This window comes from Bradyrhizobium sp. Ash2021 (assembly GCF_031202265.1).
Classification (GTDB): Bacteria; Pseudomonadota; Alphaproteobacteria; order Rhizobiales; family Xanthobacteraceae; genus Bradyrhizobium.
In genome coordinates this window covers 8078069-8996623 of sequence record NZ_CP100604.1, presented here as the reverse complement: position 1 = coordinate 8996623, position 918555 = coordinate 8078069, and the positions used below count along the sequence as shown (strand labels likewise).

The following is a 918555-nucleotide window of genomic DNA, read 5'->3' as shown; positions in this document are numbered from 1 at the left end:
AGTCGAAGAACTCCTTGCTCGTCACAGGCGGGCGATGACAATCCTGACAAATGGCCTTGTAGAGTTCGGCACCCTGGGCCGCCCGCGGCTGGTCGATGGGCGGGAGGATAGTGCCGGGCCATTTCGGGGATTTCAGGCCCGAGAAGCCTTTTTCCGCGCTCGGCGGATCGCCCTTGATCATGCTTTCCATCTTGTCCAGCGTCTTCACCTGCACGCTCGATTTGTACAGGCCTTTCGACGGGTCGATCAGATTGAGCTCCGCCGACACGCCCAGCGCTTCGCCGGCATTACGCACCATCGGTTGCATGATGGAGCCGTTATACTGCACCCAGTCGAACCAGGGCGTGTTCCAGATCCGCGGATAGTGCACCGGCGCCGACGAGGCGGCGTAGTTCTTCGGATTGTTGAGGTCGATGGAGAAGACCTGGTTGCCGATCCGGTTGAGCGCATCGAGGCGCCCGTAACCTTCCACGATACTGAGCGGCGCAACGCTGTCTTCGAGTTTCTTCGCCTTGTTGTACTGGTTCAGGACCAGAATGAGCTGCTTTTTCAGCAGCGCGCGGTCGGCGGATGTTGCGTCAGGCCCGAGGATCCGCTCGGCAAAGCGCTGGAAGCGGAGCGGCAGGATACGCGTCAGCAACAGCGACACCCCAATCCCCTGCTTCAAGTTGAAGAGATTGGTGAGCGCCGGGCCGCCGTCGATGATGACGGTCGTGTCCTTGTAGGTGAATCGTCCCGTATGACAGGCCGCGCAGGTCAACCCGAGGCCGGTCATGTCCTTTTTCGAGCGCGGGTTGCGCCATGGATTGCCCGATGCGTCGGACATTGTACCGCCCGACGCGAAGCCGATTGGCAGCGACTTTTTGCCGGGTTCGATCACGTCCGGAATGAAGCCGTAGCGATCCAGATAGGCCGGGTCGCTGAGGAGGCCGGCGGCCGTCAGTGTGATGACCGGCTGCTCCAGCGCCTCGAACCATTCAAGAGGTATGCCGAAGGTCCGTGTCCCCTGATCGGCGTGATAGAACCACGCGAGCTCCTTTTTATCGTTGTTCACGTTCTGGTCGAGCCATACGGTCTTCTTCGTCGCTTGATATTCCGGCAGGCTTACGTGGATAGCGTCGAGGAACTTGTCGAGGGCATAGATGCCGACACCGAGGCCGATCACCACCACCGCGCCAAGAATGATTTTGATATTGCGACCCATCGTCCCCGCCCCCTTATTCCGCGCTGCCCGCCGTGTTAATCATGCACTATTAAAAATCGCCAGAAAGTCACTCAGCTCTGGCGTGCCTACGAAATGAGTCACCAGCTTATAGTAGCAACATTACCCTGTCCATAAATCCGGTCTTGTGAACCGATTAACAGTTTTTACCGGGAGTTGGCGCGTTTGCCTGTCGCGCGCCGGAGACGTAGAACCCTTGAAAATCGCTTGATCCGGGATGACCGATTTTGGAAGCCGTCAACGCGCAACGACTCAAGATCGAGCTGGACCATAAGGCGTCGGTCTCCGCGCTTCTGGTCCGGCCGCCGCAGGCGCGCGCGTGTTACGTTTTTGCGCATGGCGCCGGCGCCGGCATGGCCCATGCGTCGATGGAAGCGATTGCCACAGGGCTTGGCGAACGGGGCATCGCGACCCTGCGTTATCAGTTTCCCTATATGGAAAAAGCCGGCAAACGGCCCGATCCGCCGCCGGTCGCGCATGCCGCGGTGCGCGCGGCGGTGGCCGAGGCCGCGCGTTGCTGCGCCGGGCTGCCGCTTATCGCGGGCGGAAAATCATTCGGCGGGCGGATGACGTCGCAGGCGCAGGCGATCGCGCCGCTGGCCGGCGTTCGCGGACTTGCCTTCCTCGGCTTTCCCCTGCATCCGGCGGGAAAACCTTCCAGCGACCGGGCCAAGCATCTTTCCGCGGTCAAAATCCCGATGCTGTTCCTGCAGGGGACGCGCGATGCCCTCGCCGAACTGAGCCTGCTCGAGCCCATGGTCAAAAGCCTGGGCTCGCCCGCAACGCTGCATCTGGTGAAGGAGGCCGATCATTCCTTCCACGTGCTGGTGCGCTCCGGGCGCAACGACCGCGAGGTGATGAACGAAGTTCTCGACGCATTCGCGGCGTGGGTTGATTCCATTATTCGCTAATCAGCCGGCGCGCTGAACACCATAGATCTTGTCGCGCAGCCGCCGCATCCCGGCGAGCCAGCGGTCCCTGCTGGAAGCCTTTCGCTGCACGTATTCGGCGACCTGTTCGTGCGACAGGATCAGGAAGCGTTCGGCCTCCATCGCAGCGATCACGATGCGGGCGACTTCGGCCGGAAGCATCACGCCGTCGACCCGCGCGGCGCTCGGACCCGGCGTGGTCATTCCGGTCTGCACCGATTGCGGGCACAGCACGGAAACGCGGATGCCGCGGTCGCCATATTGAATGGCGAGATGCTCGGCCAGCGCTATCGCGGCGTTCTTCGTCACCCCGTACGGCATCGAATTGAGCGAGGCCAAAAGGCCGGCCGCGGACGCGGTGTTCAGCAGATAGCCCGAGCCTCGCGCCAGCATCCCCGGCACCAGCGCGCGCGCCGCGAATACGTGGCTCATGACATGGACCCGCCAGCTGACGTCCCAATCGGCATCGGAAGCGCTCTCCTGTCCCTTGCGCGACAGGCCGGCGTTGGAAAAGAACACGTCGACCGGCCCATATTTGTCCTCGGCGGCCGCGATCAGCGCCCTGACGTCTTCTTCGAGCCCGACATCGGCGGTCACGGCCAGTCCGTCGATATCGCCTGCGACCGCCGCCAGCCGGTCGCGCGAGGACTTGAGGTCGGCGACCACGACGCCGCGCGCGCCGGCCGCGGCATAGGCGCGCGCGACCGCCTCGCCAATTCCGCTCGCCGCTCCCGTGACCACACAGACCTTGTTCTTGACTTGCATGTTCGGTTCCCGTTCCCCTTTTTGGCGGGGCGAGATCGGAGAGTGATACGACCGCCGACGCGCGGTCAACGTCCGTTTGCCTTCGTCCGTTTGCCTTAATGCCCGTTTGCCTGGCGATCAACTTTTCAAACGCATGGCCGGCTTGCACTGGTCTTCCCTGTCGTCATCGTGCAATGGTCTTGACGCAATCGAAGGTCTTGCCGCAATCGGAAATTTCGGAGAACTGGGAATGCTTGACGCAAGAGACGGGACGACTTCGATGGGCGCGCCGGCGGCCTCGCCGAATTGGACGGTTGAAGCAGCCTGGTCGCTTTACCGGCTGCCGTTCAACGACCTGCTGTTCAAGGCGCAATCCGTTCATCGGCAGAATTTCGATCCCAACCGCGTGCAGCTGAGCAAGCTGCTCAACATCAAGACCGGCGGCTGCCCCGAGGATTGCGGCTATTGCAGCCAATCCTCGCATCATTCGACCGGGCTCACGGCCTCGAAGCTGATGGAAGTCGAAAAGGTCGTCGCCGAGGCGCGCAAGGCCAAAGACGGCGGCGCGACGCGCTACTGCATGGGCGCCGCGTGGCGCAATCCGAAGCCGAGAGACATGGATGCCATTGTCGAGATGGTAGGTCAGGTGAAAGCGCTCGGCCTCGAGACCTGCATGACGCTGGGCATGCTGGACCGCGAACAGTCGGACCGCCTCAGCGCCGCGGGTCTCGACTATTACAACCACAATATCGATACGTCGGCGCGCTATTATCCGCAGGTGACTTCGACCCGCACGTTTTCCGATCGCCTCGATACGCTGGAAAACGTCCGGCAATCCGGCATGAAAGTATGCTGCGGCGGCATTCTTGGAATGGGCGAGGAAGAAGCCGACCGCGTCGACATGCTGGTCACGCTTGCCAACCTGACCGAGCCGCCGGAAAGCGTCCCGATCAACATGCTGATTCCGATTGCCGGCACGCCGCTCGCCGAAGCAGCTCCGGTTGCGCCGATCGAGTTTGTCCGGATCGTTGCGCTCGCGCGCCTCATGATGCCGACTTCGTATGTCCGTCTGTCGGCCGGCCGTTCGGCGATGAGCGATGAGATGCAGGCGCTTTGCTTCTTTGCCGGCGCCAACTCGATCTTCGTCGGCGACACCTTGCTGACGACGGCCAATCCCGAAGACGAAGCCGACCGGAAGTTGTTTGATCGGCTGGGATTGCAGCCGGTCTGACCGGCCCCGCATCGATCCAGCCGTTCAGCCCTGGTAGAGTCCCTTGTCCCGCGCCAGGCGGATCGCCAGCGCCGCCATCAGGTCGATCATCGGCGTATCGAGTCCCGCGGCCCTGGCGAACGCGGCGGGCGCGCGGACCAGCACGTCGATCTCCATGGCGCGGCCGAGTTCGTAATCCTGCAAGATGGATGGCTTGTGGTCGGGCGCAGGCCCACTTCGCGTCACGCGCTTGACCTCGGGGATATAGCGTTGAGCGATGCCGTTGGCCTCGTCGAGCAGGCGCGGGATGACGTCACGCAAGGCCGGGTCGTCCCGCACGGCCCGCGCGGTTTGCCCGGTCAGCAGGCACAGCACCGACATCGACATGTTGGTCAGGAGTTTCGACCAGATCGTCTCCCGGATCTCTGGGACGTCAGGCGATTCGATTGAAGCCTCGCTGAGGACGGCGCGCAGCCGCGCGATCCGCATCGAGGAGCGGTCGTCGCATTCGCCGATCAACAGCCGGTTGCGGTCGGGAGACAGATTGGCGACGACGCCCGGCTCGACCACCTCGTTCGACGAAAAGATCACGCCGCCGACGATCCGCTCTTTGGGAATAGCGGCGCGCAGCCGGCCGCCGGGATCGAGAAAGCCGAGGTCGGGAACCTCAGGATGATTTCCGGGCAGGCCGAGATCGTACCACCAGGGAATGCCGTTCTGCGCAAAGACGACGGCCGTGTCTGCGTTCAGCAACGGCTTGAGGCCCGTTGCGAGTGCGCCGACCCCGGTCGCCTTCAATGTGCTGATCACGACATCCTGCGGGCCGAGATCAGCCGGATCCCCGGATGCTTTCACCTTTGCGATAAACCTGGCGTCGCCGACCCGAAGCGTCAGGCCGTGCGCCTTCACCGCTTCAAGATGTGGCCCGCGCATCACGCAGGATACTTCATGGCCGGCCAGCGCCAGCCGCACCGCAAAATGGCTGCCGACGGCGCCGGCGCCGAAAATGCATATCCGCATGGGAATTGACGTTCCTGTTGGGAGGGAGACGGTCGAGCCGCCAGTTTCCACAAGCTTGCGCTGGAGCGCAACGGGTCATGCGATCAGCGCCACTGGCGGCGCGGAAACCGAAAGTGATAGATCAACGTCCGCGGTCCCGGCACGCTGCCCGACCTGACAAACGCAAATAACAAACCAAGGGATCATCCATGTCCGCCAATCCAGTGCTGTGGAACCTCGATGAACGCGGCGTCGCGACGGTCACGCTGAACCGCCCGGAGGTCAACAATGCCTACGATGCCGGCCTGATCGGCGGCGTGCTGCAGGCCATGGACGAACTCGGCAGCAAGCCGAACCTTCGCGTCGTCGTCCTGAAGGGCAATGGCAAGCATTTTCAGGCCGGCGCCGACCTGAAATGGATCAACGGTGTGAGGCCGAAATCGCCTGAAGAGAATGAGGCGGTCTCTCGCGCTACATTCGAAGCCGTGCAACGGCTCAATACGTTGCCGATCCCGACGGTGGCGCTGGTGCAGGGCGGCTGTTTTGGCGGCGGCACCGGAATCATCTCCGCCTGCGACGTGGTGATCGCCGCCGACAATGCGCTGTTCTCAATCACGGAAGTCCGCTGGGGCCTGACCGCTGCGATCATCATCCCGCAACTATGCGACGCCATCGGCGTCCGGCAGGTCCGCCGCTACGCGCTGACCGGCGAACGGTTTGGCGCTGAGGACGCACGCCGCATCGGCCTCGTGCATGAGGTGGTGCCGCTGGCCGAACTGGAAAGCGCGGGCGCCAAGGTCAAGGTCGTCGAGCAATTGCTGGCCAACGGCCCGCAGGCGCTGGCGGAAACCAAGCGGCTGGCAATGGAAAGCTCGTTTGGCGGCATGAGCGTCGATGACGACGCCTATGCCCGTTTGGTCCGGATGCACTCGGACCGGCGCCGGACGCCGGAAGCTTCAGAAGGCCTGGCGTCGTTCGCCGAAAAACGCGCGGCCAACTGGGGCGCGAGCAATGCATAATTTCGCGCTGCCGCTCAGCAACCCCGGCAAATGCTGCGCAGGCTTTTGTAAACCGCGTCGTCTTCCTGCCGCATCTGCTGCAGCGATTCCAGCGTCTTCGTGTCTGCGGTGGGTTCGGGTTTGCGCTTGGCGGCCAGCGCAGCTTCCTGACGCGTGTAACAGGCTTCCCGCTCGGCCTTGGCCTGGATGAACCGGCATTGTTCCACCGCCGCCGAGGCGGGAGCGGCGCCGATCAAGAGGCCAAGCAAAATGGATAGAAGGGTGTTCAAAACCGTCGGTCTCGTCGCAATTCCGCGTTTCCCCTCTTTACTTACCCTGCCAGCCCCTTGCTGCGATAGCCAAAATCTTCCGCCCGGGGCATGATGGCCGGCACTCCATCGGGAACCCAATTTGTCCTCCAAAACCATCGAAGAACCCGCACGCCAAATACCGCTGTACGGCGAATATGAAGTCGCCGTCCTCGGCGGCGGACCGGCCGGGATTGCGGCGGCGGTCGCGGCCGCGCGTGCCGGGCGCCGCACGCTGTTGATCGAGCGTTACGGCTTTCTCGGCGGCATGGGCACGGCGGCGGGGGTGACCAATTTCTGCGGGCTGCATGCCAATGTGCATGGCCAGATGCACCGGGTGGTGCAGGGCATCGCCTCCGACCTGCTGGCGCGCATCGACCATCTCGGCGGGCTCAACGCGCCGCATCTCGTCCTCGGGAAGATTTTTGCGCAGGCCTACGACACTCCGGCCTACAAGATCGCGGCCGACGATCTCTTGGCCGCCCACAAGGTCGACATTCTGTTTCATGCGCTCGGCGCCGGCGTAGTGATGCAGGATGACAGGCGCATCAACGTGCTGATGGTCGAGACCAAGGCCGGCCGTCAGGCGGTGCGCGCCGGCATCTTCATCGATTGCTCCGGCGACGGCGACCTCGCGGCCTGGGCCGGCGCGCCGTTCGAGGTCGGCGATAACAACGGCAGCATGCTGTATCCCTCGATGATGTTTCGCCTCAACGGCATCGATCCGGACCGGGCCGGCGAAGCCTGGCGAACCATTCCGGCGCTGATGGAAAAAGCCGAAGCCGCCGGCACGCATCGTTTTCCGCGCAAGGCCGCGATCGTCCGGCCGCAGCGCCACGGCATCGAATGGCGGGTGAATTTTACCCAGCTCGCGCGCGAGGATGGCACCGCCGTCAACGGCCTCGAGCCCCACGATCTCACGCGCGGCGAGATCGACGGCCGCCGCCAGGCGATCCAGGCGTTCGAATTCCTGCGCACGGTGCCGGGCTTCGAAAACTCCTACATCGTCGATCTGCCGCCGCAACTCGGTATCCGCGAAACCCGGCGCGTCGTCGGCGGCTATATGCTCTCGGGCGACGATGTGCTCGGCTGCGCCTCATTCCAGGATTCCATCGGCGTCAATGGCTGGCCGATGGAGCAGCACGTCGCGGGCAATGTGATCTTCAAATTCCCGCCGATCCCGGAATCCCGCGGATTCAACGAATTGCCGTATCGCATGCTGGTGCCCGAGGGCGTAGACAACCTGTTGATGGCGGGACGCTGCGCCTCGATGACCCATGACGGCCAGTCGGCCGCGCGCGTCTCCGGCGCCTGCTTTGCGATGGGGGAGGCGGCCGGCGCCGCCGCGGCGCTGGCACTGTCGGGCAATACGATTCCGCGCGACATCGCGCTGGAAAAGTTGCAACAAGCGTTGAAACAACAGGGTGCCTTTATCGGGCGGGACCAGAGCGTGCCCGCCGGATTGTAAGAAATAAACGGAGGAAACCGGATGAGGGGAATTGCGCGGTTCGCACTGGCGGGCCTGCTGACGTTGGCGGCGGGCGGAATCGCGCGGGCCGATGAAGTCCTGAAGGCCAAGGTCGGCGTGCTCCGGCTGTCGTCGTCGGCGCCGGTGTTCATCGCGCACGACAAGGGCTACTTTCGCGAGGCCGGGCTCGACGTCGAATTGAAATTCTTCGATGCGGCGCAGCCAATCGCGGTGGCGACCACCTCGGGCGATGTCGATTTCGGCATCACCGCCTTTACCGCGGGACTGTATAATCTCGCCGGCAAGGGCACGCTAAAGGTGATCGGCGGCATGAGCCGCGAAAAGGCCGGCTACCCCCTGATCGGTTATTTCGCCAGCAACAATGCCTATGCCGCCGGCCTGAAGACGCCCAAGGATCTTGCGGGCAAGCGCATCGCGGTGACGCAGGTCGGCTCCAGTTTCCATTATTCGCTTGGCCTGCTCGCCGACAAATACGGTTTCAAGCTCTCCGACGTCAAAGTGCTGCCGCTGCAATCGCTGTCGAACGCCGCCGCTGCCCTGAAGGGTGAAACCGTCGATGCCGCTTTGCTGCCGATCTCGACCGCGCGCTCGTTGCTGGATTCGGACGGCGCCAAGTTTTTGGGTTGGGTCGGCGACGAGACGCCGTGGCAGTTGGGCGCGGTGTTCGCCTCGCCGAAGACGCTGACCAATACCGCATTGGTAACCAAGCTGCTGGGGGCGCTGGCGCGCGCCGATCGCGAATATCACGACGTGATTTTGGCATCGGTGAAGGACGGCAAGGCTGACGTCAACGAGAAGACAAAGCCGCTGCTCGAGATCATCGCCAAATACACCAACCTGCCGGTCGAGCAGGTGGTCGGCAACTGCGCTTACATCGATCCCGACGGCAAGCTCGACGTCAAAAATGTCGCCAACCAGATCGCCTGGCTGCAAGAGCAGGGTTTTGTCGACAAGGGATTTACGGCGGATGCGATCATCGCCAGGGATTATGTGAAGCCGGATTGATGAGAGGTGTTGAACCCGTCATTGCGAGCGTAGCGAAGCAATCCATAGCCGGGATGCTGCAGTCATGGATTGCTTCGTCGCTTTCGCTCCTCGCAATGACGGTGTTCACGACGACGGACCGGAGAAGAAACACGACATGGACCTGATCGCCGACCAAATCAGCCACCGCTTCGGCGCGCTCGAGGTGCTCGACAAGGTGTCGTTCACGGTGCGCTCGGGCGAGGTGGTCGCGATCGTCGGCCCCTCCGGCTGCGGCAAGAGCACGCTGCTGTCGATCCTCGGTGGCCTGCTGCGACCGAGCGAAGGGCAGGCAGAGCTGCGCGGCGCGCCGCCGGCCGACAGTCTCAACCCGCTGACCTTCGTATTCCAGGATTTTGCGCTGCTGCCCTGGTGCACGGTCGAGGAGAACGTCGAATTTCCGCTGGCGCATACCGGGCTCAGTCTCGCCGCGCGCCGCGTCGTCATCGACGACGCGCTGCGCCGCACCGGGTTGACGGATTTTCGCGGCACTTACCCAAAGCAACTATCCGGCGGCATGCGCCAGCGCGTCGGCATTGCGCGTGCGCTCGCGGTGCGGCCGGCAATCCTGCTGATGGACGAACCCTTGTCGGCGCTGGATTCGCAGACCCGCGAATTGCTGATGGAGGATTTCATCCGCCTGCTGGCCGACGGCGCGATGGGCGCGGTCTATGTCACGCATAATCTGGAAGAAGCCGTCCGCCTCGCCGACCGCATCGTGGTGTTGTCGCGGCGGCCCGGCCGCGTCCGCGAGGTCGTGACCATCCCGATGACCCGCGACGAGCGCGGCGCGATCGACGCCCGCGGCAAGTTGTTGGCGCTGCAGAACGAACTATGGTCGCTGATCCGCGAGGAAGCGATCGATGCCGAGCGCGAGGTCCAGCATGCTTGACCGCGCCTCACAGGATCCGCAAGCGGACGATTCCGCGGCCAGGCTGCGGCCGGTGGCGTTTCGCGGCGGCGGCTTTGCGCCGGCCGCAGGCCGCTATTCCGGCTGGATCGCGCTCGCGATCGTGATCGCGCTCTGGCAACTGGCCGGCAGTGCAGGTTGGGTCAATCCGCTGTTCCTGCCGGCGCCGTCGGCGATCGCGGTTGCGATCTACAGGCTCGCGATTTCGGGCGCGCTTTGGCACCATCTGTCCTGGTCGATCATGCGGATCGGAACCGGCTGGGTACTCGGTACCACCGCCGGCGTCATCGTCGGTTTTGCGGTCGGGCTCTCGAGTCTTGCGCGCGGCGTCGGCATCACCTTCATCTCGGCGCTGTTTCCGATTCCAAAGATTGCGCTGCTGCCGCTGTTGATTCTCTGGCTCGGGATCGGCGAGGAGCCGAAGATCGCGACCATTGCGCTCGGCGTGTTCTTCTCCACCGCGATTTCGGTCTATAGCGGCGTCGACGCGGTGCCGCGCAACCTGATCCGGATGGCGCAGAGCTTCAATGTACCGTTCCATTTGATCGTGCGCCGGGTGATCTGGCCGGGCGCGCTGCCCTCGATCCTGGCGGGCTTTCGTATCACCGCGTCGGTGGCGCTGCTGCTGGTGGTGAGCGCTGAAATGATCGGCGCCGAATACGGCATCGGCGCCTTCGTGCTGCAGGCCGGCAATCTGATGCAGACCGATCAGCTGCTCGCCGGCGTCGTGATCCTGTCGCTGTTCGGGCTGGCGGTGGGCAAGCTGATCAATTTGCTCGAGGTGCGGCTGTTGCACTGGCGGTGAACTCACCGTCATTGCGAGGAGCCAACGGGTCGCGCGAATGCGCGCCCGATGACAGGCTCCGCGACGAAGCAATCCACACTTTCTATGCGGTGCGATGGATTGCTTCGCGGAGTTTATCATCGGGCGCGCATTCGCGCGACCCGTTGGCTCGCAATGACGGCTACGCATTGCCACGGTCTTCGCGGAACAGATCGAGCTTCTGCTGCACCGGGCGATCGGAGAAGCTGAACAGCACCGAATCCTGATCGGCCTCGTGGGTGACCCACTGCCAGCTCGGCACCACGAACAGGTCGCGCGGGCCCCATTCGAAGGTCTGCTCACCGACCCGGGTGCGGCCCTTACCTTCGATCGCGGCGAACACCGTGGCGTCGGTCGAGCGATAGCGCGCGGTCTTGAATCCCTTGGGGACCAGCTGGATGAAGGTGCCGATGGTCGGCATCGCAAAATCGCCGGTCTCGGGATTGGAGAATTTCAGCTTCAGCCCGTGGCAGGCGTCCCACTCGCCGCTGGTCTTGGCCTGCTCCAGCGCTTCGCGGGTGTAGCTGTAGGGATAGTTGAAGATCGGCGAGGTTTTTGAAGAGCGCTTGCCGTCGACCGGCAGCAGATTGTGGCCGTAGCGGGCAAAGCTGTCGCCGGCGGGCCGGGTGATCTTCTGCTGGTCCTCGTTCGATCCTTCGGCAAAGGACGCATCGAAGAACTGCACCATCGGGATATCGAGCCCGTCGAGCCAGAACATCGGCTCGCTGGTTTCGTTGGAATGATCGTGCCAGGTCATCGACGGCGTGATCACGAAGTCGCCGGGCTCCATCGCGGTCCGCTCACCATCGACCGCGGTATAGGCGCCCTTGCCTTCGAGCACGAAACGCAGCGCCGACTGGCTGTGGCGGTGGGCCGGCGCGATATCGCCGGGCACCACCATCTGCACGCCGGCAAAAAGCGACGTCGTGATCTTGGACTGTCCGCGCAGGCCGGGGTTTTCCAGGACCAGCACCCGCCGCTCGGCTTCCTTGGCGGTGATCAGCTTGCCGGCCTCGGTCATGTAGTCGCGGATCTGGTCGAATTTCCACAGATGCGGGCGGCAGGCGCTGCGCGGCTCCGGCGTGATCAAATCGCCCATCACGTTCCACAGCGCGGAAAGATTTTCGCCGTCGATCTTCTTGTAGAACGCCTCGCGTTCCGGGGTCTTCTGCACGGCTTCCATGGTCGGGCCTCCGCTGTTCTTGTTGGTTCAATTTGATTGACAGTATACTTACAATGTGGCTAGCGTCAACCAAGCCAATAAAAATCCAGGCTGGCTTGAAATGCCAAGCCTGCTTGAAATGCCAAGGGAGGTTCCGATGAAGCTGCACGGCTATTTCCGCAGCAGCGCGTCCTACCGGGTCAGGATCGCGTTAAATCTCAAGGGGCTGACCACTGAGCACCTGCCGCATCACCTTCGCAAGGGCGAACAATGCGCGCCGGCCTATCTCGCGATCAATCCGCAGGGGCTGGTGCCGACGCTGGAGGACGATGCCGGCACGGTGCTGACCCAGTCGCTCGCCATCATCGAATGGCTGGACGAGACCCATTCCACGCCGCCGCTGCTGCCAAAAGATCCGCTGCGCCGCGCCAAAGTCCGTGCCTTCGCCATGGCGCTCGCCTGCGACACCCACCCGGTGCAAAACCTCAAGGTTCTGGCCCGGCTGCGCCAGCTCGGTCTTCCCGAGGAAAAGGTGACGGAGTGGGCGGCCTGGGCCAACCGCGAGGGCCTGTCGGCCTGCGAAACCCTGATCGCGGGCGAGGCCGGTCCGTTCTGTTTCGGCGACAAGCCGACCGTCGCCGATCTCTGCCTGGTGCCGCAACTCGCCAATGCGCGGCGCTTCGGCGTCGACCTCTCCGCCTATCCGCGCCTGCTCAAGGCCGAAACCGCCGCCAAAGCCATGAAAGCATTCGCCGATGCCGCGCCGGACCGGCAACCCGATGCCGAGTAAGCCCCCGCCGATCACGATGGATGCGGTCTACGCCGCACCGGGCTATCTGTTCCGGCGGATGCAGCAGATCGCGGTCGCGATCTTTGTCGAGGAGTGCCGGGCCTACGATTTGACGCCGGTGCAATATGCGGCGCTGGTCGCGATTCACACCCATCCCGGCATCGACGCGACGCGGCTGTCGGCGGTGATCGCGTTCGATCGCTCGACCCTCGGCAATGTGATCGAGCGGCTGGAAACGAAATCGCTGGTCGAGCGCAAACCCGCCCGCGAGGACAAGCGCGTCAAGCTGCTCTACCTCACCAAAGCGGGCGCGGCGCTGCTGCGTGACATCGTGCCGTCGGTCGAGCGCGCCCAGGCGCGGATGCTGCAGCCCTTGAAACCGGCCGACCGCAAGACCTTGCTGGCGCTGCTGACGCAGCTCGTCGATCTCAACAACGAGGCCTCACGGGTGCCGCTGCGCGCCGAAGACGCGCTCGAACATCTGGGAAAGTCGAACTGATGGCGACGGCAGACGCACGGCCGGTCCTGATCGCGGGTGGCGGCATCGGCGGCCTCGCCGCAGCGCTTGGGCTGGCGCAAAAGGGCATCCGCTCGATCCTCCTGGAAAAGGCCGCCGTGCTCGGCGAAATCGGCGCCGGCATCCAGCTTGGGCCGAACGCGTTCCATGCCTTCGACTATCTCGGCGTCGGCGAAGCGGCGCGAAGCATGGCCGTCTATATCGATCAGCTTCGGCTGATGGATGCGCTGACCGCTGAGGAGATCACCCATATCGATCTGCGCGAGGCGTTTCGCGCGCGGTTCGGCAACCCCTATGCGGTGGTGCATCGCGGCGATTTGCACGGCGTGTTCCTGCGCGCCTGCCAGGCCCACGAATTGATCGAGCTGCACGTCAGCAGCGAGGTTGTCGGCTACGACCAGGACGGCGCGTCGGTGACGGCGCGGCTGGCGAACGGCGAGCGTATTACGGGGCGGCTTCTGATCGGCGCGGATGGGCTGTGGTCGAACATCCGCAAGCAAGTCACTGCCGACGGCTCGCCGCGGGTCTCCGGCCATACCACCTATCGCTCGGTGATCCCGACCGAGCAGATGCCCGAGGATCTGCGCTGGAATGCGGCGACGCTGTGGGCCGGTCCGAAATGCCACATCGTGCATTACCCGCTGTCGGGCTGGAAAGTGTTCAACCTCGTCGTCACCTATCACAACGACGCTCCCGAACCGGTCGCCGGCAAGCCGGTGTCCGAAGACGAGGTCATGAAGGGTTTTACGCACGTGCATGCGCGCGCCAGGGAGATCATTCGCCACGGCAAGAACTGGAAGCTCTGGGTGTTGTGCGACCGCGATCCCACTGAACGCTGGATCGACGGCCGCGTCGCGCTGCTCGGCGACGCCGCGCATCCGATGCTGCAATATTTCGCGCAAGGCGCCTGCCAGGCGATGGAAGACGCGGTGTGCCTGTCGCACATGCTGTCGCAGTATGCCGACCACGCCACCGCGCTGGAAAATTATCGCGCGCAACGTTTCCCGCGCACCGCGCGCGTGCAGTTGCAATCCCGCGCCATCGGCGAGCACATCTATCATCCCGCCGGCGAACACGCCCGCCTCCGCAACGCGATCATGCGCGCAAAGACGTCGGAGGACTATTACGGCCATCTGGCGTGGCTGTATGGCGGGACGGGGCTGGCGGGGTAGGGTGCCCTCCGTCCGTCATTGCGAGGAGCGAAGCGACGAAGCAATCCATTCTTTCTTTCTGTAGCGCGATGGATTGCTTCGCGGAGTTTAGCATCGGGCGCGCATTCGCGCGACCCGTTGGCTCGCAATGACGATCGCATAACGCTACATCTTCATCACCGCCTGCCGGTCGATCTTGCCCGTACCCGTCTTCGGCAATTCGTCGATGAATTTCACTTCGCGCGGATATTTGTACGGCAGCAGTTTTGCCTTGACGAAATCCTGCAATCGCTTCGTCGCCTCGCCGGCGTCGAACGCGCAGTCGTTCATCACCACGACCGCTTTCAACGTCATGCGCCGGTCCGGCAACTCGGCCGCGAATACCGCGCATTCGCGCACATCCGGGTGTTCGGCAAGACAAAGCTCGACCTCGAGCGGGTAGACCCATTGCCCGGAGATTTTGATCAAATCGTCGGCGCGGCCGCGGAAGAAATAAAAACCGTCGGCATCGCGCACAAAGCGGTCGCCGGTATAGATCCATCCGCCGTCGCGGATGGTCTCCGCCGACTTGTCCGGCCGGTTCCAGTACAGCGGCGTATTGGAATCGCCGCGAACCCACAAAATGCCTTCCTCGTTGTCGCCGACCTCGTGGCCGTCCTTGTCCCGCAGCGCAATTTCATAACCGGGGACGCGCAGGCCGGCGGCGCCGAGCTTTTTCTTCTCGGGCCGGTTCGACAGATAGATGTGCAGCGCTTCCGTCGATCCCAGCCCTTCGATGATCTCAAGGCCCGTCAGCGCCTTCCAGCCGTTGAAGACGTCAGCGGAAAGCACCTCGGCGGCGGACAGCGCCATCCGCAGCGATGAAAAATCCGCTAGCGGCGCGCCTTCGGCCTTGGTCAGCGACGTATAGAGCGTCGGCAATCCGAAGAAGACGCTGGGACGGAAGCGTCCGATCGCCTCGAAGATCGCCGCCGGCCTCGGCTGCCCCGGCAGCAGCAGGGTGGCCGCGCCGACCGCGAACGGAAAGGTGATGGAATTGCCAAAGCCGTAGGCGAAGAACATTTTCGGCACCGAGAAGCAGATGTCGTCGGGTCCGAGTTTCAGCACATCGCGCGCGAACGCTGCCTCGCTATAGGCCATGTCGTGCTGCAGATGCACGATGCCCTTGGGCCGTCCGGTCGAACCGGACGAATACATCCAGAACGCCATCTCGTTGCGGTGCGTGTCGGCCTCGGCGAGGCTGGTCGGGAAATCCTCCAACCACTTGTCCGCGGCGATGGCATGCGGCACGGCGTGCGCGCCGGCGGCGCCGTTGACCACGATCAGGGTGTGCAGCGGCGTATCCTTGCAGGCGATCGCATCGAAGCGCGAACAGAATTCGGCGTCGGCAACGGCCACGGGCGCACCCGCATCCGAAAGATAAAACTGCAGCAGATCCGGCGGCGTCAGCGTATTGATCAACAGCGGCACGAATCCTGCGCGCACCGCGCCGAAGAAAGCCGCGGGATAGGCCGGCGTGTCGTCGAGGAACATCAGCACACGGTCGCCGCGGTTCAAGCCCAGCGCCAGAAAGCCGTGTCCCCATTGCGCGGCCTCGGCGCAGAGCTGCGCATAGCTGCATGTGCCGCCCGGACCGGTGAGCGCCAGCCGGTCACCGCGGCCGTGGGACAAATTGTCGAACAGGATGCGGCTGGCGTTGTAGCGGTCGGGGATCGTAAAGCCGATCTCGCGCGCGCCGGCATTATCCAACGGTACCTGATCGGCGATTTCGTGCATCATGACCGGCTCCCGATTTTCTTCGCCGCCTCTAAGCGCGCCATGAACGCCGGCGACATCGCGCGCAGGCGCGCATCGTCGATCCGCCCGGAGCGGGTGATGTAGCTGTAGGCAAAATCCAGCAGATCGAGCTTCATATGTTCGGGGAAATGCTCATACCAGTCGGCGCTGGTGCGCGCCGCCGTCACCAGCTTTTTCACGATCGGTTTGCGCTCTGCCTGATAAAGCGCGAGCGCCGCCGGGATGTCTGCCTCGGCCTCCAGCGCCTTGGTCAGCGCGATCGCATCCTCGATCGCCAGCCGCGTTCCCGATCCGATCGAAAAATGCGCCGAATGCAGCGCGTCGCCGATCAGCACCATATTCCCCGACGACCAGTTTTCGTTCCAGATCCAGGGGAAGTTGCGCCAGATCGATTTGTTCGAGACCAGTTTATGTCCGTCGAGCGTTGCCGCGAATACTTGCTCGCAGATCGCTTGCGATTGCTCGATGGTCTTGTGTTCAAATCCATAATTTTCCCACGTCGCCGCGTCGCATTCGACCAGGAAGGTGCTCATCGACGGCGAATAGCGATAATGGTGGGCGTTGAAGGTGCCGAGTTCGGTCGCCACAAAAGTCTGCGACAGCGTGGCGAAGCGCCTGGTGGTGCCGTACCAGGCGAATTTATTGGTCGAATGCGAAACCGACGCGCCGAACTCCTGCTCAAAACTGCGGCGCACCAGCGAGTTCAGGCCGTCAGCCGCGACGATCAGGTCGTAACCCCTGAGTTCATCGACCGACTGAATGAGGGTGTCGTATTGCGGCGTGATGCCGGCGTCGCGGACGCGTTGCTGCAGGATGGTCAGCAATTCGAGCCGGCCGATCGAGGAGAAGCCGACACCGTCGATCTCGACGCTTTGCCCGCGCAAATTGAGCGTGATGTTCTTCCAGCTCTCCATCCTTGGCGTGATCGCATCAACCGTCTCGGGGTCGTCGGCGCGCAGGAATTCGAGCGCCTGTTCGGAGAACACGACGCCAAAGCCCCAGGTCGCGCCGGCAGCGTTCTGCTCGAACAGATCGATGCGAGCCTCCGGGTGGCGCTTTTTCCAGAGATAGGCGAAGTAGAGGCCGCCGGGGCCTCCGCCGAGCACGGCGATACGCACAGTCTTCCTCCCTAATTGACAGTACACTTACAATCTCGGTCAGAATAATCGCTGCGCGGCCGGGACGCCAGCGTAAAAATACCGGGAACTGCGTCTTAGGTCAGTAGCAGCGACGTACCTTCACGCCGCCCACCCACACCCAGCGGCAGCCTGCGACAACCGGCTTGCGCACGACGACCGCGCCGCGATATCCGGCGCAGCCGGCGCGGTGGACGCCGCGGGCGCAGACCACCGCGTTGGCGTCGGATGTTTCGAAGGTCATAGTGGCGGCAAACGACAGTATGGCGGCGGCAATCAGCAGAAAGGAACGGATGTCAGTCTCCCGGATTTGTCCTGTTTGATTTCAGGCTTGAGCCAAGGTTCTGCGGATGCAGTTCTGGCGCCTGCGCGCCGAATTCGTTTTTGAAATTCTCGGCTGATATCGGCGGCAGCCGTTCGAGGCTGCTCTACTTTTTCTCCGCCGCTTCCAGCACTTTCTTGCAAGCCGGCGTCAGCTTGTCGCCTTCCTTGGCCAGGCAGGCGATAATCCGTCCACCGCCCGGTATGACGCTTTTGCAATATTTTTGATAGTCGCCCATGCATGCGTCGCGCTGCGCGGCGGTCAGTTCTTGCGTGAACGCGGTTTGGGAAATGCACAGCACCGTGGCGGCCGTCAGGATAACGCGCGGCATTGGTTTCTTCCTTTCCAGATTGCTGTTGGTCATATCTCGCGCGGGAATCGCGTCGCCGACGATCCCCGATGGAAGGATCGCCGGCAGCGCGCGATTTATTGCGCGGAAAACTGGGCCAGGACGTCCTTGCAAGCGGGCGACAGCGAGGCCGCCTGCGTCGCCAGGCATTGCACGATACGGCCGCCGCCGGGCGCCACGCCGCCGCAAAGCGAGCGGACGTCGCCGCCGCATGCCGACCGCAGGACGAACAGTTGCTCGCGCGGCCGCATCGGCCGCAGCACGATGACGGCTGGCGCCGCCGGCGCGGCGGCTGCCGGAGCGGCTGTTGTCGCTGCAGCGGGCGCGCCGCCGGCCGCCGGCGCTGCGCCACCGCCGCCGGCTGCGGCGACCGCCTTCTCGCAAGGCGCCGAAAGCTTCGATTTGTTCTTCTCCAGGCACTGCAGTGCCGGCGCGCCGCCGGTCGGCACCCCCGCGCAGACTTTTGGATAGTCGGAGCGGCAGGCGCTGCGGATGGCGGAAATCTGCGCGCCGCTCGGCTGCTTCGCCGTCGTGCTCGCCGCGGCCTTGGGCGCTGCGGTTTCCGTCTTGGTGGTTGCAGCGGTTGGAGCGGACTCCGTCTTCGGTGGAGCCGGAGCGGACTCGGCCTTGGGTTCGGCCGGGGCTTCGACGGCCTGAACGGCGCTCTTGCAACTCGCGGAGAGACTCGACATGTTCTTCTGCAGGCATTGCAGCGATGCTTCACCGCCCGGCGGGATGCTGGAGCAATGCGCGATGTAATCGGAGCGGCATTGGGATTTGATCGCGTCGCGCTGGGCCTGGCTCGGCGCTTGCGCAAATCCCGGTGCTGCAGTTGCGAATGTCGCAGCCGCCAACAACGCCCAAAGCTTCGCCGCACGTTTCAACGTGTTGATCATTTGCATAAATCCCTTTGTTGTCGCTGGAGCCGCCGCTTCAACCGAATTGAATTATGTACAAACCGGCGAAAAAACTTTCGCGGCCGACATCATTTTAGCTTTCCGGTTCCACTGCAAGCGGATTGTTGCTATTCATGGCTCGCGAACGTTCTCGAACGAAAAGCCTTTTCCTGAAGCAAACTTCATAGAGGCACGGAAATGAGGCATACGCGCGCGCCGGCACATTTCAAGCTGAATGATATTGTGCGGCTGCGAACCGCTGATGCTTTGCGTATTGCCTTCGTCACATTTTCTTTCGTCAGCTTAAGTGCCTGTGAACAAAATAGTTTTGTGCCGCCGCCGCCACCCAAGGTTGAAGTCGGGTTGCCGGTGCAACGCCCCATCACGCGCTATATCGAGGCGACCGGCAACACCGCGCCGATCAAGAACGTCGATCTGGTCGCGCGGGTGCAGGGGGTGCTGCAATCGATCAATTATCAGGACGGCAGCTTCGTCAAGGAAGGCACCACGCTGTTCACGATCGAGCCTGAGACTTACAAATTGAAGCTCGAACAGGCGCAGGCCGCCGAAGCCGGCGCGCAAGCGTCGCTGCGACAGGCCGAGGCCGACTTCAAGCGCCAGTCGGATCTGGTGCAACGGCAGGCGGTCTCGCAGGCGACGCTCGACACCTCCACGTCCAACCGCGACAACGCCCAGGCCAATTTGCTGCAGGCCCAGGTCAACACCAGGATCGCGGAGGTCAATTTCGGCTATACCAATGTCGTGGCGCCGTTCGACGGCATCGTCAGCGCCCATCTCGTATCCGTCGGCGAGCTCGTCGGCGCGGCGTCGCCGACGCAGCTTGCCACCATCGTGGCGCTCGATCCGATCTACGTGAATTTCAACGTCAATGAACAGGACGTGCTGCGGGTCCGGCAAGAGGCGCGCCGGCGCGGCCTGACGTCGAACGACCTCAAGACGTTCCCGATCGAGGTCGGATTGCAGACCGACAGCGGCTACCCGCACAAGGGTAATCTGGATTACGTCGCGCCGACGCTCACTCAGTCGACCGGGACGCTCGCGGTGCGCGGCGTGCTGCCCAATCCCGATCGCGTGCTATTGCCCGGCTACTACGTTCGTGTCCGAGTTCCCTTCGAACAGCAGGCGAACGCGCTGCTGGTCCCCGACGTCGCTCTCGGCAGCGATCAGGCTGGACGCTATGTGCTGGTCGTGAATGGCGACAACGTCGTCGAGCAGCGCAAGGTCCAGACCGGGCCGCTGGAGGGCGATCTGCGCGTCATCGAAAGCGGCCTCAAGGCCGATGATCGCGTCGTCACCGCCGGGCTGTTGCGCGCGATCCCCGGCCAGAAGGTCGATCCGCAGCTAACGAAGAGCGAAGCGTCGCCGGCACCGGCCAAATAGGATCGGCCATGATTTCGAAATTCTTCATCGAGCGGCCGGTTCTCTCCAACGTCATCGCGATCCTGATGATCCTGATCGGCGGCGTGTGCCTGTTTCGGCTCGCGGTCGCGCAATATCCCGATGTCGTGCCGCCGACGGTGCAGGTCACGACGCGCTATCCCGGCGCTTCGGCCAAGACCGTGATCGATACCGTGGCGCTGCCGATCGAGCAGCAGGTCAATGGCGTGGAGGACATGCTCTACATGCAGTCCTATAGCGGCGCCGACGGCACCTATACGCTGACGGTGACCTTCAAGATCGGCACCGATCTCAACTTCGCGCAGGTGCTGGTGCAGAACCGGGTGTCGAGCGCGCTGTCGCAGCTGCCGCAGTCGGTGCAGAACCAGGGCGTCACCGTCCAGAAGAGATCGACGGCGATCCTGCTGTTCGTGACGCTGACCTCGCCGAAGGAGACCTACGACAGCCTGTTCCTCTCGAACTACGCCACCATCAATATCAGGGACGAGCTGTCGCGGCTGCCGGGCGTCGGCAACGTGACCGTGTTCGGCGCCGGCCAGTATTCGATGCGGGTCTGGCTCGATCCGAACAAGCTGCAGGTCCGCGCGCTGATGCCGCAGGACGTCATTTCCTCGATCCAGCAGCAGAGCCAGCAGGTCACCGCGGGTCAGGTCGGCATGCCGCCGACGCCGGCGGGACAGGCCTTCCAGTACACGCTCAACGTCAACGGACGGCTCGACGACACCAGCCAGTTCGAGGACATCATCGTCAAGACCGGCAGCAATGGCGATGTCACCAGGGTGCGCGACGTCGGCTGGGTCGAGCTTGGCGCCCAGACCTACAGCCAGGTCTTCTCGCTCAACAACAAGCCGGCCACCGGCATCGGCGTATTCCAGTCGCCCGGCGCCAACGCGCTCGAGGTCGAGGCGGCGGTCCAGAAGAAGATGGCGGCGCTGGCGACGCAATTTCCGCAGGACATCAAGTACGACACGCCGTTCGACACGACCAAATTCGTCTCGGCATCGATCAACGAGGTCTACAAGACGCTGATCGAGGCCGGCTTCCTCGTCCTGATCGTGATCCTGATCTTCCTGCAGGACTGGCGCGCGATGCTGGTGCCGGCCACCACGGTGCCGGTGACGATCATCGGCGCCTTCGCCGCGATGGCGGCGCTCGAGTTTACCGTCAACATCTCGACGCTGTTTGCGATCGTACTCGCGATCGGCATCGTGGTGGACGATGCCATCGTCGTGGTCGAAGGCGCCGCCCATAATATCGAAAAGGGCATGTCCGGTCATGATGCGGCGATCAGCGCCATGGATGCGCTGTTCGCGCCGATCATCGGCATCACGCTGGTTTTGATTTCGGTGTTCCTGCCATCAGCCTTCCTGCCGGGCTTGACCGGCAGAATGTACTCGCAGTTCGCGCTGGTCATCGCCGCGACCGCGCTACTCAGCGCCGTCAACGCTGCGACGCTGAAGCCGACGCAGTGCGCGTTGTGGCTGCGCCGGCCGGTGCCGCCGGAACAGCGCAACTTCTTCTATCGCGGCTTCAACGCCGTCTATAACCGTCTCGAGCGGGGTTATGCCCGGTTGATAGATCGACTGGTGGCGCACAGCAATCTGTCGGTGATCTCGGCGTTGATCCTGATCGGCATCGCCGGCTACGGTCTGTCGCGGGTGCCGACGGGCTTCATTCCGATCGAGGACCAGGGCTATTTGCTGGTGGCGGCGCAGTTGCCCGACGGCGCCGCACTCGACCGCACCCAGCGCGTGCTCGATCAGGTCAGCGACCTCGCCGGCAAGACGCCGGGTGTCGAGCAGGTGATCAGCATCGCCGGCATATCGGCGCTCGACAACAGTTCCAGCCTCGCCAATGCCGGCGTCGCCTATCTGATCCTGAAGGAGTGGAGCGAGCGTGGCGCGGGCCAGGACCTGCGGTCGCTGTTCGTCGGACTGAACGAGAAACTGTCGGTGATTCCGGAGGCGCGGATCCTGGTGGTTCCGCCGCCGCCGATCCAGGGCATCGGCAACGCTGCGGGCTTTGCCATGCAGGTCCAGCTCCGCGACGGCAATTCCGATTTCGGCAAGTTGCAGGCCATCACCGGCGCCATCGTGGCCAACGCGCAGACGCAAAGCGCGCTGCAGCGCGTCAGTTCGCCGTTCCGCTCGATGGTGCCGCAGTTCGACGTCGATGTGGACCGGATCAAGACGGAAACCCTGCATGTCACCACCGACCAGATCTTCTCGACTTTGTCTTCCTATCTGGGGTCTTCCTACATCAACCAGTTCAACAAGTTCGGCCGCACGTTCCAGGTCTACGCCCAGGCGGATGCGCAATTTCGCCTGACGCCGCGGGACATTGAAAGACTGTATGTGCGCAACAGCCAGGGCGACATGGTTCCGCTCGGCACGGTGGCGAAGATCACGCCGTCGGTCGGCCCTTCGCTGATCAGCCTGTACAATCTCTATCCGTCCGCGACCATCATCGGCCTGCCCGCCACGGGCTACAGTTCCGGCCAGTCGATGACGCTGATGGAGGAGATTGCGGCCAAAACCTTGCCGCCGGGAGCGGGCTATGAATGGACGGCGATGTCGTACCAGGAGAAGGTCGTCGGCGGCCAGATCTACTGGGCGTTCGGGCTTGCCCTGCTGCTCGTGTACCTCGTGCTGGCCGGACAATATGAGAGCTGGTACGCGCCGATCTCCGTGATCCTGGCCGTGCCGCTTTCCTTGCTGGGCCCGATGTCGGTGCTCACGGCGTTGCGGATCGAGAACAACCTCTACACACAGATCGGCATCATCCTGCTGATCGCGTTGTCGGCCAAGAACGCCATCCTGATCGTCGAGGTCGCGCTCGAGCTTCATGTGCGCGACCGCAAGCCGCTGCTGGAATCCGCGGTGGAGGCGGCGCGCGCGCGGTTCCGGCCGATCCTGATGACGTCGTTTGCCTTCATCCTCGGCGTGGTGCCGCTGGTGCTCGCCACCGGCGCCGGCGCCAACGCCCGCAAGTCGATCGGCATCACCGTGTTCTCAGGCATGCTGGCCTCGACCTGTCTGGCCGTGCTGTTCGTGCCGACGTTCTTCGTCGTGGTGCAGCGGTTCGAGAACTGGCTGGCAGGGAGAAAGGCAGGGAAGGCCGGCGCGCAAGAGATTCCGCAGGCGCATTAACAAACTCGTCATGGCCGGGCGTAGGCGAGCGGAAGCGACGCCGTCCTTCGGACGGCTGTGCCCGGCCATGACGGAAAGTGAAGTATCTTCGCTTTAAAAGGCCCTCACACCTTCACCATCCGCTTGCCGCGGTTTTCGCCGGCGAGCAGCCCGATCAGCGCCTTTGGCGTATTCTCCAGGCCGTCGATCACGTCCTCCTGTACCTTCAGTTTGCCGGAGGCGACCCAGGACTGCAGGTCCTTCAGGGCGGAATCGCGCTGGTCCATATAGTCCATCACGATGAAGCCCTGCATGATGAGCCGCTTCACCACGATCAGGCCCGGCACGCCGCGCGGGCCATGCGCCGACGGCACGCCGTCATATTGCGAGATCGCACCGCAGCAGGCGATGCGGCCGCGATTGTTCATCAGCGACAGGCAGGCTTCCAGAATGTCGCCGCCGACATTGTCGAAATAGACATCGATGCCCTTCGGCGCCGCCGCCCGCAGCGCCTTGTAGGTCGCGCCGTCCTTGTAATCGACCGCGGCGTCGAAGCCGAGTTCGCTGGTGAGCCAATGGCACTTGTCCTTGCCGCCGGCGATGCCGACGACATGGCACCCCTTGATCTTGGCGATCTGGCCGACGATCGACCCGACCGAGCCGGCCGCCGCCGAGACCACGACGGTTTCACCTTCCTTTGGCTTGCCGACTTGGAGCAGGCCGAAATAGGCGGTGAGGCCGGCGATACCGTAGACTGAGAGCAGATGCGTCATCGGCTCCAGCTTCGGCATCTTGTTCAGGTGTTTTGCGGGCACGGCGGCGTAATCCTGCCAGCCGGTATCGCCGAACACGATGTCGCCCGCCTTAAGGCCAGGCGCTTTCGAGGACACCACTTCGGCAATGCCGCCGCCGGCCATCACGGTGTTGGCCTCGACCGCCGCGCGATAGGTGGCGCCGTGCATCCAGGCCCGGTTGGCGGCATCCAGCGAGATATAGCGCGTCCGCACCAGGGCCTCGCCGTCCTTCGGCTCGGGGACGGCCCCCTTGGACATCCTGAAATGCTCGGGTCCGAGTTTCCCGGTCGGCTTTTCCACCAGCAGGATCTGGCGATTGACGGTGTCGTTCATGGCGTTGTCTCCCCTCGACTAGCGGTTCTTTTGGCAATTCTTGATGCAATTGACCGCGCATGAGGCGCTCAATTGCACACATTGTGCGCTGCATTGAACGCTAGTCGGCGCGCGCGCATTCCACAACGGGAACATTGCGGCAGGCGTGTAAATTGCCGCAAGCTTGTTGCGTCGCCCTCCAAATCTGCCAAACTCTGGGCTGCCGGAACTTACGGGGGTAAAAATGTCCAGCAGGTTCACGCAATTCATTTTGATCGCGATGGGGCTCGGCATCGTGATGGGGACACTGGTTTTCAATTATCTGCCCGACAGCCGGGTGGAGATCGCAGCCGACGTAAACCTGATCGCGATGCTGTTCCTGCGCCTGATCAAGATGATCATCGCGCCGCTGGTATTTGCCACGCTGGTCGGCGGCATCGCTCATATGGGCTCCGGCGCCAAGCTCGGGCGCATTTTCGCCAAGACCATGGGCTGGTTCGTCAGCGCCTCCTTCGTCTCGCTGCTGCTCGGCCTCCTGATGGTCAATCTGCTGCAGCCCGGCGCCAACTTCCCGGGCACGTTGCCCGACAAGGCGCAGTCGACCGGCCTGCCGGTATCGGCGTTCTCGATCGAGAAATTCCTGACCCATTTGATCCCGACCTCGATCGCGGACGCGATGGCGCAGAATGAAATCCTGCAGATCGTGGTGTTCGCGGTGTTCTTCGCGGTCGCGCTGGGCGCCATGCCGGAGCGGTCGAAGCCGATCATGTCGCTGATCGACGACCTCGCGCACATCATGCTCAAGGTCACCGGTTACGTTATGCTGTTCGCGCCGATCGCGGTATGGGCGGCGATCACGGCGACCGTGGCCAAGAATGGCCTGCTGGTGCTGTGGAAGCTGATCGTGTTCATGGGCGGCTTCTATCTCTCGCTGCTGATCCTGTGGGCGATCCTGGTCATCGTCGGCTTCGTCGTCATCGGGCCGAGATACAGCCATTTGCTGCGGCTGATCCGCGAGCCGCTGATGATCGCGTTCTCGACCGCGTCGTCGGAAGCCGCCTATCCGAAGACGCTCGAGGGCCTCAACAAATTCGGCGCGTCGTCGCGGATCTCGGCCTTCGTGCTGCCGCTGGGTTACTCGTTCAACCTCGACGGCACCATGATGTATTGCACTTTCGCGAGCATCTTCATCGCGCAGACCTACCACATCGAGATGCCGCTCGCGACGCAGCTTGCGATGCTCGCGACGTTGATGATCACCTCGAAGGGCGTCGCCGGCGTACCCCGCGCCTCGCTGGTCGTGATCGCCTCGACGCTCAGCCAATTCGGCATCCCCGAGGCCGGGCTGTTGATGATCATGGGCATCGATACCTTCCTCGACATGGGACGCAGCGCCACCAACGTGATCGGCAACTCGCTGGCCACGTCCGTGGTGGCGAAGTGGGAGGGCGAGCTGAAGGCCGAGCATGAGCTCGGACCCGACGACGTCGTTCCCTCCGATACTGTTCCGGGTGACGCCGTATTGGCCGGCCACTGAGGGAGAGATGCATGCATCGATCTCCGGGGAGGCCGATATTGGCGGGCGGCTTGTTGCTGGCAGCATGTCTGCTGGTAACGGCCGCTTCCGCGCAGACAGCCGGAAGCGAGGGGCTTAGCCCCACGCTTGCCAATATCAAGAACACCCATACCGTGCGGCTCGGCTATCGCGAGAGCTCGCCGCCGTTCTCGTTCCTCGATCACTCCAACCGGCCGATCGGCTACAGCCTCGAATTGTGCGAGGCTATCGTCGACGAGATCGGCGTTGAGGTCGACGACTCCAATCTCAAGATCGAATACGTCAAGGTCACGTCGGACGACCGTATTCCGGCGGTGACGCAGAACAAGATTGATCTCGAATGCGGATCGACCACGGCCAACGCCGAGCGCGCCAAGCTGGTGGCGTTCTCGCCTTTGATGTTCGTGGCCGGCACCAAGCTGATGGTGCCGAAGGCCTCGGGCATCGCGGCGCCCGCGGATCTCAAGGGCAAGACCGTGGTGGTGACGAAAGGCACCACCAACGAGCAGGCGATGCACAACGTCGACAAGAAATTCTCGCTGGGGCTGAACATCGTCACCGCCGGCGACCACGAGCAATCCTATCAGATGCTGGTGGAGGGCAAGGCCGATGCGTTTGCAACCGACGACATCCTGCTCTACGGCCTGATTGCGCGGCACAAGAGCCAGGACAAGTTCAAGGTCACAGGCGAATATCTGTCCTACGATCCCTATGGCATCATGTTCCGCAAGGGTGAGCCGCAACTGACCGCTGTGGTCGAGCGGACCTTCCGCAAGCTCGGCTCGAACCGCGACCTGATCCCGCTCTACAACAAATGGTTCGTCTCGCGCCTGCCGACCGGGGAACGGCTCAACGTCGCGATCTCGCCGCAGCTCGAAGAGGCTTTCAAGGTGCTCGACGATACGCAAGGGTCGAGCAACAACTAGGTGGCGGAATCGCAGGGTGGGCAAAGGCGCGCTTGCGCCGTGCCCACCGTCTATCCGCCTCGTTATTGCGAGAGGTGGGCACGCGGAGCCTGTCATCGGGCGCGCATCCGCGCGACCGGTTGGCTTTGCCCACGCCACGAGATCATGCGGACGCGTTCACCCAAACACCTTGTCCAGCGCGGCATTGTAGGCGGCGTAGACGAGGTCGGGGTGCAGTCTGCCGAGGGCTTCCATCTTGACCCCGGAATTGACTTCGAGGACTTGCCAGGCGCCGCCGGAGCGCACGACGTCGATCGACCCGAACCGGATGCCGACCGCCGTAGCGGCCTTGATCGCGAGCCCAACGCAGGCATCGCGGACATCGCCCTGTTCCAGCAGGACAGGCTGCGCGCCCGAATCGAGGTTGTGACGCCAGTTGAGCATGCGCTGCTGCCCCAGGGGCGGCACCGCGTCGAGGTCGGCCTTGTCCAGGTCGCCGGTCATGCCAAGCAGCACGCTCGATCCCTGCTCGGTCGATGTCGTTGCGAGCGCGAGTTCGCGTAAGGAATGCTTGCCATCGCCGACGACCGACGGGCGGGTCTTGCTGTAAACGATTAGCGGAAGATCATCCAGCAGGACCACGCGAACCTCGTCTTCGATATCGACGTAAGGTGAAATCGCAAGACTCGGATAGGCGGAAAAAATCCGGGTCACCGCGCGTTCGAGTCCGGGTCTGGTCTTCACCAGGAAGACGGATTCGCCCGAGGTCCCTTCATTGGGTTTGACGACGAGACCTTCCGGGTGCTCCTCGAGTTGACGAAGCATCGCATCACGCGATCCCGATTCAGGGACATGCGAACTGAGTTTGGGGCCGAGATACAGCGTGTGTGGAATGCAGGGCAGGCCGGAAAGCTTCAGGACATCGGCGGTTGCCGCCTTGTCGTTGGCGATCTGATGCGCGGCGGCGCCGTTCAGTCCGATATCATAGCCGAATGCGAGGCGGCGCTGCGATCCGCGCTGCATGACGATCAGCCAGCCGCCGGACTTAACCTCGATCGCAATTTCGTGCGCGAGACAATATTTCCTGACGGCATCGACGAATATTCGCTGGCTGGTAAGGACCACTAAATCATTTTCCCTTTGCTGCGGCTTTCGTAGCAATTAATTGCCAGATCAGCGGCAATCTCAGCAAGTTAATTACGTGCTCGTTTGGGCCTTAACGATATTGCGTCGAACCTTTTTATGAAATTAATCGACTGCCACTTTGAGTTCTCAATTGCGCGTCAGAGCATCTTGACTATCTCTGTTATCGGCGGAAATCACACGCAAGATCGTCAATGATTTCGGCCACTTTCGTGCGGTCGACGGCAGCTTAAGTCAATCGTTCTACATCAGGTCAATCGGAAAAACCAAAACACATGAGCGCATTCTATAGAGAGAAAGTTCTTTCTGTCCGGCACTGGACCGACACGCTTTTCAGCTTCACCGCCACCCGCGATTCCGGCTTCCGCTTCCAGAACGGGCAGTTTGCCATGATCGGCCTCGAGGTCGAGGGCCGGCCGCTGCTGCGTGCCTACAGCATGGCGAGCGCCAATCACGAGGAAGAACTCGAATTCTTCTCGATCAAGGTCGCCGACGGGCCGCTGACCTCGAAGCTGCAGAAGATCAAGCAAGGCGACACCATTCTGGTCGGGCGCAAGGCGACCGGTACGCTGATCACAGACAATCTGATCCCGGGAAAGCGTCTGCTGTTGCTGTCGACCGGCACGGGTCTGGCGCCGTTTGCGAGCCTGATCAAGGACCCCGACGTCTACGAGCGCTATGACACCATCGTCCTGGTTCACGGCTGCCGGCAGGTATCCGAGCTCGCCTATGGCGAAGAGCTGGTGGCAAAACTGCGCGACGATGAACTGTTCGGGCCGCTGCTGTCGGAGAAGCTGCTCTATTACCCGACCGTGACGCGGGAGCCGTTCCGCAACCGCGGCCGCATCACCGACCTGATCACCTCGGAGCAGCTGTTCAACGACATCCACCAGCCGCCGCTCGATATCGAAACCGACCGCATCATGATGTGCGGCAGCCCGGGCATGCTGGAAGAGCTGCGCCAGCTGTTCGAGACGCGCAGCTTCCTCGAAGGCAGCCACAGCGAGCCGGGCCATTTTGTGATCGAGAAGGCGTTCGTCGAGCGGTAAGTCTGGTGTCCCGGACGCGGCGCAGCGCTTCTTCAGCGGTGCACCGCAGAGCCGGGACCCAACTTGCGGAAACATAGCCCCTGGATCAGCAGCGCAGCGCAAGAGCGCTGCGCAGCATCCGGGGAACGCACCTACTTTCGCGCTCATTCGTCATTCCGGGGCGATGCGAAGCATCGAACCCGGAATCTCGAGATTCCGGGTTCGCGTCGTCGACGCGCCCCGGAATGACAACCACCGCCATAGCTTCCCCCGTTCCACCGCTGCTATAACGCCCCGAACGTCGCGCGGCCGGTTGCCGATGCGGCGACCCCAGGGAGCGAACGGGTTTTGTCGGTACTCGAACAGATTGGCCCGGTGAAAACGGCATTCGTTTTCGCCGGCGGAGGCAGTTTCGGCGCCATCCAGGTGGGGATGTTGCACTCGCTCGCCGCGCACGGAATTGTTGCCGACATGGTGGTCGGCTCCAGCGTCGGTGCCCTGAACGGCGCATTCTATGCGGGCGATCCGACGCTCGGTGGGGTCGAGAGACTGGCTACCATCTGGCGCGGGCTGCGGCGGCGCGACGTTTTCCCGATGAGCTGGCGGACGGTGCTGAGCTTTCTGTGGCGCCGTGATTTCCTGATCCCGCATGACGGCATCCGCAAGCTGGTCGACGATCATATTCCCTATCGCAACCTGCAGGACGCCAGACTGCCGGTGCATATCGTCACCACCGATATCATCTCCGGCGACAGCGTGGTGTTGTCGGAAGGCTCCACCGCCGAGGCGATCGTCGCCTCGACCGCGATTCCCGGTGCGTTTGCGCCGATCCGTCACAACGACTACTACCTTGCCGATGGCGCGATCTCCAGCAACACGCCGATCAAGGTCGCGGTCAAGAAGGGCGCGATGCGGCTGATCATTCTGCCGACGGGCCATGCCTGCGCGACGCAGGCGCCGCCGGTCGGCGCGGTCGCCAATGCGCTGCATGCGCTGACGCTGTTGATTGCGCGGCAATTGGTCAGCGAGTTGGAAAGTCTCGATCCCGCAATCGAATATTTCGTGGTGCCGCCGCTATGCCCGCTGGTGGGATCACCTTATGATTTCTCGCGAACCGCCGATCACATCGACCGCGCCATTGCGACCACCGATGCCTGGCTGGCGCAGCACGGGCTGCAGGAGGGCAAGATCCCTCACGAAATGCGGCCGCATCGTCATTAGCGGCGAGAGATTCGGCGGTTACGCTGCACTGCAAAAGGCGTTCTGGATTATTTGATTGACCGCGGGAATAACTAACTTTTTCCGCGATCCGCTGTCACATCGGTGACCGCCGCACCGTATATCGTATAGCGCTTGTTCCGCTGGTTGGATTAAGCTGTGGATGACAAGGATCATCCGCCCGAGGGATATTTATGGAAACGCTGCTGCTTCCGTTCTCGCCACGCTTCATCGTGCTGACGATTTGCGGCGTCGTCACCGCGCTGCTTCTTTCGATCGGCGTTTTGGACCACAATCCCAAGATTTGGGAAGTGGTGTTGGTTCCAATCCTGATCTTCGGCGCCCTCACGCTGCTCGGAGTCCGCGATCTCGTGCAGAAGAGCCACGCGGTGCTGCGGAATTATCCGATCTCGGCGCATATCCGTTTCCTGCTCGAAGAGATCCGGCCGGAAATGCGGCAGTATTTCTTCGAGAGTGAAAAGGACGGCATGCCGTTCAGCCGCGACACCCGCGCCCTGGTGTACCAGCGCGCCAAGATGGTGCTCGACAAGCGGCCGTTCGGCACCCAGGAAGACGTCTATCGCGACGGCTATGAATGGATGCACCATTCGGTGGCGCCGAAGCCGCGTGCCGAGGAGCAATTCCGCATCACCATCGGCGGTCCGGATTGCACCAGGCCGTATTCGGCCTCGGTCTTCAATATCTCGGCGATGAGCTTTGGCGCGCTCAGTCCAAATGCGGTTCGTGCTTTGAACGCCGGCGCCAGGAAGGGCGGCTTCGCGCACGACACCGGCGAGGGCGGCGTCAGCCCCTATCATCGCGAGAACGGCGGCGACATCATCTGGGAAGTCGGCTCCGGCTATTTCGGCTGCCGCAACCGCGACGGCAGCTTCAATCCGGAGGAATTCACGCGCGTCGCCGGCGACGACCAGATCAAGATGGTTGAGCTCAAGATCAGCCAGGGCGCCAAGCCCGGGCATGGCGGCGTGCTGCCGGCAGCCAAAGTCTCGGCGGAGATCTCCAACATCAGGGGCGTCGCGATGGGCGAGGATTGCATCTCGCCGGCCTATCACCGGGCGTTTTCGACACCGCTGCAAATGATGGCGTTCATCGGCGAGATGCGAAGGCTGTCCGGCGGCAAGCCCGCCGGATTCAAGCTGTGCATCGGCCACCCCTGGGAGTTTCTCGCGATCTGCAAGGCGATGCTGCAGACCGGAATCTATCCGGATTTCATCGTGGTCGACGGCAATGAAGGCGGCACCGGTGCTGCGCCGCTGGAGTTCATGGACCATCTCGGCATGCCGATGCGCGAGGGCGTCAACTTCGTGCACAATGCACTGATCGGCATCAATGCGCGCGATCGCATCAAGATCGGCGCTTCGGGAAAGATCGCGACCGCCTTCGATATGGCGCGCGCCATGGCCATCGGCGCGGACTGGTGCAATTCGGCGCGCGGCTTCATGTTTTCGCTGGGCTGCATCCAGTCACTGAGCTGCCACACCGACCGCTGTCCGACTGGCGTAACCACGCAGGATCCAAGCCGCGCTCGGGCGCTGGTGGTGCCGCACAAGGTCGAACGGGTTTACAATTATCATCACGCCACCCTGCATGCGCTGTCGGAATTGATCGCAGCCGCAGGCCTCGAACATCCCCGGGATATTCGGCCGATCCATTTCTCGCAGCGAACCTCGACGAGAGAGGTCTGTTCATTCGCGAAGCTCTATCCATCGCTTCGTCCGGGCGAGTTGATCGACGGCACCGCCGATCCGCGCTTCCGCGAGGCTTGGGCCATGGCGCGGGCGGAGTCGTTCCAGCCCGCGGGGTGACGTTGGCGCGGCAACTCAGCGCGCGGAGGCGCGAAACAGATCGTCGAACCGGAAGGAATATCCGACGCCGACGATATAGTTCGGGGAATTCCGGTTGAGACCGAACGCGACGTGGAAGTCGATCTGCTGGGTCCTGGTCAACAGATAGCCGCCGCCGGTATTGATCAGCTGCACGCTGCTGCCGCGGGAGGGATAATCGCCGACATATTCGACGAACAGCGACGCGCGCTCGGTGACTTTCTTTTCAAGCACGAAGGTCGCCTCCGTGGTCTGCCTGTTGGCAAGGTTGGCGGGAAAAAAGAAGGTTGTCAGCATGCCGCTGGTCCCCCAGCCGCCGCCAAGTTCATGCGACCACGGGAATTGCAGATAGGGCTGCAGACCGGGTCCGGTGATCTTGGCAGCGCCGGTGGGCAAGCCGGCACCCGCCGTCACCGACAAATTCCACGGCTCCGGAAGCGAGCTGAACTGCCATTTGACGGCAGGCGCCACATTGCCGAAGCCGCTGGCCGTATCGCCCTTCAGGCGGCCGAAATAATTCGGCACGTCGACCAGAAATTCCAGGCATGGGGCAATGCCCAGCCTCAGCCGGCTATTGGTGCCATCGAAAGTCTTTTCGGATCCGCGCCCGGTTGTGTTGATACCGTTCTCGCTCTGCAGGCTGCCCACGGGAACGACGAGGCTGGAATTGGTAACATCGGGCCGGTCGGTGGCGATCTCCGAGCCGGAACCCGGGCACTCGCCGGCGTAGGCAATCGTCGGCGCGCCCATGGTTACGAGAAGCATAGCCAGGGCCGCGGCGAGCGACCCGCGCCTGGTGTTGACGGCTGAAGCGTCAGAACTCGCCATGCAGACGGCCTGAGAAAATCGAGACCGGGCCACGGTCGGCATTGTAGGCGGGGTTGGCGATCAGCTGATAATCGGCCGTCAGCGTGAAGTGCGTGTCGATCGAATAGGCGTAATACGCCTCGAGGATGCGTTCGTTGCGATAATTGAGCTGGCCGTCGCCGATCAGGAGACCGAGGCCGCCCGCGGCCAGGAAATCGCGGTGCGCGCTGGAAAGTCCATTGATGGCGCCGCCAACGCCAATCGTGTCGCTTGGGCGTCCCCAATAGCTGCCTTTGACCGACAGGCCGCCTGAAACGCTGCGATCGACGTCGGTAAACGAAAGGATTTCGTTCTGCCCGTCATTCCAGCTTGCGCGCGCGAACAGGCCAATGTCCTTGGCGATCTGCTGTTCGGCATTGGCGTAGAATCCGTATTTGGGATTATCGCGCCGGATGCCCGTCATGACAGCGTTGATATCGAGCGCGGGATCCATCCCCTCGATTGCCAGCGCCTCGCGATAGTTGCCGGTGTTGCCGCGATTTCCGAACACGCCGAGCCGGACCTTGCCGGGCTGATCGAAGATCGAATATCGGCCTTCAAATTCGACCACCGCGCCGCCCGTCCTGAAGACGAGGATATCGCTGTTGGGAGCGTCGGGCACCTGGAATAGTCCGGCGCGTACCGCCCAGTCCTTGCGGTTGAGCTCGACCACGGCGCCGCGGGTGTAGCCCGGCAGATCGGCGGGAAAGTCGTAGGCCGCCGACGACCACATCGCCCAGTTCATGAAATCCGCGCGCGGGTCTTTGGCGTAGGAATTGCCGTCGAAGAAGTCGCCGACCGCGAAACGTCCGACGATCAGCGTCACGCGATCGATATCGCGCTTGCCCGGCAATTGATTGGGGCCGTCGGCGACATCTTCCTGTTCGCCGCCAAGGCCGAACGTCTGCTTCAGGTAATAGCGTTGCGGACGAATTTTCGGAAACGCTGCGCCGGCTTTTTGCGCTTCTCCGTTCGGAAAACCGGCCAGTCCCAGCGTGCCGTTGAGGCCAAAGCCCTGCGCGAGCTCTGGGTTGAAATAGAACTCGCCGCCTTCCCAGAGCCGCAGCCCCAGAAAGGCCGTCGTCGTCCAGGTCTCCTGAATCTGTCCTGGTCCCGGGAGGCTGTTGGCGCCAGCGTAGGGCGACCGGAAGGATGGATAGGCTTGCGGCAAGAACGTCGTCTGCGCATGCACATTCCAGTCGTTCGATCGCGCAAACGCGGATTGACCGTTGGTGAGAACCGACGGAGCCCACGGCGTATCGCCAAACCGGTAGTTGAGACCAAACTCGATCAGGTGGATGCGGGGATCAACATTGACGCCCGGCAAGGCGAAGTCGCTGAGATCGTACATCCGGCGTGCGAGATCGATGTAGTCATATTCGAGCTTGGCGCTCCAGTTGCCGCCGACGGCAAACTCGGCGCCCGCGCCGACGGTCCAGCCGGTGTGGTATTGCCCGGGAGAGGAGAGGATTTCTCTGCCGCCATCGTTGATATTGATGTGGCTGTGCCCCCAGGCAAAGCCACCCGTCAGATATGGCATCCACATTCCGAATGCATAGCCGACACGGCCGCGCAAGGTGCCGGTGTAGTCGATCGTCGCATTGAACGGAGCCGGTGCTCGCCGCGGCAGGTCGACCGGACTGGGGAACGTCGCGTCCGCCTCGATGCCGAGTACGACGCGATTGGAAAACTGCCTGTTGTAACCGGCTTGAAAACCGCCGGTCACGCCCGTGACGCTGTGCGGAAAGAACGCACCCTGTTCGGGAAGCGGATTGGTGCCGGGGCCCAAACCGCCGTCGCCATAACCGACATGGCCGCCGAGATAGAAGCCGGTCCAGTCATAAACCGCTTTATAGGCAGGCGCTTTCAGCGCCATATCAGCGGCGAGCGCAGGACTGCCGAGCGCGAGCGCGCCGAAGGCGGCGCCGGCAAAGACATGTCTTGGGGAGCGGCGGTCGCAGTTCATCGATGCGGATACTTCCAGCGCGAATATTCCGGCAGCGTTTTGCCGCATCACTGCAGATTTGATGGCTCGCCGCCACCCAAGAAATGAAGTCATCAACCCCGCCGCCCCCGGTCGGATTCCACAATTCTCCCGGTCAAAGCCAGATCGGGAAAATGCACGATTCATTCCCGATCGTTATTGCAAGTAATTCGCAATAGCAAGAAGGATTGGGAACCTCCATGTTGGATGGCATTGCCTGATGACAATTGCGCAACAGGGTTTGGGCCAGCCGATCGAAGGGGACGGGGTGGGGGGCGAACCAGCCGGCCGGATGAGGCGCCCGCGTCGGACGCGGGAGATCAAATCAGCTAACCATCAGCGATTGGCGGCACGAGACTGTGGCGGCACCCTTGACGCACTTGACCACGAAATGGGTCAGATCGGAGACGAAGCGCTACAATTCCTGCTGCTGCGAAAGTCAGGGCTTGTGCGCGACCTCGACGGTGAGATGCGACAACGATTTGAAGCGCGCGAGCCGGTTGCGATAATAATCAGCCTCACGTTCCCGGCTGGTGACGACCGAAATGATCGCCCCGAGATGTCCCGGTCCGAGGCGCCAAAGATGCAGATCGGCGAGCGTGTCACCCCCGGCCTCAACCTCCTCGCGCAGCTTGTCGGCCATGCTCCTGTCGGGATTCATATCGAGCAGGATAGCGCCGGTGTCGCGGATCAGTCCGTAAGACCAGCTGGCAATGACGCAGGCGCCGACGATGCCTGCAAGAGGGTCCATCCAGAGCCAGCCAAAGGCGCGGGCGAGCAACAGGCCGACGATCACCAGCACCGATACGGCGGCGTCGGCGACAACATGGATCACGGCGGCGCGCATATTGTTGTCACGGGCCGTTGATCCATGCGCGTGTTCGTGCTCTTCGAAAACGACGGGATAATTCATCTCGCCGGTACGAACTGTTGCGGTGAATGCGTGCGGTTCAGGAATCTCGTCGTGCGACTCCAGGAAGCTGCCCTTGTCCCGCATGGCGAAAAGCTGTCGTGTGCCATCGGGACGCACGGTTTCGATTGACCACGCCTGCGCCTCGAGGGCGGAGCCGGTGATGCCGCGCAGCCGGAAGCGCGGCGGTACGCCGTCTTCAAAAACTTCGAGGACAACGAACCCGGCGGCGGTTGCGATTTGATGCGATTCGTCATGGTCCTCATGGACGTGTCCATGTCCAGGGCTATGTCCATGACCACGGTCATGGCTATGTCCATGACCGTGGTCGTCATGCCCGCCGCTCAGCAGCCATGCGCTCACGATATTGACCGCCAGGCCAAGGCAGGCAATCGGGATCGCCTCCCTGAAATGAATGGCGACGGGATCGAAAATACGACTGACGGATTCATAACCGATCAGCAACGCGATCATGGCCAGCACGATGGCGCTGGTGAAGCCGGCGAGATCGCCAAGCTTACCGGTGCCGAAGGTGAAGGCCGGATTGTTGGCGTGCTTGCGGGCGTAAGTATAGGCGAGCGCGGCCAACAGCAGTGCGCCGGCATGCGTGCTCATATGCAATCCATCCGCCACAAGCGCGATGGAACCGAACAGCAGGCCGCCGACGATTTCCGCGACCATCATCATCGCGCAGAGCCAGATGACCGCCCAGGTCCGGCGCTCGCTGGTCTCGTGCCCCTCGCCGAGGAAGACATGGCTGTGAAAGGCCGCGGCTGCGCCGCTGTTATCGTCGATCATGCGAATTCTCACTTCAGATAGGTGTGGACCACTTCGATGAGCTGATCCGCCGCGTCGGCGTTAAGCGCGCCCGGATTTTTCTCGGGGTCGACGAGATGGGTGCGGATGTGGTCCTCGACCACTTCGGCCATCAGGCCCGCGACGCCGCCGCGAACGCCCGCAATCATATGCATGATGCGCTCGCATTCCGCCTCGTCGGTCAGCGCCCGCTCGATCGCTTCGATCTGGCCGCGAATGCGGCCTACCCGGGCCAGCAGCTTCTTCTTCTCTCGCACGGTATGTGTCATGCGGGCTAGATAGGGTACCCCCCTATTCTATGTCAAGCCGGGGATCGATCGCCAGGATCAATGAAATCGTTGCCAAAAAAGGTTGACCCGCCCGGGGGGACAACCGGGCGGGTCGGGTGCGGCACGGGGTGGATGAGGCGCCCGTGCCGGACGCGGAATCCACGATCAGCGCGTTTTCAAGCGAGAGCCTGCTCGGGACTTGATCCGGGGTTAGACGGCGGTCGCGGGAAGAAAACGCGTCAAAGCAAAATCAATCAGTCGATCGTCAGTAACCGCAGTTACGCACGCGGCCGACATAGTTGCCGTAAGCGTCGAACTGGCGAACCCAGACAAATCCGACGCTTGGCAATACTGGGCAAGAGCGGGCAAGAGGTTGCAAAAACCCTAATAAAACGGGCTTAACTTTGATCGGAGGCCGCGCAATAGCGGGCTTGCACGGGCAGGGCTGGGGGCCTATTTGTAGGTAACAAGTAGGTAACAAACGAGGTCCCCCGATGCCCGTCAAGCCAACGTCCTAGACGACATCTTCAATGAGGTTGAGCGCGAGAACGAAGCCCGCACCGCTCGCGAGATCGCCGAAGAGCAAACCCCGGAAGGCATCGCCCGGAAAGAAGCCGAGCGCGCCAAAGGTATCGCCGATGACATCCGCAAGGGTCTCCGCGATGCAGACGGCACTTATATCGAACAGCCGGAAGCCGGACGACAGCGAGCCCGACGAAGCCGGGGAAGAGGACGAATAGACCATGCCGAAACTCAACCCGACGAAGGTCGTCAAAGCCATCAATGACAGTGTCGGCGTGAAGACCTTGAAGAAGATCAGCGACGGGCATTCGCTGTACCTGTTGACGCGCAACGGTCGCGGCTACTGGTCCTATGCTTGGCGCGAGGGCGCGAGCTTCCGGACCATGCTGCTCGGCACCGCTGGCACGGACCCGGGCGACCTATCGCCGCTGGCAGCCCGCACGGCCCGGGAGGCCGAGGCGACCAAGCGCCGCGAGGGCCGCCCGACAGAGCGCCGAGGGCTGGTAAACCGGAAGGCCCATCCACCCGGCGGCAAGGGCTCCGGGGCGCCTGTAGACGCCGTTGGGAAGAAGCTCTTCGGCGAGGTCGTCACGGAGTATCTAGAGGGCTACTGGCTGACCGTACCCGCGCCCGCAGGGCTAGGGAAAGGCGCGGAGCCCGCGTGGATGCCGGGCGAGGCGGAAAGCTGGAAAGGCGATCTTCAAGCCAAGTCGTATCGGCGTTGGCTCTTGAAGCGCGGCACGCTCGCAGCGCGCCCCGTCGCCGAGATCGATACAGTCGATGTGCAGTACCATCTCGCGATCTGGAACGGTAACCCGCCGACCCGTGAGAAGGTGCGCGGCATCATTGAGATCATCTTCGCCAACGCGAAGTCGAGAGGGTTCTTTACTGGCGACAACCCGGCATCGGCCGAAGTCTTCGAACATCTGCCCAAGCCGAAGGCGGAGAAGGTCGAGCACCATCCTGCAATGCTTCCCGATCACATCCCCGCGTTCATGGTCGATTTGCTGGCGCTGGGCACCATCGCGTCCCGCGCGTTGGCATTTACAATTCTCACTGCCGCACGAACTAACGAAACGCTGGAGATGCGCTGGCGCGAAGTCGATTTCAAAAACAAGGTTTGGGTCGTGGCCTATTCAAGAATGAAGGAAGACGAAGAGCATCGTGTGCCGCTGTCGCCAGAAGCGTTGAAGCTCATCGGCAAGCCGGGAAAGCCTGATGAGTTCGTCTTCCATAGCCCGACGATGGGACCCGCATCGCCGATGTGGAATAAGGCCATGCCTGACATCCTGCACAAATTCTTGAAGCGCGGGAAGATCACGACAGTCGATAACGGCCGCTGCCCGGTGCCGCACGGTTTCAGGACCTCGCTTCAAAACTGGGCTTTGAAAAACAAATTCGAGTTAGAGCTTCGAGAAATGGCGCTCGCACATTCGGTCGGCGATGCCGTCGTGCAGGCATACAGCCGGACCACGGGCCTCATCGCACGGGACCTCTACAAACTGAGGGCTCCAATGATGCTCAAGTGGAGCAAGTTCGTATGCAGCAAAATGTAGCAGCGTTGCGACCGGAGACGGCGCACTTCTCGCTTACAACTTACCCTCACGCATCTGCCGGGCGGCCCATTTGAAAACATCATCAAAGGTGCCGCCGCAAAGCTCCTTGCGATCATGCTCGCGAACTACGGCGTAGCGTCTGACTTCGACCAGCTTCAAGCCTTGGCGCTTCAAGGCATCACGTAAAGGTTTTGTCCGCTTGTCTCTCACAGGCAAGAACAGATCGGCCATTCGCTGCCTTTTCTCCTAGTGCGACGCCCGGTGATTGAGTTCGTTCACCAACTCGTCAGCCGCCTTGTAAATTTCATCAAGCGGGTGATTTCGACAATACTTGGTGATCCAGCCGCGCACAGCCGCCGCGTCCGGCAACTGGATTTGGTCGCTGGCGTGGAGGCTATAGCTCGATAAGTAACCAGCAACCCAAGCCTGATCGTAGAGCGAGAAATATTCGTCGCGCTGATTTTCCAGCCATGAGCCGCATGACCGAGAACCACCGCCGATGACATCGCGTGCCTGCGCGGTAGTAATCGAGAGCGCGATCACAGCGGCAGTCGCGAGCGAAATATGTCTCATGGTTGTGATGCTCCCGCTGGCAATCGTAGCGGAGTCCATCGGACGCGCAAGTCCCTTTGCCTAGAAAACGAAAGCCGCCGCGACGGGTTGAGATCGGCGCGACGGCTTTGCAAGAAACCGGGCGTGATACGCATCCCGTGCGGTCAATGTCGCTGCATCTCGTGAAGAAATGGTTAGGGCTAGACGCTCGGGCGTAGGCTGCTAGGATCAGGCCATCCCCACGGCGTGCCGTAAGCATGTCGTGAAGCGAACCGGCACGACGGGACCCTGCGCCAAAGGCTGCACGGGTTTGGGCACCATCCCCTCAACGGCGAATTGCGCCGGGACCGTGCCCTATGACGACTTCCGACGATCACGCCACGCATCCGCGTCTCACGCCCATCGCACGCGTGTTCGGACGCTCTGCCAACTTCACGCTTGGTGGCGGCAGTGCCACGACGGCGGTCCTGCATCACGAGTTGGTCGGCAAGCGCCGTTGGGTCACGGAAGATCGCTTCATTCTCTGCTTTGCGCTTGGGCCGCCTCACGCCCGGCACCAATCTTCTCGCCTTCTGTACGGGCGTCGGTTGGCTGTTGCGCGGCATGGGCGGCGCGGTCGCCGCTCTACTGGCGGCATCGGTCCCGTGCACGATCATGGTCGTCGTGCTCACGGCTCTATTCAGTCAGTGGCAGGAAAACCAATTCGCACAAGCTGCCATCCATGGCGCGATAGCGGCGGCGGTTGCGATCACGGTCAAGACGGTCTGGACGATTGCGAAGCCTCACTTCAAAGGGCGCGAACGCATCCGCGTCGTCATCGTCGGCGCGACCGCGTTCGCGCTGTACGTCGTCGCGGGTCTCTCAGCCATCGAAGTGCTCTTGATAGCAGCGGCGGTCCGCGCGCTCTGGCCAGCGGGGCAGCCATGAACGTCCTGCTTCTATATTTGTTGCTGCTCAAGCGCACGGTGACGGCATTCGCCGGGCTCGCATCGCTGCCGGTGATCCAAGACGCGCTCGTGTTTCACTACCACGTCTTGACCGACAAGCAGCTTAACGAGGCCGTCGTGATCACGCGAAGCACGCCGGGCGGAGTTGGTTTCCACGCGCTGGTAGCGCCTCCCGTGCGCTAATCTGGGCGCAGCCGGGGAATACAAGGTCGGCGATCTTGACCTTGTGGTGACCCTTGTATGTGGCCTCGCGGCGACGGCATGACCGGCATTCGCCGATCAACACCGAGATGTGCAATTCACTCCATGGTGAAATCGAGCGTATTGGGTCGCGACCGAGACAACCTTCGACCTGCTCTATCCTGGTTGGATTGATGGCCTTAATTCGTCTAGGCTCCCGTGAGCTAAATCAAAACACCCTTCGAGAGATCAGCTAAGGAATGTAGAAGATCGGAGAAGAGTGCCATGGCAACCGATGGAAGCACTGGCGTCATTCGCAGGTTCAGCTCAGGAACCGGACTCGCTGGCGAGCATGGATTAGTCGAGAAGGAACCTTTCCCGCGGTGAGGCGCATAACTATTCGATGGAAGTTAGATCTGATCCTTTTGAATCCGCCAAATCACACTTCTTCGATACCAGCAGCTGGGGTGAATTTTGCGACGTCACTCTAACCTTGAAGCAAGCCTGGCAGCCCGACCGCGGTGGCTGGTTAAAAATCGACGACTATCGGTGCAGACAAGCGTTTCGGCACTTCATGAACCTCCTCAACAGAGCTGTATATGGATCTGCATTTCGGCGGCACGGCAAACGCCTTCGTGTATTACCCGTACTTGAAAAAGGCGAGGTCCGCGCCCGCGCGTTACGTCCATGGGAGTGCGGCGCGTCAGGTCGATGGCATATTCATTGTGCAATTGAATTGCCCTCACACTTCGATGCCATTACCCTTGAAAAAATGATCCGCGAGTGTTGGGCGAAGGTCGAGTGGGGTCACGGCAGAATTCTTGTCCGCGACGGTGCGAACGCGGGTTGGATCGACTACATGTTGAAAGACCGTCAGAAGTCAGAGTTCGACGGTTTTCTTGACTGCATAATTATAGAGTCTTTGCACAATCCAATTGCTGACGCGTAGACGTTCTTTGGAATCGGACTCTTCACTAAGCTTGAGCAAGGGCGATTGGTTAGCAATCGCCTTGTTTTTCGCTTACGCCGCGCCAGATTGTTCGGCACCCACGCGCGAGCCCGAAATGCCGGAGAGAAAGCACGCCCGAGACCCCAGTGCTGTTTTGGCGCGACCGATCGCGTTGGCGAGCGACCCCGTAGCAGCGGGCAAGCCACGGCCTGGCCCTCGCGCGCGTAAAGGGTGACAAGAGGGGTTAACGCGGGGCCGCCGAAACCAATAAATCATAACTACGCCGCCGCGGCACCGCCCCGATCCGGTCGAGCAGCATCGCGCCGGAAACCAATAAATCTAAATTACGCCGCGCCAGATTGTTCGGCACCCACGCGCGAGCCCGAAATGCCGGAGAGAAAGCACGCCCGAGACCCCAGTGCTGTTTTGGCGCGACCGATCGCGTTGGCGAGCGACCCCGTAGCAGCGGGCAAGCCACGGCCTGGCCCTCGCGCGCGTAAGGGTGACAAGAGGGGTTAACGCGGGGCCGCCGAAACCAATAAATCATAACTACGCCGCCGCGGCACCGCCCCGATCCGGTCGAGCAGCATCGCGCCGGCGAAACCAATAAATCTAAATTACGCCGCGCCAGATTGTTCGGCACCCACGCGCGAGCCCGAAATGCCGGAGAGAAAGCACGCCCGAGACCCCAGTGCTGTTTTGGCGCGACCGATCGCGTTGGCGAGCGACCCCGTAGCAGCGGGCAAGCCACGGCCTGGCCCTCGCGCGCGTAAGGGTGACAAGAGGGGTTAACGCGGGGCCGCCGAAACCAATAAATCATAACTACGCCGCCGCGGCACCGCCCCGATCCGGTCGAGCAGCATCGCGCCGGCGAAACCAATAAATCTAAATTACGCCGCGCCAGATTGTTCGGCACCCACGCGCGAGCCCGAAATGCCGGAGAGAAAGCACGCCCGAGACCCCAGTGCTGTTTTGGCGCGACCGATCGCGTTGGCGAGCGACCCCGTAGCAGCGGGCAAGCCACGGCCTGGCCCTCGCGCGCGTAAGGGTGACAAGAGGGGTTAACGCGGGGCCGCCGAAACCAATAAATCATAACTACGCCGCCGCGGCACCGCCCCGATCCGGTCGAGCAGCATCGCGCCGGCGAAACCAATAAATCTAAATTACGCCGCGCCAGATTGTTCGGCACCCACGCGCGAGCCCGAAATGCCGGAGAGAAAGCACGCCCGAGACCCCAGTGCTGTTTTGGCGCGACCGATCGCGTTGGCGAGCGACCCCGTAGCAGCGGGCAAGCCACGGCCTGGCCCTCGCGCGCGTAAGGGTGACAAGAGGGGTTAACGCGGGGCCCAGTGCTGTTTTGGCGCGACCGATCGCGTTGGCGAGCGACCCCGTAGCAGCGGGCAAGCCACGGCCTGGCCCTCGCGCGCGTAAGGGTGACAAGAGGGGTTAACGCGGGGCCGCCGAAACCAATAAATCATAACTACGCCGCCGCGGCACCGCCCCGATCCGGTCGAGCAGCATCGCGCAGAAACCAATAAATCTAAATTACGCCGCGCCAGATTGTTCGGCACCCACGCGCGAGCCCGAAATGCCGGAGAGAAAGCACGCCCGAGACCCCAGTGCTGTTTTGGCGCGACCGATCGCGTTGGCGAGCGACCCCGTAGCAGCGGGCAAGCCACGGCCTGGCCCCGATAACTACGCCGCCGCGGCACCGCCCCGATCCGGTCGAGCAGCATCGCGCCGGCGAAACCAATAAATCTAAATTACGCCGCGCCAGATTGTTCGGCACCCACGCGCGAGCCCGAAATGCCGGAGAGAAAGCACGCCCGAGACCCCAGTGCTGTTTTGGCGCGACCGATCGCGTTGGCGAGCGACCCCGTAGCAGCGGGCAAGCCACGGCCTGGCCCTCGCGCGCGTAAGGGTGACAAGAGGGGTTAACGCGGGGCACCCAGTGCTGTTTTGGCGCGACCGATCGCGTTGGCGAGCGACCCCGTAGCAGCGGGCAAGCCACGGCCTGGCCCTCGCGCGCGTAAGGGTGACAAGAGGGGTTAACGCGGGGTTTCGAAGGTGAGATAATTCCACAGCCAGTTCGCGCCAACGGCGATGCGGTTGCGGAAGCCAACCAGGAAATAAATGTGGGCGGTGGACCACAGCAACCACGCAGGCAGACCGGAGATCCGAAGTGTGCCGATCTCCGCGACGGCACGCTTGCGTCCGATGGTCGCGAGATTTCCCCAGTTCCGATAGCGGAAGGGCAACGGCGCCCGGCGGCCGGTGAACCGTGCGAGCAGCGAGCGGGCAACATGCATGCCCTCCTGCTTGGCCGCGGGTGCTACGCCAGGCACCGGACGTCCGCTCGCGTCGACCAGGCTTGCGGTATCACCGATCACGAAAATCTCGGGATGACCGGGGACGCTCAGATCCGGCTCGACCTTGACGCGGCCGCTGCGGTCGGCGTCGGCATCAAGCCATTTGGCGGCATCGGAGGCCTGCACGCCGGCCGCCCAGATCACTGTCGTGGTTGCGATCCTCTCATCGCCGATCCTCACGCCGTAGTCGCCGATATCGGTTACGCGACCGTTCAACCTAATCAGCACGCCTAGTCCCTCGAGTGCTTTGCGTGCGGCATCGCCCAATTTGGCCGGAAAGGTCGGCAGCAGCCGTTCACCCGCTTCGACCAGTATGATCCTGAGACAACGGCGGGTGATGAAGCGAAAGTCCATATCGGTGGCGTGGCGCGTCAGCTCAGCAATGGCGCCCGCTAATTCCACGCCGGTCGGCCCTCCGCCGACCACTACGAAGGTGAGATATTCGTCGCGGTCTGGCAGGCTTTCCTGGCGGATCGTCTCGGCACGTTCCATAGCGAGCAGAATGTTTCGCCGGACCTTGGTCGCGTCGTCGATCGTTTTGATGCCAGGGGCGTGCTCCGCCCATTCGTCGCGGCCGAAATAGCTGTGGCGGGCCCCCGTTGCGATCACCAGTGCGTCATATTCAAGTGTGTTTCCGTCCGAGAGTAGAACGTGGCGCTGGCTGGTATTCACGCCCGTCACCTCGGCTAGGAGAACACGCGTCTCCTTCTGACGCTTGACGATGGAACGGATCGGCGCCGCGATGTCGGCCGGCGACAATCCCGCGGTCGCCACCTGATAGAGAAGCGGCTGAAAGACGTGGTGGTTCTGGCGGTCGACAATTGTGATAATAGTACCGGAATTCGCAAGGCCTTGCGCGACCGCCAGACCGCCAAAGCCGGCGCCGATGACGACGACACGTGGCACGGCGTCGCGGCCGGGTAACCGAGGAACAGGTGGCATGATCGGGTCCTTTCGCGAACTTGGATGCTCAATCCTACTCCGGCTCATTCGGGCGTTTGGTTACAGGTCGATGGATACGTGGGAGGCATGAACTTCATGCCGAGTGATGCCTTCTGTCCGGCGCTGCGCTCGGTCAAAATGGATGCATGATGAAGAGGCCCTCGCTTTCCGAGAAGCTCGATTACCTCCGCGGCGCCTCGCCCAGGTGGCGCGAGCGGTATGACGAATTCGTCGCACGGCTCCGCGCGCTGGAGATCGGCGCGCACGCGCCTCGGGTGGGTGATCGCTTTCCCGAAATCGCGCTGCCTGATTATCGCGGGCGCCATTGCACGCTAGACAGGCTTTTGGCCGGCGGCCCGCTTGTGCTCAGTTTCAACCGCGGCAGCTGGTGTCCTTATTGTGTCAGCGAGTTGGAAAGTTGGCACGCAGCTCTACCCGGGCTCAAGGCAGCCGGCAGCAAACTCGCTATCGTCACGGCAGAACTCGGTGGCCGGAGCCAAGCGCTCGGCGACATTGTCGGGCCGGACGCGGTAACACTCTGCGACGTCGATCATGGCTTAGCACTGGAATTAGGTTTGGCGTTCCATGTCGGACCAAATTTGATCGCCGACTATCGTGAGATCGGGATAGATTTGAACGAGCTTTACGGAGGCGCGGCCGGACTGCTTCCTGTGCCGGCAACTTTCGTCGTCCGAACGGACGGCATCATCGAATATGCGTTTGCCGATCCCGATTTCAGGCTCCGCGCGGAGCCTCAACATGTCGTCGGTATCGTCGCCTCATTGACGCGCTAATAGTGACCATTCCAGGCGCGGGCGCGCGACGCGCGTACGAAGGCATCGGCCGCAACGGACCGGCGCCGACCGGCAATCGCCGCGAGCACAACACTGCGGGAAGCCTCCACTCCCGAGAGAGGGAGCACCGCAAGCCGTGTGCGATCGCGTGGCGGAGGCAAAAAGGCGCTGCCAAGCCCGGCCAACACAAGCCTGCGAAGATGGACTGCGCTGTCCGCGCGATGCCGGAATGCCGGTTCAAACCCGGCCGTTTTGGCGGCATCGCGCAGAGCCCGGGCTCCGTCGCCGCGACATTCGATCCAGATTTCGTCGCGTATGTCGTCGAGCGTGACCGCGTCTCGGGCCGCCAGCGGATGCTCGGCCCTCGTGACCACGTGATAGACATGATCGAACAGCGACCAGGCTTCGAATCTGTCCGGCGCGTCCTCGGGCACTTCGACAATGAAAAGATCGAGCGCGCCGTTCAGGCCGAGTTCGATCATCTCTTCGGACGAGCCACTTTGCAAAGTGAGTTCGAATCCCGGGAGGTCGGCGCCGATTTCCTCCAGCACGGCGTCTAGAGCGTCATTCTCGATCGTCGCCGCAATCCCGAGGGTCAGCGGTGTTACCTGTGCCTTGCCGATCTCGCGCGCCAGAACCGTTGCGGCCTGCGCGGCTTCATAAGTACGCTCGAGGTGCGGCAGCATCTGACGGCCGAGGTCGGTCAGATGGGTTCGCGATCGCTCCCGGCGGAACAGGGGGCCATGGAACTCCTCTTCGAGCTTCTGGATTGCGCGGGTGAGCGACGGCTGCGTGACGTTGCATTCTTCCGCCGCGCGGGTGAAATTCAGGCATCGCGCCATGGCCAGAAAATATCGAACCTGATGCATCTCCATGGGCGGTTTATGCCACGGGGCGGCCGAAATTGCACGTGTCGTGGCCCAGTACGAAGTAGCCGACCGTTTGAGACCTTTCCTTCGATCACAACCGGTTGAGTGATGCGCTGTCCGGCATAGCCGCCGCGCATCGAACACATAAACGCAGGTGACGTTCACTTATATTCCCGTCTGAGCGAGTTTGGCATCGGAAAAGGGCGAGGCGATCGCCTTTGATGGAGACCGCTTCCATGCTCGCCGTCGTCAGGAAACCTCCCCGTGAAGAAACGGCCTTGCCCGCCGCGGCCGACGACTGCTGGGGCGATCTGATGGCCGCGGCCCAGCGTGGGAACGGCGGAGCCTACACACGTCTTTTGACCGAAGTCGATGGTTGGCTGCGCCGCTATTACGCGCGCCGCCTGCCGCCCTCGATGGTGGAGGATGCTGCACAGGACACGCTGCTCACGCTTCACGTCCGCCGCCACACCTACGAACCCGGCCGCCCCTTCAAGGCATGGCTCGCCGGCATCGCACGGTACAAATGGATCGACCGGCTGCGTGCGCTGGAACGTGACCCCGCAGCCCCCTCTGCCGAGGGCATGTCCGAGGACATCGCGATCGACGATCATGGCCCCGCGATCGTCTGCGCGCTCTTGCTTCGCGAGCTTTTGAGCCAATTGAGGCCCTCCGAGTCGGAAGTGATTAGGCTGGTGAAACTCGAGGGGTTAAGCATCGAAGAAGCGTCCGAACGCACGGGTCAGTCGACCTCGCTGGTGAAGGTGAACATCCATCGCGGCCTTAGCCGGCTTTGCGAAATCGCCGCCGCGGAGGTTATCTGATGAACATTTATGCGGGCAGCATCGCTACCAGCGCAGCAAATATGGGCCGGTGATGGCGCCGAACGCGGTGCTGATTGCGATTCCAAGTGTATACCAGACCAGAACAAAGCCGGCTCCGCCCTCTTCGCATGCGAGCGTGTACACGGTTGCGGCGATGCCGCCCGATACCAATCCGGCCAAGGCACCCGTCGCTCGCAGGCGCAGCGGCGCCTGTCGGCGGATCGCCCAGCATGCGCCGGCAAAGACAGGCACCGACAGGCCCGCGATACGCAGCGAGCACCGCTGCCAGGTCAAGCCCAACCATAGCGAAACGGTGTCGGTGTCTGATGTCGTCGTCTGCCACAAAGCGAGCCCTCCCAGGAGAACCATCAGAGTAGCGAAGAGTTTCCGGCGGTCGAGAACCCGGTCTCCTGGACGCAGCATCGGCATGAGCATGGATCCAGCGATCGCTGTAAGCAAGAGCGCGTAGCACACCTTCATCGCCATGGGGCCACCGCGGGCGATGCTGAGCAGGTCAGGCTGCACGCCATAGATCACCAGTACAAGCACAATCGAAACCACGGCGCCAAGGCCCAGGCCCACGAGCAGATCGTTGCGTGTCTTCCCAGGACGAACCGGAGTAAGGTCATTCGCAAGCGCGCGGATCAGTTCCGGACTCTTCAAATTGATAGACTTTCAAGTTGGCGATCCGCAACGAATGTGGAGGAAGTGACGGTTTCTTCGATAATCCGCGCACCCGCAATGAAAGGTTACAGAATTCCGCGGCAAGTGAGCCGAAATTTCAGTCGGACGGGCCGAGCGATATCTGGAGTCTGTTCCAAGCCTATTGGCGCAATCCGTGCAACGCGACATGGGACGCCTTTTCGGGCTGCACTCACCGGTGAGGCTATACGCATGCAATACCAGCACAGTGCCGGCCGAGCTCCTCGGTGGCTAAACGTTTGACCAATTTGCGTGGGCAAGCCGGGCGCGCGCGACATGCTCGATCTGATCCTGAGTTATCGAACGAATGTGGGCCCACTGCCCCGACTTCCAACGTTATTTCCGAGAGCGGCAACCGCCACTGCTTGCGGCGTGACAATGTCCCATAGGGCGCCGAAGCGTACAGACGCGATCTGTCAAGGCCGAGATGCAATTCTTCGACCTTGGGCATTTCGGCGTCGAAATGCATCTTGCCGAAATCAGCGCTCTGATGCGAACCCTCCTGGTAAGGACGTAAGCAGGCAGCTCGAATGAACATGCCTGCTCACAGCTTTTCCAATCCACGACCGATCGCATGGTCGATCGAGGCGCGTCCGGGTCCCCAGGCCATGATGCCAAGCGCCATCGCGGCCCAGGTGATGTGGATTGGCCAGCCGTCGGGCACGGTCAATTCCACGATGATCGTCATGAATAGAAGGCCTAGTGCCGCGAAACGCGTCGCCAGCCCGAGGACAAGCAGGATCGGAAACATGATCTCGCCCGATCCGGACAGGAACGCAAAAACGGTCGGCGCCGGAAAGGGATAAGGTCCGCCAGGCAGATGGAGCATGAATTCGTCGGTGAATAGCGTCACCGCGGTGTCGCTGAGCTGGAGAAAACCGGTCCATTTCAGGATACCGGATTTCCAGAACGGGACGGCCAAGGCTACTCGCGTGACGAGTTGGACGATATCCGGATGCGCGATCAATCGGACGATCTCGATCGCCCAATCCACCAGCGCCACAACATTTTGGCGAAGGCTTCCGTTCGCCGGTTGATCGGTCATCACCATCGTGGATCTCCATCCTTGATTGTCGTGAAAACACCGGCATCAATCATGCCGGCAAGATTGGCGGGGAGGTCGAAGCTTGGGGTCACCTCCAGCGCAGCTGACACAGCGACGCCAAGCGGGGCTCCTTCGATCAACCGGGCGAGGAAAGTCGATGCGCCCGCGGGAAGGTGCCGGACCGCGACGTCCAGGCCGGGTCGGGTGATCAGCGCATCCTCAGCATCGGCAGCGTGGTCTGGCTCCGGTCGCCCCTCGTCGCGATAGGCTGAGAAAATCGAAACTGCACAAAAACGCGAACACACGAGCCGAACGGCCGGGTGTGGCACGAACATCAGGTCCGCCAGCCTGGCAGCCGGGACGGATCCCAGGACCGCTGCGCTCAGAGTTTCGGCGTCGGCCGCATGATAACAGTCCAGCCATGCTCGCTCGATCCGGGCCACGTCCGTCAACCAGGGCAACGATTGCGCATACTGGTATCGTGCGACGAAATCGGGGAAATCGCTGCCATATTCGAACAGCAACGGGGAGCATGGCGGGTTGGCACGCACGTAGAACCGCGCCATGGCTCGAAAGAACTCCGCGCCCGTGATGCGTTGGACAGCTGGATAGATCGAGCCCAACGCCTCGATCAGGCTGACCGTGACGTTATTGCGGTAAATGTTGTAGCGTTTAGCTGCCGTCTTCCCGTTGGGGCCAGCCACGCCGTCGGGCGTGGCCTGTTTCGGATCGAGCAAGCCTGCGGAGAACAGCGCTCCATAGTCTGGCCTCGCTCCGCTGCTTTGCGAGGGATCAGCGGGCAGCACAGGTCGCTCCGCCCGCGAAGGCCTGTGCGTGACGATCCAAAATCGCTTGCGCCGCGATGGCTTCAGCTTTGAGCACGGACCAATCGGGAATCTTGCTGTCCCACTCCACCAGAGTCGGAATCGGCCCGCACCGGCCGGCGACGATGTCGAACAGCGTCCACACCGCATCGGCAACGGGGCCGTCATGGCTGTCGATCAGAAGACGTTCGCCGTCGTCGTCGGTCTGTTCGGCATGCCCCGCGAGGTGAATTTCCCCGACCCGATCGAGCGGAAAATCGGCGAGGTAGTCGAGCGCCGAGAAGCCTTGGTTAGTGGCGGACACGAAGACGTTGTTGATATCGAGCAGCAGCCCGCAGCCTGACCGTCTGGTCAATTCGCGAATGAAATCGGTCTCGCTCATCGTGGATTCGCGAAACAACACGTAAGTGGATGGATTTTCCAGCAGAATGGGCCGGCCAATCGTCTCCTGAACCTGATCGAGGTGGTCGGCGACCCGCGCAAGCGTCGTCACCGTGTAGGGAAGCGGTAGAAGGTCGTTGAAATAGGTTGTGCCGTGAGTCGACCACGCCAGATGTTCTGAGACAAGCGCCGGCTCATAGCGTTCGACCAGTGAGGCGAGCCGTCCGAGATGGGCTAAGTCGATCGGCTGGGGGCCGCCGACCGACATGCAGACGCCGTGCAGCGAAACCGGATAATCGCGTCGGATATTTTCGAGTGCGTGGTGAGGTGGCCCGCCCGATCCCATGTAATTTTCAGCATGAACCTCAAAGAAGCCATGCCGTGGTCGCTCGGCGAGAATTTCGCTGAGATGTTCGGGCTTGAAGCTGGTGCCCGCCAAACCCACGATGGAGTGAGCTGGAAAGCGGAGCACAGCGGATCCTTGCCGGTCCGCAAATTTCATCATCGCATTCATCGGCTGCCCCGCTTTCCATCAGATCGTTGTCGAATTACAGGGCAGTCAGCGAGCCGGTCTTGCCGCCAGGTACTTGAATGGAAGCGCAGGTCCCGTGCTGGACGAACTTCCAGGAATTGCCCTGAAAATCCATCGTCGAGGTCCCCTGGCAAGTGGTCCCCGGTCCAGCCGCGCAATCGTTCTGTCCCTTGAGCGCGACGCCGAAGCACTTTTCCTTGTGGGCTGCAGTCGCGGCGTCCATCTCAGCCTTCGTCAAGGGAGCGGCGAATGAGGCCGAGGCGAGTGCGGTCGTGACGGCGCTCGCGAGCAGCGCTGTCGTAACTTTAGTTCTGACTGACATGAAGTTCTCCAATAAAATGTGAGTGCAGCGGCTATCCCGGTGCACATGGAGAAGTCCGCGTCGCTGAGGATCAAAGTTACATGGTCACGGCGTCGTGATTACAAATTTCGTGATCGGGACTCACCGCAAGTGGGCATTAAAGGCAAGGCCGAACCTGAGCGGGGACTTATCACTCACCCATTCGTTTCCGAAACAACTGAGGCGTGAACTGCGAGTCGCCGATATCGTCGACCTGTCGGCGCAGTGACGTGACGGGCGATCGAGGGCGGCTTCGATGGTGCCGAAGGATCGCTCCCGCATGGCCTCGGAGAAACATCGCGCGATGGGCACGGATTTGAGGACAGCTAGCGAGATGCTGGATCGCACGAGAGCGTAGATCGGCGTAGCAAATCGTCGCGCCGGGTAACGGGGAAACAACCTTAACCCCCGACCTTGGTGTTGTTGTTTAGCGATCCGCTGCCGGACGGCCAGCAGACTCAATGTCTTCCATAGCCATTCCTACATGAGCCCACCGTTGCATGCTCGAGTTCTGCCCGAGCGAAATGCTGACCACGCTGACCGCGCAGGTTGTCCGATTTGCTCGCCCCAATATCCAAATCTACGACACGCACGTAGTCGACCTGTACCAATAGGTCTGGGCGCGATATCTCGTTGGCATGAAGGGTGCAGATACAAAAGAAAAGCGCGATTGAATTCGGCACTCGACCGAATTTCAGAACGGATTACGCTGCCTGCCAGCCTAAAGGTCCGCTCCGGAGGCCAACTACCGAAGACTGAAATTCACTTATGATTTCAATCAGATATGGCGGAGAGGGAGTCAGTCAACTCCCATTGAAAGATAAAGGATTTTCGACTTTCCTGGACCAAAACCCACCATTTGAGCTACGGCCGAAAGCTGGTGTTTCGCCTCCAAACGTTTTCATAGGATCCGTCGTGGGTCATCCAGGTGCTGGCCCAACCCTTCAATTCCGTCGGCGGTGGACAGCGGGGTTGGTTAGCGTTGCCCTCCGAAGCCAAAGGTCACACGTTCTCTCCCACATGCCGTGCCGCTAGAGGTTTTCTTCAGCAAGCTGCTGGAGCTGCCTCAGAGTCCGATCTCTTCTGCGGAGGGATGGCGACCTTGGAGGATGTCCTGGACATTCTTGTCACTTAGGCCGGGTCCCGTGATCTCGATACCGAATTGAAGCGCGATGCGGGAACGTCCTGGGATATCATCTTCCGTGAGGTTCGCTGCTTCGGTTGCAGCAAAAAACGTCTCAAAACCCGCAGGCACCACGTCGCAGAGGAAGCCAATCGGCTCATCCCCAAAGTGACGCCAGGCATGTTCGATACCCTTCGGAAGTTTGACGACATCGCCGACCTCAATCGAGCCGCTGAGTTGAGGCGTCCAGAAGACGGCGCGACCACGCACGACGCGCAGGATCTCATCCTCCCGATGATGAACATGCCTCGGGACAATAAATCCGGCCGGTGCCTGATAATCGAACACGCCGAACGCGCCGCCGGTTTCTGCCCCGGAGAGACGGATGTGCGACTGTTCCCCCCAAGGCAGATGTGCGCGTCGAAAATCTTGAACCTTCGATATGCTGACCACCGTTTCGGGCGTATTTTCGTAAGACTGATCCATGCCGACTACTCCATTAGAGGCTTCAATTGGCGCCCACCAGCGATGTAATTACTCAGCACGCTGAACATCTTCTATCTCGTTCCCCGGATAAACCATCGTCGCGGAAACACATTGGACACTGTGAGTAAATAATCTACGCTGCCGACATGGATCGCCTGGCTAGTCTCGAAGCGTTCGTGCGGGTCGTGGACGAAGGTAGTTTCACGGCTGCCGCCCGATCGCTTCGGCTATCGCCCGCCATGGTCTCCAAGCATGTGAATGCTCTGGAGCGGCGGCTTGGTGCGCGGCTGCTCCACCGCACGACACGCCGCGTTGCTCTCACCGAATCGGGACGCATTTTCTACGATGAGGCAACGACTATCCTTCGCGCCCTTGATGAGGCTGAGCGCGCCTTGTCCGCACGCTCCGGACAGCCCACAGGCCTTGTTCGTTTCACCGCCCCTGTCGCCTTCAGCGAGCGGTACGTCGCCCCACTCTTGCCGAAGCTGATCCGTCGCCATCCGGGGCTCGAAATCGATCTCGTGTGCGATGACAACGTGATTGATCTCGTCCAGGGCCGTTTTGATGCGGCGCTTCGCATTGGCAAGCTGCCGGACTCAAGCTTGATCGCGCGTAAGCTTGCCCCCGTCGACGTTCTCGTTTGTGGCTCGCCATCCTATTTTGCCAAGCACGGGCACCCGGCAGTGCTTGATGACCTCATGGGTCACGTTTGCATCGGTTACGAATACCAATGGACGGGCGAAGGTTGGGGCTTTCAAACGGACGGCGGGAAAAGCGACATCGTACTTCGGTTGAGTCGGACGCCTTATCGGTCCAACAATGCCGAGATGCTTCTTGCTTTGGCCATCGAGGGCTTCGGTCTTGTACAGCTTCCAAGCTTCATCGTCGGTCCGGATGTTGCGGCTGGTCGGCTGGTTGCAGTCCTGACCCAATACAAGCCCATTGAGCGCTGGGTTCACATCGTCTACGCGCCCGGCCGACATCTACCCGCAGCCGTGAAGGCGCTCAGCGACTTTTTCGCGAGCGCTTTCCGTGTGCCGCCTTGGACGGCGCCTCATTCTCCCTTTCCGCGCTCTTGAAGCTGCTCGCGGCCTCTTTCGCATTAGCTCCCGACAGACAACCTGGCAGCACCGGAAGCCTCGATATGCTGTCCCGTCACCCACCGGAAATCATCCGAAAGCACAGTCGCTCTCGCGTGCCAACGTCGTCCGCTTCGCCGAGGCGTCCAAGCGCAGTAGTGCCAGCGATCTGCTCGTTACCGGCGAGCGATGACGAGTGTTCGACGGCTATTGCTATGGCACGGCGTAGGTTTGGCGTTTCGACGCCAGGAAATCATCTTCGCTCAATCCAGCCCGCATCTTCGCGCTGGCCACCGAATCCGCTCCGGCAGGGTATCGGAGGGGTGCGCCGGTGTCGTTCGCCGCCCGAAGTACCGCGTTGGCAACATCTTCGAGAGTCGTTGTGAGTTCGGGGAGATTGCTCAACCGGGCGTCTAGCTGCGGCTGGTAGGGCGCCGGAAACGAGCTCGCATCGTTGAACGCGATCATGGTCGTTCGGAACCTGGTGTCCGGTCCGTAACCGGGCTCCACCAACTTCACATGGATGCCAAACGGCGCGAGCTCATGATAAAGCGCCTCCGAGAAGCCCTCGATAGCTGTTTTGGTAGCAGTATACGCCGAAACCAGAGGCGAGGGATTGAAGACTACGCTGGATGTCACGTTGACGATCGCACCCGAACCGCGCTCGCGCATGTGAGGGACGATTGCGCGGACCATCGCGATGGTGCCAAGCGTATTGGTTTCAAACAAGCGGCGGATCATTTCGTCCGAGGTCGTTTCGAGCGGCAAGAACACCCCGAAGCCGGCATTGTTGACGAGGACGTCGACGCTACCGAAGGCATTGATCGCTTCGCCGACAGCCGCCCGGACGCTCTGCGCATCCGTCACGTCGAGCGCAATCACGCGCAGATTGTTCGAGCTTGCGCTGAAGAGGCCGTCTTGTGGCCGGCGCATCGTCGCAATGACGTTCCAGCCGTTGTCCAGGAAGAGTTGTGCGGTCGCTTTGCCGAAGCCCGACGAGCTACCAGTAATTAGAACTGTTTTCATGCATTTCCATCCTTTAGCGAGATCGCGATGGAAAGCTAGCTGCCCGCAGCAGGACTGCCTATAATTGTCCGTCCGCAATCCATTATAGACCGTCCGGAACATGGAACCACTTGCCGACGTAATCACCTTGCTGCGCCCTCGCGCGGTCGGAACGAAGGTTATCGAAGGGGCCGGACGTTGGGCCGTACGTCGCTCGCGAATGAATTTTGCCGGCTTTGGCCTCGTGCTGATCGGCGAGTGCTGGCTCGCAGTGGATGACCACAAACCCATACGTCTCGCCAAAGGCGATTTCGTCTTGGTGCCTTCCAACCCAGGCTTCACGATCGCCAGCGACCTCGCATGCGAAGTCGTCTCAATCGATGCGCGGGGGTCGTTGGACTGTCAGGCCAGCGGGGTCCGATACGGTGATCCAGATCTCGAGGCGGAGTTCAAGCAGCTCGGTGGTTATTTCGAATTGGACTCCGCCAACCGCAGCCTGCTCGGCGGTCTGCTGCCGGCTCTTGTCCATATCCGGGCTTCCGATCCCGCCGCGGGGCGACTTAAGCGCACGATTGACTCGATCGTCGAGGAGGCACTCGCCGACCGACCGGGCCGCGATCTCGTCGTCGATCGTCTCATCGAGGTTCTGCTCGTGGAGGCTCTGCGGTTCCGCGCCGAAGGCGTGGAAGCCATCGGACAACACGGCCTCCTTGTGGGGCTCGCTGATCCGCTTCTCGCCCGCGCCCTGAGGCGACTCCATAGCGACGTGGCTCACGCATGGTCAGTGGAGGAACTCGCCAGGGAGGCGGGTCTATCCCGCTCAGTCTTCAGCGAGCGTTTCAGTCAGAAGGTCGGCGTGCCCCCGATGCAATATCTGATGGAATGGCGCATGGCCCTCGCCAAAGCCATGCTCCAGCGCGACGCTCCCCCCTTGGAGTCCGTTGCCGCCGCAATCGGCTATCAGTCGGCAAGCGCCTTCAGCACCGCCTTTCGCCGGGAGGTTGGCAGCCCGCCTAGTCACTTCGCTCGCACCACAGCCGGCTGAGCATTAGTCAGCGGCACGGTTCCGAGGTTCCGCAGTACGATCTCGTCGGTCAATTTCAGCATCCGGTGCATTCGAGCAATTGCAGACCCGGTGCCGCGGAACGTAATGAGCCGTCGCGCGAGGGCCTCCTCAAGACGGGAATAGCCCGTCCAGACCTTCGTAAAGGCACCCAGATCGGCCTCGATCATGACATCGAGATTCTGCCCGGGATCTTTCAGACACACCTCGATCTCGTCTTGCCGAATCAGCAGCCACCAATGGCGCGGATTGCGGCTGCCCTTGGGGATGCCCCTGAAATCGAAGCGCAGAACAAATTCCTGCGCTGGAATATCCTTGCGATCGATGTGCTGGCGTATTCCCCCTATCAGCAACTTTGAATCGAGATCGTCGGGGCCGACCAGACCCTGCCCCCACTTGAGCCCCCATTCGCCCATCATCTCGATCATTGGCCGAAACGCCTCCCCGGCTTCCGTCAGCGCATAGATGTGGCCTCGACCCTTTTCCTTCGTATCGGGATGAACGACGCCGGCGACCGCCAATTCCTTCAGGCGTTGTGACAGCATGGTTCTGGAGATCAGCGGAATGGCCGCCAGGAAATCACCAAAGGACCGGGGGCCATAGTATAGCTCGCGGACGATCAGCGGCGACCATCGATCGCCGAAGATCTCAGCCGTCTTTGCGACGGGACAAAACTGACCGTATCGGATCATGGGTTCGATCTAGTCACGTTGGCGTCAAGCAACAGGTGTGTTTTCCGTACTAATCCTGGAAAAACCGAGCCCTGGATGTGTGGTCGAAGCCTCGCGCTTTCAAGCGAAACAGGCGGCTTCCAGTCGATCCGAACGGGCCTTTCGCCAAGTACGGAATACAAACTTGATTTCCAGGCCCGGGGCGACGATTTCTGGTCGTGTATCGAGCGGCGATCTCCTAGAAGGCTTCAATCAGTTTCCATGCGAGGGCCCGCAACCAGCAACACCCCGGGAGTGATGATGATGGATACGGTAAAAAAGACGTTTGTTCTCGTTCACGGCGCCTGGCACGGCGGCTGGTGCTACCGTCACACCGCGGCAGCGCTGCGCAGGATGGGGCACGAGGTTTTCACACCAACCCATACCGGCGTCGGCGAACGCGCTCATCACGCGGATCAAAACATCAGCCTCGAAACCCACATTCGCGACGTCGCGGGCTGCATCGAGGCCGAGGAAATCAGCGACATCATTCTCGTCGGCCATTCCTACGGCGGCATGGTGATAACGGGTCTGGCCGACCGGATGGCCGACCGTATCAAAGCACTTGTCTATCTTGATGCGTTCGTACCTGACGACGGTGAGTCTCTGATGGCGCTGCTGCACAAGGCGGTCGAGCCGGCGGTGGCCGCACAATTCATCGGCGGCTTTCACAGCGCAGCCCTGGAAAAGAATAGCGGGATGACGCAACCGCTCACGGCGGAAATGCTTCACGTCTCGCCTGAAAATCGCGAATGGGTGAACCGGCGCTGCGTCCCGCAGGCGCTTGCCACCTTCGAGATGCCGGTCTTGCTATCGGGCAAGATCGAGAACGTGAAGCGCCGCCACTACATCCTGGCCGATGGCTGGGACCCTAGTCCGTTCCGATACTTCGCCAGGAAATATACCGGAGCACCGGGATGGGACGTCATCAAGCTCCCCAGCGGGCATGATGTCATGGTGGACCTGCCGAACGAACTGGCCGCATCCCTCGCCAAAATATCGTAGCGAACACGGCAACGTGGAGGAGATCAAGATGACGACAAGCGTCAAACAGATGCTGGAAGCTGCGAACGCCACTGTTCCGAAAATCACGCCAGAACATGCCGCCGGCATGATGGCGAATGGCAACACCCTTGTCCTTGATGTACGTGACGCGCCTGAGGTCGCCGCAAGCGGAAAGATCGCCGGAGCCGTCAACGTGTCACGCGGCATGTTGGAATTCCGCGCCGACCCGGAATCCTCCTATCACGACAAGAATTTTGAAAAGGGAAAAACCGTAATCCTGTATTGCGTCTCGGGCGGACGAGCAGCCCTCGCTGGCCGGCTGCTCAAAGATATGGGTTACGACGATGTCTACAATCTCGGTGGCTTCAAAGACTGGACCGGCGCGGTCGACAAAACTTGAATTGAAAGACACGGGGAGCCGAAGAAAGAGACGCATGAGCAGCCACGTCCAATCGCCATCGATCCGCGGCCATTTTGTCCGCGAACCCCAGGTTAACAGCTTTTTCGACCCGTACAGTTGCAGCGTGCAATATGTGGTCTCTGATCCCTGCACCGGACGTTGCGCGCTTGTTGATCCGGTGCTCGACTATGACGAAAAGTCCGGAGCGACGGCCACGTCTTCGGCCGACGCCCTGCTTGCCTTCGTGAGCGAGCGGAACCTCACGGTCGAATGGATTCTCGATACCCATCCCCATGCCGATCACTTTTCTGCAGCAGCGTATCTCAAGGAGAGGACGGGCGCGAAGACGGCGATCGGAGAGCGCGTCACGAACGTGCAGCGACTCTGGAAGGAGATTTATAATCTGCCGCCAGCTTTTAGGACGGACGGCTCACAATGGGACCAGCTGTTCGCTGATGACGATATCTTCCACATCGGCGATCTGGAGGCGCGCGTCCTGTTCTCTCCCGGCCATACGCAGGCGTCGGTCACCTACGTCGTGGGCGAGGCAGCCTTCATCCATGACACGCTTTTAATGCCCGATTTCGGCACGGCGCGTTGCGATTTTCCCGGCGGCGACGCACGCGCGCTCTGGCGTACGATCGAACGCATCCTGGCGCTACCCGATCAGACACGCCTGTTCACGGGCCATGACTACATGCCTGGAGGTCGCCCTCCCGCCTGGGAAAGCACCGTGGCTCGCCAGCGCGCCCAGAACATTCACCTTGCCGAGGGGCGCTGCGAAGCGGAGTTCGTTGCCCTTCGCCACGCGCGCGACGCAACATTACCGATGCCGAAGCTCATTCTGCACGCTTTACAGGTGAATATCGCAGGAGGACGTATGCCTCCCGCCGATGACGACGGCCGGCATTATCTAAAGATACCGCTTAATGCGCTTGCGGCCTTCTGCAAATGATCGCGTGCCGCTGAGGATGAGGTCGGCGACTAGCGTTGCCATACGGGCGTGTTCTGTCCCGAGTGCGGAGTCCGCATCTTTCAAGCTCTGAAGTCCGTACCGGGGGCGGTTTCCCTCAAACCCGGCACTCCTGGTGAGCAAAAGTTGGTTCCGACCAGACCTCTTCATCAGGGCTGGTTTCCCATTCCCAACGGCGTGGCCGCTCGTGGCACGTGCGCAGTCACCGGCAGGACGGGTCTTCCGGGTAGGCTATCTTATGATTAGCTCGCGGGAGCAACAGCTTCCTCACATTCGCGCTTTCGAGGATGGCTTACAGCGCTTGGGCTATCGCGTTGGCGAGAACCTAGTGGTCGAGTACCGCTTCGCTGAGGGCAAAATGGAGCGACTGCCTGCCCTCGCCGCAGACCTGGTCCGGCTCGACGTCGACGTCGTTGTCGCCGGTGGCAATCCAAACGCGGTCGCAGTCATGGAGGTTTCGACGACTATCCCGATCGTAATTCCCAACAGCGTCGATCCAATAAATGCAGGTTTCGTCGCCAGCCTTGCACGACCGGGCGGGAACATCACTGGCCTCACGATGGACACAGGCGGTGACATCTTCGGAAAGCGACTTGGGCTACTCAAGCAAGCACTTCCGAACCTCTCGCGACTCGGCGTTCTTTGGAACCCCGATGCTGCGTACGTTCGCAGCCGTCTTGGCCCTGTCCCTGTCGGAAACTAGATGCGGACGTATTGGTGGTGCAATCCGCCCAGGATTGGCACGGGCAGAATACGGCCGACGGTCTCGATGGGGCGGGTTATCGGAGAGTCTTTATTCAAGGATAGGTGCGTCCGGGCCTGATTGTAGTAGTTTGCGTAAGATCGAAGTAAGTGCCGAAGATGCTGCTCGCCAAATACGACGACATGGTCAAGGCAGTCCCGTCGGATCGAGCCGATCAGCCTTTCACAATATCCGTTCTGCCACGGCGATTGCGGCGCAGTTGGACGATCCCGGATGCCCATCGCCCGAAGTCTCCGGACGACAATATCGCCATAAGCGCGATCTCGGTCACGAATGATATATCGCGGCGCGTCCTCCCATCCGAATGCCTCAGTGAGCTGACGAGCGATCCAATCGGCATTGGGCTGCGCGGTCGTTCCAATCCATACGATTTCACGGCGATCATGGTGCAGAATCAAAAATCCGTAGAGCAGTCGGAATGAGATCGTCGGAACCACAAACAGGTCCATCGACGCAACGCCGTCAGCATGGTTGCGAAGAAACGTCTTCCATCCCTGGCTCGGAGCTCCCCCGAACCATGTACTTGGCAACCGTCGTCTGCCCGACCTCGATGCCAAGCTTGAGGAGTTCGCCGTGAATCCTTGGAGCGCCCCAGAGTGGGTTGGCGATGCCAATGTCTCGGATCAACTGCCTAACGTCCACAGGCAGCTTTGGGCGACCGCCATGGGGCCGCGATTTCCATCGCCAATACAATCGAAAACCTGCGCGGTGCCAACGAATAACGGTTTCTGGTCTGACAATTGCCAAGACGCTCAGCACATCAGGAACCAGGCCATAGAGCCCCACGAATACCAAGCGATCGATCCTTCCGAGGATCGGCCGTTTCGGCGACTTGCGTCGCAGGATATTGAGTTGGTGGCGAAGCACCAGGATCTCGATTTCCAGCGAGGCTCGTGATCGGAACAATCCAATCAGCCCGCACCAGATCAGTTTGCAAAGCTCGATCATCGGGCAGAAGCTTCACCCGATTCGCAGCTGATCGCTAGTCGCATGAGGTTTTGCGACAGGGACACGTGTTCAATGACCAACACTTGCGCATGCGCGCGCGAGCCACGCACGCGCGCCTTGCAGTGTTCTGAAGTCTTCCAAGCTACGGGCCGAGATTTCGGGATAGGCGCCGGCGGCCATTTCGTTGAGTGCCCGGCCAGGGCCGAGTTCGAAGAAAGCGCTCGCTCCTGCTTCCACACAGCCTTCCAGGCAGTGCGCCCACTGGACGGTGTGGGAGATCTGTTTGGCCAGCTTGTTCAAGCCGGCTGAGATGTTGACAACAGGAGAGCCATCGATCCCGCTAAAGAGACGCACATTCAAGTCCGGCGAAAGTTTCGTCGGAGTTTGGTCTAAGACTTTGCGGAACTCCGACGAGGCCGCAGCCAGGCGTGCGGTGTGAGAGGCCACGTTCACCGCCAACCGAACGACGCGTGCAGCGCCCATCCGTTTTGCGACATCAGCTATGACGTCCAGCGCTACACCGGCGCCGCCGAGAACGTAGGCGTCGCCGGGATTGACGATGGCGATCGCTGCATCGTGGCGACTGCACAGATCGTCGACAGCGACGTAAGACAAGCCGCGGACGAACAGCAAGCCATCTCCGGGCCTGCTGGCCGCGTCCATGGCGTTGGCGCGTTGCGCTACGAGGTCGAGGGTTATCGTGGCGTCCATCAAGCCCGCGACACTCCAAGCCGCCACTTCGCCGACGCTGTAACCTGCAATGATCAGCCTGCGAGGCCACGCATCACGCAGGGTCGCCGTCGCGGCCAGCGCCTGCAACGTAAAGAGAATTTGTCCGACGCGGTTCTGGTGCAGAGCGTCATCGGTATTGGTTTGAACCATTTCGCGTGGGTCGCGTCCGCCGAGCAGCGCCGCTGCGTGAGCAAAGAGATTCGCGGCTTCCGGTGCGTCGCCGGTCAAGGCGAACATATTGGAGTGCTGCGGTCCCTGTCCGGAGCACAAGATGGCAAGGGTCATCGACAGCACCTCATTAGGGAAAAAGTATGCCGATGGTTATCGCCAGCGTTAAGATGCTGAACACCGTGCTGGCGATCACCATGGAGCCCACTTCCGAGGAGTTCAGGCGATAGTTCACCCCGAACAGGATGCCGAAGAAACCTGACGGCCCAGCCGCCAGAAGAATCGATACCTTGGCAATCTCTGGGGGAACCGGAAGGACGTGAACGATCACGGCGACCAGCAGGGGCCGGACCACGTTAGCCGTCCCGGTCGCCGTTACGATCTTCCAATTCAGTCGAAACGACTGGGCCGACAAGATCAGGCCCGTCAGGAACAGCGCTACACCGCCCGCCGCCTGTCCGATGAGATCGAGGGAGGCTCCCGCGACGGAATCAAGATTCAATCCGGACAGCGAGAGCAGGATCCCCAGCGCGGGGGCCAGGACAACGGGCTTGGTCAACGCGTGCCACAGAGCCCGGCGGACCCGTGCGGCCGAAGTCTCGGCATCGTTCTGTTCCTTGCCGACGGACAGTTCGAGTAGCAACAGTGTGAACGGAGTCACCAGGATTGAACCCGCCGCGAGAGCGACCGCGACGGACACGGTCGCGGTCGGGCCGAGGACCGTACTCGCGATCGGCAGTCCGATCCCCGCACAGTTTGGAAATGCCACCGTCAGAGCTTGCAGCGCAGCTTCACCTCTGGATATTCTCAAGACCTTACGCTCGACGAGATACCAGAGCAGATAAATAATCAGCATGACCGCGCCGAGTATCGCGAAGAGCGGCCCTTGCGCCATCATCTCGCTGCGCGAGGCAGAGCCGGTCGCCGCAAACAGAGAGGCCGGCAGGGCAAAATCCATGATGAGGGCGTTGATTTCGCCCACATGATGGTTGTCAATGGTGCGCATTCGCCCGGCGACATAGCCGAGCGCCATGACGAAGAAAATTGGCGCCAGCACCATAAAGATCACGTGCGGCATGGGAGCAGCTCTGCTTCGCAAGCCTGAATGAAGAGTGTCATCGCGAGAAGGTCTGCTGACCCGCCCGGGCTGAGCCGGCGTGCGATGAACGACTGGTGGACGATGTTTGCCCGCTCGCGCCAGTTGCGTGTACCCACGCCGCCATCATCAAGAAAAACGCGGGCAGCGCTCTGTGCATAGCGTAGGCCGGGCATGCCGCCCCGGTGCAGCAGGTTGGTGTCCTCAAGAGAGGCGATCAACGCGAAACAGGCCTGTGCGCGGGCTGCTTCTGTGTCGCCTGGTGCGATCAGGGCGCCCCATTGCAGGGCAGGCAAACCGATCTCATAGACGCTCAGAAAACCTTGAGCAGCCTCCACTCGCGCACCGCCAGCACCATAATGTCGGCGTGCCTTGTCACCATGGCTGTGCAGCAGCACAGGCCCATCCAGGATATCCCTTCCCCACAGCCTCACCACCACGTCGCCGAGCGGCATCGTGCGATCCGCCAGCCCGGCTGCCTTGGCGCCGGCAGCCGCGCAAAGCAAGCCCAACCCGAAGATGGAACCCCGGTGCGTGTTGACGCCCCCGGTCGCGGCAAACATCGCAGCTTCGGCTTCAAGACCGATGATCCTGAGACGCCCCATGCCACAACCCTTGGCACCGGCTTCTGCCAGGGCGTGTAGATAGGGTTTGATCGCGGTGGCGCTGCGCTGGAATGTGCGAAAGTTCATATCCGAATGGCTGCCGGAGTCGACATGGCTGACAAGCCCGGGCTTAGGCCAAGTCGCCAACTCGCGCAGAAGACACTCGACGGCAATGGCGGAGATGGCCTCTGCCTCATAAGAGTTCGGAAACCTCGCCTCGGACGGGCGGCTCTGGTTTGAGTGTCGTTCCAGGGCGGCTGTCATAACTGTATCTCGCTGCTGTGAAAGAGGTTTGCGTCGAGCAAAGTGACACCATCGGTGGTTTTGACCAGCAATTCGCGCGCGCCACTGTAGAATTCACGCCAGTTCACGCCCGCACCGTCATCACGCATTAATTCGCCGTCCAGGCGCATGGGCGCGGTAGCTTCGATTGCAGCAATATCTGCAGTCAGCCGTACAAGATCGCTGCCACAGTGGATCGGCAGCAGAAGATCGAGGTCCGAAGTGTCAGTTAGGTAATCCAATCCTGTGAGTGTGCACCACGCGAGACTGCCGAAGATTCGCGCCTCCACGCCATGCCGGGAAGCCAGGCTCAACACTTCGCCGAGTGTGTGCTGCCACCGATCCGGTGCGACGCTGATGGCGGTGTTCAACTCGGGCGGCGGTGCTGTCGAAACGATGGCTTCAGGCTGGATGAGGACCGAGAGCCGTCGTTTGCCGGCGTATGGTGGCAAAGGTAAACCCAGTGGCAGCCCGTCCGTCTCGCCATGCATGGCGCGCCGTGCGATGAGAGGCCAGCCTCGATCGACCCATTCGGCGACCAGCGGCTCTCCGGCAAGATCGTCACGCCGTTGCAGCAAGGAGCACCAAGCTGCCGGTGACACGAAAACCAGATCGTGACGGCGGATCATCCGATTATGCCGATTGGAGTGCGAGGTCATGCACCCGCTCCGCAATTTCGGCCGCCTTCGGACGCCCTTTTCGAATTTTGCCGAGAAGATCTCGCTGATCTCCGCTCTTGCGAGCGTCCTTGAGCAAGCTCTCCAATTGTTCGGCCAACGAAATTTTTTCGTCCCAGACCGCAAGCACCGCGCCGGTCTGAACCATATTGTCCAACCCCGGAGCGAAAACCGGCGTGGACTTCGCCTTCTCCTTGAGGACGTCGATAGAGAGTTTGGTCACCCTGGACATCGAAGGCAGGTCCATCACCGCCGGATCGGCCCCCGGTAGTGCCACAAGGGCGCAGGTCGGCGCTGCTGTCGCAAGGAAGGCACCGGCGGCGGAGTGGCCATAGAGCAGACCCACGGTCGGACGGCCCTGCATGTCGGCGTAGATCAGGCACTTGGCGAGGTGCGCGAGATATTCGTTCAGTCCGAGAAGCTCGTCGCGCTTGCTCATGCGCTGGCTGTCGCTGTCGACCAGCACCAGGATCGGATCTTCGCCGCCTTGCTCCACCGCATCGAGCACGTGGCGCGACAGGCGGATCGCCTCGTCCACGCCGAGCGGGGTCCGTCCGGCAACGCCGATCACTACGGCGCTGCCGCCTGACTGCAAAGGCGCGGACCCCAGCAGCACACCTTTGTCATTGGCGACGTCGTGGCCTTTGGGAAACAACGAGATGAGAATGTCATCGAGCGTCATAGCGCGGCTCCCGGGCCTTATTGGAAAGATCGTTGAAGTCCGCTGCAGACATGGCCGGCACGGCTTCGGTGTCGGCGATGCCCTCAGCCCTCCAGATGTCCACCGCATCGGCGCATGTGCCGAAGCGTTCCAGGCGTTGCTCCAGGCGAGCCTGCTCGGCTTTCAAGACATCCGGGCCAAATTCTGGTACGGCGCCGATCAAATGCAGCGCGATGTTGCGGAAGCTCTCGACCGTGTCGTCGACGAAGGCCTCTGCGCCACCGAGCAGCCGCCGGTGCTTGCCGCCCATGGTGCGCCACACCAGCGCGCGATCCCTGGAATCGAACTCCTCGACGCCGCGGTTGGTCTCGATGACCTCGGGACCGGAGACACTGATGCGGCCTTGTTCGGAAACGGCGAGCGCCGAACAGCAACCGGCGATCAGCCCGCCGCCGCCGTAACAGCCGGCGCGGCCGCCGATCAGGCCGATCACCTTGACGCCGGCGGCCCGCGCCTCGATGACCGCGCGCATGATTTCGGCGATGGCGAGTTCGCCGGCATTGGCTTCCTGCAGACGAACGCCACCGGTGTCGAACAGGATCAGCACCGGCAACGATGTGGCGTCACGTGCGGCACGCAGCAGGCCGGTCAATTTGGCGCCGTGAACCTCGCCGAAGGCGCCGCCCATGAAGCGCCCTTCCTGGGCGGCGACGAATATCGATCTGCCTGCAATCCTGCCGCGGCCAACGATGATGCCATCGTCGAACTGTTCCGGAAGATCGAACACCGGCAAATGCGGGCTGCTCTCGCGCTGCTCCGGACCGATGAACTCCTGGAAGCTGCCGGCATCGAGCGTCAGTTGAACCCGCCGGCGGGCGGAGGCCTCGTACCAGCTCACGATCTTGCTATTTACGACGATCGGCACAACCGGCGCCTCGGGTTTCGAAGTGTTCATCGGTCGTCCTCCTCGATCAAGCGGACGGCCTGTGCCAGCCGCAGAGCTACCGTGTCCGGGCGCGCGCCCCCGTCGTTGATGGAAAGCTTGAGACCGCCGGGCGAGCGTCGCGCCACGAAGTCGGCAACCACCGCCTCCCACACCGCGCCGAAGCCTTCGGCCGCGGTGTTGATGTCGACCTGGCATTCCGTATCGGGCATTACCCGCTCCACCAACACTTCCAGATTGCCGGAGGCGACCACGCCGATGATGGCAAGCGGTTTGGAGCCAGCCGCGCGCTCTTGCGCCTTGTGGCAATAGCTCAGAGTTTCCATCGCAGCTTCCTTTTCACCAGTTGCGGAATTTGGAGGGCGGCGCATAGAGCCCGCCGGACCATTGCACCAGATCCTTGATGGAACGCGCCGCGAGCAAGCTTCTGTCCGCATCGAGCGGATCGATCTTGAGATCTTCGGGCCGGCGGATGACGCCTTGCTCACGCAGGCGCTGGACCATCTTCGCATCCCGGCGTCGTCCGACGTCGGTGTAGCCGGCAACGCCGCGGACCGCCTGCTCCCGCTCGTCCTTGTCGCGGCAGAGCAGGAGATTGGCGATTCCTTCTTCGGTGACGATGTGGGTGACGTCGTCGCCATAGATCATCACCGGCGCGAGTTCGAGGTTCAGCTTCTCGGCCAGGGCCAGCGCGTCGAGCTTTTCAACAAACAGCGGGACGTTCTTGTCGCCAAAAGTTTCGCCGATCTGCACCACCAGCTTGCGGCCTCGCCGCAGAGGTGCCGGACCGTCGGGATCGGCCTCCTTGCCCGATTGCAACCAAGGCTCGCTCGGGTGGCGCCGTCCCCGCGCGTCGGAGCCCATGTTCGGCGCGCCGCCGAAGCCGGCAATGCGCGAGGTCGTGACGGTCGAAGAATTTCCTTGCAGATCGATCTGCAGGGTAGAGCCGATAAACATGTCGCAGGCATAGAGGCCGGCTACCTGGCAGAAGGCGCGGTTCGAGCGCAGCGAACCATCGGGACCGGTGAAGTAAATGTCCGATCGGGCGCGGATATAGTCCTCCATCCCGACCTCCGACCCGAACGAGTGGATTTGCTCCACCCAGCCGGACTCGATCGCAGGGATCAGCGCCGGGTGGGGATTGAGCGCGAAGCGGGTCGCGACCTTGCCCTTCAGCCCCAGCCGCTCGCCATAAGTAGGCAGCAGAAGCTCGATCGCGGCGGTATTGAATCCGATGCCGTGGTTCAGCCGCTTGACGCCGTATCGCGCGTAGATGCCTTTGATCGCCAGCATGGCGGTGAGGATCTGGCCTTCAGTGATCGCCGCCGGATCGCGCGTGAACAGCGGCTCGACATAGAATGGCTTTTTCGCCTCGACGACGAAATGCACCTGATCGCCCGGAATGTCGACGCGGGGTAACCTGTCGACGATCTCCGCCACCTGCGCGACGACGAGCCCGTTCTTGAAGCTGGTCGCCTCCACCACCGTCGGCGTGTCCTCCGTGTTGGGGCCGGTATAGAGATTGCCGTCGCGATCGGCGCTGACGCCCGCGATCAGGGCTACCTGCGGCGTGAGGTCGATGAAATAGCGGGCGAAGAGCTCGAGATAGGTGTGGACGGCGCCGAGCTCGATTTTGCCGCCGAAGAGCATGCGTGCGATGCGCGCTGCTTGCGGTCCGGAATAGGAATAATCGAGCTTACGCGCGATGCCCTTCTCGAACACATCGAGATGCTCGGGCAGCACGACACCTGACTGGACCATATGAAGGTCGTGGATCCTGGCGGGATCGACGTTGGCAAGCGCAGCGGCGAGGACGTCCGCTTGTTTCTGGTTGTCGCCTTCCAGACAGACGCGGTCGCCGGGCCGAATCACCGCTCCAAGGAAATTCGGCAGATCCTCGACTTCGATAGTCTTGCCCGAAGCGTACCCGCGTCCGTCGGCGAGACGCTCCGCCAGGGTGGTCTTTTGTGCGTTCCAGTTCTTCATTGGATTTGCCTCATTTCGATGCCCTGCTACGCCATGACGCCATACTCTCGAACACTCCATCGCGGCGGATCAGGCCGTGGAAAAGGGCTGCGCCGAAATGGGCGAGGAACGTGAAGAGGAGCAGATAAGCGAGATAGGTGTGCAGGGATCGCAACCACGCATACAACGCGACGTTGTGTGGCAGGAATGGGGGTAGCTGAAGCGGCCCGTAGAGTACGATCGGGTAACGTTCAGCCGAAAGCATCCCCCAGCCGACTAACGGCATCGCGACCATCGAGGCATAAAGCAGGATGTGGGAGGCCTTGGCCGCCCAGCGCTGAACGGGCGGGACCGTGTCGGGCAGCGCTGGCGGCGGATTGAGGCGACGATTCACCAGGCGGACGATTACCAGGATGAGGATGGCGATCCCAAGCGGCCTGTGGGTCGAGACCAGAAGCTCGTAGCGTCTGGAGACCGTGGCAACCATGCCGATGCCGATGAAAAGCATCGCCAGGATCATCGCTGCCATCAGCCAGTGCAGGAGCCGGGACAGGATCGGGAAGCGCGCCGCGTCTGCAGTCATGACTTGCTTCCTACCTGTACGTCCTGCCGCGTGATCGCACTCGGGGGCTTTTCCGCCTCCTCGCCGGCACGAAGAGTGAAGGAGCGCGAATAGGCCGCCGATCGAGCACTTAGCAGCGGGTCGTCGGATGGCGCGATGCCGGACGGCAACACCAGCGGGTCGTAATTGACGTAGGCGCAGGGCCCTGTGTCTTCACTCGACACCTCGTCAACTGTCACAGTGCCGGCGTTGATTTGCTGCCGATCGGCAGGCCAGGGCAACGTCGCGTCGTCGGTGGGGTCTCCAGGCTGGCCAATGGTGATCATCAGGAGCCATCGCAACGGATGCAGGTGAATCTGCTCGATTAGGTCGTCGAAGAGATAGTTCTCGTCGTTCGATGCCGACCGCGCCGCAGACTCTGCGGCGAAGGGCTGCATGGGCACGGTGGCCCAGCGAACCGGAATGGACGCACCGGCCGCGTTGACCAGACGAAAGGCGTTGAGACTGTTGAAAGTTGAATCGGCGAAGCCCTGGGTCGGCGGGCTTTGCTTGATGACCGCCATGGCCCGTACGGTCTCGGGGTGGGCGGCCATGAACGTCTTGACCTTGGCGGGATCAGGCTTTCCGGTGGCCGGGTCAGGGATGGAGGCGAGGATCTGGTCGCGGAAACCTTGCGCGGAGTTCACACCAAACACCGCCTCGTTGTTCCCCGTAATCCGCCATTCCCCGGCCCCGGGCAGCAGGAACTGGACGGCCATGCTGCGCACGGTTGCTGGCTGATCGGCCTGGAACGCGTTGGCGCCGGAGAGGCCGAAACGGCCGACGATGGCGGTGCGGCCCGGCTTGAACACGGTGGCCGCGGAGAACAAGACTGCCTGTCCGTTGCTGTCGAACCACCCGCTGACGCAGACGCCTTTCGCGTGATTTCGGCGAAACCCGGGGTGCAGCCCCTCAGCGTCCATGAAAGCCGCCAACATCCGGTCTTCGGTCAGCCGGCGGGGCGAAAGCCAGCCCCCCGTGTAAGCGAATGCGCCGGCGACGCAGAGCACGGCTACGCCAATCGCACCCAACCGGATGATCACCCCGGCGGTCGTCAATGGCCCTTTGCTAACGGTCTCTCCCGACTGATCATCCGACATCTCATCAAACTCCTGCGCAACCGCCTAGCGACGCCATTTCGGCGTTGTCTTCAAAAGCGTACCTGCGTCCGTCGGCGAGGCGTCCCGCCAGGGCAGTCTTTTGTGCATTCCAGTTCTTCATTCCTAGTCTCTCCTTTGCTCGTGGCTTCTTCCGAGGAGGTTGTATGAAATCAATCGGTCGACCTCACCGGACCGAGACGAAGATCGCCACATCGACATTGCCCCGGATCGCATTCGAGTACGGGCAGATAGCGTGCGCACCCTGGACGAGCCGTTCAGCGGTCTGTCGGTCGACGCCAGCAATGCCCACGGCAAGTGCGGCGGCCAACCCGAAGCCTCCCATGCCGTTTCGACTGAGGTCGATCCTGGCGGCGACGCCGATATCGTCATCGGCAAAGTGGTGGCCGGAAACCAGGCTCACATGGAGGAGCGCGTTCTCAAAGCAGGCCGCATACCCGCCGGCGAAAAGTTGTTCGGGATTGGTCGCATCGCCCCTTCCGCCAAGGGCCCGGGGAAGTGCGAGCTTGAGGTCGAGCAGACCGTCTTCGCTTCGGATCGAACCGCGACGGCCTCCACTCGCCGTTACTCTTGTGGAATATAGATCAGCCATCGCACTTATGCCTTCTTCGCCGGGATCCACCAATTTAGGAGAGGTCGTCCGGACTGTCGCCGCACCACGTCGGCGAACAGCCCGTGCACGTGGACGCCCGTTTGCTAAGCGGGCTGTCCGGCGGCTTCCAGAATCAAGCGTGTGATCTCGTCGGGTTGGGATATCAGCGAAAGGTGGCTCGCCTTCACCTCGATCGTCTTGGCGCCCATGCGCTTGGCCATGAAGCGTTCGAGATCGGGATTGATCGTCCGGTCTTCCGTCGAAACGGCGTAGAAACTCGGCTTCGAACGCCAGGCCGCATGCGTCGTCTTGCCCGCGAGCAGGGCCTTTTGGAACGGCTCCTGAACCGCAAAGAGGACCTTCGCCTTCGCTTCCGGCAGGTCGCCCGCGAAATCGCGCAAGAACGCAGCCTCGCTAAGACGTCCTTCATCGCCGTCGAAGACAATCCCGGCGGATGCCGGTGGCGTCGGATATGTCTTGGCCAGCGCCGCGTAATCCTCGCCCGCATCCGGTGCCCGCGCCGCCACATAGACAACAGCCGACACGTTCGGATGCATACCTGCCTCTGTCACGATCATTCCGGAGAAGGAATGTCCAACCAGGACAGTCGGACCATCCTGCCGCGCCAGCACGCGCTCTGCCGAGGCTACCGCTTCAGACAGCGTTGTCAGGGGGTTTTGCACGGAAGTGGCATTGAGACCCGCCTTCTGCAATCGCGCGATCACCTCGGACCAGGATGACCCGTCGGCGAACAGCCCGTGCACCAGGACGACGTTTCGGGCTTTCGGCGCGGGCGCAGCAGCGGCGCTACCCTGGACAAGAGTGCTTGCAGCCCCCGCAGCCACCATGCTCACGAAGCTACGGCGGTTGATTGAATACACTTTTCGAAGATCGTCTGAGCTATTCAAGGAAGTTCTCCTTTGCGTAAAGTTGGAGTTGGCTACTGGAAGAGTTTGAGTTGGCTACTTGGGAATTTTCGCAAGCATGCTGGCTACAATGCTCAGTGCTCGCAACGTCGTCATCGATCGCATCCGTGATAGCTTTCGCGAGAGCCTTGCACGCAGCGAACATGGTCGATGGCCGACGCTTTGGCACGTTGTATCCTGTAAAAAAATGAAAATCAGATGCGGGAATAGCGAGGGATCCCGCCGCCACGAGAACTTTCTTCTCGCCCGTGTTCTGAGTCTGCGTATCCAGCGGCCCTCGATAACCAGCTGGCGCAGCGGCCATGGAACCTGGCCTCCGAGCGAAGAGGGTCGCGCATACGAGTGTGGACTTTCGCAGGAGCGACGAACGTGCGCTGGGGGCGGGCACAACGTGCTGTGTTCGCGTCAGCCTCCCGCACAGAGGGGCGAGGACTCCGGATAAGAGAGCGCGAGATCGGTCGCTCATGATGTGAATCGGAGGCGAGTCGGGCTTCGATTGCCAGGGCTTGTTTACCGGCACCAGCAGGACTCGCCGCCAATTGCTCGTCACCGTTCTCGAAATTCCGACTATCCAAAACCGCGCGTCGCCGCGGGTGATCTCCTATTCCAGCGACCGGTGCCCTGTCGCCTCGCGCTGCCGCAGAACCAAGCGGAGCTGAGTATTGCCGAGGCGCGACTCGACCGCCGGAACTAGATTTCCTGGTCAAAAGAAGTCCGTTTTTGATCCTTGCCGCGGTTCGCTTGCATTGAAGCGATGGTGGTTGCGCGGTAGAGTACGCGAAGGTTGGTTCGGCTCAAGGAAGTGACGTTTCTAGGTGGGACCTCCGCTGTGCACGGATGTCCGGATGCCACCATAAAAGCGCGGACGACGCGTATGAATGATCGCCGCAACTCACAGCCCAACGACGTGCTTTCTTTTGGCCCCTTCAGCCTGTTTGCGGCCGAGAGACTGCTCAAGCGGGCTGACGAGGCGATACCGCTCGGCGGCCGCGCGCTCGCCATCCTGATCGCACTCACCGAGCAGGCCGGAGAAGTCGTCACTCACAAGGAGTTAATCTCAAGAGTGTGGCCGGATGTAACCGTGGAGGACGCCAATCTTCGCGTTCACATCGCGGCTCTCCGGAAGGCGCTTGGCGACGGAAGAGACGGGGCCCGATACGTATCAAATGTTGCTGGTCGCGGTTATTGTTTTGTCGCGCCAGTCGCACACTCGAGCGCCAAGCAAACGGTTCCGGTCATTGGGACCACCGCCACAGAACGAGTTCAAAAGCTGCCACCTCGACCAGCGCGGATGGTCGGTCGAGATGACACCGTTCGATCCTTGGCTGAGCAACTTCAGTTGTCGCGCTTCGTCAGCATCGTCGGGCCCGGCGGCGTCGGAAAGACGACCGTGGCAATCTCGGTCGCTCATATGCTGATTGATGGATTCCATGACGCGGTGTTCTTCATCGATCTGGCTGCGCTGACCGATCCCCAGCTCGTGCCGACAGCGGTGGCGTCGGCACTCGGGTTCATGGTGCAAACCAAAGACCCGCTCGTTAGTTTGCTGGCCTTTATTGGCGACAAGAAGATTCTCCTCGTACTCGACAATTGCGAGCACGTGATTGGCGTTGCGGCAGCACTGGCCGAACGCGTCGTCGGCGAGGCACCACAAGCGCACATCCTGGCGACGAGCCGCGAAGCGCTCCGGGTGGAAGGTGAACATGTCCACCTGTTGTATTCACTTGATTGTCCACCCGAGGATGCCGGCCTGACTGCCGTGGAAGCGCTCCGGTATCCCGCTGCTCAGCTTTTCATGGAGCGGGCGGCGGCGAGTGGCTATGGCGCCGCGCTGAGCGATATCGATGCGCCGATCGTCGCTTGGAGCTGCCGCCGGCTTGACGGAGTGGCACTTGCCATTGAGCTCGCGGCCAGTCGCGTCGGCTCCCTTGGGATTCGTGGAACCGCGGAGCTGCTCGACAACCGTTTCGGCTTGCTCTGGCACGGCCGTCGCACCGCGTTGTCGCGGCACGAGACCCTGAACGCGATGCTCGATTGGAGTTACAGCCTGCTTTCGGAGCGCGAGAAGGTGGTCCTGTGCCGGCTGTCAGTCTTTGTCGGGGACTTCACGCGTCAGGCCGCCGGCTCCGTTGCGTCGGAGACGGAGGTAGACGATGCGGATGAGGCAGACGTTTTCGACGCAGTCGCGAGCCTGGTTGCCAAGTCCTTGATATCCACGACCGTCATCAACGAATCGACATACTATCGGCTGCTCGACACCACTCGCGCCTACGCCGCTACCAAACTCGCGGAGCGTGGCGAAGCGGATCGCTTCGCCCGGCGCCATGCGATCTTTTATTCCAAATTTCTCGAACACGACGAGATCATCCAGTCGACGTTCGGCGAGCATGATCTTTCGGTATACGCTCCGCATATCGGCAACGTGCGGGCCGCGCTCGAATGGGCGCTGTCGGACCGTGGCGATGTCGCGGTCGGCATCGAACTCGCCACTTGGGCGGCGCCGCTGTTCATCGGACTGTCGCTGCTCGAGGAATGCAGGGGTTGGTGTGAACGGGCGCTGGCCGCCCTCGACGACGCCAGCCGAGGCACCAGACAGGAGATGATCCTTCAGGAAGCGCTGGCGCAGTCGTCGATGTACACCCGCGGATACAGCGACCAGGTTCGTGTCGCAATCGAGCGTGGACTTGCGCTTGCGGAAGCTCTTGAGGATCGGCTGCGCCAACTGCACCTTCTCTTCGGTCTGAACCTCTTCTTAACGGGGCTTGGCGACATCCGCGGCGCCCTGGCGGTCGCGGAACAGGGCGGCGTCATCGCGCAAGCTGCCAAGCACCCGGCCGGCACCGTCTGGGTGGAGTGGAGGCTGGGCCTTGCTCACCACTTACTGGGCAACCAAGCCGCGGCACAACTCCATTGTGAGCGCGGCTTCGCCCTCGCGATCGAGCTTGGTACCTTCAACGCCAACTTCTTTGGTTTTGATTATGGCATCGGCGCGCTCGTCGGCCTCGCCCGCATCTTGTGGCTGCGTGGCTTCTCCGATCAGGCGCTTAGAATCGTGCAAAAGGCCATCGATGAAGCAGCGAGCCGAGATCACCCAGTTCCGATCTGCATTTCGCTGGTTTATGCCTCGATGTTCTCACTGTGTACCGGTGATTTGCCAAGAACCGGCGACTTCATTGAGCAGCTGATCGCATATGCCGGACGATACTCGCTTGAACGGTACCGTGCTGTCGGCATCGCGCTGAAGGGCGAGCTTGCCATCACCCGCGATGAGCCGGAAGCCGGTCTCGATTTGCTACGGAGCGCGCTGGAGACCCTGCGTGCTCAGCAGTACAATGTCCTGATCACGCTCTTCATAGGCGCGTTGGCGGAAGGCCTGCGCAAGACCGGGCAATTCGAGCAGGCGCTTTTCACGATCAATGGAGCCATTGCACGCGCGACAAATAGTGGGGTGGAATCTGACTTTCCCGAACTGCTTCGGATTAAATCGCAAGTTCTCGCGGCACAACATGACCGTGAATCAGCCATGAACTGCCTGACCAAAGCGCTCGCTGTCGCGCGCGCGCAATCTGCGCTCGCCTGGGAGCTGAGGTCGACGACGGTCCTGGCACGCTTGCTCTCCGAAAGCGGGCAGCGCGATCAGGCCCGGCATGCGCTGGCTCTCGTGTACGACCGCTTCACGGAAGGATTCGACACCGCGGACCTCAAGCTGGCGCGCGCGCTCCTTGAGGATTTGCGATAGCCATTTTAACCGTTTCGATCGCCACCATACCATCCTTTACTGGATAGAGACCTGGCGGAACTAGGATCCCTCCGCCGCATCTGATTTTCATTTTTTTACAGAACACAACGTGCTCAAAGCGTCGGCCATCGGCATGTTGGTTGGGTGCAATAGCCCAGCACCTTTCGAAGCCGACACCATGATTTCCTCTGTTCCGTCGAACGCTCCGGTCGCCCTCCCACCCCTGCTGGCCGCCTACGCTGAGGCAACCAACAGCTTCGATCTCGAGCGATTGATGGCCACTTTCGCCGATGACGCTCTCGTCATTGATCAGTTGCGGGACTACTGGGGAAAGCCGGCCATCAGAGAGTGGGCCAAGCGCGATATCGTCGGTGAGAGACTGACGATGAACGTAACCAAGGTGATTAACAATTATGAGAACTTCATCGTAACGGCCAATGTTGACGGTGATTATGACAAACGCGGCTTACCTGATCCGCTGGTGCTCGCCTTCTATTTCACCTTGCAGAGCGAATTGATCGTTCAACTGATCATTCTTCGCAATCGCTTCGACATTTGAGACTCTACATGCCTGTCACCTCGGTCATTTCAATCGACGTGCGTCTTGGACCTCATACCGCTGGAGAGTTCCTTTTGGACTCGATGCGTCGCCCAAGACGCGCGCTCTCAGCGGCACGATTAACACAAACTTACAACGTAAAACTCGTTTGTGTCACGAGATTGCGCGACGCTCTCAATCGAGCTTTTTCGATGCCTCCCACTTGAGAGAGCATTTCATGCACGAGACAAAAGGACACATCGAAGCGACAGAAGGCGGAGCGGCTTTCGGCGCCTCACGGATACCGAAGCGGCCCATACGGGCGCGTCACGTCTGCCTTTGCTGTCAGAGACGAGCAGAAAGCCGTGGGGCCCTGCTGCGTGCGCCGCGCCGTTTCAGCGGACGGAGGGAACTATGACCGAAACGAACGGGCGTGTGCCGTTGCAGAACTCGGCCGAGCTGGTGCGTACCTATAGTGTGGTCGTCAATGCGATCACGGCGACGGTCCTTAATGCACAGGCGGGGTTGGACTGGCTGAACGCTCAACCGCCAGATCTGGAAGAAGTCCGGCGGTCGCTCAATACTATCGCCAACGACGGTAAGCGAGCAGGCGACGCCATCGTTCGACTTCGAGCGCTCATGAAGAAGGTGCCCACAATGGACGGAGCCCCAATCCTTGAACCGATGGCTCTGAGCTGGCCGAAGTGACGTCGCCTTTTATGCCAACCCGGACCTACGGTCATCTCCGCTTTTGCCTCGCTAGTGGAGGATCGTTTGTGGGGCCAATCTAGCGCTGGTGCGCTACGTCGATTTCATGGACAACTTCCTGGACCAGAACGAAAATCTGCCACAGGGCGGACAATTTCGGCGTGGCGTTGGCCATCGCCGACTACGTGGGCGGCAGCTGTCGCGACCTGATGCTGGTGGACGAGTAGGCGCGCGCGAAACTCGTCGGCTCAAGTCGCTGCTAATTCCTCGTTAGGAGATCACAATGGATGAAAAACCGATCGCGCTGGTCACAGGTGCGAACAAGGGCCTCGGCAAAGAAGTGGCGCGGCAGCTCGGCAAACGCGGATTGCGCGTCTATCTCGGGAGTCGCAATTGGACGCGGGGTGAAGAGGCCGCTGCCGCACTTATCGCGGAGGGGCTGGACGTCGTTCCGGTACAGATCGATGTTACAAATGATGAAAGCGTCACGGCAGTCGTCCAAGAGATTCAACGCCAGCATGGCCGGCTTGACGTTCTCGTGAACAACGCAGGCGTCTTGGTAGCCCGTCCGGCTTTTGAGATCACGTCCACCGAGATGAAGGAGACCTACGACACCAACGTCTTCGCTGTGGTCCGGATGGTTCATGCGATGCTACCGCTCCTGCAGGCATCGAAGCGGCCTCGCATCGTCAACATTGCCAGCACAACTGCATCTTTGACGCTGGCGAGCGATCCAACGACGATGTTCGGCCGAGAAGACACGATCGTCGCCTACGCATCGTCCAAGGCTGCCGTCACGATGCTGACGGTCCAATACGCCAACGCCTTTCGGCGGAGTGCGGCACACACCCACATCAAGATCAACACCGCAACACCTGGATACATTGCGACCGACCTCAACAACTTCAGTGGCAACCGAACGGTCGAAGAGGGTTCGCGGATCGTAATTCATCTCGCTACTCTTCCAGACGATGGACCTAGCGGCGGCTTTTTCAACGATACCGGAAGCGTTCCTTGGTGATCGTCGATCTCACCAGCCGATGGCGGGTCACGCCAGAGAGACTCCACGTTTTCTGCGCCAAAGCCTGGAGTTCCACGGTCAGACATTCAGCTCTATTGAGCGCTGAAGAGGCAAACATGGATTTGAAGCTCGCAGGCAAACGCGCCTTACGGAGAACTGTCACGATTTCCTCTCTCAGGCTAGGGGTGCACTCCAGAACTGTCACCCCTCCCTCAGGAAGGGCACTTTACTTTACCGCGCGATACGGACGCTCGGACTGAAGCCCCAGCTCTGCCTCATTCGAGCGAGTAAGCAAGCTGGCGGAAAATCGTCGCCGAGTACGGCAACTGGCCTGATCTGCTATCTGGCGGCTAATCACGTCTCGTTTGTCGCTCTGCATCGAGGCGCTGGTAACGGAAGTCCATCGGAACGGCATCCTTGCCGTGCGGAGAGCTCACGCCCGAGACGAGCCTGGCATCATCCGCGATCACAGTTCTGCGCGCGCTGATCATCGGCACCGCGCTTTTGCGGACGTAAAGTCATACGAGTTTCGCTGGATTGCACTGTTTCTCTTTTCGTCGCCAGCATCATTCGCAGAGAAAGCCACTGGCGAAGTCGCGTTCTGAGAAATGGCGTACGCTGAACGTGAAAATCGCGAAGAATTCGCTCTCTCAGTGGCCAACTCACACAACTCCGGTCGCTAACCCGCGGAAGTGTCGGCACATTCGCGCCTGAGACATTTTCTACTGTAATATCAGTGACTTACTGGCGGACCGGAGGGGATTCTAACTTCCGATAGGCTTGCGAAAATAACCCTTTGAAATGTTGTTCGAATTTCCGCTCTATTCGGGCAAATTGGGCTTGTGAGAGAAATCCCGCAAAAGGTGCAGTGATTCGCTTTGCACCCAGTCTCACCAGTGGCTTCACGGGATAACGCCGAGGCGGAGCGATCCGCAGGTCGGCGCGGCGACGTTTCGGACGGCTTGAATAATTTTTGTCGGTCCATGGAACGCTCCGCTTGCTGTCCTTCGGGCGAAACCAGCCAATCCGCCGGCGCGTACTAGCTCATCCCCGTGCTGGGGCCGTTCTTTTGACCGCGGGCGTGATTCCCGAACGCGCGGCGGACTGCGCTTTGATAGGGCATGTTCCCCCGCTACAGACGGGCATCCTGGCGCGCAAAACAGCCGCAGAGAAATCGGCCGATAAACCGTCCTGAGAACGGCCGACGGTCAGGCCGGATTTTGAGAGAAAAGCCCAACGGAGTGAACCAGCGCCCTCACCTCTCATTGTTCTGATGAATCAGATCGGCGTGAACCAGGTAATGTCGATGGATTGCAACCTACATATCAGCTCCACGGCAGGAGCTTCCCCATGTCGAACACGGTAAAAGTCGCTTTAGTATTCTTGGTGGTCTTGGCCTCGCCTGCCGCTTCATTTGCGCGAGCCGGAGGTGGTCCAGACGGAGGGGCCGCAATGGGACATTCAGCAATGGGGGGAGGAGTTCGATCGAACCCTGGTCTGGTTGGCGCGGCGCAAAGTCAGGTGACCGACCCGAGCGGGATCGGAAATGCTAATAGGGTAGCGCCGATACCGCCGCCGCGTATAAGCGCTCCGACGGTTCCGCAATTCAAGTGATTTCGGACTCGCTCGCTCATGAAAAGGTTCTTCTTTGATCTGGTCGGCGAGCTTCCAGCTCATGACGTCCTGGGACATCAATGCAAGTCCCGAAAGGAAGCGAAGGACCACGCCAAGTTCATAGCTCAACGCATCGCAACCGAGCGGCCAATCTTCGGTAAGCCGGGGAACCGCATCGCCGTCCGCGATGAGACCGGGCTGAAAATCTTCGAGGCGCCAATAAGATCGAGGATGCGCACACACGTTTGAACCGGCTAGTGCTTCGGAACGATGCGCCTGCGCGGCCGGCCACGATCCTTAAGGCCGCGGCCGGGAGTGCTTCGTTACGTTCGGGCAGATGCGATCGTCAGGCGTTCCGCGGCGCGTCCTGGTTAATTGCTCGGACTATCGGTGCAGCCAAGCGACCGTACATGGCGTGTCTACGTAGGCAAATCGCCAATCGGCTTCGCGTTCAGTTCGATCTGCGCGACTGACATCACAGCATCGCGTGGCTGAGCGAAACTAAATCAATCCAGAAGATTTCGCCACTCTTCGGTGCGACTGATCGCGCGCGACCAAGTCTCGGCATCAGTCTCGTGGTCGTTATCGAGACTTTTGGACAGCGCACAAATGGCGAGCCAAGCATCCGCCTGCGCCATCTCGAGTTCGTGAGAATGCCTGCCGGCGTTCTGGGTCTTGGCTCTCAGAGCACGGACCAAAACGGCCGCGGCCGCGCGCGGCTTGTTTCTCGCGTCCAGCAAAGTCGCATAGGCATCTTCGGCTGTAGAAAGGTCGACGTCCATCATCCCGAAACCGTCGCTCTGGCAAATTAAGATTTCGCCGAACAGCGTGTTCAGTCTCTTATGGTTCTACTTGGCAGGCAACCGCGTTATGGTCTTTTGGTTAAGTCGAGCGCGATCGCTTGGACGTAACTATCATTAACATTAATTCTTTACCTTCGCTTTTTACCATGCGAACTCCGCATGGCCAGTTAATAGCTAAACTTGTCTGCACGTCTTGCGAAAGACTGATGATGGACGAGGTGGTCTCGCGACGATCGTCTATCAACGAAAGCGGTCGCAGACTGAGCGCCACTAGATGTAGACGCGATGGTTAAAGCGTTACTTGGCACGCTTCTTGGGGGTCGCTGAAAAGATTCCATAAGGCACATTACGCGAAACCAATTCCCATTTTGACTCACGTCTCTCGTTGCAGCTCCAAAAGTGGCTGAGATCCTGGTTAAGATCGAGCCAAGCTCATTGCTGCTGACCCTCGCAATGTAGGTCTGGTACTCTTCGGCCTGAGATGAGCAATGGGGTCTTCCGCAACTGACGGCTTCCAGCGGAAAACGTGGTAGGAGCGCGTTAACCTTCTTTCTTAATTACACGCGCACGCGAGATTTTCCTCAATTCACGGTCTCAATTCATTAAACCTAAATTTCCTTTGTCATGCGAGCTGCCTAATGTGAGTATGCGCCTCGAGTTGCACCGGCGCGCCGCTTCTAAGCCTCCCCGAAAAATAAACCGAAATTGAGATTTAGAAAATCCGCTCGCTGTTGCTCTTGCGACACCCATTATGCATGCAACTCGATCACGTCGCGAAGCTCTTGAAGCCGGCGCCGCAATATACAGATATGACCTTGCGTAAAAGCTGAAGCACCAAAGACGGTGACTTCTACCAACCTACCTTATGGCCCTCATCCCTTTTCACGGGGCCACGGACTGATCACATCGGCGCAAATGCGGTGTGTGCGAGATGGCAAGGTGTAGACGCGGGCGACAGACCATCCGTCGTCAATAATTTTCCCCCTCACCGGGTCTTTACCGGGGGACACGTGAAAGGGCATCCCCATGCCGCAACTATACACGAAGCTGTCCGAGAGGATGGCCAATAAGCGCCGAGTGAAGCCACAAAAATTCATGACGGCTCTCGACGATCTGACTAAGATGGTCGATGTTCTCTTCATCGGTCTTGATGGTGAGCACCTTGGTGAAGTGCAAGTGGCGGCCTCCCCGGCAGGTCGCAGAGCCGTCGAGAAACTCTTTCCCGAGTACGTTATTCATTGGTTTGATACCTTCGGCCCCGCTCGACCGTTCTTTCCGGACGATTGGAAGACTGTCACTCTCGTGCTTCCCTGTCTGCTTCAAGAGATGGCAGGCATGGGCTTGCAACACAACTTGCCGAAAGATCTGCTCGGCCGGCGACCAATCAACGAGCTTTGTCCTGATCAATTCGCGGCCTTGATGACGGCCGGGGCCGACGATCAGGGTGTCCGTTCGGCGATGTGGTCTCTGAGCGAGAATAAGATCGAAATCATCGGTGATCCGAGCACGTTCAACTAAACGAACTACCCCGAACGGGCGCGATCCGATCGGCTTTGGCGGTCGATTACAATAGATCGTTCGGTAGCCTATTCGGGGAGTGGTAAGACTGGCCGGGCGATCATAGCCACGCGCAACAGACGCGACCACGGCAATTCGTTGAGACGGGTGACGCTGGAGAAACGAAGTCCGGGACGGGATAGCAACCGCCCCGGGCTGATCATCAAATCCCTCATGAGAGCGACGCGAAGCTGCTGATTGCATTCCAGCTTGCCGGTCGTGCCTATTGCACAACCGCAAAATCTGAGACTCGCAATGACCGACACCGACGCCAGAATGACGCGCAGAATCGTCTTCTTTGGTGCTGCCGCTTCCCTGATATGCGCGCCCGCGATTATTCGAGCGGCAAGTCTAATGCCGGTACGTACCTTGCAATTAGGGGCTTTGAATCCGGAGGGAGAATTCTACCGACGTGGTTTTTACCACTCGCTCGACAGTGACTTGAGGGCAGGCTGTGCCATGAGCGTGCGTAGCAACAAGAAAATTTCTGTAGCCGAAGCCCAACGGATGATCGCGCGTGCGCGGGCAAAAGGATGGCTACCACCTTACAGCCCTTCAATTTAGGTCGCTCATCCGAAACGGGTTCTCGTTATAACCAAAGCGGCGCACAAGGAGAAATCAGCAAGCAAAGATCGCCTACTTGATCTCTCCCTTTGAGTGTTACGCTTTGGCCATCTCCTCCGGGTTGGTATTGACCAAAATCGCAGCATACATTTCCGTTATGGCATTCTCGCGGGCAGCAATCATCGTCGTATTCAGCTCGACGAGTACAACGACCTTTTCCTCGTACTCGACCCTGGCGCCGCCGATGTCGTCCCGAGTTGCGGTATCTGACTTCATGGCAAAGCGGAAAACATATGCTCCCATTGAGCTTTTCAGCTTTTGACCCGTTGCGGAAGTCGTCGGCTTTAACGGCGAGCCCCATAAACCTTCGTATGGGTTCCGTTACCCCTTTACATGCCGGACGATTACCTACGTTCAATTGAGCCGCTGAAGCGATCGTCTTAGGCTGCATGCGTTGGAAAAGCGCACAGACTCTTATGAAGTGCGACGGTGAAAAAAGGACGATCGACGAACAGCGAGGATAGTACCAAGAGGAAACTCCAATGCCCGACTGCTCCGAAAGTCTTAGATCTGGCAGTGCCGCGCGATGCGCAGTTTGTGATGGCAAGTTTGGTCTCGTCCGGCACTACTCGTGGCGAACCCCGCTTTGTTCCAAGAAGTGCGTCGATCGCTTCAGAACTCGCAGGGAAAGTGACCGCAATTGGATGGGCTGGCTCCAAGTCGCCTTCCAGCTGCCCGAGAACCGCGCGAGGGCTTTATGACGGTCCAGATCTCACAACGAGGCAAGGAATATTTAGAGACGGCACAGACTTTGCTCCGCGCTGCCAAAACCATGACCGACTCAGCGATTGCGGGTCAGCTTAAGGCTCTTGCCGACGACTACCAGCGGCGAGCTGAGAAAGCTTCGCATGTTGATGCGGATGGATGAATTTCCTGACTGCACAGAGGGATTCCGGGATTGGGTGTGAGATGAACAATCACTTTTGGCATGCAACGCTTGTTCTATTCACCGTCATGCTGCCGATTTCTACAGTCGGTCACGCTCGCGCCCACGATCATCAGCGCCCTGAGTTGAACAGTTGGTATGAGAGCTTGTACAGTGGCAAAGGGCCCTGCTGCGATGGCAGTGATGCGGAGCGCGTTGATGACGCCGATTGGGAAACTAAGGACGGTCACTATCGCGTGCGCATTGATGGCGAGTGGGTTGATGTTCCGAACGACGCTGTCGTGGATGGACCGAACCGCGCTGGCCGCACGATGGTCTGGCCCTACTATCTGAACGGCGCTTTGGTTGGCGTCAGATGCTTCCTGCCGGGAAGCATGGGTTGACCGCGAGCGCAAGGCGATCAGCAGCTCCCGCCCACTAGCTCCAGCTCGTCCGATGCCGTGTATTGCTTCGCATAAGGAGGCACCAAATGACAACTGGAAGATGGAATAGCCGCAACAGGATCACCAAAGAAACTCGCGAGCAAATCCTGTATGCTTATCTAGGCGATCCCATCAAAGGAACCGAACTTGCGATGAGCAACGGACTATCGGCCGCATACGCCTACAAGCTTGCTTATGAGCGCGGGTTATTGCCGAGGCGCGATGAGAAGCTGCTTGGGCGCAGCCATTCAGCGAGATTGGCATCAGCGTGATTGTCCTCACTCAAAAAACAAAGGCAATGCCTTGAGGCCGTCAGAGCCGAGTGTGGTTCGGGAATGTCCCAACGCTACGCAGGCTGGCGGATCGTCTTTCAGTGAAGGCGATTATCACGTTTCAGCGCAGCCTACATAAGCTGGGGCAGCGCGGAGCTATCCGCCGCGTGCCAGGATTGAGCGGCGGAATTCAAAGTGACCTCCACCGCAACGGATTTTCGCGCATACATGGCTTAGTGGAGCCGTTCACGGGTCGCACAATGCCGTTTCTCGACCTATGCCACTTCCGCATATGGCACCTTTGAGACATGCGGATCGACGCTGAAGATGTCTGCTTATCGGCGTAGACCGGAAGTGGTTAGCGCATGATCAGAATGACGCGAATGACCCAAACCGGTCATTGTCCAGGCTCACCGCCTTTCGATGCCCCCTGCGGCGCCGTGAGAGGTGTGATATCTTGGCGTCGTTCCTGACGCTCCGGGGCACATCCGCAGCTGAGGGTCACGAATGCTCGGGAGAGGAGGACACCATGGCCATAAGCGTCAAGCAGATGATGGAAGCTGCCAACGCCGCGGTGCCGCGGATAACGCCGACGCAGGCGCGCGAGATGATCGCCAGGGGCGACACGCTGGTGGTCGACGTGCGCGACACTGCGGAAGTGGAAAAAAGCTGCATAGTCGCCGGCGCCCTACATGTCTCGCGCGGTATGCTGGAATTCCGCGCCGATCCCGAGTCGCCCTACCATGATAAGAATTTCGCAAAGGAGAAAACCGTCATCCTTTATTGTGGCTCTGGCGGGCGCGCGGCCTTGGGCGGCAAGGTGCTCAAAGAGATGGGCTATGATCAGGTCTACAATCTCGGCGCCTTCAAGGATTGGGCCGAGGGCGGCGGCGCAGTCGACAAGCCGATCGAACCTGGCGTGTGACTCCTGGCGATCTATGGGCGGAGGGGCTGCCGGGTCGGCTCTTGGCACGAAACGGACGTACCGAGCGCGCGGTCCGATGTCTGCTCCCGAGGGATGAACGGACGTCGCGGTGACGGAAGGCGACTTCCGAGTTTGACCCGACTCGGACATCGGCATGGATCATCGCGGGCGCGCGGCTTGGCGATCCCCGAATCCTAACAGAGCGGGCAGCAACTCGCGGCCCGATCCACCACGCACATCCAAAGTAGGAGAAGACACGCTGCCGGGATCGAGCTTTCGCCATGGCAAAATAAGCTAGACAATTCGACACGATCCTGCTTCACCACAACCATTGATAGAATATGTTTTTGTTTCAGGTAAACATGAGCAGTCAGCGGATGTTTGCAAACGAGTTCGCTACGTTCAGCGAATACTTACCGGGGCTGGAGGGGCTATGACCACCAAACACCTTCGCATTGCAGCCATCATCGCGGTTCTGTTACAGTTTGGCGCCGGAGCGTTTGCGAGCGCCGCCGAGATCGGCACGAAGTTTCCCGACGACTTCCCGGTGATCCGCAACTTCTATCTCGGCCAGCCGGTGATTGGCTTTGGCTCCCATATCGGCCGCATCGAGCACGTCCCAGTGATCTTCCTCCACGGCAACAATGACACCCCGTTCGCGACCGCCTGCAACCCCTTTGGCCGCATCCAAGCCTTCGCGCAATTCTTCCTCGATCACGGCTACCGCCCGAGCGAGCTCTGGGGGCTGGGTTATCAAGGCGATCAGTGCGATCTGGTGCAGGACAATACCCATCGCTCAGGCGTCTCGCACACTACTGCCGCGGCTGTGCCGATCCTGCGCGAATTCGTGCAGGCGGTCCTCGACTTCACTGGCGCCAAGCGCGTCGACATCGTCGCCCACAGTCTCGGCGTCACCGTGGCCCGGGAATGGATGCTGCAGGACAATGCCTATCGCAAGGTGCGGGCGCTCGTCGCCATTGACGGACCCAATCATGGCATCATTGACTGCTCGCCCAGCCCGCTCAACTTCTACCAGCTGGCGAGCGGCGGCGGCTTCACGCCGAACAGCGCGGTATGCGACGAGTACGGTTCCGACCACACCCAGTTGCTCACGGTACTGAACGCCGCGGGCGAGACGCCGGGTCCCACTCGTTACCTGGTAATCCGCAACAAGCCAGGAACAGCCGACTTCGTCTACAACAGCCTGCAGGACGGTGCCCTCCCCGGCGTTCCCGCCGAGGATCGCGACGGCAAACCGCATGATTTCACTGCCAGCGCCGGCCTCGCCGGCGCCGGGACGATCGACCTTGTCGGCCAGGGTCTATTCGACACGGTCCTCTTCACCGCTCATCTCGGGATCCTGAACTCTCCAGACACGCGCAACGCCGCACTGCAGTTCTTGACCTCGTTACCAGGACGGGCCGATCGCGAGGCCGGAAATTAGAGCAAGGCTTAGAGCAAACATCCGGCAGCGGCCTTTGTAGTGCCCGCGCCTCATCCCCTCACGCCCGTTGAAGTTCCGGAGCATCTCCTGAACTTTTGCATGGAACGCCGCAAGCAATTCGCGCCATGAATGATCACCGAGCGCGATAGCCCGCTCGGTAGACCCCACGATGTCCGCGAAGAGAACCGTAGCGAGCACCCGCTCCCGGTCCTGCGAATGGCACTTGCCCGTCAAGAACTGCTCGACATGGTCAAGGATTGTGTCCCCATCAACCGTGTAGAGGTGGTCAATGCCCGGTAGCTCGATCAGCTGGGCTCCCGCGATACCTTGAGCCATTCTGCGCGCGCTCTCTATATCTATGACTCGGTCTCCAGCGCGGTGCAAAATAAGCGTCGGAGCCCGGATCGCGGGCAGAATATGCCGGATATCGATTTCGCGATTCATCTTCATGATCGCAACGGCTGCTCCGGGGCTCGCTGCCGTCCGAAAATAGGAAGCCACGCCTTCAGCAATATTCGGATCGTGGGCAAGACTCGGGCCCCACATCTCGAGATTGATTCCTTGTGGTGTGCCCCAATTGCGTTCGAGATTTTCGAAGAAACGGTCCCATCGTTCGTCGGTCCAGCCGCACGGATAGTCGGGGGCCCAGCTATGCTTCGCATACGTGCCATATAAGATCAGCGCAGATGTGCGTTCGGGATATGTGGCGGCGTAAAGCAGGGACATTGGCCCTCCCTCAGACACGCCAAACAAAGCTGCCCGCTCTGAGCCGACTTCGTCCAGAATCGCACTCACGTCGTGCATACGCTGCTCAAGCGTAAAGATCTGCGATCCCCGATCCGACATTCCGGTGCCGCGCTTGTCGAAGAGGATAAGACGGGAGAATGATGCTAGGCGACGGAAAAAAGCGCTGCGCGCTGGCACCTGCCACAGCGCCTCGACGTGTGACACAAATCCGGGGACGAATAGTATGTCCTGCGGTCCATCGCCTACAACCTGATAGGCGATGTGAACATCGTCGCTCTTGACGTAATGAGTTGCTGGTGCAGCCATAAAAGCTCTGGATCGCGAGTTGGCCAACTCGTCGGTGCGGCGGCCCGCTTGGAACGATGTCAGCAGCAACGTGTTGAAGTCACGTCTTAGTCCGACTACCCCGACGTTGGTTGCGCAATCGAATGTCCCACCGCGGTCGTGGCAGCAATAACGATTGGCGTTTTGATCATGATCAGGCTCTAGGTCAGTACCGAATTTCGACCGAGCATCCGGAACACTAGAGCGATTTCCGTTGGTCGGCTATGGATTTCGCCCTCGCCACCAACGGCGCCGAGAACCCGTTTTTTGCGGATAGACATGTCAGCATCGCTGACAGTTGATCCATCGTCTGAGATATTCCATCCCCTAAGATATAGTGGCCGTTGCCGCAGGTTCGCATTCTCGTCGGTGGTTGCTTATCGCCACATCCGCCGATGACAGCGTTAGTCGACAATATCCGCACATGGCCCGAAGCGGCTGACATTAATCGGGCAGAGTATTTCCGCTCTGCCCGGGTGTTTCAGACCTCAACTTGTTCCGCTATCGAGAGCGCATCGTCCACCTCAATACCGAGATACCTGACAGTGCTTTCGATTTTGGCATGACCGAGCAGTCATGATTCATAATGCACCTCGGCTAACTCGTTGAAAGTCAAAGGCGTGCTGCGTGGCATTTTGTGTTAGCGGAGGCTTCCGACGCTTTCCCTTGGCGAAACCTGCCAAGTCCTCGGCCCTGATCACCCAAGGCGCGCCCGCGCAAGCTTGTCGGCCTTTGATGTCGCCGCGGCGGAGCATACGCAGCGCCGTCATGTTGCAGACGCCGATGAGTTTTGCTGCCGCTTCGAGCGTAATCTCGCCGCGCTCCGCCCACTCACCATCGCGGAAGACGGCGATGTCGTGGTGATTGCGGAAGCCGCGCACGCGCTCTTGCGTCCAGGCATTGCTGTGCCCGGTCTCGACGCGAGTGCGATTGAGCAGGCGCGCGATCTGCCGATCAGGCATCAGCCGCGCCAGCTCACGCACGAGTGCGATTGTGTCGTCGGGGATGCGTGGATTGTGCCGGCCGGCCGCATTCAGGCGCTGTTTGACTTGCAGTTGGGTATGGTCGCCGCCTTGCCAGTGCAGGACCGCATGGATGATTGCGCCGTCCTTGCGCACGACGATCTCCGTGAGTGCCGCGCGAAGGATACGCTTGCGCGTTGCGGCGGTTGCAGCGGGATGCAACCAGGCGCGCTCCAGATCAGCACCGAGCGCCACCAATTGCTGGCGCTCCGGCTCGCCGAGCCGCGGCGGACGGCGCGCAATCAGGGCGGCGATCTCTCCTTCAAGCTTTGCGACAGCCTGCAATGCCTCGTTCCAGCGGCGCTCCAGCTCACCGGCGACCAGCCGGTTTGCCGGGTCGACGGCGTCGTACTGTCGGCGCGCGTGCGCGGCTTCGTAGCACGCCTGCTGCAGCGACAGCTCCAGCTGGCGCTCGGCCGCGGTCGTCGTGCGCGATTGCGCCTCGATCGCTTTGAGTGCTGCTTCGATGCCGAGCGGCTTCAGGACGTGCAGGACCTCGTTACTGATCGCCGCATCGATGCTCAAGCCACTGATCGAAATGCAGCGCGCGGCACCGTGGTTCGTACGCGCACCGTAGCAATTGTAGCGGCCGATCTTGCCGCTGTAGTGCACATGGAGCTTGCGGCCGCAGTGGCCGCATCGCAGCAGTCCGGGCAGCAGCAGCTCGCCTTTACGAGCTGCTCCGCGAGCGAGTGCGCTGCTCATGCCGGTCGCATTGTTGGCGATTACCTCGAGGTTGTGCTCGAACTCGTCCCAGGTGATATAGGCCGCGTGGTGATCCTTGATCAAGACATCCCATTCGGCCATGGGCTTTTGCACACCACGCCGGACATGCTTGCGTCCACCTTTGACACTCACACGGCTCGTCGTGCGCCCGAACGCATAGGCACCTGCATAGATCGGATTGGTCAGGATGTTGTGTACGATGTTGTAGGCCGGCAGTCGCCACACCACGCCGTGCGCCTCGCCTTGGCGCGACTTGACCGGCAGCTCGATGCACTCCTCTCTCAGCCAGATGTGCACCTGTCTTGCACTTTGCAGCTCGGCGAACTTGGTGAAGACCAGCTGCAGGGCGTGCTGCACGCGTTTGTCCGGATTCTTCTCTATGCGATCGCGACCGATCTTCACATAGCCGGCGGCGACACCGAGGACCAGCGCGCCGCGGCGCGCCTTCTGCTTCAGCGCTTCCTGCGAACGCTGGCGGAACATCGAGAGTTCAAGCTCGCTCATCGTGCCCTTCATGCCAAGCAGCAGCCGATCGTTGGGATGGCGAGGATCGTAGATTCCGTCCTCATCGACGATGAGCGTGCCGACCAATCCACAGAACTCGATCAGCGTATGCCAGTCGCGGCCATTACGGGCAAGACGCGACGCCTCGATCGCGAGCACAGCGCCGACACGGCCGTCGCAGATCGTTGCAAGCAGCCGCTCGAAGCCGGGACGCGCGATGCCGCCGCCGGAGCGGCCGAGGTCGTCGTCGATGACTTCGACGTTGCTCCAGCCAAGCTGCTTGGCGCGATCGACGAGGCCGTATTGGCGCCGTCGGCTCTCATGATTATGCGCGAGCTGGTCTGCTGTCGATTGCCGGATGTAGACGCAGGCGTTGCGGGCGAGATGCTCAGTCGTGATCTTGGTCATCGCCGCTCCCCCCGCTTACCGCCATTGCCAGCGCCGCTGCGATCTCGCGCAGCAGCACCTCGATGACCATCGCGAGCTCGCTCTTTTGAGCTGCACGCAGTTCGACGCACGGTCGCTCGGCCTCGAACAGGCTTGTCTGGAGATTCTCGGATCGGTGCGTCATTGTCTGGTCGCTCCGTTTTTGATTCGGACGCCAGAAAGCCTAGAAGCGCATCGACCTCGTTGCGTAGGGAGCAAAGAACATCCAGGGGAAAATGCGGCTCAACGCTGATCTCGAACCGGGACGTAGCCTCGTCAGTCATCCACGCCGGAAGGCAGGCAAAGGTGCCGTCAAGTTGGTGCACAACGAGAAACGCGGCGCCGCCTCGCTCAAGCCGCCGCCTAACGCCTACCGTCTCGCCGAAGCGAGGATGAAATCGGTAAGTGATGCGTGCTTCAGCCTGTTGTTCGCGGGCAGTATGCCGCCCTTCCGAGCAGAAGCTGTACGGCCCTTAGATTGCCGGTGCGCCGATAGATCAGCGTCGCCTTCGTCCGGCGCAACGAATGCGTGCCGAACAATTTCGGATCGAGTCCGATGCTTGCCACCCATTCATGGAGAAGCCGAGCATACTGGCGCGTTGTCATGCATTGGCCGTTAGCTCGTCGGCCAGTGAACAGGAACTCGCCTAGCGACTTGCCTGCGGCCTTCAAATAGTCATCAACGGCTTGGCGGGTTTGATCCGTCAGCTCGAATTTGACCGGCCGTCCTGTCTTCTTTTGCCGAACCGTTGCGCGATCAACCGCATAGCCATTCGGAGCAATATCCTTGACGTTTAAGGCCACGACATCGCAGCCGCGAAGCTTGCTGTCGATGGCCAGATTGAACAAGGCGAGGTCGCGCGTTCGTCCCTCGATCAGCAGTCGGGTTCGTATCGACCAAACGTGTTTTGGCCGCAGTGGAGGTTTGGCCCCAACCAGTTTGCCCTTATTCCAGGGCGTCCGGCGGGGCGTGGCGGATAGGCAATTTTGGTCGGGCATTGTCGTTTTCCTCAGTTACTGAGGGAAACGATCATGAGCCTCGCCCTAGGGAACGGAATCGTGTCGGCTTTCAGAGGGTTGCCGTCATGGCAGCGGCGCCGGGCGATAGCAAATCTGTCGCGTTTGACCCGAAGCCGTCGTGCGGTCGCGGTCCGCAAGCCAAAGCCGGGAGGTCAATCCACAATTGCTTGAAACAAGCGCCATTCGCTTGGCACACCCTTCAATGTGTGCACGCCGCGCTCTGCGAACGTTAATCCGGAGCCAGCCACGAGGTCTCGAACGGTCTGGGATACGAGCACTTCACCGGGGGCGGCCAGTGCTGAGACGCGCGCGCCGATGTGCACCGCGATGCCAGCCAAGTCTTCGCCTACTAGCTCGCATTCCCCGGTGTGCAATCCGCAGCGGACTTCGAGGCCGAGCGAGCGCGCTGCCTCGCGGACCGCTCCTGCGCAGCGGATCGCTCGCGCCGGACCGTCGAAGGCCGCAAGGAAACCATCGCCCGCAGTATTGATTTCGCGCCCTTTGAAGTTTCGCAGCACGTCTCGCACGTTTGCACGGAATGCTGCAAGCAATTCACGCCATGGACGATCACCAATCGCGACGGCGCGCTCGGTGGATCCCACGATGTCCGCAAAGAGAACCGTGGTTAGGACCCGCTCCGGTTCGTGCGCGTGACGCTTGCCCGTCAAGAACTGCTCGACATGGTCTAAGAGTATACCGCCGTCATTCACCCAAAATGTATGATCGGTGCCAGGCAGCTCGATCAGCTGGGCTCCGGGGATGCCTTGAGCCATTCTACGCGCATGGTCGACCTCGATAACCAAGTCTCGAACACGGTGCAAAATGAGAGTCGGAGCGCGGATCGTGGGTAGGACGTGCCGTACATCGATTTCCCTATTCATCTTCATGATCGCGGCGGCTGCTCCAGGGCTCGCCGCTGTACGGAAATAGGAAGCGAGGCGTTCGGCGGCACTCGGGTCGCTGGCAAGGCTCGGCGCCCACATTTCGATACTGATTCCTTGTGGTGTGCCCCAATTGCGTTCGATATTTTCGAGGAAGCATTGCCATCGCGCGTTGTTCCAACCAACCGGATAGTCGGGTGCCCAACTGCGCTTCGCATAGGAGCCGTACAAGATCAGCGCCGATGTGCGTTCGGGATACGTGGCAGCGTAGAGCAAGGACATCGGCCCGCCCTCAGATACCCCAAACAAAGCCGCCCGCTCTGACCCGACCTCGTCCAGAATCGCCCGGACGTCGTGCATGCGCTGTTCAAGCGTGAAGATCTGTGATCCCCTGTCCGACATTCCGGTACCACGCTTATCGAAGAGGATGAGGCGGGAAAATGATGCCAAGCGACGGAAGAAGGAGCTGCGTGTCGGTGACTGCCAGGTCGCCTCGATGTGTGACACGAAGCCCGGAACGAACAGCAAGTCCAACGGTCCATCGCCTATGACCTGATAGGCGATATGAACATCGTCGCTCTTGACGTAATGGGTAGCTGGTGCGGCCATAACAGAGACCCGAGTCGCGACTTGCCCAGCTCGTAGGTGCCGGTAGGCTCGCCACCCAGGAGGTCTGGCAACTATTCGACACAGTCACTCGAATAATACCCATTACGGGCAACTCTGCCAATGCAGAACCCGCTATCTATTCCGCGCCGTAACGGGTGATTGGGTGACGGTGCACGAGTCAGTTGGTGGTAGCCGAAAAATGCAATGACCCTTGATGCATCGGCTTCCGGAGGCAGACTGGACACGGATCGCGCTGGTCTGGACTTCAGAGTCCGAGCCTGTGTGCCGTTGGTCTTGATGAATTGCACAGGTAGATGCTATTTTATCGGTTGCAGCCCACGAGATTCCGGCAGTCCCATGCCCCTTGATTGAGCTGCGACGCGTGGCGGTGTCACCATACCTCGGGGTACGTAGCCATGAAACCTCCTGCAAAACAGATTCGGCGCGAATTTCTTGCGGCCAGCGGCGGCATTTTCAGCAATGCCTGACATAGTCGTGTCCGCTACGAATCCTCTTAACGAGTTGTCCGCAGCAGAGGCCGTCACCGCAATTCGACGCGGCGACGTATCTGCTGAGAGTTATGCTCGCGCATTACTCAATCGTTGCAGCCAATTGAAAGACCTGAACGCCTTCATCTCACTGAATCAGGACGCCGTATTAGAGGCCGCGCGCAACATCGACCAGCAACGGACCGGAGGGAAACCGATCGGAGCGCTCGCCGGACTGCCCATCCCACTCAAGGACATTATCGGCACAACTTCGATGCCGATGACGTGTGGAACACGCTCGCTACGGTCATTTCGACTGAAGGAAGACTCAACCATTTGGCAGCGCCTGTCCCAATCCGGCGCCATATTGCTGGGCAAAAACAATCAACATGAAATGTCGTTAGGCTGGACCAGCGCCAACCAAGTCTATGGTGTCGTACGAAACCCCTATGATCCCGCTCGCATTCCTGGTGGCAGCAGCGGCGGAACTGCAGTAGCAGTGTCAGCACGAATGGCGCCAGCTGGCATTGGTGCGGACACCAACGGTTCAATCCGTATTCCAGCGGCCATGTGTGGAGTAACTGGGCTACGTCCGACACATGGGCGCTACCCGAGCGCTGGGGTGATGCCCCTTGCACCCTCCCTTGACACTCTAGGTCCGATGGCGAGAAGGGTTTACGATTTGTGTCTCCTTGACTCGGTGGTCTCGGGAGATCCGATCGTAAGCTCGCCTATGGATTTGACCGGCGTCCGTATTGGTGTCTCCCGCGAATACTACTTCACAAATCTCGACGAAGGCGTGCAACGGGTCATGGACGCGGTATTGTTACGCCTTCGCGAAGCCGGCGCGCTCGTCGTGGAAGCAGAGATACCCGATCTCGCAGCCCTGTTGGCGAAAGTGACTGTTCCCATCCTCTATTACGAGGCTCGGCGCAGTATCACGCGTTTTCTTGCGGAACATGATGCGCCGGTCGATTTTGCCGGACTCGTCTCACAACTGAGTCCGGAGATACGGAAACAGGCTGAAGAATGGGTAATCGAAGGTGCCTCCAATGAAATTTCGGATCAAGCGTATCAAGATGCTATCCAGAAGTATCGTCCTGCGCTGCAGGAGACATGGCGCAACTACTTCAGCGAGCATCGCCTGCGCGCCGTACTTTCTCCGGTGGTGCGCATGCCTGCACCGCGATCGCCACAGTCTCTGACATCACCCGGATTCGATGTTGTGATAAATGGCACTGTGGTTCCTGCGCGAGTGGCGTTCACGCGGAACATTGCAAGCAGCTCTGCCGGCTTGCCGAGCATTGTTCTCCCCGCCGGGATGACGTCAGGATTACCTGTCGGAATTGAATTCGACGGACCAGCCGCCAGCGATCGCGACCTCCTGTCTCTCGCACTGGCTGTCGAGCGGGTCGTCGAGTCAAATCCTGCACCGACACTCTGACCTGCATGGCCGGGGGAAGACAGGCGTTATCCGAGCGATCTGGGCATATTGTGTGGCGTCTAAAACAGCCGAGTCCGCCTCATCGGCGCTCGCGGGGGAGGTCGACAGGTTGGCAGGCAAGTGCCTCCTGTTGAAATCGGTGTCAGGTACCCAACTTTCAGTGCCCATCACTGATGGCCATGCTTTTGTTCGGGCCCTCTCAATGTCCGCTTCTGGGCACTTAGCCGACATCGCCGCCGCGCTGCCGGATGTCCGCTTTCGGGGGTGAAGCAGATATGACCATGACGCCTCGCGACTTCTGCTTTTGACCCAACTCGGACATCGATCGTGATCGGGTTTGTGGCCGCCATACACTTACTGCGACAAATCAGACGGCCTATTGGGCACCCAAAAGGGAGGCAGAGAAATTCGGCACGCTCCTGACCGGCATTCCCAGTAAGCTCGCAACCAGCGCCACAGCTCTTGTCCGCAATACTTAAAAATCGATATTTCGCTGTCAGCGAGAAGGCCACCGCAAAAGCATCGTCACCGTCTTGACCATAAAGCGGCGTCCTTGGCGCGCCCCATGCGCTTCAAATTTTGGACTCAAATTTGCCTCCCGACTCAGTTCCCTTTGGATAGGGCGACCGGGGCGCGTTCGGCTATCTGTATTGGGGTATTAGTCATGGGCACAGAACATCTGCCACGTAACAAGCAAGGTCGCCTCGCTGAAGCTTCGCTTGGGTTTGACGAAAACACCGAGGGCGCTGTTTCGCTACTTGAGGAGAATGCCCTTCGAGGGGATGAACCGTCACTTTGGGATGACGATCACAGCGACGACATGCACTCGCTGCTTGAGGAGAATGCTCGGCTGCGAAGGCTTTTGGTTCAGCTATCGGACCTTATCCGCAGAAACGTCGTTCACGCAAAATAGCGCGGTATCATGGCAGAGAGCAGCTCCCAGTCTTGGCGGGTGCATAGCGCCGTGCCCTCGCGGCCGCACGCACCTACATTAACACCGGATGGGCAGTGGGAGCATCGCGCCGTTCGAAACCACGAGCAAATACGCGAATTTTGCCAGTTCCTTGTCCGTGAGTGGGGAGGAAACCGTCATCATTCTTATGCCGTTCCTTCTAGAGGAAAATCGCGGGCTTGGTCCCGAACGGTTGATGGTAAATGGTCGGCAGTTGGTCTGGCGGATGCGGTATCGAAATATGCTTGGAGCGGAAAAAACTTTTCTGAGAATAAGGCCGAGTTAGATCGATTCGCTACCGATCTACAGTCCGCAATTCAACGGGATTCCAATAATGATGTCTGCGCCATCTTGCGGGCGATAATGCATTGGGGGGGTGTAGATAATAAATATCGACAGAAGCGGACCTTTGAGTGGATCGAACGAAACGCGGGTGAGATTTCTGCCAAGATTTCGAACGCAGTCGATCTGATTAAAGACGAACGGGCCTCGCTCGAGTCATTTGACGGTGTAAATCTGATAATGAACTCGACGATGACGAAGATCGTGAGCCTCGCCGACCCCGAACAGAAGCTTGTGATCTACGACGGTCGAGTTGGTGGTGCTCTCGGCTTCTTCGTTGCCAGATTTACGGAAGAACGAGAGATTCATCGATACGATATTGCCGATCAATTACTTTTCGCCGTGGACCGAGACGCCAAACGGACCCCCGACACCAACCGCATTCATTTTCCGGCATTGTTCGGCAAAACCAGAGATCTCTGTCATGCCTCGATGGTGCGATGGGCCTCGCAACTAATCTGGCAAGTCGCGAAAGAATGCCAAGCGAGTCCGAGAGAAATCGAAGCTGCGCTGTTTATGTGGGGATATAACGTTGCAGAAGAGCCAGAACATTAGCCGATGTAGATAGGCGGCACTTATCAGGCATTGCCGAAGTAACACCGGAATTTCTGCTGTGGGGGATGAACGGCAACGCGATCCGCATGATGGCGTGCGCGCCGAAGTCCCGCGCGGGTTGTCACGTCGGTGCGGCGATCGGGCTGCGGTCGATGCTTGAGGATTTCGTTCCGACAATCCCCGACCGGGCCAACGATCAGCACACACTCGCCGGGAAAAAGCTAGGGCGTGGTCTCGAACACTTCCGCAAGGAAGGCGCGAGGCTGGTACCGCCGCCGACCGGAGACGATCCCTACGAGAACGAAGCCTATCGGTTGTGGGCGATCAAGCAGCGGGGCAAGTGAGCCAAGCGCGAGCGCGTTGAGCGTGTCCTTGATGCGATGGAGACCGGTTTCGCCCGAAGCCGAGAAATTCTTGGACGGTTTCGGCGGTGTAAGGACGCTTGCACGGATCGTGCGAGGGTTGGAAATGTGGGGCATAGCGCAGGTGATTTTTGGAAGTATCCTTAGCTGGCTTCGGCAGTTCGATCGTGCCTGCTGCATAAGCCTCGATCACCGCGCGGACGGCCTCCTGCTCGACGCTTAACCACACGTTAACCACGTTTGCTTAAGCCTTTAGGAGTTGGGCATTCGGGGGCGCGTGCGCTGGCTTTACGGCCAGCCTGAGCGTGGGCGTGTAAAATGGCCTTACTCCTAGACCCGGAAGAGCCTGTTGTTTTGGCCCGTCACGGCGTGATGACACTCCGCTCCGCAGTGGCGAGAGCGATGGCGTTGCTGCCAGATGAGCGCGATGCGGCGATGATAATCCGAAAAGGCGAACTGTCGGAGGCGATCCTCAATTATGAGCGGATCAAGGAGCTTGCGGCTCGCTTGGCGAGAGAATGACATATCGCGGCTAGGGCCGTCTGTTCGATGATCCGATCATCTTGCCGGGTGCTCGATGTCGCCTATTGGCACTAAGCGGACCTGCCGAGTGCACTGCCTAATGTCCGCTGTTGTGAAGGGTTTCGGATGACGGCCATCCGGGACGATGCGGCTTGCACCGGGGCCGTCGTCCGAAAGCCTCCAATGAAGGAACGCGCGTGAGGTTGGGTGAGACGGCTGCCGCGGCCTATGGAGATTTGATCGCGCGGATGTGGGTGTGCGGAAGTCGGCTGGGCTCGGGGATGACGTTATTGCGCCGGCTGGTTTGGCTGATCGGCTTTGATTGAGCCGCGTTGACGACACGTTTCGGGGATGCACGCGGTGTGGAATGCGATGCCGGACCGATGTTCGGCCGAGCGGCGGCGTATCTGGTCATTGACCAGCGCGGAAAGCCCTTGGTGGTTCGGGTGCGGAATGTTGCGGTTTCGCTCATGAGGTATCGATCCTCATTGCCGTCGGCCGGTAGCGTGGTTGGCAGCCGGCGTCGAAGGTCTCGATGACGAACATGCGGCCGCCGCAGCAGGGGCAAGGCTGGGCGAGTGGCTGCGCCGCCGCTGCATCGATTTCGATCGCCGCTTCCGCTGCAGGCGTTGCCAGTCCCAGGAGTTCGCGCGCTCGCGCGATCGTCTCGGCGCGATTCGCGCTGGCCAACAGGCCGTAGTGGCGGATGCGATGGAAGCCTTTGGGGAGCACGTGGATGAGGAACCGGCGGATGAACTCGCCGACGTCGAGCGTCATCGTCGTGTACCGGCCGGGGCCTTCGATCCTGTAATTCTTGACCTTGAACGTGACGCTGCGTTGGTCGGCTGCGATCAGGCGATGGTTCGAGATGGCGACGCGGTGCGTATACCGTGACAGATAGGCGAGCACGGCTCTCGGACCGGCGAACGGCCGCTTGGCGTAGACGAACCAGCGCTTCTTGCTGAGTGGAGCGAGGAACGCCGCGAACGTCTTGGCATCGGCCAGATGCGTGTGTGAGCCGAGGAACCGCAGCCTGCCCGCCTGGTGCGCTGCCAGAAGCTTCTCTAGCATCAACCGCCGAAACAGCTTCGACAGAACGCGCACGGGCAGCAGGAAGTTTGGCTTGCATGAGATCCAACGGCTGTCATCGATGGAGAGCCCGCCGCCCGGCACGATCATGTGCAGGTGCGGATGATGGGTCATTGCCGAGCCCCAGGTGTGCAATACCGATGCGGGCTCCGAGGTGCTTCGGGTCGGCCGCGATCCTGAGCATCGTCTCCGACGAGGCCTTGAACAGCAGATCGTAGATCACGGCCTTGTTCTGGTAGGCGACGTCGCCAACCGCCGACGGCAGCGTGAAGACGACGTGGAAGTAGGGAATCGGGAGCAGTTCGGCCTCGCGCGCCGCCATCCACTGGCGCGCTGCCGCGCCCTGGCACTTCGGGCAGTGCCGGTTGCGGCAGCTGTTGTAGGTGATCGTGGTGTGGGCGCAATCCTCGCAGCGCGCGACGTGTCCGCCCAGCGCCGCCGTGCGGCAGTTCTCGATGGCGCTCATCACCTTGAGTTGGAGAAGGCTCACGTGACCGCGGTTGGCATGACGCCACGCGGCCCCGTGGTCGCGGAAGACGTCCGCGACCTCCAGAGCTGGACGGGCCATGTGGGCCCGTTAGGCTGGCGGCTCGTCCTTCTTCGGCACCAGTGGCGTGAGCCTGTCCAGCGGGCTCATGACCTCACGGATGATGTTGGTGGCCACTTGGGTGTAACGCGCCGTGGTGTCGAGCTTGGAATGCCCGAGCAAAACCTGGATCACACGAATATCGATGTTCTGCTCGAGCAGGTGCGTGGCGAAGCTGTGTCGCAGCGTGTGCGGTGCCACCCAATTGGGCAGTCCAGCACGCCCGGCGGCCATGTGGCAGACCCGATTGAGCTGGCGCGTCGTCATCGGGTTGATGCGGTCGCGGCCGGGGAACATCCACACTTGGGGATGCGCGATGCGCCACCAGTCGCGCAGCAGCTCCAACAACTGCGGTGACAGCATGGCATGGCGATCCTTGCGGCCTTTACCCTGGTCCACGCGGAGCATCATGCGCTTGGAATCAATGTCGCAGATCTTCAGTGCGACGACCTCCATGGCGCGCAGACCAGCGCCGTAGGCAACGCTGAGCGCCGCTTTGTGCTTGGGCCCGGGTGCGGCCTCCAGCAGCCGCAACACCTCTTCGGGCGAGAGCACGCGTGGCAGCTTGCGCGGTTCGTAGACGAACACGAGATGGCGCGTCGTCTCCGGCCGGTCGAGCGTCACCTTGAAGAAGAACCGCAGTGCAGTCACGGTCGCGTTGATGCTCGGTGGTTGCGCACCGTTCTCGGTCAGATGCAGCTGGAACGCGCGCAGCTCTTCCGGGGTCGCGGTGTCGGGGGAACGGCCGAGAAAGGTCGCGAGCCTCTTGACGGCACGGATGTACTCGCGTTGCGTATCGGGCACCAACCTGCGCATGTTCATGTCTTCGAGCATGCGTTGGCGCAGCGGGCTGATGGGCTTCTCGCTCATTGGGGGCTCCTGTCTAGAGGTTGGAGTGCTTGACCCCTCGATCCTCAAGACGGAGCGCCCGCCCGTCACCCGCGTTCGATCAAATGATTACTGTGCCAGACGCAATGCGCCCGACCTCGCCGCCGCACCCTCCCGCGAGAGCGGGTTTGTTCATTGGGGTGAAGCTGAAGTGACCCGGTCCGGCGGCGACTTCCGAGTTTGACCCTTAACGGAAGTCGCACATGAATTGGCGGCAGCTGGCCGACTTCACGAATTCCATGAGATTTAGCCGACCGCAGTACTGAAGATGCGCAAATAATTTCCGCCCGCGATCTTACCTGCTTCTTCGGGCGTAAAGCCACCCCGTAGCATCGCTGCGACGAGGTGCACCCACTTCGAGTAGTCCTGGAGGCTGCCAGGGCTGACCTGCTGGTCAGTGCCGATGCAAACATGCTCGACTCCAACAACGTCAACCATTTCCTTCAAACCATCGACGTATTTTTCGAGGCTAGGGAAGAAGTGCCAGATGCCGACCGCGCCACCCGTCTCGGCGATCAAGCGGGCATGGTCACCGCTGATCTGCCGTCCCTTGAGCGGTGTCGGACCCATCGCAGGAGAATCGGCTATCGCAGTATGGGACAAGAGCAAGGGTTTGGTTGCGACTTTTACTGCCTGCTTCACCGTGTCCTCGGTTGCGTGGGCGACGTCACAGACCAATCCAAGACGGTGGCAGGCGCGGATTACTTCCGCACCGAATGCGGTAAGCCCCTGGTGGGTAACGGTCCCCGTCTGAAAGTCACCTATTTCGTTGGGCGTGTAGTGCACGAGCTGAACATGCCGCACGCCGCGCTTATGCGACTCATCGAGCCGCTCAAGCTTCCCTTCGAGGAAGTCGAGTCCCTCCACGTCGCTTACGATCGACGGTTGCCCCGCGGCATGTGCGGCCGCGAGATCGGATGCTGAAAGGGCGCGACGTAGGCCATGGTTAGCGAGGACCTCATCCACCCAGTCGAGGCGGCCAAGATGGTACTTGTAGAGTTCACCAGGCTCCGGCGTGCGGAGCGCGCCGAGGACGCCGGCCGCATTTCTGCCGAGGAGAGGACCGTCCGGCACGACGGCGAGGCATGCGACCGCCAACGAACCTGCCTTCATGCCATTTACGATGCTGTCATTCGGCGGTGCCTGTGACGTGATTCCAGCTGTTCCGCCATGCGTATGTACATCTACAGAGATGGATTTGCGCAGCACATCCAGCGCGGCAGAAGTGTTTTCCGCAGTCTGGGCGGCGGCGGTAGAACCGCGCAGCCCTGCGCTGCCAGTGAGCATCGCGCCAACGGACGTTACGATCGTGCTCCACATCCACTGTCGGCGCGTGAAGGCGTGGCCATGACAATTACAATCACCGCAGCAATCCATAGCGACCTCCGGAGCACAGACCGGCGGTCTCAGCCGCCATGTATTTTGATAGATTGAACCTCACGGCTGAACCCAGTTCAAGCTCAGAGTTCCGGCTCGGATTTCCGAGCTTGGGGCACTTTTCGGACATCGAGGCACAGATCCATCAATGTCAGTTTTTCGGGATAGAACAGTCATAGGGCCGATGACTGGACGTTTCCGCCATATTCTTGATCGGGAATCTTTGATTAACGGTTCACTGCTTAGATGCGACCGTCGCGGAACCTGTATCGCGTACCGCGACCATTGGTGCCGCATGAAAACGTTCGAGACAACCGATCAAACTCTGGCGCGTCGTTGCCGGTTCGCCCAATACCGGAACGAAATGGCGACGCTGACGGTCGAGGGCTCGTTGGTGACGGGACTAGTCCACTCGGTGAGGCAGGTTGCGTCCAACCTACCGGCGCGCTGGGTTATCACATTCGTCACGAAGACGAACGTCGCGGCGTAGCGTCCGCGATGCCCGGCCCTACTTCCGAAATTGGCACTTTCGAGACCTGCCGATTGACCCCGAGAATGTCCGCTAATCAGCGAACACCGGAAGTGGGCATCGCACAGTCGACGTGAAGCGAACGACCCAGAGCGGCCTGTCGCGAGTGTGGAAGACTGACGCGCATCTCTGTATTCACCTCGCAACACCCGATCTTGTTCCTCAGCGTGGAAAACAGTTATTCGGCTCCAGGCAGCGCCAGCTCGGAGTGCACCGGGGCTGAGCGGTTTTTTTCAGCCTCATGAATTTTGAACCCGGTGGGCCGCTGGACATACTGGCAAATTACGCAGTATCGTTCAAGCTGCGATATCGAACTGTCACAACCTTGCTCTCAAGAAAATCCTACCAGGCGTGGCGGTTCGAGTCGCGTCGCACGAAATCTGGTAGCGCAACAATTTTTCAGCAGAGGGAAACGTCATGTTCAGAGTGAAAGTCGCTTCTATTCAACGACTGCGAGAATCGGCGCGGCCGCGACCGTGGCTGCGGGGCTCGTTCTGCCCAGTGCTGCTGCTCGGCGTCGCCTTCGCATTGGCAGCGCCGGTTGACCGGTCGCTCGCGGCCTCCACGCTGGTGGCGGCACCGGACGGCACGTTCCAGGGCAAGCTCGACACGACCGGCACCGCGCGAGAATTCCTCGGCGTCCGGTACGCCCAGCCGGTGACTTTGAATCTGCGCTGGAAGCCGCCGCAGCCCGTGACGCCTTCGGCCGTCACGCAGGACGCGACACAGTTCGGCAACCATTGCCCGCAGGGACCCACGCCCTTCGGCAACGCCACGCAGACCGAGGATTGCCTGTTCCTCAACGTGTATACTCCTGACCGGAGCGGCGATCACGATTTTGACCGCGACGATGGGCACAATTCTGGCGGCGCCGAGGGGCGCCCGGTGATGGTGTGGATCCACGGCGGCGCGCTTGCGGTTGGCGAGAGCAACGAGTACGACGCAACCAAGCTGGTGCAACGCGGCGTGGTCGTTGTGACCATCAACTACCGGCTGGGGGCGCTCGGATTCCTCGCCCATCCGGCGCTGACCGGCGAGTCTCCCGATCGCATATCGGGCAACTATGGGTTCATGGACCAGCAGGTCGCCCTGAAATGGGTGCGGCGGAACATCAGGGCCTTTGGCGGCAACCCGGAGAAGGTGACGGTATTCGGTGAATCGGCGGGCGGACTGAGCACGTTCGTCAACCTTGTGTCGCCGACGGCCCGCGGATTGTTCGATCGCGCGATCGTCGAGAGCGGCGCCTATTTGCTGACGGAGCCGACGCTGGCACAGGCTGAAGCGGCCGGAACGAAGTTCGCGAACGCAGTCCAGTGCAATCAGCCCAATCCGGCGGATGTGCTCACATGCCTGCGCGCGCTCTCGGTTTCGACGATCCTCAGCGTCGCCAGCTTCAGCCCGGCGCCCAACGTCGACGGCAAGGTCCTGACGCAGTCGATCGGCTCCGCGCTCGCGAACGGACAGTTCAATCGCGTGCCACTGATGAACGGCTCCAATCACGACGAGTGGAACCTGTTCGTGGCGCTCGACTTCGACCTCACCGGCCACCCCGTGACCGCCGCCACCTATCCGGCGGCGATCGCCGCCACGATCGGCGTCCCCCCCGCGAGCCCGGCGGTGGCGCTCGTCCAGGCGCAGTATCCGGGCGGGAGCTTCCCGACTTACGACCAGGCGGTTGGCGCGTTGGGAACGGACGCGATATTCGCCTGCACGGCCCGGTTCGCGGACGAGCTTGCCTCGGGGTTCGTTCCGACCTTCGCGTACGAGTTCAACGACGGGAATGCGCCGCAGAACTTCCTGCCTCCTGTGACCTTCCCGTACGGCGCATCGCACGCCTCGGAGATCCAGTACATCTTCCCGACCGCTAATCCGTCGGGACTTGGCCTGAATCTCCCGCAGACGCCGCTCAACGCCAATCAGCGGCTGCTGTCGGACAAGATGGTCGGCTATTGGACGGAGTTCGCCAGGAACGGCGACCCCAATGGGAATGGCTCGCCGCACTGGCCGCAGTTCGAGCGTGGGCATCAGGTGATGCAGTCGCTCGTCCCGCCAACGCCGACCACGGAGACGAACTTCGCGACGGCGCACCAATGCGCGTTCTGGGACCAGCTAACGGGCCGCATGGTGGTCGCGCGGCGCTGATCACGGCCAAACCGCCGACAACGATTGAGGGCGAGCGCGCTCGCTGAGCTTACCCATCGCGCACGCGCGATGGGGTATCGCAGGGGGGGATGGCGCTCCAAAATGCCGCGTTAATTCATTTACTCAATCTATACGAGAAGGTCGTTAAGCGCTGTGTTCGGAGAGCTGCACGGGATATTTTGTCCCCCTCGGTGAGGGTAGTGGCGGCTTCACTTTGAGTTCGAAGTGCATGTCGGCCTGTTGGCACTTTTGAGACATGCCGACCGGCCCTGACGATGTCCGTTGATCGGGGTACACCGGAAGTGGCTGGCGGAGTGTCAAACCGGCGCTTTTGACCCAAACCGGTCATCCAACGTACTGGACGAACGGACAAATATTTAGCAGAGATCCGACCGCATCCGCCGTGCTTATTGCTGCACTCGCTGGGAACCCTATAGCTTCGGCTTCGGCATCCGAAGCACCACGCGGCAACCCGGCTGTGCATCCTCGTACCCTAGCTGCCCGTTTAACTGTTGAACCAATAGCGCTACTACCTTCGAACCGAAGCCCTTTCTCGCCGGTTCATGCCCCGGCATTCCGACGCCATTGTCTGAGACCGAGATCACCAGTTCGTCGGTCGTGTGGAGCTTGATAAGGATTCGCCCCGGTCGCTCATCGGGAAAGCCGTACTTGATGCTATTAGTAACCAACTCGTTGATGATAATAGCAATGGGTACGGCGACCTCGCTGTGCGCATATGCTTCTTCCAGTTCGCAACCTACTGCGACTGGCTTGTCGCCGCTGAGCGCCATGAGCCTCCGCACGATGTCTCCGATGTACTCCTTTAGATCGACGATTTTTGTCTGGTCGCGCAACATAAGGTGGTCGTACACTTCGGCCATCGTTTGGATGCGCTGAGACGTTGTTTCCAGCGCGTCGGATGCCTCTTGGCCGAGTGTGCGAGATTGCAAGCGCACCATTGCGCCGAGCATCGCTAGATTGTTTTTGGTGCGGTGCGCGACCTCTTGAAGTAAGAGCGTCTTTGACCTTTCTGAGGCGACCACCTTTTCCATTTCTTTGCGAAGGAGTTCGGCGAACGCGGCAAAGGCGACTCCTATGAGGGCAAAAAAGAACAGCGGGAGTGCAAGCGCTGACGACAACTGCAAACGCAATACCCACACCACGCCTGCTATCGCCAGCAGGGTGGCGAACAAACCGCTGCCCCGATCGAACATCAGACCCGCGAGGAAGATCGCAGGAAGCAGAATATATAGACCGATGAAGCCGCTTTGCGCCTCCATCGCTGCGAATACGACGAGGCTGCACGCCATCAGGAGCGCAGAGACGCCGTAGCGTGTCGCCATAGTTTGTTGCTTTTCTGGCAAGAAGTATAGGAGGCGTTCCATCAATGGAGTCCGCTAAGCAGTTGCAACCGTTTGCCGACGAGGCCAAACGCTTTCGCCCGCTCCGATCGCCGGGTCATTGTAAACTAAGGGGCTCTAGAAACGCCACGTCAATAGGGTTGCCTCGTCTCGGATGGCCATTTAAGCGATCGATCTGATAGACCGCTTACCGCTCATTCCATGGATTTGGCTCAAGCTCATGGCACCTTTGAGACATGCCGACTGACGCCGGCAATGTCTGCTGTCTGGGCTATTTCGGAAGTCCCGTTTCAGGCTCGTCAGGACCGGTTTTGACCCTGACCAGAAGTTAATTGTTCGTAAAGGCTAGTCATCCGCCGCGTGCGCAAGCACGGCGTCGAGCGGCGGCCGTAGCATTCGCCAACAAGAAGAGTCGTGTTGCCTATGTGAAGTTGATGACCGCCGCACTACGCACTTTTCGCTGCATAGACCGTGGGTTCTCCTCCCGGAACAGGCGACGGTCAGTCCGAGTGATGCCTAGAAGACGCCTAGAAAAAGTCGCGAACAAGGTAACAGATAACTCGTCAAACCTGCGACTAAGGCTTTGCCTGTTGGGCTTGGGGCTTTCATCACTCGACCTGGGGAGGGTTGTGATGGACAGACTGAAGCACTCGCTGGAAGACCGTGAAGCGCCAACCTGCCCAACCTGCTGCATCGAGATGCAGTGGTGTCGGTCGGAGCTGATTAGATTTGTCCCGGCAACCAATCTGCATCTGTTCAACTGTCCGACCTGCCTTCTGTTGGCAGAGTCAGAGACGGTTAGCGAGCCGGTTCAGGTATCTCCCGACAACCTCGCGGTAGCCGGTTTCCGGTTTTTTGCCCTGGCGACATAGGGGGCAGCGGGTTACGAAGCGCGATGTCCGCTGTTACGTCCGGTCTAAGAGAAGACCGCGGCTAAATTGGCTGCCGAGATGCGGGCTGGCGTGCCCTCGATGTTCTTCCGGCGTCTATGAGCCGGAGGCCGTCGCCGCGCGGCCCGCGAGGGCGACGGCCTGCAATTGCCGGGCAACCAACTCGCCCTTATTCGCGCCGGTGCCGATTCCGACCATTGAAACCGGTGTTGAGGCCATGACACTTGCCGTGCTGAGCGTGTTCGACTGCACGCGGGGAAAGTAACCGTCGGCGACGCCTGATCTCGTTCCAGCACTGCTCGTCCCGGCAAGGTGATCGAAGAGGAGGACACAATTGCTGCGATGCAGGAGTACGGTGATGGCACAACTCGGACATGCCGCCGTGGTCGCTCTATGTCCGTTGTTGAGGGCAGAGCGGAAAACATATGCTCGCATTGAGCTTTTCAGCTTTTGACCCATTTGCGACATCGGCGGGACCACCGTCTTGTGCCTGCCAAGTACCATTTTCCGCTCGCCGACCGACCGCAAGGTGTTAGTCTCCAGCGATTGTCACGTGGGGTCACATGCAAGGGCGCGAGTTCATCACGCTTGTTGGCGGCGCGGCCGCTGCGTGGCCGATTGCGACACGAGCGCAACAACCAGCGAGGCGGCCGACGATCGGGTTCAGCTGCCCCTTGTTCCATGAACGATTGGATCGACGCCTTTGTGCAGCGATTGAGCGAACTTCGCTGGGTTGTCGGGAGCACCGTCGCCATCGAGTATCGCTGGGCGGAAGCACGCAATGATCGGTTCGCGGAGCTCGCGGCCGAGTTGGTCCGGCTTAAGGTCGATGCCATTGTCACAGCGGGAACGCCGTCGGTTCTCGCGCTGATGCAGGCGACATCGTCCATTCCGATCGTGTTCGTGGCGGTCGGGGCCCCCGTTGCCAACGGTCTCGTCAAGTCCTTGGCGCGACCGGGAGGCAACGTCACCGGCTTGTCAAATCTGACCAGAGACCTTGCCGGAAAGCGGATCGAAATTTTGCGCGAGGCCATACCCGGCCTTCGGCGGCTGGCAATCCTGGCAAATGTTGCGAATGTCGCCGTGGTACTGGAAATGCGCGACGCTCAGGCGGGGATCGCGCGGACGCAATTTACATCGTGATCGACGCGCTGGTGGTCACTAGCCATGCCAGCATCAGTGCCTTCGCGCTCAACGCTCGATTGCCAACCATGCACGGTAACCGGGAGTCCGTCGCAGCAGGCGGTCTGATATCTTATGGGCCGAACTTTCCCGAGCTATGGCGACGGTCTGCCGACTACATCGACAAGATATTGCGCGGCGCCAAGCCTGCCGACATTCCGGTCGAGCAGCCCGCCAAGTTTGATTTGGTTAAATGGAGTCAATCTGTCGGAGTTTGCTTTACAGTTTTGCGGCACTTTTCTTCTTAAGTTCTTTGGTGCGCTACCGACCACAAGTGTGGCAGCACGCGGTCTCTCATTCAGTTCTAGAAAGACGCGCGGCTGACGACCACGCGCTTTCAATTATCGAGGCATTTTCAAGTAAAGTGCTCAGCGACTTTCCGAAGCTTGTGGAGAGGACTATTGATTGGGCAAACTCGCACGATCCTTATCTCTAGCCACCTTGGTCTGACGAATCGCAGTACTTGGTGACAAGGGATGAACGACGCTGAAAGGCCGGTCACGTAGCCTCACGTGTTCACAGGCTCATGATCGTCCAGCCAGTTCAACGCGTCGATCAGTTCATCGGCAAGTTCGAGTTCAAAGTCCACCTGCCAAACGCCCTTGACGGCTGCGGGTGTGCCCTTTGCGGGGTCCCACACAGTCCATCCGCTTGCTGTTTTTCGGAAATCGTATCTTGTGCTTGGCATGGCTTGGCCTCGCTGCTCGTGCAGCGGTTACGGGTTGCACAACAGGCCGAGATTACCCCACACCCTTATTTGAAATCTATAACTTCGCACCAATTCGGGCGGGGGTCGGGATACTGGAATGCCGTCAAAGATGACGGCCGGTGATATAGTGATATCAGAAACGTTGCCGGATATCGGGTGGAAGCCATGACACCAGAAGAAGCTCTTCGCAACATTCTGAGCCTTGTTGATGGCTCGGACTAAATGGAAGACGTTCACGCATTGCAGATTCTTTTGCAGAGCATCAAGACGTTAGCTGAGAAGGGTTTGGGACATTCGGAATAGCCGCCGAGAGTCTATTGATTACCACGAATTGACTACCACGAAATGTCGACTGTCGGACCGGAACTAGAATCGTAACCTTTGAATTATCGTTCTCAAAGGTTATGGCCATGCTTGTCAATTCCATACGGGTTGATGTCGTCGGCGACGCATATGATATCGCCGCAAACTACCTCAAGAGGACGGGTTGCATCCCGCCCGGGGTCGATCTTCACCCGCCGCTGTTTGACTCGATTGTGAGAGACTTTCGAGCGGGCAACATGAATAAATTACGGCTTGCCAATCGCGCCATCGCACGATTTGAAAGAGCCAATAGGGTCATGGCAATTGCATCGTGAAAAGTGCAAGCGCGGATGGGCCAACGACGAATTAAGCCGGTCGCTTTCGAAGATCGCCCAGCGTTCCGAAGCGCCCTCACACCAAATTGCTCGGCACCCGCTCAACTTGCGCCATGTCGTTGTGCAGGATCGACTGCTGACCGTATTGCCCCGGAATAGACGGTGTGATTCAGCGCCCAACCGGGACCCCCGCCAGATCCTGGCGAGCATATTGATTTCACGGTGAAAAATTGATCAGACACGGGGGCCCGATCGGCGCCGATCGGGACCCCGCCTTCCAGCCCTATTCATTTTCAATTTCAGTCCGTTGTCGTCTTTCCGGGGGTGGGGTCCCGGTTCGGCGCCGATTCACAGCGAAGGTCCCGCCATGCGAACCCGCATTGATATTGACTACACACACAGCCGTGCAATCGCTCAAGAGATCGGTGAAAGACTGCGCGCGTCCCTGAGAGTAGACCCGGAACAACCGGCGAGCCTCAGGATGCAACTCGACAGGCTCCGCGAATTGGAGGAACAGTCACCGTGAAAGCCGCGCCGTTGCTGGATCGAAATTTCTGAAAATAATTTTGCGCCGCTGTTTTAGTCGGCAGCGCAGCTCCCTGCTTTTTCGGGACCTGATGTTGGCTGGCTTCGCCCCGCCGACCACGAACCCCTGACCGGATTTGGTCGTGTCCCGCCATTTCGGTTGGTGGATATTTCCTTGGCGCATTTGTCGCGCGTCGTCTGCGCACGCCCGTTGCCAATCGAAGTCGGGGCGGACATCGGCACCGCGCTCGCCGCACGCCGTGCGCATGAAAGACATTTCGAGATCGGACAGCCTGATATCGTCAGGCCACTTGTCGGCGCTGATCCGGGTCGTGCAAGTTAGAAATACTAAACCGCAAACCAAAAAATCAAGCGCCCCTAAAGGATCTAGGACTTACAGAAAATCCCGCAGCCGGGCGAGTTCGACTATGTGTTTTGCGGACAGCACCGCGCTCACGAGTTCGCCCTGCGGGGCGGTGTGTATTTCATATAGATGGTGCGTAGTAATCGGCCGTTCCATGAACTGCCGGATGCACTCATCCAAGGTGCCGTCAAAAAGCAGGTATGGGTCGGGCCACGCGCCGTTGCTGTTGCGCTCGTTGTTGAGTGACGGCCATTTTCTCAGGCTAGCCGGAGCATTGAAATCGATTTGAATGTTAGCGTCGGAGACCCCGGTCATTTTTGGTTCCAGTCCACTCAGTCCGAAATTTCAGGTTTAGGAGGCCCGGGCATGCCGAGTTTTTTCGCGCGCGCAGCGGCGAGCTTTCTATAGGCCCCTGCCTGCCTTACAAAATCGACCTTGAGCGTTGGGTTTGTTTCGTCGGCAGCCAATCGCTCGAATTGTAGCGCATGATCCAGATATTCGGCGATTAGCTTCATGACGGCCCCTGCGCCCGAAATTCGCGGCCTGTCGTTCGCATCTCGCCTTCCTCAGCCCGCACCATCGCCGCCGACGCCGGGTTCTTGATCTTGATCCAGTTCGAACAACGCCCGGCGCGATAGGCGCGATCCCAGTGCTTCGACACGATGCCCCCCAAGCCGAGCCGAGCTTCCAAGGGCGACGCGCGTTCGCCCGTCACACCAGTGACAGCTACGTACCGTTTTGGACTTCGCTGCTGTCAGCTGAATTTCGCGCAAACGCCAGAGGTTCGGATGGCAGGGCCTTCGGTTGCCCGATGGACCTCAAGTCCTGCGACACCTTTTTGAGCGAGTTTATTCTTGCATAGATTGCGCCCGGTGAGCGTTTGGCGTGTTCTGGCAGCCGCGCGGGCCGGAGCGCCAGGCCGTATCGAACGCAGCCCGCGCAATCGCCGGCTTTGTCGATAGCGCGGCGCGCGGTCAATCGGATCTGCCGCGCCACAGGGCCGCGACGAGTCTGCACGATGCCTGGAGAGCGCTCATCGCCTGGCAACCGGCACGGGACCGGTACGATGCGGAGCTTGATCAGTTACGGGCGCGCAGCCGCGAACTCCATGGACTGTTCGCCGCAGCCGTCCGCGAGGGCAGCGCAGGCCGTTCGCCCGATCCAGAGGCAAGCGTCGAAGCCCGAAATATCGCATCTCGTGGGACCGATCCGCCGAGCGAGGGTGCCCCTGCCGGACCGGAAGAACGGCGTTCCTTTCTCAGGCGTCGTGAAATGATCGCGACCTCCCTGGCCTGGGGTGCACGCCCGCCGCGCATTGCGTTACGCGTCGGGACGGCTGCCTTGATCGCGGGATCTGTCGGAGCTTTGACGGGTCTCGAACGCTCCTATTGGGCCGCCGCGGCCGCCATGTTGATCCTGCATCAGGGCCTCAACTGGGTAGGCGCCATGCAACGCGGCCTCGAGCGAACCTTTGGCACAATCTTGGGCTTGATGTTTGCCGCCGTCCTGTTGTGGCTTCACCCTCATGGGCTTGCGCTGGTCGGATGCATCGCTTTATTGCAATTCGCCGGTCAAATGTTCGCTGCATCAAATTATACGTTTGCCGTCTTCTTCTTCACCCCAATGGCCTTGCTGATGGCGACGGCCGTCGGCCGTTCCGCCTCCGACGTCAGCCAATTACTTGTTGCACGTGGCCTCGACACGATGATCGGCTGCGGAGTCGGACTGGCGGTCCTGCTTGCCACCTACCGAACGCACGGCGCAACGGTAAGGAACGCGCTTTCGGAAACACTCGGCGCCGCGAAGTCTGTTTTGCCGTTTCTGGCACGCGGTGAAGTAACAACGGCCGAAGCGCGCATCGCGCGCCGAAGATTGCGATCCAATGCTTTCGATCTGGTCCAGATCTACGAGGAGCAGGCGGGCGGAACCGAGCGGGCACGGGAAGAGGCGGACCGGACCTGGCCTGCGATCGTCGCCGCGCACAGGTTGGCCTTCCGTATCCTTGCCGAATGCTGGGAGATTGAGGCCGAAGGCAACGCAGGGAACGCGCGCGGCCCTCTGCTGTTCGGTGCCAGCGGCGAGCACGCGACAGTTCGAGCACTGAATTCGCTGCAAGCCGGCCACGCCGCCGAAATTCCTCGCTCAGCGTCGAGCTTTCTCCTACCCGAAATCACCGCGCTGAACGAGAGCTTGCCTTCGTGAGGCCGGCCTCTGACCACGAAGATGATTAGTTGGCTTTTTGCTTCACATACCGTCCGGGCGCCTCTTCGATAGCCGGATATTGGGCACTGCCCGGACGCGTTGGGGCGGGGACCGTGCCGGTCGAATGGCGTTTCATCCAGGCATCCCAATCAGGCCACCAGCTTCCCGGTCGCTCCTCAGCCTTCTCCAGCCAGTCCGCCGCGTCACCGTTCAGATCGTCCTGGGTCCAGTAGCTGCGCTTGTTGCGGGCCGGCGGATTGATCACGCCGGCAACGTGACCGCTGGCCGCGAGCACGAAGCGCGGGTCCTTTCCGATCAGCGCCTTCGAGCGATAGGCGCTCTGCCAAGGCACAATGTGGTCTTCGCGCGATGCCAGCAGATAGAGCGGTATTTTGGCCTTCGAGAGGTCGACGCGGACGCCGCATTGCGTGGTCGCAGCTGGCTCCTTGATCTTGTTCTCGAGATAGGTGTTGCGGGTGTACCAGCAATACATCGGGCCGGGCAGGCTGACGCTGTCGGAATCCCAGTAAAGCAAATCAAAAGCGTCTGCGCTGGCGCCCTTCATGTAACTGTCGACGACATAGCGCCAGATCAGATCGTTGGCCCGCAAGGTCCCGAAGGTGAAAGCCAGTTCCTTGCCGGGCAGAATGCCGCCGCTTCCGATCGTCGCCTCGCGCAGCGCCACCGAAGCGCGGTCGATGAGAAGACCAATTTCACCGGTATCGGCGAAATCGATCATCGTGGTGAGGAGCGTCACGGTCGTAAGCTTATCTTCCCCGCGGGTGGCGAGTACGCCTGCAGCGCAGCTCAGGATGGTGCCACCGACGCAGAACCCCAGCGCATGAATCCGGTCAACACCGGCAATGTCGCGCACGACGTCGATAGCTTTCAACGGTCCGAGGTTGAGGTAGTCGTCCCAGTTCAGATATTGCGTCTCGGTAACTGCGCTGCGCCACGAAATCAGGAAGACCTGATGGCCTTGGGCGACGGCATACTCAACGAACGAGTTTCCCGCGCCAAGATCGAGCAGATAGTACTTGTTGATGCAGGGCGGGACGATCAACAGCGGCGTTTTCTCGACCTCGGCGGTCTGTGGCATGTATTGAATAAGCTGGATCAGTTCGTTCTCGAATACGACCGTTCCAGGAGTAACCGCAAGATTGCGGCCGATCTCGAAAGCGCTTTCATCAACCCGCGTGATACGCCCTTTGTGGATATCCTCGATCAGGTTCTGCATCCCGGCCGCGAGGCTCGCGGAACGCGTTTGGATGGCGGTCCGAATGACCTCCGGATTGGTTGCCGGGAAATTCGCCGGGCTCATCGCGTCGATGAATTGCCGTGCATAAAAGCGAAGCTGCAGCTTGGACCTGTCGTCGACCTGCGCCTGATCGACGAAATCCGTCAATTGCTTCGAGTTCAACAAATAAGATTGCTTGAGCAGATCGTAGTAGGGCGACTGGCTCCAGGCCTCTTCCTTGAAGCGTCGATCGCCGCGCGGCCCTCGCGCAGGCGACTCCGCATTTGGCGCTGGCTTGCCATTGAGAAATCCTCGCCAGAAATCCAAAATCGGCGACCAATACAGCTGCTGCAGATTGGCCGTGACCGCAACCGGCGACGTTCCCCCACTCGCGGGCTTGCCGACGCCCATTGCCGCGGTGAGCGCATCATCGAAATGTTTGGTTGCCTCCTGCCCGGCGCGCATCAGGCTTCCAAGATAGGCGGAGGGATCGTTTTGCGAGGACCGGCTTTCCATCTGCACCTCCCACGAACGGCGTCGCCACAGATCGATCCTACTTCAGCTGTGCGCCCTTGCAGCGCGTTTTCTTTCACCCGATCGTCTTGGCTTTGTTGCGGCGCACCGCGATCGGACAACCACAGGTTTGACATAGATCAACACTGTCTGGCTTTCACCTTTGCAGCTTCAAGGCGAAGACCACGCCGTCACATTTCTAGCTCATACAACCGCGCCGGTGACGCATCATGGACCATCCGCTCAGACGCCCCGAACAAATCCTTGGCTACCGACCGCTGAAACAGATCCTTGCCGCCAGGCCCAAGGCCCTGTGGACCGTCGGTCCCGGAGACAACGCGCTTTCGGCAATGCAACTCATGGCGGACAAGAACATCGGTCTTTTGGTGGTCATGGAGCACCGCGCGCTCGTCGGCGTTCTTTCCGAACGCGATTGCGTACGGCGCCTCGTCCTTGGCGGGAAATCTCCCGAAGCAACACCGGTCGCGGACATCATGGTCCGCAACGTCGTCAAGGCCAACATCGCCAATACCTTCGCCGACTGCCTGAAGCTGATGCATGAGCACCAAATTCGTCATCTACCGGTGATGGAGAATGACGACGTAGTGGGGGTAATTTCAGTTCGTGACTTGTTGGGCGAAGCGGTGGCGCATCACGCCAAGGTCATCGGCGAGCTCGAACGGGAACGGTTGACCATGCTCACGTCGACGGCCTGAGGAGGCCCGGCCCGAAGGCATCCAGGGAGGAATCTTGCCATGAATCTCTTGATCGTGTTGGCCGCTCTGGTCTTTCTCATGCTCGTGGCCTACCGCGGCTACAGCGTAATCCTGTTCGCTCCGGTTGCCGCGCTTGGCGCCGTACTGTTTACGGACCCATCGCTGGTGCCGCCAATGTTTTCCAGCGTCTTCATGGAAAAGATGGTTGGGTTCGTGAAGAACTACTTTCCCGTCTTCATGCTGGGCGCCGTGTTCGGCAAGGTCATCGAGCTGTCGGGTTTTTCGAAGTCGATCGTGTCCGCCGTGATAGGGGTATTGGGCCGGGAGCGGGCCGTTCTGTCCATTGTCGTCGTCTGCGCGATCCTCACCTATGGCGGCGTGTCGCTGTTCGTGGTGGTGTTCGCGGTCTATCCGTTCGCGGCCGAGATGTTCCGTCAGGGCGATATCCCGAAGCGGCTCATTCCGTGCACGGTGGCGCTCGGCGCGTTCAGCTTCACGATGGACGCCTTGCCGGGAACGCCGCAGATCCAGAACATCATTCCGACGACGTTCTTCAACACCACGACGTGGGCCGCGCCGGTGTTGGGGCTCGTCGGCAGCGCCTTCGTCCTCGTCGTCGGTCTCGCCTACATCGAGAATCGCAGGAAGGCGGCGCAAAAGCGCGGCGAGGGGTATGGCACAAATCTCGTGAACGAGCCGGAGCCGTTCGATGACAAGGAGTTGCCCAATCCCTGGATCGCCGTCGCGCCGCTCGTCGTGGTGGGCGTCGCAAACCTGGTGCTGACGCTGTTGATTCCGCGCGCCTACGGCTCGAAATACGAGATCACGCTGGGCAGCCAGCCGATCGTGACGCAGATCGCGCCGGTGGCGGCGATCTGGGCCGTCGAGGGGGCGCTAATTCTGGGTATCCTGACGGTCTTCGTATTCGCCTGGCGCCCCGTGCTGGCGCGGTTCGCGGATGGCAGCAAGGCGGCGGTCGCCGGCGCTCTGCTGGCATCGATGAACACCGCGGCCGAATACGGGTTCGGCGGGGTGATCGCCCTGCTGCCGGGCTTCACGGCGGTTTCCGCCGTGCTCAAGGCGATCCCCAATCCGCTCGTCAATGAAGCCGTCACCGTGACGGTGCTCGCCGGCATCACGGGCTCCGCCTCCGGCGGCATGAGCATCGCGCTTGCCGCGATGTCCGACGATTTCATCTCTGCCGCCAAGGCGGCAAATATCTCGCTCGAAGTGTTCCATCGCATCGCGGCCATGGCGAGCGGCGGCATGGACACATTGCCTCACAATGGAGCCGTCATCACGCTGCTTGCCGTGACGGGCCTCACCCACAGGCAGGCCTACAAGGACGTATTCGTGATCACATTGACGAAGACCGCGGCGGTATTCGTCGCCATCGGGTTCTTCTATCTGACCGGAATCTATTGAGAAAGCAGCAGAAGGCTAGGTCTTGAGACGACATCATCCGACTTCCGGGTTGCTCCTATTGCGCATTGATAGAGGACAACGATCGGTGAGTCTAAAACTTGCGGAGGACTCATGCCAGCTAATCCAGTTCGACTAACGCTGCAACCGGTCAAAGCACTAGATAGCGGGAAGATCGTCAGTGCAGAGGAGGCGGCGAGCCTCATCCGAGACGGCGATACCATCGCCACGGGCGGTTTTGTCGGCATTGGGTTCGCCGAGGAAATAGCCCTGGAGATCGAGAATCTCTTTCTTGCGAAGAGCGAACACGCGGTTCCAACCGGCAACAAACCCTGCAATTTGACGCTGGTCTACGCCGGTGGGCAGGGTGACGGCAATGAACGCGGGCTGAACCATTTCGGCCACGAAGGTTTGGTGCGGCGGGTGATTGGCGGACACTGGGGGCTGGTACCGAAGCTTCAGAAGCTGGCCATTGCCAACCAGATTGAGGCCTACAATCTTCCCCAAGGCGTGATTTCTCACCTGTTCCGAGACATTTCCGCGAAACGCCCGGGACATCTCACACGCGTTGGACTTGGAACGTTTGTCGATCCTCACCATGGCGGCGGAAAAATAAACGAACGCACCAAGGAAGATCTCGTCCGTCTTATCAACATCGACCGGGAGGATTTTCTTTTTTACCGCACATTTCCAATCGATGTCGGGATCATCCGCGGTACGACCGCCGATCCCGATGGAAACATCACGATGGAAAAGGAAGCGTTGACGCTGGAAGCCCTCGCCATCGCAATGGCGGCCCGCAACTCAGACGGCCTGGTCATTGCCCAGGTGGAGCGAATCGCCGATCGCGGCTCACTCAATCCGAGGCAAGTCAAGATCCCGGGAATAATGGTCGATTGTGTGGTCGTTGCCAAGCCGGAGAACCATTGGCAGACCTTTTCCGTTCAGTATGACCCGGCGTTCAGCAGTGAAATTCGCGCCCGAATTGATTCGATCCCGTCAATGGAGATGAGCGAACGGAAAATCATTGCACGCCGTGCGGCGCTCGAGCTCAACGTCAATAGCGTCGTCAATCTCGGTATCGGCATGCCGGAAGGTATCGCCGACGTAACCAATGAAGAGAAGATCGCAGATCTGTTGACGCTGACCGCCGAACCCGGTGTCATCGGCGGCATACCGGCGGGCGGCCTCAACTTCGGGGCGGCCGTCAACGCCCAAACGGTCATCGATCAGCCCTATCAATTCGACTTTTACGACGGCGGGGGCCTCGATGCAGCCTTCCTTGGCCTCGCCCAGGCCGATTCGGAGGGCAACCTGAACGTCAGCAAATTCGGGCCGCGGCTGGCGGGCGCGGGCGGATTCATCAATATCAGCCAGAACGCCAAGAAGCTGGTGTTCGTCGGAACCTTTACGGCGGGCCGGCTTGGCGTGACAATCGAGGACGGAAACCTGCGGATCCTCAAAGAGGGCGCCGCGGCGAAATTCGTCCGCGAGGTCGAGCACCGGACGTTCTCCGGCCCCTTTGCGGTTCAGCGCGGGCAGCCCGTTCTCTATGTGACCGAGCGTTGCGTATTCAAATTGACGCCAGACGGCCTCGAGCTTGTCGAAGTGGCCCCCGGGATCGATATCGAGCACGACATTCTGGCCCGAATGGAGTTTCGGCCGATCATTCGCAATCCCTCTATCATGGATAAGCGAATCTTCGCACCCGGCGCCATGGGTCTGCGCGACCAATTACTGCGTATGCCGATTGAGCAGCGGCTCACCTACCACCCGAACGAAAACCTGTTCTTCGTCAATTTCGAAGGCCACAGAATTCGCAGCCACGAGGACGTGGAGCACGTTCGGCGCGCGGTAGAAAACAAGTTGGTCCCACTGGCTCACAAGGTCTACGCCATCGTCAATTACGATAACTTTGAAATCTTCCCCGACATCATTGACGAATACTCGTCCATGGTGCGAGGCCTCGTCGACCGCTTCTACTCCGGCGTCACCCGCTATACCACCAGCAGCTTCCTGCGCGCCAAGTTGGGCGACGCGCTGAAGCAGCGTGCGATGGCGCCGCACATCTACGAAACTGCAGAAGAGGCAACTGCCCAGCTTGGGTCTGCACGAAAGGCGGCCCCACATCGTTGAACGGCTCAGTCGACGACGTGATATCCACCATCGATATAGATCGTGTCGCCGGTGATGAGCCGGGCTACGTCGTGGGCCAGGAAGGCCGTCGCGGCGCCGACGTCTTCGATGCTCACAAGGCGGCGTGCCGGGGCCTTGGCCTTTGCTTTCTCGAGCAGCTTGTCGAATTCAGGGATGCCGGACGCGGCCCGGGTTGCCAGCGGGCCGGGAGAAATGGCGTGCACGCGAATGCCCTTCGGTCCCAACTCGGCGGAGACGTACCTGACGGCGCTTTCCAACGCAGCCTTGGCAACGCCCATGATGTTGTAGTTCTTCACGACGGTTCGGCTGCCGTAATACGTCATGGTGAAGAGGGTTCCACCTTTCTTCATCAATGGTTCGGCTAACTGGGCCATCCGAAGGAAGGTCCAGCATGAAACCTGCATGGTGGTCAGAAATCCATCCAGCGGCACGTCGACAACCCGTCCATGCAGCGCCTGCTGCGGCGCGAACGCGATGGAATGCACGACGAAGTCCAGTTCGCCCCATTCCTTGGTGATCCGATCGAACACGGCTTCCATTTGGCCGGGCTCGCGGACATCGAGCGGCATCACAATGGAAGACTCCAGCGCGCGCGCCAGCGGATCGACGTGTTTTTTGGCCTTGTCGTTGAGATAGGTGACAGCGAGGTCAGCGCCAAAGGCGCGGAATGCGGCGGCGCAGCCCCAGGCGATCGATTGGTCGTTGGCGATACCGACGACGAGGCCTTTTTTGCCCTCCAGCAGCTTGGCTTTGACGGTCGGAATCAGCCTAGCTTTCCCCGCTTTCGGCGTCTCGAGAGGTTCGCCGCGTGCATATCTTTCGGCGGCCTGTTTCAAGGTGGTGAAGGCCTGACGCCGATCCTTGGCTTCGGCCGTCCTTGCGATCTCCCGGCCGTTCACCTTCAACTGGCCTTCACCCCAGGGAGCAACATTGATCTCGAACTGGTCCTTCCCGAGGGTGGTCAGGAACTGCTGAACCGTGGCACCTTTGCCTACGGGCATTTCCTTGTTGGGCTCCCAGTCGGCGGTTTGGAGCGGCATGGCGATTATCCTTTGCGGGCTTGCAAAAATTTGAACTTGCTACTTCTCGTCCGGATATGACGCGCCGAACGCCGCCCTGTAGATTGCCCAGTAGACGGCGCCGACAAAACCGGCACCGCCCACGATATTGCCGAGCGTTACCGGTACGAGATTATGGATGATCCCGGACATGGTAATGGGCGAAGCGTCGAAATTTGCCGGAGCATGGCCGCTCTGGATCAGCAGCCACGCCAGGGGCAGAAAATACATGTTGGCGACGCAGTGCTCGAACCCGGCCGCAATGAACGCGGAAACCGGCAAGATGACCGCAACAATCTTGTCGGTGACTGAGCGGCCTGCATAGGCAAGCCAGACCCCCGCGCACACGAGGATGTTGCAAAGAATGCCCTTGAAGAACAGCGTCACCATATCGGGCCGGATCTTTCCGGCAGCCGTCTTCAGGATGGACAGCTCGATGGCGCCATCATTCATGTCGAGATGATGTGAAAAAAAGACCAGGACGATGAGCCCAAGCGATCCGACCAGGTTGCCGAAATACACGATGGTCCAGTTACGCAGCATGGTCCCCGTGGAGACCTTTCCGCTCGCCCAGGCCATCACGATCAGGTTGTTGCCCGTAAATAGTTCGGCGCCTCCCACCAGCACCAGCGCCAATCCGAGCGAGAATACCAACCCGCCGACAATACGCACGGTGGCGAAGCTGAGTTCTGCGTCACTGGCAACAATTGTGTAATAAAGAGCGCCGAAGCCGACGCTGCCGCCTCCAATGATCGCCAGCATGAACGAGGCCAGAAACGGCAGATTCGCCTTCTTCACCCCGACCTTTTCGACGGCCTCCTTGATCTCGGCAGGACTGTAAGCCTGCAGATTGAAGATGGGGGGCTGCGGCGCGGGCACTCGGTCAGACATCCCTCTATATCCTCGCTCGCAGCCAATAGCGCCGTTATCCGCCTGCGCCGCTCGTTGCCAGGAGTCCGACGATCTGCGCGGCGATTACCTTCACAAGTGTCATCGACGGGAAGATCATGGCGTAGCCGATGTCCGGACGTTCGGTCGGCGCCATCTTCGCTGAGTAGACCAGGATGGCGGGATTTCCAGTTGCCCCGGATGCCACGCCGACCAGGTCGTCATATGGAATCTTGAGAACGTAGTGGCCGACCACCAGGACGATGAATACCGTCGTCAGGAGCACGGCTACGCCGATGAACAGCATCGTGAAGCCTGACTCGGCCACGGTGCGGACAAAGGGCTGTCCGGAATTCACCCCAACGGTTGCGAGGAACATGGCGAGTCCAAAGTTTCGAAGAACGATGTTGGCCGGCAGGGGCATGGTCCAAAGCATGGGGCCGGTGCGACGGAGCCGGCCGAGAATGAGCGCAACGATCAGTGGCCCACCCCCGATACCGAGTGTAACGACACCGACGCCTGGGATCGGAATCGGAATAAGCCCGAGCAAAACACCCAGGACCATCCCAATCCCGAGCGAGACATAGCTGAATTCGGCAGCCGCCTTCACCGTGTCGCCGAAGTGACGCCGGATCTCTTCCTTTCGGTCGGGCGGCATCAGCACGCCGACCCGGTCGCCGAATTCCAGCATCAGGTCGGGTGACGGCACGAGGTCGGCATCGTATCGCCGAACGTGCAGCAGATGTGTCGGGTAACCGGCCGGCATCGGAAGGCTGGCAAGAGGCACGCCGACCACGCTGGCCTTTCCGACAAAAACCCGGATGTAGTCCAGATCGCCGCGATCGCTTGCCAACCGGCCGGGCTCCAGGGTCCCGAGCTGCGTCGCCGCCTTGGCGATCGCCTCTTCGCGGTCCGAAACGACCAGAAGAGCGTCGCCTGCCGATAAAACCGTATCGGACGTCGGAACGAAGTTGCGCCCGTCCTTTCGCACCATCGTGACCTCGACCTCGGTGAGCACGCTGTTTGTCAGTTCGTCGAGCCTCCTTCCGGCAAACGTCTGGCCGATCAAAATCTCGGCCATATGGAAACGCTGTGCCTTCGCGGGAAATTTTGGCTTCACGATGCGTGTCATGAAGTAGATGCATAGGATCGGACCGATGACCCCGAAGGGATATGCGATGGAATAGCCGATCGACGGATCCTTGTTCTTCATGACTTCGAGCGCCGCCTGAAGTGACGCGGTGCTCGTCATCGATCCGGCATATAGACCAAGGGTGTGTCCAATCTTGATGCTGAAAATGTGCCCCAGCCCGAGCGCAACGGCCAAACCGGCCAGGCACGCAACAAGCGCCAACAGATTGTACTTCTGCCCGACGCCGACCATCCCCTCGAAGAATTGACGGCCATAAAGTATGCCGATCCCGTAGAGAAACATGATCAGGCCTGTCAGGCCGATCGGACCTATGATCTGGGCTTTCGGCGCAAAAGCTCCGATTGCGAGACCGACAAAAAGAACGGCGCCAACTCCCATAGAAAATCCGGCGATGCTGATCTGACCGACGAGATAGCCCAGTCCGATCGCCAGAAACGCCGTCAGGATCGGCTGGCTCCCGATGATGTCGCGTGCAAGATCCAACATGTGTCTTTGCTCCCCCCGGATCAGCCGGATAATTGATCGATCAACGTGCTTGGCACCCTGCGGCCCGGAACTGTCCGATCACCCGATCCACCAAATCCCGGCTGGGCGGCAATGTGTTGGCAAGCTTGTATTCGAGACCCATCGCCTTCCACTTGAATGAACCCATCTGGTGGAAGGGCTGCACCTCTACCCACTCGACGTTTTTCATGGGCGCGACAAATCGCGCGATGCCGTCGACATTCGCGGGGTCGTCGGTCTCACCTGGCACGAGGGTGAACCGAACCCAGACTGGCTTCGGCAGCGAAGCCAGTCGCTCGGCGAAGCGAAGCGTCGGTGCGATGTCGCGGCCGGTGGTTCGGCGATAGGTTTCGGGATCGGAACTCTTGATGTCGAGAAGAACGAGGTCGATCTCGGACAGGTATGAAGCATCCGCGCGATCGCCCAGAAATCCCGAAGTCTGGACGGCCGTGTGGAGGCCCATCTCCTTCGCACCGGCAAATATCCGCCGGGTAAAGGCAAGCTGCACCATGGGCTCGCCGCCCGTTATGGTCAGGCCTCCACCAAGGCTCAGAAGCGCGGGCGCGAAGTCACCAAGCCGACGCAGTACGTGATCCGCCGCGACGTAAGTTCCGTCCTTGAGGTGCCAGGTGTCTGGATTATGGCAGTACGTACAGCGCAGCAGGCACCCCGAAACAAAAAGTACGACGCGCAGACCCGGTCCGTCGTAGCGCGACGACGTCTCATAGGAATGGCAGTACCCGAACGCGCCCTCCTGGTCCTTGATTTGGTCGTCATCGGGCGCGTCGGGCGAAATCCCCGCCCGGAGGTCATAACGGCTTCCGGGCTCCAGTGCCTGTACCGTCGACATGGTACACCTCGTTCAAATCTGGCCGTGGAAGGTGCGGCTGATCACGTCTCGCTGCTGCTCCGGCGTCAGTCGGACGAAGTTCACGGCGTAGCCCGAAACCCGGATCGTGAGTTGCGGATATTTGTCTGGGTTCTTGATCGCGTCCTCGAGCGTCTCCTTGTCGATGACGTTCAGGTTCATGTGGAAGCCGCCCCGATCGAAATAGAGGTCGAAGGCCTTGACCGCCTCGTCCACGAGCTGGCTCTCCGACAGTTTAGCCTTCTGTGGCGCAACGGAGACGGTGTAGCTGATCCCGTCCTGCGCATCCTTGTAGGGAAGCTTCGCTACCGACAGGCAGGAGGCGAGCCAGCCATGGCTATCGCGTCCGTGCATTGGGTTGGCGCCAGGCCCAAACGGTTCACCCTTCCGCCGTCCGTCGGGGGTGTTTCCGGTGGCTTTGCCGTAGACCACATTGGAAGTGATCGTCAGCACACTCTGGGTGTGCGTCGCATTCCGATAGGTCGGATGCTTGCGGATCTTCTCCATGAAGCTTGTGACGATACTGGAGGCGATCTGATCGACCCGGTCGTCGTTGTTGCCGAACTGGGGCGTCGACTGGTTGCCTTCGTTCTGGTAGTCGACGACAAGTCCTGTCGCGTCTCGGGTGACGCGCATTTTCCCGAACTTGATGGCGCTCAGGCTGTCGGCAACCACCGAAAGACCGGCGATCCCGAACGCCATCGTTCGCAGAATGTCACGGTCGTGAAGCGCCATCTCCAGACGCTCATAGAAATACTTGTCGTGCATGTAATGGATGCAGTTCATGGCATGCACGTAGGTCTTGGCGAGCCATTCCATCGTGGTGTCGAACTTGGCCATGACGTCGTCATAGTCGAGGAAGTCGCCAATGACCGGCATCGTCTGGGGCGAGACCTGATCGCCGGAGACCTCGTCGCGGCCGCCGTTGATCGCGTACAGCAGGGCTTTTGCGAGGTTGACGCGGGCGCCGAAGAACTGCATCTGCTTGCCCAATCGCATCGCCGAAACGCAGCAGGCGATGCCGTAATCGTCGCCCCAGAAAGGCCGCATCAGATCGTCGTTCTCGTACTGCAGCGAAGACGTGTCGCGGCTGACCTTCACGCAATAGCGCTTGAACGGAGCGGGCATCTTGTTCGACCAGAGAACCGTGATGTTCGGTTCGGGGGCTGGCCCCAAATTGTAGAGCGTGTGCATCATCCGGTAGCTGCTCTTGGTCACCAGCGCGCGCCCATCGAGATCCATGCCGCCGATGCATTCGGTCGCCCAGTAGGGGTCGCCGCTGAACAGCGCGTCGTAGTCGGGCGTACGAAGGAAGCGGACGATGCGAAACTTCTGCACCAACTGGTCCCAGAGCTCCTGGGCCCGAGCTTCGTCCAGAAGCCCTGCCTTCAGGTCACGTTCGATGTAGATATCGAGGAAGCTCGAGATGCGGCCGATCGACATCGCCGCCCCGTTGGCCTCCTTGATGGCGCCGAGATAAGCGAAATAGGTCCACTGGAATGCCTCCTGGGCATTCGAGGCGGGCTTCGAAATATCGCGATCATAGAGGTTCGCCATCGAGGCCAGGTCCTCGAGCGCACGGATCTGTTCGGATAGCTCCTCACGCGACCGAATGATCTCATCCGTCGGCCACATGTCGTCGATCTGCGCCCGTTCCGCGCGTTTTCCTTCAAGCAGGCGATCGATCCCGTAGAGAGCGACCCGGCGATAGTCACCGATGATGCGGCCGCGGCCATAGGAGTCCGGGAGACCGGTGATGATGCCGGAGCGCCGGCAATTCATGATTTCCGGCGTGTAGGCGTCGAACACGCCATCATTGTGCGATTTCCGATATTTCGTGAAAGCTTCGTGCACAGCCGGATCCGGCTCGAATCCAGCGGCCTTCAGCCCCGCCTCGACCATTCGTAGACCGCCGAACGGGAAGATTGCCCGCTTGAACGGCTGATCGGTTTGAAGGCCTACCACAACTTCATAATCGCGATCGATGTAACCAGCTTTGTGGGCCAGCAACGTTGAGGGAGTTTTCGCATCGACCGCAAGGACCCCCTTTTTCCTTTCATCCGCGAAGTACGGCTGTAGTTTCGCCCACACGGCTTTTGTGCGCTGCGATGGGCCAGCCAGAAAGTCCTCGTTGCCGGCGTAAGGCGTGACGTTCCGGACAATGAAATCGCGAACATTGATGGAAGTCTGCCAGTCACCTGGACGAAAACCCTTCCAGCAATCGGAGGTGTCGGCTTCCTTCCTGACAGCGGCACTTGCCTTCATGGTACGTCTCCCACCGGTCTATCTTCGATTGGTGTGCCCGATGGAGTAAGTCCGTGCGGGCAGGGTGTATCGGATGGTGGTCCGGTCGGGTCGACCGATGTTTGATTTAAATCAAGCTCGCCCCGGCGTAGCCGCGTCAGCGTAATTGACCAATCGTGTGCGGATCAACGAACTGTCGGACACAGCTCCATACAGTCAAAGCGTCGCAGATACTTTTCTCTCCTGCACGCGCCATAGGGCAGCAAGATAGATGTTCTCGGCAGCGGCTACCGAAGATCCTCGTCCGCGTATCTATTACAGTTCCAGCGGTTGCGAAGACAAAGTTTCTCGCTAGGGGAATCGAACCCCTGCTTCAGTCCTGAGAGCGCCATTGTCGTCACTAGGCCGTGTACTCATCATAATTCGAGAGTCGTGAGCGGGGCTTGATCCATGTCCGCTGTCCGGCGCTTTGCGGACTCAAACCGAACATCCCCTCAGGTCCGAAAAGGTAGAGTCGAGGATGGGCGCGGTAGCTTGGGCCATTCGGCAACGCTCCGTTTCCCATCCCCGCTCATCGAACCGGACGTGCCCGATTAAGGCATCCGGCTCTCCGACTGATTTCACCGTGAGGCACACGGCGGGGCCGTGAGGGGCAGGCGTTCGAGACGCAGCAGACCTCGTTCTCCATAGACGACCTCACAGGAGAATCGGTGTGTGCCACGCCCTGCCACCTTGTGCCGTCTGGCGAGGAAGTCGCGCACGCGCTCATAGACGTATCGGTCAATGCTGCGGAATGCCGATCGGCGTGTCCCGTGGCAGAAGTAGTTCGACCAGCCAAGCAGGGAGCTGTTCAGCGTGTCGCGCACTTCGGGCCACGGGTCGTTGTTGCCAGGCGCCAGCAGTTTTCCAACCTTCGTCTTGAGCCGTTGCATGCTCTTCTTGGAGGGGCCTGCGCTCAGGTACCACTTGCCATTTCCTTTATAGCAGTAAGGTCCGAACGAGTAGCCAAGGAAGTCAAAGCGTTCCTTGTCGGCGTTCTTCAACGAGGTCTTGACCTCGTTGAGTGTCAGCCCGAGCCGCGTCATTACCGCCTTCGTCCACGCCAGGGCCTCAGCCGCATGCCTGCGACTGAGAATGACGAAGTCGTCGGCATATGCGATGACGTGTGCACGGAACGCTTCCCCACGCCCGGTCAGCCGCCAGTACTTCAGGAACCGGTTCATGTAGATGTTGGCGAGCAGTGGGCTCGCGACGCCGCCCTGAGGCGTGCCGCGCGTGTTGCTCTTGCCACCACCGATGCGCCGGGTCCCGTCGCCATCATCCCGTTCCTCGATCGGCGCCTTCAGCCACAGCTTGATCAGCCGGAGCACGTGCCTGTCCACGATGCGACGGGCTACTGATTTCAGAAGCTCGTCGTGCGGAATCGAATCGAAGTAGCGGGATAAGTCGGCGTCGACCACGTCGGTGTAGCCCCGGCCTATCAGCCGGTGCACTTCCTTGACCGCGTCCACCGCTCCGCGCACGGGGCGATAGCCGTAGGCATTGTCCTCAAAGTCCGCCTCGAAGATTGGTTCCAGCACGAGCTTGGCCGCGGTTTGGACAACCCGGTCCCGAATGGTCGGAATACCGAGCGGGCGCTCGCCGCCACCGGGTTTTGAGATTGTCACCCGCCGCACCGGATCAGGCCGGTACGTCTTCGAGATCAGTTCCTCGCGCAGGCCCGCCAGCCACGCTTCCAAACCCGACGCTTCGATCGCCGCAAAGGTCTTTCCGTCAACGCCGGGCGCTCCCGCTTTCGCGCGGGACAGTGCATAGGCGTGACGTAGTATGTCCTCGCGATGGATCTTGTCGTAGAGCAGGTAGAAGCGGAAGGCAGGCTCCGCCTTCGCCTTACGATACAGCTTTCTCTGAAGGGTCCGGATCTTTTCAGGTGTTGTCAGGTTCATCGCCAATCACCTTCACCTCACCATCTTCGAAAGCGCACCAGAAGTCAGGGTCCTTTGCTCCGCCGGCATTACCCGGCCTCAACGCTCTTACGACCCTGTCCGACTCCCGTCCTGGCCGCCGCCTATCGCGACGTTGAGGCCGCTACCCTCGCCCGCAACGGGTCTCCCCCGATTACCCGAACCACCTTTCCGACGTGCCGTGCCCACTACCCCGGCGGATCGAGCGGGTGCATATGTCGATTGCTTCCCCGCTCGTACAGCCTTCCCCAAATGACAGGAGGGTCGGCATCCGCATTGTCACTTTCGAGGCCTGCTCAGGCTTTACTCACGTTACGGCCCGCCGGATTGCTCAGCCGCCTAAAGCGGCCTTTGTCACGAGGCTCCAGCCCTGCCAGTTACCCAGCCGAGCCGCTCGTCAGCTTCCGGATCAATCGACAACTATCTGAGTGGAATCTTCCTCCACCGATGATTCGCGCCTTCGGGGCGCACTGCCACAACCGGACATCACCGGGCGCAGCAAACCGCATTCCCCTCGTAGGCGAGCCGATCCAATCACAGGGGCTTCGGCGTGAACTGGTTGGGGACTTCCTCAGTCCGCACAGATGGCCGGGGGGCGGTAGCCTCCTTCGGAAGCTTGTCTTGCTTCTTCGACCAAGAGACATAGTACGCTACGGCGGTCATGATTGCGATTCCGACAGCGCTTACGATGATCTGGACCAGCAAAGAATCTCTGCTCAGGGTCAGCACGGTATAGCCGATAAAAGACAGGAAGATGCCAACGCAGAAAACCGCTAGGGATTGCTGGCCGCATTTTATTACCGGAGAAAATATCCGCCACCCTAGGCCGGGCCAATCCTTCGGCATGAACCGAGTCACGAGGTAAACGATAACAACAAAATGCAGGAAACGGTATGGTGCGAGATTAGTCTTGTCGTTCGGATTGAACGCATCGAATAGCCACCTCGGAAACAGATTTCCAAAATCGGGTAACCGGCCTGCCATGGTCATTGAGAGGGCAAACAACAAGTAAGCGATAGCGACGTAAAGCAATACAGGCGATCCGATGATCACATACCGTGGTGATGCGGCCCGATATCCACCGCCTGCATCAATTGGCGGTGCAGAAGCGAATTGTGGTGCGAAGGTCGCGATTACCATCGATATGTTCAGAGGTGCACATACTTATCTCGACGCTTGCGCAGCGGTCGACAGCCTCGCGGGGCGCTTGCAGCGCTCTACATCAGCCCAACCGCAGTTCTACGGCGGTAGGCCGGCCGAACCCAGCACAGCATGCCTGTCCCATAGGATAGCGACGCTGACGAACAAGACCCACAACGGAAACACGAGCAAGCTCCCATCATCGCATGTGTCAAAGCTCAAGGACCAGATGAATTACCTGCGGATCTCGCCCCCCGCGAATCTGGAAGCCGAACTTGCCGAACACCTTCCGCATGGCGGCGTTCTCCGGCAGAACCTCGGCGATCAGCTCCTTCAGCCCGACCTTGCGGGCGATGATGGCGAGGTGACGCATCAGTATCGTGCCCAAGCCCTGTCCCTGATAATTGTCGATCACGACAAAGGCGATCTCCGCCTTACCCGGTTCGGTGACGATGTAACGACCGCCGCCGACGATGACTTTGCGTCCGGCCTCTTCGGCGAGCGCCACCAGTGCGACGTGATTGATGAAATCGATATTCATGAAGAAGGTGATCTCCTTCTCCGAGAACCCGCGTTTCACCACGAAGAAACGGCGCTGCAGCGACTGCAGACTAGTGCGGCCGATTGCAGCGAGCATGTCGTCCTTGTCATCGGGCTGCAGTGCGCGAATCTCGACTTCGGTAGCGGAGTAGGCCACCCGCATCGATATTTCCTCAGGTTCCCAAGAAGGGACAAACAAGCCCTCCGGCCGCATTGACCTAAATCAACGTCCGGCGGGCCCAACCGCCTTCGATAGCCTCGCCGCTGAAAGGATCGAAGCGATGTCCGTAGACAAACCGCAACTGTCGGGCGACGCGATGTCAGGACTCGTCACCAAGGCCGTGGAATATATGGTCGATGCCGGACAGCGTAGCGTGCTGTTCCTGGACATCATGCGCCAGCGCGGCGACCAGTATCGTGAGCATGTCGCCCAGACCGCACCACACGTCCTGAGCTATGCGGCGGAACTGATCATCGATGGACGGAAGCTGGAACAGCCGGTCAACTACGCGCTGGTGCGCATTATCCCGCCCAAAGGCGTCGAGATCGATCTCGAACGCAGGCCGTTCATCGTGGTCGACCCTCGCGCCGGTCACGGCCCTGGCATCGGCGGCTTCAAGGCCGACAGCGAGATCGGCGTAGCCATGAAGGCGGGCCACCCCTGCTATTTCGTCGGATTTCTGCCGGAACCCATGCCCGGCCAGACCATCGAGCGGGTCGCGCGCGCCGAGGCGATCTTCATCGAGAAGGTGATCGAACGGCATCCCGAGGCGGACGGCAAACCCTGCGTGATCGGCAACTGCCAGGCTGGGTAGCAGGTATCCGCGCGCTGCTCTATATCGGGTCAGTACGCGGAATGGTGGACGAACGCAGCCTCGAGGCGCTGCGACGCCTTCGCCAGGCCGACGAGTCGACACGGGTCACATTGGCCGAGTTCAAGATGTTGGTGCGCGAGCAGTTCTTCATGTTGCTGCTCGACCAGGAGGCGGCGCTTGCCGCGATCCCCAAGCTGCTGCCTGAGAGCATGGATGAACGACGCAAGGCGTTCGCGGCCATTCAGGAGGTGCTGTCGGCCAGCGCGGAAATATCGGGCGAAGTGGCGCGGCGGCTCAAACAGGTGGCCGGGCTGTTCGGGCTCGAGGATCAGGGAAATGCAGTCCCTTTCGACCCGAAGGCGAGGGCGTCATAAGCCCCATTGCAGAGAATAGGAGTGAAGCGATGAGCGTGATGCCAGCCGAAGCGAGCGGGACAAGGTCAAAGTATGATCGCCTGATCGCGGCCGCGCAGAAGGTGCCGCCGGTGCTGACCCTGGTCGTGCATCCCTGCGACGAAAGTTCACTGCGTGGCGCGGTGGATGCCGCGGAAGCCGGGATCATCAAGCCGATCCTGGTCGGTCCGGCAGCAAAGATCAGGGACATTGCTGCCAAGCATGGCATGAACATATCGAGCTACGAGATCGTCGATACCCCGCACAGCGAGGCCGCCGCCGCGAAGGCGGTCGAAATGATCCATCAAGGCAAGGGCGAGGCCCTGATGAAGGGCAGCCTGCATACGGATGAGCTGATGCGCAGCGTCACGGCGAAATCTGGCGGACTTCGCACCAGCAGGCGCATCAGCCACGTCTTCATTATGGACGTGCCTGCCTATGCCGATACGGTGTTCGTCACAGATGCGGCTATCAACATTTTTCCCGATCTCGACGCCAAGCGCGACATCATCCAGAACGCCATCGACCTCTACAATGAGGCAGGCTTCGGCACGACACCGCGAGTTGCGATCCTGTCGGCTGTCGAGACCGTTACATCGGCCATTCCTTCCACCATCGAGGCGGCGGCGCTGTGCAAGATGGCAGACCGCGGCCAGATCACCGGCGCTGTGCTGGATGGGCCGCTGGCCTTCGACAACGCCATCGATGTGGAAGCGGCTAGGATCAAGGGCATCAAGTCGGAAGTGGCAGGCCGCGCCCAGATCCTGGTCGTGCCGGATCTGGAGTCCGGCAACATGCTGGCGAAAAACCTTGCCTATTTCGCGAAGGCCGACGGCGCCGGAATCGTGCTCGGCGCGCGCGTGCCGATCGTGCTGACGTCGCGGGCGGATTCGGCGCGGGCGCGGATGGCCTCTGCCGCGTTCGCCGTGCTGTTCGCCAATGCGCAGCGGCGCGGTGCGCCGATAGCTGCCGCGTGACCGCCATGGATACGATCCTCGTCGTCAATGCGGGCTCGTCCAGCGTGAAGTTCCAGGTCTTTGCGGTGGAAGGCGAGGGCGGGCTGCGGCGGCAGATCAAGGGCCAGATGGACGGCATCGGCAGCCGTCCGCGATTGCGCGCCAGCGGACCGACCGGCGATCCGCTGGCCGACCGGGCCTATCCGATCGAGGCGGTGGCCGATGTGCCGGCCGCGATGTCCGTCGCCGGCGCGTGGCTGCGCGACGAATGCAATATCAACCCCATCGCCGTCGGCCATCGCGTCGTGCATGGCGGGCCGGATCACGCCCGCCCGGTGCTGATCGATCATGCGATAGTGACGCGTTTGGAGCGATATGTCTCGCTGGCGCCGCTGCACCAGCCGCATAATCTTGCGGCGATCAGGACGCTGCTGGGCAATTTCCCGCTGCTTCCGCAAGTGGCCTGTTTCGACACTGCGTTCCATCGCGACCACGATGCGCTCGCAGATCACTACGCGATCCCGCATCAACTCCATGCCGAAGGCATCAGGCGCTACGGCTTCCACGGCCTTTCCTACGAATACATTGCAAAACGCCTGCCGCAGGTCGCGCCTGAAATCGCCGGCGGGCACGTGATCGTTGCTCATCTCGGCAGCGGCGCCTCGATGTGCGCGATAAAGGGCGGAAAGAGTGTCGAGAGCACAATGGGATTCACGGCGCTCGACGGGCTTGCGATGGGAACGCGGCCGGGTCAGCTCGATCCCGGCGTGGTGCTGTATCTGATCGCGGAAAAGGGCATGTCGGTATCGAAGGTGCAGGATTTCCTCTATCGCGACTGCGGCTTGAAGGGGTTGTCCGGCGTCAGCAACGACATGCGTGAGCTCGAGACCAGCGCCGACCCGCGTGCGGCGTTTGCGATCGATTATTTTGTCTACCGGGTCGGCCTCAACGCCGGCATGCTGGCGGCGGCGCTGCAGGGCCTCGACGCCTTCGTGTTCACTGCCGGGATCGGCGAGAACTCGGCCACGATCCGAGCCCGCATCGCCGAGAGGCTGACCTGGCTCGGTGTCGTGCTCGATCCGGCGGAGAATGCCCGCCACGCCGGCAAGATATCGCGATCCGACAGCCAGATTCCCGTCTATGTCGTGCTCACCGATGAAGAGCTGATGATCGCGCAGCACACGCTGGCGCTGCTCAAGAACCGGCAATCGCCCAACCCGAAACCCGAGAGAGTGTCATGAACATCCTGGTTTATCCCGAGACCCACGTCGCGCTGAAAGGCAAAAAGGGGCTGATCGTCGGCATCGCCAATGAGCAATCCATTGCGTGGGGTCGGTAACGAAACCCATTTTCCGGCCGTAGCTAAAACAGTGGGTTTTTGTCTGGCAAGGTCGAAAGTGCTTTATCTTTCAATGGGGGTTGACTGACTCCCTCTCCGCCACTCGAGCGAGCGTTGCGAAAAACCCAATAAAATACGGCGTTTCCAGAGCCACCGGATTCGGACGGTGGAGACCCACGGTGTAGAACACTGGTGGGGACCCGCCGCGAGACGGCGCAATCTGCCATCATTGACTCTTCGGAGTCGAATCCTTCGACGGGGCGGCGTTATGGCGGATCGGCTTCCGGCCATTCCTTGTCGGGAAGAGCAATCAGTTGCCCGGTTCGACGAGGGGGCGCAGTGCCCGCAGCTTCGCCGCCAGACTCGGGCGGCCAGCGATCCTGGCGCCCCTGATAACGTAATCGAGGAGGCTGGTCTTGGACATGATGTGGTGGACCCCTTCCTGCCGCGACTCCGCCAGCCGATGCTTCGCCAGCGTTTCCGCCAGCAACGCGTCGAGCGTTCCGATGATCAGGATCAGCGCGAACGTGAGGATGAGCTGCATCATCGGGTCGCGGCGATAGACGCGGCGAAGCAACGTGATCTCGATCACGCCGCCCAGGACCGCGACGCCGATCGGTGCCAGCACGAGCGCGATCCAGAAGCTCACCGGGTTGCCCGGCAGCACCTCGATGAGCGCCGCCATGAGATAGGCGCCCACCATGTAAAAGCTTCCGTGCGCGAGGTTGACAATGCGCGTCACTCCGAAAATCAGCGACATGCCCACGGAAAGCAGGAACAGGAACATGCCGACGCTCAGGCCGCTCATCACCTGTACGGCGATGAGCGGACCGTTGGTGATCCATGGGAAAAGACTCGTTGTCATCTCCGCGGGCCTGCTGAATGTCCCGGAACGCTATTTGTTCCTGGCGGCCGCCGCCCGGAGCTGCGCGACCTCATCGCAGCTCCTGATGAGGTCCTTGCCCGTGGATCTCCTCGATGTCGGCGACGATCGGCTTGCCCTCCTCGCCCATCTTCACCACCCCGGTCCATTGCGGCGGGATAGCCTGCTGGTCACACCCGCGCATGATGACCGTGCCCCACGGGAACTCCATCTCGAATCCCTCGCTCAGGACGGCGATGACCTTGTCGGGGTCGGTGGCCTTCGCGCGCCTGATGGCCTCCGCGATGATGTAGGCGCTGGCATAGCCCCACGCGGCGCCGAGCTTGGGCAGGGGGTCCTTCATGCCATGCGTCGTCGCCCAGGTGATGTACTTCTTGGTCCAGGCGTCCAGCGCGGGATGTCGCTTCTGCACCCCGTCATCGTACCACGCGAAAGCGGTCGTGATGGCGCCGACGGGCGCTTCCCTGCCGAGCGGATCGAGCTCGTCGGGATTGCCGAGGGAGGACGGGACGAACTGGGCCTTTTCCATGAGCCCAAAGGGCCGCGCCTGTTTCACGAAGGCGATCTCCTGCGCTCCCCACAATCCGCTGAAGAAGGCCTCGGCGCCCGATTGGAGCAGCGCCGTGATATAGGGGCTGTGGTCGCTCTCGCCGAGCTTCGGCCAGTTCTGCTGCACCAGCTGCACGTCGGGCTTGAGGTATTTCAGGTACGCCCAGAACTCCTGCCAGAGGTTCTGGCCGTACTCGTAGTCGGGAGAGATGTGCGCCCATCTGGTGTACGGCAACGTCGAGGCCCTCTTGGCGAGGGCCCGCGCATATTGGCTCACGTTGTTGGTGGTATGTGCGACGTACCTGTGCCCCCCGTCCCAGGTCAGCCGTGACGTCTGGCAGTGGGTCGCGAAGTACAGCACCTTGGCGTCTTTCGCGTAGGCGGAGATCGCCAGCCCCACAGCGCTGGAGATGCAGCCGGCCAGAAAGTCGACCTTCTCCTGTAGCACGAGCTCGCGCGCGGCCTTGACGGCCTCGTCGGGTTTGAGCTTGTCGTCACGATGGATGAACTCGAGCGGGCGCCCGAGGACGCCGCCGGCATCGTTGATCTCCTTGGTGGCGAGCATCAACCCTTCCTTGTAAGGGAAGGTGTAGACGGTGGCGACTCCACTGTAGGAGTTGATCTCGCCGATGCGGATCGCGTTCTCCTGCGCGACCGCCGCTCCGACTGGACCAAACAGAGCAAACAAGAGACCCAGCAGGCAAAACGAACGTGCCGCCGTATACGATTCTGTAGACATGGCCTATGCCTCCTTTGCCGCGAGCAGCGATACGCGCGGGAGTCTATGCTCTTGCAGAGACACAAAAGCCCCCGTCAGTCATCAACCAATGACCGGCGGGGGCCCCACAGGCCCGTCAAACTTCCTCAACCAGTGCATGCGAACCTCCAGCGGAGGCGACACCGTTCGAGAGAAATAATAAAAAGTATGCGCGCAACCTCAGGAGATTGTCAGGCGACCGGGTTATCCGTAGCCCGGATGGAGCGAACCGAAATCCGGGGCGGCGCGTTCCGCTGTGCTCCATCCGCCTGCACAGTACCACGGCCCCGCTACCACCTCCCTTCACGCCGCCAGCGGGAATGCGAAGTGGGATGCGGTGGACGCGCCAGCATCGCCAGACGGGCGGCGCTATCGCGGAGGGCGAAGTCGTGTGGGCTATATTTTGGTATCCGGTGAAAGGTCCTGAAAGCAACAAAACCCTTTAAAACAAGGGGGTTTTCTTTTATCCTCAGTCAGCGGCTTTCAGCGCATTTCGCCAAATCTAGGGCCCGGCCCCAAGCCTCTCTCGACCCTCCAAGGACTTCGAGAGGCCCAAGACCGAGCCCATGGTCATCCGTCATGCCGCCGCCGCGCAATCCTCTTTGTCGGCCCCGCGCATGACGATCCTGAGCGCATCGTCCGGCAATGGCCGCTGCAACGCCTTGGCCTCGTCCCATGGTGCGCGCATCCACACGTCCCGCTCTTCGTCGGTGGTCAGGATTACGGGCATGGCCTTCGGATGGATCGGCTCGACCACCGCGTTCGGGGATATCGTGAGAAAGCCGTAGACCTGATGCGGCCCCGGCACCGGCTTCGACTTCGTGCCACGTTCACCATTGAACGTCGTCCAGATGCCAGCGAAGGCGAACAGCGGTCGGTCGTGATCTTTGACCTATCTCAACAGGACGGCGGCTTACAGGCTTCAACGCAAGGCTTGATCTACCGCAACGCTCTGTCCGCTAAAATCGCCAATAATGATCAACTGCCGGACGGGTTCGGACTGTTCCGGCATTGTCAAGGCCGCCCGGTTATTGGGTTCGTGGCCGGGCGGTTCCGCCTCTCAATCATATGAGGTGGCATATGAGCAACTTACTCAAGGAATCCGAGCCGTTGCTACATGTCGCGGACATGGATCGGAAATTCAACCATGCGGCCAACGCTTCTCCTCGAAGCGGGAGCACGAAACGGGTGACGCCAGTGGTCTGGTGCGCCATCGTAGTGGCGATGGTCGTCATAGCGGTCTGGTTTGAAATGCATCCGTAACGGCGGCTCTGGCACCTAAGCCGTTCGTTCGGGCCGACACATCAGCCTCGGTCTCTCAGCCGCCTTGCCGATTGCGGCCTGAAAGGCCCGTGCAAAAGGTCACATCACATGGCAACCATCAGGCAGTTGCTCGACAAAAAAGGCCATGAGGTCTTGTCAGTTGAGCCGGATGAGACTGTTCTCAATTCCATAAAAAAGATGGCGGACAAGAACGTCGGTTCTCTGGTTGTGATGGAGGGTAACAAGCTCGTAGGCATAATGACAGAACGCCACTATGCACGGAACGTGTTTTTGAAAGGCCGATCATCGCCCACCACTCCCGTCCGCGATATCATGGAGACGAGCGTCGTCTTTGTCCGGCCTGATCAATCTGTCGACGAATGCATGGCGATTATGACCGAAAAGGCGGTGCGTCATCTTCCCGTTATTGATCAGGGAAACGTGGTGGGAATCATTTCAATCGGAGATTTGGTGAAAGATAAGATCAGCGACCAAACATTCGTCATTGAACAGCTTGTGCAGTTTATTCACGGTACAAGGTGAAGTGGAACAGCACTCTGTCTGATGCGTGTTGCAGCCAAGGCATTTCACTTCGAGATAGCCAACCCGGCGTTGATCGCGTCGCCCAGCGTCGGCGACGGCTGCGCCGGACCCTGAAAGCCGAGCATGCGCTTGTTCCAAGCAGCGACGGCGAGCCGGTCGGCATCCTTGCGTGCTTCCGCCGCCCGCTCCGCCGCCGCCCGGACCGATGCGCCGTAAATGGTCTCGCGTGATTTGCTCCCCATGGCGAGAGGATCGCCGAGCGGCGCGGGACAGGCAAGCCGCTACGGATTGGGGTGGATGACGCGACGGGCACAACGGGGGGCGACGCAATGAGGGCGAAGCCTACTGGCTGCGGGCGATCAAGCAGCGCGGCAATGTGCTGATCTAGGGCGTGTACTCATCAAGAAATTGGCCGGAGCGCTTGATGTCCGCTTGTCCGCCGGTAGCAGCGCAATTGCAGACATGTCGGGAGGTCCGAGAAGGGCCACCGATGTCAGCAGCAGCACGACCCGACGTCGCTCAGCCCCAAGAACAGCCATCTTCGCTGTCGTCGAACGGGTCTAAGTTGGGCCAGAAGCAGTCAATTTGGGAACGCTGCAAGCGGTAGTCTGATGTGAAGCACGGCGCTGCCAGCGGGCGCGTTCTCCGCCCATATCTGACCGCAATGCGCTTCGATGATGGTTCGCGCGATGGACAATCCCATCCCCATTCCCTCCTCTTTGGTGGAGAAGAACGGAGCAAAGATTTCCTTGAGTTTGTTAGGCGGGATGCCCGGTCCCGTGTCGGAAACGGACACTTCCGCAAAATTTTCCACGCGCTCGGTTGTAATTGAGACCTTGCGTTGATCGACGGGCAAGTCCGACATCGCGTCCATCGCGTTCACAATAAGGTTCAGAACAACCTGATGAAGCTGAACTACATTACCTTTGACCGGCAAAGGCATCGGCGCAATCGAGCTACTCACATTAGCGTTTCGTGCGACCGCGAGAACTGAGAAAAAATGAATAGCGTCCCGCACCGGCTCATTAAGATCGATCTCCCTGAGTTCAAGTGTCGATTTATTCAAGAGATTTCGTAGGTGCCGAACAATGTCGGCTGCGCGTTGATTGTCGCGCCGGATGTCGGCAGCTATTTCCCTCAATTCCATCAAATCCGGCGAAGGCGATTGCAGCACCAGCTCCAACGTTTCGCTGTTGGTGAGCATGGCACCCAATGGCTGATTGATTTCGTGCGCAATTGTCGCGGCGAGTTCACCCGCCACCGAATAGCGATTGGAGCGTGCCAGCTCGGCCAACCGCTGACGCAACTGCACTTCGGCGATATGACGGCGGTGGCGCTCATGCAAAGGACCGGCGATCAGCGCGCCCTGCGCCAGCAGCCACCTTAGCCATGATTTGCTTGTCCCGATGCCATCCACCGAAGCCGTCCCACATGCACCTTCTTGATTGAGGGTAGGAGCAAACACAACCAGCGTCAATGACCGCCACGGGCCCCGGACGGGATACCCGCGCGGCTCGTCAATAGTCGCGTGCAACGGGCACTCCTATGTCCGGTGAGGGTCTTGGCCGTGTGAAAACGCGACGGCGCGCAAATTGCGGAGAAAAGCATTCCTTCTGACGCCGCCTCTGAGACTACGGAGAGCATACTGAGCTCCAGTGCCGCGTGATCTGAGAAGTAGATTCTCCAGCGTTCGCAAGATTTCACGTTTTCACACAGCCTGGGTCAAAATCTGAAGAACTCGCTTTGAGCACAATTGGTCTGTTACCCTCCCGGAAGCGGACTTCACATCTGGTTTGGTGGCAGTCCACATCGCTCAGACCTGTTGCTCCAACGGCGGCTCGCCGTTCTTGTCGGCCATCTGCTGGCAGATGGCGGCGATCTCGGTGCGGACCTCGAACACAACCCGCTCGATGCTGCGCCGGATCGTCAGATCACCACGTGGCGCGCACCGCGCAGGCAGGCTCGACAAGGCGGTCAGCGTGACACCGGCAATGCCGTCGATTAACGCATCGACATCCGCCCGGCGCACCAGTTCGCGTTTTTTCTCCATCAGGCGCAACTGCAAAATCTCGGTCTTGACCTTGACGTGATCAGCGTCGGCCTCGGTGCGCGGCGACTGTCGCCTCTCGCGCCGCTAGTATCGCAGATAGGCAACGCGGCTCTGGTCGAGCGGGAAGCCGTCACCCTGCTGCTGGATCACGCCTTCAGCTTCGAGCTTGCCGATGTACGCGCGGCTGCAATCGAGGTGCAACGCCAATGCCGACGCGCTGACGGTCGCAGCCCCGTTGGCGACGGGCGGACGATCAACGGTCACGGTCTCAGCCATCGTGTTGGTTCCTGTTGCGTCGCGGTAAGGATACTCCGACTTGGATCAAGTCAAGAGCCGGAAGCATGCTGCGTTGGGGCGGGTGATGGAACAGTTCGTTCACGCAGATGGAACCGCGAGCTTTGATGTAGGTCAAGGGCGCGAAGCTTCCACGCGCGAGGCTTGGGACGGACCCGCGGTTCGCTGCGATGTGCAGGTGTCCGCGGCTTTCCTCTCTCGAAGAAGGAGGACGCTAATGTTGCGTCGAGTTCTCATCGCTTCGGAAGCCGCAGCCATGCTGCTGGTCACCACTTTCCATTCCGACGACGCGTTCGCCCGCGGCGGCCGCGGCGGCGGCGCGCGCGCAGGAGGTTACCACGGCGGCGGCGCGCGAGCGGGAGGTTACCGCGGCGGCGCGGTCGCGGTTCGGGGACACCGGGGCGGCGCTGTCGCTATGCGCGGCGGCGCCGTGGCCGGAGGCGCCTACCGTGCTGGCGCCTACCGCGGCTACGGTGCGGCGGCGGTCGGTGCCGCGGCGGTCGGCGCCGCAGCGGCGGAGTCCTACTACTATCGCGGCGGCGGCGGCTGCGGCTACGACGCCTACGGCAATTGGGTTTGCCCTCAGTATTGAGCGGCGCGATGCCACTGGCCTTTGGTGCTCGACGCCGAGGGTGAAATCATCAGCGCCGTCGCCAGCGCGCGGCGTAGTGGATGTCTTTCTGTGACAACTGGAGAGCAAGCAATGATCAGACCCACCGTCGTTGCCCTCGCGCTGTGCGTTGTGTCCTCAGCACAGAGTATGCCGTACGTCCCACTTCAGCAGCCAAACAATTCGGTCATTCCAGTTCGCCAAGGATGTGGGCTGGGACGTCAACTGGTCGATGGCATCTGCGTATCGAACGCCAAGGTGCGTGCCGCAGTCCGCAAGTGCAGCGCTCGAAAAATGCGCATGGTGAACGGTCGCTGTGAACCACGCGTGCGACCTGCCACCGCCCCTGCCGCGGCGCCGCCTGCGACCCAGCAACCTGCGGCTACTCCCGCCACACCGCAGCGTTGACCGGAGCGCGCTGCATAGCGGACGTTCTGGCGAGCCCTGCAACTGCAACCGCGGATTTTCTCGCACCACATATCCTCGATAGGAGCCGTCGCGCGTTACCCGCGCACGGTGACCACCCCAAAGGACCCTGACGACCGATTGCGGAGGGACCGCTATATCGAGGCTGGGGACGATCAGGGTCCACGCTGACGAATGTCTGTTATTGAGGGCGAAGCGGAAGGGTCGAAGTCCGGGTCTGAAGTCAGCTTTTGACCCGACCCGGACCTACGGGCAATGTCCAATTTTGCGCTGCAACTGGGAGACAAGCAGACATCGAACGCGCTAATCCGCGCCTCGCGATTTACAAGTACATGTCCTAGAGCGGTTTCCACTTGATGTGGGTCACTACGCGTATCCGGCATGTCGAAAGTAGTTCGCGCATTGCTCGGGTGCAAATGTCTTGATGAGCTTGCCGATCAGCTTCATCAGCGTTGTTACGGTGCGAGCGGCACCCTTGCGCAGCGCCGTCTTCAGCTTCGAGAATGCCATTTCGATCGGATTGAGATCCGGCGAGTAGGCCGGCAAATAGCGCACTTTGGCGCCGACCGCTTCGACCGCATGGCGAACGCCGTCGATCTTGTGGGTGCGCAGGTTATCCATGAAGACGATATCGCCTTTGCGCAGCGTCGGCGCGAGGATCTGCTCAACGTAAGCGAGGAACGATGGCCCATCCATGGCGCCGTCAATGACATAAGGCGCCGTCAGGCCATTGATGCGTAGCGCGGCAATGAGCGTCAGCGTCTTCCAGTGGCCGTGCGGCACGCTCGCAACGAGACGCTCACCACGTGGTGAGCGGCCGCGGTGCCGGACCATCTTGGTCGTAACCGCCGTCTCGTCGATGAAGACGAGGCGCGGCGCGTCAAGCTTGGATTGCTCGAGCTTCAGCTCGGCACGCGCTGCAGCGACATCAGGACGATCCTGTTCGGCGGCGTGCAGAGTTTTTTTTGAACGTGATGTCATGGCGTTCGTAGAAACGCCAGACCGAGGTCGTACCGGTTTTCAGCCGCCTCTCGGACTTGAGCCGAGCGCGAATCTCTTCGAGCGTCAAGTCCGGCTCCGCTGCGACCAGATCAAGCAGCCATTGGCGATGCGCCTCGAGCGGCGAGCGACTGTGGCCCGTGCCGGGCAATGCCGCTACACTGCCCGTTGTCGCCCAGCGCTCGATCCAGCGGATTGCGGTCGAGGCGCCGAGACCGAGCACCCGCGCCGCCTCCCGTCTGCTCTCGCCGTCTTCGACAAGCGCGACCGCCCGCGACCTGAGGTCCTTCGAGTATCCCTTCGCCATCGCGCGACCTCACTGTTGCTGTCAAAGCAACCCGAATCTGATTTGCGCGCCTTTGGGAACCCCCTTACTGTTCCGATTCACATCAACCGAAAACCGCTCTAGTCTAAGGGGCGGGGCAGGTAACACGTCTTCCGAGATTTATCCCGGTCCTTGCGTCCCCGGCGGCACGACGTAGAGCGTCAGCGCGAAGACGGCGTAGATAAAGATCAGCAGGGCGCCGATGAACCACGCCGAGCGCCCGCTGCTTGTGATGAAGCTCGCCGTCACGGTCGCGATCATCACCATGGTTACCGCGCCCGGCCAGAATTGCAGGCTCATCGGCGACGGCCCCACGACGTAGCTGAGCAGCACCAACGCGGGCGCCACGAACAGCGCGATCTGGGAGGCGCTGCCGAGCGCGATGCTGACGCTCATGTCGAGGCGGTCTTTGCGCGCCGCAGAGAAGGCGACCGCAAACTCAGCGGCTGCGCCGACCAGCGAGACGATGATGAAGCCGACAAAGGCCGGGCTCATCCCGAAAGTCTCCGCCGCCTTCTGCACGGACTCGACAAAGATCTCGCTCACCAGCGCCACCAGCACGGTCACGGCGAGCAGCGTGCCGACGGCAACGCCAATTGGCCAGTGTTCCTCGCCTTCGCCATGCTCCGCGCTTGCGAACAGTTCCTTGTGAGTTCCGAGCGAGAACAACAGACCGAGCGCATAGGCGATGATAAGCAGGACGGCGAGGCCGACGCTCAGCTTCTGCATGATCGCCTCGCCGTGCGCGAGGTCGAGATCGGCGACCGCCGACGGGGCGAGCAGGGCGACCGTCGCCATCAGCAACAGCCCGGAATAGAGCCGCCCGCCGGCCCGGTTGAACTCCTGCACGTGGTAGCGCAGCCCGCCGAGCAGGAGGCAGGCGCCCAGCATGAACAGGGCGTTGGTGACGATTGCGCCCGCGATTGACGCCTTCACCAGCATGTACTGGCCCGCATGCAGCGCGGTCACGGCGATGATTAGCTCGGTGAGGTTGCCGAGCGTCGCGTTCAGCAGACCGCCAACTGCATCGCCCGTTTTGGCGGCGACGGCCTCGGTCGCGTGGCTGAGAAGTGCTGCCAGCGGCACGATGGCAAGGACCGCGAGCACAAACAGAAGCGTATGTGCCTCCGGCGCGGCCTTTTCGGCCACCAATACAAGGGGGACGAAAACAAGCATCCACAGCAGCGGGCTGTGCCGGATTTCTTTAAGCAGAGATTGCACGGTTCCCCTCCCCCGTCGGATGCGATGGCGGGATGATCGAGGATGGGGCGGGCCGAGTGTTGATCTGGCTCAATGGGGCGGGCCCGGCGGCCAAGGGGCTTGGAACGGCAATCCGGTAGGACCCGCCATAAACCCGTCAAGGGCCAAGCCGTCTCGGTCCTTTGATCAAGATCAAGGTCGCCTGCCGTTCGCCGGGCGTTTGTTCCTCCTTTGGCAGACACAGCTTGCAGGGAGGCGATCATGCGTCGTCGTCAAGTATTGAAGATGTTCGCGGGCATTGCGCTGTGTCCGCTGTGTGCATCGATTGGCGTTGCTGAGGAAGGCCATCATTGGAGTTACGAGGGGACGACCGGCCCCGAAAAGTGGGGCGACCTCGATGGAGCGGACGCGACGTGCTCGATTGGTAGCCAGCAGTCGCCCATCGACATCACCAGTGCTGTCACCGCACGCCAGCCGTCGCTCAAGATCAACTGGAGCAAGCGCCCGGAGACCATCGTCAACAACGGCCACACGATCCAACTCAACGCCCTTGAGGGCGATACCCTCCAACTGGGTGACCGCAGCTTTAGGCTGACACAGTTTCACTTCCATCATCCCAGCGAACACCTCGTCGATGGCAAACGCTTCGGGATGGAAGCGCACTTCGTCCACGCGGCGGCAGCGGGCGGGCTTGCGGTCGTCGGCGTGTTCATTGTCCCGGGCAAGAAAAATGCGGTGTTCAACAAGATTGTTTCGACGATGCCACAGGAAGCCGGAGCGCCTGTTTCCGCCGATCCCAGCATTGACCCAAGCCGCTTGTTACCGGCTGAGCGCGGCTACTATCACTACGAGGGCTCTCTCACGACGCCGCCGTGCAGCCAGTCAGTCGATTGGATCGTGCTCGCTCACCACGTCGAGGTGGCCGAGACTGATATTGCCCGCTTCGCAAAGCTCTACCCGATGAATGCCCGCCCGGTACAAAAAATCGACCGGCGCTTCATTCTCAGGTCGGGAGCCGGGTAACCTGCAGCCCACGGTGAAACTCGGGCCTATCGGGGCCCGGCGGCTTCCGGGCGGCCCTTCGTTCGCACGGCACAAATCGAAGAAGTCCTTTATTTTCAGGCATTTCTTTCGTTTTCAACAGGCCGAAAATGTGACTAGACATCAAGTCGTGTGGTTGTGCCGCTTTCCAATGAATTCAATGCGGTGCCTTGTCTAAAGTCAATTGCGCGCGCCTTGAATGATTTAGCGTTTTTCCGGCGTTGGCTAACAGGAATGATCGGAACGGGCTTGCGGAGATCCGCCTATGCGCTGGTGCGGCCTGTCCGGCGTGTCCCTGTGGCCCATAGCCCCGGCGCGCTGTGCGGCCTCCTGCGGCCTCGCGCCCGCCGCTTGCGGGCAGCCCGTTCCCCCGTCGTGGCGACGGTGACGAGCGTCTCACGGTGAGACGTGCTCGACGCTGGCCATTGCCCGCGCGTTACATGGTCCGCGCTAGCGCTTGCGCGCGCCGGTCAACGCGTCGTGGCCGGACCAGCCGCAGGTTGCTGGGCCGCAGGTGGCGCCGCAGCAGGGGCGGCGGCCGGTCGCGCGCGTGGTTCACAGCGACCGTTCACCATGCGCATTTTTCGAGCGCTGCACTTGCGGGATTCCCCGGCGCGTTGTACGGCCTTCCTGCGGCCTCGCCCCCGTCGCCTCTCCGCGTCGTCGTGATGCAGCGCGTGGCGATGCCGTCCGCTATCGGTCGCCTGTCCGTCGCGCGGTGTCTGCCGCCTGTCGCGTCGAGGCGATGATGGCGCGGTCGTGGTCGCCGACTTTATTTCGGAAGGCATTCCACGTTATAGGCAATGATGATCTGCGCGGGGTCAGCATTGCCTACGGTCTTCAAGTCTTCCAAACCACTTTTTAGCTTGGCTCCTGCCTCCTTTAAGCTGCCCTCAAGTGTCGACTTGGCCGCCCTGCATCGCTCTTCATTCGAGAACTCCTGAAACACCACGGTTGGGCGGAGCCTCCATTCCGCCCTGTCGTTTGTAGCGGCCGGACTGACGGAGTAGGAGAAGACGTACATCAGAACCCACATCGGTATGCTCCACTTGTGAAGCGACGGCAATGACCGCCTCATTTGGAGCGGATCGCCTTGGCCTCCGTTATTCCGTTGACTTGAATGCGGCCGAGCACGCGGGCGACAATTCGGTCAGCCTCTCCTTGAGGCAGCTTATGATGCGCTGGCCGCCGGGACGAAGTCCTTTACACAAGAGCTCCAAGTCACTTTTGCATTCTCGTGCAATCTTAACGGGGTCGGTCAAACGGTTCTTGGCGAATGCATTTTGACCAGACAACGCAATTGCAATGCCGAACAAGGGGCCAAGCCAGTTCATTTCTAACCCTCTTCAGCAAAGCTGTTTACATGCCTGCGCCCGAAGGCGCGGTCTTGATCTAGATCAAGCCCTTGAGGTCGGTGATGCGCCCGCTGGCGGGGGCCGTCGAAGGATGGCGGACCCTCCGCAATCTGTCGCGCGGGTCCTCCGGGAGTGGTGACCGGCGCGGGTAACGCGCGACCGCACTTACCGAGGGTATCTGGTGCGAGAAAATCCATGGTTGCAGTTGCAGGAGGCTCGCCAGAAAGTCCGCTATCCGCACATAGCGACCAACTTCCGCAGCGCAGCGAAATGACGCGATGGGCCATAAGCCAACATTTACCTCGTCCCTCGGCGAGTGACGCCGCTATTCCGCGTCGGGGCAAACGACTGGCAGAGGCGCAGCCCCCGGCTTTCGGTGAGGTTTCCCCGAGCAGAAATTGCGCATGCAGTCAGGATTTCTGCCGGTGCCGCATGCTTTGCATCTGGTGACACAATCCTCATAGGTCACCGCACTCCCCAAATTCTGTTGAGAAGGCGGCACTTGAGAACGCGGCACAGGTGTTTGACCGAAAGCGGGGCTGAGTACCAATCCGATAAGAACCAGCGCGCTGAGAAGTTTCATTGTGCGTTCCTCAAGGGCCTCTAGCGGTACTTGGAGCCCGAGCTGAGAAGATCTCTTTGATCTGGATCAAGCCCGACAGACCTTGGGCCATGCTCCCTAAAAAGCGACCGGCCAGCGAGGGGACGATGGAGATCAAAGCCGTATTTCCCCCCAAGGGACGAGACTTGCGTCTCGACTTGCTCCGTGGCATCGCCAATTGGGCAATATTCCTCAATCATATGCCAAACAACGCGGTCAATTGGATCACGACACGGAACTATGGATTCAGTGATGGAGCCGATCTCTTCGTCTACATTTCCGGATACACCGCCGCGCTAGTGTTTGGTCGCATGATGCGAGACTACGGCTTTGTGATAGGAGCAACGCGGCTGTGGAGGCGCGTCTGGCAACTCTATCTTGCGCATGTGATAGTGCTTGTAGTCTACCTCGCGGTAGTTGGCTATGTCGCGTTCCGCTTCCAGCTTGAAAACATAGTCCATCAGTTCAACACGGCTTGGTTCGGCGTCAGGCCTTTCGCAACGTTGCTGGAAGGCCTTCTGCTGCGGTTCAAACCGCTCAATCTTGATGTCCTTCCCCTTTATATCGTGTTGATGGCGGTATTTCCGTTCGTGTTGTGGATCATGCTGCGGCGTCCCAACCTCTCGATGCTGGCCTCACTTGTTCTCTATTTTGCAGCCCGTCACTTTGGTTGGAACCTTGCCGCGTATCCCGAAGGCACTTGGTTCTTCAATCCCTTCTGCTGGCAATTTCTGTTCTGTCTGGGCGCGTGGTCCGCGCTCGGTGGAGGCATCAAGGTGCAGCCTATCGTGACCTCGCAATGGCTGGTCTATCTCGGGTTCGGCTACCTCCTGTTCGCGCTGATCATGACGTTGGCCGGACCCTTCGAGACAATCCGCGAAGCAATGCCAGCGTGGCTCTACGACGCCTTCAATCCCAATGACAAAACCAATCTCGCGCCCTATCGTGCCTTACATTTCGTGGTCATCGTTTTGCTTGTGACCCGGTTCCTTCCGAAAGACTGGAAAGGGCTCGAATGGCCCATCTTCGATCCATTGATCACATGCGGGCAGCAATCGCTACGGGTCTTCTGCGTCGGGGTGTTTCTTTCATTCCTCGGCTACTTCCTGCTGACGATCAGTTCCGGTACGTTTCTTGTGCAAGTTCTGATTAGTGCCGCCGGGATCGCGATTTTGTGCGGCTTCGCTTACTACGGCAACTGGTCGAAAAACGTGGACAAGATCGTCAAGCGACCTCCCAAAGGCGACCCCACCGGGGCCAACGCTGCACACGCTGCGGGCCCGCTAACCCGGCGATGATCGCACTAGATGTCCTCGTCCGATTTGGGTCATTCGCGACCGGGTTGGCGAGCGGCAAATCCGGCCATCTCGTCCGCTATGCCGCTGAAAGCGGAAGTGAGTCCAGCTGAGACTGCCAAGGGACACCCCGCACCACGAAGCAAAGACGCGCCATGCTGAATGGCTGGCGGAGATGGAAACAAGGATCGCAACCCTCCGCGCCGAGAGGAACGGTGAAGGCATCCCGCTCACGAGGCTCAACACAATGGCCCTCGCAGGGCGTTGGTACACTTGGTACGTGAAGCAGCACGAGAGCGACCCCGGACCTGCGAAACGCTGGCGAGACTTGGGTAACAGTCTCGTATGGGATGTAATCCATCCACACGCGCCCGATACGTACCTCGACGACGCCAAAGCTGATCCGCGCTGGGAGTGGGCCAAGGAGCGGGGAGTACGCGAGGCCGTAAGACCTCAGATTGCCGAGGAGGCGCGTGTTGCAAGGTTCCTCGCGAGTGAGGGGATCGCTCTAAACGACGAGGCCTACGCGCGCTTTGTTGACGCCGTGAGCGATAATCTCCCCTCGGCCTTCTCGCTTCTAGAGCGTCGTGCCAACGGGGACTACTCACCCGACCCGACGCCCGAGAGCTTCCCACAGTTTACCGAGGGCCGCACCAACCATGCGGCAGGCCTCAGCTGTTGGGAGCTGTTCGAAGCGTTCGTGAAGGCAACGAAGCCCGCATTCCAAACTCTTGGTCCAACCCGGTTGCCAGGCACTCTGCCACGCGGAACACGCGCGTCCGCAGCGACAGTACAACCTCTCTGCCGGGGCTTTTTGGGACACGACGGCGGTAGTAATACACGCCGCGCTTCTTCGTAATGTGGGAGCATTGTGGGAGCATATTGACCGTGTCTCGGCAAGAGGGGCATGCCGGACCGAAAAAACTCAAGATGCTCAGGGCTGTAGCGTCGTGGTGGCTGGGGAACTAGGATTCGAACCTTGAGATAGTCGTCCGCATAACGGACGTTGTTACCCCAGGCGTTACCCCTGTAGAAAGACCGACCGTGGTAAGGTCAGCTAAGTCTTGGAGCGGGCGAAGGGATTCGAACCCTCGACCCCGACCTTGGCAAGGTCGTGGTCCTGTTTCACCTCGTTGCCAAAGCACACTAGATTGCGCCGAAACATTCAGTATAAAGGCCTTCGTAGGGCAGGTTCGACGGCCGCTCGTGTCCACCAAATGGCCACTAAAATAGAAGGTCGAACTTAGCTAAGTCATTGATTTGCGGGCGTAGTTCAATGGTAGAACGGCAGCTTCCCAAGCTTTGCGTCGGCGCGGCTTGATCCTCGCGGTGACACCCTCATCGGCGACGAACCCGCCGTTTGACCCGTGCCACACCCGGCCCTTGAGCCGGGCGATCCGGGGCCACGGTATGCCGCACGCGGCTCGACAATCGAGGCGCGTTCGGTATCGATGCCGAGACGGTCTTCACGGGTAATCCCGCGTAGTATTTCTTGACGCTCTCGAAATCGACAAGCGTCCGTCCACCGGACTGCTTTGCGATCAGCGCGCCGTCAGCGATGAGGCTGGAGATAGTGCGCTTCGAGAGCGACAGATAAACGGCCGTCCCTTTCGGCGACAGCGCAGCGGGTTCAATAGTACTGACTTCGAGCACGGGCATGCAGCCCTCCAGAGATTGGAGAACCCATGCCTTGCGTGTGCGTCGGCCTTGATCCCGTATCGTGGGGACGATATCAGCGGGAGGCGTCTACAATCTTGGATCGCCAACCCCTTGCGGAGCCCGGCCAAGAGGCGCTTAAAACGCGGCGCTTTTTCCGGTAGCGAGACTGTAGAACTGACGCGGGTCTAGCACAGTGCAGGCGGATGTCTAGCCGGTTGGAAAACGTATTGCCAGCATTGCCCGGGCTAAAGATGTAGGTAACGCCGTAGGTAACTAACAAAAATCATCAATAAAATCAATTAGACAAACCGGCGAACCCAGACGCAGCGGCGATAGCCACCGTCGTAGTAGTAGCCGTCATTGCTGGCGGCGATCGCGCTGCCGACAATCGCGGCGCCGACGAGGCCGGCGCCAACGCCCCAGCCCCAGCCGATCGGCTTGGCTTGTGCCTGGGTCGTGGTGGACGCGATCGTGCCGGTAACGGCAAGGGCGGCGAGGGCAGCAGCGGCAATCCTGGTCTTGATCGACATGAGAAACTCCATCCGGTTTTAAGCGGCCATGTGGTCCGCATGCCCAGTTGGACGGAGGCTTTTCGATTCCGGTTCGAATCGCGATCGACGATCTCTGGATATGGACTATTCGCCAGTTAATACAGCTACTTAGACGACCCGCGGGGACCGTCCGAAAGCTTCATCACGTCGAAGTTATCGACATCGGCCAGCAATTCGCAGAACGCGCGGGCGCCGTGATCGAGCAGTTGTTCGCCCTTCTCGGCGGTGGCCTGTGTCGCGTCTCCGGCGGCGCCGCTCGGATGGATATCCTGCGCCTGCCACGCGAATGGCGCCGGCCGGTGCGCCGAAAGCCAGCGATAATCCTTTTCCATCGCGATGCTGGCGGGACGAAAATCCGCGATCGCCGCTTGGCGCACCGTTTCCGGATAGCGCGCCAGCATGATCGAGGTTTCGATCGCACCGCCATGGATGCCGTGGCGCAATTCTTCCGCTGCAAACAGTCCCTCCGGCGTACCGAAGCGCGACCAGCTCGTGGTGACTACCAAAAGTCCGTGCTGCGCGCGCAAATCCTGCGCGACCAGCGTCATGGCCGCACTGTTGCCGCCATGGCTCGTCACCATCACCAGCTTGCGGATTCCGGCGCGCGCGACGCTCTCGCCGAGCGCCATCCAGGTCTTTAACGCGACGTCCGTGGGCAGCGTCAGCGTGCCCGGATAATGGAGATGTTCGGTGGAAATGCCGACCGGCTGCAGCGGCAGGAAGGTGGCGGGGATCGTGTCCGCCAGACGTTCCCGCACCCGCGCCAGATAGGCCTCCGCAATCATGACGTCGGTCCCGAGAGGCAAATGCGGGCCGTGCTGTTCGGTCGCCGCCAGCGGCAGCACCGCGATCCAGCGCGCGGGCTCGCTCGCTGCGATATCGGGCCAATGGATATCGGTCCAGTCGCGGGGCGGGAGGGGAGAGGTCATCAAGCGAAGCGTTTCATTGGTTGAATTTGCGAGGTAGTTTGTTAGTCCTTCCGCGGACGTGATCGACGCCTGGGGCGTGATTCACGCCCAGAGGACGTGATCCACGTCCACAACCACCTATCATGGGCCAGAATGATCGACGGAGTCCAACCATGAACCCGGCCTTTTTGCCGCGAGCGTTAACCGCGGCTGTTTTCGCCGTTATTACGGCGCTCGTGCCCGCGCGCGCCCAGACCCTGGACAAGGTCTCGTTCGGAACCAATTGGGTCGCGGAAGCCGAGCATGGCGGCTTCTTCCAGGCCGTTGCCGACGGCACCTACAGGAATTACGGGCTCGACGTCACCATCGTGCCCGGCGGCCCCAACAACAACAACCGGATGCTGCTGACCGCCGGCAAGCTCGACTTCTTCATGAGCGCGAACACGCTGCAATCATTCGATGCGGTCGCCAACAACGTGCCGCTGGTGACGGTGGCCGCCATTTTCCAGAAGGACCCGCAGGTCCTGCTGACCCATCCGGAAGTGAAAGTTACCAAGCTCGAGGATCTGAAGCCGCTGACGCTTTTGGTGTCGAAGGAAGGGATGACGAGCTATTTCCAGTGGCTGAAATCCGAATATGGCTTCAGCGAGAGCAAGGTTAAGCCCTACACCTTCAACTCGCAGCCATTCATCGTGAACAAGCAAAGCGCGATGCAGGGCTATGTCACCTCCGAGCCCTACGCGGTCGAAAAGGCCGCAGGCTTCAAGCCCGGAATTGTCCTGCTGGCCGACTATGGCTTCAACAGCTATTCGACCCTGATCGAGACCCGCCGCGAGATCGTCGACAAGAAGCCCGACCTGGTGCAGCGCTTCGTCGACGCGTCCGTCATCGGCTGGTACCATTATCTCTATGGCGACAACAAGCCGGCCAATGCGATGATCAAGCAGCTCAACCCTGACATGACCGACGAGCTGCTGGCCTATTCCGTCAGCAAGATGAAGGAGTATGGCATCGTCGATTCCGGCGATTCCCTGAAGAACGGAATCGGCGCCATGACCGATGAGCGGATGGCGAGCTTCTTCGACAAGATGGTCCGTGCCGGCGTCGTCCGCCGTGACATCGATTATCGGCGAGCGTACACGCTGCGCTTTGCCAACAAGGCCGTTGGTGTCGATTTGCGGCCGAAGAACTGAACCCGATGGCGGAGTCCACCTTGTCCGAAACCGGCGTCCGCGCGGCGGGGCTCGCGGTGAGCCTGCGTGGCGTGACGAAAATCTATGACAATGGCGTGACCGCACTGGGACCGCTCGATCTCGATGTGGTCAGGGGTGAATTCGTTTCCCTGCTCGGCCCCTCCGGCTGCGGAAAATCGACCGCCTTGCGGCTGATCGCGGGGCTTAGCGCACCGAGTTCAGGCACGGTCAAATTGTCCCGTCGCACGGCGCGCGCGGGACATGCCATCGGCTTCGTCTTTCAGGAGCCGACCCTGATGCCGTGGACCAGCGTGCGGGAAAATGTCCGGCTGCCGCTGAAACTCGCGCAGGCGCCGGCGGGGGAAGCGGATGCGCGTGTCAGCGAGGCGCTGGCGCAGGTCGGACTTGCCGAATTTGCCGACGCCTATCCGCGCGAATTGTCCGGCGGCATGAAGATGCGGGTGTCGCTGGCGCGCGCATTGGTGACCGATCCGGATATCCTTTTGATGGACGAGCCGTTCGCGGCCCTCGACGAGATCACCCGTTTCCGGCTCAACAACGATCTGCTGGCGCTGTGGCGCAATCTGCACAAGACCGTCATCTTCGTCACCCATTCGGTGTTCGAGTCGGTTTATCTGTCGCAGCGGGTGATCGTGATGACGTCGCGGCCCGGACGCATCAGCGCCGAGTTTCGCATCGACACGCCGGAACCGCGGGTCGAGGATTTTCGGATGTCGGCCGGCTATGCCGGCTACTGCCGCGAGGTTTCGCGTGCGCTGGCGCCGTCCTACTCCGGGCTGTCAGGCGCATGAGTTCAACGCAGAACCTTTTCCGCCTGCTGCTTCCCGTCGTCGTGCTTGCCGTGGGCATCGCGATCTGGGAATTCGTGGTCCGCGTCAACGATATTCAGCCCTATGTGCTGCCGGGGCCGCTGGCGGTGTTTCAGACACTGGTCAGCGACTGGCCGGTGCTGTCGCAATCGCTGGGCGTTACCCTGCTGACGACGCTTGAAGGGTTCGTGGCCGCGGCAGCCGGCGGCGTCGCGCTGGCGCTGTTGTTCAATCAATCGAAATGGCTGGAATATTCGCTGTTCCCCTATGCCGTGATCCTGCAAGTCACGCCGGTGATTGCGATTGCGCCGCTGTTGCTGATCTATCTGCAGCAACAGACCGCTGTGATCGTCTGCGCCTGGATCGTGGCCTTCTTTCCGGTGCTTTCCAACACCACGCTCGGACTGAATTCGGTCGATCGCAATCTGGCCGGGCTGTTTCAGCTCTATGGCGCGTCGCGGCTGCAGACGCTGCGTTACCTCAAATTGCCGGCCGCGCTGCCCTTCATCCTCGGCGGCTTGCGGATCGCAGGCGGCCTGTCCCTGATCGGCGCGGTGGTCGCCGAAATCGCGGCGGGGACCGCGGGCGCCGGTTCCGGTCTTGCCTTTCGCATAGCCGAGTCCGGCTATCGTCTCAACATTCCCCGAATGTTCGCGGCGCTGTTGCTGCTCTCGCTCGCCGGGATTGTCATTTATGGTGTGCTGGCGCTAATTTCGCATCTGGTACTGCGGCGCTGGCACGAAAGCGCGCTTGGAAAGGAAAACTGATGACTGCCGGAAATATCTCCTCTGAAAAGGTCGATTTGCTGGTCTACGGGCCGGTCAGGCCGATCCTCGAGAACGGCTTTTCGGACCAGTTCGTCCTGCATATGGCGGAAAGCCGGGGCGACCTCGAGCGATTGACGCCCGATGTGCTGGCCAGGACCCGCGGCATCGCGGTCACCTATCATACGGTGCCGGCCGACAGGACGGCGCTGTCGCACTTTCCAAAGCTCGAGATCGTCGCCAGCTTCGGCGTCGGCTACGACCACGTCGATTCCGCTTACGCGCGCGAGCACAATATCGTCGTCACCAATACGCCCGACGTGCTGACCGAAGAGGTCGCCGACGTCGCGATGGGACTGCTGATTTCGACCCTGCGCGAATTCGTCAAGGCCGACCGCTATCTGCGCTCGGGCCTCTGGCAGACGCAGAATTACCCCTTAAGCGTCGGTTCGCTGCGCGATCGCAAGATCGGCATTGTCGGCATGGGCCGGATTGGCCAGGCGATCGGACGACGTCTGGAAGCGTCACTCGTTCCGGTCTCCTATCACTCGCGCAAGCCAGCCGAAGGCGTGTCGTACAAGCATTATCCCGACCTGATGGAAATGGCGAAGGCGGTCGACACGCTGATCGTGATCGTGCCCGGCGGCGCCGCCACCGCGAAGATGATCAATGCCGACGTGCTCAAGGCGCTTGGGCCGCGCGGCGTGCTGATCAATGTGGCGCGCGGCTCGGTCGTCGACGAGCAGGCTTTGGTCGCGGCGCTGAAGTCGGGGACCATTCTGGCGGCCGGGCTCGATGTGTTCGCCAACGAGCCGAATGTGCCGGATGAATTGAAGGCGATGCAGAACGTCGTGCTGCTGCCGCATATCGGCTCGGCCTCCGTGGTCACGCGCAATGCGATGGATCAGCTCGTCGTCGACAATCTGAAGAACTGGTTTGCCGGCAAGCCGCCGCTGACGCCCGTCGCGGAGACTCCGGTGAAGGGGCGCTGATGTCCGGCGGTCGCATCCGGGTCGCGGTTGCAGCGCCGCTGGCGCTGCTCGCCGTGCTGGGATCCTCGGGATCGCCGGTGTGGTCGCAGGATGCCTCGACCCTGAAAAAGGACATGGTCGGCCAGTGGGAGCTCGCCACCACCGATCGCAGCAAGACCTGCGTCGTCACGCTGAAAAGCGATACGACGGCGCAGGGCCTCAAGCTCGAACTCGAGCCCGGCTGTGCGGCGGCGCTGCCGTTCACCAAGGATATCGTCGCCTGGAACATCAAGGGCCTCGGCGATATCGTCCGGCTGCAGAGTGCCAACGGCGAGGCCGTGGTCGACTTCACCGAAGTCGAGAGCGGCATCTTCGAGGGCTTGCGCACCGGTGAGGGCGTCTACATCCTGCAAAACCTCGCGGCCGCCCGTTCGCTGGCCAAATCGATGGACCAGATGATCGGCGACTGGTCGATGGTTCGCGGCAACGGCCAGGCGATCTGCGGCCTGACGCTGACCAACACCGAGGCCAGCCAGGATAATTTCCAGGTCTTTCTGAAGCCGAAATGCGATGCCGCGATCTCGGCTTTCGCACCGACGCAATGGCGGCTCGATCATGGACAGATGCTGTTGATGTCGGCCAAGGGCGAGACCTGGCAGTTCGAGGCGGACGACAACGCGCAGTGGCGAAAAGTGCCCGACAGCGCCGATCCGCTGATCATGGTCCGGGGGCAGTAGGCGCACGGACGGTTCAGCCGGCCGATTCGGGCATTCTCCCGGGAACCGGGGCGAAATTTTTCCGAAACGCATGTCGATCTGGCCCAGGCTGGATCGTCGATCCCAATAGCGAGACAGTTTTGCGGTAATAATTGCCGCGGCTCGCCTCAACAGGAGTTTTTCCATGCGCTTCATGTCGATCGTCACCTCGCCCCAATCGCCCGGAAACCCGACACCGGCTCTGCTGGAGGCCATGCACAAGCTCGCCGACCGCGAGATCAAGGCCGGCCGGATGGTCGATACCGGTGGCTTGATGCCGCTCGCCACCGGTGCGCAGGTGCGTATCAAGGGCGGTGACCTCAGCGTCGTCGATGGTCCCTTCGTGGAAGCCAAGGAAGTGATCGGCGGTTACGCGATTTTCGAGCTGCGGGACAAGGAAGAGGCCGTAGCGCTCGCGGTCGAGTTCATGCAGCTCCACAGGGATCATATGCCGGGTTGGGAGGGAACCTGCGAAGTCCGCGCCTTCGCCGGATTTGCCGGCCAGCCCGCGGAGTAAGGGACCGCATGCGAGGTCAGCATCATCGCCGGGCCTTGAGACGATCCTCCCGCAGGCGATGTCGGCGGCGATGACGGCCGCCGACGTCCATCGCACGATCCTCGCGGTCTGGCGCATCGAGCAGCCGCGGCTGATCACGGGCCTGTCGCGGATGCTGCGCGACGTGCCGCTGGCCGAGGATTTGACCCAGGAAGCGCTGCTGGCGGCGCTCGAACATTGGCCCGCGACCGGCGTGCCGGAACAGCCCGGCGCATGGCTGATGGCGACCGCCAAACGCCGGGCGGTGGATCATTTGCGCCGCGGCCGGATGCTGGCCCGCAAGCACGGCATGGTCGCGCTCGATCTGGCGCAGGAGCAGCAGGCGATGCCGGATCTGGACGCGGCCCTGGACGATGATATCGGCGACGAATTGCTGCGGCTGATCTTCACCGCCTGCCATCCGCGATTGTCGCGCGAGGCCCGCGCGGCGCTGGCGCTGCGCATGATCTGCGGCCTGACCACCGAAGAGATCGCGCGCGCCTTCCTGCTGTCGGAGGCGACCATCGCCCAGCGCATCGTGAGGGCGAAGCGGACGCTCTCGGAATCCGGACTGGCTTACGAAACCCCGCGCGGCGAAGAACTTTCGGAGCGACTCGCGTCGGTGCTGGAGGTCGTCTATCTCATCTTCAACGAAGGCTACACCGCGGCGCGCGGCGAGGAGTGGCTGCGGCCGCAGCTCTGCAACGATGCGCTTCGCATGGGCCGTGTGCTGGTCAGGGTCGCGCCACTTGAAGCGGAAGCCCACGGCCTGCTGGCGTTGATGGAGCTGAACGGCTCGCGCATCGCCGCGCGCACCGACCAGGCCGGCGATCCCATCCTGCTGATGGATCAAAACCGCGGCCTCTGGGACCGGCTGCAGATCCGCCGCGGCATGCTGGCGCTAAAGCGCGCGCATGAGCTCGGCGGCGCCGGCGGCTTCTACGCGTTGCAAGCCGCCATCGTCGCCTGCCACGCCGGGGCGAGTACACCGGAGGCCACCGACTGGCCGCGCATCGCGGGACTCTATGGCGAACTCTCAGCGCTGGTGCGTTCGCCCATCATCGAACTCAACCGCGCGGTGGCGGTCGGCATGGCCGACGGCCCGCAGGCCGCGCTCGCGATCGTGGACGCGCTCGCGCACGAGCCCGCGCTAAAGGCCTATCATCTGTTGCCGAGCGTGCGCGGCGACCTGCTGCACAAGCTCGGCCGCCACGACGAGGCGCGCGCGGCGTTCGAAGCGGCGGCAGAACTTGCCGGCAACAAGCGGGAACAGGAGCTGCTGAAACGCCGCGCCGCCGAGGCAGGCGCCGCGGCGATATCGTCATGACCCGTTGATGCGCGACGCCGCATGCCTGGCCGGAGGCTACGGCCCCGCAAGGCTCCGCAGCGTCGCCATGCTCGGCAGCAGGCCATAGGCCGTCCCGCGCGTTACGATGAACTGCGGCAGGCTTGGAATTTTGATCGGATTGCCGTTCGGAACCGGAATCGTGAACGACGGGTCGCTGGCGGGTGGCGGGATGCGGTTGGCGATCAGGGCGTCCTGCGTATCCAGATTGGGGGAAAACACGTCGCTGAAATTATTGACGTTGATCCATGAATAGAGCTGTTCGAACTGCCCGGCCAGCGCGCCGCACAGGAACAGACCAATCAGGCCGCGCTCGCCGTCGTAGTCCGGCGGTGCCGGCGGCGCCCCATACGGCATACCGCGGCGTAACAGGCGCGGCACCGGTGTGTCGGTGCCGGGGAATGTCGGCTCGTCGCGCGGGTTGGCCACGCGGGAATGCGCCGAGAACGGACATTTCACCGCGGCGGTGTCGCCCGAATAGCCGAACTTGGTGGCGTCGCTGGTCTTGGGATCCGGCGCTTCGGGTGACAGGATCAGCGGCGAGCCATTGCGCCAGCGGCCGACCAGCTTGGCCGCCAGCCATTCCATGGCCTGATCCTGCGAGCCGCCGATCGCCGCGACGATTTTGGGCGCGCTGTTGGCGAGAAATTGATCGAAAGCTTTGACGTCCTGATAGAGGATGCGGAACGCGTTGTAGCACCCGTCCTTGGCAAATTTGCCTGCAGCCCCGGTTTCCGGTCCCGGCGAGAATGCCGATCCGGGGTAGCCGATCAGAAAATTGTTGGCGTCGCTCGGGTCGGTGGACGCGGGATCGGCCGGCCAGCCGAGCGCGGGATTATCAATTCCGTCGTGGTAGCCGAAGTGAATGAAGTCCTTTAGCGGTGCATATTCTTCCAGCCGGCCGCTCCCCGACTTGAGCGGCAGGAACTCGCTCACGCCGTTGGCCTGGGCGGCCTGCGACACGGTCGCAACCAGGCTGTCGAGCGCGTCGGCAGTCATCCCGTAGACATGGACGATGCAGTGGATGGCGTCCTTGGCGTAGCCGTTCCACCACAGGCTCGGATCGCTCGGGCCGGTATCTCCCAGCGAGGCCTGCGACCCCTGTGACCAGGGCCCTTGCTGAAACTCGGTCGGGAATTGACCGGCCAGCGCAGGTTCGAACGTCAGGATGCCGTTGTAGGTGAGCGAGATATTGAGCATGCGCGCCGGCTTGGCGTCGCCCCAGTCCTGTGCGGATTGAACATAAGGGAGCAGCGCGCGGATCAATCCGGCGGCGCCCGGCTTCCCTGCGAAAGTGAACAGCATGTGGCATGAATAGGGATGCGTGTAGCCGCGCAGGATCATGCCCTGTACATTGCGCGGATCGGGCGGTGGCATCGGGGTGTTGGTCATGCGAAGTCGCTTCCTGTGTCCGTCATCAACCGGTCACGCCGACCGGGGCCTCGATGCAGTCACGGGCGGGACCCGCAATGCCCATTACGCCGTCTGCGGGAGCGCGCCCTGGATCTGCCGGACCGTTTGCGGATAGGCGCCATAGAGATCGCTCGGATTATTGAGATTGTTGTTGTTGATGAAGTTCTCGAATCCGGTCAGGTCGGTGACCGGCGGATTGGGTGGATTGAGCGCAATCGCAGCCAACCCCGAGAACACCTTCTGAAGCGCGCCGTTGTTCCAGAAGAATTTGAGATAGGGATTCATCGGTCCATCGAACGTCGTGATCAGGCAGATCGCTAGAATCCCGGTCCCGCCGGGATTGGGAATCAGCGCCAGGCGCGCGTAGTGGACGATGTGCGAACCGTCGAGTCCGTGCTGGACGCTGGACACGAAGTTGGCATAGGCGAGCTTGGCTTCGGCTTGCGTGATCGGATCCTGCTTGATCGGGACGTAGAGCGTGAGCGGATTAGCCATCGGTGTGCTCCCATGAGTCGGACATGACGTGATCGCCGGTTGGACCGGTGGCCTGACGCGACACGCCATTGCGCGTGCAACTCCGGGACCGCGGATTATCTTAAGGTTGAATGTGTCAGTGATACAATTACAAGTCAAGTTGACGAAGGCCGGTTCTTGTAAAGAAAACGTGTGAGAACAAAAGTTGGAGCCCCGATTCTGATTCGATCAGAATCGGGGCTCCAGGCGGCGAAGCCGATTTGTCGCAAGACGTCGGAGTCAGGCTCTGAGGTCAGATGAACCGGAACTGGGACCGCTCGCGCTTTGCCAGCCTGGGAACCGCCTGGCCGACGATGATGTTCTTGAAGTGCTGGGTTTGCTGATGATCCGCGAAGGCGGCCTCTCCCGCGAACACCTCGTAGAAGAAGAATTCCCGCGGCTTCGATATGTTCTGGTGGATCTGAAATTCCTTCACGCCCGGTTCCTGCTGCGCCTGCGGCAGAAAATCCTTCAGAAGGTTTGCAATCGCACCTTCCTCGCCTGGATTGGTTTCCCAGAACGCGGTCACGACCAGGTTTTGATTCGACGCTGCCATTTTTTTCTCCTGTGAACATCCAGCACCGGTCCGATTCCGACCGGCGGATGAACATCATCATGGCGATTTTTTCGACAGGAATGCTTCGATAGTCGTCGAATTGTTATATCGAGGCCGGAATCGGGACCGGCGCGGCGACCGGAGCGTTGGTCACGCGGCTCTTCTCGTCGAACAGTTTAAGAGGATGGACATCAGAGTTCAGCCCTCGCATCTATTCGAAGCGTAAAGCCACAATCGGATCAAGCCGCGCGGCCCGATGGGCCGGATAGAGGCCAAACGAAATTCCGACGAACCCTGCAAATCCACAAGCCAGGATGACCGCCCAGGGGCTGATCAGGATCGGCCAGCCAGCTTTCCAGGCGATTGCGACCGCTGCGGCGGCTCCCAACGCCGCGCCCACCAGCCCCCCGATCAGCGCCAGGATCAAGGCTTCGATCAGGAATTGCCATCGGATATCGCGGCGGCTGGCCCCCACAGCCATGCGCAAGCCGATTTCGCGGGTGCGTTCGGACACCGAAACCAGCATGATGTTCATGATGCTGATGCCGCCAACGACCAGCGAAACCGCGGCCACCGCGATTAACAGAATTCCGAGGGTCCGCACGGCGGCCCCGCGTGCAATCAGGACATCCGCCGGATTCTCGATCCTGAAATCGCTGGGGGCATCCCCGCGAATGCGATGCCGCTGCCGAAGCAACGCCTCGATCTCGCGTTCCATCTCCGACATCGCGGTCGCATCCGACACCTTGATCGAGATGAAATCCAGTGCTTGGCGGGTCGTGCCGCGCACGGCGCCGAGCACGCGGCTCTGCGCAGTCGACAGCGGAATGAACACGACATCGTCCTGGCTGCGGCCAGCTGCGCCCAACCCCTTGTTGTCCAGCACACCAATCACGGTGAATGGGACGTTGCCAATCCGAAATGTCTCTCCTATTCCCGCACGCCCATCGAAGAGCTCCTCGATGATCACCGACCCCACGATGGCAACTTTGGCTCCGGATGCGATCTCCTCGCCCGTGAAGGATCGGCCGTTGGTAACTTGCCATTCGCGCGCCACCAGATAGTCGGCATTAATTCCAGCCACCAGCGTCACCCAGTTCCTGTTTGCGGCCACGAGGGGCATGGAACGAGACAGCAGCGGGGCCGCGACCTGCGCATCCACCAGTTCGCGGCGGATGGCCGCGGCGTCCTCTTCGGTCAGCGTCGGCTGTGTTCCGGATTCGAGCCTCGCTCCCCCGGCGTTTCGGGCTCCGGGCATGACCAGCAGGAGGTTGGCTCCAAGTGTGCGGATCTTCTCCGAAACTTCCGCTTGTGCGCCGGCTCCCACCGATACCATGCAGACCACGGCTGCGACGCCAACGACGATCCCAAGCATGGTCAAGGCGCTCCGCAGTTTGTTGACGCGAAGCGCTCGGGTGGCGATTCGTAAACTCTCCAGGGGACTCATTGGGAAGAATCCAACGGGATGGCGTTCAGGAGCGAACGCTTGCCGGATGTCACGGCGTCCTCGATGATTCGCCCATCGTGCAGGGTGATCTGTCGCCGCGCGCGATCGGCGACTTCGGCGGCATGCGTAACCATGATGATCGTATGACCATCGCGATGAAGGCCCTCGAACACCGACAGAATCTCGTCGCTGGTGCTGCTATCCAGTGAGCCGGTCGGTTCGTCGGCCAGGATGAGGGCAGGATCGTTCACCATTGCACGGGCAATAACAACCCGCTGCTGCTCTCCTCCCGAAAGTTGATTCGGCCAATGATGACTGCGGCCAGCCAAGCCTACGCGGTCAAGCGCATCTTTGGCTGTGCGACGTCGTTTGGCGCGAGGAACGCCGGCGTAAACAAGAGGAAGTTCGACATTTTCCAGCGCGGTTGCCCGCGGCAGGAGGGCTGGCAGTTGGAATATGAAGCCGATGTCTTTTCTCCTGATGGCCGCGCGCGTGTCCTCGCTCAGCCTTGCAGCTTCCCGGCCCCTTAGCGCATATTCGCCGGAATCCGGCCGCTCCAGGAGGCCCAAAAGGCTCATCAAGGTCGACTTCCCCGAACCCGAGCGGCCGCGGATTGCAACGAACTCGCCGTGCTCGATCGAGAGCGACACGTTTGATACCGCATGGATGATCGTCCCCCCGGAGGGATAATGTTTTGAAATTCCAATGGTCCGGACCAGCGGCGGCATCCCAAAATCCAGTTTCAAAATCCAACCTTGGAATCCAACCTTAGAATCCAAGACGAACGCCGAAATAGCCCCTCTGCTTCTGCGAGTTCGCAATCCCGATGATCACTTGCTGGCCCTCGTTGAGCGCGCCTTCCAGCAGCGCTGCGCTGCTGTCGTCGCTCGCGCCGAGCCTCACGGCAACCGGGTCCGGTCGCCCGTCCTCGCCCACCAGCCACACCGTCGCGGGCGCCTTGGAGGAAGCGGCTTGGTTCGCACTCGGGTGAGCCGACGCAGGACCGGCGCCGTTCGGCCGGAAGCGCAGGGCCTGGCTCGGAATTTTGAGAATCTCGCCGGTATTGCTCACCATGATCCGCAGCTGCGCAGTCATTCCCGGCAACAGCAAGAGGTCCGGATTCGGCGCGGACACGACGGTCGTATAGGTGACGACGTTTTGCACGACCTCGGGAGCCTTGCGGATCTGTAGAACCCGTCCGCTGAAGGTTCGATCCGGATAAGCGTCCACTGTGAACCGGGTCGCCTGGCCCGGCTTCAACTGCCCGACATCGGCCTCGTCGATTTTGCCGTGGACCTCCATCTCACGCAGATCGTTCGCGATCTTGAACAATGTTTTGGCTTCGAGGCTGACGGCGACGGTTTGTCCCGGATTGACATCCCGCTTGATGACGATCCCGTCAATCGGCGCGCGGAGGACGGTACGTTCGAGATCAAGCCCCGCCTGATCGAGCGCCGCCTGCCTCTGCTCGACGACAGCCTCGGCATTCTCGAGATTGGCCTCGGCCATGTGCTTTTCTGCCGCCGCAATCGCAATGGCCTCCTCCTTCATCCGGATCTGCTCGAGGGAACCGCGCAGGTCGGCAGCCCCGGCATCGCGCTGAGCTTGCGCCTGACTCAAGTCTCGCTCTGTTCCGCTTCCGGTGCGCGCCAGCTCGCGCTTTCGCAGGAGGTCTCTCTCCACTTCATCTTGCCTGGCCTTGCTTGCCGCCGACTGTGCCTCCGCCAGTTTCCTGGCGGTCTGCGCATTCGTCACCGCGACTGTCGCTCGTTCCAGCGCAGCCTTTTCCACTTCGGCAGTCGCCCTCGCCACCCTCAGTGCGGCTTTGGCTTCACTGACGCGGGCGGCAAAGATCTCCGGATCGATCTGCGCGATCGGCTGCCCGGCCTTCACGGTATCGTTGAAATTGACGAACACTTGCGCAATTCGCCCCGACAGTTGCGAACTGACATCGACGCTGACAACTGCCTCGATTGTGCCGCTGGCCTTCACCAAAGTAGAGATGCTGCCGCGTTCGACCGGCCCGGTGAGGAAGGTCTCGGGAGAGCTTCCCTGGCTGTATGTGTAGCCAAGGCCCGCAGCCAGCGTGCTCAGCAGAATGGCCATCGCGGCGAAGCGCATGGGGTGTCACCCCCTATCGTACCCCTGCACGGAGGATCAAGTACGCTTGATAGCGTAGCGTCAGCCTAACCGAGCCCCGCGCTCTCCAAGGCTACTACGGCACTTGGTGCGAGCAAGCGACGTCGTATTGGGAAACGGCGGCCGTGGAATTGGCGTGCGCTAACGATGCTGTGTCCGGATTTCCCGCATAGACGGTGCCTGCCTGCCCATTTGGGTTGAACGGCGACCCTTGCGCTGCCATAGCGGCCCCCGGAGTGTTAATACCAGCACCACTGGTGGTACAGCTAAAACCGTGATTGGAGCCGTGCTGACCTGTCGTGGGATTTTGGGCAGGTTTGGTGGGCGGACCGGCGCCCAGCACTACGCCCGCCGACGGAAGCACCAGACAAACGCCGATGGTGAGAGAGGCTAACACGTGTTTCATCTCTGCACTCCCTTTCAAGATTATGTTGCGCATTGGAGACAGTAATTTGGAGAATTACGTAGAGCGTATTGGCCAACGCTCTAACTTGCGCATTGACCATCGCCGTCCAGGCGGTGGGGCTCGATCGCTGCCAACAAAAACACCGGAAGGGCGCAAAATTTCCCGAGCTTCCCGATTTTTTTTGAGACTCCCGGACATTTTCTAAACTGGGATTTAGATTCTGACAGAAGTATCGGATTAAAGCGTTGCGCTCTTCGTAAATACGCTGCAGTGCGGGACAACAGGGTGAACAAGGCCTGCCGAAGCGGCGCGCCGCCGAGGCGGCTAACGCGGCGATGTCATCAAGGGCGCCATCCCATATCCCGTCTTTGCAATAGGCCACTCCGAGGTGACTAAGATCTATGACCGACTTGGTGCGCCAGATCCCGGTTCGGGGAAACTGCAGTCCAACTCAGGTCACCGCAGCTGGTCGAGCAAAGCCCTTGTCTGCTTTAGATCTTGCGTGTCGAAGCCCTCGCTGAACCAGGCGTGGATCGGCGCGAGAAGATCGAGCGCTTCCTCGCACCTGCTCTGATCGATCCACACCGCGGCAAGGTCCCCTGCAGCTCGAAGTTCAAGGGCTTTGGCGTGTTGGCTTCTTGCCGTGGTCAAGGCCTGGTCGAGCAGTGACAGCGCCTCGGTCCTGGCGTCTGGTGCGCCGCGGACGAGCAGCGCGCGCGCCTTCAGCCGATACAATTCGGCCTCAAATATCCGTTCGCTGTTACGGCGGGTTGTAGCGAGGCCCTGCTCGATCAGTTCCAGGGCAGCCTCGCATTTGTGACTAGACAAAAAGGCCGGACACAAGAGCACGTAAAGTGCCGTGATGCCCAACTGATAACCCGCGCCACGATATTCATCCAACGCAGCCCGGATTTCCTCGAGGGCGCTGGATGAAGGGTCAAGCAAGGTCACGCATATGCCTCGGATGGCGTGTGCCAATCCGCGCCATTGCCGGAATCCGTGTTCCTCCGACAAGGCAAGACAGCGTTCGGCATAGCCTTGCGCAGTCAATAGCTCACCGCGCAGAGCGTGGAGAATAGATGCATAATAACAAGCATACGCCTGGGAATGCGGATGACTGATGGCGTCGGCACGCTGAATGGCGCCGTTCATTCGTGTGATTGCCGTATCGGCGTGGCCGAGCAGCCAGAGAGGCCACGACATCAGAGCGAGGCCGGCCACGCCGGCATCCTGACCGGCTGCACGCGCCGCCAGTCTATCCTGCTCGCTGCTCGCGTCGAACGCCTCGACGGCCCGCTCGATCGCTTCGCGGGCACCGAGGAGATTTCCCATGAAAAGGCGAATCATTGCCTGCCCGCGCATCGCGTTCAACAACGCTGGACGATCATCGTGCGCTTCGGCCAGATGAAGCAGGGTCGCGATCGTTTCCTGGGCCAGCGGCAATTCACCGCGAATGACGCTCGCGGTGGTCAACCAAAACATGACCTGAAGATGCTCGGGGGGATCTCCGAGGCGCTCGCACAGCTCACGAGCGCGGGCGAACGTCGCCACCGCCTTGTTCGAGGCGGGCCCTTGGGTAGCGATCAAACACGGCCCCAGAGCGAATTGGAAATCAAGTTCCAGCCGGTCCTTTGGTGCGCCATCGGGCAAATGAGCCGAGGCCTCGATACCTCGTTGCGAGTGCGCGATGGCCTCAAGGTTGGCGGAGCGCATGGCGGCCTTCTTGCAGGCCTGCAGCCAATATCCCTCCGCCTCTTCGAACAGTCCGGCCTCTGTGAGATGGTGCGCGAGAGTTTCGGGTTGAGCCTCCACAATTTCCGGGAACCGTTGCTCGAAAGCGTCTGCGATCGTGGCATGCAGCGCTGCGCGTCGGCTCTTCAGGAGTCCCGAGTAGGCAGCGTCTCGCACAAGCGCGTGCTTGAAGGTATAGATCGCGTGAGGTATCTCGCCCCGGCAGAATATCAACTCCGACCGAACTAATTGGGCGAGCGCCTCCTCAAGCCTCTCTCCAGGCAACCCGGCTATGGTGCTCAGCAGTTCGTAAGAGAACTCGCGACCCACCACGGCGCCGATCTGAGCCACCTCCCTCACCGGCGCCAATCGGTCGAGCCTCGCCATTAGCGATGCGTGCAATGTGGTCGGAATTGCCATCGAGGGCAGCGGACGGTTGAGCACGTAGTGGCCCTCCTGCTCCTCCAGCAATCCGGTTTCGAGTACCGTCTTGGTCAGCTCTTCGACAAACAGGGGCACGCCATCGGTACGGGCGAGAATCTGATTCATCACCTCCTCGGGCAGCGTCTTGCCGGCCGTGACGCGGTCGATTAGCTCCGCCCCATCGTGCCGGCTCAGGCGTGTGAGCGAGACCGTCGTCACATGCGCATGACCTGGCCAGGGCGGCGTGAACTCTGGCCTCGCGGTGATGAGCAGCAGCACTCGAAGCCGCGATACCCGTTCCAATGTAAGCGTGAGCAGCTCGAGCGAGGTCGGGTCCGCCCAATGGACATCCTCAAAGAGGAGGAACACTGGCAGCTGCACCGCCAGGCCATTGAGCTGAGCCAAAAGCGCCGCCAACGTCATCTCCTTGCGCTTCTGCGGGCTCAGATCCGGTAGGCGGTAGCGGTCACTGGGTGGCAACGATAGAAGGCTCGCGAGAAGTGGCAACGTATGGTCCGCGTCAGAGCAGGATTGCGCGAGCAGAGCTTCGAGCTTGGCGAACTTTTCTGCCGGCGCGTCGCTTCGCTCGAACCGGGCGGCCCGTTCGAGTTGGCCGATGAATGGGTACAGCGCACTGTTGGTGTGGTGTGCCGAGCAGAAATAGCGCAACCTTATGTGTGGTTCGGCCTGGAGCCTTTCTTGCAGCGCTTGGGCAATGTGCGACTTCCCGATGCCCGGTTGTCCGGTTAGCAGCACAACACAACCTTCGGCCTGCGCGGCATGCCGCCAGCGACGCAGTAGCAACTCGATTTCTTCGTCACGCCCGATTAGCGGTGTCAATCTGGTCTTGTGCTGCGCCTCGAAGCGGCTTGCCACTCCACTGGTCCCAAGGACCTGCCAGGCTGGTACCGGTTCCGCCCAGCCCTTGAGCGCGACGGGGCCGAGATTGCGGAATTCGAAATGCCCCTCGGTGAGCCGGTGCGTACTCTCGGAGATCAGCACCGTACCGGGCTCGGCGAACGCCTGCAGGCGAGCAGCCAGGTTCGGCGTCTCGCCAATGACCGCCTGCTCCCTAGCAGCGCCTTCGCCGATCAAATCACCCACGACCACCGTGCCGGTGGCGATGCCAACGCGAACCTGTAGATTGGTGCCGATATCTGTCCGGAGGTTAGTCACGGCGTCGACCAGCGCCAGCCCCGCGCGTGTCGCCTGCTCGGCATCATCCTCATGCGCCTGGGGATAGCCGAAATAGGCGAGCACGCCATCGCCCAGGTACCGCGCGATGACGCCCTCATTCCGGGCGATAACCTCGGCGATGGAGGCATGATAGGCGCCGATTACCGCCCGCAAGTCCTCCGGATCAAGGCGGACTGAAAGGGCCGACGAGCCCACCAGATCGCAAAACATGACAGTGATTTGGCGCCGCTCAGCGGCGTCGCGCGGCGCAGGTTGGGTGCCGGCTTGTGTTCGTAGAACGTCCCCCTTCAGTTCTGCGATCGCGCGCAGCATCTTGCGTCGGTGCCCAAGCAGGACGCCGAGATCCTTGAGGTCCTGCTCCGTAAGATCGCAGACGACCGAAAGGTCAATGGCGTTCTCGCCGAAGCGCTGGGCGTACTCTCCCAAGCCGATCGATGCTAGCCACTCTGCAATACCTGTCATGGTATACCTATGGCTTATGCGATGAGAATATCACATTGGAGAGGCTTGCGAAGGCACATCTGTCGACGGGAGCGCCGATCGCCGGACTTCTCGCCCAATGTAAAACAGTGGCCCCGGCGAAAAGTGGACGCTGCCAAGCGCGATGTCTGTTAGGAGTCAATCGCGTCATTTTGGTCGTTGGCCGACGACTTCCGGTCTTCCCCCGGGAGCGGACACCGTTACCGTCGGTCGGCATGTCTCAAAAGTGCCAAAAGCGGCGGTATCCGGATCGAACAGAAGATTTCTGCTTGGCCCCAAAAAAAGCCTACCCGAAAAACGCTTCGGCTCAGCCGCCGCGCATCAATGTCGCCGAGCGACACCGCGTCCCGGATGTCGCGCACGCTGTGGAAGCCGCTGCGCATTAGACGAGTGGCGGAAAACCGGATCTTGTGGAGCCTGTCATCGGGCGCGCATTCGCGCGCTCCGTTACCTGGTCCGGCCACACTTGCTCTTGCCTTGACCGAACAGGGCTACGTGTTACCCGACGGCGGACTGGCAAAACTAGAAAATGATGAAGTTGCTGAAGTGCCACTCCGCGTTAGGAGCGCTCGCTGGGCTCGTGTCGACGGAATGGCCGAGGACTGCGTCGTGCCCCGCGGCCACGTGGGGATCGTTCACAAGCGCGGTCAAGTTGCTGTGCGCAGCATCCCCGTCCATTGAGGTCCCGGCTTCCGGAATTTGCGCATGCTGCCGGAAAGCAAAAGCATCGTTGCCAACGCCTCCAACCATGACCGATGGGGCGACCGGTCCGCCGGTCGAGGCTGCCGGCGCGGCTGCGAAATGAAAATTACGGAAGCATCCATCGCCACGGCGCGAACGACGACGCAGCCGCCGCGGATTCGGATGCGGTTGCAGAAGCGGATGCGTGCTCAGATGCGGACGTGAACTAGGATGCCTGGGTGCGGAAGCGGATCAATGTTGCGGTCTGGTCAGGATCGAGTCCTGCCCGCAGCCGGTGCCGTTGGACACGGCCGCCATGATCTGACCGGGATCGATCCGGCCCGTGTTACCGGCCATATACTGGTTCAGCAGCGCAAAGCTTTGGCTTGCCAGGGACGCCATGGCCTTGCCGGTCGCAGGCGCAGAATCCGTCACGGGGCTCGTCTGCGGCAGGGAGATAGGCGCGGCGCCGGTGACCCCGTCCAGATGCTGCTGCAGCAGCGCAAAGCCCTGGTTTGCCAGGGACCCTATCGTCGCAGGCCAAGGATTCTTCGCGGCGATCGCCTGCGGCTCGGTGGTCGCCACGGTGCTGGCAGCCTGATCCTGGCTCAGCCATGCAAAGCCTTTGCCTGCCGGGAACGCCGTGGCCGTGTCGGTCGCAGGCGTGGGATCCGTTGCGGCGATCGTCTGCGGGGACGCCGTGGTCGCATCGGTCGCAGGCGCAGGATTCGTCACGGTGGTCGTGTGCGGCGACGTTGTGGTCGTGCCGGTCGCAGGCCGAGGATCTGTCACGGTGATGGTCTGCGACGCGGACGGCGATGACGGTGTCGATGGTGACGATGACGACGTCCCTGAGGAGGTTGACGACGATGACGTCGCGACCTGGAGACCGGAGAACGTCTTCACTGCGCCCGCGAGGTTCGCCGCGGCACCGGATGCATCATGGATGCTCGCGCCGTTCGCAAGATTGACCCCGGTGATGGCGAGCGCCGAGGTGTTCGTGTTGGCCGACGCGACCGTGGTGCGGAAGGTGAGCGAGCTCGTGCCCGAGCCACCGACATAGATGGCCGTTCCGCCGTCATTAAGCCTCAGTGTAGGCGTGCCAGTGACTTTCACGGCCTCGTTGAAGCCGAGCGTCAATGTGGTGGTATCGCCGGCGTGTTCGATTCCCGTCCCCGGTGAAGCGGAGACCTGCGTCACTGTCGGCGCGAGCGATGACCCTGTCGTCGCAGGTGCGGATGTGGACGGGTCGCCAAAATACTTCGCCCACGCCGCAGCCTCGAGCGGCTTGTGGTCGGCGGAACTGGCGAAGTGATATTGTCCGCCGGAGTTCGAATTCCAGATGTTCACAAAGCTGACCCTAACCCCCGATCGATGCAGCGTGTCCGCCAGCCATTGCACGAATGTCGGATTGTCGGTGAGGCCCGCGCCGTCATGGGTATTGCCTGCACCGGTCTCGGCAATTGCCAATGGCTTGCCGGTCGATTTGGCGAGATCAATCAGTTGTTGAAGCGTGGTCGCATGGCCCACGCTGCCATCGAGTGACCATTGGTTGGAGGCCGGGTAGGTATAGTAATGCTCAAGGTTGACCGGATCTGCCGCCCATTGCTGGACGCTGGTGTCGTAGACTGGGTGGGACGAGTTGAGAACTTGCCCGCTCTTGTCCCAATCATACAAATGTGTCGGCGAGCCGTAGGGAAACACATCGCCATAGACGTCGGCGGCGATGATATCGACATACTGGTTCCCGGGGTAAGCCGTCTCGATGACGTTGCCGGCGTGGCTGTAATTCACCACGCTCGGATTCCAGGCCACCTGGACGTTCACGCCCTCGGCCTGGCCCGCGGCATGCAAGACCGTGTAGATGTGCTGGAACGCCTTGACCCAATCGGCGCGTGTCGCGGCGTCGCCGCCGGCATAGGACGGCATGGTGTCGATATTCATCTCCCAGCCGGGCCGCCAGATCTGTGTCGTGAAGCCTTTATCGGCCCAGGCCTTGACCATGTCCTTCAGGACGGAATCGTATTTCCCGGTCGCGAAGTCCTTGTAAAACTGATCAGGCGTTCCAGAGCCTGACGCCGTCGAGGTCATCGGCAACCCGATCACCGGCGTAACACCTTTAAGCACGGGCGACTGTGCCATCGAGGCTGCATTCCAGCTCGCCTGACCAACCCAACCCGAGATGGGCAGGCGCTGATCACCATATTGGTCGAGAAACTGCGGCCTGGTCTTCATCAGGTCTGAGAAGGCGTTGAAGTTTCCTTCGAAACTCGCCTCCTCGTTCGAATCAAAATAGTTCGGGTTCCCGACAAAGACGCCGAGAGGAAACGGCGTTGCGCCGGTTGTGTTCTGAGCCATGTCTTGCTGCCTCTGTTTTCTTTCATCCGTCTTAAGCCGCGATTGCGAAATAGTCGTGTCGCCTCCCGACACCCAATCGCCGCGAATCCGCCACGCACCTGGCAGTTGCCGATGCAACTATGGAGATGCTGATGCGGAAAGGACATCAGGGAGCAGCTATACCTCGGCGAAAACCCGGAACGTCCGTTCTGGGGTCAAAGTGAGAAGTGGCGTGCCGGGCAAATGCTTGCCCAGGCGTCAGATCAGCTTCAATCCCTTCAGGCTCGCATGCCCGTTCTTGCCGACGATGATGTGGTCGTGCACGGAGATGCCGAGCGGCATGGCGATATCGATGATCGCCTTGGTCATCTGGATATCCGCCTGCGATGGCGTCGGATCGCCGGAGGGATGATTATGCACCAAAATAAGCGCAGTCGCGGATAGTTCGAGTGCGCGCTTGATTACCTCGCGCGGATAGACCGGTGTGTGGTCGACGGTGCCGGTCTGCTGCACCTCATCCGCGATCAGCCGGTTGCGCTTGTCGAGAAACAGCAGGCGGAACTGCTCCTTGTCGGCGAACGCCATGCCGGTGCGGCAATAGTCGATCACGTCGTTCCACGACGACAGCGCGACGCTCCGCTTGATCTCGCCTTTGGCAATCCGGTGTGCGGCGGCCGCGATCAGCTTGAGCTGGTTGATCGAGGCTTCGCCAATGCCGTCGATCTCGCGCAGCCGCGCCACCGGCGCGTGGATGACTTCGGCGAATGAGCCGAAGGTCTTGAGCAGGGTTTTGGCGAGCGGCTTGGTGTCGCGCCGCGGCAAGGCGGGATACAGCGCCATCTCCAGCAGCTCATAATCACTGAGCGCATCGGGACCGGCGGTATGGAAACGCTCGCGCAGCCGCTCGCGATGGCCGTGATAATGCGGCTTTTCGTCGGGCTGGCTCGTGGGTTCGCTGGTCCTGGCGGGCATCGGCACCAAGCATGCCGTGCCGGTCAGCTTTTGCAATCGCGAATTGCAGGTTTTGTTAAACCGCTCCCTGGTCGCGAGCGCCAGTCACGCACCCCGGGGCTTGCGTTCGCGCCCGATGGTCAGCGCGGTCGTGAGATCGACGGCCAGGGAGGCGGCGACGGCCGCGGCGCCGATCACGAACAGGACGGCGTAGTCCCCGCCGGAGCGTGCGAACAGGTATGAAAGTCCGTAGGCTCCGGCCGCCTGAAACAAGGCAAAGGTGGTGGTGGCCTGCGCCCAGGCGGCGCGTTGACCCGAGCTCGAGTGGGGCAGCAGCTCGTGGATGCGGCCGAGGACCAGCGGCACGATCCCGGGCGTGAAGCCGCCGACGATGATGCTGGAGACGATCATGGTCGCAGGTGCCGAACTGAGGGCGGGCAGCAGGATCGCAATCGCCTCGACGAGGAAGGCGACCCGGAGTGCCGGGCCAAATCCCGCGCGGTCGGCGAGATGTCCGGTCAGCAGCGGACCGACGGTGGCGCCGATGCCATAGAGCACCCAGTAATGCGAACCGGCCGATATTCCCTGGCCGAGCCCGCGCGCGACAAAGTCGACGAGGAACACCATGTGCGGCACCAGCGCCACGGCATTGAGGCCATATTCGGCGCTCAGCACCCGGACGATGGTCAAGCTCCGGCCGCGCGATGGAAGATGAGCGTCAGGCGCGCCTTCCGTGGCGGGCGCCTCGGCGGGCCATGCCTTCCAGCTCACCAGCGTCAGAACGGCGGACAGCAGCCCGAGACCGTCCCAGCTTTGCTTGAGACCTTGCTGCAGCAGCAGCGGAACGAGGGTGCCGGATGCGGCAATGCCAAGGCCGACGCCCGCAAAGATCACGCCGCCGACCAGGCCGCGCTTGCCCGGCGCGATATGCGGCAGGATCGTCGAGGCCGCGAGCACCATGATCACGCCGCCGGTCACCCCGGCGAGGAATCGCCAGCCAAAGAACCAGATGAACGAGAACGGCACGGAGCATGCAAAGCAGGTCAGTGACGCCAGAACCATCATTCCGCGCAGCGAGCGAACCGCGCCCAGCCGGGTGCCGAGTTCGCGCGCGATCAGCGCGCCGGCAAGATAGCCGGCGAGATTGGCAGCGCTGAGATAGACGGCATCCGCGGGGTTGAACCACTTCGCCGATATCAATGCCGGGATCAACGGCGTGTAGGCAAAGCGCGCCAGCCCAAGTCCGACCAGCGATGCGCACAACCCCGCCGTGGCGGACAGCCAGACGGGCCGCTCCTCCCTTTGGCGACGGGATGTTGCCTGGCGAAGATGACCGACATTCGTGCTCGACATGGACATGGGTTAGAACCCCGGATGGTCTCTGAAAAATAACGAGTTCTGATCGGAGCCATCGCTGACAGCGATGGCGCCGCGATCTTCCAATCGTCTTGCGCCGCAGCCGGTGTGGGAGCGTCATCAGTGGCCGGCGCTCTGGCCGCCATCGACATGCAGGGTTTCGCCGGTGACGAAGGGGGCGCTCTCCAGGAACAGGACGGCGTCAACGATGTCCTTTGTCTCTCCCATGCGTCCGACCGGATGCAGGTTGGCGAGGAACTCGTGGGTCTCGGGCGCGTGCATCGGTGTCTTGATGACGCCGGGAGCAACCGCGTTGACCCGGATGCCCTTCTTTGCGTATTCGATCGCCAGCGACCTGGTGGCGGCGTTCAACCCGCCCTTGGTCAGCGACGCCAGCACCGACGGAACGTTGCTGTTGGCGTGATCGACCAGGCTGGTGGTGATCTGCACGATATGGCCCGAGCCCCGCTTCAGCATTTCGGCAGCGACACGCCGCGTTAGCGAGAAGAATCCGCCAAGGTTAATCGAGACAATCGATGCATAATCTTCGTCCGTGTAGTGGGTGAAGGGCTTTGCGATGAAGATGCCGGCGTTGTTGACCAGGCTGTCGACGCGGCCGAAGCGCTCGATCGCCTGCGTGACCAGCCGTTCCGCGGTCTTGGGATCCGCTACGTCGCCGGCGACCGCCAGGATATCGGGATCGGAAGATGGCTTGATCGCGCGGGAATTGGCGACGACCCGGTAATTGCGGTCGCGATAGGCCTTGACCAGCTCCGCGCCGATGCCTTGCGATGCGCCGGTGATAATGACGACTTTTTGTTCTGCACCCATGAAGGGCCTCCGTGATCTCGTTAAAACGGCGGGATTGCCGCTGGGGCCGTTTTTGGCTCCGATGAGAGTCAACGTAGGCTCATCCACGGATCGCGCGAATGCCCGCTATTCGGCAGACAGTCTTCCGCGTCGCGATCGAATGGACTCGGTGTTCCGGCTGGCTTCGCTCGACAGCCGCGTGAAGTAACGCTTGAGGCGGGGCACCGCAAAGTCGACAAAGGCGCGCACTTTTGGCACCGAGAAGCGCCCGTGCGGCGCCAGCAAATGCGCGGGCAGCGGCGGGTACTCGTCCTTGCCGAGCAGGATCTGCAGCCGTCCTTCGCGGATCTCGTCACTGATGTGATAGGAAAACAGCCGCGTCACGCCGTGACCTTCGGCCGCGGAAGCGACCGCCGCGCGAACCGTGTTGACGACCAGCCGCGGCGCGAACTGGACCGCCCTCGGGACGGACGATCCTTCCGCCGGCGGGAAGCTCCAGGAATCCTGCCCGAAATGGGTCATCGCGATAATCTGGTGTTTCGCAAGATCGGCCGGTTCATGGATGACCGGGTGCCGCGCCAGATATCCCGGCGATGCCGCGATGACGCGGCGCACTTCGCCAAGGCGGATCGCGACGAAGCTCGAATCCGCCAGATGCGCGATGCGGAGCGCGACGTCGATGCCCTCATCGATCAGGTTCACCGGCCGGTCGAGCAGATAGAGTTTTACCGACACCATCGGATGCTCATCCATGAAGGCGTCGAGCACTGGCCGCAGGACATCCTCGCCTGTGATCACAGGCGCTGTGATGGTCAGCGTGCCGCGCGGGGCCGAGCGTTCGCCGGCCGCAACGATGTCGGCCTCCTCGAGATCGATCAGCACGCGGCGGCAGGCGGCGGCATAGCGCTCGCCGGCTTCGCTCAGTTTGAGCGAGCGGGTGGTGCGATGAAGCAGTTCGGCGCCGACATGCTGCTCAAGGAAGGCGATCGCGCGGCTCACGGCCGCCGGCGATCGGCCGAGGCGTCGGCCCGCACCGGCGAGGCTGCCCTCGTCGACGGCGGACACGAAAACCTTCATCGCATCGATGCGATCCATCGGCTCTTCCGATCAGAGGAACAAGGGCTGCCTTGGCAAACGTCAGGCGATCATGCCTTGCCGGTCAGCTTTTGCAATCGCGGGATCGTGGCGGCGGCGGGGAAATTACGCCCCGGCCCAATCAGGTTGTGGCTGGAGGCTTCTCGGCGTGGCGCTGCGACAGCGTGAAGATCTCGACGCCGGTTGATGTCACGCCGACCGAATGCTCGAATTGCGCCGACAGCGAGCGATCGCGCGTCACCGCGGTCCAGCCGTCGGACAGGATTTTCACATGCGGCTTGCCGAGATTGATCATCGGCTCGATGGTGAAGAACATGCCGGGCTTCAGCGCCACGCCTTCGCCAGGCCGGCCGATATGGATGATGTTCGGCTCGTCGTGGAACATGCGCCCGAGGCCATGGCCGCAGAAATCGCGCACCACGCTCATGCCCTGCGGTTCGACAAAGCTCTGGATGGCGTGGCCGATGTCGCCGGTGGTAGCGCCGGGCTTGACGGCGGCGATGCCGCGCATCATGGCCTCGTAGGTCACCTCGATCAGCCGCTCCGCCTTGCGGGCGATCGGGCCGATCGCGTACATCCGGCTGGAATCGCCGTACCAGCCGTCGACGATGAAGGTGACGTCGATATTGACGATGTCGCCCTCCTTCAGCGCGCGGTCGCCGGGCATGCCGTGGCAGACCACGTGATTGATCGAGGTGCAGGTCGAATAGCGATAGCCGCGATACATCAGCGTCGCCGGATAGGCGCCATGGCTGAAGGCGAAGTCGCGCACGAAATTGTCGATCCGGGAGGTCGGGATGCCCGCCTTGACCACGTCGGTGAGCTCATCGAGGCATTTGGCGACCAGGGAGCCTGCCTTGCGCATGCCGGCAAAGGCGCTCGGTCCATGGAGCTTGATCTGGCCGGTCTTTCGCAAGGAGGTGTCAGTTGCTTCGATATAGCTCATGGGCGGGTCATTTTCGGCGGGAATGGGCGGTGGATAGGCTGATTTGTAGCCTAATTTAATGATCAGAGCGGCCAGTGCAAGCCAAGGTTGGCATCAGCTGGTCGGAACTTCGACCATGGTTTCGACCGGCAGCGCGCCGCCGCGGACGCGGATTTCGCGCACCGGGTAGGGTACCCGGATGCCCTCGCGCTTGAAAGCGTCCCACAGCGCCAGCATCACCTCGCTCTTGACGTTGTCCATGCCGTCGGGGTCGGCGATCCAGAAGGTCAGGGAGAATTTCATTCCTGCTTCCGTGAACTCGGTCAGGATGCAGTTAGGCTGCTTGCTCTTGATGGCGCGCGGTGCTGCCGCGGCGATTTCCATCGCCAGCTTGCAGACCAGGCGCGGATCCGCGTCGTAATTGGTGCCGAAGCCGACCTTCACCAGCGTGTTCTTGTCGGTATAGGTCCAGTTCACGACCTTCTGGGTCACCAGATCCTCGTTCGGGATCAGGAACTCGCGGCCGTCGCCGGCGGCGACCGAGATATAGCGCGTCTTCATCGCGCTGATCCGTCCCGAGCTGTCGCCGATGGTGACGAGATCGCCGGGTTTGACGGATTTGTCGACCAGCAAAATGAGACCGCTGATGAAATTGGCGACGATCTTCTGCAAGCCCAGGCCAATACCGACGCCGGCCGCACCGGTGAAGACCGCAAGCGCCGAAAGGTTGATGCCGACCGCGCCGAGCGCGATCGCGATCGCCACCACCACGAGCCCCATGCGGATCATCTTCACCAGCAGCACCTGGATCGACGGCGTCAGGTCGCTGGAGCGGTTGATCCGGCCTTCGATGAAATTGCTGGTGATGTTGGTCAGCCACAGTGCGAGGATCAGCAGCGCGCCGGCCTTGATCAGAAGCAGCGGTGTCAGCCGCAGGCCGCCGAGCACGACCGCAACCTGATCCGAGTCCAGCGCCTCCACGGCAAAATCGAGCTGACCGACGATGCTCAACGCCGCGACCACCCACGCCGATACCGACACCAGCTTGACGATGAAGGCGTTGCGGATCACCGAGGTCACCAGCCGGATCATCAGCCAGGCGAGCGCCAGCTTGGCGGCCACCATCAGCATGTAACTGCGGCTCGGCCAGGTCGAGTGATACATCGTGATCCGCGCCGCGATCACCAGGATCGCGAATATCGCGGTGGAGGCGCTGGAGACCAGCACGCGGGCGAAATGCCGCAGCGGCAGCGGCCAGCGCATCGCAAGCGAGGTCATGTCGACGCGCGAGCGAATGGCGGCGTCGGCGGCATAGGCCATGCCGGCTGCGGTCAGAATCAGGCCGAACTGCAGATAGAACCAGGGCGAAGTGACCTCCGCGCCGATCGAACGCGCGACGGAGTGCAGAAATTCGACGATGTCCTTCAGCTCAAGATCCATAGGCAATTCTCGTTTCGAGGCCGGTTCGCCCGCAATCAAAGTTCGTTCGCAAAGCTAGCTCGCAAAATTGATTCGAATGTCCGGCAGATTCCCATAATCGGGCTGCAGACGCCATTGAAACGGCCTGCCCGCAAGGCAAGTTAGGTCGCTAAATCGGGCACATTGCCGCTATCCCGAGAAATGGGTTGGCGTCCAACTGTGGCGACGATAAGGATGCAATTGCAAGTATTTGCTCCGGTTTTAAGAAGGCGCAAGACTTTCCTTAGTCAGGACTTCTCTGGATCAAGACTTCTCTCGATCAAGGCTTCCCTCGATCATGGCTTCCCTCGACGCGGTCAGCATAGCCATTCTTCTCGGCGCGGTTCTGGTGATGGCCGGAATCCTCTCCAGCCTGCTTGCGCTCCGCTTCGGCGCGCCGCTGCTGCTGGCATTCCTGCTGATCGGCATGCTGGCGGGCGATTCCGGGCCCGGCCAGCTGCAGTTCGACGATGTCCGCACCACCTATCTGGTGGGATCGGTGGCGCTGGCGCTGATCCTGTTCGACGGCGGGCTGAAAACGCGCTTCCAGAGCATCCGCACCGTGCTGGCGCCGTCGATGATGCTGGCCACGATCGGGGTGCTCCTGACCGCGCTGATCACAGCACCGGTCGCCAAATATGCGCTCGACCTGAACTGGACCGAGGCGTTTTTGGTCGGCGCGGTGGTGGCATCCACCGACGCGGCGGCGGTGTTTCTGCTGGTGCACACGCAAGGGTTACGCCTGCGCCCGCGCGTCGGCGCGACGCTGGAGGCGGAATCCGGCACCAACGATCCCTTCGCGATTTTCCTCACTTTGATGCTGGTCGAATTCATTTCGAGGGGCGAAAGCTCGCTCTCGCATATCGCGATGGAATTCGCCCGCGAGGCGGTGCTTGGCGCGATCATGGGCGTGATCGGCGGCCGCCTCGTCGTGCTCGCGCTCAACCGCATGGCGCTGCCGCAGGGCCTGCATGCGCCGTTCGTCACGACGGCCGCGCTTGTGATTTTCGGCGGCGCGCAGATCGCGCACGGGTCAGGGTTCCTCGCGGTCTATCTCGCCGGCATCATCATCGGCAACCGGCCGACGCGCGCGCATAATTCGGTGGTGACATTCCTGGATGCCGCGACCTGGCTGGCGCAGATCGTGATGTTCGTGCTGCTCGGGCTGCTGGTCTCGCCGCATCGGCTGCTCAGCAGCGTCGGTCCAGCCGTCATCATTGCTTTCGTGCTGATGCTGGTGGCGCGGCCGGTCGCGGTGTTTCTGTGCCTCATGCCGTTCAAGTTCAACTGGCGGGAAAAGGTTTTTATCGCCTGGACCGGCCTGCGCGGCGCGGTCGCGATCTTCCTCGCCTCGATCCCGATGCTGGTCGGCCTGTCGAAAGCCTATCTCTATTTCGACGTCGCCTTCGTCGTCGTCATCATCTCGCTGTTGCTGCAGGGCTGGACGCTGGCGCCGGCGGCGCGGCGGCTGCACGTGGCGCTGCCGCGCGCCGAGCGCGGCCCGCGGCGTGTCGAGCTCGATCTGCCCGGCCAGCTCGAGCAGCAGCTGGTCGGCTATCCCGTGCGCGCGAAAAGCCTGTATTTCCGCCGCGGGCTGATCCCGTCCTGGTCGAAGCCGACGCTGGTGATCCGCGAGCAGCGCATCCTCTCGCCCACCGAGGCCGATCCGGTCGCGGCCGGCGATTACATCTATTTGCTGGCGCCGCCGGAAAAGGCCGAGGCGCTGGATCGCTTTTTTGTCGACATGGCGCCGAGTTCGGCGCCCGATCCGCATTTGCTCGGCGACTTCGTCGTCTCCGGCGAGCATACGCTCAGCGAATTGGCCGAGATCTACGGCGTGGCGGTGGACGAAGAGCAGGGCAAGCTGACGCTGTCGGATTATTTCGACATTCATCTCGACCACGCGCCGAAGGAAGGCGCCGAGCTTGCGCTCGATTCCATCGTCCTGGTGGCGCGCAGCATCGGCGGCGGCCGGGTCAATGTGGTCGGCCTCAGGTTGCCGGAAGACGAGGAAGCGGCCGCGCCGCTGACGCGGATGCAGGCGTTCAAGCGCAAGCTGGCGGAGATCTGGTCGTCGGTGGCGGGGGTTTGACCGCATCGCGTGTTTCGGCGTCCAGTCCGTGGCCGGTGGCCACGGACTGTGATGCCGTGATTAGGCGCGGCGCGTTGCACCGGGAATTACCCCTCGAGTGTGAACCCAACCCGCAAGGTGACCTGATAATGGCGAACAGACCCGTTTTCGATTTGGCCTCTCGTCTGCACGACTTCGAACCATTTCATTTCCCGAATGGTCTTTGATGCGCGGGTGATCGCATTCTGAACGGCTTCCTCGATACTTTTTTCGGAAGATCCCACGAGCTCCAGGATCTTGTAAACGTGATCCTTCATTTCGGTAGATTCCGGCATGGCTAGCCTCCGTTGTGATGTTGTTGGGCCAATCTCGGTCTGTCTCTTCCTCCCCGGGGTCTGATCGGATCGGAAGCGAAGTTCATTCTGAACGGGCTCTGAACCGTTTGAGTTCCACTGCTTCCGCGAGGTACCTATAAAATTCAGGCCAGCTACGGAGGCCGAACTGCGGTGACAGTGCTGGACTGTCATGTAATCCCAGCTTTGAGCGGCGAGCGGCCTTGTTGCCTTTGAAGCATACGGTCTTATTCTACGCCCTCCATCCGGACCGCGAATTGGTCTGGTGCTGGTTCGCGGGGCAGGGAATGAAGGCGTATCTGGTGCTCGACCTGTCGGTGAATGATTTTGCTGGTTTCAGAAAATACATCGCTGAAATCCCTGCGTTCATCGCAAAACATTCAGGAAAATACCTGGTTCAAGGGGTTCAGCCGACGACGATCGAGGGGGATTGGAAACCCGAACGCATGGTCATCATCGAATTTCCGGAACGCGAAAACGCAGAAGCATTTCTGGGTGACCCTGAAATTCAAGACCTGTTCAAGCTGCGCCACGATACGACGACGAGTAAACTGGTGCTTGCCGAAGGGTGCGCGTAACCCGGATCAGCTCCGTAGGGCGGATCGCGATCCGCCATCTTAGCTGCGCGACCGGAGCCGCGGCGCGGCCGACCTTGATGACCACCCGCGTGGAGCAATTGATGGCAACGAGCGGAATGTCGCTCTTGTTTCCTTTTCTCCTTAACGCTTGCCGCGACTCGCCATCAATAGCGCGTAGGGCGGATTGAGCCGAAGGCGTAATCCGCCGCTTGCGGCTCCGATGCGGACGTCCCCTGTGCTATTCCGCAACCGATGCCGAATGATCGTCGTGAATGCAATCGACGCACAGGCTTAGAACGGCGGATTACGGCTTCGGCTCCAATCCGCCCTACGAGCTCTAATGTGGCTTTGCTGTGCTGTCTTCAAACATCTTCCGAATGAGCTTATCGACGTCGCTTGCATAAAAGCGTTTGACTAGCTTTGAGTTGAAGAAAAACGAAAACTGGCCGAATCGTTCCTTAAATTCGTTATCCAATATTCCATCATACCTGTCAGGGTCCGGATTGAATTTCCCATAAAGCAAGAAACGCCCTTTTGCCGGTATTATATCGGTTGTTGTGGGGCTCCATCCGGGATTGTCGCCATCGCTCCTCCAGAGATGCACATTCATGTTGATATTTTCGTTGGTAATGTCTGATCGAACGAAAGCGCTCAATATAATGATGGGATCGTCCCACCTGTTTTCTCCGACTATTTCAAACCTGGAAATTTCAATACGGTTGCGAGCCGCAAGATAGCCGTAGTTGATCCAACGAAAATTCCAATCCCAGAGGATGGGCCCGCGAGATTGGTCCCAAAAATAGCCAGCCGTTGCGCCGATCATGATGATGGCACCGAAAGACACCCCAACAAGCCACGGATTCAATTTAATCCTCAGGTGATGGAAGATTCCGTACCACGACAACCTAAGTACAAAGGTGATAATAACGCCCGTGAAGCCGCCAACAACTATCGCCGCCAGCGCTCCAAGGGAGGGGTTGTCTAGAATCTCTTGGGGCACCTTTATCCCAAAGAGGTAAACGAGAAGGCCGCCGGCTGCGCTTCCGGTGACCTGCTGAATACCGGCGTCCCAACGCTTCCCTGAGCCGTGCCAAGCGTGCCTGATTGCTTCCCGCATGCCCCCTCCCTTTAGGTACCCTAACCTAAGGATGACAGATTCTGAATAGGCACAGCCGGGAATTCCGGTCAGTGCACTAAACCGGCCGATGAATGCGCCCAAGGCTGCGTTCTATCCTGCCCAGAGGGAATCCACGACGGCCAAGGCGAGCGACGCTATGGATTGCTTCGCTTCGCTCGCAATGACGAACTACCGTTTTCGGACGCGGCCAATTGACCCGACGGGCAAATCACCAAAAGTCTGTCCAGCCCTCTCGACAAAAATATTCCGCTTGCCCTGATAGGGCAAATCAGTGGCATTTCTCCGCCCGTCTCACCCGAGAAGAGGGGCGGGTCGCGATCGTCACGAAACGCGCGGTGGGATGCGGTGGACGCGGCAGCGTCGGCGTGAAGCGGAATTGCAGGGCGGGCTTGTCCCGTGAGCGATATCGTCAGCGCAAGACGACGGCGCCAATGTTCGATGAAGCCTTTAGGTCGAGACGGGCCTGTCCCGGCGAAGCCTTTTAGGCGAAGACGGACGGCTGCGTACGGCAAAAGCGTGTGGTCCTGGCGCCCGTTGCTGGTGTCAAGTCGACGGAGGCGATGTCGGCCCAACCGGGTTCGACAAGACCTTTAATCCGCCGATGACGGTGACAAGAAGGAATTCGTCGCCGGGGAGAGCGCGCTATAAGCCGTAAAACCATTGCGCAGGGAAGGCCGGATGCCTCCGCTGAACCTGTATGCTCGTGTGCGGTTCTTCGCACAATTTTGCACACGAGACCGCGGGTGCAGCGCGCACCCGGTCTTCCCTGCGCCCTCTGTTTGCAGTGGGCGGGAAGTTCAGAGCAAAACTCGGGCGTCATATGCCGCGAGAACGCGGGATTATGTCCGCCAGAGGGTCGTCATTGCGAGGAGCGAAGCGACGAAGCAATCCATCGTTCCGCGCAAAGAAAGAGTGGATTGCTTCGCTTCGCTCGCAATGACGACCTTGCTGTTCGAGGCTGGCCTGGGGCCGGTCGCGGGGGCTGAATTGCTATTTCGGCAGTTGAGGAACCGGCGGACTATCTCTAGTCTGGACCAAAGGTCGATTTACGATCTCGCGGTGGAAACGCAGGAGAAACAACCATGTCCGGCTCGCTCGACGACCAACTCGGCTTTGCGCCCGACTACGATTCCCCGGTCCCCTATATGCAGCGGACCCGCGACTACTACTCCGCGATCGGTTACACCACGCCGTATCGTTGGGCGCATTATGTCGATGCGCCGTTCCAGCCGCTGAAAAAGCCGCTCTCGCAATCGCGCGTGACGATCATCACCACCGCCGCGCCGTTCGATCCGGCGAAGGGCGATCAGGGTCCGGGCGCCGCGTACAATGGCGGCGCCAAATTCTACCAAGTCTATGACGGCGACACTTCAAAGCCGCACGACCTGCGCATCTCGCATATCGGCTATGACCGCAAGCACACCGCTGCGACCGACAGCGGCACCTGGTTTCCGCTGCCGCAGCTTCTGAAGGCGAAAGCCTTAGGCCGGATCGGCGAGGTCGCGCCGCGCTTCTTCGGCGCGCCGACCAATCGCAGCCATCGGGTGACGATCGACGTCGATGCTCCGGACATCCTCGCCCGCTGCCTCGCCGACAAGGTCGATGTCGCCGTGCTGGTGCCGAACTGCCCGGTGTGCCACCAGACCGCCGCTTTGGTTGCCCGCCACCTCGAAGCCAACGGCATTGCCACCGTGGTGATGGGATGCGCCAAGGATATCGTCGAGCACGCCGCGGTGCCGCGCTTCCTGTTCTCTGATTTCCCGCTCGGCAACTCCGCCGGCAAGCCGCATGGTGTCGAGTCGCAGGCGCTGACGCTGGAGCTGGCGTTGCGTCTGCTGGAGACGGCTTCCGGCGCGCGCACCACGATGCAGTCGCCGCTGCGCTGGAGCGAGGACGCGTCCTGGAAGCTCGACTACAACAACATCGCACAGATGAGCCCGGAAGAACTGGCGCGGCGTCGCGCCGAATTCGACAAGCAGAAAGAGATCGCGCGCGGCAACAGGGCGGCGTAACGCGGCTACTTCCCTTCTCCCCTTGTGGGAGAAGGTGGCGCGAAGCGCCGGATGAGGGGTCTCTCACCGCGCATTCGGTGTTCGCGGAGAGAGACCCCTCACCCGTCCGCGATGCTTCGCATCGCGTCCACCCTCTCCCACAAGGGGAGAGGGGAAGAAGCAGCAGGAGGAAACTGAATTGACCCGACCGTTCGAAGGCGTGAAGATTCTCGACTTCACGCAGGTGCTTGCAGGCCCCTACGCCAGCTACCAGCTCGCCCTGCTCGGCGCCGACGTCATCAAGGTGGAGCGGCGCGAAGGCGAGGACATGCGCCGCACGCCCCTCAGCCGGGAATGGGCCGAACGCGGTCTGGCCCCCGGCTGGCAGGCGATCAACGGCAACAAACGCAGCCTGACGCTCGACCTCTCGAAGCCGGAGGCGATCACCATCGTCAAGCAGCTTGCCGCGCAGGCCGACGTGGTGATGGAGAATTTTCGCCCCGGCGTGATGGACAAGCTCGGCATCGGCTACGCCGCGCTGTCGGAGATCAATCCAAAACTGATCTATTGCGCGATCTCGGGCTTTGGCCAGACCGGCCCGGAGCGCAATGGCGCCGGCTATGACGGCAAGATCCAGGCGATGTCGGGCATCATGGCGATCACGGGTCACGAGGAGACCGGGCCGACCCGCGCCGGCTTTGCGGTCTGCGACGTGCTGTCCGGCGCCACTGCCGCGTTCGGCGTGTCGAGCGCGCTGTTCCAGCGCACCCATACCGGCAAGGGGCAACTGGTCGACGTCTCCATGCTCGAGGCAACGCTGGCGTTCCTGTCGGGACAGGTGGCGGATTATTCGGTCGCGGGCCATCGCCAGCAACTGTCCGGCAATCAGGCCGTGAGCCGCAGGCCGACGGCCAATCTGTTCAAGGCAGGCCAGGGCTATTTGCTGCTGGCGGTGAACAGCGAGAAGCAATACCGCGCGCTGATGACCGCGCTCGGCCGCGCCGACGCGCTGGAAGACCCGCGCTTCGCCGATTGGTTCGCACGGCAGGAAAACGAGCCGGCGCTGCGCGCCATCATTGAGGAAGCGCTGTCGAAAAAGGATCCGCGCGAATGGGAGAAAATCCTCGACGCGGCCGGCGCGCCCTGCGCCAGCATCTGGAAGATCGAGGAGGTGATCGATCATCCGCAGATCGCGGCGCGCCGCGCAGTTCAGGAGATCGATACGCCCTATGGCCGTCTGCGCTTTGCCGGCACCGGCTTCCAGCTCGCCCATGGCGGCGGCAGGCTCGATTCCATGGCGCCCGAACTCAGCGCCCACACCGACGAGGTGCTGAGTTCGCTCGGCTATGATGCCAGCGCGATCGCGGATTTGCACGCACGGGATGTCGTCTGAGCGAGTCCGGAACGCGAACTCGTGAATGCCATCGGCGTTCAATTGTTGCGTGGGCCAAAGCCAGCGCCTATCTATTGAAACCGCGCCGTGAGCGCGGCGCAGGACGAAAATGGCGAGACCGGACCGGCCATGCAGAACGAGGGTGAGACAGGTCTGAGCCGGCGCGATCTGCTGTCGCTGGTGGGCACGGTCGCCGGCAGCGCCGCGATGTATCAGGCGATGACCAGCCTCGGCTTTGCGTCGGAGTCCACCTATAACGGGCCGATCAAGCTGGAGGGCGATACCAAAGGCGCCTCGGTACTTGTGCTCGGCGCGGGTCTGGCCGGTATGACGGCCGCGCTGGAATTGCGCGCGGCCGGCTACAAGGTTCAGGTACTGGAGTTCAACAGCCGTCCCGGCGGCCGCAACTGGACGCTGCGCGGCGGAGACAGTTTTACCGAACTCGGCGGCGCGACCCAGACCTGCGGCTTCGAGGACGGCCTCTATCTCAATCCGGGGCCGTGGCGGATTCCCTATCATCACCGCGCCGTGCTCGACTATTGCAAGCGGCTGGGCGTCACGCTCGAACCCTTCATCCAGCTCAATCACAACGCGCTGCTGCACGGCTCCAATGCGTTCGACGGCAAGCCGCAGCGCATCCGCGATATCAAGACCGACTTTCAGGGGCATGTTTCGGAATTGCTCGCGAAAGTGACGCAGCAAAGCAAGCTCGACGAAGCGGTATCGGTCGAAGACAGGGAGATTTTGCTGCAGGCGTTGCGGTCCTGGGGCGCGCTCGATCAGAATTATGCCTACAAGGCCAATCTGATCTCGGCGGATTATCGCGGCTACGCGAAGCCGCCCGGAGGCGGGCTGGGTGCAGCCCCGATCGCCGGCGAGCCCGTAAAACTGTCGGACATCCTGCAATCCCGCCTCTGGCGGTATCTGCAAAGTTTTGCCCTGCACCAATTCCAGGCCACCATGTTTCAGCCCACCGGCGGCATGGACATGATCGGCAAAGCGTTCGCCAGGGAAGTCGGCGACCTCATTCAGTACGACGCCAAAGTCACCCGCATTCAGCAGAACGATGGCGGCGTCACCGTCAGCTATGTCAATGCCAAAACGCCGGCCACGCCGCAACTGGCGCAGGCCGACTGGTGCGTATGCACCATTCCATTGTCGATCCTGAGCCAGATCCAGATCGACATCGGCCCGCGTATGAAAGCGGCGATCGACGCGGTGCCCTATGCGTCATCGGTTAAGATCGGCCTGCAATTCAAGCGCAGGTTCTGGGAGGAGGACGAGGCGATCTACGGCGGTATCAGCTACACCGATCTGCCGATCCGGCAGATTTCCTATCCCAGCAGCGGCTTCAACCGCAGCGGCCGCGGCGTGCTGCTCGGCGCCTATGTCTTTGAGGGCGCCAACGCCTACGAATTCACCTCGATGGCCCCGGCGGACCGGGTGGCGCGCGCGGTCGATCTCGGCGCCCGCATCCATCCGCAATACCGCGCCGAGTTCGAGAACGGGATCGCGGTCGCCTGGCATCGGGTGCCCTTCACCCTGGGCTGCGCCGGAAGCTGGACCGAGAAAATGCGGGACGAGCACTACGACAATCTGTGTCAGATCGACGGCAGGATTGTTCTCGCCGGCGAGCACGCCTCCTATATTCCGGCGTGGCAGGAGGGCGCGATATTGTCGTCGCTCAACGCCATCACGCGGCTGCATGAACGTGTCGTCAGGACCTGATGCGATGCCGCCAATCCAGACCACACCCGTGAAATCGAATGCGACGAAGCCGCACAGCCATTTTCTCCTCGCCGTCGTGCTGGGCGTCGGGATGATGTCACTGGCAGCATCTGCGGCGCACGCGGACGAGGAAGCGCGTTCGCGGCCGCCGGCGCTGAGTCCGGGGTTCAGATTTACGGAATCGACCGGCGAAGAATTGTTCGCGAGCGCGTGCCAGGGTTGCCATATGTCCGATGGCAAAGGCGCGGTTGGCGCCGGCACCTATCCGTCGCTCGCGAAAGACAGCAATCTCGAGGCCGGAAATTATCCGGTTCATGTCGTGGTCCGGGGCCAGCGGGCCATGCCGCCGGTCGGCGCCATGATGAGCGATGCCCAGGTCGCCGCCGTGGTGAATTACGTCCGGACGCATTTTGGCAACGAATACCGGGACGCGGTCAGCGCCGAGGATGTCAAGCTGGCTCGGCCGGAGAAATGATCGCCATCAGGGGGAGACGAAGATGAAACATGCAATGCTCGCGCTGGCCGCCTTGCTGCTCGGCTCAAGCGCCGTTGAAGCCGAGATCGTGCGCTATCCGATTCCCAATTCGACGTTTCCGATCGCCCAGGCGGTGCGGGTATCCGGCGACGCCGTCACTTATTACGTCAGCGGTCAGGTGCCGCCCCTGGTCAACAAGGACGCCGACCCGGCCAGCCCGCAGGCCTATGGCGACACCAGGACCCAGACGGTCGGTGTGCTCAACAAGATCAAGGCGATCCTTGAAGGGCAGGGGCTCGGCATCGGCGACGTCGTCAAGATGCAGGTGTTTCTGGTCCACGACGCGCGCGCGCCGATGGACTTCAAGGCCTTCATGGAGGGATACACCCAGTTTTTCGGCGGCGCGCAGCCAAATCTGCCGGCGCGTTCGGTTGTCGGCGTCGCCGCACTGGCCAATCCCGGATTTCTGGTCGAGATCGAGGTCGTTGCTGCGAAGGACTCGAAATAGCTTCGGGCCAATCGAATTGAAGGATGGATGAGATGCGTCGGATTTCCGGTTCTGAGTTAGCGTGGCGGCCGCGTCGCTTTGTCGTGCTGTCGGCGGCGGCTCTGTTGTCGATCGCCTTGGTCGCGCCCGGACAGGCTGCCACCGAAGGTTTGAATCCCAACCAGCAGCGCGCCTTGGACATCTACAAGGAGCTGATCGAGATCAACACGGTGACCGCGACCGGCGACACCGCGAAGGCGGCCGAAGCCATGGCCGCACGCCTGCGTGCCGCGGGTTTTCCCGATGCCGATGTCCACGCCTTCTCGCCGGCGCCGCACAAGGGCAATCTGGTCGCGCGCCTCCACGGTACCGGCGCGCGCAAACCGATCCTGCTGGTGGCTCACATCGATGTGGTCCCGGCCAGCCGTGAGGACTGGTCGACCGACCCGTTCAAACTGACCGAGCAGGAAGGATATTTTTATGCGCGCGGCAGCGGCGACGACAAATACATGGCGGCCTCCTTCATCGCCAACCTCATTCGTTACCGGCAGGAGGGTTACAAACCGGACCGCGATATCATCGTGGCGCTGGAGACCGATGAAGAGATTTTGGACAAGGATGGGCTCGGCATTCAATGGCTCTTGAAAAACCAACGCGACCTGATCGATGCCGAATTCGCACTCAATGAAGGCGGCGGCGTCGGGCTGAAGGACGGCAAGCCGATCCGCACCTCGGTGCAGACCAGCGAAAAGGTCTCGGTGAGCTACGCGCTGACGGTCAAGAACAAGGGCGGTCACAGCGCCGTTCCGGTCAAGGACAATGCGATCTACCGGCTGGCGGCGGGATTGACCCGGCTTGCGGCCTTCAGCTTTCCGGTGAACCTGAACGAGACGACCCGGGTCTATTTCGAACGTACCGCGCAGATGGACGGCGGCCAGGTGGCCGACGATTTGCGCGCGGTGTTGTCGGGACAAACCGATCCCACTTCGTTGCCGGTGGTGCGTCTTTCGGCCAATCCGGGCCTCAACGCACAATTGCGAACGACATGCGTCGCGACATTGCTTGAAGGTGGGGTAGCGATCAATGCGCTGCCGCCGTTGGCGACCGCCAAGGTCAATTGCCGGGTCATGCCCGGCGAGCCGATCGACGGGGTGAAGGCAACGCTGGAACGCGTGCTGGCCGACGATCAGATCGCGGTGACGCAGATCGATCCGCCGACGCTCAGCGAACCTTCGGCCCTCAGCGACGAAGTCATCGGGCCGATCACGAAGCTGTCGGCCGAATTCTGGCCCGGCGCGGTGGTGCTGCCGACGATGAGCGCCGGCGCCACCGACGGCAGCTACCTTCGCAATGCCGGCATACCGACCTACGGTCATTCGGGACTGGCAGGCGACGTCGCCGAATCGCGCGCGCACGGCCGCGACGAGCGCATTCCCGTCAAATCGTTCTTTGAGGGCAATGAGTATCTGTACCGCCTCGTCAAGGCATTCGCCGGCGGCCAGTGATGGCTTGCGAGCGAGCGCATCAGGTCGGCGAACCACCCGACAAAACCTTCACGCCGCCGAACGCGCTGACGCGTCCGTTGCGCACCATCACGATCTGGGTGGCGAGCTGGCGCATCTCGGCCGCGTCGTGGCTGACATAGACCATCGGCACATGGGCCTCGTCGCGCAGCCGCACCAGATAGGGCAGGATCTCGACCTTGCGGCTTTCGTCCAGCGAGCCCAAGGGCTCGTCCAGCAGCAGCAACCGTGGCTTCGACAACAGCGCGCGGCCAAGCGCCACGCGCTGACGCTCGCCGCCGGAGAGTTTTCCGGGGCGGCGGTCCATCAGGCCGCCGATATCGAGCAGCTCGGTGACGCGCGCGCGTTGTGCGGGATCCTCGGCCAGCTGGTTCATGCGCCGGCCATAGTCGAGATTCTGCCGGACGTCGAGATGCGGAAACAGCCGCGCGTCCTGGAACACGTAGCCGATGCGGCGCCGGTGCGGCGGCACGTGCACGCGCGCGGCGACGTCGTCGAGCGTCTCGCCATCGATCGAGATGATGCCGCGATCAGGCTTCAGCAGGCCGGCGATCATGTTGATCAGCGAGGTCTTGCCGGCGCCGGAAGCGCCGAACAGGCCGGTAACGCGGCCTTCGCTGGTGAAGGACGCTTCGATCGAGAACTCGCCGAGCTTTTTTGTGACGTCGACGCGCAGCATGGTCAATTCCCGTGCAGGCGTTTGGTGGCGCGGCGCGCGAACCATTCCGAGGCGATCAAGGCGCCCATCGCGATCACGATGGAAATCACCACCAGCCGCGCCGCCGCGGTGTCGCCGTCCGGCGTCTGGATCAGCGAATAGATCGCCGACGAAATGGTCTGGGTTTCGCCGGGGATGTTGGACACGAAGGTAATCGTGGCGCCGAACTCGCCGATCGCCTTGGCAAAGCCGAGCACCATGCCGGCCAGCACGCCCGGCAGCGCCAGCGGCAATGTCACGGTCGCGAACACCTGCCAGGGCGCGGCGCCGAGCGTGCCGGCCGCCTGCTCCAATCGCCGGTCGATCGCCTCGATCGACAGCCGGATCGGCCGCACCAAAAGCGGGAACGACATCACGCCGCAGGCGAGCGCGGCCCCGGTCCAGCGAAACGCGAACACGATGCCGAGATGGTCGGCAAGCCAAGCGCCGACCAGGCCCCGGCGACCGAAGGTCAGCAGCAACAGATAACCGGTAACGACCGGCGGCAGCACCAGCGGCAGATGGATCAGCGCATCGAGGACGGATTTGCCCCAGAAATCCCGCCGTGCCAGCAGCCACGCCAGTCCGATTCCGAACGGCGTCGCCACCAGCGTTGCGATGATGGCGACCCGCAGCGACAGCAGGATCGCCGTCCATTCGGTCGGCGAGATATCGAACATCAGGTCGTCGGGCTGACGAGGAACTTGAAGCCGTATTTCTCCAGAATGGCTTTAGCGGCCGACGAGCGCAGGAAGGCGAGATAGTCGGCAGTCTCCGGTTTGGCGGTCGTCGTCGCCGCCACCGGGTAGATGATCGCCGGATGCGAATCGGCCGGGAAGGTGCCGACGATCTTGACGCCGGGTTCGACCTTGGCGTCGGTCGAATAGACGATGCCGAGCACGGCTTCACCGCGTGCGACCAGCGTCAGCGCAGCGCGCACGCTATCGGCCATCGCGAATTTCGGCTCGGCAGCCTGCCACGCGCCGAGTTTCTCCAGCGCCGCCTTGGCATATTTGCCGACCGGGACGGCCTTGACGTCGCCGGTGGCGATCTTGCCGTCGCCGGCGAGCTTCGCCAGGTCGAAGCCTTGCCCGATCGTCACATTGTCGATTTTGGAATCTTTCGGGGCGATCAGCACGATGCTGTTGCCGAGCAAATTGACCCGGGTCGGTTCGTTGATGTTCTTCCTGGCCGTGGCGTAGTCCATCCAGTCGGTGTCGGCGGATACGAACACGTCGGCCGGCGCGCCCTGTTCGATCTGCTTTGCGAGCGCCGAGCTGGCGGCATAGCTCACGGTGATCTTGACGCCGGTCTTGGCGGTGTAGGCGGCGTCGATGTCGTCGAGCGCGTTCTTCATCGAGGCGGCGGCGAATACGGTGAGGGTCTTGTCCTCCGCAGCAGCGGGCGCGTGGGCCGCCGCTAGCAGGATGACGAGGGCGGCAAAAATTCCGGATAGACGATGCATCGTGGCGCTCCGTGCGTGTTCGCTGGCGCTTTCGCGCGCAAATCAGGCATTGGTTCGGTCTGGGTACGACAGGCGGAAGCGCCGTTCCGGCCATTTCCTGCGACTTACGGTCGATCAGGATATCGCTAGCCGGAAACAATATCAGGCCCGGGCCTTGGGTAAAGCCTTCCTTTGCCTACTCCGTCGGCAGGATCGCAATCGAGATCGAATTTTCCCTGGCGCCGCTGACCTGCAGCACGAACGGGCTCGCCGAAAGCTCGTATTTCATGGTCTTGCGGATGCCCTCGCAATCGGTGGCGCCGCTGAAGGCATTTGGCTTCACGAAATGCCCGTCCTGCACCACGTCGACCCAGCCGCCGGTGGAAAGGCTGATGGTGTAGAGACCGGCTTTCGGGGCCGTCTTGACGCTCGTAAAGCCGGCGAAGGTGCCCTCCTTGGGTGCCCGCTCGGGCGGCGTCGGCAGCTTGGCGTCGGCGGGCGCGACCAGTGCCAGCGTCACGCCGGTTGACGGCAATGCCGCGATTTCACCGCCCGACGCAAGCTTCGCCCGATCTGGCGCGGTCAGCGCCGCGCGCTCGCGTTCGATCGGCCATTTGAACTTGTCGCAGCCGCTCGGTTCTTCCGCCGCCCACGCGGGGACGGCGCCGAGCAGCAGCAACGCGGCAAGCAAGCGTGCGCGCATGTCAGTCCACCGCGATCATCACGTCGGAGGCCTTGATCACGACGGTGGCTTTGCTACCCGCCTTGATGCCGAGATCGTCGACGGCTTCGTTGGTGATGGAGGAGGTCACGATCTGGCCGCTTCCGATGTCGACGCGGACATGTGACGTGGTCGCGCCTTTCTTGACTTCGACGACGGTGCCCTTGATCTGGTTACGTGCACTGAGGCGCATGACGAATCCCTCTAAATTGCCTACCCCAAGCGCGAAGATGCCGCGCGGATGTGGCTTTTGATTGAAATTTGAAGGCGGGGCCAGCGCCCCTGTCGTGACGCGCGCTTACGGCGCGGCGTCGGGCAATAGTAGCGCAATTCGGCGTCGCAGGGATAGCGGGCTGACGAAGAGTTCATTGCTTGGCGTCCGGCGCGGCCAGCACCGCTTTGCAGGCGGCCGGGAGTACGGCCATCGTCATCGGCGGCCGCGGCTTCGACGGCTTGGTTTCAGGCTTCGGATGGAGGATCGAATCCTTGAACCAGTAGGCGAGGTCGGCGGGCTTGCAGCCTTCGTCCTCCGACTGTGACGGCTGGCCCTGGCATTCCGTATTGCCGGCCGGGCATTTGATGCGGATGTGGAAATGATAGTCATGGCCCCACCACGGCCTGATCTTGGAAAGCCAGCTGCGGTCACCCCTGGCCTCGCGGCACAGCGCCTTCTTGATCGCGGCGTTGACGAAGATCCGCTGCACGCTCGGCTCCTGCGCGGCGTCGCGAAGAACCAGCACATGTCCGGGCGTGAACACCTTCGGATCGACATCGAGCCGGTCGTCGCGCACCATCATGACCGCCGACATCTCTTCACGGTCTTCCCGCGACAACATGTGATCCGGCATCGGCGTCAGCCAGATGTCGGCATCGAGCCCGATCTGATGGCTGGCATGGCCGCTCAGCGCCGGCCCGCCGCGCGGCTGGCCGATGTCGCCGACCAATATTCCGGGCCAGCCGGCATCCTTGTGCGCTTTCGCCGCCAGCCGCTTCAACAGCGCGATCATATCGGGATGGCCCCAATTGCGGTTGCGCGACAGTCGCATCACCTGCCAGGTGTCGCCATTGAGCGGCATCTGCTCGGCGCCCGCAAGGCAGCCTTTGGCATAGGAGCCGATCACCCGCGACGGCATCGCCGCCGGCAACACCTTGCGTGCGAACAATTCCCTGGCGCCGATCTTGGGATCGTTGGGATTGGCCAGCGGCGGCAACGGTTTTGGATTGACGCTGCCCTTGTCCTGCGCCGACGCCGTGCCGGCACCGAACAACATGACCGATAAGCTCAGCAGGATCAGAACCAGGCGGGGCGTCATGGGGGCACTCTATTGGGCACCAGCGTAGCATGGAATCGGCGCGGTATTATTTCTCGCGCAAATATTACAACGCGCCGATGCCGCACGCGATCTTCTTCTATTACGGCTTCGCCATTCACGGCACCAATGAGCTCGCGCGGCTCGGCGGTCCTGCCTCGCACGGCTGCGTCAGGCTGCATCCTGCGCACGCGGCGGCGCTGTTCGCATTGGTCCAGCGCAACGGACCTCGCATTACGCGCATCGAGATCAACTAAAGTAGGGCGGCCCGCCGGCGGTTCTTAACCGTTCGATAACCCTGTCCATCATTGGCGAATATTCATGCGCGACGTCGGATTTCGCGCATTCATTGTGCAGCCGCGCCTGATGTCGCATACCCGTTACCGGCAATCTGCGATTCTGCCTTGTGTCGTTGCTGCCGGCGCCGTCGGCATCGTGCGAGACCACACGCATGACGCGAGTTCGCCCTTTTAACGGGCAGCCGAGACCGGCTGCCGGATCGGTGGAACCGGCAAGAGATACCATTTTTTCAGACACTTATCGGAGAACATTGCACGCAGAATGCGAGTGGGGCGTGGCAATGCCGAAATTTCGGCCAAAGACAACCAAGAGACTGAAGCATAGGGCGATCGCCCGCATTCCCGGCCGACCGGCAAAACCCAGTCCGAAGCTTTCCGGCGGCGGCCGGCGTGTTTCCGGCGAGATCGGCGAGATCGTGCGCAAGCGCGCCGAGGCGGAGGCTGCGATTGCGGAGGCACGCAAATCGCACGAGCGGCTGCGCGAGGCGATCGACATCCTGCCGCAGGGCATCGTGTTCCTCGACGCCGAAGGCCGCTACATCCTCTGGAACAAGAAGTATTCGGAAATCTACAACCGCAGCTCGGACCTGTTCGAGCATGGCGCGCGGCTGCAGGACACCATCCGAATCGGCGTCGAGCGTGGCGATTATCCGGAAGCGATCGGCCGCGAGGAAGAATGGATCGCCGAACGGCTTACAAAACTCTACCGGCCCGGCGAGCGCCATGAGCAGACCCTGGCCGATGGCCGCGTCATCCTGATCGAGGAGCGGCTGACCGAGGACGGCGGCGTCATCGGTCTGCGCGTCGACATCACCGAGCTGAAGCAGCGCGAGGCCTCGTTCCGGCTGCTGTTCGACTCCAATCCGGTTCCGATGATCGTCTGCGCGCTGGATGGCGAACGCATCCTCGGCGTCAACGACGCCGCCGTCGAGCATTACGGCTACAGCCGCGCCGAATTCGAGAAGCTGACGATCCGCAACCTGCAGGCCTTCGACAGCGAGCTGCCGTGGGCCGGAGACCACTCCAGCGACGAGCAGACGGCGCGAACCTGGAAGCATGTCCGGGCCGACGGTGCGCTGATCGATCTGGCGATCTATTCGCGCCAGCTCGTCCATGGCGATCGGCCGGCCATATTGCTGGCGCTGATGGACATCACCGAACGCAAGCGCGCCGAGGCGCGGCTGGCCTTCATGGCTCAGCACGATAGCTTGACCGGGTTGCCGAACCGCAACCTGCTGCGCCAGCAAATGGACGACATCTTGCTGCACACCCGACGCGGCGCCGAAAAGGCCGCGGTGCTGGTGCTCGGCCTCGATAATTTCAAGGCGGTCAACGATACGCTCGGCCACGGCATCGGCGACAAGCTGTTGCGCGGCGTCGCCAAGCGGCTGCGATCGACATTGCGCGAGGAAGATATACTGGCGCGCCTCAACTCCGACGAATTCGCGATCGTCCAGAGCGGGGTGACGCGCCCCGAGGACGCGGTGTTGCTGGCGCGGCGTCTGCTGGAGGCGATCGGCGACCCCTATCTGCTGGACGGCCATTCCGTCGTCATCGGCGCCAGCATCGGCATTGCCGTGTCGCCCGGCGACGGCGAGGAGTCCGAAAAACTGCTGAAGAACGCCGACATGGCGCTGTCCCGCGCCAAGAACGATTTTCGCGGCACCTTCTCCTTCTTCGAGGCTGAAATGGATGCGCGTGCCCAGACCCGCCGCAAGATCGAGATCGATCTGCGTGACGCGATCCAGAACGGCGTGCTGCGGCCCTACTACCAGCCGCTGGTCGATCTCTCGACCGGACGGATCACCGGTTGCGAGGCGCTGGTGCGCTGGCCGCATGCCGAACGCGGCATGATCTCGCCGGCCGAATTCATTCCCGTTGCCGAAGAGACCGGCCTGATCAACGCGCTGGGCGGGCTGATGCTGCAGCGTGCCTGCCTGGATGCCGCGCAATGGCCCGACGACGTCCGCGTTGCGGTCAATTTGTCGCCCCTGCAGTTCAGGGTCGGCAATTTGCTGTCGGTGGTGATGGACGCGCTGAAGCAGTCCGGGCTGCCCGCCAGGCGGCTGGAGCTCGAGATCACCGAGACGCTGCTGCTGGAAAAGAGCAGCCAGGTGCTGGCGACGCTGCACGCGCTGCGGTCGCTGGGGGTTCGCATCTCGATGGATGATTTCGGCACCGGCTATTCCAGCCTGAGCTATCTGCGCAGCTTTCCGTTCGACAAGATCAAGATCGACCAGTCGTTCGCGCGTGACCTCGGCTCCAACCGCGATGCGCAGGCGATCGTACGCTCGATCATCAGCCTTGGCATGGGGCTCGGGGTGACGATCACGGCTGAAGGCGTCGAGACCGAAGCCGAATTCAGCTGCCTGCGCGACGAGGGTTGCCACGAGGGACAGGGCTTCCTGTTCAGCCACGCGCGGCCCAATGCCGAGATCGTCAACCTCTTGAAGGCGCAGAGCGGCGCGGGGGCTGAAGACGAAGCGGCGCTGGTGGCGTGAGGTCGTAGAGATCGAGAGCGGTGATACTCGTCGTCCCCGAACTGGTGCGCAATTACACATGAGGCGTCGGGACTCAAGCGCTGCAGCCTATCCACGTCATTGCGAGCACAGCGAAGCAATCCATTTCACCGCGCAAAAGAAGAATGGATTGCTTCGTCGCAAGAGCTCCTCGCAATGACGTGGTGAGATCGTGATTCAATTTTCAAACAGCAGCTACGGCTTCGCCTTCTCGCGGCACGATCTGCCCGAGGTTTGCAAGCATGTCCCTCGAAAAAAGAGGGAGCAGGGAATGCCGGGTGCGCGCTGCACCCGCGGTCTCGTGTGCAAAGCGCACAAAAGAAACGCACACGAGCATACAGGTTCAGCGGAAACACTCCGGCATCCCCCGCACAATGGTTTGACGACTTATGCCGCGCTCTCCCCGGCGACGAATTCGTCTTGTCACCGTCATCGGCGAATTAAAGGCTTTGTCGCGCCCGGTTGGGCTGACCAAAACCTCCGCCGACTTGACACCAGCAACGGGTGTCAGGACCACACGGTTTTGCCGTACGCATCAGCGCCGTTGGTCCTGCGCGCCGGTTGATCGCTCACGAGAGACTCGCCCTGCGACACCGTTTCGCGCCGACGCTGCAGCGTCCACCGCATCCCATCCCGCGTTCGTGACGATCGCGATACGCCCCTCTTGCCGGGAAAGGACGGGGCGAGCTGGTAGCGCTGATTTGCCCGACGGGGAAAGGGAAATATTTTTATCGGAGGGACTGGACGGGTTTTTGCCCGACGGGCAGTGATTTGCCCGTCGGGTGCAAAACGCGCACACGAGATGGATGGAGCGAATGAGTTTAGCCTCGGCGGGGGTCGTCAGGGCGCGGGCTCATTAGCGTGCGGCCAAATTCGGATTGATGCGAGCCTGAATCACGTCCATGGCGGCGCCATCAATCCGCAATGGCCCCTCGGGAGCCGCTATTGCTCTGAATTTATTTCCGCTTTCGGCGGCATAACAGACATGGCCGAACTTGCCGCTGGCACGCCGCGGTCGCGCATGACCCCAAGCGGACCTCAAGCAAACAAGAAGCCACGAACTTTGGGAGCCTGTCCCCCGAACTCACGAACAGATCGCTGCGCAGGTTGTTTTTGCTCGAGATACACAGCTGGCGCCGCCTTGTGCTCGACTCTCATCACCAAAGTCTGGAGCACGATTGGCCCCAATCGAGCAGCCACGTACAAGCGCCGTCCGTGCTGAGGATGCATCGTGGCTGTGCAACGACCCGTCCCAACTCTCCCCGTGCGGAGCGGCCGCAGTATTACCTAAGGCAGCAAGCGATATTTTGCAGGAGATTGAACTCAAAGCACCTATGCGGCCAAGTGGCCGGTGGATGTTGACATTTCGAACCTCAATTACCTCCGCGGTGATGGTGTTTATCGTCGCTCTGGCCGCGCTGCTGATTGCTATTCAGGTCCGGGCTCTTCATTCGGCAACGCAAGAAGCTGCGTCTGCCTATATGGACGTGACCAGCACGAAGGCGTTGGGACGTCTTCAGACGGAGATAACCGCTATAGCGTCGGTGGTGCGTGTGCTGGCAACCAGCCCCAGCGTAGCCGATTCAAATGAATGGACCGAGACCGGCCCTGCGATCGCATTATTCAAAGCCGCACTGCAGGAACTGCCCCAAATGGACAGTATCTATGCCGGCTTCGAAAATGGCGCTTGGTTGGAGGTGCGGCGCACCAGTGACCTCAACGAGGAGCAGCGCGAGAGGTTACGTGCGACACCTCGCGCTGATATTGCCATCGATTTAGTCCGCCCCAGCTCCGGTGGCGAACTGCCCTTGCGACGAATTTTTGAAGATCGGCAGGGCAACGATGTCGAACAACTGGATCTATGGAAATACGGATACGACGCCCGCAAGCGGCCCTGGTATCACGAGACGATGAAAGCCGACCGGTCGCTTGTCTCCTTGCCTTATCTTTCGTTTAGTATCGGCGCGCCGGTGATTGCGATTAGCGCACCCCTGCGGGGCAAGGTGCCCGGCGTTATTGCCGCCGATCTCAAGCTCGACACCTTCAGCGATTTCGTCCAGACGCAACGGCCTGGAGAACACGGTATCGTCTTGATTTTCGACTCGACCGGCTCGCTCATCGCCCACCCCGATTTTGCACAATACGTTACCAATGCGATGACACATCCATCACAACCGCAATTGCCCAACATCAAGGACATCAACTCGGGGGTCGCAACGGCTGTGTTGCGAGGGTCGCATGGCCGCGACTATTACGACGGAAATATCCGTGACGACCAGGGCAACGGCTACCTTTTCAGGTTAGCGAAATTCACTCTGGGCGAGCAGCACAACGCCAACATATTGTTGCTGGCGGCCCAAGGAGACTTTGTCCAGAATGTTCGAAGGCTACAGTTCACCGGACTAATCCTCGCAATTATTGCCGGCGCTGCCTTTATTCCGGTCGTTTGGATATTTGGTAGCGGAATGTCACGATCCTTAAAAGGCATAACGGCTGAGGCAGTTAAACTCCAGAAGCTGGCCGAGCCCACCCCCTCGGCGGTCGCATCACGCATTAAGGAAATTCACGAACTTGGCAGTACGGTGAATCTCGCGCAGCGCACCATACGGTCGTTCGCTCGCTTCGTCCCCAAGGAGATCGTCCGAGGGGTGATGGACAATTCCGTATCCACTGAGCTTGGCGGAGTCAGACAGGAGGTTACCGTCGTTTTCACCGACGTTAGGGATTTTACGACTATCGCCGAGTCCGCCGACCCCGACATGCTCATGCGCCAAATGTCGCGGTATTTCTCCGTGCTGACAGAGGCTTTCCTCGTCGAGGGCGGAACAGTCGACAAGTTTATTGGCGACGCCGTGATGGTGTTCTGGAACGCACCCAATCCACAGCCCGACCATATCGAGCGGGCTTGCCGCGCAGTCCTTTCGGGCAGAATGGCGTGCGAAAAGCTCAACGCTCAGTTCGAAGCTGAAGGCCTGACGCCATTCTTCACCCGGTTTGGCATTCATGTCGGGGAGGCCGTCGTCGGCAACCTCGGCTCGATCGAGCGCATGAACTACACGGCTCTCGGCAATACGGTGAATCTGGCAGCGCGCCTTGAAGGTCTGAACAAAGAGTTTGGGACCGCTATCCTTGTGAGTGAAGGCGTCTACTTGCGGGCCCAACATTGCTTTCAGTTCAGACCCCTCGAGTCGGTCATTGCCAAGGGCATGACAAAGGGAACCCGCATTTTCGAGCTGGTCGGGGCAGCGACATGAAATCAACTTCCACGCTACGAGGTGTCATGCCAAGGTTGTTCGGTTTGTGGCTCGTGCTCGTCGTTTCGGCGGCTCACGCGGGCGAAGACACCATCAAAATCGGAATTCTTCATTCTCTGTCAGGCACCATGGCAATCAGCGAGTCGGTACTCAAGGACACGGTTCTCATGCTGATAGAAGACCAAAACAGGAAAGGTGGGCTGCTGGGACGGAAATTGGAACCGGTGATCGTTGATCCCGCGTCTGATTGGGACGCCTTTGCGAAAGAAGCCAGGGAACTACTTTCGAAGCAAAAGGTCGCGGTCGTGTTCGGTTGCTGGACGTCCGCCTCCCGTAAGTCCGTTCTGCCGGTCTTCGAGCAATTGAACGGCCTGCTTTTCTACCCGGTGCAATACGAGGGTGAAGAAAGCTCGCGCAACATTTTCTACATGGGGGCCGCGCCGAATCAGCAGGCAATTCCGGCTGTTCGATATCTGATGAGCAGGGAAGGAGGCGAAGTCCGCAGATGGGTTCTGCTCGGTACTGACTACGTCTATCCGCGCACGACCAACCGAATCTTGAGCGCGTATCTTGCTGCAGAGGGGGTATCGCCAGACGACATTACGACGATTTATACGCCGTTCGGCCATTCCGAATGGCAAGAGATCGTCGAGAGGATCAAAGCCTTCGGTTCGGAGGGAAAAAAGACCGCGGTCATATCGACCGTTAACGGAGATGCAAATACGTATTTCTACAGGGAACTCGAAGCCCAACGGGTAGACGCCAACGCAATTCCAGTCATGGCTCTCTCCATCGGCCAGCGCGAATTGCTCGGCGAGGACATCGCCCCCGTCGGGCACCTGGCGGCCTGGAATTACTTCCAGTCGATCAACTCGGCAGAAAACGAAGTGTTCGTGAAAATGTGGGCGGACTTCAACGAGCAACGAGACAAAATTACAAATGACCCGATGGAAGCCACCTTCATTGGCTTCCGGATGTGGGCGCAAGCCGTTGTCCAGGCGGGCACCACCGACGTGGATGCGGTCCGGCAGGCCATGTACGGTCAAAGAATCAAGGCGCCGAGCGGCTTCGAGGTTGTGATGAACACTAATCACCATCTTTCCAAGCCAGTCATGATAGGCAAAATAAATTCTTCCGGGACCTTTGATGTCGTTTGGCAGTCGATCAATCCGGTCCGAGCGGATGCCTGGAGCAAGTACATTCCCGACAGTGCCAAGCGTACGGCCGATTGGTCCTTTCCTTGGGTCTGCGGGGGGTGCATCGAGCCGACATTCAAGAACTGGTGACGGTCCGATTATTGGTGATCGGGGTCCTTTTGCCCTGCGATCGAGAGCCTACGCTGTGTTTTCTGTGACGGTCATATCAGTGCCGGCGGGATTCGAGCGTCGCATCAGTTGGAGACCTCTTCGACACGCAATGTCGCCCATCGGCACATCGCTTCATGTCGCTGCGATGCGGAATTTGAGCCGCAGACGGCCTATCGGCGGTCGCGCCGCGTCTTCCGATTGTTCAGATGATAGGTCAGCGCCAGCGCCACGCAGTGGCGCAGCGCGGCTGCGGGGAGCTTGTCGCCGGCGCTGAGCAGGATGCTGCGGTTGCCGCCAAAACTCAGCTCCGGATAAAGCTCGCGAAACGTCTCAACCAGATTGGTCTGGCAATGGAAATAGACCGCGACCTGGCCGGCTTCCGGCTTCACCTGGTCGATCCGGATCGTGCTGCCGCTCTTCGTCTCAGGCGTGAGATAACTCGGCTGTCCCCATTTCAGGGCTTCTTCCAGCGCGCCGACGCCCTTTGTCGCTTTCGCGGTATCGAAGATCAGCCGGCGCAGCGCCAGCAATTTGGCCTTGACCGACCGGGGATAGGCGCCGAACACGGCTTCGACCGCGGGATTTGAACTTCCCGCGCGCGGTTTCCTTGCCGCGCCTTTCTTCACTGACTTCTTCATCCAGGGTCGCCATTCCGCGAATGTGGCTGCGCACACGAGGTCAGCCGCCCACCCAATGGAAGTCAGACCCCTTTCGCCTACGCCGCATTGCGCAGGCCGGCCAGAAAACTATCGACGCTCTCGAACAGCGCATTGGCCTGCTGGCTGAGTTCGCCGGTCGCGTCGCGGACGTTGTCGGCCAGCGCGCGCGACTGGTCGGCGGACTGGCTGGCGCCGGCGACATTGACCGAGACTTCACCGGTGCCGGCGGCAGCCTGCTGCACGCTTCGCGCAATCTCGCGCGTCGCTGAACCCTGTTCTTCCACGGCTGCGGCGATGGTGGTGGCGATGCCGCTGATCTCCCGGATGGTGTCGCTGATGCCGCCGATCGCGGTCACACAGTGGCCGGTGGCGGACTGGATCGCGGCGACCTGTCCCGCGATCTCCTCGGTTGCCTTCGCCGTCTGGCTGGCGAGCTCCTTGACCTCGGACGCGACCACGGCAAAACCCCGGCCGGCTTCGCCGGCGCGTGCGGCCTCGATCGTCGCATTGAGCGCCAGCAGGTTGGTCTGGCTCGCGATTGCCCCGATCAGGCGCAGCACATCGCCGATCTTTTCGGCGGCGGTGGCAAGGCTGCCGACCATCTCGGTGGTTTGTCCGGCCTTGACCACGGCGTTATCGGCAACGCTGCTGGAATGGGTGACCTGACGGCCGATCTCGGTGACCGACGACGCCAGCTCCTCGGTGGCGGCGGCGACCGTGCTGACGCTGGCCGAGGCTTCTTCGGAGGCGGCGGCCGCGGCGGCCGCGCGTTGCGAAGTGCCATCGACGCTGGCCGTGATCTCGCCCGCCACCCGCTGCATGTCCTTTGTCGCCTTGGCGACGGCATTGACCACGCCCTTGACGTCGGCCTCGAAACGGTCCGCCATCTGGCGTTGCAGGGCCTTCTTCTCCAGCTCCGCCTGCTGCTTGTCGGCCTCCTGCGCCTCGCGCAGCGAACTTGCCTCCAGCATGTTGCGGCGGAACACGTCGACCGCGCCCGCCATGGTGCCGAGTTCGTCGCGGCGCTCGCTGCCGGGAATCGTGACCGTGGTGTCGCCGCTCGACAGGCGGTTCATGACCGCGGTGATCGCCGTCAACGGACGCGACAGGCCGCGCCCGAGCAGAAAAGCCAGCAACACCGCACCGGCCAGGATCGCGGCGGTGCCGAGGATCAGATTGCGCTGCGAAGCCGCCGCGGCCGCCTCATACTCGGTCGTATCCTTGATGATCTCCAGCACCGCGACCGGCTGGCCGGCATAGTTCCTGATCTGCCCGAGATAGAGCGCGGCGGGATGGCCGTCGAGGACGGCATCGCGGCGCAAGGCCGCGCCATCCATCACGCCCTTGAGTTCGTCCTGGGTGGCGACCACGCTGTCGCCGAACGTCGACGAGAGTTTTCTGAAGGCGTTGCCTTCGTACGAGTGCACGGCAAGGTCGATGCCGAAGCGCTTCTTGGCGCGGTCGACGAATTCCTTGCCGAAGGCCGCACCAACGTCGACATTCGCAAAGCTCTTGCCGTCACGCATGATCGGCGTCAGGCCGAAGATGCCGAGCGCTTCCCGCCCGGGTTCCACGCCGACGATCTGTTTGCCGGTCTTGATCGCTTCGACCACCGTGTTGCGGCGGCCCGAGACGTCGTCACCGAAAATCTTCGGCGCGTGAACGCGGTAGAACGAGGTCGCCGGCGCCACCTGGAACGTGATCAGCGGGATCCCTTGCGCATTCAGCGCCTTGTTGGCGTCGCCAAGCAGCGCTGCCAGGGCGTCGCGATCGCCCTTGGCGATGGCCTCGCCGACCGGCGGCAGCGCGGCGATCACGGAACTGACTGCGAGTGCGGCCCGCCCCTCATAGTCGACGGCGGCGATGACGCTGTCATATTGCAGCTTCAGCTGCTGGTCGAGCGCGAGCCGCGTCAGGGAGCGCTGTTGGGTGATCGAAAAGCTTCCGAGGATGGCGCAGGCGACCGCAACCGTCAGCGAAATGGCGAGAATCAGTCGGGCCGCGATCGATCGAATCTTGAACATGGGGAATACGGAGCTCCGCGAAGCGAATATTCCGCAGACTCCCAGAAATTGTTTAACAACAAGGCCAATTATGGTCTCGGTAGCACTGCGGGGAGCGCATGGCCCCGATGCGGTTACCCGCTTACTTCGGCCTCATCGCGTCGTGGGAGGCGTGGCGAGATTAGCCGAAAGTATTGCCCTGCCGGCATCCTCGTAATGGGTATCGCGCGCCTGGATCTGTTGCGCGATCGTGTGCATGTCGCGAAAACGGCGTTCGAACCCGTTGGCGGCGAACACCGCCGTGGCGCCGGCCATGTGGTAGGCGGTATCGACCACGGCCGCCGATTGATGGATGGTCCAGGTCGCGGCGATGCGGAGCGCGATGCGATGCTCCTCGGTGATGGGCTCACCGCGCGCAAGCTCGCGCCAGACCTCGGCGGCGGTGGCGTAGAGATAGGCGCGCGCGGCGCGCAGGCTGGCTTCGGTGCGTCCGATCTTGCCCTGCACCGCGTTGTTTTCGCGCATCGCCTTGAGGCCTTGCGGCGTCTTGCCGCGCGAAAGCTCGATGGTGGCATCCAGCATGGCGCGAGCGAGCCCAAGCGAGGTCGCGGCAAAACCCATGCTGAACACCATGTTGGTGGTGAGCTTGTAGAGCGGTCCCTGCTCGCGCAATGCCGAGGGCACGTCGCGGAGCGCTGCGAATTTGTCAGGGATGAACAGATTGTCGACCGAATAGGAATCGGTGCCGGTGCCCTTCAGGCCGATTACGTCCCAGACGTCGTACATGGTGGCGCTGGTCACCGGAAACAGGATGGTGCGGATTTCCGGCGAACCGTCCGGCTTCTTCCGTGTGGTGCCGTCGGCCTCGACGACCCGGACATGGGCCCCCAGCCAGCTCGCCTGCCGGGAGCCGGAGGCAAAATCCCAGCGCGCACTGGCCTTGTAGCCGCCGGGCACCGCCTGCACCTCATGGGCGATTGCACCCCAGGCGAGGATGCCGGGCGCGACATTGAAGATCTCGTTGGCGGCATCGGGATCGAGATAGGCCGCCGTCATGGCGCAGACGCTGCACTGGCCGAGACACCACGCCGTGGAGGCGTCGGCCTTGGCGATTTCCTCCTGCATCTGCATGAAGGCTTCGAGCGGCGCCTCGGTACCACCCAAGCTTTTGGGCAGCAGCGCGCGATAAAGCTCGTTCTCGATCAAGGCCTGCGTCACCGCCGGCGTCAGCCGCCGCGTCCGCTCGATCTCGTCGGCGTCGCGCGCGATCAACGGCGCAAGCGCCCGCGCACGCTCAACGAGGTCGAAACCGAGATGCTTGGTCATGCGCGTCCTCGCGTTGTTGAATTTTCTGTTTTGGCGCAGGCGCAATGGTGGCCTATCCGCGGCCAGCGATCAAGACGGGCGGGAATGCCCGGACGGCTTTGTCACCGCGCCAGCCCGAGCACTACCAGCAACGCTCGATCGAGGTGTTCGGATGTTTCCGTATCAATATGGCCGATGACGCTCCGAACCCGGTCACGGCGCAGGGCGATCATCTTGTCCGTCATGATCTGCGAGCGAAGGCGAAGACCATTTGACGGTGTGGCATCGATTATTGGTCTGAGCCGCAACTTGTCCTGGAGGTCTGACGATAAGGGACAGATGACGATCGTCGAAAGGTCTTCATTGAATTCGTCAGCCTGTACGATCACTCCGGGTCTTGGTCGTCCTGGCTCGCTTGGAACCACCACCAGCACGACATCCCCGCGCTTCACTTCCAGGCGCTCCAGTCATAAGCCACCTCGTTCCACGCATCGATGGCATCGTTTTCCGGATGCTGCGCCATCAGCTTTGCCTCCCGGCGGATGGCCGCGAGCACCTTCGGATCGCGCAAATCCGGCACCCAATGCTGCACCGGCCGCAGCCCCTGCGCGCGCAAGCGCTCGCGGCGCGATGCCATGCGCTGTCGCGGGGTAAGGGGCTTTGGCCTTTTCGGGGTGGTGGTCATGCTCTGAGCGTAACATGTTACGCTCAGAATTTCAATTAATTCGGCTGAGCCACAATGGATAGACGCCGGAACTGCAGAACTCCCGTCGCTCAGCTATCCACCTTCAGCGCGGCAATGAACGCTTCCTGCGGGATGTCGACCTTGCCGAACTGCCGCATCTTCTTCTTGCCTTCCTTCTGCTTCTCCAGAAGTTTTCGTTTACGCGTGATGTCGCCGCCGTAGCACTTTGCGGTGACGTCCTTGCGCAGCGCGCGGACGGTTTCGCGGGCGATCACCTTGCCGCCGATCGCAGCCTGGATCGGAATCTGGAACATGTGCGGCGGGATCAGCTCCTTCATCCGCTCGACCATGGCGCGGCCGCGGCCTTCGGCGCGGGTGCGGTGCACCAGCATCGACAATGCGTCCACCGGCTCGTTGTTGACGAGGATCTGCATCTTGACGAGATCGGCCGGCTTGTAGTCGGTCAGGTGGTAGTCGAACGAGGCATAACCCTTCGAGACCGATTTCAGGCGGTCGTAGAAATCGAACACGACTTCGTTGAGCGGCAAATCGTATTTCACCATCGCGCGGGAGCCGACATAGGTCAGCTCCTTCTGCGAACCGCGGCGGTCCTGGCAGAGCTTCAAGACGCTGCCGAGATATTCGTCGGGGGTCAGGATCGTGGCTTCGATCCAGGGCTCGTGGATTTCGGCGATCTTGACCACGTCGGGCATGTCGACGGGATTGTGGATCTCGATCTCCTGGCCGTCGGTCAGATGCATTTTGTAGATCACGCTCGGCGCGGTCGCGATCAGGTTGAGATCGAACTCGCGCGACAAGCGCTCCTGGATGATCTCCAGATGCAGCAGCCCGAGGAAGCCGCAGCGGAAGCCGAAGCCGAGGGCGGCGGAGGTTTCCATCTCGAACGAAAAACTCGCATCGTTGAGGCGCAGTTTGCCCATCGCCGCACGCAACACTTCGAAATCGTTGGCATCGACCGGGAACAGGCCGCAGAACACCACCGGGATCGCCGGCTTGAAACCCGGCAGCATGTCGGTGACCGGCTTGCGGTCGTCGGTGATGGTGTCGCCGACCCGCGTATCCGCGACTTCCTTGATCGCGGCGGTGATAAAACCGATCTCGCCGGGGCCGAGTTCGTCGACCTGCGTCATCTTCGGCGTGAAGAAGCCGACGCGCTCGACGTCATAGGCCGCATTGGTGCCCATCATGCGGATGCGGCTGCCCTTCTTCATGGTGCCGTCGACCACGCGGATCAGCACGACGACGCCGAGATAGACGTCGTACCAGCTGTCGACCAAGAGCGCCTTCAGCGTCGCGTCGCGGTCGCCCTTCGGTGGTGGCAGCCGCGTGACGATCGCCTCCAGCACGTCGGGGATGCCAATGCCGGTCTTGGCCGAGATCATCACCGCATCGGCGGCGCTGATACCGATCACATCCTCGATCTGCTGCTTGACCTTGTCGGGCTCCGCCGCGGGCAGATCGATCTTGTTGAGGACCGGCACGATCTCATGACCCGCGTCGAGTGCATGGTAGACATTGGCGAGCGTCTGCGCTTCGACGCCCTGGCTGGCGTCGACCACCAGCAGGGAACCCTCGCAGGCCGCCAGCGATCGCGAGACCTCATAGGCGAAGTCGACATGGCCCGGCGTGTCCATCAGGTTGAAGATGTAATCCTTGCCGTCCTTGGCGTGGTAATTCAGCCGGACGGTCTGCGCCTTGATGGTGATGCCGCGCTCGCGCTCGATATCCATGGAATCGAGCACCTGTTCCTTGCCCGCCATTTCGCGATCGGTCAGGCCGCCGGTCATCTGGATCAGGCGGTCGGCCAGCGTCGATTTGCCATGGTCGATATGGGCGACAATGGAGAAGTTGCGGATGTTGGAAATGGGGACGGTGGTCATGGGGCGCGGGATAGCATTCGCGCCCCCAAGCGGCAACCATATTGCTGTATTTTAAGGGGCTATCTTCACGCCAAGCTGATTCCACTGGTGCGGAAAACGCGCTACGCACAGGGCCATGTCGACTGCATCAATTTTGCCCGCCGGCGCGCGCGCGAACCGCAAACGGTCCATCCGGCGGCTGGCGGCGTGGCTTGCCGCGCACGCCAGCGATCCCAGAGCCGCCCTGTGGCTGGTCACTGGCTTCGCCGCAGTCCATGCCGCGCTGTGGACGGTGATCCTGGTCAATCTGAAGACCGGCCAGGACATCCATATGGACGTCGCGGAAGCGTTCGGCTGGGGTCAGAAGTTCCTGCTTGGCTACGGCAAGCATCCACCGCTGTCGGGATGGGTCGCCGGTGTCTGGTTCATGATCTTTCCGGTCGCCGACTGGGCGACCTATGCGCTGGCGATGGCAACGCTTGGCTGCGGCCTCGTAATCTGCTGGCTGATCGCGCTGCGCGTGGTCGATCACCGCCGCGCGTTCCTCGTCGTGGTGATGCTCGCGCTGTATCCGATCTTCAACTTCAAGGGTTTCAAGTACAATCCGGACCTGCTGCAGCTGGTTACGCTGCCGCTGGTGGTGCTGGCCTTTCTGGATGCGTTCGAGAAGCGCAGTGTGAAATCCGGACTGTGGCTTGGGCTTGCCGGCGCGCTGGCGCTGATGACCAAATACTGGGCGCTGACGGTGATCGGCGCGGTCGGCCTTGCCGCGCTGATCCATCCCGCACGCCTGCAGTTCCTGCGCTCGCCGGCGCCGTGGGTCGCGATCGCGACGCTTGCGGTGGCGATGATCCCGCATTTCACCTGGCTGATGCAGGTGAACTTCGCCCCGCTCACCTATGCCGGTGAATCCTATTATTCGATCGCCGACCGCACCGAGATCGACAATCTCGCACTGGGGTATATCGGCCATAATCTCGCGCTGCTGGCGTTGCCGGTGGCGCTGGCGGGCCTCGCGCTGAGCTGGCCGTCGCGATGGCGGAAATCGTTCGCGTTCTGGTTGCGCGGCGCCAATTCCGGCGTGCAGACGTCGCAGGCCCTCAATGTCTGGGTCATCCAGGCGGTGCTCGCGATCGGGCCGCCGCTCGGGGCGGTAATATTCCAGATCTACATCAAGACCGATTGGGGCATCCCGCTGTTCTTCCTGGTGCCGCTGGCGCTGATCGCTGTTCCGCGGTTGCGCGTGCGGCAGATCGCGCTGCTCCGGATGGTGGCGAGCTGGTTCCTGCTCACGCTCGCGGTGCTGGCGGCCTCGCCGAAGATCGTCGCCTACGAAGTGAGCCAGCATCGCAATGAGGGTGCGAGTTTCCGCGCACGCTCCGAACTCGCCCGTGAGCTGACCACGGAGTGGCACGCGCGGTTTCATTCGCGGTTGCCGGTGGTCGCGGCCTATGACGATATCGGCCAGCCCGTCACCTTCTACAGCCCCGATCATCCGGCCGCGCTGACGCCGGACGAGCCATGGTCGTCCGGCCTGACCTCGCTCGATGAAGCCAAACGATCGGGCTTTATCGGCATCTGCGAAACCGGCGACTGGAAGCTGGAAAAATGCGAGGCGTGGATGAAGCAGCACGCGGCCAATGGCGAGCGCGTGGTGATCACGACCCGCCGGTTTTTTCAGGGAACCGCAGGCGCGGCCACCGCCTGGAACGTCATTATCGTGCCGCCGGCCAAATAGGCGAGGCTTGGGCGATCAACGAATCCGTTTTAGGCAAAACGTGTTCGAGCGAAGTGGTTGCCGGTACGCGTGAAGAAAACGCGTCAAACGAAGAAGGATCACGTGCCTTCTTCGTTGAACTTGCCGGCGACGAGCTCGGCAATGGCATCGACCGCGGCCTGGGCCTCGGGGCCGATTGCGGAGACCACGACCGATGTTCCCGGTCCTGCGGCCAGCATCATCAGTCCCATGATCGAGGTGCCGCCGACGGTCTCGTTGCCGCGCGTCACCCAGATCTCGGCGTTGAAGCGCTCGACCATCTGCACGAATTTTGCAGAAGCCCGCGCGTGCAGGCCGCGTTTGTTGATGATGAGAAGTTCGCGGGAAACGGCGCCCGCAGGCACGCTCGCCCCGACTTCATTTTCGGGGGAGGCTTCGTCGCTCATTTGCCGGCGAGAACGCGGCTGGCGATGGTGACGTATTTGCGGCCGGCTTCCTGGGCCATGGCGATTGCGTCGGGAAGCGACCGCTCCTCGCGCACCTTGGCAAGCTTGACCAGCATCGGAAGATTGATGCCTGCGAGCACTTCCACTTTCGGGCGGCTCATACAGGAAATCGCCAGGTTCGAGGGCGTGCCGCCGAACATGTCGGTAAGGATGGCGACGCCATCGCCACTATCGACGCGGTTGACCGCCTCAATAATGTCGCTTCGACACAAATCGGAGTCGTCCTCGGCCCCAATCGTGATGGCTTCAATTTGTTTCTGCGGACCCATAACGTGTTCGAGCGCTGCCCTGAACTCGTCGGCAAGGCGCCCATGGGTCACAAGCACTAGACCAATCATCGGAAACTCCTCGCGGGTGCTTTTTGGTGCACCGCACGAACGCGCCACTTTGACCATCCAGAGCCCCCGCGCAAGAGGGGATCTTGGCTAATCTCCCGGAATTCGCTGGTGGAAAGGGGAGCCTGCGCCGGTCTATTCGGTCGCAATAGTGGGGCTGATATGGTTACCAAACCCCTTCAAACAATCCTCCGTATGGTTACCGGAAGATGAACTCTCAGTTGTCGTCAGCGCGGCGACAACCAGCGGAAGGGGTGCGAAGCCCATCCCAACGAGGATTCGCGGTATTAGGACACCATTTAGGCGGGTCTGGAGCGCTTCGGGCGGCGGCAGCCGTTCCGCGTCTGCGGCGTCAAGATCCACCACGAGGGCCACCACTGCCTCGCGGACGACGTCGCAGCGACGGATGCCGAGCCCCCGAATCTCGATCAGCCCGGCCAATTCGGGCACTGGCCGAACCACCAATTGTCCGCCAACTGTGTCGAGATAGACACGGTCATCGCCGACCAGGATGGCCGGCGGAACCTGCCCGGCGCGTCCGGCCAGGATCAGATCGAACGCCAGCCGGGACTTGCCGGCCCCTGAGGGACCGCGGATCAGCACGCCACGATCACCGACCAGCACGGCCGAGGCGTGCACGCTCGCCTCCGGCGTCATGGCGCCGGCAGCCTGACCACGAAACGCGCGCCGGAAACCGTAGGCCCGCCCTCGGCATCCGCGGGGCCGGCGCGATTTTCCGCCCAGATGCGCCCGCCATGCGCTTCGATGATCTGCTTGGAGATTGAAAGCCCGAGCCCCGAATTCTGGCCAAAGCCCTGATGCGGCCGGTCGGTGTAAAAGCGCTCGAAGATGCGCTCCAGCGAATCCTCGCCAATGCCCGGCCCGTCGTCGTCGATCACAATCTCGATTTCCGATCGCACCCGGCGGCAAATGATGCGGACCTTGCCGCCGGCGTTGGAAAACGACCGCGCATTGGACAGCAGATTGGAGATCACCTGCCCAAGCCGCGAATCATGGCCCGGCACCGAGAAGGTGTCGGTCGGGGTTCGGCCCTCGAAGCGCACATCAACGGCGACGCCGTCGTGGCCGAGCCGCGTCTCGTTGGCGACCGATGTCAGTGTGGTCAGGAGCCGGCGCAGGTCGACCGGCGTCATGTCCTGCCGCTGCAGTTCGGCATCGAGGCGGCTGGCGTCGGAAATGTCCGAGATCAGCCGGTCGAGCCGCTTGACGTCGTGCTCGATCACGGCGAGCAGCCGCGCGCGGCTGTTCTCGTTGCGCGCCAGCGGCAGCGTTTCCACCGCCGAGCGCAGCGACGTCAGCGGATTCTTCAATTCATGGGCGACGTCGGCGGCGAACATCTCGATCGCCTCGATCCGGCTATAGAGCGCGTTGGTCATGTCGCGCAGCGCGCCGGAGAGATGGCCGATCTCGTCGCGGCGACGGGTGAAATCGGGAATTTCGACGCGGGTCTGGATGCGGCGGCGGACCCGCTCGGCACCGTCGGCGAGCCGGCGCACCGGGCCTGCGATCGTGCTCGCGAGCAGCAATGACAGCACGATCATGACCGCGGAAGCGACGCCGCCAACCTTCAGGATGGCCAGCCGCTCGGCGGTCACCATCTGGTCAATTTCGTCGCCCTGGGTCGAGAGCATCAGCGCGCCCCGGATTTCGCGGGATCGCTGCACCGGCACTGCGACCGACACGATCACCTCGCCGCGCGCGTTGACGCGCACCATGCTGCGCTTCTGGCCGCCCAGCGCATCCGCGACTTCCTGGTAGCCATTGCCATTCTCCGGCCCGAGTTCGCGATACAGCGGCAGATCGCCCCGATTGAGCCAGAGGCGAATGGCGATCATTGTTCGCTCCGCAAGGCCCGGCTTCTCCGAGGACGGCGGCGGCAACGGCAAGCTCCACACGATTTCGAGGCTGCGGCTGTCGAGGATCAAGCCTCCGTCGCCATCGAAGATCCGCGCGCGGGTCTTGGTCGGCAGAATCAGCGTCTTCAACACCGGCGCGACGCGCTCCGGATTGATCGAGAAATTGAGGCCGGAATACTCGTCCGGCGCGCGATAGACCTCGCCGGGCTTCAGGTCGAGCAGCCGTTCGGGATCGATGGTGATGGTGTTGGTCTGAACCGTGGCGGATGCCGCGATCGCGCCCGCGATGATCTCGGCCTGCACCAAAAGGCTCTGCGCGCGCGCGTCGATCAGGCCGGCGCGGAATTGCGAGAGATAGAGAATGCTCGCCACCAGCGCCACGAGGCCGGCCAAATTGAGCGAGACGATGCGGCGGGTGAGGCTGGAGAAGGACAGCGCGAAGAAGAACTGGCCGGCGCGGCGCAGCCAGCCGAGCGGCCGCCGCCAGCCCTTCTCGGGCAGGCTGTCGTCGGCAACGTGGTCCCCATCGAGGTGCGGGAAAGCATCCTCGTTGGTCAGGCTCGCGTCAGGCTGCGTTCGATCTAGCAATGGCCAAAACTGCCCGTTGTCTCAAATATATGCCGCGTGCGCGCTGCTCTCGTATCCTAGCCCAGACGCGCGGACGCGCCAGTTCACACTGCGCAGTGACTTTATCTGAGCATGATCTTTTCGGAAAACCGGTTCTCACTTTTCCGGATCATGCTGCTCAGGCTTCCTTGAAGCGATAGCCGACGCCGTACAGCGTCTCGATCATCTCGAAATCGTCGTCCACCACCTTGAACTTCTTGCGCAGCCGCTTGATGTGGCTGTCGATGGTGCGGTCGTCGACATAGACCTGGTCGTCATAGGCCGCGTCCATCAGCGCATTGCGGCTTTTCACCACGCCGGGCCTGGTCGCCAGGGCCTGCAGGATCAGGAATTCCGTGACCGTCAGCGTCACCGGCTCGTTCTTCCAGGTGCAGGTGTGACGCTCCGGATCCATCCGTAACAGGCCGCGGTCCAGCGCCCTTGCGTCCGGCTCCTTGGGAGCGGCGGTCGGATCCTTGGGCTGGCCACGGCGGAGCACGGCTTTGACGCGCTCGACCAGCAGGCGCTGCGAGAACGGCTTGCGGATGAAATCGTCGGCGCCCATCTTGAGGCCGAACAATTCGTCGATCTCCTCATCCTTGGAGGTGAGAAAAATCACCGGCAGATCGGATTTCTGCCGCAGCCGCCGCAGCGTCTCCATGCCGTCCATGCGCGGCATCTTGATATCGAGGATCGCAAGATCCGGTGGTGAGGTGCGGAAACCGTCCAGCGCCGAGGCTCCATCCGTATAGGTCATGATGCGATAGCCTTCGGCTTCGAGCGCGATCGAGACGGATGTCAGAATGTTGCGGTCGTCGTCGACCAGGGCGATTGTGGGCATGAGCCTGCTTTCAGATCAGAGAGTGGCTTAAACGGCGGGCAATTCAGCTATGCGCCGTATAAATGGGCTTCCTACGCGGTCAACGAGCAATGCAAGCTGGGCTGAAGTGTGACCGAGTTCCGCAAAAACGCTTCTGCGGGTGATGCGTTCTACCCCATATAGCACCCTCAAGGCCTGAGAAAAGGCCCTTTTTGCAATAAGATGGCTGATTGGAACCATGCAACCGCCCCCCGATTTTAACGCTTCCAGGCTGGCCCGCTCGCTGCTCCGGCGCAGCCGGCAGGGGGCGCTGGCGACCCTGATGGTTGGCAGTGGCGACCCCTATTGCTCGCTGGTCAATGTCGCCAGCCACGCCGATGCGTCACCGATCCTGCTGATTTCGCGGCTGGCGCTGCACACCAAGAACATCATTGGCGATAGCAGGGTGTCGCTGATGCTCGACGAGCGGGCCGCGGGCGACCCGTTGGAGGGTGCCCGGATCATGCTGGCGGGCCGGGCCGAGGAGGCCACGGGCGATCAATCCGCGTTGTTGCGCCGGCGCTACCTCAACGCGCATCCGTCGGCGGAAGGCTTTGTGGAGTTCAAGGATTTCTCCTTCTTCCGGATCGCGCCCTCGGGCGCCCATCTGGTCGCCGGCTTTGGGCGGATCGTAGACCTCAAGCCTGGGCAGTTTTTGACCGATATTTCGGACGCGGAGGCGCTGCTGGAAGCCGAGCCGGGCGCGATCCAGCACATGAACGAGGATCACCGCGAGGCGATGAACCTCTATGCGACAAAACTGCTCGGCGCCGACAGCGCGGACTGGACATGCACTGGCTGCGACCCCGACGGGATCGACATGCAGGTGGACGGCAAGACGCTGCGGCTGGATTTCCCGGAACGGGTCACCAGCGGCATGGCATTGCGCAAGATGCTGGTCAGGCTGGCGGGTGAGGCCCGGGCCAAGGACTAGCGGATCATCGCAGGCGGATTGAACGGGCAGATAGGTTTCCGCGACTTAGTCCATGCCGGCGCGCGTCGCGGCGGTTAACCAACGCAAGTCGGCAGGATGAAACCGCGCAATCGATTACCTCTTGTGCTGTGGCTCGCGCTGATCGCGAGCACCGGCTTCAGCGCGCCGTCGTCGGCGCAAAAAGGCGAGACGGCGGCACTCAGCGCCAAAATCGCCGAGCTCAGCCGGGCCGGAAAATATGCCGAAGCAACCACGCTGGCGCAGCATCAGCTGGAGACCCTGGAGAAGACCCGCGGTCCCCTTGATCGCGATGTCGCAGGCGCGCTGAACAATCTGGCGGATCTCTATGGCCACCAAGGCAGGGACGCCGAGGCCGAACCGTTGCTCAAGCGGTCGATCGCGATCCTGGAGCAGGCGGCCGGTCTCGACTCATCCGCGATGGCCCCCGAATTGAACAATCTGGCGGCGCTGTACCAGCGACAGGAGCGCTATGCCGAGGCCGAACCGTTGTTCAAGCGGGCGCTGACGCTGCGCGAAAAATCGCTTCCACAAAACCATCCCGATGTCGGGCAGTCGCTGAACAATCTGGCGACGCTGTATGAGAAGCAGGGACGCCATGCCGATTCCGAGCCGCTGTTCAGGCGCGCGCTTGGGATCTACGAAAAAGCGGCTGGACCGGAGCATCCCGCGGTCGCGACGCTGCTGAACAATCTCGGCCAGGTCGACAAGGCGCAAGGCCGCTACGCCGAGGCCGAGCCGCTGATCAAGCGGTCGCTTGCGATCCGCGAGAAAGTGCTCGGCCGCGATCATCCCGATGTCGCGCGTTCGCTGAACAATCTGGCGGACTTTTATGAGCGGCAGAGCCGTTACGCGGATGCCGAGCCGCTGTATCAGCGCGCGGTGGCGATCCGCCAAAGCGCGCTCGGCGCCGATCATCCGGATCTTGCGATGTCGCTGAACAATATGGCCTCGCTCTATCAGGCGGAGGGACGCACGGCCGATGCACTGCCGATCGTGGAACAAACGATCGGCAACGGCCGGACGCAGCCGCGCGTCGCGCTCGCCGTGTTGTTGTCGGCGCAGCGGCAACAATTGATGCCGGCCGAAAAGGCGCTCGACGATGCGCTCAACGCGGTCCAGCGCGGCACCCAGTCATCGGCCGCTTCCGCGGTCAACAAGCTGGCGGTGCGGCTGGCGGCCGGGACCGATCGTCTCGCGCAACTGGTGCGCAGGGATCAGGACCTCGCCGCGGAGGCGGAAATGCTCGACAAGGCGATCATTGCCTCGGTGTCCAAAGAGCGGTCGAAGCGCGATGCCGCAGCCGAGCAGCGGAGCAGGGAACGCCTTGCCGCTGTTTCCGCGGAACGTGCGGGTCTGCAAAAAACCTTCGTGGCCGAATTCCCCGACTATGCCGCCCTGTCGAATCCGCTGCCGATGACGGCGAAGGAGATTCAGGCGCTGTTGTCAGGCACTGAGGCCATGGTGCTGTTCTCGGTCACGGAAAAAGAAAGCTATGTCTTTGCGATCACGCAGGACGCGTTTGACTGGAAGTCCGTTCCGCTCGGCGCCGAGGCCTTGTCGCAGAAGGTTGCGCGGTTCCGCCACGGCCTTGATGTCAGTCACGCCAGCGATGCGTCCGGCAAGTCCGGACTGTTCGATCTGGCGCTTGCCAACGAGCTGTATGCGACCCTGCTGGGTCCGGTCGAGGCGCTGGTCAAGGACAAGCGCAGTCTGCTGGTCGCGCCCGCGGGCGCGCTGACGGCGCTGCCGTTCCACCTGCTGGTGACGGAAAAACCCGCGGCGGCGATCCCGGAAACATTCGATGGCTATCGCGACGCAGCCTGGCTGCTGAAGCGGCAGGCGGTGTCGGTATTGCCCTCTGTTGCGAGTCTGAAATCGCTGCGCTTCGTTGCGCACCGGGCTCAAAGCACAAAACCGATGACCGGTTTCGGCGATCCGCTGTTCAACCCGTCGCCGGAGGGCACTGGTGATAATCGCGCCGCCGGCAAACCGGGTGCCACCAAGTCTGCGTCCCGGGCGCTGGTGACATCGGCCTATACCGACTTCTGGCAGGGCGCCGGCGTCGACCGCGCCAGGCTCGCGGCAGCCTTGCCGCAACTGCCCGACACCGCCGACGAACTCAAGGCGGTCGCAAAAGATCTCGGCGTTTCCGCCGGCGATATTCATCTGGGCAGCGACGCCAGCGAAACCACGGTCAAGCGCCTGGCCCTCGCCGATTACGGCATCATCTATTTCGCGACCCATGGCCTCGTCGCCGGCGATGTAAGGGGTGTCGGCGAACCTTCGCTGGTGCTGAGCCTGCCGAAACAACCGAGCGAACTCGACGACGGCCTGCTCACCTCGAGCGAAGTCGCGCAATTGAAGCTCAATGCCGATTGGGTGGTGTTGTCCGCGTGCAATACCATCGCCGGCGACAAGCCCGGCGCCGAAGCGCTGTCGGGTCTCGCGCGATCGTTCTTCTATGCCGGTGCAAGAGCATTGCTGGTCTCGCACTGGTCGGTCGATTCGGAAGCGGCCACCCGCTTGACCACATCGACCTTCGATCGTCTCAAGGCCGATCCCCGGCTCGGCCGCGCCGAGGCGCTGCGTCAGGCCATGCTGGCCTATCTCAACGATGCCTCATCGCCCAGGAATGCCTATCCGGCGTTCTGGGGTCCATACGCCCTCATTGGCGAAGGGGCGCCCCGTTAAGCTTTCAATGGTGCGCCGCAATAAAAGACTTGGCGGGAGCGCGACTGATCGTCGCCATGACAGCGCTAACATCGACAAAATACCTTGCGGATCAGCCTCCGCGCTGCAGCAAAAATTGATCCAGATCAAAGCCATGGCCGGAATATACCAAAACGCACGGGATCGGCTTGGCAAGCGCGGCGTTCATGAGTATTAGGTCGCCGGACCATGGCCGGAAGGCTATATTCACAGGGTCACCGCGACACAGGCGCGTTTGGCGGCATTCGCGCGATCGAGATACGCGGGTTCGAGGAGGATTCTTCGTGCAAGAGACGGGCGTGCATAACGGTGCCTTTGGCGCCGACAAATTCGGCTTAAAAAATCTTGGGGGCGTGAACTGGAACTTTGGCGCGCCCCAGCTTTACGAGCACGCGCTGCGTGCGGGCGAAGCCGTGGTCTCGGCCGATGGCGCGCTCTGCGCCGATACCGGCGTGTTCACCGGCCGCAGCCCGAAGGACAAGTTCACGGTTCGGGACGCGACCACCGACAAGAACATGTGGTGGGCCGGCAACCAGTCGATCACCTCGGACCAGTTCGCGACGCTTTACGCCGACTTCCTCAAGCACGCCGAAGGCATGACGCTGTTCGCGCAGGATCTCTATGGCGGCGCCGACCCGAGCCACCGCATCAAGACCCGCGTCTTTACCGAACTCGCCTGGCACTCGCTGTTCATCCGCACGCTGCTGATCCGCCCCGAGGCGTCGGAACTTGAAAGCTTCGTGCCGGAACTGACCATCATCGACCTGCCGAGCTTCCGCGCCGATCCCAAACGTCACGGCTGCAAATCCGAGAACGTCGTCGCGATCGATTTCGCCCGCAAGATCGTCCTGATCGGCGGGTCTTATTATGCCGGCGAGATGAAGAAGAGCGTGTTCACGACGCTGAACTATTATCTGCCCGAAAAGGGCGTGATGCCGATGCACTGCTCGGCCAATGTCGGCCCCGATGGCGACAGCGCGATCTTCTTTGGCCTGTCCGGCACCGGCAAGACCACGCTCTCGGCCGATCCCAAGCGCACGCTGATCGGCGACGACGAGCATGGCTGGGGCGAGGACGGCATCTTCAATTTCGAAGGCGGCTGCTACGCCAAATGCATCAAGCTGTCGAAGGAAGCCGAGCCCGAGATCTACGCCGCCAGCAAGCGCTTTGGCGCGGTGCTGGAAAACGTGGTGCTCGACCAGAACACCCGCGTGCCTGACTTCGACGACGGTTCGAAGACCGAGAACACCCGTTCGGCCTATCCGCTCGACTTCATCCCGAACGCCTCGCGGACCGGCCGCGCCGGTCACCCGAAGAACGTGGTGATGCTGGCGGCCGACGCCTTTGGCGTGATGCCGCCGATCGCGAAATTGACGCCGGCGCAGGCGATGTATCACTTCCTGTCCGGCTACACCGCAAAGGTCGCCGGCACCGAACGCGGCTTGGGCTCCGAGCCGCAGCCGGAATTCTCGACCTGCTTCGGCTCGCCGTTCCTGCCGCGCGACCCTTCCGTCTACGGCAACCTGCTGCGCGAATTGATCGCCAAACACAATGTCGACTGCTGGCTGGTCAACACCGGCTGGACCGGCGGCAAATACGGCACCGGCCGCCGCATGCCGATCAAGGCGACGCGGGCGCTGTTGACCGCAGCGCTCGACGGCTCGCTGCGATCAGCCGATTTCCGCACCGACAAGTACTTTGGCTTTGCGGTGCCGACCTCGCTGCCCGGCGTCGAGCCGCACATCCTCGATCCCATCAAGACCTGGGCCGACAAGGCCGAGTTCGACAAGACCGCCCGCGCGCTGGTCGGCATGTTCCAGAAGAACTTTGCCAAGTTCGAATCCCAAGTCGACGCCGAAGTCCGCGCCGCCGCACCGGAAGTGAAGCTCGCGGCGGAGTGAGGCTACGAACGATTCCATGACTTCAATCAAAGGGCGGCCGATCAGGCCGCCCTTTTCTGTTTCGGCGACGGCACCGACCGTTAGTCCGGGAATACCGCGTTGCTCGGTGTCGGCCGGTCGGTGATCTGCAGCCCGAACAGGCTGCCGATCAGTTCCACCGCGACCCGCGCGGTGCGGCCGCGTTCGTCGAGGAACGGATTGAGTTCGACGATGTCGACCGACCGCACCAGTCCGGAATCATGCAGCAACTCCATGATCAGATGGGCTTCGCGGTAGGTGGCGCCGCCCGGGACCGTGGTGCCGACACCCGGTGCGACCGCCGGATCGAGAAAGTCGACGTCGAAACTGACATGCAGAACGCCGTTCCGCGCTTTCACCCGTTCGATCACGCGCCTTATCAACACGCCGACGCCGTGCTCGTCGATCGCGCGCATGTCGGCCATCGCGATCGGACGATCGCGAATGAGCTTCTTTTCCAGCGGGTCGATCGAGCGGATGCCGAACAGATCGAGCTGGTCGGGCGTGATTGAGGCGCGGGGCTGGTCGCCGAGCAGGCCGTCGAGGCCGGGTTCGCCGCACAGGAACGCGGCCGACATGCCGTGCATATTGCCGGTGACGGTCGTCGCCGGCGTGTTGTAGTCGGCATGGGCATCGAGCCACAGCACGAACAGCGGCCGGCCCTTCTCCTGCCAGTGGCGCGCGACGCCGTTCACCGATCCCATCGAGAGAGAGTGATCGCCACCCATGAAGATCGGGATGGCGCCGGAACGGGCCAGCGCAAAGGAACGTTCGCTAAGGATCCGTATCCAGGTTTTCACCTCATCATAGAATTTGGCATTTGCCGGTGGCGGCCCGTCCGACGACACCCCCGATATTGCGAGATCGCCGTGATCCTCGACGCAGAATCCCAACTGGTCGAGCACCCGCGCGATGCCGGCGGTGCGCAGCGCCGCCGGCCCCATCAGCGTGCCCGCTTGCGAGGAGCCGATTTCGATGGGGATGCCGAGCAGGGCGATGCGGGGCTGTTTGGCGTCGGGTTCGGACATCGGGTGTCTTTCAAAGGCCGAACAACGGCGTCGCCCGTATGTTCCGCTACGCCTTGAAATACGCGATCTGCGTCGTGGTGGCGAGCAGGCGTCCGGACGGTGACCACAATTCGCCGTTCTGGTCGCCGTAAGACTTGTGGAAAATCTTGGCGTCGGCCACCGCGAGCACGCGCGTGATGTCCTCGGCGGCGAGATCGACGGCATCGGCGTGAAAATAGGTCGTCAGCGATACCGTGCCGAACGGCACCAATGTGCGCCGGGCGTGAAAGACGCGGCCGAAGAACGCGTCCGACATCGCCACCAGTGACAGCGCGTCGATTTTCCGCGGCACGCGGTCGCCGATCCATAATTTGGAGTAGGCGTTCGGCGGCGCCGATGTCGGCGTGCCCTCGAAATTCGGTTCGCCCTCGACGAAGCGAAAGTCGTATTGCTTGACCCAGGCCGCCGCGACTTTTGCGTAAGGCAGCGTCTGCTCGTACGGCTTCGCGCCCGGAAACGACGCCTGCGGGTGCGACCATGACGGCCGTCGTTCGGCGAACACCGCGGTTGCAAGCGTCGCGACGTCGCTGCCGCCCTGCGTCATCTCAACGCACCAATGCTGTGTCGAGCGGTTGGCCTTCACCAGCCGGACGTCGAGATCGAAGGCGCCGGCCGCGATCGGCGCACAGTAATTGACGGTGAGCGACAGCGGATCGCCCGATCGTTGCGGATGGTCGATCAGCGCCCGCAGGATGGTGGCGGCGGTGGCGCCGCCGAACGGGCCGACAAAGGCCCAGTAATCCTCGCTGGTCTTTCCCTGCCAGCGGCTGTCGCCGGCGGTGACTTGTGTGGCGTCGTCGAACAGGTGTGGGGTTTTGGTGAGCATTTCCAGACTTCCGTCATTGCGAGGAGCGTAGCGACGAAGCAATCCATTCTTTCTTTGCGCGGCGAGATGGATTGCTTCGCTTCGCTCGCAATGACGTTTTTGCTACCGCGCGCAGTATCACGGCAATTCCGCCGAATTCAATGACGTTGGAGGTAGTGGATTTCCACTCGCCGGAATTCTATCGCGTCGCCCCGCGCTGTGCGCCCGGCTCCTGCAACAATCGCGGCGAGGCCGGATGTACCGGCACGTTCCAGATTTCCTCGGCATATTCGCGGATGGTGCGGTCCGAGGAGAACCACGGCATTCGCGCGACGTTGAGGATCGAGGCGCGTGTCCAGGCCGGCATCACCTGCCAGCGCGCGTCGATGCCGCGCTGGGCGTCGTAGTAGGAATCGAAGTCGGCGCTGACCATGTAGTGGTCGAGATAGCGCAGCGCGTGCCCGATCGATTGGAACCGGGTGCGGTCGTCGGGCGAGAAGGCGCCGCTCTCGATCGCGCTGATCGCCCGCGCCAGCCGCGGCGAGCGGCCGATCACGTCGCTGGCGTCGAGCCCCTGCTTGCGCCGTATCATGACGTCGCCGGCCTCCATGCCGAAGATCGCGATATTCTCCTCGCCGACATGATCGCGGATTTCGATATTGGCGCCGTCCAGCGTGCCGATGGTCAGCGCGCCGTTCAGCGCCAGCTTCATGTTGCCGGTGCCGGAAGCCTCCATGCCCGCGGTCGAAATCTGCTCGGAAAGGTCGGCGGCGGGAATGATCATTTCGGCCAGGCTGACATTGTAGTCGGCGAGGAACACGACCTTCAGCCGTCCGGCGATGTCGGGATCGTTGTTGACGATCTCGGCGACGTCGTTGATCAGCTTGATGATCAGCTTGGCGTAGCGATAGCTCGCCGCCGCCTTGCCGGCGAAGATTTTTACCCGCGGCACCCAGTTGCGCTGGGGTTCGTCCTTGATCGCCTGATACAACGCGACCGCCTCGAGGATATTGAGCAGCTGCCGCTTGTATTCGTGGATGCGCTTGATCTGGACGTCGAACAGCGCCGACGGATCGACCATGATGTTGTTGCGCTCGGCGATCAGCCGCGCCAACGCCAGCTTGTTCTGGTGCTTGACGCCGCGGAAACGCTGCTGGAACGAATTGTCGCTGGCGCGGGCTTCGAGATGTTCGAAGCGCGAGAAATCGTCGAGCACGGCCTCGCCGCAGGCCTCGCGGATCAGGTCGGTCAGCCCCGGATTGGCCAGCATCAGCCAGCGGCGGAAGGTGATGCCATTGGTCTTGTTGGTGATGCGTCCCGGATAAAGATGGTTGAGATCGTTGAATACGGTCTCCTTCATCAGGTCGGAATGCATCGCCGAGACGCCGTTGATGCGATGCGAGCCGACGAACGCCAGTTGCCCCATCCGCACCCGGCGGCCAGACTTCTCGTCGATCAACGACACCGAGGCCCTGAAATCGATGTCGCCGGGACAGCGCTGGTCGGCCAGCGCCAGATGCGCGACATTGATGCGGTAGATGATCTCGAGATTGCGCGGCAGCAGCCGTTCGAACAGTTCGACCGGCCAGGTCTCGAGCGCCTCCGGCAGCAGCGTGTGGTTGGTATAGGACAGCGTCGCCACCGTGATCTTCCACGCCTCGTCCCAGCGGAAATTGTGCAGGTCGACCAGGATGCGCATCAGCTCGGTGACGGCCAGACTCGGATGGGTGTCGTTGAGCTGCACCGCGACCTTGGACGCCAGGCTGCGCAACTGCCCGTCGGCGGCAAGGTGCCGCTTGACCAGATCCTGCAGCGAAGCGGAGACGAAGAAATATTCCTGGCGCAGCCGCAGCTCGCGGCCCGCGGCACTCTCGTCATTCGGGTACAGGAACTTGCAGATCGATTCCGCGCGCGCTTCCTCGGCGACTGCGCCGAGATAGTCGCCGGAGTTGAAGATGTCGAGCTTGAGCGGGTCAGGCGCGTGCGCCGACCACAGCCGCAGCGCGTTGACGTGCTGGCCGCGCCAGCCCACGATCGGCGTGTCATAGGCCATGGCCTCCACGGTTTCCGCCGGATGCCAGGTCGCGCGGTCGCGGCCGCGGTCGTCGCTATGTTCGACATGGCCGCCGAAGTGGATGTTATAGACCACCTCCGGCCGCTGGAATTCCCAGGGGTTGCCGCAGCCGAGCCACTCGTCTGGATATTCGTGCTGCCAGCCGTGCGCGATGATCTGGCGGAACAGGCCGAAATCGTAACGGATGCCGTAGCCGATGGCGGGAATCGCCAGCGTCGCCATGCTCTCCATGAAGCAGGCCGCGAGCCGCCCGAGACCGCCATTGCCGAGTGCGGCATCCGGCTCGCATTTGCGCAGCTCGCCAAGGCCGACGCCGAGATCGCCTAGCGCCGCCTCGAACACCGGCAGCAAACCCATATTGTTCAGCGCGTCGGTGAACAGGCGGCCGATCAGGAATTCGAGCGAGAGATAATAGACCCGCTTGCGGCCCTCGTCGTAGCTCTGCTTTTCGGCCATCAACCAGCGGTGCACGATGCGGTCCCGCAACGCCAGCGCCGCCGCCTTGTACCAGTCGCGTTTGGTCGCCATCCCGGCGTCCTTGCCGATCGCCAGCCGCAGCTTGGTGAGGATCGCGCTTTTGATCTCGGCCAGCGCCAGCTCGTCGATCGGCTGGTTCAGCGCGGGATGGCTTCCTGGGAAAGATTGTTCTTGCACTGCGGCAATCCTGACATTGGGAGTTACTCAATGATACGCGTCTTGCACCGCAACCGAAACTGCCCAAGGGATTGTTGTACGCATACGCTGGTATGATTTTATGCAAGGACCGGGCCGATTTGCGGCCTCCGCGTGGCGCGGCTTTGGTGGTATAGTGAAAGCCGAAAGCCCAGCAATTGTTCGAAGTCATAGCGTTTTCAAGGCGGAGTGGGAGGGACCGGGCCATGAGATTGATGATCGAGATCGCCGCCGCGACGCTGTTGGTATTCTGCATCACCGCCACCAGCGCAGCGTTTGCCGCCGGCAAGGCCGGCCGCAGCGCCGACGGCCTGAGCTGTTCGTTCAGCGTGCCCGCGAACGCTTCCCCCGCGGCACGATGTGTGGCGATCAAGCGGCAATGCGGCGGAAAATTCTACGCCAATTATTGCGGCGACAAGATGCTGTCGGCGATGTGAGGCGTTGACCAGCGATCGCTTTATCGTCATCCCGGCGCAGGCCGAGACATCCTAATCTACAATATTTATTCCCTCGTCGCTCAAAGCCTCCATGATGGCTTCGATATCTTCCGGCTCGGTCGTGGCCGAGGGTACCAGCTCGTTGAGTTGATCGAAGGTGATGAAGCCTGTCGGGCGACCAAGCTCGATGGCTCTCCGGATCATGCTCTGCAACTCCATTTTGTCGATCCTCCTGAAATTGGGCCTCTACCAAATGGAGGGAGGACACTTCACGGCATCCTCGCTTCCGTCAGAACAAATTAAAGAACACTTTAGCAAGTCTTTGATATATCATTGTGATTCGGCGCAGTGCCGACACAATATCTATGGTCTATCCGAGTTAGCGAGGACTACATGTCCACCATCGCCTTCGATCAATTCGCGCTCACCCGCATCGCCGACTTTGCGCGCTCGCTGTCGCGCCTGCATCAGGCGTCACGCCGCCAGGTCGTCGACGACGATGCCATCGACCGCGAATTCAACGCCGTCTGCATGTCGGTGTGGGGCTACACCACCGACGATTTCAGCGACGATCTGTTTTCGCTTGGGGATCACGCCTGGCTCGATTCGCTCGATGAGGCCCATGCCCGCATCTTCGCCGCCGAGCAGGGCTACGACCTCGTCGACGATCAGGGCATGCTGACGGACTGGTGGGGCTATTGCTGGATGATCCTGGCCGAAAAGCGCGGCCTGCTGACGCCGGAGAACCGCGCCGCGGCGCGCGCAAGCATCGAGGAAAAATATCTGTCGGCGCCGAACGTGATCGGCGTCATCGTCGGGCGGTAGCGTTTCCCGCGGCTTTTTCCGTCATTGCGAGGAGCGAAGCGACGAAGCAATCCATTCTTTCTTTGCGCGGAGGGATGGATTGCTTCGCTTCGCTCGCAATGACGTTGAGAGACCGTCCTTAATTCACTTCCGCCCGCTTCGCCTTCGGCGCGACCGTCTTCGGCACTGACGTCGCCGGCAGCGCGACGTCGCGGCTGGTTTCGGGCATCACGGTTTCGCCAACCATTTCCGCGGTCAGGGGCGCGACCTTCATTTCTCCCAACCGCGCGCGGACCTCGGCGGTGAGGCCCGGATAGGAGGCGACCGGTGTGAAGTCGGCGGTCTGGTTGGCGCCCAGCCTGACGCCGGTATAGGCGACCAGACCGTCGGTGGTGGCCACCACATCGCCGGCGCGCAGCGATGTGTCGAGCGTCAGATCGACCGGCGCCAGGCCTGAGGGGCTTCGTCCGTTGCAGGTGCAATCGGCGCGCAGCGCCTTGCGGTAGGCGAAAGCGTTTTCGCTGTCGGCATAGCGCTCGCCGGTGCTCGAGGCCGCGCCGTCGATGGTGCTGCCGTAGAACACCTTGGTGGCGCTGGCCGGACAGAATGCCTGGCAGGTCGCAACCGGCGTAGCATTGCCGCGCATGGTCAGCGGAAAATATTTGCCGTCGCAACTGCGCACGCAGAAGGCGGGTCCGGAGCCGGCGACGCGCGGCGCAGGTGCCGATGCGGGTTGCTGTTGCTGATTGAGGCCGAACGGATCGGCAAAGAAGCTCGCCTGCGGCGGCGCCTGTCGCGCCTGCTGCTTCTGGCCGCCGAAAAACAGATCGAACAGGCCTTCGGCGGATGCGCCGCCGGGCACAAGCATCAGCGACGCAGCAAGGGTACCGGCGGCCACAAGCATCGCGCGGCGCGGCACGCGCGAAAAAGACAACTCTGTACGCAACGCTAACTCCACCCAACGCAACACGACGCCCTGAAACAACGCGTGCTTCAGTCGGGATTCACCATAGGGCGGGATGGTAAACGAGCAGTGACCGCGGAACGGCGGGCCGAAAAGAAATGCCGGTATCGAACCCGTCGGCACGTTTGGTTAGTTCATGCCCCGGATGCTGCGCAGCGCGTCAGCGGTGCGCTGCCGATCCGGGGCCCATCGCTCCGCCACGCAAGCGTTGGTCCCGGCTCTGCGGAGCAGCGTGAAGAACGCTGCACCGCGTCCGGGACACGTACTTCGAGCGAGTGGAAATCAATCCTTCAGAAACTCGCCGGCCTTGTACAGCGAGCGAAATTCAAGCCCGGCTTCGGCGAAGGTTTCGGTCGCACCCTCTTCGCGGTCCACCATGGTGAAGACCAGCACGATCTCGCCGCCGGCGTCGCGCACGGCTTCAACTGCCTTCAGCGCCGAGCCGCCGGTGGTGGTGACGTCCTCGACGATCACGATGCGCTTGCCTTGCAGGCTCTCGCCCTTGGCCAGGCCCTCCACCGCCAGCCGCGCGCCATGCTCCTTCGGCTTCTTGCGCACGAAGAAGGCTGCGATCGGGTGGCCCTTGAGCCAGGAGAGCTGCGCGATTGCGCCGGCCAGCGGCACCGCGCCCATTTCCAGCCCGCCGACGAAATCGAGCTGGTCGTCCTTCAGCGCCTCATAGGTCAGTTCCGCCAGCAGCGCGGCACCTTCGGGGTCGAGCATGGTCGGCTTGAGGTTGAAGTAAAAATCGCTCTTGCGGCCCGACGCCAGCGTGATCTCGCCGCGGCCGAACGAACGCTTGCGGATGATCTCGGCTAGGCGGGCGCGGGAGGCTGATTTGGACAAGGTTTTGTACTCGGGCGGTTGAGGCGGGCCGCAATCTATCGGCGGATGGCCGCACATTCCAGAGCCGATCTCATGCCGTCAACAGCGCCCGGCGAGCCTGCCGCGGGCGCGGGGACGCCCCGTGGAAAGCGCGGTTGTAAGGTTTGCGGGTTCCGGGGTACGGGATAGCCAAGCTTTTGTGGGGAAACCGGAATGACGATCGAACTGCACACCTGGAACACGCCCAACGGCCGCAAGATCTCGGTCGCGCTGGAGGAAATGGGGCTGCCCTACAAGGTGATCCCGGTGAACATCTCAAAGGGCGAGCAAATGGCGCCTTCATTCCTTGCAATCAGCCCGAACAACAAGATTCCCGCGATCGTCGATCCCGATGGCCCGGACGGCAAACGCGTCAGCGTGTTCGAGTCCGGGGCGATCCTGCTCTATCTCGGCGAAAAGACCGGTAAATTCCTGCCCAAGCCGCTGACCGAGCGCATCCCGGTCTATGAATGGCTGATGTGGCAGATGGGCGGTTTTGGGCCGATGCCCGGCCAGGTGCACCATTTCATCGCGCTGGAGCACGAGCAGGACCGCGCCTATGGCCTGAATCGCTATATGGCCGAGACGCGCCGGCTTTACGCCGTGCTGGATCGGCGGCTCGCGACCCGCGAATTCGTCGCCGACGCCTTGTCGGTCGCGGATTTCGCGATCCTCGGCTGGGCATGGCGCCACCCGCGCCACAAGGTCGAGCTTTCGGATTTCCCCCACGTCCAGCGCTGGTACAGCGCGCTGATGGCGCGTCCCGCCACCAAGCGCGGCATGGAGGCGAAGCTGGATTGAGCACCGGTTGTCATCACCCGCGAAAACGGGTGATCCAGTACGCCGTGGCATCTGTTGATGACGGAGGCGCCTCGGAGTACTGGGTGCCCCGCTTTCGCGGGGCATGACGACCTCCTACGCCCGCTTCGCCTCGAACGCCAGCTTCAGCGCAAAGCCCGCAAGCACGGTGCCCATCAGCCAGCGCTGGGCCCTGAGCCAGGCCGGGCGGGTGCCGAGAAATCCGGTGATGGAGCCCGCGGTCAGCGCGATCAGCGCGTTGACGCTGACGCTGATGACGATCTGGATGGTTCCGAACACGATCGACTGCGCCAGCACGCTGCCATCAGCGGGGTCGATGAACTGCGGCAGCAGCGCCAGATACAGCATCGCGATTTTCGGGTTGAGCAGGTTGGTGAGGAACCCCATCGCGAACAGTTTGCGCGGGCCGTCGACCGGCAGTTCCCGCACTTGAAATGGCGAGCGGCCGTTCGGCTTCAGCACCTGCCAGGCCAGCCACAGCAGATACAGCGCGCCGCCGAGCCGCAGCGCGTCATAGGCATAGGGCACTGCCAACAACAGCGCCGTGATGCCGAACGCCGCGCACAGCATGTAGAACACGAAGCCCAGCGCGACACCGCCGAGCGACACCATCCCCGCGCTCGATCCCTGCGCGATCGAGCGCGAGATCAGATAGATCATGTTGGGGCCCGGCGTCAGCACCATGCCGAACGAGACCAGGGCGAAGCCGAGCAGAGCGGAGAGATGGGGCATCGAGGGACTCGCGGGAAGGGGTCAGCGTGTTTCTAGCGCGCACGACGCCGCGATGTCATTTCGTAAATTGCACCGAGGGCAATTCGGTCCGCGGTTGCTCTCGTCCAGCCCTCCATTGTCATCGCCCGGCTTGACCGGGCGAATCCGCCCAGTATTCCACCGCAGTTGAGATTAAATCGAGAAGCCGCGGCTTACTGGATCGCCCGGTCAAGCCGGGCGACGACAGCTTTACAAGACACACAAACCGGAACGACAAAAGACGGTTCAATGCGTGGTCACGATACTCCACTTGGTGACCACGGCCTCGCTCATTTGCCCGGCATCCTGCGCGCACGCGATTTCATCGACCTTCACCGAGATTTCCTTGCCGACGAAGTTCTTCAGCTGCGCGGTCTGCGCCTCACTGGAGGCGATCAGCTGGAATGTTTCCGGGCCGGTTTCCAGATTGCACAGACCGTTCGGCGGCGGCAGCCGGCGCGGCTCGCTGGTGATCTGATAGGTGGAGACGCGCTTGCCAGCTTTGCCGCCACGGACCTTCATGGTGTTGAGTTCCCCGGAAAGAACGCCGCCGGCACTGATCAATTTGCCCGCTTTCGGCACGGGCTCGGCCTGCTGCGCGCCTGCGGAAGGCGCGGCAAACGCCACCGCCATGATTGCTGCAAAGGCCAGGCGTTTGCCGAATCGTTGTTTCGTCATGTCGAATCAGTTCCGTTGTGTGATTCTAGAACAGCGTTCGCTGCCGCATGGCAGCCGATAGCGTACCTTCGTCGAGATAATCAAGTTCGCCGCCGACCGGCACCCCGTGGGCCAGCCGCGTCACCTTGACGTTGGCCTCCTGCAGGAGATCGGTGATGTAATGCGCGGTGGTCTGGCCATCAACCGTTGCATTCAGCGCCAGGATGATTTCGCTCACCTGCGGGTCATGCGCGCGCGCCACCAGCGCGTCGATGGTCAGGTCTTGCGGCCCGACGCCGTCCAGCGGCGACAGCGTTGCACCGAGCACGTGATAGCGGCCGTTGGTCGCATTCGCCCGCTCCAGCGCCCACAAATCCGCGACGTCGGCGACCACGACGATGATGGAGCCATCGCGCCGCGGGTCGGTGCACACCGTGCAGGGGCTTTGGGTGTCGATATTGCCGCAGGTCTTGCAGACCTGGATCTTGTCGATCGCCACCTGCAGCGCGCCGGCCAGCGGCGTCATCAAGGCTTCGCGCTTCTTGATCAGATGCAGCGCCGCGCGCCGCGCCGAGCGCGGCCCAAGCCCCGGCAGCCGCGCCAACAGCTGGATCAGGCGCTCGATTTCGGGACCGGCAACCGCAGAGGCCATTTCAGCCGAGACCAAATCCCGGCGGCAAAGCCAAGCCACCGGTCAGCGCTTGCATCTTTTCCTGCACCGCGGCTTCCGCCTTGCGCCGCGCGTCATTATGCGCGGTCACCAGCAGATCCTCCAGGATCTCGCGCTCGTCGACCTTCATCAGCGACGGATCGATCTTCACCGCCTTGACTTCCATCTTGGCCGTCATGCGGACGGCGACGAGCCCGCCGCCGGAAATGCCCTCGACTTCGACGTTGCCGAGTTCTTCCTGCATCGCCTGCATCTTGGACTGCAGCTGCGCCGCCTGCTTCATCATGCCGAGAAAATCAGCCATACATGTTTTCCTTGCGTGCGTCCTCTTGGATATCGCTCAATCGTCGCTGTCGGACGGATCGAGCGGGTCTTCACCGCTGGCATCGGATTCCGGCGGCTCGGCGGCGAGCTTGCGCACCTCGACGACCTTGGCGCCGGGAAACCGCGCCAGCACTTCCTGCACGCGCGGGTCAGCCTCCGCGGCACGCTCGCGCTCGTTCTTGATGACCTCGTTCTGCGACCGCAGCGTCGGCTGTCCGGCCTCGTTGGACACGATCACGGTCCAGCGCCGCCCGGTCCATTGCTCCAGCTTGCGGGAGAGATCGTTGACCAGCATGCGCGCGGCGTTGCGTTCGAGTGCGACTTCCAGCCGTCCATCCTCGATGCGTACCAGGCGCACATCGGCTTCCAGCGCCGCCTTGGTCATGAGATCGCGCTTCTCGCCGGCGAGTGCGACGAGTTGCGGAAAGGTCGTGATCCGCAGCGCGAGCGCGGACTGCGCCTCGGGTGCGGAAGCGATGGCCTGTGGACGCGCGGACGCGTCGGCGCCGGCGCGCGGTGCGGCGGGCGGTGAGCGCATTGGCGAAGAAGAAATCGACGATACCGTCGAGGCTGGCGCAGGCCGTGACACCGATGCGCCGCCAGAGACCACCGGCGAGGCGCCGCCGTTCTGCTCGATCATCCTGATCGCTTCATCGGGCGTCGGCATGTCGGCGACATAGGCGATACGCACCAGCACCATTTCCGCCGCCGCCGCCGGCCGGGTCGCGGTCTGCACTTCGGCAATGCCCTTGAGCAGCATCTGCCACATCCGCGACAGCACCCGCATCGAAAGTTTCAATGCGAATTCGCGCGCACGCAGCCGTTCGGTCTCACCAAAGGCGACATTGTCGGCGGTCGCCGGCACGATCTTCACGCGGGTGACGAAATTGACGAATTCGGCGAGGTCGGACAGCACCACGATTGGATCGGCGCCGACGTCATACTGCTCGCGAAACTCCTTGAACGCGCCGGCGATATCGCCGCGCGCCAGCGAATCGAACAGGTCGATCACCCGGGTGCGGTCGGCAAGGCCGAGCATTTGTCGCACCGCATCGGCGCGCACCAGGCCTGCCGCATGCGCGATCGCCTGGTCGAACAGCGACAGCGAATCGCGCACCGAGCCTTCCGCCGCGCGCGCGATGATGCCCAGCGCTTCCGCTTCGACCTCCACGCCCTCTTTCGCGGCGATATTGGAGAGATGCTTCATCAGCACGTCGGCCTCGACCCGGCGCAAGTCAAAACGCTGGCAGCGCGACAGCACCGTGACCGGGACTTTACGGATTTCGGTGGTGGCGAAGACGAATTTGGCGTGCTCCGGCGGCTCCTCCAGCGTCTTCAGGAACGCGTTGAAGGCCGCGGTCGAGAGCATGTGGACTTCGTCGATGATGTAGACCTTGTAGCGTGCGCTCGCCGGTGCATAGCGCACACTGTCGTTGATCTGGCGCACGTCGTCGACGCCGGTATGTGAGGCGGCGTCCATTTCCAGCACGTCCATGTGCCGGCTTTCCATGATTGCCCGGCAATGCACGCCGAGATCAGGCATGTGGATGGTCGGTCCCTTCACCGATCCGTCCGGCAGTTCGTAATTCAGCGCGCGGGCCAGAATCCGCGCCGTTGTGGTCTTGCCCACCCCGCGTACCCCGGTCAGGATCCAGGCCTGCGGAATTCGCCCCGTCTCGAACGCATTCGAAACGGTGCGCACCATGGCCTCCTGGCCGATCAAATCGTCGAAGCTGGAGGGGCGGTATTTGCGCGCCAGCACCCGATAGGGTTTGCCGGCCCCAGGGACCTCGGAAGGCTGGCCGCCGATATCGAAGCCGCCCTGGTCGGCGCTGTCAGGCTGATTGGAGGGAGCGCCAGCGTCGTTCATCGGTCGATCCGCAAATGATTGTCTCTCACGGCCGGCTTGCGGAAAGGATTTACACGTATTCTGATCGCAAAACCGGTGCCCACTTTTGCGGAATACGCGAATCAAGCGCGGGACTGGCCGCTCTTAGCGCGATTCGCTCGAAAAACAGGTAGGAGACTGACGAGCGACCCGATCCGGACCTCGTTAGGGCTGCTTCCTTCCGGACCTGACCCGGTTGGCGAGTGGCTCGTCCACCGCCAATCTCCCGGTCCCTATTTGGGGCCAAAAGGGCCGGAAAGCAAGCGGGGCATTGGCTGTCATACCCCGCGAAAGCGGGGTATCCAGTACCCGGCGGCCGATCGATCAGATGAGAGGCCGCAGGGTACTGGATCATCCGCTTTCGCGGATGATGACGCCTTGATATGAAGCCGCACGGGTGCCCACTGAAGGCACCTATAAGCCCGACGCGTATCGGGCATTTGGGAACCTATATGCCCACTGACGCCTCCGCCTGGTCGCTGCATTCACAGCTCAAAAAGGACACCATCGACATCGGCGACCTGCCGCTGTGCCGGGTGCTGGTCATCAAGGACGCGCATTACCCGTGGCTGTTGCTGGTGCCGCGCCGGGATGGCGCGTCGGAAATCATCGACCTCGACGAGGTCGAGCAGGCGCAGTTGATGACCGAAATTTCCCGCGTCGCCCGGGCCCTGAAAGAGGTCACGCAGTGCGACAAGCTGAATATCGCCGCCCTTGGCAATCTGGTGCCGCAACTTCACGTGCACGTTATCGCGCGCCGTTCGAGCGACGTCGCATGGCCGCGCCCGGTCTGGGGCGTGATGCCGCCGCTGGCGCATGACGCCGAGGAGGTGCAGAATTTCATCAGCGCGCTTCGCCGCAAGATTTGGCTAGGTTGAATACATGTCAGCATTCGATTCGTTTCCACTCGGGAAGCCGGCTTTCGTCACCCATGTTCTCGATCGCGCCGCGCATCTGCGCGGCAATGACGAAAAATTGTTCGCGCTGGAAAGCCATCGCGATGCCCGGGCCTATGTGATCTATCGCGACTCGCTGGTGGCGAAGCAGGAGCCGGACGGCCCGCGCGTACTGCTGCGCATCGACGAGGCGCTGAAGTTCGGCGCCAATCCCGGCACGATCTTCTTAGGCTTGCGCGACGGCGCGCCGATATTCGGCATGGGCATCGCGGCCGCCGCGGTGGAAAAGCTGCTGACCGGCCAGGAAGCGGTCGTAACCGAGCTTCGCGGCATGGCGATGCAGGGCGTGGTGCCGCCAGAGCAGCTTTCCGCGATCGCGATGGCGAAATCGATGGTGACCTGGCATCAGCGTCACGGGTTTTGCGCCAATTGCGGCACCCGCACAGCGATGAAGGAAGGCGGCTGGAAGCGCGAGTGCCCGAACTGCAAGGCCGAGCACTTTCCGCGCACCGATCCCGTCGTGATCATGCTGGTGACCTCTGGCGACAAATGCCTGCTCGGCCGGCAGAAGCAGTTCCTGCCCGGGATGTATTCCTGCCTTGCGGGATTTGTCGAAGCCGCCGAAACCATCGAGGATGCGGTCCGCCGCGAGATCTTCGAGGAGGCCGGGATCCGTTGCACCGATGTGAATTACTACATGACGCAGCCCTGGCCCTATCCGTCCTCGCTGATGATCGGATGCACCGCGCGCGCCACCAGCGAGGACATCGTCGTCGACCGCACCGAACTCGAGGACGCCCGCTGGTTCGACCGCGCCGAAGCGACCCTGATGATCAAGCGCCAGCACCCAGACGGCCTCGCCGGGCCGCATCCGTTTGCGATCGCGCACCATTTGCTTGGACGCTGGGTGCATGGGGAAAACAACGCCGGCGCATAGCGGGGAACCGTACCATGGACCAATCCATTAACTCCGGGCATTGGTTCCGGCAGAACGCGGAACCGGCATGACGGATCCCGTTATGAACTTTCACGCCAAAGCGCCGAAAATCCCTCCGCGCATCCTTTGCATCGGAATGCCGGTGCGCGACCTGACATTTCGCGTCCGCAGCGTGCCCGCCCGCGGCTCCAAGGAGAACGCCACCCATTTCGACGAGATTTGCGGCGGCAACGCGCTCAATGCCGCGATCGGCATCGTCCGCCTCGGCGGCCGCGCCTCGGTCTGCGGGCCGATGGGCGACGCGCACGAGACGTCGAGCCGCTTTATCTTCGACAAACTCGCGCATGAAGGCATCGAGACCAAGCACGTGGTGCACATGCCGGGTCTGGTGACGCCGATCTCCACCGTCATGGTCGATCCGAGCGGCGAGCGCACCATCGTCACGTTCCGAGATCCGGAATTGTGGAAGGTCCATCTGCCGCCCACCAAGACGCTGCTGGACGACTGCGCCGCCATCCTGACCGAAAACCGCTGCGCAGAATTCTGCACCGATCTTTGCGCCGAGGCCGTCCGGCGCGGCATCCCCGTGATCGTCGACGTCGATCGCGCGATGTCGCTGCGCGAGGGATTGCTCAACGCCTCTTCTCATTTGGTGTTCTCGAGCGAGCCGCTGCAGGAAACCGCCGACGTCAAAGACGACGGCGCCGCGCTGAAGAAGATCGCAAAGCTGACGCATTCGTTCCTCGCGGGAACGCGCGGACCGAAGGGCACCATCTGGCTTGATGAGCAGGGCAATTTGCAGGAGACCCCGGCCTTCCCGGTCCATACCGTCGACACGCTGGGCGCCGGTGACGTGTTCCATGGCGCATTCGCGCTCGCCATCACGGAAAAACAGGAGATCCGCCAGGCCCTCCGCTTCGCATCCGCCGCTGCCGCGCTGAAATGCACCCGGTTCGGCGGCGCCTTCGCGGCCCCGCAACGTGCTGAGGTTGAAGCACTTTTAGGCCAAAGCCAGGGGGTGGGCCCGGCTGAGGCTGATCAATAGCGGGCTTGATTTGGAAGATTTTTCTATATATGAGGGATACAACCCTTTCATATGGAACTTTATTCTCATGACCGACCTAGCCGTTCAGCTTCATGAAGCCAATCGTCGCCTCGACGCCATCGACCGTAAAATCTTGACCGTGCTGCAGGAGGACGCCTCGCTCTCCGTGGCCGAGATCGGCGACCGGGTCGGCCTGTCCTCGACGCCGTGCTGGAAACGTATCCAGCGGCTGGAGGCCGACGGGGTGATTCTGCGCCGGGTCGCCCTGGTCGATCAGAACAAGATCGGGCTCGGCATTTCGGTGTTCGTCTCGGTCGAGAGTTCCGATCACTCGGAGGCTTGGCTCAAGACCTTCGCCACCGCCGTCAGCGCCATGCCCGAGGTGATGGAGTTCTACCGGATGGCAGGCGACGTCGATTACATGCTGCGCGTCGTGGTCGCCGATATGGCGAGCTATGACGTGTTCTACAAAAAGCTGATCAGCGCCGTGCCGCTGAAGAACGTCACCTCGCGCTTTGCGATGGAGAAGATCAAGTCGGTCACCGCCCTGCCGGTGCCGGCGGCTTAGCACTGCTGTCATCATCCGCGAAAGCGGATGATCCGGTATTTCAGAGCAGTCGAAATAGAATCGAGAGGCCGCGGCGTACTGGATACTCCGCATGCGCGGGGTATGACGGTAGCGGCAAGCCGTCCGACCGCTGTCACACGCGATCCCCCGTGCCTATACGGTTCGTTAACTCAACATTTACGAGCAATTAGCTTCGTCACGTTATTGTCCCGCGATGGAGCCGGGAAGAATCATCCAAACGACGCGATGGCCCGCCTGGCTGAACGCGGCTGTGTTGCTGGTCGCGAGCTGGATCGCGATCGCGACGCTGTCGCTGCAGGTCCGTCCTGGCGCCGAGGCCGTGGCGGTGGTTTTCCCGCCATGGTGGAGCGCCCAGCAAGTGTTCGCGGCTGCGGCGTCCGCCAACGCCGCCATTATCCGGATGACGGCGATCCCGTCACTCCTGGTGGTGCGGCCGGATGACCACGACGGACTAACGCGGCTGCGCGGTGCCGGCGCCTGGCTCGCCATGGATCCGCAGGCCATCGCCGCCTGCCTGACGAAATAGAACGCTTTTTTTGAATGCCATTTGGGGGACTGGGAATGACCATCGAAAGCGATGAGCTGGCCAATTTGCGTGAGATCACGAGCAAGACCTTGCTTGGCGTGCTCTGGCTCCAGGTTCCGATTGCCGTTGCGATCGGCGTCACGCGCGGCACGGCATGGATCGTGCCGGCGGCTCTGGTGGCCGCGATGGCGCTGGCTGCGATGATGTCGTGGCGCGCTTCGGGCAATGGATTGTCGACCCGGCTGATCTTCGCCGTCGCGCTGATGGGCGCCGTGTCGGTGCTTGCGTTCGAGTTTGCCGGCCACCCCTGGCAGATCGACATGCACATGTACTTCTTCGCAGCCTTGGCCTGGCTCGTTGCCTATTGCGACTATCGGCCGATCGTCGTCGGCACGGTTGCGGTGGCCCTGCACCATCTGGCGCTGAATTTCCTGCTTCCGGCGGCGATCTATCCCGACGGTGGTGATTTTGGCCGCGTCGTTCTTCACGCCACCATCCTCCTGATCGAAGCCGGCGTCCTCGGCTGGCTGGCGCTCAAGCTCTCGCATCTGTTCGAGATGGCGGCCGGGAAGACCACAGAAGCCGAGGCCGCAAGTGCTGCCGAGGCGCGCGCCAATGCCGACCGCAGCGAGGCCGAACGCAAGGCGAAACAGGAACGCGACGCGGCCCGCCGCGAACTCGCCGCCGGCTTCGAGCGCAAGGTCGGCAGCATCGTCGAGGCGGTCGCCGTGGCCGCCGGCGACATGCAGGGCCTGTCGTCGTCGATCAGTGCCAGCAATACCGAAACCGCGCGCCAGACCGCGGCTGCCGCCGCGGCCTCGACGCAGGCCTCCGCCAATGTCGAAACGGTGGCGTCCGCGACCGAAGAACTGACGGCGTCGATCAACAGCATCGCCCAGCAGGTCACCCGTTCGGCCGAAATCGCCACCAAAGCCGCCGCGGAAGCCCGCCGCACCAACACCGTGGTCGAGGGGCTTGCCGCCGGCACCCAGAAGATCGGCGAAGTCGTGACGCTGATCCAGAACATTGCGAGCCAGACCAATCTCTTGGCCTTGAACGCCACCATCGAAGCCGCGCGCGCCGGCGAACATGGCCGGGGATTCGCGGTCGTCGCCAGCGAGGTCAAGGCGCTGGCCAATCAGACCGCCAAGGCAACCGAGGAAATTTCGGCGCAGATCCAGGACATCCAGACCGCGACCGGCGAAGCCGTAACCGCGATCCAGGCGATTGGCGGGACCATTGCCGAGATCGACGAGATCTCCAACGAAATCGCCGCCGCCGTCGACCAGCAGGGCGCAGCGACGCGCGAAATCGCCGGCAATGTGCAGCAGGCCGCCAACGGCACCAGGGACGTCAACAACAACATCGCCGGCGTCAGCCGGGCGAGCGAGGAAGCCGGCAAGGCGGCCTCAAAGCTGCTCGACGCCGCCAACGGATTGTCGTCGCAGTCCGATCGGCTGAAGTCCGAGGTCAAGGGATTCCTGGGCTCGCTGCACGTGGCGTAGGTTACTGTCATCGCCCGCCAACGGGTCGGCCGAATGGCCGCCCGATGACAGGCTCCGGCGGGCGATCCAGTATTCCAGAGACAGTAGTGATTGAACCGAGGAGCCGCGGCGTACTGGATCCCCCGCTTTCGCGGGGGATGACCGCCGAGAAGACAGTGCGCTCGGGCGCCCGCCTCAGATCTTCTGATTATATTTGCCGACTTCGGGGTGGGTGCGCAACACCGAATCCATCGCCTCGAACATGTCGTGCATGCGCTTTTCCGAGACCGGGCTCTCGACCACGACCACCAGCTCCGGCTTGTTGGAGGAGGCCCGCACCAGGCCCCAGCTGCCGTCCTCGGCTGTCACGCGGACGCCGTTGACGGTGACGAGATCGCGGATGTTTTGCCCGGCAACCTTCTCGCCCTTGCTTTGCAGCGCCTCGAAATGCTTCACCACGCTATCGACGACACCATATTTGGTTTCGTCCGCGCAATGCGGCGACATCGTCGGCGACGACCAGGTTTTCGGGAGCGCGTCTTTCAGATCAGCCATCGACTTGTCCGGCGCGCGATCGAGCATTTCGCAGATCGCGATCGCCGAGATCAGGCCGTCGTCATAACCGCGGCCGAACGGCTTGTTGAAGAAGAAGTGGCCGGATTTCTCGAAGCCCGCCAGCGCCCCCAGCTCGTTGGTGCGGCGCTTCATGTAGGAATGGCCGGTCTTCCAATAGGTGATTTTGGCGCCCTGTCTTTGCAGCACGGGGTCGGTGACAAAAAGCCCGGTCGATTTCACGTCGACCACGAACTGTGCATCCCTGGTGATCGCCGACATGTCGCGCGCCAGCATCACGCCGACCTTGTCGGCAAAGATTTCTTCACCGGTATTATCGACCACGCCGCAGCGGTCGCCATCGCCGTCGAAGCCAAGGCCGACATCGGCCTTGTGCGCGAGTACCGCGTCGCGGATCGCGTGCAGCATCTCCATATCTTCGGGGTTCGGATTGTATTTCGGAAAGGTGTAATCTAGCTCGGTGTCGAGCGGGATCACCTCGCAGCCGATCGCTTCCATCACCTGCGGCGCAAACGCACCGGCAGTGCCGTTGCCGCAGGCAACCACCACCTTCAGCTTGCGCTTCAGCTTCGGGCGTTTGGTGAGATCGGCGATATAGCGCGCCGGAAAGTTTTCGTGGAATTGATAGGAGCCGCCGGCCTTGTTCTTGAAATCGGCGTTGAGCACGATCTCCTTCAGCCGCGTCATCTCGTCGGGGCCGAAGGTCAGCGGACGGTTGACGCCCATCTTGACGCCGGTCCAGCCATTGTCGTTATGCGACGCGGTCACCATCGCGACGCAGGGCACGTCGAGGTCGAACTGCGCGAAATAGGCCATCGGCGTCATGCAGAGGCCTATATCGTGGACCTTGCAGCCTGACGCCATCAGCCCCGAGATCAGCGCATATTTGATCGAGGCCGAATAGCCGCGGAAATCGTGGCCGGTGACAATCTCCTGTTTGCGGCCCAGTTCCGAGATCAGCGCGCCGAGGCCCATGCCCAGCGCTTGAATGCCCATCAGGTTGATTTCCTTGTTGAACAGCCAGCGCGCATCATATTCGCGAAAGCCGGTCGCCTTCACCATCGGCTCGGATTCAAAGGCATAGGTATTCGGAACCAGCACGGATTTCGGCTTCGGAAACATTTAATAAGGGCCTCGTGAGCTTGCTGAGGGGCAACGCCGCAGGCTTAGCGAAAGCACGGGCGCAGCGGAAGGCAGGATTGGCGTCTTGTAGCCGATAATTGCGGCAGATTTGAAGGCAACAAGATTGTCATCGTCCGCGAAGGCGGACGATCCAGTATTCCAGTGAACTATCGTGCATTTTCGACGGCCGCGGCGTACTGGATGCCCCGCTTTCGCGGAGCATGACACTGCGCCTACTGCTCCAGCACCATTTTGCCGTTGGCGTATTCGAAGCGCTTCAGCCTCGACAGGAACGACAGGCCGAGCAGGTTTTCCGACAGTGCCTCATCCGGCAGCACCATGGCGTCGACGTCGCGCACCACGAGGCCACCGAGTTCGACCCTGGCAAGCCGGGTGCGCGCGGCCTTGATGGTGCCGTTGGCGGTGGTGACGGTGGCTTTGTAATCGCCGGGGGTGGGGCGCAGACCAAACCGCGCTGCGGATTTTTCGTTCAAGGCCACCAGCGAGGCGCCGGTATCGACCATGAAGTCGATGCGCTGACCCTCGATCCGGCCGTCGGTCTGGAAATGGCCGCGGGCATCGGGGGGAATGCTGAGACTGCGGCTACCGGCCTGCGCGACCGTCTCTTCCGGGGCCTTTCGCGGCGCCGCGTTGGCGGATGCGGGCACCGGCGTCAGCTTGTCCGCCATCTGCGCCATGAAGGTGCCAAGGGCGACCAGGACCGCGGCGAAGATCATTATGTTACGCATGACGCCACACTCGGTTCATACAGCCGCCGATATCACCACGCCGGCTGGCAACCGGCGACTAACAACGCCGGTCGAGGCTGCCATTTCGGCGAAAAGGATGAGTGAAGTGTTAACGGGCGCTGTCATACGCGGGCTTGACCCGCGTATCCATCTTCAAAAAGACGAGCCTTCTCAAGAGATGGATTGCCGGGAGCGCAGACAAGTTTATTTAGTCTGCGCAGGGCAGACTACTATGCCCGGCAATGACGAGTTTGTCTCTCAGGTCCCGCGCGGCTTCACCCGCCGCGTCGGCATCGCGTTGGCCGGATCTTCCGGCCAGGGATGCCGGGGATAACGGCCGCGCAGGTCGGAGCGCACGGCGGCATAGCTGCCGCGCCAAAAGCCCGGCAGATCGCGCGTCACCTGCACCGGCCGCTGCGCCGGCGACAGCAGTTCCAGCACCAGCGGCACTGCGCCCTTGGCGATCGAAGGATGGGTGTTGAGCCCAAACAATTCCTGCAGCCGGACGGCAATGGTCGGGCCCTGCTCGGCCTCGTAGTCGATCGCCAGCATGGTGCCGGTCGGCGCTTCGAAATGCGTCGGCGCTTCGCGCTCCAGCCGTGCGCGCAATTCCCAGGGCAGCAAGTTCATCAGCGCGTCCGACAAATCGCCGGCGGAAAAATCCTTCAGCGATGTTTTGTCGTAAAGCGCCGCCACCAGCCAGGTCTCCCGCCCGGCCGCGAGTGCGGCGTCGGACAAATCCGGCCAGCTTTCGCCTTCCGCCTTGCGCAGGAACATGACGCGGTCGCGCCATTGCTTGAGGGGTTTCGACCACGGCAATTTGTCGAGGCCGGCCGCGATCAGCCCGTCGGCGAAAACGCGCGCGGTCTCCGCCGTCGGCGACAGCGCCATCGGCGCTTCCGACAGCGTGATCGCGTGCAGGGTCCGCTTGCGGCGGGCGCGCAGCGCCATCGCGCCCCGATCGAACGAAATCTCCTCCGTGCTTGCGATCTGATCGGCAAAGCGCAATTCGATCTCTTCCTGGGTGATCGGCGCGGCCAGCAGAATGCGGCCCTGCGCGGCCGTGCCCGTCAGCTCGGCGACCGCAATATAGGGCGCGCGCGCCAGCGCGGAGATCTGTTCCACGGCGGCACCGCGGCCGTTGGCCAGCACAAAGCTGCCATTGCCACGGTTGCGCGCGACGCGATCCGGGAAGGCCAGCGCCAGCATGATTCCGGTGGAGAGGTCGCCTGCCGCTTGCGGTGAGTTCGAAGCCGCCACCTGCGAGGCCCAGCGCTGCGCCAGGCTGCGGGCGCTGGAAGCGCGTTGCGAACGGTCGCGGCGGAACTGGTCGAGCCGGGCGTCGAGATCGACGCTGTCGCCGCCGAGGCCGCGTTCGGTCAGGATCGCCGCGATTTCAGCGGCTTCCTCCCCTGCCCCCAGCCGGTCCGAATCCACGATCATCCGCGCCAGCCGTGGCGGCAGCGCCAGCGCGCGCAGGCTTTTGCCTTCTTCGGTGATCCGGCCGTCGGCATCGAGCGCGCCGAGTTCGCCGAGCAGGCTATTGGCTTCCTTCAGTGCCGGCGCGGGCGGCGCATCGAGGAATGCAAGCGTCGCGGGATCGCTGACGCCCCATTGCGCGAGATCGAGCACCAGCGAGGACAGATCGGCCGAGAGGATTTCAGGCTGCGTGTAGGCCGCGAGCGAGGCGGTTTGCGGCTCGTCCCAGAGACGGTAGCACACGCCGGGCTCGGTGCGGCCGGCGCGGCCGCGGCGCTGGTCGACCGCCGCGCGCGAGGCGCGCACCGTCTCCAGCCGCGTCAGCCCAATGTCCGGCTCGTAGCGCGGTACCCGCGCCATGCCGGAATCCACGACGATGCGGACGCCTTCGATGGTCAGCGAGGTCTCGGCGATCGAGGTCGCCAGCACCACCTTGCGGCACCCTTTCGGCGCCGGCGCAATGGCGCGGTCCTGCACGCTGGCATCGAGCGCGCCGAACAGCGGCACGATCTCGATGGAGGCGTCGTGAATGCGTTCGCCAAGAAAATTCTGCGTGCGGCGGATTTCGGCAGCGCCCGGCAGGAAGGCGAGCACCGAGCCAGGATCGGCGCGCAGCGCGGTCGCGATCGCATCCGCCATCTGCCGCTCCAGCGGCGCATCGGGTTTGCGGCCGAGATAGCGCGTCTCGACCGGAAAGGCGCGGCCTTCGCTGGCAATCACGGGCGCGTCGCCAAGCAATTTTGCGACCCGCGCGCCGTCGAGGGTTGCCGACATCACGAGGATGCGAAGATCCTCGCGCAAACCGGTCTGCGCGTCGCGCCCCAGCGCCAGGCCGAGATCGGCATCGAGTGAACGCTCGTGAAATTCGTCGAACAGCACCGCGGCGACGCCGTTCAATTCGGGATCGTCGAGAATCTGGCGCGAGAAGATGCCCTCGGTGACGACTTCGATCCGCGTCGCCCGCGATATTTTTGAACCGAAGCGGACGCGGTAGCCGACGGTCTCGCCGGCGCGCTCGCCCAGCGTCTTGGCCATCCGGTCGGCGCTGGCGCGGGCCGCGATCCGCCGCGGCTCCAGCATGATGATCTTCTTGCCGTTCAGCCAGGGCGCATCGAGCAGCGCCAGCGGCACCCGCGTGGTCTTGCCGGCCCCCGGCGGCGCCACCAGCACGGCGGCGTTGTTGGCCGTCAGCGTGCGCGCGAGTTCGTCGAGCACCGCGTCAATCGGGAGGGGGGTGTCGAAGCTGCGGGGCAAGGTTTATCCGGTGTCACCGATGTCGTTCCCTCGCCCCGCTTGCGGGGAGAGGGTTAGGGTGAGGGGGAGTCTCCGCATACTCGCTCGCTGAGAGTCCCCCTCACCCGGCGCTATGGGCCGACCTCTCCCCGCAAGCGGGGCGAGGTAAGAAAGTATCACACCACCGGCTCAGCCGCCCGCCCGATGCTCTCATAGGTAAACCCGAGCGCCGCCATCTCCTCGGGCCGATAGACGTTGCGCAAATCGACCACAACCGGCTGCGCCATCTCGCGCTTGACGCGTTCCAGATCGAGCGTGCGGTACTGCACCCACTCGGTCACGACCACCATGGCGTCGGCACCCTTCACGCAAGTGTAGGGATCGTCGCAATATTCGATGTCGGGCAATTCCTTGCGCGCCTGCTCCATGCCGACCGGATCGTGCGCGCGGACCTTTGCGCCCATGTCGAGCAGGCCGGTCACCAGCGGGATCGACGGCGCCTCGCGCATGTCGTCGGTGTCGGGCTTGAAGGTGAGGCCGAGCACGGCCACGGTCTTGCCGCGCAGGCTGCCGCCGGCGAGGTTGGAAACCTTGCGCGCCATCGCGCGCTTGCGGATTTCGTTGACGCCGAGCACCGCCTCGACGATGCGCAAGTTCACGTCATGGTCCTGCGCGATCTTCACCAGCGCGCGGGTGTCCTTCGGAAAGCAGGAACCGCCGAAACCAGGGCCTGCGTGCAGGAATTTCGAACCGATGCGGTTGTCGAGCCCGATGCCGCGCGCGACCTCCTGCACATCGGCGCCGACTTTTTCGGCGAGATCGGCGATCTCGTTGATGAAGGTGATCTTGGTGGCGAGGAACGCATTCGCGGCGTATTTGATCAGCTCCGCGGTGCGCCGCGCCGTGAACATCAACGGCGCCTGATTGAGCGACAGCGGCCGGTAGACATCACCGAGCACTTTTCGCCCGCGCTCGTCCGAGGTGCCGACCACGATACGGTCGGGGAATTTGAAGTCGCGGATCGCCGCACCCTCGCGCAAAAACTCCGGATTGGAGGCGATCACCACGTCGGCGGATGGATTGGCTTCGCGGATCAGGCGCTCGACTTCGTCGCCGGTGCCGACCGGCACGGTCGATTTGGTGACGACGACGGTAAATCCCCTAAGCACGGCTGCGATCTCGCGCGCGGCGCTGTAGACGTAGGTGAGGTCGGCATGGCCGTCGCCGCGCCGCGACGGCGTGCCGACCGCGATGAACACCGCGTCGGCCTCGGCGACCGGGGCGGCCAGATCGGTGGTGAAATCGAGCCGCCTGGCTTTCACGTTGGACGCCACCAGCGCGTCCAGGCCGGGCTCGAAAATCGGGATTTCGCCGCGGTGAAGTGCGGCGATCTTGCCAGCATCCTTGTCGACGCAGGTGACCTGGTGGCCGAAATCCGCAAAGCAGGCTCCGGACACCAGCCCCACATAGCCCGTGCCAATCATGGCAATGCGCATGGAATAACCCGCTCTCTATGGTTAACGGTTTTTCGAACTTGTGCGCCTCTTAAAACATTTGGCGGCAAAGGGGAAACCGTAAAAAGCGCCGGAAAGCGGCATGCCATTTGTAAGATAAAGGGGAAAGAAACCGATCCGGCCGATGATGCGCCGCCGACACGCCGAAACAGGACAACAATGACATCTAACGGCACATCCGCGTCGACAGGGCGTTCCGCATTTCCCGCGGGCGGACGCGTCGATTGGGTCGACTATGCCAAGGGCATCTGCATCGTCATGGTGGTGATGATGCATTCGGTGCTGGGCGTGGAAAAGGCTGCCGACCAGACCGGCTTCATGCACCTCGTCGTGATGTTCGCCAAACCGTTCCGGATGCCGGATTTCTTCCTGATTTCCGGGCTTTTCCTGTCGGTCGTGATCGGCCGCGACTGGCGCACCTATCTCGACCGCAAGGTCGTGCATTTCGCCTATTTCTACGTGCTGTGGGTGACGATCCAGTTCGGTTTCAAGGCGCCGTCGCTGGCCGCCGAGGCCGGCTGGAGCCATGTTGGATTGCTTTATCTGGAATCCTTCATCGAGCCGTTCGGCACCCTGTGGTTCATTTATCTGCTGCCGATCTTTTTCGCCGTCACAAAACTGACACGCAAGACGCCACCGCTCGCGATTCTGGCCCTGGCCGCCGCGCTGGAGATGGCGCATGTCGTGACCGGTTGGACCGTGATCGACGAATTCTGCGCACGCTTCGTCTATTTCTATTCCGGTTATCTGTTTGCGCCTTACGTGTTCGCGCTGTCCGATCGCGCGCGGGCCCGTCCCGTGCTGGCGCTGGCGGGCCTGGCGCTGTGGGCCGTCGTCAACGGCAGCCTGGTTGAGTTTGGCGCCAGTGAATGGCCTTTGGTTTCGCTCGCGCTTGGATTGGCCGGCGCCAGCGCCATCATCGTGACCGGCACGCTATTGGCGCGCATGCAGTGGTTGAATTTCCTGCGCTATTGCGGCGAGCATTCCATCGTCATCTATCTGGCGTTCTTTCTGCCGATGGCGGCGACCCGGACCTTGCTGCTGCGTAGCGGGCTGATCCACGACATCGGCACGGTTTCGCTGATCGTCACCGTTGTCGGCGTCGCCGCGTCGCTCGTGATCTGGCGGATCGCACTGGCGCTGCATGCCAACTTCCTGTTCGAACGCCCCGCGGCGTTCTGGATCGCGCCGAAGAAGGCCGCGCCGGTATTGCAGGCGGCGGAGTAGCCGCGGCATTTCAACGCTCTTGCCGTCATGCCCGGCCTTGCGCCGGCCATCCACGTCCTGGCTGCGCAACAACTGGCTAGACGTGGATGGCCGGGTCAAGCCCACGGCTGTCCGGTTTAATTTTGGTGGACATGGCGCATGGCATTGATTCTTCTGTGTTCCAAGCGTTTGGCGACGTTTTGGGACACGGAGAAGGATCAAGCCATGCAGCATCACAATAGTGTATTCCACAGCGTATTGAAGCAGGTTCCGTGGCATCGCTTTGATCAGCTTGTGGATGAGCACGGGGCCGACAAGCATGTTCGCACCCTGACGACGAAGAGCCAATTAATTGCGCTGATGTACGCACAATTGTCGGGGGCGCAGAGCCTGCGAGAGATCGAGGCCGGTCTGCAGAGCCACGCCACCAGGCTCTACCATTTGGGCAGCGATGAGGTGTCGCGCTCGACGCTTGCGGATGCCAACGCACAGCGGCCCTGGCAGGTGTTCAGCGGCCTGTTCGCGCATTTGGTCGGGCAGCTCACGCGTGGGCTCAAGCGCAAGACCGGCGAAGCGGTGCACCTGATCGATTCGAGCAGCCTTCGTCTGAGCGCGCTGAGCAAGGACTGGGCGAGGTTCTCGGCAGGTGTCTGCGGCGCCAAGATGCACATCGTCTATGACCCCGACGCCGTTTGCCCGATCTATGCCGCTGTCACGCCGGCCAACATCAATGACATCACTGCCGCCAAGGACATGCCGATCGAGGCCGGGGCCACCTACGTGTTCGACCTCGGCTATTATGACTACTCCTGGTGGGCCAAACTCCACGCCGCGGACTGCCGGATCGTGACCCGGCTCAAGAGCAACACCAAGCTTCACGTGGTCCACAAGAATGCAGTCGCGGCAGGCTCAAATATTCTTTCTGATCGCATCGGCCATCTGCCGCAACGTATGGCACGCAACCGTCAAAACCCGTTCCAGGATCCCGTCCGCGAGATCCGCGTGCGCATCGACACCGGAAGGATCCTGCGCATCCTCACCAATGACCTCGATCTACCGGCAACCGATATCGCCGATCTCTATAAACGCCGTTGGCAGATTGAGCTGTTCTTTCGTTGGGTCAAGCAGACCCTCAAAATCAAGCAGTTCATTGGACGCTCCGAAAATGCCGTGCGCATTCAGATCGCAGTGGCTCTGATCGCCTTCCTACTGCTGCGCCTGGCACACACCGCCCAGCGAGCCGTTCACAGCCTGCTCACCTTCACCCGTCTGGTGCGCGTAAACCTTATGCACAGACGACCGATCAACAGGCTGCTCCTTCCACCGCCTCCGATCATCAAAGATCAGCGACAGTTGAGCCTCAGCCTATGCTAAAATTAAACCGGACAGCCGTGGGTCAAGCCCGGCCATGACGAAAAACTGGTGCACCTTTCTGCCCCAAGGCTGTCAATCCGCGCAAAAATCCCTAAATTTCGGCCATGCCGAAAACAGCCCCCAAAACCGCCACCAAACCCGTTGCCGCCAAAGCTCCAGCCAAGGGCGACCATGTCTTTCTGGTCGACGGTTCCTCCTACATTTTCCGCGCCTATCACGCGCTGCCGCCGCTGAACCGCAAATCCGACGGGCTGCAGGTCAATGCCGTGCTGGGTTTCTGCAACATGCTGTGGAAGCTGCTGCGCGATATGCCTGAGGATAACCGGCCGACGCACCTCGCCATCGTGTTCGACAAGTCCGAAGTCACCTTCCGCAACAAGCTGTACCCCGACTACAAGGCGCACCGGCCGCCGGCGCCGGACGATCTGATCCCGCAATTTGCGCTGATCCGCGAGGCGGTGCGCGCCTTCGACCTGCCCTGCCTGGAACAGGGAGGCTTTGAGGCCGACGACCTGATCGCGACGTATGCGCGGCTGGCCGGCGAGCGCGGCGCGATCGCGACCATCGTCTCTTCCGACAAGGATTTGATGCAGCTCGTCACCGACAAGGTGACCATGTACGACACCATGAAGGATCGCCGCATCGGTATATCAGAGGTGATCGAGAAATTCGGCGTGCCGCCCGAGAAAGTGGTCGAGGTGCAGGCGCTGGCCGGCGATTCCACCGACAACGTGCCGGGCGTGCCCGGCATCGGTATCAAGACCGCCGCGCAACTGATCGTCGAATATGGCGACCTTGAAACGCTGCTCTTGCGGGCCGGCGAGATCAAGCAGCCGAAGCGGCGCGAGGCGTTGATCGAGAACGCCGAGAAGGCGCGGATCTCGCGGCAACTGGTGCTGCTCGACGACAAGGTCAAGCTGGACGTCCCGCTCGACGAGCTCGCCGTGCGTGAGCCCGACGCACGCAAGCTGATCGCGTTCTTGAAAGCGATGGAATTCTCCACCCTGACCCGGCGCGTCGCCGACTATTCGCAGATCGATCCTGCGGACATCGAGGCGGATGCAGGGAACAAGAGCGGCGCCGGCGCGAAAGGCGCGTCCGCTGCCGCACCGGCGAAGCCAACATCGGCCGGCACCACCGGCGATCTCTTTGCCAGCCCCGCCGCGCCGCCTGCGAAGACCGGCGGCAAGGAGGACAAGGCCGCCAGCCTGAAGGGCACCCCGATCTCGCTCGCCGCCGCGCGCGAGGAAGCGATCCGGAAAATCCCGGTCGATCGCAAGAAGTATCAGACCATCCGCAGCCTCGATCAGCTCCAGGCCTGGCTGGCGCGCGTGCACGACGTCGGCCACTTCGTCATCGAGGCGATGTCCGACTCGATCGACCCGATGCAGGCGGAGATATCGGGGATTGCGCTGGCGCTGGCGCCGAACGATGCCGCCTACATTCCGCTCGGCCACAAGCAGTCCGGCGGCGGCGCCGGCCTGTTCGATGCCGGCCTCGCGTCGGACCAGATCAAGGCCGCCGACGCGCTGGCGGCGCTGAAGCCGCTGCTGGAATCGGCCGGCATTCTCAAGATCGGTTTCAACATCAAGTTCAACGCCGTGATGCTGGCACAGCACGGCATCACGCTGCGCAACCAGGACGATGCGCAATTGATGTCCTATGCGCTGGATGCCGGCCGCAACGCGCACGGGCTGGAGGCGCTGGCCGAGCGTTGGCTCGGCCATGCCGTCGTCAATTACGGCGATCTTACCGGCAGCGGCAAGAACAAGCTTTCGTTCGATCAGGTCGCGATCGACAGGGCCGGCGAATACTCGGCCGAAAGCGCCGATGTGATCTTGAGGCTATGGCGCGTCTTGAAACCGCGCCTCGTCGCCGAGCGCATGAACGTGGTCTATGAGACGCTGGAACGGCCGCTGGTCTCTGTGCTGGCGAGGATGGAGCGGCGCGGCATCTCGATCGACCGCCAGGTGCTGTCGCGGCTGTCGGGCGATTTCGCCCAGACCGCCGCGCGGGTCGAGGCCGAGCTCCAGGAGTTGGCGGGCGAGCCGATCAATGTCGGCAGCCCCAAGCAGATCGGCGACATCCTGTTCGGCAAGATGGGAATAACCGGCGGCACCAAGACCAAAACCGGTGCCTGGTCGACCTCGGCGCAGATCCTCGATGAACTCGCCGAGCAGGGGCATGAGTTCGCGAAAAAGATCCTCGAGTGGCGGCAGGTCTCAAAGCTGAAATCGACCTATACCGACGCGCTGCCGAATTATGTTCATCCGCAGACCCATCGCGTCCACACCACCTACGCGCTGGCGGCGACCACCACCGGGCGGCTGTCATCGAACGAGCCGAACCTGCAGAACATCCCGGTGCGTACCGAGGACGGCCGAAAAATCCGCCGCGCCTTCATCGCCACGCCCGGTCACAAGCTGGTATCGGCCGACTATTCGCAGATCGAACTGCGGCTGCTGGCGGAGATCGCCGACATCCCCGTGCTGAAGCAGGCGTTCCGCGACGGGCTCGACATTCACGCCATGACGGCGTCTGAAATGTTCGGCGTGCCGATCAAGGACATGCCGAGCGAAGTGCGCCGGCGTGCCAAGGCGATCAATTTCGGCATCATCTACGGCATCTCGGCGTTCGGCCTTGCCAATCAGCTCGGCATCGCCCGCGAGGAAGCCTCCGCCTACATCAAGAAATACTTTGAGCGTTTTCCGGGCATCCGCGCCTACATGGATGAGACCAAGGAGTTCTGCCGCAGACACGGCTATGTCGCCACGCTGTTCGGACGGAAGTGCTACTATCCCGACATCAAGGCAAGCAATGGCTCGGTTCGAGCCTTCAACGAACGCGCCGCCATCAACGCGCGGCTGCAGGGCTCGGCCGCCGACATCATCCGCCGCGCCATGATCCGGATGGAGGATGCGCTCGCGGAGAAGAAACTCTCGGCGCAGATGCTGCTGCAGGTGCACGACGAATTGATTTTCGAAGTGCCCGACGATGAGGTGGCGGCGACGCTGCCGGTCGTGCAGCACGTCATGCAGGACGCGCCGTTCCCGGCGGTGCTGCTGTCGCTGCCGCTGCAGGTCGATGCAAGGGCGGCGAACAATTGGGACGAGGCGCATTAAGGGATTGCTGTCATCGCCCGGCTTGACCGGTTGAATCCGCCCTGGGTCACCCGGTCAAGCCGGGTGACGACCGCTGAGGGACTAAACCTTCACCGGCCCCAATTCGTCAAAATGCCCGCGCCGCTGCAGCCAGGCCAGCAGGATCAGGCTCGGCACCGCGACCACGACGCAGATCGCAAAGAACAGCGGCCATCCCGTCGCCTTTGCGACATAGCCTGCGCCGGAGGATAGATACGTGCGCCCGACGGCGGCGAGCGCGGTCAGCAGCGCGTATTGGGTCGCGGTGTGCAGCGGGTTGCGGCACAGCGCGGATAAATAGGCGACGAAGATCACGGTGCCGATGGCGCTGGTGAAATTTTCGGCGGTGATGGCGAAGGCCAGCGCCCATTCGTTGACGCCGACCAGCGCCAGCCACGAGAACGAGAGATTGGCGACCGCCTGCAGCAGGCCGCCGATCCACAGGCTTGCCGCCAGCGAATAACGCCGCGCCACGAAGCCGCCGGCAAAGCCGCCGATCAATGTGGCGGCCAGACCCACGCCCTTGACGATCGCGGCGTAGTCGTTGCGCGAAAAACCGAGGTCGATCACGAACGGTGCGGTCATGGTGCCGGAAAACGCGTCGGTGAATTTGAACAGCACGACGAAGGCGAGTGCGGCCCAGGCGTCGCGGCGGGTGACGAATTCCGAGAACGCGCCGATCGCGGCATGCAGCACGCGCTCGAACGCGGTTTCCGTGCGCGTCGCCGCTTCCGCGCGCGCGGATTGCTCGGGCTCGGTCGCGGCCAGGGCCGTGGCGGTCCCGATCAGCACCAGTGCGGCCATCACTACATAGCCCCACATCCAGGCCGATGCGCGCGCGATGCCGGTGCCTTCGAAGCCGCTGACGATGAACAGCGCGCCCGCGGTCGAGACCAGCATGCCGATGCGGTAGGCGGCGACATAGGACGCCATCCCGGCCGCCTGCTCGCTTTCGGGCAGGCTCTCGACCCGGAACGCATCGACGACGATGTCCTGCGTCGAGGACATCGCCGCGACCAGCAGCGCGCCGAGCGCGACGAACAACGGCGAGCGCGCCGGGTCGGTCAATGCCAGCAGCAGGATCGCCACGATCAGCAGCAATTGCGAGAACACCAGCCAGCCGCGCCGGCGGCCGAAGGTTCGCGTGAAGAACGGCACATGCAGCGCGTCGACCAAGGGCGCCCACAGGAATTTCAGCGTGTAGGGCGTACCGACCAGCGCGAACAGGCCGATGGTGCCGAGGTCGACGCCGGATTCGCGCATCCACACCAGCAGCGTCGATCCCGACAGCGCCAGCGGCAGCCCGGAGGAAAAGCCGAGCAGCAGCACGATCAGCACGCGTGGCTGCAGGTAAACGGCAAGGCCGTCGCGCCAGGAGGGCGCGGGGGCTGGCGTAGCTGAGGCTGGGGAGGCAGCTTCGGGTGCGGTCATGGAAGGGTGTTAGCAGAGATTCGGGCGTCTTTCCCTCTCCCCTTGTGGGAGAGGGTGGATCGAATGAGCGCAGCTCATTCGAGACGGGTGAGGGGTTTGTCTCCGCGGAAAGAACCCCTCATCCGCCTTGGCGTTCCGCCATAGCCGATGCAAAGCATCGGCGTACTGCAGAACGGCGGCCAGAGGCCGCCTATGTCTGCAACCGACGACATAGGTAACAGTTCAGCCCGACGACATAGGTAACACAATTCTCGTTTCGTTCAGGTCTGCTGTTTTTGTGGCTGTGGACCCTGTGGGCGATGCTCTTGCATCGTCCACAAGTCCACAGGCCTGTTTGGGTTTTCGCAGGCGGTCGTCGCGGTGGGCGATCGTGCCGAGCACGATCGGGCCGTAGCAGACCGTCCATCCAGCGGCATCGTGTTCGCAGAGGCCGACCGGCTCGCCGATCAAGGCCCCGCTGATGTAGATCGTTTGGCCCTGCCATTTGATCTCGCCGTTATGACGCACCCGCCGCACTTCGCAGTCACCGTATTCCGGCTCGCGCAAGACGCCGTCGAAGCGGCGCGGCGAGGAGGTATAGTGATCGGCCGGCGTGTCATCGTCGAGCGACTCGTGCGGACGCTGTTCGTTGTAGATGCGCTGGAAGTTCCGCAAGCGCTTGAGCTGCTCGCGCAGGCTGTGCGCCGGTGGACTGGCGGTGTCCTGCAACAGCGTCAGATGCATCCGCTCGTGGCGGCCATTCTGCTGCGGTTTGCCGGGCGCAATCCGCTCCGGCAGCACGCCCGCCTTGATCACCTTGACCGACAGTTGCGAAAGCCCGCCGGCACCGCGCGACGCAAAGGGCGGACCGTTGTCGGAACGCAGCCGATGCGGCAGGCCGAACTCGCGGAAGGCGGCCTCCACGACCGGCCAGACGTGCGCGGTATCGGTACGCGTCATCGCCTGGCAGCGCAGCAGATACCGGCTATGGGCATCGGTCAGCGTCAGCGGTTCGCAGCATTTGCCGTCCCCCGTCATGAACCAGCCCTTGAAGTCGATGCACCACACCTCGTTGGCTGCCGTGCATTCCGCAAACGGTGCGCTCGAGGGCGGGCTGCGGCGGCGCAGCTTCCGCTTTACCGTCAATCCCTGGCGGTCGAACAAGGCTCCGATCGTGCTCGCCGCAGGCCATTCGAGCGCCGGCGCCCGACGTTCCAGAAAAGCCAGAACCTTCCGGGGTCCCCAACTCGGATGCGCCCGCCGCACCGCAAGGCAGCGTTCGGCGATCTCCTCGCCAATCGCCTGGGGATGATGCAGCGGCGCACGTGGGCGGTCCCACAGACCCTCAACACCGGCTTCCTGATAACGCTCAAGCCACTTGTATCCGACCCTTCGGCTCACGCCGAACCGCCGGCATACCGCCGCAAACGACTCCTCGTGCTCCTCCGCCGCAATCACAAAGCGCATCCGCTCGTCCACCGCACAGGTCTCCATCCAAACCATCGGCAAGGCCCTCCCTGCCGATCACTTGACCTGTTACCCATGTCGCCGGTCTATTGTGTTACCTATGTAGCCGGTTTGGACCTATGGGCACCTTCTCCCGCAAGGGGAGAAGGGAAGATACTACTCACCCGCCTGCAGCTTGCGCGGCGCGGGGAACAGCTCCGGCGCGCCGCTCTTGACGATGCGCGGGAGTTCCACCGGCGTCTCGGTCTTGCTGAAATCCAGTTCCTCGATCCGCCCGGCGCGTTTTTCGATCTTGTCGGCGGAGATCAGGATTTGCCGGACGTCCTCGTTGACGTCGCCAAAATGCTTTTGCAGCTTCAGCACGCGGTCGCGCAGGCGGCCGAGATCGTCGCCGAGGTTGAGCACCTCGGTGCGGATCTGGTCGGCGGCGTCGCGCATCCGCGCGTCTTTGAGGATCTGCTGCATCACCTGAATCGCCAGCATCAACAGCGACGGCGATACCAGCACCACGCGGGCGCGATAGGCCTTCTGGATCACGTCGTCGAAGCCGTCGTGAATCTCGGCATAAACCGATTCCGACGGCACGAACATCAGCGCGGTGTCCTGGGTCTCGCCCGCAATCAGATATTTCTCGGCGATGTCGCTGACATGCTTCATCACGTCATTGCGCAGCCGCTGCGTGGCGTATTTCTTTTCCTCGTCGGTGCGTGCGTCGTGCAGCGCGGTCATCGCTTCCAGCGGAAATTTCGCGTCGATGCACAGCGGGCGCTGGTCGGGCAGGAACACCACGCAGTCCGGCCGCTTGCCGGTCGAGAGCGTGAACTGGAATTCGTAACTGCCCTTCGGCATGCCGTCCTGGACGATCGCTTCCATCCGCGCCTGGCCGAACGCGCCGCGCGACTGCTTGTTGGCGAGCACGTCGCGTAGCGTGGTCACTTGTGACGTCAGCTCGGTGAGATTTTTATGCGCATTGTCGATAATGCCGAGCCGCTCGTGCAGCACGCGCAGACTGTCCATGGTGTTGCGCGTGGTCGCTTCCATCGACTGGCCGACGCGGTGGGTCACCGAATCCAGCCGCTCGTTGACGGCGCGCGCCATTTCGGCCTGGCGGCGGGCCAGCGCCTGTCCCATCGCATCGACCCGGCCGGTGGCCACGTTCTGCGCCTGCAGCATCTCGCTCAGGCGTTCCTCGAGTTCGTCGGCGCGGATCGCCTGCGCCATCGCCAGTTCCGCGCCGCGGCGGCCGGAGCGCGCGATCACGATGGCGATCACCAGAAGCAGGACAAGGGCGAGCGCGCCAAAGCCGATCAGCGCGTCAATGGTGCGGATCGGCCAGTCGCCGATGACAAAAATAATCTCGTTCATGGCCTGCTTGTAGCCGATTCGCGGGTTTGCGCGAACGAAGAGGGAACATTTATGGTAAATGGCAGGTAAATTTTCGTGGTTAACGCGGCCTAAAAAATCATGGTTAAGCCGGGGTTAACGGGTTCCTCCGCGCATTGACCCCGGCAAATCAGCAGCTTAAATCGCCCGCTATGGCCTTAAGAGAAATCATCATCCTGCCGGACAAGCAGTTGCGGCTCGTTTCCAAGCCCGTCGAAAAGGTGACGGCGGAGATCCGCAAGCTCGCCGACGACATGTTCGAGACCATGTATGACGCCCCCGGGATCGGCCTTGCGGCGATCCAGGTCGCGCAGCCGTTGCGGCTGATCACCATGGATCTCGCCAAGAAGGCCGAGGACGGCGAGACCAAGCCGCAGCCGCGGGTCTTCATCAATCCGGAGATCATCTTCTCGTCGGAGGAATTGTCGGTCTACGAGGAGGGCTGCCTGTCGATCCCCGAATATTACGAGGAGGTCGAGCGGCCGGCGCGGGTGCGCGTGCGCTTCACCGATCTCGACGGCAAGCTGCACGAGGAGGATGCGGACGGCCTGTTCGCGACCTGCATCCAGCACGAGATCGATCACCTCAACGGCGTGCTGTTCGTGGATTATTTGTCGAAGCTGAAGCGCGACCGCGTGCTGAAGAAGTTCACCAAAGCCGCCAAGCGCGCGGCGGAGTAGGCTCGGCCTCGCACCAACGAAAGTGCCGTCACCCTGAGGTGCGAAGGCGCCTCCTGGCGCCGTAGCCTCGAAGGGCGACGGCAGACACAAGCGACGTTCTTTCTTGTCCGCGCATCCTTCGAGGCTCGCGAAGTGCTCGCACCTCAGGATGACGCTCTTTATCTTGATGTTCGGTTCAAAGGAATTTTCCGCGCAATGCCTCTCCGCTTGATCTTCATGGGCACGCCCGACTTCGCGGTGCCGACGCTGCTGGAGCTGATGGCGCACGGCCATGAGATCGCGGCCGTCTATACCCGTGCCGCAAAACCGGCCGGGCGCGGCATGAAGCTGCAGCCAACCCCTGTCGAACAGCAGGCGCGGCGGCTCGGCATTCCCGTGTTGACGCCTTCGACGCTGAAAATCCCTGAAGCGCTGGATGATTTCCGCGCGCATCGTGCGGATGCTGCCGTGGTCGTCGCCTACGGCATGATCCTGCCGCAGGCCATCCTGGATACGCCCCCGCTTGGCTGCTTCAATCTGCACGCGTCGCTGCTGCCGCGCTGGCGCGGCGCGGCCCCGATCAACCGGGCTATCATGGCGGGCGACGCCGAGACCGGCGTGATGGTGATGAAAATGGATGTCGGCCTCGACACCGGCGATGTCGCGATGGCGGAACGGCTGACCATTACGGATAAGATGACGGCCGCCGATCTGCACGACGCACTGGCGCCGCTCGGCGCCGATCTGATGGTGCGCGCGATGGGCGCGCTGGAACGCGGCAAGCTGCAACTGACAAAGCAGAGCGAACACGGCGTGACCTACGCCGCCAAGATCGACAAGGCCGAGGCGCGGATCGACTGGAACCAGCCGGCGGGTGCCGTATTGCGCCACATTCACGGGCTGTCGCCGTTTCCGGGCGCGTGGTGCGAGATCGCGACCGATAGTGAACCGGCCCGCGTCAAAATCCTGCGATGCGAACCGGCAAACGGCGCGGGCGCGCCGGGCGCCGTGCTGGACGACCGCCTCGGGATCGCCTGCGGCGAGGGCGCCGTCCGGATTATTGAACTGCAGCGCGCCGGCAAGGCGCCGATGAAAGCTGCGGATTTTTTGCGCGGCACGCCGCTCAGGCCGCCGGCGCGGCTCGCCTGATGCCCCGTTACAAACTCATCATCGAATATGACGGAACGCCGTTCTGCGGCTGGCAGATCCAGGACAATGGCGCCACGGTGCAGGGCGCGCTGGAAGCCGCGGTCAAGGCGATCTGCGGCGAGCAGGTTCGCGTGCACGGCGCCGGCCGCACCGACGCCGGCGTGCATGCGCTGGCGCAGGTCGCGCATTGCGACATCGCAAAGCATTTTCCGCCGGGCCGTTTTCGCGATGGCTTGAACGCGCATTTGCGGCCGCATCCGATCGGCGTGCTGTCGGCCGAAATCGTGCCCGACGATTTCGAGGCGCGATTTTCCGCGAAGAAACGGCATTACCGTTATCGCATTACCAACACCAGAGCGAACCTCGCCCTCGATATCGGGCGAACCTGGCGGCTGCCGCGACATCTCGATACGGATGCGATGCACGCCGCAGCGCAGCGGCTGATTGGCAAGCACGATTTCACGACGTTTCGCGACACCGAGTGCCAGGCGAAATCGCCGGAGAAGACGCTCGACCAGCTCGACGTTGTCAGGGATGGCGACGCCGTTTCCATCCTGACCTCGGCGCGCTCGTTCCTGCACAGCCAGGTGCGTTCGATGGTGGGATCGCTGGTCTGGGTCGGCGAAGGCCGCTGGAGCGCCGACGATCTCGCCGCCGCGCTCGCCGCCCGCAACCGCGCCGCCTGCGGCCCCGTCGCGCCGCCGGAGGGATTGTATCTGGTGCGGGTGGAGTATTAATGCTCTCTCAACCGTCATAGCCGGGCTCTTCACCTCGCCCCGCTTGCGGGGAGAGGTCGAAGCCGAAGGCTTCGGGTGAGGGGGACTCACCGCGTATTCGGTGTTTGTTGAAGCAGCCCCTCATCCCAACCCTCTCCCCGCAAGAGCGGGGCGAGGGAGAAGAGGCTCACCCGAAATACCGATCCAGCACGCCGCGATAGATCTTCGTCAGTTTTTCCAGATCCGACACCGGCGTGCGCTCGTTGATCTGGTGCATGGTCTGGCCGACCAGGCCGAATTCGATCACCGGACAATAGCTTGAGATGAAGCGCGCGTCCGAGGTGCCGCCGCTGGTGCTTAGTTCCGGCTTGCGGCCGGTGACTTCCTCGATCGCCGCAACCGCGAGATCGGTGAACGGCCCGGGTTTTGTGACGAAGACGTTGGAGTTGGAAGGCTCCCACACGATCCGCGCTCGGATGCGGTTGCCGGCGGCCTTCTCGAGACGCTCGTCGACCAGCTTGCGCAGCGTATCCTGGGTGTGATTGTCGTTGAAGCGGATGTTGAATTTCGCGCGCGCCTGCCCTGGGATCACGTTGCTGGCGGCATTGCCGACATCGACGGAAGTGAATTCGAGATTCGAGGCCTGGAACTGGGCGCTGCCGTGGTCGAGCGGCTCGTCGCTGAGTGCCACGATCAATCGCGAAATATCCGGCACCGGGTTCGCCGCCCGATGCGGATAGGCGACGTGGCCCTGCACGCCGTCGACAACCAGCGTGCCCGACTGCGAGCCGCGGCGGCCGACCTTGATGCAGTCGCCCAGCACTTCGACATTGGAGGGCTCGCCGAGCACGCAATGGTCGAATTTCTCGGCCCGCGCGGCGACCCACTGCAAGAGCTTGATGGTGCCGTTGACGGAGATGTCTTCCTCGTCGCCGGTGATCAGAAAAGAGATCGAGCCTTTTGGCTTGCCGCCATTGTCGGCGAGATAATCCAGTACGGCGGCGACGCTGCAGGCGATGCCGCCCTTCATGTCGACGGCGCCGCGGCCATAGAGAAAGCCGTCCTTGACCTCGCCGGAGAAGGCGCCATGGCTCCATGCCGCCTCGTCGCCGGGCGGCACCACGTCGGTATGGCCGGCAAAGGTGAGGTGCGGCGCCGTGTTGCCGATGCGGGCATAGAGGTTGTCGATATCGGCGGTGCCGGGCTCGGAGAAGGTGACGCGGTGCACCTCGAAGCCGGCGGCTTTCAGGCGTGTTTCGAGAACGCCGAGCGCGCCGGCATCGGCCGGCGTGACCGACGGGCAGCGGACCAGGTCGCGGGTAATGGAAACGGCATCATTCATGCCCCCGCTTAACATGAGGTCCCGGCGATGGGCCAGCGCTGTGCGGAACAAATTCCAGCTCGCTTTGCTGGTCCCAGTGCGGCCTTGTGTCGCGCGGCGCCCCCGGCGCCAGCGGGTCAGGGCCGAACCGGTTGGGCCCTTTCGTTCCTCTCAGAAGATATATCTCAATGACTCCCCACAGCCAGACGGCAGATGCGATCAAGCTGAGGAACAGCACCGGGTAGGAGTCGCCGAGCTGATCCTCGAACTGGTTGAAGAGACCGGGGACGACGAAAAACGGGACCATCTACCAGGCGCTTTTGTCGCGATCATGCAGCCGCTTGATCGAGGCGGCGACATAGACCCACAGGAACAGCGGCGTTCCGACCGCCTTGAAGCACAGCGGCAGGACATCGGCCGACGACAACGAACGTAGCGATACGGGATCGAGAATGCCAAAGATGTCGTCGGTGCCGAAACCGAAGGACTTGCTGCGCGCGATACCGAAGGCGCCGGCGACCGCGAACATCAGCGCGCACAGCAGCAGCATCCAGCAAACGATGGTCAGCCCCGTCCACCAGAGTTTGGCGCGGTTGATGCGGCCGTCGAAACTGAGAAGGAACGCGGCGTAGTCCATCGCAACCTCTGGACGGCGGCAAATGCTCCCCCCGCAGTCCGGTAGATTGGTCGCAGCCGAGCGATTTTGGTTCGAAACCTAGTCCCGCAACAGCTCGTTAATGCTGGTTTTGGCCCGGGTGCGCTCGTCGACGCGCTTGACGATCACGGCGCAGGCGGTGGAGGGACCGGGCTGGCCGTTCTTCAGCGGCCGGGCCGGCAAGGTGCCGGGCACCACCACGGCATATTCCGGGACCTCGCCGATAAAGGTCTCGCCGGTGTCGCGATCGACGATCTTGGTGGAAGCCCCGAGGAACACGCCCATCGCCAGCACCGCGCCCTTGCGCACGATCACGCCTTCGGCGACTTCGCTTCGCGCGCCGATGAAGCAATCGTCCTCGATGATCACGGGCTCGGCCTGCAACGGCTCCAGCACGCCGCCGATGCCGACGCCGCCGGAGATATGAACGCGCTTGCCGATCTGGGCGCAGGAGCCGACCGTCGACCAGGTGTCGATCATGGTCGATTCATCGACATAGGCGCCGAGATTGACGAAGGACGGCATCAGCACCACGTTGCGGGCGATGAAGGCCGAACGGCGCACGATGGCGCCCGGCACCGCGCGAAAACCGGCGTCGCGAAAACGGTTCTCGCCCCAGCCCTCGAATTTCGAGGGCACCTTGTCCCACCACGCCGCCTTGCCCGGGCCACCCGGAATCGAACTCATGTCGTTGAGGCGGAATGACAGCAGCACCGCCTTCTTCAGCCACTGATTGACCTTCCACTTGCCGCCGGCCTCGCGCTCGGCGACGCGCGCCTCGCCTTTGTCGAGCAGTTCGAGCGCATGATCCACGGCGTCGCGAACCTCGCCCTTGGTCGCGGTCGAGATGCCGTCGCGGGCATCGAACGCGGTGTTGACGGTGGATTCGAGGGCGGACAGGGACATGAGGTTTTCCTTGGGCGGATGCTTGTGACGGCAATTTGGGGAGGCTTTTTCGGGATTTGGGGCCGGAGAGTCAAGGCGGGCGGTGTGTCGTGTCGTCCATCCGGGCAACGTCGTCCATCCGGGCAACAATGGCTTTTCTTATTGTAAGTTGACACTTACGTTAGAAAATTCTAACGATATGCGCATGGATGTGATGCTGCGAGCGTTGGCTGACGGCACGCGCCGCCAAATCTTGGCGCTGGTGTGGCGCGAGGAGCGGACGGCCGGCGAAATCGCGGCGAGGTTCGCGATGACGCGTCCAGCGGTGTCTCAGCATCTTGGCGTGTTGCGCGACAGCGACTTGGTCTCTGTCCGACCCGAAGGCACGCGGAGGCTCTATCGTGCCAACCGCAATTCCGTAGCACGGCTGCGAGCAGAGCTAGCGGCCTTCTGGGACGATCGTCTCGCTCAGCTGCGGGATGTCGCCGAGGCAGCCGAGCGAAAGAGCAAATCGCAATGACTGGCGAGAGCAGAGCCATCGAGCGGCAGATCTTCATCGACGCATCGCCCGAGACCGTGTTCGGCTTTCTTGTTGACCCAAAACTAATGTCACAGTGGATCGGAATTTTCCATGCGCTAGAACCGCACGCCGGCGGGCGCTTTCAAGTTGAAGTCAGTCCCGGCAATATCGCGCGTGGTACATATACGGAAGTGACGCGTCCCCGCCGGGTTGCCTTCACCTGGGGCTGGGACTCGGTCGACCCGAACCTTGCCCTGACACCGCCCGGTGAATCGCTGGTCGAGATTGAGCTTGAGCAAAGGGATGGCGGGACGCTGCTGCGCCTGCGCCATAGCGGCCTTCCCGACGTAACAATACCCGTTCACGGCGAGCGCTGGTCGCTCTATCTCGATCGGCTGCAGGAAGTGGCACGCGGTTAGACCCTCAATCGTGAGGAAGAGCGTCAACGGCAACGCGAGCAAGGAGCTTCAGATGCAAACGAAGACTCTTCAACAGGTCGTCACCTTCAAAGCTTCCCCGAGGGAGGTCTACGACATGATTATGGACTCAAGGAAGCATAGTTCGCTATCGGGCGAGCCCGCCAAGATCAGCAAAAAGGTAGGCGGTAAATTCACAGCGTGGGGCTCGCATTTGTCGGGAATCAATCTGGTACTTAAGCCGGGCAAAAAAATCGTGCAGGCCTGGCGCGCGACAGGCTGGTGGCCCGACCATTACTCCATTGCAATTTTCGATATCAGCAAAACGCGGGGAGGCGCGAAGCTAAAGTTCACCCAGATCGGCATCCCGCCAGGTCGATACAGCGGCCATTATCGCGGCTGGATCGAGACTTATTGGACACCGATGAAGGAAATATTCGCAACCGGGACGACCAGCGACAAGACCAGAGCAAGGGTCAAGATCGACAGGCAGCAGCGAATTCGCTCCGGAAAGTTCCGGAGAAGGATCTCCGGGGATTCCTAGCTGAGTAATTGAATTGCTCTACGGGCCTGTCCTGGCATCGCCGGCACGACCGAGGCGGGTTCAAGCGCTCAACGCTTGCAAAAATCCGGTCAGATCATCGGTGACATGATCGACATGATCGGCGTCGCGGCCTTCCAGCTCCCAGTCTTCGCGTACCACTTCCTCGGTACCATCAGGCACCACCAGCACCGTGGTCATGCCGAGCTGGTGCGGCACCACGAGGTTGCGGGCGAGATCCTCGAACATCGCCGATCTGGTTGGCTCGACGCCGTGCAGCCTGAGGAACTTGTCATAGGTCCGCGGCGCCGGTTTCGGCTCCAGCTCGGCGGCGATGATGTCGAACACCGCCTCGAAATGCGTGCCGATGCCGAGCCGTGCCAGCACCGCGTCGGCATGGTCGGTCGAGCCGTTGGTCAGGATCAGCTTGCGCCCGGGCAGCTTTGCGATCGCCGCCCCCATCGCCGGGTTCGGCTGCAGCGGCGAGTGATCGATCCGGTGCACATAGGCGAGGTAATCGTCGGCCCGCACGCCATGCTCGGTCATCATGCCGCGCATCGAGGTGCCGTAGCGGAGATAATAGTCCTTCTGGATCCGCCGCGCTTCCTGTGGCGAAACCTTCAGGAAGGCGCCGATATATTCGCCGATCCGGGCGTCGACCTGCTGCCACAGATTGACGTGATGCGGGTACAGCGTGTTGTCGAGATCGAACACCCAGGTGTCGATATGCGTGAAGGCGCGGGGTGATTTCATGATTCTCTCATCCCGTCGTCCCGGCGAACGCCGGGACCCATACGCCGTGTCGGTCATTGGTGAGCACGGTGCCAGTTGCCTTTGATCGTGGCGGCAGTAGCGGCCAAAATTCAGATCGGTGGTTGATGGGGTGGACGGCCCCCTACGGCATCAAGTGTGCCAGAATGAGGTTGTTGTAAATCTCAGACAAGGGAGCCGTCCGTGAAGCAGATTATCCGCATTGGAATGGATACGTCGAAACATATTTTTCAGCTGCATGGGGTTGATGCCGCCGAGCAGCCGGTATTGCGCAAGCGGCTTTCGCGCAAGCAAATGGTGGAGTTCTTTGCCAACCTGCCACCAACCGTGATCGGAATGGAGGCTTGCGGGGCTTCGCAATATTGGGCGCGGGAGCTTTCCAAACTCGGGCATGAGGTGAAGCTGATGGCCCCGCAGTTGGTGAAGCCCTACATATCACGGAACAAGAACGACGGGCGGGATGCGGAAGGGCAGTGTGAAGCGATGAGCCGGCCGAGCATGCGGTTTGTGCCGGTAAAGACGGCCGAGCAACAGGCTGCGCTGATGCTGACGGGAATCCGCGATGGACTGATCGCCCGGCGCACCCAGCTGAGCAATACGATCCGCGGCTACGCGGCAGAGTTTGGCCTGATCGCGCCCAAGGGCCTCGACAAGATCGAGCCGCTGTTGACGCAGATTGCGCAGGACGAGAGCCTGCCAGCAATGGCGCGCGAACTGTTTGCGGTACCGGGGCGCGAATATGCGCGGCTACAAGCCGAACTCAAGCAGATCGAGGCCAAGCTGGTGGCCTGGCACCGGGCTGATGCCCTCAGCCGGCGCTTGGCGCAGATCCCCTCGATCGGCCCGATCATTGCGACGAGGTTGGTGATGAAGACGCCCGATCCGCGTGCGTTCCGCTCCGGCCGGCACTTTGCGGCCTGGCTGGGCCTCACACCCAAGGATCATTCGACCGCCGGCAAAACCAGGCTTGGCAAGATCACGCGGGCCGGCGACGAGGACCTGCGCCGCTTGCTCGTGGCGGGAGCGACCTCGGTGATCCAGCAGGTTCGGCGCGGCCGCGGCCATCCCTCGCGCTGGCTGGTCGCGCTGCTTAAGCGCAAGCCGCCAAAGCTGGCCGCCGTGGCGCTCGCCAACAAGGTTGCCCGCATCGCCTGGAAGCTGATGGCGACGGGCGAGAGTTACGATGCCGCACGGATGAATGCCATCCCGGCATTCGCCGCTTAACAGATTGGCCGGCCGGCGGGTTCGCTCACCGGCCGACCCGGAGCTGCAAGAGCAGATGGAGCGATCGGTCAATCAACGATGCGAGACAATCCGTGGGACCCATTGGCCGCTAGCAGGCCGCCAGGTTGTTTGGAACTCGCCTCGCGCAAACCATCTTGGCCAGCGATCAATCCGATCGCATCAACAGGCCGGACATATGGATGCAAGCGATCCGATCACGTCAAAAAGCTCTTGTGCCACGGGGGCCGTCCACATATGGGTCCCCGCTTTCGCAGGGACGACGATGGAGGGGAGTTTTTCTTTCATCATGGCATCGCAAATCGCAGCGTCTTGCCGCCGCCGCTCATGTCGACCGCGGCAAAGCCGATCGGTGCGAGGCCGCGGCTGCCGCAATCGCCCTGTTCGTTGATCTCGAATTTGCTCTCGCGCGTGCAAAGCTCTTTCGCGCCGCCCCAGTTCAGCGGCTTGTCCTTGTATTTGACGGTGCGGTTCTCGCCGTCGACGGCTTCGGCAAAGCTGAAGATCTGTTTCGGCTGGCCGGTGACGTCGGGATGCAGGCATTTGCCGGGATCGATGCGATACCAGCCGCGGCTGGTCACGACCTTGCCGTCATCGGTCGCGACCGCGGCCATGATCTTGTGCCGCGTGTCGTTGCACCAGGTCAGCCCGGTCGAGGACGGCGACTGCACCGCGTCGATCATGGTGGTGAAGAAATTCGGCGACTGCACGATGTCGGCGCTTAGCCCGCGGCTTTTCAGGAACGCGGCCAGCGCTCCTTGCGTCTTCGGCCCGTCGACGCCGTCGATCGGGGCTGCGTCATAGCCCGCGATGACCAGCAGTCGCTGGATCCCGGCGAGGCGCGCCTGCTCGTCGTCATATTCGGAGTCCTCGGCGAGATAGGCGACCAGATTGCCATCGTCGGCCTGGGTCGGCGTGATCTGGGTGAAGGGTGCCGGGGTCTGGCCGGCGCGGCACTGGCGCGCGGCGGCGATGACGAAATTCTCCGGCGCGATGCAAAGCGTATCGGTGCCGTTTTGCGGGATCGGCGAAGCGCCGTAGACGCCGAGCGCCCGGGCATTCAACAGGTAGCGGTCGGCCGCCAGCGTGCCCTGCGCCACGACGCGGCAGGCGGCGGGATCGATGCGAAACCAGCCGCGCGTCGCCGTTGCCGATTTGTCGTCGATGCCGATCGCGGCCTCGACCACATAGCTCATTCGATTGCAGAGTTTCAGGTCGGCCAGCGCCGGCGCGGACGAGAAGAACAGCGAGATCGTCGCGGCCGGCAGCGCCAGGATCGTGCGCGCCGCGTACCGCTGCATTCTTGCGCTGAAGCGGCGCTTGATCATCGGGGACGATGGGTTCGCGCGGGTCACTTGTGGATCAGCGTACCGGTGCCTTGATTGGTGAACAATTCGAGCAGCACGGCGTGCTGCGTCTTGCCGTCGATGATGACGACGCCCTGCACGCCCTGCTCCAGCGCATAGATGCAGGTCTCGACCTTCGGGATCATGCCGCCGGAAATCGTGCCGTCGGCGATCAGCTTTCGCGCATCCTTGACCGACAGTTCCGGAATAAGCTTCTTCGACTTGTCGAGCACACCGGGAACGTCGGTCAGAAGCAGCAACCGCTTGGCCTTCAGCGCGCCCGCCACCGCACCTGCAAAGGTGTCGGCGTTGACATTGAAGGTCTGCCCGGACTTCGAGGTCGCCAGCGGCGCCAGCACCGGGATCAGGTCGTGGCCGATCAGCTGATTGAGCAGCGTGAGATCGACCTTCTCGGGCTCGCCGACGAAACCGAGATCGACCACCTTTTCGATATGCGAATCCGGATCGACCATGGTGCGCGTCGCCTTCGACGCCGACACCATGTTGCCGTCCTTGCCGCTGAGGCCCACGGCCTTGCCGCCGGCTTCATTGATGTAGCCAACCAGCTGCTTGTTGACCGAGCCGGCCAGCACCATCTCGACGATCTCGATGGTCGCGGCATCGGTGATGCGCAGGCCCGCGGCGAATTCCGACTGGATGCCGAGCCGCTTCAGCATGGTCGCGATCTGCGGCCCGCCGCCATGCACCACGACCGGATTGATCGCGGTTTGCTCCAGCAGCACGATGTCGCGGGCGAAGGCCTTGGCGGTCTCTTCCGCGCCCATGGCATGGCCGCCATATTTGATGACGATGGTCTCTTCGTCATATTCCTGCATATGCGGCAGCGCCTCGGACAGGATGCGGGCCTGATCGAGCGGGCTGATATTCGACACGTCGGTCATGAAGCGGGTCTCATTATCGAAGAGGTCGGGCGGGGTTCTATCTGATTGGCGGGCGGGCGCAAAGTGCTGGATTGCGTGCCCCGGATGCTGCGCAGCGCCATAAGCGCGTTCACGCGCGTCTTTGGCGCGCTTTGCCTTGCGGCGTGGTGCGCTGCTGATCCGGGGCCCATGAAGCGAAGATGGGTCCCGGCTCTGCGGAGCAGCGCAAGGGCGCTGCACCGCGTCCGGGACACGATAAATCGGTGACCGCTTACCCTCGCCCTGGCCATGCCGCGGCCACCGCGACGGCCAGCCAGCTCAGAATCAAAAGCGTGCCGCCCGTCGGCGCGGCCATCGGAAACAGGCTGTGACCGGCATATTGCCGCAAGCTCAGGTCGCCGGCGAACAGGGCGGAGGCGATCACAAAGCCGAAGGCGGATGCTATCCCGATCCGGGCATGGACGATTGCACGCTCGGCCAGCACAACGATTCCGAGCACGGCCGTGGCATGGAACAGCAGCATCGATGAGGCCGATGCCAGCCGGGACGCATCAGGTTGATGTGCGGAGGCCGCGGCCAGCACAATTCCGTCGGCGCCCATGATGCCGGCCAGAACGATCAGGATGCGATAGGCCCGGCTCATCAACGGCGCTCCTCGAGCAGGCGCACCATCGCGGCGCGCAATTCCGGCATGCCGGCGCCCGAGCGCGAGGATGTCACCAGCACATCCGGAAACGCGGCAGGATGTTTTGCCAGGGCCGCAATGGTCTCGGCGATGCACTTTTCCAGTTCGGCCGGCTTGACCTGATCCGCCTTGGTCAGCACCACCTGATAACTCACGGCCGACTTGTCGAGCGTCTTCAGCACGTCCTGATCGACGTCCTTGATGCCGTGGCGGGCGTCAACAAGCACGTAGACCCGTGCCAGCGTGCTGCGGCCCTGCAGGAATTTGTGGATCAGCGCGGTCCATGACGCGACTTTTGCCTTTGGCGCCGAGGCGTAGCCGTAGCCGGGCATGTCGACCAGCCGGAAGTCCGCGTTTTCGGGGCCCTGGAAAAAGATCAGTTCCTGGGTGCGGCCCGGCGTGTGCGAGGTGCGCGCCAGCGCGTTGCGGCCGGTCAGCGCGTTGATGAGGCTGGATTTGCCGACATTGGAGCGGCCGGCGAACGCCACTTCCAGGCCGGCTTCCGGCGGCAGCGTCTCGATCGAGGGCGAGGCCCAGATGAACTGCCAGTCGCCGGCAAAGAGTTTGCGGCCCTGCTCGATCAGCTTCGCATCGGTCTCAGCGGTCATGCGAAGGTTTCCATCAGGGGCGGCGAAGGCGTCTCAGCCGTCATTGCGAGCCACCGGGTCGCGCGGATGCGCGCCCGATGCTGAACTCCGCGAAGCAATCCATAGACCCACAAAGGAAGAATGGATTGCTTCGTCGCTTCGCTCCTCGCAATGACGAGAACAGGACAAGCGTCCTGCGTTACATAAATCAGCCGCGCCTCAGGTTTTCGACGCGGCCTTCCTGGCGAACGTCGCTCTCAGATTATCGAACAGTTCCACCTTCACGCCATTGCGGCGCATGATGAAGCTCTGCTGCAGCACCGACAGCGTATTGTTCCAGGCCCAGTAGATCACCAGACCCGCCGGGAAGCCGGCCAGCATGAAGGTGAAGATCAGCGGCATCCAGTCGAAGATCATCTTCTGCGTCGGATCCGGCGGCGTCGGATTGAGCTTCATCTGGAACCACATCGTGATGCCCATGATGATCGGCCAGATGCCGAGCGCGAGATAGTGCCCGAAGATCGGCAGCTGCGTCGGGTCGAAATGCAACAGGCCGAACAGCGTGAACAGATTGGTCGGATCGGGCGCCGACAGGTCCTTGATCCAGCCATAAAACGGCGCGTGGCGCATTTCGATGGTGACGAACAGCACCTTGTAGAGCGAGAAGAACACGGGAATCTGCACGACGACGGGAAGACAACCGGCGATCGGGTTGATCTTCTCCTTCTTGTAGATTTCCATCATCTCCTGCTGCTGCTTCTGCCGGTCGTCCGGATAGCGTTCCTTGAGCGCGGCGAGCTGCGGCTGCACCGACTTCATCTTCGCCATCGACGCGTAGGATTTGTTGGCCAGCGGGAAGAACAACAATTTCACCAGCACGGTCACCAAGAGGATGGCGATGCCGAAATTGCCGACCAGATGATAGAACCAGTCGAGCGCCAGGAACATCGGCTTGGTGATGAAGTAGAACCAGCCCCAGTCGATCAGGAGATCGAAGTGGTTGAGCCCGAGCTGCTTGTTGTAGCCGCCGAGGCCGACCAGCGGGAAGTTGATGCCGACGACGCGGGCTTCCTTGGCGCCGGCAAACAGCCGTGCATCGGCGCTGATCGTGCCGCCGATCGCAACCGTCTGCGCGTCCTGCAGATAGTCGGTCTGGTAGGTATGCACCGTGCCGACCAGGTTGGAGGAGAATCGCGCCTGCAGCCTGGCGGTGGTGTCCGGCAGCAGCGCCGACGCCCAGTACTTGTCGGTCATGCCGAGCCAGCCATTGGTGACGTCGAAGCTGACCGATTTGGCCTCGTCGATTTTCTTGTAGCCGTATTCCTGCAGGCCCTTCTCGCCGAGATAGCCGATCAGGCCTTCATGCAGGATGTAATAGCCCGAGACCTGCGGGGTGCCGTGGCGCGAGATCAGCGCGAACGGATAGAGCGTGACCGGCGCGGCGCCGATATTGGTGACTTCATCCTTGATGGTGAAGAGATAGCTATCGTCGATCGAAATCGTGCGTCGGAAGGTGAGGCCGTCGCCATTGTCATATTTCAGCGTCACCGGGCTGGTCGGCGAAAGGCTGCCGGAGCCCTCCTGCTGCCACATCGTGGTCTGATCGGGAATGCGCGCGGTCGAGCCGGTCGCCGGAACCCAGCCGAACTCGGCATAATAGGGGCTCGCGGTGTTCGAGGGCGAGTACAGCACGATCGCAGGAGATGTCGGATCGACGGTTTCGCGGAACTGCACCAGCGCGAGATCGTCGATGCGCGCACCCCTGAGCGAGATGCTGCCGGTCAGACGCGGGGTATCGATCTTGACGCGCGGGGTGGCGGCAATCGCGGTATCGCGGCTGACGACGGGCGCGGCCGAGGCCGGCACATTATTCGCGGGCGCGTTAGCCGACGGCGAGCCAGCCTGCGGCGTGGTGCTGCCGGGAGTCGCCTGCGGCGTCGGCTTCACCAGTTCGGCCTGCGTCTGGGTCTGCACGCGCTGCTTTTCCATCTGCGGCACGTTGTAGAAATATTGCCAGGCGATCAGCACGATGCCGGATAGAATGACGGCGAGGATGGTGTTGCGATTGTCGGTCATCGTTTCAAGGTCTCGTCGTTCAATTCGGTTGACGGCTGGTGCCAGTGTCTGTTTTGGGCGCGTTTTGACGCGAACCGGACGCCGCTTCGCTCGAAAACGCCTTGTCGCTCGAAAACGCCTTGGACGGTGCCTGCCGGTCGAGGCGACGGAACGCCGAGCGAAGATCTTCGAGCATGGTCGCGAAGTCGCGATCAAGTGCGGCACGACGGCCGACTAGCACATAATCATGGTGCGGTCGCATTGATATGACGTCGAGCCGCTTCACCAGTTCGCGAAGCCGGCGCCGGATGCGATTGCGCTGGGGGGCGTTGCCGTTCTTTTTGGTAACGGTGAAACCGATCCGGATCGGGCCATCGTCGTCGCGCGCACGCGCCTGCAGCACGAACGCAGTGCCGTTGGCCCGCGCGCCATTGGCAACGGCGAGGAAGTCCGCCCGCTGCCTTAGCCGATCCATAATGTAATCTCCGGAGACGCCCGGTTCAGGCGCTCAGACGCTTGCGGCCCCGAGCGCGGCGCGCAGCGAGGACCTTGCGGCCGCCGGTCGTGGCGAGACGAGCGCGGAAGCCGTGACGGCGCTTGCGCACCAGTTTGCTGGGTTGATAAGTCCGCTTCACGGGTAGTTCTCCGCTGACCGGGCAATTTGCCGCTGGTTAAAGTAAATCCGAATTGAGGTAAGTCCGGTGATGCTGGCCGGCCCAAAACGAGGCCATTTACGGCCCCAAATGAGCCGCCCCCGGTCAGACCGGGCCATCGCGGACAATTGCGCGGCTTATACGGGAGCGACCCGTTTCCGTCAATGTTGCGCGGTGCCGCAATCGAGGTTCTTTGAAACGTCGCAATTGGCGCGAATATATCTGTTTTCGCGGGGTTTTTACGGTCGAGGCGGCGGTTAACGCCGGCGGCTGGAACCGGCAGACATTAGCGATCCGTAATTTGACCGGTTGGGGGGCGGGAACGCATCCTGAACCGCAGAGTGCGAGCCGCCCGACCGGCGTCGGTTTTGCGTCCGTTCGCGCTCTGGAAAATCAGCCCTCTGGAAACAGATGCTTTGAAGGCAGATATTGGTGTCAGTGACCGACGACCAGCCAGTAACGCAAATGCCACGGCCGACGCCGCCGCGCCGACTCGGCTTGTCCGGCAAGCTGCTGCTGCTCACCATTCCCCTGGTCATGATCGCCGGCCTGATGATCTACGTGCCTGCGATCGCGAATTTCCGGATGAACCGGCTGAACGAGCGGCTGGCGGCGGCCAATACCGCGGCATTGGTGCTCGACGCCGCACCCTTGGGCATGGTCCCGGATTCGCTGGCGCGGCAGATTCTTACCAGCGTCGGCGCGCGGGCGGTGGCCATCAAGATGGGGCAGCAGCGCCGGCTGCTCGCCAGCGCTGACCTGCCGGCTTCGATCGACCATGACATCGACATGCGGACGATGACGGTGTGGTCGGCGATCGTCGATTCCTTCGAGACCATGCTGGAGACGGGGAACCAGGCGATCCGCGTGGTGGGCCCTGCGCCCGGCGGCGCGCAATTCATCGAGGTCGTGATTGACGAACTGCCGCTGCGGCAGGCCATGTACCGGTTCTCGCGCAACACGTTGCTGGTCTCATTGGGGATCGCGATGCTGACGTCGGCGCTGGTCTATTTCGCCATGCATCATCTGTTCGTGCGGCCGATGCGGCGCCTGACGGCGAGCCTGGTCGGGTTCCACGAAAACCCTGAGAGTTCGGCGCGAATCATCGTGCCGAGCCAGCGCGGCGACGAGATCGGCGTGGCGGAACGCGAATTGTCCGACATGCAGCGCGACCTCGTGTCGATGCTGCATCAGAAGAGCCGGCTGGCCGCACTTGGGCTCGCGGTGTCCAAGATCAACCACGACCTGCGCAACCTGTTGGCGTCGTCGCAATTGTTGTCCGACCAGCTCGCCAGCGTGCCGGATCCCAGGGTGCAGCGCTTCGCGCCGAAACTGATGCGCTCGCTGGAGCGCGCCATCGCGTTCTGCCAGTCGACGCTCTCTTATGGCCGTGCCCAGGAAGCCGCCCCCGACCGCCGCGTGATCATGGTCGAACCAGTGGTGGCCGAAGTGCGCGAATCGGCCGGGCTTGCGGCCGACGCCTCGCTCGCCTGGATCAACGCGATCGAGCGCGGGCTCACCATCGACGCCGATCCGGACCATCTGTTCCGGGTGCTGCTTAACCTCGTGCGCAATGCGGCGCAGGCGCTGGAAAGCCGGCCGAACAGCGATGCCAGCCTTCAGATCCGGATCACCGGCCGCCGCGAAGGCACGGTCGCGATCATCGAGGTCTCCGATACCGGTCCCGGCGTGCCGGAGAAGGCGCGCGAGCACCTGTTCGAGGCGTTTCAGACCTCGGGCAGGCCGGGCGGCAGCGGGCTCGGGCTTGCGATCGCCGCCGAACTGGTCCGTGCCCATGGCGGCGACATCCATCTGGTCGAGGGCACCATCGGCGCCACCTTCCGGATTGCGATCCCGGATCGTCCGGTGGAACTGCTCAGCGTGCGCCACGAGCGGGCGCGGGCGTAAAGCTGCCGTTTCGCCGCCCTTTGCGGCCGTTTTCGCCCGATTTACCCAAGCACATCGATGGGCAGAACCCGCGTTCCGGACCTTGCCAATCGGGGCCGGAGCGGGTAGCTAAGGCGCTCTTCGCGACGTTTCCGAACCAATCTCGGATGCATCCGGGCTTTCAAGCCCAAGACGCCACGCGAAAAACGCGCCCGTAGCTCAGCTGGATAGAGCACCAGACTACGAATCTGGGGGTCAGGAGTTCGAATCTCTTCGGGCGCGCCATTCAGAATAAATGTCCGGCCCGCACTAGGATTGCCGCCGCGCCCGGCCACGGGCGGCGACGGTCGAGTGCCTTGCTCACAGTGTCCCGCCCTCTTTTCCGCAAGCATGGCGAAAGTTGTATGAGCGGAGCCCGACGCCTCGCGCGGGCCGCCGCCTTCTCACCTACTGCACTCGCTCGACAACGCCGTCACAGACCCGAGCGCGGTTCGCTTCGTCATCCCGTCGCGACGACTTGCGCACCATCGCGCGTGACCGCGACTACACTGAAAGCTCCTTTGCGGAAAGCGCGCGTCTGTATGCTTCTCATGATAGGGACACCGGCGCCCGGTTAAGCTTTCGCAGACCGTCTCGCCTTCTTCCTGGTGACCGGCGGTTTCGGCACTTTGCCCGTATCCACCGGAATTTGCTTCAGGCGATCGACAAACCATCGGCCGGCGGGGCCAGGCGGTGACTTGGTCTGCCACACCGCCGACATCGCCAGAATCAAACCATCGAGAGGCACGTCCTCGATAAGCAGCGCGGAAAGGCGCCCTTCTTCCAAATCCTTGCGCACGGCATGCAACGGCATTCCGCCCCAACCCAGACCGTTGAGCAAAAAATGATGCTTGGCGAAGAGGTCAGCAAGCCGCCAGACCGTAGGCGACATGACGCCGAATTCGCGTCCCGAGGATAGCTCCGACCTGTCGGTGAGAACGATCTGAGTATGTTTTCCAAGAACTTCCTTGGGAATTTTGCCTCGGTAGGAAGTCAGTGCATGATCACGGGCAGCAACCATGAGAAACGCGATACCGGGCAACCGCTCATAGGTCAGTGTATCCGGAATCGCCGGGAGTGATCCGACGACGCCGACGCTGCAGCGACCTTCAAGCACGGGCTTAACGGCTCCTCCGAGCGCCTCGACATAGATGCGGAGTGCCACTCCCGGGTATTTCTGCCGAAACTCCTTGGCCACTTGAGTAATCGCGTCGATCGGATAGAAGACGTCGATCACCACAGACAATTCCGGCTCCAGGCCAACCGACATGCCCTTCGCCCGGGCCTTCAGCAAGTCGACCCCGGTGATGATGCTGCGAGCATCGCCCAGAATGGCCAATCCCGCCGGGGTGAGTTTGGGATAGCGGCCAGAGCGGTCGAACAACTGCACGCCCATCTGGTCCTCAAGATTGCTGATTGTCTCACTCACAACAGACTGCGAGCGCAACAACTTGCGGGAGGCGGCAGAAAAGCTTCCTTCATCGACCGCGGCGATGAACGTGCGCAGTTGATCGAGAGAGACGGCGTCGAGCATGGGACCTACCTATCGACCAGACCGATGCTAAAACGCATGATATACTGCCCAATTGGCGGGTCATATCAATCATTGAGGTCGCGCTATTCGACTCGTGGACACTTTCCAGCTTGCGAATTACCAAGGCCTTCACCGTTTCAGGGCGGGGAAGAGGTACGATTCGTCAACGTCAGGTGCTCAGAGCGCCCATTGATCCTCCTGGTCGCTCCAATCGCTTTTGTTTAAACGCCGAGCTATCTCCTCGCTCATCGCAGGATCGGCTGCTACCGCGATAATGGCGCCGTGCTGTGTGACGATCTCGCGGCCTCTTGCCTGGACCGGGAAGTGTTCTGACCGGAGCGGCAAGCGTCTATCGGACCTGTCCGGGCACTCCCGGGCCCCGGCTACGCGTCGAAAAAGCTGAACTCCACCTGATCCAAACATTGCTTTCCTCCACAGTGTTCTCAACTGGGCTAATCTCTCCAATTCTCAGCGTCCTGTGCGTGCCAAGACACCCTGGTTGCGCAGCCGGCGGCCAATATCGGCGATATTGCTCTCCCCAATGCGCAAGGAATCCGCGTTGGTATGCACGGAGTAGTGCCCGGTCACCAAGTCGTAAGGGTGCTTGACCGCGGAGCCGAGGATGAAGCCGGCGTCGGAGAGCGCCTCGAACTCGATCGCCTGATCGCCCTCCTCGAACACGGCGACTTCGCCCATCGATACCTGCTCCGGCGTCGTCACGATCCCCTGGTGCGATGCGATCCAGGCGACGTCGTGCCCCTTGGTCGGGTGAAAGGTCCAGCGCTCTCCGGCCTTGAGGCGCACGTCGAGGTAGGTGATGTCGCGAGGCGACTCAACAATGCTTTTCACACCACCGTATTCGCCTGCGATAACCCTCGCGGGACCGGCAGAATCGAAGTCGGAAGCGTCGAGATATTGGCTTTGGGGTTCGGCAAGTTCGAGCTCGGGCGGCATGGCGACCCAGAGCTGAAAGCCCTTGATCCGCTCCTTGCCGAACATTCCGCCGGTATGCCAAACGCCACTACTGGCGCGCATCCATTCAACGCCGCCGGTCTCGATGACGCCTTCGCGGCCGGTGGTCTCCTTGTAGAAAGCCTGCCCGGATAGAATTAGGGTTAGAGTCGCAATTCCTGAATGGGGATGAAAGCCGAATTCTGGTGCAGTCGCCGGATCGGCGTCGAAGTAGTCGAGAAAGACGAACGGCTTGATCAGTTCACCAATGTCGCCCGGACTGACCAGTCGGGTAACGCGCCCATGCGAGTGTCCACGCGTGCGCAGAGCAATCTGCCGGGAAGTCTCTTCAGCGCGTGTCGGACGCGTGAACACTGCATCGGTCTTCATTTTCGTTCTCCTGAGGTTTGGCTATCTCTAAACTTCAAAGCTCAGCCCTTGACCCGGTGAAGCAAGCCAGCGAGTTCATCGCGCCGCAGGTAGACAACCACCGCGTTGAGCAATCCCAGGACGATCGCCGGGACCGGACTGGTGTGCAGGACGAACACATGGGTCGCCACGGCACAGACCATGGTGAATCCGAGCCACAGGGCGCCGATCGAAGCCAGGCCGGGAACGAGCAGGGCGACGGCGCCGGTCACTTCCACGACGCCGGTCGCGATGCGGAACCATTGGCCGAGTCCGATCTGCTCGAACAAGTCGACCATGAAAGGAACGCCCGCCAGCTTGGCGAGGCCGGCGGCAAGGAAAGCCGCTGCGAGGATAGCCTGCAACGTCCAGGCGCCGATGCGACGCGTAGGACGAACTGATTGGATAGAAGTTGCGCTCATATTGGACTCCGTTGGGTGTGAGGTCGAAAGTGAGACGAAGCTAAGATGCCGACCGTCCGGGCAACAGCCGATTTATTTCGATGATATCCATCGGTTTCTCCGATATGCGGCCGATGCCGCACCCACCCGGAGGGGTGGATGTTTTCCGCACGGCAGTGATCGGGAGATCCGTCGGAGGCTCAACGTCGCAAGGTGGTCACGCCTTCTCGGACTTTAGGCGGTCACGATGGCTTGTCGACGAGCGTTGGCGGAGTGAGTTCGATAGCAATGCCCGCGTATATCGGCAGTTTGAGCAATTCGTCGCCAGCGGCAACACGGCGCCGGGCGCACTTGCTTCCGATAGAAAGGGTGTGACTGGTCAGGCCGCTCGCGGAGGGCGTCGTTTTACGTCGGCCGGTTTGTGTGGCGGAAAGCTGCAGCCAATCTCGCCGATCCACGCATAATCGACCCCAATGATGGGGTCGATCAGTTTGGCCATGCCACGCAGGCCATAGGCCCGGAAATGGCTGCCATGATTTGCCGCTGGACCGAAGCGATGACGGACGTAGCCGCGCGCCTTACGCGGCCGTGGCCGCCTCACGCGCGGGATAGTCGGTATAGCCCTGCGCGGCGCCGCCAAAGAAGCTGGCGCGATCCGCGTCGTTCATCGGCGCACCGGTCTTCACCCGTGCGACGAAATCCGGGTTGGCAAGGACCATCTGGCCGTAGGCTTCCAGATCGGCCAGCCCCGAAGCCACATCAGCGCCGATCTGGTTGCGCGGACGACCGGGCCGGTTCACGATCAGCGATTGCTTCCACAGCGCGCGTACGTCGCCCACCAGCTGCTCGTCGCCGGTGTGCAAGATGTGCAGGTAGGCCAGACCAAGCTTGTCGAGTTCGGCGACCAGATAGCGGTAGAGGGCCGGGCCTTCCGCGCCTTCGTCGATCCCCCACATGGTGATGCCGGGGGACAGGCGGATGGCCGTCCTGTCCGCGCCGATTTCATCGGCAATCGCCGTGGCAACTTCGATGGCGAAACGGGCGCGGTTCGCGATGGAGCCGCCATATTCATCGGTGCGCGTGTTGGCGCTCGGGGCGACGAACTGTTGGACGAGATAGCCGTTCGCGCCGTGAATCTCGACACCATCGGCGCCAGCCTCGATGGCGCAGCGCGCCGCATGGCGGAAGTCGGCGACGGTCCGGCGCACTTCCTCGGTCGTCAGCGCGCGCGGTGTCGGAATGTCCTGCATTCCTGTTGCCGTGAACATCTGACTCCCCGGCGCGATCGCGGCGGGCGCTACGGCTTGACGATGATGCGGCGTGTTGTCGGGGTGCGACATACGTCCCGCGTGCATGATCTGGATGAAGATACGGCCGCCCTTGTCATGCACGGCTGCGGTCACCTTCTTCCACCCGCGATGTGCGCGGGCATGTAGATGCCCGGCGTGGCGAAGTAGCCCTGTCCGTCATCCGAGGGTTGAGTGCCTTCGGTGACGATCAGTCCGACGCCGGCGCGTTGGGCATAATATTCGGCGGCCAGTCCTCCCGGCGTGCCGTCGAACTTCGCGCGGCTGCGGGTCATCGGGGCCATGACCAGGCGGTTTGGCAGCGTGTAGCGTCCGACACGGACGGGCGTGAATGATTGGTTCATCGTGTTCTCCTCGACAGGGCCTGGATTGCTCATGAGGAGAAACTAGGGAATGCAGCGTAGCCAGATAAGCCAGCTTATTCAGATGGGATCCATCGGCACATCGGATACAACGTCGGCGGATTCACCCTGCCATCCCGAGGAAATGGCGCTCTCGAACGTGATCGTCAGAGGCTGCGATGGGAGAGAGGTTTTCCTTAACGTGGACAAGTAACCACTCACGGCACGTCGTGCCCGAGCCGGCATAGGCGTACGAGCCCGAACCTCCGCGCGCGCGTGACCGCGCGATTTTCAGAGCTGGTTTGCGAACATGCTTCATCGTCTTCTCGTCTTGATCTGGTCGACCGGGATCACGGGGATGGGGATATCCAGCAACGGACGATATTTCCGATCGTCGCATGCGACGGCAATGGGATGCCGCTGGTCGCCGACGTGATGCAGCGCGCATTGCGAACGCCTTTTCAAGCGGGTATAGCCGGCGTGCCGGGCCGCGTTTTCCATGTCGGCCAGCCCGTCGCGGTCGGCAATCGCAGCGCCGTTCGTGTCTGTCTGGGCGCGCCTGGGATCGCCGGGGTCGGCGAGCGGATGCGCGCGGGGCAGGGGTTCGATGCGGCCTTCGCGCCGTTGGCGGCCGATGTCGCCGATCTCTTCGGCAAATGGTCGTATGTCGCGTCTTTGCCTTTTCAGCCGGGATAGCTATTGATGCCCGGCAAGGTAGCCACAATTTTGATCCCAACCCGCCATCCATGACCGCACCCTCCGTCACGCCCTCGCAAGTCCGCAGCGCGCTGCTGCTGCGCGATGAAATCGCGCTGCTCGATCTGCGGCACGAGGCCGATTTTGCCACCGGCCATCCCCTGTTTGCCGCCAACATGGCCGCCGGCAGGATTGCGCTCGAGGCCGAGACGAGGCTGCCCCGCAAGGACGTGCCGATCGTCGTCTACGATTCCGGCGAAGGCCTGGTTCCGCACGCCGTCGATCGCCTTCAGGCGTTGGGCTACACCGACATTCGCCAGCTCGACGGTGGACTGCGGGCCTGGCGGGACGCGGGCTACGAACTCTTTCAGGATGTGAATTCCTACGCCAAGGCGTTTGGCGAACTGGTCGAGTCCCGCCGCCACACGCCCTCGCTGCCGGCGGAAGACGTCGCCGCGTTGATTGCGAGCAAAGCCAATATCGCCGTGCTCGATGTCCGGCGCTTCGACGAATATGCCACCATGAACATTCCGGGCTCCGTCAGCGTGCCCGGGGCCGAACTGGTGCTGCGTGCGGGCCGCGCCGCACCCGATCCCGCGACGACGATCGTCGTCAATTGTGCCGGCCGCACCCGCTCGATCATCGGCACCCAGTCGCTGATCAACGCCGGCGTCCCGAACAAGGTGGTGGCGCTGCGCAACGGCACCATCGGCTGGACGCTGGCAAAACAGCAGCTCGAGCATCGGGCTGGCCGGCGCGGCGCGATCGGTCCGTTCGAGGGCGCGGAACAGAATGCCCGCGACGTCGCCTATCGCGCCGGCGTCCGGCATGTCGGCGTGGCGGAAGCGATGGCGCTGCAGGCGCAGACCCGCCGCACGCTCTATCGCTTCGACGTTCGCGACGCCGAAGAATATGCCGCCGGTCACATCGCAGGCTTTCGCCACTATCCGGGCGGGCAGCTGGTCCAGGAGATCGACATGGCTGCACCGGTGCGTGGGGCGCGCATCCTCCTGACCGACGACAGGGGCGTCCGCGCCGACATGACGGCGTCCTGGCTCGCGCAGATGGGCTGGGAGACCTACGTGCTCGATGGCGGTTACGATCGTCAGCTGGAAGTGGGGCCGCCTTTAGTCTTGCCAAAACCCGATCCGGCGCATCGCTACCGCCGTCCCTACGAGGGCACCGACGTCGATACCGGCGCGATGCAGGCCTATCTCGATTGGGAGTACGGCCTCGTCGAACAGCTGCGGCGCGACGCGACCCATGGATTCTTCGTGATCTGACCGCGCGCCGGCGGCGCGGCAGATCAGCGCCACGCCAAGAGTATCGCGACGAGAATGATGAGGCTCGCCGACAATAGCTTCCAGAACATCAGCGGATTGCGGTCGTAGAGCGCCTGCCGCTTCGCCACGGCGGGCTTTGCCTACATCGCGCCATTTTCAAGCTCGTGGGCGAATTCGATGACGTCGCCGAAACGTTGGGTGGGATCGACGTGGAGCGCCTTGCCGATCACCGCATCGAGCCAGGCCGGCAAATCCGGGCGATAGCGCGACAGCGAAGCCGGCTTGCCGAAGCGCGGCCGCGAAAACGGTTCGATCTCGCCACAGGGATAGGCGGCGGTGAACATGCGGTAGACCGTCACGCCCAGCGCAACAGGCTGGTCTCGCGTTCCTGGCTGACCAGTCTGTTCGCGGAAAGCACGCTCTCGCCGAAGGCGCGGATGTCGCTACTGACAGGGCGGCCGCTGGAAGCCGGCGAAGACATCGGGCCGATCGTCTGCTCGTGCTTCGGCGTCGGGCAGCGCCAGATCTCGGCCGAGATCCTCAAAGGTGCCAAAAATATCGAAGCCATCGGCCGGCGGCTGAAAGCCGCCACCAATTGCGGCACCTGCAAGCCGGAGATCGGCAAACTGCTCGCCAACGCGCCGGCCGCGAAACCCCAGCCGGCGTGAGTTCTGCGCTCGCCCACCTATTTGGCCGGTCCATTCCTGTCGGTGATAAAGACGTCATGATGCGGGAATTTTTCGAACAATTCCGGCGGCTGGCTGAAATTGCTGGCGAGCACGTCGGTGGGGTTTCCCGCGATCCATTGTGACAGGTCGATGCCCTCATAGATCCCGGTGTTGAACCCGATCAGGATGCGCGCGGGCTTGTCGCCGACATTCTCGATCGAGTGTCCGTAACCCTGCGGGATGTAGCCGACGTCGCCCTGGTCCAACTGTTCGGTGCGGAAGCGGCCATGGGAGCCGAACAAGGTGACGCTGACGGTGCCGTCGATGACGTATTGCCACTCGTCGGCGGTCGGATGCCAGTGCAGCGTGCGCAACGCGCCGGGATCAAGCTCGAGCACGACGCCGGTGATGGTCTTCGCGATCGGGAAGCGGCTGGAATCGACCCGCCACTCGCGGCCGCCCGGATAGACCGCGAGCGGCGGCTGCGCCAGCAGGCGATACTTGTGTGTCTCCGGCGGCAAAACCCATCCCTGCAGCGGCGCCGACTGCTCGGCGGGCGGCAGCTTGCCGCGGGCAAAATACACTTCTTCCTTGGGGAAGCTGTCGAACGCGGATTCGGGCACGCCGAAATTCTTCGCCAGCAGCGGTTTTGGTGCGTGCCCGATCCAGTCGGTGATGCTGAAGGTGCCGAACTCTGAAAAGTAGCCATTGTCGAAGATCAGGATGAAATGACAGGGCTTGTCGCCAAGACATTGCAGCATGTGGCCGTGACCGCGCGGAAAATACCAGATGTCGCCGGGCTCGAAGTCGTTGGTCTCGGCGCGGCCGTATGGATCGATCACCGTGGTGCGGACGCGCCCCTCGATGACGAACGCCCACTCGGCCGCGGTGGCGTGCCAGTGCAACTCGCGCATCGCGCCGGGCTCGAGCCGCATCGAAACCCCAGCGATTCCCTTGGAGATCGGCAGTTGCTCGACGGTTGCTTCCTTGCCGTAGCTGTTGCCGATGACCTTGCCCTCCGACTTCTCCAGCGCGAACTTGAAGGTCGGCAGATCCTTGCCGGACAAAACCGGATCCGGAACGTTGTTCATGAAGCTGGGATCGCCGGCGAGTGCCGGTTGCGCCCCGCTCAACGTTGCCAGCGAGGCGATCCCGGCTGCCGCGACCAGAAACTCCCGGCGTTGCGGATCCGACATGTTGCTCTCCCGATAGACGAAGCAATCCTCTCGCGCGCGGTCGGTCGGCCGCCGCTTAAACCAGGAAGCGTGATGAACTCACGTCGTCCAGCCGATCTGAGCCGTCATCCGATCCGCGAAGCTGACCGAACGACATTTCACGCCATGTCGTTGATTAGCACATTTCGGGCGGCAGGAGTGCCTGCCGTGCGTCAGTGATGGGCCGAAACGCTCTTGACGCACTCGGTCAGCAAATCGCCGGACGCGGAATGGCTGAGGTCACCGAGGCTGATCATGCCGACCATCCGCTTGCTCTTGTTGATCACCGGCAGCCTGCGGACCTTGAGCGTCTCCATATGGTGCACCGCCTTGGCGAGGTCGTCATCCTCGCGGCAGCAATGGATACCTTCGGTCATTACATCGCGCGCCATCGCGCGGCCGGCATCGAACTTGCTTTTTGCAAGCCCCTTGCAGACGATATCGCGGTCGGTCACCATTCCGACGAGTTGGTCATCCTCTCCAATCGGGATGCAGCCGATGTCGTGCTCCCGCATCAATTTCGCGATTTCGGTGATGGGCGTATTGGGGCTAACCCAGTCGACGCCCTTGTGCATCACTTCCTTGACTTTCATGGCGGATCTCCCTGGTTGGGTTTCGGACACACTTGTTGCAACGCAGCACGTCCCCCCGCTATTCTCGACTATACAACCAATCGGGTATGGCCGGACCAGCGCCCAGCGTCGCAGCGCATCATTCCTGCGCGATTGAACCCGACGATCGCCGTTGTCGTCGCGGCCATCCTCCGGAACATTTGATGAGTGGAATCCGGCAAATTCGCGCGTCTCGCATTGGACAGGGAACACGTGTGTCCACTAGCTTGACTGCCAGCGTCGTTGCGCGCGCCGGATGAGACCAAACGCAAATGAAAGAGAAAAAGGACATCGTGGAAAACTGGCTGCCGCGTTACACCGGCACGCCGCTTGCTGAATTCGGAGAATATGTTCTGCTGACCAACTTCGACAATTATGTCGAATGGTTCGCCGCGCAGCACGGCGTTTCGGTCAAGGGCATCGATCGGCCCATGCCCAATGCGACTGCCGAGGGGATCACCCTGATCAACTTCGGCATGGGAAGCCCGAATGCCGCGACCGTGATGGATCTGTTAAGCGCCATCGCGCCGAAGGCCGTGTTGTTTCTCGGCAAATGTGGCGGGTTGAAACGCAAAAATCATATTGGCGATTTGATCCTGCCGATTGCGGCCATTCGGGGTGAAGGTACTTCGAATGATTACCTGCCGCCGGAGGTCCCCGCGCTGCCCGCGTTCGAGCTGCAACGCGCGGTGTCGACGATGATCCGCGACCTCGGCCAGGATTATTGGACAGGAACCGTGTACACGACCAATCGTCGCGTCTGGGAACACGATGATCACTTCAAGGATATGCTGCGTCGTACGCGAAGCATGGCGATCGACATGGAGACGGCGACAATCTTTGCCGTTGGATTCGCCAACCACATTTCGACCGGCGCGCTGCTTCTGGTGTCCGATCAGCCAATGATCCCGGAGGGTGTGAAGACGGAAGCGTCGGATCGGACCGTGACCGAGAACTATGTCGAAATGCACATTAAAATCGGGATGGAGGCCTTGAAGGTCGTGCGGCGCCGTGGCCGCAGCGTCAAGCATTTGCGTTTCGAGGATGATTTCGATCGGGGGCGTGAGACGTAAGGAGGCGCCGCGTCTCGCCATGTTCATGCTTCAATCGGATTGCAGATACACCGGCCAGTGGTCCTGGATTTTTCCGCCCCGCAAGGTGATCAAGTCGCCGAATTGCAGCAACACGCCTTCGACGATGGCCGGCCGCAGGAATATCTGGTCGTCGGCGTGCAGGCCTACCGTGGGGGAGCCGGTGATGTTTTCCTGGTTGGCACTGTGGTTAGCGAACCCCTACCCCTCACTCCTCCCCACCAACAAATCGCGCCAGCGTCTCGTTGCTGTAATTCTCCCCGATCGACATCGCGCAAATCCGTGACATCTGCGTGTAGGGCAGCCCCGTCTCCTCGGCCCAGGCGTTGAACTGCGCCTGCACCTTGGCGAGGTCGCGCTTTGAGGTGACCGTCTCGGCGACGTCGAGGCCGGCATCGCGCAGGCACGCCACCACGTCTCTCGATGTCACAAAGCCGTCCCAGCCGAGGAAGCGCAACAGCATCTGGCCGGTATTGCCGCCGAGCCGGCTGCCGCGCTTGGCGAGCAGCGACAGCAATCCGATCTCGTCGGAAGCCGGCCACTTCGCCAACATCTTGCCGAAGCTGCCATGTTCTTTCGCCACGTCGCGGACGAAAGAGGCGTTGGCGCGCACCGACATGATCTTGGCGCCGTTGCGGACAATGCTCGCGTCCTTCATCAAGCCGTCCCAGAATTCATCGGGCTGCAGCGTAAGCCGGCCCGGATCGAATCCGAGAAACGCTTTTTCAAAACCTTGCCATTTCGCCTCGATGACGCTCCAGGCGAAGCCGGCGCAAAATACCCGCCGGGTCATCTCCGCAAGGGCGCGGTCGTCGCGCAATCTGGCAAGCGCCTTCAGGTCCGGCTTGGGCGGCAGCAGCTTGTTCAGCGCCTTCGGGCCGCCCTTGCGCTTCTCGGCGCGGGCTCGGATGGTCTTGAACGGGGTGGTCATGGACAAAATCCTGCGAAAGCCGGGGCTGGACCCGAAGCGACGCCGTGCGCGGAGCGTTGCCTCTTCAAGCGAGCCAATTTTCCACGTTCAAGCCACGGATACGTTTGAACTCGCCAGAATTGGCGGTCACGATCGTGGCGCCGGTTGCATAGGCGTGGGCGGCGATCAGAAGGTCGTTGCCGCGGATCGGCTTTCCGGCCGCTTCCAGTTCCGATCGGATTCCGCCGTATTTGGCGTCGGCTGGCACCTCGAACGGCAGCACCTCGATCTCGCCAAGCAGGTCCTCGACGGCCTTGAGCAGCCGCGGCGAGCCGTCCTCTTCCAGCGGCTTCATCGTCTTGAGCAGCGCGACCAGCCCGCGCTTGCGCACCTGCTCGATCACCAGACGATCGCCGTCACGGTGCATGATGGCTTCATCGCCCGGCAATTCGAACTCCACGGCAATCCGGACCGCCTGGTTGCGGCCATTGCGGAATAGTTTGACGTGTCTCTGCTCGGGCATGCGGTGCCCTCCATGGCATATGCCATAGACATCTGCCAAAATGCGCGCGGTCGCAAGAGGTCGCTCGGCGAAAGCGCCCGTTCGCAACCCGTTATCCGGATCAATCCATCTTCGCGCCGGACTCCCGGATGATCTTGGTCCACTTCGCCGTTTCATCGGCGAGGAATTTTCCAAACGCCTCGCCTGAAAGCGTTCCGGGCTCGGCGCCGAGTTCGGTAAAATGCTTCTGCACGTCAGGCATTTTCAGGATGGCGTCGACGTCGCCTACGAGTTTTGCCAGCACCGGGGCGCGCGTATTGGCGGGCGCGACCAGTCCGAACCAGGCCGAGGCCTCAGTTTCTGCGCCAGGATACGGGCGACAATGTCTCTGCCAGCCACTTCCGACCTGCCCCTAACAGCGGACCTCGTCAGACCAGCCCGGCATGTCTCAAACGTGCCAATTCCGGACTCATGCACCGCAGCAAGCGAGTTCGATCACCCTCGCCTCCATGAGTACGTATCCCGAGGGAAGCGTTGATCGCCGTAGCCGGCGACGGATTATGTTCGGCGTCGGCGGCGACCAGGGACATTGCAGCCGTCGCCCGATCCTTAGAACGGATCCCCCAGACGCTTAGACCAGCACGGCGCCGCCATCGACGACGATCACCTGGCCGGTGCTGTAGCCTTCGCGCATCAGGTAGATGTAGGCTTGGGCGAGATCGTCGGCTTCGCCGACACGACCGACTGGAAGTTTCCGCCCGATGTCGCTGTACATCGCCTGGCGATCGGACTCGGGCATGTCGCTCCACAACTCAGTCTTGACTACGCCGGGACAGACCGCGTTGACCCGGATGGGCGCGAGTTCTACTGCCAGAGCGCGCGTGAGCGCCTCCATGGCTCCGCAGATGCTCGCGGCCATCGTCCAGCCCTTCCGCGGGCGCAGTCCGGCAACGCCATTCGTCAAGGTGATCGACCCGCCCGACCGGATGTGAGGGCTCCCATATTTCACGGTCATGAGCGCGCCCCAGAAGCGCAGGTTGACGAAGCCGCGCGCCTGCTCGAGCTCCATCTTTTCCAAAGTCTGCAAATGCAGCGTCTCGCCGGCGCAAAAGACCAGGTGATCGAACGCACCAATGCGGTCGAAGAACGCCCGCACCTGCCCCTCGTCCGAAAGATCGACGACTTCTCCGTCGGCGTTGCCCCGCAGCGCGGACAGGGCGCTGTCGACTCGTTGCCGGCGGCTCGATGCTACCACGATGGAGGCGCCCTCGCGCTGGGCCGCCTTGGCCGTAGCGAGACCGATACCCGAGGTCCCGCCAAGAACTACCACACGCTTTCCATTCATAGTCGTCTCCTGCTCTGGCGAACGCCGGCGGGATCGGCCGGGCGTGACGCGACAACAAGATGACGCTGGACATTCGGTGACAAAAGCGCATCTTTGTCATAGAAAACATGACTGATTGTCAGGCTCCGCGATGGTGTTTGATAGCCGGCTGTTGAGCGGGATCCAGGTTTTGGTCGCCGCCGTCGAAGCCGGCAGCTTCGCGCGCGCGGCGGCGACGCTTGGGATCACCCAATCCGGCGTGAGCCGCGCGGTTGCGCGGCTCGAGCACCGCGTCGGCATCCGGCTGTTCGATCGCACCGCGCGTGCCGTCGCGCTCACCGAGGAGGGACGCAGCTTCTATCAACGAGTAAAGCCGCTGCTGACCGGTATCGAGGATGCCGCCACCGACGCCGCGGGCTCGGCCGCGGTGGTGCGCGGCCGACTCCGGATCAATGTCGATCCCTTCTTCGCGCGTCTCGTGCTCGCACCGCGCCTTGGAAAATTCCTGGCCGCCTACCCTGCGCTGTCGGTTGAGATCGTGGGACGCGACCGTCTCGGCGACCTCGTGACCGACGGCTTTGACGCCGCTGTGCGTTTCGGCGAGCCGGAGCCCTCGGCGCTCGTCGCCCTTGAGACAAGGGTCCTTACCTGCGCCGCGCCCTCCTACCTGGCCAAGCACGGCCACCCGGCGCATCCCCGCGACCTCGGCGCGGGACGGCACGAATGCATTCACTACCTGGACCCCGTCACCGGCCGGCCGTTTCACTGGGAATTTCACCGCGGCCGGCAGAAACTGCGGGTCGCGGTTTCTGGCCGCCTGACAGTGAACAACGTCGGCACGATGTTGGGCGCCTGCGCGGCCGGTCACGGAGTGGCGCAGATCCTCGCGCTCGGGACGGAGGATCTCCTCAGCCGCGGCAAGCTCATTGAGCTGTTCCCCGATTGGTCGGACGAGCGGTTTCCGCTCTACGCGTTCCATCTCTCACGACACGTGCCGCCCGCAAAGGTGCGTGCGTTCCTGGATTTCGTAATCGGCTCGGTTCGCTGACCGCCCAATTCCCTCGTACCAAGCCAGGCCATGTCCGCAAAGGGTCGCCCTTTTAATATATTTGCAATTTCGCATTACTGTCTAAATTACGTGCCATCCGGTACACAAAGGCGACGTGCGATGTGGCGCATGTCGGGGATCGAGGCGCTGATCTTCATCGCGGTGGTCGCCATCGCGGTCGCGCTGCTGCTGCTGACGTGAACGATTGCGCAAACCTGTACGCCTCCCGGAATTCGCTGCCGCTTCGCCGTGACGGTCATACCAAGGTTTATTGCGGCGATCAGAAGAGGTTATGCGACCGCACGTACGTGTAATGGAAGAACCTACCCAAATCGCGGATTGTGTCACGCAGCAGAGTCGCTGCTCAGGCCTGCACTCTGTTCGGACGAGCATCGCACGCGGCAGGTGTATCATGCGCAATCACGATTTAGTCTCCGATGGGTTCCTCACGCTGATAGCGGCTAGCCTCCTGCTGCTGGGTTCGAGCTTGCTGGCTTTCGCGATCGTGTGAGTTGCCCGACGGGCAAATCACTATTTTCTGTCAAGCCCTTGTTGAGAAAATATTCCTCTTTCTATCCAACCCAAATCAGGTCTAGAAATCCCGCCGTCTCATCCCACTAGAGGGGCGTATCGCGATCGTCACGGACGTTGGGATGGGATGCGGTGGACGCGGCAGCGTCGGGCGCGTGGACGTGATTGCAGGGCGAGCTTTGGCTCGTGAGCGATCGAGAGCGCGCAGACGAACGATGTTGCGGCGTACGGTCGGGTACATGCCGCGAGAAGGCGAAGCTGCGTGCGACCACTCTCCGCTGTCATCGTCCGCCAACGGGTCGGCCGAATGGCCGCCCGATGACAGGCTCCGGCGGACGATCCAGTATTCCAGAGACGCCAATGATTGAGCCGAGAAGCCGCGGCGTCTGGATACCCCTTGGGTTCACGACACAAGTGCAACACCTGCTAGGGTGTTGTGGCGATGGGTTATGGCCAGCTCAGCCTTGAGGAGCGCGTTGAGATCTACCGCCTGCATGCAGGCGGTAGATCTCAAAACGAAATTGCATCTGCGCTCGACCGGGCGCCGTCGACGATCAGTCGGGAACTGCGGCGCAATTCCCGGCCTACCAAGGTTTGGACGGGGGGTACGAGCCTGTCCGGGCGCAGCGATTGGCCGAGCGCCGGCGCCGGTGGGATGGCCGCTTCAAGCTGGCGCGCCAGCCGGACCTGCGGGATTGCGTGGGCAATAGCCTTGCGATGGGACATTCCCCAGAGCAGATCGCTGGCCGACTGGCGCGCCAACATGGTCGTGTCATCATCAGCCATGAGTCAATCTATCGTTTCATCTATCATCGTGCGGCTCAGAAGGATTGCTGGCATCGCCTGCTGCCGCGCCGCAAACGAAGACGAGGGCACCGTCCAGGACGCAGCCCCGTCAGCCTCATCAAACAACGGCGTTCGATCACCGAACGCCCCGCCGAGGTCGAAGGCCGCGGGACGCCGGGTCATTGGGAAGCCGACTTCATGCTGTTCGCCCGATGCGGCCAGGGGTTGTTGGTTCTCCACGAACGACAAACCCGCTTCAGCATCGTTCAGCACCCGGTCGATCGAAAAGCTGTCCTCACCGCCCGGACCATCGCCCGCCAACTCGGCAAGCTTCCACAGGCGATACGCAAAACCATCAGCTTCGACAACGGAAACGAGTTCGCCGAGCATCACAGGCTTCACCAAACCCTCGGCGTCCAAACCTTCTTCTGCGATCCCCATAGTCCTTGGCAAAAAGGCGGCGTGGAAAACTCCATCGGACGCTTACGACGCTCGCTGCCCCGCAAAACTGACCTCAACTTCATCACGGCAGCCGCCCTCAAGCGGCACGTTCAGCGTCTCAACGAAACCCCACGCAAATGCCTGGACTTCAAGACACCCGCCGAGGCATTCTCCATACTCAAATCAATCGTTGCACTTCAAACGTGACTCCATCCCCCGCATGCGCGGGTTATCACGGCCACGTGTTGATTGTAGATATTGTAACAATATCAATGGTATGGGGAGCAGCCTCATTCTGCATGGCGGCCCATTAATGCCATCGCCAACATTGCATGGCGCTTTGGCCGGGAATGGCCTAAAGGGTGCCATCTCATTCAAATACGTCGGGGCCATGCGGCCGCGTATCTTCAGGCGGCAGCTTCGAACCGTTCGGGTTCGGGCCTGCTCAATGTTCCGGCGTTAAACGCCAACCTAAGGTCAGCCATCTCGTGACATTCTTATCCACCAATCCGCCGCTCGTCCGAGCTTTGGCGGAACGCAACTATGACCGGCCGACTCCGGTGCAGACCGCGGTACTCGCGGACGATGCCGCCGGCCGCGACCTGCTGGTCTCGGCGCAAACGGGCTCCGGCAAAACCGTCGCCTATGGCCTGGCCATCGCCAGGAATCTTCTTGGTGATGCCGAGCGGTTCGAGCGGGCGGCCGCACCGCTTGCCCTGATCGTCGCACCAACCCGCGAGCTTGCCTTGCAGGTCCACCGCGAACTCGCATGGCTCTATCATTATGCGGATGCGCGCGTGGTTTCCTGCGTCGGCGGCATGGATCCGCGCCGCGAACAGCGCGAACTGGCCGCGGGCGCCCACATCGTGGTCGGCACGCCGGGGCGGCTGTGCGATCATTTGCGGCGCGGCCGTCTCGACATCTCGGAATTGAAAGCGGTCGTGCTCGACGAGGCCGACGAGATGCTCGATCTCGGTTTTCGCGAGGACATGGAATTCATCCTCAAGACCACGCCGGATACCCGCCGCACGCTGTTGTTTTCGGCGACCTTGCCGCGCGGCATCGTCGCATTGGCAAAACAGTTTCAACGCCAGGCCTTTCGGGTCGAGGTCGCCGGCGACGAAGGCGGCCATGCCGATATCGAGTATCGCGGCATCCGCATCGCATCCGGCGATGTCGAGCACGCGGTCGTCAATGTGTTGCGATTCTACGAGTCGCCGAGCGCGCTGGTGTTTTGCAACACCCGGGAAGCCGTCCGGCATCTGCAGGCCACGTTGCTGGAGCGCGGCTTCTCAGTGGTCGCGCTGTCAGGCGAATTGACGCAGAACGAACGAACCCAGGCGCTGCAGGCGTTGCGGGATGGGCGCGCGCGCGTCTGCGTCGCCACCGATGTGGCGGCGCGCGGCATCGATCTGCCGAACCTCGATCTCGTGATCCATGCCGATATCCCGAATGATGCCGAGGTCATGCAACACCGTTCCGGCCGCACCGGCCGTGCCGGCCGCAAGGGCGTCAGCGTCGTGCTGGTGCCGCCGGCGCGAAAGCGACGCGCGGAATTGCTGCTGAATCTCGCCGGCATCGATGCGATCTGGGGCACCGCGCCGCAGCCGGATGAAATTCGCAAGCTCGACCACGAGCGCATGCTGAAGGACGCGCTGTTTTCGGAGGAGACGACCGCGGAAGATCTGATGCTGGCGCAAGCCTTGCTCGCCGACCGGTCGCCCGAGGATATTGCTGCGGCGCTGGCGCGGCTGTATCGCGCGCGGCTGCCGTCGCCCGAGGACATTCTCGATCCCGGCCAGGGCGGTAGCCGATCCCGCGAGGATCGCGGCCGGGAAAGGGACGCACGTCCCCCACGCGGCGAGGATCGCAGCGCCGGGCCGCGACCGAAGAAGGGGAAATCGTCGCCGCGTCACGGCGGCTTGGGCGAAGGCAGCGTCTGGTTCCGCGCCTCTATCGGAGCAAAGAAGAACGCGGAAGCGCGCTGGCTGTTGCCGATGATCTGCCGCCGCGGCGGCATCGACAAGAATGATATCGGCGCCATCCGCATCATGGACACGACGACCGAGTTCGAGATCTCCGGACGCGCCGCGGAGTCCTTTGCCGTCAAAATCCGGCGCCCCGACAAGGAAGACAACATCCGCATCGAGGCGCTGCCCGAGGGCCCGCAGGGCGAGGCGGCTGCAGAGAAGCGGCCGCACGCGCCGAGGCGTGAAGAGGCAGCGTTCGACCGCAACGCCGGCCCGGGCGATCGATCCCGCGAGGAGAGGGCGCCAAAACCATACGCCAAGCCTCACGGCGGCAAGCCCGCCCATGAAAAGGCGCCGGGATTTGACAAGGAAAGGCGTTACGATACCAAGAGGCCGTTCCGCGAGAAGCCCGCCTACGCCGGAAAGCCGAAGCATGACGGCGAACGCCCTGCGAAACCTGAATTCGGAAAGAAGCCTTCATTCGGAAAAAAGAAGAAAAAATTTCGCGGCTAGGTGGTCCGATGATCCGTGCTTGGCGCAGATGAGCAGTAGAACGTGATGGGTTCAGGTGTGATCGGCGCGAGCTTTCAGCTCACCTCGCCCCGCTTGCGGGGAGAGGTCGGATTGCGAAGCAATCCGGGTGAGGGGGACTCTCCACGCACCGAGCTCGTTGAGAGTCCCCCTCACCCCAACCCTCTCCCCGCAAGCGGGGCGAGGGAGAAGCTCAACCGCCGCTCTGTCCTTGCCCTGATCGGCGGTGTGCTACTGCCAGCTCAAGCGCGCGCCGCCGCCTACCCGTCCCGGCCGATCAAGATCATCGTGCCGTTCGGACCGGGCGGCTCCGGCGACATCACCGCGCGTCTGATCGGCAAGCAGATCGAGGACAGGACCAAACAACCTGTCATCATCGACAACCGTCCGGGCGCCAACGGCATCATCGGCACCATGGCGGTGAAGACCGCGGAGCCCGACGGCTATACGGTGCTTCTGATCACAACCAGCACGCCCGCGGCCAATGTCAGCCTGGTTCGCAACCTCTCCTACGATCCGGCCACGGATTTTACGGTCGTCGGCGTGTTCCGTTCCAGCGGCACCTACATGCTGGTGCGGCCGCAGGCGCCTTGGCGCGATCTCGCCGAATTCATCGCCGCCGCCAAGGCCACGCCGGGCAAGCTGACATTCGGTTATTTCAACGCGTCGTCGCGCACGCCGCCGGAATATCTCAGCCGTCTGGCCGGCATCGAACTACTGGGCGTGCCTTATCGCGCCATCGGTAATGCGGTGTCTGACCTGATCGGCGGCGAAATCCACTGCCTGTTCGTCGACACCACGGCGTCGAACCAATATCTGCAGAACCGCCAACTGCGTCCGCTGGCGATCACGCGATTGACGCGCGCGCCATCGACCCCCGATGTGCCCGCCGTCGCCGAAACCTTTCCGGGATTCCAGCTAACCGGCTTTCTCGGCATGGCCGTTCCCTCGGCCACGCCGCGCGACATCGTCGGGCAGTTGAACGGCCTCATCAATCAAGCGCTCGCTTCGCCCGAGGTGCGCCGGCGGATGGACGAATTCGGCCTGTCCTATGACATCACCGACCTTGCCGCCTGCGAGGAGGAGGTGCGGGCCGAACGCGCCCGCTGGACCGAGTACACCCGAGTGGCCGGCATCCAGCCGGAATAATTCACGCGAGCCTGTCGCAGGAAACGACCATGCCCGCCTTCCCGACCTCGACCACCGTCCTCGACTCCATCCTGTTTCGCGACGCGTTCGGGACGCCCGCGATGCGCGAGGTGTTTTCGGATTTCAGCCTGATCTCGCGCTACGCCGAGGTCGAGATCGCGCTGGCCAGGGCCGAGGCGCGCTGCGGCGTGATTCCGGCAGAGGCTGCGGAAGCGATTGCCAGCCGGACCGACGTCTCGGCGCTCGATTTCGACCTGTTGCGGCGCGAGACTGATATCGTCGGCTATCCGATCCTGCCGCTGGTGCACCAGATGGTGAAGCAATGCGGCGAGGCCGGCCGCTACGTGCATTGGGGCGCGACCACGCAGGACATCATGGACACCGCCGTGGTCCTGCCGGTGCGCGCCGGGCTGGAGATCATCGCGCAGGATATCGCGGATGTACGCGGCATTCTCGCCGGTCTGTCGAAACGCTATCGCGATACGCCGATGGCGGGGCGCACCCATCTGCAGCAGGCGCTGCCGGTGACGTTCGGCTACAAGACCGCGATTTATCTTGCGATGTTCGACCGTCACGCCGAGCGCCTCGAGCAATTGAAGCCGCGCGTGCTGGTCGGCCAGTTCGCCGGCGCTGCCGGCACGCTGGCCTCGCTCGGCGACAGGGGCTTTGATGTGCAGAAGGCGCTGTGCGAGGAACTCGGCCTCGGCGTTCCCGTTTCCACCTGGCACGTGGCGCGCGACGGGCTTGCGGAAGTGATCAATTTCTTCGGCCTCGTCACCGGCTCGCTCGGCAAGATCGCGCTCGACGTCATGTTGATGGCCTCGACCGAATTCGGCGAACTTTATGAGCCCTTCGTGAAAGGCCGCGGCGCCTCCTCGACCATGCCGCAGAAGCGCAATCCGATCTCGTCCGAACTGATGCTGGCGGCGGCCAAGGGCGTACGCCAGCACGCCGGCCTGATGCTGGATGCGACGGTGCAGGATTTCGAACGCGCCACCGGGCCGTGGCATGCCGAGTGGATGGCGATCCCGGAAAGTTTTGTGCTGACCGCGGGCGCGCTGCACCAGGCCAAATTCGCGCTCGGTGGCCTGATCGTCGACGAAAAGAAAATGGCGGAAAATCTCGACATCAGCCGCGGCCTGATCGTCGCCGAAGCCGTGATGATGGGGCTGGCGCCCGATATCGGGCGGCAGGAGGCGCATGACGTCGTCTACGATGCGTGCCGGGTCGCTAATGAAAAAGGCACGACGCTCGCCGACGCGCTGTCGGCGGACCCGCGGGTTTCCGGCCGCATCGACCGCGCGGCGATCGATCGCCTGACCTCGCCGAAGAACTATCTCGGCCTGGCGCCGGAGATGGTGGATCGGGTGCTGGAATCAGGGAACCGTTGAAGGAACCCAGCCGTTCGCCTATCTCTGTAGCAGCGACTGTTTTGAGGACCCGCCATGACCGCACACCAACGCAACGTTTCCGCCTCGATCGACCCCGTCAAACTCGACCGCCTCGCCGAAGTCGCCGTCAAGGTCGGGTTGCGGCTGCAGCCGGGGCAGGACCTGCTGCTGACCGCGCCGGCAGTAGCACTGCCGCTGGTGCGCCGGATCGCCGAACACGCCTACAAGGCCGGTGCCGGCCTCGTCACCTCGTTCCTGTCCGACGAGGAGATCACGCTGTCGCGCTATCGCTACGGCCATGATGCCGGCTTCGATCGCGCCGCCGGCTGGCTCTATGAGGGTATGGCGAAGGCGTTCGCCGCCAACACTGCGCGGCTTGCGATCGTCGGCGACAATCCGATGCTGCTGTCGGGCGAGGATCCCGCCAAGGTGGCGCGCGCCAGCAAGGCCAATTCGATCGCCTATCAGCCGGCGCTGGAAAAAATCGTCAATTTCGAAACCAACTGGAACATCATCGCCTATCCGAGCCCGGCCTGGGCGAAACAGATGTTCCCTGATGATGCCGAGGATGTCGCGGTGGCAAAACTCGCCGACGCGATCTTTGCGGCCTCGCGCGTCGACAAGGACGGCGCCGTGGTGGCCTGGGAGAAGCACAACGCGGTGCTGCGCGAGCGGACCGAATGGCTGAACGGGCAGCGCTTCCACGCGCTGCAATATTCCGGCCCGGGTACCGACCTCACCATCGGCCTCGCCGACGGCCATGAATGGGAAGGCGGCGCCTCCACCGCCAAGAACGGCATCACCTGCAACGCCAATATCCCGACCGAGGAAGTCTTCACCACGCCGCATTGCCGGCGGGTGAGCGGCCATGTCGTCTCCTCCAAGCCGCTGTCCTATCAGGGCACCCTGATCGACAACATCGCGGTCAGGTTCGAGGACGGCCGCATCGTCGAAGCCAAGGCCTCGCGCGGCGAGGAAGTGCTGAAGAAAGTGCTCGATACCGATGAGGGCGCTGCGCGCCTCGGCGAAGTGGCGCTGGTGCCGCACTCCTCGCCGATCTCGAAAAGCGGGCTGCTGTTCTTCAACACGCTGTTCGACGAGAACGCGGCCTCGCACATCGCGCTCGGCCAGTGCTATTCGAAATGCTTCGTCGACGGCGGCAACCTGACCCCGCAACAGATCGCAGCACAGGGCGGCAACACGAGTCTCATCCATATCGACTGGATGATCGGCTCGGCCGAAACCGACATCGACGGCATTCACGCCGACGGCCGGCGCGTGCCGGTGTTCCGCAAGGGCGAGTGGGCGTGAGCGGGCGCTCACGCCGGCCGCTTCGCCGGCATCAGCCAAGCTTCAGCTTGTAATAATCCGTCGCTGTCTTCGAGAACAGCGCAGTCTTCTCGGCTTCGCTGTATTGCGCAGCGATACGCTTGAAGGCGTTGAAGATCACCTGATAGCTGCACTGGCCTTTGTCGGGCGGAAAATTACTCTCGAACATGCACCGGTCAGGGCCGAAGGCCTCGATGCAGGTCTCGATATAGGGCTGCCATGCCGCGGCGGCCTGCTCCGAGGACGGCGGTTTTGGCCGCAGGTGAAAGTCATAGCCGAGCAGGCACATCGCGAGCCCGCCGAGTTTGACCACGACATTCGGGCATTTGGCGATCTGCTGGATCGAGGCTTTCCAGACCGGGAAAGTCTCCTCGCGCTTGCCGGCATAGCGGCCGATGCCGATCGGGCCGCCGCAATGGTCGAGCACGATTTTGGTTTCCGGAAAGGCGCGCGCAAGATCGATGAGTTCGCCGATCTGCGGATGAAACAGCCAGGCGTCAAAACTCAAGCCCAGTGGCGCGAGACAGGCAAAACCCTTGCGGAAGGTGGGATCGAGCAACAGCCCTTTCGGCCGCGTCGCATACATGCCGGCGACATTGGGATCGGCATCCCAGGCGGAAGAATGCCGGATGCCGCGGAAGCGGCCGTTGCCGGCTGTGATCTCCGCCTCCAGCACGGGTTTAGCGCCGTCGCCGAGCATGAGATTGACGTGGCTGACGATGCCGGCGCAGATCGCGGCCTTGCCGTAGCCGCCGCTCGCGGCCATCGCCGCAACGCCGTTGGCAAATTCGACCTCGCCGACCGGACGAAACGCCTCCGGTCCGCCCGCGCGGTACATCGAGCGGCAATCGACATAGACGGTGGCGGTGATGTTGTGGCCCGACGCGATGTCGGCCGACATCTCCTCGATCATGTAGCGCAGCCCGCCACGGTCCCAGAGATGGTGATGCGGGTCGACGATCGGACGCTGGGGATCGATGATGTCTTCGGTGTATTGCGCAAGCCAGTCTTCGCGTGGATCGGCGTAGAGCCCGCTCTTCGAGGCGGGTGCAGTGCTGGCGGCCATCAATTTCGCTCCCTTTCTTTTCTTGTTTCCTGTCATTGCGAGCGCAGCGAAGCAATCCATTCTTTCTTTGCGCGGCGCGATGGATTGCTTCGCGGAGTTTATCATCGGGCGCGCGTTCGCGCGACCCGGTGGCTCGCAATGACGGTATTAACCCATGGGTCGCGCTTCTCAAACCCCGTCGAGAATGATCACCGTCGGCGTCGACGGCAGCGTGTCGCGTGAAATCCGTATGGTTCGTTCGCTGCGCTGATCGATCTCGAACTGCTGGCCGATCAGGCGCATGAATTCGTCGAGCGGGGTCGCGAAACGGTGCATCGGCAGCACCACCGAGGCGCGCAGCCGCCTGGTGATCTCGGAGACGCCGTCGAGCGACATGGTGTAGGTGCCGTCGATCGGCACCATCACGATGTCGAGCCGGCCGATCGCCGCGAAATGGGTTTCGTCGAGCTTGTGATGCAGGTGTCCGAGATGGCCGATGCAGAGGCCCGCGACCTCGAAGATGAAGATCGAGTTGCCGTCCTTGATCATCTCGCCGCTGGAATCTTCGCCAAAATAACGGCGGATATCGGTGGTGACGTTGCGGATATAGACGTCGCCGATGCGCATCGCGTAGTGCGCCGGCTGCCCGTCGTCGCCCCAGCCGTGCAGCACGTGTTGAATGTGCGGATCGGGAAACAGCGAGTAATGCGTGCTGTGGGCCCGGTTCATGGTGACGATGTCGGGCAGGCGGCCGGTCCGGTAGGCGCCGCTGTAGTCGGTCGCGATCCTGATGCCGCCGGGCGTTTCGATGTAATAGGTCGAATGGCCGGCATAGGTGATGGAAACTTCGTCAGCCCTGGCGGCGATGCGGCGAAGGCTGACGGGCGTCGCGCGCGGCGGGGCGTTCGCCATCGCCAGGCATTCGCTGCGCACTGGCTCTTCGGCGGCAGCCGGAACGATCAGCCGAAACAAAAGGGCGGAGACGACAGCGAAATAACGCATCATGGCGCGGCCCATCCAGACGGCGTCAGTGTATCGCCGGATTTTGCCGCCGTCATGTGCGCGACGCGAATTGCGGGGGCGGCCCATTTGCATTGCCGCTTCCCGAAATTCCATGCAAACGCAGCCTTGCGATGCTGCCGGCGCCGCCTCATTCTCCGCGCGGCCGTTTCCGTTGCCGATGGAGTTCAGATTGACCGAAAAAGCCCCTGCCCAGGCCGCAAGCCCTCCGCGCGCCCCTTCGTCGCGACGGCTGGAACCGCTGCATAATGTCGATGCCGGCGTGCTCGACATCGCCTATTACGAGGCCGGTCCTGCGAACGGGCCGGCCGTGATACTGATGCACGGCTTTCCCTATGACATTCACTCTTATGTGGATGTGGCCCCGCTGCTGGCGGCGCAGGGTTGCCGCGTCATCGTTCCCTATCTGCGCGGTTACGGTCCGACGAAATTCCGCGACAAGGCGACGCCGCGCTCAGGCGAACAGGCGTCGATCGGCGCGGACATGATGGCGTTGATGGATGCGCTTGGCATCAAGCGCGCGGTGTTCGCCGGCTATGACTGGGGCGGCCGTGCGGCCTGCGTCGGTGCGGCGCTATGGCCGGAGCGTTGCATCGGCCTGGTGTCGGTGAACAGCTATCTGATCCAGGACATTGCCAAAGCGATGGTGCCGGCGCGGCCGGAGCGCGAGGTGCCGCTCTGGTACCAATACTACTTCCAGCTCGAACGCGGCCGCGCGGGGCTTGCCGCCAACCGGCGCGGGATTGCGAAAATCTTGTGGAAGCAATGGTCGCCGAATTGGGATTTCGACGATGCTTGTTTCGAGCGCACGGCGGTGGCGCACGACAATCCTGACTATGTCGATGTCGTGATACATAGCTATCGCCACCGTTTCGGTCTCGCCGATGGCGATCCGCAATACGCGGAAGTGCAGCGCCGGCTCGCCGTGCAGCCGCCGATTACGGTGCCGACCATTACGCTGGATGGCGCCGGCGATGGCGTTGCGCCTGCGACCGACGGCAGCGCGAGCGCGCCGAAATTTACCGGCCGCCGGGTTCATCGCGTGATACCGCGCGCGGGCCACAATCTGCCGCAGGAAGAGCCCGAGGCGTTTGCGGCCGCGGTGATGGAGCTGATCAAGGCCTGAGCCATGCCGAATTCCATCGACCGCCAGCGTCGTTTCATTCTCGGCACCGCGCTGTCGGGCGTGGCGGCGATCGAACTGGCGCGAACCGGCAACGCCTTTGCGCAAGGTGGGCCGTCCGTTCCCGCGGCGCGCGCGCCGTCGTCGAAACGGCTGGAGCCGCTCCGCCACATTGATGCCGGCGTTCTCAACATCGCCTGTTATGAAGACGGACCCGCGACCGGGCCGGCCGCGATCCTCCTGCACGGCTTTCCCTACGATATTCACTCTTACGTCGACGTCGCCCCGCTGCTGGCAGCGCGGGGCTTTCGCGTCATCGTTCCCTATCTGCGCGGCTTTGGCGCAACCCGTTTTCGCGATCGCGCGACATTGCGCTCAGGCGAGCAGGCCGCGATCGGGGCCGATGTGGTCGCCTTGATGGATGCGCTTGGCATCAAGCGCGCCGTGATCGCCGGCCATAATTGGGGCGGACGCGCGGCATGCGTCGCCGCCGCGCTTTGGCCGGAGCGATGCGCCGGCCTGGTGACGGTGAACAGCTATCTGATCCAGGACCTTGCCCGCGCCATGGTGCCGATCGGCCCGGAATATGAAGCCGCACTCTGGTACGAATATTACTTTCAGATCGAACGCGGGCGGGCCGGGCTCACGGCCAACCGGCGCGAGATCGCCAGGATCTTATGGGAAGAGTGGTCGCCGGACTGGGAGTTCGACGACGCCACCTTCGATCGCTCCATGGCGGCGCACGACAATCCCGATTACGTCGATGTCGTGATCCACAGCTACCGGCATCGTTTTGGTCAAGCCGCCGGCGATCCGCAATACGCCGAGTTGCAGCGCCGGCTGGCTGTGCTGCCGCCGATCACGGTCCCCGCGGCTACATTGGATGGCGACGCGGACGGCGTTCTCCCCGCCGGTGACGGCCGCGCCAGCGCGTCAAAATTCACCGGCCGCCGCGTCCACCGAATCGTGCCCGGCGCCGGTCACAATGTCCCCCAGGAAGCGCCGGAAGCGTTTGCGGCGGCGGTGATGGAGGTGGTCAAGGCGTAGGACGGTCACGCCGCGCTAAGACAGCAGCCGTGCAGACTGGCCCTGTCCCACGATTAACTTGACAGCTCGCTTGTCGAAAGAGACGAAAGTGTCGGCACCGAGCCAGCTTCCTTCGTAGGCGATAACACCATCGGCAAAGTCGCCGCCTGCGTCGAGCAGCGCCAGTCCGGCTTCCGCTGCGGGCCGGTTCACCACGATGTTGGCCCCGTTAAGCAGACCTCGAAGCGTCCCTGCAATGTCGCTCGATTGGATCCTGTAACTTCGCAACACCCAGACCAGTTCACAAAGCGTAGGTATCGTCAGCGCAACGATGTCGGCTTTGCTCAAGGCAATCTGAGCTGCTCTACTCTGCTCGGGATCATCTTCGGTCAACGCCCGTACAAGCACGTTGGTATCGGCAGTGATCTTCATCGTTTGCCAGCCCAGCCTCGGGCGATGATCTCATTCATCTTCTCGATCGACAGGGGTCGGCCTTTTCTCTTCGCTTTCAAGCTGCCGAAAAGATCTGAAATTTTGCCTGTCGGCCGCGCCGCCTTTACCTCGATCCGGCCGTCAGGAAGCTTGCTTACGGTGATTTTCTCGCCGGGATGCACGCCCAGATGCTCCAGCACATCCTTGCGTAGCGTGACCTGGCCTTTGGCGGTAACAGTGAGTATGCCCATGACAAGCCTCCTGGTGACTAATGTAAGGCAAAATAGCCTTACCAACAAGAGGTGAACCGGCTCACGCCCGTCGCGGGCTGATCTTCCACGTCGCGGCCAAAATCCCTGCCGTCATCAGGCCGCTGACAACCGCTGCAATCGGCATCGAGAGCGCCAGTGCGCCGGTCGCGGCCCAGCCGATCGAGCAAAAGGCTTCCGCGAAGGTCGCCAGCCGCGACGAGGTCTGGCGGCGGCGGAACTGGCTGCGTTTGGCCTGGACCCGGAACCAGAGCTGGATCGCGGCGGCCGATATGGTCGCGATGATGACGCCAAGCGCGGTGACGGCGGCCTGCAGCGGCGAGGCAAATGCCAGCGCTGTTACCAGTGGCGCGAAGATGACGGCGATCACGATCAGGACCACCTCGATCTTGGCGCGAGTCACGCGCGAGGGCGGCATCGGGGCGGTCGAGACCAGGGCGGCGGCGTCTTCGCCCGAGATCGTCAGCCAGGCGAGACCACCGGCGAGCTGGCCTGCCGCCATTACGATGACCGGCGTGATCAGCACGATGGCGGCTGAAGTCTCGGAAAAGCTTCGCCACAGCATCAACGCCGGCGGCACCAGATAAAGCAGCTGCATCAGGCTCTGCGAAACCAGCCAGGGGTCGCGGCGCAGCAGCAGAAATTCCTTCCACCGCAGCGCCTGTTGCCGCGAGCCGGCGCGGAACGCGGTCACGCGCGTTCCCCGTTGCACCGTCGTTGCGGTGGCCGCGACGCGAACCACGGTGTCGGCAAACCTCGGCGACAGGACCGCCATGACGCCGCCGAGCAGCACGAGACTGGAGGCCAGCAGCAGCGCCAGCACCTCACCATTGCCAAGCGCTGCATGGGCAGGCCACCAGACCGGGCTGTCGAGATCGGGGGCAAAGGCCGTCGCGGCATCCGAGGTCAGAACCGCGAACCGCGACAAGGTGCCGTAGGAAAAGATCGCGGCAACCTGCAGCGCGATGACGAAACCGGCGCCGATCACCGCGGAGACGATCTGCGCGACGAGGCGGGTCCGGCTCGGGCCGATCAATCGAAACAGCAGGACCGTGATCACGATCGCCACCGCCGTGGCCGACACGCCGATCGCGATGACGACGCCGAAGGCCGACAGCCATCTGATGCCGCCGCCGATCACGAGAACATCGACGAAGGGTGTCGACAGCAGCAACGCCATCGCGGTGACCGATAACGTGATCGCCGCGATCCGGACCGAAAATATATTGGCCAGCCGAACCGGCGACGACATGATCAGATCGAGGTCGGCGCGGGCATAAAACACCCGCGTCACCGATTCGATCGCCTGCGACAGCATCAGAGCCCAGGCCAGGAAGATGGTCGCGGTGATGACGATCAGCTGCGATTTGTCGAGCGGAAGCTTCAGGTCGGCGAACCGGCCGATCACCGCATAGGCGGGCAGGTGCAAGATGGCGGCAAAGATAAGCAGGCCGATCGCGGCGCGCTTTCGCTTGCCGCGGCCGCCCGTCATCATCGCGAGCCATTCGCGCCATGCCAGCCGGATTTCGTGCCGGGCAAACCAGGTCAGATCGGCCGTCGAGCTCATGCGGCGGCAGCCTCGGTGTCGACCAGCGCGATGAACATGTCTTCGAGGCTGGTGTCGTTCTTGCCGTTCTGCTGGCGCAACTCGGCGAGCGTGCCTTCGGCGATCAGCCGGCCCGCGGCGATGACGCCGATCCGGTCGGCCATCCGTTCGGCGACTTCCAGAATATGCGTCGTCATGATCACGGTGGCGCCGGCGCGGACGCGCTCCTGCAGCAGTCCCTTGACGTGACGTGCCGACAACGCGTCGAGACCGGTGAGCGGCTCGTCCAGGATGATCAGCCGGGGGTCGTGGACCAGTGCGCCGGCCAGCGCAACTTTCTGGCGCATGCCCTTGGAAAATCCTTCGCAGCGCTCGTGCAGATGCGGCTCCAACCCGAGTGAGACCAGAAGATTGTGCGCGGAAGGTTCGGAGACCCTGGGGTCGATGCCCCACAGGCCGGCGACGAATTCGAGATATTCCAGCGGCGTCAGCTTGTCATAAATCATCGGCTCGTCCGACACCCAGGCCATGATCTGCTTGGCGGCGACGGGATCGTTCAAGGCATCGATGCCGAGAATGGAGACCGATCCGGCGTCGGGCCGCAGCAGGCCGGCCACCATACGCAGCGTCGTGGTCTTGCCGGCGCCGTTGGGCCCGAGCAGGGCGTAAAACTCGCCCGTGCGGACGGTGAGATCGAGCGCATCGACCGCGGGGCGGTCAAAACGCTTCGTTAACCCTCGCACCTGCAGCGCTGATACATCGGGTGTCATGATTTCGGGACAATCCAGTTTGCGTTGTCGCTTCCGGACCATGGACCGAAACCGTTTCGGCACGGTGAATCGCCGGCGGCAAATCGCGGCGATATTGGCGAATACCGCACCGCGGCCGCTTCTCCGCAATAGTGACTAGGTCCCGCAACCAGCGCTTTGTTGACAGGGATCGGCGCTTTTGGCTCAATTGGGCAGGACATATGCGGCTTTCAGCGCTTCCAAGGGCGCGGAAGCGGGATGCGAAACGGCGATCGTCAGAATCGCCGCGCATCCGGGGGAGGGAAGCGATGCTGGACTTCGTTCAGCAGCTCGTAAGTGGCATCGCGCTTGGCTGCGTTTACGGCCTGATCGCGCTTGGCTTTGTGCTCGTTTACAAGGCAACCGAGGTCGTCAATTTCGCCCAGGGCGATTTGATGATGCTGGGCGGCTTCTTCGCCTTCACCTTCATCGGCATCCTCGGCCTCAATTACTGGATCGGCTTTGCCGGTGCGGTCGCGGCGATGGCGCTATTCGGCATGCTCGCCGAACGCGTGGTGGTGCGGCCGATCCTCGGCTATCCGCAGTTCTCCATCATCATGGCGACGATCGGGCTCGGATATTTCCTGCGCTCCGTCGTCGGCATGATCTGGGGCACCGACGACTTCAAGATCGAGACGCCGTTCAGCCAGGGCGTGCTGCGGATCGGCTCGCTGGTGTTGGCCTACGACAAGCTTTCGGTGATCGCTGCGACCGTCATCCTGTGCGCGCTGCTCTATCTGTTCTTCAACCGGACCACGCTCGGCACCGCGATGCGCGCCAGTTCGGAGAACATGCTGGCGGCCTATTACATGGGCATCCCGGTCAAGCGCGTGGTGTCGATCGTCTGGGCGATATCGGCCGCGGTCGCCACCTGCGCAGGCGTGCTGCTGGCGCCGATCACCTTCATTCATTCCAATGTCGGGCTGGTGCTGGGGTTAAAGGCATTTCCGGCCGCGGTGCTCGGCGGCTTCGGCTCGATCCCGGGCGCGGTGGTCGGCGGCGTCTTGATCGGCGTGATCGAGAGCATGGCCGGCTTCTATCTGGCGCAGGGCTGGAAGGATGTCGCGCCCTACATCGTCCTGCTCGTGGTGCTGCTGCTCAAGCCCGAAGGCCTGTTCGGCGTTCACATGCGCAAGAAAGTTTAAGATGCGGTTCCTGTTCAAGACCGATTATGAAGACGACATCCGGCTGGTGCCGCACAGCGGGTATTTCGTCTCTTACGGCATCCTGCTCGCGCTGCTGGTGATCGCGCCGTTCGTGCTCTCCAGCTATATCATGAGCCAGCTGGTGTTCGTCTGCATCTACGCCACTGTCGGCGTCGGGCTGTTGATCCTCACCGGCTTTACCGGGCAGGCATCCTTGGGCCACGCCGCCTTTCTCGCCATCGGCGCCTATACGGCGGCGTATTTGCAGCAATTCAACGTTCCGTTTCCGGTCTATTTTCTCGCTGCCGGGCTGTTGACCGGCGTTGTCGGCGCGCTGGTCGGATTCCCGGCGTTGCGGCTGCAGGGCATCTATCTGGTGATCGCAACGATCTCCTTCGCCCTCATCGTCGAGGAGATTTTGGCGCGCTGGGAAAGCGTGACCAACGGCAACGAGGGCATGCGGGTCAAGACCATCCAGATGCTCGGCACATCCGTGCCGCGCGACAGTCCGGCCTTTTACTTCCTCTGTCTTGGCCTCCTGATCCTGACCATCGTCGGCACGCTCAATCTGCTGCGCTCGCCGACCGGCCGCGCCTTCGTCGCGATCCGCGACTCCGAGACGGCAGCGCGCAGCATGGGCATCAACGTCTCGCTCTACAAGGTCAAGTCGTTTGCGATCAGCGCCGCGATTACCGGATTTGCCGGCGTGCTGTTCGCCCACAAACTGTCCTTCATCAGCCCGGAAATGTTCACGCTGCAGCTCTCGATCGAGTTCATCATCGTGATCCTGATCGGCGGCACCTTCAGCCTGCACGGCGCGGTGCTCGGCGCGATCTTCCTGGTCATGATCGATCCGTTCCTGACTTACCTCAAGGACGATATGCCCGGCGTGATATCGGGCATGGCAGCGACGCTCGGCGCAGGCAAGGAAACTGCGGCGCATGTTCAGGACAAGGTCGCTGCCATTGCGTCCGCCAACGGCTTAAAGGGCGCGATCTACGGCATCATCATCGTGCTGTTTGTGCTGTTCGAGCCGCTCGGCCTCTACGGCCGCTGGTTGAAGATCAAGCTCTTCTTCCAGCTGTTCCCGCTCTACAAGCGCGCCACCTTCAAGCGGCAGAAGATCTACGTGAAATCGGAGCGGAACCGATGAGCTATTTTCGCGCCGAGAATCTGTCCCTGCATTTCGGCGGCCTGAAAGCGGTCGACGCCGTCAGTTTTGTGGTGGAGAAGGGCGAGATCCTCTCGATCATCGGGCCCAACGGCGCCGGAAAAAGTTCGATCTTCAATTTGATCTCGCGGATCTATCCGCCGACCTCGGGAAAGATCTTCTTCGAGGACCAGGATATCACCCAGCAGCCATCCTACGACATCGCAAGGCTGGGCATCGCCCGCACTTTCCAGAACATCGAACTGTTCGAGAATGCCACCGTGCTGTCCAACCTGCTGGTCGGCCGCCACCGCCACTCCACCACCCAACTCTGGCAGGAACTGCTGTTCCTGCCGAGCGTGCGCGCCAGCGAAAAAGCCCATCGCCGCCGGGTCGAGCAGGTGATCGAATTCCTCGATCTCGAACCCTACCGCGACAAGCTGATCTCCGGGCTGCCCTACGGCGTGCGCAAGGTGATCGAACTGGCGCGCGCGCTGTGTTCGGAGCCGAAACTGATCCTGCTCGACGAGCCGTCCTCCGGGCTCAATGTCGAGGAGACCGGCGACATGTCGTTCTGGATCCGCGACATGAAGACCGAGCTCGGCATCACCGTGCTGATGGTCGAGCACGACATGACGCTGGTGAACCGGGTGTCGGACCGCGTGATCGCGCTCAATTACGGCCGCGTGCTGGCGATGGGCTCGCCGGCCGAGGTGCAGCGCCATCCCGACGTCGTTGCCGCCTATCTCGGCGCATGAGGATGATGCCATGAGCACGCCGGACATCATCCTGAAGCTCAGCAACATCGAGAGTTACTACGGGCCGATCATGGCGATCCGCGGCATCAGCCTCGAGGTGCCGCGCGGGCAGATCGTCACCCTGCTGGGGGCCAATGGCGCCGGCAAGACCACGGTGCTGAAAACAATTTCTGGCATTCTCGATCCGCAAAAGGGCTCGATCGAATTCCTCGGCAAGCCGATCCAGCGCATGGAAGCCGACAAGATCGTGCGGCTGGGCCTCAGCCATGTGCCCGAAGGACGCGAAGTGTTTCCGTTCCTCTCGGTGCGCGAAAACCTGATGATGGGTGCCTATCCGCGCCGCGACCGCGACGGCGTCGCCGAGGATCTCGAACGTGTTTACGGCTATTTCCCGCGGCTGAAGGAGCGGCTCAACCAGCCGGCCGGCCAGCTCTCCGGCGGCGAGCAGCAGATGCTGGCGATCGGGCGCGCGCTGATGAACCGTCCGACGCTGTTGCTGCTGGACGAACCGTCGCTTGGGCTGTCGCCGATCCTGGTGAAGGAGATCTTCACCATCATCCGGCGGGTCAACGAGGAGCAGGGCATGTCGATCCTGCTGGTCGAGCAGAACGCCAAGGTTGCATTGGAGACAGCGCATTACGGTTACGTGCTGGAAATCGGCCGTGTCGTGATGAACGACAGCTGCGAGCGGCTGATGCATTCAAAGGACATCCAGGAGTTCTATCTGGGCGCCAAGGAAGAGGGCGCGCGGGGTGAGCGGCGCTGGAAAAAGAAGAAAACATGGCGCTGAGAGCGACTTGGCGTTAGGTTTAAGGCTGTGTTTCCGGGAAAAGACTGGCTCAAGCCGGCGTCCGGGCGGATCGGGAGAGGGAGAAACGAGCATGGCCGGACCGGCAGTGCTGACGGTTGCCGACACGATCGCGAAGAGTTTTCTGCTGGCCGCTGAAACGCGCGGCGACAAGCCCGCGATCCGGGAAAAGAAATTCGGCATCTGGCAGCCGACCAGCTGGCGGCAGTGGCTGCAGATATCCAGGGATATTGCCTACGGGTTGCACGCCATCGCCTTCCGCCCCGGCCACGTCGCCTCGATCATCGCCAATGCCGTGCCGGAATGGGTATTCGCCGACATGGGCATCCTCTGCGCCGGCGGCGTGTCTTCCGGTATCTACCCGACCGACTCGTCCGCGCAGATCGAATATCTCATAAACGATTCCGCTACCCGCGTCGTCTTCGCCGAAGACGAAGAGCAGCTCGACAAGCTCCTGAGCTGTCGCGCGCGTTGCCCGACGCTGGAAAAGATCGTCGTGTTCGACATGGAAGGGCTGAGCGGTTTTGTCGACCCGATGGTGATGTCGCTGGCCGAATTCATGGCGTTGGGGCGCAACCACGCCCAGGGCAATGAAGCAGTGTGGGATCAGATGGTCGCTAGCCGCAGCAGCGGCGATCTCGCCATCCTGGTCTATACCTCCGGCACCACAGGTCCGCCCAAGGGTGCGATGCATTCCAACCGCAGCGTGACGCATCAGATGCGCCACGCCAACGATCTGTTTCCGTCCACCGATAGCGAAGAGCGGCTGGTGTTCCTGCCGCTGTGCCACGTCGCCGAGCGGGTCGGCGGGTACTACATCTCGCTGGCGCTGGGATCGGTGATGAATTTCGCCGAAAGCCCGGAAACGGTGCCCGACAATCTGCGCGAGGTGCAGCCGACTGCGTTTCTCGCGGTGCCGCGGATCTGGGAGAAATTCTATTCGGGGATCACGATCGCGCTGAAGGACGCGACCCCGTTCCAGAACTGGATGTACCGCCGCGCGCTCGCGATCGGCAATCGCATGACCGAATGCAGGCTGCAGGGCGAAACCCCGCCATTGTCGCTGAAGCTTGCCAACCACGCCGCCTACTGGCTGGTGTTCCGCAACATCCGCCGCATGCTCGGGCTCGATCGCTGCCGGATCGCCTTCACCGGCGCAGCGCCGATCGCGCCGGACCTGATCCGCTGGTATCTCGCGCTCGGCATCGACATGCGCGAGGTCTACGGCCAGACCGAGAATTGCGGCGTCGCCACCATGATGCCGTCGGACCGCATCAAGCTCGGGTCGGTCGGCAAGGCCGCCCCCTGGGGCGAGGTGATGATTTGCCCGAAGGGTGAAATCCTGATCAAGGGCGATTTCCTGTTCATGGGTTACCTCAACCAGCCGGAAAAGACCGCGGAGACCATCGACGCCAAGGGCTGGTTGCACACCGGCGACGTTGGCTCGATCGACAATGAAGGTTTCGTCAAGATCACCGACCGGATGAAGGACATCATCATCACCTCGGGCGGCAAGAACATCACGCCATCCGAGATCGAGAACCAGCTCAAATTCTCGCCCTACGTCTCGGACGCCGTTGTGATCGGCGACAAGCGGCCGTACCTGACCTGCCTCGTCATGATCGATCAGGAGAATGTCGAAAAATTCGCGCAGGACCACGACATTCCCTTCACCAATTATGCGAGCCTGTGCCGTGCCACGGAGATCCAGGATCTGATCCAGCGCGAGATCGAGGCGGTCAACGCCAATTTCGCCCGCGTCGAAACCATCAAGAAATTCTTCCTGATCGAGCGTCAATTGACGCCCGAGGACGAGGAACTGACGCCGACCATGAAGCTGAAGCGCAGTTTCGTGAACAGGCGTTACGCCGCCGAGATCGACGCCATGTATGGCGAACGGGCGGTGGCGTAAAGGCCGTCAGGACCTTTGGAGCGACGCATCGAAAGCGGCGAAGGACAACAAGGCCCCACCCTTCGCTCAACACGGGCCAACCAGGAGGATTGAAATGTCGAAATCGTTATGGGCGTTGTGCCTTGCGGCGAGCGCGCTGGCGCTGACCGGTCTGCCGGCCGCGGCCCAAACCAAGGTCACCAATGAAGGCATCTCGGCGACCGAGATCGTGATCGGCACCCATCAGGATCTGTCCGGGCCGATCAAGGTCTGGGGCGTTCCGGTTTCCAACGGCATGAAGATGGCGGTCGAGGAGATCAATGCGAGCGGCGGCATCAACGGCCGCAAGATCAAGATGATCCTCGAGGACAGCGGCTACGATCCCAAGAAGGCGGTGCTGGCGTCGCAAAAAATGATCGAGCGCGACAAGGTTTTCGCCATGGTCGGGCCGATGGGCTCGCCGACCGTGCTGGCTGCGCAGGATATCCTGTTTGACGCCGGCGTGCTGCAACTGTTCCCGCTGACGGCGGCCGAATTCACCTTCAAGTTCGATCCGGCCAAGCCGCAGGAGCGGTTGAAGTTCAACAATCTGCTGCCCTATGTCGAGAGCACGCGCGCCGCGCTCAAATACATGATGGAGGCGAAGAGCTTCAAAAAGCCCTGCATCATGCACCAGGACGACGAGTACGGCAAAAACGTGCTCGACGGCTTCACGCAGCAGCTCGACGCGATGAAGGTGCCGGCGGCCTCGGTGACGACCTACAAGCGCGGCGCGTCCGATTTCAGCGCCCAGGTCGCCAAGATGAAGTCCGACGGCTGCGATCTCGTCGTGCTCGGCACCGTGATCCGCGAGACCATCGGCGCGATGAGCGAAGCCAGGAAGCTCGGCTGGGACGTCACCTTCCTCGGCGCCACGCCGACCAACGTGCTTGACGTGCCGGCGCTCGGCAAGGACGCGGTCGAAGGCCTCTACGCCGCCGCCGCTTTCGAGATTCCCTACGAGGATACGGCCAAGGGCAAGGTCAAGGAGTGGCTGGCCAACTACAAGAAGATGTTCGGCACCGACGCCAATACCCAGGCGATCATCGGCTACAACGCGGTAACGACGTTCGCGTTTTACGCGAACAAGGCGGGCAAGGATCTGACGGGTCAGAAAATGCTCGACGCGCTGGAATCCGGTGACAAGTTCCTGGATATCTTCAATTCGCCGCCGACGATCTTCTCCAAGACCAACCATCTCGCCAGCACCATCACCCAGGTCCAGCAGATCAAGAACGGCCGCTGGGTGCTGATGCAGGACAATTTGATGTTCTGAGGAGACTGCTCAGAACGATGTACCTCGTCATTGCGAGCGAAGCGAAGCAATCCATCTTGCGCCGGAAAGAAAGAATGGATTGCTTCGTCGCGGAGCCTGTCATCGGGCGCGCAATCGCGCGACCCGTTGGCTCCTCGCAATGACGATCGCTACTTTTTGACCCGATGGCCCGCTACGGCCCGCTCAGCGCGACCCCGAGTTCGATCGGCTGCAGCGTACCGGTGTTGCAGCGCCAGCCGTTGTCGGCCTTCTGAAACGCGAATGACTTCTCGATTCTAAGCCGGTGCGCGAGCGGCAGGCTCTCCCGGCTTCCCGGCGACGGTTTTGCCTGCCCCGAGCCCAAGTCCCAGCAGGTTCCGGTGCAGGTCGACGCGATCGGGCTGCAGACGGCGAATGGCGAGAGAACCTTCATTTCCACTTCGGCCGTCACCAGGGCGGCCTCCGCCGACACTTCGGTATCGAGCTGGATGATGCGGCTTACGCGCAGGAAATCGCCGCAGGCATTGGCTGAATGAATCTGCGCGATACACAGATCGACCGCGTCGGCATCGGGGGCGGGCGAAAGCTCGGACTTGCCGAACACCCGTTTCGGGTCACCCTTGGCCGCGATGATCTCGGCTGTCTTCCGGCTCATATCGTCCGCCAGGCAGCCTTCCGACGGCGACAATTCGTCCAGCGGCACGTTGTCCTTGTCGGCCAGATGGCACTTGCGGTCGCGGGCCCGGATCCATCTGGCGTATTCGGCGAAGGCTCCCTTGGCTTCGTCGTCCTTCATTTTGGCGATCAGCGCGACAACGTGACCGTCGAGCTCCCTGTCGGCGATCGCCAGGGCGGGATCGCTGCAGATCAGCATGCCGGCGGTGGTGTTGTTCGCCAGGCAATCGAAGTTCGGATCGGCCAATATCTCGATCCGCTCCTCCGTCTCTTTCAACAAGCAGGCCTTGACCGATTGGATGTTCCGGCTTGCGACACTTAGTCCGCCAAATATCCCGCAACTCAAATTGCGGCCTCTGATCCATTCCACGTTCTCTTCGACCGCAAGCCGGCGATCGGCAATCCGGTTGATCCGGTCCTGCAATGCATTGCTCAGCCGGGCACCGGCGCTCTGCAGTTCGGGATCGCCGCAGAACAATTGTCCCGCCGTATCCTTGATGTCGGCACAACGGTTCTCTTCATAGAGCGGCAGCGTCTCGCGCAGCGACCGGTCGGCTTCCGCCTCGGTATCCGCGCAGGCGGGATACAGCAGTCCAACCTGGGCCGCGACGACAGCCAGCATCATCACGCGCATTCAAATTCCTGTCCCAAAAAACAAAGGCCCCGCAACGAATGCGCTTGGCAAGTTCAGCCGCAACGTTCGTTTGGCGGCGACCGAAGCGGCTTTTCAATCGCCGCAACGAAATGAAATTGCAAGGCGGCTGTCAATCGGCTTGCGCGGCGGATCGGCTCAGGGACGGATCTGGCTGGGCTCGGCCAGCGAAGTCACGGCAACCGGAGAAGCAAGATCGCGGCCGGTTGTGCCGGCGAGCAGCGGCGCATCGCCGTACTGCATGACGCCATGCCGGTCGATCACGAAGGTCGGCCGGTAATTCCTGACGTCGGAATCCTCGACCATCGCCATGCGGCGGTTATCGAGTGTCAGCCAGTGCCCATCCAGCCGTGCGGCGGCAACGGCATGGTCCTCGCCGTGGATGGTGTCGTGCATGATCACGATCCGCAGGTCGTCCGGCGCGATGCCGGCCAGCCGCAACGCAACAAATTTCGCGATTGCGTAATCCTCACAATCTCCGCCGCCCCTTGCCAGCGTCGCCAGCGGCGACGTCCAGACGTCGATCTCGCCATATTGCTTGAGATCGCTGACCGGCCTGATGGCGAGATTGAGCGCGCGATTGATCTCGCCAAGCCGGGCGCGGCCTTCGCGAAGTTTTGCCGCATCGATAATGGTGAGGAATTGCAGCGCGGCCGGGGACAAGCAGCCGTCGCGGTCGCCCTCGCAGAGCGCGAGCTGCACCATTTCATCGTCGAGACGGCGCTGCACGCCGAGCCACTTCTGGCGCAGGCCGCCATCGGACAGGGCGGATGCCGCAAGCCCGAACGGCTCGGCCGATTTCTGGACCAAATCCTGGGCGCCGGAAGACCCCGGCGTTTCGGCCCTGAGGTCGGCCGTTCCGAACCAGAGTAACCCGCACGCGAGTATGACCTCGCGCCACGCGCGCGAATGACCTGACAACCGCATCTGACGCCCCATGTCCGGGCATCGACGGGGCTATAACCCGCTCGTGACCGGATCGTTTCGTGGGGGCAGGATGGGCGGCGGGGCTTTTAATCTGCTTAAAATGGGCCATAACGGGCCGGAAAGCGCAAAACAGCTTAAAATTAGCCTCGCCGGTTTGCTGAAACTTTTATCGATCTTTTTAGGGCGCACTGTCGTATCTTTGTGACACTTGGCATTAACTTTGGCATTAACTGCGCCTTATCGTTGATTTCCGGTTAATATGGCTAATGTGTTCAGAATCACGTGATTTGTTAGCCAAATCACAGTTTCGACTTGGGGAACCGCGCTATATCGCGTTGCGGAATCCAGGGGAAGAAAATGGAAGTATAGGTTTCGATTTTTATACTAGAGAATACATGAACTAACGTTCCTCCGGCTCAAAATGACGACTTGTCTTCTTCGCCCATCGGCCATTAATACTTGTAATCCTTAAAGATCGGAAGCGGGCAGCTCCCTATACTGCACGCGTCACTCAGTAATGGATGGTTCCCCACGGAACCCTCCAATGATATGCAAGCTTAGACTCTCGAATATTGTATTAATATTAACCTTAGTGGCGACGGTGCCCATTTGAGCTTTGCCGGTAAATTCGACGGTACTCTGTCTGACGGTCAGGGCTCCCAGCCCCATGGGCATGGCCATGTCGACAGCGTTTCGACGCATGCGCCAACCGGCGCCATCATCGTCCATGACGCCCATCTGCTCTTCACCGGCGATTTTAAACGCTCCGGGGTCGACCTGATCCTGTCGGCGGACGACCGCAAACTGGTGCTGCACGATTACTTCAAGGGCGAGAAGCACGCCGCGCTGGCTTCGCCCGATGGCGCGCATCTGACCGGCGACATCGTTGACGCGCTCAGCGGTTACACGCAGTTTGCGCAGGCCGACGGCAGCGCCAGCGTTGCCCAGGTGATCGGCCATGTCACCAAGCTGACGGGCACCGCGACCGTGATCCGGAACGGCGTGTCGATCATCCTGAACCAGGGCGACAACGTCAACAAGGGCGACGTGGTCCAGTCCGGCTCCGACTCCTCGCTCGGCATCACCTTCATCGACGGCTCCGTGTTCGGCCTCGCGTCGAACGCGAAGATGGTGCTGAACGAAATGATCTATGACCCGAACGGGTCGAACAACTCGTCGCTGATCAGCCTCGTGCAGGGGACGATCTCGTTCGTCGCAGGTGCTACCGCCAAACACGGCGATATGAAGGTCGATACGCCGGTCGCGACAATGGGCATCCGCGGCACCGCGGTGCTGGTCGAGATCGATTTCGATGTCCCCGCCCAGGGTGGCGCGCCGCCGGCGAAATTCCAGGTGCTGGTCGAGCCGGACGGCACCACCGGCTCCTATATCCTGTTCGACAAGACAACCCTGACCCCGATCGCGACCGTCAATCTGGCCGGGACGCAAACCATCGTCAATGGTCAGGGCACCGTCAGCTTCCTGTCGTCGGCCCAGCTGTCGGCCGATGCGCAAAAGATCATCACGGACGTCTTTGCGCAGAAATTCACCGACAATACGAACCCCAAAGACACCACCCATTTCACCAGTAACATCATCGATGATACGCTGCTGCTCAAGCTGACGAACGGGGACACCGTCCCCGTGACAGTGAAGGTGGGCTTCGTTGCGGACAACCCTGCGGCGCTGTCCAACCCCAACACCCCGCCCAGGACCGATCACATCGATGGGCCGCCGACGGTCGTTACCTTCAACAGCGCTTTCACCGAACGTGACAACGCTACACACACTGTCACCCACAGTTCGACCCTTGATACGCTGTCCGACAAGATCAAGTGGGTCGACATCAACGCCGGCGATCTTCCGAGCGCGACGGCCAAGTTCGATTCCTTCACCTACAAGGATGCGAGCAATCACGATGTCACCGCGTCGCTGACGGCGGAGCAACTGGCCGCGATCCAGGCGGTCGAAATACCGCTAACCGTGGTGCAGGACCCCGGCAACACCAACAACGGATCGGCGACCTGGACCTACAATATTGCCGACAGCGCCTTCGACTTTCTTGCCGCCGGCGAGACGTTGACGCTGACCTACATGGCGCGGGTGGACAACAACTTCGCGCCAAACGATGAATGGACGTTGACGCCGATCACGATCACGATCACCGGCACCAACGACGCGCCGACCATTGCCACGTCCGGCACTGGCATCACCGAGCGATTAGGCACCGGCAATACCGCCATCGATACGGCGTCCGGCACCGTCACTTTCACCGACGTCGATCTGACCGACCGTCCGATCGTGAGTGCGGCGCTCTCCGCTTCGCATCCGTTTAGATATCTCGACGCCCAGGGCCACGACATCACCGGTTCGCTGACGGCCGAGCAGCTGGCGGCGATCGCCGCCGTCGAGGTTCCCCTGACCGTGGTGCAGGCGGCGGGAAATACCCACAATGGTTCGGCGACCTGGACCTACAGCATCGCCGACAAGGCGTTCGATTTCATCGCCAAGGGCGAGACGCTGACCCTCAACTACGTCGCCGAGGTCGATGACGGCCATGGCGGGGTGGTCTCGACGCCGATCACGGTATCGATCAACGGCGCCGACATTTCCATCACCGGCACCAACGATAATCCCGTGGTCACGACGACCAGCAACGCGTTTGCCGAACTGTCGAACGACAGCCAGCCGAACCCGACCGGGTCGACGGCGCTCGATACGGTCTCCGGCACCATCGGCTTTACCGATGTCGACCTGACCGACCGTCCGGTGGCGAGCGCGGCCTACACCTCGTTTACCTATACGGACGCATCCGGCCATGCGCTGTCCTTGACGGCGCAGCAGCAGGCCGATGTGGCGGCGGTCGCGGCGCCGCTGACGGTGACGCAGACGCCTGGCAATACCGACAATGGTTCGGCGACCTGGACCTACAGCCTGGCCGACGGTGCGTTCGACTTCCTGGCCGCCGGCGAAATCCTGACGCTGACCTATACCGCGACCGTCGATGACGGCCATGGCGGCGTCATTTCACAACCGTTCACGGTCACCATCACCGGCACCAACGACACGCCGACCATCGCGACGACCGGCACCGGCATCACCGAGCGATTAGGCACCGGCAATACCGCCATCGATACGGCGTCCGGCACCGTCACTTTCACCGACGTCGATCTGACCGACCGTCCGATCGTGAGTGCGGCGCTCTCCGCGTCGCATCCGTTTAGATATCTCGACGCCCAGGGCCACGACATCACCGGTTCGCTGACGGCCGAGCAACTGGCGGCGATCGCCGCCGTCGAGGTTCCCCTGACGGTCGTGCAGGCGGCGGGAAATACCCACAATGGTTCGGCGACCTGGACCTACAGTATCGCCGACAAGGCGTTCGATTTCATCGCCAAGGGCGAGACGCTGACCCTCAACTATGTGGCCGAGGTCGATGACGGCCATGGCGGGGTGGTCTCGACGCCGATTACCGTATCGATCAACGGCGCCGACATTTCCATCGCCGGCACCAACGATAATCCCGTGGTCACGACGACCAGCAACGCGTTTGCCGAACTGTCGAACGACAGCCAGCCGAACCCGACCGGATCGACGGCGCTCGATACGGTTTCCGGCACCATCGGCTTTACCGATGTCGACCTGACCGACCGTCCGGTGGCGAGCGCGGCCTACACCTCGTTTACCTATACGGACGCATCCGGCCATGCGCTGAGCTTGACGGCGCAGCAGCAGGCCGATGTGGCGGCGGTCGCGGTGCCGCTGACGGTGACGCAGGCCGACGGAAATACCGACAACGGCTCTGCGACCTGGACCTACAGTGTTGCCGACGGTAATTTTGACTTTTTGGCCGCCGGCGAAATCCTGACGCTGACCTATACCGCGACCGTGGATGACGGACATGGCGGCGTGGTGACAAAGCCATTCACCGTCACCATCACCGGCACCAACGACACGCCGACGATCGATACGACCAGCAACGCGTTTGCCGAACTGTCGAACGACAGCCAGCCGAACCCGACCGGGTCGACGGCGCTCGATACGGTCTCCGGCACCATCGGCTTTACCGATGTCGACCTGACCGACCGTCCGGTGGCGAGCGCGGCCTACACCTCGTTTACCTATACCGACGCATCCGGCCATGCGCTGAGCTTGACGGCGCAGCAGCAGGCCGACGTGGCAGCGGTCGCGGTGCCGCTGACGGTGACGCAGACCGCGGGAAATACCGACAACGGCTCGGCGACCTGGACCTACAGTGTTGCCGACGGCAATTTTGACTTTTTGGCCGCCGGCGAAACCCTGACGCTGACCTATACCGCGACCGTGGATGACGGCCATGGCGGCGTGGTGACAAAGCCATTCACCGTCACCATCACCGGCACCAACGACACCCCGACGATCGATACGACCAGCAACGCGTTTGCCGAACTGTCGAACACGCCACAGCCGAACCCGACCGGCTCGACCGCGCTCGATACCGTCACCGGCACCGTCAGCTTCACCGATGTCGATCTGACCGACCGTCCGGTGGTGAGTGCGGTATTCTCCTCGTTCACCTATACCGACGCGTCGCATACCGCCCTGACGCTGACGGCGCAGCAACAGGCCGATGTGGCGGCGGTGGAAGGCGCGCTGACGATTGCGCAGACCCCGGGCAATACCGACAATGGTTCGGCGACCTGGACCTACAGCCTGGCCGACGGTGCGTTCGACTTCCTCGCGGCGGGCGAGATCCTGACGCTGACCTATACCGCGACCGTCGATGACGGCCATGGCGGCGTGGTGACAAAGCCATTCACCGTCACCATCACCGGCACCAACGACACCCCGACGATCGATACGACCAGCAACGCGTTTGCCGAACTGTCGAACACGCCACAGCCGAACCCGACCGGCTCGACCGCGCTCGATACCGTCACCGGCACCGTCAGCTTCACCGATGTCGATCTGACCGACCGTCCGGTGGTGAGTGCGGTATTCTCCTCGTTCACCTATACCGACGCGTCGCATACCGCCCTGACGCTGACGGCGCAGCAACAGGCCGATGTGGCGGCGGTGGAAGGCGCGCTGACGATTGCGCAGACCCCGGGCAATACCGACAATGGTTCGGCGACCTGGACCTACAGCCTGGCCGACGGTGCGTTCGACTTCCTCGCGGCGGGCGAGATCCTGACGCTGACCTATACCGCGACCGTCGATGACGGCCATGGCGGCGTGGTGACAAAGCCATTCACCGTCACCATCACCGGCACCAACGACACCCCGACGATCGATACGACCAGCAACGCGTTTGCCGAACTGTCGAACACGCCACAGCCGAACCCGACCGGGTCGGCGGCGCTCGATACCGTCACCGGCACCGTCAGCTTCACCGACGTCGACCTGACCGACCGTCCGGTGGTGAGCGCGGTATTCTCCTCATTCACCTATACCGATGCGTCGCATACCGCCCTGACGCTGACGGCGCAGCAACAGGCCGACGTGGCGGCGGTGGAAGGCGCGCTGACCATTGCGCAGACCCCTGGCAATACCGACAATGGTTCGGCGACCTGGACCTACAGCCTGGCCGACGGTGCGTTCGACTTCCTGGCCGCCGGCGAAACCCTGACGCTGACCTATACCGCGACCGTCGATGACGGCCATGGCGGCGTCATCTCAAAGCCATTCACCGTCACCATCACCGGCACCAACGATTCGCCGGTTGCGGTGGCCGACAGCGACCAGGGCCATGTCGTCGAGGCCGGCAACGACGTCCACGACAACGTCGTTCCCGGCGTTCCGACCACGACCGGCAATGTGCTCACCAACGACACCGATGTCGACCTCACCGACACGCATTCAGTCATTGGCGTTGCAGCGGGGACGGCGAGCGGCGTGCTTTCGACCGGCGTCGGCGCCACCATCATCGGCACTTATGGGTCGCTCGTTCTCGGTGTGGACGGAACCTGGACCTACACGCTCGACAACAGCCGGCCCGCGACCAACGCATTGGCGCAGGGCGCGCACGCCAACGACGTCTTCAGCTACACCGAATCCGACCACAACGGCGGCACCTCGACGACGACGCTGACGATCGGAATCACCGGCACCAATGACGCGCCGGTCACCAACGATGCGCCGGTCGCCGCGACCGACCTGAATACCGGCGCGCCGGTGGTCGAGCAGGGCGTCCATCCGGGAAATACCGCGTTTGCCGGCATCGATACCGCGACGGGCAATGTTCTTTCAAACGACTCCGACGTCGATACCGGCGACACCATGACGGTGCAGGGGGTCGCGAGCGGAACCCCGAGCGGTCCTCTGACGGGACACGTTGCCACCGGGGTTGCCGGCACCTATGGCAGCGTCACCGTCGCGGACGACGGCAGCTGGACCTATACGCTCGATAACGGCAACGCCGCCACGCAGGCGCTGACCGAGGGTCAGCACGTCACGGACGTCTTTACCTATACCATGCACGATGCGGCCGGCGCGACCGCATCCGCGACGCTGACGATCGACATCACCGGCACCAACGACGCGCCGGTGGTTGCGGCGGTGAACGCGGGTACGCTCACCGATACCGTAGGGAACGACAGCTTCGGCAACCTCACGGGAACGCTGGTCGGGAACGACGTCGACAACGGCGATGCTGCAACGCTGCTCTATACCGCGATCGTCCCAATCAGCCATCTCGCCGTGAATTCGGCCGTCGCGGGCCACTACGGCTCGCTGACGGTGAACCTCAACGGCAGCTACAGCTATGTCGCCGACGCCGGCGCGATCAACGCGCTGCATGCCGGTACATATGCCGATACGTTCACGGTGCAGACCACCGACGTGCACGGCGCCACCGGCACCGCGACGCTGACGGTTGACGTGACCGGCGCCAACGACTCGCCCACGCTAGCCAACGTGAATGCCGGCACGCTCACCGATACCGCCGCGAATGACAGCTTTGGCGATCTCACGGGCATGCTGGTCGGGACCGATCGCGACAGCGGTGAGACCGCAACGCTGCAATATGCCGTGCTCGACGCGCCGCACCACGTGGCGACGTCGGCGGTCGCCGGCCTCTATGGTTCGCTGACGGTGAATGCCAACGGCAGCTACGATTATGTCGCCAATGCGGCCGCGATCAACGCGCTGCCGGCGGGCTCCCATACCGACACCTTCACCGTGCAGACGTCAGACGTGCACGGCGCCACCGGCACAGCGACGTTCACGGTGAATGTGACCGGCGTCAACGACACGGCGGTGATCGGTGGCACCGACACCCAGAATTTGACCGAAACGAATGCGGTGCTGACGACCGGCGGGAAGCTGTCGATCAGCGATGTCGACAGTTTGGCGACGTTCAATGCGCAGACTGACGTGGCGGGCAGCCATGCCTATGGTCACTTCTCGATCAACGCCGCCGGGGTGTGGACGTATACCACCGACACGGCCCACAACGAGTTTGTCGGCGGCACGACCTATACGGATACGCTGAGCGTGTCGTCGGCGGACGGCACCTCGCATCTGCTGACGGTGAACATTCTCGGCACCAACGACCCGGCGGTGATCGCCGGTCAGTCGAGCGGTGCCGTGGAAGTAGCCGACGATGGTCCTGGCAGTGGTGCGCTAACCGTCACCGGCACGCTGACCGACACCGATGTCGACAACGCGCCCAATACCTTTGTCGCAGCGGCGGCCGGATCGGGCACCGACCACGGTTACGGTACCTATCAGATGACCGCGGGCGGCGTCTGGACCTACACGCTCAATAATTCCAATGCGGCAGTGAAGGCGCTCGGTGAAAACCAGCATCTGACCGATACGTTCACTGTCCATACCGTGGACGGCACCGCGCAGATCGTCACCATCGCTGTCACCGATAATGATGATCCGGACCACGACATCTATGCCGCAGACGGAACGACGCCACTCGCGGCCAGTACAGCGTTCATAAGTGGAAATAATCACAATTTCATCGGGGCGGCGACCGATAGCACGATCATCGGCAATAACGACTCAACGGCTGACCACATCAACGCGCAGGGTGGCAACGATACGATTTATGGGCGGGGCGGCAACGATATTATTCAGGGTGGCGACGGTAACGATGTCATCTATGGAGGATCCGGGAACGATACCATTACCGGCGGGGCCGGCGCGGATCAGCTCTGGGGTGGTTCCGGGAGGGATACATTCGTGTTTGCAGCTGCGGCAGATTCGACACCCGCGAGCTTCGATACGATCCAGGATTTCCAGGTTGGTGTGGATCATATCAACGTTTCTGGGCTGGGATTCGCCGCGGGTATGAGTGGCCTTGGAGCCCTGGCTGCGCACGGTCTCAATTGGTCGCAGGTTGGATCCGATACAGTGGTCCTGGGCGATACGAACGGAAACGCTGGAAATGCGGAATTCCAAATCGTCCTGAAAGGCGTGACCGCAACCAGTCTTCATCTCTCCGACTTCATTATTGCCTAGCTTATCGCGACACCGAAGCTGACGGTTGCACGATCATCAGGCATCGCGGTTCGATAAAATCCAGACGGGTACCGTGCAAAAATCAAAATATGTCTGAAGCGCTGTAGGGCAACGGTTTCTCTCGTGCAGATGACGCGTGCAAAATAATCCGCCTCTCCTGATGGCTTATCAAGGACCGGTTTGCCTTGGTGGCGTCTACTTGGGTGCCGCCGGCCAAATGCGTCAAACACCAGGCGTGAACAATCCGTCCGAGCGTGATATCCAGACGACATGAAGCGACTGAAGTTATTGCGACGGTGGTTCAAGCTGCGCTTTGGCTACGCCCGGCTGGCGTGTCTGGCGCTGCTGGTCGGCTTCGCCGCGCTGCGCGTGCTCGATCCGGCCCCGGTCGAGGAGATCAGGGTCAGGATCTTCGATGGCTTCCAGCGCATCGATCCGCGCAAGAAGACCGCAAGGCCGGTCACCATTGTCGATATCGACGAAAAGAGCATGGAAAAGCTCGGACAGTGGCCATGGCCGCGGACGCGGATCGCGGATCTCGTCGCGGAGCTGACCAGGCTCGGCGCTGTCGTGATCGCCTTCGACGTGGTGTTTTCCGAGCCCGACCGCCTCAATCCCGATGTCGCGGCCGACACGTTCCGCAATCTCGACGAAGAAACCCGCGCCAGGTTGCGGGCGCTGCCGAGCAACGATCAGATTTTCGCCGATGCCATCAGCGCGTCGCGCGTGGTGCTGGGCGAATCGGGGCTGCCGGAAGAGCTCACCGCACTCGACAAGACGCTGCCGGTGACGGGGCTGGCGATGCTGGGCGAGGAGCCGCAACAGTTCATGTTCGATTTCCCGGGCCTGCTGCGCAATGTCGGGGTCCTGGAGCATGCCGCGGCCGGGCGTGGCCTGTTTACGATCAATCCCGAACGGGACGGCATCGTGCGGCGGGTGCCGATGATCATGCAGGCCCAGGGCCTGACGATGCCGTCGCTGACCTTCGAGATGCTTCGGGTCGCCACCGGTTCGGGCACGATCCTGATCAAGGCCGAGAAGGCCGGCATCAAGAGCCTCCGTATCAAAGGCTTTCAGATCCCGACCGACAATAATGGCCAGCTCTGGATTCATTTCGCGCGCAACGATTCTTCCCTCTACGTTCCCGCCATCAACGTGCTGGACCGGACTGTCGCGCCCGACAAGGTCGCGGGCAAACTGGTGTTGATCGGCACCTCGGCGGTCGGCCTCAACGACATCAAGACCACGCCGGTTTCGCGCGCCATGCCGGGCGTGGAAATCCACGCCCAGGTGCTGGAGAGTGCGTTGACGGGGTCGGTGATCTCGCAGCCGATTTACGGCATCGTCGTCGAATTCACCACCGCATTGCTGTTCGGGCTGCTGGTGATCGCCTTCGCGCCGCTGTTCGGACCGATCACGCTTGTCGCCCTCGGCGCGGTATTTGCCAGCGCGTTGGTCGGAACGTCCTGGTATTTCTACACCCAGCACCGCCTGCTGATCGATTTCACCTATCCCCTGATGTCGACCACGGCGATCTATCTGACGCTGATCTTCTCGAGCTTCGTGCGGGAGCTGCAGCAGCGTAAGCAGATCCGCAACGCGTTCTCGCAATACATGTCGCCCGCGCTGGTCGCGCAGCTGGCGCAGTCGCCGGAAAAACTCGTGCTCGGCGGCGAAGAGCGCGAGATGACCATCATGTTCTCCGACATGCGCGGCTTCACCTCGATCTCGGAAACCTACAAGAACGATCCGCAGGGCCTCACCGCGCTGATGAACCGCTTCCTGACGCCGCTGACCAACGCGATCCTCGGGCGTAAAGGCACCATCGACAAATATATGGGCGATGCGATCATGGCGTTCTGGAACGCGCCGCTCGACGACAAGGAGCATCAGCTCAACGCCTGCGAGGCGGCACTCGACATGCTGGAGCGGGTCGACGAACTCAACCAGGCGCGCGAACAGGAGGCGCTGGAAGGTGGCCACGGCTACATCCCGCTCAATGTCGGCGTTGGGCTCAACACCGGCACCTGCGTGGTCGGCAACATGGGGTCCGACGTTCGCTTCGACTATTCGGTGTTCGGCGACAGCGTCAATCTGGCGTCGCGCCTCGAGGGCCAATCCAAGGAATACGGCTTCCCCATCATCGTCGGCTCCAGGACCGCGCTCGCGGTCAAGGACAGGTTCGCGATCCTCGAGCTCGACTTCATCATGGTCAAGGGCAAGAAAGAGCCGGAGGTGATCTACGCCATCGCCGGACGCGAGGACACCGCGCAGTCCGGCCGCTTCCAGCGGCTGCGCAACCTGACCATCGAGATGCTGGCGTGCTATCGCGGCAGGGATTGGGATGGCGCGCTGGCGGCGATCGAGCGCGGCCGCCGCACCGACGAGGCGCGTTCGCTTGAACTGCTCTACAATCTGTACGAAGCCCGGATCCGCCTCTATCAGGAAAACCCGCCGCCGCAAGACTGGGACGGCGCGTTCGCGCTGTTGACGAAGTGACGCACGTCGTCCCGGCCTTGAGCCGGGACCCATACGCCGTGGCCCCTCGTTTAAGCAAGCGCTGTTCGACGACTTTCGCGTAACCACGAGCGCCGGTGGTTATGGGTCCCGGCTCCTGATGCGCAATTGCGCATAAGGGCCGGGACGACGACGAGATATTACTCCAGCCCGATCTGCGTCAGATCTTGGAACCAGTGCTGCGCCTGCACGAACTTCTTCACCTTCGGCGACAGCGCGTGCGGGTTGGTGTCGTGCACCACCCACACCAGCGCCGCGTCGTCGACGATCAGCGAATGCGCCTGCGCGATCAGTTCGTCCTGCTTGGCGGTATCGAAGGTCTGTTTGGCCTCATTAATCAGGGCATCGACCTTCGGATTCTTGTAGCCGCCCCAGTTGACGCCGGCCGGCGCCACCTGGTCGGAGGCAAAGAAGCGCACGATCGCGTAGAGCGGGTCCGAGGTCACATAGGCGATGTTGTTGGCGGTGATGCCGGCATTCATCTCGTCGGCCGCGCCCTTGCGCCAATGCGTATATAATGTCTCGAGCTCGACCACCTTGAAGTCGATGTCGATGCCGATCTCCTTAAAGCTCTGCTGCAAAAATTCGTTCATGGGCAGCGACAGCATCTGCCCGGTGCCGCCCTGGGCGATGATGAAGGTGGTCTTCAGCGGCTTCTCCCTGGAATAGCCGGCTTCCTCGACCAGCTTCCTGGCCGCGGCGAGATCGTATTTGAGCTCGAAATTCGGCTTGCCGAACCAGGGGCTCGACGGGTCGACCTGGCCCTTGGCGGGTTTCGCCAGCCCGTTCATCAGGCCGACGACGGCATCGCGATCGATCGCGAGATTGAGCGCCTTGCGCAGGCGGACGTCGGTCCAGGGCGAACCCGGCAGCACGCTGAGGTGATAATTCCAGACATGCGGCGTGATGTTGTCGACGATCCGCATCCCTGCGGATTTCAACTGCGGCACCGCGTCCGGCGCCGGGGTTTCGATCAAATCGACTTGCCCTGCGAGCAGCGCGTTGGTGCGCGTCAACGCTTCCGGCATCGGAATCAGGACCAGTTTGTCGACTTTCGGAATCCGCTTCTTGTCCCAGTAATCCGGGTTCTTCGACAATTCGGCGAGCTCGCGCGGCACCAGCTTTGTCAGCTTGAACGGCCCGGTGCCGGAGGGCTGGCTGGCAAACTTGTCCCAATCCTTGCCGAGCTTTTCATATTGCGCGGGGCTGGAGACCAGGAACCAGAGCATCTGGTAGGGAAAGAACGAGTCGACGGTCTTGGTCGTGATCTCGACGGTGTCGTCGTCGATCTTGGCGTAGCTCGCGACCGAGGGCAGGCGGGTCTTGACCTGCGCGCTCTGGCGCTTGTCGAATTGCGGCGCCTTGTCGTTCAAAACCTTGTCGAGATTCCAGATCACCGCGTCGGCGTTGAACTCGCTGCCGTCATGGAACTTGACGCCCTTGCGCAACGTGAAACGCCATTTGGTCTTGTCCTTGTCGTCCACCTTCCATTCGGTGGCGAGCCCGGGCACCAGTTTGCCGGGCCGGTCGGCCACATCCATTTCCCAGGCGACCAGGGGATCGTAGATCGTATAGGCCGTGAACTGGTAGGCGCCGGCGCCGCGATCCGGCTGGCCTGTCGTCAGCGGGATGTCGGCCATCGAAATGCCGTAGCGCACCACGGATTCGGCGTGCGCGGACTGGACGGGTAGGCCGGCGCCGACGGCCAGCGCCCAGGCACCTATCAAGCCGGCGATAAGGATCGAATTTCGGGCACGCATGACCTAAGCTCCGTTGGATTGAGTATTGGGAATACCTAATACCAAATCTTGCAAGGTTGATGCCAGAATAGGCACCGCTGTCTTTTCTTGGTGCGAAGCCGGAAGAAATGACCCATCCGAAGGTTATTAGGCGAACAACTATCCCCCTTGGCACAAGCATTGCATACTCTTGCACAAGAATTAATCACCGGAAGTTGATGAAGGGACTACTGCGATGCATAACGGGAAATCGAACAAAACGGCGGCCGCGATGGTGCTGGCGGTGGCGCTGGCGGCAGGGTTGCCGGCCATGGCGGCTGCCGAAACCGTCCTTCGCATCGGCATGACCGCGGCCGATATTCCGCGCACGCTCGGCCAGCCCGACCAGGGTTTCGAGGGCAACCGTTTCACCGGCCTCACCATGTATGACGGGCTGACAATGTGGGACCTGTCGTCGGCCGACAAGGCAAGCGTGGTGATCCCGGGGCTCGCGACCGAATGGAAAGTCGACGACGCCGACAAGAAGAAGTGGACCTTCAGGCTTCGCCCCGGCGTCACCTTTCACGACGGCTCGCCGTTCAACGCCGACGCCGTGGTCTGGAATGTCGAGAAGGTGCTGAAGCAGGATGCGCCGCAGTTCGATCCGAGCCAGGTCGGCGTCACCGCCTCGCGCATGCCGACGATGGCCTCGGCGCGCAAGATCGACGACATGACGGTGGAACTGATCACCAAGGAGCCCGACAGTTTCCTGCCGATCAACCTGACCAATCTGTTCATGGCGAGTCCCTCGAAATGGCAGAAGTTTTTTGACGCGGCCGAAGGCGCCGACGCCAAGGCGAAATCTCAGGCCGCGTGGGCCGCGTTTGCCAGGGACGCCTCGGGCACCGGCCCCTGGAAGATGTCGGGATTTACCCCGCGCGAGCGGCTCGAACTCGTCAAGAATGCGAATTATTGGGACAAGGCGCGCGTTCCCAAGGTCGACAAGATGGTGCTGCTGCCGATGCCGGAAGCCAACGCCCGCACCGCAGCACTGCTCTCCGGCCAGGTCGATTGGGTCGAAGCGCCGGCGCCGGATGCGGTCGCCGAAATCAGGCAGCGCGGCTTCGTGATCAGGACCAACGAGGAGCCGCATGTCTGGCCGTGGCAGTTCTCGCGCGTCGAAGGCTCGCCCTGGAACGACATCCGCGTGCGCAAGGCCGCCAATCTCTGCATCGATCGCGAAGGCCTCAAGGACGGCCTGCTCGCCGGCCTGATGGTGCCGGCGACCGGCACCTTCGAGCCCGGCCATCCCTGGCGCGGCAAGCCCACCTTTGAGATCAAATACGACAAGCCGGCGGCGCAGAAGCTGATGCAGGAGGCCGGCTACGGCCCGAACAAGAAACTCTCGGTCAAGATCCAGACCTCGGCGTCGGGATCGGGCCAGATGCTGCCGCTGCCGATGAACGAATATCTGCAGCAGGCGCTGGCCGAATGCTATTTCGACGTGCAGCTCGACGTCATCGAATGGAACACGCTGTTCACCAACTGGCGCCGCGGCGTCAAGGATCCCAGCGCCAATGGCTCCAACGCGACCAACGTCACCTATGCGGCGATGGATCCGTTCTTCGCCATGGTGCGCTTCCTGCAGTCCTCGATGGCGCCGCCGGTGTCGAACAATTGGGGCTTTATCAACAATCCCAAATTCGACGAACTGGTGACCAAGGCCCGCCAGACCTTCGAGCCGGCCGCGCGCGACGCGGCGCTGGCTGAACTGCATGCGGCCTCCGTCGACGACGCGGCCTTCCTCTACGTCGCCCACGACGTCGCGCCGCGCGCCATGAGCCCGAAGATCAAGGGCTTTGTGCAGCCGAAGAGCTGGTTCGTGGATTTTTCGTCGATCACCATGACACCGTGATCGTGGCGCGCTGCTGACCCTCTCCCCTTGTGGGAGAGGGTGGCTTCGCGGAACGCGAAGCCGGGTGAGGGATCTCTCTCCGCGAGCGATCATCCCTCATCTGAAGTCTGAACCCGCGGATAGAACCCCTCATCCGCCTTCGATGCTTCGCATCGATGGCACCTTCTCCCACAAGGGGAGAAGGCAAGAAGAAAGTGACCTGTGCTTCTCTATATCGCCAGACGTATCGTCTACGTCATCCCGATCGTGATCAGCGTTGCGCTGGTGTGCTTCCTCTTGGTGCACATCACGCCCGGCGATCCCCTGGTTGCGGTGCTGCCGGCGGATGCGTCGCAGGAACTCGCGGCGCAATTGCGCACGGCCTATGGTTTTGATCGCCCGCTGCCGGTGCAGTTCGGGCTGTGGCTGTGGCGCGCAGTCAACGGCGATCTCGGCCATTCCATCGCCACCGGGCGTCCGGTTCTGACCGAAGTTTTACGCGCGGTCGGCAACACCGTGACCCTGGCGATCGCAGCCGCCCTGATCGGATTTACCCTCGGACTATTTTTCGGCCTGATCGCCGGTTATTTCCGCGACACCTGGATCGACAAGGTCGCGACCTCGATCGCGATCGCCGGCGTCTCGGTGCCGCATTACTGGCTCGGCATGGTGCTCGTGATCATCTTCTCGGTGCAGCTCAACTGGCTGCCCGCGGTCGGCGCCGGACCCGGCGGCTCCGGCGCTTGGGGCTGGGACTGGGAACATCTGCGCTACCTGATCCTGCCCGCGATCACGACCTCGGTGATCCCGATGGGCATCATCACCCGCACGGTGCGCGCGCTGACCGGCGACATCCTGTCACAGGATTTCGTCGAGGCGTTGCGCGCAAAAGGCCTGCGCGAGACCGACGTGTTTCGCCACGTCATCAAGAACGCCGCGCCGACGGCGCTCGCGGTGATGGGGCTGCAACTCGGCTACATGCTCGGCGGCTCGATCCTGATCGAAACCGTGTTCTCCTGGCCGGGCTCGGGCCTATTGCTCAATTCGGCGATCTTTCAGCGCGACCTGCCGCTGCTGCAGGGCACCATCCTGGTGCTGGCGCTGTTCTTCGTGGCCCTCAATCTCCTGGTCGATATCGCGCAAGCCGCGATCGATCCGCGCATCAAGCGGAGCTAGCCGATGAGCGCGATTACAGACGACGCCCTGCAGGCCGCGCCCGCCACCAAGGCGCGTGGCTATTGGGCCACCGTCGGCCGCCGCATCACGCGCGACAAGGTCAGCATGGCCTGCGCCTTGATCCTGCTGCTGATCTTCGTGTCCGCCCTGTGCGCGCCGTGGCTTGGCCTCGCCGATCCCTATCAGGGCTCGATGATCCGCCGGCTTCGCCATATCGGCACGCCAAATTTCCCGCTCGGCACCGACGAACTCGGCCGCGACATGCTGGCGCGGCTGATCTATGGCGGACGGCTGTCGCTGATCATCGGTATCCTGCCCGTGATCCTCGCCTTCGTGATCGGGACCTCGCTCGGCCTCGTCGCCGGTTACGTCGGCGGCAAGCTCAATACCGCGATCATGCGCACCGTGGACGTGTTCTACGCCTTTCCGTCGGTGCTGCTGGCGATCGCGATTTCAGGCGCGCTGGGGGCCGGCATCGTCAACTCCATCGTGTCGCTGACCATCGTGTTCGTGCCGCAAATCACCCGCGTGGCCGAGAGCGTCACCACCGGCGTGCGCAACATGGATTTCGTCGAGGCCGCGCGCGCCTCCGGCGCCGGCCCCTTCACCATCATGCGCGTGCACATGCTCGGCAATGTTCTGGGGCCGATTTTCGTCTACGCCACCGGTCTGATATCGGTGTCGATGATCCTCGCCGCCGGCCTGTCGTTCCTCGGCCTCGGAACGAAACCGCCGGAGCCGGAATGGGGCCTGATGCTCAACACGCTGCGCACCGCGATCTACGTCAACCCCTGGGTCGCGGCGTTGCCCGGCGCCATGATCTTTGCGGTCTCGATCTGCTTCAACCTGCTCAGCGACGGCATGCGCAGCGCCATGGATATCAGGAACTGACGCATGAGTGAGACCAGTCCATCCGTCGATATGCTGGCGCCGATCGAGGATATCGGCGGCGCGGCGCAGCCGCTGTTGCAGGTCAACGGGCTTACAAAACATTTCCCGGTGCGGGGCGAGCTGTTCAGTGCGCGCAAGACGGTCCGCGCGGTCGACGACGTCTCGTTTTCGGTTCTCAAGGGCGAAACCGTCGGCATCGTCGGCGAATCCGGCTGCGGCAAGTCGACCACGGCGCGGCTCTTGATGCATCTGATGAAGCGCGACGCCGGCGACATCATCTATGACGGCTTGCAGGTCGGCCGCGCGCTGTCGCTGCGCGAACTGCGCCGCGGCATGCAGATGGTGTTTCAGGACAGCTACGCCTCGCTCAATCCGCGCCTGACCATCGAGGAATCGATCGCGTTCGGCCCCAAGGTTCACGGCATGGCGGATACGGCGGCGCGTACGCTGGCGCGCGAACTGCTCGGCAAGGTGGGACTGCGGCCCGAGAATTTCGCCAACCGGTATCCGCATGAGATCTCCGGCGGCCAGCGCCAGCGCGTCAATATCGCCCGCGCGCTGGCGCTGTCGCCGCGGCTGGTCATTCTGGACGAGGCGGTGTCGGCGCTCGACAAATCGGTCGAGGCGCAGGTGCTCAATCTGCTGGTCGACCTCAAGCGGGAATTCGGGCTGACCTATCTCTTCATCAGCCACGATCTCAACGTGGTGCGCTATATCAGCGATCGCGTGCTGGTGATGTATCTCGGCGAGGTGGTCGAGCTCGGTCCGGTCGATCAGGTCTGGGACGCGCCGGCGCATCCCTATACGCGGGCGCTGCTGGCGGCGATGCCGTCGTCCGATCCCGATCACCGCACCGAGACGCCGCCGATTTCGGGCGATCCGCCGAATCCGATCGACCCGCCATCGGGCTGCCGGTTTCACACAAGATGTCCGTTTGCGGAGCCGCTCTGCGCAAACGCTACGCCTAAACTCACCGCACTCGATACAATGGGCCACGAAGCGGCGTGCTACATGGCCATTCCAGGCTCGGGGCACAGCCGCGCACCGGCCCAAAAAACCAATAGAGAAACCAACAAGGGAGTAAACCCGGCATGACCACACCGACCGCAAAAGAGATCAAGGCAATGACGGATGTCGCGGGCGTGCCCGTCGACGCCGAAGTCGCCGCGCGCATCGCCAATTCCATCGGCCCGGCCTTCCAAGGCTTTGCCCCCGTCGCCGGCACGCTGCCGTTCGATCTGGAGCCGGCCGGTTTTCTGCTGGTGCAGACTGTGAAAGCTTCGACATGAGCACTGAACCAGCCTTGATGTCGCTTGTTTCGGTCGCGAAGGCGATCGCGGCGAAGAAATTGTCGTCGCATGAAGTGACGCGGTCCTGCCTGCACCGGATCGCAGAGTGGCAGCCGCGACTCAATGCCTTCATGGCCATCGAATCGGAAGCGGCGCTGAAGGCCGCCGACGCGGCCGATGCCGCGCTGGCCAAAGGCGACAAGCGCGGCGCGCTGCATGGCGTGCCGCTGGCGCACAAGGATATGTATTACGAAGCCGGCAAGGTCGTGACCTGCGGTTCGCTGATCCGCCGAGATTTTGTGGCTACCACGACTTCCACGGCGTTGCAGCGCCTGAAGGATGCCGGCACGGTCCGGCTGGGTTCGCTGCAGATGGTGGAATTCGCCTATGGCCCGACCGGCCACAACGTCCATTACGGCGCGGTGCACAACCCCTGGCACGTCGACCACATCACCGGCGGTTCGTCGTCCGGGTCGGGCTCGGCGGTTGCCGCGCGCTTGACCTTTGCGGCCTTGGGCTCGGATACCGGCGGCTCGATCCGGATGCCCGCGCATTTCTGCGGCGTCACCGGGCTGAAGACGACGGTCGGCCGCGTCAGCCGCGCCGGCGCAATGCCGCTGTCGCAATCGCTCGATACCGTCGGGCCATTGGCGCAGACGGTAGAGGATTGCGCGCTGCTGCTGGGGCTGATGGCCGGCGCCGATCCCGAAGATCCCACCGCGTCGACTTTGCCGGTGCCGGATTACATGGAAGCGACCAAGGGCTCGATCAAAGGCCTCAGGATCGGTGTGCCCACCGCGTTCTATGTCGACGATCTCGATCCCGAGGTCGCGCGGATCCTCGACGAGACCATCGCGGTGCTTAAGAAAGAGGGCGCCGAAATCGTCCAGGTCGAATTGCCGGACCAGCGCCAGCTCACGGCCGCATGCCAGTTGGTGCTCGCGACCGAGGCGGCGGCGTTGCACAAAAGATGGATGATCGAGCGGCCGCAGGATTACGGCCCGCAAGTCCTGATGCGGCTGCAGAACGGGCTTGCGATTCCCGGCGTCTCCTATCTGGAAGCGATGCGCTGGCGCGGCCCGGCGCTGGCAGCTTACCTTGCCGCCGTTGCCGGAACCGATGCGGTGCTGGCGCCGGTGGCTCCGGTGCCGGCGCCGACCATCGCCGAGAGCGATGTCGGCAACAGCGATGGCGCCGAAGCGGTCATCCAGCGGCTGACGCGGTTTACCCGGCCGGTGAATTATCTCGGCCTGCCGTCGCTGTCGATCCCATCGGGCTTTACGAAGAGCGGTCTCCCGGTCGGCATGCAGTTGATCGGCCGCTCGTTCGACGAGGCCATGCTGTTGCGGATCGGCGCGGCGTTCCAGCGGGTGACCGATTTCCATCAGCGGATACCTGAACTCAAATGACCAATCTCGTCGAAATCCGCGATCTCAACATCCGCTTCACCGGCGAGCGCACGGTGCACGCCGTCACCGATCTCTCGCTCTCGCTCGGCGAGGGCGAGGTGCTCGGCCTGCTCGGCGAGTCCGGTTCCGGAAAGAGCGTGACGCTGCGGGCGCTGATGCGGCTTTTGCCGAAGAAGCGGACGCAGATTTCGGGCCGCGTCAACGTTTTGGGACGGGATGTGCTGGCCCTCGACGACGAGGCGCTGTCGGCGTTTCGCGGCCAGACCGTCTCGATGATCTTTCAGGAGCCGGCGCTGGCGCTCGATCCCGTCTACACCATCGGCCGTCAGATCGCCGAATCCGTGATGCGTCACGAGGGCAAGAGCGAGAAGGACGCCATCGCGCGCGCGCTGGAAATGCTGGAAGTGGTGCGGATTCCCTCCGCCAAACGGCGGCTCGATGCCTATCCGCACGAGATGTCCGGCGGCATGCGGCAGCGCGCGATGATCGCGCTGGCGCTGGCCTGCAAGCCGAAGATATTGCTGGCGGACGAGCCGACCACGGCGCTCGACGCCACCGTGCAGATCCAGATCCTGCTGCTGTTACGCGAATTGCAGCGCGAGTTCGGCATGTCCGTCATCTTCGTCACCCACGATATTGGGGTTGCGATCGAAATCTGCGACCGCGTCGCGGTGATGTATGCCGGGCAGATCGTCGAGCAGGGCAGCTTGAGCCAGATCGTGCGTTCGCCGGTGCACCCCTATGCCAAGGGGTTGCTGGCTTCGACCGTCCACGGCGCCAAGCGCGGCCAGCGGCTGGAGACGATCCCGGGGACGCCGCCCTCGCTCGATCACGCGCCGACCAATTGCTCGTTCGCGCCGCGCTGCGGCTTTGCGCAAGCCCGCTGTACCGAGCGATTGCCGCCCAATGTGCAGATCGCGTCTGATCGGATCGCCAGATGCGTTCTGGCCGAGCCCGCCCCGGCCATCGCCACGACCTGACCGCCGCGGCCTATCCGCCGAGCCCAGGGTCGGCCCATTCTTCGATCCGGGAAGCTCCGACGATCTGCCTGGGCTGATGCGGATTGAGGGTGCCGGCGCTGGCGGTCCATCCCTTGGCCAAAATCTGCATCACGAACAGCTTTGCATCGACCTCGGATTTGAATGTCCGGGTCGAGCGGACCGCGCTCATCGCCCCGTCGTCCGTTTTCACGGCTTTGTCCGGCCCATAGGCCACATACCAGATATCGCCATGTGTCATTGCCTGACAACGCCGGGGGCGGGGCAAAGTTTCCTCCGCCGGGCGGAGTGCGGATTGGGGTCGTCACATCAGACAATTATCGATAGGCTGGAATACAGCCGCGGAAATGACGCGTGCAAACCGGGGGGATTTCCAATGTACATATCGAGCGAAAGCCTGATCGTTATTCTGTTCGTCGGCCTCGTCGCCGGCTGGCTGGCCGGCAAGATCGTGCGCGGCACGGGGTTCGGCATCATCGGCGATATCGTCGTCGGTATAGCCGGCGCGTTCGTCGCCAGCTTTCTGTTTCCCAAGCTCGGCATCCATATCGGAAGCGGCTTGATATCGGAGATCATCTATTCCGCGATCGGCGCCGTTTTGCTGCTCTTGGTCGTGCGTCTGGTTCGATCCGGCGGCCGATTCTAGAAGCGGCGAATCAGTTTCGAACGGGCGCGTCCGACGGCGGCACCGCCGCGGATGCCCGTTCTGGATTCGATTCGGTCGGTATCGCCTGACCGCCCGCAGTGACCTCACTTCGCAAATGCCGCTTCGATCTCGGCCTTGAGTTCCGCCGCGCTGAACGGCTTGACGATATAGCCGCTGACGCCGGCCTTTCCCGCCGCGATGACGTTCGCAGCCGTCATGTCAGAAGTGATCATGATGAACCGGATTTCGGCGAGCGCTTCGTCCATCCGAATTTTCTTGAGTAGCCCGTAGCCGTTCATCGGCTCCATATTCCAGTCCGAGATCACCAAGGCATATTTCTTCTCGCGCATCTTGGCGAGCGCCGCCATGCCATCGGTGGCCTGATCGACGTCGCTGAAGCCCAGACGCTGCAACAGGGTGCGCAGGATGAGAGCGGTCGCGTTGTGATCCTCGACCACGAGAATCGGCATCGACAAACTCACAGCCATTAGTTTGCTCCCGTTTGCCGCCGTCGTCACCGGGACAGTAAGCCGGTCCGGGCTCTGCGCATGGGCGCCGTCGCGCGCCCACGGTGCTGCGCACCCCATATGCACTGCATATATATCCGGGACCATGCGTGTCCCGTATTCAAACACTTCAGGGATTTTTACGTTGGAAAGATTAACGCATTCTTAGGCAAGTTCGAATTAGCCTCGCTTCAATATCTGATTCCGCCGCATGGCAGAGAATTCCGCGCATGGAAGCCCCGATCGGTTGCTCCAACTAGTTCATTGAATGCTGGGATGCCAGCGCGTTCAAGTCCGCATCAGGGCAGGAAAGACGGCGCTCACCCGATGAACATGAATATCCGAACCCGGCTGAACATCCTCGTTTTGGCGGCCATTCTGCCCCTGCTCCTTCTCGCCGGCGCTTTTCTCTGGGAACGATCGAACGACGACTATTTGAAGGTCCAATTCGAGGCCCGTAACGCCGCGACGCTTGGCGCGGCGCGCATCGACGATTACCTCAACAACATGAACACGCTGCTGCGTACGATAGGGCGATCTATCTCCGGCGATCCGGCGGATGTCGAAAAGAACGATGCGATTCTCCGGGCGGTCAGGGCGGATCTCCCGGCCTATGTGAGCAACGTGCTGGTCACCGACCTCAAGGGTCATAATATCGGAACCTCGCAGTGGCCTTTGACCGACAAGAGCCGAACCTTCGTAGGCGATCGCCCCTATTTCACTCAGGCGCTCGAAACAGGAAGGATCACAGTCAGCGAGCCAATCCTTAGCCGAATATCCGGCGTTTGGGTTGTTGCCATTGCGTGCCCGTTGATCGACGCCACTGGCGCTACGTGGGCAGTCATCGTTCTTGGCACGCAGTTGGCGCGCATCAACGAGATCACTGAATCGGCAAGCTTGCCGCGGGGAAGCGCGGTCAGGATTTTAACCGAGCGCGGCATCATCGTCGGCCGCACCGGTCAACCCGGATGGATAGGCCGTGATGTCAGCGGTGATTCAATTGTCCGCCATCAACTCGAACTCCGGGAGGCAAGCAGCGAGACCGTTTGGCTCGACGGCATTACCCGCGTGACGGCGTCCGTTACGGTAAGGGCCGTTCCATGGGTCGTGACGGTCGGTCTTCCCACGGGTTCGATACCGGCTAACGTATCTCAGGATATGCGATGGGGGCTAATCCTGACCGTCCTGGCAATCGTGGCGGCATTTCTGCTCGCGTGGGTGTTCTCGTCGGGAATAGCCCGTCCGATTCGGCAATTGCGGGGCGACGCCGCTCTCATCGAAGCTGGAGAGTTCAGTCATCGGTCGAGCGTTCAGTCAACAGGCCAATTGGCGCGGCTGGTGGGAGCCTTCAACGGGATGGCGGATTCGCTGCTGCAGGCCAAGGACGCGGCGGAGGCGGCGACGAGAGCCAAGTCCGAATTCCTCAGCGTCATGAGCCACGAGATCCGCACACCGCTCAATGGCGTGATCGGGATGATAGGGCTCCTGGCCGATACCAAGCTCGACCCGAAGCAACGCAACTACGCGGAGATGGCGAGGCAGTCCGGAGAAGCTCTGCTGGATGTGGTCAACGATGTTCTCGACTTCTCGAAGATCGAAGCCGGCAAAGTCGAACTCGAGATCATCGAATTCGATCTCCAGGACATTGTCGAGAGCGTCACCGGCATGGTGGCTGTGCGTGCCGCCGCCAAGGGGCTCGAGGTCGCCTGCCTGATCGACCACGACCTGCCGGAGTTTCTTCTCGGCGATCCGTTCTATCTGCGCCAGATCCTCGCCAATCTGGCCGGCAATGCGGTCAAATTCACCGAGCGAGGCGAGGTGGTGCTGCGCGCCAGGCGGCACGCCGGGAACGAGCATGGGGTGACGATCCGTTTTGAAGTCACCGACACGGGCATCGGCGTCTCTCCGGAGCAACAGTCGCGCCTGTTCGAGGCGTTTGCGCAGGCTGACCTTTCGACGACGCGCAAGCACGGTGGAACCGGACTCGGTCTCGCCATCTCCGCGCAGCTCGTGAGGTTGATGGGAGGCGAAATAGGCGTGGACAGTGAACCTGGAAAAGGCAGCACGTTCTGGTTTTCCGTCTCGCTTGGTCTCGCATCCACCCAGGTGCCGCGTCAGCGCATGAACCTGCGCGGCTTGCGCGTGCTCGCGGTCGACGACAACGCGGTCAACCGTGCCATTCTGCATGAGCACATTGTTGGCTGGCATATGCACAATGGCAGTGCCGCATCCGGCCCCGGCGCCCTCGACATGCTGCATGCGGCGGCGACGCGGGGCGAACCTTACGACGTGGCGATCGTCGACATGCAGATGCCGGGCATGGACGGGCTTGCGCTCGCGCGAGCGATCAAGGCGGATCGTTCGATCGCAGGCACTCGGCTGATCCTCCTGACCTCGATCGGTCAAACCGGCCCCGAGCCGAACCGCGATGGTTTGTTCGATGCCTGCCTCACGAAGCCGGCGCCGCAATCACAGCTCTACGACTGTCTGGCGCGTGTCATGGCAGGGTCCGATCTGGCAGAAGAAGAACTCCTGCGCGTTGAAATTCCTTCGGCCTCTCGGAAACGGGCGAAGAGATCGGCAAAGCGACGGGACGGGCGTATCCTGATCGCCGAAGACAATGTCGTCAATCAGCAGGTCGCGATCGGCGTCGTCGCGGCGCTCGGCTATCGCGCCGATGTCGTGGCCAATGGCCGCGAAGCCGTCGAGGCCGCGGGCCGGATACCTTACGCCGCGATCTTGATGGATTGCCAGATGCCGGAGATGGACGGCTATCAGGCGACCCAGGAGATCCGGCGACGCGAAGGAACCGGGCGGCATACGCCGATCCTCGCCCTGACCGCCGACGTGTTGAAGGACGCGCATGCCAAGAGCTTGTCGGCGGGAATGGACGACCACATCACCAAGCCCCTTGACCCGCAAGAACTCGCTGCCGCTCTCGATCGATGGGTGCCGGTGACCGTCGAAATCGAGAGCCGGGCCGTTACGACACGGCCGCGACCCGAGGGCGCCGTCGATCGCTCCGTGATCGACGGTTTGCGCGAACTCGAACGGGCGGGAGCGCCAGGGTTGGTAAAAAATATAACGGATCTGTTCCTTCAGGATACGCCGGGGCAACTGGCCGATCTGCGGGATTCCCTGCAGAAGGGCGATTCGGCTCGCCTGGTTAGGGTCGCCCACACGCTCAAGGGCAGCGCCGCCAATCTGGGTGCACGCGAAATGGTCCGTATCTGCGCCGAGCTACAGGTACTCGGTGAAGCCGAAAATATCAGTATTGCGCCTTCGCTGGTCGCCGATCTCGAAAGCCAGTTCGGGCCGGTTCGCGACGCGCTTTTGTCCGAGGATACGGGGTAAGCCATGCGAATTCTTGTCGCGGAAGATAACGCCGCCTCACGTCAGATTTTCAAAGCCGCGGTAATATCGCTTGGCCATGAATGCCTCGTAGCATCCGGCGGTGAGGAGGCATGGCGGCTGTTCGAGACGGTCGATGTGGATGCCGTCATTAGCGATCGCGTGATGCCCGGAATGGATGGCATCGAATTGTGCCGCCGAATCCGGGCGTGTGGGAGAGACGCATATACTTATTTCATCTTCCTGACGGTGCTCGACAACAAGGCGGAGGTGCTGCGCGGTATGCAGGCTGGCGCGGACGATTATCTCGTCAAACCTCTCGACATCAATGAGCTGAAGATGCGGCTGCTCGTCGCGATGCGCGTCACATCGCTGCACCGGCAATTATCCCGGCAGTCGGCGCAACTGGAGCGGCTCAATCGTCAGCTGTTCGAGCAGTCGCGTACCGACCCGCTGACCCAACTCGGCAGCCGGCTCAAGCTGAGCGAGGATCTCGAAAACATCAACGCGAGGGCGGATCGTTATGGCCACACCTGTTGCGCCGTCATGTGCGACGTCGATTTTTTCAAGGCCTATAACGACAGCAAGGGTCATCTCGCCGGCGATGAAGTGCTCCAGGCCGTGGCGCGGGCGCTCATGAACACGGCCCGGAGCGGCGACCAGGTCTATCGCTACGGCGGCGAGGAATTTCTGATCCTGTTGCCCGAACAGTCTCTCGACGCCGGATTAGTGGCGGCCGAGCGCTACCGGAAGGCAGTCGAGCAATTGGCGATCCCGCACGATTGCGGTCCCGTAGACAATGTCGTGACCATCAGTGCTGGGGTGGCGTTGCTATCGCACTGTGACGGCAAATCGATAGGAGCATGGTTGAACGAGGCGGACGCCGCGCTCTACCGCGCGAAGCAACAGGGACGCAACCAGGTCGTGCTGGCCGACGCAGAATGAGGGTCTTGGCACCGGCCTGATATCGGAGATCGGCGCCATCGTATTGCTGCTGATCGTGCGGCTGGTCCGCGGCCGAATGTAGCGCGCGTCACGCTTTCACGCGGCCGACGGCTTCCGCTATCCAGCGCCGGACCGCGGCAATTCGCCGGTCCCGCGCCTGCTCGGTGCGGGACACCAGAAAGATCGTCTCGCTGTGCGCGGGCTCGAACGCAAACGGCGCGACCAGTTTTTTACCAAAGCCCGGCCGCGCCTTGATCAACGGCGCCATCGCGAGGGTAACGCCGAGCCCGTGCTCGGCGGCTTCCAGCATCGCCGGCACGCTGTCGAGCCAGAGATGGCCGCGCGGCTCGAGATGCGGCAGCCCGGCCTCTTTCAGCCAGGCCGGCCACGCCCGCGGTTGCGTCGTGATATGGATCAGCACCTGGCGCGACAGATCCTCGGGGCTGCGCAGGCCGGCCTTGACCAGCGCCGGCGCGCAGACCGGCAATCCCTTGACCGCGACCAGCGGCTCGAATTTCAACCCGGTCGAATGTTCGCGGCCATAGCGGACAGCGACGTCGACGCGCGAGGCGTTGAAGTCGGCATATTGATGGGTAGCTTCGATACGCAGCGTCAGTTCGGGATGGCGCCGCCTGAAGTCGGGCAGGGCCGGGATCAGCACGGTCGAGGTGAAGAACGGCAGCGCGCTGATCCAGAGTTCGCTGCCGATGTCGCGGCGCTGCCGCAGCAAGTCGCGGCTGGCGTCCTGCAGCGCCGCCAGCGCCACCGAAACTTTTGCGAAATAGCGCTCGCCGTCGGCGGTCAAGCGCACCGTACGCGCGCCGCGCACGAACAGTTTGACGCCGAACTGGGCCTCCAGTCCGCGGATCTGATGGCTGATCGCGGACGGGCTGAGCGACAGGTCGCGCGCGGCGCGGCGAAAACTCAGTTGCGCGGCGGCGCGCTCGAACGCCAGCAGCGCGGTCAAGGGCGGGATCGCCGGCCGCGACGGGGCTGATGTTTGTACCAGATGAATTTCCGGATGAATTTTATTCATCTGAGGTGATGGAATCCCTTTTGTGGCCGCTTTCGTGTTCGTACAGACTAGCCGATCGCTCAATATTTCTCACCTTAAGGATGTCTCGCCCGATGTCTCCGATCTTCGAACCCCTCGGCAGCCCCAATCGCTGGCGGCCCTCGGCGCTGGCCGGTGGGCCGTTTGCGGGGTTGCAGGGCGGGGCGGTCGCGAGCCTGCTGACGGCCGAGGTCGAGGCGCTGGCCGCCGTCCGCAACTGGGGTACGGCGGTTAGCGCGACGGCGTGGTTCCTGCGGCCGACGCCGATGACGGATTTGCGAACGCAGCTTTCGGTCGTGAGCGAAGGCGGCCGGGTCAGCGTGATCGACAACACGCTGTGGCCCGATGGCGAGGACCAGCCCTGCGCCACCGTCCGCCTGACGCTCTCGCGCGAACGCGCGGTCGAGGTCCCCGGATCTGGCGATCATGCCAGCGAGCCGGTGGATCCCTTGCAGTTTCCGCTGCGCAGCCCGCACGCCGTGCACGGCCGGTCCTGGTTCATGGACGCGATGGAAGCGCGCGCCAGCGATGACGCCGCCTGGTTCCGGCTGCACCATCCGATCACCGAAGGCGCCGGCCCGCTTGCCGGCGTTCTCGGGCCGGCCGACTGGACCCACGGCATCGCGCGGCCATTCCAGAACGTGGTGGCGGACCCCAATCCCAACCTGACGGTCCAGTTGTTCAGGCCGCCGGTCGGAGCATGGGTGGGCGTTCGCGCGCAAACCAGATGGCGACCGGCCGCCGGGATCGGAACCGGGAGCGGCGTGCTGCTCGACGTCAATGGCGAAATCGGCCGGGTCTCGATGTCGGTGATCCTGGTGCCGTTTCCGAAGGCCGAACCCGCCTCACAAACCGCACCCGCACAGGGTTAACCCTAGTATCGGCTTTTTAGCGAAAGCCCGCCCGGCGATCGATCCGGGGCGGCGGCCGGGTCGCGCGAAGAAATCGCATCAGACAAAAGACTTAAAGCCTCACCTCTTCCTGTCCCCGCCAGGGTTGCGGCGATGAACTGTATTCAGGTTAACGCGACTTCAATAGACGGTCGCCATAAAGATCGGTAAAACGATCGCGTCGTCCATTCCTTTTTCCTTTTGAAGAGATCCGAATTAATGGCAGCCGCTCCCGGCGTCCGGCGATCCGAACTCGGTGAAGCGTTGCGCGCCTGCCGCGCCGCGTTCATCGGCGTCGGCGTCATGAGTTGCATGATCAATCTGCTGTACCTGACCGGCTCGATTTTCATGCTGGAGGTCTATGACCGGGTGCTGCCGAGCCGGAGCGTGCCGACCCTGGTCGGCCTCGTCGTGCTGGCCGCCGGCCTCTACGCCGCCCAGGGCTTTCTGGACCTGCTCCGGGGACGAATTCTCGGGCGCATCGGCACCTCGCTCGATGAGGCCATCAACGCCCGCGTGTTCGAGACCGTGGTGCGCCTGCCCCTGCTGGTCGGCGGCCGCAATGAGGGCCTGCAGCCGCTGCGCGATCTCGACAATGTCAGGTCGTTCCTCGGCAGCATGGGCCCGGGCGCGTTCTTCGATCTGCCCTGGCTGCCGTTCTATCTGGCGATCTGCTTTGCGTTCCACTGGCTGCTCGGGCTAACCGCGCTGATCGGCGCCGTCATTCTGGTGACGCTGACCCTGATCACCGAATTCATGTCGCGCCGGCCGGCCAAGGAGGCGATGAGCCTTGCGGCGCGGCGCAACGATCTGGCGGCTACCAGCCGCCGTAATGCCGAAGTGCTGGTCGCGATGGGCATGTCCGGGCGGCTGGGCAAGCGCTGGGGCGAGGCCAACGAAAACTATCTGGCGGGCAACCAGCGCGCCAGCGACGTCGCAGGTGGCCTCGGCGCGATCGCCAAGGTGCTGCGCATGATGTTGCAATCATCGGTCCTCGCGGTCGGCGCCTATCTCGTGATCCACCAGGAAGCGACCGGCGGCATCATCATCGCCGGCTCGATCCTCTCGGCCCGGGCGCTGGCGCCGGTCGATCTGGCGATCGCGCACTGGAAGGGTTTTGTCGCCGCGCGCCAGAGCTGGCACCGCCTCACCCGGCTGCTCGAGCAGATGCCGGCGTCGAACACCCAGACCCTGCTGCAGAGCCCGTCCAAGCGGCTGTCGGTCGAGGGCGTCAGCATCGTGCCGCCGGGCGATCAGCGGGTGATCGTCCAGGACGTCACCTTTGCGATAGAGGCCGGCAGCGGTGTCGGTGTCATCGGGCCCAGCGGATCGGGCAAGTCGTCGCTGGTGCGCGCGCTGGTCGGGGTCTGGATGCCGTTCCGCGGCAAGGTGCGGCTCGATGGCGCCGCGCTCGATCAGTGGTCGTCCGACGTGCTCGGCCGCTATGTCGGCTATCTGCCGCAGGATGTCGAATTGTTCGGCGGATCGATCGCCCAGAACATTTGCCGCTTCGATCCGGACGCCAAGTCTGAATCGATCATCTCGGCCGCCAAGGAGGCCGGCGTCCATGAGATGATCATCAAGATGCGGGACGGCTACGACACCCAGATCGGCGAGCAGGGCACCTCGCTGTCGGCCGGCCAGGCCCAGCGCGTGGCGCTGGCACGGGCGCTGTACGGCAATCCGTTCCTGATCGTGCTCGACGAGCCGAACTCCAATCTCGACAGTGAAGGCGACGAGGCGCTGACCCGCGCCGTTCGCGGCGCGCGCGAGCGCGGCGCCATCGTGGTGGTGGTGGCGCACCGGCCGGTCGGCATCGAGGCGGTCGACCAGCTGCTGGTCCTGAAAGACGGCCGCATGCAGGCGTTCGGGCCGAAGGAGACTGTTCTCGGCCAGGTGCTGCAGCGCGTCGCGCCGCCGACGCCGATCAAGATCGTGTCCGATGCGGGAGCTAAATCATGACCGCAGAACTGCGCGGCGCCCGCCGCTCAATACGGGCGCATCTGATCGTGGGGCTGGTCGCCGTGCTCGTTCTCGCCGGCGGCTTCGGCGGCTGGGCATCGACCGTGCAGATATCCGGCGCGCTGATCGCGCCGGGATCGGTGGTGGTCGATTCCAACGTCAAGAAAGTCCAGCACCCGACCGGCGGCGTGGTCGGCGAAGTCCGCGTGCGCGACGGTGACCTGGTCAAGGCCGGCGATATCGTGGTGCGTCTCGACGAGACCGTCGTCAAGGCGAGCCTTGCGATCGTGGTCAAGACGCTCAACGGTCTGTGGGCGCGCGCCGCGCGGCTCGAGGCCGAGCAGCGCGGCCTCGACAAGGTCCAGTTTCCGACGGCGCTGACCGATCGCGCCGACGACCCTGACGTCAGGGATGTGATGGCCAGCGAAACCAAATTGTTCGAGGTTCGCGTCTTTGGGCGGACCGGACAAAAGGCGCAATTGCGCGAGCGGGTCACGCAGCTGAACGAGGAAATCGCGGGCCTCACCGCGCAGGAGCAGGCGAAAGACAAGGAAATCGCGCTGGTCGAGAAGGAGCTGGTCGGCGTCCGCCAGCTTTACGACCAGCACCTCGTGCAATTATCGCGGCTGACCACGCTGGAGCGCGACCAGGCCCGGCTGTCGGGCGAGCGCGCGCAGTACATCTCCTCGCGCGCCCAGGCCAAGGGCAAGATCACCGAGACCGAGCTGCAGATCATCCAGGTCGACAAGGACATGGTCAGCGAGGTCTCCAAGGATTTGCGTGAGACCAACGACAAGATCGGCGAGTTCGTCGAACGCAAGGTCACCGCCGAAGATCAACTCCGCCGCATCGACATCCGCGCCCCGCAGGACGGCATGGTGCTGCAGTCGACGGTCCATACCGTCGGCGGCGTCATCACCGCCGGCGACGCCATCATGATGATCGTGCCGCAGGCGGATGCCCTTTCGGTCGAGGCCAAGGTCAATCCGCAGGATATCGACAAGCTGCAGATCGGCCAGAAGACGCTGCTGCGGCTGTCGGCCTTCAACCAGCGCACCACGCCGGAACTCAACGGCGTCGTCACCCGCGTCTCCGCCGACGTCACCACCGACCAGCGCACCGGGCAAAGCTACTACACCATCCGCGTCTCGATGCCGCCGGAAGAGGTCGCCCGCCTTGGCGACAACAAGATCATCCCCGGCATGCCGGTGGAAGCCTTCGTGCAGACCGGCGACCGCACCATGTTCTCGTACCTGCTGAAGCCGCTCAGCGACCAGTTCATGCGCGCGTTCCGGGAGAAGTGAGTTTATCGTGTCGTCCCCGCGAAAGCGGAGACCCATACGCCGCGGCCCGCGAAAAGGGCACATGGGTAGACGGCTTCTTTAACCGACGAGCATCGGTGGTTATGGGGCCCTGCCTTCGCAGGGACGACGAGCTTACTATCGCTCGTCGTACTGGTCCGGTCCCATCGCCCACGCCCATTGCTCGTGGCCGGCGGCGTAAGTGCGGTTGGTCTCTGCCGGATTGCGGTTGATCAGCGGCCGCAGGTACATCGGGTGCGTGGCGCTGCGCACTTCGTGCTCGACCGTGAACAGGTGTTTGCCGCTGGCGGGATCGACGATGTCGCGAAAGCGGTATTGGTACTGGTTGTCCTCTTGCGAGACCAGGCCGCGATCCCTGAGTTTGCGATAAGGGCCGGAGAAGTTGGTGATGTAGATCTGCACATGGTGGCCGTCGTATTCCGGCAGCACGCGGTCGGTCTCGCGGAATTGCAGATACTGGTCCTTGCCCACCTTGGCGCGTGCGACCGTGCCGTCGCCGTTCTTCAGTTCGGTCGCAATTCCCATGAACTCCGGATAGAAGGCGCAAATGCCTTGCGTGGTCCCGGGCGGCACGTCGAACTCGACATAGGGGATGCCAAGCGTGATGCGCCCGAAGCGCGCGGTGTCCGGCTCATAGCAGCGCAGGCGATTGCCCCAGGGACAAACCGCCTCGACGTAATCGTTGTGCTCGCTGAACGCGAATGAAGTACCCTCTAACTTCTTCGCAACGGACGCGAGCCGGTCGAGCAGGGCCTGCCGGCCCGAGATGACGAGGGCGGTATGGCCGCGAAGCACCTGCGGGCCGCCGTTCGGCAGGTGAAACTGGCTGCGGCCGACATTGACCCACATATTGGTGTCGGACACCATCAGATAGGGATCGCGGGTCAGCCCGAGGCCGGCGACATAGAACAAGGTCGCCAGCCGCTGATCGGGTACCGTGACGTTGACGTGTTCGAGATGGATCGAGTTGCCGAGATCCTCGGCGGCGCGGTCGAATGGCTGCTGCATGGATGCGGTCCTGGATACACTACGGCACATCATAGTCCTGCACGACGCTCAATCCAACCGTCCGAAACCCTCAGCCAGCCGTACCCTTGATGTAAGGCTCGGAAGTTCAGCGTTTCAGGAGATGTGAGCGTTCGTGCGAACAACGGACTTTGTCAGGTACGATCGGCCCGGGCCCGGCGCTGCTGGCTAACTCTGTGGTTCCCCGGTCCTACGCTACGACAACTGAGAGATCGATTAACCGATCACGCCACTCTGTCCAGGGTTCAACCTGCCAATCATGTACAAAACAGCCGACTGGCGTCCCGTCGAAGACACGGTCGCAACCGGCGAGGCGCTGGAAGCGGCTGCCCTCCAGCAGCGGCGCGAAATGATCGGGGTGGAGCGCAACCACCACATAGAACCGTAAACCCGGTTCGGTGGCCCAAAGCATAAAATGGCTTATCTGCAGGGCGTTCATCGCAGGGTTCAGTCCACGCCGCTCGCCCTCCGGCACAGTGAACCTGGACATCAAAGATGTAGACCCATCCGCCAGCGCGTTACCCAGCGCCTGCCGCACGGCGCAGACAACCGGATCGGCGGCCGCGCTGAGATCGTCCAACCCGTCGAGCCTCAGGATCTGGGTCACGCCACACAACTCATCGCCATGGCGGTGCGCCGTCAACGTTCGCGTTGCACCGTGGTGACGCCAGTGATCGAACAGCGCTCGTTCGCCGGGCGGCAGCCCGGCATCCCGCAGGCGCGCGATGCCGCTCGCATCAGCCGCGGTCGCAGGCTTGACCGAGATGGTCCCCAGCGCGGAAAAATCGAAGAAGCGCTGCATCACCGGCGAACGGCGTTCAAGGTATTGCAACTCCAATATGGTGTGCGAGATGCTCAGGCCTGTTTGCAGCTGCCGAATCAAGTGTCGATTAACTGCGTGCTGGAGCCTGCGCGAACTTTTCGGGTCTCGCCAACGCAGCTCTTCGTCAATGGCGTCACGCACAAGCTCGTGTGGCCAAAGTCCCTCGGGACCTGAACTGACGTAGCTCTGTTCCGCGAGCCACTCGAACAGCATGACCGCACTCGCCGCGTCAACCACTTCGGACAGCAAGGAGACCGTCGTGGTGCGCGTTCGAGCACAGGCCTCAAGCGCGGTACGGTGCAGCGCCGTCGGCGCCTGCGCGACGCAACGCTTGGTCAGCGCCCGTACGAGATCCGGGCTTAATCCCGACGGGACTCGGCCAAGCCGCCGCACTTCGTCGGCAACCAGTAGCAACGCCAACGGATGCCCATGGCAGAGGTCGAGCACCGCCGAATGCGCGTCTGCGGCAACGCCATGAACATCCAGCAGACGAGTCGATTCCGCCCGTGACAGCGAATCCAGGCCGATACAGTGCATGGCGTCGCACCAAAGCGGGTGCGCGGTCCAGCGTGTGTCAGGCGCCTGGCGACCGGCCAATAGCACGGTGACATGCGAAGGCAGCGCTCGCAGCAGTGTGTCGCGTACCCAGCCGCTGATCGGCTCCAGGGCTTCAAACGAATCGACGACCAGCACGCTGCGGCGTGAAAACCCCGCTACCAGTTGTTCGATCGTGGCGGCGGCTTCACTCAGACCAAGGGCGTTAGCCAAGGCAGCCAGTATGACGCTTGGCTCGGCGGACACGCCTGTGGCGTCGATCCTGACAAAGATGATCCCTTCGACTGCTGCCTCGGCACGCAGACGTTCCACCAGGGTGGTCTTGCCGATGCCGCCTGGGCCGTGCACGAAGAAGAGCGCCGTGCTTGGCGGGTCCGGCGAAATCGCCCGGCGAAGCAGCGCGAGTTCGCTCTCTCGCCCGACAAAGCGCTTCGCGGCCTTGGCGTCCAGGCGATCGCCAATGCTCGTCAGCGTGTTTTGGGGAACAATTCCGGGTCGGCTCTCGGTTGTGACGAGCATGTAGCCACGGCGTGGCAAGGTGCGCAGCGCCGTTCGCCCAGCCTTGCCCAGCGCCCGGCGAACGTCTCCAACCGCCTGAACGAGAGAGTCTTCGGTAACCTCGCAATCGGCCCAGACCTCGTCCATAAGTTCGTCCTTGCCGACCAACCGCCCGGCATGAAGAGCGAGAAACCTGAGCACCATCCAGGCCCGCGGGCGTAGCGGAACAATGGAGCCGCTCTGGTCGATCAGCGCCTCGCGGGAGAAATCCACCGCATGGTTTCCGATCGCAATCATCTGCCGGGATGGCTTCATAAAGTTTGGCCGCCAAGGTTGCTTTCGGAAAATTTCGGAAAGATTTCGGGACGCGCTCCGCAATATCGTTCATTAGCGTTCGAGGCCCCGTGCTGCGTTCAGGGCCTCGAAAACTCAGGGACTATAGGGCTTACATGATGAAGCTTTCAATGATCCTCGCGGCTGCGGCGATCCCGCTTGCGGTCGGCGTTTCATCCGGCGCAATAGCGCAAAAGGCGTACGGTCCGGGCGTTACCGACACGGAGATCAAGATCGGGCAGACCGCGCCCTATAGCGGCCCGCTCTCGTCGCTTGGCATTTTTGGCCGCGTTGAAGTGGCCTATCTAAGGAAGGTCAATGCGTCCGGTGGCATCAATGGTCGTAAGGTCACCTTGATTTCGCTCGACGACGCATTCTCGCCGCCCAAGACGGTCGAACAAACGCGCAAGCTGGTGGAAAGCGACGAGGTTCTTGCTGTCATGGGGTCAATTGGAACGCCGACAAGCCTCGCCACGTCGAAATATCTCAACAGCAAGGGCGTGCCGCAAGTCCTGCTGCTCGCGAGTACGCCGAAGCTCGACGATCCTGAGAACCTGCCCTGGACAACGACGTTCAGTGTGTCCCAGTTGGTCGAAACCAGGACGTATGCGGAATATTTGCTGCAATCGAAGCCCGATGCGAGGGTGGCGGTGATCTATCAGAACGACGACCTCGGCAAGGGCAATCTAGCGGGTTTCAAGGCTGCGCTTGGCGCAAAGGCCGCGACCATGATCGTGAAGGAGGCGGCTTACGATGTGACGGAGCCGACGATCGACTCGCAGGTTGTGGCACTGAAAGCCTCGGGCGCCGACACGCTGTTTCATGCATCCAATGGACGGTTCGCCGCTCAGTTGATCCGCAAAGTCCACGAGCTTGGGTGGAAGGTTCAGCATGTGCTACTTAACGGTGTCAGCGGCATTTCAACGATTCTTCGAGCCGCGGGACTCGAGGCCTCGACGGGCGCGCTGACGTCCGTCTGGCTGAAGTCGTCCGAAGATCCGAGATGGGATGACGACAGGGACATGAAGGAGTACCGGGCCTTCATGACGCAGTGGGCGCCGGGAGAACTGGTTGAAGATTCTATCCTTGCATATTCCAGCGCCCAAATGATCGTCGTAGTGTTGAAAAATTGCGGTGATGATCTCTCTCGCGAAAATCTGCTGAAGCAGGCGATCAGCATCCATGATCTGCAACTGCCGCTGTTCCTTCCCGGCGTGAAGATAAATGTTTCCCCGAACAGACGTGTTGCATGGCGGCAGGCCAGCATGGCGCGGTTCGACGGCTCCAAATGGGTGCTGTTCGGCGACATCCTCAGCTTTCCCGCTGGCAACTGAGCGCCTTGTCCGAAGCGAGCCGAGGGATCGACAACGGCAGCGACGCTGGGCGCCCTGGACGGATGCAATGACGGACAAACTTCAAATTGCCATCGTGGGAGCCGGGATCGGTGGCCTGGCCGCTGCCCTTGCGCTACGGGCGCGTGGCTTGAACGTGACGGTCTTCGAACAGGCTCACTCGCCCCATGAGGTCGGAGCCGGGATTTCGATCCAGCCAAATGCAGCACGCCTGCTCATGCGCATCGGGCTTCGCGATCGCATCGAGAATATTGGCACCAGGAGCGTGGGCCTTTCATTGTGGACTTCGCGCGGAGAGCCCGTTCCGACGCCGCCTGCTTCTGCCGATAGTCCGAGCTACCACGTCCATCGAGTTGAACTACTGGATATGCTCAATGACGCGCAGGCGGCAGGTGCCGTCCGCTTTGGTCATCATTGTACCGGAATCAGGGAAACCGACCGCGGCGTAGGGCTTGCCTTCGCAAATGGCGTCACCGCAGATGCGGACATCGTCATTGGAGCGGATGGTATCCATTCGATCGTACAGCGCGAGGTCGGCCTGACCACCAATCCGACGAGTGAAGGGATTATGGCCTACAGAGGTTTGATCCGCTCCGAGAGACTTTCATGGGCGAAAGATCTTCGCGGATTGAAGATGTGGATGGGTTCGAGGCGCAGCTTCCTGTGCTTTCCGGTTGCACGGGGGCGCCTGATCAACATGGTCGCGTTCGTACCAAGCGATCTTGAATCCGAAGAGACCTGGACTGCGCCGGGCGATCTGAAGGCGTTGGCTGCCGAGTATATCGGCTGGGACGCTCCCGTGCTGGAAACAATCGGGGCGCTCGATGAAACGTTTCGTTGGGGTGTCTATGATCGTGCACCATTGCCGTACTGGTCGACGGCGCGCACCACGCTTCTCGGTGACGCCGCGCACGCGATGGTGCCGCATTTTGGCCAGGGCGCCGGACAAGCGATCGAAGACGGCTTTGCGCTGGCCGTTCTGCTCGAAAATGCAAAGCCGGCAGACGTTCCTGCGCGACTGAAGGCGTACGAAAAATTGCGACTCGGGCACACCAGCCGGGTACAAGCCGCCTCGCGCGAAGCCGGCAGATTCTATCGATCCGAGAACGAGGATGTATCGGAACGAAACCGGCGAATGGGCAAATGGATGTCGGCGGCAGGATGGATATTTCCATACGATGTGGAGCAGGAGGCTGCGGCGTTGCTGTAAGCTCGGGAATTTGTGCGCTTTGTTGAGCAAGGCCGCAGCGGTCAGCCGGGCGCACCCATGATGTAGGGCTTCAGCATCGCATACATCAGGCTGTGGGTTGGCGTCGGGACGCCGAGCTTGTGGCCGAGTTCGGCGACCTTGCCGCCGAGCCAGGGCAGCTCCAGCCGGTTGCCGCGCTCGAGATCGAGCGCCATCGACGCTTTCATGGTGGGCGGCGCATGGCTGTTGAATTCGAGAATGATGTCGAGCGCATTGGGCGGCAGCGCCACGCCCCTGGCGCGGCCGACGTCGATCACTTCCTGGTGGGCGGCGATGAAAACCGGACGGATCTCCGGGTCGTCGCGCAGCTTGCCGATCGGCTGGCGCGCCAGCGCCGTGATGCTGGCGTTGGTGGCGAGCAGGACGAACTTCATCCAGAGATCGGTGAGGATCTGTTCGCTCAGGACCGCATCGAACCCGGCTTTCTGACAAAGCGCCAGAAAATCCTCGGCCCGCTTGCTGCGCTTGCCGTCGAGCTCGCCAAAAATCATGCGCATGAAGGTGCCGACCTGCTGGATCGTACCGGGGGCGATGATCGACGCAGAGATCTGCGCCACGCCGCCCATCACGGCGTTGCTCCCGAGAATCGGGATCAGCCGCTCGGCCGCGTCGATGCCGTTCTGCAGCGGGATCACCGCGGTGTCGGGTCCGATCAGCGGCTTGATGGCAACGCCTGCGCTTTCGACGTCCCACAGCTTGACGCAGAACAGCACGATATCGACCTTGCCGATTCCGGCGGGATCGTCGGTGGCATGGGTCGGCACCAGATGGGTCTCGCCGCGGCCGCCCTGGACCTTCAAGCCCGCGCTCTTCATGGCGGCCAGATGGGCGCCGCGCGCGATGAAGGTGACGTCGGCGCCCGCCTTGGCCAGTGCCGCGCCAAATCCGCCTCCGACGCCGCCCGCGCCGACAACCGCAATACGCATGGAGTTTCCTCTCGTTGACTACAGCCCGACAGTGTGGCCTGTCGGTGCGCGGGAATCCAGACACGGCAGCGGGGGGCCGCAATGAGCGACTGGTTACACAATTTGCCGGTGCCGTTGATGGCGCTGGCGATCTTCGGCTTCACCTATCTGCTCGCCCTGGCCATGTTCGCCGCCATTGGCGCGCTCGCGACCGACGCGCGGGCGAAGTCGTTCAAGGCGATTTCTCCCGGCATGCTGCCGGTGCTGGGCATCATCTTCGGCCTGTTCGTCGCTTTCACCGCGGCACAGGTCTGGGGTGACAATGACCGCGCCGCTGCGGCGGTAAGCCGCGAAGCCAGCGCGCTCCGCGCCGTCACGCTGCTCGGCGCCGGCCTGCCGGCGGAGCAGGAGGGTCGGTTGCGGGACCTCGTTCGTGGTTACATCGAGCAGGCGGTCACGGTGGAGTGGCCGATGATGGCGCGCCAAACCGCCTCGCTGCGGGCGTCTCCCGCAGCCCTTGCCGAGGCGCTGCAGCTCGTGGTCGAGATGACGCCGTCAGGCGTCGGCCAGCAGACCGCGCAGCGGGAAATAATTGGCGCCCTGGGGACCGCGCTGGACGCGCGCAGGCAACGGATCATCATCAGCCAGGCGGAAGTCAATCCGGTCAAATGGTGGTGCCTGTACCTGCAGGCGATCTGCGAGTTGCTCGCGATCGCTCTCATTCACTGCGATAACCGGCTGGCATCCGGGATTGCGCTTATGCTGTTCGCGACCGGCGTGGCCGCCTCGGTGCTGCTGATCGCCGCGCATGACCGGCCGTTCACCGGTCAGATCTCGGTCGGGCCGGAACCGCTTCGGCAAATCATGCCGGGCGTGTCGACGAGTCGATGAGAGGCGCGCGCCCTTCAACGCGAAGGCGGCGCATTCGCCAACGACGGGAACCGGCCGCTTGCGAGCCCGCCGATCCGAACGAGGCAGCTAGGCCGGTGCGGGCGCGTCCTGCGGCCCGCCGGCGGGGCCCTTTTCCGTCGGAAACACGCTCTCGTATATCGCGCGGGCCTCCTCAATAAGGCGCGCCTCGTTGCGGTCGCGATCAGGTTTCGGGAACTTTATGACTTCACCCATTTGATCTCCAGGGAAGGAAGCGTCCGGTGCAATCAAAAATGCGAATATCATGCCAGTTCAGAGGGAACCCGACCCCGTACTAAACCGGGAGTCGGAACGCCGGTTGAGAATTCTCGCTGCGGGTTTTAGTGCGTCCCGGACACCTGCGATGGCGATGGCGACATGAACAGGAACATCGCCAGCACCAGATTGTACAAATCGAGCACCGATTCTTTCCGCCATTTTTTCATGATGATCTCTCCTGGCCGGTTGCCTCAATCCCGCTGTCCGTACACGCCCGCCCCGCTGATATCTTTCCCGGTGTAGTCGGTCATCAGCGCGGTCGCGATCAGCGTGATGACGGCGCATATCGCAATGTAGACCGCGATCGCGGTTGCCGAATGAAACGACCCGAACAACCAGGTTGCGATCAGCGGCGCCGGGCCGCCGGCGATGATCGATGCCAGCTGGTAGCCGAGCGACGAGCCGCTGTAGCGCAGCCGTCCGGTGAAGCTTTCGGCAATCAGCGCCGCCTGCGGTCCGTACATCATGTCGTGCGGAATCAGGGAAACGAAGATCGCCAGGAACATGATCGCTTCCGATCCGGTATTCACCATCGCGAAATAGATGAAGCCGAATACGCCTGTTGCCGCCGCCCCGATCATGTACATGTTCTTGCGGCCGATCTGGTCGGACAGATGACCGGACAGGGGAATTGCGACAAACGACAGCACCGAGGCCGACATCACCGCGGTCAGCAGGAAGTCGCGCGACACGTGCAGGGTGCCGATGCCGTAGGAAAAGATGAACGCGGTGAAGATGTAGAATGGCGCCTGCTCGGCCATGCGCGCAAATGCGGAGAGCAGGATCTCTCGGGGGTACTGTTTGATCACTGCCAGCATCGGCGTGCGCTCGACCTTGTTCTCGGCCAGCAGTCGGGCGAACACCGGGGTTTCCAGGATGCCGAGCCGGATGTAGAGGCCGACGCCGACCAGGATGAGGCTGAGCGCGAACGGGATACGCCAGCCCCAGCTCAGGAACTGCTCCCCCGACATCTGGCTGAACGCCAGCACCGCGAGGTTGGCAAGGAACAGTCCGCACGGCACGCCGAATTGCGGCCATGACGCGATCAGTCCGCGCGACCGGTCGTCGCGCGCCCATTCCATCGACATCAGGACCGAGCCACCCCATTCGCCGCCGACACCGACGCCCTGGATGAATCGCAGGGCGGTCAGGAGCACCGCGCCCCAGATGCCGATGCTCTCGTAGGTCGGAACGATCGCCACCGCGGCTGTGGCCAGTCCCATCAACAGCAATGTCGCGATCAGGGTTGCCTTGCGGCCGATGCGGTCGCCGTAATGCCCGAAAATGGCGGCGCCGATCGGGCGCGCGATGAAGCCGACCGCGTAGATCGCGAACGCCTCCAGCGTGCCGACCCAGGGGTCGGAATGCGGGAAGAACAGTTTTGCGAAAACCAGGCCGGTGACGGTGCTGTAGAGGAAGAAATCATACCATTCGATCGCGGTGCCGATGGTGGACGCAACCACGGCGCGGCGAAGCTGAACCTGATGCTCGGATGGGCTGAGGGAGGTGGTGTGAACACCGGGTGTTGCCATGAGCGTTTCCTCCGCAACAACCCCCGTCTGAGACAGGCCGCAGCAGGCCTTTGCGCAGCAACGCGTAGCTTCGTTGACGGTTCCAATCGATGCCGGGAACTGCGCTAGACTTTAGGCGGATTAGCCGGAAGATTTTTGCACAACCCCGGGCGTATCCCGGCGCGGGGACGCGAAGCCGGATGATGCGTTCGATGGCGCCACACCTTCAGTCGTCATCACCCGCGCATGCGGGTGATCCAGTATTCCAGAGACGTCAGCGATGGAGCCGATAAGCCGCGGCGTACTGGATGCCCCGCATGCGCGGGGCATGACAGCTCTACGATGCGCCCTTCACCGCGACAAATTCTGCAGCAGCAAATTCAACGCCGCGCTCGCAAAGCTCTGCATATTCGCCTGCCTGTCCGCGCTGCCGGTTTCCAGCGTGATCACCGCGTCGTTCGGCCCTGCCACCGCGATGCAGCTATGGCCGGCGGCGTCGCCGTAGCGGTTGCCGGTCGGCCCGGTTGCACCGGTTTCCGACAGGCCCCAGTCGGTGGCGAAGCGTTGCCGCATCTGGCTGGCGAGCAGTTTTGCGTAAGCCTCGGACGCCGAGCGGATGCCCTTCATGGCGTCGTCGGGAATGTCCATCAGGATCCGCCGCGCGTCGCGGGTGTAGATCACGCCGCCGCCGAGGAAATAAGCGGATGCGCCGGGCACTGCGAGGAGGGCAGCCGAAATCAGCCCGCCGGTCGAGGATTCCGCAACCGCGATGGTCTGTTTCCGCTCGATTAGTTTGGCGGCGATTTTCTCGGCGATCGTAACCAGCTCTTTCATCTCAACTCCGGTGCAGGATTCGTTTCAGCAAGGGTTTCTTCTCGGCGGCAGGCTTGTCGGCGAGCGAATGATAGACCACGCGAATGAAATTTTTGCTGGCTAGTTCGGTCGGCGCCCATTTGGCATCGAGATCGGCGAACGGCTTTGCCGCCACCGCGTCGTCCTCGCTCTTGCCGTCCTTCACCAGCTCCGCCATCCGGTCGCGCGCGGTGACCAGCATGGTGCGGTACTCCTTAAGCGCGGCCTTGTCGGCGATCGGGCCGTGGCCGGGCACGATCCGGCTCCTGGCGTTGGTCAGCTTGAGATAGGCGTCCGTGGCCGCGATCATCCCCTTGATGTTGCCGCCATTGGCGAAGTCGATATTGGGATAGCGGCCGTTGGTGAAGGTGTCGCCGGTCGACAGCACGTTGGCGGTCTTGAACCAGACATAGGTGTCGCCGTCGGTATGGGCGTTGGCGATGTGCTTGAGGTCGGCGACGCGGCCGTTCATCCGGATCTTGAACGCGCCGGTATAGGTCTTCCCAGGCAGCGCGCCGGCCGATGCCGGCGGCGTCCTGGCGGCGGTCAGGCCGTTGGTGGTCCCGGCGGCGAGCCGGGTCTTGACGTTGACTTCGGAGACGACGAGGGCGCCATCCCTGGCGAAGGGCTCGTTGCCGCCGGTGTGATCGCCGTGAAAATGCGTGTTGATCAGGTATTTGACCGGCAGGTTCGAGATCACGGCAATCGCGGCCTTGATCTTGTCATGCAGCGGCGCGAACTCGCTATCGACCATGATGATGCCGTCTTGCGCGGTCGCCACGGTGATGTTGCCGCCAATACTTCCAAGCATCTGGCCTTCGAGCATATAGACGCCGTCGCCGAGGTCGGTGGTCTTGATTTCGACCTTGGAGAAATCGACCGGGGGCGGTGCGGCGGGCGGCGCTTGCTGCTGGGCGCCCGCAATTCCGGTCAGCAGCGCGGCGGTCGCAACAACGGCTAATCCAGTCCGAATCATGAAATGCTCCCCAGCGCCCAAATTGTCCTGTCGCCATGTTGTCCTAGCACATGAGGGCCGCGTTTGCCGAGTTGCGGCGCGGGGGCGAGCCTGCTTGAATGCGCTGCAAGAACCAGGCGGCGCGGCCTGCAAGATGCCGTGAGTGCGTGGCCAAACGAGGAAACATCATGACCGCACCGATCGCGGGTGGCGTGGATTGCGATCTGCATCCCGCCGTGCCGCATCTCACCAGCCTGCTGCCGTATATGAACGATTACTGGCGCGACCAGGTGACGACGCGCGGCATGACCGACCTGATCTCGCAATCCTATCCGGTCAATTCGCCGATCTCGGCGCGGCCGGACTGGCGGCCCGCGCAGGGCAAGCCGGGATCGAGCCTCGAGGACATGAAGCGGCAGGCGCTCGACCCGTATCGCGTGAGCTTTGGCATCTGCAATCCGCTGTACGGCGTGCAGATGGTGTTCAGCGAGGATATGGCGGATGCGTTCTGCCGCGCGCTGAACGACTGGCTGGTGAAGGAATGGCTCGACAAGGACGCGCGCCTGCGCGGCTCGATCGTGATCCCCGTGCAGAGCATCGAAAAATCGGTGGCAGAGATCGAGCGCTGCGCCAAAGACAAGCGCTTTGTCCAGGTGCTGATGCTGGTCATGGGCGACAACCCCTTGGGCAAGCGCGCCTACTGGCCGATCTATGCCGCGGCCGAGCGGCTGGGTCTGCCGATCGGCGTCCACGCCGGCAGCAATTATCACAACCCGCCGAGTTCGGTCGGCTGGGGCTCTTATCACATCGAGGATTACGTCGCCCAGGCGCAGGCGTTCCAGACCCAATTGACCAGCCTGATCGTCGAGGGCGTGTTCGCGCGGCACCCGAACCTCAAGATGGTGATGCTGGAATCGGGCTTCACCTGGCTGCCGGCCTATCTGTGGCGGCTGCATAAATTCTGGCGCGGGGTTCGGATGGAGACGCCCTGGGTCGACCGCGCACCGCTGGAAATTGTGCGTAGCAACATCCGCTTCTCGCTGCAGCCGGTCGACGCGCCGCCGGACCCGACCACGCTAAATCGCCTGTTCGACCATATGCAGTCGGACGAATTGCTCCTATTCTCGACCGACTATCCGCACTGGCAATTCGATGGCGACAAGGTGCTGCCGGACGGGATTTCGCCAGATCTTGTGCGCAAGATCATGATCGATAATCCGCTCGCGACTTACGGCCGCCTCAAGCAGCCAGCGATCAAGGAGACGACGCCATGAACATCCAGTTCCGCGACCGTCCGGAGCAGGCGCCCGCCGCCAGCGTCAAGACCGCGATCGCCGATTGCGACATTCATCCGGCCCGCGCGATGCCGACCGAGCTGTACCCGTATCTGGCAAAACGCTGGCACGAACATCTCCAGACCTACGGCAAGCACGCCTATCAGGGCATGATGGAAGGCCCGCCCTATCCGAAGGCGCAGCCGAATGCGTCTCGCCGCGACGCCTATCCGCCGGAAGGCGGCCCGCAGGGCTCGTCGCTGTCCTTCATGCAGAAGCAGCTTCTCGATCCGAATAATGTTGCGCTCGGCGTCCTTAATCCGCTCCAAACCGGGCAGGGCTTGCGCAACCAGGACCTCGCCGCGGCGCTGGCGACAGCGATCAACGACTGGCAGATCGAGAAATGGACAGCCAGGGATTCGCGGCTGAAGGGTTCGATTGTGGTCGCCAATGAAGACGGCCGGGCCGCGGCCGCCGAAATCCGCAAGCGCGCGGGGGACAAGAATTTCGTCCAGGTGCTGCTCTTGAGCCGCAATGTCGAGCCGCTCGGCCAGCGCCGCTATTGGCCGATCTACGAAGCCGCGCAAGAGATTGGCCTTCCAGTCGGCGTGCACGCCTTTGGCTTCGGCGGCAATCCGATCACCGCATCGGGCTGGCCGAGCTATTATATCGAAGAGATGGTCGGCCATTCGCAGTGCCAGCAGACCGCGCTGGCCAGCATCGTGCTGGAAGGCGTGTTCGAGCGCTATCCAAAACTGAAAATGGTCATGATCGAAGCCGGTTTCGGCTGGGCGCCGTCGCTGGCGTGGCGGCTGGACAGGAATTTTGAGCGGCTGCACAGCGAAGTGCCGCATCTCAAGCGCAAGCCGTCGGAATATATCCGTGACCACATCTGGTGGACCACGCAGCCGATGGAAGACCCGGAGCGGCGCGACCATCTGTTCGAGCTGATCGAGTGGATCGGCTGGGACAAATTACTGTTCGCGACCGACTACCCGCATTGGGACTATGACGACCCGTCGCGCGTGCTGCCGGCCGGCGTCAGCGACGCCAACCGTGAAGCGTTCTATCTCGGCAATGCGAAGAAGCTGTACGGGATTTCTTGATGGTTCGCCATGTCATTGCCCCGGTGGACGAGCTGCCGCCGGGCACGCGAAAATTCCTCACCATCGATGAGCGGCCAATCGCGATCTTCAATATCAAGGGCGAGTTCTTCGGCCTGTTGAACCGCTGCCCGCATCAGGGCGCAGCGCTGTGCGAAGGCCCCTTGATCGGGCTCGCGCAATCCTCCGACCCCGGCGAGATCGAATATACGCGGCTCGGCGAGATCCTCCGCTGCCCCTGGCACGGCTGGGAATTCGATATCCGCACCGGACAATCCTATTGCGACCCCAAACGCTTTCGCGCGAAGGCCTATCCGGTCAATGTCGAGCCGGGGTCAGCCGTGGTGAAGGGGCCGTATGTCGCGGAAACGTTGGCGGTATCGGTCGAGAGCGATTACGTGGTGGTGGATTTGTAGATTTCAGCCGTCATTGCGAGGAGCGATAGCGACGAAGCAATCCATCTATCCGTTATGCCGCGCTATGGATTGCTTCGCTGCGCTCGCAATGACGGTGCAAGACGGTGCGCCCCACTCATGCTGCCGAAACGGCCGGCTCGGACAGGTCGGGGGTGGCTGCCGGTTGTACCGGAGCCGCTCTCGCGATCAGGCGGTCGAGATTCCGGACGTTCTGCGGCTCGATGAACTTGACCGCGATCCCGTCAGGCAGCAGCCGAACGACGCGGCCGATGCACGCGCCGACCGCGAGCGGCATGCCAACGGGCGGCTGCACCGCGGCCGATACCGCAATGCCGGAGGCCGAGGCATCGATGATGAAGCAGGGATGGATCGATCCATCCGCCAGCGTCAGCATGGAATGCGGATGCGGCGGGACGATGCGCGCATGCCTTCTGCCATCAAGAATCGTCGAATCTTTCTGCTTCTTCTCAATCCAGGTCAGCATGTCGGAGAGCTTCTCGCGCCTGGCGCGGGTCATCTCCAGCTCGAGCAGGAAGCTGCCCTGCATCGTGTCACTGATGCTGCCTTCGAATTTGCCGAAGTCTCGAAAGTAGGAGGTGAGACGGTCGCCGATCTTGCCGACCACGGGGACGTCGACAATCATCCGGAACGGCGACACGCGCGTGGTGCGGCAGGCAAAGGTGCGAAGCTTGCCCTGCGGGTCATACCAGTTCGGAAGCGTGTAGCTTCCGCTGACCACGACGTTCACCGCTCGCTGGTTGAGAAAATCCTGAACTGGCACGGCAATTCCGCAAGGTGAGTGGATGAGTTTGAGCGGCCGCTGATCTCTGTCAGCTTGATGGTCGCTCCTCGGCCATTCGCGACCTCGGATGCGTGGAGCGAAGACACGGCGTCATCTCTGATGCAGGGATGCGGCGGCCTCGGCACGGTGCTTTTACGGGCGATTCGTGAAAGAGAGGTAAAAAGGTAGGCAGATTTTCTGGCTTTCGGGGTGTGCCCGTGGTCGAACGTCGTGCAAAGCCTGCCCGACGGGCAAATCAAAAAAAGCTGTCCAGCCCTGCTTAAGAAAATATTCAGCTTGTCCCGTCGGGCAAATCAGCGCTACCAGCTCGCCCCGTCCTTTCCCGGCAAGAGGGGCGGTCGCGCGTCGTCACGAACGCGGGAGGGGATGCGGTGGACGCGGCAGCGTCGGCGCGCAAGGCGATCGCGGGGCGAGTCTCTCGTGAGCGATCAACCGGCGCGCAGACGAACGGCGCTGAATCCGCCTTCGCTAAAGCTTCGGCGGACGGGTACCAATCCCGTCGAAACCTTTGGCGTAGGTGGCTGCGTACGGCAAAACCGTGTGGTCCCGACACCCGTTGCTGGTGTCAAGCTGTCGGTGGCGAGATCGATCCAACCGGATCGGAACAGCCATCAAGCCGGCAGCGACGGTGACAAGAGGAATTCGTCGCCGGGGAGAGCACGGCATAAGCCGTAAAGCCATTGCGCGGGGAATGCCGGAGTGTTTCCGCTGAACCTGTATGCTCGTGTGCGTTTCTTTCGTGCATCTTTGCACACGAGACCGCGGGTGCAGCGCGCACCCGGCATTCCCTGCTCCCTCTACGATCGAGGGGACAGACCGTTCCAGCAAAGCTCGGGCAAACCATGCCGCGAGAAGGCGGACGTGTATCCGCTGTTTGAAAATTGAATCGCGATCCCGCCACGTCATTGCGAGGAGCTCTTGCGACGAAGCAATCCATTCTTCCTTTACGCGGTGAAATGGATTGCTTCGCTTCGCTCGCAATGACGAGGTCGGATGCTCGCAATGACGACCTTAAACATGCCCCATCATCTGCCGCTCCCGCGCATACCGTACCAATGCGACGAAACGATAGATGCCGTGGACGAATTTGCCGTAGGGCATGGTGATGAACAGCGCGAATACCACGCCGAGATGCAGCGCCAGCAGCGGTCCCATCGCCGCCGTATCGCGCCACAGCAGCAGCGCGATGCCGGTCAAACCGGTCAGAAACAGCATGGCGATGAAGGCGACATCCATCCCCATGCGCGCTTCATCGACCAGCACGGGATCGCGCTTCCATTTTTCGGCGAGCAATCCCACGGGCCCGATCAGCAGCCCGATGCCGCCGAGCGTGCCCAGTACCACCGGCAGATCCCACCACGCATACGGCGCCTCGCGCGCGAACAGGAAATGATAGAGCGTCGCGACGCAGGTGGCCGCAAAACACAGCGCAAAGCCGTAGAAGGTGAGGTGATGGTAGATTTTGCGGCGGTCGGTCGGCTTATCGTCCTCGTTGAAGCAGCCGACCCCGCCACCGTCGAGATAGCGCAACTCGCCGGCATCCCGGATCGCCTGCAACAGCGATTTGGCGTCGGTTTTCATGCCGACGGGCTCGCCGATGTCGCGCCAGAACGCGCGCACGCCCATCACAAGCGCGACGATCGCATAGAGAAATGCCGCGCCGAACAGTGCCGCCATCGCGTTGTGCGGCATCAATTTGTAGAACGCGCCGGGACCGGTATGAATGCCGAGCAATACCTGCCGGTCGGTGAAAGCCGCAAAGCCGAAGATGAAGGCCGCGATGCTGAGCGCGGCAATCACGCTGATGGCGAGACCGTTGCGCGCGAACGCGCCGGAGAACGCCCGCGGCCAGGCATAGGCCGCGTAGGACTCGTTTCGCGCGATCGCCAGCGTCTGGGGCACATTGACGTTGAACTCATGCGGCGGCGAGAACTGGCAGTCGGTGTAGCAGGCGCCGCAGCTATGGCAGAGATTGGCGAGATAATTGAGGTCGCCGTCGGAAAACGAGCGGCGCATTTCCATCGCCGGAAACACCGCGCAGAGGCCTTCGCAATAGCGGCAGGAATTGCAGACCGTCATCAAACGGTCGGCCTCTTCCAAAATTCTGGTTCCGTGCATGCTGCGCCGCTTCCTGTCCCAAAGCCAAATTGGTTATTTCGTCAGCCCTTTGCCTTCCAGCCACTTCTGGATCAGCCCGGCGACCTCGGCGTTGTTCTTGTCCATCATCATCATGTGCGAATTGCCGGTGATGCCGACCTTGGGCAGATCGACCACATCGACGCTGCCGCCAGCGGCCTTGATGCCGTCGGCGAAGGCAACGCCGGTGGCGCGGATCTTCGGCCAGCGCGAGTCGCGGTCGATGTAGTCGCCATAGACGATCAGCGTCGGGATGTTCTTCAAGCTTTCCACTTTCGCGGGATCGCCGACCCCGGCGGGCTCGATTGCGATCAAGGCCTTGACCTTGTCGGGCCGCGCCTGCGCCACCTTGAAGCCGAACGTGCCGGCCTGGCTGTGGAACAGGACAATGCAGGGGCCGACGCGGTCGATCTCGGCGATATAGGCCGCGACGATCGCATCGTCAGTAGTGGTCCAGCGCGGCACGTTCTGCTTGACGAAATTCTCGTAGCCTTCGTTCGGAAACTGGCTGCCGGGCATCAGTTTTCGTTTTGCGGGATCGGGATCGTAGGAATTCGGCCCGTCGCCGATGCGAAAGCGCTCGAACGGATTGCTGGTGGTCAGAAACACCGGCTCGCCCTTGAAGATATCGGGGTATTGCGCCCAGCCGGAGCGGCCGCGTTCGACCGCATCGGAATTGTAGACGCTCCAGCCCTTGCGCAAAAAGTAATTCAGCCAGCCTTCGCGGCCGTCGGGCGTGGTCTCGTAGGTGACGCCGGTGAGGCCGCCGCCGTGCCACATCAAGAGCGGATAGGCGCCCTTCTCGTTGGCGGGCAGAAAATACTGCACATACATCTGCTCGACCTGATAGGTGCCGTTCGGATCGACTTTTGCGGGCACGCCGCCCGGCGTAAAGGTGACCTCCCTGACCGGCTTGCCGCTGATCTCGACCAGGCGGCCGCCGACATGGAACGAGCCCATGTCACGCAGTGCCAGCGGCTCGGCGGCATTGGCCAACGTCGAGGCCATCAGAACAGCCGCGGCGGAAATGATAGCAAGTCGCGACATGGTTCCTCCCTCAGGCTTCTTCTCCTTCTCCCCGCTTGCGGGGAGAAGGTCGGGATGAGGGGGACTCTCTGCGAGCGCGGTCTGCGGAGAGTCCCCCTCACCCGGATCGCATCTGCGATGCGATCCGACCTCTCCCCGCAAGCGGGGCGAGGTGATCTGCACGTCACCCTAGTTTTTCGCATTTCTGGCCGCTTCCCGTCCCGCAACCCGTCCGAACACGCTGCCGATGGTCATGCCGATGCCGGCGGCATAGCCCTTGCCGAGCACGTTGCCGGCCATGATCTCGCCGGCCGCGAACATGTTGGCGGCGGGCTTGCCGTCCTTCATCAGCATGCGCGACTGCTTGTTCACGCGGGTGCCGAGATAGGTGAAGGTGATGCCGGGCCGCACCGGATAGGCGAGATAAGGCGCCGTCTCGATCTTGCGCGCCCAATGCGTCTTCGGCGGTGTCACGCCTTCGGTGCGGCAATCGTCGAGGATGGTGTGGTCGAAGGTGCCGGGCTGCACCGCGGCGTTGAAATCGGCGAGGGTTGTTTCGAGCGCCGCCGGATCGAGTTCGAGTTTGACGGCGAGTTCGGCGATCGATTCCCCTGCGATCGGCGGGAACAGTGTCGGCATAAAACTCGTGACAACCGTCGAATCGAAAATGATGTAGGCGATCTGGTCGGGCTGGGCGGCCACCAGCCGGCCCCAGATCGCATAGCGTTTCGGCCAGATGTCCTCGCCCTCGTCGTAGAATCGCTGGGCGTGCTTGTTGACGACGATGCCGAACACGACCGAGTCATGCCGCGTGATGATGCCGCCGTCGAATTTAGGCGCGCGGGCGTCGATCGCGACCGCATGGCATTGGGTGGGATCGCCGATTTCCTGCACGCCCTTGGCGAGCAGCATCTTCAGGATCGAGCCGCGGTTATAGGGCGTGCCGCGGATCAGGAAATTGTCGGCGGCCTCTCCCCAATATTCCCTGAGCCATTCGATGTTGGCTTCAAAACCGCCGGCGGCGGCCACCAGCGCCGAGCCGCGGACATCGACGCGGCCGTCGCCCTGCTTCAGCGCGGCCGAGAGGAACATGCCGTTGTCGATTTCGAGGTCGAGCACTTCGGCGTCGTAGAGGATGTCGACGCCGAGTTTTTCGGCGGTGAGATAGAGCGCGTTCAGCATCGCCCGGCCGCCGCCGAGGAAGAACGAATTGGTGCGGCCGAGGCTCAGCGTGCCGCCGAGCGACGGCTGCCAGCGCACGCCCTGTTCGACGACCCAGCCCAAAATGTCCTTGGACTCCCGGATCATGAACTTTGCGAGTTCTTCGTCGGTCTGGCCGCCGGTCACGACCAACAGGTCGTTCCAGAATTCCTCTTCGGTATAGGGCCCGGTGAGGATGTCGGTCGCCGCATCATGGGCGCAGCGCATGTTGCGGGTATGGCGGGTGTTGCCGCCCCGATAGAATTTCGGGGCGCCTTCCAGCACCAGCACGGAGGCGCCGGCGCGGCGGGCGCTGATTGCGGCGCACAACGCGGCATTGCCGCCGCCGATCACCAGCACATCGAATTTACGCGTCAGATCGACCATGCGTTCTTGTTATCTTGTTTGCATGGAAAGCAAAACCGGCGGCCGGCCGTCTCACGCCCGCTGCGCGGCGACCGCCTGTTCGCGCGCCTCGATCGCTCCACTGCGGTAGATGACGATTGCAGCGATGAAACCGCTCGCCGCGGCGCACATCAGCCAGAAGCCGGGGGACGCCTTGTCACCTGTCATGGCGATCAGCTTGGTTGCCGCAAAGGGCGTAAACGTGCCGAACAGCGCCGCTGCGAGAGAAAATGCCAGCGAGAAACAGGTGGTGCGAACATGCGCCGGGACGATTTCAACCAGCGCGCCCAGCATGGTGCCGCTGTAAACACCGAAATAGAGCGAAAACATCATTCCGACCGCCAGCAGCTTGCCGAAAGTCGGAGCGGCTGTGAGCCAAAGCAGCGCGGGATAGGCGGTCACGAACGACAGGCCTGCAATCGCCAGCAATACGGGCCTGCGACCGATCCGGTCAGACAGTGCGCCGCCGACCGGATTCCAGATGAAGTTGGTCACGGCCACCAGGAGGGTGACCAGAAGGCTGTCCTTGGCGGAGAGTTTCAGCTCTTTGCCAAAGGACGGCGTATAGACGGTGACGAAGTAGAAGGTCACGGTGGTCATGGCGGCCAGCATCATTCCGAGCAGGATGATCTTCCAGTTGACGGCGGCCGAACTGAAGACTTCCGCCGTGGTCGGATGTTTCTTCATGGCGAGGAATGCCGGCGTTTCTTCCAGCGTCCGGCGCAGCACGAAAATGACGGGAATGATCATGCAGCCGATAAAGAACGGAATTCGCCAGCCCCATGCTTCGATCATCGCAGCCGGCATCATCGCGTTCAGGATAAAGCCGATGATGGCCGCAACGAAAATGGCGACCTGCTGACTGGAGGACTGAAACGAGGTGTAGAACCCCCTGTTGCCGGGGGTGGCAATCTCGGAAAGATAGACCGACACGCCGCCAAGTTCGACACCGGCGGAGAAGCCCTGCAGCAGGCGGCCGATCAACACGATGACAGGTGCGGCAACTCCGATGCTCGCATAGGTCGGACAGAACGCGATAATAACCGTGCCCATTGCCATGATCGCCAGCGTCACGATCAGGCCGAGGCGGCGGCCGATCCGGTCGATATAGGCGCCGAGCACGATGGCGCCGACCGGACGCATCAGGGCGCCCAGCCAGAATACACCGAAGGTGTTGAGCAAAGCGGCGGTATCGTCAGTGGACGGAAAGAACGCCTTCGCGATAAGGGGTGCGTAAAAGCCGAACAGGAAGAAATCGAACTGCTCGAGGAAATTGCCGCTGGTCGCGCGCAAGATGGCGCCGATGCGCGATTTGATTTGCGGTGTGTCCGAAGTCCCCGATTGCGCCATGACGCCCCTTCTCCCCGTTACAAAGGGCCGACGGGAAAAGCTTCGCCAGCCGAGGCAGTTACCCTGCCTTGTGCGGCAATTTGGCACGCCCGCGTGGCGCGACCAACCCCGAAAACGCATAGCTCGATTGGAAAACGGCCGAATGGCGCAGTGTCAGGATTTGCCCTGTGCGGACGCGATAAGCCATTGCCGGAACGCCGAAAGTTTTGGGGAATCCGCTCTTCCCTGCGGCGAGACGAGGTAGAATCCGGCGTCGGTCGGCAGCGCGATCTTGAAGGGAACCACGAGCCGGCCCTTGCTGATGTCGTCCTGGACATAGGAGGTCCGGCCCATCGCCACGCCGATGCCGTCGATGGCGGCCTGAATGGTCACGAAGATCAGGTCGAAGGTGACGCCTGGCTGTTTCGACAAATCGGTCGGCAACCCCGCCGCCGTCAGCCACAGCCGCCAGTCGTCGCTGTAGATATTGCTGGTGTGCAGCAAGACGTGATCGCGGAGGTCTTCGGGGCATTTCAGCGGCTTGCCTGCTTGCAGCAGCGCCGGGCTGCAGACCGGGAACAGTTCATCCGCCATCAGCCAGTCGGCACGAACCCCCTGCCACTGGCCGCGGCCATAGCGGATCGCGGCATCGACATTGTCGCGTTGAAAATCGACCAGGCCGGACGAGGTGGTGATGCGCACGTCGATGCCGGGATGCGCCTCCTGAAATGCCGTAAGCCGCGGCAACAGCCACTTTGCAGCCAGCGACGCCAGCGTCGAGACCGTCAGCACATGGCCGTCGTCCTTGCGCTGCAGGCGGTCGGTGGCGAGCCGCATATCGTTGAACGCGGCGCGGATCCCGGGGAGGTAGTCTTTCGCCTCCGGCGTCAATGTCAGCGCGCGGTTCTGGCGGACGAACAGCCGAACCCCGAGTTCTTCCTCCAGCCGTTTGATCTGATGGCTGATCGCGGTCTGCGTCACGTTCAGCTCGGCGGCGGCTTGCGTGAAGCTTAAGTGCCGGGCCGCAGCCTCGAAGGCGCGAAGTCCATTGAGCGAGGGCAGCCTGGCGGTCATTTCCGCAATTCCAAATACATGAGTTTATCTCATGTTAAGCGGCACAAAGTGTCGTTTGTAGAAAGCCCTGATGCCGCAGATATTAGCGGCAACAGATTAGCCGTAGGAGGCCAAAATGTCTACCTGCACCCATGAATCGATGACAAATCATCATGTTCCGGGCTTGTTGAGCCAGTTGAGCGATACTTTCCACCTCTGGCGTCAGCGCTACCAGGCTCGCCGCGAGCTGGCCCAGTGCACCGACCGCGACCTGCACGACGTCGGCTTGTCCCGGAGCGATGTCGCTTTCGAAGCCGAAAAACCGTTCTGGCGGGCGTAACTGCGCAGCCGAGCCGGCGCCGCCTCTGGTGAGGGGTGCCGGCAACTTTTTTGAGATTGATGGGAGCGTGTGATGACAGCGCTGCGTTTCGACGATCTCCGGCAGTATTCCGACGTGCTGCGCTCGCGCAGCGGCAGCGCCGTGACCGTGCGCTTCGTCGAGCCGCGCGATGCCGAGGAACTGCAGAGCTATTTTCGCGCGCTGTCGACCCGCTCCCGCTACAACCGCTTTCTCGGCGCCATGAGCGAACTGCCCCAGAGCCTTCTCGAGCATTTCATCCATGTCGGCGAGGCCGAGCGGTTCAGCGTGGTCGCAACCATGGTGGTCGACGGCTTTGATACCATCGTCGGCGAAGCCCGCTACGCCTTCCACGCCGACACCGCGAGTATCGAGTTCGGCCTGTCGATCGACGACCGCTGGCAGGGCCACGGCATCGGCAGCGCGCTGATGAAAAATCTTGAATGCCGTGCGGCTTCGTTCGGCGCCGAGCGGCTGTTCGGCGACACGCTGCGCTCCAACGACGCCATGATCGGGCTGGCGCGCAAATCCGGTTACGCCTTCACCCATTCGCCCGACGACTGGAAGCTGGTGCGTTTCGAAAGGCATATCGATGTCGAGCCGCGAGACATTCCCTGTGCAAGCTGGCGGCTCGCCGCCCTCTCCCGCCAGGGCGCTTTGTCCTCGGCCGCGGCTTGACAAGACTGAGCCCGGTTCTGGCCATCCAGAACCGGGCTTTTTTTCTTTTACAAAGCTCGCGTCAGCTCGCAGCCATTCGAGAGCGCTTGATGCCGTATCGGCTAGCCGGGACAGAACTCGAAAGCTTGCCGGACATCGCGCGGCGTGCCGCGTCGAACTCATCCCACTCGGCCTTGTCGGGCAGCGATGGAATAGTGATGGTCTCGCCCTGGTCGAGGCCGGCAAGCGCGGCATCGACCATGTCCTCGGCCGACATCACGATTGCGGTCGGTAAATTGTGAACCGGCAGGCCGGCGACATCCCAAAACTCCGTTGCCGTCGCGCCGGGCAGGACCGCCTGGACCCGCACACCCTTCTGGGCAAGCTCATGCTGCAGCGATTGGCTGAGCGCCAGCACGAACGCCTTGCTGCCGCCGTAGACGCCGTTGAGGGTCTCGGGCGAGATCGCCACGATCGAGGAGATGTTGATGATCGTCCCACCGCCGCGCGCAACCAAACCGGGCACGGCCGCGTAGGTCAGCCGGGTCAGCGCACCGACGTTGAGGCGGATCATCTCATCCATCTTCTCGACGTCGGAATTGAGCAGCGGGGCAGCGGCGCCGACGCCGGCGTTGTTCACCAGCAGCGTAATGCCGGGATTGTTGCGCAGCGTCGTCTCGATCCTCGCCAGATCCACTCTGTCATTGAGATCGGCCGTGATGGTTTCGACCGATCGGCCGGTCTCGTTTCTCAGGCGCCGGGCCAATGCAGCGAGCCGGCTCTGGTTGCGGGCGACCAGGATCAGGTCGTAGCCGCGTTTTGCCAAACGGTCGGCGTAGATGGCCCCGATACCTGCGGAAGCGCCGGTGATCAGCGCCGTTCCCATTTTTGTGGTGGTGGTCATGTTTCTGGTCTCCTCTGATGCCCCGACGAATTCGGGTCTCTGCAAAGGAGACCTAGGCTTGCGGATCGATGTCTCAAATGTCATATAAACGGCGTTTTAGGACATTGTTGGAGGCCCTCATGCAGCGCATCGGCTTCGTCGTTTTCCCCGGCTTTCAGGTGATGGGTTTTGCCGTCATCTCCGCCTTCGAATTCGCCAATGTTCATCTCGGCGAACCGGTCTACGACATGCAGCTGCTGTCAGAGACTGGCGGGCCTGTTCCCGCCTCGATGGGCATGAGCATCCTGGCCGAGCCGTTCGGCGATGCGAATTTCGACACGCTGATCGTCGGCGGCGGCACCGTGATCGAGCCGTCAACGCCGGGCCTGATCGAATTTGTGCGGCGGGCCTTGGGCCGAAACCGGCGGGTCGCCGCAACCTGTACCGGTGCGTTCATCCTGGCCGAAGCAGGTTTGCTCGACGGACGGCGTGCGACAACGCATTGGTTCTATGCCCGCGATCTGCAGGCGCAGTTTCCAAACGTGAAGGTGGAGGAAGACCGCATCTTCATCGCGGACGGTCCGGTATGGACCTCGGCGGGCGCGACCGCGGGCATCGACCTCGCATTGGCGTTGATCGAGCAGGACTTTGGCGCAGATGTGGCCCGCGCCGTGGCCAAAAAGCTCGTGGTCTATCACCGGCGCGCCGGCGGCCAGTCGCAATTTTCGGCGCTGCTGGAGCTGGAGCCGAAATCCGACCGCATCCAGGGCGCATTGGCCTACGCGAAGCGCAATCTCACCTCGAAGCTGACGGTGAGGGAGCTGGCGAAAGCGGCGCATCTCAGTCCACGCCAGTTCAGCCGTGCGTTCCACGCCGAGACCGGTCAGTCGCCGGCCAAGGCGGTCGAGAACCTGCGCGTCGAGACTGCACGTTTGATGATGGAGCAGAGCCGCCATCCAATCGAAGTCATCGCCCGGCAAACCGGCTTTGCCGATCGCGACCGCATGCGCCGCGCCTTCCTGCGCGCCTTCGGACAGCCGCCGCAGGTGATCCGGCGAAATGCGCGCGCGGAGGCCGCGGCTTGAGCGTCTAGCCTCCTTTGAACACCGGCTTGCGCTTGTCGATGAAGGCCTGCACCGCTTCCTTGTGATCGGCGGTCGTCGTCAGGCGGACCAGACGCTCGGCCTCATGGTCGCGCGCCGTGGCGAAATCGAACAGTATTGCTTCGTCGAGATTGTCCTTCATGTAGCGCAACGCGACCGTCGGCCCTTCGGCTATCGATTTGGCCAGCGCAAAGGCCTCGCTTTGCAGCTTGTCGTCCGGAACCACGCGATTGACGAGGCCGATCGCCTCGCATCTGGCCGCATCGACCTTGTCGGCGGTGAACATCAGTTCGCGCGCCCGCGCGGTGCCGACCAGCCGCGTCAGCAGCCACGCGATGCCATAGTCGCCGCTCAGCGCGACGCGCAGATAGCCGGTGGACACGAACGCCGATTGCGCCGCGATCCGGATATCGCAGGCCATGGCCAGCGCCAGCCCCGCACCGACCGCGGGGCCGGGCAGTGCCGCGATGGTCGGCTTGCGCACCGAGACCAGCGCACCGGTCAAGAGCCGCTGGCGCTCCTGCAGGTCGGCGACCTTCTCGTCATAGGACATCTCCAGCTTCTTCTTGTCGCGATGGGCGCCCATGCCCTTGACGTTGCCGCCGGCGCAAAAGGCGGTGCCGGCGCCGGTGATCAGGAGCACGCCGACGTCGGGATTCTCGCCGCAGGTCTTGATCATGGTGCGCAGTGCCGGCGTCAGCGTGTCCGACATGGCGTTGCGGACCTCGGGCCGGTTCAGCGTGATGATGGCGACGCGGTCGCGGATCACGCACAACAATTCGTCGGTGCCGGTGTCGATTTTGGTCTCGGTGGTCATGTTTCCCCCAATTGTTTCTTTTTGCCCGTCATTCCGGGATGGTGCGCAAGCACCAGACCCGGAATCTCGGGGTTCCGGGTTCGATGCTTCGCATCGCCCCGGAACGACGGCGCCTAGAACTTCTCGACCCACGGCCTCAATTCGAGTTCCCAGGTCCAGGCGCTGCGCGGCTGTTGCAGCACGTTCCAGTAGCTCAAGGCAATGGCGTCCGGGTCGAGCATCGAGTCCGGCCGGTCCGTTGGCTCGGCGCGCGCCGCGCTGCGGATGCCACCGTCGATCACGAAATGCGCGATATGGATGCCCTGCGGCGACAATTCGCGCGCCATGCTCTGCGCCAGCCCGCGCAGCGCGAACTTGCCCATCGCAAACGGCGCCGATTGCGCGTAGCCCTTGACGCTGGCGGATGCGCCGGTGAACAGGATCGCGCCATGCTTGTCGGGCAGCATGCGGTTCACCGCCTGCTGCGCCACCAGAAAACCGCCGAAAGCGCTGACCGCGATGGCCTGCGCGACATCGGCCGCGACCAGATCGGTGAAGGCGCCCCGCGCCCGCCCGCTGGCATTGTAGACCACGAGGTCGGGCGCGCCGATCTCGCGTTCGACCAGGCCGAACAGCCGCTCGACCTCTTCGGCGTTGGTGGCGTCGCAGGCAAAGGCGCGGGCGCCGGTCTCGGTGCAGAGCGCGCCGAGTTTTTCGACCTTGCGCGCGGCCAGCGCCACCTTGATGCCTCCGCGCGCAAACAGCCGCGCCAGCGATGCGCTAAGTCCCTCACCGGCGCCCACGATCAGGGCATTCTTGTATTTTGGCGTTTCCATGCGCGCGTTCCTTGAATGGTCGGGATTCCGTATCTAGGCGCGCAATCCGGCAAGGCAACCCGCCGCCGCCAAAACAGAATCGAGCGCGGCCTTGTCGGCAACATCTGCATATCGGGCGCGCAGCATGCCCAGCGATCGCGCGTGATACTTTTGGGGCTTCTGGATCCAGACCTTGTCGCCGAGCTTGACGCTGAATTCTTCCTGTTTTTCGGCCAGCGCCTTTTCGTTGGCCAGCGTCCAGGGCATGAACTGTCCGCCAATCTGATTGGTCAGGATCGGCATCAGGGTCGGTGCCAGCGTGGACCATGTCTCGAACGCGCCCTCCGCCCTTGGCCAAAGCATGCGGTGGATCCAGGCGAGCACATGCGGCGCGCTGCCTTCGATCAGGGCGCCCGCGGTCGGATCGGTCCACAATTCGTAGAATTGGCCCCACATACCGAAGTCGCCGAAGGCCGGCCTTCCGCCAAACAGATAGGGGCGGATCGCGAGATGGCTCTCGAGCATGGCAAGCATGTCCCGAAAGCCGGTCTCGATCTGCGATGCCGTCAGCTCGTTCGACCCGACAAACCACACCCGTTCCACCATGCGGACCCGGACCTGCTCGGCCAGCGCGGCATGCGCTTCCTCGCTGGCGTTGGGGCTGCGCATCCGCGCAATGCGGCCGGACGAACTGCGCTGGTCGACGTCGCGGGCCCAGCGGTAGTGGAACATCCATTTGTTGCCCCACTCGTCGCCGAATTCCTCGATCAGCGCCGAGATGAAGTTCGCGACGGGGTCGCCGGAATGGATCGACGGCTCCGGGTGCAGCTTCTCGACCGCGTCGATGATCGGCGTGGAATCCTGGATACCAGTTCCGTCAGGCGTCACCAGCAGTGGAATGATGGGCATCCTGGCATATTTCTCATATTCCGGCTGGCTTGCCGCATTGCGCAAAACCCATTGATGCGGAATTCCCTTGTAGCGGAAATAGGAACGGACCTTGACCGAGTAGGGCGACATCTCGGCGCCGATGATGCGATATAAGTCCATCACGGGGGTACCTTCCAATTATGATTGTTGACGGCGTGATCGCCTGCTTTATCGGTAGATGAGCAAGATCGGGCGGAACGAACAAGAGGCAAAAAATGCAACCACTCAAGCACGACCGTAAGGTTGCCTCTGCCGGCCAGCCGGACCTGCTCGCGCCGGACACTTCGGGGATGAACTTTTATCAGGCCGATCCGGCGCTGACGGATCTGCTCCGTCTGCATTTGCCGGAAGCGCTGTTTCGCCATATCGAGCCGCATCTCGACCGGCTCGGCGGATTGGCGGGCGGTCATCTCGACGAGTGCGCGCGCCTTGCCGACCGTCATACGCCGGTGCTGCACCAGCGCGACCGTTTTGGCCGCGACTCCCAGTATATCGAATATCACCCGGCCTATCGCGAACTGGAGAAGGCAGCCTTCGGCGAATTCGGCATTCACGCGATGTCGGTCCGCAAGGGCATTTTGGGTTGGCCGGATAAATATCCCGTGGTGGCAAAACACGCCTTTACGTTTTTGTTCAATCAGGCCGAGTTCGGCCTGGGCTGCCCGATCAACGTCACCGATGGTTGCGCAAAGCTTTTGAATAATTTCGGCAGCGAGGCGCTGAAGGCGAAATATCTCGACGGCCTGACCCAGACCGACATGAGCAAGCTGACCCAGGGCGGCCAGTTCATGACCGAGAAGGAAGGTGGTTCCGACGTCGGCACGCTGACGACGACGGCGGTGCAGGAGGGCGACCACTGGCGGCTCACCGGCGAAAAATGGTTTTGCTCCAACGCCGACGCCGAAGTGGTGATGCTGCTGGCGCGGCCCGAAGGCGCGGGTCCGGGCACGCGCGGCGTCGGCCTGTTCCTGATGCCGCGTCGGCTCGAGGATGGCTCGCAGAATCACTACCGGATCGTGCGTTTGAAGGACAAGCTCGGCACCCGCTCGATGGCCTCGGGCGAGATCAAGCTGGAAGGCGCCATTGCCTATGCGGTCGGCAAGCTCGATCGCGGCTTTGTGCAGATGGCCGAGATGGTGAATTCGTCGCGGCTGTCCAACGGCGTCAAATCCACCGCGCTGATGCGCCGCGCCTATCACGACGCGATGACGGTCGCAAAGGGCCGCGTGGTATTCGGCCAGCGTATCTTCGATCTGCCGCTGGCGCGGCGGCAATTGATGAAGATCGGGCTTGCGACCGAGCAGGCGCTGTCGATGAGCTTTCTGACCGCGGACGCGCTCGATCGCGCCGAAGCCGGCAGCCAGGACGCTGCGGCGCTGCTACGCATCCTCACCCCGACGCTGAAATTCCGCGCCACCCGCGATGCCCGCAAGGTGTGCGGCGATGCGTTAGAGATGCGCGGCGGGATCGGCTACATTGAGGAATTCGCCACCGCCCGGCTTTTGCGCGACGCCCATCTCGGCTCGATCTGGGAAGGCACCGGCAACATCGTCGCGATCGATGCGCTGAAACGCGCGGTCGGCCGCCACGGCGCGGACGCGGCACTCGCCGCCGATCTGCACGCCCGCCTCGACGACAGCGCCAATGTGCCGCAGGCCTGGCGCAATCGCCTGCGCGATCTGGCCGACCGCGCCATTGGCTTTGCGCGCGACGTCGCCAGCCGGATGGAAAATGAAGCCGACGCGCGGCGCGCCACCAGCCTGCTGTATCATGTCGCCAGTGCGGTAGCGCTGGCGTGGGAAGGCGGCCGCATCCACGAGATGCGCGGCGATGCCAGGCGGCTGTTGCTGTCGCGCATGGTGATCGACCATCGCGTCGTGGCAAGCGATCCGTTCCGGCTCACGGAAAATGCGGTTCAACGCGCCATCACCGATCATCTGCTCGGCGAGCGCGGCGTCGGCATGGCTGAGGTTGGCGAATTGATTTCGGCGGCGTAGGCTGCCGGAGGATAACAAGCTCTGGTTCAAGAAATAGAAACGCGAGGGAGTATTCGATGAAGGCCGCCGTCCTGCATGAAGTCAACAAGCCGCTGGTGATCGAGGATGTCAGCGTGCCCAATCCTGGTCCGCGCGAAGTCCTGATCCGCACCCGCGTCGCCGGCCTCTGTCATTCCGATCTGCATTTCATGGAAGGGCTCTACCCGCATCCGCTGCCGGCCGTGCTCGGCCACGAGTCAGCGGGCGTGGTCGAGAAGGTCGGCTCCGACGTCACCTATGTGAAGCCCGGCGATCATGTTGTGACGTGCCTCTCGGTGTTTTGCGGCACCTGCGACAATTGCACCACCGGCCGCACGGTGCTGTGCACCGACACCACGGTGAAGATGCTGCCGGGCGTGTCCAACCGGCTGTCGTGGGCGCGGTCGGAGAAACTCAATCAGTTCCTCAATCTGTCATCGTTTGCCGAGCAGATGCTGGTGCACGAGAACGCCATCGTCAAAATCCGCAAGGACATGCCGCTTGAACTGGCGGCGCTGATCGGCTGCGGCGTCATCACCGGCTATGGCGCGGTGGTGAACACGGCAAAGGTCACGGCCGGCGAAACCGTGGCGGTGATCGGCTGCGGCGGCGTCGGCATGGCCGCGATCAACGGTGCGGCGATCGCTGGCGCCGGCCGCATCATCGCGATCGATACCAACCCGGTGAAATTGCAACTCGCCACCAAGCTGGGTGCCACCGACGTGGTCGATCCCCGCAACGGTGACGTGGTGCAGCAGGTGCGCGAGCTCACCAGCGGCGGCGTGCAGCATTCCTTCGAAGTGCTGGGCCGCAAGGAAACCGCCGAGCAGGCGTTCGCGATGCTGGCCGCCGGCGGCACCGCGACCATCGTCGGCATGATCCCGTTCGGCCAGAAGATCGAGCTGCACGGTTTCGATTTCCTCAGGGAACGCAAGATCCAGGGCTCGTCGATGGGCTCGAACCATTTCCGCGTCGACATGCCCCGCCTGGTCGAATTCTACATGCGTGGCAAGCTGCATCTGGAAGACTGGATTTCCGCGAAGCTGAAGCTCTCCGAGATCAATGAAGGTTTTGCGGCGATGAAGGCGGGCAAGACCGTGCGCAGCGTGATCATGTTTGATGCGTGAGGGCACTCGTCATGCGCGGGCTTGACCCGCGCATCCATCATCTTCGCTTGAAGTCTTCTATCGAAGAGGATGGATTGCCGGGTCAAGCCCGGCAATGACGGTTATGAGTCACCGCGACACATGCGCGGACACCGCCAGCCATTTTCCATTCTGCCTGGCCCAGCAATCGGTGTAGCGCCCGTTGGCCGGCTTGCCGTCTGCCGTGGTATAGCTCGTGCTGGCGTGAATGATGGCGAAATCGCCCAGCACGCGAATCTTCACATCATGCGCTGCTAGATTCCTGATGGTGACCGGCACCGCCGTTTGCTTCAAAAATCCCGCGCGGTCGACCAGCGACTTGTCGGGATTGGAACAATAAAAATCCTGCGCGAGGATTTCGTCAAAACGTTTGACGTCGCAATTCTGCACCGAGGCGACGTAGTCGCGGTTGAGCGCCGTTAGCTCTTCGATGTCGTTGCTCATGGGTTTTCCTCCAGTCTTTCAACCGTCATTGCGAGGAGCGAAGCGACGAAGCAATCCATTCTTTCTTGCCGCGGCGAGATGGATTGCTTCGCTGCGCTCGCAATGACGGGATCAATCATCAAACATCGGCGGCGGCACGAAGCCGCCGAACTCGCGCTCGATCAATTCCGCCAGCATCAAGGGCGTGCGATCCTCCAGCCAGGGGCCGACGATTTGCACGCCGACCGGCAAGCCGGCTGGCGAGAAGCCGGTCGGGATCGCGGTCGACGGCAGGCCGGGCAAGGTGGCGATGCCCGGCCATGCAAGCTGATCGGGATAGACGTGCGCCTTGCCGTCGATGTCGATGCGGCGGGTTTCCTGGTCGGCGGAATGATCGTGTGGATAGGCCGGGGTCGGCATGATCGGGCAGATCACCGCGTCGAACGTCTTGAACAGCTCGCGCCACTGCGCCCGCAGCCGCGAGCGCCCGCCGTCGGCCATCACCCAGTCGCGATGGCTCAGCGCCATGCCGCGCAGCCGCTCCGCGCCGAGGCTGAGGTCGCCGGGCGGCAGTGCCGAGGCGGCGGCCTGCGCGCCGGCATAGACCTCGGGCGCAAAAGATGCGGACAGGAACGACATCAGCATCCGCATATAGAGCCGCGTCGAGGCGCCGAAGTCGGGCAACAGCGGGCTGTGGCGCTCGAGTTTGACGCCGGCCTTGCCGAGGTTGACGGCCAGGGTATCGAGGGTTCCGCGGACCACCTTGTCGGTCGGCATGACCGGATCGGTGTCGATCAGCAGCACGCGAAAATTCCTGAACTCAGTGTGGCGCGGCGGCGGCAGCGCGAGCTTGTAGGCCTTGCCGGCCTCCAGTGGATCGGGCCCCGCGATCGCAGCCAGCAGCAGCGAAAGATCGGCGGCGCTGCGCGCCATCGGGCCGATCACGGAGAGATCGCGGTCGAATGGCAGCGGCGGCAATGGCGGCGGCGTGTGGCCGCGCGACGGCGCCAACGCAAATGTCGGCTTGTGCGCATAGACGCCGCAGTGAAACGCGGGCACCCGCAGCGAGCCGCCGATGTCGGAGCCGAGCGACAGCGCGCCGTAACCGGCCGCGAGTGCTGCCGACGATCCGCCGGAAGAGCCGCCCGGCGTACGGCCGAGATCGAATGGATTGTTGGTGGTGCCGTAGATCTCGTTGTAGCTCTGCCAGTCGCCGAGCCCGAGCGGCACGTTGGTCTTGCCGAGGATCACGCCGCCGGCGTCCTTGACGCGGGTAATCGGCAGCGCGTCTTCGGTTGGCCTGAAATCCTTTTGCGCGGGAATACCCCAGGTCGTCGGCAGCCCGGCGATATTGTAGGATTCCTTCACCGTCATGGGGATGCCGAGCAGCGGCTTGTTCTCGCCGCGCGCCAGGGCAGCATCGGCGGAGCGAGCGGCGGCCAGGCTACGTTCGAAATCGCGCACGCAAACCGCGTTGATCTTGTTGTCGTGCCGTTCGATTCGGCCGATCGCGTCCTGCGCCAGTTCGACCGCCGATACTTTCCTTGCGGCCAGCGCGGCCGACAGTTCGACGGCGGTACTAAAACTCCATTGCGATTTGGCCAAGGCGTACTCCCGATCTCGTTTTCGATGTGGTGCGAATGATGCTCAGTTTGGGCCGGAGCCGCAAGAGCAATACCTGTACAGCGGCGGGCAGGCGCGCCTGCTATTGGCGCGCGCCGTTTGCTGTGTAGTCTCTCGATCAACAAAAAATAACTGCAAGGCTGCGGGGAGAAAACAATGAGGTCGGCTTGGATTTTGGGCGCGGTGGTCGCCTTCGTCATCGGCAACGCCACGATCGCGGCTCGCGCCGCCGAGATCCGGCTGGCCGAGCAGTTCTCGATGGGCTACCTGCAATTCAACATCATGAAGCGCGACAAGCTGATCGAGAAGTACGCTGCGCAACGGGGCTTGAAGGATTTCAAGGTGTCCTGGCAGCGCTTCAACGGCCCGGTGGCAATGAACGAGGCGCTGCTGTCGAATTCCACCGACATCGTCAGCGGCGGGGTGCCGGGCCTGATCACGCTGTGGGACAAGACGCTGGGTACATCCTTCGAGGTCAGGGGAATCTGCGCGCTCAGTTCGCAGCCGTTCCTGCTCAACACCGCCAATCCCGACATCAAGTCGATCAGGGATTTTGGCGAGCGCGACCGCATCGCGGTGCCCTCGATCAAGGTGTCGGTGCAGGCGGTGCTGCTGCAGATGGCGGCGGCAGCCGCCTTCGGCGAGGAAAACTACGCCAAGCTCGATCCGCTCACGGTATCGATGTCGCCGCCGGATGCGACCATCGCCATGCTCAGCGGCGCCGGCGGCATCTCCTCGGCCTTCAGCGTGCCGCCGTTCCAGTTCCAGCAACTGGAGCAGAAAAACATCCATACCGTATTGTCGTCGTTCGACGTGCTGGGGCCGCACAGTTTTACGGTGGCCTGGACCTCGGCGCGGTTTCGCAAGGACAATCCGGAACTCTACGCCGCATTCATCGACGCGGTGAAGGAGGCAACCGCGATCATTGCGGCCGACCCGAAGGGGACCGCGCAGAGCTGGATCGGCGACACCGGCTCAAAACTGCCGCTCGATATGGTAACCAGGGTGGTCACCGGCTCCAATGTCGAATGGACCATGACGCCGGCGGCGACGATGAAGTTCGCAAAATTCATGCACAAGGTCGGCACCACCAGGCATGAGCCGGCGTCGTGGAAAGACATGTTCTTTCCGGAGATCGGCAATCTCAACGGCAGTTGATGCGGCGCGGATGCGGTTGCAGGCGCGGGCTCCGACTTAAAGCATGATGATTTTGGGTCAAACAGGTGGCGGCGTTCGGGTCACCTCGCCCCGCTTGCGGGGAGAGGTCGGATCGCATCGGAGATGCGATCCGGGTGAGGGGGTACAGGTCCATCATTAACACCAGATTCGCGGAGAGCCCCCCTCACCCCAACCCTCTCCCCGCAAGCGGGGAGAGGGAGATCATTACGCTCTAGCCCGGCAACATCCGCTGCATGATGCGGTCGCGGTAGATGAAGAGGTGGGCCAGCGCCGCCGCCACGTGGATGCCGATCACGACCAGCAACGCCCATTCAGAAGCCTGATGCAGGCCGTCGATCGTCTTGCCGGCCGCGTCATTCCCGGACGACAGCATCGGCATCGGCAGGAGATAGAAGAACGACACCGCCCAGCCGCGGAACGAAGCAAACAGCCAGCCGGTCACGGTCGTCGCCAGCACCAGAACGTAGAGCAGCCAGTGCACGGCTTCCGAGCTCAGCCGTTGCCATGGCGGCAGCGAACGCTCGGGCGCCACCGGATGGGTCAGCCGCCAAACGAATCTCAGAACGATCAGCAAAAGGATGGTGATGCCGAACGAGATATGAAAAATCATCGGCGCGCCCGGCTTCGTATTGCGATGCAGGTCCGGCATCAGCCAGCCGATCGGATATTGCACCAGCAGCAGCGCGACGATGAGCCAGTGGAAGACCTTTGCGGTGGTCCCGTATTGCAAGCGATCGGTCATGATGTTGCGGCCTTGTCCTGGAAATTTCGGGTGTACTTCGAATCGCGCGACGAGTCGGACGCGCGGCTTTGCATCAGGGCTGGTAGGGTCGCGCGGAGGCGTGCGCCATCGGGTTGACGGGTCCGGCGGCGGTGGCGTGGTCGCTTGCGGCGGGATTGCTGCCCGGTACCGGGAAAGCGTATCCGACGATGGTTTTGATCACCCAGCGATCGGAGGCCGGCGTCAACCCGTAACCGACGCCAAAATCCACGTTGAAAACGCCAAGCCTGAAATCGGTGACGGCAAACAGCGTATGCTGCTGGTCGGCAAGGCCGGAAAAATTCCCGATCTGGCCGAAGTCGGCATAATATTCGAGACCGACGGACAGATCCGGACCGACCTTGCGTGCGACGCGCGCCGCGGGCGCAAAGTCCGCCTGGCCATATTTTCCGAAGCCGATATCCACGATCGGGTTGACGATGAACTCCCAGTCGGCGTTGCGGACGCCGATGATGGGGCGGATCTCCATCGCGAACCGCGTCTGCGCAAAATTCGGCGTCTCGTTGCTGAATTCGAAATTGACGCCGTAGAAGAAGTTGCGCTGCTCGGCATTGGGCGAGACGAACAGGGTACGCAGCTTGAAGGAATCGGACAGGAATTGCCGGTCCTGGACCGCGAAGGGCAGATAGAGCCCGACCTCCCACCAGTCGGTGATGCCATAGGCGAATTCCGGCGTGCCATTGAGGCTGTGATTGGAGACGAGGCCGCCAGGAAACGGCGGATCCTTCGGGCCAAGCGCCACATAATTGAGGTGCTGCTGGATCGTGAACTGTCCGGGGGCGGCGATGCCGGCGTTATAGACCTGGATTTCGTCGGTAGCCGTCGCCGGCCCGGCCGGCATCGCCAAGAGGACCGCACCAGCCAGCAGCACAAGGTGCAATCGAAAGCACGGTCCGAAACCTCGTTTCATGATGGCTTCCCGGCCGGCTAGGCCGCGCCGATCAGAATGCCGACCGCGAGCACGATGGCGCCGCCGAGCACGATCTGGAACACCGCCTGCAGGAACGGCGTGTCCATGTAGCGCGAGCGGATGAAGGCGATCGCCCACAATTCAAAGAACACCACGACGCCCGCGATCCCGGTCGCGATCCAGAACGCGTTCGGCCAGGAATCCGGCACCAGATAGGGCATGGAATGGCCGAGGCCGCCGAGCGCCGTCATCACGCCGCTGGCCGCGCCGCGCAGCCATGGCGATCCGCGCCCGGTCAGCGACCCGTCGTCGGACAAAGCTTCCGCAAATCCCATGCTGATGCCGGCGCCGATCGAGGCGGCGAGACCGACCAGAAAGGTCTGCCAGTTCTGATGGGTCGCGAAGGCGGCGGCGAACAATGGCGCCAGCGTCGAGACCGAGCCGTCCATCAATCCGGCGAGGCCCGGCTGCACATATTGCAGCACGAACATCCGCCGCCGCGTCTTGTCCTCTTCCGCGCGCACGTCCGGACTGAGAATCTGGTCGGTCAGCTTGATCGCGAGCTTCTCGTGGCCCTTCTCCTCTTCGGCGAGGTCGCCGAGCAACCGGCGTACGCCGACATCCTCGGCCTGCTCGGCGGCCTTGATGTAGAATTGCTCGGCCTGCAGTTCCATCGTCCCGACTTCCTTGCGGATGGTGTCGAGCGGCAGGTTTTTCGTCAGCCAGATCGGGCGCCGGCGCAGGAATCCGCGCACGTCCTCGCGGCGGATCGGCGGCAGATGCGCGCCAAAACGCTGCTCATACATTTCGAGCAAGCGGTGGCGATGGCCTCGCTCCTCCTCGGCCATCTCCTCGAACAGCTTGGCCGAATCCGGATAACGCTCGGCGAGGTCTTCGGCGAAACTCATATAAATCCGGCTGTCCTCCTCTTCGGAGGAGATCGCGACGGCCAGCACCTCGCGCTCGGTCAAATCGGAGAAATTCTTCACAGGCAGCGCCTTTTTCATAGTTTAGAATAGTTCTAAACTGTATAACGATCGGATGACCCACGGTCAAATCTCCTCGCCGGCGGCGGCAAGCTCGATCCGGGGACGAAACGGCGTTAGACCGGCGGAACCCTGCGGTCTCGGGCTCGTTCGAGTTCCTGCTGCATGGGTCGAAAACCGGGGGTGCTATGGACAAGGTCAAATACCGTCTCAACGATCCGCGGCTGGCGCCGCGCCGGACCAAACTCGAGATACCCGGGTGGGCCGGCAAGCGCGAACCGCGCGCGGATGGATCGCGTGAACAGGTGTGGCACTGCGTTCCGTTTTCGGAAGGCGCGCAATACGGGATCGAATTGTTCTATCCCTACGACTTCGAACTTCACGTCAGCACCAAAGACGGCCATTTGATTTTTGATGCCGATTGGGGCGAGCCCCCGGATAATGCCGCGCAGTGGCCGCCATTCCGGAATTTCGGCGACAATTTCTACACCTACCAGATCCTGCTCGATCTCAAGGTCGAGAAGGGCATGGCGATTCGCACCGAGCCGCATCCGAGATTCTATACCGACCCTACCGACACCGTGCCGATCGCGGTTCCGGCGCTGGTGCGCAATTGGTGGCCGATGCTGTTCTTCACCGTCTTCAAGGCGCCGGCCGAAGGCCGAACCCACATTTTCCGGCCGAACGAGCCGTTCGCGCAAATCATCGTGATTCCGGAAGAAGCCAATTTCGAGCTTGAGAAGATGGGCGAGGAGGAATCGGCCGAACGCGAGCTGCAGGCGCGGCGGATCTATCAAAGCCGGCCGACGCTTTCGGCCGGGACCGAGTGGACGTCATCGACCGATACCGTATTCGACGGCACCTACCGGCATTTGCATCGCGCCGCGAAGGAAAAAGCCCGCCACGATTAGCGACAAAAAAAACGGGACCGTCACGGTCCCGTTTCTCATCATACGATCGCGCGCGGCCTCAATAGTCGCGGCGGTAGAAGCTGTGATGATGGTGATGGTGGTGATGGTGATAACGGTCACGACGGTACCGGGGCGGTACCACGATGACGCGGGGCTCATCATAATATCGGCGATACTGGCTGTGGTGATGATGATGGTGGTGGTGATGGTAGAACTGCGCCACCTGAACGTTGCCTTCCGCCGACCGGACAGGCGCGGATTCATCGATCGCCTGCAGCAGCGCCGCGGCGTTAGGGATCGGCTCCAGCAAATCGGCGAATGAATTGGCCCGCAAGACATCGGTCGGGGCCGGCGCGGGCGCTGCTTCCGCAGCACCAAATGTTGCAAGCGACGCCACCGCTCCCAATAGCCCAGCGATCTTCTTATCCATACTCTTCTCCAGTCGATGTCCCGGGCACATTGCCGGCATTCGGCAACGCGGCTTCTGAACGATGGTTCCCGCGACGTTCTCGGATGATGTCAGACCGATAATGAACTGGTGATGAACCTATTGGGTGTCGTGTTCAGCAAGCTGCTTCACGAATTGCAACAGCAAGCGACTAACCTGCTTCGGCTGCTCCTGCTGCACCCAATGGCCGGCGCCGTCGATCAGATGACAGCCGATCATGTTGGTGCAGGCTTTCGATTGCATCGCCTCATAGACGCCGGGACGCTGATAGGTGCCCCAGTCCTGTTTGCCCGAGATGAAGCAGGACGGCACGTCGATGGTGCGGCCGGACCATGTCTGCAATTCGCTGGTGAACGCGCCCGAGGTGCCGCAGCGATACCATTGCAGGCCGCCCTGGAATCCGGTGCGGCCGTATTCGCCGCTGTAGAACGATAGCTCGCTGTCAGGCAGCCATTTATTCGCGGCGATCGACGCCGCATCGGGCATCTCTTCCGCGACCGTCGCGGCCATGTCCTTGGCAAAATCCATCACATAATAGGTCGGCAGTTTTGCCAACTCGCCGGCCGACCATGATTTGAGCGGATAGGGCTTGTTGTCCTTCCAGTCCGCGCTCTTGTGATGATAGTAGCCGCGCAGGAAATCGTGCAGGCCCTGCGGTGCGTGGTGCATGTCGTTGTTCGCCTCGCGCGTCGAGTAATACCATTGATAATGTTTTCGCGGGCGCGGCAGCGCGGCGAGATCGCGATGCACCGGATCTTCCGCCACCGGTTTGGCCGGCGCATCCGCGGTGTTGAAGGGCAGTGGTGGTGCCCCCGCAAAGGGCGCGCTCATCAGCGCCACCGATCGAAACACGTCCGGCCGCACCAGCGCGCACCAGGCGGCGACCGAAGAGCCGAAATCGTGCCCGATCACGGCATCGACATGCGTGTAGCCGAACGCCGACACCAGGCCTAACGCGTCGCGCACCAGATTGAGTAGCCGGAACGAGGCCAGATCGCCGTCATAGTTCGCATCCCACCCGGTGGTGCGGCCATAGCCGCGCTGGTCCGGCGCGATCACGTGATAGCCGGCATTCGCCAGCGTGGGCATCACCTTGCGCCAGCTGAAGGCCAGTTCGGGAAAGCCGTGCAGCAGCAACAGGCAGGGCCGGCCGCGGGTCTCGAAGCCGGCCTCCAGCACATGCATGGAGAGGCCGTTGATGTTGTCGATAGTGCGCGAGCGGATGGTGGAGAGGAGCGGGATGTCGGGGAGGGTGGTCATTAGTTCGCGGCCTTTCTTCCCTCTCCTCTTGTGGGAGAGGGTGGATCAATCGCGCAAAGCGCGATTGAGACGGGTGAGGGGTCTGTCTCCGCGGATAGAGACCCCTCATCCGGCAGCCTTCGCATAGCCGATGCAAAGCATCGGCGTCTCCTTAAGGAACGGCGGCCAAAGGCCGCCTGTGCACCTTCTCCCACAAGGGGAGAAGGGAAGATAGCGCGCTAAACCTTCACCGCCGTCTTCGGCCAGTACTTGTCGCGCAGATGCCGCTTCACCAGCTTGCCCGTGGGGGTACGCGGCAGTTCGGCCTCGAAGTCGATGCTCTTGGGGCATTTGATCGGCGACAGATGTTTTCGGCAGAACACGATCAGCTCGGCCTCGAGCTCCTTGCCGGCCCTGGTCATGTCGTGCGGCTGCACCACCGCCTTGACCTCTTCGCCCATCTCCTCGTTCGGCACGCCGAATACCGCGACGTCGGCGACATCGGGGTGGGTGATCAGCACGTCCTCGGTTTCCTGCGGGTAGATGTTCACGCCGCCGGAGATGATCATGTAGCTCTTGCGGTCGGTCAGATAGAGAAAGCCTTCGTCGTCGAGATAGCCGACGTCGCCGAGCGTCGACCAGCCCCTGTCGTTGTAGGCGCGCTTTGTCTTCTCGGGATCGTTGTGATAGGCGAAAACCGGCGCGTCGGCAAAATACACCGTGCCGATCTGGCCCGTCGGCACTTCCTGATCGCTCTCGTCGAGGATCTTGATCTTGCCGACCACGGCGCGGCCGACGGTGCCGCGATGGGTCAGCCATTGCTGCGAGGTCGAGACCGTGACGCCGTTGCCTTCGGAGCCGGCGTAATATTCGATCAGGATCGGTCCCCACCATTCGATCATTTTGGCCTTGACGTCGATCGGGCAGGGGGCCGCGGCGTGGATCGCGCCGACCAGCGACGAGACGTTGTAGCGCGTGCGCACCTCTTCGGGCAGCTTCAGCATCCGCACGAACATGGTCGGCACCAGCTGCGACTGCGTGATCTTGTGCTTCTCGACCAGGTTTAGAAATTCTTCGGCATCGAATGATTCCATGATCACGGAGGTGCCGCCCAGCGTGATCGCCATCATGTTGAAGCGCAGGGGTGCGGCGTGATAGAGCGGCGCCGGCGACAGATAGATGCTGTCGGACGACATGCCACACATGCCGGCGCAGAGAATTTTCAGGAACGGATTCGGCAGGTCGATCGGGTTGTGTTCGGACTCGCGCTTGATGCCTTTGGGCCGCCCGGTGGTGCCCGAGGAATACAGCATGTCGTAGCCGGCTTCCTGATTGGCGATCGGCGTGGTCGGCTGCGCGATCGTCTCCTTGTCCCAGGAGCGGAAACCCGGCAGCGGTTCGTCGACCATGTAGAAAATCGGTTCGCCCGGCTCGCCGTTGACCAGCCCCCTGATCTGCTCGGCGCATTTCGGCGAGCTGATCACGAGTTTGGCGCCGCAGTCTTTGACGATGTAGGCGATCTCGTCCTGGGTCAGATAGCGGCTGATCGCGGTGTAATAGAGCCCCGAGCGCTGCGCCGCCCAGCAGATCTCCATGAACGTGAGGCGATTCTCCATCAGGAACGCGATGTGGTCGCCGGCCTTCAGCCCAAGCGAACGAAACAGCTGCGCGCCCTGGTTCGAGAGTTCGTCCAGCTCGCGGTAGGTGATCGCCTTGCCGCTCCCCGCCATCTGATAGGCGATCTTGTTCGGCTGGGTGCGGGCGTGGATCGAGGGGTGAGTCACAGATGTTTCCTTGGGCTTATTATTTGCGTCGTCCCGGCCTTGAGCCGGGACCCATATCCACTACTGGCAATAATTGAAACCAGCTGGAGCTCCAGCTTTGCATAACCACAAACAGCTGTGGTTATGGGTCCCGGCTCCTGATGCGCAATTGCGCATAAGGGCCGGGACGACACCTTTTTTTATCGCGGCGCTTACAGCCGCTCGACGATCGTCACATTCGCCATGCCGCCGCCTTCGCACATGGTCTGCAACCCGTAGCGCTTGTTGCGCTGCTTCAGGGCGTTGACCAGCGTGGTCATCAGCTTGGTGCCGGAGCCGCCGAGCGGATGACCGAGCGCGATCGCGCCGCCATTGACGTTGAGCCTTTCAGGGTCGGCGCCGGTGGTCTTCAGCCACGCCGTCGGTACTGCGGCAAATGCCTCGTTGACCTCGAACAGGTCGATGTCGTCGACGGTCATGCCGGCCTTCTTCAGCGCGCGTTCGGTGGCGTGCAGCGGCGCATCCAGCATGATCACGGGGTCGCCGCCCATCATGGTCAAGTGATGGATCCGCGCCATCGGCTTGATGCCGAGCGATTTGAGGCCCCTTTCATTGACGACCATCACGCCAGAGGCGCCGTCGCAGATCTGGCTGGCGCTGGCCGCGGTGTGCTTGCCGTTCTCGGCGATCAGCTTGACGCCCTTGATGCCGTCGAGGCTGGCATCGAAGCGGATGCCTTCGTCGATATGGTGGGTGTCGGTCGACCCGTCGGCGCGGGTGATCGCAAGCGCAACGATCTCGTCCTTGAAACGGCCGGCCTGGGTCGCGGCAATCGCGCGCTGGTGGCTGTTGTAGGAATAGGTATCGAGCTCGTCTTTGGAGAGGCCGTATTTCTCCGCCATCATTTCAGCACCGGTGAACTGGCTGAACATGATGTTCGGGTAGCGCTTCTCGATACCGGGGCTCTTGTAATGGCCAAAGCCGTTCTTGGCGGGCAGCGATGAGGCAAGCCCCATCGGTACCCGCGTCATCGACTCCACGCCGGCCGCGATCACGCAATCCATGGTGCCGGACATCACGGCTTGCGCCGCGAAATGCAGCGCCTGCTGCGACGAGCCGCACTGGCGGTCGATCGAGGTGGCGGGCACGCTCTCCGGCAGTTTCGAGGCCATCACCGCGTTGCGGCCGATGTTGTTGGACTGCTCGCCGGCCTGCATCACGCAGCCCATGATGACGTCTTCGATCTGGGCGGGATCGGCGCCGGTCCGGTCGATCAGCGAATCCAGCACGGAAGCGGCGAGGTCGGCCGGATGCCAGCCTGCGAGGCGTCCCCCCTTGCGGCCGCCGGCGGTGCGTGCGGTGGCGACGATATAGGCCTCGGCCATGTCAGTTCTCCCTGATTGTTGTTGGATGGCGTTTTGAAAGATGGACCGGATTTAAGGGGGGCTGCGGGATTTAGTCAATCAATCAATTAACTCTTGAGTGCAGCCGCGTCATGCGGTTATGTGCGGCCGGATTTCCGGACTTGGCAGCGACTTTGGCAGTAATGGGATCACAGTTGAATACCAGCGTACCGACCAAAATTCCGGGCGGCAGAAATAGCACCGCCGACAAGCTGCTTGTCGCGGCGAGCGAACTGATGATCGAGCGCTCCTCGATCGAGGTGTCGCTCTCCGACATCGCGCAAAAGTCCGGCGTCAACGCCGCCTTGGTGAAATATCATTTCGGCAACAAGGACGGGCTGTTGCTGGCGCTGTTGGCGCGCGATGCCGCCACCGAGATGTCGCAGCTCGAATATCTGCTGGCCCAGCCGATCTCGCCGACCGCAAAACTCCGTCTGCATATCGGCGGTATCATCCGCGCCTATCACCAGTTCCCCTATATGAACCGGCTGATCCACTTTCTGCTGCACGAAAGCAGCGCGGACGCCGCCGACGAAGTGTCGAAATTCTTTGTGGCACCCTTGCTCGACTTTCATCGCCGGCTGCTGGCGGAAGGCATCAAGGCCGGCGAGTTCCGCAACATCGATCCGGTGCTGTTCTACACCAGCCTGATCGGCGCCTGCGACCATCTGTTCTTCGGCCGCCATGCGATGTCGCGCGCGACCGGCGTCGGCCCGGTCACCGACGAGGTCTGCCGCGAATACGTCAAGCATATGGAAGCGCTGATCTGCGGTGGCATGCTGAACTCAAACAATGACAAGGCTGCAGCGGCAGCCGAATAACAAGTTCGAAGTCCAGAGAAGAAACGCCCAAGGAAACGTTGAAGGAAAGGTTTTTAAGATGCAGTTGAAAGATGTTGCCGTTCTCATCACCGGCGGTGGCTCCGGCCTCGGCGCCGCCACCGCGCGCGCCATGGCCGCCAAAGGCGCCAAGATCGGCGTGATCGACCAGAACAAGGAAAACGCCGAGAAGGTTGCGGCCGAAGTAAAGGGTGTCGCCCTTCACGCCGACGTCACCGACGAGGAAGCGATCAAGGCAGCGATTGCCAAGGCCGAAGCCGCCCACGGCATTGCCCGCGTGCTGATGAACTGCGCCGGCATCGGCGGTTCGCAGCGCACCGTCGGCAAGGACGGCGTCTATCCGCTGGCCAAATTCGTCCGCATCATCAACGTGAATCTGATCGGCACCTTTAACGTGCTGCGCCTGTTCGCCGAACGGCTCGCGACGGAAGCGCCGATCGGCGAAGAGCGCGGCGTCATCATCAACACCGCGAGCGTCGCGGCCTATGAAGGCCAGATCGGCCAGATCGCCTACTCGGCGTCCAAGGGCGGAATCGTCGGCCTCACGCTGCCGGCTGCGCGCGATCTCGCCAGCCTCAAGATCCGCGTCAACACCATCGCGCCCGGCCTGTTCCTGACGCCGCTGCTGATGGGATTGAACGAGGAAGCCCGCAAGAGCCTCGGCGCCCAGGTGCCGCATCCGGCCCGGCTCGGCGACGCCTCCGAATACGGCAACCTCGCGGTCCACATCGTCGAGAACCCGATGCTGAACGGCGAGACCATTCGTCTCGACGGCGCAATCCGCATGGCGCCGCGGTAGGGCGCTCTTCTACCCTTCTCCCCTTGTGGGAGAAGGTGGCGCGGATGAAATCCGCGCCGGATGGGGGGTTCTATCCGTCTGGCAACCCCTCACCGCATCGAATGCGAAGCTAATATCGGTGATGCCCTCTCCCACAAGGGGAGAGGGCGTTGCGATGAACACCGCGATCCGCTGAATGCGCAGGGAGTACGGCGTGACTCAACCGCTGCTGATCGAACACGACGATGGGGTCGACCGGGTGACGCTCAATCGCCCGGACAGCCTCAACGCGCTCGATCCCGCGCTCATCGACGCGCTCAATGCCTATTTCCAGGGCCTGCAGCGCAATCGCGCGACACGGGTGGTGGTGTTGAAAGGCGCGGGCGCGTCGTTCTGCGCCGGGCTCGATCTCAAACATGCGATGCAGCGCCGCGCCGGGCAGCAGGAGCCGCCCGGGGTCACCGAATCGCTGGATTCGCAACGCCGCATTGCTGACATCGTGATGCTGATGCGGCGCTGTCCGCAGCCGATCATCGCGCTAATCCAGGGGGCTGCGGCCGGCGGTGGTTTTGCGCTGGCGCTTGCCGCCGACATCCGCATCGCCACCAAATCGGCGCGGATGAATTGCGCCTTCATCAAGCTGGGCCTCGGCGGCTGCGATATCGGCACCAGCTATTTCCTGCCGCGCCTGGTCGGCGTGTCCGTTGCATCGGAACTGATTTTGACCGGCCGCTTCATCGGCGCCGAGCGCGCGCTTGGCGTCGGCCTCGTCTCCGAGATCGTCGAGGAAGGCGGCCTTGACGCCGCAGCGGAGCCTTATGTCGAAGCAATGATGACGGCCTCGCCGGTCGGCTTAAGGCTCTCCAAGGAATGCCTCAATATGAGCGTCGACGCCGGCTCCATTGAAGCCGTGATCGCGATGGAAGATCGCAATCAGGTTTTGTGCAGCCGCTCGGAAGATTTCAACGAAGGCATCAGGGCCTTCCTCGAAAAGCGAAAGCCTGTCTATATCAGACGATAACAACCGAAAAGAACAAGGGATCCGCAAAGGACCGAATTCCGGGAGACGCAATATGAGTGGGAGCGCAGCCGCGGTGCTGACCAAGCCGGCCTTTCGCAAGATCGAATGGCTGGCGCGCGACATTGCGGTCGAGCGGCGGCCGGACGGCGTCATCGTCTTGAAGTCGCGGATTCCGCTGCAGGCTTACGAGAAGCACATCCCGGCTTCGCTGGCGAAATGGGCCAGGGAAGCGCCGGATAGAATCTGGCTGGCGCAGCGCGCCGGCACTGAGCGGCAATGGCGCAAGCTGTCGTATGGCGAGGCCAAGCGCACCGTCGATGCGCTGACACAGGGACTTCTCAATCTGGGACTCGAAGCCGGCCGCCCGGTCGCGATCCTGTCGGGCAATTCGATCGAGCATGCGCTGATGACGCAGGCGGCGATGCAGGCGCGGTTTCCGGCAGCGCCCGTGTCGCCGGCCTATTCCTTGATGAGCCAGGATCACCTCAAGCTGAAATATCTGTTCGACCTGATCAAGCCGGCCGTGGTGATGGTGCAGGACGGCCCGACATTTGAGAAGGCGCTGAAAGCACTTGATCTCACCGGCGTCACCGTGGTTCACGTCGCGCGGCCCTGCGCGGGCGTCAAGAGCGTTTCCTTCGCCGATCTCGCGGCGACGCCGGTCACAGGCGAGGTCGAGGCGTCGATCGCAAAGATCACGCCCGACACCGTCGGTAAGCTGCTGTTCACCTCGGGCTCGACCGGGATGCCGAAGGCCGTCATCAACACCCAGGAGATGATGTGCGCCAATGCGGCGATGATGATGCAGGTGCGCCCGCGCGATTCCGGCGGACCGATCCCAACGGTGCTCGACTGGATGCCATGGAATCACACCATGGGCGGCAACGCCGCGTTCCATCCGGTGCTGGTCGACGGCGGCACGCTCTATATCGACGACGGCCGGCCGATGCCGGGCCAGATCGAGGAGACCTTGCGAAACCTGCACGAGGTGTCGCCGACCTATTACGCCAACGTACCGGCCGGTTACGCCGCACTCGCCGCCGCGATGGAAAAGGACGATGCGCTGTGCCGCAGCTTTTTCAAGAATCTCACCCTGATGGCCTATGGCGGCGCGCGGCTGCCCGACGATCTCTACGACCGGATGCAGGCACTCGCGGTGCGCGCCACCGGCGAGCGCATCGTGTTCTATACCGGCTGGGGCTCGACCGAGACCGCGCCGACCTCCACCGGCACCTATTGGGACACCGAGCGCGTCGGCCTGATCGGGCTGCCGTTCCCCGGCGTCGAACTAAAGATGCTGCCGTGCGGCTCGAAATATGAATTGCGGCTGCGCGGCGTCAATGTCACGCCCGGCTATCTCGGTCAGCCCGATCTCACCAGCAAGATGTTCGACGAAGAGGGCTTTTACTGCATCGGCGATGCCGGTGTGTTCGTCGATCCCCAGGATCCGCTGCAGGGCATCATCTTCGCCGGCCGCGTGGTCGAGGATTTCAAGCTGACCACCGGCACCTTCGTTCACGTCGGATCGCTGCGCACCGATGCGATCGCGGCTGCGACGCCGGTGGTGCAGGACGCGCTGGTGGCGGGACAGGATCGTCCGTTCATCGGGTTGCTGGCCTGGCCCAATCTCCACGCCTGCCGGCAGATCGCAGGCAATCCCGACGCGACCTATGACCAGGTCGTCAGGCATCCCAAAGTGCTGGCCTGCTTCAAGCGCGGCCTGCAGGCGCACAATTCATCGTCGTCAGGCGGCAGCAGCATGCAGATCGCCCGCGCCATGCTGATGGTCGAGCCGGCCTCGATCGACGGCAACGAACTCACCGACAAGGGCTACATCAACCAGCGCGCCGGCCTCGAGCGCCGCGCCGCGCTGGTGGAGCAGCTCTATGCCGACAAGCCCAATGAAGACGTGATTGTGCTGCAATGAAGTCGAATCTCTCTCCACTCGTCATTCCAGGACGCGCCCCTTGGCGCGGGCCCGGAATCCATACTTACGATCGTGGTTATGGATTCCGGGCTCGTCGCTTCGCTCCGCCCCGGAATGACGATTTCCATTTACGAACAACCAACCCGAGTAACACGCCATGAATTTCGATTTCTCCGACGACCAGAAGCAGATGCGCGACGCGGCGAGGAAATTTCTCTCCGAACAATGTCCGCCGAAAGCGGTGCGTACCGTGCTCGACGGCAAGGCGGCTTACGACAAGGAATTGTGGAAGGGCCTGGCCGAGATGGGATTCCTCGGCGTCGCGATTCCCGAACAATTCGGCGGGGCCGGCGCGGGCCATCTCGAGCTCTGCGTGATCGCCGAGGAAATGGGCCGCGCGCTGGCGCCGGTGCCGTTCTCCTCGACCGTCTATCTCGCCGCCGAAGCGATCCTAATTGCAGGCAGCGATGCGCAGAAGCAGAAATGGCTGCCGAAGATCGCGTCGGGCGAGGCGATCGGCACGCTGGCGTTGTTTGAAGGCAAGGGCAATCCATCGCCGAAGGCGATCAAGCTCACCGCGTCCGGCGGCACGCTCAATGGCGTCAAGAAGCCGGTCGCTGACGGCGCCATCGCCGATTTCGCCGTGGTCGCCGCGCGCACCGGCTCCACCGGGCGCGATTCCGATATCTCGCTGTTCCTGGTCGACCTCAAGGCCGGCGGCGTCGAAGTGAAGTCGCTGACCAATGTCGATCCGACCCGCGGCCAGGCCGAACTGACCTTCAAGAATGCCAAGGCCGAGCCGCTCGGTGCCACCGGCGACGGCTGGAGCATCCTGTCGCAGGTGCTCGACCGTGCCGCGGTGTTGATGGCGTTCGAGCAGGTCGGCGGTGCCGACCGCGCGCTGGAAATGGGCCGCGACTATGCGCTCGATCGCATCGCCTTCGGCCGGCCGATCGGCTCGTTCCAGGCGGTCAAGCACATGCTCGCCGACATGTATGTCTCGGCGACGCTGGCGCGCTCGAACTGCTATTACGGCGCCTGGGCGTTGTCGACCAACGCGTCGGAACTGCCGGAAGCCGCCGCCGCCGCGCGCATCAGCGCGACGCAGGCGTTCCAGCACTGCGCCAAGAACAACATCCAGGTCCATGGCGGCATGGGTTTCACCTGGGAATTCGACTGCCACATGTATTACCGCCGCGCCAACGCGGTGGCGCTCGGGCTCGGCAGTCTGTCCTATTGGGAAGATCAGCTGATCGACCGCATGCGCAAGAAGAACGCCGCTTGATTTTAGGTGTCATTCCGGGGCGCGTTGAAAACGCGAACCCGGAATCTCGATGTAAGCAACTTCTGGATTCCGGGTTCGCGCTGCGCGCGCCCCGGAATGACGAGCAAGGACGACGCACATGAACTTCGATGACACCCCGCAGGAAGCCGCGTTTCGCGCCGAGGCCAGGGCATGGATCGGCGCCAACGCGCCGAAGCAATATGAGGAGGAGCTGCGCAAATCCTCGCTCGGCCGCACCCAGCTCACGGGCGCCAACATCCTCGAGGTGGCAAAGGCCTGGCAAAAGAAGAAGGCCGATGCCGGCTGGGCTTGCCTGCACTGGCCGAAGGAATATGGCGGCCGCGGTTCGACGCCGATCGAACGCGTGATCTGGCAGCAGGAAGAGGGCCCGTTCGGCAAGCTCTCGGGCATGTTCATCATCGGCCACGGCATGTGCGGCCCGACCATGATGGCGTTTGCCGGCGAGGAGCAGAAACGCAAATATCTGCCGCCGCTGGCGTCCGGCGAAAAGGTCTGGTGCCAGCTGTTCTCCGAACCCGCCGGAGGTTCCGACGTTGCAGGCCTGCGCACCCGCGCGGAGAAGAACGGCGACGACTGGATCATCAACGGCCAAAAAATCTGGACCTCGGGCGCGCATTATTCCGACTACGGCATCCTGCTCACCCGCACCGATCCCAACGTCGCCAAGCACAAGGGCCTCACCATGTTCTTCCTCGACATGAAGAGCCCGGGCGTCGAGGTCCGGCCGATCAAGCAGGCCAGCGGCCAGTCGGACTTCAACGAGGTCTACTTCACCGATGTGAAGATCCCGGACTCGCAGCGGCTCGGCGCCGTCAATGACGGCTGGAACGTGTCACTGACCACGCTGATGAACGAGCGCATGTCGATCGGCGCCGGCGTCTCTACGGGGTTTCCGGAATTGTTCGAATTCTGCAACAGCCTGATGCTGGAGGACGGCCCGGCGATCGAAGACCGCGGCGTGCGCTCAAAGCTCGCCAACTGGGCGGTGAAGGCGAGCGGACTGAAATACACCAGCATGCGCGCGATCTCGGCGCTGTCGAAGGGCGACCGACCGGGACCGGAAAACTCAATCGGCAAGCTGGTGGCGGGCTCGATGGTGCAGGACGTCGCGATGTACGCGCTCGACCTGCAGGGCGCCGCCGGCGTGCTGAGCGGCCCGGAGGACGCGGAAGTCGCCGGCAAATTCCAGGCGATGCTGCTGCGCGCGCCGGGCACCCGTGTCGAGGGTGGCACCGACGAGATCATGCGCAACATCATTGCCGAGCGCGTGCTCGGCCTGCCCGGCGATATCAGGGTCGACAAGGACGTGCCGTTCAACAAGATACCCACCAAGGGAAGAGCGTAGTCGTCATTCCGGGGCGCGCGTAGCGCGAACCTCAGATGCGCAATTGCGCATCGGGGAATCCAGAGGTTATTGATCGAGATTCCGGGTTCGCGCCAAGGCGCGCCCCGGAATGACAAAAAAAGAGGAAGCCGCCATGAATTTCGATGACACCCCGCAGGAAGCCGAATTCCGCACGACAGCACGCAAATGGGTCGACGCCAACGCGCCGAAGGAGTTCAAGGCGGAACTGTCAAAGTCCTCGCTGGGCCGCATCCGGCTCGCGAAGCATGACATGGTCGAGGTCGGCAAGGCCTGGCAAAAGAAGAAGGCCGAAGGCGGCTGGGCCTGCCTGCACTGGCCGAAGGAATATGGCGGCCGCGGCGCCACGCCGATCGAGAAGGTGATCTGGCAGCAGGAGGAGGGCGTCTACGGCAAGCTGACACAGCCGTTCCAGATCGGCGAAGGCATGTGCGGCCCGACCGTGATGGCGTTTGGCAGCGAAGAGGCAAAACGGCGGTACCTGCCGAAACTCGCGTCCGGTGAGGAAATCTGGTGCCAGTTATTCTCGGAGCCGGCCGGCGGCTCCGACGTCGCGGGGCTTCGCACCCGCGCGGAAAAGAAGGACGATAACTGGATCGTCAATGGCCAGAAGATCTGGACCTCGGGCGCGCATTATTCCGACTACGGCCTTCTGATCACGCGGACCGATCCCAATGTGCCGAAGCACAAGGGCCTGACGATGTTCTTCCTCGACATGAAGAGCAAAGGCGTCGAAGTGCGGCCGATCAAGCAGGCCAACGGCATGCAGGAATTCAACGAGGTCTATTTCACCGACGTCGTGATCCCCGATCATCAGCGGCTCGGCGCGGTCGGAGACGGCTGGAACGTGTCGCTGACCACCTTGATGAACGAGCGCATGTCGATCGGCTCGCGGCTGGCGACCGGCTTTCCCGAAATGTTCGAGTTCTGCTCGAACCTGATGACGGATGACGGGCTCGCAATCGACGATCCCGCCACGCGCTCGAAACTCGCGAGCTGGGCGGTGAAGGCGAGCGGGCTGAAATACACCAGCTACCGCGCGATCTCGGCGCTGTCCAAGGGCGAGCGGCCCGGACCGGAGAACTCGATCGGCAAGCTGGTCTCCGGCATGATGCTGCAGGACATCGCGACCTATGCGATGGATTTGCAAGGCGCGGCCGGCGCACTCACCGGGGACGCCGAAGAGGAAGCGCGCGGCCAGTTCCAGCAGATGCTGCTGAGCTCGCCCTCGATGCGCATCGCCGGCGGTACCGACGAGATCCTGCGCAACATCATCGCCGAGCGCGTGCTGGGTCTGCCCGGCGATATCCGCGTCGACAAGGACGTGCCGTTCAACAAGATCCCGACCAAGGGAAGAGGTTAGCCGTCATTCCGGGGCGCCGCGAAGCGGCGAACCCGGAATCCAGAGATTTTGGATCGAGATTCTCCGATGTGCAATTGCACATCATAGTTCGCGCTGCGCGCGCCCCGGAATGACAGGAAGAGGAAGTGTCATGGACGCCAAGACGCCGAAGCCGCGCTATGCGACCGAAGACCGCATCGGCGTGCTGGAAGAGCTGTTGGGCGAACGCTATTCGGTTCGCGCCTTTCTGCCGCGAGAGGTGCCGCGCGAGACCATCGAGCATGTTCTCACCGCGGCGCAGCGCACGGCATCATGGTGCAACAGCCAGCCCTGGCAGGTGTTGATCGCCAGCGGCGAGGCCAAGGAACGGTTTCGCAAATTGATCCATGCGGAAGCCGCTTCTGGCGCCCGGGACGACCACGACTTTACCCCGCCGCGCGAATATCTCGGCGTCTATCTCGAGCGCCGCCGCGAGAGCGGCTTTCAACTCTACAACACGCTCGGCATCATCAGAGGCGACAAGATGGCCTACGCCAAACAGGCTCTGGAGAACTACAATTTCTTCGGCGCGCCACATGTCGCGATCATCCATACCGACGAGCCGCTCGGGATCTACGGCGCGATCGATTGCGGCGCCTATGTCTCCAATTTCATGCTGGCCGCCCAGGCGCTCGGTCTCGGCACCATTCCGCAGGCGGCGCTGGCGCGGCATTCCGGGCTGATCCGCCGCCACTTCAATCTCGGCGACAACCGCCGCGTGGTCTGCGGCATCTCGTTCGGATTTGCGGACCACGAACACAAGGTCAACAGCTACCGCACCTCGCGCGCGAGCGTGGCCGATACGGTGACGTTCGTCGAGGAGTAACCTAGCGCGGTTTCTCTTCACCTCGCCCCGCGTGCGGGGAGAGGTCGGATCGCATCGCAGATGCGATCCGGGTGAGGGGGGCTCTCCGCATACTCACATCTTTCGAATTTGTGGAAGCAGCCCCTCACCCCAACCCTCTCCCCGCGAAGAGCGGGGCGAGGGAGATCATCGACCTCCGGAGTCTTTAAAACCGCGGCGGCCGTTTTTCCGCGAACGCCTTGATGCCTTCCTTGATCTCGGCGCCGCGCATGCTCTCGCGATGGCGCTGGTCGGCGGCGGCCTCGTCGAGCTTGCCGTGGGCGATCTCGTTGATGGCGCGCTTCATGCCAGCCATCGCCACCGGCGCGTTGCCGGCGAGGATGGTGGCGAGCCTGTCGACTTCCTCGTCCAGCGATTCCAGCGGCACCATCGCGGTGAGATAGCCGATCCGCAGCATTTCCGGCGCGCTGATCTTTTGCGCGGTCAGGAACAACTTCTTGGCATTGTCGGCGCCGAGCCGCGATACATAGCGGGCGATGCCGCTCTTGTAATAATGCAGGCCCAGCCGTGCCGCCGGCATGAACATCTCTGATGTGTCGATCCCGATGCGGAAATCGCAGGCCAGCGCCAGATCGGTCGCGCCGCCATAGACGCCGCCATTGAGCCGGCAGATCGTCGGCACGCCGAGATCCTCCAGCCGGTTGACCACCACTTCGAACGCCGAGCCGGCGCTCTGCTCTTCCCTGGCGCTGGTCGCGCGCTCGGCGACCGAGTTGAGATCGTAGCCGGCGCTGAAGGCGCGGCCGGTGCCGGTCAAGACCAGCACGCGGATGGCGGGATCGGCCTCGATCCGGTCGAACAGCTTTACGAGGTCGCCGAGGTCTTCCGCCTGCAGCCGGTTCAGATGTTTTGGCCGGTTGAGGCGGATGGTGGCGCGGGGGCCTGATAGCTCGAGCACCGGCGCAGTTGTCGTCTCGGCGGCGTCGGACATGGTTTTCTCCATTGTTATTTGTTTTCGAGCGCGCGCCGCTTGGCCTCGGCGTCGATGGTTTCGGCGAGATCGGGATGCCGTGCCATCAAGAGGCGGAAGTCGACGAGGTCGAGCACCAGAAGCTTCGACAGCCGCGTGGTGGTGATATTGGCGGAGCGCAGATTATTGCCGAGCAGTGCCATCTCGCCGAAGAACGCGCCTTCGCCGAGCGCCACCTTCTTGCCGGGCAGATCGACCTCGACCTCGCCAGCGGCGATGAAATACATGCAGTCGCCGGTCTGGCCCTTGCGGATGATCATGGTGCGCGGCGGCAGATCCATGGTGCGCAGCATGTGGGTCACGTCGGCGATCGCGGCGGGGCCGAGGGCGGCGAAGAACGGAACCTTGCTGACGGATTCCCAGGTCTTGAGGAAATTGTCGCGGCGCGTTTCCGCGGCGAAACCGGTGGCAAGGATGCCGGTCCAGAGCCCGAACACGCCGAGGCCCGAGATCATGACCAGCGCGGCCACCAGGCGGCCGAGCGGTGTGATCGGTACCACGTCGCCATACCCGGTCGTCGTCAATGTCACGACCGCCCACCACAGCGCATCCGGTACGCTGCCGAAAGTGGCTGGCTGGACGTCGTGTTCCAGGAAATATTCGGCGACCGAGGCGAGAAACACCACCGTCAGGAAGATCACCAGCACGCTCAACAGCGGGCCGGATTCCTGCACCAGCACGCGGCGCAATTGCCGCAGTCCGGGAATTCCCGGAACCACCTTGAGCACCCACAAGATGCTCAGCAGCCACGCCGTCTTGGGGTCGACGCCGCAGACGATCGCCAGCGGCACTGCGACCGCACCGGCGGCGTCGACCAGCCCGCGCCCGGACAGTGCATAGGCCCATCCGCGTTGCAACAGCACGGCGTGGCGCAGCCGCACCACCCATTCGAACACGAAGTAGGCGAGGCAACCCCACAAGACAGCATCGACCCAGTGATGCGCCGCCTCATAGGCCGGGGTGACCGTCAGCATCACCATCATGCCGACGCCGATCGTCACCGCGACATAGGCCGCGTTGGTCATGTTGCGGCCCGCCGTTGCGGTGATGAACTGGGCCAGAGCCGGGTGAACGAGCCGCTTGGACATCGGGGAATGGCGCCTGATCGGTGCAAAAAAGCTGTTAGCGGTCATGCCAAAGCGTGGCCGGTCCGGCAAGGTGCCCGCCCCCGGGAGGGCCGTCAACGACGGCCGGAGAAGGGCGTTGCCGGCGGGGACCGACCGGCGCCGTCAGCGGCGACGCCGGACCTCGCCGGTTCGGACGCCGCCGCCCGGCAAGGTTGGCAGGAAAATTGGCCGGGATCTGTGAGAATCCCGACAAAACGTCGTTTTTTCCCCGTATATCAAAAGATGCCCGTCAACATTACGATGGCAGCGCGGCGGATACGGAATCGCGAAAACATTCACTGGTTAGAATTGGTTGGCTCCCATGGATACGTCCCATCTGGCAGAACACGCCGGAACCGCCGGCGCACTTTTCGCGTCCATCTTCGTGGTCGCCACCACGACGATGCGGACCATGATCCCGTTGCGGGTGTTCGGTATTCTCGCCAACGTCGTCCTGTTCGCGACGGCCATTCCGATCCACAATTATCTGGTTATGGTGGTGCAGGCGGTGATGCTGATGGTCAATTCGTATCGGCTGCACCAGATGCTGCAACTGGTCCGCGACGTGAAGAAATCCGTCAACAGCGACCTGTCGATGGAATGGTTGAAGCCGTTCATGACCGAGCGCAATTGCGCGGCCGGGGAAGTCCTGTTCTACAAGGACGAGAAGGCCGAAGACATGCTCTACATCGTCAGCGGCCGTTTCCGGCTGGTCGAGTCCGGCATCGAATTGCCGATCGGCGCCATCGTCGGCGAGCTCGGCATGCTGTCGCCGTCGAACACGCGAACCCAGTCGCTCGAATGCGTCGAGGCCGGCCGCATCCTGAGCGTCAGCTACAGCAAGGTCGAGGAGCTTTACGTGCAGAATCCCGCCTTCGGCTTCTACTTCCTTCGTCTCTCCAGCGCCCGGCTGTTTCAGAACCTCGACGCGCTGGAAAAGCGGTTGGCGCAGCAGATTGCAAAAAACGCCGAAGCGAAGCCGGCTTGAGTACTGGGAGCGCGACAGTGTCAGACGACGGCGTTCTGTCTTCGCTGCGTTATCTGTTCGCCGATCTGATCGGCGAGGAGGACGATACGCCGCCGTTTCTCCCGGAGGGATTGCCGGAAGCGGTTGCGCCGGTGGCCAGCGACGCCATCCATACGCTGATCGACTATCAGAGTACGGCGTACGCGCAGCTCTATGTCGACCGGTTGCGGCGGTTCGTCGGCCGCCGCGGCGTCGATGATGCGATGCTGGGCGAGATCGCGCGGCTGATGGCGGCGCGCATGAGCTACGAAGATCCGATCCGGATCGCGCAATTGAAGCTTGCCGAAATCACTGACGCCGCCGGCAATCCGCAACTTCAATCAACCCGCGATGTCAGGAAATTCCGGCTGGATGAACTGATCAGCGCGCTCCCCGCCATTGTCGCCGAGTATGTGCTCGATGCGCTTGAATGGGTGGGCTGGCTGCACAAGCCGGTTTCGATCAGCTTCAGCGCCGCAAGCCGGCTGGGAATTCGCCGATTGAAGCTCGAGGCGTCGCTGAAGCGCTGGCGGCGGTACTCGGTGCGCTATACCAAGGAGCGGGTCTGGGTCGAGCGCTGGCTGCACATGATCGACCGCAGCCTGACCAAGCAGCCGGCGGCCGCATCCACGATCGTACAGACCGCGGGCATGATCGAGGGCTATGGCGACCCCTATCGCCAGGGCATCGCGGACTGGAACGCGATCATCGACGGCCTCGCCAAGCCGACCTTCGACGGTGTGCTTCCCTTGCCCGATCTTGCCGGCGCGATTACCGAAGCGCGTGCGGCGGCGCTGCCCGATCCGCGCCAGGCCGCGCTGAAGCGCAAGATCGCGGAGATCCGGGCGAGGGTGCCTGCCGCTACAAACGCCGCGGCCGGGTGATGTTCCGTGCCGGCAGGAATTGAAGTGCCGTCATCAACTGACGGTCCTTGCCGTTTCAGCCGTGCTGACTCGCCGGTGCTGTCCGGCACGACGGCTGCGAACGCGCCGCGTCATTCCGCCGCGTCCGGGTCGCCCTGCGTGTGCCCGTCCGGCCCGCGGTTGAAGACGCCATAGTTGCTGGATTTTATGCCGGAGACGCCGTCGGCGCCGCCGGCCCCCAGCCCGTGCCGCAAAAGTTCGCGCACGGCCGCCGCCCGGGTCGGCATGCGGTGTTGGAAGCGAAAATCGTCGACTAAGGCCAGTTCCTCCGGAGACAGCATGACCTGCAGTCGCTCTCCACGCATCTCGCTCATGGTGACGCACCCAAAGTTAGCCAATTGAGTAATTTGCTAAACGAGGCAACTCGACGTCGGTTCCATCAATTGAGGCAACTGTGTCAATTTAGCAAAATACTCAAGTAAAAACAATGACTTATGGCCTTGTATCCGGCGCTTGGCGGGCTATATTTTTGTCTTGGGAGGACGCCATGACTGACCCCGTCAAGCTACCCCGCAAACTTTCAGACGAGCCGGAGGCACCAAAGCCGCGGCGGCCGAGCCATCAAAAAATCATCGACCAGCTCGACCGCTGGGCCAACAGCCCTGGTCTCCAACCACCGAGATTATCCGATGAGAAAACGATCTGAGCCGCATTCATTCGAGCAGCGACTGGAAGAGCACAAGCTAAGGCTTGAGGCCGAGGCCGCCAGGCTGCCAAGCGGAAGCGAACGCGATGACATTATGAAACGCATCGAGCTGCTTCAGCGGGCTGCCGACATCAACATTTGGCTCTCGCAACACGCGTGAGCTGCTTGAATGCGCTTGAGGAGAAAAAATGCCGGCGATACGCCGGCATTTTTGTTTTGCGCGGGCGGAGTATTCCCTACGCGCTCTGCGCGGTCTTCACAGCAACCACATTGTCGTCCTGGGATGGTGGGTGCCGCTTCAGATGGTCGCGGCGCATGCTGATCTCGTCGCGGACGAATTCATAGCCGAGCTTGAACGTGTCCAGCCCGTCGCTCGAGATGGTGCCGTCGCGCAGGCCTATCACCGCGCCGCGCAATATCCCTTCGAGTTCGTCCTGCAGCTCGTCGAGCGCATCGAGGGTTTTGGCGTACTCCATCCGCTCGCCGATATCGAGGATGGCAGTTGCAAGCTCGCCGGCCTTCTCGGGCGCGACCCGCGTGACCTTGGTGTAGATGCCGGCGAAGATCGACCCGATGACGCTCAGCGCTGCCGCACCCAGATACATCACGTCGCTGTAACGATCCATGAACGACTTGGTGTCGTCGTTGATGTATTCGGCGGCCCCCTGATGCGCGACAACAAAGGCGTCCTTGTCGGTTTCAGCGGGTTCGATCTTGGAGGCGAAGCCGTCGTCCAGCGCAAGCTCGGCCTTGTTCTCGTAGATGATGCGCGCGAGGTCGCCCGCGGTGGTCGTCGACAGCCTGGATTGCGCGACCAGCAGCCACTCGAGCCCGATGGTATCGACGTCGTCGTCGGGGACCGCCGGCGAGGAGGACAGCATGCCGGTCGCCACCGTCTCTTCGGAGAGCGCCGGATATTTCCTGGCCAGCGCTTTCGCCGCGTCGATCGCGTTCAGGGTAAAGCCGCCGTGCTTGGCATATTGCTCGTAGCTCTTGTCCTTCATCATCTTCGAGGCGTGTGCGATCGCGATCACGGCGCCGAAGCCTGACGCAAAAAGCTTGTCGAAGGTCGTATTGGGCGGGGCCATCTGCACCCGGGACGCGGCGTCGGCGTTATCCGAGAGTTCGAGAACAGTGCGGACAAACGCGACGCTGTTTTCGCCGTCGGCAAGCACGGCGATCTTCTTTTTCCTCAAATCGGCAACGGACTTGATCTTCCTGCCGCCGGGGGTCAGCACCAGCACCACGTCATGTTCGAGGATCGCGATCGCGCGCGCGCGGGCCGGGATCTTGGCGTCGGTGCGCAGGATCGCCAGATTGGCTTCCTTGCGGTCGAACTGCGCCAGCGCCTTGGCATTGTCGCCGTTGGGTACGATCTTGAGCCGCAGCCGCGACGAATTGTTCTTCAGCAGCGCGGCAAGCCTGGCGGCGAAACGGGCCTCGGGACCGTTGGCCTCGCCGACGGCAAAGACCAGCGTTTCGGAGTTTCGCAGCCAAACCCGGCCACCCCACACCGTGGCGGCGGTCAGAATCAGCGTCAGGATGGAGAAGATGATGATCTGGGTACGGTTGCTTTTGACGACCCGCGATCGCCGAGGCCCCATTTCCGGATCCGGCGTTTGGGCTTCGGCGCTCATGGCTCACACCCTGTCGGGGACGTCATGCCGCCATCGCAGCGCCGCAGGCCGTCCAAAGGAATTCGTAAATGCCTAAAAAAGAACGATAATTTGCCTGCGCGCGATACTATCCCGCCCCGGCCGGATTGCAAACCGGCCCCGGAGGTAACCTTACCAGCGAAAGCCACGCGCGTGGCCGCAGTATCGCCGTTCGGCCACACCATGTGTATTTTGTGCGACCTACAGGTGCATTCCGGTCCGGGAGGTGCCATAAATCATGAATAACGGCAGCGTTCGAATTGTCCGGGTTTGACAAGAAAATTGTGCTGACAGCCTAGACCACCGGTTTTTTTGCCACCTCTTCAGTCCGAGCAAAGGGCGTCAGCTTTGTTGTTTCCTTCCATGTCGTCGTCGGTTCCGGTTGGTTTGCTTTTGGGGTGGATGTTGCTTCTCACGGTGAAGCACATCATCGCCGATTTCGTGCTGCAAACGTCCTGGATGGCGATCGGCAAGGACCAGAAGACCGGCTGGGCGATGCCGCTGCTGGCGCATTGTCTCGTGCATCTCGCCGTGGCGATGGCGCTGATCCTGATCGTTGCGCCGCGGTTCTGGTTCGTCGCGCTGATCGATTTCGCCATTCACATCACGGTCGACCGCGCCAAGGGGATTTGCGCGTCGCGCTTCGGCGTGCAGCAGGAACATCCGTGGTTCTGGACGCTGATCGGCGTCGACCAGGCGCTGCATCATCTCACCGGCTTCGGCCTGTCGATCTTCATGGCGGCGAACTAAGCGTCCCGGAAAAACACGCTCATCTGGTGCGGCCCGACCTTTCGTTCGGATATGGTCCAGCCCAGCGCTTCGTAGAAACGCGTCATCCGCGGCCGCGCGCAGAGATGGACGCGGCTGACACCGAGCGCAAAACAATCCTGCGCCGCGCGGTCGACCAGTGCCGCGCCGACACCGTGCCGGCGCGCGGCCTCCTCCACCCAGACGGCGGCGATCCATGGCGTCAGTTGCGGCCGCTCCGCGAGATCGGAGGCGATCACCGACGACGTTCCGAGAAATGTCTCGCCGTCATGCGCGACCAGCGCGAACGGAATCGGCGCAGCGTCCATGTTTTCGCACAGGCGCCCGGAAATAGTGCCGAGAGGCGCGCCGCTGGCTTCCCACCACGCCTCCCAGATCCGTTTCGCCACGGTGTCGAAGAATTCTGGACGCTGGCGAAGGTCGGAGATGGTGAAAGACATTTCCTGGTCTCGGGGGGTATCGCGTCGCTTGCTTTATCTTACCCTGCCCTGGAGGGGGAGGGTCGACGCGAATGAAATGAGCGGCGGGGGCCTTGGAAACCCGCTTCTATCGGGGCGGCCGAGCGCCGGCCATGCCGCCCACGCCTGTTCCAACTCGTTCATCGGCCCCATCCTGCGGATTTGGCAGCATAAAGCGATGCAGCAAAAATGAAAAACGCTCCCGCCCGATACGCGGATGCCGGGCGGTCCCGCGATCCCCCGGCGCATCCCGGGCGCCGGGGGAACCGGAAAAAATTCTAAGAGCAGCAACGTGGGAAGTCCGCCCTAGTGCTTGCATGATTGGAAGCCATAGTTGGCGGCGTGAGGCGGGCCGTCCTGTAATGGAGATCGATAATGATCTTCATGCTGTTTGCCGTAGCCATTGCCGCCTTGTTTTTTGTCGGCTCACTCATCTTGCTAGGTTTGGGTCAGCACCTCGGCTTGCGGTATCGCAAGCGGAGCGGCACCGAGGGCACCGGAGGGTTGGCGACCGTCGAGGGTGCAATATTCGGCTTGATGGGTCTGCTGCTGGCATTCACGATCTCTGGTGCGCTGCAACGCTTCGATGACCGCCGTCAGTTGGTCATTCAGGAAGCGACGGCGGCCACGACGGCGTATGACCGCCTGGACCTATTCGGCGAAAACGACGCACACAGGCTCCAGAGCAGCCTCAAAGAATACATCCGCGCCCGGGCCGATCTGTATCGAATGGCGCATGATTTCTTGCTGCTCCAGCGAGCGGAAGATTTCTCGGACCAGCAGGAAAAGAAGCTTTTGGAACTCAAGAACCAACTATGGGACGCGGCGGCGGCTGCTTGCTCACAACCGAACTACCGTCCTGCATGCGGTTTGTCGCTGCCAGCACTGAATAGCCTCTTCGAGGTTGCACGTCAGCGTGCAGGTGCCGCCGAAAAGCACCCACCGCAGATCATCTACTTTATGCTGTTTGGCCTTGGTCTGGGGTGCTCACTGCTCGCCGGGTTCGGGATGGCCGCGAGCGCAGGGCGAAGTTGGATACACATGGTGATCTTTGCAGGAACCTTGACCGTTGCGCTCTACATCGTGACCGATATGGAATATCCGCGTCTTGGCCTCATTCGGATCGAGAGCTTCGATCATTTCCTCGCCGACGCCTACGATCAAATGCAGTAACGGCGGTGCGCGGTCAGCTTTTGTGCCCGCCTAGCAGCTTCGGCCTTGTGCCGTGGTTCTCTTGATCTCTTCGTTTTTGCAAGTTCACTGCCAAGCTATCGCGCCTACATGCAATCCGGCAGGCCGGGGGCCTCGATGATCGGGGATACCACCATTTCCTTGAAACAGTTGGCGCACCGGGCGCTTGCGCCGACGATCTCGCACGTCTCGTCACCGGATACGATGTCGCGCTGACATTTCGGACAGGTGTAACCGGTTTCCTTCTCGACAAAGTCATATGACGGTCCGACAAAAGCGCAGACCATGTGATGGAGGATCGGGAAAAGCTCCAGGCGAGCGGATTTACACACCGGACAAAGTGATTGATCTGCTCTGATTTGCACCAGCCGCGCCTCTCGACAATTAGCAACGTACTTATTGAAGACCGAGCAGACGCACCAACGCGGTGGCGGCGCGATAGGTGACGTCCGTGTAGAACATGTGAACATAGACCGTTGAATTGAGCGGCGGCGGCGCAACCTCGGGAGTGAAGCGAATGCGCGCAATCTGGGTAGAGGGACGGTCACGCGCAAACAGTTGCTGCTTTGCGGCGTACACATCGGAAATTGGGAGAATTTCCGCAATCCGTCCTGAAATGCGGCGGTTGCCGAACAGCACGAGCACTTCATTGCCGACCTCGGGCTCCACCAAGCGGGCGTTCGGAATGTGCCAATCGACATAAACGTCGGTCGGATCGAGGATTTCGGCGATCGGAGTACCGGCCACCAGGGATTGTCCAACAGTTGCAAGATTTGTCGAAATGATGCCGCTGATGGGCGCCAGTACTCGCCCCCCGGCGAAATTCCGCTCGACCTCATCGAGGCGGTCGCGAAGCTGTTGCGCAAACTCGTCCAGGTCGGCCAGTTGGGTGACGGCCTCCGCGACCATCGCCTCTTGCGAGATGACCGCCTTGCGCGCCGCTGCGCGCTCGCGGTGCATTTCCAGGCGAAACGTCAGGCTCCCGGCTTGCGATCCTTCAATCTGGTCGGCGGCAGCCTCGGTCAGTTCCTTGTAGGCTCTCGCCGCTTCAAGCGTTTCCTGCGCCACCCGCGCCTCGACCCGCAGTTGCGATCTGCGGCTCGCGATGTCGGACAATCCGCGCATATAGGTGGCGACGATGTTGTCCTGTTCGGGCGACCGCACCAGCCCGATCTCTTCGCCTGCCTTGACCGCAGCGCCGCGCGCCGCATTCACGGCCCTGACTTGCACGAGATAGGGAAGCGAAACGACGTGCGCCGGCGCGGAGACAGTTCCGGGACCGCTCAGGTACACCAGCGGGGCGCCGAAATAGATGACAAAGAAGGCGAGCACCCCGAATACGCTCGTCGCATAGACGATGCGCACAAGCCGTCCGGCAGCGCGCCTCCGGCTTTCGACGGGATCGGGAACGTTCGGATCGAGCCTGTTCATGGTGACGTTCATGAACCTGATCCTTCAAGTCCGGTCAGCAAACAGCGCGCGGCGCACGCGTGGCGGCACGAAGTCATCGTGCCTGGAAGTCGCAAAGAGGATCTCTGAGGAGTAGGAGAAGAATCGGGCACACTTCAAATAGACGCCTTGGTAGAATGGAAAGATCAGGGATCCTCCAAGGCTAAACAGTCCGGAAGACCGGTTGAACAGGACAAACGCAAGCGCCAGGTTAAAGAGCGAGATCCAAAGAAGCAGAATGTAGATCGCGGCGAGAAACAGAACCGCATCAGCGCCGAATAGTGCCACAAGGTAGACGAGATAGAATGGGAGACTGAGCGTCGGAACGAGATCGAAAAGGATGAAGTCCAGTCTTTGAAGTGTATCCGGCAACCGTTCCAGCCGGTGGAAGAACCGCAACTCGCCGTACATCATGAAGCGAATTCGCAGGGCATCGCGATCCCAGCGCGCGCGCTGGCGCAGGAGACCGATACCCCCGACCGGGCCTGCCGTTTCTGCCCACGCCTCCGGTACGAAACGGACGAGATAACCCAGACGGCGCAGGCGCAGACTGAATTCCAGATCTTCTCCGGGGCCGACGTCGAGCCCACCTTGCTGGACGAACACATCGCGGCGGTACATCGAGCAAGCGCCGGAAAGGCAGGCGATCGCACCCACAATGTCAAGTATCGTTCTACCGGCACTTATCGACATCAAGTATTCGATGCTTTGAAGCCCTGTCCACAGCGAGTGGCGATCATTGCTGATTGCAATGTTGCAGCTCGCACCGGCGACGCGCGGGTCGTTGAAAGCGGACGCAAGGCGCGCCACGGCAGTTGGCTCGAAAATCGTGTCTGCGTCCACTGTCAACAGCAGGTCGCCGGTGGCGAACCGGGCCGCTGCGTTTATGGCGGCGCTCCGGCCACAGCGCGTGCCGTGGCAAATGACCATGTCTACCAAGCCAAGCGCGCGCGCCCGCTCCGCCGTCGCGCGGGTTTCGTCGGTAGAACCGTCATCAACTACGATGATCTCAAGCGGTTGCAATGTCTGTTGTCGGAGCGAGGCGATAGAAACGCCCAGACCGGAGCCGCCATTGAAAGTCGGCACGATCACGGTGACCGAAGCTCTGACCAATGCATCGTCTTTCTGAGGTCTTCTGGTCAGCCCCAGCAGCGAGAGAGAAAGCAAGGAAAACGTATATCGTGGAATGTCGAAGATCAGTGCCGCAAAAGCGAGCACGATCCAGTTCGTCCCGGCGATCAACTGCATCATTTCGACCATGATGACTACCTTCGGCGTAAAACCGATTTGGCGTCGCGCCCGGACCGTCAAATCCCCAAGTCGATGCGGAACCCGATAGCCGGACAGAGCGCGTCATCCATATACGAACGCGGACGTTCTCGAACTCTTTAGGCTGCATTGCGAATTGTAGAAGTTCTGACCAAGGCCCCGCGCCGGTACCACTCGGCGGCGCAGTTTCAGGCTTCTTGGCGATCGCCGGTTCAACCTTTCAAGTCGAGTATGCAGATTGTGCCAAACTGCGGATCGGTTGCAAAACTACGTGCATGTCGCCCCTGCGTGTATATAGTTAGTGCAGGGGAATATCCATGCATCAGCCCGGGACCAGGAGTGAGCGCCGGATGCAAGGGCTTTCGGAAGCGGTCGGGCTGGTTAGCCCCGATCTTGCATTCGGACCGAATTTGGACACCACGGCGCGGGAACTCTCCGCTTGCGGCGCTGGCAGCGCGCATGGCGCTTCCGCGAAACCATGAATCAGCCACCACCGCCGTTCCAAAGCTCGAAACGCCGCCGCCTCGCATTACCGAAGCAGCGCCAAGCCACTGCTTTTTGCGGCTCAAGCAGCGCTGTCTCACCGCTCCAGAGAACGAGGCCGTTTTTACGGTGGTGATCAGCGTTGGCTCTCTGCCCGTGGTTCTTCTCGCCTTGGTCCTGTTCGCGAGTTGAACGGCTGGTAGCCGCAGCTTTCGCGCACGGCTCGACATGGATGGCCGAAAACGACCTGCCAAAACGGTTCGCCAACGCCGAGCCGGGCGCGATCCTGATCGGGCCCGTCCGGGAGTTCTGCCGGAAGTGGCAAAACCTGACTGAGGTGACGGTCCCCGGGTCGCATTGCATCCACGAAGATTCCGGGCCGGCGGTCGCGCGGTGGATGAAGGCGCATGCGATCGGACCCGCGAATCAGATGCGGCACCGCGGCTCCGATTCGGCGGCAACTGGCAAGCACTCCGCAAACACCCCGGGTGACTACTGCCGTCCTTGGTTAACCTTTCGTTAGAACATTGCACTGCATCTTCCGCACCAGGGGGAACTCCAATGTTTTCAAGCCGCGACGCCTTCGAGAACGATTTCTGTCCGGTCCGGGAGGAATTGCTCGGCGAAATGTACCGCGCCAACGCCAACGGCCTGCCCGTCCTCGTGGCGAGCGTTTCTTCCGAAGTCCGGGCCATGCTGGCGCTGTTCTGCTATCGCCGCAGCCATTTGCATTCGCTGGCGCTGGCGATCGCGGCCAGCTGCAGCGAACGCGATTTGATCCAGTTGGGCGGCCGCGTCGGCTCGACCCTCTACGCACTGTCCCGTGCACCGGCCGCACGATCCACGCCGTCGTCCTACGGCCACCGCAAGCCGATCACGCTCTCGACCAAGCCGCTCTCGACCTTCGCGCCGGTCGCGGACGATGTCGACGACGAGGATGTCGAGGAAGCTGTGACGGCGTAGCCGTCGTTCCTGCGAAAGCAGGAATCCATAACCACCAAAGCCATTTGGTTTAGCCGGCGTCCGCCACCGCGCCTTACCGATGAATCACGCGGTATGGGTCCCTGCTTTCGCAGGGACGACGGATAGCACCGCCAATCCATGCCTTCGCCGCGCCATCGCGCATTCGGCATCGCCGGGCATGCAGGTCCGGCAGACCTCGGGCCGCACCGCATAGATCGTGCAGGACGTCGCGACACCGACCTTGCCTGACAGCGCCGAACAGCGATCGCCGTCGCAGCGCATCCCCGACAGTCTTTCATTGACGAATTTTTCGGGGATCAGGTCGAGCTCTGCGTCATCCTCGGTGGTGAAGCGCGGCCAGTTCTGCGAATAGCTGCAACAGGCACCGCAGGCCTGGCAGGGGCTTTCGACGCCGATGGCGGGACCGCTGTTCTCCATGGGGCCTGCTCTAGCGCGGAATGAAGCGGCCGGCCATCAGGTATCTTTCGGGGCCTCCCAGACCAGGCTCCTGCGCCATCGGGCGCGCAGCAGATCGCGCCGCTCCGGGTATTTTTCGTCGTGGTACACCGCCTCGACGACGCGGTCGGTGCGGAAACTGCGAAAATCCTTGCGCAGCTCGCACCACGCCGCCAACAGCCGCACCGTCTCATGATAGCCGACGGCAATTGGCCAAATGGTGCGCTCGGAGCCGCGGCCGTGCTCGTCGCGATAGTTCAGCGTGATCTTCTTGCCCTCGTGAATCTGCGCCCGCGTCCGCACCATGTCGATGCGGTCGGGCTCCCTGTTCCAGTTGGGGCGGGCGCGGCTGGCGGGCTCCAGCACGAACGGCCTCAAGCGCTCGGTGACCGTGTCGGCGATTTTCGCCATCAGATCCTGGGCGGCGCGCGCCAGCACGGGATCGGCGTGGCCGACCACCCATTGTGCACCGAGCACGCAAGCCTCGATTTCATCGGGGGTCAGCATCAAGGGCGGCAGGTCGAAGCCTTTTTCGAGGATGTAGCCCATGCCGGCCTCGCCGCGAATCGGCACGCGCTGTTCGATCAGGGTCGCGATGTCGCGATAGATCGTCCGCTTCGAGGTCTCGAGCTCGGCCGCGATCGCATCCGCCGTCAGCGGTTTGCCGGTGCGCCGGAGCACCTGGATGATTTGAAACAGCCGGTCGGCACGTCTCATGACACGTCTCTTTTTTGCGGTTGGCCTCGCTGCTGCTGACAGCATGTTGGCAGCAGGCGGCGGTTATACCGGGACAACACCTCAATTGAAGGGAATTTGTCCATGATGATTCTTGCTGAACTCGGATTCCAGCGGGCTCAGACCTTTGTGCTGGAGCACCTGATTGCCTTTCACTTTGCCTCCGGCGACCTGCGCTGGGTGATGATAGCGCTGGCCTTGCGGTCATTCAGCGCAATGTGGGCTTTCGGCCATGAGCGCCTTCTAACCATGGTCCTGAACGCCGCCCGCCGCATCGGGCAAAAGGCCCGCTTCGCGGCGGAGATCGCCCATGCTGACACCATGGTGGCAGCAGGGGGGCGCTAGGGTCGGGTATCATATCAAGTGATCGGGAGCCCCCACATGATTACCCTCTATGGCTTTGGCCCGGGCTTCGGCTTGCCGGAAATCAGCCCCTTTGTGACCAAGACCGAGGTCCAGTTGAAGATGGCCGGTCTGGACTATCGCAAGGAAAAGGCGAAGCCGCCCAACTCTCCCAAGGGGCAGTTGCCCTATATCGTCGATGACGCCGAGAGTGTGGCCGATTCCACCTTCATCCGCGCGCATATTGAAGCCAAATACGGCTTCGATTTCGACGCCCCGCTCAGTCTGCAGGCGCGGGCCCAGGCCTGGGCGTTCGAGCGCATGATCGAGCACCATGTCTATTGGGCGCTGGTCGGGGCGCGCTGGGTCGATGGCGAAAACTTTGCCAAGGGGCCGGCACATTTCTTCGATGGGGCGCCGGAGCATCTGCGCGAAAAACTGCGCGAGGACGCCCAGTTCCGGGTCGCCGAAAACTATCTCCTCAGTGGCCTTGGCCGCCACGCCCCGGAGGAGGACGTCGACCTCGCCATACGTTCGCTGTTTGCGCTGTCGGTCCAGCTCGGCGACAAGCCATATCTGATGGGAGAGGCGCCCTGCGGCACCGATGCCACCGCTTTCGGCGCGCTGGCCGGAATCCTGACGCCGTTCTTCGAGTCGAAACTGCGGGAGCGGGTCGAAAAATTCGAAAATCTCACCGCCTATGTCGACCGGATGATGCTGCAATACTATCCGGAATTCGCCTGGGCACCGCTGCAACAGGCGGCCTGAGCGTCGCCTGTCGTCCCCGCCTAGTGCGCAATTGCGCACGGGAGCGGGGACCCATACGCCGCGGCCGACGGAAGAGGCGCTGTGGTAGGCGGCCTTTCCAGCCACTAGCATCGGTGCTTATGGGTCCCCGCTTTCGCAGCGACGACGATGGTTTCTGTGGTCGTCTTAGAGGGGCTGCCCGCTGGATACCCCGCCCTTCAATGCGGCCAGCTCAGCCTCGAGTTCGGCAATCCGTGCATCGCGCGTCGCCAATGCGGCCGCCACATCGGCGGCGTCGAATTTTTGCGGGATGTGCTGCGGGCAGTTGGTATCCCACGCCGAGATCCGGAACAGGATCACTTGCTCGGGCCGCGCCTTGTAGCCTTGCGGCATCAGCGATTGCACCAGCGCCGGATCGTCGTCGACCACGCGCGCCTCGCCCCAGATCTTGACCCGGCGGCGATGCGCATAATCCATCACGAAGATATATGCCTTCGGATTTTCCGAGAGGTTGCCTTGCGTGATGTACTGCCGGTTGCCGCTGTAGTCGGCGAACGCGATCGTGTTCTTGTCCAGGATTTTGACGAAACCCTTCGGGCCGCCGCGATGCTGGATGTAGGGTTGGCCGTCCGCGCTGGCGGTCGAAAAATACAGGCTGTTGGTTTCCGCCAGAAAACCGGCGAGGTTTGCATCGATCTCGGTGCGCCAGCCGCGCTGCTCGGCATGGGCGTAGGCGTCGCGCGAACCCCTTCGGGTCTGGATCGACTTCACCGCCGGGGTGAACGCGACATCACTGGAATAGGTGTGAAGGTCTGACATCTGAACCCCTCAAATTCGAAGTGCCAAAGCGGTCTCGTTGCCGTTCAAAATGGACCCTTTCGGAATTTAAACAATCAGGCCAATTGACACTTCACTATTGCAAGATATGAAATAATGCCATGGACCGGATCGACGCCATGCAGGCCTTTGTCGCCGTCGCCGACCTGCAGGGATTTGCTCCTGCGGCGCGCAAGCTCCGGCTGTCGCCTTCCGCCGTGACGCGGCTGGTCGCGGCGCTGGAGGATCGTCTCGGCGCGCGGCTGCTGCAGCGGACCACGCGGCAGGTCACGCTCACCGATGCCGGGGCGCGCTATCTGGAGCGCGCACGCCGCATCCTCGCCGATGTCGAGGAGGCGGAAAGTTCGGCCGAGGGCGAGCAGACCCGGCCGGGCGGCCGGCTGGTGGTTTCCGCGCCGGTCGGATTCGGGCGGCTGCACGTCAGTCCGGTCGTTACGGCCTATCTGAAGCGCTATCCGGAGGTGTCGGTCGATCTGCGCCTGTCGGATCGCGTGATCAATCTGGTGGAGGACGGCGTCGATCTTGCGGTCCGGATCGGTCACCTTCCGGATTCGACCCTGGTCGGGCGTCACGTCGGCGAGATGCGGCGGATCGTGGTGGCCGCAAAGGACTATCTGAAACGCCGCGACGAGCCGAAGCGGCCTGCGGACATTGCCGCGCACGACACCATCCAGTTCGGCGCCATGACCGCGTCGCCGGACTGGCGCTTTGTCGAGGACGGAAGCGAACTCCGTGTTCCCTGCACGCCGCGCTTTTCGACCAACAGCGCCGATGCCGCGGTCCAGTACGCCGAGCAGGGCGGCGGCCTGACCCGGGTGTTCGCCTATCAGGCGGCCGAATCACTCAGGGCAGGGCGGCTCAAAATCGTGCTGGCGAAATTCGAGGTGCCGCCGTTGCCGATCCACATCGTCTATCCGACGTCGCGGCTGTTGTCGGCCAAGGTGCGCACCTTCATCGATCTCGTGACCGAGACCAGCGACTGGCATTTTGGGTGAATGCTGTCATTCCGGGATGGTCCGAAGGACCAGACCCGGAATCTCGAGGTTCCCCGATGCGCAATTGCGCATTTGAGGTTCGCGCTATGCGCGCCCCGGAACGACAGCATCTCTTTTCGGAACCACCCGGAACGTGCCATTGGCGCGCGCGATCACGGCGTCGTCGGCCTTGATCAGGCTTTGCGCGAAGCAGATCGTGCTGCCGGTCTTGATCACGTCGGTCTCGACCGCGAGCCATTGCCCGACCTGCGCGGTACCGATGAAGTCGACCGCGAGCGAGATCGTCACCAGCGACGACGCGCCACCCATGCGATGCCCACAGCTATGGCCCATCGCGTTGTCGGCGAGTGCGGCAATCAGTCCGCCGTGAATCAGGCCGCGGCCGTTGGTGTGCGGCCTGGCCAGCCGCAATCCGATAATCACCGCCTTGTGGGTCCGCTTCGAATAAAGCGGCTCCCAGGGGTCGGTGAGCGGGCTTTTCCTGAAGTGAGGTTCAAAGCCCAAGGGAATGTCAGTCAAGGGAACGTCAGTGATGACGGGCGTGTCGGTTGTCATGAGCGGCTCGCGTGTTGGCGGTACATGCGCCATTGAACGCGATCTCGGTGACGGTTTCACCGCCTACAAAGTTTTAAACGGGATTTCGGCGGGTGTTTGAAACGCGGTGATCTGCCCCTTCCGTCATTGCGAGCGAAGCGAAGCAACCTGTAGCGCCGCAAACCAAGTGTGGATTGCGTCGTCGCAAACGCTCCTCGCAATGACGGCTGCAATCACGCCGGCAATTCATATCCAAGCGCGCCTTCAACTTCGATGGTCTTTTGCACCGCCGGCCGTTCCATCATCCGCGCGTGGCTGAACGACATCGGCTTGCCCTCGAAGGCCACGCCGATCTCATGCAGCGCGATGTGCACCGCCATCGAACTCGCGCCGGGTGCGAAATACAGGGTCAGCATGCGAGCATCCCGCCACGTCATTGCGAGCGAAGCGAAGCAATCCATCCCGCCACGCAAAGAAAGAATGGATTGCTTCGTCGCTAACGCTCCTCGCAATGACGACAGTGCGTGTTGGAGCCACGTAGACCAGCTAAAGCGGCAGCCCCACATAATTCTCCGACAGCGAGGCGGACGCGGCTTTCGAGCTGACCAGGTAATCCAGCTCGGCCAACTGGATCCGCGCGCCGAATTCGCCCTGATCGGGAAATTGGTGCAGCATCGAGGTCATCCACCACGAGAACCGCACCGCCTTCCAGACCCGCGCCAGCGCTCTCGCCGAATAACCGTCGATGCCGGCGGAGGATTTCCCGTCGTAATATTCGCGCAATGCTTGCGAGAGATAATGCACGTCGCTGGCGGCGAGGTTCAATCCCTTGGCGCCGGTCGGCGGCACGATATGCGCGGCGTCGCCGGCCAGAAACATCCGCCCGAACCGCATCGGCTCGGCGACGAAGCTGCGCAGCGGCGCAATGCTCTTCTCGATCGACGGCCCGGTGACGAGTTCGTCGACCGCCTTCTGGTCCAGCCGGCTCTTCAACTCGTCCCAGAACCGCTGGTCCGGCCATTGATCGATTTGATCGTCGAGCGGGCATTGCACGTAATAGCGGCTGCGGTGGGCCGAGCGCATGGTGCAGAGCGCAAATCCCCGCGCATGGTTGGAATAGATCAGCTCGTGGCTGACCGGCGGCGTCTCCGACAGGATGCCGAGCCAGCCGAACGGATAGATCCGCTCGAAGGTCTGGATCGCCGAGGGTTTGACGCTGGCGCGGCTGACGCCATGAAATCCGTCGCAGCCGGCAATGAAGTCGCAGGCGATCTCGCAGGCAACGCCGTCCTTGACGTAGCTGACGCGCGGATGGTCGCTGTCGAAATCATGCGGTTCGACGCCGGCGGCCTGATAGACCGTGGTGAGGCCGGCGGCCTTGCGCGCGTTCATCAGGTCGAGCGTCACCTCGGTCTGGCCGTAGATCATCACCGTCTTGCCGGTCGGGGCATGCATGTCGATGCGATGCCGCGCGCCGCCGAAGGCCAGCTCCACGCCGTGGTGGATGAGGCCCTCGCGATGGGCGCGCGCGCCGGCGCCGACCTGGTCGAGCAGCGCCACGGTGCCCTCTTCGAGCAGGCCGGCGCGAATGCGGCCGAGCACGTATTCCGGCGTCTGGCGCTCGAGAATCAGGTTGTCAATGCCGTAGGCATGAAGTAGTTGCCCAAGCAACAGTCCGGCTGGCCCCCCGCCAATGATTGCTACTTTTGTCCGCAATACTTGCTCCCCCCGATATTATAGGCTTGAACTTAACCGGCTTGCGGGCTGTCGTCAGCTTGCAATGATGATTATAACATATAACAATAATTGCAAAAGGCCGTCAAAGGTCTGACAAGAGGGAGAAGATGTCGATGAGGAAGACGTTCTTGGCGTTGCTGCTGGCCGCCAGCGTGACGCCCGCGTTCGCGCAGGAAAAAACCTTCGAGCTGAAGCTGTCGCACTGGGTGCCGGCGTCGCACCCGCTGCAAAAGGCGCTGGAAGACTGGGGAGCCGCGGTCGAGAAGGCATCTGGCGGCACCATCAAGTCCAAGGTCTTCCCCGCCCAGCAGCTCGGCAAGGCGTTCGACCATTATGACATGGCGCGCGACGGCATCGCCGACGTCACCTACATCAATCCGGGCTATCAGCCCGGCCGCTTCCCGATCATCGGCGCCGGCGAGTTGCCGTTCCTGATGTCGGACGCCAAGGGCGGCTCGATGGCGCTTGACGCCTGGTACCGGAAATATGCCGAGAAGGAGATGAAGGACGTCAAGTTCTGCCTGGCCTTCATCCATTCGCCCTCGTCGTTCCACTCCCGGACCAAGAAAATCGTCGTGCCCGACGACGTCAAGGGCATGAAGATCCGCCCCGCGCACGCTACGATGGCGACGTTCATCACCCAGCTCGGCGGCACCAATGTGCAATCCTCCGCGCCGGAGGTCCGCGACATCATCGAGCGCGGCGTCGCCGACGCCGTCACCTTTCCGTGGGGGTCGCTGGTGCTGTTCGGCATCGACAAGGTGACCAAGTATCACATGGATGCGCCGCTCTACGTCACCACCTTCGCCTTTGTCATGAACAAGGACAAATACAACCAGATGTCCGACCGCCAGAAAAAGGCGATCGACGACAATTGCAACACTGAAGCCGCCGGCCGCGTCGGCGAGCCCTGGGGCAAATTCGAAGACGCCGGTATCGAGAAGGTCAGGGCCGAGGAAGGTCACGAGATCTACAAGCTGACGCCGGACCAGACCGCACTGTGGAAGAAGGCCGCCGAGCCGCTGGTCAAGAGCTGGGGCGATGGCGTGAAAAAGAGTGGCGTCGATCCGGACGCCGCGATGGCCGAACTTCGCGCGTCGCTGACCAAATACGACGCGCTCGCGCAGTAGCGAGGCTCCTCTCCTTCTCCCGCTTGCGGGGGAGGCGTAGGCGGCCTACGGCCGCCGTCCTTGATTGAGAACGCCGATGCGAAGCATCGGCTACGGGTGGGGGTGCCGACGCGAGTCAGACTGTTCGAGTGGAGAGAGCCCCCACCCGGCGCTGCGCCATAGCCGAAGCTTCGCTTCGGCGTTCCTGTTCAAGAGCGGCCGCCGAAGGCGGCCTGTGCCTCCCCCGCAAGCGGGAGAGGTAACGGTGCCAGACCTCGCCGACCAAATGATGTTGAGCAACAGGATGTTCGGGACATGAATCGCGCGTCTATGGATCGCTTTATCGACACGATCGAATGGATCGCCGCCGGCTTCGTCGGCATCGTGGCGCTCAACATCTTCATCGCGGTGATCCTGCGCAATACGCTCAACTACGCGATCCCGGACTCCTTCGATATCGGGCGCATGCTGCTCGGCATCCTGATCTTCTGGGGCATCGCCGCCACCTCCTATCGCGGCGGCCACATCACCGTCGATCTGATCTGGGCCAATGTCAGCCCGAAATACCAGCGCTGGATCGACGTGTTCGCGACGCTGGTGCTGCTGTTCGTGGTGACGGTGCAGACCTGGACGCTGTTCGACAAGGTGCGCGGCACCTATTACGACAACGTCCTCACCTTCGAGATGCACATGCCGACCTGGCCGTTCTTCGCCGTCGCCTGGGCCGGCGACGTGTCCGCGGTCTTGCTGATCGCGATCCGCACCTACCGGCTGATTTTCTACCCGGATCTGATGCACGATCCCAAGATCAAGACTGTGGAGTAGGCGGCATGAGCACCGACGCCGTCGCCGTTCTCGGCTTCATTGCACTGTTCACCCTGATGCTGCTGCGCGTGCCGGTCGGCATGGCGATGGGCCTCGTCGGCGTCACCGGCTTCGGTTATCTCGTCGGCTTCTCGCCGGCGCTGAAACTGGTCGGCCAGACCTCGATGCGCACGGTGACCGACTACACCTTCGGCGTGATTCCGATGTTCCTGCTGATGGGCACGCTGGTCAGCAATTCCGGCATGAGCCGCGAACTGTTCCGCGCCGCCAACGGCTTTGTCGGACATTTGCGCGGCGGGCTCGGCATTGCCACGGTGGCGGCGTGCGGCGGCTTTGCCGCGATCTGCGGCTCGTCGGTCGCGACCGCCGCGACGTTCTCGGCCGTCGCGTATCCCGAGATGCGGCGCTTCGGCTATCCGCAGTCCTTTGCCACCGGCGTGATCGCGGCCGGCGGCACGCTGGGGGCGATGCTGCCGCCGTCCACCGTGCTTGCGGTCTACGGCATCATCACCGAGCAGGACATCGGAAAACTGTTCATCGCCGGCATCATTCCCGGCCTGCTCGCGATGACCATGTACATGATCACGATCGCGCTGATCGGATATTTGCGGCCGGGTTTTCTGCCGACCGGTCCGCAAACCAGCTGGCGCGAACGCTTCGCGGGCCTGAAAAATATCTGGGCGCCGGTGCTGCTGTTCGTGTTCGTGATCGGCGGGCTTTACGGGCTGCCCTTCCTGCCGCGCTTTACGCCGACCGAAGCCGGCGGCGTCGGCGCCACCGGGGCGTTCCTGATCGGCCTGCTCACCGGACGGCTCGACAAGGAAAAAATCCTCAATTCGCTGTTGCAGGCGACCCGCACCGCGGCCGCGGTGTTCACCGTGCTGATCGGCGCCTTGATCTTCGGATATTTCCTCACGGTGACGCAGACCCCGCAAAAGGTGACGGAGTTTCTGACCGGCCTCGGGCTCGGCCCCTACGGCGTGCTGGCGCTGATCATGGTGATGTATCTGGTGCTCGGCTGCCTGATGGACGCGATGGCGATGATCATCCTGACGGTCCCGATCATCTTTCCGGTGATCTCGCATCTCGGCTTCGACCCGATCTGGTTCGGCGTCATCATCGTGATGACGGTGGAGCTTGGCCTGATCCATCCGCCGGTCGGCATGAACGTCTTTGTCATCAAGAGCGTCGTCAAGGACGTGTCGTTCTCCACGATCTTCAAGGGCGTGCTGCCGTTCGTGGCGACCGACCTCATTCGTCTGGTCATCCTGATCGCCTTTCCGTTGCTGGCGACCTGGCTGCCGCAACGCATGATGTCGGGGGTTCATTAGCGCGATGACGCCCGTGCTCGAAACCAGATACGTCTTCACCATCACCGCCCGCGTCGGCGAAGTGACGACCGCCGGCGAGACCGGTCATGGCGTTCGCCGCATCATCCCGATCACCGGCGGTGAGGTGCGGGGCGAAGGCATCAACGGAAAAGTCTGCGCGTTCGGTGCGGATTTTCAGATCATCCGGCCGAACGAGCTGATCGAGCTCGAGGCCAAATACGCCTTCGAGACCGATGACGGCGCGGTGGTCTATGTCGAGAACAAGGGCATTCGGTTCGGGCCGGTCGAACTGCTGCAGAAGCTCAAGCGCGGCGAGCCGGTCGATCCAAAGCTGATCTATTGCCGCACCGTGCCGAAATTCGAGACCGGGGCCGAAAAATACCGCTGGCTGATGGAAAACCTGTTCGTGGCGTCAGCCGCCCGCCACGCCGACCGCGTCGTTATCGACGTGCATCAGGTGCTGTAAGTTTCCGGCTCGGCGCCCCGGTTGCCTCCCGACTGAAGTGCGGACGGAGTTGCCATGACCGACCCGCGGCTCGCGAAGCGAGCAAGGGATCGCTGCTCGAACCCGCCGCGTTCGCCAGTTGCAGGCTTCTTCGTTGAACGCGCCGACGATTTCGACGCGACATCCCTTTTTTGATCGGCCGGCAGCGCCGCACATTGCAGACGATCTGGCCCGAGCCTCTTGCGGCAGACGCCGCCGGCTTGTCCGAACGCCTGGCGGCGTACGCCATTGATGCGCGATGACAAGCGGCGAAGGCCGTCAGCTTGACATAGATCAAGCCGTTGGTTGTGGCGATTGCCTTTGCTGTCAACGAATGGAGGTCCCAATGTCGGAAGCAGCGGATGTCATAATGGCTGCCATTCGTTCGGCCTTTGACAGCTACCCGAAAGAAGGCGATCCGGAGTGGAGAAGCCCCAACTGGATCATGCCGGAGGAATGCGCGTATCTGACCAGAGTGATAATGCGGGAACTGGACGCTGGGGGCTTCCAGATCGTGAAGAAACCACCTGACGCTCAGCCGGCGCGATCTTGACGCTCGTGTCAGCCGGTTAATGGCAATCTACCGATGCGCGCCCGCTCTTCGGCACTCGATGCCTCGCATCCAGGCCAGGCTGGCACGATCCAACGCGACGCCTCTCTCATCCACGACAGTGTCTGAAACCGTCCCGTGGGAGTTTCGCGATGATTTCGAGCCAACCGAGTTTGACCGGCGCCTATCTGAGAACCCCAAGGGCCGCAGCCTTCGCGGGTATCATATTTTCGGTGCTGTTGTTCGCCGTGTTCGGGCTCATGCGGCTTTCGGTGCCGTCTGATCCCTTTGAGCCGGGTGCCTGGCTCGCGGAGGATACGACGTATGTGGCGCTCGCCATGAACCTTGTGCCTTTCGCGGGGGTAGCCTTTCTTTGGTTCGTGGGAGTGCTTCGTGACAGACTTGGTGCCCGCGAAGACCGATTTTTCGCGACGGTGTTCCTGGGCAGCGGATTTTTGCTGTTAGCTATGCTGTTCGCTGCCGCTGCGGTCGTTGGCGCGATCATTGTCGCGTTCCATGCGGCGCCCGAAGCGCTTGTCCACTCCGCCACGTTTCATTTCAGTCGCGGCTTGGCCTACGGGATGATCAACATTTACCTGGTCAAGACCGCGGCGGTCTTCATGATCACGACGTCGACCATTGCCATCTACACCCGTCTGACGCCGCGTTGGCTCGCAATCGGGGGATACGTCATTGCGGTCGTACTCCTGATTGGAAGCTCCTATTTCAGTTGGGGCCTGCTCGTGTTTCCGTTGTGGGTCTTGTTGGTCAGCCTGACCATCCTGCGAGACAGGGAAGCTGCGCCAATTTCGACGGACGGTCTGCCGCCATAGCGCTACTGCATCGCAGCGAAGGTGAGGCTGCCCGAGGCCTTGGCGCGGCGACGGTTGGAGTTTTTAGGGGTGCCGATGCGCTGCGTCGCTTCAACAGGTTGGCGAGCGCCGGCATTTTCAAAGAAAGCGCGATCGAGCCTTTGCGGACATGCAAGGCGCCCCAAGGCGGCAAAATAGAAGTTCTCCGCAGCGGTTACCGAACCGCATTTGTCCGCATCGTTGACGGCAGCGCGGATGGCTGCGAGGGCACCGTCCCGATCGGGTACGTGAGGGATCAATGACAGGGGTTTGATCTAGGTCAATTCGGAACTCGGTGGGAGGCGAAATTTATCGCCGGGTGCCGATATGCGCGGCATCGCATTGAACAATGCACGGCACCCCAAAATAACGGAGGAACGCCATGCTTCGCTACATTCTTGCTGCTGTGGCAGCGCTCGTTCTGGTTAGCGCCAGCCTCGTTCCCGACGACGCCTTTGCTCGTCGCGGCGGTGGCGGTGGTGGGTTTCGAGGCGGAGGATTTCACGGAGGCGGCATGCGCGCTGGTGGCTTCCACGGCGGTGCCGTTCACGCCGGGCGTATTCACGGCGGACACGGCTATCGCGTCGCAGGAGGTGTTCGGCCGACGCATCCGATAGCGGGCCGTCCGGGTCGACCGGGCTACCCTGGCCGTCCGATTGCTGGACGCCCGGGCCGTCCGATTGCTGGTTACCCGGGAGGGTATTATCCGGGTTGGCGCGGTGCAGCTTATGGTGCAGCCGCCGGAGCCGCAGCAGCGGGAGCCTATGGCTATTACAATAACTACAATAATAACTGCTCCTATGACACCTATGGCAATTGGGTGTGCCCGCAACGACAGTACCCGTACTGATGTGCTCATGAGCTTGGTGGACCGCGGCGCAGCAGGGCCTCACCGCCGAAGTTCCGCGGTCTGTCGATTGACCGGTGCTTTGGTGGGTGCGGAACAGGCAGCGCCGCTGCCCTATTAGCAGCCCGTGAGGACAATGGTGCGCAGCAGAAATCCGTGATCTCATGTCGAGTGGTGTGCACTCAAAGTACAGGACCGTGCGCGCTCTCGACGAGGTTGTTTGGCTCCGTCATCGGGGTGCGAGCACACGTCGACATCGAGGCCGAACGATTTGCGACCGCTAGCGGCGCGCTTATCAGTGTGTCTTGAATTGAGGGGTTATCATGGCTGAAACCACGAAACTCTCCGTTGAGAAAGCCCTCAAAAAGCTGCGTGAAAGCGAGGCGAAATCGAAAACTGCGACGCTCGATGAAAAGACGGATGCGCTGAACGAAGAAATAAAGCGCATGAGAGCGCAGAGACTGCGGCTCGATCAGAACCGACGCAAGCGCAGTTGAACCTCCGCGGGTTGTTCATCCGCCCGCGCAGGCGAAAAGTGCGAAGCATGGTTGCAGTCGACAACTTGACTTGGGCAGGGCCAAGTCAGAAGGCAGTCCCGAAGTTCGGTGAGTTCGGCGGTTTGATCCGCTAAATCTTGATTGACCTAGGTCAAGGCCGGGCGGTCGATAGGGTCCACCTTGGCCGGGAGCAAGAAAAGCGGAAAACGTCCGGCGCGGCTCCGCCCTTATTTCCCCATCGGACCGGTAGATGTCCGCCCCTTTCGATAGTCCGTTTGCCGTCTTCGCGCTCGCCCTCCTTGCGCAAGGTCTTGCGGCCTATATCGGCGATGTCCTTCGCAAGCGTGCGCATGTTTTCAGGCAGGGTGAACGTCACGATTTTAACACCGTCCAGGCTGCGACCTTCACGCTTCTCGCGCTGATCATCGGCTTTGCCGCTACGACCAGCGCAAGACCCTGGAGGAGGCCGAAGCCAATGCCATCGGCACGGAATATCTGCGTGCCGATCTGTTGCCGGGGGACACCGGTGCGCGCACGCGCGAATTATTGAGGAAATATCTCGATCTGCGCATTGCTTTCTATGAAGAAAGCGACACGCGTATCGCTGCGGAAATTGGACAACGGACGGCAAGTGTACAAGACGCGCTTTGGGTTGTGGTGAGCCCTGCAGCGACCAGCCACCCCACCCCGACGACGGCGCTTGCGATCTCCGGCATGAACGATGTGCTCAATTCGCAGGGCTACACGAAGGCTGCCTGGTGGAACCGGATACCCGTCGGCGCATGGGCGATGATGGCCCTGATGGCAGTCGCTTGTAACCTCCTGGTCGGCTATGGCGAGCGTCGCAAAGGGGAACTCTTCCTGTTCATCCTTCCGGTCGTCGTATCCATCGCGTTTTTTCTGATCGCCGATCTTGATAGTCCGCACGGCGGCGTCATCCATGTGCACCCACATAACCGTCTGGCAGCCGCTCAGTCGATGAAGCCGCCCTAGATTGCGTGTCCGCGCAAGCATCAATGCCGGCACACAGCGATCGGATCCAGCCGCAACAGGTGATCTTCAACTTGATCATCAACGCCGTCGAAGCGATGAGCGGCGCCGGCGAGGGGACGCGGGAGTTGCTGGTCGGCGCCGGGGGAGATGCGCCCGGAATGTCGGTTTGGGTTCATCAGCGGAAGTGGCCATGCTCGTTCAAGCGGCTTCCTTCATCCAACGCACAATTCCCGGCCAATACGCTTCAAGCGTCCGCCTCCCCATGAACAGGCTTAGATGACCGCACGGGGCGACCGCGTGGCGAAGAGATTCCGGCTGCGTTCCCACCAGCCGCTCCACGGCGAGCAATTGTTCCGGGGCGACCACGTTGTCGGCGCTCCCGGCCAGAAGATACATCGGAAGCAGCAGCCGCGAGAGGTCGATCCTTTGCCCGAGGGCGACGAAGCTTCCGCGGGCGAGTTCGTTGCGCTTGTATAGCTTCTCGACAACTTCGAGATAGTATTTTCCGGGAACGTCGATCGTCCAGGAGTTCCAGTTCTTGAAGATGGCTTCGAGCCGCGTGAATTCTGCCGAGCCGATCGGCTGAAGGATCTGGAGAGATTCGCGAATATCGTTTGGGTCAGTCTCGTTGCCCCAAAACGGCGCGATATTGCGGCCGATAACGCGACCGTCGCCGAAATTCACCAGGCTCTCAAACATGATCAGGGGAGTCGCCTCGGCGATCGCCGACAAACCGGATTGCTGCGCAGCAATATCAACCGGCGCGCCGGCCATGACAAGCTTGCGTACCTTGGCTGGGAATCGTCCCGCATAGACCAGGGATAACCAGCCCCCCTGGCACAGCCCCACGAGATCAACCAGGCCACCGACATGATCGACAAGGACATTGAGCTCGGCGAGATATTCGTCAATTCCGAGAAATCGCATGTCAGCGCTGGCTGAGCGCCAATCGGCCACAAACAGTCGTTCGATTCCGGCACCACGGAGAGCGGCAACGAGACTGTGTCCGGCTGCAAGGTCGGCAATAGCGGCTCCATGCAGCGCGAGCGGTGGGCACAGCAGGGTGGGAACGCCGCTGTTGACCACAGTAAAGTCACGGAGCCGGACTGTACGCAGCTCCAGCGCAATCCTGCTTGGCGTGGCTCCTTCCGGCTCTTGCGCAGTGCGGGCGCCATCCGCATCGGCCGACAATCCCAGAAGATGCGCTGCGACGGACGAGGCGGTTTCTGCGGCTGATGCAGCGGCGAGCGCAGGCCAGAAGAACGCCGCATAGGGGAATTGACCTCCTGGATATCGATCCATTTGACAAATGTCCCGTGCGTCCCCCCACGCAAAAACCTAGCACTTTTCGCTGGCCGTCGAGCGGGAAATGGCACAACCGGACTCAGCCGATGTCCGCTTCGGGGGTCATTCGCGTCACTTCGACCATCCGCCAGCCACTTCCGGTCTTCCCCGATCAACGGACATCATCTGACCGGCCCGTTTGATCCGGTTGGTGCCACGAGCGGTGATCGGCCCGCATCCGCGCGCTTCAGCTTCCAAGGACGCGCTTGCTTGCCTCGAAACGAGCGTTGGCTTCTTCGAACATGCGTCGGGTTCGTTCGCCGTCGGAGTGATGCTCAAGCAGGGTCAGAGAGTCCCACTCGCTTCGCTCGGCGCCGAAAAAGTCTCCGCCATAGATGTGGATAGCACCGGTCAGCCGATCGATCGGGTTAAGAACCGAGTGGATGATGTCGGTGCCCAACGGTTCGGCGCTTCCCTCGCATAGTGCTTTGGCACTAACCGCCTCGATCTTATTTGGCGTTTCACGAACACGCCGCCAGAAGATGTTGTCCTCCCGACCCGAATAGATGCCGATTACGGCCCACATGCGATGATTGTGGGGCATCACCGTCATCATCGGTGCCCATACGACATTGATGATTGTGAGAGAAGGCGAGTGAAACAGCGTACGGATTTCAGCACGCTTTGGCTCGCCTAATCCCTTGAGGACACCGACAGGATCAGATACCGCACGTGCCAGTACCTCCCGTACCGACTTGTGCGTTGGATCTTCGGCAAAGGCTGCGCGACAGTCGGCCACGAACTGGTCAACCTCAAACATGGTGACCTCCCACGGCGAGAGCGTGGAACGATCCGACCACGAGAGGATATTCCTGCCAGGTGAAGTCAGCAATGGGGTCAAAAGCTGAAAAGCTCAATGGGAGCATATGTTTTCCGCTCTGCCCCCAACAACGGATATAGAGCGACCACGGCGGCATGTCTCAGACATACCAACTCGGACTTATGTGTTGACGGCGACCTCGGTCTGACGACGCGCTCCGAGGCGGCTTTGGAGCCGCCTCGTTTCATCTTTCGTATGCTCACTGGCAGGCGTACATCTGTCCGTCGTCAAGCTTGGTCAAGGTACCGGGCTTGCACGCGATGGGCGTTGCGCGCCTGGTAGTCATCCCACCCGCTGCAGCCGTACCAGGGGTCGCCCGCATAGTAGGCCCTCACTGCGTAGTGAGGGGTGCTACTAATTGAACGACGAGACCAGACGCTAATTCGTCCTGATGGTCCCGTTCGCGTTGAAGTTACCCTTCGGGTCATACCCCGAGTCGTGTAGATTTTTGATATACAGGGCGCGGTCGCTGCTACTCACACCGCCCCACGCTGCGGACGGGTAACCGCCGTAGTAGGCCGCGTTGGCGCCCCGAACACTCCCACCGTAGTAAGGACCACCTGCGTAGTAACCTGTGCCTGTTTGGTAGGGGTTGCCTCCCCATCCCCAGTTAGGTGAGGTGGCCGCGACCGCGCCAGCCGTGCCGATCGCGGCAGCCGTGCCGACCGCTGCGGCGCCTGCGTAGGTACCGGGGTCGTCGCCGCCAACCAAGCCGCCTCTGTCGTTCGGGCCGCCTCCATAACGCCCCATGCCGACCGTACCTCCGGCGCCGTAAACAGCCCGCCGCGTCTGCCGGCGCGCAACACCCGCAACGCTCACGGGGGTCAGCGGGCGACCCACCCGCGCCTGGGCGCTCTCGATTGACAGCGAGATGCCGCCTTGCTCAGACCAACCGAAGGACAGCAATGCCGCACACGTAAAGGCAGAAGCTGCAAGGGCAGTCTTTCGTGCATGTTTCATGGGTTTTCTCCGTTGTGCACAACCAACGTCAATGCTTGACCCAGATCAAGGCTCCAACTTTTTAGCGGAAATGTTGATAACGTTCATGTTACTGCGGTGCTCGGCATAGGGGGTAACGCTCCCGCGCCCCCACTTCTGCAACGGGTCAAACTCAGAAGTCGGGGCTCGCAAGCGCCAAGTCAGCTTTGCCCCCAGGAACCGAAATGGTCGACCGAACCTGTCAGGTCCGTTAAGTGTCCGGAAGCCGACATCAGGAAGGGGCAGGCAGACGGCCGCGCAGCGAGACGGCAAACGCGATCAGCAGCAAGCCTGCCAGCGAAAACCAGATAATCGCATATCGCATGTGCTGGCTACGAGAATGGGAACGATGCCGAACGTCTTCGTCACGATCCTGCAATGCGCTGGATCGTCGGCGGCAAGGCGCCCCAGGGCCGCGCGGCTTCGCCAAGCCAGATGGGCCGCCAGTCTTCATAAAATGAGACGTTGCGGATCAGGTGCCTTTGATGTCCGATATACCCTCAACAGCGGCGCGAAGTCGAACGTCGCCGTATGTCCGAGTTGGGTCCAGGCTGTGTGTGGCAAGGAGGCCAAGGCATGAGGATAATGACCGTACCGTTCGCTCTCGGAACGGCCCTGGTGCTGTGTAACCTGGGGACGTTTAGTGTTGCAGCGCATGCGCAGAACGCCAAAGTCGTTCGTGAACCACGGGAAAGGCCTGTCATCAGGGTGCCCGTGGTAAGGACAGCTCCTTACTGGGATTACTATATTGTTCCACGATATCGTTATCGCCCTGAGGACGACCGGGTCGATCCGTGCGGCGGGCCCGTAGTGCCGGTAATAAGCTATGGGCCTCAAGAGGAAACGGTTCCGTTGTGGCTGGCGAACGCTTTGGGTCTTGGCCGTGTGCATGGTCGAGATTGGCCGTGCAAGGGTCAAAGCCGGTAATGCACCGATTGAGCAGAAAATTTCAGCTTATCCCCACAAGCCGACATCTGCGCCTTTGTGAGTACATCCCTAGAAACCAAAAGGGCCGCCTGGCGGCCCTCCCAGGGCTCCGGACGGCCAAAATGCAAACGGGAGTGAGTGGCTGAGGACCGCTTTGGGTCAAACTCAGAAGTCCGGGCTCGCAAGCGCCAAGTCAGCTTTGCCCCCAAGAGCCGACATGGTCGACCGAACCTGTCAGGTCCGTTAAGTGCCAGAAGCAGAAGTTTGCTGCTCCCCCAGTTCCTCGCAATTCAATGGCCATAACTCCTTTCCCTTGGGTGCTCACAAGTTAGTTGACGCTCGAAGCGACACCTGCCGTTGTTCATGTCCTCAGAATCCATCTGGCCGCGGAGTTTTTCCAACGAAATGATTAGATCGTTCTGCAGAAGAGATTGAACAACGACAACTGCGTGCCTGCGGGACTTGCCGGCATTTCCTATGTCTAGTTCTCAACGGGCAACGCCGCTGAGCCGCCAAACTTGGACGGATCGTCGTAGCTAGGGGTGTCGTCGTAGTGGGCCGCAGGGCCAGCCCCTGCATACGCCCAGCGCGGAACAGAGTAACCCAGGAAACCTTCGCTAGAGCGGCCGATAACATGATGTCGCGGGTGATGCACCGTCGCGGCACTTGCAGAAGCACACAGGGTTATCAACAGGCCTAGGGCCAAAAGGGAACGCATCGTATTTGCTCCATTCAACATCGTGGATCTCCGTTTGGGCGAGCCGCGAAGCAGCGCTCTGACGAATTTCGCCTTGTTCATGTCCTCAGAAATCGAGTTGGCCGCGGATTTTTTCCAACGAAATGATCCGATCGTTCTGATAGGCAGAAGAGATTGAACAACGACATTGGAGTCTCCTCTGGGTATTATCGTCGCTGTTCGTCGATCATCTTTTTTCACCGTCGCACTTCATGAGCCTGTGCGCTTTTCCAACGCATGCAGCCTAAGATGATCGCGATCAGCGGCTCAATTGAACGCAGGTTATCGTCCGGCATCTAAAGGTGTCACGGAAACGATACGAAGGTTTATGGCGCTCGCCCTTGACGCCGACCACTTCCGCAATCGGTCAAAGTCAGAAGAACTCAGCATGAGCACATGTCTTCCCGGTTACCCCTGAAAGCGGACATCGCTCGATGCAGTTGGCATGTCGCAAACGTGCCATGGCGCAAGTAGGCCCTACTCGATCACCTCCTCAGCACGGGCGAGAAGCGCGGGCGGCCTTCGCGATCAATTACCTCGGAAACCCTGACCAAGACGGTCGACCAGCTGCACCAGCACTACAGGTGTAGCGGGTGCAATCCTGGTAAATGCCCCGACACTCGGAAAATGGTATTTGCTTCAAGGACCGGCAGTCGTGATATCGCGCACGGCAGGTACTTATGCATTGCTGATTAGCGGTCTGAGCCGCCGCAATGATGAGGGAGTCGAGATCGGCGTCGCGCGCATTGAGTGTTCCCGTACTAAATGACAGCAGGAGCGCGAAAAGCACGAAGACGACGGCAAACAACCGCTTGCTACATTTCATGGCCCAGCCTCCCAAGGTCGAAAAACACGGCGAGTTTGGAGTGACGTCGCAGTTCGTCATTGAAGTACAGCCTTTATTCATCCGCAACAGCTTCCAAACAGTTTTTTGCCTGCGTGCCCTCGTATCAATCGAAATCCCTTTTGTTCAAACCGAAGTGGGTCTGGAACAGGATTCCCCGATGTCATCCGCGACAGGATCGTTCAGCTGGCGCTGGATGAGCCAGACCTGTCGCATTACGGACTCAAGTCGGACATCGGGCCATGTCCGAAAAGTGCCAGAACGATCACCGCTCTTGGTAAGGTCGTCGGCCGCGCGGTTGCCATCCGTATGCAAATCGAGGATTTATGCCACAATACGAAAATGTCCCGTAGGCCGTAGCCTGGCACTGCTGGTAGCTTGTGAACTGACACAACCCCGGGAGGCCGTACTGTTTACCTTGTAGGCAGTAGGGATAATCGTAGGGGTCATTTGGTTGAGCGGATGCCGGTAATGCTGTGAACACCATGGCTACAAACGCTGCAACTCCAATGATCTTGCGCATTTCACTTTCTCCCCTTGATGCCAAATCCGCCAAGAATCGAAGCCTCTCGTCGGTTCGCCGTTTTCCTCTCTAACGCGAAGCGTTCCCAGTTCGGCCGATAGTTTGATAATTGAGACAGCCCCTTGAACGAGTAGGCCGCTGTGGATTGCAGACTACTCCTTCTTGAGCGGACCGCTATGCAGAACCGGCGGCGACGAGCGGAGAGTGAAATTGAATCGCGATCCCACCACGTCATTGCGAGGAGCAGTTGCGACGAAGCAATCCATCTATCCGTTATGCCGCGACGTGGATTGCTTCGCGGAGCCTGTCTTCGGCCGCGCGTTCGCGCGACCCGTTGGCTCGCAATGACGAAATCGGCCATATTGACTCCACCGCCAATAGTTATAAAGTATAACTATTCTAGGAAGGAAGTAATAAGTCCATGGGAAACGCCGTCCCCGCCGCCGCGGGTCAATCCGAATTGCTCAAGATCGAACAGATCGGCGCGGTGCTGGCCGTGGGGCTCAACCGGCCGGCGAAGCGCAATGCGCTGAACGACGGCATCATCCTTGCGATCCATGATTGCTTCTCCAGTCTCCCGGACGGAATCGGCGCCGTGGTGATCCATGGCGTCGGCGATCACTTCTCGTCCGGCCTCGACCTCTCCGAACTGACCGAGCACGACGCCACCGAGGGCCTGCGGCATTCGCAGATGTGGCACCGGGTGTTCGACCGCATTCAATATAGCCGCGTGCCTGTCATAGCCGCACTCAAAGGCGCGGTGATCGGCGGCGGGCTGGAACTCGCCTGCGCCGCGCATATCCGGGTCGCTGAGCCGAGCGCCTATTTCGCGCTGCCCGAGGGCCAGCGCGGCATTTTCGTCGGCGGCGGCGGCTCGGTGCGGCTGCCGCGGCTGATCGGCGTGGCGCGGATGACCGACATGATGCTGACGGGCCGGGTCTACTCCGCGACCGAGGGCGCGGCTTACGGTTTCTCGCAATACCTCACCGAAGCCGGCGGCGCGCTGCCCAAGGCGATGGAGCTGGCCGAACGCGTCGCCGCCAATGCGCCGTTGACCAATTTTGCCGTGCTGCAGGCGCTGCCGATGATCGCGGAGGCCAATCCGCAGGCCGGCCTGTTGATGGAATCGCTGATGGCGACGGTGGCGCAGAGCGACAAAGAGGCAAAGCGCCGGATTCGCGCCTTTCTCGACCGCAAGACCGCAAAGGTGAAACCAAGCTGACATGAGCGCCAAGCCCAACATGTCCGCCCCGGCCAAAGGCCATCCGCTGCGGCCGATCTCGTTCGGCAATCCCGCGGTGTCCGTCGAGCGCCGCGATGACGGCACCATCTACCTGCGGCCGAAGGCGCAGCTAGGCGAGTATCCGGTGCGCCTGACCGATCGGCTGCACCATTGGGCCGGGATCGAACCCAACCGTGTGTTCATGGCCGAGCGCGACGCCACGCGCGGCTGGCGCCAGATCACCTACGCGCAACTGCTGAATTCGGCCCGGCGCATTGCGTCGGCGCTGCTGGCGCGCGGGCTGTCGGCGGAAAAGCCGATCGTCATTCTCTCCGGCAATTCGCTCGACCACGCGCTGCTCGCGTTCGGCGCGCTCTATGCCGGCATTCCGTTCTGCCCGGTATCGCCGGCCTATTCGCTGGTGTCGCGGGATTACGGCAAGCTCAGTTTTTTGATGAAGCTACTGACGCCGGGCCTCGTGTTCGCCGACGATGCCGGCAAATTCGCCGATGCGCTTGCCGTCAACGTTTCGCTTGGGACGGAGATCGCGGCTTCGCGCGGCGCGGTGCCCGGCCGCGAGGTGACGATGCTCTCGGATCTGCTGGCGACACCGGAGCACCCGCGGCTCGACTCGGCGCACGATGCCGTCGGTCCCGATACGATCGCAAAATTCCTGCTGACGTCGGGCTCGACGGGAAACCCGAAGGCCGTCATCAACACCCAGCGGATGATCTGCGCCAATCAGGTGATGCTGCGCGAGACGCTGGCGTTCCTGAAGGACGAGCCGCCGGTCATCGTCGACTGGCTGCCGTGGAATCACACCTTTGGCGGCAATCACAATATCGGGCTGATGCTGTTCAACGGCGGCTCGATGTATCTCGACGAGGGCAAGCCGATGCCCGGCGGCATCGAGGAGACCGTGAAAAATCTGCGCGAGATCTCGCCGACGGTCTATTTCAACGTGCCCAAGGGCTATGAATCTCTGCTGCCCTATTTGCGTGACGACAAGGCGTTGCGCGCAAAGTTCTTCGGGCGGCTGCACGCGATGTTCTTCTCGGGCGCGGCGCTGTCGCCGTTCATCTGGAACAGTCTCGATGAACTCGCGGTGCGGGAAACCGGATTCCGCGTGCCGATGCTGACCGGCCTCGGCGCCACCGAAACCTCGCCGTTCTTCATGTCGGTGACGCCGGCGACCAGCCGCTCGGGCCATGTCGGCCTTCCCGTGCTGGGCAATGACGCAAAACTGCTGCCGAACAACGGCAAGCTCGAAGTTCGCGCCAGGGGGCCGAACGTCACGCCGGGCTACTGGCGCCAGCCGGACTTGACGGCAAAAGCGTTCGACGAAGAGGGTTTTTACAAATTCGGCGATGCGCTCAAGCCCGCCGATCCCAACGATTTCGACAAGGGTTTTGATTTCGACGGCCGCATTGCCGAGGATTTCAAGCTTGCCAGTGGCACCTGGGTCAGTGTCGGTCCGCTGCGCGCGCGCTTCGTCGGCACCTGCGCGCCGCTGGTGCGCGACGTGGTCATTGCCGGCATCAACCGCGACGAAATATCGGCGCTGGTGGTGCTCGATCTCGACGGCTGCCGCCTGATCAATCCGACGCTGCCGCCCGACGACCTCGCCGCCGCCGCGTCCGATCCTCTGATACGCGCGGCGTTTCGCGACCGGTTTCAGAAGCTGCTGGCCAATGCCACGGGTTCGTCGACGCGCATTACCCGCGCGGTTTTGCTCGACACACCGCTGTCGATCGATCGCGGCGAAGTCACCGACAAGGGCTCGATCAACCAGCGCGCGGTGATCGAACATCGCAGCGGCCTGATCGATCTGCTCTATTTGCCGGCGCCGCCGGCGCACGTGATAAGTCTTTAGCCAACGGACATTTAATTCGCCAGGAGAGAACCATGCAGTTGAAGGATCAGGCCGCCATCGTCACCGGCGGCGCATCGGGACTGGGCGCCGCGACCGCACGCCGGCTGGCAGCAGGGGGCGCCAGGGTCGCGGTCTGCGATCTCAACGCAAAGCTCGCTGAAAGCGTCGCCGCCGAGATCAACGGCGTTGCCGTGGTCTGCGACGTCTCCGACGCCGCTTCGGCGGAAGCCGCCATCGCCGCCGCGTTCAAGGCGCACGGCCCGGCGCGCGTGCTGGTGAATTGCGCCGGCATCGGTGTCGCCAAGCGGGTGATCGGCAAGGAGGGCCCGATGGCGCTCGCGGATTTCGACCGGGTGATCAGGGTCAATCTGATCGGCTCCTTCAACATGCTGCGGCTCGCGACCGCCGATATGTCGAAGCTGGAGCCGCTTGCGACCGGCGAGCGCGGCGTGGTGATTTCGACCGCTTCGGTTGCGGCCTATGACGGCCAGATCGGGCAATCGGCCTATTCGGCCTCGAAGGGCGGCATCGTCGCAATGACCTTGCCGATCGCGCGCGAACTGGCGCAGTTCGGCATCCGCGTGCTGACGATTGCACCCGGCCTGTTCCTGACGCCGCTATTGGCCAATTTGCCGCAGGAGGCGCAGGACAGTCTCGCAGCCTCGATCCCGTTCCCGCGCCGGCTGGGGCAAGCCGATGAATTTGCATCGCTGGCGCTGCACATGATCGATAACCCCTACCTGAACGGCGAAGTGGTGCGGCTCGATGCCGCGCTCCGCATGGCGCCGCGCTGAGGTAAACGCATGTTCGTTCATCGGCGCGACGTGCAGATCCAGTGGGGCGATTGCGACCCCGCCAACATCGTCTATTACCCGCGCTATTTCGCGATGTTCGACGATTCGACCTCGATCATGTTCGAGGCGGCCGGCTACTCCAAGCAGGACCTCATCCACAAATATGGCCTGGTCGGCATTCCCATGGTGGATACGCGGGCGAAATTCCACATCCCCTCAACCCATGGTGACTGGATCGGAATCGAAAGCCGGATCGAGAGTTTCAAGCGTTCGAGTTTTGAGGTGACGCACAAGGTGTTCAAGGGCGAGGCGCTGGCGATCGAGGCGTTCGAGACCCGCGTGCTGGTCGGGCGTCATCCGGACGACCCGGCAAAGCTGAAATCGGCTCCGATGCCGCAGGAGATCATTGAGCGGTTCATGAAGGGTTGACTTGTGAAGGGCTGACTCGGGCCCGCGCATGACCTAAAGAAGGGGCTGAATTGGCCATCGAATTTGGTTTAAACCTATAAAAGATACTCAAGGGAGGAATGAATGAAGAAGGCTCTTCTGTCCGCAGCCGTACTCGCGGCGGCGCTGGCGCTGCCGGGCTCGCCGGTGATGGCGCAGACCAATGAAATCACCATCGGCATCTCGATCTCCACGACCGGACCGGCTGCGGCGCTCGGCATTCCCGAACGCAACGCGCTCGACTTCGTGCCGAAGGAAATCGGCGGCGTGCCGCTCAAGCTGATCGTGCTGGATGACGGCGGCGATCCGACCGCGGCCACCACCAATGCGCGGCGGTTCGTGACCGAATCCAAGGCCGATATCATCATGGGCTCGTGCACTACGCCGCCCTCGATCGCTGTGTCCACGGTGGCGAACGAGGCGGGCATTCCGCATTTCGGCCTGGCGCCGTTCCCGATCAACGAGGCGCGCGCCAAATGGTCGGTCGATCTGCCGCAGTCGATTCCGATCATGGGCAAGGTGCTGTACGAGCACATGAAGGCGCACGCCATCAAGACCGTCGGCTATATCGGCTACTCCGATTCCTACGGCGACCTCTGGGTCAACGACTTCAAGGCCCAGGCCGTGCCGATGGGCATGACCATGGTCGACGAAGAGCGCTTTGCCCGTCCGGATACCTCGGTCGCGGGTCAGGTGCTGAAGCTGGTCGCCGCCAATCCCGACGCGGTCCTGATCGGCGCCTCCGGCACCGCCGCGGCCCTGCCGCAGACCGCGCTGCGCGAGCGCGGCTACAAGGGCCTGATCTACCAGACCCACGGCGCCGCCAGCATGGACTTCATCCGCATCGCCGGCGCATCGGCGGAAGGCGTGATCATGTCGGCCGGCCCGGTGATGTCACCGGAAACGCAGGCCGACAGCGCCCTGACCAAGAAGCCGGGGCTGACGCTCAACGCCGCGTATGAAGCCAAATACGGCCCCAACAGCCGCAGCCAGTTCGCCGGCCATTCCTACGACGCGTTCGAAGTGCTCAAGCGCATCATCCCGGTGGCGCTGAAGACCGCCAAGCCCGGCACGCCGGAATTCCACGAAGCGATCCGCCAGGCGCTGATCTCCGAGAAGGAAATCGTCGCCACGCAAGGCGTCTACAACTGGACCGAAAAAGACCGCTACGGGTTGGATGACCGCTCGCGGATCATCCTGACGGTGAAGGACGGAAAGTACGTTCCGGCGATGTGAGGTTGGCCAAACGCAACAGTGTCATCACCCGCGAAGGCGGGTGATCCAGTACTCCGTGCCATCGGTGATTGAGCCGTGAAGCCGCGGCGTACTGGATGCCCCGCTGGAGCCTGTCATCGGGCGGCCGTTCGGCCGACCCGGTGGCGGGGCATGACGGTTGCAATTAAATCGCGCTCTCGCCCTCGTGCGTGAAGCCGAGATAGCTCGCAGCGACGCGCGCGTTGCTGGCGATGTCCGCGGCCGATCCGTTCAAAATGAATTCGCCGAGCTCCATTACATAGGCCCGGTCGGCGATCTGCAGTGCGGCTTGCGCGTTTTGCTCGACCAGCAGCACCGAGACGCCGGCGGCGCGCAACTCGCCGACGATGCGGAAGATGTCGGCGACGATGATTGGTGCCAGGCCGAGACTGGGCTCGTCCAGCATCAGCAGCTTTGGCGCGCCCATCAGCGCGCGGCCCATCGCCAGCATTTGCTGTTCGCCGCCGGAGAGCGTGCCGGCCAGTTGCTTGCGCCGCTCCTTCAGGCGCGGAAACAGCGTGTAGACCCGCTCGAAGGATCTTGCCGCGACAGCCTTCGCAATCCGGAAGGCGCCGAGCTGCAGATTGTCCTCGACATTCATGGTGGCGAACAGTTCGCGATGTTCCGGCACCAGGCAGAGGCCCGCCGCGACGCGATCCTCGATATCGAGCGGGGCCATATCCGCGCCGGCAAAGACGGCGCTGCCCCTAAGCGGCAGGATGCCCATGATCGCATTCAGCAACGTGGTCTTGCCGGCGCCGTTGGCGCCGATGATGGTGACGATCTCGTTGTCGGCGACGTCGAGCGACGCCGCGCGCACGGCTTCGACCTTGCCGTAGGCGACATGGACGTCGCTGACTTGCAACAGGGCGCGCGTACCGTGATTCATGCCGCAGCTCCGAGATAGGCCTTGATCACGTCGGGATTGGTCTTGATCGCCGACGGCGTGCCTTCGGCGATCTTGGTGCCGAAGTCGAGCACCACGATACGATCGGCGAGATCCATCACGAAGCCCATGTCATGCTCGACCAGCAGCACCGACATGCCGCCGTCGCGCAACTGCCGCAGCAGCGCGGCGAGCCGCTGCTTTTCCATGTGGCGCAGGCCCGCGGCGGGCTCGTCCAGCAGCAGCAGCATCGGGTCGACGCACAGCGCGCGGGCGATCTCGACGATGCGCTGCTGGCCGAGCGACAGGCTGCCCGCCAATTGATCGATCTGGTCGCCGAGGCCGACGCGCTCGATCTGGCGCGCGGCTTCCGCCAGCAATTTCGCCTCGTCGGCGCGGTCGAGCCGGAACATGCTGGAGATCGCGCCGGAATGGCCGCGCAGATGCGCGCCGATCGCGACGTTCTCCAGCACGGTCATGTCGGGCACCAGCTTGACGTGCTGGAAGGTGCGGGCAATCCCCAGCTTCACGATCTGCTGCGGCGGCGCGTTGTTGACCTTGTGGCCGAGTGCGGAGATCGTGCCGCTTGTGGATGTCAGAACGCCCGTGATCAGATTGAAGGTCGTGCTCTTGCCGGCGCCGTTCGGACCGATCAGGGCGACGATCTCGCGGGCGTGCACGTCGAAAGACACATCGTTGACGGCGATCACGCCGCCGAACTGTTTTCGCGCCTTTTCGATCTTCAGCAGCACGGAAGGCGTCGGCGGCGCCCGCACACGCGCGGGCAAGGTCAGCGACGTGTCAGGCTGCTTGCGGTCCGGCTTGAACGGCAATCGCGCCATCAGCCAGGGCCAGACCCCGGTCGGCGCCAGTTGCAGCAGGCTGACCAGCAGGATGCCGAACACGATGGTCTCGAGCTGGCTCTGGCCGCCGAAAATATACGGCAGATAGCTCTGCAGGATCTCCTTCAGGATCACCACGATGCCGGCGCCGAGCACGCCACCCCAGACATAGCCGGCGCCACCGACGACCGCGATGAAGAGATATTCGATGCCGGACTGGGCGCCGAACGGGGTCGGATTGGCGGCGCGCTGGAAATGCGCATAGAGCCAGCCGGAAAGTCCCGCCAGCACCGCCGCATAGATGAACACCAGAAGTTTTGCGCGCGGTGTCTGCACGCCGAACGCTTCGGCGGCGATATGTCCGCGCCGCAACGCGCGGATGGCGCGGCCGGTGCGGGAGTCCAGCAAGTTCATGGTGAGGACCGCCGAGATCAGCACCGCGATCCAGATCGCGAAATAGATCGTGCCGGGGTCGATCATTTTGAGCGAGCCGATCGAGAGCGGCGGAATCCCGGAGATGCCGTCGTTGCGGCCCAAGAACTCCAGCTTGCTGAACAAATAGAACAGCCCGATGCCCCAGGCGATGGTGCCGAGCGGCAGATAGTGGCCGGACAGCCGCACCGTGACGAGGCCGAGCAGCACGGCGGCGATGCCGCTGACGACGAGGGAGAGCGGCAGCGTCAGCCATGGCGACAGCCCATAGGTCGTGGTCAGCACCGCCGTGGTGTAGGCGCCAAAGCCGCAAAAGGCCGCCTGGCCGAACGAGGTGAGGCCGCCGACGCCGGTCAGCAGCACGAGGCCCATCGCTACCAGCGCGGCGAGGCCGATATTGTCCAGGAGCACGATCCAGAACGGCGGCACGCCCGGAATGAACGGGATTGCCGCCATGACGAGTGCAAAGACGATGAGGGGAAGCCGCTGCGCCATCGCCATCAATCCTTCTCTTCCTCGACCGCGGGGGCTGCGAGCGAACGCAGCACCAGCACGGGAAGGATCAACGTGAAGACGATGACTTCCTTGAAATTGCTGGCGTAGAACGACGAGAACGCCTCGACGATGCCGACAATGAGCGCTGCGATCGCGGTGAGGGGATAGCTGACGAGCCCGCCGATGATCGCGGCGATAAAGCCCTTCAGGCCGATCAGGAAGCCGGTGTCGTAGTAAAGCGTGGTGATCGGCACGATCAGGATGCCCGAGATTGCGCCGATCAGCGATGCCAGCAGGAAGGCGATCTGTCCCGATAGCGTGGTCCGGATGCCGACCAGCCGCGCGCCGAGGCGATTGACCGCGGTGGCGCGCAGCGCCTTGCCCATCAGCGTAAAGCCGAAGAACAGCCACAGGCCGACGATGAAGGCGACGGTCAGGCCATAGACCGCGATGCTCTGGCCGGTGAAGCGCAGCGGCCCCACGGTTAGCGCGGCGTTTGACAGCGCCGGCCCGCGCAGGCCTTCGGCGCCGAAGAACACCAGGCCGAGGCCCTGCAGCGCCAGATGACAGCCGACCGAGGCGATCAGCAGCACCAGCACGGAGGTGTGCGCGATCGGCTGAAACGCGATTCGATAGAGGAACAGGCCGATCGCCGCGACGATCAACAGCGCCAGCGCGATATTGACCGCGATCGGCGTCGTCGGGCTGGCGAGCGCGGTGGCCAGGGTGAGGATCGCAACCGGGAAGGCGATGTTGAGCGCCACGGAACGCGCGACCCGCCGCAGCCGCAACGATTTGCGGGCGACGAACAGGTCGAGGCCGAAGGCGACCACGCCCATCGCCACCGCCAGCCGCGCCGTGCCCGGCACCTGGCCGGTGGCCAGCATGGCGTAGCTCAGCGCGCCATAGGTGACGAATTCGCCTTGCGGGATCAGGATGACGCGCGTGACGGCAAACACCAGCACCAGCGCCAGCCCGAGCAGCGCATAGATCGCGCCGTTGGTGATGCCATCCTGCAGCAGGAATAGCATGATCGTGGTATTCAAGACCGGCGCTCCCCCTCACGCGTCGAGCCGGCCGCGACCTTATCCGTCGGCCCGACCCTGTGATATCGGTAGTTGAAATCCCGCCGATATTTGATATAATTCATAACAATTATCATATATAACTTCAAGGCCTGCCGTTGGGGCAGGGCTTTTCTGCCGGGATTGCGAGCCGCGAGCGATGACTGCCTCCAAGAACGCCGCCGATGTCGTCAAGCTTTCCCGCCCCGCGCGCAAGGATCCCGCCGAGGCCGCCGGGGAGGATACCTCGCTGCAGCTCGGCGAATTGTCCGAACTGCTGGGCTATGTGCTGAAGCGCGCGCAACTGAAGGTGTTCGAGGATTTTCTGCGCTGCGTCGCGCCGCTGCAGCTGACGCCGGCGCAATTCTCGGTGCTGCTGCTGCTCGACAAGAATCCCGGCCGCAACCAGACCGAAATCGCCAACACGCTCGGCATCCTCCGGCCGAATTTCGTCGCCATGCTCGACGCGCTCGAGAGCCGCGATCTCTGCGCGCGGATGCGCTCGGCCAACGACCGCCGGTCCCACATCGTGGTCCTGACCGACAAGGGCCGCGCCGTGCTGGCGCGTGCCAAGAAGCTGGTTGCCACCAAGCACGAGGCGCGTCTCAACGAAGTGCTCGGCCCGGCGAACCGCGCCGCGCTGCTCGACATGATGGCGAAGATCACCAGGGAATTTTGAGACGTCATTCCGGGATGCGCCGTTAGGCGCAGGCCCGGAATCCATACTCATTATCGTGGTTATGGATTCCGGGCTCGCGCTTCGCGCGCCCCGGAATGACGATTAGTCATGATACCAGTCAGGCCGCCGCGGTCTTGCCTGGCGCCTTCCGGACGGCGCCTTCGGAAAGGTACAACCGCTCGATCTCGTGAACGGGAAGCGGCCGGCTGAACAAATATCCCTGCATCTCGGTGCAGCCTTCGGCCGTGATCCTGTCGAGTTGTTCCTTGGTCTCGACGCCTTCGGCGGTCGCCGCCATGCCCATTCCATTCGCCAGCGCCGCGACCGCGCGCACGATGTTGAGCGATCCTGCGTTGTCCGCAACATCTTTTACGAACGAGCGGTCGATCTTGATCTTGTCAAACGGGAAGCACTGCAGATAGGTCAGCGAGGAATATCCGGTGCCGAAATCATCCATCGCGATGCGAATACCGAGCGCGCGCAACCGGTGAAGCACGGCGAGCGTCGCTTCCTTGTCCTGCAGGAGGACGGTCTCGGTGATCTCGATCTCGAGCCGCGTCGGGTGCAGGCCTGAGGTCGCGAGCGCATTGATAATCACCTGCATCAGACCGGAACCGCGGAACTGAGCCGCCGAAATATTGACGGCGACTTGAAGATGGTCCGGCCATTGCGCCGCGGTGATGCAGGCCTGACGGATGACCCATTCCCCCAGCGGCACGATAAAGCCGATTTCTTCCGCCAGCGGAATGAAGGCCGCGGGCGCGACCAGTCCCTTTTCCGGATGATTCCAGCGAATCAGCGCTTCGAAACCGCTGATTTTGTTGCTCTCCAGGCTGACCACGGGCTGGTAGTAGAGTTCGAATTCGCCGGCGGACAGCGCCTTGCGCAGATCCTGCTCCATGACGCGACGGGTTTGCATTTGCTCGTCCATCGCGGGTTTGAAAAACCGGAATGTGCCGCGTCCGTCGCCCTTGGCGCGATAGAGCGCGAGGTCGGCGTTTCGCAGCAGCGTGTCGGCGCTCGATCCGTCGCCCGGACTGACCGCAATGCCGATGCTGGCGCCAATGACGGCCTGGTGGCCGTCGAGGTCGTAAGGCTGGCTCAGCAGTTCGATGATGCTTTCGGCGAGAGAAGTGGCATCGGTGGGGTCCGCCACGGGAGCCTGGACGATGACGAATTCGTCGCCGCCCGTCCGCGCGATGGTGTCGGTCTCCCGCACCAGTCCGCGCAGCCGGTCCGCGACGACCTTCAGCAGCCTGTCGCCGACGGGATGACCGAACGTATCGTTGACGGCCTTGAACTGGTCGAGATCGAGGTGATGAACCGCCAGCATCTCCCCGCTCTGGAACCGGGCGAGGGCGCTTTCGAGCCGCCCATTGAGCAGCACCCGATTGGCAAGATCGGTCAGCGCATCGTGGTGGGCCATATGCTCGATCTTGATCTCGGCCTGCCGCTGCTCGGTGATGTCTTCATGGGTTGCGACCCAGCCGAGGTCAGGCATCGGCCGATGCCGGATCTTGAAAGTCCGCCCATTGCCCAGCTCGATGATGCTGTCGGTCGGCTCGGCCGATATCGCAACGTTGCTGCGCCAGTGCAGATACTCATCGCGGGACATCGCGGGAAAGCTGCCAGCCTCGAAACGCAGGTCGACAATTTCCGTCAAGGGCGTGCCGGGGCCGACGCGATCGGGCGGCAGGTCGTACATCTCGACGTAGCGATCGTTGCATACGATCAATCGATGGCCGGCGTCGAAGAAGCACAGCCCCTGCGACATGTTGTTGATCGCGGTATCGAACTGGAAATTCCGCGCCTGAAGTTTCTCTTCCTGCAGCTTGCCGAGCTCGTAATGCTGCTTCAGGCGCGCGCTCATCTCCTCCCGGGAGGTGATGTCCTCGTGGGTTGCCATGCCGCCGCCGTCCGGCATCGGATAGACCGTATAGGTGATGATCTGGCCGTCGCTGAATCTCTGGATCGTGGTAACGGGAACGATGGCGTTTTCCCTATGCGCGCGGATGTATTCGTCCGGCGCCGAGTGGATCTTCAATCCGAGGTTCAACCGGTGCTGAATGAGCTGGGTGATGGGCGTGCCGGGCTTCACCTGCTCGGGCGACAGCCGGTAAATTTCCATGTAGCGAGCGTTGCAGAAAACGACTTCGCGCTTCGCATTGAAGATGATGAACCCCAGCGACAGGTTGTTGATGGCCTGTTCGAGAAGCCAGCCTGGCAAGGCCGGATTCGAACCGGCCGTCGCATGGTGAGAGTCCGACATTTAGCGTTTCCCCGCCGCGACCTGCAGCGCTCCCGCATTAAGGGGCGGTGCATTACAAACGGGGCAGGTAAATCGCGCCTTTGATATGTCGCTGGCTTCGGCAAGTTCCCTCGAACTCGGTCAACAAAGCCTTAACATTTGATCGGGACGGACCGTTGGCGCGCCGGGAAATGCGTAGAACTACGTCCCTTCAACCAAAATCACCCTGACGTCGTTGACGTTGGTCAGGGTCGGACCGGTCAGCAACAGATCACCAGTCGCGGTGAAGAAGGCGGTGGCGTCGTTGTTGTCGAGATAGGCGTTTGGGTCGAGGCCGAGCGACTTCATCTTCGCAAAGGTGGTTTGATCGATCATCGCCCCGGCCGGATCGCTGGCGCTGCCGGCGCCGCCATCGGCGCCGTCGGTATCCGCGGCCAGCGCCGAAATACCGGGCGTATCCTTCAGCAAGCCCGCGAGCGCCAGCGCGTATTCCTGGTTGGGGCCGCCGCGCCCATTGCCGCGCACGGTCACCGTGAGTTCGCCGCCCGATAGAATAGCGGTGCGCTTGCCTTCGCCGCGCGCCTTCAGGGCAAGCCGGGCGTGATCCGCCGCGACGTCGCGGGCCTCGCCTTCGAGATCGGCGCCGAGCTCGATAATCGCGTAGCCGGCATCCCGGGCGATCCTGACCGCGGCGTCCAGGGAAGCCTTCGGCCTGGCGATCAGCTCGAACTGCGCGCGGGCGAAGGCGGGATCGCCGGGCTTGCAGCTCTCATTGTTGGGGTCGTCGAGCGCGCGGCGTACCGCGTCGTCGACCGCCAGATTGTATTTTGCGACCAGCGCGCGGGCGTCGGCCAGGGTGGTCAGGTCCGGCACCGTCGGGCCCGAAGCGATCGCGGAGGGATCGTCGCGCGGCACGTCCGAAATCGCCAGCGTCACGATTTCGGCGCGTTGACCGGCGCGCGCCAACCGGCCGCCCTTGATGCGCGACAGATGCTTGCGCACGATGTTCATCTCGCCGATCGGCGCGCCCGAGCGCAGCAGCGCACGGTTGACCTGCTGCTTCTGCGCGAACGTGACGCCGTCGACCGGCGCGATCCAGTTCGCCGAACCGCCGCCGGACAACAGCACCAGCAGCAGATCGTCGGCGGTCGCCTCCGCGGCCAGCCGCAGGGTGTCGTCGGCGGCTTTCAGCCCGGCCTCGTCGGGCACGGGATGACTGGCCTCGACCACCCTGACCCGCCGCGTCGGCACGCCGTGGCCGTGGCGGGTGGTGGCGATACCCGAAAGCAGCGCCGGGTCGAGTTCGAGCGCATCGAGATAATGCCGCTCGGCGGCCGCTGCCATCGCCGCCGCGCCTTTGCCGGCGGCGAGGCAGATCACCCGGCCTTTCGGGACGGGGCGCAAATGCGCCGCCAGCACGACGTCCGGATGCGCGGCCGCAACGGCCGCGTCAAAGATCGTGCGCAGAAGAGGGCGGCGGTCGGTCATGACAAGGCTTTCGTCTCTCGTGAGAAATCAGTTGCTGAGCTCACCGCTGATGACATCGCCGAACAACTGCCAGCGCTCGCCCTTGAACTGCATCAACTGCAATTGTTCGATCGGCTGAAAATCGTCCGGGCCCGTGGTGAGCGTGATGCCGGGCAACAGCCCGCCTTGCGCGAATTGCCTGAGGCTGGCCGCCTGCTTCATGACGTTGCTGCGAGTCAGGTCGTCGCCGCACCGCTTCAGCACCTCGACCATGGTCGTGGCCATGTTGTAGCCGGTCATGGCCGAGGCGTCGGCGCGATTGACCTCCGGCATGTACTTCGCCAGCAGGTCGTCGAAAGCCTTGATGCCGGGATCGCCGGCCCACTGCGGATCGCTGACGTCCTTGGCGTAGGCCGCCGACATCACGCCTTGCGAATTGTCGAGACCTGCGGGCCGCATCACGGTCGCGGTCGAAGCGCTGACATTGGACACGATCGTGACCGGCTTCCAGTTCATCTCGCCGACCTTCTTGATGGCCTGGGCGCCGAATTTGGGCGTCGTGAAGAAGATGATGACGTCTGGATTGGACGACTTCAGCCGCACGACGTGGGAATCGATGGTCGGCTCCGCGACCTCGTAGCTTTCTTCCGCGATGATGCGCGAGGGATCGGCGCCGAGACCATCCTTCAATCCCTTGAGGTAGTCTTTGCCCATATCGTCGTTCTGATAGAGCACCGCGATCTTCGCGTTCGGCTTTTCTTTTGTCAGGTATTTGGCATAGATGCGGGACTCGCTCTGGTAACTGGGCAGCCAGCCCATGGTCCACGGGAAGGTCTTCGGATCGTTCCACTTGGTGGCGCCGGTGGCGACGAATAGCTGCGGTACCTTCTTGCCGTTGACGTATTTCTGGATCGCGGTGTTGGAGGCGGTGCCCAGCGTGCCGAACAGCAACAGCACCTCGTCGCTCTCGATCAGCTTGCGCGCCTGCTCGACCGCTTTCGGCGGGCTGTAGGCATCGTCATAGGAAATGAAGTTGATCTTGCGCCCGTTGATGCCGCCGTCGTCGTTCACCCGCTTGAACACCGCCGCCATCGCCTTGCCGACCACGCCATAGGCCGACGCCGGGCCGCTGTAGGGAACGATGTTCCCGATCTTGATCTCGGTGTCGCTGGCGCCGGTGTCGTATTTCTTCTGGGCCAGCGCCGCGCTGCAGGTCGCGGCAACGACCGCCAGGCTCAGAAATACCGTTGCGAGGCGGCGTTGGGTCGGTTTGGGCATTTCGCAAAACTCCCTGTGATTTTCTTAGGCCTCGCGGGGTGCAAGGTTTGTTGTCGGGTCAGGTCGCATTGATTAGCGCACGATCCGCCAAAGTGTAAGCGGTTTGGCGAAGAGATCATGCGCCACTCAATATCAGGCGCGCGATCTGACGCAAAGCCGGCATCCACTTTTGCCGATCTCGCGCTGGAAAACAATGTTCGCAAGAAAAAGCCCCCTGCGACGGTGTCGCAGGGGGCATGACGATTTGATGTTCGGGCAACCGGCCTCTGAGGCGGCTCAGCCGCCGACGTCGGCGTTGATGACCTCGCCGAACAGGTCCCATTTCTCACCCTTGAACTTCATCAGCTGAAGCGAGGAGATCGGAGCGAAATCGGCGGGGCCGGTGTTGATCTTGATGCCGGGCAGCAGGACTTCGGTGCGGAAATCCTTCAGGCTCGCCGCCTGCTTCATGACGTTTTCCCGGGTGAGGTTGTCGCCGCACTGCTTTAACACTTGAACCAGAGTCTGGGCCACGCCGTAACCAACCACGGTACCGCCGTCGAGCTTGTCGCCTTCGGGGAAATCCTTGGCCATGAACGCATAGAATTCCTTCATGCCGGGGTCATTGTCCCACTGCTTGTCGGAGACGTCCTTGAGATAGGCAGCGGAGATGATGTCCTGCGCGTTCTCATACCCTGCCGGCTTGATCACGCTGCCGACCGAGGCCGAAACGTTGTTGAGGAAGTGCATCGGCTTCCAGCCGATCTCGGCTATCTTCTTGATGGCTTGCGCCGCGAATTTCGGCGTCGAGATGTTGATGAAGACGTCGGCGTTGGTAGCCTTCAGCTTGACGATGTGATTGTCGACCGTCGGTTCCGACGTCTCAAAGCTTTCCTCGGCGACGATCATCGATGCCGCCTTGGCGCCGAGCCCGTCCTTCAGGCCCTTGAGATAGTCCTTTCCGTAGTCGTCATTCTGATAGAGAACGGCGATCTTGGCGTCCGGCTTGTTCTTCAGGATGTACTTCGCATAGATCTGGGTTTCGCTCTGGTAGTTGGGCTGCCAGCCCATGGTCCAGGGAAATTCCTTCGGATCGTTCCATTTGGTGGCGCCGGTGGCGACGAACAGCTGCGGGACCTTCTTGGAATTCATGTATTTGTGGATCGCGGAATTCGGCGGCGTTCCGAGCGAATTGAAGATGAACAGCACTTCGTCGCTCTCGACCAGCTTGCGCGCCTGCTCCACCGTCTTCGGCGGGCTGTAGGCGTCGTCGTAAGAGATGAAGTTGATCTTGCGGCCATTGATGCCGCCGGCGTCGTTGATCTTCTTGAAATAGGCGGCCTCGGTCTTGCCGATGATGCCATAGGCGGAAGCCGGACCGCTATACGGCATGATGTTGCCGATCTTGATTTCGGTATCGGTGGCGCCGGTGTCGTATTTTTTTTGCGCAAGCGCGCCGCTGCTGGATACGGCAAGCAGGGTCAGCGCGACTGACGCCACCGCCAGCCTGTTAGCAGTCGTGAGCATTAATTCTCTCCCTCGGTTCAATGACAACAGTGATGTGTCGCGGCTTTCTTGATGTGAAAGCTCTTTTGACTCATGCGTGAGTTCGGCGATGTGATTACCATTTTACCGGGGGCGTCACAACAAAAAGCCCCTGCGGCAAAGCCGCAGGGGCTGCTCCTTTAGTAGACAGTCTCAGCCCGTCAGCCGCCTACATCGGCGTTGATGATCTCTCCGAACAGATCCCAGTGATCGCCCTTGAACTTCATCAGCTGCAACTGCGAGATCGGTGCGAAATCGGTCGCCGAGGTGTTGACCTTGACCCCGGGCAGCAGGCCGCCGAGCTCGAGATCCCTGATGCTCGCCGCCTGCTTCATGATGTTTTCCCGCGTAAGATCGTCGCCGCAGGCTTTCAGCACGTGCACGAGGCCCTGGGCGACGGTGTAGGCGTACATCACCGAGGCGTCGGCGCGGTTGGCTTCCGGATAATATTTATCCAGGAACTCGTTCCAGCCGATCATCCCCTTGTCTTTCTTCCATTGTTGATCGGTCGGATCCTTGAGGTAGTTCGACGAGATGATGTCCTGGGCGTTGTCGAAGCCGGCCGGCTTGATCACGCTGCCGATCGAGGCCGAAACGTTGTTGAGGAAGTGCAGCGGCTTCCAGCCGATCTCGGCGTTCTTCTTGATCGCCTGCGCCGCGAATTTCGGCGTGGTGATGTTGAAGAATACGTCGGCGCCGGTCGACTTCAGCTTGACGATGTGGCTGTCGATGGTCGGTTCGGAGACCTCGTAGCTTTCCTCCATCACGATCATCGAGGCAGCCTTGCTGCCGAGCCCGTCCTTGAATCCCTTCAGATAGTCCTTGCCGTAATCGTCGTTCTGGTAGAGCACGGCGATCTTGGCGTCCGGCTTGTTCTTCAGGATGTATTTCGCGTAGATGGTGGACTCGCTCTGGTAGTTGGGCTGCCAGCCCATGGTCCAGGGAAACTCCTTCGGGTCGTTCCACTTGGTGGCGCCGGTGGCGACGAACAGCTGCGGCACCTTTTTCTGGTTCATGTATTTCTGGATCGCCGAATTCGGCGGCGTGCCCAGCGAATTGAAGATCATCAGCACTTCATCGCTTTCGACCAGCTTGCGCGCCTGCTCGACCGTCTTCGGCGGGCTGTAGGCGTCGTCGTAGCTGACGAAGGTGATCTTGCGGCCGTTGATGCCGCCCTCGGCGTTGACCTTGCGGAAGTAGGCCTCCTCGGTTTTGCCGATCACGCCATAGGCGGAAGCCGGTCCGCTGTAGGGCATGATGTTGCCGATCTTGATCTCGGTATCGGTCGCACCGGTGTCGTATTTCTTCTGCGCGAGAGAGGCGCTGCTGGTCGCAGCGAGCAATGCGAGGGCGGCCGAAAAGGCCCCCAATCGCAAATGGATAGCAGGCATTTTGATCTCCCTGGATCATTGTTGAATGTGTCACGTTTTTTGGATTGGGAGCGCTTTGCGGCTCCTTACGGCATTGAATACCTTCCGCGGGCACCCGGCAACAAAAAGCCCCCCGCGACACTGTCGCGGAGGGCGTTATTTAGTCGAACAGGCGGCGCGGATCCCGCGCCGCGGTATGACGCTTTAGTTGCTGAGTTCGCCCGAGATGATGTCGCCGAACAGGTCCCACTTCTCGCCCTTGAAGCGCATCATCTGAAGCTGCTCGATCGGTGCGAAGTCGGTCGCCGAAGTGTTGATCTTCACGCCGGGCAGCAAGGTGTCGGGCGTAAAATCCTTCAGGCTCGCCGCCTGCTTCATCACGTTGGCGCGGGTGAGATCGTCGCCGCACATCTCGATGACCTTCGCCATGGTCTGCGCCGCGCCGTAGCCATAGACCACGGAGCCGTCGAGCTTGTTGCCCTCGGGATAGAATTTTTCGAGGAAGGCAAAAAACTTCTTCATGCCGGGATCGTTGTCCCACTGCGAATCCGCGCCGTCCTTGGCGTAGGCCGCCGACAGGATGCCTTGCGCATTCTCGAAACCCGCCGGCTTGATCACGCCGCCGACCGACGCCGAGACGTTGGAGACGATGTGCAGCGGCTGCCAGCTGATCTCGGCGATTTTCTTGATCGCCTGTGCGGCGAATTTCGGCGTCGTGATGCTGATGAAGACGTCGGCGCCGGTGGCCTTCAGCTTGACGATGTGATTGTCGATCGTGGGCTCCGCGGTCTCATAGCTTTCCTCGGCAATGATCATCGACGCCTTGGCGCCGAGGCCGTCCTTCAGGCCCTTAAGGTAGTCCTTGCCGAAATCGTCGTTCTGATAGAGCACGGCGATCTTGGCGTCCGGCTTTTCCTTGATCAGATATTTCGCGTAGATGTGCGCTTCACTCTGATAGCTGGGCTGCCAGCCCATGGTCCACGGAAAGTCCTTCGGATCGTTCCATTTGGTGGCGCCGGTGGCGACGAACAGCTGCGGCACCTTCTTGGCATTGAGATATTTCTGGATCGCGGTGTTGGACGGCGTGCCCAGCGGGTTGAACACGACCAGCACTTCGTCGCTCTCGACCAGCTTGCGCGCTTGCTCGACCGCCTTCGGCGGGCTGTAGCCGTCGTCATAGCTGACGAAGTTGATCTTGCGCCCGTTGATGCCGCCCTGGGCGTTGATCATCTTGAAATAGGCTTCTTCGGTCTTGCCGATCACGCCGTAGGCGGAAGCCGGTCCGCTGTACGGCATGATGTTGCCGATCTTGACCTCGGCGTCGGTAGCCCCGGTGTCGTATTTCTTCTGGGCCAGCGCGCTGCCGCTCATCGCGGCGAAAGTGATGACCGCCGTCGCAAGCGCGGCGATTCTTGATTGTTGTCTGGACAGCATAATTTCTCCTGAGTTCGGTTACTTCTTGAGCTTGCCAACCAGTTGCTGGGCAACCATGGCAACCTGCCTGGCGCCGTGCGGCACAAGGAAGATGACGAGGAACAGCAGCACGCCGAATACGGCGCCGGAGAGGCCCTTGGAAATGCCCTCCGCGATGTTCGGCACGAAAATGATGAAGGCGGAGCCGACGATCGATCCGGGCAGCCAGCCGACGCCGCCGACGACCATGCCGAGAAACAGCGAGATCGCGAGCGTGATGGTGTAGCCGTCCGGCGCCACGAATTGCACCGCGATGGCGCCGAGCCCGCCGGCGACGCCGGTGATGCCGGCGCTGACGCCGAATGCCAGCGTCTTGTAGAGCGCAACGTCGACGCCCATGGCGGAGGCGGCGATCTCATTGTCGCGGATCGCCATGAAGGCGCGGCCGGAGCGCGACCGCAGGAGATTCACCGAGGCCACATAGATCCCGACCGTGATCGCGAGCGTGAAATAATAAAGCCACATGTCCTGCGACATCGGCAGGCCGAACGGGGCATCAGGCTTGGTCACCACCAGGCCCTGTACGCCGCCGGTCCAGTGCTCGAAGAAGCCGAGCTTGAGCAGTTGCGGCATCGCGGTCGCGAGCGCGAAGGTCGCCAGCGCCAAATAGACGCCGGAGAGGCGCAGCGCCGGCTGGCCGAACAGGAAGCCGAAAGCGAAGCAGATGATGCCCGCGATCGGCAGCGTCAGCGCGTAGTTCATGTCGGCGTGTTCCATCAGGATCGCCGACGTATAGGCGCCGACGGCGTAGAACGCGCTCTGGCCGAGCGAGAACTGGCCGCTGCCGCCGGTCAGAATGTTCAGCGCCAGCACCGCGAGCCCGTAGATCAACAGCATCGTCAGCTGGAAGATGATGAAATTCTTCACGAACAGCGGCACGAGCAGCAGCAGCGCCAGCATGACCAGCGACGTGCCGAAGCCGAGCGTCATGGCTCGTTTCGGAACAGCCTCGACGGCCGGGGCTTCTACGACGTCTTCGACAGCGCTCATGATCAAACTCGCTTCACGATGGGCCGGCCGAACAGCCCAGCCGGTTTGACGACCAATACGGTGATGATCAGCGCAAGCGCGATCGGCAGTTTCAGTTCGTTACCGACGCCGGGAATGTAGGTCCCGGCGAGATTCTCGAAGATGCCGACCAGGAAGCCGCCGATCACGGCGCCGAGCGGCGAGGTCAGGCCGCCGAGCACGGCCGCGGCAAATCCATAGATCAGCACGCCGCCCATCATGTTCGGTTCCAGAAACACCACCGGCGCGATCAGCATGCCGGCGATCGAGCCGATTGCGGCCGCCATGCCCCAGCCCAGCGCGATCATCCAGGAGGTGTTGATGCCGACCAGCCGGGCCGATTCAGGCAACGATGCGGCCGCGCGCATCGCAAGGCCGATTCGTGTGTACTGGAAGAAGAAGAACAGCAGGATCAGCAGCAGCACAGTGACGCCGATCATGCCGGCCTGATGGGTCGAGATCAGCTGGCTGCCGAGGAACGGCGAGGATCCGAACGGCGTCGGATATTGCTTGATGGTGAAGTCCCAGATCAGGCCGGCAACCGAGTTGATGATCGCGAACAATGCGATGAAGCCGGCGACGTTGGTCAGGATCGGGGCCTTGGCCAGCGGCTTGAACAGCAGCCTCTCGATCACGATGCCGCCGGCGAACGAGAAGGCCAGCGTCAGCACGAAGGCGCCCCAATAGGGAATGCCCCACTGCATCATCTGCCAGGAAATAAAGGTCGAGAACATCGCCATTTCGCCCTGGGCGAAATTGAGATGGTCGATCGCCTGGTAGATCATGACAACGGCGAGCGCCATGCAGGCATAGATCGCGCCTGTGGCGATGCCGGCCAGAACTTGGTTGGTAAAAAGCTCCATGGCCGGCTCCTCAATAACCGAGATAGGATTTGCGGACGTCTTCGTTGTTTGCGATGTCCTTGGCATTGCCCGACATCACGATCCGTCCGGTTTCGATCACATAGGCCTGATCGGCGAGTTCCAGCGCCAGTTGCGCGTTCTGCTCCACCACCAAGATGGTGACCTTGTCCTCGCGATTGATCTTGCCGAGGATCCGGAACAGGTCGCGCACGATCAACGGCGCCAGGCCGAACGACGGCTCGTCGAGCAGCATCAGCCGCGGACGCAGCATCAGCGCGCGGGCGACCGCCAGCATCTGCTGTTCGCCGCCCGAGAGCGTTCCGGCCTGCTGGGTGTGCCGTTCCTTCAGGACCGGAAAGTGGTCGTACATGCGCTCGATATCGGAAACCACGCCGGCCTTGTCCTTGCGGGTGATGGCGCCGAGTTGCAGGTTTTCTTCCACCGTCATGGTGGTGAAGGTGCCGCGGCCCTGCGGCACGTGCGCGATGCCGAGACGGACGACGTTTTCGGTCGAGCGGCCGGCGAGCGGCGCGCCGTCGAATTCGATGGCGCCGGTCGAGCGCACCATGTTGCAGATCGCCCGCAAGGTGGTGGTCTTGCCGGCGCCGTTGGCGCCAAGCAGCGTGGTCAGGCTGCCCTCGTTGAGGGCAAAGGAGAGGCCGTGAAGCGCCTGGACCTGGCCGTAATAGGCCCGCAAATCCTTGACGTTGAGCATCGCGGTCATTGGTCCTTGCTCCCCAGATAGGCCTTGATGACATCCGGGTCGGCCTGAACCTGGGCCGGCGTTCCCTCGGCGAGCTTGCGGCCGAAGTTGAGCGCGACGACGTGGTCGGCAATCGACATCACCAGGCCCATGTGATGCTCGACCAGCAGCACGGTCATGTGCCGCTCGTCGCGAATGCGGCGGATCAGATCGCCGAGCACGTAGACTTCCTCATGATTGAGGCCGCCGGCGGGCTCGTCGAGCAGCAGGATTTTTGGATCGGCGGCCAATGCGCGCGCCAGCTCGACGCGCTTCTGGGTGCCGAACGGCAGGCCGGAAACGATCGTATGGGCGACGTCTTCGAGGTCGAGATAGGCAAGGATCTCGTGGACCTTCTTGTTGACGTCGGCCTCGCCGCGGCGAACCCAGGCAAGCTTCAGCGAGTCCGAGATGATGTCGCTGGAGGTGCGGGCGTGGGTGCCGACGCGGACGTTGTCCATGACAGACAGATTGGGAAACAGCGCCACGTTCTGGAAGGTGCGGCCGATGCCGATCTCGGCGATCCGGTGCGGCGGGCGCGTCAGGATGCTCGCCCCCTCCATCAGGATGTCGCCGGAGCTCGGCTGGTAGAGCCTGGAGAGGCAGTTGAACAATGTCGTCTTGCCGGCGCCGTTCGGTCCGATCAGCCCGAGGATCTGCCCCTTTTGCATGTCGAAGGAGACGCCATTCAACGCGATGATGCCGCCGAACACGACGCTGACGTCGCGAACCGCCAGCAGGGGAGAATTTCCCTGCGCGAGCTGTGCCTGCGTCATCTCGTCTCGCCCATGCGATTCACAGGGCGGGAATGACCGCGCGAAATCCTTCGCCGGTGAAGATGAAGGCTACCTGATCCCCTCGACCAAACGTGCAACTTTCCCTCCTGCTTTCAACTTTTTGCTTTCTTCTTTTTTGGATTGCGGCGCCGCACCGCCCAGCGCCGCTTCGATGTTCCTTACCATCGCCACAAGGCGAGGTCCAATATCGTTGAGCAACCGACCTTCCGTGAAGCGGAATGCGGGCGCGCCACAATTGAAGGCATACGGGCCGGTTCCGTCGTTCAGCTTGAGCGCCACACCGACTGCGTGCACGTCGTCCTGCCACTCGCCCGCGGAGATGGTGAAGCCGCGCCGCTCGACCATTTCGCCGGCGCGTTCGATGCCGTCGCGCAGCCGCGACCAGCGGCTGCCGTAATGGTCGCGCAGCTCGCGCAATAAAGAGGCACGCTCGTCATTCGGCAGCGCCCAGATATAGGCCCGGCCCATCGCGGTGGTGGCGATCGGTATTCGCGAACCGACGTCGAGCTGGACGCCCAGCGTCAAGCCGTTACGGCTCTGGCCGAAATAGATCATGCTGTGGCGGTCGCGCCCGCCGACCGCGACCGCGCCGCCGGTCGCGCGCATGACTTCCTCGCGGTAGGGCTCGGACAAATGCCGAACGCCGAGATTGGCCAGCGCGGCATACCCCAGCGCCATGGCTGATGGCGCGAGCTGATACTTTTCGAACCGCGGAACGGGTGTAAGATAGCCCAGCTTGGTCAAGGTGTAGGTCAGCCGGGAAATGGTTGGCTTCGGCAAATTAGTACGGGCGGCGATCTCTTGATTGCCGAGAAGCCCGTCGTTGGGATGGAATGCGCGCAACACATCAAGTCCGCGGGAAAGCGCGACGACGAAGCTGCGATCTGTCGCCACTTTTTTCCCTGGACGTTTCATTGGCCTGCTGCTTTGCCGGGCGCGTTGACAAGGGACGTGCTTCAAAATAACCCTCCCTGTCAAGATGTGGAATTTAATTTCGCAGTGCGAAATAGCCAGTAAACGCAAGTCAAGAACACCAACGCCAAAAACAACGCAACCAAGAACGCGTTATCCAGGGAGAGTCTCGTGAACGAAGTCGTAAAGCTCGAGCGTCATGACGCCATCGCCGTCGTCACGGTTAACAGCCCTCCGGTCAACGCGCTGAGCGCCGCGGTGCGTGGCGGTATTTTCGAATGCATGAAGAGTGCGATCGCCGATCCCGAAGTAAAGGCGATCGTGCTGACCTGCGGCGGCCGCACCTTTATCGCCGGCGCCGACATCACTGAATTCGGCAAGCCGCCGAAGCCCCCGGGTCTCGCGGAGGTGCTTGTTGCGATGGAGAACTCGCCGAAGCCGATCATTGCCGCCATTCACGGCACGGCCTTGGGCGGCGGTCTCGAAGTCGCATTGGCCTGCCACTATCGCGTCGCCACCAAGGACGCCAGGCTTGGCCTGCCCGAAGTGAAACTCGGCCTGTTGCCGGGCGCCGGCGGCACGCAGCGCCTGCCGCGCGCGGTCGGTCCGGAACTCGCGGTCAAGATGATCGTCGGCGGCGATCCGATCGGTGCTGCTGAAGCGCTCAAAAACGGCCTGATCGAGGAGATCGTCGAAGGCCCTGCCGCCGGTGGTGAAGCCTTTGCCCTCAAGGTGCTGGCGGAGAAGCGCCCCCTGCGCAAGCTGCGCGATGACGACTCCAAGCTCGCGGCGGCCAAGGCCGACCGTTCGATCTTCACCAATGCGGTCGCCGCCCTGACCAAGAAGGCCCGCGGCCTGGAAGCCCCGTTCGCCGCCGCCGACGCGGTTGGTGCTGCGATCGATCTGCCGTTCGATGAAGGGCTGAAGAAGGAGCGCGAAGGTTTTCTCAAGCTGGTGTCGAGCGACCAGTCGAAGGCGCAGCGCTATGCGTTCTTCTCCGAGCGCGAGGCCGCCAAGATCGCGGGCGTGCCCGAGGGAACGAAACCGCGCAATGTCGAGCGCGTCGCCATCATCGGCGCCGGCACCATGGGCGGCGGCATCGCGATGTCGTTTGCCAATGCCGGCATTCCCGTCACCCTGATCGAGACCGGCGAAGAGCAGCTCAAGCGCGGCATGGGCGTGATGCAGAAGAATTATGAGGCGACCGCCGCCCGCGGCGGCATCCCCGCCGATGCGCCGGCCAAGCGAATGGGCCTGATTACCGGCGTGGTCGGCCTGGAAAACGTCAAGGACGCTGACCTGGTCATCGAAGCCGTGTTCGAAACCATGGCGGTCAAGAAGGAAGTGTTCGAGGCGCTGGACAAGTACGCCAAGCCCGGCGCGGTGCTGGCCTCCAACACCTCGTATCTGAACATCGACGAGATCGCGAAGGTGACGAAGCGTCCGCAGGACGTGCTCGGCATGCACTTCTTCTCGCCGGCCAACGTGATGAAGCTGTGCGAGATCGTCCGCGCCGCCAAGACCGCGCCCGACGCGCTGACGACCGCGGTGTCGATCGCGCGCAAGATTGCAAAGGTTCCGGCCGTGGTCGGCGTCTGTGACGGTTTTGTCGGCAACCGCATGCTGGCCCAGCGCGGCAAGCAGTCCGAGAAACTGCTGTTCGAGGGCGCATTGCCGCAGCAGGTTGACGCCGTGGTCACGAAATTCGGCATGCCGATGGGTCCGTTCGCGATGGGCGATCTCGCCGGCCTCGATATCGGCTGGCGCTCGCGCAAGGACCGCGGCATCAAGTCGGAAATCGCCGACGCGCTGTGCGAAGCCGGTCGCTTCGGCCAGAAGACCGGCAAGGGCTATTACAAATACGAGGCGGGGTCGCGCGCGGCATTGCCCGATCCGGAGGTCGAGAAGCTGATCGACGAGACGCTGCAGCGCCTCGGCCGCAAGAAGCGCGTGGTTTCGGACGACGAGATCCTGGAGCGCATGATGTACCCGATGATCAACGAGGGTGCGCGGATCCTCGAAGAAGGTATCGCGGCGCGTCCGAGCGATATCGACGTGATCTGGCTCTATGGCTATGGCTGGCCGATCTACCGCGGCGGCCCGATGTTCTATGCCGACCAGGTCGGCCTCAAGCACATCGCCGACCGGCTGTCCTATTACGCCAAGGAGACCAACGATCCGTCGCTGGAGCCGGCGCCGCTGCTCAAGCGCCTCGCCGCCGAAGGCAAGACCTTTGCGTCGATGGCGCAGAGCGCGAAAGCGGCTTGATGGGCGCTCGCTCCCACGATCCGTCATTCCGGGATGCGCCGTCAGGCGCAGACCCGGAATCTCGAGATTCCGGGTTCACGCTTCGCGTGCCCCGGAATGACGATCTTCTTGCTGCGACGCACTGAAAGCCCGCATGACCCATCCCGGCGAACAGTTTTATCCGCAAGGCGTTCATTGGGACGATGCGATCGCGCGCGGCACGTTGCCGGACCTGCTGTCGGAGGCGGCCGCCGCATACGGCGCGCGGCCGGCGATCGAGTTCCGCGACCGGCCGATCAGCTACACCGGGCTGGAAGCGCTGGTGGAGACGGCGGCCTCCGCTTTCCTCCGCGCCGGCTACGGCAGGAACCATTCGGTGGCGCTGTTCCTCGGCAATTCGCCGGACCATCCCGTCAATTTCTTCGGCGCGCTGAAGGCCGGCGCCCGCATCGTGCATCTGTCGCCGCTCGACGGCGAGATCGCGCTGTCGCACAAGCTCTCCGACTCCGGCGCGCGCGTGCTGGTCACCTCTAACCTCTCGGCTTTGCTGCCGACCGCGCTGAAATTTCTCGACAAGGGCCTGCTCGATCGCCTGATCGTCTGCGAGGACGATCATTGGGGCAAGGTCGGGACGCCGCAGACGCCGCTGCCGAATAACCCCGCTGTCATCACTTACAAGCAATTCGTCGATGGCGCGGCAAAGCCCGCGCAATGGCCTGTCATCTCGGCCGACGACGTCGCACTGCTGCAATATACCGGCGGCACCACCGGGCTGCCGAAGGGCGCCATGCTCAGCCACGGCAATCTGACGTCGGCGGTGTCGGTCTATGACGTCTGGGGCAAGCCGGCGCGCGCTGAGCGCGACGCGATCGAGCGCGTGATCTGCGTGCTGCCGCTGTTTCATATCTTTGCGCTGACGGTGGTGCTGCTGTCGTCGATCCGGCGCGGCAACCTGATTTCGCTGCACCAGCGTTTCGACGTCGAAGCCGTGATGCGCGACATCGAGGTCAAGCGCGCCACCGCATTCCCCGGTGTGCCGACGATGTGGATCGCGATCGCGGCACTGCCCGATCTCGACAAGCGCGATCTGTCCTCGCTGGTGAGCTGCGGCTCCGGCGGCGCGCCGCTGCCGGTCGAGGTGGCCAAGATTTTCGAGCGCAAGGTCGGCATGAAGCTGAAGAGCGGCTGGGGCATGACCGAGACCTGCTCGCCCGGCACCGGCCATCCCAAGGAAGGCCCGGACAAGCCGGGCTCGATCGGGCTGATGCTGCCGGGCATCGAGATGGACGTGGTGTCGCTGGACGATCCGAAGCAATTGATGCCGGTCGGCGAAGTGGGCGAGATCCGCATTCGCGGGCCCAATGTGACCAAAGGCTACTGGAACCTGCCGCAGGAAACCGCGGAGGCCTTTGTCGGCGACCGCTTCCTGACCGGCGACATCGGCTACATGGACGCCGACGGCTATTTCTATCTGGTCGACCGCAAGAAGGACATGATCATCTCCGGCGGCTTCAACGTCTATCCGCAGATGATCGAGCAGGCGATCTATACCCATCCCGGCGTGCAGGAAGTGATCGTGATCGGCATCGCCGACGATTACCGCGGGGAAGCGGCAAAGGCCTTCATCAAGCTGCGCGCCGACGCCAAGCCGTTCACGCTGGACGAACTCAAGGCTTTTCTAACCGGCAAGCTCGGCAAGCACGAAATTCCCGCAGCGCTCGATTTCGTCGAGGAACTGCCGCGCACCTCCGTCGGCAAGCTGTCGCGCCACGAACTGCGCCAGCAGCAGCCGTCGTCACAAGCCAAACAACAAGTCGCGTCGGGAGGTCGGTCATGATCACCCCCGTCGTCCCGGCCTTGAGCCGGGACCCATACCGCGTGATCTCGCGTTTGGGTGCTGTGGCAGACGCCTTTTACTACCCGCGAACGCCGGTGGTTATGGGTCCCGGCTTTCGCCGGGACGACGTAAGATTTCGCGTAGCTTAAGAATGTAATTCGCTCACAGGAGGATCCGATGGATCTCGCTTTCAGCAAGGAAGAAATGGCGTTTCGTGAGGAGGTCCGGGCCTTCTTCAGGGATAACGTGCCGCCGGAGACACGGCGCAAACTGGTCGAGGGCCGTCATCTGTCCAAGGACGAGATGGTCGCCTGGTGGCGCATCCTGAACAAGAAGGGCTGGGGCGTCAGCCACTGGCCGAAGGAATATGGCGGCACCGGCTGGACCTCGGTGCAGCATTATATCTTCAACGAAGAACTGCAGATGCATCCAGCACCCGCGCCGCTCGCCTTCGGCGTCAGCATGGTCGGCCCGGTCATCTACACCTTCGGCAATGAAGCGCAGAAGAAGCAATATCTGCCGCGCATTGCGAACGTCGACGACTGGTGGTGCCAGGGCTTTTCGGAGCCGGGTTCGGGATCGGACCTCGCTTCACTGAAGACCAAGGCCGAGCGCAAGGGCGACAAATACATCATCAACGGCCAGAAGACCTGGACCACGCTGGCGCAGCACGCCGACATGATCTTCTGCCTGTGCCGCACCGACGCCAATGCGAAGAAGCAGATGGGCATCTCCTTCATCGTGTTCAGCATGAAGTCGAAGGGCGTCACGGTGCGCCCGATCCAGACCATCGACGGCGGCCACGAGGTCAACGAGGTGTTCTTCGATGACGTCGAGGTGCCCGTCGAGAATTTGATCGGCGAGGAGAACAAGGGCTGGGATTACGCCAAATTCCTGCTCGGCAATGAGCGCACCGGCATCGCCCGTGTCGGCGTTTCCAAGGAGCGGCTGCGCCGCATCAAGGACCTGGCGTCCAAGGTCGAATCCGGCGGCAAGCCGGTGCTCGAGGATCAGGGTTTCCGCGAGAAACTCGCCGCCGTCGAGATCGAGCTGAAGGCGCTCGAACTGACGCAGCTCCGCGTCGTCGCCGACGAGAACAAGCACGGCAAGGGCAAGCCCAACCCGGCGTCCTCGGTGCTGAAGATCAAGGGTTCGGAAATCCAGCAGACCACTACCGAACTTCTGATGGAAGTGATCGGCCCGTTCGCCGCGCCCTATGACGAGCATGGCGACGACGGCTCCAACGAGACCATGGACTGGACCGCCCAGATCGCGCCGAGCTACTTCAACAACCGCAAGGTCTCGATCTACGGCGGCTCCAACGAGATCCAGCGCAACATCATCACCAAGGCGGTGCTGGGGTTGTGATCTCTTCTCCCTCGCCCCGCACTTTGCGGGGAGAGGGTTCGACCACGATCGTGCGTATGGATTCCGGGCCTGCGCCAAGTGGCGCATCTACGATGCGCAATTGCGCATCGGAGAATGACGGCAATTGTTCTGAATACGAGGAGGTAAAAAATGGATTTTGATTTGTCCGAGGAGCAGCGGCTTCTCAAGGAAAGCGTCGACGGTCTGTTGAACGATTCCTACGATTTCGACCACCGCAAGAAATACATGGCGGAGAAGGGCGGTTGGAGCAAAGCCGTCTGGGGCAAGCTCGCCGAGCAGGGCCTGCTCGGCCTGCCGTTCTCGGAAGACGATGGCGGCTTCGGCGCCGGCGCGGTCGAGACCATGATCGTGATGGAAGCGCTCGGCAAGGCGATGGTGCTGGAGCCCTATCTCCCCACGGTGGTGATCGCCGGCGGCTTCCTGCGCCATGGCGGCTCGGCCGAGCAGAAGGCCGCGCACATTCCCGGCATCATCGACGGCAGCAAGACCTTCGCCTTCGCGCAGCTGGAGAAGAACTCGCGCTACGATCTCCATGACGTCGCGACCACGGCCAAGAAAAAGGGCGACGGCTGGGTGATCGACGGCGAAAAATTCGTCGTGCTCAACGGCGAGAACGCCGACACCTTGATCGTGACCGCGCGGACCAAGGGCAGCCAGCGCGACAAGGCCGGGATCGGCGTGTTCCTGGTCCCCGCGAATGCCAAGGGCGTCACCCGCAAAGGCTATCCGACCCAGGACGGCCTGCACGCGGCCGACATCACGCTGACCGGCGTCGAGGTCGACGGCAGTGCTGCGATCGGCGATCCCGAGAATGGTCTCGCCCTGATCGAGCGCGTGGTCGATGAGGCCCGCACCGCGATGTGCGCGGAGGCGGTCGGCGCGATGGATGAATCGCTGAAGACCACCGTCGAATATCTGAAAACGCGAAAGCAGTTCGGCGTGCCGATCGGCAGTTTTCAGACCCTGCAGCATCGCGCCGCCGACATGTTCGTGGCCCTCGAACAGGCCCGCAGCATGTCGATGTTCGCGACCATGGCCGCCGACTTCGACAACGCCAGGGAACGTGCGACGGCGGTGGCGGCGGCGAAAGTGCAGATCGGCAAATCCGCAAAGTTCGTCGGCCAGCAGTCGATCCAGCTCCATGGCGGCATCGGTATGACGCAGGAAGCCAAGATCGGCCACTACTTCAAGCGGCTGACCATGATCGAAAACACCTTTGGCGACACCGACTACCATCTCCGCCGCGTCACGGATGGTGGGGGACTGGTGTAGTTCTCTCCCGTCATTCCGGGATGGCCCGCAGGGCCAGACCCGGAATCTCGAGATTCCGGGTTCGATGCTTCGCATCGCCCCGGAATGACGAAATTAATCTCCGTCATTGCGAGCGCAGCGAAGCAATCCATGGAGCGGCAAAGCAAGTGTGGATTGCTTCGTCGCTTGCGCTCCTCGCAATGACGAGCGCGAACAAAAGAGGGAGGCAACAACAATGAAAAACACCCCGTTCGATCTTACCGGCACCGTCGCCGTCATCACCGGCTCGAGCCGCGGCATTGGCCGATCTTCGGCCGAGTTGCTGGCAAAGCTCGGCGCCAAGGTGGTGATCTCCAGCCGCAAGGCCGACGCCTGCAAGGAAGTTGCCGACGGCATCAACAAGTCCGGCGGCGACGCCCATGTCATCCCCTGCAACATCTCGCGCCGCGAAGAAGTCGAGGCGCTGATCTCGGGCGCGACCAAGCACTACGGCAAGGTCGACATCCTCGTCTGCAACGCGGCGGTAAACCCCTATTACGGCCCGTTGCTCGACATCAAGGACGAGGCCTTCGACAAGATCATGGGCTCCAACGTCAAGAGCAACATCTGGCTGTGCGCACACGCGATCCCGCAAATGGCCGCGCGCGGCAAGGGCTCGGTCGTGATCGTGTCCTCGATCGGGGGCCTGCGCGGCTCGACCGTGATCGGCGCCTACGGGATTTCCAAGGCGGCGGATTTCTCGCTGTGCCGCAGCCTCGCCGGCGAATGGGGCCCGAAGGGCGTGCGCGTCAATTGCGTGGCGCCGGGCCTGGTCAAGACCGATTTCGCCCGCGCGCTGTGGGAAGACGAGGCGCGGCTGAAGCACCGCACCGCCACCACGCCGCTGCGCCGGATCGGCGAACCCGACGAGATCGCCGGCGCGGTGGCCTATCTCGCCTCCGACGCCTCGACCTTCATGACCGGCCAGACCATCGTGGTCGACGGCGGCGTGACCACGGCCTCGGCGTAGGCGGTCTGCTCCCTCGCCCCGCACTTGCGGGGAGAGGGTTGGGGTGAGGGGCTGCCTCAGCAAGCACCGAGTGCGCGGATAGTCCCCCTCACCCGAAGCCTTCGGCTTCGACCTCTCCCCGCAAGCGGGGCGAGGTGAAGAAAGCGCCGCGCGACGTTGAGATATTGACGAACCATCTCCAATCCGCTTGCCTTGCCCAAATCAATCCTTCCGGGAAGCAACGCCAATGTCCTTTGTGCTGGCCATCGATCAGGGCACCACATCCTCGCGCGCCATCGTGTTCCGCAGCGACATTTCCATCGCCGCATCGGCGCAAGCTGAATTCCCGCAGCATTTTCCGGCCTCGGGATGGGTCGAGCATGAGCCGGAGGACATCTGGACCTCCACCGTTGCAGTCTGCCGCGAGGCGATGAAGAAGGCGGACCTCACCGCAAAAGACATCGCCGCGATCGGCATCACCAACCAGCGCGAAACCACCGTGGTATGGGACCGCGCCACCGGCCAGGCCGTGCACCGCGCCATCGTCTGGCAGGACCGCCGCACCGCCGATATCTGCACCCGGCTGAAGGCCGAGGGCCACGAGCCCATGATTTCGGCCAGGACCGGCCTGATCATCGACCCCTATTTCTCGGGCACCAAAGTCGCATGGATACTCGACCACGTCCCCGGCGCGCGCGAGCGCGCCGATCGCGGCGAACTGATGTTCGGCACCGTCGATTGCTATTTGCTGTGGCGGCTGACCGGCGGCAAGGTGCATGCGACCGACGCCACCAACGCCTCGCGCACGCTGCTGTTCAATATCCATACCGGCGCGTGGGACGACGAGTTGCTGAAGATCCTGCGCGTGCCGCGCTCGATGCTCCCGGAGGTGAAGGATTCGTCCGCCGATTTCGGCGACAGCGCGCCGGAATTGTTCGGCGGCAGCATCATGATCTCGGGCATCGCCGGCGACCAGCAGGCCGCGACCATCGGCCAGGCCTGTTTCGAGCCCGGCATGATGAAGTCGACCTACGGCACCGGCTGCTTTGCGCTGCTCAACACCGGCACCACGCCGGTGAAATCGAAGAACAAGCTGCTGACCACGATCGCCTATCAGCTCGGGGGCAAACGGACCTACGCGCTGGAAGGCTCGATCTTCGTCGCTGGAAGCGCGGTGCAATGGCTGCGCGACGGGCTCGGCATCATCAAGCAGGCCGCCGAGACCGGCCCGCTCGCCGACAAATCCGATTCCATGCAGAGCGTCTATCTGGTTCCGGCCTTCGTCGGTTTGGGGGCGCCGTACTGGAATCCGCGGGTGCGCGGCGCGCTGTTCGGCCTCACCCGAAACACCGGCCCCGCCGAACTCGCCCATGCCGCGCTGGAAAGCGTGTGCTACCAGACTTTTGACCTGTGGGCCGCGATGCGCGCCGACTGGCCCGACGCCAAGGCCGCCACCATCGTGCTGCGTGTCGATGGCGGCATGGCGGCGTCGGACTGGACCATGCAGCGCCTTGCCGATTTGCTCGACGCGCCGGTCGACCGCCCGATGATCCAGGAGACCACCGCGCTCGGCGCCGCCTATCTCGCCGGGCTGCAGGCCGGCGTCTATCCTGAACCTGCAAAGTTCGCTGACAATTGGCGGCTGCAACATCGCTTCAAGCCGGCGATGAGCCAGGCGACACGGGAGCGGAAGCTCGCCGGATGGGCGCGCGCGGTGAAGGGCGTGCTGGCGAGCGACGAGGGGGAGTGACGCGTTGATCTGCTAGGCCGCGACCAGGGGAGCAAGAAGAAAATGAAGAACAAGGGTTTCAACCGCGCCATTCGACTGCTGCTCGGCTCCGCAGTGTTTGTTTCACTCACCGCCCCCGGCGTCGTTGCGCGCGAGAAGGAGAATGCGTTATCCGCGGCGCGCCAGACCAGCACGGACGTCGCCGGGTTGCAGTCGCCGGGGCAAATCCTGGTCGACGTCTGGGGCATCCCGCACATCTATGCCGGCAACGAGCACGACCTGTTTTTCCTGCAGGGCTTTAACGCGGCGCGCGACCGGCTCTGGCAGATCGACCTCTGGCGCAAGCGCGGGCTCGGGCTGCTGGCAAAGGATTTCGGCGCGGCCTATGCCGAACAGGACAAGGCGCTGCGGCTGTTTCTCTACCGCGGCGACATGAAGGCGGAGTGGGCGGCCTATGGCCCCAAGGCCAAAACCTTTGCGGAAGCCTTCGTCGCCGGCGTCAACGCCTATGTCGGCGATGTGCAGGCGGGCCGGCGGCCGCGCCCGATCGAGTTCAAGATCGCGGGCACCATGCCGGATCTGTGGTCGGCGGACGACGTGGTCCGGATTCGCAGCCACGGACTGACGCGAAACGTCGCCTCCGAGGTCAAGCGCTCGCTGGTCGCCTGCGCGGCCGGGCTCGAGGCGGATCGCCTGCGGGTCAAGCTCGAACCGTCCTGGACGACGAAGATTCCCGAAGGGCTCGACCCCTGCAGCGTGCCCAAGGCGGTGCTGGCGTCTTACGACCTCGCCACCCGGCCGGTGAGCTTTGCCTTGGCGAAGGACCAGAAGGCGGCGCTGGCGCACGATCCCGATGTGTATCTGGCAGAGGCCGACCAGCAGCGCGACACCATCGGCTCCAACAATTTTGTGGTCGCCCCGGCGCGGAGCGCGACCGGCCGCGCGATTCTCGCCAACGATCCGCATCGCGAGCACAGCGTGCCGTCGCTGCGCTATATCGTCGGGCTCAACGCGCCCGGCCTGTCGGTGATCGGCGCCGGCGAGCCGGCGCTTCCCGGGATATCGATCGGCCACAACGACACCATTGCGTTCGGCCTGACCATCTTCAGCGTGGATCAGGAGGACCTCTACGTCTACGAGCTCAATCCCGCCAACCCGAACCAGTATCGCTATCGTGACGGCTGGGAGGACATGCGCATCGTCCACGAGAAGGAGCAGGTGAAGGGCGAGGGCGATCGCGATCTCGAGCTGAAGTTTACCCGCCACGGCCCCGTCATCCATGTCGACGAGGTCAACAAGCGCGCCTTCGCGGTGCGCTCGATCTGGTTCGAGCCGGGCACCTCGGCCTATTTCGGCTCGTCCGACTACATGACCGCGAAGGACTGGAACGGCTTCCTCACCGCGATGCGGCGCTGGGGCGCGCCGTCGGAGAACCAGCTCTATGCTGACACCAAAGGCAACATCGGCTGGGTCGCCGCCGGCAAGACGCCGCGCCGCGTCAACTATGACGGCCTGATGCCGGTGCCCGGCGACGGCCGTTACGAATGGCAGGGCTTTCTCTCGCTCGACGAACTGCCAAAGCTCTATCGCCCGCAGCAGGGCTGGTTCGCGACCGCCAACCAGATGAACCTGCCAGCCGATTATCCGGTCGCCGAGCGCAAGGTCGGATTCGAATGGGCCGACAGCGCGCGCTGGCAGCGCATCGTCGAGGTGCTGCAGGCCAACAGCAAGATGACGCTGGCCGACGCGATGGATTTGCAGAACGACGATACCTCGATGCTGGCGCGGCGGCTGGTCGCGCTGCTGAAACCGCTCTCTTCCGACGACGCCAATGTCAAAAAGGGGCTCGAGCTGCTGAAGGCGTGGGACGCGCGCGATAGCGCCGACAGCGCGGCTGCTGCGGTGTTCGAGGTCTGGATCGCCAATCACCTCGGCGCCGAGCTGCTGAAGACCGCGGCGCCCAAGGCCGCCAATCTGATCGCGCCGGAGGCGTCCGGCATTCCGGCGATGGTTGCATTCCTTGAAGTGCCGGATCCTCGGCTCCTGGACGAGCCCGCGGCCGCGCGCGATCGCATTCTCCGCGACAGTCTGGGCAGCGCAGTCGCCGAGGTCGTGGACAGACTTGGCGAGGATTCCACCACCTGGCGCTGGGACCGGTTGCACGTCGCCAAATTCGATCACGCGCTGATGCCGCTGGCGGACAAGGCCACGGCGTCGCAGCTTTCGGTGGGACCATTGGCTTTGGGCGGCGCGGGCAATGTGCCGCACGCCGCCACCTATCGGCGTTCCGATTACCGGTTGATCAGCGGCGCCTCGTTCCGCATGGTGATCGATGTCGGGGGCTGGGACGCCAGCCGCACCATCAACACCCCCGGTCAATCCGGCGATCCCTTCAGCGGGCACTATCGCGACCTCGCGCCGTTGTGGGCGACGGGGCAGTACGTCCCGCTGCTGTACAGCCGTGCGGCGGTCGAGGCCGCGACGGCGGAAGCGATCACGCTGAGGCCGCGGTGAGAGGGGCGGGCGAGCGGAAGCCGGCGGGGTTGGGGCGGGCGGTGAGGGGCGTGCTGGCGAGCGATGAGGGGATGGGTACCCCGCGCTTTCGGAAGACTATTTCCGAGCTGTTTCAAAATTAAGAGAACAATTTCGCGTGTTTTTCAGATGGAACTCGCGATTTTACTGGCTTCAATATTTCGTCGGGAAGCGAAGGCCATTTGCTCGCGAAGTAAGCTAGAAAGATATCACTCACATACTCCGACACCTCCGCCTGGAGGCTTACCGCCTCTTTGCATTGCTTTTCGGCATAAACCATCGCTTCGAGTTTTTGAAATGTCGGTATTACGAGTGTGCTCTGACCATGGATATGCGCTGAAAGTAACCGGTACGGCTGATCAACCTTACGCAGTTTGTGAGCGCTAAGTATCGAGAATCGTGAGCCAAACTTATCGACGAATTTTGTTAGAAATTCAATTATCTCGCTCCTCGATTTGAACCCGTCCCCCGTTCGTATTAAGAAGTCCCACTCTTTAGGATGGTCCTTGAAGTAGAGCCACGCTACCGTTGCGTCGATTTGTGCCCGGAGCGCAAAGATAGCAGGGCGAATTAGCCCTAGAGCAATGCAACCAGACGCTTCAACGGCAGTTGCTCGGATACCATCTAGAATTTCATCACAGCAGCCTGTGAGTTCGGACTTTTTTAAATAGTCGATCCAGTGCAGCACGACCAATAAAGAGTTGTGGTGTTCGACACCCAAGTCGATACCGGAGCCGGAAACATGTTTCTTAATCGCAGAAAGCAATGAATCGACTTGAGCCTGGTATTCTGACTTCTTCAAGGTTTCTCTCGTCGTAAAGGCCAATCTATGCCGTGGACAGAACGGTTCCGAATCATGCTTGCAACATTGAGCAGTGAGCTGCACCCGGTTCCGAGGACACCGAGTTAGGTGTTTTATGGAGCAGGAGGTGTGTCATGGAGAGACGGCAGTTTACGCGAGAGTTCAAGCTTGAGGCTGTACGCCTGATCAAGGAGCGCGGCGTGTCGTATGCGCAGGCGTCAGCAGACCTTGGCGTTCATCCAACGCAGTTGCGCAATTGGGTGAAGCAGCTGGCGGACGATCCGCAGCATGCATTCCCCGGCCAGGGCCAGATGAAGCCGGAGCAGTTGGAGATCGCGCAGCTCAAGCGCGAGGTCGCCAAGCTGAGAGCCGAACGGGACATCCTAAAAAAAGCCGCGGCCTACTTCGCGAAGGAATCAACATGAAGTTCGCCTTCATCGCGAAGCACCGGGGGATCTGGCCGGCGGAATGGTTGTGCGGGGCGCTCGGTGTCTCGCGGGGTGGGTTCTATGCCTGGCTGACACGGCCGCGCAGCCAACGCAGCCGGAGCGATGAGGAGTTGGGCGCGAAGGTTCGCGCCAGTTTCCTCGCCAGCGATCGAACCTATGGCGCGAGGCGAGTGTGGCACGACATGTTGGCGGAAGGCGGGTTGTGTGGACTGCATCGGATCGAGCGTTTGATGCGGCTACAGGCTCTCAAAGCCCGTCCACGACGGCGGCGACTGCCGCCCGATCTGGGTGAGCGGCAGGTCGCCGCCGTCGCTCCCAACGTGCTCGACCGCAGCTTCGATGCGTCCGCTCCCAACCGCAAATGGATCGCTGACTTCACGTACGTGTGGACAGCGGAGGGTTGGCTCTATGTTGCCGCTGTCGTCGATCTCTTCTCCCGCCGTGTGGTTGGTTGGTCGATGAACGCAGCGATGACGGCCCAGCTCGTCACTGACGCCCTGGTGATGGCGATCTGGCGACGGGGCAAACCGGACGCGCTCTTGCATCATTCCGATCGCGGCAGCCAATACACCAGCGAACAGTTCCAGCGGCTGATGGCCGATCACGGCGTCGTCTGCTCGATGAGCCGGTCAGGCAACGTCTGGGATAACGCGGCGATGGAGAGCTTCTTCTCGTCATTGAAGACCGAGCGGACTACGCGCAGAGTGTACCGAACGAGGGATGACGCCAAGGCTGACGTCTTCGATTATATTGAGCGCTTCTACAATCCGAAACGCCGGCACTCGACGATCGGATATTTGAGCCCTATGGAGTTCGAGCAGCAGGCTGGATTAGCTTAAGCAGGTGTCAACAGAACCGGGTGCAGCTCAGGTGATCCAAGTCTAACAAAAGAGTGCCGGCACGATGGCGCTCGAAGAGCACTCGGAAAATGTTTGCACTGAGGGTTGTTTTACCTACTCCTCCCTTCATGTTTAGGACAGCGACCACAGGTACGAACGTCTTCTTAGCGGACATTGAAACTCTCAATCAGTAATTGAAATTCCCGTGATAATAGCGAGGGAATTGCTTTTTGTCATAGGAACTTAGTCTATGACGGTACCCGGCTCAGAGAAATGTGCAGCCAGCCCTTCTGTCCAATCTCACTGAGGTGCCCAGCCCCATGTTCCTGATCGGCCAATACGACTCGCCCTTCGTCCGCCGGGTCGCGATTGCGCTGCGACTCTACGGCCTGCCGTTCGAGCACCGGCCGTGGTCGACGTTCGGCGAGGCCGACAAGATCGCGCCGTATAATCCGCTGCGGCGGGTGCCGACACTGGTGCTGGATGGCGGCGAGGCGCTGATGGAGAGTACGGCGATCCTGGATTATCTCGACGAGCTGGTCGGTCCGGACAAGGCGATGATCGCTGCAAAGGGGCTGGAGCGGCGGCACGCCTTGAAGATTTGCGCGCTGGGCAGCGGGCTCGCCGACAAGGCGGTCAGCCTGATTTACGAGCGCGTGCTGCGCAAGGATCAGCTCAAGCTCTGGGTCGAGCGCTGCGAGGCGCAGATATCAGGCGTGCTGGAGCTGCTGGAGAAGGAGCGGGCTCGGGTCGCGACGCCGTTCTGGTTCGGCGAGCGAATCGGGCATGCCGACATCATGGTGGCCTGCGCGCTGCGCTTCACTGGTGAAGGGCATCCTGCACTGTTCGACGCGCGGTATCCGGCGCTGAAGGCGCATGCCACACGATGCGAGGCGCTGCCGCCGTTTCAGGAGATCGTGCAGCCGCTGGTGCCGCCGAGCGGGGATTAGGTCGAGACGCTGCGGCGCTCTTCCCTTCTCCCCTTGTGGGAGAAGGTGGCAGCCGAAGGCTGCCGGATGAGGGGTCTCTATCCGCGCGTTCGGTGTTTGCGGAGACAAACCCCTCACCCGTCGCCTCACTTCGTGAGGCGCCACCCTCTCCCACAAGGGGAGAGGGGAAGTAAGCGCGTGCCGCGCACCCCGAGAAACTGCCCGACGGGCAAATCAAAAAAACCTGTCCAGCCCTCTCCGAAAAAATATTCCCCTTGTCGCGTCGGGCAAATCAGTGGTGTTTCTCCGCGCGTCTCACCCAAGAAGAGGGGCGTTGCGCAACGTCACGAAACGCGCGGTGAGATGCGGTGGACGCGATGACTGCGCAAGACGAACGCAGCCAACGCGGACGGCGAAGTCGTGTGGTCCGGGCGCCCCGATGCTGGCGTCAAGTCGTGTGGAGCGATCCGCATGGCGACGGTGGCAACAAAGCCGGTCACCGGGGAGAGCACGAAGTAAGCCGTAAAACCATTGCGCGGGGAAGGCCGGAGTGTTTCCGCTGAACCTGTATGCTCGTGTGCGTGTTCTTGTGCACATATTGCACGCGAGACCGCGGGTGCAGCGCGCACCCGGTCTTCCCTGCGCCCTCTGTGTTTCCACGAGGGTGGAGAATGACGCAAAGCTCGGGCGGATCGCGCCGCGAGATGCGAGCGCACGTTTAGAGCACCGTCATTGCGAGCCAACGGGTCGCGCGAACGCGCGCCCGATGACAGGCTCCGCGAAGCAATCCATCTCTCAGCTAGCGGAAGCATGGATTGCTTCGCTCCGCTCGCAATGACGCGGAGGTGTCACCCCTTCGGCCGCATCGCCTCCGGCGTATCCGCCTGCGCCAGCGGATGCGCCGTCGAAAATTCCGGCATCGCCATGGATGTCTCGTAGATGCGTTTCACGGTCGGCCAGGGCGCAAGGTTGATCTGCAGCATGTCTGCCACGGTGGCGTGGCCGGCGAGGCAGATGTCGGCGAGTGAAGGCTGATCACCATGGCAGAAGCGGCCGGTATCTCTGTGGCCGGCAAGATGGCCTTCGAGTGCGGCCAGCGTCTCGACGGTCCAGTGCCGCCGCCACGCCGTTTGCTGGGTGTCCCGCACATTCAGTTCGTGATCGAGATAGCGCCGCACCCGCGGCACCAGCAAAGGATGGCCCTCGCAGGCGACCATCAGCGCCAGCGCGCGCACCCGGGCGCGGCCGCGCGGATCGGCCGGCAGCAGCGGCGGGGTCGGATGGGTTTCCTCGAGATATTCGATGATCGCCAGCGACTGGAACAGCGTGGTGCCGTCATCCTCGACCAGCGCCGGCAGCGCCATCTGCGGATTGATCCGGCGAAATTCGTCGGCGTGATGCACGTCGGCATCGAGATCGACGAACACGACCTCGCTCGGCAGCTTTTTCAGGTTGAGCGCGATGCGGACCCGAAAGCTCGCCTGCGATCGCCAGAAGGAGAAGAATTTCATGGGGCACTCCACTTTTCTTCCCCTCTCCCCTTGTGGGAGAGGGTGGCTCGCGTCGCCAGACGCGAGACGCGTGAGGGGTCTGTCTCCGCGGATAGAGACCCCTCATCCGGCGCTTCGCGCCACCTTCTCCCACAAGGGGAGAAGGGAAGAAAGTGGCTAGGCCCCCACAGCCTTTTTCCGCCAGGCCAGATGCACCGCGCAGGTGCAGCCCGGCGGATGCGAGGCGGTGTCGTTGGCGGGGACGGCTGTTGCGGCGGGCGCCAGCGGCAGCGTCGCCGCCTGCGGACGGTCCTGCGCGGGGATGTAGTTCAGCACCGGCGCCAGCCAGCGCTCGGTCTCGGCCACCGTCATGCCCTTGCGCGCGGCATAGTCCTCGACCTGATCGCGCTCGATCTTGCCGACGCCGAAATAGAAGCTTTCGGGATGGCTGAAATAGAGCCCGGAGACCGACGAGCCCGGCCACATCGCGTAGCTTTCGGTCAGCTTCACGCCGGCGGTGTTTTCGGCGTCGAGCAGAGAGAACAGCGTCGCCTTCTCGGTGTGATCGGGCTGCGCGGGATAGCCGGGCGCCGGCCGAATGCCGGCATATTGCTCGAGGATGAGCTGATCGGGCGAAAGCACCTCGTCCGGCGCGTAGCCCCAGAATTCCCGGCGCACCCGCGCATGCAGCCGCTCGGCAAAGGCCTCCGCCAGCCGATCGGCCAGCGCCTTGCACAGGATCGAGGAGTAGTCGTCATTGGCGTTCTTGAAGCGGTCGGCGACCAAATCCTCGCCGATCCCGGCGGTGACGACGAAGGCGCCGATATAATCCGGTACGCCCGACGTCGCCGGCGCGATAAAGTCCGACAGCGCGGCGTTGAAACGGCCTTCGCGCTTCTCCAGCTGCTGGCGCAGCGTGTGGAAGGTCGCGATCTTCTGTTGGCGGCTATCGTCGGCGTAGACGGCAATATCGTCGCCGTCGGCATTGGCCGGCCAGAAGCCGATGGTGGCGCGCGCCGTGAACCATTTTTCCCGGACGATGCGGTCGAGCATCTTGCGCGCGTCGTCATAGAGCGAGCGGGCGACTTCGCCGATCTTGGGATCGTCGAGGATCGCCGGATAGCGCCCGGTCAGTTCCCAGGTCTGGAAGAACGGCGTCCAGTCGATGTACTCGGCCAGCTCCGCGAGGTCGTAGGCGTCAAAACTCTTGATGCCCAAAAACGCCGGCTTCTTCGGCGGCGTCCTGGCGAAGTCGATGGTCACCGCATTGGCGCGGGCGGCGGCGAGCTTCAGCCGCTTCTTGTCGGCCTGGGCGCGGAAATGCGCCGCGGAAATTTTGGCGTATTCGGCGCGCATGTCGGCGGCAAAGGCCACGCGCCGCTCGGGCGAGAGCAGCGACGAGGCGACGCCGACGGCGCGGCTGGCGTCATTGACATGCACCACCGGCCCGCCCTTGTAGTTCGGGTCGATCTTCACGGCGGTATGGACCCGGCTGGTGGTGGCGCCGCCGATCAAGAGCGGCAGCTTCATGCCCTGCCGTTCCATCTCGCCGGCAAGGAAACTCATTTCGTCCAGCGACGGCGTGATCAGGCCGGACAGGCCGATAATGTCGGCGCCCTCGGCCTTGGCGGTTTCGATGATCCTGGCGGCGGGCACCATGACGCCGAGGTCGATGACCTCAAAATTGTTACATTGCAGCACGATGCCGACGATGTTCTTGCCGATGTCGTGGACGTCGCCCTTGACGGTCGCGAGCACGATCTTGCCGGCGGCGCTGCGGCCGTCGCCAACGATGCCGTTGGCGAGGTTGCGCGCCTTTTCCTCTTCCATGAACGGCATCAGGTAGGCGACCGCCTGCTTCATCACGCGGGCGGACTTCACCACCTGCGGCAGGAACATTTTGCCGTCGCCGAAGAGATCGCCGACGATGTTCATGCCGGCCATCAGCGGGCCTTCGATCACGTTGAGCGGCCGCTCGACGGTCTTGCGCGCGGCTTCGGTGTCTTCCTCGATGTATTCGGTGATGCCGTGCACCAGCGCGTGGGACAGCCGTTTCTCGACCGGCCATTCGCGCCAGGCCAGATCCTGCTCTTTTGTCTGCTTCTCCTTGCCGCGGAACTTTTCCGCGAGCTGCAGCAGTTTTTCCGACGCGCCGGGATCGCGGTTGAGGATGACGTCTTCGCAGACCTGGCGAAGCTCAGGATCGATGTCGTCATAGACGATCATCTGCCCGGCATTGACGATGCCCATGTCCATGCCGGCATGAATCGCATGATACAGGAACACCGAATGCATCGCCTCGCGCACCGGCTCATTGCCGCGGAACGAGAACGAGAGATTGGAGACGCCCCCGGAAATATGCGCATGCGGCAGGTTTTTGCGGATCCAGCGCGCCGCCTCGATGAAATCGACGCCGTAATTGTTGTGCTCCTCCAGCCCGGTCGCGATCGCGAAAATATTCGGATCGAAGATGATGTCTTCGGGCGGGAAGTTCAGCCGGTTGACCAGGATGTCGTAGGCGCGCTTGCAGATCTCGGTCTTGCGCGCGAACGTATCGGCCTGCCCGGCCTCGTCGAACGCCATCACCACCACGGCGGCGCCGTGGCGCCGCGCGATGGTCGCCTCGTGGATGAATTTTTCCTCGCCTTCCTTCATCGAGATCGAGTTCACCACCGGCTTGCCCTGCACGCATTTCAGGCCGGCTTCGATCACGTGGAATTTCGAGGAATCGACCATCACGGGAACGCGGGCGATGTCGGGCTCGGCGGCAACGAGGTTGAGGAACGTCACCATCGCGGCTTCGGAATCCAGCAGGCCCTCGTCCATATTGACGTCGATGATCTGGGCGCCGTTCTCGACCTGGTCGCGCGCCACCTGCAACGCCGCGGTATAGTCGCCGGCGGTGATCAATTTACGGAATCGCGCGGATCCCGTGACGTTGGTGCGCTCGCCGACATTGACGAACGGGATCGCCGGCGTCAGCTCGAACGGTTCCAGGCCGGAAAGCCGCAGCCGCGGTTCGATCACGGGAATAGCGCGCGGCTTGTGCGGCGCCACGGCGGCGGCAATCGCGGCGATATGGTCCGGCGTGGTGCCGCAGCAGCCGCCGACGATGTTGACGAGGCCATCGCGGGCGAATTCGCCGATCAGCCGCGCCATATATTCCGGGGTTTCGTCATACTGGCCGAATTCGTTGGGCAGGCCGGCATTCGGATAGGCGCATACCAGCGTATCGGCGACGCGGCCGATGTCCGCAATGTGGGCGCGCAGATCTTCCGCGCCGAGCGCGCAGTTGAAGCCGATGGTGATCGGCTTGGCGTGCCGCACCGAATTCCAGAACGCTTCCGGCAACTGGCCGGACAGCAGGCGGCCGGACTTGTCGGTGATGGTGCCCGAGATCATCACGGGCACGTCGATGCCGCGCGCCTCGGTGATTTCGGCGATGGCGTAGAGCGCCGCCTTGGCGTTGAGCGTATCGAAAATGGTCTCGACCAGCAGCATATCGGCGCCGCCATCCAAAAGGCCGTTGATCTGTTCGCCATAGGCATTGCGCAGATCGTCGAAGGTGACGGCGCGATAGCCGGGATTGGAAACATCCGGCGAGATCGAGGCGGTGCGGTTGGTCGGGCCCAGCGCGCCCGCGACGAAACGTCGCTTGCCGTCCTCGGCGCTCACGCGCTCGGCGGCGGCGCGCGCCAGTTTGGCGCCGTCAAGGTTGAGTTCATAGGCGAGGTCCGACATCTCGTAATCGGCCTGCGCGATCGAGGTCGAGGAGAAGGTGTTGGTGGCGACGATGTCAGCACCGGCGCGCAGATAGGCGGCGTGGATGTCTTCGATCGCCTGCGGCTGGGTCAGGATCAAGAGATCGTTGTTGCCGCGCACGTCGCGGTGAAAATCCTTGAACCGTTCGCCGCGGAACGCGGCCTCGTCATATTGCAGGCCCTGGATCATGGTGCCCATGGCGCCGTCGAGCACCAGGATGCGTTCGCGGGCGGCCGCGAGCAGGGCAGTTCGCTTCGGAGAGACAGGCACGGTCATTGGATCAGGCGGCTTTCTGTGCGCCATGCGGGCGGATGCCGAGCAGATGGCTGATGGCGAACACGAGGTCCGCGCGGTTCATGGTGTAGAAATGAAAGGTATCGACGCCGTGTTTTGCGAGCTTCTGCACCTGGCCGGCGGCAACGGTGGCCGCTACCAGCTTTCGCGTTTCGGCGTCGTCGTCGAGACCGTCGAATTTCTCCGCGAGCCAGTTGGGCACGGTGGTGCCGGCGCGGGTGACGAAGGCTCTCGCCTGCTTGAAATTGTGCATCGGCATGATGCCGGGCACGATCGGGATGTTGATGCCGCGGGCGCGCACCCTATCGAGATAACGGAAGTAGAGATCGTTATCGAAGAACACCTGCGTGATGGCGCGGGCGGCACCCGCGTCGACCTTGGCTTGCAGCGTGTCGATATCGGCGTCGAAATTCGGGCTCTCGGGATGCTTCTCCGGATAGGCCGAGACCGAGACTTCGATGTCGGGATAACGCTGCTTGATGCCGGCCACGAGATCGGACGAGCTTTGATAGCCGTCGGCATGCGGCTTGTAGGCGGTGCCGATTCCGGTCGAGGGGTCGCCGCGCAGCGCGACGATATGGCGGACGCCGATCTCGTAATAGCGCGCCACCACGTCGTCGATCTCGCCCTTCGGTGCGCCGACGCAGGTCAGATGCGCCGCCGGGGTCAGGCGGGTCTCTTTCAGGATGCGGGCGATGGTGGAATGGGTGCGCTCACGCGTGGATCCGCCGGCGCCATAGGTCACCGACACGAAATTGGGGGCGAGCGGCGCCAGCCGGTTGATGGTCTCCCACAGGCTGCGCTCCATCTCCTCGGTCTTCGGCGGGAAAAACTCGAACGAGATGTCAGGCGAAGTGAGCGCGCGGTGCCCATCGGGCGCGGGGGACGTAACCTCGGTCATGGCACTCAAACACTCCAAAAAAAGATGCGCCGGCGTCAGGCTTGGCTGCAGGACGCTAAAATAGGCCAAACGGGGCCGCTCAAACAGCCCATTAAGGATGGGAAATTGCCCACTTATAGTAAAAATATCGATTCTGATGGTCAGAAATACGGCCGGTGGGCAGGATTCTCGAAGTTGCCGAACCGTGAAAGAAGATCAGTTTTTATGGATATAAGTACAGGAAATCGGATTGAAATGGGTAGGTTCGGCATGGTTGGGCAGAACGGGAATATTAAGGATTTATCTTCGTTTGTCCCACTTCCAGCCGCTCGGCGACGGTATCTCCATCCCCACCGGCGCGGGCCTGATCTGCACGGCCGGGGCCTTTGTGGCCCTGCCTTGCCGCACTAGGTTAGCCGCATGATCCCGCTTTCAGTCCTCGACCTTTCCGTCGTCACCACAGGCACCAAACCCGCCGCGGCGCTGCGCAACAGCATCGACCTGGCGCGCCATGTCGATGGGCTCGGCTATGTCCGCTACTGGCTCGCCGAGCATCACAATCTGGCATCGGTGGCGAGCCCCGCGCCGGACCTGATGATCGGGCAGATCGCGGCGGTGACCAAAAACATCCGCGTCGGCTCCGGCGGCGTGATGCTGCCCAACCACGCGCCGCTGGTGGTGGCCGAGCGCTTCAAGATGCTTGAGGCGCTGTTCCCCGGCCGGATCGATCTCGGCCTCGGCCGCGCGCCCGGCACCGACGGCGCCACCGCGCACGCGCTGCGCAGCCGGCTCGACCGCCGCGAGGGCGACGATTTTCTCGAACGGCTGCAGGAGCTGATTCTGTGGGAGACCCGTGGCTTCCCGCCCGGCCATCCCTACAACAATGTGGTGGCGATGCCGGACGATTCACCGCTGCCGCCGATCTGGCTGCTCGGCTCCAGCGACTATTCTTCCGAGCTCGCGGCGCAGGTCGGCATGGGCTTCGCGTTCGCGCATCATTTTGCGTCCTATGACGCGATCGAGGCGATGACGCATTACCGCGCCCGCTTCAAGCCGTCGGGCTGGCGCACCACGCCGCACGGCATTTTGGCGATCGCCGCGGTCGCCGCCGAAACCGATGCGGAAGCCGAAAAGCTCGCATCCTCGATGGACCTCAACCGCCTGCGGCGGGACCGTGGCCAATATTTGCCGCTGCCGAGCGTCGAGGAAGCCTTGGCCTATCCCTACACCGACGCCGAGCGCGCCTCGATCGCGCGCAACCGGACGCGGCTGTTCGTCGGCAGCCCGGCGACGTTGCTGGCGAAACTGCAGCCGATGATCGCGGCGAGCAAGCCGGACGAACTAATGATCATCACCGCCGTGTACGATCACGACGCGCGCAAGAAGTCGTATGATTTGCTGGCGGATGCGTTCGGGTTGGGCAAGAAGGTTGCGGCGTAGCTTATATGCCGCCGTCATCCTGAGGAGAGAGCGCAGCGAGCCTCGAAGGATGGGCCAGGGGCGATATCTATCCTTCGAGGCGCGCAAGAGCGCGCACCTCAGGACGACGCCCGCATGTGCGGCGACGCCCTAACCCTCAATCCGCCTTCTCGCTGAACGTCGCGCGGAAGGGTTGGGCGGGGTAGACGCCGACAATGCGGAATTCGCGCGAGAAGAATTTCAATTCCTCCAGTGCAAAGGCGAGGCCCCTGTCGTCGGGATGGCCGTCGACGTCGGCGTAAAACTGGGTCGCGGAGAATTCGCCGTCGACCATGTAGCTTTCCAGCTTGGTCATGTTGACGCCGTTCGTGGCGAAGCCGCCAAGCGCCTTGTAGAGCGCGGCGGGAAGGTTGCGCACCCGGAAAACAAAAGTGGTGACCAGCGGCCCCGAGCCCTGTTCAGCCCATTTTTCCTCGCGCGCCAGCACCACGAAGCGCGTGGTGTTGTGGGCCTCGTCCTCGACGTCCTCGGCCAGGATGTCCAGGCCGTAGATTTGCGCGGCCAATCGCGAAGCGATCGCGGCGACCGTCTTGTCGCCGCGCTCGGCGACATCGCGCGCGCTGCCGGCGGTGTCGGCCGCGACGATTGGCTTGACGCCGAGTTTTCGGATGATGCGGCGGCACTGGCCGAGCGCGTGGACGTGGCTCTCCACCGTCTTGATGTCGCCGAGCTTGGCTCCGCGCGGCGCCATCAATTGGTGACGGATCGGCAAGAAATATTCGTCGACGATGAACAGGCCGGAATTCGGCAGCAAATGATGGATGTCGGCAACCCGGCCGGCGACCGAATTCTCGATCGGGATCATGCCCAGATCCGCTTCGCCCGAGGCGATCACGGCCAGCGCGTCCTCAAACGTCGGGCAGGGCAGCGGCTCGGCGTCGGGATAGGCCTCGACGATGGCGATATGGGAATTGGCGCCGGGCTCGCCCTGGAACGCGATTTTCAGCTTATTGGTCATGTTATCTTTCCTGGCGCCTTCTATCAGGAGCTCAGCCATTTGCCAGTATCCGGCGAGCGGTTTCGAGATCGGCCGGGGTATCGACGCCGCGGGGCACCGTGTCGACGATGGTGATGTCGATCCGCATGCCGGCCTCCAGGGCCCGGAGTTGCTCGAGTTTTTCCTGGCGCTCGAGCGGCGAGGGCGGCAGCTGCACGAAGCGCTCCAGCGCCGCGCGGCGATAGGCATAGAGGCCGATGTGATGGTAGCGCGGCCCATCGCCCCATGGCGCCGTGGCGCGCGTGAAGTACAACGCGCGCAACCGTCGCGGGCCGATCGGCGAGCCGACCGCCTTCACCACGCTCGGCGCGCCGTCTTCCTCCTCGGTGTGAATCTCGGACGCCAGCGTCGAGATATCGACCGCGGGGTCGGCAAGCGGCGGCAGCACGCTGCGGATGGTGTCGGGGGTAATGGTCGGGAAATCGCCCTGCAGATTGACCACGATCTCGGCCTTGCCCCCGGGATCGAGGGTTTTCATGGCCTCGTAAATCCGGTCCGAGCCGGACGGGTGGTCGGGGTGGGTCATCACCACCTCGCCGCCATGGGATTTCACGGCGGCCGCGATCTCCGGCGTGTCGGTCGCGACCGCGACCCGGCCGATTTTGGCGGCTTCCGCCCGGCGCAGCACATGGACGATCATCGGCAGGCCGGCAATGTCGAGCAACGGCTTGCCGGGCAGCCGGGTGGCCGCCATGCGGGCGGGAATCAGCACCAAAGTGCGGGTTTCTGTCATCGGAGCGAGGTCAAAGGCGGCGCGAAAACATGCCGGAAATAATGGGGATGGGCGGAAAGTCGGGGCGTTTATACGGGTTGCCAGAGCGCGGGCAAACCGATATCTCAACCCTGCTGAGGGTGCGGCGCGAAAGCCTGATTCCTGATGCGAATCCGCGGCCGTTTTGCCGGCCTTCAGTCGACCTTCCGGCTCTGGAGCCTGATCCAATATGGACTCCTTCGAACTTAATAAAGTGATCGGTGCCGTTCTCGGCACCTGCATTCTGCTCCTGGTGACGAGCTTTGCCGCCGGCGCGATTTTTTCGCCCGTGATGCCGGAAAAGCCGGGCTTTGAGATTGCCGTGAAGGAAGAGGCCCACGAGGGTGGGGCCAAGGAAGCCCCGGCGCCGTCCGAGCCGATCGAGAAATTGCTGCAGACCGCCTCGGTCGAAAAGGGTGCTGCGGCGGCCAAGAAGTGCGCTGCCTGCCATACCTTCGAGAAGGGCGGCCCCAACCGCGTCGGTCCGAACCTGTTCGGTATCGTCGGCGACCACAAGGGCGAGGGACGCGGGTTCAATTTCTCGGCGCCCATGAAGGCCAAGGGCGGCACCTGGGGTTATGACGAGCTCAGCCAGTTCATCTCCAATCCGAAGGGTTACATTCCCGGCACGGCGATGGGTTTTGCCGGTATCCAGAAGGACAGTGAACGCGCTGACGTGATCGCCTATCTGCGTACGCTGGCCGACAGCCCGGTTCCGCTGCCGACGGCGGCGAAATAAGATTTCGACCGTCCCGCATGGGCGTCGGTATAGCGGCCAGGCATTGCCTGGCCGTTTCCATATCGGGATCGCATTGTTGTTATCGGGACGTTTCGCCGCACCGGCGCCGATTACGGTCTGGCAAGATGAGGAAAAAGCAACGTAATTTGTCGAACCCTTGCCTTATATTGGGTCCTCACTAGCTGGCGTCAGCAACAGGAATTCTGCAATTGGCGATTACCCGACGACATCTTCTGCAAGGCGGCGCTGTCGCCGCAATGGCTCCGGCGCTGGGGCTACCCGCAGGCATTCCCGCGATTTCGCCGGCCCACGCGCAAGCCGCACCGGACGGGCTGGTCTGGCGACATGCCTTGTCGCTGTTCGGCGACATCAAATATCCGGCTGACTTCAAACGCTTCGATTACGTCAATCCGGATGCGCCCAAGGGCGGCACCGTCCGCCAGATTCTGATCGGGACCTTCGACAATTTGAATCTGACGGTTGCCGGGGTCAAGGGTGCGATAGCGGCCCCCGTCCAGCTGATTTATGAATCGCTGACGACGCCGTCGCTGGACGAAGTTTCGACCGAATATGGTGCGCTGGCGGAGGTATTTAGCCATCCGGAGGATTTTTCTTCTGTCACCTATCGCCTGCGGGCACTGGCGAAGTGGCATGATGGCAAGCCGGTGACTCCGGAGGACGTAATTTTTTCGCTCGACGCGTTCAAGAAATATCATCCACAATATTCGGCCTACTACCGCCATGTGGTGAAGGCCGAAAAGAGTGGCGATCGCGACATAAAGTTCACTTTCGATGCGCCCGGCAATCGTGAGCTTCCGCAGATCGTCGGCCAGCTTCTGGTATTGCCGAAGCATTGGTGGGAGGGGAGCGACGCCGAAGGCCGCAAGCGTGACATCTCCGCTACCACGCTGGAGAAACCGCTGGGCTCCGGTCCCTATCGCATCAAGGACTTCGTCGCCGGTCGCTCGATTGCGCTCGAACGGGTGAAGGATTATTGGGGCCGCGATCTCAGTGCGAATATTGGCCGCAACAATTTTGACGAACTGCGCTACGAATACTTCCGCGACTCGATCGTGGCGCTTGAGGCGTTCAAGGGCGATCAGGTGGATTGGCGTACCGAAAACAGCGCGAAAAACTGGGCTACCGCCTACGATTTTCCCGCAGTCACCGAAAAGCGAGTGCTGCTGGAGGAGTTTCCGAACCGCAGTTCTGGAATCATGCAGGCGTTCGCACTGAATATCCGACGCGACAAATTCAGGGATCCGCGCGTGCGCCGCGCGCTGAATTTTGCGTTCGATTTCGAGGAGATGAACAAGCAGATATTCTTCGACCAATACAAGCGCGTCAGCAGCTATTTCGATGGCACGGAGCTGGCTTCGAGCGGGCTGCCGCAAGGCAAGGAGCTCGAAATCCTCGAGACAGTCCGCGCGGAGGTGCCGGCTGAAGTCTTTACGACGGCCTACACCAATCCGGTGGGTGGCAGCCCGGAAGCGGTGCGCGAAAATCTGCGCGAGGGGCTCCGCTTGCTCAAAGAGGCCGGTTACGAAATTCGCGACCGCAAGCTCGTTGAGAGCAAGACCGGCACGCAATTCAGCGTCGAATTGCTCAATGAGGACCCGAGCTTTGAGCGGGTCATGCTGTTCTTCAAGCCTTCTTTGGAGCGGCTCGGGATTGCGGTAAGCGTACGTACGATTGATCCGTCGCAATATGAGAACCGGCTGCGTAGCTGGGATTTCGATATCGTCGTGTCGTCGTGGGGGGAATCATTGTCGCCTGGCAACGAACAGCGCGAATATTGGGGCTCCCAGGCCGCCGACATGGCAGGGTCGCGCAACATTATCGGTATCAAGAATCCGGCGATCGATAAGCTGATCGAGCGCGTGATTTTCACCAAGGACCGCGACGACCTGGTTGCCGCGACCAAGGCGCTCGATCGGGTGCTGCTGTGGAATCACTACGTCGTGCCGCAGTGGAATTATCCGAAAGTACGGACTGCGCGCTGGGACCGCTTCGGGCAGCCGGCGGAAATGCCGAAATACGGGTTGTCGGGCTTCCCGACGATCTGGTGGTGGGACGCCGACAAGGCCGCCCGGATCGGCAAGCGCAGTTGAAGGAATCGCGCATGGCGCTACTCAATCGCCGGCATGTGCTCGGTCTCGGCATTGGTGCGCTGAGCGCTCCGTGGTTTTGTCCGATGTCCGCTGCCGCCGAGGACAGCGCCGAGACGCACGGGATGTCGGTGTTCGGCGATCTCAAATATTCGGCCGACTTCCACCATTTCGAATACGTGAATGTCGCCGCGCCGAAGGGCGGATTGTTTTCCCTGATCCCGTCGGCCCGCGCCTTTAACCAATCCTTCTTCACCTTCAATTCGTTCAACGCCTACATCCTGAAGGGCGAAGGCGCGCAGGGCATGGACATGACGTTCGTGAGCCTGATGGCGCGCGCGAACGATGAACCCGACGCGATGTACGGTCTTGCCGCGAAATCCGTGCGGATTTCACCCGACAAGCTGACTTACCGTTTTACGATGCGGCCCGAGGCGCAATTTCACGACGGCTCGAAATTGACTGCGCAGGACGTCGCCTTCTCGCTGAATACGCTGAAGGAAAAAGGCCACCCGCTGATCGTGGTTCAGCTGCGCGACTTTGTGAAGGCCGAAACACCCGACGATGCGACGGTGATTGTCACCTTTGCGCCGAAGCGCGCGCGCGATGTGCCGCTCTTCGTCGCCGGCCTGCCGATCTTCTCGAAAGCCTATTACGCCACGCGCCCGTTCGATGAATCGAGCCTCGATGCGCCGCTCGGATCGGGGCCGTACAAGGTCGGCAAATACGAGGTCAACCGCTACGTCGAATACGATCGGGTCAAGGACTGGTGGGCGGCCGACCTTGCCGTCAACCGCGGCAGCTACAATTTCGATACCGTACGCTACGAGTTTTATCGCGATCGCGATGTCGCGTTCGAGGGCTTTTCAGGCAAGAGCTATCTGTTCCGCGAGGAGTTCACCGCGCGTATCTGGGCCACGCGCTACGACTTCGCAGCCGTCAAGGACGGCCGGGTCAAGCGTGAGACGCTGCCGGATGAAACGCCGTCCGGCGGGCAGGGCTGGATCTTCAATACCCGCCGCGACAAGTTCAAGGATCCGCGCGTGCGTGAAGCCCTGGGCTATGCGTTCGATTTCGAGTGGACCAACAAGACCGTCATGTATGGCGCCTATGCGCGCACCTGCTCGCCGTTCCAGAATTCGGACATGGTGGCGAGCGGACCGCCTTCGCCTGAAGAGCTGAAGCTGCTTGAGCCGTTCCGCGGCCAGGTGCCGGACGAGGTGTTCGGTGAGCCCTTCGTGCCGCCGGTGTCGGATGGATCGGGGCAGGACCGGACGCTGCTGCGCAAGGCCGTGCAACTGCTCAACGATGCCGGATGCGTCGTCAAGGATGGCAAGCGGCGATTGCCGAACGGCGAGATTTTCACAATCGAATTCCTGCTCGACGAGCCGTCATTTCAGCCGCATCACGCGACCTTCATCAAGAATCTCGGCCAGATCGGGGTCGAGGCCGGCATCCGGCTGGTTGACGCCGTGCAATTCCGCGCCCGTGAGGAAGCCTTTGATTTCGAGATGACGGTCCAGCGCATGAGCATGTCGGCGACGCCGGGCGACAGCCTGCGGCCGTATTTTTCGTCGAAGGAGGCGGCCACCAAAGGCTCGTATAATTTGGCAGGCGTTGCCAGTCCCGCGATCGACGCGCTGATCGAAAAGGCGATCAGCGCCGAAACCCGCGCCGATTTGACTTTCGCCTGCCAGGCGCTCGACCGGGTATTTCGGGCCGGCCGTTATTGGGTGCCGCAGTGGTACCGCTCCACGCACCCGATCGCTTATTGGGATGTGTTTAGTCACCCGGAAAAGCCGGCGAAGTATGCGCAGGGCGTCGGTGCGCCGGAAAACTGGTGGTTCGATCCCAACAAGGCCGCCAAGCTCGAGCAGGCGAAATAATTCATGAGCGCCTATATTGCCCGCCGTATTCTCCTGATGTTCCCAACACTGTTGGGAATTCTGTTCGTCTCCTTCATCGTCGTTCAGTTCGCGCCGGGCGGTCCGGTCGAGCGCGTGATCGCCCAGCTTTCTGGCGCCGACACCGGCGGGACGTCCCGGATTTCCGGCGGCGGCGGCGATTTCGGTGCGCGCGGCAACCCGGCCGCAGCACCCGGGAACGCTGTCAATTCGAAATATCGCGGCGCGCAGGGGCTCGACCCGGACTTCATCAAGAAACTGGAAGTCCAGTTCGGTTTTGACAAGCCGGCGCCCGAGCGTTTCGCGCTGATGGTGTGGAATTTTTCGCGGTTCGATTTCGGCAAGAGCTATTTCCGCGACGTCAGCGTGCTCCAGCTGATCAAGGAGAAGCTGCCGGTCTCGATGTCGCTCGGGATCTGGATGACGCTGCTGACCTATCTGATTTCGATCCCGCTCGGCATCCGCAAGGCGGTGATGGACGGCTCCAAGTTCGATACCTGGACCTCTGCCGTGATCATCGTCGGATTTGCGATTCCCGGGTTCCTGTTCGCGATCCTGCTGATCATCCTGTTCGCCGGCGGCTCGTTCCTCAACATTTTCCCGCTACGGGGGCTGACCTCGGACGGCTGGTCGCAATTTCCCTGGTACTGGAAAATCATCGATTATTTCTGGCACATCACACTGCCGCTGATCGCGATGGCGCTCGGCGCCTTCGCCACCATGACGCTTCTGACCAAGAACTCGTTCCTCGATGAGATCCGCAAGCAATATGTGATGACCGCGCGCGCCAAGGGCTGCAGCGAGCGGCAGGTGCTGTATAATCACATCTTCCGCAACGCGATGCTGATCGTGATCGCGGGATTTCCCGGCGCGTTCATCCATGCCTTCTTCTCCGGCTCGCTGCTGATCGAAACCATCTTTTCGCTCGACGGGCTCGGCCTGCTCGGTTTCGAGAGCGTACTCAATCGCGATTATCCGGTCGTATTCGGCACGCTGTTCATCTTTTCGCTGGTCGGCCTCGTGGTCAATCTGATCTCCGATCTCGCTTACATGTGGATCGATCCGCGGATCGATTTCGAGGCGCGTGAGGTCTGATGACGATCACCGCACCCCTGCCGGTCGAGACCACGACGCAAGCGCCGCTCGGCGAAGCCGTCCCGCCGACGCGCCACCGCTTCAGTCCGTCGCCGCTCAACCGCCGCCGCTGGCAGAATTTCAAGGCCAACCGGCGGGGTTACTGGTCGCTCTGGATCTTCCTGATCCTGTTCTTCATCTCGCTGTTTGCCGAGTTGATCGCCAACGATCGTCCCTTCCTCGTCAAATATGACGGCCATCTCTACTGGCCGGCCTTTGTCAGTTATTCGGAGACCACTTTCGGCGGCGATTTCGAGACCGCCGCCGACTATCGCGATCCCTACTTGCAGAAACAGATCGCGGCCAAGGGCGGCAGCATCGTCTGGCCGCTGATCCGCTATTCCTACGACACCCACAATCTCGACCTGCCGACGCCGGCGCCATCGAAGCCGACCTGGCTGCTGACGGAGGACCAGTGCAAGGAGGTGGTGACGAAGAAGCACCTCAACGGCTGCCGCGACCTCGAATATAACTGGCTCGGAACCGACGATCAGGGCCGCGACGTGGTCGCGCGCCTGATCTACGGCTTTCGTATCTCGGTGCTGTTCGGCCTGACGCTGACCATCATCTCCTCGATCATCGGTGTCGCCGCCGGCGGCGTGCAAGGCTATTTCGGCGGCTGGGTCGACCTCGGCTTCCAGCGTTTCATCGAAGTCTGGACCGCGATTCCCTCGCTGTATCTGCTGTTGATCATATCGGCGGTGCTGCCGCCGGGTTTCTTCGTCCTGCTCGGCATTCTCCTGTTGTTCTCATGGGTGTCGCTGGTCGGTCTGGTGCGGGCCGAATTCCTGCGCGGGCGCAATTTCGAATACATCCAGGCGGCGCGGGCGCTCGGTGTCTCCAACCCCGTGATCATGTTCCGCCATCTGTTGCCGAACGCGATGGTGGCGACCATGACGTTCCTCCCCTTCATCGTGTCGTCGTCGGTGATGACGCTGACGGCGCTGGACTTCCTCGGCTTCGGTCTGCCGCCCGGTTCGCCCTCGCTTGGTGAATTGCTGTCGCAGGCCAAGGCCAACGTGCAGGCGCCCTGGCTCGGCTTCACCGGCTTCTTCTCGGTCGCGATCATGCTGTCGCTTTTGATTTTCATCGGCGAAGGCGCGCGCGACGCCTTCGATCCGCGCAAGACGTTCCGGTAACATCATGGACGCCATCAACCAGCCTCTGCTCGATATCCGCGACCTCTCGGTGGCGTTCGGCGCCTCGGTCGCGGTCGATCATGTCTCCTTCTCGATCAGGCGCGGCGAGTGCGTGGCGCTGGTCGGCGAGTCCGGTTCCGGAAAGTCGGTCAGTGCGCTGTCGATCCTGAGGCTGTTGCCGTATCCGATCGCGTCGCATCCCTCCGGCAGCATCCGGTTCAAGGGGCGCGATCTGCTGGGATCGTCCGAACGCGAGATGCGCGAGATTCGCGGCAACGACGTCTCGATCATCTTCCAGGAGCCGATGACCTCGCTCAATCCGCTCCATACGATCGAGTCCCAGATCGGCGAGATACTCTCACTCCACAATCCGGTCAGCGCGGCGATGGCGCGGGCGCGGACGCTCGAACTGCTGACGCAAGTCGGCATTCCCGATCCGCAAACCCGGCTGCAAAGCTATCCGCACCAATTGTCCGGCGGCCAGCGCCAGCGCGTCATGATCGCGATGGCGCTCGCCAACGAGCCGGATCTCCTGATCGCGGACGAGCCGACCACCGCGCTCGACGTCACCGTGCAGGCGCAGATCCTGGCGCTGCTGGCCGAGATCCGCACCCGGCTCGGCATGAGCTTGCTTTTCATCACCCACGATCTCGGCATCGTGCGCCGCATCGCCGACGTCGTCTGCGTGATGAAGAATGGCAAGATCGTCGAGCAGGGCCCGGTCGAGCAGGTTTTCACCGCGCCGAAACATCCCTATACGCGCGACCTGCTGGCGGCGGAGCCGAAGCCCGATCCGGCGCCGCCGCGGCCGGACCAGCCGGTCGTGATGTCCGCGGACAATCTAAAAGTCTGGTTTCCGGTCAGGCGCGGCCTGCTGCGCAAGACCGTCGGACATATCAAGGCGGTCGATGGCGTCAGCCTTGCGGTGCGCAAGGGCGAGACGCTCGGCGTGGTCGGCGAATCCGGATCCGGCAAAACCACGCTCGGCCTTGCCCTGCTGCGGCTGATCTCCTCGAACGGCCCGATCGTGTTTCTCGGCAAAAACATCCAGGGGCTGCGCTTCAGGGACATGCTGCCGTTCCGCCGCGACATGCAGATCGTGTTCCAGGATCCGTTCGGCGCGCTGAGCCCGCGCATGTCGGTCGGCGACATCGTCGCCGAAGGCCTGAGCGTGCATCAGCGCGCGCTGTCCTACGAAGAGCGCGAGACGCGCGTCATCAAGGCGCTGAACGACGTCGGTCTCGATCCGGCGACGCGTTTTCGCTATCCGCATGAATTTTCCGGCGGTCAGCGCCAGCGCATCTCAATTGCGCGCGCGGTGGTGCTGGAGCCGAATTTTGTCGTGCTCGATGAGCCGACCAGCGCGCTCGACATGCTGTTCCAGGCCCAGATGGTCGATTTGCTGCGCGAGCTGCAGCGCAAGCGCGATCTGACTTACATGTTCATCTCGCACGATTTGCGCGTGGTGGCCTCCTTGGCCAGCCATCTGATCGTGATGCGGCTTGGAAAGGTAGTCGAGGAAGGCCCGGCCGCCGAACTGTTCAAGAATCCGAAGAGTGATTACACCCGCGCGCTGTTTGCCGCCGCGTTCCGGATGGAAGCCGATCCCGATGCGGCGGTTGGAGTTTAACAGCGAGCCTGTGGATACCGGAAGCGCAACAGGCTCGGTCGCACGTCTCCCTCCCAACTCGGGTTTACCCGAGTTGGGCACTTAAAATGATCGAAGTCGGATACATCCGACTTCGATTGGGAGAGGTGAAGCGAAAACCTCGGCACTTCATCCCATCCGCTTGATCGCCATCACCTCGCTGCCCGCGGCCTTGATGCGCGCGATCGCATCGCGGGTGTTTTCGACCGCGGTCGCCATGTGATGCGCGTTGGCGTGGACGATGGTTGAGGCGTCGCGCGCAATCGCGACATGGTCGTTCCAGAAGATCAGGTCGCCGCGCTGCAGCTGTTTCGCTTCTGCCGGGCCCAGTTCCCGGCCAAGCCCGTCCTGCTGCATGTCGCTGTCGCGCGGACAGCCGATGCCGGCGGCATTCAGTGAAATCTGCACCAGGCCGGAACAGTCAACGCCAAGACTGCTCTTGCCGCCCCACAGATAGGGCGTGCCAATGAACCGCTCGGCAACGGCCACGAAATCATCTTCCATCGTCTCAACGCCGCCGATATGCCGGTGCGGCAGATACCAGCCTTCGCGGGTCACGGCGAACGCGCCGTGGTTCCGCGCGACCGTCACGCTTGCTCCCATCGACAGCGTCTCGACCGGCGGCAGTTTGATCGAAGCGGCGGGAAACGCAAAGGTCCGCAACGCCGTGACCTTGTGCGTCGGTGCGGCGCCAGGTTTTGTCAGCGCGGCATCAGGCAGCCAGCCGACATAGCCGTCGCTGTTGAGTTGGCCCCAGGCAAAACCGTCTCCGTTGCGGTCATAGATCGTGACGCGCTCGCCCTTCAGCGCCTGAGTCAGCAGCATGGCATCCGGGGCCGGCGCCTCGCGCAGTGGCGCAAGGCCATCGGCAATTTCGAATTCCTCGCCGGCAACGAAGCGTGCGGCCTTGACCTTGCCTTCGAGATATTTCGCGGCGAGATCGGGCCGCGCCGGGGTCAGCCGCGGATCATCCATAGCGTTCGCTCAGGAGTTTATAGATCGCGCGCGCCGCCTGGCATTCGCCACCCTCGGGTCGCGCCGGTTTGGCCGATGGCGTCCAGCCGTAGATATCGACATGCAGCCAGCGCGTGGCCTCGGTGACGAAACGCTGGAGGAACAGCGCGCAAATGATCGAGCCGGCTAAGCCGCCGGGCGGCGCGTTGTTGATGTCGGCGGTCTTCGAATCCAGCCAGGAATCGTAAGGCGGCCACAGCGGCATTCGCCACAGCGGATCGTTCTCCCCTTTGGCGCAGCGCGCGACGTCCCCGGCCAGCCTCTCATCATTGGTGTAAAAGGGGGGTAAATCCGGCCCCAGCGCCACCCGCGCAGCACCGGTCAGGGTTCCCAGATCGACCAAGAGATCGGGCTTCTCCTCGCAGGCCAGCGCCAGCGCATCCGCCAGCACCAGCCGGCCTTCGGCGTCGGTATTGCCGATCTCCACTGTGACCCCCTTGCGCGACTTGAAGATGTCGAGCGGGCGGAAGGCGTTGCCGGCGACCGCGTTCTCGACCGCCGGGATCAGCACCCTGAGCCGCAGCTTCAGCTTCGCGTCCATCACCATCTGCGCCAGCGCCAGCACATTGGCGGCGCCGCCCATGTCCTTCTTCATGATCAGCATGCCGCTCGATGGCTTGAGATCGAGCCCGCCGGTATCGAAACACACGCCCTTGCCGACCAGCGTCACCTTGGGGTGCGCAGGGTCGCCCCAGCTGAAATCGATCAGGCGCGGCGCGCGCGGCGAGGCCATGCCGACCGCGTGAATCAGCGGAAAGTTCTGCCGCACCAGCTCGTCGCCGGTGATGCAATTGAAGCTGGCGCCGAAGCGCGCCGCGAGCGTCTGCGCGGCCTGCGCCAGTTCCTCGGGTCCCATATCGTTGGACGGCGTGTTAATGAGATCGCGGGCGAGCGCCGTGGCGTCCGCCATCCGCTGGATGTCGGCGGCATCGATACCCTCGGACGGCACCAGCCTGACGTCGGGCGCGTCTGCCTTGCGATAGCGCCCGAAGCGGTAGCTGCCCAGCGCGAAAGCGAGCGTGGCCAGCCGGAGGTCGTGTGGCGCATTGGCAAAACGATAGAGGCCCGGCGGCAGCAGGCCCGGCAACGCGCCGGGCCGGAACAGGTCGCGGGATGCGGCGCTCCCGTCCTCGAGGCCGAACAGCACCTGCGCGATCCGGCCATCGGCCGCCGGCAGCGCCAGGTATTTTCCGGGCTTTGCCGCAAACCCGTTGGCGAGCGCGAATTGCCGCCCCTCGGCGGCAAGCTCGCCGCTGACCGCCTCCCAGGTCGCCTTGGTAACGAAGACAATGGGGATGGCTGAAGCGGCAGGCGCGGTCTCGAACACGGAGGGCATGCGTTTCTCGGTCGTTGCAGGGGGACGTCGGGAACCGATTAACCAGCCATTAGGGTTAACAGTCTATTGCTAGCGCGTTCGGCTGATCCTTTTCGCCCGATATCGTGAGTTAAAGTGCCATGCGTCGACAGTCCAGCCATACAGGGCATCTTGCCCGCTATCTCGCCTCCGCGGCGTTGACCGCGCTATTGGCCGCGGGCCTTGGCGGCTGCCAGACTATGTCCGACGTGACGGGGGCGATCACCTCCAGGGGTGACGCCAAATCTGACTTCAAGCCGGAAGCGGTGCCCGACGATCCGCGCCGCGCGGTCGAGGCGTATGGCGATCGCTATCGCGCCAACCCTAAGGATGCCGACGCCGCCCTTGCCTATGGCCAGGCGCTCCGCGCCACCGGGCAGCGCGCCCAGGCCGCGGCGGTGCTCGAACAGGCCACCATCGCCCATCCCGGCAACAAGGCGCTGCTCGCCGGCTACGGCCGTGCGCTCGCCGACAACGGCAATTCGCAGGCCGCCTTCGACGTGCTCAGCCGCGCCCATTCGCCCGACAACCCCGACTGGCGCATCCTTTCGGTGCAGGGCACCGCGCTCGACAAGCTCGGCAAGCACGAGGAGGCACGCCGCTATTACGCGAGCGCGCTGCGGATCGTGCCGGACGAACCGTCGGTGCTGTCCAATCTCGGCCTTTCCTACATGCTGACCAGGGATCTGCCGAAGGCGGAGGAAACGCTGCGCCGCGCCTATGCCAACGCCCGGGCCGACGCGCGGGTGCGGCAAAATCTGGCGCTGGTGGTCGGCCTGCAGGGCCGCTTCGCCGAGGCGGAGACCATCGTGAAGGCCGATCTGCCGGCGGACGAGGCGGCGGCGAATGTCGGCTATCTCAAGGAAATGCTGAACCGCAAGGACAATCCGCGCACCGGTGCCCGAACGGTGCCGGTCGCCGCGCTCAGCCAGCCCGACTGATCAGGAAGGCGTCATCACCTGCCACCGGGTCGCGCGAATGCGCGCCCGATGACAGGCTCCCGCGGTTGATCCAGTACGCCGCGGCCGTTCGGTAGATCATCAAATGTCGCTGGAATAGTGGATCGTCCGGTCCCGGCTTCGCCAACCGCCTTCGTCCGAAGGCGGACTTCGGCCGGTCAAGAGGCTTCGCTGAAGCTTTCCCGTGCAGGCGCGCCGAAGCGCGTTAATGGATCGCCATGACCTTGATGTAGCTCGGCCCGAGAATGACGATAAACAGGCATGGCAGGAAGAACAGGATCATCGGCACCGTGAGCTTCGGCGGCAGCGCCGCGGCCTTCTTCTCGGCTTCGCTCATGCGCATGTCGCGATTTTCCTGCGCCATCACGCGCAGGCTCTGTCCGAGCGGCGTGCCGTATCGTTCCGACTGCTGCAAGGCCAGACAGACCGACTTGACGCCGTCGAGGCCGGTGCGCTTCGCCAAATTCTCGTAAGCCACCTTGCGGTCCTGCAGATAGGACAGTTCGGCGGTGGTCAGCGCGAATTCCTCCGACAGCGCCACCGATTGCGTAACAATCTCGGTGGCGACCTTGCGGAAGGCGACTTCGACCGACATGCCGGACTCGATGCAGATCAGCAGCAGGTCGAGCGCATCGGGAAAGGCGCGCTTGATGGAGAGCTGGCGCTTGGCGATCGCGTTTTTCAGGAACAGCATCGGCGCCTGCAGTCCGAGATAGGCCGCGCCGATGCAAATGCCGATCTTGACCGGCAGCGTTTTTTCCATATGCGTGATCACGAAGACGTACAGGATCGCGCCGAGAAACAGGACGATCGGCGCCACCGCGCGAGCGAACAGGAACGTGATGTAAGGCGCCTGGCCGCGATAGCCCGCCATCGTCAGCTTGTCGCGCGCGGCTTCCTGCGCCAGCCATTTGGACAGGTTGAAGTCTTCCACCACCTTGGAGACGATCTGCTTCGGCGTCTGGCGCAGCGATACCTTTTCCGTCTTGGCGAGACGCTCACGCTCGCGCTGCCTGATCCGTTCGCGCTCGGAGGCTACGGCCTTCATGCGCTTGGCGAGGCCTTCGCCCGCGAACAGCGGCATCACCAGCGTGTAGGCGGTCGCGCCCGCGGCAATGGCGGCGAGCAGCATGGTCATGAACCTGGCGTCATGAAGTTTTGTGACGAGAAAATCAATCATATTGCACCATCAGAAATCGAAGTTGATCATTTTCTTCATCACCAGGATGCCGCAGGCCATCCAGAGCAGGCAGGCCACCAGCATCAATTGTCCGGTCGAGTGGGTCCACAACAGCGCGATGTAGTCGGGGGTCGTGATCCAGACCAGCAGCATCACGATCGGCGGCAGCGAGCCGATGATGCCCGCGGAGGCCTTGGCTTCCATCGACATCGCCTGAATCTTTTCTCGCATCTTCTTGCGGTCGCGCAGCACCTTGGACAGATTGCCGAGAGCCTCGGACAGGTTGCCGCCCGACTTCTGCTGGATCGCGATCACGATGCCGAAGAAATTGGCCTCCGGCAGCGGCATTCGCTCGAACAGGCGGGCGCAGGCCTCGCCAAGCGGCATGCCGATGGTCTGGGTTTCGATGATGGCCAGGAACTCGCCCTTCAGCGGCTCCGGCGCGTCGGCAGCGACCACCTTGATGGATTCAAACAGCGGCAGTCCGGCCTTGATGCCGCGAACGATCACGTCCACGGCGTCGGGCAGCGCTTTGAGAAAGGCCGTTTCCCGGCGCTTCTTCAGAAAGTTCAAAATCCAGCGCGGCAGGCCGAAGCCGGCGGCGAAAGCCATGCCGGCGGAACCGAGCGGGCCGCCCCCGGCGATGAAGGTGAGCATGAAGGCGACGGCCGCAAGAACACCGGAGATGATCCAGAATTTCTGGGTCGACCAGCTCAGCCCGGCCTGGGTGATGCGGGTGCTCAGCGCGACCTTCTTGTCCTTTTGGCGGCGCGCATCGAGTTCCTTCAGCGTGCCTTCGACCTGCTCGCGGCGAGAACGCTGATTCTTGTCGGCTTGGCGCGCCGCGGGTTCGGGTCGCGCGACCGATGAACGGCGCGCCTCGGCCTTTTTCTCTCCCGAGAGCGACGGGTAGAGAAAGACCCATGCCACGCCGCCGATGGCGGTGGCGGCCAGGAAAGCCAGTGCGAGCGTTTGGGTGTTCATCGCCTGCTTCCTCAACTCTTTCCGACAACTTCGGCGGCATCGAGCGCGGCCGCGAGCCGCTTCTCTTCGCCGTAATATCGCGCGCGGTCCCAAAACCGCGGGCGTCCGATTCCGGTCGAACGGTGCTGGCCGATGATCTTGCCGTTCGCGTCCTCGCCGACCAGGTCGTACACGAACAGGTCCTGGGTGATGATGGTGTCGCCTTCCATGCCCATCACTTCGGTGATGTGGGTGATGCGCCGCGAGCCGTCGCGCAGCCGCGCGGCCTGCACGACGACGTCGATCGAGGCGCAGATCATCTCGCGAATGGTGCGCGACGGCAGCGAAAATCCGCCCATCGTGATCATCGATTCGCAGCGCGACAGGGCTTCGCGCGGATTGTTGGCATGCAAGGTCCCCATCGAGCCGTCGTGGCCGGTGTTCATGGCCTGCAGCAGGTCGAATGCTTCGGGTCCGCGGACTTCGCCGACGATGATGCGTTCAGGCCGCATACGCAGGCAGTTGCGGACCAGTTCGCGCATGGTGACCTGGCCTTCTCCCTCGATGTTGGGCGGACGGGTTTCCAGCCGCACCACATGCGGCTGCTGCAACTGGAGCTCGGCGGCGTCTTCGCAGGTAATGATGCGCTCGTCATTCTCGATGAACTGGGTCAGGCAGTTCAGGAGCGTGGTCTTGCCGGAGCCGGTGCCGCCGGAGATCAGCACGTTGCAGCGGACGCGGCCGATGATCTGCAGAATTTCGGCGCCTTCCGGCGAGATGGCGCCGAACTTGACCAGCTGATCGAGCGTCAGCTTGTCCTTCTTGAATTTGCGGATGGTGAGCGCGGGGCCGTCGATAGCCAGCGGCGGCACGATGGCGTTGACGCGGCTGCCGTCGGCGAGACGGGCGTCGCAGATCGGCGAGGACTCGTCGACGCGGCGGCCGACCTGGCTGACGATGCGCTGGCAGATATTGAGAAGCTGCTGATTGTCGCGGAAGCGGATGCCGGTCTTCTGGATCTTGCCGGCGACTTCGATGAATACCGTGCCGGCGCCGTTGACCATGATGTCCGCGATATCGTCGCGCGACAATAGCGGCTCCAGCGGGCCGTATCCGAGCACGTCGTTGCAGATGTCGTCGAGCAGCTCTTCCTGCTCGGCGATCGACATCACGATGTTCTTGATCGCGATGATCTCGTTGACGATGTCGCGAATTTCCTCGCGTGCCGACTCGCCGTCGAGCTTGGCGAGCTGGGCAAGGTCGATCGCCTCGATCAGGGCGCCGAAGATGGTCGCCTTGACCTGGTAATAATTGTCGGACCGCCGGTTATCCATGGCGGGCGGAGGCGCCTTGGCGGGCGCGAGCGGCGGCGACGCGACGGCCGGCGCGGGTGCTTCGCGCGCAACGACGGGCGCGACGGAAGGGGCTTCCGGCGTCTGAATGGCGGGCCTGAGTGCCCGCGTGTCGCTTTCATTTCCGCTACGCTTACCAAACACGACGATACTCCAGGCGGGCGCGCTACTTGGCCCGCAACTTGTCGATCAGGGGCGACAGAAACGACATCCCCCGAGGCTTCTTGGTCTCGCCGCGGCCGGTCAGCCGCTGCGCAATCTGCAGGAACATTTCGGTGGTGCGATGCGTGGCGGAGATTTCCGCGATCATCTGGCCATTATTCGCCGCCGAGCCGAACATCTGCGGTTCGAACGGGATAGACGCGATCGGCTGGCTCTCGATCGCCTTCGCGAACTCGCTGGCGTTGATCTCGGGGCGTTTCGGCACGCCGACCTGATTGAGACAATACAGCGGCGCGCGATCGTTCGGCCGCGAGGCCTTCAGGAGATCGAAGATGTTCTTGGTATTGCGCAAATTGGCGAGATCGGGCGCGGCGACGATCAGAATGTCGTCGGCGGCGATCAGGGCGCGCTTGGTCCATCCCGACCATTGATGGGGAATATCGAGCACGATGCAGGGCATCGTGGTGCGGAGCGTATCGAAGATCGAGTCGAAGGCGTCGGCGCCGAAATCATAGACCCGATCGAGCGTCGCCGGTGCGGCCAGCAGGCTGAGGTGGTCGGTGCATTTCGACAGCAGGCGATCGATGAACGCGGTATCGATCCGGTCGGGCGAGAAGACCGCGTCGGCGATGCCCTGCGGCGGGTCCTGATTGTAGTCGAGGCCGGCGGTGCCGAACGCGAGGTCGAGATCGGCGACCACGGAATCCAGCGCGAGGTCGCGCGCGATCGCCCAGGCGACGTTATGCGCGAGCGTCGATGCGCCGACGCCGCCCTTGGCGCCGACGACGGCGATGATGCGGCCGACGGCCTTGGCCTCCGGCGCCGAGAACAGGTTGCAGACCGAACGCACGATGTCGATGGTGCTGACCGGCGCGATCACGTAGTCGCTGACGCCGCGGCGCACCAGCTCGCGATAAAGCGCGACATCGTTGAGGCGGCCGATCACGATTACGCGGGTTCCGGAGTCGCATACGGTCGCGAGCTGGTCGAGGCCGCTAAGGATGTCGCTGCGGCCTTCCGTCTCCAGAATGATCACGTTCGGCGTCGGCGCCGAGCGATAAGCCTCCACCGCGGCGGCCATGCCGCCCATCTGGATCTTGAGATGCGCCTTGCCGAGGCGGCGGTCTTCACCGGCCGATTGCACGGCGCCCGCCGTCTCCACGGTTTCGCAAAATGCCTGCACCGACACGCGCGGTGCGGGCGCGATGTGGTCTTCGGCGGACGGCGGCGTGCCGTCCGGCTGCTGTTCTGGGTTCTGGCGCGCGTAGCTGATCATTTGCCTGTATCGCTGAGTTTGGCCTTCTCGGCCTCTGGATAGATCGTCGTGGTCGTTACACCCTTGCGATATTTCTCGAAGGCTTCGGCACGCCGGGCGGTATAGGCCGGCGTCTCGTCACGCGGCTGCACGAGGTCCGACGGGTTGTCGACCATCGCCGCCAGATTGCGCTGGTTGGCGCAGCCGAAATTGTAGTACGACTTGTTTTCGAAGTAGTTCTTGTTGTTGATCGACGGTCCGAGGTCCTCGGGCCACAGGCCGCAGGGACCGGCCACCGCCGAGATTTTGGGATAATTCAGCCGGATCGCCGCCATGTGGCGCGGATCTTCCGGATGATACTGGCGAACGGTGACCGCGCGCGGCGGTACGCCGGCGGCGGCGAACGTCGCCTGGATCTCCCGGAGTGACTCGGTCGCCGCCCTCGCGTTCGGCGTATCGACGGGTATATCGATGCTGATGGCGCCGGTGCCTTCGCGAAGCCAGCTCTTCGCCATCCCCATCACGTCGGCGCGCTGGGTAGCGGAAAGCCCGCCGCGGGCCTGACCGACGAAAACGATGATCGAGCGGTTAGCTTCCTGGATGGCGATCGGATGACGCTGGCGATAATCGGGGGAGTAGCTCACCGCCGCCAGATCCTCATCGGTGTGCTTGCAGGCTCCCAGCACCACCGCAAGACCGATCAGCGCGCCGGCGACGCGCAGCGCGCGGCCGCGGTCGGCGGGTATTCTGGATGTCATCTGTCGTGTCATCGTCCCGCCTCAGTCCGTGATAAAGCCGTAGGTGCCGCGATAATTCCGTGCCGGCTCGACGCGGCCCGGAACGCCGTAGATGCGATTGATGCTGCCCAGGAGATCGGCCTGCGGATCCGAGGCATTCGCAAAGCCGTCATCCGGGCGCGACAACTCCTTCTGGGCAACCGCCCGAACCACATAGGGCGTCACGATGACCATCAGCTCGGTCTGGCTGTTGACGAAGTCGCGGCTGCGGAACAGCGTGCCTAGAACCGGCAATTGCGCCAGACCCGGCAAGCCGTTGATGGCCTGTTTGGTCTGTTCCTGGATCAGGCCCGCCATGGCCATCGAGCCGCCCGAGGGAATTTCCAGCGTGGTTTCCGCGCGACGGGTCTTGATCGAGGGAATCGTCGTTCCATTGACACCGCCGGTCAAAGAGTTTTCGGTCGAGACTTCCGACACTTCGGTCATGACCCGCAGGCTGATCCGTCCCTCGGTCAGCACCACCGGCGTGAAGTTGAGCGAGATGCCGAATTTCTTGAAAGCAACCGTCTGCACGCATTGTCCGATAGCGCCCGCCGTCGTGGTTTGGCAGGTTACGCCGGTCGGAATTGGAAATTCGCCGCCCGAAATAAATGTCGCGGATTCGCCGGAGATCGCAGTCAGATTGGGTTCGGCGAGTGTCCGCACCACGCCCGCGCTTTCCATCGCGCGCAACGTCGCCTGGACCGTCGGCGTGGCGCCGAACGACGTGGTAAGGTTGTTGCCGGCGACAAGCGGCGCATTGCTTGCGGTGAACGGGTTGGCATTGTTGAATTTCACGACCGCGGTGCCGTAATTCAGGCTGGCGTTGAGGTCGATGCCCAACTGCTTGATGATCGAGCGCTGGACCTCGGCGACCGTGACCTTCAGCATCACCTGGTCGCGGCCGCGGACCGCGATCGAATTGACGACCTTGTCCGCGCCGCCGACGAGGTGTGCGGCGAGATCGCCGGCCTGCTGCGCCTCGATCGGGGTTGCCGCCATGCCGGTCAGCACCACGCTGTCGCCGACGCCGTCGATCTGGATTTCCGAGTTCGGCAGCGTCGCTTTCAGCATGGCGCGCACGCCGTTGAGGTCGCGCTTGACGGCAATGTCATAGGCTGCGATCTGCTGGCCCGCGGAATCGAAGAATACGATGTTGGTCTGGCCCACCGCGGCGCCGATGATATAGGCGCGCTGGGCGGAGCGGACCACGGCGTTGGCGATCTTCGGATCGGCGACCAGTACATCCTTGATGTCGCGCGGCAGGTCGATCACGATGGATTTGCCGATTCCGAGCGAGATAAAGCGTGCGTTCATCTGTCCGTCGGCGGCGACGGGCGCGGGGGCGCGGTAGTCGCTCGCCACCACCGGCGTCAAAGCCGGATTGAGCGTGAGTGCGGCGATGGCCGAAAACGACAGGGCGCGGACCATAAACGCCCGCAGCATCGGCTGATTCCCCCTGCACTTCATAACGCGCGTCCTTTCGGTCACTTCTGCATCGTCAGCGGGCTCACCACGCCGTACCGGACGACGTTGATGCTTTCGCCGCGTTTTGTTGGCTGGATCGCTTGAGTCTGGCCGAGCCCGATGTCGGATTTCGCGACAAGGACGTCCACCGTCTGCAACTGCGCAGTCGGCTCCGCCGGCGCGGCCGGCTTGTTGTCGGACCCGCTGGCAGGATATGCGGCAATGCCGCCAGCGCCGATGGCGATGGTCAGGACGACAATGCGTGCGGTATTCATACGCTTCACTTTCCACAAAACGCCGCGACGCTTCCGCCGCCGTGATGGGAGTTGACCAGTTATTCGTCAAAGCATGGTTAATGAGGCGTATCTAAATCGCCTTAACGGGAAGTTACCCGCCGCTTGTCAGCGCATCGCGAAGTGGGACAGGTCGACCGTCTTGATCCACTCGGTTTCCGGATAGACCATCAGCGCGCCGATCGCGAGCGCGATGCCATAGGGGATTCCGCTCTGCTTGTCGTGGAGCCTGAGCAGCCAGGCCTGACCCGTCAGCGGGTAGGGCAGGGGCCATTGCCGGAACTGCAGCAGCAACAGCGTGAGCGCGCCGCCGAACAGCGACGCGTAGACCAGGAACTCGAGGAGATGGTCGAAACCGAACCAGAGCGCGACCGCCGCCGCCACCTTGGCGTCGCCGCCGCCCATCCAGCCCATCGCGAAACAGGCAAAGGCCACGGCCAGGACGGTCGCACCGGCTCCGAGGTGCAAAAGCATGGCCTGCAGGCCCATGCCGCCCAGCGGCGCAAGGACCAGGAAGCCCACCGCCAGCGCCAGCGACACCCGGTTCGAAATCGTCATGGTGAAGAGGTCGCTCGCCGCCGCGAACGCCATCAGGGCCGGAAACAGCAGAAGGCGCGCGATATCGAGGATCATGGATTTACACAGCCGTGCTGCTAACGCGGGGTCCGGGCATCGCCGGAGCCTATCTCGCAGTGGTGAACAATCAGAAAACGGCCAGGAAAGCCGCCAAGAAAGCCGCCAGGAAAACCGTCAGGGAAACGACCATGTCGGGGGTCGGCTTGAAACGACAAAGGCCCCGGATCGCCGGGGCCTTTGAAGCAATTTCGCAACGACGCTTATTTCAGCGAGGTCGAGATGGTCGTGAAGGTGCCGGTCAGCTTGGTGCCGACGCCCTGAACCGCGGTGATGATCGCGATGGCGATACCGGCGGCAATCAGGCCGTACTCGATGGCGGTCGCGCCCGATTCATCCTTCATGAAACGCGAAACGAGATTCTTCATTGATAAACTCCATGTGTACACGTGGCTGGTCGAACTAACGTTTGGTCTCGCCGGCGTTCTCAGCACCGTGACCATGGACTGACCCTACGGTGCGACAATTTCAGCGCAGTTAATTCGATCGTGGAAAAACGGCGGGAACCGGCTCTTCTTCAGCAGAGTAAACGTGGAATTAAGCCATTCGGTAAAACGCAATATTGCGCGGAGCTCTTTATATAAGGGGCGCGCGAGCGGGTTGGCCGGTCCCGATTCACGGCTCCTTAAGCGCGAAGGGATACCCGTAAAGGCCTCAGATCAAACGAGGCGGCCATGTCCAATCTGCCCCTGGAAGTTGTCGAAATGGTCGGCCAGACGATGGCCAAGGTGGCGCCGGTCACGATCGGGCTGGCCCTCGTCTTCACCGTGCTATCGCATTTCTGGGCCTGCAATCCCGGCGCGCCATGGTGGCGCAAGCGCGAGCTCGTGACCGACATCTGCTACTGGTTCTTCGTGCCGGTATTTGCCCGCGTGTTCCGGATCGGCCTGCTGGTGCTCGGCGCCAGCGTCCTGTTCAATATCAACGACGCCGACGGGCTGATCGCGTTCTACGACAATGGACACGGTCCGCTGTCGCAGCTTCCGCTCTGGGTCCAGGCGGTGCTGTTCCTCGTCGCATCGGACTTCATGCTCTATTGGCTGCATCGCATGTTCCACGGCGGCGGCTTCTGGAAATATCACGCGATCCATCATTCTTCCGAAGACCTCGAATGGATTTCCGCGGCGCGATTCCATCCGGTCAACCTGTTCATCGGAACGATCCTGGTCGATGTCATTCTGCTGATGGCGGGGATCTCGCCGAACATCATGCTGTGGGTCGGGCCGTTCACGACGTTTCATTCGGCCTTTGTCCACGCCAATCTGAACTGGACGCTCGGCCCGTTCAAATATGTCCTGGCCACGCCGGTATTCCACCGCTGGCACCACACGTCGCTGGAAGAGGGCGGCAATACCAACTTCGCCGGGACGTTTCCGGTCTGGGACATCCTGTTCGGCACCTTCCGGATGCCGGAGAACGTGCTGCCCCAGGACTACGGCGTGGCCGACGAAGAGGCCGTGCCCGCCGCGATCGGCGGACAATTGGCCTACCCGTTCCGCCACTAAAGCGTTTTCGAGCTAAGTGGACGCCGGTTCGCGTGATGAAAACGCCTCAAGACAAAAGCTGGAGCCCGGTTCTGATGCAAAGCACCGATCTGGCTCTAGCGCATAGGCTCAGAGGTTCGCTTGATGAGCGCTAACGTCGAAACGATCCAGCCGGCGCGAACCTCCATTCTCGGCCAGGTTCCGGCCTGGTGCTGGTTCGGGATCTGGGCGTACGGCATCCTGTTGATCAACGGCAGCATACTGCTCAACGATTCCGATACCTACTGGCAGATCATCACCGGCAAATGGATCCTCGACCATAACGCGTTGCCGCGCGTCGATATCCATTCCTTCACCAGGGCAGGCGAGCCCTGGATTTCATCGTCCTGGCTGGCGCAGGTTCTGTATGCCGAGGCTTATGAGCTTGCCGGCTGGGCCGGACCTGTCATTCTCGCTACGCTATCCATCGCAACGACGTTCGCCCTCCTCACGTTCCTGCTCGGCCGCCGCATTCCCTTGACCTACGCGGTTCTGACGGCGTTTTGCGGCTTTCGTCCTTTCGATGGGCCACTTCTTGGCGCGTCCCCATGTGCTGGCGCTGCCGGTGATGCTTGCCTGGGTCGGCGGGCTCCTGTCGGCAAGCGAACGGCGCGAGGCTCCTTCTTTCTGGTTACTGCCATTGCTGGCGCTTTGGGTGAACCTTCACGGCGGATTCGTCTTCGGCCTGGCGCTGGTGGCACCATTCGCGATCGATGCGTTGTGGAACGCGGATCGTTCGCAACGAAGGCCGCTGGCGCTACGCTGGACCGTTTTCGGGCTAGGCGCGCTGGCCGCATGTTGTGCGACGCCTTACGGATGGGAATCGATCCTCGCGGCGCGCAAGATTCTCGACCTCGGCGAGATGTTGCATGTCATTTACGAATGGATGCCGGCGAATTTCAGCAGCTTCGGCCTGTTCGAGGCATGCTTGATCGTGTTGATCGGCGGCGCGCTTTTCGGCGGCGTCAAGCTTTCGCCGCCACGAATTCTTCTGGTGCTGGGCTTGCTTCACATGGCCCTGTCGCATGTCCGGAACATCGAGATATTCGCACTGCTGATACCGCTGGTCGTGCTCACGCCGGTGGCATCGCAGTTCGGCCTTCATGGCGCCCAACTGGTCAAGACCTTTCCGGCGGCCGTGGCCGCAACGCTGGTCGCGATTCTCGGCGTCTCGACATGGGCCTACGCTGCCAATACCAGGTTTTTGCCGGTGGCCAGCCAGTCGCCCGCGGCGGCGGTGGATGTGCTGATGGCTCGAAACCCCAAGCATGTCCTCAATGATCTTCCATTCGGGGGATATTTGATCTCGCGGGGGGTGCCGGTATTCGTCGATGGCCGCGCCGAATTGTATGGCGAACAATTCGAGATGGCGTATTTTCGCGCGCTGAACCTCAGAGACGTCAATGTGTTTCTCGATCTGCTCAAAACTTACGACATCGATGCAGTGCTGCTGACGCCGACTACCCCGGCGGTAACGCTGCTCGATAATCTTGACGGCTGGCAGCGCGCCTACGCCGACGAAAACGCCGTGCTGCATCTTCGCAAGGCCAAATGACAGTCCCCGCCGATCTCGGCGCGCGCTTTCCGAATTCGAAGTCTGCGAATGGGGCTTGCCCGCTGGCGGGCAGGCCGGGATTCTGGTAGGTCGGGCCCAATCTGGGATGCCCGGGCGCAAGCGGGTCATGCGGCGAGAGGTCTGATCACCAGAGGCGGATATGTCACTGCCCGTGGAAGTCGTCGAGATGCTCGGCCAGACGCTTGCCAAGGTGGTGCCGGTCACGATCGTGCTGGCAACCTTGTTCTCGGTGCTGAGCCATTTCTGGGCCTGCAATCCCGGCAAGCCGTGGTGGCGCAAGCGCGAGCTGGCCACCGATCTTTGCTATTGGTTCCTGGTGCCGCTGTTCGCGCGCGTGTTCCGGATCGGGCTGCTGGTGGTTCTGGCCGCCGCGGTCTTCGGCATTCAGGACGCCGACGATCTGATCGCGTTCTACGACAACGGCCATGGGCCGCTGTCGACCCTGCCGCTGTGGCTGCAGGCGGTGCTGTTGCTGTGCCTGGCCGATTTCATGATGTACTGGCTGCACCGCATGTTCCACGGCGGCGGCTTCTGGAAGTACCACGCCATCCATCATTCGTCCGAGGATGTCGACTGGATTTCGGCGGCGCGCTTTCACCCGGTAAACCTGCTGCTGGGGACCATCGGGGTCGACGTCATCCTGCTGATGGCGGGCATTTCGCCCAACGTGATGCTCTGGCTCGGTCCCTTCAATATTTTCCATTCCGCGTTCGTCCACGCCAACCTGAACTGGACGCTCGGTCCGTTCAAATATGTGGTCGCGACCCCGGTGTTCCACCGCTGGCACCACACCACGCAGGACGAGGGCCGCAACACCAATTTCGCCGGCACCTTCCCGGTCCTGGACATCCTGTTCGGGACCTTCCGGATGCCGGAAAGCCGGCTGCCCGACCATTACGGTGTCGATGATCAGTCGACTTTTCCGACCGAAATTACCGGCCAACTTGCCTATCCGTTCCGGAAATAGACTGGGAACCCGAGCCGTCTTGCGGCACGGTTTGTTAACGCGACTTCGATGCGCTCCCTTAACGTTGCTTTGACCTATATCTGACTAGACTCGCTTCAGCGCCGGAAGCGTCGCTGCGTCATGTAAGAGTAAAAGCGTATGAATACTGCACGCATTGCCGTTCTGGCTATAGCCATCGGCGCTGGCGGCATTGCCGCATATCTTGCCAGCGGATCCGACAAGTCGGCCACCCCGGTCGAGCCGGTTGCGCAGTTGCAGACGGTGGACGTCCTTGTCGCAAAATCCGACATCGGCCTCGGCCAGACGGTGAAGCCAGAGGATATGCAATGGCAGACCTGGCCGTCCGCGACCGCCAGCAACAGCTTCATTCGCCGCACCGATAAACCCGACGGAACGACCCAGTTCGCCGGCTCGATCGCGCGCGCGCCATTCATCGCCGGCGAGCCGATTCGGGAACAGAAGCTGGTAAAGGCCGACGGAAGCGGCTTCATGGCCGCCATCCTGCCCACCGGGATGCGCGCGATCTCGACTGAAATTTCGCCGGAAACCGGCGCCGGCGGCTTTATCCTGCCGAACGACCGGGTCGACGTCATTCTTTCCAAGCGCGTCAAGAGCCAGGAGCCCGGTGCGCCGGACGTCGCCGTTTCCGAAATCATCCTGAACAACATCCGCGTTCTCGCGATCGATCAGGCGCCGAAGGAGAAAGACGGCACCAATGCGCTCGTCGGCAAGACCGTCACCCTCGAGCTGAAGCCGGAGCAGTCGGAGGCGCTTGCCCGCGCGCGCCAGAGCGGATCGCTATCGCTGGCGCTGCTCAGCATCGCAGACGGAAAAGCAACCACCGTTGCCACCGTCGATAACACGCTGATCACGGTCTTTCGCGGAACCACCAGTACGGACGTGCTTAGCTGCGCTCCTCTTTGCGTCCGGCGGTAGCGCGCCGACTTTCCCGCCAGCCTGGCTCCTTGCCCTGACGTTGAGCGGAGACGGCTCACTGCCGGGCCTGTCTCGTTCGTGCCAATCGATCCGGGTTCGAGCAGCGCCTGCCCCAAATGGTTAACATTCGCCCAACGGAACGGGCCGCTCTGTTCCGATCGCGCGCAACACTTCCACAATCAGTTTCAGGTAATTCTTGCGGCAATTGCTCTCGCATCCCGGGGTTTCTTCGATGCCGCATCCGCTGACCTTCGTCGCAGCATTGCGCCGGTTCCGCCGCAACCGCCGCGGTTCGGCCGCGGTCGAATTCGCGATGATCGCGCCGATGTTCATTGCGCTGCTGTTCGCGATCCTCGAGAGCGCCATGGTGTTCTTCGCCAGTCAGGTGCTCGAGACCGCGACGCAGGATTCCGCGCGCATGATCATGACCGGTCAGGAGCAGAACGCCGGCAAGACCCAGACGGATTTCAAGGCCGCTGTTTGCTCGAAGATCCCTGCGCTGTTCGATTGCGTGAACGGGATTACCGTCGACGTGCGGAACTTTCCCCAGTTCGCCACCGTCTCCTTGCCTTCCCCGATCGACGCCAACGGCAACTACGTGCCGCCCAGCAATTACAGCCCCGGCGGTCCCGGCGATATCGTCGTGGTGCGGGCATTCTATCAGTGGCCGATATTCGTCACCGGGCTCGGCTTCAACCTCGCAGACGTGAGCGGCAGCAAGAAGGTCCTGACGGCGACCGCCGCGTTCCAGAACGAGCCCTACTAGAGCAAGGCTGTGAAACCGATGACCTCAATCTGGCTTCGCCTACGGCGCTCGGCAGGCGATTTCCGCAGGGATCGCCGCGGTGTTGCCGCGCTCGAATTCGCCATCATCGCGCCGGTGATGCTGGTGATGTTCCTTGGCACGGTCGAGTTTTCGTCCGGCATCGCGGTGAACCGCAAGGTAACGCTGATAGCCAGAACGCTGGCCGATCTGACGTCCCAGGCGGCGGTGCAGGCGGTGACCGATCCCTATCTGCAAAACATCTTCACCGCCAGCATAGTGATTGTGAAGCCGTATGCGCAGACACCCGTGAAGGCGCAGATTTCGGAGATCTATGTCGACTCCAACCAGAAGGCGACAGTTCAATGGAGCAAGGGGGCGACCCTCGCGAGCGGCGCCCTACAGGCGACGCTGACGGCGTCGAGCCGCAACACGAACGATATCGTGACAAGTCTGGTGCCGCCGGCGCTTCTGGTCAAGCAGACCTATTTGATCCTCAGCGAGGTGAGCTATCTCTATACGCCCGCGAACAGCGGCACCATCGGTTACGTGATGTCCAAGACCGGCGTGAATTTGAGCGATGTCGCCTATACGAGAACGCGCCAGTTCGCCTGCGTGACGTACAACAACGTTCCCGTCGTCACTGGCACCTCCACCTGTCCGACGCCCTGACGCCGGTCGTCCGCAATTTCGCAAAATGAAAAAGGCCGCGCGATCAGCACGGCCTTTCCTGTTTGTTGGAATTTCCGGTCCGTGCTCTCGCGAACCGTACCGGATGAAATTCGCTTATCCGGCGGCGCGCAGATTGTCGGCCGAAGATTTGCCAGAGCGACGATCCGCCACGATTTCGTAGGAGATCTTCTGGCCTTCACGCAGCGTCCCGAGGCCGGCACGCTCGACAGCGCTGATGTGCACGAACACGTCATTGCCGCCGTCATCCGGCTGGATGAAGCCATAGCCCTTGGTTGCGTTAAACCACTTCACGGTTCCCATGCTCACGGGGGTAGTCCCTTCTCAGATATACAAGTCGAAACCCACTTTGCAGTGGGCTGGTGAGATCGAATTTTTGGAAGGGTCGTCAGCGTCTAAACCGGCTGTACCGGTGGATAGCTAATGTCGTCCGGCCGAAAATCGATGGGCGATATTATGCGATGGCAAGGTCCAAAACAATCCTGACGTGCACGATTTTTTGATTCGACGGAATTTCGCGCACGACATGGCCGTGTCGTGCGCGATTTCGCGGCAGGGGGAAAGCCCCTACCGGCGGCGGAACTGGCCGCCGCGCGGCGGTGCCCCGCGCGGGGCTCCGGTCGATGGGCGCTCATCCTTGTGACGGAAGATCAGCCGGCCCTTCTCCAGGTCATACGGCGACATCTCGATCGTGACCCGATCGCCTGCCAGCGTCTTGATCCGGTTCTTCTTCATCTTGCCGGCGGTGTAGGCAACGATCTCGTGCCCGGCATCGAGCTGCACGCGGTAGCGTGCGTCGGGGAGGATTTCGGTCACCAGTCCTTCGAACTGGATCAGCTCTTCTTTAGCCATGGTTGTCTCCAGATCGATCTAGGCTAGCGCTGCGGTCGATGGGTGCGATTGGGTTGGGTATTCGGGCGGCTTTCGCGATGCAAGAAGGCGACGCCTTGAATGCTTTCGCTCTTTCCGCCCTGCGCGGGACGCGGCGACTCGTGCCGGGGTGCCTGCGGCGCGGCATTATTACCACCTCCGCGGCCGTGACGGCGAGGGCCTTTTGATCCCGGCGCCGATTCATGGGAGCGGGGCTCATGGGACCGGGGCTCCTGGGAACGGGAGTCTTTGGAACGGGAGTCATGGGAACGCGAGTCCTGGCCCCTGACATTGTGAGCACGCGGCGCGGACCGTCCGCCCCGGTGTTGCCGGGGTGCGGCGGCCGGCGCGGCATCGCGGCTGCCCGGCGTGCGGCGGTCTTCCCGCGGTAGCGCGATACGGATCAGCTTTTCGATGTCGCGCAGATAGCCCATTTCCTCGGCACCTGCGATCAGCGAGATGGCGACGCCTTCGGCGCCGGCGCGCGCGGTGCGGCCGATGCGGTGGACATAGGTTTCCGGCACGTTCGGCAGATCGAAATTCACCACATGGCTGATGCCGTCGACGTCGATGCCGCGGGCGGCGATGTCGGTTGCGACGAGGGTGCGGATCTCGCCGGTGCGGAACGCCGCCAGCACGCGCTCGCGGTGGTTCTGCGACTTGTTGCCGTGGATGGCGTTGGCGCGGATGCCGGCTCGTTCGAGGCCCTTCACCACCTTGTCCGCGCCGTGCTTGGTGCGGGTGAAGATCAGGGCGCGATTGACCGGTTCCTGCTTTAAGAGCTGCGCCAGGATGGCCGGCTTGGCCGAGAAATCGACCTGGAGGATGCGCTGGGTGATGCGCTCCACCGTCGAGGCCACCGGCGTCACCGCGACCCGGGCCGGATCGCGCAACATCGCTTCGGCGAGTTCGGCGATATCCTTGGGCATGGTGGCCGAGAAGAACAGCGTCTGCCGCTTGGTCGGCAGTTTGCCGACGATCTTCCGGATGTCGTTGATGAAGCCCATGTCGAGCATGCGGTCGGCTTCGTCGAGCACCAGGAACTCTACCTGGCCGAGCTTGAGCCCGTTGCTTTGCACGAGGTCGAGCAAGCGGCCGGGGGTCGCCACCATGACTTCGACGCCCTGCATCACCGAGCGGACCTGGCGGCCCATCGGCACGCCGCCGATCGCCAGCGCCGAGGTGAGGCGGATATGGCGGCCGTAGGCATTGAAGCTGTCGAGGATCTGGCTCGACAATTCGCGGGTGGGCGAGAGCACCAGCACCCGGCAGGCCTTGGGCTGCGGCTTGATACGGTTCTCTAGGATGCGGTGCAGGATCGGCAGCGCAAAGGCTGCGGTCTTGCCGGTGCCGGTCTGGGCGATGCCGACCACGTCACGGCCGGTCAATGCGATGGGGATGGTTTGTGCCTGGATCGGCGTGGGCGTGAGATAATTTTCTTCCTTGAGTGCACGCGAAATTGGATCGGCGAGGCCGAAATCCTGAAAGGAGGTCAAAAGAGGGGTTCTTTCCATTACAAAAGGCAGGCGCCCGGCGGTTTGAGCCAGGAGCGCGCGAGGGGGTGTCAGAGACACCCGCGTGCTTGGGGCGTCGGTTTTGGTTAGCTGAAGGGGCAAGCCAGAAACCGTTGGACGGGCTCAGAACACGCGGCTCGCAAGGACCTGATGATTCTCTAGGTCACGGTGCTCATATGGAACATGAACACGGCGCTTTCAAGGTAAATCGGGAAATCAAGGCTTTACCGGTTAATTGAGCCCGAACTGCGCCCCTTGGGCGTCCAACGGATCGCGGCTTGGTGCCCTGCAGCGCAAAAATTCTATGCCGGAAAATTAGCCAAACTGCCTAGTTTGCTTACAAAATAGACAGATTGCCTTTTGCGCATACATTTTTTTAGCTCAATAATTGGGCAATTTCCCCTAACTAAACCGTCGAAGAAGCAAGATTCCATAACGGTTATAATGGCTTAGATGTGCCTCACGCCGTGGCATGGTTCTTGCGATTCCGTTAACGCAGGCGGCCGTTGGGGCCGTTTCGCAGCGTTTCACGCCTGCGTCAGGGAGATGACATTTCATGCTTACACAACTTACTCACGATATAGCGGCGCTGAGCCGCCGCGGCTTGCTCGCCGCGTCCGCCGGGCTGGTTTTGGGCCTGGCCGCGTTCGGCCCCGCGAAGGCGGCTGACGACACCATCAAGGTCGGCGTGCTGCACTCGCTCTCCGGCACCATGGCCATCAGCGAAACCACGCTGAAGGACACCATCCTCTTCCTGATCGACGAGCAGAACAAGAAGGGCGGCCTACTCGGCAAGAAGCTCGAGGCCGTCGTGGTCGATCCCGCATCGAACTGGCCGCTGTTCGCGGAAAAAGCCCGTGAGCTGATCACCAAGGACAAGGTCGCCGTCGTATTCGGCTGCTGGACCTCGGTGTCGCGCAAATCCGTGCTCCCGGTGTTCAAGGAACTGAACAACATCCTATTCTACCCGGTGCAGTACGAGGGTGAAGAGAGCGAGCGCAACGTGTTCTACACGGGTGCGGCGCCGAACCAGCAGGCGATCCCCGCGGTCGACTATCTGATGAAGGACGAAAAGGTGAAGCGCTGGGTGCTGGCCGGCACCGACTACGTCTATCCGCGCACCACCAACAAGATCCTCGAAGCCTACTTGAAGTCGAAGGGCGTCAAGCAGGAAGACATCATGATCAACTACACGCCGTTTGGTCATAGCGACTGGCAGACGATCGTGGCCGACATCAAGAAGTTCGGCTCGGCTGGCAAGAAGACCGCGGTGGTCTCCACCATCAACGGCGACGCCAACGTTCCCTTCTACAAGGAACTCGGCAACCAGGGCATCAAGGCCACCGACATTCCGGTGGTCGCGTTCTCGGTCGGTGAAGAAGAGCTCGCCGGCATCGACACCAAGCCGCTGCTCGGCCATCTCGCCGCCTGGAACTACTTCGAATCGATCAAGACCCCGGCGAACGAGAAGTTCATCAAGGACTGGCAGGCCTACACCAAGAACCCGAAGCGCACCACCAACGATCCGATGGAAGCGCACGTCATCGGCTTCAACATGTGGGTCAAGGCGGTCGAGAAGGTGAAGTCGACCGACGCCGACAAGGTGATCGACGCACTGCCCGGTACCGAAGCGCCGAACCTGACCGGCGGCGTCTCCAAGATGCTCCCCAACCACCACATCACCAAGCCGGTGTTCATTGGCGAAATCAAAGCCAACGGCCAGTTCGACGTGGTGTGGAAGACCCCGGGCCTGGTGGCCGGCGATGCATGGTCGAAGGAGCTCGAAGGCTCCAAGGACCTGATCGGCGACTGGGTTGGCAAGAAGTGCGGCAACTACAATACAAAGACCAACAAGTGCGGCGGTCAGGGTACCTGATATCATAAGTTCGAGAGAACGAAGGAGGCGGTGATTTTGCCGCCTCCTTCCACCTTCTGCCGGGGTCGTCCAGTGGTTGCCAATGTTTTTCACCGTCTTCGCACGCTTGTCCTTTCAGTTTTTTTGATCGCCGCCTTCGCGCTGCCGGCGTTTGCAGGTCCGTTCGAGGATGCGGTCGCCAAATTCGCCAATGACGAATTTTCCGATACCGAGGAAGCGATCGGAACCATCGCGACGTCGGGCAATCCGCTCGCCTTTCCAATCATCAGCGCGCTTGGGGAGGACCGGCTGTCGGCCGATCCCGACACCAAGAAGGTTTTTATCACCCAGGCCGATGGCAAGATCATCGATGCCGCAACCGGCGCTGCCGTCGACAAGCTGCCGGACAACGCCGCTTCCGTCCGCCTCAACAACCGCCTGCGCCGCACCGTCGAGGCCGCGCTCGGCGGCCTGACCCTGCTGTCGCCCGACCCCGCCAAGCGCATCGCGGCGGCGCAATCGGTCTTCAAGACCCACGACGAGACCATGCTGCCGGTTGTCGACGGCGCGCTGGCGAAGGAAACCAACAAGGCGGCCAAGCAGGCCTTTGCCGAGGCCCGTGCCGCGATCCTGCTGTACAAACAAGACGCCACCGACGTCGAAAAGCTGGAAGCGATCGCCGCCGTCAAGGCACGCGGCGACCAGGAAGCGATGGCGCTCCTCACCGGGCTCGGCAGCGACCAGTCGCCGGCGGTTGCGAGCGCCGCGGCGAACGCAACGGCCGCCATTCAGCGCACACTGGCGTTGTGGTCCACCGTGCAGAATGCCTGGTACGGCCTTTCGCTCGGCTCGGTGCTGCTGCTGGCCGCGATTGGGCTCGCCATCACCTTCGGCGTGATGGGCGTCATTAACATGGCGCATGGCGAAATGGTGATGATCGGCGCCTACACCACCTTCGTGGTGCAGGAGACCATCCGCACCAGCTATCCCGGACTGTTCGACTACTCGCTTCTGATCGCCGTGCCGCTGGCCTTCATCGTCGCCGGCGCGATCGGCGTGCTGATCGAACGCACCATCATCCGCTTTCTCTATGGCCGTCCGCTGGAAACGCTGCTGGCGACCTGGGGCCTGTCGCTGGTGCTGCAGCAGGCCGTGCGTACCGCCTTCGGCCCCACCAACCGTGAAGTCGGCAACCCCTCCTGGATGAGCGGCGCGTTCGAACTCGGGCAGATCACCATCACCTATAACCGGCTCTGGATCCTCTGCTTCACGCTGGCGGTGTTCGCGATCCTGCTCGCCATGCTGCGCTACACGGCGCTGGGGCTCGAGATGCGCGCGGTGACGCAAAACCGCCGCATGGCGGCGTCGATGGGGATCGCGACCTCGCGCGTCGACGCGCTGACCTTCGGTCTCGGCTCGGGCATCGCCGGGATCGCCGGCGTGGCGCTGTCGCAGATCGACAATGTCAGTCCCAATCTCGGCCAGAGCTACATCATCGACTCCTTCATGGTGGTCGTGTTCGGCGGCGTCGGTAATCTCTGGGGCACGCTGGTCGGCGCCTTCACGCTCGGCATCGCCAACAAGTTCCTGGAGCCGGTCGCCGGCGCCGTGCTCGCCAAGATCGCGATTCTGGTTCTCATCATCCTGTTCATCCAGAAACGGCCGCGCGGCCTGTTCGCGCTGAAGGGCCGGGCGGTGGAAGCATGATGCCGCTATTCGCAACGGACGCCCCATCCCGGCGAGGCCTGTTTACCTCTCCCGCTTGCGGGGAAGGTCGCAGCGCATCAAAGATGCGATGCGGGTGGGGGCTCTCTCCACACGAACCATGTCACTCGTGGCAATACCCCCACCCCAACCCTCCCCCGCAAGCGGGAGAGGGAGCGCACTGCCAATGATGCCGCATGCGCTCACCCGCTCGCTGGACCGCAGCGCGACCATATTCCTGCTCGTGGTCGCAGCCCTTGGCGTGCTGATCCCGCTGTCGAACCTGCTGCTGCCGTCCGGCTCCATCTTTCAGGTACCGACCTATCTGGTCGCGCTGTTCGGCAAATATGTCTGCTACGCCGTCCTGGCGCTCTCGATCGACCTGATCTGGGGCTATTGCGGCATTCTTTCGCTCGGTCACGGCGCGTTCTTCGCGCTCGGCGGCTACGCCATGGGCATGTACCTGATGCGCCAGATCGGCAGCCGCGGCGTCTACGGCAATCCGATCCTGCCAGACTTCATGGTGTTCCTGAACTACCCGAAACTGCCGTGGTACTGGTACGGTTTCGATATGTTCTGGTTCGCGGCATTGATGGTGCTCGTGGTCCCGGGCCTGCTGGCGTTCTGCTTCGGCTGGCTGGCGTTCCGCTCCCGCGTCACCGGCGTCTATCTCTCGATCATCACGCAGGCGATGACCTACGCGCTGCTGCTGGCCTTCTTCCGCAACGATTTCGGCTTCGGCGGCAACAACGGCCTGACCGACTTCAAGGACATTCTGGGCTTCAACGTGCAAGCTGACGGCACCCGCGCCGCGCTGTTCCTCTTGAGCTGCCTTGCGCTCATCATCGCCTTCCTGATCTGCCGGGCGGTGGTGACCTCGAAACTCGGCAAGGTGCTGATCGCGGTTCGCGACGCAGAATCCCGCACGCGATTTTTGGGCTACCGCGTCGAATCCTACAAGCTGTTCGTGTTCACGCTGTCGGCCTGCATGGCCGGCGTCGCCGGCGCGCTCTATGTCCCTCAGGTCGGCATCATCAATCCCGGCGAGTTCGCGCCGGGCAATTCCATCGAGGCCGTGATCTGGGTCGCGGTCGGCGGCCGCGGCACGTTGATCGGGGCGGCACTCGGCGCCATCGTCGTCAATTACGCCAAAACCTACTTCACGTCGGGCCCGCTGGCGCCGTACTGGCTGTTCATGCTGGGTGCGCTGTTCATCCTGGTGACGCTGCTGCTGCCCAGGGGCATCGTCGGCACCTACAACAACTGGCGCGAGACGCGGCGCAGCGCGAACGCGGAAAGCGCGGCGTGCGAAGACGGCGTCAGCACACCGAAGATGGCGGAGTAGGCCCATGAATGTGATGGATACTCGCGCCACCTCCGCGATGCTCTATCTCGACGGTGTGCATGTCTCGTTCGACGGCTTCCACGCCATCAACAATTTGTCGCTGGCGCTGGAGCCCGGCGAGATGCGCGCCATCATCGGCCCGAACGGCGCCGGCAAGACCACGATGATGGACATCATTACCGGCAAGACCAAGCCGGACGAGGGCACGGTGCTGTTCGACGGCACCGTCGACCTCACCCGGCTCGACGAGACCCGCATCGCCGAGCTCGGCATCGGCCGCAAATTCCAGAAGCCGACCGTGTTCGAGAGCCAGACCGTCTACGACAACCTCCTGCTCGCGCTCAATGTCGACCACAGCGTCAAGGGCACGCTGTTCTGGCGCGAGAGCAAATCCGAGACCGAACGTATCGAAAAGGTGCTGGAGACCATCCGCCTGAAGGATGCGCGCAACCGCCTGGCCGGCAGCCTCTCCCACGGTCAGAAACAGTGGCTCGAGATCGGCATGCTGCTGGCGCAGGATCCGAAGGTGCTATTGGTTGACGAGCCGGTCGCCGGGATGACCGACGTCGAGACCCATCTGACCGCCGAGCTGTTGAAGCAGATCAACAAGAACCACACCATCATGGTGGTCGAGCACGACATGACCTTCGTGCGCGAGCTCGGCGTCAAGGTGACCTGCCTGCACGAAGGCACCGTGCTGGCGGAGGGAACCATCGACCAGGTATCGTCGAATGACCGTGTCGTCGAAGTGTATCTGGGGCGGTGATCCATGCTGAAGGTCGATAACATCAGCCTCTATTACGGCGCGGCGCAGGCGCTGCGCGGCGTCTCGATCGCGGCCGAACCCGGCAAGGTGACCTGCGTGCTCGGCCGCAACGGCGTCGGCAAGACCTCGCTGCTGCGCGCGATGGTCGGCCAGTACCCGATCGCGAGCGGCTCGATCACGCTCAATGGCGACGACATCACCGGCCTCAAGCCCTACGAGCGGGCGCGCAAGGGCATCGGCTTCGTGCCGCAGGGCCGCGAGATCTTTCCGCTGCTGACGGTGGAGGAAAATCTCAAGACCGGCTTCGGGCCGCTGAAGCGCGACGACCGCAACATTCCCGACGACGTGTTCTCGTTGTTTCCGGTCTTGAACTCGATGCTCGGGCGGCGCGGCGGCGACCTCTCCGGCGGCCAGCAGCAGCAGCTCGCGATCGGCCGTGCGCTGGTGATGCGGCCGAAATTGCTGCTGCTCGACGAGCCGACCGAGGGTATCCAGCCCTCGATCATCAAGGACATCGGGCGCGCGATCTCCTATCTGCGCAGCCTCGGCAACATGGCGATCGTGCTGGTCGAACAATATCTCGACTTTGCCTGCGAGCTCGGCGACAATTTCGCGGTCATGGACCGGGGCGCGGTGAAATATGCCTGTGACCGCTCAAACCTCGATCCCGCCGAAATCAGCCGCCAGATGGCGCTGTAATTTAGTCGCGGCCCTCTCGCGGTCGCTGCCGTGGGGGATGGATGCGGACCGATATTTCGCGCGCGGCTTCGGCGACTTTCGCCGCCAACCGTGCCCAGGGCGCGGTAAAGTTCGACGTGCGCTTGCAGGATGGCGTCACCCGCCGCGGCCGGTTGCATGAATCCGGTTCGCTGCGGGTGCGGTTTCCCTCGCCCGAGGCCGAGGGCTTATCGGGGGTGTTCGTCAACACCGCGGGCGGCATTGCCGGCGGCGACCGCTTCGACATCGACATCCTGGCCGGCGAAGGATCGCGGCTGACGCTGACGACGGCGGCGGCCGAAAAAGTCTACCGCGCGGCGGGGCCGGCCGCGCAGCTCAATATTGCGCTGAGGGCGGAGGCCCGCTCGCACCTCGCCTGGCTGCCGCAGGAGACCATCCTGTTCGACCGGGCGCGGATTTTAAGGCGCATCGATATCGATCTGGCGGAGGATGCCTCGCTCCTGCTCTGCGAGATCGTGGTGTTCGGCCGCTCCGCGATGGGGGAAAAGATGCTGCACGGCGAATTCGTCGATCGCTGGCGTCTGCGCCGCGCGGGCAGGCTCGTGCTCGCCGAGACCGTCCGGCTCGACGGCGATATCGGCGAAAAACTGAAGCGCCCGGCGATCGCCAATGGCGGCGTCGCTATCGGCACGGCGCTGATCGTGCCCGGCGACGCGGCGGTGGTGGAGCGGATCCGCGAGGCATCGGAATCGTTCGGCGGCGAGGTCGGCATCTCCTGCTGGAATGGATTTGCAATGGCGCGCTTCTGTGCCCAAGATGCGGCCCGGCTCCGCGCCGACATGATGGCCGTGCTCGGCCGTGCCTCCGGCGCGGCGCTGCCCAGGCTGTGGCTCAACTAACCGGTCCAAATTCAGAGTGCCCGCATGAATCTCTCCCCCCGCGAAAAGGACAAGCTCTTGATCTCGATGGCGGCCATGGTGGCGCGCCGCCGGCTGGAGCGCGGCGTCAAGCTCAACCATCCGGAGGCCATCGCCATCATCTCGGATTTCATCGTCGAGGGCGCCCGCGACGGCCGCACCGTCGCCGATCTGATGCAGGCCGGCGCCCAGGTGATTACCCGGGCGCAGTGCATGGACGGGATTGCCGAGATGATCCACGACATCCAGGTCGAGGCGACATTCCCGGACGGCACCAAGCTCGTCACCGTGCATGAGCCGATCCGATGACGTCCGACGGAATACGCCTGGTGACGCGTGCCGCTCACTTTGCCGCACAGCGCCATGCCGATCAGCGCCGCAAGGGGCGGCGCTGCGAGCCCTATATCAATCATCTGGCGGAAGTCGCGGCGTTGCTTTCCGAAGCGACCGAAGGCGAAGACGCGGCGCTGGTCGCCGCGTGTTTTCTGCATGACACGATCGAGGATACCCGGACATCGCTGGACGAGCTGCGAGATTTGTTCGGCGAGGACATTGCCGCCATTGTGATGGAAGTCACCGACGACAAGAGTCTGCCGAAGCTGGAACGCAAGCGTCTGCAAATCGTGACGGCGCCGAAGAAAAGCCGGCGGGCGAAGCTGCTCAAGCTGGCCGATGCGACCAGCAACGTCCGGACGCTCGCGGTCGATCCGCCCGCCGATTGGGACGCCGATCGTGCGCTGGACTACATTGCCTGGGCCGAACAGGTGATCGGCCATTGCCGTGGATTAAATTCAAAGCTCGAACAGGCATTCGATGCCGCGGTGAGCGGCGCGCGTGCGGCCGTTCTGTCGCGTGTGGCATAAGGAAATCGACCATGATCCCCGGCGAACTCTTCATCAAGGACGGCGAGATCGAGCTCAACGCCGGCCGCAAGACGGTGACGTTGACGGTCGCCAATAGCGGCGACCGGCCGATCCAGGTCGGCTCGCACTACCATTTCTTCGAGACCAATCCGGCGCTGAAGTTCGACCGCAAGAAGGCGCGCGGCATGCGGCTCGACATCGCCGCCGGCACCGCGGTGCGGTTCGAGCCCGGCCAGACCCGCGACGTGCAACTGGTCGCGCTCGCAGGCAAGCGCGTGATCTACGGATTTCGCGGCGAGGTAATGGGCAAGCTGTGAACATGTTCGAAGTGGCTGGAGCAAATTCATGTCCGTAAAAATCAAACGTTCCGTCTATGCCGACATGTTCGGGCCGACCACCGGCGACCGGGTGCGGCTGGCCGATACCGATCTCATCATCGAGGTCGAAAAGGATTTCACCACCTACGGCGAGGAAGTGAAATTCGGCGGCGGCAAGGTGATCCGCGACGGCATGGGGCAATCCCAGGTCACCAACAAGCAGGGCGCGGCCGATACCGTCATCACCAATGCGCTGATCGTCGACCACTGGGGCATCGTCAAAGCCGACGTCGCGATCAAGGAAGGTTTTATCGGCGCGATCGGCAAGGCCGGCAATCCTGATATCCAGCCCGGCGTCACCATCGTGATCGGCCCCGGCACCGACGTGATCGCGGGCGAGGGCAAGATCCTCACCGCGGGCGGCTTCGACAGCCATATCCATTTCATCTGCCCGCAGCAGATCGAACATGCCTTGATGTCGGGCGTCACCTCGATGCTGGGCGGCGGCACCGGCCCCTCGCACGGCACGTTCGCGACCACCTGCACGCCCGGCCCGTGGCACATGGCGCGGATGATCCAGTCGTTCGACGCTTTTCCGGTCAATCTCGGCATATCCGGCAAGGGCAACGCCTCGCGTCCGGCCGCGCTGGTCGAGATGATCAAGGCCGGCGCCTGCGCGCTGAAACTGCACGAAGACTGGGGCACCACGCCGGCCGCAATCGACAATTGCCTCTCGGTCGCGGACGATTACGACATCCAGGTGATGATCCACTCGGACACGCTGAACGAATCCGGCTTCGTCGAAGACACGGTAAAAGCCTTCAAGGGTCGCACCATCCATGCCTTCCACACCGAAGGCGCCGGCGGCGGCCATGCGCCGGATATCATTAAAATTGCAGGGCTGAAGAACGTGCTGCCGTCCTCGACCAACCCGACCCGGCCGTTCACCCGCAACACCATCGACGAGCATCTGGACATGCTGATGGTGTGCCACCATCTCGATCCCTCGATCGCGGAGGATCTCGCCTTCGCCGAAAGCCGCATCCGGAAAGAGACCATCGCCGCCGAAGACATTCTGCACGATCTCGGCGCGCTCTCGATGATGTCATCGGACTCGCAGGCGATGGGCCGGCTCGGCGAAGTCATCATCCGCACCTGGCAGACCGCCGACAAGATGAAGAAGCAGCGCGGATCGTTGCCGGAAGACAAGGGCAACAACGACAATTTCCGCGTCAAGCGCTACATCGCCAAATACACCATCAACCCCGCGATCGCGCATGGCGTGTCAAAACTGATCGGCTCGGTGGAGAAGGGCAAGCTCGCCGACCTCGTATTGTGGTCGCCGGCGTTCTTCGGCGTGAAACCGGATTGCATCATCAAGGGTGGCTCGATCGTGGCCGCTCCCATGGGCGATCCCAACGCGTCGATCCCGACCCCGCAGCCCGTGCATTACCAGCCGATGTTTGCGGCCTACGGCAAGTCGCTGACGGCGTCCTCGGTGGTGTTCACGTCCAAGGCGGCTATCACCGGTGGGCTGGCGCGAAAACTCGGCATCGATAAGAAGCTGTACGCGGTGCAAAATACCCGTGACGGCATCTCGAAAAAGAGCATGATCCACAACGGCGCCACCCCAAAAATCGAGGTCGATCCCGAGACCTATGAGGTGCGCGCGGACGGCGAACTGCTGACCTGCGCCCCGGCCGAGGTGCTGCCCATGGCGCAGCGCTATTTCATGTTCTAAGGTCCTGCCCGGCAAGCTAAGCCAGAACAAAGCCGGGAGGATTTTCCGTGATCTACGTCGTTGCCACACTGACCGTCAAACCTGAAACGCGCGCCGAATTCATTGCGGCGGCTACCGCCTGCATCAAGGAAACCCGCAAAGAGCCGGGCAATATCGCCTATGATCTGCACGAGAGCGTCACTGATCCTTCCAAGATGGTGTTCGTCGAGCAGTGGGAAAATGCCGAAGCGCTGGTTCCGCACCGCGGCATGGAGCACATGAAGACTTTTGGCCGCGTCGCGGTGCAATGCATGAGCGCGCCGCCGAAAATCGAAGTGATCACGCCGGAAAAGGTCGACGTCCGCTAATCAAGAAAAGCCACGGGAGAATTTTATGATCTACGTCATCGCCACCACGCCGATGAAGCCGGAAAACAAGGACGACTTCATCAAGGGGCACAAAGCCTGTACCGCCGAAACACTCAAGGAAAAGGGCTGCATCTCCTATGACGGCCATGTCAGCGTGAACAACCCCAATCTGTATGTGGTGGTGGAGCGCTGGGAGACCCGCGACGATCTCAATGCGCATGGCCGCGCGCCCCATATGAAGGTGTGGCGGGAGTATTCTTCGCAGATGAAGACGGCGCCGACGGTGATCGAGATCATAAGCGACGGCAAGGTTGAGAAGTTCTAAATCATGATCCGCGCTACCCGAGTTGAAGGCCAGCATCACTGGACGCACGCCGCGGCCGACACCGTCGTGCTCGATTTCGACGACCGGCACCGGCGGCGGATGGCGATGACGGGCACGCGCGGGCTCGAATTCCTGCTCGACCTCGAAAACGCCACAGCCTTGCGCGGCGGCGATGCGTTGGTGCTGGAAGACGGCCGGCTGATCGAGGTGGTCGCGGCGGCCGAGCCGCTGGTCGAGATCAGGGGCGCCGATCCGCTGCATCTGGTCCGGGTCGCCTGGCATCTCGGCAACCGGCATCTGCCGACGCAGATCATGCCCAAAGGCCTGCGCATCCGGCGCGACCACGTCATCGAGGCGATGGTGAAGGGGTTAGGGGCGCGCATCATCGAGATCGAGGCGCCGTTCGATCCCGAAGGCGGCGCCTATGCGAGCGGCCACGCCTATGCGTCCGAGCCTGCCGCGCACGCGCACGATCATTCGTCGCACGATCATGGTCATCACCACGATCACCACAGTGATCACGATCACCACGGTGATCACGATCACCATAGTGATCACCATCACCACGACGAGCATTGCGATCACGACCACCACGATCACTCCCATGCTCATGACCACAAGTGAACCCTTGGCCTTCGACGACCGGCGCGGGATGACGGCAGACGAGGGCGCGGCGCTGTACCGGCTGATGACCTGGCTGTCGCCGGGCTTTCCGGTCGGCGCGTTCTCCTATTCCAGCGGCATCGAATGGGCGGTGGAGGCTGGCGATATCGTCGATGCCGCCAGCTTGCGCGACTGGCTCGCGGCGATGCTGGCGGATGGGTCCGGATTTTGCGACGGCGTGTTTCTGGCGCAGGCGCATCGGGCAGCATCCGCGCGCGATGACGCCCAGCTTCGCGAGATCGCCGAGCTTGCCGCCGCCTTCGTGCCCTCGCGCGAGCGCCAGCTCGAAACTTCCACGCAGGGCCGCGCCTTCATCGAGATCGCGCGCGCGGCCTGGAGCTGCGACGGGCTGGACGAACGGGTCGCGGCCTGCGGCGGCGCGGTCGTCTATCCGGTCGCGGTCGGCGTCGTCAGCGCTGCGCACGCCATTCCGCTGGCGCCCGCGATGCACGCGTTCCTGCACGCGCTGGTGTCGAACTGGATTTCCGCCGGCGCGCGGCTGGTGCCGCTCGGGCAAACCGACAGCCAGCGCCTGCTCGCCGCGCTCGAGCCGGCCGTCGTCGTTACCGCAGGCCGCGCGCTGGAAGCCTCGTTGGACGATCTCGGCAGCGCGACGTTTCGCGCCGACCTGGCGAGCCTGCGCCACGAGACGCAGTACACGCGGCTGTTCCGGTCATGAATTTATCTATCAGCACGTCGTCCCCGCGAACGCGGGGACCCATAACCACCGGCCTTGGTTGTTGCGGAAGGTGTCGGCCATTCTGTCTTATCGATAGATCACGCGGTATGGGTCCCTGCGTTCGCAGGGACGACGGGAATTGAGGAGTATTCGCCATGTCTAATTCTCACGGCCCGCTTCGGATCGGCATCGGCGGCCCGGTTGGCTCCGGAAAGACCGCGCTGATGGACCTGCTCTGCAAATCGATGCGCGACACCTACGACATCGCCGCGATCACCAACGACATCTACACCAAATGGGACGCGGAGTTTCTGGTGCGGTCGGGCTCGCTGACCGCCGACCGCATCGCCGGCGTCGAGACCGGCGGCTGTCCGCACACCGCGATCCGCGAGGACGCCTCGATGAATCTGGCGGCGGTCGCCGACATGCGCGCCAAGTTTCCCAACCTCGACCTGGTGCTGATCGAATCCGGCGGCGACAATCTGGCCGCCACCTTCTCGCCGGAGCTTGCTGACTTGACGATCTACGTTATCGACGTCGCCGCCGGCGACAAGATCCCCTCCAAGGGCGGGCCGGGCATCACCCGCTCGGACCTGCTGGTGATCAACAAGATCGACCTCGCACCCCATGTCGGCGCGTCGCTGGAAAAGATGGACACCGATGCGAAGCGGATGCGCGGCGAGCGGCCGTTCGTGATGACCAATCTGAAGAAGAGCGAGGGGCTGGCGCGCATCATCGCCTTCATCGAGGCCAAGGGCGGCCTCCGCCCGGCGGCGCGGGTCAAGGCGGGTTAACGACGTTCGTTAACACTTTTGGCGCCCGGCCCGGGGCAGCGAATCTCTCAACCGTCATCCTGAGGTGCCGTCGCACTTGCGACGGCCTCGAAGGATGTGCCGCGGGCACCGTCGCAAGCCATCCTTCGAGGCTCGCCCAAGAGGCTCGCACCTCCCGAGCGAACGCAAGTGCGTTCGTCCGGGGATGACGGAGATGGAGTGGGCTTGTTTTAAAATATTTCTGATCCCGCCCGGAACAAATTCCTTCCTGTCCGATTAGCACTCTCTGGCGCCGCCAAAGCACGGCCCACGGCCCCCGCCGTTCATTCTTGCTGCCAACTGTAGTTGCGTACCGATGATCGCTCCTTCATTATCTCCCGCGGTTGGCCTTTGTTCTGTGTCTATTCGTTACCGTCCCGACAGACCCAAAATGCTTCCTTTGCCTCTCTGCCAACCCGACATGCCCGAGTAAGCGAGTGGTTCGGCTGGGTTTCATCATCGGCTTTCTCGCGCTGATCGGGGTTCTGCTCTCCGGTCTCGCGGCGTGGCGCGTCCACGATCAGGAATTGACGCTGGACGGCATCGCGCTGGCGCGCGCGATCGACGTCCACGCCAGCCTGGTGCAGGACCGGTTGACCGAGCGCGAGCTGCTCGCGCGCGTGGCAAGTGGCCTGTTTCGTGCGCCGTCGGTGGTGAAGGCCAACATGCTGCAGCCGCTGCGGTCCTCGATCTACGCCTTCAAGACCGATTTCGTGGTCGCCTCCTGGATCGCGCGGCTCAAGCCCACCGAGCTCGGCGCCGCGCAGGCGGAGCTCAAGAGCGCCGGCTTCAGCAACCCGGCCATTCGCGATTTCGACGACCAGCCGCTGGATCTCAAGGCCATCGACAAGCCGATCGACGTGCTGATGGACCTCGAGCCGCGCACACCGGATACGCTGGGTGTTCCGGGCCGCGCCTATGACGGACACTCGATCGTCGGGCCGATGCTGGCGCAGGCGATGGCGACCGGCAAGCCGGTGGCGTCGGACCCGATCCCGCTGTTGCGCCAGAACGGGCCGGTCGGCCTCGTGCTCGCGGCGCCGGTGCAGCAGGAAGGCGCCAGCGAGGCCGCGGGCTTCGTCACCTTCTCCTATGAGCTGGCGCCGCTGATGCTGGCCAATGACGATCGGTCGCTGTTCTCCGTGGTGCTGAAGGACCCGCGCGATTCCCACGACGAGTTCGTCGCCAACGATTCCGGCGCCGTCACCCTGCGTGCGGTGACGCCGGACGCTCCGGCGCCGTCGATAGTGCGAACCGTGACGTTCGGGGGCCGCGACTGGTCGCTTGCCTATTATGCCAAGACCAGCGCGCTGATACGGGCGCAGCAGACCGCGGCGATCGTGGCAGCGATTGGGCTGGCGCTCACCGGAATCATCTGCGGCCTGTTCGGTTATGTCGCCTACAACAATCTGCGCCTCAGCCGCGAGATCCAGGTGCGGATCGGTTTCGAGCGCCGGCTCACCGCCGTGATCGACGAGCTCAACCACCGCGTCAAGAACATCCTGGCCGTGATCCAGTCGATCGTGACGCGAACCCTGCGCCACGGGTCGGATATGGACGTCTCGCGCGAGCTTTTGATCGGCCGCATTCACGCGATGTCGAACGTGGTGACGCTGCTCAGCGAAAGCCAGTGGCAGGGCGTGAAGCTGAAGGGGCTGTTCGAGGCCCGCGCGATCCCGCACGCCGAGCGCATCGCGGTAAACGGTCCGGATATCGCCGTCAGCGCCCGCGCCGCGCAGTCGCTGTCGCTGCTGTTCTTCGAGCTGGCGTCGCATTCCGACGAGGGCCTGTCGCTGGTCGGCAAGCACCCCCACATCGTCGCCCATTGGGAAATCGTCGGCGACGAGCCGGAGACGATCTTCCATTTCCGCTGGGAAGAGTTCAACACCAGTGCTGCGACACGGCGGGAAGACTCTGATTTCGGCTTGATCCTGCTCGATCGGGTGGCGCCGGAAGCGCTCGGCGGCACCGCGAAACGCTACTTCACCGATGTCTCCTACGTCTACGAACTCACCGCCCCGATGGTGACGGTGGTCGACATGAGCGAACGCGACCGCACCGAACAATTGTCGGCGCCGGTGCGGCCGGTGCGGTGATCATTTTGTAGGCTCCGCGTACTCGTCGGGGCTTCTCGTCATTGCGAGCGAAGCGAAGCAATCCATTCTTTCTTTGCGTGGCGAGATGGATTGCTTCGCGGAGCCTGTCATCGGGCGCGCATTCGCGCGACCCGTTGGCTCGCAATGACGCCGATTGTACTGGCTACGAACGCAAACAAAAAAGGCGGCCCAACCGGACCGCCTTTCTCATTTCACTTCCGTCGCTCGTCAGCTGTTGCCGCCGATCACCGCGCGCACCGTGTTGTCGGGGCCGAAATCGTCGGCGCCGTCGACATAGAGCAGGGCAGAAAGCTTCGAGCGCGCGCGGTTGACGCGGCTCTTGATGGTGCCGACGGCACAGCCGCAGATCGCCGCGGCGTCCTCGTAGGAGAAGCCGGAGGCGCCGACCAGGATCAACGCTTCGCGCTGGTCCTGCGGCAGCTTGTCGAGCGCCAAGCGAAACTCCTCGAACTCCAGATGCGCGTTTTGCGCCGGCTGGGTCTTCAGGGTTTTGGCATAATTGCCCTCGGCGTCCTCGACCTCGCGCCGCCGCTTGCGATAGTCGGAGCGGAACAGGTTGCGCAGGATGGTGAACAGCCAGGCCGGCAAGTTCGAGCCCGGCTGGAACGAGTCGATATTGGCAATCGCGCGCAGCAACGTCTCCTGAACCAGGTCATCGGCACGATCGCCATTACCGGAGAGCGAGATCGCGAACGCGCGCAGGCTAGGTACCGACGCCAAGATGTCGTCGCGAAGAGAGTCGGTGAGAGGCATTAGTCCCTCCCGTCATTTTTTACGGTTTGATCCGTTTGGCCAGCGGCCTGGGCCGCCGCCTCCGGCCCATCTAGCTTTTTGATGAGCTCCGCAAAGCGGTCAGGCACGCCCTGCCGAACCACATCGTCATACATGGCGCGGAGTTGATGGCCGATTCTGGACTGGATCTCGGCATTGAGACCGCCCTGCTTCTTTACTTCCTTCATGATCTGATCCACGCTTCCCCGAGAGTTAAGTCCCTGCATTTCAAGCGTTTTTTCTCGAAAACGGGCCTTGGCCCCGCTGCTGTCGATCAGAGCCTAATGCGAAGGTTCAAGGAAAGTTCCGAATTCTGGGAACTTTTTCTTGGAACTTTTTCGTCTCTCAGGCGTAGTCGGCGATGACAGGGGAACCGGGTCACCCCTGTTTGCTGGATGCGTCCTCCCAAAAGCGAGCGTTCCAGGCGATTTCGGCCCAGGATATTTCGACCAAAAGACAAGGATGGAGTGGGGATGTCCCGATCACAGCTCGTTGCTGAACATTTGCCGCTGTTGCGGCGCTATGCCCGTGCGCTGACCGGAAACCAGGCATCGGGCGACGCCTATGTCGGGGCCATGCTGGAGGCCCTGCTGCAGGACCCCGCCTTGCTGGATGAATCGCACGGCGCCCGCGCCGGGCTGTTCCGGCTGTTCACCCAGATCTGGAATTCGGTCTCGATCAACGATCTTCCCGATCTGGCGCCGCAGACTATGCCGTCGGAACGCCGGCTCTCGAACATTACGCCGCTGCCGCGCCAGGCCTTCCTGCTGCTGTCGCTGGAAGGTTTTTCGGAGGAGGAAGTGGCGTTCATTCTCGCCACCAGCGTCGCCGATACCCGCAAGCTCGCCGACACCGCCGGCCGCGAAATGGCCGCCGAAATCGCCACCGACGTCCTGATCATCGAGGACGAGACGTTCATCGCGATGGACCTCGAAAGCCTGGTGAAGAGTCTCGGTCACAACGTGATCGGTGTCGCCCGCACCCATTCGGACGCGGTGGCGCTGGCCAAGAACAAGAAGCCCGGCCTGATCCTCGCCGACATCCAGCTCGCCGACGGCTCATCCGGCCTCGACGCCGTCAACGAGCTGCTCCGCGTCTTCGAGGTCCCGGTGGTGTTCATCACCGCCTATCCCGAACGCTTCCTGACCGGCGAACGCCCCGAGCCGGCCTTCCTGATCTCAAAACCGTTCCAGCCCGCGATGGTCTCCGCGGTCGCCAGCCAGGCGCTGTTCTTCCAGCGCAACTCGAAGAACCGCGTGCCGAGAGCGGCGACGGGTTAGGCTGAAAACGGTTGGAGTTGAATTGATCCGGCGTGCAGAAGGCGCGCCGGATTTTTTTGCGACGTGACGCCAAACCTCACGTCGTCGCGGCCTGGTGCGCAATTGCGCACGGGGCCCGGGACCTATAACCACAGGATCATTTGTTGAAGGAAAGGGGCATCCGCTTGAGTGCCTCGACACAGCAGCCGCGGCGTATAGATCTTAGCCTTCGCCGGGACGACGAAAGATTCTGGCGCAGCGAATAAAGATTCTGACGAAGCGAATGAACAAAAAAAGCAGGGCGCGACCGGCATCACCACGGTCGCGCCCTACGTCGCCGGTCAATGGGGCAGGGGGAATAACCGGCTGCCGGGATGACTCCCAACCCCCGAAGTCGTTCCCGCCTTCTCAAAATTTTTTCGTACACGGTTAAGTGATCGCGGGGCCTGCGACCCGGAACCGTTTGCTCGCGTTGTGTTTGCATTGAACTTCCCGATCAGCCTTGGGGCGGGGGATACACATGTCACAGATTCATAAGGGAATTTTCGCAACGCTGGCCCTCTCACTGGCGCTCGGCGCCGTTCAGTTCGCCACTGGCCATGACCTGACTGGCGTGCAGGCGGCATTCGTCGCGCCCGAATCCAGCGTCAACCGCGTCGCCAAGGCCGATCGCGCGGCGGTGGTGCCGACGCGCGGCCAGACCCAGACGATTGCGCTGCGGGTCGCTGGCGTGGCCGACACCTCGGTCCTGGTCCGCGTGCCCGTGGCCTCGGAAACCCGCACCCGCCCGGCAGTCCCCTCGCTGACGAAGCCCGGCAGAACGGCGATCGCCTGCGAGCCCGTGGTCAGCGTGTTGACGGAAGTCGCAAAGCTGCTGCAGCCGGGGCGCTGCGTGACGTGAGGGGCGCAGCCTTCTTGTCATTGCGAGGAGCGTTAGCGACGAAGCAATCTATTCTTTCTTTCTGCGACTGGATGGATTGCTTCGCAGAGCCTGTCATCGGGCGCGCATTCGCGCGAGCCGTTGGCTCGCAATGACGGCTGATGCGCCAATAAACTGCCCGTCGGGCAAATCAAAAAAAGCTGTCCAGCCCCTCCGAGAAAAATATTTCCCTTCCGCCGTCGGGCAAATCAGCGCTACCAGCTTGCCCCGTCCTTTCCCGGCAAGAGGGGCGGTCGCGCGTCGTCACGAACGTGGGAGGGGATGCGGTGGACGCGGCAGCGTCGGCGCACAGGTCTGTTCACGGGGCGAGTCTCTCGTGAGTGAACGACTGCGCGCAGGACGAACGGCGCTTTCAGCCTACGGCAAAACCGTGTGGTCCCGACACCCGTTGCTGGTGCCAAGCTGCCGGTGGCGAAATCGATCCGACCGGATCGGAAGTGCCATCAAGCCGGCAGCGACGGTGACAAGACGAATTCGTCGCCGGGGAGCACGGCATAAGCCGTAAAACCATTGCGCGGGGAATGCCGGAGTGTTTCCGCTGAACCTGTATGCTCGTGTGCGTTTCTTCGCACAATTTTGCACACGAGACCGCGGGTGCAGCGCGCACCCGGCATTCCCTGCGCCCTCTGATTGGCGAGGGCGGGAAGTTCAGAGCAAAACTCGCGCGGAATGCGCGGCGAGATCGCGAAAGCATGTCTTTGCGCACGAACGCACCACACTCTCATCCGTCATCACCCGCGAAAACGGGTGATCCAGTATTCCAGAGACGTCAGTGATTGAGCCGAGAAGCCGCGGCGTACTGGATACCCCGCATTCGCGGGGGTACGACGACCTAGTTGAGCGCCGCAGTGCGCCACACTGGCAGCAAGGACGACTACTCCGCCGGCGCTTCGGTGCTGGACGCGCCGCCGCGGCTGGCCAGGAATCCCAGCGCCAGGCCGCCGACCGCGAGGATCGGGATCAACCGCTTGACGCCGATGGCGCGGACGATCTGGAGGCCGGCGGCGACGACCATGGGGTCGGCCAGCATGGTTTGCGCGGCGGATTTTGCGTTCGCTTCCGCGCGCGCCCTGATCCGGTTCTTGCGCACCATGTAACTGCCGGCGGCGATCAGTGTGACCACGAAGAAGATGGCAGCCCCGGTGAAGCAGGCCTGCACCGGGCCGTAGTTTTCCAGCACCAGCACGAATGCCGCCGCGCAGAGAAACGAGGTGGTGATGAACAGCGCCACGCCGGCCGCTGCGGCGAGCGAGGTCAGCCGCAGCGCCGTGCCGGTCGAATCCTTGAAATCATCGATCAGTCGCTGAAACATGGCCCCGCCTCGCTTGGTAGAGAACCTCAACGAACGAAGCAACGGCCCACCAGCGCCGCCATCTCGACCAGAAATTTGGCTTGTGACGGACAGCCATCGCTATTACCTGCGCCACGTCGCGCCGATCAGGAAACCGAGGCCGAGCGCGAGGCCGACGGCCGCCAGCGGCCGTTGCGTGATGACGTCTTCGAGCGTTTCCTCGATCGACGCCGCCGTATCCTGCGCGGCACCCATCATCGCGCTGCCACGCTCGGACATGTCGTCCACGGCCTGCTCGGCATTGGCGCGGGCCTGCTGGTAGCCGCGCCGCGCCTGCTTGCCGGCGGTGCCCGCAAAAGAGTTGAGCGCGTCGGTGATCTGCTCGGTCAGGGCTGCGATATCGTTTTTCACGGCGGTTACATCCTTTTCCAGACGTTCATAGGTCGCTTTGTCCGTCAGATTTTTCACTGCGGCTTCGCCAGGGGTCGTCGACATCAAAAGCTCCGGGATACTGAATTGATCCATGGGAAAACGTTTCGCCGGATGGGAAGTTCCCGATGCGAAGCCAGGCTAGTCCTCGGGAAGCTGCGGCGAATCGACCGGAAGCAGATGTTCCTTGATGATCAGCGCCACGATCAGCAGCGGCGACGACAGGAAGGCGCCCATCGGGCCCCACAGCCAGGTCCAGAACGCCAGTGCCATGAACACGGCGAGCGCATTGAGCGAAAGCCTTCGGCCGACGATCGTCGGCGTGATGAAATGGCCTTCCAGGAAGGTCAGCACGGCGAACGCAATTGGCGCGATCAGCCCGGCGCCGATGGTCGGGAAGGCGACGATGCCGACTCCCATCAGCACCACGAACATCGCCACCGGGCCGATAATGGGAATGAAGTTCAAGGTCGCGGCCAGCGCGCCGAGCCCGGCCGGATTGGGCATCCCGGTCAGGGCGCAAATAATCCCGGTGGCAATGCCGACGCCGACATTGATGGTAGTCACCATCAGCAGGTAATTGCCGAGATGCTCTTCGATCTCGTTGATGATCCGCAGGGTTCTAAGCCGCGCGGTGCGGCCGCCGAAGTTCATGATCAAGGCGCGGCGCGAATCTTTCCAGCTTGCGATGAACAGGATCAGGGTGGCGATGAACAGCAGGAATTCGGCGAAGGTTGGCGACAGGAATTCCAGCGTCGGCTGCACCCAGTCGAATTTCGGCATCTGGAACGAGGCCAGCGTATCGGGGCCGCCGACCATGCTCTGCAGCTCCTGCCAGAGCGCCAGTGGCCGGTCGAACACGTGCAGCTTGTCCTTCAGGATCGCGCCCAGTTCCGGCAGCCGCGAGCTCCACTCCATCAGCGGCGAGGAGATCAGGCCGACCATGAAGGCGACGCCGGCGCCGGCAGCGGTCACGAGCAGCACCGCTCCGACCGCGCGCGGAATCCGGTAGCGCTCCAGCAGGCTCGCCGCCGGCGACAGCATGGTGCCGACGATGAAGGCCATCACGATGGGGAGAAAGAACGCCTTGGCGACGTAGAGCACGGCGATGACAGAGATGATCAGCAGCGCGACCAGCGCGAAGGCCACGACCTCCGCGCGGCGGATCACCGGCGGCTGTTCGTCCTTGCTGTCGGGCACGGGTGTGCCTTGCGGCGCGTTGGAAAGCAGACGTTCACTGGGAAGGACGCGCACAAAAGTTCTCCCCCGCGCCAAGGCGGCAATGAAGCAACAGCCGCGACGGCGCGAACCGAACTCAGGCGACCAACGGCGCGCGGCGGCAAAGGTTCCATCGCGCGATCGTGAGGGTAGCGCGCTTGACAGCGCACCGTTCGAGCCGAGCCGAACGGAACTGCGAGGGCATGACCGCGTTTGTTGTGCAGAGCATCCTGGGGGATGCACATCCAACGGGGCAGCACATGACACAGTCTTTCGCCGCCATTCGCCGATCATCATCGCGCGTGACCAGCGCGCTCGTCTTCGCCAGCGCCGTCATGCTGGCGTCGGCCGTTTTTCCGGGCCCGGCCAGCGCGCAACTGCTCGGCCGAACGCTTGTCGGGTATGCCTCGACGGATGAGGCGATGACCGCGCCCGCGCCGGCCGACGAGGGCGTGGTGCCCGAGCGGCTGCGGCGCACAATCATTGCCTTCCGTACGACGGAGGCGCCCGGCACCGTCATCATCGATACCGGCAACACCGCGCTCTATTACGTGCTTGGTCAGGGCCGCGCGATCCGTTACGGCGTCGGCGTTGGCCGCGAGGGCTTTACCTGGTCCGGCGTGCAGACCATCAGCCGCAAGGCCGAGTGGCCGGATTGGCATCCGCCGGCGGAGATGATCGCGCGCCAGCCCTATCTGCCGCGCTTCATGGCCGGTGGGCCCGGCAATCCGCTCGGCGCGCGCGCGATGTATCTCGGCACCAGCCAGTACCGGATCCACGGCACCAACGATCCCTCGACCATCGGCAAATTCGTCTCCTCCGGCTGCATTCGCCTGACCAATGAGGACGTCACCGATCTGTTCAGCCGGGTCGATGTCGGCACCAAGGTCGTGGTGCTGCCGAAGCGCGCGCCTGTTGTCGCAAGAGGATACTGAGGCGGGATCATGATTGGCCGATCAGCCAGGCGATTGGTTTGGGGTGCGGCGGCGTTGACGGTGGTCTCCGCGCTGGCGCCGGCCGCGCATGCCGAGGATTTCCTATCGGCGCTGTTCGGCGCGTTCGGCGGCCGGCGGCATGCGCCATCGCCGTACATCTCGTTGCCGTTCTCCGACGGCGGCGGGCCTGTCACCGCGCCGATGGAGCGCCCGCGCTACGGCGGCGGGGGTCTGGTCTATTGCGTGCGAACCTGCGACGGCCGCTATTTCCCGGTGACCGCGCCCGACAATGCGAGCCGCGCGGCGTCCTGCAACAGCTTCTGCCCGGCAAGCGAAACCAAACTGGTCTACGGCAGCAGCATCGATAACGCCGCCGGCGAAGACGGAACGCCCTATTCGGAACTGCCGAATGCGTTCCGCTACCGCACCGAGATCGTGGCCGGCTGTACCTGCAACGGCCGCGACCAGTTCGGACTGGCGCCGGTCAAGATCGAGGACGACCCGACGCTGCGCAAGGGCGACATCGTCGCGGGCGAAAACGGCCTCCTGGTCGCCGGCCGCAGCGCCGACCGCCGCGGCGCCGCGCTGAATTTTTCACCGGTCCCGGAACGGGTGAGGGCGAAATACAGCCGGGTGCCGGTGGTGGCGGCGGAATAGAGAGAAAATTGCCTGCTCCTCACCTCTCCCATTGGGAGAGGTCGAGCGTAGCGCCGGGTGAGGGGTTAAACCTATTGAGAGACCGCACCCGCATAAGTTCCATCCCTGGAACCCGACGCGCTCCCACACGTTAGCAAAACACCGCGACTTTCACTGTGCATTCAGGGGGCCCGCATGCTCGTCAGCGCACTCGTTACGTTTCTGGTCGTTATTCTCATTCTCTATCTCATCAACATGCTTCCGCTCGACGGCCGCGCCAAGCAGATCGCCCGTGTCGTCGTAATCGTGCTCGGCGTGATCTCGCTGTTGAAATATATCGCGGTGTTTTGAGTTGTCATTCCGGGGCGATGCGAAGCATCGAACTAGGTGCGCAATTGCGCACCTGAGAATCTCGAGATTCCCCGGTGCGCAATTGCGCACCTGAGGTCTGGTCCTGCGGACCATCCCGGAATGACGACTACTTCAGCGATCGTTTAACCCGCCGCCTTCGCCTCGCGGCGACGCGCGGTGAGAATGTATTCGGTGTAACCGTTCGGCTGCTCGCGGCCCTTGAAGACGAGGTCGCAGGCGGCCTTGAAGGCCACGCCGTCGAAACCGGGCGCCATCGGCTTGTACAGCGGATCGCCCCTGTTCTGGCCGTCGACCACGACCGCCATGCGCTTCAGCGACTCCATCACCTGATCCTTGGTGATGACGCCCTGATGCAGCCAGTTCGCCAGATGCTGGCTCGAGATGCGCAAGGTCGCGCGGTCTTCCATCAGGCCGACGTCGTGGATGTCGGGCACCTTGGAGCAGCCGACGCCCTGGTCGATCCAGCGCACGACGTAGCCCAAAATGCCCTGGCAGTTGTTGTCGATCTCCTGCTTCACATCGTCGGGCGCCCAGTTCGACTGTGACACCGGAATGGTGAGGATGTCGGACAGCTTTGCGCGCGGGCCGCCCTTGTCGAGCTGCTGCTGGCGCGCGATCACGTTGACCTGGTGATAATGCAGCGCGTGCAGGGTCGCAGCCGTCGGCGACGGCACCCAGGCGGTGGTGGCGCCGGCCTGGGGATGGCCGAGCTTTTGCGTCAGCATGTCCGCCATCTTGTCGGGCGCGGCCCACATGCCCTTGCCGATCTGGGCATGGCCGGGCAGGCCGTCGATCAGACCGTTATCGACGTTCCAGTCTTCATAGGCCTTGATCCAGGGCTGCGCCTTCATGTCGTTCTTGCGGATCATGGGACCGGCTTCCATCGAGGTATGGATTTCGTCGCCGGTGCGGTCGAGGAAGCCGGTGTTGATGAAGCAGATGCGCTTGGAGGCATTCTGGATGCAGGCCTTGAGGTTGACCGTGGTGCGGCGCTCCTCGTCCATGATGCCGACCTTCATGGTGTTTTCCGGCAAAGACAGCATCTTCTCGACTTCGCCGAATAATTCGCAAGTCAGTGCCACCTCGTCGGGCCCGTGCATCTTCGGCTTGACGATGTAGACCGAACCGGTGCGGCTGTTCTTGGTCTTCGAAGAGCCCTTGAGATCGTGGATCGCGAGCAGGCCCGCGACCGCAGCGTCCAGCAGGCCTTCCGGAATTTCCTCGCCCTTTGCGTCCAGCACGGCGTCGGTGAACATGTGATGGCCGACATTGCGCATCAACAAAAGGCTGCGCCCGTGCAGCGTGAGCTGCTTGCCATCCGGCGTCTTGTAGACGCGGTCGGAATTGAGCGCGCGCTTGAGCGTCTTGCCGCCCTTCTCGAAATCGGCGGACAGCGAGCCGTCCATCAGGCCGAGCGTGTTGCGATAGACCAGTACCTTGTCTTCGGCGTCGACCGCGGCGACGCTGTCTTCCATATCGAGGATGGTGGAGACCGCCGATTCCAGGATCATGTCGGCGACGCCGGCCGGATCGTCCTTGCCGATAATATTGCTGCGATCGATTTTGACCTCGATATGCATGCCATTGTTGACCAGCAGGATCGAGGTCGGCGCCGCCGCGTCGCCCTGGTAGCCGGCGAACTGCTCGCTCGACTTCAGCGCCGTGGCGTTGCCGCTCTTCAGCTTGACCGCGAGCTGGCCGGCGATGACGCTGTAGGAGGTCACGTCGGTGTGGCTTCCGGTCGCCAGGGGGACGGCCGCGTCGAGGAACGCCTTGGCCTTGGCGATCACCTTGTCGCCGCGCGCCTTGTTGTAGCCTTTGCCGCTCTCGCTCGGATCGTGCGGGATCGCGTCGGTGCCGTAGAAGGCGTCGTACAGGCTGCCCCAGCGCGCATTCGCCGCGTTCAGCGCATAGCGTGCGTTGGTCAAGGGGACGACGAGCTGCGGGCCGCAGATCTTGCCGATCTCTTCATCGACATTTGCGGTTTCGACCTTGTGCGTCGCGGGCTCCGGCAGCAGGTAGCCGATTTCCTTGAGGAACGCCGTGTAGGCGTTCATGTCGAACGGCTTGCCCTTGTTGGCGCGATGCCAGCCGTCGATCTTGGCCTGCAGGGCGTCGCGGACGGCCAGCAATTTCCTGTTTTTCGGCCCGAGCTTCTGGATGATGGCGGAAAGTCCTGCCCAGAATGCGTCGGGCGAAATCCCGGTCTTGGGCGTCGCCTCCTTGGCGATGAAATCGAACAGGACAGGGGCTATCTTCAATCCGTTGGCATCGACACGATTCATGATGGGCTTTCTCAAAAGAAACGGGCGGTTAGAGGCTGTTTTCAGAAGAAAAGCAGCAAAAAACGCGCCAAAAGGGGCCGCGTTGACGGCCCTTTTAGCCCTAAAGCCACGGTCATGAGAAGCCCCGGGCGGGGCTGATTTGCCCGTCAAAAGGGGCGGGCTGACGCCTCAGATATTGGCGGCGAGGTCCACGAGTTCGTCGAACAGAATGCCGCTCTGCGCCAGCATCCGCTCGATCTCGTCGGTCGCGTCCGCAACCGCGCGGGAGGAGGTATCGATCGTCAACTCGCATTCGGTGGGCGGCTGGTAATCCTTGCCGATACCGGTGAAGGCCGGCAACGCGCCCGCGCGAGCCTTGGCGTAATGGCCCTTGGGATCACGGCTCTCGCAGACTTCCGCCGGGGTCGCGACATAGATTTCGCGGAACGACGTATCGGCAATGCGACGCGCCGCGGCGCGATCCTCGGCCGATGGCGAGACCGCGGCGACGATGGCGATATGCCCGTTGCGCGCGAGATGGGTCGCGACTTCGGCCAAGCGCCGGATGTTTTCGGTGCGGTCCTGCGCGGAAAAGCCGAGGTCGCCATTGAGGCCGGCGCGCAAGGTATCGCCGTCGAGCAGAATCGGCGAGCCGCCCCGGCCGAACAGCCGCCGTTCCAGCGCGCGGGCCAGCGTCGATTTTCCGGAGCCCGGCAAACCGGTCAGCCAGACCACCGCGCCGTTGTGGCGATAGCGCGCCGAGCGTTCGTCGGAACGCAGCGCGGATTCCACCGGCACGATGTCGATCGGGACCGCACGCTGTCCGGCGTCGACCGACAGCACGAGACCGCCGCCGGCAATGCGGCCGTTGACTTCGATCACCAGCCGTCCGGTGCGTGGATTCTCGGAATAGGGATCGGCCGCGATCGGCTGCGCCAGCGAAAAGTCGATTTCGCCGACGTGATTGCGCGCGATCGACTTGGTCTCCTCGTTGGAGAGTTCGCCGGGATCGACCGCCTTCTCGATCGCGACCACGGTGGCGCGGGCTTCCCGGGTGCCGAGCCGGATCAGGATCGCGTCGCCCTTCGAAAGCGCCTTGTCGTGCAGCCAGAAAATCCTTGCGCGAATCCGCCGCGTGTCGCGCGGGCTGTGCCCGGGATGACCGATCACGTCGCCGCGTTCGAGAAACAATTCGCGGTCGAGCGTGATGCCGACCGAGCGGCCGGCGCCTTGCGGGCCATTGACCGGCGTCACCGGCCAGCTCTCGACCGTCTTGATCTTCGCGATCTTGCCCGCGGGCATGATGACGATCTCATCGCCGGCGCTCAGACTGCCCGACTCGATGCGGCCGGCGACGATGCGGCGATCGTCGAATTTGTAGATTGCCTGCACCGGCAGCCGCAGCGCCAGTTGCTCCAGCGGGCGCGCCGGTTCGAGCGCGTCGAGCGCCTCAACCACGGTAGGCCCCTTGTACCAGCCGATCCGCGGCGTGTGTTCGGCGACGCCGTCGCCGTCGCGCGCGGAAATCGGAATCACGGCCGAAGGCGTGACGCCGAGGCCGATCAGATGCGCGGAAATTTCGTCGCTGATCTCCTTGAAGCGATCGGCGCTGAAATCGACGCGGTCCATCTTGTTGACGACGACGGCGACCTGCTTGATGCCGAGCAAATGCAGCAGATAGCCGTGACGCCTTGTCTGGTCGCGCACGCCTTCCAGCGCGTCGATGATCAGGACCGCGCCGTCGGCCTGCGAAGCGCCGGTGATCATGTTGCGCAGGAATTCGGCGTGGCCGGGCGCGTCGATCAGCACTACGTCGCGCGAGCGGGTGCGGAAGCGGATCTGCGTGGTGTCGATGGTGATGCCCTGGTCGCGCTCGGTCTGCAGCGCATCGAGAAGAAACGACCATTCGAACGGCATGCCGCGCCGGGCGCTGACGGCTTTGAGCATCTCCAGCTTGCCGTCGGGCAGGCTGCCGGTCTCGTGCAGCAGGCGTCCAACCAGGGTGGATTTGCCATGATCGACATGGCCGACGATGACGATTCGAACCTGCGGGCGGGTGGTGCCGTTGGGCGTCGCCGAGGTCGTCGATTTAGGGAGGATCATGTTCATCGCAGCGCTCACAGCAAAATTTGGGTCAGAGATAGCCGGCAACACGCAGCCGCTCGAACGCGTCTTCGGTTTCATGATCGAGCGCGCGGCCGGCACGCTCCGGCACCTTGGTGCCGTCGAGCTCGGTCAGGATCTCATCGATGTTGGAAGCCATCGACGTCACCGGATTGGTGATGTCCTGATCGCCGAGCGAGCGGTAGCGCTTGCCGTTTTGCGACAAATAAAGCGGGATGATCGGAATGTTCTCGCGCTTGGTGTAGGCCCAGATGTCGGCCTCGGTCCAATGCAGGATCGGGTGAATGCGCAGATGCGCGCCTGTAGGCGGCGAGGCGTTGAAATGGTCCCAGAATTCCGGCGGCTGATCGCGCACGTCCCATCCGCCTTCGAGGCCGCGCGGCGAGAACACGCGCTCTTTGGCGCGGGTGGCTTCTTCATCGCGGCGAATGCCGGCGATCAATCCGTCAAAGCCATATTTGGTGAGCGCGAGCTTCAGACCTTCGGTCTTGCGCGCGGCGGATCGCGCGGCCGGCGGCAAGGTCGGATCGACGGCGTCGATCGGCGGGCAGGGCTCGACCTTGAGATCAAGCTCCCACTCCTTGCCGAAACGATCGCGGAACGCATACATCTCGGCAAATTTCTTGCCGGTATCGACGTGCAACGCCGGGAATGGCACGCGGCCGAAGAAGGCCTTGCGCGCCAGCCAGATCATCACGTTGGAATCCTTGCCGAGCGACCACAGCAGCGCCAGCTTCTTCAGCCGCGCGAACGCTTCGCGCAGGATGTAGATGCTTTGCGCTTCGAGTTCGTCGAGGTGGTCCATCGAGGGCGGCAGCAGACGTCCTTCGTGCAAAATTTGCGCGGCAGCGGATCCGTTTTTCAGGTCCACGCTACGCAAGCGGTCTTTGGCGGAATCGTTGTTGAGAAGATGCATCTCTGGGCCTTGGCCTTTGGGGTCGGAAATTCTATAGTTGCACCGCAATAGAGAAGAAATAATTTTCTCTTTGCGGCCGTTGAATGAGACATATATAGAAAATAATTCCAGTCAACCCCGGAAGTTGGGGAAGCGAGTGTCGCATGCGATTCCTGCCCGTGTTTCTCGATCTGCAAAGCGGCAAGGTGCTGCTCGTCGGAGCCGGCGACCTCGCGCGCGCAAAGTTGCGGTTGCTGACGGCCGCCGGCGCTCGGGTTCGCTGGTTTGCGACCGACGGTCATCATGATGTAAGCGGCCTCGATGACGCCGATGTGGCACGGATCGAACTGGCTCACGGCGATCCCTTGGCTGCCGACCTCTCAGGCGTGATCGCGATCCTCTGTGCGGGCGCCGGCGACATCGGCGTTGCGATGTCGGTGCGCGCGAAAGCCGTCGGGCTTCCCGTCAACGTGATGGACGATCTTGTCCATTCCACTTTCATTTTTCCCGCCATCGTCGATCGCGGCGACGTCATCGTGGCCGTCGGTACCGGTGGCGCGTCGCCCGTGGTTGCACGCCGCGTGCGCGAACGCATCGAGGCGATGCTGCCGGCGAGAATTGGCGATCTCGCCAGCTTGATCGGCGACTTCCGCAAATCGATCAGCGCGCGCATTCCCGAATTTGCGCTGCGCCGCCGGTTTTGGGAGCGCGTGATCGATGGTCCGATCGGCGCGCTGGTGCTGGACGGGCGCAAGGCCGAGGCTGCAACTGCGCTGCAGGAGATTGCCGATCCTTCCGCTTTTGCTGGCGCGCAGGCGCAAGGCAAGGTCGAGGGCAGGGTCACGCTGGTCGGAGCCGGGCCGGGCGACCCGGATCTTCTCACCATCAAGGCGTTGCGTGCGCTGCAGGACGCCGACATTGTCTTTTACGACGAGCTGGTCTCATCCGAAATTCTCGATCGCGCGCGCCGCGATGCTGCGCGCGTCGCGGTCGGCCGCCGCGTCGGCAAGCCCGGCATCGGCCTGGATGCGGTCAACAAATTGCTGATCGACGCTGCCCGGTCAGGGCAGCGCGCGGTGCGGCTCAAGGGCGGTGACCCCTTCATCTTCGGCCGCGGCGGCGAGGAAATCGAAGCGCTGCGCAAGGCCGGCGTCGCCTATTCGGTGGTGCCGGGCATTACCGCCGGCCTCGGCGCCGCCGCGCAATTCGAAGCGCCGTTGACCTATCGGCACGAGGCGCTGCGTATCACCTTCCTCACCGCGCACAAGGCGAGGGATGCCGAAACCGTCGACTGGTCGGCGCTGACGGACACCAGGATGACGGTCGTCGTCTACATGGGCATGACCGCGACGCCATCGGTCCGCGCCGGCCTGTTGGCCGCAGGACGATCGCCGCAGACGCCCGTCGGCGTATTCGGCCGGGTGACGCGGCCGGATGCGCAGGCCGCTGTCGGTACGCTGGAGCAACTGCCTGACCTGGTCAAAAAGATCGATGGCGGCCCTGCCATTCTCATTATCGGCGACGTGGTCGCGCATTCCGCACCATGGCGTCAGTTCAACCCAAGCCAAATGATCTCCAAACTGGTGGATGCTGCCGAATGACTTCTCCGCTCGAACAAAAGAAAATCAGAATAACCAAGCCCTCGATGGTAACCGCCAATCGTACCTGGGATGGCGCTGTGATCTATCGCACCGCTGCCAAGGGCTGGTCGACCGACTTGTCGGATGCCGCGATCGTCCGCACCGCCGACGAAGCGCGTGAGTTGCTCTCCGAATCCGTCGCCGATGACGTCGGCGCGATCGGCGCCTATATCGCGCCGGTCGAGGTCAACGACACCGGCAAGATCGAGCCCGGCAATCTCCGCGAACAAATCCGGTCGGAAGGCCTCACCATCGATCTTCCGGTTCCGGCGTAAGGCACTCCATCATGTACGCATATGACGAACTCGACCGCACCCTCATCAATGAGCGGGTCTCCGAATTCCGCGATCAGGTGAAGCGGCGCCTCTCGGGCGAACTGACCGAAGACGAATTCAAGATGCTGCGGCTGCAGAACGGCGTCTATCTGCAACTGCACGCCTATATGTTCCGCGTCGCGATTCCCTACGGCACGCTGTCATCGAAGCAGTTGCGGCGGCTGGCTCATGTCGCGCGCCGCTACGACCGCGGCTACGGCCATTTCACGACCCGGCAGAACATCCAGTACAACTGGATCAAGCTCGCCGAATTGCCGGACGCGCTGTCCGATCTGGCCGAAGTCGGCATCCACGCGATGCAGACCTCGGGCAACAACACCCGCAATGTCACCTCGGACCAGTGGGCCGGCGTGGCGCCCGGCGAGATCGAGGATCCCCGCATCTGGTCGGAGCTTTTGCGGCAATACACCACGCTGCATCCGGAGTTTTCGTTCCTGCCGCGCAAGTTCAAATTCGCGATCACCGCCTCCGAACACGATCGCGCGGCGATCAAGATCCACGATATCGGCCTGCGTCTGATCAAGAATGCCGACGGCGAGACCGGCTTTGAAGTGCTGGTCGGCGGCGGGCTCGGCCGCACGCCCTTTATCGGCAAGACCATCAAGCCGTTCGTTCACGGCCGCGATCTCCTGAGCTATGTCGAGGCGATCCTGCGAGTCTACAACCAGTACGGCCGCCGCGACAATATCTACAAGGCGCGCATCAAGATCCTGGTGCACGAGCTCGGCATCGAGAAGTTCGCCAAGGAGGTCGAGGAAGAGTGGCAGCAGCTGCGCGACAGCGCGCTGACGCTGGATCACGCCGACATCGAGGAAATCCGCTCGCGCTTCTCCTATCCCGCCTATGAGAAGCTGCCGCATATGCCGGACGAGCTGAAGCAGGCGGCGCACGATCCGCTGTTCGAACGCTGGCGCAAGAATTCGGTGTTTCCGCACAAGGTGCAGGGCTATTCGATCGTGACGCTGTCGCTGAAGCCGGTGGGCGGCCCGCCCGGCGATGCCACCGCCGACCAGATGGACGCGATCGCCGATCTCGCCGACAGATACTCGTTTGGCGAAATCCGCGTCGGTCACGAGCAGAACCTGGCACTGCCCCATGTCGCCAAGCGCGATCTGCCGGTGCTCTGGAAAGCGCTCGACAAGATCGGCGTCGCGACGCCGAACGTCAATCTGGTCACCGATATCATCGCCTGTCCGGGCCTGGACTATTGCTCGCTGGCCAATGCGCGCTCGATCCCGATCGCACAGGAACTGACCCGCCGTTTTTCCAATCACGACACCGCCAACCTGATCGGCCGGCTGCACATCAACATCTCCGGCTGCATCAATGCCTGCGGCCATCACCATGTCGGCCACATCGGCATTCTCGGCGTCGAGAAGAACGGCGAGGAATTTTACCAGATCACGATCGGCGGCCGTGCCGACGAAAACGCGGAGATGGGCACCTTGATCGGGCCCGCGGTGCCCTATGCCGAGGTCGCCGACGTGATCGAAGATATTGTCGAAGCCTATCTGGCGCTGCGCGACCGTGCGGAAGAACTCTTCGTCGACACGGTGAAGCGGCTCGGCGTCGAACCATTCAGGGAGCGGGTCTATGCCACTCGTTAAGCAGGGAAGAATAACCACCGACGCTTTCCTCCACGTGCCCGACGGGGCCGAGCTGCCGGGCGATGGCGCGATCCTGATTTCGGCGGCGCGGTTTCTCGAGGATCCCGAAGCGTTGTCGCGGCGCACCGGCACGACCGGCGTGATCTGGCCGAACAACCGCGACCTCGACGATCTCGTGCCCTATCTGGATCGGCTGGCGGTGGTCGCGCTGGTATTTCCGAGTTTTCGCGACGGCCGCGCCTACAGCCAGGCGCGGTTGCTGCGCGAGCGCCACGGCTATGACGGCGAACTCCGCGCCACCGGCCAGGTGCTGCGCGACCAGTTCGTTTTCATGCAGCGCGCCGGCTTCGACGCGTTTGAGGTGAAGAAGGAAAGCGACGCGGAAGCGTTCGCCGCCACCGTGAAGCGCTATTCGGTGTTCTACCAGCCGACCGGCGACGGCCGCGTCACCGCGCTCAATCGGCGGATGCAGTCGCGTCATTCGGAGAGCGCCGGCCGGTGAGTGTATTCGCAGCAGAAGCTTTATCGGAACGGACCGTCCAGTTGCCGCCGGCCGACACGCTCGACCGTGCGTTGCGCGCGGCCTCGCCTGCGGAAGTCATTGAGACGGCGCTGAAGACGGTCGGGCGCGAGCATCTCGCGCTGGTCTCGTCGTTCGGCACGGAATCGGCGGCGCTGCTCAAGGTGATGGCGGACGTCGATCCAGCCATCCCCGTGGTATTCCTCGATACCGGCTGGCTGTTCGAGGAGACGCTGGCCTATCGCGACACGCTGATCGCCAAGCTCGGCTTGCGCGACGTCCGTTCGATCAAGCCTCTGGAAGAGACGCTGTCGCGTGAGGATCCCGACCGCGAATTGTGGTTCTCCGATCCCGATGCCTGCTGCCGGATCCGCAAGGTGGAGCCGCTGGCACGTGCGTTAAAACCGTTCTCGGCGTGGATCAACGGGCGGAAGCGCTTTCAGGGCGGTGCCCGCGCCGAGATTCCCGTCGTCGAGGACGACGGCGCGCGGCTGAAGTTCAATCCGTTCGCGAATGTTTCGCGGGAGGAAATCGAGGCGATCTACCGGCTCGCAAAATTGCCGCAGCATCCACTTGTCGCATCCGGTTATCTCTCGGTTGGGTGTATGCCTTGCAGCAGCCGGACCGCGCCTGGCGAAGATGAGCGCGCGGGCCGTTGGCGCGGCCGAGCCAAGACGGAATGCGGCATCCATACGACCAAGACTTCGTAGCACAACGACGCTGCAACGCCGCAAACAACGAAATGCGGTTTCGTTGACTTAGGGTGCCTTCGTCGCGAGTTATGTCCTTCGCGCTTTCGATGACGTCTGTCGTCAGGCCGAATGGAGACCAAGGATGTTCCGTCGTATTCTGCCCATCGTCGCGGGCCTGGTCTGGGCCGGCTCGGCGCTCGCCGCTGACGTAACGCTGCTCAACGTGTCCTACGATCCGACGCGCGAGCTCTATGTCGATTTCAACAAGGCGTTCGCCGCCGCCTACAGTAAGGAAACCGGCAGGAGCGTCGAGATCAAGCAGTCGCATGGCGGTTCCGGTTCGCAGGCGCGCGCCGTGATCGACGGGCTGCCGGCGGATATCGTCACGCTGGCGCTGGCCTATGACATCGACGCCATTGCGGCAAAAGGTCTCATCGCCGCCGACTGGCAGAAACGGTTGCCGCTCAACGCCTCGCCCTACACCTCGACGATCGTGTTCCTGGTGCGCAAGGGCAATCCCAAAGCCATCAAGGATTGGGACGATTTGATCAAACCCGGTGTCGAGGTGATCACGCCGAACCCGAAAACCTCCGGCGGCGCGCGCTGGAACTATCTCGCCGCCTGGGGCTATGCGCTGAAGAAATTCGGTTCCGCCGACAAGGCGAGGCAATTCGTCGGCGATCTCTACAAGAACGTTCCGGTGCTCGATACCGGCGCGCGCGGCTCGACGGTGACATTCGTCGAGCGCGGCGTCGGCGACGTGCTGCTGGCGTGGGAGAACGAGGCGTTCCTGGCGCAGCGCGAATTCGGCAAGGACAAATTCGAGATCGTGTCGCCGCCGCTTTCGATCCTTGCAGAACCGCCGCTGGCGGTGGTCGACAAGGTTGCCGATAAGAAGGGCACCCGCGCCGTCGCCGAGGCTTACCTGCGGTATTGGTACACCAAGCAAGGTCAGGAAATTGCCGCGCGCAATTCCTATCGCCCGCGCGATCCGGAGATTGGCAAGGAATACGAAAAATCGATTGCCAAGGTCGAACTTTTTACCATCGACGACGTTTTCGGTGGTTGGGCCAAGGCGCAGAAGGATCACTTCGGCGAAGGCGGCATTTTCGATCAGATCTACAAGAACTGATCCGTCGATCGAGCCGACGCGCGAGCAGGGGAAATGGTGAGCACAGCGGTTGCACGGCGCAGCACTCTGCCTGGGTTCGGTCTCACCATGGGGCTGACCCTGACATGGCTCTCCATCATCATCTTGATTCCGCTGGCCGGTCTGTTCCTCAAGACGTTCGAGCTCAGCTTTGACCAGTTCTGGGGCATCGTCACCAGCCGCCGCACGCTCAATGCGCTGAAGATTTCGTTCGGCCTCTCCTTTGCCGCGGCGCTGGTCAACCTGGTGATGGGCACGGTCATCGTCTGGGCGCTGGTACGCTATCGGTTTCCCGGCCGGCGGCTGTTCGACGCCATCGTCGATATTCCCTTTGCACTGCCGACCGCGGTGGCCGGTGTCGCGCTGACCTCATTGTTCGCGCAAAAGGGCTGGTTGGGCGCGCCGCTGGCCGAACTCGGCATCAAGGTCGCGTTCACGCCGATCGGGATTTTCATCGCGATGATCTTCATCGGCATCCCCTTCGTGGTGCGGACGGTCCAGCCGGTGCTGCTCGATCTCGACGTTGAAATAGAGGAAGCCGCCGCAAGCCTTGGGGCCAATCGCTGGCACACCGTGTTCCGGGTGATCCTGCCGAGCCTGATCCCGGCGCTCTTGACCGGATTTGCGCTGGCGTTCGCGCGCGCCGTCGGCGAATACGGCTCCGTCATCTTCATCGCCGGCAATCTGCCGAACGTCTCGGAAATCGCGCCGCTGCTGATCGTGATCCGGCTGTCCGAATTCCGCTATGCCGACGCCACCTCGATCGCCGTCGTCATGCTGGTCGCGTCGTTCCTGATCATCTTCGCAGTCAATCGCCTGCAGCGCTGGGCGCAAACCCGAATCCCCGCGCATTGAGGGCCGATCGATGACGATGCAATCCGGCCTGGCGACCTCACCCACGCAGTTGCGGGTCTACGCTCCGACAGCCGACCTTGATGTCGCTTCGCCGCCCTCGCGCGAGCAGGAGCGCGCGCGCGCGATCGTCTCACCGCGCGACTCGCGGACTGAGCCGGGTCCGGTCCGCTTCGTCATCATTGCGCTCGCGCTGACTTTCCTGACCGTGTTCGTCGTGCTGCCGCTGGTGGTCGTGTTCGCGCAGGCCTTCTCCAAAGGTATCTCTTCGTATGTCGCGGCGTTGACGGAACCGGAAGCGCTCTCGGCGATCAGGCTGACGCTGCTGGTGGCGGCGATTTCGGTCGGCCTCAATCTGGTGTTCGGCGTGATCGCGGCATGGGCGATCGCCAAATTCGACTTTCGCGGCAAGACCTTTCTGATCACGCTGATCGACCTGCCGTTCTCGGTCAGTCCGGTCATATCGGGTCTCGTGTTCGTGCTGCTGTTCGGCGCGCAGGGCTATTTCGGCCCTTGGCTACAGGCGCACAATATCCACGTGCTGTTCGCGGTGCCCGGCATTGCGCTGGCGACCGTCTTCGTGACGTTCCCGTTCGTCGCCCGCGCGCTGATCCCCTTGATGCAGGAGCAGGGCACGCAGGAGGAGGAAGCGGCGATTTCGCTCGGCGCGTCGGGCCTGCAGACCTTTTTCCGCGTCACGCTGCCCAATATCAAATGGGGTCTGCTGTATGGCGTCTTGCTGTGCAACGCGCGCGCGATGGGCGAGTTCGGCGCGGTGTCGGTGGTATCCGGCCATATCCGCGGCGAGACCAACACCATGCCGCTATTGGTCGAGATTCTCTACAATGAATATCAATTCGTGGCGTCGTTCGCGATCGCATCATTGCTGGCGATGCTGGCGTTGATCACGCTGGTGGTGAAAACCGTTCTCGAGCGGCGTCTGGACGAAGGGCAAATACCAAGTGACGATTGAAGTCAAAAACATCGTAAAGAAATTTGGCGCTTTCGCCGCCCTCGACAATGTCGACCTGAAAGTCGGCGACGGCGAATTGCTGGCGCTGCTCGGTCCCTCCGGCTCGGGCAAGACCACGCTGCTGCGGATCATCGCCGGGCTGGACTGGCCTGATGCCGGCGAAGTGTCGATCGGCGGTGAAGACGCGCTGGCGCGTGGCGCGAGCGAGCGTCAGGTCGGATTCGTGTTCCAGCATTACGCGCTGTTCCGCCACATGACGGTGTTCGAGAACGTCGCCTTTGGCTTGCGGGTCCAGCCGCGCGCCAACCGCAAGGACGAAGCCACGATCCGCGCCCGCGTCAAGGAGCTGCTCGATCTCGTGCAACTCGACTGGCTGGCCAATCGCTATCCCAGCCAATTGTCCGGCGGCCAGCGCCAGCGCATCGCGCTGGCCCGCGCGCTCGCGATCGAGCCACGCATCCTTCTGCTCGACGAGCCGTTCGGTGCGCTCGATGCCAAGGTGCGTAAAGAGCTGCGGCAATGGCTGCGCTCGCTGCATTCCGAAATCCACGTGACCTCGATTTTCGTCACCCATGACCAGGAAGAGGCGCTCGAGGTCGCCAACCGTGTCGTGGTCATGGACAAGGGTCGTATTGAGCAGATCGGCACGCCCGGCGACGTCTACGACAATCCGGCCACCGCCTTCGTGCACGGCTTCATCGGCGAGTCCATCGTGCTGCCGGTCGATGTCAGCGGCGGTTCAGTGCGGCTCGGCGGCAGGCCCTTGAACATCGCCGCCAATGGGGCGGCATCCGGCGCCTCGAACCTCTTCGTCCGCCGCCATGACATGCAGATCGGCCCGGCCGGATCCGGTGCGCTGGAGGGGGCCGTGCGCCATGTCCGCTCGTTCGGCCCGATCCAGCGGGCGGAAGTCGCGCTCTCGGGCGGCGAAGGCAAAACCGTGATCGAGATCGACGCCCCCCGGGACCGGGAACTGCAGGCCGGGGAAATCGTCGGCCTGCAGCCCCGGCGCTACCGGATTTTTGCGGCGCAGGGCTGACCCACCTGTCATTCCGGGATGGTGCGTTAGCACCAGACCTCAGGTGCGCAATTGCGCACCGGGGAATCTCGAGATTCCGGGTTCGCTTCGCGCCCCGGAATGACGTCAAAAGCGGCTATCTTCACCATTCAGCCACGGTTGGTATGCAACAACTGCCCCTCAATTTTGGGGAAATTTCGAATCATGCGCGCCGGGGCCGCGATTTTAGGACTTTTGTTGCTGGGTGGGTGCGCGGCAGACACCAAGATTCCGGACCAGCCCGCCATGTATCTCGACCTGGCCCAGGCCGGCGCGGTGCTCGATCCGCAGGCGGCGGCCATCATGATCTCTCAATACCGCCAGAACAACGGCCTTGGCACCGTGGCGGTCGACCTGGATCTGATGAAGCTCGCCGAACAGCAGTCCCAGGCGATGGCGAGCCGCAACAAGATGGATCATGACGTGAAGGCCCCGCTGGACAAGCGGCTGGCGGCCTCCGGCTACCCCGCGACGCTGGCGGTCGAAAATGTGTCCGCCGGATATCACACCCTGGCGGAGGCGTTTTCCGGCTGGCGCGATTCACCGCCGCACAAGGCCAATATGCTCAAAAATGGTGTCACAAAATTGGGCATTGCGGCGAGTTATGCTCCAAACACCAAGTACAAGGTGTTCTGGACCCTCATTCTTGCATCAACTTGAGGCGTGATCCGGACCCGCAGGCCTTAGCGCAAAGCAGGCACCGGTTTTTGCGAAAAGATCATGCTCAAACAAAATGATAGAGCGGGATGACGTTTCGAAGAAAAATCATCCCACGCTATCGTGATAAACTCCGCGTGATCTTCCGTTCCATCTCGCGGATTGACGCCGTCGCGAACTGCCGCCACGGTGCGGTGGCTATTGTCCTCTAATTTGACGGTCACAATGGATAGTTCCGATTCCGCGCCAGCAACGACGCCTGCGAAAGCGCAACGGGTGCTGGTCCTGCAGGGCGGTGGTGCGCTCGGTTCCTATCAGGCCGGCGCCTTTCAGGCGCTGTGCCGTCAGGGGTTCGAACCGGAATGGATTGCCGGCATTTCGATCGGCGCCATCAACTCTGCGATCATTGCCGGTAACTCGCCGGAAAAGCGCATCGACCGGCTGAAGGAATTCTGGGAGATGGTGTCATCCCCGGTGCCCTGGAATCCCGTCACGTCAGGCGACCGCGCGCGCTCGCTGTTCAACGAGACCAGCGCCGCCCTGATCGCCACCTTCGGTGTGCCCGGCTTTTTCACGCCGCGTTTGCCGCCCGCGCCGCTGTGGCCGCCGGGCAGCCCGCAATCGCAGAGCTACTACGACACCTCGCCGCTGAAGAAGACGCTGGAGCGGCTGGTCGATTTCGACCGCATCAACGATTTGAAGATGCGGCTCAGCGTCGGCGCGGTCGGCGTGGCCTCGGGCAATTTCAGGTATTTCGACAATTACGAGTTCAAGAAGCTCGGCAAGAAGATCGGCCCCGAGCACATCATGGCGTCCGGCGCGCTGCCGCCGGGCTTTCCGTCCGTCGAGATCGAGGGCGAACATTACTGGGATGGCGGCATCGCCTCCAACACGCCGCTGGACTTCGTGCTCGATGAGGAAGTCAAGCGCGACCTGTTGATCTTCCAGGTCGACCTGTTCTCGGCCCGCGGACAGCTGCCGGTATCGCTGCTCGAGGCTGCGGAGCGCGAAAAGGACATTCGCTTTTCCAGCCGTACCCGCATGAACACCGACAAGAACAAGCAGATTCACAACGCCCGCATGGCGCTGCGCGAGTTGCTTGGAAAGTTGCCGGATGATCTCAGGAACGATCCTTCGGTCAAAATTCTATGCCAGGCCGCCGAGGAAAACACCGTTACGGTGGTGCACCTGATCTACAAGAGCAAGAACTACGAGACCAATTCCAAGGACTACGACTTCTCCCATGTCGCCATGGTCGAACATTGGGGAGCGGGCGTCCGCGACGTTCATCTGTCGATGCGTCACAAGGAATGGCTGGAACGGCCGCAGTCCGGCGAAACCATGGTGACTTACGATCTCACGGGGGACGGTACCGAGACCCCCGAAGCCAAAAAGGAGTGAAGCAGATATGGGTACGTTGACAGGCAAGACCGCCGTAGTGACCGGATCGACCAGCGGCATCGGATTGGCTTACGCGCGCGCCTTCGCCGGCGCCGGCGCCAACATCGTTCTCAACGGCATGGGCGTCCCCGCCGATATCGAGAAGGAACGCTCCGGCATCGAGACCGATTTCAAGGTCAAGGCGGTGCACTCGCCCGCTGACATGACCAAGCCCGCCGAGATCGCCGAAATGGTCGCGCTCGGCGAAAAGACCTTCGGCTCGGTCGATATCCTCGTCAACAATGCCGGCATCCAGTTCGTCTCCCCGATCGAGGAGTTTCCGCCCGAAAAATGGGAAATGATCATCGCGATCAATCTGTCGTCGGCGTTTTACGGCATCCGTGCCGCCGTGCCGGGCATGAAGAAGCGCGGCTGGGGCCGCATCATCAATACCGCCTCCGCCCATTCGCTGGTGGCTTCGCCGTTCAAGTCGGCCTATGTGTCGGCCAAGCACGGCATCGCCGGCCTGACCAAGACGGCGGCGCTGGAGCTTGCGACCTTCAAGATCACCTGCAACTGCATCAGCCCCGGCTATGTCTGGACGCCGCTGGTCGAACATCAGATTCCCGAGACCATGAAGGCGCGCAATCTGACCAAGGAGCAGGTCATCCATGACGTGCTGCTGGAGGCGCAGCCCACCAAGGAGTTCGTGACCTCCGAGCAGGTCGCAGCCCTGGCGCTGTTCCTGTGCGGCGACGATGCCGCCCAGATCACCGGCGCCAACCTCTCGATCGACGGCGGCTGGACCGCGGAGTAGGGGCACTCGTATGCCCCGCGAAAGCGGGGCATCCAGTACGCCGGGAGTTCTCCGTTAAACTTTTGACGATTGCGATTACTGGATCACCCGCTGGAGCCTGTCATCGGGCTCGCCGAAGGCGAGACCCGGTGGCGGGTAATGACAGTTCGGATGCTTGGCTATTTCCCGAACGCCAACACGTGCAGCCTAAGGCGCTGCCGGACGATCCAGAACAAGAGCACGGTCTCGAACACGAGCGAGATCGAGGTCGCGGCTGCGGCGCCATGGCCGCCGAAACGCGGCACCAGCACGACGCACAGCACCAGGTTCATGACAAAGGAGAGCGCATAGGCCAGCGCGCAGATGTGCTGATGGCCGAGCATGTTGAGGAGCCGCTCCACCGGCCCGATCGCCGAGCGCACCACAAGGCCGATCGCGGCGATGAACATGATGTCGTAGCCGCCGACGAATTGCGGGCCGAACAGCCACAACAACGGCTTGCCCAGCGCCAGCAGCGCGACGGTTGCGGCGAGCGAGGGCCAAAAAGTCCAGTTGATCGCATGGGCCACATAGGCTTCGAGCCGCGGCTTGTCGCCGAGCGCGTGATATTCGGCAAAACGGTGCGCGGTCGTTGCCGCCATCGCGTAGTGAATGAAGGACACCAGCGCCAGCGTCTTGACGACAGCGAAATAGACGCCGACCTCTTCCGACGAGCGGAACTGCTGCAGCACCAGCACGTCGGTGTAGGACAACAATAGATAGAAGCTTTCCACCAGCAGGATCGGCAGCGAAACCGCGAGCCAGCCGCGGAAATCATAGGCCTTGGCGCCCGGCTCGATATGGCCGCCGAGCTTGCGGTTCAGCACCACCATCTGCCCGAGCATGGCGATCCAGACCGCGCCGGCGCTGGCCAGCATCGCGACGGTTGCGCCGAGGTGGAAGCCGAGCGCAAAGGCGCCTGCGGTGAGGCCGATGATCAGCGACTGGCGGACGATGAATTGCGGCATCAATCCGAGCCGCATCCAGTCATGCGACCGCGCAATGCCGTCCTGGGTGTTAGCGACCACGAAGGCCGGCAGCGTCAGGCAGCCGATATAGAGCGGCAAAACGGCGTTGGCGTCGATCCAGGGCGACAGCGTTTTGACGAGGCCCGCCAGCAGCAGCGAGACGATGGAGGATACCGCAAAGGTCAACCAGCGGCTGCCGGACAGGAAGCCGCGCAGCAGCGCGTGTTCGCCGCGGGCGCGGTATTCCGGAATGAGCTTTTGCGCGGACGCCGAGATGCCGAAATCCATCATGCTGCCGAGCAGCAGCACCCAGGTCCAGACATAGACATAGACGCCGTAATCCGAGCCGCCCATCCAGCGCGCCAGCAGGATCTGCGACAGATAGGCCAGCGCCGCGCTGAAGACGCGGATGATGAAGATCGTGCCGGCCAACCGCTTGGTCACGGATGCTTCGCTCGAGCCGCCAAGAAAACGGCCCGCCATCAATCGCAGGCGAGCGATCACGCCGGCAGACCAAACGGTTGTGGATTGTGTGTCCATCACGGCCAAGGCGGAAATTCCCGGAGCGCGGCGAGAGAGCGGCGATGGTCCGATCTATCAACGATTCGTTAAGATTAGGTTGGGTGCTTGTCGTTCCGGGGCATGCGAAGCATGAACCCGGAACCTCGAGATTCCGGGTTCGCGCTAACGCGCGCCCCGGAATGACCCTTCGGGTCAGTTCAGATTGATATTGAATTCATACGCCTTGGCGCCGCCGATCAGCGTCAGTTTGAGCGCGGCGCCTTCCGCGGTTGCACCCGGCGGCAGACCGTCGAGTTCGAAGACAAAACGCTTCACTCCGGGCGGGCTGTCCTCGACCAGCTTTGGAACCGGCAACGCCCAGTCCGGTGTCGGCCCCTCGACGAACAGGCTGACTTCCTTGGCTTCGGGCGCGGTGACGTCGACCAGCACGTTCGCCTTGCCGTCGCGCTTGACGTCACGGATGGTGAGCGGATTGGGATCGCCGATATTGGCGGGCTTGGGGACGGTGTCCAGCGCGGCGGACAGTTCGGCGTCCGAGGTGCTTGCGACGCTGGCGAAAGCAAGTTCGGCGCTGGCCTCGACGGGAATGCAGAGCTTTTCGCAGACCGCGTAATTGATGTCGGCGCGCAGCGTCACCGGCTTGTCGGCATTCTTGGCGACGATCCGCAACGGCAGCACGATCTGATGCGTGTAGCCCAGCGACGTGCCGCCCGCGCCGTCGTCGAACTTGGTCGGCGCCGGCCACAGCACCGTCACGGCTTCGACATTTTCCGATTTGGAGAAATCGAACCGCGGCGGAACCCCGGAATCGCCGGGCGTCCGCCAATAAGTGTGCCATCCCGGCTGCAGCTTGACCGCGATACCGCCGAGCAATACCGCGCCGCTGCGCGATCCCGCCAGCAACCGGATGGCGGAATGGGTGTCCTGTTGCCACGGCGAGGCATCCTCGGCACGAACCTCGATTGCGGCACATGCGACGGACAATGTGGCGGCAAAGCCGAGCGCGGCGCGGATGGGAACTATGACGGTCATGACAGGTCTTTACAGCCAAGTTTCGCCGCAAACCATTGAATTGCTTGTGATGCGCCGCCTTTGCGGCACGAAGTTTATTTGACAGAACCGCCGTCCAATATCAGGATGTGAATCGGCATGAGAGGGGTTTGCGGATGAGCCCTGTAGGCAAGATACCGAAGCCCGTTGGCGGCGAGGCTGCTGGGGTCAAGGCGGCCGGCGTTGGCCATAACTCGTCCGATGACGGTTATCTCGACGGCCAGTTGCTGATCGCCATGCCGGTCATGGGCGATCCGCGTTTCGAGCGCTCGGTCATCTACATGTGCGCGCATTCCTCCGAAGGCGCCATGGGCATCATCGTCAATCGCCCGGCGGGCAGCATCGATTTCCCGGGATTGCTGGTACAGCTCGACATCATCAAGACCGCCGACCAGATCACGCTGCCGGAAAACGCCGAGACCATGAAGGTGCTGAAGGGCGGCCCGGTCGACACCGGCCGCGGCTTCGTGCTGCATTCCAGCGATTTCCATATCAAGGACGCCACCCTCAACATCGACGAGGGCATCTGTCTGACCGCAACCGTCGACATCCTCAAGGCGATCGCGAAGGGTGCGGGACCCAAGCATGCGATCCTGGCGCTGGGTTATGCCGGCTGGGCGCCGGGGCAACTGGAAAACGAAATCCAGCACAATGGCTGGCTGCATTGCGACGCCGATCCGGATCTGATCTTCGGCGACGATGTCGAGGAGAAATACCAGCGCGCGCTGCGCAAGATCGGGATCGATCTCGGCATGCTGTCGAACGAAGCCGGGCACGCGTAGTAGATTTCGCGCCGGCCTCCAGCACACCCACGGCGTCGTCCCTGCGAAAGCAGGGACCCATAGCCGCAGAAGCCTATTGTGTTGCGTGCGGCCGCCGCCACATCGCCTTGTCGACCATTTCATCCAGTATGAGAGGGCACGGCGTATGGGTCCCTGCTTTCGCAGGGACGACGATGGATTTTAGCCTCTACTCCGCCGCCTGCTGCGCCACCGTCGGCTGCGTGCCCGCCACCGTGGCGCGGCGCATGTCGCGGGGCTGCGACTGGTCGTAGCGGCGGACGCGGTGCATGGTCTGGCGGTTGTCCCACATGATGAGGTCATGCACCGTCCATTTATGGACATGGACGAATTCCGGTTGCGTGGCGTGCTCGGTGAGATCGCGCAGCAACAGCCGGGCTTCGGGCACGCTCATGCCGAGGATCGCACCGGCATGCGACGACAGGTACAGCGACTTGCGGCCATGCACCGGATGCGTGCGCACCAGCCGCTGCCGCACCGGCTTGAACATTTCCTTCTCTTCATCGGTGTAGTCGAGGAAGCCGAGCGATCCGCGCGAATACATCAGAGAGTGTTCGCAGATCATGTCCTCGATTTCGGCCTTGGTCTCGTCGTCGAGCGCATCATAGGCCGCGCGCATGTCGGCGAATTCGGTGTTGCCGCCCTTCGGGTTCACCACCCGCGCCGACAGCAGCGAAAATTTTGCCGGGATCGGGCGGAACGAACTGTCGGAATGCCAGAGGCAATTGCCGAGATTGAACAGATGGGCACGGCTGTCACGTGGCAGCGGTTTGCCGTCCTTGTCGAGATTGGAAACGTCGTTGAGTCCGGTCGAGGCCAGCCGCGACTCATGCGGCTTGACGACATTGCCGCCGCGCGGATTCTCGCGCTCGCCGAAATTCAGCGCGAAGGCCATTTGCTGCGCATCGGTAATGTCCTGCCCGCGAAACAGCAGCACGGCATATTTGTCCATGCCGGCTTCGATATCCCTGGCCTCCTGCGGCGTCAGCGGCTGGCGCAGATCGACGCCGGAAACCTCGCCGAAAAAATGCTTGCCCAGCTGCCGGATCGTGACCGTCATGGCGTTTTCTCCAGGATGCGGCGGGCGGTTGTCCCGCTTGGTTTGGCTGAAAAACTACTCCCGCGCATTGTGATGTCAACGCCGCGCAGGGCATGCGGCATTGCGCTAATTCCGTGTCTCGGACGCGGTGCAGCGTCTCTTGACGGTGCACCGCTGAGCCGGGACCAAAGCAGCGAGTATGGACCCCGGATCAGCAGCGCAACATTTCCGGGGAACGCCTCACGCATTCCGCGCCATCAGCCCGCCGTCCACCGGGATAACCGCGCCGGTCAGGAACGAGGCCGCCGGCAGGCACAGGCTCAGCGTCATGTGTGCCACTTCCTCGGGGTCGCCGTAGCGGCCGAGTGCGGTGCGGCGTTTGGCATAGATCGTCTTGTGCTCCTCCGAAATCCGCTCCGTGATCGCCGTCCTGATCGGCCCCGGGCAGATGCAGTTCACCGTGATGCCTTCGCGGCCGAGTTCCACGGCGAGCGAGCGCGTCAGTCCGACGACGCCGGCTTTGGCGGCGGAGTAGGGACTGTGCAAGGCGGTAGCGCCGAGCGCTTCGGTGGAAGCGATATTGACGATCCGCGGCGATTTCGACTTTCTCAAATAGGGCAACGCGGCGCGGATGATGCGTTGATGCGCGGTTAGCATCACCGCCAGCCCTTTGGCCCATGCTTCGTCATAGCCATCATCATCGATCGCGACGCGCACGGAGATGCCGGCATTGTTGATGACGATGTCGAGCCCGCCGAAATACGCGGCCGCCTCGTTGACGACGGCGGTGATGTTATCGCGGTTGGCGACATCGAGCATCCAGGCTTTTGCCGCGCCGCCCTTTGCGTTGATCTCGCCGGCCACCGCCTGCGTGGCGTCGGCGTTGATGTCGGTGACGGCGACTTTGGCGCCTTCGGCCGCGAACACCAGCGCGGTGGCGCGGCCCATGCCGCTGGCGGCGCCGGTGACGAGAACGGTCAGGCCCGTAACCGAGCGGCTGAGCTCTTTGAAATCAGACATGGAATGCTCATGGAAAATGATGCGTTGCGTTGCAGGATTGACAAGGCTGGCACCGATCCGCAGACAGGTCAAACCAGGCAAGAACAGGATGCAATGGTGGCCAATATTTCCGGTCTGCAGATTCGTCGCCTGGAAACTTCGGACGCCGCCCTCTATCGGGACATCCGGCTGGAAGCTCTCAAGCAAAATCCCGCAGCTTTCGGCAGCACGTTCGAGCGAGAAAACGCGCAGCCGCTATCGTGGTTCGAAGCTGCCGTGGGCCGCTCGGATATTTTTGGCGCCTTCCTTGACGGGACGCTCGCCGGAATAGCGGGATATCTCGCGCAGGAAAGTACGAAGCAAGCACATAAAGCGCTGCTTTGGGGCATGTATGTTCGTTCCGCTGCGCGAAACGCGGGGGTTGGAAAAGGGCTTGTTGCGGCCATTCTAAGCCACGCACGTGGGCGCGTGGAGATGGTCCAACTCAACGTGGTGAGCGAGAACGAAGGTGCGCGCCGGCTTTATGACGCCATGGGCTTTGTCGAGTACGGCTTTGAAAAGAGATCCCTCAAGCAGGATGGGCGATATTACGATGAGGTTCTCATGGTCAAATTTCTCGACGAAGGCCTGAGTTAGAACACAACAAAAAAAGGGAACGGAAGCGATGAACGAACTCGATTTCAGCGGCAAGCAGGCGCTCGTTGTCGGCGGCTCCAGCGGCATCGGCAACGGCATCGCGCAGGCGTTCCGCGCCAAGGGTGCGCACGTGCATGTTTGCGGCACCCGCGCGAACGCCGGCGATTATTCAGCCGAAGAAGGATCGCATCTCGAAGGCCTGGAATATGCGCAGGTCGACGTCAGCAATCCGCAGGCGATCGAGAAATTCGCTCCGTCGTTTGCAAAACTCGACGTGCTGGTGCTGGCGCAGGGCGCGGTGATCTACCGCCGCGGGGAATTCGAGATGGACGGCTTTCGCAAGGTGCTGGAAGTCAACCTGATGAGCCTGATGGCGTGTGCGACGAAATTTCACGCGATGCTGGCAGCCAGCCAAGGCTCGCTCATCATCGTCAGTTCGACCGCAGCCTATCATTCGACAAAAGGCAATCCCGCCTACAACGCCTCGAAGACCGGCGCGGTCGGGCTGACGCGAACGCTCGGCGAGGCGTGGGCCGGGAACGGCATCCGCGTAAACGGCATCGCGCCCGGCCTGGTCGACACCAAGATGACCAAGGCGACGACGGCCAATCCGAAGCGGCTCGAAGGCGCGCTGGAGCGGATCCCGTTGAAGCGGCTGGGCACGCCCGCCGACATGACCGGCGCCGCATTGTTCCTGGCATCGCCGCTGTCGTCCTACATCATCGGCCAGACGCTGGTGGTCGATGGCGGACTGATTCTTTGACGCATAGCGTTTTCGAGCGAAGCCTGCCCCGCACTTGATGCGGGGTGGGGACCGGTTCGCGTGAAGAAAACGCGTCAAACCTAAAGTCCAGGAACTGGAGCGGGTCTCGCCGGTTACCTCTCTGAACAATCAGGGAGTAGACGCGATGGACAAGGATCGAATTGCCGGGTCGGCAAAGGATTTCGCCGGTAAGGTCGAAGGCGCCGTCGGCGATGTCACGGGCGATGCCAGCACGCAGGCCACGGGCCGCGCGCGCGAAGCGGCGGGCACGGTGCAGAATTTGTACGGTCAGGCCAAGGACGTCGCGCGCGATGCCACCGATGCCGCCGTGAATTATGCCAAGGACGCCTACGACAACCGCGGCGACACGCTTCGTGGCGGCCAGCAGGCGATCGCCAGGACCGTGCAGGAGAATCCGCTTGGCGCGTTGCTGGTCGCGGGCGGAATTGGATTTGCGCTGGCGCTGTTGATGACGCGACCGCCGCGCCGCCCGCCGCCGCGCTGGCGCTATTACGGTTAGACTAACCCGTCATTCCGGGGCACGCTGAAAGCGCGAACCCGGAATCCAGAAGTGATTGGGCGCGAGATTCCGGGTTCGATGCTTCGCATCGCCCACGATGTGCAATCGCACATCGGGGAATGACGACGGTCACCATCTCGTGAAATTGCCCGGCGGGACTTCTGCCGACCGTCCGACATTGCCGGGCGGACGCGGCACGCCGGGCGCACGTGGCGGCTGTGGTGCTATCTGTCGCGGGGGCCCGCCAAAGCCGCCAAAGCCGCCAAAGCCGCCGAAGCCGCCGAAGCCGCCGAAGAAATCCCGCTGCGAGGGCGAACTGTTCTGAGCCGGCCGGAAAACCCTTTTCTGCGCCGGCTTCGGCGGCGCGGCGGGCGCTGTAGCGGACACCGTTCCATCCGGCGCGGTGGCGGCGACCGGCGTATCGCCCTTGGCCTGCTCGCGGCCGATCTCACGGCGCGGCCAGGCGAAATCATCGGCGCGGCCGGCGGGCGGCGCCAACGGCTCGCCCTTCACCAGCGTCCGTGCGGCCAGCGCGTCGACCGCGGCTGGGCGTGAGCCGGGTCCGCCGAGCAATTGATCGGTGCCGACGGAGGATGCCACCAGCGGCAGGATCGGACCGGCCAGCGGACGCGGCGCCGGCTGGCCGGGTACCGCATTGGCATCGGGGGTTGCAGGTTCGGTCGGAAGCGCGATCGGCCCGGAACGCGCGGCCAACAGGCGCGTCACCTCGCGCTCGACATAATGCGCGAGTTTGAGCGCGCCATACTTGTTGAAGTAGACTCCGTCTTTCGACCGCAGCAAGCGGGGCTGACCTTCGAAGTCCGGGCCCTTGAGCACGAAGCGGCCGGCTTCGTCGACAAAGCCGTCCCAGACGTCAACATAGGTGATGCCGGCCTTGCGGGCGGCGTCGCGATACAGCGCATCCAGGAACAGCATGTCCGCCGTTCCCCTCTGCCCAAAGATCGCGGGCAGGCCGACCCACAGCACCGGCACGCCCTTGGATTTCAAGACGCCGATCATCTCCTCGATCTTCTTGGTGTAGAGCTCGACCCAGCGTTCCTCGCGGAATTCATAAATGCCGTTCGGCGAGCGCGCGCTCTTTTCCGGCGCGATGACCGGCGGCGCATCGGCATTGTCGGTGGCATCGTCCGGCGACAATTCGGTATCGACCAGCTTGTCGTCGGGTTTTGCGGCCGCATCGGGCGAGCCGTCCGGCTTGGTGCCGGGTTTCGCATCGCCGGGCTTGGCATCCGGCTTGGCGCGGGCGTCCTTTTTATCGTCTTTCTTGTCGCCCTTTTTATCGGCCGACTTGTCCGCCGCCGGCTCGCGCAAGGCGACGCGGTCGTTGAGGCCGAGCATGACCACGATGGCATCAGGCTTTTCGGTGGCGAGGATGCCCCGGGCAGCGGCGGCCCAATCGGCCGGATCGCCCTTGGGCTGATACTTGATCAGGCCGGATACGGTCTTGTGCTTGCGGATCACGCCCATTTCGGGCTGTTCGGCGTAGGCCTCCTCCAGACCGTAGGCGAGCCAGTCCGCCATGCCGTCGCCAAGCACCAGCACGTTGCGCTCCGGTACGGTTTCGCGCTTGGCAGGCGCCGGCGCCCTGGAAAAATCCTCGCGGGGACGTTGCGGGGCCTGCTGCTGAGAGGGGGCAAAGAAGTCGCCGCCGAACCAGCCACCACCGCCGCTGCGTGGCTGCGGTGCCGGCCGCGCCGGCCCGCCGAAATTGAAATTGAAGAACTGCGCCGAAGCGGGGCCGGCGATGCCGATCAACAACGCGATCGCAACCGCCAGCGCGACCAAGGGCCCGGTGTCAGTGAACACGCGCAAGAACGATTTGGGCTTCGGCATCCGGCTCGTCGCAATGGATCGTGAAGGTATCGGCTATAATAGCGGAATCAGGCCGCAAGCGGGCAGATTTTCCACCATAAACCGGGCATCGGCCGCCGCCGTCAAGGCATCCCCAAAATACTGGTTTTCACGGTTACTTTTGGGGCCGGAAGAGGTTCATAGCGTTTTCATGCGAAGTGGCAGCCGGTTCGCGTCAAGAAAACGCGTCAAAACAAAAGCCTACCGCCCCCTCAGGCGCTCCAGCACGTCGGCGGAGGCAAATCCGTCCGCCGGCGCCCCGATCGAGGCCTGGAAGCTGCGCAGCGCCTCCCGGGTCTGCCCGCCAAACTGGCCGTCCGGCGTGCCGCGATAGAAGCCGCGCTGGGCCAGCAATTGCTGCAGTTCCAGCCGCTCCGCCCGCGACAGCACCCGTTCCTGCCGCGGCCAGGGCTGCACAAACGGCGGGCCGCCGCGCAGGCGGTCGGCGAAGTGTCCGATCGCGAGCGCATAGGCCTCCGCCGGGTTGTATTTCATGATCACCCGGAAATTCTGCAGCATCAGGAAACCGGGGCCCTCGGCGCCGGCGGGCGCCAGCAGATAGGCGGTCTCGGCGGCGTTCAGGAACGGCTTGCCGTCGGCGCGCTTCAGCCCCTGCTGCTGCCATTTGGCGATCGACACCGCCTTGGCGCGATCGGCCAGCATGAAATTGAAGTTTTGCGGCAGCACGACCTCATAGCCCCAGGTCTGACCGGTCTGCCAGCCGTCCTTCCTGAGGTTGTTGGCGGTCGAGGCGATCAGGTCGGCCGGATCGTCGACGACGTCGCGGCGGCCGTCGCCATCGCCGTCGACCGCGTAGCGCTTGAACGCGGTCGGCATGAACTGGGTCGGCCCGAACGCGCCGGCCCACGAGCCGCGCATCTGTTCGGGCTTGAGATCGCCGCGGTTGAGGATTTCCAGCGCCGAGAGGAACTCGTCCTTGAAATAGGCCTGGCGGCGGCCGATGCAGGCCAGCGTCGCGGTGGAATTGAGCACGCTGCGATCGCCCATCTGGGTCGAGTAGTTCGACTCGATGCCCCAGATCGCCGCGACCGCATAGCGGTCGACGCCGTAGGTCTTTTCCGCAGCCTCGAATTGCGGCTTGTACTTGGCGAGGATCTCGCGGCCCTTGGCGAGGCGGTTGTCGTTCACGAGAATGTCGAGATAGTCCCAGATCGCCTTGGTGAATTCGGGCTGCGAATCCATCAGGTCCATGATGCGCAGGTCTGGCTCCAGCCCTGTGGTGAAGCGCTCGAAATTTTGCTGGGTGATGTTGCGGCGTGCGGCATCGGGCCACATCGAAGCGACGCAGTTCGGAAAATTCGCCGCCGCCTGACGGATCGCGCTCGCGGTCATCAGGGGATGGCCGGAGGCGCCGTCCTCGCCGCTCCAGGGCGGCGGCGCGCCATCGGGGCCGGGCGCCGCTTGCGGCGGCGTGGCGGATTTAGGGCCTGAGAAGATATTGCCGAAAAAGTCCGAGACGCCGTTGCCGCCCTGCGATTGCGCCAAGGCTTCGCTGGAAAACAAGCCTTCGCTGAAAAACAAGGCCTGGCCGGAAAACAGCAGCGCCGTCACGATGATCGCGCCGGCCCGCTTGCTGATCGATGGTCCCGTCAAACGCATGTCGTGCCCGTCCGCGCTGGAAATCCCGTTTCAGAAGGCCTTGTCGCGGTTTCCAATAGCTTAACAAAGGCGAGATTTTGTTGCTGCCCCCTTCTGCCGCAAGGGGGGATGAAACAATCGGCATCACACATCCGCCTTTGTTAGCGGGTGCAAAGTGGCTACCAACGTGCGAACAATCGCGCGCTCCCTCCCTCGCAAGGCCCCCGACATCCCCCATGAAAATCCGCAAAGCCGTCTTCCCGGTCGCCGGCCTCGGCACCCGCGTCCTGCCCGCCACCAAGGCGATGCCGAAGGAAATGCTGACCATCGTCGACAAGCCGTTGATCCAGTACGTGGTCGACGAGGCCAAGGAGGCCGGCATCGAGCATTTCATCTTCGTCACCGGGCGCAACAAGGGCGTGATCGAGGATCATTTCGACCGGATGTTCGAACTCGACACCACGCTCGCCGCGCGCGGTAACAAGAAGGCCGAGCAGGACATCCTGGCGCGCGACCAGCCGCCCGCCGGCGCCACCAGCTTTACCCGGCAGCAGGCGCCACTCGGCCTCGGCCATGCGGTGTGGTGCGCGCGCGATATCGTCGGCGACGAGCCGTTCGCGGTGGTGCTGCCGGACGAACTGGTGCTGAACACGCCGGGCTGCCTTGCGCAGATGATCGAGGCCGCCAGCAAGCTCGGCGAAAAATCCAACCTGATCGCGGTCGAAGCGGTGCCCGACCATCTCACCCACCAATACGGCATCTGCGGCGTCGGCAAGCGCCACGCCCATGGCAATATGTTCGAGGTCGACGGCATGGTGGAGAAGCCGCCGAAGGGAACGGCGCCGTCCAATCTGTCGATCACCGGGCGCTACATCCTGCAGCCCGAGATCTTCAAGATCCTCGAGACCCAGGAACGTGGCGCCGGCGGCGAAATCCAGCTCACCGATGCGATGATCGGGCTTGCCAAATCGCAGAGCTTCTACGGCGTCGAGTTCGCAGGCGAGCGCCACGATTGCGGCTCGAAGCCGGGCTTCCTGCGCGCCAACATCGCCTTCGGCATGGCCCGCCCCGACCTGCGCGACGGCCTGCGCGCGGAGATGAAGAAGTATCTGGAGAAATAGAGGCGATGCGCTGGCGCCTTTTGCCGTCATTGCGAGGAGCGCAGCGACGAAGCAATCCATTCTTTCTTGTCGCGGCGCGATGGATTGCTTCGCGGAGCCTGTCATCGGGCGCGCATTCGCGCGACCCGGTGGCTCGCAATGACGCGGTTGGTGCAGGCTCCTAAGCCACCAGCGACAGCTTCGGCACACTCGCCAGCACCGTCTGGTTGCGGCCGTTGGCCTTGGCCGCATAGAGCGCCTTGTCGGCGGCTTCGATGAGATCGGACCAATGCATCCCCGCAGCGGGCGTCATGCTCGCGGCTCCGATACTGACGGTAGTGGCCGTCGGGTCTTCGGACCAACACTCGACTTTCAGCCGGATGGTTTCGGCGACCCCGACCGCTTCGATCGCCGAGAGCCCCGGCAACAGCACCGCGAATTCCTCGCCGCCGAAACGCGCCGGACAATCGCCGGCCCGGCGCACCGAGTCCGAAATGCAGATCGCAATGCCGACCAGCACCTGGTCGCCGGCCTGGTGGCCATAGGTGTCGTTGTAGGACTTGAAATGGTCGGCATCGATCATCAATAGCGCGACCGGCATGTTGTGGCGTGCGGCGCGCCGCCACTCGGCATCGACCTCGCTGTCGAACTTGCGCCGGTTCTTCAGCCCGGTCAGCGCGTCGGTGGTGGCGAGCTCCTCGAGCTTGTCCTCGGCCTTGGCGCGGCGGCCGATCTCGCGCGCCAGGAACAGCGCGGTGCCGAGCACGAACAGGATCAGCGCCGTCATGATCGCGCCGATCCGGATCGCCTCGGTGCGCCAGAGGCTGAAGATGCTGTCCAATGGCTTGCCGACCACGGTGTAGAGCGGACTGGTGCCGCTGCGCCGCACGTATAGCCGGGCAATCCCGTCTACCGGGCCGACGCCGGAATAGGACCCGTTGCTCTGCAGGTTCGCCGGATTCCAGTTTGACCGCTCCGCCAGGTTCTTGCCGATGACGTCGAGGTCGAACGGTGTCCGCATGATGATCGTTCGATCGCGACGCAGCACGGTGATGATGTCGCCGGGATTGAGGCTCAGCCGCCCGAACAGGTCATGGAAATAGGAAAACCGGATCGAGCCGGCGACCACGCCAAGAAAACTGCCGTCGGGGCCGGTGATGCGCCGGCTCAGCACGATCGCATAGGCGCTCCGGTGCAGCATCGGCTTGCTGATGAACAGGCCGATGTCGGGATCCTCGCGATGAACCCGAAAATACTCTTCGTCGCTGCGATCTTCCGGCACCGGGTCGAGGCTCGAAGCGTCGATGGTCAGCTTGCCCTTCGCGTCGAACACCTGGATCGCGCCGAAATGCTTGGCGGTCGCGGCATGATCAAACAGGATCAGGTGCCGCAGCTCCTTGCTGACGTCCTTGATCTCCGGCATCGCCAGATTGCTGGCGACCGCGCGCAGCGACAGGTCGTACAATTCGATATTGCGGCTGATATCGGTGTCGATGCCGGAGGCCAGATTCTCGAGCGTCTGCCGCGCCAGCTCTTCCTCGCCGCGGCGCATGTCGAGCATGACGCAGGCGCAAATCGCGGAAAAGCCGATCACGGTCGCAACCGACGAGGCGATCAGCAGCTTTGCCGATAGCCGCCAGCGCCTGCTGGTTCCAGCCGCGTCTTTTCGCCGTCCGAATGGCATCGTCCGCTCCAACCTCCTTGGATGCACCGGAAACCTTGTCGCTGCCTTAAATCGCGACAGCGACGCGGTAATGAGTTAACGATTGGTTGCCGGATTCGTGTCAACGCGACCGTGCCACGCGACAACTGCCCCAGACCTACCTGCCCCGAGAGCCCCCCGTGAACGACTACGACCTGCTGCGGGACTACCTGAAGAAGCAAAAGCTTCCCGAATTCGTGCTGAGCTTCGAGCAGATCGAGGAGATCATCGACGCCGCCCTGCCGCGCGCGGCGCATCGCGCCTCATGGTGGGAGACCGAGCGCAGCCCGCAGGAGAAGATGCCGCAGCGCGAAGCCTGCCTCGACGGCGGCTACATCGCGACCCGGCTGGCCGACGGCAAGAGCGTGCGGTTCAAGCGGATCAAGGCGGGGAAATAATTGCGCTATCCGTCGTCCCGGCCCCCCGTGCGCAATTGCGCACTTGGCCGGTACGACGGTTGTATTCAGATCCTCCGAACCTCCAGCCCCCGATCGGCGACTAACCGCGAAACGGCGGGAAGGAAGCCATGTCGGACCGGAGATTGCGAATTTGCATTGCCCTGTTGCTTGCGGTCGCCACGGTGGCGCCGGCCAGCGCCGATGGCCCGCGGGCCGGCTTCAAGCTGGACCAGGAGGCCACCGTCTTCACATCCCCCGATCAAAAAATCCGGCTGGAGCAGTACGCCAAGGAGACGAAAGATCGTGGTCTGCTGTTCCAGTTCTGGACCTTCGACGCCGATCACCGGCATGCTTTTCTGCTGAATCCCCGCGAGGGCGACGATCTGGCTGGCTATTCGGCTGGATTTCGATTTAGCCCGGACAGCCAGTGGCTGGTGCGAATGCAAAAACTGGGATCCGGCTCGCAGACGCTGTTTTTGTACCACCGGAACGGCTATCGATTTTCAGCGGCGACCAAAAAACCGCTAGGCGATCTGGCTTGGGATTATTTCTTCACCACGCCGGCTTCGAAGAAGATGCACCGCGACCCGGAGAACCCGTATGGGCTCGATCACGCCTTCGTCGCACTGGTCAAGGGGATGGAAGAAAACTACGCCTGGATGGGGCAGCATTGGCCCGACAGCCGCTACGTCGTGGTCAGCCTGTCGTTCGACATGCAGGGCGAAGACGACAAAACGGCCCCATGGATCGAGGACTGGCACTGTGTCTACGATCTGAAAACCGGGGCATTTTCGGTGCCTCCCGATTTCGCGGACCACAACGCGAAAGCGGTCACATATCCTCAACCCAAGTGAGGACTCAGGTGAGGACCCCAGTGAGATAGACCGGCGTGCGCGCAGGCGTGCAGCATCGTCAAGTGGTGGTTTCGCTAGCTCGACTGCGCACTCAGATTTGAATCGCCTCGCGACAACCGGCCGTCTATGGTGGGCCGATGTCCCGCCTGATGTTTCTATTCATTGCTATCATCCTGTCGCTGCTGCCGGCCGTCGCACCTGCCGCGGCGGCGCATAAGCGGCCGCCGCCACGCTGGCACGGCTACGGCTTCCTGCCGGGCTATCACCAGCCGCTGAACAACAGCCTTCCAGCTTACGCCCAGAAAGCCGGGGCTTCGCGCCTGGCGCGCGCCAACCGGCGCCCCTGGTATATCGATCCGGTCCCCAGCTATTACGGCTACGACGGCGACTGGCACTATTTCGGCCGGCCCGGCTTTTACGGCGGCCGCTATAACGGCGGCGGTTTCGGCCCTTGCTGGACACGGACGCCGATCGGGCCGGCCTGGACTTGCGGCTGATCAAGCCGTTTCATCCCAACGTGGAGATGAAGCGACAAGGCTCACGCCCATCCCGAACTCATGCGTGGGCTTCCGGTCGGTCTTGAACCACCGTTGTGCGACCTCGGCGTTCGTGGCGCAGCGCTCGAGCCAGCGCGCCACGAGAAAATCAACTCGCGCGGCAAATCGCAGTCGGGCCGCTGCCGGCACAAGCCTCCCGTCCAAGCTCTGATCGGATGGTCTCTTGACGTCGTTGTGGGCGTTCATCTTGCCCTCCTGCCGGTTCGGCGGAGGGAGCGCCCTGCGCCGCGAGTTACACTCTTGCTTTGCGGATCAGCCCCGCTTCGAGCTGAAAATTCGGACCCCGTGTCATCACGGACATGCACGACCAATCGGCCAGCCGAATAAGCGGCCGGACGTGGACGGCAGTCTCTGCGATGTGCGTGCGTGCGTTGCGCATGACGGTCCTCAAGAGTGCAGGCAATTTCACCTGCGGCGAACGTCCTGATCTAAACGCAGAGAAAATTTAGCGCGTCAAATGTTTTATGTTCACGAGGTGCGGAATTTGTTGCGTCCAGCAATTTTCAAACGCCGTCGCGGCCGGCTGGGTTCGAAAATTTCCGGCCATGGTCAATTGGCGGAAGTGGCAGTTTACTTCGCCGTGTCCGGTCTACCCCCGGGAGCTACCACCAATCGGAAGGGTCGGCATGTCCGCTGGGGGTCAAAGATCGTGGCGGATCGCTTCCGTTCTTTCCCGGCAAGGCGACAGGCCGCTGACACGCCTCGAGCGTGCCAAAAGTCGGCGAGCCGCGGCCAGGCCTGAGCCCGCGATCAACGATCTCGGGAATCGCGTTCCGGACCTTGCAGCGTGACGCCGCCGTCGACCACCAGCACCTGGCCGGTGATATAGCGGGCGTAGTCGCTGAGCAGGAATTTCACGGCGTGGCCGACGTCCCAGCCGGTACCTTCCGTCTTCAGCACCGAGGCGTTGGCGCGTTGGGCGCGCGCCGCCTCGCTCATGCCGTTGCCGCGGGCGTAGACCATCGGCGTGTACATCGGACCCGGGCAGATGCAGTTGACTCGGATGTTGTCGCGGCCGTGATCGACCGCCATCGCCTGGGTCAGTCCGATCACCGCGGCCTTCGAGGTCGTGTAGGTGGTGAGTCCGCGCGGCCGCAGCGCCGAGATCGACGAGATGTTGACGATCGCGCCGCCTTTGGCGGTCTTGATCATGGCGGGAATGGCGTGTTTGGAAAGCAGGAACATGGTCTCGACGTTGACCTGCATCACGCGCCGATATTCCTCGGGCTTCTCGTCGACGACGCTGCCTCGGCTGCCGATGCCGACATTGTTGTCGAGGAAGTCGAGCCGGCCCCAGCGGTCGACAGCGGTCTCAACCAGCCGTTTGCATTCGGCCTCAACGGTCGCGTCGCAGGCCACCGCCGCAGCGCTGCCACCCTCGGCCTCGATCATTTCGACCGTGCGCCTGGCAAGCCCAGGATCGAGATCGGCCACCACCACCCTGGCGCCGGCGCGCGCCAACAGAATCGCCGCAGCCCGGCCGTTGCCGATCCCGTCCCCGGCGGCGCCGCCGCCGCTGACGATCGCGACCTTGCCGGCCAAACCGGCATCGTCCTCACGATCTGTCATTAGCGGTCGCCTCCCACCGTCTCGCCTGCGGAAAAAACCCTGACGCCGGAACGTCGGCCCCATTCATCGAAGCACAGCGGGCCGATGTCGGGCTAGGGCCAAAATCCGAGATGGGTCATCGCGCCGGCTTCATGCTCCGCCCTACAGACCCGCCAATATTTGCGCGCCTGGCGTCAGCGTCCAGCTAGCCCGGTTCCGGCAATGCAGCAGTCCGCTGGCTCCCAAGTCACCGCAGTATCCCCGGCCGGCCAGCATTGCGCTTGCGCGGTTGGCGGAAAAACCTGAATGATCTGCCTGTTGTCGCTGCGGGCCGATCGGATCGCCGTCGCTCCCTTGCAGCCTCTGTCTTGGAGACATTCTGGACATGTCAAAGCTCATCCCGCATGGGGCGTGCCTGCTGTGGACGCCGGAATTGATCTGGCTGAATGCCGTCTCCGACGCCATGGTCGCCGGCGCCTTCTTTACGACCGCGTTCGTCCTCGGGTTCTTCGTGTGGCGGCGCCGCCGCGATGTCATGTTCGGCGGCGTATTCTGGGCATTCGCCGTCTTCGCCACGGTCTGCGGGGTGACCCGACTGCTGTCGATCCTCACTTTGTGGGTGCCGGCCTACGACATCGAGGGCCTGACCAAAGGCTTCCTGGCGCTGACGTCAGTCGGGATCACGGCTGCACTGCTGCTGCTGCTGCCGCGGATCCTGGTGCTGCCGACACGCATCCAGCTTCAGCAGGCCTATACGGCACTTGAGGAGGAAATCCGACAACGGCGCAACGCCGAGGCCATGGTCAAACGTTTTCAGGAGATAGAGGCCAACGAGGCCAAGGTCCGGCAAGCGCAGAAGATGGAAGCCATCGGCCAACTCACCGGTGGCGTCGCGCACGACTTCAACAACATTCTGACCGTGATCACCGGTACCATCGAAATCCTCGGCGATGCGGTCAAGGATCGTCCGCATCTCGCCCAGATCACCGATTTGATCAGCGCCGCCGCAGCAAGGGGGGCCGATCTGACCCAGCGTCTGCTGGCCTTCGCCCGTCGACAGCCGCTGCAGCCGCGCAACACCGACGTCAACGCCCTGGTCATCGATGCGGCGGGGTTGCTGCGACCGACCCTCGGCGAACAGATCGAAATCGAATCGATGCTGGCGCACGATTCCGCGCCGGCCCTGATTGATCCCAGTCAGCTCTCGACCGCGATCCTGAACCTCGCACTGAATGCGCGTGACGCCATGCCGAACGGCGGCAAGCTGACGCTCGAAACCAAGAATGTCGTGCTCGACGAGAACTACGCCAGCATGAACAGCGAGGTTAAGCCCGGCAACTACGTCATGATCGCGGTAAGCGACACAGGGGAGGGAATCCCCGGCAGCCTGCTCGACAAGGTGTTTGAACCATTCTTCACCACCAAGGACGTCGGAAAGGGATCGGGGCTCGGTCTCAGCATGGTCTACGGCTTCGTCAAACAGTCGAACGGACATATCAAGATCTACAGCGAGGAGGGCCACGGCACCACCGTGAAGCTTTACCTGCCGGAGGCCGCGGGGGTCCCGGCCGCGCCGGCCGCCGAAACCGGCATCTCCGGGGGCGAACACGGCGACGAATCCATCCTGATTGTCGAGGACGATGCGCTGGTCCGCGAATACGTCGTGACGCAGATCAGCCGTTTTGGGTACCACACGCTGGGCGCCGGCAATGCCGCCGAGGCGCTGATAATCATCGATGGTCCCGAACGCATCGATCTCTTGTTCACTGACGTGATCATCCCCGGGGGACTGAATGGCCGTCAGCTCGCGACCGAGGCGCTGAAACGGCGCGCGGGACTCAAGGTGCTTTATACGTCCGGCTATACCGAGAACGCCATCGTACATCATGGCCGGCTCGACGCTGGCGTGCTGCTGTTGCCGAAGCCCTACCTCAGCTCCGATCTCGCGCGGATGATACGGACCGCGCTGGCATCGTGAATTCTTCGGGATGGCGGTCGTCGGTCTGGGCACGGCGCGTGCACGGCTTTTCCTGACGCACACCGGCTGCGACAAATTAACCCGACGGGCAAAATTCCGCTGGTCCCGTCGGGCAAATCAGCGCGACCAGCTCGCCCCATCCTTTCGCGGCAAGAGGGGCGGTCGCGCGTCGTCACGAACGGGAGCGCGCCGTGCCCTCCGATGGTCTTGCAGATCGTTTTGGTCTAGCGTGAACCGGGGGCGGTATTCGAACTTCATCCCGTGTGGACGGCGATATCGTGCGGTCCGACCGCGAATCTCCAGCGCGTACGACGGGCGAAGCCGCCCCCCGGGGCGGCGTCGTGTCCCCGGGGCCATGGGCCGTGCTGGCGTGGGCCGCGCTGCTGCTGGCGATCGTGGTATCGTTCAGGCCGGCGGTCCCGGTCATCTGGGGCGACACGCCGTCCTTCGTGGAATCTGCGCTTCGCACGCTCGAGGCTGGAAGGCCGACCGTGGCGGGTGGGCGCGATCCGGGCTACCCGGCGTTCCTGGCCGTGACGTTTGCGTTCGGAGGCGACCTCGGAACGGTGGTGCGCCTGCAGCAGGCGGCGTGGGCCGTCCTGATGCTGGCGCTTGCGGCAACCGCCCATGCGGCGACGCGCAACGCCGGTGGGCTCGTGCCGATCATCCTCGTGGCGACGTATCCGGGCCTGCTGCTGTTCAGGAACGTCCTCACCGCGGAGCTTCTGTTTGCGGTCTTCCTCAATCTGGCGACGGCTGGATTGCTCGTTGCCACCTGCGTCGGCAAAACGGCGCGATGCTGCGCGGTCGCTGCCTCCGTCCTGTGGGCGGCGCTCGCGGCGTGCTTCAGGTCGCAGGGAATCCTGGTCCCAATCGTCGCCATCGTGGTGGGCGCCCGCCTCGCCCGGCCAGACACATCCGCGCGCCTTGCTGTGATTGCCGTGTCCGTCGCGGCAGCGCTGGCACTGCTCGCCGTCGGTTCCCGGTTCGTGGCTTCCGACTCCGACCAAGCCTCGGTCGTGTTCGTCCCCAAGACACTGTTCTGCAATCACTTGAACATCGTGCTTGCAAGCGATGCGGCGCGACGCGAGATCGTGTCGGCGGCCGGCGACAGCGCGGACGTCACGATGGCGCGGCTTGCCGCCGACTTCGCGGCGGAGCCGGGTCGCTGGTCCGTGCTCGGGTTCTTCGGCGACGCGTGCCTCTTCGACACCGCACTGGATCGAGACGTCGCCGGCGGTGCCGGGAACGCCGCAGGCGCGGCCGCAGCCTATCGGCGCATCTTCCTGGCCGCCGTGCGTGACCGGCCGCTGGCCTACGCGGGCAAGTTCGTCCGCCAGATGGCCTATGGGGTCTCGGTCGCATGGCCGGCTTACGGACTCGACCCTGCCATACCGGTGTCGACCGACGACGTGCCGCACGTGTCCGACATGATGATGCGGCATGGCCGGGCGGCTCAGCCGATCGATCTGCAAGGCGAACCGGTTCGGATCGGCCTGTTGTCCGATCTCCCAGGCATCTCCGCCTATCTGTTCAGGGCATTGTCTACCGCCTTCGTTATCGCCGTCATGTTTTGGACGGTGACCGCTGTGCGGCGTCGGCGCCCCGGCTTCGTGACGCGCGCGGGTATCGTGCTCGTGATGTGGGCGGTTTCGATCGTGACCGCCGCCGGCGCCCACACCCTCGACGTCTGGCGATACCTGATTCCCGCAGTGCCGATGGTAGGGCTCATGCTGTCCCTGTTCGCCGTCGAACTGGCCGAAATAACAATGGCTGATCACGCGGCCCGCTCTGCGACGATCAGACGTGCGATGCCTTCCGGCCCCGGCAGCGGCTCATCGGTATCGTAGCGATCCGCTGCCCTCGATGTCCGAGTTGGGGGCATTCGCGTCGTCTTGACTATCCGACGGTGACTTCCGGTCTTCCCCGGTAAGCGGACATGCTCGGGGCCTGTCAGCATGTCTCAAAAGTGCCACGTTGGGACATTGGGGCAGCCGCCTTACTGTGACGACGGCGATCTCGGCCGAAGAGAGTTTGTACCGGTGCTCGGCAGGTTTCTCTGATTTCTTGATTTCGGCTAACGTCCTTGCGGCCTGCAAAAGCCGATCGGCTCCCCGGCCGATCGGGCTTCGGCCGAGCGCTTTCGTGCACGTTGGTCGCGGTGCAGCACCAGAGTGTTCAACCTGGTGCGGCGGAATGTCTCTCCACGTCCGCCATTCTTTTTTGTGGCCCTGCTTGAAGAGGGAGTATCATAACTTGCATCGGGTGACGGCTCGCGCTCAAGAGTGGTGGAGCGCGCCGACTGACCTTGGTGGTGTCGCGATCTCGTCGGGTCCATCGGTTGTCGCTGCGTATTGATGTATACTACAGGGGCCCAATCAGTGGTGGAGCGCGCCGACTGACTTAGGCGGGGTCGAGCTATCGTCGGAGCCAGCTGCCATTGCTGGTGGGCCCCGGGGTATTGACGTATCCTATCGCGGGCCGAATAACCATCTTTGGACCAGCTGGGGGGCGGACCAACCAGGAGGTCAGTTCTTTAGCGCGCCTGCGGACTTAGGGGGCGAGGCTCTTACATCGGCGCCCACCGCAGTCGAGGAACCAGGCCAAGGCCTTTTCAGCGCCAGCCTGCGAAAGAGCCCTTGCCGTCAAGACAATGACTTGTCAGGAGGAGGCAAACATGCGGTCAGGACGAAAAATTTCCACGTCAGCCGTCACACGACGCGGGTTCTTGAAGCAGGTGGGCGCCGCGGCTGCAGCTGCGGGTCTGGCGCCGGCGGTTTCGTCGCCATTTGTCTCTACCGCTCTTGCACAGGCCAAGACGCTAAAGATTCTCCAGTGGAGCCATTTCGTGCCGCAGTACGATAAGTGGTTCGATGGTTTTGCAACGGAGTGGGGCAAGAAGAACGGCTTCACCGTAACCGTTGATCACATCCCGCATCTGGAGTTGCCGGCGCGCGCCGCGGCCGAGGTTTCTGCTGGAGCCGGACATGACATTTTTGCCTTCAACGGATCGGGCGGCCCGCATTTGTACGAAAAGCATGTCGTCGATCTCAGCAGTCTCGTCAGCGAGGTGGAGAAGAAGCAGGGCAAGGTCCAGCAGATCGGTCGTCAGATCGCGTACAACGAGGGTACGAAGGTGTGGAGCGCCCTTCCGGCCTACTACATCAGCTTCCCCGGCCTTTACCGGAAGGACCTGTGGGACGAGATCGGGATGAACCCCGATACCTGGGAAGATATCCGCGTCGGTGGGGCCAAGCTGAAGGCGAAGGGCACCCCGATTGGTATTGGGCTTGGGCACTCCGTCGACCCGAATCTCTCGTACCGCAGCATGCTGTGGAGCTATGGTGCATCTGAATGCGACGAAACGGGCAAGCGGGTCACCCTCAACTCAAAAGAGACGCTCGAGGTCGTGAAGCTTGTTCGCGCCGTTTATAAAGACGCCATGGAACCGGAAGTTCTGTCCTGGGACGATGCCAGCAATAACCGGTATCTGGCGGCCGGTCGAGGATCATGGATTCACAACCCGATCTCCGCATACCGGTCGATACAGAAGTCCAGCCCCGAATTGGCCGACAAGATCTACGTCTGGAAGACGCCAGCCGGCCCTGTGCGCAGGTTGGCGTGTGGAGCGCCCAACTCCTACGTCGTCTGGCGTTTCGCGCGTAACAAGGACACGGCAATTGAGTTCCTGCGCTACTGGACTGGCAATTGGGTGGCAGTCTTCGAGGCCAGCACGGGCTACAATCATCCGCTGTTCGAGAACAGCGTGCCCAAGCCCATGCCGATCTTGTCGAACGACCCAACCTCACACCCGGCCGACAAGCTGCAGGTGCTGGAGACCGTCAATGAGTGGCACGCTACTTATGGCTATCCGGGACCGGCCGGACCGGCCTCGGACGAGGTCGCGGACAATTTCATCCTCGTCGACATGATGGCCAAGGCCGCGACCGACAAAGCGACGCCAGAAGAGGCGGTCGCCTGGGCGCAGAAAGAGATCGAGCTGATCTACAGGAAGTGGTCGGCAGCATGAACCGATGCGAACAAGGGCGGGCGGAGAGAGTTGCTCGCCTCACGAAACGTCAGCGCTTCCGTTATACTGGCGAAAGTTGATACCGATCCGGCAAGGCAACTGCAGCCTGCCGGCCGTGGAGGGGCAGCTTTAGACGTTCCTTGCTAAGGCATCGAGGAAGTCCAGATGGCCGCGGTTACTACCAAAGACATCAGGAAGGACTTCGGTGACGTCGCTGCCGTCGATGGTGTCAGTCTATCGGTCCGCGACGGTGAGTTTCTGGTGCTGCTCGGTCCATCGGGTTGCGGCAAGACCACCTTCCTGAGGATCATCGCCGGTCTCGAGCGGCAAACCTCCGGCGACGTCCTGATCAACGACGAAATCGTCAATGACATCACGCCGCGCGCGCGTGGTGTGGCAATGGTGTTTCAGAGCTACGGCCTCTATCCGCACCTGACTGTCGCCAACAACATTGCATTTCCGCTGAAGACGCAGGGCACACCACGGCCCGAGATCAAGCGCAAGGTGGACTGGGCCGCCGGCCTGCTCGGCATCGACGGCCTGCTTCACCGGCGTCCCCGCCAGCTTTCGGGAGGCGAGCGCCAGCGTGTGGCGCTGGCCCGCGCGCTCGTACGCAATCCAACCGTGTTCCTTCTAGATGAACCGCTGTCCAATCTGGACGCGAAGCTACGGGCAAGCGCGCGCAGTGAGCTGAAGCAGTTCCAGCAGAAGGTGGAAACGACCACCATTTACGTCACGCACGACCAGGTCGAGGCCATGGGCATGGGCGACCGCATCGCGGTTATCGACCATGGCAAGCTCCGACAAGTCGGAACTCCAAGCGAGATTTACGACCACCCCGCCGACGATTTTGTCGCGAGTTTCCTCGGGACCCCGCCCATGAACCTGGTCGAGCATACCGGTGGACTCTTGGGCTTTCGGCCGGAGCATTTCCTGCCGCGGGAGATGCTCGACGGAGCCGCTCTCTCCGAGCTGCCCTTCCGCATTGATCGCATGGAGTATCTCGGATCGGAGCGTATCTTGTACGGCGCGTTGGATGGCTTCCGGGCAAAGCGCGAAGTCACGGCGAAGCTGCCGGCCCACGTTCCGCTGTCTGGCATCCGCGCCGGTGAATGGCACAAATTTGCGGTTCGGGAAGCTGAGCTACGCTATTTCGACCGGGACGGTCGGCGTACCGTCAGCACCAAGGAGCAAGCTCGATGAGCGTGATCGCCCAGGCAGCCGCGCCCCGTCGGCTGGCGCGATCGCGGTTTACGTTCGATCGGCTCGAGGTGCTCGGGCCGCTGTTCATCATGCCCGCGATCCTTTATGTCGTCGTGCTCGTCGGGCTGCCATTCCTGCTTGCGCTGTATTACAGCGTCAGCGCCTACAGCATCTTCAATCCGAGCTACACGTTTGTCGGGTTGAAGAACTTCCGCGAGGTCATCGACAGCGAGATCTTCCGGCGCACATTGGCCAACACCCTCATCTTCACGATCAGTGCCCAAATCATCGGCCTGCTGCTCGGCAAGATCGGCGCCATGCTCCTCATGCAGGAGTTCCCGGGGCGCCGGCTTGCCCGCGCACTTATCGTTCTGCCCTGGGCAGTACCGGTGTCACTGGCGACGCTGGCCTGGGTGTGGATGTTCGACTCTCTCTACAGCGTCATCAACTGGACGCTGGTCGCGGCAGGATTGATCGACGCGGCACACCGGCCACAATGGCTGGGGCAAGAGGATTTGGCGATGATTGCCGTGGCGGTCGTGCATGCCTGGCGGTTGTTTCCTTTCGGCGTCGTGATCTTCCTTGCCGGATTCACGTCGGTGCCGCAGGATGTGCTCGATGCCGCCACGATCGACGGTGCGGGCTTCTGGCGGCGCAACTATCAGATCATCCTGCCGATCATCGCCCCGATCATCATGATCGCTGTGATCTTTGGCACCGTGTTCACCTTCACGGATCTCAGCGTCGTCTATTTGCTGACGAAGGGCGGACCGATCAACAGCACGCAGGTGCTCGGCACGCTGGCGTTCCAGGTGGGCATCCTCTCGGGCGATGTCGCTCACGGAGCGGCCATTTGTCTGTTCCTGTTTCCCTTCCTCTTGGTCGCGGTGATCCTGCTGTTGCGGTCGCTGCGGCGGCGGGAGATTTGACATGCCGCGGCTTGCCGGAAAAGTAGTTGGGCAGAGTTCGTTCTATGCCGCGGTGATCACTCTGGTCGTGTTCGCCGCGTTTCCCTTCTATTGGATGCTGATCACCACCTTCAAGACGGACGGCGACCTCTACAATCTCAAGTCCATCCCTTATTGGTTCAACGCGCCGCCCACGCTCGAGCATCTCAAGTATTTGTTTGAAGACACGCTGTTCGTGCAGTGGCTGTCCAATAGCGCGCTTATCGGGCTTTGTGTGGTGGCTATCACTCTTCTCGTGGCCCTGCCAGCCGGCTATGGGCTGGCGCGGATGCCGGGCCGTAGCGGCGAAAATCTGAGCATCGGGATCTTCCTGACCTATCTGGTGCCGCCGACGCTTCTGTTCCTGCCTCTCGCGCGGGTGATCACATTGCTCGGATTGCAGGACAGCCTGTGGGCTCTTGTCGTCGTCTACCCCACTTTCACCATCCCGTTCTGCACCTGGCTGCTGATGGGCTTCTTCAAGTCGGTGCCGCGCGAGATCGAGGAGGCCGCCATCGTCGACGGCTGCACTGTCGTGGGAGCATTCGTGAAAACGGTCCTTCCTCTTTCGGTGCCTGCCATTCTGACCGTAGTGATCTTTGCGTTCACGCTAACGGTGCAGGAGTTCGTGTACGCGCTGACCTTCATCTCCTCTTCCAGCGAGAAGCCGGTTACTTTGGGAGTCGCGACAGATTTGATCCGCGGAGATATTTTTTATTGGGGCGAATTGATGGGAGCGGCGCTCATTTCCAGCGTTCCGGTGGCGATCGCTTACAATCTTTTTTTGGACCGCTTCATCAGCGGCATCACAGGCGGCGCGGTCAAATAATCGGCGATTTCCGTGCTGCGCCTACCACGCACGGCTCCCGGTGCCGCGAGCCCATCAACTGCGAGGTCGACGGAGAATTCAGGCGGGATGACGCGCAATTGCACAACAGTACATGCTTTGACCGCAACATGACCGAGTTGGGGCATTCGCGTCGTTTTGACTACCCGACGGTGACTTCCGGTCTTCCCCGGTAAGCAGACATGCTCGGGGCCTGTCAGCATGTCTCAAAAGTGCCAAACTCAGACAACGCGGCGCTTCATTCGATGACCTCATCTGCAATTGCAATCATGTCTGCGGTACTGCATGGGGGGACGAACTAGATGTCAGTGCCCCAGATGAACTTCCCCTCCCAACTTCACCTTTCGCAAGAGCAGGGCGAGCGGCACGGCGGAGGCCGATACCAGCATCAGCGTCCAAAACACATCTACATAGGCCAGCAACGATGCCTGCGCCTGGATCTGCTGGCCAATCCAGGCGATGGCTTGTTGCTGGGCTTGCCCTATTGAGCTGCCCTGGGCGGCAAAATAGTGCATCAGCTGCTGCATAGTCTCCTGATACGGGATGCCTGACGGGATAGCGTGCGAAGCGAGGGAGCTCTGATGAAACTGCCCGCGGTGCGCGAGCACGTTCGAGGCGAGCGACACGCCGATCGAGCCACCGGTATTACGCGCCGCATTGAGCAGCGCGGAGGCCAGGTCGGTCTTGTGCGGGGGAATGCCGTCATAGGAAGCGGCCATGATCGGGACGAAAACCAGCGGCAGTCCGACACTGGTCAGCATGCGTGCCTGCACGAAGAACCAGAAACCCGAATCAGGGTTGATATTGGTCATGACGTACATAGAGAGTGCGATGATGGTAGCTCCGATGGCGATCAGGTATTTGGGCTGGACCCGGCTCGACAGCTGACCCGTGACGAACATCATCACCAGCGTCACGACGCCGCCTGGCGAGAGGACAAGGCCGGCCCATGTCGCGGTGTAGCCGAAACTCCCCTGCACCAGCTGCGGCAGGAACTGCGTAGTAGCCAACAGGATCGCCCCAGTTGCCAGCATCACCAGAAAGCATGATCCGAACTGGCGGGTGGCCATCATCCTGAGGTCAACGACAGGATTCCGACGGCCGGCTTCCCACGGGATCAACAGCAAGGCCGCGAGCCCCGAGATGCATGTGAAGGTGATGATGAAATTCGATCCGAACCAGTCGTCCTGCTGCCCGCGGTCCAATATGAATTCGAGCGCGCCCAGGAAGGCGGCGACGAGAATAAAGCCGCCCCAATCGAAGCGAACACTGCTGCCCGCCGACCGCACGTCCTTCACGAGCATATAGACGAGCACCATCGACACCAGGCCCACCGGTCCGTTGATCAGGAAGCACCATTGCCAGGAAGCATTGTCGGAGAGCCAGCCGCCAAGGGTCGGTCCGACGACCGGGGCGACGACGACCGCAACACCGAACAGCGCGAAAGCTTGACCGCGCTTCGCCGGCGGGAAGGAATCCGCGAGGATCGATTGTGCCACGGGCACCATGCCGCCGCCGCCGAAACCCTGCAGGAGACGAAACATAAGAAGCGCCTGAAGATTCCAGGCCATTCCGCAGAGCACCGAGCTCGCTGTAAACAAACCGAGGCAGACAAGGAAGAACGTCTTGCGGCCAAAGCGGTTAGCCAAAAAGCCGGTCGCTGTGACAATAATGGCATTGGCGACGAGATAGGTGGTTACCACCCAGGACGCTTCGTCCTCGCTGACGCCGAGGCCACCCGCAATGTAATTCAGCGCGACATTGGCGATCGTGGTGTCGAGAACTTCCATGAACGCCGCCAGCGCTACCACGACGGCAATCAACCACGGATTGACGGCTTCCGTAGCTGTGGTCGCCAGGCCTTTACCGGCTCCCTCATCGGCGCTCATGCGTGCCTCCGCAGGTGGTCGATAGATGAGGCCAGCCGCTCGTACAGCGAAGGCTCGGAGTTAATCCGCACGCGCGGCACCACCGACATACCGGGGCCGAGCGCAACATCGGTCGGTGGATTGTCGATGATGATCTTCACCGGCACGCGTTGGATGACCTTGACGTAGTTGCCGGTCGCGTTTTCCGCTGGAAGCAGCGAGAACGCTGTCCCGGACCCAGGCTGAACGCTCGCGACGTGGCCGCGAATGGCGCGGTTCGGATAGGCATCGATATGCATTGACGCGGGCTGGCCCGGCCGCATGGAATCGAGTTGAGTCTCCTTGAAGTTCGCCGTAACCCAGATTTCATCCGGAACGAACATGGTAAGGTTGGTACCCGCCTGGGCAAATTCGCCGGGCGATGCCGTGAGGTTGACCACGCGGCCGGCCTGAGCGGCGGTGACGGTCGTGTAGGACAGATTGAGTTGCGCCTGATCGCGTTGCGCGACCGCTTGCGCGAGGCTCGCCTCTGCGCTGCTGCGCTGCGCCTTCAAGGACTCGATTTGCCGTTGTGCAACGGTCAGAGCCGCTTGCGCACTCTTGAGGGCCGCCTGCTGCTGAAGCAGCTGCGAGCTATATTGCTGAGCATTTTGTACAGTGCCTGCGCCTCTTTGAGCGAGTTCCTCGTAGCGATCCGATTGTTGTTGCGCAAACACCAGCGTCGCCTGCGCCTGCTCGACCTGAGCCTCGCTCGATTTGATTTGCGCCTGCTGCACGGCAATCTGCGCGTTGATATTCTCTATGGTAGCTTGCGCGGCAGCCACCTGTGCGCTCGCTTGCTCGAGCGCGATGCGGTAGTCGCGGTCATCAATGCGCGCGATCACGGCCCCCGCCGCGACGTGCTGGTTGTCGGTGACCGGCACTTGCGTGACGTAGCCCGTCACCTTCGGAGCGATGGCGATCTGGCGCGCCGCGATGAAGGCATCGTCGGTCGATTCGAAATCGGAAGCGTAGTTCCAGTAAGCATAGCCGCCCCCTGCCGCCAGCACGAAGAGGACCGAGCCAATCACAACCGCGACGGGGTGCCGGCGCCGGAAACCCTTGCGGGGCTCTCCGCTGCTCACGTTGGGTGGCGTGGGCTGCTCGTCTGTCTCAGCGGGCAAGTCCGGTTTCTGCGGCTCGCCGGCCGGGCGCTCCCGGCTCGACGGCGCCTCGGTTTCAGGCTTCTCTTTCAGGGGCGGACGATGTGCGAGGGCACCGTCCGCTGGCCCATCTGGCGAACCCGGAGCGAATTGCGGGCTTTCAACTTCGTGGAGCACTTGCTGGTCATTGCGCTTCAGCATGATAGGTAACTCCTATGCAAAGATCGAAACGGAACCGTTCCGTTCTTCTATATAGCGCCGAAACACCTGGCGCAATATATGAACGGAACAGTATCGTTCTTTTCACAAGATTGTGTTAAAAGCTTAGAGATCCCGCGCCGGGCAGCTTCGCCGGACGCAGGCTCACAATTTGCAGACTGAGGATGATTGAAATGGCCAGGACTTCACCAACGAAAGCGCGTTCCGTGACGCGCGCACCCGGACGGTCCGGCCGCCCGCCCAACGAAATCGCGGGCGAGGTCGAGGAGCGCATCCTCGATGCGGCCCGCAAAGTGTTTCTCGATCGCGGATTTGAAGGCGCGAGTATTGAGGAGATCGCCGATGTTGCGCGCTCAGGCAAGCCGACGATCTATGCGCGGTTCCGTGACAAGAAGGCGCTCTTCACTGCCGCGGTCACCAGGTACGTCATCGCCAAGCAGGCCCAGCTCGAGAGTTATTCGCCCTCCGGCACAACGATTGACGAGCGCCTGGCAAGCGTTGGTGTGATCCTCTTGCAAGAAGCTCTGACGCCGGAGTGGATCAACTTGCTGCGCCTGTCCATCGCCGAGGCACGCCGCTTTCCGGATCTCGGGGGCATCGTGATCCGCATGACGCGCGAGCGGGGTACTGAGATCATGATGCGGCTATTGGGCGAGGTGGCAGAATCCAGTGAGGTTGAGACTTTCCCGGCATTCGATCCCGGCCGGCTCGCGATGACGGCGCGATATTTCATCGATTTGATCCTCCTGCCCCAGCTCATGCGTGCCTTATCGGGAGAGCATCAAAAGACCCTGCATGCCGAGATCGGCCCCCATGTCTCGCAAAGGGTCGCTTTCTTTCTTAGTGCGTGCCGGAATGGCGGCATCAGGTGATCGGCTTTGGCTTAGGAGAAAGCTCAGAAGCACAGGCCACCGTCACTGCGCCCGCGCGCAAATCTTGATGGCCTGATTCAGCGCCTCGCGAGGGATTTTTCGGGGCCTCGACGATGCAGCATTATTGCCGCGCACATCCTTCGAGGCCCGCAGCCACAGCGGCGAGCCTCGGACGATGCGCTTGTGCGAGGGGCTCGCGTTGGCTGCGCTCACTCGGCCGGGGCGGTGGAGGTCTTGCTGGCGGTCATCGTCTGAAGTTTGGCGAAAGGGCGCGCCTCAAGGAAGGCGCGGGCGCTGTCGGCCATGATCAGCAGACCGCCGACCAGCATGATTACATCCTTCAGCACGAGCCGACCGCCGCCTGACAGATAAGGGAAACCGTGCTGCGCATCGCCAAGCGCCGAGACCCACGCGTCTGGCGTCGTGATCAGGAAAGACAACGTCACGAATGGCGTCAGGAACGAGAGCGTTGCGCCCAAGATGCCCCATCGGCGCGAGAACACGCCCAGCAGCGTCAGCAGGCCGATCGTTATCTCCATGGTTCCGAGCCCGTCGGAAAAGCCATAGGTATTATTCGCGGTCTGCCAAGCCCGCTCGGCCGGCTTCAACTCACCCTCGTGCGTGAGGTGCGCCTTGTAGTCGGCCGGATGCTCGTAGAAGAACGACATAAACGGGCTGTTGGCGACGAAGGGGGTGATGCTGTCGGCTTCATAGGGCGCGAATTTGAGCGCGCCGATCCACAGGAAGACGATCGCGATGGCGACGCGCATCAGCGGGATGCCGACCCGATCGGAATGAGCGATCCAGGAAAGCGGCAGACGAAGATAGCCGATCATGAGTTCTCCTCAGGCGTTGGGATTGATTTCGGCGGCGGCGTCGAATGCGTCGAGCGCGCGGGTGGAATAGACGACGGCCGCGCCGGCATTGACGGAGACCGCAACACCCAGCACTTCGGCTATCTCTTCCCTGGTCGCACCCCGTTCCCGGGCCGCCGCGGTATGTACCGTGATGCAGCCGTCGCAGCGCAGGGTTATGGCGACCGCAAGCGCGACGAGTTCGCGGGTCTTTTCATCGAGGTGACCGACCTTCGGGCCGGCCCGGCTCAGGGTGGTGTAGCCCTTGATGATATCGGGGTTGAGCTTGCCGAAGCCGCCGACCCCGGCGACAAGCTGCTGCCGATATGTATTCCAATCCAGCATGTGCATGACGCTCTCCTCTTCGATGCGATGTGAAACGCGGAATGAACGGTGACTGTGTTCAGCGCTCCGCGTCGCGCGCCGAGGCGCGAGCGGGAAAAGCCAGGACCAGCAATGCAAGGGCGCCGCCGATGAATGTTTTCTTGATCGCGTATTTGTGATCGTTGCGCGTCTGAACTCCGCGCTTGGGTTGGCGCATCCGCATTACATTCTCCTCATTCATTCGATGCTTTGAGAAATCGGTGCGAAACGGGGAATTGGCGATGCTCTCGCGGCGCAAAACCTGTGCTGACCGGATCAAACATCCGGACGCCGGGACTGAGCCGGCTGCTCTTAACCCGCTCAGTGCGATTGCTCCCCTGTTCCGGGTGCGCCCGGAAATTCAGGATGTGTGCCGGTTTGCCTTGCAATGGGAGGTCGTGCACGAAGCGGAGCCGGCGGGCTTTGCGCAATTTCACATCGTGACCAATGGAAGTTGCCTGCTGGAGCGGTATTGCGGGGAAACGTTCGAGCTGGAAGCCGGCAGCATCCTTCTGCTCCCGCAGGGCGACTCCCACGTCGTGCGATCGGCGAGCCGCGGCGTAAGCTCCGGAGCGCCGATCAGAACCGAATACAACAACGCTATCAGGATCAAGACCAACACCCGCGACGCGAGCGACACCAAGCTGATCTGCGGCCGGCTGCGTTTCGAAGGGGCCATGTACAGCCTCGTCACTGCCGCTTTGCCAAAGGCGATCGTGCTCAGCATCGGCAGAACGGATCTGTTCGACCGGATGCGGATGCTGGTGCAGGCGATCGATGAGGAACTGCAGGCCGCGCGTCCGGGCGCAGCGACGATCGCCACCGAGCTCGCCACCGCTCTCTTCGTGATGATGCTTCGCATGCATTTCGAACAGTCCGCGTCATCGAGCGGCATAATACGGCTGCTCGCATCGTCGTCTTCGGCCAGAGCCGTCAACGCCATGTTGAGAGCTCCCGCGCATCCATGGACGCTGGACGAGCTTGCGGCGGAAGCGCATGTTTCGCGCGCGACCCTGGTTCGGATCTTCCGCAGGGAGGGCGATCTTCCGCCGCTCGGCTTCCTGAGCGAGTTGCGGCTTGGTTTGGCACGCCAGCGCCTCAGCTCGACGAATGGGACCCTGGCGCAGGTGGCGGCAGCGGTCGGTTACGACTCCGAGAGCGCATTCGCGCGTGCGTTTCGGAAACGTTACGGGATTTCGCCCGGTAAACTCCGCGCCCGTCATGACGGGCGATCTCGCGAAGAAAACTCACCCGACCCCACGACGGCCGAACGGATCGTGCGTTATCCGAAATCGGCACTACGGCCTCAATCGTTTTAAAATCCCTCTAAGGTAACGCCGCTTTGGCGTTCACCCGCAAAGGTCAAAGTGAACGCGACTTTTCTTGTTGACAGGCGCCACGGCCGCCTCTCGACGCCATGCTTGAGCGTGCAGCGGATGGGTAGCCTTTACGAACAACTACGCATCAGATTCTATATTCACCAAAACTTCCCCGGCGATGATTTCGGGGTCTCCAAGATCCAGGTCATGCAGGCTTGCTTGAACGAACTCCCGTACTTTTTCGTTCGCCGCATTGGCGGTTTCGCGGTCTTCGAATATCATCACAGCGACACCGACGCCTTCGCCCCCATCCAGTACATAATAAGATCTGAATCCGCGCGATTCCCTTAGGAGCTGACCGATGCCGCTTTTGGCGCGGCGAGCAGCATCCGCAACCGAGCGAACCTTGGTGTACTTTCGAATGACTATGTACATGAGGCCACCCATGCGGCTCAGTTCCAGCCCCGCGCATCAAACCATATCGGGCCGCTGCTGGACTAGGGCCTACTTCCGAGTCGAGTCATTTCCGACTTCAGTTCGATCCTGAACGATGTCCGCTTGGGAGGCGAAGTCAACTCAACCGAGCTTGATGAGCCTTAATCCGCCAATGACGGTGACAAGACGAATTCGTCGCCGGGGAGAGCACAGCATAGGCCGTAAAGCCATTGCGCGGGGAATGCCGGAGTGTTTCCGCTGAACCTGTATGCTCGTGTGCGTTTTTCCTTGTGCAATTTTGCACGCTAGACCGCGGGTGCAGCGCGCACCCGGCATTCCCTGCTCCCTCTTCTTTCGAGGGACATGCTTGCAGAGCTCGGACGCGTTTGCGCCGCGAGAAGGCGAACTGATGTTTGAAGATTGAGTCACGATCCCACCACGTCATTGCGAGGAGCTCTTGCGACGAAGCAATCCATTCTTCCTTTGCGCGGTGAAATGGATTGCTTCGCTGCGCTCGCAATGACGTGGATGGGCCGCGGCGTATGGGTCCCGGCGTTTCGCCGGGACGACGGAGAGAGTCGCGTCCGCTTCTGGACGGCCTAACTCGCCGCTTCCAGCCGCTCTTCGGTCAAGAGCCGCATCGCGGCATCGGCGTCCATCGGCTCGCCGAAGGCAAAGCCTTGCGCGTATTCGCAGCCCAGTTGATAGAGCTCGACCGCATCCGAATCCGTCTCCGCGCCCTCGGCGACGACGTCCATGCCGAGGTCGTGGGCGAGTGCGATGATCGATTTCAGGATCACCGGGCGGGTGCCGCGGCTGGTGGTGCGCACGAAGGACTGGTCGATCTTGATGGTGTCGAACGGGAAACGCTGCAGGTAGGCCAGCGACGAATGGCCGGTGCCGAAATCGTCCAGCGACAGGCCGGTGCCGAGTTCGCGGATGCGGGTCAGCATCTGCGCCGCGTGCTCGGGGTTCTCCATGACCAGCGATTCCGTCAATTCCAGCTTCAGCGTGCCGCGCGCCACCGAGGAGCGCGACAGCACGGTGCGGATGTCGTGGATCAGGTCGTGGCGCAGCAATTGCCGCGAGGAGACGTTGACGCTGGCGAAGATCGGCTCGCGCGACCGCATCGCGCGCTGCCAGATCGCAAGCTGTTTGGCGGTCTGGTCCATCACGAACATGCCGAGATCGACGATCAGGCCGATCTCCTCGGCGATCGAGATGAATTCCGACGGCGACATCCGCCCGAGTTTTGGATGATCCCAGCGCGCCAGCGCCTCGAAGCCGGCGATCGAGCGATCCTCCAGCCGTACGATCGGCTGGTACAGGATGGTGATTTCCTGGCGCTCGATGGCGCGGCGCAGTTCCGATTCCAGCGTCAGCCGGTCGGTTTTGCGCGCGCGCATCGCGGGCTTGTAGACATCGATGCGGTCGCCGCCGATGCGCTTGGAATGATACATCGCAAGCTCAGCATCCTTGATGATCTCGTCGGACAATTGGGTCTGCGGATCGGACAGCGCGAGGCCAATCGAAGCGGTGAGGAAGATCTCGCGGTCGTTGAAGGCGATCGGGGCGCGGATGGTCTTGCGGATGGTCTCGGCAAACGCGGTGATGCGCGCCGAATCCTGTTCCGACATCAGGATCAGGCCGAACTGGTCGCCGGCGAGGCGGGCCAGCGTGTCCTGCGGTTTCAGGATCCGGGTCAGCCGCCGCGCCAGGGTCAAGAGGATCGAGTCGCCGACCGCGATGCCGACGGAATCATTGACCTGCTTGAAGCGGTCGAGGTCGATCACCATCAGCGTCGGCCGCAGGTTCGGCATGGTTTTGGCGAAATTGGCGACCGCGCCGAGGCGGTCGATGAACAATTTGCGGTTCGGCAGGCCGGTCAAATTGTCATGCACGGAATCATGGAGCATGCGCTCTTCGGCGTTCTTGGCCTCGGTGACGTCGGTCAGCGTGCCGACCACGCGCGAAACCTCGCCGTCGGAGCCGACCACCGGGCGCGCTTTGAGCGCAAACCACATGAAGTGGCCGTCGGGGGTGCGCAAGCGGAAATCTTGCACCAGCCGGCCGCGGCGTTGGTCGAGCACGCTGTCGAGCGCGGCGCGGAAGCGGTCCTGGTCGAGGGGATGCAGCACCTCGAGCCATTTGGCCGCCGGGCCTTCCAGCGTGCCGCGCTTGAGGCCGAGCAGGCTTTCGGTCTCGGGGCTGGTGAACACCTTGTCGGCGGAAACGTCCCAGTCCCAGATCAGGTCGCCCGAGCCGGTCAGCGCCAGCGCGCGACGCTCGACGTCGGAAACCACGCCGGTGGTAGCGCCGCCGCCCGCAAAAGCGTGCTGCATGACCGTAAATCCGATCAGCATCACGATCAGCACGAGGCCGCCGAGCAGTGCCGGGCCGACGATGTCGTTGGTGACGGAGCCTGCCACCGCCATGCCGGCCGCGACCACCCAGACCACCAGCAGGAACCAGGTCGGGATCAGCAGCACCGCGCGGTCGAAACCGTGGGTCGAGAGATAGACGATGAGGGCAAAACCGGCGAAGGCGATCAGCACCAGCGACATTCGCGCGATGCCGGAGGCGACCGCCGGATCGAACAGCGCCAACGCCACCAGCGAGCCCAGGAAGGTCAGCCAGCCGACGGTGATGTGGGAATAGCGCACATGCCAGCGGCTCAGATTGAGATAGGCGAACAAAAACACCAGCAGCGTCGCCGCCAGGATAGCTTCGCCCGCCGCGCGCCAGACGCGCTCGGCGTTGTTCGACATGTCGAGCACCTTGCCCCAGAAGCCGAAATCGACCCCGATATAGACCAGCACCGCCCAGGCCAGCGCCGCGGCGGCCGGGAACATGATGCTGCCCTTGACCACGAACAGGATGGTCAGCACCAGAGCCAGCAAGCCGGAAATACCGATCACGATGCCCTGGTAGAGCGTGAACGAGTTGACCTTGTCCTTGTAGGCGTCGGGTTCCCACAGATAGAGCTGCGGCAATTTATCGGTACGCAATTCCGCGACGAAGGTGATGACGGCGCCGGGATCGAGCGTGATGCGGAAGATGTCGGCGGTCGCGCTCTCCTGACGCTCGGGGCGGTCGCCGGTCGATGGCGTGATGGTGGCGATGCGCGATAATCCGAGATCGGGCCACAGCAGCCCCGAGGATACGATCCGATAGTGAGGAGCGACGATCAGGCGGTCGAGCTGATCATCGGTGTTGTTGGCGAGCGCGAACACCACCCAGTACTGGCCGCCTTCGCGGGCGCGGACTTCGATGCGGCGGACGATGCCGTCGGTGCCGGGCGCGGTGGAAACCTGGATACGGTCGGTATCGCTGCGCTGATGATCGAGCACCGCGGTAAGATCGATTGCAGGCGCGTCGCTGCGGACGCTGACCGCGTCGATGGCGCGCGCGGGCGGTGCGGCGGCAAAAATCATGAGGCCCAGCGCGAGCGGCGCAAGGCACCTGATCAGACGCAATGTCAGTACTCCGCGATCAACATCATTCCGGGCGCAGCGAATGGCCCTTCGTTGCCGCGATAAATGACATGAAAGCGAAGGAAATCAAAGGGTTTCCGCCTCCGCTTCGCTCGTGATCGTTAAACCGCCAACACAATTTTGCCAATATGTTCACTGGTCTCCATCCGCCGGTGCGCGTCGGCGGCCTTTTCCAGCGGGAATGTGCTGTCCATCAGGGGTTTTACCCGTCCCTCACGCAATAGCGGCATCACTTTGGCCTCGATGGCGGCGACCATCGCCGCCTTGTCCGCATTACTACGGGGGCGGAGCGTCGAGCCGGTGTGGGTCAGGCGCTTCACCATCACCTTGGCAATGTTGACGGTCACCTTGGGGCCGTTGAGCGTTGCGATCTGGACGATACGGCCGTCGATCGCGGCGGCGTCATAGTTGCGATCGACGTAGTCGCCGGCGACCATATCGAGAATGACGTTGGCGCCCGCATTGTTGGTCTCCGCCTTGACCACGGCGACGAAATCTTCGGTCTTGTAGTTGATGGCGTGGTCGGCGCCGAGCTTGAGGCAGGCGTCGGCCTTGTCCTTGGAGCCGACGGTGACGATGACCTTGGAACCGAGCGCCTTGGCGAGCTGGATCGCCATGGTGCCGATGCCGGACGAGCCGCCATGGATCAAGAGCGTCTCGCCCGGCTTCAGGGCGCCGCGCTCGAACACATTGTGCCAGACCGTCATCAGCGTTTCCGGGACCGCGCCGGCTTCCAGCATCGACAGGCTCGGCGGCACCGCCATCGCCTGCCCATCTTGCGCGATGCAATATTGGGCGTAGCCGCCACCGGCCACCAGCGACATCACCTTGTCGCCAAGCTTGTGCCTGACGGAGCCCGCGCCGAGCGCGACCACTTCGCCGGCGATTTCAAGGCCGGGCAGATCGCTGGCGCCGGGCGGCGGCGGGTAGGCGCCGGAGCGCTGTGCGACATCGGGACGGTTGACGCCGGCGGCCAACACCTTGACCAGGATTTCGCCCGGACCGGGCACCGGGACGCTGCGGGTTTCGGGCAACAGCACCTCGGGGCCGCCGGGCTTGCTGATGCCGATGACGGTCATTTGCGCGGGCAGCTTTTCCATGATTTGTCCTTGCGAAAGGCTGAGAATTTTAAAAGCGGCCCCTGCATTAGCCAGCCGCATAGCGGCTGGCAACCGCCTCAGGGGATCGCCGAACACGGAGCAAAACGCATGGCCGCCGAGGACGACGACAAGCCGCGGAAGAAGGTCACCCACGAGATCGGACAGGACCTGTCGCTGTTGTCGGTCGAGGAACTGACCGAGCGCATCGCATTGATGAATTCGGAAATCGAACGGCTGCAGCAAGCGTCGGCCAGGAAGCGCGCATCGAAGGATGCGGCGAACAGTTTTTTCAAGTCGTAGAGAATTCGAACTCGCCACACGTCGTTCCGGCGGAGGCCGGGACGACGTGTGGCTTGTCCCAAACTAGGCCAATGGCCGACATGGCAAACGAAGCCTAAAGAAAATCGCTCATTTACGATCGGTTAAGCTTTCTCGATTATGACTTGGATCGTCCTCGTTTGGACACCGAGTGGCTCCTGTCCACTCTGTTTGACGCCTCCCTGTTATCAACTTCAAAAGCCGCCGGAAACGGCGGCTCTTTTTTGACGCCGTTCAGGATTCTGCCTTTCGCCTGTCCCGTCACCGCGCTGGAAACCATAAATCCGGTTGCGGCTGGACTCTCGCCCGCACAAGCGCAATGATTTGTTCATCATAAGCCGGCGGCTTTCCAAGCCGGCAGCGTAGCAGTGGCGTGAGGGCGTTAACCATGGCGGACCGTTTGCAAAGCGAATCCGCGCTCGTTCAGTTCAGCGAGCGGCTGACTAATTCGGCGGCATTCGGAACCCTGTTCCGGGAAGGCATGGATCTCGTCGAGCAGACCGCCGCCTATCTCGACGGCGACGGCCGCACCGAAGCCAAGGCGCTCGAACGCTCCGTCAGCCTCACCTATGCGACCGAAAGCATGCGGCTGACCACGCGGCTGATGCAGCTTGCGTCCTGGCTGTTGCTGCATCGCGCGGTGAAGGAAGGCGAGATGACGCTGAGCCAGGCCAACCGCGAAAAGACCAAGGTCAAGCTCTCGGCCGCCGATCCCGGCCCCGAAGACATGATCGCAAAATTGCCCCAGCAATTGCAGGACCTGATTTCGCGTTCGATGAACCTGCAATCGAGGGTGCGCAGGCTCGATGTCACGATCCATGCGCCGGCGACCGAACACGCGCCGATCGGCAATCCGCTGGTGCCGCAGCTCAACCGGCTGAAGGCGGCGTTCGAGCAGTAAGCCGGGCTTCTATCAACATCGTCATTGCGAGGAGCGAAGCGACGAAGCAATCCAGCTTTCCGCATCGTTGCGCTATGGATTGCTTCGCGGAGCCTGTCATCGGGCGCGTGTTCGCGCGACCCGGTGGCTTGCAATGACATGATGGGGTTGCCCAACAAAAAACGCCCCTGAACAGGGGCGTTTTGCATATCCGGGCCGGAATGACGAGGTTCGAAACCCTCAGTCCTTCTTGAGGAAGCCCGAAAATTTCTTCTGGAACCGGGACACGCGGCCGCCGCGATCGAGCATCTGCTGGGTGCCGCCGGTCCAGGCCGGGTGCGACTTGGAGTCGATGTCGAGGTTCAGCTTGTCGCCTTCCTTGCCCCAGGTGGAGCGGGTCAGGTACTCCGTACCGTCGGTCATGACGACCGTAATTGTATGATAATTCGGGTGAATTTCGGCTTTCATGGCATATCCTTCGGCGCGCCGGCGCCCGTCTCAAAGTGTCAAAGGGTACGGATTTGGCCGGGTCTATAACGCAGCCGGGCGGTTAAAACAAGCTACGTATCCTGCCTGATTGGGAATCTCCCGGATTTGCCTAAGGGGGCGGCGAAGCCTATCTGGGGCTTGCAACCGGGTCGGATGACATGAGCACAGCGGAACAGCTTGAAGACATCGGTGGCGGCGCGCCGCCGCGGCGCGACACGCTGCTCGAGGAAGAGGCCTTCATCGAAACCCAGCTGACGCATCCGGCCAAGAGCGGCGCCAAGCTGCGGCCGCTGCTGGCGCTGGCGCCTTACGTGGCGCGATATCGCGGCCGCGCGATGCTCGCCTTTGTCTCGCTCACCATCGCTGCGATCACGACCCTGGTCGTGCCGGTCGCGGTCCGGCGCATGATCGACTTCGGCTTCAGTCCCGAAGGCATCGCCATGATCAACAGCTATTTCAGCGTCATGATCGCGGTGGTCGCGACGCTGGCCGGCGCCAGCGCATCGCGGTACTATCTGGTCATGACCATCGGCGAGCGCATCGTCGCCGATCTCCGGCGCGACGTGTTCGCGCATCTGATCTCGCTGTCGCCGGCCTTCTTCGATTCCGCGCGCAGCGGCGAACTGGTGTCGCGGCTGACGGCCGATACCACCCAGATCAAATCCGCGGTCGGCGCATCGGTATCGATCGCGCTGCGCAATCTGATGCTGTTCTTCGGCGCCACCACCATGATGGTGATCACGAGCCCAAGGCTCTCGGGCTTCGTGCTCCTGGCGATCCCGGTGATCGTGATCCCGCTGGTGGCGTTCGGGCGCTGGGTTCGGCGGCTGTCGCGCAACGCACAGGATACGCTGGCGGACGCGACGTCCTATGCGTCCGAACTGCTCGGCGCGATCCGGACCGTGCAGGCCTTTACCAGCGAGCAACTGGCCAATGCGCGGTTCGGCGGCAATGTCGAACAGGCCTATGAGGCGGCGCGCAGTTCCACCCGAGCCCGCGCGGTGCTGACCTTCATCATCATCTTCATCGTGTTCTCCAGCGTGGTCGCGATCCTGTGGGTCGGATCGCACGACGTGCTGACCGGCTCGATCAGTCCCGGCCGGCTCGGCCAGTTCGTGCTGTACGCGGCGTTCGCCGCCACCGGCCTCGGCCAGCTCAGCGAGGTCTGGGGCGAAGTCTCGGCGGCCTCCGGTGCGGCCGAACGGCTGTTCGAGATCCTGCGCGTCAAATCGCAGATCACGGCGCCGCCGTCGCCGCTGGCGCTGCCGGCGCCGCCGCGCGGCGATGTCGGGTTCGATGATGTCAGCTTCGCCTATCCGGCGCGGCCGGATGTGCTGGCGATCGATGGCGTTTCGCTGTCGGTGAAAGCGGGAGAGAAGGTTGCGATCGTCGGTCCGTCGGGCGCGGGCAAGAGCACCCTGTTTCATCTGCTGCTGCGGTTCTACGACCCTGCGTCGGGGGCGATCTCGCTCGACGGCGTGCCGATCAAGTCGGCCGATCCGGTCGACGTGCGCGCGCGCATCGCGTTGGTGCCGCAGGACTCCGTGGTGTTCGCGGCTTCCGCGCGCGAAAACATCCGCTTCGGCCGGCCCGACGCCAGCGATGCCGAGGTCGAGCGCGCCGCCGATCTAGCGCACGCCAGCGAATTCCTGCGCCGCCTGCCCGGCGGCTTCGAGGCGCAGCTCGGCGAGCGCGGCGTGACGCTGTCGGGCGGCCAGCGCCAGCGCATCGCGATCGCGCGCGCGATCCTGCGCGATGCGCCGCTGTTGCTGCTCGACGAGGCGACGTCGGCGCTGGACGCGGAAAGCGAAACGCTGGTGCAGACCGCGCTGGAAGAACTGATGCGTCACCGCACCACGCTCGTCATCGCGCACCGGCTGGCCACGGTTTTGTCCTGCGACCGCATCATGGTGATGGACCAGGGCAAGATCGTCGAGCAGGGCACTCATGCCTCGCTGGTCGCGGCCAACGGTCTCTATGCGCGGCTGGCGCGGCTGCAGTTCGAGGGGATTTGAAAAGAGGGCGCAAGCGCGTGCTCTGGGTTCCGTCATTGCGAGCCACCGGGTCGCGCGAATGCGCGCCCGATGACAGGCTCCGCGAAGCAATCCATCTCGCTGCGGAAAGAAAGAATGGATTGCTTCGTCGCTGCGCTCCTCGCAATGACGGGTTCGCCTACGCCACCTACCGTTCCGTCAGCTTCAACTCGATGCGGCGGTTGCGCTTGTAGGCCTCTTCCGTCGGCGCGGTGTCGAGCGGCTGGAATTCGGCAAAGCCGGCCGCGACCAGCCGCTGCGCCGGCACGCCGAGCGAGACCAGATATTGCACCACCGAGATGGCGCGCGCGGACGATAATTCCCAGTTCGACTTGAACAAGGGGCTGTTGATCGGCCGCACGTCGGTGTGGCCGTCGACCCGCAGCACCCAGGCGATTTCGCTCGGGATCTGCTTGTCCAGATCAATGAGCGCGGTCGCAAGCTTGTCGAGCTCGGCGCGGCCCTCGGGCAACAGCAACGCCTGTCCGGTGTCAAAAAATACTTCCGACTGGAACACAAACCGGTCGCCGACGATGCGGATATCCGGCCGGTTGCCGAGGATGGTGCGCAGGCGGCCAAAGAATTCCGAACGGTAGCGCGACAATTCCTGCACCCGCTGCGCCAGCGCAACGTTCAGGCGCTGACCGAGGTCGGCGATGCGGCCCTGCGATTCCTTGTCGCGTTTTTCGGAAGCGTCGAGCGCTTCTTCCAGCGCCGCCAACTGACGGCGCAGCGCGCTGATCTGCTGGTTCAGCACCTCGATCTGCGCCAGCGCCCGCGCCGTCACGGCTTTTTCGGAATCCAGCGCCTTGTTGAGTTCATTGGCGCGGCCCTGGGCGTCGCTGCCGGCGCCGGCAAGCCCTTCATAGAGCCCCTTGATGCGGTCGCGCTCGCCCTCGGCGGACGCGAGGCCGGCGCGCAACTGCGACACCTGGTCGTCGAGGGAGAGCTTGCCGAGCTTTTCCAGCGACAGCAGATCGCTCAGTTGCGCGATCTTGGCGTTGAGCTGCTCCAGCGCCTTGTCCTTGCCGGTGACCTCCTGCGACAGGAAGAACTGCACCACCAAAAACACCGAGAGCAGGAACACGATCGAGAGCACCAGCGTCGACAATGCGTCGACGAATCCCGGCCAGTAGTTGAAACCGGATTCGCTGCGGCGTGCACGGGCGAGGGCCATTCAAGATTCTCCGGTATCGTGTCCCGGACGCGGTGCAGCGTGTAACGCTGCTCCGCAGAGCCGGGACCTGGTGACTTTCTTGTGGGCCCCGGCTCTGCAGCGCACCGCTTCGCGCTGCGCTGCGTCCGGGGCACGATATCGTTGCTCTAACTCTTCTCGGGCTGCCGGGCGATCCGCTCCAGCAGCTTCTTGATCTCGCGGTTTTGCTCGCCCTGACCGTCGGCCCATTCGCGGATCATCTGCTGCTCGGTGCGCATATGCGCGACCAGGCCCTGAATCGCTTCGGCGAGATTGGCCATCGCTGCGGTCGTGCCACGGGTGCCGCCGCCTTCCTCGACGACGGCACGCAGCTTTTCCATCGCATGCTGCAACTCGCCGCTGACGCCGGCGGCACCCTCGCCGGAATATTCGCGCACGGTCGAGGCAAGCCAGTCCTCGAGATCGGTATAGAAGCGGTTCTGGGCCTGGCTCGATTGCAGATCGAGGAAGCCGAGGATCAGCGAGCCAGCGAGACCAAACAGCGAGGACGAGAACGAAATGCCCATGCCGCCGAGCGGCGCGGCGAGACCCTCCTTCAGGGTATCGAACAGGGCGCCCGCGTCGCCGCCGACTTTCAGCCCGTCGATCACCTTGCCGACGGAACCCACGGTCTCGATCAGGCCCCAGAAGGTGCCGAGCAGGCCGAGGAAGACCAGCAAACCCGTCATGTAGCGGGAGATGTCGCGGGCTTCGTCCAGCCTTGTCGCGATCGAATCCAGCAAATGCCGCATGGTCTGCTGCGAGATCGACATCCGCCCGGTGCGCTCGCCGCCCAGGATCGCCGCCATCGGCGCCAGCAGCCTCGGACGCCGGTCGATCGCGAGGCCGGGATCGGCGATGCGGAAATTATTGACCCATGCCACTTCGGGATAGAGCCGGATCACCTGCCGGAACGACAGGATGGTGCCGATCAAAAGCACCATGCCGATCAGTGCGTTGAGGCCGGGATTGGCGAAGAAGGCGTTGATGATCTGCTTGTAAAGCACAATCGTAACGAGCGCGCACAGCACCAGAAACACCAGCATCCGCACCAGAAAGATCCGCGGCGAGGACAACTTGCTCAGTTCGATCTCCATTTCGGAGCGGGCGGCGGAGCTTGCGGGCATTGCGGGCATATCCGTTGCGAAGATTCGGTTTCGGCCACCAATATGGCACAGCGGCGGGGGGAAAAAAGCTGGAAAGCCCTGATTCAGGCCGGCCGGCCGGGAACTTCAGGCTGAAAGCCGGCTTTGTTTCAGGCGTATATCGTGGCGTTCGGAATCTTAGCCCACCCAAGCGGGATTTTGCGTGACCATTTTGTATCTGGAAGCGCGGGGCGCCATCGCCGTTTCGCTGACGATCCTGATGGCTGGCGCCTTGCTGGTGCAGCAGCGCAACGGCAATTCCGGCTGGGTCGACACCATCTGGACCTTCTCGCTCGGCCTCACCGGCGCCGGCAGCGCGCTGTGGCCGGTCGCGCGCGCCAGTGGAGGCCGGTTTTCGGAAAAGATCGTGCTCAAAATGAAGGGAGTGGTCACATGAGCTTCGTCTCGACCATCATCGGCACCGCCGAACGGGTACCGCTGCCGGACGTCATCATCCGCGCCGCGATCCACCGGCTGTGCTCGCGCACCGCCACCAAACTCGCCACCGGCAATGCCGAAAGCGACGCCTGGTTTGCCGACGAGATGGCGGCCCGTGCGATTGCCGAACATACCGACGAAGCCAATGTCCAGCGTTACGAAGTGCCGGCGGCGTTCTTCGCCCATGTGCTCGGCCCCAATCGCAAATATTCGTCGTGCTTCTACAGGGAGCCGGCCACCACGCTGCGGGAGGCCGAGGAAGAATCGCTGCGCCAGACCGTCGAGCATGCCGATCTCTTCGATGGACAGTCGATCCTCGAACTCGGCTGCGGTTGGGGCTCGCTGTCGCTGTGGATGGCGCGGCAATTTCCGCGCTCAGAGGTGACGGCGGTGTCGAATTCGAATTCGCAGCGCGAACATATCGAGCGCGAAGCGGCGAAACGCGGATTGCCAAATCTGCGCGTCGTCACCGCTGACATGAATGTGTTCGACGCGAACGCGCAGTTCGACCGTATCGTCTCGGTCGAGATGTTCGAACACATGATGAACTGGCGCGAACTGATGACGGGTGTTCGTTCATGGCTGAAGCCCGACGGCCGTTTCTTCATGCACATCTTCACCCATCGCTCCGGCGCCTATCTGTTCGACCGCGCCGATGCCGAGGACTGGATCGCGCAGCATTTCTTCGTTGGCCGCGTGATGCCGAGCCATCATTTGATCCGCCAATATGCCGATCTGCTCAGGATCGAGAAGGAATGGCGCTGGAGCGGCACGCATTACCAGCGCACCGCCCAGGACTGGCTGGTGAATTTCGATGCGCACCGCGACGAGATCGAAGGCATTCTCCGCGAAGTCTATGGCGACGACACCGCTTTGTGGATGCGCCGCTGGCGTTGGTTCTTCCTCGCGACATCAGGCTTGTTCGGTTACGCCGACGGCAGCGAGTGGGGCGTCAGCCATTACCGGATGAGGGCGGCGTAGTCGCTCATGTTGCCGGGCAAAAGTGCGGAGCGCGTCTTGAGATCAGAGACCCGGCAATCCATCGAGCAAGGACTCTCGCGAAGACGATGGATGCGCAGGTTGAGCCCGCGCATGTTAGCTGCGGCTCACTTCCCCAGCGGCTTCAGTATCTTCACCAATTCCCCGTGCACGAACTCATTGCCGCAGATGACGTCTCCCGTCTTCAGCGGATCGTCGCTGCCCTGCATGCCCGAGACCACGCCGCCGGCTTCGCGGATCATGATCTGGCCGGCGGCCATGTCCCAGGGCTGCAAATTGCGCTCCCAGTAGCCGTCGAGGCGGCCGGCGGCAACGAAGGCCATGTCGAGGGAGGCGGCGCCGAAGCGGCGGAAGCCTGCGACCTTGTTCTGGAGGACGGCCATTTCGCGGAGCGCCAATTCGTGATCGCCGCGCCCGATATGGGGCAGGCCGCAGGCCACCACGCATTCGTCGAGCTTGCGGCGGCCGGCGACGCGCAGCCGCTGGTCGTTGAGGAACGCGCCCTTGCCGCGCTCGGCGATGTAGAGCTCGTCATTGGCGGGATTGTAGATCACCCCCGCAATGATGGTGCCCTCGCGCTGCAGGCCGATCGAGATCGCAAATTGCGGAATGCCGTGCAGGAAGTTGGTGGTGCCGTCCAGGGGATCGACGATCCAGGTGTGGCTCTTGTCGGCGCCTTCGCGATTGCCGCCTTCCTCGCCGATGAAGCCATAACCCGGCCGCGACTTGGCGAGATCCGCGTAGAGCATTTCCTCGGCGCGCTTGTCGGCGAGCGAGACGAAATTCGCCGGACCCTTCAGCGACACCTGCAGATTCTCGATTTCGCCGAGGTCGCGACTGAGGCTGCGGCCGGCGCGGCGCGCGGCCTTGACCATGACGTTGATGAGGGCGGAAGACAGCATGTTCTGGGGCTTAAGGGGGTCGGAGACAGGCGGCTCGGTGCCGCCGGGGCTTGGACTGGGTGCCCTCTCGAAACGGCGCCGTCAAGGCGTCATTTGACGTCTTTGCCGATCCATTTGCGCGCAGCTTCCTCGGCCTTGGCGCGATCCTCGGCGCTGAGGTTCGCCAGCGCCTCGTCCAGCTCCAGGTCGCCTTTGCCGGCGGTTTTGGCGACGATGTGCCATTTCAGGCCCTCGATCTTGTCCATCGGCGCGCCCTGTCCGCTTACCAGCACGCGGGCGAGGCGGTTCTGCGCGATCGGGCTGTTTTGCCGGGCTGCCTTGCGCAGCAGCGCGACGCCGGCGGCCTGGTTCTTCGGCGTGCCGGTGCCGTTGTAGAGCGCAATGGCATATTCGACTTCGGCATCGACATTGTCGGCGAGCGAGGCGGCCTGCAACAGCCGCACCGCCTTGTCGATGTCCTTCGGGACGCCGGTGCCCTCCTTGTAGAAGGTCGCGAGCGCATATTGCGCCTCGGGACTGCCGGCGTCGGCGGCGACGCGCAGCAGCTCGGCGGCGCGCTTGAGGTCCTGCGGCAGCGTCTGACCGTCGAGATAAAGCAGCGCGAGATTATAGGCCGCCTTTGGGTTGCCGAGTTTTGCTGACGACGCCAGCAACTTTACCGCTTCCTCGCGGTTGACCGGACCACCGCGGCCGGCGAGCCGCATCATGGCCAGCGCGAACATGCCCTCGCGGTCGCCGCCGTCGGCGGCGCGCTGATACCATTCAGCGGCTTTCGCGTAGTCACGCTTGACGCCGAGCGCGTTGGCGTAGAGTTCGCCCAGCATGGTCATCGCCTTCGGGTCGCGCGCATATTGCGCGCGCGTGGTCGCGAGATCGAACGTGGTCTTGTAGAGGCCGCGCTGATAGGCGCCGTAGACGGAATCGACATTGGGATCGTCGAAGGTGGGCGTCGGCGTGGGGGTGGGGGTCGGCGTCGCCGCTGGTTTTGGCGTTGCCGCGGGTTTCTTGGCCGCCGCCGCCGCTTTTGGCTTTGGTGTCTCTTTCCTGGCGGCCGGTTTGCTCGGCGGCGTTTGGGCTGCCGGCGGTGTGAGCTGGATTTGCGCCGATGCGCCGGCCGCCAGCATCAGGCAACCCGCGAAGATCGATATGGGACGCAGGAGTTTCATTTCCGGCGCTATCCCTGCTCCGCCCTGGTTTTGTCTGACGCCGTAGCGTGCGCCTGCCGGATCGCCTGCTCGACCTCGATCAGCGCCGTCTCCGCGCCGCGCGGATCGGCCCAGACGAAGTCGCCGACCAGGATGAAATCCGCTCCCGCGGCGGCGAATTCGCCGGCCTCTTCGCGCGAGGCGGCAAAGCCGACGCAGGGCGGCTCGAACAATTCGGCCCACCATTGCAGGCGTTCGGCGATCGCCTCCAGCGAGGGCCGCTGCCCGCGCGTGTCGGGTTCGCCGAACAGCACATAGTCCGCGCCGGCTTCGCCCGCAGCCATCGAATCGTGCCGTGTGGTGAGGCCGCCGACGCCGGCGATGCGGTCGGGCTTGAGCGACGGCAGCGCGTCTTCCATGGCGGCAATGCCGGTCAGATGCGCGCCGTCGGCGCCGGCCCGGGCCACCAGTTCGACATGGCCATCGAGCAGCAGCGCCGCGCCGCCGTCCTGGACCACCGGCGCCAGCGCCTTGATGCGCGAGATCAGGGTGCGCTGGTCGGTCTGTTTCAGCCGCAGCAGCACGGCAGCGACATCGACGGCGGCGAGCAAGCCGGGGAGGCCGGCCGCCAGCTGCAACGGATCGTCTATTTCGGGCGTTGCGAGGTAGAGCCGCGGCGTCGGGCGCGGCGGAACAGGTTTTGCGGCCAAGTCTATGCGACCTTCTTTTCCAGGCCGGTTTCCCACTCGCCCTTGCTCGCCAGCGCATTCATCCGCGCACGGTGGATAAAGGCGCGCTGGCCTGCGGCGGCGTTCTCAGGCCTGCCCGACCACGCCTTTTGCGGCGCTGCCTGCAGCGCGCGGCCGTAGGAGAAGGTCAGCCGCCAGGGCAGAGTAGAAGGCAGGCCGCCGATCCGGTTCATGGCGTTGAGGTGGGCGGTTGCTTCCTCGTCGGACTGTCCGCCGGACAAAAAGGCGATACCGGGCACGGCGGCGGGAACGCACGCCTTCAGCAGCCGGATGGTTTTCTCCGCAACCTCTTCAACGGGCGACCGCTTTGCGCTTTTCTTGCCTGATATCGCCATGTTGGGCTTCAGGATCATGCCCTCCAGCGCGACGCGCTGGACACGCAACTCCTGGAACGTCTTGTCCAGAACGTGCTGGGTCACCTCAAAGCAGCGGTCGATGTCGTGATCGCCGTCCATCAGCACTTCCGGCTCGACGATCGGCACGATCTGCGCGGCCTGGCACAATGCGGCGTAGCGGGCCAGCGCATGCGCGTTGACATGGATCGCGGTCATGGTGGGAATGTGCGCGCCGATGTCGATCACCGCCCGCCATTTGGCGAACCGCGCGCCGCGCTCGTAATATTTCTTCAAGCGCTCGGCGAGTTTGTCGAGGCCGGCGGTGATCAATTCGCCGGGGCAGTTCGGCAACGCCTGGGTTCCCTCATCGACCTTGATGCCGGGGATGGCACCGGACTGCTCGATCAGTTTGACCAGCGGCGTGCCGTCCTTGGCGTTCTGCCAGATGGTTTCGTCATAGAGGATGACGCCCGAGATGTATTTGCTCATCGCCTCCTGGGAGCGCAACAGCATTTCCCGGTAGTCGCGGCGCGTCTCCTCGGTCGATTCGACCCCGATGGCGTCAAAACGCTTTTTGATCGTGCCTGAGGATTCGTCGGCGGCGAGGATGCCCTTGCCCGGGGTGACCATGGCAAGCGCAACCTTGTTGAGGTCAGCGAGATTCATTGAAGTTCTCCAGATCACCTGCCCTTGCAAGCCAAAATAGGCGGTTCTCGGGCAATTGCCTAGAAAACGTTCGTCGCGGCCGGCGGCCCCCGCGGCGCAATGGCGCGGGGTCAGGCTACTCTCGGATCAAGTTCGCCCTTGCTGTAGCGCCTGGCCATTTCGGCCGTCGTCAGCACCTTCTTGATCTTGCCGGCTTGCCCCGCGGTGTTGAATTCCTGCAGCCGCTGCTTGCACAGCTTGGCCATCGCTTCCATCGCCGGCTTGAGATATTTGCGCGGGTCGAACTCTTCCGGATTGTCTTTCAGGACTTTGCGGATCTGCCCCGTCATCGCCATCCGGTTGTCGGTGTCGATGTTGATCTTGCGGACGCCGTTCTTGATGCCGCGCTGGATCTCGGAGACCGGCACGCCCCAGGTCGGCTTCATCTTGCCGCCATTGGCGTTGATGATCTCCTGCAGATCCTGCGGCACCGAGGAGGAGCCGTGCATGACCAGATGCGTGTTCGGCAGCTTGCGGTGAATCTCCTCGATCACGTTCATGGCGAGGATATCGCCGTCCGGCTTGCGGGTGAATTTGTAGGCGCCGTGCGAGGTGCCCATCGCGATCGCCAGCGCGTCGACCTTTGTCTCCCGGACGAATTTTACGGCTTCGTCGGGATTGGTCAGCAGCTGGTCGTGGGACAATTTGCCTTCGGCGCCGTGGCCGTCTTCCTTGTCGCCCATGCCGGTTTCCAGCGAACCGAGCACGCCGAGTTCGCCTTCGACCGAGATGCCGCCGAGATGGGCCATATCGGTCACCGTCTTGGTGACGCCGACATTGTAGTTCCAGTCGGCCGGGCTCTTGCCGTCGGCCTTCAGCGAGCCGTCCATCATGACCGAGGTGAAGCCGGCCTGGATTGCGGTCATGCAGGTGTCGGGCCCGTTGCCGTGGTCGAGATGCACGCAGACCGGAATTTGCGGATAGATCTCGGTGACCGCATCCATCATGTGTTTGAGCATGATGTCGTTGGCGTAGGAGCGCGCGCCGCGCGAGGCCTGGATGATGACGGGAGCGTCGAGCGAGGAGGCGGCGTCCATGATGGCGAGCGCCTGCTCCATATTGTTGATGTTGAAGGCCGGTACGCCGTAATCGTGCTCTGCCGCGTGGTCGAGCAATTGCCGCAACGTGATCCGAGCCATCTGAATTCTCCCTGTCTTTGCAGCGCCCTGGGCGCTCGATCTGGTCAAATCTCTTTGTTTTGACGCGTTTTCTCGCCGCGAACCGGTGCCCACTTCGCTTGAAAACGCTCTGCTAGCGTAATTTTAGAACTTCGACGCCGGGCAACGGTTTGCCTTCCATCCATTCAAGAAACGCACCACCTGCGGTCGAAACATAGGAAAAATCGCCGGCCACGCCGGCCTGGTTCAGCGCCGCGACGGTGTCGCCGCCGCCGGCGACCGAGACCAGCTTCTTCGCCTTGGTCCGCTCGGCTGCATGCTTGGCCGCCACCACGGTGCCGCGGTCGAACGGGGTCATTTCGAACGCCCCGAGCGGGCCGTTCCAGACCAGCGTTGCGGCATCGTCGATTGCGGCATGGATCCGCGCGATCGATTGCGGGCCGACATCGAGGATCATGCCGTCGGCCGGAATGGCGTCCAGCCCATAGGCGTGCGAGGGCGAATTGGCCGCGAAATGATAGGCGACCACGGCGTCCACCGGCAGGATGATCGCGCAGTTGGCGGCCTCGGCCTTTTCCATGATTCGCAGCGCCGTGGCTGCGAGATCTTTTTCCGCCAGCGATTTGCCGACGCCGACACCTTGGGCATGCAGGAAGGTGTTGGCCATGCCGCCGCCGATCACCAGTGCGTCGACCTTGCTGACGAGGTTTTCCAACAGATCGATCTTGGTGGAAACCTTTGCGCCGCCGATGATCGCAATCACCGGCTTGGTCGGCGCCTCCAGCGCCTTGCCGAGCGCGTCGAGTTCGGCCTGCATAGTGCGGCCGGCAAAGGCCGGCAGCTTGTGGCCGAGCCCTTCGGTCGAAGCATGCGCGCGGTGCGCCGCCGAGAACGCGTCGTTGACCCAGATGTCGCCAAGCTTTGCGAGCTCGGCGACGAACGCCGGATCGTTCTTTTCTTCCTCTTTGTGGAAGCGGGTGTTTTCGAGACAAAGGATGTCGCCATCCTTCATCGCATCGACGGCCTTGGCGGCGGCTTCACCAACGCAATCCTCCGCGAAGGCGACCGGCTGCTTGATGACCTGTGAAAGCGCGTCAGCAACGGGCTTCAGTGATTCCTTGGGATCGCGTCCCTTGGGCCGGCCGAAATGTGCCAGCAGGATGACCTTGCCGCCCTTGCCGGAGATTTCGGTGATGGTCGGCGCGACGCGCTCGAGTCTCGTGGCGTCGGTGACGCGGCCGTTCTCCATGGGAACGTTGAGGTCGACGCGCAGCAGCACGCGCTTGCCCCTTACGTCGACGTCATCGAGGGTGCGGAATGATTTGGACATCTGGGTCTCACGCTGCTCATCCTTCGAGACGCCGCGCTGTGCGCGGCTCCTCAGGATGAGGTTTCTCCCTCATGGTGAGGAGCGCGCTCTTTGCGCGCGTCTCGAACCATGAGGCTAGGGATTTACAGCAGCTTCCCCATCGCCACGGCGGTGTCCGCCATGCGGTTGGAGAAACCCCATTCATTGTCGTACCAGGCCATCACCCGCACCAGCGTGCCGTTCTGCACCTTGGTCTGGTCCACATGATAGGTGGACGAGTGCGGATCGTGGTTGAAGTCGATCGAGACGTTGGGCGCGGTGGTGTAGCCCAGAATGCCCTTCAGCTCCTGCTCGGAAGCGCGCTTCATCGCCTCGTTGATTTCCTTCACCTCGGTCGCGCGCTTGGCGACGATCTTGAGATCGACCACCGAGACGTTCGGGGTCGGCACGCGGATCGCGACGCCGTCGAGCTTGCCCTTCAATTCCGGCAGCACCAGACCGATCGCCTTGGCGGCACCGGTCGAGGTCGGGATCATCGACATCGCAGCAGCCCGGCCGCGATAGAGATCCTTGTGCAGGGTATCGAGCGTCGGCTGGTCGCCGGTATAGGCGTGGATCGTGGTCATGAAGCCGGTCTCGATGCCGACGGTGTCGTTCAGGACTTTTGCGATCGGCGCGAGGCAGTTGGTGGTGCAGGAGCCGTTGGAGACGACCAGATGATCCCTGGTCAGTTTGTCGTGGTTGACGCCATAGACGATGGTCGCGTCCGCATTGTCGGCGGGCGCCGAGACCAGCACGCGCTTGGCGCCGGCGGTCAGATGCGCGGAAGCCTTGTCCTTGGCGGTGAAGATGCCGGTGCATTCCAGCGCGATATCGATGCCGAGGTCTTTCCAGGGCAGCGTCGCCGGATCGCGGTGCGCGGTGACCTTGATCTTGCCGTTGCCGAGGCTGATCGAGTCGCCGTCGACGGTCACGGTTCCCGGGAACCGGCCATGCACGGAATCGAAGCGCAGGAGATGGGCGTTGGTCTCGACCGGGCCGAGATCGTTGATCGCGACCACCTCGATATCCTTGCGGCCGGACTCGGCGATGGCACGCAGCACATTGCGGCCGATACGGCCGAACCCGTTGATCGCGACGCGGATTGCCATGCTCGTTTCTCCCTTAATAGCTAATGACGACCCCGCGGAGGGGCGCTCCGGAGGTGCTGACGGCGGATCGCCCGGTTCGGCCGGGCGAGAACGGACAAGATCGAAATTACCTAGTCCTTTTTCCGGGCAAGCTCAACCACTAGCCCAAGCGCTTCAGGGCGGCGTTAACCGCAGCCTCGGCGGTAATTCCGAAGTGCTTGTAAAGATCCTTGGCAGGCGCACTGGCGCCGAAACCGTGCATGCCCACGAATTCGCCATCCTGGCCGATCACGGCGTCCCAACCCCAGCGCACCGCGGCCTCGATCGCGATCTTGACCGGCGCGTCGCCGATGATCGATTTCTGACGCACCGCCGGCTGCGCCAGCAGCAATTCGAGCGAGGGCACCGACACCACCCGCGACGCGATGCCGCGTTCGGCCAGTTGCTTCTGGGCCGCCACCGCGATCTCGACCTCGGAACCCGAGGCGAACAACGACACTTTTGCCTCGCCCTGGGCGGCGACCAGTTCATAGGCGCCGTGGCCGCAGGGATTTTCCGACGGCGCGGTGGTTCGTAGCTGCGGCAGGTTCTGACGCGTCAGCGCCAGCACGGTCGGGCCGTCGATCCGGTTGAGCGCGAGTTCCCAGCACTCGGTCGTCTCCATGGCGTCGCAGGGCCGGAACACGCGCATATTGGGAATCGCGCGCAGCGCCGCCAGATGCTCGACCGGCTGGTGCGTCGGGCCGTCTTCGCCGAGCCCGATCGAATCGTGGGTCATGACATAGACGACGCCGGTGCCCATCAGCGCCGCCAGCCGCATCGCCGGCCGCGCATAGTCGGTGAACACCAGGAAGGTAGCGCCGTTCGGCGCAAAGCCGCCATGCAGGAAGATGCCGTTCATCGCAGCAGCCATGCCGTGCTCGCGGATGCCGTAATGGATGAAGCGGCCCTTCGGCGTCTTGGCGGAAAACGCCACCGCCGATTTCGCCTTGTTGTTGTTGGAGCCGGTGAGATCGGCGGAGCCCGCCAAAAACTCCATCGGCATCGCGGCCGCGATCGCCTCGATCGCGGATTCCGACGATTTGCGGGTGGCGATATTCTGCGGCGTCTCCAGCAGCGCCTTCTTGTGGGCCTTCAGCGCCTTTGCCAGCGAAGCCGGCCGCTCATGCCGCAACCGGCGCTCGAATTCGGCGCGCTTGCGGTTGCCCAATTGTTCAAACTGCGCCTGCCAGGCCGTGCGGGCTGCGGCACCCCGGCTGCCGGCTTCGCGCCAGGCTTTCAAGACATCGTCGGGCACCGAGAACGGCTCCAGCGAAATGCCGAGCTTTTCCTTGGCGCCCTTGAGCTCGTCGGCGCCGAGCGCCTCGCCATGGGCCTTTGCCGTGCCGGCCCGGGTCGGGGCGCCATAACCGATGGTGGTCTTGCACGCGATCAAGGACGGCTTGTTGGATTTCTGCGCGCGGGTGATCGCGGCCGCAATCGCCTTCTGATCCTGGCCGTCGATCAGTTCGGCCGCCCAGCCTGCGGACTTGAAGCGCTTCACCTGGTCGACGGAGTCGGAGATCGAGGTCGGGCCGTCGATCGAAATGCCGTTGTCGTCATAGAGCACGATCAGCTTGTTGAGCTTCCAGTGGCCGGCCATCGCGATCGCCTCCTGCGACACGCCCTCCATCAGGTCGCCGTCGGAGGCGAGCACATAGGTATGATGGCCGACGACCTTCTTGCCGAACTCCGCGGCCAGCATCTTCTCTGCCAGCGCCATGCCGACCGATGTCGCGATGCCCTGGCCGAGCGGTCCGGTCGTGGTCTCGATGCCCTTGGTGTGGAAGTTTTCCGGATGCCCCGGGGTCAGCGATCCCAGCTGGCGGAAATGCTTGAGCTGGTCGAGCGTCATGTCCTTGTTGCCGGTGAGATAAAGCAACGCATACAGCAGCATCGAGCCGTGCCCGGCCGACAGCACAAAACGGTCGCGGTCCGGCCAGTTCGGCTCGGCGGCATCGTATTTCAAGAACTGCGTGAACAAGACGGTCGCGATATCGGCGGCGCCCATCGGCAGGCCGGGATGGCCGGATTTCGCCTTCTCGACGGCGTCCATGGCAAGGCCACGGATCGCATTGGCCATACGGGTATGATCGACCTGCGTCATGATGAAAATCCGCCTGAAATGAGGTGCTTGGTTGCGGTACGTACCGGCCGGGAGGCCGCAATACGAGCGTTATGGCTACGGGAAGTCAGGGCTGGATAGCACCTCAATCCCCTGAGTCCAAGGCGAGGAAACGCGCTTATGGCGGGAAAAGTTGCCTAAAGCATGCTTCGAAAAGCGGGATCCTGATCTACCGGTGCATAGCTTTGCGGCGGCGTTGCGCTGGCCTCGCTTGCAACGTAAATTTCACCGCCTAACCGCTTGCCGAACCGCGGATTTTGCTGTGCGGCTGGCTCGACCTGAGGTCTGCGCTGTCACCCATGAGCGATCGTCCCGCCAACGGCTCCGGCAATGCCGAGCCTAGCTTCGCCGACATCGAGGCCGCGACGCGGCGGCTGATGGCGGCACTTGACGCGCTGGAAAGTGCGGCCGAGCGGCGGCGCGAAGCGGACCGCGACGAGAACGAGCTGGCGAGCCGGATCCAGGCGCTCGGCGCGGATCGCTCGCGGCTGGCCGACGAACTCGACGGCTCGCTGGTGAAGTCGCGGCGGCTGGAGCGCACCAATCGCGAGATCGCCGAAAAGCTGGATGCGGCGATCGGCACCATCCGTGCCGTTCTCGATGCCGGAGAGGGATCATGAGTCACATCAACGTCACCATCAATGGCCGGCAATACCGCATGGCCTGCGAGGAAGGCCAGGAGGTGCGGCTGCTCAAGCTCGCCGAGAGTCTGGAATCGCGCATCGACAGCCTGCGCGGCAAATTCGGCGAAATCGGCGATGCGCGGCTCGTGGTGATGGCGGCCTTGACTGTGTGCGATGAACTGCTCGACGCCAGCCATCGCATCCGCAGCCTCGAGGAAGAGCTCGATGCCTTGCGCAATGTTCGTATCGCCGCCGCGGATCGCGCCCGGACGACGCAGGTCGCGGTCGCCAATGCGCTCAATGCGGCCGCCGACCGCATCGAAAAGACCACGCAGGTGCTGAACCGCACGATTGGGGGCGGCGTCGCGATCGGGTAGGAGACCTGTCCGCTTTGGGGGGAGGCCGCTTTTCTCTCACCGTCATTGCGAGCGAAGCGAAGCAATCCATGGTGCAACAAAGCAAGTATGGATTGCTTCGTCGCAAGTGCTCCTCGCAATGACGGCGGGGAGATATATCGCGCTATTCCTGTGCTTTGGCCGATCCTTACCGCTGGCGTATGGCCCCTATCGTAGCTACATTGGCCGGGCGAAGCTGCGTTGCGCGTCAGGAGCCATATATCCCCGGGGCCTTATCGATCCTTTAGGGAACTGTCCCTGGCCGGGTCCGTGGATCCGGTCATATGGTGCCCACCTACTTTCGTAGGGAACTCCGGGATCGAGTGCTTCAACGGCCTCTGCGGCTTCGCACTTTTGTTTCTGTTGATTTCTGCGTCGAGCCGTACACTACCGGCATCGCAATCTGAAGACGAACGAACCTGCAATCCGGGATCGCCCGCCGGAGTCTGTCATCGGGCGGCCATTCGGCCGACCCATTGGCGGGCAACGACGGTGGAATAGAACGCTGCATGTCGGGAAGTTCATCCAAAGCAGAGCTTCGTGCCATTGCGCTGGCAAAGCGCGATGCATTGAGCGACGAGCAACGCGCCGCCGCGGCGGAAGCCATCGCCAGACGCGGGCTGCCGTTCGAAATCGCTTCAGGGATGATCGTCTCCGGATACTCGCCGATCCGCAGCGAGATCGATCCGGCACCGTTGATGCGAAGGCTCGCCGAACAGGGGGCGAAGCTGGCGCTGCCGGCGGTTTTGGCGCGCGGCAAGTCGCTGGCGTTTCGTGCGTGGTCGCCCGACGACCGGCTGATGCTCGGGCCGCTCGGTATTCTCGAGCCGTCGCCGGCCGCCGCCGAGGCCGTTCCCGACATCATGCTGGTGCCGCTGGCGGCGTTCGATCCCCTGGGGCACCGCATTGGTTATGGCGCCGGACATTACGACTACACGCTCGCACATTTGCGCAAGATGAAGGCCATCACGGCCGTCGGCATCGGATTTTCCGCACAGCAAATTAAGGCTGTCCCGGCGCTGCCGCACGACGTAGCGCTGGATTATGTGCTAACCGAAAAGAAAGTGTTCGATTTCCGGAGCTGAATTTTGCGAATTCTCTTTATCGGTGACGTCGTCGGCAAGACCGGCCGCACCGCTATCTCGGAGCATCTGCCCGGCATGGTCCGTGACTGGTCGCTCGATCTCGTCATCGTCAATGGGGAGAATTCCGCCGGAGGGTTCGGCATCACCGAGGCGATCTACCAGGATTTCCTCGACGCCGGGGCCGATGCGATCACGCTCGGCAATCACGCCTGGAACCAGAAGGAAGCGCTGGTCTTCATCGAGCGCGCGCCGCGCCTGATCCGGCCGCTGAATTTTCCGCGCCATACGCCGGGCCGGGGTGCCGCCCTGATCGACACCAAGAACGGCAAACGCGCGCTGGTCATCAACGCCATGGGTCGCGTCTTCATGGAGCCGCTCAACGATCCCTTCAACGCGGTCGGCCGCGAGCTCGAGGCCTGTCCGTTGCGCGAGGCGGCCGATGCCATCGTGGTCGATTTCCACGGCGAGGCGTCCAGCGAGAAGCAGGGCATGGGATTCTTCTGCGACGGCCGCGCCAGCCTCGTGGTCGGCACCCACACCCATGTCCCGACCGCCGATCATCAGGTGCTGCCGGGCGGCACCGCCTATATGACCGATGCCGGCATGACCGGCGATTACGATTCGATCATCGGCATGCAGAAGGAAGAGCCGCTGCACCGCTTCACGACCGGCATTTCATCGGGCCGTTTCGAGCCGGCCTTCGGCGTTGCAACACTGAGCGGCGTCGCGGTCGAAACCGACGATGCCACCGGGCTGGCGCTGCGAATCGCGCCGGTGCGGGCCGGCGGCAGGCTGGAACCGGCGACGCCGGGATTTTGGATGAGCTAGCCTGCATCCCGCCGCCATGCTTTGATGCGGCGGGGAAGATCGTTTGATCCTGAGGAACCTTTGCTTTGGCCAGCGAGCGCGTGGAACGACGATTGGCGGCAGTGGTGGTGGCGGATGTCGCCGACTACGCTCGTTTGATGCGCTTCGATGCGGAGCGGGCGCGGGCCGATCTCAAGAGGCTCCAGCGAACATTGATCGGTCCCGCCGTCGCCACGCATCGCGGCCGCGTCGTCAAGACTGCCGGTGACGAAATGCTGGTCGAATTCCCAAGCGCCGTCGACGCGGCGCGCTGCGCGATCGAAGTGCAACGCAGTATGGCGGAACAGAACGCCGCCCTGCCGCAGGATGTCAGAATCAAATTCCGCATCGGCATTCACCTCGGCGACGTGATGATCGAAGCCGACGATATATTCGGCGACGGCGTCAATATCGCCGCGCGTCTTCTGCAGATCTCGGAGCCCGGCGGCATCTGCATCTCCGATGACACGCAACGCCAGGTCCGCGGCAAGGTCCATGTCACCTTCGACGACATGGGTTCGCAAAATCTGAAGAACATCGCCGAGCCGATGCGGGTATGGCATATCCGGATTGGCGAGGAGCGCACATCGGCGCCCGCGATAAATCCCGCCGCGCCCAGCCAGCCGCTGGCGCTTCCCGATCGGCCATCGATCGCGGTGCTGCCGTTCGATAACATGAGCGCCGATCCCGAGCAGGAATATTTCGCCGACGGCATGGTTGAGGAGATCATCACCGCGCTGTCGCGGTTCAAGTCGCTGTTCGTGATCGCGCGCAATTCGAGTTTCGCCTACAAGGGAAAATCCGTCGATATCAAGCAGGTTGGGCGTGAACTCGGGGTGCGCTACGTGCTCGAGGGAAGCGTCCGCCGGGTAGGCAACCGGGTTCGCATTTCCGGCCAGCTGATCGAGACTGCGACCGGCAATCATATCTGGGCGGACAGGTTCGAAGGCGGGTTCGAGGACGTGTTCGGCCTGCAGGACCAGGTCGCCGCCAGTGTGGTGGGATTGATCGCCCCCAGACTCGAGCAGGCCGAGTTCGAACGGGCGCGACAAAAGCCTACCGAGAAGCTCGACAGCTACGATTTCTACCTGCGCGGCATGGCGCTGCTGCATCAGCGGTCCTCGCCGCTCGAAACGCATGAGTTGTTCAGGAAGGCGATCGAGCGAGACCCGGAATATGCCATGGCCCACGCCATGGTGGCCTGGATGTGGATGGCGCGGCAGGCCATCTATGGCATGCCGCTAAAAGCCGATGCCCGCGCCGAGGCGATCCGGCATGCACGGCTGGCGGCGAGACTGGCCGAGGAGGATCCGTATGTGCTGGCGACAGCCGGCCACGTACTGACCTATCTGGGACAGGAGTATGAACGCGGCGTAGCCATGGTGGAACAGGCGGTCGCGCTCAATCCAAATCTTGCCATCGCATGGTATTCGCGCGGCTTTGTCTATCTGCTGTGCGACGAGGCCGAACGCGCGATCGAGAGCTTCGACCACATGATCCGGCTGAGTCCGCTGGACCCGCTGCGATTAAGCGCCTGGAACGGTTCGTCGCATGCATTTTTCTGTCTCTCGCGCCACGAGGATGGCTGCGCGGCGGCGATGAAATCGATGCAGTTCGATGCCAACGCGCATTCGCTGTTGACCTTCGCCATGAACGCTGTCCGCATCGGACGCAAGGAGGAGGCGAACAAGGCGATCAGCCGGGTTTTGAAGCTGCAGCCCGGCTTTCGCGTCTCTCACGCCAGCGAGGCATTTCCCGTCCGCTGGCCCGAGCGGCGGGATCAAATCGCTGCCGCACTTCGCGACGCGGGTTTGCCGGAGTAGGCGACGTCCGCCATTTTTGCCGGATCGGCAGGCATCCCGGTTGCAACCCAAAACCCCGCGCCCTGGGCTGCCGCTCCAGGCCCCGGTTTGGGCGCTTGAATCAGGTCCAAGCTGATGTCTTCAACCTGCAAAACCGGACAACCGGCATTTCCGAGATTACCCGGCCGGCTCAACCGGACATGCCGCGGACATGCCAAAATCGACGCGAATGACCCCAAGCGGTTATCGAGGCGACCATGTGGTTATGGGCGCGCGAACCCTTGAGCTTCTCCGTCCTCAACGTGTGCCCCGGAAATCGAGCGCTTCCACGCCTGCTATGCCGGGAGTCGCGCCGTTGAACGCAACCGCCGGTCAAGCTTCGTCAAGTTTATTCGGCCGCAACTGTGTGCACGGTCCCGCGCTGGCCTTCGCTCACGAACACGAACCCGTCGTAGCCCTTCTCGGCGACCTCCGCGCACTTCCTGCGGTAGCCGCCGACGCCTTCCGGGCCGAGATAGGGCAAGAAGCGGCGCGCCTTGCCGGCGATGTTGGCGCCCATGTACCAGGAATTGGCGCCCGGCAACAAGGTACCGTTCACCACCTCGGAGACATGGTCGGCCCACGCGTCTTGCGCCTGCGGGGTCGCCTCGATCGTTGCAAGCTTGTTTCTGCGCATATGGGCGATGCATCCGGTAATCCACTCGACGTGCTGTTCGATCGACACCGGCACGTTCGACAGCACCGAGGGACTCTGCGGGCCGGTGATCGTGAACAGGTTCGGGTAGCCGGCTGTGGCAAGGCCGAGATAAGTCTGCGGGCCGTCCTCCCACTCTTGCGCCAGCACCCTGCCGCCGCGGCCCTTGATGCCGAGGTTCTTCAGCGAGCCGGTCAGCGCGTCGAAGCCGGTGGCGACGACGATAATGTCGAGCGGGTATTCCTTGCCGCCCGCGCGAATCCCGTTCGGCGTGATCTCCTCGATCGGGCCGTCGATGCTCGCATCCACCAGCAGCACGTTCTTCTTGTTGAAGGTCTCGAAGTAGTTGGTGTCCAGCGGTTGGCGCTTGGTGCCGTAGGGATAGGTCTTCGGGGTCAGTTTCTCGGCGACCACCGGGTCGTTGACCGTCGCGCGGATCTTCCTCTTGAGGTAGTCGGCGATGATATCGTTCGCCTCCTTGGAAAAGAACATGTCCTGGTAGTTGGCCAGCCAGAAGGGAAAGCCGCCGACCTCCCACATCCTGTCGAACTCCTGCTCTCGCTCCTCGGGCGTAGTATCGAGCACCGACTTCGGGATGAAGTTCAGCTCGAAGCCGAAGAACGAGTTCTTGATGCGCTGGCGGATATCGTCGTAGCCGGCCTTGCGCGCCCTTGTGACTTCGGGGTCGACACGGCCGTTGCGCGCCGGCACGCAGAAGGCCGGCGTGCGCTGGAACACCGTCAGGTGCTTGGCCTGCTGCGCGATTTCCGGAATCGCCTGCACTCCGGTAGCGCCCGTGCCAATGACGCCGACCCGCTTGGCGGTGAAGTCGACGCCGTCGTGCGGCCATTGACTGGTGTGGTAGCACTTGCCCTTGAATGACTCCAAGCCCTTGAATGGCGGCATGTTGGCGGCGGACAAGGCGCCGACCGCGGCGATGACGAAGCGAGCCCTGACCACGTCGCCTTTGTTCGTGCGCACCGTCCAAAGCTCGGTATCATCGTCGAAGACGACCTCGATGACGCGCTTGCCGAACTGGATGTCGGGCTTAAGGTCGAAGCGCTCGGCGCAGTGCTCGAGGTAGCGCAGGATCTCGTCCTGTTCAGGATAGCGCTCGGACCAGTTCCATTCCTGCAACAGGTTCTTGTCGAACGTGTAGCAGTAGATGTAGCTGTCGGAGTCACAGCGTGCGCCGGGATAGCGATTCCAGTACCAGGTGCCGCCGACTCCGTCGCCGGCCTCGAACACGGTAACATTCAGGTCGAGCTTGTCGCGCAGCGAATGCAGCATGTACATGCCGGAAAATCCGGCGCCGACGATGACGGCATCGAACTCCGTTTTCGCGCCAGCCCTTTGTAACTCGCCTTGCACATTCGTCATGACACACCTCCTGTTTTGAGCCTTCTCCCTGCATCTTTGGTCAGTTGTCCTGTCGCCAATGCGCCGGCCCCGGCCAGCCTGCGCCAATGACAGGCCGACGTCCGCCGGCAACATCGCAATGCACGCGCTCGCGACGCCCCTCGATCCGTTCAATTTCGAAAACCCGGGAGGCGCCGTGGCACAACAAGGCGCTCGCCAGCATTACGCCGCCGCGCGCGCCTCACCCGTCGCATAGGCAGTCGTCTCGAACTCCAGGTAGCCACCGAATGAAGTCGGGTCGCCGAACGGCAGGATCTGCGTCGCCCAATATCCTCCGAAGCCGTTCTTCCGGTCGATCCAGAAGAACAGGTTGGGGAGACCGGCCCAGCCGAGCGCCCCGGCCGGCCGGCCGGTCGGCGCATCCTCGTCGTTGACCATGAAGGTGTAAGACCAGGATTTCTTCAGGCCGGGGAAGAACTCGGCATCGTTCGACAGGGCCGGAATGACGCCGGGCAGCATCGTGACCGTCTGGTGCGCTTGCAGGCCGTTGCGTACCGCGGCCTCGACAGTCTCCTTCTTGAGCACCCGGCCATGCGGCCCAGTTCCATCGTTCAGCCACATGCGGATGAATTTCATGTACTCGCCGATCGAGGCGTGGAGTCCGTGGCCGCCCATGTCGACTTCCGGATCAGGCGGCAATTGCATATCGGGAAGCGGGGTCAGCGACCCGTCGGCCCCGCGCTGATGGATGACGGCGAGACGCGCCCGCATCGAAGGAGTCAGCGAGAAGGCGGTGTCCTCCATCCCGAGCGGCGCGAAGATCCGCTCCTTCATCACCTCGCCGAGGCGCTTGCCGCGTATGCTCTCGACGACCTGGCCGCACCAATCAATGTTGCTGCCATATTCCCATTTGTCACCGGGATCGAACAGCAGCGGTGTCATCAGGGATGCCTTCGAGCAGGTGATTACGCTCGGCTGACCGCGCTCCTGCGCGAGGCGGAAATAGCTGGCGTTGAAGAAGTCGTAGCCGAGGCCGGCGGTATGCAGCATCAGCATCCGGGTGGTGATGTCTCGCTTCGGCGCCCGCAGCTTCGGCGTCCCGTCGGCGCCAAATCCGTCGAGCACTTCGAGCTTGCCGATGTCGGGGACGTAAGTTTTGGCAGGGGCGTCCAGGTCGAGCTTGCCTTCCTCGACGCATTGCATAACGGCCGTGCCGGTGATCGCTTTCGTGGTTGAGTAGATGGCGAACACAGTGTCGGTCGTCATTGCCTGCCCGCCAAGAACACGCTCGCCGGCGGCTCCTTCATAGATATTGGCCGAGCGGCTGGTGATCATCGCCACCACGCCGGGAACGCGGGGCTTGCCACTCACGACTTTTTGCAAGATCCCGTCACATGCGCCTCTCAAGTTGTCAGCCATTGCCGTTCCTCCCGTTTGAAATTCGCCAGTTCTGATCCTGTCTTCTCCACAGACTGCGGGCGGTTCGCGTAGAACGATGTCAACCATGGTCAGCTGTTCAGTAGGGCTCCAGTCCGACTATCCGAACGCCCGTTGCGCAAGCGAAAATCCCACTGCGACCTTAGCGGCAATCGTGGTTGGCGTTTTGATCATGATCTGGCTCTAGGTCAGTCTCGAACGCTCGACCGAGCGTTGGGAAGACTAGAACGAATTCTTGCACGCGGCTACGCATTTGCGTTTGTCATCGAAAGTGCCGACTTTTTTTGCTGAGGCATGTCAGCGATGCTGACACTCGATGTTTGCCGGCCTTGAAGTAGTCACGGGAGGTGGAGGAAACCCTCGGCATGACCATCTATATGGGCGGCGGGCCGTCGCGGATGTACGCGGCGGACGCCATTTCAGCCTTTGAAGAATTTCGAGTGCAGCTGGACGTTGCTGCCTGACCCAGCAGTTTTCTGAACACGAAATTCATTCTCGAACCAGAAAAACCGCAGAGGCGCTCGGCCTCACTGTGCCGCCGACGCTGCCGCCCGAGTCGACGAGGTGATCCAAGAGGGCTCACTTTGGTGCCACCGTGGCGGCAGCTTCTGAAAAAATGCCAAGACGTCATGACGTTGATGCGGCGGGCCAAGTGGTCGTACGCCGCAGTTGAAGCGGCGGTGGTTTGGGTGTCTCAACCCGTGAGGCCGTTGCTTTTAGGCGTTAGAGGTCTGCGCTCTTGATCTAGATCAACGGAACCAATCGTTTACCTGCTGTTAAATAGCACGTGCGTTTGGGGAAATGGCCGCCGCAAGTCCGAAGGACTTTCTGGTCATTCACCCCTCTGACCACCCCTCGGTGATCAATGAGTTAGACGAATCAGCAGTTTCCAAGCGTGAGCAGCCAGAGGGGACTGCTCGTTAATTCGGATGGATCAGCTGACGCTTATGAGCAGGCCGGAAACTTACCTTCAAGATTTGCAAATGATGAAGCGATGCCTTGAACTCGCTCAACATGGAGCGAAGAAAGGAGAGCTGCCGTTCGGCGCCGTAATCGTTTCTCGAGGACACGTCATTGCCGAGGCAACAAATTGCGTTTCATCGGAGAGCGACGTGACGCGACACGCGGAGGTCGTGGCGCTTTCCGAAGCACAAAAGGTCCTGAAACGAAAGCGTCTGCAGGATTGTACCTTGTATTCGATCGTTGAGCCCTGCCCGATGTGTTCGTTTCCTGCAAGAGAGGCGCGGATTGGTCGGGTGGTGTTCGCGCTTTCCTCTCCTGTGATGGGAGGATATTCGAAATGGGACGTGCTCAAGGACGACGATTTATCGAACAAACTGCCTGAGGTTTTTGGACCACCACCGGAAATCGTCTCCGGCCTGTTGTCAGCGCAGGCTGAGCAGGTCTGGAGGCAGTGGAACCCGCTCGTCTGGCGCTTCATGAAACGAAGAGGTTGCTTTGGATCGGCGGCGGTTCTGCCTGAGCGCCATGCGGCCGCGCCACGGCCCATGATTTCGTGGACCGCCTTGGCCGCCTTTTTAGCTGCGCCGGCCCTTTTGGTGAGCAAGGCGTTCCTGCACTCGCGCGCGGGTTCGCGGCCAATCCCGAAGCTCGACCCGGAGTCCGACTCGTGAGCGCGCTCGCGACGTCGCCCTTCGCATTCGTCTATCCCTGTTACGGCGAGAGCGGAATTCCAACGCCGCCGAGACGGCTTTGCTTCGATTCCTTGCCTACATCGGATACGCAGCGGGCGCTGAAGGAATCAGGCAGTTCAATGGCCGGCGTGAACGCAGGTGCGGGAAACCGAGGTGAGTTCCAAGCCGTTGTTTGGCACTGCGCAAGGCCAGCACCGCAATAACAGCGTCAACAGCTGGCCGGCTAAGACTGGGAAGTTGCCGTGGATCTTTAAGAACTGAACCTCCAATTTTACGCAGTCCAGGCTTACCTGCGGGTCCGATGTTTATGAGCGCTGCTCTCGGAAGTATTCGATGGGCAGGGTTTAGAACAACGCGACAAGCAGCAAAGGGAATTCTGAATTCGGCAGCAATTCGTGCCACGATTTGCGACTCCATATCGGCCGCGACAGCCCCGGTGGTGGCATGGAAGTCCCGTCTCTGCTCAAAACTTGTGATGGGGGAAGCCACTCCAGCAATCGGAGAGTAGCCAGAGCCCGGGATCATCCGAAGGAGCTCCTCGGCCCAGAGGAGGTCACTTGGATAAGCTTCACCTTTCCCGGCAAACACCGACGAAGCGATAACAACCTTACCCGGTCGGAGCTTCGGATCTAGCCCGCCGCATACGCCGAAGCTTATAACGCCGCGCACACCCTGTCGGATGGCGTCACGTAGAAGAAAGGCGGTCCGGTCACCATCAGCGATCATCGCTGCCGTCCCGGCTATTCTGGCCTCAATTGCAAGTCCAACAACGGCGATCACAGCCTTCATGTCGGGGGCGCCAGTCTGATCCTCCTCTGCCTCTTTTACGGTCACAAGCAGGGTCATCGCAGGCCTTCTGAAACGAAAGTGTCTCTAGATTTAGCTTGCGATCCCAAAGAAGGTAACTTGCGGGCTGTGCGTTTCTGCGAAATCTATGCGGGTGTGCTTTCGCGGTCACTAATCGTGGATCAGGCAAACAGCGCCGCCCTCTCGGTGATTTTCAGGTAAGTGCCGCTCTCGTGCCGCCACAGCCAGCCGAGAGCGACGGCGCGCTCGATACCGGCGCGGAACTGCTCGCCACTGCCGGCAGCCGCCAGAAATGGCTCATTGACGCGTTCGATGAAGATACGGCCATCCTGCACCGCTTCGACGCCGTTGGCGGTCTCGACGATCCTGCGCGCGGCGGCATCGGGATCGGCGAAGGGTTGCCGCTCGACGAATTTCATGCTGCCATCGTGATCTCGAGTGTGCCTTGCTGCAGTGCATGGGTCCGTTGTTGGCATTTTTCGGACCTCACGCGACGTCCGACGTGAGTCCGGAATGCACACTAAAGCGGACGTCCGCCGACCACTCTGGATTTATGGGTTCACGCCCTAGCTGAAATCGGCGGCGGTTCGTGGACCATGCGCTAGCGCCGAGCGCTTCGCCGTCAGGAAGCGGCAGCGATCATTTGGGCGCGGCGGCGGCGCACGCCGATGGTGCGCATGGTGGCAAAGCCGATCAGGAACAGGACAAGCTTGCTGACGATGCCGTAGATCGACATGAACACCGACCAGGTCGCCACGCTATAGTTGAGGGCCACGATCAGGTTCAGGCCGGCGGAAAAGAACATCAGGCCGGCCCAGACGTAGCCGAAGATGAAGGCGATATCCGGCACCATTTCGATCGCGACCGGCGGCAGATAGCGGTTGATCCATCCGGGCCTGAGCATCACGATGCCGACGACGGTGTAGATCACGGTCGGCTTGATCATCACGAAGCGCGGGTCGCGGGTGATCAGCGTGGCGGCGCCCGCGCCCAACACCAGGAACAGGCTCATCCACTGCATGGTGTCGATCGGCTTCTGGCGCAGAAACTGCCAGCCGATCTGGGCTGCACCCAGCGCCATGCCGAGCACGACCGCCAGGGTGACGTTCCCTGTCGTGAGGTAGACGACCAGGAAAAACAACGTCGACGCCATGTCGAGCAGCAGCAGTTTCCCGGCATCGAGCAGGTGTTTCATGGGCTGTTCAACTCCGTCACGGGCCCGGTAATTGTTACACCCCGGATTGCATTCCGACGAGAAGCTTCGCCGGCGCGATCGGCCGGCTGCTCAGGACTGCCGAAGCCCATGCGGAAGGCGCCCCAATGGCGGCCGCGGATGACGATCGGCGACGACAGATCCTTCATCAGCACGAAATTGCCGCCACCCATGTCGCGCCGGTAGGTTTGCAGCAAAAACGGCCTGGTGTTCGCCGCCACTTTCTTCACCGCGCGATCGCTGAACAGCCGCCGGTAGCGGCAGTTCGCGTTGTTCCAGACCAGGTCCGGCCTCTGCGGATGGCGATAGTTCGGATTATGGGTCGGCAGATAGCCGCCTTTGGCCCATGCGACACAAAACACGATTCTCGGATCGCATTTTTGAATTGGATCCTGGATCGCCGGCAGGACGCGGTCGGTGAAGGTGACGTAGTCCGTCATGTATTGTTTCGGATCGCTACCGGCGATTTCGCGGTATTTCTCGTCCATCAACTGATCGAGGGTGATCTCGCCGCGCGCGATCGCGCTTTCGAAGGCGGCCGAGATTTGCTTCGCCGTATCGATCACGACACGGATCAATGGCGCATCCGAGGTCTCCACGCCGCTGTCGGCAATGAGGGCGATCAGCCCTTCCGAGATATCGAGCAGCTTGGCGACCCGGTCGTCGGCATGCTTCAACTCGGTCGATGAGAGATCGACGCCCTTGGCAAGGTTGCCGAGCTCGTCGATGACCTTGTCGCAGTGTGAGAGATTGGAGGTGGCCGCCTTGGCGACGCCGTCGATCTCGCTCCCGACCGCCGTAAAGCCATTCTGGACGCGGGCGATGATGCCTTGGATCTGCGCCGCGCCTTCGCCGGCATTCTTGGCCCGGAGCGAGGCCTCGCCGCTCTCGCCGATCAGGCTGTTGACCTGGCCATCGAGGTCGCGAACGGTATCGTCGATCAGATGGGTCGCCTGCCGGGTCGCTTCGGCGAGATTCTTCACCTCGCTGGCGACGACCGCAAATCCTCTTCCCGCCGCGCCTGCGCGCGCGGCCTCGATGGTGGCGTTCAGCGCCAGCAAATTGGTTTGCCGCGCGATCGCCTCGATCGATCCGGATACTTTTGAGACTTCGGACAGCGCGCTGCCGACTGAACTCAGGCGATGCTCGATACGGCCGACCGCCTCGATCAGTTCGGCGATGTGCTGGACCGCGGTCTCCACCACGGTGCGCGACTGGGTGATTTCTCCGACCGCGGCCGTGGCGGCCGACTGCACCGCCTGCGAGGCGCTGGCGATGCCGTGATTGGCGGAGACCATGGTCTCGGCGGTTTTCTGCAACTGGCCGAACCGGTCGGATTGGCCGGAGACACGGCCCGCAACTTCCTGGAGGTTGCCGGCGACGTCGGCAAGTTCGACCCCGAGGCCGCCGATCCGGTTGGCAAGCTGGTCGACCAGGCGCTCGCTGGCCGACGGCGCGGCCTGGGCGTGATTCAGTTCCGAACTCTGAGCTGCCGGCATCACGGCATCCCCTTCATTGAAATGCGGGTCACAGCCGGTACGCGGTGCGGAAGCCACCCCAGTGGCGGCCGTTGACGCGGACCGGGACGTCGATCTCGCGCATCATGACGGTCTTGCCGTTGCCCATGTCGCGGGCATAGCTCTGGATCAGATAGGTACGCTGATTGCGGCCGGCGGCCAGGCCCGCCGTGTCGTTGAAGATGCGGCGGTTGCGGCTGTTGGCGGTGTTGAAGGCGACGTCGCCGGGGCGCTGCGGGTGCGAGTAGATCTTGTTGTGCACCGGCAGGTAGCCATTGCGATCGATCATCACGCAGAACGCCATGCGCGGATCCCTGGCAAGGAAGGCTTCCTGGAACGGTGGCAGCGTACCATCCGCCCAGTCCAGAATCTTGCTGCGATGCTGGACCGGGTTGGTGCCTGCGATCTCGACATAGTCGGTATCGAACATGTCTTCGATGGAGATGGCGCCGCTTGCGACCCCGCTTTCGAAGATCCTGGTCAGCGCTGCGCCGGCTTCCATAGCGCGGGTGACGAATTCGGTGTTCTCGTCGCGGATCGACCACAATTTGTCTTCGATCTTTTCGCTGAGCTCGGCATTCGGCGCCTCGAACCGTGCCTGCGCGCCCGCGTTGGTGCGTTCGCCGATCCGAATCCTGCAGGCGCCGATGTCCTGCAGCGTCGCACTGAGGCTCTGGTGTTGCGGCAGGCCGTCGGCAGCGGGGCCGCAGACCAGGATGCCTTCCATGGAAATCTCATAGACCGGCGCACTGATCGGGCCGCGCGCGGTCTGGATTTCGATCTTGAGGTTGCAGGGCAGCTTTTCGCCCTTGCGGTGGTCCGTCCGCTCGCCCTGGCGCAGCAGCACGGCGCAGCGCGATTTGAGCTTCTGCGCGAACGTCGTGACCGCCTGGCCCGCTTTGGCGACGTTCTCGCCATGCGCCTCGGCTTCCTTGGTCGCGCTGCCGATCTCGGTGGCGCTGTCGCCGACCGAGACGATGAAATGGGAAGCGGAGGCGGCGTTCTCGGACATTTCGCCGGTGGTCTGGTTCTGCTCGGCCACAGCGCCGTTGACGTTCTCGAATACCGGCCGGATCGCCTCGATCGCCTGCGAAATCCGATGCACCGCATCGACCGAACCCGCGGCATCCTTCTGCAGCGCTTCGATCTTTTTGGTGATTTCCTCGGTGGCGTGCTGGGTCTGCACCGCGAGCGCCTTGACCTCGGTGGCGACCACGGCAAAGCCGCGGCCGGCGTCGCCGGCGCGCGCTGCCTCGATGGTGGAGTTGAGCGCCAGCAGCGTGGTTTGCCGCGCAATCTGTGCAATCAGATTGACGACATTGCCGATGGCGGCGGAGGACTCCCTTAAGCGATCCACATTGGCGCTGGCTTCGCGGGCGGCGTCGCTGGCGAGATCCGCGAGCTTGCCGGCGTCGCGTACCTGCGCTCCTATGCCCTGTGCCGAATGGGTGAATTTGTCGGCGGCCTGCGAGAATGTCGTCGCCGTGGACTGCGCGGCGCTGGTGCGGCCGGTGAGGGCGTCGGTACGCTGGCGGATGGTGGACAGCGTCGCCGCGGTCGCTTCGGCGCCGCTGGCGACCGAACCGGCCGCGCGCTCGAGCTGGCGGATCATGGCGCCGAGTTCGAGTTCCAGCAGTTCGAGGATTTCCTTGGCCGAATCACTCTCGGAGGAGGCGGCTGCGTCGGCCACGGCGGCGCTTGCCGGAACCTTGGGTTCGACGGCAGGCGCAGCCGGTTCCGGCACTCGCTTTCGAAACAAACCGAACGCCATGGGAACTCTTAAAAGTTGAAATTGGGTGGGATATCCTCTCATCCGGGCATGAAGTCATGGTTAACAACTGCCTCACATTCCAGCAGGCGGCACTACTTTCATACCCAAAATAGCGCCAAATCTTTGATTTTGGCCGGTCACCGGCTTATAAGGCCGCGCTTTCACCCCCAAATTCCCCCGGACGAATCCAAGAGACCAAGCATGGCCGGCCATTCCCAATTCAAGAACATCATGCACCGCAAGGGCCGGCAGGATGCCCAGAAGTCGAAGCTTTTCGGCAAATTGGCGCGGGAAATCACGGTCGCGGCCAAGATGGGCCAGCCCGATCCGGCAATGAACGCGCGGCTGCGCGCGGCGATCATCTCTGCCCGCCAGGAAAACATGTCGAAGGACTCGATTGAGCGCGCCATCAAGAAGGCGACCGGCACTGGCGGCGAACATTATGACGAAATGCGCTACGAGGGGTATGGCCCCGGCGGCGTCGCCGTGATCGTCGAAGCCCTGACCGACAACCGCAACCGCGCCGCCTCCGACATCCGCTCCTACTTCACCAAATCCGGCGGCAATCTCGGCGAAACCGGTTCGGTGGCCTTCATGTTCGATCACACCGGCATCATCGAATATGATTCAAGCGTGGCCTCCGACGATGCGATGCTGGACGCGGCGATCGAGGCCGGCGCCGACGACGTGATCTCGAGCGCGAGCGGCCACGAAATCTATGCCTCGCAGGAAACCTTCCGCGAAGTGGCCAAGGCGCTGGAGGCGAAATTCGGCGAAGCCCGCAAGGCGGCGCTGACCTGGAAACCGCACAACACGGTCGCGGTCGACGACGAGACCGGCGAGAAGCTGTTGAAGCTGATCGATCTGTTGAACGAACATGACGACGTGCAGAACGTCTACGCCAATTTCGAGGTGTCGGACGCGCTGATGGCGAAGATGGGCGGGTGAGCGCCACGCCACGAGCAGGGGATGACGGCACCCGGGCAGGGGATGACGCTCTGTTTATGTTTCGTTCACCCGCCTCTGGCGTTATCACTACGCCATGACATCCCCACCGATTCGCCATCCCGTCCGGATCATCGGCATCGACCCCGGCCTGCGCCGCACCGGCTGGGGCGTGATCGAGACCGAGGGCAACCGGCTGATCTTCATCGGCTGCGGCTCGGTGGAGCCGCCGGACAATCTGCCGCTGGCAAGCCGGCTGTTGGCGATCCATGAGGGGCTTGCGGCGGTGCTCGGCGATTTCAAGCCGGCCGAGGCCGCAGTCGAGCAGACTTTTGTCAACAAGGACGGCGTCGCCACGCTGAAACTCGGCCAGGCGCGCGGGGTTGCTATGTTGGCGCCGGCGATGTTCGGCATCTCGGTTGCGGAATATGCACCCAACCAGGTCAAGAAGACCGTGGTCGGCGCCGGCCACGCCGACAAGAACCAGATTGTGGTGATGCTGAAGATATTGCTGCCGAAGGCCGAACCGAAATCCGCCGACGCCGCCGACGCGCTGGCGATTGCCATTACGCACGCGCATCACCGCCAGAGCGCATCGCTGCGGTTGAAGGTGGCCGGGCTATGATCGGCAAGCTCAAGGGCCTCATCGACAGCTACGGCGAGGATTATGTCATCCTCGATGTCGGCGGCGTCGGCTACCAGGTGCATTGTTCATCGCGTACGTTGCAGGCGCTGCCGGCGCCGGGCGAGGCGGCGGTGCTGTCGATCGAGACCTATGTGCGCGAGGATCAGATCAAGCTATTCGGCTTTCGCAGCGACATGGAGCGCGAATGGTTCCGGCTGTTGCAGACCGTGCAGGGCGTCGGCGCCAAGGTCGCGCTCGCCGTGCTCTCCACGCTGCCGCCGGCGGATCTTGCGAACGCGATCGCGCTGCGCGACAAGGCCGCGGTGGTGCGCACGCCGGGCGTCGGGCCGAAAGTGGCCGAGCGCATCGTCACCGAATTGAAGGACAAGGCACCGGCGTTTGCCAGTGTCGATCCGGCGCTGGTGCATCTGAGCGGCGCGCTCGACAATGACCGCGCGCCGCGCCCGGTCACCGACGCGATCTCGGCGCTGGTCAATCTCGGCTATGGCCAGCCGCAGGCGGCCGCCGCCATCGCCGCCGCCTCGCGCAGCGCCGGCGAGAAGGCGGAAACCGCGCAACTCATTCGGCTCGGGCTGAAGGAATTGTCGAAGTGACTCCCCCCTCCCGCATCGTCACCCCCGAGCGCCGCAGCGACGATGTCGGCGACACCGCGCTGCGCCCGCAATTGCTGTCCGAATTCGTCGGCCAGGCGCAGGCGCGCGCCAATCTTTCGATCTTCATCGAGGCCGCGCGCAAACGCGGCGAGGCACTGGATCACGTGTTGTTCGTCGGCCCGCCCGGCCTCGGCAAGACCACGCTGGCGCAGATCGTCGCGCGCGAACTCGGCGTCGGTTTTCGCGCCACTTCCGGCCCGGTGATTGCCAAGGCCGGCGATCTCGCCGCACTGCTGACCAATCTCGAAGAGCGTGACGTGCTGTTCATCGATGAAATCCATCGCCTCAGCCCGGCGGTCGAGGAAGTGCTGTATCCCGCGATGGAGGATTTTCAGCTCGACCTCATCATCGGCGAAGGACCGGCGGCGCGCTCGGTCAAGATCGACCTCGCCAAATTCACCCTGGTCGGCGCCACCACGCGCGCGGGCCTGCTCACCAATCCATTGCGCGACCGCTTTGGCATTCCGGTGCGCCTGAATTTTTATACCGAGGAAGAGCTGGAGAGGATCGTCACCCGCGGCGCCCGCGTGCTCAATATCGGCATGACGGCGGACGGCGCCAACGAGATCGCGCGCCGCGCCCGCGGCACGCCGCGCATCGCCGGCCGCCTGCTGCGCCGGGTGCGGGATTTTGCCTCCGCCGCGGACGCCAGCTCGATCGATCGCGCCATCGCCGACCATGCGCTGAGCGCGCTCGAGGTCGATGCCGCCGGCCTCGATGCCATGGACCGGCGCTACCTCACCACCATCGCGATGAACTATGGCGGCGGCCCGGTCGGCGTCGAAACCATGGCGGCGGCTTTGTCCGAGCCGCGCGACGCGATCGAGGACATCATCGAGCCGTTCTTGATCCAGTGCGGCTATCTGCAGCGCACCCCGCGCGGCCGGCTGTTGACCTCGCATGCGTTCCGCCATCTCGGCCTCGCCGAGCCCGCGCGCGATCCGGCGCAGTTCGGTTTGTTCAGCAACGGCAGCGAAGAAGAGTGACGGCTGGCGCCATTGACCCGCGACCGCGTGTTGCCACTGGCTTCGCGCAGTCCGGCTTCGGGCGCGGTCTGACGGATTGTTCGGCGACACGCCGTGCCGGCCTGCTGGCAATCTGCACAAACGCACCCCAATTCCGCTTGAATCCCGAAATACCAGGAGAATGCATCACGATCGGCAGCCATGTTTTCACGACGACAGTTCTTTCGGTTCATCGGTGGATTGGGCGCGCTCGGCGTCTCCACCACGGCTTACGGGTTCGGGGAACCCGTGCTGCGGCTTCGGGTCGCGCGCTATCACCTTTCGCCGCCGAAATGGCCGGCTGACTTCCAGCTCAAGATCGCCGTCGTCGCCGACCTTCACGCCTGCGATCCCTGGATGTCGCTGGATCGGATTCACGCGATCGTTGAACGCACCAACGCGCTCGATGCCGATGTCATCGTCATGCTCGGCGACTATGTCGCCGGACATCACCATGTCACGCGCTTCATTCCCGCCAGCGAATGGGCGCCGGTGCTGGCCGGGCTCAAGGCGCCGCTCGGCGTGCATGCGATCCTCGGCAACCACGATTACTGGGAAGACAAGACGGTGCAGCGCGAGGGGCGGGGCACGATCAACGCCCGCCGCGCGCTCGAAGACGTCGGCATCCCCGTCTACGAGAATGACGCCACGCGCCTGAGCAAGGACGGTCGTCCGTTCTGGCTGGCGGGTCTCGGCGACCAACTGGCCTATCTTCCGGCGCGCCGTTTCCGTCCCGTGCGGCGCATCGGCGTCGACGATCTCGGCGCGACGCTGAAGAAGGTGACCGACGACGCGCCGGTTATCCTGCTGGCGCATGAACCTGATGTCGCCGTTCGCGTGCCGTCGCGTGTCGCGGTGCAATTGTCCGGCCATACTCATGGCGGCCAGGTCCGCGTGCTGGGCTGGTCGCCGGTGGCGCCGTCCGGACAAGAGCTGGCCTATGGCCACATCCGCATGAATTGCGACGTCATCGTCTCCGGCGGCCTCGGCTGCAGCATCATGCCGTTCCGCCTCGGCGTCCCGCCGGAAATCGGGCTGGTGACGCTGGGCAGGTCGGCTGCTGCGGTGTCGTAGTTCGCTTTGAGTGCAGTCATGTGGGACGGTACGTCAGATGATGCTATGTCTGACGTACTGGAGTTTTACGGAATGAGAACCACGATCACGATCGACGACGAATTGTTTGCGAAAGCGCAGGAATTCGCGGGCATCAACGGCAAGTCTGCCGTTGTAACGGTTGCATTGCAGGCGTTCGTCCAGCGTGAGGCCGGCCGTCGGCTCGCCAGCATGGGAGGGACCCAACCGGACGCCGAGGCCCCGCCGCGGCGGCGTTTTTGAATCGTAGTTCTCACTCCCCGCGCGTTTTGATAAGTCCCTTACTGCAAACAATTTTATAACTGGCCAAATTTCGCGCCGCCGAATTCTCGGAGAAGTTTCAATGTCCTCCCTCGACGGCGAGATCCGCGACGGCCGCCATCACATGCAGATCCGCGTCTATTACGAGGACACGGATTTCTCCGGCATCGTCTATCACGCCAATTATCTGCGCTTCATGGAGCGCGGCCGCACCAATCATCTGCGGCTGATGGGCGCCGAGCAGCACGCGCTGTATGCGGAGGCTGAGCAGGAGACGCCGGGCTTTGCCTTTGTGGTGCGCTCGATGGAGCTCGACTATCTGCGGCCGGCGCGGATGGACGACGTGCTCGATATCGTGACGTGGCCGGTGGCGGTGAAGGGCGCCTCGATCACGCTGGCGCAGGAGGTGCGGCGCGGCGAGGAAGTCTTGGTCAAGGCGAAGGTGCGCGTCGCCTTTATCTCCGAGGGCAAAGCGCATCCGATCCCGAAATCGCTGCGGCGCTTGATGAAGGCCGATCTGGTCTAGCTATTAGGCGATAGGTAATAGCCCATCGACTCCCCGAAACGGCACGATAGAGTTGAGATCTCACCACGATCCGAGGCCCCCATGACACGTCCGCCGCTGCCGCCATTCACCCGGGAAACCGCCGCCCAAAAGGCCCGCATGGCCGAAGACGCCTGGAATTCGCGCGATCCCGAACGGGTGGCGCTGGCCTATACCGAGGACAGCCGCTGGCGTAACCGCTCCGAATTTTTTGAAGGCCGCGCCGCCATCGTCACGTTCCTCACCCGCAAATGGGAGAAGGAGAAAGACTATCGCCTGATCAAGGATCTCTGGGGCTTCGATCAAAACCGCATCGCGGTGCGCTTTCAATATGAATGGCACGACGCTGCCGGGCAGTGGTACCGTTCCTACGGCAACGAGCAATGGGAATTCGACGAGCACGGGTTGATGCGCCGGCGCGAAGCCAGCATCAACGATGTCGCGATTGCGGAGAAAGACCGGCGCTTCCATTGGCCAGCACCCGGACCAAGGCCGGCGGACGTGCCGGGACTGGGAGAGAGTCCGTTTTAAGGGGATGCTCGGAGCGTCGATAATCGAACCGCTCTTCAAGGCCCTAGAATGCCACCCCTAACCGTACTCCGCGTCGCCAAACGACGCGGCTTTTCTTTTTCACGCTGCCATAGAGGAACTCGAAACGGTCTGGCATCGAACGCTGACCGCAGACTTCGAGACACGCGCCGCCGGCGGAGTAATCGATGACCGTGCAAGTCAGGATCGGTTCCTTCGGGCCGAGGATGATCTTTCCGGTTCGGGACATCTGGCCCGACGGCACAACCCTTTTGTACAACCGCGGCTGCGGCATTCTGCTGCTCCCAATAGGCGTGGCACCATCAATACTGCGCGCGAAAGTGTAAAGATCGGTACATTTCCCAGGAATAAATTGTCGAAAGCTTGCGAAATCAAAGATCTGTTAAGCATGAAGCATGCCTGAATTCGTTGCCCCGGTTGAGGGCGCGGGGACGCCGCTTCGCGATGTCCCCGCCATTTGCGACCTTACGCCGCCGCCTTGTGCCGCGCGAGTTCGGCCTTATACAGCTCAAACTCCTCGGCGACCGCTTTCGCAATGCTCGGACGGGCGCGCAGCCGTTCGTAATAGGCTTTTACGACCGGCCATTTCGCCAGTTCGATCGGCGGCGTCGCCATCGTCCAGTTGATGACGGTGACGAGATAGGCATCGGCCACGCTGAAATGGTCGAGCAGGAATTCGCGGCCCTTCAGATAATTCTCGAGATAGTCGAGCCGCGAAAGGCCCTTGCCGAGGATGTAGGTCTTGACCTCCGGCGGCGCCGTCTTGTCGAGCACCGGCACGAACAGTCCCTTGTGCAGCTCGGTGCCGACGAAGCAGAGCCATTGATGCAATCGGCTGCGTTCCAGGCCGGGTCCGGTGGCGATGCCGGCCTGCGGAAAGCGGTCGGCGACATATTGCAGGATCGCCGCGTTCTCGGTCAGCAGCAGTCCGTCGTCGGTGCGCAAGGTCGGCACCAGCCCGAGTGGATTTACCTTACGGAAATCCGAGCCGTCGTTCTGCACCACCTTGGTCTTCGGATCGACCTCGAAATAGCTGGCCGTAGCACCGGCTTCATACAGCGCGATCCTCGTCGCCAGCGAGCAGGCGAGCGGCGAAAAATACAGGTCCATGGGGGTCTCCTTGGCGGTTTGGCTCAAATCTCGTGAGCCGGGTTGATTTTTATACCGTCTCGCATAATATAAATCGCGTCAAGGAATTTGTTGCGAAATGGTACAAAAAACCAAGAAGCTGCCGGCTGCCGCCAAAAACGAAGTCACGGCCGAGCCAAAACGCCGCGGACGTCCGCGCGCCTATCAGCCGGAGATCGCGCTCGGCAAGGCGCTCGATCTGTTCCGGAAAGACGGGTTTGCGGCGACCTCGCTGGACGATCTCAGCGCCGCCATCGGCATGAACCGGCCGAGCCTCTATGGCGCGTTCGGCGACAAGCGCGAGCTCTACATCAAGAGCTATCAGCGCTACCGCGAGGACGCGCGCGCGGCGATGATCGACATCTTTCGCGACGAATTGCCGATCCGCGAGCGGCTGGAGCGCATCTATGCGGTGGCGCTCGACATCTATCTTTCAGGCGAAGCCGGCCCGCGCGGCTGCTTCACGGTGATGACCGCGGCCTCGGAAGCGGTGGCCGATCCCGAGATCCGCGCCATGGTGCTGGAAGGCTTTGCCGAACTCGACAAGGCGTTTGCGGCCTGCTTCCAGCTGGCGCGGGAAAAAGGCGAACTGCCCGACAGCGCCGATGCCACCGTGCTTGCGCATCTCGCCTCCGCCACCGTCCACACCATCGCGATCCGCGCCCGCGCCCGCGTGCCGCGCAAGGAGTTGGAAGCGATCGTGAAAGGCGCAATCGACGTGATGTGTGGGGCGTGAAATAGCCCGGGCATTGCTCGCTTCAAAATATTTACAACATGATTTGTCGGCCCACCGTTTTCCCGTTCGTCCCCCGGAAGTGGTCAAAGAGGAAAGAGAGACACAATGGGAAAAGTAAGAGCCTCCGCGTTCTCGGTATCGCTCGACGGATTTGGGGCGGGTCCAAATCAGGACCTGGAGCATCCATTTGGTGTTCCCGGTATTGAGGTGACCAATTGGCTGCTCAAGACGCGGATGTTTCATGAAATGATCGGCCAGGAGGGAGGCGCGGTCGACACCGACGATCGGTTTGCCCGGAAGTCGATGGAGGGGGTGGGCGCCTGGATCATGGGACGAAACATGTTCGGCCCGATCCGCGGCCAATGGCCCGATCATTCCTGGAAGGGCTGGTGGGGAGACAATCCGCCCTACCACGTGCCGGTGTTCGTCCTGACGCATCATGCGCGCCCTTCCATCGAGATGGAGGGCGGCACCGTCTTTCATTTCGTGACCGATGGCATCACGGCGGCGCTGCAGCGGGCGACAGCAATTGCCGGCGGCAAGGACGTTCGCATCGGCGGCGGCGTCTCGGTTGTCAGGCAATATCTGCAGGCAGGTCTGCTCGACGAACTTCATCTGGCAGTTTCCCCGGTTCTTCTGGGGAGAGGAGAGAACCTGTTCTCGGGGCTCGACTTGCCGGCCCTCGGCTTTGCTTGTGCCGAAAGCGTTGCGGGCCCGAACGCGACCCACGTCACCGTACGGCGACGGTCCGCGATGGCGTGAGGCGAAGTGCGCGAACTTATAAAGATGTCGTCCCTGCTTTCGCAGGGACGACAGTGAGTATCAATACCCCCGTCCGCGATCGACGATATTCTCCAGCGCGCCGCCGGCTTCAAAGCGTTCAATCTGCTGCGCGACATATTTCGAGATTTCGTCCGCGTCGGTGTCGGCCGCATTGTGCGGCGTCAGCACCACCTTGGGATGGCTCCAGAACGGACTGTCCGTGGGCAGCGGCTCGGTGGCGTAGACATCGAGCGAGGCTGCGCCGAGCGTGCCGTCGTCGAGGCATTGCAGGATGTCGGCCTCGTTCTGCAGGCCGCCGCGGCCGGCGTTGATCAGCACCGGCGCGCCTATCGGGCTCGTGCGGTTGAGCTTGGCGAACAGGTTGCGACCCAGAACGTGCCGCGTCTCCGGCGTCAGCGGCAGCAGGCAGACCAGGATATCGGTCTGGCGCAGGAACGGTTCGAGCAGCGCTTCGCCGTGAAAGCATTCGACGCCGTCGATCCGCTTCGGGCTCCGGCTCCAGCCCACGACACGAAAGCCGATCCGCCGCAGCACCTCGGCCGCGTCCGCCCCGAGCGTGCCCAGCCCCATGATGCCGACCGTGACGGCGCCGGCCGCCCATTGCGATTTCGGCGCCCAGCGTTTTTCGCGCTGCGACTCCCGTAAGTACAACTCCTGCCGGTGATGCATCAGCACATGCAGCACGACATATTCCGTCATCCGCGCGGTGAGATCGGAGACCGCGACCCGCACCAGCGGCACATCGGGCAGCGACTTGTCCGCCATCAGCGCGTCGACGCCCGCGCCCAGATTGAAGATGACGCGCAGATGGGGGAACGCGGCCAGTTCGCCCGGCTGCGGCTTCCACACCGCGGCGTAATGGACCGCGGCCGGATCGAACGAAGCGTCCGGCAACAGCAAAACCGGCCGATTCCGGCAGACCTCATCGAATCGGGTCTTCCACCGCCGTGGCGACCAGTTTTCAGTCCCGCCATGCACCAGCAGAGCGAGCGCACCTTTACCCATTCCAACACCTTCCGCACCCAGCGTGACCTGCGTCACATTACGAATTGAACCGTTGCTTTAGCCTCCTTTCGTCAACGAGGGGAGACCTCCGATGCGCAAATTGATCCTGATATCCGCTTTCGTGCTGGCCTCGATGTCGGCTCACGCCGGCGAGAGCCGCAACATGACACTGGCCGCCAATGATGAGACCAGGGCCGTCGAGACCGCCAAGCCGGAACAAACCCCGGCCGAGCAGATCAACGCCGACGTCAAGACCGATGCCGCCAAGCCGGAAGGCGCCAAGCATCACGCCTCCAGGCAGAAGTCCCATGTGCGGGGCTATGAGGCCGACGAGGCCAAGGCGCGCCGGATCGCCGCCCGCTACGGCGTCTACTGGTAATGCCGCAATCGCCTCAGGCGACCGGAAAAATTTCACTTCGCGTCATGGCCGGGCATAGCCGTCCGAAGGACGGCGTCGCTTCCGCTCGCCTATGCCCGGCCATCCACGTCCTTGACTGCTGTGCGGCACAAAGAACGTGGATGCCCGGCATCGCAGACAAGTTTACGCAGTCTGCGCAAGCCAGACCGCTATGGCCGGGCATGACGAGCAAGGAACCCGTTGTAAATTCTCTTCGCCGACCTGTCGGCTGCGGGCATAATCGTTCGTCCTAGAGACAACGGAGATGCCGCATCCCATGCTGTACGCCATCCTTTGCTATCACGACGAAGATTTCACCGGGTCCTGGACCAAGGAACAGGACGCCGCGGTGATGCAGAAACTCGCCGTCGTGCAGGACAAACTGACCAAACAGGGCCGGCTCGGTCCGGTGGCGCGGCTGTTGCCGACGACATCGGCGACCACGCTGCGCAAGGACGATCCGCCGATCGTGCTCGACGGCCCCTTCGCCGAGACCAAGGAACAATTACTCGGCTTCTACATCGTCGACTGCAAGAACCTGGACGAAGCGCTCGACGTCGCCCGCGATCTCGGCAAGGCCAATCCCGGCGGCGCCTATGAGATCCGCCCGGTCGGGCTCTTGAACCCCGGGAGCCTCGCCACGTGACCGACACCGCCTGGATAGATGCCGCGTTGACGTCGGCGCGTCCCCAGGCGGTCGGCGCGCTGCTGCGCTATTTCCGTAATCTCGATACCGCCGAGGAAGCGTTCCAGAACGCCTGCCTGCGCGCGCTCAAAAGCTGGCCGCAGAACGGCCCGCCGCGCGATCCCGCCGGCTGGCTGATCATGGTCGGGCGCAACGTCGCGATCGACGATATCAGGCGCGGCCGCAAGCAGCAGCCGCTGCCCGAGGACGACCAGGCGATCTCCGACACCGAAGACGCCGAGGATGCGCTCGCCGAACGGCTCGACGGCTCGCATTATCGCGACGACATCCTGCGGCTGCTGTTCATCTGCTGCCATCCGGATTTGCCGGCGACGCAGCAGATCGCGCTCGCGCTGCGCATCGTCTCCGGCCTGACGGTCAAGCAGATCGCGCGCGCCTTTCTGGTCTCGGAAGCCGCGATGGAGCAGCGCATCACCCGCGCCAAAGCTCGCGTCGCCGAAGCCAGTGTGCCGTTCGAGACCCCGGGCGCGGTGGAGCGTAGCGAGCGGCTGTCGGCGGTGGCCGCGATGATCTATCTGATCTTCAACGAGGGCTATTCGGCCAGCGGCGATACCGCAGAGATCCGCAGCCCCCTGTGCGAGGAGGCGATTCGTCTGGCGCGGCTGTTGCTGCGGCTGTTCCAGAGCGAGGCCGAGATCATGGGGCTGACAGCGCTGTTGTTGCTGCAGCATGCCCGCGCCGCCGCACGATTCGACCAGGACGGCGCGGTGATCCTGCTCGACGATCAGGACCGCAGCCTGTGGAACCAGAAGATGATCGCCGAAGGGCTGGCGCTGATCGACAAGGCGATGCGGCATCGCCGCAGCGGGCCCTACCAGGTCCAGGCCGCGATCGCGGCCTTGCATGCCCGCGCCGAAAGACCTGAGGATACCGACTGGACCCAGATCGACCTGCTCTACGGCGCGCTCGAGATCATGCAGCCGTCGCCGGTGGTCACGCTCAACCGCGCGGTCGCGGTCTCCAAGGTGCGGGGGCCGGAGGCGGCGCTTCAGATGATCGAGCCTTTGGCGCCGCGGCTGTCGAATTACTTTCATTTCTTCGGCGTGCGCGGCGCGTTCCTGATGCAGCTCGGCCGCAATGACGAAGCCCGGGTAGCCTTTGACCGCGCTATCGCGCTGGCCCACACGTCAGCCGAAGCCGCCCATATCCGGATGCATCTCGACCGCCTGATGCGCGACAGCCAGCCGCGCGGCAAGAAGGAGGGGAAGTAAGTTCGCCTTCGTGTCCCGGACGCGGTGCAGCGCCCACTTAGGCGGTGCACCGCAGAGCCGGGACCCACGCTTCCGGACGCGCGGCCATGGACCCCGGATCAGCAGCGCATCACGCCGCAAATGCGGCGCGCTGCGCAGCATCCGGGGCACGCTTCCGGATTGTGCGATAAAAATCTTTATCCCCCTGTCGGATTTCGCTCCGCCCGTTCGTCCTAGGGGCAGAACAACACGATCCCTTCACGGAGCGAGCCATGTCCGATATCGCCGAGACCGTGCCGGTCTCAAAATCCGCGCGCTTGCTGGGCCGCATTCTCAGCGGTCTGGTGATCGTCTTCCTGCTGTTCGACGGCGCCATCAAGCTGGTGCCGTGGCCGGTCGTCACGGAAACGATGGACAAAATGGGCTATGGCTCGAGCGAAAGCCTGGCGCGAAGCCTCGGGGTCATCACCGTCGTCTGCACCGTGCTCTATTCGATCCCGCCGACCTCGATCCTCGGCGCGATCCTCGTGACCGGCTATCTCGGTGGCGCAATCGCTTCGCATGTGCGGATCGGCAGCCCCTTGTTCAGCCACACCCTGTTCGGACTTTATCTCGGCCTGATGCTATGGGGCGGGTTGTGGTTGCGCGACCGCAACCTGCGTTCGCTGCTACCATTCCGCCGCTAATTTGTCTTATCGGTATTTCAACGACACGGAGCCCACCATGTTTGAAGTCATTGCCATCATCGCCGTCATCCTCGCGATTGCCATCGCCATCGTGCTGGTGCTCGCGCTCACCAAACCCAGTAGCTTCGCCGTGCGGCGCGCGACCAGCATCAAGGCGCCGGCGGAAAAGATATTCTCCCTGATCAATGATTTTCATCAGTGGGTTGCCTGGTCGCCCTACGAGAACAAGGACCGCGCAATGAAGCGCACCTATAGCGGCGCGGCTGAAGGCAAGGGCGCGGTCTATGCGTGGGACGGCAACAACAATGTCGGTTCCGGCCGGATGGAAATCATCGACGCTGCCGTGCCGTCGAAGATCGTCATCAAGCTCGATTTCTTCAAACCGATCGAGGGCCACAACACCGCCGAATTCACAATGCTGCCGCAGGGCGATGTCACCAATTTGACCTGGGTGATGCATGGACCCGCGTCCTTTATGTACAAGGTGATGCAGGTGTTCATGAACATGGACAATATGATCGGCAAGGATTTCGAGGTCGGTCTCGCCAATCTGAAGAAGCTGACGGAGAAATAGTTAAACGTTCGAACCGCCGGTTAGCCGGTAAACTTCAGCAAGGAGTAAACGATGCTTAATCCCTACCTGTTCTACAACAGCAATTGCGAGGCGGCGTTCAAGTTCTACGAAAAGACGCTGGGCGGCAAGATCGAGATGATGCTCCGAAATGAAGAGGGGCCGCCCGAGATGGCGTCGCCGCCGGAGCGCAAGCAAAAGATCATGCATGCGCGGATGTCGATCGGCAGCCAGGTGCTGATGGCGTCCGACGCGCCGCCCGATCACTTTCAAAAGCCGCAGGGCTTTTCGGTGTCGCTGACGGTCGGCGATCCCGCCGAGGCCGAGCGCAAGTTCAAGGCACTCTCGGAAGGCGGCAGCGTCAACATGCCGTTCGGCAAGACCTTCTTCTCCAAGGGCTTTGGCATGTGCGTCGACCAGTTCGGCATACCCTGGATGGTGAATTGCCCGCTGGAAGGCATGTGAGCTGCGCTGCTACCTGCACCTCGGGTAGATCGCGGCGAGTTCCCGCCCGCGCAGCAGCAGCAGCCGCGACGTCAATCCGCCGCGGCGGCTGATCCAGCCCCGCACCGCCGCGGGATAGGCTTCCAGCACCGCTTCCGACGCTTCCGGCTCGGCATACATCTGGCCGCGCCCGTCGATCGACCGCGCGGCATGAAATCCGAGCACCGCGCGCCGCGTCACGCAGATACGGCTGTCCGGTACGATGGACAGCACCAGCGTGCAGGCCGACAGGCACGGTCCGTCGATCACGACGCGTTCGCCGGAGGCGCGCACTTGTTCGAACAGGTCGAGGAACGGGCCGACCTGTCCGCCCGGGCTCGCCAGAATGCGCACCTCGGCCTGCGTGGGCGAGATCGCCGCGCATAGCGCCACGATCGCAACAGCCAATTTAATCACGGCTCTTCGCATCAGCGGCTCCTTCGCGTCTGATGATCATTCGAGTTAATCAGGCTTGGCGCACGCGGCAAGGGCCCTTTCATTCGTCGGCGCCGGAAACCCCGGCCTCGGCGAAAGTCGCCATCCCGGCGTGGCAGGCGAGCGCCGCGCGCGCCAGCAGGATCGCAACCGCCGCGCCGGAGGCCTCGCCGAGCCGCATGCCGAGATCGAGCAGCGGGTCGAGCGCGAGTTCGCGCAACAATTCGCGGTGGCCGGATTCGGCGGAGACGTGCCCGGCGCGGCAATGATCCAGCGCGCCTCGCTCAAGGCGTGCGAGCGGCAGCACCGCGGCGGTCGCCACGAAGCCGTCGAGCAGCACCGGAATCCCCTGACGCCGCGCCGCCAGGACGGCGCCCGCCATCGCGGCAAGCTCGCGGCCGCCGAGCCCTGCCGCTACCCTTAAGGGATCGCCGAGCATGCCGCGATGAAAATCCAGCCCGGCATCGATCACCGCGCGCTTGCGCAACAGCCCGCCCTCGTCGACGCCGGTGCCGCGGCCGGCCCAGCGCGCGCCGCCGCCGCCGAGCAGCGCCGCGCACAGCATCGCCGCCGTCGTGGTATTCGCAATGCCCATCTCGCCGACGGCGAGCAGGTCGCAATCGCCGGGCACGGTGCGGTAGCCGATATCGATCGCGGCGAGAAATTCATCCGCCTCCATCGCGGATGCCACGGTGAAATCGCGCGTCGGCCGGTCGAGTTCGATCGGCACCACGCGCAATTCGGCGCCGGCCGATTGTGCGATCTGGTTGATGGCAGCACCCCCGGCGGCGAAATTCGCCACCATCTGTCCGGTGACCGCCTGCGGGTAAGCGGAGACGCCGCGGCCGGCGACGCCGTGATTGCCGGCAAAGACCGCAATCGTGACGCGCCCGAGCTGTGGCACTTCGCGGCCCTGCCACCGCGCCAGCCAGATCGCCAGTTCTTCGAGACGGCCGAGGCTTCCCGGCGGTTTTGTGAGGTTCTGTTGCCGGCGCGTCGCGGCGTCGGCGACATGCGCATTGCCCCGAGGCAGATCACGACAGAAGGCGCGGATGTCGTCTAAAGTGTCGAACTGCATGCGATTCCCTGGACAAGTCGAGCGGGTCGCAAGCTAAAACAATTCTCTGGGCACCACCATGAACGAATGGCTCGACGATTTCAAAACCGCGGTCGGTTTCCTGACCCGGCTGCCGATGCCGCATCCGGAAGGCGCGATGCCGCCGAATTTCGTGCGCGCGCAGCGGATGTTTCCGATTGTGGGCGCCATGATCGGCGCCGCGGTCGGCTTGCTCTGCCTCGGTTCGCGGCACATCGGCGTGCCCGATCTGGCGGCGGCCGCACTGGCGCTCGGCGTCGGCGCCATGCTGACCGGCGCGCTGCATGAGGACGGGCTGGCCGATGTCGCCGACGGATTCGGCGGCGGCCGCGATGTCGCGGCGAAACTGGAGATCATGCGCGACAGCCGGCTCGGCACCTATGGCGCGCTGGTCCTGCTGGTGAGCTTTGCGACAAAACTTTCCGCGCTGGCTGCAATCCCGGACGGCTATGTCGTGCAAAGCCTGATCGCGGTGCATGCGCTGGCGCGCGGCGTGCTGCCGTGGATGGCGATCAGCCAGCCTTATGCGCGCACGGACGGGCTCGCCGCCAATGCCGGCCGGCCCGATGCGGCGACGGCGGCGACGGCCGCGGCTTTTGCTTTTGCGATCGCATGGCTGTCGCTGTCCTTTGTCAACGCGCTGCTCGCCGCCATCATGGCCGCAGCCGGCGCGATCGGCATGGCGTGGCTTGCGAAGCGCCAGATCGGCGGCCAGACCGGCGACGTGCTGGGTGGCGCCGAGCAGGTCGCCGAGACCGCGATCCTCGTGCTGCTCGCCGCCCGGCTGGCCTGATCGCGATGAGCCTCGAGACAAATCTCTGGCTGATCCGGCACGCACCGGTCGACGGGCCGCGCGGCGTCATTCATGGCCCGGATGCGCCGGCCGATCTTGGCGATGCCGCGGCCTTTGCCGCGCTCAAGGCCAGGTTGCCGCCGAATGCGCTTGCCGTCTGCAGCCCGGCGCGCCGCACGCGGGAAACCGCGCGCACGCTGGGGCTTGAAGCGGTCGATAACCCGGCCTTTCGCGAACAGGATTTTGGCGCCTGGACCGGGCGGCGTCACGACGATCTCAGCACCGAACTCGGCGAGGCCTATCGCGAATTCTGGAAATCGCCGGCCGGCAACCGGCCGCCCGGCGGCGAAAGCTTTGTCGACCAGATAGCGCGCGCGCGGGCAGGGCTTGCCTCCCTGCCCATGGGCGACGCCGTGCTGGTGGTGCATTCCGGCACCATCCGCGCCGTGCTTGCGATGGCGCTCGATCTTGCGCCCGACAACGCGCTGCGTTTTGTGATCGATCCGCTGTCGCTGACCCGGATCGATCGCCTCGATGGCGGCTGGCGCGTCGTCGCGGTCAATCGGCGCTGGTGGATTTGAGCGCTAGCCGTTTCGCCGCTCGCCGCGCAGCGTCGGCAAGCCGATGCCGGCGGCATCGAAGCCGCCATCGACGGCGAGGATCTGCCCGGTGATGTAGCTCGAACGATCGCAGCACAGGAAGAACACCGCTTCCGCCAGTTCTTCCTCGAGGCCGTAGCGATTGAGCGGAATCGCGTCGTGATAGTCGGCGCGAATCTCCGGCGTATGCACGGCCTTGGCCATCGCGGTCTCGACCGGGCCCGGCGCCACGCCGTTGACGCGGATGCCGAGGGAAGCGAGTTCGACTGCGAGCTGCTTGGTCAAATGCGCAAGGCCGGCCTTGCTGGTGCCGTAGGCCGAGCGCAGCGTCGAGGCGCGCACCGCCGAAATGGACGTGATGTTGACCACCGCGCCGCCGCCATGCTCGCGCATCAGTGGGGCGGCCGCCTTGGTGCACAGGAAGGGCCCGGTGAGATTGACCGACAGGATCCGGTTCCAGTCCGCATCTGAGGTCTCCAGCAGCGGCGCGAACACGGCAACGCCGGCATTGTTGATCAATGCGTCGAGCCGGCCGAAGCGCTGGCTCAACGTGGCCATGGCGGCCGCGACCGCGTCGGCATCGCTGACGTCGCAATGCAGTGCCAGCGTGTTGTCCGGATTGGCCAGCGCCGCGACCGCGCCGTCCAGCAATTCGCCTTCGATATCCAGCAGCGCCACGTGCCAGCCCTCGGCCAGAAACCGTTTTGCGGTCGCAAGCCCGATGCCGCGCGCGGCGCCGGTGACGAGTGCGACTTTTTGTGGGGCAGGGGCCATGGCTTTATCCGTCGTTTTGGTGATTCCTTGTTCTCCTAGCACGGAAGCGAAGCGTCTGCTTTCTTGGCGCGCAACCAAGCGAAAGGATGGATCTCGTGAACATCATCGATCCCAGGCAGAGAGCCCCGGAACATTGGCGCGCGGGCGTCGAAACCCGCATGGTGGCTTCCGCCGTCAATGGCGCCGCGCAACTCTGCATCTTCGAACAATGGGTCGCGCCCGGCACCGGCGCGCCGACCCATTCGCATCCGGTCGAAGAGGTGCTGACGGTGCGTGAGGGCGAAGCCGAGATGTGGATCGATGAGGACCGCGCCGTCCTGACAGCGGGGCAGTCGCTGATCGTGCCGGCCTTGCGCCAGCACGGTTTTCGCAACTCCGGCACCGCGCCGCTTCACATCCACGCCGTGCTGGCGGCGCCGGTGTTCGAAGCCATGATGGAGGGTGCGGCGGAAATGACGCGAAGGTGGGTGTAGACGTGAGCGGCGGGCACCGCGCAAGCGTGCCTTGCCCATCGAAATAATTTCGCCGGACATGTCGGTGCTGCACGATCCGGTTCGTCCTGGGGCGGCGCTTCGGCAAGCCGCCGGGCAATACAAGGAGACCTCATGTCGCTGACGCTGCATTTCCATCCGCTTTCGTCGTTCTGCTGGAAGGCGCTGATTGCACTCTATGAGAACGGCACGCCATTCACGCCGAAATCGGTTGATCTCGGCAATCCGGCCGAGCGCGCGGCGTTGCTGAAACTTTGGCCGCTCGGCAAATTTCCGGTCTTGCGCGACGCGGCGCGGAACCAGACCGTTCCGGAGTCGAGTGTCATCATCGAATATCTCGACCGGTATTATCCCGGCCGCACGAAATTCATCTCCGACGATCCGGAGTTGGCCTTGCAGACGCGGCTGCGCGACCGCTTCTACGATCTCTATGTGCATCTGCCGATGCAGAAGATCATGGGCGACCGGCGTCGCCCCGGCGACAACAAGGATCCGCATGGCGTCGAAGAGGCGCGGGCGCAGTTGCGGACGTCTTACGGCATGATCGAACAGCAGATGGCGGGCGGTGGCTGGGCGATGGGCAATGATTTCAGCCTCGCCGACTGCGCCGCGCTGCCGCCGCTGTTTTACGGCAACATGGTGGAACCGTTCGGCAGCGATAACAAAAACCTGACGGCCTATTTCGAACGCCTGAAGGCGCGGCCCTCGATCGCCCGCGTGATCGAGGAGGCCGAGCCGTATTTCAGGATGGTGCCGAAATGAGCCGAAAAATTTTCGGCTGATGTGTCGGTTTTGCGGGAACTCGTTCGTCTTAACGTTGGGGTCGCGGTTCGGAACACGGTTGTCTGAACCGCGGACCCGGTTGAAATCGGGACGGAGCACGGCATGAAGCTTTCCTGTCGTTGGGTCATTGTCGCGGTCGGCGCACGCATGACCTGCGCCGGCATCGAGCAGCCGGCGTAAGGGGGCTGACATGCCCTCTTCACGCAAGGCGGAGATCATCCGCGCCCTGTTTGCGGCCTACCGGTCGAACGATCGCAAGGCCGTCGAGGCGTCCTTCACCGACGATTTCTGTTTCACCAGTCCCTATGACGACCGCATCGACAAGGCGACCTATTTCGCGCGGTGCTGGAAGCCCAGCGACTGGATCGAACGGCAGGATCTCGAAAGGATCCTGGTCGAAGGCGATGCGGCCTTTGTGACCTATCAATGCATGGCCAGGGACGGAAAGAGCTTTCGCAATACCGAGTGTTTCGTCTTTGAAGGCGACAAGATCAAGCGCATCGATGTCTATTTCGGCGCGACCTACAACAACGGCGCGTTTGCAAAACTGCAGTCATGAACCCGCTGGACAGGCCGGGCAGGTGCGATCCGGCCCGTCACATCAAGGCGACCACGATTGGATATCTCCCATGGAACGGATAATGACCAGTAACGGCGGACTTTCGACAACGCGTCTCGGCCGCATGCACGATACCATGGCGCGCCACGTCGAAAGCGGTGAGGTGCCCGGCCTGGTGATGCTGGTGAGCCGGCATGGCGAGATTCACGCCAACGCCATCGGCAAACTGGCGATCGACGGTGCGCCGATGCGGCGCGACAGCATTTTTCGCATCACCTCGATGACCAAGCCGGTGACGGCGGCGGCCGCGATGATGCTGGTCGAGGAATGCAAGCTGCGGCTCGACGATCCCGTCGATCGCTGGCTGCCGGAACTGGCCGATCGCAAGGTGCTGCGCGCGATCGATGCTGCGGTCGACGACACCGTGCCGGCCAAACGCGCGATCACGCTGCGCGATCTCATGACGTTCCGGCTGGGTCTTGGCATGATCCCGGTATTTCCGGATCGCTATCCGATCCAGAAGGCGATTGCGGAAGCCGGCTTCGCGCCGGGCCCGGTATTTCCATCGTTTCCGCCGGACGAACTGATGCGGCGCTATGGCACTCTGCCGCTGGTCTACCAGCCCGGCGAACGCTGGCTGTACAATTCAGGCACCGAAATCCTCGGCGTGCTGATCGCGCGCGTCGCCGGTATGTCGTTTGCCAAGTTCCTGCACGAGCGCATCTTTGCGCCGCTCGGCATGAGGGACACGGCGTTCTTCGTGCCGCAGGAGAAGCTCGGCCGCTTTGCGACCGCCTATACGCGGGATCATGCAAGCAGCGCGCTGAAAGTGTTCGACGATCCCGCTACCGGCAAATTCGCGCAGCCGCCGGTATTCGAGAACGGCAGTGCCGGTCTGGTCTCGACCGCCGACGATTTCAACGCCTTCGCGCAGATGATGCTGAATGGCGGGCGGCTGGGCAGCGAACGCATCCTGTCGCGGCCCTCGGTCGAACTGATGACGACCGACCAGCTTACGCCGGAACAGAAGCAGGGCTCGGAATTGCTGTTGGGCGACAATTTGGGTTGGGGCCTGGGGCTTTCGGTTTTCACTGGGCGTGACGATCTCTGCAACGTGCCCGGCCGGTTCGGCTGGGACGGCGGCTATGGAACCTCCTGGTATTCCGACCCAAAAGAAAATCTCACCGGAATTCTGTTGACCCAGCGGATGATGGATTCCCCGCAGCCGCCCGCGGTGTTCAGGGATTTCTGGACCTGCGCCTATCAGGCGATCGACGATTGATGGTGCGCTTCGCCGCAGCACTATGAGGTCAGGCCGGCTAGCCGGAGGCCCAATGCCATACGTCGCAATTCTGTAAAAAGCGCCATACCCGGACGACCGTCCTCTTGACGCCGCCGCCAGCCTGGTCAGACTGGACGGCAACCGAACTTGGGGAGCCGCAAATGAAGTTCTACATCACCGCGCTCGATACGTCCGGGACCGTCACGCTGAACCGCGACTCCGTACCCGCTGCGATAAAGAAGGCCGCCGAACTGATATCGGACGGGTGCCTGAACGTGGAAATCATCATGCCGGATGGAGCCGCCTATCGGCCCGCTGAATTTGAGCAGTTGAAGGAACGGGCAGGCGCCTAGAGCAAAGAGCAGCTAGCGTTTTCGGACTCTTTCTAACTACCTGAAAAATGATTCACTTTCCGTCATGGCCGGGCATAGCCGTTCAAAGGACGGCGTCGCTTTCGCTCGCCTATGGCCGGCCATCCACGTCTTTCTTCCATTGGCTGCATTTTGAGTCAGGCATCTCCGGATGCGGCACCTAGCCACTTGGTCGGTTGCGTAGTGCAATTACCTCCAAAATAATTCCTCAGGACATGTCGGTGCCGCAAAACCCGGTTCGTCTTGTTGATGAGCGCCGGCTGGTCGCCGCGCGGAGCAATAAGGATCAAACGGAGCGAGACGATGCGATTTATGGTGATTGTGAAGGCCAGCAAGGACAGCGAGGCGGGCGTGATGCCGAGTACGGAATTGCTCACCGCGATGGGCAAGTTCAACGAGGAAATGGCCAAGGCCGGCGTGATCGAGGCCGGCGAGGGTCTGCATCCGACGTCGAAGGGCGCACGGATCAAATATTCGACCGGGCAAAACGCGCTGAGCCGCGGGCCGTTCGAACTGACCGGCGATCTGATCTCCGGGTTCTGGCTGATCAAGACCAAATCGCTGGATGAAGCGATCGGCTGGATGAAGCGCGCGCCGTTCGGCAAGGGCGACGAGATCGAAATCCGGCAGGTCTTTTCGGCGGAGGATTTCGGCGAAGCGCTGACGCCCGAACTGCGCGAGCAGGAAGAACGGCTGCGTGCGCAGGCCGGGAAGAAATAATTTCTCCTTCGTCATTCCGGGGCAGTCCGCAGGACTGAACCCGGAATCTCGAGGTTCCGGGTTCGCGTCTTCGACGCGCCCCGGAACGACAACAAAAAACAGGACACCCCACCATGCGATTCATGATGCTGATGATCCCCCTGGGCTATGAGACCGCGCCGCCGGATGTCCAGCTCGATCCCGAGCGGATGGCGGCGATGATGAAATACAACGAAGCGCTGAAGGACGCCGGCGTCCTGATCACGCTCGACGGACTGCATCCGCCGTCGATGGGCGCGCGGGTCTCGTTTGCCACCGGCAAGCCGGTCGTGACCGACGGCCCCTTCACCGAGGCCAAGGAAGTGCTCGGCGGCTACTGGATGATCGACGTGGCCTCGCGCGAGGAGGCGATCGCCTGGGCGAAAAAGTGTCCGGCGTCCACGAACGAGACCATCGAAATCCGCCAGGTGCAGGAGATGGCGGATTTCTCCGAAGAGCTGCAACAGGTCGCGGCCGGATTCACCGAGATGCAGGGCAAGACGGCCCGGCGTTAATCTTTGTGAACCCGGAGCAGTGAACAGCGCCGCTAGTGACCTTTACCGCCGGCTCATGTAAAAGCCTTTCACATGAGTTGGCGCAAGGAAGAGCGCCGCGCCGAGCGCGGCTACCATCACGGCAATCTGAAAGAGGCGCTGCTGCAGGCGGCGCTCAATCTGATCGCGCAAAAGGGCGCGGCCGGATTTACCTTTGCCGACGCCGCGCGGATGGCCGGCGTCAGCCCGGCTGCGCCTTACCGGCATTTTCGCGACCGCGAGGAATTGCTTTCCAGCATCGCGCAGCGCGGCTTCGAGCAGTTCGAGGCGCTGCTGACGCAGGCCTGGGACGATGGCCGCCCGGACACCGTCACTGCATTCGAACGGGTCGGCAAAGCCTATCTCGCCTTTGCCCGCGAAGAGCCGGCGTTCTATTCGGCGATGTTCGAATCGGGCATCCCCGTCGACCTCAATCCGACATTAATGGCCGCTAGCGAGCGTGCTTTCGCCATTATCCGCGCCGCCGCCGAGCGCCTCGCGGCGCTGGCGCCGCCCGGCATGCCGCGCCCGCCCGCGCTGATGATGGCGCTGCACATCTGGTCGATGTCGCACGGCGTGGCGTCGTTGTTCGGCCGTGGCGACGCCGCCCGGCGCAAGCTGCCGATGTCGCCGGAAGATCTTTTGGAAGCCGAAGTGCTGATCTATCTGCGCGGTCTCGGTTTCCCGACCGACCGCCGGCCTTCGGCGAAAGATTCTGCAGACCAGAATCCGCCGGGTCCGCCGCCCATCCCGCCGGGCGGTCCTTCAGGTGGTCCTTGGGGCAAGCCGAAATAAAATTGCGCAAATAATTTGACGGCCGCCGATGGCGCCCGGCTTGACAAAACCGCTGGATGGTTTAGGTATGTAAATGTTATTTACATTCACAACGGCGTGACGCCGTCATGGAGAGGGAAATGGCCTACACCGCAGATGTCAATCGATGGCGCGGCCCGGTGGAAGAACCGTACCGTCCGCATATGCTTGATAGCCCCTGGCATCCCGGCTGGATTGCCGTGACCATCCTCGGCTTCATCATCTGGTGGCCGATCGGACTTGCCCTACTCTTTTTCACACTCGGGAGCAGAAAAATGGGTTGCTGGAGCCACCAGGATCGCTGGGCCAACAAGATGGAGCGGATGCAGTACAAGATGGAGCGGATGCGCGGCCGCATGGAACGCCGCGGCTTTCCGTTCGGCGGCTTCGGTCCACCCTCGAGCGGCAACCGCGCCTTCGACGAATACCGCATGGAAACCCTGCGGCGTCTCGAGGAAGAGCAGGTCGAATTCCGCGATTTCCTCGACCGCCTGCGCCACGCCAAGGACAAGGAAGAGTTCGACGCGTTCATGGCGCAGCACAAGCAGCGTCCGACCCCGCCGAACGATCAGCCGCAGGGCTGAGAACTACCCGGAGTTTAAGTATCTCCGGCTAACCGTTCAGCCTCAGGCGTAATGCCCCCATGACGCCTGATGGCGACACAACCGTCCGTTTGCGAACAGCAGACGGGCGGTTTGCTTTAGCGGGCGCCCTTTGCGCTGGCGCGGTCTCCTGCAGGGCCTATATTTCGAGCCAGCGCTAGCCAGGGCGGATGGCCATGATCCTGAATGCAATTGCACCGGTTGATCAGCTTTGGCGATCGATTCGCCTTGAAGCAGAAACGGCCCTCGCCGGCGATCCGCTTTTCGGCGTCTCGCTGTCGGCCGCGATCCTCGATCATTCCGACCTTGGTAGTGCTGTCGGCCATCAAATTGGTGAACGGCTCGGCAAAACTGCGGCTGACCGCCAGCTTTTCGCAGGCGTCGCCCGTGAGGCGTTTCAGACCTCGCCCGATCTGGTCGACGCGGCGAGCCGGGATCTGCAAAGCGTTGCCGTTCACGATCCCGCGACGAGGGGACTTCTGCCGCCGCTTTTGAACTTCAAGGGATACGTCGCGCTACAGGCCTGGCGGGTGTCCAACTGGCTCTGGCATCACGACCGCGCCGATCTCGCATTGTTGCTGCAAAGCCTGTCGTCCGACTCCCTTCAGGTGAGCATTCATCCCTCCTCCTCGATCGGCACGTCGGTGTTTCTCGATCATGCGACCGGCATCATTGTGGGCGCATTCGTCGTGATCGGCGACGAGGCGACGATCTATCAAAACGTCACGATTGGACGGAAGGACGCGCTTCCCGGCCGTGCTCCCAGGATCGGCCGCGACGTATTGCTCAGCAGCGGGGCAACGATCCTCGGCGACGTCAGCATCGGTGACTTCGCCAAGATCGGCGCGGGATCGGTCGTCACAAATGATGTGCCAAGCGGATGCACTGCGGTCGGCGTGCCTGCGCGGCTCACCAATTGCCCGGAAGGCGTTTTGGCGTAGGCGGGCTGCCGCGACAGGCAGGCGCAAGAGTTCGTTGGCGATCAGCAGACGGACGGATTGTCTTATGCGCCGGCGCGCCGCTTGCCGGGTTTGGTCGGAAGCGTTGCGACCTCACGCCCGATCTCATCGCTCGCGAGGCGCAGATCATAGGCCGATTGCAGATTGAGCCAGAATTGCGGGGTGGTCTGGAACCAATGCCCGAGCCGAAGCGCGGTATCGCCGGTGATGGCGCGCTTGCCCTGAATGATCTGCGAGATGCGGTTCGGCGGTACGGAAATCTGGCGCGACAGTTCAGTCGGCGTGATCTGGAGTTCGTTCAACTCGTCAGCGAGGATTTCGCCAGGGTGAATTGCGGGGCGCGGCATGGTTGTCTTCCCAATCAATGGTAATCCACGATCTCTACGTTCAACGGGCCTTTTGCCGACTCCGGCCATTCAAAGCATATCCGCCATTGCTGATTGATACGGATCGAATATTGGCCGGCCCGATCGCCTCTCAACGCTTCAAGCCGGTTGCTTGGGAGGCCGGCGAGGTCGGAGAGCATCAGGGCCGCATCAAGGATCTCCAATCGTTTCCACCCCTGCCGATCAAAACCCTGAAACGCCCGCACGAACTCCCCTTTGGCGAAAAGCTCGGTGCGCTTGTCCCTGAAGCTTAATATCATCGCCATGAAGTTTAGTTGAGTGGACGATGTACGTCAAACGTAAATCGCGTGCTGGGCACGTGACCAGGCGTTCGGAGGCATCACCGACGGGCGTTCGACGATTTCACGGGCAAATTAAATTCGATAATCGATTCAACGTGATTTGCCCTGTCCAGTCCCCCTCGAAAAAATATTTCGCTTCCGCCGTCGGGCAAATCAGTGGTTTCTCTCCGCCCGTCTCACCCGACAAGAGGGGCGGCTCGCGATCGTCACGAACGTGCGGTGAGATGCGGTGGACGCGGATGTGCCTTTGACGAACGGCGCGTGACGCGGACGGCGAAATCGTGTGGTCCTGACGCCCCGATGCTGGCGTCAAGTTGTGTGGAGCGATCCGCATGGCGACGGTGGCAAGAAAGCCCGTTCACCGGGGAGAGCGCGCTATAAGCCGTAAAACCATTGCGCAGGGAAGGCCGGATGCCTCCGCTGAACCTGTATGCTCGTGTGCGTGTTCTTGTGCACATTTTGCACGCGAGACCGCGGGTGCAGCGCGCACCCGGCTTTCCCTGCGCCCTCTGATTTCAAAGGGCGAAAGATTCATGCAAGACTCGGGCGCATCGCGCCGCGGGATCGGGAATTTGCGCAGGTATATGAAAATTGAATCGGGAAAGCCCAACGTTCGTGTCCCGGACGCGGCGCAGCGCTTCTACAGCGGTGCGCCGCAGCGCCGGGACCCAGCGAGCGGGCCCCGGCTTGGCGGAGCACCACGACGCGAAGGGCGTCGCGTTGCAGCGCATCCGGGGCACGGGAGCCCTTGGGGAACCCGGTTCCAGCTCCCGTAACCGCCCGGTCCGCCTTGATTTCCCGCCGCCAAATTCCCCTTTGGTAACCTCGCATTAACCATGATTGGCGTCTGGTTAGGGGCGTTATGACGCGCGAATAGCCCTCGTTTTGACACGTTGGCAGGGGAAGCAGGACCCGGCTTTGGACGGGCCCCCCATGCGACACCAATGAGGCTCTCGCGCTGGCGCTCAACGCCGCGCCCGACGCGCGGCTGTGGAACCGGCAGCCATTTGCTCCCGGAGGATTTGGGACGGAGCATGATCCGGAAAAGTGGGAACCGGTTTTCCGAAAAGATCATGCTCAAACGAGAGACGGAGCATGATCCGGAAAAGTGGGAACCGGTTTTCCGAAAAGATCATGCTCAAACGAGAGACAGAGCGTTGAGAGGATACCGCTTATGACGCCCGACACGGTTCAGTCAGCATTGCCGATGATATCGAGCGATGTCTCGCTGATTTCGCTGTTCATGCAGGCCGCGTGGATCGTGAAAGCGGTCATGCTGGGCCTGCTCGCCTGTTCGGTCTGGGTCTGGGCGATCGCGATCGACAAGATCATTCTGTACGGGCGCACCAAGCGCGCGATGGATCGCTTCGAACAGGCGTTCTGGTCCGGGCAATCGATCGAGGAGCTTTATCGGGCGCTGTCGGCCAAGCCGACGCAATCGATGGCGGCCTGTTTCGTCGCCGCCATGCGCGAATGGAAACGGTCGTTCGAGAGCCAGTCGCGGTCCTTTGCCGGCTTGCAGATGCGGATCGAGAAGGTCATGAACGTCTCGATCGCCCGCGAGGTCGAGCGGCTGGAACGGCGGCTCTTGGTGCTGGCGACCGTCGGTTCCGCCGGCCCGTTCGTCGGCCTGTTCGGCACCGTCTGGGGCATCATGTCGAGCTTCCAGTCGATCGCGGCCTCGAAAAACACCTCGCTGGCGGTGGTGGCGCCCGGCATCGCCGAAGCGCTGTTTGCCACCGCGATCGGCCTCATCGCCGCAATTCCGGCGACTATTTTCTACAATAAGTTCACCTCCGAGGTGAACCGGCAGGCCCAGCGCCTGGAAGGGTTCGCCGACGAATTTTCAGCGATCCTGTCGCGCCAGATCGACGAGCGGGCGTGAGGAACGGCCTATGACGAGCGCACCCGTGAGCACCAGATCATGGCGATGAACATGGCAGGTTCGGCCGGCGGCGGACGCCGCGGCCGGCGGCGCGCCGCCGTGATGGCGGAGATCAACGTCACGCCGATGGTGGACGTCATGCTGGTGCTGCTGATCATCTTCATGGTGGCCGCACCCTTGATGACGTCGACCATCGATATCGACCTGCCGGTCGCCAGCGGCGGCAAGTCGCTGTCGTCGAACGCCCCGCCCTTGACGCTGTCGGTCAAGCGCACCGGCGGCAGCTGCAATTCGAATGTCGAGCTCTATCTCGGGGATACGCTGATTTCGTCCGCCGACCTGCTGCCCAAGATCAAGGCGATCCGGGAAACCCGGTCGGATGCCGAAAGCGTGGTCTATCTGCGCGGCGATAAGGACGTTTGTTACACGGATATGATGAAATTATTGGGGTATATTAGGACCGCCGGCTTCAAGGCGAATATCGTCATCGTTCCCGAGCAGGGCTCGTGAGCGGTGGCGTTTTCGAGCGAAGCATGCCCTCGGACTTGATCCGAGGAGGGGTACCGGTTCGCCTGAAGGAAACGCGTCAAGTGATGGCTGACGGTGGAGCAAGAAGGCTCAAGTGAAGGTCAAGATCGACAAGACACTGGCTGCGTCGATCGCCCTGCACGTCCTCGTGCTCGGGTGGGGACTGGTGTCGTTCTCGAGCAGGGCCTTCGAAATGGCGCCGGAGGACTCGGTTGCCGTCGATGTTGTTTCCGACGAACAGCTCGCCCATGTCATGGCTGGCTCGAAGACCGGCAAAAAGGAAAATCCGAAACCGTTGGTCGACAAGGTGGCCGAGGCGAAGCCGGTTGACGACGCCGTCGGCAAGGTGACCGAGAAGGCGCCGGTCGTCACCGACACCGCGCCGCCGCTGGAGCCGAAGGTCGAGGAAAAACCGGTCGAGAAAAAGCCGGATCCGCCGAAGGTCGTCGAGAAGCCGAAGGAAGAACCGAAGCCGATCGAGAAGAAGCCCGATCCGCCCAAGGTCGATCCGATCGCGGAAGCCATCAAGAAAGAAGAGAAGAAGCCGCCGCCGAAACCGCCGGTCCAGGCCGCCAAGCCGCCTGAGCAACCCAAGCCGAAGACCGAACGCACTTTCGATCAGTCGAAGATCGCAGCCCTGCTCGACAAGCGCGATCCGTCGCGCCAAGCCCTGGCCGGCGAAACGCTGAATTCCAACGCGGCGCTCGGGCTTTCCAAGGGCAAGGCCGCGGACAATTCCGCGACATGGGGCGCGCTGTTCAAGCGACAGGTCGATCGCTGCTGGAAGGTGCCGTATGGTGGGATCGAAACCCAGAATCCCCGAGCCATCATCGACATCAAGCTGAAGCGCGACGGTACGCTCGAGGGATCGCCGATTCCGGAAGAGATCCCGGCGACTCCCTACCTGCGAGTCTATCAGGAAAGCGCGATACGCGCGATCATCGAATGCCAGCCGTACAATTTGCCTCAGGTCTATTACGATGAATGGAAATATTTTGCGCCGGTCTTCAAGCCTGAAACGTGAGAAAAGCCCAAAAACAATGACCGACAACGATCAATCGCGCGAAATGGCGTTTCGCTTGAATCGCCGCCAGCTTGTTTCCGGCATGGTTTCGCTCGGCGTCCTGGCAGGCGCTCCGGTTCGCAGCGCGTTTGCGCAAGGGCCAAAACAAGTGCCCGTCCAGGGTGGCGATTTCGCGCCGCTTCCGATCGCGATCCCGAATTTCGTGGCGGGAACGCCAGGAGACGCCGAAGTCGGCGCCGGCGTGTCCCAGGTCATCACCAACAACCTCAAGCGCAGCGGGTTGTTCGCGCCGATCGACCAGGCCGCCTACATCGAGCGCATTTCGAATATCGATGCGGCACCGCAGTTCCAGAGCTGGAAAAGCATCAACGCGCAGGCGCTGGTCACCGGCCGCATGACCCGGCAGCCCGATGGCCGCCTGAAAGCCGAATTCCGCCTCTGGGACGTCAACACCACCCAACAACTCACCGGCCTGCAATATTTCACCTCGCCGGAATACTGGCGCCGGATCGCGCACATCATCTCCGATCAGATCTACGAGCGTCTGACCGGCGAAAAAGGCTATTTCGACAGCCGCGTGGTGTTCGTCGATGAAACCGGACCCAAGGAACGCCGCGTCAAGCGGCTGGCGCTGATGGATCAGGATGGCGCCAATGTGCGCTATCTGACCAAGGGCGCCGACCTCGTGCTGACGCCGCGGTTTTCACCGTCGACCCAGGAAATCACCTATATGGAGTTCGGCCAGGGCGACCCGCGCGTCTATCTGTTCAATATCGAAACCGGGCAGCGCGAGATCGTCGGCAATTTCCCCGGCATGTCGTTCTCGCCGCGGTTTTCGCCGGACGGCCAGCGCGTGATCATGAGCCTGCAGCAGGGCGGCAATTCCAACCTGTTCGTGATGGACCTGCGCTCGAAATCGACCACGCGCCTGACCGATACGCCGGCGATCGACACCTCGCCGTCCTATGCGCCTGACGGCACGCGGCTGTGCTTCGAATCCGACCGCGGTGGCAAGCCGCAGATCTATGTGATGCCGGCAACCGGCGGACCGGCGCAACGCATCTCCTTCGGCGACGGCAGCTATTCGACGCCGGTCTGGTCGCCGCGCGGCGACTACATCGCCTTCACCAAGCAGGGCGGCGGGCAATTCGCCATCGGCATCATGAAGACCGATGGCTCGGGCGAACGAATCCTGACCTCCGGTTATCATAATGAAGGGCCGACCTTTGCGCCGAACGGCCGGGTGCTGATGTTCTTCCGCGATCCCGGCGGCAATGGCGGACCGTCGCTGTTCACCGTGGACATCTCCGGACGCAACGAACAGCGCGTTCCGACCCCCGGCTTCGCGTCCGATCCGGCATGGTCGCCACTGTTGTCCTGAGAATCACAGCGCCCTCGCGGAAGAAGCGCCGTTAATCGGCAAACATTGCCTAGCATGCTGATTTTTCGAGCAAATTTCTACAAGTCGACATGAAAAGCAACGTCTCGGTAACGATGTTCCCTCAGAAAGACTTCATCTGGGAAGGGTAAAAAATACGCACCCGGAACAGGACGCGTACACTGCCGATGCAGTTGGTCGATCAAAAAAAGCGAAGCAGCCAGGAAGAACTCGAGCCGGTTCTTTACGCGGCGCTGATCGATTCCATGTGCCAGAATTTCTGGCCCATGCTGTTCGGCTCGGTCTGCTCCGCCGTCGCGGCGTTGCTGACCGCGCTCAAGACCGGGAACGTCTGGCTATGGCCGTGCGCGGTTCTGATCATCGGAATCGGCACCATCCGCGCCTTCCAGATGCGCAAATACGAAAGGCGCACGGCGGTGCTGACATTCGAACAGGCGAAACATTGGGAGCCGCGCTACGCGATCGGCGCCATGATCTATGCCGGCGTGCTCGGCGTCTGGTGCTTCCTCACCATTTTCGGCAACGACGATGCGGTCGCGCACATGGTGTGTGTCGCCGTGACGATCGGTTACACCGCCGGCGGCGCGGCCCGCAACTACGGCAGCCCGAAGCTGATCCAGTATCACATCCTGCTGGCATGCGGCCCGATGTCGCTGGCGCTGGCCCTGCACGGCGGTTTCTATTACGTCGGCCTTGCCGTGCTGCTGGTGCTGTTCTTCATCGGATTGAAGGGCATCAACCTCAGTCTGCACGCCATCTTCGTCAAGGCGCTGACCTCGAGCTTCAGGGAAGCGGCGCTGGCCGGACAGTTCGATACCGCCTTGAACAACATGCCGCACGGGCTGTGCATGTTCCGCGCCGACGGCCGCCTTGCGGTCATGAATCATCGCTTCAGCGAAATGATGAACCTGTCGGACAAACTGGTGCAGCGTGGCGGCAGCGCGTCCGACATCATCGACGCCTGCGTCAGCGCCGGATCGATCTCGGCGCCGAGCGGCCGGATGATCCTCGCGGAGATCGAGAACACGCAGACGCGCGATATGATAACGACCGACCCCGATATTGCGCGCAACCGGTCGCTTTCCTGGACCTTCCAGCCGATGGCGGGCGGCGGCGCGGTGGTCTTGCTCGAAGACATCACCGAGCGGCGCGACGCGGAGGCCCGGATCAGCCATCTCGCGCGTTACGACGAACTGACCGAGCTTCCCAACCGGGTCAATTTCCGCGACGAGATCGGGCGTCTGCTGTCGATTCAGCAGGGCGCCGATCAATTGTCGGCGCTGCTGTTCGTCGACCTCGACCAGTTCAAGCAGGTCAACGACACGCTGGGGCACCCCTGCGGCGACCAGTTGCTGTGCGCGGTTGCCGGCCGCATGCGCGAGATGCTGCGGCCCGAGGATTTCGTGGCGCGATTCGGCGGTGACGAATTCGTCGTGTTCCAGCAGAACATCCGTTCCCACGAGGACGCCGCCGTGCTCGCCCGGCGCATTGTCGATCGCCTGAGCGAGCGTTACAGGATCGACAATCATCTGGTCGAGATCGGCGCCAGCGTCGGCATCGCCATGACGACGGCCGGCGTCAGCGCCGATACGCTGCTGAAGAACGCCGACATGGCGCTGTACCGCGCCAAGGCCGACGGCCGCGGCACCTTCTGCTTCTTCCGCGAGGAGATGGCGCAGACCGTCGAAGCCCGCCGTATCCTGGAGCTCGACCTGCGCAAGGCGCTGGCGAACGAGGAATTCGAGCTGTTCTATCAGCCGCTGGTCAATCTCAAGTCGGGCAGGATCGCGACCTGCGAAGCGCTGCTGCGCTGGAATCATCCGGTGCGCGGCACGGTTTCCCCGATCGACATCATTCCGGTCGCCGAGGATATGGGCCTGATCGTCGATCTCGGCCGCTGGATTCTGCGCAAGGCCTGCATGGAATGCATGAAGTGGCCCGAAGCCGTCAGCGTCGCGGTCAATTTCTCGCCGCAGCAGTTCCACCAGCGCGACGTGCTGAGCGAGGTGCGCTACGCGCTCGAGGTCTCCGGCCTGCCGGCGCACCGCCTCGAAATCGAGATCACCGAATCATCCCTGCTGCGCAACACCCAGATCACCCACGATGTGCTGTCGCAACTGCATTCGCTCGGCGTGCGAATCTCGCTGGACGATTTCGGCACCGGTTATTCGAGCCTGAGCTATCTGCATAATTTCCCGCTGCAGAAGGTGAAGATCGATCGCTCCTTCCTGGAGGGCATCGACACCGACCGTCCGCTGACGCTGCTGCGTGGCGTGGCGCGGCTTTCGGCCGACCTCGGAATGTCGGTCGTGGTCGAGGGTATCGAGACCACCGAGCAGCTGGAGCTGATCAGCGCCGATGGCGCGGTGACCGAAGCGCAGGGCTATCTGTTCAGCCGGCCGGTTCCGGCGGTTCGGATTCGTCAGTTGCTGAACGCCTCGCACGGCCGCCGCGCGCCGGATGACCAGCTGATCGCGGTGTCCTCGCGCTCGATCGCCTGACGATTTTCACGCGATTTCGCCCTGCTGGCGAACATGTGAAGTGATGGTCCTTCACAAGTTCCCGGTACCGTGTGATGATCCGAATATGAATCTTCGCCGACTCATCGGTCGTCTGCTTGCGGTCTTTGTGATCGTTGGGCTTGTTGCTGCGCCGCTGGTATCCCCGGCTGCGGCAGAGCGGCTGTCTGTTGGCAAGATGGGCGATATGGCTGCCATGTCCGGGGACATGCAGTGTTGTCCGGACGAACAGAAGAACGACGAACAGAAGAACAATGGCTGCCAGGATTGCCCCCTGGTCGCCATGTGCATGCTGACGATCGCTCAGGCCGAGCCGTCGCCGACCAGCGGTATCCAGGTGTCTTTCCAGACCCGCAGGCTGTCCTTCGCGATCGTCGACGTTGTCGCCGACGGCCTCATCGGCGACCCTCCAGATCATCCTCCTCGAATCCTGACCTGATCGGCGTCACCACGCCGTCTGCTGCTGCGCGGTCCCGGGGCCGCGCGGATAAACGCATGCCGCCGTTGGCGGCACATCAGGACTTCGAGGATTCAAAAATGAAAAACTTCAACTATGCGCGTGCCGTCCAGGCCGCGCTGATCGGCATTGCCATCATCGGTTCGGTCACGGGCGCCCGCGCCGACGTCAAGGACTACGAATTCCAGCTGGTCGACCAGACCGTCAGGAAGGGTGACGCGATCATCTCCGTTCGCCTCGTCCATAAGTCGGACGGCAAGCCGGTGCCCGATGCGGTGATTTTCGCGACACGTCTGGATATGGCCCCTGACGGCATGCAGGAGATGGCGACCAGGATTGCGCCTATGCCCAGCACGGAGCCCGGCGTTTACAAGTTCAAGGCGTCCGTGAGCATGGCCGGAGGCTGGCAGCTTTCGCTCGGCGCCAAGGTGCAAGGCGAAACCGGGACTATTGAAAACAAGCTGGTCCTGAAGGCAATACCGTGACTCGCGCGAGCGGCATGATTTGCCTGGCCGCCATCGGAGCAACCACAGCATTGCTGTGGTTGTCTCCAGCCGAGGCGGGGGACCGGTCTCTGCCCGGGGCAACAGTAGAGAGCGTCGTCGCGATCGCGGAGAACCTCAATCCGACGGTTGCGGCAGCTTCGCTTGATTTCAGTGCAGCCCTCCACATGGTCGGCGAAGCAGTCGTGCTGGATGATCCCAAACTTGTGCTGGAAGCATGGGACGTCAACGGCCTGGGCGTCGGGCAGCGCCGCTTTGGAGATTCGTTATGAGAAGATCAGTTGGCCTTCTGTTGATCGTATCCGCGATCTTGGCTGCCGGATTGGTCGGATTGACCGTCGGGCGATCCAATGGTCCGCTCCCGGAATCGCTATCCGCAGTACTGCCCGCAGCAGCAAGACCGGGTCCGGCTGAGCCGGCAGCGACCGGACCGATCGTCTATTACCGCGATCCGGATGGCCTGCCCGAGTATTCGCAGACGCCAAAGAAGACATCCTCAGGCAAGGCATATTTGGCTGTCCGCGGCAGCGAAGACGTAAGCTTCGAGGAGAAAGTTCCGGAAGCCAAAGTTCCAGAAGCCATGGCTGCGAAGAGCGGCGGCACGCATCGGGTCAAATACTATCGCAATCCTATGGGCCTGCCCGACAAGTCTGACACGCCCAAGAAGGACAATATGGGTATGGCCTATCTGCCCGTCTACGAGGACGAAAACGATCAGGAGGACGATTCGTCGGTCAAGGTCAGCGCGGGCAAGCTACAGAAGGCAGGTGTTCAAACCGAGGTCGCGGAGCGGCGTACCCTGAACACGATGGTCCGTGCCCCGGGCACCGTTGAGGAAGACGAGCGCCGCCGATCGGTGGTGTCGCTGCGTTTCGAAGGTTTCATCGACGCCGTCGAAAATGTCACCACAGGCACGCATGTTCACAAGGGCCAGCCGCTGATGCGCATCTACGGCCCGAACCTGTCGAGCGCCGCCGCCGAATATCTTTCAGCGCTCAATGCCCGCCCGGACGCGGGCATCAGCAGCCAGGCACTGAAAGGCGCGCGCCGGCGCCTTGAAAATCTGGATGCCCCTGAGAAGTTCATTGCTGACATCGAGCGTACGCGCGAAGTGCCGGTCTACGTGACTTGGCCCGCGCCGCAGGACGGCGAAATCGTGGATCGGATGGCCGTCAACGGCATGCGGGCGGCACCGGGCGACGTGCTGTTCCGGATCGTCGATCATGACGTCGTCTGGGTGATGGCCGACGTCGCGGAACGCGACCTGGGACTCATCGAAGTCGGGCAAAAGGTCATCGTTCGACCACGGGCGCATCCGGATCATCCCTTCACCGGGAAGGTTACTGTGATCTACCCGCACTTGAAGATGGAGACCCGTACCGCGCGAATACGAATCGAGCTGCCCAATCGGGACGATGTGCTGCTTCCGGACATGTATGCAGATGTCGAAATTGCCACTGGAACGGAAGCTCCTGTTGTGACGGTGTCCAGCAGCGCCGTCATCGACAGTGGGGACCGGCAAATCGTGCTGCTCGACAAGGGCGACGGCCGTTTCGAGCCCCGTTCGGTGAAAGTCGGACGCCGCGGCGGCGACCGAGTCGAGATCATGGAAGGACTCGCCGAAGGCGACAAGGTCGTGGTGTCCGCCAATTTCCTGATCGATGCCGAAAGCAATCTTAAGGCCGCGCTCAATGGCTTGGATACCGGGGAGAAATCACAATGATCGCACGCCTTATCGACTGGTCGGCCCGCAACCTGATGTTGGTTCTGATCGGCGTGGTCTTCGTTGTGGCAGCCGGGGTCTATTCGCTGCAACACTCGGCGCTTGACGCCATTCCAGACCTCTCCGACACCCAGGTGATTGTTTATACAGAGTATCAAGGTCAGGCACCGCAGGTCATCGAGGACCAGGTCACCTATCCGCTGACGACGGCGATGCTGACCGTCCCGAAGTCCAAAGTCGTGCGGGGATTCTCCTTCTTCGGCGTTTCGTTCGTCTACATCATCTTCGAGGATGGTACCGACATCTATTGGGCGCGCTCGCGTGTTCTCGAATATCTCAACGCGGCTGCCCGCAAATTGCCGGCGGGTGTCACACCCACTTTGGGACCGGATGCGACCGGCGTCGGATGGGTCTATCAATACGCGCTGCAGTCCAAGGATAAATCCCTGGCCAACCTGCGATCTCTGCAGGACTGGACCATCCGCTACGGTATCTCAAAGGCGGAAGGCGTCGCCGAAGTCGCAAGCGTCGGCGGCTTCGTCAAACAATACAATATCATCGTCGATCCGAACCGGTTGAAGGCGCTGGATATCCCGCTTTCGAAGGTGCGCGATGCGGTCCGCGGCAGCAATATGGATGTCGGCGGCCGCACGGTAGAGATGTCGGAATTCGAATTCGTCGTGCGGGGGCGTGGCTACGTCAAAAGCCTCGCCGACCTCTCGAACATCGTTCTGAAGGTCGACAAGGGCACGCCGGTTCTGCTGAAGGACGTTGCGCGGATCGAGCTTGGCCCGGACGAACGCCGGGGCATTACCGAACTCAATGGCGAGGGTGAGGTCGCCAGTGGCATCGTCCTGCAACGTTTTGGCCAAAACGCGCTTGACGTCATTGACAATGTGAAGGCGCGTCTGGCCGAAATGGCGTCGGCCTTGCCAAAAGACGTGCAGATCATACCGGTCTATGACCGCTCCAATCTCATTCACAGCGCGATCGAGACGCTCAAGCGAACGCTCACGGAAGAAAGCATCGTCGTCGCGCTGGTCTGCATCGTGTTCCTGCTGCATGTGCGCAGTGCACTCGTCGCCATCGTCATGCTGCCGGTCGGCATCCTGATGGCGTTCAGCGCCATGAAAGTGCTCGGCATCGGCTCGAACATCATGAGCCTCGGCGGTATCGCGATCGCCATCGGCGCTATGATCGATGGCGCCATCGTCATGATCGAGAACGCTCACAAACATCTCGAACGCGCGCCGCCCGATAAACCGCGCCTGGAGGTCCTGATCGAGGCGGCGAGCGAAGTCGGTCCCGCGCTGTTTTTCAGCCTGCTGATCATCACAGTGTCGTTTCTGCCGATCTTCACCATGGAGTCGCAGGAAGGGCGTCTGTTCAGCCCGCTGGCTTTCACCAAGACCTTTTCCATGGCAGCGGCCGCGATCCTCTCGATCACGTTGGTCCCGGCGCTCATGGTACTTTTTGTGCGCGGCAAGATCATTCCGGAGCACAAGAGTCCGATCAATCGGTTCCTGATTTGGATCTACCGCCCGCTGATCCGCGGGGTGTTGAAGGCCAAGACGCTGACGATCGTGCTCGCGGTTGCCGCATTGGCGGTGAGCCTCTGGCCGGCTCGGCAACTCGGAACAGAGTTCATGCCGAGCCTCAATGAAGGTACGCTGATGTACATGCCGACGACGTTGCCCGGTATTTCCGTGACCAAGGCGGCGGAACTTCTTCAGACCCAGAACAAGATCATCAAGACGTTTCCCGAGGTGGAGTCGGTCTATGGCAAGTCCGGACGCGCTGAGACCGCGACCGACCCTGCTCCGGCCGAGATGTTCGAGACCGTCGTCAACCTCAAACCCAAGGAGCTGTGGCCTGCCGGCCTGACCGTCGACGGCCTGATTGCCAAGCTGGACAAGGCCCTGCAGTTTCCCGGCGTTTCCAACGCATGGACCATGCCGATCAAGGCCCGCACCGATATGCTCGCGACCGGCATCCGTACACCAATCGGCATCAAGGTTTTGGGTACCGACCTTGTCGAGATGGACAAGCTGGCGCGACAGATCGAAACTGTCGTGAAGACCGTACCTGGTACATCGAGCGCCTACGCGGAGCGCGTGATCGGCGGTTACTATCTCGACGTCGTTCCTAATCGCGAGGCGCTTGCGCGCTACGGCCTCATGGTCAGCGACGTACAGGACACCGTATCGTCCGCACTTGGCGGAGAGACTCTTACCACCACCGTCGAGGGCCGCGAGCGCTACGGCGTCAATGTGCGCTATCCGCGGGATCTGCGCAGCGATCCCCAATCGATCGCGCGCGACGTGCTCATTTCGATGCCGGGTGGTGGGACCGTCCCGCTGGGAGAAGTTGCCGCGATCAAACTGACGCGCGGTCCGACGTCGATCCGGACCGAGAACGGTCAGCTCGCCGTGTACATCTTCGTGGACATCCGCGACCGCGATCTCGGCGGTTACGTGGCCGACGCCAAGGCGGCTGTCGCTGCCAGTGTGCAGTTCCCGCCTGGGAATTACGTGGTCTGGAGCGGACAGTTCGAATATCTGGAACGCGCTACCGCGCGGCTCAAGATCGTTGTGCCCGTGACGCTGCTGATCATCTTCTTGCTGCTTTATCTCAATTTCCGTCGACTAACCGAGACCCTGATCGTGATGCTGTCACTGCCGTTCGCGCTGGTTGGCGGATTTTGGCTGATGTGGTGGCTTGGTTTCAACATGTCGGTCGCAGTGGCCGTAGGCTTCATTGCGCTGGCAGGCGTCGCGGCGGAGACCGGCGTGATCATGTTGATCTATCTCGATCAGGCGATGAAGGAGCTTCACGCGGAGCGGCTCGCGGAAGGCAGGCCGTTCACGCGGGACGACCTCAACCAGGCCATCATGCTCGGCGCGGTCGAGCGTGTCAGACCCAAGATGATGACGGTCGTCGCCATCATGGCCGGCCTTATTCCGATCCTCTGGAGCACCGGCACCGGCTCGGAGGTCATGCAGCGCATCGCCGTGCCGATGATCGGCGGCATGATCTCATCGACGATCCTGACCCTCGTTGTGATCCCGGCCGTCTATGCCCTGATCAAGGGCTTTGGGCTGCCACGTGCGCCGGCTGATGCCGTTCCCGTTGAAGCCGAGATCTCGCAGCACGCGTCGGCAAGCGCCCTACAACGTGCGGAAGCAGCGGAATGATCGCAACAGTACGACGCCGGACGGGATGGAACGGCTTCACCCGTTCCGCGACTCTTTGGGCGCGCGATCCCGCGGGCTGTGAGCCGACCAGGCATCCGTTGCGGCGGACGCGCAGGTCCGACCGGGCAGGTTGCCGACGTAACCATTCAACCGGGCCCGTCATCATCGGCAGCCAGACTTGCGCCTGTAGTTGCCAGCCCGGGTACAAAAAACGGCGAGGGGGTCCATGAGTAGTTCTATTTCGATTTGCGGGCGTGCGACGATCGTGCTCCTGGTTGGACTGTCGGGCTGCACCATCCACCCTCCCGGCGAGTTCGAAGAACGCGCTGCGGCCGTGCAGATGGGGAAGCCATTTGAGAAGCCAACCGAAATCCGCGAGATACCACCACTTCCGGCAAACCCAACATCCGACCGGTTGGTCGAATACGCATTGCTCAACAACGCTGACTTGGAGCAGCGCTATTGGGATTGGCGGTCGGCGATCGAGCAGATTCCGCAGGACGCCACCCAGACCACGACGGTCAACGTGGCGGCCGCATCAACCATCACCAACGGACACACCAGTTGGGGAAGCAGTTCGCTGACCCTCGGCAACGATCCCATGACGGACATCAAGTGGCCGGGCAAGTTGGATGCGGCCGCCAAGCAAACACTGGAGAACGCACGGGCCACGGGCCGGCGCTTCATCAAGGCCAAATACGACCTGCGGTACAAGGTGCTCCGCGCCTACTACGACTACGCATTAAACGCAGAACTGATCCGCCTGGAGCAGAGCAATCAGCGATTGCTCCTGACAATCGCGAAGGTGGCTGAAGACCGTAACCGCGCCGGCAGCACATCCGGCCAGCGAGATGTGCTGAAGTCGAGCAACGAAGCGGATCTGTCGGGCAACGACATCGCCAATATGCGATCGCAGCTACCGAGTCAGCGGGCAGCGATCAATGCGCTCCTGAGTCGTCCCGCAGGTGCGCCATTGCCCGTTCCGACGAAACTGCCGGCGTCGCGACGGATGGTCTATCGGGCCGAGGACCTGGTCGAAATGGCGGCGAAGCAGAACCCGGAGTTGGTCGCGCTCGCCGATGAGATTCGTGGTCGCGGCGAGGGAATACGCCTTGCCGAACTTCAATACGTTCCGGATTTCAATCTGAGTTTAGGCACCGACCTGATGGGGGTCACACAATCACTCTTGGCGCAGGCAACGATCCCGATTTTCCGCTACGAGGCGCTCAATGCGGCCATTGCGCAGGCCGAAGCCAAGCTCCGCGCCTCCGAGGCCATGCGCCGCCAGGTCGGCAATGACCTAACGGCACAGGTGATTGCGGACATCGCGATCATTCGGGATGCCGGCCGTCAACTCGACTTGTTCGACCACACCATCCTTCCGCGCGCGCGCCAGGTCGTTTCCGTCGCCCGGACCGCATTTGAAACGGGCGACGCGTCTCAAACGGACGCCGCTTCGCTGCTCAATCTTTTGGATGATCAACGATCGTTGATTGCCATTGAACGTCTTGCTGCCAAGCTCAGGATCACGCAAGCGACCTATCTCGCGGAGCTTGAGTCAATCACAACCAGCGATCTAACGAGTCTCCCTCATACGGACACCCGAGCGGCAGCCCAATAGTGTTTCGCCCGAAGAGATCGGAAATTCATTGAAAGCAAATGCTGAGCCGTCGGCAGTCCCATAGCCCGGCGAAGCCAGAGAACAACCGGTAGGCTAGCATGATTACTCATGAAACCGAATTGAAGACGCTGATGCTGGCAAGCCAGCGCGGTGATGCGGCCGCCTACCGCACGCTGCTCGCCAAGCTCGCACTTCGTCTTCGCGCCTACTACGAGCGCAGGATGATAGGGGCGGGACGCGGCGCCGAGGAGGCGGAAGACCTGGTCCAGGAGACGTTGCTGGCGGTCCATCTGAAGCGCCACACCTACGATCCCGATGCGCTGTTCACGCCCTGGCTTCATGCGATTGCGCGCTACAAGCTGATCGACCACCTTCGCAGCAACAAGATGTCGCGGATGGATGTCCCGATCGACGATCATCAGGAATTGATGGCGGCGGACGACCACGCGTCGACCGAAGGGACGCACGACATGGCGAAACTTCTCGGCCGGCTACCGCGGAAGACACGTCAGGCGATCGAGGCCGTCAAGCTCGAAGGCAAGAGCGTCGCCGAAACCGCCGTGCGCTACGGCATGTCGGAATCGAACGTGAAGATCAGCATTCACCGCGGCCTGAAGGCGCTGGCCTCCTTCATCGGCTGAGATAGCGTCGAATAATCGAGAAGCCGCGTCGACGGCCATTTCTGCAGCGGCCTGATTCTTCACCTCGCCGTGATTAAGTAACCGGCCGACGAAAGTTTCCGAACTCATTTGCAGAAGCGCGCATGAAGCGCTCTGCAAATGACAAAGGAGCAATGTTGGCGAAGTTTGCCAGACCCGTTCTTGCGATTTCGCTTTTTGCATCGCTGGCAGCGATGTCGGCGACCGCGAACAGCGTCGGCGCTTGCGGCGGCGGGCTTATGACGAAACCGAACTTCCCCGATGAACGAATTGTGCGAGCTCTGTAACGAGACGCTCATCCGCAACGTATTAAAATATGACGACAGACGTCGTTCCACACCAGTCTTGAAAGGATACAGACTATGAAAACCGCCTCTCGTGCTTTGTTTCTCGCTTCCGCCGTCATCATCTCGCTGGGAGCAGCGTCTGCGCCTGCTGTTTTCGCGCAAGACAAGATGTCGCACGATACCATGAAGAAGGACGATGCGATGTCCCACGATTCCATGAAGAAGGACAATGCAATGTCTCACGACACCATGAAGAAGGACGATGCGATGTCTCACGATGCCATGAAGAAGGACGATGCAATGTCCAAGGACGCCATGAAGAAGGATGAGGCGAAGAAGTGATCTCATTCTTCGTCCATCGGCGGGTAGAGTAGAACGCCCGATCCTCCGCTCGCCGTAGCAGGCTCGTTCGCCAACCGAACGGGCCTGCTTTTTTTGCCTGGCCAAACCGCCTTTGCGCTGTCGAGCACAGCATTCGCCGGCCAAGTCTATCAGGGTGGACCCAAGTCCGGACTCTCGGCGAGTGCGCAGACGTATGAAGCCAATAAGCCCTACGCGCAATTTGTGCCGGACACTCGCGCCGCCACTAGCAAATACACCGATCAGGGTGGTCCGAAGTATCAGGGTGGTCCGAAGCGGTAACGATCAATCCGTGGCAATTTTGCCGTTTGCGCTGCTCGGTCGCGCGATCGGATAGAGATCCTGTTTTGCTGCGGCGCATCGCATCGCGCGTTGCTTGGGCGTTTGAGTGGCCGTCTGCGCGCCTATTACAAGGGCAAGCTCACGGGGATTGGCAGAGGTGCATCGGAGGCCGAGGATCTGGTTCAGGAAGCGGTCTTGGCCATCCACATCAAGCGACATACTTACGATCCAGCGGAGCCGCTGACGCCGTGGGTGCACGCGATCGCGCGCTACAAGTTGATCGATTTCCTGCGCCGAACCCGCGCGTCGATTTCCGATGTACCTATCGACGAGGCCGACACGATCATGGCGCACGACGACAATGTCGATGCTGAGAGTACATACGACGTCAAGAGGCTTATGGAGCGGCTGCCGAAAAACATGCGATGTGCGATCGAGGCTGTAAAACTCGACGGACAGAGCATAGCTGAAGCAGCGGAGAAGTGCGGCATTTCTGAATCCGGCGTAAAAGTGAACATTCACCGCGGGCTTAAAACGCTGGCTGCTTTGATTGCCCGGGAAATACGAACATGAAGACGGATGATCTGGTAGCCCTTCTGAGTACGAACCCGGAGCCGGTCGACCGCAGCTCGGTCGTTCGCACGCTCTTTGTCGCGCTTGCGGCCGGAACAATCGTGGCGGTAGGCGTCGTGCTCGTCGGATTGGGTGTTCGCTCTGATTTCATGACGGCCCGCGCATTCATTTTTTTAGCCGTGAAGCTCTGCTTTGCGGTCGGGGTCGTGGGGCTCGCGCTGGTCTACCTAACGAGGCTGGCACGCCCCGGTGGGGAACGTGCGGCCCCATCTTTCCTGGTCGCTATGCCGTTCCTGGTCATCGTATCTCTTGCGGCAATCAGCCTTGGGTTCGCGCCCAGCTCACATTGGAGCAAGATGATTGTCGGGGACGAATGGCTTGAATGTGTCCTCTCGGTTCCGATCATCGCAATTGTGCCCTTCGCTATCGCGATCTGGGCCGTGCGAAGAGCTGCGCCTACAGATCTTTCTCGCACAGGTGCTTTCGCCGGTCTTATTGCAGGCGGCGTGAGCGCAATGGCTTATGCGCTTCACTGCACCGACGATTCATTGCCGTTCGTCGCGGTCTGGTACGGCGGCACGATTGTGCTGTGCGCGTTGGCAGGCGCTGCATTGGGGCCGCGGCTATTGCGTTGGTGACGCGCGGAGTCAGCCCGCGTCACGTCAGCGTGATGTAACCGCCAGACGATTTGCTCCGAACTCATTGTTAGAAGCGCACACATGACGCGCTTCCAACAATGATGGAGCCGGACCATGTTAACCAAACACCTTCTTGCAATTTCGCTCGCCTTGCCAATTTTTGCGATGTCGGCGTCAGCCTACGCTGGCGCGACAATTTCCGACAAGCGGTATTGGCCGAGTGAGGCCAGATCGAGCGCCGCGACCGGTAACACCCAGAGTTCAATATTTGCCTGGGAGCCGCCCATGACAACGCAAGTGCAGGTCCCGAGCAAAGTGCGGCACCACCAGCGTGCTACGACGCCTCGATAACAGGTAGCTAAGCAATGATGCGCACGGCCCAAGCTGCACAAGCGGCGTCGGCTAGCATTCATTGATCCGGGCCAGAATTGAAACCCGGCTGCGGATCAGGGTTACTCCCGCAGCCGGAAGGGGGCGGCGTATCTTTTCGTTCACCACAGGAAGACCGAGGAATCCTATGACGCTGCTTGATCGTAACTTGCCTCAACACAATGCGACGTCCGCTGACGCGGCCGGTCGGTTAATTACGAGGTATTTCGCTCGACACCGTTTGGTGGCGTATCTTCTGCTCGGCGTTGGGATTGTCGCCGCAGCTGCGCTGAACTGGAACTGGTTAGCCGCAGCGGGATTACTTCCCCTCGTGGCATTTCTACCGTGCATGATGATGATGTTCATGTGCATGAAGCACGGCACCAGATCACCGAAGCAGTCCGAATGAGACACTGACGGATGTGCCGGCCTCTCGCAGGTCTGGCCAGTATGGGGGCAGTTCGAAGGAGCGCCGGTGTTATGTAAGCTCAACGAATGAGTAAGCCAGGGCGATGGCGTAACCCGGGCTCGCTGCTGCGATAGTCTACTCAGCGCCTGTCAAAACTTGCGCGAGGCGTATTTGTATCTGCAACTTGATGAACGCCGCCGAACCGCTTCGCGCGTGAAACAGATGCCACGCGTGAGCTATTGCAAGGTGCAACAATGGCGGCGAGATCACGACCTCGCAGGTATATCATTTTTGGCGTCAACCCACCGTGCCGTGCGATCCAGGCGCGCACAGGAGCTGGATAGGTATTCATTAGATCTTGCGTCCCGGACGCGCTGACGACGCGTTTGCCGGAGTTATCGAACATCCATGCGGCATGGAAACCAAGCGCCGCTTTATCGGTGGCGCAGATTCGGTCGCTTGGGACGAATCCGAGCACCATCGTACAGGCCGAAACGCATGTGCCGGAAATGACGACGGGCTCGCCAGAGTCGCGCACCTGTTGGAAGTGCGTCGTGTAGTCTTTCATCTTACCGCCGACGTCGTCGCTGATAATTACAGTCGCGGAAGCCGATGTGACGGCTAGCGCCGTCGATATAACGGCAGCAATCAGGCACGCTCGCATGTCTTTTTCCTCGGCAGTGTCGGATCAATCCTGCGCCACGCGTCGCAAATCGCGTGCCACCAGCCGAGACGGTGAGCTAAGGGGCTGATTTGAAGGCAGTTTTCCTGGAGGGGGCGACGCGGCTCTCGCCTGTGCCGCTGGAAAGACGATCTCGCAGAAGCCTAAAAACGAGGCATTCTCACGCCTCTTTGATGAAGATCGATGCAGCAAGACCTGTAACCTGCCAGTGGACCTTTCGAGCAAATGCCGGAGGAAAATCATGAATATCAAATTCATCCTTGCCGTCGCACTCATCACGCCATTCCTGACTGTGTCCACCATGGCTCAGCAGTACCAGGGCGGCCCGAAATCCTCTGTTGCCCCCTCGACGCGGCAAATCAGCAGCGGAGGCGATATCTACGCGCAGGGAGACGATGTCTACGCGCGGGGAGTCAAAGCCAACAAATCTCACGCTTATCGCGCTGGTCCGAAGGCTGTCGTTCCGCGCGGTAATTGAGAGGACGTCCACTTCGGATCATTGGCGTCGATTTTGGCATGCCCGCAGCGTGTCCGGTTAGCGGGTGCCGGCTCAACCGGTCGACGCAACACAGGCGTTAAATCTCTCTGCTGGGGTTTCAAATTCCAAGGTCTCACGTGGTCGTTCGTTTAGCTGACGAGGCGGTCATGCTGGGAGCGGTCGAGCGCGTGCGGCCCAAGATGATGACGGTTGTCGCCATCATGGCCGGGCTGCTTCCCATCATGTGGAGCACCGGCACCGGATCGGAGGTGATGCAGCGGATCGCCGTCCCGATGATCGGGGGAATGGTTTCCTCGACGGCACCGACGCTGGTTGTGATCCCAGCCGTGTACATCTTGATCAAGGGGTGTCCTGTCACGCGCAGGAAAGGTAATCGTCCCCTCATTATCCTAGCGAACGATCGATCCAGTAGAATTGCGTCAAGGATATTCCCGTAACTTTACGGGTCGTTCGAGCGCGTCATCGGTAGCGCGCAAAGCCGATTCCAGGTTAACCCTAACGTCGTGATCCCTTTGCAATTTCGTTAACTAGCTGTTAATCTTTCCTTCGCTCGCACAAGTTGTTCAAAAATCCCAAACGTCCAAGGAGTATCATATGAGGTCCCCGGCCGAAGTATCTTCCACGGCCGTCGGACGAAGTTCGGACCTGTTAGACCAAGTCGACTATCGTCTCGCCGAAACTCCGCAGGAAAAAGAAGAAATCTATAACCTGCGCTACCGGGCCTATCTTCGCGAAGGCGCCGTCGCGGAATCGCCCGCGCAACGGGTCACCGATCAATATGACGACTTGCCCAACTCCTGGACCTTCGGCGTCTATATTCAGGGGGACCTCTGCAGTTCCGTTCGGATCAGTGTGCTGACGCCCGAATGGCGGGAATCGTGCTCAGCGGAAGCATTCGGCGAGATTCTTTACCCCCGGCTCGATCGGGGCGAGGTCATCATCGATCCGGCCCGCTTCGTTGCCGATCCCGATACGGCGGGGCGCATTCCGGAACTGCCCTATGTCACGCTTCGGCTGGCCTACATGGCGTGCGAGTATTTTAACGCCGATCTCGGGCTTGCTATCGTCCGCGCCGAGCATCAGGCATTTTATCGGCGCGTGTTTCTGCACGAGACGATCGCCGAGCCGCGGTTCTTTCCAGGCCTCTTGAAGCCGGTCGGGCTGATGGCGGCGGATTTTCCGGCCCTGCGCGACAAGGTTTTCGAACGTTATCCGATGATGCGCTCGACCGCTTTTGAACGGCGCATGCTGTTCGAACGGCGCAGCGGGCGCGATTCGCCACTGGACATGGTGGCGCCGTTGGAGCGAACATCGATCGTTCCCAATTCCTGAACGGCAGGGCTGAACCGGAGCTGAGCGACGAATCTGCTCGGTCATCCCGTCAGCCACCCGTCAGGGGCCGAAAATGAACGCCGGAACCGGTGATTCCGGGCGCGTTGGCGCTTGCCTTCACCCTCGCGCCACATTTACAAACCATTAACCATCGCGGTTGCTTTTCGCGGTTCGTCGGCATTTGATCGGGTTTGGCAACATCCCATCAAGGTTGACGGAACGTTCGCTTAACCATCGCCCTGTAGACCGGATGACAGTGGAATAACGTGAGCGTGGAGGCTCCGGAATGAAATATCAGATGCGTATCCTCCAGGGATTGAAGCTGGCCGCGGTGCTTGCGGTGGCGCTGTCGATGGGCGCCTGCGCCAGGAGTAACCTCGGCGCCGAAGGCGCGATGGCCAGTGCGGCGACCCCGGGCAGCCAGCAGGACTTCGTGGTCAATGTCGGCGACCGCGTGTTCTTCGAGAGCGACCAGACCGATCTGAGCCCGCAGGCGATCGCGACCCTGGAAAAGCAGGCGCAGTGGCTGCAGACCTATAACCGCTATGCCTTCACCATCGAGGGCCATGCGGACGAGCGCGGCACCCGCGAATATAATATCGCGCTGGGCGCGCGGCGCGCCCAGTCCGTGAAGACCTATCTCACCTCGCGCGGGATCGATCCGAGCCGGATGCGCACGATCTCCTACGGCAAGGAGCGCCCGGTCGCGGTGTGTAACGATATCTCCTGCTGGTCGCAGAACCGCCGCGCCGTCACGGTGCTGAATGCCAGTTCCTGACGCGTTCGGGTTTTCAGAAATTTCTCACCGGCGCCTTCGGGCGCCGGTTTTATTTTGGGCGCGCGATAAAATCCGGGAGCACCGCCGCTTGCTTGTTTGGGCGCCGAGACTAAACCATAAGCGCGATCCAGTGCCGGATTCGCGGGCGCCAGTCACAATTCTGGCGTACTCCGTCTCTCAATGTGTTCCGCTTTTGATGTCACGCCGATTTCGTCGACAGGGCAAAATGTCATCCAGGTTTCTTAAGTCTTCGGGCGTCGCGGCGATCGTCGTGATGCTGGCTTTGTCTTCCCAGGCTTTCGCGCAATCCGACGATGCCGATGCGGAGATGCGGATCGAGCGGTTGGAAAACCAGCTCCGGCAACTGACCGGCCAGAACGAGGAGCTGCAATACCGCAACCGGCAGCTCGAAGAGCGGCTGCGGCAGCTCGGCGGCGCGCCGGTGGCGCCCGGTGGCCAGCCCCCCGTCGCCCAGCCCGGCGTCGCCGCATTGCCGCCCGTGGCGCAGCCCAATCCGGCCTACCGGCAACCGCAGGCCCAGCCCGGTTACGGGCAACCTCAGCCGGGCTACGGCCAACCTCAGGGGGGCTATGACCAGCAGCCGCAGATCGCAGCCCCGGCGCCGATCATTCAGGAGCCGCCGGCGCCGCAGGCCCCGGGCCGCCGCCGCGGGGACGCCTTCGACCCCAACCAGAATCCGAATGCGCCCGGCGCGCCGCGCGCGCTTGGCGGCGGTCAGCTGCCGATCGCCAACGATGCCGGGGTCGGCGCTCCCGGCGGCCGCGGGCCGGGCGAGCCGCTCGACCTTGGCAACACCAGCCCGGCCGGCGCCGGCGCTCCGCCGCCGCGCGCTCCAGGTGCCAGCGCCGCGCTGACCACGCTGCCGCCCTCGGCGACGCCGAAGGACGAGTTCGATCTCGGCATCGGCTACATGCAGCGCAAGGACTATGCGCTGGCCGAAGAGACCATGAAGAATTTTGCGCAGAAATATCCGACCGATCCCTTGATCGCGGATTCGCAATACTGGCTCGGCGAGAGCTATTTCCAGCGCCAGCAATATCGTGACGCGGCCGAAACCTTTCTTGGCGTGACCACCAAATTCGACAAATCCGCCAAGGCGGCCGATGCACTATTGCGGCTCGGCCAGTCGCTGGCGGCGCTGAAGGAAAAGGAAGCCGCCTGTGCCGCGTTCGGCGAAGTGACGCGGAAATATCCGCGCGCCTCGGCTGGCGTCAAAGCCGCCGTTGACCGTGAGCAAAAGCGGGTTAAGTGCTAGAGCGGTGTTGATGGAGCCCGTTGGGCTCCGGCCTCAACGGCGCGGGCATGCCTGACGACGACCATTTCCCGGTTTCGGCCCAGGACGCGAAAAATCTGTTCGCGGACTGGAAAGCCGCGCCTGCCATCGTGCTCGCGATTTCCGGTGGTCCGGATTCCGTCGCGTTGATGTGGCTCGCGGCACGCTGGCGCCGTGCGTTGACGCGCGGCCCGCGGCTGATCGCGGTTACCGTCGATCACGGCTTGCGCGCGGAGGCCGCGCGCGAAGCCCGTGACGTCAAGCGGCTGGCGAAGTCGCTCGATCTGCCGCACCAGACCCTGCGCTGGACCGGCGCCAAGCCAAAGACCGGATTGCCGGCCGCGGCCCGCGCCGCGCGATACCGCCTGCTGGCGCAAGCCGCGCGCAAGCACGGCGCGACGCATATCCTCACCGCACATACCCGCGACGACCAGGCCGAGACGCTGTTGATGCGGATGCTGCGCGGCAGCGGCATCGCGGGGCTGGCGGCGATGGCGCGCGAGAGCGAGCGCGACGGCGTGCGGCTCGCGCGACCGCTGCTGGATATTTCGAAATCACGGCTTATCGCGACGCTGAACAAGGCCAAAATCGGTTTTGCCGACGATCCGACCAACCGTGACACCGGCTTCACCCGGCCGCGGTTGCGCGCGATCATGCCCGTTCTCGCCGAGGAGGGCGGCGATGCCAGGAATCTCGCGCGGCTGGCGGCGCGGCTGGCGCGCGCGAATGCCGCCGTGGAAGTGCTGGCCGATGGCGCCGAGCGTTATCTCCAGCTCCGGGATCGTGGCGCCTCGCGCGCCGGAGTCGACACCAATAGCTTCGACGCAAACGCCTTTGCCGCGATCCCTGAAGAAATCCGGCTGCGGCTGTTGAAGCGTGCGATTGATCGTGTCGGTCATGAGGGGCCGGCCGAACTCGGCAAGGTCGAGACCTTGCTGGCGGCACTGGACCGGGCGGTAGCGGACGGCCGACCGAGGCTGAAACAGACCCTCGCCGGCGCGGTCGTCGGCGTCATCGGCGGTCGAATCCGGGTCGAACCGGCGCCGCCTCGCCGCCGCCGGATGGCCCCTTGATTTGCCGGGTTTTCGGTGTGGACCCCGATCGAAAGCCGCGATCTCGGCCATAAATCGCCGGGGACTCTTAACCACCCCCGAAAAACACCAGTTTCAGCGCCATTATTTGACCGGGAATCGCGCTAGGATGCGCTAAATAGTCCTGCGTAGTTCCCTTGGCATCAACCCCAGCGACACCTAGATTGTAGGCAGTCGGCCGACGGGATTCTCCAGGGAGATTCCCTGAGGCGCCTGCCAAAGGATAAGAGGCCGCGATCCGCGCGACCACGAAGGAAGATCGATGAACGCCAATCTGCGGAATTTCGCCCTCTGGGTCATTATCGTCTTGCTGCTGTTGGCGCTGTTTACGCTTTTCCAGAATCCGGGTCAGCGCGCGTCCTCGCAGGACATCTCATTTTCGCAGTTGTTGAGCGAAGTCGACCAGAATCACGTTCGCGACGTCGTGATCCAGGGGCCGGAGATCCACGGCACCTTCACCAACGGCTCCAGTTTCCAGACCTATGCGCCGAACGACCCGACGCTGGTCTCGCGCCTGTACAACGGCAAGGTCACGATCACCGCGAAGCCGCCCGGCGACAACGTGCCGTGGTTCGTGTCGCTGCTGGTCTCATGGCTGCCGTTCATCGCGCTGATCGGCGTCTGGATCTTCCTGTCGCGGCAGATGCAGGGCGGCGCCGGCAAGGCGATGGGCTTTGGCAAGTCGCGCGCCAAGATGCTGACCGAAGCGCATGGCCGCGTCACGTTTGAGGACGTCGCCGGCGTCGACGAGGCCAAGCAGGACCTGCAGGAGATCGTCGAATTCCTGCGCGACCCCGGCAAATTCCAGCGCCTCGGCGGCCGGATTCCGCGCGGCGTGCTTTTGGTCGGCCCTCCCGGCACCGGCAAGACGCTGATCGCGCGTGCGGTCGCGGGCGAAGCCAATGTGCCGTTCTTCACGATCTCGGGCTCTGACTTCGTCGAAATGTTCGTCGGCGTCGGCGCAAGCCGCGTCCGCGACATGTTCGAGCAGGCGAAAAAGAACGCGCCCTGCATCATCTTCATCGACGAAATCGACGCGGTCGGCCGGCATCGTGGTGCAGGTTTGGGCGGCGGCAATGACGAGCGCGAACAGACGCTCAACCAGTTGCTGGTCGAGATGGACGGCTTTGAGGCCAATGAGGGCGTGATCCTGATCGCGGCGACCAACCGTCCCGACGTGCTCGATCCCGCGCTGCTGCGTCCGGGCCGTTTCGACCGCCAGGTGGTGGTGCCCAATCCCGACGTCGTCGGCCGCGAGCAGATCCTCAAGGTTCACGTCCGCAAGGTGCCGCTGGCGCCGGATATCAACCTGAAAACCATCGCGCGCGGTACGCCCGGCTTCTCCGGTGCGGACTTGATGAACCTCGTGAATGAAGCCGCCCTGACCGCCGCCCGCCGCAACAAGCGCATGGTGACCCAGGCCGAATTCGAGGAAGCCAAAGACAAGGTGATGATGGGCGCCGAGCGCAAATCGCTGGTCATGACCGAGGAAGAGAAATTGCTGACGGCCTATCACGAGGGTGGCCACGCCATCGTCGGTCTCAACGTCGTCGCGACCGATCCGATCCACAAGGCGACGATCATTCCGCGCGGCCGCGCGCTCGGCATGGTGATGCAATTGCCGGAGCGCGACAAACTGTCGATGTCGCTGGAGCAGATGACCTCGCGCCTGGCCATCATGATGGGCGGCCGTGTCGCGGAAGAATTGATCTTCGGCCGCGAAAAGGTCACCTCCGGGGCCTCGTCCGACATCGAGCAGGCCACAAGGCTGGCGCGCATGATGGTGACGCGCTGGGGCCTCTCCGAGGCGCTCGGCACCGTGTCCTATGGCGAAAACCAGGACGAGGTTTTCCTGGGCATGTCGGTGTCGCGCACCCAGAACGCATCGGAGGCGACGGTTCAGAAGATCGACACCGAGATCCGGCGTTTTGTCGAAAACGGCTACAACGAAGCGACGCGTATTCTCACCGAGAAGCGTGCCGATCTCGAAGCTCTGGCAAAAGGCCTGCTCGAATTCGAGACGCTCTCCGGCGACGAGATTCAGGATCTGCTCAAGGGCAAGAAGCCGAACCGAGAGTCGGTGCTCGAGCCGACCACGCCGCGCGCCTCGGCGGTGCCGCCGGCCGGCAAGTCGCGCCCGCGTCCCGATCCGGACGCTGGACTGGAGCCGCAACCGCAGGCTTAAAGGCTGCGGGCCCATGGCCGGCTATTCCGGCAAACCGATTGTGCAAAAGCTCGGCATCAAGCCGGGCTTTCGCATTTTTGTAGGCCACGCGCCCGCGGGCTACAGCGATATCGTCGGTAAATTGCCCGATGACGTGACGGTGGCCGTCAGGCTGAAGCCGCCGCTTGATATGGTGCATGTGTTCGCCACGCAAGCTGCAGGGCTCGCCGGCAAGCTGGGCAGCTATCGTGCCGCGATCGAGCCGGATGGCATGATCTGGGTGTCATGGCCGAAGAAGGCTTCCGGCGTTGCGACCGATCTGACGGATGTCGTGGTGCGGAACACGGCGCTTCCGCTCGGCCTCGTCGACATCAAGGTCTGCGCGATCGATGACCTCTGGTCGGGATTGAAGTTCGTGATTCCGAAGGACCAGCGGACCGGGCGACCGAAATAGTCTTTAATGCTCCGGTCAGGCGCCCGCCCGGAGACTCGGCGACGTCGCGATCCGCGAGGAGTTCGGCATGCAGGTGATCGAATGCGATCTTCCGCCCAGCAGCGTGCTGAACCAGGATCCAATCCGAAATGCCTATTTTCGTGATTCCTATCGCGCGCCACTGACACATTCAGAACTCGGAATTATCGACATCTTCTTTGCGCTGTTCGGCCATACGCCCCTCTGGATGAAGACGCTGCTGATAGTCCGCAACGCGGTAGCGAAGACCTTCGGTCTGGAAGCCCCGAGCGTCGGCGAAATCATGAGCCCCATCATCAGAAGCGACTACTCCGTGGGCGAAAAAATCGGGCCTTGGCCGATTTTCTTTATTGCCGACAATGAAATTGTCGCGGGGAGAAATAACAAGCATCTCGATTTCAGATTGTCGGTGCTGAAGGCCAAGGACGGTGATGCGGCCAGCGTCGTCGTCTCCACGATCTGTACCGTGCACAACATCTTTGGGAAAATCTATTTGTTCTTTATCGTTCCCTTCCATCGGACTGGCGTTCGGTCGCTGATGTCGAGCGCCGTCGCGGCGGGGCGGTTGTGACAGACCGGATGTGAGACGTCGTCTTGTTGCGTCGCAAAGATACCGATCGTGATTCGCATCCGTTGCACCGCCATGCCATCATTTTGGTTACGGCACGAGCGCGGGCCTAACCGCGCTTGCCGGGGCCTCCATTTGAGCGTGCCGACATGGGGGGAGGGCGTCGATGCGCTTCATTTCGAAACTCGGCGTCGCAAGCACGCTTTTCATGCTGGCGTGGTCCGTCGTCTCGACGGCCGCCGAAATGCGCGGCGTCACCGCGACCGAAATCAGGATCGGCCAGACCATGCCCTATAGCGGGGCCGGTGTCCGCGTTCGGGGCGCGGGAGCGTTTCGGCGAATTGCAGACGGGGAATTGATTAGCGGGGCGATTCCGGCACTGCGGATTGCGTGGTCGCTGGCCGGTCGTCGCGGACATGGATGACCGCGATGTCATCCGCATACAGCCGCTTCCAGCCCGGCAGGTGATCCAGCAACTTGGTTGCGGGCAGCGTCGGATTCAGCAGGGTGGCATCGATCCGGTACGTCTCAAGCAGGCGCAGCAGGAGATCGACGTCCTTGGCCTCGATCGCATCGAAGTAATCGATGACGAATTGTTCGCCGTACAGTTCGGCGCGGCCGTCGATGAAAGTCTTGATGTCGCGGGAAAGCAGATAGCCGCCAAACGGAGCCGTGCTGAATATCCGCTGCGCCTGCCGTTGCTTGAGGACGTCGACCGCGGCGACCGGGGTCTGGGCCTCGAAGAACGAAAACGGATGATGCGCGGCGAACGTCTTGGTGGAAGCCCATCCCGCGACGGCGACCGCGAGCGCCGCGAGCATCACGACACGGGACCGGGACTGGAGTTCTCGAACGACGGCAGTTTGGCCCGTTCCCAGTTGCTCGGCAAACGGCTTGGCCAGAACCAGCGGGGCCACGAATGCGAAGACCTCGATGTTTCTGACATGCGACAGGGCCATCCAGATCAGGCCCAACAGCAGCAGGATTCTCGGCACCGACAGCACCAGCCCTCGAAAGAAGGCGAGGCCGATCAGCCCGAGCAGGGCGACTTCGAAGAAGCTGATGGAGCCGAAATTGGCCGGCATCCACTCCCAGATCAGCGTCAGCAGCTTGCCCAGGCTGAGAATTTTCACGGCGCCCAGCAACGTGTTCCAGCCATAGGGCGTGCAGCAGGACGCCACGACCGCGGCAAGGCCGAATAACGCCCAGCGCGCGGCCAGCGCAACGCGGCGCTCGGGATCGCAGCACCAAATCGCTTCCAGTCCGATCGGTCCGATCAGCGCCAATCCCAGAACGAAGCCGCCATGCAGGTTGGCCCACAGCGCCAACACCGGCAACAACAGCCACGACGGATGACCGCGACGATCCGCGGCTGCCATCAGCCCGCCGATAAAAGCCACCATCGCCGGGAACGCCAACATGTGCGGGCGCGCCAGGAAGTGCGTTGCCGACATCAGCACCGCCAGCGTGACAATCAGGATCGAGCGTGCCGGGTCGATATATTCCTCGAGCAGATAGATGAAGATCGCAACCGTCACCCCGATCGCGAGCGAGGTCAGGACAACCGGCCCGGCCCAATCCATCGATCCATAAGCGAAGGCAAACAGCACCTGCGAGAGCCAGGAACTCGACATCCAGGGCTCGCCAAACCGGGTGAACGAATGAACGTCCGTGTAGGGCATGGCGCCATGCTCGACGATCCACTGCCCGATCCTGATCTGCCAGAGAGTGTCGGAATCCCGCAGCATGATCTCGCCCATCGACAAAAACAGCAGATAGGCTCCCGCACCGGCAAGGAGCGGTACCAGCGCTCGTGCGAGGCTGCGGATATTGGCGCCGTTGGCGATCGGGTTAGCGAAGGAAATGGACATCTGCACCTTGTCTGGGTGGGACAGGCGCAAGGGATGGCGCCGGGGCTGCGCTACTCGACCACGGCCGCCATACACTCCGGTAAAATTGCGCGCGCGAGCGCGGGAAAATGACGATGTTTGGCGAAGGAGGAGTTAACCGAACCGCTCAGTGATTTCGGAAGATAAAACTCAACATTTTTGCGCTTCCGCGGAGCGGCTGGGTCGCCCCGAATCCGGCAGGGATGCCGTGGGATCCGGAAGCCTGCGATATCCTCCAGGCTGTCATATTTGCTTTGCGTCTTGTCATCCGGCCTGAATAGTTGTTCACTTCTTCAAAGCGATTGGCGCTCAATCGCTCAAAACATTGAAGATGCGCGCGTTCTGCCCGCCAATCGGCGGCAACCGCGCCGGGGACGGGGGAAAACGCGCCATGGTGTACCGGCGAACCCATCAGGTGGTGAAGCGGCTGGCGGCGCGGCGGAGCGCCATTCTGGCAGCGGCACGGAGTGCCGCCGCCGACGGCGGCATGGTCGCGGTGCAGATCGCGCCGGTGGCGGTTCGCGCCAACGTCGCGGCCGGCACCGTCTATCGTTATTTCCCCTCCAAGGCCGACCTGATTTCGGAGCTGATCGCGGAAGTCTCGCGGGACGAACTGGCCGCGATCCGCCGCGCCGCGGATGCGGCGCCTGGCCCCTCGTCGGCGCTGGCCGCCGCCGTCACCACGGTCGCGGTGCATGTGCTGTCGGAGCGCAAGCTCGCCTGGGGCATTCTGGCCGAGCCGGTCGATGTCGATGTCACGGCTTCAAGGCTCGCCAGCCGCCGCGAAATATCCGGCGAGATCGCAACGCGGATCGATGCCGCGGTGCGCGCGGGCCATCTGCCGGCGCAGGACACCGCGCTTGCTGCCACCGCCCTGCTCGGTGCACTGCATGAATCGCTGGTCGGACCGCTGGCGCCGGACCATACCGACGATTCCGCGAAACTGCGCGACGCGGTCCAGACCGTGACGCTGTTGGCGCTGCGCGCGGTCGGCGTGATGGACGCCCGCGCCCGCGGCCTCGTGGTGCAGGCGGTGCTGCCGGCGAAGGCGCTGGTCGGGGCCTAAAAAATCATCAGTCGGCGACACTGCTTTGACGCAACGTTCGGCCAGGCTACGCGTGATCGATACTTCAATCGGTGACGTTAAGGGAGCAACAGATGACGACGACATCCGGATCTGCAAAATGGAAGGGCGGCATCAGGGACGGCAAGGGCGCGATCTCGACCAAGAGCGGTGCGCTGCAGGACTATCCCTACGGTTTCGCCAGCCGCTTCGAGGGCAAGCCGGGCTCCAACCCGGAAGAACTGATCGGTGCGGCGCACGCCGCCTGCTTCACGATGGCGCTGTCGCTGATCCTGGGCGAGGCCAAGCTCACCGCCGAACACATGGAAACCAGGGCCGACGTCACGCTCGAAAAAGTCGGCGAGGGTTTTGCCATCACCTCGGTGCATCTCGCCTTGACCGCAAAGATTCCCGGCGCTGATAACGCCAAGTTCCGGGAACTGGCCGGTATGGCCAAGGCCGGTTGCCCGGTGTCGAAACTGCTGAACACGAAGATCACGCTCGACGCGACACTGCAGGCTTAGCTGTCATGCCGGGGGCGCGTCGAAGACGCGAACTACGATGCGCAATTGCGCATCCGAGGTTAACGCTGACGCGTGCCTCGGAATGACGGTGCGGGCATCCACGGCGCCGTCACATATCCACGTCGCTGCCGGATCCGACCGAGGCGATGCGCACCATGTTGGTGGTGCCGGGGATGCCGAGCGGCACCCCGGCGACGATGATCACGCGCTGGCCGGCTTTGGCAAAACCATCCCTGAAAGCGATTGAGCCGGCGCGGTTGACCATGTCGTCCTGGTCGTGCGCGTCTTCCGCGACCACGCAATGCACGCCCCAGACCGCGGACAGCTTGCGCCCCGTCGAGATGTTCGGCGTGATGGCGACGACCGGCGGCTTCGGCCGCTCGCGCGCGACCCGCAATGCGGTCGATCCTGAACTGGTCCAGCAAATGATGGCGGACAGGTCGAGGGTCTCGGCAATCTGCCGCGCGGCGTCGGCGATGGCGTCGCCGACGGTCGGCTCCGGCTCCGCGCGCTGCGCGTTGAGCACCCCGCGATAAGTCGGATCGCGCTCCACTTCCTCGCCGATGCGGTTCATGGTCGAGACCGCCTCGACCGGAAATTTGCCGGCAGCGGACTCGGCCGACAGCATGATGGCGTCGGCGCCCTCATAGACGGCGGTGGCGACGTCCGAGACTTCGGCGCGGGTCGGCACCGGAGCCTGGATCATCGATTCCAGCATCTGCGTTGCCACCACCACCGGCTTGCCGGCGCGGCGCGCCATCCGCGTCATTTGCTTCTGCAGGCTCGGTACCCGCTCCAGCGGCAGTTCGACGCCGAGATCGCCGCGCGCCACCATCAACGCGTCGGCCGCCTCGATGATTTCGGCAAGCCGGTCGATCGCCTGCGGCTTTTCGATCTTGGCCATCACGGCGGCGCGGCCGCGGATCATTCTCTTGGCCTCGAGGACGTCCTCGGCGCGCTGCACGAACGACAACGCGATCCAGTCGACGCCGGTCACCAGCGCGGCTTCCAGATCGGCGCGGTCCTTGGGCGTCATCGCCGAGACCGGCAGGTCGGTGTCGGGCAGGCTGACGCCCTTGCGGTCCGACATCTTGCCGCCGATCACCACCCGCGTCACGGCGCGCTCGGGCGAGGTCTCTTCCGCGATCAGCCGCACCTTGCCGTCGTCGAGCAGCAGCGCATGGCCGGGCCGCAGCGCCGCCAGGATTTCCGGATGCGGAAGGTGGACGCGAGTCTCGTCGCCGGGCGTCTTGTCGGAATCGAGCACAAAGCTCCGGCCGTTATGGAGCTGGACTGCGCCGTCGGCGAACGACCCGAGCCGCAGCTTCGGGCCCTGCAGATCGACCAGGATGCCGATCGGCCGGCCGTAACTGCTCTCGACATTGCGGATGGTCTTGACCAGTTCGCGCATCTTGTCATGCGGGGTGTGGCTCATATTGATGCGGAACATATCGGCGCCGGCTTCGAACAGCTTGCGGATCATCGTGCTGTCGGAAGAGGCGGGGCCGAGGGTCGCGAGGATCTTGATACGACGCAGACGTCTCATTGCTTGCTTCCGGGTGCTGCGGCTGGTGGCAGACCAGACGCGCCCGGAGGTGTTCCGCCCGGCGAGTTGGGCAGGCCCTGGGGAAGGCCGCCGGGCCCGGTTGGGCCGACGGTGCCAGGAATTCCCGGTACCCGCTGCGCCGGTTGTTCATTGGCTTCGGTCAGTTGCACGGTCCAGGCCCGCTGTTCGCCGGTATCGACCTCGAAGAAGCCGGTGCGGTCGAAACCGCGCGCCAGGCAATTCTCGGTGCCCTTGATGGTGAATTCCTTGTCACGCGAGCACATGAAGGCCTGCCCCGACCATTCGCCGCCGCGGTCGTAGTCGAGGGCGTAAATATAATAGTACCGTGCGATAAGCGTGCCGCGCAGCAGCGTCTCGCAGCTGCGCGAGGACACGTTCCACCAGCCCTCGGTGGTCCAGCCCTCCGCGTCCTTGTAGCCGAGCGCGATGCCGACCCGGCTCGCGGTGTTGTTGCAGAGACGAAAATCAGCCGCCGCCGAACTGTTCCACAGGCACATCACCGCAAACGCCAGCACCGGCATCAGGCCGGCGGTCAGGCGAGCGGAAAGGGGGGTGGAAGGCAGAGAATCTTTTGCAGTCATGCAGCGAAGCTATATCAAATGATTGACGATTTCGCCTGGGCCCGGTGGGAACCGGCTGGGAAGCTGTCTCCCACCTCGGGGGCCAAAATACCACCGATAACATCCAGTTTTGCGCGCGGATGTGGCAAAATCTGTGACAATTCCTACCTGATATCAATATGCTCGATTTGATTGTTGGAGCCTGGTCCTGAGGGCAGATCTGCCCCGTTTTCCGGATCATGCTCGCCAAACCGCGGGATCACGGCCATGACGATTGACGACAAAACCAGAACGGAGCTTGAAGCCGCGGTTTTCCGGCGTCTGGTCGAGCATCTGCGCTCCCGTACCGACGTCCAGAACATCGATCTGATGAATTTGGCGGGATTCTGCCGCAACTGCCTGTCCAACTGGATGAAGGAAGAGGCCGACGCCAAGGGCACCGCCATGAGCAAGGACGAGAGCCGCGAGGCGGTCTACGGCATGCCCTATGAGACCTGGAAGTCGAAATTTCAGGGCAGCGCCAGCCCCGCGCAGCTCGAAGCGATGAAAAAGGCCCAGAGCGGGCACTGAATCTTTATCCTTTCGCGCTTCTCCAGCGTCCGTCATGGCCGGGCTTGTTCCGGCCATACACGTCTTCTTCCTTTAATGTCGCCAAGGCGTGGATGCCCGGGACATCTAGCGCGAAGACGCGCTTCGCGCTTCTGCCCGGCCATGACGATCGGGGTTTCCCCGGATGCCGCTTCGGCTCATCCGGCTACGACCTTCCTGTGGGCGCGCTGTGGATGAATGCGTTGTTGCCTTGACGCAAGGCACCGCACTCTTGAGGGTCAAACCGGAAAGCGCCGCGCGGCAAAGCGTGCGGCGCTTGATCTTTCAGCCTCATCCGTCAGTTCCCTCAGGAGTATCCGATGGCCACCTCTGCCGCCGCCGTTCAGGACGAACCCGCGACGAAGTTCGCAAAAGACCAGCTCAAGGCCATCATCGAGCGCATCGAGCGGCTGGAAGAAGAAAAGAAAACCATTTCGGACGATATCCGCGACGTCTATGCCGAAGCCAAGGGCAACGGCTTTGACGTCAAGGCGCTGCGCACCATCGTCCGCCTGCGCAAGCAGGACGCCAACGAGCGCGCCGAGGAGGAGACCATTTTGGAAACCTACATGCAGGCGCTCGGGATGCTGTGAGGCGCCGGCGGCGGGCCGTTTCCGGCGCATGCCAGCTTGGGCAACGGCCTCGCATCTGTTAGACTGCCGGCCATCTGCTCGGTCAAGGAACCGTAGAGATGGACGTGCCTGGACCAGAGCGCAGGCTCGCAGCGGTCCTTGCCGCCGACATGGTCGGCTACAGCCGACTCATGGAGGTTGACGAGACGGGTACCCTTGCGCGTCTCAAGACCCATCGGATCGAGCTCATCGATCCGGCGATCGCGAAGAACCACGGCCGCATCATCAAGACCACCGGCGACGGAATGCTGGTCGAATTCCATAGCGTCGCCGACGCCGTCCTGTGCGCGGCCGAGGTTCAGCGCCGGATGGCGCGACGCAACGCGGACGTCCCGCCGGCGCGATGGATCCAGTTCCGCATCGGCATCAATCTGGGCGACGTGATCGTCGAGGACAACGACATCTTTGGCGACGGCGTCAACGTGGCGGCGCGGCTCGAAATGCTCGCCGAGCCGGGTGGCATCTGCATCTCGGGCGCGGTGCGCGATCAGGTCGGTAACCGGCTGGACGACGTCGCATTCGAGGATCTCGGCGACCAGAGCGTCAAGAACATCGCCCGTCCGATCCGTGTCTTCCGGATTCGGCTCGATGCGGATCCAAAAGCCGCGCCAGAGGGTGCGACGCATGCTGCGGCGGCGGCAGCGTTCTCCAAGAAGCCGTCCATCGCCGTGCTGCCGCTCGTCAACATGAGCGGCGATCCGGAGCAGGAGTTCTTCGCGGACGGCCTCACCGAGGACATCATTACGGAGCTGTCACGCTTCCACGACCTGCTCGTCATCTCGCGCAACTCAACCTTTGTGCACAAGGGCAAGGCGGTGAACGTGCAGGAGGTCGCGCGCGAGTTCGGCGTCGACTACGTGCTGGAAGGGAGCGTGCGAAAAGCAGGTAGTCGCATCCGCGTCACCGTGCAGCTCATTGACGCAGAGACCGACCGGCACATTTGGGCCGAGCGCTATGACCGCGAGCTCGAGGATATTTTCGCGATCCAGGACGAGATGACCCGCGCAATCGTTGCGACGCTCCCCGGCCGGGTCGAGGCCGCCACGCACGACCGTGCGAAACGCAAGCCGACCGACAGTATGGCGGCTTATGAGTGCGTGCTGGCTGCCAAGATTCGGCACCACCGCTCGACACGGGAGGACAACGCCGAGGCGCAGCGCCTGCTCGAGCGCGCCCTCGCGCTCGACCCGAACTATGCTCATGCTCACGCCTGGAAGGCATGCGTACTGGGCCAGACCTGGGTCTATGACTGGTGCGCCGATCGCGATGCCACCTTCGAGCAGGTGGCGGCGGAGCTGGAGATCACGCTGGCGCTCGACGACAATGACAGCGACGTGCACCGGATTCTCGCCGCACTGAATCTGAACCGCGACGACCATGACAAGGCCGCGTATCACCAGGAGCGTGCGCTCGCGCTCAACCCCAACTACGACCTCGTTGTCGTGCAGCAGGGCGAGCTCTTGACCTGGCTGGGGCGGCCGGAGGAAGGCATCGACTGGATCAAGAAGGCGATGCGCCTCAATCCCTACCATCCGGAGCGCTTCTGGAACCACCTCGGGCGCGCCTGCTATTGCGCCGAGAAATACGCCGAAGCCGCCGAGGCCTTTTCACGGATCACGCGGCCTGACCACACGCATCATGCCTTCCTCGCGGCCACGTTCGCGCAGATGGGCAACCCGGTAGCGGCCACCGCGCACGCGGCAGCGGTCCTCAAGCAGGAGCCGAAATTCTCAACGGCTGCCTACCTGGGCACCCAGCACTACAAGCGCGACGTCGACCGTGAGCGTCATCAGGCCGGCCTCCTCAAGGCGGGCCTGCCGGCCTGACGCCGTGGTGCGGAAACGCGGCCTTGCCAGAAGAAGGCGTCCGACACCGTGCGCCAACGACAGGACACGGCGTATGGATCCTCGCGTTCGCGAGGACGACTCGGAGTTTGTGGAAGCAGGAGGGCTTTAGCGCAGCGACGCGGTGCGCAGCACGAACGACTGGGTCGCGAGCTTGGCGGTGGCCGATCCGGTGAAGCGGTCGCAGACGATCCCCATCATCGGATCGTCCGAGAATGTCATCGCGATCGAGGCTTGCGGCTTGACGAAGAAGGCGCGCATCAGGGTCATGTCGGTATCGCCCATCACCGTGGTCGACATCGCGTCGCTCGCGCTCGGCGCCAGCATCACGACTCGCATCCAGACATCGTTGCCCTTGGCGGCCGATATCCGGGTCGATGTCGAGATCACGCTGCCCTGACCCTGCGGGCCCTTGGCGACGACCGTGTTGATCTCGGTCGCGGGGGCGGCATTGTGCGTCGGCCGGACGTTGTGCGGGATCGGCGCGGAGGCCGCGACGACGTTGGCGCGGTCGACCGGCGAGGTGGCGGCCGGTGCGTAGGCGAGCGCCCTCTTGAAGGCCTCGGAAACGCTGGCGGTCGGCTGCGGATCGGCGGCACCGACGGCCGTGCGGGCGTTGAGGGCGGCGACCTGCGCCGGCGTCGCCTGGTTCGGCGCGGCGGAGGCGTCGCCCCAGAAGCCGCGGGCGTTGATGATGTCGGCTGGGGTCTGCGGTTGCGGCTCAGCCTTGTCCGCGGCAGCCTGCCTGGTCTCCGGCCTGGACTTCGGCGCCGGGACGATCTGCGCGTCGGCCGAGGCCAATTGCAGGGTCGCTGTGACCTGCGGCTTCGAGCGCGGCATCGGTACGGCGTCGGCAGGCCTGGTATCGGCGGATTTTGCGGACGCGGCGGCAGCCACGACGGTCGCCGGTGCCGGTTTGTCGGTCACAGCGGTAGCGCCGGCTTCCTCGTCGTCGTCGCTCGACTTGCCCCGGAACAGTCTTGCAAACAGGCTCGGCTTGCTCACCGTCGCGGCGTCGTCGCCATTACCGCGTTTCTCGATGTCGGCGCGGGCGAGTTCATATCCCTTCAGCGGATTGCCGTCCGTGGGGACATGCACGGTGCGGCCATCCGGGAATACCCGTGCCAGCTGATCGTGGGTCATGCGCGGCCAGTGGCGGATGCTGCCGGTATCGAGATGGACGAACGGCGATCCCGAGGTCGGATAGAAGCCGACGCCGCCGCGCTGCAGCCTGAGCCCGGCAAAGCGGATCTGCTCCAGCGGCACGTCCGGGATGTAGAAATCCATGGCGTGGCCGAGCATGTGCTGGCTGAAGCGGGCCACGCCCGAAGAGCGGCGGCGGAGCATGGCGTTGGTGGCGGGGGAGCGGTACGAGGAGATGATCTGGATCGGCTTCTTGCCGTCTACGTCGCGGTAGACTTCCCAGAGGATGTCGAACAGGTGACGATCCATCGTGGTCTGTTCCTGGCTGCGCCAGTCGCGGAGAAAGTGATTGAGCTGCTTCAGCGCTTCTTCATCGTAGCGCCCGTCGCGCTTGAAGGTGACGGTCAGGTCTTCGTCTGAATGGGTGTGATGGAAGGAAAGGGTGCGGGTTTCGTTCAGCGCGGTCGCATCGTGCACCGAGCCGGCCCCCGCCAACAGCAATAGCGACGTCAGGCCGATTCGATATCCGGCCTTCGGTAGCGACAGCGGATTGAATTGGCGTGCGAGAACAGCCAGCACTTATGAGCCCACCCAGTCGACGAGCGATCAATGAGCTCTTCCGCAGACCCCGGCGAAAGAGGATGAACGCTTTCTTAAAGCGAGAGGGTTAACCGAAGTTTACCTTCCCACCTCCCAAGTTAGGCTTAACCTAACCCGTCGAGTGTGGCGAAAAAGTGCCCGGTACCGACACCGAGGGGGATAATGGTTAACGTAAACGATCTCGCCCGGCGGGCAAGATCGTTGATTTTGTTTAAAAATTCAGGCAGCCCGCGAGCAGCGAGGGGTTAACGGGTGATCACCCGCCGCGGCTGTTGGCGCCGGCCAATCGGAGCCGGGGGCGTTGGCGACCCGCCGCCGAACAGCCGCTCGAAGAACGACGGGCCGGAAGAGCTGTTGTCGCTGGCGAAGCTGACGCCGGCCGGCAGGATCGGACGACCGCCACCGCCATAGCTCGGCTGCGAATGCGCTACCACGTTTTCCAGATCCTTGCTTCGGCCGCCCTTGAGCATCGACAGCATGGTGGCATCGCGGCCGTAGACGTCCTTGCGGATCTGCAGCCTGCCGGCGTCATCCACGAAGGCGGTCTGATAGGTGATGTTCACCGGGATCGGCGTCGCGAATTTCAGGTCGATTTCGCTCGAGCCATACATGCTGCGGATCTTCTCCGGCGTGTAATGGTCGTTCGGCTGCTCGATGTTCAGCAACACCGACGCGTATTGATCCGGATTCTGCACCCGCATGCAGCCATGGCTGAAGGCGCGATCTTCCTTGGCAAACAGATTCTTGTCCGGGGTGTCGTGCTGATAGACCAGGAACTTGTTCGGGAAGTTGAAGCGGATGCGGCCGAGCGCATTGGCTTCGCCGGGCGGCTGCGAGATGTGGACCGAGCCGTCGCGATTCTGCTCGAGCCTCAGTCCCATACGCTGCAGGACGGTCGGGTCCTGCTGCAGGGCAGGCAGATATTCGTTGTAAACGATCGACGGCGGCACGTTCCAGGTCGGGTTGACCGTGATGTACTTCATCGTCTCGGTCAGCAGCGGGGTGGCGTGCTGCCCCGGCTTGCCGGTCACCACACGCGTGGTCCAGATCGGCGCGCCGTTCTGCATCACCTTCAGCGTATAGTCCGGGATGTTCAGGATGACATAGGCGTTGCCGACCGAGGACGCGCCGAGCTGGCGCGGCAGCCAGCGCCAGCGCTCCATGTTGACGATCACGGTGTCGATCTGCCTGTCGCGCTTCGGGCTGTTGATCGCCTTGACGGTACGGTCGTCCAGGACACCGGTCGCCTTCAGTTCGGCGCCTTCCTGGAATCTGCGCACGGCCTCGGAGACCTTGGCGTCGTAATGCGTGTCATCAGCGTTTTCGCTAACGCCGAGCTTGGCCCGCAGTTGCGGCACGCGCGAATCTTCCGGCGCCACGGCCGGCTGCTTCTTGGTACCGGGCTTGAAGACAAGCGCCGGGCCGTCGGCGATCTGGACAGCCGCGCCTTCGCCCTGGCCGCGCAGTTCGGCGAGCTTGGCCTTCAATTCCTTGTAGAGCTTGTGCGGCGGGTTATAGCCATCGAGCGCGGCGGAAGCGTCATTGGCCGTCGTCACATGCGCCAGCACTTCCGCCGGATCGGTCGGATGCTCCGGATAGAGGATGTCGGCCGAGACCTGCGACCAGTGCATCCGGCCGCTCTGGGCCTGACGGGCATAGTCCAGCATGCCGGCGGTCAGTTTCATCTCGGCGTCGGCCAGCGCGTCCGGCGAAGTCGCGGCGGCAAAATCCGGCACCGGGTAGTCGGCGGAATTGAGGCCGTCGGCGGCGGCATCCTTCAGGCGCGCGACGACGCCCTTGCCGCTGTCGGTCAATTTGCCGGCCTGGGTCCAAACGGGCGCGTATTCGCGGGCGCCATAGAATTTCTCGACGGCGGCGCGCTCGGCCTTGCGATCGAAGTAGCGCAGCGATTTTCCGCCCAGCATTTCGCGCAATTTGTCGGCGACCGGCTGATCTTCCGGCGCCACATTGCTGGCAGCCTTCACCGGCTCCTTGGCCGGCTCGGCGGCCGGCGCGACAGCGGTCGCAGCCGGAGCGGCCGCGGGCGTTACGGTCGCGGTGTCGCTTGCTTTGGGAGCTGGCGCAGGAGCGGTAGCGGTTTCGGCTGGTTTGGGCTCGACTGACTTCTCGGTGGTTTTCGTCTCTGGCGCCTTCTCAGTCGCTTCAGTCGCTTTGGGCTCTGCCGTTTTGCCGGCGTCTGGCACGGACGCGGTGGCGTCGATCTTGAAATCACTTGCGGTGGGCGGCGGGACGTTTGCCGGTTCGGGACGCGGGATCGCCGCATCGATCGCGAGTTCTGCGGCGCTGGCGCGAGGCGTATCCTGGGCCAGGGCAGAGGTCGCGGTCACCGTGAGGAAGGTTGCCGCGACGGCCATCAGCACGCGGTCAAATCCAGCACGGCTCTTCGAACAGTCACGCATCGTCACACCCCCTTGGGCGAAACTGCCCCGGCATGGAACAGTCGTTGGTCATCGTCCATCACAGCTTGCGCGAAAGCGCCGGCCTGATCGTTCAAAAGTCGGTACGCTTGCGACGCAACGCTTCAAACGCAGACGATACATGGGCCCCTCTCATGCAGCCAGCGCCATGCGGGGCAACTCACGACAAACTGACCTCGAACACACACTTGCATTCAGGTTGCGCGGTTTTGCCACGCTCCGGGAGGTTTGTCTGTCACCGGCAAGCCACGGTTCAAATGTTCTGGAATGCGAGATGTTCCTCGACTTCAGCGCGTCGCCGCCGGACCGCCACAATCGCGCAACCGCTTCAACTTGTGGTGTTCGCGCCGCCCTCGGCCGGATCGTCGGCGGCGGCTTCGTCGAGTTTGCGATAGAGCGTCGAGCGGCCGATCTTCAACCGCCGCGCGACTTCCGACATCTGGCCGCGGTAATGCGAGATCGCAAACCGGATGATCTCGTTCTCCATCTCCTCGAGCGGCCGCACTTCGCCGGCGCTGGTCAGCATCGCAAGGCTGCCCACGGCCGCGAGGGGCGTCATAGGTACTTCAATACCGGAACCCATGGCCGGTGCGGTCGAAGGCCCAACGATCAGGGGTTCGCTGTGCTGGACATGACCGTCCGGAACGTTGTGGGCTGCGGCTTGCGGGAAATCCGCCAGGCCAAGCTGATCGCTCTCGCTCATGACAACGGCGCGATACACGGTGTTTTCGAGCTGGCGGATGTTGCCGGGCCAATCGAGCTGCGAAAGATGCGCCATCGCCTCGCCACTGATGCCGGTGATGGTGCGATTTTCTTCGGCGCAAAACCGCGCCAGGAAATGCCGCAACAGATGTGGGATGTCTTCGCGGCGCATCCGCAATGGCGGGATCGTCAGCGGCAAAACGTGCAGGCGATAGAACAGATCCTCGCGGAACTGACCGTTCTTGACGAGGTCGAGCAGCTTGCGGTTGGTCGCGGAAATGATGCGGACGTCGACCTTCACCGGCTTGCGACCGCCGACCGCCTCGACCGTGCCTTCCTGCAGCGCGCGCAGCAGCTTCACTTGGGCGGCCAGCGGCAATTCGCCGACCTCGTCGAGAAACAGCGTGCCGCCGGTGGCTTCGACGAATTTGCCCATGTGGCGTTCGGTGGCGCCGGTGAAGGCGCCCTTCTCATGGCCGAACAGGATCGACTCCACGAGATTGTCGGGGATCGCGCCGCAATTGACCGCCACGAACGGCTTTGATTTGCGCTCGCCGCTGCCGTGGATGGCGCGAGCGAACAATTCCTTGCCGACGCCGGATTCGCCCTCGATCAGCACCGGAATGGTGGACGAGGCCGCCTTCTGCGCGGTGCGCAGCACGGCCGCCATGGCTTCGCTGCGGGTGATGATGTCGGCAAAGGTCAGCCGGCCCTCGCGGCTGTGTCGGATGCGCTGCAATTCGCCCTTCAGCGCCGAAGTATTGAGCGCGTTGCGCAGCGACACCTGCAGCCGTTCGAAGCTGGCCGGCTTGACCACGAAATCCTGGGCGCCGGCGCGCATCGCGGACACCACATTGTCGATGCCGCCATGCGCGGTTTGCACGATGACGGGGACGCTCAAGCCGGCTTCACGAATTTTTGCGAGCACGCCGAGCCCATCGAGGCCGGGCATTACCAGATCGAGCACCACGGCGTCGATCCCCTGGCCGTCCGGTGCAGTCAGTAAGGCTACGGCCGCGTCGCCGCTGTCGACGACGACGGCCTCGTAACCGCATTTCTGCACCATGTTTTCAACCAAACGGCGCTGTACGGCGTCGTCGTCGGCAATCAAAATGGAGGCAGCCATGGTTTTCCCCGCGCGTTACGACTATCTGTCTCGAATCGGGGCACTGTCGCCGATGCCGATTAACGCCCTCTTAAACCTTGCCGTCCCGCTTTCATCCCACCGTCGCAGCTTCTCTGATTGAACACAGGTTTCGAACAAGATGACCTCGCGCTCCTCGTCAGCTCTCCGCAAGTCGACCGCTCAACGCAAATCCACCGCCAAGAAAGCTTTGTCCAACGTTTCGACCAAACCCGCGGCCAAATCTGCAACCAAGCCGGGCAAATTGCCGGAATGGAATCTGGCCGATCTCTATTCCGGTATCGACGCGCCGGAAGTTACGCGTGATTTGCAAAAGATGGATGCAGATTGCGTCGCGTTTGAGACCGACTACAAAGGCAAGCTTGCGGAACACACCGCAAAAGAAGACGGCGGCAAATGGCTGGCCGAAGCGGTCAGGCGGTATGAGGCGATCGACGATCTCGCCGGCCGGCTCGGCTCCTATGCCGGCCTTATTCATGCCGGCGACAGCGTCGATCCCGCCATCACCAAATTCTACGGCGACGTTTCCGAACGGATGACCAATGCGTCGGTGCATCTGTTATTTTTCGCGCTCGAACTCAACCGTGTTGACGATAGCGTGATCGAACGCGCGCTGCAGACGCCCGAGCTTGGGCATTACCGGCCGTGGATCGAGGACCTCCGCAAGGACAAGCCGTATCAGCTCGAGGATCGCGTCGAGCAGCTGTTCCACGAAAAATCCCAGAGCGGCTATGCCGCCTGGAACCGGCTGTTCGACCAGACCATCTCCGGCCTGCGCTTCAAGGTCTCGGGAAAAGAACTGGCGATCGAACCGACGCTCAACCTGCTGCAGGACCGCGCGCCGGAAAAGCGCAAGGCGGCGGGCCAGGCGCTGGCAAAAACCTTCAAGGACAATGAGCGCACCTTTGCGCTGATCACCAACACGCTCGCCAAGGACAAGGAGATTTCCGACCGCTGGCGCGGTTTCCAGGACGTCGCCGATTCCCGGCATTTGAACAACCGCGTCGAGCGCGAGGTGGTCGATGCGCTGGTCGGTTCGGTTCGCGCGGCCTATCCAAAACTGTCGCATCGCTATTATGCGCTGAAGGCCGGCTGGTTCAAAAAGAAGAAGCTCGCGCATTGGGATCGCAACGCGCCGCTGCCGTTCGCGGCCACCGGCACCATCGCCTGGCCCGAGGCGCGCAACATGGTGCTGACCGCGTACCGCGGCTTCTCCGCAGAGATGGCCGATATCGCCGAACGGTTCTTTACCGATCGCTGGATCGACGCGCCGGTGCGGCCGGGAAAAGCGCCGGGCGCGTTCTCGCATCCCACCACGCCCTCGGCGCATCCCTATGTGCTGATGAATTATCAGGGCAAGCCGCGCGACGTGATGACGCTGGCGCATGAACTCGGCCACGGCGTGCATCAGGTGCTGGCGGCCAAAAACGGAGCGCTGATGGCGCCGACGCCGCTGACCTTGGCGGAGACCGCCAGCGTGTTCGGCGAAATGCTGACCTTCAAGCGGCTGCTGGGAGAGACCAAGAACTCAAAGCAGCGGCAGGCGCTGCTCGCCGGCAAGGTCGAGGACATGATCAACACCGTGGTGCGGCAGATCGCGTTCTATTCGTTCGAGCGCGCGATTCATACCGAGCGAAAGAACGGCGAATTGACCGCCGAGCGGATCGGCCAGATCTGGCTCAGCGTGCAGGGCGAGAGCCTCGGCCCTGCGATCGACATCCGTCCCGGCTACGAGAATTTCTGGATGTACATCCCGCACTTCATTCATTCGCCGTTCTACGTCTACGCCTATGCGTTCGGCGATTGCCTGGTGAACTCGCTCTACGCGGTCTACGAGAACGCCTCCGACGGCTTTGCCGAGCGCTATCTGGCGATGCTCGCCGCCGGCGGCACCAAGCATTATTCCGAACTGCTCAAACCGTTCGGGCTCGATGCCAAGGACCCCAAATTCTGGGACGGCGGGCTGTCGGTGATCTCGGGCATGATCGACGAACTGGAGACGATGGGCTGAGGGTTCCCACGTAAAACATCTGTTGAACGGAGAGGTAAATTCCGTTATACATTCCGTATAACGGAGATTCGGCCATGAGCGAACGATCGAAAATTGCGCCTGATACCCGTGGCCAATTAATCGGAACAGTCGAGATCAAGAAGATTGGCAATTCTTCGGGGATTATCCTCTCGAAGGATGTAATGGCTCGAATGAATGTCAGCGTTGGCGATACGCTTTATGCGACACTTACGCCCGACGGTGGAGTTCGACTAACTCCCCACGATCCGGATTTTGAGAAGGCGATGGAAGTCGCGCGGCGTGGCATGAAGCGTTACCACAATGCCTTGGCCGAGCTTGCCAAATGACCGAGCCGTTTTGGCTCACCCGCCAAATGATTGTTGCGATCCACGATGAGCAACTCACGATCCACGGTGGCGCAAGCGGTTTGCGAGACGAGGGCATGCTCGAATCTGCTCTCGATCGGCCGAAAAACAGGTGGTCCTATGAGCAGGCTGACCTGCCCGAACTGGCGGCGGCCTACGCCTTTGGGATCGCGCGCAATCATCCGTTTGTAGACGGCAATAAGCGCACCTCGCTGCTGGCGCTGTACACCTTCCTGGGCGTGAACGGCGTTGATTTTATCGTGCCTGAAGCGGAGGCGGCGGCTATGATTCTTTCCCTTGCCGCCGGCGAAGTGAGCGAGGCGAGCCTAACCCGCTGGATCAGGGATAATTGGCCTTCCGAATGACCCGATAAGTGGCCATTAGAGGTTCGTCCGGCGTTGCCCTCCCAACCACTTTGCGGTATTTCGACGCCAGATTTCGAACTTTGACTGGGGATACCGATGGCTGACCATAACGAAGTGGCCTACACGACCGCGGATGGCAACGATTATCCGGCCCATGAGCAGACCTATGAAGGTTTCATCATGCTGGTGAAATACGGCACTGCCGCCGTCGTCATCATCGTCGCCCTGATGGGCTTCTTTCTCACTTGATCCATCGCCGGCTGCGCCGCCGGATCCGGCGGCGATCCGAAAAATTGCATCTCATCCGGTTGCGAAACCGGTATCCAAGCTGGCGAAAATAACGCTAGTTTGATTGTGCGCGCGCCCCTCGCGCCGCCGGAGGCCCCATGAAGATTGCCGTTGCCAAGGAAATCGATCCATCCGAGCCGCGGGTCGCCGCTTCCCCCGACACCATCAAGAAGTTCAAGGCGTTGGGCGTCGATATCGCGGTCGAGCCTGGCGCGGGGATCAAGTCGGGCCTGCCGGATTCGGAATTCACCGCGGCCGGCGCTACCGTCAGCGCGGACGCGTTGAAGGATGCCGACATCATCATCAAGGTGAAGCGGCCGGAAGCCTCCGAGCTTGCCCAGTACAAGCGCGGCGCGCTGGTGATCGCCATCATGGATCCCTACGGCAATGAGGCCGCGCTGAAAACCATCGCGGATGCCGGCGTCTCGGCGTTCGCGATGGAATTGATGCCGCGCATCACCCGCGCCCAGGTGATGGATGTGCTGTCCAGCCAGGCGAATCTGGCCGGCTATCGCGCGGTGATCGAGGCGGCCGAAGCTTTCGGCCGCGCCTTCCCGATGATGATGACCGCGGCCGGCACCATTCCGGCCGCCAAAGTGTTCGTGATGGGCGTCGGCGTTGCCGGCCTGCAGGCGATCGCGACCGCGCGGCGGCTCGGCGCCGTCGTCACCGCGACTGACGTGCGGCCCGCGACGAAAGAGCAGGTCGAAAGTCTCGGCGCCAAATTCCTCGCGGTCGAGGACGAAGAGTTCAAGAACGCCCAGACCGCCGGCGGCTACGCCAAGGAAATGTCGAAAGAGTACCAGGCCAAGCAGGCCGCGCTCACCGCCGAACATCTCAAGAAGCAGGACATCGTGATCACGACGGCGCTGATCCCGGGGCGCCCGGCGCCGAAACTCGTCAGCAGCGAGATGGTCAAGTCGATGAAGCCGGGTTCGGTGCTGGTCGATCTCGCGGTCGAGCGCGGCGGCAATGTCGAGGGCGCCAAGCCCGGCGAGATCGTCGACGCCGACGGCGTCAAGATCGTTGGCTACACCAATGTCGCCGGCCGCGTCGCGGCATCGGCGTCGAGCCTGTACGCCCGCAACCTGTTTTCATTCATCGAGACCCTGATCGACAAGCCCAGCAAGTCGCTCGCGGTGAACTGGGAGGACGAACTGGTGAAAGCCACCGCGCTGACCAAGGACGGCGCCGTCATCCATCCGAACTTCCAGCCGAAAGCATAAGGAGAGAGCCATGGAGCATGTAGCCCAAGTCGTTGATCCCTTTACGTTCCGGCTGTCGATTTTCGTCCTCGCCGTGTTCGTCGGCTATTTCGTGGTGTGGTCGGTGACCCCTGCGCTGCATACCCCGCTGATGTCGGTGACGAATGCGATCTCTTCGGTGATCGTGGTCGGCGCGCTGCTCGCGGGCGGTGTCGGCATGGTCAGTGGCGGCAGCGGCTGGGCGCGCGGCTTTGGCTTCATCGCCCTGATCTTCGCCAGCGTGAATATCTTCGGCGGCTTCCTTGTCACCCAGCGCATGCTGGCGATGTACAAGAAGAAGGCCAAGTGAGCGGCGTGCACCTCGGGGTGACGAAGATAAAGGGGGACCTGAGATGAACGCCAATCTGGCTGCAGTTTTGTATCTCGTGGCGGGTGTGTTGTTCATCCTGTCGCTGCGCGGGCTGTCCAGTCCGGCCTCATCCCGGCAGGGCAATTTCTTCGGCATGATCGGCATGGTGATCGCGATCGCGACCACGCTGGCCAGCCATCCGCCGGCGGACGGTCTCGCCTGGCTGTTGGTCGTGCTCGGCATTGCGATCGGCGGCAGCATCGGTGCGGTGATTGCGCGCCGGGTGCCGATGACCTCGATGCCGGAACTCGTCGCCGCGTTCCATTCGCTGGTTGGCATGGCCGCGGTGCTGGTCGCCGCCGGTGCCTTCTATGCTCCGGAAGCCTTCGACATCGGCACCCCCGGCAACATTCATGCGCAGAGCCTGGTCGAAATGTCGCTCGGCGTCGCCATCGGCGCGCTGACCTTCACCGGCTCGGTGATCGCGTTCCTGAAACTGTCGGCCCGCATGAGCGGCGCGCCGATCATCCTGCCCGGACGCCACATCATCAACATCGCCCTGGCCCTGGCCCTGGTGTTCTTCATCGTCGGCCTCGTGCTCTCCGGCAGCGCGCTCGACTTCTGGCTGATCACGATCATCGCGCTGGCGCTCGGCGTGCTCATGATCATCCCGATCGGCGGCGCCGACATGCCGGTCGTGATCTCGATGCTGAACTCCTATTCCGGCTGGGCCGCGGCCGGCATCGGCTTCACGCTCGGCAATTCGGCGCTGATCATCACCGGCGCGCTGGTCGGCTCCTCCGGCGCGATCCTGTCCTACATCATGTGCCACGCGATGAACCGTTCCTTCATCTCGGTCATCCTCGGTGGCTTCGGCGGCGAGACGGCGGCAGCCGGCGGCGGTGGCGGCGAACAGAAGCCGGCGAAGCTCGGCTCCGCCGACGACGCCGCCTTCATCATGAAGAACGCCTCCAAGGTCATCATCGTGCCCGGTTACGGCATGGCGGTGGCGCAGGCCCAGCATGCGCTGCGCGAAATGGCCGACACGCTGAAGAAGGAAGGCGTCGAGGTGAAGTACGCGATTCACCCGGTCGCGGGCCGCATGCCCGGCCATATGAACGTGCTGCTCGCCGAGGCCAACGTGCCCTATGACGAGGTGTTCGAGCTCGAGGACATCAACTCCGAATTCGCCCAGGCCGACATTGCCTTCGTGATCGGCGCCAACGACGTCACCAACCCGGCCGCCGAGGACGACAAGACCTCGCCGATCTACGGCATGCCGGTACTGCAGGTGTGGAAGGCCGGCACCGTGATGTTCATCAAACGCTCGCTGGCCTCGGGCTATGCCGGCATCGACAATCCGCTGTTCTATCGCGACAACACCATGATGCTGCTCGGCGACGCCAAGAAGGTCACCGAGAACATCGTCAAGGCGATGTAACCCACCGTCGGGAAATCATGACCGCGCTGAAATGGCTGCTGATCATCGTTTCGGTCGGCTATGCCTGCGGTCTGGCCGTGCTGTTCCTGGTGCAGCGGGCGTTCCTGTTTCCGGTCCCGCAAACGGCGCGCACCTCGCCGGAAGCGGCCGGCTTTCCGGAAGCCGAAGAGCATATCCTGACCACGGCCGATGGCGAGAAGGTCATCGTCTGGCATGTGCCGGCGAAACCGGGTCACCCGGTGGTGCTTTATTTCCACGGCAACGGCGATTATCTCGCCGGTTTCTTTGGCCGCTTTCGCGATCTGATCTCGGACGGGACCGGCGTCGTCGCCCTGTCGTATCGCGGCTATGCCGGCTCGAGCGGAAAACCGAGCGAGGGCGGCGTGCTCGCGGATGCCGCGGCGGCCTATGCCTTTACGACGGCGCGCTATAGCGCGGACCGGATTGTGGTCTGGGGTTTTTCGCTCGGCACCGGTGTCGCGGTGGCGGTCGCGGCCGAACAACCGGTTGGCAGGCTGATCCTTGAGGCGCCCTATACGTCGATCGTGGACGTCGCCGCCGCGGCGTTCTGGATTTTTCCGGTGCGGCTGGTGATGCTGGATTCCTTTCGCTCCGACCAGCGAATCGCGCGGGTCAAAGCGCCGCTCCTGATCATGCATGGCGCGCGCGATCCCACGATTCCGATTGCCTTTGGCGAACGGCTGTTCGCGCTCGCGCACGAACCGAAGCAGTTCGTCCGCTTCCCCGAAGGCGGCCACAACGATCTGGACAGTTTTGGCGCGAGTGAGGTAGCGCGACAATTCATCAATGCAGCGAAAGGCTGACGGCCGCGATTGTTTGGCGCATAGTCCGCGCGCAGGATTTTTGAGGATTTGGTTGCATGAGCGCACACGGCCCGATGCCGCGATCGGCATGGATTTTTCCGGCACTGGCGGTGCTGCTTTTTGTGGTCGCCAGCGCGCTCGGACTGTCGTTCAGGCCGTCGGCCGGTGGGCTGGTGTTCGCGGCGGTACTGCTCGCGATCCTGTTCGGCACCGTGTTCGCGGCGGTCCATCACGCCGAGATTATCGCCGAGCGGATCGGCGAGCCCTATGGCACGCTGCTGTTGACGCTCGCGGTCACCATCATCGAGGTCGCGCTGATCGCGACCATCATGCTGGGTGAAAAGCCTGCGCCCGGATTGGCGCGCGACACGGTGTTTGCCGTGGTCATGATCGTGTGCAACGGCCTCGTCGGTGTCTGCATCTTCATTGGCGGCCTGCGTTATCGCGAGCAGGATTTCCAAGTCTCCGGCGCCAACCTTTATCTCAGCGTTCTGTTCGTGCTGGCGACCATCACGCTGATCATGCCCAATTACACGCTGACGACGCCGGGGCCGGTCTATTCGGCAGCCCAGCTTGGCTTCGTCGGTGTGGTCACCCTGCTTCTCTACGGCGTGTTCCTCTACACCCAGACCATCCGGCATCGCGATTTCTTCATCAGCGACGCCGTCGGCGGCGCGGAGGGCGGAACGCAGATTTCGAATCGTATGTTTGCGCTGAGTATGGTGCTGCTGCTGGTCTCGCTGCTGGCGGTCGTGCTGCTGGCGAAGAAGTTTTCGCTCGTGGTCGATGTCGCGACCTCGATGATCGGCGCGCCGCCGGCCTTTGCCGGTTTGCTGGTGGCACTATTGATCTTGCTGCCCGAAGGTGTCGCCGCCGTCGCCGCCGCGCGAAAGAACGACCTGCAGAAGAGCATCAATCTGGCGCTCGGTTCGTCGCTGGCGACCATCGGGTTGACGGTTCCGGCGGTGGCGGTTGTCGCCTTCGCGTTCAACAAGTCGTTGGAACTCGGACTGATCGACGAGTATATGGTTTTGCTGCTGTTGACGTTCTTCCTCAGCATCCTCACCTTCGGCACCGGCCGCACCAACATCCTGTTCGGGCTGGTGCATATGGTGGTGTTTGCCGTATTCGTGTTCATGGTATTCGTGCCGTAATTACTTGCCGCAAGTCCCCGGAGTGAACCAAACCATGCTCAGCGCCAAATCCGACGTTCAGGTCGACACCCCTGAGGTTCGTGTCACCGAGTGGCGGCTGGCGCCGGGCAGCGCCACCGGCCATCACACCCATGGGATGGATTACGTGATCGTGCCGGTGACGTCGGGTGAAATGACCATCGTGGCGCCCAACGGCGAACGCTCGAAAGCGCAGCTCGGCGTCGGCAAATCCTATTTCCGGAAAGCCGGCGTGGAACACGACGTTCTCAACGAAACGGCAAGCGAAATCGTGTTCCTGGAGGTCGAGCTGAAACCGTAACCAATCGGGCATCCGGGGTTCCGCGCCATGTCCGTGCGGAACACGGCAGGTTGGGCTTTGGCGGGCCCGCGAGCCGTTCCGACTTCCAGGCGATCAGGCCGGTTACGGCCGCGCCCGACCGGCTATCTTAACCGCCTATCTTAAGCTGATCGAAACGTCTGTGACACGAAACGTTGCGGCGACCGGGCAATTGCCATCGATCCGTCGCAGTTGATCCCTTAATGTGCCTCAAAGTTCCAGCATCAAAGAGCGGCGGGGAGTGGCCGGCAATGCTGAATTACCTGAAGAAATTTACGATGGACATCCTGCCGTCGGTGGCAGCGACGATCATCGGGGCCTACATCGTCAACCACTACATCGTGAGCAAGCCGGGGGCCAACGCCCCTGTCGCCGCGGCCGTGTCGACCGCCGATCCCAAGACCGATCTCAAGCCCGATCACAAGGCCACCGCCTACAGCAAGCCGGTCGAAAAACCCACCGAGGTCAGCAATCTCCCCGAGGCCGGCGTGAAAGCCAAGGGCATGTCGGAACGCACGCTGCTCGAGCGGTCGGCTTCCGAAAAGGCCGTGGTAATCGAGAAGCCTCAAGACAAAGCTCAAGAAAAAGCTGACGCAAAATCCGCCGATGCAAAGCCGGCCGACGCGCCGGCTGAGACCGCCAGCATTCCTGCCGAACCGCGCCGTCACGCGCCGGCGCCGCGTGAAAAGACGGCCGTCAGGGTCGTGCTTCCGTCGCCCGTGCAGCCGATAACGCCTGCCGTGGCCCCGGCCCCGGTCGCGGTGACGCCAAATCCCGCGCCGCCGGTTGAAGCCGCGGTTGCGCCTGATGAGCACCGTGACGCCAACGATCTCGCCCGGGCCGCGATCGAGCGCCTGCGCGGCAGCAGCGACAATGCGCCCCGTGCGCAGCAGGCCGCCCGTACGCCGGATACACCGCGTGCGCCCGAGGTCGCGGGCGTTCCCGACACCCCCCGTGTCGTGACCGCGCCGGCGCTACGCCCGCTGCCGCCGCCGATCATGGTGTCGACGCCAGCGAGCCCGGCAGGCGACGCGCTCGACCAGGGGTCGCAGCCGAAGCCGCCTTATGCCGGAATCAGCGACCCGAGTCGTCCGACCCCGCCGGCCGACATTCCGCTCGTACGGCCGCCGCTCGATCTGCGCGCCGAGGCGGCCGAGCCGATGGCCAAGGAGCACACCAGCGTCGCCGACGACATGCTGTCGGCGGCGAAGTCGGTGTTTCACGCCGTCCTGCCGAAATAACCAATAGCGTTTTCTGGCGAAAGCCTGCCCCGCACGTGGATAGCGAGGCGGGTTGCGTCGACTTATCTGCCCAAGAAAACGCGTCGAACCAAGAGCTAATTCAGCCGCCGACGCGCGCGAGGCCGCTGCGCGAGGCTTCGTCCCTGGGGCGGATCGCGATCGCGCGGCTGTAGGAAGCGGCTGCCTTGGCCTTGTCGCCGAGCCGCTCGTACGTCAGGCCGCGCGCGGCCCAGGCCGGGGCGCTGTTCGGGTCGGCCTGCACGGCCTCGTCGAGATCGGCGGCGGCTTCCTTGGCCTTGTCGATTGCGAGGTAACTGGTCGCTCGACCAACCAGCGGCTCGGCCCTTTGCGGTGTCAGGCCATTGGCCGCGGTGAAATCCTCGATCGCCTGCTGGTGCTGCTTCTCGCCCTGATAGATCAGGCCGCGGCTGTACAGGGCTTGCGCGTTGTAGGGGTCAAGCGCGAGCGCGCGATCGAATTCCGCAAGGGCTTCTTCGGTCTTGCCGGATTTGGCCAGCACCTGGCCGCGCGTGGTGTAGCCCTGGGCATCGCTGGCGCTGCGGGCGCTGATATCATCGGTCGGTTTCTGCGCGACCGGCTTCGGCTTTTCACTGTCGGATCCCCACGATCCCAGATCGAACGAGCAGCCGGCAAGCGGGATCGCAAGGGTGATCGCAAGCAGGACCAGCGGCGCCGCGGCGCGGCGGCGGCAACGCGAAACTCCGGAGGCAGCCAGGGGAGCCGGAATAGCCATTGTGGAAAATGCTCGCGCGGAGAACCCTGTATTGGTAACCCGGAAAATGCGCCCCGCAAAACAACAACGCGGGCGCAAGGCCCGCGTCATCGGATTCTCAAATCTGCACCAGGGATCAGCGCGGTCCGCGACCTGCGCCCGGACCACCACGGCCGCCGCCAGCGCCACCGCGCTCGGCACCCGGACCGGCGCCAAACACCGGCTTCGGCTTCATCGGCAGCAGGCCTTCGCGCTGCAGCTTCTTGCGGGCCAGCTTGCGCGCACGGCGCACGGCTTCGGCCTTTTCGCGGGCCTTCTTCTCGGAGGGCTTTTCATAGTGTCCGCGGAGCTTCATCTCGCGGAAAATGCCCTCGCGCTGCATCTTCTTCTTCAGCGCCTTGAGGGCTTGATCGACGTTGTTATCGCGGACGAGAACCTGCACGCGGCATCCTCTTTCAATTGAACGGATAGGAATTCGGGTAAAGCAAAGGGTCGGCGAAAGGCCTGACCCTTAACCTTGAGGGCGCGGATGTATCAGACAAAACCGGCCATGTCCACCTGCGGGACGGGGGTTTGTGCCGGAAAAGGCCCGAATCACTTCGCATAAGCTTGGTTCCAGACCTTCAGTGCACCTTAACGAGGCTTGCCTAGGTTTCGGTCAGCCAAGGGGAGGAAATCATGAACACAAGAAAGTACGCAGCCGAGGCGATTGGGACGTTTTGGCTGACTTTCGCGGGCTGCGGCAGCGCGGTCATCGCGGCGGCATTTCCCCAAGTCGGCATCGGATTGGTGGGGGTCGCGCTGACGTTCGGGCTTAGCGTCGTGACCATGGCCTATGCGATCGGCCATATCTCCGGCTGCCATCTCAATCCCGCGGTGACGGTGGGCCTCGCCGCAGGCGGGCGCTTTCCGGCGGGGCAGGTCGCCCCCTATGTCATCGCGCAGGTGATCGGCGCCATTGCTGCTTCCGCGCTGCTTTATGTCATTGCCAGCGGCGCTGCCGGCTTCGACGTTGCCAAGGGTTTTGCGTCCAACGGCTATGGGGCGCATTCGCCGGGCCAATACAGCCTGGTCGCGTGCTTCATCATGGAAGTGGTGATGACCATGATGTTCCTGTTCATCATCATGGGCGCGACCCACGGCAAGGCGCCCGCAGGCTTCGCGCCGCTCGCCATCGGATTGGCGCTGGTGATGATCCATCTCGTCAGCATTCCCGTCACCAACACTTCGGTGAATCCGGCGCGCAGCACCGGTCCGGCGCTGTTCGTCGGCGGATGGGCGCTGGCGCAGCTCTGGCTGTTCTGGGTCGCGCCGCTGATCGGCGGGGTGCTGGGTGGCGTGATCTATCGCTGGCTCAGCGATGAGCCGGGCGGTGTCGTCGCAGGTACCTGACGCGGGCGGCGGCTATTTCTCACGCGGCAGCACCTCGGTGACGTGTCCCATCTTGCGGCCCGGCCGCGGCGGGCCCTTGCCGTAAAGGTGCACGGTCGCACCGGGGACCGTCAGCCATTGCTCATAGCCCAGGATGTCGTCGCCGATCAGGTTCGTCATAGTCACCGGGCCATGGCGGACCGGCTTGCCGAGCGGCCAGCCGGCAATGGCGCGGATGTGCTGCTCGAATTGCGAGATCGAGGCGCCGTCGAGCGTCCAGTGGCCGGAATTGTGCACCCGCGGCGCGATCTCGTTGACCAGCACCTGCGGCCCGCCATTCTCCATCACCACGAACATCTCGACCGCGAGCACGCCGACATAGTCCAGCGCATTGGCGATCTTCTCGGCGATCGATCGCGCCTGCGCGGCGAGCTCATCCGGGATATCGGCCGGGGCGCGCGAGATTTTCAGAATATGGTCGCGGTGCTCGTTTTCGGTGACGTCGTAGCATTCGACATCGCCGTTGGCGCTGCGCGCGGCGATCACGGAGATTTCGCGCTCGAACGGCACGAACGCCTCGAGGATCGCGGATTTGGTGCCGAGATCGTTCCAGATCTGATCGGGATCGTCGCCCTCGCGGATGATGGCCTGGCCCTTGCCGTCATAGCCGAAGCGGCGGGTTTTTATCACCGCCGGAAGGCCAATGCGGTTGATTGCCGCGCGCAGTGTCGCCGCCGAAGACACGTCGGCATAGTCCGCGGTGCCGATGCCGAGCCTGGTGATAAAGTCCTTTTCGATCAGCCGGTCTTGCGTGGTCTCGAGGATCTTCTGCGCAGGGAGCACCGGGCGGCGCGCGGCCAGCACCATGGCGGTCGCGGCCGGTACGTTCTCGAATTCATAGGTGACGACGTCGACGTCGTTGGCGAACAGCTCCAGCGCCTCGACATCGGCATATTCGGCGCAGGTCGCATTCAGCACGACGTCGAAGGCGGGCGAATCCGGGTCCGGCGAAAACACCTGGCACCTGAACCCGAGGCGCGCCGCCGCCATGGCCAGCATCCGGCCCAATTGTCCGCCGCCGAGAATTCCGATGGTGTCGCCCGGCTGCAGCTTCACCTGACTTGAAGCTGTCACGCCGTTCCCTCCGGCCGCTCGGCGACCGCCTCGGTTTGCTGTTGACGCCAGGCGGCGAGCCTTGCCGCCAGCGCCGGATCGTTCAGCGCGAGCACGCTGGCCGCGAGCAGCGCGGCGTTGATGGCGCCGGCTTTTCCGATCGCCAGCGTCCCGACCGGGATGCCTGCGGGCATCTGCACGATCGAGTACAGCGAATCGACGCCGGACAGCGCCTTGGATTCGACGGGAACGCCGAACACCGGAAGTTCCGTCAGCGCCGCCGCCATACCCGGCAGATGCGCCGCACCTCCGGCGCCGGCGATGATGATCTGAAAGCCCTCGGTCTTGGCCCCCTTGGCGAAAGCGTACAGCCGGTCCGGGGTGCGATGGGCCGAGACGATGCGCTTTTCACAGGCAATACCGAGCGCCGCCAGTGTTTCGGCGGTATGGCGCATGGTTTCCCAGTCGGACTGGCTTCCCATGATGATGGCGATGGGGGCGGTCATGTCGTCAATTCTGTTCGGGAATCCAGAAACATAGGCCGGATTATAGGGTCGGCCCGGGCTTCATCCAAGGCGTGGCAAGGGGTACGGAATGGACTATCCTGTCTTGGTGAATCCCGGCAAGCCTTCATAAGCAAGCCTGCACAGGGAAGGCCATGAAGAAGAAAACCAGGGCGGCAGCCTCAGGGGCTGCAAAAAGCCGTAAAACCGCCGCGGCAGGGCGCAAGGCCGCGCCGCGCCGCCCCCCTGCGTCGCTCCCCCCGCCTCCGGCCGCGCTCGGCGATGCCAAATCGACGATTCGGCGGCTCAAGACGCAGTTGGCGCAGGCGCTGGCGCGGATCGACGAGTTGCAGGCCTCGGCTGAGACCGACTTCCTGCTGGATATCCTGAACCGGCGCGGTTTCGAGCGCGAACTCCACCGCTCGATCGCCTACATCAAGCGCTATCACGCCAGCGGCGCCTTGATCATACTCGACGTCGATCGCTTAAAGCCGGTCAACGATGCCTTCGGGCACGCCGCGGGCGATCAGGTGCTCAAGGCCATTGCGGCCACGCTCTGCAGCCAGGTGCGCTCTTCGGATGTGGTCGGCCGGCTCGGCGGCGACGAGTTCGCGCTGCTGTTGTGGAACCTCAGCGAGACCGATGCCAAGGCCAAGGCGGCGGCGCTGGAGGCGGCGATCGATCGTCTCACCTTCGTGTTTAGCGGCGAAACCGTCGCCGCGGGCGCATCCGCCGGCGTCGCGATCCTCGGTCCTCATGCGGAAGCCGGCCGCGCGCTGGAAGAGGCCGACAGCGCGATGTATGTGCGCAAGGCGCAGCGGCGGCATGAGGGTGAAGCGAACGGCATGCCATCGTCACTTCGAGCCAACGGCTCGCGCGAACCGCGCGTCCGACAACCGGCTCCGCGACTTGTCCGCCGTAGCTCAACGAGCGAAGGCGGAAGCAATCCATAAGCGGTCAAACGTGCAAGACGGACCGGATTGCTTCGTCGCCGACGCCTGCTGCAATGACGAAAAAAATCTACAGCCCGCTCAGATCGTCCGGCACGTTGCCGAATTTCCGCAGCAATTGCGCGTCGCCGAATTCGCCGATCATGGGATCGCCCGTACGGCTGAACGCAACGGCGCCGATGCTGCCGGGGGTCCGCGACAGGATCTCGGCGCGCCGCAATGCGGTGGTCGGGCTCTGGCATTCCTCCGCCGCGCCCGCGACCGGCGAGCCGTCGTCATCCTGCAGGAATGGCAGTGCTACGTAGTACGTGACATCGGCCATCTTTATCACTCCCGTCTTGATCGATCAGGCGGCACTACTGCTAGCGCGTGACGTCCCCGTCTTTTGTTTCGACGCGCTCTCGTCACGCGAACCGGTCGCCACTTCGCTGGAATATGATCTGGCCGGCACGCAGCCGGCCGCGATCGCCGCCTGCAATTCCTCCAGTTCGGTTTCCAGATATTCGTTCGCCATGATCAGCGCCTTGATGGTCGAGCGCAGATTGCCATCGCACATCGCGATCGCCTGGTCGCAGGCCTGCTCGTAACGGCTGTTGTCGGACAGGGACGATGGTGCGGACATAGGAAGCTCCCTCTTTGGCTGGCGGCAGGGATATGTTCTTCTTTTGTTCTGGTAGAGTCAAGCCGGAGCAGCCGCGCAAAATTCGTTTTCCCGGCACTGCTGCCCGCCTTGCGCAAGCGGCGTGCGGAAGGTGAACCGCGTCGCCTGCGGCGACGATGTCACGTCGCTGGTTCCGCCATCGGCGCGCGCTTTCGGAAGCGGGTGTCGGGAAAATCGCGCGGCGCGGAACGAAAACGATATTCGGCACTTAACGCCGATTGGCGGGGAGTTTAAGCGCATGCGTCCTGCGGCCCGCAAAAGGCCTGTGGTGTTGATCGTCGAGGACGAGTTTCTGTTGCGGATGGATGCGGTCGGCATGATCACCGATGCAGGCTTCGAGGTTGTCGAAGCTGCCAATGCCGATGACGCGATCGAAATCCTGGAGGCCCGTCGCGACATCAGTGTCGTGTTCACCGATATCCAGATGCCGGGTTCGATGGACGGGTTGAAACTCGCCCGCGCGGTCAGGGGCCGCTGGCCGCCGATCAAGATCGTCGCGACATCGGGCCTTGTGGATGTCGGGGAAAAAGATCTGCCGGAGGGCGGGCGGTTTTTGCAGAAACCCTACGAGGCCGAAGCGCTCGCCGGCGTGCTGCTGGAGTTGACGGGCGGCACCTGAGTCCGGTCCGGAGCCTGACATCGGGCCGCGCATCACACGGACCCGTCTGCGCGATGCCGGAATGGCAGTCAACACCGGCAATCAGGCAATGATATCAGGCGTGATCTGGTCTTCGATGAAGGCGATGCGGTCGCGCAATTGCAGCTTGCGCTTCTTCAAGCGCTGCAGCCGCAGCAAGTCGGGCGCCGGCGATTGATGCAGGGCATCGATCGCCGCGTCGAGATCGCGGTGCTCCTGCTGCAGCCTCGCCAGCTCAGTATGGAGTTCGCGCTCATCTTCGTTGGTCATGGTGTACGTTAGCTAATAAGCACGATGAGGTTGTAAACGGTTTTTCGGAAGCCGCCGGGCGAATATCGTCCCTGTGAGCCCGCTCCGCAAGCTGACCAGGTTCCATACTCACGATTGGTTACAGATAAATCCGAAAATATGAGCCAGGCGATTCGCGATACCCATCGACAGATTCGGTGGCTTGTGTACACTTATTCGTCCGGATCGAATCTGAGGTTTTACCCACCGAGGAGATTTCGTATGGCAATACAGGCGCATCTTGTTGAACTGGAACGTAAACACAAGATTCTCGAAAATGAATTGCACGAAGCGCTCGTGCACCTTTCCACAGACGACCTGCAAATTCTCGAGTTGAAGCGCCGCAAGTTGATGGTCAAGGATGAGATCGAGCGGTTGAAGCACACCGCGAGCGAGACTCTCCACTAGTCGTAACTCCCCAAGTAGCGTTGGAAGCACCCTTTGTCGCCGGATGAGCGCGCTTTGTGCTCATCCGCCGCAGGGGTGTCGCTACGCCTTGGCCAGTTCGCCGACATGGTCCGCGATCGCCAGTGACGACGTCAATCCGGGCGATTCGATGCCGAACAGGTTGATCAGGCCGCTCACGCCGTGATCGCGCGGTCCCTGGATCAGGAAATCCTGGGTCGCTACCGCCGGCGGAACGATCTTCGGCCGGATTCCGGAATAGCTCGGCATCAGCGCGCCGTCCGGCAGAGTCGGCCAGTATTTGCGGATTGCCGGATAGAACCGGTCCGCCCGCGCCGGATCGACCGCGTAGTCGATCGCATCCACCCATTCCACGTCGGGACCGAACCGCGCCTGTCCGGCCATGTCGAGCGTGAGGTGCACGCCCAGTCCGCCGGGTTCGGGCACCGGATAGATCAGGTGCGAAAACGGCGCCCGGGCGCTGCAACTGAAATAGTTCCCCTTCGCCAGATAGGCTGACGGTATCAGCTCGATCGGCATGCCCTCGACGCTGCGCGCGATGGCCGGCGCGCCGAGCCCGGCCGCATTGACGAGCAGATTGCATTCCAGCGTCATCGGCGCGTCGCCGCCGGCCTCGATTTCGATCCTGCCCGCGGCGGCCTTGGCGCGCACCAGCGGCGTGTAAAACGCGTATGCTGCGCCTGCCGCTTCGGCATCGCCCCGCAGCGCCAGCATGTAGGCGTGGCTGTCGATGATCCCGGTGGATGGCGACAGCAGCGCCGCATCGCAATTCAGCGCCGGCTCCAGCGCGCGAGCGGCGTCACCCGCCAGGAGCTGCATATCGAGCACGCCATTGGCTTCGGCATGGGCCCGGATTGATTGCAGTTTTTCGGTTTCTTTCGGCGTCGTTGCGACGATCAGCTTGCCGCAATTGCGATGCGGGATACCGTGATCGCGGCAATACCGGTAGAGCGCGTGCTTGCCGCTGACGCACATCTGCGCCATCAGGCTGCCGGCGCGATAATAGATGCCGGCATGGATCACCTCGCTGTTGCGTGACGAGGTCACGGTGCCGATCCCCTCGGCCGCCTCCAGCACGATCACTTCGCGGCCCGCCTGGGCGAGCTGCCGCGCCACCGCAAGCCCGATCACACCCGCTCCGATGACGACGCAATCAACCTTGTCCATGTGCGCTTCAGGTCCGGAAATTTGGCGCGAAGTTAGGCTGCAACCGCGCTCAGTTATTATCGTTTCGTTCAGCAAAGCGGTCGAGCAACCCCTTGGCAACCCCTTGGATTGTCTCGAAATACACCTCGAACGCCGGCCCCGTTAGTGAAGCATTAATCATGTCAGGGCAATTGCCGTAATTTAAGTCACATTTTTGGGTTGCAAGAGCAGGCGTTTACCCGATCCAAACCCGTGAAGCCAGACACTCCGCCGCGGAAATCCGCGGGTGAATGATGGCTGACAAGAATTGGCAGGCAGGCGGGAAGGATTCGATTCCGGCGCGGGCCGTGCTGCGCATGGTCGCCCCTTTTATCGTTATCCTTGCGCCGTGCGCGGACGCATGGGCGGCATCCGATGACTTTACGCCCCCGAACTATGTCGGCTCCGCCGATCCGAATACGATATGGATCATTCTGCTCGGCGGCCTCGTCATCGCATCATTTCTGATGGCGATCGGGCTGTGGGTAGTTTCGGCCTTGCGCAAGGTCAAGCGGTCGCAACTGCGGCGCAATGCATTTATCAGTTCGGCCCTGAACAATCTCAACCAGGGCGTTGTGATGACCGATGCGGAGCGCCGGATCATCTTCTGCAACGACCGCTATCTCGAAATCTACGGTCTGGTGCGCTCGGACGTCCCCCGCAACATGACCGGTCCGGAATTGCTGGAGTTGCGGCGCAAACGCGGCGTGCTGGATATCAGCGTCGAAGGATTTTATGCCCGGTCCAGCACCCCGGACGGCCTGATCACCGAACTGCCCGACGGCAGATCGGTTCTGGTCAAGCATTTTCAGCTGCCGAACGGCGGCTCTGTCGCAACCCATGACGACTGCACCGAGCAGCGCAAACTGTCGCGAAAGCTGGCATCGACCACACAGTTCCTGGAATCGGTGCTCGACAACGTTCCGGTCTGCGTCGCCGCCAAGAACATCGAGGACGGCCGCTATATTTTCGCCAACCGTGCGTTCGAACGTTTCTCGCGCTTCTCCCGCGATCACATCGTAGGCCGCCGCGCCGACGAGATTTTCAGCCCCGGAACCGCGGCAAGCATCGACAAGGCGGACCGGTCCGCGCTCGATGCGCCCGAAGGTTACTTCCGCAGCGAGCTCTTCGTCGAGCGCGGTTCGGAGAAACGCATTCTCGCCTCCAATCGGGTGGTCGCGCGCAACGAAAACAATGAGCCGGAATTCCTGATCGCACTGTTCGACGACGTCACCGAACGCCGGTCGCTGTCCCGCGAGCTGGAAAACAACAAGAAGTTCCTCGAACTCGTGGTCGACAACATTCCGGTCTCGCTGATCGTCGAGCGCGTCAGCGACGGACGCTATTTGCTGGCCAACCGCAGCGCCGAAACCATTCTCAACCGCCGCCGCGAGGATGCCACCGGCTTGACGGCGGCCGACATCTTCAATCCCCGCGAAGCCAAGCTGATCATCGCGCGCGACGAGGCGGCAATCAAAAAGCGCGGCCTGCTCACCGAAGAACACCCGATCTCCACCAAGGACGGGTTGCGGCTGTTCCTGACCCGTCGCATGACCGTGCTGGACGATAGCGGCGAGCCGCAATATCTGATCAAGACCCATGAGGACGTCACCGATCGGCGCCAGACCGAGTCGCGGATGGCGCACATGGCCTATCATGACGGCCTGACCGACCTGCCGAACCGCGCCGCGTTCCTGCAGGCGCTGGCCCAGATGATCGAGGCCTGCGCCGGCACCGATGAGGAGTTCGCGGTGCTGTGCGTCGACCTCGACGGGTTGAAGGAAGTCAACGACGTGTTCGGCCATGCGATGGGCGACAAATTGCTGATCGAAGTGGCGAGCCGTCTTCAGGACTCCGCCCGCGGCGGCGTGGTGGCCCGGCTCTCGGGCGACGAGTTCGGATTGATCATCGACGGCAAGCAGCCGGCGTCCGCCAAGTTGCTGGCCGAACAGCTTGGCGAAGCGCTGGCGAACGAGTTCCAGATCGACGGCAAATCGGTCCGCACCGGCTGCACCACCGGCATCTCGGTATTCCCGCATAACGGTTCGGACGCTGCCTCGCTGCTCGCCAATGCAGGCGCGGCCCTGTTCCGCGCCAAGGCGAAATCGCGCGGCTCGATCAGCATTTTCGAGCCCGAGATGGACCAGCAGATCCGCGATCGCCGCGTGCTGCATCAGGATCTCTCGCTCGCGATCAAGAACGGCGAAATGTCGCTGCATTACCAGCCGCAGGCCACATCGGGGCCGACGGTTGCCACCAGTGAGGTGATCGGCTTCGAGGCGCTGGCGCGCTGGCTGCATCCGGTGCGCGGTTTCGTCCCGCCCGGCGAGTTCATTCCGCTGGCGGAAGAAAGCGGCCTGATCGTCGAAATGGGCGAGTGGATCCTGCGCGAAGCCTGCCGCGAGGCGGCCTCCTGGCCGGTGCCGCTGCAGGTCGCGATCAACCTGTCGCCGGCGCAATTCATGCACGGCGATGTGGTCAGCCTGGTGCATTCGATCCTGCTCGAAACCGGGCTGGCGCCCGACCGGCTCGAGCTGGAAATCACCGAGGGCGTGCTGATCGAGGATTTCGATCGCGGCGTTGCGCTGTTGCGGCGGCTGAAGGCGCTCGGCGTGCGCATCTCGATGGACGATTTCGGCTCGGGCTATTCCTCGCTGAGCTATCTGCAGGCGTTCCCGTTCGACAAGATCAAGATCGACCGCGCCTTTGTCATGAATCTCGGGCGCAATCCGCAATCGGCGGCGATCGTGCGCGCCGTCATCGACCTCGGCCACGGCCTCGAAATGTCGATCGTCGCCGAGGGCGTGGAGACCCAGGAGCAGCTCGGCTTCCTGTCGGAAGAGGGTTGCGACGCGGTGCAGGGCTATTTCATCGGCAAGCCTTTCCCGATCGGCCAATACGCAGCCCTGGTCGGCCGCCCCGCGGGCAATGTCATGGAGACCGTGCGCAAGACGGGCTAGGTGTGGTGAACTTCGGTTCTCTGCGTTAAGCGTTGCGCATGGCGGATTACGATCTCGCGATCATCGGCGGCGGGTTGAACGGTGTCAGCATCGCGCGCGACGCCGCCGGCCGCGGCTTGCGCGTGATCCTGCTGGAGCAAGGCGATCTCGGCTCTGGCGCATCCCAGGCCTCGCCACGGCTGATCCACGGCGACCTGGCGGGGCTGGAGCGCCGGGCCTTCTTTCGCGTCCATGCCGCGCTGGCGGAGCGCGACGTCTGGCTCAGGATCGCGCCGCATCTGGTGCGTCCGATGCGCTTTGCGATCCCCGCCCATGCCGATGAACGCCCGGCGTGGCAGTTGCGGTCGTGGCTGTTGCTGTACGACCGGCTGGCCTCGCGCAGCGGTCTGCCGGCGTCCGCGACCGTCGACGTCACCCATCATCCGGTCGGCAACGCGCTGAAGCGGCCGTTCGGCACCGCGTTCGAATATTCCGACTGCGTCGTCGACGATTCCCGGCTGGTGGTGCTGAACGCCGTCGATGCCGCGGCGCGCGGCGCGGTGATCCGCACCGGCGCGCGCTGCGCCCGCGCCGAAAGGGGAGAGTTTTGGCGGCTGGTGACGATCGATCGCGGCCATCGCCAGGTGATCACGGCGCGCGCGCTCGCCAATGCGACCGGGGCCTGGACCGCTTCGGTCACCGAAACCGTGTTGCGCCAGTCGCCGCTGAACCACGGCCTCATGCAGATGAGCCAGATCGTGGTCCGGCGATTGTTCGACAGCGACAACGTCTATGTGTTCCAGAATTCCGACCGGCGGCTGATTTTCGCCAGCCCCTATGAACGCGATTTCACGCTGATCGGCACCGTGGGCCACGCGTTCAAGGGCGACCCTGCCATTGTCGCGATGGGAGCCGGCGACGTGGCTTATTTGTGCGAGGCGGCGAACCGCTATTTCCGCGAAAGGATCGAGGCCGTCGACGTGGTGCGGACGGTGTCCGGCGCCAACACGGTGATCGACCCCACGGGCAAGCGCCCGGCGCGGGACGGGTCGATGACGTTCGATTACGGACGCCGCAAGGCACCGCTGATCACGATTTTCGGCGGCGACGTCACGACTTCGCGTCTGCGCGCGGAAAAGGCCGTCTCCCGGCTGACTCCGTTCTATCCGATGTCGCCGCGCTGGTCCGCCAAAGCGCCGCTGCCGGGCGGCGATTTCGCCTGGGACCGGTTCGAGGCCGAGGTCGATGCCGCGCGCCAACGCTGGCGGTTTCTCGGCGAGGACCAGGCCCGCCGCCTGGTCGGAGCTTATGGTACGAACGTCAAGGACATCCTTGGCGATGCCAGGCAGAAGCCCGATCTCGGTCCGGCCTTCGGTCCGGAATTGACGGGCGCCGAAGTGCGCTATCTCATGACCAAAGAGTGGGCGCGTTTTCCGGACGATATCTTGTGGCGGCGCTCCAAGCTCGGCCTGACCATGCCGGTCGCCGATCGCGAGGCGCTGGCGGCGTTCATGGCGGCGATGGGCTAGAGCGGCGGCGACGCGTTGCGCCCGAGCCCGCCCGCCGTGTACTAGTAGGATATGGCTGAGGAACTAGCGAAAATCGAAACGGCCGCGGAGCCGGTCGGGCCCGCGCCGTCGCCGGTCGCCGCCGACATGCCGCTGCTGCGCATCGAGGGGGTCGGGAAAAAGTTCGGCTCCTTCCGTGCGGTGGACCGGCTATCGCTCGACATCCGCGCCGGCGAGTTTTTTGCGCTGCTCGGTCCGAGCGGCTGCGGGAAGACCACGCTCTTGCGCATGCTCGCCGGGTTCGAGACGCCGGATGAAGGCCGCATTCTGCTCGACGGCAAGGACATCGCGCAGGTGCTGCCGCACGAACGTCCCGTCAACATGATGTTCCAGAACTACGCGCTGTTTCCGCATCTTTCGGTGCGGGACAATATCGCGTTCGGCCTGAAGCGCGCCGGCATGGCGCGCGCCGATATCGCGACCCGCGTCGCGGAAATGGTTTCCCTGGTCAAGCTCGACGGGCTCGAGAAACGCAAGCCGGACCAGCTCTCCGGCGGCCAGAAACAGCGCGTGGCGCTGGCGCGGTCGCTGGCGCGCCGCCCGCAGGTGCTGCTGCTCGACGAGCCGCTCGCGGCACTCGACAAGAAGCTGCGCGAAGGCACGCAAGCCGAATTGATGGACCTGCAGCGGCGCCTCGGCACGACCTTCATCATCGTCACCCACGATCAGGAAGAGGCGATGACGATGGCGAACCGGATCGGCGTGATGGACGCCGGCCGCCTCGAACAGGTCGCAACTCCGCGCGAGCTCTATGAGGCGCCGCATTCGCGCTGGGTCGCCGAGTTTGTCGGCGACGTCAATCTGTTCGACGGCGAGGTCTCCTCGCGCGACAATAACCGCCTGACGATTGCGACGCGCGACGCCGGCACGATCACGGTCGCCCAGCCGCACCAGCCGGTCACCAAGACCCTCGTCAGCGTCGCGATCCGCCCCGAGAAGGTAAAATTGTCGCGCCGCGGCCCGGTGTCGGATGCGGGCACCTCGCATGCGATCAACCGGCTCGAGGGCGTGGTCATCGAGGTCAGCTATCTCGGTGGGCTCACGACCTACAAGGTCAGGCTCGAAACCGGCGCGGTGGTGCGCTCGTCGATGGCCAACACCGCGCGGCTCGACATCGATGCCTACAGCGCGAGCCAGCGGGTGGTGGCCTGGTTCACGCCCGACGATTGCGTGGTGCTGGAGCAATGAGCGCGCGCCGCATCTTTGCCCGTCCGGCGCGCTTTGCCGCGATCGCGCCCTATCTCTGGATGGTGCTGTTCTTCCTGGTGCCATTCGGCTTCGTCCTGAAAATCAGCCTGTCGCAGACCGCAATCGCGCAGCCGCCCTACACGCCGGTGTTCGATCTCACCGAGGGATTGGCTGCGATCAAGGCCGCCTTCGGCGAGTTGTCGCTGGATAATTTCAAGCTTTTGATTTCCGACAATCTCTACATCCTGTCTTATTTGCGCAGCCTCGTCGTCGCCGTGACGTCGACGGTGATCCTGCTCGCAATCGGCTATCCCATCGCCTATGGCATGGCGCGGCTGCCGCAGCGCTGGCAGAGCGTGGCGATGATGCTGGTGATCGTGCCGTTCTGGACCTCGTTCCTGATCAGGATCTATGCCTGGATCAATATTTTGCAGCATGACGGCCTGCTCAACAAAATCCTGCTGGCGCTGCATATCGTCTCCACGCCGGTGGTGTGGCTGTCGACCGACAGCGCAATGTATCTCGGCATCGTCTATTCCTATCTGCCGTTCATGATCCTGCCGCTCTATGCCACGCTCGCCAAGATGGACGTCTCGCTGCTGGAGGCGGCCAGCGATCTCGGCGCCCCGCCGCGGCAGGCGTTCTGGCTGGTGACGTTTCCGCTGTCGCTGCCGGGCGTCGGTGCCGGCGCGCTGTTGTGTTTCATTCCGATCGTCGGCGAATTCGTGATCCCGGATCTTTTGGCCGGCTCGAACTCGATGATGATCGGCCAGACCCTGTGGCTGGAATTCTTCACCAACAGGGACTGGCCGGTGGCTGCCGCCACCGCGGTCGCGCTGCTGGGCCTGCTGGTGCCGCCCTTGCTGCTATACGACCGGCTGCAGCGCCGCCAGCTCGAGGGCGCGGGCTGATGGCGGGCCAGGCGAACAGGATATCGCGGTTCAACATCACCTCGCTGGCGCTGGGGTTGGCGTTTCTGTATCTGCCGATCGTCATCCTCGTGATTTATTCGTTCAACGCTTCCCGGCTGGTCACGGTGTGGGGCGGCTGGTCGCTGCGCTGGTATCATGAATTCTTCAACGACCGCGCCATGCTGGACGCGGCCTGGATGAGCCTCCGGGTCGCTGGAGTCTCGGCCACGCTGGCGACGCTGCTCGGCACGCTTGCGGCCGTCGGGCTTTCGCGCGGCGAGCGTTTTGGCGGCCGCGCGCTGTTCTCCGGCATGCTGTATTCGCCGCTGGTGATGCCCGAAGTGATCTCCGGGCTGTCGCTGCTGCTGCTGTTCGTCGCGCTCGACGCCGAGCGCGGGTTCTGGACCGTGACGATTGCGCATACCACGCTGACCATGTGCTTCGTCACCGTCGTGGTGCAGTCGCGGCTCACCTCGCTCGATCGCAGCCTGGAGGAAGCCGCGATGGATCTCGGCTGCGATCCGGTACGGGCGTTTCTGTTCGTGACCTTGCCGCTGATCATCCCGGCGATCGCGGCCGGCTGGATGCTGGCGTTCACGCTGTCGCTCGACGACGTCGTGATCGCAAGCTTCACCACCGGCCCCGGCTCGGCGACGCTGCCGATCCGGATCTACTCGGAGGTGCGGCTCGGGGTGAAGCCGGAGATCAACGCGATCTGCACCATGGTGATTGCCCTGATCGCGGTGGTGATCGTGGTGGCGTCCTTTGCCTCGAAATTGTCGAGCGGGCAGGGCGAGAGCGCGGCGCCGCTGTAGCTTCGTCATTGCGAGCCAACAGGTCAGCGCAAAGCGCCGCCCGATGACAGGCCTTGCGAAGCAATCCACGCCGCCACGCGAGGAAAGAATGGATTGCTTCGTCGCTACGCTCCTCGCAATGACGTTGAACGATAATGCTTCAGGATTTCACCGCGCCCGCGGTCAAGCCGCCCATCATATAGCGCTTGAACGCGTAATAGATCGCGGCCGGCGGCAGCGCGTAGATGAAGCCCGTGGTCATCAGCAATTCCCACGGCGAATCGTCGGCGGCAAGGAAATTGCCGAGCGCGACCGGAAGCGTGATGTCGGTGTCTTTCGAGAGCAGCAGGAACGCGTAGAGATACTCGTTCCAGGCGAGCAGGATCGCGTAGGTGCCGACCGCGACCAGCGACGGCATCATCAAGGGCACATAGACCAGCCGGAACAGCTGCAGCGTGGTGGCGCCGTCCATGGTCGCGGCCTCGTCGAGTTCCACCGGCAGCTTGTCGGAGGCCTGCTTCAACACCCATATCGCGTAGGGCGAAGCGATCGTCACCATCGCCAGAATCAGCGACCAGTGATTGTTCAAGAGGCCGTAATTGCCCATGGTCCGGTACATCGGCACGGCGAGGAAGGCGGCGGGAATGAAGTAGGTGAACAGCGCCAGATTCATAACGGCGCGGCCGCCGGGCACTTTCAGCCGCGAGATCGAAAACGCCGCCGCGGTTGCGATGAATAGCGTCAGCGCGCCGGTGGCGACTGCGATCACCACCGAATTCCAGAACTGGATCCAGAAATCGCGCAGGAAATAATGTTCCTGGTAGAACACGATGTGGAAATTGTGCAGCGTCGGATGCGCGGGCCACAGTTTGCCGGAGAATGCATCCTCCTTCGGCGAGATCGCGAACAGGAACATGTGGTAGATCGGCACCATGGTCCAGATGAACACGGGGATGCCGATCAAGAGCAGCTTTGCTTCGGTTCCGACTTCTCTGAGCGTGGGCAACTTCATCGCGAAAGCCGTTTCATCATGAAATAGACCAGCGGCAGCACGAACGGCAGTGCGCAGACGATCGACGCCATCGCGAGACTAAGTTGGTCGAGCCGGAGGTAGCGGATGCCGAGCGTGGACAGCACGTGGGTGAGATCGGCCGGTCCGCCGCCGGTCAAGAGATAGACGCTGTTGAAATCACCCAGCGTCCAGATCATCGAAAGCAGCGTGCAGGTGATGTAGAGCATCTGCATCGACGGCCAGGTGATGAAGCGGAATTTCTGCCACCAGCTGGCGCCGTCGACATCGGCCGCCTCGAACAGATCGTGGGAGATCGCAAGCCGTCCGGTCATCAGGATCAGGGTCCAGAACGGCAGCGACTTCCAGATGTGCATGCCGATCGCCATGGTCAGCGCCACCGTCGGGTCGTTCAGCCAGTTCGGGCCATCCTCGCCGGTGAATTTGAAGATCAGCTGGTTGATCACGCCCCATTCGGGATTGAGCATGAAGCGCACCGACAGGATGGTCGGGATCGACGGCACCGCCCAGGGCAGGATGAACAGCACCGACAGCCATTTGATCCAGGAACGCGACTGCACGAAGAAGCCGGACAGGAACAGCGCCACCAGCATTTTGAAATTGATGCCGATCACGAGGAAGATCAGCGTATTGACCGCGGCGCGCGCAAAAATCGGATCATGATAGAGCGCGACATAGCTCTCGGGGTGCCGCGCCAGCCACAGCCCATAGCCGACGGGATAGACCACGAACGCCAGGAACACGAGGACATAGGGCGCGAGCAGCACGATGCCCCAGACCTGCGGCGTGGTCAGCCGCGCCGACAGCGGCGGGCTTGGAAGGTCGGATGCTGAGAGCGTGATCGCCATGGGTCTACTCTTCGAACGAGATGCCGGCCGCGGCTACGCTGTCGTCCCTGCGAAAGCAGGGACCCATAACCACAGGCCGCTGTTGCTGCGCGTAAGCCATCGACCAGCATCTTCCAAAACGACCGCCGCGGCGTGATGGGTCCCTGCGTTCGCAGGGACTACGAGAAAATACGCGAGCGGCGGTCGGCATGGTTTGCTCCTACCCCGCGACCTGCTTGATGCGGGCGATCAGTTCGTCGACGGCCTTGTCGACCGGCACCTTCTCGCTCACCACCCGGTTCATCGCCTTGGCCCAGACGTTCTCGTTGTTCAGGATCGTGAACTTCCAGTTCTTGGTGAAGTCGAACGGCGTGGTGCCGCCGGTGAACTGGGTCCAGACCGCCTTGCGGTGCCGGTCAGCCTGCCAGAACGGGCTCGCCTGGCTGGCCGTCGTCACCGGGAACCAGCGGCCGAGCGCGCCTTCGACGTAGGGCCTCAGGTTCTCTTCCTGCATCAGGAATTTGACGAATTCCTTGCCCTCCGCCTTGTTCTTGGCGTTGGCGAAGATCAGGCCGGTCTTGACGTCGGAGCGGTACTTGATCGGCGTGCCGTCCGGCTTGTTGGGGAACGAGGCGGTGATGATGGTCTCCTCATACGCCTTCTTGCCGGCCGCGCGCTGTTCGGGGGTCAGCGCCGGGTTGTTGTAGTCGTCCAGCCATTTCGCCGCGATCGAGATCGTGAAATTGTGCGTCATCACGATGGTCTTGTTGTGGAAGGCGACGTTGTTGTCCGGGTCCTTCCAGGTGGTGGAGGAGGGCGGCGTGCAGCCCCGGACATAGGTGTCGGTGTAATCCTTCAGCGCGTGGATCAGCCCGTCGCGGACCTTGGGATCGTCGACCGTCAGCTTGCCGTCGTCGTCGACCAGCTTGACGTTATAGGCGTCCATGAAGGTGTAGAACGACTGGAACGAGTCGGTGGATTCCACGCCCATCGGCTGGCCGACGGCGTAGATGCGGCTGTTGGTGGCCTTGCGGATCGCCGGCTGTACCTTGTCGCACCAGAACGACCAGTAGTCTTCCCATTTGGTCGGGATGTCGCTTTGCTTGAAGCCGGCCTGCTCCAGCATGTCGCCCCAGATCTGGACGTGCATGCTCTGCTGCTTCAGCGGGAAGCCGTAATAGGCCTTCTTCTTGGTGACGTCGTTATATAGCAGCGCGGTCTCCAGCGTGTTCGGCGCAAACGCCGACTTCATCGGCAGCAGGATGTCGGAGAGATCCTCGAGCCTGCCCTCGAACGCCCATTTGCCCTGTGCCTGCACGTCGTAGCTGTCGGAATAGGCGACATCGGGTGCGGTGCCCGAATCCAGCGCCGCCACCGTCTTCGGAATCATGTCCTGAATCGCGTATTGCGACAATTCGACCTTGATGCCGGTCTTGGCCTCGAATTTCTTGATCGCCTCCAGCAGCGCGTCGTCCTCGGACTTGTAGAAGCCCTTGCCGAACCAGACGGTGATCGTCTTTTGCTGGGCGAACGCGGGCGCTGCGGCGTATAACAGCCCGGCAGCGGCGATCGCGATTGAAAGCGCACCTAATCCCTTGGATCTCACGTTGTTCTCCCTCGATATGCCGGCTTTTTAACCGGTTGGATAAAACACTAGCCCATGGCAGCGGCCCGATCCAGATGGGACGCGACAGACTTCTGTAGGGGGCGGGACGGTCCGGGCTGGATCGCCGGTAATTGCGAACCAACTGGTCGCGGATATACCACCGCTCGTCAGGGCCGGCACCGGCCTCTCCACGTCATTGCGAGCGCAGCGGGTCGGGCGAAAGGTCTCTCCCCGTCATTGCGAGCGAAGCGAAGCAATCCATTCTTTCTTTGCTGAGCGAGATGGATTGCTTCGCTGCGCTCGCAATGACGACTGTGGCTGTGGCGCTTCGATTGCATCAGTCATGGCTTCTCGATCCCGCGGCACGACCGCCCGAGTTTTGCGAAGGTCGTCCCCCCTCAAAAAGAGGGAGCGGGGAATGCCGGGTGCGCGCTGCACCCGCGGTCTCGTGTGCAAAGTGCACAAAGAAATGCGCACACGAGCATACAGGTTCAGCGGAAACACTCCGGCATCCCCCGCGCAACGGTTTTACGGCTTATGCCGCGCTCTCCCCGGCGACGAATTCGTCTTGTCACCGTCGTCGGCGAATTGGCGGTTCTGCTGAACCCGGTTGGGCCTTCAAAACCTCCGGCGACTTGACACCAGCAACGGGTGCCAGGACCACACGGTTTTGCCGTACGCAGCAATGTCGTTCGTCTGTCACGCCGTCATCACTCACAGGCGGAAGCCTGCCCTGCGATCCCAAGCGCGCCCGACGCTGCCGCGTCCACCGCATCCCATCCCAACGTTCGTGACGATGGCCAACGCCCCCTCGTGAGGGATGAGACGGCGGGAGTTATGGTTCTGATTTGGGGGAAACGCGAAGGGACTTATTTTTTGCGATGGGTCTGGACAGGGCAAATCACGTTGATCCGGTTCACGAAATTAGCTGTTTGGCGCAACGCGCCGTGGCGAGAAAATGCCGCTTGGTCCTCTGTGGTTAAAGCACACTGCGTGTTGGCCCGGCAATCGGCGCGCCGAGCGGTTCAGCCGCCGAGAAACTTCACCAATACGGGCGCGAGGGACGTCGCGGAAACGTTGTGAGTCTGACCTTTCAGGGTAAGGTGCTGCGCATTGCGAAGAACACCGGCCGTGGCCTGTGCCGCGCGGCGGAGCCTCACATCAGTCTTCTCGCCATCCATTATCAGCGTCGGAATCGTTACTGATGCGATCCGCTCAGCCGGCAAGGTATAGTCGCCCATGACAGCCGCATCGTAGGGAAGTGTATGCGCGACGGCCTTCAGTTTTGACCAGACGGGAAACATCAAGGGCATTGCAGCGGCGAATACTGCAGGCATGCCTACAACATCTCTCATGAAGAACTTAACCGCGTCGCTTCGGCGATCCGCAGGTGGTCAATCGTAAACCTAAGTATCATCGTCTCAAACATTTGTAAGGCACTGATGAACGTCTGTGCAATGGTCCGATCCGTCTCTCTGTGATTGGTTGTAGTTCGACGGCGTTATGCCGTTCGAACCGGGATTGCGGAGGCGAAATGCTGAGCAAAGCATATTTGGACACGGCGCGGACCATACTTCGGGCGGCCCAAACAATGACCGACCAACACGTTGCGGGTCAGCTTAAGGCGCTTGCTGAGAACTATGAGCGGCGAGCTGAGAAAGCCGCACACGCTGATGCGGCTAAGGCATTGGCTCGGTCAGATGCTCGCGAATGTGAAGCACTGTCATGAACGTCACCATCCAGAAGCTTAACGGTTTGTGGCACCTCATCGTGGGATCGTGTCAGATCCGGACCCCGTTCTTGGAGGCACAGGACCGCGCGCTGGTCGTTGCGTACGCCCGCGGAGTCTACCCGGGCGCCAAGATCCTCGAACGCGACTGACGGTGAAGAAGGGAATGGGGCAGCACTCGTGCAGGTCAAGCGTGCTGTGCCAGCGCTCGGACCCAAGCGAACCTTGGTGGACCAAGCCGGTTCGCGCTCGACAGCTTCGATGGTCGGCTGAGCGCTGCTGGTGTCCAAGGCTGAACTAAAGAAAGTTTTAATGGGAACGGTGCGGTTGGCCCTTATCTAAACATTGTCTAACCGTTGTGCAGATCATGAGTGATACACAAGGAGACGATGACATGAACGATCATGATGAATGGATCAGCTATTCGCACTGGGGCATGTTTTCACTGAAACGAGAATCCTCGCTGCGATCGGGTCCAGGCGCTCAATAATAGCGCAACGGTCGAATTGATCTAGCCAGACAATTCACGCTTCGACTGCAGTTGCCAGCGAACAAACACGACATGCCGGAGGTCAGGCTTGTGCGCCCTAAGAAGCGGTCTGCATTGATCAAGCCTTCGCTACTCATGGAGGCTACCAGCCACACGGCGATGGGCGTTGCCGTCGGTCTCGCCTTCGCGTTTCTCGTCACTCACGTCACCGCGTTGGGCATCGCGACCTTGATCAGTTACAGCCCAGCTCCAGATGCCGTTATGCTGATGTTCGTGGGCACATGCGCGATAACCTTCGGTATCGGAGCGACCCTGACGGGGTTAGCAATCACGTTGACTGAAGATCCCGATACCACGCGGCGCGAATAGCCTTTGCGGTTAGTGTTGCCGGCCTGACCTCCGCACCCGAACCAAGGGCGAGGCTCCAAGGGCCGGTTTTGCAGGATTAGCTCACGCGCTGAATTGCCCGGGTCCCCTAGCCGCCGCCCCACTCGGACGCGCTCCTTCCGTTCCACATCAATCCGCCCGCGGACACGCTGGTTGCACCGTCTGGATTGCCGTAGTTCGGATGCAAAAAACCTGATCTGCCCAGCGGTATACCCCTGTGCAAGTCATAGGTCCTGACGCTCGGCTTATGACGAACCGTTTTTGCAAGCGCGAACGTACTGGAGAGCGCGAACGCAGAGGCTAATGCTATTGTCGTGAGTTTCATTTTTTCTTCGTCGTTGTTTACAAAACAACAGATGGAGCTTCTGTTTGATCATTCCACTAAATCGCTTACCGAAATCTCGAGGGAAGTAGCGGCATCGGCCCACCGGCACCAGCGGCCCGCGTCCAAATTGGGTCTCCTTTTGGGGGGTGGCGATCAATTCCTCGGCCGCGCGCGTGAAGCTCTCACTCCGAGCCGCGGCTTCGCGCGTTCAGTGGTGGCAAGCGGCGCATCAGCTCACTTTCCACAGGAAAACTCATCATAGTCGGAAAACGAAGCCCTATCCTTCCAAGTCAAACACGACTTGGATCATGAGATTTATTAATGAGTGGCCGAGAAAAGATGCTTTGCGAAGGCGTCAGGGCCCCTAGCTTTCCAGCGTTCCGTCGCGAGACAGCATTCTACGGAACGGAGGCCCATACTTTGACGGCATCACAAATTCGTGCGGATAAGGCTTGCCAAAACTGAAAGTTAATTTACTTGAGACGACCGCATTTGATTGCCATGCTGGATCGTCATCTACCGTCGGGGCCTGCAGACCCCCGGCCTTCTAAGACGGTTCGCCGTCCAAGTTCTGCTCACCGACGAGGTCGTTGGACCTCGGGGGCTGAGCGTTGGGACGGACATATGAGCCGCATTTCTCTGAAATGTTCCGTCAGTTTGCGATGGTGCCGTCGGCACGCGCTCGACCCGGTGAAACCGGCTGAGGCGTCACGATGAACTTCGTGTCGTTTGCATTGCGACGCCCGATCTCGCTTTTGACGATGGTGATAGCCGTTGCATTGGCGGGTTTTCTGGCGGTCGATCGGATGTCTCGGGACATTTTCCCGGATCTTGGGGTACCCGTCCTGTATGTGGCCCAGCCGTATGGCGGGCTCGACCCGGCGCAGATGGAAGGGTTCATCACCAACTACTACGAGTACCACTTCCTCTACATCACCGGGATCGAGCATGTCGAAAGCAAGTCGATCCAGGGCATTGCGCTCATCAAGCTGCAATTCCATCCCGGCACCGACATGGCGCAGGCCACGGCGGAGACGGTCGCTTACGTCGACCGCGCCCGCGCCTTCACGCCCACTGGAACTGTGCCACCTTTCGTGGTGCGATTCGACGGTGGCAGCGTCCCGGTCGGTGACCTCGTGTTCTCCAGCAAGACCAAAACGGTCGCCGAGCTTCAGGACGCAGCGCTCTTCAAGGTCCGCCCATTGTTTGCGACCTTGCCGGGTGTCTCGGCGCCGCCGCCCTTTGGCTCAAGCCAGCGCACCATCCTCGTTCGCCTGGATCCCGGTAAGCTGCGTTCCTACGACATGTCGCCGGACGAGGTGGTGCGGGCGTTGGCCGCCGGCAACACGGTCAGCCCATCCGGCAACATCCGAATCGGGGATCTATGGCCTATGGTACCGGTCAACTCCGTTGTCGGGGATTTCAAGGGCCTGAACAACATTCCCATCCGCTCGCACGGAACGCAGACGATCTTCATACGCGACGTCGGATCGGTCGAAGACGGCGCCGACATCCAGACCGGCTACGCGCTGGTAGATGGACATCGCACGGTCTACATCCCCGTAACCAAACGGGCGGACGCCTCGACACTCGCGGTCGTCCAAGCCGTTAAAGCCAACTTGCCACGCTTCCAGTCCGTACTGCCTGATGATGTTGAGGTCAGTTACCAGTTCGACCAGTCCCCCTACGTGACGCGCGCCATCCAGGGCCTGTTCGTCGAAGGCGCTCTCAGCGCGGTGCTCACGGGCCTTATGGTGCTGCTGTTTCTGCGGGATTGGCGCAGTTCGCTCGTCGTGGTCTTGAACATTCCGCTCGCGATCCTCGGGTCGGTGACAGCGCTCTGGGTATCGGGTCAGACCATCAACATCATGACCCTGGGCGGGTTGGCGTTGGCTGTCGGCATCCTGGTCGACGAGGCGACAGTCACCATCGAGAATATCCACACGCGTCTTGCTGATGGCCGCAGCCTTGCCCGTGCCGCGAGCGAGGCCACGGCCGAGACGACGCTGCCCCGGTTCGTGGCCATGCTCTGCATCCTGGCGGTGTTCATTCCCGCCTTCTTCATGACTGGCGCCGCACACAATTTGTTCGTGCCGCTGGCCTTGGCAGTCGGCTTCTCGATGGTGGGATCGTATCTGCTTTCCAGTACCTTTGTGCCGGTACTGTCCGTCTGGATGCTGCGCAATTCAAGCACGCACCGCGAGCCGCGAGAAACGTTTTTCGATCGGCTGCGTGCCAGGTACGATCGGTTCGCGCGCGCCGTCATGAAACGACGGCGCATCGTCGTGCTTTCCTATCTCATCACCAGCGGCGCAATCATTTTCCTGGTCGGCAGTTCGCTCGGCACCGAGATTTTTTCGAGCGTGGATACCGGCCAGCTCCAATTGCATCTCCGGGCTCCCGCCGGGACGCGCATCGAGCGGACCGAGCAGATCGCGCTGAAGACACTCGACGCGATCAAGCGCGAGGTCGGGCCGGATAACGTGGAAATCAGCCTCGGTTTTGTCGGAACGCAGCCGCCCAATTACCCCATCAATACCATTTATCTCTGGAGTTCCGGCTCTGAGGAGGCGGTGCTGCAGGTGCAGCTCAAGCGCGGCGCCGGGATCGGCATCGAGGATTTGAAGGAGCGGCTGCGTCAGAAATTGCCCCAGGAACTGCCGGGTGTGCGCTTCTCATTCGAGCCAAGCGACATCGTCAGCCGAGTGATGAGCTTCGGCGCGCCGACACCGATCGAAGTGGCCGTGAGCGGGCCGAACCTCGCCGATAGCCGCCAATATGCCGATAAGTTGCGAGCGAAATTGGCACAGGTGCCGACGCTGCGCGACCTGGGATTTGAGCAGGAACTCGATTACCCGACCGTAAAGGTCACCGTAGACCGCGAACGCGCGGGCGTTCTCGGGGTGACGACGGACGATGTGGCGAAATCGGTCGTCGCGGGCACATCATCCAGTCGCTACACCTCGGCGAACTATTGGGCCGATCCCAAGAGCGGCATTGGTTATCAGGTGCAGGTCGAGATCCCCGAGCACCAGATGAATTCCCTGGAGGAGGTGAAGAACCTGCCCATCGCTCGCCGGTCGGGCGGACAGATCGACCTCCGCAATGTTGCCGGCGTTACCGACAGCACAGCGCTCGGCGAATATGACCGCTACAACATGCAGCGCATGCTGACGCTGAGCGCAAACATCTCGGGCGAGGATCTCGGACGCGCGGCAGCCCGCGTGCAGCAGGCTATCAAAGATACGGGAAAGCCGCCCGATCGGGTGAACGTGACCGTGCGCGGGCAAGTCCAGCCGATGGCAGAGATGTTCGGAGGCCTGCGGCTGGGGCTCTTGATGGCGGTGGGTGTCATCCTCCTGCTGCTGACCGCCAATTTCCAATCGTTCCGGCTTTCCCTGGCGGTGGGGTCGACGGTTCCCGCCGTCATCGCCGGGGTCGTGCTTATGCTGTGGCTCACCCGGACCACGCTCAACATTCAATCCTTCATGGGCGCGATCATGGCGATTGGCGTGGCGGTGGCAAACGCCATCCTGCTCGTGACTTTCGCAGAACGTAGCCGGGTCGCGGGCCTCGAACCATGGGAGGCAGCAATAGAAGGCGCACGGAGCCGTCTGCGTCCGATCCTGATGACAAGTTTCGCGATGCTGGCCGGGATGATGCCAATGGCGCTGGGCCTGGGCGAAGGCGGAGAGCAAAGCGCGCCGCTTGGGCGGGCGGTGATCGGCGGTCTCCTCGGCGCGACTTGCGCCACACTCATCATCCTGCCGGCGATCCTGGCCACGCTGCAGTCGCGGCATGCCCCGATTTCCGCGTCGCTCGATCCTGACGACCCCCATAGCCGATATTTCGAGCCAGAGCCGCGGCCCGCCTCGGTGTCGGATCGTGGCGACCGACCCGCCGAATACTATGATCGGGCGGCGGAATAAGCGAGCAGCCAAAAACGGAATTTAGAGGCGCAACACCATGAATTTCATGAGTCTAACGGGCATCAAGGTCTTGGCAGGCATCATCGGCGTCGGCGCGGCTGGCATCGTTGCCAATTGGCATTTGGCAGCATCGCCATCGTCATCGCTTGTGAGTCCGTGGAAGCCGGATAACCTGCCGCGGGTCGAAGTTGTTCGTCCGCGCCGCGCCACGGTGGCCCAGCGTCTCCAGACCAACGCCACCCTCGATGCTTTTGAGGAAACAGATCTCTTCGCCAAGGTCGCCGGATACCTGTCCGATGTTCGCGTCGATATCGGCGATCACGTCAAGGCAGGTCAAGTGCTCGCGGTGATCGATGTTCCCGAAATGAAGCAGGAGCTTGCCGAAGCCAAGGCCCAACTCGAATCCAAGAAAAGTTCGCTGGAGAGCGCTCGCCGGCAACTGGACCACAACAAGGCGGACTTTGCGCTTCAGAGCGCCCTGGCGAAGGACCGGGACCAGTTGGGCGAGGGACGGGGCTTCATCAGCGACCGGACGCTCGATCAGGTGCACGCCAATACGGAGATCGCCAAGGCGGATCTCGGCGTTGCGGAAGCGAACCGCGACCTCGCCGCCAACCAGGTCGACGTCGCTGCTGCGACTGTGGAGAAGATCAAGGCTCTGCTCACCTATACGCAGATCGTGGCGCCTTTCGATGGCGTGGTGGCGCGGCGCCAGGTGAACCGGGGCGATCTGGTCCAGGCCGCCACGGCCACGCGAACGACGCCGTCGGCAGGTTCACTTTTCACGGTGCAGCGAATCGACACGATCCGGGTGTTTTGCGACGTTCCGGAGAACGACGTACCCCACCTTCGCGTCGGCGATCCGGCCATCGTCAAGCCGTCCGGCTTCGACGGTAAGCCGTTCATCGGCAAGGTAACCCGCTTTTCCCAGCGTCTTGATCCCGAGACCCGCAACATGCGTACCGAGATCGACCTGCCCAACCCCAAGGAACAGCTCTATCCGGGCACGTATGCGGAGGTCTCCCTGGAAATGAACCGGCATCCCGATGCGCTTACTCTGCCTGGCGCTGCTGTAGGTACGGATGGCGACGGCAACTTCGTGTACACAATCGCCGACAATCGGATCACACGCCTCACCGTCAAGACGGGTCTCATCGATAACGGTCGCATCGAGGTGACCGCCGGCCTTTCGGAGGAGACGCCGGTGGTGGCAAGCACCAAGGGTGTCCCACCACTGACAACGGCGGTCCAGCCCCAGATGGTCCGAGAGAACTCCTAGCATCACGGCATGGAGACTGAAGGCGAAATCACTGTTGTTCAATTTCAGCAGATGTTGGCTACGAGATTCCAAATCAAGCTACATCTGCAACAGTGCGGGCGCGCTTCGGCCGCGCCGCGCGCCCGCCCGAACAACTCGTTCTCTGAATTTTCTGAATTTAAATTTAATCAGGGTGGCTCGCGGAGAGTTGAGTAACGGAGTCGTCGAAGCTGGTAGCGATTTTCCAAAACGATTCCTACCTGCTAAGCCCGGTCCTGGTTGGGAACGATAAATCTGTGACGGAGAATGGTTATGTTGCGTAAGACAATGATCGCGTTATTGGCAGTTGCGTCCGTTGGCCTGGTGTCGCCAACGATGGCGTTGGCTCGTGGTGGTGGTGGCGGCGGCGGCGGTGGAGGCGGCCACGGGGGCGGCGGTGGCTTTGGCGGCGGCGGTTTCCATGGTGGCGGCTTTGGTGGCGGCGGCTTCGGAGGAGGCGGTTTCCATGGCGGCGGCATAGCTGGCGGATTCCATGGCGGCGGCGTGGCCAGCGGATTCCATGATGGCGGCGGTTTCCACGGAGGTGGATTTCGTGGCGGTGAATTCCGCGGCCGTGGATTTCATGATCGCGACTTCGGGCGACGACGTTTCGGCTTCGGCTTCTACCCGTACGGCTACTATGACGACTACGCTTACGACTATCCGTATGGCTATTATCCGTATGCCTCCAGCGATTCATACGCCGACGACGGCAGTTGCTACGTGGTCCGGCGACGCGTGCACACCAAGCATGGCTGGCACCTCCAACCCCATCAGGTGTGCGGTTGATGGACGGTCGTAGATCGATGTTGATCGCGATCTGGAACGGTCAGCTGACAGATTGAGTATCTGGCCGCGAGATGGCCTTGGCGCGAGAGGGCGCTGAGGTCATCTCTCGTGAATGCAGGTCTTGCCCCGAAGCGATCTGGATCTGGCTTAAATGGAAATTCGCGATCGACCGCTTTTGCCACTTTTCACTACCGCTGTGCGTTTTCCCGCCAGCATCCGGTTCTCCGCGCCTGCGGAGAGCCGTGCCGTCGTGCCATGAACCGCGCGGGCGGCTTCTACCATGCGGGGGCAATCAACACGTGGAGAGTCCGATGACCATGACCACCGAACGCCGAAACTTTCTCAAGGCCGTAAGTGCTGCCGCAGCATCGACGGCTGTGCTTGCCGGAACACAGGCGCTTGCTCAGGGCAACCCGCAGGTCGCAGCTAAAGCGATGCCTTATCAAGCCAAACCAATGCCCTTCGATCCGAAAGCCATCACGGGCATCTCGGAAAAGGTGCTCGTTAGCCACTATGAGAACAACTATGTCGGCGCGGTGAAGCGCCTCAATGCGATTGGCACCCAACTGGCAGAGCTTGATTTCGCCAGGGCTCCGAATTTCGTCATCAACGGTTTGAAGCGTGAGGAACTAGTCGCCTCAAATTCGATGATCCTCCACGAAATCTATTTTGATGGGCTTGGTGGTGGCGCAAGAGCCAGTGGACCTCTTGCTGACGCCATCGCGCGTGATTTCGGCAGTATGGAGCGCTGGCGATCCGAGTTCGCAGCGATGGGCAAGGCCGAAGGCGGTGGTTCGGGTTGGGTGATCCTCGCGTACTCACCTCGCGACAAGCGGCTTGTCAACCAATGGGCCGCCGACCACACCACGACGCTTGCAGGCGGTCGTCCGGTCCTGGTGCTCGATATGTACGAGCACGCCTATCACATGGACTACGGTGCGGCGGCCGCGCGCTACGTCGACGTCTACATGGAAGCTATTCGCTGGGACAACGCCGCCAAACTGTACGAGCAATATAGCCGGCAAACTTAGAGCGCAGGCGGTAGCTCTGCCAGATCATGCGTGCCTCCAAGAATAGGCATGGCCGCTTCCGAGACTGCGATCTGTTGTGAAAGCTGTTCGAGACCGTGGTCCGGCGGCGCGAACCGTCATTGCCGCATATGACGCGCTTATGAATGGCAACGGCAATCAGTCTCGATTTCATACAGCCTTCCGCACATCTTCTGCGCGTCGGCCGGCTCTTAAGCCCTATGAGCCGCAAGAATGGAAACTTAAGATACCTCGTGTCTGGCAGGCCTCACATGTTTGACCACGATTCAATCCCTACGCGGAAATGGGCGTCAAATTTGCCCGTCTCACATCCAGTTGGGCATTCTGTCCTGGCAGTTGATAATGAGGCAGTGAATGATGTTGCGGAAATCTACAACCAAGCTGGTGACGATTATGTCTCCTATGCCGATGGCGACCCTTCGCAGCCATTTGCCTTTGACGGAATGCACGCTTACGCGGATCGCTGCGTCTGGGCCGTATTGGAGAAGAAACTAACCGACCTGCGGGCTTCCGGTGCAAGCTCGGTCAGGCTCCTCGATGCGGGTTGCGGACCCGGTACATGGCTGCGTCGACTGGTCGTACGCGCACATGCGCTCGGATTCAGCGGCATTACTGCGCGTGGATTCGACATCGCACAAACGCAAATACAACAGGCGCGGTTGGCGGCCCGAAATCCTTCCAGCCTTCCCGGAGTGAATCTCACATTCGACGTCGCAGACCTTGCGGACCGGTTGCCGGAATCCGATGCCTCGGTCGATCTGACTCTTTGCCTGTACAGCGCGCTCAGCCATCTGCCTGTTACACGCTTGCCGGAAATCTCAAAAGAGATGGCACGCGTCACGTCGGGATATTGCATAACAACGGTCCGCCCGATCGGCAGCATTCCAACGGCCTTTGTAGACTCGATCGAGAAAGTCCGCCGATTGAAACAGGATCACGTCAGGGACCGGTGTGAAATCGACCTCAGCGATGGCCGACATATGGCATTCGGCTTTCACCTGTTTACTGCGGCCGAATTGCAAGACCATTTTGCCGGCTGTTTCGACATCGAAGATCTGCGCGGCCTCGACCTCTTTCACAGTCGTTTCATGCCAGATTCCCGGTGGAATCCCGTCTCGCCGCCAGGCGATGGTCAGCTTGCCGATGAACTAGCATTACAGTTGCTTTTTTGATTTGAAGTGGGCGCGTTGAGCGGCAGCCTGGTGAGCTCTGCGCCAAAAAGACCATGCGATGATGTGTGCGGGTTGAATCCGCTTTCGCGCAAGTCTGATGGCAATGCGGCGGATTTCCTGGATTGACCAACGGATCAGTGGTGGGGTGGTTATGCTTTGGCTTTTGCCGGGGGGCGCCGTTTCGTTTTTTTGGGCGGTGGCGGATTGGCGCGATGTCGGATCGCGGCCATCATGGCGAAGGCGAGCATCACCAAGGACACATGACGGTGCCAGCCATGCCAGGATCTGCTCTCGTTGTGATCGAGCCCGAACTCGTTTTTCGCGGTTTCAAAGCCGTCCTCGATCGCCCATCGATGGCCTTCGACCGCGACCAGCGTTTCAAGGGCTGTTCCCGCTGGGCACCAGGTGGTGAAGAAGGCGAGGTCATCATCGGCGATGCGACGACGGATCAGTAGACCGCGTGTCCACAAACCGTCATTTGCACTGTTGAACTGCTCGGCCTCGAGATCGGCCAATTCGAGATAACACCAATCGTGCAGCCGCGGTCCTTTGGTTCCGGCTCCCGCCGACAGGCGCTTCCAGTCGGATGAGTGCCGCGTCCGGGCGAGGTCTGCAGCCGTACCGGCGACCGGCGGTCGCTTGCCCCAGGATCGAAACACATGAGCGCTGCTGACCCCAAGCACGTAGCCTTTGCCTGCCCGACGTAGCTGCTGTTCGATGTTGCCAACACCGTAGACGGTATCGCCGGCAACCCACCTGAATGGTACAGACGCGGCTATCGCGCGTGCGATCATTCTCGTCGCAAGCCTTGGTTTGGTCGCAAAGCCGACATCGGCAGGCACATATGCGGCTTCCAGACGATCCGGATCGTCGGTCCATTCCTTCGGGAGATACAACGCGCGATCGATGAACGCATGGCCATGACGCGAAACGTAGGCAGCGAAGACGCCGATCTGGCAGTTCGTGATCTTCCCTGCCGAACCAGTGTATTGCCGCGCCACTCCGCATGACGCTTTGCCCTGTTTGAGAAAACCGGTCTCGTCGATCACCAGCACCGCATCGTCATCCGCCAAATGCTCGATGACGTAGTCGCGCACGATATCGCGCAGGGCATCGGCGTCCCAGTCTCCACGACCCAGAATCGCCTGCTGCCGCCATGGGCCGGGATCGCCAGCCGCCTCCGCGCGCATCCAACCGGTCTTGCGCTGCTCATCTCCGAGCAGACCTTCCAGGAATAGACCTGCATTCGTCGCAACACGCTCTTGCGTGAACAACGGACGTATCCGTTGCTTGATCTCTCGAAGCGACGCCGCCCACAACGCAAGCGTCTCCTCAACCGACGCGGCCCGCGCCCACGACATTCGAATCATGGTTGCCCATGGATTCAGAAGCCCGCAAAAAAAGCAACTGTAATGCTAGAGCGGCTTGAGGAGGCGCATGCCTCACGCCAGGAGTTCATGGATCGCGCCACCCATCTCCTGCTCGTGGCGCGCAGCCGGCGAGCCGCTGCGCCTGCCGCCCGTGTCGTTGTGTCGACTTAGCACCGGCGACTTTTGTCCAAAACCCGTATTTGTAGCCAACCGATCGGCCTCGAACTCACGACGCGGCGAGGGTTCTTTGCAGGCGGGCGATCGCGCCGGGCAAACCGCGCACCTTCATGATCCGGCCCGTGATGTCGTACTCCTCGGAGAGCACGCGCGTGTTCTCATACACATCGCTGAGCAACCCTTGTTTCGCGTACGGCAACACTAATTGGTCCTCCACCATCGCAGCTTCAAAAAACGCGACAATCGTCTCGCGAAGCGCGGCCACGTCCTCGGATGACTTCGCGGAGAGGAGGATTGCGTCGGGGTGCTTCGCGCGGAGGGCGGCACGATCCGCCTGGCTCACGTGATCGATCTTGTTGAGGAGCAGGCGCGACGGGACGACGTCCGCGCCGATCTCGCGCAGCACGTTCCGGCTCACCTCCAGCTGCGATTCGTGCGTGGGATCGGACGCGTCGACGACGAACAGCAGGAGCGACGCTTCCAGCGCTTCGGCGAGCGTGGATCGGAATGACGCAACGAGATCGTGCGGCAGTTTCTTGATGAACCCGACCGTGTCGGAAATGAGAACGCGCGGCTTTGCCGCGGGTTGCAGAGCGCGCACCGTCGTGTCAAGCGTCGCGAAGAGCTTGTCCGCGACCAGTACCTCGCTACCCGTCAGCGCTCGCATAAGCGATGACTTGCCTGCGTTCGTGTACCCGACCAGTGCGACCCGGAGCTGATCGCGACGAGCCGAACGGCGCTCGTCATTGTCTCGCTGGATATCCCCCAACTGCTCCTTCAGTTCCGCGAGGCGATCGCGGATCTTGCGTCGATCCAGTTCGAGATCGGACTCGCCCGCGCCGTAGCCCTGCTGCCGCTCGCCGCCTGCCGACGATTCCCGCAGGCGTGGCGCGATGTACTTCAACCGCGCCATCTCAACCTGCAACTTCGCCTCGCGGCTATGCGCATGACGATGGAAAATCGTCCACGATCACTCCGGTTCGATCAAGTACTTGGGCGCCGGTCGCACGCTCGAGGTTGCGTGCCTGGCTCGGCGAGATGTCATGATCGACGATCACGAACTCCGGATTCGGCGGCGCCTTCAGATCAGGCTCGATCTGCGCCGCGTTCGACTTCTTCCCGTCGGCGACTTCGAAGCGCTCGCGCGCCTTTGACTTCCGGGGTAATGCCATCGAGCCGACGACGCCCGTCCCGCCGGTAATCGCCGCGAGTTCCTCAAGCCGCCCCTTGCCGATCCGCCGTCGATCGCGTCTCGCTTCTGCGATAATGTTCCGGCGACCTCGTAACCGAGCGTCATCACCAGGCGGCCCAACTCTTCGATGCTCGCGGCATGCGCGACGTCATCGACACCCGGGATCTGGACGCCGACGAGAATCGCACGCGGAATGGGCGGTTTAGTTTCCATGATCGCCATTTGGCATTCTCCTGTGCATGACAGCCGCCGCGACAGCAGCCTCATGGAACCCACGATGTCGAGTACGACGAGGCCGCCTCTTCTTGGGTCCGGCCCATGCCTAACACGTTTTCGCGATGGCACAGGCGGCCGGGCCGTCCGTCTAGCCGCAGGAGGATGACGGCAGGTTATGCGGCTTTGCGGATCGGGTTCATTTCGCGTCGGCGCGCCAAAACGGCGCAGCCGCATTCATGGACCGTTCCGTCCTCAACGACAAATCCGCGCCCTTCCAGCGAAAGGCGAAGGGTTTCGTTAGCCGAGGCCTTTTGAGGATCAACCCAGACCACCAGCACACCGGTGGGGCTCAAGAACTCCACCAGCCAATCAAGCGCGACCTCCAGGGTTTTGAACGTGCGCCGCCGCCAGTCAACCAGCGCTACGCCGTATTGGCCGGCCGGATGGCCGCAGTTTGCCGTGGCGGCCGCGCGAGCATAGCCGCGGCGATGCAGCTCCAACATCAGCTCGACGGCCCTGGACCCGGCTACGACGATTCGGTGCTGCTTGGAGCAGCCTGCAAGCGCAATCATCGGTTCAACGATGCGGTCGCCTGCGGGAGTGGCACGAGAGGGAGCCATGACGTCACCATACTGGTCTAGTTACTGGAACTGCGCGGGCTTAGGCGGCTGGCGTCGGCCAGGAGTCGCGCGAGCCGAGCCTGTTTGTCGGACGTTGAGTGATCGCTGTCGCGAGGCCTGCTCACTTTTGAGAAGCAGACATGGATGATAGTGTTTGCAAGATACGAAAATCGCCATAAAGAATCGAGATGGACGAAAAGGCCGCGATATAGTGATCGCATGACTGGCCGCTAGGATGCATTACCGGTTGGAGGGGCGCACGTTTGCGGGTTCTGCTGCCTGGCCGGAGCAGTCGAAACCGCGATGGCTTCATGGACAGGCAATACCAGCGCCTGTTAGATTTCGTAGAAATAGGTCCCGGCGGCAACCGCGAGCAATTTCTTTGTTGTCTTCTGGGGCTTCTACATCTTGGTCCGCTGTGTTCAGTCCCGGGACGGCAAGTTGGTACGCGTAGGCAGCCGCGCCCTGGATTCCTGATCGCGCGTGGAAAAATGGAAACGAGCAGATCAGCATGGAAGATTTTCTTAAGCGCGTTTGGCATGGGGATAATCGGAAACAATGAAGCCGTCACTTTTCCTCTGCGTCTCACTTGCTGTTTGCGGCTGTCCTACGTTCGCCCAGGCAGAATCCCCCGCGGACATGATCTCGAGCTATCGCGTTCAGCATGGGGAGGGGCGGGTCGTCATGGATTCGACGCTCACGCGTATTGCGCACGAGCAAGCCGAGGCGATGGCGGCAAAGGACAAGCTCGACCACGATGTGCTCGGCGGCTTCACCTCGCGGGTCCATTCGGCCGGCGCGGGCCGAGCCGCAGAGAACATCGCCTATGGCTACGAAAGCTTCCCAAAGACGCTTAGCCAGTGGATTGATTCAGCGGGGCACCGAAGAAACCTTCTCTTGCACGGCGCCTCGCGAGTGGGTGTAGCCAGCGTGAAAAGTGCGACAGGGCGTACGTATTGGGCGATGGAGATTGCAGGGGATTATGAACGTCCCAAGTTGACGACCGGTACGAAGCAAGCAGCTGTTGCAAAGCCCAAAGTTCGCACAAAGGAAACCTGCCACTTGAAGATTCTGAGTATCTGCCTGTGATGCGGAGCCTTTCGAGTCCACCTTCCGGCCTGGCTCATTCGCGAAAGGGTCGTGTTGTCCGCGTTCTCAATCGGTGGCTCGCCGTTTTTCAGGCCATCACCTCTACCAGCCTTCGCTCTGTTCGTCGAAGCGCTGCACTACAGCGGTTCAAATCAGTAACGACCGCTCTTGGTGCAAAGCGGCCGTTCGGGGAGCGATCCTTGGATCCGCTGCTGAGGGCAAAAAGAGCTGCCAAATGCGGGTCACGAGGCGCCCTTGAGCTCTGGCCCACGATTGAGCAGGGCACAAACTGGCCCCTCGACTTTGTCCCCGTTTACAATTTTCTAAGTGGACAAATCCAGGCTTCGCTCGGGGAGAGGGTTCTACCTTTTCACGTCAACGCTGCGCGGACTCCTGGCGGATCGCAATCTCGCGCTTGCTCGTGCTATGTTTCCATTGCAGCAATCGAGAGTAGGAGATCATGATGTTTATCGCAATGAACCGTTTCCGCGTTGCCAAAGGGTCTGAAGCAGCCTTCGAGCAGGTCTGGATGTCGCGCGACAGTCATCTCGAAAAAGTCCCGGGCTTCGTAGAGTTTCACCTTCTCAAAGGTCCCGAGGCTGAGGATCACACGCTTTATGCTTCGCACACCGTCTGGAAAAACCGTGCCGTGTTTGAAGCGTGGACCAAATCAGAGGCGTTCCGTGCTGCGCATAGTCGGGCAGGGGATAACAAGCCGCTGTATCTGGATCACCCCCAATTCGAGGGTTTTGAGGTTCGCCAGACAGTAGGACGCGGCAAGGTCGCGTAATACGCACGGACATTTTGCTGTCCATCGCAAGCGCGCGAGAACCCGTCGATGTCCGTTCTCAGATGAACAGCGGAAAACATACGCTCGTATTGAGCTTTTCCGGGTTTGACCCGACTCGGACGTCAAGCAAGATGCGGCAATGAGCAATCACTCTTGTCGCTCCTACCAAACTCAGTGAGTTGGCTAAGGCGCCGCGTTGCTCCGGTTCGTCAATGTTGTTGACGGTAATTCCTCGGAGTTGCTGTTGCGCCAAACCCGGTCTGGGATACGGCACTCAACGCATCCACTTCGAGAAGACAACTACAGCCCTTGCATTCGTAGATTGGTTGGAGATGATCATGCGCAACATAGCCCTGGTGACTGCATTCGTGATCTCGTCGACCGTGCCGACTTCGGCTCAGAAGGCCCAGATTGAAGCGATCAACACGCAATGGATTGAATTGTTCAACAAGGGCGATTTCTCTGGGATTGCGTTACTCTACAGCACTGATGCGACGGCATTGCCGCCCGGCTCTGCGATGGTGCACGGTCGGGCAGCCATCGAGGCAATGTGGAAAAGTATGGCGGAACAAGTTGTTGATCCGAAGCTCACAACCGTTGACGTTAAGCCGCTTGGCCCTTCCGCGGCACGCGAGATCGGCACGTTCGTTCTGAAGACCAAGGGACCGACCCCTCAGGAACTGACTGGGAAGTATGTCGTGGTTTGGGAAAAAGCCGGAAATGACTGGAAGCTCACCACCGACATATGGAACGAGGGCAAGTAGGATCGCTCATAGGTCTGCTTCGCGCAAAAGGCGGCTGTGCGTTGGGTCGTGTTTTGACATCTTCGATGTTGCCGCGGATGCCACGCTTGCAGTCTCCTCTGACAGTGCCGCCATCTGAACAGTAAGATACATCGTCACGCGTCTATTAGACGCATTGGAAACTTGATCATGGAGGTCTTTGCTCCAGCAAATCAATCATGGAGGTCTGAGGCATCGAAAATCAGCTATGCGGAGCGCGCGTGCATTCACGTGCCTGCGAGGGAGGGAATCTCCATGGCTAACCACCTCACAATTTCAACTGAATCCGACCTGGCGCCGCCGGCCCTGCCGACCACCGCCGTCACTCGCCGCTCGCTGCTCGGCGGGGCCGGCATCGCGGTTGGCGCCGCCGTCCTTGCGTCTCCGCCGAGCATGCCCGGAATTGCCCCGGCAGCGGCGCAGCCTGTGAGCGCGGACCCGAGACCGCTCGACGCGGCGTTCAAGCGCCGCGCCTTCGAAGTCCGAGGGGTCTGCGCGAGCAACAACGAGAAAATTCCCATTGCGCCCCACCCGACGAATGGCGATGAGGCGCGCTACACGAACAAGATCGGTTCCGATTCACGGGGCCTGCCGCACGACAAACGCGGCGAAGTTGAACAAGCGGCGTGGCAGGCCCTCTACACCGCTTGCCAGTCGGGCGATCCCGCTGATTTTGAGAAAATCCCGCTCGGCGGCACTCGCAAACTGGTGAATCCCGTAGGCACACAGGCCGTCAGTCTCAGCGGCATAAACCCTACTCAGATTGCGATACCGCCAGCACCGGCCCTTGCAAGTGCGGAGCGCGCCGGCGAGGCGGTCGAGGTATATTGGCAATCCCTGCTTCGTGATGTTCCGCTTACCGAGTTGCGCGACGACACCTCCAATCGCGACGTGCTTTCAGCAACCGAGGAACTTAACAAGCTTGCTGATTTCCGGGGACCGAAGTCTGGTGGGCGGGTCACACCCGGTACGCTGTTCCGCGCCAATGCGCTTTATTTCGACCCGGCTGACCCAAGGGGCCGCTCCGTCACGCCTCCAGGCGTTTTGGACGGCCCGCTGATCTCGCAATTCCTGCTCCGGGACGCGCCCTATGCCGCACAGTGGATCAGTGCTCAAATTCGCACCGCGTTGCCCGCCAACGAATTCCTGACCGAATACGAGGAGTGGCTGGCGATCCAGAACGGCGCCGCACCGAAACGCCAGTTGCAGTTCGACGCGACACCGCGATACATAACGACAGGAAGAGATCTCGCGGAGTATATCCACACTGGTCCTGCACTGGGGTGGGCGGCAGCACTGATCCTTGCGACCCCCGGCGGGGGGACGGACCAGCGCTACTCCGGAATCTATCCACCGACAGAGGCCGTGTCCTACCCATCGAACCCGTATCGGAAATCGAAAACCCAAAGCCCTGCGGGCGCCACGTTCGGGTTGCCTTATGTGCAGGCACTGCTCGCCACGGCGATCAGTAACTCCGTCCGTGCGTCCTACTGGCAGAAGTATTTCGTGCACCGGGCTGTGCGACCGGAAGCCTACGGCGGTCTGGCGCACCATCGCCTCGCCAATGACGTGAGCGACTACCCGTTGCATGATAACTTCCTGAAATCGGAAGCCCTCGATCGCAGTAAAGCCAAATACGGCACCTATCTTTTGTCACAAACCTATCCGGAGGCCGCGCCCCTTCACTCCACCTATCCCGGCGGTGCCACGAGCGTTGGTGCTATCACGGCTACCATGTTGAAGGCGTTTTTCGACGAGAGCCGCGTCATCGCCAACCCGGTACAGCCCGATCCGGCTGACCCGACAAGGCTCGTGCCCTATAGCGGCCCGCCGCTCACGGTTGGTGGAGAGTTGAACAAGCTCGCAGTGAATTTTGGTTTCGGACGGAATTGGGCGGGCATCCACTGGCGTTCCGACGCTTCCGCCTCAATGGCGCTCGGCGAGGAAGTGGCTATCGGCATGCTGCGGGACGAGCGCACTACCCTCCGCGAACCCTTCGACGGCTTCTCCTTCACGCGCTTCGACGGCAGCCGCGTGACAATCTGACAGCAGCCGGGCGACGCCCCTGCCGTGAGGCGCCGGCCCGGTCGTGTGCAGAGAAGCGGAAGCGTTTATGTCCGAACGCCTATTGGTGGAAGCTGAGCGCGGCGCCGGCGATGCGCGTGGGTTGATCTGACCCGCCAACCTGCAAAAGAGCGTTGAAGACCCTCACGAGCTCGTTCCGCGAGTGATCCCATAGAGAGTGCGACGTGCCTACAACATGATCGAATGGCGGGCACTTCCGGTTATGGCACTTTTCGGACATGGGCGCGATGGCCGACGATGTCCGCTGTCGGGGATACAGCGGAAGTCGTCGCTCGACTCGTTTCCATCATCGAGGGATGGCTCGCTTCTTTGGTCGCAAGTCCGAAAATATTTCGAACGTAGATGATGATTGTCAATGAAGGACCGCTCATGGCGCAGAGCGGCCGTTGGCGACTGTCGCCAATTCGCAGAATGGGTGGTTACTCGCCTCTGATCTCGCTAGGTGACTTGTTCGTCCAGCGGCGAAATGCGCGGCGGAAATTTGCGGCATCACTGAATCCGAGCGCCAGCGCGATATCCTCGTTCGCCAGCCTTGTTGTGCGCAGGTATTTCAGCGCGATTTGCATTCGCAGTTCATCCAGCAAGCCGCGGAAGGAAATCCCTTGTTCCCGTAGCTGGCGTCGCAACGAGCGATCGCTCACTTCAAGGAGCCTCGCTACGGCGGCGAGGGTCGGAGGGTTGGTGATATCTCTGAGCAGGAGTGCGCGAATCTCTCCGGCTACTCCAATTCGCGATTTTAGATCGTTGAGCAGGTCGTCGCAGAGGGCCACGATCGCCGGGTACGTCGTCTTGTTGCCGAGATTTGCAGCCTGGTCCAGCCATGCCGACCGAAAAATGATCTGGTTGGTGCTGCTCGCGAAGCCTGGACGACATCCGATCTGGTCCGCGGGCAGGCCAAAGTCATGGGCCTCCGGATAGGCCACGCTGATCTGATCCGGAGTGAACGAAGGGCCCATGATATCCCGCATCAGCGATATATGAATGCCGATCTGCATCTCGGTGATGAAGCGGTAGACTTGCGGATCGGTTGCAGCGCGTGCATTGGGCTCAATGACCCAGCCCGCGACTCCTTCCTTCTCGGTGAACTCGATCGTTGCCAGCGGCGCCGCGAGCGCGTGATAAAGTTCGGCAAAAGCCATCGCCTTGCGAAAGTCGGGGCAGCAGAGAATGGCGAACCCGTACATGCCATAGGCGGAGATGTGGATTGTTGTACCGATGCGGTATGGCAAGTGCGGGTCGCTTGAGAGCCGAATTGCATTCTTGCAGGCCGTCATCAATTCCGCGAGCGAAATCCTTGACTTCGGAGAGTGCACCGCGTCCGGGGTCAGGTTGACGTTTCTCAGTATTTCACCGGCTGGGCAACCCTGGTCGACGAGTACGTCGAATAGCGCGGCGAGTTTGGTCGATTCGTAAACACGCTCACCCAATCCAACGATCGGCCTGTCCTTTGCGTTGTTCGAAATGGAGCGCAAAGCGGAGGACCTGCCGGGCTGCTTGGAGTTGAACAACTGAACCTGCCTTGGGACACCCACACGGTTCGAAGCTCCCGTCACTTGTCGTCGGGACAGGGCTTCTGTCACTTGTTGTCGGGACAGGATAGCAGCTTTTTCCGATCGCCGTCGGGTTGACCGGCTGAGGCTCCGGCTTCCCCTGGGTCGTAAAAAGGAGCATTCTTATTCAAGACCCAGCTCCCGATGACGGGCAACTTGTCCGTCTCGGGCCGCTCGTCGTCCGTTTCAGACCTTCACAAGCACCAGGCTGCGCGCGAGGCTCGGGCCGGTGCCGTGCGGTGCGATCGTCGGGATACTCGACGGCAGACCAAGCGATCCGCTCGCCTAGAATGGCGGACGCCGAAAACGGCCGGAGGAAGACAATTCGAGGGAGGCCGCCATGGTGGGAAGGCTGATCCAGGTCACCAAATCTGCTTATCAATATCCTTTGATTTTCAAGCAATTGTGGCACACGCCGAGCGTGCAAGCGCCGGATCAGGAGGTCGTTTACCGCGATCTGAGGCGCTTCACCTATCTCCAGATCAGGGAGCGGATAAGCCGTCTCGCGTCGGCGCTGAGCAAAGCGGGGGTTGTGCCCGGTGACACCGTGGGCGTCCTCGACTGGGACAGCCACCGGTTTCTCGAAGCTTTCTTCGCGATCCCGATGATGGGCGCCGTGTTGCAGACGGTGAATGTCCGCCTGTCACCCGAACAGATCGCCTACACGATCGACCACGCCGGCGCCTCGACGCTTCTCGTCAACGATGAGTTCGTCGAATTGGTGGAGGGGCTGAAGGCCCAATTGCCGAAGGTCAAACGGCTGATCGTGATGTCGGACCGACCCGCCCCGCAGACTGGCAGTCTGTCCTTCGTCGGCGAATATGAGAGCCTGCTTGCTGCGGCTGCGCCTGACTACGACTTTCCTGATTTCGACGAGAACACCCAGGCGACCACTTTTTACACAACCGGCACGACCGGACTGCCCAAGGGCGTCTATTACAGCCACCGGCAACTCGTGTTGCACTCGATCTGCGGATTGGCGCTGTTCGGGATGTCGGGCTCGCAGGGCCGCTTCTCACGTGACGACGTCTACATGCCGATTACGCCAATGTTTCACGTCCATGCCTGGGGTTTTCCCTGGTCCGCGACACTTGCCGGCGCCAAGCAGGTCTATCCCGGACGCTACGAGCCGGCGATGCTGGTCAAGCTGATCAAGAATGAAGGTGTCACCTTCACCCATGGCGTGCCGACTATCCTGCAGATGCTGCTCGACGCGGCCGCTGCGGCGAATGTCGATCTGAGCGGCCTCAAGATGGTGATCGGCGGTTCGGCCTTGCCGAAGGCGCTGGCCAAGCGGGCGCTGGCTGCGGGCATCGACATCTTCGCGGGCTATGGGATGTCGGAGACCGGCCCGCTTGCCGCGGTGTCCCACGTCCGATCGAAGGACTTGACCGGCGATCCGGATGGGGAAGTCGAGTTCCGCGCCAAGGCCGGGATCGCCGGGCCGCTGGTGGATCTGCGCATCGTCGATTCCGACATGAAGAATGTGCCGCATGACGGCAAGTCCGCCGGCGAGATCGTGCTGCGGGCGCCCTGGCTCACCCAGGGTTATTTCAACAATCCCGAGGGCTCAGAGCAACTCTGGGCCGGGGGCTACCTGCACACCAGCGATATCGCCGTGATCGACGCGAACGGCTATGTGCACATCACCGACCGGATCAAGGACGTGATCAAGACCGGCGGCGAGTGGGTCTCGTCGTTGCAGATCGAGGACCTGATCTCGCAATGCGCGGGCGTCGCGGAGGCGGCCGTCATCGGCGTCAAGGACGACAAATGGGGTGAGCGGCCGCTCGCGCTCGTGGTCAAGCGGGCGTCCGATGCGAATGGCGTCAGCGCCGCGGTTATCAAAGACCATCTCAAAGTGTTCGCCGACAAAGGCGTCATCTCGAAATACGGCATTCCGGAGAAGATACTGTTCATCGACAGCATTCCCAAGACGAGCGTCGGCAAGATCAACAAAATGGAGCTGCGCAAGCGGTACGAGAAGATGTAGCTGTCCGAATGCAGCCGCGAATGATTGAGGAGGAAAGCATGAGCAGCCTCACCCTTGCCGGTTTGGGCCAAAAAGTTGGGCATGAACTCGGCGTTTCCAGTTGGGTCAAAATCGACCAGGCGCGTATCGACGCGTTTGCGTCCTGCACCGGCGACCATCAATGGATTCATGTGGACGTCGAGAGGTCGAAGCAGGAAAGTCCGTTCCGCAGTCCCATCGCCCACGGCTATCTGACGCTCGCGATGGTGGCCCCGCTGGCGATGGAGATCGGTGTCGTCCCGACTGATGCCGCCGCCGGGCTGAATTACGGAATCGACAAGGTTCGCTTTCTGGCTCCCGTCCCGGCCGGGGCGCGAGTCAGGCTGCGCGTTGTTCTCGCCGGGCTCGAGCCGAGAGAAGGCGGGCAGGTGATCATGAAGACCCAGAACACGCTGGAAGTAGAGGGATCGGAGAAGCCAGCTTTGGTAGCCGAGACGCTGGCGCTTCTGCTTCCCGCAGCGGGAGCGCGGCAATGAGCGCGGAAAATCGCGAGCAAACTCCTCCAATGGAGGGGATATCAGAAGAAGCATCCCGAAATACGCTGGCGCTCAATCCCCTCGTTGGCATCCGGGGGCAGGATTTCGTCGACGGCGCCGGCACCCTGTTCAAGGCCATCGTCAACGAGCCGAAGGTCGCCACCGAGCAATGGCTCGCTTTCCTGGGCGAACTCGGCTCCATCGTCGCCGGCAAGTCCGAGCGTGCGCCGAAGGCGGGCGACAGACGATTTTCCGATGCCACCTGGAAGCAGAGTTCGCTGCACAGCGGGATGCTCAAGGCCTATCTTGCCTGGGGCGATGCAGTCAGCGGCTTTGTCGACAAGACGAGCCTGAGCAACATCGACAAGGCGCGGGCACACCTGGTCACGGAAATCCTGATCGATGCGGTCGCGCCCACCAATGCAATGCTGACCAATCCGGCGGCGATGCGCAATTTCCTGGATACCGGCGGCCGCAGCGTCTGGCAGGGGTTGAAGAACTACCTCGATGACCTCACCAGGAACGGCGGCATGCCGTCAATGGTCGATCAGAGTGCGTTCAAGGTCGGAGAGAATCTGGCGACAACGAAGGGTGGCGTGGTCTTCCGCAACGAATTGCTGGAGTTGATACAGTATTCGCCGACGACGCCGAATGTGAGAAAGCGGCCGCTGGTCATCACCCCGCCGCAGATCAACAAATACTACGCGTTGGATCTGTCGCCCGACAAGAGCATGGTGCGCTTCCTGGTCGACAGCGGCATCCAGGTGTTCTGCATCAGCTGGCGCAATCCGACAACGGCGCATCGTGAATGGGGCCTCGATACCTATGTCGCAGCGCTTGACGAAGCTGTCGATGTCGCGCGGGCCGTGACCGGCAGCGACGATATCTCGATGATGGGATCCTGTTCCGGGGGCATCACCTCGACGGCTTATTTCGCGACGCTTGGAAGCGCGGGGCAACAGAAGATCAGGAATATGGTGCTCGCGGTCTGCCTGCTCGATCCGAACACCGCCGACGAGAGCGCGTTCGGCTGCCTGATGACGCCGGAGACGATGCGCGCGGCCAAGGAAACCTCCCGGCTGCGCGGCATGGTCGACGGCCACGAACTGGCACGAATGTTCGCCTGGATGAGGCCGAACGACCTGATCTGGAATTACTGGGTCAACAACTACCTGCTCGGCAACCAGCCGCCGGCCTTCGATATCCTGTACTGGAATGCCGACACAACCCGACTTCCAGCCGGCCTGCATGGCGATTACCTGGATCTCTATTTCACGAACCCGTTCGTCAACGCCGGAAAGCTCACGCTGAACGGCAAGGCGATCGACATGAGCAGAACCAGGGTCGACAGTTACGTGATCGCCGGCGTGACCGACCACATCACGCCCTGGAAGGGTGTGCACAAGACCGCCCAGATCATGGGCGAGGGGACCACCTTCGTGCTTTCGAACAGCGGCCACCTCCAGAGCCTCCTCAACCCCCCAACCAATCCGAAGGCCTCCTTCATGATCGGAACGGTCCATCCATCCGGTCCAGACGCATTCATGGCCTCGGCCGAGAAGCGTAAGGGAAGCTGGTGGCTCGACTGGCGCGATTGGCTGTACGCACGATCGGGCGAAGAGGTCGCGGCAGCCGCGTCGCTGGGTAGCGAACGCCATCCGGTCCTTGCGGCAGCTCCGGGGACTTACGTCTTTGACTAACGATCCTGCAGGAGGGAACCGAGGCGCGACGCCGGAGATCGAGGCGCGACAAATCGCGGTCGAGGGGCAGTTGCTCCAGGTTGCCATCAGGCACAACAGCGGCCAGCAGCCGCCGCTGTTGCTGTTCAACGGGATCGGCGCCAATTGGGAGTTGGCGAAGCCGTTCCTGGAAGCACTCACGAGCACGACGGCAATCATCTTTGACGTGCCCGGCGTCGGCGGCTCACCCAGGCCGCTCCTTCCGTATCGCCCATCAACGCTGGCGCGGCTTGCCGCGGGCCTCGTCGCGGAACTCGGCTACACGGAGATCGACGTCGCCGGCGTGTCCTGGGGCGGCGGAATCGCGCAGCAGTTCGCGCATCAATATCCAAAGCTGTGCCGGCGGTTGGTGCTCGCTGCGACGGCGCCCGGTTTCACGATGGTGCCGGCAAGCCCCTCCGTGTTGTGGAAAATGGCTACGCCGCGCCGCTACACCGACAAGGACTACATGAACAGGATAGCGGCGGATATTTACGGGGGAGCCTTTCGCGACGACCCATCCCTGATCGGCCGGCACGCGGTCGCGATGCACGGTGCGCGAAGCTTGGGCTATCTGTATCAGCTTCTCGCGATGAGCGGCTGGACCAGTCTGCCGTGGCTGTGGTCGCTGCCGCAGCCGACGCTCGTTCTGATGGGCCGCGACGATCCACTGGTCCCTCCGGTCAATGGTCACATTCTAGCGGGCCTGATCCCGAACGCCGAGCTCCGGATGATCGAGGACGGGCACCTGTTCATCGTGACGCGGCCGGTGGAAACCGCCGCCCTGATCGAGGCATTTCTGGCCGACGCGAGCAAGCACGTCGATCCATCATCTCCACTTTCACGATTGGCTGGTTGGGTCAGAGACCTCATTCCGTCATTCGGAGGACGCCGCGATGTCCAAACACAGCGGGAAGGGAGGAAATGACGACAGACACGACGTTGTATATCGAGAACCGCATGAAAGAGGCTCTTGAGGGGCTACGCGCCAGCTTTGCTCGAAACGAGCCGACCTGAACCAGGAGGATCTCCGGCAAAGCGACAAGCCAGCTTTGCTGGGAGCCAGCAAACGCAGGCAGGCCTCACCACTCAGCGCAGGGAGAAACCGATGGCGACTCAGCAGGCAAAATCAATCGGGAAAACGGACTACGCTCCACCTCCAATCGAAGGCGACTTCTACAGGATAGCCGCCGTGCTGAACGACAGCGAGCGGGCGCTGCTCAAAAATGTTCGCGAGTTCACGGAAGGCGTCGTCGCGCCGGTGATCGAGGATTATTGGAGCCGCGATGCATTTCCCTTCGAGATCATCCCGAAGATGGCGGAAGTCGGTATCGGAGGGGTGGGCTATCAGGGATATGGCGCCGCCGGCGGCAGCTGGCTGCTGAACGGCCTTGTCGCGATGGAGTTGGCGCGTGTCGATGCGTCGGTCGCGACGTTCTGGGGCGTGCACACGGGCCTTTCGGCCGGATCGATCTATCTGTGCGGCGACGAGCAGCAGAAGCAACGCTGGCTGCCGCCCATGATGCGCTTCGACAAGATCGGCTCGTTCGGCTTGACGGAGCCGCTGGTGGGGTCGGCGACATCAGGTGGAATGATGACGACATGCCGCCGTGAAGGCGACAGCTGGATTCTCAATGGCCAGAAGAAATGGATCGGAAATGCCACGTTCGCCGACATCAACGTGATCTGGGCACGAGAGGAAGGCTCGAATCAGGTCAAGGGCTTTGTTGTGGGAAAGGACAATCCCGGCTTCTCGGTCGAGAAGATCAAGACCAAGATGGCATTGCGGGTCGTGCAGAACGGGTTGATCACCCTGAGCGACTGCCGCGTTCCCGAGGCCGACCGCTTGCAGAACGCCAACTCGTTCAAGGACACCGCCAAGGTTCTCAGGATGACGCGCACTGGCGTGGCGTGGTTCGCCGTAGGCTGCCAGATGGGAGCATACGAGCATGCGCTCCGCTATGCGACGGAGCGGACGCAATTCGGAAGGCCTATCGGCGGCTTCCAACTCGTTCAGGACCTGCTGGTGAGGATGCTCGGCAACGTCACCTCGACCCAGGCGATGATGCTGCGTCTCGCCCAGCTTCAGGACGAAGGCGTGATGCGCGACGAGCATGCGTCGCTCGCGAAAGCGTTCTGCACGGTCAAATGCCGAGAAACCGTCGGCTATGCGCGCGAGTTGCTCGGCGGCAACGGCATCCTGCTCGAGAACCACATCGGACGCTTCGTGGCCGATGCCGAAGCAATCTACTCCTATGAGGGCACAAGGGAGATGAACACGCTGATCGTCGGCAAGTCGATTACGGGATTGAGTGCCTTCGTATGACGCCAGGCATTGGCCCGATCCACCGACCGAACCGCCCTTTTCTTTGGACGTCACCGCGTATCGAGGTGCGCCGGTGATGTCTCGCTCTGTCGATCCGGCGAATAGCAATCGCGCCGTTACGGCACATCCTCAGCGAGTGTTGCAAAACGAAAACCGCCGCGCTGGCACGACCAACGGCGGCATTTCGCGAGGCAGAGGTACTGCGCCGAAGGCAGTGCACAGAGGTCGACAAGTGAGGCCCGCTACGTCAGGCGGCCGGCTTGATGTTCTGGTTGACCCGGAACACGTTGGCAGCATCATATTTGCTCTTCACAGCGGCCAGCCGGGCATAGTTTCCCCCGTAGGTCGCCTTGAGCCGGGCGTCGCCCTCATCGTCCATCATGAAATTCGGATAGGCGCCGCCGAGGTCGAACGGATGCACCGCCTCCCAATAGGCTTTTGTCCATCGTGTGACCGGCCCCGCCTTCTGCGGGTTCGGGTCGATACCGGCGATCACCATCGACCAGGTCGCGTCGCGGCAATTCCAGGCGGTGTCGCCGCTGCCGACGCGATGGACGGCGCCGTCGATCGGGTAGAGATGCATCAGCGACAATTCGCTCGGCGTTTTTGCCGCCTGTTCGAGATGGGCATCGATCGCTGCGTCCGAAAGAGTCTTGACGAAGTCGCCCCGCCAATACCACTGCATTCCCTTCGGGTAGAGCCCATCGAACATGCTCTGCACGGCCGGATACGGCATCGTTCCCATCCAGTTGAACCATGGCGCCGGCAGCGCGTCGATTAGCGGTGCCAAGGCCTTCTTGCCGTTGTCCTCGGAGCCGTCGTAACAGCACATCAGCAGGCAGATGCGCTTGCCCCACAGTTCTTGCGGAAACGGCGCGCTCGACAGGACCGTCTTGAGCCCGAGGAAAATGCCGAGTTCCTCCGGTGCTTTCGGCAGGAAATCGCGATAACGCTGCATGATGGTGCGCGCGTGCATCTGGTCCCAGGCGATCGGTCCGGCAAACACCGTGCTCACCGGATGCAGCCGGAACACAAAGGAGGTGACGACGCCGAAATTGCCGCCGCCGCCGCGCAGCGCCCAGAACAGATCGGGGTTGTTGTCCTTGCTGGCGACGACGAAGCTGCCATCGGCCAGCACGACGTCGGCCTCGATCAGATTGTCGATGGTCAGGCCGTATTTGCGAGTGAGATAACCGTGGCCGCCGCTCAAGGTGAGGCCGGCGACGCCGGTGGTCGAGATAATGCCGGCCGGCACGGCGAGGCCGAACGCGTGGGTGGCGTGGTCGACGTCGCCCTGGGTACACCCGGCGCCGACCCGCGCGGTGCGAGCAACCGGGTCGACGCGCACGCCCTTGATGTCCGACAGGTCGATGACCAGGCCATCATCGACGCTGGCGAGCCCTGGCCCATTGTGACCGCCGCCGCGTATCGCGATGCGGAGGCCGTTGTCGCGGCCGAAATTCACCGCCGCGATCACGTCGGCGACATCGACACAGCGGGCGATCAGCAACGGGTGCTTGTCGATCATGCCGTTATAGAGGGCACGGGCTTCATCATAATTGGCCGCGCCGCGCTCGATGACCGGGCCGCGCAGGCTCTCACGCAATTTGATCTTGGCTTCGTCGCGCATGATGTTCTCCTTTTCACGGACCAGTTGGGCTGTCCGACGGGGCCATCGTGCTCCAGTCGTGCGGGAGGTCGGCCTGCCAGTTGTGGTTGCCGCTGTGGTCACCCGACGGGCCGCAAGTTACCGGACCAGATCGGTCGCCGCGCATGCAGACGACGATGGCCGGACGGCCGGCGAATTCGCCGCCCCAGTTGGGGGCGTCTTGATGGCCCCGCCGGACCGCACCGGGAATCAGCCGCGGATCCGCGGCAAAATCCTCGTCGGTCCTGACGTCGATCAAAACGGGGGTCTTCGCCGTCCCGATCAAACGGGAAAGCTTATCTTGGGATATAGAGGTGTGGGATGACATGGTTGCGCCCTCGTAAAACAGAACGGGACGCGATACTTGGGCTTGTCGCCTCGTGGGGAGATCGCTGGGTCCCCATGGCCTGAATTAACTGCCTGCCGCGCGCGCTGTCAACCGTTCTCGCGCGCACCTCGCATGAGCGGCTTGCGAAAACTTGCATTCGGAACTAGCTAGAGCCTGTCCTCAATTGAGCCAAATGACTGCGGCGGCGAGATGGACTGCGGCGAGAAAGTTTCTGGCGGTCTTATCGTAGCGGGTGGCTATGGCTCGGTACTGTTTGAGCTTGCAATAGAGGTTTTCCATGAGGTGGCGCGCTTTGTACAGTTCCTTGTCGTAGGCGCGTTGGAGCTTTCGATTGCTCTTGGGCGGGATCACCGGCGTTTTTCCTGCCGCAAGCAGAGGCTCGATGACACGTAGATCGGCATCGAAGGCCTTGTCCGCCAACAAGGTATCGGCCTGCATCTGAGGCAGCAGCGCGTCAGCGCCTTCCAAATCGTGGGCTTGCCCTGCGGTCAGCAGGAACGCCAACGGATTGCCAAGTGCATCGACCATGGCATGGATTTTGGTGCTCAACCCGCCTTTGCTGCGCCCGATCGCCTGGTCTTCGCTGTCTTTTTTTGGGCGCCGGCACTGTGCTGGTGCGCGCGTACGATAGTGCTGTCGATCATGGCGTATTCATTGTCCGCGTCGGCAGCCAGCATCTCGAACATCTTCTTCCATACCGCGCTCTTCGCCCAGCGCGAAAATCGGGTATGAATCTTGATCGGGTCGCCAAAACGTTCCGGCAGATCCCGCCAGGGCATACCGGCGCGATAACGATAGAGAACTGCTTCTACAAACAGCCGATTATCCTTGGCCGTAGCGCCGACGTGACCCTCACGTCCCGGCAAAATATTCTTGATCCTGTCCCATTGATCGTCGCGAAGGGCGTAACGGCGCATTCAGTCAACTCCGAATCAAGTTGACCTCCCATGAATCACTTGGGGAACCTCTTGGGAATCCGCTAATTGAGGACAGGCTCTAGATCTCTTCGATTAAAGGGCCAATCCCTCGCAATGGACAAACACCCTCCACCTTTTGGAAAGGGTGCTTTCAATCGGTTGGAAGTTGGCGTGTGCACGAAGTGTGCACCGAGAGATCAAACAATCCAGAATGCCAACTAAGCAGCGATTAACCGACCGCCCTTCAGTGTCAGCGAGGTGTTCGAGTGTGTTGACCTGGTTCGGAGAGCCAAAATCTGGCGAGGCCGATTTTTGAATGACCGCTACGCAAAGCGGACATTCAGTGCGCAGGGCGGATTAGCGTCAGCGTAAGCCGCCAACTCGGCTTCTAGACCAGAGCGGCGAATTGCGCTGACGCTAATCCGCGCAACGCGCGCGCGGCGCCACCTTCATGGGGCCAGCATCCGAAAGCCTTCACATAAGCGACATCACATCGCTTCCCCCAGGCAACGGAAGAACCCTGCCTTCGGACCTGATGACGTGGAGCGAAGCAGCAAAGAAATCCGCCCTCGCGCGTGTCGTCGTTTAGTACTTCGTGACCACTGCGCTACCGAAACGATAATTCACGCCGACGCGCACAATTTCATCCGTAACTCGGCTGGTCGCCCTCAAGGTCCCGAAGAAGGGAAACATAGTGATGCGCGCGAACGTGTTGTCGATGTCACCGAAGTCCACGTGGAGATATTCGACCTTACCGGTCCAACCTCCGCCGAGGGCTGCTTCGACGCCCGCGCCCGCCACCCACCCGGTCTTGGTTTGGCTGAAGTTGCCGGCAACAGATCCGCCGGGCGTAGGCGTACACGGAGCGATACAGGCTCCCCCTGGCACGGTAAAGACGGCATCGGTCTTTATTTCGCCATAGGCGAGCCCCCCGGTCGCATAGACAAGCCAATGATCCGCCGCAACACCGATCCGCCCGCGCAACGTACCGAACCATGGCAGCTTCTGCGCGTAATCCAAGGTCGCGTGGGTCACGGTCGGCGGCGGTGGCACGCAGGGCACGAGACATCCCACGAGAGTAGTTTGCGTGATGGTCGATAGCGCGTCACTGTTCTGGCCGGTCGCCTGGATGTCGGTCTCGAGGCCAAACAGGAAGGAACTCGTCTGCAGGTTGTATCCGGCCTGGAGGCCTCCCAGCGCTCCGTCGATGGCTCGGGATGCTGAGCCAGGCGCGGCCGTGCTTGAACTGGACAATGGGTCGAAAATGATATCTGACCTGGAACGTCCCCAGCCTCCGCCGCCGTTCACGCCGACATAAAAGCCCGTCCAGTTGTAGATCGGCGCGGCTACCGGTGTCTCGTAGGCCGGCGCCTTGACCGGCAAGTCGGCCGCCATTGCTGGGCCGGTGAGCATTCCCAAAAATACAATGCTGCCAAGAAGGAATTTTCTCATGAACCAAACACCCTAGCCTTATACGGGAGGATCAGGTCGCAAACACCCAAACGGTGCAATTGCCGCCGGAGCACATGGCAGCGACGGCAAATGCGATTGAATTTTTCGCAACCCAGCCCTGAATTGAATCGTTGAAGTCAGATTTGTCGATACAAATTTGTAAGGGAAACTCGCAGGTTTAGTTGTGTCATTTCTACAACTCTTTAGGATTCTTCCGTGGTCGGGAAAAGAGGCAACCCAACGCCGCCGTGGCGGCCCTGACATCTCTAAATGAACCGGTAGCCGAACCATCGCGACAAAACCACCGTAATGTCGGCAAAGGCTGCTAGCCCGTCGTGATCAAGAAAATCCGGAATATATGGTACGTCTCAATCTACCTTCCGGATCATCAAAAAACCGGACACTACTCTCGTCGCTCGGAGACCTTTGCCAGCGAATCTGAGGCCAAGCAGTTTGCCGCAGCCAAAATTGCGGCAGGCTCCGAGGTCAGTGCGGGAACGCTAAATCCGGTCTCGCCAAAAAGAATTGTCAGGCCGTCTGAAATAGAAAAATGGCTTTCAGAGAAAACAAACACGCCTGCAAGCTAAACGCCCCGACGAATCGGCCCACTTCTGTCTGTGCGGCGGCCATGAGCGCCGCGCAGCAAAGAAAAGTCAAAGAATCAACTTTCGCGAGATTTTCTGCGTCATTCGATTTTCGACTTTTGCAACAAAATCGGCGCAAAGCGGAGATCCGCTCTACACGCCGCACGCTGAATCCCCCTTCCGCGCTCAATAGTACGGGTCGTACATTTGCGACTCGATGAACGCCATCATGTCGTTCGGCTTTGGCACGGTCGCAAGGCCGCGCCTGTAGGCGACCTCGGCAACCGCCATCGCGATGTGTGCCGAGACGTCGCGGATGCGCGGCAGCGCCGGATAGAGGCTGCCCTGCTCGATGTCGTCGGGGTTGACGAGATAGGCCAGCGTGTGCGCGGCGGCCATGAACATCTCGTCGGTCACCAGCCGTGATCCGCACGCGATCGCACCGAGACCGACGCCGGGGAAGATGTAGGAATTGTTGCCCTGGCGCGGCACGAATGTCTTGCCGTCGAGCTGCACCGGATCGTACGGGCTGCCGCACGCGAACAGCGCGCGCCCGCCGGTGTGGCGGTACGCCTCCTCGGCCGAGCATTCCGCCTTCGAGGTCGGATTGGATAGCGCAAACACGATCGGCCGCTCGTTGATTTCGGCCATGGTCTGCAACACCTCGGGCGTGAAGGCGCCGCCGACGGCGGCAACGCCGATGATCGCGGTGGGCTTGAGCGTCCGGATCGCGGTCAGGAAATCGCCGACCGGCGCATGGTCATGCGCGTAGCGCAGCTTGTGCTCGGTGAGGCCCGCCCGGTTCTTCACGACCAGGCCGCGCGAGTCCACGAGCCAGGTGCGCCCAAGCGCCTCGGCTTCGGATACGCCTTCGGCCATCATGGCGGAGACCACGAGGTCGGCGATGCCGGTCGCAGCCTCGCCGGCGCCAAGGAACAGCACCCTCTGGTCGGCAAGCTTTCCGCCGCTCACGCGCAGCGCCGAGAACAGGCCCGCGAGCGCCACCGCGGCCGTTCCCTGAATGTCGTCGTTGAAGACATTTATCTTGTCGCGATATTTGTGCAGCAGCCGGAACGCCGAGTGATTGGCGAAATCCTCGAACTGGATCAGCACGCCGGGGAAAGCCGCGCGCGCCGCGGTGACGAATTCGTCGACGAACTCGTCGTAAGCCGCGCCGCTCAGGCGTTTCTGCCGCAGGCCGATATAATAGGGGTCGTTCAGAAACTCCTCGTTGTTGGTGCCGACATCCAGCATCACCGGCAGGCAGTGTTCCGGGTGAACGCCGGCGCAGGCCGAATAGAGCGAGAGCTTGCCGACCGGAATGCCCATGCCGTGTGCGCCGAGGTCGCCGAGGCCGAGGATACGCTCGCCGTCGGTGACGACGATGAGCTTCGCCGCATATGGCCAGTTGGCGAAGAGTTCTGCGATCCGCCCGCGATCGTTGGCGCTGATGAACATGCCCCGCGGCCGCTGGAAGATGAGGCCGAACCGCTGGCAGGCCAGCCCCACCGTCGGGGTGTAGATCAGCGGCTGGACTTCATCGATGTTTTCGCAAACGACGCGGAAGAACAGCGCCTCGTTGCGATCGTGCAGCGCGTTGAGCGCGATGTACTTTTCGAGATCGCTGGGGAGGGCACGCAGGTTGGTCATCACACGGTCGACTTGATCGTCCATCGAGAGCACGTGCGCGGGCAGCAGCCCGCGTAATCCAAGCGCATCCCGCTCCGCTTCCGTAAAAGCCGTCCCCTTGTTAAGCAGCGGATCGCGCAGAAGCGCCATGCCGCGAGGTGAATCGGAAGTTGGCGAACTGGGCATCGCCCGGGCTGGCACGTTCATGAGGTCTCCTCACTGGCAGTTTATTATCTTTTGGGATCCGCCGGTTAGGGCGGATGGCGTCCGATCGGGATCAAGCTGGCGAATGACCTCATCGTGCGCCGGCACCATTGGTACTCTTGCTCATTTAAGCAGCCAACTCTTTTTCGCGGCGGCTTCGGCGGTCGCGATGCCGCCGTTGAATTTCACCGTGACCAATGTCCGCGGCGAAGTTCGGTTTGCGCCGCAACAGACCGGGCAAACGCGCTCGACACGCCGTTGTGATGAGACCGCGCGTGTTGACTTTGGGGCACATTCTCAAAATACTTGGGCCAAAATAACAACGGCCAGTCAGAAACAACGGCCAGTCAGAAAACGACGGTACAGCGGGGAGGATATACAATGCCGACTTCACGCAGAACGCTGCTCAAGACTTCGGCGGCGGCGGCTGCCGTCGTGAGCCTCGATTGGACGCGCGCGCGGGCGGAATCCGAAACGGTGCGCATCGGCGTGGTCTACGACCTGACCGGTCCGTTCGCCGCCGGCGGGTCGGTTGCCTCCTCGATCGGAACGCAGATTGCGATCGATCTTGTCAATGAGAAGGGCGGCATCGGCGGCAAGCACAAGATCGCCGCCGTCACCGCCGACTGCCAGAGCAAGCCCGACGTCGCGATCAACGAGGTCGAACGCCTGATCAACCAGGAGAAGGTCGACATCATCAACGGCGTTTATGCGAGTTCGCATGCGGTCCCGCTCGCGGCCAAGGTCGAGCAGCACAAGAAGATCCTCTGGATCACGACCGCGGTTGCGACCGCCGTGTTCAAGGACAAGAACCTGCAATACGTCTTCCGCGCGCAGATTCACTCCGATCAATACGGCCAGGCCTTTGCGGGCTTCCTCAGCGAACACGCCAAGGGCAAGCTCGGCATGGAGCCCAAGGACGTGAAGATCGCAATCATTCACGAAGACGGGCCCTATGGCGTTGGCGTTGCCGCCGCCGACGAGGCCTATTCGAAAGAGGCCGGCCTCCAGGTCGTGCTGAAGGAAGGTTATTCGGCGGCGGCGCCCGACCTCTCGGTGCTGGTGACCAAGCTGAAGCGCGCCAAACCCGACGTGATCTCGCATGCGGGATACAACCCCGACATCACCCTGTTCCTGCGCCAGGCGCGCGAGAGCGGCCTCAAGTTCAAGATGCTGTTCGGCGCCGGCGCCGGCTACAGCCAGCTCGACAAGCTGCGCACGACGTTCGCCGCCGACATCGATAATTTCTGCAACATCGATCCGGTGCCGGCGCAACTTCTCGATCCCGCCAAGCTCGCGCCCGGCATCGGCGACCTCACCAAGATCATGTTGGAGCGCTACAAGGCCAAGACCGGCGCGACCGACGTTCCGCCGCATTGTTCGATGGGTTTCAACCAGACCTGGGTGCTGCTCAACAACGTGCTGCCGGTGGCCAAGGACAAATACGGCAGCTTCGACCCCGAGGCGATCCGCAAGGCAGCGCTGGACGTCGACATCCCGCCGGGCGGCACGATCCAGGGCTATGGCGTCAAATTCTATCCGCCGGGCACGCCGATGTCCGGCCAGAACGAGCGCTCGACGCCGGTCGTGATGCAAAATGCCGGCGAGCATATCTCGGTGGTCTGGCCGACCAATATCAGGACCCAGGACCCGGTATTCCCGCTGCCGAAATCCTCGATCTACGCCGTGTAGTCTATGGCATTTGGCTTCATCCTTCGAGACGCGGCGAAGACGCCGCTCCTCAGGATGAGGTCCGAGATAGCTTCACTGCCACTCAGGATGAGGTCTTAGTCCCTCATGGTGAGGAGCGCGGCAACGCCGCGCGTCTCGAACCACGAGGCCACGGAATGCGCCGTCATGATTCCACCCAAGCGCATTCTGCTCCAGCATCTCACAGCATCACGCGCCGCCCCTCTTCGGCGGCCCAATAGCCGGCGTAGTTGACTTTGATGGTCTCGAACGCCAGCGCGAGGTCGGAGAGCGGCTGCCTTCCGGTCGCGACGCATTCCATGAAATCCTGGATTTCCTGCAAGTACCCGCGGGTCCATTCTTCCTCGAGGCAGACGTATTGCCAGCCGGTCTTGCGGTCGACCTTTTCGGTGATGTAGACGCTGGCGAGCTTCTCCTCGCTGGTCTGGTAACTCATCATGTGCGTGTTCGGCGTGATGTTAGCGAACAGCGCGCCGCTATTGGTGTGGGTCTCGATCAGGTTGCGCACGCCGCCCAGGATCATGTCGCCGGAAAACACGGTCGCCTTGGTGCCGTCGGAGAAGGTGACGGTGAGCGTGCCCCAGTCCTCGACGTCGACCGGGTTGGCCTTGAGAACGGCGCGTTCCTCCGGCCGCAGGCACGCGGTGACATTGCCGACGTCGCAGGTCACGCTCGCAACATTGATGGTTTCGCCCCGCGCGCGGGCCTCGACCTGCTTGAGATAGAGCACCGCCGAAAGCGGATGACATCCCATCCGGATCAGCGAGCCGCCGCCGGTCATCGCCCATTGCGCGGCATGCGCCGCGTGCGAGCCGGAGTGGCTCTCTTCGCCCTTCATGAACAGGATCTTGTCCTTGGTGGCTTTGAGGATCTCCACGGTCTTGGTCACCGCCGGCGCGTAGATCCAGTCTTCGGCATACATGAACAGCTTGCCGGTGTTGCCGATGGCGGTGCGGACGCTTTCCATTTCTTCCAGCACGCGCGCGTACATCAGCGCCTTCGGCACATGCTTGCCGATCGGCGCCTGGTCGCCGTCGCGGCCGAAATAGCCGGCGAACGGCTTTTCGCAGATCACATGCTTGCCGGACTGCATGGCGTCGACGATCATCGCGGTATGCAGGTTAGGCGGGGTGCAGATGTCGACGACATCGATCTCGCTGTCGGCGATCAGGTCGCCAAAGCTTCGGTACGCGGTCGGGATCTGGTGCCGGCGGGCAAAATCGACGACATGATCGCCCCGCGCCGCGACCGCCCTGAGTTCGACATCGACGCCGTAGACGCGCCTGTAGGCATGCATGTGCAGCTCCGCAACGAAGCCGCAGCCGGCCAGACCGACCCTTATTTTTTTCGCCATTTTTCGGAAGCCTCCCCATTGTCGTTGGCCGAGAGCGCGCATACGCGGCAATCGAAGCTGCCGGTGAGCGGATTTCTCGGTTGGTCTTGGCGACTATCCAACAGCAGTCCGCCTTGCGCTACAATAAGCCGGCATCATGCCGGGTGGCGCGCGGCAGTCGACAGGGAGGTGATCTCTGTGGGCGCCCGAAGGGGCGTCAGTTCGGCTTCGCGTTTTCAGCCGCCGCCGGCGCGCTTGCGGGCGCGGGCGCTGATACCGCGGCGTCCGGCGCCGCCGGCCGTGCGCTGCCGCCGGTAAAGCGCTCGATCACCGAGCGCACGGCGTCGCGGGTCTTGCGATCCTTCACCGATTCGAGTAATTGCGCCGCACCCGGCGAGCGGCGGATCAGGATATCCGGATCCGGAAACACCAGCGGATCGTCCCACGGGCCCTGCACCACGAACGGCAGATCGAAGCCTTTGTCGTTGCCGGTCGATGCCGCGGTCAGGCTGGCGACGCCCTTGAGATCATATTCGCGCGACGGCACCGAGGCGGTGCCGGTCAGGGTGATGCGCGCGGCGGCGCCCTCGACGCGGACGTCTTCGGCGGTCGCAATCCCGTCGGCGAATTTCACCGAGACGTTGAGGTTGTCGTAGGGCGTTGAACCGTTGCGGAAATTACCGCCGCCGGACAAAGGCCGGCGCTCCAGCCGTTTCAGCAATTGCTCGACATTGAAGCCCGCGATCGCGCCGTCATGACCGGTCAGCGTAGCGGTGCCGTCGAGCGAAGAGGCGAGGCCGAACGGGCTGGAGCCCGAGGCCACCAGCGAAACGCTGAGATTGCCGCGGCCGGAAAGCTTGTTGATGCCGAACAATTCGGATGCGCAGGCCTGCAGGTCGACGTCGGTGAACTGGAACTGGGCCTTGACGTCGGCGACCGCATCCGAGCGTGCGACCCCGAACGAGCCATTGGCGATGCCGCCATACATCTGCGCTTCGCCGACCGAGAGCGCCAGCGCGCCGCCGCGCAGATTGGCGCCGAACGCGGTGCGGCCGAGTCTGGTCGGTCCGACCGTCACCCGCGCCGCCGACAGCCTCATGTCGAGGTCGGTGGTGGACAGCGAGTTGAGATCGAACAGCTGCCGGTTCCAGTCGTGCGCGCCGCTGGCGAGCAGGCGGAAGGTGGAAATGTAGGGCGTGAAATCGAGGTTGCCGGCGGCCAGCGTCGCCTGCAGCGTCTGGCGGCCGTTATTGACGAAGGTCATCACGCCCTCGGCGACATTGCCGTCGAGCTCGACATTGACATTGGTCAGCGCGACCGAGCCGCCGACGACGTTAGCGCGGGCCTTCAGCGCGAAGCGGCCGAAGCCGCCGCCGGCCGGTGCGGCCTGTCCCATCCAGCGCAGCGCGTTGCGCAGCGACAGGCTGTCGATGGTGGCGGTGCCCTCCATCATCAGGCTGGTGCGGTTGGCGACCGTGCCGTCGAAGGCAAGTTTCAGCGGCGCGCTCGCCAGCCGCGCCTTCAGCCCGGAACGATCGCCCGACAGCATCGCGACGAAATCGCCGGCTGAGATCGAGCCGTCGACGCGCTCGCCGCGCCAGTCGAACTGCCCGGTCGCGGCAAACGAGCGCGAGATCGACGGCCAGGCCAGCGACAGGTCGATATCGCCGAGCTGCTCGGAGACGTGGTTGGTCGAGTCCTCGTAATCGAGCACGCCGTCCTGGATCCTGATTTCCGAAAACGACACCTGATTCTCGGCGCCGGGCTTCATGGTACGCGCGATGGTCTCGACGAACGGGGTCCAGTTGCTCTCGCCATTGCCGTCCCTGACGACGCGGATATGCGGGCGCAGCATCATGACGTCGGCGATCTCGAACCGCCGCAGCAACAGCGGCAGCAAGCGCAAATTGGCGGTCAGCACGTCGACCTGCAGCGCGGGGGCGGTGGTGCCGCCGCCCTTCAGCCCGACGTCATGAAACGAGACATAGCTGCCGGGAAATACCGAGACGTCGATCGCGCCCGTGATCATCAGGTCGAGCCCGGTGACGGCGCGGATCTGCGCCTCGACCGCCTCGCGCAGCGCGTCCCGGTTGAGGAACCAGGAGGTCCCGATCAGGCCGACCAGCGCCAGGCCGAGGAGCGCCGCAATCGGCATTCCCAGCCGCTTCATTCCTTGGGCCATCGTCAATGACATATCCAAGTCTGGTTCATGGATGTCGGCTTGAGGTTGTCGGATCGGTGTTGAAAAAGCGGGCAGCGCATCCGAAAGCCCGTGTCAACCCACGCAACTTGAAGGGTTTTCTTGACGCTTTCAAGGCCATCCTGAGGTTGCCGGCCGGGTCCGATGGTCCCAATGCCCCGTCATTGACGCATTGCGAAGATTTCGCCTAATAATCCCTGTTAATACTGGCCGCAAGCGCCTCCCTCCATCAGGTCCTATTTTCATGAACAAGGTCTATCCCGACGCCAAATCGGCACTCGACGGCATTCTCAAGGACGGCATGATGATCATGTCGGGCGGCTTCGGCCTGTGCGGCATTGCCGAGACCTTGTCGGACGCGATCCGCGATTCCGGCGTCAAGGGTCTGACGGTCATCTCCAACAATGCTGGGGTCGACGGTATCGGGCTGAGCCGGCTCCTGGAGACGCGGCAGATCAAGAAGATGATCTCGTCCTATGTCGGCGAGAACAAGTTGTTCGCGCAGCAATATCTCGCCGGCGAACTGGAACTCGAATTCAACCCGCAGGGCACGCTGGCCGAGCGCATCCGCGCCGGCGGCGCCGGCATTCCGGCGTTCTTCACCAAGACCGGCGTCGGCACGCTGATCGCCGAGGGCAAAGAGGTGAAGGAATTCGACGGCGAGAAGTACATCATGGAGCGCGGCCTGTTCGCCGACCTCGCCATCGTGCACGCCTGGAAGGGCGATACCGCCGGCAACCTCGTCTACCGCAAGACCGCGCGGAATTTTAACCCGATGATGGCGACCGCCGCCAAGATCACCGTCGCCGAGGTCGAGCATCTGGTGCCGGCCGGGGAGATCGACCCCGATCATATCCATACGCCCGGCATTTTCGTCAATCGCATCGTCGAGGTCGGTGTCGGCAAGAAGCGGATCGAATTCCGCAACACCCGCCCGCGCCCAGCCGCTTAAATCAACTCAGAGCAGGAGAGCCCCATGGCCTGGACCCGTGAACAGATGGCTGCGCGCGCCGCCAAAGAGTTGCGCGACGGCTATTACGTCAATCTCGGCATCGGCATTCCGACGCTGGTCTCGAACTACATCCCCGACGGTATCGACGTGAACTTGCAGAGCGAGAACGGCATGCTCGGCATGGGACCGTTCCCGTACGAGGGCGAGGAAGACGCCGACCTCATCAATGCCGGCAAGCAGACGGTGAGCGAATTGCCGTCGACCAGCTATTTCTCGAGCGCCGAATCCTTCGGCATGGTGCGCGGCGGGCATATCGATCTCTCGATCCTGGGCGCGATGCAGGTGGCCGAGAACGGCGACCTCGCCAACTGGATGATCCCGGGCAAGATGGTCAAGGGCATGGGCGGCGCGATGGACCTCGTCGCCGGCGTCAAGCGCGTCGTCGTGGTCATGGAGCATTCCGCCAAGGACGGTCCGAAGCTTTTAAAGAAGTGCAATCTGCCGCTGACCGGCGAAAAGGTCGTCGACATGGTGGTGACGGATCTCGCGGTATTCACCATCGACAAGCACGGCAAGGACGGCATGGCGCTAATCGAACTCGCCGACGGCGTCACGCTCGACGAGGTGAAGTCCAAGACCGAAGCCGAATTCCGGGTCGCGCTGAAGAACGCTTAACTGGCGTCATTCCGGGATGGTCCGAAGGACCAGACCCGGAATCTCGAGATTCCGGGTTCGATGCTGCGCATCGCCCCGGAATGACGGGTACACCATCACGCCCTAGCCGTCGCGACTTCCTCCAGCCCGCGATTGCGCGGCTCGACGCCCCAGGCCCACACCACCACGATCTGAACGATCACCAGGCCGATCATCAGCCAGACCACGCCCGGCAGCTGGTAGGACGCCATCAAGGCGCCGACGATGAAGGGCGAGACCACGGTGGCGCCGCGTCCGAGCGTGTTGCAGATGCCATTGGCACGCAACCTAATCTCGGTCGGGAACAGCTCTGTCGTATAAACGCCGAACAGGAGCGCGGTCTGCACATAGATCGCGACGATCAGCACGAAGCCGACACTCAACACGACCTCCGGATCGGACGCGGCGTTGAAGCGGGCATAGATGTAGCCGGTGATGATGGTCACGATCGACGCGCCGATGATGCTCCAGCGTCGTCCGATGGCGTCGGACAAATAGGCGCCGAGCGCGCAGCCGACCAGTGATGCAGCCGACAACACCAGCGTATAGGCCAGCGAATTGGCGATGGTCAGGCCCTGGCGCAGGAAGAACTGCGGCAGGAAGATCACGAAGCCGAAGATCAATGTATTGATGGTAATCAGCACCCAGGAGCCCACGATCATGCGTTGCAAAAGTGGGGGCTTCAGCATGTCGAAGGCGGCGACCTGCGCGACAGGCGTCGGCACCACCAGCGGCGGCAGCGTCCCGCCGCCTGCGGATTCCTTTTCGATCGACTGCATCAAGGCTTCGGCTTCCTCGGTGCGGCCCTGCGATTCAAGCCAGCGCGGCGATTCCGGAAGATTTTTGCGCAGATACCAGACGATCAGCGAGCCGACGCCGGCAATAATGAACATCGGGCGCCAGCCAAAGGCCGGAATGATCAGATAGCCAAGCAGGGCGGTCACCGGGAAGCCGGTCACCGTCAGGAACGCCATCATCGACAGCCAGCGCCCGCGCGTCTTCGGCGGCACGAATTCGGTCAGCGTCGAATAGCCGACGACGATTTCGGCACCGAGGCCCAGGCCCTGAATGAAGCGGCAGGCGATCAGCTGATTCATATCCTGCGAGAAGGCGGCGGCCAGCGACGCCAGCCCGAAGATCAAGAGATTAATCTGATAGGTGAACCGCCGCCCCAGTTTGTCGCCGACAAATCCGGTGATCAGGGCGCCCAGTGTCATGCCGACAAAGGTCAGTGAAATGAATTGCAGATTTTGCGGCACGGTCGAGAATTTGGATTGCACCGCCGACGCCAGCACGCCGCCGGCGATATAGAGATCGTATCCGTCGAAAAACATGCCGGCCCCGACCAGCCAGAAGATCCGGTAGTGAAACGATGAGACCGGGAGCCGATCGAGTCGTGCGCCGGCGTTTACTGCGTGAGCCATATCAAGTTTCCCCCTTTGTCGCCTTGTTGGCCGATCGGCCCCCGGTCTTCTCTGGACGCGGAGTTGCCGTCGGTTGTTTGCTTTATTGGTGGCGCATGATCTTTTTCGAAAACCGGTACCCACTTTTCGGGATCATGCGCTAATTCAATCGTCGTTGGTTCGCCGTGTCGCGATACCAGTCGAACGGCTGGTCGCCGGTCGCGACCATCACGCTCTTGGTGTTGAAATGGTCGTCAAAGCTTTCGGTGCCGCATTCGCGGCCGATGCCGGAATCATCGACGCCGCCCCAGGGCGAGGCCGGATCGAGGCGGTGATGGTCGTTGACCCAGACGATGCCGGCCTTGACGGCGGACGCCACCCGATGGGCGCGGCCGACGTCGCGGGTGCGGATCGCGGCCGCGAGGCCAAACGGGGAATCATTGGCGAGCCGCAATGCGTCTTGCTCGTCCTTGAACGGCGTCACCGAAGTGAAGGGGCCGAACACTTCCTCCTGAAAAATGCGCATGTCGGATTTGACGTCGGCAAACACGGTGGGCTCGACGAAATAGCCATTGTCGTGGCCGGGCACCTTTGCGGCGACACCGCCGGTGACGAGGCGCGCGCCGTCTTCATGGCCGAACCGCGAATAGGTCAGCACGCGATCGCGCTGCCGCGCCGAAATCACCGGCCCGAGTTGGGTTGCAGGATCGAAGGGATCGCCGATCCGGATGGTCTCGGTCTTCGCCCTCAGCTTTTCGACGAACTCGTCATAGATCGAGGCCTGCACGATGTGCCGGGAGGCGCAGACGCAGGTCTGGCCCGCACCAATGAAGGCGCCGAACGCGGCATAATTGACGGCGCGGTCGACGTCGAAATCGTCGAACACCATCACGGGAGTCTTGCCGCCGAGCTCCATGGTCTGGTGCGCGAACACTTTTGCCGCGGCGCCGCCAGCAATTCGGCCGGCCTCGGTGCCGCCGGTCAGCACCAGCTTGTTGAGATCGGGATGTTCGGCCAGCATCTTGCCGGCGCTCTGGCCGAGGCCCAGCACGATGTTGAACACGCCGGGCGGCAGACCGGCCTCGGTGAAAATCTGCGCCAGTTTTAGCGTCGTCAGCGGCGTGTATTCTGACGGCTTGACCACGGTAACGCATCCGCTCGCCAGCACCGCGGCCAGCGACTTGCACAGGATCATCAAGGGATGGTTGAACGGCGTGCAGTTGGCGACGATGCCGATCGGGGTGCGCAGGGTGTAGTTCAAATAGGCGCCTTCGACGGGGATCACGGAGTCACGACGCGCCAGCGCCAGTCCTGCAAAGTAGCGGAAGAAATCCGGCAGCCGCGACAATTGCGCGCGGGTCTCGTTGACGGGACGGCCGTTGTTCAGCGTCTCCAGCCGATACAGCGTGTCGAGATTGGCTTCAAACGCATCCGCGAGCCGATTGACCAGCCGCGCCCGCGCGCGTGTATCCATGCCGCCCCACGCCTTGCCTTCGAAGGCTAAGCGGGCGCTCTTCATGGCGCGGTCGATGTCTTCCCTGGTCGAATTCGGGATCCGCGCGATCACGTCGCCGGTGGCGGGATTGCGGACGTCGAGCATTTCGCCGTTACCGGCCTCGATCTCGCGGCCGTCGACGAAATTGCCGTGGATTTCGACGTCGATGGACGCCTGTTTCGAAGGAATGTTCATGCGTCTCTCCCTTCGACGATGACGGCGTTGCGCTTCAGCGCCGGCAGCACGCGTTTTTCGGTCTGCGCGATGTGGGCCTTGATGATGCGGCCGGCGCCGCGGCCGTCGCGCCGCTGCATCGCCTCGATCAGGGCTACGTGCTCGCCGACCAGTTTTAAGGGGTCGTGGCCCCTGAGATTGGCGACGCTGACGCGCACCAGCCGGTCGGCCTGTCCGATCTGGTCGCACAACGCCGCGGCCATGCGGCGATTGCCGGAAGCATGCGCCAGCGCGGAGTGAAACGCGCGGTTATAGGCGATGAAATCCTCGTAGTTGCCCGAAAAGCGGCGGAATTCGTTCAGCGACTTCAGCACGGCGTCGGTGGCGTTCTCAATCGCCTCCGCCACGCAGGCGGGCTCCAGCGCGAGGCGGAATCGCAACAGGTCGCGCGCGTCCGCGAGCGAGATCGGATTGACGCGGTAACCCTGGCGCGGCTGCACGGTGACGAGATGCTCGCGCGCGAGCCGCAGCAGCGCCTCGCGCACCGGTTGGCGGCTCACGGCATAGCGCTCGGCGAGATCCTGCTCGCGCATATCATCGCCCGGCGCGAAGTGACATGTCAGAATATCAGAGCGCAGGCTCTCATAGACATTATCTCGTAAAAGCATCGAAATTCCTTCCACAGTCGACCATAATCTCGCAATCGTGAAATATCACGTCAAGACCTAAAGACTTGAATTCCGCGTGTTTTGATCTATCAATCGGCGGATCGGCGCACCCATGCGGGGCGTCGCGCGATGTTGGAAAGAGAGATCGGGATGGATCGGCTTTTGGCGCAGGGCACCGTCAACGCAGCGCAGTCGGGCAATGGACCGCCGTTGTTTCTGTTCCACTCGCTGTTGTCGGACCGCGCGAGTTTCGACGCCATCGTGCCGGAATTATCGAAATCGTATCGCGTGATCGTCCCGGAATTGCCGGGTTTTGGCCGATCGCGTGCGGTCGGCGGCGGCCTCGCCGAGGTCGCCGACCGGATGGCGGAAGCGGTCAGGGACGCCGCCGGCGGCGAAGACGCCATCGTGCTCGGCAATGGCTATGGCGGCTTCGTTGCGCTGCAAATGGCTATTCGTCACCCCGGCATCGCGGCGAGGCTCATTCTCGCCGACAGCGGCGCGGCGTTCTCGGAACCGGGCCGCGAGGCTTTTCGCAACATGGCGGCGGCCGCCATGGCCAAGGGGCTGTGGGCGATCACCGATGTCGCGATGCGCCGGCTGTTCGCGCCGGACTTTCAGGCTGGCCATCCCGAGCTGATGGCCGATCGCCGCCAGGCATTTCTCAGGACCGATCCGCAAGTTTTTCGCGCCGCCTGCGATGCGCTCGCCAGCTTCGATCTGCGGCCCGAGCTCGACAAGGTGAAGATGCCGGTCCTCGTGCTGGTCGGCGAACATGACGAGGCGACGCCGCCGCCGATGTCGCATGAGCTGGCGGCGGGCCTGCCGCAGGCGCATCTCAAGATCATCCCGGGCTGCGCGCATGTGCCGCAGCTGCAAGCGCCCGCGATTTTTCTCGAGATGATCGGCGATTTCCTGCCCGCGACCAACTCGGCGCCGGCGTGAGTAGTCACCGCTGTCTTGCAACCAAAGCTTGTAAAATTGTGCGACCCTCCGTAGCTTAGCCGAAGCGGGTTTTGGCAGGGGGCGGGTCATGGACTTTTTCCGCGCATATAAAGCCAAGGGTACGGCGACATCGACCTACTTCATCGAAAGCACGGCGCCCGACAACGTCGATGACGAAGCGCCGCCATCAGACCTGCCGCCGGAGTATGCGCCCCATTTGGAAAAGATGGATGATTCCGAGAAAGCGGTGAAGCAGATCGCGGAAGATCTGGGCAAAGGACAAAATCCAAATCTGGTCGTGATGGTTCACGGCTTCAACAATCCGGAGCCGAATGTGTTGCGGATGTACATGTCCGCTGCCCTGGCAATCGGTCGTGACCCGCAGATCAGCAGCCGGGAGGGTCTCGTCTGCGTCGGCTATCGCTGGCCATCGGAAAACATGGGAGCACCGAGGCGCGGTGCGAGGGACGCTCTGCCGACGCTCGCGGGCTGGATTCTGACGTTGGGCATCCTTGTCGTCGTGATCTCGCTTCCGTTCTACTTTATCCCGGGCACGGCGAATGTCGTTCTGAACTGGCTCGGCCGGCTTGGCGAGCACGTCTTTACGCTGATCGGCTGGACTGCAGCCGGCCTGATGCTGATGGCCGTGCTGCTGCGGATTATCGTGTATTTTCGCGACAATTACCGCGCTTCGAATTACGGCATACCCGATCTCATTCAGGTCATTCGTGCCATCGACGCCGAAATCATGCGTCAGCGTGAACAGAGCAGCAGGACCGAGCCATGGCCGCGGGTTCAACTCTCCTTCATCGGCCACAGCATGGGTGGTTTCGTTGTCACCAACGCCATCCGTACCTTGTCCGACGTCTTTGCCGTGCCGGTCGATGCCTTGAATTCCTACGGGGCCGGCTCGCCGCCCGCACTGCGGCCCGAACCGCCCTTAAATTTGATCGGCAAAACCTTCGAGCTCAAGCGCTTCGTGCTGGCTTCGCCGGACATTCCGGCCGAGACATTGTTGTCCACCCGCGGCAATTTCCTCGCCTCGGCGTTGTCACGCTTTGATGAAGCCTATCTGTTCAGCAACGAGGGCGACGAGGTGCTGCGGCAGATATCGACGCTGGCGAATTACTTCGTGTTCCCCGCCAAGAGCAAAAACCACGGCTTTCGGCTCGGCAATGTCGAGATCCTGTCGCGCAGTTTCGGCATGATCGACGTGAACGAGCAGGATTATCTGCGGGTGCTGCGGATCGGAAATCTGACGCTGCAGGAATTGTACGACACGCTCGAGGACGCCAGGGAGAAACGCCTCGTGACCGCCGCAGCGGCACCCGAACAGGCTCCACTGCCCAAGAGGTTCACCTATTTTGACTGTACCGATTATATCGATCGCGATAATCCGGATACGCCCGACACCCGAAACAACTGGCTGGCGCTGCTGACCTTTGCGAGATGGCGCAAGGAGTACGACGCCGAGGCCAGGCTGAAATGGTATTCGCACCTCCATCTGCTCTTCGCGTATGTCGTGCATCATCAAAAGCCGAACGTACATGGTGGTTATTTCGAAGGCATGCTGTCGCAAGAGCTGATCTACCGGCTCGCCTGCCTCGGCTATGACGACACGGTCCGCGCCTATGGCGGCGAAGCTGCGGTTGGGGAGGCGTGTGCGCAGAAGCAAATCCGGATGCTGGTGTCGCCAATGCTGTGGAGCAATCGCCGCGCGAACGCTTCGGTCGAACCGCCCAGACCGGCAGGCGAGCCGACGCGGACCGCGAGGCAGGCGGCACCGCAGCGCGCGCCGCAGGCGGGCGCGCCGACCCCCCAGGTGGTTCCCGATCTGGTCGGCAAGTCCATTGTCACGGCGCGCGACGAAGTCGCAGTAGTTCGCGAAAGACACATGGAGGCGACACCGCCGGTGAGCGGGGTCGAGCCGCAGGTCCTGTTGCTGGAGATCACGAGGCCGGCAGACGGCAAGCCCGCTGGAGAGGTGCTGAGCCAGACCCCGCCGGCAGGCAGTCCGCTGGCACAGCGGACGTCGATCGAAGTGGTCATTGCGAAGTGACGGCGCGGCCGGGCTCGGGCTATCACTGCTGACAATTTGAGCAGGCGGCGAAACTTATCCGTTCGACGCCGGCATCCATCGTGCCTAGTCTTTGAAGCGGAAATCTTTGAAGCGGAAATTTTGGCCTCGAAGCGGAGATGATGTTGATGCGCGCGGTACTTGACTATTGCACCGGAGGAACGGAGCGAAAGGTGCCGGCGGGCATGCTTTTCATCCACGAGGGCGGCAAGACCGGCCATTTGTTTGTTCTGGTCGAGGGGCGGGTGGAGGTCATCAAGGGCGACAGCGTCGTCGCCGTCATCACCGAGCCCGGCGCGATGTTCGGCGAGATGTCGGTTCTGCTCGATCAGCCGCACAGCGCGACCGTGCGCGCGGCGTCCGATTCAGTCATTTACGAGTTCAACGACGCCGCGTCGTTCTTGCGCGACCAGCCGGCGGTGGCGCTGCTGATCGCGCGATTGCTGGCGCAACGGCTCAATGTCGCGACCACCTATCTTGCCGATTTGATGCACCAATATGCCGGCCACGGCACCCATCTCGCGATGGTCGGCGAGGTCCTGCAGAGCATGATCAACCTGCCGCCGTCGCAGGTCCAGCCAGGATCGGATCGGCAATCCGACCCAAGGATGTGAGCCAGGCCGGTGGATGTATGACCGGCGCCGCCGGCCGCTGCATCGGCGCGTTGAGGTCGATCCATTGCGCGTCGCCAGCGGACAGCCAGAACGCCGTGCCTTCGTCGATATCGAGCACGATATGGACCGGTGGCCGGCCGGGCTGCAGCCCGGCGTTGAAGACCCAGGTGGTGCCGAGCCGGTCGAACCACGACCCGTCGGGGATGAACGGCGACTGGTGCACATGGCCCGAGATCACCATCGCGGGCTGGTAGCGCTGGATCCATTGCACCAGCTCGACGTCGCCGAAGAACCGCTTGCCGCCCCAGCTCGTCGGCGAATTCGCGGGCGGCGCGTGATGAACCCAAACCCATCGCTTCAGCCGTTTGGCGGCGGCCTCAAGAAGCTGGTTCTCGATGCGCGCTTTCACCCGCGGCCCGTCCCACCACGGGCAGATCGTGAACAGGGTGTCGCCGATCGCAAAACTGTCGCCATCGCAGGTGATGCCGAGTTCGCGCGCCTCGCCGACCCAGCGGGATATCTTCTCGCCCTCCGGGCTGCGTTCGTCGAGGTCGTGATTGCCCGAGCACAGAATGACGCGGGTGATGCCGGACAACAGCGAAAGATATTTCTTCACCACCACGATCTGGGCGCGGAAATCGACGAAGGAGCCGACGTCGAGCGCATCGCCGGCAAAGATCACGAGATCGAATTGTGGCGCGGCGGCGATCAACCAGTCGAATTGCGGCAGTGAATAATGCAGATCCGCGACAACGAGGCAGCGTATCATCAGGCGTTCCAAACTGCTTATAATATAGGCGATCCGGGGCGGATGCATTCGAGCAAGGTTGATCGAGCAAAAGTTATGCCGTGGCGTGCTGTTTGGGCGCGACAGATGCCCGCAGCGGAGCTGGCTCGTCGTGCCCGGCCATTAGCTGTCTGCCTTGCGCAGACTGCGTAAACTTGTCTGCGATGCCGGGTATCCACGTCTTAGCTGCATTGAGGCAAGAAAGACGTGGATGGCTGGTCATCGGCGAGCGGAAGCGACGCCGTCCTTCGGACGGCTATGCCCGGCCATGATGAAGCAATCTAGGCCTTCGCGGTCGCGTGGGAAAACACCACTTCGATCAGCGTGCCCGTACGGCCGCCGGTCTTGATCTGGAACTTGGCGCGGTTGGCTTCGACCAGGGCCTTGGTCAGCGACAGATTGACCGGCGAATTGTCGGAGGACTGATCCGATGGTGGCGGGGTGCGGAACGGCTCCAGCGCCGCGGCCACCTCATTGTCGTTGAGGCCCTGGCCGGTATCGCGGACGCGCAGCACCACCTCGCCGAAATCCGACAGCGCCGTGGAGACGATGACCTGGCCGCCGGCATTGGCGAGATGGATCGAATTGCCGATCAGGTTCAGCGTGATCTGGTGCAGCGCGCGAGCGTCGGCCACCACCGGCGGCAACATATGTGCGAGCGACGTGCGGATGATGATGCGTTCGCGGTTGGCCTGCGGCTGCATCACTGCGACGCAGCTCTCGACCAGTTCATTGAGGTTCTGGTTGGTGAAGGAAAGATCGAGCTTGCCAGTCTCGATCCTGGAGAGGTCGAGCAGATCGTTGATGATGGCGATCACCCGTTCGCCGGAGGCGCGGATGTCTTTCATGTATTCGGCGTAGCGCTCGTTGCCGAGCGAACCGAAACGCTCGCCGATCATCACCTCGGCAAAACCGATGATGGCGTTCAGCGGCGTGCGCACCTCATGACTGATCCGCGCCAGCACGTCGGCCTTGGCGTTGGCGCCGCGATCGGCCAGCCGCCGCGCCTCGCGCAATTCGCCCTCGGTCTTTTTTGCAGGCGTAAGATCGCGGAACACGGCGAAGAAATTCGGCCCGTCGGCCCGCGTGCGTCCCATGGTCATCGCCAGCGGGACGAGGCCGCCCCTGGCGACGCGCCCGAGCGCATCGAGGCCGTGATCGAGCAGGCTCTCGACGCTGCCGGATTTGATGCTGGTGAGATAGTCGAACACCGCGTGCTGGCTCTCCGGCGCGAACAAATCGGCGAGATTGCGCTGCACGAGCTCGGTCCCGTCATAGCCGAACAGCGCTTCGGCGCTGCGATTGGCCGAGTTGATGTTGCCCTCGGCGTCGAACATCACGATGCCTTCGGCCGTGGTGTCGAGGATGGCGCCGAGTTCCTCGGCGTCGGCGTGGCCGACCGCCGATGGCTCGATGACCGGAGCCGCTTCCGCGATCGCAGCCGCGACAGCCGCGCCTTGCGAATGAGGGCCCGAAAAGATCAAAGCGAGCGCGGAATCGCCGTCCCATGAAATCGTGTAGAGGTGCGCGTCGACAGCCTGCGGCGGCGTTTGTTGCTCCGACGGCTGGCTCGCCGAAATCTTGACCGGCGTGCCGGTGTCCGACGTGCTGGAGGCGTTCGACACGCCGGGCTCGACGTAGAGCGCGTCGAGGCCGCCAGCATCCTCCAGCGCGTGCAGGCCGGCATAGCCAATCTGCGCGAGAAACGCGGGGTTGGCGTAGAGCAGCCAGTCGAGCCGGTAGATCAGCACGCCGACCGGAATGAGATCGAGCAGCGCCTTGTCGCGTTTGGCCTCGCCGCGTGCGGGCGGTTCCGGGGGCGCCAGCCAATCGGGTTGTTCGCCGGCCGGCGGTTCGCTGTTCAGTTCACTTTTCAGTTCACTTGCCACGTTGCGCGTTTCAGACGCGGGCGGCTCGACCACGGTGTCGTCGACATCGATCGCGGGCGGCGTTGTGTCCGCGCCCATTTCGGTCTCGAGCCGCGCCGACAATTGCCGCGCGAGTTCGTTGAAGGCGCTGTTTTCGACCGGCGTCAGCGACGGCGGTTTGCTGTCGCCGATCGGGCGGAACGGCAACACATTCTTCGGCGTTTCCGCTGGCATTTCCACGGGGGTTTCCACGGGCGCTTCCAAATCGGTTTGTTGTGAAGTCTCTGACGCCATCGGTTCCGGCAATTCGGCAGCCGGATCAACGCTGAGGTCGCCGGGAACATCCGCAAGGGGCGGCTCCTCGGCGATCAAGTTTTCCAGAGGCAAATTTTCTTGAGGCAAGGTTTCTTCGAACAAGTCTTTGGCGGGCAGATCTTCGGTGAGCAGGTGTTCAGCGGGCGTTGGTACGTCGTGAGCGGACGCGTCTTTTGCAGGCCGATCTTCGCCTGGCGCGTCCGGGGCCGAACCTGCCTTAACGACGTCAGCCGACAACGCTTGCGGCGCAAGCGGCGCACCGAAGAACTCATAGCGGCGCAACGCGGCCAGCCGCGCCAGTCCGTCGAGGTCGCGGCAAACGCCGAAGCCCCGATAGCCGGCAAAATTCCGCGTGCCGTCGAAGATCGGCAGGCCCGACAATTCGACCGGCAGGCGGCCGCCGCCATCGACCGGCCAATTCAGCGTGATGCCGCTCCAGGTATCGCGCGTGGCAAATGCCTTCATCACGCGGCCTTCAGGATCGAGTCCGAAAGCGTGCGAGATGTCGCTCCACAGCCGGCCGAAACCGGCGGCAGTGCGCGCACCGATCAGGCGGGTGAATTCGTCCGAGCCGAGCGAGAAGCGGCCCTCATGATCCATCTGCCACATGAAGCGCAGCGGCAGCCGGCGCGTATTCGGCAGCGGCTCGTCGAGCCATGACGGCGCCTTGACCGGCATCGGCGCCTGCGCCGGCGCGGAAATTTCGGCGGCCGGTGGTGGCGGTGATTCTGCAACGGGCGCAGGCGCCGGCTCCTCGACAGGCTCGGCTGCCGGTTCATCGGCGACGGCCTCGACGTAGGGCGATGGCTCGTGCGGCGGCACTTCGATCTCCGGTGTCACCGTCTGCTGCGTCAGTTCGGAATGCGGGGAATCAACAGGCGGCGTTTCATCATACGATGTTTCGCTGTCTGACGCTTCGACCGGCGCGCCTCCGTCATGCGGAAGATCGGGTGGCAGCGTCTGCATGTCGGGTTCGGCCGGCTCTTCCGCAACGACATGTTCAGCAACGGCTTCCGCAGGCGGCTCCTCAAATGCATCGAACAAGGCGAACTCGGCGGGCGCTTCGCCGGATAGTGCCGGCGCTTCGTAGCTTGCGAAGGATCGATCGACGGCCGCAGCGGCCGGCGGCTCCGTCACGGCAGCGACAGCCGGCGCTTCCGCCTCGGGCAGTTTGGCTTCCAGCAGCAGCGGCGCGGCAGGCCGCGTATGATGAGCGGCCTGGGTGGTGCCGGGCGCGATCAGCGCGACCAGGCCGATATCGGCGCCCTGGCCGACACGCTGCAGCACCATGTGGCCGATGCCGACAGGCGTTTCGACACGGCCCTGTTTCAACGCGTCGGCGCGCGCCGCGTCGAGACCGGCCTCGGAGAGATTGCGAAAGCCGAGCAGCGGACGCTCCGCATCGCTGGCGCCGATGAACATGCCGTCGCAGGCAAACACCGCGATCGGCCGGTCGATGCCCTCGACCAGCCGCTGCAGCCGTTCGACCAGCGGCATGGTGCGGCCGGAGGCGCTGCCTGTTGTAACGAAGATGCCGTGGCTGCCATCCGGAAAATCGAGCCGCGCGCAGCTGCAGGTCGCGAGCATGCCGGGCGAAGCGCCGAAGCCGCGCAGACGCTCCAGCCGGATCGCGCCATTGTGCGGCAACCGGCCGCCGAGCTGCGCGACCTGTCGCCGGTGCGGATCCGCCGGTCCGAAAATCTTCTGCGCGAGGGCTGCCGCATTGGCGGCGCCGAACACGCGGGCGCCAACCGGATTGGCCCACAGAATCCGGGTGCCGTCGGTCGACCAAAGCCATGCGGGCAGGGCGCTGGTTGCATGCAACGCCAATCTGGGATCGCCAAGCACGTGCAACTGGAATTCCGCATTATTCATCGCGACGATATGACCGCACAGGTCGGGCTTTTTGCCCGATAATGGCTTCAGAAACCGGCGGCCAAACGATGGCCGCCTTGGTGGACCGCGAGTATCGCAAGCGAGGAGCGGCAGGTCCACGGCCCGGCTACGGCGGCGCTATCCAAAGCCGAGATAACCTTAATCCGGTCGAACTGTTTAGCCGCCCTACGCGTTGGGATGTTGCAAAGCGCCATCAGGGGTCCACGATAGGGAGCCGGTGGATACCGCGTCACACCGGTGAGGTCTTTTGGCGATATCCTGATGCGGGTTGCCGGGAACCGGGGCTTAAGGCTGGCTCCGCCAACGAAACCCGCCAACGAAAAAGGAGTGGGATTATGAATGAAGATACGCGTTTCGAGATTCCCAAGGACATGAAGGCGATGGCCGAGGCGAGCTTCGATCAGGCCCGCAAGACTTTCGAGAAATTCCTGACCTCTGCGCAGGCGACCGCAGGTTCGCTCGAGGAGCGCGGCGCCACGGTTCGCGCCGGCGCCAAGGACATCAGCAGCAAGGCGATCGCCTATGCCGAAAAGAACGTGCAGGCCTCGCTGGACTATGCCCAGTCGCTGCTGAAAGCCAAGGACCTGACCGAGGTGATGCGTCTGCACAGCGAATATGTGCAGGCTCAAATGCGGTCACTGGCGGAGCAGGCCAGCGAAATGGGCCAGATCGTGAGCAAGGCCGCGATGGAGGCCGCCAAGCCCAAGGCCTAACGCTCCCGACACAACCCCAGCGGTTCCCGCGCGGAACTTGCATCCATTCCGGGTCAGGTATGCGGCGTCGCACTCAATTCTCCGTTGCGATGCACAAAATTGACATGATATGGGTGCTTATTGGGCAGGCCCGTGGTTGGGCACTTCCGTGAGTTTGAGTAGGTGATCCGATTCGACGTTTCCGGCATTTCGCGTAGCCGGGCACGCAATGGGTCACAGTGTTTCACCCCATTGCGAAGGATAAATGCCATGACCAACCCCACCGATCCGTTCTCCGCCTCCATCATCCCGTTCGAGGTACCCGAGCAGGTGCGCGCGTTCGCCGAAAAGGGCGTTTCGCAGGTCCGCGACAGCTACGCCAAGTTCAAGGATGCCGCCGAGACCCATAACGGCACCATCGAGGCGGTGTTCACGACCGCCAGCAAGGGCGCCAGCGAATACTCCGCCAAGCTGCTCGAATTCTTCAAGGCGAACACCTCGGCCTCGCTCGACTTCGCGCAGGAATTGTTCGGCGTGAAAACGCCGTCGGCCGCGCTGGAGCTGTGGACCTCGCATACCCGCAAGCAGTTTGAGACGCTTGCCGCCCAGGCCAAGGAACTGGCCGAATTGGGCCAGAAGGTTGCGACCGAGACCGTCGAGCCGATCAAGGCCAGCGCGTCGAAGCTTTATAAGCCGGCCGCCTGATCGATCGGCGCTTTGCGGTTGGAAGAGCCGGGGCGGACAGCCCGGGCTTTTCGTTTGAGATGTCGTTTTGCGGGCGCAATTGACCGCTTCCCGGCCTTGCCAAAGCGGGGCGTTGCACCTAGTTTCCGCCCCATTCGCGGACCCCCATTTGAGGGATCTCGCAAGGATGCAGTTGTAGCTCAGTTGGTTAGAGCGCCTGTCTGTGGAACAGGAGGTCGGTGGTTCGAGCCCACCCAACTGTACCACAAAAAGCCATTAAATTTCAGTAGCTTATAGATGCTCGGCATCGCTATCCGCGCGAAATAAAATTTTTGTGCAAGCACATTGCAAGCACGCCGCTCGATTTCAGCCTCCCGACGTTCAAAAATCCCTGCCCCTCAATCCACATCTTACGGCACGAACGGCCGGGGCTGGCGCGGCTGCCAAGTCATGCAGGCTGCGCATGTCAATCGGCGTCGGCTCTGTGATTTCTATTTTATTTTTCTTTCTAGGAAGATTGAGCCGTCCGAGCCGTCCGAGCCGTCCGGAAGTCAATAGCCATGCAGGGTTCTCATGCGTGTGTGTCGTCGTCGTAAGTCGTCCGGGCCGTCCGCCGCGTGGTGGGGTCTGTCAGGGGCTTGACGGTTTTCTACGGCACTCGGGCGCTTGTGTAAGGTGCGTCAGGTTAGATTTTGAAATTTGCCGCTGGCGAAATCTCGGGGCGCGCTTGGGCCGTAGGGGGCAGCGGCCCCGGAGGGACCCATTGCCTAGTGCCTCGGCCGGGGTGGCGCGCGAGCCAACGACGAGGGCAATGGCAAGCATTGCCACCATCATCACCCATCGGACCGGTTGCCTCGCCCGAACATGCGGCCAGTGCCACGGGGCCCCCAGTTGACGCCAGCGTGGCGCCTCGAAGGGAAAGGGGGCGCGGGGGCGCGTCCGCACCGGCGAGTTCTGCTCGGCCAATAGCAGCGCTACGTCGATAACCTCAAGCCCACTGTGATCACACGAGGAACATGATCAGCGCGATAGCCCTACATTGGAGCGGTAGCCTCGGGCATCGATCGGCCCGTTGAGCCGGCCGATCCCGCCGCCGGGCCGCCCGATCCCCGGAACGCGTTGATGGCGTTTTCCCCACGAACAATGATGCTTCGCCATCACCCGCGCCAATGATCATCGTCTGAGCTTTGAAAAAGAAAAGCCCGACGTTCACGCTCGGCTTTCCATGTGATGAATTGCACGCTTTCACCGGGAACGTGAAGAATTCTAGAGAGGGGCGGAAGTGTGCCCTGTATCGCCTCGACCTGACTTGCAACGTCGGGTAGTCAAGCTAGGATGCGCTAACGAGAGGCGGGGCATGGCGGGGCTGTGGGCGAGATTCTGCTCGCTCTTCAATCGCATGAAGACGAAAGAGATGGACCAGGTGCGCGACTTCGTTATTGAGGTCGGCCGCGCCCACATGTCCTGCGGCCTTGTCGAGCAGCAGCTCCACGATCTGCTTCGGTCCTTCGGCTATCCGGATATCGATCTGCCCGCGTGGCTCGCCAAAGGGCAGCATAAGAAGCTGAAGAAGGCGATTGACGCTCTAAAAGAGCGGTTCGACTTTCCGTCTGATTTCGTGTCTGAGCTGCACGCCTTCCGGGAAAAAAGGAATGATTTCACGCACCAAATCTGGGCCGACCCGACCGCCAAGCTTGAAGTGGGCGAAGGGCTCGAAAAGATGCGGCGGAAGGTCAGCAAGCTGTATCAGCATGCCCGTCGGCTCTCCGATATCTTCGGTCCGCTCCTCCTGAAGCTAGGCGAGAAGCGCTATCAGCGCGAAGCCAAGCGGCTCGACGAGGAAATTAAATATTGGCAGCGGCAGTCGGCCATACTCGGCGCAGCGCTCGCTCAGAGCGAAAAACGGAAGGCACAATGACGGCAGGATTGGTGGGCACGTCGTCGCTTTCAATACATCGTTCGAAGGAACTGGCTAACAGGAGTTCGACCCCGTGCCTCGGTGCAAATCCGCGAAATCATAGTCTGGTGACTTCGCTGGTGCGGCCGCCGTTCAACTCGGCGCAATCCAGAATGGTAAGATATGTTTGATAAAGCGCTGGTTTATCGTGCCGGGGTGAAATCGAAGGTAGATATTGGGCTGCTAGCCGAAACGCTGTTTTTTTATGGGCGTACGCATCTTTTGCTCGACCGCGCGTCTTTGGTCGCGCTGGTGAAGCAAATCCCTTACGACGTGCTTCTCGATCTGTTCGATAGCGCTGCGATACAGCTCTCGTACGTTAGGCAGAACTTTGCCGTGATGTCGGGGGGTGTCCCGACCGCGTATGATTTCGGCGCAGTCACCGTGCAGGGGAATGTCGATGGGTCAAAGCTGCGAAACCATCAGGATGAAATCGCGGAGGCCCTGACCCGCGAGCTGGGTAGGAGTCGCGAAACTGAGAAATTCGCGCAAAAGATTGCAGATAAAGCTGCACTCCATCGCTATCGGGGACTTCCAGAAAAAGAGAAGGTGGTGCCCGACCTAATGCGGGCGGATCTGGAGGACCAAAACTTCGTACATCAAGCGGTGAAATCGGTGTTGATGCACATGGTGCCCGGCTTCACTGAGGATATCGGCTTTACATTCCGGCTCTTCAGGTCTGAAAAAGGCGACTTTTTTATCGATACTGATCTAAATTTTGAACGCCTGAACGAAGCTTTTCACACCGTTGTGCCGGTAGCGGAGGATTCACTCACTCCGGCGCGCATATTGGCAGAAATACAGGACGCCAGGGCGGACACCTTCTTTGCGGCGCACTATATGGCCGAGCCGGTTACCGGCTCGCTTAGCAGCGACATCATGAGGCTAAAGCATTTCGAGTTCCTGCGGAGCAGGAGCGCAAACACGGATGACATTGAGCTGTTTCATGAACTTGTCGTTCCAGACTTTCCGACGATTAGGGAAGCGCTCAATTCCGGCGAACGATCGTTCTGGGACTTTGTCCAATTTCTGCCGCGAGCGAATCGGTTCAAGAAGTTTCTAACCGAGGCCAATCCCGATGTAGGGCTTGTGAAGTCGTACCAGGACGAGGTTACGCGCAAGTCGTGGGTCGAAACGCTCCCCGGTAAGTCCATACGCTTTGTCGTCGCCGCGGGGACTGGCTTAGCTGCCTCATCGGTAATTGGGCCGATCGGTGGGCTTGCGGTCGGAGCGACAAATACGTTTCTACTGGATCGACTGCTTAAAGGATGGAAGCCAAATCGCTTCATCCAAGGACCATATAAACGTTTCGTGCTGCCGGAATAGAGAGAATACCGATGAGACCCGTGACCGAATGGGAAGAGAGCGATTTAGACGAATTGCATCGCGGTGAGATCATGGAAAGTCTCACGCTCGAATACAAGGACTCCCGCGTTCTAGATAACAAGGTGTACCAGCAGGGAGAGCTATTCAAGGATGTCTCTGCGTTCGCGAATTCCGCCGGAGGCATTCTAATCTTCGGAATGAAGGAAAGCGGGCATCTGCCGACCGGTACAGACGACGGCGTCGATCCGTCGAAGATCAAGAGGGAGTGGTTGGAAAATATTCTTACGTCGAACATCCAGCCTAAGATCGAAAACTTGCTTATCAAGCAGGTGATCCTCACCAGCAAGGCTACCGGGAACGTCGCGTATGTCCTGGACATCCCGCAAGCAAAGTCTCGCAGTCCGCACCAAGGACCCGAGCACAAGTACTACAAGCGGTACAACTTCAAGGCGGACCCGATGGAGGACTACGAGGTACGGGACCTCATGCGGCGCGGGATCGAGTACGGCCGCAAGTACGGCGCCGCTTTAGATTTCTACGTCGAGGTTGCGCGGCTTTGTTCCGCGTCCGGAGCGAGGGCGGCCGCCGGGTCGGCGTCTCTTGATGCTAACAGAGCGATAATTGGCGTTTCGCCTGATCTTCGGACGGCGGGCAGCGTGCTAGTGCTGATGAGCCCGTACCTTAGAAAGTCAGTCGCCGAAATGATTATGAAGGTGGATGCCTACAATTCGGGGGTGGAGGCGCGCGGTGGCGTCAACATTATCCTCGACAGTTCTGCGCGCGATCAGTTGTTACAAATTAGAACGCTTGGTGATGAGATATGCACGCACCTTCAAGTTATCCTGGACCAAGAACCATAATTTAGAAGTTCGCGGCGCGAAAATCTCCTCTTTCGGCGTCGACCGAGGCTTCTTTGTAACGGTCTGGAATTGATGCTCCTATTCGCTTCAGGTCATTCGCGTCGATTTTGCGTGTCCGTAGTATGTCCGCTTTGGAGGCAATTTCGGAAATCTCGTTCGTCCGGATTTGGCGGATGAAGGCATGGGTTTCAACGTGATTCAAGCGCCCGCCGCCGGTTCGGCTTCTCTAACCGCCGGCTTCGAAATCTGCCGGCTCAAGCGTCATCGGCTCGGCCGTTCGGGCAAGCTCGCCGTGCGCCTCGGCGATTCCGCTGCGCAATTCGCGGACGATCTCCTTGAGTTTCGCGCGGGCGCCGGCCGGCCCATCTTTGCCGACGGCCGCAGCTATCTCATCCGCGTAAGTTGGAAGGCGATCGATGATTCGCACCGTTGCCTCGGCGCATTTGGCCGCCGCGTCCTCAACCTCGGCGACCGGCACAAGCCGGCCTAGCCGTTCCTCAAGGTCGAGAAATTTTAGATCGGCGGTGTATTGCGCTGCGCGCGCCTGGTGATCGCGCAACGCCGGGTTTTTTTCCGCATCGCCATCGTCGGCGCGTGTTGCGGCGGCGCCTTCCTTGATAGCATCGCCGACCTCGCCGACGACGCGATCAAATTCGGCGATGTTGATCAATTTCGATCGGCCAGCGCGCCGAACCTTGATCAAGCCTTCGGATGCCAGGCGATCGACACGCTCGTTTAGCGATTGTCGCGTGACGCCCTTACGCCGCGCGACCTCGGCGACGGTTTCCCAAAGGCCGACATCAAGCAAATCCATTTTAGGTTTCCTCCTTAAGGTTGTCAGTTCATGCCGCGCTTAAATGGGAACGATATCGTCACGCGGTGCAACGATGGTAATCAGTCGGTTTTCCGAATGTTTGCGCTCCACAATAAAGCCCTTGGCACGCAACAGCGGTGCGGCACGCACGATGCGGTTGCCGAGGCCTTGAGCGGTCGCCGGCCAGGCTCTCGACTTTCGAACGCTATCGCTTGCGCGCGCCGAAAGAAGCCCAAGCAATTCGGTCGGCGTGCCGGTCCAACCCTCGGGGTTGTTGCTCATGAAGTCGCGGATCGACACCGCCACCGCATCCGCTTCGAACGCGCCTTCTGCGACCTCGGCGCGGTTACGATAGTAGGCCTTGACGAACTCGCCATTCTCCCACCCGAGACCGGGCGAAGCCGCCGAGACCCACCGCATGAAATCCGCCATGCGTGGCAGACGATCAAGCTTCACGGTGGCGATGTTGCGCATCGCGGCACTCACGGCATCGAGCAGCGCGCCCAGGATCAAGGGTTGCTGCTTTTCGTAGGCAGCCCACAGTTGATCCTCCGGCTGCCGTTCCGCCTCCGGAATGACCCTAAGATGAACATTGAGGGCGCGGTCGGCGAGGTCGGCGCGGTCAGTGAGCGACGGAATCCCGTTGAGAATAACGGGGCATTGAACCTCGCAAATCAGTTCGTCCGAGTCGGTGTGCAATTGCCGAGTCGAAAAGCCGCCACCCGTAGAGACGCGGCAAAGGCCATCGCTTAACCAGTTCGGCACGGCCGACAGATTATCGAAGGCGAGAACGCGCCGGTTCATGGCGCCGACAATCAAATCCCGCTCGTCTTTCGGAGCGGCGCGAATCGGCGCCGCGTTCGGATCGACAAGCGAGCAGATCATGCGCGAGAACACACTCTTGCCGGTTCCTTGTTCGCCGTTCACCACGAGAACGGGATACGGCCCACGATCGCGAAGTGTGGCGACCAAGAACGCAACGGCCAGCTTGAAATCGTCGTCGCTTTTTACATTCACCAAGCCCCGAAGGATATCGATACACTCCCCCGGCTCCGGCTCTGGCAGCGCGCGCATCGCCGGCGTGCGGATGAACTTCACCGGCGGCCGGTCCAGTACGCGCCACCCTTGCGCGGTGACCTCCACCGCGCGCCAGGCCTCGTCGCAGAGATCGATATAGATGCATTCGTCGAGGCGCCCGACGCGAAGCCACGCCTGCCGCCGTGGCCCATCGTTAATCGCGATCGCTTCAAGATTGCGGATTACGTCGTCGAGTACCGAGCCGCTGATCACCTGGCCGGTTGTGAGCCGCGATAGGTTAGCGAGCCACCGTTTGAACGCCGGCGATTTCAGCGGCCAATGCTCAACGTGATTTTTGATCTCGATCGAAGCGTAAGGCGCCAAGGCCGCGTCGTGCCACAGATCGAGGGCGCCGCAGGCGGCCATCAACGCATCGCTGCGAGTCTCGCGCTTGCGTCCCGCAGCCGGCGCCTCATCCGGCGTAGGATTATTTACCGCCGCCGCGCCGTCGAGAAAAGCGGCGGTTTGGCGCTCCGTCCAGCCCTCGGCCTCGGCATCGGCGGCATCCCAGCCAACGGCGCAGTTAGCCGGCGGCGACGCGATGCGCGCCGATGCCGCCAACCCGCTCAGAGAATCCGCTACCGCCTGCGCGTAGGCCAGCCCGGCCGCGTCGGCGTCGGGCCAAATAGTCACGTGGCGACCTTTAAGCGGGGTCCAGTCGGCCTTCTTGGCGCTTTTTGATCCATTCGGGCTCGTGACGAGGACGTGGCCGGGCAGAAGCCGGCGGGCGGCGTCACAGGCCTTTTCACCCTCGACTATCACCACGGGAGCGGATGATCGCGCGGCAAGATGATCGAGACTGTACAGCGGCCTCGGCGCCGGCCACGATTCGAACCGCCATTCGAGATCGCCGCTGTGCCGGTTGCGCCAAAGCGTCTGCGGCCGGAATTGCTTGTCGCCAGCGGCACCATCGAAACGATGCACGAAGCCCAAGAGCGCGCCGGAGGCATTGAGGTAGCGCCAGGTCTGGGCGGCGACCCCGAGCGAATGCGCCGGTGGGCGCGGCGCATCGGCCGGTACCGGTAGAACGGGAATAAGCTTGCGCGTTTTTTCGGCCGGCTCGGGCGCGGATGCACCCCGGAGCGGCGCGAAGGCTTCATCACTCATAAGGATTGATTCCAATCATGGCGGCGCACCGCAACGCGGCCTCGACCTGCTTGAGGCGGTGGAGATATGCGGCGAGGCTCACGAGGTCACCGCCGCGATCGCCGGTGGCGAAATCGGCCCATGAACCTGTGCGCAGGTTGATCTTGAAGCTTCCCGGCTTTGAATCGCCGCGCGTCGGATTGAGCGCGATCCACTCCACCCCTTCGCGGCGGCCGTTCGGAAGCCAGCGGTGCACGACGGCATCGGCGTTCGAAAGCGTCGCACTCGCGATGCGCTGGAACGCGATCTTGCGGTTTTGCATTATGCGAGTTTCCCTTCGGCACGCCGCTTAAGCATCGCGCGACCAGCCGCGCTCGCTTCCCAAGTCGGCAGTATCAAACCGCGACTTGCCGACGGCGGCGCCATGCTGCCGCAAGCCGCAAGCCGGTACTGCACAAGGCGGTAAAGTTCGGGGTCGCTTCGCTCTGACGCGGACAACGGCCAGACGCCATCGGCCAACCGCGCCAGGACGGCCCATTGACGCGCTGACATGCTCCGCGCGAACGCAAGCTGTTCACTCGTGATTTTGGTCATTGGCGCCGCTCCCGCCGCTGCCGGCACAGGATGCAGCTGCATGTGGCGACGGTCGCTTTGGGCGGCTTGCCGTCACGCCGGGGCGCAGCATCACATTGCAGGCAGATGCATCCGCGACCGCAGCCGCGTTTGACGTGCCGGAGCCCGCCATCGCGCGGACAGACGAAGCCGGTGCTGCCGCGAACGTCGAGTTGGACCTCGACGAGACCTTTGGTGATCAGCGAACCGTCGCGCGTGTCGAAGTAATGGCGCCTGGTGAGCCGGATGGAAGGCCGCGCGAACAGCGTTGATCGCCGTGCCTCCCGCCCGGTCTTTTGCGTTTCGCGATCGGAGCGTTTTCGCCGTGGCCGCTTATCCATGGGCCACCTGCAGCGCGTCTGCCTCGGTGGTCGAAGACACCACGCGAGAAGCGATGAAGGCGAGCACATCGCTGCGCCGATAGCGAACCGATCGGCCCATCTTCACATAACGACAGCCCGACCCGCGCAGCCGCTCCATTTGCAGCGTCCGAACGCTTTGGCAGCGCATCCGCGCCGCCTCGATTTCCGTGATTAAATCGGTATCTTCCGTCATCCCCGACGTTCCTTGAGTTGGGATGAGGCGACTAGATGATGTCCGCCGCCGCATCGATTACGATGGGGCTAACCTACGCGGTGGTATCGCTAATAAAATGCCGGCGCGATTGTTTTGCCGCAGCAATTGCGGGGCGCTCTAATTGTTAGCCCTGCGGCGCAGGGAGAAGTTGGCTCATCGCTTCTTTTTCGGAGCGCCGCGCGCGCTCAACTGCGGATAATCCTTGGCAACCGAATTCCAAGCTCGATCGAACGCTCGTCGAGACAAGTCAGGAAGAAGCTCCTTTTTCACGCGTTGGTACATTTTGTCGCTCACGCCGGGCTTTGCCCCGCTAGACGCCTCTGCCTGTTCGCGCAACCAAAGCTCTGCCGATCGGGCGTCGGAACTTTTCGACGGTGGCACTGCCACTGGCGGCGGCGTGTAGAATGGAAGATTTGCCACCTGATCCGGCAAATTTGCCGTCAAGGAATTGACCGCATCCGAGACCACAAAGGGATTGAAAAACAGAAGGCAACTATTAAAATCTACCCGCGCAAGCGCATCGTCCCAACATGCGGCCGGAATTTGGACATTGGCTCCATTGCGCGCGAGACCAGTCACAACGATACGACCGGAACGAAATAAATTGATCAGAGAACGGTAGCGATCGCGAAACTCCGCTCCCGCCCAGCGCACCGGATCGGGCCGCCGAAGGAAATCCCAATCCTCATAGCGAACCGGCCAAAATGTAAAGCCGTCTGCAGAAAGTCCGCGCAACACCGCTCCCCAGCCCGGTAGAACCGCAACCGCATCGTCACCACGAGCAGCGACGATCGGATCGAGACGCACAAAGCGATGAAAAACGTCGCGCAAGGACTTCCCCGCGATCAGGCTCGGCGCGTCAGGCGCCGACACTACCGGGAAGATCGTCACACCATCGAACTGCCGACCGGCATCATCGGCAACGCGAGACTTCGCTAAATCGATTTTGAAGCCATGCCAAAGCTCGGGACGAATCATCTCCGGCTGATAACCGCCATGTCGAATGCCGTAGCCGACCAAATCGCCCGCGCTGAGATAGAACGCAACGCCCCCGTGCGGCGCCGGAACCAACAGGCTGCCGACCGCTGCCAAAGCGATACCGTCCGACCTATTAACATCTTCGCGCCGAGGCTTGATCAATCTATGGTCGCCTTCTCGTAGGCTTTCGCAGTCGAATACCCGCTCCATCGCCGTTTTCTGGAATGAAGACGACACCAAGTGCTGAGCGTTTTGTAAACCGCTTCGATATTTACGTCGCGAGACGGCGGTGGTCCATCGACGGCTTCCATCCGTTTGATCGTTGATGCTATGCCCGCTCTGTCCGCAAGCACCCTCACCGACCATCCCAAATAGCCGCGCGCCATGCGCAGTTGCGCCCCGGTGAACAATCCAATTTCCTTTATTGACTGCGAATCATAATTCTCCGCAACAGGGGCCACGCTATGCAGGCTTCTGCCGTTCCGCAAATTGTGCGGTAAGCGCGCCCTATCATGCGCGGCATTCAACGACGGGCGTCGTCTTTGTACAATGCCGCAACTACTTGCCTTTCGACCGCGTTTGCCTTTCGGTCTTAAGGCGCGGACAGAGATTTAGACCTTTCGCCATGAGTTTAACCTCTCCGCCGAGTTCTAGCGAGAGGCGCTCACACTCTTCGCTCAATACTATCATCAATTGGTCAAAGTTGATTTGCTTGCCAGACTTGGGATGGTCCCAATTGCGCTCTTTTGCAATCGTCACAAGAAGACACCCTGCGCGGCACTCGTCGGCGGCCATATACTTCGTCAGAAGTTGATCCTTGATCGTATTGAATAGGTCCCTCCCAGACCGCCCGTCACCAAGCTTCAGTTCGATTGTCCCGATCTGCTTGGACGAAGTCGATCTTAACCGAATGTCGGTCTCCTTCTCGTCGGCGGTCACCGATTCCTGATCGACAACGTAGGTTTGTTTCGCGGCATTCCTCAGCTCCCGCGCGATCTCTCTGCGCATAACATGCTCGTCGGTGATATTAGCCCACGCTTCTCTTGGAGATTCGTCCTGAAGCAACAAGTCATCGATGTCATCGAGCCGGTCGCGCATGAGGGCAAACATGGCGGCGCTTGTCGAGGGCGGTGCTTCGCCGCTCCTGTCTAAGACCGTAAACTCGGCTTCCGAAAGAGCAACGCTGTCTGCCTCTTCGGCAGCTTTTTCTTGGGCGAGCGCAATGGCGCGATCTTTAAAATGCGCGAACAAGGGATCGTTTGCCATTTCAAGCTTTGTCGCCCATCCCTCTGTTCCGGTTGTGGCGAGCAAAGCGTTCAGGATAGCGTTTCTACCTCTCTCCGCGTTGTCGCGCATACCAAGCATGCGCGCCCCCTCATGATGAATGTCGTCGTCAATCTGGACGTGCCGGTACGCGATGCGAGCGAGGCGAAGCAACAGTTGCGGCGTGAACCCTGCCGCGCTTAAATTCACGCCCATGCGGTCGCTGTCAAAAAGGCTTGCGAAAAGCTGCGCCCCCGAGCCTTCTGTAGTGACAGCGCTTTCCGCCAGGCCCACTTCCAGAACCTCAACGCCGGCGGCGGGATTCAGTTGAAGGAGTGCTGGGAGCCAAACGGCGGCGAACGGAACTGATAGCCCCTTGCTCAAACGTGCGGCGGCGACAGTCTGAATAAATCGACGATCATCGTTATTTCCGGCCTTTATCAGGATTTCGATGCCTTGTTGAAGATTCTGTTTCGCGAACTGATTATTTGGCGTGGCGTCGATTTTTGCCACATCCTTCAACCACGCACGAATGCGGGGAATAAATAACGCAGCCACGACGGCGGAAGCGTGGCTGACATTCTGAAGAAACATAGAGTAGTTGGAATCGTCGTCACCCTCACGCAATGAGATTGTCAATTCCTCACCGAGAATCCGATCAACTGCGGTCGGATGCACGATCGCGAGACTCTCAAGCCATGACGGAAAGCCATTTAGTTCAAGAGGCGCATACCGGCAGGCGAGTTCAGCTTCCTCCTCAGACAAACGCTTGGCCCACTTTGGGTCTTCTGCTTCAGCAGAAATAGCCGCGAGGCCAAACTGCCATTTGACCAAAAATGTGCCCTTCTCATTATCGGGCCGCTCGCTGCGAAGGGTGGGTTTGTCCTTGCGCCAGATTGTCATCATCGTTTCGCGCAGGCGATCCGCCACGTCCTTGCCAAATTGCGCCTCAATGAATCTTCTGTTCCACCCCGACGCACGGCTTTCATTGCCCGAGCGTTCAACCGCTTGCCAAAGATTCCACGCAGTGTTCTCGGCACGGTCGGCGGCGAATACCGTACTCGGTGCCTTTTCAATCTCTCGCCAGAATGCCACCCAGCTAGCGTGCGCCTTTGCCGCCTTACGCTCCTCCTGCTTGACGCGTTTCTCATGCTGGGCTTGCATTTTCTGGAAGTCGGCAGCGCCTTCCTGGGGTTTCGTCCGATTGTCGATGATCTCCGTGAGGTTTGCGGCGTCCACGACGAAGGGCTTGAGGCTTTCGAGGAACTTTCGATAGTCCGGCTCATCCCGATGAAGCAAAACCATCTCAGCCCATAACATCATTTCTCGACGATCTATGGACTCCGCCGGGTCAGAGAGGCGCCTTCTAATCCACTCACTATCTTTTTCGTTGTTAAGCTGAATGCCGCCACGGTGAGAAATCTCAAATAGTCGGTCCCAGGCATTTTTGATCTGATAAAAACCCGACAGAAACGCATCTTCTGCCCAAAACGCTGCCTCGCGCGCATGCGAAGAAAGTTCGGCGAGCGCACTCCGAAGATCCTTTAAGGCACCTTGTTCTGTGTGATCATCCTTAGAGAGGCGGATGGCTAATAGTGCGGACGCGATCCATTGATCGGTTCTGATGCCTTTGATGCATTGTCGCTGACAAGCGGCGATATGCGCCGGCATGAGATGGGGCCGATTTATCCCGAGATGCGGAAATTTGTCCTTTTTCCACGTCGCCCCGTCAACCATTAAATCGAAAAGGGTTTGGCGCAATTCATCGAGGTAGTCCCGCGACATGTCGGCGCTTTCGATCACGCGCGGAAATTGGTAATTCAGTTCGCCGACCGTTCGGGCGGCTTCCTTCACTCGGCCAAGTATTTTAGCAAGTCGTGAAATCGGCAGATGCTTGGGGAAGAGGTCGAGCATCGCGCGGCGAGCCACGGCGTCGGGCCATCGTACTGCTTCCGTCTCGAGTGAACGAGCCAATGTCTCAACGCGCGGGTCGTTAAGTTGTAACAGTGCTTCGATCGCAAGATTTCTCTCGTAGGGGTCTCGTTCGCCTTCCATCGCCACTTTGTACGCAATATCGGCACACGCCGAGAGTTTTCCGGCGCCCATCATTTTGAGCAGCAGTTGGCGCACTTCCGGGTTCTCAATATCGCATCGCCATAGACGGCTCACTGCATCGGCTAGCTCCGGCGTTGCGAAACGGTGCACCTGAATTCTCGGTGTGTTCAACCCGCGCCAGCCGCCACCCCCATGCCGGCCAACATAAGCTTCCAGTGCCTTGATGCGTTGTGGCGGTGTCAGGTTCTGAGGGTCCCCGTGATCCAGGACGACAGCGGGATCAACGGCGATGATGTCGTCGAATATGGTATCATGCGATAGTGCTAGCCACGCCGCGACCGGGCGCATTGACGGGCGCACAGTTCGTGTTCCTTGAGCGGTTTTGGTGAAGATGAGCCGTTTAATGGCCTTGACCGGTGTTCCTCGCGCGCGCAGGGATTCTAGTCGCCTTGCGGCGAGATACTCGACGACGGAACGATGGTGGAAACGAACGCGGCCGTAGCTGGCAAAACCGAAAAGAGGGCGTTCGAGCAACGTCGCTCTTTCGTCTTCATTCATGTCGGACAAAATTCTGGATACGTCGAGAGCGGCTTCGCTCGCCTCCACGGAATCGGCCTCTGCGCTGTGCCGCAATGTGAGCTTCCTCGTCAACATGGCCGCCAAGGCAAGACGGCTTGCATTTTCGATGGCTTTCTCTTGCGAAAGCTGCGCTCGTTCTTTCCGATCTGTTCTCGATTTCAGTTTGGTGGCGATATTGGTTTCGACCTGCTCACGGTGCGTGCGAATACGCTGATGCTCGCGCCAATCCGAACATAGCTCAATTAAGTCTTGTGGACGTTGTGCAAACTCTTCCGCATCCCGAAGCCTGATATCGTCCAGAAGCGCGTCGGGATCGGATACATTTTGTAGCAAAGCGAATTCGCGCATTTGCGTGGTCGATAGCGGCATCAACCCAACGCTACGCCAAGCCTTCGTCTTCGGCTCATTGTCTGATTTCGCTTTTCGATCCATGACCGCGTCGGCAAACGCTTCGGCCGTCGGCTCCGTTTCGGATGTACTCGGGATCGCCAAATATTGCTCGATCAGAGCTCGATCAACCGGCACCGGCCGTGTCGTTATGACCACGCGCACGCGCCCAAGCTGCCCTTCAAGCGATTTATTGAGCCGCTTTAGGGATTGATCAAACTTCCCAAGTGTCAGGTTCAGTTCATCAATCGAATCCAAGAAAAAGGTCGCTAACTCAGACTGCGAACGTAGCCATTCATCGAGTCGCTGCTCCTCTTCCGCGCTTAGCATGTCGCGGACGGAACTAGTCGCTAAAGTGGCGAGGTCGAGGAAGAAAGCGGCGTCACCAGCGCGCCATAAACGTTCCTGTTGCGTCCGGCACTCGTACGTCTTTCCTGCCCCTGCCTCTGAAACAATGAGTATACGCTGTGAGCGCAGTAGCTCGTCCCACTCGAAACTACCCCTCCAGCCCGCCTGAGCAAGCAGGGAGGCTTGTTCGATATCGGCGACTTCGGCATCGGAAAGATCGCGGAAGGACCGCTCAATGGAACGCGGAACAGCTGGCGTGTCAGTCATAATGATCGAGTCACTTTCGCAGGTCGCCGGATAAGTTTGAGGAGTATCTCAGCGAGGTCCCGCTGAGATTCGTAATCCTAGAACGTTAGCGGGCAGATTCAAAATCTCCGCGCGGGCGGCGCGCGAATAGATCACGAGCGCGAAAAGCTTGCTCTATTGATTATCGCCGAAGGGGAACGACAACGGCCGGCGGCCGGCCTTCAAGTCCGGCTGCGATGCGCTCGCCGACAAGATCGTTAAGGGTCCGGACCGGATCATCCGACTTGTTCACATAGCGGCCCGTCATCGATAGATCGCTATGCCGCAGAAGATCGCGCACCAAGAAGGCGTTTGCACCGGATTGGCCGGCATAGGTGCCCACCGTGTGTCGCAGATCATGCAGATGAACGTCCGCGAGGTCGGCCGCCGCGCGGATTTTCTGCCACGCCGCCTCCATGGCATCCTTTTTCAAGGGCTTTGACGAATCGAGTTTGCCGGGCAGTACCCATTCAGCGTCGTCGTCAGGCCTAAGGTTGAGAAGAATTTGACGCGCCGGGGCGTTGATCGTCACCGTTTGCGCACGCCCCGATTTCGTCGTCGGCAACAGGATGGTGCCAGCGTCGAGATCGATATGTTCCCACCGCAGGTTCAACACCTCGGAAAGGCGGCACCCGGTATAGAGCAGAAGCTCGACCGTGGCGGTGGTGACCCGTGGATAGACCGTTCTGCGGTGGTGCTCGGCCGGCAGATGCTTCGCCGTGGCCTTCGACGCCTTCACTATCCACGGCAAGCCGTCACTGGCAGCCAGCCTTAGGACCGCGCCGAGGCGGGCCAGTTCGTCCCCGGAAAGGAAGCGCTCGCGATGCTGCTCGGGGTGGCGCGGGATGCGCCGACAGGGATTGGTTCCCTCGGGGCGCATTTCCCACACCTCGGCTAGGCTAAAAACCTTGGAACAGACGGCACGCACCACGTTGGCCTGCCGGGGCGTTCCCGCCAGCGACCGGTGGAGCTTTTCGATATCGCCCCTGGTCACCGCGGCAACCTTCAATGCCTTGAGCGCCGGTCGGATATAGCGCTCGACGACCCGCTCCAATTCGGCGCGGATCGTGGTCTTGTTATGCTTGCGGACATGCTCCGCGACGTATCGATCGAGCAATTGGCCCATGTCCGGAGCGTTGCGGAATGCTTTGCGCGCGTCGGCCGGGTCTTTGCCCTCGGCCACTGCGTGCAGCACGTCCTTGGCAATCTTGCGCGCCTTATCCACCGTCATCGGCCCGTGCGCGCCGATCGTGAACCATCGCGAGCGGCCGTGCTTGTTCCGGTACTGCACGAAATAGGAGCGGTGCCCGCTCGGCATGACCCGTACGCCGAACCCCGCCAGGCTGGCGTCGAATGCCAGGATCGCTTTCGCAGCGGGCTTGAGGCTATCGACGTAGCGCTTCGTCAGCGCGCGGCTATTAACTTGCATGGCTCATCTCGACGGCTCGACGAGCGCCGGACGGCTGCGATTGGCAAGCCGTCGTGCAACTAACGCCCGTGGTTGTTGTATGGCGGACGGTCCGGACGGCTCTACGGCTTCACGCGGCCTATATAGACCAATTGCGCCCGCCAGCGCCGGCCGACGTCGGAGAGACGGCACCTTCCGTGCAAGCACTGTGCAAGCAGGAAGCAGCGAAACCCGGCGTGTCCCAACGAAGCCCATGGTGGAAGTACTGCCCGTAAAATAACGAAAATTCGTATCCCATCGCATAGCATGGGAACCGGTAGAAATTCAATATAACTGACTGTGGAACAGGAGGTCGGTGGTTCGAGCCCACCCAACTGTACCTATAAATCAATGGTTTACATCGATATCTACTTGGCGATGACCGTCTGGGGTAACTGCTGGGGTAGCGTTCAATCCGCTGCTAAGCCGCAATCGAAAAAGGCCCGCCGATGCCGGCGGGCCCGATGTCTGTATTGGTCGCCATTGAATCACCCGACAGCACTTGGCGCGCCGCCAGCCACCAACCCTAGCTGCTTCATGATGGCTTCCGGCGCGAACAGGCGGCATGCGTCGATAGACGAATGGTTAGGCCGCTTTCCATCCGGCAGCCCCGCAGAATGGCTCGCCGACGGCCATGTGACGTGCGACGTGCGTTGCCTCAACGAGGACGGCCCGCGAATGGCCGACGTCCGACTCGACGCGCTTCCGCAAGAGCAGCCATGGTCGCGTGTTGGTTGGCGCCTATTGTTTATCCGGCGTTCTTCGGGTACCGAACAAATCCGTTGATCGTGAAGCGAAAGAATACGCGAGCGGAACTTCTACGTTCTGGTATAGTTCGCGGCGTCCTTCCTCACATGTATTAGCCTTGAATTTGATTTTGCCTCGCGCGTAGCCCTTTGAGGTCGCGGCATGGACCTCGCTCAGTTCAGCTTCGAGCAGCCGTTCGCGACGATGAACGAGAGCCGCCCGAAGCGTGAGGCGGCCGGCGCCAGAGTCGAAATAAATCGCGGCTGTCATCTCCTGGGTGCAAGCGGTGGTTGAACTGTGCTAAGCGAGTATCTTGCAACTCGGAACGCTCGAGTATGGCGCATAAGATTTGCTGGCTTGAGAGAGTCCTAGGGGGGCTATGCGTACCGAAATTGAACACATGCGGGAGGCGCTCGCCTCCTATATTGAAGCAACTTACCACCTCTCAAACGCAAAGGTCGTCGATCTCCGCCGCCGATTGCTTATGGAGGGTGGTATTGCGCAAACGCCCTACATCGAGAGTACGCCCGCTTACGTTGGAGAGCGCAAGTTCGCCACTCTCGCGCTCTCTCCAGGGATCCGTGACCTGCTGACCCAGTTGGCATCCAAAGAGGCGGGCCAACTCCTTTTCGACCCGCCGTATGAGCATCAAGCCAAGGCGCTCGAATTGACTATGGGCGACAAAGCCGCCGGCACTGGAATTGTCGTCACCACCGGTACGGGGTCGGGCAAAACCGAGGCTTTCTTGCTCCCAATCCTGGCACGGCTCGCCGATGAGGCAATCTACCGCCCGAACCATTTTGCAAAGAGAGCAGTTCGAGCGTTGCTTCTCTATCCAATGAACGCTCTGGTTAACGACCAACTGGGTCGACTGCGTACGCTCTTTGGATCGTCGGCCGTCCGCAATGCCTTCACGACGGCCGCGAACCGGCCAGTTAAATTTGGCAGATACACGGGCCGTACACTCTATCCCGGTGTTAGAGATGGAAAACGCGACCAGACACGTCTCAAGACGCTCGAATACTATCTCAAGATCGAAGATAGCGCCCGTAACGGCAATAAGAAGGACCAGGACCTCGTCCGTACGTTGCAGGAGAAGGGTCGCTGGCCGGCCAAGCCGGACAGTCTCGTCGGTGCATTCGACGGCCTGCGTGAGTGGTACGGCAAACCCGGTCAGCACTGGGAAGACACCAACGGAGATGCACTCCGTGCAAATGAGCGTGATCAGGATTCCGAATTGCTCACGCGTCATGAGATCCAAGGAGCGTGCCCGGATCTGCTGGTCACCAACTACTCTATGCTCGAATACATGCTACTCAGGCCAATCGAGCGCGAGATATTCGCTGAGACGCGCGCGTTCTTCGAGGAACATCAGGATGAAAAATTTTTCCTGATCCTCGACGAGTCGCATCTCTATCGCGGCGCCAACGGCACCGAGGTCGCCTATCTGATTCGACGCCTCCTCGATCGGATCGGGCTGCCTTCGTCGCGCGTGATATTCATTGCGACTAGCGCATCCTTCTCGGATGCCGACTCGGCCACAAACTTCGTCTCAGGTTTGTCTGGCCTCGATCCCGCTGCGATCACTACGCTTACCGGCGAGAAGCGGGCGTTCCAACCCGCTGGGCAGGGCCCGGCGGATGTCGCCGAGGCTCTCGCTGGGGTATCACTCGCTGAGTTGCAATCATCTGCGCTTCAAGATCGGAGCAGAGTCCTCGTACCGCTCGCGAAGGTCGCCAAGGCAACCGGCTCGCCCGTGTTGCTCCGCCGCCTGGATAGCGGTCCATATGAAATTGCCGCTACCGAAGGCCAGCCGGGCCCGGGAGACCAGCCGGTGGGTGGCGTTTACGTCAAGGAGCGCTGCACCAAGACGATCAGCGGCTAACGGCCGGCCTCACCGAGGACTCTGCTAAGCTGCGATCAGCCTCTCGCTGGTTGCGAGTTCAAGGTCGCCTTCGGGTCAAACTCGGAAATACTCGCCAGGAGCAGATGTTTTCCACTTCACCCCCGAAAGCGGACATCCGACGTGCGGGCTGGGATGTGCGTTGCGTGCCAGAACCGGACTCGCACAGCCAACGCAATTCGCTTTCACTTTGGCGAGGGAGCAACGACAAGCTCAGCAGCGAGCGAGACTTTCGATTTTATGGAATTCGAGATGAAGCACTGTGCTTCGACGCTTTCCATGATTTCGCGGGCACGTTCGAGTTCGGCGTTGTCTTTGAGGCTTACGCGCGGTCGAACCATAACCTCTGTGATGCTGTACTTGCCTTCGATATCTTCGAGCAGGCCCTCGGCTTCACTTTCATATCGTACCGGAGTCAGGCCTTTCGCTTGGGCGAGCGTGAGGAAGGTCAGCATCATGCATGTATTGACTGAGCCCACGAGTAGCTCTTCAGGTGCCCAGATGTCTGGCTCGCCTTTAAACTCAGGCGGACTACCAACATTGATGTTCGCTTTTCCCGACGCAGAAAGCGTACCCCGTCGGGCGGAGCTCCAGGCTGTGTTGGCCTTGTAGCGAAAAGATTTGTAAGCTGTCTTTGTCGCCATGCAAACCTCCTAAACCGCGGTCGCCGAACGGGGCCTTAGCGTTTCGACAGTTCTGTCGAACCATATAAGTGAGGCAGCTTTAGTCTGAAATGGGTCAAACTCAGAAGTCCGGATGCTCAACCCGGAGGTCGGCTTTGCCCTCAATAACGGACATCGTCAGCCAAGCGTGTCAGGTCCGAAAAGGGCCATTAGGAGACGTCAGCACGGAGATTCCGGCGCGCAGACTGCTAATTCTCAATACGTGCATCCGACGGCTTGGGATCCTTGGGCCAATCCTTTACCTTGTCGGGGAAGTCCGGGCGCGGCATATGCGAGAAATACTCGGCAACGTCGACGGCGTCCTGATCCGAAAGTCCGCCTTGCCCCAGCGGGAATTTCTCACTGAAGCTGATCGGCATGTTGCGTTTCACGAACGCGGCCGCTGTGTACGTCCGCGCCATGCCAGCGCCGACATTGAATGAGCGGACGCCCCAAAGCGGTGGAAACACGACGCTACCATCGGCCCGCCTCAAGCCCTCGCCGTTATTGCCATGGCAAGCTGCACACTGCTCCACATACACACGCTTTCCATTCTCCACATTTGGCTTGATCGTTCTGTCCACCTTGCCAGTGCCGCGTCCGGGGACCTTGTCTTCCGGCTTAAACTCGCCCTTCATCCAGTCGAAATAGGCCACCATGGCTTTCAAATCCGCCCCATCTATAGGCAACACGACGCCATTCATGGATCGCCGGAAGCATCCGTTGATGCGCTCTTCGAGCGTTATCACCTTGCCTACGCGCGGGGCGTAGCTAGGAAAGAAGGCGGAGAGGCCGACGAAAGGTGAGCCGTCCGCCACAGTGCCGGCGTTTAGATGACAGCTGTTACAAGTCAAGTCACCGCCGACGTGCTGCGGCAGCAGCGTCCGGGTCTCAAGATGCAGTCGCATGCCACGGACAACTTCAGCTGCATTGGGAGCGGCAAGCAGATCCGCGAGGCGCGGCGTTTCAAATTTGGAGGAATCTGTGGTCTTGGGATCAAGTTCTGCACGTATCTTCGCCACGTCATACGGCGTCACCGGCTTGGCATTGTTGCCCCAACTGCTGCGCAAGAAGCTCAGAATTTCCGCCACTTCCCGATCAGAGAGGCGGGCAAAAGCCGGCATCGTCCAGACACGCGGATGGGTAGCGGTTTGAGCGGTTTGCGAGCCTGTCAGCATGATGTGTACCAGTGTGACCGGATCGGCGGACGAGACCGTCGGGTTCTGTACAAGCGGGGGGAAGATGCTTTCAACTCCGCCGCCATCCTCGCGATGGCAGTTCGAGCAGAACTGGACATATGCCAATCCGCCACGTGTCGAAAATAGAGCGTCGGATAGTTTCGATGGTTGAACACGCTCTGGCACCGACGGCACCGGCTGTTCATCTTGGCCCGGTGGCAGGGATTTCAGGTAGGTGGCTATGGCGATCAGGTCGTCATCGCTGAAGTGCTGGCTGCTTAAATGAATGACCTCCGCCATGCTTCCGGAAACCGTGCTAAAACGGTTTTGTCCCGTTTTCAGCAGCAGAGCCGTATCTTCCACGGTCCACAGATGGCGCAAGCTGAGGGCGCGCCACGCCTCGACCGTTGCGCCCGCGAGATAGTATTTGCCATTGGAACCTGCATCGCTCATCGCCTTCTCTTGGAAGCCGATGCCACGCGGCGTGTGGCAGGAGCCGCAATGCCCAAGGCCCTGTACGAGGTACGCGCCCCGATTCCAGGCAGCATCCCTTCCTGCGTCCGGCTTGAACCGCATGCCATCCAGAAACGCCCAATTCCAAAACATCAAGCCCCAGCGCATGCTGAAAGGCCAACGCATCTCCGCCGGCTGATTTGGCCTCTTGATCGGTGCTACACCGTCCTGAAGGTAAGCGTATAGCGCGCGCATGTCGTCGTCGCTTACTTTGGCGTAGGACGGATAGGGCATCGCGGGATATAGATTGTGCCCGTCGGCGGCCACGCCATTGCGCATCGCGTGATCGAATTGCGCAAACGAATATTGCCCGATGCCGGTTTGCTTGTCGGGAGTGATGTTGGTCGAAAACACTTTGCCGAACGGCGTCGCGAGTTCGCGTCCACCCGCCAACGGCGGCCCTTTCTCGGACGTGTGGCAGGCAACGCAGTCGCCCAGTCTTGCGACGTATTCACCGCGCGTAACCAGCGTTGTGCCTGGCGCGGAAGCTGCCAGCGCGCTCGCATCGGCATTGGCAGGTCCAGGTGCAGGATCAGCGGCCTGAACGGCCTGACCAAAAAAGAAAAGGCTGCCGAGAACCGCCAGCGGGCGCCGGATGTTTCTCATTGTCCAAGCCCCTGAAATCCAACTCGTTGGCGCTTAATGCAATTGCTCGTTGGAGGGACGTTGATCTATGTCAAGGTATTGCAGCGGGCCAGATTCCGACCCACCCTAATGTCTGAGGTGGGTCAAAAGCGTCGCCTTGGAGGTCCGGCGGTCACTTCCGGTCCACCCCGATCAACGGACATTAGCAAACCGGCACGACCGGTCCGTTTGGTGCCATTATCCGAAGTCAGTGGACTTCATTCGATAACCTCGTCAGCACGAGCGAGCAGCGTCGCCGGTATTTCGAGGTCGAGCGTTCTTGCAGTCTTGAGATTAATCACAAGTTCAAACTTAGTCGGTTGTACGACCGGCAGGTCGGCCGGACGCGCTCCCTTTAGAATGCGGCCGGTATAGACACCGATTTGACGATAGACATGCCGAATGCTGACGCCATAGCTCATCAGGCCGCCGGCGACAGCAAACTCCCGAAATTGATACATTGTTGGTATACTGTATCGTGCGCTTAATGAAACGAGCGTTTCCCGGCGCGTGTCGAAGAATGGAGAGGCGGCAACTGCCAACGCTCCAATGCGCTGTTGGGCAAGGGTTTCAAATGCCGCCTCGATCTCCCGATCCGTGTTAGCGCGCAAAACGTGCAGCTGGAGACGAATGGTCCGCGCTGCCTCCTGCACGTCGCTTAGTTGGCTGTCATAGAGTTGATAGTTCGGATTAAGGAGCACGCCGATCGCTGAAGTTTGTGGCACCAGTTCGTGCAATAGTCCGAGCCGCTTGGCTTCTAGGGTGCCAGCCAAGATATTTGTGCCGGTGGCGTTACCGCCCAGCCGATTGTAGCTCGCCACGAGGCCGAGCTTGATCGGATCACCGCCGATGGCAAAGACGATCGGAATAGTTGAGGTCGCCACTTTCGCCGCTAGTGCCGCTGGTTCGCCTCCTGTCGCGACCAAGACGGACACAGGCCGCCGAACGAGTTCTGCCGCCAGCCCGGCTAGTCGGTCATACTGGCCAAGCGCCCAGCGGTACTCGACGGTTACTGTCTGGCCTTCAACATAGCCGAGTTCGCTCAAGCCCTCGCGGAACGCTACAACGCGATCTGAGTAGGTGTCGGCTGACCCGCTATTGAGGAAACCAATGACAGGCAGTGCTGGCTGTTGCGCACGCGCTGCAAGCGGCCATGCCACCGTGCCGCCGAGGAGCGTAATGAACTCGCGTCGCTTCATGAACGTAAAACGCGATTTTGCAGTTGCGTAAGCCTAGCACTTTGCGACCGGGCCGCGAGCGAGAAATGGCACGCCCGATCCCAAAACGCTGATGACCCACGTCCGGATTGGGTCCGTTCGCGTCGTTCTGACTACCCGCCAAACACTTCCGGTCTACCCCTGTTAGCAGACCTTTTTAGACTCTGTCGGCATGTCTCAAAGGTGCCAGCTCCGCCATGACGGACTGGAAACCCCATCCGGCAACGCCGATGAATGCAATGGCAAGTAGGATCAAGAGGGGCGACATCTCACTTCCTTAGCATCGGCCACATGTTAAGCACGCAAGACCTTAATAGTCGGGTCAAAAACGGTCCTGACGCCCTTAAAATGGGATGTCTGTTTTTCTCCCGAAAGCAGACATCGGTCAGCTGCGCTGCCGATTGCGATGTCATCGTCTACTACGGTCGAGCGAAGCTCACTGACAAGCACCTCGCCTCCAAGATCCATTGCGTTAACAGCGAGATTTTCGCATGGCTGGAGCGCTGTGAGCAACAGCGTAGGGGGAAGCAGCCACCGTCACGTTGCAGAGCGATAGATAATCCAGATTACGACGAGAGCCGCCAGAACGAGTATCCAATTGGAAATTTGGGTACCCGCTATCGATGTTTTCCGGCTAAACCATTCCATGGCCTTCCTCCCAGCTAAGACCGCCTCACTTGGGCGGCCTCCCACGCCTTCAACACCCCGACGATATCACCGATTTCCCAAAGCCGCTCGGTTACCGTTGCGGCCATGGCCTCGCATTCTGGCCACACGCAAAAAGCCGCCAAGGTCTCCCTCGACGGCTGGTAGCAGTCTCCAGCTGAGGCTCATGCGGATGAAGGTGCCGATAGAGGTTCAACACCTCGGGCAAATCGTGTTGCGTCGCAAAGCGGACAATGGCTTCGTTCATCCGCCGATTCCACCAATTAATTAGAATGTGGAACTATAGCTGCCTAAACTTGGCACGCGGAGGACGTGAGAGACCTATCGACAGAATTAGTTTGGAAGCCGCCGACTTCCGTTAATGGGATGGTCCGGCCGTGCTCCTGCCCCGCCAGCAAGCGAAGCTGGCAAGGGGCGCCAAAGACAAGGAGCACGCCATGTCTCAGACACCCAATACCGCGATCGCCGTGATCGGCATCGATATCGGCAAGAACTCGTTCCACGTTGTGGGCCACGATGCGCGCGGCGCCATCGCACTGCGGCAAAAGTGGTCGCGTGGCCAAGTGGAGGCGCGGCTCGCCAATATACCGCCTTGCCTGATCGGCATGGAAGCCTGCGTCGGCGCCCATCACCTGAGCCGCAAACTCGCATCGCTGGGTCACGATGCCAGATTGATGCCGGCCAAATATGTCCGCCCCTATAGCAAGGGACAGAAGAACGACTTCAATGATGCCGAAGCGATTGCCGAAGCCGTGCAGCGCCCGACGATGAAGTTCGTGGCGACCAAGACCGCGGAGCAACTGGATCTGCAGGCGCTGCATCGGGTGCGCGAGCGACTGGTGTCGCAACGCACCGGCATCATCAACCAGATTCGCGCCTTCATGTTGGAACGCGGGATCGCCGTGCGCCAAGGTATCGGCTTCCTGCGCACGGAACTGCCCACCATCCTTGCGACGCGCACCGATGCCCTGTCGCCACGCATGTTGCGTGTCATCGAGGAGTTGGCAGGCGACTGGCGCCGACTGAATCAGCGTATCGATGGCCTCTCCGGCGAGATCGAAGCCCTGGCCCGTCAAGATCAGGCATGTTCGCGCCTGATGACGGTGCCCGGCATCGGGCCGATCATTTCGAGCGCCATGGTGGCCGCGATCGGCACTGGAGACGTATTCTCCAAAGGCCGCGACTTCGGCGCCTGGCTCGGACTGGTGCCCAAGCAGATCTCGACGGGAGACCGCACGATCCTCGGCAAAATCTCCAGGCGCGGCAATCGCTACCTGCGCGTTCTGTTCGTGCAGGCGGCATGGGTTGTGCTTGTGAAGGTGAAGCCCACCAGGTGGGGCTATGGGCTCAAGCGATGGATCGAGGCGGCCAAGAAGCGGCTGCATCACAACGTGCTCGCGACCGCGCTCGCCAACAAACTTGCCCGCATCGCCTGGGCGGTGCTGGCCAAAGGACGCGCCTTCGAGCTGACGAGGACCGACGATGCAGGCGTCCGACCCGCTTGATCCTCGCGCCGTGCTCGGCGCGGTCAAGGCGCAGCCTGGCAACGCCGGCGCCCGCCGCAAGCCAAGCGCGACGGCCGGCCTTGACCGCCCCTGCGCGCGACGCGATCGACGTTCTGCGGGCCGGGACGAAGGAACGGCCCTTGGCTCGAACAAAGGAACTGCGCGACATGAGGAGCAAGCGATGACGTAACCCTATCAACAGTTTCCAGCCGAGGTCTGCGAGAGGATGAGACGAGATGGAGGTTCGGTCTTCCGAGCGCGTGCGAACACTGGTGACCCAGATGGCCCAATCGAGGCCTGTCTGGGCCATAACCGGTCGTGAGCAGATGCAGCAAACGAACGTGCGCCAATGGGCTATTCGATCAACTCGTCGGCGCGGGCGAGCAGCGTCGCTGGCACAGTAATGCCAAGCGCCTTGGCGGTTTTCATATTGATGACCAGTTGGAAGCGAGTTGGCTGCTCGACCGGCAAATCGGCGGGCTGGGCGCCTTTGAGGATTTTGTCGACGTACACGGCAGCTTTGCGAAAAAGGTCCGCATATACCGGGGAGTACGACATCAGCCCGCCTTGGTCGACGAACCAGCGCGGCACGGAAACCGCCGGCACGCGGTGTTGCAGTGCCAGCTCGGCGGTGCGCTTGCTCGGCAGGCTGGGCTGAACGATGATGGCGTCGGGCCGGTCTTTCTCCATCGCGGCGAAAGCGCTCTCGAACTCCTCATTGTTGCTAATCCTGATTGGTTTGATTGCGGTTCCGGTGGCTTCGCCGCCAAGCTGGATCTGTTCGAGGAAAGGTTTGGAGAAGGGATCGGTCGCGTTGGCCAGAGCGGTGACCCGGCGCGCCGACGGTAGCAGGTCGCGGATCAATTGGACGCTCTTGCCGGCCAGTTCGGCGGTTACGCTCGCGATGCCGGTGACATTTCCACCCGGTCGGTGAAGGCTCATGACCAAGCCCGTGCCGATCGGATCTCCGGTCTCGGCCATCACGATCGGGATTTCCCGCGTCGCTTGCTTTGCCGCCACAGCGGTAGGCGTGAACCAAGTGACAATGACATCGACCTTGAGACGAACCAGCTCAGCTGCCAGTTCGGGAAGCCGATCGATCCGTCCTTCCGCCGACCGAAACTCAAATCGAATGTTCTGCCCCTCGATATACCCCAGATCGCGTAGTCCCTGCCGAAACTCCCGCCAGAATTCTTCCGGGCTTATATTGCCAATAACCAGCGCGCCGATGGTTGGCACCTTCGGCTGCTGCGCGCGCGCCGCGAGCGGCCACGCGACCGCCGCGCCGCCCAGTGTGAATATGAATTCTCGCCGTCGGATGTGGATTGCCATGCGATCCCTCTCGCCGGAGATCGTGTGCATCCCAATAGAAGGGACAATACCACGCTTTAGCGAAGGAACGAACAATGCTTTTGCGCTGCGAAGTCTTGAGCCGCCCATGTCTCAGTTGGGTCATTCGCGACCGATCCAGCCGGGCCTGCCTGCCATCTGATGTCCGCTCCGGTCCGAAAGCGACCGAAGCGCTGCATCGCCGCGAAATGACGCGAAGGGCCAACGCACTAAATCGCTGCGCGATAGTTCGCCCGTTGAGGCGGTGCGGCTTGCCTGCGAGCATGGTGGCCGCGGGTAGAAACGTAGAACGTCCGCAAATTCCGCGTCCGAGATGCGGAAGACCACATCTGCATCGTCAAGAATTTGAATGACGAACACCGTGCAATCGGAGAAGCAGTGATCATCTTGACGAGTAGGTTGAAACAGTTTCGGTTGGACAAAATTGAGGTTTGTTGCAGTCTTCAAAAATTGGTTCGCCCTATGATGCTCCATGGCTGTCGCAAGGCTGATCGCGCAGAAGTTGTCGAACGTGACCTTTTTACAACGCCTAACTCTTTGAAATCACATAAGAGGCAAAAGGAGCTTTCCCCACTTGTGCAACACTCGTGCCATAACGCCAAAGTTGTGCATCCCTTCGAGGCCAGTACACCCTTCGAAAAATTACCCGGCACTCAAATCACGTACCGCGGTTAAATCTCCATAGCGCCCGCGGCACCGCCGGTGCCCCACTTCCCGCGATTTCGTGCCTTGGCGCTTTTCGGACGCCGGTCGTCGGAGCGCGTCGATAGCCTCGTCAAGCCGGCATCCGAAAACCTGCACATTACCGGACTCATGCACCGCAGCAAAGTGTGATTTGCTTACCTCAATATGCGACGGATAGAACTTATCCCGGAATTGCAAGCGCGACGGAGCATGCGAGGGCTGATTGTGACGCAGTCTATTGCGGCACATAGGGAGAGTGAAGTTGAATGCAGCACCCAGTTGCCCGTTCGACGTGGCCCATAGCCTTCACGGCGTCCGACTTTTTAACGGCATAATCGACAAGCGCGGGCGCGGACCCGGTTAGGTTTCCACAACCGTCGATATTCTGTATTCTTCGTGCGTCAATCAACGCTGATGCGTCTCAAAAGGGAGCTGCGGCTAAACATGCATGCGATGAAAGCGATCGCCATCATAGTGCTCCTGCTCCTGGTCGTGGTGAACGCTCTGGAATTGCTGCCGGCAGCGAGCGCATTCCAAATGTATCTATCGGGTGGGGCGGTGGCGCTGAGCCTTGTCGCGCTGATAGCGATCCTGGTCGGGCGCGGCCCGTCACGGGATAACCGAAGTGCTGGCGCTGAGGCGGCCCGACCGATGCCTGTTACGACTCGCGCAAACCAGGCAGACGCCGAGATCGTCAACTTTTTGGCGATGCTACAGGCAAGGGGCCGGCTGGTCGATTTCCTGATGGACGACATCAACGCGCATGATGACGCCCAGGTTGGGGCAGCCGCGCGCGTGGTCCATGCCGGATGCAAGACCGCCCTGCTGGAGCACTTCCGAATCTCCCCCCTGCGTGCAGAGAGCGAGGGATCGACGGTGCAGGTCGCCGCTGGCTATTCGCCGGACGAGTACCGACTGCTGGGCAAGATCAGCGGCCCAGCGCCGTTCTCGGGAGTGCTTGTCCACCACGGCTGGAAAACGGATGCGGTGAATCTACCGCGCGTTTTGCGGAGCTCGACCGATCGACTTCCAGCAATCGCTCCGGCGGAGGTGGAACTGAGATAAGCGGGCTCGCATCGGCCGGCTGCCGGACGCCCGAGTCGGATCACGTACAACCGGTGCTTTCCATCACGCGCTGCTATTGACGCGAATTGACAGCACGACAACCAGGACAACCCTCTCATGAGCGCTCGTTTCAGTCTTGCTATCGACCTCGGCACCAGCAACAGCGCAATCGCGATCGCCGATCTCGAGAGTGGTGAGACCAGGATTATCGAAATCGCGCAGACCCTAGGACCAAATCAGATCGGCGAGATGCCGACACTGCCGTCCGCCATTTATATTCCGCACTCCGAGGAGTTCCCGGAGAGTTCGTTTCCTCTGCCCTGGAACGATGCCGGGGAGCGCGCGATCATTGGCCAGTTCGCGCGCGAGCGGGGGGCGCTCGTGCCTGATCGCCTCGCGACCTCCGCCAAATCCTGGCTGTCCAACCCGCATATCGACCCGAAGCAGCGGATCCTGCCTTGGCGATCCGACATCGCGGAAGAGAAGCTCTCGCCATTCGAATGCTCACGCCTTTACCTCCAACATCTCAGGGACGCGTTCCTGCATACCGAACGGGCGCAGGGGCGGGATTGGGACCTCTCGGAAGGCGAGATCGTTGTAACCGTTCCTGCCTCGTTCGATGAGGTCGCAAGAAGCCTCACCGCCGAGGCCGCCAAGGCTGCGGGGCTTGAGGACGTCACATTGCTGGAGGAGCCGCAGGCTGCATTCTACGCCTGGATGGCGCAGACGCGCAGAGAATGGCGAAACCTGATTGCTGATGGCGATATCGTGCTGGTCTGCGATGTCGGTGGCGGGACAGCCGATTTCAGCTTGATCGCGGTCACAGATGTCGAAGGCCGCCTGGAACTTGAGCGTGTCAGCGTCGGCGAGCACATTCTGCTAGGAGTCCGTCCAGATAGGTGCTGCGACGGGCATTTATTGGCATGTTAGCCGGCTCAGGCAGCCTTTGCGAGGGTGAACAGCTTCAGGAGGTTGTGGGCGGTGCAGATCATGGCCCACTCGGCACGCACTTTTTCGACACCCCGCAACAGGAACTGGCGGAAGCCGCGCGCCTGTTTGATCTGTCCGAAGACCGGTTCGACCACTTGCTTTCTCAATCGGTAGGGCGTTTCGAAGCCGCCATCGTCGATCTTCTTTCGCATCCGTTGGGTCAGCGGTCCGCCGATTTTTCCGTTCGCGGCTGTCGGGTGCTTGGCGCGTCCAGGCGCGACATAGCCGTCAACGCGATGTGCTTCGAGCGCTTCGAGATTGGATTCGCTGCAGTAGCCGGAGTCCGCTGAGGCCTGCTCCGGCGTGCGGCCGAGATTGTTCTCGATGGCCTCGATCAGGGGCACCAGCTGGCCCTGATCGTTGCCGCACTGCGTCAGTTCGTGCGCGACAATGATCTGGGCGCCTGCGTCGACGGCGGCCTGTGCATTATAGGCCTGAACGAAGCCATCCTTCGACTTCATGATGCGGCTTTCCGGATCGGTGAAGTTGCGTTGCGACTTGGGATCAGGCTGGTCCGATGCCGGCGCCGCCGGTTTGCCCGGCTTCTTGCGGCCTTCGGCTTGGCGCTGCTGTTCCTTTTCGGCCTCGATGCGACGCTCTTCCTCCGCGGCCAGCCTGGCGTCGGCCTCCAGCGCCGCCATCGCCTGCTGGATCTTCGCCAGCCGCTTCTCCTTGTCGCCAGCCCAATCCGGCAGCTCGTCGCCGCGTTTGTCTTTGCCGAAAGTCTCGTCCTCCTGAGCATCCGCCGCCTCAGCGGCCGCCAGCATGCGAGCGACCTCGGCTTTCAATTCCGCCTCGCGTTTCTTCATGCGCTCATAACTCATCGCTTTATGTTTCGACGCGTTCGCTTTGATCTTCGTGCCATCAAGCGCGACATGGCCGAGTTTGACCAGCCCTGCCGTCTCGCACAACTTCAGAACCTGCAGGAACAGTGCGCCGAGCGCCTTCAAATGCCGCTTGCGGAAGTCGCTGATCGTGCGAAAATCCGGCGGATCGAGCGCGACAATCATTACAAAATCATTCCGTTCGCGGCAGGCCTTCGCGATCCGCCGCGATGAATACAGCCCACTCGCATAGCCGTGCAGCACAAGCGCCACCATCATGCGCGGGTCGAACGGCGGCTGCCCGAGCCCGCTCACATAGCTGCCCGTGATCTCCTTGAGATCGAGGCTCTCCCGCACCAGTTCAACGATAAACCGCGAGACATGGCCTTTCGGCACGAAGTCCTGCACATTCGGCGGCAGAAGCAGCGTCTGATCGATATTCCAGGGGCGAAAATACTTGCTCATCGCCCAAGGTTGAATCAGACTCGCTCAGAATTGAACAGCCACTATTCGGACAGGCTCCTAGGTGGCGACAATATGGATTTGGCGCTCGCATATGCGCTGAACGCCAAGCTTGAGGCCGCGGGCAAACGGCTGGACTCCTGGCAGTTCCTGGCGCTCGTGCATGCCGCCTCCAAAGCCAAGATCGTCCTGATTGATGATGGCGGGCTGGCGCAGGCGCCAATCGCGGTCCCCTCGCGCGGCTCCAGCCTGCTTGCCAAGACTGTCTCAACGACTCTCGATCGCGAGATGCTGGAGCAAGTTGTTGTCGACGGTTTTTTCGCCAGAACCTGCCTTGACGACCTGCCGCGCGAGAGCGGTATGGCAGGGCTGCAGGAATTCGGTCTGCCCTATGCTTCCGATCCGGTCGTCAGCAAGCATATCGCCCGGTTTCTCGCTCAGAGCCTGCAGAACGTGAAGGCAAGCGAAAAGCTTGCCGCTCTGGTGGGAGCATCGGCTGGCGCGCAGATGCTGATGCCGACCGCGGTCTTGTTCAATGGGGGCGTTTTCAAGGCCGCGCCAATCCGCACCCGGGTGCTTGATCTGCTGGCGTCCTGGAATGGGGGCCAGCCAGTCCGCGAATTACAGGGTTTCGAACCAGACCTCGCCGTCGCACGCGGCGGCGCGATCTACGGACGTCTCCGCGCCACTGGCAAGGGCATGCGCATTAAGGCCGGCGCGGCGCGCTCCTATTACATCGGCCTGGAAACGTCGATGCCCGCCATTCCGGGCTACAAGCCGCCGCTGAAGGCATTGTGTGTTGTCCCGCAGGGGATGCAGGAAGGCACGGAACTGCTGATCGAAGGACGCGAGTTCGGCCTTGTCACCGGCCGCACGGCGGAGTTTCGGTTTTTCTCCTCCTCGGTACGAAGCGGCGATACGCCGGGACAGATACTCCCCGACGCCGAGCGTGAGCTTGATGACGCTGGCCTGCTCGAAGTCGCGATCCCGGCACTGGACGTCCCGGTGGGGCAGGTGGTGCCGGTCCGCGTCAGCCCCGTCGTCACCGAACTTGGCATCCTTGAGCTTTGGATGAGGCACACGAACTCCGATCGCCGATGGAAGGTTGAGTTCCAGGTCCGCACGGAATAGGAGCCGGACCGCCTCTGGAGGTAATTCTTGACGAAAGACCGCGCCCGCTTCGCCATTGGTATTGATCTCGGCACGACCAACTCCGCACTCGCATTCGCGCCACTGGTCGGCGAGGGGACGCCAGAGGTCCTTCTCGTCCCGCAATGGGAAGGCCTGGCGAGTCTGACCGAGAAGCCAACGCTACCTTCTTTCCTGTACCTGCCAGAGGAAGCGGTCGCAGCACACTTGCGCGGTGAGGAGGTCGGAGCCGGGCAATGGATCGTCGGCCTTTTTGCACGCATGAAGGCAAGCGAAGCGCCCGGACGGGTCGTCCATTCCGCGAAGTCGTGGCTTTGCCATCACGCCGCCGACCGGTCGGCACCCTTTCTGCCATGGGGATCGACGGTTCTGGCACGTGAGCAGAAAATCTCACCGGTACGCGCCTCGGCACTGATTCTGAACTATCTGCGGGGGATCTGGAACAGCCGGTTTGCCCAGGCCGGGTTTGCGTTCGATGATCAGGACATCACGGTTACCGTCCCGGCTTCCTTCGATGCGGCGGCGCAGCGGCTGACGATTACCGCCGCCGAGGAAGCGGGCTTCCCCGGCGATGTGCGACTGCTCGAAGAGCCGCAGGCTGCGTTCTATTGCTGGCTGGAAAGCCACGACCCAGCGCGCGAATTATGGCAGCGGCCGGACAACGGCGATGTCGGGCTGCGACACGTGTTGGTCATCGATATCGGCGGCGGCACCTCGGATTTCAGCATTTTTGAAGTTCGCCTCAACGAGCCAACGCCGGAGCCTGACATCAGGCGTGTCGCGGTGAGCGAGCACACGCTGCTCGGCGGCGACAATATCGACCTTGCCGTCGCCCATTTCCTGGAGCCGCGGCTTGCCGGGGCGGGCGGCCAGCTTTCCGGCCCGCAATGGGATCAGCTCGTCGCCGCCTGCCGTCATCTGAAAGAGCACGCGCTGGCCACTACGGGGCCGCCGGATGAGCGGTTCGTTGTTGCACTGGCCGGTCGCGGGTCGGGGATGGTCGGCGGCTCGCAGGCGGCGACGGTGATGCGGGCGGAAATCGAGAGCCTATTGCTGGACGGATTTTTTCCCTTCTGCGACGCGGCGGCGCGGCCGTACCGGACGCACGCGGCACTGAGGGAATGGGGGCTTCCTTATCCTCCCGACAGCGCGATAACCCGACACCTTGCCGAATTCCTCAACGATCGCCCGCGCATTGATGCCGTCCTGTTCAACGGCGGATCCGTCCGACCGCCGCTCCTGCGCCAAAGACTCCGCGAGCAGATCGGAGGCTGGCAGGACGGCTACGTACCGCAGGTTCTGGAGAACGAGGAGCCGGATCTGGCGGTGGCGCGCGGAGCCGCGCGATTTGGTGCCCTTCTCCACCACCGTTCGGGCCGCATCGCCGCTGGGGCCGCCGCTGCGATCTTTCTCGAAGTGGAGGGGATACAGGCAACGGATCGCGAGACTGTGCGTCCACCCCTCGTATGCGTTCTTCCTCAGGGTGCAGCGCCGTCGCAGCTTTTTGAGATCGCTGATCTTGGGCTTAAGCTCCGCACCGATCAGCTGGTGCGCTTCCAGGCTTATTCCTCAACCCGGAAGAGCGTCAGCCGGGCCGGAGACATCGTTTCCTGGTCCGAAGGCGAATTTCACCCGTTGCCCCCGCTCCAGACCGTCGTCAGGACGGCTGAGCTATCCGGTCCGGAAGCGGGCGGGATGTTGCCCGTCGGTCTGACGGCGCGGATGAACGCACTGGGGCTGCTCCACATCTCGTGCGTCAGCGCCGACCCCGCCGTCCAGCAGTCCTGGCCGCTGGAATTCAACATGCGCGAGCACGTCCAAGGCGTCGCGGGCGCGCCCGGTGCGGGGCGGGCGCTGGAGGCAAACGCTCCGATTGAACCGAACGCTTCAGCGGACGCGCTGGAAACGGCACGCAGGCAGATCGGGATCGTGTTCACCCAGCCTGCCAATAACAGCAAAAAGAACAAGATTACTGCTGCCACGATCCTCAAGGGTATGGAGCGCATCCTCGCGTCTGCCAGAAGTGAATGGAACGGGCCCCTGCTGCGCGCCCTTTGGCCTGCGCTCGAGGAGCGGCGGGACGACAGACGACGTTCGGCGGACCACGAAGAGGCATGGCTCATCATGGCTGGATTTCTGTTGCGCCCGGGCTTCGGCGTTGTCCGGGACGACCTTCGTATCGATGCCCTGTGGCGGGTGCACGATGATGGCTCGTGTTTTCCCGGTCGGCGCATCAAGAGCCAGGAATACATCCTCTGGCGCCGGGTGGCGGGCGGGCTCACGCGCGAACGCCAGACCAGGCTTATGGCCGGAGAGATCGACAGGATCCGCAGCGGCAGGGCGCCCGACGAACTCGTGCGCCTGGCTGGATCCCTGGAACTGATCCACCACGACACCAAGGCGGAACTGGTGCGTCGCTTCTGCGACATCGCGGTGACGCTTGCACGGGCCAAGCGGCACTGCGCTCCTTATCTTGCGGCGCTCGGACTCCTGCTCAACCGAACTCCGCTCTACGCAGGGCCGGAGACTGTCGTCTCGCCCGATCTCGTCGAGCACGCGTATCAGGCTTTCCAGCGCTTCGATTGGACTACGCCGGAGTTGCTCGACCTGCAGATTCTGTTCCTCCGGGCCGCGCGCGTCGTCGACGATCGGAGCCTGGATCTACCCATGCCTTTGCGCGGCCTGATTGCCAGCAAGCTGGAGAAATCCGGCGTCCCTGCGCTGCAGACCGCAAAAATCAAAGGGTTCGTTCCGATCGGACGATCCGACCGGGCCAGTCTACACGACGATTCACTCCCTCCCGGTCTGATCTTGATCGAATAGACATGCGCGAGGCCCGCGCCGCTAGCGGCCATGCCGCCGCCGCGCCGCCGAGAAGCGTGATGAAGTCGCAAGCACTGTCGCCGCCGCAGCGGTTTAACGTAAGTTAATGTTTCTGCTAGTTTGACGCGCCGCATATCGGACATCCCGTGTTTGTTGCGATGGTTCGGCTTCGGGTCCAGGCTGCGTGAAAACGCGAGGAAGCTCGATCGCGATAGAACAAGTTAGTCGTTCAAGACCGTTTCAAGTGCCCACATTGCAAGCCCATTCAATTTCGAGGTCGAACTCAAGAATATCATTCTCGTCGCGCTTCGAGATTTTGAGTTTTCACACAGCCTGGGTCAAAAGCTGACGAGGGCGACTGTTAGATTGATGTCGGGATAGGGCCGATTTTGTTGCAAAAGTCGGTTGAGTAAGACCTCGAACGGTGATTCCGTTGTGCTGACGCGAATTGATGGCCTCTTCGGCGAACTCAACGTTTACGACGATAACGCGCTGGCCAATCTTGGCGCGATCCAAGTTTATACATACGGTTGTGGGGGCGATCCTGATCAATCAAAGCCCAAATCAGGGGTGGGCGGAGCCCAACGAAATATGACACGCTTGGGATCATCTTAGATGAGGCTAAAGCCGCGTCGCGCGATGGTGCATTATGCGCTGCCACTTATGTGCTGTCGCGCGCAAAGATTGTTTCAACAAAGCCGCTGCCGGCTTTCCGAGTCGAGCGTGTTTGAGATTTGGGATACCGGCCTGATCACTATCCACCCTCTTAAGCATGCAAACTGTCAATATGGCTTCAAATCAGCCTAGATGTACGAGCGGTTAAAGCGAAGGTTTGCACTCATCCAGTAGCCAGTGATCGATAATGAAGTAAAGGGGCGCGAAACGGCCTTCCGCGTCGTCGTCAATGGTGCGGATTTGGATAGACGCGTCGCTTTGCAGGCGTTTGAGAGCCTCTGTCTGAATCTCAAATCGCAGCATGGCGATTTCGTCCGCCTTCGCAAATCCCGCCGGATAGGAATAGGCGCGCCGCAAACCTGTCGCGATGTCGTTCACGACGGCGACTGTTGATGCGATAACCTTCGTATCCGCCGCATGCAAAATCCGGCGCATCGGCAGCGTCGCGCTCGCCATGTCGCGAAATAAGTCCTTTTGGTCGCGGGGAAGGGGATGAGCGCTGCCAAACTTCTTGAATGTCTTAGCGCAGTATTGTTCTACGGCATAAACGTCCTTCAAGAATGCCGCGTCGAGTTGTGCTAGCGAATATCGTTGCATGTAAATGTCTAATTGCTTCGCATCGTTATCGGCGCGTTCAATGAAATGAGCAAGAAGATGAGCATTGGCCGTTCTGACGCGCTGACCGGTCGTTATATAAAGAAGGCGCATCTGATCGACAAAGACCGTTGCGAGCTTTAGGGCTATCAAATTCGCGGCGAGCGCGGATCGCTCGGCGTTCGATGCGCTCCAGGATTCAAAGAGGCCGAGCACTTTGGCTTCAAAAGCGGGATTTCCAAAATTGTTGATGACCGTATTATCGCCGCCAATCAGATCTCCGACGATTCTCCCGATGTTACCGGAGACAAGGACGCCATTGAAGGTATTGCCGGTTCCGCTATCCGCGCCGGCGCCGTCCATGTTCGCGCGGTCACTCATGGTTGGGCTACCTTGCGGGCTCATTCGCTGGTCAAGCTGTCGAGTTCTGCTTCTATGCCGCCTAATTCCTCCGATGCGTTGGACGTACTGGCTCTGCGTATTGACCCTAACCGCCGTTCGCGAGTCAGAAGGCTCAATTGTTCAAGGAGACCTTCTACGTCGTTTTTCAGCTCGCCTCGTTGCAGGAATTGAAGCCTGCCGCTGTAATATCGCGACAAGACATGCGGCCAGTTTTCTTCCAGATGGTGTATGACGCCGCACACGCTCGTGCGGGCCGCGGTTGGAAGCCGCGATCCCTCGTAGGGGTCCATGGCCTTCAGTTGCTGATCACTTAGCGCTGAAACGTCAAGACGTGACAACTGCTCAAGGAGAGCGCGCATTGGGCTTGACACGGCTATGACCGTGGCATGCAAGAAATAGGTTTCGCAGGCGTCGAGATATTTCTGTATCTCCACTGGTATGCCGTCTAATTCCCGAATTGAAATTCGGAATGCTTGAAGCTCCATCCGGGTTTCGCGCGTTTCGAGGTGGCGCCTGGAAAGAAGCTGTAAGGCGACATTTAGGGAAGTCGGATCGTTATCGTCTAACAATCTCTCAACGTCGCCGAAGGTCGTCAGATAAATGCTGTGCACCGATTTCATGGCGCCATGTAGCGGATCGAGAGCTTCTCTGATCCAGAAGGACAAAGTGGGGGATCGCTCCCCGACTGGAGCATAAAGGCGTCTCTTGGCTGAAGCGTCCTCGAGAAGTGAGGATGCACGTTGCATGAATTCCAGCGCTGTTCTCAGCGTCTCGGAGGTCTCGGGATTTTCAATAAGCGTGAGGTTAAGCTCAATTTTGTCGCGACCAACAACGTCACCGTCTACGTCGCCCATCGTTCCGGATATGGTAACTCCGTTCCGTCTGTCCCGTTTTATCATGATATCGTCCTGTTCGACATCTTGCAGCGTTCTGTTGGAGGCGAACGTAGCCCGACGAAGCAATTCAGACGGAGGTCGTATCGTCTTCTTCGGCGTCCTTTGTTGCCGGCGCATCGCCAGCGCCTTCAAACTTCTTGAGAATAAGCCCCGTAAGTGGCCCCACAATCTTGCCAAGCAGTGGCGTGGCGAAGGCGCTCACAATGGAGCCTGTCGCTTCCGGGACCAGCTTCACCAGCTTTTGCAGTAGAGTGGCCATGACGCTATCTTTGGATTTGCTTCCCTTGGCTACTTCTTTCTTCAGTGCTTCAAGCGTTTCATTGGCCTCTGGGCTCACGTGCGCATCCGAGGCTTCTATCTTTTTGGAGAGAGAGCCGAATGCTTCATCGATCTTTGAGATGTTGACGGTGTTTTTGTCGCGGCCGATGACGTCACCACCGACACTACCAATTCTCCCGGAGACACTAACCCCGCCTGACTGCTTTCCTGAGCTGGCCTTCTTGGCTTTCTTTGCCTTAGGCTTCCTCTCCATGTTATCCTCCGTTGCAATGCCGGGGTCATAAAATCTGTGGGAGTATAACCGTAGTCCTCGGCGCTAAATAGCCCTATGACAGACGAAGTTTTCAGCAGGTGACACGGCTCGCGACTACTGGCCCCGTTATGCAAACGGTGGAGCCTCGTTGTCAAAGCTGGATTCCATGCAGTTCGTCTCCTCGGCCGTATTTGATGGACGGACGCCCCGCCTGTGGTCGGAGACGACTGTCACCCGTGTCGCCAGCTACCTGCTTGGCACATGCTAAACATCGGACGGTTGCGCCAACCACGCGTAAAGAGCCTTGCGCGGGAGGGAATGGGCACTATCGCCCGCTAGTTGCATAGTATAAGTTCGCATCGCTTTATAAGAGCAAGTTAGTAATGGGCCTCTGGGGGCGTCCATGCGTGCGCAATTGTTTTTGTGTTTGTTGGGAGCTTTCATACTTGCGGGATGCGGAACGCACGTTCCCGAGCTAGTGAGCGAGCAGGTCTTGCCGATTGAGGCGCTGGTCGCAAGCATCGATTGCGAGTTTCAGGACGCGGTCCGAACCCAGATCTATCATCGGCCCGGGCGGCAATGGCTCAGAACTTGGCAGGGTCAATATACGGTCACCCTCAAGGGTAACGAAACGGGAGGCGTCAAGCTTGCTTCCAGCACCAATCCTATCCTTCTTCCAAGAGGCTCGACCCTCAACCTGGGTGTTGGCGGCGGCGGCACGACGACCGCTAACAGAATTGCGATCCTTAAATTTAACCTCGACTTCGCGACGGTGAAGGACGGCCCCCGCTGCGAGCCGGCGCCGGCTTACGTCGCTCATCCGCTTCTCAAGGGAAGGATCGGGTTCGAGAATTGGATGGACCGCGCATTTGACGGCGCCTTGTCTGAATCCACGATATCCGCAAAAACATCGGACCTCGCGAGCATTGGCCATTCGTTTGAGTTCAGTATCGATCTGAACGCAAACGCGTCACCTTCATTTGTGATTATGCCGGCTCCTGCCACAACCATTACCCCGACGGGCACTATCGATCGTCTAGAGGACAATATCGTCGAGGTGTCCCTCGGCAAGGCCGCGGCCGGAACCGCCTCGCAAACGAAAACGACCGCGAACTACGCCAAGCTTCAGCTTGAAGCTCTTCAGGCTCTGGAAAAGGAAATTAAGGACCTTTCAGATAAGATAGGTGCTAACAAAAGGACGCTTGCAGAGAATAATGTATTTTTGCAACGAGCCGATCAGTTGCAGAGTTTCAGCGTGCCCGCGCCTGATGCGACCATTCAGGAACTCCGACCTGAGGCCAGGTCGGAATTGCTCAGGAAGCAGTCGGAAGCGCGCGAGTTCTTTGCGACGAATGCGGATAGACTGACGACGCTCAGAAGAATTCAAGCCGAAACAAATCAGGCTCAGCAAAGCCTGGACGCCAAGAAGGGACAGGTTCTCGATACGATCAATCATCCCGCTTCAACCACCGTCGTCCAGCGCACCGTGCGCGCACCTACGCCGCTGCAAGCCGACCAGAACCCGAATGTGGCGAGTACTTCCTTACAGCTCACGCTTGAGCGCCTAAACAATACGCTGCGTATCCCGGCCTTCTGAGAAGATGCACAGGGTTGGAGGAGAGGTTATTTCGAAAGACTGCTATCTGCTCACTGAAGCAGACATTGCTGGCAAGCGCCTGGTTTTTCCAGCGGATACCTTCATGGCGGCTGGAACCGATAATCCTACATATTCAAGCTGACTTGGCTCGCCGTAGGACTTCGTCAAGATCTCGGCGTTTGCGAGTTTCGTGAATCGCTCCGCAGCATCCGGTTTCTGGGATTGGCTCTTTGAGGCGCACGTCATCCGGCGCCGCCCGCGGGATCGACTGCCCGCGGCAAACGGTCAATCAATAGTGCTTGGCGTATCGCGCGGGACCGAAAGCCGAGACTTTTTGGTCTAGTTCACGAGAGCCCGGCCGGCCTCGCGGGCGCGCCTGTTCATCCACCTGTCACCGATATGTCGGGAATGGTTGCTCTTGCGGCCTGCTTCACTGAGCTGCTACACAATGACCGTGCTGCGCTGAATTATATAGTGATTTCAGTTGTTTTTGACGTTTTGGTTTAGGGGTGAGTACCCTCCCGCCCCAGCCAGGATTTATCTGGGCAAATCAATCACCTAGCACCGAAAATACGAGGAATTTCCATCGCTTACGGGCGTTTTTCATTGGCGAAAATTTCCGTGTGTTTTCAAGGCTTCCATGGCGCTGACCAGGCGAGCGCGGCGTTCGAACTGTTCCGGACGGACGTCGTTTCGGGATGCATTCTGCGGGAGCAGGATCCGGCGGGCTCTCTTGGAGGGCGGCTTACGCCAGGCAATCGTGAGCGACGGATCATCCGAGCGATCGGCCGCTTCATCTGTGTGATCTGACTTGAATCGCACGACTAGCCTGTCCGTGTGCACAACAATCCCCGCGACTAGCTGTGCGAGAGCCTCGCGGTCCCCTGGTCGTACCGCCCTGGATGTCGAACCGCTCTGTTTGCCGGCAAGATGCGCCTCCATGGATTTTATGATGGTGTCTTCGATATCAGCAGCAGGAACGCGGGGGACCGATCCTGCTGATGCGGTTCTAGCCTCGCCATGCAGGACAGGGGCCGACGCGTAGTAGCGATAGCGGATGCCAGCCTTGGTGGCATGGGTTGGAATCATTCGATGGCCGGCATCGTCATACAGCAGTCCCGTTAGGAGCTGATCAGATTTGTTGCGAACGACGGTGCGGTGCGACCATTGGGCGAGCGATTTCTGCCGGACTGCGTCGAACATCGCCCGATCCATAATCGGAGGCTGCTCGCCGGGCAGGATCTCGTTCTTGTATTTGACCTCACCAATATAGAAGTGGTTACTTAGACCTTGAAAAGTTCAGGCTTGCCGCGCAAGGATGAGGCTAAAAGCTCATGGTTCGAGACGGCGCACCGGACAGCACACGGGAGCGAGCTGCCGATGGGCTTCATCACCATGAAGGCGCAATTTGCGACTAGCCAGCCGACCGGCGAGGCATCGAATTCGAGGCTGTGTCGGCCGGCGGAGGAACCTGCATCAGAATGGTTTGGCTCGCGGATGCGATTTCAATTCCGCACTCCTGGAATCGGCGCTTCATGCGGCGGTTGAATTCGCGTTGCACGGGCCAGCGACCGCTGTCGGTGCAGCGAATCTGGCCGACGATCGACGCCATCGAGCCGTCCACCTTGTCGACGCCCCACAGTTCGAGATCGCCGCGGATCGCACTCCGGTATTCGGGCTCGTGACGCATTTCAGCAACGATGTCCTTAAGTATCTGGCCGGCGCGGTCGGTGTCTTCCTTGTAGGAAACGTTGACGCTGACGGCGGCATTGCCGGCACCGCGGCTTGAATTGGTCAGCGTCGTCACGGCGCTGAAGGGAACGATGTGCACCGAGCCGTCGGCGGCCCGCAAACGAATGGTGCGGATCGAAACGTTCTCGACGATCCCTGACAGGCCGGACACGGTGACGTTGTCACCAACCTGGACGGTATTTTCCAGCAGGAGAAACAACCCGGTAATGAGGTCCTGCACCAGTTTCTGTGAGCCGAAGCCGATGGCGATACCGACGATCCCGGCGCCGGCCAGCAGGGGGGCGACGTTGACGCCGATTTCGCTCAGCGCCGTCAAACCGACCACCGTGACGATCAGGCACAGCAGCGCCGTTCGCAGCATCGGCTGAAAGGTACGCAGTCGCGCCGCGCGCGCGAAGTGACCGTCACGCGAGAGCACATTGAGCTGGCGATCCATCAGCGCGTTGCTTGACTCCCAGATAGCCGCCGCCGCCAGCGCGGCGATGCCGATCGTCACGACCGCCGACAACAACCGGCTACCGATCTGGCCGCCGTAGAACCAGACGACGGCATCCACACCCCAGACTTCAAGCAGTGCAACGAAGCCGATGAAGGCGATGACGGCCGAGACGATTTGGCGCAGTAGCGGTAGATAGCGATTGGCGCGGGTTTCCAGGCCGTGGAAGCGCTGCAGGACGTCCGGGCTGATACGGAAACCGCGATCGATCAGGCTCAGCACCACGATGGTGGCGAGACGTGCGATCAGTGCGACCGCAATGGTGCCGACAAAATACTGCAGCAGCAGCGAGTAACCGTTGGGGATATTCAGCGCCCACACAGCCCACAGTGCGAGGTCCAATGCGATCGCAAGATAGTGCCACCCGTCGGCGACGCGATCGCGCAACCTGGCCGCTATGCCCTCGCGGCCGACCGGCGCGCGAATCGCCCGGGCGACCTGGCGGCGACACTGCAGGATGATGACGGCGATAAAGAGATGCACGATCAGCACCACCAGATGCAGCATCGCCGCGTAGCCGGCGCGATGCAAGCCCAGCAGCAGCGCCACATTCGCAAAGGCGATGCCTGATACGCCGACGGTGACGATACGCCGCGCCCAGATCTCGATATAGGCGGCGGTCTCGGCGCGAACGCGAAACAGACCGAACGGCCCCGCCAGCGCCCGCGTGACACAGATCAGCCCGCGCGACAGCGCGTAGGCATTCACGACCGCCAGGATCGCAAGCCGGGTAGTTGCGAGATCGCCGATCCCGGTACCCAACAACATCGTGGCGGCACCGACGAAGACGAGCACCGGGACCAGATCGAGCGCGAGACGTCCCAACACGAACGGCAGTCTGACCAGCGACTGCCAGGCGCGCGCCAGGCTCAGGCGCCGTTGGTGCAGTTCGGGCTCAACGATTACATCCGTCGCGGAGGATGGCGGATCGACCATGGCCAGCGTCTGCGCCGGGGCACGCGCCGTTTGAAAAAGACGGGCTTCCAGCAGCGCCACCGGCCGCTTAATGACACGGAAGATCAACCATTCGGCAGCGAGGGCGCAACCGAACACCAACGCCAGTTTCCAAGCGATATCAAGCAACTGATCATACACGGACGGATCGTTAGCGGTTCGCACGATCCAGTAATAGAACGCGGGAAAGTTCGTCAGCGTCCGCGCCATACCGGCGATCTCGTGCGAGATCTCGCCGATCTGTTCGGACACCGTCAGCAAGAGCTGTGCGCCAAGGCTGTCCGCCGTGAGTGGAATCGCAGATTGCGATTCGAGCGCGGGTGGTGCGGCCTGCGGCGAGGCATTGGCGATGGCACGCAGCGTATCGATCATCTGCGCGCGCTTGTTGTCGTCCTGAAGCGTATCGAGCGCCCGCTTCGCCTGATCGGGCGTCAGCACATCGGCCTTGTTCGTGGCCGGGGCGGCTATCTTAGTCGTGGCGCCGGTCTGCGCAAAAGCAGGGAAGGCAAACAACGCGCAGGCGAGCAAGATCGAGGGCAAGAGTTTGTGCGACACGAAGGCCCCTTTGAATATGTGCTCGACAGCAAAGCCGGACGGTATTTGCCTTAGCGCAAGCGTCATGTCGATCACTCTTTTCGCTGTTATCGTGTGTCGGAAGTCTGCCGCTGTGGCGGCTTTCTCTTGGCATTTGCCGCATCGCAAAAATGCCGCAGCGATTAATCGCCGCTACGGATCGCGAGAACCGCAGCGTTGAGAATCGGGAAGACGGCGACCACGTGCGGAGACCAAGAGCCAGCGGAAGTACTCCGATCTCGCCGGCAACCACCGCATAGTTAGGATGAAACGAAAGCCCTGCAGGACGAGATAGCCGACGAAGGCGACGAAATTCACCCGTTGATCGCGTCCGAATACCCACAGCGACACCAACCATGCTGCCTGCACCGCGACGATCAGCGGATAATGCCCGGGTGCCACCTCCACGCCGCCGCCAACGCAAGTTTAGTCGGGCACCGGGACATCGAATGTGTTTAGCGTCACTGAGACCAGACAATAGAGACCAATGAGGTAAGAGAGTTCGGCCGCGCCGTGCTTGCCGAATTGTTCGACGGCTGCGCGATAAGTCAATTCGGGCAACACGCCGCCGCTCACAAGCGCCGAGGCGAAGTCATATGCGGCAGCCTCCTGCCGCGACAGATCCGTGGGACGCTGGCCAGCGACGATGGTTGCTAATTTCTCGTCCGAGAGGCCGCGATGCTCCGCAACGATCACGTGCGCGTAGAGCTCATAGCCCGACCGAAAGTGCGAGCCAGTGACGAGAATCGCAACTTCTCTCACCGCAGCGGGAAGCGATGGTTGCGATACCATGCTTTGGTCAGGTCCCAGACGGGTTTTCCGAACTTTGGTTCGTGTATCCAGGGATTCCACGGCCCCAGTAAAGCGCCGTCGCCACGAACATTGACGAACCCTTGAAAATTGGCCGCAATGCCGAGCCTCATATCTTCGTACAGCGGCTGCTGTTCGGCATTAAGATCTGAAGGAGGAATTGTGGGTAAACGCATTCGCGAACTCCGTGGCTATTCAGTCGGGTTTGGAATTGTCTCTCGCTACGATGATGGCAAATGAAATGACGGCGGAAGTAGTGAACCGGCGACGGTGTAGCGCTGATCGCAAATCACCCATCGCGCGACTTCCCGCAAGGGCCTGCTTGGGTCGGCAGATGGCTAAGTCTTATTCGGCAAACTTCGACGTTTCTGCTCCGCATTGCATGCACTGATAAATTATCTCGTCTCTGCTGCCAAACATTCCCGGTTGGATCGTTTTGATCGCCATCGCGCGCGATGCCTGGCACTCCGAACAGTGCACCAACGCTTCGAAGCAGGTGTTGATCTTGTAGGACCGTCTTGAACTGCCTTCGCACATGGGCGACTCCAAGAGCAAGGCATGCTGTGATAGCGCGCGAGATCGAGTTGTGCGAATGGCAATTCGTCACGATCGTCATCGATATCGTTCATGACAGAGCGATCTCCGTCCGAAGGAAAGGCCTGATCGCATCGACGGAATATTTCCGGCGCATCGGTGCTGATTTTTCGTATTGCTTCGATCGCCGTCGGCGATGCCGTCCGGCGGCGCGGTAATTATACGATCATCAAGAGAAAGCTTTGCGCTGTCCGACTGGCGTCGAGATGGTTGCTAGGGCGCCCAGTCGTCCGAGAGAGCAATTAGGATGCCGAATACCGTGAGAATTGGGCAAATATGATCAGCCCATAGGGAAGATCGCGAGCGAGGTTTTTAAACGCGGCCCTGCTGATGGCGGTCTGTTTTTTTCTCTGAAATCTGTGGGCGACTCTGCTTTGACACCCGCCGAACATAGGGCGCGTAACACGGTCACGGATAATGCTCGTTTATCAGCAGCATTATGAAATTGCTTCATCAAGAGGAGCGACCTAACGCGATATCGACCTGCTGCTGTCGAGTGCCTGAGCAAGGTCAGCGCTGATGTTGACGATCTGCAGGGTTATGCCCGGCGCAGATTTGCGCGCGAGCGCGATCGAACTGGGGACGATCAGCGTACAAAAATAGTGACCAGCCGAAATGGTGAAACGCTGGCGGGTCTTGGCCGGGTCGAATATCGGGGTTGCGACCGCACTGCGGACCTCGGCCAGCGCCAGGCGCAGTCGTGGTGCAAGTTGGTGCGCGCGGTTCGTCGGCTGCAAACCCGACGGAATTCGCACGAACAAGGGATCGTCCAGCACATCCCTGAGCCGCGCGAGCGCATGGCTGAACGCCTGCGTGAGAAAAAGACGAGCCAACGCCCTGGTGACGTTACGCTCGTCATGCAGGATCTCAAAAACCCGCAGCAGATTGATGTGTCCCTCATGAACAAATTTAATGATGGCACTGAACTATATGCATTAGCATAATTAGGCCCAGGCCGCTATCTGTTTGTGGGAGCCCGCCCGAAGGCCACGTTGGAGAACCATTTCAATCATGTTGCCGGTCGACCAGAAAAAAGACCATTGCGCTGAGCGCCGTCCGCCCTTCGAGTGCACCGCATTGCTGCTGCAAGGGGGTGGCGCTCTCGGCGCTTACCAGGCTGGCGTCTATGAGGCGCTCTCGGAAGCCGGCATCCATCCGGACTGGGTGGCGGGCATCTCGATCGGGGCCATCAATTCGGCCCTTATCGCAGGCAACCCGCCGGAAAGGCGCGTTGAAAAGCTGCGCGAGTTTTGGGAGCGCGTTACCTCCGACGTCTTCGGAAGAGGAACGCAGGATTTCCTGACGTCTTTGATGAAGGGGGACTGGGTCCGAGGACTCATGAACCAGATGAGCGCTAATTCAGCCATGTTGAGCGGCGTGTCGGGATTTTTCGTGCCGCGGCTTCCGTCTCCCTGGCTTCATCCGACGGGATCGATCGAAGCGACCAGCTTCTACGATGCGTCCGGGCTGAGAGGCACACTGGAAAGCCTTGTCGATTTTGACCGCATCAATGCCCGGGAAATGAGGTTCAGCGTCGGCGCGGTCAACGTGCGGAGCGGCAATTTCGTTTATTTCGACTCGACCACCCACACGATCCGGCCCGAGCACGTGATGGCGAGCGGTGCTTTGCCGCCGGGCTTTGCCGCCGTCGAAATCGACGGCGAGCGTTATTGGGACGGCGGCCTTATCTCAAATACCCCGTTGCAATGGGTGCTGGACAGCACTCCGCGCCAGGACACGCTGGCTTTCCAAGTCGATCTATGGAGCGCCCGGGGAGATTTTCCCGGCGACATGGCCGAAGTCCAAACGCGACAAAAAGAGATCCAATATTCGAGCCGGACCCGAGCCAACACGGACCAGTTCAAGCGTGCACAGCGGATACGCAACACCGTCGCCGCCTTGCTTGAGAGCCTGCCCGACGATCTGAAGGACGAACCCAGTGCGAAGCTGCTCGGCTCCATCGCCGACCGCAAGGTCTACAACATGGTGCACCTGATTTATCGGGCCAGGAATTACGAGGGAAACTCGAAAGATTATGAGTTCTCGCGCTCGAGCATGGAGACTCATTGGCGTGCCGGTTACCACGACACGGTGCGAACGCTGCGCCATCCCGAGGTCCTGAAGCGACCTACCAACCATGAAGGCGTCGCGGTCTTCGATCTGGAGCAGGACGGCCGCGACTAGGGGACGAAATTTCAAGTTGTTGGGTCGGTGGAATCAGGAAGCCGTCTGTCCGTCACCAAACATCCACCAGGACGCGCCGGCTTTGGAGACGTCGCCGAAAGTCGGTCGCGCCAAACGAATGAAAGAAACTTCCAATGAATCTCAAAGGCAAGGTCGCCGTCGTTACCGGCGCGGCGAGTGGCATAGGTAGGGAAATCGCGCGCACCTTCTGTCGCGCAGGCGCCAAAGTTGTCTTGGCTGATCTTAATCAGGCGGGCGCCGCTGCTGCGGCGGCCGAACTCGGCGATATGGACAGCGCTATCGGCGTCGGAATGGACGTCACCGACGAGACGCAGGTAGACGCCGGCATGGCTGCAGCCGTTGCTGCTTTCGGCAGCATCGATATTTTGGTCAGCAACGCCGGTATCCAGACGGTGGGACCGCTCGACCAGTTCGAGTTCGTCAAGTGGAAGCAGCTGCTGTCGATCCATTTGGACGGCGCATTCTTGACTACCCGCGCCGCGCTGCGGCAGATGTATCGCCAAGGCACCGGCGGCAGCATCATCTACATGGGTTCGGTGCATTCCAAGGAAGCCTCAATGCTTAAGGGGCCTTATGTGACTGCCAAGCATGGCCTGATTGGTTTGGCCAAGGTGGTGGCAAAGGAGGGTGCCAAGCACGGGGTCCGCGCGAACGTCGTCTGCCCGGGCTTTGTGCGAACCCCGCTAGTTGCAAAGCAAATCCCCGAGCAAGCCAAGGTACTCGGCATCTCCGAGTCAGACGTTGTGCGAGACGTGATGCTGAAGGATACCGTCGATGGCGAATTCACTACATTGACCGATGTCGCGGAAGCGGTTCAGTTCCTCGCATCTTTTGGCTCAAATGCGCTAACAGGCCAGTCCCTGGTCGTTTCTCACGGCTGGTTCATGCAATAAGACCCGGTGCGTGCGGATCGAAGAGGAGATTTTTGCGGATTCGAGCCTCTTGATTGAGCTGGCGCCGGCGCCGCCAAAGGTGCCGTCCGGAATTTGGTTGGAATTGGTGTGGCGCATTCCGGGAACATGAAGGTATCGTTTCAGGCGGCAAGGTCAATCGGCTGATCGATGGGTTTTGTGGAGAGCGTCTGCCAGCCATCTACCTTTCGCATGTTGATCTGTCCTGATGCGAGTAGCGCCCAGAACAACATGGCGGCGGTGTCGGACGACGGCAAAACGGTTTGGGTCTTGATCCGGCGCTTGAATTCCTCGTGCAAACGCTCGATCGCGTTGGTGGTGCGTACGCTGCGCCATTGGCTCTGCGGCAGGCGGGTGAAGGTGAACAAGCGGTCTCCTGCCTCCTCCTGGCTGTCGGCAACAGCGCGATGCTTGAGCCTCCATTTGCGGATGAAGACCTTACGGCGGACCTCTATCTCCTCAGGTGTCGCCGCGTAGATCATGTCGTTGTAATCGGCGGTGATCTCGTCATACAGGCGCTCGGGGGCGTGCGCGAAAAGGTTCCTATGCTTGTGAACCGTGCAGCGTTGGACTGGCACGCCGTCCCAGACGGCGGCGATGGCCTTGTCGAGCCCCGGCGCGCCGTCGACGATGAGGAATTCGGGCTGCCGCAGCCCGCGCCTGATGAGATCGTCGAGGACCGTGCGCCAAGCCTCGGCGCTCTCGCCGCCCATGCTCTTGATCGCGAGCAGCACCTTCAGGCCGTCCGCGCGCACGCCGAGGACAACGAGCAGCGAGATCGAGGTCGCCTTGCGGTCGAGCCGCACGCGAACCACGGTGCCGTCGAGGATCAGCCGCACGATCGGATCCTCGGCCAGTGAACGGGCGTTCCAGGCATCCCAGTCGCTCTTCACCTTACGCCAGGTTCGGCTCACGGTGTCCTTGCCGACCGTCCCGCCGAACAAGGCTGCCAGTGCGCGACGCACCCGCCGGGTATTGGTGCCGGCGAGATACGTGCTGGCGATCAGCGCGTCTGCAGCGAGCGTGCGCCGCTGATAGGCCCGCAGCGCCTGGCTCTTCCATTCCGCCGTCTTGCCCTCGGAAGTGGTCAGCCGGGCGCGCGGCACCGCGATCTCGATCGGCCCGAACGTGCCCGTCAGCGACCGTGTCCGGCTACCGTGGCGGTGGCCCGCAACGCTGGCTCTTGCTTCATTGCTGGCCATCTGGCTTCGGCCGTAACGCGGCCGTGCCAGCGCCGCGTCGAGCTCACCGCGGAGCAACTCTTCGATGAACTCACGCGCCCGAGCCCGTACCTCGGTCTCGATCGGATCAAACCAGTTGTCGAAAAAATCAATAGCCTTCTCGGCCACAGGCTGCAAAGAATCAGGCCTCGTAGTATTGTTCGTCATGGCGTGGTCTCCAGTCCAGCGCTTCAACGCCGGATGATTCGAGGTTGAACACCCCGGAGACTACGCCACCCTCAATTCCTACCAACTCCGCTACGGCACGCCGCCAAAGAAATTAGCTCAGAAACGAACGAGCGACAAATGACAGTTTCTTCAGCTAACAGAACGGCGCTCTTCATCGACGGGGCCAATCTTTATTCGACCGCCAAGGCGCTCGGCTTCGATATCGACTACAAACGGCTTCTAAAGGAATTTCAGAGCCACGGCACGCTGGTGCGCGCATTTTACTACACCGCAGTCATTGAAGATCAGGAGTTCTCAGTTCGCCCGCTCCTCGATTGGCTCGATTACAACGGCTTCACCGTGGTTACCAAACCTACCAAGGAATTTATCGATGCCAACGGCCACCGGAAAGTCAAGGGCAACATGGACATCGAGCTTACAGTCGATGCGATGGAGCTTGCCGATCGCCTCGATCACATCGTGCTTTTCTCCGGGGACGGACATTTTCGCTCGTTGGTCGAAGCCGTGCAGCGACGCGGTGTTCGCGTCACGGTGGTCTCCACGATTTCCAGCCAGCCTCCATTGATCGCCGACGAACTTCGCCGCCAGGCCGACGTGTTCACCGATCTGACGGATTTGCAGTCCTATATCGCTCGGAGCCCACTCGAGCGCCCAACTCCTCGCGAAGCCAGTCTGCATTCAACGCATAACGTCCACCGGCGGACGCCCTTGAAAGGCGACCCGACACCTGGACCCTTCAAGGGTTGACGGATTCCTAAAGCGCTGCAGCCCGGCTAAGCGCTGTGAGTTGTCAGACGCACGATTGTCACCGCGTGCGAGCAGGACGCGTCACGCGGCTAACAACCTCATGGGAGCGAACGGCGCCATTGCCGCCTATCCGACTCGATCACTCGGAGATCCGCCATCTAGGCCCTGAAAGCGCTTGAGCCAATGATCTTTCACCACCCACTACTTGAACAAGGTTCACAACAACAAAGCTAGATCCTTGAAGTTTGATCCTTAACCGACCTTGGGCATTGCGAGTCGGTTCGCGCTATCTAGACCAACCCCAAGAAATCGGTCCGATGATCGTAAGTAAGACGGCTGCGTTGACTCGATCAGCGATCATCAAGTCGCGCTCTAACCAGCAAGGCCACTAAGTAAGGGAGCCTTTGGCGCGCCTGGTGGGAGTCGGCACTTTTTTGGCTTTCTTTCCGGCGCTTGCAGATGCGCTCCTCCTGTTCACGGAGCCCCGCGGTCGCAGGGTATCGGAACTCAGCTTGACAGCCTCGCGAATGAGCACCCTCAGCCATAGTGACCCGGGGTCGCCATGAACACGGCTGTGCCACAGCATCGAGAGTTCGATCATCTCCGCGTGATCCCGAGGAAAGTCGATAATCCTGATCTGCCCTGAGCTCGGGCAAGCCTCGGCGTAGCGACGTGGGACAAGCGCGACCATGTCCGTTGCAGCGGCGACGGCCATTGCGGTCTGCGCGTCATATACCATCATCGACGTTGAGGTGCGATGGGCCGATCGAGGTGAATCCGCTTCATGGTCAGTCTCCAGGATGACGCGAAACACAAGATCGTTACGTGACGGTGGTTCACGCGATTTGTCGGCCGCCCTGGCGAGGCCGATGGCAAGACGGGGCCCGGCGAGGAAGGCGGCATGGTCGAACGGTTGTTTAGCGAGAGGATGATGGGTGCCGATTGCCCACGCTTTCTCATCGTGAAACAGCACCTCGGATCGGAGGCGGGGCGGAACTTTGTCAAACGCGCCTAATGCGAGATCGACCTGCTGCTGGTCGAGTGCCTGAGCAACATCAGCGCTGATGTTGACGATCTGCAAGGTGATGCCCGGCGCAGATTTGCGCGCGAGCGCGATCAGGCTGGGAACGATCAGCATGCAAAAATAGGGACTAGCCGCAATGACAAAGCGCTGGCGGGCCTTGGCCGGGTCGAACATCGGGGTTGCGACCGCGCTGCGGATCTCGGCCAGCGCCACGCGCAGTCGTGGCGCAAGCTGGTGCGCGCGCGCCGTCGGCTGCAAGCCTGAGGGAATGCGCATGAACAGCGGATCTCCCAGCACCTCCCTGAGCCGCGCGAGCGCATGACTGACCGCTGACTGCGTGAGGAAAAGACGAGCCGCCGCCCTGGTGACGTTGCGCTCGTCACACAGGATATCAAAAATCCGCAGCAGATTGAGATCGATGTCCATCATGAACCAACGTAATGATGTTCTTGATTAATATGCATTAGCATAATCAAATTGCCGGCACTATGTTTTTAGAGTCAGGCCCGCAGGGGACGAAAAGCGGCACCAAAAATGGACATCGGCCAGCTGGGCCCGGGACTTTCAGCAGACTCTGAAGGACTACCTCAACAAGCTGAGGAGAAAGCCAAATGAGCCTATGCCTTGTACTGCTTCTCGTTGCCATCGGTATCAACTGGTGGAGCGGCTGGGAGCCTTTCACACATCCATTCCAGACGCCGTGGAGCTGACTGAAATCTCTGGGGTCATTAACAACCTTGCATGGCCCTAAAGGCAAAGGCGTTCAGCATCATTCGACTTCGCGACCCTCAAGAGCCGGCACGCTGGGCAAACGCGCCCGTGGCGAGTGCAGCCTGGAGAGCCCTTCTAATCATGCCGACAGTCAATCAAAGGAAGACCCACGACGTTCAGCATCGCCCGCCCTTCGAGTGCACTGCGTTGCTGCTCCAAGGTGGCGGCGCGCTGGCCGCCTATCAAGCTGGCGTCTATGAGGCATTGGCGCAAGCCGGTACACCGTCGTCACAAAAGCCACCAAGGAATTCATCGACGCCAGCGGCTGCCGCAAGATTTAGGGGCCACATGGACGTCCAGCTCGTGGTCGATGCGATGGAGCTCGCCGAGCACGTCGATGAGATCGTACTGTTCTCCGGCAACGGCGACTTCCGTTCGCCGGTCGAGGCGGTGCAGCGTTGCGGCGTCTGCGTCACAGTGGTCTCGGCGATTTCGAGCCAGCCGCCGATGATCGCCGACGAGTTGCGGCGCCAGGCCGGCGTCTTCACCGATCTTGTGGAGCTGCAGTCCAAGCTCGGCCACGATCCGTCCGAACACCCCGGCTCCGCACGGTCCCAGTCCATAACGCTGCAATGCGTACGGAGGCGGGCGCCTAGAGCCGGCTAGATATGTACTCACTCATACTTCAGGTCGGCGGACCGGGCGGGGGATTCGTTGATGTGCCCGATATGGATGGTCGGCAACGGTGTCGGGACTGAATTTGATTTGGTGCCTTCGCGTCGTTCCGATCGATAAGGATGTGCTGATGATCGTTTCTGCTCTTCGCAGCATGGTGTTGTTGGGCTTACCGCTGTTGTTGGCTTCGCCGGCAATGGGACAGGCTGGCCCGGGAGCGCCTCCGGCTGTCGGCGTAATTTCCGCACAAAAGCGTCCGATGGCGGAAAGCACGGAAATCAACGGTCGCATTCAGGCGCCCCAACGCGTCAACGTGGTGGCACGCGTAACTGCCTTTATGAACGAACGGCTGTTTGCCGAGGGCGCAGACGTTAAGACCGGCGATCTCCTCTACAAACTCGAGCGCGCACCCTTTGAGGCCGATGTGGAGGCCAAGCAGGGCGCGGTGGCCCAGGCCCAGGCGCAACTTGAAAACGCCAACGTCACACTTAGTCGGGCGCAGGAACTGCTGGAGAAATCCGCAGGCACGCAGGTCGCCGTTGATAGCGCGCTTGCCGCAAAACGTACGCTTGACGCTCAGTTGCAATCCGCCCGGGCCCAGCTCCATCAATCCCAGATCAATCTCGACTACACCGAAATTCGTTCGCCGATCGATGGCCGGATCGGTCGCACCGCGGTCACGATCGGAAATGTCGTCAGCCCCACGACCGGTGTTCTTACGACGATTGTCGGCACCGACCCGATGTATGTGGTGTTTCCGATCGCTGTGCGCCGCGTGCTCGAACTGCGTGATCGCTTTGCAGATAAAGGTGGATTCGATGCGGTGAAGATCCAGATACGTCTGCCAAACGGCAAGATGTACGGTCAGGTAGGCAAGCTGGATTTTGTCGATGTCAACGTGGCGCAGGATACAGATACGATCATTTTGCGAGGAACCATTCCTAATCCCGTCATACCGGCCAGCTCAGGTAGCTACGGCGCAGTCCAGGAACTTCAAAACGACGAGTTCGTCACCGTTCTGCTTGAAGCAGTCGAGCCCCTTCAGGTTCTCGCGGTGCCGCGGGCAGCGATCTTGTCAGATCAGCAAGGTGATTATGTTTACGTTGTCGACGCCGGAAACATCGCCCATCAGCGCCGCGTGCGCCTTGGTCAATCGACACCGGAAGTAGCAGCCGTTGCTGATGGCCTCAAAGAGGGGGAGCAAGTGATCGTCGACGGAATTCAGCGCGCCCGGCCCAACGCTGCGGTCGCGCCGGCACCGGCCGCCCCCGCACCCGGACGGAGCTGAGATCCATGATTTCGTCTGTTTTTATCGATCGGCCCCGGCTTGCCATCGTCATCGCCATCGTTACGACGCTCGCCGGTTTGCTGGCACTGTCGCGCATTCCGATCGCACAATTGCCCGACATCGTACCGCCTCAGGTGCAGGTCACCGCGAATTATCCGGGGGCCTCCGCTGCGGTGTTGGAAGCGACCGTGGCTCAGCCGCTCGAAGCCCAGATCGTCGGCGTAGACAAGATGCTCTACATGAAGAGCAGTAGCGGCGCCGACGGCACTTATACACTCACCGTTAGCTTTGAGCTCGGAACCGATCCCAATATCGACACCGTCAACGTCAATAACCGGGTGCAGACCGCCCTTGCGCAGTTACCGCCTGAAGTTCAAGCCCAGGGGCTTACGGTCCAAAAGAAATCGTCGTCGATCCTGCAGTTCGTGCTGCTTTATGGCGACGATAGCAAGTTCGATCCGTTGTTCATTACAAACTATGCCGTCATCAATGTTCTCGACGAATTGTCGCGGACACCAGGCGTTGGGCAGGCCAGTCTGTTTGGACGCCTAAATTATTCGATGCGAATCTGGTTTGACGTGTCGCGGCTGACAAGCCTCGGGCTTTCGCCATCGGATGTCGTCCGTGCTGTTCAGGCACAGAATATTCAGGCAGCGGTCGGCCGGATTGGTGCGCGCCCGGTCCCCGCCGATCAACAATTCCAGATGAATGTGCAGACACAGGGACGTCTGACGACGCCTGATGAGTTCGGCAATATCGTGATTCGTGCCAGCGCGAATGGCTCGGTGCTCCGCGTGCGGGATGTGGCACGCGTCGAGATGGGGGCCCAGAACGATGATTCCGATAGCCGGCTTAACGGCTCGCCGGCCGTTGGAATTGGCATCTACCTGGCTCCCGGGGCAAATGCCATCGAGACCGCGAATGGCGTGGAAGCAACACTCAACAAGGTGGGTGCGCGCTTTCCCGAGGGATTGAAGGTTCGTGCCGTTTACGACTCGACTCTTTTCGTGACCGACACCATACGTGAAGTCATCAAGACCTTGCTCGAAGCGTTCGTTCTCGTTGCAATCGTAGTGTTCCTCTTTCTCGGCAATGTTCGCGCCACCATTGTGCCGGTCATCGCCGTGCCTGTCAGTCTTGTTGGCGCTTTCGCGGTCATGTTGGCGTTGGGTTATTCGGCTAATACTGTCTCACTGCTCGCATTGGTGCTGGCGATTGGCATTGTCGTCGATGACGCGATTGTTGTTGTCGAAAATGTCGAGCGCGTGATGGAGGAGGAGCCGGACCTTCCGGTCGCGGACGCCACCAAGAAGGCGATGGAGCAGGTCACCGCACCGATTATCGCGATTACATTGGTGTTGTTGTCGGTTTTCGTTCCGGTCGGCTTTATTCCAGGCATTTCGGGCGCGTTGTTCAGGCAGTTTGCGGTTACAATCAGTGCGGCAATGGTGATCTCGGCCATCAATGCGCTGACGCTCTCTCCGGCCCTGTGCGGCGTCTTCCTGCGGCACTCCGGAGCGCGACGCGGTATCCTGGGACGTATCGGCCGGGGCATAGATCACGTACGCGACGGATACAGTTTGATTGTGCACCGGCTGTTGCGTTTCTCGGCCCTTTCACTCGTCCTTGTTGCCTTCTTTGGCCTAGGCATCTTCGGTGTCGTGCGACTGACTCCGACGGGATTTCTGCCCGAGGAGGATCAGGGCGTGTTCTTCGTCAATGTACAATTGCCCGACGGCGCTTCGGTCAATCGCACGACCGAAATCGTGAAGCAGGTCGAGAACCTGATCAAAACCATGCCGCAGGTACAGGATACGATCTCGATCGTGGGTTACTCGCTGCTCGACAGCTACTCGGCAAGCAATAATGCATTCTTGGTCGCGAAAATGCGACCCTTCGAGGATCGCACGAAGACTGCCGATTCCGTGCAGGCGTCGATCGCGCAGTTGTTTAGCGCAGCGCAGCAGATCCGCACGGCGATCGTCTTTCCCTTCAATCTGCCGCCTGTGATAGGCCTATCGACCAGCGGAGGTTTTGAATTCCAGTTGGAAAATCTGGAGGGCGCTGATCCTGCCTCCATGGCAAGCGTGGTACAGGGACTCCTCGCCGCAGCCAACCGAGACCCACGTCTCGCGCGGGTGTTTTCGACATACACCGCAAATGCACCATCGCTTAATCTGGACATCGATCGCGAGAAAGCTCAATCCCTCGGGTTGAACGTTAGCGACGTCTTCACCACCTTGCAGGCGACGCTAGGAGGGTTCTTCATCAATAACTTCAATCTGTTTGGACGCACCTGGCAAGTCAACCTGCAAGGTGAAGCGGAGAATAGGCGGGATAACTCGGCGTTCTGGAATATCCATATCCGCAATGCTCAAGGCACGATGGTGCCGCTGCAGTCCATTGCCGCGCTTCGTACTGTCACGGGGCCTCAAGTGTTAACGCGCTACAACAACTACCGTTCGGTGACGATTAACGGCGGACCTGCTCCGGGCGTTGCGTCCGGCACTGCCATTGCTGCAATGGCGGAAGTCGCGGCGAAAACGCTCCCGCCCGGTTACTCCTATGAGTGGACGGGCACAGCATTCCAAGAGCAGAGGGCGGCCGGACAGACTGGGATAATCCTTGGGCTCGCACTGTTGTTCGCCTTTCTGTTCCTGGTCGCTTTGTACGAAAGCTGGATCATTCCCGTGCCGGTCCTACTGTCGGTGGTCGTCGGCGTCCTCGGTGCAGTTGCAGGCGTTATGACTGCAAAACTGACCCTGGACCTCTATGCGCAGATTGGCTTGGTTGTTCTGATTGCGCTCGCGGCAAAGAATGGCATCCTGATCGTCGAATTTGCCAAGGAGCAGCGCGAGCAGGGCGTGAGTATCGAGGAAGCCGCGGCATTGGGAGCGAGAATGCGTTTCCGGGCGGTGATGATGACATCAATCGCATTCATTCTCGGCCTGTTGCCGCTCGTCTGGGCGAAAGGCGCGTCCGAAATTGCACGACATGATGTGAGTACGCCGGTCTTCGTTGGCATGATCGCGGCAAGCACTATCGGAGTTTTCATGATTCCGATGCTGTATGTCACCTGGCAGAGATTGCACGAGCGGTCGGGAGAGATGTTCGCTCGAAAAGAAAAACGTCATTCAAGCCCCGCCGAATAGGCTCAAGCTTTAGCTGAGGCCGGCGAAGGGAGCCCACTGTGGGACCGGAGGCATCCTGCACATCGGTTTTGTTGGCTCGACTACCTATGGAATGCTTCAGAGGTTGCTTTCCCAATTTCGATCTGAATATCCGGGTGTCGAACTTGACTTGCGGGAAGCAACTTCGATCAGCATCGTCCGAAGTGTTGAGGAGGGAACGCTCGATGTCGGTTTGGTGCGCGTGCCATTGCTTTGCACCTCCGCGGTTACCTGCATCAACAGGCTCTCGATAACACAAAAAATGATCGCCTGCCTCGAAAGAGGGCGGGCTGAGCCATGAATATTGCTGTAGCCCAAACCGACGAGCGTCTTTGCCATTCAGGCAGCTTGCCGTGCGTCCCGTCTTTTGTCACGAGAATTGCCCTTGTAGAATCAAGCGAAACGGATGTGCTCTACGGAGATACTGACCAGACTAACCCCGTTGGCGGTGTCCCAAACATCGGATGCCATGCGTTCGATCAAATCGCGATGCCTCTCAAATTGCCGTTCTCTTTCACGGGCCGGAGCGCCCATTGTCGATCGTCGAGTAGAGCATAAAGGTCGATTGTTTCACGGCCTCGGTCGTAGCCGCCTTCTGCGTTTCTACGGCATCAATCTGAGCATGGAGCAGTTGCTTTTGGAGCAGATAAACCCGACGCTTAATTTCGATGTCTCGCCAATAGGATGCTTGCGAGTCGGGCTGCTCTCAACTTTTGAAAAAACTTCCTCGTCCGATCTCTTTGTCCAGTCTTCCATAACCTGCTCCCCGCCAGCTTTGCAGCAGACTATCGTAGGTTGCGGGTGGGCGAAAGCCGCCCGTGAGGGCTTGCTGGCACCCTCGGATCGCACAGCTACTTCCCGACCGGAACCGGCGGCAACTCTGGGTGCTGATCTTCTTCAAGGGCCTGAACCACGACGTATTCTCCGCCGTATTCGTCGCGGGCTTTTTCGGCCTCTTGCTTCGTCGGCACATCTTGCCCGAGCATGAAATCCCGGCGCCTTACGATATTGAAAATGTGTACCTCCCGCGTTTCCGGCAAACATACGGCGCGCAACACGGTCGCGGATAATGCTCGTTTATCAGCAGCATTATGAAAGTGGCTCATCAAGAGCCCGCGCGACCTGACCGTGAGCAACTGGTCGGTGCGCGATCGATGCCCGCTCCCCCGTGACGCGGCCAATCCTTGCCACCTGCCCAGCCCTCAGGATTCGTTTCTCGCGGTGGCCGGTGCCGGACAGCCTTGCGGGCAAAGACGCACCAGCGGCGATCCTGGAGTCATGGCGGGGCATTATCGATAAGCGGTGCACTAACCAAGCACGGCAAAGAACGATCCAGCTGCACAACGCGTCATGGCGATATCCGAATAAATCGCAAACGTTATGGCGATTACGGCCAATACAAAAATGCCGCCAAGCCAGCGCACTGCTTCATTTTCCCTTCGCCTTCAGCCCGAGCTCGACCAGGCGGCGGATGGGGTTCGGGGCGGGATAGGTCGGGCGCATGCTTCTTTGTCTAACTATCCAGATCATCAAGCTGGTCGGGCTGCAGACGAACGCCGACAAGCGTGCCCTGACCCGTGGCCGGCCACCCTCGGCTCGAGGCGACTCAAGCTGTAACGGCCAGCAAGGGGGCGCGGGCTCAGGTCCGCGCCTCGGTGTTCCGGTGGGGTTGACGGCCAAAATCCGAGATGATGCACTGCGGCTATTGCAGTGCGTTTTTTTTGGAGTTTTGCGATGAATGACGTGGTTGAACGTATTTTGAACGCCTACCAATCGATGCGCCCCCTTGATGCCGAGCGAACTGCGGATTCAAGGCAAAAAATTAGCCGATATATTGAAAACCTCGCGTCTGCTGGCCAGCATGATGCCGAGCAGCTCACGATCTACGGCCTGGCGTATTTGACAGAACTGCACGAGGGGCCAGATCCTCGTTTCATCGGCTGCCAATCAGCGAAGGAGCTGGTGCTTGCGCATTCCGGGCAGCGCGAGCTTCTGAGAAATTGGCGGTAAATCGCGTTGAGGATGAATGCCGCCATGATCGAACCCCGTTGTTTGATCGGGTTCATTCATAGCACAGATTCGCCGGTTCACGCCGGCGGTTTTTTCTTGTTGGAAATAGTCAGTCGATCAGTCGCAGCACTCTTACGCCGCCGCCGATGATCAGTAGGCCGCTGGCTCACGGTCAGTTTACTGCGAACGCTGTCTGATCGCCGAATAATCCCGCTGCAAAAGTGTTCTATCCTCGGGTAGCGATGTCGTCCCAAGGGAGTAAGCATGATGCGGAGAACGATTATAGCCTTGTTCGCACTGGCAGCGGTCGGCTTGGCTCAACCAACTGCGGCATTCGCTCGTGGTGGCGGAGGTGGCGGCGGTCACGGAGGCGGCTTTGGCGGAGGAGGCTTCCATGGCGGTGGATTTGGTGGTGGAGGAGGCTTCCGCGGTGGCGGCTTTCATGGAGGTTTCGCGAGCCGTGGCTTTCACGGTGGAGGGTTTCGCGGAGGATTTCACCGCGGATTTCACCGACGTGCGTTTGTAGGGTTCGGCCTCGGATCCTACGGCTACTATGACGGATACTATCCTTACTCATACGATGACGACTACTATGATGACGGCGGTTGCTACGTTGTCCGTCGCCGCGTGCATACCCGCCACGGCTGGCGGGTTCGACCGGTCCAGATCTGCGGATAATATGCTGGCCTGAAAAGACCCCGCCGGTTCACGCCGGCGGGCTATCTGTCAGATAAATTCAGGGATGCGAGAGATGAGCGACCCAGAGGGTCGATGGGGCGGGGTCAATTCGCTGCGGCAGAAAGTCGGATAGTTTCTCCATTACCCTGCAAATCCCGCGATTTGGAACCGTTACGGCTGGCGTCCGTTCGAGTTCCTATCGCTCCGAGCATCAACCGGGAGATTCCATGGACAAGGTCAAATACCGCTTGAACGATCCGCGGCTGGCGCCGCGCCGGACCAAGCTCGAGATTCCCGGATGGGCAGGCAAGCGCGAACCACGCGCCGATGGTTCGCGCGAACAGGTGTGGCATTGCGTTCCGTTTTCGGAAGGCGCGCAATACGGGATCGAATTGTTTTATCCCTATGACAACGAACTGCACGTCAGCACCAAAGACGGCCATTTGATCATGGAGGGAGATTGGGGACCGCCGCCCGAGGGAGGCGTGCACTGGCCGCCGTTCCGCAACTTCGGCGACCATTTTTACACCTACCAGATCCTTCTCGATCTCAAGGTCGAGAAGGGCATGGCGATCAGGACCGAACCTCACCCGCGGTTTTATACCGACCGCACCGACACCGTGCCGATCGCGGTGCCGGCGCTGATACGCAACTGGTGGCCGATGATGTTCTTTTGCGTCTTCAAAGCGCCCGCCGAGGGCCGCACCCACATTTTCAGGTCGAACGAGCCGTTGGCGCAGATCATCGTGATCCCGGAGGAAGCTTCCTTCGAGCTCGAGAAGATGGGCGAGGAGGAATCGGCCGAGCGCGAACTGCAGGCGCGGCGCATCTATCATAGCCGGCCGACGCTATCGGCCGGGACCGAATGGACCTCCTCGACAGACACCGTGTTCGACGGCACCTATCGGCATCTTCATCGCGCGGCGAAGGAAAAAGCCCGCCAGGACTGAGCAGCCCACAAGCAAACAGGACCCCTAAGGTCCTGTTTGTTCATCACCGATGGGCGCGACTACGCTCGTTCAATCGTCGCGGCGGTAGAAGCTGTGATGATGATGATGATGATGATGATGATGATGGTCGTGATAGTAACGGTATCGGCGCGGCACAATGATGACGCGGGGCGCATATCCATCATCATAATTATATCGGCGATAAAAGCTGTGGTGATGGTGATGATGGTGGTGATGATGATCGTAGAACTGAACCGTTTGGACATTTTCGTCCGCTGACTGGGCCGGAGCGGATTCATCGATCGCCTGCAGCAGCGAAGCCGCATTCGGGATCGGTTCAAGCAGGTCGGCGAAGGAATTGGCCCTCAAGACGTCGGTCGGCGCAGGACTGGCAATTGGCGCGGCCTCTGCGGCATTAAATACCCCGAGCGTCGCCACGGCTCCCAACAGTCCAGCGATCTTCTTTTCCATTTATTCCTCCAATTGATGTTGCAGTGCGCATTGCCCGATTTCGGCAAGGCTGCCATCGAAAGATGGTTCCTGCGACAACCTCGCCATGATGTCAGACTGATAAAGAACCGGTGATGAACTCACCGGTTCTCGCGCTCTCCGGCCTGCTTCACGAATTGCAACAGCAAGTGACTGACCTGCTGCGGCTGTTCCTGCTGCACCCAATGGCCGGCGCCTTCGATGAGAAGAGCACGGCATGCTGAGATAGCGCGCGAGATCGAGTTTTGCGAATGCCAATTCGTCACGATCGTCATCGATATCGTTCATGACAGCGCGATCTCCGTCCGAAGGCATGTCTGTCATCCGCTCGAACAGGCATTGTCGAAGCCTGTCGTTTCCGTATTTTTGATCATGTTGCCTTCCACCATGGACCGTAAACTCCGCTCAACGCGAATCGGCGCGGTGGTGAGGTGCTGTTCGGTTTCGCAAAAAGAATCCCGCCCACCGCGGGTAACGGTGAGCGGGCTGGATGTCGAAGCTCCTTCGGGCCAGTGGACGCTTCGACGCATCAACGACCAACATGCAGTTCAGTCGCTGAAGTTGTCGGAGTTTTTCGGCTTATACGTTCCGGTAGCGGTTCGTCGGTCGTCCGCGGGAATCTCCGGCTCGACCCGGAACTCCAGATGCCCTCCTTAACTCGGAAACACCTAGGCCCTGAAAGCGCTTGAGCCAAATGATCTTTCAGCACCCACTGCATGAAGGAGCTTCATAACACCCAAGCCAGATCCTTCACCGACCTTGGCAGCCATCCAGCGGCGGCCCTCCGAGTTGGTTCGCGCTATCTGGGCCAGTCCCAGCGAAATCGGTCCGATGATCGCAAGCGCGACGGCCCGCGTTGTACTCGATCAGCGATCATCAAGTCATGTTCTGTCCACCAAGGCCTGTGTGTACCGAAAACCTTATCCCGAGTTCTTGAGCGATAGAATCGGCTAAGTTGGCGCAATGATCGCGCTGGCCTACTTTGTACTGGCCATCCTGGCCTCGCCATTCAAGTCGAAGTTGCGGCTTGAAGCTGAGAACGCGGTGCTTCGACATCAGTTGGGTGTCTTGAAGCGTAGGCTGCATGGTCGCGTCCGGCTCACGAACAATGATCGCTGGTTCTTTATCCAGCTATATCGCTGGTTTCCATCAATCCTGCAGGTTCTCACAATCATTTGGCCCGAGACGCTCGTGCGTTGGCACTGGGCCGGCTTTCGCTGCTACTGGCGTTGGAAATCGCGTCGACGGGGAGGGCGGCCACAAATCGACGCGGAGCTGCGCGCGCTGATCCGGCTAATGAGCATGGAGAACCCGTTTTGGGGGGCGCCACGCATTCACGGTGAGCTGCTCAAGCTCGGGTTTGAAGTCGCGCAGTCGAGTGTCGCCAAATACATGGTCAAGCGACCCGGGCCGCCAAGCCAGGGATGGCGCACCTTTCTGCGTAATCATGCTCAAGATATTGCCGCCATGGACCTGTTCGTTATCCCGACCATTGGCTTCGACCTGCTCTACGCCTACATCATAGTGCGGCTCGATCGCAGAGAGCTGGTCTGGATCAGCGTCACAACACATCCGACCGCGGAATGGGTTGCGCGCCAGATCACAGAAGCATTCCCGTGGAATGAAGCTCCGCGCTACATGATCCGCGACCGGGATCGCATCTATGGTGCGGTCGTCACACGCCGATTGCGCGCTATGGGGATCCGGGACAGGCCCATTACACCCGCCTCGCCATGGCTGAATGGCTTTGCCGAACGGCTGATCGGATCGATCCGGCGTGAATGTGTCGACAACATCATTATCTTGGGCGAGGCGCATCTGCGCCGAATTCTGAAATCCTACGCCGGCTATTACAATTGCGACAGAAACCATCGATCCTTGAACAAGGATGCGCCGGTTTCTCGCCCGGTTCAGCGAACCGGTGTGATCAGTTCACGCGCCATCCTGGGCGGACTTCATCACCGCTACGCCCGCGTTTAAGTTGTCGGTACACACAGGGAAGCCGCGACATCAATGCTTTGGTGGCGTGTGCGAACATCGGGAGTTCGTTGCAGCCGCTTTCATCCCGGCCGAGAAAGCCGCCGTAGCGTCGGTGACCAATGTGATGTGATTCCGAACCCGTCGGCGGCTGCGTCGCAGAATGTCGCGCTATATCGCAGATTCGGTGGAATGTCGGACGTAGAGGTATTCGAACCCACGTCCCTAGCCATAGTAAGCGTTGCTATGCGGCGAACTGGGGAATCGCCCGTTCGACCAATCGCAAGAATCGGGTGGTGCGTGTCCCCGCAACCAAGATTAAAAAATGATTTCAATGGATTAGCCCGCCTCTGGATTTCAATCCCCCAGATAGCTACGTCTTACTCGCCAAATTTAGCCGTTTCCGCTTCGCACTTCGTGCACTGATAAATGATCTCGTCCCTGCCGCCGAACACTCCAGGTTTGATTGTCTTGATCGCCATCGGGCGAGATGTCCGGCATTCCGAACAGTGGACCAACGCATCAAACCACGTGGTGATCGTGTAGGATCGTCTTGAACTGTCTTGCTTGGGCGACTCCAAGAGCAAGCCATGCAGAGATGGTGCTTGCGATCGAGTTACGCGAATGCGAATTTGTCATGATCGCCATCGACACCGTTCATGAGGAAAGCACTGTTCGTTCCGTAGGCCAGCGCCTCACAAGCGCACGAATGCCAAAAGCCGACGCGTATTCAGATGCAGGTAACGATGGCGCCGCGAAGTTCATAGCTTTCGACGACCAAATTCGATGCGATCGTCGGTGTCCGGGCAAGTCGGATCCCGGGAATCCGAAAAAGCTGCTCGAGGAAAATTACGCTTTCCTGCAGGGCGACTGCTGCTCCGGGACACCGGTGGGGGCCATCGCCAAAGCTCATCAGGCTTCGGGGCAATCTGTGATCCTGAATCTGTCGATCCGGATCGAGTCTGTGAGGGCAAACTCCCGCGGCCGCGGGATCGGCGTTCACTGCACGGATGTCTATCGCAAGCAGCGTGCCGGCGGTTACGCCTTCCGTTCGTCCGCTGTCGTTCAGGACCATATCCTGTTCGGCGCGGCGATAAAGCGCACCTACGACAGGCTCAAGCCTAAGCACCTCCTCCAGTACAACGATCCGGCCGGTTTCGTCACTATCTAGAAATCGCTTCCGCAGATCCGGGCTATCAAAGAGGTGCCAAGCCGCGACAACGATCAGCTCGCGGGTGGTGGCGACGCCCGCACCGCCGTAGGTTATGCACTCGGTAAGAATCTCGCGCGTGCTGTAACCTTGATCAATCAGATGAGAAATAATGTCGTCGCGCCCCAAGGCGCGGCGTGATCGAATAGCCGGCATCACGTCGCAAAAAAAGAACCGCAGCATCCGATAGAAGGCGAGGGCCATTCTTACGGAATTTGCGAGCGTGCCGACGCTCTCCCGATCCTTGTCTGCCAAAAAGCTGTTCAATCGGTTCGACAAGCCTGACTGACTGCTATCGGTCGGCCCCACTATCTCGGCGGTCACAGCGACCGACAACTCCATTCCCATCGTATCAAGGTCGGCGTGGCCAGGTGAACGCAAATCGTTCATTAGACGCGCGCTTTTCTCCGCAATGAGTTGGCGATAACGCGTGGCAACCATCTTGGGCGCAAAGAAGGGCGCCGTGGCGCTCCGTTGCTTCCGATGGGCCTCACCCTCCTGGAAGAGAACTGGCGCGCCGCTACTCCTGGTGAAGCGGCTTGCAAGTTCCGCCATGAAGCCCGCTTGACGGAAACCGGCGCTGCGAAGCACTTGCCGCGCAAGGTTTATGCCGCGAATCCTGACGACTTTGCGCGATATGCGTTCAAATGCGGGTTGGTCGTATGCCCCGTTATGGAAAGACGTTTTCCGGTCATCTCGGCAGTCCAGCTCCATTGGGTAAAGTCCACATATGTGTCAAGGTGTCGTTCGGGCTTGTGGCGGCCGCCCTATAACGGATCAATTCGGGCCAAGCGATCTCGCGGTGGCTGGCAAACCGGTCGCCGTGCGAAGCGAGAGTTCGCAGGACAGGGATGAGGCCAAGAGAAACGCGGCCATCGCAATCGCTAAGGCAATCAATCGCAAGAACGGAGCAGTTGTGGCGCTTGCCGTTCCATTCCTTTGGTCGCGTTGGTTTCCCGTCATGGAAAGCACCTGAAGCGGAGCGAACACGGTTGGAGACCGCCTAAACGGTCTTTGGTGGGGACATCAATAGATGGTGCGTCGTCTTCGTGATAATGCTTAAATTTCAGCAGCCTTATAAGGAAAGTTTATGAAGGCGTGTCTATCAACTTAAGTCCGAAAATTGAGGGACCTCGCCGAGTTGCGAGCGGCGTTGTCTCCAATACCGCGCTTACCGCGAGCCAGCATTTTCACCGCTATGCACATTGGGACATCCCTCGTAACGATCTGCGGTCTTGGTGACCGGTTGCGCGAGTCAAGAGGCAGCTTGATCTGGCTCAGTGGTGGACACCGCTGGTGCCGACGTGGCAACTTTCGAAATCAGCCCGACCCAAGCGGTCGTGAATTTTTGCTGCTCGCCTGCGACGATTTCCAGACGTTTCGCCATCCACTCTTTGCAGACCGTCGTCGCTTCCGACGGGTTCTTCGCATTCAGGAGCCGGCTGCCAAAATCAGATTCGATCTGCCGTATGTCCTGCAGTCCTTCGAGCCACGACCGATGCATGTCTCGCATCCGCTCGAACAATGTCGCATTGAGGCATGTCGTTTCCACGTTTTGGGGCATACCGCGGTCTCCTCCGGAAAATTGGAACGAAAGAACGGTGGGTACCGAGCCTCGTTCTTGCGAACTGCAACTTGGTCCTGGAATCGCAATCAAGCCAATGCATAAATATCTGGCGATATTAATTTCATTCATCAAATGCATATTCGGCTCTAAGCCTGGGAATAGCATGTCGGCAGGGCAGGCGGAGTTCCGAGCGAAGCCGGCGCCCGCCGCCGCGATCGAGAACCTCTGCGGAGGAGGCTTCGTTAGCGATGCTTGACAACAAGTATATTCCGATCGCGCTTGCTGCGAGCCGTTTGCTTTTTGGTCTTCATCCGCGCGCCGCCAAATGCGCCGTTGCTACCCGGCAAGCCTTTTGGCTGTGCGTCTTCGAAGTGCAGCTTGACGGCTTCGCGGACGATTGACCTGAGCCATAGCGAGCCCGGATCGTGCTGGACGCGACTATGCCAAAGCATCGAGACCTCGATCTTCTCCGCGCGATTCTTTGGCAAATCAACGATCCTGATCTTTGCTGAGCTTGCGCACGTTTCGGCATATTGCCGCGGAACGAGCGCGACCATGTCCGTGACGGAGGTGACCGCCATCGCCATCGACGCATCATGCACCAATAACGACGAAGGTCGGCGCCCGGTGGGCGCCGACGAATCGGCGATATCGCCGACGTCCAGGATCGCATGACGGAGGATATCGTCATGCGTCAAGCGCTCCCGCGATCTCTCCCCCAGCGAAGTGGAAACGATGCCGACGAGCGGCCGCGTGAGAAACGCCTCATGGTCGGACGGTTGCTCGCAGGGAGGATGGTGGGCGCCGATCACCCATGCCAACTCGTCCTGAAACAAACGTTCCGAGCGGAAACGGCGTGGTACCCTGTCGAATCCGCCCAGCACGAGATCGACCTGCTGCTGGTCAAGGGCCTGAGTGAGGTTGGCGCCGATACTGACGATCTGTAAGGATACGCCCGGAGCGGAGCTACGCACGAGGGTGACCAGACGGACGATAAGGGTGCAAAAGTAGGAACTCGCCGAGATCGTGAAGCGGCGGCTCGTCGTGGCCGGATCAAACACCGGCGCCGCAACCAGGCTGCGGATTTCGGCCAGCGCTACCCGCAGGCGTGGCGCAAGCTGGTGCGCCCGCTCCGTGGGCTGCAAACCTGACGGGATACGCACGAACAGGGGATCTTCCAATACGATCCTCAGCCGGGCCAGCGCATGGCTAACCGCCGATTGGGTAAGACAGAGACGGGCGGCGGCCCGCGTCATATTGCCTTCCTCGTACAAAAGCTCGAAGACCCGAAGCAAGTTGAAATCGATGTCCATCATGAACCTGCTTAATGATGATGCTGACCAATGTGCATTAGCATAATCATGGCTGATCCACTATTGTTTTCGAAGCGCCAACGCGCGCCGTCGGAAATCGGGCTGTGGAGCACAATAACATGAGGAAGTCCTTGTCGCTGAGTATTAGCCTTCTTGCGCTCGGCGCGGTCGGGCCAGCACTTGCCGCCGATCTTGCCGCGCGTCCCTACACCAAGGCTCCGGCCTATGCGCCGACGCCGATCTATAACTGGACCGGCTTCTACATCGGCGGTCACATCGGCGGCGCGTTCGCGGGCAATAATAGCTTGACGGGCAGCGACAGCCGCTTCCTCGGCGGCATCCAGGGCGGCGCCGACTATCAGTTCGCGACCAACTGGGTGATCGGCATCGAAGCTCAGTACAGCTGGATGAGCAACAGCAACAACGGCGTTCTGCTTCCGGGTGGCGTTCTCGTGAACTCCAACAACGACCAGCTAGGATCGGTCACCGGCCGGCTCGGCTATGCCTGGGGTCCGGCGCTTCTGTACGCCAAGGGCGGTTATGCCTTTAAGAACAACGACAATCTCAATGCAGGCATTGGCGCCGTGCCGGTGGCCTTCACCACCGAAGGTAACCATCGCGACGGCTACACCGTCGGTGCCGGTCTCGAATACATGTTCGCGCCGAGCTGGTCCGCCAAGGTCGAATACCAGTATTACAATTTTGGCAACACCACCTTCACGAGCGGTCTCGTCGGAGCCCGGTTCACCGACGACGAGCACACTGTGAAGGTCGGCATCAATTATCGCTTCAACGGGAGTGGCGCGGTCGTCGCTCGGTACTAATGATAGTCAGCCAAAGCAAGACGCGAAACGCTCAGGGACGCCCTCCCTTCGAGTGCACTGCTTTGCTTCTCCAAGGCGGCGGCGCTCTCGGTGCCTATCAAGCCGGCGTCTATGAGGCGTTGGCGGAGGCCGGCATCCATCCCGACTGGGTAGCAGGCATCTCGATCGGGGCCATCAATTGCGCCATTGTCGCGGGCAACCCGCCCGAAAGGCGCGTGGAAAAGCTGCGCCAGTTCTGGGAGCGCATTACCACCGACGTCTTCGCAAGCTGGTCGAAGAGCTGTTTGACGCCCATGGTAACGGGCGACTGGGTTCGCGGGCTCATGAACCAGGTGAGCGCCAATTTGACGCTGCTGAATGGCGCGCCTGGTTTTTTCCTGCCTCGGCTTCCGTCTCCCTGGCTCCATCCGACGGGCACGATCGAGGCGACCAGTTTCTACGATACGGCCGCGCTAAGAAATACTCTGGAAAGCGTTGTCGATTTTGACCGCATCAACGCCCAGGAAATGCGCTTCAGCGTCGGCGCGGTCAACGTGCGGAGCGGCAATTTCGTCTACTTCGATTCGACGACGCACACGATCAGTCCTGAGCATGTTATGGCGAGCGGAGCTCTGCCGCCGGGATTCGCCGCGATCGAGGTCGACGGCGAACGCTATTGGGACGGCGGCCTTATCTCGAACACGCCGTTGCAGTGGGTGATGGATAGCATTCCGCGCCAGGACACGCTGGCTTTCCAGGTCGATCTATGGAGCGCTCGCGGTGATTTTCCAGGCAATATGGCCGAAGTCGAAACTCGGCAAAAGGAAATCCTGTATTCGAGCCGCACGCGCGCCAATACGGACCAGTTCAAGCGCGCCCAGCGGGTCCGCAATACCGTCGCGACCTTGCTCGAAACCCTGCCCGACGATTTAAAGAACGACCCCAACGCCAAGCTGCTCAGCTCCGTCGCTGACCGCAAAGTCTACAACATCGTTCATCTGATTTATCGTGCGAGGAACTACGAGGGAAGCTCGAAAGACTATGAGTTCTCGCGCTCGAGCATGGAGACTCATTGGCGCGCCGGCTACCACGACACGGTGCGGACGCTGCGCCACCCCAATGTGCTGAAGCGTCCGGCCAATCATGAGGGCGTCGCGGTGTTCGATCTGGAGCAGGACGGTCGCGACTAGTGGTCGGCGGACCTTCCACGTTGCCAGCGTCCGCGAATGAAAATGATCCCGAATTTCGGTCCTCCGAGACCGTTGGGCCAGTCGGCCGAAAGGAAGGAATCGCAAATGAATAAATTTCTCCTGGCCCTCGCGTTGCTCGCGAGCCTATCGACCGAAACCTTTGCCCAGCACGCTGGCACCGACCAGGACAAAGAGGCTTGCATCCGCGATGTCCAGCGCTTCTGCCGCAAGTTAGTGGATCAAGGCGATTTCGCCGTTCTGTCCTGCCTCAAGCAAAACCGCGCTAAGTTATTTTCAGCGTGCCTCAACGTGCTGGTCAGCCACGGCCAATAGCGGACGACTGACGTAGTACGGGCCGAATTCCGGATAAAAGCCGCTTTCGAGAATCACGTCGGCGAAGCGGTCTCGGCCTTCAGACCGGATTGGCGACGTCACCACGGGATCCCCGGCATGAAGGAAAAAGAAAAAATGACAGCTTCTTCAGCAAACAGAATTGCGCTTTTTATCGATGGCGCCAATCTTTATTCGACCGCCAAGATGCTGGGTTTCGATATCGACTATAAGCGGCTTCTCAAGGAATTTCAGGGCCGTGGCACGCTGGTTCGTGCATTCTACTACACGGCAATCATTGAAGATCAGGAATTCTCGTCGATTCGACCCCTGCTCGATTGGCTGGACTATAATGGCTACACCGTCGTGACCAAGCCCACCAAGGAATTCATCGACGCCAGTGGACACCGCAAGGTCAAGGGCAACATGGACATCGAGCTTGCAGTCGATGCGATGGAAATCGCCGCGCACGTCGATCAGATCATGCTGTTTTCCGGCGACGGCGATTTTCGGTCGCTGGTTGAAGCGGTGCAGCGCCGAGGCGTCCGGGTTACCGTGGTCTCGACAATTTCAAGCCAGCCGCCGATGATCGCCGACGAATTGCGACGCCAGGCAGACGTTTTCACCGATCTGGTTGAACTGCAATCGAAGCTTGGCCGCGATCTGTCCGAGCGTCCGGCGCGCGAGTCCGCTCTAACTGCGACCCAGTTCCACAGGCGAACACCTTCGAGAAACGGCTAGGCGCCGCCTTTACCAATCGGGCTCATGCCATAGCCAGAATTAAAACTATACTGTATAGTTTATATAGGCGAGTATGACCCCCGCTGACAAGGAGAAATGTGAGTTGCCCAGTAAAGCAGTCGAAGCACGGGAACGAACCGGTCGAAGAGGAGCGGGAGGACGGCCTACGCGAGAGGAGGCGGAGCGGCGCGACGCGCGCCTGCTAGACGTCGCGACAAACCTCTTTATGGAGCGAGGCTTCGACGGCACCTCTATTGATGCTGTTGCCGAAGCTGCCGGCGTCAGCAAGCCGACCGTTTACGCGCACTACCATGATAAAAGAGATTTGTTTGCAGCCGTCCTGCGGAGCAGGATACGACGCTGGCTTGCTCCTCTATCGGCAGCCGCTGAGGCCCAGGCAAGCGAGGCCACTCCAGACGGTTGGCGTTGTACGGCATGGCGATCGATCCAAAGACCGAGGAGCGGCACAGAAAGGCGGCGGTCGAATTCTTTCTGGTCGGCGTTCGAAATCACTGAACGCGACTCGTTGACGAACTGGTCCGGGTCGGACGGGCCAATATGACAAAGCGAAGTAGGTCCGTCGTGGACCCATAGGCGCGTTCACGACGATCCGGGCTCGCTAGGGCTGAGGTCAATCATCCGCGAAGCCGTCAAGCTGCACTTTGAAGGCGCGCAGCCCAAGGGTTTGCCGAAGAACAACGGCGCGTTCGGCGGCGCGCGGATGAAGACCAAAAAGCCGGCGGCTCGCAGCAGACGCGGTCGAAACAAAGCTGTCGCCAAGCGTCGCTGACGAAGCCTCCGGAGCGTGTGCGACCGGTTCTCGGTCGCGGCGCCCAGATCACGACTTCGTTCGAAAACTGGTTCGGTTTGTCCGACCGCCTTTGCTGACTCGTTATTCGAACGGGTTCGAGCCGCGGCCCGGCCATTCTTCGATGAATCATATTCATATCGTCAGTGACAATTATGCGTTGGCATGATCGTGATCTTCGGGACAAGCTGTGACTCGCAAGAACGAAGGCTACGGACTCACCGTCCCGTTCGTTCCCAGAAAGGAGATGCGAGATATGTCCCAAAATGCGGAAACGACACGCTTCAATGCGGGATTGGCCGGCAGGTGATCACCTAAATCGAGGCGCCGGAATCGGGCGGCGTTCCGCATATCTGCGCGACAACTGGCCGGTTGACGGTGCGCCCCCACTGTCAATCGGCCGGTCATGAACGGCCCCCATGAAAGACATCATTTTCTGGATCGTGATTGCTGGCGGCGTCGCCGTAGTTTTTCGCGCCATTCTTTGGGTGATGTGGATGCTCGATAAGCAATACTGAGAGCAGCCTTGGTAAAAGAGTTTACGTAGGAGTCGACCAGTGCAAATTAACTCACTCATACTCGGTTTCCTGGTGCACGCGGTCGCGAGGTTGCTGAGGAAAGATTTGAGCAGGTTGCGCGCGGCTCCGGGCTGACCCGATCTCAATGGCAGGCGCTCACTTATCTGGCTCAAAACGAAGGGATCAACCAAAGCGAATTGGCGGAGCTCCTTGACGTGGAGCCGATCACCCTTTGTCGAATTGTGGACAAGCTCCAGGTCCGCGGATTGATCGAACGGCATCCGAACCCATCTGACCGGCGGGTCTGGATCCTTCGTCTTACGCCGGCTGCTCGCCCGAAGCTGATGCAGGCCCGCAAGCTCGGCGAAGTGACTCGCGGCGAGGCATTGACGGGAGTCTCCGAGCACGACGTCTTCCGCCTCATGGAGACACTACTAGTCTTGAAATCCAACCTCACCGACGCGTGCGAATCCTCGGTGGCAAGGCAAAAGCGAGCAAGTCATGGCTAATCCAGGCGAACTAGACCCAAAACTCCATGGCCCCTGCGCCGAACAAGCCGGACCCCATTGCTCTGAGGAAAAGATCTATCATTTGACGCGCCGTCCGGCCGAGCCAAGGTCTGCTACAGACACGGACACAACCGTCCAGACGGAATCGAAAGCTCGGCCGGACGACCGTAAACCCGAGCCTGGGCCATCGGATAAACCGCCTTTCGTCCCAGCGGCGGCCGAGCCCGAAGCGCCAAAAAGATCCCCACGACGATTCCTGATGTTTGCGTCGCTGCCGATTGTGCTCATAGTCAGCGCGTATTTTTATGTTACCGGTGGCGCGGCTATGTCGACGGAGAATGCCTATGTGCAGGCCGACATGGTGGGCTTATCAACCGACGTGTCGGGAATCGTCCGCGAAGTTTTGGTACACGATAACCAGAAGGTTGCCAAAGGGGACTTGCTGTTCAAGCTAGACCCCCAACAGTTTCGATTGGCGTTGGACCGGGCGGAAGCTCAGGTCAGCAATACGCGCAACGATCTCCTGGCGCTCCAGGCCGGCTACCGAAACATGCAGACTCAGGTCGACCAAGCGAAGACGGACGTCGACTTCAACACCGTCAACTTCAAGCGCCAGCAACAATTGATCGTTAACGACTTCACCCCAAAGGCGACCTTGATGCCTCCCATAACGTGCTTCAAGGGTCACAGCAAAAGCTCGCCTCACTGAACGCGCAGCTTGCCGGCATTGTCGCGAACCTGAATGGCAATGCCGACGCGCCGATTGAAGACCATCCTCGATACAAGGATGCGCTGGCCGCGCGCAACGAAGCCGCGCGCCAGCTCGCCCACACAATCGTGCAAGCGCCCTTCGACGGCGTTGTGACGAATGTACCGTCACTGCAGCCCGGTCAGTATCTTGCTGCCGTCGCAACGGCATTTAACATCGTGTCGACCGACCACGTCTGGGTTCAGGCCAGTCCTAAGGAAACCGAACTGACCTACGTCAAGCCGGGACAGAATGTGACGGTCGAAGTCGATACCTATCCGGGCGAAAAATGGGTCGGCACGGTCGAAAGCATCAGCCCAGCATCTGCATCAAGCTTTTCACTGTTGCCGGCTCAGAATACGAGCGGCAATTGGGTCAAGGTCGTCCAACGCATCCCAATGCGCGTCCGTGTCCCCAATGCGCCCAACAAGCCACCGCTGCGCGTCGGCATGAGCGTGGAGGTTAGTGTCGATACCGGGCATGAACGTGGGCTGCCGCCCTTCGTTACTGATCTCTTTAGGTCGGCATCGAAAGGCTGAACATGACCGACGCTTCTTCAGACGCTCCGCGGTCGATCAACCGTCCCGCAATTACCGCCTGTGTCATCCTCGCCACCATTATGCAGGCGCTCGACACGACCATTGCGAACGTTGCGCTTCCCTACATGCAAGGCAGCGTGTCTGCGAGTGCGGATCAGATCAACTGGGTGCTGACCTCGTATATCGTCGCCGCAGCTATCATGACGCCGCCATCGGGGTTTCTGGCAAACAGGTTCGGCCGTAAGCGCACACTAATGGTTGCGGTTGCCGGCTTCGTAATTGCGTCGATGCTCTGCGGCCTGGCGCAGTCGCTTACGCAGATCGTGGCCGCTCGATTGCTGCAGGGGTTTTTCGGTGCGGCGCTTGTCCCGATCTCCCAATCGATTCTGCTAGACATCTATACACCGGAAGAGCGCGGTTCGGCGATGGCCCTGTTTGGCGTGTCGATCATGGTCGGACCTGTTTTGGGCCCGGTGATCGGCGGTTGGCTTACGGAGCATTTCACATGGCGGTGGGTCTTCTACATCAATCTCCCGTTGGGGGCGCTCGCCTTCGCAGGCATATCCTTCTTCATAAGGGAGACAAAAATCAGCGCGGCAGCGAAGCTTGACTGGCTCGGCTTCGGTAGCCTCAGCGTCGCCATCGCGGCCATGCAGGTGTTTCTGGACCGCGGTGCGCAACTTGACTGGTTCTCTTCGTTGGAGATACTGATCGAGGCCGTCATCTGCGTGTCCGCGCTGTATATTTTTCTTGTCCAGACGTTTACCGCGAAGAATTCATTCGTGAATCCCGCTCTGTTTCTGGACCGCAATTTTTCGGTGGGAGTCCTGTTCATCTTCATCGTCGGAATAACCTATTTGGCTTCCCTGGCGCTGATGACGCCGTACCTGCAAACGCTAATGGGTTACCCTGTGGTGACCGCTGGACTCGTCATGGGCCCGCGTGGCTTGGGTACTATGGTTTGCATGCTCTTTGTCGGTCGCCTCATGGGTCGGATCGATACCAGGTTGCTTCTCCTGATCGGCCTGTTGCTCACGGCGTGGGCGATGTACGACATGACCGGCTGGACTCCGGATGTTTCGCAGTGGACGATTGCCGAAACTGGATTCATTCAGGGGGCAGGGCTTGGATTCCTGTTTGTTCCTCTCACGACCGTCACGTTTGCGACGTTGGCCCCTGAGCAGCGGGCCGATGCTACAGGTCTCTACAACCTTTCGCGGAATGTCGGCTCTAGCGTCGGGATATCGGTCGTATCGTATCTGTTGACCCGGAACGATCAGATTAATCATGCAACAATCGCAAGTCACGTCACAGCCTTCAATCCTGCATTCAACAATAGCGCCGTGCTGCAGGCGTGGAGCCCATGGACCGCATCCGGCCGCGCGGCGCTCGACCATGTCGTCCAAACGCAGGCGTCTATCATCAGCTACATAGACGACTTCAAATTGATGATGATCCTTTCGCTTGCTGCCGTGCCCCTCGTCCTCCTGCTTCGGCGCGCTGCGACGGAGGCGAGTAGCGACCATGCGATGGTGATGGAATGAGCGGCACCCTCGGTTTCTGTGGTCGTTAGAACGCCGCTCAGAGGAAGAGACTCATGCTGAAAGTTTACTTGGCTCTCACCCTGTTGCTTGTGATCGCGCCGACCGGCGCCATCGCTCAGCACGGCGGCACGGATAAGGAGCAGCAAGCTTGCACCCGCGACGTCCAGCGCTTCTGCCGCAAGCTGATGGACCAAGGCGATTTCGCCGTTCTGGCCTGCCTCAAGCAGAATCGCGTAAGGCTATTTCCAGCGTGCCGCTATGTTCTGGTCAGCCACGGGCAATAGCGGCCGACAGACGAAAAAGGACGGTGCGGAGGCGTATTCCGTTGTTCAGATACGCGAGCGTAATCGTCGGCAGGCGCGAGCGTCGCCAAATGGTCGGCTCCTCGATCTCGTAGCGCAGCGTGGCCACGGCGGCGAGCGGCACCGACTGACCGCTGGTCCCGGTCAACTGCAAATCACGCAGCGTTTCGATCGAACGACGCTCGCCGGCTTTGGCTCTGCCGAGCACCTTGATCAGATAGATGTCGTCGCGCACCTGGGTGACCGTCGTGCCGTCCGACACGCCATTCACCGTCGTCGCGATATCTTCGGAGGTCACGCCGAGCTGGCGCGCCTTGTCCTGCAGCACATCGACCTTTACGACGCGCGCGGGCTCAGCCCAATCGAACACTACGTCGCCGAGGTGCGGATTGGTGCGCAGGATTCCCGCCAGTTGCCGGGAATATTCCCGCACCCCGGCGACGTCGGGACCGCTCATGCGGTATTGCACAGGGCGCCCGACCGGAGGCCCGATGTCGAGCAGCTTCACGAAGGCGTCGGTACCGGGGAACGTCTTCTTTAAGTAAGCCTGCAGTTCGGCCTTGAGGCGGTCTCGCGCCTCGAGGCCCTTGGTGACGATGACGACCTGGCCGAACCACAGGTCGGCGGCCTGCACGTCGAAGGACAGCACGAAGCGCGGCGCGCCCTGCCCCACATAACTCGACCAGTGAGCGATCGCCGGATTGCCCTTGAGCGCTTCCTGCTCGAAGCGGGCTATCTGCGCGTCGGTTTCGGCGATCGAACTGTTCAGCGGCAGGTTAAAGTCGACGATCAGCTCGTCGCGGTCGGAAGCCGGAAAGAATTGCTGCTGCACGAATCCCATACCGGCCAGCGACAACCCAAATACCGCAAGCGTGACCGCGATGGTCGTCCAGCGCCAGCGCATGCAGACACTTATCCGTGAGCAGTACGAGCGCCCGCAGAGACCAACAGTAGTTATCCAGGGTGTCGAGTACGGGAAGAGGGCGTACATCAGAAAGCTTGCCGATAACCTGCGGGCGGAGCATATCCGGGAAGTTACTATCCGTGCGGTAGTAGCCCGTAGTGCTGGAGTATCCATTTAGTCGCGGCTTGTTTAGCCAATTCAAAACCGGCCTTGCCACCTTCTTTGACAACGTACTTTGCGATGTCCGCTGTGAAACGGCGCCGAACATTGACCCCACAGAATCCATATCGATCAATCGCTTATGACGCCGATCGGCGCCCGGACCCCACGCCGATTCACAGTCAGCGTTCGTGGTCCACGCGCCGGCGAGATCGAACGCCTGCGCGGGTTGCGCAAGGTTCCGGAATTCGAGCATCCGATTCCCCCGTCAGTGGCCGGCGAACACCAGCGTCTTGATCGGCAACAGCAACGCCTGGATCCGCAGCAGCAGCGCATGGACGAGACCGGTCGCGTCGACGGCGTGCAGGACAAACCCCTTCAACGCACCGGTTTTCGGATCGGCGATGACGTCATGGTTGCTGGTGTAGGCGTTGACGATGCAGGAGCTGCCCGGCGTAACGTCCTCGAGGCCACCCTTGTAGAGCGGCTCCAGGAGCACGAGAATCGAGCCCGGCGTTTGCAGGTTCTGGGGATCAATCAACTGTTCGCCGGCCCGGAACTGGCCGGCGGCGATGAAGTCCTGCACGCTGGTGACGACCAGCGGAATGATCACCCAGGGCTTCGAGACGCAGGTGGCTTCCGCGATCATGCCGGGCTTCATCACCTGGGCCTCGATCTGCCCGAATCCGGCCTGCAACCTGTTCCGGCCCGCCTCTTCCGGGATCAGGATTCCGGCCGGCCGCATGATCTGGGCGACGAGGTCGCCGGGGCGGACGCTGAATTGCTCGACGCGGCCATCGACGCCGGCGCGGACGTAGGTCTTGTCGAGGTCCACTTGCGCCTGCGCCTGCTCGGCCTCGGCGCGCGCCCGCTCGGACGGCAGGACCGTGGAGACGCGCAACGCCGCCGATTCCTTGACGGCGTTCGCCGCGTCGACGCCGGATTGCCGCTGATCGACCAGCACCTGCAGCTTCTCGATGTCGCGCTGCGGCACAATCCCGGGATTGCGGCGCTGCAATTCACTCTTCACGTCCAGTTCGTCCCTGGCCTGCTGCAAGGAGGCTTTGGCCTCCCCGACCTGGGCGTCCGCCTTGACGATGTCGACCCCCGCCGAGATCAGCGCCGCGTCGACCTCGGCGATCTTTCGCTTGGCGGTCTCCAGCGCCGCCTCCTGCTTCGAACTGTCCAGCCGGAACAGAACGTCGCCTTTCTTCACCGCCTCGGTGAAGCCGACATTGACCTCGACGACGCGGCCCGAGCCTTCGGGCAGGATCGGCACCGTCCTGAAGTAGAGCGCCGCCGAAGTGGTCGAGGGGTGGAAATAGAAGATCGTGGTGATCAGTCCGATCGTAAGCATCAGGCAGCCGGTGATGCCCCACCTCAGTTCGTACCAGACGGAGAAGAACGTGATCTCCTTGCCGAACCGCTTGCCCTGCCGGTAGCGGCGGTAGAGGTAGTCGGGAAGGATCGTCACGAGCGAGCAGAGCATCATTTCAAACATGGCCGTGGCCCCCCCTCTTCGTGGGCGTCCTGACGTCGGAATAGCCGGCAGGTGCGGGTTCGGTTTCGGGCGCGAGGGCGGGCGCTTCCGGCGTGGCGTCGGCGATGCGTTCGACGGAATCGGCGATGCTGCGCATCGGGGTGCCGAAGTCCGGCAGGTCGATCATGGCGAGCAGCAGGCCCGCGACCCAGAAGATGTGCATGTGGGTAAACAGCGAAATCAGGCCGAGAACGGCGACGATCTCGAACTGCAGCTTCTGGGATTTGTGCGCCATGCGCTCGGGCAGGCTGTGCAGCTTCCAGTACAGGGTGCCGACCCAGAAAACGGTCGCGATCAGCAAAATGCCCATCACCACCAGCATGGGATCGGCGCCGTCGGCGCCCGGAACGAAAAACGGCGGGTGATGCGGGGCCGCCGGATGAAGCTGTTGGCTCAACGGATTATTCTCCCAGTGCCGCCTTTGCGTGCGCCCAAATCGATGTCGACGCTTCCGATTTGCTTCCGAAATGCTGGTCAAGGAGCACTTCGAAATTTCCTCAAAATACTAAATGGCAGTGATCACAAGGCTTTGCGGTGGTGGGCGCGACGGGGATCGAACCTGTGACTCCTACCATGTCAAGGTAGTGCTCTCCCTTGTCTCGCCTCCGGCTCGACCGAAAAATCGTAGAAGATCAGCGGCTTGCGCCACTGTACGATTTTGTCGTGAGCAACGCAATGCGCCCTCAAACCTACCCAGTGGGACCAGATTGGGACCAGAATCTCGTCAACGGTCGCCCCCCTTTCTGACGAGCTATCGCCAATTTTTGGTGACGGCCTGATCAGTCAGGCGGCATCTAACGGGATGCTGTCGGGCAGGCTACGACCTTCTCCGGCGGACAGTCAGAGCCAACCAGCAGGCGACGCAGGCATCCAGAATGTCTTCGATCGGCAGCGCCTGCTCGCGTCCGGCCTTTTCGATTGTGTGCAATTCGGGAAAAGGCCGCATGAGGGCACGCTGACGCTCCTGACGTCCCAGGGCCGATGCCTTCCGGTGGACCATCGGTTCGGAAAAACAGACTTCTGGGTGTACTTCACGCACCACTTCGCGAAGATCGACCCGCCTTTGGAGAAACTCATCAATTTCCTCGATTTTGGGCAGTATCGCGAAAGTCTGCTTGGTGAGCTTCTTGCCGTGAGGCCCGCTGGCCCGTGCCCGTGAATTGAACCGCGCTGTTTCGGTGCTTGGACCTAAGGCTGATCCCAATATAGTTATTCCAAACATTAAAGCGCGTTTTGTTGAGCTTGAACCCGCTGCCGTAACCCAGGAGACGACCAAACTCGCTGACAAACTTTCGGAGACAACAAGTTTGTCAGACGCTTTCGCGGTGGTAAAGCATCTGGGTGGGTCGTGGAGCAGACGAAGGCGCCCGGGTCTGTTAGGCAAAGAATATTTGGCGGTCGATTTGTTTGGTGAAACGCATGAATTTAATGAAGGAGCTGAGTTTATAGGTTGGGTACTGACTGGGGTCGTCCCACGCGCTATTCGAGTTCGCTACAAAGAATAGATCAGCCGTCTGGCACTCAAATGACACCAGAACAATCAAAAAAATTGAAAGTCGGCCAGCGCGTGGCTTGGCAGGCCAGCGCGACGGACCAAGGTACGGTCACAGCCAGCGATTGGTCCGGCGTGCGTATTGAATGGGATAACGGCAAAAACCAATTTTTTCATCACAACAACATGAACGAAGTCGAAGTAAGCAGAGACAATCTGCAGTAGCGTTTTTGTGGTGGCCATGCGCAGCGCGGTAGTGGAAGCGCCTATCGACCGAAACTCTGACTTATCGTCTCTGCATTTTCGTGCACCGCCTTGTTGGCGAGGGCAATGAAGATCGGGATGGCCGCGATCAATAGTAAGCCCATCACTATGCGCGGGCGGCTTGGACGGCGCTTGGGACGCTTGCTATCTTCGTTTTCCATCCCTTTATCGTTTCCCTACCGGCCCCGATGGAATGATGGCTAATCAAATGCAACGCCGATCCGGCGCGCCTTCCGCCAAACGATGTGACAATGGTGGTTACTATGCTCGGCCTCAATGACAAGATCAAATGAACCGGGGATGCCCATTTGGCTTTCGACTTCAAGATTCGCACCACCGACTGACATCTTACGGATTAAACAGTCGATCACAGAGCCGCCAAACAAAATTGTTCCGGCCTTCATGACATTCTGGCGCTGGGTATCTCGCTTGTCGTTCATCACAACCGCGCTGTGCCAAGCGTTCAACTAATTAGTGATTTTCGTCAATCCAACTAGACCTCAATTGCCTTCCTCGGCAAGCCGTACCTTAGCCCATCACGCAGCCTGTCACGACCTGCCGGGGTGATTGAGTCGTCAAGGTTATTAGATCGCGTCATGCCGTTTCAAGCGACTTAAGGCGTTCCCGCTTTTCAACGAACAAGAGCAGACCCTGCATTCGCAATCGGGCGAGCTATCGCTAAATTTGGTGACGGCCTGGCCGATCAGGCGGCGGCGGTTATGGGCTGACGGTCAGTCGGTTTGGCGATGACCTCGATCCCGTCGTTGAATGTCACACCGAGGACGAGTTTTGGCAACTGGTTGTGGCCATCGAGACGACGCCAGCTTTTCTGCGCGGCCTCAAGCAGCTTGAAGACCATTGCGAGCGCCGTCCTGTTGGACAGGCAACCCTTCGATCGGATGGTGCGGTGGCGCACGGTAGCGAAGGTGCTTTCAATGGGATTGGTCGTCCGCAGGTGCTTCCAGTGCTCGGCCGGGAAGTCGTAGAACGCCAGTAGCGTGTCCCGATCCTTGCTGAGGCAGTCGGCCGCCTTCTCGTATTTGGGCGTGTAGCTCTCGATGAAGGCGTCGAACGCCAGCTCGGCGGCGGCCTTGGTTTCCTGCTCAATTGCGAGACCAGAATGCTGCATGTCGGCGGCCTCCCGGACCGCGTGCATCGAAAGCTATTTAGAGAAAATGAGGCTAAGCGGCGGATCGCCTTCCACCATAATCCTTTTGTGTGATTCAGACGTTGAGGCAAAAAGACTTTCGCTTGGGGAAAAGCCGGACGGCGCGTACCGATCGGCCGCATTGGCCCATTCCGCTGTGGGCAATGACATAACCCCTGTTACCTGGGTAAATTGCCCCTGTTATGGATCGGATACTCCCCTGTTCTGAAGCTGCTAAATCGGCGGTAAGCGGGACGAAAAAGTTATATAATTCAGGTATTTGGCGGCCAATCGAAGCGTCGCAGATGATGATGATGATGATGATGATGACCCGAGTTGCGCCGGCTTGCGACCAGCTACCTGGAGGACCAAACGTTCCGGCGAGATCCGCGTCCAGCAGGTCCGAGTTGATCCCCGCTGATTGAGGGAGGGAATGCGCCACCGCACCGTTCGCGGCTCATTGGCATTACCGACGTTGTTGCTGTCACGCAGGCAAATCAACGCTGTTGCGCCCGCTGCCCACTTGGTTGGGTGGGAACTGCCGTGGAAGCAAATTACCCTTGATAAACCTAGCGAATTTGGCCGCGACCGATTTGCTTTTGTCGCACGCTTTTGTAGTGAATTCCTGGCATGCAAGACACTGGCGCTCGGTAAAGAGCCCGCCAGGATCATCCGTAAGCAGGGTTGCGCAGCGGGCCGCCACGACGGATCACGGCTGTCTGTTCCCAAGCGTTTACACGCGCCGTGTCTTGCTTGGCAGATGCGCGCTTTCGCCCAGACGCGGAACTAAAGTTCGAGTGGGCCCGAACTTGGATTAGACCGTGGCCGGAGCGGCGATCCTTTCCTTCAGTTCGGTGCAGGTCTTGCGGACCTCCGCCGTCATCAGCGAACAGTCCTCAATCTGAACGAAGATGCGCTTGGCCTCCTCGCGGTAGCGCATTGCGGTTTCCTTCATCTCCTGGGTCACGGCGAGCGCATCGCGGGTCATCGCCTCGCATTGCTTGACGCGCTCGATCAGCTCCGCGCCCATCGCCTCGATGTCTTTCGCCGCAGCTTCGTATTCGCGGACAATGGCTTCCGCTGTCAGCTTGCCGATCTCCGTGGCCCCCTCGCGGTGCTCGACATAGTCCGGCATCGACACGGTCGGCTCACGCACCCTTGGCGGCGCGAAAGTCACAGGCCGCGGCTCGTGGACTGGCGGCCTGTTTCGAAACTCTGCCTCGATTTCGCTCTCTAGATCAATGACGCTCGAGACTCGTCCTACTGTTGACTGAACCATCACTAATACTCCCTTGGTTAACAAAGTGAGTCCTCGTAATCGAGCTTAATCAGACTCCGCTTCTTCGGACGCTGCGCGCCGCGCTGTTGCGAAGAGAGAAGAGAATATCGCCAAAGTTCCCGTAGTTCTACTATGACCGATGACGATTGTTCACTAAACGTTCCTTCGCTGAATTAGCCGCTACGTTTTTCAACTTAGGACACGGGGGCACAAAGGCTCCTGTACTCTCCTCGGGCGCTCGCTAAGCGTGTGTCCCACAGGGCTCACCTGTCCACCCAGCCCAGGCTCAAGTCTTCACTGGGTGTTCCGGATGATTGCTTTGCTGAATAGCAGAGTCAGTGAACGGGTCGGGGTCTTATGGGCTTCCGAACAATGACGGCCGCAGCCTGCATGGCCACTCAGACAGGACAACGCTCATCATCAACCTCGCCACGGGTCTCGTTGCCACCGGAATAGTGGCGTTATCGTTAGATGATCCGCTCAGATCAAACTTCAAAATTCGCCAGTAAACCTCGGCGCTGCTGCTGAGCTGACGGCTAGGGTGTTCAAGCCAAAATCGGGACCCCCATTTTAAAACATTGAGGCAATCGGAACACATTGGAACCGTTGGGCGCGCTGCTTCGTCAAAGGGTCTTATGCTTGCTCAAGCGCGACCGAGCTTCAGGATGCGCTTCAAGTGTGCGAACCTCGGCATACGGCCGCTTGACGAGCCTTGGCCAGCATCTACCTTCTTGGCCCTGGGGCACGCAAAGGAACAGCCATGGACGAGACCCTCATTTACGACGTGGGTGCCCACAAGGGCGAGGATACTGAATTCTATCTAAAAAAGGGATTTCGCGTCGTCGCCATAGAGGCGATGCCAGAATTCTGCGAATCCATCAGCAACCGGTTTTCGGAATACGTGAAGTCGGGCGCTCTATCAGTCGTTAATCTTGCAGTGTCGAACTCGCCCGGGGACATCAGCTTTTATGTCGACGATCGTGTTTCGGAATGGGGAACAACGAATCAAGATTGGTCCGAAAGAAACAAGAATTTCGGCGCAGGTGCGGGACGGACGTTGACGATACGCGCTGCGAAGCTAGCGGACATTCTGAAGGAGCACGGTATCCCGAGATACTGCAAAATCGATATTGAGGGCAACGACCTCGAAGCGTTGGCGTCTCTGGAAAATCTCTCCGAGCTACCGCAATTCGTGTCCATTGAATCTGACAAATCAAGCTGGAAAAAACTTATCGAAGAATTCGAGACGTTCGAAAGACTAGGATACCGGAAATACAGAATAATAGATCAGTCGCTTGTCTCCATGCAGAAATGTCCAATGGCTCCGAAAGAAGGAAAGTTTGTTGATTGGCGGTTTAAGAACGGAAGCAGCGGCCTTTTCGGAAATGAATTGCCGGGAACATGGGTAAGTGCACTTGAAGCTATCGAAGTCTACAAGGGCATTTTTCGCGGATATGCAATCAATGGAGACCTTGGACTGTTCGGTGGCGGCCCAAAAAGCATGTTTAATATGGTCGGCAAGATTCAAGAGAAGGTGTTTCGCCTCAAGGGCTCTAGACATTACTTGAATCCCGCGATGCAGTTCCCGCCGCCCGGTTGGTACGACACCCACGCGGCGAGAGAGTGATCGGCCTAAAGACGGAGTCCGCTCTACGGCGCGACCCGCGCGGCTTTTAGCCGTGCGGGCGTTCGTCATGGCTGAAGAAACTGAATGCGGTGCGTGGTGCCTCGCGGACATCAGCGGGGATGCCCTTGCGCGCAACATACTCACCATTCTTGGATCGAACTAACGCGACCATCCTGACTGCCATCTGGAGCGCTCTTTGTATTTAGCGCGCTCAAATGCGTCAGGTCTATCAATACGATGCTGGAACCACAGGGGAATTTTGTGTGGTGGTACAGTTGGGTGGGAACCACCACGACTCCCCTATACTACTGATAAACCTAAGTTTTTTTGCCCGCCTATGGCGTGATTTGTAGTAGAGTTTTGTATTTATTTCAAGGCTACGCGCGGGAAGGTTCAACAGGCGGCACGGCATTGGGTTCGCACGAGGCAAGTTACCCAGCATAATCAATTATCTGCTCAAGGTAATCCCTACCGCTCATTGACAACTGTGCGTTGAACCCTCACCCTTTCGGCTCGATTCCCCATTCCCTATCATCAACGGGCCGCAATGATCCTGAAACGGATTAGCGTTAAGAACTTTCGCTCAATCCGCGACATCACCGTGGATGTTGGCCACCAAATGTCCATCGTGGGCGGCAACGGTGCCGGAAAGTCCACGGTACTTAGAGCCATCGATAGGTTCTACGGACAATCCGCGTCGGTTGAGGCCGATGATTTTTTCGGGAGGCAATTGAACGAACAGATAGAAATCGCTCTTACCTTCACAAATTTTAACGAGGTAGAGCGAGAGACTTTCGGTTCGAGAATACACAATGAAGAGATGACCGTAGTTCGGGTGTTCGACGCTGGAGGGGGCAAGAGCAACGGCCGATACTACGGCGCGACCCGTCAGCATCCAGGATTCTCCGAAATCCGCAACACTACTGGAGCAACTCCACAACGAGCAGCTTACAATGCTCTGCGTTCTAGTGGAGGAGAATACTCGTCCCTACCGTCGATCAACCGCGCAGATCAGATTGCGTCGGCACTCGCGGAATGGGAGGCTCTCCACCCTGACCAATGCGAACTAGCTCGCGATGATGGGCAGTTTTTCGGATTCACCAACGTGGCTAAGGGTGCGTTGCAAAAAGCAACAAGCTTCGTATTTATTCCGGCTGTCCGTGACGCTTCGGCTGACGCGCTTGATGCGAGGGGCGCGGTTATATCTCGATTGCTAGAGCTTGTAGTGCGCAGTGCAATTCAAAAGCGCACTGACATTTTATCTTTCCAATCTCGCATTTCCACTGAGTATCGAGAGCTTACCGACCCAGAAAAGCTCCATGAATTAAGCGGATTATCCGACGAGCTGTCGAATACTCTGCAACTTTACTACAAAGAGGCAGCGGTGGCGCTTCACTGGCAACCCACGCAGGACTTTGCTGTGCCCCTTCCAGCTGCGGATGTCTTGCTTAACGACGATGGATTTGAAGGGCCAGTCGACAGAAAAGGACATGGCCTGCAGCGCGCCTTCATCCTCACGCTGCTCCAACACTTAGCCAAAGCAACATCGGCGGAAGCCGCGCTTTCGAGCGGCAACAGTGACCTCGCTTCTCCTGAAGTCTCGGATTCTGCGCCAGAAGAAACAACGGGAATCGGGGTCGCGACCAATGAAGAAACCGTTCGCACCGAAGCTGCGGTTCCGCTTTATACCCTTCCCGGCTTAATCTTAGCGATAGAGGAGCCGGAGCTATATCAACACCCAACCAAACAGCGCCATTTCGCTAGGGTTCTTAGTCAACTCAGCGCCGGCCAGCTCCCCGGCGTGGCGCGCCAAACGCAGGTGTTGTTCGCAACACACTCAGCTTTGTTCGTATCAATGGATAGGTTTGAAGAGGTTTCGCTCGCCCGCAGGCACAAGGTGGCCGGAAGCGATTACAAAGAGTGCAAGTTAACCTTTTCTACCCTTGCGGACGTGGCTCGGCGATTAGAGCAAGCACACGAAAAGCCAGAGGGAACGTACAGTGCCGAGGGATTGCGCGGAAGATTACACGTTATCAGCGCCGAAATCGCGGAAGGATTTTTTGCGGATACCGTTGTCCTGGTTGAAGGGGTAAGCGACCGCGCGGCCATCGCAGCAGCGGCTGCGTATCTTGGGATCGATTTGGAAGGGCTTGGCATCGCCATTTTAGCAGTGGACAGTATCACTAAGCTGGATCGACCTACCGCAATCTTTGCAGCCCTAAACATCCCCACATTCGTACTCTGGGACTGTGACCGTGGGAACATTCAAAGTGCGCAGCATAGTCGCACCTTGAAATTATTAATGGGCGTTCCAGCCGGTTCAGCGTCGGAAACAACCTCAATCGTGGCTAAAACGTTCGCCTGTTTCGAAACAAAATTGGAGACAGTCCTTAAAGCCGAACTAGGTGGACCGCTTTACCAAACGCAATTAGACACCGTGAAGCAAAGGTATGGCATTGAGCGAAATTCCGATGCTGAAAAGGCTCCTTTCGTAATGAGCGAACTGTTGGCCGGTCTAGCGACTATTGGGCAACGGAGTACAACCTTGGAAAATATCGTCCACGCCATCGTCGCGCTTCGTAACCGGGATGCTCTAAACGAAAGCACCATTTCGGAGGCTGCATGAATCCTCAGCTTCTCTGTGATGCGATCAAGCGCCAAAGGATAATTACGTTTAGCTACAAGAACACGCTACGTAGCGCAGAGCCTCATTTGTTGGGATACGACAAGAAGAACAATCTCGCACTCAGCGCATGGCAACTCAGCGGAGGAAGCGGACAAAGTTGGCGTACTTTCCATTTGTCTCTTATGACCAACGTCTCGATTACAGATGAAGAATTTCCGCGGATTCGGCCAGACTACAATCCAAACGATCAGACCATGAACAGGATTGTGTGCCGCCTTTGATATAGTGGCTCAAGCCCGCCTCTCAGATCGGCCAGCCCTACGCCCTCGACCCCTCATCCCGCGCCTGAACAAGAAGTCGTGCAAACCTCCCGGCGCGTAGAGGTTTTTTCACGCGATTCAGGCGAAAAGCGGTATTTAGGTGGACCGAATCACCCCTCTTGACGGCGCTGGCGCCTTGCCGCAACGTAATGTTCACGTTTTGATCTTATTCTACAGGCAGAAATTTCCGGCGATCACCCAATGGCGAACACCGCGAACCCCTACGTTTTGAAGAGGCCACCAAAGGTGCCGGGGCAGCGGCGCCCGACGGCCGTTGATCTATTTTCAGGGGCCGGCGGCATCACGCTCGGACTCACTAACGCTGGCTTCGAAGTGGTGTTCTGTTCTGACCACGACGAATCGTGTGCGCTTTCCCACCGACGAAATTTCCCCACCATTCCATTTGCGAGAGAGAGCATAGAGAAACTTCGCGCTGCTGACATTCTCGGCACAGCGAACCTCAAGCGTGGTGAGTTGGATCTTCTGATTGGCGGTCCACCCTGCCAAGGCTTCAGCATCATCGGTCAGCGTGAAATTTGGGACACGCGAAATGGTCTCTTTCGAGAGTTTCTTCGCCTTGCCACGGAACTGCAGCCCAAGTGTGTGGTAATTGAAAACGTTCCCGGACTGGCAACGCTTGGCAAGGGTGCTGTCCTTCAAGAAATCGGAAAAGCCTTCGCTGAGGCCGGATATGCGGTAGAATGTGCCGAGCTTCTGGCAGCTCAGTACGGCGTCCCGCAGATGCGGTGGCGAATGTTTTTCATTGGTTGGCGAACCGATCAAAAGAGTCGGGGCGGCTTCCCGGCTCCAACTCACGGACAGTCTGGGATTGGAGACCTCGTTCCTAATAGAACGATCAGGCCGGAAGAGAGCGCTGGTTTCGTTACCATCAAGGAAGCCATAGGGGATTTATGCGTAATCGAAGGCGGCACACTCGGGACGGATTACCGAAAACCTCCGCAGGGCATTTATCAGGAAGCCATGCGTCGAGGCGCGCCGAAGCTGCTATCAAATCACTATGCCGCTCACCTTTCAAAACAGAATATAACGCGGATTAAGTTGCTAAAGCCCGGTCAGGATTGGCGAGACTTACCTCGCAAGCTGCTACCAGCAGGAATGCAAAGGGCGCTGCGCAAGGACCACACTCGCCGCTATCGACGCATGAAATGGGAAGGTATTGCGCGTTCGATCATCACCCGCTTTCGCGATCCCAAGTCCGGAGAGTACACCCATCCCGAACAACACCGGACAATCAGCATCCGGGAGGCCGCTCGCATCCAGAGTTTTCCCGACTGGTTCATTTTCGAGGGAAGTTATTCCGCACAGTACGATCAGGTAGGCAACGCCGTGCCACCGCTTCTCGCACGTGCTGTAGCTGCAGAGCTGTGCAAAGCCCTTCTCAGCTCTGACGGATCAAGGCAATCACCAGTCAAATCTCGCTACAGGATACCCTCTGAAGACTTCGCTGAAGCAGCTGAATAGGCATGGCAAAAAAGACTTCGCGAGGAACGCCGGGAAATTTCGTCAGTGAGTGGTTTGGCCACCGCATCCACCCGAATGTGGTTTCTAATACACAAGCTGTTGCCGACCAAACCAGTGAGCGTTGTCCCTTTCTTTCTGCAGCCACCGGGGAAAATCGCGCCTGCATCAAGAACCCCCAGTCAAAGGGTGTGTGTTCTGTAAGCTGCATCAGCAATGGACCGCGGCAAGACTGGCTTGTCTGCCCCTACAGGGCGTTGAGTCCTGAAATCGTCGCAGGAGCTGTACGTCGATTGTTCGGGCTAGGGACCGAGAGCAATCCATTTGTCACCCCCGCAGTTAATCTCGTGAAATCTGAAGTTCGCGACGACATCTTGTCTCGCCTTCAGACAGGCCAGTCGGTCTTCACATTTTTTGACGAGAAGATGGGCGGCGAGCTGTCCATCCCAGCCACCGATAGGTCTCCCGAGTTCGCTTTCGACGTGACGATTGTCGAAATGACGCTGGTCAACGATGCTCCGCACATCAGCCGATTTGGCATCCTCGAAATTCAAACCACCGACTTTCATGGCTCCTATCAACACGCCGTTCGGAATCTGAAGGACGGTCTGCGGCTGCATCCGGGGAGCTTCGCCGTAACCTTGCAGGCAAATCAGCATTGGTTGTCCGAGGGTGTAGAAGGCCCCAACATTGCGAACGTTTTCAAGCGAACGTTCTACCAGATGATGTTCAAGTTTCAGTTGGGTCATCACGACCGTTGCGCCGGATGCGTTCTCGCCATCCCGCAGTCGGTCTGGGATAGTTGGCAGCGTCACCTTGGAGCGCCCACGCTCGTCGCAGAGCCGGATGGAACGCATAGTCTCCTCGCTCCGGGAAAACCGAAGCCCAACCCTTGGCCAGCATGGATTTTCGTTTTTGATTCCGATGCTGCCGCTCCGACGACACCATCACCTATCCAGGTCCGGACGGTAATAGGAACTGATGCTCCAGCGTTCTCGTATTGGGCGCTTGAAGTGGCTCCAGAAGCCGCCTTGTCTAACATCGATGCTGAGGCAGGGTTTCTCGCTGGAATGTCGCGCCGGCTGAAGGCCATTTGGCCAGAGTTGGCTCGAACCGTGGTTGCGGAGATAGCAGCGGAGCGCCCGACCAAAACCCCGCAAAGCCGAGCGCGGCGCGTCCGGACGGTAGAAGTGGCGATTGAAGCCCTCGAAAAGCAGACTGGCTACGAAGGACCAAGCGAGGAAGCGGTAAGGGAAGACGAGCCAGATGGGGGCTAAACCTCTAGCGCTTTAGCTAGGCGGCTGAGTGTCGTTTCGTCCTCGACTTGGCACTCCCAGATGATAAACACCTTCCATCCAGCGGTTCTCAGCGTAGTTATTGCCGCTACGTCACGGGCTTGGTTGCGTTTAAGCTTCGCCAACCAGTAGCTGGCGTTCGATTTTACTTCGCGGCTACTGACGCGGCAGTGGGGGCATTGATGCCAGAAGCAACCGTGCACAAAGACAACGGCTCTCTTAGTACGAAAGGCCAAGTCTGGCTTACCCGGCAAGTCGGGGACGTGAAGCCGATAGCGTAGCCCGCGCTGATGCAGGAAGCGGCGAACTCTCAATTCGGGCTTCGTGTTCTTGCCCTTGATTGCCGCCATGTTCCGGCTGCGTTGTTCCCGGCTAACCGTGTCCAATGCTCGGGTCTCCGTTGCGATCGGTTCAGTCATAATTCAAGCCACTCAAGCTTGAAATCAGGGCACCATTCACAACCCTCCCTCGTTTCGAAGCCATGCAAATCGGAATCTCTATGATTCCAAAAAATGCCTACTGCCCGTTCCTGCGGATCGTTACACATTGATCTAACGTTCGTTGCGGTAATTTGTAACAGGGGCATCCGACATGGCAGAAGGCAAATTCGTATCCTATTTGCGCGTCTCCACCGACAAGCAAGGGCGCAGCGGACTCGGCTTGGAAGCTCAACGGGAGGCCGTGGCCCGGTATCTGAATGGCGGTCGATGGAAGCTCGTGGCTGAATACGTCGAGGTTGAGAGCGGCAAGAGGAACACCCGCCCGCAGCTTCAGGCCGCAATCAGTCACGCCAAAGCGACGGGGGCTAAGCTCGTCATTGCGCGGCTAGACCGGCTGGCCCGTAATCTTCACTTCGTTTCCAGCCTCCAGGAACGCGGGGTGGACTTCGTGGCTGCGGACATGCCGGATGCGAACCGGCTGACCATTCACATTATTGCAGCGGTCGCGGAGGCCGTGGGCCGGACCATTTCCGAGAACACCAAGAATGCCCTAGCCGCTGCCAAGGCGCGGGGGGTGAAGCTCGGCAACCCCAATGGCGCACGCGCACTCAAAGGGAAGCAAGTGGGCAACGCAGACGCTGTGGCGAAGATCAAAGCTGATGCGGCTCAGCGCGCATCGGACCTCAGGGGCATCGTGGACGACATCAGACGCTCAGGCATAACCACCGTGCGCGGCATCGCGGACGAATTGCACACGCGCGGCATCCGGGCACCCCGAGGAAACAAGTGGCACCCCACTGCGGTCGCAAGGCTGCTCAGTAGACTTGGCAACGCGGCGTAATTTCCAACGGCGCTACCCTGAAAAAATGGGTCCCCTACCGTGACATGGGACCCTTTTAATACGCACTGGAGGGCGCGACTTCAAAATATGGCCCTTAAGGCCACAGCCGCTGCCGAGGTATCTGCAGCAGTGTGAGTATCCACCACGAAACCAAGATTTGTTCACGAAAATAACTCCAGTTGCCTCACATCTGCCCGCACTTAATCCGTATTTAACTAGAACCCATCTTATTCCCGCCTTACTACATGCCATTCTGGGGTGTCGGAAGGACATCCCGTGACCGACAAATTCATTAAAAATCCGTTTCGTTTAAGTCGATTTTTACCCGGCGTGGTTACGATTGCCCCAACCAATGGGAGCGTGTCGTGAGAGACCGGTTCAACGTGACCTATTTGTGCGCTGTTTGCCTGACGGCCCTCTGCGGCCTCGTGATGGGAGCCGTCGCCATCTGGGGCCCGAACCCTCAGCCGCCACCCATCGCGTCGTTATTCGAAACGCTCAAGTACGGCTTCACGATGGGCATGTTTACGGTGTTCGGATTGCTTGGGGTAAAGAACACAAACCCTCCATCATAACCGTAATGCGCTTGTACACGCGGCCCGCGAAGGCAGATGGCTGGTGAACGGGTAACAGGCGTGACCCACCGGGAACCAAGGAAATCCCTTTTAGGGCGAGGGAGACGCTGCTGATGACTCTAGGAGACTCACTGGTGCGCGTTTTTCTGAGGGCCACCGGGGTAGCGGACGTCCGCACAAACGAATCCTGAGTCATCTCTGGGCGCTCTGGGAGTCATCCTCGCCAAGGCTCGCCGTGCGCTCGCTCCCACCCGGTTATTAACATATTAGGCCACACCGGGAACCCGCTGGCTCCCGTAGAAGCCCCACGGACCGCAAACATTCGGTCCACGTTATGGACTGGATGTGCGCCATCGTTCGGAAATTGGTCTAAAAGACCTTCTCCCAATCTGCGTTCAGGAACTGATGCACACCGGGTGCCTTGTGTCTGAAGAGCAAAGCGATTTGAGGCGAAAAGCGCCTAGTGCAGATTACTGGGCGTCGCCTCCAGGAGACCGGGGAGACCTTCTGCTTCCAAACCTCGCTGAAATTCTCGATAAGCATCTTGATCGGTTGGATAAGTCTCGTCCCAGACGGTCGACGTGCCCTCAGCATCAACGACCTCAAGAGACCATCCATCGCCGCCGCTACGCATTCTGTAAATTTCCACGCTCACGGTTATCCCATCGTGGGTGACGGGCCCTGAAAGCGGCGAATGCATTATTTCTGGATCGTTGTCATTGGTCATGGATAGCCTCTGCAGCAGCTTATGGGAGGCAACATATGCGCCCTGGGGAGCCAAGCCATTGAAAACTTTGGCGCTCCCTAGGGGAAGGACCGCGCGCTCACGAAACCCAGATAAAACGGGCACAACTCAGCTTCGCTGCTTCGTCAGTGCTACCACTTTGCGCTACCACCGACAAGCTTGCAGCTGCGTGCGAATACCACAGGGAGGCACTGAGGGGACGCTCGCCCCACGGTGAGCCCTAGGATGCGCGGCTCATGGGGCCAGCGCGCCGCCACTCACTCCCTTGATCCCGCGCGTAAAGTTGGGCTTAGTGAGACTGGGCTGGGGGAATTTGTGAATGCATTCGGTGGGCTTCGTTAACCGTGCAGCTATCGCACGGGTGTCGAGTTATGTTTTCGCGCCTGGCGAATGGCTGCTTTCCCAATTCTCCCGTTTGGATAAGGCCCAGTGGCCAATCCTTTGGGTAATCGGGCTCTTCATCATTCAGGCAATTCCCGCCACTATTGTGCGCGCCTCAAACCTAGAAGAAGGCCGGATAATCGCAATCGCACGCGGCGCGATGGAAGATGGCCATTGGCTTACACCCTTCCTCTATGGTGACCGCTTTGCCGAACGCCCGGTTCTGCTGTCCTGGATCAGCGCGCTGTTTGGTGAACTCACCGGTGGCGTGACACTTTGGTCCCTCCGTATTCCGCACCTTGGATTTTTCCTTGCGGGCGCATTTCTCATCTACGGCTTGTTGAGGTCGATTACCGGCAAAGCCGCTGCGGTATTTGGGGTGCTCTGTTGGCTTAGCACGCCGATGGTCGCCCCGAAGTTCATCAACGCTGAGCCGGACATTGTGATGTCAACGCTCTTGTTTGCAGCGTTCTGTAGCTGGTGGCAGGGGACGATCAGCAAGCGAATGACGCCGCTCAGGTGGGGCAGCATCGGTCTTTTGATCGCCCTCGCAGGTCTTACCAAAGGTCCACAACCCGTTGCTTACTTTACGCTCGGCGTTGGCGCTTATCTCCTGCTGCAACGGCAACGCAGTCAGATTCCCGCATTCATTGTCACTAATGTTCTTGCGGCGCTGGTCATCGGTGGCTGGTATCTGCTCGTGTACCAACCGCATGATCTTGAGTACTGGACGGTTCATTCTCGGCTGCTGACTACAACCGGTCTTCAGCTCGTCCGCGACCACCTTGATTTCGTCGTGAGCATGCTTGCAGAAGTTCTGCCAGCGACAATTTTGATAGGACCGGCGGTCTTTATCATGTCGCGCAGATGGAGAGTCGGCGAGCATGACCTGTTGCTTGCAGCGATACTCTACTCGGTGGTCTGCACGGTAGTTTTGGTCATCTGGCCCGGCGGTGTCGCTACGCGCTATGCAATGCCAGCGACTCTCACCCTCGCGGTAATTTGTGGGCTCGTGTTCGAAGATTGGCGCCGCACCAAGCCCCGGCTAATCGCGTCGACGCTGACCGTGAGCTATCTGATTTTCGGCGGGCTGCTCATTCGGGGCTGGGTCGCGATGCCTTTCTGGCCGCATCTGTTTCAAGAAAGCCAGATAGCCGGGGAAGCGATTGCTGCTGCTCTACAGGACAGGCCTGGCCCCCTCTACGTTCTCACCAACTCGACCGAATACAACATGCTGGTCTACGTCAGGAGGCCGATTCGCACGGTCACGATAGATGATCTAGCACGACTGAAAACACCTGCTGTTGCGGTCATGCTCCCGATGGAAGAAGCCGCTTTGGCTCAGCAAAACCCAAAAATGCGGCTAGTGGATCGCGGAACCATCATATCCCTGAGGAGGCCGTATAGCATTGTAGAGATTCAGCCTTCCGAATCAGGCTGATCATCCGCGCGCTTGTGTTCTCAGGAAGCAAAGTAGCCGCTGACGCTAATGGTAGGACACGCCTAGCAACGGAAGAGGTGCCCGGCGACACGACTCAAGATTTGGGTTCATTTCCAAAATGAGCTTTTGGAGCAGCGCTGGAAGTTCTTCGAGGTAGTAATGCAAGCCCTCCGTATTTCCCTCGTAGCTGTATCGGTATCGTATGAATGCATTGCTTCCCTTGGCGAGGGCCGATGGCAGGTCGCGAGGCATCTTCAGGCCAAATTTCTCTAAATTGTCCCATTCTTCGCGCTTGCGCGCCGCAACTTCGCGATCCCAGAAACGCTGAATTCGAGCACGCGTCCCCTCGCTAAGTTGATCGAACAATTCCTTAAGATTGTGCTCACGCGGCGTATCGCCTGTCTCGATGCAAATGAGACATTTCAAGAATAGCTCGCTCGTAAGTGAGGCAAGCACGATGAGCGGTTCCACCAGGGTGATGGCGCCGTGCATATTCTCACGAGGATCGGGGCTGAGGCTACGGAGCGCCGCGAAAGCTTGATAAAAGCATTCGGCGTGCTGAAAAACTGCTTCCGCGGCAACAGGCGTTTTCGCCATCATAAACTCCAAAGCCCGCCGGAACGCCGCCCTTCGACGTCCCGGAGCTACGCTCTCCTACTTATCCCCGGTCGTGCCTATCGGCGGTAGCGACCAGAGCGTCGAGAGCTAGTTTAGCCGCGTAGCCCGCTTGTCGAAGGGCTCGCTGCGCCTTCATCTCCCCAAAAAAGCCGCTTGCACTTCGCACTGCTTCTGCGGCGCGATGGACATTCTCTCTGGCTTCTTCAGCGGTTGCACGAGCGGCGACCACCGCAGAAACACTATTGAGATGCGGGTTCTCGTCGAGGATGCGGTACGTGCTTGCAAAGGCACCATCCATGATCGGAACGGCATAGAGGTTAAAGAGCGGCATAGTGCTGATACCACCGTGTACGCGTCGGGTCGCAGCCAATACGGCCATCATGGTCCTTGAGTGCTTCTTAATCGTTAAAGCCATGCAAAACGGAATCGCAGAGATTCCAAAACGCGCGTTGTATAAATCCTAATCGGTTGATAAGGTTCTTTACAGGCCGATGGAGAGCCCTCCGACCATGCGAACCGCACCGCTCGTCACTTACATCCGCGTGTCCACGTCAGGGCAGGGCCACTCTGGGCTCGGCATTGAGGCGCAGCGGCACACACTCGCGCAATTCGCGCAAACCGAGGGCTTCGAGGTGGCCCGTGAGTTCGTAGAGGTCGAAAAAGGGAAGGGGGCAGACGCCCTGGACCGCCGGCCTCAGCTCAAGGCGGCGCTGGCTGCCGCACGGAAACTCAGGTGCCAAGTCGCTGTCGCCAAGCTGGACCGCCTGAGCCGCGACGTGCACTTCATCTCCGGGCTCATGGCTCACAAGGTGCCGTTTCTCGTCGCAGAGCTGGGGCCTGACGTTGACCCGTTTGTCCTCCACCTATTCGCCGCTCTAGCCGAGAAGGAACGGGCGCTCATCTCCACGCGGACACGTCAGGCGCTTAAGGCCGCCAAGGCTCGCGGGGTATCCCTTGGTAACCCCAAGCTCCACACGGCCCGCAAGAGCGCGGTGCAAGCCGTGAAAGCCGAGGCTGACCGCTACGCGGCGAATGTTCTGCCGATCATCCGCGAGGCCCAAAAGGCCGGTGCGAGCACGCTGCGGCAGATTGCGGATGCGTTGAATGCGCGAGGCATCCCTACGGCGCGCGGCGGGATGTGGTACGCGCAGTCAATCGCAAACATTCTTGAGCGGGCTTGACAGGGAGGGGGCGACCCGCCGCCGCCCGCTAATGGACAGCTAAGGGACTCCGGCCGGGCATGGGGCCCCTTGGGCAGGATCGAGACGGGGCCCCTTTCAAAAATCGACGGCTAAAGCCTTTGGCCTCTGCTCGGCTGAACAGGGCGGTGTGCTTCGCTGAGAGTACCGGTAGGGCACCATGGCCGGGCGGGGTGGAACGACAGGCCCCTGCATGGGCACTCTGGTACCGACGCGCCAGAGGAGCCTCAGCGGAGGCCGCTGGTGGCCTCTATGGCTGACCGCTGCAGGACTAGACATGGCGCCCGACGCACCCACGGGCTTCCTACGGGCTTCTGCGGGCATTGGAGGGCTGCCCTGTTCTGCCCAAAGCTGGGAACAGATGGCTGTGCAGTTATATGGCCGTTTCGGCTAGTGGTAACAAAACCAATTACTTAGGCAGACAACGTCGATACGCACTACAGCAAGGGAAAAGGGAAAGAAGCAATTAGCAGCTACCCACAGAGCCCCACTATGGGGGAACAGAGGTTTGTAGCTAGTCGCTGGCAATCTGCAAATCTTCTGTCTCCTCCTCCACTGTCCCCTTCCTTATTAGCTGCCCCAAAGAATGGGGGTGAGACCTCTATAGGGTAATCTCTTTAGAGCTTGCCCCCCCATTAATTCCCAACTCTGGAACCTATCCCAACATGACAGACCTTATCGGCCTGCACGGGCAATACGCCCTCGTGCCGCCGCAGACCTTCGTCGCGCGTCTAACCAACGAATGGACTACCGCCTACCACAACGTGCCCAGTGCCCCTCTAAGGGCCCTGTGGACTACCATGGCCAGCACCTACCAAGCTGCAATTCTAGACACAGCCGCTGGTGTACCGCCACGCTGGCGTATCCTGTGGCCCCCAACGGGCTCAGGGAAAACCTTGGGAGCCAAGGTGTACGCAGCGCTCCAAGCTGAGCATAACGCTGCCACAGCCCAAAAGACGCCTGTAGGCATCCTCATCGTCACCCGCCTGATTGCCCAAGCCGATGAGATGGTGGCTGCTATCAATGCCCTCGCTGGCCGTCAGGTTGCTGTGGCCGATCACAGCGAACACCGAGCAACCCACGAGCAACTCCACGCAAGCGATGTGGTGGTCATCACCCATCAGGCATACGTGACCGCCACACAGACCCTCACCAGTACACGCGCTGGCCGGTGGCACCGCCTGACGAATTGGAAGGGTGGCAAGCGTCTCCTGACCATCATCGATGAGGCTCTCTGCAACGCCATCGAGGAGAGCCAAGTAAAGATGGACCGTCTAGGCCAAGCCATAGGTTTCATTCCTCATTGCCTGCGGTCTAACTACACCGCTGAGGTGGCGGCCCTTGAGCAACTCTATGTGGCCTTGGGACATCATGCCGGTGTCAGTGCAGGCTTCGGTGGTGGAGCATGTATGGCTTGGGGCACGGATGGGGCATCAAGCAGTCCTGTCAACCTAGCCGCCTTGCGCGCCGAGATGCTCAAGCTCCCCTATGACCAGTATCTGGGCAAGATTGACGTAAAGGAGCGCAACCGCATTGCGACGCAGATAGACAAGACGCTGGAGGCTGCTGCGGCGGTGTTGGATCAGTATGCGTATTTTGCGCTGAGAGGCACAGAGCCCACACTCAACTCATCGGCGCTACTGGTGCCTTTGGATGCTCCGGGGCCTGTGGTGCTAGACGCTACCGCCCGTGAGGATTTCATTTACAAGCTTATGGAAGACCGCGCGGTGATTATCCCGACGCCTCCCGGTGTACGTGATTACAGCAGCGTCAAGCTGCACGTTGCGAGGACGGGCTCAGGGATCGGCAAGGGAGCTATGGTAGAGCGTGCAAAGACGCGCTTCCCTCGCCTTATTGACGACCTTACCAAGCGCCTTACGCCGGATCGTTCCGTGTTCTTCTGTGTCCACAAAGCGGTCGAGCACGAGCTGCCCGAGGCTGAAGATATGCCCTTCGCAAAGGTGACCAAGGCGCATTGGGGCGCTGTTGACGGCAGCAACGCCTATGCTGACTGTGATGTGGCTGTCATCTTCGGCCTGCCGTTTCGTGATGCGGTGACGTGGCCCACCAACGTCTTCTTTGCGCTCAAAGGCGTCCAAGGGGATGATTGGCTCGACAATCCAACCTGGGAAGGCCACGGTAACCTGCGTGAGCACATGGTCCGCCGTCAGCTATCAGCCTCCATCATTCAGGCGATCAATCGCATCTGCTGCCGCCACGTCACCGATGACCACGGTGGGTGCCCCCCGGCGGATGTGTTCATCGTGCTTCCTTCTGGTGAGCGGGGTGAGGACATTCTAGCTGCTATTCGCCGGGAGATGCCGGGGATACAGGTTGCGGATTGGCCATTCGAGCCGGATGGCCCCAAGGTCCACCGGCGGGGCGCAGGAACACCCCATGAGCGCTTGTTGACCTTTATGGGTAACCGGGCTCCGGGGCGTACATCAGTGACGGCGGTGGCCCGTGAGCTTGGGCTCAAGCCGGATGCCAAGAAGGACCTACAGAAGAATCTTCGTAACGAGAACCACCGGACCACCATGGCCCTCAAGGCGATTGGGGTGACCTACGCCGTCACAGGCAAGGGCAGGGGTGGAAAGAGTGAGCTGGTTAAGGAAGCAGCGTAGCTAGAATAGACAAGACAATGGCCGCATCAGGTTATCCCAGCTAAGGGAGCCCGGTGCGGCCTTTTTCCCTTATTGGCAGGTCGTGTTAGTGCCGCCGATGCCGTTGGGCATGGTGGTGCAGTGAACCATAGGCGGGTTGGCGCTCTGCATCGCTGCACCGGCCTGCTGTAGCCTCTGCCCAAACTCGTGGAGGCGTGCTTGCCGGTTCGCTTCTTCTGCAACGGCTAGCTGTTGATCTTGCAGATACAGGCTTTCGAGACACTTGCTGTAATCTGGCGTTCCTAGCCTATAGCCAAAGGAGGCACATTGTTTCTCCCGGTTGGCTTGTGCCATCTGCCTTCGGGCGGCCATCTCTTCCTGAGAGACGCACGCCGAGAGTGCGAGACCGGCAAGGATCAGCGCCACAATTGCTTTCCGTTCCATGGCATTCCTTATTTTTCTTTGGTGTTGTCGCCTGTACGCTTCGCTGCCCCCAGTTGGAGACGCGACACGTCCGGCGAGTGGTTACAAGTTCAATCTAGCTTGTAGCGCGGGAATTTCTTGAGAGCTTCGGCCATGGCCACCGCAGTCGGCGGGCCATATTTCCGCCCCTCGGTCGCTTGCGTGTGCCCTGTGATGGCGTCGTTCATTTTCTCCGCCATCCCAATTTCATCACCGATCCTCTTGAAGAGGTGGCGCCAGGCATGATTAGGGCTGAGTTCGGGATCATCAACACCCAATCCACGAACCCATGTTCCCAAGTGAGCGCGAGCAGTGTCGGCGCGAGAACGCGACGGCTTCAAAGGGTCATTGCTTTTCTTCTGTGGCGTCTTGTCATTGTAGAACAGCGCCCCCTTCCCAACCTGCTGCACCATTGCAATGAAGCCCTGAGCAATCAGGTGTTCATGGATTGGCACAACGCGCGGCTTGCCTGTCTTGACCGTGCCCGCCTCGGGCGTCAGCTTCATCACATAGAAGCCATTGCGGTCTTCAATGTCGCCGCCCCGCAACTGGGTGATTTCACCTGACCGCGCTCCCGAGTACGCGCACAGCCATGGCACCCAGCGGCGCGTCCTCTCGGTTGGCGTGTCCGGCTTTTGATACGCAAGGCTGGATTTCAGAATGATGCTGGCCTCTGCGGCGGTGAAGCTGCGGCCGTCCTCGCGCATCTGCATCTTGCGGGGAACGTCAACCTTGACTTCCTTGAAGGGATTTTGGCGAACGCGCTTGTGCTCGCGCGCCCAACTAAACACTCGACGCGAGGCTGAAAGCCAAATCTCCCGGACAGTGATCGCCGCACGCTTCGCTGTTATTAGACCATGCACCCACTTGCGCGCAGCGTCCTCGGTGATCCCATCCGCCCCCACCTCGGCAAACTCACGTTGCATTTCGAGGAATACGGCTCGCCAGCGTGCCACCGTATTGGGTGCGGGCGTTGTTGCAGTAACGAAAGCCTCGAACAATTCCCAGCAGCTCACGCCTGAGCCGCGCACGGGTCCATCCGTGAACTGTGGAAAGCTTTCAGGGGTGTCATCGCGTGAGTAGTCGCCATTCGCGCGCCTCTCCAGCAACATTATGGCGAGCAGGAGATTGTCGCTAACAGCATCGACAAAGAGCGCATAGGCGGTGGCATTCAGCGCCATACCCTCGCTGGCAAGAAATGTTGCCACACGCGCCAACTCGGCAACCTGCGGCCTCACTGCTTCCCGAACCTCTGGCTCCTTTTGCCATTCCCAGTGAGGATCGGTCTTGGGGTTCTCGTGGTAGCTTTCGGGCGCTTCGGGGTAGATCACGTTCCACACGAGGTGGTCGCTCATCTGGTGCCAACGCTTGGCTGGTCCGGGCTCGTTCTCATGCTGCCCGACGAACCACGTGTACCACCGGCCAGCTAGTGCGATTGCGTTGAGCTTGGTGAGCGGTTGGCCTTCACCGTTACTCTGAGCACGCAACGTGGCGATGCGCGTTTCAACGTCGGCTATCCACTCCGCGCACCGCGTCTTTGCCTCGTGGTGCGGGGTGTCCCTTGGCAGTCTCAGATGGGCTTCCCTGCGAACGCCAAAGAGCCGAGCGTATGGGTCGCGCACGTCTTCCGGGATGCCCTTGCGGGCGAACCAACTGCCGTCTTTCGCTCGAACTAACGCGACCATCCGCAATGCCATTTGTATGCGCCTTTTGTATTTAGCGCGGGCAAATACGTCAGGTCTATCAGTACGTTGCTGAAACCACAGGGGATTTTCTTGTTGTGGTACAGTTGGGTGGGCTCGAACCACCGACCTCCTGTTCCACAGACAAATTTTTAAGCCGACATAGCCAGACAGATACAGACGGCCTTTCAACCGTTAACTATCTCTCCTATCGCTATTTTCTGGGAGTGTCTTGCCTTGTCCTGAGACACGGGGTAACAATCCAAGACAGGCTAGAACGCTACCCTGCCGTTACCCCAAGGATCTTCCTGTCATGGCCGCGACGAACGCAAAAGCCCGCTATATCTCGACTGTCACGCAAGTTGAGAACCTCAAGCCGCGGGAGGAACGGTACGAGGTCGCGGATGCGAACTTGCGTAGGAATCGCCTTGTCGTCTTCCCTTCGGGCGCCAAGTCATGGGTGCACCGATATCGTTTCGGTGGCCGGACCCGAAAGCTGACGCTTGATTGTGGTGCCACCGATCTGGCCCGCGCCCGGGAGCTAGGCGCAGCCGCCATGAAGGCCGTTTCAGCCAAGATCGATCCGGCGGCGGAGAAACAGGAAAAAAAACACGCTCCGGCTGACATCACAGTGGACGGCTTGGTGACGCTTTACCTGGACCGGCATGTCTACAAACGGAACCAGAAGGGAGTTGCTGCAGGGCGGGTCCGGAAAAAGGCGCCACTCCGCAGTGGTTCCGAGATCGAGCGAATCCTGCGCAAGGAACTCAAGCCTTTTCGCAACCGGTTGGCCGCTGAAGGCGTCTCCGCGTTTGAGGCGAAGAAGCTCATCGATGACGTGGCCGAACGGGGACACGTGATGCGAAACAGAACCCTGACCAACTGCAAGGCGCTGTACGCCTTCGGCATGAGCGAAAGGCTGGTTCGCTCGTCGCCCTTCGCCGGCCTCAAGCTGACCGACGAGGATACTCGAGAGCGCGTGCTATCTACCAAGGAACTGCGGGCGGTCTGGACCGCCGCAGGAAAGCTCGGGCACCCATACACAGGTATGATCCGCTTGCTGATCCTGACCGGCCAGCGCCTGAACGAAATCGCGGGCCTCCGCTGGGCGGAGATCGACCTTGCGAAGCGGCAAATCGAGCTGCCCGGCACGCGAACGAAGAACGGGCGGCCCCATATCGTGGCCCTCAGCGACGCTGCGGCCGAGATCCTGGAGAGCGCACCCAAGGTCGGGAGCGATGAAGGGCTAGTCCTTACCGTGACCGGTGCGCGCCTCAACGGGTGGTCAAAGATGCGCAAGCGCCTCGCCGAGGCCACCACCGCAGCTCTCGACGGTGTCGAGCCGGCGCATTGGACGCTCCACGACATCCGACGGACCTTCGCGACGCGCATGGCAGAGGATCTCAAGGTTTCACCTCATGTCGTCGACAAGATCCTCAACCATTCCAGCGGCGTCGTGAGGGGGGTGGCAGCGATCTATAACCGCGCTGAGCTTCTTAACGAGCGCAGCGCTGCACTGGGGGCTTGGGGCCGGTACGTTGACGAACTGGTCGATGGCTCACCCTCCAACGTCGTCGCCTTGCGGGGGTGACGATGAAGAAAACGGAACGAAAGCGATCGCCGGCTACCGACGTCCGGCTCGATCTGCAAGACTTCATTCGGTTTTTAAGAGAAACCGGCGAGAAATCGCTCGAAGTTAAATTCGATCTCCCCGAGCGAGAAGCGCTGCAGCACGCGGTGCAGGAGCTAGACCCGGCCACCAAATCTCTGATCGGCGTTATCGAAAGGTCCGGCATTCCCGATGAAGCACGCGAGGTCGCCATGCACAATCTGTGGAGCGCCTTGGCGAGTGCCTACATGATCGGATCTGAGGGAACGATCTCAGACAACACCGAAGTCGCCATAGCTAACAAGCGCACGGATAAGATGCGCGGGGCAAAGAGCAAGCGTCAGCAGGACAACCCAGAAAACAAGATCATTTGGGAAGCGGCACTTCGGAATCGCGCTGCTGGCGAGAGCCGCCTTTATAAGGCAGCGGATGTTGTCGTCAACGAAGCATTGCCTGTCCTTCGGGCGCGCGGGTGCGAGCTCACAGATAAGGCGGTGCGCGGAAGGGCCGTTCGAATGCTCAAAAAGCTCGCTCTTCAGGAGCGAGCATAGCGTTTTCGCTCGTTCTTCAAGAGCGAGCACTGCCTCCGATGACAAGAAGACCGCTTGGACATAGCGATAGCGCACTTCAACTCGAAGAGCGCTAACGACGGACATTAGCGCTCTTAGCCAGAAAGGAGCGCAATCAATGTCTCTTATTCCTGACGCCAAAGTTGCTCAGCGCTACGGAGTTGTGCTGCGCACATTGGCCCGCTGGGACGCAAACCCAAACTTGGGTTTCCCGACGGCAGTTTTCATTAACTCGCGCAAGTACCGCCGCTCCGAAGAGCTTGACGCCTTCGATCGTGCCCGCGCTGTCGCCTCGCAGCCGCCGAGTGCCGGCGCGACCACGGAGGCCACGTAATAGTCATGGCCTGCAAAAGCAAAGGGGAGCGGCGGCGGCAACCGACACTCCCCGTCAGCAAGTCTACGTGGTGGCAAGGGGTCAAGGATGGCCGCTTCCCAAGGCCGGTGAAGCTTGGTGCCAAGACCACCGCATGGCGAAGCTACCCGCGCCGGATGACGAGATGCGCGCAGCCGGTCTGGATGGGCGCTTTTTCATGAGTGTGGGCAATCACGAGGTGTGGGCCGACCCAAAGATTGAGGGCGTTCTTTCGGCTGTGCCGTATCTGAAAAAATTCGGCGTCACGCCGGAAAACCTCATCTACAAATTTGACTTCAAGGGCACCCGCTTCATCTATCTCTGGAGTGGCAAGTACGATTACCGTTCGCCGTCGCTGTGGGACGCTGATCGGCCAAAATATGCCGAGCAGATGACCCAGCTTCAAAAGTGGATGGACGAGGCGAAGGCCAATGGCATTCGGAAGGCGTTTATCGTCTTCCATTATCCCGTGTTTGCGCGGTCAGGCTTAGGCCCGATCCCGGCTCCCGATAACCCGCACAAGGTGATTGCGTCGTATGCCAAGGACATGGAGGTGGTCGTATTGAACGGGCACGTCCACACCACGGAAATCTACGACGTAGATGGGATAAAGTATCTGATGTTGGGCGGTGGGGGCGCAGAACAAGACCCAATCCTGCCGGGGCGAACCAGCATCAAGGTGCCCGCTGACTATCCGCAGGACCTTTACTGGAAGGGCCAGCCTCCGCAAGAGGAGTACAACTACGTGCTGGTGGACGTTGAACCCGGCCAGAAGACGAAATTCACCCTCAATCGCTTCCGGCCGTGGTCGGCAGAGCCATTCGGGACTGAGGAACTCTTCAGGTGAGCAGGATGCCGGTGTTTACGGGAGTGAGGTTCTGGCGACAGCTATTCTGATCATTCACGGTTTGGTCGCGGTCGCACTGCTTGGCGCGATAACACACCAGACTTTAGCGGCATGGGGATCGGCGGACGCGCGGCCCGGCTCGTTCTTTGGCCGCTTTCGTTCCATACCGTCGGCCTCGTTCGCCAACGCCGTGGTAGTCCTGTATGCCGTTTCCACGCTGCTGGGTGGGATCATTTACCTTTATTTCCGTGTGGATGTCAGGCCCGAATTAGAGCGTGCGGGTCACTGGCATGTCCTCGGCTTCTTCGACCTCAAGGAACATTTCGCAGCAATCGGGTTGGCGTTGCTGCCCGCCTACTGGGTTTGCTGGCGACGGCCGCTTGCCAACGAACCTGCTCAGACGCGCACGGCGCTCACCTCGATACTTGCCTTCATCGTTTGGTGGGGCTTTCTGTCCGGTCACGTCGCTAACAACATCATGGGTTTCGGCTCATGACGTCCTCAACCCCATTCAGACGCTTTGCATTCGCGTTCGGGACCGCGTTTGCTTTCCTCTACGTGGTCGCACTCGCCAAGGACCTTGCTCTCTTCACCGTTTTCCCGTCGCTCGGCATCGTGCTCGCGGGTACGCATCACTCACGAGACGTGGCCGACCCTGCGTTGGGGTTTCTTGCTCCAGCGATTTATTGGTACGGGTGGGCTGCGACGGCCGCACTCGGGGCATTGATGGTTGGCCTTGTTGCTGCGTCGTTCCGCGGAGGCTCGGCGCGATACGTTTGGTTGGGTTGGGTGTGGGTAATTCCTACGCTCTCGATGATCGCTTGCGTCTATCTCACCCTGCCTTGGTTTCGTCTTTAGCTGTCGATTGTTCGCGCTTCACTCGAATACAAAAGCCTGCTACAAAAGCAAATAACTAGCGGGCAAATAAGCTAGGTTTATCAGTGGCTTGTCTGATCGGCGGCGGTTCCCACCCAACTGTACCACGCCCCACATCGCTGATTCTGCGCGCGGCATAGCCCTGTGGCCCCAATGTCTACCGCTGTTTGGTCTAGCCCTGCTTGCCAAGCCCCCGGCATTCACCCACAATTCCCGAAATCGCGCTTCGGGGGGATTCGTGACGATGGTCCGGTTCGGGAGTTTCCAGTTCGCTTCGATGCTCGCTGTGGCGCTCGCGGTTGCGATGTGGCCGGCTGCGGGCCAGGCCTATACGCCCGAACAGCAGCAAGCCTGCTCTGGCGATGCGATGCAGCTGTGCGGCGAGTTTGTTCCCGACGTCGACCGCATCACCGCCTGCATGATCCGGAAAAAATCCCAGCTCTCGCCGGGCTGCCGGGTCTACTTCAGGCCCGACCCTGAGCCGGTTGCGGCCGCGCCGGCCGGCCGGCCGATGGCCATCAAACCGGTCATGGCGCGAAAGAAGCCTGCCAGCACCACGCCGCGCAAGCCCAAGAAGCCGGCAAAACCCGCGGCGACCTGAGCGCGGCGCACCGTTTCAAGTACCTGGTCGCGCGACAGACTGCCGCCTTGCGGCGGCCGCGCGCGTCGACATCTCTCCCGGACGTGGAGAGTGAGATGCGCGAAGATCATCAGGCAGAACTCGACCGGCATTTTGCCTGGTTCGAGGGCAGGTTGCCGCCGCGGCCGGCCAGACTAGTCGGCTGGTTGCGCAAGCCGTCGTCGCGCTACGCCCGGATTCCGCTCGCGATTCTGTTGATCGTCGGCGGCGTTTTCAGCTTTTTGCCGGTGCTCGGACTCTGGATGTTGCCGCTCGGACTCCTTTTGTTCGCGCAGGACGTCCCGGTGTTGCAGCAGCCGATGGCGCGAATGCTCGGATGGGTTGAACGCAAATGGATCGCGCGCCAGCGTGCGAAAAGCGCGCAGTGACTCAATCGCCGTTCAATTGCCGTTCAATCGCCCGGCCAACTCCATCTCCGGTTGTGTTGCGGCGCAAGGTGTGACTCAAAAAGCAGCCTTGGCGGCTAATCCGTGGCTTCTTCGCGATTGCCAGTAAATTTTTCTTTCACGAATCAGCGCGCTGATTCATTTTCGTCTCCTGGGGTCAATCTGGAGGCCAAGGTATGAACGTCATTGTTTTCGCTTCGCGTAAAGGGGGCTCGGGAAAAAGTACCCTGGCTGCTCATCTCGCTGCGCATGTCCACAAGGCGACGAAACCCTGTTTGATGATCGACGCCGATCCGCAGGGTTCGCTGACCCTGTGGCACAAATTGCGTGGCACCAACGAACCGCCGATCAAGGCTGCTGTGAATTCCGTCAGCGGAATCATCGCCGCCGCCAAGCGCGACGGTATTGAATGGGTGTTCATCGACACGCCGCCGAATCTGTCGGCTGTCGTCGACGACGCCATCAAGAACGCCACGATGGTGATCATTCCGGCGCGGCCGGGCGTGTTCGACGTCAACGCGGTGCAGGAAACCATTCAGATATGCCGCACGGTGCGCAAGCCCTATGCGGTCGTGATCAACGGCGCACCTGCGCAACGGGACGGCGTCGAAAGCCGGATCGTCACCATCGCGCGCGAAGCACTGACAAAATTCCGTGCGCCGGTGTGGAGCGGCCAGATCACCAACCGCGCCGATCTTTTGATGGCGCTCGGCAACGGCGAAGGCGCCCGCGAATATTACGCGGAAGGCCGGGCCGCCGCCGAGATCGGAAGGCTCTGGGCTGCGATCGAACGTTCGATCAAGGCGATCCGTGGTACCGCGTCGGCGTCCGGCGCCATGCACAAGCAGGCGGCGTAACAACGCCGTATCTTCTGGATAAACTAAAAGACGCGCGGGCTCCGCGCGTTTTTCTATTATGTTTTTGCGCAGAACTATCGCCTCGTCATTGCGAGGAGCCACCGGGTCCTACCTTCGGCGGGCCCGATGATAAACTCCGCGACGACTTGTCCGCCGTAGCTCGCGAGCGAAGGCGGAAGCAATCCATTCCACCGTTCGCGGTGCTATGGATTGCTTCGCTTGCGCTCGCAATGACGGCTGATGGCCTTCACGCCACCATCAGCACGTAGAACACGATGACCGGCGACAGGGTAAGGATCACCGACCAGATCCCGACCGCCCAAAGCACGTCCTCGGTAGTAAAGCCCCGTTGGTCAGGGATAGTATTGTTTTCGAAGTTCACGACGCCCCCGCGTTTTTTCGCTGTTGTGGCGACCTTGATACGCGACCGGTTTTAAAAACCCGGTCGCGATTTCGCTCGCATTTGACCACAGGTGCTACCGCGGATTAACCACGGCATCCTCCACATCAGGCGATCAGCAGGCGATAGGTCATGACCGGCACGAAGCCGATCAGCATCGCCCACAGCGCAAACGACGACACCAAAAGGACGTCGTGCATCCGCTGGGCGCGCTCGCAGGTCGGAAATTTCGGATTGTGTGTGATTTCGGTATTCATTGGCTTCCCCCCGTTTTTTATGAGGGGATATCAATAAGCCTAAAATTCTAAAGTCACGCTCGCAGCTTCCTGCGACTTTGAAGTGTTGCGGTCGGCGATTGTTAACCAGCTTCGCTGCGGCTGGCGTGTTCCTTTCGCCCCGCCTGCGGGGAGAGGTCGGATTTTACGCGCAGCGAAAAATCCGGGTGAGGGGGACTCTCCGCACATTCGGTATTCGCGGGGGCAGCCCCTCACCCCAACCCTCTCCCCGTGAAGAACGGGGAGAGGGAGTAATGACTAAGCGCGGCGCAACAGCTGCGGTGTGCGCCGCCCGATCTCCCGATCGAGCCGGGCCGCCAGTTCGGCGCCCACTTCCACCATCGGCAGGCGGACCTCGGCGCTGTCGATCAGCCCGGTCCGCGCCAGCCAGTATTTTGCGGGCGCCGGGCTCGGCTCGGCGAACAACAGGTTTGTGAGTTCGGAAATGCTTTGCCAACGCGCCAGCGCGGCATCGCGGTCACCCTGCTTCAGCAAGGTCCGCACCGATGCGAAAAGCTCCGTCTCGATATGCGCCGACAACAGGATCGCGCCGTCGGCGCCGTCGGTGAGCGCGTCGAAATATTGCGCGTCCTCGCCGGTCAGCACGCGGAAGCCGGATGGCCGGCGGCGCAGGAACTCGATCGATTGCCCGCGGTCGGCGCTGCAATCCTTGATGCCGATGATGTTTGGATGTTCCGCCAGTTGCAGCAGCGTCTCGTTGCTGAGATTGACCGCAGTCCGGTAGGGGATGTTGTAGAGCACGATCGGCCATGCGGCGTGGTCGGCGAGCGCATTGAAATGCTGCACCAGACCGCGCTGCGACGGCCGCGTGTAATAGGGGCTCGCGATCAGATAGCCGTCGATCGGCCACGCCGCCGTCTCGTCCAGCGCATCGCGCAGCTTCTGTGTGCTGGCGCCCGACAGGCCAAGACAGATCGGCAGGGTGGGCCTCGCCTCGGCGAGTTCGGACCGCACCGTCCCTACGAGCTGCTCGAGTTCGTCGATCCCGAGCGTCATGCCCTCGCCCGAGGTGGCCGCGAGGATCAACCCATCGACAGGGCCGTCGGCGTAATGCCGGACCAGCCGGCGCAATGACGGCTCATCGAGTTCGCCGTCGCGAAACGGCGTGACGAGGGGCAGCCACAGGCCCTGAAATCGGGTTTGAAGGCAAATCCTTGGTTGGTCGGTCATTGGTCGTCTCCTTGAGGAGTGAGCCGGAGACGGGACCAATAAAAACCCCGTCCAGACGGCGGGGTTTTCGGGATCGGGTTATGAGCGAAAAGTTTATCGCGCGCGTCGATCTCGGATCCCCAGGAGGGGACCTTTTTTCGACGACGTTGCGGTGCACGAATTCGTGATCATGTGACGATGATGCTGGTGCGGCGCACGCTTGTCAATCCGTGCACCGGCGATGACGAGCGAGCAAAAAAAAGCCGGGCCCAAAAGAGCCCGGCTTAAGGTATTGGCCACGTGAGGCCGACACAATCACCTTCCAAGAGGGATTACTGAGCTTCCGCGCCGCTGGAGGAGGGGGACATATGCGCGACGCGAACGCTCAGCGTGCAAGCACTATGATCCCCATCGGCGGCTTGCATCAACCGTCCGAGCCGCATGTCAGTCATGCGGAGTCCCGGGGGCGGTATAAGAACCGCTAATCCGGAAGCGGGATGACGAAGTCACCCGCTCCTAGGAGGGCCAGCGCTGCGCCTTGCTCACCACGAAATCGCGGAACACCTGCACCCGCGCCACCGTCTTCAGCTCTTCCGGATAGACGAAATAGGTGTCGAGCTGGATCGAGTCGGACTCGCCGAACAGCTGCACCAGGCGGTTGTTTTCCTCAACCAGATAATCCGGCAGTGCTGCGATGCCGAGCCCCTGCTGGCAGGCGCGCACCAGGCCCAGGATGTTGTTGACCTTGAAATAGGCCTCGCGCGGACCCGAGCCGTTGCGGCCGGCTTCGATCAGCCAGTTGCGGTTCTGCAGATGAGGCTGCACCTGCGCATCGCCGAGCATGATGATGCGATGCGAGTCGAGGTCGTCGAGCGTGCGCGGCGTGCCGAAGCGCTTGATGTATTCCGGCGAGCAATAGGCATGGAAGCCGATCGAGAACAGTTTTCTCTGGATCAGGTCCGGCTGGGTCGGCTTGCGGGTGCGGATCGCGACGTCGGCCTCACGCATCGACAGGTCGAGATCCTCGTCGGTCACGATCAGCGAGATCCTTATATCCGGATAAAGCGCGGTGAATTCGTCGAGCCGCGGAATCAGCCAGTTGATGCCGAGCGCCGGCGGTGTGGTGATCTTGAGGTCGCCGCTCGGCCGTTCGCGGCTGTCGGTGAGCTTGGCGCGGGCCGCCTGCAGCTGCATGAAAACGTCATGCGCGGTGCGAAACAGCAAATCGCCCTGTTCGGTGAGGATCAGGCCGCGGGCGTGGCGGTGGAACAGCGAGACCGAGAGCTCCTGCTCCAGCGCGCTCACCTGCCGCGAGACCGCCGATTGGGAAAGCCCAAGCTGCTCGCCGGCATGGGTGAAGCTTCCCGCCTCCGCCGCCGCGTGAAAAACTTTCAGCTTGTCCCAATCCATGTCTGTAAATCCGTCCCGAGTGCGCGCCATGATTATTCCGCCGCCGCGCGATCGCTCGCGCGCAAAGCCAGGAAGCGTTCGGCCTCCAGCGCCGCCATGCAGCCAAGGCCGGCGGCCGTGACCGCCTGCCGGTAGGTTTCGTCCGCGACGTCGCCGGCCGCGAATACGCCGGGCACCGAAGTCGCGGTCGAGTTCGGTGCCACCTCGACATAGCCGGATGGTTTCAGCTTGATCTGGCCTTTGACGAGGTCGGTCGCGGGCGCGTGGCCGATCGCGATGAAGACGCCGTCGGCCGGCACTTGCGTCACCGCGCCGGTCTTGACGTTTTTCAGGCGGACATGGGTGACCTTGCCCGGATTTTCAGTGCCGCAGATTTCGTCGATCGCCGAGTCCCAGACCACCTTGATCTTCGGGTTTTTGAACAGGCGATCCTGCAGGATGCGCTCGGCGCGGAAATGATCGCGGCGATGCACGATGGTCACGTGCGAGGCGAAGTTGGTGAGGAACAGCGCTTCCTCGACCGCGGTGTTGCCGCCGCCGACCACGATCACTTCCTTGCCGCGGTAGAAGAAGCCGTCGCAGGTCGCGCAGGCCGAGACGCCAAAGCCCTTGAATTTCTCTTCCGACGGCGTGCCGAGCCAGCGCGCCTGCGCGCCGGTGGCCAGCACCACGGTCTCGGCGAGATACACATCGCCGCTGTCGCAGGTCAGGCGGAATGGCCGCTGCGACAGCTCAAGCTTGGTGACGAGATCGGTCACGAGCTTGGTGCCGACATGCGCCGCCTGCTTCTCCATCTGCTCCATCAGCCACGGACCCTGGATCACATCCGCAAAACCCGGATAGTTCTCGACGTCGGTGGTGATGGTGAGCTGGCCGCCGGGCTGGATGCCCTGAATCAGGATCGGCTCCAGCATCGCCCGCGCCGCGTAGATCGCTGCGGTGTAACCGGCCGGGCCGGAACCGATAATGACGACCTTGGCATGAACAGGCGCGGACATAGGCAGATCTCTTTCTTCGGGGACTTTGGTCAGGACTTGTGCGGGAAGCGCCCGGAAAGGCATCGCGGCGGCGCCAAAAGTGTCAAATCCAAGTCTATGACATCTGGGAAGCTATGCAAGAATTGCAATCCATATCGGCGAATTTTCCCCGGAACTGCGCAAAATTGCGCGCTGCACGCGCAATAAAATTGCGCAAGCCGCACCGCCTGCGCTAAGAGAGTTACCACAGCGAAACTCTCTGCGCCCAAGGAACCGGACCCGCGTGTCGAAGAATCTTGACGAAATCGACCTCAAAATCCTCGCCGAAATCCAGGCCGATGGCCGAATCACCAACGTCGAACTGGCCAAACGCGTCGGCATTTCGCCGCCGCCCTGCCTGCGCCGGGTGCGGACGCTGGAGGAGGAGGGCTATATCCTGGGTTACCGCGGGCTGCTCGACCCGCGCCGGCTCGGTTTCGACGTCACGGTGTTCGCCTCGGTGCACCTGTCCAGCCAGGCGGAAGCCGATCTCCGCGCCTTCGAGGAATTCGTGCGCGCCGAGCCCCTGGTGCGGGAATGCTGGATGCTGTCGGGGGAAGTGGATTTCATTCTGAAATGCGTGGCGCCGGACATGGCGACGTTCCAGGATTTCGTCACGCACCTGACCGCGGCGCCGCATGTGCGCAATGTCCGGACATCGCTGGTGCTGCACAATTCGAAATATGAAGCCGCGGTGCCGCTCGACCTGAAGGTGGCGGGCTGATGTGTCGGTCGTTCCGGAGCGATACGTAGCATCGAACCTCAGATGCGCAATTGCGCATCGGGGATCCTCGAGATTCCGGGTCTGGTGCTTACGCACCATCCCGAAATGACGGTAACTCTCTTCAGCTCTTCTTCCGCATCTCATCGACGCTGATCGGCCCGGGGCCCGACGTCGCCAGATAGAGACAGGCGAAGCAGAACAGGATCGCCGCGGTGCCGCCGTTGATGACCGGATAAAAGCTCTTCGGAAAATGACCGAGGAAATAGGCGAACGCCATTTCACCTGACAGAATGAACGCGACCGGACGCGTAAAGAGACCGAGCATCAGCAGGGCGCCCAAAATCAACTCGATGGCGCCGGCAGCTCCGATCAATGACATCAGTTCAACTTTTGCAAACGGCGAATCCGGCGGGAATTTCAGAAGCTTCGCGACGCCGTACTGAAACAGCAGCAGCCCGGCGATGAAACGGAACAGGCTGAGCGCCGTCGGTTGCCACTTCGAGAACATCTGGTCCATGTCATTTTCCCCCTTGTTTGACACGATAATCTAGCACTACCGCGTTACACGGTCTTCGTCACCGGCGTGTGATATCAACACCTGTGAAATCAAATCATTCCGAACACGCACGCCCCGCTGCCGTTCCGCGCGATTGCAACGCAACAAGATGCGCCTCTGCGGCGCTGTTTTTCATCCCCGGCGAAACCCAACACGCGCTCATGATGAGCCTCACGCAACACCTGCCGGCAACGCCCGCGCCGGCAAACGATCGCAGCTACGCAACCATCTCACTTAGTTATAAATCATAATCATTATGCGGCGTCACCTATTATGAATCCGGCCGCGCCTCCACTCACAATCCTGTCAGCGCTGTGTGATCGGCGGTGCTCCGTCAAGTGCAACAAAAAAAGCCGCGTGCAAGACGCGGCTTTTTCGAACAGGTAACCCGCAAGTAACTAGCGCCACTCGACCTTGGTGATCTCGTAGGCCTTGGCGCCGCCGGGGGCCACGACTTCCACGGTTGCGCCTTTCTTTTTGCCGATCAGGGCGCGGGCCAGCGGCGAGGTGATGGAGATGCGGCCTTTCTTGGCGTCGGCCTCGGGTTCGCCGACGATCTGCCACACCGCCTTCTTCTCGGTGTCCTCGTCGACCAGCGTGACGGTGGCGCCGAATTTCACGGTGTCGCCGGAGAGTTTCGAGATGTCGATGATGTCGGCGCGCGCGAGCTTGTCTTCCAGCTCGGCGATGCGGCCTTCATTGTGCGACTGCTCTTCCTTGGCGGCGTGATATTCCGCGTTCTCCGAGAGGTCGCCATGCGAGCGCGCCTCGGCGATATGCTCGATGATGCGCGGACGGTCCTCCGACTGGCGCTTCTTCAACTCGACCTCCAGGGCGGCATAGCCGCCAGCGGTCATCGGAACCTTTTCCATCATATCTTCTGTCCTTCGGTCGTGCGAACCGCGACGCGGCGCGCACGAGACGTTTCTTGATTCGTCAGATTCGGCCTTGATGGCCCGGAATGCGAGCCTGCCAGCCTATTAAATTTCGGCCCCGTTAAGGGCCGATACAACATTCATTCGCGCGGTGAGTTCCAGCCATACGGCTTTATTGCCAATCGTTTAGCGGGCATTTCCGCCGCTTACGATCAGTTTTCGGAAAAGTAACTCTGCAGGGTGCGGACCTCAAGGTCCCCGCCCAGATAGGCGCGGATGCCCTGGGCGGCCGCCACAGCACCCGAAAGAGTGGTGTAATATGGCACTTTATGCAAGAGGGCAGCGCGCCGCAATGAACGGCTGTCGGCCAGCGCCTGGGGGCCTTCGGTGGTGTTGAAGACGAGCTGGATGTCGCCATTGGTGATGGCATCGACGATATGCGGCCGTCCCTCCAGCACCTTGTTCACCTTCTCGGTCGGTACGCCAAAGTCGGTAAGGAAACGCTGGGTGCCTGAGGTGGCCATCACCTTGAAGCCGAGCGTGTGCAACAGTTTTACCGCGTCCGCAATGCGGGTCTTGTCGTCCTCGCGCACCGAGACGAACACCGTGCCCTTGCGCGGCACGCGGGTGCCGCCGCCGAGCTGGCTCTTGGCGAAAGCGACCTCGAACGAACGGTCGATGCCCATCACCTCGCCGGTCGAGCGCATTTCCGGCCCCAGCACGGTATCGACGCCGGGGAAGCGCGCGAACGGGAATACCGATTCCTTGACGCCGACATGGCCGAGCTTCTGTTTCTTCAAATTGAAGTCCGTGAGCTTCTCGCCGGCCATGATTCTCGCCGCGATCTTGGCGACCGGCGTGCCGACCACTTTGGCGACGAACGGCACGGTGCGCGACGCCCGCGGATTGACCTCGAGCACGTAGATGTCGCCGTCCTTGATGGCGTATTGCACGTTCATCAACCCGACCACGTCGAGGCCGAGCGCCATTTCGCGCGTTTGCCGCTCCAGTTCGGAGATCATCTGGGCGTCGATCGAATGCGGCGGCAGCGAGCAGGCGGAATCGCCGGAGTGGATGCCGGCTTCCTCGATATGCTCCATGATGCCGACGATGAAGGTGTCCTTGCCGTCGCAGAGGCAGTCGACGTCGATCTCTATAGCGTCGGACAGATAGCGGTCGAACAGCAACGGATTGGTACCCAGCACGGTGTTGATCTGACCGGTCTTGTCGTTCGGGTAGCGCGCCTTGACGTCACCCGGCACCAGTTCGGGCAGGGTGCCGAGCAGATAATCGTTGAGCTGGTTTTCCTCACGGATGATCTGCATCGCGCGGCCGCCCAGCACATAGGACGGGCGCACCACCAGCGGCAGGCCGAGATCGGATGCCACCAGCCGCGCCTGCTCGACCGAATAGGCGATGCCGTTCTTCGGCTGCTTCAGCCTGAGCTTGTCGAGCACGCGCTTGAAGCGGTCGCGGTCTTCGGCAAGGTCGATGGCGTCGGGCGAGGTGCCGAGGATCGGCACGTCGGCGGCTTCCAGCGCGCGGGCAAGCTTGAGCGGGGTCTGGCCGCCGAACTGCACGATGACGCCATGAAGCGTGCCGTTCTTGCGCTCGGTCGCGATGATCTCGAGCACATCTTCGGCGGTGAGCGGTTCGAAGTACAATCTATCCGCGGTGTCGTAGTCGGTTGACACGGTTTCCGGATTGCAATTGATCATGATGGTTTCGTAGCCGGCGTCATCCAGCGCGAAGCAGGCATGGCAGCAGCAATAATCGAATTCGATGCCCTGGCCGATCCGGTTGGGGCCGCCGCCGAGAATGATGACCTTCTTCTTGTCGGAGGGCGCGCTCTCGTCCGCGAGTGCGCCGGCGAATGGCGATTCATAGGTCGAATACATGTAGGCGGTGGGCGACGCGAACTCGGCCGCACAGGTATCGATGCGCTTGAACACCGGGCGGACGCCGAGCGCATGACGCTTGGCGGTCACGTCGGCCTCCGATGATTCGGACAGCACCGCGAGCCGCGCGTCGGAAAAGCCCATGCCCTTCAGAGTCCGCATCCCGAACGCATTCCCCGGCAATCCGTTGGCCTTGATCTTGGCTTCCATCGCGACGATGCCGCGCATCTCGCTGAGGAACCAGGGGTCGATCTTGCAGGAGGTGAAAATCTCGTCGTCGGTCCAGCCGAGCCGCATCGCCTGGGCCACCTGCAGAATCCGGTTCGGCGTCGGCGTGCCAAGTGCCGCGCGGATCGCATTCTTGTCGTCGCCGCGGCCGAGCCCCTCGATCTCGATTTCATCGAGGCCGGTGAGGCCGGTTTCGAGGCCGCGCAGCGCCTTCTGCAGGCTTTCCTGGAAGGTGCGGCCGATCGCCATGACTTCGCCGACCGACTTCATCGACGTCGTCAGCGTGTGCGAGGCGCCGGGAAACTTTTCGAACGCAAAGCGTGGAATCTTGGTGACGACGTAATCGATGGTCGGCTCGAACGAGGCCGGGGTCGCACCCCCGGTGATGTCGTTGGCGATCTCGTCCAGCGTATAGCCGACCGCGAGCTTGGCTGCGACCTTTGCAATCGGAAAGCCGGTGGCTTTGGACGCGAGCGCGGACGAGCGCGACACCCGCGGATTCATCTCGATCACGACCATGCGGCCGTCGGCGGGATTGACCCCGAACTGCACGTTGGAGCCGCCGGTCTCGACCCCGATCTCGCGCAGCACCGCCAGCGAGGCGTCGCGCATGATCTGATATTCCTTGTCGGTCAAGGTCAGGGCAGGCGCCACCGTGATGGAATCGCCGGTATGCACGCCCATCGGATCGAGGTTCTCGATCGAACAGATGATGATGCAATTGTCCTTCTTGTCGCGCACCACCTCCATCTCGAACTCTTTCCACCCCAACACGCTTTCCTCGATCAGGACTTCGTCGGTGGGAGAGGCGTCGATGCCGCGTTCGACGATCTCGATGAATTCGTGTTTGGTGTAGGCGATGCCGCCGCCGGTGCCGCCCATGGTGAAGGACGGGCGGATGATCGCGGGCAGGCCGATGTCGTCGAGCGCGCGCAGCGCGTCGGGCAAATTCTTGGTCTGGATCGAGCGCGGCGTTTCCAGCCCGATCCGGGTCATGGCCTCGCGGAAACGGCCGCGGTCTTCCGCCTTGTCGATGGCGTCAGCGGTGGCGCCGATCATCTCGACGTCGAATTTTGCCAGCGTGCCCTGCTTGCGCAGGCTCAGCGCGCAGTTCAGCGCGGTCTGTCCGCCCATGGTCGGCAGCAGCGCAAAGCCGCCGGGAAGGATGTAGCGTTCCTTCTCGATGATCTTGGCGACGATTTCCGGCGTGATCGGCTCGATATAGGTCGCGTCCGCCAGCTCCGGGTCGGTCATGATCGTCGCCGGATTGGAATTGACGAGGACGATGCGGTAGCCCTCTTCCTTCAGCGTCTTCACCGCCTGCGTGCCGGAATAATCGAATTCGCAGGCCTGGCCGATCACGATGGGACCGGCGCCGATGATCAGGATGGTGGAGATGTCGGTTCTTTTGGGCATCAGGTCTCGCGGCTGGAATTTGGGCACAAAAAAAGGGCGCGCCGTCGCGCGTCCCTTGAGCCAAAGCGGGAGGTTACCCTCGCGCGCGGGGTGGTCTTTAGACCAGATTCCGCACCCGCGAAAGGCCCAAAAAGGCCCCATCAACCGGCAAATTCAGGGATTTTGCGCTCGGTCCGCCGTCGCGCAGGGCGCTTCGGCGCGGCCCCAGTCCGTCTACGCTTCCGCTTCGCTCCAGTTACACCGGACACGCTTTGCCCCGCCGGTCTCGCGTGGCTGCGCCACGCGTAGCCCCTCAGGGCGAAGCGTGGAGGCCCGGCCTGGATTTGAACCAGGATATAGAGCGATGCACCGCTCTCGCGTGGGAAGCTTTCCGCCACCGGGCCGGCGCGATCATCGCCGATCGCGCCACGGTGAGCCATGCTTGCCCTTCATTAACCCTAACTGGCCGGATCCTGACCGGCCCGGTCCAGATCGGCCCGATCCAGACCGGCTTGATCCTAAGTGGCTTGATCCCAAGTGGACTGGGCCCGGTCGAAGGCGTGCCGCGCCACAAACGTCATCCGCCACGGATTGTGCCCGATATTGACGGGGGCGCGCGAGGCGGTGAAACCGGCGGCGGCGAGTTTTTGGATCATCTCGCTTTCGCCGTAGCGCTGCAGGCCGACCCGCGTTCGCAATTGCCGGTAGTCGGACAGGGCCGTGCTGGCCAGGCCGTAAAACGCATCTTTCAGGAAGCCGTGGGTGGCCGCGAATTTCAACAGCGCCAGCACGTCCCTGATCATGCCGACCTCGGGCCGCAGGATATCGCCGAGCACCAGCCGTCCGGAGGGCTTTAGCAGCCGCCGGATCACGGCAAGTGCGGAATCCAGCTCAGCCGAGGCCATGTATTGCGCGACCGAATTCATGATGACGAGATCGACCGACTTCTCGTCCATCTTCCGCAGATCATCCAGCGAGCGGACGCGGATCTTGGTGTTTGGCGCAAAGCGCGCGATCAGCCGGCCGCGGACACCGGGCGCGGGCTCGGCGAGATAAAGCTTGCCGCACGCCTCCGCCACCTTGGCCGCGGACAGGGCCTCGCCACAGGCATAGTCCAGTACCACCGCATCGGGCGAGGAGATGTAGCCGATGATATCCCTGGCGATGAGCTGGAAATGCAGGTCGCGATGCAGCTTGCTCGCATAAATCGTATGCGTGGAATCGTAATAGTCGATCCAATCATCCATGCGTGCAGCGTCCGGCGAATCTGGGGCTCCGGCGGCAGGAACCGGCGGGTCAGTGATGCGTTAGGTGGTTCGGCGGTCAATGTCCAATACCGCCGATGTCCGGTTTCCTAACAGGAAGGTCCAACGTGAGCAAAGCCAAGCCTGAGAACAAGTCCGGCAAAGTGTCCCCCGATCTCGATACGCCGAGCGACCTGCCGCCGGCAGCCGTCGACAAGATCTCGGCATCGCTCAACACGCTGCTGGCCGACGCCTTTGCGCTTTACCTCAAGACCAAGAATTTCCACTGGCATGTCAGCGGCCGGCATTTTCGCGACTATCATCTGATGCTGGACGAGCAGTCGGACGCAATTTTCGCCACCACCGACCAGCTCGCCGAACGCGTCCGCAAGCTCGGCGGCACCACGCTGCGCTCGATCGGGCAGATCGCCAAGCTGCAGACCATCCAGGACAATAACGAGGCCTACGTCCCGCCGCGCGATATGCTGCGCGAGCTGATGGAAGACAACAAGCACATCGCTGCCGCCATGCGAAAGGCCCACAAGCTCGCGGATGACCACGAGGATTCCGGCACCGCCGGTCTGCTAGAGACCTTCATCGACGAGACCGAGCGCCGCACCTGGTTCCTGTTCGAAGCCAGCCGTCAGGAAGGCAGCAACGCGGCGTAGGGCAGCTCTTTCTTGCCCTCTCCCCTTGTGGGAGAGCCATGTGACCAGTTTTGCCTGCACCGCCGCCTGACCGTCGGCTGCCTTCAACGCTGACTTCACAGCTTGCGCTGGATCGCCGATTGCGACAGCATACATTTCGTGGCCGATTTCATCGTCATCCTTGACGACAGAGACCGTCACCATCCATCCCGTCATTGAAATCTGCTCCTTAGGCTGCACGCGTCGCATCGGCGGGGCGAGCAGGCGATGTCCGCTCCACCCCCAATAATGCGGGCAGTCAAGTATGGGCGACTTTCACGTCAGAAAAGTGCGATTCGCGTTCGGATTAATTGCTTCCGCGACCGTTAGCGTGGTTCGTCTGGCTTGAGCCTGCTGCATCGGCGAGGCGTTTCGTATCGCGGAGAACCGGGTAAATCGCAACGCCCGTAATTGCGCTCCAGAAGACCGCGCCAAACATCCGGATGAAATCGGTACTAGACAAAACGAAGCCCGACAGCGCCATACCAAAACCTGAGGAAATCATACTGAAGAAAATACAAGACCACAGAAATTGAGTTGCGTGCTTCTTTGCAGTCTCGCTGACAGCCAAGCGCCGGACCTCGCGGCGCGTCCAGAGCAGGTCGGAAATGAGAGAAACGCCGAATAAGACCATGACTGTGAAGTAAGGAATATCGAAGGGCTTGATCGAACGGACAAGGCAGAAACCACAAACAAACGCCGAGAGTGCAGCGCAAAAGGCATGGGTCAGCAGCCTTCCCTTAATGGAGTTCATTGCGGTTACAGGAAAGCGCTCTCTCAAGGCAGCTACAAAGAGGCCGATGCCAAGGGCGCTCAGTAAACACCCGACCACGATGGAAAGCGCCTTCTCGATGTTGGCCAGGGGATCGTCACCCACAATTCTGTCGAAAAAGATCCTGTCGATTCCAACACACAGCAGGCCAAGAGCGGCAAGCAGCGTAAGCCACCGGGCTTTCGGTTGATCGTTCATCTCTTGGTTCAGGTCAGGCACGATCTTCCCCAAAAGGGTCGCAGAACCGACAAAGCCCAAGAATTCCGTGCATGAGATGGTTACACTGTCGAAGGAGGCCACGCAAATTGACCTCCATGAACAATTCCGGTCGCCACCAAGCGACAATCAAATCAGTAAATCTTGACTGGCGAAATGGGGTCGAGATCAAATATTCGCTGCGGAAATTCAGAGCCAAATTCGGCGCTATGGATCAAAAGCGGGTGAACCAAGCATTTCAGTGACGCTCGAGCGAATAGACAGAAGGCCGGCCTTCGCAACTTGGTCCCAAGCCTCACATCAGTTTTGCTTGGTCAGATATTTCAGCATGGTGTTGCAGGCTTCCTCGGCCTCGGCGAAAGTATTGAAGGGCGAGCCGCCGATCTTGATCGCGCCACTGCTGTGATGAATGGGGCGCCATGACGCCACATAGCCAGGCCGCCCGCGAAAGCCGGGGCCGACGGGGCTCTCGTAGGTGATCACGAACGAAAAGCCGTCGCTGCTCGTGCTCCAGATTTCCATGTCCTCGACGGCACGGTGGAATTGCAAGCCATCCGCAGTCATTCACCTGCCATTTTTCATCAAACTCTCCGCCCCGTGAAACCTCGGGACGGAAGCGCCCTGAGAGGTTCAGCACCGGGGTCGTCATCCGGCAGGATGAAATCGAAGCCCGCTGGACCGGGATCAGCTCCTGAGAGCGCGTGGCTTTCTTCTCGATGATGAACTTTCAGCGACAGCTTCAATTCATGCGCTCTCGCTGAATTGGGCTCAGCAGACTGGCGTCCTGAAAGGAACTGCGTCATTTGCTCCTCCCACAGATAACCTCTCTCGCCAATGTATTAGGGCTGCCACGTCGCCGATAACGCCCTCACCTCTCGCTGGGCGCGATATCGGAAGGTACTCTGTAGACCGTTAGCCGAACACCAAAGTGATCTAAGCGCAACATTCTCTCGGGGGTAGAGTATGCCCTTCACGGAGTACTCCGTTTGATCAGGCAAATCATCCCGAGTCAGTTGGAGCTCATTGTCTCGGGTACGACACGCATCAGACCGTCGTCCTCGATATCGTGCGACGGCCGAAAGCGACGCCGATCCACGAGCTGGAACGCTACCTGCGCGGCAAGGATTGCTCGGAGATCACCCAAGGTAAGATCGCTCCTATAATCCACCATCGTTGTGATGGCCTCCTCGGTTGCGATAAAGCCTCTACGCGCCGCACACGACCGGTCAAAACCCACACCGCGTCCAGTTACGAAATGACGGGCACTACCCGCACCAATCCTCCCGGCGGGATGTTTGAGCGGCGGCTTTTTCTTCAATTCATTAACAGGCTGCTGGTGCTTCTGACCACCGACGAGGAGCGCGATGCCTGGATGCGCGCGCCGTGGGATGAGGCGAAGGGGCTGTAGCGGCCGCTGCCGGATGACGGGCTCAAGATCGTGATGCGCGGCGCGGAGAAAGAAGATCGGGCGGCGGTATAGACGAGGAGCGTGGTGATGGATGCCGAGCGGGGAAACGGAAAAAGGATGCTTCCATCAATAGAGGAGAAGGCGTCCGGATCGGCGTTATGCGTGCGATAAACCGCCAAAGTGAACTGGAAGTGAAACATTCGAAGGCGCTGCGAGTTACTCGGGTCCGTATGATCCCGGTGTTTCAGACTGGAGCGTTGACTGCTGGCACATGTGTTGCGCACGATCAGGCTTGGCTGGGGATTTCAGGGCCCAGTGCAATAAACAACGCCGCCTAGCGAGCATATTCCGCTAGAGCGGCGTTGCGCTCTTGCATTCGATCCATCTGCTGATAAGCAGCGCCGCTGCGCTCGCGTTGTCATGAAACTTTTACCTCCGCCTGCTCGTATCTTAACGGCTGGCTATGGCCTCTGCCGTGGGGCAGAACAATTGATGTGGTCGGCAGGGGCCGCCTGAATTTCAGAGCAAGGCGGGCGGCCCCACCGTGCCGGTCACCGGTTTGTTTGGGACAGCAGATGGAACGCACGCTGTCAGGACTGGAAAAGCAAGCTGCCGACGCACTGCGCCGGGCAAGACAGCTACCCGTCGGCGCGGAGCGCAACGATTTGCGGCAGCTCGCCATGGGGCTTCTCTGGCTGCATCGGAACGGTATGGACGCCTTAATGAACGAGCGCTCTGCAGCGCGAGCGCTGCCGAAGGCTGTCATCGAGCCGACCTCCCCAAAGGTCATGCCGGTGATTTTCACGACCGACGAAGAGCTCGACGTTTGCATGCGCCCGCCTTGGAACGAGACGAGGGCATGACGCGGTCAAGATGGTGATGCGGGAGCGGGCTAGGAGCATATGGCAATGTCATTGGGATGCATGCTGCCATGCCGTTTGTTTGCGAGAGCGATACGGCGCGGTAAGTGGACGGGCAGCTATGTTGAGCCGTGGTTATATCGTGCTTGCATTAGGCAAGGCGGCAGGCCCACCGACTGTTCGGACGATGCTAGTGCTCATCCCTGGCCGGTCGGCACTTAGGATTTGACTCACGGTGCGGCGGGTTTCTTTATTCGGCCTTTGCCGAGGCATTCCGTGCATTTTGGGGGAAAGATTTTACGGCCCGGCTGCGTTGGCTGTTTGATCTTCTGAAACCCCGTGCCATCGCAGGCGGGGCAAACAACCTCACTCAAAACTTCAAGCGGTCTTTTCATCGCGATCAATCATTAAAACAAAAGTTGAAATCATTTGCGCGAGAATAACGGCTAGTGGCAACAGCGCAACGAAACTCGCCTCTTAACCTAACCAGTCAACGTTACCGCCTCTGGGGTTGTCTGCGGAGAGACGGACCTCCATCGCCTCACGCCGCTCCCGTTCAATCGACAGCAAGCCGAAATGGCTCAGTCCGTGAGCGCGCGCGTCTTCCTGCTAAACTCTAGTAATCGGTCATGAGACGAGCGGCGTTCTCGATAACTCTCACCGCTTCCGGCGCGCACGTCCGGCCGCTGACGCTTCACGAGCCGGGATGTCCGCGATCACCTCGTCGATTTCACTGCCGGTCAGCACGCGTTTGATCCGCAACACAAAGGCCGAAGGGGACCGGTTTTCATCTCTCGTGTTGATCGCGTCAGAGAGGCATTTGCCGGAAATTCCGCGCCTTGGCTTAATCGCGAACTTGGCGTAGCATTGGCATACTTTATGTCGCAGCGGACAAAACAAATGCGTCGCTTCCTGTTAATCTGCACGGCCATCACCTGTTTTGCGGGGGGATTGATTTTCCGTTCCTCTGAAGCGAATGCAGTCTCTTGGCGCGGCATCACCGCGCCGACGAACATCGACATTCACGGATGGCCGATCATCAAGGAGCCACCTCCCAGCCCATGCCAGTGGATACGGGTGAGCGGGGGCTGCTACGTCCGGCAGTGCATTTACTAGGCTGACATGGGCGGCATCGGCGTTAGCGACACCACGATCTGCGCGGCGGCTCGCCCCGCAAACAAAGGCACGCAACATGCCGCACTCCGGAGTCAAGTTCCTCGGCGAACAGTCGCTCAAGATGTTGGACTATCTCCTGCTTGACTAGGGCAGGCCACTCATTGAGCCGATCGACTGATGAAACGACGCCGACACAACAATGGCCCCGACGATATTGCACGTCGGGGCCATTCGAGATCATCAGGCCGGGTACATCCGCCGCGCCTTCCGATCAACGTGTCGCTGATTAATTGCGCCGATCTTGGGGACAATGTGGCAGCGACGTGGCCCCGGCGCGACCCTCATTCGGAGCAGCTCTTGTCACGATCCCTTCGCAGGTCGGCTTCAAGTTCTTCGACAATGACCCGAAGCAAACACGCGGCAGGCGGATCAGTAAGCTCCCGCGACAAAAGCTGATAATGCGCGATCTGAACTTCCTGCTCTCTGAGCTGGCGATTTGTCATGAGTAGTGCCCTCCGACAAACCGACGCAGAGACGGCCGAGTTGTTTCGCTAAAGTTTTCGGATCATTTTCTCTCTTACTGAGCCGACAAACCCACGGTTACTTGCGTCTTCACGACCGGCGGCGGATTCCATTTTCCGGTAAGCGCCTCCGACTTCGGGCTGTAGAGACGCATGGTCAGGTTGAAGGCTCCCTTCGGCGCCGGAAGCCAGTTGGCTTCGACGTCCTTGCCGGGACTTTCGTTCTGCAAGTACAGATCGAGCGAGCCGTCCGGATTGTATTTGAACGGCATCCAGCTGCTGACGGCGAAGCGGTTCAGGGCGTTGCCGACCTGGAATCCTTCCTGATCGTAGAGGGTGATCGACCAGAACGCATCGACCGGCGGGGTCGCGCCTTTCGCAAAGCTGATGGTGTATTTGTTGGTGCCATCGAGCGGCTTGCCTGAATCGTCGGCGAGATTGAGAGGATAGATGGCGTCCTCGACCAGGTTTGCGCCAAGTCCCTGCTGCGCGAGAATAGCTCGCTTCAGGTAATAGTTGCCATATACGCCCACCGTGTCGGTGTTCATCGACCAGCCATTAGTGACCCGCGCCAACGTCGGCAGCTTCCACGCCATCAGCTTCTGTCCGTCCTGCGGTGCGGTTTCGAGCGCGCGTTGCACGACCGGATCGAGCTTGCCGATATCAAAGCTCTTGCCGGGCTCGATTCCGATTTTCTTCATCCGCGCGATCATCGGCCGATCGGTGACATGCGGCGGGTGAAGCTTGAGCAACTCGGCCGCATAGGCGAAATACACGCCAGCCGTCATGGTATCGACCTGGACTTTTGGCGGCGTCTTCATGTCGACGCTCGGGTCGGGCTTGAATTCGACCGCCTTGGGCGCTTTGCCAAAATCGGAAAGCGGCGTGACCTTATAACCCGCCTGGATCTTGTGAACCGCGTCGTAGTCCGCCGGACCGTCCGTCTTGGTGCGGCCGATAAGCCAGACATAAGGCGTTGGCGCTTCGATGCGCTGCGTGTCCGCCGGAAGTTTGAACTCTTCGGCAAACCTGTCACGCAAATCCGGCCGCCAGCCGGCCGGCGCCAGCAGAATGGTCTGCGCCTTGGTACCAGTGGTTCGCCAGCCCGGCGACGCGAAAACATCGGTCCACATGTCGAGCATCGGCATCAGGTAATAGCGCCCGTTGGTATCGGGAACCGTGAGGACGATGGGCTCCTTGGTCATGTCGAGCCATGCGATGGAATACAGCGTGTCGAAGTTGGAGCGGACCACACCCTTGAAATCTGCCGGCGGGTATTCGGGCACGTTGATGAACATGTTCATCGGGCCCTTGCCGATTTCCTTGCCCGGTTCGATGTTGGTGAATTGCTTCCGCGTCACGTCCATCGACATGATGGAGTAGAAGTAAACATAGGCGTCCACCGCGATCGCGTGCGCCTCCTGCTCGGTGATGGCCGGGGCCGCTTGGGCCAGCGCCGCGGGCGCGGCCGCCGCGCCCAGGCAGAGAGACAATGTCAGCGTCAGAATTGCTCGAAACATGTCGAATCCTCCGTCTGATGTGTGCTGTCGTTATTTGCGATCCGTTTGTCTTCTGGAAAAAATCGGCTGATCGAGGTGGGGCATTCTCGCTCCGACGCGCGAGAGACGGCGTATGCAACAGAACGTGCGAAGCCCGCTGCACAACACGCCGATCGAACAGGATGGCTGTGAGCAGACGCTATAAAGCTAATCGCTGAAGGGCGTTTTCGGCTACCTCCACGAGTATTACTCTAGCACAAGCGAGAAATGAGGGCCAGTCGCGATCATCGTTTGATGCCGCCTCGTCGCGCCTGCCTGCCGGCAAGTTTATTCTTGCGACATTTCCGGCGCTTTTTAATTATTTCGCGCCATCGCGACGCGTTCAGAGCGCGTCACTGGGCATGTCCAGCGTGCGATCGCGCGCGACATGGAAGCTCCTCTACTCCTGTGATTGCGCCACAAGCGCCGGCTGCCGGTTCGCGAGCGTGCGCGCGATCGCCATGCCCGCGAACATCGCGATCACGAACAGGATCGATGCCGACGTGCCGTAGCCAAGCGCAACAAAAGCCGGGCCGGGACAGAGACCCGCCAGGCCCCAACCGATTCCGAAAATCGCAGGTCCCGAGACGACGCGGGAATCGATGTCGCTTCGGGCCGGCAGATGGAACGCTTCGGCAAAGACCGGCCGCGGCCGCTTCAGCACCAGCCGGAAGCCGATGAACGCGGTCGCCACCGCACCCATCATCACGAACGCCAGGCTCGGATCCCACGCGCCGTTGCGAATGGCCGCGAGGTCGAGAAAGTTCAGCACTTTTGCAGGATTGGACATGCCCGAAATCACGAGCCCAAGGCCGAAGATCAGGCCGATCGCAAACTGGATGACGACAGACATGGCGGACCTCACAGCAAATGCCTGATGATGAAGGTGGTCGCAAATCCCGTGGCCATGAAGACAGCTGTGGCGACGAGAGAACGGACCGACAGGCGGGAAATTCCGCAGACGCCATGCCCGGAGGTGCAGCCATTGCCCCACACCGAGCCGAAGCCAACCAGAAGACCCGCGAAGGCCAGTAGAACACCGCCGGTCTCGATCGATTGCGCCGGAAATTGTCCGGTTGCGAGCAGGAAGATGGACGGCACCGCAACCAGCCCGGCCAGGAACGCGATTCTTCCAGTCAGTTCGCGGTCGACGAACGGCGGCAGCAGGCGCGCGGCAATGCCGCTGACGCCGGCAATCCGCCCGCTGAAGGCCATCAGCATCACGGCGGCGAGCCCGATCAGGGCGCCGCCGGCCAGCGAAGCGATCGGTGTGAAGGTTGTTGTCATGTCTCACTCCAGTGGTGCCGCGACGAAGGTCTACCCGGGCTTCCATCGTTTCACCAGCGGTCCGTCTTCTCCTCGTACCGGATCGGTCTTCGGCAATTTCACCTGCGGAATTGTCTTCAACGCCTTGGCGTGATTTTCCGGCGTCGGCCGCGTGATCTGCATGGCGGGTCCGGGCGGGTAGGCGCCGACCACGCAAAAATCAGGGCTTGCGGAGATGCACTGATGCCCGGTGCCCGCGGGCAGGATGGCGACGTCGCCGGCTGATATGTCCAATTCTTTGCCGCGGTCGCCGCCGAAGCGCACGCGCGCACGGCCTCGCGCCACACCAAGCGCTTCATGCACGGTCGCATGATAGTGCAGATAGTCGTAGACGCCGTTGCGCCACATCGCGCCCCAGCCATTGGCGCCGAACAATCCCTCGATGGTTTTCTCGGGATGATCGTTGGCGACGTCGACCGCGCCCTTGTAGACCAGGAAGGGCATCGGATTGTTGGGAACGAGGCCGTCGTCGGCGAAGACGAAGCTGAGCGGTTCGATATCGGCGCTGACGACGGACATAAGTTTTCTCCGGTTTTCTCCGGCGTTCCGAGGGAGCGTGATCTCCGGACAAACCAAACCGTTTGTCCGACAGCCGTTCCTACTGGATTTTGAACTTGAGCACTTCGTCCTTGAACTTCAGCCCGTGTCCGGGCCGCTCCGGCGCGGTGATCATACCATTGGCAATCTCGGGCGGATCGACCCAGAGGTCGTCGATCAGCCCCATGTTCTCGCACCAGATGCCGTTCGGGATCGAGGCCAGCAGGTGCACGTTGAGTTCGGGAAACAGATGCGGCGCGATGGTGATGCCCCAGGTATCTGCAAGGGCTGCGATCTTGCGCAGATCCGTCATGCCGCCGCGCATCGGGTCGGGCTGCAGGATCGGCAGGCAGGGATTGATGAAGAACGGCCGCAGGTCGTAGCGCGTGAAATGGGTCTCGCCGCCGACGACGCGCAAATCGAGCGCCGCGGCGATGCGCTGGTAGCCGGCGAAATCGTCGGCCGGCACCGGCTCCTCCAGCCAGTAGATGTTGTATTGTTCGAACTTGCGTCCCATCTCGATCGCGACGTCGGCGCTCCAGCCCATATTGACGTCGATCATGATGTCGATGTCCGGCCCGAGCGCCTCGCGCATGCGGCGCACATTGTCGAGGTCCTGCGCGGGCGTATGGACATGCGCGACCTGCATCTTGATCGCTTTGTAGCCCTGCTTCACGAAATGCAGCGCCTTATCGATCATCCCGTCGCCGCCGGCGCCGCGGAAGCAGCCGGAGCCATAGATCGGGATTTGCGAGCGATAATGCCCCCACAGCCGGTGCAGCGGCAGCCCGGCGCGTTTTCCAACTGCATCCCACAGCGCGATGTCGATCGCCGACATCGCCATCGCGGCGATGCCGCCGCGGCCATAGGTCATCGTCGCCGTCCACAGATCGCGCCAGATCGCCTCGATCGCGGTGGCGTCCTTGCCCTTCACGCGCGGGATGATGCACTCGTCGAGACAGGCCGCGATCGACTTCATGCCGGGGCGGAACACGAACAGATAACCCATGCCGGTGATGCCACCTGCGGTCTCGACCTCGCAAATGAGAATGTCGCGCGTCGCGCCCAGCGCCTGGCCCTTGAGCCAGGGGTCGTCGGCCCAGGGCAGGCGCAACATCGTCACGCGCACGTCGCGAATCGTCATATCGGGGTTGGCGGAAGTCATCGGGCGTTTCCCTTTGTTGGCCAGGATCATGTTCGCCTGATCTCGGGCAGGGAAAGTCAACCACAGATGGCCGGCGCTGATCCAGCGCCGTCCGTCATGCCAGCAATGCGGGTCGCCCGGATTGTCTTATTGGCCTTTCGGAATCTCGAAAACCAGGCAGGTCGTGGTGGCGTGCGCCAGCAGGCGGCCCTTGGCGTCGGTGATGCGCACTTCCGCGGTGGCGGCGCGGCGGATTGCTTCGTCGCTTCGCTCCTCGCAAAGACGGTGGCGTGCGTTTTACGCCCGCTTGTTGGCACGCATCAGATCGGCGAACCGCTTGAACAGGTAATGCGAGTCGCGCGGGCCGGGCGAGGCCTCGGGGTGATACTGCACCGAGAACACCGGCTTGCCGTCGAGCTGGATGCCGCAATTGGAACCATCGAACAGCGAGATGTGGGTCTGCGTCGCGCCTTTCGGCAGCGTCGCCTGATCCACCGCAAAGCCGTGGTTCATCGAGGTGATCTCGACCTTGCCGGTGGTCTCGTCCTTGACCGGGTGATTGGCGCCGTGGTGGCCCTGATGCATCTTCTTGGTCTTGGCGCCGACGGCGAGGCCGAGCATCTGATGCCCTAGGCAAATGCCAAAGGTCGGCGTGCCCGACTCGATTACCTTCTGGATCACGGGCACCGCATATTTGCCGGTCTCGGCGGGATCGCCGGGGCCGTTACTCAAGAAAACGCCGTCCGGCTTCATCGCCAGAATGTCTTCGGCCGAAGTCGTCGCCGGCACCACGGTGATCTTGCAGCCTTCGCCTGCGAGCAGCCGCAGGATGTTGCGCTTGATGCCGTAGTCGATCGCAACCACGTTGAACTCGGGGGCGGTCTGGCGGCCAAAACCCTTTTCCCAGCCCCAGGGGGTCTCATCCCAGGTGAAGCGCTGGGCGGACGTCACCATCGGCACCAGGTCCATGCCCTCGAGGCCCGGCCATTCGCGCGCTTCTTCCTTCAGGCCATGCAGGTCGAACTGGCCGTCCTTGGCATGGGCGATCACGCCATTCGGCATGCCCTTTGAGCGGATCAGCGCGGTCAGCGCGCGGGTGTCGATGCCGGAAAGCCCGATGATGCCGCGCGCCCTCAGCCACGCATCGAGATGTTTGGTGGCGCGGTAGTTGGAGGGATCTGATATCGCGGAGCGCAGGATCACGCCGCGCGCGCCCGGCGTTGCCGCCATGTTCACCGTCTCGATGTCCTCGTCGTTGGTGCCGACGTTGCCGATATGCGGGAAGGTGAAGGTGATGAGCTGCCCGGCATAGGACGGATCGGTGAGGATCTCCTCATATCCGGTCATCGCGGTGTTGAAGCAGACCTCGCCGACGGCCTGGCCTTCCGCGCCGAGGCCGAAGCCTTCCAGCACGGTGCCGTCGGCAAGCACGAGCAGCGCGGTCGGTTTGTGGTCCGGCCAGGCCAAGGGGTTTTCAGGGATTGTCATGAGCGCATTACATAGTCGCCACATCCTGCCGCGTGAAGCCCAAAACGACGCGGATTCACACGCGTTTCCCGGCAAATTTGACAGGTGGTGCCGGGGTCTTAATCTGGGGTTCCATCTTGAGGGGCCGATTTCCGCCCAAAACCCGCCGATCCGGAGCCGCGCATGGACAATACGATGCCGATCCTGCTCGTTCCGGGCCTGGTGTCATCGCCGCGGATTTTCTCGCCCGTGGTCCCGGCCTTGTGGCGGTTCGGCCCGGTCACCATCGCCAACCACATCCGCGACGACAATATGGGGGCGATCGCCCGCCGGATCCTGGCCGAGGCGCCGCCGCGCTTTGCGCTGGCCGGGCATTCGATGGGCGGCTACATCGCCTTCGAGATCCTGCGGCAGGCGCCGGCGCGGGTCGCTAAACTGGCGCTGATCAACACCCAGGGCCGGCCGGACACGGCGGAAGCGACGACCCGCCGCCATGGCATGATCGCCCGCGCCAGGAGCGGCGAATACCGTGCCGTGCTCGACGAGCTTTTCCTTGGCTTCGTGCATCCATTGCGGCTGCAGGATGCCGTGTTGCGCCAGCTTGTCTACGACATGGGCGACGATGTCGGGCCGGAGGCGTTCATCCGCCAGCAGATCGCGGTCATCGGCCGGCCGGACTCGCGACCGTCGCTGGCGTGGATCAAATGTCCGACGCTGGTCTTGAGCGGCGACCAGGACAACACCATCCCGAACTCGCTCTCGATGGAGATGGCCAACGGCATCCCCGACGCGAAACTGAAAATCCTGCCGAATTGCGGGCATCTGCCGCAGGTGGAACAGCCGCAGGCGACCGCGGACGCGCTGGTCGAATGGCTGCGGAGCTAGTTGTTCTGGCGGCGCGAACAGCCTAGATCAGAGCCCTGAAAGCTTACGAGGACACCACGATGCTGCGCGACGACATCAATAACGCGGTCAAGGACGCGATGCGGGCCAAGGATGAGCGCAAGCTGTCCACGCTGCGCATGGTCAATTCGACCATCAAGAACGCCGATATCGCCGCGCGCGGAGAGGGCAAGCCGCCGCTCAGCGATGCTGATCTTCTGGGCGTGTTCCAGAAAATGATAAAACAGCGCCAGGAATCGGTCGAGCTCTACGACAAGGGCGGCCGCGCCGAACTCGCAGCCCAAGAGCGCGACGAGATCGCGATCATCTCGGCGTACCTGCCGAAGCAGATGTCGGACGACGACGTGAAGGCGGCGATATCAGCCGCGGTCGCGGAAACCGGCGCCGCCGGCGTGAAGGACATGGGCAAGGTGATCGCCGTGCTGAAGGCGAAGTACGCCGGGCAAATGGATTTCGGCAAAGCCAGCGGCATGGTGAAGGCGGCATTGGCGGGCTGAATTCTTTTTCACCTCTCCCCGCTTGCGGGGAGAGGTCGGATCGCCTCGGCGATGCGAAGCATCGTCAGGTGCGATCCGGGTGAGGGGGTACCGCTATTCAATCACGCAACGCCCGCGCGTGTCGAAAAAGCCCCTCACCCGCTCACTTCGTTCGCGACCTCTCCCCGTGAAGAACGGGGAGAGGTGAAAAAGAGAGTTAACATTTCAGGCATGCGTTCGCAGTCCGTTGCCCGTGGCGAGGCGTGCTGGACCTGTTGCCCAAAATAGGGAATTCTTCGCGTAGGTTTTGTACCCATTCGACAGGCAATTTCATGTCAGCCTCTGTCATCGACGGCGTTGACGCTGCACCTCCTCTGTTGTTTCAGCCGTTCACGGTTCGTGGCCTGACGCTGAAGAACCGTCTGGTGGTGCCGCCGATGGTGCATTATCGCGCCGGGCCCGGCGGCACCTGCGGCACCTTTCACAACGTGCATCTCGGCCGCTTTGCGCTCGGCGGCTTCGGGCTGGTTTTTGTCGAGGCCACGGCCGTCGAAGAGGTTGGCCTGATCAACGAGCATGACCTCGGCATCTGGAACGATGCGCAGGCGCAGAGCTTCAAGCCGCTGATCGCCTTCATGAAGGGCGAGAACACCGCGATCGGCATTCAGCTCGCGCATGGCGGACGCAAATCGTCCTCGCAGCGCGCGATGGACGGCATGGGCCCGCTCACGCCGGAACAGATCAAGGCCGGCGCCAGGCTGTGGCAACCGGTCGGCCCGACCAGCGAGCCGGTCGCGCCGGGATGGCTGACCCCGCACCAGCTCTCCACCGAAGAGTGCAGGGCGATGGTCGGCACCTGGGCGAACGCCGCCCGCAACGCGGTCGCCGCGGGCTTCGATACGATCGAGATCCACACCGCCCATGGCTATCTGCTGGCCTCGTTTCTCTCGCCGGTTTCCAATACGCGCAACGATGAATATGGCGGCGATCGCGCCGGGCGCATGCGCATGCCGCTCGAGATCGTCGAGGCGGTGCGCCGCGAAATGCCGGACACCATGCCGCTATTCGTTCGCGTCTCCGCGGTCGATGGCGCGCCGAACGGCTGGAACCTGGATGACACGGTGGCCTTTGCCCGGGAATTGAAGTCCAGGGGCGTCGACGTGATCGCTCCTCCGGCGGCATTTCAGGTTCGGCGACCGCAGCGCAAGTCCCGCGCGGGCTCGGTTTCCAGGTCCCCTACGCCGAGCGCGTCCGCAACGAAGTCGGCATTGCGTCGATGGCGGTCGGCATCATTCTCGAAGCGCGGCAGGCGGAAGCGATTTTGGAGAACGGGCAGGCCGACCTGATCGCGGTTGGCCGGCAATCCCAGTTCAATCCCAACATCGCCCATCACTGGGCCCATGATCTCGGCATCAACCGGAAGTTCGAGGATTGGGCCCCCGAATATGGTTGGTGGCTCGAGAAGCGCATCCGAACCATGGAAGGGTTCGCCACCCCGGTCGGGGTGGTCAAGCGAGCGCCGCGGGATGCCAATTCCGGGAAGTGACGCCGGCCTGCTTTCGGAACCGATGCGGTGAACGGCGGTTTCATCTGACATTAAACAACGGAGGAACGCGATGGCCGATCAGCAAGCCGCACCCGCCGGTCCCGACCTGTCGCAGGGGATAACGCTGTCCGAGTTCTCCGGCGCGACGCTGCTCGGCCATGTCGGCGATGAAGAAGTGCTGCTGGTGCGTTCGGGGGCGGAGATTTTTGCCATCGACGCCCATTGCAGCCATTATCACGGTCCGCTCGCGGAAGGCGTGGTGGATGGCGAAAGCATTCGCTGTCCCTGGCACCACGCCTGTTTCGATTTGCGCACCGGCGAAGCCACCCGCGCGCCGGCGTTGAATCCGCTGGCGGTCTGGAACGTCGAGCACGAAGGCGGCCGCATCTTCGTCCGGCAAAAGCGCGCGCAACCGAAGCCGCGCGTGATCGCCGCAGCCGATGCGCCCGGCAAAATCGTGATCGTCGGCGGCGGTGCCGCCGGCTTTGCCGCCGCCGAGATGCTGCTGCGCCAGGACTTTTCCGGCGGAATCGTGATGCTGAGCAGCGAAGCCGCAGCACCGGTGGACCGGCCGAACCTGTCAAAGGATTATCTCGCCGGCAGCGCGCCAGAGGACTGGCTGCCGCTGCGGCCGGACGATTTTTATAGAGGGGCCGCCATCGACCTGCGACTCAATACCGAGGTCGCATCGATCGACACGAGGGCGAAAGCCGTGGTCCTCGCCGGCGGCGAAACCATCGCCTACGACCGCTTGCTGCTGGCGACCGGCGCCGAGCCGGTGCGTCTGCCGATCCCGGGCGCCGACCAGCCCCATGTCCATGTATTGCGCTCGCTGGCCGATTGCCGGGCGATCATTGCCTCATCCGATGGCGCGCGCCGCGCGATCGTGATCGGTGCGAGTTTCATCGGGCTCGAGGCCGCCGCGTCGTTGCGCGCGCGGGATATCGAGGTCCACGTCGTCGGGCTCGAGCAGCGGCCGATGGAGCGTGTGCTCGGGCCCGCGATGGGTGATTTCGTCCGCGCCCTGCATGAAGAGCACGGCGTCATCTTCCACCTCGGCGATACCGTCACCGCGATCGACGGCAAGCGCGCAAGCTTGAAGAGCGGCGGCGTGATCGAGGCCGATGTCGTGGTGGTCGGGGTCGGCGTGCGGCCGCGGCTCGCGCTGGCGGAAAAGGCCGGGCTTGCGATCGACCGCGGCGTCGCCGTGAATGCCTATCTCGAAACCAGCGTCCCCGGCATCTATGCGGCCGGCGACATCGCGCGCTGGCCCGATCCGCATTCCGGCGAGAAAATCCGCGTCGAACATTGGGTGGTGGCCGAACGCCAGGGCCAGACCGCTGCGCGCAACATGCTGGGCGCGCGCGAAGCCTTCGACGCCGTGCCATTCTTCTGGAGCCAGCATTACGACGTGCCGATCAATTATGTCGGTCACGCCGAGAAGTGGGACGAGATCGCCGTCGACGGCGATATCGCCGGGAAAGATTGCCTGCTGCGCTACAGCAGCGGGGGCCGCGTGCTCGCCGTTGCGTCGATCTATCGCGACACTGCCAGCCTCGAGGCGGAACTGGCGATGGAGAAGGCAACGCGCTGAATTCCAGCCGTGAGCAGGCGCAGCCAGAATTTCAGTTCAACCGCAGGGGGTATTTTGCTGCTGCGACATTAAGTTTCAATATTTGACTGGAACAACCCTGGGGAAAGTAATACGATCGGCGCATCCCAGCGATGTGGCGGAGGGTGCGCTCCATGCCAAATGATTCCTTTCCCGGAACGGGAAACAAATACCTGGTCGATTTTGTAGAATTCAAAGTGGTCCTCTCCTTTACGTCGGCGACGTCGCTGACCTACGTCGTTCAAAATCCCGACGGATCGCCCGGGCAAACTGAAAACGTCGTCATCAAGACCGAAAATATCGGGCCCGATTTGTTTCTCGTCACCTGGCAGGAGGGCGACACGACCACGGTCGTGCATGTCGAGGATTACGGAAACAAGAAAATGATCACCAACATCACCAATCCGGGTAACCGCTTCGAGCAGCATCACGGCACCTTCGTGCAGTTGCCGGCGGACGGCGAGGGGCCCCCGACCTATGTCGACGACATCAGGCCGCTGTTCCGCAGCATGGATATCACCTGCATGGACTTGAAAGGGGTGAAACTGGAGGACCAGGCCTGGTTGAGCACGCCGGCCAACGCCCAGCGAGTCTTCACGGCCCTTTCAAGCGGCTTCATGCCGCCGGATGGGAGGTGGCCGCCGGAGAAGGTTGCGCTCTTCAAGAGCTGGATGGACGGCGGTTTTCATTGACCTCAACGATTGAGCCGGAGGCAGTCACATGCGCGGCGCTTTTTCAATTGCTTTGCTGTTGTCGATGTCGGGATTGGTTCAGCCGGGTTACGCCCAGGGCGCATTCCTGCCGTGGGGACAGCACTCCGACATGGTGGCCTGGGAAGGGTTCGCCCAGATAACGGCGCCAGCGGGCAATCCGAAAGCCAAGAAGGTCGAATTCGAAACCTGGGCGTCGGACGAGGATATCTATGTCAAGTCTCCGGCGCAGTGGCCGTCGGTCGATACCCCCAAGGTGCTACAACCCAGCGCGCTGGCGCGGGCCAGCATGAGAAGCGATGCCGTGGTTCGTCCGTTCGCCTTTACCACCGACTGTACCAAGCCGCAGGGATTGCCGCCGGGCACCGCCGCCGCCGGTTCGACATTTCCGCCGGGTGGCTGCATCGGCGAAGAGGTTCGGCGAAATTGGGCGTCATTTCAGTACATCGTGTTCAACGGACTGGATTCGCGCGCCGGACTTGGCAAGGCGTTCGCCAGCGGGCTCAAGGTCGATTTGCCGGCCGACGCCATCGAGTTCAAGGGCGATTGGGCCAGTGTTGCCGATGTCTCCAAATGGCTGGGCGTCGATGCCGGCGTGATCCGGGGACACTATTATACCTCGTCCACGATCATCACTGGCGTGGCGACCGAGATTGCGCTGCTGTCGTTCCACATCAGTTCGAAGCAGGTCAAGAATTGGGTCTGGTCGGATTTCGAAGGGGCGATGAATCCGGGGCGCTGCGACTTCATCGGATGCCGCGATTCGTTCGGCGCGGCCAATGCCAGCGTGACGCCGAATCCGGATCCCAATCGTCCCTACGGGGACTGCCCCAAGACACCGGCGTTGAAGTCGATGCTGGAGAGCGCCGGGACCGACGCGGTATGGCAGAATTACTGCCTGAAGGGGACGCAGGTGACGTTCCTGGACGAAAACGGCAAGCCGACCTTGCTGGGTAATTCCGTCATCGAGCCGCTGAATGCCAATGTGCCGATCTTGAAGTCGTCCTGCATCACCTGCCACGGCTACGCCTCGTTCGGCGAGAACGGCAAGATCAACTTCTTCGCGCTGCTCGATAACGCCAATAGCCCGACGGGGAATATCGATCCGTCGCACATGATCGATCCCGCCAACAAGAAGAATTTCACCTCGAACGATTTCATGTGGGGCATCAGTCTCTTCAATCTGAAGGCGCAATAGGCCTGAGAAATCGTCCCGCGCCCGGCCGCCGGCCACCGAACCTGTCGTTCGGGGCCGCGGGCCGGCAAGCGGGAGCCTTGTCACTTGCCCAAACTTGTCGCTAGGCTCGAACCCGCGACCCCTTCCGGCTGTTCGGTTGAGGTCCGGGAAAAAGCCGGCGCATGCTTACCGAAGCCTCTAGTTACGACGAACTCTACCGCAACTTCCGCTGGGACATCCCGGCGCGGTTCAACATGGCGACTGCATGCTGCGATTGCCATGCCGATGGCACCAATCGCCTCGCACTGATCTATGTCGGTGAAGACGGCGTCGCGACCCGCACCTCGTTTGACGAGGTCGCCGAGATGTCGCGCCGTTTTGCCAACGTGCTGAAGGCCGATGGCCTCGTGCGCGGCGACCGCGTCGCGGTATTTCTGTCGCAGTCGCTGGAATTACCGATCGCGCATCTGGCGGCATTTCGTTCCGGCATGATCTCGATCCCGCTGTTCGCCCTGTTCGGCGAGGATGCGCTGGAATTCCGGCTGTCGAATTCCGGCGCCCGGGCGATCATCACCGACGAGAGCGGCTGGGAGAAGCTTACGAAAATCCGCGACCGGCTGCCCTACCTGCAGGACATCTACATTACCAGCGGCGCCGTTCACGCCGGCGCCAAGCCGTTCTGGACGTCGATCGAAACCGCGTCCGAGGAATTTGCGACCGTCGAAACTTCAGCCGACGATCCCGCCCTGATCATTTACACCTCGGGCACCACGGGCAATCCCAAGGGCGCGCTGCACGCGCATCGGGTCGTGCTCGGCCATCTGCCGAATGTCGAGATGTGCCATAATTTCCTGCCCCGGCCCGGCGATCTGATGTGGACGCCGGCCGACTGGGCCTGGATCGGCGGCCTGATCAACGCCCTGTTTGCGTTCTGGTATCACGGCATCCCGCTGGTCGGCCATCGCGCGCGCAAATTCGAGCCGCAGGCGGCGATGGAGATGATGGCCGACCTTGGCATCCGCAACGTCTTCCTGCCGCCGACCGCGTTGAAGCTGATGCGGATCGCAAACGTCAAACATCCCGGCGTAAAACTGCGCAGCATTTTCACCGGCGGTGAATCGCTCGGCGGCGAATTGCTCGGCTGGGTGCGCGAAACCTTCGGCATCGACGCGCATGAAGTGTTCGGGCAGACCGAGTGCAATCTGGTGATCGGCAGCAATTCAAACCTGTTCCCGATCCGGCCGGGCTCGATGGGCCGGGCGACGCCGGGCTTCGACGTGCGCATCGTCAACGACAATGGTGAGGAGTTGCCGCGCGGAAGCCGCGGCATCATCGGCGTGCGTCAGCCCTGCCCGTGCACCATGATCGAATACTGGCGCAATCCGGAAGGCACCGCCAAGAAATACGCCGGCGAATTTCTGCTCACCGGCGATCTCGGCGTGCAGGATGTGGACGGTTACTTCTGGTATGTCAGCCGCGAGGACGACGTCATCACCACCGCCGGCTATCGCGTCGGTCCCTCGGAGATCGAGCACACGCTGATGAAACACCCGGCAGTAGCGATGTCGGCGGTGGTCGGCATTCCCGATGCTATCAGAACCGAATCGATCAAGGCCTGGATCGTGCTGCGCCCGGGCTTTGCGCCAAGCGACACGCTGGCGCGCGAGATTCAGGAATTCGTCAAGGTGCAACTCGCCGCCCACGAATATCCGCGCTTCGTGCAGTTCGTGGAGACGCTGCCGATGACCGCGACGGGCAAGGTGCTGCGGCGCGAGTTGCGGGCGTTGGGATAGCGCTTACCTCGCCCCGCTTGCGGGGAGAGGTCGGATTTTACGCGCAGCGAAAAATCCGGGTGAGGGGGACTCTCCGCGAGTCCGAATCCGTGGAGAGACCCCCTCACCCCAACCCTCCAAGAGCGAGCTTCGCTCGTCTCGACCCCGCAGGAGCGGGGGCGAGGGAGCGCACCCCGCGTGTCGCGCGAGTGGAGACCGAAACATTATTGACGCAGATCAATACGCTGTCATCGATGCCCTGCATCATCAAGAAAACAGATCTGGAGGGTGCGCCGATGACTTCGATGACTTCCTTGTCCGGCAAGATCGATCCGGTGGTGCGCCGCATCACGTCCGCTGACATCGCCGAGGCGCTGGGGCAGGGCTTGCGCGATTTTCAGGCCGTGCCGCTTTATGGGCTGGCCTTCGGCGCGCTCTATGCCGGAGGCGGCATTGTGATCCTGCTCAGCCTGACCGCATTGGACATGATTTATCTGGCCTATCCGCTCGCAGCCGGATTTGCGCTGCTCGGTCCGTTTGTCGCGATCGGCCTTTACGAAGTGAGCCGCCGGCGCGAGGCCGCGCAGCCAATCTCCATGCGCGACATCTGGTCCACGGTCAGGTCGCGCGGCGAGATCGGCTGGATGGCCTTGGTCACTGTGTTTTTCTTCGTGATCTGGATGTCTCAGGTGGGGTTCCTGATAGCATTGTCGATCGGGCTCAACGCCTCATTTTCCAATCTACGGGAATTTATTGCTATGGCGCTCACGACCAACGAGGGCCTGCTGTTGCTCGCCATCGGCAACGCCGTCGGCGCGGCGCTGTCGCTGATCCTGTTTTCGCTAACGGTCGTGTCATTCCCGCTGTTGCTCGACCGCGACGTCGATTTCGTCACCGCGATGGTCACCAGCGTGCGTGCGGTGGTGACGAGTCCTATGCCGATGATCGGATGGGCCGCCGTCATTGGCGTCTTGCTGATCGTCTCGGCGCTGCCGTACTTCCTCGGACTTCTGGTGACGCTGCCGGTGCTCGGCCACACGACCTGGCACTTGTATCGGCGCGTCGTCGCGCCGGTGGCGCTTTCCTGACCGTCATTTTTCCTAACCGTCAGTCCGGGACGCGGGCGAAGCCCGCAGACCCGGAATCTCGAGATTGTAGGAGAGAGATTCGGTTCGCGCTGGCGCGCACCAGGGTATGACGAGCTTATACCCTACGGCGTCTTGATCCCCATTTCCTTCAGCGCGGCCAGCATCCGTTCCGGCGGCGCCATCTTGATGACCAGCGGCGTGCCGGTCTCCAGCACGCTCTTGAGACTGGAGAGGATCGCGGGCCAGCCCGCACGTCCGCCGGACAGGATGTCGTCGCTGAGCGGCCGGTCGTGCGACTGGATCAGGGTCAGCTTCACCGCGTCGCCGGCGGGCTCGATCTCGTAGGTCACCAGCGTCGGGCCGAGCTTTTCGGTCAGCCCCGGCCAGTTGACGTTGAACGTAATCGTCAGCTTGTTCGGCGGATCGCACTCGATCACCTCGCCACTGATATGCAGCGCGCCGTCCGGCGTGCGCACGATATAGGCGCCGCCGACCCTGAGATCGACCTCGACCGCATTGCCGAAGAAATATCTCCGGCTGAACTCGGCCGTGGTCAGCGCCTCCCATACCTTCTCCGGTGTGGCGGCGATGTAGATCGCGTAGACGATCGCGGGCTTGAAATTTTGGATATTCATGACACGCCCTCGATGCCGAGCGCAGAAACCGGTATCGCCAGCGCGGTGCCGGATTCCAGCAGGCTCTTGAGGCTCGACAGGATGGCGGGCCATCCTTTGGAGATGCCGTCCAGGAGCTTGCTGCCCTCGGCAAAGCCTTCGTGGGTGAGCGTCAGCTTCACGAACTTTCCATGCGGCTCGATGCTGAAGACGACTTTGGTCGGCGGCTCGTTCCGCATTTCATCGTTGATCTCGTGCTTGAAGCTGTAGGAAAGCCGCCGTGGCCGATCGGCCTCGAGAATCTCGCCGGTGTCGGTGATACTGCCGTCCATGACCAGCGCCAACGGTGAGCCGACCTTGAAGTCGGATCGTAGTTCGGTGCCGAACCAGTAGCGCCTGGAGAATTCGCTCGACGTCAACGCTTCCCACAATTTCTCCGGCGTGGTCTCGATATAGGTGACGTAGATGAATTCCGGCTTACGCACAGCTCAGTTCCCGTGCGCCGCTCGCAAGATCGGCCGGCAACGGACGTCCGGTTTCCAGCACGCTCTTCAGGCTCGCGATCACCATCGGCCAGCCGCCGGAAATATCGCGCAAGGTCTTGCCGCCTTCGTCCAAATCGTCGTGCGTCACCGTCAGCTTGACGACGGTGCCGCGCGGTTCGATGTCGAAGGTGACGCGCGAGGTACGCTCGCGTTTCGCATCGGCCGAACAAGCGTCCCAGGTGTAGGCGAGCTTTTTGGGCGGCTCCGAGATCAGCACCTTGCCCTCGACGCTCGGCGAGCCCTGTTTGGCGAATTGGTACGGCGATTCCACTTTCCAGTCGGAGGTGACGCGGTGACCGAACCAGTAGCGCTCGGTGAAGTCGCCGTCAGTCAACGCATGCCAGAGTTTTTCTGCCGTGGTCTCGATATAGGTGGTGTAGACGAATTCGGGTTTATTCATCGTGCTTCTCCAAATGCCGTTTCAGTTCGCTGAGCGCGGCCAGTTTTCCGCGCTCGAATTTCTTGATCCAGCGTTCGCCGATCTGATGGATCGGCACCGGGTTGAGGTAGTGCAGCTTCTCGCGGCCGTGCTTGTACGTGGTGACGAGGTTGGCCTCCTCGAGGATCGCAAGGTGCTTTGTGACCGCCTGCCGCGTCATGGCGAGGCCTTCGCACAATTCGTTCAGCGTCTGTCCGTTCCTGGCGTGAAGCCGGTCCAGCAGCGACCGTCGCGAAACATCCGCCAGCGCTTTGAAGACCTCATCCATGGGTTTGATAATAGGCAACCAAATGGTTGCGTGTCAAGAGCGTGTTATTGGCAAGCTCCGCGGTCGTGCTATCGTGTTGTCAGCCAACAAAGATTGGCGTTGAACTTGGGGTGGAAAAGCATGGGCGGTCGCGTCAAACTTGCGGTGTGTGTCTCGATTTCGTTGTTTGCATGCGCCGGTGGCGCCAATGCGCAGAGCCAGGTGGTCGGCGCGCCGCCGGAAGCTTCGAATATGAAGCTGGTCGGCTATAATGATTTGCAGGCGCGCAGCGCCTATCAGCCGACCATCCATCATCAGGGCGACCGCTGGATCGCCTATATCGGCCATCACGGCGGCACCGACGATATTCCGGCGCCCGTCAATCCGCAGACCGGCAAGGCCGAGCCCAACGGCACCTCGATCGTCGACGTAACCGATCCCACGCAACCGAAATATCTGCGCCACATTCCCGGTCAGGAAGGCAAATACGAATCCGGCGGCGCGCAGATGGTGCGGGTCTGCGACGGCAAGGATCTGCCCAAGGGCGATCGCAACGCGGTCTATATGCTGCGCACCTTTGGCGGCGAGGCCCATGAGATCTGGAACGTCGCCGATCCCGCCAATCCGGTGCTGATCACGAGGATCGCCGGACTGAAGGACACCCACAAGAACTGGTGGGAATGCGACACCGGCATGGCGTTTCTGGTTTCCGGCGCGCCGGACTGGCGCACCCGCCGCATGACGCAGGTCTATGACCTCTCCGATCCCGCACACCCCGTGAAAATCCGGGACTTCGGTCTGCCCGGCCAGGAGCCGGGCGCGACCGGCGCGGTGCCGACCGAGGTGCACGGGCCGATCTCGACGGGACCATCGGGCAACCGCATCTATTTCGGCTACGGCACCAACAAGGGCGGCTTTCTGCAGATCGTCGACCGCGACAAGCTGATCAATGGACCGAAGGAGCCGACGCCCGAAAATCTCCGGTTGCCCGAGATTGCGCGGATGCCGATGTCGGCGCTGAACGGCGCCCACACCACATTCCCGATGCTGGGCATGCCGATCGCCGAGTTCGCCAGGGACAAGGACGGCAAGAACCGCGACATCGTGATGATCGTCGACGAGGCGATTTTGAACGAATGCAACGAGCCGCGGCAGATGGTGTGGTTCGCCGATGTCACGGTCGAGAGCCGCCCGATGATGATCTCGAGCTACACCGTGCCGGAGACGAGCGGCAATTTCTGCGATCGCGGCGGGCGGTTCGGCTCGCATTCCTCCAACGAGAGCATGGCGCCGGTCTATTACAAGAAGATGGCGTTCATCGCTTTCTTCAATGCCGGCGTCCGCGCGCTCGACATCCGCGATCCCTATCACCCCAGGGAAGTCGGCTATTTCATTCCCTCGATCACGGCCGCGACCGACAAGCGCTGCGTCACCATCGACGGCAAGGACCGCTGCAAGGTCGCAATCCAGACCAACAATGTCGAAACCGACGATCGCGGTTACGTCTATATCGTCGACCGCGCCAATACCGGCCTGCATGTTCTGGAACTGACCGGTCCGGCGCGGACCGTCGCCGGGTTGCAATGACGGGGTGAACATGCGGACCTGGCCGGCAATCACGGTTGTGGCTCTCGCGCTCGGCGCCTTGTCCGGCGGCGCGGCCTACGAGGCTGCGACGCCGCGCGGCGAAAACTGGCAGGAGATCGCCTGGCCGTTTCCACGCGACGGCTGGCCCGCGGGCCGCGCCTTCCGGTGCGGCGTGGTCGCCTGCGGCGACGCGGTCGAAATCTATGTCCGGCCGAAAATTGGCTTCTGCAATTGCGACAGCGGCGTCGCCGATGACGACGAAGTCGATCGCGTCGCCGATCTCGACCTGATGAGCGAGCGGTTTGCGCCGCGCGAGGCGGGGAGGGTGGTCCGTGTCGCCGACATGGCCGGACGCATCCGGGCCTATGATTTGCGCGTGGCGGATGGATCGCAGCGTGCCGCGGTCGGCATCGCCGTGTCGCGGCGCTGCGATCTTCTGGTCGCGGTCGCGCAGGGGAAAGGGAACGCGGCGGACGTGCGGCGTCTCGAGCTGGAGTTTTTGGGTTCAAGTAAGATGACAAGTTGGATGACCGCTGCGATGGAAGGGCGTTGAGGCGCGCTTTCTTCCTTCTCCCCTTGTGGGAGAAGGTGGCGCGCAAAGCGCGCCGGATGAGGGGTCTCTATCCGCGGAGACAGACCCCTCACCCGTCGCCTCACTTCGTGAGGCGCCACCCTCTCCCACAAGGGGAGAGGGGAAGAACGCGCCGCTTGCATCGGAGAATGCACAACAATTGCTTCAATTGCTTCCAAGATGCCCGTTGCATTCGGGCAACACTTTCTGGAAAAGCAAATGACCTGCAGTTTGCGCCATAGCGCGCCCACATTTGATCCGAAACATCAGCCCCGTCGCATTGGCTGTTCAGCACGGCTCAGGTGGAGCCTTTGGAGGCGACCGGATGATGAACCCGCGGCGGTTTGCGACAGTGGGGGCAGCGTTGTGCGGAACGGTCGTTCTCGCGAGCTGGGTCGTCGCCCGGACTGCTGGCCTCGGTTCGGCCAGCATCGAGAACGCCGGCGCAGTGCCGATCGAGGACCGCCGCGCTCCAGCTCTCACCGCCAACGCCGAACGCGCGGACGCACCGCAGGCAGCCGCAGTGAGCAACACCGCTGTCGCCAACGCTGACGTGGCGACAGTCGCTGAATCGGTGAAGAGCATGTCCACCGATACGACGGCGGCCTCGGACGAGCCGGAATCGATCATCTGGGCTGCGTTGCCGGAACCGTCGCAGATGCGGCCGCCCGAAACACCGCCCGTGCAGGTGGCGACAGCGAACACGCCCGATCCGGTGCCAAACGACGCCAGGGAGGCTGTGAGCACCATCGAAACCATCGACGAGTGCCTGGTAGCGGACATCTGCATCGACCGATACCTGTGGGAGCTCTACCAGCGGACGCCCAAGGAGGACACCATCAAGGTGCATGAACGCAGGAAAGTGGCCATCAAGAAGAGGCACAAAACGGTGACGGTCACCAGAAGCTTCGTCACCCTCGTCCCGGAGAACTTCGCGTGGAAGGATCCGAAGGCGGCGGAAAAAGCCGGCATGCCGATAATCGACTACGTGATCGGAGGCATGGATCGAAGCTTCAAGCTCAAGCTCTACTATACGCTTCGCGCGGCGGAGCAGGCCGGGCTGTCGCCTGGCATCACCAGCGCGTTCCGCGATGACTACCGTCAATCGATCGCAAGCGGCCTGAAGGCGGCGACTGACAGGTCATACCATGGCGGGAGCTCCCGCGGCGGCTATGGCCACGGGCTTGCCGCCGATGTCGTGAGCGTCAAAGGCGCGACCCAGGCGGAGCGATGGACTTCCACTGAAAGCCTCTGGAAATGGATTGATGCACACGGCAAGGAGTTTGGAATCGGGCGACCCTATCTCGATCGAGATCCGCCGCATCTGGCACCGATCGACGGCACGGAATATGCCGCGCACCACGGCGGGACGAAAACCCAACACGCGAAATCGGATGTCAGGAAGCGCACCCGGCTGGCTGCGCGGGACCGTCACAGCGTGATCCGGACCACGTCGGCTCATCCTCGCAAAGCGGACCTGCTCGTTGCAGCTCAGGTCCGGAAATGACCCGGATGTATGGTCCGGCCGTGCGGTGCAAGAGGCTTTGATCGACGCTAAGTCCGACCGAATGGCGTTACGTTATGAATCTACTTGATCACAACCTGGCCTAGAGCCGATCAGATGCGATGAGCATGACCTCTCGTTGTGTGAAGTGGAACGGCGAGAGGCGACTGCGGCCCGGGCATCTTGCCATTGTGGCTCTCGTCGTGCTTATCGCGGCCGGAGATCATGCCATCGCCAGAAGCGGTCAGAGCGAACGCTCGGTCGATTCGATCGAGTCGCGCACCGCCGGCGATCCGATCATGGCGATCGTTTCGCTGCGCGACCAGCGGATCACGGTCTACGACGCCAAGGGCTGGATCCTGCGGGCGCCGGTGTCGAGCGGCCAGAAGGGACGCGAAACGCCCGCCGGAATCTTCAGCGTCATCGAGAAAGAAGAGGATCATTACTCGAACCTGTATGACGATGCCTACATGCCGCACATGCAACGCATCACCTGGTCAGGCATCGCACTCCACGGCGGTGTCCTGCCCGGCCATCCGGCGTCCCATGGCTGTGTCCGGATGCCCTACGACTTCGCCGCACGCCTGTTCGACGCGACTGCGATTGGCATGCGGGTCATCGTGACGCCAGGCGACGTGGCGCCGGTTGAGCTTACCCATCCGGTTCTGTTCCAACCGAAGCCCGGTGTGGCCGCTTTAGCCGCCGCCCGTACCGCTGAAGCCCAGGAGGCGGCGAAGAAAGCCGTCCAGGCGAGGCTCGCCGCGGGGACGGCCGCCCGGGAGGCCGCGCGGGCCACGGCGCCCGCGCGCGCGGCAGAAAATCTGAAGCTCAAGGCCGAGGCGAAATTGGCCGCCGCCGAGACTGCACTTGGTTCTGCCAACTCGCCGGAGGCAAAGGAGCAGGCCGAGGGCGCCAAGGCGCAGGCCGTCGCAAGGGCCGCCGAGCTGCAGCTGCAGTGGGATGCCGCCAAGGCGGATCTGCAATCGAAGCTCGATGCAGTCGCCTCTGCGCGTGAAGCCGCCGTCGCTGCGGAGACTGCGCGGGCCGCGGCGGCCGAGGCGGCGCGCCAGGCCGCGCGCGAACGCGCGCCGGTATCGGTGTTGATCAGCCGCAAGACCCAGCGGCTTTATGTCCGCCGAGCGTTTGAGCCGATCTTTGAAAGCCCGGTCACGATCGCAGATCCCGATCGTCCAATCGGTACGCATGTCTTCACCGCCAGCGAGCACGCGAGCGACGATGACCACTTGCGATGGAGCGTCGTCTCATTGGGCGGCGAACGTCCGCCCAGCAGCACAGTTGAGCCACACGGCCGGGCGCGCGGGAGTAGTGGCCGCGACGTCGAGCCGATGCCGACGGACCCGGACAGCGCGAAGGCCGCGCTCGACCGCATCGTCATTCCGCAGGACGCATTGGATCGCATCGCCGTGGCGCCGCGATCTTCCCTGATCATAACGGACGAGGGGTTGAGCCCGGAAACCGGCAAGGGCACGGAATTCGTGGTGCTGTTGAACGGCGAGCCGCAAGGAGGCATCACCAGCCGGCGACGCAGTCCGAGGAGCGGTTTCCGCTACGCGCGCCCACGCCCAGCGCCGTTTTGGCACGCGCCCTTCGGGAGTGCTTTTTCCAGCTGGTGAGCCCTTCTTCTCGCGGCAACTCCGCTCAGTGAAATCGGACTTCGCGTCGAGCGGATCCCACAAGGGGAGAGAGCAGGAGGGCATGCCTTCCATCGCTGCGTCCTGCAGGCATAAATGGCGTCGTCGCTCTCCGGCCATGAGTCCTCCCCATGTCCCCTCAAGCTTAACTTGCTTTCGTCGTCGCCTGCATCGCACGGACGCGGTCGTCGGCTATTGCCCGTGGCTGACCAGCACGCCGCGGCACGCGGGAGAAAGCTTCGGACGATTTTCCTTGAGGCAGGCCAGAATGGTGAAGTCGCCCTGATCCATCAGCTTGCGGCAGAAACGCTGCACGTCGCGGGTGCATGCCTGTTGCTCCTGCTCCGAGCCGCTATGAGCCAGGGCGCCCGTCGGAACCGGAATGGACAGCAGGATGATTGCTAGGAAAACTTTGTACATTGTTTTGCTTCCTTCATGCTTCGGACAATTCCGAACGCTGTTCATTCCATCACCATCGCATGGTCGTTTTCGCTGGACGCAGGCGCGCTCCGCAGCAGAAGGACGAGGGGAATGGCGGCAAGCGCGAGGATCATCATCAGCTTGAAATCGTCGATGTAGCTGATGATGGAAGCCTGCGTCTGGATGGCCTGATCGAGCGCCGCGCGTCCGCTTGCGGTCCAGGGACTCAAGGTCTGCCGCACAATGCCGTTGTCGAAGGCGTGATTGAAGGCTGTGACATGGCTGGCAATGGTCGCGTGATTGACCTGATTGTTTCTGATCAGCAGATAGGAGACGACCGATATCCCGACGCTGGATCCGACGTTACGGGAGAGGTTGAACAGACCGGTGCCGTCCGCCCGCTGCTCGGGCGCAAGTGTAGCGAAGGTGACGGTGTTGAGCGGGACGAACAGGAATCCAAGTCCCGCTCCCTGGATGAATCCGGTTACTGCGATCGTCCACTGCGAGACGTTCGGATTCCATCCGGTCATGTCGTACATGGCCCAGGCGGTCAGCAGCAGGCCGATCAGGATCAGCAGCCTGGTATCGATCCGTCCGACGAGGCGCCCGACCAGGAACATGCACGCCATGGTGCCCAGGCCGCGCGGGCCCATGACGATACCTGCGGTCACCACGGGATAACCCATCAGGGTCTGCAAATAGGGCGTCAGCAACGCCAGCGATGCCAGATAGGTTATCCCGACGATGAAGATGAACAGCACCCCGACCGAGAAGTTTCGATCGAGAAACAGTCTGGGATTTACGAAGGAATTTTTCGCCGTAAAGGTGTGGACGAGGAAGATGTAAAGTGCCGATGCGCAGACGACCGCTTCAATCAGGATTTCGAAGGAGGAGAACCAGTCAAGTTGCGCGCCCCGGTCCAGAAACACCTGCATGGCGGCAATGGCGAGGCTCAAGCTGCCAAATCCGAGCCAGTCGAGCTTCGCTGCCGCGCTGGTCTTGGTCTCTCTCAGAAAGTACGATATGCCGGCGAAGGCGAGCACTCCCAGGGGCACGTTGATATAGAATACCCATCGCCAGCTGTAGTGGTCGGTCAGCCAGCCGCCGATCACCGGCCCCAGCACCGGCCCCACCATCACCGATACGCCGAACAGAGCCATCGCAGATCCGCGTTCTTCCACCGTATAAATATCGAGCAGAACGGACTGGCCGAGTGGAACCAGCGCCGCGCCGAAGAACCCTTGCAGCAACCGGAACGCCACGATCTGGACCAGCGATTGCGCAATGCCGCACAGCACGGACGCCAGCACGAAGCCGACGACGGCCGTCATCAGGACGCGCTTGCGGCCGAACCTGTTGGCAAGAAACCCCGATGGCGGGGTCATGATGGCCGCGGCCACGATATAGGAGGTCAGCACCCAGTTGATCTGATCCGCGCTCGCCGACACGCTGCCCTGCATATAGGGGAGCGCGACATTGGCGATTGTCGTATCCAGCGCCTGCATGATCACGGCGAGGATGACGCACAGCGTAACCGCGGGCCGGTTGATCGGTCGCGGAGCATTTGCGGCGGCATCCGCCATGTTCAGCTTCCTGACCCGAACAGACTGGTGACGAAACTGGGAAATCCGCGCGCATGGCCGGTGTCGACACTCACCTCCACGCTCATGCCGACGCGCAGCGGCGGCTTGCCGGGTGCATTCTTGACCAGGACGCGCATCGGAATACGCTGGACGACCTTGACCCAGTTACCGCTGGTATTCTCGGCCGGAAGCAGCGAGAAGCTCGAGGCGGATGCCGGACTTATGCTGTCGACGGTTCCGGCCCAGCGCTCGCCCGGATAGGTATCGACGTCGACCGTGACTTTCTGTTCGGGCTTGACGTAGGTCAGTTCGGTTTCCTTCGGGCTCGCCTGAACCCAGACGTGATCCGTCGAGACGATGTTGAATGCGACGGCTGCGGCGGCAAGATACTGGCCCGGCTGCAGCGACGGCACGTTGGTCACAATGCCGGCGAAGGGTGCCCGCACGATGGTGTGCGCAAGCTGGCGCGCAGCCTCGTCGCGCGCGGCCAATGCATCCTTGTATCGCGGATGATCCTCGATCGGCGCGTCGGGATGGCCGTTGAGGTTCGCGGCGATGCCGGCGAGCTGCGCATTCAGCGAAGCAAGCTTCTGCTGCGACCCTTGAAGCGTATTGCGGGCGGCATCGAAGGTGGCCCTTGGCGTGAAGTTGTTGGCAATCAGCTGCTCCTGGCGCTGGAAGTTGACCATGTTGAAGTCAACATCTTTCTGTGCCTGTTCAACCTGGGCCTGCAGGTTGCGGTAACTGGCCTGCAGCGCAACGAGATCATTTCGCGTATTTCCGATCTGGGCCTCGGCGCGATCCTGCGCGAGCCGAAACTGCAGATCGTCGAGCTTGAACAGGACGTCGCCCTTCGCGACCTTCTGATTGTCGTGAACCGAGACTTCACGGACGATTCCGGACACGTCGGTAGACAGTCCGACCATGTCGGCCTGCACATAGGCATTGTCCGTCGACATCACCGCCCCGCCGGTCACATAAAAATATCCGCCGACGACGAGCGCCGCGGGCAGCAATGCGAACATCAACGGCCGCCGCAGCGATCTTTTCGAGGTCGCGGAACCGGCCGCCGCAGCGGCGAGGGGTGGTTCCGCCGATGGCCTCGCCTCGAGCTTGCGATCGGCTGGCCGGGTTTTCAATTCCGGCTTTGCAGCCTCGCCTGCGCGTGACGCACCCTTGGCCTCCGGCAGAATGCGCGTCAGACGATAGATCTTATCCTCAGGACCGTGGAGGCCGCTTTGCTCGGCGCCGGCGCTGTGGAATTTCGGATCGATTTCGTTCGGATTAGCCATGACTTGCTCTTTCTCTTCCTGCCGTCCGCGCATCACATGCGTCAGTTAGGTTTCGCGTCAGGCTCGCGTTCTTTCCGTCGAGGAAGGCGAGAGCGCCTGCCGGTGCGATGGATGCGGAGCAGCGACGGCGTCTACCGCCCAGCCCCCGGTGGCCTGCGCGACTGCCGCCGCCGTCGTGATGGTGGCCTGCCGCGGAAAGACCTTCTCCAGCAGCACCCGATGCGCTTCCTCGTCGCCGTCCGAGCAGCAATCGCCGACGACCAGCAGTGTGTAGTCCGCGTCGGCGGCATGGCGCAGGGTCGAGAGTACGACGCCGCTGGTGGCGATCCCCGTCAGGATCAGGGTGTCGATGCCGTTGGCACGCAGTATCAGGTCGAGATCGGTCCCGGCGAAGGCACTCACCCGATGCTTGGTGACGACGATTTCCTCGGCCAGCGGCGCGACGGCGGGATGGATCTTCGCATTTTCGGCACCCGGGGCGAATGCACCCGAGGCCTTGAGCCCGTTGAACGTCGCATTTCGTTCGCTGACTTCCGGATAGTCGGCGCGGAAGCCGACGACCACATAGATCACCCGCATCCCGGCTGTGCGCGCCGCGGCGATCAGCTTCGCCGTTCGATCGAGCAGCGCCTCCGCACCGGCGGCATAGTTGTCGACGATCAGCGTCTGGAAATCCATGACGAGCAGCGCGCTCGTCCGGCGATCGATCGAAAGATTGTCTGCCATTGCTGGTCCTGTTCCTGCTCGCGGCGTGATGGGTGCGGGGCGTTGCAAGCGCCCGAGCCTGGCAATGGCCGGTTCCGCGACCGGTGCGCGCAATCAGCCCTTTAAGACTAACTTTACAAGTCGCGTTCATAACGCTAACCATGCGGAAACCAAACCGTATCGTATTGTTTATATAATCCAGATCCGGGGAGCTGACAAGAGGCGGGAAATGGTCACGTGCTCCTTTCGCCAGTTGCTTGTCCGGCCATTCGCGCTGTTGGCTGCAATGTTGATTCTTGCCGGCTGCAGCTCCCTTCCGCGAACACCGTACACCGCATCCAATGCGGCAGCCTCGACGGTGTTGGACCTCAGCGAACTGCGGAGATATGCGGACGAACCGGCATCGAGGTTTCTCAGCACAGATGTGTATCCTCGATCTGGCCCGGTCAGCTATCTTGCATTGTCGGGAGGTGGCGCCGATGGCGCCTTCGGCGCGGGGGTGTTGAATGGCTGGTCCGCGGCGGGGACGCGCCCCACATTCTCAGCGGTTTCGGGGGTGAGCACCGGCGCCCTGATTGCACCATTTGCATTTCTCGGCCCGGCCTACGACGTGACGTTGCGCGAGATCTATACCAGCGGCATCGCTGAAAGCCTGCTCAACACCCCAAGCATCGTCCGCGCGGTTTTCGGATCCGGCCTGTTTGGCAACACCCATCTGCGCGAGCTCATTGCCCGCTATGTCGGCCGCGACACGCTTGCGGCAATCGCCGCCGAAAATGCCAAGGGCAGAAAGCTCCTCGTCGTAACGACCAATATCGATACGCAACGCACCGTCATCTGGGATATGGGCCGCATCGCCGCGATCGGGTCCACCCAGGCGCTGGATCTGTTCAGGGATGTCCTGGCCGCGTCCGCAAGCATCCCGGTGGTTTTCCCGCCGATGCTGATTGACGCGGAAGCGAACGGGCATCGCTTCCAGGAGATGCATGTGGATGGAGGCGTGACGGCACCGGTCCTGACGCTGCCGGAAGCATTCCTGTCGCGAAACGGAGCGCTCGCCAGAGGGCTGCGGATGAACATCTACGTCCTGGTAAATGATAAAGTGGAGCGGGACTTCCAGCTGGTGCCGAACAGCACGATCGACATTGCCGCGCGCGCTTCGGCTTCCGTCACAAAGACGCAAATCCGCTCGGTTCTCTATGGGACGTATGACTTCGCCCGCCGCAACAGCCTCGGATTCAATCTGACTTACATCGACAAGGATGTTCCCTCGCCAGGCTCGTTCGGTTTTGAAACAGGCTATATGCGTTCGCTTTATCAATACGGATATGACAAGGCGAAAGCCGGTGATTTCTGGGCGAAGGCGCCGCCGTCCGATGGTTCCTTGCTGGGCGGTTTTCGTTATCGAAGACCGGCTGTGTCGCAATGACAGGCGAGGCCGCCACGACCGCTGTGAAGCGTCATGCGTTGACGATCCTCCACGCCTTGGAGGAGGCGGACGCGCAGCTTGTCGGCAAGGCCGTGGTCCTCACCGACGGAACGGCGGGAACGGTGGAGGCCATCTGGCTTGACGATCTCCACGGCCTGCGAATCTCCATCACAGGACACCCTGGAAAGGGGCCTGTTTCAGCGCTCAAATTCGCGCAAGGCTAGGTGCAGGCCGGACCTCAGCGAGGCCTCACGCCGTTCAGGAACAGTTTGACGGCGGCCTCTCTCCGTTGTTCCTGAAACTTTGGGCGGGTGACGATGCCGTGGTGTTTGTCGTTCCCCAGCACCAGGCTCAGGAACAGGTCGGCCGCAATTGCGGGATCGTCAACCTTGATCTGGCCGCGGTCGGCGAACTGCTGAAGCAGGATTGCGACGGCCCGAACCCCGCGCAGCCAACCCTCTTCATGCGCGAGCTTTGCAAGTTCCGGAAACTGGACGGCCTGCGCTGCCAGGGTTCGGCGCAACATGACCACCTCGGGAATCCGGGAGTGGGCCAGCAGGTGCCGGCTAAGATCGTGCAACGTCGTCTCGACGCTCCTGGGGTTGACCTTGGCGGCCTCGGCCGCCGCCGACAGCGGAGCCAGCCAGCGCTGGATCGTGGCTCGCAGCACGGCCGTGAACAGATCGCGCTTGTCGTGATAACGCGCGTAGACGGTCGGCTTGCTGATGCCGGCGGTTTCCGCGACCGCATCGATCGAGGTGCAATCATAACCTCGCTCCATGAACAGCTTGGTTGCGACGTCGAGCAGGCGCGCGTCACGCCGCAGGGCCTCCTCCCGGGTGGGACGGCCGCCGCTCGCCCGCCGCGCCGGCGGCGGCGCCACCATCGTTGCTTCCTTTGCCATCCAAAGCCCCTTGTCAGCCGGCCGAAGTCGGATTATGTAAACGATACAGTTTAGTTTTATCAGAATCGAATATCAATGCTGTTCGTAACATGAGTCCAAAGCGCCGAATACCCGCGCACCTGGCGGAACCGGCGACAACGGGAGGATATCGTCAGACCATGTCGCTGAACCATGCCTGAAACGGCTTTCCACCCCTTAACCGTTAGCGTCGGCGAACAACCCCCGTCCCCAAGAGCGGTCGCCGCGCGAGAGCCGCCGAGCAGCCCCCTCGGCGGCTCTTCAAGGAGGGGCAGGACGGCCCTGTGCCGGAGCGCCAATCCGAGCGCTCATTCTCGCTACGCTTTCCCCGGCAGAGATGGAGCGATCTTTCCCTGGCGATGCGATCGTGCATAATCGAAGGATCGTTTGAACCCCGCGCGAGTCTCTCATGTCCCTTCAAGCCTATCTCGCCTTCGTTGCCGCCTGCATCGCGCTGGCGCTGATACCGGGGCCGGTCGTCACGCTGGTGATCGCCAACGGCCTGCGCCACGGCACCCGCGCCGCGCTGACCAACATTCTGGGCGTCCAGGCCGGATTGACCATCGTGATCGGCATCGTCGCGATCGGGCTGACCTCGCTGATGGCGACGATGGGCTACTGGTTCGACTGGGTGCGTTTTGCCGGCGCCGCCTATCTGGTCTGGCTCGGCTACAAGCTGATCCGCTTCCCGGTCGAAGGCGTCAGCGCCGACGAGCCACCGCCGCCGCCGCGCGGCGGGTTCTTCCTGCAGGGCTTTCTGGTGCTGCTCTCAAATCCCAAGGTGCTGGTGTTCTTCGGCGCCTTCATTCCGCAGTTCATGGACATGAGCCAGGATCACATCTCGCAGGTGGCGCTGCTCGGCTTCACCTTCATGATTACCGGGGCGATCACCGATTCGATCTACGCATTGCTGGCCGGCCGGGCCCGAAAATTCTTTTCGGCGCGGCGGACCCGGCTGGTGTCGCGGATCTCCGGCGGTTTTATGATCGGCGGCGGCGGCGTCTGGCTGGCGCTGACCCGGGCGCGATAATCCTTGCCCGGCAACCCCGCGCATTGAACCATTCGCCGCCTCGGTCCGTCTGAGCAGAGGGGGCGGATTTCGCCGTCCGCTCTGCTCCGGGGGAATCCGTGCCTGATCTGCCGTGGTATGTCTACGCGATGCTGCTCGCGCCGCTCGCGCTCGTGCTGTTTGCCGCAGCCTACAAGACGCTGCAGGTGCGCGCCGCGCGGGAATGGCCGCAGACGCCGGGCAAGGTGGTGATCTCCGATTCCGAGGTCCGGGAAATCCGGGTGCTCGACGATTCCCGGGAAGACAATTACCGGCTCGAGCAGCGCAACTTCGCCAACATCGTTTACCAATATGCCGTCGCCGGCAAGCAGCTGCGCAACAACCGCGTCAGCATCGGCGAAGACCGCGGCAATTTCGAAGTCGCCGAGACCATCGCCAAATACCCGGTCGGCACGGCTGTCACCGTGTTCTACAACCCGCTGCATCCCAACGAGGCCGTGCTGGAGCGCGACCTGCCGAAGGGCCTGTGGGGCTGCCTCGGGATCGGGACGGCGGTCGTGCTCGCCATCGTGTTCGGCGGCGTGTTTGGGCTCAATCGATTGACCGGGTTCGTCTCCACCCGGCTGGTAAATCCCAAATTTTCGCCGATGGTCGTCGTATTCGGCGCCTTCGGGCTCGTCATCGCGCTGTTTGCACTCGCGATGCGGCGGCAGTCGCAACTCGCAAAGCATTGGCCGGTCGTGCCGGGGACCATCAAGATGTCCGACGTCCAGCAATACCGCAACGCGCCGACGCAAAACGGCGTGCGTGGAGAAGTCATGTATCAGCGGCAGGCGTCCTTTGCCTACAGCTACAACAATGTTGCCTACACCTGCATCGAGGGCAGCCTTGCCACCGGCGCCAATTCGACCTCGGGTTGGCTGATGCGCAAATTCACCACGGCCTATCAGGACGGCGCCGGCGTCAACGTCTATGTCAATCCGGCCAACCCTTCCGAAGCGACGCTCAATCCGCGCGGCGGTGTGATCTTGATATGGATCCTGGGGCTCCTCGCGCTGGCATTCTGGGGACTGGCCTGGTTCGTCGCGACGCGAGGTTAGGGCGGTGGCCTCATGGTTCGAGACGCGCGGCCTTGCCGCGCTCCTCACCATGAGGGTTTAACACCTCATCATGAGGAGCACGCGTCAGCGTGCGTCTCGAAGGATGAAGCCACGGAACTTGATAATACGCTAAATCAGCCGCTCCGCGCGCAGCATCGGTTCGATCTCGGCAAAAATCCGCGCCAGCCGGTCGGCCCAGGATTTCTCGCCGGCCGCATCGGAAATCAGGTCCTGGCGAATTTCGATTCCGGTGTTCATCAGCCCGCGCATCTCACCGTGCACCGGGATCGTGTAATCGGTCTCGTCGCTGACGGCATAGGGCTCGTTGTCGCCGACCACGAGATCGGCCTCCGCGCGCAACAGTTTTAATAGTCGCGGTGGCAAACGAGTATCGCGATGATAGAGCGTGCCGATATGCCATGGCCGCGCGATCCCGGCATAGACGGGCGTAAAGCTGTGCAACGACACCAGCACCGTCGGCAGGCCCGCTTGCTCGCGCTGATCGATGATCTCCTCGATGCGCTGGTGATAGGGATCGAAAATTTGCATGCGCCGCGCCTCCGCTGCCGCGCGCGCGAGACCATCGTTGCCGGGAATCATGGTGGCTTCGCTGATCAGCGGGATCGAGCCTGCGGCATGCGGCGGGCGGTTGCAGTCGATCACCAGCCGCGAGTAGCGCTGCGCGATCAGATGGGCGCCGAGTTGCCGCGCCAGCGCCTCGGCGACGCCGGCGATGCCGATGTCCCAGGCGATATGGCGCGTCAGTTCGCGCTCGGTGAGGCCGAGATCGCCAAGTTGCTTCGGAATCAGCCGGCCGTAATGGTCACAAGTGAGCAGAAACGGCGAACGCCCCGCCGCATTATGTTCATGAATCGGGGGAACATCTTCGTGATCCAGAAGTAGTGTTGTGTCGCTGGCGTTGTCCAAGAGCCTTTTCCTCAACTTTGCCTATCGAATCGGCATACCGACCTTAAAAATGAGCAGGGCTCGGTATAGATTAGCCGGCCCAAATTCACGATGATTGTTTGACGATGCCGCTCCTGACGATTCATCACAAGACCGTATATCGCTACGCCCACCCGGTGGCGTTTGGCGAACACCGCATCATGCTGCGCCCGCGTGACGGCCATGATCTGCGCGTGCTGTCCGGCAGCCTCGAGATCGAGCCGCAGCCGATGTCGCTGCGCTGGATCCATGACGTGTTCGGCAACAGCGTGGCGATCGCGACCTTCGACGAGCGCGCCGAAACGCTGTCGTTCACCTCGATGGCGACGGTCGAGCACAATCCGGCGGAGGAATTCGCGCTGACCGCGGACGATCCCGCCTATTTCTATCCGTTCCTCTACGACGACGAGGAATTTCCCGACCTGCAGCAGTTCATCTCGCCGCAATATGGCGATCCGAACGGTGAGCTGTCGTTCTGGGCGCGCGGGTTTCTCGACGCCGACGGGCCGACGCCGACCTTCAATATCCTGAGCGGCATGACCCACGGCATCCGCGAGGCCTTCACCTATCGCAAGCGCCACGAGCAGGGCACCCAGCATCCGCTCGACACGCTGCAGACGGGATCGGGCACCTGCCGCGACTATGCGCTGTTCATGATCGAGGCGCTGCGGCGGCTCGGCATCGCCGCGCGCTTCGTGTCGGGATATCTGGCCATGCCGGGCGATCGCGCCCACGGCTATGTCGGCGGCGGTTCGACGCATGCGTGGGTGCAGGTCTATCTGCCGAGCGCCGGCTGGATCGAGTTCGATCCGACCAACGGCATCGTCGGCACCCGCGATCTGATCCGCGTCGCGGTGGCGCGCGATCCGCGGCAGGCGATCCCGCTGCACGGTGCCTATCTCGGCTCGGCCGACGCCTTCGTCGGCATGGAGGTCTCTATCAACGTCGTCTCGGTCGGCGAGGCGGAGAAGGTATAGCCATGGAGATCAAGGTCGGCTTCGAGATCGCTTACGCGGCCGCGCAGCCGACGCCGATGGTGATCATGCTCGGCATTCATCCATCGCGCTTTGCCGATATCGTCGGCACCGAGCGCATTGTCGCCGAGCCCGACGTGCCGATCGGATTCTACCGCGACAGCTTTGGCAATGTCTGCGGCCGTCTGGTGGCGCCGGCCGGCGGCGTCACCTTTCACGGCCACGCGGTGGTGCGCGATTCCGGTTTGCCCGATGCGGTGATGCCGACCGCGCAGCAGGTGCCGATCGATCAATTGCCGGACGAACTGCTGCTCTATCTGATGCCGAGCCGCTATTGCGAGACCGACAAGCTCACCGATATCGCCTGGTCGCTGTTCGCAGCCACGCCGCCTGGCTGGGCGCGGGTCCAGGCCATCGTCGACTTCGTCCACAACCACGTCACCTTCGGCTACGAGCACGCGCATTTCATGAAATCGGCGCATGATGTCTACGAGCAGCGCGCCGGCGTGTGCCGCGATTTCGCGCACTTGGCACTGACCTTCTGCCGCTGCATGAACATCCCGGCGCGCTATTGCACCGGCTATCTCGGCGATATCGGCGTGCCCAGGGATCCCGCGCCGATGGATTTTTCCGGCTGGTTCCAGGTCTATCTGTCCGGCCAGTGGTACACGTTCGACGCCCGCCACAATCAGCCGCGCATCGGCCGCATCCTGATGGCCACCGGCCGCGACGCCGCCGACGTCGCGCTGACCACGAGCTTTGGCCGGATGGACCTGGTGAAATTCGTCGTCGTCACCGACGAGGTCGTGCCGGCGTGATGGTTGACGCCGTCCGTCATTCCGGGATGGTGCGCAAGCACCAGACCCGGAATCTCGAGATTCTCAGATGCGCAATTGCGCATCGCAGTTCGATGCTTCGCATCGCCCCGGAATGACAGGAACTCCCATGATTTCAGATCGTCTGTTCGTGTACGGCACGCTGATGCGCGGCTTCGACCATCCGATGGCCAAGCTGTTGTCGCGCAGCGCCGATTTTCTCGGCGCCGCGCAGTGCCGCGGCCGGCTCTATCTCATCAAGCATTATCCGGGGCTGGTGTTGTCGGACGATCCCACCGAAATCGTGTTCGGCGAAGTGTACCGCCTGCGCGATCGCGACGCCTTGCTCGGCGAGTTCGACATGTATGAGGCCTGCGGCGCCGGTTTTCCGGAGCCGACCGAATATATCCGCGCGATGCTGCCGCTGACGCTGGACGACGGCAGCACGGGCGAGGCGTGGACCTACATCTACAACTGGCCGGTCAGCGGCCTGCCGCGCATCGCCTCGGGGAAATTTCTGGAGGGGTAGGTCTCACCCCTCCTGCACCACGCGCACATCGACCTCGCGCTCGACGTAGGTCCATTCCTCGGTGGCGCGCAGCATCCGGACCAGTTCCTCGAAGTCGGCGGCGTGCTCGGGCGCGTATTCGAACCAGGTGAGGAAATCGAAGGGCTCGCCGAGGTCGCGGCAGTGGAACAGCTGGCGCGCGATCGCGGGCAGATATTTCAGGCAGGCTGAGATGTGGTGCGACTTGTCCTCGAAGATGCGCCGCCGCTCGTCCTGGGTCAGCTCCCACCACGCAGCCGATTTCCGGATCGGGATCAGCGCCGCGTGCGTGGCCTCGGGGCGTCCGAGCCCGGCCTGGACGGCGGCAAGCTGTTCCTGCTCGGCGCGCTCGGTATAGCGCAGATGGCTGACTGTGCCGGCCAGCCGCCACGCGGTCGTCGAGGGGAGGATCGGCAGCGCAATGGCCTCGGATTGAACCACCGACAGCGCCGGCACGCGCGGCAGCGCCTCGCCCTTCACCCGCGAAATCGAGGTGATGCGCCAAGCCCCGCTCTGGCTGCCCCGGAAGGTCGTGAACATGGGTGCCATCGAAGCGTGGAACCGGGCGGGGATCAAGGGGGATGATCTCTCTTTACCTCGCCCCGCTTGCGGGGAGAGGTCGGCGCGTAGCGCCGGGTGAGGGGGATTCTCCGCGCACTCAGCCCGCTGAGGCAGCCCCTCACCCGTATTTCTCGCTCCGCTCGAAATCCGGCCTCTCCCCGCAAGCGGGGAGAGGCGAAGAAGGAGCCCTGTGAATAGCTGGGAGAAGGCCGATAATCTTCGTATTTCCCCCCGCCCGCCCTATATCCATCATCGGTTGGCACCGGCCCCGACTCAGGCACAGACCTACCCCATGCGCTTTACGCCCCAATTCCTCGATGAACTGCGCGCCCGGCTTCCGGTCTCCGAAGTCGTGGGCAAGCGCGTGAAGCTGAAGAAGGCGGGACGGGAGTGGAAGGGGCTGTCGCCGTTTCAACAGGAAAAGTCGCCTTCGTTCACCGTCAACGACCAGAAGGGGTTTTACCACGACTTCTCCTCCGGCAAGCACGGCGACATCATCTCGTTTTTGATGGAGACCGAGGGCGTCGGTTTTGCGGAGGCCGTCGAACGGCTGGCCGCGATGGCGGGCATGGCGCTGCCGGCCGCGACCCCGGACGCCGCGCGCCACGAGCAGCGCCGCAAGACGCTGTACGACGTGATGGATCTCGCCGCCAAATTCTTCGCCGATACGCTGGCCTCGCGCCATGGCGCCAAGGCGCGCGGCTATCTCGCCGACCGCGCGATCTCGCCGGCCACCCAGTTGCAGTTCCGCATCGGCTATGCGCCGCCCGACCGCTTTGCGCTGAAGGAGCATCTCGGCGCCCAGGGCATTCCCGTCGAGGATATGGTGGAGGCGGGCCTATTGGTTGCGGGCGACGACATCCCGGTGCCCTACGACAAGTTTCGCGACCGCGTGATGTTTCCGATCACGGACCTGCGCAATCGCGTCATCGCGTTCGGCGGCCGCGCGCTGGAAAAGGATGTCGCCGCCAAATACATGAATTCGCCGGAAACCCCGCTGTTTCACAAGGGCGACAATCTCTACAACCTCTCGGCCGCGCGGCAGGCCACGCATAATGGCGCAGCCCTGATCGTGGTCGAAGGCTATGTCGACGTCATCGCGATGGTGACGACGGGCTTTGCCGCCACTGTCGCGCCGCTCGGAACGGCCTTGACCGAAAACCAGCTCGCGCTTTTGTGGAAGATGGCGGACGAGCCGATCCTGTGTTTCGACGGCGACAAGGCCGGACAGAAAGCGGCCTGGCGCGCCGCCGATCTGGCGCTGCCGCATCTCAAGCCCGGAAAAAGTTTGCGCTTTGCGCTGCTGCCCGAAGGCCAGGACCCGGATGATCTTGCGCGCTCCGGCGGACGGGCGGCGATCGAGGAAGTGATTGGCGCGGCGCGCGGGCTCGCCGACATGATCTGGTCGCGCGAGATCGAGGGCGGCACGTTTGCGACGCCCGAACGCCGCGCGGCGCTGGAAGCGCGGATCGGCGAACTCTCTAACGGCATCCGCGACGAAGTGGTGCGGCGCTATTATCGCCAGGATCTGGCGCAGCGCCTGCAGCGCACCTTTGCGCCGGAAGGCGGCCGCGGCGGCTACGCCAGAGGCAATTTCGGCAAGCGCCCGGGCGGCGAATCAGGCGGCCGGTTTGGCTCCCGTGCCCCCTTCACGCCCGGCGCGGCGGGCCGATTCGGCGGCGGCCGCGGGCAGGCCAACGCCGGCAGCCAGACCA

General features: G+C 61.9%; 843 protein-coding genes, 4 tRNA genes, 2 other RNA genes and 24 pseudogenes (2 of these 873 only partly in view). 458 read left to right on the top strand and 415 right to left on the bottom strand.

The genetic code is table 11. From position 1 onward, the window contains the following. A protein-coding gene (locus NL528_RS43225) for a di-heme-cytochrome C peroxidase (protein WP_309180434.1) crosses the window boundary here: on the bottom strand, positions 1-1204 show its 5' portion. The gene continues 620 nt to the left of window position 1, outside the view; 1204 of the gene's 1824 nt are visible here — the first part of the coding sequence; its start codon is at positions 1202-1204; its stop codon lies beyond the left edge, outside the window. A gap of 245 nt (positions 1205-1449) precedes the next feature. Here NL528_RS43225 and NL528_RS43220 point away from each other — a divergent pair, with 245 nt between their 5' ends. Continuing rightward, entirely contained in the window at positions 1450-2133 is a 684-nt protein-coding gene (locus NL528_RS43220; RefSeq protein ID WP_309180433.1) for an alpha/beta family hydrolase, read from the top strand. On the opposite strand, the gene NL528_RS43215 is transcribed toward NL528_RS43220, so the two are convergent. After that, entirely contained in the window at positions 2134-2916 is a 783-nt protein-coding gene (locus NL528_RS43215) for an SDR family oxidoreductase (protein ID WP_309180432.1), read from the bottom strand. Between the two features lie 229 nt (positions 2917-3145). Between NL528_RS43215 and bioB the strand changes: the two genes are divergently transcribed. Continuing rightward, positions 3146-4126 carry a biotin synthase BioB gene (bioB, locus tag NL528_RS43210; RefSeq protein ID WP_375143956.1) on the top strand — a complete coding sequence of 327 codons (981 nt, stop codon included), beginning with the start codon at positions 3146-3148 and terminating at the stop codon, positions 4124-4126. 24 nt (positions 4127-4150) lie between these two features. Here the strand turns inward: bioB and NL528_RS43205 are convergent, their stop codons facing one another. After that, complete coding sequence (locus NL528_RS43205; RefSeq protein ID WP_309180431.1) at positions 4151-5125, bottom strand: ketopantoate reductase family protein; 975 nt, start codon at positions 5123-5125, stop codon at positions 4151-4153. Between the two features lie 188 nt (positions 5126-5313). On the opposite strand from NL528_RS43205, the gene NL528_RS43200 reads away from it, so the two are divergent. After that, positions 5314-6123 carry an enoyl-CoA hydratase-related protein gene (locus tag NL528_RS43200; RefSeq protein ID WP_309180430.1) on the top strand — a complete coding sequence of 270 codons (810 nt, stop codon included), beginning with the start codon at positions 5314-5316 and terminating at the stop codon, positions 6121-6123. Positions 6124-6137: 14 nt separating this feature from the next. On the opposite strand, the gene NL528_RS43195 is transcribed toward NL528_RS43200, so the two are convergent. Further along, the gene (locus NL528_RS43195; protein WP_309180429.1) at positions 6138-6359 is read right to left on the bottom strand and encodes a hypothetical protein; all 222 of its coding nucleotides are present in this window, start codon (positions 6357-6359) and stop codon (positions 6138-6140) included. A gap of 154 nt (positions 6360-6513) precedes the next feature. Here NL528_RS43195 and NL528_RS43190 point away from each other — a divergent pair, with 154 nt between their 5' ends. The 4 genes from NL528_RS43190 to NL528_RS43175 all read left to right on the top strand — a co-directional run bounded on the left by NL528_RS43190 (position 6514) and on the right by NL528_RS43175 (position 10637). After that, positions 6514-7878 (top strand): FAD-dependent oxidoreductase, encoded by a 1365-nt coding sequence (locus NL528_RS43190; RefSeq protein ID WP_309180428.1) that lies wholly within the window; start codon positions 6514-6516, stop codon positions 7876-7878. A 21-nt stretch (positions 7879-7899) separates the two neighbouring features. Further along, complete coding sequence (locus tag NL528_RS43185) at positions 7900-8904, top strand: ABC transporter substrate-binding protein (protein ID WP_309180426.1); 1005 nt, start codon at positions 7900-7902, stop codon at positions 8902-8904. A gap of 136 nt (positions 8905-9040) precedes the next feature. Next, the gene (locus NL528_RS43180; protein ID WP_309185251.1) at positions 9041-9814 is read left to right on the top strand and encodes an ABC transporter ATP-binding protein; all 774 of its coding nucleotides are present in this window, start codon (positions 9041-9043) and stop codon (positions 9812-9814) included. Further along, positions 9807-10637, top strand: a complete 831-nt coding sequence (locus NL528_RS43175; protein WP_309180425.1) for an ABC transporter permease — start codon at positions 9807-9809, stop codon at positions 10635-10637. The genes NL528_RS43180 and NL528_RS43175 overlap by 8 nt, the downstream gene beginning before the upstream one ends. A 160-nt stretch (positions 10638-10797) precedes the next feature. On the opposite strand, the gene gtdA is transcribed toward NL528_RS43175, so the two are convergent. Further along, entirely contained in the window at positions 10798-11838 is a 1041-nt protein-coding gene (gene gtdA / locus NL528_RS43170; protein ID WP_309180424.1) for a gentisate 1,2-dioxygenase, read from the bottom strand. A gap of 136 nt (positions 11839-11974) precedes the next feature. Here gtdA and maiA (NL528_RS43165) point away from each other — a divergent pair, with 136 nt between their 5' ends. Genes maiA (NL528_RS43165) through NL528_RS43155 form a run of 3 tightly spaced genes read left to right on the top strand, consistent with a single transcriptional unit; the run spans position 11975 to position 14296 of the window. Beyond that, positions 11975-12607, top strand: a complete 633-nt coding sequence (gene maiA, locus NL528_RS43165) for a maleylacetoacetate isomerase (RefSeq protein ID WP_309180423.1) — start codon at positions 11975-11977, stop codon at positions 12605-12607. Next, the gene (locus NL528_RS43160) at positions 12597-13106 is read left to right on the top strand and encodes a MarR family transcriptional regulator (protein ID WP_309180422.1); all 510 of its coding nucleotides are present in this window, start codon (positions 12597-12599) and stop codon (positions 13104-13106) included. Before maiA (NL528_RS43165) ends, NL528_RS43160 begins: the two co-directional genes overlap by 11 nt. Then, complete coding sequence (locus NL528_RS43155; protein ID WP_309180420.1) at positions 13106-14296, top strand: 3-hydroxybenzoate 6-monooxygenase; 1191 nt, start codon at positions 13106-13108, stop codon at positions 14294-14296. The genes NL528_RS43160 and NL528_RS43155 overlap by 1 nt, the downstream gene beginning before the upstream one ends. 144 nt (positions 14297-14440) lie before the next feature. Here the strand turns inward: NL528_RS43155 and NL528_RS43150 are convergent, their stop codons facing one another. From NL528_RS43150 to NL528_RS43130, 5 genes are all read right to left on the bottom strand, one after another. Then, positions 14441-16054: a benzoate-CoA ligase family protein gene (locus NL528_RS43150; RefSeq protein WP_309180418.1), complete on the bottom strand. Its 1614-nt coding sequence runs from the start codon at positions 16052-16054 to the stop codon at positions 14441-14443. Next, positions 16051-17190: an FAD-dependent monooxygenase gene (locus NL528_RS43145; protein WP_309180417.1), complete on the bottom strand. Its 1140-nt coding sequence runs from the start codon at positions 17188-17190 to the stop codon at positions 16051-16053. The genes NL528_RS43150 and NL528_RS43145 overlap by 4 nt, the downstream gene beginning before the upstream one ends. 100 nt (positions 17191-17290) lie before the next feature. Continuing rightward, positions 17291-17503, bottom strand: a complete 213-nt coding sequence (locus tag NL528_RS43140; protein ID WP_309185250.1) for a hypothetical protein — start codon at positions 17501-17503, stop codon at positions 17291-17293. Positions 17504-17636: 133 nt separating this feature from the next. Beyond that, positions 17637-17861 (bottom strand): hypothetical protein, encoded by a 225-nt coding sequence (locus tag NL528_RS43135; protein WP_309185249.1) that lies wholly within the window; start codon positions 17859-17861, stop codon positions 17637-17639. 95 nt (positions 17862-17956) lie between these two features. After that, a complete protein-coding gene (locus tag NL528_RS43130; protein WP_309180416.1) occupies positions 17957-18775 on the bottom strand; it encodes a cysteine rich repeat-containing protein in 819 nt (272 codons plus the stop codon). Here NL528_RS43130 and NL528_RS43125 point away from each other — a divergent pair. Genes NL528_RS43125 through NL528_RS43115 form a run of 3 tightly spaced genes read left to right on the top strand, consistent with a single transcriptional unit; the run spans position 18657 to position 23343 of the window. After that, positions 18657-18977, top strand: a complete 321-nt coding sequence (locus NL528_RS43125) for a hypothetical protein (protein WP_309185355.1) — start codon at positions 18657-18659, stop codon at positions 18975-18977. The two genes, NL528_RS43130 and NL528_RS43125, sit on opposite strands and share 119 nt — an antisense overlap. Positions 18978-19018: 41 nt before the next feature. Continuing rightward, on the top strand, positions 19019-20176 hold the full coding sequence (locus tag NL528_RS43120; RefSeq protein ID WP_309185248.1) for an efflux RND transporter periplasmic adaptor subunit: 1158 nt from the start codon (positions 19019-19021) through the stop codon (positions 20174-20176). 8 nt (positions 20177-20184) lie between these two features. Beyond that, positions 20185-23343, top strand: coding sequence for an efflux RND transporter permease subunit (locus NL528_RS43115; RefSeq protein WP_309180415.1), 3159 nt, complete (start codon positions 20185-20187; stop codon positions 23341-23343). Between the two features lie 104 nt (positions 23344-23447). Here the strand turns inward: NL528_RS43115 and NL528_RS43110 are convergent, their stop codons facing one another. Continuing rightward, positions 23448-24449 (bottom strand): NADP-dependent oxidoreductase, encoded by a 1002-nt coding sequence (locus NL528_RS43110; RefSeq protein ID WP_309180414.1) that lies wholly within the window; start codon positions 24447-24449, stop codon positions 23448-23450. Between the two features lie 223 nt (positions 24450-24672). Here NL528_RS43110 and NL528_RS43105 point away from each other — a divergent pair, with 223 nt between their 5' ends. Together NL528_RS43105 and NL528_RS43100 are read left to right on the top strand one after the other, a co-directional pair. Beyond that, positions 24673-25965, top strand: a complete 1293-nt coding sequence (locus NL528_RS43105) for a dicarboxylate/amino acid:cation symporter (RefSeq protein ID WP_309180413.1) — start codon at positions 24673-24675, stop codon at positions 25963-25965. Positions 25966-25976: 11 nt separating this feature from the next. Continuing rightward, the gene (locus NL528_RS43100) at positions 25977-26909 is read left to right on the top strand and encodes an amino acid ABC transporter substrate-binding protein (protein WP_309180412.1); all 933 of its coding nucleotides are present in this window, start codon (positions 25977-25979) and stop codon (positions 26907-26909) included. 156 nt (positions 26910-27065) lie between these two features. Here NL528_RS43100 and NL528_RS43095 read toward each other — a convergent pair whose 3' ends face one another. Then, positions 27066-28013 (bottom strand): RimK-like protein, encoded by a 948-nt coding sequence (locus tag NL528_RS43095; RefSeq protein ID WP_309180411.1) that lies wholly within the window; start codon positions 28011-28013, stop codon positions 27066-27068. A gap of 293 nt (positions 28014-28306) precedes the next feature. Here NL528_RS43095 and NL528_RS43090 point away from each other — a divergent pair, with 293 nt between their 5' ends. The 3 genes from NL528_RS43090 (at position 28307) to NL528_RS43080 (ending at position 32103) form a co-directional block, all read left to right on the top strand. Beyond that, complete coding sequence (locus tag NL528_RS43090) at positions 28307-29080, top strand: ferredoxin--NADP reductase (RefSeq protein WP_309180410.1); 774 nt, start codon at positions 28307-28309, stop codon at positions 29078-29080. A gap of 411 nt (positions 29081-29491) precedes the next feature. Beyond that, entirely contained in the window at positions 29492-30280 is a 789-nt protein-coding gene (locus NL528_RS43085) for a patatin-like phospholipase family protein (protein ID WP_309185247.1), read from the top strand. Positions 30281-30471: 191 nt separating this feature from the next. Next, positions 30472-32103, top strand: a complete 1632-nt coding sequence (locus NL528_RS43080; RefSeq protein WP_309180409.1) for an FMN-binding glutamate synthase family protein — start codon at positions 30472-30474, stop codon at positions 32101-32103. 15 nt (positions 32104-32118) lie between these two features. Here the strand turns inward: NL528_RS43080 and NL528_RS43075 are convergent, their stop codons facing one another. The 5 genes from NL528_RS43075 to NL528_RS43055 form a co-directional block, all read right to left on the bottom strand. Then, the gene (locus NL528_RS43075; RefSeq protein WP_309180408.1) at positions 32119-32949 is read right to left on the bottom strand and encodes a transporter; all 831 of its coding nucleotides are present in this window, start codon (positions 32947-32949) and stop codon (positions 32119-32121) included. Next, entirely contained in the window at positions 32936-34933 is a 1998-nt protein-coding gene (locus NL528_RS43070) for a carbohydrate porin (protein ID WP_375144111.1), read from the bottom strand. The genes NL528_RS43075 and NL528_RS43070 overlap by 14 nt, the downstream gene beginning before the upstream one ends. 457 nt (positions 34934-35390) lie before the next feature. Beyond that, positions 35391-36659, bottom strand: coding sequence for a CDF family Co(II)/Ni(II) efflux transporter DmeF (gene dmeF, locus NL528_RS43065; protein WP_309180407.1), 1269 nt, complete (start codon positions 36657-36659; stop codon positions 35391-35393). A gap of 8 nt (positions 36660-36667) precedes the next feature. Further along, a complete protein-coding gene (locus NL528_RS43060) occupies positions 36668-36946 on the bottom strand; it encodes a metal/formaldehyde-sensitive transcriptional repressor (RefSeq protein WP_074272746.1) in 279 nt (92 codons plus the stop codon). Between the two features lie 514 nt (positions 36947-37460). Further along, complete coding sequence (locus NL528_RS43055; RefSeq protein ID WP_309180406.1) at positions 37461-37691, bottom strand: hypothetical protein; 231 nt, start codon at positions 37689-37691, stop codon at positions 37461-37463. Between NL528_RS43055 and NL528_RS43050 the strand changes: the two genes are divergently transcribed. Further along, a complete protein-coding gene (locus NL528_RS43050; RefSeq protein ID WP_309180405.1) occupies positions 37690-39024 on the top strand; it encodes a site-specific integrase in 1335 nt (444 codons plus the stop codon). The genes NL528_RS43055 and NL528_RS43050 overlap by 2 nt on opposite strands. 33 nt (positions 39025-39057) lie before the next feature. On the opposite strand, the gene NL528_RS43045 is transcribed toward NL528_RS43050, so the two are convergent. Together NL528_RS43045 and NL528_RS43040 are read right to left on the bottom strand one after the other, a co-directional pair. Continuing rightward, positions 39058-39255: a hypothetical protein gene (locus NL528_RS43045; RefSeq protein ID WP_309180404.1), complete on the bottom strand. Its 198-nt coding sequence runs from the start codon at positions 39253-39255 to the stop codon at positions 39058-39060. Between the two features lie 15 nt (positions 39256-39270). Continuing rightward, on the bottom strand, positions 39271-39597 hold the full coding sequence (locus NL528_RS43040; RefSeq protein ID WP_309180403.1) for a hypothetical protein: 327 nt from the start codon (positions 39595-39597) through the stop codon (positions 39271-39273). Positions 39598-39932: 335 nt separating this feature from the next. Between NL528_RS43040 and NL528_RS43035 the strand changes: the two are divergent. From NL528_RS43035 to NL528_RS43020, 4 genes and pseudogenes are all read left to right on the top strand, one after another. Next, positions 39933-40055: pseudogene (locus NL528_RS43035) on the top strand (chromate transporter); the annotation flags it as partial. Positions 40056-40110: 55 nt separating this feature from the next. After that, on the top strand, positions 40111-40503 hold the full coding sequence (locus NL528_RS43030) for a chromate transporter (RefSeq protein WP_309180402.1): 393 nt from the start codon (positions 40111-40113) through the stop codon (positions 40501-40503). Then, positions 40500-40706 (top strand): hypothetical protein, encoded by a 207-nt coding sequence (locus tag NL528_RS43025; RefSeq protein ID WP_309185354.1) that lies wholly within the window; start codon positions 40500-40502, stop codon positions 40704-40706. The genes NL528_RS43030 and NL528_RS43025 overlap by 4 nt, the downstream gene beginning before the upstream one ends. 400 nt (positions 40707-41106) lie before the next feature. Continuing rightward, positions 41107-41652 (top strand): hypothetical protein, encoded by a 546-nt coding sequence (locus tag NL528_RS43020; protein WP_309180401.1) that lies wholly within the window; start codon positions 41107-41109, stop codon positions 41650-41652. Positions 41653-43700: 2048 nt separating this feature from the next. Here the strand turns inward: NL528_RS43020 and NL528_RS43015 are convergent. Continuing rightward, on the bottom strand, positions 43701-44963 hold the full coding sequence (locus tag NL528_RS43015; RefSeq protein ID WP_309180400.1) for an NAD(P)/FAD-dependent oxidoreductase: 1263 nt from the start codon (positions 44961-44963) through the stop codon (positions 43701-43703). 275 nt (positions 44964-45238) lie between these two features. Here NL528_RS43015 and NL528_RS43010 point away from each other — a divergent pair, with 275 nt between their 5' ends. Further along, positions 45239-45757, top strand: coding sequence for a redoxin domain-containing protein (locus NL528_RS43010; RefSeq protein ID WP_309180399.1), 519 nt, complete (start codon positions 45239-45241; stop codon positions 45755-45757). Here the strand turns inward: NL528_RS43010 and NL528_RS43005 are convergent. Beyond that, a complete protein-coding gene (locus NL528_RS43005) occupies positions 45754-46770 on the bottom strand; it encodes a LysR family transcriptional regulator (protein WP_309180398.1) in 1017 nt (338 codons plus the stop codon). The two genes, NL528_RS43010 and NL528_RS43005, sit on opposite strands and share 4 nt — an antisense overlap. Before the next feature lie 92 nt (positions 46771-46862). Here NL528_RS43005 and NL528_RS43000 point away from each other — a divergent pair, with 92 nt between their 5' ends. Continuing rightward, positions 46863-47450 carry a sigma-70 family RNA polymerase sigma factor gene (locus NL528_RS43000; RefSeq protein WP_309180397.1) on the top strand — a complete coding sequence of 196 codons (588 nt, stop codon included), beginning with the start codon at positions 46863-46865 and terminating at the stop codon, positions 47448-47450. A 24-nt stretch (positions 47451-47474) separates the two neighbouring features. Here NL528_RS43000 and NL528_RS42995 read toward each other — a convergent pair whose 3' ends face one another. From NL528_RS42995 to NL528_RS42970, 6 genes are all read right to left on the bottom strand, one after another. Then, a complete protein-coding gene (locus NL528_RS42995; protein ID WP_309180396.1) occupies positions 47475-48113 on the bottom strand; it encodes a DUF1109 domain-containing protein in 639 nt (212 codons plus the stop codon). Positions 48114-48696: 583 nt separating this feature from the next. After that, complete coding sequence (locus NL528_RS42990) at positions 48697-49203, bottom strand: DoxX family protein (protein WP_309180395.1); 507 nt, start codon at positions 49201-49203, stop codon at positions 48697-48699. Continuing rightward, positions 49197-50003, bottom strand: coding sequence for a DNA-binding domain-containing protein (locus NL528_RS42985; RefSeq protein ID WP_375143955.1), 807 nt, complete (start codon positions 50001-50003; stop codon positions 49197-49199). The genes NL528_RS42990 and NL528_RS42985 overlap by 7 nt, the downstream gene beginning before the upstream one ends. Then, on the bottom strand, positions 49990-50916 hold the full coding sequence (locus tag NL528_RS42980) for a DUF692 domain-containing protein (protein WP_309180394.1): 927 nt from the start codon (positions 50914-50916) through the stop codon (positions 49990-49992). The genes NL528_RS42985 and NL528_RS42980 overlap by 14 nt, the downstream gene beginning before the upstream one ends. A 34-nt stretch (positions 50917-50950) precedes the next feature. Continuing rightward, the gene (locus NL528_RS42975) at positions 50951-51256 is read right to left on the bottom strand and encodes a DUF2282 domain-containing protein (protein WP_309180393.1); all 306 of its coding nucleotides are present in this window, start codon (positions 51254-51256) and stop codon (positions 50951-50953) included. Positions 51257-52340: 1084 nt separating this feature from the next. Then, a complete protein-coding gene (locus NL528_RS42970) occupies positions 52341-52883 on the bottom strand; it encodes a cupin domain-containing protein (protein ID WP_309180392.1) in 543 nt (180 codons plus the stop codon). 146 nt (positions 52884-53029) lie between these two features. On the opposite strand from NL528_RS42970, the gene NL528_RS42965 reads away from it, so the two are divergent. Next, entirely contained in the window at positions 53030-53962 is a 933-nt protein-coding gene (locus NL528_RS42965; protein ID WP_309180391.1) for a LysR family transcriptional regulator, read from the top strand. 213 nt (positions 53963-54175) lie between these two features. Here the strand turns inward: NL528_RS42965 and NL528_RS42960 are convergent, their stop codons facing one another. Next, a complete protein-coding gene (locus NL528_RS42960) occupies positions 54176-55090 on the bottom strand; it encodes an SDR family oxidoreductase (RefSeq protein WP_309180389.1) in 915 nt (304 codons plus the stop codon). Between NL528_RS42960 and NL528_RS42955 the strand changes: the two genes are divergently transcribed. Beyond that, positions 55089-56012, top strand: coding sequence for an AraC family transcriptional regulator (locus NL528_RS42955; protein ID WP_309180387.1), 924 nt, complete (start codon positions 55089-55091; stop codon positions 56010-56012). The two genes, NL528_RS42960 and NL528_RS42955, sit on opposite strands and share 2 nt — an antisense overlap. Here the strand turns inward: NL528_RS42955 and NL528_RS42950 are convergent. Beyond that, positions 55985-56722 carry a helix-turn-helix domain-containing protein gene (locus NL528_RS42950; RefSeq protein WP_309180385.1) on the bottom strand — a complete coding sequence of 246 codons (738 nt, stop codon included), beginning with the start codon at positions 56720-56722 and terminating at the stop codon, positions 55985-55987. The two genes, NL528_RS42955 and NL528_RS42950, sit on opposite strands and share 28 nt — an antisense overlap. 18 nt (positions 56723-56740) lie before the next feature. Between NL528_RS42950 and NL528_RS42945 the strand changes: the two genes are divergently transcribed. The 4 genes from NL528_RS42945 to NL528_RS42930 all read left to right on the top strand — a co-directional run bounded on the left by NL528_RS42945 (position 56741) and on the right by NL528_RS42930 (position 59821). After that, the gene (locus NL528_RS42945) at positions 56741-57745 is read left to right on the top strand and encodes an alpha/beta hydrolase (RefSeq protein ID WP_309180384.1); all 1005 of its coding nucleotides are present in this window, start codon (positions 56741-56743) and stop codon (positions 57743-57745) included. 28 nt (positions 57746-57773) lie between these two features. Next, entirely contained in the window at positions 57774-58145 is a 372-nt protein-coding gene (locus NL528_RS42940; protein WP_309180383.1) for a rhodanese-like domain-containing protein, read from the top strand. 34 nt (positions 58146-58179) lie between these two features. Next, positions 58180-59100, top strand: coding sequence for an MBL fold metallo-hydrolase (locus NL528_RS42935; protein ID WP_309180382.1), 921 nt, complete (start codon positions 58180-58182; stop codon positions 59098-59100). A gap of 346 nt (positions 59101-59446) precedes the next feature. Further along, on the top strand, positions 59447-59821 hold the full coding sequence (locus NL528_RS42930) for an ABC transporter substrate binding protein (RefSeq protein ID WP_309180381.1): 375 nt from the start codon (positions 59447-59449) through the stop codon (positions 59819-59821). On the opposite strand, the gene NL528_RS47415 is transcribed toward NL528_RS42930, so the two are convergent. Beyond that, on the bottom strand, positions 59818-60039 hold the full coding sequence (locus NL528_RS47415; RefSeq protein WP_375144110.1) for a hypothetical protein: 222 nt from the start codon (positions 60037-60039) through the stop codon (positions 59818-59820). The two genes, NL528_RS42930 and NL528_RS47415, sit on opposite strands and share 4 nt — an antisense overlap. Here NL528_RS47415 and NL528_RS42925 point away from each other — a divergent pair. Continuing rightward, positions 59971-60303 carry a hypothetical protein gene (locus tag NL528_RS42925; RefSeq protein WP_309180380.1) on the top strand — a complete coding sequence of 111 codons (333 nt, stop codon included), beginning with the start codon at positions 59971-59973 and terminating at the stop codon, positions 60301-60303. The two genes, NL528_RS47415 and NL528_RS42925, sit on opposite strands and share 69 nt — an antisense overlap. A gap of 40 nt (positions 60304-60343) precedes the next feature. Here the strand turns inward: NL528_RS42925 and NL528_RS42920 are convergent, their stop codons facing one another. The 14 genes from NL528_RS42920 to NL528_RS42855 all read right to left on the bottom strand — a co-directional run bounded on the left by NL528_RS42920 (position 60344) and on the right by NL528_RS42855 (position 71499). Continuing rightward, a complete protein-coding gene (locus NL528_RS42920) occupies positions 60344-60829 on the bottom strand; it encodes a hypothetical protein (protein WP_309180379.1) in 486 nt (161 codons plus the stop codon). Between the two features lie 69 nt (positions 60830-60898). Further along, positions 60899-61846: an acyltransferase domain-containing protein gene (locus NL528_RS42915; RefSeq protein ID WP_309180378.1), complete on the bottom strand. Its 948-nt coding sequence runs from the start codon at positions 61844-61846 to the stop codon at positions 60899-60901. 13 nt (positions 61847-61859) lie between these two features. Next, complete coding sequence (locus NL528_RS42910) at positions 61860-62807, bottom strand: AEC family transporter (protein WP_309180377.1); 948 nt, start codon at positions 62805-62807, stop codon at positions 61860-61862. Beyond that, on the bottom strand, positions 62795-63694 hold the full coding sequence (gene mdcB / locus NL528_RS42905; protein ID WP_309180376.1) for a triphosphoribosyl-dephospho-CoA synthase MdcB: 900 nt from the start codon (positions 63692-63694) through the stop codon (positions 62795-62797). The genes NL528_RS42910 and mdcB overlap by 13 nt, the downstream gene beginning before the upstream one ends. Next, positions 63691-64371, bottom strand: a complete 681-nt coding sequence (mdcG, locus tag NL528_RS42900) for a malonate decarboxylase holo-[acyl-carrier-protein] synthase (RefSeq protein WP_309180375.1) — start codon at positions 64369-64371, stop codon at positions 63691-63693. The genes mdcB and mdcG overlap by 4 nt, the downstream gene beginning before the upstream one ends. Further along, on the bottom strand, positions 64346-65071 hold the full coding sequence (gene mdcE / locus NL528_RS42895; RefSeq protein ID WP_309180374.1) for a biotin-independent malonate decarboxylase subunit gamma: 726 nt from the start codon (positions 65069-65071) through the stop codon (positions 64346-64348). The genes mdcG and mdcE overlap by 26 nt, the downstream gene beginning before the upstream one ends. After that, the gene (locus NL528_RS42890) at positions 65058-66005 is read right to left on the bottom strand and encodes a biotin-independent malonate decarboxylase subunit beta (RefSeq protein WP_309180373.1); all 948 of its coding nucleotides are present in this window, start codon (positions 66003-66005) and stop codon (positions 65058-65060) included. Before NL528_RS42890 ends, mdcE begins: the two co-directional genes overlap by 14 nt. Continuing rightward, entirely contained in the window at positions 66002-66319 is a 318-nt protein-coding gene (gene mdcC / locus NL528_RS42885; protein ID WP_309180372.1) for a malonate decarboxylase acyl carrier protein, read from the bottom strand. Before mdcC ends, NL528_RS42890 begins: the two co-directional genes overlap by 4 nt. Positions 66320-66332: 13 nt before the next feature. After that, positions 66333-67979 (bottom strand): malonate decarboxylase subunit alpha, encoded by a 1647-nt coding sequence (gene mdcA / locus NL528_RS42880; protein ID WP_309180370.1) that lies wholly within the window; start codon positions 67977-67979, stop codon positions 66333-66335. 10 nt (positions 67980-67989) lie between these two features. After that, positions 67990-68541 (bottom strand): cytochrome b, encoded by a 552-nt coding sequence (locus tag NL528_RS42875; RefSeq protein ID WP_309180369.1) that lies wholly within the window; start codon positions 68539-68541, stop codon positions 67990-67992. Further along, the gene (locus NL528_RS42870) at positions 68538-69659 is read right to left on the bottom strand and encodes a catalase family peroxidase (protein WP_309180368.1); all 1122 of its coding nucleotides are present in this window, start codon (positions 69657-69659) and stop codon (positions 68538-68540) included. The genes NL528_RS42875 and NL528_RS42870 overlap by 4 nt, the downstream gene beginning before the upstream one ends. 184 nt (positions 69660-69843) lie before the next feature. Next, positions 69844-70269 (bottom strand): organic hydroperoxide resistance protein, encoded by a 426-nt coding sequence (locus NL528_RS42865; protein ID WP_309185243.1) that lies wholly within the window; start codon positions 70267-70269, stop codon positions 69844-69846. A gap of 104 nt (positions 70270-70373) precedes the next feature. After that, complete coding sequence (locus tag NL528_RS42860) at positions 70374-71117, bottom strand: alpha/beta hydrolase (protein ID WP_309185241.1); 744 nt, start codon at positions 71115-71117, stop codon at positions 70374-70376. Between the two features lie 52 nt (positions 71118-71169). Beyond that, on the bottom strand, positions 71170-71499 hold the full coding sequence (locus NL528_RS42855) for a hypothetical protein (protein ID WP_309180367.1): 330 nt from the start codon (positions 71497-71499) through the stop codon (positions 71170-71172). A 570-nt stretch (positions 71500-72069) separates the two neighbouring features. Here NL528_RS42855 and NL528_RS42850 point away from each other — a divergent pair. From NL528_RS42850 to NL528_RS47410, 5 genes are all read left to right on the top strand, one after another. Further along, on the top strand, positions 72070-74934 hold the full coding sequence (locus NL528_RS42850; RefSeq protein ID WP_309180366.1) for a winged helix-turn-helix domain-containing protein: 2865 nt from the start codon (positions 72070-72072) through the stop codon (positions 74932-74934). Between the two features lie 109 nt (positions 74935-75043). Next, the gene (locus NL528_RS42845) at positions 75044-75493 is read left to right on the top strand and encodes a nuclear transport factor 2 family protein (protein WP_309180364.1); all 450 of its coding nucleotides are present in this window, start codon (positions 75044-75046) and stop codon (positions 75491-75493) included. 393 nt (positions 75494-75886) lie between these two features. Next, the gene (locus NL528_RS42840) at positions 75887-76180 is read left to right on the top strand and encodes a hypothetical protein (protein WP_309180363.1); all 294 of its coding nucleotides are present in this window, start codon (positions 75887-75889) and stop codon (positions 76178-76180) included. A 283-nt stretch (positions 76181-76463) separates the two neighbouring features. After that, positions 76464-77201: an SDR family NAD(P)-dependent oxidoreductase gene (locus NL528_RS42835; RefSeq protein WP_309180362.1), complete on the top strand. Its 738-nt coding sequence runs from the start codon at positions 76464-76466 to the stop codon at positions 77199-77201. Positions 77202-78833: 1632 nt separating this feature from the next. Further along, on the top strand, positions 78834-79064 hold the full coding sequence (locus NL528_RS47410) for a hypothetical protein (protein WP_375143954.1): 231 nt from the start codon (positions 78834-78836) through the stop codon (positions 79062-79064). 257 nt (positions 79065-79321) lie between these two features. Here NL528_RS47410 and NL528_RS42830 read toward each other — a convergent pair whose 3' ends face one another. Then, the gene (locus NL528_RS42830; RefSeq protein WP_309180361.1) at positions 79322-79600 is read right to left on the bottom strand and encodes a hypothetical protein; all 279 of its coding nucleotides are present in this window, start codon (positions 79598-79600) and stop codon (positions 79322-79324) included. A 1044-nt stretch (positions 79601-80644) separates the two neighbouring features. On the opposite strand from NL528_RS42830, the gene NL528_RS42825 reads away from it, so the two are divergent. Together NL528_RS42825 and NL528_RS42820 are read left to right on the top strand one after the other, a co-directional pair. After that, positions 80645-81136: a hypothetical protein gene (locus NL528_RS42825; RefSeq protein WP_309180360.1), complete on the top strand. Its 492-nt coding sequence runs from the start codon at positions 80645-80647 to the stop codon at positions 81134-81136. A 294-nt stretch (positions 81137-81430) separates the two neighbouring features. Then, positions 81431-81739 (top strand): hypothetical protein, encoded by a 309-nt coding sequence (locus tag NL528_RS42820; RefSeq protein WP_309180359.1) that lies wholly within the window; start codon positions 81431-81433, stop codon positions 81737-81739. A gap of 96 nt (positions 81740-81835) precedes the next feature. Here NL528_RS42820 and NL528_RS42815 read toward each other — a convergent pair whose 3' ends face one another. Then, positions 81836-82042 (bottom strand): hypothetical protein, encoded by a 207-nt coding sequence (locus NL528_RS42815; protein WP_309180358.1) that lies wholly within the window; start codon positions 82040-82042, stop codon positions 81836-81838. Between the two features lie 454 nt (positions 82043-82496). Between NL528_RS42815 and NL528_RS42810 the strand changes: the two genes are divergently transcribed. The 5 genes from NL528_RS42810 (at position 82497) to NL528_RS42790 (ending at position 85748) form a co-directional block, all read left to right on the top strand. After that, a complete protein-coding gene (locus NL528_RS42810) occupies positions 82497-82667 on the top strand; it encodes a hypothetical protein (RefSeq protein WP_309180357.1) in 171 nt (56 codons plus the stop codon). A 41-nt stretch (positions 82668-82708) separates the two neighbouring features. Then, positions 82709-83068, top strand: coding sequence for a hypothetical protein (locus tag NL528_RS42805; protein ID WP_309180356.1), 360 nt, complete (start codon positions 82709-82711; stop codon positions 83066-83068). 86 nt (positions 83069-83154) lie between these two features. Further along, positions 83155-83379, top strand: coding sequence for a hypothetical protein (locus NL528_RS42800; RefSeq protein ID WP_309180355.1), 225 nt, complete (start codon positions 83155-83157; stop codon positions 83377-83379). 529 nt (positions 83380-83908) lie between these two features. Then, positions 83909-84304 (top strand): rhodanese-like domain-containing protein, encoded by a 396-nt coding sequence (locus NL528_RS42795; RefSeq protein WP_309180354.1) that lies wholly within the window; start codon positions 83909-83911, stop codon positions 84302-84304. A 433-nt stretch (positions 84305-84737) separates the two neighbouring features. After that, on the top strand, positions 84738-85748 hold the full coding sequence (locus tag NL528_RS42790; RefSeq protein WP_309180353.1) for a hypothetical protein: 1011 nt from the start codon (positions 84738-84740) through the stop codon (positions 85746-85748). On the opposite strand, the gene NL528_RS42785 is transcribed toward NL528_RS42790, so the two are convergent. The 6 genes and pseudogenes from NL528_RS42785 to NL528_RS42760 all read right to left on the bottom strand — a co-directional run bounded on the left by NL528_RS42785 (position 85713) and on the right by NL528_RS42760 (position 92007). Then, positions 85713-86801 carry an alpha/beta fold hydrolase gene (locus NL528_RS42785; RefSeq protein ID WP_309180352.1) on the bottom strand — a complete coding sequence of 363 codons (1089 nt, stop codon included), beginning with the start codon at positions 86799-86801 and terminating at the stop codon, positions 85713-85715. The genes NL528_RS42790 and NL528_RS42785 overlap by 36 nt on opposite strands. A 499-nt stretch (positions 86802-87300) precedes the next feature. Continuing rightward, a pseudogene (locus NL528_RS42780) lies at positions 87301-87393 on the bottom strand (integrase); the annotation flags it as partial. A 7-nt stretch (positions 87394-87400) separates the two neighbouring features. Then, positions 87401-89479 (bottom strand): recombinase family protein, encoded by a 2079-nt coding sequence (locus NL528_RS42775; protein ID WP_309180351.1) that lies wholly within the window; start codon positions 89477-89479, stop codon positions 87401-87403. Then, positions 89460-89642 carry a hypothetical protein gene (locus NL528_RS42770; protein ID WP_309180350.1) on the bottom strand — a complete coding sequence of 61 codons (183 nt, stop codon included), beginning with the start codon at positions 89640-89642 and terminating at the stop codon, positions 89460-89462. The genes NL528_RS42775 and NL528_RS42770 overlap by 20 nt, the downstream gene beginning before the upstream one ends. A 272-nt stretch (positions 89643-89914) precedes the next feature. Then, positions 89915-90346, bottom strand: coding sequence for a tyrosine-type recombinase/integrase (locus tag NL528_RS42765; protein ID WP_375143953.1), 432 nt, complete (start codon positions 90344-90346; stop codon positions 89915-89917). A gap of 323 nt (positions 90347-90669) precedes the next feature. Further along, a complete protein-coding gene (locus NL528_RS42760) occupies positions 90670-92007 on the bottom strand; it encodes an adenylate/guanylate cyclase domain-containing protein (RefSeq protein ID WP_309180349.1) in 1338 nt (445 codons plus the stop codon). Positions 92008-92502: 495 nt separating this feature from the next. On the opposite strand from NL528_RS42760, the gene NL528_RS42755 reads away from it, so the two are divergent. The 4 genes from NL528_RS42755 (at position 92503) to NL528_RS42740 (ending at position 96132) form a co-directional block, all read left to right on the top strand. Next, positions 92503-93939, top strand: coding sequence for an amidase family protein (locus NL528_RS42755; RefSeq protein WP_309180348.1), 1437 nt, complete (start codon positions 92503-92505; stop codon positions 93937-93939). Between the two features lie 664 nt (positions 93940-94603). Beyond that, the gene (locus NL528_RS42750; protein ID WP_309180347.1) at positions 94604-94852 is read left to right on the top strand and encodes a hypothetical protein; all 249 of its coding nucleotides are present in this window, start codon (positions 94604-94606) and stop codon (positions 94850-94852) included. 51 nt (positions 94853-94903) lie between these two features. Further along, positions 94904-95788 carry a hypothetical protein gene (locus NL528_RS42745; protein WP_309180346.1) on the top strand — a complete coding sequence of 295 codons (885 nt, stop codon included), beginning with the start codon at positions 94904-94906 and terminating at the stop codon, positions 95786-95788. Positions 95789-95853: 65 nt separating this feature from the next. Further along, positions 95854-96132, top strand: a complete 279-nt coding sequence (locus tag NL528_RS42740) for a hypothetical protein (RefSeq protein ID WP_309180345.1) — start codon at positions 95854-95856, stop codon at positions 96130-96132. Between the two features lie 766 nt (positions 96133-96898). Here the strand turns inward: NL528_RS42740 and NL528_RS42735 are convergent. The 4 genes and pseudogenes from NL528_RS42735 to NL528_RS42720 form a co-directional block, all read right to left on the bottom strand. Beyond that, positions 96899-97144 (bottom strand): hypothetical protein, encoded by a 246-nt coding sequence (locus NL528_RS42735; protein WP_309180344.1) that lies wholly within the window; start codon positions 97142-97144, stop codon positions 96899-96901. After that, positions 97141-98329: pseudogene (locus tag NL528_RS42730) on the bottom strand (IS91 family transposase). The gene NL528_RS42735 and the pseudogene NL528_RS42730 overlap by 4 nt, the downstream one beginning before the upstream one ends. Before the next feature lie 9 nt (positions 98330-98338). Then, positions 98339-99217, bottom strand: coding sequence for a site-specific integrase (locus NL528_RS42725; protein WP_309180343.1), 879 nt, complete (start codon positions 99215-99217; stop codon positions 98339-98341). A 264-nt stretch (positions 99218-99481) separates the two neighbouring features. Then, complete coding sequence (locus tag NL528_RS42720; protein WP_309180342.1) at positions 99482-100555, bottom strand: membrane dipeptidase; 1074 nt, start codon at positions 100553-100555, stop codon at positions 99482-99484. Positions 100556-101642: 1087 nt separating this feature from the next. Here NL528_RS42720 and NL528_RS42715 point away from each other — a divergent pair. Next, positions 101643-103283 (top strand): carboxylesterase family protein, encoded by a 1641-nt coding sequence (locus NL528_RS42715; protein WP_309180341.1) that lies wholly within the window; start codon positions 101643-101645, stop codon positions 103281-103283. Between the two features lie 431 nt (positions 103284-103714). On the opposite strand, the gene NL528_RS42710 is transcribed toward NL528_RS42715, so the two are convergent. Then, positions 103715-104668, bottom strand: a complete 954-nt coding sequence (locus NL528_RS42710) for a sensor histidine kinase (protein WP_309180340.1) — start codon at positions 104666-104668, stop codon at positions 103715-103717. Between the two features lie 1457 nt (positions 104669-106125). Here NL528_RS42710 and NL528_RS42705 point away from each other — a divergent pair. The 3 genes from NL528_RS42705 to NL528_RS47405 are packed head-to-tail and all read left to right on the top strand — an operon-like array spanning position 106126 to position 107152. Next, the gene (locus NL528_RS42705) at positions 106126-106677 is read left to right on the top strand and encodes an ABC transporter substrate-binding protein (protein WP_309180339.1); all 552 of its coding nucleotides are present in this window, start codon (positions 106126-106128) and stop codon (positions 106675-106677) included. Next, on the top strand, positions 106674-106964 hold the full coding sequence (locus NL528_RS42700) for an ABC transporter substrate binding protein (protein WP_309180338.1): 291 nt from the start codon (positions 106674-106676) through the stop codon (positions 106962-106964). Before NL528_RS42705 ends, NL528_RS42700 begins: the two co-directional genes overlap by 4 nt. Continuing rightward, positions 106910-107152, top strand: a complete 243-nt coding sequence (locus NL528_RS47405; RefSeq protein WP_375143952.1) for a YaaC family protein — start codon at positions 106910-106912, stop codon at positions 107150-107152. The genes NL528_RS42700 and NL528_RS47405 overlap by 55 nt, the downstream gene beginning before the upstream one ends. Positions 107153-107224: 72 nt before the next feature. On the opposite strand, the gene NL528_RS42695 is transcribed toward NL528_RS47405, so the two are convergent. Further along, positions 107225-107404, bottom strand: a complete 180-nt coding sequence (locus tag NL528_RS42695; protein ID WP_309180337.1) for a hypothetical protein — start codon at positions 107402-107404, stop codon at positions 107225-107227. A 431-nt stretch (positions 107405-107835) separates the two neighbouring features. On the opposite strand from NL528_RS42695, the gene NL528_RS42690 reads away from it, so the two are divergent. Continuing rightward, complete coding sequence (locus NL528_RS42690) at positions 107836-108063, top strand: hypothetical protein (protein WP_309180336.1); 228 nt, start codon at positions 107836-107838, stop codon at positions 108061-108063. Between the two features lie 517 nt (positions 108064-108580). On the opposite strand, the gene NL528_RS42685 is transcribed toward NL528_RS42690, so the two are convergent. The 4 genes from NL528_RS42685 to NL528_RS42670 all read right to left on the bottom strand — a co-directional run bounded on the left by NL528_RS42685 (position 108581) and on the right by NL528_RS42670 (position 109613). Then, a complete protein-coding gene (locus NL528_RS42685; RefSeq protein ID WP_309180334.1) occupies positions 108581-108865 on the bottom strand; it encodes a hypothetical protein in 285 nt (94 codons plus the stop codon). A 117-nt stretch (positions 108866-108982) separates the two neighbouring features. Next, positions 108983-109267, bottom strand: coding sequence for a hypothetical protein (locus NL528_RS42680; RefSeq protein WP_309180333.1), 285 nt, complete (start codon positions 109265-109267; stop codon positions 108983-108985). 17 nt (positions 109268-109284) lie between these two features. Further along, positions 109285-109467, bottom strand: coding sequence for a hypothetical protein (locus NL528_RS42675; RefSeq protein WP_309180332.1), 183 nt, complete (start codon positions 109465-109467; stop codon positions 109285-109287). Then, complete coding sequence (locus NL528_RS42670) at positions 109464-109613, bottom strand: hypothetical protein (protein ID WP_309180331.1); 150 nt, start codon at positions 109611-109613, stop codon at positions 109464-109466. Before NL528_RS42670 ends, NL528_RS42675 begins: the two co-directional genes overlap by 4 nt. Positions 109614-110359: 746 nt before the next feature. Between NL528_RS42670 and NL528_RS42665 the strand changes: the two genes are divergently transcribed. Further along, the gene (locus tag NL528_RS42665; protein ID WP_309180329.1) at positions 110360-111154 is read left to right on the top strand and encodes an FUSC family protein; all 795 of its coding nucleotides are present in this window, start codon (positions 110360-110362) and stop codon (positions 111152-111154) included. 25 nt (positions 111155-111179) lie between these two features. Here the strand turns inward: NL528_RS42665 and NL528_RS42660 are convergent, their stop codons facing one another. Then, positions 111180-112907 carry a class I poly(R)-hydroxyalkanoic acid synthase gene (locus NL528_RS42660; protein WP_309180328.1) on the bottom strand — a complete coding sequence of 576 codons (1728 nt, stop codon included), beginning with the start codon at positions 112905-112907 and terminating at the stop codon, positions 111180-111182. 227 nt (positions 112908-113134) lie between these two features. Between NL528_RS42660 and NL528_RS42655 the strand changes: the two genes are divergently transcribed. From NL528_RS42655 to NL528_RS42645, 3 genes are all read left to right on the top strand, one after another. Continuing rightward, entirely contained in the window at positions 113135-113620 is a 486-nt protein-coding gene (locus tag NL528_RS42655) for a CBS domain-containing protein (RefSeq protein ID WP_309180326.1), read from the top strand. Positions 113621-113659: 39 nt separating this feature from the next. Then, positions 113660-115045, top strand: a complete 1386-nt coding sequence (locus tag NL528_RS42650) for a GntP family permease (RefSeq protein ID WP_309180325.1) — start codon at positions 113660-113662, stop codon at positions 115043-115045. Positions 115046-115156: 111 nt separating this feature from the next. Continuing rightward, the gene (locus NL528_RS42645; protein WP_309180324.1) at positions 115157-117178 is read left to right on the top strand and encodes an acyl CoA:acetate/3-ketoacid CoA transferase; all 2022 of its coding nucleotides are present in this window, start codon (positions 115157-115159) and stop codon (positions 117176-117178) included. Positions 117179-117183: 5 nt separating this feature from the next. Here the strand turns inward: NL528_RS42645 and fabI are convergent, their stop codons facing one another. From fabI to NL528_RS42605, 8 genes and pseudogenes are all read right to left on the bottom strand, one after another. Next, positions 117184-117966: an enoyl-ACP reductase FabI gene (gene fabI, locus NL528_RS42640; RefSeq protein ID WP_309185240.1), complete on the bottom strand. Its 783-nt coding sequence runs from the start codon at positions 117964-117966 to the stop codon at positions 117184-117186. Between the two features lie 312 nt (positions 117967-118278). Continuing rightward, positions 118279-119148, bottom strand: coding sequence for a formate/nitrite transporter family protein (locus tag NL528_RS42635; protein WP_309180323.1), 870 nt, complete (start codon positions 119146-119148; stop codon positions 118279-118281). 34 nt (positions 119149-119182) lie between these two features. After that, positions 119183-120784 carry a TrkA C-terminal domain-containing protein gene (locus NL528_RS42630; RefSeq protein WP_309180322.1) on the bottom strand — a complete coding sequence of 534 codons (1602 nt, stop codon included), beginning with the start codon at positions 120782-120784 and terminating at the stop codon, positions 119183-119185. Between the two features lie 40 nt (positions 120785-120824). Further along, positions 120825-121652 (bottom strand): pyruvate formate-lyase-activating protein, encoded by an 828-nt coding sequence (gene pflA / locus NL528_RS42625; RefSeq protein WP_309180321.1) that lies wholly within the window; start codon positions 121650-121652, stop codon positions 120825-120827. A gap of 12 nt (positions 121653-121664) precedes the next feature. Then, entirely contained in the window at positions 121665-123935 is a 2271-nt protein-coding gene (gene pflB, locus NL528_RS42620) for a formate C-acetyltransferase (protein WP_309180320.1), read from the bottom strand. Between the two features lie 599 nt (positions 123936-124534). Continuing rightward, complete coding sequence (gene ltrA, locus NL528_RS42615; RefSeq protein ID WP_309180319.1) at positions 124535-125860, bottom strand: group II intron reverse transcriptase/maturase; 1326 nt, start codon at positions 125858-125860, stop codon at positions 124535-124537. Positions 125861-126412: 552 nt separating this feature from the next. Then, a pseudogene (opgC, locus tag NL528_RS42610) lies at positions 126413-126964 on the bottom strand (OpgC domain-containing protein); the annotation flags it as partial. A 265-nt stretch (positions 126965-127229) separates the two neighbouring features. Next, a complete protein-coding gene (locus NL528_RS42605; RefSeq protein WP_309180318.1) occupies positions 127230-127721 on the bottom strand; it encodes a GNAT family N-acetyltransferase in 492 nt (163 codons plus the stop codon). Positions 127722-127875: 154 nt separating this feature from the next. Between NL528_RS42605 and NL528_RS42600 the strand changes: the two are divergent. The 4 genes and pseudogenes from NL528_RS42600 to NL528_RS42585 all read left to right on the top strand — a co-directional run. Continuing rightward, positions 127876-128370: pseudogene (locus NL528_RS42600) on the top strand (DUF3141 domain-containing protein); the annotation flags it as partial. A gap of 44 nt (positions 128371-128414) precedes the next feature. Next, positions 128415-128747 (top strand): hypothetical protein, encoded by a 333-nt coding sequence (locus tag NL528_RS42595; protein WP_309180316.1) that lies wholly within the window; start codon positions 128415-128417, stop codon positions 128745-128747. A gap of 29 nt (positions 128748-128776) precedes the next feature. After that, positions 128777-129742, top strand: coding sequence for a phosphate acetyltransferase (locus tag NL528_RS42590; RefSeq protein ID WP_309180315.1), 966 nt, complete (start codon positions 128777-128779; stop codon positions 129740-129742). A gap of 5 nt (positions 129743-129747) precedes the next feature. Next, positions 129748-130962 (top strand): acetate/propionate family kinase, encoded by a 1215-nt coding sequence (locus NL528_RS42585; RefSeq protein WP_309180314.1) that lies wholly within the window; start codon positions 129748-129750, stop codon positions 130960-130962. A gap of 408 nt (positions 130963-131370) precedes the next feature. Here NL528_RS42585 and NL528_RS42580 read toward each other — a convergent pair whose 3' ends face one another. From NL528_RS42580 to NL528_RS42570, 3 genes and pseudogenes are all read right to left on the bottom strand, one after another. Beyond that, entirely contained in the window at positions 131371-131925 is a 555-nt protein-coding gene (locus NL528_RS42580; protein ID WP_309180312.1) for a branched-chain amino acid ABC transporter permease, read from the bottom strand. 70 nt (positions 131926-131995) lie between these two features. Next, the gene (locus NL528_RS42575) at positions 131996-133231 is read right to left on the bottom strand and encodes an ABC transporter substrate-binding protein (protein ID WP_309180311.1); all 1236 of its coding nucleotides are present in this window, start codon (positions 133229-133231) and stop codon (positions 131996-131998) included. Between the two features lie 595 nt (positions 133232-133826). Beyond that, a pseudogene (locus NL528_RS42570) lies at positions 133827-134129 on the bottom strand (SOS response-associated peptidase family protein); the annotation flags it as partial. Positions 134130-134620: 491 nt separating this feature from the next. Between NL528_RS42570 and NL528_RS42565 the strand changes: the two are divergent. Continuing rightward, complete coding sequence (locus NL528_RS42565) at positions 134621-135055, top strand: CBS domain-containing protein (RefSeq protein WP_309180310.1); 435 nt, start codon at positions 134621-134623, stop codon at positions 135053-135055. Positions 135056-135070: 15 nt separating this feature from the next. On the opposite strand, the pseudogene NL528_RS42560 reads toward NL528_RS42565, so the two are convergent. The 4 genes and pseudogenes from NL528_RS42560 to NL528_RS42545 all read right to left on the bottom strand — a co-directional run. Next, positions 135071-135297, bottom strand: a pseudogene (locus NL528_RS42560) (hypothetical protein); the annotation flags it as partial. Between the two features lie 338 nt (positions 135298-135635). After that, a complete protein-coding gene (locus NL528_RS42555) occupies positions 135636-136532 on the bottom strand; it encodes an ATP-binding protein (protein ID WP_309180309.1) in 897 nt (298 codons plus the stop codon). 336 nt (positions 136533-136868) lie between these two features. After that, entirely contained in the window at positions 136869-137114 is a 246-nt protein-coding gene (locus tag NL528_RS42550; RefSeq protein ID WP_309180308.1) for a hypothetical protein, read from the bottom strand. A gap of 75 nt (positions 137115-137189) precedes the next feature. After that, complete coding sequence (locus NL528_RS42545; protein ID WP_309180307.1) at positions 137190-137381, bottom strand: hypothetical protein; 192 nt, start codon at positions 137379-137381, stop codon at positions 137190-137192. A 235-nt stretch (positions 137382-137616) separates the two neighbouring features. On the opposite strand from NL528_RS42545, the gene NL528_RS42540 reads away from it, so the two are divergent. Beyond that, a complete protein-coding gene (locus tag NL528_RS42540) occupies positions 137617-137991 on the top strand; it encodes a hypothetical protein (RefSeq protein WP_309180306.1) in 375 nt (124 codons plus the stop codon). Between the two features lie 810 nt (positions 137992-138801). Here the strand turns inward: NL528_RS42540 and NL528_RS42535 are convergent. Further along, positions 138802-139741 (bottom strand): IS630 family transposase gene (locus NL528_RS42535; protein WP_309177575.1). Its coding sequence is split into 2 segments (ribosomal slippage): positions 138802-139401 and positions 139403-139741, totalling 939 coding nucleotides; the frame shifts between segments, so codons are not numbered across the junction. 138 nt (positions 139742-139879) lie between these two features. Further along, complete coding sequence (gene cax, locus NL528_RS42530) at positions 139880-140980, bottom strand: calcium/proton exchanger (RefSeq protein ID WP_309180305.1); 1101 nt, start codon at positions 140978-140980, stop codon at positions 139880-139882. Positions 140981-141220: 240 nt separating this feature from the next. On the opposite strand from cax, the gene NL528_RS42525 reads away from it, so the two are divergent. After that, the gene (locus tag NL528_RS42525) at positions 141221-141982 is read left to right on the top strand and encodes a carbonic anhydrase family protein (protein WP_309180304.1); all 762 of its coding nucleotides are present in this window, start codon (positions 141221-141223) and stop codon (positions 141980-141982) included. A 790-nt stretch (positions 141983-142772) separates the two neighbouring features. On the opposite strand, the gene NL528_RS42520 is transcribed toward NL528_RS42525, so the two are convergent. After that, a complete protein-coding gene (locus tag NL528_RS42520) occupies positions 142773-143036 on the bottom strand; it encodes a hypothetical protein (protein WP_309180303.1) in 264 nt (87 codons plus the stop codon). A gap of 958 nt (positions 143037-143994) precedes the next feature. Here NL528_RS42520 and NL528_RS42515 point away from each other — a divergent pair. Then, positions 143995-145254 (top strand): OpgC domain-containing protein, encoded by a 1260-nt coding sequence (locus NL528_RS42515; protein WP_375143951.1) that lies wholly within the window; start codon positions 143995-143997, stop codon positions 145252-145254. Between the two features lie 668 nt (positions 145255-145922). Here the strand turns inward: NL528_RS42515 and NL528_RS47400 are convergent. The 4 genes from NL528_RS47400 to NL528_RS42500 form a co-directional block, all read right to left on the bottom strand. Beyond that, positions 145923-146132: a DUF6538 domain-containing protein gene (locus NL528_RS47400; RefSeq protein ID WP_375143950.1), complete on the bottom strand. Its 210-nt coding sequence runs from the start codon at positions 146130-146132 to the stop codon at positions 145923-145925. A gap of 457 nt (positions 146133-146589) precedes the next feature. Continuing rightward, on the bottom strand, positions 146590-146910 hold the full coding sequence (locus tag NL528_RS42510; RefSeq protein WP_309180302.1) for a hypothetical protein: 321 nt from the start codon (positions 146908-146910) through the stop codon (positions 146590-146592). A 299-nt stretch (positions 146911-147209) separates the two neighbouring features. Then, positions 147210-147440 (bottom strand): hypothetical protein, encoded by a 231-nt coding sequence (locus NL528_RS42505; protein ID WP_309180301.1) that lies wholly within the window; start codon positions 147438-147440, stop codon positions 147210-147212. Positions 147441-147565: 125 nt separating this feature from the next. Next, complete coding sequence (locus tag NL528_RS42500) at positions 147566-148390, bottom strand: creatininase family protein (protein WP_309180300.1); 825 nt, start codon at positions 148388-148390, stop codon at positions 147566-147568. A gap of 152 nt (positions 148391-148542) precedes the next feature. Here NL528_RS42500 and NL528_RS42495 point away from each other — a divergent pair, with 152 nt between their 5' ends. The 7 genes from NL528_RS42495 to NL528_RS42465 all read left to right on the top strand — a co-directional run bounded on the left by NL528_RS42495 (position 148543) and on the right by NL528_RS42465 (position 154744). After that, positions 148543-149562, top strand: a complete 1020-nt coding sequence (locus NL528_RS42495; RefSeq protein ID WP_309180299.1) for an ABC transporter substrate-binding protein — start codon at positions 148543-148545, stop codon at positions 149560-149562. Between the two features lie 5 nt (positions 149563-149567). Next, positions 149568-150374, top strand: coding sequence for an ABC transporter ATP-binding protein (locus NL528_RS42490; protein ID WP_309180298.1), 807 nt, complete (start codon positions 149568-149570; stop codon positions 150372-150374). Next, entirely contained in the window at positions 150371-151159 is a 789-nt protein-coding gene (locus NL528_RS42485) for an ABC transporter permease subunit (protein ID WP_309180297.1), read from the top strand. Before NL528_RS42490 ends, NL528_RS42485 begins: the two co-directional genes overlap by 4 nt. Next, positions 151159-152148, top strand: coding sequence for a 2-hydroxyacid dehydrogenase (locus NL528_RS42480; RefSeq protein WP_309180296.1), 990 nt, complete (start codon positions 151159-151161; stop codon positions 152146-152148). Before NL528_RS42485 ends, NL528_RS42480 begins: the two co-directional genes overlap by 1 nt. Beyond that, entirely contained in the window at positions 152148-152864 is a 717-nt protein-coding gene (locus tag NL528_RS42475; RefSeq protein WP_309180295.1) for an AprI/Inh family metalloprotease inhibitor, read from the top strand. Before NL528_RS42480 ends, NL528_RS42475 begins: the two co-directional genes overlap by 1 nt. Positions 152865-153027: 163 nt before the next feature. Beyond that, positions 153028-153399, top strand: coding sequence for a YciI family protein (locus tag NL528_RS42470; protein ID WP_309180294.1), 372 nt, complete (start codon positions 153028-153030; stop codon positions 153397-153399). A 70-nt stretch (positions 153400-153469) separates the two neighbouring features. Then, a complete protein-coding gene (locus NL528_RS42465; RefSeq protein WP_309180293.1) occupies positions 153470-154744 on the top strand; it encodes an RNA polymerase sigma factor in 1275 nt (424 codons plus the stop codon). Positions 154745-154780: 36 nt separating this feature from the next. Here NL528_RS42465 and NL528_RS42460 read toward each other — a convergent pair whose 3' ends face one another. The 7 genes from NL528_RS42460 to NL528_RS42430 all read right to left on the bottom strand — a co-directional run bounded on the left by NL528_RS42460 (position 154781) and on the right by NL528_RS42430 (position 165049). Further along, entirely contained in the window at positions 154781-156154 is a 1374-nt protein-coding gene (locus NL528_RS42460; protein WP_309180292.1) for a hypothetical protein, read from the bottom strand. 84 nt (positions 156155-156238) lie between these two features. Beyond that, positions 156239-156670 carry a hypothetical protein gene (locus NL528_RS42455; protein ID WP_309180290.1) on the bottom strand — a complete coding sequence of 144 codons (432 nt, stop codon included), beginning with the start codon at positions 156668-156670 and terminating at the stop codon, positions 156239-156241. A gap of 271 nt (positions 156671-156941) precedes the next feature. Further along, positions 156942-157244: an antibiotic biosynthesis monooxygenase family protein gene (locus NL528_RS42450; RefSeq protein ID WP_309180289.1), complete on the bottom strand. Its 303-nt coding sequence runs from the start codon at positions 157242-157244 to the stop codon at positions 156942-156944. 211 nt (positions 157245-157455) lie between these two features. Then, complete coding sequence (locus NL528_RS42445; RefSeq protein WP_309180288.1) at positions 157456-158619, bottom strand: ABC transporter permease; 1164 nt, start codon at positions 158617-158619, stop codon at positions 157456-157458. A gap of 68 nt (positions 158620-158687) precedes the next feature. Further along, a complete protein-coding gene (locus tag NL528_RS42440) occupies positions 158688-159419 on the bottom strand; it encodes an ABC transporter ATP-binding protein (protein ID WP_309180287.1) in 732 nt (243 codons plus the stop codon). Positions 159420-159459: 40 nt separating this feature from the next. After that, positions 159460-160812, bottom strand: a complete 1353-nt coding sequence (locus NL528_RS42435; RefSeq protein ID WP_309180286.1) for an efflux RND transporter periplasmic adaptor subunit — start codon at positions 160810-160812, stop codon at positions 159460-159462. Positions 160813-161692: 880 nt separating this feature from the next. Beyond that, positions 161693-165049, bottom strand: a complete 3357-nt coding sequence (locus tag NL528_RS42430; protein ID WP_309180285.1) for an adenylate/guanylate cyclase domain-containing protein — start codon at positions 165047-165049, stop codon at positions 161693-161695. 723 nt (positions 165050-165772) lie between these two features. Between NL528_RS42430 and NL528_RS42425 the strand changes: the two genes are divergently transcribed. Beyond that, positions 165773-165973, top strand: a complete 201-nt coding sequence (locus NL528_RS42425) for a hypothetical protein (protein WP_309180284.1) — start codon at positions 165773-165775, stop codon at positions 165971-165973. A gap of 27 nt (positions 165974-166000) precedes the next feature. Here the strand turns inward: NL528_RS42425 and NL528_RS42420 are convergent, their stop codons facing one another. The 7 genes from NL528_RS42420 to NL528_RS42390 all read right to left on the bottom strand — a co-directional run bounded on the left by NL528_RS42420 (position 166001) and on the right by NL528_RS42390 (position 174662). Beyond that, positions 166001-168106 carry a hypothetical protein gene (locus NL528_RS42420; protein ID WP_309180283.1) on the bottom strand — a complete coding sequence of 702 codons (2106 nt, stop codon included), beginning with the start codon at positions 168104-168106 and terminating at the stop codon, positions 166001-166003. Positions 168107-168343: 237 nt separating this feature from the next. Continuing rightward, positions 168344-169057, bottom strand: coding sequence for a DNA repair protein RadC (radC, locus tag NL528_RS42415; protein ID WP_309180282.1), 714 nt, complete (start codon positions 169055-169057; stop codon positions 168344-168346). A gap of 84 nt (positions 169058-169141) precedes the next feature. Further along, the gene (locus NL528_RS42410) at positions 169142-170395 is read right to left on the bottom strand and encodes a YbfB/YjiJ family MFS transporter (RefSeq protein ID WP_375143949.1); all 1254 of its coding nucleotides are present in this window, start codon (positions 170393-170395) and stop codon (positions 169142-169144) included. 117 nt (positions 170396-170512) lie between these two features. Continuing rightward, on the bottom strand, positions 170513-171223 hold the full coding sequence (locus NL528_RS42405; protein WP_309180281.1) for an SDR family oxidoreductase: 711 nt from the start codon (positions 171221-171223) through the stop codon (positions 170513-170515). 105 nt (positions 171224-171328) lie between these two features. Continuing rightward, positions 171329-172297 (bottom strand): LysR family transcriptional regulator, encoded by a 969-nt coding sequence (locus NL528_RS42400; protein WP_309180280.1) that lies wholly within the window; start codon positions 172295-172297, stop codon positions 171329-171331. Positions 172298-172418: 121 nt separating this feature from the next. Continuing rightward, entirely contained in the window at positions 172419-173243 is an 825-nt protein-coding gene (map, locus tag NL528_RS42395) for a type I methionyl aminopeptidase (RefSeq protein WP_309180279.1), read from the bottom strand. Between the two features lie 93 nt (positions 173244-173336). Then, positions 173337-174662, bottom strand: a complete 1326-nt coding sequence (locus NL528_RS42390; protein ID WP_309180277.1) for a mechanosensitive ion channel domain-containing protein — start codon at positions 174660-174662, stop codon at positions 173337-173339. 316 nt (positions 174663-174978) lie between these two features. Between NL528_RS42390 and NL528_RS42385 the strand changes: the two genes are divergently transcribed. After that, positions 174979-176772 (top strand): potassium/proton antiporter, encoded by a 1794-nt coding sequence (locus NL528_RS42385; RefSeq protein WP_309180275.1) that lies wholly within the window; start codon positions 174979-174981, stop codon positions 176770-176772. Between the two features lie 86 nt (positions 176773-176858). Here NL528_RS42385 and NL528_RS42380 read toward each other — a convergent pair whose 3' ends face one another. Continuing rightward, positions 176859-177086: a dodecin gene (locus NL528_RS42380; RefSeq protein WP_375143948.1), complete on the bottom strand. Its 228-nt coding sequence runs from the start codon at positions 177084-177086 to the stop codon at positions 176859-176861. A gap of 305 nt (positions 177087-177391) precedes the next feature. On the opposite strand from NL528_RS42380, the gene NL528_RS42375 reads away from it, so the two are divergent. Next, positions 177392-177682 carry a DUF1330 domain-containing protein gene (locus tag NL528_RS42375; RefSeq protein WP_309180272.1) on the top strand — a complete coding sequence of 97 codons (291 nt, stop codon included), beginning with the start codon at positions 177392-177394 and terminating at the stop codon, positions 177680-177682. A 337-nt stretch (positions 177683-178019) separates the two neighbouring features. On the opposite strand, the gene NL528_RS42370 is transcribed toward NL528_RS42375, so the two are convergent. Continuing rightward, a complete protein-coding gene (locus NL528_RS42370; RefSeq protein ID WP_309180271.1) occupies positions 178020-178799 on the bottom strand; it encodes a hypothetical protein in 780 nt (259 codons plus the stop codon). A 1103-nt stretch (positions 178800-179902) separates the two neighbouring features. Here NL528_RS42370 and NL528_RS42365 point away from each other — a divergent pair. The 6 genes from NL528_RS42365 (at position 179903) to NL528_RS42340 (ending at position 186399) form a co-directional block, all read left to right on the top strand. Next, positions 179903-180832, top strand: a complete 930-nt coding sequence (locus NL528_RS42365; RefSeq protein WP_309180270.1) for a glycine reductase — start codon at positions 179903-179905, stop codon at positions 180830-180832. Between the two features lie 178 nt (positions 180833-181010). Continuing rightward, on the top strand, positions 181011-182204 hold the full coding sequence (locus NL528_RS42360) for a CoA transferase (RefSeq protein WP_309180269.1): 1194 nt from the start codon (positions 181011-181013) through the stop codon (positions 182202-182204). Between the two features lie 129 nt (positions 182205-182333). Then, positions 182334-183932, top strand: coding sequence for a flavin monoamine oxidase family protein (locus tag NL528_RS42355; protein WP_309185233.1), 1599 nt, complete (start codon positions 182334-182336; stop codon positions 183930-183932). Positions 183933-183936: 4 nt separating this feature from the next. Further along, the gene (locus tag NL528_RS42350; protein ID WP_309180268.1) at positions 183937-184407 is read left to right on the top strand and encodes a cytochrome c; all 471 of its coding nucleotides are present in this window, start codon (positions 183937-183939) and stop codon (positions 184405-184407) included. Between the two features lie 22 nt (positions 184408-184429). Beyond that, a complete protein-coding gene (locus NL528_RS42345) occupies positions 184430-184915 on the top strand; it encodes a RidA family protein (protein ID WP_309180267.1) in 486 nt (161 codons plus the stop codon). Between the two features lie 32 nt (positions 184916-184947). Further along, on the top strand, positions 184948-186399 hold the full coding sequence (locus NL528_RS42340; RefSeq protein ID WP_309180266.1) for a M20/M25/M40 family metallo-hydrolase: 1452 nt from the start codon (positions 184948-184950) through the stop codon (positions 186397-186399). 19 nt (positions 186400-186418) lie between these two features. On the opposite strand, the gene modC is transcribed toward NL528_RS42340, so the two are convergent. The 6 genes from modC to mepA all read right to left on the bottom strand — a co-directional run bounded on the left by modC (position 186419) and on the right by mepA (position 190592). Beyond that, entirely contained in the window at positions 186419-187096 is a 678-nt protein-coding gene (modC, locus tag NL528_RS42335) for a molybdenum ABC transporter ATP-binding protein (protein ID WP_309180265.1), read from the bottom strand. Between the two features lie 2 nt (positions 187097-187098). Then, positions 187099-187794, bottom strand: a complete 696-nt coding sequence (gene modB / locus NL528_RS42330; protein ID WP_309180264.1) for a molybdate ABC transporter permease subunit — start codon at positions 187792-187794, stop codon at positions 187099-187101. After that, entirely contained in the window at positions 187794-188579 is a 786-nt protein-coding gene (gene modA, locus NL528_RS42325; RefSeq protein ID WP_309180263.1) for a molybdate ABC transporter substrate-binding protein, read from the bottom strand. Before modA ends, modB begins: the two co-directional genes overlap by 1 nt. Positions 188580-188754: 175 nt before the next feature. Then, positions 188755-189261, bottom strand: a complete 507-nt coding sequence (locus NL528_RS42320; protein ID WP_309180262.1) for a hypothetical protein — start codon at positions 189259-189261, stop codon at positions 188755-188757. A gap of 1 nt (position 189262) precedes the next feature. After that, complete coding sequence (locus NL528_RS42315) at positions 189263-189472, bottom strand: TOBE domain-containing protein (RefSeq protein WP_309180261.1); 210 nt, start codon at positions 189470-189472, stop codon at positions 189263-189265. 172 nt (positions 189473-189644) lie between these two features. Beyond that, positions 189645-190592, bottom strand: a complete 948-nt coding sequence (gene mepA, locus NL528_RS42310) for a penicillin-insensitive murein endopeptidase (RefSeq protein WP_309180259.1) — start codon at positions 190590-190592, stop codon at positions 189645-189647. A gap of 41 nt (positions 190593-190633) precedes the next feature. On the opposite strand from mepA, the pseudogene NL528_RS42305 reads away from it, so the two are divergent. From NL528_RS42305 to urtA (NL528_RS42290), 4 genes and pseudogenes are all read left to right on the top strand, one after another. After that, a pseudogene (locus tag NL528_RS42305) lies at positions 190634-190846 on the top strand (L,D-transpeptidase); the annotation flags it as partial. 323 nt (positions 190847-191169) lie between these two features. Further along, positions 191170-193389, top strand: a complete 2220-nt coding sequence (locus tag NL528_RS42300) for an EAL domain-containing protein (RefSeq protein ID WP_309180258.1) — start codon at positions 191170-191172, stop codon at positions 193387-193389. Positions 193390-194762: 1373 nt separating this feature from the next. Next, on the top strand, positions 194763-196661 hold the full coding sequence (locus NL528_RS42295) for an adenylate/guanylate cyclase domain-containing protein (protein ID WP_309180257.1): 1899 nt from the start codon (positions 194763-194765) through the stop codon (positions 196659-196661). After that, the gene (gene urtA / locus NL528_RS42290; protein ID WP_375143947.1) at positions 196658-197947 is read left to right on the top strand and encodes an urea ABC transporter substrate-binding protein; all 1290 of its coding nucleotides are present in this window, start codon (positions 196658-196660) and stop codon (positions 197945-197947) included. The genes NL528_RS42295 and urtA (NL528_RS42290) overlap by 4 nt, the downstream gene beginning before the upstream one ends. Positions 197948-198138: 191 nt before the next feature. Here urtA (NL528_RS42290) and NL528_RS42285 read toward each other — a convergent pair whose 3' ends face one another. From NL528_RS42285 to lepA, 6 genes are all read right to left on the bottom strand, one after another. Next, complete coding sequence (locus tag NL528_RS42285) at positions 198139-198606, bottom strand: DUF1801 domain-containing protein (protein ID WP_309180256.1); 468 nt, start codon at positions 198604-198606, stop codon at positions 198139-198141. A 77-nt stretch (positions 198607-198683) separates the two neighbouring features. Continuing rightward, positions 198684-200651 carry a methyl-accepting chemotaxis protein gene (locus NL528_RS42280; protein WP_309180255.1) on the bottom strand — a complete coding sequence of 656 codons (1968 nt, stop codon included), beginning with the start codon at positions 200649-200651 and terminating at the stop codon, positions 198684-198686. A 132-nt stretch (positions 200652-200783) separates the two neighbouring features. Next, positions 200784-201956 carry an acyl-CoA dehydrogenase family protein gene (locus NL528_RS42275; RefSeq protein ID WP_309180254.1) on the bottom strand — a complete coding sequence of 391 codons (1173 nt, stop codon included), beginning with the start codon at positions 201954-201956 and terminating at the stop codon, positions 200784-200786. A 101-nt stretch (positions 201957-202057) separates the two neighbouring features. Continuing rightward, positions 202058-202324: a type II toxin-antitoxin system PemK/MazF family toxin gene (locus NL528_RS42270; RefSeq protein WP_309185231.1), complete on the bottom strand. Its 267-nt coding sequence runs from the start codon at positions 202322-202324 to the stop codon at positions 202058-202060. 59 nt (positions 202325-202383) lie between these two features. Further along, positions 202384-202572, bottom strand: coding sequence for an antitoxin MazE family protein (locus tag NL528_RS42265; RefSeq protein WP_309180253.1), 189 nt, complete (start codon positions 202570-202572; stop codon positions 202384-202386). A 137-nt stretch (positions 202573-202709) separates the two neighbouring features. Next, on the bottom strand, positions 202710-204521 hold the full coding sequence (gene lepA, locus NL528_RS42260) for a translation elongation factor 4 (RefSeq protein ID WP_309180252.1): 1812 nt from the start codon (positions 204519-204521) through the stop codon (positions 202710-202712). 115 nt (positions 204522-204636) lie between these two features. Here lepA and NL528_RS42255 point away from each other — a divergent pair, with 115 nt between their 5' ends. Beyond that, positions 204637-206238 (top strand): glycosyltransferase family 39 protein, encoded by a 1602-nt coding sequence (locus tag NL528_RS42255; protein WP_309180251.1) that lies wholly within the window; start codon positions 204637-204639, stop codon positions 206236-206238. Between the two features lie 98 nt (positions 206239-206336). On the opposite strand, the gene NL528_RS42250 is transcribed toward NL528_RS42255, so the two are convergent. The 5 genes from NL528_RS42250 to NL528_RS42230 form a co-directional block, all read right to left on the bottom strand. Beyond that, a complete protein-coding gene (locus NL528_RS42250; RefSeq protein WP_309180250.1) occupies positions 206337-206663 on the bottom strand; it encodes an HPr family phosphocarrier protein in 327 nt (108 codons plus the stop codon). After that, positions 206660-207061, bottom strand: a complete 402-nt coding sequence (locus NL528_RS42245) for a PTS sugar transporter subunit IIA (protein WP_021076632.1) — start codon at positions 207059-207061, stop codon at positions 206660-206662. The genes NL528_RS42250 and NL528_RS42245 overlap by 4 nt, the downstream gene beginning before the upstream one ends. Positions 207062-207193: 132 nt before the next feature. Next, a complete protein-coding gene (locus tag NL528_RS42240; protein WP_309180249.1) occupies positions 207194-207715 on the bottom strand; it encodes an HPr kinase/phosphatase C-terminal domain-containing protein in 522 nt (173 codons plus the stop codon). Beyond that, the gene (locus NL528_RS42235) at positions 207712-209523 is read right to left on the bottom strand and encodes a sensor histidine kinase (protein WP_309180248.1); all 1812 of its coding nucleotides are present in this window, start codon (positions 209521-209523) and stop codon (positions 207712-207714) included. Before NL528_RS42235 ends, NL528_RS42240 begins: the two co-directional genes overlap by 4 nt. 157 nt (positions 209524-209680) lie before the next feature. After that, entirely contained in the window at positions 209681-210382 is a 702-nt protein-coding gene (locus NL528_RS42230; protein WP_016843287.1) for a response regulator transcription factor, read from the bottom strand. A 217-nt stretch (positions 210383-210599) separates the two neighbouring features. Here NL528_RS42230 and NL528_RS42225 point away from each other — a divergent pair, with 217 nt between their 5' ends. From NL528_RS42225 to NL528_RS42215, 3 genes are all read left to right on the top strand, one after another. Next, the gene (locus NL528_RS42225) at positions 210600-211334 is read left to right on the top strand and encodes a DUF2470 domain-containing protein (RefSeq protein WP_309180247.1); all 735 of its coding nucleotides are present in this window, start codon (positions 210600-210602) and stop codon (positions 211332-211334) included. Positions 211335-211430: 96 nt separating this feature from the next. After that, positions 211431-214046 carry a CHAT domain-containing tetratricopeptide repeat protein gene (locus NL528_RS42220; RefSeq protein ID WP_309180246.1) on the top strand — a complete coding sequence of 872 codons (2616 nt, stop codon included), beginning with the start codon at positions 211431-211433 and terminating at the stop codon, positions 214044-214046. A gap of 302 nt (positions 214047-214348) precedes the next feature. Further along, complete coding sequence (locus NL528_RS42215; RefSeq protein WP_309178660.1) at positions 214349-215965, top strand: phosphoenolpyruvate carboxykinase; 1617 nt, start codon at positions 214349-214351, stop codon at positions 215963-215965. An 80-nt stretch (positions 215966-216045) separates the two neighbouring features. Here the strand turns inward: NL528_RS42215 and rocF are convergent, their stop codons facing one another. The 3 genes from rocF to NL528_RS42200 form a co-directional block, all read right to left on the bottom strand. Further along, a complete protein-coding gene (gene rocF, locus NL528_RS42210; protein WP_309180245.1) occupies positions 216046-217011 on the bottom strand; it encodes an arginase in 966 nt (321 codons plus the stop codon). Positions 217012-217057: 46 nt separating this feature from the next. Continuing rightward, positions 217058-217876 carry a thioesterase family protein gene (locus NL528_RS42205; RefSeq protein WP_309180244.1) on the bottom strand — a complete coding sequence of 273 codons (819 nt, stop codon included), beginning with the start codon at positions 217874-217876 and terminating at the stop codon, positions 217058-217060. Between the two features lie 178 nt (positions 217877-218054). Continuing rightward, the gene (locus NL528_RS42200; protein ID WP_309180243.1) at positions 218055-220583 is read right to left on the bottom strand and encodes a glycogen/starch/alpha-glucan phosphorylase; all 2529 of its coding nucleotides are present in this window, start codon (positions 220581-220583) and stop codon (positions 218055-218057) included. A 224-nt stretch (positions 220584-220807) separates the two neighbouring features. Here NL528_RS42200 and NL528_RS42195 point away from each other — a divergent pair, with 224 nt between their 5' ends. Next, a complete protein-coding gene (locus NL528_RS42195) occupies positions 220808-221038 on the top strand; it encodes a hypothetical protein (protein WP_309180242.1) in 231 nt (76 codons plus the stop codon). Between the two features lie 51 nt (positions 221039-221089). On the opposite strand, the gene NL528_RS42190 is transcribed toward NL528_RS42195, so the two are convergent. Continuing rightward, positions 221090-221257: an RNA polymerase sigma factor region1.1 domain-containing protein gene (locus NL528_RS42190; RefSeq protein WP_309180241.1), complete on the bottom strand. Its 168-nt coding sequence runs from the start codon at positions 221255-221257 to the stop codon at positions 221090-221092. Between the two features lie 174 nt (positions 221258-221431). Between NL528_RS42190 and NL528_RS42185 the strand changes: the two genes are divergently transcribed. Then, positions 221432-221863, top strand: coding sequence for a hypothetical protein (locus NL528_RS42185; protein WP_309180240.1), 432 nt, complete (start codon positions 221432-221434; stop codon positions 221861-221863). A 118-nt stretch (positions 221864-221981) separates the two neighbouring features. Here NL528_RS42185 and NL528_RS42180 read toward each other — a convergent pair whose 3' ends face one another. Together NL528_RS42180 and pyrE are read right to left on the bottom strand one after the other, a co-directional pair. Continuing rightward, positions 221982-222788: a DUF2865 domain-containing protein gene (locus NL528_RS42180; RefSeq protein ID WP_375143946.1), complete on the bottom strand. Its 807-nt coding sequence runs from the start codon at positions 222786-222788 to the stop codon at positions 221982-221984. Positions 222789-223088: 300 nt separating this feature from the next. After that, the gene (gene pyrE, locus NL528_RS42175) at positions 223089-223652 is read right to left on the bottom strand and encodes an orotate phosphoribosyltransferase (RefSeq protein ID WP_309180239.1); all 564 of its coding nucleotides are present in this window, start codon (positions 223650-223652) and stop codon (positions 223089-223091) included. A gap of 192 nt (positions 223653-223844) precedes the next feature. On the opposite strand from pyrE, the gene NL528_RS42170 reads away from it, so the two are divergent. Beyond that, positions 223845-224471: a glutathione S-transferase family protein gene (locus tag NL528_RS42170; protein WP_309180238.1), complete on the top strand. Its 627-nt coding sequence runs from the start codon at positions 223845-223847 to the stop codon at positions 224469-224471. A gap of 114 nt (positions 224472-224585) precedes the next feature. Here the strand turns inward: NL528_RS42170 and NL528_RS42165 are convergent, their stop codons facing one another. From NL528_RS42165 to ffs, 6 genes are all read right to left on the bottom strand, one after another. Continuing rightward, positions 224586-225221 carry a LysE family translocator gene (locus NL528_RS42165; RefSeq protein ID WP_309180237.1) on the bottom strand — a complete coding sequence of 212 codons (636 nt, stop codon included), beginning with the start codon at positions 225219-225221 and terminating at the stop codon, positions 224586-224588. A 264-nt stretch (positions 225222-225485) separates the two neighbouring features. Further along, positions 225486-225917 carry a hypothetical protein gene (locus tag NL528_RS42160; protein ID WP_309180236.1) on the bottom strand — a complete coding sequence of 144 codons (432 nt, stop codon included), beginning with the start codon at positions 225915-225917 and terminating at the stop codon, positions 225486-225488. A 25-nt stretch (positions 225918-225942) separates the two neighbouring features. Next, positions 225943-226548, bottom strand: coding sequence for a recombination mediator RecR (gene recR, locus NL528_RS42155; RefSeq protein ID WP_074272838.1), 606 nt, complete (start codon positions 226546-226548; stop codon positions 225943-225945). 1 nt (position 226549) lies between these two features. Continuing rightward, on the bottom strand, positions 226550-226870 hold the full coding sequence (locus NL528_RS42150) for a YbaB/EbfC family nucleoid-associated protein (RefSeq protein WP_309180235.1): 321 nt from the start codon (positions 226868-226870) through the stop codon (positions 226550-226552). 36 nt (positions 226871-226906) lie between these two features. After that, positions 226907-228760 (bottom strand): DNA polymerase III subunit gamma/tau, encoded by a 1854-nt coding sequence (locus NL528_RS42145; RefSeq protein ID WP_309180234.1) that lies wholly within the window; start codon positions 228758-228760, stop codon positions 226907-226909. Positions 228761-228908: 148 nt separating this feature from the next. Next, an RNA gene (ffs, locus tag NL528_RS42140) (signal recognition particle sRNA small type) lies at positions 228909-229005 on the bottom strand. Positions 229006-229230: 225 nt separating this feature from the next. Between ffs and NL528_RS42135 the strand changes: the two genes are divergently transcribed. The 6 genes from NL528_RS42135 (at position 229231) to NL528_RS42110 (ending at position 234276) form a co-directional block, all read left to right on the top strand. Beyond that, positions 229231-229656 carry an HIT domain-containing protein gene (locus tag NL528_RS42135; RefSeq protein WP_074278031.1) on the top strand — a complete coding sequence of 142 codons (426 nt, stop codon included), beginning with the start codon at positions 229231-229233 and terminating at the stop codon, positions 229654-229656. 4 nt (positions 229657-229660) lie between these two features. Continuing rightward, complete coding sequence (nudC, locus tag NL528_RS42130) at positions 229661-230611, top strand: NAD(+) diphosphatase (protein WP_309180233.1); 951 nt, start codon at positions 229661-229663, stop codon at positions 230609-230611. An 82-nt stretch (positions 230612-230693) separates the two neighbouring features. Continuing rightward, positions 230694-231656, top strand: coding sequence for a sugar kinase (locus NL528_RS42125; protein ID WP_309185228.1), 963 nt, complete (start codon positions 230694-230696; stop codon positions 231654-231656). Between the two features lie 67 nt (positions 231657-231723). Continuing rightward, positions 231724-232224 (top strand): Lrp/AsnC family transcriptional regulator, encoded by a 501-nt coding sequence (locus tag NL528_RS42120; protein ID WP_309180232.1) that lies wholly within the window; start codon positions 231724-231726, stop codon positions 232222-232224. Positions 232225-232495: 271 nt separating this feature from the next. Then, on the top strand, positions 232496-232771 hold the full coding sequence (locus NL528_RS42115; protein ID WP_375143945.1) for a hypothetical protein: 276 nt from the start codon (positions 232496-232498) through the stop codon (positions 232769-232771). A gap of 35 nt (positions 232772-232806) precedes the next feature. After that, positions 232807-234276, top strand: coding sequence for a methyl-accepting chemotaxis protein (locus NL528_RS42110; protein ID WP_309180230.1), 1470 nt, complete (start codon positions 232807-232809; stop codon positions 234274-234276). Between the two features lie 174 nt (positions 234277-234450). Here NL528_RS42110 and NL528_RS42105 read toward each other — a convergent pair whose 3' ends face one another. From NL528_RS42105 to NL528_RS42090, 4 genes are all read right to left on the bottom strand, one after another. Next, a complete protein-coding gene (locus NL528_RS42105) occupies positions 234451-235950 on the bottom strand; it encodes a phosphomannomutase/phosphoglucomutase (RefSeq protein ID WP_309180229.1) in 1500 nt (499 codons plus the stop codon). 233 nt (positions 235951-236183) lie between these two features. Beyond that, positions 236184-236699 (bottom strand): TIGR02281 family clan AA aspartic protease, encoded by a 516-nt coding sequence (locus NL528_RS42100; protein WP_309180228.1) that lies wholly within the window; start codon positions 236697-236699, stop codon positions 236184-236186. 258 nt (positions 236700-236957) lie between these two features. After that, positions 236958-239432: an ATP-dependent helicase HrpB gene (gene hrpB, locus NL528_RS42095; protein WP_309180227.1), complete on the bottom strand. Its 2475-nt coding sequence runs from the start codon at positions 239430-239432 to the stop codon at positions 236958-236960. 155 nt (positions 239433-239587) lie between these two features. Next, on the bottom strand, positions 239588-240907 hold the full coding sequence (locus NL528_RS42090; RefSeq protein WP_309180226.1) for a UDP-glucose/GDP-mannose dehydrogenase family protein: 1320 nt from the start codon (positions 240905-240907) through the stop codon (positions 239588-239590). Between the two features lie 177 nt (positions 240908-241084). Between NL528_RS42090 and NL528_RS42085 the strand changes: the two genes are divergently transcribed. The 3 genes from NL528_RS42085 (at position 241085) to polA (ending at position 246627) form a co-directional block, all read left to right on the top strand. Beyond that, entirely contained in the window at positions 241085-242152 is a 1068-nt protein-coding gene (locus tag NL528_RS42085; protein ID WP_309180225.1) for an acyltransferase family protein, read from the top strand. A 204-nt stretch (positions 242153-242356) separates the two neighbouring features. Continuing rightward, a complete protein-coding gene (locus NL528_RS42080; protein ID WP_309184800.1) occupies positions 242357-243505 on the top strand; it encodes an IS4 family transposase in 1149 nt (382 codons plus the stop codon). A gap of 104 nt (positions 243506-243609) precedes the next feature. Beyond that, positions 243610-246627 carry a DNA polymerase I gene (polA, locus tag NL528_RS42075; protein ID WP_309180224.1) on the top strand — a complete coding sequence of 1006 codons (3018 nt, stop codon included), beginning with the start codon at positions 243610-243612 and terminating at the stop codon, positions 246625-246627. A gap of 81 nt (positions 246628-246708) precedes the next feature. On the opposite strand, the gene NL528_RS42070 is transcribed toward polA, so the two are convergent. The 3 genes and pseudogenes from NL528_RS42070 to NL528_RS42060 form a co-directional block, all read right to left on the bottom strand. Next, positions 246709-248076: an MFS transporter gene (locus NL528_RS42070; RefSeq protein WP_309180223.1), complete on the bottom strand. Its 1368-nt coding sequence runs from the start codon at positions 248074-248076 to the stop codon at positions 246709-246711. Positions 248077-248442: 366 nt separating this feature from the next. Continuing rightward, a pseudogene (locus NL528_RS42065) lies at positions 248443-249558 on the bottom strand (integrase core domain-containing protein); the annotation flags it as partial. Between the two features lie 120 nt (positions 249559-249678). Further along, the gene (locus NL528_RS42060) at positions 249679-250887 is read right to left on the bottom strand and encodes a DNA recombination protein RmuC (RefSeq protein ID WP_309180222.1); all 1209 of its coding nucleotides are present in this window, start codon (positions 250885-250887) and stop codon (positions 249679-249681) included. Between the two features lie 170 nt (positions 250888-251057). On the opposite strand from NL528_RS42060, the gene def reads away from it, so the two are divergent. The 3 genes from def (at position 251058) to truA (ending at position 253450) form a co-directional block, all read left to right on the top strand. Beyond that, positions 251058-251585 (top strand): peptide deformylase, encoded by a 528-nt coding sequence (gene def / locus NL528_RS42055; RefSeq protein ID WP_309180221.1) that lies wholly within the window; start codon positions 251058-251060, stop codon positions 251583-251585. A 195-nt stretch (positions 251586-251780) separates the two neighbouring features. Further along, complete coding sequence (gene fmt, locus NL528_RS42050) at positions 251781-252713, top strand: methionyl-tRNA formyltransferase (RefSeq protein ID WP_309180220.1); 933 nt, start codon at positions 251781-251783, stop codon at positions 252711-252713. Continuing rightward, on the top strand, positions 252713-253450 hold the full coding sequence (truA, locus tag NL528_RS42045) for a tRNA pseudouridine(38-40) synthase TruA (RefSeq protein WP_309180219.1): 738 nt from the start codon (positions 252713-252715) through the stop codon (positions 253448-253450). Before fmt ends, truA begins: the two co-directional genes overlap by 1 nt. A 166-nt stretch (positions 253451-253616) precedes the next feature. Here the strand turns inward: truA and dapE are convergent, their stop codons facing one another. The 3 genes from dapE to dapD all read right to left on the bottom strand — a co-directional run bounded on the left by dapE (position 253617) and on the right by dapD (position 256311). Further along, positions 253617-254771, bottom strand: a complete 1155-nt coding sequence (gene dapE, locus NL528_RS42040; RefSeq protein ID WP_309180218.1) for a succinyl-diaminopimelate desuccinylase — start codon at positions 254769-254771, stop codon at positions 253617-253619. Between the two features lie 286 nt (positions 254772-255057). Further along, a complete protein-coding gene (locus tag NL528_RS42035; protein ID WP_309180217.1) occupies positions 255058-255387 on the bottom strand; it encodes a DUF805 domain-containing protein in 330 nt (109 codons plus the stop codon). 78 nt (positions 255388-255465) lie between these two features. Further along, entirely contained in the window at positions 255466-256311 is an 846-nt protein-coding gene (dapD, locus tag NL528_RS42030) for a 2,3,4,5-tetrahydropyridine-2,6-dicarboxylate N-succinyltransferase (RefSeq protein ID WP_309180216.1), read from the bottom strand. 82 nt (positions 256312-256393) lie between these two features. Between dapD and NL528_RS42025 the strand changes: the two genes are divergently transcribed. The 3 genes from NL528_RS42025 to NL528_RS42015 are packed head-to-tail and all read left to right on the top strand — an operon-like array spanning position 256394 to position 257770. Continuing rightward, positions 256394-256810, top strand: a complete 417-nt coding sequence (locus NL528_RS42025) for a metalloregulator ArsR/SmtB family transcription factor (RefSeq protein ID WP_309180215.1) — start codon at positions 256394-256396, stop codon at positions 256808-256810. Continuing rightward, entirely contained in the window at positions 256807-257229 is a 423-nt protein-coding gene (locus tag NL528_RS42020) for an SRPBCC family protein (RefSeq protein ID WP_309180214.1), read from the top strand. The genes NL528_RS42025 and NL528_RS42020 overlap by 4 nt, the downstream gene beginning before the upstream one ends. Before the next feature lie 52 nt (positions 257230-257281). Further along, the gene (locus NL528_RS42015) at positions 257282-257770 is read left to right on the top strand and encodes an SRPBCC domain-containing protein (protein ID WP_309180213.1); all 489 of its coding nucleotides are present in this window, start codon (positions 257282-257284) and stop codon (positions 257768-257770) included. Positions 257771-257830: 60 nt separating this feature from the next. Here NL528_RS42015 and NL528_RS42010 read toward each other — a convergent pair whose 3' ends face one another. Continuing rightward, positions 257831-258520, bottom strand: a complete 690-nt coding sequence (locus NL528_RS42010) for a pyrimidine 5'-nucleotidase (protein ID WP_375143944.1) — start codon at positions 258518-258520, stop codon at positions 257831-257833. 201 nt (positions 258521-258721) lie between these two features. Here NL528_RS42010 and NL528_RS42005 point away from each other — a divergent pair, with 201 nt between their 5' ends. Then, positions 258722-259762: an IS110 family transposase gene (locus NL528_RS42005; RefSeq protein WP_309180212.1), complete on the top strand. Its 1041-nt coding sequence runs from the start codon at positions 258722-258724 to the stop codon at positions 259760-259762. A gap of 305 nt (positions 259763-260067) precedes the next feature. On the opposite strand, the gene NL528_RS42000 is transcribed toward NL528_RS42005, so the two are convergent. From NL528_RS42000 to rpmH, 7 genes are all read right to left on the bottom strand, one after another. Then, positions 260068-261054, bottom strand: coding sequence for a DUF1036 domain-containing protein (locus NL528_RS42000; protein ID WP_309185225.1), 987 nt, complete (start codon positions 261052-261054; stop codon positions 260068-260070). 77 nt (positions 261055-261131) lie between these two features. After that, complete coding sequence (gene argB, locus NL528_RS41995) at positions 261132-262028, bottom strand: acetylglutamate kinase (protein WP_309180211.1); 897 nt, start codon at positions 262026-262028, stop codon at positions 261132-261134. Positions 262029-262278: 250 nt separating this feature from the next. Beyond that, positions 262279-262650, bottom strand: coding sequence for a DUF423 domain-containing protein (locus tag NL528_RS41990; protein ID WP_074278035.1), 372 nt, complete (start codon positions 262648-262650; stop codon positions 262279-262281). Then, positions 262650-263300 (bottom strand): ribosome biogenesis GTP-binding protein YihA/YsxC, encoded by a 651-nt coding sequence (gene yihA / locus NL528_RS41985; protein WP_309180210.1) that lies wholly within the window; start codon positions 263298-263300, stop codon positions 262650-262652. The genes NL528_RS41990 and yihA overlap by 1 nt, the downstream gene beginning before the upstream one ends. Positions 263301-263498: 198 nt before the next feature. Then, positions 263499-265355, bottom strand: a complete 1857-nt coding sequence (yidC, locus tag NL528_RS41980; protein ID WP_309180209.1) for a membrane protein insertase YidC — start codon at positions 265353-265355, stop codon at positions 263499-263501. Positions 265356-265374: 19 nt separating this feature from the next. Next, the gene (rnpA, locus tag NL528_RS41975; RefSeq protein WP_309180208.1) at positions 265375-265809 is read right to left on the bottom strand and encodes a ribonuclease P protein component; all 435 of its coding nucleotides are present in this window, start codon (positions 265807-265809) and stop codon (positions 265375-265377) included. A 25-nt stretch (positions 265810-265834) separates the two neighbouring features. After that, positions 265835-265969: a 50S ribosomal protein L34 gene (gene rpmH, locus NL528_RS41970; protein WP_006609582.1), complete on the bottom strand. Its 135-nt coding sequence runs from the start codon at positions 265967-265969 to the stop codon at positions 265835-265837. Positions 265970-266452: 483 nt separating this feature from the next. On the opposite strand from rpmH, the gene NL528_RS41965 reads away from it, so the two are divergent. After that, positions 266453-267895, top strand: coding sequence for a HAMP domain-containing sensor histidine kinase (locus NL528_RS41965; RefSeq protein WP_309185224.1), 1443 nt, complete (start codon positions 266453-266455; stop codon positions 267893-267895). A gap of 187 nt (positions 267896-268082) precedes the next feature. Next, positions 268083-268159, top strand: a tRNA-Arg gene (locus NL528_RS41960). Between the two features lie 328 nt (positions 268160-268487). Here NL528_RS41960 and NL528_RS41955 read toward each other — a convergent pair. From NL528_RS41955 to NL528_RS41940, 4 genes and pseudogenes are all read right to left on the bottom strand, one after another. Further along, positions 268488-269447, bottom strand: coding sequence for a LysR family transcriptional regulator (locus NL528_RS41955; protein ID WP_309180199.1), 960 nt, complete (start codon positions 269445-269447; stop codon positions 268488-268490). Positions 269448-269915: 468 nt separating this feature from the next. Then, complete coding sequence (locus tag NL528_RS41950) at positions 269916-270788, bottom strand: pirin family protein (protein WP_309180198.1); 873 nt, start codon at positions 270786-270788, stop codon at positions 269916-269918. A 41-nt stretch (positions 270789-270829) separates the two neighbouring features. Beyond that, positions 270830-271228, bottom strand: a complete 399-nt coding sequence (locus tag NL528_RS41945) for a DoxX family protein (protein WP_309180197.1) — start codon at positions 271226-271228, stop codon at positions 270830-270832. A 557-nt stretch (positions 271229-271785) separates the two neighbouring features. After that, positions 271786-272858: pseudogene (locus tag NL528_RS41940) on the bottom strand (alkene reductase). A gap of 273 nt (positions 272859-273131) precedes the next feature. On the opposite strand from NL528_RS41940, the gene NL528_RS41935 reads away from it, so the two are divergent. Further along, positions 273132-273551, top strand: a complete 420-nt coding sequence (locus tag NL528_RS41935) for a hypothetical protein (RefSeq protein WP_309180196.1) — start codon at positions 273132-273134, stop codon at positions 273549-273551. A 50-nt stretch (positions 273552-273601) separates the two neighbouring features. Beyond that, a complete protein-coding gene (locus tag NL528_RS41930) occupies positions 273602-274834 on the top strand; it encodes a rhodanese-like domain-containing protein (protein ID WP_309180195.1) in 1233 nt (410 codons plus the stop codon). 140 nt (positions 274835-274974) lie between these two features. Here NL528_RS41930 and NL528_RS41925 read toward each other — a convergent pair whose 3' ends face one another. Then, complete coding sequence (locus NL528_RS41925; RefSeq protein ID WP_309180194.1) at positions 274975-275193, bottom strand: hypothetical protein; 219 nt, start codon at positions 275191-275193, stop codon at positions 274975-274977. A gap of 78 nt (positions 275194-275271) precedes the next feature. Between NL528_RS41925 and NL528_RS41920 the strand changes: the two genes are divergently transcribed. After that, entirely contained in the window at positions 275272-275502 is a 231-nt protein-coding gene (locus NL528_RS41920; protein WP_309180193.1) for a (2Fe-2S)-binding protein, read from the top strand. 17 nt (positions 275503-275519) lie between these two features. Here NL528_RS41920 and NL528_RS41915 read toward each other — a convergent pair whose 3' ends face one another. Together NL528_RS41915 and NL528_RS41910 are read right to left on the bottom strand one after the other, a co-directional pair. Next, positions 275520-276698, bottom strand: a complete 1179-nt coding sequence (locus tag NL528_RS41915; protein ID WP_309180192.1) for a cupin domain-containing protein — start codon at positions 276696-276698, stop codon at positions 275520-275522. A gap of 191 nt (positions 276699-276889) precedes the next feature. Then, positions 276890-277309, bottom strand: coding sequence for a CBS domain-containing protein (locus NL528_RS41910; protein WP_309180191.1), 420 nt, complete (start codon positions 277307-277309; stop codon positions 276890-276892). Between the two features lie 290 nt (positions 277310-277599). Here NL528_RS41910 and NL528_RS41905 point away from each other — a divergent pair, with 290 nt between their 5' ends. Beyond that, positions 277600-278400, top strand: coding sequence for an AMP nucleosidase (locus NL528_RS41905; protein WP_309180190.1), 801 nt, complete (start codon positions 277600-277602; stop codon positions 278398-278400). A 226-nt stretch (positions 278401-278626) separates the two neighbouring features. On the opposite strand, the gene NL528_RS41900 is transcribed toward NL528_RS41905, so the two are convergent. The 4 genes from NL528_RS41900 to NL528_RS41885 all read right to left on the bottom strand — a co-directional run bounded on the left by NL528_RS41900 (position 278627) and on the right by NL528_RS41885 (position 281175). Further along, the gene (locus tag NL528_RS41900) at positions 278627-279349 is read right to left on the bottom strand and encodes a DNA-3-methyladenine glycosylase I (protein WP_309180189.1); all 723 of its coding nucleotides are present in this window, start codon (positions 279347-279349) and stop codon (positions 278627-278629) included. Positions 279350-279413: 64 nt separating this feature from the next. Next, a complete protein-coding gene (locus tag NL528_RS41895; protein ID WP_309180188.1) occupies positions 279414-279851 on the bottom strand; it encodes a PIN domain-containing protein in 438 nt (145 codons plus the stop codon). Between the two features lie 100 nt (positions 279852-279951). After that, positions 279952-280134, bottom strand: coding sequence for a hypothetical protein (locus NL528_RS41890; protein WP_309180187.1), 183 nt, complete (start codon positions 280132-280134; stop codon positions 279952-279954). A 327-nt stretch (positions 280135-280461) separates the two neighbouring features. Then, complete coding sequence (locus tag NL528_RS41885; protein ID WP_309180186.1) at positions 280462-281175, bottom strand: SDR family oxidoreductase; 714 nt, start codon at positions 281173-281175, stop codon at positions 280462-280464. 130 nt (positions 281176-281305) lie between these two features. Here NL528_RS41885 and NL528_RS41880 point away from each other — a divergent pair, with 130 nt between their 5' ends. From NL528_RS41880 to NL528_RS41855, 7 genes and pseudogenes are all read left to right on the top strand, one after another. Then, positions 281306-282202 (top strand): LysR substrate-binding domain-containing protein, encoded by an 897-nt coding sequence (locus NL528_RS41880; protein WP_309180185.1) that lies wholly within the window; start codon positions 281306-281308, stop codon positions 282200-282202. 973 nt (positions 282203-283175) lie between these two features. Then, positions 283176-283253 (top strand): annotated as a pseudogene (locus tag NL528_RS47395) (hypothetical protein); the annotation flags it as partial. Between the two features lie 110 nt (positions 283254-283363). After that, positions 283364-284167 (top strand): IS30 family transposase, encoded by an 804-nt coding sequence (locus tag NL528_RS41875; RefSeq protein ID WP_309180184.1) that lies wholly within the window; start codon positions 283364-283366, stop codon positions 284165-284167. Positions 284168-284448: 281 nt separating this feature from the next. After that, a complete protein-coding gene (locus tag NL528_RS41870) occupies positions 284449-286443 on the top strand; it encodes a DEAD/DEAH box helicase (protein WP_309180183.1) in 1995 nt (664 codons plus the stop codon). Positions 286444-286689: 246 nt separating this feature from the next. Then, positions 286690-287610: a tripartite tricarboxylate transporter substrate binding protein gene (locus tag NL528_RS41865; RefSeq protein ID WP_309180182.1), complete on the top strand. Its 921-nt coding sequence runs from the start codon at positions 286690-286692 to the stop codon at positions 287608-287610. 29 nt (positions 287611-287639) lie between these two features. Further along, a complete protein-coding gene (locus tag NL528_RS41860) occupies positions 287640-289001 on the top strand; it encodes an adenylosuccinate lyase family protein (RefSeq protein WP_309180181.1) in 1362 nt (453 codons plus the stop codon). 54 nt (positions 289002-289055) lie between these two features. Beyond that, entirely contained in the window at positions 289056-290312 is a 1257-nt protein-coding gene (locus NL528_RS41855; protein ID WP_309180180.1) for an aminopeptidase, read from the top strand. A gap of 31 nt (positions 290313-290343) precedes the next feature. Here NL528_RS41855 and NL528_RS41850 read toward each other — a convergent pair whose 3' ends face one another. After that, positions 290344-291396 carry an amidohydrolase family protein gene (locus tag NL528_RS41850; protein ID WP_309180179.1) on the bottom strand — a complete coding sequence of 351 codons (1053 nt, stop codon included), beginning with the start codon at positions 291394-291396 and terminating at the stop codon, positions 290344-290346. Between NL528_RS41850 and NL528_RS41845 the strand changes: the two genes are divergently transcribed. After that, positions 291383-291538 (top strand): hypothetical protein, encoded by a 156-nt coding sequence (locus NL528_RS41845; RefSeq protein ID WP_309180178.1) that lies wholly within the window; start codon positions 291383-291385, stop codon positions 291536-291538. The two genes, NL528_RS41850 and NL528_RS41845, sit on opposite strands and share 14 nt — an antisense overlap. Before the next feature lie 26 nt (positions 291539-291564). On the opposite strand, the gene NL528_RS41840 is transcribed toward NL528_RS41845, so the two are convergent. Continuing rightward, a complete protein-coding gene (locus NL528_RS41840) occupies positions 291565-292380 on the bottom strand; it encodes an MBL fold metallo-hydrolase (RefSeq protein WP_309185223.1) in 816 nt (271 codons plus the stop codon). A 256-nt stretch (positions 292381-292636) separates the two neighbouring features. Between NL528_RS41840 and NL528_RS41835 the strand changes: the two genes are divergently transcribed. Both NL528_RS41835 and NL528_RS41830 read left to right on the top strand, forming a co-directional pair. Further along, positions 292637-293521 carry an alpha/beta hydrolase gene (locus NL528_RS41835; protein ID WP_309185222.1) on the top strand — a complete coding sequence of 295 codons (885 nt, stop codon included), beginning with the start codon at positions 292637-292639 and terminating at the stop codon, positions 293519-293521. A gap of 3 nt (positions 293522-293524) precedes the next feature. Further along, positions 293525-294565, top strand: coding sequence for an alpha/beta hydrolase (locus tag NL528_RS41830; RefSeq protein WP_309180177.1), 1041 nt, complete (start codon positions 293525-293527; stop codon positions 294563-294565). A gap of 15 nt (positions 294566-294580) precedes the next feature. On the opposite strand, the gene NL528_RS41825 is transcribed toward NL528_RS41830, so the two are convergent. The 4 genes from NL528_RS41825 to NL528_RS41810 form a co-directional block, all read right to left on the bottom strand. Beyond that, on the bottom strand, positions 294581-294976 hold the full coding sequence (locus NL528_RS41825; protein WP_309180176.1) for a type II toxin-antitoxin system VapC family toxin: 396 nt from the start codon (positions 294974-294976) through the stop codon (positions 294581-294583). Beyond that, entirely contained in the window at positions 294973-295227 is a 255-nt protein-coding gene (locus NL528_RS41820; RefSeq protein ID WP_309180175.1) for an AbrB/MazE/SpoVT family DNA-binding domain-containing protein, read from the bottom strand. Before NL528_RS41820 ends, NL528_RS41825 begins: the two co-directional genes overlap by 4 nt. A gap of 61 nt (positions 295228-295288) precedes the next feature. Continuing rightward, positions 295289-296812: a permease gene (locus NL528_RS41815; RefSeq protein WP_309180174.1), complete on the bottom strand. Its 1524-nt coding sequence runs from the start codon at positions 296810-296812 to the stop codon at positions 295289-295291. Continuing rightward, positions 296809-297561: an ABC transporter ATP-binding protein gene (locus NL528_RS41810; RefSeq protein WP_309180172.1), complete on the bottom strand. Its 753-nt coding sequence runs from the start codon at positions 297559-297561 to the stop codon at positions 296809-296811. The genes NL528_RS41815 and NL528_RS41810 overlap by 4 nt, the downstream gene beginning before the upstream one ends. Positions 297562-297848: 287 nt before the next feature. On the opposite strand from NL528_RS41810, the gene NL528_RS41805 reads away from it, so the two are divergent. The 6 genes from NL528_RS41805 (at position 297849) to NL528_RS41780 (ending at position 304646) form a co-directional block, all read left to right on the top strand. Further along, entirely contained in the window at positions 297849-298724 is an 876-nt protein-coding gene (locus NL528_RS41805; protein ID WP_074278053.1) for a branched-chain amino acid ABC transporter permease, read from the top strand. Position 298725: 1 nt separating this feature from the next. Continuing rightward, positions 298726-299877: a branched-chain amino acid ABC transporter permease gene (locus NL528_RS41800; RefSeq protein WP_309180170.1), complete on the top strand. Its 1152-nt coding sequence runs from the start codon at positions 298726-298728 to the stop codon at positions 299875-299877. Continuing rightward, a complete protein-coding gene (locus NL528_RS41795; RefSeq protein WP_309180169.1) occupies positions 299874-300632 on the top strand; it encodes an ABC transporter ATP-binding protein in 759 nt (252 codons plus the stop codon). The genes NL528_RS41800 and NL528_RS41795 overlap by 4 nt, the downstream gene beginning before the upstream one ends. Before the next feature lie 10 nt (positions 300633-300642). Beyond that, positions 300643-301422 (top strand): ABC transporter ATP-binding protein, encoded by a 780-nt coding sequence (locus NL528_RS41790; RefSeq protein WP_309180168.1) that lies wholly within the window; start codon positions 300643-300645, stop codon positions 301420-301422. A gap of 91 nt (positions 301423-301513) precedes the next feature. Continuing rightward, a complete protein-coding gene (locus tag NL528_RS41785; RefSeq protein WP_309180166.1) occupies positions 301514-303352 on the top strand; it encodes an AMP-dependent synthetase/ligase in 1839 nt (612 codons plus the stop codon). A gap of 94 nt (positions 303353-303446) precedes the next feature. After that, positions 303447-304646 carry an ABC transporter substrate-binding protein gene (locus tag NL528_RS41780; RefSeq protein WP_309180165.1) on the top strand — a complete coding sequence of 400 codons (1200 nt, stop codon included), beginning with the start codon at positions 303447-303449 and terminating at the stop codon, positions 304644-304646. A 172-nt stretch (positions 304647-304818) separates the two neighbouring features. Here NL528_RS41780 and NL528_RS41775 read toward each other — a convergent pair whose 3' ends face one another. Then, positions 304819-305934: a lysozyme inhibitor LprI family protein gene (locus NL528_RS41775; protein ID WP_309180164.1), complete on the bottom strand. Its 1116-nt coding sequence runs from the start codon at positions 305932-305934 to the stop codon at positions 304819-304821. A 156-nt stretch (positions 305935-306090) separates the two neighbouring features. Next, entirely contained in the window at positions 306091-306879 is a 789-nt protein-coding gene (locus NL528_RS41770; RefSeq protein ID WP_375144109.1) for a transglutaminase-like cysteine peptidase, read from the bottom strand. A 609-nt stretch (positions 306880-307488) separates the two neighbouring features. Between NL528_RS41770 and NL528_RS41765 the strand changes: the two genes are divergently transcribed. Further along, positions 307489-315330: a VCBS domain-containing protein gene (locus NL528_RS41765; RefSeq protein ID WP_309180162.1), complete on the top strand. Its 7842-nt coding sequence runs from the start codon at positions 307489-307491 to the stop codon at positions 315328-315330. Between the two features lie 270 nt (positions 315331-315600). Next, complete coding sequence (locus NL528_RS41760) at positions 315601-317829, top strand: adenylate/guanylate cyclase domain-containing protein (RefSeq protein ID WP_309180160.1); 2229 nt, start codon at positions 315601-315603, stop codon at positions 317827-317829. A gap of 158 nt (positions 317830-317987) precedes the next feature. On the opposite strand, the gene NL528_RS41755 is transcribed toward NL528_RS41760, so the two are convergent. Next, the gene (locus NL528_RS41755; protein ID WP_309180158.1) at positions 317988-319607 is read right to left on the bottom strand and encodes an ABC transporter substrate-binding protein; all 1620 of its coding nucleotides are present in this window, start codon (positions 319605-319607) and stop codon (positions 317988-317990) included. A 214-nt stretch (positions 319608-319821) separates the two neighbouring features. Here NL528_RS41755 and NL528_RS41750 point away from each other — a divergent pair, with 214 nt between their 5' ends. The 7 genes from NL528_RS41750 to NL528_RS41720 all read left to right on the top strand — a co-directional run bounded on the left by NL528_RS41750 (position 319822) and on the right by NL528_RS41720 (position 327204). Continuing rightward, entirely contained in the window at positions 319822-321480 is a 1659-nt protein-coding gene (locus tag NL528_RS41750; protein ID WP_309180157.1) for an ABC transporter substrate-binding protein, read from the top strand. A gap of 201 nt (positions 321481-321681) precedes the next feature. Next, positions 321682-322635 (top strand): ABC transporter permease, encoded by a 954-nt coding sequence (locus NL528_RS41745; protein ID WP_074272941.1) that lies wholly within the window; start codon positions 321682-321684, stop codon positions 322633-322635. A 3-nt stretch (positions 322636-322638) separates the two neighbouring features. Then, positions 322639-323526, top strand: a complete 888-nt coding sequence (locus NL528_RS41740) for an ABC transporter permease (protein WP_309180156.1) — start codon at positions 322639-322641, stop codon at positions 323524-323526. Positions 323527-323529: 3 nt separating this feature from the next. Continuing rightward, positions 323530-324621 (top strand): ABC transporter ATP-binding protein, encoded by a 1092-nt coding sequence (locus tag NL528_RS41735; RefSeq protein WP_309180155.1) that lies wholly within the window; start codon positions 323530-323532, stop codon positions 324619-324621. After that, positions 324618-324815: a hypothetical protein gene (locus NL528_RS41730; RefSeq protein WP_309180154.1), complete on the top strand. Its 198-nt coding sequence runs from the start codon at positions 324618-324620 to the stop codon at positions 324813-324815. The genes NL528_RS41735 and NL528_RS41730 overlap by 4 nt, the downstream gene beginning before the upstream one ends. Beyond that, the gene (locus tag NL528_RS41725) at positions 324812-326224 is read left to right on the top strand and encodes an amidase (protein ID WP_309180153.1); all 1413 of its coding nucleotides are present in this window, start codon (positions 324812-324814) and stop codon (positions 326222-326224) included. Before NL528_RS41730 ends, NL528_RS41725 begins: the two co-directional genes overlap by 4 nt. Continuing rightward, a complete protein-coding gene (locus NL528_RS41720; protein WP_309180152.1) occupies positions 326221-327204 on the top strand; it encodes an ABC transporter ATP-binding protein in 984 nt (327 codons plus the stop codon). Before NL528_RS41725 ends, NL528_RS41720 begins: the two co-directional genes overlap by 4 nt. 10 nt (positions 327205-327214) lie before the next feature. On the opposite strand, the gene NL528_RS41715 is transcribed toward NL528_RS41720, so the two are convergent. Next, positions 327215-327415 carry a hypothetical protein gene (locus NL528_RS41715; protein ID WP_309180151.1) on the bottom strand — a complete coding sequence of 67 codons (201 nt, stop codon included), beginning with the start codon at positions 327413-327415 and terminating at the stop codon, positions 327215-327217. Positions 327416-327598: 183 nt separating this feature from the next. Here NL528_RS41715 and NL528_RS41710 point away from each other — a divergent pair, with 183 nt between their 5' ends. Continuing rightward, positions 327599-327868: a GlsB/YeaQ/YmgE family stress response membrane protein gene (locus NL528_RS41710; protein WP_309180150.1), complete on the top strand. Its 270-nt coding sequence runs from the start codon at positions 327599-327601 to the stop codon at positions 327866-327868. 104 nt (positions 327869-327972) lie between these two features. Here the strand turns inward: NL528_RS41710 and NL528_RS41705 are convergent, their stop codons facing one another. Continuing rightward, positions 327973-328356, bottom strand: a complete 384-nt coding sequence (locus NL528_RS41705) for a response regulator (protein ID WP_309180149.1) — start codon at positions 328354-328356, stop codon at positions 327973-327975. A 345-nt stretch (positions 328357-328701) separates the two neighbouring features. On the opposite strand from NL528_RS41705, the gene NL528_RS41700 reads away from it, so the two are divergent. After that, a complete protein-coding gene (locus tag NL528_RS41700; RefSeq protein WP_309180148.1) occupies positions 328702-331728 on the top strand; it encodes a response regulator in 3027 nt (1008 codons plus the stop codon). A 3-nt stretch (positions 331729-331731) separates the two neighbouring features. Beyond that, a complete protein-coding gene (locus NL528_RS41695) occupies positions 331732-332670 on the top strand; it encodes a diguanylate cyclase (RefSeq protein ID WP_309180147.1) in 939 nt (312 codons plus the stop codon). Between the two features lie 88 nt (positions 332671-332758). On the opposite strand, the gene NL528_RS41690 is transcribed toward NL528_RS41695, so the two are convergent. Then, positions 332759-333706 carry a LysR substrate-binding domain-containing protein gene (locus NL528_RS41690; protein WP_309180146.1) on the bottom strand — a complete coding sequence of 316 codons (948 nt, stop codon included), beginning with the start codon at positions 333704-333706 and terminating at the stop codon, positions 332759-332761. Positions 333707-333798: 92 nt separating this feature from the next. Here NL528_RS41690 and NL528_RS41685 point away from each other — a divergent pair, with 92 nt between their 5' ends. The 3 genes from NL528_RS41685 (at position 333799) to NL528_RS41675 (ending at position 337880) form a co-directional block, all read left to right on the top strand. After that, positions 333799-334596 carry an acyl-CoA thioesterase domain-containing protein gene (locus NL528_RS41685; protein ID WP_309180145.1) on the top strand — a complete coding sequence of 266 codons (798 nt, stop codon included), beginning with the start codon at positions 333799-333801 and terminating at the stop codon, positions 334594-334596. Positions 334597-334833: 237 nt separating this feature from the next. Continuing rightward, positions 334834-336576: a type I secretion system permease/ATPase gene (locus NL528_RS41680; protein WP_309180144.1), complete on the top strand. Its 1743-nt coding sequence runs from the start codon at positions 334834-334836 to the stop codon at positions 336574-336576. Beyond that, positions 336573-337880 (top strand): HlyD family type I secretion periplasmic adaptor subunit, encoded by a 1308-nt coding sequence (locus tag NL528_RS41675; RefSeq protein ID WP_309180143.1) that lies wholly within the window; start codon positions 336573-336575, stop codon positions 337878-337880. Before NL528_RS41680 ends, NL528_RS41675 begins: the two co-directional genes overlap by 4 nt. A gap of 135 nt (positions 337881-338015) precedes the next feature. Here the strand turns inward: NL528_RS41675 and NL528_RS41670 are convergent, their stop codons facing one another. Further along, positions 338016-338906, bottom strand: coding sequence for a hypothetical protein (locus NL528_RS41670; protein WP_309180142.1), 891 nt, complete (start codon positions 338904-338906; stop codon positions 338016-338018). 208 nt (positions 338907-339114) lie between these two features. After that, the gene (locus tag NL528_RS41665; RefSeq protein WP_309180141.1) at positions 339115-341097 is read right to left on the bottom strand and encodes an AAA family ATPase; all 1983 of its coding nucleotides are present in this window, start codon (positions 341095-341097) and stop codon (positions 339115-339117) included. Between the two features lie 152 nt (positions 341098-341249). Between NL528_RS41665 and NL528_RS41660 the strand changes: the two genes are divergently transcribed. Together NL528_RS41660 and NL528_RS41655 are read left to right on the top strand one after the other, a co-directional pair. Then, complete coding sequence (locus NL528_RS41660) at positions 341250-342467, top strand: ABC transporter substrate-binding protein (protein ID WP_309180140.1); 1218 nt, start codon at positions 341250-341252, stop codon at positions 342465-342467. Between the two features lie 67 nt (positions 342468-342534). Continuing rightward, entirely contained in the window at positions 342535-343695 is a 1161-nt protein-coding gene (locus NL528_RS41655) for an FAD-dependent monooxygenase (protein WP_309180139.1), read from the top strand. Between the two features lie 41 nt (positions 343696-343736). On the opposite strand, the gene NL528_RS41650 is transcribed toward NL528_RS41655, so the two are convergent. Beyond that, positions 343737-344660, bottom strand: a complete 924-nt coding sequence (locus tag NL528_RS41650) for a 2-dehydropantoate 2-reductase (protein WP_309180137.1) — start codon at positions 344658-344660, stop codon at positions 343737-343739. Between the two features lie 117 nt (positions 344661-344777). Here NL528_RS41650 and NL528_RS41645 point away from each other — a divergent pair, with 117 nt between their 5' ends. Next, entirely contained in the window at positions 344778-345530 is a 753-nt protein-coding gene (locus tag NL528_RS41645; RefSeq protein ID WP_309180136.1) for a DUF4239 domain-containing protein, read from the top strand. Between the two features lie 87 nt (positions 345531-345617). Here the strand turns inward: NL528_RS41645 and NL528_RS41640 are convergent, their stop codons facing one another. The 4 genes from NL528_RS41640 to NL528_RS41625 form a co-directional block, all read right to left on the bottom strand. Beyond that, a complete protein-coding gene (locus NL528_RS41640; RefSeq protein ID WP_309180135.1) occupies positions 345618-345764 on the bottom strand; it encodes a hypothetical protein in 147 nt (48 codons plus the stop codon). A gap of 254 nt (positions 345765-346018) precedes the next feature. Next, on the bottom strand, positions 346019-347359 hold the full coding sequence (locus tag NL528_RS41635; protein ID WP_309180134.1) for an MFS transporter: 1341 nt from the start codon (positions 347357-347359) through the stop codon (positions 346019-346021). Between the two features lie 330 nt (positions 347360-347689). After that, the gene (locus NL528_RS41630) at positions 347690-348172 is read right to left on the bottom strand and encodes a CinA family protein (protein WP_309180132.1); all 483 of its coding nucleotides are present in this window, start codon (positions 348170-348172) and stop codon (positions 347690-347692) included. A 1-nt stretch (position 348173) separates the two neighbouring features. After that, a complete protein-coding gene (locus NL528_RS41625; protein ID WP_309180131.1) occupies positions 348174-349166 on the bottom strand; it encodes an MBL fold metallo-hydrolase in 993 nt (330 codons plus the stop codon). Positions 349167-349333: 167 nt separating this feature from the next. Between NL528_RS41625 and NL528_RS41620 the strand changes: the two genes are divergently transcribed. Genes NL528_RS41620 through NL528_RS41610 form a run of 3 tightly spaced genes read left to right on the top strand, consistent with a single transcriptional unit; the run spans position 349334 to position 351938 of the window. Next, a complete protein-coding gene (locus NL528_RS41620) occupies positions 349334-350419 on the top strand; it encodes an amidohydrolase family protein (protein WP_309180130.1) in 1086 nt (361 codons plus the stop codon). Continuing rightward, a complete protein-coding gene (locus NL528_RS41615) occupies positions 350416-351525 on the top strand; it encodes an amidohydrolase family protein (protein ID WP_309180129.1) in 1110 nt (369 codons plus the stop codon). Before NL528_RS41620 ends, NL528_RS41615 begins: the two co-directional genes overlap by 4 nt. Beyond that, positions 351525-351938: a Rieske (2Fe-2S) protein gene (locus NL528_RS41610; RefSeq protein ID WP_309180128.1), complete on the top strand. Its 414-nt coding sequence runs from the start codon at positions 351525-351527 to the stop codon at positions 351936-351938. Before NL528_RS41615 ends, NL528_RS41610 begins: the two co-directional genes overlap by 1 nt. Before the next feature lie 115 nt (positions 351939-352053). On the opposite strand, the gene NL528_RS41605 is transcribed toward NL528_RS41610, so the two are convergent. From NL528_RS41605 to NL528_RS41580, 6 genes are all read right to left on the bottom strand, one after another. Next, the gene (locus tag NL528_RS41605; RefSeq protein ID WP_309180127.1) at positions 352054-352719 is read right to left on the bottom strand and encodes a PilZ domain-containing protein; all 666 of its coding nucleotides are present in this window, start codon (positions 352717-352719) and stop codon (positions 352054-352056) included. A gap of 1032 nt (positions 352720-353751) precedes the next feature. Next, entirely contained in the window at positions 353752-354858 is a 1107-nt protein-coding gene (gene tcuB / locus NL528_RS41600; RefSeq protein ID WP_309180126.1) for a tricarballylate utilization 4Fe-4S protein TcuB, read from the bottom strand. A gap of 33 nt (positions 354859-354891) precedes the next feature. Beyond that, positions 354892-355923 carry an esterase gene (locus NL528_RS41595; protein WP_309180124.1) on the bottom strand — a complete coding sequence of 344 codons (1032 nt, stop codon included), beginning with the start codon at positions 355921-355923 and terminating at the stop codon, positions 354892-354894. 168 nt (positions 355924-356091) lie between these two features. Continuing rightward, positions 356092-357480 (bottom strand): FAD-dependent tricarballylate dehydrogenase TcuA, encoded by a 1389-nt coding sequence (gene tcuA / locus NL528_RS41590; RefSeq protein WP_309185221.1) that lies wholly within the window; start codon positions 357478-357480, stop codon positions 356092-356094. A gap of 60 nt (positions 357481-357540) precedes the next feature. Further along, the gene (locus NL528_RS41585) at positions 357541-358857 is read right to left on the bottom strand and encodes an MFS transporter (RefSeq protein WP_309180122.1); all 1317 of its coding nucleotides are present in this window, start codon (positions 358855-358857) and stop codon (positions 357541-357543) included. Between the two features lie 153 nt (positions 358858-359010). Continuing rightward, a complete protein-coding gene (locus tag NL528_RS41580) occupies positions 359011-359910 on the bottom strand; it encodes a transcriptional regulator GcvA (RefSeq protein ID WP_309180121.1) in 900 nt (299 codons plus the stop codon). A gap of 115 nt (positions 359911-360025) precedes the next feature. On the opposite strand from NL528_RS41580, the gene NL528_RS41575 reads away from it, so the two are divergent. Both NL528_RS41575 and NL528_RS41570 read left to right on the top strand, forming a co-directional pair. Further along, entirely contained in the window at positions 360026-360229 is a 204-nt protein-coding gene (locus NL528_RS41575) for a DUF1127 domain-containing protein (protein ID WP_309180120.1), read from the top strand. A gap of 72 nt (positions 360230-360301) precedes the next feature. Further along, on the top strand, positions 360302-360925 hold the full coding sequence (locus NL528_RS41570) for a GNAT family N-acetyltransferase (RefSeq protein WP_309180118.1): 624 nt from the start codon (positions 360302-360304) through the stop codon (positions 360923-360925). 61 nt (positions 360926-360986) lie between these two features. On the opposite strand, the gene NL528_RS41565 is transcribed toward NL528_RS41570, so the two are convergent. Beyond that, a complete protein-coding gene (locus NL528_RS41565) occupies positions 360987-361808 on the bottom strand; it encodes an SDR family oxidoreductase (protein WP_309180117.1) in 822 nt (273 codons plus the stop codon). A 119-nt stretch (positions 361809-361927) separates the two neighbouring features. On the opposite strand from NL528_RS41565, the gene NL528_RS41560 reads away from it, so the two are divergent. Then, positions 361928-362872, top strand: coding sequence for a GlxA family transcriptional regulator (locus NL528_RS41560; RefSeq protein WP_309180116.1), 945 nt, complete (start codon positions 361928-361930; stop codon positions 362870-362872). 4 nt (positions 362873-362876) lie between these two features. Here NL528_RS41560 and NL528_RS41555 read toward each other — a convergent pair whose 3' ends face one another. From NL528_RS41555 to NL528_RS41545, 3 genes are all read right to left on the bottom strand, one after another. Then, positions 362877-363707 carry an enoyl-CoA hydratase gene (locus tag NL528_RS41555; RefSeq protein ID WP_309180115.1) on the bottom strand — a complete coding sequence of 277 codons (831 nt, stop codon included), beginning with the start codon at positions 363705-363707 and terminating at the stop codon, positions 362877-362879. Positions 363708-363820: 113 nt separating this feature from the next. Further along, complete coding sequence (locus NL528_RS41550) at positions 363821-364522, bottom strand: SDR family NAD(P)-dependent oxidoreductase (protein ID WP_309180114.1); 702 nt, start codon at positions 364520-364522, stop codon at positions 363821-363823. A gap of 33 nt (positions 364523-364555) precedes the next feature. Next, a complete protein-coding gene (locus NL528_RS41545) occupies positions 364556-365551 on the bottom strand; it encodes a glutathione S-transferase family protein (RefSeq protein ID WP_309185219.1) in 996 nt (331 codons plus the stop codon). Between the two features lie 95 nt (positions 365552-365646). Between NL528_RS41545 and NL528_RS41540 the strand changes: the two genes are divergently transcribed. Both NL528_RS41540 and NL528_RS41535 read left to right on the top strand, forming a co-directional pair. Further along, the gene (locus tag NL528_RS41540) at positions 365647-367428 is read left to right on the top strand and encodes an acyl-CoA dehydrogenase family protein (RefSeq protein ID WP_309180113.1); all 1782 of its coding nucleotides are present in this window, start codon (positions 365647-365649) and stop codon (positions 367426-367428) included. Positions 367429-367484: 56 nt separating this feature from the next. Next, positions 367485-368573 (top strand): Zn-dependent alcohol dehydrogenase, encoded by a 1089-nt coding sequence (locus NL528_RS41535; RefSeq protein ID WP_309180112.1) that lies wholly within the window; start codon positions 367485-367487, stop codon positions 368571-368573. Positions 368574-368681: 108 nt separating this feature from the next. On the opposite strand, the gene NL528_RS41530 is transcribed toward NL528_RS41535, so the two are convergent. Further along, positions 368682-369035 (bottom strand): nuclear transport factor 2 family protein, encoded by a 354-nt coding sequence (locus NL528_RS41530; RefSeq protein WP_309180111.1) that lies wholly within the window; start codon positions 369033-369035, stop codon positions 368682-368684. A gap of 111 nt (positions 369036-369146) precedes the next feature. Further along, positions 369147-370619 carry an amidase gene (locus NL528_RS41525; protein WP_309180110.1) on the bottom strand — a complete coding sequence of 491 codons (1473 nt, stop codon included), beginning with the start codon at positions 370617-370619 and terminating at the stop codon, positions 369147-369149. 174 nt (positions 370620-370793) lie between these two features. Here NL528_RS41525 and NL528_RS41520 point away from each other — a divergent pair, with 174 nt between their 5' ends. After that, on the top strand, positions 370794-371795 hold the full coding sequence (locus tag NL528_RS41520) for an ABC transporter substrate-binding protein (RefSeq protein WP_309180109.1): 1002 nt from the start codon (positions 370794-370796) through the stop codon (positions 371793-371795). A 232-nt stretch (positions 371796-372027) separates the two neighbouring features. On the opposite strand, the gene NL528_RS41515 is transcribed toward NL528_RS41520, so the two are convergent. The 3 genes from NL528_RS41515 to mbfA form a co-directional block, all read right to left on the bottom strand. Beyond that, positions 372028-372558, bottom strand: a complete 531-nt coding sequence (locus NL528_RS41515) for a cytochrome b (RefSeq protein WP_309180108.1) — start codon at positions 372556-372558, stop codon at positions 372028-372030. A gap of 73 nt (positions 372559-372631) precedes the next feature. Beyond that, positions 372632-373507, bottom strand: coding sequence for a hypothetical protein (locus NL528_RS41510; protein ID WP_309180107.1), 876 nt, complete (start codon positions 373505-373507; stop codon positions 372632-372634). A 17-nt stretch (positions 373508-373524) separates the two neighbouring features. After that, entirely contained in the window at positions 373525-374496 is a 972-nt protein-coding gene (gene mbfA / locus NL528_RS41505) for an iron exporter MbfA (protein WP_309180106.1), read from the bottom strand. Between the two features lie 185 nt (positions 374497-374681). Here mbfA and NL528_RS41500 point away from each other — a divergent pair, with 185 nt between their 5' ends. Continuing rightward, complete coding sequence (locus NL528_RS41500; RefSeq protein WP_309180105.1) at positions 374682-375404, top strand: hypothetical protein; 723 nt, start codon at positions 374682-374684, stop codon at positions 375402-375404. A gap of 58 nt (positions 375405-375462) precedes the next feature. Here the strand turns inward: NL528_RS41500 and NL528_RS41495 are convergent, their stop codons facing one another. From NL528_RS41495 to NL528_RS41480, 4 genes are all read right to left on the bottom strand, one after another. Next, positions 375463-375834 carry a hypothetical protein gene (locus NL528_RS41495; RefSeq protein WP_309180104.1) on the bottom strand — a complete coding sequence of 124 codons (372 nt, stop codon included), beginning with the start codon at positions 375832-375834 and terminating at the stop codon, positions 375463-375465. 117 nt (positions 375835-375951) lie between these two features. After that, on the bottom strand, positions 375952-377112 hold the full coding sequence (locus NL528_RS41490; RefSeq protein WP_309180103.1) for an alpha/beta hydrolase: 1161 nt from the start codon (positions 377110-377112) through the stop codon (positions 375952-375954). A 218-nt stretch (positions 377113-377330) separates the two neighbouring features. Further along, positions 377331-378875, bottom strand: coding sequence for an acyl-CoA synthetase (locus NL528_RS41485; protein WP_309180102.1), 1545 nt, complete (start codon positions 378873-378875; stop codon positions 377331-377333). A gap of 191 nt (positions 378876-379066) precedes the next feature. Next, positions 379067-380239, bottom strand: a complete 1173-nt coding sequence (locus tag NL528_RS41480) for an acetyl-CoA C-acetyltransferase (protein WP_309180100.1) — start codon at positions 380237-380239, stop codon at positions 379067-379069. A 161-nt stretch (positions 380240-380400) separates the two neighbouring features. On the opposite strand from NL528_RS41480, the gene NL528_RS41475 reads away from it, so the two are divergent. From NL528_RS41475 to NL528_RS41440, 8 genes are all read left to right on the top strand, one after another. Next, a complete protein-coding gene (locus NL528_RS41475) occupies positions 380401-381078 on the top strand; it encodes a TetR family transcriptional regulator (RefSeq protein ID WP_074272987.1) in 678 nt (225 codons plus the stop codon). A gap of 58 nt (positions 381079-381136) precedes the next feature. After that, positions 381137-381895 carry an SDR family NAD(P)-dependent oxidoreductase gene (locus tag NL528_RS41470; protein WP_309180099.1) on the top strand — a complete coding sequence of 253 codons (759 nt, stop codon included), beginning with the start codon at positions 381137-381139 and terminating at the stop codon, positions 381893-381895. Between the two features lie 193 nt (positions 381896-382088). Further along, entirely contained in the window at positions 382089-382895 is an 807-nt protein-coding gene (locus NL528_RS41465) for an enoyl-CoA hydratase/isomerase family protein (protein WP_309180098.1), read from the top strand. Positions 382896-382947: 52 nt separating this feature from the next. Continuing rightward, positions 382948-384822 (top strand): AMP-binding protein, encoded by a 1875-nt coding sequence (locus tag NL528_RS41460; protein ID WP_309180097.1) that lies wholly within the window; start codon positions 382948-382950, stop codon positions 384820-384822. A gap of 157 nt (positions 384823-384979) precedes the next feature. Continuing rightward, on the top strand, positions 384980-386107 hold the full coding sequence (locus NL528_RS41455) for an acyl-CoA dehydrogenase family protein (protein WP_309180096.1): 1128 nt from the start codon (positions 384980-384982) through the stop codon (positions 386105-386107). 118 nt (positions 386108-386225) lie between these two features. Then, positions 386226-387473: an acyl-CoA dehydrogenase gene (locus tag NL528_RS41450; protein ID WP_309180095.1), complete on the top strand. Its 1248-nt coding sequence runs from the start codon at positions 386226-386228 to the stop codon at positions 387471-387473. 133 nt (positions 387474-387606) lie between these two features. After that, on the top strand, positions 387607-388854 hold the full coding sequence (locus NL528_RS41445; protein WP_309180094.1) for an acyl-CoA dehydrogenase: 1248 nt from the start codon (positions 387607-387609) through the stop codon (positions 388852-388854). Between the two features lie 130 nt (positions 388855-388984). Beyond that, on the top strand, positions 388985-389698 hold the full coding sequence (locus NL528_RS41440) for a nitroreductase (protein WP_309180093.1): 714 nt from the start codon (positions 388985-388987) through the stop codon (positions 389696-389698). A gap of 184 nt (positions 389699-389882) precedes the next feature. On the opposite strand, the gene NL528_RS41435 is transcribed toward NL528_RS41440, so the two are convergent. Together NL528_RS41435 and NL528_RS41430 are read right to left on the bottom strand one after the other, a co-directional pair. After that, positions 389883-390668 (bottom strand): enoyl-CoA hydratase/isomerase family protein, encoded by a 786-nt coding sequence (locus NL528_RS41435; RefSeq protein WP_309180092.1) that lies wholly within the window; start codon positions 390666-390668, stop codon positions 389883-389885. Between the two features lie 14 nt (positions 390669-390682). Continuing rightward, positions 390683-391795 (bottom strand): cyclic nucleotide-gated ion channel, encoded by a 1113-nt coding sequence (locus tag NL528_RS41430; RefSeq protein WP_309180091.1) that lies wholly within the window; start codon positions 391793-391795, stop codon positions 390683-390685. A 340-nt stretch (positions 391796-392135) separates the two neighbouring features. Here NL528_RS41430 and NL528_RS41425 point away from each other — a divergent pair, with 340 nt between their 5' ends. Both NL528_RS41425 and NL528_RS41420 read left to right on the top strand, forming a co-directional pair. After that, positions 392136-392801, top strand: coding sequence for a cyclic nucleotide-binding domain-containing protein (locus NL528_RS41425; RefSeq protein ID WP_309180090.1), 666 nt, complete (start codon positions 392136-392138; stop codon positions 392799-392801). Positions 392802-392818: 17 nt separating this feature from the next. Next, positions 392819-393703, top strand: a complete 885-nt coding sequence (locus tag NL528_RS41420) for a DUF6537 domain-containing protein (RefSeq protein WP_309180089.1) — start codon at positions 392819-392821, stop codon at positions 393701-393703. A 110-nt stretch (positions 393704-393813) separates the two neighbouring features. On the opposite strand, the gene NL528_RS41415 is transcribed toward NL528_RS41420, so the two are convergent. Together NL528_RS41415 and NL528_RS41410 are read right to left on the bottom strand one after the other, a co-directional pair. Continuing rightward, positions 393814-394056: a hypothetical protein gene (locus NL528_RS41415; protein ID WP_309180088.1), complete on the bottom strand. Its 243-nt coding sequence runs from the start codon at positions 394054-394056 to the stop codon at positions 393814-393816. A gap of 568 nt (positions 394057-394624) precedes the next feature. Then, positions 394625-396025 (bottom strand): TAXI family TRAP transporter solute-binding subunit, encoded by a 1401-nt coding sequence (locus NL528_RS41410; protein ID WP_309180087.1) that lies wholly within the window; start codon positions 396023-396025, stop codon positions 394625-394627. 420 nt (positions 396026-396445) lie between these two features. On the opposite strand from NL528_RS41410, the gene NL528_RS41405 reads away from it, so the two are divergent. Continuing rightward, a complete protein-coding gene (locus tag NL528_RS41405; protein WP_171985645.1) occupies positions 396446-396793 on the top strand; it encodes a DUF3307 domain-containing protein in 348 nt (115 codons plus the stop codon). On the opposite strand, the gene NL528_RS41400 is transcribed toward NL528_RS41405, so the two are convergent. Next, a complete protein-coding gene (locus NL528_RS41400) occupies positions 396790-397251 on the bottom strand; it encodes a GNAT family N-acetyltransferase (RefSeq protein WP_309180086.1) in 462 nt (153 codons plus the stop codon). The genes NL528_RS41405 and NL528_RS41400 overlap by 4 nt on opposite strands. Positions 397252-397644: 393 nt before the next feature. On the opposite strand from NL528_RS41400, the gene NL528_RS41395 reads away from it, so the two are divergent. Beyond that, positions 397645-398442, top strand: coding sequence for a hypothetical protein (locus tag NL528_RS41395; RefSeq protein WP_309180085.1), 798 nt, complete (start codon positions 397645-397647; stop codon positions 398440-398442). A gap of 104 nt (positions 398443-398546) precedes the next feature. Here NL528_RS41395 and NL528_RS47390 read toward each other — a convergent pair whose 3' ends face one another. From NL528_RS47390 to NL528_RS41385, 3 genes are all read right to left on the bottom strand, one after another. Next, positions 398547-398747, bottom strand: coding sequence for a hypothetical protein (locus NL528_RS47390; protein WP_375143943.1), 201 nt, complete (start codon positions 398745-398747; stop codon positions 398547-398549). 109 nt (positions 398748-398856) lie between these two features. Next, the gene (locus tag NL528_RS41390; protein ID WP_309180084.1) at positions 398857-399903 is read right to left on the bottom strand and encodes an HlyD family efflux transporter periplasmic adaptor subunit; all 1047 of its coding nucleotides are present in this window, start codon (positions 399901-399903) and stop codon (positions 398857-398859) included. Between the two features lie 12 nt (positions 399904-399915). Beyond that, complete coding sequence (locus tag NL528_RS41385; RefSeq protein WP_309180083.1) at positions 399916-401169, bottom strand: glycosyltransferase; 1254 nt, start codon at positions 401167-401169, stop codon at positions 399916-399918. 724 nt (positions 401170-401893) lie between these two features. On the opposite strand from NL528_RS41385, the gene NL528_RS41380 reads away from it, so the two are divergent. Together NL528_RS41380 and NL528_RS41375 are read left to right on the top strand one after the other, a co-directional pair. Continuing rightward, the gene (locus tag NL528_RS41380) at positions 401894-402184 is read left to right on the top strand and encodes a hypothetical protein (RefSeq protein WP_309180082.1); all 291 of its coding nucleotides are present in this window, start codon (positions 401894-401896) and stop codon (positions 402182-402184) included. 38 nt (positions 402185-402222) lie between these two features. Then, positions 402223-402624: a hypothetical protein gene (locus NL528_RS41375; RefSeq protein WP_309180081.1), complete on the top strand. Its 402-nt coding sequence runs from the start codon at positions 402223-402225 to the stop codon at positions 402622-402624. An 84-nt stretch (positions 402625-402708) separates the two neighbouring features. Here NL528_RS41375 and NL528_RS41370 read toward each other — a convergent pair whose 3' ends face one another. Further along, positions 402709-403062: a YkgJ family cysteine cluster protein gene (locus tag NL528_RS41370; RefSeq protein WP_309180080.1), complete on the bottom strand. Its 354-nt coding sequence runs from the start codon at positions 403060-403062 to the stop codon at positions 402709-402711. Positions 403063-403098: 36 nt separating this feature from the next. After that, positions 403099-403797 carry a YafY family protein gene (locus NL528_RS41365; RefSeq protein WP_309180079.1) on the bottom strand — a complete coding sequence of 233 codons (699 nt, stop codon included), beginning with the start codon at positions 403795-403797 and terminating at the stop codon, positions 403099-403101. Between the two features lie 102 nt (positions 403798-403899). On the opposite strand from NL528_RS41365, the gene NL528_RS41360 reads away from it, so the two are divergent. Then, positions 403900-404160, top strand: coding sequence for a hypothetical protein (locus NL528_RS41360; protein WP_074273006.1), 261 nt, complete (start codon positions 403900-403902; stop codon positions 404158-404160). Between the two features lie 36 nt (positions 404161-404196). Beyond that, positions 404197-404925, top strand: a complete 729-nt coding sequence (locus NL528_RS41355; RefSeq protein ID WP_309180078.1) for a glutathione S-transferase C-terminal domain-containing protein — start codon at positions 404197-404199, stop codon at positions 404923-404925. Positions 404926-405090: 165 nt separating this feature from the next. On the opposite strand, the gene NL528_RS41350 is transcribed toward NL528_RS41355, so the two are convergent. Then, the gene (locus tag NL528_RS41350; protein ID WP_309180077.1) at positions 405091-405723 is read right to left on the bottom strand and encodes a pyridoxamine 5'-phosphate oxidase family protein; all 633 of its coding nucleotides are present in this window, start codon (positions 405721-405723) and stop codon (positions 405091-405093) included. A 119-nt stretch (positions 405724-405842) separates the two neighbouring features. Between NL528_RS41350 and NL528_RS41345 the strand changes: the two genes are divergently transcribed. After that, positions 405843-406736 carry a LysR family transcriptional regulator gene (locus tag NL528_RS41345; RefSeq protein ID WP_309180076.1) on the top strand — a complete coding sequence of 298 codons (894 nt, stop codon included), beginning with the start codon at positions 405843-405845 and terminating at the stop codon, positions 406734-406736. An 84-nt stretch (positions 406737-406820) separates the two neighbouring features. Here the strand turns inward: NL528_RS41345 and NL528_RS41340 are convergent, their stop codons facing one another. The 3 genes from NL528_RS41340 to pobA all read right to left on the bottom strand — a co-directional run bounded on the left by NL528_RS41340 (position 406821) and on the right by pobA (position 408986). Then, positions 406821-407291, bottom strand: a complete 471-nt coding sequence (locus NL528_RS41340; protein WP_309180075.1) for a PaaI family thioesterase — start codon at positions 407289-407291, stop codon at positions 406821-406823. A 212-nt stretch (positions 407292-407503) separates the two neighbouring features. Continuing rightward, positions 407504-407686: a hypothetical protein gene (locus NL528_RS41335; protein WP_309180074.1), complete on the bottom strand. Its 183-nt coding sequence runs from the start codon at positions 407684-407686 to the stop codon at positions 407504-407506. A gap of 130 nt (positions 407687-407816) precedes the next feature. After that, positions 407817-408986 carry a 4-hydroxybenzoate 3-monooxygenase gene (gene pobA / locus NL528_RS41330; protein ID WP_309180073.1) on the bottom strand — a complete coding sequence of 390 codons (1170 nt, stop codon included), beginning with the start codon at positions 408984-408986 and terminating at the stop codon, positions 407817-407819. A gap of 134 nt (positions 408987-409120) precedes the next feature. Between pobA and NL528_RS41325 the strand changes: the two genes are divergently transcribed. From NL528_RS41325 to NL528_RS41300, 6 genes are all read left to right on the top strand, one after another. Beyond that, positions 409121-410137, top strand: coding sequence for a TRAP transporter substrate-binding protein (locus tag NL528_RS41325; protein WP_309180072.1), 1017 nt, complete (start codon positions 409121-409123; stop codon positions 410135-410137). A gap of 294 nt (positions 410138-410431) precedes the next feature. Next, a complete protein-coding gene (locus tag NL528_RS41320; protein WP_074273010.1) occupies positions 410432-410941 on the top strand; it encodes a TRAP transporter small permease in 510 nt (169 codons plus the stop codon). A 5-nt stretch (positions 410942-410946) separates the two neighbouring features. Beyond that, on the top strand, positions 410947-412272 hold the full coding sequence (locus tag NL528_RS41315) for a TRAP transporter permease (protein ID WP_309180071.1): 1326 nt from the start codon (positions 410947-410949) through the stop codon (positions 412270-412272). A 4-nt stretch (positions 412273-412276) separates the two neighbouring features. Further along, on the top strand, positions 412277-412738 hold the full coding sequence (locus NL528_RS41310) for a DUF3237 domain-containing protein (RefSeq protein WP_309180070.1): 462 nt from the start codon (positions 412277-412279) through the stop codon (positions 412736-412738). A 364-nt stretch (positions 412739-413102) separates the two neighbouring features. Continuing rightward, on the top strand, positions 413103-413309 hold the full coding sequence (locus NL528_RS41305) for a hypothetical protein (RefSeq protein ID WP_309180069.1): 207 nt from the start codon (positions 413103-413105) through the stop codon (positions 413307-413309). A gap of 170 nt (positions 413310-413479) precedes the next feature. Next, positions 413480-414139, top strand: a complete 660-nt coding sequence (locus tag NL528_RS41300; protein ID WP_309180068.1) for a hypothetical protein — start codon at positions 413480-413482, stop codon at positions 414137-414139. Positions 414140-414141: 2 nt separating this feature from the next. Here the strand turns inward: NL528_RS41300 and NL528_RS41295 are convergent, their stop codons facing one another. Next, complete coding sequence (locus NL528_RS41295) at positions 414142-414417, bottom strand: hypothetical protein (RefSeq protein ID WP_309180067.1); 276 nt, start codon at positions 414415-414417, stop codon at positions 414142-414144. A 138-nt stretch (positions 414418-414555) separates the two neighbouring features. Here NL528_RS41295 and NL528_RS47385 point away from each other — a divergent pair, with 138 nt between their 5' ends. From NL528_RS47385 to NL528_RS41275, 4 genes are all read left to right on the top strand, one after another. Next, positions 414556-414774, top strand: a complete 219-nt coding sequence (locus NL528_RS47385; RefSeq protein ID WP_375143942.1) for a hypothetical protein — start codon at positions 414556-414558, stop codon at positions 414772-414774. 553 nt (positions 414775-415327) lie between these two features. Beyond that, positions 415328-415501 (top strand): hypothetical protein, encoded by a 174-nt coding sequence (locus tag NL528_RS41285; RefSeq protein ID WP_309180065.1) that lies wholly within the window; start codon positions 415328-415330, stop codon positions 415499-415501. 250 nt (positions 415502-415751) lie between these two features. Then, entirely contained in the window at positions 415752-416051 is a 300-nt protein-coding gene (locus NL528_RS41280) for a hypothetical protein (protein WP_309180064.1), read from the top strand. Beyond that, on the top strand, positions 416048-416494 hold the full coding sequence (locus NL528_RS41275) for a hypothetical protein (RefSeq protein ID WP_309180063.1): 447 nt from the start codon (positions 416048-416050) through the stop codon (positions 416492-416494). Before NL528_RS41280 ends, NL528_RS41275 begins: the two co-directional genes overlap by 4 nt. A 198-nt stretch (positions 416495-416692) precedes the next feature. On the opposite strand, the gene NL528_RS41270 is transcribed toward NL528_RS41275, so the two are convergent. From NL528_RS41270 to NL528_RS41255, 4 genes are all read right to left on the bottom strand, one after another. Beyond that, positions 416693-417685: an alpha/beta fold hydrolase gene (locus NL528_RS41270; protein WP_309180062.1), complete on the bottom strand. Its 993-nt coding sequence runs from the start codon at positions 417683-417685 to the stop codon at positions 416693-416695. Between the two features lie 340 nt (positions 417686-418025). Further along, positions 418026-418598, bottom strand: coding sequence for a hypothetical protein (locus tag NL528_RS41265; protein ID WP_309180061.1), 573 nt, complete (start codon positions 418596-418598; stop codon positions 418026-418028). A 2446-nt stretch (positions 418599-421044) separates the two neighbouring features. Then, positions 421045-421500: a hypothetical protein gene (locus NL528_RS41260; RefSeq protein WP_309180060.1), complete on the bottom strand. Its 456-nt coding sequence runs from the start codon at positions 421498-421500 to the stop codon at positions 421045-421047. A gap of 908 nt (positions 421501-422408) precedes the next feature. Then, positions 422409-422630, bottom strand: a complete 222-nt coding sequence (locus NL528_RS41255) for a DUF3551 domain-containing protein (RefSeq protein WP_309185217.1) — start codon at positions 422628-422630, stop codon at positions 422409-422411. 457 nt (positions 422631-423087) lie between these two features. Between NL528_RS41255 and NL528_RS41250 the strand changes: the two genes are divergently transcribed. The 5 genes from NL528_RS41250 (at position 423088) to NL528_RS41230 (ending at position 428238) form a co-directional block, all read left to right on the top strand. Next, positions 423088-423888, top strand: a complete 801-nt coding sequence (locus tag NL528_RS41250) for a crotonase/enoyl-CoA hydratase family protein (RefSeq protein WP_309180059.1) — start codon at positions 423088-423090, stop codon at positions 423886-423888. Position 423889: 1 nt separating this feature from the next. Next, entirely contained in the window at positions 423890-425761 is a 1872-nt protein-coding gene (locus NL528_RS41245; protein ID WP_309180057.1) for a feruloyl-CoA synthase, read from the top strand. Between the two features lie 32 nt (positions 425762-425793). Beyond that, complete coding sequence (locus tag NL528_RS41240; RefSeq protein ID WP_309180056.1) at positions 425794-426555, top strand: SDR family NAD(P)-dependent oxidoreductase; 762 nt, start codon at positions 425794-425796, stop codon at positions 426553-426555. 9 nt (positions 426556-426564) lie between these two features. Next, on the top strand, positions 426565-426984 hold the full coding sequence (locus NL528_RS41235) for a thioesterase family protein (protein ID WP_074273023.1): 420 nt from the start codon (positions 426565-426567) through the stop codon (positions 426982-426984). Positions 426985-427086: 102 nt separating this feature from the next. After that, positions 427087-428238, top strand: coding sequence for an ABC transporter substrate-binding protein (locus NL528_RS41230; protein ID WP_309180055.1), 1152 nt, complete (start codon positions 427087-427089; stop codon positions 428236-428238). 163 nt (positions 428239-428401) lie between these two features. Here NL528_RS41230 and NL528_RS41225 read toward each other — a convergent pair whose 3' ends face one another. Genes NL528_RS41225 through NL528_RS41215 form a run of 3 tightly spaced genes read right to left on the bottom strand, consistent with a single transcriptional unit; the run spans position 428402 to position 431957 of the window. Beyond that, entirely contained in the window at positions 428402-429145 is a 744-nt protein-coding gene (locus NL528_RS41225; protein ID WP_309180054.1) for an ABC transporter ATP-binding protein, read from the bottom strand. After that, positions 429142-430911 carry a branched-chain amino acid ABC transporter ATP-binding protein/permease gene (locus NL528_RS41220; protein WP_309185216.1) on the bottom strand — a complete coding sequence of 590 codons (1770 nt, stop codon included), beginning with the start codon at positions 430909-430911 and terminating at the stop codon, positions 429142-429144. The genes NL528_RS41225 and NL528_RS41220 overlap by 4 nt, the downstream gene beginning before the upstream one ends. Positions 430912-430916: 5 nt before the next feature. Further along, positions 430917-431957: a branched-chain amino acid ABC transporter permease gene (locus NL528_RS41215; RefSeq protein ID WP_309180053.1), complete on the bottom strand. Its 1041-nt coding sequence runs from the start codon at positions 431955-431957 to the stop codon at positions 430917-430919. 178 nt (positions 431958-432135) lie between these two features. Here NL528_RS41215 and NL528_RS41210 point away from each other — a divergent pair, with 178 nt between their 5' ends. Then, the gene (locus NL528_RS41210) at positions 432136-432654 is read left to right on the top strand and encodes a MarR family transcriptional regulator (protein WP_309180052.1); all 519 of its coding nucleotides are present in this window, start codon (positions 432136-432138) and stop codon (positions 432652-432654) included. A 118-nt stretch (positions 432655-432772) separates the two neighbouring features. Here NL528_RS41210 and NL528_RS41205 read toward each other — a convergent pair whose 3' ends face one another. The 11 genes from NL528_RS41205 to NL528_RS41155 form a co-directional block, all read right to left on the bottom strand. Continuing rightward, positions 432773-434923 carry an EAL domain-containing protein gene (locus NL528_RS41205; RefSeq protein ID WP_309180051.1) on the bottom strand — a complete coding sequence of 717 codons (2151 nt, stop codon included), beginning with the start codon at positions 434921-434923 and terminating at the stop codon, positions 432773-432775. A 180-nt stretch (positions 434924-435103) separates the two neighbouring features. Continuing rightward, positions 435104-436390: a glycerate kinase gene (locus NL528_RS41200; RefSeq protein ID WP_309180050.1), complete on the bottom strand. Its 1287-nt coding sequence runs from the start codon at positions 436388-436390 to the stop codon at positions 435104-435106. A 27-nt stretch (positions 436391-436417) separates the two neighbouring features. Then, the gene (locus tag NL528_RS41195; RefSeq protein WP_309180049.1) at positions 436418-437647 is read right to left on the bottom strand and encodes an ABC transporter substrate-binding protein; all 1230 of its coding nucleotides are present in this window, start codon (positions 437645-437647) and stop codon (positions 436418-436420) included. A 276-nt stretch (positions 437648-437923) separates the two neighbouring features. Continuing rightward, positions 437924-439153, bottom strand: a complete 1230-nt coding sequence (locus tag NL528_RS41190; RefSeq protein WP_309180048.1) for an ABC transporter substrate-binding protein — start codon at positions 439151-439153, stop codon at positions 437924-437926. A 179-nt stretch (positions 439154-439332) separates the two neighbouring features. Beyond that, positions 439333-440562 (bottom strand): ABC transporter substrate-binding protein, encoded by a 1230-nt coding sequence (locus tag NL528_RS41185; protein ID WP_309180047.1) that lies wholly within the window; start codon positions 440560-440562, stop codon positions 439333-439335. A 183-nt stretch (positions 440563-440745) separates the two neighbouring features. Further along, positions 440746-441975, bottom strand: a complete 1230-nt coding sequence (locus NL528_RS41180) for an ABC transporter substrate-binding protein (protein WP_309180046.1) — start codon at positions 441973-441975, stop codon at positions 440746-440748. Positions 441976-441993: 18 nt separating this feature from the next. After that, positions 441994-443004, bottom strand: a complete 1011-nt coding sequence (locus NL528_RS41175; RefSeq protein WP_309180045.1) for a branched-chain amino acid ABC transporter permease — start codon at positions 443002-443004, stop codon at positions 441994-441996. A 2-nt stretch (positions 443005-443006) separates the two neighbouring features. Continuing rightward, positions 443007-443885: a branched-chain amino acid ABC transporter permease gene (locus NL528_RS41170; RefSeq protein WP_074273033.1), complete on the bottom strand. Its 879-nt coding sequence runs from the start codon at positions 443883-443885 to the stop codon at positions 443007-443009. 10 nt (positions 443886-443895) lie between these two features. Next, the gene (locus NL528_RS41165; protein WP_309180043.1) at positions 443896-444609 is read right to left on the bottom strand and encodes an ABC transporter ATP-binding protein; all 714 of its coding nucleotides are present in this window, start codon (positions 444607-444609) and stop codon (positions 443896-443898) included. Continuing rightward, positions 444606-445403, bottom strand: a complete 798-nt coding sequence (locus NL528_RS41160; protein WP_309180042.1) for an ABC transporter ATP-binding protein — start codon at positions 445401-445403, stop codon at positions 444606-444608. The genes NL528_RS41165 and NL528_RS41160 overlap by 4 nt, the downstream gene beginning before the upstream one ends. Before the next feature lie 69 nt (positions 445404-445472). Further along, on the bottom strand, positions 445473-446339 hold the full coding sequence (locus NL528_RS41155; protein ID WP_074273036.1) for an IclR family transcriptional regulator: 867 nt from the start codon (positions 446337-446339) through the stop codon (positions 445473-445475). Between the two features lie 168 nt (positions 446340-446507). On the opposite strand from NL528_RS41155, the gene NL528_RS41150 reads away from it, so the two are divergent. The 7 genes from NL528_RS41150 to NL528_RS41120 all read left to right on the top strand — a co-directional run bounded on the left by NL528_RS41150 (position 446508) and on the right by NL528_RS41120 (position 458291). Continuing rightward, entirely contained in the window at positions 446508-448604 is a 2097-nt protein-coding gene (locus NL528_RS41150; protein WP_309180041.1) for a 3-hydroxyacyl-CoA dehydrogenase NAD-binding domain-containing protein, read from the top strand. A 133-nt stretch (positions 448605-448737) separates the two neighbouring features. After that, a complete protein-coding gene (gene pimA, locus NL528_RS41145; RefSeq protein WP_309180039.1) occupies positions 448738-450420 on the top strand; it encodes a dicarboxylate--CoA ligase PimA in 1683 nt (560 codons plus the stop codon). 177 nt (positions 450421-450597) lie between these two features. Continuing rightward, positions 450598-451788 carry a pimeloyl-CoA dehydrogenase large subunit gene (gene pimC / locus NL528_RS41140; RefSeq protein WP_309180037.1) on the top strand — a complete coding sequence of 397 codons (1191 nt, stop codon included), beginning with the start codon at positions 450598-450600 and terminating at the stop codon, positions 451786-451788. Between the two features lie 150 nt (positions 451789-451938). Further along, on the top strand, positions 451939-453081 hold the full coding sequence (pimD, locus tag NL528_RS41135) for a pimeloyl-CoA dehydrogenase small subunit (RefSeq protein WP_309180036.1): 1143 nt from the start codon (positions 451939-451941) through the stop codon (positions 453079-453081). A 214-nt stretch (positions 453082-453295) separates the two neighbouring features. Next, a complete protein-coding gene (locus NL528_RS41130) occupies positions 453296-454069 on the top strand; it encodes an SDR family oxidoreductase (protein ID WP_309180034.1) in 774 nt (257 codons plus the stop codon). A gap of 226 nt (positions 454070-454295) precedes the next feature. Beyond that, the gene (gene glpK, locus NL528_RS41125; RefSeq protein ID WP_309180033.1) at positions 454296-455798 is read left to right on the top strand and encodes a glycerol kinase GlpK; all 1503 of its coding nucleotides are present in this window, start codon (positions 454296-454298) and stop codon (positions 455796-455798) included. A 42-nt stretch (positions 455799-455840) separates the two neighbouring features. Continuing rightward, a complete protein-coding gene (locus NL528_RS41120) occupies positions 455841-458291 on the top strand; it encodes a penicillin acylase family protein (RefSeq protein WP_309180032.1) in 2451 nt (816 codons plus the stop codon). Between the two features lie 118 nt (positions 458292-458409). Here NL528_RS41120 and NL528_RS41115 read toward each other — a convergent pair whose 3' ends face one another. Beyond that, a complete protein-coding gene (locus NL528_RS41115) occupies positions 458410-459111 on the bottom strand; it encodes a hypothetical protein (RefSeq protein WP_309180030.1) in 702 nt (233 codons plus the stop codon). Between the two features lie 134 nt (positions 459112-459245). Between NL528_RS41115 and NL528_RS41110 the strand changes: the two genes are divergently transcribed. Beyond that, positions 459246-460399, top strand: a protein-coding gene (locus NL528_RS41110; protein WP_309177055.1) for an IS3 family transposase whose coding sequence is annotated in 2 segments (ribosomal slippage) — positions 459246-459504 and positions 459504-460399 — 1155 coding nt in all. Because the reading frame shifts where the segments join, the coding sequence is not laid out codon by codon here. Positions 460400-460406: 7 nt separating this feature from the next. Here the strand turns inward: NL528_RS41110 and NL528_RS47380 are convergent. Next, positions 460407-460529, bottom strand: coding sequence for a hypothetical protein (locus NL528_RS47380; protein ID WP_375144108.1), 123 nt, complete (start codon positions 460527-460529; stop codon positions 460407-460409). A gap of 190 nt (positions 460530-460719) precedes the next feature. Between NL528_RS47380 and NL528_RS41105 the strand changes: the two genes are divergently transcribed. Further along, positions 460720-461349, top strand: coding sequence for a glutathione S-transferase family protein (locus NL528_RS41105; protein WP_309180029.1), 630 nt, complete (start codon positions 460720-460722; stop codon positions 461347-461349). Between the two features lie 827 nt (positions 461350-462176). Here NL528_RS41105 and maiA (NL528_RS41100) read toward each other — a convergent pair. The 3 genes from maiA (NL528_RS41100) to metF form a co-directional block, all read right to left on the bottom strand. Further along, complete coding sequence (maiA, locus tag NL528_RS41100; RefSeq protein WP_309180028.1) at positions 462177-462839, bottom strand: maleylacetoacetate isomerase; 663 nt, start codon at positions 462837-462839, stop codon at positions 462177-462179. A 156-nt stretch (positions 462840-462995) separates the two neighbouring features. Then, positions 462996-466856, bottom strand: a complete 3861-nt coding sequence (metH, locus tag NL528_RS41095) for a methionine synthase (protein ID WP_309180027.1) — start codon at positions 466854-466856, stop codon at positions 462996-462998. Positions 466857-466860: 4 nt separating this feature from the next. Continuing rightward, the gene (gene metF / locus NL528_RS41090; RefSeq protein ID WP_309180026.1) at positions 466861-467775 is read right to left on the bottom strand and encodes a methylenetetrahydrofolate reductase [NAD(P)H]; all 915 of its coding nucleotides are present in this window, start codon (positions 467773-467775) and stop codon (positions 466861-466863) included. A gap of 399 nt (positions 467776-468174) precedes the next feature. On the opposite strand from metF, the gene NL528_RS41085 reads away from it, so the two are divergent. Next, positions 468175-469194: an LLM class flavin-dependent oxidoreductase gene (locus NL528_RS41085; protein WP_309180025.1), complete on the top strand. Its 1020-nt coding sequence runs from the start codon at positions 468175-468177 to the stop codon at positions 469192-469194. 136 nt (positions 469195-469330) lie between these two features. Here NL528_RS41085 and NL528_RS41080 read toward each other — a convergent pair whose 3' ends face one another. Beyond that, positions 469331-470191 (bottom strand): prephenate dehydratase, encoded by an 861-nt coding sequence (locus tag NL528_RS41080; RefSeq protein WP_309180024.1) that lies wholly within the window; start codon positions 470189-470191, stop codon positions 469331-469333. A gap of 31 nt (positions 470192-470222) precedes the next feature. Next, positions 470223-470963 carry a 3-deoxy-manno-octulosonate cytidylyltransferase gene (locus tag NL528_RS41075; protein ID WP_309180023.1) on the bottom strand — a complete coding sequence of 247 codons (741 nt, stop codon included), beginning with the start codon at positions 470961-470963 and terminating at the stop codon, positions 470223-470225. Between the two features lie 208 nt (positions 470964-471171). Between NL528_RS41075 and NL528_RS41070 the strand changes: the two genes are divergently transcribed. The 6 genes from NL528_RS41070 (at position 471172) to NL528_RS41045 (ending at position 479635) form a co-directional block, all read left to right on the top strand. After that, a complete protein-coding gene (locus NL528_RS41070; RefSeq protein WP_309180021.1) occupies positions 471172-471720 on the top strand; it encodes a cytochrome c family protein in 549 nt (182 codons plus the stop codon). A gap of 209 nt (positions 471721-471929) precedes the next feature. Continuing rightward, a complete protein-coding gene (locus NL528_RS41065; protein ID WP_309180020.1) occupies positions 471930-473831 on the top strand; it encodes an ABC transporter substrate-binding protein in 1902 nt (633 codons plus the stop codon). Between the two features lie 11 nt (positions 473832-473842). Next, positions 473843-475714, top strand: a complete 1872-nt coding sequence (locus NL528_RS41060) for an extracellular solute-binding protein (protein ID WP_309180019.1) — start codon at positions 473843-473845, stop codon at positions 475712-475714. Between the two features lie 3 nt (positions 475715-475717). Next, on the top strand, positions 475718-476827 hold the full coding sequence (locus NL528_RS41055; RefSeq protein ID WP_309180018.1) for a microcin C ABC transporter permease YejB: 1110 nt from the start codon (positions 475718-475720) through the stop codon (positions 476825-476827). Then, positions 476827-478005 carry an ABC transporter permease gene (locus NL528_RS41050; RefSeq protein WP_074273053.1) on the top strand — a complete coding sequence of 393 codons (1179 nt, stop codon included), beginning with the start codon at positions 476827-476829 and terminating at the stop codon, positions 478003-478005. Before NL528_RS41055 ends, NL528_RS41050 begins: the two co-directional genes overlap by 1 nt. Positions 478006-478009: 4 nt before the next feature. Next, positions 478010-479635 carry an ABC transporter ATP-binding protein gene (locus NL528_RS41045; protein WP_309180017.1) on the top strand — a complete coding sequence of 542 codons (1626 nt, stop codon included), beginning with the start codon at positions 478010-478012 and terminating at the stop codon, positions 479633-479635. 147 nt (positions 479636-479782) lie between these two features. On the opposite strand, the gene NL528_RS41040 is transcribed toward NL528_RS41045, so the two are convergent. Together NL528_RS41040 and NL528_RS41035 are read right to left on the bottom strand one after the other, a co-directional pair. Continuing rightward, positions 479783-480628: an NlpC/P60 family protein gene (locus NL528_RS41040; RefSeq protein ID WP_309180015.1), complete on the bottom strand. Its 846-nt coding sequence runs from the start codon at positions 480626-480628 to the stop codon at positions 479783-479785. Next, entirely contained in the window at positions 480621-482003 is a 1383-nt protein-coding gene (locus NL528_RS41035; RefSeq protein ID WP_309180014.1) for a leucyl aminopeptidase family protein, read from the bottom strand. Before NL528_RS41035 ends, NL528_RS41040 begins: the two co-directional genes overlap by 8 nt. 119 nt (positions 482004-482122) lie before the next feature. Here NL528_RS41035 and NL528_RS41030 point away from each other — a divergent pair, with 119 nt between their 5' ends. Beyond that, positions 482123-482962, top strand: a complete 840-nt coding sequence (locus NL528_RS41030) for a tetratricopeptide repeat protein (protein WP_309180012.1) — start codon at positions 482123-482125, stop codon at positions 482960-482962. Between the two features lie 223 nt (positions 482963-483185). Here the strand turns inward: NL528_RS41030 and NL528_RS41025 are convergent, their stop codons facing one another. The 9 genes and pseudogenes from NL528_RS41025 to NL528_RS40985 form a co-directional block, all read right to left on the bottom strand. Next, on the bottom strand, positions 483186-484160 hold the full coding sequence (locus NL528_RS41025; protein WP_309180011.1) for a type II secretion system F family protein: 975 nt from the start codon (positions 484158-484160) through the stop codon (positions 483186-483188). Positions 484161-484169: 9 nt separating this feature from the next. Next, positions 484170-485144, bottom strand: a complete 975-nt coding sequence (locus NL528_RS41020) for a type II secretion system F family protein (RefSeq protein ID WP_309180009.1) — start codon at positions 485142-485144, stop codon at positions 484170-484172. An 11-nt stretch (positions 485145-485155) separates the two neighbouring features. Further along, complete coding sequence (locus NL528_RS41015; RefSeq protein WP_309180008.1) at positions 485156-486619, bottom strand: CpaF family protein; 1464 nt, start codon at positions 486617-486619, stop codon at positions 485156-485158. 22 nt (positions 486620-486641) lie between these two features. After that, positions 486642-487913 carry an AAA family ATPase gene (locus NL528_RS41010; protein WP_309180007.1) on the bottom strand — a complete coding sequence of 424 codons (1272 nt, stop codon included), beginning with the start codon at positions 487911-487913 and terminating at the stop codon, positions 486642-486644. Continuing rightward, a complete protein-coding gene (locus NL528_RS41005; protein WP_309180006.1) occupies positions 487910-488650 on the bottom strand; it encodes a CpaD family pilus assembly protein in 741 nt (246 codons plus the stop codon). Before NL528_RS41005 ends, NL528_RS41010 begins: the two co-directional genes overlap by 4 nt. A gap of 21 nt (positions 488651-488671) precedes the next feature. Next, positions 488672-490138, bottom strand: coding sequence for a type II and III secretion system protein family protein (locus NL528_RS41000; protein ID WP_309180005.1), 1467 nt, complete (start codon positions 490136-490138; stop codon positions 488672-488674). Between the two features lie 101 nt (positions 490139-490239). Next, positions 490240-490410: pseudogene (locus NL528_RS40995) on the bottom strand (Flp pilus assembly protein CpaB); the annotation flags it as partial. 126 nt (positions 490411-490536) lie between these two features. Continuing rightward, positions 490537-491061, bottom strand: a complete 525-nt coding sequence (locus tag NL528_RS40990; protein ID WP_309180003.1) for a prepilin peptidase — start codon at positions 491059-491061, stop codon at positions 490537-490539. Positions 491062-491264: 203 nt separating this feature from the next. Then, positions 491265-491429: a Flp family type IVb pilin gene (locus NL528_RS40985; protein WP_074273066.1), complete on the bottom strand. Its 165-nt coding sequence runs from the start codon at positions 491427-491429 to the stop codon at positions 491265-491267. A 306-nt stretch (positions 491430-491735) separates the two neighbouring features. On the opposite strand from NL528_RS40985, the gene NL528_RS40980 reads away from it, so the two are divergent. Continuing rightward, a complete protein-coding gene (locus NL528_RS40980) occupies positions 491736-492566 on the top strand; it encodes a sterol desaturase family protein (protein WP_309180002.1) in 831 nt (276 codons plus the stop codon). A gap of 108 nt (positions 492567-492674) precedes the next feature. Here the strand turns inward: NL528_RS40980 and NL528_RS40975 are convergent, their stop codons facing one another. Next, complete coding sequence (locus tag NL528_RS40975) at positions 492675-492893, bottom strand: hypothetical protein (protein ID WP_309180001.1); 219 nt, start codon at positions 492891-492893, stop codon at positions 492675-492677. Between the two features lie 226 nt (positions 492894-493119). On the opposite strand from NL528_RS40975, the gene NL528_RS40970 reads away from it, so the two are divergent. The 5 genes from NL528_RS40970 to NL528_RS40950 all read left to right on the top strand — a co-directional run bounded on the left by NL528_RS40970 (position 493120) and on the right by NL528_RS40950 (position 497498). Next, entirely contained in the window at positions 493120-494139 is a 1020-nt protein-coding gene (locus NL528_RS40970; protein ID WP_309180000.1) for a hypothetical protein, read from the top strand. A gap of 160 nt (positions 494140-494299) precedes the next feature. Next, positions 494300-495127, top strand: coding sequence for a sterol desaturase family protein (locus tag NL528_RS40965; protein ID WP_309179999.1), 828 nt, complete (start codon positions 494300-494302; stop codon positions 495125-495127). Between the two features lie 138 nt (positions 495128-495265). After that, positions 495266-496063: a Flp pilus assembly protein CpaB gene (gene cpaB / locus NL528_RS40960; RefSeq protein ID WP_309179998.1), complete on the top strand. Its 798-nt coding sequence runs from the start codon at positions 495266-495268 to the stop codon at positions 496061-496063. Positions 496064-496295: 232 nt separating this feature from the next. After that, positions 496296-496829: a pilus assembly protein gene (locus NL528_RS40955; protein ID WP_309179997.1), complete on the top strand. Its 534-nt coding sequence runs from the start codon at positions 496296-496298 to the stop codon at positions 496827-496829. An 18-nt stretch (positions 496830-496847) separates the two neighbouring features. Beyond that, the gene (locus tag NL528_RS40950; RefSeq protein ID WP_309179995.1) at positions 496848-497498 is read left to right on the top strand and encodes a pilus assembly protein; all 651 of its coding nucleotides are present in this window, start codon (positions 496848-496850) and stop codon (positions 497496-497498) included. A gap of 114 nt (positions 497499-497612) precedes the next feature. Here NL528_RS40950 and NL528_RS40945 read toward each other — a convergent pair whose 3' ends face one another. The 3 genes from NL528_RS40945 to NL528_RS40935 all read right to left on the bottom strand — a co-directional run bounded on the left by NL528_RS40945 (position 497613) and on the right by NL528_RS40935 (position 499900). Beyond that, positions 497613-497825, bottom strand: a complete 213-nt coding sequence (locus NL528_RS40945; protein WP_002714433.1) for a cold-shock protein — start codon at positions 497823-497825, stop codon at positions 497613-497615. Positions 497826-498083: 258 nt separating this feature from the next. Beyond that, positions 498084-498368: a translation initiation factor IF-1 gene (infA, locus tag NL528_RS40940; RefSeq protein ID WP_025588295.1), complete on the bottom strand. Its 285-nt coding sequence runs from the start codon at positions 498366-498368 to the stop codon at positions 498084-498086. 23 nt (positions 498369-498391) lie between these two features. Next, a complete protein-coding gene (locus tag NL528_RS40935; RefSeq protein ID WP_309179994.1) occupies positions 498392-499900 on the bottom strand; it encodes a DEAD/DEAH box helicase in 1509 nt (502 codons plus the stop codon). 556 nt (positions 499901-500456) lie between these two features. On the opposite strand from NL528_RS40935, the gene urtA (NL528_RS40930) reads away from it, so the two are divergent. The 16 genes from urtA (NL528_RS40930) (at position 500457) to NL528_RS40855 (ending at position 515008) form a co-directional block, all read left to right on the top strand. Further along, complete coding sequence (gene urtA, locus NL528_RS40930) at positions 500457-501776, top strand: urea ABC transporter substrate-binding protein (protein ID WP_309179993.1); 1320 nt, start codon at positions 500457-500459, stop codon at positions 501774-501776. A gap of 123 nt (positions 501777-501899) precedes the next feature. Then, complete coding sequence (gene urtB / locus NL528_RS40925) at positions 501900-503462, top strand: urea ABC transporter permease subunit UrtB (RefSeq protein WP_375143941.1); 1563 nt, start codon at positions 501900-501902, stop codon at positions 503460-503462. A gap of 184 nt (positions 503463-503646) precedes the next feature. Further along, a complete protein-coding gene (urtC, locus tag NL528_RS40920) occupies positions 503647-504804 on the top strand; it encodes an urea ABC transporter permease subunit UrtC (protein ID WP_309179991.1) in 1158 nt (385 codons plus the stop codon). 4 nt (positions 504805-504808) lie between these two features. Next, positions 504809-505570 (top strand): urea ABC transporter ATP-binding protein UrtD, encoded by a 762-nt coding sequence (gene urtD, locus NL528_RS40915; protein ID WP_309179989.1) that lies wholly within the window; start codon positions 504809-504811, stop codon positions 505568-505570. Between the two features lie 3 nt (positions 505571-505573). Beyond that, the gene (urtE, locus tag NL528_RS40910) at positions 505574-506269 is read left to right on the top strand and encodes an urea ABC transporter ATP-binding subunit UrtE (RefSeq protein ID WP_309179988.1); all 696 of its coding nucleotides are present in this window, start codon (positions 505574-505576) and stop codon (positions 506267-506269) included. Between the two features lie 41 nt (positions 506270-506310). After that, positions 506311-507147 carry an urease accessory protein UreD gene (locus NL528_RS40905; protein WP_309179987.1) on the top strand — a complete coding sequence of 279 codons (837 nt, stop codon included), beginning with the start codon at positions 506311-506313 and terminating at the stop codon, positions 507145-507147. Between the two features lie 24 nt (positions 507148-507171). Beyond that, a complete protein-coding gene (locus NL528_RS40900) occupies positions 507172-507474 on the top strand; it encodes an urease subunit gamma (RefSeq protein WP_074273080.1) in 303 nt (100 codons plus the stop codon). Next, positions 507471-508028, top strand: coding sequence for an HD domain-containing protein (locus NL528_RS40895; protein ID WP_309179986.1), 558 nt, complete (start codon positions 507471-507473; stop codon positions 508026-508028). The genes NL528_RS40900 and NL528_RS40895 overlap by 4 nt, the downstream gene beginning before the upstream one ends. An 11-nt stretch (positions 508029-508039) precedes the next feature. Further along, positions 508040-508345 (top strand): urease subunit beta, encoded by a 306-nt coding sequence (locus tag NL528_RS40890; protein WP_309179984.1) that lies wholly within the window; start codon positions 508040-508042, stop codon positions 508343-508345. Between the two features lie 28 nt (positions 508346-508373). Next, positions 508374-510086: an urease subunit alpha gene (ureC, locus tag NL528_RS40885; RefSeq protein WP_309179983.1), complete on the top strand. Its 1713-nt coding sequence runs from the start codon at positions 508374-508376 to the stop codon at positions 510084-510086. A gap of 47 nt (positions 510087-510133) precedes the next feature. Continuing rightward, a complete protein-coding gene (locus NL528_RS40880) occupies positions 510134-510433 on the top strand; it encodes a putative quinol monooxygenase (RefSeq protein ID WP_074273084.1) in 300 nt (99 codons plus the stop codon). A 25-nt stretch (positions 510434-510458) separates the two neighbouring features. Beyond that, entirely contained in the window at positions 510459-510758 is a 300-nt protein-coding gene (locus tag NL528_RS40875) for a putative quinol monooxygenase (protein ID WP_309179981.1), read from the top strand. A gap of 3 nt (positions 510759-510761) precedes the next feature. After that, positions 510762-511382, top strand: a complete 621-nt coding sequence (locus NL528_RS40870; protein ID WP_309179979.1) for an urease accessory protein UreE — start codon at positions 510762-510764, stop codon at positions 511380-511382. Continuing rightward, the gene (locus NL528_RS40865; protein WP_309185214.1) at positions 511363-512100 is read left to right on the top strand and encodes an urease accessory protein UreF; all 738 of its coding nucleotides are present in this window, start codon (positions 511363-511365) and stop codon (positions 512098-512100) included. The genes NL528_RS40870 and NL528_RS40865 overlap by 20 nt, the downstream gene beginning before the upstream one ends. A gap of 155 nt (positions 512101-512255) precedes the next feature. Beyond that, on the top strand, positions 512256-512894 hold the full coding sequence (gene ureG, locus NL528_RS40860) for an urease accessory protein UreG (RefSeq protein WP_309179978.1): 639 nt from the start codon (positions 512256-512258) through the stop codon (positions 512892-512894). Between the two features lie 455 nt (positions 512895-513349). Next, positions 513350-515008: an HWE histidine kinase domain-containing protein gene (locus NL528_RS40855; protein ID WP_309179977.1), complete on the top strand. Its 1659-nt coding sequence runs from the start codon at positions 513350-513352 to the stop codon at positions 515006-515008. Between the two features lie 228 nt (positions 515009-515236). Here the strand turns inward: NL528_RS40855 and NL528_RS40850 are convergent, their stop codons facing one another. Further along, positions 515237-515782 (bottom strand): sigma-70 family RNA polymerase sigma factor, encoded by a 546-nt coding sequence (locus NL528_RS40850; protein WP_309179976.1) that lies wholly within the window; start codon positions 515780-515782, stop codon positions 515237-515239. Beyond that, complete coding sequence (locus NL528_RS40845) at positions 515782-515988, bottom strand: NepR family anti-sigma factor (protein WP_309179975.1); 207 nt, start codon at positions 515986-515988, stop codon at positions 515782-515784. The genes NL528_RS40850 and NL528_RS40845 overlap by 1 nt, the downstream gene beginning before the upstream one ends. A 285-nt stretch (positions 515989-516273) precedes the next feature. On the opposite strand from NL528_RS40845, the gene NL528_RS40840 reads away from it, so the two are divergent. Next, positions 516274-517080: a response regulator gene (locus NL528_RS40840; protein ID WP_309179974.1), complete on the top strand. Its 807-nt coding sequence runs from the start codon at positions 516274-516276 to the stop codon at positions 517078-517080. Positions 517081-517579: 499 nt separating this feature from the next. Beyond that, positions 517580-517960 carry a hypothetical protein gene (locus tag NL528_RS40835; RefSeq protein ID WP_309179973.1) on the top strand — a complete coding sequence of 127 codons (381 nt, stop codon included), beginning with the start codon at positions 517580-517582 and terminating at the stop codon, positions 517958-517960. Positions 517961-518873: 913 nt separating this feature from the next. On the opposite strand, the gene NL528_RS40830 is transcribed toward NL528_RS40835, so the two are convergent. From NL528_RS40830 to NL528_RS40820, 3 genes are all read right to left on the bottom strand, one after another. After that, positions 518874-519311 (bottom strand): hypothetical protein, encoded by a 438-nt coding sequence (locus NL528_RS40830; protein ID WP_309179972.1) that lies wholly within the window; start codon positions 519309-519311, stop codon positions 518874-518876. Between the two features lie 102 nt (positions 519312-519413). Further along, entirely contained in the window at positions 519414-519785 is a 372-nt protein-coding gene (locus NL528_RS40825) for a DUF883 family protein (protein ID WP_309179971.1), read from the bottom strand. Between the two features lie 75 nt (positions 519786-519860). Continuing rightward, complete coding sequence (locus NL528_RS40820; protein ID WP_309179970.1) at positions 519861-520973, bottom strand: AI-2E family transporter; 1113 nt, start codon at positions 520971-520973, stop codon at positions 519861-519863. A gap of 224 nt (positions 520974-521197) precedes the next feature. Between NL528_RS40820 and NL528_RS40815 the strand changes: the two genes are divergently transcribed. The 3 genes from NL528_RS40815 to NL528_RS40805 all read left to right on the top strand — a co-directional run bounded on the left by NL528_RS40815 (position 521198) and on the right by NL528_RS40805 (position 522859). Beyond that, positions 521198-521872: a L,D-transpeptidase gene (locus NL528_RS40815; protein WP_309179969.1), complete on the top strand. Its 675-nt coding sequence runs from the start codon at positions 521198-521200 to the stop codon at positions 521870-521872. A gap of 9 nt (positions 521873-521881) precedes the next feature. Next, complete coding sequence (locus NL528_RS40810; protein WP_309179968.1) at positions 521882-522529, top strand: DUF2865 domain-containing protein; 648 nt, start codon at positions 521882-521884, stop codon at positions 522527-522529. 174 nt (positions 522530-522703) lie between these two features. Beyond that, entirely contained in the window at positions 522704-522859 is a 156-nt protein-coding gene (locus tag NL528_RS40805) for a Thivi_2564 family membrane protein (protein WP_143205163.1), read from the top strand. A gap of 143 nt (positions 522860-523002) precedes the next feature. On the opposite strand, the gene NL528_RS40800 is transcribed toward NL528_RS40805, so the two are convergent. The 3 genes from NL528_RS40800 to cysD all read right to left on the bottom strand — a co-directional run bounded on the left by NL528_RS40800 (position 523003) and on the right by cysD (position 528073). Next, positions 523003-525165 carry a malate synthase G gene (locus NL528_RS40800; RefSeq protein WP_309179967.1) on the bottom strand — a complete coding sequence of 721 codons (2163 nt, stop codon included), beginning with the start codon at positions 525163-525165 and terminating at the stop codon, positions 523003-523005. Between the two features lie 168 nt (positions 525166-525333). Then, a complete protein-coding gene (gene cysC / locus NL528_RS40795) occupies positions 525334-527253 on the bottom strand; it encodes an adenylyl-sulfate kinase (protein WP_309179966.1) in 1920 nt (639 codons plus the stop codon). A 25-nt stretch (positions 527254-527278) separates the two neighbouring features. Continuing rightward, complete coding sequence (gene cysD, locus NL528_RS40790; protein WP_309185213.1) at positions 527279-528073, bottom strand: sulfate adenylyltransferase subunit CysD; 795 nt, start codon at positions 528071-528073, stop codon at positions 527279-527281. A 254-nt stretch (positions 528074-528327) separates the two neighbouring features. On the opposite strand from cysD, the gene cysG reads away from it, so the two are divergent. From cysG to NL528_RS40740, 10 genes are all read left to right on the top strand, one after another. Further along, positions 528328-529764: a siroheme synthase CysG gene (cysG, locus tag NL528_RS40785; RefSeq protein WP_309179965.1), complete on the top strand. Its 1437-nt coding sequence runs from the start codon at positions 528328-528330 to the stop codon at positions 529762-529764. Continuing rightward, positions 529761-530078, top strand: a complete 318-nt coding sequence (locus NL528_RS40780; RefSeq protein ID WP_309179964.1) for a DUF2849 domain-containing protein — start codon at positions 529761-529763, stop codon at positions 530076-530078. The genes cysG and NL528_RS40780 overlap by 4 nt, the downstream gene beginning before the upstream one ends. 11 nt (positions 530079-530089) lie before the next feature. Further along, on the top strand, positions 530090-531745 hold the full coding sequence (locus tag NL528_RS40775) for a nitrite/sulfite reductase (protein ID WP_309179963.1): 1656 nt from the start codon (positions 530090-530092) through the stop codon (positions 531743-531745). After that, complete coding sequence (locus tag NL528_RS40770; protein WP_309179962.1) at positions 531732-532247, top strand: DUF934 domain-containing protein; 516 nt, start codon at positions 531732-531734, stop codon at positions 532245-532247. The genes NL528_RS40775 and NL528_RS40770 overlap by 14 nt, the downstream gene beginning before the upstream one ends. Further along, the gene (locus NL528_RS40765) at positions 532244-532975 is read left to right on the top strand and encodes a phosphoadenylyl-sulfate reductase (RefSeq protein ID WP_309179961.1); all 732 of its coding nucleotides are present in this window, start codon (positions 532244-532246) and stop codon (positions 532973-532975) included. The genes NL528_RS40770 and NL528_RS40765 overlap by 4 nt, the downstream gene beginning before the upstream one ends. Before the next feature lie 124 nt (positions 532976-533099). Continuing rightward, positions 533100-534089: a sulfate ABC transporter substrate-binding protein gene (locus NL528_RS40760; RefSeq protein WP_309179960.1), complete on the top strand. Its 990-nt coding sequence runs from the start codon at positions 533100-533102 to the stop codon at positions 534087-534089. 87 nt (positions 534090-534176) lie between these two features. Beyond that, positions 534177-534962, top strand: a complete 786-nt coding sequence (gene cysT, locus NL528_RS40755; RefSeq protein ID WP_309185211.1) for a sulfate ABC transporter permease subunit CysT — start codon at positions 534177-534179, stop codon at positions 534960-534962. A gap of 10 nt (positions 534963-534972) precedes the next feature. Continuing rightward, complete coding sequence (gene cysW / locus NL528_RS40750) at positions 534973-535932, top strand: sulfate ABC transporter permease subunit CysW (RefSeq protein WP_083641091.1); 960 nt, start codon at positions 534973-534975, stop codon at positions 535930-535932. Then, entirely contained in the window at positions 535922-536971 is a 1050-nt protein-coding gene (locus NL528_RS40745; protein WP_309179959.1) for a sulfate ABC transporter ATP-binding protein, read from the top strand. Before cysW ends, NL528_RS40745 begins: the two co-directional genes overlap by 11 nt. 183 nt (positions 536972-537154) lie before the next feature. After that, positions 537155-537649: a CAP domain-containing protein gene (locus tag NL528_RS40740; protein WP_309179958.1), complete on the top strand. Its 495-nt coding sequence runs from the start codon at positions 537155-537157 to the stop codon at positions 537647-537649. A gap of 23 nt (positions 537650-537672) precedes the next feature. Here the strand turns inward: NL528_RS40740 and NL528_RS40735 are convergent, their stop codons facing one another. After that, positions 537673-537870, bottom strand: a complete 198-nt coding sequence (locus NL528_RS40735) for a hypothetical protein (RefSeq protein WP_309179957.1) — start codon at positions 537868-537870, stop codon at positions 537673-537675. A gap of 1 nt (position 537871) precedes the next feature. Here NL528_RS40735 and NL528_RS40730 point away from each other — a divergent pair, with 1 nt between their 5' ends. Continuing rightward, positions 537872-539047, top strand: coding sequence for a patatin-like phospholipase family protein (locus tag NL528_RS40730; RefSeq protein ID WP_309179956.1), 1176 nt, complete (start codon positions 537872-537874; stop codon positions 539045-539047). 7 nt (positions 539048-539054) lie between these two features. Continuing rightward, positions 539055-539843, top strand: a complete 789-nt coding sequence (locus NL528_RS40725; protein WP_309179955.1) for a 3-hydroxybutyrate dehydrogenase — start codon at positions 539055-539057, stop codon at positions 539841-539843. A 158-nt stretch (positions 539844-540001) separates the two neighbouring features. Here NL528_RS40725 and NL528_RS40720 read toward each other — a convergent pair whose 3' ends face one another. Next, positions 540002-541378 carry a flippase gene (locus tag NL528_RS40720; protein ID WP_309179954.1) on the bottom strand — a complete coding sequence of 459 codons (1377 nt, stop codon included), beginning with the start codon at positions 541376-541378 and terminating at the stop codon, positions 540002-540004. 165 nt (positions 541379-541543) lie between these two features. Next, on the bottom strand, positions 541544-542383 hold the full coding sequence (locus tag NL528_RS40715) for a protein-disulfide reductase DsbD domain-containing protein (protein WP_309179953.1): 840 nt from the start codon (positions 542381-542383) through the stop codon (positions 541544-541546). Between the two features lie 134 nt (positions 542384-542517). On the opposite strand from NL528_RS40715, the gene NL528_RS40710 reads away from it, so the two are divergent. Next, positions 542518-543183, top strand: a complete 666-nt coding sequence (locus NL528_RS40710; RefSeq protein ID WP_309179952.1) for a YqgE/AlgH family protein — start codon at positions 542518-542520, stop codon at positions 543181-543183. 187 nt (positions 543184-543370) lie between these two features. Here the strand turns inward: NL528_RS40710 and NL528_RS40705 are convergent, their stop codons facing one another. Together NL528_RS40705 and NL528_RS40700 are read right to left on the bottom strand one after the other, a co-directional pair. Then, positions 543371-544261: a TauD/TfdA family dioxygenase gene (locus tag NL528_RS40705; RefSeq protein WP_309179951.1), complete on the bottom strand. Its 891-nt coding sequence runs from the start codon at positions 544259-544261 to the stop codon at positions 543371-543373. Between the two features lie 219 nt (positions 544262-544480). Continuing rightward, positions 544481-545260, bottom strand: coding sequence for an SDR family NAD(P)-dependent oxidoreductase (locus tag NL528_RS40700; protein WP_309179950.1), 780 nt, complete (start codon positions 545258-545260; stop codon positions 544481-544483). 9 nt (positions 545261-545269) lie between these two features. Here NL528_RS40700 and NL528_RS40695 point away from each other — a divergent pair, with 9 nt between their 5' ends. From NL528_RS40695 to NL528_RS40685, 3 genes are all read left to right on the top strand, one after another. Continuing rightward, complete coding sequence (locus tag NL528_RS40695; RefSeq protein ID WP_309179949.1) at positions 545270-545875, top strand: GNAT family N-acetyltransferase; 606 nt, start codon at positions 545270-545272, stop codon at positions 545873-545875. 28 nt (positions 545876-545903) lie between these two features. Then, positions 545904-546638, top strand: a complete 735-nt coding sequence (locus NL528_RS40690) for an SDR family oxidoreductase (RefSeq protein ID WP_309179948.1) — start codon at positions 545904-545906, stop codon at positions 546636-546638. A 145-nt stretch (positions 546639-546783) separates the two neighbouring features. Then, entirely contained in the window at positions 546784-547158 is a 375-nt protein-coding gene (locus NL528_RS40685) for a CsbD family protein (RefSeq protein ID WP_309179947.1), read from the top strand. 129 nt (positions 547159-547287) lie between these two features. Here the strand turns inward: NL528_RS40685 and NL528_RS40680 are convergent, their stop codons facing one another. Both NL528_RS40680 and NL528_RS40675 read right to left on the bottom strand, forming a co-directional pair. After that, entirely contained in the window at positions 547288-549012 is a 1725-nt protein-coding gene (locus tag NL528_RS40680) for a DUF459 domain-containing protein (protein ID WP_309179946.1), read from the bottom strand. Between the two features lie 219 nt (positions 549013-549231). Continuing rightward, positions 549232-550650: a lytic murein transglycosylase gene (locus NL528_RS40675; RefSeq protein WP_309179945.1), complete on the bottom strand. Its 1419-nt coding sequence runs from the start codon at positions 550648-550650 to the stop codon at positions 549232-549234. A 215-nt stretch (positions 550651-550865) separates the two neighbouring features. On the opposite strand from NL528_RS40675, the gene NL528_RS40670 reads away from it, so the two are divergent. Continuing rightward, positions 550866-551750 (top strand): UTP--glucose-1-phosphate uridylyltransferase, encoded by an 885-nt coding sequence (locus tag NL528_RS40670; protein ID WP_309179944.1) that lies wholly within the window; start codon positions 550866-550868, stop codon positions 551748-551750. 160 nt (positions 551751-551910) lie between these two features. Here NL528_RS40670 and NL528_RS40665 read toward each other — a convergent pair whose 3' ends face one another. Next, positions 551911-553413 (bottom strand): diguanylate cyclase, encoded by a 1503-nt coding sequence (locus NL528_RS40665; protein WP_309179942.1) that lies wholly within the window; start codon positions 553411-553413, stop codon positions 551911-551913. A gap of 158 nt (positions 553414-553571) precedes the next feature. Between NL528_RS40665 and NL528_RS40660 the strand changes: the two genes are divergently transcribed. The 3 genes from NL528_RS40660 to NL528_RS40650 all read left to right on the top strand — a co-directional run bounded on the left by NL528_RS40660 (position 553572) and on the right by NL528_RS40650 (position 555180). Next, positions 553572-553829: a hypothetical protein gene (locus NL528_RS40660; RefSeq protein ID WP_309179941.1), complete on the top strand. Its 258-nt coding sequence runs from the start codon at positions 553572-553574 to the stop codon at positions 553827-553829. Positions 553830-553993: 164 nt separating this feature from the next. Then, positions 553994-554683 carry a hypothetical protein gene (locus NL528_RS40655; protein WP_309179940.1) on the top strand — a complete coding sequence of 230 codons (690 nt, stop codon included), beginning with the start codon at positions 553994-553996 and terminating at the stop codon, positions 554681-554683. A 137-nt stretch (positions 554684-554820) separates the two neighbouring features. Continuing rightward, a complete protein-coding gene (locus NL528_RS40650) occupies positions 554821-555180 on the top strand; it encodes a hypothetical protein (protein ID WP_309179939.1) in 360 nt (119 codons plus the stop codon). Here NL528_RS40650 and NL528_RS40645 read toward each other — a convergent pair whose 3' ends face one another. Further along, a complete protein-coding gene (locus NL528_RS40645; protein WP_309179938.1) occupies positions 555181-555426 on the bottom strand; it encodes a hypothetical protein in 246 nt (81 codons plus the stop codon). 564 nt (positions 555427-555990) lie between these two features. Next, positions 555991-556809, bottom strand: coding sequence for an SDR family oxidoreductase (locus tag NL528_RS40640; RefSeq protein ID WP_309179937.1), 819 nt, complete (start codon positions 556807-556809; stop codon positions 555991-555993). Between the two features lie 364 nt (positions 556810-557173). Between NL528_RS40640 and NL528_RS40635 the strand changes: the two genes are divergently transcribed. From NL528_RS40635 to NL528_RS40610, 7 genes are all read left to right on the top strand, one after another. Next, positions 557174-558766 (top strand): ATP-binding protein, encoded by a 1593-nt coding sequence (locus NL528_RS40635; RefSeq protein WP_309179936.1) that lies wholly within the window; start codon positions 557174-557176, stop codon positions 558764-558766. Positions 558767-559107: 341 nt separating this feature from the next. Continuing rightward, entirely contained in the window at positions 559108-560616 is a 1509-nt protein-coding gene (locus NL528_RS40630; RefSeq protein WP_309179935.1) for a hypothetical protein, read from the top strand. 507 nt (positions 560617-561123) lie between these two features. Then, positions 561124-561168, top strand: coding sequence for a hypothetical protein (locus tag NL528_RS47375; protein WP_375144107.1), 45 nt, complete (start codon positions 561124-561126; stop codon positions 561166-561168). Positions 561169-561503: 335 nt separating this feature from the next. Continuing rightward, positions 561504-562796, top strand: a complete 1293-nt coding sequence (locus NL528_RS40625; RefSeq protein ID WP_309185210.1) for an extracellular solute-binding protein — start codon at positions 561504-561506, stop codon at positions 562794-562796. Between the two features lie 261 nt (positions 562797-563057). After that, complete coding sequence (locus NL528_RS40620; RefSeq protein WP_309179934.1) at positions 563058-563999, top strand: ABC transporter ATP-binding protein; 942 nt, start codon at positions 563058-563060, stop codon at positions 563997-563999. Further along, on the top strand, positions 563996-564928 hold the full coding sequence (locus tag NL528_RS40615; RefSeq protein ID WP_309179933.1) for a sugar ABC transporter permease: 933 nt from the start codon (positions 563996-563998) through the stop codon (positions 564926-564928). Before NL528_RS40620 ends, NL528_RS40615 begins: the two co-directional genes overlap by 4 nt. A gap of 1 nt (position 564929) precedes the next feature. Further along, entirely contained in the window at positions 564930-565775 is an 846-nt protein-coding gene (locus NL528_RS40610; protein WP_309179932.1) for a carbohydrate ABC transporter permease, read from the top strand. Positions 565776-566098: 323 nt separating this feature from the next. On the opposite strand, the gene NL528_RS40605 is transcribed toward NL528_RS40610, so the two are convergent. Together NL528_RS40605 and NL528_RS40600 are read right to left on the bottom strand one after the other, a co-directional pair. Next, complete coding sequence (locus NL528_RS40605; protein ID WP_309179931.1) at positions 566099-567682, bottom strand: DHA2 family efflux MFS transporter permease subunit; 1584 nt, start codon at positions 567680-567682, stop codon at positions 566099-566101. After that, positions 567679-569004: an efflux RND transporter periplasmic adaptor subunit gene (locus NL528_RS40600; protein WP_309179930.1), complete on the bottom strand. Its 1326-nt coding sequence runs from the start codon at positions 569002-569004 to the stop codon at positions 567679-567681. Before NL528_RS40600 ends, NL528_RS40605 begins: the two co-directional genes overlap by 4 nt. 182 nt (positions 569005-569186) lie before the next feature. Between NL528_RS40600 and NL528_RS40595 the strand changes: the two genes are divergently transcribed. Further along, positions 569187-569894 (top strand): TetR/AcrR family transcriptional regulator, encoded by a 708-nt coding sequence (locus tag NL528_RS40595; RefSeq protein ID WP_309179929.1) that lies wholly within the window; start codon positions 569187-569189, stop codon positions 569892-569894. A 209-nt stretch (positions 569895-570103) separates the two neighbouring features. On the opposite strand, the gene rclC is transcribed toward NL528_RS40595, so the two are convergent. From rclC to NL528_RS40580, 3 genes are read right to left on the bottom strand one after another with little or no spacing between them, the layout of a single operon-like run. Further along, the gene (rclC, locus tag NL528_RS40590; RefSeq protein ID WP_309179928.1) at positions 570104-570730 is read right to left on the bottom strand and encodes a reactive chlorine resistance membrane protein RclC; all 627 of its coding nucleotides are present in this window, start codon (positions 570728-570730) and stop codon (positions 570104-570106) included. A gap of 9 nt (positions 570731-570739) precedes the next feature. Further along, positions 570740-571099, bottom strand: a complete 360-nt coding sequence (locus NL528_RS40585) for a carboxymuconolactone decarboxylase family protein (protein ID WP_375143940.1) — start codon at positions 571097-571099, stop codon at positions 570740-570742. A gap of 52 nt (positions 571100-571151) precedes the next feature. After that, complete coding sequence (locus tag NL528_RS40580; protein ID WP_309179927.1) at positions 571152-571295, bottom strand: hypothetical protein; 144 nt, start codon at positions 571293-571295, stop codon at positions 571152-571154. 58 nt (positions 571296-571353) lie between these two features. Between NL528_RS40580 and NL528_RS40575 the strand changes: the two genes are divergently transcribed. Continuing rightward, positions 571354-572430, top strand: coding sequence for an AraC family transcriptional regulator (locus NL528_RS40575; RefSeq protein ID WP_309185207.1), 1077 nt, complete (start codon positions 571354-571356; stop codon positions 572428-572430). A 138-nt stretch (positions 572431-572568) separates the two neighbouring features. On the opposite strand, the gene NL528_RS40570 is transcribed toward NL528_RS40575, so the two are convergent. From NL528_RS40570 to NL528_RS40560, 3 genes are all read right to left on the bottom strand, one after another. Beyond that, complete coding sequence (locus tag NL528_RS40570) at positions 572569-572865, bottom strand: hypothetical protein (RefSeq protein ID WP_309185206.1); 297 nt, start codon at positions 572863-572865, stop codon at positions 572569-572571. A gap of 599 nt (positions 572866-573464) precedes the next feature. Continuing rightward, positions 573465-576341, bottom strand: coding sequence for an EAL domain-containing protein (locus NL528_RS40565; protein ID WP_309179926.1), 2877 nt, complete (start codon positions 576339-576341; stop codon positions 573465-573467). A gap of 119 nt (positions 576342-576460) precedes the next feature. Beyond that, positions 576461-577459, bottom strand: a complete 999-nt coding sequence (locus tag NL528_RS40560) for an NAD(P)H-quinone oxidoreductase (RefSeq protein WP_309179925.1) — start codon at positions 577457-577459, stop codon at positions 576461-576463. Between the two features lie 108 nt (positions 577460-577567). Here NL528_RS40560 and NL528_RS40555 point away from each other — a divergent pair, with 108 nt between their 5' ends. Then, on the top strand, positions 577568-577759 hold the full coding sequence (locus NL528_RS40555) for a DUF1192 domain-containing protein (protein WP_309179924.1): 192 nt from the start codon (positions 577568-577570) through the stop codon (positions 577757-577759). A 406-nt stretch (positions 577760-578165) separates the two neighbouring features. Continuing rightward, positions 578166-578678 (top strand): DUF1465 family protein, encoded by a 513-nt coding sequence (locus NL528_RS40550; RefSeq protein ID WP_309179923.1) that lies wholly within the window; start codon positions 578166-578168, stop codon positions 578676-578678. 219 nt (positions 578679-578897) lie between these two features. Here the strand turns inward: NL528_RS40550 and rpmE are convergent, their stop codons facing one another. Beyond that, a complete protein-coding gene (rpmE, locus tag NL528_RS40545) occupies positions 578898-579125 on the bottom strand; it encodes a 50S ribosomal protein L31 (protein WP_074273128.1) in 228 nt (75 codons plus the stop codon). Between the two features lie 179 nt (positions 579126-579304). Here rpmE and NL528_RS40540 point away from each other — a divergent pair, with 179 nt between their 5' ends. Beyond that, entirely contained in the window at positions 579305-581161 is a 1857-nt protein-coding gene (locus tag NL528_RS40540; RefSeq protein ID WP_309179922.1) for an ABC transporter ATP-binding protein/permease, read from the top strand. 166 nt (positions 581162-581327) lie between these two features. On the opposite strand, the gene NL528_RS40535 is transcribed toward NL528_RS40540, so the two are convergent. Then, positions 581328-582356, bottom strand: a complete 1029-nt coding sequence (locus tag NL528_RS40535; RefSeq protein WP_309179921.1) for a peptidoglycan -binding protein — start codon at positions 582354-582356, stop codon at positions 581328-581330. 146 nt (positions 582357-582502) lie between these two features. Then, on the bottom strand, positions 582503-583501 hold the full coding sequence (locus tag NL528_RS40530; RefSeq protein WP_309179920.1) for a flagellar motor protein MotA: 999 nt from the start codon (positions 583499-583501) through the stop codon (positions 582503-582505). A gap of 181 nt (positions 583502-583682) precedes the next feature. Here NL528_RS40530 and NL528_RS40525 point away from each other — a divergent pair. Together NL528_RS40525 and NL528_RS40520 are read left to right on the top strand one after the other, a co-directional pair. Beyond that, a pseudogene (locus NL528_RS40525) lies at positions 583683-583862 on the top strand (hypothetical protein); the annotation flags it as partial. A 50-nt stretch (positions 583863-583912) separates the two neighbouring features. Next, positions 583913-584938 (top strand): cyclopropane-fatty-acyl-phospholipid synthase family protein, encoded by a 1026-nt coding sequence (locus NL528_RS40520; RefSeq protein WP_309179919.1) that lies wholly within the window; start codon positions 583913-583915, stop codon positions 584936-584938. Between the two features lie 125 nt (positions 584939-585063). On the opposite strand, the gene NL528_RS40515 is transcribed toward NL528_RS40520, so the two are convergent. The 8 genes from NL528_RS40515 to tkt all read right to left on the bottom strand — a co-directional run bounded on the left by NL528_RS40515 (position 585064) and on the right by tkt (position 594495). Continuing rightward, positions 585064-585858: an inositol monophosphatase family protein gene (locus tag NL528_RS40515; protein WP_309179918.1), complete on the bottom strand. Its 795-nt coding sequence runs from the start codon at positions 585856-585858 to the stop codon at positions 585064-585066. An 89-nt stretch (positions 585859-585947) separates the two neighbouring features. After that, on the bottom strand, positions 585948-587024 hold the full coding sequence (locus NL528_RS40510) for a tetratricopeptide repeat protein (protein ID WP_309179917.1): 1077 nt from the start codon (positions 587022-587024) through the stop codon (positions 585948-585950). Positions 587025-587032: 8 nt separating this feature from the next. Beyond that, a complete protein-coding gene (locus tag NL528_RS40505; protein ID WP_309179916.1) occupies positions 587033-587713 on the bottom strand; it encodes a thiamine phosphate synthase in 681 nt (226 codons plus the stop codon). 2 nt (positions 587714-587715) lie between these two features. After that, positions 587716-588753 (bottom strand): class I fructose-bisphosphate aldolase, encoded by a 1038-nt coding sequence (locus NL528_RS40500; protein WP_309179915.1) that lies wholly within the window; start codon positions 588751-588753, stop codon positions 587716-587718. A gap of 110 nt (positions 588754-588863) precedes the next feature. Then, positions 588864-589931, bottom strand: coding sequence for a class II fructose-bisphosphate aldolase (gene fba, locus NL528_RS40495; protein ID WP_074273139.1), 1068 nt, complete (start codon positions 589929-589931; stop codon positions 588864-588866). A 112-nt stretch (positions 589932-590043) separates the two neighbouring features. Then, positions 590044-591240, bottom strand: coding sequence for a phosphoglycerate kinase (locus NL528_RS40490; protein ID WP_309179914.1), 1197 nt, complete (start codon positions 591238-591240; stop codon positions 590044-590046). A 122-nt stretch (positions 591241-591362) separates the two neighbouring features. Then, positions 591363-592370 (bottom strand): type I glyceraldehyde-3-phosphate dehydrogenase, encoded by a 1008-nt coding sequence (gene gap / locus NL528_RS40485; RefSeq protein ID WP_309179913.1) that lies wholly within the window; start codon positions 592368-592370, stop codon positions 591363-591365. A 139-nt stretch (positions 592371-592509) separates the two neighbouring features. Next, positions 592510-594495, bottom strand: coding sequence for a transketolase (gene tkt, locus NL528_RS40480; protein ID WP_309179912.1), 1986 nt, complete (start codon positions 594493-594495; stop codon positions 592510-592512). A gap of 317 nt (positions 594496-594812) precedes the next feature. On the opposite strand from tkt, the gene NL528_RS40475 reads away from it, so the two are divergent. The 6 genes from NL528_RS40475 to NL528_RS40450 all read left to right on the top strand — a co-directional run bounded on the left by NL528_RS40475 (position 594813) and on the right by NL528_RS40450 (position 599285). Beyond that, the gene (locus tag NL528_RS40475) at positions 594813-595133 is read left to right on the top strand and encodes a DUF4164 domain-containing protein (protein WP_309179911.1); all 321 of its coding nucleotides are present in this window, start codon (positions 594813-594815) and stop codon (positions 595131-595133) included. Next, positions 595130-595513, top strand: a complete 384-nt coding sequence (locus tag NL528_RS40470) for a cell division protein ZapA (RefSeq protein ID WP_309179910.1) — start codon at positions 595130-595132, stop codon at positions 595511-595513. Before NL528_RS40475 ends, NL528_RS40470 begins: the two co-directional genes overlap by 4 nt. A 208-nt stretch (positions 595514-595721) precedes the next feature. Beyond that, a non-coding RNA gene (gene ssrS / locus NL528_RS40465) (6S RNA) lies at positions 595722-595882 on the top strand. Positions 595883-596040: 158 nt separating this feature from the next. Next, positions 596041-596616 carry a 5-formyltetrahydrofolate cyclo-ligase gene (locus NL528_RS40460; RefSeq protein WP_309179909.1) on the top strand — a complete coding sequence of 192 codons (576 nt, stop codon included), beginning with the start codon at positions 596041-596043 and terminating at the stop codon, positions 596614-596616. A gap of 3 nt (positions 596617-596619) precedes the next feature. Next, positions 596620-597444 (top strand): TIGR00282 family metallophosphoesterase, encoded by an 825-nt coding sequence (locus NL528_RS40455; RefSeq protein ID WP_309179908.1) that lies wholly within the window; start codon positions 596620-596622, stop codon positions 597442-597444. Positions 597445-597509: 65 nt separating this feature from the next. Then, complete coding sequence (locus NL528_RS40450; RefSeq protein ID WP_309179907.1) at positions 597510-599285, top strand: adenylate/guanylate cyclase domain-containing protein; 1776 nt, start codon at positions 597510-597512, stop codon at positions 599283-599285. 367 nt (positions 599286-599652) lie between these two features. On the opposite strand, the gene NL528_RS40445 is transcribed toward NL528_RS40450, so the two are convergent. Both NL528_RS40445 and NL528_RS40440 read right to left on the bottom strand, forming a co-directional pair. Beyond that, entirely contained in the window at positions 599653-601338 is a 1686-nt protein-coding gene (locus NL528_RS40445; protein ID WP_309185204.1) for an NAD(P)/FAD-dependent oxidoreductase, read from the bottom strand. Between the two features lie 201 nt (positions 601339-601539). Beyond that, positions 601540-602736, bottom strand: coding sequence for a serine hydrolase domain-containing protein (locus NL528_RS40440; RefSeq protein WP_309179906.1), 1197 nt, complete (start codon positions 602734-602736; stop codon positions 601540-601542). Between the two features lie 359 nt (positions 602737-603095). On the opposite strand from NL528_RS40440, the pseudogene NL528_RS40435 reads away from it, so the two are divergent. After that, positions 603096-603218: pseudogene (locus tag NL528_RS40435) on the top strand (carboxymuconolactone decarboxylase family protein); the annotation flags it as partial. A 465-nt stretch (positions 603219-603683) separates the two neighbouring features. Continuing rightward, positions 603684-604388 carry a nucleoside deaminase gene (locus tag NL528_RS40430; RefSeq protein ID WP_309179905.1) on the top strand — a complete coding sequence of 235 codons (705 nt, stop codon included), beginning with the start codon at positions 603684-603686 and terminating at the stop codon, positions 604386-604388. Positions 604389-604484: 96 nt separating this feature from the next. Here the strand turns inward: NL528_RS40430 and NL528_RS40425 are convergent, their stop codons facing one another. The 5 genes from NL528_RS40425 to NL528_RS40405 all read right to left on the bottom strand — a co-directional run bounded on the left by NL528_RS40425 (position 604485) and on the right by NL528_RS40405 (position 609717). Beyond that, entirely contained in the window at positions 604485-605255 is a 771-nt protein-coding gene (locus tag NL528_RS40425) for an adenosylhopane nucleosidase (protein ID WP_309179904.1), read from the bottom strand. A gap of 122 nt (positions 605256-605377) precedes the next feature. Next, positions 605378-605635: a hypothetical protein gene (locus NL528_RS40420; RefSeq protein ID WP_309179903.1), complete on the bottom strand. Its 258-nt coding sequence runs from the start codon at positions 605633-605635 to the stop codon at positions 605378-605380. Positions 605636-605838: 203 nt separating this feature from the next. Then, entirely contained in the window at positions 605839-606411 is a 573-nt protein-coding gene (locus NL528_RS40415; RefSeq protein WP_309179902.1) for a septation protein IspZ, read from the bottom strand. Beyond that, positions 606408-607928 (bottom strand): methyl-accepting chemotaxis protein, encoded by a 1521-nt coding sequence (locus NL528_RS40410; protein WP_309179900.1) that lies wholly within the window; start codon positions 607926-607928, stop codon positions 606408-606410. The genes NL528_RS40415 and NL528_RS40410 overlap by 4 nt, the downstream gene beginning before the upstream one ends. 28 nt (positions 607929-607956) lie before the next feature. Then, positions 607957-609717: a methyl-accepting chemotaxis protein gene (locus NL528_RS40405; protein ID WP_309179899.1), complete on the bottom strand. Its 1761-nt coding sequence runs from the start codon at positions 609715-609717 to the stop codon at positions 607957-607959. A 201-nt stretch (positions 609718-609918) separates the two neighbouring features. Between NL528_RS40405 and NL528_RS40400 the strand changes: the two genes are divergently transcribed. The 8 genes from NL528_RS40400 to NL528_RS40365 all read left to right on the top strand — a co-directional run bounded on the left by NL528_RS40400 (position 609919) and on the right by NL528_RS40365 (position 615393). Next, on the top strand, positions 609919-610665 hold the full coding sequence (locus tag NL528_RS40400; protein ID WP_309179898.1) for a YebC/PmpR family DNA-binding transcriptional regulator: 747 nt from the start codon (positions 609919-609921) through the stop codon (positions 610663-610665). Between the two features lie 94 nt (positions 610666-610759). Continuing rightward, complete coding sequence (gene ruvC / locus NL528_RS40395) at positions 610760-611287, top strand: crossover junction endodeoxyribonuclease RuvC (RefSeq protein WP_309179897.1); 528 nt, start codon at positions 610760-610762, stop codon at positions 611285-611287. Next, positions 611284-611901: a Holliday junction branch migration protein RuvA gene (gene ruvA / locus NL528_RS40390; RefSeq protein ID WP_309179896.1), complete on the top strand. Its 618-nt coding sequence runs from the start codon at positions 611284-611286 to the stop codon at positions 611899-611901. The genes ruvC and ruvA overlap by 4 nt, the downstream gene beginning before the upstream one ends. Next, positions 611898-612947, top strand: a complete 1050-nt coding sequence (gene ruvB, locus NL528_RS40385; protein WP_309179895.1) for a Holliday junction branch migration DNA helicase RuvB — start codon at positions 611898-611900, stop codon at positions 612945-612947. The genes ruvA and ruvB overlap by 4 nt, the downstream gene beginning before the upstream one ends. Before the next feature lie 180 nt (positions 612948-613127). Next, positions 613128-614039, top strand: coding sequence for a metallophosphoesterase (locus tag NL528_RS40380; protein ID WP_309179894.1), 912 nt, complete (start codon positions 613128-613130; stop codon positions 614037-614039). Between the two features lie 72 nt (positions 614040-614111). Then, complete coding sequence (locus NL528_RS40375; RefSeq protein ID WP_309179892.1) at positions 614112-614300, top strand: type II toxin-antitoxin system VapB family antitoxin; 189 nt, start codon at positions 614112-614114, stop codon at positions 614298-614300. A gap of 100 nt (positions 614301-614400) precedes the next feature. Further along, positions 614401-614844 (top strand): tol-pal system-associated acyl-CoA thioesterase, encoded by a 444-nt coding sequence (ybgC, locus tag NL528_RS40370; RefSeq protein ID WP_309179891.1) that lies wholly within the window; start codon positions 614401-614403, stop codon positions 614842-614844. Between the two features lie 81 nt (positions 614845-614925). Further along, positions 614926-615393 carry a nuclear transport factor 2 family protein gene (locus tag NL528_RS40365; protein WP_309179890.1) on the top strand — a complete coding sequence of 156 codons (468 nt, stop codon included), beginning with the start codon at positions 614926-614928 and terminating at the stop codon, positions 615391-615393. Positions 615394-615436: 43 nt separating this feature from the next. On the opposite strand, the gene NL528_RS40360 is transcribed toward NL528_RS40365, so the two are convergent. Further along, positions 615437-615685, bottom strand: coding sequence for a PilZ domain-containing protein (locus NL528_RS40360; protein WP_309179889.1), 249 nt, complete (start codon positions 615683-615685; stop codon positions 615437-615439). Between the two features lie 191 nt (positions 615686-615876). Next, positions 615877-616521, bottom strand: a complete 645-nt coding sequence (locus NL528_RS40355; RefSeq protein ID WP_309179888.1) for a glutathione binding-like protein — start codon at positions 616519-616521, stop codon at positions 615877-615879. A gap of 97 nt (positions 616522-616618) precedes the next feature. Between NL528_RS40355 and NL528_RS40350 the strand changes: the two genes are divergently transcribed. Continuing rightward, positions 616619-617275 (top strand): TetR/AcrR family transcriptional regulator, encoded by a 657-nt coding sequence (locus NL528_RS40350; RefSeq protein ID WP_309179887.1) that lies wholly within the window; start codon positions 616619-616621, stop codon positions 617273-617275. A 105-nt stretch (positions 617276-617380) separates the two neighbouring features. After that, positions 617381-618037 (top strand): dihydrofolate reductase family protein, encoded by a 657-nt coding sequence (locus NL528_RS40345; RefSeq protein WP_309179886.1) that lies wholly within the window; start codon positions 617381-617383, stop codon positions 618035-618037. A gap of 60 nt (positions 618038-618097) precedes the next feature. Here NL528_RS40345 and NL528_RS40340 read toward each other — a convergent pair whose 3' ends face one another. Then, on the bottom strand, positions 618098-619063 hold the full coding sequence (locus tag NL528_RS40340) for a glyoxylate/hydroxypyruvate reductase A (RefSeq protein ID WP_309179885.1): 966 nt from the start codon (positions 619061-619063) through the stop codon (positions 618098-618100). Between the two features lie 91 nt (positions 619064-619154). Between NL528_RS40340 and NL528_RS40335 the strand changes: the two genes are divergently transcribed. The 6 genes from NL528_RS40335 (at position 619155) to NL528_RS40310 (ending at position 623078) form a co-directional block, all read left to right on the top strand. Further along, entirely contained in the window at positions 619155-619442 is a 288-nt protein-coding gene (locus NL528_RS40335; protein WP_309179884.1) for a hypothetical protein, read from the top strand. Positions 619443-619737: 295 nt separating this feature from the next. Next, positions 619738-620106, top strand: a complete 369-nt coding sequence (locus tag NL528_RS40330; protein WP_309179883.1) for a YciI family protein — start codon at positions 619738-619740, stop codon at positions 620104-620106. Beyond that, positions 620103-621377, top strand: a complete 1275-nt coding sequence (locus tag NL528_RS40325) for an RNA polymerase sigma factor (protein WP_309179882.1) — start codon at positions 620103-620105, stop codon at positions 621375-621377. Before NL528_RS40330 ends, NL528_RS40325 begins: the two co-directional genes overlap by 4 nt. A gap of 251 nt (positions 621378-621628) precedes the next feature. After that, positions 621629-622042, top strand: a complete 414-nt coding sequence (locus NL528_RS40320; RefSeq protein WP_309179881.1) for a DoxX family protein — start codon at positions 621629-621631, stop codon at positions 622040-622042. Positions 622043-622079: 37 nt separating this feature from the next. Further along, positions 622080-622616, top strand: coding sequence for an SRPBCC family protein (locus tag NL528_RS40315; RefSeq protein ID WP_074278081.1), 537 nt, complete (start codon positions 622080-622082; stop codon positions 622614-622616). A 51-nt stretch (positions 622617-622667) separates the two neighbouring features. Beyond that, the gene (locus tag NL528_RS40310; protein ID WP_309179880.1) at positions 622668-623078 is read left to right on the top strand and encodes a VOC family protein; all 411 of its coding nucleotides are present in this window, start codon (positions 622668-622670) and stop codon (positions 623076-623078) included. A 9-nt stretch (positions 623079-623087) separates the two neighbouring features. On the opposite strand, the gene NL528_RS40305 is transcribed toward NL528_RS40310, so the two are convergent. Both NL528_RS40305 and cobT read right to left on the bottom strand, forming a co-directional pair. Beyond that, on the bottom strand, positions 623088-623525 hold the full coding sequence (locus NL528_RS40305; RefSeq protein WP_309179879.1) for a hypothetical protein: 438 nt from the start codon (positions 623523-623525) through the stop codon (positions 623088-623090). Between the two features lie 67 nt (positions 623526-623592). Continuing rightward, positions 623593-624609 (bottom strand): nicotinate-nucleotide--dimethylbenzimidazole phosphoribosyltransferase, encoded by a 1017-nt coding sequence (gene cobT / locus NL528_RS40300; protein ID WP_309179877.1) that lies wholly within the window; start codon positions 624607-624609, stop codon positions 623593-623595. Positions 624610-624667: 58 nt separating this feature from the next. Here cobT and cobS point away from each other — a divergent pair, with 58 nt between their 5' ends. Continuing rightward, positions 624668-625420 carry an adenosylcobinamide-GDP ribazoletransferase gene (cobS, locus tag NL528_RS40295; RefSeq protein ID WP_309179876.1) on the top strand — a complete coding sequence of 251 codons (753 nt, stop codon included), beginning with the start codon at positions 624668-624670 and terminating at the stop codon, positions 625418-625420. 5 nt (positions 625421-625425) lie between these two features. Next, a complete protein-coding gene (locus NL528_RS40290) occupies positions 625426-626001 on the top strand; it encodes a histidine phosphatase family protein (RefSeq protein ID WP_309179875.1) in 576 nt (191 codons plus the stop codon). Between the two features lie 3 nt (positions 626002-626004). Here NL528_RS40290 and NL528_RS40285 read toward each other — a convergent pair whose 3' ends face one another. Further along, on the bottom strand, positions 626005-626793 hold the full coding sequence (locus NL528_RS40285) for an SDR family oxidoreductase (RefSeq protein WP_309179874.1): 789 nt from the start codon (positions 626791-626793) through the stop codon (positions 626005-626007). A gap of 86 nt (positions 626794-626879) precedes the next feature. Here NL528_RS40285 and NL528_RS40280 point away from each other — a divergent pair, with 86 nt between their 5' ends. The 10 genes from NL528_RS40280 to NL528_RS40235 all read left to right on the top strand — a co-directional run bounded on the left by NL528_RS40280 (position 626880) and on the right by NL528_RS40235 (position 633906). Beyond that, positions 626880-627266 (top strand): cupin domain-containing protein, encoded by a 387-nt coding sequence (locus tag NL528_RS40280; RefSeq protein ID WP_375143939.1) that lies wholly within the window; start codon positions 626880-626882, stop codon positions 627264-627266. Positions 627267-627398: 132 nt separating this feature from the next. Further along, positions 627399-628046 carry a glutathione S-transferase family protein gene (locus tag NL528_RS40275; protein ID WP_309179872.1) on the top strand — a complete coding sequence of 216 codons (648 nt, stop codon included), beginning with the start codon at positions 627399-627401 and terminating at the stop codon, positions 628044-628046. A 211-nt stretch (positions 628047-628257) separates the two neighbouring features. Next, positions 628258-628626: a nuclear transport factor 2 family protein gene (locus NL528_RS40270; RefSeq protein WP_309179871.1), complete on the top strand. Its 369-nt coding sequence runs from the start codon at positions 628258-628260 to the stop codon at positions 628624-628626. 70 nt (positions 628627-628696) lie between these two features. Beyond that, positions 628697-629908, top strand: coding sequence for a serine hydrolase domain-containing protein (locus NL528_RS40265; RefSeq protein ID WP_309179870.1), 1212 nt, complete (start codon positions 628697-628699; stop codon positions 629906-629908). 161 nt (positions 629909-630069) lie between these two features. Then, complete coding sequence (locus tag NL528_RS40260) at positions 630070-630261, top strand: hypothetical protein (RefSeq protein WP_309179869.1); 192 nt, start codon at positions 630070-630072, stop codon at positions 630259-630261. 321 nt (positions 630262-630582) lie between these two features. Beyond that, positions 630583-630999, top strand: coding sequence for a YciI family protein (locus NL528_RS40255; protein WP_309179868.1), 417 nt, complete (start codon positions 630583-630585; stop codon positions 630997-630999). 113 nt (positions 631000-631112) lie between these two features. Next, positions 631113-631532, top strand: a complete 420-nt coding sequence (locus NL528_RS40250) for a YciI family protein (RefSeq protein ID WP_309179866.1) — start codon at positions 631113-631115, stop codon at positions 631530-631532. 72 nt (positions 631533-631604) lie between these two features. Next, the gene (locus NL528_RS40245) at positions 631605-632345 is read left to right on the top strand and encodes a TetR/AcrR family transcriptional regulator (RefSeq protein WP_309179864.1); all 741 of its coding nucleotides are present in this window, start codon (positions 631605-631607) and stop codon (positions 632343-632345) included. Positions 632346-632464: 119 nt separating this feature from the next. Then, positions 632465-632947 carry a DUF2852 domain-containing protein gene (locus tag NL528_RS40240; protein ID WP_309179862.1) on the top strand — a complete coding sequence of 161 codons (483 nt, stop codon included), beginning with the start codon at positions 632465-632467 and terminating at the stop codon, positions 632945-632947. Between the two features lie 194 nt (positions 632948-633141). Next, the gene (locus NL528_RS40235; protein WP_309179861.1) at positions 633142-633906 is read left to right on the top strand and encodes a serine acetyltransferase; all 765 of its coding nucleotides are present in this window, start codon (positions 633142-633144) and stop codon (positions 633904-633906) included. A gap of 62 nt (positions 633907-633968) precedes the next feature. On the opposite strand, the gene NL528_RS40230 is transcribed toward NL528_RS40235, so the two are convergent. Together NL528_RS40230 and NL528_RS40225 are read right to left on the bottom strand one after the other, a co-directional pair. Next, entirely contained in the window at positions 633969-634271 is a 303-nt protein-coding gene (locus NL528_RS40230) for a HigA family addiction module antitoxin (RefSeq protein WP_309179860.1), read from the bottom strand. 14 nt (positions 634272-634285) lie between these two features. Beyond that, positions 634286-634570: a type II toxin-antitoxin system RelE/ParE family toxin gene (locus NL528_RS40225; RefSeq protein ID WP_309185203.1), complete on the bottom strand. Its 285-nt coding sequence runs from the start codon at positions 634568-634570 to the stop codon at positions 634286-634288. Positions 634571-635786: 1216 nt separating this feature from the next. On the opposite strand from NL528_RS40225, the gene tolQ reads away from it, so the two are divergent. The 16 genes from tolQ (at position 635787) to NL528_RS40145 (ending at position 652264) form a co-directional block, all read left to right on the top strand. Further along, positions 635787-636497, top strand: a complete 711-nt coding sequence (gene tolQ, locus NL528_RS40220) for a protein TolQ (protein WP_074273182.1) — start codon at positions 635787-635789, stop codon at positions 636495-636497. A 39-nt stretch (positions 636498-636536) separates the two neighbouring features. Continuing rightward, positions 636537-637007: a biopolymer transporter ExbD gene (locus NL528_RS40215; RefSeq protein ID WP_074273183.1), complete on the top strand. Its 471-nt coding sequence runs from the start codon at positions 636537-636539 to the stop codon at positions 637005-637007. 112 nt (positions 637008-637119) lie between these two features. Continuing rightward, positions 637120-638049, top strand: a complete 930-nt coding sequence (locus NL528_RS40210; RefSeq protein ID WP_309179858.1) for a cell envelope integrity protein TolA — start codon at positions 637120-637122, stop codon at positions 638047-638049. Between the two features lie 43 nt (positions 638050-638092). Next, complete coding sequence (gene tolB / locus NL528_RS40205; protein WP_309185201.1) at positions 638093-639430, top strand: Tol-Pal system beta propeller repeat protein TolB; 1338 nt, start codon at positions 638093-638095, stop codon at positions 639428-639430. Positions 639431-639615: 185 nt separating this feature from the next. Further along, positions 639616-641949, top strand: coding sequence for an EAL domain-containing protein (locus NL528_RS40200; protein ID WP_309179857.1), 2334 nt, complete (start codon positions 639616-639618; stop codon positions 641947-641949). Positions 641950-642034: 85 nt separating this feature from the next. After that, on the top strand, positions 642035-642406 hold the full coding sequence (locus NL528_RS40195) for a hypothetical protein (protein ID WP_309179856.1): 372 nt from the start codon (positions 642035-642037) through the stop codon (positions 642404-642406). Positions 642407-642504: 98 nt separating this feature from the next. Next, the gene (locus NL528_RS40190; RefSeq protein WP_309179855.1) at positions 642505-642909 is read left to right on the top strand and encodes a FixH family protein; all 405 of its coding nucleotides are present in this window, start codon (positions 642505-642507) and stop codon (positions 642907-642909) included. Then, positions 642906-643199 carry a hypothetical protein gene (locus NL528_RS40185; protein WP_309179854.1) on the top strand — a complete coding sequence of 98 codons (294 nt, stop codon included), beginning with the start codon at positions 642906-642908 and terminating at the stop codon, positions 643197-643199. Before NL528_RS40190 ends, NL528_RS40185 begins: the two co-directional genes overlap by 4 nt. Continuing rightward, positions 643196-644650, top strand: coding sequence for an efflux RND transporter periplasmic adaptor subunit (locus tag NL528_RS40180; protein ID WP_309185199.1), 1455 nt, complete (start codon positions 643196-643198; stop codon positions 644648-644650). The genes NL528_RS40185 and NL528_RS40180 overlap by 4 nt, the downstream gene beginning before the upstream one ends. Then, the gene (locus tag NL528_RS40175) at positions 644647-647844 is read left to right on the top strand and encodes a CusA/CzcA family heavy metal efflux RND transporter (protein ID WP_309179853.1); all 3198 of its coding nucleotides are present in this window, start codon (positions 644647-644649) and stop codon (positions 647842-647844) included. The genes NL528_RS40180 and NL528_RS40175 overlap by 4 nt, the downstream gene beginning before the upstream one ends. 226 nt (positions 647845-648070) lie before the next feature. Further along, positions 648071-649465 carry a TolC family protein gene (locus tag NL528_RS40170; protein ID WP_309179852.1) on the top strand — a complete coding sequence of 465 codons (1395 nt, stop codon included), beginning with the start codon at positions 648071-648073 and terminating at the stop codon, positions 649463-649465. 98 nt (positions 649466-649563) lie between these two features. Further along, positions 649564-650106, top strand: coding sequence for a sigma-70 family RNA polymerase sigma factor (locus tag NL528_RS40165; protein WP_309179851.1), 543 nt, complete (start codon positions 649564-649566; stop codon positions 650104-650106). Positions 650107-650228: 122 nt separating this feature from the next. Next, positions 650229-650411 carry a hypothetical protein gene (locus NL528_RS40160; RefSeq protein WP_309179850.1) on the top strand — a complete coding sequence of 61 codons (183 nt, stop codon included), beginning with the start codon at positions 650229-650231 and terminating at the stop codon, positions 650409-650411. A 75-nt stretch (positions 650412-650486) separates the two neighbouring features. After that, positions 650487-650753, top strand: a complete 267-nt coding sequence (locus NL528_RS40155; RefSeq protein ID WP_309179849.1) for a pentapeptide MXKDX repeat protein — start codon at positions 650487-650489, stop codon at positions 650751-650753. Positions 650754-651104: 351 nt separating this feature from the next. Further along, complete coding sequence (locus NL528_RS40150) at positions 651105-651626, top strand: sigma-70 family RNA polymerase sigma factor (protein WP_309185197.1); 522 nt, start codon at positions 651105-651107, stop codon at positions 651624-651626. Further along, positions 651623-652264: a DUF1109 domain-containing protein gene (locus NL528_RS40145; protein ID WP_309179848.1), complete on the top strand. Its 642-nt coding sequence runs from the start codon at positions 651623-651625 to the stop codon at positions 652262-652264. Before NL528_RS40150 ends, NL528_RS40145 begins: the two co-directional genes overlap by 4 nt. A 917-nt stretch (positions 652265-653181) precedes the next feature. Here NL528_RS40145 and NL528_RS40140 read toward each other — a convergent pair. Beyond that, positions 653182-653610, bottom strand: a complete 429-nt coding sequence (locus NL528_RS40140) for a hypothetical protein (RefSeq protein ID WP_309179847.1) — start codon at positions 653608-653610, stop codon at positions 653182-653184. A gap of 355 nt (positions 653611-653965) precedes the next feature. Between NL528_RS40140 and NL528_RS40135 the strand changes: the two genes are divergently transcribed. The 9 genes and pseudogenes from NL528_RS40135 to NL528_RS40095 all read left to right on the top strand — a co-directional run bounded on the left by NL528_RS40135 (position 653966) and on the right by NL528_RS40095 (position 661925). Continuing rightward, entirely contained in the window at positions 653966-654202 is a 237-nt protein-coding gene (locus NL528_RS40135) for a hypothetical protein (protein ID WP_309179846.1), read from the top strand. Between the two features lie 158 nt (positions 654203-654360). Further along, a pseudogene (locus tag NL528_RS40130) lies at positions 654361-654660 on the top strand (efflux RND transporter permease subunit); the annotation flags it as partial. Between the two features lie 157 nt (positions 654661-654817). Then, a complete protein-coding gene (locus NL528_RS40125; protein WP_309179845.1) occupies positions 654818-655555 on the top strand; it encodes a hypothetical protein in 738 nt (245 codons plus the stop codon). A 286-nt stretch (positions 655556-655841) separates the two neighbouring features. Then, positions 655842-656333, top strand: a complete 492-nt coding sequence (pal, locus tag NL528_RS40120; RefSeq protein WP_309179844.1) for a peptidoglycan-associated lipoprotein Pal — start codon at positions 655842-655844, stop codon at positions 656331-656333. Between the two features lie 226 nt (positions 656334-656559). After that, positions 656560-657609 carry a tol-pal system protein YbgF gene (gene ybgF / locus NL528_RS40115; RefSeq protein WP_309179843.1) on the top strand — a complete coding sequence of 350 codons (1050 nt, stop codon included), beginning with the start codon at positions 656560-656562 and terminating at the stop codon, positions 657607-657609. A gap of 47 nt (positions 657610-657656) precedes the next feature. After that, on the top strand, positions 657657-658700 hold the full coding sequence (gene tilS / locus NL528_RS40110; protein ID WP_309179842.1) for a tRNA lysidine(34) synthetase TilS: 1044 nt from the start codon (positions 657657-657659) through the stop codon (positions 658698-658700). Positions 658701-658980: 280 nt separating this feature from the next. Next, positions 658981-660903 (top strand): ATP-dependent zinc metalloprotease FtsH, encoded by a 1923-nt coding sequence (gene ftsH / locus NL528_RS40105; protein ID WP_074273196.1) that lies wholly within the window; start codon positions 658981-658983, stop codon positions 660901-660903. Positions 660904-660916: 13 nt separating this feature from the next. Further along, entirely contained in the window at positions 660917-661336 is a 420-nt protein-coding gene (locus NL528_RS40100; RefSeq protein WP_309179841.1) for a DUF3052 domain-containing protein, read from the top strand. 67 nt (positions 661337-661403) lie between these two features. Next, positions 661404-661925 (top strand): DUF2867 domain-containing protein, encoded by a 522-nt coding sequence (locus NL528_RS40095; protein WP_309179840.1) that lies wholly within the window; start codon positions 661404-661406, stop codon positions 661923-661925. Positions 661926-662281: 356 nt separating this feature from the next. Here NL528_RS40095 and NL528_RS40090 read toward each other — a convergent pair whose 3' ends face one another. Beyond that, positions 662282-663793 carry a hypothetical protein gene (locus NL528_RS40090; RefSeq protein ID WP_309179839.1) on the bottom strand — a complete coding sequence of 504 codons (1512 nt, stop codon included), beginning with the start codon at positions 663791-663793 and terminating at the stop codon, positions 662282-662284. A 409-nt stretch (positions 663794-664202) separates the two neighbouring features. Here NL528_RS40090 and NL528_RS40085 point away from each other — a divergent pair, with 409 nt between their 5' ends. Together NL528_RS40085 and NL528_RS40080 are read left to right on the top strand one after the other, a co-directional pair. Beyond that, the gene (locus NL528_RS40085) at positions 664203-664877 is read left to right on the top strand and encodes a helix-turn-helix domain-containing protein (protein WP_309179838.1); all 675 of its coding nucleotides are present in this window, start codon (positions 664203-664205) and stop codon (positions 664875-664877) included. A 92-nt stretch (positions 664878-664969) separates the two neighbouring features. Continuing rightward, the gene (locus tag NL528_RS40080) at positions 664970-665398 is read left to right on the top strand and encodes an OsmC family protein (RefSeq protein WP_309179837.1); all 429 of its coding nucleotides are present in this window, start codon (positions 664970-664972) and stop codon (positions 665396-665398) included. Positions 665399-665507: 109 nt separating this feature from the next. Here NL528_RS40080 and pyk read toward each other — a convergent pair whose 3' ends face one another. Together pyk and NL528_RS40070 are read right to left on the bottom strand one after the other, a co-directional pair. Next, positions 665508-666944: a pyruvate kinase gene (pyk, locus tag NL528_RS40075; RefSeq protein ID WP_309179836.1), complete on the bottom strand. Its 1437-nt coding sequence runs from the start codon at positions 666942-666944 to the stop codon at positions 665508-665510. Further along, complete coding sequence (locus NL528_RS40070) at positions 666941-667546, bottom strand: DUF1036 domain-containing protein (RefSeq protein ID WP_074273202.1); 606 nt, start codon at positions 667544-667546, stop codon at positions 666941-666943. Before NL528_RS40070 ends, pyk begins: the two co-directional genes overlap by 4 nt. A 246-nt stretch (positions 667547-667792) precedes the next feature. On the opposite strand from NL528_RS40070, the gene NL528_RS40065 reads away from it, so the two are divergent. The 3 genes from NL528_RS40065 (at position 667793) to NL528_RS40055 (ending at position 670571) form a co-directional block, all read left to right on the top strand. Then, entirely contained in the window at positions 667793-668095 is a 303-nt protein-coding gene (locus tag NL528_RS40065; protein WP_309179835.1) for a DUF1244 domain-containing protein, read from the top strand. Between the two features lie 338 nt (positions 668096-668433). Continuing rightward, positions 668434-668706 carry a DUF2312 domain-containing protein gene (locus tag NL528_RS40060; protein ID WP_074273204.1) on the top strand — a complete coding sequence of 91 codons (273 nt, stop codon included), beginning with the start codon at positions 668434-668436 and terminating at the stop codon, positions 668704-668706. 98 nt (positions 668707-668804) lie between these two features. Next, a complete protein-coding gene (locus tag NL528_RS40055) occupies positions 668805-670571 on the top strand; it encodes an adenylate/guanylate cyclase domain-containing protein (protein ID WP_309179834.1) in 1767 nt (588 codons plus the stop codon). 126 nt (positions 670572-670697) lie between these two features. Here NL528_RS40055 and NL528_RS40050 read toward each other — a convergent pair whose 3' ends face one another. From NL528_RS40050 to NL528_RS40040, 3 genes are all read right to left on the bottom strand, one after another. Further along, on the bottom strand, positions 670698-672311 hold the full coding sequence (locus NL528_RS40050) for a DUF882 domain-containing protein (RefSeq protein WP_309179833.1): 1614 nt from the start codon (positions 672309-672311) through the stop codon (positions 670698-670700). A 266-nt stretch (positions 672312-672577) separates the two neighbouring features. Next, the gene (locus NL528_RS40045; RefSeq protein WP_309179832.1) at positions 672578-674752 is read right to left on the bottom strand and encodes a L,D-transpeptidase family protein; all 2175 of its coding nucleotides are present in this window, start codon (positions 674750-674752) and stop codon (positions 672578-672580) included. 346 nt (positions 674753-675098) lie between these two features. Next, a complete protein-coding gene (locus tag NL528_RS40040; RefSeq protein WP_309179831.1) occupies positions 675099-676598 on the bottom strand; it encodes a sigma-54 dependent transcriptional regulator in 1500 nt (499 codons plus the stop codon). A gap of 139 nt (positions 676599-676737) precedes the next feature. Here NL528_RS40040 and NL528_RS40035 point away from each other — a divergent pair, with 139 nt between their 5' ends. The 11 genes from NL528_RS40035 to NL528_RS39985 all read left to right on the top strand — a co-directional run bounded on the left by NL528_RS40035 (position 676738) and on the right by NL528_RS39985 (position 686196). Next, complete coding sequence (locus tag NL528_RS40035) at positions 676738-678627, top strand: M3 family oligoendopeptidase (RefSeq protein WP_309179829.1); 1890 nt, start codon at positions 676738-676740, stop codon at positions 678625-678627. Positions 678628-678701: 74 nt separating this feature from the next. Then, the gene (locus NL528_RS40030) at positions 678702-678974 is read left to right on the top strand and encodes an AbrB family transcriptional regulator (protein WP_309179828.1); all 273 of its coding nucleotides are present in this window, start codon (positions 678702-678704) and stop codon (positions 678972-678974) included. Next, a complete protein-coding gene (locus NL528_RS40025) occupies positions 678971-679357 on the top strand; it encodes a type II toxin-antitoxin system death-on-curing family toxin (protein ID WP_309179827.1) in 387 nt (128 codons plus the stop codon). Before NL528_RS40030 ends, NL528_RS40025 begins: the two co-directional genes overlap by 4 nt. Before the next feature lie 96 nt (positions 679358-679453). Next, a complete protein-coding gene (locus NL528_RS40020; protein ID WP_309179826.1) occupies positions 679454-679606 on the top strand; it encodes an aa3-type cytochrome c oxidase subunit IV in 153 nt (50 codons plus the stop codon). A gap of 137 nt (positions 679607-679743) precedes the next feature. Next, the gene (locus NL528_RS40015; protein ID WP_309179825.1) at positions 679744-680871 is read left to right on the top strand and encodes a Re/Si-specific NAD(P)(+) transhydrogenase subunit alpha; all 1128 of its coding nucleotides are present in this window, start codon (positions 679744-679746) and stop codon (positions 680869-680871) included. Positions 680872-680881: 10 nt separating this feature from the next. Beyond that, positions 680882-681199, top strand: coding sequence for a proton-translocating transhydrogenase family protein (locus tag NL528_RS40010; protein WP_309179824.1), 318 nt, complete (start codon positions 680882-680884; stop codon positions 681197-681199). 43 nt (positions 681200-681242) lie between these two features. Beyond that, positions 681243-682640 carry an NAD(P)(+) transhydrogenase (Re/Si-specific) subunit beta gene (locus NL528_RS40005; RefSeq protein ID WP_309179823.1) on the top strand — a complete coding sequence of 466 codons (1398 nt, stop codon included), beginning with the start codon at positions 681243-681245 and terminating at the stop codon, positions 682638-682640. Positions 682641-682657: 17 nt separating this feature from the next. After that, a complete protein-coding gene (locus tag NL528_RS40000) occupies positions 682658-683464 on the top strand; it encodes an alpha/beta hydrolase (RefSeq protein ID WP_309179822.1) in 807 nt (268 codons plus the stop codon). A gap of 56 nt (positions 683465-683520) precedes the next feature. Next, entirely contained in the window at positions 683521-684618 is a 1098-nt protein-coding gene (locus NL528_RS39995; protein WP_309179821.1) for an ionic transporter y4hA, read from the top strand. 34 nt (positions 684619-684652) lie between these two features. Next, entirely contained in the window at positions 684653-684937 is a 285-nt protein-coding gene (locus tag NL528_RS39990) for a cupin domain-containing protein (RefSeq protein WP_074273218.1), read from the top strand. Between the two features lie 269 nt (positions 684938-685206). Continuing rightward, positions 685207-686196 (top strand): hypothetical protein, encoded by a 990-nt coding sequence (locus NL528_RS39985; protein WP_309179820.1) that lies wholly within the window; start codon positions 685207-685209, stop codon positions 686194-686196. A gap of 100 nt (positions 686197-686296) precedes the next feature. Here the strand turns inward: NL528_RS39985 and NL528_RS39980 are convergent, their stop codons facing one another. Together NL528_RS39980 and rpsU are read right to left on the bottom strand one after the other, a co-directional pair. After that, entirely contained in the window at positions 686297-686950 is a 654-nt protein-coding gene (locus NL528_RS39980; protein WP_309179819.1) for a tetratricopeptide repeat protein, read from the bottom strand. A gap of 115 nt (positions 686951-687065) precedes the next feature. After that, positions 687066-687371, bottom strand: coding sequence for a 30S ribosomal protein S21 (gene rpsU, locus NL528_RS39975; RefSeq protein ID WP_074273221.1), 306 nt, complete (start codon positions 687369-687371; stop codon positions 687066-687068). Between the two features lie 236 nt (positions 687372-687607). Here rpsU and aqpZ point away from each other — a divergent pair, with 236 nt between their 5' ends. Then, on the top strand, positions 687608-688321 hold the full coding sequence (gene aqpZ / locus NL528_RS39970; RefSeq protein WP_309179818.1) for an aquaporin Z: 714 nt from the start codon (positions 687608-687610) through the stop codon (positions 688319-688321). A gap of 12 nt (positions 688322-688333) precedes the next feature. On the opposite strand, the gene NL528_RS39965 is transcribed toward aqpZ, so the two are convergent. Continuing rightward, positions 688334-689434, bottom strand: coding sequence for a 5-(carboxyamino)imidazole ribonucleotide synthase (locus NL528_RS39965; protein ID WP_309179817.1), 1101 nt, complete (start codon positions 689432-689434; stop codon positions 688334-688336). Beyond that, positions 689431-689919 carry a 5-(carboxyamino)imidazole ribonucleotide mutase gene (gene purE, locus NL528_RS39960; RefSeq protein ID WP_309179816.1) on the bottom strand — a complete coding sequence of 163 codons (489 nt, stop codon included), beginning with the start codon at positions 689917-689919 and terminating at the stop codon, positions 689431-689433. The genes NL528_RS39965 and purE overlap by 4 nt, the downstream gene beginning before the upstream one ends. 152 nt (positions 689920-690071) lie before the next feature. Here purE and NL528_RS39955 point away from each other — a divergent pair, with 152 nt between their 5' ends. Further along, the gene (locus tag NL528_RS39955) at positions 690072-690869 is read left to right on the top strand and encodes a GGDEF domain-containing protein (RefSeq protein WP_309179815.1); all 798 of its coding nucleotides are present in this window, start codon (positions 690072-690074) and stop codon (positions 690867-690869) included. A gap of 67 nt (positions 690870-690936) precedes the next feature. Here the strand turns inward: NL528_RS39955 and NL528_RS39950 are convergent, their stop codons facing one another. After that, complete coding sequence (locus NL528_RS39950) at positions 690937-691188, bottom strand: hypothetical protein (RefSeq protein WP_309179814.1); 252 nt, start codon at positions 691186-691188, stop codon at positions 690937-690939. Positions 691189-691296: 108 nt separating this feature from the next. Then, positions 691297-691488: pseudogene (locus tag NL528_RS39945) on the bottom strand (hypothetical protein); the annotation flags it as partial. Between the two features lie 277 nt (positions 691489-691765). On the opposite strand from NL528_RS39945, the gene NL528_RS39940 reads away from it, so the two are divergent. Beyond that, positions 691766-692146 (top strand): response regulator, encoded by a 381-nt coding sequence (locus NL528_RS39940; protein WP_309185196.1) that lies wholly within the window; start codon positions 691766-691768, stop codon positions 692144-692146. An 81-nt stretch (positions 692147-692227) separates the two neighbouring features. On the opposite strand, the gene NL528_RS39935 is transcribed toward NL528_RS39940, so the two are convergent. Continuing rightward, positions 692228-692434: a YdcH family protein gene (locus NL528_RS39935; RefSeq protein ID WP_074273228.1), complete on the bottom strand. Its 207-nt coding sequence runs from the start codon at positions 692432-692434 to the stop codon at positions 692228-692230. A gap of 240 nt (positions 692435-692674) precedes the next feature. On the opposite strand from NL528_RS39935, the gene NL528_RS39930 reads away from it, so the two are divergent. Further along, complete coding sequence (locus NL528_RS39930; protein ID WP_309179813.1) at positions 692675-692860, top strand: DUF465 domain-containing protein; 186 nt, start codon at positions 692675-692677, stop codon at positions 692858-692860. An 81-nt stretch (positions 692861-692941) separates the two neighbouring features. Here NL528_RS39930 and NL528_RS39925 read toward each other — a convergent pair whose 3' ends face one another. Beyond that, positions 692942-694045, bottom strand: coding sequence for an NAD(P)/FAD-dependent oxidoreductase (locus tag NL528_RS39925; protein WP_309179812.1), 1104 nt, complete (start codon positions 694043-694045; stop codon positions 692942-692944). 272 nt (positions 694046-694317) lie between these two features. Here NL528_RS39925 and NL528_RS39920 point away from each other — a divergent pair, with 272 nt between their 5' ends. Genes NL528_RS39920 through NL528_RS39900 form a run of 5 tightly spaced genes read left to right on the top strand, consistent with a single transcriptional unit; the run spans position 694318 to position 701484 of the window. Next, positions 694318-697023 (top strand): EAL domain-containing protein, encoded by a 2706-nt coding sequence (locus tag NL528_RS39920; protein ID WP_309179811.1) that lies wholly within the window; start codon positions 694318-694320, stop codon positions 697021-697023. Between the two features lie 38 nt (positions 697024-697061). Further along, entirely contained in the window at positions 697062-698531 is a 1470-nt protein-coding gene (locus NL528_RS39915) for a glycerol-3-phosphate dehydrogenase (protein WP_309179810.1), read from the top strand. A gap of 51 nt (positions 698532-698582) precedes the next feature. Then, positions 698583-699758 carry an ABC transporter ATP-binding protein gene (locus tag NL528_RS39910; protein ID WP_309179809.1) on the top strand — a complete coding sequence of 392 codons (1176 nt, stop codon included), beginning with the start codon at positions 698583-698585 and terminating at the stop codon, positions 699756-699758. Then, a complete protein-coding gene (locus NL528_RS39905) occupies positions 699755-700669 on the top strand; it encodes an ABC transporter permease subunit (RefSeq protein WP_309179808.1) in 915 nt (304 codons plus the stop codon). Before NL528_RS39910 ends, NL528_RS39905 begins: the two co-directional genes overlap by 4 nt. Continuing rightward, positions 700669-701484 (top strand): ABC transporter permease, encoded by an 816-nt coding sequence (locus NL528_RS39900; RefSeq protein WP_309179807.1) that lies wholly within the window; start codon positions 700669-700671, stop codon positions 701482-701484. The genes NL528_RS39905 and NL528_RS39900 overlap by 1 nt, the downstream gene beginning before the upstream one ends. Before the next feature lie 139 nt (positions 701485-701623). Here NL528_RS39900 and NL528_RS39895 read toward each other — a convergent pair whose 3' ends face one another. The 4 genes from NL528_RS39895 to NL528_RS39880 all read right to left on the bottom strand — a co-directional run bounded on the left by NL528_RS39895 (position 701624) and on the right by NL528_RS39880 (position 706263). After that, on the bottom strand, positions 701624-702475 hold the full coding sequence (locus NL528_RS39895; RefSeq protein WP_309179806.1) for a carbohydrate ABC transporter permease: 852 nt from the start codon (positions 702473-702475) through the stop codon (positions 701624-701626). Further along, positions 702472-703341 (bottom strand): sugar ABC transporter permease, encoded by an 870-nt coding sequence (locus NL528_RS39890; RefSeq protein WP_309179805.1) that lies wholly within the window; start codon positions 703339-703341, stop codon positions 702472-702474. The genes NL528_RS39895 and NL528_RS39890 overlap by 4 nt, the downstream gene beginning before the upstream one ends. A 199-nt stretch (positions 703342-703540) precedes the next feature. Next, the gene (locus NL528_RS39885) at positions 703541-704926 is read right to left on the bottom strand and encodes an ABC transporter substrate-binding protein (RefSeq protein WP_309179804.1); all 1386 of its coding nucleotides are present in this window, start codon (positions 704924-704926) and stop codon (positions 703541-703543) included. Positions 704927-705951: 1025 nt separating this feature from the next. Then, positions 705952-706263 (bottom strand): hypothetical protein, encoded by a 312-nt coding sequence (locus NL528_RS39880; RefSeq protein ID WP_309179803.1) that lies wholly within the window; start codon positions 706261-706263, stop codon positions 705952-705954. A gap of 388 nt (positions 706264-706651) precedes the next feature. Here NL528_RS39880 and NL528_RS39875 point away from each other — a divergent pair, with 388 nt between their 5' ends. From NL528_RS39875 to NL528_RS39845, 7 genes are all read left to right on the top strand, one after another. Further along, entirely contained in the window at positions 706652-706807 is a 156-nt protein-coding gene (locus NL528_RS39875; RefSeq protein WP_309179802.1) for a hypothetical protein, read from the top strand. Between the two features lie 452 nt (positions 706808-707259). Beyond that, positions 707260-707514: a hypothetical protein gene (locus tag NL528_RS39870; protein ID WP_309179801.1), complete on the top strand. Its 255-nt coding sequence runs from the start codon at positions 707260-707262 to the stop codon at positions 707512-707514. 1122 nt (positions 707515-708636) lie between these two features. Continuing rightward, positions 708637-711786, top strand: coding sequence for an efflux RND transporter permease subunit (locus tag NL528_RS39865; RefSeq protein ID WP_309179800.1), 3150 nt, complete (start codon positions 708637-708639; stop codon positions 711784-711786). A 37-nt stretch (positions 711787-711823) separates the two neighbouring features. After that, on the top strand, positions 711824-713065 hold the full coding sequence (locus tag NL528_RS39860; protein ID WP_309179799.1) for an efflux RND transporter periplasmic adaptor subunit: 1242 nt from the start codon (positions 711824-711826) through the stop codon (positions 713063-713065). Positions 713066-713356: 291 nt separating this feature from the next. Continuing rightward, the gene (locus NL528_RS39855; RefSeq protein ID WP_309179798.1) at positions 713357-713872 is read left to right on the top strand and encodes a hypothetical protein; all 516 of its coding nucleotides are present in this window, start codon (positions 713357-713359) and stop codon (positions 713870-713872) included. A 311-nt stretch (positions 713873-714183) separates the two neighbouring features. Continuing rightward, the gene (locus tag NL528_RS39850) at positions 714184-714903 is read left to right on the top strand and encodes a Fe-Mn family superoxide dismutase (protein ID WP_309179797.1); all 720 of its coding nucleotides are present in this window, start codon (positions 714184-714186) and stop codon (positions 714901-714903) included. 368 nt (positions 714904-715271) lie between these two features. Beyond that, complete coding sequence (locus NL528_RS39845) at positions 715272-716093, top strand: class I SAM-dependent methyltransferase (RefSeq protein WP_309179796.1); 822 nt, start codon at positions 715272-715274, stop codon at positions 716091-716093. Between the two features lie 149 nt (positions 716094-716242). On the opposite strand, the gene NL528_RS39840 is transcribed toward NL528_RS39845, so the two are convergent. The 4 genes from NL528_RS39840 to NL528_RS39825 form a co-directional block, all read right to left on the bottom strand. Continuing rightward, a complete protein-coding gene (locus NL528_RS39840; protein ID WP_309176641.1) occupies positions 716243-717463 on the bottom strand; it encodes an IS701 family transposase in 1221 nt (406 codons plus the stop codon). A 226-nt stretch (positions 717464-717689) separates the two neighbouring features. Next, positions 717690-718565 (bottom strand): GTPase HflX, encoded by an 876-nt coding sequence (gene hflX / locus NL528_RS39835; protein WP_309179795.1) that lies wholly within the window; start codon positions 718563-718565, stop codon positions 717690-717692. A 13-nt stretch (positions 718566-718578) separates the two neighbouring features. After that, a complete protein-coding gene (locus NL528_RS39830) occupies positions 718579-718812 on the bottom strand; it encodes a hypothetical protein (RefSeq protein WP_309179794.1) in 234 nt (77 codons plus the stop codon). Between the two features lie 409 nt (positions 718813-719221). After that, positions 719222-719620: a hypothetical protein gene (locus NL528_RS39825; RefSeq protein ID WP_074273248.1), complete on the bottom strand. Its 399-nt coding sequence runs from the start codon at positions 719618-719620 to the stop codon at positions 719222-719224. A gap of 606 nt (positions 719621-720226) precedes the next feature. Here NL528_RS39825 and NL528_RS39820 point away from each other — a divergent pair. The 4 genes from NL528_RS39820 (at position 720227) to NL528_RS39805 (ending at position 724375) form a co-directional block, all read left to right on the top strand. Then, positions 720227-720757, top strand: coding sequence for a CAP domain-containing protein (locus NL528_RS39820; RefSeq protein ID WP_309179793.1), 531 nt, complete (start codon positions 720227-720229; stop codon positions 720755-720757). Positions 720758-721220: 463 nt separating this feature from the next. Continuing rightward, the gene (locus NL528_RS39815; RefSeq protein ID WP_309179792.1) at positions 721221-721547 is read left to right on the top strand and encodes an antibiotic biosynthesis monooxygenase; all 327 of its coding nucleotides are present in this window, start codon (positions 721221-721223) and stop codon (positions 721545-721547) included. Between the two features lie 338 nt (positions 721548-721885). Then, positions 721886-722311, top strand: coding sequence for an SgcJ/EcaC family oxidoreductase (locus NL528_RS39810; protein WP_309179791.1), 426 nt, complete (start codon positions 721886-721888; stop codon positions 722309-722311). Between the two features lie 273 nt (positions 722312-722584). Next, positions 722585-724375: a vanadium-dependent haloperoxidase gene (locus tag NL528_RS39805; protein WP_309179790.1), complete on the top strand. Its 1791-nt coding sequence runs from the start codon at positions 722585-722587 to the stop codon at positions 724373-724375. A gap of 458 nt (positions 724376-724833) precedes the next feature. On the opposite strand, the gene NL528_RS39800 is transcribed toward NL528_RS39805, so the two are convergent. Then, complete coding sequence (locus NL528_RS39800) at positions 724834-725922, bottom strand: AraC family transcriptional regulator (protein WP_309179789.1); 1089 nt, start codon at positions 725920-725922, stop codon at positions 724834-724836. 382 nt (positions 725923-726304) lie between these two features. On the opposite strand from NL528_RS39800, the gene NL528_RS39795 reads away from it, so the two are divergent. From NL528_RS39795 to NL528_RS39775, 5 genes are all read left to right on the top strand, one after another. Beyond that, positions 726305-727957, top strand: a complete 1653-nt coding sequence (locus NL528_RS39795; RefSeq protein ID WP_309179788.1) for a fatty acid--CoA ligase — start codon at positions 726305-726307, stop codon at positions 727955-727957. 38 nt (positions 727958-727995) lie between these two features. Then, the gene (locus tag NL528_RS39790) at positions 727996-728472 is read left to right on the top strand and encodes a MaoC family dehydratase (RefSeq protein ID WP_309179787.1); all 477 of its coding nucleotides are present in this window, start codon (positions 727996-727998) and stop codon (positions 728470-728472) included. After that, positions 728469-730172: an alpha/beta fold hydrolase gene (locus tag NL528_RS39785; RefSeq protein WP_309179786.1), complete on the top strand. Its 1704-nt coding sequence runs from the start codon at positions 728469-728471 to the stop codon at positions 730170-730172. Before NL528_RS39790 ends, NL528_RS39785 begins: the two co-directional genes overlap by 4 nt. Continuing rightward, positions 730165-731118 carry a poly(3-hydroxyalkanoate) depolymerase gene (gene phaZ / locus NL528_RS39780; protein WP_309179785.1) on the top strand — a complete coding sequence of 318 codons (954 nt, stop codon included), beginning with the start codon at positions 730165-730167 and terminating at the stop codon, positions 731116-731118. The genes NL528_RS39785 and phaZ overlap by 8 nt, the downstream gene beginning before the upstream one ends. A 180-nt stretch (positions 731119-731298) precedes the next feature. Next, complete coding sequence (locus tag NL528_RS39775) at positions 731299-732516, top strand: acyl-CoA dehydrogenase family protein (protein ID WP_309179784.1); 1218 nt, start codon at positions 731299-731301, stop codon at positions 732514-732516. Between the two features lie 247 nt (positions 732517-732763). Here the strand turns inward: NL528_RS39775 and NL528_RS39770 are convergent, their stop codons facing one another. The 4 genes and pseudogenes from NL528_RS39770 to NL528_RS39755 all read right to left on the bottom strand — a co-directional run bounded on the left by NL528_RS39770 (position 732764) and on the right by NL528_RS39755 (position 736882). Beyond that, positions 732764-734146 carry an FAD-binding oxidoreductase gene (locus NL528_RS39770; RefSeq protein WP_309179783.1) on the bottom strand — a complete coding sequence of 461 codons (1383 nt, stop codon included), beginning with the start codon at positions 734144-734146 and terminating at the stop codon, positions 732764-732766. A 136-nt stretch (positions 734147-734282) separates the two neighbouring features. Then, positions 734283-734492 (bottom strand): annotated as a pseudogene (locus tag NL528_RS39765) (sulfurtransferase); the annotation flags it as partial. A gap of 180 nt (positions 734493-734672) precedes the next feature. Then, positions 734673-735430: pseudogene (locus tag NL528_RS39760) on the bottom strand (IS5 family transposase). Between the two features lie 585 nt (positions 735431-736015). Further along, a complete protein-coding gene (locus tag NL528_RS39755) occupies positions 736016-736882 on the bottom strand; it encodes an outer membrane beta-barrel protein (RefSeq protein ID WP_309179782.1) in 867 nt (288 codons plus the stop codon). Between the two features lie 335 nt (positions 736883-737217). Here NL528_RS39755 and NL528_RS39750 point away from each other — a divergent pair, with 335 nt between their 5' ends. Continuing rightward, a complete protein-coding gene (locus NL528_RS39750) occupies positions 737218-737469 on the top strand; it encodes a hypothetical protein (protein ID WP_143205169.1) in 252 nt (83 codons plus the stop codon). 183 nt (positions 737470-737652) lie between these two features. On the opposite strand, the gene NL528_RS39745 is transcribed toward NL528_RS39750, so the two are convergent. After that, positions 737653-739245 carry an NAD-dependent malic enzyme gene (locus tag NL528_RS39745; protein ID WP_309185195.1) on the bottom strand — a complete coding sequence of 531 codons (1593 nt, stop codon included), beginning with the start codon at positions 739243-739245 and terminating at the stop codon, positions 737653-737655. Between the two features lie 435 nt (positions 739246-739680). On the opposite strand from NL528_RS39745, the gene NL528_RS39740 reads away from it, so the two are divergent. Then, positions 739681-740991 (top strand): ABC transporter substrate-binding protein, encoded by a 1311-nt coding sequence (locus tag NL528_RS39740; protein WP_309179781.1) that lies wholly within the window; start codon positions 739681-739683, stop codon positions 740989-740991. A gap of 199 nt (positions 740992-741190) precedes the next feature. On the opposite strand, the gene NL528_RS39735 is transcribed toward NL528_RS39740, so the two are convergent. Then, positions 741191-742363 (bottom strand): Gfo/Idh/MocA family oxidoreductase, encoded by a 1173-nt coding sequence (locus tag NL528_RS39735; RefSeq protein ID WP_309179780.1) that lies wholly within the window; start codon positions 742361-742363, stop codon positions 741191-741193. 196 nt (positions 742364-742559) lie between these two features. Beyond that, the gene (locus NL528_RS39730; protein WP_309185193.1) at positions 742560-744524 is read right to left on the bottom strand and encodes an AsmA family protein; all 1965 of its coding nucleotides are present in this window, start codon (positions 744522-744524) and stop codon (positions 742560-742562) included. 262 nt (positions 744525-744786) lie between these two features. Here NL528_RS39730 and NL528_RS39725 point away from each other — a divergent pair, with 262 nt between their 5' ends. Beyond that, positions 744787-745494 (top strand): CoA transferase subunit A, encoded by a 708-nt coding sequence (locus tag NL528_RS39725; RefSeq protein WP_074273259.1) that lies wholly within the window; start codon positions 744787-744789, stop codon positions 745492-745494. A gap of 24 nt (positions 745495-745518) precedes the next feature. Further along, a complete protein-coding gene (locus NL528_RS39720) occupies positions 745519-746169 on the top strand; it encodes a 3-oxoacid CoA-transferase subunit B (RefSeq protein WP_309179779.1) in 651 nt (216 codons plus the stop codon). Positions 746170-746264: 95 nt separating this feature from the next. On the opposite strand, the gene NL528_RS39715 is transcribed toward NL528_RS39720, so the two are convergent. The 3 genes from NL528_RS39715 to NL528_RS39705 form a co-directional block, all read right to left on the bottom strand. Then, positions 746265-747611, bottom strand: a complete 1347-nt coding sequence (locus NL528_RS39715) for an MFS transporter (protein ID WP_309179778.1) — start codon at positions 747609-747611, stop codon at positions 746265-746267. 139 nt (positions 747612-747750) lie between these two features. Continuing rightward, positions 747751-749280 carry an aldehyde dehydrogenase gene (locus NL528_RS39710; RefSeq protein ID WP_309179777.1) on the bottom strand — a complete coding sequence of 510 codons (1530 nt, stop codon included), beginning with the start codon at positions 749278-749280 and terminating at the stop codon, positions 747751-747753. Further along, entirely contained in the window at positions 749277-749927 is a 651-nt protein-coding gene (locus NL528_RS39705; RefSeq protein ID WP_309179776.1) for a GntR family transcriptional regulator, read from the bottom strand. The genes NL528_RS39710 and NL528_RS39705 overlap by 4 nt, the downstream gene beginning before the upstream one ends. A gap of 150 nt (positions 749928-750077) precedes the next feature. Here NL528_RS39705 and NL528_RS39700 point away from each other — a divergent pair, with 150 nt between their 5' ends. From NL528_RS39700 to NL528_RS39690, 3 genes are all read left to right on the top strand, one after another. Beyond that, on the top strand, positions 750078-750872 hold the full coding sequence (locus NL528_RS39700) for an alpha/beta fold hydrolase (protein WP_309179775.1): 795 nt from the start codon (positions 750078-750080) through the stop codon (positions 750870-750872). A gap of 88 nt (positions 750873-750960) precedes the next feature. Then, positions 750961-752931: a PASTA domain-containing protein gene (locus NL528_RS39695; protein ID WP_309179774.1), complete on the top strand. Its 1971-nt coding sequence runs from the start codon at positions 750961-750963 to the stop codon at positions 752929-752931. Positions 752932-753077: 146 nt separating this feature from the next. Further along, positions 753078-753563 carry a cyclic nucleotide-binding domain-containing protein gene (locus tag NL528_RS39690; protein ID WP_309179773.1) on the top strand — a complete coding sequence of 162 codons (486 nt, stop codon included), beginning with the start codon at positions 753078-753080 and terminating at the stop codon, positions 753561-753563. Here the strand turns inward: NL528_RS39690 and NL528_RS39685 are convergent. After that, the gene (locus tag NL528_RS39685; protein ID WP_309185192.1) at positions 753502-754329 is read right to left on the bottom strand and encodes a metallophosphoesterase; all 828 of its coding nucleotides are present in this window, start codon (positions 754327-754329) and stop codon (positions 753502-753504) included. The two genes, NL528_RS39690 and NL528_RS39685, sit on opposite strands and share 62 nt — an antisense overlap. Positions 754330-754631: 302 nt before the next feature. Further along, positions 754632-758408 carry a PAS domain-containing protein gene (locus NL528_RS39680; RefSeq protein WP_309179772.1) on the bottom strand — a complete coding sequence of 1259 codons (3777 nt, stop codon included), beginning with the start codon at positions 758406-758408 and terminating at the stop codon, positions 754632-754634. A 356-nt stretch (positions 758409-758764) separates the two neighbouring features. Between NL528_RS39680 and NL528_RS39675 the strand changes: the two genes are divergently transcribed. The 6 genes from NL528_RS39675 (at position 758765) to NL528_RS39650 (ending at position 763948) form a co-directional block, all read left to right on the top strand. Beyond that, positions 758765-759142 (top strand): phasin family protein, encoded by a 378-nt coding sequence (locus NL528_RS39675; protein ID WP_309179771.1) that lies wholly within the window; start codon positions 758765-758767, stop codon positions 759140-759142. Positions 759143-759391: 249 nt separating this feature from the next. Then, on the top strand, positions 759392-759826 hold the full coding sequence (locus NL528_RS39670) for a phasin (RefSeq protein ID WP_309179770.1): 435 nt from the start codon (positions 759392-759394) through the stop codon (positions 759824-759826). A 168-nt stretch (positions 759827-759994) separates the two neighbouring features. Then, a tRNA-His gene (locus tag NL528_RS39665) sits at positions 759995-760071 on the top strand. A 1091-nt stretch (positions 760072-761162) separates the two neighbouring features. Next, a complete protein-coding gene (locus tag NL528_RS39660) occupies positions 761163-761723 on the top strand; it encodes a hypothetical protein (RefSeq protein WP_309179769.1) in 561 nt (186 codons plus the stop codon). A 162-nt stretch (positions 761724-761885) separates the two neighbouring features. Further along, positions 761886-763088 carry a hypothetical protein gene (locus NL528_RS39655; protein WP_309179768.1) on the top strand — a complete coding sequence of 401 codons (1203 nt, stop codon included), beginning with the start codon at positions 761886-761888 and terminating at the stop codon, positions 763086-763088. A gap of 11 nt (positions 763089-763099) precedes the next feature. After that, on the top strand, positions 763100-763948 hold the full coding sequence (locus tag NL528_RS39650) for an ATP-binding protein (protein WP_309179767.1): 849 nt from the start codon (positions 763100-763102) through the stop codon (positions 763946-763948). A 226-nt stretch (positions 763949-764174) separates the two neighbouring features. On the opposite strand, the gene NL528_RS39645 is transcribed toward NL528_RS39650, so the two are convergent. The 8 genes from NL528_RS39645 to NL528_RS39610 form a co-directional block, all read right to left on the bottom strand. Next, complete coding sequence (locus tag NL528_RS39645; protein WP_309179766.1) at positions 764175-764762, bottom strand: hypothetical protein; 588 nt, start codon at positions 764760-764762, stop codon at positions 764175-764177. Between the two features lie 39 nt (positions 764763-764801). Continuing rightward, positions 764802-766946, bottom strand: coding sequence for an ATP-binding protein (locus NL528_RS39640; RefSeq protein ID WP_309179765.1), 2145 nt, complete (start codon positions 766944-766946; stop codon positions 764802-764804). Beyond that, entirely contained in the window at positions 766939-767247 is a 309-nt protein-coding gene (locus tag NL528_RS39635; RefSeq protein WP_309179764.1) for a hypothetical protein, read from the bottom strand. Before NL528_RS39635 ends, NL528_RS39640 begins: the two co-directional genes overlap by 8 nt. Positions 767248-767515: 268 nt before the next feature. After that, positions 767516-767878 carry a hypothetical protein gene (locus NL528_RS39630; protein WP_309179763.1) on the bottom strand — a complete coding sequence of 121 codons (363 nt, stop codon included), beginning with the start codon at positions 767876-767878 and terminating at the stop codon, positions 767516-767518. After that, a complete protein-coding gene (locus NL528_RS39625) occupies positions 767871-768092 on the bottom strand; it encodes a DNA-binding protein (protein ID WP_309179762.1) in 222 nt (73 codons plus the stop codon). The genes NL528_RS39630 and NL528_RS39625 overlap by 8 nt, the downstream gene beginning before the upstream one ends. A 174-nt stretch (positions 768093-768266) precedes the next feature. Beyond that, on the bottom strand, positions 768267-769301 hold the full coding sequence (locus NL528_RS39620) for a hypothetical protein (protein WP_309179761.1): 1035 nt from the start codon (positions 769299-769301) through the stop codon (positions 768267-768269). Positions 769302-769649: 348 nt separating this feature from the next. Further along, positions 769650-773990 carry a hypothetical protein gene (locus NL528_RS39615; protein ID WP_309179760.1) on the bottom strand — a complete coding sequence of 1447 codons (4341 nt, stop codon included), beginning with the start codon at positions 773988-773990 and terminating at the stop codon, positions 769650-769652. 160 nt (positions 773991-774150) lie between these two features. Further along, positions 774151-775437 (bottom strand): site-specific integrase, encoded by a 1287-nt coding sequence (locus NL528_RS39610; RefSeq protein WP_309179759.1) that lies wholly within the window; start codon positions 775435-775437, stop codon positions 774151-774153. A 1144-nt stretch (positions 775438-776581) separates the two neighbouring features. Between NL528_RS39610 and NL528_RS39605 the strand changes: the two genes are divergently transcribed. Beyond that, positions 776582-778087 carry a DEAD/DEAH box helicase gene (locus tag NL528_RS39605; RefSeq protein WP_309179758.1) on the top strand — a complete coding sequence of 502 codons (1506 nt, stop codon included), beginning with the start codon at positions 776582-776584 and terminating at the stop codon, positions 778085-778087. A 203-nt stretch (positions 778088-778290) separates the two neighbouring features. Here NL528_RS39605 and NL528_RS39600 read toward each other — a convergent pair whose 3' ends face one another. The 3 genes from NL528_RS39600 to NL528_RS39590 all read right to left on the bottom strand — a co-directional run bounded on the left by NL528_RS39600 (position 778291) and on the right by NL528_RS39590 (position 782281). Further along, complete coding sequence (locus NL528_RS39600) at positions 778291-778749, bottom strand: OsmC family protein (protein WP_309179757.1); 459 nt, start codon at positions 778747-778749, stop codon at positions 778291-778293. Positions 778750-778976: 227 nt separating this feature from the next. Further along, positions 778977-781064: a c-type cytochrome gene (locus tag NL528_RS39595; protein WP_309179756.1), complete on the bottom strand. Its 2088-nt coding sequence runs from the start codon at positions 781062-781064 to the stop codon at positions 778977-778979. Positions 781065-781300: 236 nt separating this feature from the next. Continuing rightward, positions 781301-782281, bottom strand: coding sequence for an ABC transporter substrate-binding protein (locus NL528_RS39590; RefSeq protein WP_309179755.1), 981 nt, complete (start codon positions 782279-782281; stop codon positions 781301-781303). A gap of 1121 nt (positions 782282-783402) precedes the next feature. Here NL528_RS39590 and NL528_RS39585 point away from each other — a divergent pair. After that, the gene (locus NL528_RS39585) at positions 783403-784470 is read left to right on the top strand and encodes an IS110 family transposase (protein ID WP_309179754.1); all 1068 of its coding nucleotides are present in this window, start codon (positions 783403-783405) and stop codon (positions 784468-784470) included. Between the two features lie 354 nt (positions 784471-784824). On the opposite strand, the gene NL528_RS39580 is transcribed toward NL528_RS39585, so the two are convergent. Beyond that, positions 784825-785910 (bottom strand): ABC transporter substrate-binding protein, encoded by a 1086-nt coding sequence (locus tag NL528_RS39580; RefSeq protein WP_309179753.1) that lies wholly within the window; start codon positions 785908-785910, stop codon positions 784825-784827. A 1038-nt stretch (positions 785911-786948) separates the two neighbouring features. On the opposite strand from NL528_RS39580, the gene NL528_RS39575 reads away from it, so the two are divergent. Further along, on the top strand, positions 786949-787569 hold the full coding sequence (locus tag NL528_RS39575; RefSeq protein WP_309179752.1) for a DUF2760 domain-containing protein: 621 nt from the start codon (positions 786949-786951) through the stop codon (positions 787567-787569). A gap of 117 nt (positions 787570-787686) precedes the next feature. Beyond that, positions 787687-788499 carry an Hsp70 family protein gene (locus tag NL528_RS39570; protein ID WP_309179751.1) on the top strand — a complete coding sequence of 271 codons (813 nt, stop codon included), beginning with the start codon at positions 787687-787689 and terminating at the stop codon, positions 788497-788499. Between the two features lie 5 nt (positions 788500-788504). On the opposite strand, the gene NL528_RS39565 is transcribed toward NL528_RS39570, so the two are convergent. Continuing rightward, positions 788505-789848 carry an IS1182 family transposase gene (locus NL528_RS39565; RefSeq protein ID WP_074272158.1) on the bottom strand — a complete coding sequence of 448 codons (1344 nt, stop codon included), beginning with the start codon at positions 789846-789848 and terminating at the stop codon, positions 788505-788507. On the opposite strand from NL528_RS39565, the gene NL528_RS39560 reads away from it, so the two are divergent. Together NL528_RS39560 and NL528_RS39555 are read left to right on the top strand one after the other, a co-directional pair. Continuing rightward, entirely contained in the window at positions 789765-790976 is a 1212-nt protein-coding gene (locus tag NL528_RS39560) for a hypothetical protein (protein WP_309179750.1), read from the top strand. The two genes, NL528_RS39565 and NL528_RS39560, sit on opposite strands and share 84 nt — an antisense overlap. A gap of 27 nt (positions 790977-791003) precedes the next feature. Next, positions 791004-793817 carry an Hsp70 family protein gene (locus NL528_RS39555; protein WP_309179749.1) on the top strand — a complete coding sequence of 938 codons (2814 nt, stop codon included), beginning with the start codon at positions 791004-791006 and terminating at the stop codon, positions 793815-793817. 819 nt (positions 793818-794636) lie between these two features. Here the strand turns inward: NL528_RS39555 and NL528_RS39550 are convergent. The 3 genes from NL528_RS39550 to NL528_RS39540 all read right to left on the bottom strand — a co-directional run bounded on the left by NL528_RS39550 (position 794637) and on the right by NL528_RS39540 (position 796916). Beyond that, a complete protein-coding gene (locus NL528_RS39550) occupies positions 794637-795467 on the bottom strand; it encodes a hypothetical protein (protein WP_309179748.1) in 831 nt (276 codons plus the stop codon). A gap of 20 nt (positions 795468-795487) precedes the next feature. Then, positions 795488-796387 carry a hypothetical protein gene (locus NL528_RS39545; RefSeq protein ID WP_309179747.1) on the bottom strand — a complete coding sequence of 300 codons (900 nt, stop codon included), beginning with the start codon at positions 796385-796387 and terminating at the stop codon, positions 795488-795490. Between the two features lie 64 nt (positions 796388-796451). Further along, positions 796452-796916 carry a hypothetical protein gene (locus NL528_RS39540; RefSeq protein WP_309179746.1) on the bottom strand — a complete coding sequence of 155 codons (465 nt, stop codon included), beginning with the start codon at positions 796914-796916 and terminating at the stop codon, positions 796452-796454. 403 nt (positions 796917-797319) lie between these two features. Here NL528_RS39540 and NL528_RS39535 point away from each other — a divergent pair, with 403 nt between their 5' ends. Next, the gene (locus NL528_RS39535; RefSeq protein ID WP_309179745.1) at positions 797320-798513 is read left to right on the top strand and encodes a hypothetical protein; all 1194 of its coding nucleotides are present in this window, start codon (positions 797320-797322) and stop codon (positions 798511-798513) included. A 603-nt stretch (positions 798514-799116) separates the two neighbouring features. Here the strand turns inward: NL528_RS39535 and NL528_RS39530 are convergent. From NL528_RS39530 to NL528_RS39510, 5 genes and pseudogenes are all read right to left on the bottom strand, one after another. Further along, positions 799117-799716, bottom strand: a complete 600-nt coding sequence (locus NL528_RS39530) for a hypothetical protein (RefSeq protein ID WP_309179744.1) — start codon at positions 799714-799716, stop codon at positions 799117-799119. Between the two features lie 211 nt (positions 799717-799927). Continuing rightward, positions 799928-802270: a mechanosensitive ion channel domain-containing protein gene (locus NL528_RS39525; RefSeq protein ID WP_375144106.1), complete on the bottom strand. Its 2343-nt coding sequence runs from the start codon at positions 802268-802270 to the stop codon at positions 799928-799930. Between the two features lie 171 nt (positions 802271-802441). Continuing rightward, positions 802442-802696, bottom strand: coding sequence for a hypothetical protein (locus NL528_RS39520; protein WP_309179742.1), 255 nt, complete (start codon positions 802694-802696; stop codon positions 802442-802444). An 18-nt stretch (positions 802697-802714) separates the two neighbouring features. Beyond that, a pseudogene (locus NL528_RS39515) lies at positions 802715-803274 on the bottom strand (carboxymuconolactone decarboxylase family protein). Between the two features lie 885 nt (positions 803275-804159). Next, positions 804160-804525 carry a hypothetical protein gene (locus tag NL528_RS39510; RefSeq protein ID WP_375143938.1) on the bottom strand — a complete coding sequence of 122 codons (366 nt, stop codon included), beginning with the start codon at positions 804523-804525 and terminating at the stop codon, positions 804160-804162. Here NL528_RS39510 and NL528_RS39505 point away from each other — a divergent pair. The 3 genes from NL528_RS39505 to NL528_RS39495 all read left to right on the top strand — a co-directional run bounded on the left by NL528_RS39505 (position 804490) and on the right by NL528_RS39495 (position 806790). Then, positions 804490-804636: a hypothetical protein gene (locus tag NL528_RS39505; RefSeq protein ID WP_309179740.1), complete on the top strand. Its 147-nt coding sequence runs from the start codon at positions 804490-804492 to the stop codon at positions 804634-804636. The genes NL528_RS39510 and NL528_RS39505 overlap by 36 nt on opposite strands. A gap of 67 nt (positions 804637-804703) precedes the next feature. Then, on the top strand, positions 804704-805876 hold the full coding sequence (locus tag NL528_RS39500) for a patatin-like phospholipase family protein (protein WP_309179739.1): 1173 nt from the start codon (positions 804704-804706) through the stop codon (positions 805874-805876). Positions 805877-806010: 134 nt separating this feature from the next. Further along, positions 806011-806790: a 3-hydroxybutyrate dehydrogenase gene (locus tag NL528_RS39495; protein ID WP_309179738.1), complete on the top strand. Its 780-nt coding sequence runs from the start codon at positions 806011-806013 to the stop codon at positions 806788-806790. A 140-nt stretch (positions 806791-806930) separates the two neighbouring features. On the opposite strand, the gene NL528_RS39490 is transcribed toward NL528_RS39495, so the two are convergent. Next, entirely contained in the window at positions 806931-808196 is a 1266-nt protein-coding gene (locus NL528_RS39490; RefSeq protein WP_309179737.1) for an IS256 family transposase, read from the bottom strand. A gap of 138 nt (positions 808197-808334) precedes the next feature. Between NL528_RS39490 and NL528_RS39485 the strand changes: the two genes are divergently transcribed. Further along, positions 808335-808964, top strand: coding sequence for an NYN domain-containing protein (locus NL528_RS39485; protein ID WP_309179735.1), 630 nt, complete (start codon positions 808335-808337; stop codon positions 808962-808964). Positions 808965-809352: 388 nt separating this feature from the next. On the opposite strand, the gene NL528_RS39480 is transcribed toward NL528_RS39485, so the two are convergent. Then, positions 809353-810417 (bottom strand): LysR family transcriptional regulator, encoded by a 1065-nt coding sequence (locus NL528_RS39480; protein WP_309179733.1) that lies wholly within the window; start codon positions 810415-810417, stop codon positions 809353-809355. A gap of 423 nt (positions 810418-810840) precedes the next feature. Here NL528_RS39480 and NL528_RS39475 point away from each other — a divergent pair, with 423 nt between their 5' ends. The 4 genes from NL528_RS39475 to NL528_RS47370 all read left to right on the top strand — a co-directional run bounded on the left by NL528_RS39475 (position 810841) and on the right by NL528_RS47370 (position 816133). Continuing rightward, positions 810841-811365 (top strand): NYN domain-containing protein, encoded by a 525-nt coding sequence (locus tag NL528_RS39475; RefSeq protein ID WP_309179732.1) that lies wholly within the window; start codon positions 810841-810843, stop codon positions 811363-811365. 139 nt (positions 811366-811504) lie between these two features. Beyond that, the gene (locus tag NL528_RS39470; RefSeq protein WP_309179731.1) at positions 811505-812662 is read left to right on the top strand and encodes an efflux RND transporter periplasmic adaptor subunit; all 1158 of its coding nucleotides are present in this window, start codon (positions 811505-811507) and stop codon (positions 812660-812662) included. Positions 812663-812667: 5 nt separating this feature from the next. Then, positions 812668-815814 carry a multidrug efflux RND transporter permease subunit gene (locus NL528_RS39465; RefSeq protein ID WP_309179730.1) on the top strand — a complete coding sequence of 1049 codons (3147 nt, stop codon included), beginning with the start codon at positions 812668-812670 and terminating at the stop codon, positions 815812-815814. A gap of 91 nt (positions 815815-815905) precedes the next feature. Then, entirely contained in the window at positions 815906-816133 is a 228-nt protein-coding gene (locus tag NL528_RS47370) for a LysR substrate-binding domain-containing protein (protein ID WP_375143937.1), read from the top strand. Positions 816134-816683: 550 nt separating this feature from the next. On the opposite strand, the gene NL528_RS39455 is transcribed toward NL528_RS47370, so the two are convergent. Next, positions 816684-816938, bottom strand: coding sequence for a hypothetical protein (locus NL528_RS39455; protein WP_309179728.1), 255 nt, complete (start codon positions 816936-816938; stop codon positions 816684-816686). Between the two features lie 628 nt (positions 816939-817566). Here NL528_RS39455 and NL528_RS39450 point away from each other — a divergent pair. The 3 genes from NL528_RS39450 (at position 817567) to NL528_RS39440 (ending at position 819470) form a co-directional block, all read left to right on the top strand. Beyond that, entirely contained in the window at positions 817567-817842 is a 276-nt protein-coding gene (locus NL528_RS39450; protein ID WP_309179727.1) for a hypothetical protein, read from the top strand. A 394-nt stretch (positions 817843-818236) separates the two neighbouring features. Continuing rightward, entirely contained in the window at positions 818237-818368 is a 132-nt protein-coding gene (locus NL528_RS39445) for a hypothetical protein (RefSeq protein WP_309179726.1), read from the top strand. A 379-nt stretch (positions 818369-818747) separates the two neighbouring features. After that, positions 818748-819470 carry a hypothetical protein gene (locus NL528_RS39440; protein ID WP_309179725.1) on the top strand — a complete coding sequence of 241 codons (723 nt, stop codon included), beginning with the start codon at positions 818748-818750 and terminating at the stop codon, positions 819468-819470. A gap of 69 nt (positions 819471-819539) precedes the next feature. Here NL528_RS39440 and NL528_RS39435 read toward each other — a convergent pair whose 3' ends face one another. Both NL528_RS39435 and NL528_RS39430 read right to left on the bottom strand, forming a co-directional pair. Then, the gene (locus NL528_RS39435; RefSeq protein WP_309179724.1) at positions 819540-819941 is read right to left on the bottom strand and encodes a hypothetical protein; all 402 of its coding nucleotides are present in this window, start codon (positions 819939-819941) and stop codon (positions 819540-819542) included. Further along, entirely contained in the window at positions 819942-820247 is a 306-nt protein-coding gene (locus NL528_RS39430) for a hypothetical protein (protein ID WP_309179723.1), read from the bottom strand. Positions 820248-820922: 675 nt separating this feature from the next. Here NL528_RS39430 and NL528_RS39425 point away from each other — a divergent pair. Further along, positions 820923-821939 carry an integrase core domain-containing protein gene (locus tag NL528_RS39425; RefSeq protein WP_309179722.1) on the top strand — a complete coding sequence of 339 codons (1017 nt, stop codon included), beginning with the start codon at positions 820923-820925 and terminating at the stop codon, positions 821937-821939. 727 nt (positions 821940-822666) lie between these two features. On the opposite strand, the gene NL528_RS39420 is transcribed toward NL528_RS39425, so the two are convergent. From NL528_RS39420 to NL528_RS39410, 3 genes are all read right to left on the bottom strand, one after another. Beyond that, complete coding sequence (locus NL528_RS39420; RefSeq protein WP_309179721.1) at positions 822667-823860, bottom strand: cytochrome P450; 1194 nt, start codon at positions 823858-823860, stop codon at positions 822667-822669. 541 nt (positions 823861-824401) lie between these two features. Next, positions 824402-824710 carry a hypothetical protein gene (locus NL528_RS39415; protein ID WP_309179720.1) on the bottom strand — a complete coding sequence of 103 codons (309 nt, stop codon included), beginning with the start codon at positions 824708-824710 and terminating at the stop codon, positions 824402-824404. Between the two features lie 245 nt (positions 824711-824955). Continuing rightward, the gene (locus NL528_RS39410; RefSeq protein ID WP_309179719.1) at positions 824956-826029 is read right to left on the bottom strand and encodes a LysR family transcriptional regulator; all 1074 of its coding nucleotides are present in this window, start codon (positions 826027-826029) and stop codon (positions 824956-824958) included. Between the two features lie 116 nt (positions 826030-826145). Between NL528_RS39410 and NL528_RS39405 the strand changes: the two genes are divergently transcribed. The 10 genes and pseudogenes from NL528_RS39405 (at position 826146) to NL528_RS39360 (ending at position 834040) form a co-directional block, all read left to right on the top strand. Next, a complete protein-coding gene (locus NL528_RS39405; RefSeq protein ID WP_309179718.1) occupies positions 826146-826850 on the top strand; it encodes an outer membrane beta-barrel protein in 705 nt (234 codons plus the stop codon). After that, positions 826850-828019: a patatin-like phospholipase family protein gene (locus tag NL528_RS39400; protein ID WP_309179717.1), complete on the top strand. Its 1170-nt coding sequence runs from the start codon at positions 826850-826852 to the stop codon at positions 828017-828019. The genes NL528_RS39405 and NL528_RS39400 overlap by 1 nt, the downstream gene beginning before the upstream one ends. Before the next feature lie 105 nt (positions 828020-828124). After that, positions 828125-828352 (top strand): hypothetical protein, encoded by a 228-nt coding sequence (locus tag NL528_RS39395; protein WP_309179714.1) that lies wholly within the window; start codon positions 828125-828127, stop codon positions 828350-828352. A 117-nt stretch (positions 828353-828469) separates the two neighbouring features. Then, positions 828470-829090: an NYN domain-containing protein gene (locus NL528_RS39390; protein WP_375143936.1), complete on the top strand. Its 621-nt coding sequence runs from the start codon at positions 828470-828472 to the stop codon at positions 829088-829090. Positions 829091-829163: 73 nt separating this feature from the next. Next, positions 829164-829502 (top strand): annotated as a pseudogene (locus NL528_RS39385) (TetR/AcrR family transcriptional regulator); the annotation flags it as partial. Between the two features lie 1045 nt (positions 829503-830547). After that, entirely contained in the window at positions 830548-830925 is a 378-nt protein-coding gene (locus NL528_RS39380; RefSeq protein WP_375144105.1) for a MarR family winged helix-turn-helix transcriptional regulator, read from the top strand. 259 nt (positions 830926-831184) lie between these two features. Beyond that, the gene (locus tag NL528_RS39375) at positions 831185-831634 is read left to right on the top strand and encodes a biotin/lipoyl-binding protein (protein ID WP_309179712.1); all 450 of its coding nucleotides are present in this window, start codon (positions 831185-831187) and stop codon (positions 831632-831634) included. Then, the gene (locus NL528_RS39370) at positions 831598-832212 is read left to right on the top strand and encodes an HlyD family secretion protein (protein WP_309179711.1); all 615 of its coding nucleotides are present in this window, start codon (positions 831598-831600) and stop codon (positions 832210-832212) included. The genes NL528_RS39375 and NL528_RS39370 overlap by 37 nt, the downstream gene beginning before the upstream one ends. A gap of 2 nt (positions 832213-832214) precedes the next feature. After that, entirely contained in the window at positions 832215-833756 is a 1542-nt protein-coding gene (locus tag NL528_RS39365) for a DHA2 family efflux MFS transporter permease subunit (protein WP_309179709.1), read from the top strand. A 53-nt stretch (positions 833757-833809) separates the two neighbouring features. Continuing rightward, positions 833810-834040 carry a hypothetical protein gene (locus tag NL528_RS39360; RefSeq protein WP_309179708.1) on the top strand — a complete coding sequence of 77 codons (231 nt, stop codon included), beginning with the start codon at positions 833810-833812 and terminating at the stop codon, positions 834038-834040. Here NL528_RS39360 and NL528_RS39355 read toward each other — a convergent pair. From NL528_RS39355 to NL528_RS39340, 4 genes and pseudogenes are all read right to left on the bottom strand, one after another. Continuing rightward, a pseudogene (locus NL528_RS39355) lies at positions 834033-835004 on the bottom strand (efflux RND transporter permease subunit); the annotation flags it as partial. The gene NL528_RS39360 and the pseudogene NL528_RS39355 overlap by 8 nt on opposite strands. Before the next feature lie 385 nt (positions 835005-835389). After that, the gene (locus tag NL528_RS39350) at positions 835390-836622 is read right to left on the bottom strand and encodes a biotin/lipoyl-binding protein (RefSeq protein ID WP_309179707.1); all 1233 of its coding nucleotides are present in this window, start codon (positions 836620-836622) and stop codon (positions 835390-835392) included. After that, positions 836615-837058, bottom strand: coding sequence for a hypothetical protein (locus tag NL528_RS39345; RefSeq protein ID WP_309179706.1), 444 nt, complete (start codon positions 837056-837058; stop codon positions 836615-836617). Before NL528_RS39345 ends, NL528_RS39350 begins: the two co-directional genes overlap by 8 nt. 420 nt (positions 837059-837478) lie before the next feature. Next, entirely contained in the window at positions 837479-837865 is a 387-nt protein-coding gene (locus NL528_RS39340) for a DUF429 domain-containing protein (protein WP_309179705.1), read from the bottom strand. 321 nt (positions 837866-838186) lie between these two features. Between NL528_RS39340 and NL528_RS39335 the strand changes: the two genes are divergently transcribed. Beyond that, entirely contained in the window at positions 838187-838378 is a 192-nt protein-coding gene (locus NL528_RS39335) for a hypothetical protein (RefSeq protein WP_309179703.1), read from the top strand. A 41-nt stretch (positions 838379-838419) separates the two neighbouring features. On the opposite strand, the gene NL528_RS39330 is transcribed toward NL528_RS39335, so the two are convergent. From NL528_RS39330 to NL528_RS39320, 3 genes and pseudogenes are all read right to left on the bottom strand, one after another. Further along, positions 838420-838578, bottom strand: a complete 159-nt coding sequence (locus NL528_RS39330; RefSeq protein WP_309179701.1) for a hypothetical protein — start codon at positions 838576-838578, stop codon at positions 838420-838422. A 39-nt stretch (positions 838579-838617) separates the two neighbouring features. Beyond that, entirely contained in the window at positions 838618-838857 is a 240-nt protein-coding gene (locus tag NL528_RS39325; protein WP_309179700.1) for a PilZ domain-containing protein, read from the bottom strand. A gap of 263 nt (positions 838858-839120) precedes the next feature. Next, a pseudogene (locus NL528_RS39320) lies at positions 839121-839516 on the bottom strand (transposase); the annotation flags it as partial. A 481-nt stretch (positions 839517-839997) separates the two neighbouring features. On the opposite strand from NL528_RS39320, the gene NL528_RS39315 reads away from it, so the two are divergent. Continuing rightward, positions 839998-840354 (top strand): hypothetical protein, encoded by a 357-nt coding sequence (locus NL528_RS39315; RefSeq protein ID WP_309179699.1) that lies wholly within the window; start codon positions 839998-840000, stop codon positions 840352-840354. A 24-nt stretch (positions 840355-840378) separates the two neighbouring features. Here NL528_RS39315 and NL528_RS39310 read toward each other — a convergent pair whose 3' ends face one another. Further along, the gene (locus tag NL528_RS39310; protein WP_375144104.1) at positions 840379-840699 is read right to left on the bottom strand and encodes a hypothetical protein; all 321 of its coding nucleotides are present in this window, start codon (positions 840697-840699) and stop codon (positions 840379-840381) included. Positions 840700-841603: 904 nt separating this feature from the next. Between NL528_RS39310 and NL528_RS39305 the strand changes: the two genes are divergently transcribed. The 5 genes from NL528_RS39305 to NL528_RS39285 all read left to right on the top strand — a co-directional run bounded on the left by NL528_RS39305 (position 841604) and on the right by NL528_RS39285 (position 848172). Further along, on the top strand, positions 841604-842470 hold the full coding sequence (locus NL528_RS39305; protein ID WP_309179697.1) for an FkbM family methyltransferase: 867 nt from the start codon (positions 841604-841606) through the stop codon (positions 842468-842470). A gap of 547 nt (positions 842471-843017) precedes the next feature. Beyond that, entirely contained in the window at positions 843018-845096 is a 2079-nt protein-coding gene (locus NL528_RS39300) for an AAA family ATPase (protein ID WP_309179695.1), read from the top strand. Then, complete coding sequence (locus tag NL528_RS39295; protein ID WP_309179693.1) at positions 845093-845377, top strand: WYL domain-containing protein; 285 nt, start codon at positions 845093-845095, stop codon at positions 845375-845377. The genes NL528_RS39300 and NL528_RS39295 overlap by 4 nt, the downstream gene beginning before the upstream one ends. A gap of 240 nt (positions 845378-845617) precedes the next feature. Next, a complete protein-coding gene (locus tag NL528_RS39290; RefSeq protein WP_309179692.1) occupies positions 845618-846898 on the top strand; it encodes a DNA cytosine methyltransferase in 1281 nt (426 codons plus the stop codon). A gap of 2 nt (positions 846899-846900) precedes the next feature. Next, entirely contained in the window at positions 846901-848172 is a 1272-nt protein-coding gene (locus NL528_RS39285) for a NotI family restriction endonuclease (protein WP_309179691.1), read from the top strand. Here the strand turns inward: NL528_RS39285 and NL528_RS39280 are convergent. After that, entirely contained in the window at positions 848169-848540 is a 372-nt protein-coding gene (locus tag NL528_RS39280; protein ID WP_309185190.1) for a very short patch repair endonuclease, read from the bottom strand. The two genes, NL528_RS39285 and NL528_RS39280, sit on opposite strands and share 4 nt — an antisense overlap. A gap of 241 nt (positions 848541-848781) precedes the next feature. On the opposite strand from NL528_RS39280, the gene NL528_RS39275 reads away from it, so the two are divergent. Next, positions 848782-849471, top strand: coding sequence for a recombinase family protein (locus NL528_RS39275; protein WP_309179690.1), 690 nt, complete (start codon positions 848782-848784; stop codon positions 849469-849471). Positions 849472-850506: 1035 nt separating this feature from the next. Here NL528_RS39275 and NL528_RS39270 read toward each other — a convergent pair. Then, on the bottom strand, positions 850507-850773 hold the full coding sequence (locus NL528_RS39270) for a hypothetical protein (RefSeq protein ID WP_309179689.1): 267 nt from the start codon (positions 850771-850773) through the stop codon (positions 850507-850509). A 337-nt stretch (positions 850774-851110) separates the two neighbouring features. On the opposite strand from NL528_RS39270, the gene NL528_RS39265 reads away from it, so the two are divergent. Continuing rightward, a complete protein-coding gene (locus NL528_RS39265; RefSeq protein WP_309179688.1) occupies positions 851111-852613 on the top strand; it encodes a glycosyltransferase family 39 protein in 1503 nt (500 codons plus the stop codon). Positions 852614-852658: 45 nt separating this feature from the next. Here NL528_RS39265 and NL528_RS39260 read toward each other — a convergent pair whose 3' ends face one another. Together NL528_RS39260 and NL528_RS39255 are read right to left on the bottom strand one after the other, a co-directional pair. After that, positions 852659-853210, bottom strand: coding sequence for a hypothetical protein (locus NL528_RS39260; RefSeq protein WP_309179687.1), 552 nt, complete (start codon positions 853208-853210; stop codon positions 852659-852661). A 61-nt stretch (positions 853211-853271) separates the two neighbouring features. Then, the gene (locus tag NL528_RS39255) at positions 853272-853613 is read right to left on the bottom strand and encodes a hypothetical protein (protein ID WP_309179686.1); all 342 of its coding nucleotides are present in this window, start codon (positions 853611-853613) and stop codon (positions 853272-853274) included. Positions 853614-853740: 127 nt separating this feature from the next. On the opposite strand from NL528_RS39255, the gene NL528_RS39250 reads away from it, so the two are divergent. Together NL528_RS39250 and NL528_RS39245 are read left to right on the top strand one after the other, a co-directional pair. Further along, positions 853741-854412 (top strand): recombinase family protein, encoded by a 672-nt coding sequence (locus NL528_RS39250; protein ID WP_309179685.1) that lies wholly within the window; start codon positions 853741-853743, stop codon positions 854410-854412. Between the two features lie 926 nt (positions 854413-855338). Beyond that, a complete protein-coding gene (locus NL528_RS39245; RefSeq protein WP_309179684.1) occupies positions 855339-857054 on the top strand; it encodes a hypothetical protein in 1716 nt (571 codons plus the stop codon). Positions 857055-857123: 69 nt separating this feature from the next. Here NL528_RS39245 and NL528_RS39240 read toward each other — a convergent pair whose 3' ends face one another. From NL528_RS39240 to NL528_RS39230, 3 genes are all read right to left on the bottom strand, one after another. Continuing rightward, positions 857124-857477 carry a hypothetical protein gene (locus tag NL528_RS39240; RefSeq protein WP_309179683.1) on the bottom strand — a complete coding sequence of 118 codons (354 nt, stop codon included), beginning with the start codon at positions 857475-857477 and terminating at the stop codon, positions 857124-857126. Between the two features lie 89 nt (positions 857478-857566). After that, positions 857567-859192: a hypothetical protein gene (locus NL528_RS39235; RefSeq protein WP_309179682.1), complete on the bottom strand. Its 1626-nt coding sequence runs from the start codon at positions 859190-859192 to the stop codon at positions 857567-857569. A gap of 84 nt (positions 859193-859276) precedes the next feature. Next, positions 859277-859373, bottom strand: a tRNA-OTHER gene (locus tag NL528_RS39230). 117 nt (positions 859374-859490) lie between these two features. Between NL528_RS39230 and NL528_RS39225 the strand changes: the two genes are divergently transcribed. From NL528_RS39225 to NL528_RS39190, 8 genes are all read left to right on the top strand, one after another. Further along, on the top strand, positions 859491-860768 hold the full coding sequence (locus tag NL528_RS39225) for a tyrosine-type recombinase/integrase (RefSeq protein ID WP_309179681.1): 1278 nt from the start codon (positions 859491-859493) through the stop codon (positions 860766-860768). Between the two features lie 2 nt (positions 860769-860770). Next, entirely contained in the window at positions 860771-861337 is a 567-nt protein-coding gene (locus tag NL528_RS39220) for a hypothetical protein (RefSeq protein ID WP_309179680.1), read from the top strand. Between the two features lie 357 nt (positions 861338-861694). Beyond that, positions 861695-861889 (top strand): AlpA family phage regulatory protein, encoded by a 195-nt coding sequence (locus tag NL528_RS39215; RefSeq protein WP_309179679.1) that lies wholly within the window; start codon positions 861695-861697, stop codon positions 861887-861889. Next, complete coding sequence (locus NL528_RS39210) at positions 861823-862554, top strand: hypothetical protein (protein WP_309179678.1); 732 nt, start codon at positions 861823-861825, stop codon at positions 862552-862554. The genes NL528_RS39215 and NL528_RS39210 overlap by 67 nt, the downstream gene beginning before the upstream one ends. Positions 862555-862615: 61 nt before the next feature. Next, positions 862616-863050 carry a hypothetical protein gene (locus NL528_RS39205; protein WP_309179677.1) on the top strand — a complete coding sequence of 145 codons (435 nt, stop codon included), beginning with the start codon at positions 862616-862618 and terminating at the stop codon, positions 863048-863050. Positions 863051-863674: 624 nt separating this feature from the next. Then, positions 863675-864031: a hypothetical protein gene (locus NL528_RS39200; RefSeq protein ID WP_309185189.1), complete on the top strand. Its 357-nt coding sequence runs from the start codon at positions 863675-863677 to the stop codon at positions 864029-864031. A 95-nt stretch (positions 864032-864126) separates the two neighbouring features. After that, on the top strand, positions 864127-864438 hold the full coding sequence (locus NL528_RS39195; protein ID WP_309179676.1) for a hypothetical protein: 312 nt from the start codon (positions 864127-864129) through the stop codon (positions 864436-864438). A 194-nt stretch (positions 864439-864632) separates the two neighbouring features. Continuing rightward, complete coding sequence (locus tag NL528_RS39190; protein WP_309179675.1) at positions 864633-865313, top strand: ParA family protein; 681 nt, start codon at positions 864633-864635, stop codon at positions 865311-865313. A gap of 247 nt (positions 865314-865560) precedes the next feature. Here NL528_RS39190 and NL528_RS39185 read toward each other — a convergent pair whose 3' ends face one another. From NL528_RS39185 to trxB, 5 genes are all read right to left on the bottom strand, one after another. Then, positions 865561-865695, bottom strand: coding sequence for a hypothetical protein (locus tag NL528_RS39185; protein ID WP_309179674.1), 135 nt, complete (start codon positions 865693-865695; stop codon positions 865561-865563). Between the two features lie 125 nt (positions 865696-865820). Further along, positions 865821-865970: a hypothetical protein gene (locus tag NL528_RS39180; RefSeq protein WP_309179673.1), complete on the bottom strand. Its 150-nt coding sequence runs from the start codon at positions 865968-865970 to the stop codon at positions 865821-865823. 276 nt (positions 865971-866246) lie between these two features. Further along, positions 866247-867179 carry a 4-hydroxy-tetrahydrodipicolinate synthase gene (gene dapA, locus NL528_RS39175; protein WP_309179671.1) on the bottom strand — a complete coding sequence of 311 codons (933 nt, stop codon included), beginning with the start codon at positions 867177-867179 and terminating at the stop codon, positions 866247-866249. Between the two features lie 495 nt (positions 867180-867674). Continuing rightward, positions 867675-868598 (bottom strand): LysR family transcriptional regulator, encoded by a 924-nt coding sequence (locus tag NL528_RS39170; protein WP_074273276.1) that lies wholly within the window; start codon positions 868596-868598, stop codon positions 867675-867677. Between the two features lie 2 nt (positions 868599-868600). Further along, positions 868601-869566 (bottom strand): thioredoxin-disulfide reductase, encoded by a 966-nt coding sequence (trxB, locus tag NL528_RS39165; RefSeq protein WP_309179670.1) that lies wholly within the window; start codon positions 869564-869566, stop codon positions 868601-868603. Between the two features lie 262 nt (positions 869567-869828). Here trxB and NL528_RS39160 point away from each other — a divergent pair, with 262 nt between their 5' ends. After that, positions 869829-870308, top strand: coding sequence for an Lrp/AsnC family transcriptional regulator (locus NL528_RS39160; protein ID WP_074273277.1), 480 nt, complete (start codon positions 869829-869831; stop codon positions 870306-870308). 121 nt (positions 870309-870429) lie between these two features. Here the strand turns inward: NL528_RS39160 and NL528_RS39155 are convergent, their stop codons facing one another. From NL528_RS39155 to NL528_RS39135, 5 genes are all read right to left on the bottom strand, one after another. Beyond that, positions 870430-870825 (bottom strand): DoxX family protein, encoded by a 396-nt coding sequence (locus NL528_RS39155; protein ID WP_309179669.1) that lies wholly within the window; start codon positions 870823-870825, stop codon positions 870430-870432. A gap of 437 nt (positions 870826-871262) precedes the next feature. Next, positions 871263-871736, bottom strand: a complete 474-nt coding sequence (greA, locus tag NL528_RS39150; RefSeq protein WP_309185188.1) for a transcription elongation factor GreA — start codon at positions 871734-871736, stop codon at positions 871263-871265. Between the two features lie 215 nt (positions 871737-871951). Continuing rightward, complete coding sequence (gene carB, locus NL528_RS39145) at positions 871952-875281, bottom strand: carbamoyl-phosphate synthase large subunit (protein ID WP_309179667.1); 3330 nt, start codon at positions 875279-875281, stop codon at positions 871952-871954. A gap of 305 nt (positions 875282-875586) precedes the next feature. Continuing rightward, positions 875587-875664: transfer RNA gene (locus tag NL528_RS39140), tRNA-His, on the bottom strand. A gap of 114 nt (positions 875665-875778) precedes the next feature. After that, on the bottom strand, positions 875779-876507 hold the full coding sequence (locus NL528_RS39135; protein WP_309179666.1) for a class I SAM-dependent methyltransferase: 729 nt from the start codon (positions 876505-876507) through the stop codon (positions 875779-875781). Between the two features lie 95 nt (positions 876508-876602). Between NL528_RS39135 and NL528_RS39130 the strand changes: the two genes are divergently transcribed. Then, on the top strand, positions 876603-877172 hold the full coding sequence (locus NL528_RS39130; protein WP_375143935.1) for a Dps family protein: 570 nt from the start codon (positions 876603-876605) through the stop codon (positions 877170-877172). 325 nt (positions 877173-877497) lie between these two features. Here NL528_RS39130 and NL528_RS39125 read toward each other — a convergent pair whose 3' ends face one another. Both NL528_RS39125 and NL528_RS39120 read right to left on the bottom strand, forming a co-directional pair. Further along, positions 877498-878262, bottom strand: coding sequence for a hypothetical protein (locus NL528_RS39125; protein ID WP_309179664.1), 765 nt, complete (start codon positions 878260-878262; stop codon positions 877498-877500). Positions 878263-878478: 216 nt separating this feature from the next. Beyond that, positions 878479-878742 carry a hypothetical protein gene (locus tag NL528_RS39120; RefSeq protein ID WP_309179663.1) on the bottom strand — a complete coding sequence of 88 codons (264 nt, stop codon included), beginning with the start codon at positions 878740-878742 and terminating at the stop codon, positions 878479-878481. A 772-nt stretch (positions 878743-879514) separates the two neighbouring features. Here NL528_RS39120 and NL528_RS47365 point away from each other — a divergent pair. The 3 genes and pseudogenes from NL528_RS47365 to NL528_RS39105 form a co-directional block, all read left to right on the top strand. After that, positions 879515-879658 (top strand): annotated as a pseudogene (locus NL528_RS47365) (SOS response-associated peptidase); the annotation flags it as partial. Between the two features lie 503 nt (positions 879659-880161). Continuing rightward, positions 880162-880449 carry a hypothetical protein gene (locus NL528_RS39110; protein ID WP_309179661.1) on the top strand — a complete coding sequence of 96 codons (288 nt, stop codon included), beginning with the start codon at positions 880162-880164 and terminating at the stop codon, positions 880447-880449. 703 nt (positions 880450-881152) lie between these two features. Beyond that, positions 881153-881311 (top strand): hypothetical protein, encoded by a 159-nt coding sequence (locus tag NL528_RS39105; protein WP_309179660.1) that lies wholly within the window; start codon positions 881153-881155, stop codon positions 881309-881311. Positions 881312-881903: 592 nt separating this feature from the next. Here the strand turns inward: NL528_RS39105 and NL528_RS39100 are convergent. The 8 genes and pseudogenes from NL528_RS39100 to carA form a co-directional block, all read right to left on the bottom strand. Next, positions 881904-882065: a hypothetical protein gene (locus tag NL528_RS39100; protein ID WP_309179659.1), complete on the bottom strand. Its 162-nt coding sequence runs from the start codon at positions 882063-882065 to the stop codon at positions 881904-881906. A gap of 74 nt (positions 882066-882139) precedes the next feature. Then, entirely contained in the window at positions 882140-883603 is a 1464-nt protein-coding gene (locus NL528_RS39095) for a DUF1254 domain-containing protein (protein WP_309179658.1), read from the bottom strand. Positions 883604-884021: 418 nt separating this feature from the next. Continuing rightward, positions 884022-884474 carry a DUF6691 family protein gene (locus NL528_RS39090; protein ID WP_309179657.1) on the bottom strand — a complete coding sequence of 151 codons (453 nt, stop codon included), beginning with the start codon at positions 884472-884474 and terminating at the stop codon, positions 884022-884024. Between the two features lie 8 nt (positions 884475-884482). Continuing rightward, the gene (locus tag NL528_RS39085) at positions 884483-884908 is read right to left on the bottom strand and encodes a YeeE/YedE thiosulfate transporter family protein (RefSeq protein WP_309179656.1); all 426 of its coding nucleotides are present in this window, start codon (positions 884906-884908) and stop codon (positions 884483-884485) included. Between the two features lie 30 nt (positions 884909-884938). Beyond that, positions 884939-885466: a cupin domain-containing protein gene (locus NL528_RS39080; RefSeq protein WP_309179655.1), complete on the bottom strand. Its 528-nt coding sequence runs from the start codon at positions 885464-885466 to the stop codon at positions 884939-884941. Between the two features lie 79 nt (positions 885467-885545). Next, positions 885546-886649, bottom strand: coding sequence for a mandelate racemase/muconate lactonizing enzyme family protein (locus tag NL528_RS39075; RefSeq protein ID WP_309179654.1), 1104 nt, complete (start codon positions 886647-886649; stop codon positions 885546-885548). Between the two features lie 126 nt (positions 886650-886775). Continuing rightward, positions 886776-886880, bottom strand: a pseudogene (locus NL528_RS39070) (PaaI family thioesterase); the annotation flags it as partial. Positions 886881-886925: 45 nt separating this feature from the next. Beyond that, positions 886926-888116 carry a glutamine-hydrolyzing carbamoyl-phosphate synthase small subunit gene (carA, locus tag NL528_RS39065; protein WP_309179653.1) on the bottom strand — a complete coding sequence of 397 codons (1191 nt, stop codon included), beginning with the start codon at positions 888114-888116 and terminating at the stop codon, positions 886926-886928. Positions 888117-888278: 162 nt separating this feature from the next. On the opposite strand from carA, the gene NL528_RS39060 reads away from it, so the two are divergent. From NL528_RS39060 to NL528_RS39020, 9 genes are all read left to right on the top strand, one after another. Beyond that, entirely contained in the window at positions 888279-888980 is a 702-nt protein-coding gene (locus NL528_RS39060) for an alpha/beta hydrolase (RefSeq protein WP_309179652.1), read from the top strand. Between the two features lie 59 nt (positions 888981-889039). Further along, a complete protein-coding gene (locus NL528_RS39055) occupies positions 889040-889495 on the top strand; it encodes a GatB/YqeY domain-containing protein (RefSeq protein ID WP_309179651.1) in 456 nt (151 codons plus the stop codon). A gap of 311 nt (positions 889496-889806) precedes the next feature. Then, positions 889807-890820, top strand: coding sequence for a hypothetical protein (locus tag NL528_RS39050; protein ID WP_309179650.1), 1014 nt, complete (start codon positions 889807-889809; stop codon positions 890818-890820). Beyond that, positions 890796-891020, top strand: a complete 225-nt coding sequence (locus NL528_RS39045; protein ID WP_309179649.1) for a hypothetical protein — start codon at positions 890796-890798, stop codon at positions 891018-891020. The genes NL528_RS39050 and NL528_RS39045 overlap by 25 nt, the downstream gene beginning before the upstream one ends. A gap of 70 nt (positions 891021-891090) precedes the next feature. Further along, positions 891091-892614: an FAD-dependent oxidoreductase gene (locus tag NL528_RS39040; RefSeq protein ID WP_309179648.1), complete on the top strand. Its 1524-nt coding sequence runs from the start codon at positions 891091-891093 to the stop codon at positions 892612-892614. A gap of 152 nt (positions 892615-892766) precedes the next feature. Beyond that, positions 892767-893324 (top strand): hypothetical protein, encoded by a 558-nt coding sequence (locus NL528_RS39035; protein ID WP_309179647.1) that lies wholly within the window; start codon positions 892767-892769, stop codon positions 893322-893324. Between the two features lie 28 nt (positions 893325-893352). After that, positions 893353-894540 carry a hypothetical protein gene (locus NL528_RS39030; protein WP_309179646.1) on the top strand — a complete coding sequence of 396 codons (1188 nt, stop codon included), beginning with the start codon at positions 893353-893355 and terminating at the stop codon, positions 894538-894540. A 161-nt stretch (positions 894541-894701) separates the two neighbouring features. Then, positions 894702-896312, top strand: coding sequence for an acyl-CoA synthetase (locus NL528_RS39025; protein WP_309179645.1), 1611 nt, complete (start codon positions 894702-894704; stop codon positions 896310-896312). A 284-nt stretch (positions 896313-896596) separates the two neighbouring features. Beyond that, positions 896597-897379 (top strand): DUF2189 domain-containing protein, encoded by a 783-nt coding sequence (locus tag NL528_RS39020; protein ID WP_309185187.1) that lies wholly within the window; start codon positions 896597-896599, stop codon positions 897377-897379. A gap of 122 nt (positions 897380-897501) precedes the next feature. On the opposite strand, the gene NL528_RS39015 is transcribed toward NL528_RS39020, so the two are convergent. The 4 genes from NL528_RS39015 to NL528_RS39000 are packed head-to-tail and all read right to left on the bottom strand — an operon-like array spanning position 897502 to position 899245. Next, a complete protein-coding gene (locus NL528_RS39015) occupies positions 897502-898014 on the bottom strand; it encodes an SRPBCC family protein (protein WP_309179644.1) in 513 nt (170 codons plus the stop codon). After that, on the bottom strand, positions 898011-898478 hold the full coding sequence (locus NL528_RS39010; protein WP_309179643.1) for an SRPBCC family protein: 468 nt from the start codon (positions 898476-898478) through the stop codon (positions 898011-898013). Before NL528_RS39010 ends, NL528_RS39015 begins: the two co-directional genes overlap by 4 nt. Further along, a complete protein-coding gene (locus NL528_RS39005; RefSeq protein ID WP_309179642.1) occupies positions 898471-898938 on the bottom strand; it encodes an SRPBCC family protein in 468 nt (155 codons plus the stop codon). The genes NL528_RS39010 and NL528_RS39005 overlap by 8 nt, the downstream gene beginning before the upstream one ends. Then, on the bottom strand, positions 898931-899245 hold the full coding sequence (locus tag NL528_RS39000; RefSeq protein ID WP_309179641.1) for a metalloregulator ArsR/SmtB family transcription factor: 315 nt from the start codon (positions 899243-899245) through the stop codon (positions 898931-898933). The genes NL528_RS39005 and NL528_RS39000 overlap by 8 nt, the downstream gene beginning before the upstream one ends. Before the next feature lie 120 nt (positions 899246-899365). On the opposite strand from NL528_RS39000, the gene NL528_RS38995 reads away from it, so the two are divergent. The 4 genes from NL528_RS38995 (at position 899366) to NL528_RS38980 (ending at position 904520) form a co-directional block, all read left to right on the top strand. Next, the gene (locus NL528_RS38995; protein WP_309179640.1) at positions 899366-900811 is read left to right on the top strand and encodes a hypothetical protein; all 1446 of its coding nucleotides are present in this window, start codon (positions 899366-899368) and stop codon (positions 900809-900811) included. A gap of 10 nt (positions 900812-900821) precedes the next feature. Continuing rightward, entirely contained in the window at positions 900822-901364 is a 543-nt protein-coding gene (locus NL528_RS38990) for a hypothetical protein (RefSeq protein ID WP_309179639.1), read from the top strand. A 343-nt stretch (positions 901365-901707) separates the two neighbouring features. Next, entirely contained in the window at positions 901708-902889 is a 1182-nt protein-coding gene (locus NL528_RS38985) for a peptidase M15 (protein ID WP_309179638.1), read from the top strand. Positions 902890-903008: 119 nt separating this feature from the next. Beyond that, positions 903009-904520 carry a L,D-transpeptidase family protein gene (locus NL528_RS38980; RefSeq protein ID WP_309179637.1) on the top strand — a complete coding sequence of 504 codons (1512 nt, stop codon included), beginning with the start codon at positions 903009-903011 and terminating at the stop codon, positions 904518-904520. 210 nt (positions 904521-904730) lie between these two features. Here the strand turns inward: NL528_RS38980 and NL528_RS38975 are convergent, their stop codons facing one another. From NL528_RS38975 to NL528_RS38960, 4 genes are read right to left on the bottom strand one after another with little or no spacing between them, the layout of a single operon-like run. Next, complete coding sequence (locus NL528_RS38975) at positions 904731-904958, bottom strand: hypothetical protein (protein ID WP_309179636.1); 228 nt, start codon at positions 904956-904958, stop codon at positions 904731-904733. A 41-nt stretch (positions 904959-904999) separates the two neighbouring features. After that, positions 905000-906541, bottom strand: coding sequence for a DHA2 family efflux MFS transporter permease subunit (locus tag NL528_RS38970; protein WP_309179635.1), 1542 nt, complete (start codon positions 906539-906541; stop codon positions 905000-905002). Between the two features lie 2 nt (positions 906542-906543). Next, positions 906544-907833: an HlyD family secretion protein gene (locus tag NL528_RS38965; protein ID WP_309179634.1), complete on the bottom strand. Its 1290-nt coding sequence runs from the start codon at positions 907831-907833 to the stop codon at positions 906544-906546. Positions 907834-907890: 57 nt separating this feature from the next. Continuing rightward, positions 907891-908511, bottom strand: a complete 621-nt coding sequence (locus tag NL528_RS38960; protein WP_309179633.1) for an isochorismatase family cysteine hydrolase — start codon at positions 908509-908511, stop codon at positions 907891-907893. A gap of 256 nt (positions 908512-908767) precedes the next feature. Between NL528_RS38960 and NL528_RS38955 the strand changes: the two genes are divergently transcribed. Beyond that, complete coding sequence (locus tag NL528_RS38955; RefSeq protein ID WP_309185186.1) at positions 908768-909967, top strand: patatin-like phospholipase family protein; 1200 nt, start codon at positions 908768-908770, stop codon at positions 909965-909967. After that, entirely contained in the window at positions 909964-910191 is a 228-nt protein-coding gene (locus NL528_RS38950) for a PRC-barrel domain-containing protein (RefSeq protein WP_309179632.1), read from the top strand. Before NL528_RS38955 ends, NL528_RS38950 begins: the two co-directional genes overlap by 4 nt. Before the next feature lie 14 nt (positions 910192-910205). Here NL528_RS38950 and NL528_RS38945 read toward each other — a convergent pair whose 3' ends face one another. Next, the gene (locus NL528_RS38945; RefSeq protein WP_309179631.1) at positions 910206-910853 is read right to left on the bottom strand and encodes a TetR/AcrR family transcriptional regulator; all 648 of its coding nucleotides are present in this window, start codon (positions 910851-910853) and stop codon (positions 910206-910208) included. 445 nt (positions 910854-911298) lie between these two features. On the opposite strand from NL528_RS38945, the gene NL528_RS38940 reads away from it, so the two are divergent. Both NL528_RS38940 and NL528_RS38935 read left to right on the top strand, forming a co-directional pair. Further along, positions 911299-911919: a LysE family translocator gene (locus tag NL528_RS38940; RefSeq protein WP_309179630.1), complete on the top strand. Its 621-nt coding sequence runs from the start codon at positions 911299-911301 to the stop codon at positions 911917-911919. Between the two features lie 98 nt (positions 911920-912017). Next, positions 912018-912998, top strand: coding sequence for a DUF3592 domain-containing protein (locus NL528_RS38935; protein ID WP_309179629.1), 981 nt, complete (start codon positions 912018-912020; stop codon positions 912996-912998). A gap of 129 nt (positions 912999-913127) precedes the next feature. Here the strand turns inward: NL528_RS38935 and NL528_RS38930 are convergent, their stop codons facing one another. Continuing rightward, entirely contained in the window at positions 913128-913925 is a 798-nt protein-coding gene (locus tag NL528_RS38930; protein WP_309179628.1) for an N-formylglutamate amidohydrolase, read from the bottom strand. Between the two features lie 104 nt (positions 913926-914029). Here NL528_RS38930 and NL528_RS38925 point away from each other — a divergent pair, with 104 nt between their 5' ends. The 3 genes from NL528_RS38925 to NL528_RS38915 all read left to right on the top strand — a co-directional run bounded on the left by NL528_RS38925 (position 914030) and on the right by NL528_RS38915 (position 916261). Further along, positions 914030-914920: a transglutaminase family protein gene (locus tag NL528_RS38925; RefSeq protein ID WP_309185185.1), complete on the top strand. Its 891-nt coding sequence runs from the start codon at positions 914030-914032 to the stop codon at positions 914918-914920. 2 nt (positions 914921-914922) lie between these two features. Next, positions 914923-915735: a transglutaminase family protein gene (locus NL528_RS38920; RefSeq protein ID WP_309179627.1), complete on the top strand. Its 813-nt coding sequence runs from the start codon at positions 914923-914925 to the stop codon at positions 915733-915735. 127 nt (positions 915736-915862) lie between these two features. Next, the gene (locus tag NL528_RS38915; protein ID WP_309179626.1) at positions 915863-916261 is read left to right on the top strand and encodes a gamma-glutamylcyclotransferase family protein; all 399 of its coding nucleotides are present in this window, start codon (positions 915863-915865) and stop codon (positions 916259-916261) included. 3 nt (positions 916262-916264) lie between these two features. On the opposite strand, the gene NL528_RS38910 is transcribed toward NL528_RS38915, so the two are convergent. Further along, positions 916265-916819 carry a chlorite dismutase family protein gene (locus NL528_RS38910; protein ID WP_309179625.1) on the bottom strand — a complete coding sequence of 185 codons (555 nt, stop codon included), beginning with the start codon at positions 916817-916819 and terminating at the stop codon, positions 916265-916267. A gap of 313 nt (positions 916820-917132) precedes the next feature. Here NL528_RS38910 and dnaG point away from each other — a divergent pair, with 313 nt between their 5' ends. Next, positions 917133-918555, top strand: partial view of a DNA primase gene (gene dnaG, locus NL528_RS38905; protein WP_309179624.1) — the 5' portion only. The gene runs 593 nt beyond the window's last position; only the first 1423 of its 2016 coding nucleotides appear in the window; it begins with the start codon at positions 917133-917135; the stop codon falls past the right edge of the window.

Excerpts from the sequence above, each read along its gene's own strand:
- NL528_RS47410 (WP_375143954.1), top strand. The coding sequence starts at position 78,834 with ATGAAAAGGTTCTTCTTTGATCTGGTCGGCGAGCTTCCAGCTCATGAC.
- NL528_RS42875 (WP_309180369.1), bottom strand. The coding sequence starts at position 68,541 with ATGACTGCAGACGCGGCGCGCTTCCCGATCCTGTCCCGGCTCCTGCAC.
- NL528_RS42315 (WP_309180261.1), bottom strand. The coding sequence starts at position 189,472 with ATGCGCCTCAGTGCACGTAACCAGATCAAGGGCACCGTCGTCGAAGTC.
- NL528_RS41230 (WP_309180055.1), top strand. The coding sequence starts at position 427,087 with ATGAAGAAGGCTCTTCTGTCCGCAGCCGTACTCGCGGCGGCGCTGGCG.
- NL528_RS39210 (WP_309179678.1), top strand. The coding sequence starts at position 861,823 with ATGGCGAAGCTACCCGCGCCGGATGACGAGATGCGCGCAGCCGGTCTG.
- NL528_RS41930 (WP_309180195.1), top strand. The coding sequence starts at position 273,602 with ATGACCGCACCCTCCGTCACGCCCTCGCAAGTCCGCAGCGCGCTGCTG.
- NL528_RS41805 (WP_074278053.1), top strand. The coding sequence starts at position 297,849 with ATGCTGGACTTCGTTCAGCAGCTCGTAAGTGGCATCGCGCTTGGCTGC.
- NL528_RS39795 (WP_309179788.1), top strand. The coding sequence starts at position 726,305 with ATGGTGGGAAGGCTGATCCAGGTCACCAAATCTGCTTATCAATATCCT.
- NL528_RS39850 (WP_309179797.1), top strand. The coding sequence starts at position 714,184 with ATGACCATGACCACCGAACGCCGAAACTTTCTCAAGGCCGTAAGTGCT.
- NL528_RS40515 (WP_309179918.1), bottom strand. The coding sequence starts at position 585,858 with ATGCTGTCTTCCGCCCTCATCAACGTCATGGTCAAGGCCGCGCGCCGC.
- NL528_RS43020 (WP_309180401.1), top strand. The coding sequence starts at position 41,107 with ATGGAAGTTAGATCTGATCCTTTTGAATCCGCCAAATCACACTTCTTC.
- NL528_RS41830 (WP_309180177.1), top strand. The coding sequence starts at position 293,525 with ATGCCGAATTCCATCGACCGCCAGCGTCGTTTCATTCTCGGCACCGCG.
- NL528_RS41375 (WP_309180081.1), top strand. The coding sequence starts at position 402,223 with ATGTTTTCAAGCCGCGACGCCTTCGAGAACGATTTCTGTCCGGTCCGG.
- NL528_RS41770 (WP_375144109.1), bottom strand. The coding sequence starts at position 306,879 with ATGCGGTTGTCAGGTCATTCGCGCGCGTGGCGCGAGGTCATACTCGCG.
- NL528_RS39895 (WP_309179806.1), bottom strand. The coding sequence starts at position 702,475 with ATGAAGTTGCCCACGCTCAGAGAAGTCGGAACCGAAGCAAAGCTGCTC.
- NL528_RS41410 (WP_309180087.1), bottom strand. The coding sequence starts at position 396,025 with ATGAGCGCCGAAGCCCAAACGCCGGATCCGGAAATGGGGCCTCGGCGA.
- NL528_RS41760 (WP_309180160.1), top strand. The coding sequence starts at position 315,601 with ATGAAGCGACTGAAGTTATTGCGACGGTGGTTCAAGCTGCGCTTTGGC.
- NL528_RS42430 (WP_309180285.1), bottom strand. The coding sequence starts at position 165,049 with ATGACAGGTATTGCAGAGTGGCTAGCATCGATCGGCTTGGGAGAGTAC.
- NL528_RS41470 (WP_309180099.1), top strand. The coding sequence starts at position 381,137 with ATGCAGTTGAAAGATGTTGCCGTTCTCATCACCGGCGGTGGCTCCGGC.
- NL528_RS40015 (WP_309179825.1), top strand. The coding sequence starts at position 679,744 with ATGAAGATTGCCGTTGCCAAGGAAATCGATCCATCCGAGCCGCGGGTC.
- NL528_RS39410 (WP_309179719.1), bottom strand. The coding sequence starts at position 826,029 with ATGATGGACATCGATTTCAACTTGCTTCGGGTCTTCGAGCTTTTGTAC.
- NL528_RS39595 (WP_309179756.1), bottom strand. The coding sequence starts at position 781,064 with ATGAGAAACATCCGGCGCCCGCTGGCGGTTCTCGGCAGCCTTTTCTTT.
- NL528_RS40085 (WP_309179838.1), top strand. The coding sequence starts at position 664,203 with ATGGTGTACCGGCGAACCCATCAGGTGGTGAAGCGGCTGGCGGCGCGG.
- NL528_RS40475 (WP_309179911.1), top strand. The coding sequence starts at position 594,813 with ATGAGCGATCGTCCCGCCAACGGCTCCGGCAATGCCGAGCCTAGCTTC.
- NL528_RS40090 (WP_309179839.1), bottom strand. The coding sequence starts at position 663,793 with ATGTCCATTTCCTTCGCTAACCCGATCGCCAACGGCGCCAATATCCGC.
- NL528_RS39020 (WP_309185187.1), top strand. The coding sequence starts at position 896,597 with ATGACTTCCTTGTCCGGCAAGATCGATCCGGTGGTGCGCCGCATCACG.
- NL528_RS39825 (WP_074273248.1), bottom strand. The coding sequence starts at position 719,620 with ATGATTGCGCTTGCAGGCTGCTCCAAGCAGCACCGAATCGTCGTAGCC.
- cysT (WP_309185211.1), top strand. The coding sequence starts at position 534,177 with ATGGGGCTGACCCTGACATGGCTCTCCATCATCATCTTGATTCCGCTG.
- NL528_RS39280 (WP_309185190.1), bottom strand. The coding sequence starts at position 848,540 with ATGGCGGCAATCAAGGGCAAGAACACGAAGCCCGAATTGAGAGTTCGC.
- NL528_RS41370 (WP_309180080.1), bottom strand. The coding sequence starts at position 403,062 with ATGGAGAACAGCGGTCCCGCCATCGGCGTCGAAAGCCCCTGCCAGGCC.
- NL528_RS41565 (WP_309180117.1), bottom strand. The coding sequence starts at position 361,808 with ATGACCACCACCACAAAAATGGGAACGGCGCTGATCACCGGCGCTTCC.
- NL528_RS39620 (WP_309179761.1), bottom strand. The coding sequence starts at position 769,301 with ATGGAGCGGGTATTCGACTGCGAAAGCCTACGAGAAGGCGACCATAGA.
- NL528_RS41180 (WP_309180046.1), bottom strand. The coding sequence starts at position 441,975 with ATGCTGTCCAGACAACAATCAAGAATCGCCGCGCTTGCGACGGCGGTC.
- NL528_RS41580 (WP_309180121.1), bottom strand. The coding sequence starts at position 359,910 with ATGACCGCCAGGCTGCCCTCGCTCAATGGACTTCGCGCCTTCGAGGCT.
- NL528_RS42150 (WP_309180235.1), bottom strand. The coding sequence starts at position 226,870 with ATGGCTGATTTTCTCGGCATGATGAAGCAGGCGGCGCAGCTGCAGTCC.
- NL528_RS42855 (WP_309180367.1), bottom strand. The coding sequence starts at position 71,499 with ATGGCCGCTGCGCCAGCTGGTTATCGAGGGCCGCTGGATACGCAGACT.
- mdcC (WP_309180372.1), bottom strand. The coding sequence starts at position 66,319 with ATGGAAACTCTGAGCTATTGCCACAAGGCGCAAGAGCGCGCGGCTGGC.
- NL528_RS41710 (WP_309180150.1), top strand. The coding sequence starts at position 327,599 with ATGTACATATCGAGCGAAAGCCTGATCGTTATTCTGTTCGTCGGCCTC.
- NL528_RS42090 (WP_309180226.1), bottom strand. The coding sequence starts at position 240,907 with ATGCGCATTGCCATGATTGGCACGGGCTATGTGGGGCTGGTGTCCGGA.
- NL528_RS39450 (WP_309179727.1), top strand. The coding sequence starts at position 817,567 with ATGAATGACGTGGTTGAACGTATTTTGAACGCCTACCAATCGATGCGC.
- lepA (WP_309180252.1), bottom strand. The coding sequence starts at position 204,521 with ATGACCACCGTCCCCATTTCCAACATCCGCAACTTCTCCATTGTCGCC.
- NL528_RS41205 (WP_309180051.1), bottom strand. The coding sequence starts at position 434,923 with ATGTCGGACTCTCACCATGCGACGGCCGGTTCGAATCCGGCCTTGCCA.
- NL528_RS39375 (WP_309179712.1), top strand. The coding sequence starts at position 831,185 with ATGTTTGCGTCGCTGCCGATTGTGCTCATAGTCAGCGCGTATTTTTAT.
- NL528_RS40490 (WP_309179914.1), bottom strand. The coding sequence starts at position 591,240 with ATGTCCAAATCATTCCGCACCCTCGATGACGTCGACGTAAGGGGCAAG.
- NL528_RS41815 (WP_309180174.1), bottom strand. The coding sequence starts at position 296,812 with ATGAGCTCGACGGCCGATCTGACCTGGTTTGCCCGGCACGAAATCCGG.
- NL528_RS40700 (WP_309179950.1), bottom strand. The coding sequence starts at position 545,260 with ATGTCTGATTTCAAAGAGCTCAGCCGCTCGGTTACGGGCCTGACCGTT.
- NL528_RS41910 (WP_309180191.1), bottom strand. The coding sequence starts at position 277,309 with ATGAAAGTCAAGGAAGTGATGCACAAGGGCGTCGACTGGGTTAGCCCC.
- NL528_RS42775 (WP_309180351.1), bottom strand. The coding sequence starts at position 89,479 with ATGACCAAGATCACGACTGAGCATCTCGCCCGCAACGCCTGCGTCTAC.
- NL528_RS42910 (WP_309180377.1), bottom strand. The coding sequence starts at position 62,807 with ATGCCGCACGTGATCTTTATGGTGCTGGCGCCAATTTTCTTCGTCATG.
- NL528_RS41435 (WP_309180092.1), bottom strand. The coding sequence starts at position 390,668 with ATGTCCGACGCCGCCGAGACGACAACTGCGCCGGTGCTCGAGCTATCA.
- NL528_RS39505 (WP_309179740.1), top strand. The coding sequence starts at position 804,490 with ATGGCTGAACGCCTGCGTGAGAAAAAGACGAGCCAACGCCCTGGTGAC.
- NL528_RS41365 (WP_309180079.1), bottom strand. The coding sequence starts at position 403,797 with ATGAGACGTGCCGACCGGCTGTTTCAAATCATCCAGGTGCTCCGGCGC.
- NL528_RS41325 (WP_309180072.1), top strand. The coding sequence starts at position 409,121 with ATGAGGAAGACGTTCTTGGCGTTGCTGCTGGCCGCCAGCGTGACGCCC.
- NL528_RS39560 (WP_309179750.1), top strand. The coding sequence starts at position 789,765 with ATGGCCTTTCGGCACGAAGTCCTGCACATTCGGCGGCAGAAGCAGCGT.
- NL528_RS42225 (WP_309180247.1), top strand. The coding sequence starts at position 210,600 with ATGCAACCGCCCCCCGATTTTAACGCTTCCAGGCTGGCCCGCTCGCTG.
- NL528_RS42320 (WP_309180262.1), bottom strand. The coding sequence starts at position 189,261 with ATGCGCGCACGCTTGCTTGCCGCGTTGCTGCTGCTCGGCGCCGTCCCC.
- NL528_RS39740 (WP_309179781.1), top strand. The coding sequence starts at position 739,681 with ATGCCGACTTCACGCAGAACGCTGCTCAAGACTTCGGCGGCGGCGGCT.
- NL528_RS41075 (WP_309180023.1), bottom strand. The coding sequence starts at position 470,963 with ATGACAGAAACCCGCACTTTGGTGCTGATTCCCGCCCGCATGGCGGCC.
- metH (WP_309180027.1), bottom strand. The coding sequence starts at position 466,856 with ATGACCGTGCCTGTCTCTCCGAAGCGAACTGCCCTGCTCGCGGCCGCC.
- NL528_RS42230 (WP_016843287.1), bottom strand. The coding sequence starts at position 210,382 with ATGCCCACAATCGCCCTGGTCGACGACGACCGCAACATTCTGACATCC.
- NL528_RS42280 (WP_309180255.1), bottom strand. The coding sequence starts at position 200,651 with ATGTTCAAGATTCGATCGATCGCGGCCCGACTGATTCTCGCCATTTCG.
- NL528_RS41635 (WP_309180134.1), bottom strand. The coding sequence starts at position 347,359 with ATGGCAACACCCGGTGTTCACACCACCTCCCTCAGCCCATCCGAGCAT.
- NL528_RS38985 (WP_309179638.1), top strand. The coding sequence starts at position 901,708 with ATGATGAACCCGCGGCGGTTTGCGACAGTGGGGGCAGCGTTGTGCGGA.
- NL528_RS41055 (WP_309180018.1), top strand. The coding sequence starts at position 475,718 with ATGAGCGCCTATATTGCCCGCCGTATTCTCCTGATGTTCCCAACACTG.
- NL528_RS39315 (WP_309179699.1), top strand. The coding sequence starts at position 839,998 with ATGCGCCACCGCACCGTTCGCGGCTCATTGGCATTACCGACGTTGTTG.
- NL528_RS41480 (WP_309180100.1), bottom strand. The coding sequence starts at position 380,239 with ATGGCCGAGGCCTATATCGTCGCCACCGCACGCACCGCCGGCGGCCGC.
- NL528_RS41475 (WP_074272987.1), top strand. The coding sequence starts at position 380,401 with ATGGGATCACAGTTGAATACCAGCGTACCGACCAAAATTCCGGGCGGC.
- NL528_RS42190 (WP_309180241.1), bottom strand. The coding sequence starts at position 221,257 with ATGGAGTTGCAGAGCATGATCCGGAGAGCCATCGAGCTTGGTCGCCCG.
- truA (WP_309180219.1), top strand. The coding sequence starts at position 252,713 with ATGCCCCGTTACAAACTCATCATCGAATATGACGGAACGCCGTTCTGC.
- NL528_RS40500 (WP_309179915.1), bottom strand. The coding sequence starts at position 588,753 with ATGAATCTCGCTGACCTCAACAAGGTTGCGCTTGCCATGGTCACCCCG.
- NL528_RS42870 (WP_309180368.1), bottom strand. The coding sequence starts at position 69,659 with ATGTCGGATGATCAGTCGGGAGAGACCGTTAGCAAAGGGCCATTGACG.
- NL528_RS42815 (WP_309180358.1), bottom strand. The coding sequence starts at position 82,042 with ATGGGAGCATATGTTTTCCGCTTTGCCATGAAGTCAGATACCGCAACT.
- NL528_RS39235 (WP_309179682.1), bottom strand. The coding sequence starts at position 859,192 with ATGGCATTGCGGATGGTCGCGTTAGTTCGAGCGAAAGACGGCAGTTGG.
- NL528_RS42470 (WP_309180294.1), top strand. The coding sequence starts at position 153,028 with ATGCGCTTCATGTCGATCGTCACCTCGCCCCAATCGCCCGGAAACCCG.
- NL528_RS41060 (WP_309180019.1), top strand. The coding sequence starts at position 473,843 with ATGGCGCTACTCAATCGCCGGCATGTGCTCGGTCTCGGCATTGGTGCG.
- NL528_RS39635 (WP_309179764.1), bottom strand. The coding sequence starts at position 767,247 with ATGCAAAACCGCAAGATCGCGTTCCAGCGCATCGCGAGTGCGACGCTT.
- NL528_RS39325 (WP_309179700.1), bottom strand. The coding sequence starts at position 838,857 with ATGAACGACAAGCGAGATACCCAGCGCCAGAATGTCATGAAGGCCGGA.
- NL528_RS39570 (WP_309179751.1), top strand. The coding sequence starts at position 787,687 with ATGAGCGCTCGTTTCAGTCTTGCTATCGACCTCGGCACCAGCAACAGC.
- NL528_RS41880 (WP_309180185.1), top strand. The coding sequence starts at position 281,306 with ATGGTGTTTGATAGCCGGCTGTTGAGCGGGATCCAGGTTTTGGTCGCC.
- NL528_RS41335 (WP_309180074.1), bottom strand. The coding sequence starts at position 407,686 with ATGCTGACCCTGTATTTCGCACCCGGCGCGAGTTCGATGGCGGTGCAC.
- NL528_RS40035 (WP_309179829.1), top strand. The coding sequence starts at position 676,738 with ATGACCTCGCGCTCCTCGTCAGCTCTCCGCAAGTCGACCGCTCAACGC.
- NL528_RS38970 (WP_309179635.1), bottom strand. The coding sequence starts at position 906,541 with ATGGCGGATGCCGCCGCAAATGCTCCGCGACCGATCAACCGGCCCGCG.
- NL528_RS41545 (WP_309185219.1), bottom strand. The coding sequence starts at position 365,551 with ATGGACTTATATCGCATCATCGGCGCCGAGATGTCGCCCTACTCGGTC.
- NL528_RS42475 (WP_309180295.1), top strand. The coding sequence starts at position 152,148 with ATGTCCGGCGGTCGCATCCGGGTCGCGGTTGCAGCGCCGCTGGCGCTG.
- NL528_RS39625 (WP_309179762.1), bottom strand. The coding sequence starts at position 768,092 with ATGACGGAAGATACCGATTTAATCACGGAAATCGAGGCGGCGCGGATG.
- NL528_RS40530 (WP_309179920.1), bottom strand. The coding sequence starts at position 583,501 with ATGCCCGCAAGCTCCGCCGCCCGCTCCGAAATGGAGATCGAACTGAGC.
- NL528_RS40440 (WP_309179906.1), bottom strand. The coding sequence starts at position 602,736 with ATGGCTGACAACTTGAGAGGCGCATGTGACGGGATCTTGCAAAAAGTC.
- NL528_RS41165 (WP_309180043.1), bottom strand. The coding sequence starts at position 444,609 with ATGACCGCGATGCTCAACGTCAAGGATTTGCGGGCCTATTACGGCCAG.
- NL528_RS41615 (WP_309180129.1), top strand. The coding sequence starts at position 350,416 with ATGAACATCCAGTTCCGCGACCGTCCGGAGCAGGCGCCCGCCGCCAGC.
- NL528_RS40340 (WP_309179885.1), bottom strand. The coding sequence starts at position 619,063 with ATGGGTAAAGGTGCGCTCGCTCTGCTGGTGCATGGCGGGACTGAAAAC.
- NL528_RS40430 (WP_309179905.1), top strand. The coding sequence starts at position 603,684 with ATGGATCAGCTGACGCTTATGAGCAGGCCGGAAACTTACCTTCAAGAT.
- NL528_RS40645 (WP_309179938.1), bottom strand. The coding sequence starts at position 555,426 with ATGAACGCCCACAACGACGTCAAGAGACCATCCGATCAGAGCTTGGAC.
- NL528_RS40800 (WP_309179967.1), bottom strand. The coding sequence starts at position 525,165 with ATGAATCGTGTCGATGCCAACGGATTGAAGATAGCCCCTGTCCTGTTC.
- NL528_RS42010 (WP_375143944.1), bottom strand. The coding sequence starts at position 258,520 with ATGAAATCACCCCGCGCCTTCACGCATATCGACACCTGGGTGTTCGAT.
- NL528_RS40170 (WP_309179852.1), top strand. The coding sequence starts at position 648,071 with ATGAGTAGTTCTATTTCGATTTGCGGGCGTGCGACGATCGTGCTCCTG.
- NL528_RS39190 (WP_309179675.1), top strand. The coding sequence starts at position 864,633 with ATGAACGTCATTGTTTTCGCTTCGCGTAAAGGGGGCTCGGGAAAAAGT.
- NL528_RS39680 (WP_309179772.1), bottom strand. The coding sequence starts at position 758,408 with ATGAATAATGCGGAATTCCAGTTGCACGTGCTTGGCGATCCCAGATTG.
- NL528_RS41570 (WP_309180118.1), top strand. The coding sequence starts at position 360,302 with ATGACAGCGCTGCGTTTCGACGATCTCCGGCAGTATTCCGACGTGCTG.
- NL528_RS40520 (WP_309179919.1), top strand. The coding sequence starts at position 583,913 with ATGAGCTTCGTCTCGACCATCATCGGCACCGCCGAACGGGTACCGCTG.
- NL528_RS39790 (WP_309179787.1), top strand. The coding sequence starts at position 727,996 with ATGAGCAGCCTCACCCTTGCCGGTTTGGGCCAAAAAGTTGGGCATGAA.
- NL528_RS42790 (WP_309180353.1), top strand. The coding sequence starts at position 84,738 with ATGACCACCAAACACCTTCGCATTGCAGCCATCATCGCGGTTCTGTTA.
- NL528_RS42580 (WP_309180312.1), bottom strand. The coding sequence starts at position 131,925 with ATGACAACGAGTCTTTTCCCATGGATCACCAACGGTCCGCTCATCGCC.
- pimA (WP_309180039.1), top strand. The coding sequence starts at position 448,738 with ATGACCCATCCCGGCGAACAGTTTTATCCGCAAGGCGTTCATTGGGAC.
- NL528_RS41535 (WP_309180112.1), top strand. The coding sequence starts at position 367,485 with ATGAAGGCCGCCGTCCTGCATGAAGTCAACAAGCCGCTGGTGATCGAG.
- NL528_RS39095 (WP_309179658.1), bottom strand. The coding sequence starts at position 883,603 with ATGTTTCGAGCAATTCTGACGCTGACATTGTCTCTCTGCCTGGGCGCG.
- NL528_RS42595 (WP_309180316.1), top strand. The coding sequence starts at position 128,415 with ATGGTGGACGAACGCAGCCTCGAGGCGCTGCGACGCCTTCGCCAGGCC.
- NL528_RS40180 (WP_309185199.1), top strand. The coding sequence starts at position 643,196 with ATGAGAAGATCAGTTGGCCTTCTGTTGATCGTATCCGCGATCTTGGCT.
- NL528_RS39475 (WP_309179732.1), top strand. The coding sequence starts at position 810,841 with ATGCCGACAGTCAATCAAAGGAAGACCCACGACGTTCAGCATCGCCCG.
- NL528_RS40900 (WP_074273080.1), top strand. The coding sequence starts at position 507,172 with ATGAATCTCTCCCCCCGCGAAAAGGACAAGCTCTTGATCTCGATGGCG.
- NL528_RS40265 (WP_309179870.1), top strand. The coding sequence starts at position 628,697 with ATGGAACGGATAATGACCAGTAACGGCGGACTTTCGACAACGCGTCTC.
- NL528_RS42485 (WP_309180297.1), top strand. The coding sequence starts at position 150,371 with ATGAGTTCAACGCAGAACCTTTTCCGCCTGCTGCTTCCCGTCGTCGTG.
- greA (WP_309185188.1), bottom strand. The coding sequence starts at position 871,736 with ATGGAAAAGGTTCCGATGACCGCTGGCGGCTATGCCGCCCTGGAGGTC.
- NL528_RS41495 (WP_309180104.1), bottom strand. The coding sequence starts at position 375,834 with ATGGATAAGAAGATCGCTGGGCTATTGGGAGCGGTGGCGTCGCTTGCA.
- NL528_RS39630 (WP_309179763.1), bottom strand. The coding sequence starts at position 767,878 with ATGGATAAGCGGCCACGGCGAAAACGCTCCGATCGCGAAACGCAAAAG.
- NL528_RS40005 (WP_309179823.1), top strand. The coding sequence starts at position 681,243 with ATGAACGCCAATCTGGCTGCAGTTTTGTATCTCGTGGCGGGTGTGTTG.
- NL528_RS40640 (WP_309179937.1), bottom strand. The coding sequence starts at position 556,809 with ATGACAGATCGTGAGGACGATGCCGGTTTGGCCGGCAAGGTCGCGATC.
- NL528_RS39135 (WP_309179666.1), bottom strand. The coding sequence starts at position 876,507 with ATGGATGATTGGATCGACTATTACGATTCCACGCATACGATTTATGCG.
- NL528_RS39220 (WP_309179680.1), top strand. The coding sequence starts at position 860,771 with ATGAAGAAAACGGAACGAAAGCGATCGCCGGCTACCGACGTCCGGCTC.
- NL528_RS41990 (WP_074278035.1), bottom strand. The coding sequence starts at position 262,650 with ATGAGCCGGGCCTATCGCATCCTGATCGTTCTGGCCGGCATCATGGGC.
- NL528_RS41380 (WP_309180082.1), top strand. The coding sequence starts at position 401,894 with ATGGCCGAAAACGACCTGCCAAAACGGTTCGCCAACGCCGAGCCGGGC.
- NL528_RS41170 (WP_074273033.1), bottom strand. The coding sequence starts at position 443,885 with ATGGAGCTTTTTACCAACCAAGTTCTGGCCGGCATCGCCACAGGCGCG.
- NL528_RS40470 (WP_309179910.1), top strand. The coding sequence starts at position 595,130 with ATGAGTCACATCAACGTCACCATCAATGGCCGGCAATACCGCATGGCC.
- ureC (WP_309179983.1), top strand. The coding sequence starts at position 508,374 with ATGTCCGTAAAAATCAAACGTTCCGTCTATGCCGACATGTTCGGGCCG.
- NL528_RS39565 (WP_074272158.1), bottom strand. The coding sequence starts at position 789,848 with ATGAGCAAGTATTTTCGCCCCTGGAATATCGATCAGACGCTGCTTCTG.
- NL528_RS40780 (WP_309179964.1), top strand. The coding sequence starts at position 529,761 with ATGACTTCTCCGCTCGAACAAAAGAAAATCAGAATAACCAAGCCCTCG.
- NL528_RS42770 (WP_309180350.1), bottom strand. The coding sequence starts at position 89,642 with ATGACGCACCGATCCGAGAATCTCCAGACAAGCCTGTTCGAGGCCGAG.
- urtA (WP_309179993.1), top strand. The coding sequence starts at position 500,457 with ATGCTTACACAACTTACTCACGATATAGCGGCGCTGAGCCGCCGCGGC.
- NL528_RS39690 (WP_309179773.1), top strand. The coding sequence starts at position 753,078 with ATGCGCGCGGTACTTGACTATTGCACCGGAGGAACGGAGCGAAAGGTG.
- NL528_RS40375 (WP_309179892.1), top strand. The coding sequence starts at position 614,112 with ATGAGAACCACGATCACGATCGACGACGAATTGTTTGCGAAAGCGCAG.
- NL528_RS40580 (WP_309179927.1), bottom strand. The coding sequence starts at position 571,295 with ATGCGGATGCGCCAACCCAAGCGCGGAGTTCAGACGCGCAACGATCAC.
- NL528_RS39955 (WP_309179815.1), top strand. The coding sequence starts at position 690,072 with ATGAAGAAGAAAACCAGGGCGGCAGCCTCAGGGGCTGCAAAAAGCCGT.
- NL528_RS40705 (WP_309179951.1), bottom strand. The coding sequence starts at position 544,261 with ATGACGGTCACGATCCGGCAGCTGGGCAAGCATTTTTTCGGCGAGGTT.
- NL528_RS39715 (WP_309179778.1), bottom strand. The coding sequence starts at position 747,611 with ATGGCTCACGCAGTAAACGCCGGCGCACGACTCGATCGGCTCCCGGTC.
- NL528_RS40055 (WP_309179834.1), top strand. The coding sequence starts at position 668,805 with ATGGACGTGCCTGGACCAGAGCGCAGGCTCGCAGCGGTCCTTGCCGCC.
- NL528_RS40260 (WP_309179869.1), top strand. The coding sequence starts at position 630,070 with ATGAAGTTCTACATCACCGCGCTCGATACGTCCGGGACCGTCACGCTG.
- NL528_RS39700 (WP_309179775.1), top strand. The coding sequence starts at position 750,078 with ATGGATCGGCTTTTGGCGCAGGGCACCGTCAACGCAGCGCAGTCGGGC.
- NL528_RS41900 (WP_309180189.1), bottom strand. The coding sequence starts at position 279,349 with ATGACCACCCCGTTCAAGACCATCCGAGCCCGCGCCGAGAAGCGCAAG.
- NL528_RS42720 (WP_309180342.1), bottom strand. The coding sequence starts at position 100,555 with ATGTGGAGCACGATCGTAACGTCCGTTGGCGCGATGCTCACTGGCAGC.
- NL528_RS41790 (WP_309180168.1), top strand. The coding sequence starts at position 300,643 with ATGAGCACGCCGGACATCATCCTGAAGCTCAGCAACATCGAGAGTTAC.
- NL528_RS41775 (WP_309180164.1), bottom strand. The coding sequence starts at position 305,934 with ATGCGCGTGATGATGCTGGCTGTCGTCGCGGCCCAGGTTGGACTGCTG.
- NL528_RS42680 (WP_309180333.1), bottom strand. The coding sequence starts at position 109,267 with ATGACCGGGGTCTCCGACGCTAACATTCAAATCGATTTCAATGCTCCG.
- NL528_RS40670 (WP_309179944.1), top strand. The coding sequence starts at position 550,866 with ATGAAAATCCGCAAAGCCGTCTTCCCGGTCGCCGGCCTCGGCACCCGC.
- pimC (WP_309180037.1), top strand. The coding sequence starts at position 450,598 with ATGGATCTCGCTTTCAGCAAGGAAGAAATGGCGTTTCGTGAGGAGGTC.
- NL528_RS39290 (WP_309179692.1), top strand. The coding sequence starts at position 845,618 with ATGGCGAACACCGCGAACCCCTACGTTTTGAAGAGGCCACCAAAGGTG.
- NL528_RS41440 (WP_309180093.1), top strand. The coding sequence starts at position 388,985 with ATGGACGCCAAGACGCCGAAGCCGCGCTATGCGACCGAAGACCGCATC.
- NL528_RS40695 (WP_309179949.1), top strand. The coding sequence starts at position 545,270 with ATGGAAAATGATGCGTTGCGTTGCAGGATTGACAAGGCTGGCACCGAT.
- NL528_RS41360 (WP_074273006.1), top strand. The coding sequence starts at position 403,900 with ATGATGATTCTTGCTGAACTCGGATTCCAGCGGGCTCAGACCTTTGTG.
- NL528_RS41920 (WP_309180193.1), top strand. The coding sequence starts at position 275,272 with ATGTCGCTACTGACAGGGCGGCCGCTGGAAGCCGGCGAAGACATCGGG.
- NL528_RS41955 (WP_309180199.1), bottom strand. The coding sequence starts at position 269,447 with ATGCTCGACGCCGTCTCTCTCGATCAACTGCGCACGTTCATCGCCGCG.
- NL528_RS40135 (WP_309179846.1), top strand. The coding sequence starts at position 653,966 with ATGAATATCAAATTCATCCTTGCCGTCGCACTCATCACGCCATTCCTG.
- NL528_RS47370 (WP_375143937.1), top strand. The coding sequence starts at position 815,906 with ATGCTTCAGAGGTTGCTTTCCCAATTTCGATCTGAATATCCGGGTGTC.
- NL528_RS41510 (WP_309180107.1), bottom strand. The coding sequence starts at position 373,507 with ATGAAACGAGGTTTCGGACCGTGCTTTCGATTGCACCTTGTGCTGCTG.
- NL528_RS39720 (WP_309179779.1), top strand. The coding sequence starts at position 745,519 with ATGGCCTGGACCCGTGAACAGATGGCTGCGCGCGCCGCCAAAGAGTTG.
- NL528_RS41045 (WP_309180017.1), top strand. The coding sequence starts at position 478,010 with ATGGACGCCATCAACCAGCCTCTGCTCGATATCCGCGACCTCTCGGTG.
- NL528_RS43085 (WP_309185247.1), top strand. The coding sequence starts at position 29,492 with ATGTTGCACTCGCTCGCCGCGCACGGAATTGTTGCCGACATGGTGGTC.
- NL528_RS42505 (WP_309180301.1), bottom strand. The coding sequence starts at position 147,440 with ATGTCGATCAAGACCAGGATTGCCGCTGCTGCCCTCGCCGCCCTTGCC.
- NL528_RS42630 (WP_309180322.1), bottom strand. The coding sequence starts at position 120,784 with ATGTTGGATCTTGCACGCGACATCATCGGGAGCCAGCCGATCCTGACG.
- NL528_RS38925 (WP_309185185.1), top strand. The coding sequence starts at position 914,030 with ATGCCGCTCCTGACGATTCATCACAAGACCGTATATCGCTACGCCCAC.
- NL528_RS39990 (WP_074273218.1), top strand. The coding sequence starts at position 684,653 with ATGCTCAGCGCCAAATCCGACGTTCAGGTCGACACCCCTGAGGTTCGT.
- NL528_RS42015 (WP_309180213.1), top strand. The coding sequence starts at position 257,282 with ATGCAAACGAAGACTCTTCAACAGGTCGTCACCTTCAAAGCTTCCCCG.
- maiA (WP_309180423.1), top strand. The coding sequence starts at position 11,975 with ATGAAGCTGCACGGCTATTTCCGCAGCAGCGCGTCCTACCGGGTCAGG.
- NL528_RS39465 (WP_309179730.1), top strand. The coding sequence starts at position 812,668 with ATGATTTCGTCTGTTTTTATCGATCGGCCCCGGCTTGCCATCGTCATC.
- NL528_RS39985 (WP_309179820.1), top strand. The coding sequence starts at position 685,207 with ATGCTGAATTACCTGAAGAAATTTACGATGGACATCCTGCCGTCGGTG.
- NL528_RS39935 (WP_074273228.1), bottom strand. The coding sequence starts at position 692,434 with ATGACCAACGAAGATGAGCGCGAACTCCATACTGAGCTGGCGAGGCTG.
- NL528_RS42480 (WP_309180296.1), top strand. The coding sequence starts at position 151,159 with ATGACTGCCGGAAATATCTCCTCTGAAAAGGTCGATTTGCTGGTCTAC.
- NL528_RS40070 (WP_074273202.1), bottom strand. The coding sequence starts at position 667,546 with ATGACTGCAAAAGATTCTCTGCCTTCCACCCCCCTTTCCGCTCGCCTG.
- NL528_RS42410 (WP_375143949.1), bottom strand. The coding sequence starts at position 170,395 with ATGTCCATGTCGAGCACGAATGTCGGTCATCTTCGCCAGGCAACATCC.
- NL528_RS39755 (WP_309179782.1), bottom strand. The coding sequence starts at position 736,882 with ATGAGAAAATTCCTTCTTGGCAGCATTGTATTTTTGGGAATGCTCACC.
- NL528_RS42545 (WP_309180307.1), bottom strand. The coding sequence starts at position 137,381 with ATGGCTGAGACCGTGACCGTTGATCGTCCGCCCGTCGCCAACGGGGCT.
- NL528_RS39535 (WP_309179745.1), top strand. The coding sequence starts at position 797,320 with ATGCGTGCGCAATTGTTTTTGTGTTTGTTGGGAGCTTTCATACTTGCG.
- NL528_RS43200 (WP_309180430.1), top strand. The coding sequence starts at position 5,314 with ATGTCCGCCAATCCAGTGCTGTGGAACCTCGATGAACGCGGCGTCGCG.
- NL528_RS40975 (WP_309180001.1), bottom strand. The coding sequence starts at position 492,893 with ATGGATATCGACGCGCGGCAACGCGTTATGGTCGAGGATCCATTTGCC.
- NL528_RS42655 (WP_309180326.1), top strand. The coding sequence starts at position 113,135 with ATGGACCATCCGCTCAGACGCCCCGAACAAATCCTTGGCTACCGACCG.
- NL528_RS42370 (WP_309180271.1), bottom strand. The coding sequence starts at position 178,799 with ATGCGGGAAGCAATCAGGCACGCTTGGCACGGCTCAGGGAAGCGTTGG.
- NL528_RS42380 (WP_375143948.1), bottom strand. The coding sequence starts at position 177,086 with ATGCCGGAATCTACCGAAATGAAGGATCACGTTTACAAGATCCTGGAG.
- NL528_RS41620 (WP_309180130.1), top strand. The coding sequence starts at position 349,334 with ATGACCGCACCGATCGCGGGTGGCGTGGATTGCGATCTGCATCCCGCC.
- def (WP_309180221.1), top strand. The coding sequence starts at position 251,058 with ATGGCCTTAAGAGAAATCATCATCCTGCCGGACAAGCAGTTGCGGCTC.
- NL528_RS42660 (WP_309180328.1), bottom strand. The coding sequence starts at position 112,907 with ATGGAAAGCCGGTCCTCGCAAAACGATCCCTCCGCCTATCTTGGAAGC.
- NL528_RS40155 (WP_309179849.1), top strand. The coding sequence starts at position 650,487 with ATGAAAACCGCCTCTCGTGCTTTGTTTCTCGCTTCCGCCGTCATCATC.
- NL528_RS40335 (WP_309179884.1), top strand. The coding sequence starts at position 619,155 with ATGCGCAAATTGATCCTGATATCCGCTTTCGTGCTGGCCTCGATGTCG.
- NL528_RS40680 (WP_309179946.1), bottom strand. The coding sequence starts at position 549,012 with ATGCCGAAGCCCAAATCGTTCTTGCGCGTGTTCACTGACACCGGGCCC.
- NL528_RS42105 (WP_309180229.1), bottom strand. The coding sequence starts at position 235,950 with ATGTTTCCGAAGCCGAAATCCGTGCTGGTTCCGAATACCTATGCCTTT.
- NL528_RS39785 (WP_309179786.1), top strand. The coding sequence starts at position 728,469 with ATGAGCGCGGAAAATCGCGAGCAAACTCCTCCAATGGAGGGGATATCA.
- NL528_RS39030 (WP_309179646.1), top strand. The coding sequence starts at position 893,353 with ATGCGCGGCGCTTTTTCAATTGCTTTGCTGTTGTCGATGTCGGGATTG.
- NL528_RS40245 (WP_309179864.1), top strand. The coding sequence starts at position 631,605 with ATGAGTTGGCGCAAGGAAGAGCGCCGCGCCGAGCGCGGCTACCATCAC.
- NL528_RS38910 (WP_309179625.1), bottom strand. The coding sequence starts at position 916,819 with ATGTTCACGACCTTCCGGGGCAGCCAGAGCGGGGCTTGGCGCATCACC.
- NL528_RS40955 (WP_309179997.1), top strand. The coding sequence starts at position 496,296 with ATGCCGCATCCGCTGACCTTCGTCGCAGCATTGCGCCGGTTCCGCCGC.
- ruvA (WP_309179896.1), top strand. The coding sequence starts at position 611,284 with ATGATCGGCAAGCTCAAGGGCCTCATCGACAGCTACGGCGAGGATTAT.
- NL528_RS40350 (WP_309179887.1), top strand. The coding sequence starts at position 616,619 with ATGGTACAAAAAACCAAGAAGCTGCCGGCTGCCGCCAAAAACGAAGTC.
- NL528_RS42990 (WP_309180395.1), bottom strand. The coding sequence starts at position 49,203 with ATGGTGATGACCGATCAACCGGCGAACGGAAGCCTTCGCCAAAATGTT.
- map (WP_309180279.1), bottom strand. The coding sequence starts at position 173,243 with ATGAGCTATATCGAAGCAACTGACACCTCCTTGCGAAAGACCGGCCAG.
- NL528_RS38955 (WP_309185186.1), top strand. The coding sequence starts at position 908,768 with ATGGTCACGTGCTCCTTTCGCCAGTTGCTTGTCCGGCCATTCGCGCTG.
- NL528_RS41430 (WP_309180091.1), bottom strand. The coding sequence starts at position 391,795 with ATGTCCAAGCGGCTCGTTCACCCGGCTCTGGCCCAGTTCATCACCGCA.
- NL528_RS40675 (WP_309179945.1), bottom strand. The coding sequence starts at position 550,650 with ATGCGTTTGACGGGACCATCGATCAGCAAGCGGGCCGGCGCGATCATC.
- NL528_RS41235 (WP_074273023.1), top strand. The coding sequence starts at position 426,565 with ATGTTCGTTCATCGGCGCGACGTGCAGATCCAGTGGGGCGATTGCGAC.
- metF (WP_309180026.1), bottom strand. The coding sequence starts at position 467,775 with ATGACCGAGGTTACGTCCCCCGCGCCCGATGGGCACCGCGCGCTCACT.
- nudC (WP_309180233.1), top strand. The coding sequence starts at position 229,661 with ATGTCAGCATTCGATTCGTTTCCACTCGGGAAGCCGGCTTTCGTCACC.
- NL528_RS40040 (WP_309179831.1), bottom strand. The coding sequence starts at position 676,598 with ATGGCTGCCTCCATTTTGATTGCCGACGACGACGCCGTACAGCGCCGT.
- NL528_RS42490 (WP_309180298.1), top strand. The coding sequence starts at position 149,568 with ATGGCGGAGTCCACCTTGTCCGAAACCGGCGTCCGCGCGGCGGGGCTC.
- rocF (WP_309180245.1), bottom strand. The coding sequence starts at position 217,011 with ATGTCCGAACCCGACGCCAAACAGCCCCGCATCGCCCTGCTCGGCATC.
- NL528_RS41905 (WP_309180190.1), top strand. The coding sequence starts at position 277,600 with ATGAAAGAGAAAAAGGACATCGTGGAAAACTGGCTGCCGCGTTACACC.
- NL528_RS39215 (WP_309179679.1), top strand. The coding sequence starts at position 861,695 with ATGGCCTGCAAAAGCAAAGGGGAGCGGCGGCGGCAACCGACACTCCCC.
- NL528_RS39110 (WP_309179661.1), top strand. The coding sequence starts at position 880,162 with ATGGAACGCACGCTGTCAGGACTGGAAAAGCAAGCTGCCGACGCACTG.
- NL528_RS39910 (WP_309179809.1), top strand. The coding sequence starts at position 698,583 with ATGGCTGAGGAACTAGCGAAAATCGAAACGGCCGCGGAGCCGGTCGGG.
- NL528_RS40815 (WP_309179969.1), top strand. The coding sequence starts at position 521,198 with ATGACACAGTCTTTCGCCGCCATTCGCCGATCATCATCGCGCGTGACC.
- NL528_RS39335 (WP_309179703.1), top strand. The coding sequence starts at position 838,187 with ATGACACCAGAACAATCAAAAAAATTGAAAGTCGGCCAGCGCGTGGCT.
- NL528_RS38940 (WP_309179630.1), top strand. The coding sequence starts at position 911,299 with ATGTCCCTTCAAGCCTATCTCGCCTTCGTTGCCGCCTGCATCGCGCTG.
- NL528_RS42785 (WP_309180352.1), bottom strand. The coding sequence starts at position 86,801 with ATGGCTGCACCAGCAACTCATTACGTCAAGAGCGACGATGTTCACATC.
- NL528_RS40100 (WP_309179841.1), top strand. The coding sequence starts at position 660,917 with ATGGCCGGCTATTCCGGCAAACCGATTGTGCAAAAGCTCGGCATCAAG.
- NL528_RS39640 (WP_309179765.1), bottom strand. The coding sequence starts at position 766,946 with ATGAGTGATGAAGCCTTCGCGCCGCTCCGGGGTGCATCCGCGCCCGAG.
- NL528_RS42275 (WP_309180254.1), bottom strand. The coding sequence starts at position 201,956 with ATGACCAAGCATCTCGGTTTCGACCTCGTTGAGCGTGCGCGGGCGCTT.
- NL528_RS40410 (WP_309179900.1), bottom strand. The coding sequence starts at position 607,928 with ATGCCGGCAGCTCAGAGTTCGGAACTGAATCACGCCCAGGCCGCGCCG.
- NL528_RS41350 (WP_309180077.1), bottom strand. The coding sequence starts at position 405,723 with ATGTCAGACCTTCACACCTATTCCAGTGATGTCGCGTTCACCCCGGCG.
- NL528_RS42295 (WP_309180257.1), top strand. The coding sequence starts at position 194,763 with ATGTTGACATTTCGAACCTCAATTACCTCCGCGGTGATGGTGTTTATC.
- NL528_RS42950 (WP_309180385.1), bottom strand. The coding sequence starts at position 56,722 with ATGATCCGATACGGTCAGTTTTGTCCCGTCGCAAAGACGGCTGAGATC.
- NL528_RS39725 (WP_074273259.1), top strand. The coding sequence starts at position 744,787 with ATGAACAAGGTCTATCCCGACGCCAAATCGGCACTCGACGGCATTCTC.
- NL528_RS41820 (WP_309180175.1), bottom strand. The coding sequence starts at position 295,227 with ATGGGCATACTCACTGTTACCGCCAAAGGCCAGGTCACGCTACGCAAG.
- NL528_RS39440 (WP_309179725.1), top strand. The coding sequence starts at position 818,748 with ATGGACAAGGTCAAATACCGCTTGAACGATCCGCGGCTGGCGCCGCGC.
- NL528_RS43000 (WP_309180397.1), top strand. The coding sequence starts at position 46,863 with ATGCTCGCCGTCGTCAGGAAACCTCCCCGTGAAGAAACGGCCTTGCCC.
- NL528_RS43205 (WP_309180431.1), bottom strand. The coding sequence starts at position 5,125 with ATGCGGATATGCATTTTCGGCGCCGGCGCCGTCGGCAGCCATTTTGCG.
- NL528_RS43110 (WP_309180414.1), bottom strand. The coding sequence starts at position 24,449 with ATGAACGACACCGTCAATCGCCAGATCCTGCTGGTGGAAAAGCCGACC.
- NL528_RS38915 (WP_309179626.1), top strand. The coding sequence starts at position 915,863 with ATGATTTCAGATCGTCTGTTCGTGTACGGCACGCTGATGCGCGGCTTC.
- NL528_RS41695 (WP_309180147.1), top strand. The coding sequence starts at position 331,732 with ATGCGAATTCTTGTCGCGGAAGATAACGCCGCCTCACGTCAGATTTTC.
- NL528_RS43160 (WP_309180422.1), top strand. The coding sequence starts at position 12,597 with ATGCCGAGTAAGCCCCCGCCGATCACGATGGATGCGGTCTACGCCGCA.
- NL528_RS41810 (WP_309180172.1), bottom strand. The coding sequence starts at position 297,561 with ATGACACCCGATGTATCAGCGCTGCAGGTGCGAGGGTTAACGAAGCGT.
- NL528_RS39875 (WP_309179802.1), top strand. The coding sequence starts at position 706,652 with ATGAACGTCACCATCCAGAAGCTTAACGGTTTGTGGCACCTCATCGTG.
- NL528_RS40615 (WP_309179933.1), top strand. The coding sequence starts at position 563,996 with ATGAGCGTGATCGCCCAGGCAGCCGCGCCCCGTCGGCTGGCGCGATCG.
- urtE (WP_309179988.1), top strand. The coding sequence starts at position 505,574 with ATGCTGAAGGTCGATAACATCAGCCTCTATTACGGCGCGGCGCAGGCG.
- NL528_RS42820 (WP_309180359.1), top strand. The coding sequence starts at position 81,431 with ATGACCGACACCGACGCCAGAATGACGCGCAGAATCGTCTTCTTTGGT.
- fba (WP_074273139.1), bottom strand. The coding sequence starts at position 589,931 with ATGGCTCGGATCACGTTGCGGCAATTGCTCGACCACGCGGCAGAGCAC.
- NL528_RS42300 (WP_309180258.1), top strand. The coding sequence starts at position 191,170 with ATGCCGAAATTTCGGCCAAAGACAACCAAGAGACTGAAGCATAGGGCG.
- modA (WP_309180263.1), bottom strand. The coding sequence starts at position 188,579 with ATGCATCGTCTATCCGGAATTTTTGCCGCCCTCGTCATCCTGCTAGCG.
- rnpA (WP_309180208.1), bottom strand. The coding sequence starts at position 265,809 with ATGGATCGGCTAAGGCAGCGGGCGGACTTCCTCGCCGTTGCCAATGGC.
- NL528_RS39710 (WP_309179777.1), bottom strand. The coding sequence starts at position 749,280 with ATGAACATTCCTTCGAAACAGGCGTCCATCGACGTCGAAATCCACGGC.
- NL528_RS40045 (WP_309179832.1), bottom strand. The coding sequence starts at position 674,752 with ATGCGTGACTGTTCGAAGAGCCGTGCTGGATTTGACCGCGTGCTGATG.
- NL528_RS41225 (WP_309180054.1), bottom strand. The coding sequence starts at position 429,145 with ATGAATCACGGTACGCGCGCCCTGTTGCAAGTCAGCGACGTCCATGTC.
- fmt (WP_309180220.1), top strand. The coding sequence starts at position 251,781 with ATGCCTCTCCGCTTGATCTTCATGGGCACGCCCGACTTCGCGGTGCCG.
- NL528_RS41385 (WP_309180083.1), bottom strand. The coding sequence starts at position 401,169 with ATGGTCGAAATGATGCAGTTGATCGCCGGGACGAACTGGATCGTGCTC.
- NL528_RS43050 (WP_309180405.1), top strand. The coding sequence starts at position 37,690 with ATGCCGAAACTCAACCCGACGAAGGTCGTCAAAGCCATCAATGACAGT.
- NL528_RS40030 (WP_309179828.1), top strand. The coding sequence starts at position 678,702 with ATGAGCGAACGATCGAAAATTGCGCCTGATACCCGTGGCCAATTAATC.
- NL528_RS39995 (WP_309179821.1), top strand. The coding sequence starts at position 683,521 with ATGAGCGCACACGGCCCGATGCCGCGATCGGCATGGATTTTTCCGGCA.
- NL528_RS41950 (WP_309180198.1), bottom strand. The coding sequence starts at position 270,788 with ATGAAGACCGATGCAGTGTTCACGCGTCCGACACGCGCTGAAGAGACT.
- NL528_RS39250 (WP_309179685.1), top strand. The coding sequence starts at position 853,741 with ATGCGAACCGCACCGCTCGTCACTTACATCCGCGTGTCCACGTCAGGG.
- NL528_RS39255 (WP_309179686.1), bottom strand. The coding sequence starts at position 853,613 with ATGATGGCCGTATTGGCTGCGACCCGACGCGTACACGGTGGTATCAGC.
- NL528_RS42645 (WP_309180324.1), top strand. The coding sequence starts at position 115,157 with ATGCCAGCTAATCCAGTTCGACTAACGCTGCAACCGGTCAAAGCACTA.
- NL528_RS41725 (WP_309180153.1), top strand. The coding sequence starts at position 324,812 with ATGAGCACTGAACCAGCCTTGATGTCGCTTGTTTCGGTCGCGAAGGCG.
- NL528_RS41680 (WP_309180144.1), top strand. The coding sequence starts at position 334,834 with ATGGCAGCCGCTCCCGGCGTCCGGCGATCCGAACTCGGTGAAGCGTTG.
- NL528_RS39350 (WP_309179707.1), bottom strand. The coding sequence starts at position 836,622 with ATGTTTGAAATGATGCTCTGCTCGCTCGTGACGATCCTTCCCGACTAC.
- NL528_RS40835 (WP_309179973.1), top strand. The coding sequence starts at position 517,580 with ATGTCACAGATTCATAAGGGAATTTTCGCAACGCTGGCCCTCTCACTG.
- NL528_RS41885 (WP_309180186.1), bottom strand. The coding sequence starts at position 281,175 with ATGAATGGAAAGCGTGTGGTAGTTCTTGGCGGGACCTCGGGTATCGGT.
- NL528_RS40725 (WP_309179955.1), top strand. The coding sequence starts at position 539,055 with ATGGGTACGTTGACAGGCAAGACCGCCGTAGTGACCGGATCGACCAGC.
- NL528_RS41240 (WP_309180056.1), top strand. The coding sequence starts at position 425,794 with ATGCAGTTGAAGGATCAGGCCGCCATCGTCACCGGCGGCGCATCGGGA.
- NL528_RS42970 (WP_309180392.1), bottom strand. The coding sequence starts at position 52,883 with ATGGATCAGTCTTACGAAAATACGCCCGAAACGGTGGTCAGCATATCG.
- NL528_RS42750 (WP_309180347.1), top strand. The coding sequence starts at position 94,604 with ATGGGCACAGAACATCTGCCACGTAACAAGCAAGGTCGCCTCGCTGAA.
- NL528_RS42935 (WP_309180382.1), top strand. The coding sequence starts at position 58,180 with ATGAGCAGCCACGTCCAATCGCCATCGATCCGCGGCCATTTTGTCCGC.
- NL528_RS42830 (WP_309180361.1), bottom strand. The coding sequence starts at position 79,600 with ATGATGGACGTCGACCTTTCTACAGCCGAAGATGCCTATGCGACTTTG.
- NL528_RS40635 (WP_309179936.1), top strand. The coding sequence starts at position 557,174 with ATGTCAAAGCTCATCCCGCATGGGGCGTGCCTGCTGTGGACGCCGGAA.
- NL528_RS39610 (WP_309179759.1), bottom strand. The coding sequence starts at position 775,437 with ATGCAAGTTAATAGCCGCGCGCTGACGAAGCGCTACGTCGATAGCCTC.
- NL528_RS42540 (WP_309180306.1), top strand. The coding sequence starts at position 137,617 with ATGTTGCGTCGAGTTCTCATCGCTTCGGAAGCCGCAGCCATGCTGCTG.
- NL528_RS40690 (WP_309179948.1), top strand. The coding sequence starts at position 545,904 with ATGAACGAACTCGATTTCAGCGGCAAGCAGGCGCTCGTTGTCGGCGGC.
- dmeF (WP_309180407.1), bottom strand. The coding sequence starts at position 36,659 with ATGATCGACGATAACAGCGGCGCAGCCGCGGCCTTTCACAGCCATGTC.
- NL528_RS40875 (WP_309179981.1), top strand. The coding sequence starts at position 510,459 with ATGATCTACGTCATCGCCACCACGCCGATGAAGCCGGAAAACAAGGAC.
- gap (WP_309179913.1), bottom strand. The coding sequence starts at position 592,370 with ATGGCAATCCGCGTCGCGATCAACGGGTTCGGCCGTATCGGCCGCAAT.
- NL528_RS39405 (WP_309179718.1), top strand. The coding sequence starts at position 826,146 with ATGAGGAAGTCCTTGTCGCTGAGTATTAGCCTTCTTGCGCTCGGCGCG.
- NL528_RS42020 (WP_309180214.1), top strand. The coding sequence starts at position 256,807 with ATGACTGGCGAGAGCAGAGCCATCGAGCGGCAGATCTTCATCGACGCA.
- NL528_RS42835 (WP_309180362.1), top strand. The coding sequence starts at position 76,464 with ATGGATGAAAAACCGATCGCGCTGGTCACAGGTGCGAACAAGGGCCTC.
- NL528_RS42460 (WP_309180292.1), bottom strand. The coding sequence starts at position 156,154 with ATGACCAACACCCCGATGCCACCGCCCGATCCGCGCAATGTACAGGGC.
- NL528_RS39900 (WP_309179807.1), top strand. The coding sequence starts at position 700,669 with ATGGCGGGCCAGGCGAACAGGATATCGCGGTTCAACATCACCTCGCTG.
- NL528_RS40805 (WP_143205163.1), top strand. The coding sequence starts at position 522,704 with ATGCTCGTCAGCGCACTCGTTACGTTTCTGGTCGTTATTCTCATTCTC.
- NL528_RS41345 (WP_309180076.1), top strand. The coding sequence starts at position 405,843 with ATGGACCGGATCGACGCCATGCAGGCCTTTGTCGCCGTCGCCGACCTG.
- NL528_RS41685 (WP_309180145.1), top strand. The coding sequence starts at position 333,799 with ATGTCTCCGATCTTCGAACCCCTCGGCAGCCCCAATCGCTGGCGGCCC.
- NL528_RS42405 (WP_309180281.1), bottom strand. The coding sequence starts at position 171,223 with ATGGGTGCAGAACAAAAAGTCGTCATTATCACCGGCGCATCGCAAGGC.
- NL528_RS40010 (WP_309179824.1), top strand. The coding sequence starts at position 680,882 with ATGGAGCATGTAGCCCAAGTCGTTGATCCCTTTACGTTCCGGCTGTCG.
- NL528_RS41395 (WP_309180085.1), top strand. The coding sequence starts at position 397,645 with ATGATCTTCATGCTGTTTGCCGTAGCCATTGCCGCCTTGTTTTTTGTC.
- NL528_RS39650 (WP_309179767.1), top strand. The coding sequence starts at position 763,100 with ATGAGACCCGTGACCGAATGGGAAGAGAGCGATTTAGACGAATTGCAT.
- mdcB (WP_309180376.1), bottom strand. The coding sequence starts at position 63,694 with ATGACAGCCGCCCTGGAACGACACTCAAACCAGAGCCGCCCGTCCGAG.
- ruvC (WP_309179897.1), top strand. The coding sequence starts at position 610,760 with ATGACATCCCCACCGATTCGCCATCCCGTCCGGATCATCGGCATCGAC.
- NL528_RS41895 (WP_309180188.1), bottom strand. The coding sequence starts at position 279,851 with ATGCCCGAGCAGAGACACGTCAAACTATTCCGCAATGGCCGCAACCAG.
- NL528_RS40060 (WP_074273204.1), top strand. The coding sequence starts at position 668,434 with ATGGCCACCTCTGCCGCCGCCGTTCAGGACGAACCCGCGACGAAGTTC.
- NL528_RS40830 (WP_309179972.1), bottom strand. The coding sequence starts at position 519,311 with ATGTTTCAGCGACTGATCGATGATTTCAAGGATTCGACCGGCACGGCG.
- NL528_RS42085 (WP_309180225.1), top strand. The coding sequence starts at position 241,085 with ATGACATCTAACGGCACATCCGCGTCGACAGGGCGTTCCGCATTTCCC.
- NL528_RS38945 (WP_309179631.1), bottom strand. The coding sequence starts at position 910,853 with ATGGTGGCGCCGCCGCCGGCGCGGCGGGCGAGCGGCGGCCGTCCCACC.
- NL528_RS41000 (WP_309180005.1), bottom strand. The coding sequence starts at position 490,138 with ATGAAGTGCAGGGGGAATCAGCCGATGCTGCGGGCGTTTATGGTCCGC.
- rpmE (WP_074273128.1), bottom strand. The coding sequence starts at position 579,125 with ATGAAAGCCGAAATTCACCCGAATTATCATACAATTACGGTCGTCATG.
- NL528_RS38965 (WP_309179634.1), bottom strand. The coding sequence starts at position 907,833 with ATGGCTAATCCGAACGAAATCGATCCGAAATTCCACAGCGCCGGCGCC.
- mdcG (WP_309180375.1), bottom strand. The coding sequence starts at position 64,371 with ATGACCTCGCACTCCAATCGGCATAATCGGATGATCCGCCGTCACGAT.
- NL528_RS40985 (WP_074273066.1), bottom strand. The coding sequence starts at position 491,429 with ATGAAGAATCTCGTTTCGCGTTTCATGAAGGATGAATCGGGCGCGACC.
- NL528_RS41800 (WP_309180170.1), top strand. The coding sequence starts at position 298,726 with ATGCGGTTCCTGTTCAAGACCGATTATGAAGACGACATCCGGCTGGTG.
- NL528_RS47380 (WP_375144108.1), bottom strand. The coding sequence starts at position 460,529 with ATGAAGGGAGGAGTAGGTAAAACAACCCTCAGTGCAAACATTTTCCGA.
- NL528_RS40715 (WP_309179953.1), bottom strand. The coding sequence starts at position 542,383 with ATGACCGTCATAGTTCCCATCCGCGCCGCGCTCGGCTTTGCCGCCACA.
- NL528_RS42740 (WP_309180345.1), top strand. The coding sequence starts at position 95,854 with ATGAACGGCAACGCGATCCGCATGATGGCGTGCGCGCCGAAGTCCCGC.
- NL528_RS41610 (WP_309180128.1), top strand. The coding sequence starts at position 351,525 with ATGGTTCGCCATGTCATTGCCCCGGTGGACGAGCTGCCGCCGGGCACG.
- NL528_RS39950 (WP_309179814.1), bottom strand. The coding sequence starts at position 691,188 with ATGGCCGATGTCACGTACTACGTAGCACTGCCATTCCTGCAGGATGAC.
- NL528_RS39545 (WP_309179747.1), bottom strand. The coding sequence starts at position 796,387 with ATGATAAAACGGGACAGACGGAACGGAGTTACCATATCCGGAACGATG.
- NL528_RS39860 (WP_309179799.1), top strand. The coding sequence starts at position 711,824 with ATGAATTTCATGAGTCTAACGGGCATCAAGGTCTTGGCAGGCATCATC.
- NL528_RS41265 (WP_309180061.1), bottom strand. The coding sequence starts at position 418,598 with ATGTTTGAGGTTGACCAGTTCGTGGCCGACTGTCGCGCAGCCTTTGCC.
- NL528_RS42825 (WP_309180360.1), top strand. The coding sequence starts at position 80,645 with ATGCCGCAACTATACACGAAGCTGTCCGAGAGGATGGCCAATAAGCGC.
- NL528_RS42840 (WP_309180363.1), top strand. The coding sequence starts at position 75,887 with ATGACCGAAACGAACGGGCGTGTGCCGTTGCAGAACTCGGCCGAGCTG.
- NL528_RS42350 (WP_309180268.1), top strand. The coding sequence starts at position 183,937 with ATGCCGCCAATCCAGACCACACCCGTGAAATCGAATGCGACGAAGCCG.
- ltrA (WP_309180319.1), bottom strand. The coding sequence starts at position 125,860 with ATGAACCTGACAACACCTGAAAAGATCCGGACCCTTCAGAGAAAGCTG.
- NL528_RS40345 (WP_309179886.1), top strand. The coding sequence starts at position 617,381 with ATGGGAAAAGTAAGAGCCTCCGCGTTCTCGGTATCGCTCGACGGATTT.
- NL528_RS40330 (WP_309179883.1), top strand. The coding sequence starts at position 619,738 with ATGCTGTACGCCATCCTTTGCTATCACGACGAAGATTTCACCGGGTCC.
- NL528_RS39480 (WP_309179733.1), bottom strand. The coding sequence starts at position 810,417 with ATGATGGACATCGATCTCAATCTGCTGCGGATTTTTGATATCCTGTGT.
- NL528_RS40275 (WP_309179872.1), top strand. The coding sequence starts at position 627,399 with ATGTCGCTGACGCTGCATTTCCATCCGCTTTCGTCGTTCTGCTGGAAG.
- NL528_RS39920 (WP_309179811.1), top strand. The coding sequence starts at position 694,318 with ATGGCTGACAAGAATTGGCAGGCAGGCGGGAAGGATTCGATTCCGGCG.
- NL528_RS39980 (WP_309179819.1), bottom strand. The coding sequence starts at position 686,950 with ATGGCTATTCCGGCTCCCCTGGCTGCCTCCGGAGTTTCGCGTTGCCGC.
- NL528_RS39155 (WP_309179669.1), bottom strand. The coding sequence starts at position 870,825 with ATGGACCAGATGTTCTCGAAGTGGCAACCGACGGCGCTCAGCCTGTTC.
- NL528_RS40420 (WP_309179903.1), bottom strand. The coding sequence starts at position 605,635 with ATGAAATTCGTCGAGCGGCAACCCTTCGCCGATCCCGATGCCGCCGCG.
- NL528_RS41210 (WP_309180052.1), top strand. The coding sequence starts at position 432,136 with ATGACTGCCTCCAAGAACGCCGCCGATGTCGTCAAGCTTTCCCGCCCC.
- NL528_RS39180 (WP_309179673.1), bottom strand. The coding sequence starts at position 865,970 with ATGAATACCGAAATCACACACAATCCGAAATTTCCGACCTGCGAGCGC.
- NL528_RS41740 (WP_309180156.1), top strand. The coding sequence starts at position 322,639 with ATGAGCGCGATTACAGACGACGCCCTGCAGGCCGCGCCCGCCACCAAG.
- ureG (WP_309179978.1), top strand. The coding sequence starts at position 512,256 with ATGTCTAATTCTCACGGCCCGCTTCGGATCGGCATCGGCGGCCCGGTT.
- NL528_RS41850 (WP_309180179.1), bottom strand. The coding sequence starts at position 291,396 with ATGGCCGCCAGCACTGCACCCGCCTCGAAGAGCGGGCTCTACGCCGAT.
- NL528_RS40250 (WP_309179866.1), top strand. The coding sequence starts at position 631,113 with ATGCGATTCATGATGCTGATGATCCCCCTGGGCTATGAGACCGCGCCG.
- NL528_RS40175 (WP_309179853.1), top strand. The coding sequence starts at position 644,647 with ATGATCGCACGCCTTATCGACTGGTCGGCCCGCAACCTGATGTTGGTT.
- NL528_RS42735 (WP_309180344.1), bottom strand. The coding sequence starts at position 97,144 with ATGAGCGAAACCGCAACATTCCGCACCCGAACCACCAAGGGCTTTCCG.
- NL528_RS42495 (WP_309180299.1), top strand. The coding sequence starts at position 148,543 with ATGAACCCGGCCTTTTTGCCGCGAGCGTTAACCGCGGCTGTTTTCGCC.
- NL528_RS40990 (WP_309180003.1), bottom strand. The coding sequence starts at position 491,061 with ATGATCCTCGATATCGCGCGCCTTCTGCTGTTTCCGGCCCTGATGGCG.
- NL528_RS39055 (WP_309179651.1), top strand. The coding sequence starts at position 889,040 with ATGCTGCGCGACGACATCAATAACGCGGTCAAGGACGCGATGCGGGCC.
- NL528_RS40935 (WP_309179994.1), bottom strand. The coding sequence starts at position 499,900 with ATGGAAAGAACCCCTCTTTTGACCTCCTTTCAGGATTTCGGCCTCGCC.
- NL528_RS41195 (WP_309180049.1), bottom strand. The coding sequence starts at position 437,647 with ATGCCCAAACCGACCCAACGCCGCCTCGCAACGGTATTTCTGAGCCTG.
- NL528_RS40980 (WP_309180002.1), top strand. The coding sequence starts at position 491,736 with ATGTCCAATCTGCCCCTGGAAGTTGTCGAAATGGTCGGCCAGACGATG.
- NL528_RS40230 (WP_309179860.1), bottom strand. The coding sequence starts at position 634,271 with ATGCCGCGCCCCGCAATTCACCCTGGCGAAATCCTCGCTGACGAGTTG.
- NL528_RS39420 (WP_309179721.1), bottom strand. The coding sequence starts at position 823,860 with ATGGAGCTGGACTGCCGAGATGACCGGAAAACGTCTTTCCATAACGGG.
- NL528_RS40305 (WP_309179879.1), bottom strand. The coding sequence starts at position 623,525 with ATGCGAAGAGCCGTGATTAAATTGGCTGTTGCGATCGTGGCGCTATGC.
- NL528_RS42400 (WP_309180280.1), bottom strand. The coding sequence starts at position 172,297 with ATGGATCGCATCGATGCGATGAAGGTTTTCGTGTCCGCCGTCGACGAG.
- NL528_RS39470 (WP_309179731.1), top strand. The coding sequence starts at position 811,505 with ATGATCGTTTCTGCTCTTCGCAGCATGGTGTTGTTGGGCTTACCGCTG.
- NL528_RS43015 (WP_309180400.1), bottom strand. The coding sequence starts at position 44,963 with ATGCCACCTGTTCCTCGGTTACCCGGCCGCGACGCCGTGCCACGTGTC.
- NL528_RS41285 (WP_309180065.1), top strand. The coding sequence starts at position 415,328 with ATGGCTGAAACCACGAAACTCTCCGTTGAGAAAGCCCTCAAAAAGCTG.
- NL528_RS41840 (WP_309185223.1), bottom strand. The coding sequence starts at position 292,380 with ATGATGCGTTATTTCGCTGTCGTCTCCGCCCTTTTGTTTCGGCTGATC.
- NL528_RS42810 (WP_309180357.1), top strand. The coding sequence starts at position 82,497 with ATGACGGTCCAGATCTCACAACGAGGCAAGGAATATTTAGAGACGGCA.
- NL528_RS41340 (WP_309180075.1), bottom strand. The coding sequence starts at position 407,291 with ATGACAACCGACACGCCCGTCATCACTGACGTTCCCTTGACTGACATT.
- NL528_RS42805 (WP_309180356.1), top strand. The coding sequence starts at position 82,709 with ATGAACAATCACTTTTGGCATGCAACGCTTGTTCTATTCACCGTCATG.
- NL528_RS39295 (WP_309179693.1), top strand. The coding sequence starts at position 845,093 with ATGAATCCTCAGCTTCTCTGTGATGCGATCAAGCGCCAAAGGATAATT.
- NL528_RS39745 (WP_309185195.1), bottom strand. The coding sequence starts at position 739,245 with ATGGCGCTTCTGCGCGATCCGCTGCTTAACAAGGGGACGGCTTTTACG.
- NL528_RS40125 (WP_309179845.1), top strand. The coding sequence starts at position 654,818 with ATGAGGTCCCCGGCCGAAGTATCTTCCACGGCCGTCGGACGAAGTTCG.
- NL528_RS43080 (WP_309180409.1), top strand. The coding sequence starts at position 30,472 with ATGGAAACGCTGCTGCTTCCGTTCTCGCCACGCTTCATCGTGCTGACG.
- NL528_RS42070 (WP_309180223.1), bottom strand. The coding sequence starts at position 248,076 with ATGACCGCACCCGAAGCTGCCTCCCCAGCCTCAGCTACGCCAGCCCCC.
- NL528_RS40585 (WP_375143940.1), bottom strand. The coding sequence starts at position 571,099 with ATGCACATGCTGGATTGGAATACATATCGGCAGCAGCTTGTCGCCGGG.
- NL528_RS42465 (WP_309180293.1), top strand. The coding sequence starts at position 153,470 with ATGACGGCCGCCGACGTCCATCGCACGATCCTCGCGGTCTGGCGCATC.
- NL528_RS41730 (WP_309180154.1), top strand. The coding sequence starts at position 324,618 with ATGACCACACCGACCGCAAAAGAGATCAAGGCAATGACGGATGTCGCG.
- NL528_RS41500 (WP_309180105.1), top strand. The coding sequence starts at position 374,682 with ATGGACAAGGTCAAATACCGTCTCAACGATCCGCGGCTGGCGCCGCGC.
- NL528_RS40685 (WP_309179947.1), top strand. The coding sequence starts at position 546,784 with ATGGACAAGGATCGAATTGCCGGGTCGGCAAAGGATTTCGCCGGTAAG.
- NL528_RS42220 (WP_309180246.1), top strand. The coding sequence starts at position 211,431 with ATGAAACCGCGCAATCGATTACCTCTTGTGCTGTGGCTCGCGCTGATC.
- NL528_RS41130 (WP_309180034.1), top strand. The coding sequence starts at position 453,296 with ATGAAAAACACCCCGTTCGATCTTACCGGCACCGTCGCCGTCATCACC.
- cysG (WP_309179965.1), top strand. The coding sequence starts at position 528,328 with ATGCGATTCCTGCCCGTGTTTCTCGATCTGCAAAGCGGCAAGGTGCTG.
- NL528_RS43175 (WP_309180425.1), top strand. The coding sequence starts at position 9,807 with ATGCTTGACCGCGCCTCACAGGATCCGCAAGCGGACGATTCCGCGGCC.
- NL528_RS40380 (WP_309179894.1), top strand. The coding sequence starts at position 613,128 with ATGTTTTCACGACGACAGTTCTTTCGGTTCATCGGTGGATTGGGCGCG.
- NL528_RS42565 (WP_309180310.1), top strand. The coding sequence starts at position 134,621 with ATGGCAACCATCAGGCAGTTGCTCGACAAAAAAGGCCATGAGGTCTTG.
- NL528_RS40605 (WP_309179931.1), bottom strand. The coding sequence starts at position 567,682 with ATGAGCGCCGATGAGGGAGCCGGTAAAGGCCTGGCGACCACAGCTACG.
- NL528_RS41245 (WP_309180057.1), top strand. The coding sequence starts at position 423,890 with ATGAGCGCCAAGCCCAACATGTCCGCCCCGGCCAAAGGCCATCCGCTG.
- NL528_RS40710 (WP_309179952.1), top strand. The coding sequence starts at position 542,518 with ATGAGCCCTGTAGGCAAGATACCGAAGCCCGTTGGCGGCGAGGCTGCT.
- modB (WP_309180264.1), bottom strand. The coding sequence starts at position 187,794 with ATGTTCGATATCTCGCCGACCGAATGGACGGCGATCCTGCTGTCGCTG.
- NL528_RS42975 (WP_309180393.1), bottom strand. The coding sequence starts at position 51,256 with ATGTCAGTCAGAACTAAAGTTACGACAGCGCTGCTCGCGAGCGCCGTC.
- NL528_RS41405 (WP_171985645.1), top strand. The coding sequence starts at position 396,446 with ATGTTGCTTCTCACGGTGAAGCACATCATCGCCGATTTCGTGCTGCAA.
- NL528_RS41755 (WP_309180158.1), bottom strand. The coding sequence starts at position 319,607 with ATGCGTGCCCGAAATTCGATCCTTATCGCCGGCTTGATAGGTGCCTGG.
- NL528_RS39580 (WP_309179753.1), bottom strand. The coding sequence starts at position 785,910 with ATGGGCGGCTCAAGACTTCGCAGCGCAAAAGCATTGTTCGTTCCTTCG.
- NL528_RS42450 (WP_309180289.1), bottom strand. The coding sequence starts at position 157,244 with ATGGCAGCGTCGAATCAAAACCTGGTCGTGACCGCGTTCTGGGAAACC.
- NL528_RS42915 (WP_309180378.1), bottom strand. The coding sequence starts at position 61,846 with ATGACCCTTGCCATCTTGTGCTCCGGACAGGGACCGCAGCACTCCAAT.
- NL528_RS41455 (WP_309180096.1), top strand. The coding sequence starts at position 384,980 with ATGAATTTCGATTTCTCCGACGACCAGAAGCAGATGCGCGACGCGGCG.
- NL528_RS39500 (WP_309179739.1), top strand. The coding sequence starts at position 804,704 with ATGTTGCCGGTCGACCAGAAAAAAGACCATTGCGCTGAGCGCCGTCCG.
- NL528_RS41915 (WP_309180192.1), bottom strand. The coding sequence starts at position 276,698 with ATGTCGGATCCGCAACGCCGGGAGTTTCTGGTCGCGGCAGCCGGGATC.
- NL528_RS41035 (WP_309180014.1), bottom strand. The coding sequence starts at position 482,003 with ATGCCCTCCGTGTTCGAGACCGCGCCTGCCGCTTCAGCCATCCCCATT.
- aqpZ (WP_309179818.1), top strand. The coding sequence starts at position 687,608 with ATGAACACAAGAAAGTACGCAGCCGAGGCGATTGGGACGTTTTGGCTG.
- NL528_RS38980 (WP_309179637.1), top strand. The coding sequence starts at position 903,009 with ATGAGCATGACCTCTCGTTGTGTGAAGTGGAACGGCGAGAGGCGACTG.
- NL528_RS41625 (WP_309180131.1), bottom strand. The coding sequence starts at position 349,166 with ATGATTCGGACTGGATTAGCCGTTGTTGCGACCGCCGCGCTGCTGACC.
- NL528_RS39415 (WP_309179720.1), bottom strand. The coding sequence starts at position 824,710 with ATGCCCCAAAACGTGGAAACGACATGCCTCAATGCGACATTGTTCGAG.
- NL528_RS41200 (WP_309180050.1), bottom strand. The coding sequence starts at position 436,390 with ATGACCGACCGCCGCCCTCTTCTGCGCACGATCTTTGACGCGGCCGTT.
- NL528_RS41425 (WP_309180090.1), top strand. The coding sequence starts at position 392,136 with ATGGATACGTCCCATCTGGCAGAACACGCCGGAACCGCCGGCGCACTT.
- cysD (WP_309185213.1), bottom strand. The coding sequence starts at position 528,073 with ATGGACCACCTCGACGAACTCGAAGCGCAAAGCATCTACATCCTGCGC.
- NL528_RS42685 (WP_309180334.1), bottom strand. The coding sequence starts at position 108,865 with ATGTCTTTCATGCGCACGGCGTGCGGCGAGCGCGGTGCCGATGTCCGC.
- NL528_RS41175 (WP_309180045.1), bottom strand. The coding sequence starts at position 443,004 with ATGAGCGCTGTCGAAGACGTCGTAGAAGCCCCGGCCGTCGAGGCTGTT.
- NL528_RS43075 (WP_309180408.1), bottom strand. The coding sequence starts at position 32,949 with ATGGCGAGTTCTGACGCTTCAGCCGTCAACACCAGGCGCGGGTCGCTC.
- NL528_RS41945 (WP_309180197.1), bottom strand. The coding sequence starts at position 271,228 with ATGAGCGCAACTTCTATCCAATCAGTTCGTCCTACGCGTCGCATCGGC.
- NL528_RS39035 (WP_309179647.1), top strand. The coding sequence starts at position 892,767 with ATGCCAAATGATTCCTTTCCCGGAACGGGAAACAAATACCTGGTCGAT.
- yihA (WP_309180210.1), bottom strand. The coding sequence starts at position 263,300 with ATGACCGCTGAGACCGATGCGAAGCTGATCGAGCAGGGCCGCAAACTC.
- NL528_RS40355 (WP_309179888.1), bottom strand. The coding sequence starts at position 616,521 with ATGGACCTGTATTTTTCGCCGCTCGCCTGCTCGCTGGCGACGAGGATC.
- NL528_RS41595 (WP_309180124.1), bottom strand. The coding sequence starts at position 355,923 with ATGTCGCGACTTGCTATCATTTCCGCCGCGGCTGTTCTGATGGCCTCG.
- NL528_RS41575 (WP_309180120.1), top strand. The coding sequence starts at position 360,026 with ATGTCTACCTGCACCCATGAATCGATGACAAATCATCATGTTCCGGGC.
- NL528_RS40575 (WP_309185207.1), top strand. The coding sequence starts at position 571,354 with ATGCTCTCGCGGCGCAAAACCTGTGCTGACCGGATCAAACATCCGGAC.
- NL528_RS42445 (WP_309180288.1), bottom strand. The coding sequence starts at position 158,619 with ATGCTTGGGATCGTCGTTGGCGTCGCAGCCGTGGTCTGCATGGTATCG.
- NL528_RS42860 (WP_309185241.1), bottom strand. The coding sequence starts at position 71,117 with ATGGTGGCTGCGGGGGCTGCAAGCACTCTTGTCCAGGGTAGCGCCGCT.
- NL528_RS40145 (WP_309179848.1), top strand. The coding sequence starts at position 651,623 with ATGAAGACGGATGATCTGGTAGCCCTTCTGAGTACGAACCCGGAGCCG.
- NL528_RS43045 (WP_309180404.1), bottom strand. The coding sequence starts at position 39,255 with ATGGCCGATCTGTTCTTGCCTGTGAGAGACAAGCGGACAAAACCTTTA.
- NL528_RS40600 (WP_309179930.1), bottom strand. The coding sequence starts at position 569,004 with ATGCTGAAGCGCAATGACCAGCAAGTGCTCCACGAAGTTGAAAGCCCG.
- NL528_RS40285 (WP_309179874.1), bottom strand. The coding sequence starts at position 626,793 with ATGGCCCCTGCCCCACAAAAAGTCGCACTCGTCACCGGCGCCGCGCGC.
- radC (WP_309180282.1), bottom strand. The coding sequence starts at position 169,057 with ATGCCCGCCAGGACCAGCGAACCCACGAGCCAGCCCGACGAAAAGCCG.
- NL528_RS41280 (WP_309180064.1), top strand. The coding sequence starts at position 415,752 with ATGTCCGCCCCTTTCGATAGTCCGTTTGCCGTCTTCGCGCTCGCCCTC.
- NL528_RS41660 (WP_309180140.1), top strand. The coding sequence starts at position 341,250 with ATGATGAAGCTTTCAATGATCCTCGCGGCTGCGGCGATCCCGCTTGCG.
- NL528_RS39060 (WP_309179652.1), top strand. The coding sequence starts at position 888,279 with ATGGACAATACGATGCCGATCCTGCTCGTTCCGGGCCTGGTGTCATCG.
- NL528_RS42035 (WP_309180217.1), bottom strand. The coding sequence starts at position 255,387 with ATGGACTACGCCGCGTTCCTTCTCAGTTTCGACGGCCGCATCAACCGC.
- NL528_RS41030 (WP_309180012.1), top strand. The coding sequence starts at position 482,123 with ATGCGTCGACAGTCCAGCCATACAGGGCATCTTGCCCGCTATCTCGCC.
- NL528_RS41750 (WP_309180157.1), top strand. The coding sequence starts at position 319,822 with ATGCATAACGGGAAATCGAACAAAACGGCGGCCGCGATGGTGCTGGCG.
- NL528_RS47390 (WP_375143943.1), bottom strand. The coding sequence starts at position 398,747 with ATGGTCTGCGCTTTTGTCGGACCGTCATATGACTTTGTCGAGAAGGAA.
- NL528_RS41520 (WP_309180109.1), top strand. The coding sequence starts at position 370,794 with ATGAGGTCGGCTTGGATTTTGGGCGCGGTGGTCGCCTTCGTCATCGGC.
- ybgC (WP_309179891.1), top strand. The coding sequence starts at position 614,401 with ATGTCCTCCCTCGACGGCGAGATCCGCGACGGCCGCCATCACATGCAG.
- NL528_RS40770 (WP_309179962.1), top strand. The coding sequence starts at position 531,732 with ATGCCACTCGTTAAGCAGGGAAGAATAACCACCGACGCTTTCCTCCAC.
- NL528_RS40840 (WP_309179974.1), top strand. The coding sequence starts at position 516,274 with ATGTCCCGATCACAGCTCGTTGCTGAACATTTGCCGCTGTTGCGGCGC.
- NL528_RS39575 (WP_309179752.1), top strand. The coding sequence starts at position 786,949 with ATGCATGCGATGAAAGCGATCGCCATCATAGTGCTCCTGCTCCTGGTC.
- NL528_RS39105 (WP_309179660.1), top strand. The coding sequence starts at position 881,153 with ATGTCCGCGATCACCTCGTCGATTTCACTGCCGGTCAGCACGCGTTTG.
- NL528_RS39430 (WP_309179723.1), bottom strand. The coding sequence starts at position 820,247 with ATGAACGATATCGATGACGATCGTGACGAATTGGCATTCGCAAAACTC.
- NL528_RS41390 (WP_309180084.1), bottom strand. The coding sequence starts at position 399,903 with ATGAACGTCACCATGAACAGGCTCGATCCGAACGTTCCCGATCCCGTC.
- NL528_RS43105 (WP_309180413.1), top strand. The coding sequence starts at position 24,673 with ATGTCCAGCAGGTTCACGCAATTCATTTTGATCGCGATGGGGCTCGGC.
- NL528_RS39330 (WP_309179701.1), bottom strand. The coding sequence starts at position 838,578 with ATGGAAAACGAAGATAGCAAGCGTCCCAAGCGCCGTCCAAGCCGCCCG.
- NL528_RS41005 (WP_309180006.1), bottom strand. The coding sequence starts at position 488,650 with ATGACATCCAGAATACCCGCCGACCGCGGCCGCGCGCTGCGCGTCGCC.
- NL528_RS42650 (WP_309180325.1), top strand. The coding sequence starts at position 113,660 with ATGAATCTCTTGATCGTGTTGGCCGCTCTGGTCTTTCTCATGCTCGTG.
- NL528_RS39080 (WP_309179655.1), bottom strand. The coding sequence starts at position 885,466 with ATGTCCGTCGTCAGCGCCGATATCGAACCGCTCAGCTTCGTCTTCGCC.
- NL528_RS39940 (WP_309185196.1), top strand. The coding sequence starts at position 691,766 with ATGCGTCCTGCGGCCCGCAAAAGGCCTGTGGTGTTGATCGTCGAGGAC.
- NL528_RS39705 (WP_309179776.1), bottom strand. The coding sequence starts at position 749,927 with ATGCTTTTACGAGATAATGTCTATGAGAGCCTGCGCTCTGATATTCTG.
- NL528_RS40895 (WP_309179986.1), top strand. The coding sequence starts at position 507,471 with ATGACGTCCGACGGAATACGCCTGGTGACGCGTGCCGCTCACTTTGCC.
- NL528_RS42605 (WP_309180318.1), bottom strand. The coding sequence starts at position 127,721 with ATGCGGGTGGCCTACTCCGCTACCGAAGTCGAGATTCGCGCACTGCAG.
- urtC (WP_309179991.1), top strand. The coding sequence starts at position 503,647 with ATGATGCCGCATGCGCTCACCCGCTCGCTGGACCGCAGCGCGACCATA.
- NL528_RS42675 (WP_309180332.1), bottom strand. The coding sequence starts at position 109,467 with ATGAAGCTAATCGCCGAATATCTGGATCATGCGCTACAATTCGAGCGA.
- tolB (WP_309185201.1), top strand. The coding sequence starts at position 638,093 with ATGGCGTTTCGCTTGAATCGCCGCCAGCTTGTTTCCGGCATGGTTTCG.
- NL528_RS40065 (WP_309179835.1), top strand. The coding sequence starts at position 667,793 with ATGACGATTGACGACAAAACCAGAACGGAGCTTGAAGCCGCGGTTTTC.
- NL528_RS42865 (WP_309185243.1), bottom strand. The coding sequence starts at position 70,269 with ATGGCTGATCTATATTCCACAAGAGTAACGGCGAGTGGAGGCCGTCGC.
- NL528_RS39840 (WP_309176641.1), bottom strand. The coding sequence starts at position 717,463 with ATGATTCGAATGTCGTGGGCGCGGGCCGCGTCGGTTGAGGAGACGCTT.
- NL528_RS41700 (WP_309180148.1), top strand. The coding sequence starts at position 328,702 with ATGAACATGAATATCCGAACCCGGCTGAACATCCTCGTTTTGGCGGCC.
- NL528_RS41585 (WP_309180122.1), bottom strand. The coding sequence starts at position 358,857 with ATGGCGCAATCGGGGACTTCGGACACACCGCAAATCAAATCGCGCATC.
- rclC (WP_309179928.1), bottom strand. The coding sequence starts at position 570,730 with ATGATCGGCTATCTTCGTCTGCCGCTTTCCTGGATCGCTCATTCCGAT.
- NL528_RS39360 (WP_309179708.1), top strand. The coding sequence starts at position 833,810 with ATGCTGAAAGTTTACTTGGCTCTCACCCTGTTGCTTGTGATCGCGCCG.
- NL528_RS41305 (WP_309180069.1), top strand. The coding sequence starts at position 413,103 with ATGTCGGAAGCAGCGGATGTCATAATGGCTGCCATTCGTTCGGCCTTT.
- NL528_RS41670 (WP_309180142.1), bottom strand. The coding sequence starts at position 338,906 with ATGCAGCAGCCATTCGACCGCGCCGCCGAGGATCTCGGCAACTCGATC.
- NL528_RS42265 (WP_309180253.1), bottom strand. The coding sequence starts at position 202,572 with ATGGCATCGCGCCGCGAGCGCTTGCGCGCGCAGGGGCTGCGGCCGGTG.
- NL528_RS40510 (WP_309179917.1), bottom strand. The coding sequence starts at position 587,024 with ATGAAACTCCTGCGTCCCATATCGATCTTCGCGGGTTGCCTGATGCTG.
- ftsH (WP_074273196.1), top strand. The coding sequence starts at position 658,981 with ATGAACGCCAATCTGCGGAATTTCGCCCTCTGGGTCATTATCGTCTTG.
- NL528_RS41255 (WP_309185217.1), bottom strand. The coding sequence starts at position 422,630 with ATGGTGTTCACAGCATTACCGGCATCCGCTCAACCAAATGACCCCTAC.
- NL528_RS39015 (WP_309179644.1), bottom strand. The coding sequence starts at position 898,014 with ATGAATATCCAAAATTTCAAGCCCGCGATCGTCTACGCGATCTACATC.
- NL528_RS39585 (WP_309179754.1), top strand. The coding sequence starts at position 783,403 with ATGTCTCAGACACCCAATACCGCGATCGCCGTGATCGGCATCGATATC.
- NL528_RS39225 (WP_309179681.1), top strand. The coding sequence starts at position 859,491 with ATGGCCGCGACGAACGCAAAAGCCCGCTATATCTCGACTGTCACGCAA.
- mdcE (WP_309180374.1), bottom strand. The coding sequence starts at position 65,071 with ATGACGCTCGATGACATTCTCATCTCGTTGTTTCCCAAAGGCCACGAC.
- NL528_RS42345 (WP_309180267.1), top strand. The coding sequence starts at position 184,430 with ATGAAACATGCAATGCTCGCGCTGGCCGCCTTGCTGCTCGGCTCAAGC.
- NL528_RS40365 (WP_309179890.1), top strand. The coding sequence starts at position 614,926 with ATGACACGTCCGCCGCTGCCGCCATTCACCCGGGAAACCGCCGCCCAA.
- NL528_RS40310 (WP_309179880.1), top strand. The coding sequence starts at position 622,668 with ATGCTTAATCCCTACCTGTTCTACAACAGCAATTGCGAGGCGGCGTTC.
- NL528_RS42800 (WP_309180355.1), top strand. The coding sequence starts at position 83,155 with ATGACAACTGGAAGATGGAATAGCCGCAACAGGATCACCAAAGAAACT.
- tilS (WP_309179842.1), top strand. The coding sequence starts at position 657,657 with ATGCCTGACGACGACCATTTCCCGGTTTCGGCCCAGGACGCGAAAAAT.
- NL528_RS40215 (WP_074273183.1), top strand. The coding sequence starts at position 636,537 with ATGGCGATGAACATGGCAGGTTCGGCCGGCGGCGGACGCCGCGGCCGG.
- NL528_RS39400 (WP_309179717.1), top strand. The coding sequence starts at position 826,850 with ATGATAGTCAGCCAAAGCAAGACGCGAAACGCTCAGGGACGCCCTCCC.
- NL528_RS42920 (WP_309180379.1), bottom strand. The coding sequence starts at position 60,829 with ATGATCGAGCTTTGCAAACTGATCTGGTGCGGGCTGATTGGATTGTTC.
- recR (WP_074272838.1), bottom strand. The coding sequence starts at position 226,548 with ATGGCCTCTGCGGTTGCCGGTCCCGAAATCGAGCGCCTGATCCAGCTG.
- NL528_RS41415 (WP_309180088.1), bottom strand. The coding sequence starts at position 394,056 with ATGAGCGAGATGCGTGGAGAGCGACTGCAGGTCATGCTGTCTCCGGAG.
- NL528_RS41400 (WP_309180086.1), bottom strand. The coding sequence starts at position 397,251 with ATGTCTTTCACCATCTCCGACCTTCGCCAGCGTCCAGAATTCTTCGAC.
- trxB (WP_309179670.1), bottom strand. The coding sequence starts at position 869,566 with ATGTCCGCGCCTGTTCATGCCAAGGTCGTCATTATCGGTTCCGGCCCG.
- NL528_RS39090 (WP_309179657.1), bottom strand. The coding sequence starts at position 884,474 with ATGTCTGTCGTCATCCAGTTTGCGATCGGCCTGATCTTCGGCCTTGGG.
- NL528_RS40445 (WP_309185204.1), bottom strand. The coding sequence starts at position 601,338 with ATGACGAATGTGCAAGGCGAGTTACAAAGGGCTGGCGCGAAAACGGAG.
- urtD (WP_309179989.1), top strand. The coding sequence starts at position 504,809 with ATGAATGTGATGGATACTCGCGCCACCTCCGCGATGCTCTATCTCGAC.
- NL528_RS42385 (WP_309180275.1), top strand. The coding sequence starts at position 174,979 with ATGGCTTCCCTCGACGCGGTCAGCATAGCCATTCTTCTCGGCGCGGTT.
- cysW (WP_083641091.1), top strand. The coding sequence starts at position 534,973 with ATGACGATGCAATCCGGCCTGGCGACCTCACCCACGCAGTTGCGGGTC.
- NL528_RS42285 (WP_309180256.1), bottom strand. The coding sequence starts at position 198,606 with ATGAAGAAGTCAGTGAAGAAAGGCGCGGCAAGGAAACCGCGCGCGGGA.
- NL528_RS41250 (WP_309180059.1), top strand. The coding sequence starts at position 423,088 with ATGGGAAACGCCGTCCCCGCCGCCGCGGGTCAATCCGAATTGCTCAAG.
- NL528_RS42665 (WP_309180329.1), top strand. The coding sequence starts at position 110,360 with ATGTTGATCCTGCATCAGGGCCTCAACTGGGTAGGCGCCATGCAACGC.
- NL528_RS40965 (WP_309179999.1), top strand. The coding sequence starts at position 494,300 with ATGTCACTGCCCGTGGAAGTCGTCGAGATGCTCGGCCAGACGCTTGCC.
- NL528_RS40610 (WP_309179932.1), top strand. The coding sequence starts at position 564,930 with ATGCCGCGGCTTGCCGGAAAAGTAGTTGGGCAGAGTTCGTTCTATGCC.
- NL528_RS39695 (WP_309179774.1), top strand. The coding sequence starts at position 750,961 with ATGGACTTTTTCCGCGCATATAAAGCCAAGGGTACGGCGACATCGACC.
- NL528_RS41315 (WP_309180071.1), top strand. The coding sequence starts at position 410,947 with ATGAGCACCGACGCCGTCGCCGTTCTCGGCTTCATTGCACTGTTCACC.
- NL528_RS40315 (WP_074278081.1), top strand. The coding sequence starts at position 622,080 with ATGTTTGAAGTCATTGCCATCATCGCCGTCATCCTCGCGATTGCCATC.
- NL528_RS39550 (WP_309179748.1), bottom strand. The coding sequence starts at position 795,467 with ATGAGTGACCGCGCGAACATGGACGGCGCCGGCGCGGATAGCGGAACC.
- NL528_RS40320 (WP_309179881.1), top strand. The coding sequence starts at position 621,629 with ATGTCCGATATCGCCGAGACCGTGCCGGTCTCAAAATCCGCGCGCTTG.
- NL528_RS40560 (WP_309179925.1), bottom strand. The coding sequence starts at position 577,459 with ATGGAAAAGCTGCCCGCGCAAATGACCGTCATCGGCATCAGCAAGCCC.
- carA (WP_309179653.1), bottom strand. The coding sequence starts at position 888,116 with ATGACAATCCCTGAAAACCCCTTGGCCTGGCCGGACCACAAACCGACC.
- NL528_RS41070 (WP_309180021.1), top strand. The coding sequence starts at position 471,172 with ATGGACTCCTTCGAACTTAATAAAGTGATCGGTGCCGTTCTCGGCACC.
- NL528_RS39270 (WP_309179689.1), bottom strand. The coding sequence starts at position 850,773 with ATGACCAATGACAACGATCCAGAAATAATGCATTCGCCGCTTTCAGGG.
- NL528_RS43055 (WP_309180406.1), bottom strand. The coding sequence starts at position 37,691 with ATGGTCTATTCGTCCTCTTCCCCGGCTTCGTCGGGCTCGCTGTCGTCC.
- NL528_RS42455 (WP_309180290.1), bottom strand. The coding sequence starts at position 156,670 with ATGGCTAATCCGCTCACGCTCTACGTCCCGATCAAGCAGGATCCGATC.
- NL528_RS40025 (WP_309179827.1), top strand. The coding sequence starts at position 678,971 with ATGACCGAGCCGTTTTGGCTCACCCGCCAAATGATTGTTGCGATCCAC.
- NL528_RS40000 (WP_309179822.1), top strand. The coding sequence starts at position 682,658 with ATGACCGCGCTGAAATGGCTGCTGATCATCGTTTCGGTCGGCTATGCC.
- NL528_RS47400 (WP_375143950.1), bottom strand. The coding sequence starts at position 146,132 with ATGCTCCCACAATGCTCCCACATTACGAAGAAGCGCGGCGTGTATTAC.
- NL528_RS39905 (WP_309179808.1), top strand. The coding sequence starts at position 699,755 with ATGAGCGCGCGCCGCATCTTTGCCCGTCCGGCGCGCTTTGCCGCGATC.
- NL528_RS40775 (WP_309179963.1), top strand. The coding sequence starts at position 530,090 with ATGTACGCATATGACGAACTCGACCGCACCCTCATCAATGAGCGGGTC.
- pflA (WP_309180321.1), bottom strand. The coding sequence starts at position 121,652 with ATGTCGACGGTACAGGCACTGGAGCCCGGAAGCCGTTATGACCTCCGG.
- NL528_RS39390 (WP_375143936.1), top strand. The coding sequence starts at position 828,470 with ATGAAGGAAAAAGAAAAAATGACAGCTTCTTCAGCAAACAGAATTGCG.
- NL528_RS39495 (WP_309179738.1), top strand. The coding sequence starts at position 806,011 with ATGAATCTCAAAGGCAAGGTCGCCGTCGTTACCGGCGCGGCGAGTGGC.
- NL528_RS39490 (WP_309179737.1), bottom strand. The coding sequence starts at position 808,196 with ATGACGAACAATACTACGAGGCCTGATTCTTTGCAGCCTGTGGCCGAG.
- NL528_RS39605 (WP_309179758.1), top strand. The coding sequence starts at position 776,582 with ATGCGTACCGAAATTGAACACATGCGGGAGGCGCTCGCCTCCTATATT.
- NL528_RS42205 (WP_309180244.1), bottom strand. The coding sequence starts at position 217,876 with ATGCTCACCAAAACCCCACACCTGTTCGACGACGCCACACAAGTCACC.
- NL528_RS42365 (WP_309180270.1), top strand. The coding sequence starts at position 179,903 with ATGTCCGGCTCGCTCGACGACCAACTCGGCTTTGCGCCCGACTACGAT.
- NL528_RS41530 (WP_309180111.1), bottom strand. The coding sequence starts at position 369,035 with ATGAGCAACGACATCGAAGAGCTAACGGCGCTCAACCGCGACTACGTC.
- cysC (WP_309179966.1), bottom strand. The coding sequence starts at position 527,253 with ATGAACATGATCCTCCCTAAATCGACGACCTCGGCGACGCCCAACGGC.
- NL528_RS39930 (WP_309179813.1), top strand. The coding sequence starts at position 692,675 with ATGGCAATACAGGCGCATCTTGTTGAACTGGAACGTAAACACAAGATT.
- NL528_RS41860 (WP_309180181.1), top strand. The coding sequence starts at position 287,640 with ATGCCCGCCTTCCCGACCTCGACCACCGTCCTCGACTCCATCCTGTTT.
- NL528_RS39855 (WP_309179798.1), top strand. The coding sequence starts at position 713,357 with ATGTTGCGTAAGACAATGATCGCGTTATTGGCAGTTGCGTCCGTTGGC.
- NL528_RS38995 (WP_309179640.1), top strand. The coding sequence starts at position 899,366 with ATGGGCGGTCGCGTCAAACTTGCGGTGTGTGTCTCGATTTCGTTGTTT.
- NL528_RS41720 (WP_309180152.1), top strand. The coding sequence starts at position 326,221 with ATGACCAATCTCGTCGAAATCCGCGATCTCAACATCCGCTTCACCGGC.
- NL528_RS40140 (WP_309179847.1), bottom strand. The coding sequence starts at position 653,610 with ATGAAAGACTACACGACGCACTTCCAACAGGTGCGCGACTCTGGCGAG.
- NL528_RS40870 (WP_309179979.1), top strand. The coding sequence starts at position 510,762 with ATGATCCGCGCTACCCGAGTTGAAGGCCAGCATCACTGGACGCACGCC.
- NL528_RS42390 (WP_309180277.1), bottom strand. The coding sequence starts at position 174,662 with ATGGATCTTGAGCTGAAGGACATCGTCGAATTTCTGCACTCCGTCGCG.
- NL528_RS39310 (WP_375144104.1), bottom strand. The coding sequence starts at position 840,699 with ATGCCGGACTATGTCGAGCACCGCGAGGGGGCCACGGAGATCGGCAAG.
- NL528_RS43185 (WP_309180426.1), top strand. The coding sequence starts at position 7,900 with ATGAGGGGAATTGCGCGGTTCGCACTGGCGGGCCTGCTGACGTTGGCG.
- NL528_RS39075 (WP_309179654.1), bottom strand. The coding sequence starts at position 886,649 with ATGACTTCCGCCAACCCCGATATGACGATTCGCGACGTGCGCGTGACG.
- NL528_RS40020 (WP_309179826.1), top strand. The coding sequence starts at position 679,454 with ATGGCTGACCATAACGAAGTGGCCTACACGACCGCGGATGGCAACGAT.
- NL528_RS40550 (WP_309179923.1), top strand. The coding sequence starts at position 578,166 with ATGGCGGACCGTTTGCAAAGCGAATCCGCGCTCGTTCAGTTCAGCGAG.
- NL528_RS39600 (WP_309179757.1), bottom strand. The coding sequence starts at position 778,749 with ATGGCGACAAAGACAGCTTACAAATCTTTTCGCTACAAGGCCAACACA.
- NL528_RS39670 (WP_309179770.1), top strand. The coding sequence starts at position 759,392 with ATGACCAACCCCACCGATCCGTTCTCCGCCTCCATCATCCCGTTCGAG.
- NL528_RS42255 (WP_309180251.1), top strand. The coding sequence starts at position 204,637 with ATGTCGACTGCATCAATTTTGCCCGCCGGCGCGCGCGCGAACCGCAAA.
- NL528_RS41650 (WP_309180137.1), bottom strand. The coding sequence starts at position 344,660 with ATGCGTATTGCGGTTGTCGGCGCGGGCGGCGTCGGAGGCGGATTTGGC.
- cpaB (WP_309179998.1), top strand. The coding sequence starts at position 495,266 with ATGAATACTGCACGCATTGCCGTTCTGGCTATAGCCATCGGCGCTGGC.
- NL528_RS42510 (WP_309180302.1), bottom strand. The coding sequence starts at position 146,910 with ATGCCCGTGCTCGAAGTCAGTACTATTGAACCCGCTGCGCTGTCGCCG.
- NL528_RS39040 (WP_309179648.1), top strand. The coding sequence starts at position 891,091 with ATGGCCGATCAGCAAGCCGCACCCGCCGGTCCCGACCTGTCGCAGGGG.
- pimD (WP_309180036.1), top strand. The coding sequence starts at position 451,939 with ATGGATTTTGATTTGTCCGAGGAGCAGCGGCTTCTCAAGGAAAGCGTC.
- NL528_RS43040 (WP_309180403.1), bottom strand. The coding sequence starts at position 39,597 with ATGAGACATATTTCGCTCGCGACTGCCGCTGTGATCGCGCTCTCGATT.
- NL528_RS41665 (WP_309180141.1), bottom strand. The coding sequence starts at position 341,097 with ATGATTGCGATCGGAAACCATGCGGTGGATTTCTCCCGCGAGGCGCTG.
- NL528_RS42980 (WP_309180394.1), bottom strand. The coding sequence starts at position 50,916 with ATGAATGCGATGATGAAATTTGCGGACCGGCAAGGATCCGCTGTGCTC.
- NL528_RS39365 (WP_309179709.1), top strand. The coding sequence starts at position 832,215 with ATGACCGACGCTTCTTCAGACGCTCCGCGGTCGATCAACCGTCCCGCA.
- NL528_RS40415 (WP_309179902.1), bottom strand. The coding sequence starts at position 606,411 with ATGAAACACCTGCTCGATGCCGGGAAACTGCTGCTGCTCGACATGGCG.
- NL528_RS40665 (WP_309179942.1), bottom strand. The coding sequence starts at position 553,413 with ATGCCATTCGGACGGCGAAAAGACGCGGCTGGAACCAGCAGGCGCTGG.
- NL528_RS42420 (WP_309180283.1), bottom strand. The coding sequence starts at position 168,106 with ATGGCTCAGAACACAACCGGCGCAACGCCGTTTCCTCTCGGCGTCTTT.
- NL528_RS39240 (WP_309179683.1), bottom strand. The coding sequence starts at position 857,477 with ATGGAACGGAAAGCAATTGTGGCGCTGATCCTTGCCGGTCTCGCACTC.
- NL528_RS40400 (WP_309179898.1), top strand. The coding sequence starts at position 609,919 with ATGGCCGGCCATTCCCAATTCAAGAACATCATGCACCGCAAGGGCCGG.
- NL528_RS42500 (WP_309180300.1), bottom strand. The coding sequence starts at position 148,390 with ATGACCTCTCCCCTCCCGCCCCGCGACTGGACCGATATCCATTGGCCC.
- NL528_RS40865 (WP_309185214.1), top strand. The coding sequence starts at position 511,363 with ATGCTCATGACCACAAGTGAACCCTTGGCCTTCGACGACCGGCGCGGG.
- NL528_RS39775 (WP_309179784.1), top strand. The coding sequence starts at position 731,299 with ATGGCGACTCAGCAGGCAAAATCAATCGGGAAAACGGACTACGCTCCA.
- NL528_RS40190 (WP_309179855.1), top strand. The coding sequence starts at position 642,505 with ATGAAAAACTTCAACTATGCGCGTGCCGTCCAGGCCGCGCTGATCGGC.
- NL528_RS41185 (WP_309180047.1), bottom strand. The coding sequence starts at position 440,562 with ATGCCTGCTATCCATTTGCGATTGGGGGCCTTTTCGGCCGCCCTCGCA.
- NL528_RS40425 (WP_309179904.1), bottom strand. The coding sequence starts at position 605,255 with ATGACCCTGCTTGTGACCGTAAAAGAGGCAGAGGAGGATCAGACTGGC.
- argB (WP_309180211.1), bottom strand. The coding sequence starts at position 262,028 with ATGACCGACGTGTCGAATATCAGCCCGCTCGATCAGGCCCGCATCCTG.
- NL528_RS39805 (WP_309179790.1), top strand. The coding sequence starts at position 722,585 with ATGGCTAACCACCTCACAATTTCAACTGAATCCGACCTGGCGCCGCCG.
- NL528_RS39540 (WP_309179746.1), bottom strand. The coding sequence starts at position 796,916 with ATGGAGAGGAAGCCTAAGGCAAAGAAAGCCAAGAAGGCCAGCTCAGGA.
- NL528_RS40850 (WP_309179976.1), bottom strand. The coding sequence starts at position 515,782 with ATGCCTCTCACCGACTCTCTTCGCGACGACATCTTGGCGTCGGTACCT.
- NL528_RS42965 (WP_309180391.1), top strand. The coding sequence starts at position 53,030 with ATGGATCGCCTGGCTAGTCTCGAAGCGTTCGTGCGGGTCGTGGACGAA.
- NL528_RS41675 (WP_309180143.1), top strand. The coding sequence starts at position 336,573 with ATGACCGCAGAACTGCGCGGCGCCCGCCGCTCAATACGGGCGCATCTG.
- NL528_RS43090 (WP_309180410.1), top strand. The coding sequence starts at position 28,307 with ATGAGCGCATTCTATAGAGAGAAAGTTCTTTCTGTCCGGCACTGGACC.
- NL528_RS42960 (WP_309180389.1), bottom strand. The coding sequence starts at position 55,090 with ATGTTCCGGACGGTCTATAATGGATTGCGGACGGACAATTATAGGCAG.
- NL528_RS39305 (WP_309179697.1), top strand. The coding sequence starts at position 841,604 with ATGGACGAGACCCTCATTTACGACGTGGGTGCCCACAAGGGCGAGGAT.
- yidC (WP_309180209.1), bottom strand. The coding sequence starts at position 265,355 with ATGACCGACAATCGCAACACCATCCTCGCCGTCATTCTATCCGGCATC.
- NL528_RS41355 (WP_309180078.1), top strand. The coding sequence starts at position 404,197 with ATGATTACCCTCTATGGCTTTGGCCCGGGCTTCGGCTTGCCGGAAATC.
- pflB (WP_309180320.1), bottom strand. The coding sequence starts at position 123,935 with ATGAAGGCAAGTGCCGCTGTCAGGAAGGAAGCCGACACCTCCGATTGC.
- polA (WP_309180224.1), top strand. The coding sequence starts at position 243,610 with ATGCCGAAAACAGCCCCCAAAACCGCCACCAAACCCGTTGCCGCCAAA.
- NL528_RS39200 (WP_309185189.1), top strand. The coding sequence starts at position 863,675 with ATGGTCCGGTTCGGGAGTTTCCAGTTCGCTTCGATGCTCGCTGTGGCG.
- NL528_RS42245 (WP_021076632.1), bottom strand. The coding sequence starts at position 207,061 with ATGATTGGTCTAGTGCTTGTGACCCATGGGCGCCTTGCCGACGAGTTC.
- NL528_RS43115 (WP_309180415.1), top strand. The coding sequence starts at position 20,185 with ATGATTTCGAAATTCTTCATCGAGCGGCCGGTTCTCTCCAACGTCATC.
- NL528_RS42575 (WP_309180311.1), bottom strand. The coding sequence starts at position 133,231 with ATGTCTACAGAATCGTATACGGCGGCACGTTCGTTTTGCCTGCTGGGT.
- NL528_RS42635 (WP_309180323.1), bottom strand. The coding sequence starts at position 119,148 with ATGTCTGACCGAGTGCCCGCGCCGCAGCCCCCCATCTTCAATCTGCAG.
- NL528_RS40270 (WP_309179871.1), top strand. The coding sequence starts at position 628,258 with ATGCCCTCTTCACGCAAGGCGGAGATCATCCGCGCCCTGTTTGCGGCC.
- cobT (WP_309179877.1), bottom strand. The coding sequence starts at position 624,609 with ATGCAGTTCGACACTTTAGACGACATCCGCGCCTTCTGTCGTGATCTG.
- NL528_RS41640 (WP_309180135.1), bottom strand. The coding sequence starts at position 345,764 with ATGGGTGAAGTCATAAAGTTCCCGAAACCTGATCGCGACCGCAACGAG.
- NL528_RS42940 (WP_309180383.1), top strand. The coding sequence starts at position 57,774 with ATGACGACAAGCGTCAAACAGATGCTGGAAGCTGCGAACGCCACTGTT.
- NL528_RS43135 (WP_309185249.1), bottom strand. The coding sequence starts at position 17,861 with ATGCCGCGCGTTATCCTGACGGCCGCCACGGTGCTGTGCATTTCCCAA.
- NL528_RS41645 (WP_309180136.1), top strand. The coding sequence starts at position 344,778 with ATGGCGCTGGCGATCTTCGGCTTCACCTATCTGCTCGCCCTGGCCATG.
- glpK (WP_309180033.1), top strand. The coding sequence starts at position 454,296 with ATGTCCTTTGTGCTGGCCATCGATCAGGGCACCACATCCTCGCGCGCC.
- NL528_RS39395 (WP_309179714.1), top strand. The coding sequence starts at position 828,125 with ATGAATAAATTTCTCCTGGCCCTCGCGTTGCTCGCGAGCCTATCGACC.
- dapD (WP_309180216.1), bottom strand. The coding sequence starts at position 256,311 with ATGTCCCTGTCCGCCCTCGAATCCACCGTCAACACCGCGTTCGATGCC.
- NL528_RS43155 (WP_309180420.1), top strand. The coding sequence starts at position 13,106 with ATGGCGACGGCAGACGCACGGCCGGTCCTGATCGCGGGTGGCGGCATC.
- NL528_RS39025 (WP_309179645.1), top strand. The coding sequence starts at position 894,702 with ATGCTTACCGAAGCCTCTAGTTACGACGAACTCTACCGCAACTTCCGC.
- NL528_RS39925 (WP_309179812.1), bottom strand. The coding sequence starts at position 694,045 with ATGGACAAGGTTGATTGCGTCGTCATCGGAGCGGGTGTGATCGGGCTT.
- NL528_RS40595 (WP_309179929.1), top strand. The coding sequence starts at position 569,187 with ATGATTGAAATGGCCAGGACTTCACCAACGAAAGCGCGTTCCGTGACG.
- NL528_RS41020 (WP_309180009.1), bottom strand. The coding sequence starts at position 485,144 with ATGAACACCCAAACGCTCGCACTGGCTTTCCTGGCCGCCACCGCCATC.
- NL528_RS39655 (WP_309179768.1), top strand. The coding sequence starts at position 761,886 with ATGTTTGATAAAGCGCTGGTTTATCGTGCCGGGGTGAAATCGAAGGTA.
- urtA (WP_375143947.1), top strand. The coding sequence starts at position 196,658 with ATGAAATCAACTTCCACGCTACGAGGTGTCATGCCAAGGTTGTTCGGT.
- NL528_RS41555 (WP_309180115.1), bottom strand. The coding sequence starts at position 363,707 with ATGACCACCGAGACCAAAATCGACACCGGCACCGACGAATTGTTGTGC.
- NL528_RS39915 (WP_309179810.1), top strand. The coding sequence starts at position 697,062 with ATGGCGGATTACGATCTCGCGATCATCGGCGGCGGGTTGAACGGTGTC.
- NL528_RS41155 (WP_074273036.1), bottom strand. The coding sequence starts at position 446,339 with ATGAAACGTCCAGGGAAAAAAGTGGCGACAGATCGCAGCTTCGTCGTC.
- tcuB (WP_309180126.1), bottom strand. The coding sequence starts at position 354,858 with ATGCACGGAACCAGAATTTTGGAAGAGGCCGACCGTTTGATGACGGTC.
- NL528_RS42795 (WP_309180354.1), top strand. The coding sequence starts at position 83,909 with ATGGCCATAAGCGTCAAGCAGATGATGGAAGCTGCCAACGCCGCGGTG.
- NL528_RS42355 (WP_309185233.1), top strand. The coding sequence starts at position 182,334 with ATGCAGAACGAGGGTGAGACAGGTCTGAGCCGGCGCGATCTGCTGTCG.
- NL528_RS41310 (WP_309180070.1), top strand. The coding sequence starts at position 412,277 with ATGACGCCCGTGCTCGAAACCAGATACGTCTTCACCATCACCGCCCGC.
- NL528_RS41450 (WP_309180095.1), top strand. The coding sequence starts at position 386,226 with ATGAACTTCGATGACACCCCGCAGGAAGCCGCGTTTCGCGCCGAGGCC.
- NL528_RS42110 (WP_309180230.1), top strand. The coding sequence starts at position 232,807 with ATGACCATCGAAAGCGATGAGCTGGCCAATTTGCGTGAGATCACGAGC.
- NL528_RS39425 (WP_309179722.1), top strand. The coding sequence starts at position 820,923 with ATGATCGCGCTGGCCTACTTTGTACTGGCCATCCTGGCCTCGCCATTC.
- mepA (WP_309180259.1), bottom strand. The coding sequence starts at position 190,592 with ATGACGCCCCGCCTGGTTCTGATCCTGCTGAGCTTATCGGTCATGTTG.
- NL528_RS38975 (WP_309179636.1), bottom strand. The coding sequence starts at position 904,958 with ATGTACAAAGTTTTCCTAGCAATCATCCTGCTGTCCATTCCGGTTCCG.
- NL528_RS42690 (WP_309180336.1), top strand. The coding sequence starts at position 107,836 with ATGCTTGTCAATTCCATACGGGTTGATGTCGTCGGCGACGCATATGAT.
- NL528_RS40160 (WP_309179850.1), top strand. The coding sequence starts at position 650,229 with ATGAAGCGCTCTGCAAATGACAAAGGAGCAATGTTGGCGAAGTTTGCC.
- NL528_RS39530 (WP_309179744.1), bottom strand. The coding sequence starts at position 799,716 with ATGTTCGACGCAGTCCGGCAGAAATCGCTCGCCCAATGGTCGCACCGC.
- NL528_RS39170 (WP_074273276.1), bottom strand. The coding sequence starts at position 868,598 with ATGGCGCGCACTCGGGACGGATTTACAGACATGGATTGGGACAAGCTG.
- NL528_RS39810 (WP_309179791.1), top strand. The coding sequence starts at position 721,886 with ATGCGCAACATAGCCCTGGTGACTGCATTCGTGATCTCGTCGACCGTG.
- NL528_RS43025 (WP_309185354.1), top strand. The coding sequence starts at position 40,500 with ATGAACGTCCTGCTTCTATATTTGTTGCTGCTCAAGCGCACGGTGACG.
- NL528_RS41460 (WP_309180097.1), top strand. The coding sequence starts at position 382,948 with ATGAGTGGGAGCGCAGCCGCGGTGCTGACCAAGCCGGCCTTTCGCAAG.
- NL528_RS40460 (WP_309179909.1), top strand. The coding sequence starts at position 596,041 with ATGTCGGGAAGTTCATCCAAAGCAGAGCTTCGTGCCATTGCGCTGGCA.
- NL528_RS40760 (WP_309179960.1), top strand. The coding sequence starts at position 533,100 with ATGTTCCGTCGTATTCTGCCCATCGTCGCGGGCCTGGTCTGGGCCGGC.
- NL528_RS42340 (WP_309180266.1), top strand. The coding sequence starts at position 184,948 with ATGCGTCGGATTTCCGGTTCTGAGTTAGCGTGGCGGCCGCGTCGCTTT.
- NL528_RS40570 (WP_309185206.1), bottom strand. The coding sequence starts at position 572,865 with ATGTACATAGTCATTCGAAAGTACACCAAGGTTCGCTCGGTTGCGGAT.
- NL528_RS39485 (WP_309179735.1), top strand. The coding sequence starts at position 808,335 with ATGACAGTTTCTTCAGCTAACAGAACGGCGCTCTTCATCGACGGGGCC.
- gtdA (WP_309180424.1), bottom strand. The coding sequence starts at position 11,838 with ATGGAAGCCGTGCAGAAGACCCCGGAACGCGAGGCGTTCTACAAGAAG.
- NL528_RS39660 (WP_309179769.1), top strand. The coding sequence starts at position 761,163 with ATGGCGGGGCTGTGGGCGAGATTCTGCTCGCTCTTCAATCGCATGAAG.
- NL528_RS42135 (WP_074278031.1), top strand. The coding sequence starts at position 229,231 with ATGCCCACTGACGCCTCCGCCTGGTCGCTGCATTCACAGCTCAAAAAG.
- NL528_RS42195 (WP_309180242.1), top strand. The coding sequence starts at position 220,808 with ATGAGATTGATGATCGAGATCGCCGCCGCGACGCTGTTGGTATTCTGC.
- NL528_RS39890 (WP_309179805.1), bottom strand. The coding sequence starts at position 703,341 with ATGGCGATCACGCTCTCAGCATCCGACCTTCCAAGCCCGCCGCTGTCG.
- pal (WP_309179844.1), top strand. The coding sequence starts at position 655,842 with ATGAAATATCAGATGCGTATCCTCCAGGGATTGAAGCTGGCCGCGGTG.
- NL528_RS41655 (WP_309180139.1), top strand. The coding sequence starts at position 342,535 with ATGACGGACAAACTTCAAATTGCCATCGTGGGAGCCGGGATCGGTGGC.
- NL528_RS43150 (WP_309180418.1), bottom strand. The coding sequence starts at position 16,054 with ATGATGCACGAAATCGCCGATCAGGTACCGTTGGATAATGCCGGCGCG.
- NL528_RS43130 (WP_309180416.1), bottom strand. The coding sequence starts at position 18,775 with ATGATCAACACGTTGAAACGTGCGGCGAAGCTTTGGGCGTTGTTGGCG.
- NL528_RS40890 (WP_309179984.1), top strand. The coding sequence starts at position 508,040 with ATGATCCCCGGCGAACTCTTCATCAAGGACGGCGAGATCGAGCTCAAC.
- NL528_RS41220 (WP_309185216.1), bottom strand. The coding sequence starts at position 430,911 with ATGGCGCAGCGGCTTCCCCTCATCGTCTTTGCACTCGTCATGGCGGCA.
- NL528_RS41780 (WP_309180165.1), top strand. The coding sequence starts at position 303,447 with ATGTCGAAATCGTTATGGGCGTTGTGCCTTGCGGCGAGCGCGCTGGCG.
- NL528_RS42080 (WP_309184800.1), top strand. The coding sequence starts at position 242,357 with ATGCAGCATCACAATAGTGTATTCCACAGCGTATTGAAGCAGGTTCCG.
- NL528_RS40810 (WP_309179968.1), top strand. The coding sequence starts at position 521,882 with ATGATTGGCCGATCAGCCAGGCGATTGGTTTGGGGTGCGGCGGCGTTG.
- NL528_RS39275 (WP_309179690.1), top strand. The coding sequence starts at position 848,782 with ATGGCAGAAGGCAAATTCGTATCCTATTTGCGCGTCTCCACCGACAAG.
- NL528_RS40225 (WP_309185203.1), bottom strand. The coding sequence starts at position 634,570 with ATGATATTAAGCTTCAGGGACAAGCGCACCGAGCTTTTCGCCAAAGGG.
- NL528_RS39820 (WP_309179793.1), top strand. The coding sequence starts at position 720,227 with ATGAAGCCGTCACTTTTCCTCTGCGTCTCACTTGCTGTTTGCGGCTGT.
- NL528_RS42185 (WP_309180240.1), top strand. The coding sequence starts at position 221,432 with ATGTCCACCATCGCCTTCGATCAATTCGCGCTCACCCGCATCGCCGAC.
- NL528_RS41965 (WP_309185224.1), top strand. The coding sequence starts at position 266,453 with ATGCCACGGCCGACGCCGCCGCGCCGACTCGGCTTGTCCGGCAAGCTG.
- NL528_RS39120 (WP_309179663.1), bottom strand. The coding sequence starts at position 878,742 with ATGACTGCGGATGGCTTGCAATTCCACCGTGCCGTCGAGGACATGGAA.
- NL528_RS39590 (WP_309179755.1), bottom strand. The coding sequence starts at position 782,281 with ATGAAGCGACGCGAGTTCATTACGCTCCTCGGCGGCACGGTGGCATGG.
- NL528_RS39675 (WP_309179771.1), top strand. The coding sequence starts at position 758,765 with ATGAATGAAGATACGCGTTTCGAGATTCCCAAGGACATGAAGGCGATG.
- NL528_RS42520 (WP_309180303.1), bottom strand. The coding sequence starts at position 143,036 with ATGTGGGTTCTGATGTACGTCTTCTCCTACTCCGTCAGTCCGGCCGCT.
- NL528_RS38960 (WP_309179633.1), bottom strand. The coding sequence starts at position 908,511 with ATGGATTTCCAGACGCTGATCGTCGACAACTATGCCGCCGGTGCGGAG.
- NL528_RS40195 (WP_309179856.1), top strand. The coding sequence starts at position 642,035 with ATGAATCTTCGCCGACTCATCGGTCGTCTGCTTGCGGTCTTTGTGATC.
- NL528_RS42710 (WP_309180340.1), bottom strand. The coding sequence starts at position 104,668 with ATGGAACGCCTCCTATACTTCTTGCCAGAAAAGCAACAAACTATGGCG.
- mdcA (WP_309180370.1), bottom strand. The coding sequence starts at position 67,979 with ATGAAGAACTGGAACGCACAAAAGACCACCCTGGCGGAGCGTCTCGCC.
- NL528_RS41630 (WP_309180132.1), bottom strand. The coding sequence starts at position 348,172 with ATGAAAGAGCTGGTTACGATCGCCGAGAAAATCGCCGCCAAACTAATC.
- infA (WP_025588295.1), bottom strand. The coding sequence starts at position 498,368 with ATGGCTAAAGAAGAGCTGATCCAGTTCGAAGGACTGGTGACCGAAATC.
- NL528_RS40235 (WP_309179861.1), top strand. The coding sequence starts at position 633,142 with ATGATCCTGAATGCAATTGCACCGGTTGATCAGCTTTGGCGATCGATT.
- NL528_RS39085 (WP_309179656.1), bottom strand. The coding sequence starts at position 884,908 with ATGACAACAACCTTCACACCGATCGCTTCGCTGGCCGGCGGCGCCCTG.
- NL528_RS42375 (WP_309180272.1), top strand. The coding sequence starts at position 177,392 with ATGAAGGCGTATCTGGTGCTCGACCTGTCGGTGAATGATTTTGCTGGT.
- NL528_RS41490 (WP_309180103.1), bottom strand. The coding sequence starts at position 377,112 with ATGACCACCCTCCCCGACATCCCGCTCCTCTCCACCATCCGCTCGCGC.
- NL528_RS42695 (WP_309180337.1), bottom strand. The coding sequence starts at position 107,404 with ATGCCAAGCACAAGATACGATTTCCGAAAAACAGCAAGCGGATGGACT.
- NL528_RS41160 (WP_309180042.1), bottom strand. The coding sequence starts at position 445,403 with ATGACGCAGGCACAGCTCGCGCAGGGAAATTCTCCCCTGCTGGCGGTT.
- NL528_RS41690 (WP_309180146.1), bottom strand. The coding sequence starts at position 333,706 with ATGAATAAAATTCATCCGGAAATTCATCTGGTACAAACATCAGCCCCG.
- NL528_RS40540 (WP_309179922.1), top strand. The coding sequence starts at position 579,305 with ATGAGCACAGCGGAACAGCTTGAAGACATCGGTGGCGGCGCGCCGCCG.
- bioB (WP_375143956.1), top strand. The coding sequence starts at position 3,146 with ATGCTTGACGCAAGAGACGGGACGACTTCGATGGGCGCGCCGGCGGCC.
- carB (WP_309179667.1), bottom strand. The coding sequence starts at position 875,281 with ATGCCCAAAAGAACCGACATCTCCACCATCCTGATCATCGGCGCCGGT.
- NL528_RS41515 (WP_309180108.1), bottom strand. The coding sequence starts at position 372,558 with ATGACCGATCGCTTGCAATACGGGACCACCGCAAAGGTCTTCCACTGG.
- NL528_RS42240 (WP_309180249.1), bottom strand. The coding sequence starts at position 207,715 with ATGACGCCGGAGGCGAGCGTGCACGCCTCGGCCGTGCTGGTCGGTGAT.
- NL528_RS39615 (WP_309179760.1), bottom strand. The coding sequence starts at position 773,990 with ATGACTGACACGCCAGCTGTTCCGCGTTCCATTGAGCGGTCCTTCCGC.
- NL528_RS39260 (WP_309179687.1), bottom strand. The coding sequence starts at position 853,210 with ATGGCGAAAACGCCTGTTGCCGCGGAAGCAGTTTTTCAGCACGCCGAA.
- NL528_RS39265 (WP_309179688.1), top strand. The coding sequence starts at position 851,111 with ATGCATTCGGTGGGCTTCGTTAACCGTGCAGCTATCGCACGGGTGTCG.
- NL528_RS39735 (WP_309179780.1), bottom strand. The coding sequence starts at position 742,363 with ATGGCGAAAAAAATAAGGGTCGGTCTGGCCGGCTGCGGCTTCGTTGCG.
- NL528_RS38990 (WP_309179639.1), top strand. The coding sequence starts at position 900,822 with ATGCGGACCTGGCCGGCAATCACGGTTGTGGCTCTCGCGCTCGGCGCC.
- NL528_RS39195 (WP_309179676.1), top strand. The coding sequence starts at position 864,127 with ATGCGCGAAGATCATCAGGCAGAACTCGACCGGCATTTTGCCTGGTTC.
- NL528_RS43100 (WP_309180412.1), top strand. The coding sequence starts at position 25,977 with ATGCATCGATCTCCGGGGAGGCCGATATTGGCGGGCGGCTTGTTGCTG.
- NL528_RS39000 (WP_309179641.1), bottom strand. The coding sequence starts at position 899,245 with ATGGATGAGGTCTTCAAAGCGCTGGCGGATGTTTCGCGACGGTCGCTG.
- NL528_RS39830 (WP_309179794.1), bottom strand. The coding sequence starts at position 718,812 with ATGGCATTACCCCGGAAGTCAAAGGCGCGCGAGCGCTTCGAAGTCGCC.
- NL528_RS39730 (WP_309185193.1), bottom strand. The coding sequence starts at position 744,524 with ATGGCCCAAGGAATGAAGCGGCTGGGAATGCCGATTGCGGCGCTCCTC.
- NL528_RS41855 (WP_309180180.1), top strand. The coding sequence starts at position 289,056 with ATGACCGCACACCAACGCAACGTTTCCGCCTCGATCGACCCCGTCAAA.
- NL528_RS39050 (WP_309179650.1), top strand. The coding sequence starts at position 889,807 with ATGTCAGCCTCTGTCATCGACGGCGTTGACGCTGCACCTCCTCTGTTG.
- NL528_RS39435 (WP_309179724.1), bottom strand. The coding sequence starts at position 819,941 with ATGGAAAAGAAGATCGCTGGACTGTTGGGAGCCGTGGCGACGCTCGGG.
- pyk (WP_309179836.1), bottom strand. The coding sequence starts at position 666,944 with ATGAGACGTCTGCGTCGTATCAAGATCCTCGCGACCCTCGGCCCCGCC.
- tolQ (WP_074273182.1), top strand. The coding sequence starts at position 635,787 with ATGACGCCCGACACGGTTCAGTCAGCATTGCCGATGATATCGAGCGAT.
- NL528_RS38950 (WP_309179632.1), top strand. The coding sequence starts at position 909,964 with ATGACAGGCGAGGCCGCCACGACCGCTGTGAAGCGTCATGCGTTGACG.
- NL528_RS42440 (WP_309180287.1), bottom strand. The coding sequence starts at position 159,419 with ATGCCGCCGCTGGTCCGGACCATTGGAATTTCAAAACATTATCCCTCC.
- NL528_RS42590 (WP_309180315.1), top strand. The coding sequence starts at position 128,777 with ATGAGCGTGATGCCAGCCGAAGCGAGCGGGACAAGGTCAAAGTATGAT.
- NL528_RS41785 (WP_309180166.1), top strand. The coding sequence starts at position 301,514 with ATGGCCGGACCGGCAGTGCTGACGGTTGCCGACACGATCGCGAAGAGT.
- ybgF (WP_309179843.1), top strand. The coding sequence starts at position 656,560 with ATGTCATCCAGGTTTCTTAAGTCTTCGGGCGTCGCGGCGATCGTCGTG.
- NL528_RS40740 (WP_309179958.1), top strand. The coding sequence starts at position 537,155 with ATGCGCGCCGGGGCCGCGATTTTAGGACTTTTGTTGCTGGGTGGGTGC.
- NL528_RS41560 (WP_309180116.1), top strand. The coding sequence starts at position 361,928 with ATGCAGCGCATCGGCTTCGTCGTTTTCCCCGGCTTTCAGGTGATGGGT.
- NL528_RS40555 (WP_309179924.1), top strand. The coding sequence starts at position 577,568 with ATGGCCGCCGAGGACGACGACAAGCCGCGGAAGAAGGTCACCCACGAG.
- NL528_RS42160 (WP_309180236.1), bottom strand. The coding sequence starts at position 225,917 with ATGACGAAACAACGATTCGGCAAACGCCTGGCCTTTGCAGCAATCATG.
- NL528_RS39770 (WP_309179783.1), bottom strand. The coding sequence starts at position 734,146 with ATGCGCGACGAAGCCAAGATCAAATTGCGTGAGAGCCTGCGCGGCCCG.
- NL528_RS42890 (WP_309180373.1), bottom strand. The coding sequence starts at position 66,005 with ATGAACACTTCGAAACCCGAGGCGCCGGTTGTGCCGATCGTCGTAAAT.
- NL528_RS40280 (WP_375143939.1), top strand. The coding sequence starts at position 626,880 with ATGGATCTCGTGAACATCATCGATCCCAGGCAGAGAGCCCCGGAACAT.
- NL528_RS39445 (WP_309179726.1), top strand. The coding sequence starts at position 818,237 with ATGGCGGTGGATTTGGTGGTGGAGGAGGCTTCCGCGGTGGCGGCTTTC.
- NL528_RS40240 (WP_309179862.1), top strand. The coding sequence starts at position 632,465 with ATGGCCTACACCGCAGATGTCAATCGATGGCGCGGCCCGGTGGAAGAA.
- NL528_RS47405 (WP_375143952.1), top strand. The coding sequence starts at position 106,910 with ATGGAGTCAATCTGTCGGAGTTTGCTTTACAGTTTTGCGGCACTTTTC.
- NL528_RS42100 (WP_309180228.1), bottom strand. The coding sequence starts at position 236,699 with ATGCGTAACATAATGATCTTCGCCGCGGTCCTGGTCGCCCTTGGCACC.
- NL528_RS40080 (WP_309179837.1), top strand. The coding sequence starts at position 664,970 with ATGACGACGACATCCGGATCTGCAAAATGGAAGGGCGGCATCAGGGAC.
- NL528_RS42760 (WP_309180349.1), bottom strand. The coding sequence starts at position 92,007 with ATGGCCGCACCAGCTACCCATTACGTCAAGAGCGACGATGTTCATATC.
- NL528_RS41010 (WP_309180007.1), bottom strand. The coding sequence starts at position 487,913 with ATGATCAGCTACGCGCGCCAGAACCCAGAACAGCAGCCGGACGGCACG.
- NL528_RS42060 (WP_309180222.1), bottom strand. The coding sequence starts at position 250,887 with ATGAACGAGATTATTTTTGTCATCGGCGACTGGCCGATCCGCACCATT.
- NL528_RS40200 (WP_309179857.1), top strand. The coding sequence starts at position 639,616 with ATGCAGTTGGTCGATCAAAAAAAGCGAAGCAGCCAGGAAGAACTCGAG.
- NL528_RS40535 (WP_309179921.1), bottom strand. The coding sequence starts at position 582,356 with ATGGCCCTCGCCCGTGCACGCCGCAGCGAATCCGGTTTCAACTACTGG.
- dapE (WP_309180218.1), bottom strand. The coding sequence starts at position 254,771 with ATGAATGATGCCGTTTCCATTACCCGCGACCTGGTCCGCTGCCCGTCG.
- NL528_RS41550 (WP_309180114.1), bottom strand. The coding sequence starts at position 364,522 with ATGGAAACGCCAAAATACAAGAATGCCCTGATCGTGGGCGCCGGTGAG.
- NL528_RS39645 (WP_309179766.1), bottom strand. The coding sequence starts at position 764,762 with ATGGATTTGCTTGATGTCGGCCTTTGGGAAACCGTCGCCGAGGTCGCG.
- NL528_RS42435 (WP_309180286.1), bottom strand. The coding sequence starts at position 160,812 with ATGCGCTTCGCCGCGATGGCCATTCTGCTGAGCACGCTGGCTGCGGGC.
- NL528_RS43070 (WP_375144111.1), bottom strand. The coding sequence starts at position 34,933 with ATGAACTGCGACCGCCGCTCCCCAAGACATGTCTTTGCCGGCGCCGCC.
- NL528_RS39815 (WP_309179792.1), top strand. The coding sequence starts at position 721,221 with ATGTTTATCGCAATGAACCGTTTCCGCGTTGCCAAAGGGTCTGAAGCA.
- NL528_RS42425 (WP_309180284.1), top strand. The coding sequence starts at position 165,773 with ATGCTGCCGGAAAGCAAAAGCATCGTTGCCAACGCCTCCAACCATGAC.
- NL528_RS41795 (WP_309180169.1), top strand. The coding sequence starts at position 299,874 with ATGAGCTATTTTCGCGCCGAGAATCTGTCCCTGCATTTCGGCGGCCTG.
- NL528_RS41085 (WP_309180025.1), top strand. The coding sequence starts at position 468,175 with ATGATCCCGCTTTCAGTCCTCGACCTTTCCGTCGTCACCACAGGCACC.
- NL528_RS43180 (WP_309185251.1), top strand. The coding sequence starts at position 9,041 with ATGGACCTGATCGCCGACCAAATCAGCCACCGCTTCGGCGCGCTCGAG.
- modC (WP_309180265.1), bottom strand. The coding sequence starts at position 187,096 with ATGCTGCGCGTCGACGTCACAAAAAAGCTCGGCGAGTTCTCGATCGAA.
- cobS (WP_309179876.1), top strand. The coding sequence starts at position 624,668 with ATGAACGAATGGCTCGACGATTTCAAAACCGCGGTCGGTTTCCTGACC.
- NL528_RS41120 (WP_309180032.1), top strand. The coding sequence starts at position 455,841 with ATGAAGAACAAGGGTTTCAACCGCGCCATTCGACTGCTGCTCGGCTCC.
- NL528_RS42165 (WP_309180237.1), bottom strand. The coding sequence starts at position 225,221 with ATGCCCCATCTCTCCGCTCTGCTCGGCTTCGCCCTGGTCTCGTTCGGC.
- NL528_RS39880 (WP_309179803.1), bottom strand. The coding sequence starts at position 706,263 with ATGCCTGCAGTATTCGCCGCTGCAATGCCCTTGATGTTTCCCGTCTGG.
- NL528_RS41320 (WP_074273010.1), top strand. The coding sequence starts at position 410,432 with ATGAATCGCGCGTCTATGGATCGCTTTATCGACACGATCGAATGGATC.
- NL528_RS39300 (WP_309179695.1), top strand. The coding sequence starts at position 843,018 with ATGATCCTGAAACGGATTAGCGTTAAGAACTTTCGCTCAATCCGCGAC.
- NL528_RS39455 (WP_309179728.1), bottom strand. The coding sequence starts at position 816,938 with ATGAGCCACTTTCATAATGCTGCTGATAAACGAGCATTATCCGCGACC.
- NL528_RS42120 (WP_309180232.1), top strand. The coding sequence starts at position 231,724 with ATGACCGACCTAGCCGTTCAGCTTCATGAAGCCAATCGTCGCCTCGAC.
- NL528_RS41825 (WP_309180176.1), bottom strand. The coding sequence starts at position 294,976 with ATGAAGATCACTGCCGATACCAACGTGCTTGTACGGGCGTTGACCGAA.
- NL528_RS42170 (WP_309180238.1), top strand. The coding sequence starts at position 223,845 with ATGACGATCGAACTGCACACCTGGAACACGCCCAACGGCCGCAAGATC.
- NL528_RS41050 (WP_074273053.1), top strand. The coding sequence starts at position 476,827 with ATGACGATCACCGCACCCCTGCCGGTCGAGACCACGACGCAAGCGCCG.
- purE (WP_309179816.1), bottom strand. The coding sequence starts at position 689,919 with ATGACCGCCCCCATCGCCATCATCATGGGAAGCCAGTCCGACTGGGAA.
- NL528_RS40255 (WP_309179868.1), top strand. The coding sequence starts at position 630,583 with ATGCGATTTATGGTGATTGTGAAGGCCAGCAAGGACAGCGAGGCGGGC.
- NL528_RS43060 (WP_074272746.1), bottom strand. The coding sequence starts at position 36,946 with ATGACACATACCGTGCGAGAGAAGAAGAAGCTGCTGGCCCGGGTAGGC.
- NL528_RS41040 (WP_309180015.1), bottom strand. The coding sequence starts at position 480,628 with ATGGATGATCCGCGGCTGACCCCGGCGCGGCCCGATCTCGCCGCGAAA.
- tkt (WP_309179912.1), bottom strand. The coding sequence starts at position 594,495 with ATGACGCAGGTCGATCATACCCGTATGGCCAATGCGATCCGTGGCCTT.
- NL528_RS40095 (WP_309179840.1), top strand. The coding sequence starts at position 661,404 with ATGCAGGTGATCGAATGCGATCTTCCGCCCAGCAGCGTGCTGAACCAG.
- NL528_RS42725 (WP_309180343.1), bottom strand. The coding sequence starts at position 99,217 with ATGAGCGAGAAGCCCATCAGCCCGCTGCGCCAACGCATGCTCGAAGAC.
- NL528_RS42145 (WP_309180234.1), bottom strand. The coding sequence starts at position 228,760 with ATGAACGACGCTGGCGCTCCCTCCAATCAGCCTGACAGCGCCGACCAG.
- NL528_RS41105 (WP_309180029.1), top strand. The coding sequence starts at position 460,720 with ATGTTCCTGATCGGCCAATACGACTCGCCCTTCGTCCGCCGGGTCGCG.
- NL528_RS40825 (WP_309179971.1), bottom strand. The coding sequence starts at position 519,785 with ATGTCGACGACCCCTGGCGAAGCCGCAGTGAAAAATCTGACGGACAAA.
- NL528_RS42850 (WP_309180366.1), top strand. The coding sequence starts at position 72,070 with ATGAATGATCGCCGCAACTCACAGCCCAACGACGTGCTTTCTTTTGGC.
- NL528_RS40905 (WP_309179987.1), top strand. The coding sequence starts at position 506,311 with ATGCGGACCGATATTTCGCGCGCGGCTTCGGCGACTTTCGCCGCCAAC.
- dapA (WP_309179671.1), bottom strand. The coding sequence starts at position 867,179 with ATGACCGACCAACCAAGGATTTGCCTTCAAACCCGATTTCAGGGCCTG.
- NL528_RS41735 (WP_309180155.1), top strand. The coding sequence starts at position 323,530 with ATGAGTGAGACCAGTCCATCCGTCGATATGCTGGCGCCGATCGAGGAT.
- NL528_RS40165 (WP_309179851.1), top strand. The coding sequence starts at position 649,564 with ATGATTACTCATGAAACCGAATTGAAGACGCTGATGCTGGCAAGCCAG.
- NL528_RS42125 (WP_309185228.1), top strand. The coding sequence starts at position 230,694 with ATGAACTTTCACGCCAAAGCGCCGAAAATCCCTCCGCGCATCCTTTGC.
- NL528_RS41025 (WP_309180011.1), bottom strand. The coding sequence starts at position 484,160 with ATGATTGATTTTCTCGTCACAAAACTTCATGACGCCAGGTTCATGACC.
- NL528_RS42955 (WP_309180387.1), top strand. The coding sequence starts at position 55,089 with ATGGAACCACTTGCCGACGTAATCACCTTGCTGCGCCCTCGCGCGGTC.
- NL528_RS39005 (WP_309179642.1), bottom strand. The coding sequence starts at position 898,938 with ATGAATAAACCCGAATTCGTCTACACCACCTATATCGAGACCACGGCA.
- NL528_RS41705 (WP_309180149.1), bottom strand. The coding sequence starts at position 328,356 with ATGGCTGTGAGTTTGTCGATGCCGATTCTCGTGGTCGAGGATCACAAC.
- NL528_RS42585 (WP_309180314.1), top strand. The coding sequence starts at position 129,748 with ATGGATACGATCCTCGTCGTCAATGCGGGCTCGTCCAGCGTGAAGTTC.
- NL528_RS40290 (WP_309179875.1), top strand. The coding sequence starts at position 625,426 with ATGAGCCTCGAGACAAATCTCTGGCTGATCCGGCACGCACCGGTCGAC.
- NL528_RS40730 (WP_309179956.1), top strand. The coding sequence starts at position 537,872 with ATGGATAGTTCCGATTCCGCGCCAGCAACGACGCCTGCGAAAGCGCAA.
- NL528_RS41190 (WP_309180048.1), bottom strand. The coding sequence starts at position 439,153 with ATGCTCACGACTGCTAACAGGCTGGCGGTGGCGTCAGTCGCGCTGACC.
- NL528_RS43215 (WP_309180432.1), bottom strand. The coding sequence starts at position 2,916 with ATGCAAGTCAAGAACAAGGTCTGTGTGGTCACGGGAGCGGCGAGCGGA.
- NL528_RS39285 (WP_309179691.1), top strand. The coding sequence starts at position 846,901 with ATGGCAAAAAAGACTTCGCGAGGAACGCCGGGAAATTTCGTCAGTGAG.
- NL528_RS39100 (WP_309179659.1), bottom strand. The coding sequence starts at position 882,065 with ATGACAAATCGCCAGCTCAGAGAGCAGGAAGTTCAGATCGCGCATTAT.
- NL528_RS40845 (WP_309179975.1), bottom strand. The coding sequence starts at position 515,988 with ATGAAGGAAGTAAAGAAGCAGGGCGGTCTCAATGCCGAGATCCAGTCC.
- NL528_RS40360 (WP_309179889.1), bottom strand. The coding sequence starts at position 615,685 with ATGCCGCAGCCGCGGTTGTACAAAAGGGTTGTGCCGTCGGGCCAGATG.
- NL528_RS42525 (WP_309180304.1), top strand. The coding sequence starts at position 141,221 with ATGCGTCGTCGTCAAGTATTGAAGATGTTCGCGGGCATTGCGCTGTGT.
- NL528_RS39130 (WP_375143935.1), top strand. The coding sequence starts at position 876,603 with ATGTCCGGTTTCCTAACAGGAAGGTCCAACGTGAGCAAAGCCAAGCCT.
- NL528_RS41445 (WP_309180094.1), top strand. The coding sequence starts at position 387,607 with ATGAATTTCGATGACACCCCGCAGGAAGCCGAATTCCGCACGACAGCA.
- NL528_RS40950 (WP_309179995.1), top strand. The coding sequence starts at position 496,848 with ATGACCTCAATCTGGCTTCGCCTACGGCGCTCGGCAGGCGATTTCCGC.
- NL528_RS41540 (WP_309180113.1), top strand. The coding sequence starts at position 365,647 with ATGCAACCACTCAAGCACGACCGTAAGGTTGCCTCTGCCGGCCAGCCG.
- NL528_RS41080 (WP_309180024.1), bottom strand. The coding sequence starts at position 470,191 with ATGACCAATAAGCTGAAAATCGCGTTCCAGGGCGAGCCCGGCGCCAAT.
- NL528_RS40650 (WP_309179939.1), top strand. The coding sequence starts at position 554,821 with ATGTCCCGCCTGATGTTTCTATTCATTGCTATCATCCTGTCGCTGCTG.
- NL528_RS42250 (WP_309180250.1), bottom strand. The coding sequence starts at position 206,663 with ATGAGCGACGAAGCCTCCCCCGAAAATGAAGTCGGGGCGAGCGTGCCT.
- maiA (WP_309180028.1), bottom strand. The coding sequence starts at position 462,839 with ATGAAATTCTTCTCCTTCTGGCGATCGCAGGCGAGCTTTCGGGTCCGC.
- NL528_RS38920 (WP_309179627.1), top strand. The coding sequence starts at position 914,923 with ATGGAGATCAAGGTCGGCTTCGAGATCGCTTACGCGGCCGCGCAGCCG.
- NL528_RS40405 (WP_309179899.1), bottom strand. The coding sequence starts at position 609,717 with ATGGCGTTCGGTTTGTTTCGAAAGCGAGTGCCGGAACCGGCTGCGCCT.